This is a genomic window from Pseudomonas sp. MM213, from assembly GCF_020423045.1.
Lineage (GTDB): Bacteria > Pseudomonadota > Gammaproteobacteria > Pseudomonadales > Pseudomonadaceae > Aquipseudomonas > Aquipseudomonas migulae.
Genome location: NZ_CP081943.1, coordinates 2,639,502 through 3,562,247, shown reverse-complemented (window position 1 = coordinate 3,562,247; position 922,746 = coordinate 2,639,502). Strand labels below are relative to the sequence as shown.

Below are 922,746 nucleotides of genomic sequence, written 5' to 3'. Positions count from 1 at the left end.
GCGACCACGGCCGGCGCGACGCTGACCGAGTATCCGCACCCGCTCAAAGGGCCGTTCGGTGAGCCGTTGAGCACCGATGTGGCGGTGCTCGGTGATCCGGGCGCCAAACGCTTGCTGATCGCGTTGAGCGGCACTCACGGGGTCGAAGGTTTCTATGGTTCGGGCTGTCAGATCAAATGGATGCAGGAGTTGGGCAAGCGTTCACTGCCGGCTGATGTCGCCGTGGTGTTCGTTCATCTGATCAATCCCTGGGGCACGGCGTGGTTGCGCCGGGTCAACGAAGACAACATCGACCTGAACCGCAATCACCTGAACTTTGAACATCCACTGCCGGACAACCGGGCCTACGCCGCGCTGCATGAAATCTATGCCTGCACTGAGTTGGCAGGCCCCGAGCGTGATCGCGCCGATGCGCTGCTCAACCAGCAGATCCACGATCACGGCTGGCCGGCGGTGATGTCGATTGTCGAGGGCGGCCAGCACAGTCATCCCGATGGTCTGTTTTATGGCGGGCGGGCACCGGCCTGGTCGAACCGTACGTTGCACCAGATCCTGCAAAAGCATGTCGCCCACGCCGAGGTCGCGATGTGCTTTGACCTGCACACCGGCGCCGGGGAGTACGGCCATCCGATGTTGCTGACCATCACCGAGTCGGCCTACCCGGCGCTGCCAGAGGCGCAGGCCATTTACGGGCCATGGCTCTACACGTTGCTGACCGGTGCCGATACGCTGAGCGAAACCGGCGTGGCCGCGACGGCAACCGGCTACACCTCGCAGGCGCTGATCGACGCGTTGCCGCAGGTGCGCCTGATGCCTTTCGTGATTGAGTGCGGGACGTATCCGGGGGCCGAGGTTCATCGTTATCTGCGCGACGATCATTGGTTGCATCTGCACGGCAATCCCGGCGATGCCGTGGGGCGCGAGATCAAACTGAATCTGCTGGAACAGTTCTATCCTGCCGACAGCGACTGGCAGGCAATGGTCTGGTTGCGTACGTGGCAGATATGGGAGCGGGGGTTGTCGGCGCTGGCGGCGATGCGTTCCTGACAGGCGTTGTGGTCCGGTTCAGGTTTTGTGGAGCCTGTCAGGCCGCCATCGCCGGCAAGCCGGCTCCTACAGGTTTTGTGTCGGGCAAAGAGTTCGCGCACGACACATGCCCGTGTATGTGTTGGCCAAAGAATCCGTGCACTTTTCTCCGGGCATAAAAAAACGGCCTACCTTTCGGTAAGCCGTTTTTAGTACTTGGTGGCTACACAGGGACTTGAACCCCGGACCCCAGCATTATGAATGCTATGCTCTAACCAACTGAGCTATGTAGCCAAGTGGCGCGCATTATTCACCGGTAATGCAGATGCGTCAAGCGTAAATCTAAAATATTTCTCTACACTTTCAACCGCTTATCCTCCAGAGCCGAAAAACCGGACCGGGGGAGGGCGTCAACCGAGCTGGAATCTCCCGGTATTGGCACTCAGGGCCTTGCTGCCCTGGCTCAAGGTGTCCGCCGCCAGGTTCACCGCCCGCGCGCCTTCGAGCAAGCGGACAGCCGCCTGATCGACCTGCTGGATGTTGCCGCTGACTTCGTCGGCAGTGGTCGCTTGCTCGTCGACCGCCGTGGCAATTTGCGCCAACGTGTCGGTGACGCTCTGCACGGCACTGGCGATTTCCCCCAGTCGTTCGCCGAGGCCAGTGACTGCTTGCGCATCGGATTGCGCCTGGCCACAGGCGGCTTCCATCAGGCTCACGGCTTCGTTCACCGTGTTGCGCAGGCTGTCGACGGTGCCGGCGATCTGCGCAGTGGACGATTGGGTGCGCTGCGAGAGGCTGCGTACTTCATCGGCCACCACCGCAAAGCCACGGCCCTGTTCACCGGCACGCGCGGCCTCGATAGCGGCGTTGAGCGCCAACAGGTTGGTCTGCTCGGCGACACCGCGAATGGTGTCGACCACCAACTGAATCTGCTGCCCTTGTTCGCTGACCCGTCCGAGTGCGGCCGCCGTGTCGTTCAAACGCTGGTTGAGTTGCTGGATGCTCGCCGTTGTGCGCTGGCTGTCACGGCTGCTGTCGGCAGCAATGCGCTGGGTATGCTGAGCGCTGCCGGAGGCCTGTTCGCAACTCTGGGCAACCCCTTGGGAAGTGGCGGCCAATTGCGTTGCCGCTGCCGCGATCTGGCTGATCTGCAATTGCTGCGCTTCAACCTCGCCCAAGGCGCCACTGGAATGGTGATTGAGCGTGCGCACCGCGTTACTCAGCTGCAAGGTTTCATGATCGACCCCCAACAGACTGTTGCGCAGTTGCACCACCGCAACGTTGAGCGCGGTGCTGATCGCCGCCAGTTCGTCGCGGCCTTCAACCGGCACTTGCAGGCTCAGATTGCCGTCGCGCAAGGCTTCGGCCAGCAGCGTGATGCCGCTGGCGCTGCGGCGGATCGAAGCCTGCAAGCAGATGAACAGGTACAACGCGGCCAGCAGCAGGCAGCCAAAGATCACGGCCACCAGGATGAACTGGCGGATCGCCGAGCCATGGTAGTAATCCAGACGCTGATCCAGCGAGACCAACGACTGCTGACGCAGCGAGGCGAGGTCGGTGAGCAGGCTGTCCAGGCTGCGTTCGAACTCCTCGGGTTTGAGTTTGATGCTGCCGCCAAACACGCCGTCATCGAGGACTTTCAGCTCGGCGTCGAGGTGTTTGAGGTTGTCATGGTACTGCCCGGCCCACGCCTGCAAGGCACTGGGCAGGCGCGCTTCCAGCAGGCCGGCGGTTTTGACAAGCTGCTCGCGGGCGTCGCCGATGCGGCTGCGCAGGTCGCGCAATTGCAGGCGGCTTTGCAGGGTGAATTGCCCGGACACCACCGACGCCTGGCCGACGCTGGCCAGACGGCCGACGCGCTCGATCAGGTCCGGCGCGTGTTGCGTCGAGATCTGCGTCAGCAGGTAGGTTTCCAGCCACGGCGCGAGGGTCAGGCGATTGTCCATGGCGATCTGCTCGCGCAGGGCCTGCAGGGCACTCAAGGCGTTAGTGAAACGGTCGTAACCGTCCGGCCACCAGCCGACGCTGCTCAGGCTTTTCGAGTCGAGGCCGTTGAGCGCGGTTTGCAGCGCTTGGTAGCGAGTGAGGGTTTCGCCCTCGGCGCCTTCAGTTTGCAACGCGTTGCCAAGGTCCGTGGTGGCTTGCGCGACCGCCGGCTGAACGGCATCGAACGCCGCCATCGCGGCGAGGGTGGCCGGTGTCGGTTGGCGATTGGTCTCGGTGGCACGCCAGCGCGCGGCGCGGTCACGCTGGGCGGCGAGCAGGTTATCCAGCGCATCCAGCGCGAGCAGCTGCCTAACCCCGGCACGTTCGCCGGAAATCAGGTTCAGTTTGGCGCGATAGTCCTGGCCGATCATCAGCAGGCTACCCGCCAGTGGCAGGATAAACAGCAGAAACAACAACTGAAATTTACGGGCGAAGCCGAAACGCCCCAGCAACCCGATCCCCGGAGATAAAAAAGCCTGCATGCCCCATGACTCCTCTGGACACCACGCACCAATGGCGTGCGTCGAGGTCGTTGCGACCGCGACTCGTGCCCTTTTTAAAGGCCTCGAAAGTTCACCCTCGCCAGCTCTGTAGGCCGACTCTGTAGCGAAACTTCCCATTCTCGGCGCCCTTTGTAAGGGCGCCGCGTTGAAGCGGATAACAAGGCAAGATTCAGACCATGGCGTTGCGCTATTACTTGCGGAAATTAGTTCGTTAGCTGGCTAAGGGGATGGCGCAGCTGCACTGAAAAATGGCACATTGACGCACCTGCCCGTGTGCACCCATCTGTTGTACGGAAACTCCCATGGCTATCAGCAATGCCCAGACCGGCGCGACGCCGGCATCCGCGACGTCACAAAACAGCCCTCTGGTCATGCGCATCATCGGCGCCGTGGCGCTGGCGCATTTGATCAACGACCTGATTCAGTCGGTGCTGCCGTCGATCTACCCGATGCTCAAGGCCAACTACGGCCTGACCTTCACCCAGGTCGGCCTGATCACCCTGACCTTTCAACTGACAGCCTCGCTGTTGCAGCCGTGGGTCGGTTACCACACCGATCGTCATCCCAAACCCTGGCTGCTTCCGGCCGGTACGGTGTGTACGTTGATTGGTATTTTGATGATGTCGGTGGTCGGCAGCTTTCCGATGATCCTGCTGGCGGCAGGGCTGATCGGTGTTGGTTCCTCGACCTTTCACCCGGAAGCCTCCCGTGTGGCGCGACTGGCTTCGGGCGGGCGCTTCGGTCTGGCGCAATCGACGTTCCAGGTGGGCGGTAACGCGGGTTCGGCCTTTGGCCCATTGCTGGCGGCGGCGATCATCATTCCGTTCGGCCAGGGTCATGTGGCGTGGTTCGGCTTGTTCGCGTTGTTTGCGCTGTTCGTGCTCTACCGGATCAGCCGTTGGTATGCTAATCACTTGAACCTGTTCAAGCTCAAGCAAGGTCAGGCGGCCACTCATGGCTTGTCGAAGGGCAGGGTCACCAGTGCGCTGGTGGTGCTTGGGCTGCTGGTGTTCTCCAAGTATTTCTACATGGCCAGTCTGACCAGTTACTTCACCTTTTACCTGATCGAGAAATTCGACCTCTCGGTGGCAAGTTCGCAGCTGCATTTGTTCCTGTTTCTGGGGGCGGTGGCGGCGGGGACTTTCTTCGGCGGGCCGATTGGCGACAAGATCGGGCGTAAGGCGGTGATCTGGTTTTCGATCCTTGGGGTTGCGCCGTTCACCCTGATCCTGCCGCATGTTGATTTGTTCTGGACCAGCATTCTGAGCGTGGTGATTGGCTTCATCCTGGCCTCGGCATTCTCGGCCATTGTGGTTTATGCACAGGAATTGGTGCCGGGTAATGTCGGGATGATTGCCGGGGTGTTCTTCGGGCTGATGTTCGGTTTCGGCGGGATTGGCGCGGCGTTGCTGGGCCATCTGGCGGACGTGCACGGCATCGAATACGTGTACTTCCTGTGCTCTTTCCTGCCGTTGTTGGGCGTGTTGGCGATCTTCCTGCCAAGAACCAAAAAGGCCTGAACACCACTGACCTGTAGGAGCGAGGCTTGCCCGCGAAGAACGATGACGCGGTGATTCAGGTAAGCCGCGTTATCGTTCTTCGCGGGCAAGCCATGCTCCTACAGGATTGGGTGTTGCCCGGATTTCAGGCACAAAAAAGCCGCGTATCAAACGCGGCTTTTTCTTGGGCTGCTGTCTTACACGTTAAAACGGAAGTGCATCACGTCGCCGTCTTTAACGATGTAGTCCTTGCCTTCCAGACGCCATTTACCGGCTTCTTTGGTGCCGGCTTCGCCCTTGTACTGGATGAAGTCGTCGTAGGCGATGACTTCGGCGCGGATGAAGCCTTTTTCGAAGTCGGTGTGGATCACGCCAGCGGCTTGCGGTGCGGTGGCACCAACGCGGACGGTCCAGGCGCGGACTTCTTCGACACCGGCGGTGAAGTAGGTCTGCAGGTGCAGCATTTCGTAGCCGGCGCGGATCACGCGGTTCAGGCCAGGCTCTTCGAGGCCAAGGGCTTCGAGGAACATGTCTTTCTCTTCGCCGTCATCCAGCTCGGCAATTTCCGCTTCGATCTTGTTGCACACCGGAACAACCACGGCGCCTTCTTCTTCGGCGATGGCGCGGACCACGTCCAGGTGCGGGTTGTTTTCGAAACCGTCTTCAGCGACGTTAGCGATGTACATGACCGGTTTGGTGGTCAGCAGGTGGAAGCCCTTGATCACCGCTTTCTCGTCGGTGCCCATGCTCTTCATCAGGCTGCGCGCTGGCTTGCCTTCGGTGAAGTGAGCGATCAGTTGCTCCAGCAGGCCTTTCTGGACCACTGCGTCCTTGTCACCGCCCTTGGCGTTGCGTGCGACTTTCTGCAGTTGCTTCTCGCAGCTGTCGAGGTCGGCGAAGATCAGTTCCAGGTCGATGATTTCGATGTCGCGTTTCGGGTCGACGCTGTTGGAGACGTGAATCACGTTCTCGTCTTCGAAGCAGCGGACTACGTGGGCGATGGCATCGGTTTCACGGATGTTGGCCAGGAACTTGTTGCCCAGGCCTTCACCTTTCGAGGCGCCGGCAACAAGGCCCGCGATGTCGACGAATTCCATGGTGGTCGGCAGGATGCGCTTTGGTTTGACGATGGCCGCCAAAGCGTCCAGACGCGGATCCGGCATCGGCACGATACCGCTGTTCGGCTCGATGGTGCAGAAGGGGAAGTTCTCGGCCGCGATCCCGGATTTGGTCAGGGCGTTGAACAGGGTGGACTTACCGACGTTAGGCAGGCCGACGATGCCGCAATTGAATCCCATGGTGTTTTCCCCGAGGAGTAGAGTCAGGCCTTCTGGCTGTGCAGGTTTTTCATCGCGCGGTTCCATTCCCCGGCGAGGATATCCGGCAGCACGCCGAGGGCAAAGTCGATGCTGGCATCGAGTTTTTCCTGTTCGGCGCGTGGCGCACGACCCAGGACGAAATTTGAAACCATACTGGCTACGCCCGGATGGCCAATGCCAAGCCGCAAGCGGTAGAAGGTATTCTGATTGCCCAGCTGCGCGATGATGTCGCGCAACCCGTTGTGACCGCCATGGCCGCCGCCCTGTTTGAGTTTGGCAACGCCCGGTGGCAGGTCGAGTTCGTCATGCGCCACGAGGATTTCTTCAGGCTTGATGCGGAAGAATCCTGCGAGTGCCGCCACGGCCTGGCCGCTGCGGTTCATGTACGTGGTGGGAATCAGCAGACGAACATCCTGACCCTGGTGCGAATAACGCCCGGTCAGGCCGAAATATTTGCGGTCCGCCACAAGGTTGACGCCTTGTGCGTTCGCGATGCGCTCAACAAAAAGGGCCCCTGCGTTATGCCGGGTCTGTTCGTATTCAGCGCCTGGATTTCCCAGGCCAACGATCAGTTTGATGGCAGTCACGATAGGGGCCCTTCTTTGGAGTGGTGGATAACATCGCCGCAATCCGGGTGTGCGGCGAAAGTGGACGACAAGTGCTCATTTACCATTATGTAAACTCCGCGTTCTCGCCCGCTTTCTCGCTACGTTCCAGTCCGCGATGTTACCGGGTCACTCCGGCATCACAGAGTGAATTACTCTGCAGCGCCTTCAGCAGCTTCTGGAGCAACACGTGGAGCGTGGACGTTGGCAACAGCCTTGTCATCGCCGTGTGCCAGAGCAACAAACTCAACGCCTTTAGGGGCTTTGAGGTCGGACAGGTGAATGATCGAACCGATTTCGGCGTTAGCCAGGTCGACTTCGATGAATTCAGGCAGGTCTTTTGGCAGGCAGGTCACTTCGATTTCAGCAACAACGTGCGAAATCTCGCCGCCTTTCTTCGCTGGTGCTTCTTCGTTGATGAAGTGCACTGGAACGATAGCGGTCAGCTTTTGGCCGGCAACTACGCGTACGAAGTCAGCGTGCATCACGTGGCCTTTGGCCGGGTGACGCTGCAGAGCTTTGATGATTACGTTTTGCTTGGTGCCACCAACGTTCAGCTCGATGATGTGGCTGTAAGCCGCTTCGTTTTCGAGCAGTTTGGCAACTTCTTTAGCCAGCATGCTGATGGATTCAGGGGCTTTTTCGCCACCGTAAACTACAGCTGGTACCAGGCTTGCGAGACGACGCAGGCGGCGGCTCGCACCTTTCCCCAGGTCGGAACGCACTTCAGCATTCAGAGTAAAATCGTTCATGTTGTATCTCCAAAATAACCACATTCGCCCCAGCGTTTGCGACCAGCGCTAAAGGCGATATGGGCAAAAAAGCCCCGCCCCGACAGGAATGCCGGGGCGGGGCGCTTTTCGTCAACGAGCTGTTCGAGAAGGGCAGGGCCCTTAACGGAACATCGCGCTGATCGATTCTTCATTGCTGATGCGGCGGACCGCTTCAGCAACAACCGGCGCGATATCCAGTTGACGGATACGCGAGCAGGCTTGAGCAGCAGCGGACAACGGGATGGTGTTAGTCACCACCAGTTCGTCCAGCATGGAATTTTCAATGTTTTCGATCGCCCGACCGGACAGCACAGGGTGTGTGCAGTAGGCGAAAACCTTGGCAGCGCCATGCTCTTTCAAAGCCTTTGCCGCGTGGCACAGAGTGCCGGCGGTATCGACCATGTCATCGACCAGAATACAGGTACGCCCTTCGACATCACCGATGATATGCATCACTTCAGAGTGATTGGCTTTCTCACGGCGTTTGTCGATGATCCCGAGATCCACGCCCAGGGATTTGGCAACAGCACGTGCACGCACGACGCCGCCAATGTCCGGGGACACGATCATCAGGTTTTCGAAGCGCTGATCTTCAATGTCATCCACCAGAACGGGGGAGCCGTAGATGTTATCTACCGGAATATCGAAGAAACCCTGGATTTGGTCAGCATGCAGATCAACCGTGAGAACACGGTCGATGCCGACTACGGTAAGCATGTCAGCAACGACTTTCGCGCTGATAGCCACACGTGCGGAACGCGGACGGCGATCCTGACGGGCATAACCAAAGTAAGGAATAACAGCAGTAATACGAGTAGCCGAGGAGCGGCGGAAGGCATCAGCCATCACTACCAGTTCCATCAGGTTATCGTTGGTCGGAGCGCAAGTCGGCTGAATAATGAAGACATCTTTACCGCGGACGTTTTCATTGATCTCGGCTGTAATCTCGCCGTCGGAAAACTTACCGACAGAGATGTCACCGAGAGGGATATGCAGCTGACGTACGACACGCCGAGCCAGATCGGGGTTAGCATTCCCCGTAAAGACCATCATCTTGGACACGCGCAGTACCTAGAGGCTGAGGGTAACCTGGATGAGTATAGAAAATGGCAGGGGCGGCTGGATTCGAACCAACGCATGGCAGGATCAAAACCTGCTGCCTTACCGCTTGGCGACGCCCCTGTATCTGTTGCAACGATTACCCAGTAATCGGTTCCTTTAGAGCAGACTTTGCAGCTTGCGATGCAACATCGAAACGTTGCTTCCCTTTGCTACAAACCCTGTAAGGGTCTCTGTAAGAAGGGCCGAGACTTTATCAGCTTCAGCTTTGCTTGGGAAGCCCCCAAACACACAACTTCCAGTTCCGGTGAGTTTTGCTTCGGTAAAATTACCTAACAAATTCAATGCGTTACGTACATCTGGATAACGCCTTGCTACCACCGGTAAGCAGTCATTTCGACTGTTTCCCTTGGGAACGGGGCGCACTTTAATGGGAGAAGAGTTACGTGTCAACAACGGATCTGAAAAAATTTCTGCTGTACTTACAGATACTTGCGGCACAAGCACGAGATACCACGGTTCTTCGGGGTCTACAGGGGTGAGTTTCTCTCCCACGCCCTCGGCGAAAGCCGCGTGGCCACGCACGAAAACCGGGACGTCGGCGCCCAGCGTCAGGCCCAGTGCGGCCAGTCGATCCTCATCCCAACCCAGTTGCCAGAGGTGATTGAGCCCGAGCAACGTCGTCGCGGCATTTGAACTGCCGCCACCGATGCCGCCGCCCATGGGCAGAATTTTTTCGATCCAGATGTCGATGCCGAGCGAACAACCGGATTGCTCCTGAAGTTTTTTTGCCGCTCGAACAATCAGATTGCTGTCGTGCGGTACGCCATCGAATTCGGTGTGCAGTTGAATCACACCGTCGTCGCGCACGGCGAAAGTGATTTCATCGCCGTAGTCGAGAAACTGAAAAATCGTCTGCAACTCATGGTAACCGTCTTCACGGCGACCGAGGATGTGCAGCATCAGATTGAGTTTGGCCGGGGAGGGCAGCGTCAAGCGTGGGGTCGTCATGTTCATTGCCCCAGTTTGCGCGGTTGCCATTCCTTGATCACCAGCGTGACATCAAGGTCGGTGCCATGCAGTTTGATCCGCTCGGGCAGCCAAAAGCCGTTTTGCTCGGCGTAACTCAGGTATTCGACTTGCCAGCCATCCTGTTCCAGATTGGCCAGGCGGCTATCGGTGTCCAGGGTCAGGCGGCTCTTGCTGTCCGGCGCCGGGAGTCCGCGGACCCACCACGCCAGATGGGACACCGGCAACTTCCAGCCGAGCTGTTCTTCGAGCAGCACTTCCGGCGTCGGCGCTTCATAGCGCCCCTGATTGGCGACTTCCAGCGAAACCTTTCCGGGGTGTCCGGTCAGGCGTGCGGCGCCGCGACCCAGAGGGCCCGAAAGGCGAATGTCGTAATAGGACTGGCGCTGCAACCAGAACAGCGTGCCGCTGCCCGAGTCTTTTGGCGCGCGAATGCCGATCTTGCCGTTGATCTGCCAGCCGTCGAGGCCGGTCAGTTGTTCTTTGTGAACGCGCCACAGGCCGGCGTCGCCCTGGCCCTGTACCGATTCGCGGGCACCGAAGCCCGCGCAACCGGCGAGCAGGGCGATGAAACTGAAAACGATGAAGTGGCGCAAAAACATAAGCTTAAAGAGTCTCTGATCCGGTCAGGCGCTTGATGGTGCCGCGCAGGATTGGGCTGTCGGGTTGTTCCTTGAGGAACTTGCCCCAGATTTGTTTGGCTTCGCGTTGTTTGCCATTGGCCCACAGGACTTCGCCGAGGTGAGCGGCCACTTCCTGATCGGGAAAGCGATCGAGCGCCTTGCGCAGCAGTTTTTCCGCTTCGTCGAGATTGCCCATGCGGAAATTCACCCAGCCGAGGCTGTCGAGTACCGCCGGGTCTTCCGGATTGATCTGGTGTGCCTGTTCGATCAGGGCCTTGGCTTCGGCATAACGCGTCGTGCGGTCGGACAAGGTGTAGCCGAGGGCGTTCAGCGCCATGGCGTTGTCCGGGTCGCGCTTGATGATCAGCCGCAGGTCTTTTTCCATCTGCGCCAGGTCATTGCGTTTTTCCGCCTGCATGGCGCGGGTGTACAGCAGATTCAGATCGTCCGGGTATTGCTGCAAGGCTTTATGCAGAACATTCCAGGCCTTGTCCCCCTGTTTATTGGCGGACAGGGTTTCGGCTTCGATCAGATACAGCTGAATCGCGTAATCGGGTTGTTCGTCACGCTCGGCCGCCAGGCGGCTTTGCGCTTCGGCGGTCTTGCCGTTGTTCATCAGGATATCGGCCTGACGCAACTGTGCCGGCAGGTAGTCATTGCCTGGGCCGACCTTGGCGTATTCGATCAGGGCGCCTTGGGGATCGTTACGCTCTTCAGCGATACGGCCGAGGTTCAGGTGTGCCGAGTCGACATGGCTTTCTCGGGCGATCAGGTCTTCCAGGTAGCCCTTGGCCTCGTCCCAGGCCTTGGCTTCCAGGCACACCAGCGCCAGGGAGTAACGCAATTCGTCGTCTTCGGGGTACTGCTGAACCAGGCTCGAAAACTCGACTTTGGCGTCGTCCATCCGGTCCTGTTCGACCAGCATGCGGGCATACGTCAGGCGCAGGCGTTTGTCGTCCGGGTACTTCTTGATGCTTTTTTGCAGCAGCGGCAACGCTTCATCACCACGATTGAGCGTTTGCAGCAGGCGTGCGCGCAGCAGAATCGGGGCTATTTCGCCGTCATCGGGCGGGTTGTCTTCCAGCAGCGTCAGTGCGCCTTTGCTGTCGCCGTCCTGTTGCATCAACAAGGCCTTGCCGAAAATCAGCTGGCTGTTGCTGGGGTGACGCTGCAACAAACGGTCAAAACTTTTCATCAGGCCGTTGCGGGTTTCCTGATCGGTATCGGCTGCAGACAGGGCCAGGAAATCGAAATGCGTGTCGCCCTTGCCTTGCAGGACTTTCTCCATATAGGCCATGGAGTCGTCATAACGCCCGGCGCGCGCCAGTTGCACGGCAGCAGCCCGTTGCGCCTCGAGGTCGTCCGGGGCGTTTTTCGCCCAGATCAGCGCGGTATCCAGGGCAGCCTGATCGGCGCCCAGGTACTCGGCGATGCGAAACGCCCGTTCTGAGATGCCCGGATCCTGGGTGTTGATGGCCTGGGTCACGTAGTTGTCCAGCGCAATGTCGAAACGATTGCGTTGGCCAGCCAGTTCGGCGCTCAACAGGCTGAAGATGGTTTCTTCGCTGAATGAGCTGTAGACCTTGGGCTTTTCAGGGGCCGGAGTGCTGTCTTCGACCGGCGACGTACCGTCCGACGAAACGGGTGCCAAGGCCTGGCAGCCGCTGAGGAAGACAAAAGCGAGGAGCAACGCGGAAGATCTATTCATATAGGAAGAGGACGACTAACCTGCGGTCAGATCATCATGACACAAGCCTTCGGCCAAACATAACCGGCCGGGCATTTTCCCTGACGCACGCGACAAACCCTTGTAGGAGCCGGCTTGCTGCGGGCGGCGTTCCGACGATGGACTTGCAGGCGCCGCATCCTTTCCAGGAATAAATGCGCCATCGTTCACGACCATCGCCAGCAAGCCGGCTCCTACAAAGGTTGCGTGGAAGTCGGGTAAACGAGAACCGCTCGCAAGCCCGGGCATCGGCTACCAGGTCAATAGAGATCGAGTAGTTGTTCTGAATCTGTCGAAGTAGGACAATTGCCGGCTTCACGTCACCATCAGCGACCTTGAATGGCCTTCCTTGCACTCGGTATTAACCACAAGACTGCTTCAGTAGACGTCCGCGAGCGCGTGGCCTTTACCCCTGAGCAGCTGGTGGAGGCCTTGCAGCAGCTCTGCCGACTCACCGACAGCCGCGAAGCTGCGATCCTCTCCACCTGCAATCGCAGTGAACTCTATATAGAACAGGATCACCTTTCGGCGGACATCGTGCTGCGCTGGCTGGCCGATTATCACCATCTGAGCCTCGACGAGCTGCGCGCGAGCGCTTATGTGCACGAAGATGATGCGGCAGTTCGTCACATGATGCGGGTCGCCTCCGGGCTCGATTCGCTGGTGCTGGGCGAACCGCAGATCCTCGGCCAGATGAAATCCTGCTACGCCGTGGCCCGCGAGGCCGGCACCATCGGTCCGCTGCTCGGGCGTTTGTTCCAGGCCACGTTCAATGCGGCCAAACAAGTGCGCACCGACACCGCCATCGGCGAAAACCCGGTGTCCGTGGCGTTTGCCGCAGTCAGCCTGGCGAAACAGATTTTCAGCGACCTGCAACGCAGCCAGGCCTTGCTGATCGGTGCCGGCGAGACCATCACCCTGGTCGCCCGCCATCTGCATGAACTGGGGGTAAAACGCATCGTCGTCGCCAACCGCACCCTGGAGCGCGCAAGCATTCTGGCCGAGCAGTTTGGCGCCCATGCCGTGTTGCTCTCGGACATCCCGGCCGAACTGGTGCGCAGCGACATCGTCATCAGTTCCACCGCCAGCCAGTTGCCGATCCTCGGTAAAGGTGCGGTGGAAAGTGCCTTGAAACTGCGCAAGCACAAACCGATCTTCATGGTGGACATCGCCGTACCGCGCGATATCGAGCCTGAAGTCGGCGAGTTGGACGACGTTTACCTTTATAGCGTCGACGATCTCCACGAAGTGGTCGCCGAAAACCTCAAGAGCCGTCAAGGCGCTGCGCAAGCGGCGGAAGAGATGGTTTCGGTCGGCGCCGAAGATTTCATGATCCGTCTGCGTGAACTGGCAGCGGTGGATGTACTCAAGGCCTATCGCCAACAAAGCGAGCGTCTGCGTGACGAAGAATTGCAGAAGGCCCAACGCATGCTGGCCAACGGCAGCAGCGCCGAAGACGTGCTGGTGCAACTGGCGCGTGGCTTGACCAACAAACTCTTGCACGCCCCGAGCGTGCAGTTGAAAAAGCTCTCAGCCGAAGGTCGCCTCGACGCACTGGCCATGGCCCAGGAACTCTTTGCCCTCGGTGAGGGCTCATCGGATAGCTTTTCGGATAAAAAACCGCAATGAAAGCGTCACTGCTCAATAAGCTGGACATCCTCCAGGACCGTTTCGAGGAATTGACCGCCTTGCTTGGCGACGGCGAGGTCATTTCCGACCAGACCAAATTCCGCGCCTATTCCAAGGAATACGCGGAAGTCGAGCCGATTGTCGACGCCTATAAACAGTTGCTCAAAGTACAGAGCGACCTCGAAGGCGCCCAGGCACTGCTCAAGGACAACGACCCGGACATGCGTGAAATGGCCGTGGAAGAAGTCCGCGAAGCCAAAGAGCAATTGATCGAGATCGAAGCCAGCCTGCAACGCATGCTGCTGCCCAAGGACCCGAACGACGGGCGCAACGTGTTCCTTGAAATCCGCGCCGGCACTGGCGGTGACGAGGCGGCGATCTTCTCCGGCGACCTGTTCCGCATGTATTCGCGTTACGCCGAGCGTCGCGGCTGGCGTGTGGAAATCCTCTCGGAAAACGAGGGCGAGCATGGCGGCTATAAAGAAGTCATCGCCCGCGTCGAAGGCGACAACGTCTACGGCAAGCTGAAATTCGAATCCGGCGCGCACCGCGTGCAACGGGTTCCGGCCACTGAATCCCAGGGGCGTATCCACACCTCGGCGTGCACCGTGGCGGTATTGCCCGAGCCGGACGAGCAGGAAGCGATCGAGATCAATCCGGCGGACCTGCGGATCGATACCTACCGTTCTTCCGGTGCCGGTGGCCAGCATGTCAACAAGACGGACTCGGCGATCCGCATCACGCACTTGCCGTCCGGTATCGTCGTCGAGTGCCAGGAAGAACGTTCCCAGCACAAGAACCGCGCCCGGGCGATGTCCTGGCTGTCGGCCAAGCTCAATGACCAGCAGACCAGCGCAGCGGCGAATGCCATCGCCAGCGAGCGTAAGTTGCTGGTCGGTTCGGGTGATCGCTCCGAGCGCATCCGCACCTACAACTTTGCCCAGGGCCGGGTCACCGACCACCGGGTCAACCTGACGCTGTATTCCCTCGACGAAATTCTCGCGGGCGGTGTCGATGCGGTGATCGAACCGTTGCTGGCCGAATACCAGGCCGACCAATTGGCAGCGATAGGTGACTAAATGACGATCATTGCCAGTTTGTTGCGCGCCGCTGATTTACCCGACTCGCCGACGGCGCGTCTTGATGCCGAATTGCTGCTGGCGGCGGCGTTGGGCAAGTCCCGCAGTTTTCTGCACACCTGGCCGGAGCGCATCGTTCCGAGCGACGCCGCGCTGAAGTTTGCCGAGTACCTGCAACGCCGTCGTGGCGGTGAGCCGGTGGCTTACATTCTGGGTCAGCAAGGTTTCTGGAAACTGGATCTGGAAGTTGCGCCGCACACCTTGATCCCGCGCCCGGACACCGAATTGCTGGTGGAAGCCGCGCTGGAATTGTTGCCCGCCACGCCCGCGAAGGTACTCGATCTCGGCACCGGCAGCGGCGCCATTGCGTTGGCCCTGGCCAGCGAGCGTCCGGCGTGGAGCGTCACCGCTGTGGATCGTGTACTCGAAGCCGTGGCTTTGGCCGAGCGCAATCGTCAGCGTTTGCACCTGAACAACGCCACCGTGCTGAGCAGTCATTGGTTCAGCGCCCTGGAAGGTCAGCGTTTTCAGCTGATCATCAGCAACCCGCCGTACATTGCATCCGCCGATCCGCATCTGGTGGAAGGCGATGTGCGTTTCGAACCGGCCAGTGCCTTGGTGGCTGGAGTCGACGGGCTCGACGATCTGCGTTTGATCGTCGCCCAGGCCCCGGATTATCTGGAAGCGGGCGGCTGGCTGATGCTCGAACACGGTTATGATCAAGCCGAAGCCGTGCGCGATTTGTTGCAGACCCGCGGCTTTGAAGAAGTCCACAGCCGCACCGATCTGGGCGGTCACCAACGGATCAGCCTGGGGCGCCTGCCGTGCTGAATGATCAGGAATTGTTGCGCTACAGTCGGCAGATTCTGTTGCAACACGTCGACATCGACGGCCAGTTGCGATTGAAAGAAAGCCGCGTGTTGATCATCGGTCTCGGCGGCCTCGGTTCGCCGGTTGCGCTGTACCTCGCCGCCGCGGGCGTCGGTGAGCTGCATCTGGCGGACTTCGACACCGTCGACCTGACCAACCTGCAACGCCAGATCATTCACGACACCGACAGCGTCGGCCAGACCAAGGTCGATTCGGCGATCCGCCGCCTGAGCGCGATCAACCCCGAGATCAAGCTGGTCGCCCATCGTGCCGCGCTGGACGAAGATTCCCTGGCCGCTGTGGTGGCCACAGTGGATCTGGTCCTCGACTGTTCCGACAATTTTTCCACCCGCGAAGCGGTCAACGCTGCGTGCGTGGCGGCCGGCAAGCCGCTGGTCAGCGGCGCGGCGATTCGTCTTGAAGGGCAATTGTCGGTGTTCGACCCGCGCCGTCCGGACAGTCCGTGCTACCACTGCTTATACGGGCACGGCAGCGAAGCTGAATTGACGTGCAGTGAAGCGGGCGTCGTCGGTCCTTTGGTGGGACTGGTCGGCAGCCTTCAGGCACTGGAAGCCATGAAACTGCTGGCCGGTTTCGGCGAACCGCTGGTAGGACGCCTGTTGTTGATCGATGCCTTGGGTTCGCGCTTCCGTGAATTGCGCGTCAAGCGCGATCCGGGCTGCAGCGTCTGTGGGCCGAAACATGCGTGAAGCGCCCATTGGCGTGTTCGACTCCGGGGTCGGTGGGCTGTCGGTGCTGGCCGAGGTCCAGCGTTTGCTGCCCAACGAGTCTCTGCTGTACGTCGCCGATTGCGGCAATATTCCTTACGGCGAGAAAACCCCGGAATTCATTCGCCATCGTTGCAGCGTGATGGCCGATTTTTTTCAGCAGCAAGGCGCCAAGGCCCTGGTGCTGGCCTGCAACACGGCGACGGTGGCCGGTGTTGCCGATTTGCGGCGCGACTTCCCCGAGTGGCCCATCGTCGGCATGGAGCCTGCGGTCAAACCGGCCGCCGCCGCGACCCGCAGCGGCGTGGTCGGTGTCCTCGCCACCACGGGCACCTTGCAGAGCGCCAAGTTCGCTGCGTTGCTCGACCGTTTCGCCACCGATGTGCAGGTGATCACTCAGCCGTGCCCGGGGCTGGTGGAGCTGATTGAAAACGGCGATCTGCACAGTCCCGCCCTGCGTGAGTTGCTGGCCCGCTATGTCGGGCCGCTGCTCGCCGCAGGCTGCGACACGATTATTCTCGGCTGCACGCATTACCCCTTCCTAAAGCCGTTGCTTAAGCAGATGATCCCCGAGGACATCAGCCTGATCGATACCGGCGCCGCCGTCGCGCGACAACTTCAGCGGCTGTTGGCCGAGCGTGAATTGCTGGCTGAAGGTCCAGCTCGCGCAGCGCAATTCTGGACGAGTGCCGATCCGGAACATTTCAGAAATATCTTGCCGATACTGTGGAATACCGCTGGCGTTGTGCAAAGCTTCAATAGGTAGTTTGGGGAAACGGGTAATTGGGGTGAACTTCTGATTAAACGTCGGCTTCTATTGCGGTAAGCAACAAAAAAACCATACGAAATCGTACGGAAAAGGATGTTTCTATGAAGCGACTATTCTGCTTGGCCGCGATTGCGACCGCATTGATGGGGCAAAGTTTTACCGCACAGGCGGCAGGCGTGGAGTTCGGGGTCGGCCAGACCAGCGATTCGACCATGACCTATCGATTGGGCATGCAATTCGATTGGGACAAGAGCTGGTTGCAAAGTGACGTCGGTCGTTTGACCGGTTACTGGAGTGGTGCCTACACCTATTGGGAAGGCGACAAGACTTCCAGCAACCACAGCCTGTCTTTCTCGCCGGTGCTTGTTTATGAGTTTGCCGGTCAGAACGTCAAACCTTATCTAGAGCTCGGGGTTGGCGTGGCGGCGTTCTCGAATACCGAACTTGAAGGCAACGAACTGGGCAGTGCCTTTCAGTTCGAAGACCGTTTTGGCTTCGGTCTGCGTTTTGCGGGCGGGCATGAAGTCGGGATTCGTGCGACGCACTATTCCAATGCGGGGCTCAGCAGCCCGAACGATGGTGTAGAAAGTTACGCGCTGCACTACACGATGCCGTTGTAAGACTAAAAGCTTCGCGGGCAAGCCTCGCTCCTACAGGTTTCATGTCGTATTCACCGTTACGACATATCGCAAAACCTGTAGGAGCGAGGCTTGCCCGCGAAGGCGTCAGATCAGGCAACACATTTCTAAATCATCGATACGCCGTGCTAATCCCCTGGCGCTCTTCGATGCACTCCGGTGCGCCCATCTCGAACTCCCGGCAGATCAGCGGGCGTTTTTCGTAGATCGTGCACATCATCGTGTTGCGATCCAGCGCGGCGCACCAGCCGTCGTCCAGGCGCAGCATGACTTCCCCGCCCCAATCATCGGTATCGATAAAACGTTCGGGCACGCCCGTGTCGGTGATCAGCATCACTTCGAGCTGGCAGCAGCAGGCCGCGCAGGTCGAGCACGTGACCGCAGGCTCGGTGATTTGCGTGTGGGGAATGGTTTTCATGGCACGCAGTGTAAGTCAGTCGGTCGGTGCTGTGTGAAAGGCCGGACGGACGCTCAGTCGTGGGGGGCGGACGACGCCAGGCGCCGGGCCATGAAATGCAGCGTGGGAAACAGCAGCGCCCAGAGTAATCCGATGCCGATCAGCGTCGGTAATTGGCCGTAAGGGAATTGCACCCCGGCCAGTTGTCCTCCCGCGTAATACGACAACGGCCCACCCACGGCGCCCAGCAAGCAGCCCAGCCACCAGGGCGTTGCGCTCCATTGCAGGCAATGGCGCAACGTCGTGGCCAGCAATGCCCACAACAGCATTAGCCATAGGGGAATCAGCGGCGCGACATCGTTGAACTCGAACACCCCCAGCCAGCGCAATGAGCTGTCGACGGTCGTGCCCAGCAGCACAACGCTGAGAATCAGCCGGCCTTCGTCCGCCCAGCGACTTATCCACAGCAGGTGAATCACCAAAGCGCCCAGCGCCACCAATAACCACAGACTGTTGCCGCCGATCACGCAGGCAAGCCAGCCGAGCTGGAACAGCACGGCGTTGGCCAGGCGTTCAAGCATCGAAACGGCCGAGCAGCGGCGCGGTGATCGCCGAAGGTTTGGCCAGCAGCAACTGTGCGGTGCCGATGGTGCGCTCCAGGAAACCACCTTCGCAGTAGCACAGGTAAAACTCCCACAGCCGCAGGAAATAATCGTCGTAGCCCAATTCGCTCAGGCGGCCTTGGGCGCGGCGAAAATTCTCATGCCACAGGCGCAAGGTTCGCGCGTAGTGCAGGCCGAAATCCTCCATGTGCAGCAGGTTCATGTCGGTGTCGCGGCTGACGATCTCGAGCATTTTCTGCACGCAGGGCAGGGCGCCGCCGGGGAAGATGTAGCGCTGAATGAAGTCGACACTGCCCTTGGCCTGCTCGTAGCGCTGCTCGCGGATGGTGATCGCCTGCAACAGCATCAAACCATTGCTCTTGAGCAAGTGCGCACACTGCTTGAAGTAGGTCGGCAGAAAGCGATGGCCCACGGCTTCGATCATCTCGATCGACACCAGTTTGTCGTACTGCCCGGTGAGGTCGCGGTAATCCTTGAGCAACAACGTGACCTGATCTTGCAACCCGAGGGTTTCGATCCGTTGCGCGGTAAACGCGTACTGCTCCCTGGACAGCGTGGTGGTGGTGACTTTGCAGCCATAATTCTGCGCCGCGTACAGCGCCATGCTGCCCCAGCCGGTGCCGATTTCCAGCAGATGATCGCTGGGCTTGAGGTCGAGTTTCTGGCAGATCCGCTCCAGTTTGTTCAGCTGCGCCTGTTCCAGACTGTCCTCGGGACTTAGAAATTGTGCGGCCGAATACATCATGGTCGGGTCTAGAAACTGTTCGAACAGGTCGTTGCCCAGGTCATAGTGAGCGGCGATGTTTTTCTGCGAACCCTTGCGTGTATTGCGGTTGAGCCAGTGCAGGCCTTGAACGAAGGGCCGGCCGAGTTTCGCCAGGCCACCTTCCAGCGAATCAAGTACTTCAAGGTTACTGACGAACACGCGAACCACCGCCGTCAGGTCCGGCGAGCTCCAGTAACCGTGGATAAATGCCTCGCCCGCGCCGATCGAACCGTTACTCGCCACCAACCCCCACGCCGCTGCGTCGAGGATGTGGATTTCCCCCTGCAAATGACTGCCAGCGGTGCCGAAGACCTGCCGCTCGCCGTCCTCGATCACCACCAGTTGCCCGTGCTTGAGGTGCGCCAGTTGCCGCAGCACACCGCGACGCAGCAACGTCCCGGTCAAGCCGTTAGTGCTGAGTAGAGTGGCTTTGGCCGAGACGCTAGAGGATTTCATGGCGGCGATCCTTGGGCGGAACGGTGGCGGTTTGAAAGCTGCCGTCGGCAGCTTGATGAGCAAATATCGGCACGCGTTTGAACAGCAGGCGTAGGGCTTGCCAATAAATCGCCAGGCAGGTTTTTGCGGTCATCCACGGAAAGCGCCGCAGGTACCGGTGCAGGCTGGCGCGACTCAGGGCTTCGCGTTTCAGGTTGAGCGTGGCGTCGAACAGCTTCAGTTCGCCCTGCCAGTCGGCCATGTGCACGCCGAGTTTTTTCGCGACAGGGCTGAAGCTCATGCGGTGTTCGAGATCGCGTGGCAGAAACGGCGACACATGAAAGGCCTTGGCCACGGCGAAATGCTGATGGAAATCGCGCAGGTCATCCGGTGTCCTGGCCGGCAACACGTAGTGATAACGCTCGCGCCACGGGGTATTGGTGACTTCGGCAACGATTGCCGCCAGTTGGCCGTCGGCTTCGTAACAATAAAAAAAGCTCACCGGGTTGAACGCCAGGCCCCAACTGCGGGGCTGGGTCAGCAGGCAGACTGAACCTTGTGGCGCATGACCAATGGCCTGGCGGACCTGTTCGCGCACCGCATCGATCAGGCGCATGCCATTGCCGGTGAAGGCTTTGAGGTAGTCGCTTTCGCGAAACGAAAACGGCGAGAAGCGGCGGTTGCCCGACAGCGGCGATAACCCGAGTACGGCGTCCTGTTCATCGAGATCGAGGTACAGCAGGCCGATCCGGTAGCGGAATTCATGGCGCCTTGGGGCAAACCGCCGATGGGCGATCCAGCCGCTGTAGAACGCGCTGTTCACAGCACTTCCCCGAACGAGCGGGCCACGCGCAACGCGCTGACCACGCCATCTTCATGGAAACCGTTGGCCCAGTAGGCGCCGCAATAAAAGCTGTGTTGCGCGCCGTTCAATTCTTCCCAGCGCTCCTGCGCCGCCACCGCCGCCAGGCTGTATTGAGGATGGGCGTAGGTGAATCGGCCAAGCACCATGGCCGGGCTGATGCCGGCGCTCTGGTTGAGGCTGACGCAAAACGTGGTGTCGCTCTGGATGCCTTGCAGGATGTTCATGTCGTAGGTGACCGCCGCCAGCGTATGGCCGGCGCCACCGAGGCGGTAATTCCAGCTGGCCCGGGCGAGTGTGCGCGACGGCAGCAGGCGCGTGTCGGTGTGCAGCACCACTTCGTTGTCGGCGTAGGGCAGGGCGCCGAGGATCGACTGTTCGGCATCACTCGGTTTGGCCAGCAGTTTCAGCGCCTGATCGCTGTGGCAGGCGAACACCACTTTGTCGAAGCGTTCGCTGCCGGCGCTGCTGTGGATCACGACGCCATCGGCATCGCGCTCGACCTGCATCACGGGGCAGTTGAGGCGGATCTTCCGGTTAAAGGTTGCGGTCAACGGTGCGATGTAAGCACTCGATCCGCCCTCGATCACACGCCATTGCGGGCGATTGTTGACCGACAGCAAACCGTGATTCTTGAAAAACCGCACAAAGAATTGCAGCGGAAAATTCAGCATTTCGGCCATCGGCATCGACCAGATCGCCGCACCCATCGGCACGATGTAATGCAGGATGAACCGCTCGCCGTAACCGCCGGCCTTGAGGTATTCGTCGAGCGTGGTGTGCGCCGCGATCCGGCCCTCGGACAGGTCGAGCCGGGCGCGTTTGTTGAAGCGCACAATGTCGCGCAGCATGCCCCAGAACCCCGGTGACAGCAGGTTGCGGCGCTGGGCGAACAGGCTGTTGAGGTTGTTGCCGTTGTACTCCAGGCCGCTGTCCGGATCGGTGACCGAGAAACTCATCTCGGTCGCTTTGAAACCCACGCCGATCTGACCCAGCAAGCGAATGAAGTTCGGGTAGGTCCAGTCGTTGAACACGATGAAACCGGTGTCCACGGCATGACGCTCGCCATCGACCTTCACGTCCACGGTGTGGGTGTGGCCGCCGACCCGGTCATCGGCCTCGAACAGGGTGATCTCGTGGCGGCGATTCAGCAGGTAAGCACTGGTCAGCCCCGAGATGCCGCTGCCGATGATGGCGATGTTCACGGCACGTCCTTGATCGGCGGACTGCTGCGGACCATGCGTTTGCCGATGGCGAGCTTCACCCGGTTGGGCATTTTCGACAGCGGCCAGAGCGCCGCCATGAACAGCGCCGGGAACGCGATCTCCAGTGGCCGATGCTTCAGTTTTTCGAAGATGTGCCGCGCCGCTTTGCCCACCGGCCAACTGAGCGGCATCGGGAAATCGTTCTTCGCCGTCAGCAGAGTCTCGACGAACCCCGGGCTGACTACGGTGACTTCGATGCCTTCGGGCGCCAGGTCAATACGCAACGATTCGAACAGATAACGCAGCCCGGCCTTCGACGCGCCATACGCCTCCGCCCGTGGCAGCGGCAGGTAAGTCACCGAACTGGCGACGCCCACCAGATGCGGCGCAAGGCCTTTGCGCAACAGCGGCAGGGCGGCTTCGATGCAGTAACTGCTGGCCAGCAGATTGGTGCGCACCACGTGCTCGACGAGCGACGAATCGAACTGCTGAACGTCGACGTATTCGCAGGTGCCAGCATTGAGAATCACCGTATCCAGCGAGCCCCAGTCTTGCGCGATCTGCTCGCCGATTTCGCGTACGGTCTGGCTGTTGGTCAGGTCACCCGCCACCACCAGCACTTGCCCGGGATAGCGTTGCGACAAGACTTTCATCGGCGCCAGCGAACGTGAACTGACCGCCAGATGGGCGCCGGTTTTCAGAATCTCCTCGGCCAGCGCGGCGCCAATGCCACTGCTGGCGCCAGTCAGCCAATATCGTCGTGGAGGTGTAAGGCTCATCCCATTCTCCTTTTCAACCAGGCGATAGCCCGGCCCAATACGGGTACATGTTCGTAAAGCAGTGCCCCGGCATCGAAGTAATCCCGGTGGCGATAAACCTTGTCACGCCAGAGCAGGTGCGAGCAGCCCTCCACCCGAATCAAGCGCCCGCCGGCCAGATGCGGATGGCGGTAGCTCATGACCCAGCGCAGATAACCTTCGCCTTCGCCGATCTGGTCGAAGCCGTGAAAATCAAAGCGCAGTTCGCTGACATTGGCATAGAGCTCGCTGAAATAGCGGCACAAATGCGCGAGGCCCTGTACTTCGTGCAGCGGATCGGTGAAGTGCACGTCGTCGGCGTACAGTTCATTCAGGCGCTGCAGGTTGTCTTTGTTCAGCTCGGCAAACTGCCAGGCGAAGCGGCGCAGGAAATCACTCATAACCGCCTCCCGCGTTCTGTCGCGACGGCAGGTTTTTGAAAGCCGCCAGCGCGCGTGTACGGGATGTACTTAGATTGACGATCGGCGACGGATAACCTGCCACGCCAAACAACCCGCCGAGGTTCGCCGGGTTGTGCACGTCTTTCTTGTTCAGACCGGCCAGCTCCGGCAACCAGTGCTTGATGAACAGGCCTTCGCTGTCGAATTTTTCCGATTGGCTGAGCGGGTTGAAAATCCGGAAGTAGGGCGCCGAATCGGTGCCGGTGGATGAGCTCCATTGCCAGCCGCCGTTATTCGCCGCGAGATCGCCATCGATCAGGTGCCGCATGAAAAAACGTTCGCCTTCACGCCAGTCGATCAGCAGGTTTTTGGTGAGGAACATCGCCACCACCATGCGCAAACGGTTGTGCATCCAGCCGGTTTCAAGCAGTTGGCGCATCGCCGCGTCGATGATCGGCAGACCGGTGCGCGCTTCTTGCCAGGCTGCCAGTTCGTCGGGGGCATCGCGCCAGGCCAGGGCTTCGGTTTCCGGGCGGAAGGCGCGGTGACGGGAGACGCGCGGGTAGCCCACCAGAATGTGTTTGTAGAACTCGCGCCACAGTAATTCGTTGATCCAGGTGACGGCGCCGACTTTGCCGCTTTCGAACTCGCCCTGATTGCTTTGCAGGGCGGCATGCAAGCACTGGCGCGGGGAAATGACGCCGGCCGCCAGGTAAGCCGAGAGCTGACTGGTGCCGGGTTTGGCCGGGAAGTCACGCTCACTTTTGTAGTAGTCGATCTGCGCATCGGCGAAGGTGTCCAGACGGCGTCGGGCTTCGGCTTCACCGGCGGGCCAGAGCGCGCGCAAGGTGTCGCTGGGCGTGTCGAAGCCTGCAACGCTTGAAGGGATTTCATCGCTGTCGATGTTCAGCTTCGATTGCACCGCTGGCGCCCTGACGAGACTCGGCAATGAACGGTGCAGACGGTCGTAGCAGACTTTGCGGAACTGACTGAAGACCTGGAAATAGGTGCCGGTCTTGGTCAGCACGGTGCCGGGGCTGAACAGAAGCTGATCGAGGTAGCTATAGAAGTCGATGCCTTTGGTTTTCAGTGCGTCGGCCACCGCCGCATCACGACGGCTTTCGTGAATGCCGTACTCCTCGTTGACGTGCACCGCGTCGATCTTCAACTGCTGGCACAGGTCGAGCAGAACCTTCGGCGCTTCATCCCAGCGAGAGGCCGTGCGAATCAGCAACGGGATGTTCAACTCGCCGAGTGCGTGGCTCAGTTCACGGAGGTTGCGCAGCCAGAAATCCACTTTGCACGGCGCGTCGTCATGCTCGCGCCATTGTTCCGGGCTCAACAGGTACACCGCCACGCTCGGCCCCCGGGAAGCGGCAGCCGAGAGAGCGGTGTTGTCATGTAGACGCAAGTCGCTGCGCAGCCAGATCAATTGCATGGTGGTGTCCGTACGATTCATTTAAATAAGCCCGCGCTGTACCAGGTCCTGATGCGCCGATAACGGATCTTCGGCCAGGAACAATTCAGCAATCTCTGTGGTTTTTACGGACAACTCGGCGTGGTGGATGCATACCGTTGGTCCGGCAATCATTTTTGGGCAACTGACACCGTTGAAAAGTTTCGGCAGCTGCGCAAGGTTCATGGCTTTGCTGGAATACAGCAGTACGCCACGGGCTTGCAGGTGATCGACTGCCAGTGCGAGCTCGCCCGCCGGCAACGGCCAGTCGAACACTTCCACCGGGCAATCGGCGCTGCTGATCAACCACGCGGTGAGCCACAGATGCGGTTCCAGCGGCAGGTCGGAGTGATTGATCAACAGCAGCGGTGCAGTGCGCAGTTGACGGTTGTTATGGTAGATGCGCGCGCCGAATTTGCTGCGTAACCAGGAGTGAAAAAACACGCGCTCCATCTGCGCGCCAAACTGGCCTTGCCAGCGTTGTTCAAGTTCGGCGAGCAACGGCATCAGCAGTTGTTCGCACAAAGTCCGCGGCGGGTACAACGCGATCGCCTGGTTGACGGTGTCATCGAGGGTGCGTTCGTTGAGCCGAGTGACTGCTTGCAGCAGCGTGTTGCACATCACCTGCCAATCATTTTCGACCGATTCGCCAAAGGCTTGCGGGGTGTCGAGCAGTTGCTTGACCTGGCTGACGGCCACGCCGCGATTGAGCCAGGTGAGGATTGTCAGGATGCGTTGTACGTGTTCGGCGCTGAACAGCCGATGCCCTTTGGGCGTGCGTTGCGGCACGATCAAACCGTAACGCCGTTCCCAGGCGCGCAAGGTGACGGCGTTGACGCCGGTCTGCCGGGCCACTTCACGAATTGGCAGCCAACCCTCATCGAGGGCTTTCTTGAAGTCGGCGCCGAGGTCTTCGCGGGCACTGGTGTCGAGTGGGATTTTCATCAGATCGCGTTTCGCAGGCTGAGGTTTTCCGGGTGCGGTTGCAGGTAAACCTGTTGCGCAATGTACGGGTCCGGGTGTTGGCGAAAGTGATGTTTGAGCAGCGTCAGCGGCACCACCAGCGGCACGATGCCGTGGCGGTACTGGCCGATGACGTGTTGCACTTCCTGTTTGTCTTCAGCGGTGATGACCTGCTTGAGGTAACCACTGATGTGTTGCAGGACGTTGGTGTGGGTGCGGCGCGTGGCGCACTTTTTCAAGGCCGCCATCAGTTCGCTGAAATAACGTGGGCCGAGTTCTTTCGGGTCGATCCGGCCCATGTTGCCCAGCAGATTGCCCAGGGTTTTGTACTGCACCGGGTTGTGGGCCATCAGCAGGTATTTGTAGCGCGAGTGAAATTCGGTCAAGCCGCGACGAGTCAGGCCTGCTTGCAGCAACTGTTGCCAGGCGCTGTAGGCGAACACGCGGGTGAGAAAGTTTTCCCGCAGCACCGGGTCGTTGAGCCGGCCGTCTTCTTCCACCGGCAGGTCCGGGTGCAACGCACAGAAAGCCTGGGCATAGATGCCGCGGCCACCGCCGTCTACCGGCGCACCGTTGGCGTGGTAGACCTTGACCCGATCCAGTCCGCACGACGGCGATTTCTGCATGAAGATGTAGCCGCAGACATCGTCCAGCTCGGCGGCCATCTTCCGGGCGTAATCGGCCAGCGGCCGGGTGACATTCAGTTCGGGGTGAACAGTGCCGATGGCTTCGGGGCGTTCAGCGTCGCCGACCAGTCGAATGGGCTGGCGAGGAATGCCCAGGCCGATGGCGACTTCCGGGCACACCGGGACGAAATCGAAATACTCGGTGAGGGTGCGGCTGCACAGCCGCGATTCCTTGTGCCCGCCATTGAAACGCACCTCGGCGCCCATCAGGCAGGCGCTGATGGCGATTTTCGGTTTCGCGCTGGCGTGGAGCATCGGAGCACCTCGAATCCAAACCTGTACAGAATTTAATTTCTGTACAACATGTGTTTCATCATAGATTCAAAGGTGTACAAGTCAAATTGTTTGTATAAGTATTCTGCTGTGTTGGTCTCCTGTAGGAGCCGGCTTGCTGCGGGCGGCGTTCCGACGATGAACGATGACGCGGTGTTCCTGAGGGACCGCAGTGCCTGAATCGCCAGCAAGCCGGCTCCTACAGGATCTAGTTCCAGCCCGAGATCCAGGCGTCGCTGTTTTTCAGGGTTTGCCAGCTCAGGCGTTGATTGCGCTTGGTTAGCACTGCCTGCAATTCGACGTCCAGCACCGTGCCTTCCTCGTCGCGGAACAGCTCGATGACCAGAAAATGTTTTTCGCGGTTTTGCGGCTGGGCTGCTGTCCATTTCGACAGCAGCAATTTGCTCGGGTTGATGCGGTTCACTGCAGGTGTTCGTGCAGGCGACGGGCGGCTTCCTGACCGCTGAGCCAGGCACCTTCGACACGACCGGACAGGCACCAGTCGCCACACGCGTAAAGACCCAGGTCGGCATCGGCCAGCGTGCCCCATTCATGGCTGCTGGCGGGGCGGGCGTAGAGCCAGCGGTGCGCGAGGCTGAAGCTCGGCGCAGGCATGGCGCTGTGGAGCAGTTCGGCGAACGCGCCGTGCAGTTGCTCGATCACGGCTTCCTTGGACAGGTCGATATGTTGCCGGCTCCAGGTGCTGGTCGCGTGCAATACCCAGGTGTCCTTGGTGTTGTCGCGCCCCGGTTTGCTGCGGTTGCGCGCCAGCCAGTCGAGTGGGCTGTCTTGCACGAAGCAGCCTTCCATGGGTGTATCCAGCGGAGTATCGAAGGCCAGTGCGACGGCCCAGGTCGGGTCCATTTTGACCCCGGCGGCGGCGCCTGCGAGTTTCGGCGCGGAGGCCAGCAAGGCGGTCGCTTGCGGTGCTGGCGTGGCGACGATCACGTGACTGAACGGGCCATGAGTGAACCCTTCGGCATCCTGCAGATGCCAGTGTTCTTCACCGCGATAGACCTCGGTAATGCGGCAGGCAAAATGCACTTCCAGATCGCCAATCAGGCCACGGGTGATGGCGCTCATGCGTGGCGTGCCGACCCAGCGCGTCTGCTCGTCCGGCGACAGGTTGAGCTGGCCACCGTGGTAGGTATAAAGCTGCGGCGCCCATTCGGCGACCCAGCCTTTGGCTTGCCAACGCTGGACTTCAGTGACAAAGCGGCGATCACGTGCAGTGAAATATTGCGCGCCCATGTCCAGCGCACCCGCATCGCTGCGCTTGCTCGACATGCGCCCGCCACTGCCGCGGCTTTTATCGAAAAGTTGAACGACATGCCCTGCGTCCGTAAGGGCCTGGGCGGCTGAGAGTCCGGCAATGCCGGTGCCGATGATTGCGATAGGTACAGTCATAGGGGCCTCGTTTACCTTTCTGTACAGACTACGCCGTGGTTGAAACCTGTACAATATTGTTTTTCGGTATAACTTTTAGCGTTCTCGTTCTGACAGCTTGGCCTATTGTTAAACACAGACCCTGCCCGATATCAAAGATCCCTGCTTATAAAAATAGACTAGTGATCAGGGTAAAACGCCACGCGAGGAAGAAGTCATGCACATATTGCTGACCGGCGGTACTGGTTTGATAGGACGTCAGCTCTGCCGCCACTGGTTGAGTCAGGGACATCGTCTGAGCGTCTGGAGCCGGACGCCGGCCAAAGTCGCGAAAGTCTGTGGCGCCCAGGTGCGCGCGGTGGCCCGACTCGAGGACCTCGGTCAGGAACCGGTGGATGCGATTATCAACCTCGCGGGTGCGCCGATTGCCGACCGGCTCTGGACTCACCGACGTAAAGCCTTGCTGTGGAGCAGCCGCATCACCCTGACGGAAACCTTGCTGGCATGGCTCGAAAGCCGTGAACAAAAACCGCAGGTGTTGATTTCGGGCTCCGCCATTGGCTGGTATGGCGACGGGGGCGAGCGGGAGTTGACTGAACATTCCCCTCCGGTGATCGATGATTTTGCCAGTCAGTTGTGCATTGCCTGGGAAGAAACCGCTCAGCGTGCCGAAGCCTTGGGCATTCGCGTGATCTTCGTTCGCACCGGCTTGGTGCTGTCGGCCGAGGGCGGCTTTTTGTCGCGGCTGTTGCTGCCGTTCAAACTGGGGCTGGGCGGGCCTTTGGGCACTGGTCGGCAATGGATGCCGTGGATCCATATCAAGGATCAAATTGCCTTGATTGATTTTCTTCTGCATCAGAAAAGCGCCAGCGGTCCTTATAATGCCTGCGCGCCCAAACCGGTGCGCAATCGCGAATTTGCCAAGACGCTGGGCAGCGTGCTGCATCGCCCGGCGTTCATGCCCATGCCGGCCCTGGCCTTGAAGGTGGGCCTGGGCGAGTTGTCATTGCTGTTGCTGGGCGGCCAGAAGGCTGTCCCGGCGCGCTTGCTGGAAGCGGGCTTCACCTTCCAGTTCACTGACCTGCGTGCGGCTCTGGACGACTTGTCCAGCCGCCTCTGAAATAGGACGTTGCATGACCGATCACGCGTTGCTTCTGGTCAACCTGGGTTCACCTGCCTCCACCTCGGTGGCGGATGTGCGCAGCTACCTCAATCAATTTCTGATGGACCCGTATGTGATCGACCTGCCATGGCCGGTGCGCCGTTTGCTGGTCTCGCTGATTCTGATCAGACGCCCGGAGCAGTCGGCCCACGCCTACGCCTCGATCTGGTGGGAGGAGGGCTCGCCACTGGTGGTGCTCAGCCGCCGCTTGCAACAGGCCATGAGTGCACAGTGGAGCCACGGGCCGGTGGAACTGGCGATGCGTTATGGCGAGCCGTCGATTGAGTCGAAACTGCTGCAACTCGCCGCCCAGGGCCACAAGCGAATTACCCTCGCGCCGCTTTATCCGCAGTTCGCCGACAGCACCGTGACCACGGTGATCGAGGAAGCCAAGCGGGTGGTGAGCGAGCACAAACTCAATGTGCAGTTCTCGATACTCGAGCCGTTCTATGATCAGCCGGAATACATCGATGCCCTGGTGGCCAGCGCCAAACCGCATCTGGAGCAGGACTTCGATCATCTGTTGCTGAGCTTCCATGGCTTGCCGGAGCGGCATCTGAAGAAGCTCAACCCGGGGCACAGTTTTGAAGGTGGCGGCGATTGCTGCGCCGGTGCGCCGCCGGAAGTCGTCGCGACCTGTTATCGCGGCCAGTGCCTGCGCACCGCAGCGGAATTCGCCAAGCGCATGGGCCTGCCGGACGGCAAATGGTCGGTGTCGTTTCAGTCGCGGCTGGGTCGAGCGAAATGGATCGAACCCTACACCGAAGCGCGCCTTGATGAGTTGGCGGGAATGGGCGTGAGAAAGGTGCTGGTGATGTGCCCGGCGTTCGTTGCCGATTGCATCGAGACGCTGGAAGAAATCGGTGATCGCGGGAAAGAACAGTTCCGCGAAGCGGAGGGGAGGAGTTGGTGCTGGTGCCGTGCCTCAACGATGATCCGCAGTGGGCGAAGGCGTTGAACGCCTTGTGCGAAAGAGCGCCGCTGGCGCTTTAAAAGCTTCGCGGGCAAGCCTCGCTCCTACAGGATTTGCGCAAAATCTGTAGGAGCGAGGCTTGCCCGCGAAGGCGATCTAAAGGCTGGTTTACAACAAAGGCTCATCCGCCTTCTTGTGCTTCCAGCTGTCATTCCCCGGCAGCAACAGGTTCAGCGCAATCGCCACCACCGCGCACAGCGCGATGCCTTTGAGGCCGAAGTCGTCCGGGCCGGTGCCGGTGCCGACCAGCACGCCGCCAATCCCGAACACCAGCGTGACTGAAACGATCACCAGGTTGCGCGCCTCGCCCAGGTCGATCTTGTGGCGAATCAGCGTGTTCATCCCCACCGCCGCAATCGAACCGAACAACAGGCACAGAATCCCGCCCATTACCGGCACCGGAATGCTTTGCAGCAACGCGCCGAACTTGCCGATGAACGCCAGGCTGATGGCGAAGATCGCCGCCCAGGTCATGATTTTCGGGTTGTAGTTCTTGGTCAGCATCACCGCGCCGGTCACTTCGGCGTACGTGGTGTTGGGCGGGCCGCCGAACAGGCCGGCTGCGGTGGTTGCTATGCCGTCGCCGAGCAGCGTGCGGTGCAGGCCTGGCTTCTTCAGGTAGTCGCGGCCTGTCACGCTGCCCACGGCGATCACGCCGCCGATGTGCTCGATGGCCGGGGCCAATGCCACCGGAACGATGAACAGAATCGCCTGCCAGTTGAATTCCGGCGCAGTGAAGTTCGGGATCGCGAACCACGGTGCAGCGGCAATCTTCGCGGTATCAACCACGCCGAAATAGAACGCCATCGCAAAACCGACCAGCACGCCGGAGATGATCGGTACCAGGCGGAAAATGCCTTTGCCGAACACCGCGACGATCAGCGTGGTCAGCAGCGCGGGCATCGAGATCAGCATGGCTGTCTGGTAATGAATCAGCTCGGAGCCGTCGCCAGCCTTGCCCATCGCCATGTTGGCGGCGATTGGCGCCATGGCCAGGCCGATGGAAATGATCACCGGACCAATCACCACCGGTGGCAGCAAACGGTCGATGAAACCGGTGCCTTTGATCTTCACGGCGAGGCCGAGGAAGGTGTAGACAAAACCCGCCGCCATCACACCGCCCATGGTCGCCGCGAGGCCGAACTGGCCTTTGGCGAGAATGATCGGGGTGATGAAGGCGAAGCTCGATGCCAGGAACACCGGCACCTGACGCCCGGTGACGATCTGGAACAGAATCGTCCCCAAACCGGCGGTGAACAGCGCCACGTTCGGGTCGAGGCCGGTAATCAGCGGCATCAATACCAGCGCGCCAAAGGCCACGAACAGCATCTGCGCACCCGACAGCACCGTGCGCCAGAGCGGATCGTTGAACTCTTGCTGCATGCTCAAGCGTCCTTCTGCTTGGTGCCGAAGATCTTGTCGCCGGCATCGCCCAGGCCCGGGATGATGTAACCGTGTTCGTTGAGTTTCTCGTCAATGGAAGCGGTGTAGATGGTCACGTCCGGGTGAGCCTTCTCCACAGCGGCGATGCCTTCCGGCGCGGCGACCAGCACCATGGCGCGGATGTCGCGGCAACCGGCTTTTTTCAGCAGGTCGATGGTGGCAACCATGGAACTGCCGGTGGCGAGCATCGGGTCGATGATCATTGCCAGGCGTTCGTTGATTTCCGGAACCAGTTTTTCCAGATACGTGTGGGCTTGCAGCGTCTGTTCGTTGCGGGCCACGCCCACGGCGCTGACTTTGGCGCCCGGGATCAGGCTCAGCACGCCTTCGAGCATGCCGATGCCGGCGCGCAGGATCGGCACCACGGTGATTTTCTTGCCGGCGATTTTCTCGACCGACACGGTGCCGCACCAGCCTTCGATGTCGTAGGATTCCAGCGGCAGGTCTTTGGTGGCTTCATAGGTCAAAAGGGCACCGACTTCCTGAGCGAGCTCGCGGAAATTCTTGGTGCTGATGTCTGCGCGGCGCATCAGGCCGAGTTTGTGACGGATCAGCGGATGGCGGATCTCGAGGATGGGCATGGGAAAGGCTCCGGCGGCGGGCAAAAAAACCGGCCTAGATTAATCTATCCGAGGGTGTTGTCCTATAGACAATAGAGTACGTTAGTCCACAAACGCTTGATCTGGCCGTGCGGGATGCGTACCTTTGCCCGCTTTTCCTGAATGCCACCCCTTGGAGAGCGCCATGTCCGCTGATCTCGAGCATATCCGTCAAATCATGCGAGAGGCTGACTGCCTGTACACCGAAGCTGAAGTCGAGGCGGCCATCGCCCGCGTTGGTGCACATATCAATGAACAAATGGCTGACACTAACCCGGTGGTGTTCTGCGTGATGAACGGCGGCCTGATCTTCGCCGGCAAGCTGCTCACCCATCTGCAATTCCCGCTGGAAGCGTCCTACCTGCACGCCACCCGTTATCGCAACGAAACCAGCGGCGGCGACCTGTTCTGGAAAGCCAAGCCTGAAGTGTCGTTTATCGACCGTGACGTGCTGATCATCGACGACATCCTCGACGAAGGTCACACCCTGGGCGCGATCATCGACTTCTGCAAACACGCCGGCGCGCGCAAAGTGCACACCGCCGTGCTGATCGACAAGGACCACGACCGCAAGGCTCGTCCGGACCTGAAAGCCGATTTCGTCGGTTTGCCGTGCATCGACCGCTACATCTTCGGTTACGGCATGGACTACAAAGGCTACTGGCGTAACGCCAACGGGATTTTTGCCGTTAAAGGGATGTAAGCACATGGCCGCGCCAAGCTTTCTTGATCGAACCTTGTTCACTGAGTTGGCCGAGAAAGCAGCGGCCAATCCGCGTGGACGCCAGCACCACAACTTTCATCAGATGGAAGACGCTTGCCATCGCATGGCGGTGGGTTTGCAGCCGGGCACGTACATCCCGCCTCATCGTCATCTGGGGGAGAACAAGGCTGAAACCTTGCTGGTCCTCAAGGGACGGCTTGGCGTGTTGATCTTCGACGAGTCCGGCGCGGTGGTGCGCAAGCAAGTGCTGCAGGCCGCTGGCGACTGCGTCGGCGTGGACCTGCCAACCGGTGTGTTTCATGGCCTGGTGGTGCTGGAAGCCGACAGCCTGATGTTCGAGTGCAAGGCTGGTCCTTATCGTCCTGTGGGCGAAGGTGAGCTGGCTGATTGGGCGCCGCGCGAAGGCGAGCCGGGCGTAGCCGAGTATCAGGCCTGGATGCGCGCGCAGTTCGATTGATACCCGGCCCTTGTAGGAGCGTGGCTTGCCCGCGAAGGCGGTGTGTCAGTCCCTTAGTTATCGACTGACACACCGCCTTCGCGGGCAAGCCACGCTCCTACAGGGACGGTGTGTACCCATGCTAAAGTGCCCGGCCCCGCCTTTCGGAGCCCGTCATGAGCCTTTTGATCCGCAGCTGCGCCGCCCTGTTGCTGACCCTCAGCCTGCCGCTGGCCGCCGCGCCGGCGCTGATGCACGGGCAGTTTCTGCCGCCTGACGACCTGACGCTGCGTGATGCCGAACCGGAGCAGCAACAATTGCTGCAGGTCACCGAGTATTCGGTGGTGGTCGGCAGCCAACGGCAGTCCACCCAACAACCGATCCCGGTAACGTCTCCGCTGCTGATCCGCCTCAAGGGCAAATCCTTGAACAAGGGCGCGACCATCAATCAGGTGCTGGTCAACTTCGATGGCGAAAGCAAAAGCCTGAAAAAGCCGATCTACGACGACAAGAGCAAAACCCTGACGCTGTTTTACCCGATGGCGCAATATCGCGTGGTGATCGACTTGCTGCGCAATGACACGGTGTATTGCCAGTTCCTCAGCTACGCCAACGGTCATGTCTGGGCCGATCTGCACACCGGGGCCGTTCGTCCGCGTTGAGCCCGGCGGCCAGTGAGGGGTAAACTGCCCGCCCCGTGAAATGTCTGCGAGCTGGAGTCGGCAATGCGTAAAGATAAGAAACAAGTGATTGGTGACGAGATCGGCGACGAGCAGATCAAGTTGTTTCTCGATTTCGAACCGGTCGACGCCACTTCGCCGTCCCTGCACAAACTGATCAAGGCCTACCGTGGCCTGCGTATCGACGACTTCGAGCGTTTTCTGACGTTCTTCGTCGAGGCCGGATTTGATCTGGACGGCAAGGACGAGCACGGCAACGACTTCATTGCCCTGATCAAGGATCAGCGCAACGCCCCGGACTACATCGAGCTGATCGAAAAAGCCCGCGGCTAAACCCGCTTTTGTAGGAGCCGGCTTGCTGGCGATTGCATCCCCTCGGTGGACCTGACATACCGAGGTGATGCCATCGCCAGCAAGCCGGCTCCTACAGGGTCAGATTTGCCAAGGAACAGGCGCACAGGATCAGGTTTGTCGTGAAACAGGCATAAAAAAACGCCCCGCTCTCAATGAGAACGGGGCGTTTTTTATGCGCGACGATCAAGCGAAGCTTGGTGTCTCGCTGCTTTCTTCAACCAGTTCCAGCGCGATGTTGTTCTGCGCGTTGATCTTGCGATACAGCGCAGCATCGGTTTCCAGAACCTTTTCCCGGGCCGGGAAGATTTCCGCCAGTTTGGCTGCCCACTCGCCGGACGCTTGGGCCGGGAAGCATTTTTCGATCAGTTCCAGCATGATCGAAACGGTCACCGACGCGCCTGGCGAAGCACCCAGCAGGGCAGCAAGGGAACCGTCCTTGGCCGCGACCAGTTCGGTACCGAACTGCAGAACGCCGCCCTTTTTCGGGTCTTTCTTGATGATCTGCACCCGTTGGCCGGCCACTTCCAGGCGCCAGTCTTCGGCTTTCGCTTCAGGGTAGAAGCGACGCAGGGAATCCAGACGCTGCTCCATCGACTGCATCACTTCGCTGACCAGGTACTTGGTCAGGTCCATGTTGTTTTTCGCCACGGCCAGCATCGGGCCGATGTTGCCGGCGCGAACCGACATCGGCAGGTCCATGAAGGAGCCGTGCTTGAGGAACTTGGTGGTGAAACCGGCGTAAGGTCCGAACAGCAGGGACTTCTTGCCATCGACCACGCGAGTGTCCAGGTGCGGCACCGACATCGGTGGCGAACCCACGGCAGCCTGGCTGTACACCTTGGCCTGGTGATGCTTGACCACTTCCGGGTTGTCGCAACGCAGCCACTGGCCGCTGATCGGGAAGCCGCCGAAGCCTTTGCTTTCTTCGATGCCCGAGGCCTGCAACAGCGGCAATGCCGCGCCGCCCGCGCCGAGGAACACGAATTTGGCGTCGACTTCGCGCGTATTGCCGCTGTTGACGTCCTTGATGCTGACGGTCCAGCCGCCGTTGTTGCGCTTCAGGCCGGTCACGCGCTTGCAGTACTTGACCTGGGCATCGGGTGCGCTGGTCAGGTGCTTGAGCAACTGGTTGGTCAGCGCGCCGAAGTTGACGTCGGTGCCATTGATCACGCGGGTGGCGGCGAGGGTTTCGCCAGCGTCACGCCCCGGCATCATCAATGGCATCCAGTCGGCCATTTTTGCCTTGTCTTCGGTGTATTCCATGTCCGCGAAGGCGTGGTGCTTGCTCAGCACCTTGAAGCGTTCCTTGAGGAAGGACACGCCGCTGTCGCCCTGGACGAAGCTCAGGTGCGGCACCGGGCTGATGAAGGTCTTGCACGAGCCGAAGGTGCCTTTTTTGGTCAGGTAGGACCAGAACTGCTTCGACACTTCAAACTGAGTGTTGATGTGCACGGCTTTCTTGATGTCGACGGTGCCGTCGGCGGCCTGCGGCGTGTAATTGAGCTCACACAGCCCGGCGTGACCGGTACCGGCGTTGTTCCACGGGTTGGAACTCTCCGCGGCACCGGAATCCATCAGCTCGACGACTTCCAGCTTGATCGCGGGGTCGAGCTCTTTGAGCAGTACAGCGAGGGTGGCACTCATGATGCCGGCCCCAACCAGTACTACGTCGACTGCTTCGTTATGCGCCATTTAACGCGTCTCCAAAATCTGCAGCACCAAATTGTCGGCATGGCTGCCAGGCGTTCGGGGCGTGTCAGTGATGCCCCAGGTACCCATGGCAGTGTTGCCATGTCCGAATCTTCGCAATTTATCGCAACTTCGACGGACGCTACCGGCCGGGTTTATGAGGTCAATGAACTCATTTCAACGCGCGACTGGCAATTCGACTTATGGTCGAGACATCCGTTTGTGCAACCAAATCCGTAGCGGACAGGCTTCAGGCTCCGGTGTTCGAGGAATACTCGGTCCTGTGTCGTTGGGCTGTTTCAGACGCTAATGGTGCATGTTCAGACGCAAAACTATTCATTTGCTCGCCACACTCTTGTGAAGTTGTGAAAACCCGTTTTTTTCACGCTCTTTTGAAGACGTGAACCTCAAAAAAGGGCTGTCCCAGCCTGGCACCGTGCCCGGATGGATCGCCGCCATGGAATACATGACAGGCAAAACGGGCAAACAGCTCAGTGACCGAGCGTAATGACAGCTCTGCAGATTCGCGAAAAGTGGGGTTTTTGCTCAAGGAACAGCAAGCGCGCCAGCTTCACTCGATCTGTGTGGGCGGCTCTCTGTGGGCGGTGCGGGGTGCCAATACCGAAGCATTGACGATTGCTGCGAGGCCCGATCAGGAGACGTCCTTATAATCGGGGGGAGATTGTATCTAAGAAACGCGGGGAAATGGACGTGTTTAATGACTTTTATTAGGCGTCTGGTCAGGTCGCCAGCAGTTGTTGAGCGCGAGCACGGGGTTGGCGCTGGTTGACACGGGCGCTGGCGGGCAGGGGATGGTGCAGCCAGTTGAGGCGGATTTCTTCGATTTCGACCCAGCCATCGCCCATCGGCTGGAGGCTGCACTGCTTGAATGCCTGGCAATGGCCGTTGCGGTCGAGCAGGGCGAAGCAGCGATGCAACGGGCGCGGTGTGAACAGGGAGACGAGAAGGCGCATGGGAAATACCTCGTGGGATTTACCGCATACGTTGTCAGCAAGTCGTGACGTGCCGGTGAAAGGAGGGTGAACGATGTGTGACAGGAACCGCGGTCCACGGGGTTTGTCTGAGATTCCGGTATTCGTTGCATGACGCTAGTTACCCGCAGTGGCGCACCGCTATACTGCCGGCCTGTTTGTGCCTGATTCTGGAGAGAAGAGCATGTTGCAACGCCTGTTGTTCGGTTTGATCACTGTGACCAGTTTGACCCTGGTTGGCTGCGCCCACAGCCCGCAACAACTGAGTCCGGAGCCGAAGCTGACCACTCAGCTGGCACCGGTCGGCCATGGCCAGCCAGTCGTGGTGCGTGTGGTGGACGGTCGTCCGTCGCCAACCCTGGGCACCCGTGGCGGTCTGTATCCGGAGACCAGCGCGATCACGGTGCAGGGCGCGCAGATTCTGCCGAAGCTGCAGGCCCAGGCCGAAGCGGCCGTGCGCTTGCTCGGCTTTACCCCGACTAACAATGCGCCGAATGCCCCGCAACTGACCGTGACCCTGGCCGAGCTGAAGTATCAGTCGCCTAAAGAAGGCATGTATGTGACCGAGGCGACCATCGGCGCGACCTTCCGCTCTGACGTGCAGAACGCCAACCGCCGCTACAGCGGTCGTTACGGTGCATCCCTGGATCAGCGTTTCGGCATGGCGCCGAACCAGGAAACCAATACCAAGCTGGTCAGCGATGTGTTGAGCGATGCATTGACGCGCCTGTTCAAGGACCCGACCGTGGGTCAGATTCTCGGCGAATAAGTTTTCGCTGAAATCAAAAAAGCCCGGCGCCAGCAATGGCCCCGGGCTTTTTTGTGCCTGCTGATATCTCGAATTCACCTAGCCCTCTGTAGGAGCGAGCGGTGCGGCGATCCGACTTGCCCGCGAAGACGGTCGAATATTCAATATCGATGTCGGCTGATACACCGCCTTCGCGGGCAAGCCTCGCTCCTACAAAGGGCATTGGGGTTGGTGTCAGGCGGCTTGCGAGTAAAACTCCAGCACACTCACGCCCGTCAGCAAATCAGCCTCCGGCAGGTCCGCATGTTGATGCCCGCCCAGCGCGCAATACACCAGCCAATGACGATCCTGAACGTTGAAGGCAAGGCTGCCGACCAAAGTTTGTTGTTCGTCGCTTTGAGCAATGAGATAGAGGCGATCCTGGTTTTCAGCGTGCAGCATGACGGTGTCCATGTCGGTTTTGGTGGGGCGAGAGATTGGCGCATTCAGATGACGAAGCCGTGACGCAGGGCAGGAATCTGCCAAATGGTGAGTTATTTATCGTATAGCGGCGGGCAGGAGGGACGGCTTTCGGTAGAATCCGCGCCGCGGTCGTCGATCTGGCTTCCGCCACATCTGTTTTGTCCGAGGTTCGTGATGTCGCTGCATTTGATGACGCTGTTTACCGCCCATCCCGCCAAATTGATCAACCTGCTCGCCTTGCTGCTGGCCTTTCCGGGCAGCTGGCTGCTGCACGCCACGCGTCGTCGCGAACAACGCGCGTTGGCCAGCCTCGAAGCGCGGAGCCAGAGCCGTCGCATCGATGAGCCGATGTTGATGCTGGATGGGGCGACCTTGCGCATGAACCGGTTTTTCTATCGCTTCGGTTTCGCCTGCCTGGGGTTGGCGCTGCTGGTGTCATGGATCAGCACGCGCGTCTGAACACACCGTAAAACCAATGTGGGAGTGAGCCTGCTCGCGATGGACGTCAACGATAACGCGTGCAGTCTGAATAAACGCGGTGTCTGAACGTTTTTCGCGAGCAGGCTCGCTCCTACAGAGTGCGTGCCCAGGCCACTGCTAGAGCGGCAACCCGGCCTTCACGCGGTACTGATTGCGCACCGGCGTGGCGTATTGCAGCACCAGGAACGGACGATGTTCTTCCGGGCAAGCGTCCAGGCGCTGTTGCCATTCTTCCTGGGCTTTCGCCAGTTCGTCGGCGGCAAACACATCAGACGCTTTCGGCACCTGCAACTGCGGGTCGGCATCCTTCCATTGCGCGTAAGCCAGGTAGTGCACCGGGAACAAGCGGTAGCCGCCGAGAATCTGCTTGTCCATCTCGATCGCCAATTGCTTGGTGTCTTCGAACAGCTCGGTGATCGGCGCGGCGAAGTTCACGTGGACTCGACCCTTGTAGCCGGTAATGCCCTTGGCGATGCTCACGTCGTCCTCGCCTGGCGCCTTGGTGTAGGTGCCGGTGGTGGCGCGGATGTAGAGTTCGCGGGCCTTGGCCTGGTCGCACGGGTCGTATTCGTAGCTGATCGACACCGGGGTGACGTTCAGCGAGCGGATGACTTCGCCGAACGGCTCGTCCTTGCGGCTCATGTGGAACATCTTGAGGATCGCCGACTCGGTGCGGTCGTCGCCGTCCTTGGCCCGGCCTTCGGCCTGCGCGATCCAGATCGAGGCGCAATCGTTGCGGATCGAGTGGTTGATGTACGCCGACAACAGCTGATAAGCCGCCATTTTCTCGCGGCGACCGGTGATCGAACGGTGCACGATGAAGCTCTTGTTCAGGCGCATCAGGTCGCTGACGAAGGGCTTTTGCAGCAGGTTGTCGCCAATCGCGATGCGCGGCGTCGGCAGGCCTGCGTGGTACACGGCATAGTTGACGAAGGCCGGGTCCATCACGATGTCGCGGTGGTTGGCGATGAACAGGTAGGCGCTGCCGGACTTGAATTGCTCGACGCCGGTGTACGTGACACCGTCCGTGGCGCGCTCGATGGTGTGGTCGACGTAATACTCGACTTTGTCCTGCAGCGTGGCCACCGAATCGATGCCGGCGAACTCACGGCGCAGCCGATGAGCTATAAGAGGTTTGAGCATCCAGCCGAAGGCACCGGCAAAACGCGGGAAGCGGAAGTGGGTGAGGATATCTAGAAACGCCTTGTCGCCGAGCAAGCGTGCCAGCACTGCTGGGACTTCGCTGTCGTCGTAAGGTCGGATGGCATCGAATTCGCCCATCATGCTCTCTTGTTAGAAACGGCTAGGGTAAGTAAAGGTTTTGATCGAAAACCAACGGGGCACGGTCTGAAAAGTTAGCCAGACAAAAATAGCCCTGCAAATAGACCGGCGATTATACGCACAAGTCACTTGGGAGACCGCGATGCTGGAAACTGCAGAGTATGAATGTCCGTATTGTGGTGAAGAGGTCGAGACGACTGTGGATTTGTCGGCGGGTGATCAGACCTATATCGAGGACTGTCAGGTGTGTTGTCGGCCAATTACGTTTGTGTTGCAGGTTCATGGAGAGGAGTGGCATCTCGAAGTGTTCAGCGAGAACGAGTGAGGGCATCCATGCAGCGAATCTACGAACCGGAAAACCTGATGGAAGGCGAGTTGCTGCAAAGCATGTTGGCCAGCGAGGGCGTCGAGGCGCATCTGGTCGGCCGCGATTTGCTCGGCGGCACCGGCGAATTGCCGATCTTCGGCCTGCTGGGCTTGTCGGTGGATAACGACCAGGCCGAATACGCCCGGGAGTTGATCACCGCGTACAATGCCGCGCTGCCGATGCCCGGCGATGAACCGGAAAGCTTTCCCGGCACGCTGGTCTGTTAGGCTGACGTTCGTTTGATCAAGAGTCGTGTTGCCCCATGTGTGGACGTTATGCCCTGTTTCGCTGGAATCCCGCCTTCGCGGCCCTGCCTGGCTTTCCCGCCGATCAGCAGGCCCAGTGGAATATTTCCCCTAATGATTCGGTGTTGATGCTGCGTGCCGGCGCCGACGGCGAGCGTGAATTGGCCCGCGCCCGCTGGGGGTTGACGCCGCCGTGGCTCACCGATCTGTCCCGCACGCCGGCCCATGCCCGCGCCGAAACCGTGGCCGAGCAACCGATGTTTCGCCAGGCCCTGCGCGAGCGCCGCTGCCTGTTGCCGGCCAACGGTTTTTACGAATGGCGTGGCACGACGCGCAAGCGCCCGTATTGGCTGACGCCGGGGGAGGGCTCGACGCTGTTTTTCGCGGCGATCTGGGAGGCGTATCCGGTGCAGGAACAGGTGTGGCTGAGCACGGCCGTGATCACGCAACCGGCGGCGAGTCAGCGTCGGCCGTTGATCCTGGATGCGGCGGGGCAGAAGGCGTGGCTCGATCCCGAGACGCCGTTGCATGTGCTGCAGGGATTACTGGCCAGTGAACCCGCGGTGTTGCGCGAGCGGGTGTTGGCGAATCTGGTGAATGATCCGAAGTTGAATGGGCCGGAGTGTTTGACCCCCGGTTGATGCGTTGTCTGGGCTGGCCCCATCGCGAGCAGGCTCGCTCCCACAGGAGATCTGTGTGGTACACAAATTTTGTGTTCACTGAAGATCAACTGTGGGAGCGAGCCGGCTCCGGGCGGCGTTCCGACGATAAGGTCCGCAGGACCTTCCGGCAATCCTTAAACCTTGAACTGATTGATCAACCGCCGCTGCTGCTCAGCCAGCTTGGTCAACCCCGCACTCGCCGCGCTTGATTCATCCGCACCGCCCGCCACTTCATTGGCCACTTGCCCAATGTTGATCACGTTCCGGTTGATGTCATCCGCCACCGCACTCTGTTCCTCGGCCGCGCTGGCAATCTGCGTGTTCATGTCGTTGATCACCGACACCGCCTGAGTGATCGCATCCAGCGCTTCGGCCGCTTTCGCCGCATGCTGCACGCTTTCGTCGGTGCGGTTCTGGCTGTCTTCCATGACCCGCACCACATCGCGCGTGCCTTGTTGCAGCTGCTGGATCATGGTCTGGATTTCTTCGGTGGCCTTCTGGGTTTTCTGCGCCAGGTTGCGCACCTCATCGGCCACCACCGCAAAGCCACGGCCCTGCTCGCCGGCCCGTGCCGCTTCAATGGCGGCGTTCAAGGCCAGCAGGTTGGTCTGCTCGGCGATGCCGCGAATGGCGGTGAGGATCGCGTTGATGTTCTCGCTGTCCTTGGCCAGGTTTTGCACCACGCCGACAGCCTTGCCGATTTCCACGGCCAGCACGCCGATCGAGTTCGACGTATCCCGCACGATCTGTTTGCCCTGAGAGGCCGCCTGATCCGCATGGCTGGCCGCTTGCGCCGCCTGGGTCGCGTTGCGCGCCACGTCCTGGGCGGTAGCGGTCATTTCATGCACCGCCGTGGCGACCTGGTCGATCTCGACCATTTGTTTCTGCACGCCAATGTTGGTGCGGATGGCGATGTCAGCGGTGTGTTCCGACGAATCGCTGACGCTCTGCACCGACGTCACCACTTGGGTGATCATGGCCTGCAACTTGGCGAGGAAAGTGTTGAACCCTTTGGCGATCGAGCCCAGTTCGTCGGCGCGATCACTGGTCAGGCGGCGCGTCAGGTCGCCTTCACCTTTGGCAATGTCGTCGAGCATGGCCACCATTTGTTTCAGCGGGCGAGCAATGCCGTGGCCCACCAGCCAGATCACCAGCAAGCCGACGCCGGCGATCAGCAGACCGACCATGGCCATGCCGAAGGTGTCGGATTTGCGCTGGGTGTTCAGGTCGGCCTGGAGTTTTTGCAGGTCGGCCATCACCGCGTTCAGCGGCAGTTGCAGCATCAGCGTCCAGCGAGCGTCGGTCTGGCCGATGCCGAAGGGCAGGTACAACTCGATCCGGCCCTGGGCCTTGTCGACGGTGTAGGTGACTTCGCCGCGCTTCAGATTGGCCATGTTGGCGATCTGCTGGCTGTCGAGGATGTCACTGACCTTCTCGCCGAATTTGCTCGGGTCCTTGGTGTAGGCAACGATCCGGCCATTACCGCCGATCAGCGCCATGACGCCCGAGCCGTTGTACAACTTCTGGTTCGCGCCCAGGAGCATTTCCTGGATGAAGTTCACCGAGAGGTCGGCGCCGACGATGCCCTGGAACGCACCGTTGAGCATGATCGGTTCAATAAAGGACGCGAGCATGACGATTTTGTCGCCGACCTTGTAGGGCGCCGGATCGATCACGCAGGATTTCTTGGTTTCTTTCGAGCACAGGTAGTACTCGCTGGCGCGCACGCCGGTAGACAGGGTTTTCTGGTCGTCGACGTCCACCAGTTTGTCCAGGCCCAGGCTGCCGTCTTCGTTGCGGAACCACCACGGCAGGAAGCGCCCGTTGCTGGCGTCGATGCCGACGACCTTGGTGTCGACGTAGGCTGCGTCGTTGTGGTCGAGGGCGTTTTTTTCCCAACCGATGTAGGTACCGAGAATCTTCGGGTTTTTGGCGACGTTTTCCTTGATCAGGCTGATCAATTGCTCGCGGCTCAGGTTCAGTTGCGGCTGGCCATCGGCGCCTGGCGTGCCGATCAGGGCGTTGACCCGCACCAGTCCGCCGGCAATCAGCAGCGGCGCTTCGAGTTCACGCTGGATCTGGCTGACCTGGGTTTGCGCCAGGGACGTCAGGCGTTGTTCGATGACTTGCTCGAATTGCGCCTGGGTCCGATCCTGAACCATGTCTTGCGTCCGTGCGCCGGAAAACAGCGCGTACAGCACCAGGGCTGCCACGACACTTAATACGATGGCGCCAGCGAGGGCCGCCACGGAAAACTGGATGGACTTGAATTTCATGGGTGCTCCGCACGCAAGAGGACTTCTGCGGTGCTGTATCGGCAGGGGGCTCGAGGGCCATGAGTGAGGTGCGACGAAATGGCTGTTTTGGAGCCGTCGATGTCGCAATTGAATCATTGCCGGCCGTGACTGGCCGTGGCGGGTGGCGGTATGTGAATTTTTTCCTACTGTTGATGAGAGCTTTGTCCGAAATCCACGTCTGTATGTCTGTTGTATCTGGCGCCGATACAAATCGACGCCTAGGATACGCGGCATGTTTCGAGGGAGTTTTGTGATGAACAAGCGATTGGTTTTGTGTGCTCTGAGCGCGGGTCTGCTGCTCGCGGGTTGTCAGTCGGTCAACACCACCAGCGGCGGAGCCGTGGGCGTGGAGCGCAAGCAGTACATGTTCAGCATGTTGTCCTCGGACGAGGTCAACCAGATGTACGCCCAGTCTTATCAAAAGACCGTTGGCGAGGCGACCAACAAAGGTGTGCTGGACAAGACCAGCAACGATGCCAAGCGCATCCAGGTGATCGCTGATCGGCTGATCGCCCAGGCGCCGATTTTCCGTCCGGATTCGGCCCAGTGGAAATGGGAAGTCAACCTGATCAAGAGTGACGAGCTCAACGCCAACTGCGGGCCTGGCGGCAAGATCATTTTCTACACCGGGCTGATCGACAGCCTGCAACTGACCGACGATGAAATCGCCGCGATCATGGGCCATGAAATCGCCCACGCCCTGCGTGAGCACGGTCGTGAAGCGATGTCCAAGGCGTACGGTATCGAAATGGCCAAGCAGGGCGCGGGCGCCTTGCTCGGTCTGGGTCAGGACAGTTTGGCCCTGGCGGACACCGTGGCCAACTACGGCATGACGCTGCCCAACAGTCGCGCCAATGAAAACGAAGCGGACCTGATCGGCCTGGAACTGGCGGCCCGCGCCGGTTACAACCCGAACGCCGCAATCACCCTGTGGAACAAGATGAGCAAGGCCTCGGAAGGTTCGCCACCGGAGTTCATGAGCACTCACCCGGCGTCGTCCAGTCGGATTGCGTCGTTGCAGGCGGCGATTCCGAAGGTGATGCCGTTGTACGAGAACGCGCGGAAGTCCTGATAGTTATGTTTTGAAGCCTCGGGCCTCATCGCGAGCAGGCTCGCTCCCACAGGTGATTGCATTCCAATGTGGGAGCGAGCCTGCTCGCGATGAACGATAACGCGGTCTAACGACCTACGACGTCAAACCCACCCACTGCTCTGCATCGCCTTGTACACCGCGACAATCGCCAGGACGAAGAACGCCGACGCCGCCAGTCGACGAATCAGGGTCAATGGCAATTTGTCCGCCGCAAAGTTACCCGCCAAAACCACCGGCACGTTGGCAATCAACATGCCCAGGGTGGTGCCGATAATCACCAGCCACAGTTCCGGGTATTGCGCGGCCAGCATCACGGTCGCGATCTGGGTCTTGTCACCGATTTCCGCGAGGAAGAACGCGATCAATGTTGTCAGGAACGGCCCGAATTTGCGGGCGGTGCTGGCTTCATCGTCATCCATCTTGTCCGGCACCAGTGTCCACAATGCCGTCGCAGCGAAGCTCGCGGCGAGGATCCAGTGCAACACCGCATCGGAGAAGAAACTGCCGACCCAGGCACCTACCGCACCGGCTGCCGCGTGGTTGGCCAGGGTGGCGGCGACGATGCCGGCGATGATTGGCCACGGTTTGCGAAAGCGGGCAGCAAGGATGAGCGCGAGCAGTTGCGTCTTGTCGCCGATTTCGGCCAAGGCAACGATTGCGGTGGGAACGAGAAGTGAATCCAGCATCAGGGTTTTCCTAAGGGGCGGGTCGACACGGCTATGACACGTACAGCCTTCCCGCCCCGGGTAAGGTGTTCGTGTCATAGGTCTTGTCAAACCCTGGCGATCCGTCTGATGCGGACGCTTGGGTCGCATACGCCATGGTCTGAGGACCAAGTATGTTGACGTATGCCGGACGAGCATGGCGCTCGTGGGAGACTACTCCCCTAGGACGGAGCGGATTCTGCCTAGGCAAATCCGATAGGGCAAGTACAAATTGCTAACCGCGTTTGGCCCGGTAGATTCGGAAACCCTGACCTTCGGCCTTGATCGCACACACGCCGAGGTGCTCTTCGATCAGCGGTTGGTACTTCAGGAAGCTGTTCGCGACCAGCCGCAGTTCGCCACCGTTTTTCAGATGTTTGGCGGCTTTTCGCAGCAAGTTCTCGGTGGCGAAGTAATCGGTGTGCACGCCGACATGGAACGGCGGGTTGCTCAGAATCGCACTCAAACCCATCGGTGCGGCATCGATTCCGTCACCGGTTATGACGTCCGCTTCCAGACCATTGGCAGCCAGGGTCAAGCGACTGCTGGCGGCGGCAAACGCATCCACGTCGAGCAGCGTGACCTGATTGTGCGGATAACGACGCTTGACCGCCGCGCCCAAAACACCGGCGCCGCAACCGAAGTCCAGCAAATGGCCGCTTGGCAATTTGTCCAGGTGCTCCAGCAACAACGCGCTGCCGCGATCCAGTCGACCGTGGCTGAACACGCCCGGCAGGCTGATGACTTTCAGTGGACCTTCGGCCAGCGGCAACTCGTAGGTCTGGGCCAGGCTTTCCAGGGATTTGGCTTGCGGCGCATCGGCCACGGTGACCAGCCACAGCTGGCAATGACGCGCACTGTCGAGCTTGCGCGGTTTGCCAAACGGGTTCAGTTGTTTGGCCGCGCCTTCGATGCCGCTGCGTTTTTCACCCACCAGGTACAACTCGCGTCCGGCCAGGCGAGAGGCGAGGGCGTTGAGGATGTAATCGGTGAGGTCCTTGGATTTGGGCAGAAACACCACGGCGGTGTCGAATTCGCGCTCGGGCGCAGTCACGCCAAAATGGCTGCGCTCGGTGAAGCGGGCATCCAGCGCGGCCTGATCGCCGGCGTGCCAGCACCAGCCGTGGGCGTCGGGCAGGCGCCCGAGCAAATCATCGGCGGGCAAGCCGGCCAACAGCACTGAACCCTGGAATAACTCGGCCTGACGAAGCAGTACTTCACTGCGCGGATCCATACTCTGCTCCTTGAAAAAAGTGCCGCAGTTTATCAACTGACGACCCGCAGCGCCTTACCGCTGAAGTATCCCTGCGCGTTTTCGGTCAATTGGCCAACGATCCGCTGCCGCGCCTCGCGACTGCCCCAGGCGTTGTGCGGCGTAACGATCAGGCGTGGAATGTCGGCGGCGAGCAACGGGTTGCCGGCGCTCGGCGGTTCGACGCTCAACACGTCGGTGGCCGCACCGCCGAGGTGGCCGCTACGCAAGGCGTCGGCCAGCGCCTGTTCATCAATCAGGCTGCCACGGGCGGTGTTCACCACAAAAGCGCCGGGTTTCATCGAGGCGAGTTCGCGGGCACCGATGAAGTGGCGAGTGTGTTCGTTGAGCGGGCAGTGCAACGTCAGCGCGTCGATTTGCGGCAGCAGTTCATCCAGCGGCAAACGGTCCGGTCGGGCGGGGCGCCCCGGAATCTGCCCAAGCAGCACGCGCATGCCGAAGGCTTCGGCCAGTCGTGCGACCGCGCCGCCCAGTTCGCCATGACCGAGCAAGCCGAGGGTTTTGCCTTCCAGTTCGACGATCGGGTAGTCCAGCAGGCAGAACTGTTTCGCCTGTTGCCAGCGACCTTCACCGACGGCTTTCTGATAATCGGCGAGGCGCGTCGCCAGGTTCAGCAACAGCATGATCGTGTGCTGCGCCACCGATGGCGTGCCGTAACCCTGACAGTTGCAGACGGTCACGCCATGGGCGCGGGCGGCGGTGAGATCGACGTTATTGGTGCCGGTGGCGGTGATCAGGATCAGCTTCAGCTCGGGGCTGGCGGCGATGGCGGCGGCGTCGATCAGGATTTTGTTGCTGATGGCGACGGTGGCGCCCTTGAGGCGTTCGATCACTTGATCCTGCATGGTCTGCGCAAACAGTTGCAAATCATCGAAGCAGGCGCGCAATGGACTGAGGTCGAGATCACCGAGGTCCAGCGAGGGATGGTCGAGGAAAACGGCGCGGCGAGAGTTCGTCATCAACTGTACCTTTTGTGCATTGAACTGAAGGCGTAATCTGCCGAGCCTACCAGATGAAACAAATCGTTACGCATCATCGGATAGCACGCTGACCCCTTTGGGAGCGAGACCGGCTTGCCGGCGAAAATGGTGTGTCAGACAAGAGTTTTGCGACTGACACTCCCTCATCGCGAGCAGGGCTCGCTCCCACAGGGATTGCGGACGCCTTGAGCGTACTTTTATCGATCTGCCTTTTGAGGAGCCCGCATGTATTGGACAGAGTTCTTGACCGTTGCCCTGATTCACCTGCTGGCCGTCGCCAGCCCCGGCCCGGATTTCGCCGTGGTGGTGCGTGAGAGCGTGACCCACGGTCGTCGCGCCGGCACCTGGACGGCGATGGGTGTCGGTACGGCGATTTTCCTGCACGTCGGTTATTCGCTGCTCGGTATCGGCCTGATCGTGTCCCAGTCGATCGTGCTGTTCAACGCCTTGAAATGGGCGGCCGCCGCGTATCTGCTGTACATCGGTTTCAAGGCCCTGCGCGCGCAACCGGCCAAACCGGTGACTGACGATCTGCACAAGGAAGCGGGTGAGCGCACCGCTCGCGGCGCCTTCACCTCGGGTTTCGTGACCAACGGTCTGAACCCGAAAGCCACGCTGTTCTTCCTGTCGTTGTTCACTGTGGTGATCAATCCGCATACGCCATTGGCGGTGCAGGCCGGTTACGGGGTTTACCTGGCGGCGGCGACGGCTTTCTGGTTCTGCCTGGTGGCGATGCTGTTCAGCCAGCAGCGTGTACGCGCCGGTTTTGCCCGCATGGGCCACTGGTTCGACCGGACCATGGGCGCCGTGCTGATCGCCATCGGCGTGAAACTCGCGTTTACCGAAATGCACTGATCGACGAACACCACCCTTTGTAGGAGCCGGCTTGCTGGCGATGGTCTTTAACGATGACGCATCTATTCTGGAAAGGATGCGGCGCCTGCAAGACCATCGCCAGCAAGCCGGCTCCTACAGGTCTGGACAGTAGTTAAATGCTGGCGCAACGCTAGCATTTGCTGAATGTTGCAAATCATTCCTTCGGCTGATTTGGTTGTCATGGAAGGGCACTAGAGTGCTTACTTTCAGCCACGACCGTGCAGTCAGAAAAGGGATTCTTATGTTGCAGACTCGCGTTATCCCCCCAGCCGAAGGCGCTTACCAGTATCCGCTGCTGATCAAACGGCTGCTGATGTCCGGCGCGCGCTATGAGAAAACCCGCGAGATCATTTACCGCGATCAATTGCGCTACAGCTATCCGACCCTGATCGAACGGGTCGCACGCCTGGCCAACGTGCTGACGGCGGCCGGCGTCAAGGCCGGCGATACCGTGGCGGTGATGGACTGGGACAGCCATCGTTATCTGGAATGCATGTTTGCCATTCCGATGATCGGCGCGGTGATCCACACCATCAACGTGCGCCTGTCGCCGGAACAGATCCTCTACACCATGAATCACGCCGAGGACCGCTTCGTGCTGGTCAACAGCGAATTCGTCGGGCTGTACAACGCGATTGCCGGGCACCTGACCACCGTCGAGAAAACCCTGCTGCTGACCGACTTGCCGGAAAAAACCGCCGACCTGCCGAACCTCGTCGGTGAATACGAGCAGTTGCTGGCGGCCGCAAGCACGCAGTACGACTTCCAGGATTTCGACGAAAATTCGGTCGCGACCACCTTCTATACCACCGGCACCACCGGCAATCCCAAAGGCGTGTACTTCACCCATCGGCAGCTGGTGCTGCACACCATGGGCGTGTCGACCATCATGGGCGCCATCGACAGCGTGCGACTGTTGGGCACCAACGACGTGTACATGCCGATCACCCCGATGTTCCATGTGCACGCCTGGGGCTTGCCGTATGTGGCGACCATGCTCGGGCTCAAGCAGGTTTATCCGGGGCGCTACGATCCCGAATACCTGGTGGAGCTGTGGCGCAAGGAAAAGGTCACCTTCTCGCATTGCGTACCGACCATCCTGCAGATGGTTCTCAACGCCAAGGCGGCGCAAGGCACCGACTTCGGCGGCTGGAAAATCGTCATCGGCGGCAGTGCATTGAATCGTGCGTTGTACGAAGCCGCCAAAGCCAAAGGCATTCAGCTGACCGCTGCGTACGGCATGTCGGAAACCGGCCCGCTGGTTTCCTGTGCGCACCTCAATGATGAGCTGATGGCGGGCACCGAAGACGAACGCACCACGTACCGGATCAAGGCCGGCGTGCCGGGGCCTTTGGTGGAAGCGGCCATTGTCGACACCGACGGTAACTTCCTGCCCGCCGATGGCGAGACCCAGGGTGAACTGGTGCTGCGTGCGCCGTGGCTCACCGAAGGCTATTTCAATGAGCCGCAGAAGGGCGCGGAGCTCTGGGCCGGTGGCTGGCTGCACACCGGGGACGTGGCGACGCTGGACAGCATGGGCGTGATCGACATTCGCGACCGGATCAAGGACGTGATCAAGACCGGCGGCGAATGGATTTCCTCCCTGGACCTGGAAGACCTGATCAGTCGCCATGCAGCGGTACGCGAAGTAGCAGTGGTGGGCATTGCCGATCCGCAGTGGGGCGAACGCCCGTTTGCCTTGCTGGTGATCCGCGAGGGCCATGTAATCGGGGCCAGGGAACTCAAGGAACACCTCAAGCCATTTGTGGAACTGGGGCACCTGAGCAAGTGGGCCATCCCGAGCCAGATCGCCCTTGTTACTGAAATTCCCAAGACCAGTGTCGGCAAACTCGACAAGAAGCGAATTCGCCTCGACATCACTGAATGGCAAGCCAACAACAGCACCTTCCTCTCGACGCTTTAAGCGTCTTCCGGCGTGCCCGAAATGGCACGCCAGCCCCACCAAGCAAGCGCTTGGCTTGTGAAATCAGAATTTTCAGCCATCATTCCCGTGCCGACAGGTGTCGGCTTGGCGAAAGGACTGTTCCAGAGTGGCCGGCAGCTGCAAATCACACTTTAGAGGGATCAAGCAGTACTACCTGCTGGCTATAGTCCGCTCAAGGATTTTTAAGAACGGGGCACACGCACAAAACGGGGCGATGCAACTTTGGAGTGAATTCGGAATGCCTTGGCTTCCGGTCAACCACAGCGTTTTTAAAAGTACTCAATGCCATAACAATAATGCACATGGAGTAGCGTCGATGACATCAGTAAACCAGTTCTGGCGCCGGGCAAAACTGCCTCTGGCTGTCAGTCTTGCCTCTTCGCTCGCCGGGCCCGCATTCGGCGTCAGTTTCAACGTTGGTGAAATCGAAGGTCAGTTCGACTCATCCCTGTCGATTGGTGCCAGTTGGTCTACCGAGAGTGCCAACAAGAACCTCATCGGCGTCAACAACGGTGGTCGTGGCCTGTCCCAGACCTCCGATGACGGCCACTTGAACTTCAAGAGCGGGGAAACCTTCTCGAAGATCTTCAAAGGCATCCATGACCTTGAATTGAAATACGGCGACACCGGCATCTTCGTCCGGGGCAAATACTGGTATGACTTCGAACTCAAAGACGAAGACCGTCCGTTCAAGGACATCAGCGACAACAACCGCAAGGAAGGCGCCAAGTCCTCCGGCGGGCAAATTCTCGACGCCTTCGTCTACCACAACTACTCGGTTGCCGATCAGCCGGGTTCCGTGCGTCTGGGCAAACAAGTGGTCAGCTGGGGCGAGAGTACGTTCATCGGCGGCGGCATCAACTCGATCAACCCGATCGACGTTTCCGCGTTCCGCCGTCCAGGTGCCGAGATCAAGGAAGGCCTGATCCCGGTCAACATGTTCTACGTGTCCCAGAGCCTGACCGAGAACCTTTCCACGGAAGCGTTCTATCAACTGGAATGGGACCAGACCGTTACCGACAACTGCGGTACGTTCTTCTCGCAACCGGACGTGATTTCCGATGGCTGCGATAACAACCTGGCCGTGCTGCGGACCCGTAACGGGCTCAACAACTCGTTGACGGCCGCTCGTTTGCCAGCCGCCTCGCGCAACGCTGTCCTCAACACGTTGACTGCCAGGGGCGTGAACTGGGGTAACCCGGACGAAGGCGCGATCGTTCGTCGCGGTCCGGATCGCGATGCGCGTGACAGTGGCCAGTTCGGCGTGTCCTTCAAGTACATGTTCGAGCCGCTGGACACCGAATTCGGTGCCTACATGATGAACTACCACAGCCGTGCGCCTATTTTCAGCGGCAAGGGGGCTCCGGCGAGCGCCTATAACGCACAGGCACTGGGTGGCGCTCTGACTGGCGCACTGGTTGGCACAGGCATTCCGCTGGGAACCGCGGCTGGCATCGTGGGTGGCGCGAACGGACTGGCGGCGCAAACCCTGCCATTGGTGGTGGCGGGTAACTCCAGCTACTTCATCGAATACCCGGAAGATATCCGGCTTTATGGCCTGAGCTTCTCCACCACGTTGCCTACCGGCACCGCCTGGAGTGGTGAGTTCAGCTACCGTCCGAACGCACCGGTACAGCTCAACACCACCGACATCCTCTTTTCCGGCCTGACGCCACTGAACCCTAGCGTTTCCGTACTGCAAGGGCAGCCTGGTGCGGATCAGCATGGCTATCGTCGCAAGGAAGTGTCTCAACTGCAGACAACCTTCACTCACTTCTTCGATCAGGTGATGGGTGCCGAGCGACTGACGTTGGTGGGCGAGGTTGGCTGGACTCACGTCGGCGGCCTGGAAAGCACTTCGAAAGCCCGTTACGGGCGTGACCCGAGCTACGGCCCAGGTCCATTGCCAAATGGTCAGTGCCAGGCATTGAACGTTTCGACCCTGGCAGGCGGTCCGCAAAACAACGTCAACCGCTACTGCGAAAACGATGGCTTCACCACCACAGACTCCTGGGGCTATCGCGCTCGTGCGATCTGGGAATACAACGACGTGATCGCCGGTGTGAACTTCAAGCCGAACATCGCCTGGTCCCATGACGTAGACGGTTACTCGCCTGGCCCTGGCGGCAACTTCGAGGAAGGTCGCAAAGCGGTCAGCCTGGGTCTCGATGCCGAGTACCAGAACACCTACACCGCGTCCCTGGCCTACACCAACTTCTTTGACGGCAAGTACACCACCGTGGATGACCGCGACTTCGTTGCGCTCAGCTTCGGCGTGAACTTCTAAGCACTGCATTTTCAGGACGAACACACCTATGAAAACAACAAAGAGTCTGTTCAACGCTGGAGTTCTGGGGCTAACGCTGCTGGCGACCAGTGTGATGGCAGCGGTCCCTGCGGCCGAAGCGGACAAGTTGGGCAAGAGCCTGACGCCAATGGGCGCCGAGATGGCGGGCAACGCTGACGGTTCGATTCCAGCCTGGAAGCCGATGGCGAAGAACGCCGGCACCGCCGACGCCAAAGGTTTCCTGTCCGACCCGTTCGCCAGTGAAAAACCGCTGTTCACCATCACGGCGCAGAACGTCGATCAGTACAAGGACAAGCTTGCTCCAGGCCAGTACGCGATGTTCAAGCGTTACCCGGAAACCTTCAAGATGCCGGTTTACCCGTCCCATCGCGGCGCGACCGTGCCGGATGACGTGTTCGCTGCCATCAAGAGAAACGCCACCGCCACGGAGCTGGTGTCCGGCGGCAACGGGCTGAAAAACTTCGAGACAGCCGTACCGTTCCCGATTCCAAAGAGCGGCGTTGAGGTTATCTGGAACCACATCACCCGTTATCGCGGTGGCAGCGTGACCCGTCTGGTGACCCAGGCCACCCCGCAGCCGAACGGCTCGTACAGCTTGGTGTATTTCCAGGATCAGTTCGTATTCCGCGACAAGATGAAGGATTACGATCCGGCGAACCCGGGCAACATCCTGTTCTACTTCAAACAGGAAGTGACCGCGCCTGCACGTCTGGCCGGTGGTGTGCTGCTGGTGCACGAAACCCTCGATCAGGTGGCGGAACCACGTTCGGCGTGGGTCTACAACGCCGGTCAGCGTCGTGTGCGTCGTGCTCCGCAAGTGTCTTATGACGGGCCGGGTACCGCGGCGGACGGCCTGCGTACCTCCGACAACCTGGACATGTACAACGGTGCACCGGACCGTTACGACTGGAAGCTCGAAGGCAAGAAAGAGATGTACATCGCCTCCGACAGCTACAAGCTCGACGATCCGAAGCTGAAGTACGCCGACATCATCAAGGCCGGTCACATCAACCAGGACCTGGCTCGTTACGAGCTGCGCCGGGTCTGGCATGTGGTTGCAACCCTGAAGGAAGGTCAGCGTCACATCTACGCCAAGCGTGACTTCTACATCGACGAAGATACCTGGCAAGCAGCGGTGATCGATCACTACGACGGTCGTAACCAGCTCTGGCGTGTAGCGGAAGCTCACTCCCAGAACTACTACAACGTTCAAGTGCCTTGGTACACCCTGGAAGCCCTCTACGACCTGCAGTCCGGCCGTTACCTGGCATTGGGCATGAAGAACGAAGAGAAGTCGGCATACAACTTCGGTTTCACTGCCACCACCAGCGACTTCACGCCGGCGGCATTGCGTCAGACCGGGGTTCGTTAACCTGAACTGAACAGAGGCCGCATCCTCGAAAGAAGCCCCGACTGGTTCGGGGCTTTTTTTTGTTCGTAGACTTTTTGTAGCCATTTGTAGCAATAACCTTCATTACCTCTTCGTTTACCGCTAGTCTGCGGACATCTGCAACGCCGCCAACAGCATTTCAAACAAGAGCCGGCCATGACTGATCTGTCCCCACTCCCGGGCCATGCAAGCGTTACCGTCGCAACATTGGACGGGCGTTTTTATCGGCCTCCGCTGCCCGACGGCCATGTGCTGCGGCCTCGTTTATGCGAGCGCCTCAGTGCCGGTCTCGGTGGCCGGCTGCTGCTGGTCAGCGCGCCGGCGGGGTTTGGCAAGAGCTCATTGGCTGTGGAGTTCTGTCAGGGGCTGCCGGCGCATTGGCAAAGTCTCTGGCTGGGGTTGAGTCCGCGGGACAACGATCCAGGCCGTTTTCTGGAGCGATTGCTCGAAGGTCTTCAGGACTTTTTTCCGCAGTTGGGCCGCCAGTCTCTGGGGCTGCTGAAAATGCGTCAGCGGCATCAGCCGTTTGCTTTTGAAGAATGGCTGGACGGTTTGCTCGATGAGTTGGCCGTGCACCTGTTGCCGACAGCGCCATTGCTGCTGGTCCTCGATGACTATCATCTGGCCCAGGGGCCGGTGCTCGATCGTTGCCTGCAGTTTTTCCTCAATCACCTTCCCGACGGCTTGCTGGTGATGGTCACCAGTCGCCAACGTCCGGACTGGCATCTGGCGCGGCTGCGGTTGTCGCGACAATTGCTTGAGTTGCATGAGCAGGATCTGCGCCTGACCCACGACGAAGCCTTGACCCTGCTCGATCGACACAGCAGTTCGTTGCGTGGCGAAGCACTGGAAAACCTGATCCAGCGCAGTGAAGGCTGGGTTGCCGGCTTGCGTTTCTGGTTGCTGGCGGCCTCCGAAGCGGGTTCCGACGGTGCGTTACCCCAGTCCCTGCACGGTGGGGAAGGGCTGATTCGCGATTACCTGCTCGAAGAAGTCATCGATTGTCTGCCCGCCGAGGTGCAGTCGTTCCTTTATGACACGGCCCCTCAAGAGCGTTTTTGCAGCGAGCTGTGCGATGCCGTTCGCGAAGCGCATGACAGCGCCGAGATCCTGCGTTTTCTGCTTGCGCACCAAGTGTTCCTCGTACCGCTGGACGAGCATGGCCACTGGTACCGCTATCACCATCTGTTTTCCGACCTGCTGCGCACCCGGCCAACCTCACAGGCGATGGTGCCGGCAGCCAGCCTGCATCTGCGCGCGTGTCGCTGGTTCAATGCCCAGGGCCTGCTCGATGAGGCGGTGGAGCAGGCGTTGCGCGCCGGGCATCTGGATGTCGCGGCCAACCTGGTGCAGAACCTTTCGGAAGAGCAATTGCTGGCGGAACAGAATGTCGGCATGTTGCTGCGCTGGAAAATGGACTTGCCCGACAGCCTGCTGATCAGCACGCCACGGTTGATCGTGCTTTACAGCTGGGCCTTGGGGCTGGCCTGTCAGCTCGACGCCGCCGAAGAGTTGGCCAATCATCTGAGCCGCTTCCTGCCGGCCCCGTCGGCCACTGCGCAGAAATCCATGCTGGCGCAATGGCTGGCATTGAGCGGGATCATTGCCCGCGGGCGCGGCAACCGCGAATTGACGCTGCTGTATTGCACCGAAGCGCTGGAAAGCCTGCCATCGAAACGCTACGGCCAGCGCCTGATGTGCCTCTCGACCCTTTCCAACCTGGCCATTGCCGACGGCGACTTGTGGCGTGCCCGTGGCTTGAACCGCGACTCGCTTGAACTGGCGCAACGGGTGGGTAATCCGTTGTTCGAAGCGCTGGCCCATTACGACCGGGCGCGCGTGTTGCAGGCGCGAGGGGAAATCCTGCGCTCGCTGGACGAAGTCCGTCAGGGGCTGCAACGCCTGCAAGGGTTGTCGCCGCAGCGGCTGTATGCCGTGCGCGCTCGATTGACCTTGTACGAAGGATTTCTGCTGGCCCTGCGCCTGCAACCACAGACCGCGCGGCTGCGTTTGCAGGCCGGTTTGACTGAGGCCCGCGCCTGTCGCGACATCAGTGTCCTGATCGGCCATTGCGTGATCGCCCGGCTCGAAGGCAGCAGCGGCGAGTTCGCCAAGGCCTTTGCGGAGCTCGCCGAAGCCGAACGGCTGATGCACATCTGGGACGTCCCGCCGATTTACTACCTGGCGATGATTACCCTGGTCAAATGCGAACTCTGGCTGGCCCAGGGACGCACCGATCTGGCCGAAGCCTGGCTCGCACGACTGGGCCAGACCTACAACGGCGAAACGCCTGCGGCACCGCCGGAATTCCATCCGCAACTGCCACTGCATATCGAGTTGCAGCAGGCCTTGCTTGAGGTCATTCAGGCGCAGCCGATGCTGGCCGAAGGGCGATTGAATGCGTTACTCGAGCATGGTCAGCAAACCGGTCGGCAGTTGCTCAGTGTGATGGCGCTGACACAAAAAACCGAACTGCTCCTTGCGCACAACCGCGAGCCTGAAGCCCGGCAGTCCTTCGCTCAGGCCCTTGAAGCGGCCAGTGGCGGCGCGCTGCAGCCTTTTGATGGCTTGTTGACCAAATGCCCTGACTGGCTTCGCGAGCAACTGCAGAGCTGCGCGAAAGCGACGGTATCGCAGAGCCTGTCGGAGCGACTCCCCGTTATCGCTGCACGCCTTGCTCCGGAGCCCTCACAAGCCTGCGAGCAACTCAGTTCCCGCGAACTGTCGGTTCTGAAACTCATTGCCCAAGGCTGCTCGAACCAGGAAATCAGCGATCAGCTGTTCATTTCCCTGCACACGGTGAAAACCCACGCCAGCCACATCAACAGCAAGCTCGGGGTTGAGCGGCGCACGCAGGCGGTGGCGAGGGCCAAGGCATTGGGAGTGTTGGGCTGACGTAGTGTGACGATACACAGGCGGTCAATGGCTGGACGCAATTGTGTGCGAAAATCCCCCGTCCCCGTTTTTATCGAGCATGCCCCGATGTCCCAGCAACCGACCCTCATCCGCGAAACCTTCCCCGTAGGCCCTTTGCAGTGCAACTGCACGATCATCGGCGATCCGGTGACGAAGAAGGCCATCGTGGTCGATCCGGGTGGCAATCACGAATTGATCCTCGCCCGGCTCGATGCCCTGGGTCTGAAGGTTGTCAGCATCATCCATACCCATGCGCACCTCGATCACTTCCTGGCCTCCGGTCAGTTGAAGGAGAAAACCGGCGCGACCCTGCACTTGCACAAAGAGGATCAGTTCCTCTGGGACAATCTGGAGATGCAATGCCAGATGTTCGGTGTGCCTTACACGCCGGTTCCATCGCCGGATCGCTGGTTGGCCGACGATGAAGAACTCGCCTGCGGTTGCGGCGTGGCGTTGCACACGCCAGGTCATACGCCGGGTTCCATGAGCTTTTGGTTTTCAGAGGCTAAGCTGCTGATTGCCGGTGACACGTTGTTTCGTCGCGGGGTAGGGCGCACGGACTTGTGGGGTGGCGATCAGGCGACCATCGTGCGGTCGATCAAACAGCGCCTGTACACCCTTGATGAGGACGCAACGGTGGTGACTGGTCATGGTCCGGATACGCGTCTGGGTGATGAAATGCGCGACAACCCTTTTGTGCGGGCTTAAGGGGATCGACGGAATTTTCTGCGCCCGAAATGATCAAACGCCCGCAAAGAACCAATGCCTAAGACCCGTTGCATCCCAGAATGCAAAAAGTAGGAGCTCTTCATGTTCACCAAGCAGCGTTTGATTATTGTCGCTACGGCTGTGGCCTTGCTGTCAGGCTGCGCCTCGCCCAACCCATATGACAGCAGCCAGGGGCAGGCCGACGGTGGTTCCACGGGCATGAGCAAAACCGCCAAGTACGGCGGCCTCGGCGCTCTGGCGGGTGCGTTGGCCGGTGCCGCCATCAGCCACGATAACCGTGGCAAGGGCGCGCTGATCGGCGCCGCCGTAGTGGGTGCTTCGGCTGCCGGTTACGGTTACTACGCCGACCAGCAAGAGAAAAAGCTGCGCGCCAGCATGGCCAACACCGGTGTTGAAGTGCAGCGCCAGGGCGATCAGATCAAGCTGATCATGCCGGGCAACATCACGTTCGCCACCGATTCGGCGAACATCGCTTCCAGCTTCTATCAGCCACTGAACAACCTGGCCGGTTCGCTCAAAGAGTTCAACCAGAACCAGATCGAAATCGTTGGCTACACCGACAGCACCGGCAGCCGTCAGCACAACATGGACCTGTCCCAGCGTCGTGCGCAGAGCGTGGCGACTTACCTGACGTCCCAAGGTGTCAGTGGTGCCAATCTGTCGGCACGTGGCGCCGGGCCGGATAGCCCGGTTGCCAGCAATGCCGATGCCAATGGCCGGGCACAGAACCGTCGCGTCGAGGTCAACCTCAAGGCGATTCCGGGTCAAGAGTATCCACAGCAGTAAACGCAGCCCCTTTACCCACCTGACTGAACCCCAGGCGTAAAAAAAACCGCCCGATCCTAAACAGATCGGGCGGTTTTTTTGTGTCGCCAGTTCTGGCCCCTTCGCGGGCAAGCCCGCGAAGGGGCTATTGGATCAGCAACAAAAAAGCCCCCGGACAATCACTCGTCCGAGGGCTTTTGTGTATCGCGCGAAACCTGATTACTTCTTCAGGCCGTAATGCTCATCAAGCATGCCCGGCGCGTTCGGGGCTTTGGGGGCGTAGTCGCGAGGCGGCTCCTGATTGCGCGGTGGCGTCAGGCGTTCCCGTGGGGCCGCTGCCGCGTCGGCGTGCAGCGAAGCCAGCAGGCGTTGGCGGGTTTGCTCGTCCAGGGCCAGGCGGTTGGCACCCTCGGCGAGGTGATCCTGCACTTCCTGATAGCTCTGAGTCAGTTTCTTGACCAGGTTTGCAGTGCTGTTGAAGTGGGTAACCACCTCGTTCTGATAACTGTCAAAACGTTCCTGAATGTCATCCAGCTGACGTTGGGTGCTGCTCGGCGCGGCGTTCGGCACCAGGCGAGCGATCAGGAATCCAATGGCGACACCCACAACCAGGGCAAGAGTCGGCAACAACCAAACTAAGAGCGAGTGTTCCACGAGTCCTTCCTCTATAAACGGCTTTGCTTTACGTTAACGGCTCGAACCTGCGCTGTATACCGCGATTCACTCGCAATACATCGGCACAGACAATTTGCTAGACGAGTCGACCCGATTCGAGGTCACGGAGTTCCTTCCTTGCTTATGCGCGAAACCCCTGTAGTGATTGACGGCCCGGTCGGGCAATTGGAAGCACTTTACCTGGATATCGAGCAGCCGCGCGGCATCGCGCTGATCTGCCACCCGAACCCGGTGCAGGGCGGCACCATGCTCAACAAAGTAGTCTCGACCCTGCAGCGCACCGCGCGCGATGCCGGTTTGATTACCTTGCGTTTCAATTACCGTGGCGTCGGTGCCAGCGAAGGCTCGCACGACATGGGGACCGGCGAAGTCGACGATGCTCAAGCGGCGGCGGCATGGTTGCGGGCGAAACATCCTGATTTGCCGCTGACGTTGTTCGGTTTCTCCTTCGGCGGTTTTGTTGCAGCAAGTCTCGGCGGACGCCTGGAAGCGCAGGGCGAACAGCTCAAGCATTTGTTCATGGTGGCCGCTGCTGTCACCCGGCTCAATGGTTACGACCTGCTGCCGGTGAACTGCCCGCTGACCCTGATCCAGCCGGAAACCGATGAAGTCATTGCCCCGCAAGCCGTCTACGACTGGTCCGAGAAACTCGATCGTCCCCATGAGCTGCTGAAAGTGGCAGAATGCGGACACTTTTTTCATGGCAAGCTGACCGATCTCAAGGATCTGATCCTGCCGCGTCTTTCGAATTGATTGCAGTCTGACAAGCGATTACCCATGACGACTCGTACCCGTATCCTCACCGGCATCACCACCACCGGCACGCCGCACCTGGGCAACTACGCCGGCGCCATCCGCCCGGCGATCCTTGCCAGCCGCGACAGCAATGCCGATTCGTTCTACTTCCTGGCCGACTACCACGCCCTGATCAAATGCGATGACCCGCTGCGCATCCAGCGCTCGCGTCTGGAAATCGCCGCGACCTGGCTGGCCGGTGGCCTGGATGTGGACCGCGTGACGTTCTATCGCCAATCCGACATCCCGGAAATCCCGGAGCTGACCTGGCTGCTGACCTGCGTTGCGGCCAAGGGCTTGCTCAACCGCGCCCACGCCTACAAGGCTTCGGTGGACAAGAACGTCGAAACCGGCGAAGACCCGGATGCCGGTATCACCATGGGGCTGTACAGCTATCCGGTGCTGATGGCCGCGGACATCCTGATGTTCAACGCACACAAGGTGCCGGTCGGTCGTGACCAGATCCAGCACGTGGAAATGGCCCGGGATATCGGTCAGCGTTTCAACCATCTGTTTGGCCAGGGCAAAGAATTCTTCACCATGCCCGAGGCGCTGATCGAAGAAAGCGTCGCGACGCTGCCCGGCCTCGACGGTCGCAAGATGTCGAAGAGCTACGACAACACCATTCCGTTGTTCAGCAGCGCTAAAGAGATGAAAGACGCGATCTCGCGGATCGTCACTGACTCCCGCGCGCCGGGCGAAGCCAAAGATCCAGACAATTCGCACCTGTTCACGCTGTTCCAGGCCTTTGCCACCCCGGCGCAGTCCGACGAATTCCGCAGCGAATTGTTGCAGGGCCTGGGTTGGGGCGAGGCGAAGAATCGTCTGTTCCAACTGCTCGACAGCGAACTGGGCGAGTCCCGCGAGCGTTATCACCAATTGATCGAACGCCCGGCTGATCTGGAAGACATCCTGCAAATCGGTGCGAAAAAGGCCCGTGCCGTGGCGACGCCTTTCCTTAACGAATTGCGCGAAGCGGTCGGCTTGCGTTCTTTCGTGGCCCAGACGCAAGTTGCGGCGACCACCAAGAAGAAAGCCGCGAAAGCTGCACGTTTTGTCAGCTTCCGCGAAGACGACGGCAGTTTCCGCTTCCGTCTGCTGGCGGCCGATGGCGAGCAACTGCTGCTGTCGCGCAACTTCGCCGACGGTAAAACCGCTGGCCAGGTGACCAAGCAGCTGCAAGCGGGCCAGCCTCTGGACGTGCGCAATGAAGACCTGAGCTTCAGCGTCTGGCTGGAAGGCGAGTGCGTGGCCGATAGCCCGGCGTTCGCCGACACGGCGGCCCGTGACGTTGCCATCGACGCTCTGCGGATTGCGCTGACGCCGGTTCAGGAATAATCAACGGCTCGGTCCGACCAAGGGCCGATTGCCATTCCCACGGGCCATCGCTACAGTGACGGCCCGTTTTTGTTGCCTTGCTAACGAATTATGACGCCCCTAGAACGATACCAAGCTGATCTGAAACGCCCGGAATTCTTCCATGACGCCGCGCAGGAAACCGCCGTGCGCCATTTGCAGCGCCTGTACGACGATCTGGTCGCGGCCTCGCAGAACAAACCGGGCCTGCTCGGCAAACTGTTTGGCAAGAAAGAACAGGCGCCGGTCAAGGGCCTGTATTTCTGGGGCGGCGTGGGCCGTGGCAAGACTTACCTGGTCGACACCTTCTTCGAAGCGCTGCCGTTCAAGGAAAAGACCCGGACTCACTTCCACCGCTTCATGAAGCGTGTGCACGAAGAGATGAAGACCCTCGGCGGCGAGAAAAACCCGCTGACCATCATCGCCAAGCGTTTCTCCGACGAGTCGCGAGTGATCTGCTTCGATGAATTCTTCGTTTCCGACATCACCGACGCGATGATCCTCGGCACGCTGATGGAAGAGCTGTTCAAGAACGGTGTGACCCTGGTTGCCACTTCGAACATCGTCCCGGACGGTTTGTACAAGGACGGCTTGCAGCGTGCGCGCTTCCTGCCGGCCATCGCGCTGATCAAGCAGAACACCGAGATCGTCAACGTCGACAGCGGCGTCGACTATCGTCTGCGTCACCTCGAGCAAGCGGAACTGTTCCACTTCCCGCTCGATGAGGCGTCTCACGAAAGCCTGCGCAAGAGCTTCCGTGCGCTGACGCCGGAATGCACGGCGGCCATCGAGAACGATGTGCTGATCATCGAGAACCGCGAAATCCGTGCCTTGCGCACCTGCGATGACGTGGCCTGGTTTGACTTCCGCGAACTCTGCGACGGCCCACGCAGCCAGAACGATTACATCGAACTGGGCAAGATCTTCCACGCCGTGCTGCTCAGCGGTGTCGAGCAAATGAGCGTCACCACCGACGACATCGCCCGACGCTTTATCAACATGGTCGACGAGTTCTACGACCGTAACGTGAAGCTGATCATTTCCGCCGAAGTCGAGCTCAAAGACCTCTACACCGGCGGTCGCCTGAACTTCGAGTTCCAGCGCACCCTCAGCCGTCTGCTGGAAATGCAATCCCACGAATTCCTGTCCCGGGCGCATAAGCCGTAGGAAATTTCGGAAAATGAAAAAGGCCTGCAATTGCAGGCCTTTTTTGTGCGTTGCAGATCCCCTGTAGGAGCACGGCTTGCCGGCGATGGCTATCTCAAGGACGCCATCGCCAGCGAGCTGTGCTCCTACAGGGTTTGCGGGGTTTTACGCCGCTTGCTGAAACTGTTGCCGATACTGGTTCGGCGACAACTCGGTGTGCTGGCGGAACAGTCGCGCGAAGAAGCTCGCATCGTCGTAACCGACTTCATAACTGATGGTCTTGATGCTCTTGCGACTGCCGGACAGCAAGCCCTTTGCCGTTTCAATGCGCAGGCGTTGCAGGTAATGCAGCGGCTTGTCGCCGGTGGCGGTCTGGAAGCGGCGCATGAAGTTGCGGATGCTCATGCCGTGCTCGCGGGCAACGTCCTCGAAGCGGAACTTGTCGGCGAAGTGCTCTTCGAGCCAGTGCTGGATCTGCAGGATGATCACGTCCTGGTGCAGCTTCTGGCCACCGAAACCGATGCGTCCCGGCGAGTAGCTGCGCTGCACTTCATAGAGAATGTCGCGGGCCACGGCCTGGGCCACGTTGGCGCCGCAGAAACGCTCGATCAGGTAGATATAGAGGTCGCACGCCGACGTGGTGCCGCCGGCGCAATAGAGGTTGTCGGCGTCGGTCAGGTGCTTGTCCTGATTGAGGTAAACCCTCGGGAAGCGCTCGGCAAAGGCGTTGAAGAAGCGCCAGTAAGTGGTCGCTTCCTTGCCGTCGAGCAGCCCGGCTTCGGCGAGCCAGAACACCCCGGTGGCTTCGCCGCACAGTACCGCGCCGCGCGCATGCTGCTGGCGCAACCACGGCAGGATCTGTGGATAACGTTGGCAAAGGGTTTCGAAATCGTCCCAGAACGCCGGGAGGATGATGACGTCAGCGTTTTCCAGGCCGCCGTCCACCGGCATGATCACGTCGCTGAAGCTGTTGACCGGTTTGCCGTCGGGGCTGACCAGGCGCGTTTCGAACGCCGGTGTCAGGCCCTGGCCCAGTTGTTTGCCGTAACGCAGGCTGGCCAGGTGGAAGAAATCCTTGGCTTGCATGAGGGTGGAAGCGAAAACCCGGTCGATAGCCAGGATGCTGACGCGCCGCAAGGGCGTGGAGACTTGGTTAGACATAATTCAACTTTATTCTTATAGGGGAAAGTGGTCACCAGACGGCTGGATCGTCTTATTTTTTGTCGGATGTGTCCAGTGTCCTGTATCGGAAGCGAGGCTTAGTCTCTGAAGGTCTATTCCTTCTAACAATAAACGACAGGTGCCGCATGATCCCCAGAACCTTGTTCAGTTCCGAGCACGAACTTTTTCGCGACAGCGTGCGAACCTTCCTCGAAAAAGAGGCCGTGCCGTTTCATGGGCAATGGGAAAAACAAGGCTATATCGACCGCCAACTCTGGAACAAGGCAGGGGAGGCGGGGATGCTCTGTTCGCACCTGCCGGAAGAGTACGGCGGGCTGGGAGCGGATTTTCTCTACAGTGCGGTGGTGATCGAAGAGGTGGGGCGTCTGGGGCTGACCGGGATCGGTTTTTCCCTGCATTCCGACATCGTCGCGCCGTACATCCTGCATTACGGCAGCGAAGCGCTGAAACACAAATACCTGCCAAAACTGGTGTCCGGCGAGATGGTCACCGCGATTGCCATGACCGAGCCGGGTGCCGGTTCCGACCTGCAAGGGGTGAAAACCACGGCGGTGCTCGATGGCGATGAATATGTGATCAACGGTTCGAAGACATTCATCACCAACGGCTATCTCGCGGACCTGGTGATTGTCGTGGCCAAGACCGATCCGAAGGCAGGCGCGAAGGGTACCAGCCTGTTTCTGGTCGAGGCCGACACGCCGGGTTTTGCCAAGGGCAAGCGCCTGGAAAAAGTCGGCATGAAAGCGCAGGACACCTCGGAGCTGTTCTTCCAGGATGTTCGCGTGCCGAAAGAAAACCTGCTGGGCCAGGCCGGGATGGGCTTCGCGTATCTGATGCAGGAATTGCCGCAAGAGCGTCTGACGGTTGCTGTTGGCGGGCTGGCATCGGCTGAGGCTGCGCTGCAATGGACGCTGGAATACACCCGCGAGCGCAAGGCGTTCGGCAAGGCGATTGCCGACTTCCAGAACACCCGCTTCAAGCTGGCGGAGATGGCGACCGAGATCCAGATTGGCCGGGTCTTCGTCGATCGCTGCCTGGAGTTGCACCTGCGAGGCAAGCTCGATGTGCCGACGGCGGCGATGGCCAAGTATTGGGGCACGGACCTGCAATGCAAGGTGCTCGACGAGTGCGTGCAGTTGCATGGCGGCTACGGGTTCATGTGGGAATACCCGATCGCCCGGGCGTGGGCGGATGCGCGGGTGCAGCGGATTTATGCCGGCACCAACGAAATCATGAAGGAGATTATTGCGCGGTCACTGTAGGAGCCGGCTTGTCGGCGATTGAAGCGACGCGGTTTTGGCTGTAACCGCGTTGTCCCAATCGCCAGCAAGCCAGCTCCTACATGTGCGGGTTACGGTGCTGGATTCGGGTGATCCTTGTGGATCGCCTCGATCCCCGCCAGCACTTCATCGGAAAGTTTCAGCTCGAAGCTGGCAATGTTGCTGTCCAGTTGTTCCAGCGTCGTCGCGCCGATGATGTTGCTGGTCACGAACGGCTGCTGCGTCACAAACGCCAAGGCCATTTGCGCCGGGTCCAGACCGTGCTCGCGGGCCAGCGCCACATAACGGCTGCAGGCGGCTTCCGACTGTGGATTGAAATAGCGGCTGAAGCGGCTGTAGAGGCTCAGGCGACCTTTCGGCGGACGCGCGCCACCTTCGTACTTGCCCGACAGGAAACCGAACGCCAGCGGCGAATAGGCCAGCAGGCCGCACTGTTCGCGGATGGCGATTTCCGCCAGGCCGACTTCGAAGCTGCGGTTGAGCAGGTTGTACGGGTTCTGGATCGACACTGCACGCGGCCAGCCACGGGCTTCGGCCAGCGCCAGGAAACGCATGGTGCCCCATGGTGTTTCGTTGGACAGGCCGATGTGGCGGATCTTGCCGGCCTTGACCTGTTCGTCCAGCGCTTCGAGGGTGTCCTCCAGCGGGGTCAGGTTCGCTTCGCTCTTGTGTTTGTAGCCCAGTTGACCGAAGAAATTGGTGCTGCGCTCCGGCCAGTGCAATTGATAGAGGTCGATGTAGTCGGTCTGCAGGCGCTTGAGGCTCGCATCCACGGCTTCGGTAATGTGCTGGCGGTTGTGGCGCAGGTTTTTGTCGCGGATGTAGTCGATGGTGTTGCCGGGGCCGGCGATCTTGCTGGCCAGGATCCAGTCGGCGCGATCACCGCGGCTTTTGAAATAATTGCCGATGTAGCGCTCGGTGGTGGCGTAGGTTTCGGCTTTCGGTGGTACCGGGTACATCTCGGCGGTGTCGATGAAATTGATCCCGGCGCTTTTGGCCCGTTCAATCTGTGCGAAGGCTTCAGCTTCACTGTTTTGCTCGCCCCAGGTCATGGTTCCGAGGCAGATGGCGCTCACGTTCAGATTGGTTCGGCCTAGCTGTCGATAATCCATTAGGTGCTCCTTGGGCAAAACAATCATAAAAGCAGGTTGAAATATTTTTCGCAATCTGCATAATTGCGCACCTCTTTCTGCAGTGGAAGTGATGCGCCGCCGCCGAAGAATCTTGCCGTTGAACGGACGCGCCGACCCGAGCCCCCGAAAGCGTCTGTATCCGGCTGCCTTTGACTTGTCAAAGTACGCACTATTCAGTAAGATCCGCCGTCTAATTTACAGGGCGGCCCCTGAGGCTATAAAGAATGAAAACTTTTACTGCTAAACCGGAAACAGTACAGCGCGACTGGTTTGTCGTCGACGCTGCAGGTCAGACCCTGGGTCGTCTGGCCACCGAAATCGCGAGCCGTCTGCGTGGCAAGCATAAAGCTGAGTACACTCCTCACGTTGACACCGGCGATTACATCGTCGTTATCAATGCCGAGCAGATTCGTGTAACCGGTGCTAAAACCACCGACAAAATCTACTACTCCCACTCCGGTTTCCCGGGCGGCATCAAGTCGATCAACTTCGAAAAGCTGATCGCTAAAGCCCCTGAGCGCGTGATCGAGACCGCGGTCAAAGGCATGCTGCCTAAGAACCCGCTGGGTCGCGACATGTATCGTAAGCTGAAAGTCTATGCGGGCGCTGTACACCCTCATACTGCTCAGCAGCCCCAAGAACTGAAGTTTTAACGGAATAGTTCATTATGTCGGCGACTCAAAATTACGGCACTGGCCGTCGCAAGACCGCAACCGCACGCGTTTTCCTGCGTCCGGGTACTGGTAACATCTCCATCAACAACCGTTCGCTGGATAATTTCTTCGGCCGCGAAACTGCCCGCATGGTAGTTCGTCAGCCGCTGGAATTGACTGAGACTGTCGAGAAGTTCGACATCTACGTCACCGTGATCGGCGGTGGTGTAAGTGGTCAAGCTGGCGCAATCCGCCACGGCATCACTCGCGCTCTGATGGACTACGACGAAACCCTGCGTAGCGCTCTGCGCAAAGCAGGCTTCGTTACCCGCGACGCCCGTGAAGTTGAACGTAAGAAAGTCGGTCTGCGTAAAGCGCGTAAGCGTCCGCAGTACTCGAAGCGTTAATTCGCTTTCACGTTCAAAAAGAACGCCCAGTTTCCTCACGGAGCTGGGCGTTTTTTTATGGGTGCGATTTATCAAAGAATTGCTCTGTGACAACTTGCCACATCCGCAGAGCCCCTATACTACAAGGCTTGGCAGTGGAGCCCTTCGGTAATTACCTTGTCAGAATTGGGGCTTTTCATTACCATTCGGCAAAATTTTTATAAGTACATAGTTTTACTTAGTAGATGCCTGATTTAACAGGCCACAAAGCTGATGGGAGAGGACTGAATGAGCAATGACGGCGTGAATGCAGGCCGGCGTCGCTTCTTGGTAGCAGCCACATCCGTGGTGGGTGCTGCAGGAGCGGTGGGGGCTGCGGTCCCGTTCGTGGGGTCATGGTTTCCCAGTGCCAAGGCGAAAGCCGCAGGTGCACCGGTGAAAGTGAATGTCAGCAAAATCGAGCCAGGCCAGCAGATGATTGCTGAGTGGCGCGGTCAGCCGGTGTTCATTGTCCGCCGTACCGAGGAAATCCTGGGGAATCTGAAAAAGATCGAGGGCCAGCTGGCTGACCCGACCTCCAAGAACTCGACACAACCGACCTATGTCGACCCGGTTACGCGTTCGATCAAGCCAGAGGTTCTGCTGCTGATCGGTATCTGTACGCACTTGGGTTGCTCGCCGACCTTCCGTCCCGAAGTGGCACCTGCTGATCTGGGCAAGGACTGGGTAGGCGGCTATTTCTGCCCGTGCCACGGTTCCCACTACGATCTGGCTGGCCGCGTCTACAAGTCGCAACCTGCGCCTTTGAACCTGCCAGTTCCCCCGCATTCCTATGAGACCAATGAGATTATTGTCATTGGCGTCGATACGGAGAAAGCGTGATGAGCAAGTTCATGGATTGGGTTGATGCGCGCTTTCCCGCGACCAAAATGTGGGAAGACCATCTCAGCAAGTACTACGCCCCGAAGAACTTCAACTTCTTCTACTTCTTTGGTTCCCTGGCGCTGCTCGTTCTGGTCAACCAGATCGTTACCGGTGTCTGGCTGACCATGAGCTACACCCCGTCGGCGGAAGAGGCGTTTGCTTCCGTCGAATACATCATGCGCGACGTCGAGTACGGCTCGATCCTGCGTCTGCTGCACTCCACCGGCGCTTCGGCGTTCTTCATCGTGGTTTATCTGCACATGTTCCGTGGCTTGCTCTACGGTTCGTACCAGAAGCCGCGTGAGCTGGTGTGGGTCTTCGGCATGCTGATCTACCTGGCGTTGATGGCGGAAGCCTTCATGGGTTACCTGCTGCCGTGGGGCCAGATGTCCTACTGGGGTGCCCAGGTGATCATCTCGCTGTTCGGTGCGATCCCTGTCATCGGTAACGACCTGACTCAGTGGATCCGTGGTGACTACCTGATTTCCGGTATCACGCTGAACCGCTTCTTCGCCCTGCACGTTGTTGCCCTGCCGATCGTGATTCTCGGTCTGGTGGTGCTGCACGTTCTGGCGCTGCACGAAGTCGGCTCGAACAACCCGGACGGCGTGGACATCAAGAAATACAAAGACGAAAACGGCGTACCGCTGGACGGCATTGCCTTCCACCCGTACTACACCGTGAAAGATATCGTCGGCGTGGTGGTGTTCCTGTTCATCTTCTGCTCGATCGTGTTCTTCTTCCCGGAAATGGGCGGCTACTTCCTCGAGAAGCCGAACTTTGAAGTGGCGAACGCGTTCAAGACCCCAGAGCACATTGCTCCGGTCTGGTACTTCACACCGTTCTACGCGATTCTGCGGGCGGTTCCGGACAAGCTCCTGGGCGTTATCGCCATGGGTGCGGCCATCGCTGTACTGTTCGTCCTGCCATGGCTGGACCGTAGCCCGGTCAAGTCGATGCGCTACAAAGGCTGGTTGAGCAAAATCTGGCTCTGGGTGTTCTGCATCTCGTTCGTGATTCTGGGCGTGCTGGGTGTTCTGGCGCCGACTCCAGGCCGTACGTTGCTGTCGCAGGTGTGTACTTTCCTGTACTTCGCCTACTTCATTCTGATGCCTTTCTACACCAGGCTCGAGAAGACCAAACCGGTTCCGGAAAGGGTGACTGGCTGATGAAAAAGCTATTTGCTGTACTGATTCTTGCTGCTTTGCCTGTACTGTCCTTCGCTGCCGAGCACGGTGGTCCTGAGTTGGAAAAGGTCGACATCGACGTTTCCGACAAGGCCGCCATGCAAGATGGCGCGCGTACATTCGCCAACTACTGCATGGGCTGCCACAGCGCCAAGTTCCAGCGCTATGAGCGTGTTGCCGACGATCTGGGCATTCCTCACGATCTGATGCTGTCGAAGCTGGTGTTCACTGGCGCCAAGATCGGCGACCACATGAGCATCGGCATGCAGCCGGCTGACGCCAAGACCTGGTTCGGTGCTGCACCGCCTGACCTGACCCTGGTAGCTCGTGTTCGCGGTACGGACTGGCTCTACGGCTACCTGAAGTCGTTCTACGAAGATCCGTCGCGTCCTTGGGGCGTGAACAACAAGGTCTTTCCGAACGTGGGCATGCCGAACGTCCTGGTGGGCCTGCAAGGTCGTCAGGTCGTCGGTTGCAAACAGGTCCAGATCGTCGAAGACGGCAAGAAGCAATATGATCCGCTGACCGGTACCGCGCTGACTCATGAAGCGTGCGATCAGCTGACCATCGTGCCGAAGAGCGGTGCTCTGACCGAAGAGCAGTTCGATGAGAAGGTCAAGAATCTGGTAACCTTCCTCGCTTACTCGGCTAACCCGGTTAAGCTGCAGCATCAGCGCATTGGTACCTACGTCTTGCTGTACCTGGCGTTCTTCTTCGTATTCGCCTACTTGCTCAAGCGCGAATACTGGAAAGATGTGCACTGATAAAGTTTCAAGCAATTGCTGTTAATCGCGCGCGCCCAAGGGCGTCTCTGAAGGTGTAACGAGTCTGGTTTATCCAGGCGTTACGGGAGACGCCCTCTGGGCGCGCTCGTTTTTCCGCTTCCGATAATTTCAACAAGCGAGGAGGACCGCCATGGGCGTGACCAATCGGTTGGCCTGTTACTCCGACCCCGCCGACCACTATTCCCACCGAGTGCGCATCGTACTTGCAGAGAAGGGTGTCAGCGCCGAGATCATTTACGTGGAAGCTGGCCGCCAGCCGCCTAAACTGATTGAGGTGAACCCTTACGGAAGCCTGCCCACCCTGGTCGATCGTGACCTGGCGTTGTGGGAGTCGACCGTGGTGATGGAATATCTGGATGAGCGTTACCCGCATCCGCCTTTGCTGCCGGTTTATCCAGTGGCGCGTGCCAACAGTCGTTTGCTGATTCATCGTATTCAGCGTGACTGGTGTGGTCTGGTGGATCTGATTCTGGATTCGCGGACCAAGGAAGCTGCCCGTGTCGTTGCTCGTAAAGAGCTGCGCGAAAGCCTGACTGGCGTGTCGCCGCTGTTCGCCGACAAGCCGTTTTTCCTCAGCGAGGAACAAAGTCTGGTGGATTGCTGCCTACTACCAATACTCTGGCGCTTGCCGATTTTGGGTATTGAACTGCCACGGCCCGCCAAGCCGTTGCTTGATTATATGGAGCGCTCGTTTGCGCGTGAGGCTTTCCAGGCAAGTCTGTCTGGCGTCGAACGCGATATGCGCTAAGGCTTAAGGAGCCGCTATGAACTCCAGTCGACCTTATCTGGTCCGCGCGCTCTACGAGTGGATTGTGGACAACGATTGCACCCCGCACATGCTGGTCAATTCCGAGTATCCGTCGGTGCAGGTGCCTCAGGGTTTTGCCAGTGACGGACAGATTGTCCTGAACGTATCGCCGGCCGCCGTGCGTCATCTGCACATGGATAACGAAGCGGTCAGCTTCGAGGGGCGCTTCGGTGGCGTGCCGCACACCCTGTACGTGCCTATCGCATCGATCCTGGGCATTTACGCCCGGGAGAACGGTCAAGGCATGGTGTTCGATCTGGAATCGCCTATGGAAGACGAGGAAGAGATCGAGCCGGATGATGATCTTCCGCCGCCGGACAGTGAGCCGCCGCGCCCAAGCGGTCGGCCAAGTTTGAAAGTGGTGAAGTAATAAAAAAGGCGATCCGAAAGGATCGCCTTTTTTATTACCTGTAGGAGCGGCCGGGCGGCGTTCCGTTTGCCGGCGAAGGCGTCCTCGAAATCGCCTTCGCCGGCAAGCCTGGCTCCTACAGGGTGATGGCGGTCTCTAGATCGCCGCTAGTATCAGTCGATGTACTCAAACAGCTTCACAATCTTCTGCACGCCGGAAACACCCTGCACCAGATTGGTCGCCTGAGCGGCTTCCTGCTTGGTCAGCAGACCCAGCAAATAGACGATGCCGTTTTCAGTGACAACCTTGATGCGCGAGCCCGGGATGTTCGGATCGGTGAGCATCTGGGTCTTGATCTTGGAGGTCAGCCAGGTGTCGTTCTGGCGGGCGAGGAAACCGGAAGGCGGCAGCACCTGCAGTTCGTTGTGCACCGTTTTCACGCGCTGCACGGCGGCAGCGGCCTGTTCGGCCTTGGCCTTGAGGTCGGCGCGTGGCGTTTGCCCGGCGAGCAGTACGACGCCGTTGAAGCTGGTGACGACGATGTGCGAATCGTTGTCCAGGGCTGGATCGGCCTTGGCGATGTTCACACCGACTTTGGTGTCGATCAGAGAGTCGTCGATCTTGCTGCCTAAGGTGCGTGTGCCGCGATCATCATCGATCGGCGCTTCACGGCTGGCATTCACCACCGAGGTGCAGCCGCTGATGCCGAGGCACAGGGTCAAGGCCAGAAGGCCTAGGCGATTAGGGGTCATTCTTCACTCCCGAACAGTTGGCTGTCGATCAAATCGCAAAGGCAATGGATCGCCAGCAGGTGGACTTCCTGAATACGTGCGGTGACGTTGGCCGGTACGCGAATCTCGACGTCCTCGGGCAATAGCAGCGACGCCATGCCGCCGCCATCGCGACCGGTCAATGCTACGACAATCATTTCGCGATCATGTGCGGCCTGGATCGCTTGAATAATGTTCGCCGAGTTGCCGCTGGTGGAAATCGCCAGCAGTACGTCGCCCGGCTGGCCGAGCGCGCGGATCTGCTTGGAGAAGATTTCGTTGTAGCTGTAGTCGTTGGCGATCGAGGTGATCGTCGAGCTGTCGGTGGTCAACGCGATGGCCGGCAGGCTCGGACGCTCACGTTCAAAGCGGTTGAGCAGCTCGGACGAGAAATGCTGGGCATCGCCCGCGGAACCGCCGTTGCCGCAGGAGAGCATTTTGCCTTCGTTGAGCAGGGCGTTGACCATCACTTGGCTGGCTTGCTCGATGTGCGGTGCAAGTACGTCCATCGCCATTTGCTTGGTGTCGATACTGGCCTGAAAAAGCTGGCGAATTCGGGATTGCATGTCCATCTGTGTGACCTTAATTAGCGCGGCTACTCGGCACATGAATGTGCAGCCCGCAAAGCAAAGAGCAAAATTGTCGGGTGAAAGTGTCCGGTTCGGGACGCACGCGATCAGCTGTCGAAGGCATTCTGCAGCCAGTTCAACTGATCGAGGCTGCTGTCGATGGCAACCACGTCGAAACGGCAAGGGGAATTGGCCCAACGCGACTCGCGCTGAAGAAAATACTGCGCGGCAAAAATCAATTTCTGCCGTTTGCGCTCATCGATGCTATCGAGCGCGCCACCCCATTGAGTGTTTTTTCTGTAGCGAACTTCAACGAATACTACTGTATCGCCATCAAGCATGACCAGATCAAGCTCGCCGCGTTTACACAACCAGTTCTGCGCCAGCAGGCGCAGACCCTGTTGTTGCAGATGCTCGAGCGCATGGCGCTCGGCATCTTTACCGCTTTGCTGGCTTGACCGGTCAGGCATCAGCGCGGGGTGTCCGGCAGGCGTTGAACCTGGCCGTTGGCGAACTGTGCCCACGGCAACTGGCGCACGACGCGCTGGTTCTGAGTCATGCCCAGGCTGCCCGATTGACCTTCGATGCGGCTGTCCGGCAGCGCCTTGAGTTGCCCCAGGCGCGGAGCCAGGCGGTAGGCGTCGACGCCCATCGCATACAAACGACCCAGGCTGCCGGCGGCTTGTGGCCATTGTGTGGTCACTTGCTTGCGCAGCGGGTCGTTGGCGTCCAGCAACCATGGGGTTTCGCAGAAGCGAATGCCGTTCATGTCGTTGTACTGGTTCACGTCGCCGCTGGCACTGAATACGTGGGACGTGGCGTAAACCGGCACATCGCCTGCGTATTGGAAGTTCAGGGTCGGTTTGATCTGCTGGGCTTGCTGAGGTGTGGCGGCCAGGAAGATGAACTCGATGTCCTGGCGACGCGAAGGCTGGGCGGCAACCTGCGAACCGACGGTGCTTTGCAGGCTCTTGGCACGACCTTCGCTCTGGCGCAGCTGGAACATGTCGGCAATCTGCTGGGCCAGTTGCACCGGCTGATCAACGCGCTCGGTGGCAACAATGCTGCCGCCGTTTGCCTGCCAGTCCTGGCTGAACGCTCGGAGTACGCGGTCGCCCCATTCGCCTTTCGGCACCATGATCGCGGCGCGATGCAAGCCATCGGCGCGAGCGCGACGGGATACTTCGCGGGCTTCGTCTTCAGCGGCAAGACCGAACTGGAACAACTGGGCCGGGCCTTGTTCGCCTTCGCTGTAGTTCAGCGCCAGGGTCGTGATCGGCAGCTGTGGGCGAGTGCTGAGCTGTTTGACCAGTGGTTTTTCCAGCGGGCCGACGACCAGTTGCACGCCATCGGCCTGAGCCTTGCGATAGAACTCGTCAAGGGAAGTCAGGCGCGAGCTGTCATAGAACTCGATGGCAGGCGGCTTCTGGCCGGCCTGTTGAGCCTGGTAGTGCGCTGCCATGAAACCTTCGCGAAGCGCTTTGCCGACCGATGCCAGCGGGCCGTCTTGCGGCAGCAGCAGGGCGATCTTGCTCAGAGGCTGGCTGGCCAGTTCCTTGAGTTTGGTCAGTGACAGCGGCAACTGAATGGCGGCCGGGTGTTTAGGGTTCTGGGTGCGCCAGTTGTCGATCACAGCTTGTTGCTGCTCAAGCGTGCCGGCCGTTTTAACCGCCAGCGCCAGGCCCATCCAGCCACCGAGGTCGTCCTTGGTGGTTGGCTGCAATTGGTCGGTTGGCAGCGAAGCGATCAGGGTCCAGATCGCTTCGTGGTTTTTGCCTGCCGCTTCACCGCTCAACATCGGCGCGATGAAAATACGCTCCCGTGCGGCGGCGAGGGTCTGGCCATCGGCCTCAAGGGCGCGAGCGTGCACGGTGCCGGTGCGAACCTGTTGTTCCTCCGGCAATTCACCCAGGCGTTGCAGGCTTGGATGGCTCAAAGCGGTCAGCGCCGCTTTCGGCTGATTGCGGGTCATGGCCAGTTCAGCCGCCAGCGTGTTGGCGAAGACCTGTTGGCCTGGCTTGAGTTGCTCGACCGGCACTTGTTGCAGGATTTGCGCGGACTGGCCGGCATTGCCCTGGCGATAAGCGAGGTCGGCCGCGCTCAGGCGAAACAGCGCGGCTTGTTCCGGCGTTTTGCTTTTGGCGGCCTGATCGAGCAGTTGCTCGATACTGGCATCCGGGGTCCGTGGAAGTTCGCCAAGGCTGGAAGAGGGCGAGCTGGCGCAAGCCGCCAGCAAGGCAGCGAGGCAGAGGGCAGTGAACAGCCGCAGGCAAGCGATCATGTAGTGTTCCTGATACTCGATCAAATAAGCGTGGAATTGTACCCAAGCACTGGCCGGGGCGCGATGCTACTGGCGTGAATCGATCAATTTAGCTCGTACAAATGTTGCAGCACTGCACCGTAGCCTGAAAAACCCGGGGTTGCTTGCGCGTATCGCAATCGTCGCTACGCGCTACAATGGCGGCTTTTACCGATCATGAGGTGTGCGCTTTGACTGCTCCAGGTGCTTTGAATTCCGCTGCTGGCTCGCTTTATGTGGTGGCGACGCCCATCGGCAACCTGGACGACATCAGTGCGCGTGCGCTGAAGATCCTGCGCGAAGTGGCATTGATCGCTGCCGAAGACACCCGTCACTCCCAGCGGTTGATGCAGCATTTCGGCATCCCCACGCCGCTGGCGGCTTGCCACGAACACAACGAGCGGGATGAAGGTAGCCGCTTTATTACCCGCCTGCTCGCCGGTGACGATGTGGCGCTGATCTCCGACGCCGGGACGCCGCTGATCTCCGATCCGGGTTATCACCTGGTGCGTCAGGCCCGTGCGGCCGGAATCAACGTCGTGCCGGTCCCGGGGGCTTGTGCATTGATTGCGGCGTTGTCGGCGGCGGGTTTGCCGTCGGACCGTTTTATCTTCGAAGGCTTCCTGCCGGCCAAGGCGGTCGGTCGTCGGGCTCGTCTGGAGCTGGTAAAGGAAGAGCCGCGCACGCTGATTTTCTACGAGGCCCCGCACCGGATCCTGGAATGCCTGCAAGACATGGAGCTGGTCTTCGGTGGCGAGCGTCTGGCGTTGCTGGCGCGCGAACTGACCAAAACCTTCGAAACCCTGAAAGGCCTGCCATTGGCCGAGCTGCGCGAGTTTGTCGAGTCGGACAGCAATCAGCAGCGCGGTGAGTGTGTGGTGTTGGTGGCGGGCTGGTCCGCCCCCGAGACGGAAGATGCCGTCAGCAGTGAAGCCATGCGCATCCTTAATCTGTTGCTCGAAGAAATGCCGCTCAAGCGGGCCGCAGCATTGGCCGCGCAAATTACCGGCGAACGCAAGAATGTCCTGTATCAGGTCGCGCTGGATAAGCAGAAGGGCGAGTAAATCCCGACGTGCAGGCGTGGCTGATGGCGTTTAACGCTTGTTCTTCGGCCGCTCTGCCGTTAACCTTCGCGGCGGAGAGTCGATCGGACAGTCGCTGCCCTCTATGAAAATTAGGGGGGAGGAAAGTCCGGGCTCCATAGGGCGAAGTGCCAGGTAATGCCTGGGAGGCGTGAGCCTACGGAAAGTGCCACAGAAAATAACCGCCTAAGCGCTTCGGCGCCGGTAAGGGTGAAAAGGTGCGGTAAGAGCGCACCGCACGTCTGGCAACAGTTCGTGGCTAGGTAAACCCCACTTGGAGCAAGACCAAATAGGGTCCCAAGGCGTGGCCCGCGCTGGGACCGGGTAGGTTGCTAAAGATGTCCAGTGATGGCCATCGTAGACGAATGACTGTTCAAGACAGAACCCGGCTTACAGATCGACTCTCCACCTTTTTCCCTCCCTGTTTGAATCGTTGAGCAGGGCGCTCGTAATGGCAATTTCCCTCCTGCACAATCAATCGCATAACCTCTTTTGTAATACCGAAAAAATCTTACTCTTAACAAACTACTTTAACTTCTGAACGCAGCCTTCTGTGCTGATTCAAGTTATCGAGCAAATTCATCCGCCAGATTGCCGTTACCCCTCCCAATACGCTCCTAAATCTCAGTTCTGTAAGGGTTTTCCTTTAATCCGCGCCTTGACGGTGCGGTGGCCGCATTCCTATAGTGTGCGCAAGTGGTGGAAAGTGGCATGAAGTGGGTTTTTTGAACGCAAAACGCTAATATTTGGAGAAACGCTGACGTGTTTCGCGGAGCTAACGCTATCAGTCTCGACGCAAAGGGCCGTCTCGCCATGCCGAGCCGGTACCGTGACGAGCTCGTTTCGCGTAGTTCCGGTCAGTTAATCGTCACAATTGATGCCGTTGATCCGTGTTTGTGTGTTTACCCCCTCGATGAGTGGGAAATTATTGAAACCAAACTGCGCGCACTGCCTTCGCTTCGCGAAGAGAACCGCCGCCTGCAACGTTTACTGATTGGTAATGCCGTCGACCTCGAGCTCGATGGCAGTGGTCGTTTCCTGGTTCCGCCGCGTCTTCGTGAATATGCCCGGCTGGATAAGCGCGCGATGCTGGTAGGCCAACTGAACAAGTTCCAATTGTGGGACGAGGATGCCTGGGATGCGGTTTCTGCCGCTGACCTGGCTGCTATTCAACAACCGGGCGCCATGCCTGATGAACTGCGTGATTTGATCCTGTGACTATTGATAGCGGCTTTAACCACATCACCGTACTGCTTGACGAAGCCGTCGAGGCTCTCGCCGTACGTCCTGATGGCTGCTATCTGGACGGCACGTTCGGGCGCGGCGGACACAGCCGGTTGATCCTCAGCCAGCTTGGTCCCGAGGGTCGGTTGCTGGGATTCGACAAGGATCCTCAAGCGATTGCCACCGGGCAGACGCTAGCGGCCGAAGACGGCCGCTTTGTCGTTGTGCAGCGCAGCTTTGCCGAGCTCGGTTCGGAAGTCGCCGAACGCGGTCTGGCCGGCAAGGTCAGCGGCGTCCTGCTTGACCTGGGCGTGTCTTCGCCACAGCTCGACGACCCTGAGCGCGGTTTCAGTTTCCTCAATGATGGCCCGCTGGACATGCGCATGGATCCGTCCCGCGGGATCAGCGCTGCCGAATTCGTCAACACCGCGCCGGTGGAAGAAATCGCCCGGGTGTTCAAGGAATACGGCGAAGAACGTTTCTCCGGCCGCATGGCCCGTGCCGTGGCCGAGCGTCGTGACATCAAGCCGTTTGAACGCACCGGCGATCTGGCTGAAGTCCTGAAAGTCGCCAACCCGGCATGGGAAAAGGGCAAGAACCCTGCGACCCGTGCATTCCAGGGCCTGCGTATTCACGTCAACAACGAACTGGGCGATCTGGAAGCCGGCCTTGAAGCTGCGCTGGAGTCCCTGGAAATCGGTGGCCGCCTGGTGGTCATCAGTTTTCACTCGCTGGAAGACCGCATCGTCAAACTGTTCATGCGCAAGCTGGTGAAAGGCGAAGCCGACAACCTGCCGCGCAACCTGCCGGTCCGTCACGTCGCGTTCGAACCGAAAATCAAAATCCATGGCAAAGCGCAGTCCGCCTCCGAGGCCGAACTCAAAGCCAACCCACGTTCCCGTAGCGCCGTCATGCGCGTGGCGGAGAAGCTGCGGTGAGCAAGCTTTTCGCCAAGCCACTTCCCGGCGGAAGCTTTTTCATGCTCCTGCTGTTTGTTGGCGTGCTCGTGTCGGCCATCGGCGTGTCGTACAGCGCCCACTGGAACCGTCAGCTGTTGAACTCGCTTTACAACGAGTTGAGCGTGCGCGACAAGGCGCAGGCGGAATGGGGTCGGTTGATTCTCGAGCAGAGCACCTGGACGGCGCACAGCCGCATCGAAGTCCTGGCCACCGAGCAACTGAAGATGCACATTCCTGGCGCCGCTGACGTGCAGATGGTGGCGCCATGATGAAACTCGAAGGCGCACTCTTTCCATGGCGGTTTCGCCTGGTGGTGGGTTTGCTCGGCGTCATGGTCGCGGCAATTTGCTGGCGCATCATTGACCTGCAAGTGGTCGACCGTGCCTTCCTCAAAGGGCAGGGCGACGCGCGTAGCGTTCGTCACATTCCAATTCCGGCTCACCGTGGTCTGATCACCGACCGTAACGGCGAGCCTTTGGCTGTCAGTACTCCGGTCACCACGCTGTGGGCCAACGCCAAGGAAATGCAAACGGCCAAAGAGAAGTGGCCAGCATTGGCGGCCGCGTTGGGTCAGGATCCGAAAGCCCTCGCCGAACGTCTCGAAGCGCAGGCTAATAAAGAATTTATCTATCTGGTGCGCGGGCTGACGCCTGAGCAAGGCCAGTCCGTGCTCGACCTGAAAGTGCCGGGCGTCTACGGCATCGAAGAATTCCGCCGTTTCTACCCGGCCGGTGAAGTGACTGCTCATATGGTCGGCTTTACCGACATTGATGACCACGGTCGTGAAGGTGTCGAGCTGGCCTATGACGAATGGCTCGCCGGTGTCCCTGGCAAGCGGCAGGTCATCAAGGACCGGCGCGGTCGACTTATCAAAGATGTTCAGGTGACCAAAAACGCCAAGGCCGGTAAGCCCTTGGCGTTGTCCATTGACCTGCGTCTGCAATACCTGGCCAACCGCGAACTGCGCAACGCGATCATCGAGAACGGCGCGAAAGCCGGCAGCCTGGTGATCATGGACGTGAAGACCGGCGAGATCCTCGCCATGGTCAACCAGCCGACCTACAACCCGAACAACCGTCGCAACCTGCAACCGGCGATGATGCGTAACCGCGCAATGATCGACGTGTTCGAACCGGGTTCGACCATGAAAGCGATCTCCATGAGTGCCGCGATCGAAACCGGCCGCTGGAAACCGACCGACACCGTCGAGGTGTACCCGGGCAGCCTGCAGATTGGCAAGTACACCATCAAGGACGTATCCAAGACTGAAGGCCCGGTACTCGACCTGACCGGCATTCTGATCAACTCCAGTAACGTCGGCATGAGCAAGGTCGCGTTCGATATCGGCGGCGAAACCATTTTCCGCCTGGCGCAGAAAGTCGGCCTCGGCCAGGACACCGGCCTCGGCTTCCCGGGCGAGCGCGTGGGCAACCTGCCGAACTACCGCGAATGGCGCAAGGCTGAAACCGCCACGCTGTCCTATGGCTACGGTATTTCCGTGACCGCGATCCAGTTGGTCCACGCCTTCTCGGCCCTGGCCAACAACGGTCGCCTCGCGCCACTGACCCTGATCAAGACCGACAAGGCGCCGCAAACCACGCAAGTGCTGCCGGAAGCTGTCGCCAAGACCATGCAAACCATGCTGCAACAAGTGATCGAAGCACCGCGCGGTGTATTCCGTGCGCAAGTGCCGGCGTATCACGTCGGCGGCAAGTCCGGTACGGCGCGTAAAACGTCGGTCGGCACCAAAGGCTATGCCGAGAATTCCTACCGCTCGCTGTTCGCAGGCTTCGGCCCGATGAGCGATCCGCGATATGCCATCGTGGTGGTGATCGATGAACCGACCAAAGCCGGCTATTTCGGTGGCCTGGTATCGGCGCCGGTGTTCAGCAAAGTGATGTCCGGGACCCTGCGCCTGATGAACGTCACGCCGGACAACCTGCCGCCGGTGCAGCAAGCCAACGCAACACCGGTTGTTCCGCTGAAAGCCAATGGAGGGCGCGGCTGATGTCTCTGAGCCTGAACAAGATTTTCGCCCACGCTGGCCGCGATCTGTTGATTCGCGAACTGACACTGGACAGCCGCAATGTGCGGGCTGGCGATCTGTTTCTTGCCGTTCCTGGCGGCAAGTTCGACGGTCGAGCGCATATTGCCGACGCCTTGCAGCGCGGTGCTGCAGCCGTGGCGTATGAAGTCGAAGGCGCGACCGTACTGCCGATCACCGACGTGCCACTGATTCCGGTCAAAGGCCTGGCGGCGCAGCTGTCCGATATCGCCGGGCGTTTCTACGGTGAACCGAGCCGCCACCTGAACCTGGTCGGCGTGACCGGCACCAACGGCAAAACCAGCGTGACCCAATTGGTTGCGCAAGCACTGGATTTGCTCGGCCAGCATTGCGGCATTGTCGGCACACTGGGCACCGGTTTCTATGGCGCGCTGGAAAGCGGCCTGCACACCACGCCGAACCCGATCGCCGTGCAAGCGACCCTCGCCGACCTGAAAAAGGCCGGTGCCAAAGCCGTGGCCATGGAAGTGTCTTCCCATGGTCTGGATCAGGGCCGCGTAACGGCATTGGCGTTTGATGTGGCGGTGATGACCAATCTGTCCCGCGATCATCTGGATTACCACGGCACCATGCAGGCCTACGGCGAAGCCAAGGCCAAGCTGTTCGACTGGAACGACCTGAAATGCCGGGTGGTGAACCTCGACGACGATTTCGGCCGGCAACTGGCGGCGGAAAAGCGTGAGTCGCGCTTGATCACCTATAGCCTGCTCGACAGCAGCGCCTACCTGTTTTGCCGCGAAGCGCAGTTCGACGACGAAGGCGTGCGCGCCACGTTGGTCACGCCGCAAGGCGAGCATCATCTGCGCAGCACCTTGCTCGGTCGCTTCAACCTGAGCAACGTCCTGGCAGCGGTCGGCGCCTTGCTCGGTCTCGACTACGCGCTGGACGAAATCCTCAAGGTCCTGCCGAAACTCGAAGGCCCGGCCGGTCGCATGCAACGCCTGGGCGGCGGTACTCAACCGCTGGTGGTGGTCGATTACGCCCACACCCCGGATGCGCTGGAAAAAGTATTGATGGCCCTGCGTCCGCACGCCAAAGGTCGCTTGCTGTGCCTGTTCGGCTGCGGCGGTGATCGCGATCGCGGCAAGCGCCCGCTGATGGCTGAAGTGGTCGAGCGTCTTGCCGACGGCGTGCTGGTCACCGATGACAATCCGCGCACCGAAGACCCTGCAGTAATTTTCGATGACATCCGCGCCGGCTTCACCAACGTGGATAAGGTGACGTTCGTCGCCGGTCGTGGTCAGGCCATTGCGCAATTGATCGCCAGTGCTTCGGTGGATGACGTGATTGTCCTTGCCGGTAAAGGTCACGAGGACTATCAGGAAATCAACGGCCAGCGTCATGACTTCTCTGATCTGGTCGAGGCTGATCGCGCACTGACCGCGTGGGAGGTGGCTCATGCTTAAACACTTGAAGCTGAGCGAACTGACTGGCGCGCTGAATGGCCGCATGATCATCGCCGATGCCACGTTTGATGGCGTCAGCATCGACAGCCGTGCGATCAAGCCGGGCCAACTGTTTATTGCCTTGACCGGCCCGCGTTTCGACGGCCATGACTATCTGAACGACGTGGCGAACAAAGGCGCGGTGGCTGCCCTGGTCGAGCGCGAAGTGCCCGACAGTGGGCTGCCGCAATTGCTGGTCAAGGACGCCCGTCAGGCCCTTGGGCAACTGGGGGCGATGAACCGTGCTGCGTTTACTCACCCAGTCGCCGCCATCACCGGCTCCAGCGGCAAGACCACGGTCAAGGAAATGCTTGCGAGCATCCTGCGCACACGCGGTCCGGTGTTGGCGACCCGTGGCAACCTGAACAATGACCTCGGCGTGCCGCTGACCTTGCTTGAACTCGCGCCGGAACATACCGCCGCCGTGATCGAGCTGGGTGCTTCGCGGCTTGGCGAAATTGCCTACACCGTTGGCATGACCAAGCCCCACGTGGCCGTGCTCAACAACGCCGGGACCGCCCACGTCGGCGAGTTCGGCGGGCCGGAAAAAATCGTGGAAGCCAAGGGCGAGATAATTGAAGGGCTGGCGGCCGATGGCATCGCCGTGCTCAATCTTGACGACAAGGCCTTCGACATCTGGAAGACCCGCGCCGCCGGTCGCAAAGTGCTGACCTTCGCCCTGAGCAACGTCAGCGCCGACTTCTACGCCAGCGATCTGGACCGCGATGCGCGCGGTTGCCCGGCGTTCAATCTGCACAGTCCTGACGGTGTGGAGCGCGTTCAACTGAACCTGCTCGGCACCCATAACGTCGCCAATGCCATGGCCGCCGCCGCTGCCGCGCACGCCTTGGGCGTGTCGCTGTCCGGCATCGCCACCGGCCTTGGCGCGGTGCAGCCGGTCAAGGGGCGCACCGTCGCGCAACTGGCCAGCAATGGCATGCGCGTGATTGATGACACTTACAACGCGAACCCCACCTCGATGTGCGCGGCCGTTGATATACTCGCCGGCTTTTCCGGCCGCACCGTTCTGGTGCTCGGGGATATCGGCGAGTTGGGCGATTGGGCGGAGCAGGGGCACCGCGACGTGGGCGAGTATGCCCGTGGCAAGGTTTCTGCGCTTTACGCGGTCGGGCCATTGATGACTCACGCCGTAAACGCTTTTGGCGAGCAGGCTTATCACTTCACCACTCAGGCTGAACTGATCAAGGCCCTCGGCGCCGAGCAAGACACAAACACCACCATTTTGATCAAGGGCTCGCGCAGCGCTGCGATGGAAAACATCGTTGCCGCTTTGTGCGGGTCCAGTCTGGAGAAACATTAATGCTGCTGCTGCTAGCGGAGTATCTGCAACAGTTCTACAAAGGCTTCGCGGTCTTTCAGTACCTGACCCTGCGCGGGATTCTCGGTGTGCTGACCGCGCTGGTTTTGTCGCTGTGCTATGGCCCGTGGATGATCCGCACGTTGCAGAACCGTCAGATCGGTCAATCCGTTCGTAACGACGGCCCGCAATCGCACCTGTCCAAATCCGGCACCCCGACCATGGGTGGCGCGCTGATCCTGTCGTCCATCGGCGTCAGCACCTTGCTCTGGGCTGACCTGAGCAACCGCTATGTGTGGACCGTGTTGCTGGTGACGTTGCTGTTCGGTGCTATCGGCTGGGTCGATGACTATCGCAAGGTCATCGAGAAAAACTCCAAAGGCCTGCCGAGCCGCTGGAAGTATTTCTGGCAGTCGGTGTTTGGTCTCGGCGCGGCGATCTTCCTCTATATGACCGCCGCGACGCCGGTCGAAACCACCCTGATCCTGCCAATGCTCAAGGACTACAGCATTCCGCTGGGCGCAGGTTTCATCGTGCTGACTTACTTCGTGATCGTCGGTTCGAGCAACGCGGTCAACCTGACCGACGGCCTCGACGGCCTGGCGATCATGCCGACCGTGATGGTCGGTGGTGGCCTGGGGATCTTCTGCTACCTGTCGGGTAACGTGAAATTCGCCGAATACCTGCTGATCCCGTACGTACCCGGCGCCGGTGAACTGATCGTGTTCTGCGGTGCGTTGATCGGTGCGGGCCTCGGCTTCCTCTGGTTCAACACCTACCCGGCACAAGTCTTCATGGGCGACGTCGGCGCGCTGGCGCTGGGCGCGGCCCTGGGCACCATCGCGGTGATCGTTCGCCAGGAAATCGTCCTGTTCATCATGGGCGGCGTGTTCGTGATGGAGACCCTGTCAGTCGTCATTCAGGTTGCTTCCTTCAAACTGACCGGTCGCCGTGTGTTCCGCATGGCACCGATTCACCACCACTTTGAACTCAAGGGCTGGCCCGAGCCGCGTGTGATCGTCCGTTTCTGGATCATCACCGTGATTCTCGTGCTGGTCGGCCTTGCCACCCTGAAGCTGAGGTAGAAACTCGTGTCTCTGATCGCTTCTGACCACTTCCGCATCGTTGTCGGCCTCGGCAAGAGCGGCATGTCCCTGGTTCGCTTCCTGGCGAACCGGGGCACGTCGTTTGCCGTGGCCGATACGCGGGAAAATCCACCGGAACTGGCCACGCTCAAGCGTGACTATCCGCACGTGGAAGTGCGTTGTGGCGAGCTGGACGTCGAATTCCTGTGCCGCGCCGATGAGCTCTACGTGAGCCCCGGCCTGGCGCTGGCGACCCCGGCCCTGCAGGCTGCCGCCGCTCGTGGCGTGAAGCTGTCCGGCGACATCGAGCTGTTCGCGCGTAACGCGAAGGCGCCGATTGTCGCCATCAGTGGCTCCAATGCGAAAAGCACCGTGACCACGCTGGTGGGCGAGATGGCAGCTGCGGCCGGCAAGCGCGTCGCTGTCGGCGGCAACCTCGGCACGCCGGCGCTGGACCTGCTTCGCGATGACATCGAGTTGTACGTGATGGAACTGTCGAGCTTCCAGCTCGAAACCACCGACCAGCTCAACGCCGAAGTGGCGACCGTGCTCAACGTCAGCGAAGACCACATGGACCGCTACAGCGGCCTGCCGGCCTATCACCTGGCCAAGCACCGGATCTTCCGTGGTGCCAGACAGTTCGTGGTCAACCGTCAGGACGCCCTGAGCCGTCCGTTGATGGGCGAAGGTCAGCCCTGCTGGACCTTCGGTTTGAGCAAACCCGATTTCAAGGCGTTTGGTATCCGCGAAGAAGACGGCGAGAAATACCTCGCCTTCGAATTCCAGAACCTGATGCCGGTGCGCGAGTTGAAAATTCGCGGCGCCCACAATCAGTCGAATGCCCTGGCGGCGCTGGCCCTGGGCCACGCGGTCGGCCTGCCGTTCGACGCCATGCTGTCGAGCCTGCGCACGTTCGCCGGTCTCGAACATCGCTGCCAGTGGGTTCGTGACCTGGACGGCGTGAGCTACTACAACGATTCCAAAGCCACCAACGTCGGCGCAGCGCTGGCTGCCATCGAAGGCCTGGGTGCGGACATCGACGGCAAGGTCGTGCTGATCGCCGGTGGCGACGGCAAGGGTGCCGAGTTCAATGATCTGCGTGATCCGGTGGCGGCCAACTGCCGCGCCGTGATCCTGATGGGCCGCGACTCCGACAAGATCGGTGAGGCCATTGGCGACGCCGTGCCGCTGATCCGCGCTGCTTCGCTGGTTGAAGCGGTGCAGCAATGCCGCGCCGCTGCGCAACCGGGCGACGTGGTGTTGTTGTCGCCGGCCTGCGCCAGCTTCGACATGTTCAAGAATTACGAAGACCGTGGTCACCAGTTCGTCCAGGCAGTGGAGGATCTGGCATGAGCCTGCTCAATATCATCAAGCCGTTTCCTTCGCCGCTCATCACCGGGCGCGGCATCGACCTCGATTTTCCGATGCTCGCCGGTTGCCTGGCCTTGCTCGGCCTCGGGCTGGTCATGATCGCCTCGGCCTCGACCGAAGTGGGCGCCGTGCAGTCGGGCAGTGCCCTGTACTACATGACTCGCCACTTGATCTACGTGGTGCTGGGCCTGTCTGCCTGCATCGTTACCATGATGATTCCGATCGCCACCTGGCAACGCCTGGGCTGGCTGATGCTGATCGGTGCGTTCGGCTTGCTGGTGATGGTGATCATTCCGGGGATCGGCCGTGAAGTGAACGGTTCGATGCGCTGGATCGGTTTCAGTTTCTTCAACGTTCAGCCTTCCGAGATTGCCAAGGTGTTCGTGGTGATCTACCTCGCCGGTTATCTGGTGCGTCGCCAGAAAGAAGTGCGTGAAAGCTGGATGGGTTTCTTCAAGCCGTTCATCGTACTGCTGCCGATGGCGGGGCTGTTGCTGATGGAGCCGGACTTCGGTGCCACCGTCGTGATGATGGGCGCGGCTGCGGCGATGCTGTTCCTTGGCGGGGTCGGGCTGTTCCGGTTCTCGTTGATGGTGGTCCTGGCGGTTGCGGCGGTGGTGTTGTTGATTCAGGTGCAGCCATACCGGATGGCGCGTCTGACCAACTTTGCCGACCCGTGGGCTGACCAGTTCGGCGCCGGTTATCAGTTGTCGCAAGCATTGATCGCGTTCGGTCGCGGCGAGTGGCTGGGCGTAGGCCTGGGCAACAGCGTGCAGAAACAGTTCTACCTGCCGGAAGCCCACACCGACTTCGTGTTCTCGGTTCTGGCCGAAGAGCTGGGTGCCGTGGGTTCCCTGTGCACCGTGGCGCTGTTCGTCTTTGTCTGTATTCGCGGCATGTACATCGGTTATTGGGCCGAGAAGGCCAAGCAGTTCTTTGCTGCCTATATTGCGTACGGCCTGTCGTTCCTGTGGATTGGTCAGTTCCTGATCAACATCGGGGTGAACGTCGGCCTGTTGCCAACCAAAGGCCTGACCTTGCCGTTCCTCAGTTACGGCGGCAGCTCGCTGGTGATCTGCTGTGCCTGTCTCGGCTTGTTGCTGCGCATTGAGTGGGAGAGTCGAACCCACCTGGGCAGTGAGGAGATGGAGTTCCATGAGAGCGACTTCGCCGAGGAGCCGACCCATGGGCGCTAACGTATTGATCATGGCAGGCGGCACCGGCGGACACGTGTTCCCGGCGCTGGCTTGCGCTCGCGAGTTCCAGGCCCGCGGTTACACCGTGCATTGGCTTGGCACGCCGCGTGGCATCGAAAATGACCTGGTGCCGATGGCCGGCATCGAGCTGCACCGGATCAACGCCAGCGGTCTGCGCGGCAAGGGCAAGTTGTCCCTGCTCAAGGCGCCGTTGATGTTGCTCAAATCCGTCTGGCAGGCGCGGGCGATCATTCGCCAGTTGCGGCCGGTGTGCGTGGTTGGTTTTGGTGGTTATGTGACCGGTCCTGGCGGCGTTGCAGCCAAACTGGCCGGTGTGCCGGTGATCGTTCACGAACAGAACGCCGTGGCCGGTACCGCCAATCGGTTGCTGGTGCCGTTGGCCGCCCGAGTCTGTGAAGCGTTCCCCGACACCTTTACCCTGTCGGACAGCCGACGGACCACCGGTAATCCGGTGCGCACCGAGCTGTTCCTCGACACACCGCGACCTGCCCTGGCCGGTCGCAAGGCGCGTTTGCTGATCCTCGGCGGAAGCCTGGGCGCAGAACCGTTGAACAAATTACTGCCTGAAGCCCTGTCGCACGTCGCCCCCGACCTGCGCCCGGACGTGTTCCATCAGGCTGGGAAAAACCACGATGAAGTGACTGCAGAGCGCTATCGCGCGGCTGGCGTCGAGGCGCAAGTGCAGCCTTTCATCAAAGACATGGCCCACGCCTATGGCTGGGCCGACCTGGTGGTGTGCCGCGCAGGCGCGCTGACCATCAGTGAACTGGCTGCCGCCGGTCTGCCCTCGATGCTGGTGCCTTTGCCCCACGCGATCGACGATCACCAGACCCGCAACGCCGATTATTTGGCCCGTGAAGGCGCTGCCTTCCTGATGCCGCAAAGAACGACTGGCGCAGCGGATCTAGCCGCACGCCTGACAGAGGTCCTGATGCAACCACAACGACTCACCGACATGGCCACTGCGGCACGCCGCCTGGCCAAACCCGATGCGACCCGTAACGTGGTCGATACCTGCCTGGAGGTGGCCCATGGTTGAGAATCAGAAAGCCATGCCGCACCCGGAAATGCGCCGCATCCGTCGCATCCACTTCGTCGGTATCGGCGGCGTGGGCATGTGCGGGATCGCCGAAGTGTTGCTGAACCTGGGCTATGAAGTGTCCGGTTCCGACCTGAAAGCTTCGCCGGTCACCGAGCGTCTCGAATCATTCGGCGCCCAGATCTTTATCGGCCACCGTGCCGAGAACGCCGCTGCCGCCGACGTGCTGGTGGTATCGAGCGCGGTGAACACCTCCAACCCGGAAGTCGCCACTGCGCTTGAACGCCGTATTCCGGTGGTGCCGCGTGCCGAGATGCTGGCCGAGCTGATGCGCTATCGCCACGGCATCGCCGTCGCCGGTACACACGGCAAAACCACCACTACCAGCCTGATCGCTTCGGTATTTGCGGCCGGCGGCCTCGATCCGACGTTCGTCATCGGTGGTCGTCTGAATGCCGCGGGCACCAATGCCCAGCTCGGCACCAGCCGCTACCTGATCGCCGAAGCCGACGAAAGCGACGCCAGCTTCCTGCACTTGCAGCCGCTGGTGGCCGTGGTCACCAACATCGACGCCGACCACATGGCGACCTACGACGGTGACTTCAACAAACTGAAGAAAACCTTCGTCGAGTTCCTGCACAACCTGCCGTTCTACGGTCTGGCGGTGGTGTGCCTGGACGATCCGGTGGTGCGTGAAATTCTGCCGCAGGTCAAACGTCCGGTCGTCACGTACGGTTTCGGCGATGACTGCGATGTGCGTGCGATCAATGTGCGTCAGCAGGGCATGCAGACTTTCTTCACCGTGCTGCGTCCTGACCGCGAGCCGCTGGATGTCTCGGTGAACATGCCGGGCAACCACAACGTGCTGAACGCGCTGGCCACCATCTGCATCGCCACTGACGAAGGCGTCAGCGATGAAGCCATCGTCCAGGGCCTGTCCGGGTTCCAGGGTGTCGGCCGACGCTTCCAGGTCTATGGCGAACTGCCGGTCGAAGACGGCAGCGTGATGCTGGTCGACGACTACGGTCACCACCCGACCGAAGTCGCGGCCGTGATCAAGGCCGTGCGTGGTGGCTGGCCGGAGCGCCGTCTGGTGATGGTCTACCAGCCGCACCGTTACAGCCGCACCCGCGACCTGTACGACGATTTCGTCAATGTACTGGCCGACGCCAACGTGCTGTTGCTGATGGAAGTCTATCCGGCCGGCGAAGAGCCGATCCCGGGTGCCGACAGCCGCAAGCTGTGCAACAGCATCCGTCAGCGCGGTCAGCTCGACCCGATCTACATCGAGCGCGGTGTCGACCTCGCGCCTGTCGTCAAGCCGCTGCTGCGTGCCGGCGACATCCTGTTGTGCCAGGGCGCCGGTGATATCGGCGGTCTCGCACCGAAACTGTTGAAGAGTCCGTTGTTCGCTGGCGCCGTTGCCGCGCCAAGCGTGGGGAAGTTGAAATGACTGCTGCTTACGCCAACCTCGTCTCCACTGTCGCGCCGAAAGATTTCGGCCGCGTTGCCGTGCTGTTCGGCGGCAAGAGTGCGGAGCGTGAAGTTTCCCTGAAGTCGGGCAACGCGGTTCTCGCAGCGCTGCAAAGCGCCGGTGTGGATGCGTTCGGTCTCGACGTCGGTGATGACCTGTTGCAGCGTTTGCTCAACGAGAAAATCGACCGCGCGTTCATCATTCTCCACGGTCGTGGCGGTGAAGACGGCAGCATGCAAGGCCTGCTGGAATGCCTGGGCATTCCGTACACCGGCAGCGGCATTCTGGCGTCGGCGCTGGCCATGGACAAGCTGCGCACCAAGCAGGTGTGGCACAGCCTCGGCATTCCGACGCCACGCCACGCGGTACTGAGTTCCGAGGCCGATTGTATTTCGGCGGCGACGGAACTGGGCTTCCCTTTGATCGTCAAACCGGCCCATGAAGGTTCAAGTATCGGGATGGCCAAAGTGACTTCCGCGCCGGAGTTGATCGACGCGTGGAAAGCGGCCAGTACCTACGATTCGCAAGTGTTGGTCGAGCAATGGATTCAAGGTCCGGAGTTCACCATCGCCACCCTGCGTGACCAGGTGTTGCCACCGATTGCCCTGGGCACGACGCACAGTTTCTACGACTACGACGCCAAGTACGTGGCCTCCGATACCCAGTACCGGATCCCGTGCGGCCTCGACAGCAACAAGGAAAAAGAACTGATGGACCTCACGGCGAAAGCCTGTGAGGCGCTGGGTATCGCCGGTTGGGGCAGGGCTGACGTGATGCAGGACGCCGACGGGCAGTTCTGGTTCCTGGAAGTCAACACCGCACCGGGCATGACCGATCACAGTCTGGTCCCGATGGCGGCCCGTGCCGCCGGTCTGGATTTCCAGCAATTGGTCCTGGCGATCCTGGCCGCCAGTGTTGAGGTACGAGGGTAAGACCATGCAAGGCGCACAGCTAAGACATCAGCCCCCTCCAGCACCCGGCCGCAAGCCGGTGCCGCGGGGTGCCAGCCGAATGGTGGCCAAAGAGCCGATGTCTGCGCGCCTGCCGAAAGCCAATTTTGGTTTTCTGAAAAGCCTGTTCTGGCCAGTGCTGCTGGTCGCGCTGGGGTTTGGCACTTACGAAGGCGCACAGCGTTTGCTGCCGTACGCCGACCGGCCAATCACCAAGATCGCGGTGCAGGGCGACCTGAGTTACATCAGCCAGCAAGCGGTGCAGCAGCGAATCGCCCCGTACGTGGCGTCGAGCTTCTTCACCATCGACCTGGCGAGCATGCGCACCGAGCTGGAACAGATGCCATGGATTGCCCACGCCGAAGTACGTCGGGTGTGGCCGGATCAAGTGGTGATCCGCCTGGAAGAACAACTGCCGGTGGCCCGTTGGGGCGATGAATCGCTGTTGAACAACCAGGGTCAGGCGTTCACCCCGCGTGAGCTGGCGAACTACGAACACTTGCCACAGCTGTTCGGCCCACAACGGGCTCAGCAGCAAGTGATGCAGCAATACCAGGTGCTGAGCCAGATGCTCAGGCCGTTGGGCTTCTCGATTGCACGCCTGGAGTTGCGTGAACGAGGCAGCTGGTTCCTGACCACCGGCGCCGGCAGTTCGGGCCCGGGGATCGAACTGCTGCTGGGCCGCGGCAACCTGGTGGAAAAGATGCGCCGCTTCATTGCCATCTACGACAAGACGCTTAAAGAACAGATTACGAACATTGCGCGCATCGATCTGCGCTACGCCAACGGCCTCGCTGTTGGCTGGCGGGAACCTGTAGCGCCTACGACAGCCCAACCCGCTGTCGCGAAGAATTAAGAGAGGCAGGACCCATGGCAAACGTGCAAAGCGGCAAAATGATCGTCGGTCTCGATATCGGCACCTCCAAGGTGGTGGCGCTGGTAGGCGAGGTCTCGGACGACGGCACGCTGGAAATCGTCGGGATCGGCACTCATCCGTCCCGCGGCCTGAAGAAAGGCGTGGTGGTGAACATCGAGTCCACCGTGCAATCGATCCAGCGCGCCATCGAAGAAGCGCAGCTGATGGCTGGTTGCCGGATCCACTCGGCGTTCGTCGGCGTGGCCGGCAATCACATCCGCAGCCTGAACTCCCACGGCATCGTGGCGATTCGTGATCGCGAAGTCAGCTCCGCCGACCTTGAGCGCGTCCTCGACGCTGCCCAGGCTGTGGCGATCCCGGCTGACCAGCGCGTGCTGCACACCCTGCCGCAGGATTACGTGATCGATAACCAGGAAGGCGTGCGTGAGCCTCTGGGCATGTCCGGCGTACGTCTGGAAGCCAAGGTCCACGTGGTCACCTGCGCCGTCAACGCCGCACAGAACATTGAAAAATGCGTGCGCCGCTGCGGTCTGGAAATCGACGACATCATTCTCGAGCAACTGGCGTCCGCGTACTCGGTACTGACCGACGACGAGAAAGAGCTGGGCGTGTGCCTGGTGGACATCGGCGGTGGCACCACCGACATCGCGATCTTCACCGAAGGCGCGATCCGTCACACCGCAGTGATCCCGATTGCGGGCGATCAGGTGACCAACGACATCGCCATGGCGTTGCGCACCCCGACCCAGTACGCCGAAGAAATCAAGATTCGCTACGCCTGCGCCCTGGCCAAACTGGCCGGTGCCGGTGAAACCATCAAGGTCCCGAGCGTTGGCGACCGTCCACCGCGCGAGCTGTCCCGCCAGGCCCTGGCCGAAGTGGTCGAGCCGCGTTACGACGAGCTGTTCACGCTGATCCAGGCCGAACTGCGTCGCAGCGGCTACGAAGACCTGATCCCGGCCGGCATCGTGCTGACCGGTGGTACGTCGAAGATGGAAGGCGCGGTCGAACTGGCCGAAGAGATTTTCCACATGCCGGTCCGCCTGGGCGTGCCGCATGGCGTGAAGGGTCTCGACGACGTGGTGCGCAACCCGATTTATTCCACCGGCGTCGGCCTGTTGATGTACGGCCTGCAGAAGCAGTCCGACGGGATTTCTTTCTCGGGCATCAGCAGCCGCGACAGCTACAGCAATGACGAACCGAAAGCCGCCTTGCTCGATCGCATCAAGAGCTGGGTACAAGGCAACTTCTGAAGAATTACCGCAGCACCGTTGTAGATACAGGCAGTAGGCGAAAAAACTAGAGAATCAAAGGAGAGGGAAAATGTTCGAACTCGTAGACAACATCCCCGCAAGCCCGGTCATTAAGGTTATCGGTGTTGGCGGAGGCGGCGGCAACGCTGTCAATCACATGGTCAAGAGCAACATTGAAGGCGTTGAATTCATCTGCGCCAACACTGATGCCCAGGCGCTGAAGAGCATCAGCGCGCGGACCATCCTGCAACTGGGCACCAGCGTGACCAAAGGTCTCGGCGCCGGCGCCAACCCTGAAGTAGGTCGTCAGGCCGCTCTCGAAGATCGCGAGCGCATTGCCGAAGTCCTGCAGGGCACCAACATGGTGTTCATCACCACCGGCATGGGCGGCGGTACCGGTACCGGTGCTGCGCCGATCATTGCTGAAGTGGCCAAGGAAATGGGGATCCTCACCGTTGCGGTGGTGACCCGTCCGTTCCCGTTCGAAGGTCGCAAGCGTATGCAACTGGCCGACGAAGGCATCCGCCTGCTGTCGGAAAGCGTCGACTCGTTGATCACCATTCCCAACGAGAAGCTGCTGACCATCCTCGGTAAAGACGCCAGCCTGCTGTCGGCTTTCGCCAAGGCAGACGATGTACTGGCCGGTGCCGTTCGCGGTATCTCCGACATCATCAAGCGTCCGGGCATGATCAACGTCGACTTTGCCGACGTTCGTACCGTGATGAGCGAAATGGGCATGGCGATGATGGGCACTGGCTGCGCCAGCGGTCCGAACCGTGCACGCGAAGCTACCGAAGCGGCCATTCGCAACCCGCTGCTGGAAGACGTGAACCTGCAAGGTGCACGCGGCATCCTGGTGAACATCACCGCCGGTCCTGACCTGTCCCTGGGTGAGTACTCCGACGTGGGTAGCATCATCGAAGCCTTCGCTTCCGAGCACGCGATGGTCAAGGTCGGTACCGTTATCGATCCGGACATGCGCGACGAGCTGCACGTAACAGTCGTTGCCACTGGTCTGGGCGCGAAAATCGAGAAGCCTGTGAAGGTCATCGACAATACCGTTCACACTTCCATGGCGCCGCAACCGCAACAATCGGCTCCCGCTCGTCAGGAAGCTCCAGCGGTGAACTACCGTGACCTGGACCGTCCGACCGTCATGCGCAACCAGGCTCAGGCCGGTGCTGCGACTGCCGCGAAGATGAATCCGCAAGATGATCTGGACTACCTGGACATCCCGGCCTTCCTGCGTCGTCAGGCCGATTAATGGAATGTATCAGGGCTATGAAGGTGATTGGTGTTCAGCAAAGGTCTGGTCTGCTATCATCGCCAGCCTTTGTTGATACCAGTTCGCAATTTGCGCTGAAGCGGCCCAAGCCATGATTAAACAACGCACACTGAAAAATATTATCCGTGCCACCGGTGTAGGTCTGCACTCCGGGGAGAAGGTATACCTGACCCTCAAGCCTGCACCGATCGACACCGGAATCGTCTTTCGCCGTGCCGACCTCGATCCAGTGGTCGAGATCCCGGCTCGTGCTGCCAACGTCGGCGAGACAACTATGTCGACGACGCTGGTTAACGGTGACGTGAAAGTGGACACGGTTGAGCACTTGCTCTCGGCCATGGCCGGCCTGGGCATCGATAACGCCTACGTCGAGCTCTCCGCGTCCGAAGTCCCGATCATGGATGGTAGCGCTGGACCTTTCGTTTTCCTGATTCAATCGGCCGGCCTGGAAGAACAGGACGCAGCCAAGAAGTTCATCCGGATCCTGCGGGAAGTGACAGTGGAAGACGGCGACAAGCGCGCCACTTTCGTCCCTTTCGAAGGCTTCAAGGTGAGTTTCGAGATCGATTTCGATCACCCGGTTTTCCGTAACCGCACACAAAGTGCAAGCGTGGATTTTTCCAGCACTTCGTTCGTAAAAGAAGTCAGCCGCGCCCGTACCTTTGGTTTCATGAGTGACATCGAGTACCTGCGCAAGCACAACCTCGCACTCGGCGGCAGCGTTGAAAACGCTATTGTGGTCGACGCGGATGGTGTACTGAACGAAGACGGCCTTCGCTATGAAGACGAATTCGTGAAGCACAAGATCCTCGATGCAATTGGTGACCTCTACCTGCTGGGCAATAGCCTGATTGGTGAGTTCAAGGGCTTCAAGTCCGGACATGCATTGAACAACCAGCTGCTGCGCAAGTTGATTGAGCAGCCAGATGCTTGGGAAGTCGTGACTTTCGAAGACGCCAGCACTGCACCGATCTCTTACATGCGTCCGGTTGCGGCGGTGTAAGTAAAAACCTCTCTAGTTTTTAAAGGCTGCCTTCGGGTGGCCTTTTTTTATGCCTGCCAGAAAGTCGTGTGGTGGTAGTGATGACGCCTTCGCGGGCAAGTCGGGTCGCCGCACCGCTCGCTCCTACAATGGCAATGCGTACCCTGTAGGAGCGAGGCTTGCCCGCGAAGAGGCCGGCCGCTACAGCGAAAATTTCACTGCGTAGCCACCACTCGATTTCGCCCGCTTTCCTTCGCCTGATACAGCGCTTTGTCCGCCGCAATCAGCAACTGTTCAAGGCTGGTATCGGTGGTCGAAGTCCAGGTGCTGATGCCGATACTGACAGTAATCGGCGATTCCACGCCCGCCACAAACGGCAGTTGTTCCACCGCAGACCGAATGTGTTCAGCAATTTGCCGCGCGCCTGCGCTGTCCGTTTCCGCCAGCACCACCGAGAACTCCTCCCCTCCGTAGCGGGCGACCAGATCCGTCGGTCGCCGCACATTCTCGGCAATCACCTTGGCCAGTGCGCGCAGCGCATCGTCACCCGCCTGATGGCCATGTTGATCGTTGAACGCTTTGAAGTGGTCGGCATCGATCATCAACACCGACAGCGGTTTGCCGGAGCGTTGCGCGCGAAACCACTCATGGCGCAGGGTTTGATCGAGCGTTCGGCGGTTGGCTACGCCGGTCAAGGCATCGGTGGCGGCCAGTTGTGCCAGCTCGTGTTCGGCGTTGTGACGCCGGCGCAATTCACGGCGTAGCAACCACGTCAGCCACAGCAGGCTTACGCACAAGGCTACGGTTGCAGAGCTGACCACCACTGCCGTGCGCTTCCAGGCCGCAAAAACTTCATCACTGGACAGCGCAACGATGACGATCAGTGGCAAATTTCCGACCTTGGAAAAGGTGTACAGACGCTTGTCACGGTATCGATCGGACATGCTGGTGAAGCTGCCATTGCCTTCTTTGACGATGCGTTGGAAATTGGGGCGATTACTGAAATCCTTGCCAATCAGCTCTTCGGCCAGGCGTGGTTGCTGGGCCAGGAGAATCCCATTCTTGCTGATCAGATTGACCGTGCTATCGCGGCCGATGCTCAAACTGTTGAACAACTGATCGAAGTAACTCAAGCGCATGGCGGCTTCGGCTACTCCCAGAAACTCACCCTGGGAGCCGCTCAGCCGTCGACTGAAACTGATACGCCAATCCTGTTCGGGCGACCTGGCTCTAAAGGGGGGCTGATGAACATGCCCGGGTCCGGGTTGTTCACGTGAGATTGAAAGTATTCGCGATCGGCGTAGTTGCCTTGCCTGGGCTCCACCGAAGCCGAGTCGGCGATCACGTCGCCCTTATTGTCGAGCAACAAAATATTGCCCTTGTACGGCGCGGCAGTGGCGCGGTCGAAATAGGCCATATGGCGAATGGCTGGAGATACGCTCTTGAGATCCTCTCGCTGGGAGGCGGCGATCAAGCCCAGCAGGGAAATATCATAGAGTTCGACATTGCGCAGCACGTCGGCGTCGATCAATTGCACGATGTTGTTGGCGGCGCGAGCGGCGGACAATTCGGCGTTGGCGCGCTCACGGATCAGCAGAAACGTCACGATGCTGAGTATCGCAATCACCAACAGCACACTGCCGAGAATCAGAAGTCGCTCCGATCGTGTCGACCCGATCGGATCTTGAGATTTCACACTGCTCACACTCATGGTTCTGGCTTCTGCAAATAAGGTGTTATGAAAGTTTTTTACAAGAGTCGGGCAGAGTCCCAGAAACCGGTCGCGTCCAGAGGGCTTGTATAAAGGCCGGATAAAAAAAAGGCCAGCAAAAGATGCTGGCCTTTTGCTTAGCGAAGCTTAGAAGACATTCAGCGGGTAGTCGACGATCAGCCGGTATTCATCAGTGTCCTGATCCAGCGCGCCATAACCGTTGCCCCCACGGTTGGTGGCCCATTGCAGGCGTACCGACAGATCCTTGGCCTTGCCGCCCTGGACCACGTACTTCAGATCAATGTCACGCTCCCAGTGCTTGGCATTTTTGCCGTCGGCGCTGTACCACGAGGCGTAGCCGCGGCTGTCTGGATCGGCTTTGGTCAGGTCCAGCTCGCCCCGAGAGTAAGACACTGCCGAGGTCAGGCCGGGTAGGCCGAGTCCGATAAAGTCGTAGGCGTACTTGAGTTTCCACGAGCGTTCATTCGGGCCATTGAAGTCGGAATACTGCTGGGAGTTATCGAGAAAAATGCTGTCGCCCTGGCTGATGTAGTCGAACGGCGTGTTGCCGTTGACCCGCTGGTGAGCGGCGGTGACGCTGTGATTGCCCACGCCGACGGTGAAATGCAGGCTGTAAGTGTTGTTGTCGATGTTGCCCAGCAGCGCATCGCCGGTGTCCTGCGTGTGATAAACGTGCAGGCCCGGATTGAGACTGACCAGTTCGTTCAGCGCGTAGGTGTAATCCAGGTCGTAGTAATACTGGTTCCAGATGTCCTTGAGTTCGGCGGCGTAAAGGCTGCTGGTCAACCCCGGCAGGCCGCTCCAGGCCACGCCGGCCCAGTTCAGGTGCTGGCTTTCGTCGCCCTCGGCGAGGCTGCCATAGGACGTGCCGATGCGCGTATGACCGCTTTGGTTGTAGGGCTTGGTGAAACTCGCCTGGCCACCTTCAATCAGAAAACCGTCGAAGCTGTGATTGGTCAAGCTGACGCCGCGAAAGGTCTGCGGCAGCATGCGCGTCTCGCCGCCGGCGATCACCGGGTTGGCGAGAAACAGGTCACCGGCCTTCAGCTCGGTATCGAAGGCGCGTATTTTCAGCGTGCCACCCGCCGTCGAAAACGACCCCGGCGCTTTGCCGTTGCCGTCACTGATCGGCAGGATGCTCGAATTATCGGTACCGCCTCCGCCGTCCAGCTTAAGCCCGAGCATGGCGTGGGCATCCAGACCGAAACCGACGGTGCCTTCGGTAAAACCCGATTCGAAGACCCCCAGGAAACCCTGGCCCCATTCAATATTGTCGTCCGCCTGCTGCAGGCGGTTGCGGTTCATGTAGTAGTTGCGGGCATTGAGGTTGAGGCTCGAACCTTCGACAAAACCTTCTTGGTCGGCGGCCTTGGCGTTGATTGGCATCGTTACGGCGATTGCAATGAACAACGGATTGAATCTTTGAGGGAAACGCACTAGCGGTACAGCTCCTTGGGTCTACTGAACACTTCATTGTTTTGAAGTGCGGGATGTTTCTTGTCAGGGAAGACGAACCGGACAGCATTTGAACCACAACAAAAAAAAGCCGCTGATAGCAGCGGCTTTGAAGACAACTTTTCAACAGGAAGAGCCGACGAAAAGTGTCGAGGGAAATAGAGCGATGTGAGCGATCAGCTATCTTTTTCGACCCGTGGCTGGGCCTGAATGGTCGACGCTTGAGGGGTTTGCGCAGCGCCCTGCGCCTTGGCCGTCATTTCGCTCTGATGTTCTTCAAACGCTGCAGCGCGCGCTGCATTGTGTGCGACGAAGGACTGCGACTCTTCAGCCATGGCGAATGGAGAGAGGAACAAAGAGGACAAAACGAAAGCGCTGGCAATACCCATAGTGTTGGACATCTTTAAAACCTTCTTGCTTGGCAAGTGCTGTTTGGTGGCGCAAAGATAAGGATCCTGGCCGATGGGAAACAGAGCCAATTCAATAAAGGACTGTTGCGGGATAAGCAAAGATCACAACCCTGTAGGAGCCGGCTTGCTGGCGATGGCGTCTTCAAAAACAACACAGAACTTAAGACCGATCGCCAGCAAGCCGGCTCCTACAGATTTGCGAAAGATCAGACGGGAAGGTGAATACCGAAGGTATTCATGCCGTGGTCACTGCGCACAAACACATCCCCGCCGTGCATCAACGCAATCGCCTTGACGATCGCCAGCCCCAGGCCGTGGTTGTTGCCACTGTTGCTGCGCGACGCATCGACCCGGTAGAAGCGCTCGAACAATCGCGGCAGATGTTCGTTGGCAATCGGTGCACCGGGGTTTGCCACGCCGATGCTGACTTGATGCTCCTCGACGTCGATCTGCACCTGAATCACCTGCCCGGGCTCGGTGTGTTGCACCGCGTTGCTCAGCAAGTTGATCAGCGCTCGACGCAGATGTGCGATCTCGATCCGTACCTGCGCATCGCCACGGACCTGCACTTGAACCTGCGCGTCTTCAAGAATGAAATCCAGATACTCCAGCGTCGTCGCCACTTCATCCGCCAGCGAGGTGGACGTCAGTTTGGTGGCCTTGCTGCCCTGATCCGCACTGGCGAGGAACAGCATGTCGTTGATGATCGAACGCAGTCGCTCAAGCTCCTCAAGATTCGATTGCAGCACTTCGAAATAGTGTTCCGCCGAACGCCCGCGCGTCAGCGCTACCTGAGTCTGACCAATCAGATTGGTCAGCGGTGAGCGCAGCTCATGAGCGACGTCGGCATTGAACGACTCAAGCCGCGAGTAAGCCTGTTCGACCCGCTCCAGGGTGGAGTTGAACGAGTTGACGAACTGATTGAGCTCCGGCGGCAACGACGATAAGCGCAAACGCCCGGAACGCAGCGGCGGCGCCAGGCGCTGAGCCTCCTGAGACAACTTGATCAACGGTTTGAGGCCGATCCGCGCCACCCAGTAACCGAGCGCCGAAGCCAGCAGCACGCCGACAACCGCCAGGCTGATCAGCGCAATCAGCAGATGATGCTGGGTTTGAAAAAACGTCTCGGTGTCGATGCCGATCATAAAGCGCAGCGGCGGGCGTTGATCCTTGGCCGGGAACTGGCTGACCAGCACTTTCATTGGATAAGGCTGGCCCGGCAACTGCAAATCGCGCATGCCCAGCGGGCCTTCGGCGAAGGCGCGGATCTGCGGCGTCGGGTTGCCATATTCGTAGTGCGGATCGCCGCTGGTGATCCAGAAACTGATGCGTTTGTCTTCTTCGCCGAGCAGCTTGAGCTTGTTGTTGATCTTCACCCAATGCTCGGGCGTGCCGTAACGGCCGACGGTGGATTCGAGCACGCTGTAACGTGCGTCCAGCTCGGCTTCGGGCAGCAAACCCAGGCCTTTGTCGACCTGCTGATAGAGCGCCCAGCCGATCAGCAGAAACACCAAAAGCGCCACCAGCGTGAACATTCCACTGAGGCGCAGGGCAATCGAATTACTGGACACCACGGCTCTCCAGCACATAACCCATGCCCCGGATCGTGTGCAGCAGTTTCTCGTCGAACGGCCCGTCGAGTTTGGCGCGCAGGCGTTTGATCGCGACTTCGACGACGTTGGCGTCACTGTCGAAATTGATGTCCCAGACCATTTCCGCAATTGCCGTTTTCGAGAGGATTTCCCCTTGCCGACGGGCCAGCACGCTGAGCAGCGAGAACTCCTTGGCGGTCAGGTCCAGACGCGTGCCGGCGCGGGTGGCCTTGCGGCTGATCAAATCTATCCACAGGTCGGCGATGCTCACTTGCACCGGTTCATGACCGCCGCTGCGCCGGGTCAGTGCTTGCAGACGCGCCACCAGTTCGAGGAAGGAAAACGGTTTGCCGAGGTAATCGTCGGCGCCGTCGCGCAGGCCTTTGATGCGGTCTTCGACACGCTCGCGGGCGGTGAGCATGATCACCGGGGTTTGCTTGCGCGCACGTAAGGCACGCAGTACGCCGAAGCCGTCGAGGCCCGGCAACATCACGTCGAGGACGATCACCGCGTAGTCGCTTTCCAGCGCCAGGTGCAGGCCTTCAACGCCGTCCCGCGCCAGGTCCACGGTGTAACCCTGTTCCGTCAGGCCGCGGTGCAAATAGTCCGCGGTTTTTTCCTCGTCTTCGATAATCAGAACGCGCATGACCCCGCCTCAGTCTGTGGTCGCCAGCACCGGTACGGGCGCTGGTTTTTTGGGCCGATGAAATAGTCGCTCCAGCCACAAGTATATGACTGGAGTGGTGAACAGCGTCAGCGCCTGGCTCACCAGCAGGCCACCGACGACCGCGATCCCCAATGGTTGGCGCAGTTCGGCGCCGGTGCCATAGCCGAGCATCAGCGGCAGCGCGCCGAGCAGGGCGGCGAGGGTGGTCATGATGATCGGCCGGAACCGCGTGATGCAGGCCTGGAAAATCGCCTCTTCCGGCGGCAGGCCACGGTTGCGTTGGGCGTCGAGGGCGAAGTCGATCATCAGGATGCCGTTTTTCTTCACGATGCCGATCAGCAGCACCAGCCCGATCAACGCCATGATCGAAAAATCCTGGCCGCAAATCCACAGCATGATCACCGCCCCGAGACCCGCCGAGGGCAGCGTCGAGATGATGGTCAACGGGTGCACGAAGCTCTCATAGAGCACGCCGAGAATGATGTACACCGCCACCAGCGCCGCCAGAATCAGCCACGGCTGGCTGGCCAGCGAACTCTGGAACGCCTGGGCCGCGCCCTGGAAGTTGCCGCTCATGGCGGCCGGCATGCCGATCTCGGCCTTGGCCTGATTGAGCATGATCACCGCATCGCCAAGCGCCACGCCGGGCGCCAGGTTGAACGACAGGTTGGCGGCCGGGAACATCCCGTCATGGGCGATCGACAACGGGCCAACCGTCGGCGCATCGAATTTCGCCAGCGCCGACAGCGGCACCATTTCCCCACTGAGCGGCGAGCGCAGGTAGAAATAATTGAGGCTTTCAGCTTTGCCGCGTTGCCTGGTGTCCAGTTCCAGGATCACGTTGTACTGGTTGATCTGGGTCTGGAATTCGTTGATCTGCCGCTGACCGAACGCATCGTACAGCGCTTCGTCGACATCGCTGGCGGTCAGGCCGAAACGCGCGGCGGCGCTGCGGTCGATGCTGATGTGGGTGATGCTGCCGCCCAGTTGCAGGTCGTTGGAAATGTCGCGGAACGCCGGGTTGGCGCGCAGTTTTTCCGTGAGGCGCTGGGTCCAGGTGCTGAGGGTTGCGCCGTCGTTGCTCTTGAGCACGTATTGGTACTGCGCGCGACTCGGGCCGGAGCTGAGATTGATGTCCTGGCCGGCGCGCAGGTACAGCACGATGCCCGGGACTTTCATCAGTTGCGGACGGATCCGGTCGATGAACTGGCTGGCCGAGACGTCGCGCTCGCTGCGTTTTTTCAGGGAAATCCAGAAGCGGCCGTTGGCGATGGTCTGGTTGCTGCCGGAGACGCCGACGGAGTGGGAAAACGCCGCGACCGCTGGATCTGCCGCGACGATTTCCGCCATCGCCAGGTGTTTTTTCACCATGTCGCCGTAGGAAATATCGGCGGCGGCTTCGGTGGTGCCGAGGACAAAACCGGTGTCTTGCACCGGGAAGAAACCCTTCGGAATGAAGATGTAGCCGGCGATGGCCAGGGCCAGGGACATGCCGAACACCCCGATCATCAATTTCTGATGGGCGAGGGCACGGCGCAGGAGCTTTTCGTAGCCGGCCAGCAAGCGTTCGCCAAAGGTTTTTTTGCTGTGGGCGTGATGCACTGGCGCACGCATGAACAGCGCGGCGAGGGTCGGCGCCAACGTCAGCGACACCACCACTGAAATCATGATCGTAGACGTGGCCGTCAGGGCGAACTCCTTGAACAGCCGCCCGACCACGCCGCCCATGAACAGCAGCGGAATGAACGCCGCCACCAGCGAAAAACTGATCGAGACCACGGTAAAACCAATCTCGCCGGCGCCTTTGATCGCCGCCTCGCGCATGCCGTCGCCGGCCTCCAGGTGTCGGTGAATGTTCTCCACCACGACAATCGCATCGTCGACCACAAACCCCACGGCCACCACGATCGCCACCAGTGTCAGGTTGTTCAGGCTGAAGCCCATGATGTACATCAGGGCAAAACTGGCGACCAGCGACACACCCAGCACCGCCGACACGATCAGCGTCGCCGACCACTGACGCAGGAACAGCGCCATCACCGCCACCACCAGCATGATCGCGATCAGCAGGGTGACTTCCACCTCATGCAACGAGGCGCGGATGGTCTGGGTCCGGTCAACCAACACTTTGACCTGCACCGACGCCGGCAGCATCGCTTCGAGAGCGGGCAGGGCGGCCTGAATGCGATCCACGGTCTCGACGATGTTGGCCCCCGGTTGCCGGGAAATCACCAGGTTCACCCCGGGCTTGTCCCCGGCCCAGGCTTGCACGTAGGCATCTTCCGAACCGTTGACGACTTTGGCGACATCTTTCAAGTGAACCGGTGCACCGTCCTTGTAGGAAACGATGAGTTGGCTGTATTCCTCGGGGTGGAACAACTGATCGTTGGTCGACAGCGTCGAGATGCTCGACTCGCCATACAACGCACCTTTGGCCAGGTTGAGGCTGGTGTTTTGGATCGCCAGACGAATGTCCGCCAGCGTAAGGCCGATGGCCGCGAGTTTGTCTGCCGAGGCTTGAACGCGAATCGCCGGACGTTGCTGGCCGGTGATGTTGATCTGGCCTACACCGTCGATCTGGCTGATCTGACGGGACAGCAGGGTTTCCACCAGATCGCTGAGTTCGGGGCCGGGCATCAGGGTCGAGTTGATGCTGAGAATCAGCACCGGGCTGTCGGCCGGGTTGACCTTGCGCCAGGTCGGAAGGTTCGGCATGTCCTTGGGCAGTTTGCCGGCGGCGGTGTTGATCGCGGCCTGCACTTCCTGCGCGGCGGTGTCGATGCTTTTGTCGAGGGTGAATTGCAGGGTCAGGTTGGTCGAGCCGAGGGCGCTGCTCGAGGTCATCTGGGTCACGCCGGGAATGGCGCTGAATTGCACTTCAAGCGGCGTGGCCACCGAGGAAGCCATGGTTTCCGGGCTGGCGCCGGGCAGTTGCGCGGCCACCTGGATGGTCGGGAATTCGGCTTCCGGCAGCGGCGCGATGGGCAACCGTGGGAACGCAATGACGCCGAGCAATACCAGGGCAAACGTCAGCAGGATCGTCGCCACCGGATGATCGATGCACCACGCAGAAACCGAGCCGTGGCCCTTCATGGTTTCGACTCCGTTTGCACCATTTGCGCGGGGTCAGTCAGCACCTGGACCGTCGAACCGGGCTTGAGGCGCGACTGACCGTCGCTGACCAGCACGTCGCCCGGTTTCACGCCTTTGATGATGTCCTGACCGCTGCCTTGATAGACCATCTGCACCTGGACGGTTTCAACCTTGTCACCTTTGACCCGGTACACGAAGTGTTGATCGAGGCCACGTTGTACGACGGTGGGCGGCACCACCAGCGCATCCTTTTCCAGCGCTGTCTGAATTTTTACCGTTACCAGCAGGCCCGGCCATAGCTTCTGCCCAGGGTTGTTGAATTCGGCCTTGGCGCGGATGGTCCCGGTGTTGGCGTTGATCTGGTTGTCGATCAGGGTCAGGTGGCCTTCGCCCAGCAGGTTGCCGGTTTCGCCGTCGGTGTCGGCACCGATGTAGGCCTTCACCTGGGCGTGCTCCGGATCGTTGATCAGGCCTTGCAGGGTCGGCAGCATTTGCTGTGGCAGGGAAAACTCCACGGCAATCGGGTCGATCTGCGTCACCGTGAACAAGCCTTGGGTGTCGGTCATGCGCAGGAAGTTGCCTTCGTCCACCGTACGAATCCCCACGCGACCGCTGACCGGGGAGCGAATCTGTGTGTAGGAAAGCTGCACCTGAGCGGCGTCAATCGACGCCTGATTGCCTTGGGCGGTGGCTTTGAGCTGGTTGACCAGCGCTTGTTGCTGGTCGTAAGTCTGTTTGGATACGCCGTCGTCGACGCTCAGCAGTTTGTAACGCTTGAGGTTGACCAGCGCCACTTGCAGCTGCGCCTGGCTTTCGCCGAGCTGTGCGCGGGCCTGATCCAGGCTGGCGCGGATCGAGCGATCATCGATGGTGGCGAGCAAATCACCCTTGTTCACCAATTGACCTTCCTTGACCAGGATTCTGGTGAGGATGCCGTCGATCTGCGGACGTACCACGACGCTGTGCAGGGACAGCACCGAGCCGATGCCGCTGACGTAACGAGGAACGTCTTTTTCGGCGACGTTGACCACTCGAACCGGTATCGCCGTGGGCGCGGCGAGTCTGGCCGTGGCCGGTTTGGTGGCGTACCACACGCCCAGTGCTGCCAGGACAATCAGAAGGGCGGCGAGCAGGGCGGGTTTTTTCTGAATTCGCATGCGAGTGGGGCGCCGGGGCTGGGAGGACGGAATTTTGTCAGGGTTATACCTTCCTTTATAAACCTGTTCGCCGGTCAGGAAGGTGACTGCTAACTGACGGCACTGTCAGTTTGGGATGTGTGGTGACTGAACTGCCGCCATCGCCGGCAAGCCGGCTCCTACAAAGTACACCGCGAACCCTTGTAGGAGCCGGCTTGCCGGCGATGGCGGCAGGCGGGGCACGACAAAACCCGACGGACTCACTCGCCACGTGAAGCCTGTCGCCCCCGACACAGGTATACTGCCGCCTTTCGCGGCTCGCTGACCGGGCCCGACTCTTTTGCATCACCCGGAGCTTTCATGACTTCCCCGACACAACCGCCGGTTGCCGACGCTTTGAGCGACGACCAGGCAGACCTGCCAGACAGCGTCGACTCCAGCGCAGACAGCGAAACCAAAGCCGCGATCCCGGCATTCAAGTTCCCGTTCAAACCGGGTGAACTGGCCGCCGCGAAAACCGCCAGCCAGCCTTGGTACAAGAACGGCGCCAAGAACGGCCACACCAAGACCCCCGGCGCAGCGCCTCCTGGCACCCGTCGTTCGATGGGCAAACGCTGACTGCTCAGTGTTTTTTGTCCGGTAACCATTCTTGCTGAAACCGAGACAGTTCCTACGAGGATGAGCGACTCATCCTCTGGGAAAGTCAGTGGCCACTCGTGAAGTATTCATGTCCCTGAATGCTTGATGAAGGTTACCGAATGCCTCTGGTAAAAATCCTGTCTGTGTTGTCGCTGGCGGTCCTGGCCACCGGCTGTGTTTCGACGGCAGTCGAGCCGCAGATCCGTTTTGGCGTAGAAGCGCTGGTTCCACCCTTCGAGAGCCGTAACGACAAGGGTGAGCTGGTCGGTTTGAACATCGAACTGGGCAATGCGCTGTGTGCCGAGCTCAAGGCTCGCTGTGTCTGGGTCGATCAGGATTACGCCACTAACATCCTTGCGCTGGAAGCCAGGACGTTCGATGTCATCATGCCGATGACCGCTACCTCCGCGCGTCGCGAGCGGATCGACTTCACCGAAAACCTGTATCCCCTGAATAGCCGCCTGGTGGCTCGCACAGGCTCTAATCTGCAACCGGATGCGCAATCGCTCAAGGGCAAGCGCATCGGCGTCCTGGCCGGCACCAGCCGTGAGGCATTCGCCAAAGCGCGTTGGGCGCCCGAGGGCGTCACGGTGCGCAGTTTCAGTTTCAACAACCAGTTGATCGACAGCCTGCTGGCGGGTGAGATCGATGCCACACTGCAAGACTCGATCGAAATCAACGAGGCCTTATTGAGCCAACCCCGAGGGCCGTCTTTCGCTTTTGCGGGAGACGCGCTCAACGATCCGATGCTGGGCACCGGCGTGGCCATGGCCGTGCGCAAGACCGACACAGCGTTGCGCGATAATCTGAATGCGGCCCTGGAGCGAATCAAGCAATACGGGCCATACCAGCAGATCATTCAGCGCTACTTGCCGGCAGCAGCGCCCGATTCGCCACGCTACTTTCCCGCCGAGGAAGGCCTGCCATTCTCTGAAGCGGTGCAAATCGACCAGACCCTCTACTTGTCCGGCGTGCTCGGGGCGGGGGCCGATGGCAAGCTGGTCAAGGGCGGAATCGTCCCGCAGATGACCCAGACCATGGAGAACCTGCGCAGCGCACTGCAACGTAGCGGATCGTCCCTGGCGCATGTCGCCAAATGCACGGTCATCCTTGCCGACATCAAGGATTTTGCAGCCATGAACGGGGTGTACCGCAGCTATTTCCCGCAGAACCGGATGCCCGCCCGAACCACCTTCGCCGCTCGTAAACTGGTGTTGGACGCGCGGGTGGAAGTCGAGTGCGTTGCACGCGCCACCACCTGATATCACTCCGATATGGCCATCATCCCGGCTTGATCAGTCGTGGGTGATGGCTAAGTGCTCATATCCTGAGCCAGATCAACGTTTGTGGAATCAGTGCGCTTAGAGTCAGCAGCCCTGCCGACTCTTTCCATCCAACGAGCGCGCTTTCCATGAAGATCAACCTCCCGGTGACCGGCCGTAATGTCGACGTTGCGGCTGATGCGAATATCCTCTCGACCACTGATCTGACCAGCGCGATCACCTACGCCAACGACGATTTCATCAACATCTGCGGTTACAGCCGTGAGGAGTTGCTGGGCTCGACGCACAACTTGCTGCGCCACCCGGACATGCCGGCGGCGGCTTTCGCGCATATGTGGCAGACCCTTAAAAGCGGCCGCTCATGGATGGGGCTGGTGAAAAATCGCTGCAAGAATGGCGATCACTATTGGGTGAGTGCGTATGCCACGCCGGTGACGCAGAACGGTAAAGCCGTGGAGTATCAGTCGGTCCGGACCAAGCCCTCGGCGCGGCAGATCGAAGCCGCGGAAAAAGCCTACACACAGCTTCGCAGTGGTCGTACATCACTGTGGCAGCGGTTGCCCGTGCTCGGTCCGGGTCTCAAGGTGACGGCGCTATTCAGCGCGACATTGGCCTGCGTGGTGGGCATCGAAGCGTGGCTGAACCCTTCGTCAGCCGTTTTCGGCGTGCTGGCGTTTGTCGTGGGCAGTGGTTTGGCGGCGGTCGGAACCGGATTAATGTTGCGTCCGCTGAAAGTGTTGACCGAACGCGCCCGGCAGATTGCCGACAACCCGTTGAGCCAGGCTGTTTACACCGGTCGCCGCGATCAGTTCGGCCAGATCGAGTTTGCCTTCCAGATGCTCGAAGCGCAGATCGGCGCGGTGGTGGGGCGGATCGGCGATGCGTCGCAGCGCCTGGCCGGGCACGCGGCGGAACTGGTCGAACACCTGCAAGGCAGTCATAACAGCACGCTGGCCCAGCAGGCGGAAACCGATCAGGTGGCGGCGGCGATTCACCAGATGTCTGCCAGCGTGGCCGAGGTTGCCGGTCATGCGCAGCAGGCGTCCCAAGCGGCTGACCTGGCCGGCAACGAAACCCGTGAAGGTCATCAATTGGTGAGTGAAAGTCGCCATGCGGTGCTGCGTCTGGCCGAGGAGCTGGCGCGCGCCACTGAGGTGATTCATCAACTGGAGGGGCACAGCAGCGAGATTACCGGTGTGCTGGATGTGATCCGCAGCATCGCCGAGCAAACCAATCTGCTGGCCCTTAACGCGGCCATCGAAGCGGCGCGTGCCGGGGATGCCGGGCGCGGTTTCGCGGTGGTGGCCGACGAAGTCCGTGGCCTGGCCCAGCGTACCCAGCAATCGACCAACGAAATTCAGCGCATGATCAGCACCCTGCAAAACGGCACGCGGGACGCGGTGGTGGTGATGCAACAAAGCAGTGAACAGGTGGACAACAGCGTCGAACAGGCTCGACGCGCCGCCGATTCGCTGGACGCGATCAGTCGGCGGGTCAATCAGATCACGCAAATGAGCCTGCAAATCGCTTCGGCGGTGGAAGAGCAGAGCAGCGTCAGCGAAGACATCAACCGCAACATCATCAGCATTCGCTCAGCCTGCGAGGTCACGGTCAGTGAAGGGCAGCAAAGCCAGGCGAATTCCACCGATGTGGCAGGGCTGGCTGGGGACTTGCGGTTGTTGGCGCAAGAGTTTTGGCGAGCCCGCCGTTAAGCCGCGCGCAACGAAATGAAGGCATAGTTGAGCGGCGTCTCGGTGGCCACGTGCGCACCCGCCGCCAACACTTGCCCGGCGATGTCGTCACCCGATACGTGGAACTGCCAGTCACTGTCCGATCCTGTCAGCGGCTGTTGCGCCACCTGATCGATGACTGTGGCGAACGCGCTCATGTCCGGCAGATACGCAGTGAATCCATCGCCCTTCAGGGCCGTGGTCCGAATCCCCAGCGATGCGCAAATCGCATCTTTGGTGCGGATATCGTCGCGATCCGCCTGGCGGGAACGCTGGATGAGTCCTGCGAGCTCGTGATCGACCAATTCACCGCCAATGATCAGATCCGGGCCTTTTTCCCACGATTCCGGCGGGCATTCCTTGATCGCCGGGTTGAGGGGGATGTGCGGATTGATTTCCATCGGATAGATGCGGCACACCAGCGGCCGGCGTTCGTAGATGCGGCAGAGGTTCTCTTCGTCAAGATTCCGGCAGGGACCGACGTTGTACGCCGCAAACGTGATGGCCACGTAGGCCTCGCAGTCGCCGCTTTGAACCACCACCGAACGGCGCTCGGCATGTTCGCGTTGCTGCACCGGCAGGCCAAGGCCGTTACCGAGGAAGCCTTCCACCAGCACGATCACCTGACCGCCGTCGGCCGCCCACATCCGGGCTTCGGCCAGGGTCAGGGGGACGTGATGGTCATTGCAGCATTTGCCGCAACCTACGCAGGAAAACGTTGTATTCATCGAAGGATCAGTCGCTTGTCAGGGCCCGAAATGGCGACAGAATGCCACCGCAGAAGTCAGCGACGAAGCAAGTTATGCGCCATTTACCGGGATTTGGCGGGTAGGCGGATGGAGTCCCATTCGGTCACGTAGGCGGTTTTGCTTTTTTTGTTGTAGAGGCACAGCTCGGTGCCTTGCTGGCCTTTCATGTGTTTTTGCGGGTAGCGGCCTTGCAGGAGCACGGCGGTGTAGTCGACACGGTCATCGAACTGTGCGGCTTTGCCGACGGGGGAAGCGTCCGTCAGGCCGCTGGCCTTGATGCAACTGGCGAGCATGGCTTTGTCGAAAGCGGCCCAGGCGTCTGGGCTGGAGGCGTGGGTTTGGGTGGCGAGGGCGGTGAGGCAGAGGAAGGTGAGGGTGGTGGCTTTCATGGGTCAGGCATCCTTGGGCATGGGTGGGCCGAGTATGCCTGATGGGATGAGGTTGAATGTGTCGGCCCTTTCGCGGGCAAGCCTCGCTCCTACAGGTACGGTGATCACAATGTAGGAGCGAGGCTTGCCCGCGAAGGCGATGTATCAGGCCGGAACCGGCTCCCGGCGGACCACAATCATCCCGGCACTTTCATACAACCGCTGCGCCCGAAGGTTGTCTTCCAATACCTTCAAATCCACAAAACCTTCGCGACGCTGCTGAAACACGTTGAATGCATTCAACAACAACGCCCGGCCCAAACCCCGACCCTGGGCTCGCGGGTGCACGACCAGATTCTTGATGTAGGCGCTGGTCCAGCACTGGCATACACCCACGATACCGTCGGTATCCTGCGCAATGAAGCACAGGGAGGGATCGTATTCAGGGTCCGTCTCAAACCGCTGTTGCCAGATATCCAATGCGGGCACGCGCCCGCCACCGTCCAGATAACCCAGCTCCATCAAACGATGAACGTCTTCTGCCAGTTCTGGACGATATTCGTGCAGGACAATGCCCTGAGGCCAGGTGATTGCGGGCACAACCTCCGCCAGGTTGCGCCGCATCAGAAAACAAAAAACCTCGGCCAACTCAGTGACCTTGTTCGGCGACCGCCTTGGCCGCTTCGATCAGACACTTGGTCAGGTCCGGCGAAGAGAACTTGGTCAGCACCGCGTTGGCGCCGGCCAGACGCGCTTTCTCGCTGTTCATCGCGCTGTCCAGCGAAGTGTGCAGCAGCACATACAGGTGCGCAAAATCCGGGGTTTCGCGCAGGGTGCGGGTGAAGGCATAGCCGTCCATCTCTGACATTTCGATGTCTGAAACAATCAGGTTGATCTGCTGGGCGGTGCCTTGCAGGTCCAGCAGGCAATCGATGGCTTCCTTGGCACTGCGCGCGGTATGGCATTGCAGGCCGAGGTTGCGCAGGGTGTGCACCGATTGCTGCAGGGCCACCTGGCTGTCATCGACCACCAGAATGCGCGCGTTGCCGAGCACTTCCGCGTCTTCCATGCTCAGTTCGGTCGGGGCCGTTTCGATCTGCGCCGGGGCGATGCCGTGGATGACCTTTTCGATGTCCAGCACCTGCACCAGCGTACCGTCGACCGAGGTCACGCCAGTGATGTACGAGCGCACACCGCCGGAGCCGAAGGGCGGAGGACGGATGTCGGTGGTCAGGCAGTGGACGATCTTGCTCACCGCCTGAACGTGCAGGCCCTGTTTGGAGCGGCTGACGTCGGTGACGATCAGGCAGCCGCCGTTCGGGTCTTCCAGCGGCCGCTCGCCGATCGCACGGCTCAGGTCGATCACCGACAACGACGCGCCGCGCAGGGTGGCGATGCCTTTGACGTGAGGGTGGGACTCCGGCAGCTTGGTCAGCGGCGGGCAGGGGATGATTTCACTGACCTTGAGCAGGTTGATCGCCATCAACTTGCCGCTGCGCAAGGTAAACAGCAGAAGCGAAAGTGAATCTGCGCGGGCTTTGGTGGAGGACATAAAAACCTTCTGTGGAAAAAGGTGATGGGCGAATGGAAGTCGCCAAAAGCTATCGATGCCGGGTTATCGACTTGATGGGGGCAGGCTTTAGGCTAAATGCCGATGTACAGCGAAATGCTGTCCCGACTTGTAGGAGCCGGCTTGCTGGCGATGGCATCGCTGCGGTCCGTCAGGCAAACCGCGGTGATGCCATCGCCAGCAAGCCGGCTCCTACAAAAGCGTTCATTTCATGCCCAGTCTTTTGGCCATCCGTCCGAGATTCGCCCGATCCAAGCCCAGCTCACGCGCCGCGCTCGCCCAGTTATTGTGGTGCCGATCCAGGCAAGCGCTGATCAATTGCCGCTGATAACTTTCAGTCGCCTCGCGCAAATCCCCTGACACCAACGTCACTGGAGTCGCGGTCGGCGACTCGGGCGTTACCTCAACGCTGCCGCTGGGCAAATCCAGATCCGCCGCACTCAAGCTGAGAATCTTCGGCCGTTCCCTGCAGTTACCCAGCGCTTTCAACGCGCTGCGCCCAATCAAATGCTCCAGCTCCCGCACATTGCCCGGCCAGTCATACGCCAGCAACGACGCCTGGGCATCGCTGGTCAGTCGCAGGCTGTTGAGGCCCATGCGCGAACGGTTCTGCTCCAGGAAGAAACCGCTGAGCAGCAGCACATCCCGCCCGCGATCCCGCAGGGCCGGCACCAATAGCGGGTAAACGCTCAAACGGTGGTAGAAGTCGGCACGATAACGGCCACTGCGCACTTCCTCAGCCAAGTCACGGTTAGTCGCGGCGATGAGCCGCACATCGACTTGATGTTCTTTGTCCGAACCCAGCCGCTGCAATTGACCGCTTTGCAGTACGCGCAGCAATTTGGCCTGCACCGTCAGCGACAGTTCGCCGACTTCATCGAGAAACAGCGTGCCGCCATTGGCCAGTTCGAATTTGCCGCGACGGTCGTTGGTTGCCCCGGTGAAGGCGCCGCGCACATGGCCGAACAATTCGCTTTCCACCAGCGTGTCCGGCAGCGCGGCGCAGTTGAGGCTGATGATCGGCTTGTCGGCCCGGGGCGAGGCGGCGTGAATCGCCTGTGCCACCAGTTCCTTGCCGACCCCGGTTTCGCCGGTGATCAACACGGTCAGGTCACTGCCGCCGACCAGGCTGATCTCTTCGACCAAGCGTTTGTGGGCCTTGCTCTGACCGATCATTTCGCGGTTCTGCTGGCCGCTGGCCTGTCGGTACACCTCGGCGCGTTGATGCTCGTCTTCGACACGATTGGCCAGCCGTTCGATGCGCTCGGCGGCATTGACCGTGGCGGCGGCAAGGCTGGCGAAGGCTTGCAGGGCATCCAGTTCAATCGGTTCCAAGCGTTCCGGGTCGAGGGCGTCGAGGGTCAGCAAACCCCACGGACGTTCGTCGATAAACAGCGGGCAACCCATGCAGTCATGGACTTCAAGGTGATCGTCGAGGCCATCGACCAGTCCGTCATAAGGATCGGGCATGTCGCTGTCGGCGGCGAAACGGGTCGGGCCGGGGCTACTGAGCAGGGCTTCGAAGCGCGGGTGTTCGCTGACCTTGAAGCGTCGGCCGAGGGTGTCGGTGCTCAAGCCGTCGACGGCCAGCGGCACCAGCCACTCGCCATCGAGGCGCAGCAGCGCGGCGGCGTCGCAGGGAAGCAAGGCGCGCATGGCTTCGAGCAGGCGCCGATAGCGCTCGCCCTCGGGGAGTTCGCGGGACAGGTCCGAGACCAGGGGAAGCAGTGTGGTGAGCAGGGATTTTGCAGTCATAGTGACTCCGTGTAGTCGGTATGACTATAAGTCAGGGGGTGTCGTTATGACTAGAATGTTTTTAACTTATTGATTTATAAAGATTAAATAACTGGCACGGAAACTGATATGCATAGGGAAAGCAGTTAGAAAACCAAGTCGTCCAGGAGTCACCTTATGCTTAGCGTTCAAGACCGTGCAATCGTCAAATCCACTGTACCGTTGCTGGAAAGCGGCGGCGAAGCATTGATCACGCATTTTTACCGCATGATGCTCTCCGAATACCCGGAAGTCCGCCCGCTGTTCAACCAGGCGCACCAGGCCACCGGTGATCAACCTCGCGCCCTGGCCAACGGCGTGTTGATGTATGCGCGCCACATCGATCAGCTCGACCAATTGGGCGACCTGGTGGCCAAAATCATCAACAAGCACGTGGCGCTGCAAATCCTCCCGGAACACTACCCGATTGTCGGCACCTGCCTGTTGCGTGCGATTTCCGAAGTGTTGGGTGAAGAGATTGCCACGCCGGAAGTGATGAGTGCCTGGGGCGCGGCGTACGGTCAACTGGCCGAGATCCTGATCGGCGCTGAAACCAGTATCTACGACCAGAAAGAACAGGCCCCGGGCGGCTGGCGCGGTGCGCGGGAGTTCATCGTTGCGGCCAAGGTTGAGGAAAGCGCGGAAATCATTTCGTTCTACTTCGAGCCGGCAGACAAAGGTCCGATCCTCGCGGCTGAACCCGGCCAGTACATCGGCATGAAACTGATCCTCGATGGTGAAGAGATTCGTCGTAACTATTCGCTGTCGGCCCTGGCGAACAAAGGCCAGTACCGCATCAGCGTCAAGCGTGAACACGGTGGCCGCGCCTCGAACCATTTGCATGATCAACTGCACGTAGGCGCCAGCATTCAGCTGTTCCCGCCATCGGGCGAATTCACCCTGACCGACAGCGATAAACCGTTGGTGCTGATCAGCGGCGGCGTTGGTATTACCCCGACCCTGGCGATGCTGGAAGCGGCGCTGGAAACCAAGCGGCCGGTGCATTTTATCCACTGCGCACGTAATGGCAGCGTTCACGCCTTCCGTGACTGGATTGATGGATTGGCTGAGCGTCACCCGCAACTCAAGCGTTTCTACTGCTACGACGAAGATGACGGCGTGAGCCCGGCGGCGCACAAGGTCGGGTTGTTGAGTCAGGAACAACTGGGTGAGTGGTTGCCACAGCAGCGCGATCTGGATGCGTACTTCCTGGGGCCTAAAGGCTTCATGGCGGCGGTGAAGCGTCACCTGAAAGCCTTGGGTGTACCGGAGAAGCAAAGCCGCTACGAGTTCTTCGGCCCGGCTTCGGCGTTGGAATAAACACAAACCCGTAGGAGCAAGGCTTGCCTGCGAAGGCGTCTTCAAGATCGCCTTCGCCGGCAAGCCGTGCTCCTACAGATTGGGGGACGCATCAGAGTTGTGTGACTGGCGCAGAACCTTGTAGGAGCCGGCTTGCCGGCGATGGCGTCTTCAAGATCGCTATCGCCAGCAAGCTGGCTCCTACAGGTTTTTGGGGGGGCTCAACATCGTGTGGTTTGCACGGAACCTTGTAGGAGCTGGCTTGCCGGCGATGGCGTCTTCAAGATCGCTATCGCCAGCAAGCTGGCTCCTACAGGTTTTTTGGGGGGGCAACATCGTGTGGTTTGCACGGAACCTTGTAGGAGCTGGCTTGCTGGCGATGGCGTCTTTGAAATCGCCTTCGCCGGCAAGCCGTGCTCCTACAGGGCGTGTGTCGCTGGCAATCCGGGGTGTTTCAGCCTTTCAATTCTTTCAAATGCTTGTACACCGTCGCCCGTCCCATGTTCAGCACGTTGGCCACATAGTTCGAGGCGCTTTTGCCTTTGAAGGCGCCTTCGGCGTGCAGGGCCAGCACCAGTTCGCGTTTGTGGTCGCGGGTCAGCAGGTTCAGGCTCAGTTGACGTTCGCGCAGCCAGCCGTGAAGGAAGGTATTGATGCGCTCCTGCCAGTCATCGCGGAACAGTGAGTCCGGTTGCGGGATCAGCTTGCTCGGCGACAGGAACAAGTCCAGCGCGGCCTTGGCGTTTTCGAACAGCGAAATATTCAGGTTGATGCACAGCACCGCCAGCGGATGACCGTCGCTGTCGCGCAGCACGCTGCTCAGGCTGCGAATTTTCTGACCATCCCAATTCAGCTTTTCGTACGGCCCGATGTTTCGTTCGCTGATGTCATCGCTGAGCATGTCTTCCAGCGCCGAGTCGTCACCCACTTCCCGTTTCGACAGGTTGTTGGCGATGTAGTCGACTTTCTGTGTGCGCAGATCGTGCAGCACCACCTCGGCGTGGGGGAAGAACAACGTGGCGATGGCATCGGCGATCGCGCGGAAGTTGTCCAGGGCCGGGTCTTTTACAGGTGCGTTCATACAATGGAGCTCCAGGCAGCGTCAGCGCCCTGCAAAAAGGGCGCTGGAAGTTTGCCGTAATCGTGTCGACACGTCACCTGAGGACGCCGGTCAGCCCAGGCGAGCAGGGGATAGCATCCCGGCGTCCAGGCCAAAACGCTTGAGTTGCTCGGGCAGTGCTTCGCCGCGTACCAGCGCGGCGCTGGCCTGGCCCATGGCGGGCGAGGTCTGGATGCCGTAACCGCCTTGCGCCGCAACCCAGAACAGCCCCGGCACCTGTAGATCGAACCCGGACAGCAAATCGCCGTCGGCGACGAAGCTGCGCAGGCCGGCCCAGGTGCGGGTCGGGCGGCGGATGGTCAGGGTGGTGGCTTCTTCGATCTGGTAGATGCCCATGGCGATGTCCAGTTCTTCGGGCTGCACGTCGTGTGGTTCAACCGGATCGGCGTTGGCCGGCGAGCCAAGGAACATGCCCGCGTCCGGTTTCATGTAGAACGACTCGTCGAGGCTGACCAGCATCGGCCAATGGTGGATGTCCGCGCCTTCCGGCCCGGCGAAGATGAATGCTGCACGGCGCTTCGGTTGCAGGCCCAGCGGCTTCGCGCCGGCCAGTTCGCCGATCTTGTCGGCCCAGGCGCCGGCAGCGTTGATGATGACCGGGGCGCTGAAGGTCTGGCTGTTGGTTTGAACCTGCCACACACCTTCGCCGTCGCGGGTCAGGCTCAGGACTTCAGTGTCGGTATGCACTTCACTTTTATTGCGTCGGATGCCACGCAGGTAACCCTGGTGCAAGGCGTCGGTGTCGATGTCGCTGGCGGTCGGATCGTAGATCGCGCCGTGGACTTTTTCCCGGCGCAGGATCGGCAGGCGCGCGCAGGCCTCGTCGGCGCTGAGCAGTTGCATCTCCGGCACCGTGGCTTTGGCGCTCAGGTATTGGTTGTTCAGTTCGGCCGGGTCGCCGGTGAAGTCCACGGTCATTTCGCCGCGCGGGGTCAGCAACGGGTGTTCGCAGAAACCGGCAGGCGGGGCGTCGAAGAAATCGCGGCTGGCCTGGGTCAGTGCTCGGACCTGCGGTGTGCCGTAAGCGGCGGTGAACAGCGCCGCCGAGCGTCCGGTGGAGTGGTAGGCCGGATGGGATTCGCGTTCGAGCACGATCACTCGGGCGTGCTGCGACAGCCAGAAACCGGTGGAAGCGCCGGCGATCCCGCCGCCGATGATGATGAAGTCTGCCTGGCTCATGAATGTCTCCTGTAGGACGCAATATAGATCTCCTGTAGGAGCCGGCTTGCTGGCGATGGCATCACTGCGGTTTGTCTGACAGACCGCGGCGCCTGCATCGCCAGCAAGCCGGCTCCTACAGGGGGTGGTGTCAGGGTTTCAGGCGGTAGATGGCATTGGCCAGTGCGATGTCTTCCAGGCCCAGACCGATCGAGCGGAAGAACACGTGACGGTCATAGCCGGGGCGCTGGACTTTTTCGCTGATCAAGCCCGGCAGGTCGCCGACGATGGCGTTTGCGTCCCAGCCATGCTGTTCGCCGGCAATCAGCATTTCACCCGCCGAGCCCGGCGTGGTCAGACGAAAGTCGCAGAACACCTGCATGTCGTTGAGGCTCTGTGGCGGCACTTCATGGGCACGCGGTGCGTTGGTGCTGATGGAAGTGATCAATGCCGGTTTGGTCAGGCTGGAAGGGTCGATCACCGGGCCGGCGGACGACGTGCACAGCATTATCACGTCAGCGTCCTGAACGGCCGCTTCGCGCGTGTCGACAAGGGTCAGCCGTGGGTCGAGAGCTCTGAGTTGCGCCAGCGCTTCAGCACCCAGTTCGCTCAAGCCCGGCGAGTAGAGGTTGATGCTCTGCCAGTCGCGCAGGTCTTTGACGTAATGCAGGTGTGCCAGCGCAACCTTGCCGCTGCCGATGATTGCCAGGCGCTGCGCATTCAACGGAGCCAGGGCGTCGACAGCGACGGCGGTTGTCGCGGCGGTGCGCGCGGTGGTCAGTTCGCCTGCGTCGCACAGCAGCAGCGGCTCGCCGGTCTGCATCGACATCAGCAAAGTCCACGCAGTCACCAATGGGCCTTGTTCGCGGACGATGTAAGGCGAGGTCTTGACCCCGTAAACCCCGTCTTCGGCGAGCACGCCCAGGTAGTTGATGAAATCGCCGGCGCCCTTGGGAAATTCCACCAGTTGTTGCGCCGGTTGTACCGCTTGCCCGGCTGCCAGGTCGCGGAACAGCTTGCGCAGGATCTGCGGAACGTCGACCTGTGCCAGCAGTTCGCGGGCCTGGGGTTGGGTGATCACATAGGGCGTGCTGGACATGGTCGGCTCCGGGAATGGCAAGTAAACTAATTTGTCCATTATGGACTTTTAGTTCTGCCGGGCAAGCTCCTGTTGAAAAAAAACGACGAACGAAAAAAAAGCGCAGTCCGTTGCCGGCTGCGCTTCTTTTATTGCGACCCGCTGTTACGGACGCTTGCGCTCAACCGCCCGCAATAGATGCGTCGGAGGGGTTTCGCAGCTGATTTTGCGACCCAGCAGCGCCTCGATGGACGGTAGCTGGTAGGAGTCGTCTTCACCGGCAAAACTGATCGACACGCCATCGGCGCCGGCACGGCCGGTACGACCGATACGGTGCACGTAGTCGTCCGGGACTTCCGGCAGGGTGAAATTGATCACGTGGCTGATGCCGTCGATGTGAATGCCGCGACCGGCTACGTCGGTGGCTACCAACACGCGGATCTTGCCTTCGCGGAAGCCTTCCAGGGTCTTGATGCGCTTGTGCTGCGGCACATCGCCAGACAATTGCGCGGCGTTGACGCCGTCACGCACCAGGCGTTCTTCGATGCGCCGCACTTCATCCTTGCGGTTGGCGAAGACCATCACCCGCTCCCAGCCGTTGTCGTTGACCAGGTTGTAGAGCAGTTTGTATTTGTCGGCACCGGCCACCGCGTAGATGTGCTGCTCGACGTTTTCGCTGGCCACGTTCTGCGCCTCGATCTCGACGATCGACGGGTCGGTGGTCCATTGCTTGGCGAGGTTCATCACGTCGTCGGTGAAGGTCGCGGAGAACAGCAGCGTCTGGCGCTCGTTCTTCGGCGGCGTCTGGCGAATGATCTGACGCACTTGCGGGATGAAGCCCATGTCGAGCATGCGGTCGGCTTCGTCCAGGACCATCACTTCGACCATGTCCAGGTGCACGTCGCCGCGCTGGTTGAAGTCGAGCAGGCGGCCCGGGGTGGCGACGAGGATGTCGCAATGACGCGCTTCGAGGTGCTTGAGCTGCTTGTCGAAGTCCATGCCGCCGACAAACGTCATGACGTTGAGGCCGGTGTACTTGGTCAGGTCGGCGGCGTCCTTGGCGATCTGCACCACCAGTTCACGGGTCGGCGCGATGATCAGCGCCCGTGGCTCACCCATGTAGCGCTCTTTCGGCGGCGGGGTTTGCAGTAACTGGGTGATGATCGAAATCAGGAACGCCGCGGTTTTGCCGGTGCCGGTCTGGGCGCGACCGATGGCGTCTTTGCCCGCGAGGGTGAAGCCCAGCACCTGAGCCTGGATCGGCGTGCAATACGGAAAGCCGAGGTCCTGGATGGCGTGCATCAGTTCCGGGGCAAGTTTGAAATCGTGGAATCGGGTTTTGCCTTCCTGGGGTTCGACGACGAAGTCTTCGAGTTTCCAGGGGATGACCGGCGCTTTTGGCTTGGGTTCACGACGCGGTTTGGCGGGCTTCGGCGCTTCGCTGTGTGGTTGCTCGGCAGCCGCCGCTTCAACAGGCTGGACGGCCGGTGTCGCCACAGGCTCTTGTTTCGGTGCCGCTACGGGGGCGGTCCGGCCAGGCTGATTACCGTCGGTGCGGTGGCTGGGACTGTGAGACGGAGCGCTGGAGACTGGCGCGAGCTGCTCAGTCTCGCTTTTACCGAACATTTTCTTGAGTGCTTTGAGCACGGTCATCTCATCAATTGGTTAAGGAATATACGGCGGCCAGTGTAATGCAAGAATCGGGCGCGGCGTAGGGGGATGGATCAATGGGCTGTTTTTCAGCTCAGCCGTTAACGAAGGCGCTCGCCGAGCCAGGTGCCGATGTCGCGAATCTCCTCGGGTAACACTTCGTGACCCATTGGGTATTCCTGCCATGTCACGGTGACACCATGCTGCTTTAAATACTCGTAGGCGGTCCGTCCCATCGAGTTTTGCACCACGTCATCGTACTGCCCGTGCAACGACAACACCGGAATCCGCTGTTGGCTGGCCGAAAGCTCCAGTCCTTCGCTGAACGTCGGTGCATAAGTAGAGAGGGCAAGTACGCCACCCAGCGGCCCCTGCCATTTCAGGAACGCGGTGTGGAACACCACGGCGCCGCCCTGGGAAAAACCTGCCAGGAAAATCCGCGAAGCGTCTATTCCGGCGGCTCGCTGTACTTCGATCAATTTGATGATCCGGTCCGACGACGCTTCCAGCTGTTCGCGGTTGATCGCGCGTGCAGGGCTCATGGCCAATATGTCGTACCAGCTCGGCATCTCGTAGCCACCGTTGATGGTGACGGCGCAGGTCGGTGCTTGCGGGAGAACGAAGCGAGTGCTCAGCAGGGTTTCCTGTAACGCTTCGGCCACCGGCAGGAAGTCGTAACGGTCGGCGCCCAGCCCGTGCAGCCAGATAACGCAGGCGTCTGCGGGCTTGACGGGTTCAAGAATCAAGGGCTCGGTCATGGCTGCTCCAATTGTGTGCGTGCGCTCTCATTGAGTGCGAGAGATGAGTGCGCGTCTGGTTGATCCGTTAAGAAGATGTCGCAAGGCTACAAGTTTTGCTATTGACCTGTCCCTTAAACGCTTTGGCGAGCGGTCTGGTACGGGCTTTGCTATAGGAAGCCTGTACGAAAAATCCCACGCCTGTCGGTAACACTATCAGGCCATTGTTCGTGGTGGGATAGCAAAAAATCCGGTGATGGATGTTCGCCAGTGGCCGCTACGGGCTTCGCGAACGTGAAAGGGCTACAGCCCGTTCGGCCGATTGGTGAGAAGTGAGTGGTCCATGATTTGGATTTTCTCCTACTAGACTCATAGCGCAGGTCCTACGTCGGTTGACCCCAAAAAAACCAACACGGGTCGACTACGCCTCATAAGGGTGCGACTGGACTCAAGCTCCGACACAACAAGAGCAAAACTGGAGGTTTGAATGAAGATGTTGAAATCCACCCTGGCTATCGTGTCTGCAGCCGCAGTACTCGGTGTCAGCGGGTTCGCTCAGGCGGGTGCAACCCTGGATGCAGTGCAGAAGAAAGGTTTCGTACAGTGCGGCGTCAGCGATGGCCTGCCTGGTTTCTCGGTTCCGGACGCGAATGGCAAGATCGTCGGTATCGATGCTGACTACTGCCGCGCTGTGGCCGCTGCCGTCTTCGGCGACGCGACCAAGGTCAAGTTCAGTCAGTTGAACGCCAAAGAGCGCTTCACCGCGCTGCAGTCTGGCGAAATCGACATCCTGTCGCGCAACACCACCATGACCAGCTCCCGTGATTCGGGCATGGGTCTGAAATTCCCTGGTTTCATCACTTACTACGACGGCATCGGTTTCCTGGTAAACAGCAAGACTCTGGGCGTGAAAAGCGCCAAAGAGCTCGACGGCGCCACCATCTGCATTCAAGCCGGTACCACCACCGAGCTGAACGTTTCCGACTACTTCCGCGGCAACGGTCTGAAATACACCCCAATCACTTTCGACACCTCCGATGAAAGCGCCAAGTCGCTGGAATCCGGTCGTTGCGACGTGCTGACCTCCGACAAATCCCAGCTCTACGCACAACGCAGCAAGCTGGCGACCCCGAACGACTACACCGTTCTGCCGGAAACCATCTCCAAGGAGCCTCTGGGCCCGGTCGTACGTAATGGCGACGACGAGTGGCTGGCCATCGTGCGCTGGACTGGCTACGCCATGCTCAACGCTGAAGAAGCCGGTATCACTTCGAAAAACGTCGAAGCTGAAGCCAAAGGCACCAAGAACCCGGACGTCGCTCGTCTGCTGGGTACCGACGGTGAATACGGCAAAGACCTGAAAGTGAAGAAAGACTGGGTCGTGCAGATCGTCAAGCAAGTCGGTAACTACGGTGAAGTGTTCGAGAAAAACCTCGGCAAGGACACTCCGCTGGCCATCGACCGCGGGCTGAACGCTCTGTGGAACAACGGCGGCATTCAATACGCACCACCAGTGCGCTGATGGTTCTATCACCCGGTGGGCCAACCACCGGGTGATGTTCTGTTCCATTACATCCGGGGCACTTCATGCAAAATTCAATCGGCGCACCAAAGCAGAGGCTCAGCCTCAGCGATCCCAAAGTGCGTGCGTGGCTATTTCAGATCATCACCATTGTGGCGGTGGTCTCGATGGGCTGGTACCTGTTCGACAACACGCAGACCAACCTTCAACACCGGGGCATTACCTCCGGTTTCGACTTTCTGGAGCGCAGTGCCGGTTTCGGCATCGCTCAACACCTGATCGACTACACCGAATCGGACAGTTATGCCCGGGTGTTTGTCATCGGCCTGCTCAACACGCTGCTGGTGACCTTCATCGGCGTGATCCTGGCGACAATCCTCGGGTTCATCGTCGGCGTGTCACGGCTGTCGAAGAACTGGATCATCAGCAAGCTGGCGACTGTTTATGTGGAAGTCTTCCGCAACATTCCGCCGCTGCTGCAAATCCTGTTCTGGTACTTCGCGGTGTTCCTGACCATGCCGGGGCCACGCAACAGCCATAACTTCGGCGACACCTTCTTCGTCAGCAGCCGCGGCCTGAACATGCCGGCCGCGTTGATGGCGGACGGTTTCTGGCCGTTTGTGATCAGCATCGTCGTGGCCATTGTCGCGATCGTGCTGATGAGCCGCTGGGCCACCAAACGCTTCGAAGCGACCGGTGTGCCGTTCCACAAGTTCTGGGTTGGCCTGGCGCTGTTCTTTGCGATCCCGGCGCTGTGCGCGTTGATCTTCGGTGCACCCGTGCACTGGGAAATGCCCAAGCTGCAAGGCTTCAACTTTGTCGGTGGCTGGGTGCTGATCCCGGAACTGCTGGCACTGACCCTGGCCCTGACCGTGTACACCGCGGCGTTCATCGCCGAGATCGTGCGTTCGGGCATCAAGTCGGTCAGCCACGGCCAGACCGAAGCGGCACACTCGCTGGGTCTGCGTAACGGTCCGACGCTGCGCAAAGTGATCATCCCGCAAGCACTGCGCGTGATCATTCCGCCGCTGACCAGCCAATACCTGAACCTGGCGAAAAACTCTTCGCTGGCGGCCGGTATCGGCTATCCGGAGATGGTTTCGTTGTTTGCCGGTACGGTGCTGAACCAGACCGGGCAGGCGATCGAAGTAATTGCCATCACCATGAGCGTGTACCTGGCGATCAGTATCAGCATTTCCCTGCTGATGAACTGGTACAACAAGCGCATTGCGCTGATCGAGCGGTAAGGAAAAGCGCATGAGTACTCATACTTTCAAGCCTGACATGCCTCCACCGAGCAGCAGCATCGGTGTGGTCGCATGGATGCGCGCAAACATGTTCTCCAGCTGGCTCAACACCCTGCTGACCCTGTTTGCGTTCTATCTGATTTACCTGATTGTCCCGCCGATCCTGGAATGGGCAATCATCGACGCCAACTGGGTCGGCACCACTCGCGCCGACTGCACCAAGGAAGGCGCCTGCTGGGTTTTCATTCAGCAGCGTTTTGGCCAGTTCATGTACGGCTACTACCCGATGGACCTGCGCTGGCGCGTGGACCTGACCGTGTGGCTGGCGGTGATCGGCGTGGCGCCATTGTTCATCTCGCGCTTTCACCGTAAAGCCGTGTATGGCCTGAGCTTCCTGGTGCTGTATCCGATCATTGCCTGGTGTCTGTTGCATGGTGGCGTTTTCGGTCTGACCCAAGTGGCGACCAGCCAATGGGGCGGCCTGATGCTGACCCTGGTGATCGCCACTGTCGGTATTGCCGGTGCGTTGCCGCTGGGCATTGTGCTGGCGCTGGGCCGTCGTTCGAACATGCCGGCGATTCGCGTGGTCTGCGTGACCTTCATCGAATTCTGGCGCGGCGTGCCGTTGATCACGGTGCTCTTCATGTCCTCGGTGATGCTGCCGTTGTTCCTGCCTGAAGGCATGAACTTCGACAAACTGCTGCGGGCGCTGATCGGCGTGATCCTGTTCCAGTCGGCCTATGTGGCTGAAGTGGTGCGCGGCGGTCTGCAAGCGATTCCAAAAGGTCAGTACGAAGCGGCTGCGGCGATGGGCCTCGGTTACTGGCGCAGCATGGGCCTGGTGATTCTGCCGCAAGCCCTGAAGCTGGTAATCCCTGGCATCGTCAACACCTTCATTGCGCTGTTCAAGGACACGAGCCTGGTGATCATCATCGGCCTGTTCGACTTGCTCAACAGCGTCAAACAAGCCGCCGCCGACCCGAAATGGTTGGGCATGGCCACTGAAGGCTATGTGTTCGCGGCCCTGGTGTTCTGGATTTTCTGTTTTGGTATGTCGCGCTATTCCATGCATCTGGAACGCAAGCTCGACACTGGCCACAAGCGTTAGGAGTTCTGTAATGAGCGAAGCAATCAAAAAGCCTGTGAGCCCTGAAGGCATTATTCAGATGCAGGGCGTGAACAAGTGGTATGGCCAGTTCCACGTGTTGAAAGACATCAACCTGAACGTTAAACAGGGCGAGCGTATCGTCCTGTGTGGCCCGTCGGGTTCCGGTAAGTCGACGACCATTCGCTGCCTCAACCGCCTGGAAGAACACCAGCAGGGTCGTATCGTGGTCGATGGCGTTGAACTGACCAACGACCTCAAGCAGATCGAAACGGTCCGCCGTGAAGTCGGCATGGTGTTCCAGCACTTCAACCTGTTCCCGCACCTGACCATCCTGCAGAACTGCACCCTGGCGCCGATGTGGGTGCGCAAGATGCCCAAGCGCCAGGCCGAAGAAATCGCCATGCATTACCTGGAACGCGTACGCATTCCGGAGCAGGCGCATAAATTCCCGGGGCAACTGTCCGGCGGTCAGCAGCAGCGTGTGGCGATTGCCCGCGCGCTGTGCATGAAACCGAAAATCATGCTGTTCGACGAACCGACTTCGGCCCTCGACCCGGAAATGGTGAAAGAGGTGCTGGACACCATGATCGGTCTGGCCGAAGACGGCATGACCATGCTCTGCGTGACCCACGAAATGGGCTTCGCCCGCACCGTGGCCAACCGCGTGATCTTCATGGACAAGGGCGAAATCGTTGAACAGGCCGCGCCAAACGACTTCTTCGACAATCCGCAGAACGAACGCACCAAACTGTTCCTGAGCCAGATCCTGCATTGATCGAAGCCAGGCCGTGAAAAAAACCCGGACTCTGTTCCGGGTTTTTTTTGCCCGAAGAAACACACCTCGATCCCTGTAGGAGCCGGCTTGCTGGCGATAGCGGGGTGTCAGGCGAAACCTATGTTGGATGTCAGACCGAATCGCCAGCAAGCCGGCTCCTACAGGGTTTGTGTCGTGTGGGAGATGGCGAGCCGAACGCGGAATTGTAGGAGCCGGCTTGCTGGCGATAGCGGTGGGTCAGGCGACTTCCATGTTGGATGTCAGACCGAATCGCCAGCAAGCCGGCTCCTACAGGGTTTGCGCAATGCACGAGATGGCGAGCCGAACGCGGAATTGTAGGAGCCGGCTTGCTGGCGATAGCGGTGGGTCAGGCGACTTCCATGTTGGATGTCAGACCGAATCGCCAGCAAGCCGGCTCCTACAGGGTTTGTGTCGTGTGCGAGATGGCGAGCCGAACGCGGAATTGTAGGAGCCGGCTTGCTGGCGATAGCGGTGGGTCAGGCGACTTCCATGTTGGATGTCAGACCGAATCGCCAGCAAGCCGGCTCCTACAGGGTTTGTGTCGTGTGCGAGATGGCGAGCCGAACGCGGAATTGTAGGAGCCGGCTTGCTGGCGATGGCGGTGGGTCAGGCGACATCGATGTGGGATGTCAGACCGAATCGCCAGCAAGCCGGCTCCTACAGGGTTTGTGTCGTGTGCGAGATGGCGAGCCGAACGCGGAATTGTAGGAGCCGGCTTGCTGGCGATAGCGGTAGGTCAGGCGACATCCATGTTGGATGTCAGACCGAATCGCCAGCAAGCCGGCTCCTACAGGGTTTGTGTCGTGTGGGAGATGGCGAGCCGAACGCGGAATTGTAGGAGCTGGCTTGCTGGCGATAGCGGTGGGTCAGGTGACATCCATGTTGGTTATCAGACCGAATCGCCAGCAAGCCGGCTCCTACAGGGGTTGTGTCGTGTGCGAGATGGCGAGCCGAACGCGGAATTGTAGGAGCCGGCTTGCTGGCGATAGCGGTGGGTCAGGTGACATCGATGTGGGATATCAGACCGAATCGCCAGCAAGCCGGCTCCTACAGGGTTTGTGTCGTGTGCGAGATGGCGAGCCGGACGCGGAATTGTAGGAGCCGGCTTGCCGGCGATAGCGGTGGGTCAGGTGACATCCATGTGGGATGTCAGACCGAATCGCCGGCAAGCCGGCTCCTACAGGGGGGTGTTGTGTGCGAGATGGCGAGCCGAACGCGGAATTGTAGGAGCCGGCTTGCTGGCGATAGCGGTAGGTCAGGCGACATCGATGTGGGATGTCAGACCGAATCGCCAGCAAGCCGGCTCCTACAGGGTTTGTGTCGTATGCGAAATGGCGAGCCGGGCGCGGAATTGTAGGAGCCGGCTTGCTGGCGATAGCGGTGGGTCAGGTGACATCCATGTTGGATATCAGACCGAATCGCCAGCAAGCCGGCTCCTACAGGGGGTGTGTCGTGTGCGAAATGGCGAGCCGAACGCGAAATTGTAGGAGCCGGCTTGCTGGCGATGGCGGTGGGTCGGGCGATACCCATGTTGGATATCAGACCGTATCGCCGGCAAGCCGGCTCCTACAGGGTTTGTGTAAACCGTTTGCCCTGTGGGGTGATGCTGACTAACATGTCAAAAAATTCATCCTATGATTGGATGAAAGGGCGAATCTTATGTCAGACATGTCTCCACTCATTAAACGTTCCCTGGTTGATCAGGCTCTGGACCAGTTGCGCCTGCGTATCACCGAAGGCGTCTGGTCTGTCGGTCAGCGCCTGCCCACCGAACCCGAGCTGTCTGCCGAATTGGGCATCAGCCGCAACACTGTCCGCGAAGCCATGCGCGTGTTGGCGTTTTCCGGTTTGATCGAAATCCGTCAGGGCGACGGCAGCTATCTGCGGGCGGTGATCGATCCGCTGGACACCCTGAAAGCGTTGTCGCGCTGCTCGCTTGAGCAGGCCAGGGAAACCCGGCACATCCTTGAAGTCGAGGCCATCGGCCTTGCCGCGCTGCGCAGGACCGACGAAGACCTCGTGGCCTTGCGTGAAGCGCTCAACGTCAGCGGTGATCACTACCACGGCGATCTCGACAGCTACATCGCCTGCGACCTGGTGTTTCACCGTCGTCTGGTAGACGCCGCGCACAACCCCACCCTCAGCGAGTTGTATCGCTATTTCTCCAGCGTCGTCGGCGCACAACTGCGCCAGACCTTGAGCGTCACGCCACGCCGCCAGGAAGTGTTCGACCTGCATATCGAATTGCTCGATGCCGTCGAGCAACGCGACCCGGAACGCGCGAAAGCCTTGTCGAGGCAGTTGATCAATGAACCTTGAAACCGAGAACGCCATGTCCAGCAGCCACAGTACGATCACCGAAGCCAAACGCACGGCGGAGCTCGAAGAGCTGCTGATCGACGCCGAGGCCGATGACGAACAGGTCCAGCAAAGCCAGCCAATCCTGCGCCGACCGTGGCTGTTGTTGCTGGGGCTGATTCTGGTCGCGCTGAACTTGCGTCCGGCGCTGTCGAGCATGGCGCCGATGCTCAGCGAGGTCTCGAAAAGCCTGGGCCTGTCGGCGGCGCAGGCCGGTTTGCTGACGACGTTGCCAGTGCTGTGCCTCGGTCTTTTTGCGCCGTTGGCGCCGATTCTGGCGCGACGTTTCGGCGCTGAGCGCGTGGTGTTGGGCATCCTTCTGACATTGGCCGGCGGGATCATTCTGCGCAGTTCGTTCGGTGAAATCGGCCTGTTTGGCGGCAGTGTGCTGGCCGGTGCGAGCATCGGCGTGATCGGCGTTCTGCTGCCAGGCATTGTCAAACGCGACTTCGCCAAACACGCCGGGACCATGACCGGCGTCTATACCATGGCCCTGTGCCTGGGGGCGGCGATGGCGGCGGGCGCAACCGTGCCGTTGAGCGAACACTTCGACAAGAGCTGGGCATTGGGCCTCGGCTTCTGGGTGATTCCGGCACTGGTGGCGGCGATGTTCTGGTTGCCGCAAGTCGGTCAGAAACACGGCTCCCACAACGTGGCTTACCGGGTTCGCGGTCTGTTGCGTGACCCGTTGGCCTGGCAAGTGACCTTGTACATGGGCCTGCAATCGTCCTTGGCGTACATCGTGTTCGGCTGGTTGCCATCGATCCTGATCGGTCGCGGCCTGACGCCAACCCAGGCCGGGCTGGTGCTGTCGGGTTCGGTGATCGTTCAACTCGCCAGTTCGCTGGCCGCACCGTGGCTGGCGACGCGCGGCAAGGATCAGCGCCTGGCGATCGTCATCGTCATGGCGCTGACCCTCGGCGGTCTGTTCGGTTGCCTTTATGCACCCATCGAAGGCCTGTGGGGCTGGGCGATCCTGCTCGGCCTGGGGCAGGGCGGAACGTTCAGCCTGGCGTTGACCCTGATTGTCTTGCGCTCGCGGGACTCGCACGTGGCGGCCAACCTGTCGAGCATGGCCCAGGGCTTCGGTTACACCCTGGCGTCCATGGGGCCGTTCGCGGTCGGCATCGTGCATGACTGGACCGGCGGCTGGAATGCCGTGGGCTGGATCTTCGCTGTGATCGGCCTCGGCGCCATCCTTGCCGGCCTCGGTGCCGGGCGTTCGCTGTACGTGCAGGTGGTCAGCGAAAAGGTCTGACTACAGGTAAACAACGTCCAGCGTTGCCGAACCGTCGAGCTGCACCTCAGCGCTGAGGTCCAGCTCGGAGGTGGGCGCGATGACCGTTTCCACCGTCACCCGGCTGGTCAGCGTGCGGATGGCAATCGGGCCGGCGCTGCTCCCGGCAATGTCAGTGAATCCGAGATAACTTCGGGCGCCAATCGGAATGGCCTGGCTGTTCGACGAACTCCAGGCCTTGCCGCCCGTGGTGGAATCAGTTCGATAGACCTGCGTCAGGTCGTCCACCACGGTGCTGGCCGGATCGAAGTTCAGTGAATACAAGCCGATTTTATTGTGGCTGTGGTCGTGGTTCAGGCCGTAGTAAATCTCGCTGTTGACGATCGCCGAGCCGTCGCGGTTGTCGCGCATCAGCAAGGCAAAACGCGCGGGCGCATTGCACTGAATAGTGAGGTCGAGCGTTTGGTCGCGCAGTCGCGTGCGTTTGTCGACGCTGAGGTCCTGCCGGGAGATTTTTCCGTAGTCGACGAGGCCGTTGTTGGACAGCATCGGTGTGCAGGCGAGCGGGGTGAGGGTGCCTTTGACGGTCAGGTCAACGGTGGACGCCGCGAAGGTGTGTTGGGTGGTGCTGATGAGCAAGGTTGTCGCGAAGACAGCGAAGTAACGATTCATTTGTGAAAATCCTTTTCGTTGTTTTTTCTGCCTGTGCCGGGAGTCTGCGGAGCCAAAGGCACCTGTCGGCGCTGAGCCGGTCCCTTTACCGAAACTGTCGTTCGAGCGGCTCAGCGCGTTGACTCAGGGGAGGTACTTGATTTCAAGCGTCATGGAGCCATCGATGGGCACTTCCTCAGTCAGAGTCAGGCTATCGGCGCGAGCAATGAAGGTATTGATCCACAGAAGCATTGAGAGATCTTTTACTGCTATGGGGGTGGTGTTGCCGATAGTGCTTGTTGCCAGAAGTTCATTCGAGTTGATGGTGGTGGCGCGGGTCCAGCTTCCTCCGCCGTCACTCGATCGAATAGCGTCTGCACGCAGACCGTCCGCTTGCAGGTTGGCGACGTATGGCCAGAAGTAACCCAGCTTTTCGTCCGCGGGGGTCAAGCCCACGCCAAAAAAAGAGGGGAAGCTATGTTTGTATTGGGTCTATTGTCGATGGACTTCACTGCGAACACGACCGGTGCCTCGCAGTTAACGTTGAACGACATGTAGTGGTTGCCTACTTCCGTGTTTGCGATTGGATTGAGGTTCTTTACAGGGACTTTACCGATGTCGATGTTGCCGCCGTCGGCCAATGTTGGTGTGCAAGCATTCGGGGTGATGAGGCCTGTGACCGTCAGGTCCGTCGACGAGGCGGCGAAGGTGAGGGGCGAGGTCAGGACGATGAGCGCCATCGTCAGTGCGTGTGGAATTATTTTCATGGGACAGGTTTCGCTGTGTCTGGTGAGCGGAATCAGCCCTTGCCCGAAGCGTGACCTCGGGCAAGGTCGGCTACGGGGTTATGGGTAGGCGATGGTGATGGTGACCGAGCCGTCGAGAGCGACTTCGTTGGTCAGGTCCAGTGAGTCGGCGCGGGCAATTACAGTCCGGACCCTAAGTTCTGTCTGCAGATCCTTGATGGCAATTGGCGTGGTCGGTCCCCCTACAGCACCGAATGCCGAGAGCTGTGAAGGATTCAGAATAGAGCTTGCGAACCAAGTACTTCCATTGGTCGCGGACACCAACGGCTGCACAGCAACACCATCTGCCATGGGTGTCATGATGTTTAGGTTGAAACCTCCAAGCTTTTGATCACCATTGATAAAGCCCAGGCCGTAATCGTAGTTAGCATCAGCTGTGCCGCGTCTGTTATCAGTCGGTAACAGCCTGAACGCGGTCGCTGCGTCACAGTTCACAGCTAGCTGCACTGTCTCGAGCGGCAGTCGCGTAGGATTGTCCAGTTGCAGGTCTTTGGCTGAAAGCTTGCCATGATCGACGATCCCGCCACCGGAAAGCGTCGGCGTGCATGCGTTCGGGGTGATAAGGCCGGTCACCGTCAAATCAGTGCTCGACGCAGCCAGCGCATAAGGCGCAACACCAATCAACGCGATGGCGGAGAGTGCTGCAAAGTACTTTTTAATCATTTCTTACTCACTTCTATTGTTGTTGTCCTGACTGCCCCGAGCCGCTCAACTGCGCCTCGGATCCAGCAGGATCGGGTTGGGTGTTACAGGTAAATAATCTCGATCGTCCCCGCGCCATCGAGCTCGATGGCGGTGCTCAAATCCAGGCTGTTGGTGGGGGCGATGACGGCGTCCACGGTCACCGTGGTGCTGAGGTTCTGGATCAGCACCGGGCCGGCGTTGCTGCCGGCGCTGTCGGTGAACGCCAGGTAACGGGTCTGGCCGATGGGGATCGGGTTGGCGCTGCCGGTGCTCCAGGCAGTGCCGGCGGTGGAGGAGTCGATTCGATAGAGGCGGGCAAAGCCGTCGGCATTAGCGTTTGCCGGGTCGACGCTCAGTGAATAGCGGCCAATCCTGTTGCCGCGACTGTCTTTGCCCAGGCCGTAGTCAATTTCGCTGTTGAGCGTCGCCGAACCTGAGCGGTTGTCATGCATGATCAAGGCGAAGGAGGCCGGTGCGTCGCAGCCGACCATCAGCGTCAACGATCTGGGTGGCAGGCGCGTGTCCTTGTCCGCGTTGAGGTCTTTTTTCGATAGGGTGCCAAAGTCGACCACGCCGCCGTTGGACAGCACCGGCTCGCAGGCCGCCGGAGCGAAACGGGCGCGCAAGGTTGTCTCGCGGGTGCGTCCGGCGCCGATGGCATCGAACACCCCAAACGCTTCCCAGGTCACCGCGTCACGCACCTGCATGCCTTGCTCTTGAACCCAGGCGGTCAGCTCAAGTTGCGCCGAGAAACTGCGCCCCTGTACCGGCACGCCGGCCTGCACCGGCACGATCCCGTGTTCCGGTCGCCAGATCAGGTTCGATGCCGTTTTGGACGGTGGCTGACCGGCCCCGGCAATCAAGCCGATCTCCACCGACTGGCCGTCGAGCACGGCGTCGCGAATGCGTACCTGATAACTGCCGCGTTCGGCAAAGTGAAAGCGTTCGGCGGTCGCGGCCATTGCCCGGTAGAACAGGCTCATGTCGATGGGCTGCGCACAGCTCAGGGTCAGGCTGAACGGGCGCTCGCCGAGGTGTCGTTCCGCTGCCGCATCGGGGCGGATCGCACGGTTCATCAAGCCGTAATCGAGCACCGGCTGGCTCAGGCTGAACTGACAGTCATCGGTGGACGCCGAGGCCAGTGGCGTGAGTCCGCTCAGTGCCAGGGGCGCGAGGGTCAGCAGCAAATAGCGTGACAGGTTCATGAAGTCATCCTCAGAGGGCTCGGCACTTGGCGGGGGCGGTTTCGTAGTACGCGTTGGTGTCCGCGTCGGCGGGCAGTTCGAAGCGCAGTTCGCAACGCTCCAGCCCCGGCGCGCTGATCCACAGCGCGCGGCGGTCGAGGACGTTGGGCAAAAACACCAGTCCGCCGTCCTGCACCAGGGTCACGAATTCACCGTCCTCGGTGTTCACGGCGGCCCCGCGTGGCAGGGGCGCGCCGTTGGCGGTGGTGGCCTTGAGCAAGGCTCGACGGGTCATCGTGATGCCGAACTCAACGGTGTCGACGGCGCCGCGACCGGCCGAAATCACCGCCAGCCCGTTGTGAATGTCGGCGTTGCGCGGCAGGGTTTTGGTGTCGACTTCCACCGGGCTGCGGCCGTACGCCGCCACTTGCGGGATCACCGCCTGACCTTGCCAGTCGGTCCACACCGGCCCACTGGGCGTCGACACTTTGATCGAACCCATGTCGCCCACGGACAGCAGGGCAAAGGTGTCGCTCACCGGGTACGGCGACAGCGTCAAACCACCGCCGTGCAACACCGCGCCGCCGCGAGCGCTGGCCTGATAGCTGGAGCGTTCATCGTCGGCGCGGGTGTAGTTGAGATCGAGTTGGGCGTAGCGCGGCAGCAGTGAAACGCCAGCCGTGGATTGCACCTGTTTGTCGCGGGTGTCGTGTTCGACGCCGACCCGGTAACCCAGCTGATCGTTGACCCGCTCACTCAAGCCGACGCCGCTGCGGTACTCGCCAGCGGAACTGCGCACCCAGGTGCGCGCCCGGCGGTTCTCGCCCAGCGGAATGCTGAGGTTCAGGTAGACGCTGTCATCGTTGCGGCTGGCGCCGCTGACCTGCCATTCGGCGGTCGCCGAGACCGACACGCCAGCGATGCTGGTGCCCCAGGAGGCGAGGGCGCGGCTGCTGCTTTGGCCGTCGAACGAACTGGAACGGCTGAAGCCGCTGCTGAAGGCGCCGAGCCATGGGTGCGACCACGACAGGGCCGCGCTTTGCTGATCGCGGTAACGGGAGTTGCTGTTGTCGGACGTGTTGTCGAATACCGCCTCTTCCAGTTCCCGGTAGCCGAGTGTTCGGTAAGAGCTGCCGGCATTGAACGCCCACTGTTCGCTCAACCGGTGCGAGACGCTCAGGTCCGCCTGAAATCCCTGACTGGCTTGCTTGCCGCTGGCGTGCGCGCCGGTCAGCGTGGCTTGCACCTGGGTGGCGGGCGAGGGCAACAGGCCGACGCTGGCGCCTGCCGCGCGATAGTCGGCGGCGCCGGTCAGGCCGGCGCTGAGCAACACTTGCGGGGTGAGCGCACCGCTCCAGCCGCCGCTGATCACCCAGGGATCGTCACTCTGTGAATCACCGATGCTGCGCACCTGACCGGCCCCCAGCGAATAACCGGGCGCAGGCAAACTGACCCCCAGCATCGCGGCCTGCACGGTAAAACTGCGCTCGCTGCCATCGGCCTCCTTGATCGTGACTTCCACGTCGGAACGCGTGTTGAGCCGTCGCACGTTGGTGAGCGCGAACGGGCCGGCGGGCACCACCGTGGAATGGATCAGCGAACCGTTCTGGCGAACCTCGATCTGTGCCTGACTGTTGGCGATCCCTTCAATGACCGCGCTTTGCCCTTCGACCTGCAGCGCTTGCTCGTTCAGCACTTGCACGTCGGTGATCTGCGCACCGGCGAGCACCGGGTTGTAGAGGTTGATCTGACCCGCCTGCAGCACCGCTTCCTGGCTGGCGAAAGTGCGCTGGGCATAGGCCGCAATGTGCGTGGTGCGGGAAATGTCATCCTGCCAGGTCTGTACCTGACGGCTGCGCACGATCCAGTCACCAGCATTGAAACCGAGTTCGGTGTTGGCCGAGGCGTAGCGGCTCGAACTGTCTCCTGAACGGCTGTGCAAACCGGTGACGTCGTAGTTGATCAAACCGGCAATACCCCCGGTTTGGTAACCGGAAAAATCCCGGGCCGTGGGGCGTATCGCGTCGGTGGGCACGATCAACGACAGGGCGAGGTTCGCGGGGTCCGGTTCGATGACGGCCTGCGGCGCGGAGCCAAGAAAATCGTGGCACTGACCCTCGTCCAGCGTAAGCGCGGGCACCGTGAGGTTCGCCGCATCGAGCAGCGCGCGATCGAAGCACAACGCCCCTTCGCGATTGAACGTGACGTCGACCCGGCCATGGCGCTGACCGTTGACGGTGAGCGTGACCGGGTGCCGGCCGGCCGTGAACTGCGGCGCCTGCATCAGCAACGTCGCCAGCGCCGGATCGATGCCGCGCTGCAGCAACGTGTCCTTGTCGAACGATGCCTCACCGTGGGCGTCGAGCACCATCAGCGCATTGCTCAGCAGCAACGCCACTGTGGTTCGCCGCCGCCATGGATAAGGGCGAGCGGCGCCCCGAATAACGGGCACGGCTTCGCCATCACGGTAAATCGATACTGTGTTCATCAGGTTCACTTGGGTTATTGCGGCGTGCGGTTACAGGCACGCCTGTGGCAACGACCAGATGGCCGTTGCCTTGAAACATGGGCGCTCATCGTTCTTTGATGACGCCGTCAGGGCGGTTCAGGACTGGATGGGCGCCTCGTAATGCGGCACCGCAAAACCGTAGACCGTTGCCGGTTGAAACCGCACCTGCGTGGCGGCGCCTTCGGGCACCTTGATGCTGATGTGCTCACCGGGCAGTACGTAGGTTTTCGGCAACATCGCGTTGCCCGCCGCCGGCAACAATTGCACTTCCTGGCCCAGACGGACCACGTAAGGCGTGTCGTTGCGCACGGTCAGTTGACCGTCTTTGAGCGACCATTGCAGGTCGGTCCACGGCGTGCGATTGGGCGCCAGTCCTTTGGGGTGCAGGATCACCGGCAAGTTCTGGCGCACCGTCACGCCGACCCGTGCCTGCCCGGCTTCGGCGGGGGCTTTGCCCTGGGGGATGCCTTCAAAGATCACCCTTTTCAAACGCTGGGTGAGCAGGGGCTTTTCCGTTTGCAGAATGAAGCGCACCAATTGGGTTTTGCCCGCTTCGACGCGCGCCAGCGGCGGCGTCACGAACACCAGCGATTCGCTGTCCTCGGCAATGTCTTCGAGGGTGACGTGCATCAACGCCAGGTTGGCATCGGTGTTGGTCACGGACACGGACGCTTCGCCGTCGGCCTCGTTGACGATGACCACGGAAGTGTTCGGCACCATGCCGTCGGCCTGAGCCTGTGCGCTCAGCAGCAGGGCAAATGCGCCGAGGCTGGAATGGAACAGATGACGGGTGACTCTGGAAAACATCGTCATGACGTGTCTCGTTGAATATTCGAAAAAATGGAGCCGGGAACACCGGCCTATCAATAGTTCAGTTGCACGGTGACATGCCCGTCGATAGGGATTTCGTCGGTCAGCGTCAGGTCGTTCGCGCGAACGATGGTGGTAAACGTCGTGAGCCGCGCACGCAGATCCTTGATGGCGATCGGTGTGCTCAGGTCGGTCAACGCCGCGAACGCGGTCCGGCCGGCGTGCCCCAGGTAGGAAGACACTCGCCAGGTGGCACCGTCGTTGAGGGAAATGATGGTTCTCACCGCCGCCCCATCGGCCACGGCATCGAACAGGCCGAACGCAACGCTGCCCAGGTTCTGGTTATCGTTGATGACGCCCAGCCCGTGACTATTGGGGTGAAAGGCGGAAGAGCCTTCGCGGTTGTCGATTGTCGTCAGGGTAAATGGCGTGGCGCCATCGCAGTTCACTTCCAGGTACAGCGTGCCGTTTTCCAGGGCAGTGGGCTGGTCCGGTTTCAGGTCTTTTACTGTCAATTTGCCGTGGTCGACGATGCCGCCACCGGACAGACTGGGTGTGCAGGCGCTGGGGGTGATCAGGCCGGTGACGCTCAGGTCGGCGCTGCTGGCGGCGAAGGCCATGGGGGCGCAGGCGATCAACAGAGGCGTCAATAGAGCGAGGGAGCATCTTTCCATGATGGGTCGTCCTTTGAGTGAGCGGGCAACGCCGTGGGGCTGGCGTTGCTCGTTGATGACGGAGGGTTACAGGTACTCGATCTGGAGCGTTGCGGATCCGTCGAGTGCGACTTCGTCGGTGAGGGTCAGGCTGTTGGCGGGGGCGATGTAGGCATTTACCCCAATATCCACCGTAACGTTTTGAAGGAAGTCAGGTGTCCAGGCCCTGCCGGTGCGATTGCCAAACGCAATCCAATCAGCCGATGTAATTCCATCGCCATCCCGAATCTGACTCCAGGTATCACCCTTGTTTCGAGAGGAAAGCGCTGTCACCGGGTTATCGGCGACCGGGTTCCTGACACTCAGTCCGTAATAACCCAGCTTCTCATTTGTGTTAATCAACCCTAGGCCGAAGGTCGTGGAGCCACCTGCGCTTGTGGAGCCCTCCCGATTATCAGATGTTTTGAGCGCAAACTGTGTGGAGGCATCGCAGTTCACGGTCAGTTGAATGGTCTCGCGTCCGAGTTGAGTGTGGGTGGTCGGATTCAAGTCTTTAGCGGATCTTTTTCCGTAATCGACGACACCACCATTGGCCAGGCTTGGTGTACAGGCCGTAGGAGTGATGAGGCCCGTTACGGTCAGGTCAGTACTGGACGCCGCGAACGCCGACGAGGCACCGGTCAGCAGCAAAGCAGCAGTCAAAAGGGATAAACGCTTGTTCATGTGTTGGCTCTTCCTTGATGAACGATAGTTGGGAGTTGCCCTGTTATGGACAGGGCGCAATCTATCGATCGAAGTAGCCAGGCGGAATGCAACTAATACGAAAACGAACAGCCCGGTGTATGAAAGCGTGTTGCGGGCTACAAATCGCCCTCCTGCATCACGTTGTCTGTAGTCCTTCTGTGTGGCCGATGTAGCTTGCAAACGTAGGGCGGTTCTTTTTTGTTTTATAGGAGAAAGAACACCCCCCCGATTACATTGGGCGAAGTGGTTTTACGGTCGGGAACGGGCGTTGTGGTGGGAACAGTACGGCGCTATTTTTCGCGCATTCCAGTCACCAAACAGGATAAATCCGACAATGCGCGTAATCATTGCTGACGACCATCCGGTCGTTCGTATCGGCTTGCGGATGCTCGTCGATCTCAACCGGGCATGTGTGGTGGTGGGGGAGGCCGATGGTCCCGACAGCCTGTTGAGCCTGCTGTACACGACGCCTTGTGATCTGTTGATCACCGACTTTTGCATGCCGGGTAACATGCAGGCCGACGGGCTGAAGATGCTGAGCCGGGTGCGACGTGGCTACCCGACGATGCCGATCATTCTGGTCACGATGTTTGCCAACGTCACCACCCTGAGGGCGGCGTTCGCACAAGGCGTGGTGGCGATCATCGCCAAAGGCGCGTCGGCGAAGGAGTTGCCGATGGCGATAAAATCCGTGTCTGAAGGGCGCCGGTACATCAGCGAGTCGTTGCGCACCGCGCTGCTTCAGGCCGACGCCCGGGCCCGGTCGAGTTGCGCTGCACTGTCGGCAAAAGAGCACGAGGTGGTCCGAATGCTCGCCAGCGGAATGACCGTCAGTGAAATCGCCGGCCACTTCAAACGCAGCGTTTCGACCATCAGCAAACAGAAAAACATGGCCATGCAGCGGCTGGGCATTTCCACGGACGTGGACCTGTTTGCGTATGCCCGCGAGAGTGGCATGGTGCATTAGGCACAGGGGCATTGTTGAGCGGGTCTGGAAGCGCGGGTAACGCGTGATTGCATGCGTTACCCGGTATTCGGGGGTGAAGTTAGAAGTACTTGATGTCGAAGGTGACGGAGCCATCGATTGGCACTTCATTGGTCAGGTTCAGACCTTCGGCAGGCGCGATGGAGGTATGGACACTCACATCTGCCGCCAGGTCTTTCAAGGCCAGTAACGTATCGGGGCCTCCAATAGCCGCCGCTGCGATGATATGTGTCGGGTCCACGTAGACCGTTCTAAACCAGGTATTGCCGCCATCTTCGGACGCAATCCATTTCGCAGCGGTGCCGTCTGCCATCAAGTTGTTCAGAATCATCGAAAAGTCCCCCAGTGGCTGCCCATCCACCTTTCCCAGACCAAAAGTGTCCGGCCTGTAAGCCGTCCCTTCCCGATTATCTTTTGGCGCAAGCGCGAACAAGTTCGCCGCCTCGCAGTTCACCGCAAGTTGCAGCGTGACGCGTGGCAGGTCGGTCACGGTAGTGGGATGGAGATCCTTGAAAGGAATTTTTCCGTGATCAACGATGCCTCCATTGGACAGGGAGGGGATGCATGCACCCGGGGTGATCAGACCTGTTACGGTCAGGTCAGTACTGGACGCAGCGAACGCAGACGAGGCGTCGCTCAGCAGCAAAGCTGCGGTCAGCAGGGATATACGTTTGTTCATGTGTTGGCTCTTCCTTGATGACAAATATCTTGAGATTGCCCTGTGCGGGCAGGGCGCAATCTATCGGTCGGGGGCACCAGGCGACATTCAACTAATACGAAAGCGGACGGCCCGGTGTATGAAAGGGTGTTGCTGGCCGGGACCGGGCGGCGCTGTTTTTTCTCGTCTTCATGCAGTTCCGATATTCCCGCCACGAATGCCGATGGTCTTCCCGTTGTTTGCAGACTATCGTGCAGCAATCTTGCGAAAGCCTTTTGCACCTCTATCTGTAAACCCCAGGGAGCTTGCCCATGAGTGATGCCCACAACGCCTTGATCACCCGATTCTATGAGGCCTTCCAGCGCCTGGATGCCGAGGCCATGAGCGCCTGCTACACCGACGACGTGGTGTTCAGTGATCCGGCATTTGGCGAATTGCGCGGGCGCGACGCGGGCGACATGTGGCGCATGCTCACCACCCGGGCCAAGGATTTTTCCCTGACTTTCGATAATGTGCGCAGTGATGATCGCAGCGGCGGCGCGCATTGGGTGGCGACGTACCTGTTTAGCCAGACCGGCAATACCGTGGTCAACGATATTCAGGCGCGTTTTGTGTTTCGCGACGGCAAGATCTGCGAGCATCACGACCGTTTTGATCTGTGGACCTGGTCGCGTCAGGCGCTGGGGTTCAAGGGGTTGCTGCTGGGCTGGACGCCGCTGGTGAGAAACGCCGTTCGCGCTCAGGCCTTGAAGGGGCTGAAGGCTTTTCAGGCCAGTCGCTGATAAGATCGCGGCTTGTTTTCTTTCAAGCCCTGACCGTCACGTGAACACGCCGAGCGAACCCGCCGCCATTGCCGCCGAACCGACGCTGCCCGCCAGCAAACCCTGGTTCGTCTACCTCGTTCGCGCGGCCAACGGTTCGCTCTACTGCGGGATCAGCGACGATCCCGTCCGCCGCTTCGCCACTCACCAGAGCGGCAAAGGCGCGCGGTTCTTCCTTTCCAGCCCGGCGGTGGCCTTGGTCTACACCGAAGTCTGCCGCGACAAAAGCGAAGCGCTGCGCCAGGAACGGCTGATCAAAAAACTCAAGAAAAGCGCCAAGGAATGTCTGGTGGCGACCTTTGCTGCGGGCTTATCAATCTGATTGATCAGTTCCCATCAGGCAGATCTGTAGGCTGCTCGCGGATTGCGCGCTAAGCTGCAGATTCCTGATCCGTGCGGCGGAGCCGAGCATGTCCGAGTTGATTCTTCATCATTACCCGACGTCCCCTTTTGCCGAAAAAGCCCGCCTGCTGCTGGGCTTCAAGGGCCTGTCCTGGCGCTCGGTGAAGATCTCGCCGGTGATGCCAAAACCCGATCTGACGGCTTTGACCGGTGGCTATCGCAAGACGCCGGTGTTGCAGATTGGTGCGGATATTTATTGCGACACGTCGCTGATCGCCCGTCGACTGGAGCAGGAAAAAGCCTTGCCGGCGTTCTTCCCGGAAGGTCAGGAAATGATCGCCGCGACGTTCGCTGCCTGGGCGGATTCGGTGGTGTTCCAGCATGCCGTAAGCCTGGTGTTTCAGCCTGCGTCGGTCGCGGTGCGTTTCGGCCATTTGCCGCCGGAAGCAATCAAGGCGTTCCTCGCCGATCGCGCCAGTTTTTTCAGCGGTGGCAGTGCGACAAAGTTGTCGGCCGAACAGGCGCGGCATCAATGGCCGACGATCATGACACGCCTGGAGCAACAGCTGCAGCGCGAGCAGGGCGACTTCCTGTTCGGCGAACCATCGATTGCCGACTTCGCCCTGGCTCACTCGCTGTGGTTCCTGAAAGCGACACCAGTGACTGCGCCGCTGGTCGATGCGTACCCGGCGGTTGCCGCGTGGCATGCACGGGTCTTGGGTTTCGGGCACGGTGCGTTCAGCGAGATGACATCCGAGGAGGCGCTGGCGGTGGCGCGTAATGCTACGCCTGCCGCGTTGCCGGATGAGCAGTTCGAAGAGCCGAACGGGCATGAGGCGGGTCAGCAGGTGGTTATCACGGCGACCGATTACGGTGTTGATCCGGTGGCCGGGGAGTTGCTGTTTGCCGGGCGTGAGGAATTGATTCTGCGCCGTGAAGACGAACGTGGCGGAGTGGTGCATGTGCACTTTCCGCGGTTCGGGTTTCGTATCGAGCGCATTAACAGCTAACGACGTACACCGACCTGTAGGAGCCGGCTTGCTGCGGGCGGCGTTCCGACGATAGCGGTGGATCAGTCAACATATTCATCGACTGACCCACCGCTATCGTCGGAACGCCGCCCGCAGCAAGCCGGCTCCTACAGGGGATTGTGTTGTGTTCAGGAGTTACTTCAGGGCTGCGAGGATGGTATCCGGGTCATACCCGCGAATCAGCGTTCCGTTGACATCGATGATCGGAATCCCGCCGCCACCCAACGCTTCATAAGCCTTGCGCGCCTCGGCGTCCTTCTCGATATCGAATTCCTTGTACGGAATGCCTTTCTGATCAAGAAAGCGCCGGGTCAGTTTGCAGTAACCGCACCACTCAGTGGCGTAGAGCACGACGTTAGCTTTGGCCTGAGTCTGTTCCGACACCACTTGGGCCGGATTAAACACCCGCTCGATCTTGCCCCAGTTCTGATAAACCACGACCACCAGCAAGATCAGCAGGAATTTCTTCAGCACGCTGCCAATCATCAGTTGCGTCGCTTGAGCTGATCAGTCAGCTGAGTCGGCAGGCCTTTGATGATCAGCGTGCCGGCTTCTTCGTCGTATTCGATCTTCGAGCCCAGCAGGTGCGCTTCGAAGCTGATCGACAGACCTTCGGCGCGACCGGTGAAGCGGCGGAACTGGTTCAGGGTGCGTTTATCCGCCGGGATCTCTGGTGAAAGCCCGTAGTCCTTGTTGCGAATGTGATCGTAAAAAGCTTTCGGACGCTCTTCGTCGATCAGTTCGGAGAGTTCTTCCAGGCCCATGGGTTCGCCCATTTTTGCCTGGCTGCTGGCGTAATCCACCAGGGTCTTGGTTTTTTCGCGGGCGGACTCTTCCGGCAAGTCTTCGCTTTCCACGAAGTCGCTGAATGCCTTGAGCAGCGTGCGTGTTTCGCCCGGGCCGTCGACGCCTTCCTGGCAGCCGATGAAGTCGCGGAAATACTCCGAAACCTTTTTGCCGTTCTTGCCTTTGATGAACGAAATGTACTGCTTGGACTGTTTGTTGTTCTGCCACTCGGAGACGTTGATTCGCGCCGCCAGGTGCAACTGGCCCAGATCGAGGTGGCGGGACGGGGTCACGTCCAGCTGATCGGTCACGGCAACGCCTTCACTGTGGTGCAGCAGCGCGATCGCCAGGTAATCGGTCATGCCCTGCTGGTAATGCGCAAACAGCACGTGGCCGCCCACCGAGAGGTTCGACTCTTCCATCAGCTTCTGCAGGTGTTCCACCGCCACGCGGCTGAACGCTGTGAAGTCCTTGCCGCCGTCGAGGTATTCCTTCAGCCAGCCGCTGAACGGGTGCGCCCCGGATTCGGCATGGAAGAAACCCCAGGCCTTGCCTTGTTTGGCGTTGTAGCTCTCGTTGAGGTCGGCAAGCATGTTCTCGATGGCGCTCGACTCGGCCAGTTCAGAGTCGCGAGCGTGGAGAACTGCGGGCGTGCCGTCGGGTTTTTTGTCGATCAGGTGGACGATGCAATGACGGATCGGCATGGGCTTCTCGGCTGTTTGATACGGCTTGTTGGAGAGAGCAGGGCAGGCTCCCGAAAAAGTGCCAAGTGTACCGCAACCACTGGTTTTGGCGCGGTGCGAAGGGCAATTCGTAGCCGACCGACGGCCCTTATGCAGTTTTTTCCTGTTTTAGAGCAATAAAGCTGACCAAATGGGTAGCAAGAGGCGGATATTTCCCCGTCTCTGTGCTAGTTTTGCCCGGTCTTACGCGAAGTCACTGCGTTAAGCGTGCATTCAGCATTTGTCAGGTCGAACCAAACCCTGATTTCGGTATCTATAACCCCGATCCCGTGGTTATTGGCCGAGGGTGCCAGATCCAGAAGATCGGGCTCGATGGCTGACACTGCACTCTGCAATCCATATGAATTTGATAGGGAAGGAACACTACATGGCTCTTACTAAAGACCAACTGATCGCCGACATCGCTGAAGCTATCGACGCGCCAAAAACCACCGCGCGTAACGCTCTGGACCAACTGGGCCAAATCGTTGCCGATCAGCTGGAAAACGGCGGCGAAATCACTCTGCCAGGTATCGGCAAGCTGAAAGTGACTGAGCGTCCTGCCCGTACCGGCCGTAACCCTTCGACTGGCGCTGCCATCGAAATCGCTGCCAAGAAAGTTATCAAGCTGGTTGTGGCCAAAGGCCTGACCGACGCTGTTAACAAGTAAGACGCAGTAAAAAAAACCGTGCTCCGGAGTGATCCGGGCACGGTTTTTTTGCGCCTGTGATTTGGCGTTGGGCTCGCAAACACCGCAAAACCAATGTGGGAGCGAGCCTGCTCGCGATTGCGGTGCGTCAGGCAATATTATTGTCACTGACATACCGCCATCGCGAGCAGGCTCGCTCCTACAGTTGATCTCCGTTGGTCAGTTACTCAGCTTTTTTAACCCAACGCTCGCGCCGCCAGACCTGCTGTTCGGATTTGGTCTGGAAGGTCCACGCAACGAAGCGGCTTTGCTTCTGGCCCTGGGACATTTCCACGACCTGGCTTTCCAGAACCCCGGCCTTTTTCAGCGCCGTCTCAATCGCCGGCAGGTTCGAGGCTTTCGAGACCAGGGTGCTGAACCACAGCACTTTGTGCTGAAAGTGCGCGCTTTCGGCAATCAGCTGCGTCACAAAACGGGCTTCGCCACCTTCGCACCACAATTCGGCCGACTGACCGCCGAAGTTCAGCACCGGCAGTTTGCGTTTCGGGTCGGCACGGCCAAGGGCGCGCCATTTGCGCTCGCTGCCTTTGGTCGCTTCGTCCATCGAAGCGTGGAACGGCGGGTTGCACATGGTCAGGTCGAAGCGTTCGCCGGGTTCGAGCAAGCCCAGCAGAATGTGCTTGGGATTGGTCTGCTGGCGCAGCTGGATGGCCTTGTTCAGACCGTTGGACTGGACGATGGCTTTGGCGGCGGCCACGGCCGTCGGGTCGATTTCCGAACCGAGGAAGTGCCAGCGGTAGTCGCTGTAGCCGATCAGCGGGTAGACGCAGTTGGCGCCCATGCCGATGTCGAGCACCTTGACCGGCGCACCACGCGGGATTTCGCCGTCATTAACGCTGGCCAGCAGGTCGGCCAGGAAGTGCACGTAGTCAGCACGGCCCGGCACCGGCGGGCAGAGGTAATCGGCTGGAATGTCCCAATGGGCGATGCCATAGAACGATTTCAGCAGCGCCCGGTTGAACACCCGCACCGCGTCCGGGCTAGCGAAGTCGATGCTTTCCTTGCCGTACGGGTTGATGATCACGAACTTCGCCAGTTCCGGCGTGGTTTTGATCAGCGCCGGGAAGTCGTAACGACCCTGATGGCGGTTGCGCGGGTGCAGGCTGGCCTTTTCACGCGGTTCCACGGCTTTGGCCGGGGTGGCGGAGTCAGGCTTCTTGCGCGCAGGGCGGGGTGTGCGGGGGGCGGTCATGGGCGTTGTCGATTCGGGTATGGCTGAAAGTGGCGGGTATTGTCCCACAGACCATGACTTGGCGGGGGACCTGTAGGAGCGAGGCTTGCCCGCGAAGAACGATAATGCGGTCTGTCAGGCATGCCGCATCATCGTTCTTCGCGGGCAAGTCGGGTCGCCGCATCGCTCGCTCCTACAGAAAGCAAAAAGTGGCGGGCATAAAAAAGGGAGGCCGTTGCGGGCCTCCCTTTTTCATTGCGATTTGCCGTTACAGGCTGGCAATCCGCGCATGCTGCTCGGCCAGTTTGCCCAAAGCCTGTTCGGCCTCAGCCAGTTTGGCGCGTTCCTTCTCGATGACTTCGGCCGGAGCCTTGTCGACGAAACCGGCGTTGGACAGCTTGCCGCCCACGCGCTGGACTTCGCCCTGCAGACGCAGGATTTCCTTGTCCAGACGGGCCAGTTCGGCGTCCTTGTCGATCAGGCCGGCCATCGGCACCAGCACTTCCATCTCACCCACCAGCGCGGTGGCGGACAGCGGTGCTTCTTCGCCGGCAGCCAACACGGTGATCGATTCGAGACGCGCCAGTTTCTTCAACAGGGCTTCGTTCTCGGTGAGACGACGCTGGTCTTCGGCGCTGACGTTTTTCAGGAAAATGTTCAGCGGCTTGCCTGGGCCGATGTTCATCTCGCCACGGATGTTGCGCGTGCCGAGCATCAGTTCCTTGAGCCATTCGATGTCGTTCTCGGCCGCCGGATCGATGCGCTCTTCATTGGCCACTGGCCAAGGCTGCAGCATGATCGTCTTGCCTTCGATACCGGCCAGCGGCGCGATGCGCTGCCAGATTTCTTCGGTGATGAACGGCATGAACGGGTGCGCCAGGCGCAACGCGACTTCCAGTACGCGCACCAGCGTGCGACGGGTGCCGCGCTGACGTTCGACCGGTGCGTTTTCGTCCCACAGCACAGGCTTGGACAGTTCCAGGTACCAGTCGCAATACTGGTTCCAGATGAACTCGTACAAGGCTTGTGCCGCGAGGTCGAAGCGGAACTGGTCGAGTTGACGGGTCACTTCGGCTTCGGTGCGTTGCAGCTGCGAGATGATCCAGCGATCCGCCAGCGACAGTTCGTAGGCTTCGCCGTTCTGGCCGCAGTCTTCGCCCTTGTCCAGCACGTAGCGCGCGGCGTTCCAGATCTTGTTGCAGAAGTTGCGATAGCCTTCGACGCGGCCCATGTCGAACTTGATGTCGCGACCGGTGGACGCCAGCGAGCAGAAGGTGAAGCGCAGGGCGTCGGTGCCGTAGCTGGCGATGCCGTCGGCGAACTCGTCGCGGGTCTGCTTCTCGATCTTTTTCGCCAGTTTCGGCTGCATCATGCCGGAGGTGCGTTTCTGCACCAGGTCTTCCAGCTCGATACCGTCGATGATGTCCAGTGGGTCCAGGACGTTGCCCTTGGACTTGGACATCTTCTGGCCCTGGCCATCTCGCACCAGACCGTGAACGTAAACGGTCTTGAACGGAACCTGCGGCGTGCCGTCTTCGTTTTTCACCAGGTGCATGGTGAGCATGATCATCCGGGCAACCCAGAAGAAAATGATGTCGAAACCGGTCACCAACACGTCGGTGGAGTGGAATTTCTTCAGGAATTCGGTCTGCTCAGGCCAGCCGAGCGTCGAGAATGTCCACAGGCCCGAACTGAACCAGGTGTCGAGAACGTCGTTGTCCTGTTGCAGCGCAACGTCCGGACCGAGGTTGTGCTTGGCACGCACTTCGGCTTCGTCGCGACCGACGTAGACTTTGCCCGACTCGTCGTACCAGGCCGGAATCCGGTGGCCCCACCACAGTTGACGGCTGATGCACCAATCCTGGATGTCGCGCATCCACGAGAAATACATGTTTTCGTACTGTTTAGGCACGAACTGGATACGGCCGTCTTCAACAGCGGCAATCGCCGGTTCAGCCAATGGCTTGGTGGACACGTACCACTGGTCGGTCAGCCACGGCTCAATGATGGTGCCGGAGCGGTCGCCTTTCGGCACTTTCAGTGCGTGATCGTTGACGCTGACCAGCAGGTCGGCAGAGTCAAACGCAGCAACGATTTGTTTGCGCGCTTCGAAGCGGTCGAGGCCGACGTATTCAGCCGGGATCTTGCCGTCGATGCTTTCGTTCAGCGTGCCGTCGAGGTTGAACACCTGGCAGGCCGGCAGTACGGCAGCGTTCTTGTCGAAGATGTTCAGCAGCGGCAGGTTATGACGCTTGCCGACTTCGTAGTCGTTGAAATCGTGGGCCGGGGTGATTTTCACGCAACCGGTGCCGAATTCAGGGTCGCAGTAATCGTCGGCGATGATCGGGATGCGGCGGCCAACCAGCGGCAGCTCGACAAATTTGCCGATCAGGGCTTTGTAGCGTTCATCGTTCGGGTTAACCGCGACGGCGGCGTCGCCGAGCATGGTTTCCGGGCGAGTGGTCGCGACGATCAGGTAATCATTGCCTTCAGCGGTCTTGGCGCCGTCGGCCAGCGGGTATTTCAGGTTCCACAGGAAACCTTTCTCGTCGTGGTTTTCCACTTCGAGGTCGGAAATCGCCGTGTGCAACTTGGTGTCCCAGTTGACCAGGCGCTTGCCGCGATAGATCAGGCCGTCTTCGTGCAGGCGCACGAACGCTTCTTTTACCGCTTCCGAGAGACCGTCGTCCATGGTGAAGCGCTCGCGGCCCCAGTCCACGGACGAGCCGAGACGGCGGATCTGACGGCTGATGTTGCCGCCGGACTGATCCTTCCATTCCCAGACTTTCTCGAGGAATTTTTCACGGCCCAGGTCGTGGCGATTCTGGCCTTGGGCTTCGAGTTGGCGTTCCACCAGCATTTGCGTGGCGATACCAGCGTGGTCGGTGCCCGGCTGCCACAGGGTGTTGCGACCCTGCATGCGGCGGAAACGGATCAGGGCGTCCATGATCGCGTTGTTGAAGCCGTGACCCATGTGCAGGCTGCCGGTGACGTTCGGCGGCGGGATCATGATGGTGTAGGACTCGCCCGCGCCTTGCGGGGCGAAGTAATTCTCAGACTCCCAGGTGTTGTACCAGGAAGTTTCAATGGCGTGCGGCTGGTAGGTCTTATCCATGCGCGGCGGGACCCTATTGGCATTAATTCAGGAAAAGCCGACGAGTATAGCGGGGCATGGGGCGCAGGGCGAGCGGGGGCGGACAGGGCGCAGTATCAAAAACACCGCAAATCCCTGTAGGAGCGAGCGGTGCGACGATTCGACTTGCCCGCGAAGAGGCAATCATGTCCAGCATTGATGGCGGCAGGCAGATCGCTTTCGCGGGCAAGCCTCGCTCCTACAGGGGGGTGTTGGGGTCAGTCGTTGTACTGGCTTAGCAACCGCTCAAGGCGCGCGCTGAGGCGGCGTTTGATTTCGGTTTCGATGTGCGGGGCGAAGTCGTCGATCACGTCTTGCATGATCAGTTGCGCGGCGGCGCGCAGTTCGCTGTCCAGGTGCAGCAGGTCGTCTGGACCTTTGGTTGCAGCGGGTGTCGGTTGCGCGGCAGCGGCGACTGGCGTCGGTGGGACGGTGGGCTGACTGGCGCTGACCGTGTCGAACAACATCGGAATCTGTTCCTGCTCTCCATCGTCGACCGTGTCGGTCAGCAGCGGTGGTTGCAGGTTGTCATCGCCGAGCAGTTGGCGGATCGACTCAAGGTCGTCCAGCAGGTGCGCGGACTTTTGCAGCGGTTTTGGAGTGTCCATCGGAATGCTCAGAGTCGCTGTAAACGGTGATCTTGCAGAGGATAGCCCTGTTCGCGGTAGAAACGGAAACTCTCCCGCGCAGCCGTGCGTATCGCCGGATCCTCCACCACCACTTCCGCCACCCGGGCGAATTTGTTGGCAAAGGCCGGGACTTTCAGGTCGAGATTGACCAGCAAATCCTGATGTTGACCGCAGTCATCGCCAAGACCCAGCACAATCAAACCGTCCGGCTCGCTTTCGGCGGGGCCGTGGGGCACGAAGCTTTCGCCCTTGAAGGCCCACAGGCGTGCATCGAGATCGTCACGCTGGGCGGCATCGCTGCAATGCAGGTAGATGCGATGGCCCATGCGCCAGGCTTTATCGGTGAGCTTGCAGGCGAAATCCAGCCGTGCCGAAGGATCGGCGCTGGGCAGGATATAGAAGTCGACTTTGGTCATTGCGGTTCCTGAGCCCCAGGCGGCGTCGCCCGAAAGCAACGCCGCCCGAGGTCATCGGTTTCAGGCTTTGGCGCGGTCCAGCAGGTACTGGGTCAGCAATGGAACCGGACGGCCAGTGGCGCCCTTATCCTTGCCGCCGCTGGTCCAGGCGGTACCGGCGATGTCCAGGTGCGCCCAGTTCAGGTTCTTGGTGAAGCGCGACAGGAAGCAGGCAGCGGTGATGGTGCCGGCTTTCGGGCCGCCAATGTTGGCGATGTCGGCGAACGGGCTGTCCAGCTGCTCTTGATACTCGTCGAACAACGGCAGTTGCCAGGCGCGGTCGTCAGCCGATTGGCCGGCGCTCAGCAGCTGGTCGATCAGTTCGTCGTTGTTGCCCAGCAGGCCGGAGGTGTGCGCACCCAATGCAACGACGCAAGCGCCGGTCAGGGTTGCGATGTCGATCACGGCTTGCGGCTTGAAGCGCTCGGAGTAGGTCAGGGCGTCGCACAGCACCAGACGGCCTTCGGCGTCGGTGTTGAGGATTTCCACGGTCTGGCCGCTCATGGTGGTGACGATGTCGCCCGGACGCGAAGCGTTGCCGCTCGGCATGTTCTCGGCGCAGGCGAGGATGCACACCAGGTTGATCGGCAGTTTCAGCTCGAGCACGGCGCGCAGGGTGCCGAAGACACTGGCGGCGCCGCCCATGTCGTACTTCATTTCATCCATGCCGGCGCCCGGCTTCAGGCTGATGCCGCCGGTGTCGAAGGTGATGCCTTTGCCGACCAGGGCGTACGGCTTCTCGGATTTCTTGCCGCCGTTGTATTGCATGACGATCAGGCGCGGCGGCTGGGCGCTGCCCTGGCCGACGGCGTAGAACGAGCCCATGCCCAGTTCCTTGATTTTCTTCTCATCAAGGACTTCGACTTTCAGGCTTTTGAATTCTTTACCGAGGTTTTTCGCTTGTTCGCCGAGGAACGTCGGGTGGCAGATGTTCGGCGGCAGGTTGCCCAGGTTGCGGGTGAACGCCATGCCATTGGCGATCGCGGTGGCGTGGGCCACGGCGCGCTCGACTTCAGCCTGGGCCGCCTTGATGGTCACCAGGGTGACTTTCTTCAGGGCGCGAGGTTCGGCTTTCTGGCTCTTGAACTGATCGAAGGTGTATTCGCCGTCCACCAGGGTTTCGGCCAGCAGACGGGTTTTGCCATAGCTGTCGCGACCCTTGACGATCACTTCGTCCAGCGCCAGCACAGCATCGCTGCCGCCCAGGCCTTTCAGGGTGTTGAGGACGCCGGCGATGATTTTACGGAACGGGCGGTCACCCAGCTCTTCGTCCTTGCCCACGCCGACCAGCAACACGCGCTCGGCTTTCAGGTTCGGCAGGCTGTGCAGCAACAGGCTCTGGCCAACCTTGCCGGCCAGGTCGCCACGCTTGAGCACAGCGCTGATGGCGCCCCCGCTCAGTTCGTCGAGTTGTTTGGCAACGGCGCCGAGCTTGCGGCCTTCGCCGACGGCGACCACCAGGGTGGCGGTTTTCAACGTTTCTGGGTTAACGCTTTTTACAACCAGTTCCATGTCCGGGTCCCTGAATGATGGGTCAACACGCAAGTGCTCGACGACAGACGTTCGAGCCTGCTTATTTATAGAGTGAAAGACGCAAGTCACGGCTTGCGACAAAGGCCGCAGTTTGAACCTCGCTACCGGCGCCTGACAACCCTCGGTTGTACGATCTTCTGCGCTTTGGCCGCCTGCGTAACCATGCGCAGTGACAGGCGCGTCCAATCACAGGATAATGCGCCAACTTTTTTCGGCAGCTCTGTCTTGCGGGCTGCCTGATACGTTTGCTTGTTTGGCCGCCTTAGCCTGACAACCCTGGAGTGTCTGGTTTGATCGTCTTCCGTTACCTATCCCGCGAAGTCCTGTTGACCTTGAGCGCCGTCAGTGCCGTGCTGCTGGTCATCATCATGAGCGGACGCTTCATCAAATACCTCGCCCAGGCGGCGGCTGGCCTTCTGGATCCGGGCTCGCTGTTCCTGATCATGGGCTTTCGCCTGCCAGGCTTTCTGCAACTGATCCTGCCGCTGGGCCTGTTCCTCGGGATCCTGCTGGCCTACGGTCGCCTGTACCTTGAAAGTGAAATGACCGTGCTCTCTGCCACGGGCATGAGCCAGCAGCGCCTGTTCACCATGACCCTGTTTCCGGCCACCCTGGTGGCACTGGTGGTGGCATGGTTGAGCCTGAGCCTGGCGCCACAAGGGGCCAATCAGTTTCAGTTGCTGCTGAACAAACAAGACGCGCTGACCGAGTTCGATACCCTCGAGCCGGGCCGCTTCCAGGCCCTGCGTGACGGCACCCGGGTGACCTACACCGAAACCCTGTCGGATGACCGCATCCACCTCGGCGGCGTGTTCATTTCGCAAAAGAACGTCTCGTCGGACAAGAAGGATCGCGGGATTTCCGTGCTGGTGGCCGAGAAGGGCCGTCAGGAAATCCGCCCCGACGGTAACCGTTACCTGATTCTCGACAACGGTTATCGCTACGACGGTAACCCGGGGCAGGCCGACTATCGTGCGATCAAGTACGAAGAGTACGGCGTGTTGCTGCCTAAGCCGGACGTCAGCGACGAAGTCACCGACCGTGATGCAATGACCACCAGTTCGTTGCTCGGCAGTGATGACCTGCGTTCGCGCACTGAGCTGCAATGGCGTCTGTCCTTGCCCTTGCTGGTCTTCATCGTGACCTTGATGGCGGTGCCGCTGTCGCGGGTCAATCCGCGCCAGGGCCGTTTCCTCAAGCTGCTGCCGGCGATTCTTCTTTATATGGCTTACCTGAGCATCCTGATTGCCGCTCGCGGCGCCCTCGAAAAGGGCAAGATCCCGCCCGCGCTGGGCTTGTGGTGGGTTCACGCAATCTTCCTGGCCATCGGCCTTGGCTTGCTCTATTGGGAACCCTGGCAGTTGAAGCGGGCGAGTCGCCGCAGCGCGCTGGAGGTGGCCCGTGGTTAAGCTCGATCGCTACATCGGTAGCAGCGTCTTTATCGCGATCCTGGCGGTACTGGGGATTATTCTCGGTCTGGCCACGCTGTTCGCTTTCATCGACGAGATGGGTGAAGTCAGCGATACCTACACCCTGGTCGATGTCTTGAGTTACGTCCTGCTGACCGCGCCGCGCCGTCTTTACGACATGTTGCCGATGGCAGCACTGATCGGCTGCCTGATCGGCCTCGGCAGTCTGGCCAGTCACAGCGAGCTGACCATCATGCGCGCTGCGGGCGTGTCGATCGGCCGGATCGTCTGGGCCGTAATGAAGCCGATGTTGATCCTGATGGTGGTGGGCGTGTTGATTGGCGAGTACATCGCGCCGGCGACCGAAAGCACCGCGCAGGCCAACCGCTCGCTGGCTCAAGGTAGTGGTGATGCGCAAAGCGCCAAGCATGGCCTGTGGCACCGTCAGGGCGAGGAGTTCATCCACGTCAACTCGGTACAACCCAACGGCGTGCTGTACGGCGTGACCCGTTATCGCTTCGACGATCAGCGGCACATGCTGTCCTCGAGCTTCGCCAAACGCGCGAAATTCGATCAGGATCACTGGCAGTTGAGCGATGTCACGACCACGCTGTTCCATGACAAGAGCACTGAAGTGGTCACGGCCCCGGTCGAGCGCTGGAACGTGGCGCTGAGCCCGCAACTGCTGAGCACCGTGGTGATGTCGCCGGATTCGCTGTCGATCACCGGCCTGTGGAGTTACATCCACTACCTGGCGGATCAGGGGTTGAACAATGGCCGCTACTGGTTGGCATTTTGGGTCAAGGTGTTGCAGCCGCTGGTCACTGCCGCCCTGGTACTGATGGCGATCTCCTTCATCTTCGGTCCGTTGCGCTCGGTTACCCTCGGTCAGCGGGTATTCACCGGCGTGCTGGTGGGTTTCACCTTCCGCATCGTCCAGGATTTGTTGGGGCCTTCGAGCCTGGTGTTCGGGTTCTCGCCGCTGTTTGCGGTGCTGGTGCCGGCGGGTGTGTGTGCCCTGGCAGGTGTCTACCTCCTGCGCCGAGCCGGTTGAAACACGCGAACCTGTAGGAGCCGGCTTGGTGCGGGCGGCGTTCCGACGATAGCGCATCGCTGCGGTCACCCAGACCCACCGCGACGCCCCCATCGCCAGCAAGCCGGCTCCTGCAAAAGCCTTCAAAAACGCCCCTGTCGCAAGACCGGGGCGTTTTTTGTAGGTGCCGTCTGACCTGCGAACGTGACGCTTGCGCCGTGGATCAGGTACAATTCCCGGCTATTTTTCGGCGGGCCATGCCTGCAGCCTTTTTGAGTGTTGATCCGTGAGTGATTTGAGTCATATCCGCAATTTCTCCATCATCGCCCACATTGACCATGGCAAGTCGACGCTGGCCGATCGCTTCATCCAGATGTGCGGCGGCCTTGCCGAGCGCGAAATGGAAGCCCAGGTGCTGGACTCCATGGACCTGGAACGTGAACGCGGGATCACCATCAAGGCCCACAGCGTCACCCTCTATTACACCGCTCGCGATGGTATCAAGTACCAGCTGAACTTCATTGACACCCCGGGCCACGTTGACTTCACCTACGAAGTCAGCCGGTCGCTGGCGGCCTGTGAAGGTGCCTTGCTGGTGGTCGATGCCGGTCAGGGCGTGGAAGCGCAGTCGGTTGCCAACTGCTACACGGCGATCGAACAGGGCCTGGAAGTCATGCCGGTCCTGAACAAGATCGACCTGCCACAGGCCGATCCGGACCGCGTCAAGGAAGAAATCGAAAAAATCATCGGCATCGATGCCACCGACGCGGTCACTTGCAGTGCCAAGACCGGTCTGGGCGTCGATGAAGTGCTGGAGCGCCTGGTCACCACCATTCCGGCGCCGACCGGCAACTACGACGATCCGCTGCAAGCGTTGATCATCGACTCCTGGTTCGACAACTACCTGGGCGTTGTGTCCCTGGTGCGCGTGCGCCACGGTCGCGTGAAGAAGGGCGACAAGATCCTGGTCAAGTCCACCGGCAAGATCCACCTGGTGGACAGCGTCGGTGTATTCAACCCGAAACACACCCCTACCGCCGACCTGAAGGCCGGTGAAGTGGGCTTCATTATCGCGAGCATCAAGGACATTCACGGTGCGCCAGTGGGCGACACCCTGACCTTGAGCTCCACCCCCGACGTTGACGTGCTGCCAGGTTTCAAACGCATTCAACCGCAGGTGTACGCCGGTCTGTTCCCGGTCAGCTCCGACGACTTCGAAGATTTCCGTGAAGCCCTGCAAAAGCTCACGCTCAACGACTCGTCGCTGCAGTACACCCCGGAAAGCTCCGACGCCCTGGGCTTCGGCTTCCGTTGCGGTTTCCTCGGCATGCTGCACATGGAAATCATCCAGGAGCGCCTGGAGCGCGAGTACGACCTGGACCTGATCACCACGGCGCCGACGGTAATTTTCGAGCTGTTGCTGAAAACCGGTGAAACGATCTACGTCGATAACCCGTCGAAGCTTCCGGACCTGTCCACGATCGAAGACATGCGCGAGCCGATCGTGCGGGCCAACATTCTTGTGCCGCAAGAACACCTGGGCAACGTTATTACCCTGTGCATCGAGAAGCGTGGCGTGCAGCACGACATGCTGTTCCTCGGTACCCAGGTTCAGGTGACCTACGATTTGCCGATGAACGAAGTGGTCCTGGACTTCTTCGACCGTCTGAAATCCACCAGCCGTGGCTATGCTTCGCTGGATTACCATTTCGATCGTTATCAATCGGCTAATCTGGTGAAACTGGATGTGTTGATCAACGGTGACAAGGTCGACGCCCTGGCGCTGATCGTGCACCGTGACAATGCGAACTACAAAGGTCGCCAGTTGACCGAGAAGATGAAAGAACTGATTCCACGGCAGATGTTCGACGTGGCAATCCAGGCCGCCATTGGCGGTCAGATTGTGGCGCGGACAACCGTCAAGGCACTCAGAAAGAACGTATTGGCCAAATGCTACGGTGGTGACGTCAGCCGTAAGAAAAAGCTGCTGGAAAAGCAAAAGGCCGGTAAGAAACGCATGAAGCAAGTCGGCAACGTGGAAATTCCACAAGAAGCCTTCCTTGCAGTGCTCAGGTTGGATAGTTAGGTCCTATGTCACTAAATTTCCCGCTGTTGCTGGTCATCGCCGTGTTCGTCTGCGGCCTGTTGGCGTTGCTTGATCTGGTTTTCCTGGCGCCGCGTCGGCGTGCCGCCATCGCCTCCTATCAGGGCAGCGTCAGCCAGCCGGATGTGGTGGTGGTCGAGAAGCTGAACAAAGAGCCGCTGCTGGTCGAATACGGCAAGTCGTTCTTCCCGGTGTTGTTCATCGTGCTGGTCCTGCGTTCGTTCCTGGTGGAGCCGTTCCAGATTCCTTCCGGCTCGATGAAACCGACGCTGGATGTCGGCGACTTCATTCTGGTGAGCAAGTTTTCCTACGGGATCCGCCTGCCGGTGATCGACAAGAAAGTCATCGATGTCGGTGATCCGCAGCGCGGCGATGTGATGGTGTTCCGTTACCCGAGTGATCCGAACGTCAACTACATCAAGCGTGTGGTCGGCCTGCCGGGTGACCAGGTTCGCTACACCGCCGACAAGCGCCTGTTCGTCAACGGCGAGTCGATTGCCGAGCAACTGGTCGGCTCCGAGCCGGGCACGCTGGGCAGCGCCGAGCTCTACAAGGAAAAACTCGGCGCCGCCGAGCACTTGATCCGCAAGGAAATGAGCCGTTATCGCGCATCGCCTGACCATACGTGGACCGTGCCTGCCGGGCACTACTTCATGATGGGCGACAACCGCGACAACTCGAACGACAGTCGTTACTGGGATGATCCGACTATTCCCAAGGATCTGCTGGGCATGGTTCCCGACAAGAATATCGTCGGCAAGGCCTTCGCAGTCTGGATGAGCTGGCCGGAACCCAAACTCAGTCACCTGCCGAATTTCTCGCGGGTTGGCCTGATCAAGTAATCACACACGGCGCTGTTGAACACAGCGCCGAATGCATTTCTGGAACTGCCACAATCGGCGCCAGATGCATGAAAACAATGATATTCAGGACGTAATTTTTGAACACAGCGTTAATTGTCCCAAGCCTGCGCCGCACCACGGCGATGGCGGTGGAATCCAGCCACGAACTCAGCGTGGGTAAACCGTGAGCGTCTCCTTAAGCCGTCTAGAGCGTCAGCTCGGCTACACCTTCAAGGATCAGGAACTGATGGTCCTGGCCCTGACTCACCGCAGCTTTGCCGGGCGCAACAACGAACGCCTGGAATTCCTCGGTGATGCCATCCTCAACTTCGTCGCTGGCGAGGCGCTGTTCGATCGCTTCCCGCTGGCCCGCGAAGGCCAGTTGTCGCGTTTGCGCGCACGTCTGGTGAAAGGTGAGACTCTGGCTGTACTGGCCCGCGGTTTCGATCTGGGCGATTACTTGCGTCTGGGTTCCGGCGAGTTGAAAAGCGGCGGTTTCCGTCGCGAGTCGATTCTGGCCGATGCCCTGGAAGCGCTGATCGGTGCGATCTACCTGGACGCCGGCATGGACGTGGCGCGCGAACGCGTGCTGGCCTGGCTGGCCGGCGAGTTCGAAGGCCTGACACTGGTCGACACCAACAAAGATCCAAAAACCCGCCTGCAGGAATTCCTGCAGTCCCGTGGTTGTGAGCTGCCGCGTTACGAAGTGGTGGATATCCAGGGTGAGCCGCATTGCCGGACGTTCTTCGTCGAATGCGAAATCACCTTACTGAATGAAAAAAGCCGAGGTCAGGGTGTGAGTCGTCGTATTGCCGAACAGGTAGCGGCCGCCGCAGCACTGATAGCCCTGGGTGTGGAGAATGGCAATGACTGATTCAACCGCAACACGCTGTGGCTATGTTGCCATCGTCGGCCGTCCCAACGTGGGCAAGTCCACGCTGCTGAACCACATCCTCGGCCAGAAGCTGGCGATCACTTCGCGCAAGCCTCAGACCACCCGCCACAACATGCTGGGCATCAAGACCGAAGGCGCCGTCCAGGCGATCTACGTCGACACCCCGGGCATGCACAAGGGCGGCGAAAAGGCCTTGAACCGCTACATGAACAAGACCGCTTCGGCGGCGTTGAAAGACGTCGACGTGGTGATCTTCGTGGTGGATCGCACCAAGTGGACCGACGAAGACCAGATGGTGCTCGAGCGCGTCCAGTACGTGACCGGCCCGCTGATCGTGGCGTTGAACAAGACCGACCGCATCGAAGACAAAGCCGAGCTGATGCCGCACCTGACCTGGTTGCAGGAACAGCTGCCGAACGCGCAGATCATGCCGATCTCGGCCCAGCACGGGCATAACCTCGACACGCTGGAGCGAGTGATCGCCGAGCACCTGCCGGAAAACGATCACTTCTTCCCGGAAGACCAGATCACCGACCGCAGCAGCCGCTTCCTCGCCGCTGAGCTGGTGCGTGAGAAAATCATGCGTCAGCTGGGCGCCGAGCTGCCGTACCAGATCACCGTGGAAATCGAAGAGTTCAAGCAGCAGGGGAAAACCCTGCACATTCATGCGTTGATCCTCGTCGAACGTGACGGCCAGAAGAAAATCATCATTGGCGACAAGGGCGAGCGTATCAAGCGCATCGGCACCGAGGCGCGCAAGGACATGGAGCTGCTGTTCGACTCCAAGATCATGCTCAACCTCTGGGTCAAAGTGAAAGGCGGCTGGTCCGACGATGAGCGCGCATTGCGTTCGCTGGGTTACGGCGACCTGTAAACCTGAGCCCAGGTGATAAAACTGTGGGAGCGAGCCTGCTCGCGATAGCGGTCTGTCAGTCAACAATTTTGTTGAATGTCAGTCCCTCATCGCGAGCAGGCTCGCTCCCACAGTGGTTTTGGGGTGTTAGTAAAATCGCGATCCGTCATTGAGAGCTCCATGTCCCAGCCCATCGGCCAACCCGCCTACGTCCTCCACTCCCGCGCCTACCGCGAAAACAGCGCACTGGTGGATTTCCTCACGCCGCAAGGTCGGCTGCGGGCGGTGTTGCGCAGTGCGCGGGGCAAGGCCGGGACGTTGGCGCGGCCGTTCGTGCCGCTGGAAGTCGAGTTCCGGGGGCGGGGCGAACTGAAGAATGTCGGGCGCATGGAAAGTGCCGGTACGTCGACATGGCTCATCGGTGAGGCGCTGTTCAGCGGGCTTTACCTCAATGAGCTGTTGATTCGCCTGTTGCCATCAGAAGATCCCCATCCCGCTGTCTTCGATCACTACGCCGCGACTTTGCTTGCGCTGGCCGAAGGCCGCCCGCTGGAGCCGCTGCTGCGTTCCTTCGAATGGCGCTTGCTCGACGATCTCGGTTACGGCTTCGCGCTGAACACCGACATCCACGGCGAACCCGTCGCGCCGGACGGCCTGTATCGTCTACAGGTGGATGCCGGCCTGGAACGGGTCTACCTGCTGCAACCCGGTCTGTTCAACGGCACCGAGTTGCTGGCCATGGCCGACGCCGACTGGTCGGCCCCCGGCGCGTTGTCCGCCGCCAAGCGTTTGATGCGCCAGGCATTGGCCGTTCACCTGGGCGGTCGTCCCCTGGTTTCCCGAGAGTTGTTTCGAAAGCCGTAGGGTCTTGATCTTCGCTCCCACCAAGGATCAACAGACCCTGTTGCCCCGTGTATGCTGTGCGCCGAATCTTTAAATTCAGGAGCGCTTCCGTGACCACCAGCAATCGCATTCTTCTTGGCGTGAACATCGACCACGTTGCCACCCTGCGCCAGGCCCGGGGCACTCGCTATCCCGATCCGGTCAAGGCCGCACTGGACGCGGAAGAGGCGGGCGCTGACGGCATCACCGTGCACCTTCGCGAAGACCGTCGGCACATTCAGGAACGTGACGTGCTGGTGCTCAAGGATGTGCTGCAAACCCGCATGAACTTCGAAATGGGCGTCACCGAAGAAATGATGGTGTTCGCCGAGCGCATCCGTCCGGCGCACATTTGCCTGGTGCCGGAAACCCGCCAGGAACTGACCACCGAAGGCGGTCTGGACGTAGCGGGGCAGGAAGCGCGGATCAAGGCGGCAGTGGATCGCCTGGCGAAGATCGGTTGCGAAGTGTCGCTGTTCATCGATGCGGACGAGCGGCAGATCGAAGCGTCCCGTCGTGTCGGTGCTCCGGCGATTGAATTGCACACCGGTCGTTATGCCGATGCCGAGACACCAACCGACGTGGCTGAAGAGCTCAAGCGCGTGGCCGATGGCGTGGCATTTGGTCTGGCGCAGGGTTTGATCGTCAACGCCGGTCACGGTTTGCACTATCACAACGTCGAAGCGGTCGCGGCGATCAAGGGCATCAACGAACTGAACATCGGCCATGCGCTGGTGGCGCATGCGTTGTTTGTCGGGTTCAAGTCGGCGGTGTCTGAAATGAAGGCGTTGATCCTGGCCGCAGCGTTGAAGGGCTAAGTCGGAGGTGCTGCCTTCGCGGGCAAGCCTCGCTCCTACAGGGGCGGTGCCATACGCAAAATTGCGGCACAACACGGACCTGTAGGAGCGAGCGGTGCGGCGATCCGACTTGCCCGCGAAGGCGTCCTCAAAAGCAACACAAATCTAAAGCTGCGGGGTTTCCTGGCTCGGCTTGGTCTTGTCGACCCCCGGCACATGCAGATTGCCTTCGGCCACCTGATTGCCTTCCAGCTGAGGCTGCGTCACCCAGGTCAGGATGTCGTAGTAGCGACGGATGTTCGCCACGAAATGCACCGGCTCGCCGCCACGGGCGTAGCCGTAACGGGTTTTGCTGTACCACTTTTTCTCGGACAGGCGCGGCAGGATTTTCTTCACGTCCAGCCATTTGTCCGGGTTCAGCCCTTCCTTGGCCGCCAGTTTGCGCGCGTCATCCAGGTGACCGCTGCCGACGTTGTAGGCCGCCAGCGCAAACCAGGTACGGTCCGGTTCCTGGATCGACTCATCCAGCTGTTCCTTCATGTAGGCCAGGTACTTGGCGCCGCCCATGATGCTCTGCTTCGGATCGAGGCGATTGGACACGCCCATCGCCTGCGCGGTGTTCTGGGTCAGCATCATCAGGCCACGCACGCCGGTCTTCGACGTGACGGCCGCTTGCCACAGGGATTCCTGATAACCGACCGCCGCCAGCAGGCGCCAGTCGACCTTTTCTTTCTTGGCGTAGGTCTTGAAGTGTTGCTCGTACTTGGGCAGTCGTTGCTGCAAATGCTGGGCGAAGGTGGTGGCGCCCATGTAACCGAGGACGTCGACGTGCCCGTAATAACGGTCCTTCAGGCGTTGCAGCGTGCCGTTCTTCTTTACCTTGTCGAGGTAGGCGTTGATCTCGTTGAGCAGGCTGTTGTCGTCGCCGGCGGCGACGGCCCAGCTCTGGTCGCTGGCGTCACCGAGGTCGAAGGCGACCCGGATATTGGTGAAGTAGACCTGGTTCATCGCCACTTCGTTGGAGTCGACCAGGGTCAGGTCAATCTGGCCTTCATCGACCATGCGCAGCAGGTCGACGACTTCAACCGCGTCGGACTCTTCGTATTCAATGCCGGGAAACTTCTGTTTCAACTCCGCCAGTTGCCCGGCGTGGGTGCTGCCCTTGAGCACCATGATCTTCTTGCCGACCAGATCCTTTGCATCGGTCGGCCGCGACTGGCCGTTGCGATAGATGATCTGCGGGGTGACTTCCAGATAAGAGTGGGAAAACCGCACTTGCTGTTTGCGCGCTTCGCTGCTGACCAGGCCGGCCGCAGCGATCACCGGACCGTTGGGCTTGCCCACCTGGCTGTACAGGTCGTCAAGGTTGTCGGCGGTTTCGATTTTGAGTTCGACCCCCAGATCGTCGGCGAAGCGCTTCACCAGCTCGTATTCGAAGCCGGTTTCACCGTTGCGATCCTGAAAGTAGGTAGCGGGGCTGTTTCGGGTAACCACCCGCAGCACGCCATCCTCCTTTACGCGCTCCAGCGTGTTGGGTTTATCAACACAGCCACTGAGCATCAGGAAGAGTCCGGTTGCGATCAGCCATTTGGCGTACCGCGGACGCAAAGCCGTTGGGGAAAACATCTGCGCAGTATACGCAAAGGACCACGAGCGCCATATCTCGACAGCGAAGGCCTTGTCTGCTAGAGAGCGAAAAACCGCTCTGGAGCCCGCAGGAATGGGCTCGAACGGCTTTTTGTGACACAAAAAATAACACCTGGCCGGCCGCTGTTTCAGGTCCGGATACCCGGCCCGACGTCCGGGTGACGCCGCCCGTACCGTTTCGGGTGATGTCGCGGGCGGTTTAGGCTAGAATGCACGGCCTCAAAGCACACCCCTTCCCGAGGCTGTCCCGAAGATGTTGATCCTGCGCGGCGCTCCTGCCCTTTCTGCCTTTCGCCACAGCAAACTCCTTGAGCAACTGAGCCAGAAGGTTTCGGCTGTCAGCGGCTTGTATGCTGAATTCGCTCACTTCGCCGAAGTTACCGGCGTCCTGACCGGCGACGAACAGCAGGTGCTCGCGCGCCTTCTGAAGTACGGTCCAAGCGTACCGGTTCAAGAACCGACCGGTCGCCTGTTCCTGGTGTTGCCGCGTTTCGGCACCATCTCGCCGTGGTCCAGCAAGGCCAGCGACATCGCTCGCAATTGCGGCCTGAGCAAGATCCAGCGCCTGGAGCGCGGTATCGCGTTCTACGTCGCCGGCCAGTTCAGCGACGCCGAAGCGCAGCTGATCTCCGATGTGCTGCATGACCGCATGACCCAGATCGTCCTCGCCAACCTTGAACAGGCCGCCGGCCTGTTCAGCCACGCCGAACCGAAGCCGCTGACCGCGATCGACGTGTTGGGTGGCGGCCGCGCCGCGCTGGAAAAAGCCAACACCGAGCTGGGCCTGGCCCTGGCCGAAGACGAGATCGACTACCTGGTCAACGCCTTCCTCGGCTTGAAGCGCAACCCGCACGACATCGAACTGATGATGTTCGCCCAGGCGAACTCCGAGCACTGCCGTCACAAGATCTTCAACGCCAGTTGGGACATCGACGGTCAGAGCCAGGAAAAAAGCCTGTTCGGCATGATCAAGAACACTTACCAGATGCACAGCGAAGGCGTTCTGTCCGCTTATAAGGACAACGCTTCGGTGATCGTCGGTAACGTTGCCGGCCGTTTCTTCCCGGACCCTGAAACCCGCCAGTACGGCGCGGTACAGGAGCCGGTGCACATTTTGATGAAAGTCGAAACGCACAACCACCCGACCGCGATTGCCCCGTTCCCGGGTGCGTCCACCGGTTCCGGTGGCGAGATCCGCGACGAAGGCGCTACCGGTCGTGGCGCCAAGCCAAAGGCCGGCCTGACCGGTTTCACCGTGTCGAACCTGCAGATCCCTGGCTTCGAACAGCCGTGGGAAGTGCCGTACGGCAAGCCTGAGCGCATCGTCACCGCGCTGGACATCATGATCGAAGGCCCACTGGGTGGCGCCGCGTTCAACAACGAATTCGGTCGTCCGGCCCTGACCGGTTACTTCCGTACCTTCGAACAGTCGATCACCACCCCGCGTGGCGACGAAGTTCGCGGTTACCACAAGCCGATCATGCTGGCCGGCGGCATGGGTAACATCCGTGCCGAACACGTACAGAAAGGCGAGATCACCGTCGGCTCCAAGCTGATCGTGCTCGGCGGCCCGGCGATGCTGATCGGTCTGGGCGGCGGCGCTGCTTCCTCCATGGCCACCGGCACCAGCTCGGCTGACCTGGACTTCGCGTCCGTACAGCGCGAAAACCCGGAAATGGAACGTCGCTGCCAGGAAGTCATCGACCGTTGCTGGCAACTGGGTGACAAGAACCCGATCAGCTTCATCCACGACGTGGGTGCGGGCGGTCTGTCCAACGCCTTCCCGGAACTGGTCAACGACGGCAACCGTGGTGGCCGCTTCGAACTGCGCAACATTCCAAACGACGAGCCGGGCATGGCCCCGCACGAAATCTGGAGTAACGAATCCCAGGAACGCTACGTTCTGGCCGTCGGCCCTGCTGACTTCGAACGTTTCCAGGCGATCTGCGAGCGCGAGCGTTGCCCGTTCGCCGTGGTCGGCGAAGCCACTGCCGAGCCGCAACTGACGGTCACCGACAGCCACTTCGGCAACAGCCCGGTGGACATGCCGCTGGAAGTGCTGCTGGGCAAAGCCCCGCGCATGCACCGTTCGGCCGTTCGTGAAAACGAGCTGGGCGACGACTTCGATCCGTCGACGCTGGAGATTGCAGACTGCGTCGAGCGCGTTCTGCATCACCCGGCCGTGGCGAGCAAAAGCTTCCTGATCACCATCGGCGACCGCACCATCACCGGCCTCGTGGCCCGTGACCAAATGGTCGGCCCGTGGCAGGTTCCGGTGGCCGACGTTGCCGTCACCGCCACCAGCTTCGACGTCTACACCGGTGAAGCCATGGCCATGGGCGAGCGCACTCCGCTGGCTCTGCTGGACGCTCCGGCGTCGGGCCGCATGGCCATCGGCGAAACCCTGACCAACATCGCCGCTTCGCGCATCAACAAGATCTCCGACATCAAGTTGTCGGCGAACTGGATGTCCGCAGCCGGTCACCCGGGTGAAGACGCGCGTCTGTACGACACCGTGAAAGCGGTCGGCATGGAACTGTGCCCTGAGCTGGGCATCACCATTCCGGTGGGCAAGGACTCCATGTCCATGGCCACGCGCTGGAGCGACAACGGCGAAGACAAGACCGTCACCTCGCCAATGTCCCTGATCGTGACCGGTTTCGCGCCAGTGGCTGACATCCGTCAGACCCTGACCCCGGAACTGCGCATGGACAAGGGCACCACCGACCTGATCCTGATCGATCTGGGCCGTGGTCAGAACCGCATGGGCGCCTCGATCCTGGCCCAGGTTCACGGCAAGCTCGGCTCGCAAGCGCCGGACGTCGATGATGCCGAAGACCTGAAAGCCTTCTTCGCGGTGATCCAGGGCCTCAATGCCGACGGTCACCTGCTGGCCTACCACGACCGTTCCGACGGTGGTCTGCTGACCAGCGCCGTGGAAATGGCCTTCGCCGGTCACTGCGGCCTGAGCCTGAACCTCGACGGTCTGGCGGAAACCTCCGCCGACATCGCCGCGATCCTGTTCAACGAAGAACTGGGCGCCGTGATCCAGGTTCGCCAGGACGCGACCCCGGACATCCTCGCGCAGTTCAGCGCTGCCGGTCTGGGCGAGTGCGTGTCGGTGATCGGTCAGCCGATGAACAACGGCGAGATCAGCATCACCTTCAACGGCGAAACCGTGTTCGAAGGTCAGCGTCGTCTGCTGCAGCGTACATGGGCTGAAACCAGCTACCAGATCCAGCGTCTGCGTGATAACGCCGACTGCGCCGAGCAAGAGTTCGACGTGCTGCTGGAAGAAGACAACCCGGGCCTGAGCGTCAAGCTGAGCTACGACGTCAACCAGGACGTCGCCGCGCCTTACATCAAGAAAAACATCCGCCCACAGGTTGCCGTGCTGCGTGAGCAGGGCGTCAACGGTCAGGTGGAAATGGCGGCCGCGTTCGACCGCGCCGGTTTCAACGCAATCGACGTGCACATGAGCGACATTCTGGCCGGCCGTGTCGACCTGAACGACTTCAAGGGCATGGTCGCTTGCGGCGGCTTCTCCTACGGCGACGTACTGGGCGCCGGTGAAGGCTGGGCCAAGTCCGCGCTGTTCAACAGCCGCGCCCGCGATGCGTTCCAGGGTTTCTTCGAACGTAGCGACAGCTTCACCCTTGGCGTGTGCAACGGTTGCCAGATGATGTCCAACCTGCACGAGCTGATCCCGGGCAGCGAGTTCTGGCCGCACTTCGTGCGTAACCGTTCCGAGCAGTTCGAAGCCCGTGTGGCGATGGTTCAGGTCCAGGAGTCGAACTCGATCTTCCTGCAAGGCATGGCCGGTTCGCGCATGCCGATCGCCATCGCACACGGTGAAGGTCATGCCGAGTTCTCCAGTGAAGAAGCGTTGCTGGAAGCCGATCTGTCGGGTTGCGTGGCGATGCGTTTCGTCGACAACCATGGCAAGGTCACCGAGAAGTACCCGGCCAACCCGAACGGCTCGCCGCGCGGGATCACCGGTTTGACCAGCCGCGACGGTCGCGTGACGATCATGATGCCGCACCCGGAACGTGTGTTCCGCGCCGTGCAGAACTCGTGGCGCTCGGAAGACTGGAACGAAGACGCGCCATGGATGCGCATGTTCCGTAACGCTCGCGTGTGGGTGAACTAAGCGCCGTGTACAAGCTCAGCTTCTTTGTTCCAGCCAGCCATGTCGAAGTGGTCAAAAGCGCTGTGTTCGCTGCCGGTGGCGGGCGGATCGGTGCTTACGAGCACTGCGCATGGCAGGTGTTGGGCCTGGGTCAGTTTCGTCCAATGGAGGGCAGTCAGCCGTTCATTGGCGAAGCAGGGCAGGTCGAACAGGTTGAGGAATGGAAAGTTGAGCTGGTGGTGGCGGATGAGTTGATCCGTTCGGTGGTGGCGGCTTTGAAACAGAGCCATCCCTACGAGACACCGGCTTATGAAGTGTGGCGGCTGGAGGATTTCTGATCCGCTGACCGCTGTAATGAAAAACCCGCTACGGCGGGTTTTTTGTTGCCCACAATTCAACGGACCTACACCACCCTTGTAGGAGCCGGCTTGCTGGCGATAGCGTTCTATCAGCCAACATCAACGTTGAATGTTAAACCGCCATCGCCAGCAAGCCGGCTCCTACAAGGGATCACAAAAAAAGGCGACCCCCTCACGGGAGTCGCCTTTGCTTTAACCGCCGCTAAAACTTATTCGGACAGTTTGTACGCAATCACATAGTCACCTTGCTTGGTGCCCAGCGAACCATGACCGCCCGCCACGACGAGCACGTATTGCTTGCCGTCCTTGCCGGTGTAGGTCATCGGTGTGGTTTGCGCGCCCGCAGGCAGGCGACCTTCCCACAGTTGCTTGCCGTTTTTCACGTCGTAGGCACGCAGGTACTGGTCGAGGGTGCCGCTCAGGAAGCCAACGCCACCGGCGGTGGTGAAGGTGCCGCCCAGGCTAGGCACGCCCATGCTCAGCGGGATCGGAACCGGCGAGCTGTCGCGCACGGTGCCGTTCTTGTGTTTCCACAGGACTTTGGCGGTGGTCAGGTCAACCGCCGCGACATAACCCCATGCCGGAGCCTGGCACGGCAGGCCCATTGGCGACAGCAATGCTTCGAGGACTACGCCGTACGGCGCGCCTTTGTTGGGCTGCACGCCTTCGGTTTCGCTTTTGCGCGGGCCTTGGGCAGCGATTTCGGCGGCCGGGATCAGTTTCGATTTGAACGCCATGTAGCTCGGGTTCACGAAAGCGATCTGACGCACCGGGTCAACCGAGATGCCGCCCCAGTCGAACACGCCGAAGTTGCCTGGATACACGATCGAACCCTGCAGCGACGGCGGGGTGAACGGGCCGTCGTAGCGCATGGACTTGAAGTCGATCCGGCAGATCAGTTGGTCGAATGGCGTCACGCCCCACATGTCGCGCTCTTGCAGCGGCGGCGGCATCAGGTTGAGGTCGGATTTCGGTTGGGTCGGCGAGGTGTGATCACCTTCGACAGCCCCTTGCGGAACTGGCACTTCGTTGATCGGCACAATCGCCTGGCCGGTGCTGCGGTCCAGTACGTAGATGCTGCCTTGCTTGGTGGACGCAAGTACCGCCGGCTTCACGCCGTCTGCGGTTTTCAGGTCCATCAGGGTTGGCTGGCCACCGACGTCCATGTCCCACAGGTCATGGTGGGTGAACTGGAAGTGCCAGCGCACTTTACCGGTGCCGATGTCGAGGGCGGTCAGGCCGGCGGCATGCAGTTCCGATTCCGGGGTGCGAGCGCCACCGAACTGGTCCGGCGTCTGGTTGCCCATCGGCAGGTACAGCATGCCGAGTTTTTCGTCGACGGCGAACATGGACCACATGTTCGGCGAGTTGCGGGTGTAGACCTTGCCTTCGGCAATCGGCGTGGTGTCGTCCGGATTGCCGCTGTCCCAGTTCCACACCAGTTTGCCGGTGTGCACGTCGAACGCGCGGATCACGCCGCTCGGCTCGTCGGTGGAGACGTTGTCGGTGACGTGGCCGCCAATCACCACCAGGTCCTTGGTGACCGCTGGAGGCGAAGTGGAGTAGTAGCCGCCGGCGGTGAAACCACCGATGTTGGCGCGCAGGTCGACCTGGCCTTTGTCACCGAAGTCTTCGCACATCTTGCCGGTGTCGGCGTTCAGGGCGATCAGTCGGGTGTCGGCGGTCGGCAGGAAGATCCGGCGTGGGCAGACGCTGGCGACAGGCGCGCTGGCGCTGCCGGTCGGGCTCTGCTCGGAGGCGTAAGCCGCGTCATCGTGATACGTCACGCCACGGCAGGTCATGTGCGCCCAACCCTTGAAGTTCGCCGCGTTTTGCGTGGAGAGCTTCGGATCGAAACGCCAGATTTCCTTGCCGGTGTCCGGGTCCAGTGCGATCACCTGGCTGTGCGGCGTGCACACATAGAGCATGCCGTTGGCTTTCAGCGGAGTGTTTTCAGCGGTGGTTTCGCCCGGATCGTTCGGCCCCGGCAGGTCGCCGGTGCGGTAGGTCCAGGCCGGAACGAGCTTGTTGACGTTCTGCGGGGTGATCTGCGCCAGTGGCGAGTAACGGTCACCGTGAGCGCTGCGGCCGTAGGAGTTCCAGTCACCGTCGGGCATGGCCGGGGCGGTGTTGGTCATGCCCGGCACGCTGTCGCGGTCCAGTTGGCCTTTGATTTCACCGGGGTTGGTGAATTGGCTGGCCAGTGCGGCCACGCCCGCGAGCACCACGGCCACGCTCAGTGCGCCGGTGCCTTTCGGTGCAGCGCCTTCGCGCAGCAGCGGACGACGGAACCACGGCAGCAACATGACGATGCCCAGCGCGAACAACATTGCCAGACGCGGCACCAGTTGCCACCAGTCGAGGCCGACTTCCCACAAGGCCCAAACGGTACTGGCGAACAGCACCAGCGCGTACAGGCCCAAGGCTGCGCGGCGGGCAAGGATCAGCAACACGCCGGTCAGCGCCAGGCCGATACCGGCCAGCAGGTAATACAGCGAGCCGCCGAGCATGCTCAGCTTGATCCCCCCGGCCAGCATGGCCAGGCCCATTAGCAGAAGCAGAATGCCGAGCAGGGTCGGCAATAGACGGCTTCGACTCAAAGCACCATCAGTGCTCATAGTGTGGTTCTCCGTGACGTTTCAAGTAGTCCCGCGCAAGTTCACTGTAGATGACGATCCGGCGCGGGCAGGGTTCATGTAAAAACTGGAACTGTTGTGTTCCCTTGTAGGAGCGAGGCTTGCCCGCGAAGACGGACTAATGTTCAACATTAATGTTGGTTGATAGATCGCCTTCGCGGGCAAGCCTCGCTCCTACAAGGTTTTGCGGTGTTTGTTAGAACTGCGACTGGATCTTGATCCCGCCAATCAGCGCGTCATCGACCTTGTCCACGCCACCGGGGTGGCGGATGTATTGCAGATTCGGGCGCACGGTCAGCCAGTTGGTGACGTGCACGCCGTAATAGAGTTCGGCGCTGTATTCGGTGTCCTGCGGCGGCAGGAAGGACGGATCGTCGAAGTCGGAGACCGCGTGGGCCTGATTGCTTGCCTCGGCGTTTTTGCGATAGGCCGGGTTGACGTGAACACGGGCGAGGGCGAAACCGATGTCGTCCTTGGCGCGCGCATCGAACAAGCCTTTGTAGACGACGCCCGCCTGGACATAGTTGTCGATGGCGTTGGTCTTCTTGTCGTGCATCGTGCCGTTGGCGAACACGCTCAGGCCACGGGAGTTGTCGCTGGCGCGGCTGGTGATCTGCTGCTGCACACCCAGCCAGACGCCGTGTTTGCTCGACGCGCTGCGGTAGGCCTCACCACTCAGGGCGGCGGGCTGGCCATTGCTGTCCTTGTAGGCATCGGTAGCGTTGGCGTTGCTGTAGTAGTAACCGGCGCGGTATTCGCCCGGCAGGCCGTTGAGCTTCGGCGTCCACACCAGCTCCACCGGCAAAATTGCGCCTTGGGTGCCGCTGCCGCTGAGCTTGAAACCGTTGCCGCGATCGAGGTTCGACGGGTTCTGCTCATACGCGCCGACCTGCGCGTACAGCTCTGGCGTCAGGTGATACTTGACCCGCATCGCCCACTGGCTGACCGGCCAGTTGTACCAGATGCCCCCGACCCAGTTACCGACCTGGGAGCCGCAGAACGCCAGGTTCTGGAAGTCGCAGGGGAAACTGTTGAAATCTTCGCCTTCGCCGAAACGGCCGACCTTGATGTCGAGCTTCTGATCGAAGAATTTCTGCTGATACCACATCTGCGTCAGGCGCCAGGTTTGCCCGCGACCCCAGACTTCCTGCGCTGAAGTGAAACCGCCGACCCGCGGATCGTTGATCCGGTCGTTGCTGATGTTGTTGCCGTTACGCTCGGTGATGGTCAGCTGAAATTCAGCGTCGTCCCAACCGAGGATCTTCTGCAGATCGAGATGCGTGCCGAGGCCGAACTGATCGCTGTAGCGCGCGGTGCGATCGTGGTCGTAGCCGCCGTGCAGATTGCTGCCCATTTCACCGGTGTAATCGACTTTGAAGTCGTAGCCTTTTTCCGAAAGTTCGGTGCGCGTGCCGTTCCAGTCGCCGAGCATCCACGGCGATTCGCTATCGAAGGCCGGGGCGGCCTGAACGCAGGTGGCGAGGCCCAGCGCGGTGAATCCGCTGATCAGGTTAAGGGCTTTTCGCTGGGAAACAGGCGTGCAGACAGCGCTGTCTCGCAAAAATTGAACATAAGGCATAGAGAGGGAGTTCTTGATCTTTTTCTGGGGAGTGAGGGGCGAAGCGGCTAGCGGAAGCGTTTCAGCAGGTTCGGGAGTAAGGATAATGTTCTGTTACAAATAGAGAAAGGCCTTTTGCCGAGATGAATTCTTTCGGATTTGGTAACAGTCCGCAGCATCTACGATGCTCTCTGTAGGAGCGAGGCTTGCCCGCGAATGCGTCCTTGAGATTGCCTTCGCGGGCAAGCCTCGCTCCTACACAATGATTATTCAGAGTTCACCTACATTTAATTCATAGCCCTTCCACCCGAACACCCCCTCGGCTAAGGTGCGCGGCTTCCAATTCATCTATCGCTCGAAGGCCCGGCATGACCGAACAGAACAACAACCCGCTGCACGGCGTGACACTGGAGCAGATCCTCAACGCGCTGGTTGAACATTACGAATGGTCGGGGCTGGCCGAGCGCATCGATATCCGCTGCTTCAAGAGTGATCCGAGCATCAAGTCGAGCCTGACCTTCCTGCGCAAGACCCCGTGGGCGCGGGAGAAGGTCGAACGCTTGTACGTCAAGTTGATGCGTACCAAGCGACCGCTCTGAACATGATCATGCAACCTGCCGTGCGCCGTCGTTTTGTGGCCGTGGCTGCTGTCCTCGGCTGGGCGGGATTGAGCATTCAGCTGTACCTGATTTTCTATTCGCGCTGGATGCTGGGCGCCAGTCTGCTGGGCGGGCTGGTGAGTTTTTTCAGCTACTTCACCGTGCTCAGCAACACGCTGGTGGCGACCGTGCTGACCTGCGCACTGACGTCCCGCGAGTCGGCCGCGCGCCGCTGGTTTTTGCAGCCGTGGGTGAGCGGCGGGGTTGCCGTGAGCATCGCCGTGGTCGGCCTTGCCTACAACATTCTGTTGCGTCATCTGTGGCATCCCGAAGGCTGGCAATGGCTGGCCGATGAGCTGATGCACGACGTCATGCCGTTGCTGTTTCTGGCCTGGTGGTGGTTGTGTGTGCCCAAAGGCACCCTGCGTCTGCGGCACATTGCGTTGTGGGTGATTTACCCGTTGCTGTACTTCGCGTATGCGCTGTTGCGCGGGCATCTGCTGGCGGTTTATCCCTATCCGTTCATTGATGTCGACAAGCTGGGTTATCCACAGGTGTTTGTGAATGCAGGCGGATTGTTGGCGGGGTTTGTGGTGATTGCGTTGTTGGTGATCGCGCTGGATCGGTGGCGGCGATACGCCTGAATCACACGGACCTGTAGGAGCCGGCTTGCTGGCGATGGCGTCCTTGGCAACGATGCAGGGTTCAAGGGACCTATCGCCAGCAAGCCGGCTCCTACAGTTCATGTGGTGTTATTCCTCGTCGGTGTCGTCCAGGCGCCAATAGCCGACGGCTTTGACGAACTGCTCGTTCAACCCATGCTCGTCCAGCAGCACCCGACGAATCTGCCGCGACACTTTGGTCTCGGTCGCCACCCACGCGTATAGATTGCCGCTGGGCACTTGCAGCTGTTTCACGGTGGTCAGCAAGTTGTTCTTGCCACCTTCGCGCAACACCCAGATCACATTGACGTGCGCCGGGCTTTCGAGCTTTTGCTGTTCCGCGCCGTTCTCCACTTCAATGATCACCAGTGCCTGGCGATTGGCCGCCAAACCCTCCAGCCGTCGCGCAATCGCGGGGATTGCCGTCTCGTCACCAATCAGCAAATAGCTGTCGAACATGTCCGGCACGATCATCGATCCCCGTGGCCCGCCAATGTGCAGGAACTGTCCCGGTTTGGCCTGTTCCGCCCAGGTCGAAGCAGGGCCGTCGCCGTGCAACACGAAATCGATGTCCAGTTCCAGCGTGTCGAGGTCGTAGCGACGCGGCGTGTAGTCGCGCATCGCCGGCATCGGGCCGTTGTCCTTACCGGCACCGAGCACCAGGGTCTCCAGCGCCGCTTGTTCTGCCGCGTTCTGCGGGAACAGCAGTTTGACGTGGTCGTCTGTGCCGAGGCTGATGAAACCTGCCAGCTCAGGCCCACCCAGGGTAATCCGGCGCATGCGCGGGGTCAGGTCAACCACGCGCAACACTTGCAGGCGACGGCGTTTGATTTCATGCATCACGCGGTGAATGGTGTGCTCGATCACTTCAGTCATTCAGTTTTCTCCTGAGCGGGTTGAACCAAGGGGCCGTCGACGATGGCTTTGGCGGTGTTGTTGAGCAGGGCGGCGACCCGAATGATTTCTTCTGCGCTCCAGCGACCGTGGTGCAGTTGCAACGCGTGACGCAGGTTATGCACCGCTTCGTGGATCTCGGGCGGACGGTCATGGCCGCGCAATGAGCGCTTGCTGACATCGATGCGCATCCGCACGCCGTCCAGGGCAACCGCTTGCTCACTTAAAGACAGACGACCGGCGTCGGTCACGCTGTAGCGTTTTTTTCCGCCTTCGGCATCGCCCTGGATCATTTCGCTTTCTTCCAGAAAGGTCAGGGTCGGGTAGATCACGCCGGGGCTGGGGCTGTAGGCGCCGTCGAACATGCCTTCGATCTGGCGGATCAAGTCGTAGCCATGGCAGGGCTGTTCGGCGATGAGCGCCAGCAGCAGCAATTTCAGATCGCCGGGGGCAAACACCCGTGGGCCGCGACCGCCGCGTTCGCGGCCGGGGCGTTTCTCGAAGCCGTCGCGGCCGTCACCGTGTTCGCGGTGGGGGGAATGATGGTCTCTCATTTTTCCTTTTCTCTGTCGTGTTTAGATACAACTTAAGATATATCTTATCGGGAGGGCAAGCGAAAGGGACCAACGGTCGTCGCCGAAGTACGTCGTGGCGGATTTCAGTGCGGGGCGGGAAAAAGGCGTTTTGCAGCTTGCTGTTTTAGAGTGTTTGATCTAATTATGCGTAACTAACAGAGAGTGATTATTAATAATTAGACCTAAGTAGTCTTTGTCTTACAGAGACTGTATTTAGTTTGACTGTGTGCTTTTTTTGTTAAAACTGTTTGTAGTATGTTTCTGTCGGGTGAACGGTTTAATTATTGATTTTTCGGATTTTTTCTACTGGGTCGCGGGCGGTTGTTACTACATGTTCTTCGGAAGTTGCGTACTTACTTTCTCAAGTAATTGGCCGATCATTCTCCTCGTCGAAAGTTGAGCCAAATTGCCACTATTTAAACCGGCAATAGGGACGATTCACGCTTTCCACGGACCAGTCCTTTGAAAAAGACAGGTACTAAACAATGTTCAAGAAGTTTGCAATCGCCGTTCCGATGACCCTCCTGGCCCTGAGTGCTTCGATGGCGTTCGCTGCGGATGAATCGCGCACCTCCATCAACATCACTGCGGAAATCCCGAGCAAAGTGTTTCACGCTCAACCCGTGGACCTGAACTTCGGTAAAGACGAAAGAATGCAATACCAAATTGGCGCCGGCACCCTGTCGGAGGTCCGTGGCACCTTTGATATCCAGCACACCAATGGCTCGGTGGGCGCTTACGTCGTCGGCGGCCCGACCCCGCTGTTCAACGGTAATGCGACCTTGAACATTCCGCTGACCTACACCTTCAACGGCACCGTACTGACTGCCGATTCGCAGGAAGTGGTCGGCGATACCGAGTCCAACGGTGGCATGCGCGCAGACCTGGTGATTACGGCCGACAAGCCGGGCAACAATCAGGTGGGTATTTACACCGCCAACCCCGTCGTCATGTTTGATGCCATTCCGCGCATCTGAATGACAGCGTTCTGTCAGCAAGTTCTTGCTTGATAACGCTCACCGATCGATAGGGTTGTAGTTCCTGTCGATCGGGTTTCACCGTCTTTATCCACAGAGTATTTCTTTCATGTTCCCGATGACTCCCATCGCGACGGCGCTTGCCTTGTGTTTTTGCGCAACTGCCTTGGCCGCGCCAGCGGATAACGGCCATACACCTCGAAGTTTGCTGGCGCAGGCCAAGGGTTTGCCGAGCGAATTCGAAGAACACTTCTTCGATGTACCGTTGGCGGTGCGCGTGGAACTTGATCAACAATTTCTGGGGGAGGCGATGGTCGTGTTAACCCGCGACGACCGCATCACCCTCGTTGACTTCACCGATGTCAGCGACAGCACGATCAAAGCCAGTGAACGCGACACCTGGTCTGACTATTTGAAGCAAGGCGTGGCGCTGGGCAACTGCGAGGCGAAATGCCCCGAGTCGCTATTGGCCGTGCACTACAGCCTGGAAAACTCGCTGGTGTCGATCCTCACGGAAAACGCCGAGCGCGACGATCAGGTCCAGCGTTATTACAACCAGCCCGAAGGCGGCAGCACCGGGTTGATCGTGCGCAACCAGTTGAACCTCAACGGCGGGCAAAACCAGGACCTGGGTGGGCGCTATGGTCTTGAAGCCAGCAGCAGCCTCGGCAACTGGACTCAAGCGGTGAACCTGCAACTGTCGCGACTGGGCGGTGTGGATAACCAGACCTATCACGCCGTGCATGAGCTCTATACCCAGCGTGAACTGGAAGGCAGCTTTGTGCGCCTGGGCTATTTCACCCCCACCTCCGAAGGGCTGACTCGCCAGCCGCGTTCCTTCGGCGCGAGTCCCGACACGGCGCTGGGCGTGATGTACGGCAGCTCCGACAGCCTGGCCATCAACCAGCCGACACCGGCGGTCTACCCGATCTACGTCACCGCCAATCGCCAGGGCTCGGTGGAGATCTACCGCAACGGTTTGCTGATCAATACGCAGGCGATGCCCGCAGGCCTGCAAACCCTCGACACGCGGCCGTTGCCCGGCGGTATCTATGAAGTGGAAGTGCGCCTGATCGAAGACGGCCAGATCACCTCCAGCACCCAGGAACTGGTCTACAAGCCGAATAACTGGCGCAACCACGACGAGCAATGGCGCTACAACCTGTTCGCCGGGCGTGAATCCAAATTTCTCAGCAACTGGGACGATCAGAACGACGGCGACATGACGGCCGGTGCCGCCTTCAACTTTCTGCTGCACCCGCGAGTCATCCTCGGCCTGTCGGGTCGACAGGTGCGTGACAGCCTGCAATACGGCACCTCGGTCGATTGGGCCGTCGTCAACAATGCCAGCGTCTATGCCAATGTCTACAAGACCGAGGACCACGGCACCGGTTTCGACGTGCAGGGGCTTTATTCCTACGGCAGCGGCAGCATCGTCGCCAGCCACAACCGCAGCTGGCTCGACACGACCCGGCTCTACGACACGCTGCCGGACGGCACGCGAGTACGACAGCGCAACGTGTTTATCGGCCAGACCAGCAACTCGTCGTTGTCGCTGAACCATCGGCTCACCAGCAAAAGTTCGGTCAATGCCAGGGTGTCCCACAGCGAGGGCAACACCGAAGGCGTCGGCGTGGATCTGGGGTGGAGCCAGCGCGGCCGATTGTTCGGCAGCGACGCCAACTGGCGCTTGTCGCTGTTCGACAGGCCGGGCAGTTTCAGCTCGGGCAATGACCGCAATCGTGGCGTCGACCTGAGCGTCAACATCGCCCTGGGCGGGCCGGGCGAACAGATCTCCGGCAGCATCGGCACCCGCACCGATCGCGATGGCGGGCGGGATAACAATGCCTCGGTCACCTACCGCAAAGACTTGCAGGATCACCTGCTGCAAAGCGTTTCCGCCACAGCAATCACCGACACCTATGGCATCGGTATGAACGCGATGGCGACGATGCAATCGGAGCGGGTCAACGCTGACGGTTTTATCCAGCGCTCCTCATTCAACAACGACTTCACCGGTGGCTTGAACCTCGACAGCACCGTCGCCGTCGGTGGACAAAAAATGGTCGTGACCAGCCAGTACCACCGCAACGGTGCCGGCATGATCATCGATGTCGAATCGGACATCGACGACATTGCCCTGCGTGCCGACGACTTGAGCGGTGGCAGCGCGGTGCTCAGGCCGGGGCGCAACTTCGTGCCAATCACCGCTTACAAGAGCAGCTCGGTCAGTTTCGATTTCGAGGGTAATCACGTGCCGGCCGCGACCATCCAGCCGGCCCGCTCCAGCTATCACCTGAACAAGGGCGGCGTCGAGTATCGCCAGGTTCGCGTGATGAAAACCCTCACCGTGCTCGGTCGTCTGGTGGACTACCAAGGCAGCCCGCTCAAGGGCCACCACATCATCAACCACGCCAGCCGTGGGGTCAGTGAAGTGGACGGCTTCTTCTCCATGGAAATGAACGCCGGTTCACCGACCCTGGAAGTGCGCCACGGCAACCAGTTGCTGTGCCAGTTCCGGCTCGACCCGAGCCGTGGCCGCACGGAAAACAATGTGCTGATGATCGGCGACCTGCGTTGCACGCCGGATACGTTGGCTGACGCAGCGACAGGGACGCCGACGGCAGGCTGATGCCCGGCAATACGCACTTTATCTACGAGGTAAATGACGATGAAACGTCGGTTGGCACTGATTGGTTTTTGTTTGTTCACGCAGACGGCACACGCCGGGCCGAGCATCAATATCGGCACGGTTTACGATTACCTGGACGGCGATAAAAGTACCTATTTGAAGCGCGTCTTCAATGGCGGCGACAGCACTGCGTTCGTCAAGGTCAACATCCTGGAAATCCTTTACGACGCCGACGGCAAGTCGCAGGAAGTGCCGCTCAAATCCAGTGCCGACGGCAGCGCCCGGGACGGCTTGATGGCCAGCCCGGCGCGGCTGATCGTGCCTGCCAGTGGCATGCAAGGTACGCGGTTGCTGTACATGGGCGAGCGTGACCGCGAGCGCTATTTCCGCGTGCGTTTCGTGCCGGTGGTGCCCGAGAAGGAAGACGAGTTCGCAGTCTCCGGCGAAGAGCGTGAGGAATACAAGAAAACCCTCTCCGCTGGCGTCACGGTGCTGGCCGGGTATGGCGCGGTGTTTTTCGTCCGGCCCAAGGACACGCGTTACGCCAGCGTGATCGAGAACAGCGCGACGGATTACCGCATTCGCAACGACGGCAACACCGTGGTGGTGATCGATGAGTTCAAGGATTGCGCGGTCAAGAACGAGCAGGACTGTATGCCGACCACCAAGCATCACATCCTCGCGGGCCGCAGTTTTCAGTTCGAGAAACAGGCCGGTCGCGAATACCGCTTCACACTGGTTGAAGGCGAGAGCAGCAAGAAGCTCGATGTGAAGGGCTGATGACCATGTTCAAAAAACTGATGGTTCTGATGGTGTCGGCAGTGGCCTGCCATTCAGCGTTTGCTGCCCGCGAAGTGCACCACTTCGACGTGTTCGTGACGATTCCAAGCCAGGCGTTCTATGTCATTCCCGCAGACTCAGGCTGGATTCATCGCGAACAGCAATTGCCGTGGAATCTGGCGACCTCGACCCTGGGCGGCTTGCGCAAGTATTTCGATGTGAAGAATGAAGCCGGCTCCATCGAAGCCCGGCTTGAGGGCCGGCCTTACCTGTCCAACGGGACGCCGGCCCATGACATTGGTTTGCGTGTGCTGTTCAACGGCAAGTTATTGAGTGAGCTGGAGAGTAGCGAGGTGGTGTCGATGAGCGAGGCCGCGCCGGGTAAACGTGTGTTGCTGGAGATCGCGCCGGTGCCGCCTGTCGATGGGATTTATAAACCGGGCAGTTATTTCGGCAGCGTCAATTTGCTTTTCAACGCAGTGTTGCCGGGGGCATAGATGTTTGATTTTGTCGCAGCAGATGTTTTCGTTTGTTTATGCCGGGAAAGTGCTGGCGTGGTGCTAATAGGGCGGTGGAGTTTGTAATGATGAAGTCATCCAAACGGTTGCGATCGTTAATCTTGCTTGTCCTGGTGAGCGTGGTTTTTGGGGCTACGGGTTCGGCTTTCGCAGTCACCCTGGAAATGAGTGCCGTGTTTCGACCTGATCCGGCGAACCCCATGCGCAACGCTTTCCAGAACACCACACCGCAAGGCGGTCATTGCAAGGAGCACCCAACGTACTGTGAGCCTGGTGTTTTCAGTATCGGGGTGCCGATCCGGTTCAGGGCTATCGCTCCCATTCAGGCTTTGCACGAAGAACGTCAGGGGCCTATGTTTCGGCTTCCGTCTTCATGGAAGGAAGCGACGGTCATTCATGATCAAACGGGCGAGTCTGCAACGGTCAAAATGCGATTCAGCGGAATCGGGGCAGCCTATACGATCAAGACACCTCTTCACGCCAGCACCTGGATCGCCCACTGGGGATGGCCGTCGCCACCCTGTGTCAGGGGCGGAACGAGCTACGGCAACGCCAATTATTTCGCTTTTTTCTGGAGGATCCCGGCGGATGGAGGTGTTTGTTCGAAGCAAGCCCAGTTGCCGATAACGCAAGACTATGGTTTTGCCTACGAAAATATGAGCTTTTCATACGAGCTAGCGACACCTAATCCCTTGCAGATGTCGTCGGGGACTTACAAGGGCATTCTGAATTACGTCGTGGGTCCACTTGGCGATTTTGATATGGGCGATATCGTGTTGCCTGATGACGATTTGATAAGCCTTAATTTCACACTAAGTGTCGAACATGCGCTCAAAGTGGAGATTCCCCCCGGCGGCAATCGCGTCGAACTGGTCCCGCAGGGCGGCTGGCAGGCCTGGCTGACGCAGGGACGCAAGCCCACACGGCTGTTCCGGGATCAGACGTTCAATGTGTCTTCGTCGAGCCGTTTCAAGATGAACCTCGACTGCCAGTACAGCCTGGATGGCAATCGCTGTTCAGTGCGCGACCCGGTTTCAGGACATACCGTGCCGCTCGACGTCAGCGTGACCCTGCCCAGTGGCCTGGTAGATGCCGCCGCGCAACCGGTCAATCGCCGGCCGTTGCGGCGCGACGGTAGTGGCACCGAGTTGTTCCAGCCACGCTTTTATGTCGATCGCAAGCCGGGAGCGTTGCACTTCGAGATTGCCCAAGACGAAGTCGGCGAAATGCTCAAACCCGGTGTCGCCCGATCCTACTCCGGCCTTGTCACGGTGATCTGGGATTCCGAAGTGGGTTAAGGCTTGAACCCTGATGCATCACCCGATGCATCAGGGTTTCCCGGTTATTGCTCTGCAGCTCTTTGTAGCGCTGCGCGGGTCAGTTGTCTGCTCAGCTCTTTTCTTTCGTAGCCCATGTCGTCAAGCAATCCGCTGTAGACCTCATCGGACATGTCTTCATCGATGAGTACCACACGGTCATCGACATTCAGTCGCCGGGCGAGGTCTTGCAGGCGCAGTTTGAGGGCGCGTCGCAGTGCAATCTCCAGGCCTTTCGAGTTGGCCCAGGTATGTTGTACTTCACGTAACTCACCCATCAGGTCGCTCTTGGCGTCGAACAGTCGGCTATTGCGCCGGAATTCGTTCGGGTAAGTGTCCTGCAAGTATTTCTCCCAGAACGGCTGGTCGATCATATCGTTTATCAAGCCATCGCCTGCCTCCATCGCCATCACCGTATCGAAGGCGGTGTCGAGGGTTTTGGCGCTCACGCCGGCCAAGGGACGATGCAGCATCGACTCCGATTGCCACGGCAAACCGAGGCGTTGAGCCAGGCCGGTTTCGTAGGCGAGGTAAACCTCCACCTCATCGGGAGTGCCCTCACGGCCGCCGAAATCGGCACGGGCAATGTCATCCACGCGTGCGAGGCGAGCGGCGCCTTTTGCCAGGTTCACCAGTCTGTTTTCAAGGACGGCGTTGGACGTCGACAAGGCATAGGCTTCGGAGGCGAGCACCTTGATGCCCATGTGGTTGAACACCTGCGCCCCGGCATCGGCGCAGGTGGTGGGCGCCTTGGCCATTTCGAACAGTTCGTTGCGTAACGGAGTGTCCAGGTCAATGGCTTCGACCATGCGCCAGACCCGACTGCTGAGCTGTTGGCGCAGTTCACCGCCGGCCCGGTAATCGGCGGAGCGTGTCTGTTTCTCGATCAAGGCAAAAAAATCTTCGGAGCCAGGTTCGGTCATCAAATCGTGCCAGGCGTCCTCGCGGAAAGTGCCCAGCCCCCCGACCTCGGCACTCCACCACACAGAGTCATCCTTCGTCGGCCATTGGTGCATCGCGTCAGCGGCAGCCTCGGCATAGATCTGGTCGGGTGCGAAGCCGACCGAACGTCGATAGGCTTTGAACGTGATCAGGTTTTCCTGCGAAAGACTCTTTGGAAACAAGCGGGTCCGCGCCACGAGGAAGGCCTCCTCCGAGCCAGGCACGACAGTTGGAATGACGCTGATCGGGTTCTCCTGCAAATCCAGAAAGAAGCCCCGCGGTCGACGTTTGCTGAAGGGCCCGAACAGCCCATCGGGCCAGGTGGTTGCCCCTGTGTTGCTCAAACTCAGGATTCTCAGTTTGGGCATGCGCCCGACGTTCGGAAGCATGCCCAGTTGCTTATTGTCATCGAGCCTGATCGTTTCCAGGTGGGTCAGGTTTCGCAGTTGCTCGACGGCCGATGGCGTTAACGTGATGTCATTGTTCATCAGCCGCAACGTTCGCAGGTAATGCATCTTGCCGATGGTGGCGGGGAGTCGCGTCAACCCGCAACTGCGGGCGCTCAGTTGCCGCAGATGAGGGAAGTCGCCCAACAGGCCAGAGGCGTTTTCGGAGACGTTCGAGCGGTCCAAATTCAGCGTGCTGATCTGATCGACGTAGTGTTTGATATCCGGCGGCAGTTCCTTCCACCAGCGCTCGAGGTCGGGCACATCGAACTCTACCGACAGGTCCAGCGCATAACCGCCGTCGACCATGGTGCTGCGCTCACCGAACACGGTGGGTTTTCTTGAGAAACAATCGATAAGCCGCTCGGCAATGTGCAGCCCGCCACCGCGCACGAACCCCTGTCGGTCGGCCCCCCACGTATCGGGTTGCTGATATTGCCACCGGTTGAGCAACTTGCGCAGGTCATACCGCTCTCGGTCAAGCCTCGTCAGTGTCTGATGCCCTTGCTCTTGCGAACCCAGGGATCGAACGAAGGTGTCGACCTCTCGTTCGTTGAAGTGCGGGTACAAATCCTGCACCCGGTCGGTGAGCGTGGCGGCGGTGGTGGAGAAGCCGGGGCCGCGGAGCAACATCATGTCTTCGTGGTTCGCCATCGGGCGGATCGGTGGTGCGGCGAGCGCGGTGCGGCGTTCGGCCGGGGTCTCGGTCTTGGCCATGACCCATTGCTTGAAAAACGCCCCTTGGCCTGGCCGATAGCCCAACTGCGCCTGTTTGTTTTTCGGCAACGCCGTGAGCACGGCTTCGAAAAAATCAGCGGCGTCGTGCAGTTTGTGATTGTCGGCGTCCCAGACTTCGAACCGGTTGGCCTCATCCTTGACCAGCACCCGCACCGTCGCCGCATCGTGTGCCCCCACGCTGCCGCGCAGTGGTCCGGCATCGTTGCCTTCACGCACCTCGATACGCAGTTGCGCGAAGGTGTCGGTATGAATCCTCAGTGCATTCAGCACCAGGCTTTCGGTTTGCGCCACCCACTGCGCGCCGTCATGAAACCCCTCATACGCATGGTTGGTTCGGGCTTCGAAGGCGGCTTCACGGGCGCGGCTCTTGAGGTTCAACGGCAGGCGTTGCTCCTGATTCATGCGCATGAGGTCGGCCGCGTCGGAACTGTTCAGCAGCGTCTGTGCCGCGCGGGTCGGCAGCTCGGGGAATGTCTGGCGAATGAGTCGGACCTGTGGGTCGTCGGACGCTTCCGCACCTTGGTAAAGCTGATTGACGATGTCTGCGTTCAGTCGATTGGCTTCGTCCGCCAGTCGATTGCGCAGGGCTTGTACCTGTTCACTTTTGGCGGTTGACCGACCGAGCATCGCTTGCAGCTCTTCTTCGCCGAGGAACTCGACAAGCCTCGGCGCAAACTGCTCGCTCATGAGCTGCGACTGGCTGGTGGAAAGCGTCTGCGCCTCGCTCACCTCGGGATTGCCGTACTGGCGAAAGCGCCCCGTCATGTCGGCGTCTTCGTAAACCTTCAGGGCTTTATCCACAGGCCAGCCGTCCAGGTAAGTCGCCAGGGGTTCAAACCACCAGGAGGCAGGGTCCAGAGGTTGACCGGTTCGAATCCGTTCAATGGCCTCGCGGGTCTGGCGCTGGATTTTCAAGCGTGTGAGGCTGTCGTCCAGCAGGGGGGCGGGGCCGTGTTGTCGACGTACATCCGGCGCAGCGCAGCGTCGTCGATGCCGCTGGCGATGCGCATATTGTCCAGTTCTGCGTCGCTGAAGCCGTCCACGGAATGGCCGAGGCGACGCATCAACGTCGGGCGTTGCCACGTTCGCGGGTTCTCGGCTTCGTGGGTCCAGGCGCCCTGGCCGTTATGTTTCAACTCGGGTAAATAGGCGTTGTCGCGGTGCGGATGCTGGACGCGGTAGTTGCCGGTTTGTGGGTCCTTTTGCACGGCGTAGTGTTTGTCATCCAGCGGCAAAATGTCCTGGCCTTCGTGGGCATGAAGTCCCAGTGCGCCAGGTTTGGCTTCAGCGGGTAGTTTTACATCCGGCCTCTCATAAGGCTTGAGATCGGGATGCCACAGTCTTGGCTCGCCATTGGGCAGACTCACCGGTTTCATGCCTTCGATCAGCGGCGAAAGCTTCAGGCGCGCAACGTTGCCAATCTTCACCCCGGCGGCGAACGCCACCAACTGAATGACGTCGGTCACCACGCCAATGATGTGTTCGGCAGCTTCGGTCCACAGCCCCATGGTCATATCGACGATGCCTTCGATGACGTCACTGGCCATCTGATACGCCGTGTAGACCATCATCAATTCACCCAGCCCCGGAACGAACGGCGTGACGACCATCAGCGCGACGTTGAAGATGTCCGAGACTATTTTCTTGAAGTTTTCCCACCAGGCCCATCGGGCATTGCTATCGCTATCGGCGGTGGACACGGCAATGTGTCGGGCGTCGTTCAGCACCTTATTGAGCTTCTGCTGGAAGAGGTATTCCCAGAGTTCGCCGGGGATCGGTGCGGCTTTGAAATGCAGATTGGGGTTGTCGACCGGTACTTCCCGCCAGCTCGGTCCCTGGTCCAGCGGCGCTTTCTGATGCCATTTCACCTCGAACAACCGTTGTTGTAGCCCGCCGAAAAAATGCCCGCGCTCCGATTGATCGACGAACCGGCTGAAGTATTGTTGGTAGGTCATGCCGGTGGATGAAACGACGTTGTTGTCGCGTAGCTGGCGCGTCAGTTCATTCATGAACGTGACGGACGAGGGGTACTCTTTCAGCGGGTGTTCAGGGTCCTGGGGGACGTAAACAATCACCGGCGTCACCTCACGGATGTGTTGTTCCGGCCTGGGTGTGATCAACACGATTGCGCTCAGCGGGCTGTCGAGAATCGACAGTTCGGCAAATTGCATCACCCGGCCTTTACGGGTGAGGTTGCGCTGGCCATCGAGCATGCTCAGGATCAGGTCACTGGCCTCGGCGTCGATGTCGCCCTTCAGAACAGCCAATTGGGCGGCGGCTTTGAACGCGGCTTTCTCGCTCTCGACGATTTTTAACTTCAAAAAACCTTGGGCGAGGCCGTCACTGGGCAGCAACTGTTCTTCGAGGTATTTCGTGTAGCGCGCGCCGATGTCCAGTTCGCGACAGAGGCTCTGGAACTGGGCAATGGACATTTTGCGTTTGATCGGCAGGACGTCGAAGTGCCCGCGCGCATCGGGTTGGCTGATGAAGTCCGAGTCCGGTTCGCAGGTTTCGTGACGTGCGAAGTTGTGCAGGGCGGCGTCCAGCAATGAGACGGTTCGGGTAAAAACACCGTCGGAGACGTCGAAGACATACCACGGGCGTGCTTTGGGTAAGTACAGATGCAGGAACGTGCGGGTGACATCGACATCGACGTTGAATTTTTTTTGCAGTGCGTCGGTGAGTAACGGTTCGGCGAACGTGTAAACGTCCTGCACTTCATCCATGAACCGGTCGACTGCATTCTGCGCGGACCAGAGGTCAAGATTGGCTTCTTGTAACGGCGTGTGGTCGAAATCTCTGGCGCTCTGTATCCATCGCCCTGACGCCGTTTGTATGAGGCTCAGTTCTTGAGCCCGTCGCACTGAAGCGCCTTTGAAAACGGGGTGGATACGGTTCTTGATGAACGCGTAATGGTGACCTTTATTGTCGTCGGCCACGGGTGGCTGTAGCGCTGATATACGTCCGTGTAAGTCAGTCATGCTTTCAATAAACCTTGAGCATTAAGTGGAGTGACCAGCCTAACGCCCGAGGTTCAAAGTAAAAGTCTGAATTCCCGCTGCTTGAATAGCGTTCTTCCCGGCAAAGCATTGGAATTTTCAATGCCGAAAATAATTAATTACCACCATCGTTTTTCAGCGTCGTGCGACCTCCACGGGCAGGCATTGTGTATGCGTGCCCGGTTGCAGATACGGCGTGAGAATCGGTGCCATGCCCTTGAGCACTTGCACCGGCAGGGCCGAGGTGAACTTGAAGGCTTCGGCCGTGCGACCGGGTACGAATGCGGTCAACGTACCGAAGTGGCTATCACCGATATAAAACACAAAGGTGGCCGTACGGTTGATCGACTTCGAACTCAAGATTCGCCCACCGGAACCAATGGCTTCGATGCGGTTGTCACCGGTCCCGGTCTTGCCGCCCATGGCCAGCGGCTTGCCATCGGGGGTGATGAAACTGCCGGAAACACGTTTGGCCGTACCCGCGTCCACCACGTGCGACAAGGCCTCGCGCATGGCCGTGGCCACTTCGGACGGCATCACCCGTTTACCCACATCCGGGTCGTTGATCAGCTTGGTTTCATAGGGCGTATTCGCCGCGAAATGCAGGCTGTCGATGCGCAGTGTCGGCATGCGCACGCCGTCGTTGAGGATGGTGCCGATCAGCTCCGCCAACGCGGCCGGGCGGTCGCCGGAACTGCCGATGGCGGTGGCCAGCGAGGGCACCAGGTGATCGAACGGATAGCCGACTTTCTGCCAGCGCGCGTGAATGTCGAGAAACGCCTCGATCTCCAGCATGGTGCGGATGCGGCCATCACGGGCACCCTTATGCTTGCTTTTGAATAGCCAGCTATAGACTTCCTGGCGTTCAAACTGGCTGGCCTTGACGATTTCGCTCCACTTGGCGTCAGGATGATTCAACAAATAACCGATCAGCCACAATTCCAGCGGGTGAACCTTGGCGATGAAGCCCTGGTCCGGCAAATCGTAGATGCCTGGGCTGTAATTTTCGTAAAGCCGTTGCAGGCGTTCGTCCGTGAGTTTCTCGGTGAGCTTGGCGCCTGAGAGGTGCGAGCGCACGAAGGTGTTGAAGCTTTCCTGACTGGCTTGCGGCAACAGGTAGCGATGCACCGCAGCCATGCGAATCGGCGTCGGGCGCATGCTGTCGAGGAAGGTTTCGAGCCGTGCCTGGGTGTCCTTGTTTTTGTAGCGCTTCCAGAATTTCAGCAGGAACGAAGTGCCCTCGCGGTCGGCGAACTCGGCCAGGTATTCCTGGCGCCGAGGATCACGGTCGTCCCCGAGCAGAGCAGCGCTGTTGTTCGGGCCGGAGTAGGTGGTGTAGCGCACCAGATCACGCATCAGCCGAATGAACGGCAGGTTGATCGATTCGCGCAGGGCATCGCGCAACGTCGGTATGCGACCGTTGTCTTCCTTGCGGAAGTTGACGAAGGTATGCAGCCCGCCGCCGGTAAAAAAGGCTTCGCCGGGGCTGGCCGAGTATTTGCGGTCCAGCGCGGCGCTGAGCATGGCCGACAGGTTGTGGTCCTTGTTCTCGATCAGGTAATCGACAGCCCAGCGGCTCAGGCGATCCTGATCCGGGACGTCGACTTTCTTCAGTTCCGGGACGGTCATTTCGGCGTACTTGTCGTGCAGCTCGGCAATGATTTGCAGATAAGTCGTCAGCACCCGCATTTTCGCGGTGGAGCCCAGTTCCAGTTTGCTGCCTTCGTTGATATCGAATGGCTGATCGGTGCTGTCGGTTTGCACGCGCACCCGCGAACCGTCCGGGGTCAGTTCGAACAGCGTGAAGCTGTAGCGCACTTGCGTGGTGCTGGTGGGGGTGAGCAGGCGTTCGCCCATCAAACCGATCTGCGTTGCAAACGCCGGGTCGGCCAAGTGCTTGAGGTACTCGGTGACCTGGGTTTGCAGTTCGCCTTGCAGGGTGCTGGTGGCGGAGAGATCGAGGCGGTCGAGGTCGTACAGCGGACGATTGAGCAACCCGCCCAGGCGACTGCGCGCCACGCTGATGCCTTTGTTGGTTTCGATCGGTTGAATGGTCGGCTGGGTCTGCCAGTCGCGATAGGTCACTTTGCTGGCCAATGCGGCGGCGGCGAACGGCGCGTCGATCACAAAGTTTTGCGCCAACAGGCGAATGTGGCTGTCGGTGAGGTCGGCCAGCTCATCGCGGCCCTTGGTCAGGTAGTGGGAAGGGCGGCGCTGGGCAATCATCAACGACAGCATTTCACGCAGGGCCAGGCCTTTTTCCGCCATGGCCTTTGGATCCGTGTCGGTACTGGCCAGCCGTTCGTTGGCCTTGTTGAAATCGGCGCCGTACCAGACACGCAAACCTTCGGCCATGCCGTGTACTTCCCCGTGGCCGGGCACGGCGGACAGGGGCACGCTGTTGAGGTAATCACGCACCACGTTCTGGCGCGCCGCAAGCGTTTCCGGCCCGGCCTGATAGGCGCGCACGCTGGCGGAAATCATCTGGCGGATTTTTTCCCCGCCGGACACGGTCAAGCCGTCGGGCGAGTGTCGATACTTCTCGAGTTGCGTCGCGAGGGTACTGCCACCCGCCGATTGGCCAGGCATGTGCAGCATTTTGGCGACCTGCGACCACGCCGCCATGCCGAAGCGTGGCCAATCCACGGCGGGGTTGGCCCGAGGCTGACGAGGGTCGAGCAGGAAGCGGTTTTCGATGAACAGCAAACTGCTGACCACCACCGGCGGAATCGCGTCAAAGCTTGAATAGAGCTGCTGCGGGTATTTGTACTGATAAAGCGGCGCCGCATGGCAATCGGTGATCGACAATCCTGCCTGGATTTTTTCCGCATAGGGCACGAAAAAGCCTTTGTCGGTGTAGTCCATCAACGGTTGGGAAAAGCGGGTCTGTGCCGCAACGACGTAGTCGCGCTTGATCAGGCGCGGCAGGAATTCACCCAGAGAGCTGTAGCCCAGACGCAAGTCAAAAGGGCCGGCCCCTGGATAGCGAATGGAGTCGCTTGGGCCTGGCTTCAGTTCGTAACTCAGGGTAGCGGCATATTTGCTGGCTTCCCGGGATTGAAACTTCGAGGTACGCATTTCCCTGGCAGCGGCCAACCCCAGAGCAATCAGGATAATCAACACCAGCAACCAAAACGCCTTCCACCCGTGTTTGGTACGACTACGACGGGGTTTTTCGGGGATAGGCGCTTCATCCACACGTTCAGTCGGGACCACAGTTTTACTCGTATCGGTTTGCCATAACGCGCCCATAGTCGACTGATCCATTCACGCAGATTGATCGGACTTGTTTGAAGCTTAGACGGTGGATGCTGCCGGTGAAAAAATTGTGAACACCCGGATATCGAATATTCACCCTGACGGGGAGTGAGCGAATGTTCTTTTTGCAGGGGGCTGGCTTGTTGGCGATGGCGGTTTCATGGACGCCATCGCCAGCAAGCCGGCTCCTACAGGGGGGAGGTGAGCCCGATATTTTGAGTCGCGCCTCGATCCGTAGGAGCCAGCTTGCTGGCGATGGCGATTTCACGGACGCCATCGCCGGCAAGCCGGCTCCTACAGGGGGGAGGTGAGCCCGGTGTTTTGGACTGTGTCCCCGATCCGTAGGAGCCAGCTTGCTGGCGATAGCGATTTCACGGACGCCATCGCCGGCAAGCCGGCTCCTACAGGGGGGAGGTGAGCCCGATATTTTGGACAGTGTCCCCGATCCGTAGGAGCCGGCTTGCTGGCGATGGCGATTTCATGGACGCCATCGCCGGTAAGCCAGCTCCTACAGGAGGGCCGTACTAGAGCCATCGCAACGTAAATGCTGCCTAGGTAGGGGCATGACGATGCACCAATGCTGTGCAATACTCCGTGCCGCTTTAGCGGTAAAAATTCCTACAAAAAAGTCAGGTAATGCACCTCCAGAAACCGCGCTTTTGCCGAGAGTTCTCGCTGAATATTGTGGGTTGTAGAGTGAAATATCCTGCTGGAAGGTTTTTAGACTGCACGTCCCGCTGATCTTGGAGGGTTTTGCCCTGCAGGACGGTTCTGCCCACGAAGCAGGTCCGGTTTCAGGCAAGCAATGGCTTATCGGTCAGCGCTTCGACACTCGGTGGTCATATCCAATAACAAGACGAGGTTGTACCCCTATGCCAGTCGGCAATCACCTGCCCCACGGCGAGACCGCTCAGGGCGGCCCGCTTAAACGCGAACTCGGCGAACGGCATATTCGCTTGATGGCACTCGGTGCCTGTATCGGTGTCGGTCTGTTTCTCGGTTCGGCCAAGGCCATCGAAATGGCTGGCCCGGCCATCATGCTGTCCTACATCATCGGCGGTCTGGCGATTCTGGTGATCATGCGCGCCCTCGGCGAAATGGCTGTGCACAACCCGGTCGCCGGCTCCTTCAGCCGTTATGCCCAAGACTACCTTGGCCCGTTGGCGGGGTTCCTGACGGGCTGGAACTATTGGTTCCTGTGGCTGGTGACCTGTGTCGCGGAAATCACCGCAGTGGCGGTGTACATGGGCGTCTGGTTTCCCGAGGTCCCGCGCTGGATCTGGGCACTTGCCGCGTTGGTCAGCATGGGCTCGATCAACCTGATCGCCGTAAAAGCCTTCGGTGAATTCGAATTCTGGTTCGCCCTGATCAAGATCGTCACGATCATTGCGATGGTGATCGGCGGCGTCGGCGTGATCGCGTTCGGTTTCGGTAACGACGGCGTGGCGTTGGGGATTTCCAATCTCTGGGCTCACGGCGGCTTCATGCCGAACGGCGTGCAAGGCGTGTTGATGTCCCTGCAAATGGTGATGTTCGCCTACCTCGGCGTCGAGATGATCGGCCTGACCGCCGGAGAAGCGAAGAACCCGCAGAAGACCATTCCCAACGCGATCGGCTCGGTGTTCTGGCGGATTCTGCTGTTCTACGTCGGCGCGCTGTTTGTGATTCTGTCGATCTACCCGTGGAATGAAATCGGCACCCAGGGCAGTCCGTTTGTGATGACCTTTGAGCGTCTGGGCATCAAGACCGCCGCTGGCATCATCAACTTCGTGGTGATCACCGCTGCACTGTCGTCCTGCAATGGCGGCATTTTCAGTACGGGGCGCATGCTCTATAGCCTGGCGCAGAATGGCCAGGCTCCGGCCGGTTTTGCCAAGACGTCGAACAACGGGGTGCCCCGTCGTGCGCTGTTGCTGTCGATTTTCGCCTTGTTGCTGGGGGTGCTGCTCAATTACCTGGTGCCTGAAAAAGTCTTCGTTTGGGTGACGGCCATTGCTACTTTCGGCGCGATCTGGACCTGGGTGATGATCCTGCTGGCTCAGCTTAAGTTTCGCAATGGCCTGAGCGCCAGCGAGCGGGCCGGGTTGAAATACAAGATGTGGTTGTACCCGGTGAGTTCGTATCTGGCACTGGCGTTTTTGGTGTTGGTGGTTGGGTTGATGGCGTACTTTCCGGACACTCGGGTGGCGCTGTATGTGGGGCCGGCGTTTTTGGTGCTGCTGACGGTATTGTTTTATGTGTTCAAGTTGCAGCCGACTGGTGTGTCGCAAGGTGCGGTGCGTTCGGCTTCATAGTTTTTGGGGATCGGATGGGGGCATATCCGTTGCTGCGGTGACGGCGGCTGGCGGTTTCGCCCTTACGGCGAGTCCCTTTTCCAAACGCCGAAAAGGAACCAAAAGGCTTTGCCCCTGACGTACGGTGGCTCGCTAAGGCTCGCCATGCCCTCGCTCCGGTCCTGCTCCGTGGGCCCGCCGCCATCGGCCATCCCTGGCCGGGGGCGGCTAACCCGGCATCCATGCCGGGTTGCCCACTGCGCAGAACCTCCACTCGGCCTCCCGACGGGGCAGATCAAAATCAAAAGCCAAGCAAAAGCCAAAGCGAGGCGGCCTGCCAGCCGACCTGTGTCTATGATCGTACGCATTCCCCTGTAGGAGCCGGCTTGCTGCGGGCGGCGTTCCGACGATTGCGTCCGTCCAGCCAATACATACGTTGACTGATCCACCGCCATCGCCAGCAAGCCGGCTCCTACAGGGATCTGCGTGCGCTTTTGATTTCCACCACTCATCAGGCCGAGCGTTAGCTCGCCTTCCGCTTTTGATCTGAGCGCCCCCTCGAGAGGCCGAGCGCAGGTTCTGCGTAGTGGGCAACCCGGCATGGATGCCGGGTTAGCCGCCCCCGGCCATGGATGGCCGATGGCGGCGGGCCCACGGAGCAGGACCGGAGCGAGGGCATGGCGAGCATTAGCGAGCCACCGAACGAAAGGGGCAAGAGCCCTTGGTTACTTGGGGCTTTTCCAAGTGACTCGCCGTAAGGGCGAAACCATTAGAGGCCGTTACCGCAGAAACGGATATGTACACCAGCAAGAGATTGGTCGGCTGTCAGGCCGCCATCGCTGGCAAGCCAGCTCCTACAGCGGGATCCGTTCAGCTACCGAACGCTGCGACCTGTTGACCGGCTGGTTCAACCGTTTATTGAACTCCAGCCAGGCCCCCAACAACGCCATCAACCCCGCACCCACCAAGGCGGTGAATATCTGCATGGCAAACGCATCGTCGGTCATGGCATTGACCATGTCCGCCAACGGCGCCAGCAACACGCCGAGGCAGAAGATTTCCAGCGAATAACGCCCCATGCGACAACTTTGCTGCGCCAGCCAGTTTTGCGTCCAGCCGGTATCGGGCAACAGTTTCGCCGTGACATACGCCAGCGCCAGGAAGTGCAGCAACCGCACCGGCGACAAGTCAGTCTTGCTGATCGGGTACAACAGGTTGCTCAGCCACGCAGGCATCAGCGCATCATGTATTTCCGGCCATCGCCAGGAGACGGTCAGCACGCCGGTAACCACCACATACACTACGGCACTGACAAACAACGGCCGGCGCAGCAACGGGCGCGCGTCAGGTAATCGGGGGCGCTGCCCGTAAGTCGCCGCCGCGCCGCCCAACACAAACAGCAGCTGCCAGACCACGGGATTGAAATACCACACGCCATCCTTGATGGCCGCCAGGTTCCAGCCGAACCACGGCGCCAGCAGGTACACGGTCAACGACACGGCCACCACCGCCCATGGTTTGCGCACCAGCATCGGCAGCGCCAGCGGCAAGCCGGCCAGCAGCACGATGTACAGCGGGAGGGGGTCCATGAGGTTCGGCTTGAAGCGCAGCAGCAGTTCATCGACCAGGGCTTGCTGCGGGTTGGTGATGAAGTGGTGCATGCCCATTTCCTCCACCAGATCCCTCGTTTCCACATGGCTGTTGGCGAAGAACACGATGCCCATCAGCATCGCCAGCAAGAAAATATGCACCACGTAGAGCACCCAGGCGCGGCGCAGAATCTTCACGCAGGCAATCAGATAACCGTCCCGTCGGAAGATTTTCCCGTAGGCCAGGACCGCCGCGTAACCGGCGAGAAACACGAAAATTTCCGCGGCATCGCTGAAACCGAAGTTACGCGGGGTGATTTGACCGAGGGGGTTGTGAGGCACGTGATCCCAGAAGATGAAGATCAGCGCCAGGCCTCGAAAAAAGTCGATTCGGTGATCGCGTTCAAACGTCATGACAGCGGGCTCGTGAACGGGTGTTGAATAAGGAGTGGTCAGCGCTGCAAAAGGTGCGCGCCGCGCATCGGCGGCGCGCAGGGTGGCGCGATTCGACGACAATTGCAAAAAACACGCTATTACTGAATGTCTCAGATGTGACTGGCTGAAAGAATCCATCCGCTGGTCTGCCAGCTCGATGGCGTGCCCGAATAATGGTGCATGGCAGCTGTCGAATCTTTACCGAGCATGGTTCAGGAGCGTGAAACGTGAAGGTTTCGCTGATCGTTCCGGTCTTCAACGAAGAGCAAGCGATCAGCCTGTTTTATCAGGCGGTGCAGCGCGAGTTGAGGCTGGGCGGCGACGAGATCGAGATCGTATTCATCAACGATGGCAGCTCGGACCGGACGGCCGAGCAGGTCAAGGCCCTGGCGCAGGTCGACGAGCATGTGTTGTTGATCAACTTTTCGCGCAATTTCGGCAAGGAACCGGCGTTGTTCGCCGGCCTGGAATACGCTTCTGGCGATGCGGTGATCCCCATGGACGTCGACTTGCAGGACCCGATCAGCGTCATTCCGCTGTTGATTGACGAGTGGCAAAAGGGCGCGGACGTGGTGCTCGCCAAACGCCGCAACCGGGCCACCGACGGTTACCTCAAGCGCCACAGCGCGGCGCTGTTCTACCACGTGCTGAACCGTATCGCGTACACCCGGATCGAAGAAAACGTCGGTGATTTCCGCTTGATGGATCGCAAGGTAGTCAACGTGATCCGCGCACTGCCCGAGCATCAATTGTTCATGAAAGGCGTGTTGTCGTGGGCCGGGTTCACCACCGCGGTGGTGGAGTACGAACGCGCCGGGCGCGTGGCCGGCAGCAGCAAGTTCAATGGCTGGAAACTGTGGAACCTGGCACTCGAAGGGGTGACGTCGTTCAGCACTGTGCCGCTGCGTTTGTGGACGTACGTCGGCGGCGGCATTTCGATTTTCGCGGTGCTTTACGCGGTGTACATGGTGCTGGACAAGATTTTCTTCGGCAACAGCGTACCCGGTTACCCATCGTTGATGACCGCCATTCTGTTTCTTGGCGGTGTGCAGTTGATTGGTATCGGCATCCTCGGTGAGTACGTCGGCCGGATCTACATCGAGGCCAAGCACCGGCCGCGCTACGTGGTCAAAGACATCGTCGGCGGCAAAGACCGGCTCGGGCTTTAGCATGGGCCGATTTCGCGATGTGCTCGGCAAGGAACTCGGCGGCCGACAGGTCTGGTTGTTTTTTCTGCTCGCGACGTTGCTGTATGTGCTGCCGCTGATTATTGCGGACTACCCGTACATCGATGATAACTGGCGATCCCTGTCGGCGGGCATGGCCTGGGCGGAGCAGGGTCGCCTGTTTACCCAGCTGTTCTACAACCTGCTCACCTTCGGCAACGCGGCGCCTAACATCTTTCCCTTGCCGCTATTGATCGCCACGCTGGCCATGGCCTCGGCACTGACCCGGCTGACGTTTCATTACTTTGCGCAACCGACGCTCGCCTGTTGCCTGGTGCCGTTGCCCCTCTGGTACAACCCGTTTTTTCTGCAAAACCTGTCTTATCAATATGACGGTCCCGCCATGGCCCTGAGCCTGGTGGCGGTGATCTACGCGATCACCTTTCGTCATCCTTCGCGCAGCCTGCAATGGCTGGTGCCTTCGTTCCTGATTGCACTGGCGCTGGGGCTGTATCAGATCAGCCTCAATGTGTTTGTGGGATTGTGTTGCCTGGAACTGCTGCGCGGCGTAAATGACCGTTTGGCCTGGCCGCAGTTGTGCAGGCTGATCGGCTGGAAACTGGCGCAGGTCACCATGGGCTGGTTGATGTATTGCGTCAGCGCCGTGGCGTTCATGGCGCAGGATCGCGCGCTGCTGTTGAACTGGACCGCCGCGCCGCTGCTGCAACTGCAGATCAACATCGGCAGAGTGCTGGAAAAAGTCGTGCTGCTGTTTCATGGCGGATTGGTCTGGGTGTTCGCCGCGCTGTTGCTGTGTGCCATCGTCGGTGCTGTGCAATTGGGGCTTAAAGTGTGGAAGCGTCAGGACAGTGGGCCGAAGAAAGCGTTGATCGGCCTGTTGTGTCTGCTGACCTTGCCGGTCATGACGCTGCTGGTGTCCGGCGTCGCGCTGTTTTTCCGCGACTTCAACGAGGGCGCTCGAACCCTGATGGGCTTCGCGGTTTTATTGATGCTGTTGTTCTACTTGAGCCATCTGGCGCTGGCGCAAATCCATGAACGACTGACGCTGTTGCTGGCGGTGCCACTGCTGGCGATGCTGTCGCTGTCGTTCGCTTACGGTCGGGTGCTGACGGTACAGAAAGCCTTCAGCACCAGCGCACTGTTCAGCCTTGAGCACGACATTTCGACGCATCGGGAATTGCGTGAGGCCAAGCGGATTTACATGTCGGTGACGTATTCCGATCACTGGCTGTCGGGGGCCGCAGGTTCGTTCAAGCAAATGCCGGTGCTGCACTATCTGCTGAACATCGACTTTTTCATGCTGGCCGAAAATCTGCCGAAGCTCGGCATCACCAACGTGGTCGCGGAGAAGGAGCGCCGCAATGCGACACGGGTGGGTTATCTGGGGTATCCGCCGTTGCTGGAGCGCCCGTACTACAGGATTTACCTGCTGGGGGACTACGGTTTTATCGTCATGAAAGAACCGGCCCCGATCAAGGCGCTTCGCTGGTGACGACGGGCCTCAGAACGCATCCATCAGCACGATAATGCAATCCCGGGCCTGGAAACGGTTGATCTGCGGCACCAACCGCCGAAAGTGCTCAGACTGGCAATGAGCATCCAGCGCCGCCTGATTCGGCCATTGTTCGACGAAGATAAAGTGGCCGGGGTCTTTTTGATCGATGAACAGGTCGTAAGCGATGCAATCGGGCTCCAGTCGAGTCTTCTCGACCAGTTCGGTGTACCACGGGCGAACCGTTTCAATGTATTCGGGTTTGATGAAATCCTGAGCGATTACTTTCAGCAAAATGTTCTTCCTTGGTGTAAAGCCAGCCTCCCTACGAGACTGGCGTTCAAACAGTGTTTACGCCGCAGCCAACTCATTGGGCTCAAAACTGTCCGCCCGCGCCATCTGCCACATGCGTGAGTAGAACTCGCCGTTCACTTCCCCTGTTAGCAATTCCCCCGGTTTCAAAAACACATGCAGCTGCGAGAACAGCTTGATCTCGGTCGCCGACATGCGCCGCACCAGATGCTTGGCCGACAACTGCGACGGATGATCGAGGCCGGCGGCGGCGAGCATTTCCGCGAGTGCCTTGAGGGTGTTGCGGTGGAAGTTGAACACCCGCTGGGCCTTGTCCGGGACGACGAGGGCACGCTGGCGCAAGGTGTCCTGCGTGGCGACGCCGGTCGGGCATTTGTTGGTGTGGCACGACTGCGACTGGATGCAGCCGATGGCGAACATGAAGCCGCGCGCCGAGTTGGCCCAGTCGGCGCCGATGGCCAGCACGCTGGCGATGTCGAAGGCGCTGACAATCTTGCCGCTGGCGCCGAGTTTGATTTTGTCCCGCAGGTTCAGGCCCACCAGCGTGTTGTGCACGAACAGCAGACCTTCGCGCATCGGTACGCCGATGTGGTCGGTGAACTCCACAGGCGCTGCCCCCGTGCCGCCTTCCTTGCCATCGACGACGATGAAGTCCGGGAGGATGCCGGTTTCCAGCATGGCCTTGGCGATGCCCATGAATTCCCACGGATGGCCGAGGCAGAACTTGAAGCCCACCGGTTTGCCGCCGGACAGTTCACGCAATTGCTGGATGAAGTGCATCAGTTCGATCGGCGTGGAAAACGCACTGTGCCGCGATGGCGAGATGCAGTCTTCGCCCATCAGGATGCCACGGGTTTCAGCGATTTCCTTGGTGACCTTGTGCTTGGGCAGAATCCCGCCGTGGCCGGGTTTGGCGCCCTGGGACATTTTGATTTCGATCATCCGCACCTGCGGGGTTTGCGCTTGGGCGGCGAAGCGTTCCGGGTCGAAGCGACCGTCTGCAGTGCGGCAACCGAAGTAGCCGCTGCCGAGTTCCCAGGTCAGGTCGCCGCCGTTTTCCCGGTGATACGCGCTGATGCTGCCTTCACCGGTGTCGTGGGCGAAGTTGCCGAGCTTGGCGCCCTGGTTCAAGGCACGAATGGCGTTGGCGCTGAGGGAGCCGAAGCTCATGGCCGAGATGTTGAACACCGATGCCGAGTACGGCTGCGTGCACTGCGGGCCGCCGACCAGGGTTCGAAAACTGTTTGGGTCACTCAACGGTGCCGGGCGCATCGAGTGGCCGATGAATTCGAAACCCGACTGATACACGTCGATCAACGTGCCGAAGGGTTTGTCGGCGCTTTCGTTCTTGGCGCGGGAATAGACCAGCGAACGCTGGGCCCGGGAGAAGGGCAGGGCGTCGCTGTCGGATTCGAGCAGGTACTGGCGGATTTCCGGACGGATGCCTTCCACCAGATAGCGGATGTTGCCGAGGATCGGGTAGTTGCGGCGTACGGCGTGAGGGCTTTGCAGCAGATCAAACAGGCCCACGAGGCTCAGGACGCCGGTGACAGCGGTGATCGGCCAGAGCCAGTCGTGTTCCAGGAACGGCAGACTGGCGAGGGTGAAAATCACACAGACGGCAAAGAAGGCGTAGCGGCTCAGGAGTGACAGGCTCATACGGTTTCCTTGGGTTCGGACTCGGTTGTGTTCGGCACACCTATCCCTGTAGGAGCGAAGCTTGCTCGCGAAAGCGACATTTCAGCCAACATCAATGTTGAATGTGATGGCCTCTTCGCGAGCAAGCTTCGCTCCTACGGGACCGTGCTGTGTCAGGCATTCTGCGCCTGGAGGAAAATCGAAAACAGCTCGGACTGGGACTTGATCCCCAGCTTGCTGTACATGTGTTTCTTATGGACTTTCACGGTTTCGACAGAGATTTCCAGCTTACGGGCGATTTCTTTACTGGAGCAACCGCTGAGCATCAAACGCCCGACATCCAGCTCCCGGGCGGTCAATTGCGCGCCTTTGAGTTGTTGCACCGAGGCTTCCAGCTGCACCCGCCAGTCACCTTGGACCGGTGCCGGTGCGAGAGCCACGACTTCGTTGATTTCGTAGGGCAGGCGCTGACGCAACAAACCCAGCACCCACGGCTGGATCAACGACAGCAACGCGATCTGCTGGCCGCTGAAACGCTGTTTGCTGCCCAGTGACAGGCACAACGTGCGGTCGCCTTCGAGCTGACAATTGAACTGGATTTCATCGGCCACCACATTCAGACGAAAGTAGCGCTGGTAATACTCGGTCAGCTCAAAGTGCTCCGGCGCCACTTCCGACAGGCGATACAGCCCGGTGCGCGACTGCTCGCGGCAGGCGATGTAGAACGGGTCGAGCAAGTACAAACCGCGCAGGTAATCCTGGAACAACTGATCCGGGCTGCCGTCTTCACCGGGACATTCGGCGAACACTTGCGGGTGCTGATCGGCACTGAAAAGCAGCGCCACCCAACTGTCGAAGGTGACGTATTGATCCAGTAACCGGACAAGCTGCGTCCAGAAATTCGGCTTGTCGAGGGCGTCGATCAGTTGCCCGACCGAACGGTGCCAGGCGATGTCGTCTAACGAAAGTGTCATGCATCTACCCCTATCGGGTTACCCCAGCCGCGTGATTCCCTGGCCGGTTGCTTGCTGCGCATACTGGCGCACAGACAACGACCGGGCAATCTTTCTGCCGCCCGGCCACTAGAACAAGGAATACCCATGAAGGTCGAACTCGCCCAACTGGCGGGCCGTGACAACGACACGGCTTACAACCTCGAACGCGCGTTGGCGGCGATTGCGGCCTGCGCCGCCGACACGCAGTTGATCATGTTTCCCGAAAGTCACTTGATGGGCTTCCCGTCGGCCGAGACCGTGGCAGCCGTTGCCGAACCGCTGAACGGTCCGACCGTCAGCGCAATCGTCGCCGCGGCTCGCGAGCGCAACATCGCCGTGGTGATCGGTACGGCGGAAAACGACAACGGTCGTTTTTTCAACACCACGCTGCTGATTACCCCGCAAGGCATCGCACTGAAATACCGCAAGACGCACCTGTGGGCGTCGGATCGCGGCGTGTACGAGCCGGGCGACCGCTACGCCACGTGCCTGTGGAACGGCGTGCGGGTCGGCCTGCTGATCTGCTACGACATCGAATTCCCGGAAACCGCCCGCGCCCTGGCGCAACTGGGCGCTGAATTGCTGATCGTCACCAACGGCAACATGGACCCGTACGGCCCGACGCACCGCACCGCGATCATGGCCCGCGCCCAGGAAAACCAGGCGTTTGCGCTGATGGTCAACCGGGTGGAAGAGGGCGATGGCGGGTTGTTGTTCGCCGGCGGCAGTGCGCTGGTGAATCCGCTGGGCACGCTGTTGTTCGAGGCCGGGCGCGAGGAGGGGCAGTTTGCGGTGGAGCTGGATCTGAATCAGCTGACCTCCGCGCGGCAGGATTATCGGTACCTGGATGATCAGCGACTGAAGTTGCCGGGGGAGATGGTTGAGCATGCTTCTGGATTGCGGGAGCTGCTTATACCTGTGCGCTGATCCGGATTCTGTGTCGCTCGGGCTGACGCCATCGCCGGCAAGCCGGTCTCGCTCCCACAGGGATCTTCAGTGAACACAGAGTTTGTGAATCGCAAAAATCAAATGTGGGAGCGAGCCTGCTCGCGATGGGGCCCTCCTAGGCAACACACCTGTTTGACCCAAGAACAACAAACGCAACACCCGTAATTTGCGCCGAACTCGGCTCTGCCATAAATCCAATAAAATTCGGAGTAGTCGCTCATGGCTCGTTTGCAACGCACCCTGTCATTGGGGTCGGTGGTGCTGTTTGGCATCGCCTACATGACGCCGATCATTGTGCTCGGCACTTTCGGCATCCTCGCTCAATCCACCGCTGGCATGGTGCCGGCCGCGTACCTAGCGGCGCTGGTGGCGATGTTCTTTACCGCCATGAGTTACGGCCGGATGGCCTCGGCATTCCCTGTCGCTGGTTCGGCCTATAGCTACGTGCGCAAGGCGATCAGCCCGAAACTCGGTTTCATCGCCGGTTGGGCGGTGCTGCTCGATTACCTGTTCCTGCCGATGGCAATCTGGCTGATCGGCGCGGCTTACCTCAACTCCGCATTCCCGGCCGTGCCGCAATGGATCTGGGTGCTGGCGTTCATCGGCATCACCAGCGCAATCAACATCGTTGGCCTGAAACTGGCCAACGGCATCAACGCCTTGCTGATGCTGGTACAGTTTCTGGTGCTGATCGCCTTCGTGGTGCTGTGCATCCACTACGTTGGCGGCGATGCGAGCACGCCGTTGTGGTCGGTGAAGCCGTTCTTCAACGGCGACATGCAGATGCCACTGATCATGAGCGGTGCCGCCATCGCCTGTTACTCGTTCCTCGGTTTCGACGCGGTCAGTACCCTGACCGAAGAAACCCGCGATCCGCGCCGCACCATCCCGCGGGCGATCATGTTGATTACCCTGATCGGCGGGCTGATCTTTGTCGGTGTGTCATATTTCGTGCAGATCGCGCACCCGTCGTTCCAGTTCGACAGCGTCGATTCGGCGGCCTATGAAATTGCCCGCAACATCGGTGGCGACCTGTTCGTGTCGATCTTCCTGATCGGCTTGATCGTCGGTCAATTCGCCTCGGGGCTGTCGGCTCAGGCCAGCGGTTCGCGCCTGCTCTACGCCATGGGCCGCGACGGTGTGCTGCCGAAATCCTTCTTCGGTACGTTGCATGAACGTTTCGGGACGCCGATCAACAGCATCCTGCTGTGCGCGGTGGTGGCGTTGCTGGCGCTGAAACTGGATGTCACCACCTCGACCTCGTTCATCAACTTCGGCGCGTTCCTGGCGTTCAGCCTGGTGAACCTGTCGGTGATCTTTCATTACTGGATTGGCGGCGAGAAAAAGGGGCTGCGTGAGTTGGTGCTGTTCCTGATTTTCCCGTTCATTGGCCTGGCGGCGGATTTGTGGCTGATGGTCAGCCTCGATCACCTGGCGATTTACCTGGGCCTGAGCTGGCTGGCGATTGGCGTGGTGTACCTGGCGGTGCTGACCGGCGGATTCCGTCGCCAGCCGCCGGAGATGGATTTTCAGGAAGCCACCTGAGGTACGCCGAACTCCTGTAGGAGCCTGGCTTGCTGGCGATAGCGGTCTGGAGGTTTACATCGCTCTTGAGATTGCTATCGTCGGAACGCCGCCCGCAGCAAGCCGGCTCCTACAGAGGGGGCTGTGTTCAGGCAGTGGGTTTTGATTGGTGGATCGGCAATTCGACGCGGAAAGTGCTGCCAACGCCGACTTCACTCACCACCGAAATATCCCCCCGGTGTTTCTTCACGATGCCATAGGACAAGGACAACCCCAGCCCGGTCCCCTGGCCCACCGGTTTGGTGGTGAAAAACGGGTCGAAGATTTTTTGCAGGCTGGCCGGCGGGATGCCGGTGCCGGTGTCGGCGACTTCGATCCACACCTTTTCACCGTCGATCCCCGTGCGCAGGGTGAGGGTGCCACGTTCCGGGCCGATGGCCTGCGAGGCGTTGACGATGAGGTTCATGATCACCTGGTTGATCTGCGAGGGCAGGCATTCGATGTCGGGGAGGTGCTGATAGTCCTTCACCACATCGGCCTTGTACTTCAGTTCATTGGCCACGATGTTCAGCGTCGACTCGATGCCTTGCTGCAGATTCGCCCACTGCCATTCCTGGTTGGAGTCCACCCGCGAGAATTCCTTCAGGTCCTTGACGATCTGCCCGACGCGGCTGATGCCGTCCTTGGATTCCTTGATCAGCAAGGGGATGTCGTCGCGCAGGAATTCCAGTTCGATCCGCTCACGCAGCTGTTGCAAGCGCTCGACCAGCTCGCTGGAACCTATTGCCTCTTCCGCATCCCGATAAGCGTCGAGCATTTCCTGCAGCTGTTTGAAATAGCCATCGAGGGTGCCGAGGTTGGAGGAAATGAAGCCGATGGGGTTGTTGATTTCATGGGCGACGCCGGCCGCCAGTTGGCCCAGTGACGCGAGTTTTTCCGACTGCACCAATTGCGATTCAAGCTGTTTGCGTTCGTCGATTTCCCGTTGCAATGCCTCACTGGCCTGTTTGAACTGTGTCGTTCTCTGGTCCACCAGATGCTCCAGGTGGCTCATCTGCACAAAGGCCCGTTCGGTCATGTCCCATTTGGTCAGCAGGGTGTTGGCCATCTGCTGGACTTCAATGTTGTCGAACGGCTTTTTCAGAATCAACAGACGGTCGTGCGCCTGCAAACGGTCCAGCAGTTCATCCCAGGAATAGTCGGAGTAGGCGGTACACACCACCACTTGCAGGCGCGGGTCTTCCTGCCACAGATGCTCGATGGTTTGTGCGCCGTCCCAGCCTTCGGGCATGCGCATGTCGACGAAGGCCAGCGCGTAGGGCTGGTTTTGCTGCAAGGCTTCTTGGAGTTTGCCCAGACCCTCTTGGCCGCCATACGCCGAATCCAGTTCGAACAGTGCGCGGGTGGATTTCACTTCACTGCCGAACAGCGCAGCCTCCATCTCGTCCAGCTCGACGGTCTGCACGGGCGTCGGCGTGAGGATCTTGCGGAAATCCACATGAATGGACGGCGTGTCATCGATCAGCAAAATGCGGCGGTTCGACAATTCGCTCATGCCTCCTCCATGACGGTTTTCAGCGGGATCTGCAGGGTGAACAGCGCGCCCTTGCCCGGCCCGTCGCTGTGGGCGGTGAGGTGGCCGTTCATCTCGATGGCCGCCAATGCGCAACTGTGCAGACCAAAGCCGTGACCTTCCTTGCGGGTGGTAAAGCCGTGGGCAAAGATGCGCGTCATGTTTTCCGGGGCGATGCCTTCGCCGTCATCCTTGACGCTGACTTGCAGCGTGGCGTCGTCGACCACTTTGACCCCGAGGGTCATTTGTCGCGGGCGGTTGCTGAGGTCGGACATCGCGTACTTTGCGTTGCTGATCAGGTTGATCAGGATCAGCAGCAACCGGTGCTTGTCGCCCATGACCTGCGGCACCTCGCCGTACTCCTTGACCACCGTGACGTGATGCCGGGTCAGCGCGCCGGAGTTCATGCGCAGGGCATCCTCCAGCAATTCGCTGATGTGCAGCGGCTCCACCAGGCTGTTGGCGCCCGCGTAGGATTGCTGGGTGGCGACGATGTCCTTGATGTGGTCGACACTTTTGCTCAGTTGGGCCAGTTCGTCGCTCATGCCTTGCTGTTCGAGGGCGATGGCTTCGACCAGTTGGTTGAGGTAGCCGGGCAGCAACTTGCCTTTCTCGTCCTGGGTCAGGAAGGTGCCGAGGTCGCCGGGGTGTTCGTTGATCAGTTGCATGGCTTTGCCCAGCCCCTGGGCCTTGCTGGCGCGCAGTTTGCGCGAGACCAGGTCGGCCGAGATGTTGACGCTGTTGAGCACGTTGCCGACGTTGTGCAGCACGTTGGTGGCGATCTCGGCCATGCCGGCCTGGCGCGCGGTGTCGAGCAGCTCGCTCTGGGTATCCTTGAGTTCACGGGTGCGTTCTTCTACCCGCAATTCCAGTTCGTCATTGGCGGTTTTCAGGGCTCTGTTGACGCGATTGATAATGCTGAAACTGCGCATCAAGTGAATGGCCAGGTACACCAGCAACAGGACCAGCAGCACAGAGAACACCAGCATGTAAAAGTGATAACGCTGCTCGACCACATCGGCCTGTTGTTGGTCCTTGTTCAACAGGCTGGTGATGTCGTCCAGACGCTCGGCGACGGGAATCGCTTCGATATTTCCCAGCAAGCGGTTGACCACCGGTTGTTCGCGCAGAATCAGTGAAATGTGGGTGCTCAGAATATCGATCGGGCTGTGAAACTGCTCGGGCAGGCGCAGCTTGTTCACCCCTAGCTTGTTCAGCCCGACCAGAATGTCAGCGGCCTTGTCGTCGGAAGTGACCTGGGCGAACTCCAGGCTGCTGAGCAGCAAATCGTAAGTGTCGGTGGCGATGTTCTGCAGTTGCAGTTTGTCGCCATCCACCAACCGGGCCAGGGGCTCCTGAATGTCGTCCTCGGCGGTGGGCAGGAACGCCAGTGAATTGCGCAGCAGCGCGTTGTGGGACTTGAACTGCTCCACCAGCCGGGTCTTTTCCTCGATGGCGGCCAGGTACGCATCATGGCTGGCGCGCCAGATCGGCGAGTCGTTGCGGCCGTGGTTCGACTCCATGGTGTCGAACCGCTCCCACAGCTTTGTCATCTCGGTCAGCGGTGCGACCAACGGATCGTAGTTGTGGTTGGTGGCGATCCTGGCCTTGAGAATCTCGGTTTCCCATTGCGCGTTGAGCTGTTTGATCCGGCCGATCAGGTCCCGGGATTCGGCGTAGGCCGACGTCTCGTTCGAATTCGACTTGAGGTACAGGAACAGCAGCGTCGAGGCCAGTAACAAAGCGACGACGCCCAGCAGTGCGAGGCTGCGACGGCGGGACATTTTCATAAGGGTTTGCCTCCCCACTCACCGGTCAGGGTCTTGAGGAATTTGATGATCAGGGTTTTGTCCTCGGCGGAAGGAATGCGACCGAGCTGGAACTTGAACATCACGTCCACCGCCTCTTCCAGCGTGTTGGCCGAGCCGTCGTGAAAATACGGTGCGGTCACCGCGACATTGCGCAGGCTCGGTACCTTGAACACGTTGCGGTCCTCTTCATCCTGGGTCACCAGATAGCGACCCAGGTCGGAGTCGGTCGGGTTGCCGCGAACCTTGAAGTAATCGCCCATGACGCCGAACTTCTGGAACATGTTGCCGCCGATGTTCACGCCTTGATGGCAGGCGATGCAGCCATAATCCTTGAAGCGTTGGTAGCCGTACTTTTCCTCGGTCGTGAGGATGTCGGTGTTACCCAGCAGATACTGATCAAACCGCGAGTTGCTGCTGAGCAGCGTTCGTTCGTAGGTGGCCAGGGCGTTTTGCACATTGTTCATGGTCACGCCGTCCGGGTAGGCGTTGGTAAATGCGCTGCGGTAACCCGTGTCTGCGGACAGCACTTCCACTACGTGCTCCCAGTTGCTGCCCATTTCGCTGGGGCTTTTCACCACTTCATGGACCTGGGATTCCAGGGTGTCGGCGCGCCCGTTCCAGAACTGCCGGAAGTTCAGGGTGGCGTTGAACACGCTGGGGGTGTTGATCGTCACTGGCTGACCGGCGAAGCCGATGGAAAACGCCTGGGTATCGGCCCCGCCGTTTTCCAGTCGATGGCAGCTGGCGCAGGACAGCGTGTTGTTGACCGACAACCGTGTTTCATTGAACAACTGGCGACCGAGTTCGACGCGCAGAGGATTCTGTGCAGGCGCCGTTGGCAGTGGCTTGAGGGGTTCGTCCAGCGGCGCGGCGACGGTGCTCAGACAGAAACCGAGCAGCGGCACCAGGAGCAGGTAGTGAATGGACGGCGACATCTGATAATTCCTTGGCTGATAGCCCGTGTGTCGTTGCGCATCGTTCACGTGGCGGTAAATGGAGCAGGTTTCACCGACTCAAGGTATCGGGCGAAGGCGTCCGGTTCGACGGCTTTGCTGAAGTAGTAACCCTGGCCTTCTTCACATCGATGGGCCTTGAGGAAATCCAGCTGTTCGAGGGTTTCCACCCCTTCGGCGATGATGGTCAGCTTGAGGCTGCGGCCCAGGCTGATGATGGCGCTGACCAGTGCGGCGTCGTTGCTGTCGGTGCTCAAACCGCGAATGAACGACTGGTCGATTTTCAACACGTCGATGGGAAAGCGCCGCAAGTAGCTGAGGCTGGAGTAGCCGGTGCCGAAGTCATCGATGGCCAGCCGGATACCCATGACCTTGAGTCGGGTCAGGGCGGTGACGGTGGTGTCGATGTTTTGCATCAACACGCCTTCGGTGATTTCCAGTTCCAGCAACGCCGGTTCCAGGCCGGTTTGTTCGAGGGTCAGTCCGATGCCGTCGACAAAGTCGCGCTGGCGGAAATCGATGGCCGACATATTCACCGACATGCATATTTTTGGCAGCCCTTCGGCCTGCCAGGCGCAGGCCTGCCGGCAGGCCTCGGCCAGCACCCATTTGCTCAGCGGCACGATCAGACCGCTGTCTTCGGCCACACCGATGAACTCCGATGGGTAGATCAACCCGTGCCCCGGTTTCTGCCAGCGGATCAACGCTTCGGCGCCAACCACCTGACCACTGCTCAGGTCCAGTTTGGGTTGGTAATGCAGGACAAACTCGTTGCGCTCCAGCGCCAGGCGAATACCGGTTTCGATACTTTGCTGATCCCTGGCGCGCTGGTTCATTTCATCGATGAAAAAGCTGAAATCATTCGGGCCGATTTCCTTGATGTTGCGCATCGCGGTCTCGGCTTTTTTGATCAGCTCGATCGCTTCGAGGCCATCATCGGGATAAATGCTGATGCCCAGGCTCGCGGTCACGCTCAAGTCGTGGCCAGCGATATGCAAGGGAATGCGAATGGCGTTCAAGAGTTTTTCGGCGATGCCCCTGGTCTGTTGAGGGTGGCGAATGTCGGCGAGGATGACCACGAACTCGTCGGAGCCATAGCGAAACACCGAATCCGACTCGCGCACGGTGGCCACCAGATTGCGACTGACCTGTTTCAACATCTCGTCTCCGGCCGGATGGCCGAGCGCATTGTTGATGCGCTTGAAGCGGTCGAGCCCCAGAAACATCACCGCCAGTTGTTTGTCATTGCGTCGTGAAAGGGCCAGCGACTGGTTCAACCGGTCACCCAGCAACGTGCTGTTGGGCAACTCGGTCAACACGTCGTACTGCAGCAAGTGCGACACCTTGAGCAGCTCGTGAACCCGCGCCTCGATGGTTTGCTCCAGGCTCAGCACTTTCATCGCCGCGTCCTGCGCCATCTGCCATTTCCAGGTCAGGGCACTGGCCATCTGGCGGATTTCCAGGCTGTCGAAGGGCTTTTTCAGCACCAGCATCTGGTCGCCGAACTCCAGCCGTTCGGTCATGGCTTCCCAGGTGTAATCCGAAAAAGCGGTGCACAGCGCGATTTCCAGGTGCGGGTCGGCTTGCCACATTTGCTTGATGGTTTCCAGGCCGTCCCAGCCCGGCGGCATGCGCATGTCGGTGAACACCAGCGCATAGGGGCGACCTTCAGCCAATGCGTGTTTGACCAGTTCGAGGGCTTCCTGGCCCTGGTACGCCGAGTCGAGCTGAAACGTCAGGCGATCCGTGTGCGGCGTGCCGAACAGTGCGGCTTCTGTGCCAGCGAGGGTCTGTTCATCGTCGGTTTCGGGGCCGAGGATCTTGCGAAAGTCATCATGAATCGAAGGCGTGTCGTCGACGATCAGGATGCGCCGGTTGGTCCGCACGCAAGGCACTTTCATCCTTTGTCCTCCGTGGACCGGTGCGGGTTGTCCCGGATCGGCACGATGCTTCCGGCTTTCAGCAGCTCGGCGGCCTGCTGGCTGCTGACCGCTTTGCTGAAGAAGTAACCCTGGGCGTTCATCGGCGACCCGGTGGCCATCAATGAACTGCGCTGTTCCTGGGTTTCGACACCTTCGGCGATGATTCCGATCCCTACCTCCCGGGCGAAATTGATAATGGCGCGCAAGGTGTTGGCACTGGCCGGGTCGCGGGCGGCGGTATCGATGAAAGGTTGAGCGAGCTTCAGGTGATTGACCTGATAGGTCTTGAGGTAATCGAACGACGAATACTCGGTGCCGAAGTCGTCGATGGCAATTTTCACCCCCAGCTCCCGCAGGCGCGGCAGCACATCGTTGTGGGTCCATTTGGTCTGGGCCAGCGTCGCCTCGGTGACGTCGAAGCGCAGGTCCCAGGCGCAGAGCTCCCAGCGCGCGGTGGTGCGCAGCACGTCATAAATCAGTTCCGGGCCGCTCTTGAGCTGGGCCAGGGACAGCTTGATCGCAATCACCGGTGGCGCGACACCTTCATCCCGCCACTGGCGCATTTGCCGGCAGGCGCGATCGAGTACCCAGTGACCGAGGGCGATGATGGTGCCGGTCTTTTCGGCGGCGGGCAGGAACGCGGAGGCTTCCAGCAAGCCGCGCCCGGGGTGATTCCAGGTGACCTGCGCTTCCATCCCGAGGATCTTGCCGCTGCTCAGGTCCACTTCCGGCCAGTAACGCAGTTCGAGTTCATCGTGCTCGATGGCCTCTCTCAATTCGCTGGCGATGGTCATGCGCTCGACCATCTCCTGGTTGATCTCTTCGGAGTGGAAGTGGTACTGGTTTCGGCCCTTTTCCTTGGAGCGATAGAGCGCCATGTCGGCCTGGGTCAGCAGGCCGTCGGCGCTGGTGCAGGCCGGGCTGTAGCTGCTGATGCCGATGCTGACCGACACCCGGACATCGTTGCCGGCCAGGGAGTAGGGGAGCACCAGCGCGTCGCGGACCTTGGTGGCCAGGGACGCGGAGTGGGTCGGGTCGCTGACGTCCAGTTGCAGGATCGCGAACTCGTCGCCGCCAAGGCGGGCGACGATATCGTTCTCACGTACACACGCCTTGATCCGCCGGGCGACTTCTTGCAGCAACAGATCGCCCACCGGGTGCCCGAGGGTATCGTTGATGCGTTTGAAGTGATCCAGGTCCAGATAAAAGATGGCAAACGGGGTCGCGCCACGACGCGCAGCGGCGAAGGCCTGGTGCAGCCGTTCGATCAGCGTCGCGCGGTTGACCAGCCCGGTCAGCCCGTCGGTGCGCGCCAGCAGGAAGATTTTCTCCTCGGCCAGCTTGCGCTCGGTGATGTCGATGATGATGCCTTCGACTTCCAGCAGCCTGCCTTCATCGTCGCGCACCGGGATGTAGCGGTTTTCCACCCAACGCCAGGCCCCTTCGCCAGTGCGCATCCGAAACTCGATGGACGCACCGGCGGCATGGCGGTCCAGCACCCGCGCCATCGCCGTGTCGACCTTCGCTTGATCGTCAGGATGAATCAGCTCCCGGGCCCAGTTGGCCGAGGCCACCAGTTTCGCCGCGACATGCCCGTATTTGGTGATGTTGTGCGAGATGTACATCAGTGGAAACGACGGTTCGCCCCGCAACCGATAGAGAATGGTCGGGCTGTTCTGCACGATGATGTTGGCATCGGACAGTTCCCGGGTACGCTCCTCGACCGCTTGTTCGAGCAGCGACATCTTCAGCGCCGCGTCTTCGGTCATTTGCCACTTGGCGGTCAGCGCGCTGGCCATTTGGCGAATTTCGATGGCATCGAACGGTTTCTTGAGAATCAGCAGGCGGTCGCCGAGTTCCAGGCGCTCGTCGATGTCTTCCCAGGAATAGTCGGAGTAGGCCGTGCACAGCGCCACTTGCAGCTTCGGATCGACCTGCCACAGCCGTTCGATGGTTTCCAGGCCGTCCCAGCCCGGCGGCATGCGCATGTCGATGAAGGCCATCGCATAAGGCAGGTCGTTGGCCAGGGCCGTCTCGACCTTGTCCAGTGCTTCAAGGCCCTGAAACGCCGAATCTAGGATGAAGCTCTGCAACGTGATGGCCGCCGTGGTGCCGAACAGGGCATTTTCAGCGCTGGTCAGGCTGTCGTCGTCAAACGAAGGCGGGCTGAGGATCTTGATGAAGTCCTCGTGGATTGAAGCGGTGTCGTCGACGATAAGAATCCGACGATTGGTCCGCGACAACAGCGTATTCATCGCCATATGCCGGGACCGACAGCGTTTTGATACACCGTGTTCATAAGGGGCATCCTTTCCCTGACCACTTGGCCGAGCGTACAGATAATGGATCCGAGTGACGTGAGCATAGTCGCCCGGATCAGACTTCGCGCAACCGACTGAAACGAATCATTGCAGTGGTGGGTCGAAAATCATCTAGCCTGTAGGTCAGGATCCGGCAATAGGGGATGTTTGCCCGGTTCCCGACATATCGCTGTAACCGTTTTCGCCCGAGGTAATGCCATGGAAGAGCAACTCCCCACGAGGTCCACCTATAAACCCAAAGTGCTGCTGGTCGACGATGAGGAGTCCATCCTCAATAGCCTGCGTCGACTGTTGCGCGGCCAGCCCTACGACGTGTTGCTGGCCACCAGCGGCGCCCAGGCCCTGGAAATCATGGCGCAGCAGCCCATCGACCTGGTGATGAGTGACGCGCGCATGCCCAACATGGACGGCGCCACGCTGCTGGCCCTCATCCATCAGCATTACCCCGATACCGTGCGCATCATGTTGACCGGTTATGCCGATCCGTCAGCCATTATCAAAGCCATCAATGACGGGCAGATTCACCGTTACATCAGCAAGCCCTGGCACGATGAGGAAATGCTGCTGGTCCTGCGACAATCACTCGCGTATCAGCATTCCGAGCGTGAACGGTTGCGTCTGGTCCAGGAAACGTGGGATCAGAATCAGGAATTGAAGCTGCTCAACATCACCCTGGACAAACGCGTCGCCTCCCGCACCGCTGAGCTGCAGCAGACCGCCGACATGCTCGACCTGGCCTACGAAGAGCTCAAGCACAGCTACGTTACCGGCACCGAAATGTTCTCGCTGCTGGCCAACCTGCGCATGCCGCCGGCCAAACAGACCAACCGGCAGATCATCGAGCTGGTGCGGGTGTACTGCAAACTTCATGGCCTGGACGAAGGCACCAGCCGCGACCTGACCATGGCGGCGGCGCTCTACAACATCGGCAAGCTGAGCTGGACCGACAACATGATGACCGCCCCCGCGGACCTGTTGCATCACAATGATCGCGAGCGTTATCGCAATTATCCGAAGCAGAGCGAATCCCTGTTGATGACGCTCGACCCGATGAAGGACGCTGCCCGTCTGATTCTTCACCATCAGGAGCGTTGGGACGGCAGCGGTTTTCCCGACCGGCTCAGGGGCGAGGCGATACCGATCGGTTCCCGGCTGTTGAAACTGGCAGTGGATTTCATCGAGTTGCAGCGCGGGTTGATCCTGGAACGGCAGATGAACAGCGATGAGGCGCTGGTGTATATCCGCAGCTATGCCGGAAAACTCTACGACCCCGAGATGGTGGAGGATTTCATCAAGGTGTGTGCCGCGTACCTGAGCGATGTGTCCCTGGCCGATCCGATGGTCAAGGTCATGACCACCCGGGAATTGGCAGCGGGGATGGTCCTGGCGCGCAACCTCAACGCCGACAACGGCATGCTGTTGCTCAACGCCGGCAAGGTGCTGAACGGACCGCTGGTGGAAAAGCTGATCGCCTTCGAGGCCATGGAGGGCGCGAAATACAGCATTTTCGTGAAGGTGCCGGAAGAAGTGAACGGCGCGATTCTCGAGATGGAACAGGTTCCCCAGGCTCAGCACTGACCCTCTGTAGGAGCGAGCCTGTTCGCGATGAACCTGAGAACGCTGCGGGCTGCCGGGCCTACCGCGTTATCGTTGACGATCATCGCGAGCAAGCTCGCTCCTACAAGCGGCGGGTATGCTCTGCCAGAGTTTTTTCGGCGTGACGATGTCCCGCCACTCATGTGATGCTTGCACCTTTCAGCCAAGGCCACGCCTCACTCATGACGCTTGCATCCGCCACTTCCCCCCGCATCATCCACATCGCCGCCGCCCTGTTGATCGGCCCCGACGGTCGCACGCTGCTGGTGCGCAAACGTGGCACTGAAGCTTTCATGCAGCCGGGCGGCAAGATCGAGGCCCATGAACAACCGGTTCACGCCCTGGTGCGTGAACTGGAAGAAGAGTTGGGATTGGCCATCGATCCGGCGCACGCCACTTATCTGGGGCAGTTCTCGGCACCGGCCGCCAATGAGCCAGGTTTTGTCGTACAGGCCGAACTCTTTCAGCTGACTATCGATGAAGACGTATCGCCTGCGGCGGAAATCGAAGAGGTGCGCTGGATCGACCCCGCCACCGACGGCGATGTGACGCTGGCGCCATTGACACGCGACCTGATCCTGCCGTTTTATCGAGCCTCGCTGAGCGCAATCGCCTGATCATTCACGCCAAGGAACCGCCATGATCCCGCTTCAAGACTTGCTGATCTTCGCCGCTGCCGCGTTGCTGATGGTACTGACGCCGGGACCGAACATGATCTACCTGATCTCTCGTTCGATCTGCCAGGGGCGCAAGGCCGGAGTCACTTCGTTGCTCGGTGTGGTGGCGGGCTTTTTTGTGCACCTGTTCGCTGCGGCAGCGGGATTGACGGCGGTGTTCCTCGCGGTGCCGATGGCTTATGAAGTGTTGAAGTGGGCCGGCGCGCTGTACCTGGTGTGGCTGGCCTGGCAGGCGGTCAAACCGGGCGCGCGTTCGCCGTTCGAGGCACAGCAGTTGCCGCCGGACTCCTCGCGCAAACTGATCACCATGGGCTTTTTGACCAGCGCCCTGAACCCGAAAATCGCGGTGTTTTACCTCTCGGTGTTTCCGCAATTCATCACCCCTGAGCACGGTTCGGTGTTCAACCAAAGCATCATCCTCGGCCTGACGCAGATCAGCGTCAGTTTCAGCGTCAACCTGCTGATCGCGGTGTTCGCCGCCGGCATCGCGTCGTGGTTCGTCAACAACCCGACCTGGCTGGCGGTGCAGCGTTACTTCATGGGGTTTGTGTTGGCGGCGCTGGCCGTGCGGCTGATGCTTGAGCAACGACGGACGGCGTGAACATGTGGATTGAACGGCTTGATGCCAGCCATGCCCTGGACTATCGGGCGTTGATGCTCGAAGCCTACGACCTGCATCCCCAGGCGTTTACCTCCACCGTGCGCGAGCGCGCCACGATGCCGCTGAGCTGGTGGGAATCGCGCCTGACCAGCAAGCTCGATGTGGTGTTCGGGGCGTTTGAGGAGGGGAAGTTGGCGGGCATCGTCGGCCTCGCTTTCGATCCTCGGGAAAAGGCCCGGCACAAGGCGACGCTGTTTGGCATGTACGTGTCCAGTCAGGTCCGCCAGCGCGGGCTTGGTTATCAACTGGTGCAGGCGGCGTTGACCGAAGCGCAAACCCACCCGGGCTTGAGGCTGATTCAACTGACCGTTACCGCCGGCAATGACGCGGCGTTCAACCTGTACCAGCGTTGCGGCTTCATCCAGTTCGGCCTCGAACCGCTGGCGGTGCGGGTGGGCGAGGACTACTTCGACAAGATTCATATGTGGCGCGAGATCTGAACCCACCACGATCCATATGCGACGCGAAATCTGAATCCACCACGATCCATATGCGACACGAAATCTGAATCCACCACGATCCCCTGTAGGAGCCGGCTTGCTGGCGATTGCGGTGGATCAGTCAATATCAATGGCGCCTGATGCACCGCTATCGCCAGCAAGCCGGCTCCTACAGGTCTGCGTTGTGTTAGCGGACGGCGCTGACACCATCGAGTGTCGAGAACGACGTGTCTTTTGCCGTCAGCAGGAAGTCGCGCATATACGGCGCATCCAGCATGTCCGCACGAACCGCCGCGTACAACGTCGCAAACAATCCCTTCTCGCCCAGCCGCTTGGCCTTCACGTAACCCCGTGAACTGTATTCATGCAGCGCCCAGTGCGGCATGCCGCACACGCCACGACCGCTGGCGACCAACTGCATCATCATCACCGTCAGTTCCGAGGTGCGGACCTGGGCCGGTTCGATGTCGGCCGGTTCCAGGAAGCGGGTGAAGATGTCCAGCCGGTCACGTTCCACCGGGTAAGTGATCAGGGTTTCCGTGAGCAAATCCTCCGGAACGATGTATGCCTTGTTCGCCAAACGGTGCTGATTGGCGACCGCGAGCATGGCTTCATAAGTGAACAACGGCACATAGGTGATCCCGGCCAGTTCCAGCGGATCGGAGGTCACCACCAGATCCAGATCACCACGGGCCAACGCCGGCAGCGGTGCGAAAGAGAAGCCCGAGGCCAGGTCCAGCTCGACTTCCGGCCAGGCATCGCGGAACTGGTCGATGGTCGGCATCAGCCACTGAAAGCAACTGTGGCACTCGATCGCCATGTGCAAGCGCCCGGCGGTGCCACCGGCCAGCCGCGCGATATCACGCTCGGCGCCGCGCAGCAGCGGCAGGGTGGCGTCGGCCAGTTGCAGCAGGCGCAAACCGGCACTGGTGAAGCGCACCGGTTTGGTCTTGCGCACGAACAGCGGCATGCCCATGCGCTCTTCCAGCTCCTTGAACTGGTGGGACAGCGCCGACTGCGTCAGGTGCAGGCGGTCGGCGGCATCGACCAGGCTATCGGCTTCGCGCAAGGCGTGCAGGGTCTTCAAGTGACGGATTTCAAGCACCGGAGGGCTCCATGAGGAAAACTTGTGATCAACACGAAAAGGTTGAGTTTGTCTCATGTTTGGTTGGCTGTCGACAATAGCGCCATCTTTTACAAGGAGAAACTCACCATGGCTCTGGCCCACACACTTGGTTTTCCACGCATCGGCGCTGACCGCGAACTGAAAAAAGCCCTCGAATCCTACTGGAAGGGCGATCTCGATCAGGACGCGCTGAAAAGCGTCGGCCGCCAATTGCGTGCCACCCACTGGCAATTACAGAAAGACGCCGGCATCGACCTGTTGCCGGTCGGCGACTTCGCCTGGTACGACCAGGTCCTGACGCATTCCCTGACCTTCGGTGTGATCCCGGAGCGTTTCGACAGCGCCAAGAATGCCAGGGGCCTGCCGACGCTCGACACGTTGTTCGCCATGGCCCGTGGCGCCACCACCACTTGCTGCGGTGGCGAACACAGCAAAGCGCAATACGCCCAGGAACTGACCAAGTGGTTCGACACCAACTACCACTACCTGGTCCCGGAATTCAGCGCTGACCAGCAGTTCAAGCTGAGCTGGGAACAGCTGTTCGACGAAGTCGACGAAGCCAAGGCCCTTGGCCACAACGTCAAACCGGTGATCATCGGCCCGCTGACTTACCTGTGGCTGGGCAAGGCCAAAGGCAACGACTTCGACAAGCTCGACCTGCTGGAGCGCCTGCTGCCGATCTACGGTGAAATCCTCGGCCGCCTCGCCGCACAAGGCGTGGAGTGGGTGCAGATCGACGAACCGATCCTGACCCTCGACCTGCCGCAAGAATGGAAAAATGCCTTCGAACGCGCCTACCACATCCTCCAGTATTCGCCGCTGAAAAAGCTGGTGGCGACCTACTTCAGCGGCCTGCAAGACAACCTCGGCCTGGCCGTCGGCTTGCCTGTACAAGGTTTGCACATCGATGCGGTGCGCGCCCCCGACCAACTGCTGCACGTGCTCGATCGTCTGCCGACCTACAAGATTCTCTCGGTGGGCCTGGTCAATGGCCGCAACGTCTGGCGCTGCGAACTGGAACCGGTGCTCGCACAACTGCAATTGGCCCAGGAACGTTTCGGCGACAACCTGTGGGTCAGCAGTTCCTGCTCGCTGCTGCACAGCCCGGTAGACCTGGAACGCGAAGACAAACTCGATCCGGAACTGAAAAGCTGGCTGGCGTTTGCGGTGCAGAAGTGTGGCGAAATCGCCGTGCTGCGCGACGCGCTCAACGATCCGCAATCGCCCAAAGTGCAAACCGCGCTGGCGCAAAGCCGGGCGATTCAGGCCAGCCGTGCCGAGTCGCCGCGTATTCACAAAGCTGAAGTGCAGGCGCGCATCAATGCCATCAGTGCAGCGGACAGCCAACGCCAATCGCCGTTCGCCCAACGCATCGAGCAACAACGTGCGCGCTTGAAACTGCCGGCGTTCCCGACCACCACCATCGGCTCGTTCCCGCAGACCGGTTCGATCCGTCTGGCGCGACAGGCCTACAAGCAAGGCAAGCTTTCTGCCAACGACTACACCGACGCCATGCACCACGAAATTCGCCACGCCGTGCAAGTCCAGGAACGTCTGGGGCTGGATGTGCTGGTACACGGTGAAGCCGAACGCAACGACATGGTCGAATACTTCGCCGAGCAACTGGACGGCTACCTGTTCACCCGTTTCGGCTGGGTCCAGAGCTACGGCTCGCGCTGCGTCAAACCGGCAGTCATCTATGGCGACCTGAGCCGTCCGAAAGCCATGACGGTCGACTGGATCAGCTACGCGCAGAGCCAGACCGACAAAGTCATGAAAGGCATGCTCACCGGTCCTGTGACCATGCTGATGTGGTCGTTCCCGCGTGAAGACGTTTCGCGCAAAGTCCAGGCGCAGCAGTTGGCGTTGGCCCTGCGTGACGAAGTGGTCGACCTGGAAAACGCCGGCATCAAGATCGTGCAGATCGACGAAGCCGCGTTCCGCGAAGGCTTGCCACTGCGTCGGGCGCAATGGCAGGAATACCTCGATTGGGCGGTGGAAGCGTTCCGCTTGAGCGCCTCCGGCGTGCGCGATGAAACCCAGATCCATACGCACATGTGCTACAGCGAATTCAATGACGTGATCAAGGCGATTGCCGACATGGATGCCGATGTGATCACCATCGAAACCTCGCGTTCGGACATGGAATTGCTGGAAGCCTTCGAAGCGTTCGACTACCCGAATGACATCGGTCCGGGCGTCTACGACATTCACTCGCCACGGGTGCCGGACACGGCCGAGATGGTCAAGTTGATGAGCAAGGCCGTGAAGCGCATTCCGGCAGAGCGGTTGTGGGTGAACCCGGATTGCGGTTTGAAGACCCGGGCATGGCCGGAAACTGAAGCGGCATTGGTGAACATGGTGGCGGCGGCGCGGCAACTGCGCAGTCAGCTGGCCTGACACCGTCCTTGTAGGAGCCGGCTTGCCGGCGATGGCCGCACCGCGATGATTCGCACTCACCGCGTTATCGTTCATCGCCGGCAAGCCGGCTCCTACAGATCGTTGCCTGCGCGACAAGTACGACCGTTCAGCACTCTTCATCAAACTGTCACGTAACTGTGGCAGCGCGCTTCAACAAACTTCATCAGACTCGCGCTCTACTGGGGTTCTGCGTTTCGGTGTTTTTCATGCGTGCACGATTTTTATCAACGGCGGCCTTCCTGGCTGCGTTGTTCTTTGGCCTTCCGTCCTTTGCGGCGTCTCGATGCGATGTCAATGTTCCGACCGAACGGGTCGATCTGGCGCAGGTGAGCCTGGCGTACCAGAGCATCGGCCGTGCCTCCGATCCGGCCTTGCTGCTGGTGATGGGCCTGGGCGGGCAGTTGATTCACTGGCCGGACGAGGTGGTGGTTGCGCTGTGTCAGCAGGGTTTTCGGGTCATCCGGTATGACAATCGCGATGTCGGCCTGTCCACCTGGCGGCAATCGCCTGCCGACGCCAACCTGACCTTCGAAGTGCTGCGCTACAAACTCGGCTTGCCGGTATCGGCGCCGTACTCCCTGACCGACATGGCCGACGATGCGCTGGGCTTGATGGATGCCTTGCACGTCGAGCAATTCCACGTGCTGGGCGCGAGCATGGGCGGGATGATCGCCCAGCACATGGCGGCCATGGCGCCGCAGCGGGTCGAGAGCCTGACGCTGATCATGACCAGTTCCGGTGCCGAAGGCTTGCCGGCGCCGAACGCGGCGCTGGTGCAACTGCTTTCGCGGCGTGGCGCGCCGAATCGTGAAGTGGCGCTTGAGCAGCAAGCTGATTTGTTGGCGGCACTGGGTAGCCCGTCGGTGAGTGATGATCGGCAAGCGCTGCTGCATCAGGCGGCGCAGTCCTATGACCGTGCGTTTAACCCCGAGGGCGTGAAGCGCCAGATCATGGCGATCCTCGCCGAGCCGAGCCGGGTGGCACTGCTCAATCAACTGCGGGTGCCGACGCTGGTGGTTCATGGCACTGCCGATCCGCTGTTGCCGGTAATGCATGGCGTGCACCTGGCGGCGCATATTCGTGGCAGCCAGTTGAAGTTGATTCCGGGGCTGGCCCATCGTTTTCAGGAGGCCTTCAAAGCGCCATTGCTCGCGGCGGTGCTGCCCTATTTGCAAGCTCACCGCGAGGACACTTCGCATTGGGCGCAGATCGATCCGGTGGTCGAACACAACCTCCTGTAACCCCAATCCTTGTAATTGTAGGAGCGAGGCTTGCCCGCGAAGGCGGCCTCGACAACGACGCAGAGTTTGAAGGCCCCATCGCCAGCAAGCCGGCTCCTACAGACCGGGTTGACCGAAATCTATGTGCACACGCTTAACCTTGTAGGAGCTGGCTTGCCAGCGATGACGGCCTGACAACCAACCAATTTCTAGCAGATGTACTCAGACCCACAGGTGTATCGTTCAACTTTTCCGGCCCGTATCCTGCCTGCGAGGTGAGTGATGAGTACCCCCCTGAAAATCGATTTCGTCAGCGACGTGTCCTGCCCCTGGTGCGTCGTCGGGCTGTACGGCCTGACCCGTGCCCTGGATCTGCTGGGGGACGAGGTCCAGGCCGAGATCCGTTTCCAGCCGTTCGAGCTGAACCCGAAGATGGGCCCGGAAGGGCAGAACATCACCGAACACATCACCGAGAAATACGGCTCGACCCCGGAGCAGTCGCAGAAGAACCGCGAAATGATCCGTGCGCGTGGCGCCGAAGTCGGTTTCGCCTTTCGCACCGACGGCAACAGCCGCATCTACAACACCTTCGATGCGCATCGCTTGCTGTACTGGGCGGGGCTGGAAGGGTTGCAGTTCAATTTGAAAGAGGCGTTGTTCAAGGCGTATTTCACGGAGGGCGGCAATCCGTCCGACCACGCGCAGCTGGCTCAGATCGCGCAAAGCGTTGGCCTGGACCGGCAGCGGGCCGAGGCGATCCTGGCCTCGGACGAGTTCGCCAAAGAGGTGCGTGAGGAAGAGCAGTTGTGGCTGTCGCGCGGGGTGAGTTCGGTGCCGACGGTGGTGTTCAACGGGCAATACGCAGTCAGCGGCGGGCAACCGGTGGAGACATTTGTCGGTGCGATCCGCCAGATCTTGACTGAGGTCAAGGGCGGAAAGGTCAGTTGATCGGCGCCAGTTGAAAACAAATATATCAATGTGCCACTATTGTTTCAGCCGTTGCTGCCGACAAAAACAGCAACGTTTTCATTCATAGGGACATGATCCATGACTTTTCATGCTTTTCGCACTTGGGCGGCGCTGACACTGCTTGCCTGCCTGACCCTCACCGGCTGCGCCCACGTTCAACCGCCTGTTCCGCTGGATAAACAATTCTGGGATGCCAAAGAGCCGACCATCGGCGTGGCTATCACCGTGGTACCGGAGCCGGTGCTGGCTCTGACCGGCAACCAGGGGATTCTCGATTACGCGATCAATCGGGGCGTAAACAGCAAACTCAGTGACAACGTTGAAAAGTGGCAAGTGCGCGACTTGAACACCTTGCCCGACGCCATCGTCGCCAAGCTCCAGGCCAAGGGCTACAAGGTCAAGCGCATCAATGAGCCGGTAGACCTGAAGGTCTACAAGGAAACCAGTTTCCGTGAAGGCTACACGGTCCGCGATTTGACCCCGATCAAAGCCACTTATGGCGTCGATCGTCTGCTGCTGGTAAATGTCTTCGCCACCGGCGCCACCCGCAGTTATTACAGCATCGTGCCGACCAGCGTGCCGATGGCGCAGGTGAGCGGGCAGGGCATGGTGGTCGATCTGGCCGACAACAAACTGCTGTGGTTCAAACCGTTCGCTGCAGTGCAAGCCGCCCAAGGCGAGTGGGATGAACCGACCTACACCAACCTGTCCAACGCCTTCTACCAGGCCATGGACAATAGCCGTCAGCAAATGATCACGCCGTTCGAACAATGAAGTGTGCGATTACGGGGGCCTGCGCGCTGGTCCTGCTGATGCTTGCCGGTTGCGCGCAGAAACCGGCACCCGAGACCGGTTTCAAGTCGCAGAGTGCCGCGTCCTACGTTCAGGCCCACGGGCTGAAAGTGGACATGCAGTTGCCCCAGGCGTTTGTCGGTGCGAGCACCGTGATTGACGCCAAGGCGGCGCAGGAGGCTGCGCAGTCGAGTCATAACCTGGTGGCGAGTTCCGGCAACACGGCCGGGTTGGCCGGTCTGCTGGTGGCGAGCCTGATCAATACCCAAATGGGCAGTGGCAGCTTGCAGCGCGATGCGGAAAAGGTTGCGCTCAAGGATTCACGTCCAATGGCCGATCTGCTCGCCGGCGTGCCGTTGCAGGAACGTCTGCAACAGCGTTATCAACAGGCATCGCACTCGGCAGGACTGAAGCAGGGCGAAGGGCAAGTCACCGGGCGGCTGGTGATCGAACCCAAACTGATGCTCACCCCCGATCGCGGCAGTTTTGTGCTGATCAATCAGGTGCAGGTTCAGGACATTGCCGGGATGGCGCTGTACCGCATGCGCATCGAAGTGGCCAGTCAGCCGATACGCCGTTGCGGCAAGCAATGCATCGACGACGGCAGCCTGGATCTGGCGAAGGTCACCGCTGTGCTCGACGAATGCATCGATGAATCCATGCGCGTGCTGGCCGCTGACCTGATGCTGCCGGCTCCCCCGGAAGCGGCCCAGGAAACCTTGCGGTATGTGCTGGATGGTCAGCGCGTGGTCGAGCGCGGTTACCAACTGGCCAACAACGGCAATTACTGGCGTTACCGCAACCTCTATGGCGCGGTGAAATCAGTCCCGGTACCGTTCGAAGATGCGCTGACGCAAGCGCAGTTGCAGAAGGTTTATGCGCACTAGCCTCGCAGGTCATGCCCACGCTGTTTGTGGGCATGATGGTCAGCGCACAATCTTGTCCACATGAATCCCCAGCTTCTTCAACCGATACCAAAAGCTGCGTTCGGAAATCCCGATCAACTGCGCCGCCGCTGCCTGCACGCCGTTGCTCTGTGCCAGCGCCGCCAGAATGTAGGTTTTTTCCACCTCGGCCAGCGCCGCTTCCAGGTCTGCCGGCACGCTGCCCTCAGCGATCAAAGTGCCGCCGCCGTTGGCACTCGAAGCGAACAGATACGCCGGCAGGTCTTCCTCTTCAATCACCGCGCCCGAGGCGACAATGGTCGCCCGTTCCACGCAGTTCTGCAGTTCGCGAATATTCCCTGGCCATGAATACCGGGCCATGGCCTGCAACGCCTGCGCGCTGAAACCGCTGAAACGTTTGCCGGCCGCAGCCCCCAGCGTATGGGCGAAATGCCGGGCCAGCGGCGCAATGTCTTCAACCCGTTCGCGCAGGGCCGGCAGCGGAATCGGGAAGACGTTGAGGCGGTAGTAGAGGTCTTCGCGAAACTCCTTGTTGGCCACCGCGTCCAGCAGGTTCTTGTTGGTCGCCGCGATCACCCGTACATCGACCTTGCGCTCGCGGGGATCGCCCACCGGTTCGATCACTCGCTCCTGCAAGGCCCGAAGGATTTTTGCCTGCAAGGCCAGCGGCATTTCGCCGATTTCATCGAGAAACAGCGTGCCCTTGTCGGCCTGCTGAAAACGCCCGACGCGATCCGCCACCGCGCCGGTAAACGCGCCTTTGCGGTGGCCGAACATTTCGCTTTCCAGCAGCCCTTCGGGGATTGCCGCGCAGTTCACCGCGACAAAAGGTTTGTCGGCGCGATTGCCGTGGGTGTGGATCGCCCGGGCGACCATTTCCTTGCCGGTGCCGCTTTCGCCGGTCAGCAGAATGGTCGCGTTGCTTTCGCGCACCGAGTCGATGGCGTGCAGCACCCGCCGAAAGCTTGGGCTGTCGCCGATCAGGCTGTCGATCTGCCGGTGCTCGTCGAGCTCGGCGCGCATGCGCTGGTTGTCTTTGAGGATGTCGCGAAATTGCAGGGCCTTGTTGACGGTGATGTCCAGCTCATCGATGTCGAACGGCTTGGCGATGTAGTCGAAGGCGCCGTTGCGCATCGACTGCACGGCGTTTTTCACCGTGCTGTAGGCGGTCATGACGATCACCGGCAACTGCGGAAAACGGCTTTTGATTTCTGCCAGCAGTTGCGGGCCGTCCATGCCGGGCATGCGCCAGTCGCTGATCACCAGGTCGATGTCTTCGCACTCCAGCACCTTGAGCGCGTGCAGGCCGTTGCCGGCGGTGAACACCACAATGCCGTTCTGACTGAGCGCCGAGGCCAGCAGGTCGCAGAGCTTGGGCTCGTCGTCGACCACCAGTACGTTATGTGTCATCGCTGCCCTCGTCGAAGTCTTCACCGTTGGCCGGAATGTACAGGGTGAATGTGGCCCCGGCATCTTTTTCACTGACGCATTCGATGCGCCCGTCATGACTCTCCATGATCGAGAACACCTTGGCCAGACCCAGCCCGGTGCCCGAGGCCTTGGTGGTGACGAACGGTGTGAAGATCCGTTCGAGCATGTCCGGTTCGATGCCTTGGCCGGTGTCGCTGATGCTGATCACCGTGTAGTGCCGGTCGCTGCTGATGCCCAGGGTCAGCCGCCCGCCGTCGGGCATGGCGTCGATGGCGTTGACGATCAGGTTCAGGCCGGCCTGCTTGATTTGCCGCGCGTCGGCGTAAAGCGTCGCGGTGGGCGATTGATCTTCGACTTGTACATCGATGTTGTGGCTGGCCAGCTCCGGCGCGCAGAAGCCAACCAGTTCATCCACCAGCGGGCGGGCCAGTTGGGTCGAGCGCATCGGTGCGCTGGGTTTGGCGAAGTCGAGGAAGTCGGTGATCAGGTCGTTGATCCGGCTGACTTCGCTGACCACGTATTCCAGATGACGCTTGTCGGTCTCGGGCAAATCGGCGCGTCGGTGCAGCAGTTGCGTGGCGGTTTTGATGATGCCCAGCGGGTTGCGGATTTCATGGGCCAGGCCCATCGCCACTTCGCCCAGCGCATGCAGGCGGTCACGCCGACGCAGTTGCGATTCCAGATGCTGCAACTCGCCGAGGCGTTCGCTCATGTGGTTGAAGGTGCTGCTCAGTTCCGCCAGTTCGTCGCCGCCGGTGACCGGCAGGCGTTGGCGATAATCCCCGGCGATCACCGCTTGTACGCCTTTGGACAACCCGCGCAACGGCTTGGTCAGGCGCTGCGACACCAGCCAGCCGACCGCCAGGGACGCCGCCGAGCTGAGCAGGAAAATCAGGATGAACAGGTTGCTCTGATTGACCAGCCCGACCAGGCTGGTGTGGCGCAACAGGCCGCTGAAAATCACCCCTTGCAGCTCGCCGTTTTCGTTGAGGATCGGCCGGTAGATGCCGCTGTAGCGGTTGGTGAACTGTTCGATCGGTTGTTTGGTGCTGCGCAGGATCTGTTCGATTTTTTCCGGTACGGCCGCCGGGTGATCCTCGAAGCGCTGGGTGGAAAAAATCTCCGAGAAGTCATTGGCCTTGGCCAGATACAGGCGCAGGTCCAGCGAGTGCACGTCAGCCACGCTGGTGAGGAAACTGTTGTCGAGGTAGGTGGCAATCACCAGTTTGTACTCGACGCCGTCCTGATCCGTTTCGAAGGTCGAGACCACCGTGCCGGTCGCCACGCCACCGACTTGCAGGGTTTGCAGCACCGCCTTGGGCGCGGTGCTGATCTGGCGGACGATGTCGTCGGCGGCGGTGCTGAACACCACTTTGTGATCGCTGGCGCGCACCAGCGCCACGACGTCGATGCCCATGGAGTCGGCGATGTCGGTGGTCAGCTTGTCGTGTTTGTTCGCCAGCCGATCGGTGGGCGGGCGCGTGTAACGCAGGAACAGCTGCGCGACCCGGGCGTTGTCGCGCAGGATTTCGCTGATCTCGTCCTCGACGATCTTGGTCGATTCCTGCAGCCAGATGCGCACGTTGCTGTCGAAAATCTGCGACAGCGTGGTGGCCGCCAGTTCGGCGGCGATCATCGTCGGAATGACGCTGACCAGCCAGAACGCCAGCACCAGTTTGCGCTGCAGGCTCCAGCCGGAGAGGGCGAAAGGTCGAGCGTTGGTGCGTGAGTCTTTGGTCATTGTGCTTCGCTTATTGCTGCTCGCTGATCGCGGCGGCCATGGCAGGGTCGGAACGGTCCGGTCGGATAAACAGTTTCACCACGCGCAACAGGCTGTCGAGCAAGCGGTTGCGATGGCGGAAAAACACGGTGTTGCCGGTAAACGAGCAACCCAGGCGCAGCTTACTGGCATAACCGGCCTGGCCGCACGCGTAGATCGGAATGCCGTGCTCAATACAGTAGTCGACATTGGCCAGCCAGCTGCGCACGTAGAGATTGTGTTCACGGGTCCGGGCCAGGTCGTGGGCGAAGAACTTGTCGACCAGTCGCTGTTCGTCGAACAGCACAAGGTTGAACGCCACCAGCTCTTCGCCGACCCAATACAACACGCACGCGGCACGTTCATCGAGGTGTTCCAGGACCTGGCGGAAGTAGCCGGGCGGCAGGCGTTCGAAGGTCAGGTCGCTGCGGCTCAGCGTGGCCTCGTAAAGCGCCATCATGCGCGGCAGCAGGTCATCGACCGAGCGCCGCCATTCGATGCGCGGCCCCTGGCCACGCAGGGTGCGGCGCAGGTCTTTGCGGGTGGATTTGCCGAGCGTGCCGAGGTAGGCGTCCACCGAGCCAAAACGGATCGGCAGCTCGGCGCTGGGCAGGCCGGGCATGCTTTGCAGACCCGCGTCCTGACACACCTGCAACCATTGCGGGTCGCGGTGAGAGGCATCCTTGACGGCCAGCAAACCGACCCCGGCCTGATCGGCATCGTGGCGCGCCAGCCGTAATAATTGCTGAAGCAGGTCCACGCGCCGGTCCGCGTCGATGTGTGGCGCGGTCCCGACATGGCACTGCTCGGCCACCGGCGAACCGAGGGCATACAGGCGCACATCGAACAGCCCCGGCCACACACCGCGCAGCCGTTCGCTGATGCGTTTGCCCAGCCCCTGAACCGTGGTGTCCAGCGAGTAAGCGGTGGTGAACGCCACGGCCGCCGCGATCAGTACCTCGTCTTCGTACAGCGCCAGATAGCGCCATTGAAAGTCTGCGATGCCGGCCCGTTCAACCGCCCGGTAGTAATTCCAATCCTCCAGCTCGGCAGGGAAACAGACATTCCAGGCATCGCGGTCGATGGCCTCGATCGTCGAAAAGGCAAGGGCTGTGATCACATCGTTTCCTTGAGTCAGGCCAGTTGCCGATAGTCCTGGCGCATGGGTTTGGGGGCGCAGCGCTGTTGAATGAAACGTTGCTGGATGAAGTCCGCGCTCAGCTCCACCACGCGGCGGTATTGCAGGTCGACGGTGATCATGTGGTAGCAGTCGTCGAGCAGCACCTTCACCACCGGACCGCCGAGTTTGCGTTCCACATAATCGGCGTTCCAGCGGCTGGTGATGTCGTCTTCGCGCGAGTGCAGCACCAGCGTTTGCGTGGTGATCTGCGGCATGCGTTTTTTCACCGCCGCCACCAGTCGATGCAGTTCCCGGACACTCACCCCGGACATGGTCAGCAGCCCGGCATTGCTGCTCTCGCCAGCCTTCATCTGCCGCTCGACGATTGCTCGCAAGCGTTCGTCCTTGATGCCGAAAGGTGATTTTTCGTTGAAGCGGCACAGGTGCACGCCAAACGGAATCGCCATCAGCAACGGCGTGAGCACGGCGACTTTGGGCATGTTCCAGCCGTCGTAACGCAGGGTCGTCGAATACAGCAACAAGCCTTCGATCTGCCCCGGATGCTCGGCGGCGAGGTACATCGACAGCACCGCGCCCATCGACAAACCGCCGACGAACACGTGCTCGTGTTTGCGCCGCACACCGATGAAGGTATTGCGTGCGCTCTCGTACCAGTCACGCCAACCGGTGGCTTGTAGGTCGGCGTTGTCTCCGCAGTGTCCGGCCAGCGTCGGCACGTACACCGTGCAACCCGCCTTGGCCAGGCCGATGGCGACCCGACGCAACTCGGTCGGGGTGCCGGTGAGGCCGTGGATCAACAACACCGCGACCTCCCCGCTGCCGAGAACGAAACCGGCGCTGCCTTCGCCCATGTCGATCTCTTGCTCGTTCATCGTGTCATCGCCCGATGCAGCAAGCGGTCGAGCAGGGCGATGCCCAAATCGATTTCCGGATAGCTGATTTCCAGCGACGGCGCGAGGGTGATGACGTTCTTGTAGTAACCGCCCACGTCGAGAATCAGGCCCAGGCGTTTGCCGTCGATTTCGATGTCGCCCTTCATGCCTTCTTCGACCATGAAATCGAGCGTGGCCTTGTCTGGCGTGAAACCGTCCGGGCCGCAGATTTCACAGCGCAGCGCCAGGCCCAGGCCGTCGACGTCGCCGATGATCGGGTAGCGTTTCTGCAAGTCTTTCAAGCCTTCGAGGAAGTACTTGCCCTTGTTCATGACCATCGCGCCGTAGTCGACTTCGCTGGTCATCTTGAACATTTCCAGGCCCACCGCCGTGCCCAACGGGTTGGAGGCGAACGTCGAGTGGGTCGAGCCTGGCGGGAAGATTTTCGGGTTGATCAGCTCTTCTTTCGCCCAGATGCCGCCCAGCGGGTTGAGGCCGTTGGTCAGCGCTTTGCCGAAGACGATAACGTCGGGTTTTACGTCGAAGTGCTCGATCGACCACAGCTTGCCGGTGCGATAGAAGCCCATCTGGATTTCGTCGACCACCATCAGAATGCCGTGCTGGTCGAGCACATGCTTGAGTTCGCTGTAGAAGTTCATCGGCGGAATCACGTAGCCGCCGGTGCCCTGGATCGGCTCGACGTAGAACGCGGCGTATTCGCTCTGGCCGACTTTCGGGTCCCAGACGCCGTTGTATTCGGTCTCGAACAGGCGGGCGAATTGCTGCACGCAATGGCTGCCGTATTCTTCCTTGGTCATGCCTTTCGGGCCACGGAAGTGATACGGGAACGGGATGAAATTGGCGCGCTCGCCGAAGTGGCCGTAGCGGCGGCGATAGCGGTAGCTGGAGGTGATCGACGACGCGCCGAGTGTGCGCCCGTGGTAACCGCCCTCGAACGCGAACATCAGGCTCTTGCCGTTGGTGGCATTACGCACGACTTTCAGCGAGTCCTCGATGGACTGCGACCCGCCGACGTTGAAGTGCACGCGACCGTCGAGGCCGAATTTTTTCGCGTCGACCGCGATCATTTCCGAGAGCTCGATCTTGCCTTTGTGCAGGTACTGGCTGGCGATCTGCGGCAGGGTATCGATCTGCTGTTTCAGCGCATTGTTCAGGCGCGGGTTGGCGTAACCGAAGTTGACCGCCGAGTACCACATTTGCAAATCGAGGTAGGCCTGGTCTTCGGTGTCCCAGACGTAGGAGCCTTCGCATCGGCTGAAGATACGCGGCGGGTCGATGTAGTGAACGGTGTCGCCGTAGGAGCAGTATTTGGCTTCTTTATCCAGGAGGATCTGGTCTTCTGCAGTAGCGATTCGAATATCAGACATGGTGGAGGAGTTCCTGTGTTTCAACGTTGAAAGAGGTGGCGTTGGCGGCGTTGGCGCTTGGCAGCAAGGCCAGCAACGCAGGCAGTTCGGCGAAGCTGTCAAAGCGTGCGTAAGCGATGCCGTTGCGCTCGCAGTGCTCGGCCAGGCGATCCTTGGCGAACACGAAATCGGCGGTGGCGGCCACGCACATGTCGGACTGGCCGTCGCCGATCACCAGCACCCGTTTGGCGCTGGGGGTGGATTTGCATTTGCAGTTGCCGGAGGCGGCGCGGCAGGCGTCGCTGGCATGGGGGAAGTCGATGCGCCAACTGTCGTGATCGAGTTGGCGCAAGCGATTGGCGAGGATCGGCAAGAGGCTGACGTAGTTGCGCGCCAGGATCCGTGCGATGCCTTGTTCGATGCCGTCGCTGACCACTTCGAGGGAGGCGCCGAGGCCGATTACGTGGTCGACGAAGTCGGGGAAGTCCTGGTCGATCTCGACCGTGTCGAAGAACCCGAGCAGCTCGGAGGGTGTGGCCTTGACCAGCGAGAGCTGGCGGCTGAGGCATTCACGGGAACCGATGTCGCCCGCCAGCCACTCGTTTTCGATCGCTTCCCAGCTCGGGTCGGCGAACCGTTGGAGGATGCTGTCGATCACGTCGGTGCGGGTGATGGTCCCGTCGAAATCACACACGATATGCCAGTCAATCATCTGCGTTACCTATCTTGTAAAAAGTGTGCGCCGGGTGTGCTGTCTGCGCTGCACAGGGGGTAGAGCAGGGACTGTGCCAACCGGGTTTGGCCCCGCAGGGCTGGGGTTCTGGCGTGTGTTCGTGGCGGCGAAGCTACAATTTTTGTAGGTCGCTACAAACAACATGAGTGCTTGCGCCGGGAGCGCGATCCGGGGATTGATGCGCGCATGTCCCGTTCAAGGAATTGCCTCATGTCGAGGATTACTGTTGCTCTATTCGCCGCGCTGACGTGCCTTTCGGCCAACGTTTCAGCAGACGGCATCACCGGCGAAGCAGGGGTTGGCCTCAGCTATCAGCCGCACGACCCAACCGGCAGCCGTTACGAAACCCGGCCCGTGCCGTACCTCGATCTGGACTGGGGCGATGTCAGCCTGAGCACCGATGACGGGCTGACCTGGGACGCGTTCAACGCAAGTGGCTTCAGCGCCGGGCCGTTCCTGAATTACCTGCCGGGACGGACCTCCAACGGTGAGCTGCAAGGCTTGCGCGATGTGCCGGACATGGGCGAAGTGGGCGGGTTTGTGCAGTACGCGCCGGCCGACTTCTGGCGGGTATTTGCTTCGGTTGGCCAGGCGGTGGGCGGGCGAGGCGGGCAGGGCGGGGTGTTGGGGCGGCTGGGTGGGGAGGTGGGTTATCCACTGGGTGGCGGGGTGATCGGCAGCTCAAACCTGACCGCGCATTTTGCCGATGCCCGGCAGAACCAGACGTTCTTCGGCGTCAGTGCCGACGAGTCTCAGGCCTCGGGGATTCGCCCGTACAACGCCGGTGGTGGCTTGCAGAACGTGGCGCTGACCCAGAGCTTCGAATTTCCCCTGGCGCCGCAATGGTCACTGCTGACGAGCGCGAGCTGGATTCACCTGACAGGGGCGGCGGCGGATAGCAGCATTGTCAAAGCGGTCGGGGATACCCATCAGGGTGGAGTGCAGGCGGCGGTGGCTTACAAGTTTGAATAGAAAGGTTCATTGGCTGGTCTGACGCCATCGCGAGCAGGCTCGCTCCCACAGGGGTATGCGGTCAAAATGTGGGAGCGAGCCTGCTCGCGATGGGGCCCTTGAGATCACTGAAATCTAGGTTTCTTCACCTTCAGCCAGCAACGCAATCCCCCCCATGATCACCGCCACCCCCACCCAGTGCAGCACGCTGATCTGCTCGCCCAGCCCCAGCCAAGACCCAAGCAAAACCCCGACGAACACCAGCGAACTCAACGGAAACGCCAGCGACAGGCTGCTGCGCCGCAATATCAGCATCCACACGAAAAACGCCCCGATGTAACAGGCGATCGCCAGCCACACCCCGGGATTCACCGCCACTGCCATCAGCCACTTCAGGTTGAAATCCATCTGCCCCAGTTGATCACCGCCCACCTTCGTGGCGATCTGCCCGGCACTTTCAAAAGTGATCAACAGCGCCCACAGCACGATGGTGCCCAAGCGCTCATGCAGCCAGTCGGTCTTGCCTTTGATCATCGATTGAGCCTCATGCATGGGCGACACACACGAGCATCACGCCCGCCGTAATCACTAAAGTGCCGAGCCAGCGCCGACGACTCACGGTTTCACCGAGGATCAGTTTGCCGGCCAGCACCACGCCGCAATACGCCAGCGCCGCCGCCGGAAACAGCAGGCTCAGCGGCGCGCGGGAGAGGGCTTCGAGCCAGACAAAAAACTCGATCACGTAGGCGCCGATCCCGCACCACAGCAGCGGCGCGTTGAACACCTGGCCCCAGAATGCATTCAGGCGAAAACCGCCTTCGAGTTCCGGCAAACGGTCGAGTCCGAGCTTGAAACAGAGCTGACCAATGACGTCCAGCACGATGGAAAACGCCACCAGCACAATCACGGTAAGGGTCATGGGAACAGCTCCTCGAACAGCTCGATCAGTGCCTGATTGGTGGCCGAGTTACGCAGCAGATCGTCTGCGCTCCAGCGTTCCGCCGGCGGCTGGTCGGCCTTGGCTTCCCAGCGTTTGAAGGCGTTGCTGAAGGCGGGGCGGGCGTATTCGCCGCAGATGTCGATGCCGAGGATCCGCTTGTTCGCGGCCAGCACGCGTATCGCTTGCAGCAGATGGCTCAGGCGCATGCCGCCCTGATCCCAGTTGGTCGCCGCGTCTTCGCAGGCCAAGACGTCTTTATCGATGGTGATCCACACCGCCTCGGTGGGCAGGCTGGTGATCAACTGATCGAGAAACACCGGCCAATCCAGCTCGGCGAGGTTGCGCCAGTGGAGCTGGTTTTCCAGTTGCTGATGCCCGGCACCATCGCCGACCCGGCCCCAGACTTTCGAGGGCGGATGCTGCCACGGAAACAGCTGCAAGACCCCGCGTTTCAGGGCGCTGAGGTTGCCGCCCTTGAGCTGTGGATTTTGCAGGTCATCGCTGCACGGGCCGAGGGTGACGATGCGCTGGACGTTCGGCAGTTTCAGCGCCTGGTTGACCCACGAACCGCAGTGTCGACGCGGGGCGAAGTGGACCCAGTCGGGGTGATTGTCGAAGTGGATCAGGCTCACCGGCGCCGGCAAGTCAGTGAGAAAAGCCGGGGTCAAGTGGTGGTAATCGCCGGAGCCGACGAAGAAGATTTCCGGTTGCGGGCCGCTGTGGCGCGGACGTTGTTGCAGGCGTTCGGCGAAGCGGCGCCAGGTGCGTTCGCTGGACCAGAGCCGCAATTTCGGGCCGAGGTCGAGCAGGTCCAGGCGTTTCGCGCGGCCGCTGTCGAGCAACCGTGCGATGGGGGTCTGGGCAGTCAGGCTGTGGTCGAGATCTAAAATGTTCAAGGTCGCAATTCACCCTTGGCAGACCCTCCCAGACACCGGCTCCATCCATCATGAAGGCCGGCCGAGAGGGCTTTTTGGGGTAAATGCAAGGGGCGGGCCAGCCTTCAGTCTCGAAACAACGCAGATCCTGTAGGAGCGAGCGGTGCGGCGATCCGACTTGCCCGCGAAGAACGATAACGCGGTGCATCAGTTGTTCCGTTGCGGACCATTCGCGGGCAAGCCTCGCTCCTACAGGGGGTGTGGTCAGGTCTGGAAGCGTACCCAGACGCTGACGAGGATCGTCGCTGCGATCAACCACGCCACCGCCGCCACGGCGAGCGAAGCCTCCAGCCGCATCCGGTCGACCATCACGTACAACGTCGCCAGATAGATGAAGTACGGAATGATCGACCACATGCCAAACACAATCGTGGTCTTCAAGTCGTCCAGCGAGCGACCCTTGCCGACGATGTAGTGCGCAATCAGCGCAAAGGTCGGAAACAGCGGCACCAGGCCGGCGATGTAATAGTTTCTGGTCTTGGCCAGCGCAGCGAGGATCAGCACCACCGCTGCGCCCAGGGTTGCCTTGAGCATCAGGTCCATCAGTGGCTCAACCCGTACTTCTTCACTTTGTCGAACAGCGTGGTTTTGGCCATGCCCAGTTCCAGGCTGGCCTGGGTCAGGTTGCCGCCGCTGCGTTGCAAGGCGTCGCCGAGCAGGTTGCGTTCGAAGGCTTCCACCGCTTCGGCGAAGGCCAGGCCCTGATTGCTGCCGCTGGCGCCCGACTTCTTGAAGGCCGGCAGACCGAGGGCATACCGCTCGGCAACGTTGCGCAGTTCACGGACGTTGCCCGGCCAGTCGTGGCTCATCAGGTTCGACACGGTCTGGTTGTCCAGCTCCGGCACGGCACGGTCAAAGCGCAAGGACGACTGCTGCAGGAAGTGCTCGAACAGTTGCAGGATGTCTTCGCGGCGCTCGCGCAGCGGCGGCAGTTCCAGGGTCACCACGTTCAGGCGGTAATACAAGTCGCTGCGGAATTCGCCGGCCTTGCTCGACTCATCGAGATCGGACTTGGTCGCCGCGATTACCCGGCAATCCACCGCCACGCTCTGGTTCGAGCCGAGGCGTTCGAGGGTGCGTTCCTGCAACACCCGCAGCAGTTTGATCTGCAACGGCAGCGGCATGCTTTCCACCTCGTCGAGGAACAGCGTGCCGCCGTCGGCGTGTTCGATCTTGCCGATCCGCCGCTTGCCGGCACCGGTGAAGGCGTTGGCTTCGTGGCCGAAGATTTCACTTTCGAACAGGTTCTCCGGCAGGCCACCGCAGTTCAGGGCGACGAACTGTTTGGTGTGACGCCGACTGAAGTCGTGCAGGCAGCGTGCGACCAGTTCTTTACCGGTGCCGGTTTCGCCTTCGATCAGCACGTTGGCCGAGGTATCGGCGACGTTGGCGATCAATTCCCGCAGGTTCTGCATGGCTGGCGAACGACCGATGATCCGGCCTTCCAGGGAATCCCGTTCCGCCAATTGCCGGCGCAACGAAGAGACTTCCCGCGCGAGGCTGCGTTGCTCCAGCGCACGACGGGCGACATCCACCAGGCGTTCGGGGGAGAAAGGTTTCTCCATGAAGTCGTAGGCGCCTTTCTGCATCGCGCCGACGGCCATGGAAATGTCGCCATGGCCGGTGATCAGCACCACCGGCAGGCTGCGATCACGGGCCTTGAGCCGGGTCAGCAATTCCAGGCCATCGATGCCCGGCAGGCGAATGTCGCTGATGACGATGCCGGCAAAGTTGTCGCCGACCCGTTCCAGCGCTTCTTCGGCGCTGCCCACGCCGACGCAGGGAATGTCTTCCAGGGTCAGCGCCTGTTGGCAGCCGAGCAGCACATGAGGGTCGTCTTCGACGATCAGCACACTAAGGTCGTTGTTCATATTGGCTCGGCTTGAAGGGGGCTTACCAACGGTAAACTGAGGACGAAGGTGGTACCACCGCTGGCCGGGTGTTCGACACCCAGGTGTCCGCCGGTGGCGGCGGCCAGGCTGGCGGACAGGGTCAGGCCGAGGCCCAGGCCTTGCTCGCCGGGTTTAGTGGTGAAGAACGGTTCGAACAGATGCTTGCGCGCTTCGGCATCGATGCCGTGGCCGTTGTCGCGTACCCGCAGGCGATACTTGCCGTCGAACGCTTCGCCTTCGAGCCACAATTCCGGTTGGGGCTGCGACTGCATGGCGTCGAGGGCGTTGCCGATCAGGTTGACGAGTATCTGCTCCAGGCGGGTCTGGTCAATCTGCACCTGCACGTCGGCGAACTCGCGATGCAAGTGCAGAGGGACACTTTCCACACGTCCGCCGAGCAGTTGCAGCGCGGCGTCCACCGCTTTGCCGAGGCAGGCCTGGCCTTTGTCGTCGCCGCGACGGGCGAAGGAGCGCAGGCTTGCGGTGATCCGGCCCATGCGGTCGATCAGTTCGTTGATGGTCTTGAGGTTGGTGCTGGCCACATCCAGTTGCCCGCGCTCGAGAAAGCGCACGGTGTTGCCGGACAAGGTGCGCAGCGCCGCCAGCGGCTGGTTCAATTCGTGGGCGATGCTGGTGGACATCTGGCCGATGGCCGCGAGTTTTCCGGCCTGCACCAGTTCATCCTGGGCGCGGCGCAAGGTCTCTTCGGCCTGACGGCGTTCGCGAATCTGGCCCTTGAGCCGTTCGTTGCTGGCGCGCAGGTCGGTGGTGCGTTCGGTAATCCGACGCTCCAGTTGATTGTTGGCTTCCTGCAAGGCTTCCCGGGCGGCGAGACGGGTGGCGATCACCTTGCGGCGCTCGTTCCAGGCAATCAGCAGGAACGCCACCAGGGCAAACGCCACGGCCACCAGAATCCCCTGATTGATCGCTTCGCGACGCAAATCCTGCAGCGGCGTGAGCAGGGTGAAATTCCACGGGGTGTCGCTCAAGGGACGGGTTTGCGAGAGGTAACTGATGTCCTCTTCGTCGGACTCCACTTCGCTGTTGGCCGGGAAGGTCAGTTTTTCCTCGCCTTCGGCCAGTCTTTCTCGGGCCAGCGGTTGCAGCTCGTTCAGTGGAAACCAGTAGTACTGAAGGCTGCGGGCGAGTTTTTCCTTGGTCTCGTCGCTCAATGGAACGACTGATTTCAGCCGTCGCGCCGGATCGCTGGAGAGAATGATGATGCCGTTTTCGTCGCTGACGAAGGCTTCCAGGCGCGCGCGCTGCCAGCGTTCTTCCATGGCTTCGAGGCGGACTTTGACCACCGCGACACCGATGATCTTGCCGTGTTCTTCCAGGCCATGGGCCAGGTAATAACCGGGTTCGCCGTTGGTGCTGCCGATGCCATAGAAGCGGCCCGGCTGACCGCGCACGGCGTTCTGGAAGTAAGCGCGAAAGGACAGGTCTTCACCGAGGTAACTGTCGACATCGCGCCAGTTGCTGGTGGCCATGACGCGACCGGTGGTGTCCATCACGTAGATGGCCCGACTGCGGCTGCGCCGGTTCAGGCCTTCGAGGTATTCATTGACCGTTTGCCGGTGTTCCGGCGACGGGTCGGCCAGCAGCTTCGAAACGCTGGTTTCGAGTTCCAGCAGGCTGGGCAGGTAGGTGTACTTGCTGATCTCGCTCTCGACGGCGCGGGCGTGCAGTTCGAGCTGACGCTGGCCGTTCTCGCTGAGGCTGCGGATCCCGTAGTGCTCGCTGACCCAGAAGCCGAGGTAACCCAATCCGATCATCAGGGCGATGACCAGTGGCGGCAGGAACAAGTGGCGGATCAGACGGGGTTTCACGACGAGTGATGGCGGCGCTGCGCGATAGAGAGTGGGGTCGCATTTCATCACAGATGCCTTGGGTCAACCACAACACAAATCTCAAAACCATCACCGACCCCTGTAGGAGCCGGCTTGCTGGCGATGGTGGGTCAGCCACATTGATGTCGACTGATACTCCATCGCCAGCAAGCCGGCTCCTACAGGGGAGCGGTGTTTTTTAGTGCTGCAGAATCTTGTTGAGGAAGTGCTGGGTACGCTCGGCGCGGTGGCTGATGTCGCCGAAGAACTCCTCTTTCTTGCAGTCTTCGATGATTTTGCCGGCGTCCATGAAGATCACCCGGTCCGCCACTTTACGGGCGAAGCCCATTTCGTGGGTCACGCACATCATGGTCATGCCTTCGTGGGCCAGTTGCACCATCACGTCGAGCACTTCGTTGACCATTTCAGGGTCGAGCGCGGAGGTCGGTTCGTCGAACAGCATGACGATCGGGTCCATCGCCAGCGCACGGGCAATCGCCACACGCTGTTGCTGACCACCGGAGAGCTGGCCCGGGTGCTTGTGAGCGTGTGCCGAGAGGCCGACGCGCTCCAGCAGTTGCAGGCCTTTCTTGGTGGCTTCTTCCTTGCTGCGGCCCAAGACCTTGATCTGCGCGATGGTCAGGTTTTCGGTGATGGTCAGGTGCGGGAACAGCTCGAAATGCTGGAACACCATGCCCACGCGTGAGCGCAGCTTCGGCAGGTTGGTCTTCGGGTCCGCAATGGACGTGCCGTCGACCACGATGTCGCCTTTCTGGAACGGTTCCAGGGCGTTGACGCATTTGATCAGGGTGGATTTGCCGGAGCCGGACGGCCCGCACACCACGATCACTTCGCCTTTTTTGACCTCGGTGCTGCAGTCAGTCAGTACCTGGAAGTCGCCATACCACTTGTTGACATTCTTGATAGAGATCATACGGCAAACCTTTTTTGCAGACGCTTGACCAGCAGCGAGGCGGCAAAGCTGATTGTGAAGTACACGAGACCTGCGAAGATCAGGAACTCATTCGAACGGCCGATGATGTCGCCACTGGCACGCGAGGCATTGAGGAAGTCCACCAGGCCGACGGCATAGACCAGCGAGGTGTCCTGAAACAGGATGATGCTCTGTTGCAGCAGCAGCGGGGTCATCTTGCGGAACGCTTGCGGCAGGATGATCAGGCGCATCATCTGGCCATACGACATGCCCAGGGCCTGGGCAGCGCCCATCTGGCCTTTGGGAATCGACTGCACGCCAGCGCGGACGATTTCGCAGAAGTACGCCGCTTCGAACATCATGAACGCCACGATGCACGAGGCGAATGCGCCGATCGGTGTGTCTTCGCCGGTGATCCAGCGCAGCACGAACGGCACCGCCAGGTAGAACCAGGTGATGACCAGCAGCAGTGGAATCGAACGGAAGTAGTTAACGTAGGCGCCGGCGATGTTCGACAGCACTTTGCTGTGGGACAGGCGCATCAGCGCGAGGATCGTGCCGAGGATGATCCCGCCGACGACGCCCAGCGCCATCAATTGCAGGGTCATGACCATGCCGTTCCACAGGCCCGGCAGGGACGGGATGATGCCCGAGAAGTCGAATTCCATCATTTACCCCCTACGGAGATCAGGCCCGGTACGGCCACTTTCTTCTCGACCAGGCGCATCAGCAGCATCAGGCTCATGTTCAGGGTGAAGTAGATCAGGGTCGCCAGGGTGAACGCTTCGAACAGGTTCGCGGAGAACTCGGCGGTCTGTTTGGTTTGTGCGAGCAACTCCATCAGGCCGATCAGCGAAGCGACGGAGGTGTTCTTGAATACGTTCAGGAATTCCGAGGTAAGCGGCGGAATGATGATCCGGTAGGCCTGGGGCAGCAGCACGTTCCAGTAGATCTGCGGCAGCTTGAAACCCATGGCGCGAGCAGCGGATTCCTGGCCTTTTGGCAGTGCCTGAATACCGGTGCGAACCTGTTCGCAAACGCGAGCTGTGGTGAACAGGCCCAGGCAGACAACCACGCTGAGGAACGCGGAGGTGGTCGGGTTCAGGTCCTGTTTGTACCATTCCTGCAGGTCTTGCGGCAGCAGGTCGGGCACCAGGAAGTACCAGATGAACAGCTGCACCAGCAGCGGTACGTTACGGAAAAGTTCGACGTAGCAGGTGGCGATGCCCGATACGATGCGGTTCGGCACGGTGCGCATGACGCCCAGGATCGAGCCCAGTGTCAGGGCGATGATCCAGGCCGCGATGGCGATGCCGATGGTCCAGCCCAGACCGGACACGTACCAGTCGAAATAGGTCTCGCTGCCCACGCCGGTGGACTTGAAGAACACGCCCCAGTCCCAGTTGTAATTCATTAGGGTCTCCCCTCAGTTCAATCGATGTGCAAGTGCCCGCTTGGGGGAAGCTCCGTTCCCGCCTGACCTTTTCGATCAGGCACACGCTCCCGGCTCGACAGCCACCGGTTCGAGTGTTTCCAAAAAATACCAGCAGGAAGTGACCACCTCCTGAAAGGGCGTTGGCCCTCTCAGGAGGTAAGGTTAGTCAGAAATCAGGATTTCTTGTCGTCAGCCGCTTTATCGGTCGGATTGGCGATCAGGGCCTTGAGCTCGTCGCTCATCGGGAAATTCAGGTTCAGACCTTTTGGCGGGATTGGCTGCATGAACCATTTGTCGTAGATCTTGTTGATCTCGCCCGACTTGTAGGTTGCCACGATGGCGTCGTCTACAGCCTTCTTGAACGGCTCGTCGCCCTTGCGGACCATGCAGCCGTAGATTTCGTAGGACTGTGGAGTGCCGGTCACGGCCCAGTCAGTTGCCTTCTTGGCTTTGGCCGCTTCACCTGCCAGCAGGGCGTCGTCCATCATGAAAGCCACGGCACGGCCGGTTTCCAGCATCTGGAAGGATTCGCCGTGGTCTTTGGCGGAGATGACGTTCATACCCATCTGCTTGTCGGCGTTCATCGCCTTGAGGATGCGTTCGGACGTGGTGCCGGCGGTGGTCACGACGTTCTTGCCGGCCAGGTCAGCGAAATCCTTGTACTTGGAGTCTGCCTTGGACAGCAGGCGAGTACCGATTTCGAAAATGCCGACGGAGAAGTCAACTTGCTGCTGACGCTCGACGTTGTTGGTGGTGGAACCGCACTCGAGGTCCACGGTGCCGTTCTGCACCAGCGGGATGCGGGTTTGCGAGGTCACCAGGTTGTATTTGACCTGGAGATTCGGCATGTCGAGGTCTTTTTTCAGGGCTTCAACGACTTTCAGCTGAATATCGTGGGAGTAGCCAACCGGCTTGCCGGAAGCGTCCGCGATATAGGAAAACGGAATGGAAGCGTCACGATGCCCGAGGGTGATGGTGCCGGACTCTTTGATCTTCTTCAGTGTGCCGGTGAGTTCGGCAGCGAAAACTGGAGTGGTAATCAGAGCTGCAGCAATGGCTGCGCCCAGGATATGGGGAACGATGCGCATCAAATTTTCCTCGACATTGTTTTTTTTATGGAGCCAGTTCATCGGCCCTTTTGTGCTTCGAATGTCTGTCGGCTTCTCAAGGTCCGCGCAACAAGCATTCGTCCAAGAGTGTAGAGCATGACTCGTGCCAGACCAGTCGATACAGGTTAAAACATTGATTTATAAGGATATTAAATATTTATTGCGCGTTTTTTGGAATGAGATAGTCCGGTTAACCGAATAGACCGACGGGTCGCGTTCGGAAAACCGAATGCTCCATGTTGTAAACACTTTCCCCAGTAGGAGCCAGCAAGCCAGCTCCTACAGGGGATTGATGGTGTTTCCCGAATAGCAAAAAGCCCTTGAATCGTGAGATTCAGGGGCTTTCGTTCAAGCGGATTGCCGATCAGGCCGCTTCAATCTTGCTGCGGTTCTGCTCGACCTTGCTCAGATACTCCGCCAGCGCTTGCTGCTCGGCCGGGGTGGTGAACAAGCCCAGCTTGCTGCGACGCCACAGAATGTCGTGCGCCGTGGTTGCCCACTCTTCGCTGCACAGGTAATCGACTTCGCGGGTGTAGAGACCGCCGCCGATGTGCTCGCCCAGGTCGCTGAGGCTTTGCACGCCTTCAAGCATGCGCCAGGTGCGGCTGCCGTAAGTGGTTGCCCAGCGACGGGCGATTTCGGTCGGTACCCAGTCGAACTGGTCGCGGATGCGCGATTTCAGCGCCTGCGGGGTGGTCATGTCTTCGCCGCCCGGCAGGGTGGCGCTGGCGGTCCAGCTCGGCTTGATGTGCGTGAAGTAAGGTGCCAGTTGCGCCAGCGCCGACTCGGCCAGTTTGCGGTAGGTGGTCAGCTTGCCGCCGAACACCGACAGCAACGGCGCTTCTTCGCCCGTGCCCGAAAGCGCGAGGGTGTAGTCGCGGGTGACGGCCGACGGATTGTCGGATTCGTCGTTGCACAGCGGACGAACACCGGAATAGCTGTGCAGGATGTCGTCGCGGCTGATCTGCTTCTTGAAGTGGGCGTTGACCACTTTCAACAGGTAATCGGTTTCGCCTTCGGTGATCGCCACTTTTGCCGGATCGCCGGTGTACTCACGGTCGGTGGTGCCGATCAGGGTGAAATGGTTCAGGTACGGAATGGTGAAGACGATGCGCTGATCTTCGTTTTGCAGAATGTGCGCGTGATCACCTTCGTACAGTTTCGGCACGATCAGGTGACTGCCCTGGATCAGGCGGATGCCGTACGGCGATTCCATCTTCAAATCATCACGAATGAACTTGGCAACCCATGGGCCGGCCGCATTCACCAGCGCCTTGGCGCGGATCGAAAGCAGGCTGCCGTCGGCGCGTTCCAGGTGCAGATGCCAAAGGCCTTTGGTTCGACGGGCGCTGACGCAGCGGGTCTGGGTGTGCACATGGGCGCCGTTCTCGCGGGCCGCCATGGCGTTCAGGACCACCAGGCGAGCGTCGTCGACCCAGCAATCGGAGTATTCGAAGCCTTTGGTGATTTCGCTTTTCAACGGGCTGTCCGGGCCGAACTTCAGGCTTTTCGAACCTTCCAGTTTTTCCCGTTTGCCCAGGTTGTCATACAGGAACAGGCCGGCGCGGATCATCCAGGCCGGACGCAGGTGCGGACGGTGCGGCAGGACGAAGCGCATTTGCTTGACGATGTGCGGCGCCTTGGCCAGCAACACTTCGCGCTCGGCGAGGGCTTCGCGGACCAGACGGAATTCGTAATGTTCGAGGTAGCGCAGGCCACCGTGGATCAGTTTGCTGCTGGCCGACGAGGTGTGGCTGGCCAGATCATCCTTTTCGCAAAGGAACACCGAAAGACCGCGACCGGCGGCATCCGCTGCGATCCCCACGCCATTGATCCCGCCACCGATGACGGCGATATCGTAGACCTCGGCGAGTGGGGGCTTAGGCAAGGTAGAAGTGGGCATCGGCTGGCCTCGGTTTTTTTGATTGTCGATATTGGATTTCGAACATTAATGTTCATTTGCGAAAATGGTAGCCCATAAAGCCGCCCACAGCCAGTTAACTTCGATTGAAAATACTGATCGAAGGGCCGTTAAAGGAAAATTTACGAACATTAGTAGCCGAGGGGGGATTGCGGGGGCACGCATTTTGTAGGAGCCGGCTTGCTGGCGATGGCGGCCTTGAAGACGCCATCGCCAGCAAGCCGGCTCCTACAAGGAGGTTGTTTAGCAGTCAGAGGGGTTAAACAACCTCCAACCGAATCTTGTGCTGACTCAACAACTGCGCCAGCGCCGGCACTGGCTGCTGATCCGTCACCAGGCAATCGATCAAGCTGATCGGCCCCAGGCGAATCATGGCATTGCGCCCGAATTTGCTGGAGTCCGCCGCCAGAATCACCTGCCGCGCATTGGCGATGATCGCCTGCGACACCCGCACTTCCTGATAATCGAAGTCCAGCAGGCTGCCGTCTTCATCAATACCGCTGATACCGACGAGGGCGAAGTCGACCTTGAACTGGTTGATGAAGTCGACACTCGCCTGACCGACCACGCCACCGTCGCGCCGCACATTGCCACCGGTCAGCAGAACGTCGAAGTCGTCCTTGGCGCTGAGCATCGAAGCCACATGCAGGTTGTTGGTGATGATCTTCAGGTGGTTGTGGTTGAGCAGCGCCCGGGCAATCGATTCGGTCGTGGTGCCGATGTTGATGAACAGCGAGGCGTGATCGGGGATCTGTGCGGCAATGGCTTCGCCGATACGCTGCTTTTCATCGCGCATCTGATCGGCACGCATGGCGTAGGCGGTGTTTTCGACACTGGAATCGTAGGCTGCGCCACCGTGGTAGCGACGCAATAAATTGGATTCCGCGAGCTGATTGATGTCGCGGCGGATGGTCTGCGGTGTAACGACGAACAGCGTGGCCATTTCCTCGATGCTGACATAGCCGCGTTCGCGGACCAGTTCGAGGATTTGCTGCTGACGGGGAGGCAGATTCATGGGGCTTCCTTTGGGCTGCCGTGCAAAATTTGCCCATGATGCCGCAGGAATCTGCTCCCTACCAGTTACATACAGATACGAGTACTTACGTTGGCTTATTCAGCGCCTTCATGAGGTTCCCAGTCACGCGTGCGGCTGACCGCTTTTTTCCAGCCGGCGTAGAGTTTTTCCTTGGCGGTTTCGTCCAGTGTCGGCTCGAATTCGCGCTCGATCACCGCCTTGCCGCGCAGTTCTTCCAGGCTGCCCCAGAAGCCACACGCCAGACCGGCCAGGTACGCGGCACCGAGTGCGGTGGTTTCGCGCATTTGCGGGCGCTCGACCTGAGTGCCGAGGATGTCGGCCTGGAATTGCATCAGGAAGTTGTTTGCCACCGCGCCGCCATCCACACGCAATGCTTTGAGGCGTTCGCCGGAATCCTGTTGCATGGCGTCGAGCACGTCGCGGGTCTGGTAGGCAATCGACTCCAGCGCTGCACGAATGATGTGATCCACGCGTACGCCGCGAGTCAGGCCGAACAGTGCGCCACGGGCATACGGGTCCCAGTACGGAGCGCCCAGGCCGGTGAAGGCTGGCACCAGGTACACGCCGTTGCTGTCCTTGACCTTGTTGGCGAAGTATTCGGTGTCGTGGGCGTCGTTGATGATTTTCAGTTCGTCACGCAGCCACTGAACGGTGGAGCCGCCGTTGAACACCGCGCCTTCCAGTGCGTAGGCCACTTCGCCACGCGGGCCGCAGGCGATGGTGGTCAGCATGCCGTGCTTGGATTTAACGGCTTTGTCGCCGGTGTTCATCAGCAGGAAGCAGCCGGTGCCGTAGGTGTTTTTCGCCTGGCCTGGCTCGACGCACATCTGGCCGAACAGGGCAGCCTGCTGATCACCGGCGATACCGCCGATGGCGATGCCGCTTTTGGTGTGGCCGTAGATTTCCGACGAGGATTTAACTTCCGGCAGCATCTCGCGCGGAATATCCAGCACCTCCAGCATCTTCGCATCCCACTCCAGGGTGTGGATGTTGAAGAGCATGGTGCGCGAGGCGTTGGTGTAGTCGGTGACGTGGACTTTGCCGCCGGTAAATTTCCAGATCAGCCAGCTGTCCACGGTGCCGAACAGCAGTTCGCCTTTGCGCGCACGCTCGCGGCTGCCTTCGACGTTGTCGAGGATCCACTTGAGTTTGGTGCCGGAGAAGTACGGGTCGGTGACCAGGCCGGTGGTGTCGCTGATGTATTGCTCGTGGCCGTCACGTTTGAGCTGTTGGCAGATCTCGGTGCTGCGGCGGCACTGCCAGACGATCGCGTTGTAGATCGGGCGGCCGGTGGTCTTGTCCCAGACCACAGTGGTTTCGCGCTGGTTGGTGATGCCGATGGCCGCGACCTGGTCGTGATGCAGGCCGGCTTGCGCCAGGGCCTCGACCATCACGGCGCTTTGGGTGGCGAAGATTTCCATCGGGTCGTGTTCGACCCAACCGGCTTGCGGGTAATGCTGGGCGAATTCGCGCTGGGCGGTGCAAACCACGTTCGCGTCGCGGTCGAAAATGATCGCGCGGGAGCTGGTCGTACCCTGATCGAGGGCAATGATGTAGTTCTTATTCTGAATGTCGGTCATGTCGATTGCCTTGGACGAAAAAAGGGAGTGAGGTCAGGCGCGGGACCAAATGGGCAGGATCACGCGCCTACGGTATCAAGAAGTTCTTGGTTTGCCGTCAATGGCCGGTGTTGCGTCCTTTGTAGCAGGTTCGGCGCTGGGCAGATGACGGGCAATCAGCCCGCGATACGCTGCAGCACCGAGGCAGGCACCGACAATCGGTGCAAAAATCGGGATCAGGAAATACGGGATATCGCGGCCACCAGTGAAGGAAATTTCACCCCAGCCAGCGAAGAAAGTCATCAGTTTGGGACCGAAGTCACGCGCCGGGTTCATCGCAAAACCGGTCAGCGGGCCCATCGAACTACCGATCACCGCGATCAGCAGGCCGATCAGCAGCGGCGCCATCGGCCCGTTTGGCAGACCGTTGTTGTCATCGGTCAGGGACATGATCACGCCCATCAGGACGGCGGTGATGATCACTTCAACCAGGAAGGCCTGGGCCGTGGACAAGACCGGGTTGGGGAACGTGGAGAACACCGACGCCAGTTCAAGGCTGGCTTGAGTGCCACGAACCATATGGTGAGTTTGTTCGTAATCGAAGAATAGATTGCTGTACAGCGTGTAAACCAACAACGCGCCGCAGAAGGCGCCGGCCACCTGGGCAAGAATATAGAACGGCAGTTTGCGTTTTTCGAAGTCGGCGAAAATGCTCAGCGCGATGCTTACGGCAGGATTGAGATGAGCACCCGAAACCCCAGCGGTCAGGTAGATCGCCATGCTGACGCCGACGCCCCAGATGATGCTGATTTCCCACAAGCCAAAGCTGGCGCCCGCGACCTTGAGCGCGGCAACGCAACCGGTACCAAAAAAGATCAGCAGTGCAGTGCCCAGAAACTCGGCCATGCATTGGCTCGAAAGCGACGGTTGTTGTAAAGCAGTTGTCATTGAAAACCTCTTTGTTTTTGTTGTCTGGCGCTTTTTTCGTCATGGCCAAAGCGCGATTTTCACCAGGGCAGGATCCCCATCCTGTTCCTGGCTTACTGCTGGGTACTGCGTTGTCACGTTGTACTGTATTCAGATTCGAAAAAATATAGACAAGAAACACTGCTGTCAAAGGTCGAAAGTGAACTGTCGGTCACAATGCAACTATTAGTCACATGAATGATCGTTTTGTTTGGCGGACCGGACGAACTCTGACGAGCGGTAAAAAAACGCGCCAAGCGCTGGAAACGCTGCCGTGATAGAGCCTTTTATGGAGCAATGTCCTAGAATCCAGCGCAGTATTTTTTCTCTGCCGCCCAGTCTGGAGCTGTCATGACCCCCGCATTGGATTTGTTGAAAAAAGTTCGTGCCGAACATCGCGTGCACAGTTACGAACATGATCCGAAGGCGGCGTCCTATGGCTTGGAGGCCGCGGAGAAACTGGGGCTGGACCCGGCGCAAGTGTTCAAGACGTTACTGGCGGCCAGTGAAAAAGGGGAATTGCTGGTGGCGGTGGTGCCGGTCGTCGGAAGTCTGGACTTGAAGGGCCTGGCGCATGCCGCCGGGGTGAAAAAAGTCGAAATGGCCGACCCTGCCGCCGCGCAACGCTCGACGGGTTATCTGTTGGGCGGCATCAGCCCGCTGGGACAGAAAAAGCGCCTGCGCACGTTTATCGATAATTCGGCCCAGCCCTTTGCCAGCATTTTTGTCAGTGCCGGTCGACGTGGCCTGGAAGTGGAACTGGCCCCCGCAGTACTGGCCGAACATACCCAGGCCAAGTTCGCCGATATCGGCCGCGCCTGAATCAGGGAGACGGTTATGCAGCTTGAGTTCCATCAGGTCGACGCGTTCAGTGAGCGACCGTTCAGCGGTAACCCGGCGATGGTCTATCGGCTTGATGTCTGGCTCGCCGATGAGTTGATGCAGAAAATCGCCGCTGAACATAACCTCGCCGAAACGGCCTTTATGGTGCGTGAAGGGCAGGGTTGGCACATCCGCTGGTTCACTCCGACCACCGAGGTGCCTTTGTGTGGGCATGCCACCCTGGCCAGCGCTTATGTCTTGTTCGAGATCTATAAAGAACCGGTCGAACGCCTGGACTTCATTTGTAAGTCCGGCCCGCTGAGCGTGAGTCGTGAGGGCGGCCGCTTGTGGCTGGATTTCCCGGCAATCGTGCCGTCTGCAGTCGGCGTGACCCTGGATGTCGAACGCGCCTTGGGCGTCGACGTGGTCGATGTGTTGGGTTCGAATGAGTTATTCGTGGTGCTGGAGTCGGAGCAGGCCGTGCTCGACTGTCAGCCCGATATGGTCGCGTTGGCCAAACTGCCGTGGCCGGGTGCCATCGTCACCGCCAAGGGCAGCAAGCATGATTTTGTGTCGCGGTACTTCGCGCCGGCGATCGGTATCAATGAGGATCCGGTGACCGGTTCGACCCATTGCAGTTTGATCCCGTATTGGTCGAAGCGTTTGGGCAAGTCGAGCCTGACGGCGTATCAGTGTTCGAAGCGAGGCGGGGAGTTGTTCTGTCGGCTGGAAGGCGATCGGGTGAAGATCGGCGGGAATGCGACGCTGGTTGCGAGCGGAATGCTGATCCTCGGTTAACCCCAATTCCGTAGGAGCGAGGCTTGCCCGCGAAGGCGTAGTGTCAGGCAATGCAAATATCGACTGACACTACGCCTTCGCGGGCAAGTCGGATCGCCGCACCGCTCGCTCCTACAGATTCAGGTATCAGCTGGCAGTGCTGTAACGCCGAACGCCGGATTCGACCGTAGGAATCTGCGCGGCGATGCTGCCGGACGCCTGGAACAACACCAGGTGTTCAGCGGCAACCCGGATGCCAACTTCTGCACCGACCAGATGATCGGCATGGCTCGGGAAAATCGATTCCAGCTGCGCGCCGGTGGGCATCTGCAACCGATACAACGTCGACGCACCCTGGAACGACTTGCCGACAATCCGCGCCTTCAAGCCACTGTCCGGCGCATAAACGATATCGTCCGGGCGCAACAATACGTCCACGGCACCACCAATCGGCCAGGTGTAGGCCCGATTGCCGCGCAATTCACCCAGCTCGGTCTGCACCGATTCCGGGCTGCTCAGCTGACCACGAATGAAGTATCCCTGACCGATGAAACTGGCTACATATGGCGTCAGCGGTTCGTGATACAGGTTGTAGGGCGTGTCCCACTGTTCCAGGCGACCTTCCTTGAAAACCCCGACATGATCGCTTACCGCGAAGGCTTCTTCCTGGTCGTGGGTCACCAGAATCGCGCTGGTGCCACGGGCCTTGAGGATGTCGCGCACTTCGTGGCTGAGCTTGCGCCGCAGTTCGCCGTCGAGGTTGGAAAACGGTTCGTCGAGCAGCAGCAGTTGTGGTTCCGGCGCCAGGGCGCGAGCCAGGGCAACACGCTGTTGCTGACCGCCGGAAAGCTCGTGCGGAAAGCGTTTGCCGAGGTTTTTCAGGTTGACCAGTTCCAGCAGTTCTTCGGTCACACGATCCTTTTGCGGATGCTTGCGAATCCCGAACGCGATGTTTTCCGCCACGCTCAAATGCGGAAACAGCGCGTAATCCTGGAACACCATGCCGATCCGGCGTTTCTCCGGTGCGAGTGTGAAGCCGGCGCTGGAGATCGTCTCGCCCGCCAGGGTGATTTCACCTTCGTGCACCGGTTCAAAACCGGCAATCGCCCGCAGCGTCGTGGTTTTGCCGCAACCCGAAGAACCGAGCAGGCAACCGATATCACCGGCATTCAAATGCAGGTTGAGGTTCTGCACGACGCGCTGGTCTTGATAGCCGCAAGCGAGGTTGCGCAGGTTAAGCAGTAATGGCTGGCTCATGCGTGGTGGTACGAAGGCGGAACGAGAAACTCGAGCAGGGCCTTTTGTGCGTGAAGACGGTTTTCCGCTTGATCCCAGGCGACTGAGCGCGGGTCATCGAGCAGGTCGAGGCTGATTTCCTCGCCACGGTGGGCGGGCAGGCAATGCATGAACAGCACGTCATCGGCGGCCAGGTCGAGCAGGGCACGGGTGACCTGGAACGGCGCGAACAGCTTCAGGCGCTTGGCGGTTTCCTCTTCCTGGCCCATGGAGGTCCAGACGTCGGTGCTCACCAGATGAGCGCCGCGCACGGCGTCCTTTGGATCCCGGACGATGGTCACCCGGTCACCGGCGCTGGCCACGAACTCAGGATTGGGTTCATAGCCTTCAGGGCACGCAATGCGCAACTGGAAGTCGAACTGGATCGCCGCTTCTATATAGCTGTTGCACATGTTGTTGCCGTCGCCGATCCAGGCAACGGTCTTGCCCTGGATCGAGCCGCGATGTTCGAGGAAGGTTTGCATGTCGGCCAGCAACTGGCACGGGTGCAGGTCATCGGACAGGCCGTTGATCAGCGGGACGCGCGAATTGGCGGCGAATTCGGTCAGGGTGCTGTGGGAAAACGTACGGATCATCACCGCATCGAGCATGCTCGACATGACAATGGCGGCGTCGCCGATCGGTTCGCCACGGCCCAGTTGCGTGTCGCGCGGCGACAGGAAGATTGCCTGGCCACCGAGCTGGATCATGCCGGCCTCGAACGAGATCCGGGTACGGGTCGAGGACTTCTCGAAAATCATCCCGAGCACGCGGTTTTTCAGAGGCTCGAACAGTACGCCGCGGTTACGCAGGTCTTTGAGCTCAACGCCTCGACGGATCACGCTGACCAGCTCTTCGGGCGTGCAATCCATCAGGGAGAGAAAGTGCCTTGCGCTCATCATTGACTACCTTTTTGCTACAAACCGCAGATGCTCAAAGCCTTGTTTAACTGGAAAACGGGCGAGACCTGCGGCGTAAGCCGCACAGGGCGACGAAATAGGGGAAGGCGCGATCTTATAATTAAATGTCGCGTCTTACCAATAGGGCTACGGTTTTTAGGGGATTTCAGAGGGGCTATGGGGTGACCGCAGTAGCGCTTTTGAAGCCTGTTTCCTGACAGCAGCTGCTCATTTGTACACTGCGGCTGCGGGGCTTTGCAATCAAACAGGGCGGGCATGGTGCGCTGATGGTCGGTTTCTGACCCGGCATTCCAGTCCGCTGATGGCAATGTGCCTCGTTTGTAACACTTGCTAATGCAATGTGCTGGGTTATAACTAAGTCACGAGCGACGCAGGAAGCCTTCGGAATGGAATCGAAAGAACAGCAATTGATGGAATTACTAGGTCTCACGGCCCGCTCACTGACGCATCTCACCGCTTCCATGACCTCAATGTCCTTTGAGCTTTTGCGAAGTAACGACGAGGTGACCAGGGCCGCTGGCCGGCGGATGATCGACCGCATGGCCACCATCAGCACAGGGCTCGACGAGCACTGGCGGCTGATCGGCGAGCTCACCGGCGTGCATGTCGCCCACGAACAGATTGAAACCATCCAGGAGATTCAGTTGCAGGCGCCGCCGAGGTTGCCGTCGAACTGATCCCGAGCGGTCATCGGCTGGCCTGATGGTCGCCGATTCACAAGACGAACGTCGCTGGCGCAGTGGCGGGGCACGCGCCATAGTTTTGTTCCCGCGGCCGTTATTGCCCGCCCAGAACAAGACAGAGACTGGCCATGACCAAGACTCTCCATCACCGTGCCTGCCACCTGTGTGAAGCCATCTGCGGCCTGACCATCGAGACCACCGAGCTCGATGGCGATGTGCAGATCACCTCGATCAAGGGCGATGCCCTCGATACGTTCAGCCGCGGGCACATCTGCCCCAAGGCCGTTGCCCTGCAAGACATCCAGAACGATCCTGACCGCCTGCGTCAGCCGATGCTGCGCGTTGGCAGCGAATGGCAGCCGATCGAGTGGGAAGATGCCTTCAACCTGGTCGCTGAACGTCTGGCAGGGATACAGGAGCGCCACGGGCAGAACTCGGTGGCGGTTTATCAAGGCAACCCCAGCGTGCACAACTACGGGCTGATGACCCACAGCAATTACTTTCTTGGCCTGCTGAAAACCCGCAACCGGTTTTCCGCGACCTCGGTCGATCAGTTGCCTCATCACCTGACCAGCCATTTGATGTACGGCCACGGTTTGCTGTTGCCGATCCCGGACATCGATCACACCGATTTCATGCTGATTCTTGGTGGTAATCCGCTGGCCTCCAACGGCAGCATCATGACCGTGCCGGATGTCGAAAAGCGCCTGAAAGCGATACAGGGCCGGGGCGGTAAAGTGGTGGTGGTCGATCCGCGTCGCAGCGAAACGGCTGCGATTGCCGATCAGCATCTGTTCGTCCGTCCGGGCGGCGACGCAGCATTGCTGTTCGGGCTGCTCAACACGTTGTTTGCTGAAGGGTTGACCCGCGACAGCCATTTGCCGGTCGACGGCCTGGATGACGTGCGCAAGGCCGTCGCGGCTTTCACCGCCGAAGCCATGAGCCCGTTGTGTGCCGTGCCGGCCGAGCAGATCCGCCAATTGGCGCGGGACTTCGCGGCGGCGCCGAGCGCGGTCTGTTACGGGCGCATGGGCGTTTCAACCCAAGCGTTCGGTACGTTGTGCCATTGGCTGGTGCAGTTGATCAACCTGGTCACCGGCAACCTTGATCGCGTCGGTGGCGCGGTGTGCACCGAACCGGCGGTGGACCTGGTGGCGTCTACCTCGGGCGGGCATTTCAATCTGTGGCAGAGCCGCGTGTCCGGGCGTCCGGAATACAGCGGCGAGCTGCCAGTGTCGGCGCTGGCCGAAGAGATGCTGACCGAAGGGGAAGGGCAGGTTCGCGCGTTGATTACCGTGGCTGGCAATCCGGTGTTGTCGACGCCCAATGGCCGGCAACTGGAGCAGGCGCTTGACGGGTTGGAGTTCATGGTCAGTGTTGACTTGTACATCAACGAAACCACGCGCTATGCCGACCTGATCTTGCCGTCCACTTCAGCCCTGGAAAACGATCACTACGACACCACGTTCAACATGTTTGCGGTGCGTAACGTCAGCCGGTTCAATCGCGCGATCCTGGCCAAGCCGGAAGGCGCGTTGCACGACTGGGAGATTTTCGTCGGGCTGGCCAAGGCCTTTGCCGCGAAGACCGGCAAGGAACTGAAACCGACGATTCCCCCTGCGCAGATGATCGATCGTGGCTTGCGAATGGGGCTGTATGGCGACGCCTCGCCGCACAAGCTGTCTTTGGCGACGCTGTTTGATCAACCGCATGGCGTCGACCTTGGCGCACTGAAATCCAATCTGGCGCCACGCCTGAAAACCGCCAACCAGCGCGTTCAGGCAGCACCGGCGGAGATCCTTGCCGACCTCTCGCGATTTGCGGCGCTGCAAGCACCGGCGGCTGATGAACTGCTGATGATTGGCCGTCGTCACGTGCGCAGCAATAACTCGTGGATGCACAACTATCACCGACTGGTGAAGGGTAAGCCGCGTCATCAGTTGCTGATGCATCCGGACGACCTTGCCAGTCGCGGGCTCAGCGATGGGCAGCGGGTGCGGGTCAGTTCCCGGGTCGGCATGATCGAAGTGGAAGTGCTGGGCAGTCAGGATATGATGAAAGGAGTGGTCAGCCTGCCGCACGGTTGGGGCCATGCGCGGCCTGGCGTGCAGATGACGATTGCCAGCGGCCAGCCAGGTTCCAGTGCCAATGACCTGACCGACGAGTGTCAGCTCGATGAGTTGTCGGGGAATGCGGCATTGAACGGTGTGCCGGTGACCGTAGCGGCGGCTTGATTGAGTCTGTCGGGGAGACCGAGCATGGCGCTCGGCTTTCCGTTACAATGCGCCACCGTGCCGACCCCCGAGTCGGAAAGTTCAGCCGAGGTGCTTCATGGATATCATCGAAACGATTAAAGAGCAGATTGCCAACAACACCATTCTGCTTTACATGAAAGGTTCGCCGAATGCCCCGCAGTGTGGCTTCTCCGCGAAAGCCGCACAGGCCGTGATGGCATGTGGTGAAAAGTTTGCGTACGTGGACATCCTGCAGAACCCGGAAATCCGCGCCAACCTGCCAAAATACGCCAACTGGCCAACTTTCCCGCAACTGTGGGTTGGTGGTGAGCTGGTCGGCGGTAGCGACATCATGACCGAGATGGCTGCAGACGGTTCGCTGCAAAGCACCATCAAAGCGGCTGTTGAAGCCGCCGCTGCTGCCAAGACCGAAGCTTGACCTGCTTTCTGTAGGAGCGAGCGGTTCGGCGTTCCGACTTGCCCGCGAAGGCGTTGTACCTGACACACCGCTTTCGCGAGCAAGCTTCGCTCCTACAACAGCACAGGCACAAAAAAGCCCCGCCTCTTAAAAGAGAGCGGGGCTTTTTATTGTCTTGAATCTAACGGACGCTAACTTACTCGTCTTCGCCCATCTGCGATTGCAGATAGTTCTCAAGACCGATTTTATCGATCAGGCCCAGTTGGGTTTCCAGCCAGTCGATATGTTCTTCTTCGGATTCGAGAATATCTTCGAGCAGTTCACGGCTACCGTAGTCGCCAACGGTTTCGCAATGAGCGATCGCGACTTTCAGGTCAGCGTGGCCAGTGCGTTCGATGCGCAGGTCGCACTCAAGCATTTCCTGGGTGTGCTCGCCGATCTGCAGCTTGCCCAGGTCCTGCACGTTAGGCAGGCCTTCCAGGAACAGGATGCGCTTGATCAGCTTGTCCGCGTGTTTCATCTCGTCGATGGACTCGTGGTATTCGTGCTTTCCGAGCTTGTTCAGACCCCAATCTTCATACATGCGCGCATGCAGAAAATACTGATTGATCGCGACCAGCTCATTGGCAAGGATCTTGTTGAGATGCTGGATGACTGTAATGTCGCCTTTCATGATGGGGTCCTGCCCTGTAATAGCTGTCTATAAACCAGAGTTTGAGCCGCACAACTAAGAGTGTCAAACCTAACTTATTGAAACTTAAATGAACATACGAATCATAACTAAGCAGCAGTATCCGGCACTGATCGAGATGATCGACGGTGCAGGATGTGATTGATGAAAAAGGCAGCAAACAAGGCGATGAACGGCGTCATCGGCATATGATAGCGATCCTGGCCGACGATCAGCAGAGCCACGGCTGCAAACAAGGCGGGCGTTACCACCAGCGGATCGAAAAAACGCAAAGGATTTTCCCGGAGAAATACTCCGACGCCAATGAGAGAGGGGAGAAAATTGCTAACCAATAGGCGGCAGAGCCAGCCTTGAGTATCGGTTGCAATGCAGGAGCTAGCGAGTTCTGGTTCCATGCTATGCCGATGCTTTCGCGATCAAAGCTGTGGGCGACCCGGTTCAGGCATAACCGAAGATAGAGACCTGGATTTTCGCGAATGAAGTCGAGCGCGAGACCTTTGTAATGGTTATCGCGGACTACTTCGTTTTTTGTATTGAGATTTATCTCGGGCACCGACATATAGGCCCCATTTGCCTGGGGGTTATTGCCCATCCACAGATTGATACCGAAATTCGCAGAAATAAGTACCGGCTCGCCAAATAAAGCGCGATTACGCTCTGCCCAAGGAGTCAGCAATATTGCTGCGACGACCAGCGCCAGAATGACGTGCAGAACAGTTTGCGCGGGTTTACGGAAGGGCTGATCCAGAAGCGGTAGCAAAACAATAAGCGGTAGAACCGTCGGCCGCATGAATGCGGCGGCGACCAGAAGAGCAGTCGACAGAACGGTGCGAGCCCAGTGCGGCAACTTCCCCGTACCACGAGCCACAAAAGCCCAGATCACCAGCGTCATGAGAGGCAATTCGCTGTTTGGAACGGTGGTGAAGGCGATCCATGCGGGCCAGAAGGCGAATAGCAGCGCCGCGATGCGTGCGATCGTCCTGTCAAAATACAAAAGGCCGAGTTGATAGATTCCAGCTACCGATATAGAGCTGAGAATCAGGTTGACAAGAATGACTACCCAGCCATGCACGCCCAACAACGCATAAAAGGCGCCGTAAAGGGCGGACGGGCCAACAGGCCAGTAAGCCGTGGCTTCACCACCAGGATAGACATAGCCTCGGCCTGCGGCGATTTCCTGCGCGAAGCTGTGATACATGTTCGCGTCCGATACAGGGCTTACTGGAACCAATAGTCCCCATATCAACCGGATCGCAAAAGTCAGCATCAGAATGGGCAAGACACCTGACTTGAAGCTGGCCTGTGCGAGTAGCCATGTTGTGTTCACCATAAGGAAGGACCACTTATTGCCATGAAGAAGGTGCAGCCCATCAGTGCTACCACGACGATGCTCTGCCAGTCCCGCGCCGCGAAGAGCACGGGGTCTTCATCCACCTCACCTCGCACAGTCTTCATCCACAGGCGTGCAGTCCAATAGAGCATGAGCGAAGGCGCAAACCACAACCATTCGTGCGAAGGATACATGACGGGCACAATCTCGGCCTGCGTGTACATGGCGAGGATCAGAACGCTGATCATGCCGCTGGATGAGCCAAGCGCCAGCACCACCGGCAGATCTTCAGGACGATAACCGCGACCAGGCAACAACTTGACCGAAAAGGCAGTATCCCGCAGCTCCGAGTAACGCTTCACCAGGGCAAGACTGAGGAAGATGAACATGGAAAAAGCGAGTAACCAAAAGGACGGTTTGATATCCGTCGCGGCGGCGCCCGCTATGACACGAATCGAATAAAGGCTGGCCAGTATCATCACATCGACGATCACCTGCTTCTTCAGCAGGAAGGAATAGGCAGCGGTCAGAAAATAGTAGACACCGAGCACAACGAGAAAGCGTGGCGGCAATTGCAGCGCAAGTATCAGGGATGAACCAAGCAGCAAGGGGATGGCGGCGATCCCCGATTTCACGGACAAGGTCCCAGCGGCAAAAGGCCGGTTCTTCTTGCGGTGATGCTTGCGATCTGCGGGCAGGTCGAGCAGATCATTCAGCAGATAGACGGACGAGGCGCACAGGCTGAACGAGATGAAGGCAAGGATCGCCCAGAACAATAGTTGCGGATTCGTCACCTGATGCGCCGCTAGCAGGGGGACGAAGACAAGGAGATTCTTCAGCCACTGCTGAATGCGCAGGGCTCTCCACCAGACACGAAAACCACCGCTTGGATCCTCTATAAAATCAATGTCGTGATTGCGATCCCGCGCCGCTTGCCTCAGACCGTCCTGTGAGGAAACCAGAAACGCCCGGCGCGCCCGTGCGAATACGGGCAAGTCCGCTTTGTCGTTGCCGATATAGTCGAAGCCTCGTTCGCCAAAGCGTTCGACGAGCATACTAGCCTTGGCGTGGGAGGAAAGATTGGTGTCTTCGTCGCTGCACAGTACCTCGTCGAAGAGGCCCAGATGGTCCGTAATACCATTGGCGACGCCGGCGCAAGATGCCGTGGCAAGAATGATAGGGCGCTGCGCTGCGCGGGCGGTTTCGATCAGGACTAGCACATCGGTGCGATAGGGGAGGCTAGCTGCATCGATCGTTACTCGCTCGGCGATGCGGTGCTTGAGGCTCGCCTTGCCCTTCATGAGCCAGCCCGGCAGGGAGGCGAGCGAGAGAGGCGAGGTCTTTGCAAGCAACAGAAATGTTTCGAGCAGCATGTCGGTGCGCACCAGTGTGCCATCCAGATCCACGCAAAGCGGAATCGGCGCGTCATCGATTTCGTTCATGTTCGTCATGACGTCACGCCCCCCTCGCCATCACGACAACCCCGCTCATGATCAGCAATGTGCCGATGACCTTGGCCGCGGAGAAGGTGTCATTGAAGACGAGGCGGCCGAGCACGGCCGTTAGCACAAAGCCCAGTGCCACGAACGGATAGGCGAAACTGACCTGCACCTTGGATAGCACCATCAGCCAGACCGCCGCACTGCTGAAATACAGGAAAAGGCCGAGCAATATTAGGGGGTTGAGGGCAATACCGAGCAATGCTGATACTCGTGCCCCTCCTTCTGCGATCTCCCTCTGGACGGAAGGGGAGTCCATGCCGGCCTTGAGGGCGATCTGCGCAAAGGCGGATATCGTGACGCTAATCAGGATGAGCGCATAAACGTTTTTTACTAGGCTGAGATTTAACAAAGCGCCCTCCCCCGAGTTTGTGTCGCATGCTATTTGTGTAGCAGTGACATTGGATTGCGTCAATTCGGCAGGAAACGCTCTCGGCCGGAAAATCAAAGCAGGAGGGAACAGGAAACTTTAGCTCCCAGTAGCCAAACAACTTTAGTCGGCCCTTGAGCAAGGAGAAGGAGAACGAGAAATGTCAGCAAAGTCGAAAGCGGGGACGCTATTCGCGTGGCCACCTATCGACCGTGCTCAACGGTCATGCAGCGATTTCTGCTGACCTGGCGCTGCGCTTGGAACTCGCCGGTATAAGCACCGGCCGCCAGTGGCTGGCCATGAAGGCAGCCTATGACTTGTGGCAGGCCGAACACCGGGGGCAATCGAATATCGTACGTTTGCATGAAGTGCCAGCGTAACCCATGAGTAACCACGACCAGAAACGACAAGGGCCTGCATCGCTGCAAGCCCTTGTTTTGTATAGCATTATTTAAAATATAAAGCTAAATATAGGCGGACATGAAGTCCGTTTCTTTGGAATGGGGTATTTACGCGGCAGTAAATTCTACCGGGAAAGGAATCGCAGCCTGGGCTGTTTGCAATTTGGTCAGGGTTTCACGCACCACTTCCTTGGCAAGGCAGGCGCATTTGCCGCATTGGCTGGCTACGCCGGTAGCTTGGCGGACTTCCTTGTAGCTGCAGCAACCTTCATAGATTGCTTCGCGGATTTGTCCGTCGGTGACGCCAGTGCAGAGGCAGACATACATAACTGAAACCGTCGCTGGTTATGACTCAATTGCGATGGATCTTAATGTTAACGAGAATGATTGTCAAAGTGGTTTCTGAAAGCTTTGCGTTATAAGCGAGGGTGACTGACGAACGGTTTTCCTCGGGCAATCTGCCAGTAAGCGTGTCGCCGGGAATTTGGCCTGTCGGTGAAAATCCGTTGAGGACAGCTCAAAAACGCAGTGTATGATGGCCGGTCCTTATGAAGCGGGTGGGTGTCACAGGGCTGTCGCCTGAGGGTGGCAGGCTGGCGCAAACCCGGAACTTCACGTTTTTACACCAGGAGATATTCAATGAGCGTACTCGTAGGCAAGCAAGCCCCTGACTTCACCGTACCAGCCGTACTCGGCAATGGCGAAATCGTCGACAGCTTCACCCTGTCGTCGGCCATCAAAGGCAAATACGGCCTGGTGTTCTTCTACCCGTTGGACTTCACCTTCGTTTGCCCATCCGAGCTGATCGCTCTGGACAACCGCATGTCCGACTTCAAGGCCCGCAACGTTGAAGTGATCGCTGTTTCGATCGACTCGCACTTCACCCACAACGCGTGGCGCAACACCCCGGTCAACAATGGTGGCATCGGTGAAGTTCGCTACACCATGGCAGCCGACCTGAAGCACGAAATCGCCAAGGCCTACGATGTTGAATCCGAAGGCGGCGTGGCTTTCCGTGGCGCGTTCCTGATCGACGACAAAGGCGTTGTCCGTTCGCAGATCATCAACGACCTGCCACTGGGCCGTAACATCGAAGAGCTGGTCCGTCTGGTCGACGCTCTGCAATTCCACGAAGAGCACGGCGAAGTTTGCCCTGCCAACTGGAAAAAGGCGACAAAGGCATGACCGCTTCGACCGAAGGCGTCGCGGCTTACCTGACCGAGAATGCTGCTGCCCTGTAAGGCGCATTCGAGGCACAAAAAAACCGGCCATAGAGGCCGGTTTTTTTATGGGCGGAGAAGCGGTGATTCCTGTAGGAGCCGGCTTGCTGGCGATCCAGGCGCCTCGGTAATCAGACAAACCGCGGTGGCTGAATCGCCAGCAAGCCGGCTCCTACGAAAAGCCGATCAGTCGTTGTAGTCTTCCCAGCCGCCCATCTGTTTCCAGCGATTGACGATGCCGCAGAACAGCTCGGCCGTCTTCTCGGTGTCGTAGCGAGCCGAGTGAGCCTCGCGACCGTCGAAGTCGATATCGGCGGCCTGACAGGCTTTCGCCAGCACCGTCTGACCGTACGCCAGACCGGCCAGGGTGGCCGTGTCGAAGCTGGAGAACGGATGGAACGGATTGCGCTTCATGTCCAGGCGCGCAACCGCCGCGTTCAGGAAGCCCAGATCGAAGCTGCTGTTGTGCCCGACCAGAATCGCCCGCTTGCAGCCGTTGGCTTTCAGCGCCTTGCGGATGCCACGGAAGATATCGGTCAGCGCCGCTTCTTCACTCACTGCCATGCGCAGCGGGTGATCGAGTTTGATCCCGGTGAACTCCAGCGCGGCCGCTTCGATGTTGGCGCCTTCAAAAGGCTCGACGCGGAAGAAGTAGGTGTGGTCAGGGTAGACAAAACCCTTCTCGTCCATGGCGATGGTGGTAGCGGCTATTTCCAGCAAGGCGTCAGTGGCAGAGTTGAAACCACCGGTTTCAACGTCGACAACGACTGGCAGGTATCCACGGAATCGAGCTGCCATCGGGTGGCGTGGACCACCTCCGCCGCCTTGACCGTCCTGTTCGTCGTCGTAATGGTCTTCACTCACGCGTGTTCCTCCAGCAGGCGCCAGCGCAGTTTTTCACCGGCGCGCAGCGGGATAACGGTCAGCTCGCCAAATGGCAGGCTGGTTGGGGCGGTCCACTCGTCGCGGACCAGAGTAATGCGATCGGTGTTCACCGGCAGGCCATAGAAGCGCGGGCCGTTGAGGCTGGCGAAGGCTTCGAGCTTGTCCAGTGCGTTACGTTGTTCGAACGCTTCGGCGTACATCTCGATCGCCGCATAAGCGGTGTAGCAACCGGCACAGCCGCACGCGGCTTCTTTGGCATGCTGGGCGTGAGGCGCCGAGTCGGTGCCGAGGAAGAACTTTTCGCTGCCGCTGGTGGCGGCGTCGAGCAGGGCTTCCTGGTGCGTATTGCGCTTGAGGATCGGCAGGCAATAGAAGTGCGGCCGAATCCCGCCCACCAGCATGTGGTTGCGGTTGTACAAGAGGTGATGCGCGGTGATGGTCGCGCCAACGTTGGCCGAAGCCTCGTTGACGAACTGCACGGCGTCCGCGGTGGTGATGTGTTCGAACACCACTTTGAGCGTCGGGAAACGCTCGACCACTCGACGCATGTGCTCATCGATGAAGATTTTTTCGCGGTCGAACACGTCGACATCGCCACGGGTGACTTCACCGTGAACCAACAAAGGCATCCCGACTTCGGCCATGGCCTCAAGCGCAGGGAAGATCTTGTCGATGCTGGTGACGCCAGAGTCCGAGTTGGTGGTCGCGCCGGCCGGATACAACTTGGCGGCATGAATGAAACCGCTGGCCTTGGCCTCACGAATTTCTTCGGGCTGGGTGCGGTCGGTCAGGTAAAGGACCATCAACGGTTCGAAACGGCTGCCAGCCGGACGTGCAGCGAGAATCCGCTGGCGATAGCCGTCGGCTTCAGCGGCGTTGCGCACCGGAGGTACCAGGTTGGGCATGATGATGGCGCGACCAAAGGTGCGCGCGACATCCGCAACGGTATTGGTCAACACGGCACCATCGCGAAGATGAATATGCCAGTCGTCGGGACGCAGCAGGGTCAGGCGGTCGGACATGAGGGGATTCCAGGCGGGTCAAACTGAAGGGAATGCTACCGGAAAAGACTCTCTCAGGCACTCGCTATCAAGTTTTGCGGGAAGCTTCCGATATCCAACAGGTATGCCGTAAACATGTGTGTGTCGGTCTTTTTGTTGTAGAAGCCAGTGGAGCCTCCCGTGCGCCAGCGTTATTTAGCCTTGCTCAGCGTGTTTGCCAGCCTTCCCGCGATGGCGCTCACTTTCCAGACCCGTCTGGAGAGCATCGAGTGGACGGTCGAAGGGGACAAGTTCGAGTGCCGCCTGACTCAGCCGATCACCGATTTCGGTTCGGGCGAGTTCGTGCGCCGCGCCGGCGAGCAGGCGACGTTTCGTCTGAAAGCCTATAACTCGATGGTCGGCGGCGGCTCGGCGACCCTTCTGGCAGCCGCAGCGCCCTGGCAGCCGGGGCGGGGCGATATCAATCTGGGCTCCGTGCAGATTGGCAGCGGCAATGTGCTGTTCAACAGTTCTCAAGTTCAGGCCGGGCGCCTGATCAGTGGCCTGATGGACGGGCGTAGCCCGGTCGTTCGACATTATTCGGGCGATGGCCGGGTGTCGGAGGTGCGGTTATTGCCGGTCAAGTTCAGCAAGGCGTTCAACGATTATCAAAGCTGTGTGGCGAAGCTGCTGCCGAAGAATTTCGAGCAAGTCAAACAAACGCAGATCGGCTTTCCCGGCGACGGCCTGGATCTCGACGCACAGGCCAAGGCCCAGTTGCAGGTCATGCTGGAATTCATGAAGGCCGATCCGACGGTCAATCACATCGAACTCGACGGCCACTCCGACAACAGCGGCAATCGCCTGGCCAATCGTGACCTGTCGCGGCGTCGGGCCCTGGCGGTCATGGAGTTCTTCAAGGCCAACGGTTTTCAGGAATCGCAGATCACCGTGCGCTTTCACGGCGAGCGTTATCCGTTGGCACCCAACACCAATGCTGCCAATCGGGCGAAGAACCGTCGGGTCAATGTGCACCTGGCGCGGGTCGCACCCACCGAGCAGCCGGCGCCTCAGACAACCGCATCGGCGAGCCCCGCGAAGACATACTGAACCGGCTGTCATCGTCGCCCGCTCGACATAATCTGTCGCTTCGTCGTCATAAGCTGTCGCGCCTCTGTAAATTATCCTGCATGAGCGGTAGACTTGACGGCTTTCCGTAGAACCCCGTGGAGTGATGGCATGGCGGACGTAAACAAGGTCGTTCTGGCGTATTCCGGCGGCCTGGACACTTCGGTGATCCTCAAGTGGCTGCAGGATACTTATAACTGTGAAGTGGTGACCTTTACCGCTGACCTGGGTCAGGGCGAAGAGGTCGAGCCGGCTCGCGCCAAGGCTCAGGCCATGGGCGTAAAAGAAATCTACATCGACGATCTGCGCGAAGAATTCGTGCGTGACTTCGTATTCCCGATGTTCCGCGCCAACACCGTTTACGAAGGCGAGTACCTGCTGGGTACTTCCATCGCTCGTCCGTTGATCGCCAAACGCCTGATCGAAATCGCCAACGAAACCGGCGCTGACGCCATTTCCCACGGTGCCACCGGCAAGGGTAACGACCAGGTTCGTTTCGAACTGGGCGCTTATGCCTTGAAGCCAGGTGTGAAAGTGATCGCTCCGTGGCGCGAATGGGACCTGCTCTCCCGTGAAAAGCTGATGGATTACGCTGAAAAGCACGCGATCCCGATCGAGCGTCATGGCAAGAAAAAATCCCCGTACTCGATGGATGCCAACCTGCTGCACATCTCCTATGAGGGCGGCGTGCTGGAAGACACCTGGACCGAGCACGAAGAAGACATGTGGAAATGGACCGTCTCCCCGGAGAAGGCTCCTGACAAGGCGCAGTACCTGGAACTGACCTACCGCAACGGCGACATCGTTGCACTGGACGGCGTCGAAATGACTCCGGCCACCGTGCTGGCGACCCTGAACCGTATCGGTGGCGAACACGGTATCGGCCGTCTCGACATCGTCGAGAACCGTTACGTGGGCATGAAGTCCCGTGGCTGCTACGAGACCCCTGGCGGCACCATCATGCTGCGCGCCCACCGTGCGATCGAATCGATCACGCTGGACCGCGAAGTGGCTCACCTCAAAGACGAGCTGATGCCTAAATACGCCAGCCTGATCTACACCGGTTACTGGTGGAGCCCTGAGCGTCTGATGCTGCAACAGATGATCGATGCGTCCCAGGCTCACGTGAACGGCGTCGTACGCCTGAAGCTGTACAAGGGCAACGTGATCGTCACTGGCCGCAAGTCCGACGAATCGTTGTTCGATGCCAACATCGCGACCTTCGAGGAAGATGGCGGCGCCTACAACCAGGCCGACGCGGCAGGCTTCATCAAGCTCAACGCGCTGCGCATGCGTATCGCGGCAAACAAAGGTCGCAAGCTGTTCTGAGATCTTTGACACGCTGATGGAATGTGTGGCCTTGTCCAGGACAAGGCCACACATTTGAAAACAGGGATTTTCTGTCTGACATTGCGATTCAACATTCTTGTTGTTTTAAATACCTTCCTGCCCGCCCCCCATTGATCCTAAAGAGCAACTGCCTGCTGTGTGTCAGCCCGGCAATATTGATCAATGACCGTCACGTCACGTGAACTCAAATTGTAAGCAATACAGAACGTTGCGCTGCTGCGTTTTTTTGCGTTTCGGCAAAACTTGAGTGCGCTTTCTTTCAGTAACGTCTCCGACTCGCCAACAACGAGAAACACGACAACGTGTGCCGGATTCCCCTTGGGCTGGCGAAGCTTTTCCAGAAGGGCGCGGAACTCATTTTTTTTGTTCATCCACCGCGCATCAATGATGTGCAGATCCTTGAGTGACTCAGGCAGCCGAATAGGGTACTGAACCGAGAGACTTGGCTGTAAGCCGATCTCGTCGGGCGGATCTTGCGCGTTACCTGAACGCTCTGCGTTGTCCATCACCTTTATGAAATGCTTTCCCTTTTCAAAGTCGGAAGGCGCGTAAAGCGATCGATAATTGAAGTTAAGGGTGGCGAAGAAAAGAAAAAGCAAATAAAAGGGAAAGCTGATCAAAAACCAGATGTAGATCTCTTTATCTTCGTCATCGAGGAAGGGCAGAGAGATGGCGGCCGATGTTTCAGACAGTGTTGCGAATATCGCGATGACTGTCATGGGGTTGGTGATTCGTTGTTTGAGTTTTATCATATTTTTTACTCATATTAGTTCGTCTTTTCTCATTGTGTTAGTTGGTGGTTGTTAGGGTGTAGAGTTTATATGGTAGCGGTGGATTTATAGTTCGGATATATCAGTTTTGCTATTCATTTATTGTTAATTGACTTTTGATGTAAGGTTTTGTGTTTGATGTTTCTGGTGTGGTGGGCAGGCCGGGAAATATCAATTACCCTACAAGGGTAGACTAATCGTTGGCGTGTGTCGGATCATCTTGGTCAACTGTTGTTGTGTGGCGCGCTGGTTGTAAGTCGAAACAAAAAACTGTTGAATACTGAAATATCATGAGACAGATAAAGTTTCTGGCGCGCTGTGTTTCAAGATTTTTTGTAAGATTATTCCGCGATGTTTGTAGGGAATGTCTCTCGGTGTGGGTGGCCGGGGGGAGCGGCATGCCATGGGTGAAACGACTAGGCTATTGTGCGGGCTCTAAAAATTCGAACAGCGAAAATTGGACTTGCCCATGAATAAAGTGCTGATCGTGGATGATCACCCCGTCATTCGTCTTGCGGTACGTATGCTGATGGAGCGTCATGGCTACGAAGTCATTGCAGAAACAGATAATGGCGTGGATGCATTGCAACTAGCTCGTGAACATATGCCGGATATTGTCATCCTGGATATTGGAATACCCAAACTGGATGGGCTGGAAGTCATTGCACGTCTGGCATCGGCAGCGATGCCAATGAAAGTACTGATATTGACTTCACAGGCTCCCGGGCATTTTTCGATGCGTTGCATGCAATCCGGTGCTGCAGGATATGTTTGCAAACAACAGGACCTCACTGAGTTGCTCAGTGCAATAAAGGCGGTATTGTCGGGCTACAGTTACTTTCCCAATCAAGCCTTGCATACCGTGCGCTCCAGTCTGGGGAATGCCAGTGAAGCCGATATGGTGGATCGTCTTTCGGGGCGGGAGATGATGGTCTTGCAACAGTTGGCTCGCGGCAAGACCAACAAGGAAATTGCCGATGGAATGTTCCTCAGCAATAAAACCGTCAGTACTTACAAGACGCGGCTGTTGTTGAAACTCAATGCGCGGTCCCTGGTTGACCTGATCGAACTGGCTCAACGCAATGGGTTGGTATGACTGGGCCAGTGCTTGACGGGGCGTAAAGAGTGGGCGTTTTCAAGGTTTCGCACCTAGTAAAAAGCCTCCGTTTCGGGAGGCTTTCAGATGTCATAGGTCAAAATCGTAATCGGCCAATTGCTTTTGCAGTCGGCGCTCCTCCAGCAGATTGTCGATGGTGCGGCGTTTGCTCAGGTTGGTCTTTGCCACTTCAACCACCGGTTCCGCGTCATCGGCCTCAACGGGTGTGAAGTCGTCTTCTACGTCCAATTGCTCTTTGCCAGTGCTCATAAGGTTAACTCCAGGCTAAGACTGCCTTTGGCGCTCCTTATATCGATAATCGCCTCGCGGGTAAAAAAGATTTTTTCAATCGATAAATCAAAAAACCTAATAGCGCCTCAATCGTCCGAAGTCTTGTGCTTGTATTCGCACAGGTCTTCTATCCGGCAACTGCCGCAGCGAGGCTTGCGAGCCAGGCAAACGTAACGCCCATGAAGAATCAGCCAGTGATGGGAATCGAGCAGATATTCCTTCGGCACGAACTTCATCAGTTTTTTCTCGACCTCGACCACATTCTTGCCGGGAGCGATGCCAGTACGATTGCTGACCCGGAAAATATGCGTGTCCACGGCCATGGTCAGTTGGCGGAACGCAGTATTGAGCACCACGTTGGCAGTCTTGCGGCCGACACCGGGCAACGCTTCCAGCTCTTCACGGGTCTGCGGCACTTCCCCGCCATGGCGTTCCACCAGCAAGCGGCAGGTTTCGATTACATTTTTTGCCTTGCTGTTGAACAGGCCGATGGTCTTGATGTACTCGGACAGACCTTCCACGCCCAGGGCGTAAATCGCCTGCGGCGTATTGGCCACCGGGTAGAGCTTGGCGGTGGCTTTATTGACGCCGACATCGGTCGATTGTGCCGAGAGAATCACCGAGATCAGCAATTCGAATGGCGAGGAGTAGGCCAGTTCGGTCTTCGGCTCCGGATTGTCTTCATGCAGCCTGCGGAAAATTTCCAGACGTTTTGCGGCATTCATGGGCAGTGCGTTTCCTCGAAAGCGATCAATGTGAGGGAGTCGGGCGGGGCCAGGCTTGCCAGGCGGCAATCAGCAGGCCCAGCAGAATGAATCCGCCAGGTGCCAACGTGGCCAGGCGCAAGCCGGCGTCGCCGAGGAACTCGCGCAGCAGGCCCAGGCCGACCATCAGCGCGCCGAACAGGACACACAGGCGCAGGCGCTCACGCCATGCACTCTGGAAAAAACCGGTGTGTTCCAACACGACGCACTGCAAAGCGATCAGTGCTGCATAAAACCCCGAATGCTGGTGCCATTGAAGTGACCAGACCTGCGCGGCGAGTTCTGCACAACCGGTCAGCGTGGCCGCCAGCAGGACGCCTGCGAACAAGCGGGACGCCGGGATCAGTCGGGATCGCACGGCAGCCATGCTCGCACCAAACGCACTGATCACCACGATGAACATCAACCACACACCCAGTGCGGTCACTAACGAGTCAGTGGCGCCGATCAGCGGCGCGAGCATCAGTGAGTTCTGTAAATTTGCGGACTTATTCATGGAGGCCGCTCCCGATCAGATGACGCGAGTGTTCATCGAAGTAGCGCAGAGCCTCGTGGATCGCATTGATCACTGCTCTGGAGGTAATGGTCGCGCCAGCGACTTGATCAAATTGCCCCTGATCCTTTTTCAACGCCCAACCGCTGTCGGCGGGTTCATTCAAGGATTTGCCAGTGAACGCCTGAAGCCAGCTATTGGGCCAGTCAGCGATACGTGCACCCAGGCCCGGGGTTTCCGATTGTTTCAGGGTCTTGACCCCCAGCAACTTGCCGTTTGCGTCAATGGCGATCAGCAAATCGATGGAGCCCGCATACCCGATCGTCTGGCTGCGCAGCAGGACCGCAACGGGTTGGCCGGCCTTGGTGGCGAGGTAGCCGCCCAGCAAGGTGCTGTTGGTCAACGCCAGGTTGCCGAGGTGCAGCGGCTGCTCCAGCGGTTGATTGTCGTAACTGTCGGAAGGCAGCAAGTCGAGCAGGTTGCGGCTGTCGATCCGTCGCTGTTCGGCTGCGATACGTGGCGCGCTGCTGTACTGCACAAGCCAGGTTGCGCCAATCCCCAGGCTTGCCAGCAACAGCAGAATCACAACGCTCGACGTTCGGCTCATGGCGAAAGCTGCTCCTGCCTGGACGCGACAAACCGCTCCAGCGCCGGCACGCAAAGATTCATCAACAACACTGCAAACGCAACGCCGTCCGGATAGCCGCCCCAAGTGCGAATCAGGTAAGTCAGCAATCCCACGCCCGCGCCGAACAGCAGTCGGGCGCCTGGGATTTTTGCACCGGACACCGGCTCCGTGACGATAAAGAATGCGCCCAGCATGCTCGCGCCCGTGAGCAGATGAAACAGGGGGGAACCATGGGAGTCGGAGCCCGAACCGTTCCAGCACAGCAGGCTGATGACGAACAGGCTGGCAAGCATGCCCACCGGCGCATGCCAGCTGAACACCCGCCGTTGCAGCAGAAACAAACCGCCCGCCAGAAACGCCAGGTTGACCCATTCCACGCCGCGCGCGCCGAAGTGACCGAACGCCGGATTGCCGGCGAAGAGTTCGTCCATGGTCAGGCTTTTGTTGATTCGCAAGCTGTCCAGCGCCGTGGCCTGGACCCACGCATCCGGCGTCTGGCTGAGGCTGAAACCGAACACTTGCCGCAGACCTCCGAGCAGGTCCATGCCGTGGGACGAAGGCCAGTGAGTCATTGGTTGGGGAAAGGTCACCAGTACCAAAGCGAAACCGAGCATCGCCGGGTTGAACGGGTTTTTCCCTACACCGCCATACAGTTGTTTGCCGAGCAGTGCGAATGCCGCGGCGCAGACCGTCAGCCACCATGGGCAATACGGCGGCAAAGCCAGGGCCAGCAACGTCGCACTGACCAGTGCGCTGCCATCGCTCAAGGTCGGTTTGATCTGGCGTTTGCGCAGCCATAACACCGCCGCTTCAACGGCCAGCGCGGTAACGCCGGCCAGGATCAAATTGATCAATACGCCCCAGCCATACAACCAGAACAGCACCAGCATTCCCGGCACGGTGGCCAGCAACACCAGCTTCATGGCCTGCTGAAGGCGCTCGTCGACCGATTCAAGGGGCGACATAGGCATCCACCTGGCGCTCGGCTTCTTGCAGGCGGGCGCGTGCCTTGTCCAATAATTCAGCGGGTGTGTCGGTGCGACGTTCGAGTTTGCTGACATCCGCGCGAGCGTAGGCCAATTCGGTTTTCAGCTGTCGAAGCTGGCTGTCGATGGGGCGTTTTTCGATACGTGCCAGGTCAGGTAAAGGCTGCTCGCTTGCAGTTTCTGCCGCGTGCAGGGCTTTTTCAGCGTCGCCGAGTGCACGCTCCAGGGCTTCGATTTGCTCGGCCGGCGCGTCACTGGTTTGTGCTTTCTTGAGTTCGGCGCGGCGCATGGCCAACTGTATTTTCGCCCGCTTCAGCTCCGCGTCCTTCACTGGCGCCGCCGGCGCAGCGGCGGGTGGAGCGCTGTTTTCCAACTGTGCCAAGGCGTGTTCAGCGGCGTCGAATTGCTGTTGCAGGACGATCAGTTGCGACTGCTGTTCGAAGGTCGGCGGATGGCCGAACGCCTTGAGCGATTTGTTCAGTTGTGCGCGGCTCATCGCCAGATCGATTTTGGCTTTCTTCAACGCCGCATCGGCATTGGCCGCTTTCTGCGCACGTACTCTCTCCAGCGCGGCTTGAACCGGGTCGAGCGTTGTCACTTCACTGTGCTGCTGTTGCGCGGCGCGATGTGCCCGGGCCTGACGCTCGGCGAGTTTCTGTTCTTCTTCGCGGTGCAAGCGGGCGTTGCGCTGTTCAAAGCGACGCCGGGCGTGATTGCGTTTGGCGGTACGCGCCTGTTGTTCTTCAGGGCTGACCGCCAGGCCTCCGACAATCGGCAACACCGTGGCCAGCGGTAATGGCCGCATTTCGATGCAGTCCACCGGGCAAGGAGCCACGCAAAGGTCGCAACCGGTGCATTCGTCGATGATCACCGTGTGCATCAATTTCGCTGCGCCGACGATGGCGTCTACCGGGCAGGCCTGAATGCACTTGGTGCAACCGATGCACTCTGCTTCGCGGATGTAGGCGATTTGCGCCGGGGCCGAACCGCGACTGACGTCCAGCTCCAGCACCGGCACCTTCAGCAACTCAGCCAGGGCCGCGATGGTTTCGCTGCCGCCGGGCGGGCACTTGTTGATCGGCTCGCCGCTGGCGATGCCTTCTGCGTACGGCTTGCATCCGGGATGACCACATTTGCCGCACTGGGTCTGCGGCAAGAGGGCGTCGATGCGTTGAATCAGACTCATGTTTTGATCAGTCCGCTGAAACCGAGAAAAGCCACTGCGATCAGTCCGGCGCCGATCAGGTCGATCGGCAGGCCGCGAAAGGGCAGGGGAACATCGTTATCGAGGGTGCGTTGGCGCAAGTCGCTGAACAGACTCAGCACCAGCCAGAACCCCAGCCCGGCGCCGAGGCTCAGGGCTGTGGCGTGGAAAAATCCGTGGTTTTCCTGGGCGTTGATCAGCGCCAGACCGAGCACGCCGGCATTGCCGAGCAGCAGCGGCCAGAGCCCTTCGAACGAAAGCGTCGAAAACACTTTCGGCAGCAGCTTCAGCAGCGGTGTGATCAACAACACGCTCAGGGGCAGAAACGCGAACAAACGCAACGAAGTCAGCTCAAGCGGCGCCAGTAGCCAGTAATAGAGTGCGTAGCCGAGCATTCCGACGATCAGCATCAGGCACGTCGTCGCAATGCCCAGCGCATGCACCTGACGGCGCTCGCTGCCCAGCAGCGGATCGACGCCCAGCGGCCAGTGCAACACGACGTTGTTGATCAGGGCAGCGCTGATAAGCGTAAGAAGCATCTCGGTCATGATCGTGCCGGAAGAAAGAAGCCTTGCTAACAAGGTTAGGCATTATCCGGCAAGGAAGGAGGGGGGGCCAGATATGAAAATCCCACAGTCGCGTCGGGCACGACTGTGGGATCGGTTTGCCGCAGGATCTTACTTGATACGCTGGCCTGGCTTGGCACCGCTGTCGGGGCTGAGCAGGTAGATTTCTTCACCGCCAGGACCGGCCGCCATCACCATGCCTTCGGAGATGCCGAACTTCATTTTCCGTGGCTTGAGGTTGGCGATCATCATGGTCAGGCGACCATCGAGCTTGGACGGATCCGGGTAAGCGCTCTTGATGCCGGAGAACACGTTGCGTTGCTCGTCACCGATATCGAGGGTCAGGCGCAGCAGCTTGTCGGCGCCTTCCACGGCTTCAGCCTTGACGATCAACGCCACGCGCAGGTCGACGGCGGCAAACGCATCGAATTCGATCTCCGGCGATAGCGGATCCTTCGCCAGTTCGCCGTTGCCGGCAGGTGCCGCGTCGCCGGTGTCGGTCTGGCTGGCGGTCAGGTCTTCTTTCGAAGCGTCGGTCATGGCTTGCACTTTCACCGGGTCGATGCGGGTCATCAGCGGCTTGAACTCGTTCAACTGATGGTTGCTGAGCAAGGTCGCGTGATCGGCCCAAGTCAGCGGCGCGACGTTGAGGAACGCCTCGGCATCGGCGGCCAGCAGTGGCAGCACCGGTTTGAGGAAGATCACCAGTTGGCGGAACAGGTTGATGCCCAGCGCGCAGATCGCCTGGACTTCGTCGTGCTTGCCTTCCTGTTTGTTCAGCGACCAAGGCGCCTTGTCGGCGATCCAGGCGTTGGCACGGTCGGCCAGGCCCATGATTTCGCGCATGGCACGGGCAAAGTCGCGAGCCTCGTAGGCTTCGGCAATGCTTGGCGCTGCGGCGAGGAAAGCTTCGGTCAGTTCTGGCGCGGCGTTACCGGCTACCAGCACGCCGGCATTGCCTTTGTGGATGAAACCGGCGCAGCGGCTGGCGATGTTGACGACTTTGCCGACGAGGTCGGAGTTGACCTTCTGCACGAAGTCTTCGAGGTTCAGGTCGAGGTCGTCGACGCCGCGTCCCAGTTTGGCCGCGTAGTAGTAACGCAGGTATTCCGGCGACAGGTGATCCAGGTAGGTCCGGGCCTTGATGAAGGTGCCGCGGGACTTGGACATTTTCTGACCGTTGACGGTCAGGTAGCCGTGCACGTTGATGCCGGTCGGTTTACGGAAACCGGCGCCTTCGAGCATCGCTGGCCAGAAGAGGGCGTGGAAGTTGACGATGTCCTTGCCGATGAAGTGGTACAGCTCGGCGGTGGAATCCTTGCCCCAGAACGCATCGAAATCCAGCTCCGGCGTGCGGTTGCACAGGTTCTTGAAGCTGGCCATGTAACCGATTGGCGCGTCCAGCCAGACGTAGAAGTACTTGCCCGGCTCGCCTGGGATTTCGAAACCGAAGTACGGCGCATCGCGGGAGATGTCCCACTGTTGCAGGCCGGCATCCAGCCATTCGGCGATCTTGTTGGCGACGGCGTCTTGCAACGTGCCGCTACGGGTCCAGGTTTGCAGCATTTCCTGGAAGTCCGGCAGTTTGAAGAAGAAGTGCTGGGAATCCTTGAGCACCGGGGTGGCGCCAGAGATAGCCGACTTCGGATCCTTCAAGTCAGTCGGTGCGTAGGTCGCGCCGCATTTCTCGCAGTTGTCGCCGTACTGGTCTTCGGTGCCGCATTTCGGGCAGGTGCCCTTGATGAAGCGGTCGGCCAGGAACATTTTCTTTTCCGGGTCGAAATACTGCGTGATCGAGCGCGTGGCGATGTGCCCGGCGTCGCGCAGCTTCAGGTAGATCTGGCTCGACAGCTCACGGTTTTCTTCGGCGTGAGTGGAGTGGAAGTTGTCGAAGTCCACCAGGAACTCGGCAAAGTCGGCGCTGTGTTCAGCCTGGACGTTGGCGATTAGTTGTTCCGGGGTGATGCCTTCCTTTTCCGCGCGCAGCATGATCGCCGAACCGTGGGCGTCGTCGGCGCAGACATAAATGCATTGGTTGCCGCGGTGCTTCTGGAAGCGCACCCACATATCGGTCTGGATGTATTCCAGCATGTGGCCAAGATGGATCGAACCATTGGCATAGGGCAGGGCGCTGGTGACGAGGATCTTGCGTGGCTCGGACATGGGGCTCGGCTACTTGATGAAACGGAGGTCGGCCACTATAAAGCGCCGGCGCATATTTTTCACCCCGTGCGCCTGTTTCATTGGATGAGTAACAGGGATTCATGCATCGGATTGCGTCCTTGTAGGAGCCAGGCTTGCCGGCGAAGACTGACCTGAGGACACCATCGCTGGCAAACCGGGCTCCTACAGATCTTTTCGACATGCCGCCAAACGATCAGAACAGGTACGATACCCGCCTGATTTTCCAGTCTTGCTATCGGAGTTGCCCATGAGCGCCGTCAATCGCGCAGCGGTGGAAGCCGTCCTTCGCCAATACACCGACCCTTACCTGAACCAGGACCCGGTCAGCGCCGGGTGCGTGCGCAACATCGACATCCAGGGTGATCGCGTCAGCGTCCAGCTGGAGTTGGGTTACGCCGCCGGCCTGTTCAAAAGTGGCTGGGCGCAGATGCTGCAAATGGCCATCGAAGGCCTCGACGGCGTCACCAGCGCTCGCGTTGATATCACCAGTGTGATCGCCGCACACAAGGCTCAGGCACAGATCCCGGGCCTGGCCAACGTCAAGAACGTCGTGGCCGTGGCATCCGGCAAGGGCGGCGTGGGCAAGTCCACCACCGCCGCCAACCTCGCGTTGGCCCTCGCTCGCGAAGGCGCCAAGGTGGGGATTCTGGATGCGGACATTTACGGCCCGAGCCAGGGCATCATGTTCGGCATTCCCGAAGGCACCCGACCAAAGGTCAAGGATCAGAAGTGGTTCGTGCCGATTGAGTCCCATGGCGTCGAAGTGATGTCCATGGCGTTTTTGACCGACGACAACACGCCGATGGTCTGGCGCGGGCCGATGGTCTCTGGCGCACTGTTGCAACTGGTGACACAAACCGCCTGGGGCGATCTGGATTACCTGGTCATCGACATGCCGCCTGGCACCGGCGACATCCAGCTGACCCTGGCGCAGAAAGTCCCGGTGGCCGGCGCTGTCATCGTCACCACCCCGCAAGACCTGGCGTTGCTGGACGCGCGCAAGGGTGTGGAGATGTTCCGCAAGGTCAACATCCCGGTGCTGGGCGTGGTGGAAAACATGGCGGTGCACATCTGCTCGAACTGCGGGCATGCCGAGCATCTGTTCGGTGAGGGCGGTGGGGTGAAGCTGGCCAATCAGTACGGCGTCGAACTGTTGGCGTCGTTGCCGCTGGCGATGGCCATTCGTGAACAGGCCGACGGCGGCAAGCCAACGGTCATTGCCGAGCCGGACAGCCCGATCGCGCTGGTGTATCAGGAACTCGCCCGCCACGTCGGCGCGCGGATCGTGTTGCAGGAAGCAGCGACCCCGGCGATGCCGAACATCACCATCAGCGACGATTAAACGCGATCCAATTGTGGGAGCGAGCAGGCTCGCTCCCACATTGGTTTGCGGTGTTGGTCAGATCCGCAACCCGCCATCCATTTCCAGAATCCGGCCGGTGTAGTAGTCGTTCTCGAAAATGTACGCCGCCGAATGGGCGATCTCTTCCGGCTTGCCCATGCGCTTGAGCGGAATCCCGGACGTCATTTTTTCCAGCGCTTCAGGCTTCATGCCCAGCGTCATCTCGGTCTCGATAAAGCCCGGTGCAATGCCCGCCACGCGGATGCCGTAACGCGCCAATTCCTTTGCCCACGTGACAGTCGCCGCCGCAACCCCGGCCTTGGCCGCCGAGTAGTTGGTCTGGCCGACGTTGCCGGCGCGGGAGATCGACGAGATGTTGATGATCGCGCCGCTATTCTTCAGCTCGACCATTTTCGCCGCGACTTCGCGGGTGCACAGGAACACGCCGGTCAGGTTGACGTCGATGACTGCTTGCCATTGGGCCAGGCTCATCTTGGTCATCTCGCCGTCCTTGACCTTCAACAGCAGCCCGTCACGCAGGATCCCTGCGTTGTTGATCAAGCCATGGATCGCGCCGAAATCTTCGGCCACCTGGGCGACCATGTGCGTCACTTGCTCTTCATTGGCCACGTTGCACAGGTAGGCGCGGGCCTCGACGCCCTTGGCCTTGCACGCGGCAACGGCGTCATCGAGCTTTTCCTGGTTCAGGTCAACCAGCGCAAGCTTCGCGCCTTTGCCGGCGAAATACTCGGCCATCGAACGGCCTAAACCCTGGCAACCGCCAGTGATAATGATTACTTTGTCAGTGAGTTGCATTCGCGTGCCCCAGTTGCAGGTTGGAGTGGTCTTCCTTCTAGAGAGCCTCTCGATCTGCACCTGATGTGGCCTGGTTGCACATGAGAACTGCCCCGATGGCGGGCTGGAACTTTCAGCAGTCGCCTGTCCGTTTTTTCGACGGATTCTATATAAGGAGTCATAAATTGAGCGTTGAAGCGGCCAAGAATGCCCGAGAATTGCTTCTCAAGGAATACCGCGGAGTGCTGTCGACGCACTCCAAGGCGATGCCCGGTTTCCCGTTTGGCTCCGTGGTTCCTTACTGTCTGGACGAGCAGGGCCGGCCGCTGATCCTGATCAGCCGCATCGCCCAGCACACCCACAATCTGCAGAAAGACCCGAAGTGTTCGCTGTTCGTCGGTGAGCGCGGGGCCGAGGACGTGCAAGCGGTCGGCCGGCTGACGTACCTCGCCGAAGCGGAAAAACTCGAGGACGCGGCTGCGATTGAAGTGGCCGCCGAGCGCTACTACCGTTACTTCTCGGATTCGCAGAATTATCACAAGGCCCACGATTTCGATTTCTGGGTGCTCAAACCCGTGCGTCATCGCTACATCGGCGGCTTCGGCGCGATTCATTGGGTCGATCAACTGACGTTGGCCAATCCGTTCGCCGGCAAGGCCGAGGTGAGCATGGTCGAGCACATGAACGCCGATCACGCCAAAGCCATCGCCCACTACGTCGAACTGGCGGGGCTGCCGAAAACCGAGCCGGCGCAACTGGCCGGGATCGACACTGAAGGCATGCACCTGCGCATTGGTCAGGCGCTGTACTGGCTACCGTTTCAAGCCCCGTGTAATACGCCGACACAAGTTCGGGAGGCCTTGGTTTTCCTGGCTCACGCCGAACATTGGCCGAAAAATGAAGTAGCCGGCGCTTGAATTCACGAAAGGGCGACGTCATCTAGGGAAGACTGGCAAGGCATTCTTGCGTTGAGGAACCATTTGATGCGCCCTTTTTTATTGCTCTTTGTACTGTTTCCGGTGTTGGAGCTGTTCGTATTCGTCAAGGTCAGCGGTGCGATCGGGTTTTTCCCGGCGCTGCTGCTGGTCATTCTCGGCTCGATGCTCGGCGTGTTCGTGCTGCGCATCGCCGGCCTGGCAACTGCGCTGCGTGCGCGTGAAAGTCTGAACCGCGGCGAACTGCCAGCCCAGACCATGCTCGAAGGTCTGATGCTGGCCCTGGCCGGTGGTCTGTTGATTCTGCCGGGCTTCGTCACCGACGTGCTGGGCCTGATCATGCTGCTGCCGATCTCCCGTCGACTGCTGGCCAATAAAATGCGCCAGCGCGCCGAAGAGGCGGCGATCCGTCAGCGTGCGTTCGCCGATGATCTTCAGCCGCGTGGCGGTCCTGCCCCGCGCGAGCCGTTGGGCCGAGAGCCGAACGTGATCGAAGGCGAGTTCGAACACCGCGATTCCAAGTAAATCGTTTCACCTGCACGGCACCTTCGGGTGCCGTGTTCATTTTCGGGGCATCAACGTAAAAAATTTCGATCCGCGCCCTTGTAATAAGCTTATGCGCCCTTATGTAACGGTCACCGCAAGGTTTCTGGCAATCACGCCAGACAGACTTCCGCGGTTCGCTTGACGAACCGCACCCGGCACCGCCGGATTTGTTAAACCCGCCGGGACTACACCGGCCGATGAAAACCACAATTAGGAGAGATCGACAATGAAGCTTCGTCCTCTGCATGACCGCGTCGTCATCCGTCGCAGCGAAGAAGAAAAGAAAACCGCTGGCGGTATCGTCCTGCCAGGTTCGGCTGCTGAAAAAGCCAACAGCGGCGAAGTGCTCGCTGTAGGTACCGGCCGCGTGCTGGACAACGGTGAAGTGCGTGCGCTGGCCGTGAAAGTGGGTGACAAGGTTGTGTTCGGCCCGTACTCCGGCAGCAACACCGTGAAAGTCGACGGCGAAGACCTGTTGGTAATGGCTGAGAACGAGATTCTCGCTGTTATCGAAGGCTGATTCCCCGCTCATTTTCCCGCTACTACAAAGTATTTAAGGAATATCGATCATGGCTGCTAAAGAAGTTAAATTCGGCGACTCCGCCCGCAAGAAAATGCTCGCCGGTGTAAACGTCCTGGCTGACGCAGTAAAAGCGACCCTGGGCCCTAAAGGCCGTAACGTGATCATCGAGAAGAGCTTCGGCGCTCCGACCATCACCAAGGACGGCGTGTCCGTTGCCAAAGAAATCGAGCTGAAAGATCGCTTCGAAAACATGGGCGCGCAGCTGGTCAAAGACGTTGCCTCCCGTGCCAACGATGACGCAGGCGACGGCACCACCACCGCTACCGTTCTGGCTCAATCGATCGTCAACGAAGGCCTGAAAGCCGTCGCTGCCGGCATGAACCCGATGGACCTCAAGCGCGGTATCGACAAAGCGACCATCGCGATCGTCAAAGAGCTGAAAGCCCTGTCCAAGCCATGCGCTGACACCAAGGCAATCGCTCAGGTCGGCACCATCTCGGCCAACTCCGACAACTCCATCGGCGACATCATTGCCGAAGCCATGGAAAAAGTCGGTAAAGAAGGCGTGATCACCGTTGAAGAAGGCTCGGGCCTGGAAAACGAACTGTCGGTTGTTGAAGGCATGCAGTTCGACCGTGGCTACCTGTCCCCGTACTTCGTCAACAAGCCAGAGACCATGACTGCCGAGCTGGACGGTCCGCTGATCCTGCTGGTCGACAAAAAGATCTCGAACATCCGCGAAATGCTGCCAGTACTGGAAGCCGTTGCCAAAGCCGGCCGTCCACTGCTGATCGTGGCCGAAGACGTTGAAGGCGAAGCCCTGGCGACTCTGGTTGTGAACAACATGCGTGGCATCGTCAAAGTCGCAGCCGTCAAGGCTCCAGGCTTCGGCGACCGTCGCAAGGCCATGCTGCAGGACATCGCTGTTCTGACTGGCGGTACCGTTATCTCCGAAGAGATCGGTCTGAGCCTGGAAAGCACTACCCTGGAACACCTGGGTAATGCCAAGCGCGTGATCCTGTCCAAAGAAAACACCACCGTGATCGACGGTGCCGGCGTTGAGGCTGACATCCAGGCTCGCGTTCTGCAGATCCGTCAGCAAGTGGCCGACACTTCGTCCGACTACGACCGTGAAAAACTGCAAGAGCGTCTGGCCAAGCTGTCCGGCGGCGTTGCAGTGATCAAGGTTGGCGCTGGTTCCGAAGTTGAAATGAAAGAGAAGAAAGCCCGCGTTGAAGACGCCCTGCACGCTACCCGTGCAGCCGTTGAAGAAGGCGTGGTACCTGGCGGCGGCGTGGCACTGGTTCGCGCTCTGCAGGCTATCTCCGAGCTGAAAGGCGACAACGATGACCAGAACGTTGGCATCCAGTTGCTGCGTCGCGCTGTTGAAGCTCCACTGCGCCAGATCGTTGCCAACTCCGGCGACGAGCCAAGCGTAGTTGTGGACAAGGTCAAGCAGGGTTCGGGTAACTACGGTTACAACGCTGCCACCGGCGAATACGGCGACATGATCGAAATGGGTATCCTGGACCCGGCCAAAGTGACTCGTTCGGCTCTGCAAGCGGCTTCGTCGATTGCCAGCCTGATGATCACCACCGAAGCCATGATCGCCGAGATCAAGGAAGACGCACCAGCTGGCGGCGGCATGCCAGACATGGGCGGTATGGGCGGCATGGGCGGCATGATGTAAGCCAGCCTTACCCCGTACGAAAAAACCCCGCCTGCGAAAGCAGGCGGGGTTTTTTATTGCCTCGATTTGGTATGTCGGGAGACCGAGTCGCGGCTTTCGCGGGCAAGCCACGCTCCTACAAGGATTGCGCTAGACCTGTAGGAGCGAGGCTTGCCCGCGAAGGCGTCAGATCAGACGCTGACAGGTTCTGCCTTGGTTACTCGATCAGCCTTCAACGCAGGTCGATAAAGGATGTAGTAATACGACCCCAGACAAATCAGCCAGCAGAAAATCGCTGTCCACACGTTGTGCGAGAAAAAATGCGCGCCCTGCAGCATCCGGCCGATGGAAAACACCGTGCCCAGCGCAAACGCGAACACCAGCGCCTTGCGCGCCAGACGCGGACGTCGGTCGCGCAGCACGAAAAACAGCGCAAACAACGTGAAACCGGTGGCGGCATGACCACCCGGCCAGCAACGGCCGGGTTTTTCGGTAGGTGGGCGCGGGCTGAGCAGTTCACTGTAGGTTTCATGACCGCCGAATTGCTCCAGGCTCCATGGGCATTGAACCGCGGTCACCGCTTTGACGGGCGTGACAAAAGAGGTCGCCAGGCCCAGGGACAGCACCAGGCAGCCCAGTTCCCGTTTGAACGGTTTGAGCCGGTCGATGAAAAAAGCGCCGATGAAGCCGAAGATGGCCAACACTGAAAACGCGATGACCACTTGTTTGGCGCGGTCATGCAGGATGTTTTCGAGGAAGTAACTGTGCCGTCCGATGAAATCCCCCGCAGCCGGGTCGTAGAACATCCTCGCCAGGTCCATGTCCACGGACGTCAGTTCGAGCAGCACCAGAATGATCGCCGCAACGGCGGGAACACCCAGGCACACCCAGAAGTTCAGAGGGCGAGAGGCGGGGCGGGCAGTGGTCGAAACCATGGCAGTTCCTTGGTCGGTTAAATGTTCTTGAGAGCGCAGCCGCGCGGAGTTTGGGCCTGTTTCTGTCGCTGCCGTGTGAACCGATAGTGAAAAAATCGTCAACGTCACACCGGGTTTATCAATGGGTTTGGCCACTGCACACAGTTCTGGCTCTGCGCCACGCCAGGCCTTAAGCTGCGCGGGCCAAGACGGCCGTTACTGTGTACGGAGGAGGTGCCCATGCGAATTCTATTGGTTGAAGACAACCGCGATATCCTGGCCAATCTGGCCGATTACCTGGGGCTCAAAGGCTACACCGTGGATTGCGCGCAGGACGGTTTGTCTGGCCTGCACCTGGCAGCCACCGAGCACTACGACTTGATCGTGCTCGACATCATGTTGCCCGGCATCGACGGCTATACCCTGTGCAAACGCCTGCGCGAAGACGCTCGCCGTGACACCCCGGTGATCATGCTGACCGCTCGCGATCAACTGGACGACCGGCTGCAAGGCTTCAAGTCCGGGGCCGATGATTACCTGATCAAACCTTTCGCCCTGTCTGAACTGGCCGCGCGGATCGAAGCGGTGATGCGCCGGGCGCAGGGCGGCGGTCGTCGTACCCTGCAAGTCGGCGATCTGAGCTACGACCTCGATACCCTGGAAGTCACCCGCGAAGGGCGCTTGCTGAAACTCAACCCGGTCGGCCTGAAACTGTTGGCCGTGCTGATGCAGAAAAGCCCGCACGTCTTGCGCCGGGAAATTCTCGAAGAGGCCCTGTGGGGCGATGACTGCCCGGACAGCGACAGCCTGCGCAGCCACGTCCACCAATTGCGTCAGGTGATCGACAAGCCGTTCGCCAAGCCGTTGCTGCAAACCGTACACGGTGTGGGTTATCGCTTGGCCGAGGGCCGTGATGGAGTTTAAACAGAGCCTTGCTCAACGGATCATCATCGCCTTTGCGCTGATGAGCGCATTGGTGGCAGGCGCCTTCGCCATGGGCATTGTGGCAACCGTGCACCTGGTGGAAGAAAAACTGATTTCGGCAGGTCTGGGTGGCGATCTGCAACGCCTGTTGTTGATGGACAGTGTCTCGGACTGGAGCCATCGCCCCGAACCAGACCAGCTGTTCTATTTCAGCGGCGGGCCGGGCGATTTCGAGTTGCCCAAGGATTTGCGTCATCTGGAGCCGGGTTTTCACGAGGTGTTCCGGGAGCAGCTGTCGTATCACGCGATGGTCGAAGTCGTCGATGGCCGGCATTATGTGCTGCTGCAAGACCAGAGTGATTTCGAAGAGCGCGAGCGGGTGCTGTTCGCGGTGGTGCTGGTGGGCTTCGTCCTGAGCCTGGCGTTGGCGGTGTTCCTCGGTTGGGTCCTCGCGCGCAAAGTGATGGCGCCGGTGGTGCGCCTCGCTCGGCAGGTGCGTCACCGCGATCAGCTCCTGGGGCTGGCGCCCCCGTTGGCACCGGACTACGCCGCTGATGAAGTGGGCGAGCTGGCGGTAGCCTTCGACGCCACCCTCGGGCGCTTGCGGCAGGCATTGACCCGGGAGCGATTGTTCACCAGCGACGTCAGCCACGAATTGCGCACGCCGTTGATGGTGCTGGCCAGTTCCTGTGAGCTGTTGCTGGAAAACCCCGGCATCGATCAGCGGGGGCGGGCTCAGGTTGAACGAATCGCCCGCGCCTGCGAAGAGATGCGTGAGCTGGTGCAAACCTTCCTGATGCTGGCCCGCGCCCAACATGAAGACGCCAGCATGGCGCCGCAGCAGTCCTTGAGCCAGGTCGCCGGCGGGCTGCTCAGTTTGTGGCGAGAACCGATCGAGGCAAAAGGGCTGTCGCTGATATTTGAACCGGGCAATCCGGCCAGCACTTGCTACAACGCAACCCTGTTGCACGCAGTCATGGGTAACCTGTTGCGTAACGCGCTGCATTACACCGAACGGGGCTTCATCCGTTTGACGCTGACGACTGCCGGTTTCACGGTCGAGGACAGTGGTGTAGGCATTCCCGAGGAGAAACGCGAGGCGATGTTCGAGCCGTTCGTGCGTGGCAACGAGAAACGTGGTGAAGGCCTGGGGTTGGGCCTGTCGCTGGTGCAGCGGATCTGTGAGAACCAGGGGTGGAATGTCAGCCTGACGAACATGGAGCCCAATGGCTGTCGTTTTCAGGTGACGTTGAGTCAGCGCGATAGTTGATTTTGTTGGTGGCCCTCGGCCACTGCCGTCAACCTGTAAAACCTCGAAATAAATCGGGGTTTTACACCACGATTTTTTCACGAAGGCATGACCTGGCGCTGACACACCATTCCTTAGGGTAGTGGTCATCAGAAACGCAGGAGCCCTTCGTGATGGCTGGCCCGATCAAACTTGATTTTTCCGAAAAATACGACGATCAACACGCTCAGAAATACCTGCGCAAACATCAGGACGGACTCGGTCGCCGACTGTCCCATTGGCGTGACGAGCAACTGGCGCGCAAGGCTTTGACACTGGCTGGTGAACCTGGCCTGGTTCTCGATTTACCCTGCGGTGCCGGGCGCTTCTGGCCACTACTGGCGGAAAAAGCCAATCGGGTGATTATCGGTGCGGACAACTCCGAGTCCATGCTGAAGATCGCTTTGAAGGCGCAACCGGCCGATGTGGTGAAACGGGTACAACCCTTGCACACATCTGCGTTCGACATTGCCTTGCCTGATAACGCCGTCGACAGCATTTTTTGTATGCGCTTGCTGCACCACATCGGTGAAGCCGAGCATCGACTGGCCATTCTGCGTGAGTTCGAACGCGTCACGCGTGACAGCGTGATTATTTCGTTGTGGGTAGACGGCAACTTCAAAGCCTGGAAACGCAGGCGGCTTGAAAAAACACGTGGGCATCTCGGTTACCAAAACCGATTTGTGTTACCGGCGGCTACGGTCGAAAAGGAGTTCGAGCAGGCTGGTTTTCGAATCCAGGAACAACTGGACTTTTTACCGCTCTATGCCATGTGGCGGGTTTATGTATTACGCAAGAGGTAACTCAATGGCAGTGCAGTGTGCAGCAGAAACGGACGTCGCTTCCCAAGACCGCTTTGACTATTTCTGGAATCAGCGCGGTGAATGGGTTGAAGAACCCAACGTCCGTCGCGGCGGCGAAAGTGGTGTGCAGCGTATCAAGAGCAGCAAGGGACAACTGCTCTACGTCAAACGTCAGACCGGACATACCTATCGGAGTTGGCTGCATCCTTTCGGTCGGCCGACGGTGTTGCGTGAGCGAGATGCGCTCATGGGCATGCGCCTGATCGACGTGCGCGTTCCGGAAATCGTTTTCTGCGGTGCGCAGCATGACCCGGTTCACAAGTGGCGCGCATTGCTGGTGACCAAGGCACTGGACGGTTTCGAAGAAATCGAACACTGGTATGCAGGCGGTGGTCGCGAGCGTCATGGCGAGGCGGTGCATGATCGGGTCCTGAAGGATCTGGCCGAGAATCTGGCTCGCATGCACAAGGGCCGCTGGCAGCACGGCTGCCTCTATATGAAGCACGTATTCGTACGCGTCACTGGCGAGGGCGAGGCCGCCAGCGTCGAGATTGCCATGCTCGATCTGGAGAAGAGCCGGAAACGTTTGACCGCCCGTCGCGCCGCTACCCATGACATGCGGCAACTGCGCCGCCACTCGTCGTTCAGCGATACGGACTGGAAAAATCTCGTCTACCTTTATGAGATGGCGTTTGGCAGCGCTATCAAAGGTTTATAGCAATGAAACTCGAAATTGCTAGAGGTTTGTTCTTGATAGGAGCCTTGGCAGTTGCTTCACTGGCGGTGGCGGCTTGGGAGCAGCCCCGCACGCAGGTCCTCGGTTCAGTGAACGGGGACGCGCGTTGTCCGATGCCACGGGTTGCGAAGGCGACCGTTGCAACCCAACCCGATCATGATTTATTGCTGTTCATGTTCGGACTTTCTCAAGGACTGAGGCCGCAGAGTTGACCAGATTGAAGCCCAAATAAAAGGCCTCGCAAATGCGAGGCCTTTTTTATGCCCGTTATTGTAGGAGCGAGGCTTGCCCGCGAAGGCGTCGTGCCTGACACACCGCTTTCGCGGGCAAGCCTCGCTCCTACACAGCTTTTTATGGTTTATCGGGTTTAGCCAGCAACGTGTACACGCACGGCAGCACAAACAGCGTAAACAACGTCCCGATCGACATCCCCGTGGCGATCACTGTGCCGATGTCGAACCGGCTGACAGCGCCCGCGCCTGTGGCGATGATCAACGGCACCATGCCAAATACCATTGCCGCGGTGGTCATCAGCACCGGACGCAGACGAATGGCCGCTGCTTCCTCAACCGCTTCGCGCGGCGTCAGGCCCTTGTCCTTGCGCAACTGGTTGGCGAACTCGACGATCAGAATCCCATGCTTGCTGATCAATCCGATCAACGTCACCAGCCCGACCTGGGTGTAGATGTTCATGCTCGACCAGCCGAGGAACAGCGGAATCAGTGCGCCGCAGATCGACAGCGGCACGGTCACCAGAATCACCAGCGGATCGCGGAAGCTTTCGAACTGCGCCGCCAGCACCAGGAAAATGATCGCCAATGCCAAGGCAAAAGTGACCCACAGCGCACTGCCTTCCTGCACGTACTGCCGCGATGCACCGGCATAGTCGACGGCAAAACCTGCGGGTGCCTCTTCCCGGGCAATCTGACGCACCGCGTCGAGGGCTTCACCCATGCTCACCAGCGGGACCCCGGACAGGATCGCCGAGTTGAGCTGCTGGAACTGATTCAGTTGCCGTGGGCGTGCCCGGTCGGTCACGGTAATCAGGGTCGACAGGGCCAGCAGTTCGCCCTTGGTGTTCTTCACGTAATAGTTGTTCAGCCAGTCGGGGTTGTCCCGGAAGGGCCGTTCGACCTGCGCGATGACTTTGTAGCTGCGACCTTCAATGGTGAACCGGTTGATCTCCGCCTCGCCCAGCAACGTCGCCAGCGTGCCGCCCAGATCCTGCATGGACACGCCCATCTGCGCAGCCTTCGCCCGATCGATATCGACCACGACTTCGGGTTTGTCAAAGGCCAGGTCAACGTCGACGAAGGCAAACTTGCCGGACTCCATCGCGCGTTTTTTCACCCGGTCCATCACTTGCAGCAACGACTCGTAATTGTTGGCGGTATTGACGACGAATTGAAACGGCAGCCCTTCGCCGGTTCCCGGCAGGGAAGGCAGGTTGAAGCCGAAAATCTGCAACCCTGGAATGCTTTCCAGTTTGCTCTGGACCGCAGGCAGGATCTGCATTTGCGTGCGCTCACGCTCGTTCCACGGTTTGAGCAGGAAACCGCCAATCCCCGATTGCACGCCGTTGAAGCCGTTGATCTGGAACGAGGAGTAGTACTCGGGAAACGCCTTGAAGATGCTGACGAACTCGTCGGTGTAGGTGTTCAGGTAATCAAGGTTGGTCGGTTGCGGGGCGCTGGCCAGCATGAAAATGACGCCCTGGTCCTCGTCCGGTGCCAGTTCCGATTTGGTGAAGTTGAGCAGCACCGGAATCAGGCACAGCACGATCACCGCGAACACCAGCACCACCGGCCGCGTGTTGAGCGTGCCGTGCAGCATGCGCTGGTAGCGGCGCTTGAGGCCTTCGAAAATCAGGTCCAGCCGATGAGCGAGGCCGCTGGGGTTTTCGTCGTGACGCAGCAGAAAGGCGCACATCATCGGCGACAACGTCAGGGCGACGATGCCGGAGATCACCACCGCACCGGCCAGCGTCAGGGCGAACTCCTTGAACAGCGCCCCGGTGAGGCCGGTCAGGAAGCCGATCGGTGCGTAGACCGCCGCCAGGGTGATGGTCATCGAGACCACCGGCATGGCGATTTCCCGGGCGCCCTCAATGGCGGCGTCCAGCGGCGTCTTGCCTTCTTCGATGTGGCGGTGGATGTTTTCCACCACCACGATGGCGTCGTCCACCACCAGGCCAATGGCCAATACCATCGCCAGCAGGGTCAGCAGGTTGATCGAGTAGCCCATCATCTGCATGAAGAACATCACGCCGATCATCGACAACGGAATGGTCACCACCGGGATCACCACCGAACGCAGCGCACCGAGGAACAGAAACACCACGACGATCACGATCAACACCGCTTCGAACAGGGTTTTCACCACTTCGTCGATCGAGGCCTGGATGAACAGCGTGGCGTCGTAGGCAATTTCACCCTTGAGGTTCGGCGGCAGCTGGGCTTCCAGGTCCGGCATGATCTTGCGCACTTCCTTGATCACGTCCAGCGGGTTGGCGCCGGGCGTTGCCTTGATGCCGATGTACACCGAGGGCGTGCCACCGAAGGAGCTGATGGTGTCGTAGTTTTCCGCGCCCATCTCGACCCGCGCGACATCGCTGAGCAGCACCCGGCTGTCACCGTCGACCTTGAGCGGAATCGCGGCGAAGGCTTCGGCGGATTTGAGCTCGGTGTTGGCGTTGATGCTGGTGACCACGTACTCGCCTTTCACTTCGCCGGCGGCGGAGAGGAAGTTGTACTTGCGCACGGCATCGGTCACATCGCTGGCGCTGAGGCCGAAACCCGCCAGTTTCACCGGGTCCAGCCACAGGCGCATGGCGAATACCTGGTTGCCGAGAATCTCGGCTTCGGCCATGCCTGGCAGGGTCGCCAGTTTTGGCTGAATCACTCGCGACAGGTAATCGGTAATCTGCGGGTTACTCATTTCCTTGCTGAAGAAGCTGATGTACATCAGCGCCGACGCATCGGCGGCTTCCTTGCTCAGTACCGGGTCTTCAGCGTCCTGAGGCAACTGGTTTTTCACCTCGTTGGCCTTGGCCAGCAGCTCGGTGAACAAGCGGTCGCTGTTGGAACCGATGCGCGCGTAGATCGAGATCACCGAGAAGTTCTGGCGACTGACCGAGGTCATGTAGTCGATGCCCTCGGCGCTTGCCAGGCTCTGTTGCATCGGTTGGGTGATGTAGCCCTGAATGGTTTCGGCGTTCGCCCCGGGGTACGCGGTGGTCACCGTGATCAGGGCGTTTTCCATTTGCGGATATTGGCGCAGCGGCAGCTTGCTCCAGGCCTGAAAGCCCAGCAGCACAATCAACAGGCTGACCACGGTGGCGAGCACCGGGCGGCGGATGAACGGGTCGGTAAAAGCCATTGGGGGTTCCTTGATCAGTCAGCGCGTGGCTGACTGTTCTTCTCGGCCAGGGTCTTGTCGTCGCTGATGGCAATGTGCGCACCGTTGTCCAGTTTGATCTGGCCGGCGGTGACCACTTTTTCGCCGTTCTTCACGCCTTTGGTAATCATCACCTGGCCATCGCGTCGCTCGCCGGTTTCGATGAAACGGCGTTCGGCGATCAGGATCGGTTGGCCCTTGTCGTCTTTTTCGACGCTGCCGTCTTCGGTTTTTTTCTGCGTTGCCACGTACAACGAATTGCCGTACAGCGTGTACGTGATCGCGCTTTCCGGCACGACGATGCGCGGCTGCGGGTCGGGCAGCATCACCTGCAGGCTGGCGAACATGCCCGGTAACAGTTTGCCGTCGGGGTTGGCCAGGGTCGCGCGGACCTGCATGTTGCGCGTGCTGTTCTCGATTTTCGGATTGATCGCGCTGATGGTGCCGGGGAAGGTCTGCGCCGGGTAGGCCGCGACGATGATTTCAACCGGCTGGCCGATGGCGATCTTCGGCACCGACTGTTCGGGCACGAAAAAGTCGACGTAGAGACTGCTGAGGTCTTGCAGGGTGGCAATCATGGTGCCGCTGGCAAGGTAGTCGCCAACGTCCACCTGCCGAATGCCGATGGTCCCGCTGAAGGGGGCAACGATGCTTTTTTTGCCGAGCGCAGCCTTGAGTTGATTGACCGTGGCTTTGCTTTTTTTCAGCACCGCCGAAAGTCGGTCGAACTCACCTTTGGAAATGGCCTGGCTGCCCACCAGTTGGCTACCGCGACCGTAATCGAGCTGGGCCAGCCCGAGGTCGGCCTGGGCGGTTTCCAGCAAGGCACTTTCCACGGCGCTGTCGAGGCGCAGGAGTGGTTGACCTACCTTGACCTTCTGCCCTGACTCGAACTGCAAATCGATGACGGTGCCGTCGGTCTCCAGGCTCAGGTCCACGCCTTGCAGCGCCTTGAGCGTGCCGACGGTAGGCAGGCGTTCCTGCCACGGTTGCTCGGTAGCAGTAGCCACGGCGACGCTGATCGGCGGTTTCGGCACAGCGAAGCCTTGAATCATCGTGTAGATGGAGAAGGCTTTGTAACCGGCCAGAACCAGCACGATCAGCAAAACAACACCCAACATGATCAGCATGCGGCGACGCAGCATATTTCCACTTCCTTGGAGAAAATCAGGTGAGACAGTCGGGCACATTACTCCGAGTGTGCCGGGTATTCCAACTGCCACTTTTCACAGGCAGGCGCAAAACCTGTAGGAGCAGAGCTTGCTCGCGAAAGCGGCGGCACATGCAAAATGGATGTGCCTGACACACCGCTTTCGCGAGCAAGCTCAGCTCCTACAAGAGCGGGGCAGTCAGATGAGGTGCAGGTGGTTATCCCAGAGCCCCGCAGGCAGTTCGAGAGGTTTTGCAACAAGGTTTGTCTGGCGGCAATCGTAGTACCGGCATCGGCCTTGACCCGAGGTCACGACAAAACCGTCGGCCACTGCACCCACCCCGGCGCAATCGGGAAGCGGCGCATCCAGGCGCACTTCACCGCTGTCCATGTCCCAGATGAAAAAGCGATTGCCCCGCGGCGCCGTCAACGCGACCAGGCGCAAATCACTGTGCACCGCGACGCTGGCGGTGTAATGCCCCATGGCCTGCAACTGATGCTCGGGCACCGGGAACGCCACGAACGGTTGCCCCGGACGCTTGATCGCCAACAGCTCCGACGACTCATGGGACGGCCCCATGAATTGCTGACCGGCGACGATGGTGCCATCGCTGGCGATCCCCAGGTGCCGCACGCTGTTCATCTGTTGCGCGAGGGTTTCCTTGCTCAGCAATGTACCGTCGCGCTGCATCAGCACCAGGCTTGGTTCCATGGCGTTGAGGTTCATCTCGACGCGGCTTTCAGCCTCGGTGCGAATGCCGCCGTTGGCCACCACCAGGGTTTCGCCATCGGGCATCCACGACACCTGATGCGGGCCGATGCCATGGGTCGAAATCTCGCCGCTGTGCACCAGACGCTCGCCTTCGAACTTGTACACGCCGAGCAAGCCGCGACCGGGATCGGACGTGTCGTTCTCGGTGGCGTACAGCCAGTCGCCGCTCTGGTGAATCACCGCGTGACCGTAGAAGTGCCGGTTCGGTTGCGAGGCCACGGTTTGCAGCAGCGTGCCGTCGCGCAGGTCGATCAGGTAACTTTCGGTGCCCGGACGCCGGGCGACGAACAGCGCGATCGGCAGCGTCGGGTGGTTGATGATGTCGTGGCAACGCTGGCCGACCTGGGTAGCGAACACCCGCGTACCGTCCAGCCGATAACCGACGGCGTAGTGCTTGCCGTCGCCATCGTCCCGCGCCGAGAGCAGCAACGGGCTCTTGTCCTTTTGCTTGAACAGCGTCCAGCCGCCCAGTGTCACTGCTCCCAGCAGCAAACTACCTAACGTCAGAGCCTGTCGTCGCAGCATGGCACTCGCCCTCATCAGTCACCGTCGTTGGCGTTGAAGCCCAGTTGGATGCCCAGCGCCTTGGCCAGTTCGCCTTCGTGCAGGCGGTGGACGACGTTGAGGCTGTCGTAGATGTCGTTGAGCTGCTGGCGACCGGCGTCGTCGTTGAGCATTTCAGTCAGCGAGCGCTGGTTGCTGGCGAACAGTTTCAGGGACGCGGCGTAGGCGGCGTCGATCTTGTCGGCCAAAGGTTTCTGCTCGCTTGGCAGCAAGCCACGCAGGCCTTTGTTGTCGACGCCTTCCCACACGGTTTTGGCGGCGGCGAGGCTCGCTTCCATACTCGTCAGGGATGACTGGCTGCGCCACTGGTCAGCCTGGAATGGTTGCGGCACACCCTTGGTCTGGCGGCCCATCGGCGTGCCGAGTTTTTTCTTCAGGCTGTCGAGAGCGGTGACCTGTACACGCAGCAGATCGGCAATCGCCTCGTGGGAGTCGGCGTAGCGCTGGTTCGGGAATTTGCTCAACTGCGCGAGCATGCCGTCGGTGTTGTTCCAGGTTTGCAGAATTTCTTCGGCCAGCTGTTTCTGACGCTCGCCAATGGCTTTCAGCAGAGGGCAATACTTGGCTTTTTGCGCCTCGTTGGCCACGTCAGGCTTGCTGTCGAACAGGATGTATTCGTAGGCCGAGAGGCCTTGCACCACAACGCTGGATTTGGCCAGGGCGGTGGCATCGATCTGCGGTTGCGCGGTCACCAGTTGCTCGACCTGACGGCCCACCAGGTTTTTCTTGTCCGGCCAGAATTGCACCTGCCAGGCGCGATTGCCTTCGGCCAGCGGCCCGATCAGCAACGGTTGCAGCTCGGCCCAGGCTTTCTGCGCATGCAGGAAATCGGCACGGGCGGTGTCGAGGTTTTCCTTGCCTTCGCAATAGGCCAGCGCACTGACGGCCAACTGGCGATCGGCTTCAACCCAGCGCGTGTAGGTCGGCAGGATCACCGACTTGGCGATGGCCGCCGACGTGACAGCCTGCGGATCCTGCGGTGAGCAGGCGCCGAGGGCGAGTGCGGCAAGGCTGGTGAACAACAACTTGGGACGGAACATTTAGGGCTCCCGCTAAGGAATACGTTTAAAGGGAATTCAAAAACGCCAGCAACGCCGCGCGCTGCTCGGCATTGAAAGACAAAACCTGTTGCTGGGCCGCTTTTGCTTCGCCGCCATGCCAGAGCACGGCTTCGAGCAGATTGCGGGCGCGGCCGTCATGCAGGAACTGGGTGTGGCCACTGACTGCCTGCGTCAGGCCGATGCCCCACAACGGCGGCGTGCGCCAGTCGCGGCCACTGGCCTGGAATTCACTGCGGTTGTCGGCCAGGCCGTCGCCCATGTCGTGCAGCAGCAGATCGCTGTAAGGGCGAATCACTTGATTGGCCAGTTCAGGTTCTGCCGCGTTGGCGGCGGTGGTGTATTTGGGTGTGTGGCAGGACTGGCAACCAGCCTGGAAAAACAGGCTCTTGCCGGCCAGCACTTGCGGAGTGCCGACATCGCGGCGGGCCGGTACGGCAAGGTTACGGCTGTAGAACAGCACCAGACGCAGAATGTTATCGCTGACTTCCGGTTCGCCGTCCGGGCCGTTGCCGTTCGGCGCCTGTTTGCAGGCGGTTTGCGCCTCGGTGCAGTCATCAAAGGGCCTCAGGCTGGTCGTGAGGCCCATATCACCAGAAAACGCGTGAACATTCTGTTGATTGAGGTTCGGTTGCCCGGCCTTCCAGCCGAATCGGCCGAGGACGGTTTTCTGCAGGGCGTCATCCCAGACCTGGTTCGGTCGGCCATTGATGCCGTTTTTCTCTTTGGCCTGCGCGGCGGCATTGGCGAGGATCGCTTCTTCCGGGATCGCCTCGAGCAGCCCGAGGCCAATCATCGGCGGGGCGACGCGCGCCGAGAAACGCGTGTCCGGGTGCATCGGGCCGTAGCCGAGTTGGGTGATCTGCAATGTCGGCTTGCGCAACTCGACTTCGGTGCCGTCCTTGAAACGCACCGGCACCGGCGTGTAATCAACCCGAACCTTGCCTTCCGGAACCACGCCGGGCACCGACATGTCCTGGAACTGGCCGCCGTAGACCGGCTCGGGCACGACACCTTGCTGCTCGATGATTTTGGCGTAGGTTGGTGAATCGGGTATCGACAGGCGCACCAGCATCGAAACGGCATTCAATGCATCAGGTGCAGGCGGGTGACCGCGACCGTCCTTGATATGGCAGCCCTGGCAAGCATTGGTGTTGAACAGTGGGCCGAGGCCGTCGCGGGCCGTGGTGGTCGACGGGGCGATCACCCAGGGGTTGCGGAAGAAGCTGTTGCCGACGCTGAAGTCCACGCGCCGTGACGGCGGCAGGTTGGCGGAGGGCAGGGAAAAGGCGTTCTGATCGGTCTTGCGCACGGTCGCGCTGCCACCGGACCTGGCTTCACCGGGTTCGGCCTGGGTAAAACGCGGGGCGTCATCGCAGGCACTCAGGCCCAGGGCCAGAAACAGTGCGGACAAGCGAAGAGGCAGCGAGGGCATCAGACATCCTGCAAGACGAGCAAAACAAGGGCGCAAAGTCTAACAGGGCAGGGGAGATTGAATAAGAGGAATTATCGTTTGGTTGATGTGGCGCAGGTTTGGTGGGCGTCCATTGGTTGGATGCGATCGTTGTAGGAGCGAGGCTTGCCCGCGAAAGCGGTTTGTCAGTCAACGATGATGTCGTGTGTGATGCCGTCTTCGCGGGCAAGCCTCGCTCCTACAATGATCTGTGTTGGGCTGGCATGAAAAAGGCGACCCGAAGGTCGCCTTTTTTATTCAGCCAGCGTTGATCAAAATTCGTGATCAGCGTTGTCCGGGTTCAGGTCGCTGATGCCCAGCTTGCCAGCGGCAGCTTCGATCGAACCGGTCTGCTTGACCAGCGAAGCGATGGCGTCACGAACGATCTGGTTGCCAGCGGTGTTGCCGGCAGCGATCAACTGGTCGTAGTGCTCACCCTTGTTGGCGTGATCGACAATGACCTGCATCTTGGCTTCGGTCGCAGCCAGGTCGGCTTTCAGTGCGGTGTCGGCCGCCGGGTCAGCCTTGGCCACCAGAGAGGACAGGCTGGCGCCGGTCATTTTGGTGCCGTCGACACGGGTGTATTCGCCCAGGTACACGTTACGAATGCCTTTGGCATCGTAGAACTGCGAGTTGTGGGTGTTGTCGCTGAAGCAGTCGTGTTCGTCTTCAGGGGAGTTGGCTTCCAGGGAAACCTTCATGCGCTCGCCCGCCAGTTCGCCCAGGGACAGGCTGCCCATGCCGAACAGCATTTTGCGCAGGCCGGAATCCACCGGTTCCGCTTCCAGGGTGGCGCGGTAGTTGTCGGCCACGTTCGGCTTCCAGTTACCGACCATTTCTTCCAGGTCGCTGACCAGCAGTTGGGTCACGGACTTCAGGTAAGCGCGACGACGATCGTTGTGACCGCCGGTGGCGCCTTTGCCTTCCAGGTAGTCGGAGGCTGGACGGTTGCCGGCGCCAGGGCCGGTGCCGTTCAGGTCCTGGCCCCACAGCAGGAATTCGATGGCGTGGTAGCCGGTGGCGACGTTGGCCTCGGAACCACCCAGCTCGTTCAGGCTGGCGAGTTTTTCCGGGGTGATGTCTTTGACGTCGATCTTGTCTTCGCCGACCTGAACTTGAGTGTTGGCGATGATGTTGGCGGTCGCGCCCGGGTTACCCAGTGCGTGCTCGTAGGATTTGTCGACGTAGTCGATCAGGCCTTCGTCCAGTGGCCAGGCGTTCACCTGACCTTCCCAGTCGTCGATGATGGTGTTGCCGAAGCGGAACACTTCGCTCTGCAGGTAAGGAACGCGAGCAGCGATCCAGGCAGCCTTGGCGGCTTTCAGGGTGTCGGCGTTCGGCTTCGCGAGGAAGGCGTCGACGGCGGTTTGCAGGGTTTTCGCGGTGGATTCGGCATCGCTGTAAACGGCGAAGACGATGTCGGCGTAATGTGCGACAACGGCTTTGGCAGCGGCTTCGTCGACTTTGCCGGCAGCAGCTGGTGCAGGCGCAGCGGCCGGGGCCGTGGTAGTGGCGGCTGGCGTAGGCGCTGGGGCGGCAGCTTTGTCTTTGCCTTCGCCACAACCGGCGAGGGAAATAGCGATGGCCAACAGACTGGCGGTAGCCAGAGGCATACGAATCATGGCGAACATCCTGCTTCGAGAGGGGGTGGAATGGCGCAGCTAGCGCGCAAAACTGCGACATAATGCAAATCTTTCGCATTATGTGTAAAGAGTTGTTCTTGGAAATATTTCTTATTCAGATAGCGGATGTTGCACTTTGTAGGAGCGAGCCTGCTCGCGATGAACGTGAACGATAACGCGTGCAGACTGAAAGAATGCGTCGCCTTGGAGTTCATCGCGAGCAGGCTCGCTCCTACAGGAACCCTACAAAATAGCCGCGTTACTGCGTTGGGCCTGCTTGAGATAGGCGCCCAGTTCTCGCGCCGGCAGTGGCTTGCTGTAAAAGTAGCCCTGACCTTCGTGGCAGCCTTCGGAAATGATGTAGGCCTCTTGCTCGACGGTTTCCACCCCCTCTGCAATGACCTGCATGCCAAGGCTCTTGCCCAACTGGATGATGGCCCGAACGATGGTTGCATCGTCGTCGTCATCGAGCAGGTCTTGTACGAAGCTCTTGTCGATCTTGATCTTGTCCAGCGGCAGGCTTTTCAGGTAACTCAGCGATGAGTAACCGGTGCCGAAGTCGTCGATGGCGATCAACGCACCGGAGCGACGAAGGCTCAGCAGGTGCTGGGCGGCGGTGCTGATGTCTTCCATCAGGCCGGTTTCGGTGACTTCCAGCTCCAGGCTGCGCGGTGGCAGGCGGTACATTTGCAGCAGGTTATTGACCACCCGCGGCAGCTCGGCGTGGTGCAACTGCACCGTGGACAGGTTCACCGCCATGCGCAGGTCGGTGAAGCCCTGGTCATGCCAGTCGCGCAATTGTTTACAGGCCTGATCCAGCACCCATTCGCCAATGGCAATGATGGTGCCGTTCTGCTCGGCCAGCGGGATGAACAGGTCCGGCGGCACCAGCCCGTGTTCGGGATGTTGCCAGCGAATCAATGCTTCGACGCCCACCACCCGGTGATCGCGGTAGCTGATCTGCGGCTGGTAGACGAGGTAGAACTGGTCGCGGATCAACGCGTCGCGCAGGTCCTTTTCCAGTTCGCGACGGCGACGCATCTCGGTGTCGACACTGGCGATATAGAACTGGTAGCGGTTGCGCGAGCGAGTCTTGGCCAGGGTCATGGTCTGCTCGGCTTTTTGCAGCAGCTTCTCGGTGCTGTCGCCATCCTCGGGGAACAGGGTGATGCCGATGGTGGCGCGCAGGCGAATCTCTTGATGATCGAGGGCGAATGCCGCTTCCAGGTCATCGAGAATGCTTTGCGCCAGTTCGGCGGCTTCGTAGGGTTGTTCGATATCGGCCTGAACCAGGGCGAACTGATCGCCGCCCAGTCGGGCGAGGGCGCCAAGGCGACCGCTGTGGCCCCGCAGGCGATCAGCCAGCGCCAGCAGCAGTTGGTCGCCGGTCTGATAGCTGAATTGTTCGTTGATGCCCTTGAAGTCATCGAGGCCGACACACAACACCGCGACCCGGCGTTGCAGTTTGCCAGCGTCGACGAGGATCTTGTCCAGTTGCTGTTGCAATTGCTGGCGGTTCGGCAGGCCAGTGAGGAAGTCGTACTGGGCCATGCGCAGCAGGCTGTTTTCCGCTTCGTGGCGCAGGTGGGTGTTGCGCTCGATGGACTCGAGCAACTGATTGGCGGTGTTGATCCAGATGCCCAGTTCGTTTTTCTCGTGGCCTCTGAGCTGTGGAATCTTGTGCTCGCTGGGGCGGTCCGGGTTGATTTCGGTCAGGTGCTCGATGATCCGCGACAGCGGTTTGGTCAGCAGCCAGTGGTAGACCAGATACAGCACCAGCCCCATGGCGAGGGCGCGCAATACCCCGGAAATGAAGATGATCACCGAGCTGACGATGAACCCTTGTCCGTAGGTGGCGGTGTCGAGGGTGATGCTCAGGTCGCCGTAGTACTCACTGTACGGGCCGCGACCCACCAGTTGAGTGGTGAAGGTGCGTTCCTTGCCGAGGATCAGGTCGGTCAGCCAGCGGCTGTTGGATTGCTGCAACTCGCGGGATTTTTGCGCCAGCATGGCTTCATTGGGGTGGCCGATGGAGGCCTGGCGGACGGCGTCGTCCTGAAACAGGCCTTCAATCACTTGCATGCCCATCTCCCGGTCCAGGCTGTAGACGGCCTGGGTCGAGGGGTCGCGGAACATGTCGAGGATGCGCTGGGCATCGCCTGCCACGGCCTGGCGTGTTTTATAGGCATCGAAAACGATCTGCGCGCAGCTCAAGACCACGCCGACGATCAATGCCGACAGGAGCACGACCCGGAGCAACTTCACCGACAAGCTGTTCTTGAGTTCCAGCTTCAAAGAGTCATTCCTTGTTCCGTGCAGGTAGCATCAAGTTGCCATGAGTATTGGCAATCCGGTGATGGCAGTCAAAGGGACAATCAAACACAGGGGAATTTGCCTGTGGGTTGGCCGAAATGCTGTTGCCTGGAGTATTTGCCCTATTAGTACTGTGTCGGTAGTCGAGTCCTTCAACTTGAGGGGGATTTGGACTTATTTTCCATTTGGTTGATGGTAGACGGGTATGGCGTTGGGGCAAGGGAGGGAAGGCTGGTTTCATTATCGGAAATCGGCCCTCTATGGATTCAACTTGTTTCCCTGTAGGAGCCGGCTTGCCGGCGATGGCGGCGTCATGGCGGACCATTTTTTTGGGGTGTACATATCCATTGCTGCGGTAACGGCCACTTAGGGTTTCGCCCTTACGGCGAGTCCCTTTTGTCAAACGCCACAAAAGGAACCAAAAAGTCTTGCCCCAGCGTCCGGCCCCTCGCTTAGGCTCGGCGTTCCCTCGCTCCGGTCCTGCTCCGTGGGCCCGCCGCCATCGGCCATCCATGGCCGGGGGCGGCTAGCCCGGCATCCATGCCGGGCTGCCCACTGCGCAGAACCTCCACTCGGCCTCCCGAAGGGGCGCTCAGATCAAAAGCTGAAGGCGAGCTAACGCTCGGCCTGATGAGTGGTGAGAAGCGGCTGGGCGCCGACCTGCTTTTGTAGGAGCCGGCTTGCTGGCGATGACGGCCTGACAGCCAACCTGCTTCCACGACTGTACCCACCCCCTGTAGGAGCCGGCTTGCCGGCGATGGCGGCCTGACAACCAACCTGTTTTCACGGCTGTCCCCGGACCTTGTAGGAGCCGGCTTGCTGGCGATGGCGTCCTGACAACCAACCTGCTTCCACGACTGTCCCCGGACCTTGTAGGAGCCGGCTTGCCGGCGATGGCGGCCTGACAGCCAACCTGCTTTCGCGGCTGTACCCACCCCCTGTAGGAGCCGGCTTGCCGGCGATGGCGGCCTGACAGCCAACCTGCTTTCGCGGCTGTACCCACCCCCTGTAGGAGCCGGCTTGCCGGCGATGGCGTCCTGACAACCGACCTGTTTTCACGGCTGTACCCGGACTTTGTAGGAGCCAGCTTGCTACGGGCGGTGTTCCGACGATGGCGTCAGAACTACCGACCCGTTCTACGGGAACACCTGGCTTTGTACGTTTCCAGACCCATAAAAAAACCCGGCAAAAGCCGGGTTTTTTGACTGGCGTCGAGCTTAAGCGGTGAAGGTTTTGCCTTCGAACTGCTCAGCCACGAATTTCCAGTTGACCAGGTTCCAGAACGCTTCGACGTATTTCGGACGAACGTTGCGGTAGTCGATGTAGTAAGCGTGTTCCCAGACGTCGCAGGTCAGCAGCGGGGTGTCGCCGTTGGTCAGCGGGTTGCCGGCGCCGATGGTGCTGGCCAGGGCCAGGGAACCGTCAGCCTTTTTCACCAGCCAGCCCCAACCGGAACCGAAGGTGCCGATGGAAGTCTTGCTGAATTCTTCCTTGAACTTGTCGAACGAACCGAAGGAAGCATTGATGGCTTCAGCCAGTGCGCCGGTTGGTTGACCGCCGGCGTTTGGCGCCAGGCAGTTCCAGTAGAAAGTGTGGTTCCAGACTTGAGCGGCGTTGTTGAAGATACCGCCCGAGGAAGACTTGACGATCTCTTCCAGGGTCTTGCCTTCGAACTCGGTGCCTGGCACCAGGTTGTTCAGGTTCACGACGTAGGTGTTGTGGTGCTTGTCGTGGTGGTACTCCAAGGTTTCCTTGGAAATGTGCGGCTGCAGGGCATCGTGTGCGTAAGGCAGCGGCGGCAATTCGAAAGCCATGATGATTCTCCTAATCAGGTCAGTTGCGGTGAGCGCAAGGCCGATCACGGGCGGCCAGACAAGCGCCGGGGAGTTTGTACTCTTTGCGGCGCATCGAACCGGATCATAGCACCGGGGGTGCGGCATAACCACGCAACAACTGTGTGGAATAGAGGTTCCAGAGCCATTTGGAATATCAGGTAGCGATGATCAGTTGGCCGGCAACGGCGAACATCATGACGGCCACCAACAAATCAAGGATCCGCCATGTGCTTGGCCGAGCCAGCCATGGCGCCAACCATGCGGCGCCCAGCGCCAACGTGAAAAACCAAAGCAGCGAAGCGCTGGCCGCGCCGACAACGTAAGCCCCGGGCTCGGTTTGTTGCGCACCGAGAGAGCCAATCAGCAACACGGTATCCAGATAAACATGCGGGTTGAGCAAGGTCACCGCCAGGGCGCTGAGCATCACCGCGCGCAGTGAGCGTACCGTCTGGTTTTCACCCTGTTGCAGGCTTTGCTTCGAGCAGGCCCGGCGCAGCGCGAGGCTGCCGTACCACAGCAGAAACGCCGCACCGCCCCAGCGAGCGATGGCCAGCAATGTCGGGTTTTGCGCCAGCACGGTCGCCAGACCGAATACACCGGCCGCTACCAGCAACGCGTCGCAGGTCACGCAGAGCGCCGCCACCGGCAGGTGGTGTTCGCGTCGCAGGCTCTGGGCCAGCACAAACGCATTCTGAGTGCCGATAGCCATGATCAGCCCCGCGGCCACCAACAGGCCGTTCACATAGCTTTGCCACATAAGTTTTACTCCGCGTTGGCTGCCAGATCCCGCAACACTTGCAGGGCGCGTTCGGCATCGGCCTGGCCGACGAATAAATGGTCGTGGAAGTAACCGGCGATCACGTTGCAACTGATCCCGGCCTGGCCCAGCGCGGTGGCGAACGCGGCGGTCAGGCCGACGGCTTCCAGGGCCGAATGCACGTTGAGGGTGATCCAGGCTGCGACGTAGTCGAAGCTGAAACCGGCCCGTTCTGCGTGGGAACGTTCCAGAATCACCGTCAGACCTTCCTGCTCGCGAAAGCTGCCGACAATCTCAAGGTTCGATGGCAATTGACCGTCCCGCAGGGTGCAGAACACGTATTCGCCAGCGTTGAGTTGCGGGCTCATGCTGCGTAGCAGTGTTGCCAGTGAAGTTTCGCCAGCCATGTCGGTAATCCTTGTTCAAGAGTTCTTGCCGCGCATTCTCTGCTGCTAACCTGTATAAGAAAAATCAATCATGCTGATCGCTCATTAGGAAAACTGATGTTCGACTATAAATTGCTTTCTGCGTTGGCCGCCGTGATCGAGCAGGCCGGTTTTGAACGTGCCGCAAAGGTGCTCGGCTTGTCGCAATCGGCGATCTCCCAGCGCATCAAACTGCTGGAGGCGCGGGTCGGCCAGCCGGTGCTGGTGCGGATGGCGCGACCGGCGCCGACGGAAATCGGCCGGCGTTTGCTCAACCATGTGCAGCAGGTGCGCTTGCTGGAGCGGGACTTGCAAACGCTGGTGCCGGCGCTGGATGAAGAAGGCTTGCCGGAGCGTCTGCGCATCGCCCTGAACGCCGACAGCCTCGCCACCTGGTGGGCCGAGGCGGTCGGCGACTTTTGTGCCGAGCAACATTTGCTGCTCGACCTGGTGGTCGAAGACCAGACCGTCGGCCTCAAACGCATGCGTGCAGGCGAAGTGGCGGCGTGCGTCTGTGCCAGCGAACGTCCGGTGGCGGGTGCGCGCAGCGTCCTGTTGGGCGCCATGCGTTATCGCGCGCTGGCCAGCCCGGCGTTCATCGCCCGGCATTTTCCGCATGGCGTGCGCGCTGATCAGTTGTCGAAAACGCCGGCGCTGGTGTTTGGGCCGGACGATTTCCTACAGCATCGCTACCTCGCGTCCCTCGGCGTAGACGGCGGTTTCGAACACCATTTATGCCCGTCATCCGAAGGCTTCATTCGCCTGACGGAAGCCGGTCTCGGCTGGGGACTGGTGCCGGAATTGCAGGTGCGCGAGCAACTTGAGCGCGGCGTTCTGGTGGAGCTTTTGCCAGATAAGCCCATCGATGTGCCGCTGTACTGGCATCATTGGCGCAATGGCGGTCAGTTGCTGGGGTTGCTGACCGATCAATTGGTGCGCTCGTCGAAGCAATGGCTGGTGCCGTTGACCTGACCGGCAGCGTCAAGACCTCACGCACTACGCAAAACGAAATATTCGGAGCACTACATGAAGATTCTGGTCACCGGCGCAAGCGGCTTCATCGGCGGGCGCTTTGCGCGTTTCGCCCTGGAGCAGGGCCTGGACGTGCGGGTCAACGGTCGCCGGGCCGAAAGCGTCGAACATCTGGTGCGCCGTGGCGCCGAGTTCATTGCGGGCGACTTGAGCGACCCGCAACTGGCGCGCGATCTGTGTTCCGACGTCGAAGCCGTGGTGCATTGCGCCGGTGCTGTCGGCGTGTGGGGACGCTATCAGGACTTTCATCAAGGCAACGTGCAGGTCACCGAAAACGTGGTCGAAGCCTGCCTGAAGCAACGCGTGCGGCGACTGGTGCATTTGTCCTCGCCGTCGATCTACTTCGACGGCCGCGATCACCTCGGATTGACCGAAGAGCAGGTGCCCAAGCGCTTCAAGCATCCCTACGCCGCGACCAAATTCCTGGCCGAGCAAAAGGTCTTCGGCGCCCAGGAGTTCGGCCTCGAAACCCTGGCCCTGCGCCCGCGTTTCGTGACCGGTGCCGGTGACATGAGTATCTTCCCGCGACTGCTGAACATGCAACGCAAAGGTCGCCTGGCAATCATCGGAAACGGTTTGAACAAGGTTGATTTCACCAGCGTGCAAAACCTCAACGAAGCGTTGCTCAGCAGCTTGCTGGCCGGCGGTTCGGCGTTGGGCAAGGCCTACAACATCAGCAACGGCACGCCAATTCCGTTGTGGGACGTGGTCAATTACGTCATGCGCAAAATGGACGTCCCACAGGTGACCCGCTACCGTTCCTACGGGTTGGCCTACGCCGTGGCGGCGCTCAACGAGGGTGCGTGCAAGCTGTGGCCGGGTCGCCCCGAGCCGACCCTGTCGCGCTTGGGCATGCAAGTGATGAACAAAAATTTCACCCTGGACATCAGCCGCGCGCGGCATTATCTGGACTACGACCCGAAGGTCAGTCTCTGGACTGCGCTCGATGAGTTCTGCGGCTGGTGGAAGGCTCAGGACATTCACTGACAAACCCCGTTACTGAACGCAGAGTGGGGTTCAGGGTCAATCGATGCGGCTGACGGGTTTATACTTCGCCCCATCAAGCCATCACCGCGTTCCACAAAGGTTGACTCAATGTCCATGCGTAACGATGCCAACGACGACTTCGACGATGTACCGAGCCTGCGTGCCGACAGCCTCGACGACGATGATTTTGTACCCACCGCCCGCACCGCCGTGCATTCGCGCACGCCGCCGGTGGTCAAGGTCAGGGCGGCCAGCACCGGTCCGTTGTGGGCGCTGGTCGGTGCCTTGTTCTTTGCGTTCGCTGGCCTTGCGTGGTGGAGCTTTCAGCAGATCTCGCTGATGGAACAGCAACTGGTGGCGACCCAGGAAAGTTTCGCGCGTATCAGTGAGGATGCGGCGGGACGCTTGCAGGACATTTCCGGCAAGGTGGTCGCCAGTCAGACCAACGTCACCAGCGACAGCGAAGCGCTGAAACTGCAAATCAGGCAGCTGGAAAGCAAACTCCAGGACCAGAGCAAACAGCAGCAGGGCGTTGCCGGCCAGACGTCGGACCTGGACAAGCGTCTGGCGCAAATGACTGCGCAAACCGCCGATCTGGACAAGCGCCTGGCGCAAGCCACCGCCCAGAACACCGAGCACCAGACCGTCAACACGCAATTGCAGGCCCAGGTCAAAGCCCTGAGCAGCGAACTGGCCGCCCTGAAAAGCGCCCCGGCGGATACTGAAAAATTCGAAGCCCAGCTAAAAAGCCTCGGCGCCGACATCACTGCGCTGAAAAAACAAGGCAACCCGAGCGCCGCCATCGAACGTCTGGAACAAGACCTGATCGTGCTCAAAAGCGAACAGGACAACCGCCCGGCCGCCGCGTCAGGCCCGTCCAGTACCGCCGAGTTCGACGCCTTCCGTAGCCAGGTCACCCGCAACATCAACACCCTTCAGGCGCAGATTCAGAATTTGCAGCAACAGTTGCGGGCCAGGCCTTGAGGCTGAAGGCGCGGTAATTCGCTGCAATACCATTTTGCAGACTGCGGTTCGCTGAATATCCATACATACCCCATTGCCGTCTACGCTCTTCAAACACCGAAGAGAACGAGGGATGCGCAATGGGGTTTTTGCACAGGTTGGCCCTGCTGGGCGGGATGCTGTTGCTGTGCCTGGGGCAGGCGCAAGCCGCCGGGACCGAGAAGGACGACAGCCAGGCCGCCATCGCCTTGCTGGAAAAAGCCCTGGCCTATTACCACGACAATGGCGACAAGGCATTCGCGGCCTTCAGTCGTCAGGGCGAGTTTGTCGACAAGGACCGCTACGTGTTCGTGCTCGATACCAAAGGCGTGATGCTCGCCAGCGGTGGGCCTTCTTCGGCGTTGATCGGGCGTGATGTATCGGATGTGCTCGGGCCGGATTTGCAGAAGGCTTTCAAGGACGCGTTGAAAGTGCCGGAGGGCAATGGCATTCAGCAAGCGGAGTATCGCTGGCAGAACTGGTCCGACGGCAAGGTCGAACGCAAGCATGTGTTCTACCAACGGGTCGGCCAGCGGATTCTGGCGGTGGGTTACTACTTGCCACGGGCGTCGGCGGAGCAGGCGATGGCGTTGCTGAACAAAGCGGCGACCGATCTGGCCAAGGACGAGAAGGGCACGCTCACGTCGATCAACTCGCTCAAGGGCGGTTATTTGCAGGATGACTTGTATGTGTTCGTCGTCAACCTGGATACCCAGCGTTACGTCGCCCACGGTACAAATCTGCGCTTGATCAATACCGATTTCGGCAAGATCAAGGACCCTGAAGGCAAACCGGTCGGCGAGCCGATCCTGGCGTTGATGGCCGGGCAGGATTATGGCGAATACGCGTATCGGTGGAAAAACCCCGTGACCGGCAAGGTCGAGGACAAGCATGCGTACCTGAAGAAGGTCGGGCAATTTCTGGTGGCTGTGGGGTATTACAGCCCTTGAATCTCTATCACATGGGATGACGTCTTCGCGGGCAAGCCTCGCTCCTACAGGTTTGCATGGCTCTTGTAGGAGCGAGGCTTGCCCGCGAAGGCCGCGACTCGGTTCAACTACCGAGCCTTGTCTTCCCGCCCACGCAACACCCGGTTCGGCATGGCAATCGCCGCCGCCAACCCAAGCAACGACACCGCCGCACTGACCATCAACAAATGCCGGAAGGTCAGCAGCAGTTCGGCGCGCAAGGCGTTCTGCGCATCCCCCGGCGCGGCGTTCAGGCCATCCAGCAAAACGTTCCCGGAGCTGCCCTCGGCAATCAGCGTAGAGCCGGCCAGATGGGCGAAACTCGAGTCTTGCAGCAATGCCAGCAACAACGCCGACATCAACGCCACGCCCACCGCGCCGCCCAGGGAGCGGAACAGGTTGGTGGTGCTGGTCGCCACGCCGATGTCCCGTTGTTCCACCGAATTCTGCGTCCCGACCAAGGACGTCGGGAATTGCATGCCGGAGGCGATCCCGCTGAGCACCATGAACAGACTGCTGAGCACCACCGCCTGTGGCGGACTGAACGCCATCCCGAGGATCGAGATCGGCATGAGGAGGGCGCCCGCGAGAATCATCGGTTTATAGCGCCCGGTCACCGAGGTTCGGCGCCCGGCGAAATACGCGCCGATCGGCAAACCCATGGCCAGTGGCAACAGGTGCAGCGCGGCACTGTCGGCCCCGGCGCCGGTCACGCTCTGGAAGCGCAACGGCATCAGCACAATCAACGAAATCGCCTGGAAACTGGTGAAGAAAATCGTGCACCAGCACAGGATCGCATTGCGGTTGGCGAACAGGTGCATCGGCAGCAACGGCTCCCGTGCACGGCGCTCATGCCCGACGAACAACGCCAGGACCACCACCGCACAACCCAGCAAACCCAGCACCTCGGCGCTGCGCCACGAATGCCCCTGGCCGACCTGAGTAATGCCGAGCAACAAGGCGGTCAAACCGATGATCATCAACACGGTGCCGAGGTAATCGATGATCGGTTTGCGCTGCGGCACCGGGAGCCCGACCAAGGTGTGACGGGCGACCAGCCAGGCGCCAAGGCCCAGCGGCAGGTTGATCAGGAACACCCAGCGCCAGGACAGGTATTCGGTCATGTAACCGCCGAGCACCGGCCCGGCGACGCTGGCCACCGCGTACATGCTGCTGAAATAGCCCTGATAACGACCGCGTTCGCGAGGCGGCACGATGTCGCCGATGATCGCCTGGCTGACCGAAATCATCCCGCCGGCGCCAATGCCCTGAAGAATCCGCGCCAGCACCAGTTGCTCCATGCTCTGGGCCATGCCGCAGAAGAACGAAGCAATCGTGAACAGCCCCATGCCGAACAGCATCAACTTGCGCCGACCGTACAGGTCGCCGAGTTTGCCGTAGATCGGCACGGCCACGGTCATCGCCACCATGTAGCCGGAAATCACCCAGGCCAACAAGCTGACGTCCTTGAACTGCGCGGAGATGGCGGGCATCGATACAGCGACGATCGTCTGATCCAGCGCCCCGAGAAAGATGGCCAGCATCAGGGCGATCAGCACGCTCCGGATGGCCGGTTTGGGCGTTTCAGGCTGGTTGAGATTGGTCACGGGAAAACCTGCGGGCAGTGAGGGTCCCGCAGGAGGCAAGGGCGAGCGGGGATGCTCGCCAGTGTAAGTCGGTAGCAGGCTATTCGATAGCCTCATACGGAAGTCCGACGTAATTTTCTGCAATGGTTTTCCGACCCGCTTCGGAGCTGACGAAGTAGTCCAGCTCCGACGCGCTGATGCGCTGACTGAACCCGTCGTGATCGTCAAAGCGGTGCAACATCGAGGTCATCCACCAGGAAAATCGCTCGGCTTTCCAGACCCTGCGCAGGCAGACTTCGGAGTATTTCTCCAGCAAGTCGACACGGCCTTCGCGGTAAACCTTCAGCAGGATATTGAACAACGTACTGACGTCGCTGGCCGCCAGGTTCAGGCCTTTGGCGCCGGTCGGCGGGACGATGTGCGCGGCGTCGCCGACCAGAAACATCCGCCCGTATTGCATCGGTTCGACCACGAAACTGCGCAACGGCGCGATGCTTTTTTCGATGGACGGCCCGGTCACCAAAGACTCGGCCAGCGCAGCAGGCAGCCGGGATTTGAGCTCATCCCAGAAGCGTTGATCGGACCAATTCTCGACAGCCTCGTCGGCAGGGACCTGAAGGTAATACCGGGTGCGAGTCGCCGAGCGCATGCTGCACAGGGCAAAACCGCGTTCGTGACGGGCGTAGACCAACTCATCGTGAACCGGTGGTGTGTTGGCAAGAATCCCCAGCCAGCCGAACGGATAAACCCGTTCGAACACCTTCAGGTTGTCGGCGGGAATCGATTGCCGCGCTACACCATGGAAACCGTCGCAACCGGCGATGTAGTCGCAATCGAGCCGATACGCTTCGCCGTCCTTTTCGAACGTCACGAACGCTTCATCGGTTTTCATGCCGTGAGGCACGACGTTGCCGGCTTCATAGATCGTCTGCGCGCCGGCCTCCCGACGAGCGGCCATCAGGTCGCGAGTGACTTCGGTTTGCCCGTAGATCATCACGGTTTTGCCCCCGGTCAGGGCGTGCAGATCGATGTGCACCTGGCGCCCGTCGAGGGCCAGTTCGAAGCCGCCGTGAACCAGTCCTTCGGCGTCCATGCGCTGGCCAACGCCGGCCTGACGCAGCAGCTCTACCATGCCTTGTTCGAGGACACCGGCACGGATTCGCCCGAGCACATAGTCCGGGGTCTGGCGTTCGAGAATGAGGGTGTCGATACCGGCGTTGTGCAGCAATTGGCCGAGCAGCAAACCGGAGGGGCCGGCGCCAATGATGGCGACTTGGGTTTTCAGTGTTTTCATTGTTTTTATGACTCGCAAGCTCCACACGACCTGCGTCGGTGAATTATTTTTATGGATCGAGTGCTTGCATTTTTCACTTGCGGGTCTGTCAATTGAAGGTGAAAACTGAGCCGATAGCTGTACTTTCTGCCAATCGGTGCGATTATCGCCCGTCACTTCCCGAGGCCTGGATTGAAGTTATGAACAAGCCTGCCCTGCCTTCGATACCGGTGTTCAAGCTCTACGGTGAAAGCCTGGACTGGCCGACCCCGGACTTGCTGCACTGTGAAACCATTTCCAAACGCAGCCGCGAACACCAGTGGGAAATCAAACCCCATCGCCACGCCGATTTATGCCAATTACTCTTCGTGTTCAAAGGTCAGGCAGAGCTTGAAATCGAAGGCAAGCGTACGCAATTGGGCGAACCGGCGATCCTGGTTCTGCCGCCGTTATCGGTGCACGGTTATCGTTTTTCCGAGGATGTCGAAGGCTTTGTCGTGACCCTCGCCGCGCCGCTGGTCGCCCATCTTCAGGCGCAATTGGGCAACTCGGTGAATGCCCTGGCCCAGGCCGAAAGTTATCCGGCCGGCAACGACAGCGAGTACCTCAACAGCCTGTTTTCTGCGCTGCAAACCGAATACACCGGTCATCAACCGGCCCGGGAAATGCTCATGCATTCGCTGGTCAGCGTGATCATGGTGTGGGTCAGCCGGCAGGCGTTGCAGCGTCGCTCGGCCAGTCAGCGTCCGCAGCGTGCGCGGGAATACCTCAACGGGTTTATCCAACTGGTGGAAGAGACGTATCGCCAGCACGTCAAGGTCGAAGACCTGGCGCATCGGCTGGGGATTTCGGTGTCGCACCTCAACGGCACGTGCCGTGAATTGGCGGGACAACCGGCGTTGCAGATCATGCACGAGCGGCAATTGCTGGAGGCCAAGCGTTTGCTGACCTACACCAGCATGACCATTTATGAAATGTCCGATGTGTTGGGGTTTTCCGATCCGACCAACTTCACGCGCCTGTTCCGGCGTCGTGTGGGGATCTCACCCAAGGCGTTCCGCGACCGCTTGAAGGCCGATCAGGACAACGAGGCCTGATCCCCTTCATCACCGGAGGGCGTTGAGGGTCGCGTTGTGGGGAATGCAGCGCTCGAAGTTGCAGCTCGCGTACTCACGGGGCAGGTTTCGCAATTGCTCAACGCGCCACGCCGCGGTGCCGTACAGCGCCAGCGTCACCGCGCAGGTGATGAAAATGGCGAGGTATCTTCTTGTTTTCGTGTTCATGGCGTTGACCTCTGAACGAATACCCTTCGGTACTAAGTTCAGCATAGGTCAGCGGCAGTGAGTTGCCAGTTAAGCGGCTTTCAGAACGCTGATGCCCCTGTAGGAGCCGGCTTGCTGGCGATAGCGGTGGGCCAGTCAACCAGTTTATTGACTGGACGGACGCCATCGCCAGCAAGCCGGCTCCTACAGGGGAACGTATTCACAAGCCGGCATCCCACTCTGGTTCTTCCGGAAACCGCAGCACCAGAAAATCCAGCACGCTGCGCAATGCCGCCGGCATGTGTTTGCGTGAGGCATACACCGCGTAGATGTTCATCTGGCGCGGTTCGGCCTGGGGCAGCAGGCGGATCAGTTCGCCGCTGTGGATATGCACACCCGCCTGATAACTCGGCAGCATCGCCACCCCGGCGCCAGCGATTGTTGCGCGCAGCAGGGTGCTCGCTTCGTTGGCGCTGATGTTGCCCTGCACCGGCACCGAGACCGGTTCGCCGTCCTGCTCGAAATGCCACAGGCTTTTGCCGAAGTAGGAGTGGGTCAGGCAGTTGTGCTGGCTCAGGTCTTCCACCCGCATTGGCGTCGGGTGCTCCTGCAGGTAAGCGGGGGCGGCGCAGATCACCGAGCGGCAGACCGTCAGCCGTCGCGCAATGAGGTTCGGGTCCAGGTCATTGCTGGTCCGAATCGCCAGATCGATGCGCTCATCCACCAGGTTCACCGTGCGGTCGAGCATCTGCAGGTCGATGCTGACGCCGGGGTAACGTTTGACGTAGGCGGCCATCGCATCCGCCAATTGCGCCTGGCCGAACGAGGTGCTGACGCTGATCCGCAGCAGGCCCCGCGGCGCATCGTCCGGCTCGCTGACGGCGGCCTGCATGTCCGTGGACAGGTCGAGCATCTGCCGACAGCGCGGCAGGATTTCACTGCCGGCGGCGGTCAGGCTCAATTTACGCGTGGTGCGATGCATCAGGCGCGCGCCGACCCAGTCTTCCAGTTCCGCCAGATACCGCGAAACCACCGGCCGCGACAGGTCCAGGTGATCGGCGGCGGCCGACTGGCTGCCGAGGTCGACCACCGTGACGAATACGCGCATTGCTTGTAGACGATCCATGATTTGCCCGCTTTCAGAAACAAACTATGTCTAAGCATCGCATTTTTTGTAACGAATAAGGCAACTAAGCTCTGTCCATATTCTGTAGGAGCCGGCTTGCTGCGGGCGGTGTTGATAACGCGTAGTTCCTGGATAAACGCGGCGTCTTCAAATCCATCGCCAGCAAGCCGGCTCCTACACAAAGGGCGTCTATCAAACAACGGAGCAACAGATGATCGGTTTCAACCTCAAGCGTATTTTGCTGGCCACGGCCACCCTCGGTTTCGCGGCCCACGCGGCGGCATCGACGCTGACGCTGGATGTTTACAACCCCGGCGAGAAAGCGATCTTCCCGGTGACGTCGGTGCTGGTCAGCGGCGAGAAAGACGCGATTCTGGTGGACGCGCAATTCGGCAAATCCCAGGCCGAGCAAGTGGTGGAAAAAATCCGCGCCAGCGGCAAGCAACTGACCACCATCTACATTAGTCACGGTGACCCGGATTACTACTTCGGCCTCGACACCCTGACCGCCGCGTTCCCCAACGCCAAGGTGCTCGCTTCGCAACCGACCGTGGACCACATCAAGCAAACCGTCGACGGCAAACTGGCGTTCTGGGGGCCGAAAATGGGGGCCGACGTGCCGGCCAAAACCATCGTGCCGGACGTACTCAAGGGTGACAGCCTGATGCTCGAAGGGCAGAAGTTGCAGGTGGTGGGTCTTGAGGGCAAACAACCGGATCGCACTTTTGTGTGGATCCCGTCGATCAAGGCGGTGGTCGGTGGCGTGGTCGTCGCAGAAAACATTCACGTATGGATGGCCGATACCCAAACCGCGCAGTCCCACGCTGACTGGCTGGCTACGCTGCACTCCATCGAAACCCTGAAACCGCACACCCTCGTGCCGGGTCACTACCTTGGCAAAAGTGCCCGCTCCCTGGCCGCCGTGCAGTTCACCGCGGATTACATCAAAGCCTTCGACGAAGAAACCGCCAAGGCCAAAGACGCCGCCGCGCTGATCGCCGCGATGAAAAAACGCTACCCGAAACTGGGCGAAGAAAGCTCGCTGGAGCTGAGCGCCAAAGTCGCCAAGGGCGAGATGAAGTGGTAACCCGATTCACCCACTCACACTGATCCACACTGGAGAACGTCATGAGCAACATCGCAATCATCGGTGCCACCGGCCGTGCCGGCAGCCAACTGTTGGAAGAAGCCCTGCGTCGTGGTCATAGCGTTACGGCCATCGCGCGCGATACGTCGAAAATCGGCCAGCGTGCCGGGGTGGTCAGCAAGAATGTCGACGTGCTGGATGGCGACGCCTTGCAAGCCGCTGTGACGGGGCATGATGTGGTCATCAGCGCGGCACATTTCGCCACGATTCCCGCCGCTGCCGTTGTGGCGCCGGTGAAGAAGGCCGGGGTGAAACGTCTGCTGGTGGTGGGCGGTGCCGGTTCGCTGTTGCTGCCGGACGGCACCCGCGTCATCGACAGCGAAGGCTTCCCGGCGGAATACAAGGCAGAGGCCAGCGCCGGTGCGTTGTTTCTCGAAAACCTGCGCAAGGAACAGGAACTGGACTGGACCTTCCTGTCGCCCTCGGCGGAGTTTGTCGAAGGCGAGCGTACTGGGAAATCCCGGATCGGCAAGGATGATTTGCTAGTGAGTAGTGAAGGGCGTAGCTGGATTACGTTTGCTGATTATGCGATTGCGATGATCGATGAAGTGGAAGCGCCGAAGCACTCTCGGCAGCGGTTCACAGTTGGGTATTGATAGCGTGGCTTAAACCTTCGCCGGCAAGCCGGCTCCTACAGGGATTTGCCCTTGTAGGAGCCGGCTTGCCGGCGATGCTTTTGGGCCTTCACCGACTCTGCGCCTGCTCCACCAACCAACCCATCAATTCGCGCAACTTCGGCGAAGGTGCAGGTTTCTCCGGGAATACCAGGTAATACGCCAACCCGGTTTTTACCTTCAATTCAAACGGCATGACCAGCCGCCCGGCACTCAGGTCATCGCCAATCAACGACCAATCGCCAATCGCAACACCTGTCCCCTGAGACGCCATCGACATCGCCAGGTCCAGGGTTTCGAAATGCTGACCCTTGCTGACATTGCTCAGTTGAAGATCCGCCGCTTTCAGCCAGGCATTCCAGTCGCGCTCATCCCGCGTCGGGTGCAGCAGCAAGTGCTGTTGCAGATCCGCCGGTGACTGCAAGGCCTGTGGCCCTTCCAGCATCGGTCGCGAACACACCGGCGTCAGTTGCTCGTCGAACAGCAGATAAGACGTCAGCGCGTTGTCCGGCGGCGCGCCATACATAACCGCCGCGTCGAATTGCTCGCGATGAAAATCCACGCCGTGCTTGACCGTGGTGGTCAGCTCCACCGGCACATCCGGACGCTCCCGTTGCCACTGCAACAGGCGCGGCAACAACCAGCGCATCACACAGGTCGGCGCCTTGAGTTGCAGGGTTTCGCGCTTCTCGCCGATCTGCTCCACCGCCTCGTCGATCAAGCCGAAAATCTGCTGCACCCGTGGCAGCCACTCCCGTCCTTCAGCCGTCAAATCCAGGCCGCGGGCCTGGCGAATGAACAGCTCATAACCCAAATGTTCTTCCAGCCCGGCGATCTGTCGACTCACCGCGCCCTGGGTGATGAACAGCTGTTCGGCGGCACGGGTGAAGTTGCAGCACTGCGCGGTAATCAGAAAAGTGTGCAGCGCCGGCAGGGGAGGCAATCGTTTCATTGGGATCCAAGGTATGACGTGAGGACATGGCTAGTATGACTTTTTATCCATTGTTGCGGCTACGTGTCGCCCGTTCCAATGAGGCCATCCCTGGACCTGCCCGCTCATCATAAACACTGCGCAGGCCCGGCGTCTCAAACGAACAAAAAGGGCAAAAGACATGGCGACGTGCGGCGAAGTATTGGTCAAGTTACTCGAAGATTACGGGGTTGAGCAGGTGTTCGGCATCCCTGGGGTTCACACCGTGGAGCTGTATCGCGGGCTGGCCCGTTCGAGCATCAACCACGTCACTCCGCGTCACGAACAGGGTGCCGGTTTCATGGCCGACGGTTATGCACGCACCAGCGGCAAACCGGGTGTGTGCTTCATCATCACCGGCCCGGGCATGACCAACATCACCACCGCCATGGGCCAGGCCTACGCCGATTCGATCCCGATGCTGGTGATCTCCAGCGTGCAGACCCGCAGCCAGTTGGGCGGTGGTCGCGGCAAGCTCCACGAGCTGCCGAACCAGAGCGCATTGGTCGGCGGCGTGGCGGCGTTCTCCCACACCCTGATGTCGGCGTCCGAACTGCCGGGCGTGTTGGCCCGCGCTTTCGCGCTGTTCCAGGCCGGTCGTCCGCGTCCTGTTCACATCGAAATCCCACTGGACGTTCTGGTTGAAGAAGCCGACGACTTGCTCAGCAGCCTGCCGGTCAACATCGACCGCGCCGGTGCTTCGCCAAGCGCGATCAGCCGCATGACCGAACTGCTCGCCGGCGCCAAGCGCCCACTGATTCTCGCCGGTGGCGGTGCTATCGATGCCGCTGCGGAATTGACTGAACTGGCTGAATTGTTGGACGCGCCAGTCGCGCTGACCATCAACGCCAAAGGCATGCTCGAGTCCGGCCATCCGCTGTTGATCGGTTCGACCCAGAGCCTGGTCGCGACTCGCGCCCTGGTTGCCGAGGCCGATGTGGTGCTGGCCATCGGCACCGAGCTGGCCGAGACCGACTACGACGTCACTTTCGCCGGTGGTTTCGAAATTCCCGGCAAGCTGCTGCGCGTTGATATCGACCCGGATCAGACCGTGCGCAACTACCCGCCGCACATCGCACTGGTAGCCGATTCGCGCAACGCTGCCCAAGCCTTGCTGAGCGCGCTGTCCCACAAATCGCTGGCCGAGCGCCGCAACGATTGGGGCCAGGTCCGCGCCGCACGTCTGCGCGAAGACCTCGCCGCCACCTGGGACGCGCCGACACTGGCCCAGACCCGTTTCCTCGAAACCGTCCTGCACGAATTGCCGAACGCGGTGTTCGTCGGTGACTCGACCCAACCGGTGTACACCGGCAACCTGACCTTCAACCCGGAGCGCCCGCGCCGCTGGTTCAACTCGTCCACCGGCTACGGCACCCTCGGTTACGCCTTGCCGGCAGCGATTGGCGCCTGGCTCGGCGGTAGCGTTGAAAACGGCACGCGTCCTCCAGTGGTGTGCCTGATCGGCGACGGCGGCCTGCAATTCACCCTGCCGGAACTGGCCAGCGCCGTTGAAGCGCGTACCCCGGTGATCGTCCTGCTGTGGAACAACCAGGGCTACGAAGAGATCAAGAAATACATGGTCAACCGCGCCATCGAGCCGGTCGGCGTAGACATCTACACCCCGGATTTCATCGGTGTCGCCAAGGCATTGGGCTGTGCGGCTGAAGCGGTCAACGGTGTTGAACAACTGCGCAGCGCCTTGCGTGTAGCCACCGATCGCCAAGGCCCGACCCTGATTGAAATCGATCAGACTCTGTGGATGCAGGCGGTGTCGAAATGACTTTCCCCACCACTCTTGATGGTCTGTTCATCGACGGTAAATGGTCGGCGGGCAGCGAACACCTGCGCGTGATCAACCCGGCCACCGAAGCGCTGCTGACCACCGTGAATGGCGGTGATGCACATTCCGTCGATCAAGCCGCAAACGCAGCCACCGAAGCCTTCAAGGCCTGGTCACAAACCACCGGCGCCGAACGCGGTGCCATCCTGCGCAAAATCGCTGCGGGCGTGCAGGCCGGTCGCGACAAGTTGATGCACTTGCAGTCGAGCAACAACGGCAAACCGTTGTTCGAAGCGGCCATCGACGTCGATGACGTGATCGCTACGTTCGAGTACTACGCAGGCCTGGCCGAAGGCCTGGACGCCAAACAGGACAGCAACGTCGAGCTGCCCACCGACGACTTCAGCGCCCGTGTGCGCCGTGAGCCGTGTGGTGTGGTCGGCCTGATCGTGCCGTGGAATTTTCCGATGGTTACCACCGCCTGGAAACTCGCCCCGGCCCTGGCCGCCGGTTGCTGCGTGGTGCTCAAGCCTTCCGAAGTGACGCCGCTGCCGGAGCTGGAACTGGCGGCGATCATCGCCGAGGCCGGTTTGCCGAAGGGCGTGTTCAACGTGGTCTGCGGCACCGGTCTGGCGGTCGGCGCGCCGATGTCGGCGGACCCGCGCATCGCCAAGATTTCCTTCACCGGCAGCAACGCGGTCGGCGTGCAGGTGATGCAACGCGCGGCAGAAACCGTGAAGGGCGTGAGCCTGGAACTGGGCGGCAAATCCTCGCTGCTGGTGCTGGCCGATGCCGACATTGAACTGGCCGTGGAAGTGGCCTGTGGCGGTGGTTTTTTCAACGCCGGGCAGATGTGTTCCGCCACCAGCCGCGTGCTGGTCGCCGATGAACTGGCCGACGAATTCCTCCTGCGCCTGAAGGCGCGTACTGAAGCCATCCGCGTGGCCGACCCGTTCGACCCGAACGTGGAAATGGGCGCACTGGTCAATCAGGCGCAATACCAACGTGTGCTCGGCCACATCGATCGCGGTTTGAGTGCTGGCGCCAAGCTGATCTGCGGCGGCAATCGCCCCGCAGACTTGCCGCGCGGTTATTTTTTGCAGCCGACGATTTTCACCGAAGTGCCCCTCGACAGTGCGCTGTGGTGTGAAGAGATTTTCGGCCCGGTGATCTGCGTGCGCAGTTTCGCCACCGAAGCCGAGGCGATTGCCCTGGCCAACGACAGCCAGTTCGGCCTGGTGGCCAGCGTGGTGACGCGCAACGCCGAGGCGGCGGATCGGGTTGCCAACGCCTTGCAGGCGGGGCTTGTGTGGATCAACGCGCCGCAAGTGATCTTCCCGCAGACCGCGTGGGGCGGCTACAAGCAGAGCAGCATCGGCCGCGAATTGGGGCCATGGGGCTTGCAGGCTTTCCAGGAAATCAAACACGTGATTCGCGCCGTCTGACGGCACGAAAAAGGTGAGCGCATGCCTTCAAAGGAGGCATGCGCTGGCGTCATGGCTTCAATGAATTTTTATCGATAGTCAGGTGTTTTACACGACCTCAGGATGAACTCACTGGTTCAGCCAAGCCCCCGAAAATACGGGGGATAACACTGATCCGGCCGCGCGGATGCAACAGTTTCGACCTGCCTTATACCTACAAAAACAAAGGGAGTCCGTAATGGGCGAGCATGATCTGAACAGACGTCAATTCATCAAAACCGTAGGCGTGGCCTCGGTTGCCGCGGCAGCCATGAGCTTGCCCTTCGTCAAGGCCAATGCCAGCGACACGCGCTTTCAGGGCAAGACCCTGCGCCTGCTGACCTGGTCCGATGACACAGGCCTGGCCGCACTGCGCAACATCGCCGCAACGTTCGAAGACAAGTACGGCTGCAAGGTCATCGCTGACCGCACCGGCAGTACTTCGGAAATGGTCGCCAAACTCAAGGCCGGCGGTGATCGTCCGCAATACGACATCATCACCCTGGCGGGCGTTGGCGCCGAAGGTCTGGCCGCCGCCAACCTGCTGGAAAAACCCGACCTCAATCGCATCCCCAACCTGGTGGATGTCCCGGAGAAATACCGCACCGGCGCCAATGGCCACGGGATCGGTTACCTGCTCTGGTGCAACAGCCTGGTCTACAGCACCCGTACCATCAAGGAAGCACCGGACAGTTACGCCGCCCTGTGGGACGCCGAGCTGTCGCCGAACATCTTCCTGCCGCCGCCGAACTGGACCGAAGCGATGGACCTGATCATCATCGCCGCCAAACTGGCCGGTGGTGACGAACACAACATCGAACCCGGCTTCAAGAAACTCGCCGAGCTGAAGGATCGCGTGGTGACCCTGGGTGAAAACCCGAACCAGATCGCCGAGCTGTTCCGCACCGGTTCCCTGGACATGGGCGGCTTGTACGCACCGGCCTTCTTCCCGAAACAGATCCGCGATCCGGCCTACGGCCTGGGCGCCACGTTCGGCATGAAAGAAGGTTTCTACACCGACCTGATGCTGTCGGTGATGCCGAAAAACCGTCCGGGCGATACCGACCTGACCTACGCGTTCATCAACCACTCTCTGGACCCGCTGGTGCAGGGCAAGATGGCTGAGGACATTTACAACGGCCCGGTCAACGCCAAGGCGATCATCTCCGCCGAAGCGCGCAAGAGCCCGTACATCCTCACGCCGGAGCAGATCGCCGAGAAGGCGATCATGCACGACAACGCCTTCCTGGCCTCCGTGCATGACCAATGGATTCGTCGCTACACGGAAATCTTTTCTTCCTGATCGAGTGTCGAACACAGGTTCTTCAATCACTGAAGATCCCCTGTGGGAGCGAGCCTGCTCGCGATAGCTGACTGACATTCACCGTTAATGTCGACTGATACACCGCTATCGCGAGCAGGCTCACTCCTACAAGGGGCCGGGGTGGCCTGAGGTCTTGTGTTTGCCAGCTGCTTTCCATTGACGAGACCCTTGCTATGGAACACCAACCTCTGACTCATCCGGTCGATGCAGCTCCTGTGCGCGCCAATCGGGGTGTTTCGCCGACGACCCGCGCCTGGTTTTTTCTGACGCCGTCGATGCTGTTTCTCGGCGTGCTGATTGCCGCCAGCCTGCTGGTGCTGCGCATGAGCGTCGGCACCAAAGGCGCGGAATGGACCGGGTTCAGCCTGGCCAGCTACGCCCAATTGCTGGAACCGTATTACCTCAAATCCTTGCTGCTGACCTTGCGCCTGGCGCTGATCAGCGCAGTAATCGCCGTGGTGCTGGCGATCCCGGTGGCCTACACCATGTCGCGCCTGACGTCGCCGTTTGTGCGCAGGATCTTCCTCGCTGCGGTGCTGCTGCCATTGCTGGTCAACCTGCTGCTGCAAAGCTACGGCTGGCTGGTGATTCTCGGCCCGGGCGGCATGCTCAATCAGGCACTGATGGGCCTGGGCCTGATCAAGCGCCCGATCATGCTGCTGTACAACCAGAACGGCGTGTTGATGGGCCTGGTGCAAACCGCGTTCCCGTTGGCCGTGCTGCCGATTGCCAGCGCCATGCGCGGCGTCGCCCGCACTTACGAAGAGGCCGCCGCCACCCTGGGCGCCAGTCGCTTTCAGGTGTTCCGCCAGGTGGTTCTGCCGATGAGTTTTCCGGGGATCATCACCGGCGCGACACTGGTTTTCGCTTACAACGCCAGCAGCTTCGTGGTGCCGTTGTTGCTGGGTGGCCGACGCGTGCCGATGCTGGCGGTGATGGTCCATGACCAGATCGCCCCGCTGATGAACTGGCCCGCCGCGTCCGCCGCCGGTGTGGTGCTGATTGTCACCACGCTCGCGATCATGACTTTGTCCGAATACATCACTGGCCGTCGTCGGCGCATGCTGGAGGCTTCGCAATGAGCTCTGTGATCAAGAAGCGTTATTCGCTGCTGCCAGGCGAAACCGGCAAGTTTGCCGGCATCCTCTCGGGGTTCATTCTGCTGCTGGCGGTGTTGCCGATCCTGACCATGATCGTCATGTCGTTCAGCGGTGCGTCGAACCTCGACTTCCCGCCGAGCAGCTACAGCCTGCAATGGTACAAGGCCGCCTGGCACACCTTCGTGTCGCCGGACGCGAGTGATGTGCTGAGCCTCGGCAAAGCCATGACCACCAGCCTGATGGTGTCGTGCCTGACCATGGTCTTCGCCACGATCATCGCGGTGCCGGCGGCTTATGCGCTGACCCGTTGCGAGTTCCGCGGCAAGGCGGTGGCGCTGCAACTGATGTCGCTGCCGCTGGTGTTTCCGATGGTGGTATTGGGCCTGGCATTGCTGCTGGTGTTCGACAGCCTGCCGTTCCAGATGACCACCTCGCGGCTGGTGATCGCCCACGTGATCCTGGCGCTGCCGTTTGTGGTGAAAAACTGCACGGCGGCAATGCTGTCCATCGGCAGCGAAGTCGAAGAGGCCGCGCAAATGCTCGGTGCTTCGCCAACGCGGGCGATCATCGATGTGGTGGTGCCGCTGATGAAGTCGGGGATTCTGGCGGGGATGCTGCTGGCGTTCATCGTCTCGTTCAACGAATTCACCGTGACCTATTTCCTTTACACCATCGACGTGATGACCGTGCCGATCTGGATGTACAGCCGCACCGTGTCGTCGCTCGACCCTACCGTATTTTCGTTTGCCGTGCTGATCGTGCTGATCGACTTCGTCCTGATCTGGGCGTTGGAGAAGCTGGTCGGTGAAGGTGGCGTTTCGTTCTGATTCTTGAGGTGATTCATATGTCTGGTCTGATTCTGGAAAACGTCGAGAAACATTACGGCTCGGCCTGCGCGGTAAAGGATGTGAACCTGCATTTGCCGGAAGGCAAGCTGGTGTGTTTCCTCGGCCCTTCGGGCTGCGGTAAAACCACCTTGCTGCGGATGATTGCCGGCCTCGAAACCCTGACCGGCGGCGAGATTCGCCTGGACGGTGAAGACATCGGCCAAACCCCGGCGCATCTGCGTAATTTCGGCATGGTGTTTCAATCGTTGGCGCTGTTTCCGCACATGACCGTTGGGGAAAACATCGCCTATCCGCTGAAATTGCGCGGGGTCAGCAAGGCTGATCAGCACAAGCGCGTAGTGGAATTGCTGGAACTGATCCAGTTGCAGGAAATGATTGACCGCCCGGTGGCGAAACTGTCTGGCGGTCAACGTCAGCGCGTGGCGATTGCCCGGGCGATTGCCAACCACCCGAAAATCCTCCTGCTGGACGAACCGCTGTCGGCGCTGGACGCCAAGCTGCGTGAGTCGATGCAGGTAGAAATCCGTCAACTGCAACAACGCCTGAACATCACCACCATCATGGTCACCCACGACCAGCGTGAGGCGATGACCATGGCCGATATCGTCGTGGTGCTGGGTGAGCATCGCGTGCAGCAAGTGGGCACGCCGATCGAGATCTATCGTCATCCGGCCAACGAGTTTGTCGCGGACTTCATCGGTTCGGGCAACATCTTCCCGGCGACCGCGCTGGGTAACGGCCAGGTCAGCCTGCCGGGGGGCGATGCGCTGCAAGTGCCGATCTGCACGAGCATTGCGGCGGGAGAGAGGGTCAAGATGCTGATCCGCCCTGAGGACCTGCAACTGTCGCATCCGCAGGCGACGGCGGGGAATCGCTTGTTGGGCACCGTGACGTTCGTGCGAGACATCGGCGCGACGATCGAGACGACCGTGGAGTGTTCCGGGGTGTCGTTTACCGCGTTGAGCACGCCGTGCCAGGGGGTCGGGTTGAGCATTGGCAACCCGGTGTCGGTGACGTTGCCGGCCGAGGCTTGCCGAGTACTCGGCGCGTAAAAAGCGCACCCCTTGTAGGAGCGAGGCTTGCCCGCGAAGAACGATAACGCGGTCATTCAGATATGACCGCGGTGACCCCTTCGCGGGCAAGTCGGATCGCCGCCCGCTCGCTCCTACAGGTGTGCGGTTGAATTCGGCTAAACCGTCAACCGCAACCGCGCCAAATCCCGCAGCGGCGGCGCCCCGAACAACCGGCTGTACTCCCGGCTGAACTGCGACGGGCTTTCATATCCGACGCGATACCCCGCCGCCGACGCTTCCAGCCCTTCGGCCAGCATCAACCGCCGCGCTTCCTGCAAGCGCAGTTGCTTCTGATACTGCAACGGACTCATCGCCGTCATCGCCTTGAACCGGTGATGCAAGGTCGACACGCTCAGATTCACTTCCTTGGCCAGATCATCAATGCGCAGCGGTTGCTCATAATTGCCGTTGAGCCATTTGATCGCCTGGCTGATGCGGTGGCTCTGGCTGTTGGCAATCGCGATCTCATACAAGCGATGGCCCTGCTGACTGCGCAACAACCGATAGAGAATCTCCCGACGAATCAACGGTGCGAGCATGGCGATGTCTTTCGGTGTGTCCAGCAATCGCGCCAGGCGCAACACGGCATCGAGCATCGCGGTGTCGATCCGTTCGACATACAAACCGCGACCGGTGGGGCGGGTCGGCACGCCCAAAGGACCGGCGTCGGCAATCAACGCGGTGATTTCCGCCGGATCAATGTCCAGCCGCACCGAGAGGATCGGTTCTTCAGAGGTGACGTTCACTATCCGCCCGCTCAGGGGCATGGAGACCGACACCACCAGGTAATTCAGCGGGTCGTAATTGAAGTATTCGTCGGCCAGTCTGACCTCTTTGCGCCCCTGCGCCATGATGCACAACGCCGGTTGCGCCAGCACCGGGGCGAATTCATGGGACTGGCTGTGTTTGCCCATGAACAGCGAGGCGACGGCAGTGGCATAAGTGCCATCCTCCATCGTGTTGCGACGGATGATGGCGGCCAGTTCCGCGCGCTGTTTCTCCATGTCGGCGTCCAGCGGGGCTTGAAAGTGATCGAGCGACGACATGCAGGGCATCCTCGGCGAAGCAATGGGAATGAGCTGAGCTTAAATTTGTGCAAGGCACAGCGGTAGACACATCCTGCGAAAAGCTTGCCTGATTCTGCACGGGGTTGAAGAGGTGTGCTGCCAGGGCAGTCCGTGGCAGGGAAAACTTGCTCGAACCTCGTGTTTCAGACCTGTGACAGTATTCACACATTGTTACAGGTACCGAATGCAGCCTCGCAGGATTGTGCAACAAGCCGGCAGGAATCGACTAACGGGGCGGCGTGCAGGGGCTTAATCTTGGATCCTGTCGCAGCCCGTCCCACGGCTGCCACTCGAGTACCTGGGAGGGTTGAACATGTCTAAGCAGATCCCCGTCAGTCATATGGCCTTCGTCCGGGCCCGCGCCGGGTGTTCGGCGGAACTCGGTGCGCGCCTCAGCGCCTTGATCGAGCCGTCGCGCACCGCGCCTGGCTGCCTGAGTTTTTCCCTGCAGCATTCGCAGTGCGATCCGGAATTGTGGCTGGTGTCCGGTTTCTGGACCCATCAGCAAGCCATGACGGCCTATTTCAGCACGCCGGCCATGGATATTTTCGCTGAGCTGGTGCAAGAGCTGGTGGTCAACAGCCTGGATTTCCATACCTTCAAGGACGTGTCGGCGGCCCAGGCGCAGTGGCAGTCCCGGTCGCGGGTACACAAACTGGCGGGTTGAGGGTTTAATGACGCCATTCTCAATCAGCCAGGATCCGCGACATGGCACGCAAAGCCTTTGAAACCTTCGAAGCCGTATCCGCCGTAGTGCCCCGCGAGGGCGGTTACTATGCGGCGATTGCCACCAAAGCCATCGGTGGCTCGGGCGCACCGCGCTTCAACAAATTGCTGGAAGACCAGACGTTCAAGACCGCCAAAGAAGCGGACGAAGCTGCCGCCCTGCAACTGACGCACCTCAAGGGCGTCGGCGAAGACGGCGAGCTGATCTGGTAATTACCTGACCGCTCCCGGGCGGAACATCTTGAACAAGGCCTCCGGGCCCAGTTGAAAGTAATCCGCTGGTCCGCCACCGCGCAGAATCGGTTCTGCCGCGGCGGTGTCGTACACCCCGTCCTTCAACAGCCATTTGGCGATGTGCACGGCGACCACTTCGCCGAGAATCAGCCAGCTCGGCACCACGTTGCCGTCGGCGCGCTGCAACTGGATGATCTGCGTGACCTTGCACTCGAAGGACACCGGGCTTTCGGCGACCCGTGGCACCTGAATGATTTTCGACGCGACGGGCGTCAGCCCGGACAACTCGAACTCGTTGACCTCCGGCCCGACCATCGCGCAGCTCTGGTTCATCTGCTCGGCCAGCGGCCGGGTTGCCAGGTTCCAGGCGAACTCGCCGGTCTGTTCGATGTTGTTCAGGCTGTCTTTGCGTCCGACGCTGGAAAATCCAATGATTGGTGGAATGTAGTTGAACGCGTTGAAGAAACTGTAGGGCGCCAGGTTCAGGCGGCCGTCGGCATCCTGCGAAGAAATCCAGCCGATGGGGCGCGGGCCGACGATGGCATTGAACGGGTCATGCGGCAGACCGTGGCCGTTGGCGGGTTCGTAGTAGTGGATGTCGTCGGGCATGAAGGGATTCCTGTTGGTGTGGCGTTCATAGTGCAAGGATGCCCCCATAATTTCCAGCGCACGCAATCCCTTGTAGGAGCCGGCTTGCTGGCGATGGTGTGTCAGTCAACATCACTGTGTCTGACACACCATCGCCAGCAAGCCGGCTCCTACAGGGGGATTGTGTTTATTCAATGAAAAATGGGGCAGACCCGCTAAGGTCTGCCCCATTTTTTTGTTGCGCTGACGAGCTTAGTCCGTCTCGATCCGCGAATGTTTGCGGGTGTCTTTCATGGTGATGTACACCAGCAACGACACGGCAATACACGCGGTGACATACCAGTAGTAACCGGTTTCCATGCCAATGCTCTTGAACCACAGCGCGATGTATTCAGCGGTGCCGCCGAAGATCGACACGGTCAGGGCGTACGGCAGGCCAACGCCCAGGGCGCGGATTTCGGTTGGGAACAGCTCGGCTTTCACCACGGCGTTGATCGAGGTGTAGCCGCTGACGATGATCAGCGCCGCCATGATCAGGAAGAACGCGCCCCACCACGACTGGATGGTGTGCAGGGTGGTGAGGATCGGCACGGTGAACAGCGTGCCGAGGATGCCGAAGGCAATCAGGATCGGCCGACGACCGACCTTGTCCGAGAGCCCGCCGATGATCGGTTGCAGGCACATGAACAGGAACAGCGTGGCAGCGGAAATGGTGGTGGAGTCGGAGATGCTCATGCCGACGGTGTTCACCAGGTATTTCTGCATGTACGTGGTGTAGGTGTAGAACGCCAGGGTGCCGCCCATGGTCAGGCCGACCACGGTCATCAGTTCCTTGGGATGGCGCATCAGCGTGCGCATGGCGCTTTCTTTTTTCTCTTTCTTGACCTTGGTGAACGACTCGGTCTCTTCCATGCCACGGCGCAGGTAAAGCGCGACCACGGCACACAGCGCGCCGATGGCGAACGGAATACGCCAGCCCCACGCGTACAGCTCTTCGGTGGTCAGCACTTGTTGCAACACGATCAGCACCGCCAGCGCGATGAGCTGGCCAGAGATCAGGGTCACGTACTGGAAGCTGGAGTAGAAACCGCGACGCTCCTTGGTCGCCATTTCGCTGAGGTAGGTGGCCGAGGTGCCGTATTCGCCACCGACCGACAGGCCTTGCAGCAGACGGGCGAACACCAGCAGGATCGGCGCGCCGATGCCGATGGTTTCATAACCGGGGCTCAGGGCAATCAGCAGCGAGCCGAAGCACATCAGGTACACCGAGGCCATCAATGCGCGTTTACGCCCGGCCTTGTCGGCGTAGAGGCCCATCAGCCAGCCACCGATCGGGCGCATCAGGAAGCCCACGGCGAAGATCGCGGCGGTATTCAGCAATTGTGCGGTGGTGTCGCCTTTGGGGAAAAACGCTTTGGCGAAATACAGGGAGAAGGCGGCATAGACGTACCAGTCGTACCACTCGACCATGTTGCCGACCGAACCGCTGAAGATCGATTTGATACGACTGGCGGTGGTTCTTTCTTTGACCGGCACGGCAGCCGACCCAAGGGGCAGGGCGTTGGAGTTATCCATTGAAGGATCCTTCGTTTAATTGTTTTTGTGGAGCGCGTTTAAACGCAGCCTGCAGGGGCTATAGCAGGAGCTGTGCCAACGGGGGAGGGCCGGTTTAGAGGGGGGTTGAGGTTTGGATGAGCGGAAATCCGCTTATGGTTTGCGAAGCAACGAGCGAAAATCCGCGCATGTTCGCGATCCTGTAGGAGCGAGGCTCGCCCGCGAAGAACGATAATGCGGTGTTTCAGGTAGACCGCGCTGACTTCTTCGCGGGCAAGCCTCGCTCCTACAGGGTTTGTGTTGGCTTTTAGAGGAACATCTCTCGGGTCAAGCCATGCCGCTGCATCTTTTCATTGAACGTACGGCGCGGCAGTTGCAGCTCTTCAAGCACCGCTTTCACATCGCCCTTGTGCCGCGTCAACGCCGCGCGCAGGCAATGCGCTTCGAACGCTTCCTGCTGCGCTGCCAGCGACTGCCCCGGATCGATGCCCGCAGGCGTGGGCTCTTCCAGCCCCAGCACTTGCCGTTCGGCCACGTTCGCCAGTTCGCGCACATTGCCCGGCCAGTCGTGGCTCAACAGATGGCTCAACTGCGGGCCGCTCAGCGGCGCAAACGTGCGACCCAGCCGCTCGGCAGCCCTGTGCGCAAACGACTCGAACAACAATGGAATGTCTTCGCGTCGATCACGCAACGGCGGCAAGCGCAACTCGGCGACGTTCAGCCGATAGGCCAGATCCTCGCGAAAACGCCCGGCCCGCGCCTCGTCCAGCAAATCCGGTTTGGTCGCAGCGATGATGCGCAAATCCACGCGAATGCTCTGATTGGAACCCAAGCGCTCCAGCTTTTGCTCTTGCAGTACCCGCAGCAATTTCACCTGCTGGGCCAGCGGCATGCTTTCGATTTCATCGAGAAACAGCGTGCCGCCATCGGCGTATTCAAGCTTGCCGATGCGCTTGCCCTGAGCGCCGGTGAACGCGCCGCTCTCGTGACCGAACAGCTCGGCCTCGAACAATTGCTCGGGAATCGCCGCACAGTTCAGCGCGACAAACGGCTTGTCGGCACGCGGGCCGAAGTCGTGCAGGCAACGGGCGACCAGCTCCTTGCCGCTGCCGGTTTCACCGCGAATCAACACGTTGACCGGCAACGCCGCCAGATCCAGCACTTGCCGACGCAATGTCTGCAAGCCACGGGACACACCAAGCAAGGTCGCGTCGAGTTTGGCGCGGTTATCGGCCTGCTCGTGCAACGCGCGGTTTTCCAGCACCAGTCGGCGCTTGTCCAGCGCACGACGCAGGCTGCCGAGCAGGGTTTCCGGGCTGAAGGGTTTTTCGAGAAAGTCGTAGGCGCCATCGCGCATCGCATCGACCGCCATTGGCACATCGCCGTGGCCGGTCAGCAGAATCACCGGCAAATCGGCATCGCGGCGCTGCACTTCGGCGAGCAGTTCCAGCCCGGTCATGCCGGGCATGCGCACGTCGCTGAGGATCACCCCGGGGAAATGCTTGGGCAACTGCGCCAGGCATTCATCGGCGCGGCTGAACAACTGCACCTCGAAACCCGACAGGCTCAGCCATTGTTCGACGGCACTGCGGATGCTGCTTTCGTCGTCGACCACCATCACAGAATTCAGCATGCGCCAGGCGCCTCCTGATCGATGGGCAGGGTGAGGGTGAACACCGCGCCGTTGTCGTGATTATCGGCGCTCAGGCGGCCGCCCGATTCGTGAACGATGGCAAAGGATACGGCCAGACCGATGCCCAGGCCATCGCCCACCGGTTTGGTGGTGAAAAACGGATCGAAGACCTTCGGCAGATTTTCTTCGGCGATGCCGCCACCGTTGTCGATGACGCTCAGGCGCCACAGTTGTTCGTCGGCTTCGAGGCGGATTTCCAGGCGTTTGCAGGGTTTGTCCTGCATCGCGTCCAGGGCGTTGCGCAGCAGATTGATCAGCACCTGCTCCAGGCGAATCGCATCGCCGCGCACCCACGCCGGGCGTGTCAGGTGCAGCACGGTGCTGACCTGTTCATCGCGCAGACGCGTGTCGAGCAGTTGCAGCGATTGGTCCACCACTGAAGCCAGGTCCAGGCGTTCGCGCAAGCCGCTGGGGCTTTTGCGGGCGAAGGTTTTCAGGTGGCCGGTGAGGGCGGCCATGCGCGTCAGCATTTCATCCACCGGTTTCAGTGCCTTGTAGGCGTCGTCGACCCGGCCGTGATCGAGCAGCAACCGCAGCGTCGCCAATTGCATGCGCTGGGCGGTCAACGGTTGATTGATTTCATGGGCCAGCGCTGCCGACATTTGCCCGAGTGCGGCAAGTTTGGCCGATTGCACCAGACCGTCCTGTGCCGTGCGCAGGTCGCGGGTGCGTTCTTCCACTAACTGTTCGAGCTCTTCGCGACTGCGCTGGCGCATCTTGGCCAGGCGCCAGCGCTGGTTGAGGAACAGCAGCAGAAACACCAGCGTCAGCCACAACCCGGCAGCGGCGAGGGCGGCATTGCGACTGTCTTCGAACGCCACTTGCGGACGACGCAGCAAGTGCAACGTCCAGCCCTCGGCGGTCAGCGGCAGGGATTCCCACAGGTAATCCGCTTTGCCGTCCGGGCCTTCGACCCGCGCCAGTTCGCTGTTGTCGTCAAAGCGCCGCAATGATTGATAGCCAAGCAGCGTCAGCGGTTGCTTGTCGTATTGGCGGGTGGCCTTGAGTTCGGCGTGGTCGCTTTCACTCAGCGGTTTCAACTGGCGATAACGCCAGCCGGGCTGATTGGCGATGAAGATGATCCCGCGTGCATCGCTGACCAGCAGCGTGTCGCTGCCCTGACGCCATTCGCGCTCCAGTTCGGGAAATTCGAGCTTCACCACCATGGCGCCGAGAAACTTCCCGCCGTCATCGGTGACGGCGCTGGACAGGAAGTAACCGGGAATCCCGCTGGTCACGCCCACTGCATAAAAACGTCCGGTGCCCTGGGTGCGGGTCTGGCTGAAGTAGGGGCGAAAACCGTAGTTGTGACCGACGTAACTGCTGGGCAAACGCCAGTTGCTCGCCGCCACGGCGAGGCCGGTGTGATCGAGCAGTTCCAGGGTCGAGGACTCGGCGGCACCGTTGATCTTTTCCAGCTTGCGGTTCAGCGCGTCCTGCTGTTCCGGCGTTACCGGCCCGTTAAGCGCCGAACGCAGCTCCGGGTCCAGCGCCAGCACGGCGGGCAGGGCGCGGTAGCGTTCGATCAGGGTGTGCAGGGAGGTGGCGTACAGGCCCAGTTGCAGATTGGCGCGGGCGGCGTCTTCCACCAGGGCCTGGCGCTCGGCGTGGCGCATGGCCAGGGTGGCTGCAAGGGCTGCGCCGGCGATGATCAACAGAATGTACAGCGACAAACGCACGTTACGGGAAATCGGCAGCATGCTGGCACAAACACATAGCGAGTCGGGCGGGCACGATAGCATGCTGTACCCGCTTGAAGAGACTAGGGCTGCAGCCGATCTGCAGGCGTGCATCCGCTACACGTGTATTGGTGGACCGACCGAGGGAGCTCTTCTCCTCAGATTTTGCATTGAAGAGTGATCACGGGAATCACCAATTTGCGAATCTGTATTCGAAACCGTGTCTTCGGGCGAGGATGGAGGCGAGTAGGGAACGCTTGGAAGGTTAAGCTCGGGCCTCAGATTATCAATTTTCTCCAGCATCTCCATCGTGTTCCACGTAATGCCTATCAGGCTTTCGACTTCCAGGACCTGCTCACGAAGTGAGCGCTGTACGTTCTTGGAGACGTCGTCCAACAAGCGCTGCTCGGCAATCAGTCTGTTGATGTTGGTGCTCAGTTCACCGGCCTTGGCTTTGTTTGCAGCTTTTAACCGGGTGCCTCTGAGTTCATCGACATAGTCGCCGACCAAGGGGCCCAGTACGAGACTGCCTACTCCACCAGCAAGGGTTATGCCGGTGTTGATCATATTAAAGGCCCTGTGGGCTGCTTGTGTTACGTCGGCAGTGGGATTGGTACCATTACTTGCTGGATTCCAGGTACTGGGAAGTGACCAGGCGGGATTAAAGAACACTCCTTGTACGAGCAACTGCAGGGAGGCGGTAAGAACTAGCCCCACCACCGCCGCATTAGCAGGACCTGAAGTCGACACCGGAAGCAAGGCCAGTCCGACTTTCGAGTTAACGACCGTTAAAACGGTGCTCTTGCCCCATTCGCGCCACGTCCTGGATTCGGCCGGTGGCATCGGAGGCGGCATTGGCGGTTTGGCGGGTTGGAGGGTTGAAGGGCGAGAGGCCGCTGCCGCTGGCGGTTCCATTGAAGTCTCTGAGTCGGACGCTGAGGATGTTGATCCCTTCATGGAAACGGTGACGTGGGGAGGTTGCTTCGCTCCCCCCTGAACATCAATAAAATTGATCGGGTTGTTCCCCACCATTCGATACACGTTCAATCCGTCCAAAACCCCCATGGGATCCGGGTTAATCCACCGCCCCAACCATGGCGCGAAATACCGAAACCCATAGTAATAAAGCCCACACGCATCCCGTTCCTTGCCCGAATACCGAACGGTCTTGTAATCCGCATCGACCTTCGAACGCGCCGCCCACCACGCCGTCCCGCCATAGGGGTAATAACCCTCGTGGCTGATCACACCCGCGTGTTTATCCAGTTCCAGACTGCAAGACCCCAGATGATCGTCGACGCTGTAGCGCAACTGATCAGCCTCGATATCGCCGGGTTTGCCCTTGACCCAATGCAGGCACCGCACGCTGCCACGGGCCAGTGGGACGCAGATGACCTGAAGTTCTTCGTCGTCATCGGCGGTGCGCACTTCCAGCCCCGGAAGGTAATGAACGACACGCCGATGAGCCACGGCATGGGCCTGCTGGGTACTGAACTTGACCACCCGTTCACCGGTCGCGTTGTAGCGATACCCTTCAGCGTCATCGGCCTCGGTCGGGCGGCCGACGGTGGTCACGCTTTGCAACTGATTCAACGCATCCCAGGTCATCGGCTGTGCACCGGGGGCCAGGTATTGCTGGTTGCCGTTTGCGTCGAAATTGCCCGGGAAGTCCGGCTCGTCTTCACCCTCGCTCCAGGGCAGGGCGCGGTTGCTCTGCGGATCGACGCGCAGCTGTTGCCTGAACGGATTTCCATCACTGACATGACGCAGTTCGGTGCGGTTGCCGCTGGCGTCGTACTCATAGAATTCGGTGAAGTTGAGCAGCCGCCCGGGGTCGATGGGGCTGGGCGTGATCAGCTCCGGCAAGCCCGGGGTCTGACCGGCATTGGCGGTCTCACGACCTGTGGCGCACGTGAGTTGGTCAAGAGTGTCGTAGGTGTAAGTGTTTTCTGCCGCTACACGCTGGTTGGCGAAAAACGTGACGGGTTGGGTGTGGTCCACTATCCGCAGAATGTTGCCGACCGGGTCGTACTCATAACGCAGGTCCTGCAAGCGAGCACATGCCGAGGTGGTGGCGGTCAAGCGCTTCAACCGGCCGCTCGCCGCCTCGTAGGTCGCGCTGCCGGTGACGTCGTTACCGGTTACCTGGGTCAGCAGTTGGCCTTCGGCGTTGTAGCTCGCCGCTTTCAACAGCGGTTGCCGGCCTTGGGATTCGAGGGCTAGGTCAATGCGTTGCAATTGCCCGGCGCGATCAACGCTGAAGTGTTGTTGATGACCACCGGCATTGGTTTGTTCAAGCATTTGCCCCGACGGCCCGAAACGGCTCGCGGTGATGTACCCCGCGCCGGGTTGCAGCAGGGCGTCGCGTTCCACTTCGACGACGGGCCAGTGGGGATGGACGTCAGACTGATCCGGCAGAAACCGTCGGCGTTGGCGGATAACGCCGCCATTGAGCGCTTGCTGGTCGAGCCAGACCACACCGGCCCGATCGTCGTGACGGATCAATTGTCCGCACTGATTGCGCTCGGCGAACTCACCAGCGTTGTCGGCGTAGGTCAGGTGTTCGACAGTACGTAAGGTCGAGCCTCGGGTTTGTTCATGGACTGCGGTCAGCCGTCGCTGTGCGTCGTACTCGTTCTGCCAATGGCTGCCTCGACCATCCCAATGCTCGCGCATGTGCCCGGTCCTGTCCGGCAATCCCAGACGCCATCCGGCGTCGCGACTTTCAGTGCACAACGCCGCGCCAGACAGGCTGCAAACCGTGGCCATGTTCGGGCGGGACGCGGGCGTGAGGAAGCGCGGATCCCGTTGCGCCACCAGGCGACCCGCGCCGTCATGTTCCAGAGCCGTCACCAGCGCTTCGGGCCTGAGCTCACCGGCGTCTCGCCGCCAGTACGCGACCTGACGGACTGGCAGGCCACGGTTGTCGACGACCGCCAGTTGTGGTGTATGCGAATGGAGCCCTTTGTTCAATGGAGCGTCCTGTTGATTCGGCGCTTTTGAGGTGGCGGCGGCTCAAACAGGTCATTCTCGTCAAACGCCACGGTGCACCAGATCCAGTACCACATCTCCCGGCGCAGCGGTTTCAGCTCCGGTGGATCACCTTGCAGCATTTTTTTCGCCAGCACGGTTTCGGTCGGACGCCCTGCTGCATCGTAGAACTGCTGATCGTGATAGGCGTGTTCACGCATTGAGTGGTCTTTGATGTTTTCCCACCTATCCGCGAAATACGGCCGGTAAATCCGTACTTTTTCACCCTTGTTGTTGTATTCGACCGGCTCGCTGACCCGCCAGCGTCGTGCGGCTTCGGCTTCCTGCGGGGTGCCATCGTCCTTGAGTTTCAAGGTGCCGTCGTCCAGCACCACCCAAGCCTTGCCCGGTTCGACCTCCTGCTTGGTTTGCAGCACCCGGCTGAAGCCGTCCTGATGACTGATGGCGATGCGAATCTGTAACTCCGGATCGCCGGGATAACGGTCTGCTTGCAGGATCGCGATGTGCACCGGCTCACGATGGGCGGCATCGACGTATTGCTGGAGAAGTCGCTCGGAGGGTGTGGGGGCTTCGAGATCGTGCAGATGCTCGCGAGCGCGATCACAAAGGTGGCCGCTGGGTAGCACAAACCCTTCTGCCAGCGCCCAGGTCAGCCATTCCTCAGCGGGCGACTCGGTTGTCGGCAGACGGCCCATCCAGCTGAACGCGTCGCTGAACATGGCCATGGCGTAATTGCCGATGGCGACAAAGGGCGATTCGATGGCACGGGACGGACTGCGGTCGTCGGGGCGCACGTAGTCGCTCAGCGGGTCGAAGCCGACTGCCTCACCCAGTTCGGTGCCATAAAAACTGGTGACCAGCACTTCGCCAAAAGCGTTGTAGCGCGCTTCCTGAGTGTTTTGATTGGGGTCTTTGATTGCTGCGGGCAGAAACGTGCAGTAATCAGTGTCGAGGGTCTGAGTGATGCAACCGTCCGGCAGTTCGATGGCCGTGTGCAGGCACCAGTAAGGGTCGTAGGTGACTTTGGTGATGCCGTGGCTTTGGGTTTGCTGGAAGGATTCGACGTTGTAGAAACCCTCGAAATCATAGTATTTCGGGAACCCACGGTGAACCGACCACAGGTAGTTTTTCGCGTCAGTCGGGTCGGCGGGTTCCGACTGCTCAACTTCAGGCAGGAACCACTCCATGATGTGGTAACCCACCTCGGTTGATTCGAGCTTCTCCTTGAGGTTAAAGGGCATGTTGCCGTCTTTGTCCTTGAGCTTGTCGTAAGCGCTCAAGGCCGTGGCATCCAGTTCGGCAATCACCACATGGGCCGGCAGCGCATGGACAGTCGCCGTGCCTTGCTCCAGGGGCTGACCGTTGAGAGGATCGGTGTAGAGCTGCATCGACATGCCCGCGAGCACCGATTGTTTTGCCCATTCACCCTCGTCCTTGCTCCACTCCAGAAAGTTCTCGTGGTGGATTTCCCTGGCACTCAGCAGCGGCTTTTCCAGTACCAGCGCATTGCTGCGCTCCCGATATGGCAACCCCAGTCGAAAAGGCATCCCCGGTTTCCAGGTCGTTTCGTCGTACACATGAATGAATTCGGCCTTGGATTCGGTTAAATACCAGCGCTGCTGCGCCTCATCGTGGGCGTCCTTCCAGTACCGGTTTTTATTCTCGTCCTCAAAGGGCGGCGACTCGTCGGTTTTGCGCCGGGCGTAGTAGACGGTCATCGCGTGGAGCACACTGCCGAACTCGTCCCATTTTAGGCTGAGGCTGTGCTCGCAGCGCGGGTCGTCCGGTAGTTCAGGTTCGTACTGATAGCTGATCGATTCCAGCGCCATGGGTTGCAGCACGGCATAGGGGTAATGCTCGTTTTTTGCCCGCAGCAGACGTACCTGAAAACGAGCTTCCGTCACCGCATACGGCACCGCCGGATTATCCAGAGGGAATACTTCAGAGCGCAGTGTCGAGCCACTCAGCGCACGTGCGATCTGGCGGGCCGTTTCTTCGTCGGGCTCCAGCGGTTCGCCGGCCTTGTCGCGCACGTGAAAGCGTTCCAGTCGGGTGGGTTGCAGCGCGACAGCCTCCCCATCGTTGTTGTAATAACCGTTCCTTGGCTGGTTAATGGTCCTGCCGATGTGAAACCAGGTTTTACTCAGGATCGGCGCGGTGAAGCCCAGGCTTTTGCGTTCCGCCTCGGTCGCTTCGGTATCAGTCTGCAATAACAGGCCAAAACCACGGAACTCCCGTTCGAAGGGGTCGTAATAACCCTGGCGGTAACTCATGAGCTGGGTCAGTTTATTGCCGGTAATTTCATCGACCTGGGTCTGGCGCTTGACCAGGTGCATGGCGAACGGCACACCGGACTCGACGACTTTGTCATTATCGATCTGATGGTGCTCGTATTCCTCGTCAAGGAACTCCTGTGCCGAACTGCGATAGTCGATGTGGCTGAGCGTGCCCATGTTGTTGTTGCTGCGGTTGACCAGATACGGTTTGGCTTTGACGAAGTCGTAGCGCCAGTGCCGGGGCGACATGTGCGGTACGGTCAGGATCACGCTGGTGCAACCCAGCCCCAGCAGGTCCGCAGTAGTGACCTGGCACAACCGGTCGTAGCGCACGCCTTCGGGCCAGGGCAGAACAACGGGCTCGGTGGCGAAACCTTTGCCGCAGTGGTTCATGAACACCCGCATCCGGTCGGATTCCAGATAGATCAGGTCAGTTGCACCCGAACCATCCAGATCCGCCAGCAAGACTTGCGAAGCGTTGAATGACTCGTAAGGAAATGTCGGGGCGCTGAGTACGATTCGTTTACCAAATCGCCCGTGACCGAGGTTGGGCCAGCATTCCAGGCTGTTGTGACGGAGGCGGAACAGGTGTTGTTTGCCGCTGCCCAGTACATCACTGAAGCCCACCACTTCGGTTTCAGAGTTGCTCGGCAGTGGCAGGGCATCGTCGTTGTCGTGCTCTACATTTCGGCCGGCGCTGAACCCCTTGTCATCGCCCAGATTGGTGTACAACCGCACGCTGTTGCTGCCGATCAGGGCCACGTGAGTGCGACCGTCGCCGACCAGGTCGGCCATCTGCGCCTGAGGATGGAAATACTCCAGCGGGAAGGCTTTGTAGGGGACAAATCCTGACCACTGGCGGTCAGGGTTCATGGTGAAGCAGCCATTCATGGTCGGGGCGTGCACACCCCATTCGAGCTTGCCGTCACCGTTGAGGTCGGTGAGCGTCTGACGCAGCGGTTTACTGCTGTCGGCCAGCGGAATGTACGGCAGTTCAGTCAAGTCGCCGTAGCGAACGTCATCGCTGGGGTAGTTATCGCGTAACGGTTCGCGGTAGAACCAGGCCTTGTCATAGCGACATAAAATGCCGGGCATGCCTTTGCCGTACAAATCCACCAACTGATAACGCTGACCGTCATTGAGGCCTGGCATCTGCGGGAACGCTTTCCAGCCGGGTTGATCGGCTTTTTCCAGATCGAAGGGCGCGTAGCTGAATTCGAACGGTGGTCGGCTCTCGACATTGCCTTGTTTATCGTAGGCCTGAAGATGAGCGGCAGTCAGGTGGTTGTATTCCAGCGTACCCTGGCGGTGCTGCAAAAAAAGCCGTTGAACCAGCTTTGGTGAGTCACCCAGTTCGTTGCGGAAATGGTGAAACATCAGCACCTGCCGACAGAGGCGCCGCGTGCCCAGTTCGAATCCGTAATCGTGATTCCAGAACGGGTCGCTGCGTTCGAGCCATTTGTCGTGCTGATCGCCTCCCTGCAGGTACTCGGGGCCATAGACCGGTATTTGCGTCAAGTCGTGGCTGCGTTCGCCGTAATCGAACAGCAGATGAAAGTGGAAATCGACGTCTTTCCAGCCACCGTCTTTCAACGAATACAGCTCTGACTCCGCCACCGCATTGCCGTACAGCACTCGCTGCAAATACCGCTGGGCACGGTAGTCGCGAAAATCGGGCGCGACCGGGTTCTGCGTTTCGGCCTTGTATTCATAGACGATGTGCTCGCCCCGGGGCGTGACGGTTTCATCCAGCAGCCAGACCCCGACGCGTTCGGGCTCCAGGGGTTTGTTTTCGTCCCTGGGTTCCGCCCGGCGCGAGGCCAGCGTCTTGCCATAGACATGGCGATTGCCATCGGCGCTATGAATCAGCCAGAAACCGGCCGCATCGTCGTCGCTGATCAACCGTTCGATTTTGGCAAAACCGCCCTCGATGCGTGGCTGATAGCGAATGGCTCGATAGCTTGTCGTCCCGAGAGTGACGGTTCTGTCAACGATCTCGCCCTGGGCATCCAACTCCGGCATCCAGGTTTCGCCATCGGCGCCGACCATCAGATCCTTGCGCTTGTCGTACAGTGGAACGCCCTTGCTCGTGCGCACCGTTATCGCATTGACGGTCAAATGCCAGCCGATACCGAAAATACTGTTGCCCACGTGGCTGCTGTAGCTCAGCGAAAGAGCCGGCACCATTTCCCGATTGGGAGCCTGGGAAATGGGCACCGGTATGGCCAACGAGGCCGAACCTGTAGTCCCCACTGCTCCCCAGCCGCCAAAACTGGCAATGGCGCCGCCGATTTTCGGTTGGGCGGGGGCTGAAATATTGATAGTGCCTTTTTGTTCTTCCGTGGCCATTTCCGTTTCCACCTGACAAGGACGCACAAGTGCATTCAACTTATCAGGGGCAGCGGCGGCTGTGACCTGTCATATCTGACAGGTCAGCCCTGTTAGCCGGGGAAATTCCGGGATTACTCCAGGCGAAAAAAAAACCGGTCTGTCGTCACCAACAGGCCGGTTTTTTCAGGGGCGTTTCAGCGCAACTTACTGCACTTCCACCGCCAGACTCTCACTGATCTTTTTCTGCCAGATGGCAGGACCGGTGATGTGTACCGATTCACCTTTGCTGTCGACCGCAACAGTCACCGGCATGTCCTTCACGTCGAACTCGTAGATGGCTTCCATCCCCAGTTCAGCGAAGGCCACCACGCGGGATTTCTTGATGGCTTGTGCCACCAGATAAGCCGCGCCGCCAACCGCCATCAGGTAAACGGCCTTGTGGTCCTTGATCGCGTCGATTGCGGTCGGGCCGCGTTCGGATTTGCCGATCATGCCCAACAGGCCGGTTTGCTCGAGGATCTGACGGGTGAACTTGTCCATCCGCGTTGCAGTGGTCGGGCCAGCTGGGCCAACCACTTCTTCGCGCACCGGATCAACCGGGCCGACGTAGTAGATGAAGCGACCCTTCAGGTCCACCGGCAGGGTTTCACCCTTGTTCAGCATCTCGACCATGCGCTTGTGCGCAGCGTCGCGACCGGTGAGCATCTTGCCGTTGAGCAGGACGGTTTCGCCCGGCTTCCAGCTTTGCACTTCTTCCGGGGTCAGGGTGTCGAGGTTGACGCGACGGGCCGACGGGCCGGCTTCCCAGACGATTTCCGGGTAGGCGTCCAGCGGTGGCGCTTCCAGGGAGGCCGGGCCGGAACCGTCGAGCACGAAGTGCGCGTGACGGGTGGCGGCGCAGTTCGGGATCATGCACACCGGCAACGAAGCGGCGTGGGTCGGGTAGTCCATGATCTTCACGTCGAGCACGGTGGTCAGGCCACCGAGGCCCTGGGCGCCGATGCCCAGTTGGTTGACCTTCTCGAACAGCTCCAGGCGCATCTCTTCGATACGGTTGGACGGGCCGCGCTTCTTCAGCTCGTGAATGTCGATGGATTCCATCAACACTTCCTTGGCCATGACGGCGGCTTTCTCGGCGGTGCCGCCGATGCCGATGCCGAGCATGCCCGGTGGGCACCAGCCGGCGCCCATTTCCGGAACGGTCTTCAGTACCCAGTCGACGATCGAGTCGGACGGGTTGAGCATGGCCATTTTCGACTTGTTCTCGGAACCGCCGCCCTTGGCCGCCACGTCCACTTCCACGGTGTTACCCGGAACGATGGAGTAGTGGATAACGGCCGGGGTGTTGTCCTTGGTGTTTTTACGAGCGCCCGCCGGGTCGGCGAGGATCGAGGCACGCAGGACGTTTTCCGGCAGGTTGTAAGCCCGGCGCACGCCTTCGTTGATCATGTCGTCCAGGCCCATGGTGGCGCCATCCCAACGTACGTCCATGCCCACGCGAACGAACACGGTGACGATGCCGGTGTCCTGGCAGATCGGGCGGTGGCCGGTGGCGCACATGCGCGAGTTGATCAGGATTTGCGCCATCGAGTCACGGGCCGCTGGCGATTCTTCGCGCAGGTAGGCTTCGTGCATCGCCTGGATGAAATCCACGGGGTGGTAATAGGAAATGAATTGCAGGGCGTCGGCAACGCTCTGAATCAGGTCGTCTTGCTTGATCACGGTCATGAGTCGCGCTCCTCTAAAAGACGGGAACATTCAATAAGGTGCTTGCAGCTTGGGTGCATCGGTCGGTTGCAAGCACCTTTCAAGGCACGCCGGGCATGCTGGCGCGACGCTAAAAAGGCGCGGCAGTATAACGCGCCTCGCAGGCGGGCACACGCGCCGGCAGTCAATCGTTGGTCATACAGGTCAAGCTTGCGAACGCGCACTCACCTGTAGGAGCCGGCTTGCTGGCGATGGCGGTCTGACATTCAACATTAACGTCGACTGTTACACCGCCATCGCCAGCAAGCCGGCTCCTACAGGTTGGTGATGTTTGTGCGCAAATTCAGGGAAGGTCTAAAGTCATGCCCTTGACGCCGGTTTTCCGGCCTGAAAATTGAATGGTCATTTATCAGACACGCCACTAAAGTGGCATTCGGTCTGTAGAGTAGGACACTCGGTCAGCCTCCTTTCGCACGGTGAGTCAACGATTGACCCATAACGCTATCCAGCGCCTTTTGCTCAAACGTTTTGCCCTTGCGGCCGGCACCTACGCCCTGGCTCTACTGCTGCTGTGGCTGGCGTTTTTCACCGGTCATTACGATGAACCCCTGGCGAATGTCGCCGTCGGCAGCGCCCTGGTGGTCATCAGTCAGGCGGCACTGTTCGCGGTTTTTTACAGCGGTTGCAACCTGCGTTTTTCCGACCCCAGCCTGACCGAAGCGCAAGTGTTGCTGGGGCTGGGCTGGCAAACCTGGCTGATCGCCAATCTGGATGAGGCACGCGGCGCGTTCCTGGTGTTCTACGTGCTGATTCTGTTGTTCGGGCTGTTTCACCTGTCGCGTCGGGCCTTTTTGCGGTGCGCGTTGCTGGTGTTTTTCAGTTTCAGCGCGATCACGCTGTGGGAGGGTTACCACTTCCAGCTGGCCGATCCGGCGCTGGCGGCATTGCAGGTGTGCGTGCTGTTTATCGTGCTGGTCTGGCTGGAGCTTTACGCCCGTTACGTCCAGGCCTCACGCCTGCGGATGCGGCAGCGCCGCTTTGCCTTGCAGGCGCATCAGGACACCCTGCGCGGAATGATGCGCCAGCTCGAAGACCTGGTGGCCACCGACGAACTGACCGGGCTGTTCAATCGCCGGCATTTCCTGCGCCTGGCCTCCCGCGAGCTCAACGCCATGGAACCCGGCGTGCTGCATGGCCTGGCACTGATCGACCTCGATCACTTCAAACGCATCAACGACATGCACGGCCACGCTGCTGGCGATCAAGTGCTGCAAGCCTTCGCCGGTGTGGCCAGCGCCTGCCTGCGCGAGGGCGATGTACTGGCCCGTTATGGCGGCGAAGAGTTCGTGGTGTTGCTGCCCGATTGCAGCGGCGAACGCCTGACCTCCTGCTGCGAACGACTGCGCATTGCCTTCACCGATGTCGAGTTGATCGGCCTGAAGGTCGGCAATCTCAGCCTGTCGGCGGGCATGACGCTGCTGGAGCCGGGCGACGATCTCGACGATGCCTTGCAACGTGCCGATCAGGCGCTCTATCGCGCCAAACGCGACGGCCGCAATCGTTGCGCGGCAGCGTGGGAGAACGTCGATGCCTGAGTTGCGGGTCGGCGATCGCCAATGGTCGGTGGCAGTGGGCAGCAACCTGCTCGACGCGTTGAATCAAAACGGCGTGTCCGTTCCCTACAGTTGCCGCGCCGGCAGTTGCCATGCGTGCCTGGTGCAATGCATGCAAGGATTGCCGAGTGATAGCCGCCCCGATGCCTTGAGCGCAGAACAGCGTCAGCAAGGCTGGCGCCTGGCGTGCCAGTGTCAGGTGGTCGAGGATTTGCAGGTGCATGCCTTCGACCCGCTACAGGACGGCAGCCCGGCCGAGGTCGCCGCCGTCGATTGGTTGAGCAGCAGCGTGTTGCGTTTGCGCCTGACCCCTCAGCGTCCGTTGCGCTACAGCGCCGGGCAGCATCTGGTGTTGTGGGCCGGAAACGTGGCGCGGCCATATTCCCTGGCCAGCCTGCCGGGAGAAGACCGCTTTCTGGAGTTTCACCTTGATTGTCGCCAGCCCGGTGCATTCAGTGATGCTGCGCGTCAGTTGCAGATCGGCGACCCGCTGCGTCTCGGCGAACTGCGTGGCGGCGCGCTGCATTACGACGCCGACTGGCACACCCGACCGTTGTGGCTGATGGCCGCCGGCACCGGTCTTGGCCCATTGTTCGGCGTTTTGCGCGAAGCCCTGCGCCAGGATCACCAAGGCGCCATCCGCGTCATTCACCTGGCCCATGATGCCGATGAGCATTATCTGACCAAACCCCTGCAAGCCATGGCCGCCAGCCGCCCGAACCTCAGCATCGAGCTGTGGACGCCGACCGAGTTGCCCGCGGCTTTGGCGCAACTGCGGCTTGTTTCCCGGCAAACCCTGGCTTTACTCTGCGGGTCCCCCGACAGCGTCGACGCCTTCGCCCGGCGCCTGTACCTGGCGGGACTGCCGCGCAATCAACTGCTGGCCGACGTCTTCCTGCCTCGCGGTTGAGCGCTGATTTCCAGACGCGAGACCGACCATGACCGATGCCATCCAGATTGAACGCGAACGCGGCCTGCTGACCCTGCGCCTCAACCGCCCCGACAAGAAAAACGCCCTGACCCGTGCGATGTACAGCCACTTGGCCGAGGCGTTGAAACAGGCTGACACCGACCCCGAAATCAACGCCGTGCTGATCACCGGCAGCGCCGAGTGCTTCACCGCCGGCAACGACATCGCCGACTTCATTCAACAACCGCCGAGCAACCTCGACAGCCCGGTATTCCACTTCATGCTCAACCTGCTCGAATGCCGCAAACCGGTGATCGCCGCTGTGGCTGGTGCGGCGGTAGGGATTGGCACAACACTGCTGCTGCATTGCGATCTGGTGTATGTCGCCCGCGATGCGCGATTGCGCATGCCCTTCGTCAACCTCGGACTCTGCCCGGAGTTTGGTTCCAGCCTGCTTTTACCTCGATTGCTCGGGCATGCCAAAGCGGCGCAATTGTTGTTGCTCGGTGAAGGTTTCAGCGGTGAGCAAGCGGCCGATTGGGGCATTGCGACCGAAGCGCTGGGCAGTGGCGAAGCGGCATTGGCCAAGGCGCGGGAGATGGCGTTGCGGTTTGAGTCCCTGCCACCGGAAGCGGTGCGCATCAGCAAGCAGTTGATGAAAGCACCTGACCGCGAGCAACTGCGCAAAGTGATAGAAGAGGAGGGTGCGTTGTTCACTCAGCGGCTGCGTTCGCCGGAAGCGATTGCGGCGTTGTCGGGGTTTATCAACAGGCATTGATATGCGATGACCGGGCCGGCCCTTTCGCGGGCAAGCCTCGCTCCTACAGGGTATTTGTCGTGTTCGGTATTTGCGAATGCACATATCCTGTAGGAGCGAGCGGTGCGGCGATCCGACTTGCCCGCGAAGAGGCCAATCGAGACAACACATGTTCCAGATCAGAAACCAAAAAAGCCCCGCCATTCATATGGCGGGGCTTTTTTTTCAGCAACCGATCACTCAGACGATCGGATCGCCAGCTTGCAGGATCTTCATGCTGTTGCTGCCACCGATGGTGTGGTGTTCAGGAAGCGGGCGATGAGCGCTGCGTAGCTGACGCCGCTACCCCAATCGCCTAGTACCAGCACCTGCCCGTCTTTTTGCAAGGTCATAGTGTTAGCGACCGTGGAATGATTTTCGAATCGGGTTGAGCTCCAGCCTTTTCCGCGGCCAAAATCGGTATCCAATTTGCCGTTAATCAGGTAGCGCACCACCACGAACTCGGGGGTGTTGTCTTCTTGCCAAAACCTGCCTGATGCAATGATTTTTCCATCAACCAGTCCAACACCAAAAAACATCACCCCTTCTCCGAGGGATTGAAGCAGCACCTTTGCGTTATTGAATGTGGATTCAAACTCACCGTTTTCGGTGAGGCAGGCCAGCACGCCATGGCGTGGAGTTAACCCCCAACCTGCAACAAGAACACTTTTATCGGAGTACGGGGTGAGCTTTTCGAACGCGACGCCAAGGTTGTCGAATACTTTGAAACCCTTGTCTGCAAAGATCTGGTCGAAAGAGCCATCCTCATTCACACGAGCCACCATGCCATGACCTGCCAGTGTTCCGCACACGGTGATTTTTCCGTTGCGCACCAGAATGTCGCTGATGGTGCTGTTGCCCCAGTGTTGATTGGTCACGGCGACATAGCCACTCTTGTTGAAGCCGGTATCATACGAGCCATCAGGGTTGAGCCGGATCAGTAACGCGACCCTGGCAATCCAGATCGGCATGTACATTTCCATGACCACATAGATTTTCCCCTCCGCCACCGTGCAAGCCCCCGAGGCGCCGCTGCTGGTTGTCGTCAGCGGTGTAGAGCCCAGACCAAGGCTCTCGGAAAGGTTGGCGGGCAGTTTGACCGTTAGCAGACCTTTCACACCGAAGCGTTCATCCACACGCCCGTCGAGATGAAGGCGAGCAAGTACCACCTCGCCTTTTTTCGTATCGATACCGGACAGCAGGATTCTTGTTTCACCCCCGACCGTCACAAACAGGATTTGCCGCAGATGGGTGTCCTGCATAGGGCCAAAACGTACGATTACGTACCCTTTGTTGCCAAAATCGACGTTCGGAGTGCCATCTTTGTGCAGGCAGGCAATACCTAACTTGTGAATGATGTCATCGCCGTCTGCATCGACGGCACCGCCGACATAGATGTTGCCGTCGGGGCCTTCGACAATACATTCGCCTGAAGTATCTCGGGCATCGAGGAAACGTAGAATCTTCTTACCGTCTTTATCGTCGCCAAATGTCGGGTCGAGATCACCGTCGGCGCGAGCGGTCAGGGCTGTGTACTGGCTCATCGTTCTATTCCTTTACTTGGAGTTTCCGGAGTGAGTTATCCATAGAGAACTGCCAATGACAGGCCGCAACAGCCAAGCGTGAGAAAACCTTGATGACAGCGATAGCAGGTGGACGGAGTCGATTAAAGGGGCTGAACGCAAGGGCGTCTACTGTCAGATATGACAGGTAGGAAGCGGTAAATCATCTATCAGACTGCTTTTAAACGAAAAAAAGCCCCGCAGCGTTAACGGCGGGGCTTTTGCGTTTCAGCGGTCTGAAACTCAGACCATCGGATCGCCAACGTGCAGGATTTTCATCCCGTTGGTGCCGCCGGTGGTGTGGTAGCTGTCGCCCTTGGTCAGGATGACCCAGTCGCCTTTTTCCACTACGCCACGCTTGACCAGTTCGTCGATTGCCGCCTGGCTGACTTCATTTGGAGCCAGCGAAGCCGGGTCGAACGGAATGGTGTACACGCCACGGAACATTGCGGCGCGCGCCTGAGCTTCGCGGTGTGGGGTGAACGCGTAGATCGGCACCGAGGAACGGATGCGCGACATGATCAGCGGGGTGTAGCCGCTTTCGGTCAACGCGATGATGGCCTTCACGCCCGGGAAGTGGTTGGCGGTGTACATGGTCGCCAGTGCAATGCTCTCGTCACAGCGCTGGAACTCTTTGCCGATACGGTGGCTGGAGGTCTTGCTGGTCGGGTGCTTTTCAGCACCGACGCAAATGCGCGCCATCGCTTGCACCGCTTCCAGCGGGTACAGGCCGGCAGCACTTTCGGCCGAGAGCATCACGGCGTCGGTGTAGTCGAGCACGGCGTTGGCTACGTCGGACACTTCGGCGCGGGTCGGCATCGGGTTCTGGATCATCGACTCCATCATCTGGGTCGCCACGATCACTGCCTTGTTGTGGCGGCGAGCGTGCAGAATGATCTTCTTCTGGATACCCACCAGCTCGGCATCGCCGATTTCCACGCCCAGGTCACCACGGGCCACCATCACGGCGTCGGACGCATTGATCAGGCCATCGAGGGTTTCGTCGTCGGCCACGGCTTCGGCACGTTCGATCTTCGCCACCAGCCAGGCAGTACCGCCGGCCTCGTCGCGCAGCTTACGGGCGTATTCCATGTCGGCGGCATCGCGCGGGAAGGACACGGCGAGGTAGTCGACTTCCATCTCGGCAGCGAGCTTGATGTCGGCCTTGTCTTTCTCGGTCAGGGCTGGAGCGGTCAAGCCGCCGCCGCGACGGTTGATGCCTTTATGGTCGGACAGCGGGCCGCCGATGGTCACGGTGCAGTTCAGTTCGGTGGCGGTGGCGGTATCGACGCGCATTACCACGCGGCCGTCGTCGAGCAGCAGCTCGTCGCCCACGCCGCAGTCTTTGACCAGGTCCGGGTAGTCGATGCCGACCACTTGCTGGTTGCCTTCGGTCAGAGGATGGCTGGTGGAGAAGGTGAATTGATCACCGATCTTCAGCTCGATCTTCTTGTTGGCAAATTTGGCGATACGGATTTTCGGACCTTGCAGGTCACCCAGCAGGGCAACGAAGCGGCCGTGCTTGGCAGCGAGGTCACGCACCAGCTTGGCACGAGCCTTGTGCTCGTCGGGGGTGCCGTGGGAGAAGTTCAGGCGGGCGACGTCCAGGCCAGCCAGAATCAGCTGTTCGAGAACTTCCGGCGAGTTACTGGCCGGGCCAAGGGTAGCGACGATTTTGGTACGACGGACGGACATGCAAAGACTCCTGAGTTCAAGCGCTGAGTGAGGCTACTATGCTCCGTGGGTGTAGTCATTGTTCATATGCACTACTTATTCGTTTTTATCTTTAAATGAACATTCCTGAAGATTTTCGCCCACGGGTCGATACAGAGCTCAAGACAGGAGAACCCCCATGCGATTCGTGCTCATAGCCGCCCTTGCCCTCAGTGTCGTGGGCTGCACCCGTTTTTCGATGAACCATCATTTGAATAATGCCTACAGCGCTTATGACCGTGGCAATTGCGAGCAAGTGACGCTCGAACTGTCCAAAGTCGAACGCGCCAGCCGCGCGCGGCCTTATGTGTGGCCGGAAGTGTCAATGCTGCGCGGCTTGTGCCTGGAACGGCAGAAAATGTTCGTGGATGCGGCGCAAACCTACCAGTTCATTCAGGCGTCGTACCCGCAAAGCGAGTACGCCTACCGCGCCCGCGCCCGGCTGGAAACCTTGCAGTCGCTGGGTCACTACCCGCTGCGCAGTGCAGCAGCGGTGCGCCCTACGCGGTTCTGATTGCAGTTGCCGTTCAACGGCTGGCTCGCCGGCGGTGGTGAGCTATAGTCGAATAACCGGTTTAGAACCTTGTTTCTAAATCGACGTAACACCTGTGATCGGCAGGCGTAAGCGGCAGCGGTTTCATGGACTGCCGCACCGGGATCGGGGAGAGCGCGCTCAATGCCTGGCCCTTGTTTGATAACGGCAGGCAGGCCCGTTCCGAAGCATTAGTGCGGCCCTGCTTAAGGGCCTTGCGTAGCGAAATCAGCATGTTCACTGACCGCCGGATCGAGCGGCATCAACTGCCGTATTTTCTGAAAGTGTTCAACAGCGTCACCGACAAACCGATTGGTTTCCTGGGCAACGTCTCTGAGGACGGGCTGATGCTCATCAGTCAGTTACCGATGATGATCGGCGCCGATTTTGATCTGCGCCTGAAAATCCCCATGGCCGATGGCTGCCAGCAGGTCATCGACCTCAAGGCCTGCTGCCTGTGGTGCCATGAAGATGCGACACCTCACCACTATGACGCCGGGTTCAGCCTGCAATGGGCACCGCCGGAGTTTGGGCAATTGGTGGAGGCGTTGAAGCAGTACTTCAGTTTTCAGCCGTTGCCGGCGTCTGCGTGAAACCTGCGGTGCATTTGTGATCGCTTTCGCGTGCAGGCCTGGCGCATCCCGAACTCGGAGACTTCAAAACGCGCTGTCGGCCAGATGGAACAGAAGGCAATTGTGGGAACAAAAGTCTTACTGGCGAGTGGGTCTTTTGGATCGGTGAATAGTGCTGATCATTGATCAAAACCGACAGACGGTAGCTATTTTTCAGGGTGTCGAGTAATTACCTGTTATTTCTGACAGTAGCCAGACGCTTTAGTAAGGAGGCTAAATAGCAACAACAATGGTGCGCTGCATTTGTTCCCGGAGCACCGCCTGCAAAAAGGAGAAACCCATGGTAACCCCTCTCGTCATGCCACCTAATGAATTCAACTTGGCGAAACCGTTTCCCTACCCGCGCGATTCATTACCTCAACCAAATACGATTGTAGCCAATCCGCTTAGACTTAGTGGAGATACTCATTATGCTGGGTATCCGAATGCAGTTGCCGCAGCATTTCCCCATTATGAAGATCCAAGACAAAGCACCGTCTATCTTGTGGGTGCGCCTTATGATGTTTCGGTATTAGTAGATCCGGGTCCTATGCGGATTCATCTTTTATTCACGTGGATTCACGACCATGAGGGTATGGGGGGTAAAGTGGAATTTTTTGTCGATGATATATATGTTTTGACGCCTCCATCCTAGTTTCATTCCCGCAAACTTTTCTTTCAGATATCTGCGGAACAATTGAATCTCCAGAAACATTATTTTGCGGAGTAGCCCGTAAGGAATTTTATCGCGCGTCGAGTTAGCAATACCGTTCGTCATGACTGTCAGTTTTAACAGGTGGAAGTCGCGGTATACACAGCGTAAAAAACAACTCAAAACGACAACAGATTTGCCTTTCGCATTCCGTTCCTCCCAGCCTCGCTCGCAGGAGAAGTTCAATGAGTAATAGCCATTCCAACCCTGCCCTTGAGCAGCTTTTCGAATTGACGCCAGGCGTACTCGACGCATCAGTCACGGAAAACCTCGGGCACTTCATTGATAAGGGCGGCTCGGTTTACAAGATGCTTAAGATGGGGCGTCAACGCGTGGTGGAGACGTTCGGGCTGCACAGCCAGGACGCGCAAGTGTTGCTGGACAAAGTCATGGCCCTGGCGGTGCATACCGCGCGTGAGTTTCGTGAGCAGCGCCTGGTGAGGCCTGGGCCTCCCAATCCGTTGCATCGGACCGGCATCTATGCGTGGAGGGACGGGCCTGATTTCGACTATTTGTTCGATCCAGACTGGGAAGGCGCAAGCCCTTCACAGAGCCCGGACTCGAGTATTTCCCCAGCAGCGTATTTTGTGCGCCTGGTACTGTTGGCTCGGGATCTTGAAGCGCGATCCGGGGGCGGTATGGGGTTGATAACTTTCGAAACCCGGCGCCCCGATCTTGTCAAACTCATCATTGACACAACAAGTATGTTCCAGATCAAACCGACCGTGACCCTGGTCAGCGAAGTGCTGGAAAGCATTATCAAAACGTTCCTCACGCCGGCAGCACTGACCGACCGAGTGGTCGATGACCACTTGCTGGAAACGCGTTTTCCATTCCGCTCCATGCCGTTCGAGTGGTATTTCGAACAATGGAAGCAGGTGTTGGAGGCGAACAAAATGTCGCTGGGGGAAGTCGTGCGGACCATCGATGAGTCAGGCCCGTACTTCAAGCAACCAGGTGCTCGTGGTGACTTTTCGGATATTGCGCTTCATCAATCCTGCAACATCGGGCCACAATCGCAACGATTGTTGATCGAGAATTTTCTTCCCGCCGGCAGTACTCCCGTTCGATGGACAGCGTTCTACAAAGACAACTTTGGCTCGACGGAGGACAACCTGAAGGACTCGGTGCATTTCTGCGCCAAGACCTCAATTGATGCAGAAGCGCTGACCTCATTGTTGTCGATTGAAGGTTACGCACCGAAGCGTTCCAGCAATGTGGCGGGGTCGCAATCGGAGGCGCTCGAGGAGCCAGAGAAACAGAAGCTGTCCAAATTGTTCGGTTCGGCCTACATCAACGATGGCGCCACCGATCCGATGGATCTGTCGGAACCGGCGACGGGCAAAGCTCGCCAATTCACCAACACTACCCACAACCGGTTTGAGCGGATGAACCGGATTCTTCGTCTCAGCCGCTGGCTGGGGTTGCCGGTGGACCAGTGCGATCGGCTAATCATGGCCGCGTTCAACGCAGAGCTGCGGGGTGACATCCGTGACCCGGAGGCCCGCAAGGTTGCGTTGGCAACCAAACCTTCCCGGATCACCTCCAATACCCTGCGGGCCATCGGCCTGTTTCAAGAGTTTCGCCTGCGGTTCAAATGCTCAGCCGAGCAATTTGCGGCGCTGATTGATGAGATTTCCCCTTACAGCCGCGGGGAAGAACTTTCACAATTCGACCGCATCTTCAATGCACAGGCATTGTTCGATACACCGTTGAGGGTGGACAACGGTTACTTCGCGATCGAAGCACAAACCCGCGCCGACAAGCGCACCGTCGACCAGATTTGCACCAGCCTGGGTATCAATCAGGAAACCTGGCGCTACCTCGCACGCTTCGTGGCCAAGAGCTACAACCTGAGGGACGAACTGCAACGCAGCCTGCCAATACTCTCCTCCTTGTATCGCCTGGTATTGCTGGCTTCCTTCCTGCGCATCAGCGCCATAGAACTGGCGGCATTGCTGGAGACCTTAAGCGAGAAAAACGGCAGCGAATTGCTGCAACGGGTGCTTGGCGAAGCCCTTTTGCTGGTCAGCGGCACTAGCGGCGTGGGCGATGTGTTGAGCGTGATGCAGGCGGCGCAGTCCTGTGTCCAGTGGGCGCAGGAAAACGACTTGAGTGTGCTTTGGCTGGTACAGAAAGTGGCGCCCGTGATTGCACCTCCTTTGGCCACTGAAGCAGAAGTCACGTTGCTGCAGGAAGTCCACAAGCGACTGCACCCGGTGCGATTTTCCGAGGACGCGCTTCGGGCCGCAGGTGTACCCCAGAGCAATGATTTCGACCAGACGGACTGGCTGAGACTGCTTTACAACGTCGTCGATTCTAATGGCCTGGTGTTGGGGAAAGAAGGCGATGAGGAGGACTACGAGCGGGTGGCTCGTGGAGAAATTCAATCGGCTGTCGAGTTGGCAGACCTGTCACCCGGTGATGTCGAAGGGGTTATCAACGTGATTCTGGCATTGCTGCTGCAGGCCAGGGATGCGCAGCGGGCGGTGGTGCAGGAAAGTTTGTCGGTGTATTTGAGCATTTCGCAAGACTTGGCACTGCCATTGCTCAGGTGGGTCGATACGAACGGTGTTTACCTGCTGCTGTTGGAGACTGCGCGGGCGCTGGATGCCGTCACGTCCGGTACGGAGAAGGTCAAGGTCGGTGATGATGTGCTCAGCTTGCTGGCACACCTGGTGCGGCGCGCTGAAGTCGTTCAACAACTGGGGTTGAGTTCTGCCATGCTGGTAGCCCTGACCCTGAGAGAGAACTGGGAATGGTTTGGTCTCAAGCATCCAAAAGAACTCACGCTCAGCGCGTTGTATTACCTGACCCTGTTTCAGCGGGTGGTGGCGAATACCGGGCAGCCTGCCGAAAAACTCCTGCATTACCTGGAGTTGGTCAACGGGCTTCCGGAAAACCTGACACCTGAGGATGTACGTCTGATTCGTGATTCTGCGGCAAGCTTGCTGGCTGAGGTGGTGCAGTGGGGCGTCAGGGAGGTGCTTGAATGCATCCTTTATCTGAAGCCGAATCCAAAGATCCCGGTGATTCGCGACATGACGTCCCTTGATACGCTGCTGCGTATCCGTGCGCTGGCGGTCAGGAGCGGGCTGGATGCCAAGGCCATCATCGGTTTGGGCACGCTCACGCCGGACAGTGACAAGTACGCCTGTCGAAGCGCAGCAGAACATGTGCTGGAAAAATTGTCCGAGTCGGCCATTCAGGGGCAGGCGCAATTGATCGGTGAAGTGGGTCAGAGCGTGACCCACGAAATCAGGTGCATCAATGACACCCTGATCGCCAATGTGAATGGTCAATACGCCATGATCGAACTGACACTGCGTGATCTCACCAACCAGGTCGTGCCGAACGTCACGGTGAGCTGGAGCAGTGATCGTCCCGGGCTACTCGCCCGTACGTCGATCACCGACCATGAGGGGCGTGCGGTGGTTCGCTTCAAACCAGAGAAGTCGACGTGGATGGGGGGCGTGCAAGTCAAAGCCACTTATGGCCTGGCTCAAGTGGTGTACGCGCCGAAAATTCTCATTGATTGCGATGAGTTGACGCTGGGCTTCGAGATCAAAGATATCGATCCCGTCGGCGAAGAGTTTTTGGCTGGCGGGCAGGCGTATTTCGCGGCGGCTGTTCTTCTTGTGGATAAATACGAAAACCCTGGGGTGGGTCGCACTGTGACATTTGCCGGTCGGGGGGTAGCGGCTGACCCTTGGTCGGTACGCACGGATGACGAGGGTTATGCCCGCACGAGAATCACCAGTATCGAACCTATTGAGAAGGCAAGCGTAGTGGCCAGTTACAGCAACAAGGACCCGCTTGTCATCAATAGCATTACCTTTGTTGACCAGCCGTCTATCAAACTGTTGGAGGTGGTTTCGATGGCGGTTGCCGGGCAGCCGCTGGTGATTCATTGCCATGTGGTTGGCCTTGGCAAACGTCCGTCGGTCGGTGTGGAGGTCGAGTTTTCTGGGACCGATACTGTCCCCGTTACAATGGTTACCAACGAAAAAGGTATCGCTGAATTCACGGTAAGCACGCCGCAAGCAGGAAATCATTCCTTCACCGCCAAGGTGAAAATGGGTCAACAGCAACTCGACGTTTACGTGGCCAGCAAGGTGTTCATTCACGGTGAGTCCCTGGACTATAAATTCCCTGTGGCGGGTGCGCCTACCTCCTTGTGGGTCGACGCCCGGGAGGACAAGCACAACCAGGCGAAAGTGGTTGCCAGATGCCCGATCTGGTGGGCAGTGACCAAAAAAACCGAGACGGTCCTGGAAGCGATTTCCTATCCGACGGACGCATTGGGACGTTCGACGTTCCCTTACGAGTTTGAAGAGGCGGGTGAGTATGTGGTGACGGCAGAAAACCGAAGTACTCCGGAGGATAAACGCACCTTCAACATTACAGTCGTCCCGGCTATCGAGTGGGTATACAAACTGACGGACATCACGACGGCGACCGTCATCCGGCAAGTGACCGCCCGGGAGCGATTGGAATTTATCCGGGGCCATCGCTATACGCTCGAAATCGACATGCCGGCTTCGGTCGACCTTTCAGACGCGCGGGCAATGCTGGCCTGGACCGGTGAATTCTCCGCTGCCGGCCTGGGGATGGTGTTCACTCCGCAGACCGGTGCCTATGTCCTGGTGGGCGACCTGAAGACCCTGAGTTGGAAAATCGACTGCAAAGATCTGCGCAACAGCACGTTTGACCTTACGTTCTCTTGCAACCGGATCGACCAGCGCCTTGTGTTGCCTGGCTGTCTGGATGCACCGGCACCGCAACTGTCGTATCCCGTCGATGGCTCGACAGAAGTGGAAGTCCAGCCGCTGCTTCACGGCAAGGGCAGTCCGTCGGCCCAGATCTACATCTTTGAAAACCGGGATGAGAAAGCCCTGTTGGCCCGGACCAGCGTGCGTGACGATGGCACATGGTCGGTGCGGTTGGCCGAAGTACTATCGCCAGGGCCGCATGTGTTGACGGTCAAGCAACGGCATATCGATACGACCGAGGCGTGGGCGGCGGATGCTCTCGTAACTGTGTCGGGCACCTTTGTCGACATTCCACAAGTCCTGAAACCCGCCACGGGCAGCACCGTAAGAGCTGAGTCATGGATTGAGGGCTTGGGCTTGCCGGGCGTTGAAGTGCGTGTGGTGAGGCGCGGGTCTCCAACGACGATTTACGCCTGCGGGATGGTGGACAAGAACGGCCATTGGCGGGTCCAGTTCAAGCCGGAGCTTGAGCCGGGCGAACGTGATCTTGAGGCTGGATTTTATGTAGGGGATGCATTGAAGTCGGAGTGGATCGCCTTCTCGTTGACCGTTATTCCAAAATCTTAACAAGTCGGTAACGACTCTGTTGTTGTAGCGTTGATTGAAAGATGTTGGCGCACTATCGAAACGCTGAAAACTGCAGTGCAGTTTCCAGTCTGTTTCGGGAGCTTCATCATCCCGAATATTGCCCAGGGTCATGCAGAATTCCAGGAGAATAACAGTGGATAGTTCTATTATTGGTAATTTGGAAGAGCGTCGTTGCATGGCCCTCGCGGATTTTTATCTTGGGCAAGTTGCACCGAATCAAGACGCAACCAAGAGCCTTGATCTCACCTCTCTCGATGATTTGTATCACTACCTGCTGCTGGACAGTCAGGTAGGCCAGCAACCCGAGACATCGCGCCTGGCTGAAGCCATTGCTTGCATGCAACAGTATATTGGAGCCATTTACGGCGGCCTGGAACCTGGGCATACCAAGGAGTTTACCCGCGAGGAGTTAGTGGCTTGGCATCAGCGCTATTGCAATATCAGCGACTGGGCGGGTTATCAGATGCTGGTTGAATATCCGGAAAACTGGCTAATTCCAACACTACGCCTGACAAAATCCGAGTCATTCAAAGAACTTGAGAATAATCTGGGTCAAGCAAGCCTTGGCGATGCGTCCGTACAAATGGCTTTGTTTGAACATTTGAAAGGCTTTGAAGAAGTCTGCAACCTTGATATGTGTTCAGGGTACATCGACAGTATTGACAGTACGGGAACTGGAAAGGGAGAGCACTTCAAAAACGCGGACTATTACTTTATTGGCCGGCAACGAGTTCAACCCTTTGGCTACTTCTGGCGCAAAGCCCATGTCGAGTTAAGCGCCAACAGTACATTTCTCAATCCCGCAGCCTGGACTGAATGGAAACCCATAGGCATTCCCGCTTCGGCGACGGTACTGGCAATGCGGCCGGTGTTTTTCGCCGGGCGTTTGATGATCGTTCAGGTCGAAGGGTTGCAAGCGCCAGACAGGGTTGAAAAGGACAATGACGGCAATGAGATCACCATCCCGGGCACTTGGCAGATAGAGGTCACGCTGTCTTATCGGGCGGTGAACGGGATATGGTCGACGCCTTTGAGCCTGGGTAAAAAGGAGTTCGCCAAGGCGTCCGAGGCGTCATCGCGTCTGGTGGTGGTGACCTATGCCGGATTAAAAAAAGATGTCGACGACCTGTTGGCGGTGTGCTTTACCACCACGGACTTGCCACCGGGGTTGGCAAGCGTGGAAGCAATGGACGAGCAAGAAAACGGATGGATTTTCGCGGCGAGAAATGCGCTGTTCGAACCACAAGTTCCGAATGTTGCAAGTCTCAAGGTATTGGCCAATGGACGCTTTTCCAATCAAAACAGTTTGCAGCATAAATTATTGCTCAGCGAGTATGTAACGATCACTCAGTCGCTCGTGCCCGCTACAAGTGTTGCTGCGGTCGGAGATACCCGGGAAGGACTGCTGAACAAATTTTTGTCATTGAACTTTAACTTCAGTAGCCGGCAAACTCTGATCGAAGGGGTATTTGAAACCGTTAACGTGTTGCAGGTGCAAGGCGTATGTGATCTCAATCGGCCGGAGTTTGATCTAAAGGAAATTGTCCTTGTGGTGAAAGAGGACGTACTTTCTAGCACCACCTATTTCGAACTCTCAAAAGCTGGGGATAAGGGGGTCAGATGTACCTGCTACAGGGAGTCGCCAGGCCCATTGGCGTTTTCTTTGTGTTTTGATGGCCTGGATGAAACTCCTGTCGTTATAGAAAACTTCACGTACACAGATTTTACATCCAATGGCAGATGGGTAACTGCTAGTAAGGTTGTACTGCTAACGCCCCAACAGTTGGAAACACTGTGGTCGATGCAACCACGTGATATCAGGAGTGGTGCCGGGTTTTCAGTATTGGTCGGCGATGCCTATACGCCGTTAACAAATAGTATAAACGCTCTTTCGATGCTGAAAAAGCCAGAGACCGTTGAGCTGGCTTTGAAAATTATGGAGGGTGCTGATGCTATGCCCGGGCATTGGGAGAGCATCGGCGAGTTAGAAGGGTGGTTTCAAACCCCCTGGATTCAGTATCGCTGGACAGGTAACCCTGTCGGTAAAAAGCTGAGTGTCGCGTGGGGTGAGAATGCCGATGGCCGTTTTGGTCGCAACCGCTATGACATCGAGATCAAACAGGTACCCAACGCCAGCAACGTACCTTTGCTCAGCAAACAGGCCTCCGGTGCGCAGTTTCTGGATACTCGGCCTCTGGGAGTCAATGGGGTCGAATGGATACGCCTCACCTCTACGTTCGGTCCCGAACTGGTGGCCAAAGCAGCTATTTCCATTGATGAAGTCTTGTCCCTGGCCACTCAGAACACCCTTGAGCCCGGACCAGAGGGCGGCAACACCGTTATCGACTTCAACAGTGCCCACGGGCAATTTTATTGGGAGCTGTTCTTTCATCTGCCGTTCCTGATTGCCCATCGTTTGTGCGAGGAGCGCAATTACCAGGAATCGCAGCGCTGGTACCAATACATATTCAACCCACACATTCGAACAGCACGCCCGGGCAAAAAGGATACGAGTGAACGCTTTTGGCTCTGCCGTCCGTTGCTGGAAAAAGGCGATATCGGTTTTGAAGCCAAGGGCCTGGTGGACCCCGACGCCATCGCGTTTTCGAATAGGATTCACTACCGCAAAGCCATTTTCATGGGGTACGTGCGCTGCATCATTGCCCACGCCGATTCGCTTTACCGGCGGTTGACCCGCGATAGCCTGGTGGCAGCGAAACTGCAATACGTGCGCGCCTTGTCGCTGATGGGCCCGGCACCCACTGCAAAAGCCATGAGCCACTGGAAACCCCAGTCTGCAAAAGACATTCTCGATTCCAAACCAAAGGCCGGTGCCTCGGCGCTGGAGACATTCGCACGATCACTGGATGTCGATGTCGCGAACCTGCCGGCGCGCGTCAATGGGACGCCCGACTTCGAGATATTAGGGCTGGAAGTGTTTCGTCCCTTCACTAATGAACAATTGCTCGACACCTGGAAATACATTGAAGAGTGCCTTTGGAACATGCGGCACAACCTGACCATCGATGGCAAACCAATGTCGCTGCGACTGTATGCCCCTCCGACCAACCCGCTCGATCTGCTGCATGCACAGGCCGGCGGCTCATCGGGAGCGTCGCGCAACGCGGGGGGTGGTTGAACATTCCGCACTATCGTTTCCGCACGATACTGTCCACGGCGCAAAACGCGGTGCAAACCCTTATCGGGTTCGGCCGTGAGGTGCTTCAGTTGATGGAACAGCGTGATCGTGGGCAGCTGGAAGAGTTGCAGCACAGCCATGTCCTCGCACTGGGAGTGCATGCCGTAACCATTCAGGAGGAGACGATCAAGCAGTTAGAGGCTTCGCAGGAAGGTCTAGAGAACAGCCGAAGCATGATTGAAGAGCGGGCTGAACACTACAAAGGTCTCAATGGTAATTGGCTGCTGGGGCTGGAAATTACTGGGGACACCCTATCACTTTTAGGCAAGCTCCTGGGCGCGGTTGCCATGGCGCCACATACTGCTGCGGCTGTGGCGGACTCGGCACCGAACACCCAGGGGACTTCATATGGTGGTAATTCGTGGGGGGCTGCGCTGGATAAGCTCGGCCTGAATGTAACTACTGCGGGTGCCTTGGCTTATGCAGGGGGGAAATTTTCCAACGATCCGCTTTTTACGTGCGTCGAGGTCAGGAATGGACCTTCGCCGAAGCCCAGGCCAATAGCGAACTAATGGTTGTCGAGGAAAATCTGAAGTCCCTGCATCACACAATCCTCGGAGCCAAAGAGAGCCTGGCTCAAACGAAAAAAGCCAACCAGCACGCCCAGGAAATCTACGCGTTCTACAAAACCCGGGCCACCAACGTCGAACTCTACCGTTGGTTATTGAGCCAGATGGCCACGTTGTACTTCCAGGCCTATGACGCCGTGGTGGGGTTGTGCCTGAGCGTGGAAGCCGCCTTCCAGTACGAAATGGGCGACTTCGACACGCGGGTGATTCGTACCAGCGCCTGGATGGACGATCGCCACGGCCTGAGCGCCGGGCAGTCGATGCTGCTTGACCTGCTGCGTATGGAACGCATGTTCCTGGAGCGCAACGAGCGTCGACTGGAGCTGACCAAGACGATCTCCTTGCGCCAGCTGTTCGAGCAAGGCAAGTACACACTGGCAAGAACCTGGGAGTCAGTGATCGATGAGCTCAAGGAAGGCAAGCTCGATTTCGAGTTCACCCAGCGGATGTTCGACAGCGATTACCCCGGTCATTACTGCCGACAGATCACCACCGTTTCAGTGTCTTTGCCGGCGGTGCAGGGCCCGTATCAGGATGTTAGAGCAACCCTGACGCAAATCAGCAGCGCCACGGTGCTCAAAGCCAACATCGACTCACTTGTTTATTTTTATGAGCCCGAAGAAAACCAAATGCCGCCCCTCGATATTTTGCTCAACCCGCGCAGCCATCAGCAAGTGGGGATCAGCCACGGAGTTGACGATCCCGGCATGCATCAGCTGAATTTCGGTGATGAACGCTATCTACCGTTTGAGGGGACCGGCTGTGTTTCGCTTTGGCGGCTCGCGTTTCCACGACCAAAATCAGTTGACCAGGCAAAGCTGATCAGCAGTCTGACGGACATCATTGTGCAAGTGCGTTATCTGGCGAAGGCCGGTGGCACGGCTTACACCGAAGCCGTGCTGGACAATCTGGGCGATTGAGGTGAAACGGCCCTGATGCTGGGGCGCTGGTAAACGAAATGACGGGTAGTGGGTTGAATCGACAACCATGGATCAATACAGGTGAAATCATGATGAGCGAAGACGAAATTCAGGGACGTAATCTGATTAAAGATGGCAGATTCCCAGCAACGTGGAAAAGTCACTGGGCGCACGATGGCGTCGGGAACGCGGTGTCATTTGAGGATCCCTTTTTTGGTAACTATCTGACAATGAACCGGAAGGCTGGTGTTTCTCAGGCATTCGAGACGGCGATCTTCACTGAAGAACAACTGAAGGGGGCGAGCTATAAGATTTCCTTTCAGTATGAAAATTTTGGGGACGGCGACAACGCCGGGGTGGAGATTAAAACCGTTTCCGGGGAAAATGATTTTATTGATTTGAGCGGCAAAAAAACCAGGCAGCCGCTAGCCGACTGGAATCTCTATCCCTCTTATGGGATCAGGGGTGTGGTGGCAGCCGACAAGAATATTGCTCTGAAACTGCAGGGCTCTGATTTAGGTGGCTCGTCGGGATTGCGCATGACTGACATCAGAGTGGACCTGCATCTCGTACCGCTTAAGTTGAAAAGCATCCAGTTAGACGACAGGCATTATGAGGTGCCAGCCGGAGTTCGCGTGTAGCGCAATCGTTGATGGCGGCAGGAGTTAGGGTTCGAGTGGATGGGGCGGGCGTGACAATCGGTTAACTCATCCCTGCTTTTTTCCAGCTCATGTAACGCGTTACCAACGCCGCCCCCAGTTCACCGGGCAGCGCATCCACCACCGGCACTCCATGAGCGTCCAACCGTTCATGGAGTGCGGCCCGCGCATTCAAGTAATCCACAGTCCCGCAATACGTCAGCGCTTCGTTCAACGTTTGCACCGGTGACTGGCGCAGCGTGTCGAGCACGTCTTCCCTGAGGCTGGCGACCAACACTCGATGCTGCTTGCCCAGGCGATTTACGGCGGTGAGTAATTCTTCGTCGTCTTCGTCCCGCAGGTTGGTCACTACCACCACCAGAGACCGGCGTTTCTGTCGGGCCAGCAGTTGAGTAGCAGCGGCCTGATAGTCAGCGCTGCGTTGAGTGCTGTTCAGGTCGTAGACCGTGTTGAGCAATACGTTGAGCTGACCGGCCCCTTTAACCGGTGCGAGATAACGCGGTTGATCGCTGGCAAAGGTGCTCAGACCCACCGCATCACCCTGGCGCAACGCCACGTAACTCAACAGCAGGCACGCATTCAGCGCATGATCGAAATGCGCCAGCTCGCCGTCGTGACTGCGCATGTGCCTTCCGCAATCGAGCATGAAGATAATCTGTTGGTCGCGCTCATCCTGATACTCCCGGGCAATCGGTGTGCGTTGCCGGGCGGTGGCTTTCCAGTCGATCTGGCGCAGGCTGTCGCCTTCGCGAAATTCCCGTAGCTGATGAAACTCCATACCCAGGCCACGTCGTTGTCGTTGGCGTACGCCGAGCTGGCTGAGCCAGTTGTCCACCGCCAGCAGTTGGCCGCCGTAGAGGCGGGCGAAGTCGGGGTAGACGCGGGTGTGGTCGGTGACGCTCAGAAGCCGTTTGCCGGACCACAGGCCCAATGGGCTGGGCAGGTTGATTTCGCAGTGATCGAAGCTGAAGTGGCCACGTTTGAGCGGGCGCAGGCGATAGCCGACCTGGCTGTGCTGACCGGGCTGAAGTTCGACTGACAGGGGGAGGTTTTCGAAGTTCAGGCCGTCGGGGACGTGGTCGAAAATCTGGACCGTCAGTGGTTGGGGAAAGTTGTGCTCAACGTCCAGTCGGACTTCGCTCCAGCGACCGAGGGCCAGGCTGCCGGGCATTTGTCGTGTTATCCGGGGCGAGTGCAGGCGTGTGAGGCGGGCAGCATCGAGTATTGCCAGGGCCAGTAGCGCCAGCAATAAACCCCATTGGATCGACAACAGGCTTGAGGGCAGCGCAATGTCCAGTGCGCGCAAGGTGCCCAGCACGATGCCGATGGCCAGCAGGATTGCGAGCCAGATCAGCAGCAGGCGCGAGGGTTTCACAGACGTGGCGCCGGCACTTGATCGAGCAGTTGCCGCAGCACGTGATCGACCTCCAGCCCTTCGATATCCAGCTCCGGTGCGATGCGTACGCGATGGCGCAACACCGCCAGCGCGCAGCCCTTGATGTCATCCGGAATCACGAACTCACCGCCGCGCAACAAGGCCCGTGCCCGAGCGCAGCGCACCAGCGCGATGGACGCCCGAGGCCCGGCGCCGAGGGTCAGGCCGGGCCAGCTGCGGGTGGTGCGGGCCAGGCGCACGGCGTAGTCGAGGACCTGATCGTCCAGCGGCAAATCACTGGCGATGCGTTGCAAGGCCAGCACGTCCTTGGCTTGCAACACGGTGCGCAGTGGTTGCACATCGAGCATGTCGGCCCGGGTCGAACGGCTGACCTGACGCACCATGTTCAGCTCTTGTTCGGCGTCGGGGTAATCCATGCGCACCTTGAGCATGAAGCGGTCGAGCTCGGCTTCGGGCAGCGGGTAAGTGCCTTCCTGTTCGATGGGGTTTTGCGTGGCGAGCACCATGAACGGTTGCGCGATGGGCAGGGCGCGGCCTTCGAGGGTGACTTGCCGTTCCTGCATGGCTTCGAGCAGCGCCGCCTGGGTTTTCGCCGGGGCGCGGTTGATTTCGTCGGCGAGCAACAGGTTGGTGAACAACGGCCCTTTGCGCAGTTTGAATTGCTCGGTTTGCAGGTCGTACACCGCGTGGCCGGTGACGTCGCTGGGCATCAGGTCCGGGGTGAACTGAATGCGCGCGAATTCGCCACCGAAGCAGCGGGCGAGGGCGCGCACCAACAAGGTCTTGCCCAGCCCCGGCACGCCTTCGAGCAGCACATGACCGCCGGCAATCAACGCGGTGAGTACGTCATCGATCACCGTGTTCTGGCCGATCACGGCTTTTTGCAATTCAACTCTTATCGCTTGGGCCAGATAACTGGCGCGCTGGCGTTGCTGCTCGGCATGGCTAGGCGCGCCGGGCTCGATCTGTTCACTCATAAGGCGTTCCTCAAGGTTTGCAGGTGGGCGACCTGACGGCTGAATTCAACGCTGGACAGTCGTTGCTTCGGTCGTGGGCTCATGGCCTGGCTGATAGCGCGTGTGGGTTGGCCGGTCAGGCGTGCGAGCACCAGCCATTGTTCGGCGACGCCGAGTTGATCAAAACCGGGATGACGACGCCGTACCCGGCGCAGGATGTCTTGTTGCAAGGCTTGCAGCAGACTGTCCTGACCGCTGCGGCGCAAGATGAAATCGGCGCTGGCACGCAGGTGTTCCTGAAGTTGTCGACGGGCTCTCGGCGCCGGTTCAATCAATGGACCGTGGCGCACACCGACATGCCAGAGGCCAAGGCCGATCAGGGCGATGAGCGCGACCAATGCCTGAGGGAAATAGCGCAGCAACAAGGTCGGCAGGCTGTCGTGATCGGTGTTGAACAGCAGCGTCACCTGGGTGTCCGCGGTCAGGTACCAGAGCAGCCAGGCATTGTCGTACTGGTCGATGGCCGGGGTTTTCCACAGGTCGGCGTCGGTGACCACGATGATCGAGCCGAGCCCTTGGTTGAGTTGCATCATGTGCGTGGCCTTGCCGCTGTTGGCCCAGGCTTGCGCGAGATTGTTCGGGTCTTCGAGATGGAACGCGGTATCGAAGGTGGCGTAGGCCGGGGCGTCTTCATCCTCAAGATACAGTTTGGTCAGGTTGGGGTAAGGATCCTCACCGGTAGCGGGTGGCGGGTCCTTGAGGTCTTTGCTCAGTGACTGGTGCACCTGCACCCGGTCGAGCAGCAGGTCATTGCTTTGGCCGGTTTTTTCATCCCACAGTGATTCGGCGATGAACAACAGGCGCCCACCGGCGCGGGTCCAGTTCATCACTTGGTCAATCTGCCGTGGCGTCATGTTTTGCCGGTCGCCGAGCAACAAAAGGCTGTGCTGGCGCGGGTCCAGCGTCGGCAGCACGTCGAGGCTGTTGGCATGGCCGACGGTCAGGCCCTGTTTGCGCAGGAAGTGTTCGGCGGCCAGATAAGGGTTGGCCTGGGCTTCGGGCGAAGGGCCGTGATCGATGTCTGCCTGATAGGGCGTTGCCTTGAAGAACAGATAAACACTCAGCGCAGCCAATAGCACCGCGATGAACACGCCGACCGCCAGCCAGAGACGCCGGTTCAATGCGCCGCTCCCGGGCCGAACAGCGCCCGCCAGCCATCACAGAGTTCCTGTTGCACCTGCGCGGGGGGCAGGCGATGCCCGTAGGCCATGTTCTGCCAGTGCCCCGTCAGTTTTTTGCTGAAAGTCAGCAGCGCGGGTTGCTGCAGGTGTTCAACGCGCTCCAGCACCTCCCCCTCGGTGTCGGCCGGTTTCAGCGCCATGTTGTAGTCGTGCAGCAAGTGACTGAGCAGGGCGCGATAAAGCAATCCGAGAGCTTCACGCGGGTTGGTTTGCCAGAGGCTTTCCGCACTGGCGGCGATGTCGGCAGGCAGGGTTTCACGGTTGAGATCCAGGCCGAATGCTTGCTGTGGCAGCGGCCGTGCAACTTTGCGCGGCAACCTCGGTCGGCGACTGACGAACGCCTGCAACCAGTCGCGGTAACGCCAGATCAACAAACTGATGACCCCGATCACCGTACCCCACAGCAGCACTTCAATCAGGGTGGCCAATGCACCGAAACGCTGGTTATCCAGCAACTTGAGCAGCGCCTTCAGCCACTCGGGGGCCTTGCCATCGTCCGGTGTTTCGGCGGCGGGTTTGTCTTCGCCGCCAAAACGATAGCGGGTGACCGTTTCCTTGTTCTTGAATGGCGGCTGATCGAGGATCGCCTTGATGCTGTCCCGGGACGCCTGGCTGGTCAGAGGCTGGTCCAGCAGACGCGGGCTGTCCGGTGAGATCGCGGGCTCGGCGGCCCACACGGTTTGCGCCGCTGGCATCAGCAAAAATGCCGCCAGCAGCAGGGTGACGGCGGTACTGCTCAAGCGTTGGCGCAGACGACGGAACACCAGCTCGATATCCCAGGCCTCCAGCACCGTGCGCCGGTTCAGATAAAGGCTGAAGCCGCAGGCCACGTAAACCGGTTCCCACACCACGAGCACCAACACGTAAAACACGTTGGTCAGGTGTTCCAGCCAGCGCCAGTCTTGTGTGGCGGCGGACAGCAGCGTCTGCCAGCTCCAGTCGAGTTCAACCTGTTGCGGCAGGAACAGATAAAACAGCACCATCAGGCCGACCCACAGTGCACTTTCCAGATGCACGCCGATGATCGTCAGCCAGCGCGCCGCGCCGCTGTCGCGTTGCAACAGTACCTGCAAGCGCTGCTGCCGCGCTTGCCCACTCAGGCCTTCGAGTTGCACCACCGGCATCAGGAAACTGCGACTCAGACTCAAGCGTCGCCAGGTGAGGCTGGCGAGCAATTGTGGCTTGAGCAATCTCGGCCATTGGCGCAGCGCCTGTTTCAAAGTGGGCGTTTCACCGAACATGGCTTTGGACAGGATGTACAGTGGCAGGCGTTCGAACGCCGGTTTCAGCCACCAGAAAATGAAAGCGGCGAGGGACGGTGAATCCCACAACAACAAGGTGAGCAAGGCGAAAACCGGCAAGGTCACGATGGCCCAACTGGTCATCAACAGGCGTCGGTGCCGCTGGCTCAGCAGGACGCCGAGGTCCATGGCTTCCCAGGTTGCTCGAGGGCGGATCACCACGGTCGCGTCACTCAGGCGCATGACGAGTCCGTCCGGCAAACAGCAGATACATTGCTACCAAAAACCACAGCATCGCGCCGACCAGATACTTGGTCATCGGCGCCGGCCCGGTCATGGATGACCAGTAGGCTTCGATAAATGCAGCGATCAACAGAAACAGCATGACCCCGCAAATCAGTAATACGCTTTTGCGCGCCGCGACTCGCAACGCTTCGGCGCGTGGCTGGCGCCCCGGTGCGATCAATGCCCAGCCCAGTTGCAGGCCGGCGGCACCCGCCAGGGCAATGGCGCTGAGTTCGAAAGCACCGTGGCCGATCACGAACGACCAGAAGGTTTGCCCGTAGCCGATCTGCGTCAGGTGCCCGGCCACCGCGCCGATCATCAAGCCATTGAAGAACAGGAAAAACGCGCTGCCCAGGCCAAACAGCAAACCGCTGGCGAACGTCTGAAAAGCGATGCCGATGTTGTGCATGATGTAGAAGCCGAACATCACCCAGTCTTCACTGGCCGCCCGTTCCGCGGAGCGACCCAGGTGTCCGGAGCTGGGGTCGTACATGCTTTGCATGTCGCTGACCTGTTGTGCCGGGATCAGGTTGTAGACCAGGTCCGGGAACAGATACACCAACAGTGCGAAGCCGATCAGGCTGCCAAAAAACATCAGGCTGGCGGCCAGCACGAAGCGCCACTGTTCGCGCACCAGCCGCGGAAAATCCGCGAGGATGAAGCCGAGCACATTGGCACCCAGGCGGCTGCGATGTCGATAAAGTTGTTGATGCCCGCGCAGGACCTGTTGCTGCAACGAGTCGATCAGGAAACTGCTGTATCCACGCTCCTGAGCCAGTGCCAGGTGCTGGCAGAGCCGGCGATAGTCTTTCGCAAAACTGGCGACACGTGAGGTGTCTTTATTGCGCTCCAGACTGTCGAGGATGAGGGAAAACTGCGCCCATTCAGCCTTGTGGCGATTCTCGAAAAGACTTTGCTTCATGCGGGGCCCAACAAGCCGCGGGCGATGCCGTTGAGTTCCGCCACCGCTCGTGGCGCAGGGACGTTCAACGGTTGGGCGAGGATAGAGGCAAGTTCATTGACCCGAGCTTCGGAGAGTTCACCCTGGCGTTCGGCAAACCCGAGGATGGCGCGTTGCTCGGTCAGCGTCATGGCGAAGGCCGGACGTCGCGGTTCGGCGTCGGGTACTTGCGGTCGGGTGAGCGGCTGTTCGCGGTAGATGACCAGCGTGCCGGCGGCCAGGTCACCGAGGCGTTTGAAGCTGGGGTGTTGCAGGCAACTGATGGCGCCGAGGAAATAGCCGAACGGCAACAGGTCGACAAATCGCAGCAGGTTGCGCAACAGCGAAGCGGACCAGCCGATCGGCGTGCCGTCATCCTGCACCACCCGCAGGCCCATCCATTGCTTGCCCGGCGAGCGTCCCTGATTGAGCACTTCGAACAACACCATGTACCACCAGCTCACTGCGAACAGCAGGATCGAGCCCAGCCCGGCGCCGAGTTTTCCCAGAAACGCGAGGACGATAAACAGCAGACCCAGAATCAGCCCGCGCAGCCCGAGGTCGATGGAGAACGCCAGCGCACGGACCATCAACCCGGCCGGGCGCAGTGGCAAGTCGATGCCTTCCGGCGTTTCAACCTGATACCGCGTATCCAGTGGCGGGGACAGCGTCGCTTTCCTTTGCAGTGCTGTGGTCTCGAGCATGGGCAACCTGATGATGTGGCCTGATCGGGATTCTCTGTGCGTCCGATGCTAGCAGCCTCAAGGGGGGAAACGACATAACTATGTATTGCACGGTGCGTGGTCAGAGGTGATTGAATGCAAGATTACTGGCCGGGGCGGGATGTGAACGCCTAGACTTCGCCGATCTTCAGTTCAGGAATAGCCCGTGACCTCGATCTTCTGGTACGACTATGAAACCACCGGCATCAACCCGCGTTGCGACCGTCCACTGCAAGTGGCGGGGCTGCGCACTGACTTTGATCTCAATGTCATAGACGAGCCGGTCAATCTTTATTGCCAGCCCAGTGAAGACATCCTGCCGCATCCGGCGGCCTGCGCGATCACCGGCATCACGCCGGGCCAACTGAGCGAACACGGTTTGAGCGAAGCCGATTTCATGACTCGGGTACACGCGCAACTGGCGGCACCGGGCACTTGTGGCGCGGGTTACAACACCTTGCGTTTCGACGACGAGATGACTCGTTACAGCCTGTACCGAAATTTCTTCGACCCCTATGCCCGCGAGTGGCAGGGCGGTAACAGTCGCTGGGACCTGATCGATGTGGTGCGTGCGGCGTATGCCTTGCGGCCCGATGGCCTGGTTTGGCCGACGGACGACGAAGGACGGGTGACGCTCAAGCTCGAACGCCTGACCGCCGCCAACGGTATCGATCACGGTAATGCTCACGAAGCGCTGTCGGACGTTCGCGCGACTATCGCACTGGCACGTCTGATCCGGGAAAAACAGCCGAAGCTCTACGACTGGCTGTTTCAGTTGCGCAGCAAACAAAAGGTGATGGATCAGATTCGGCTGTTGCAGCCGATGGTGCACATTTCCGGGCGTTTTTCGGCGGCACGCAGTTATGTCGGCGTGGTGTTGCCGCTGGCCTGGCATCCGCGCAACAAGAACGCGCTGATTGTCTGTGACCTGCATCTGGATCCCCAGGGGTTGCTCGACCTGGATGCCGAGACCTTGCGCCAGCGTTTGTATACCCGTCGCGATGAACTGGCCGAAGGCGAACTGCCGGTGCCGCTCAAACTCATCCACATCAACAAATGCCCGGTGGTGGCGCCGTTGTCGGTGCTTCGTCCCGATGATCAGCAACGACTGGGGCTGGATATGGCGCTTTATCAGGAACGCACGCTGCGACTAAGTGCCGCACAAACAATTTGGCGAGATAAAGTTCAGGCCATTTATGCCCGAGAGGATTTCGCCCAGAGCCAAGACCCTGAACAACAGTTATACGATGGTTTTATCGGTGATCGGGACCGGCGTCTTTGTGAGCAAGTCCGGGCGGCTGACCCGGCGCAATTAGCGCAAGAGCAATGGCCTTTCGATGATGAACGTTTGCCTGAATTATTGTTTCGATATCGCGCACGTAACTTTCCCGAAACGTTGAGTTTCGAAGAGCAAGAACGCTGGCGAGTATTCTGTCAGCAACGTTTGTCAGCGCCCGAGTGCGGGGCACCCAATACCCTGGAAGCATTTGTAGAAGCTGCAGCCCAATTGAACATTACTGCGACGCCATTCCAGCAAGAGGTGCTCAATGAGTGGAACAATTATGTCCAGGCATTGCGCAAACGTTTGAATCTTTGAAAATGAAAATGCACGGGCCTGAATCTCGGGCATAAAAAAACGCCAGCGATTGCTGGCGTTCTTTTTTGTCGCGGATGGGTCTGCGACAAGCTTTGCGGCTTAGCCCAGCAGGGTAGCCCAGCCTTCAACCACGTCGCCGCCCCACTTGGCTTTCCACTCTTTCAGAGTTTTGTGGTTGCCACCTTTGGTTTCGATGACTTCGCCGTTGTGCGGGTTTTTGTATTGTTTAACTTTGCGAGCACGCTTGGTGCCAGTAGTTTTTACTGCGCCGCCGCGTGGTGCTTTGGTTTTGGATTCTGGATCCAACAGCGCAATGATGTCACGCAGGGACTTGGAGTATTCGCCCATCAGGGTGCGCAGTTTGCCTTCGAATTCCAGCTCGGTTTGCAGTTTGTCGTCTTGGGACAGGTTCTTCAAACGGGCTTGCAGCTCTTTGATAGCTTCTTCGGTGGCACGATATTCGTTGATCAAGGACATGGGGACTACCTTATGTTGTGCGCTGGATGGCAGGGGACAGTGCGGCAATAATAGTCAGGGTGTTTCATCAAGTAAACATTTAACCGGGGTTTATTTAAATTAGTTGCGATGAATAGGGCGCAAATTGGATGTACAGTTAAATAGTGTGACGCAGGTATCACAGATATTCACAATTGAATGCTTGAAGAATGCTGACAGGATCACCATCGCGCAGGTAACCGACAGCCCTCAACGCTTGTGCCAGCGGCCTTCGTGCCACGCGAGGTGTCATCTATACTGCAGTTTTTTTGCGCAATCGCTAGAATGGCGGCCTTTGCGAAGTTCTGGAGTTTCCCCCTCATGCGCACTTTTCGGCTGGTGATTGCTTGCCCGGACCGCGTCGGCATCGTTGCTAAAGTCAGTAACTTTCTGGCGTCACATAACGGCTGGATCACTGAAGCGAGCCACCACTCGGACAATCTCAGTGGCTGGTTTTTCATGCGTCACGAAATTCGTGCCGACTCGCTGCCTTTTGGTATCGAGGCTTTCCGCGAGGCGTTCGCGCCGATTGCCGAAGAGTTCTCGATGAACTGGCGCATTACCGATACCGCGCAGAAGAAGCGCGTGGTGTTGATGGCAAGCCGTGAGTCCCATTGCCTGGCCGACTTGCTGCACCGCTGGCACAGCGATGAACTGGATTGCGAAATCTCCTGTGTGATTTCCAACCATGATGATTTGCGCAGCATGGTTGAGTGGCACGGCATTCCTTACTACCACGTACCGGTCAATCCGCAGGATAAAGAGCCGGCGTTTGCCGAAGTCTCGCGCCTGGTCAAACAGCACGATGCCGAAGTGGTGGTACTTGCCCGTTACATGCAAATCCTGCCGCCCGAGTTGTGCAGCGAGTATGCGCACAAGGTCATCAACATTCACCACAGCTTCCTGCCGTCGTTCGTCGGCGCCAAGCCGTATCACCAGGCTTCCATGCGTGGGGTGAAGTTGATCGGTGCGACGTGCCACTACGTGACCGAAGAGCTGGACGCCGGCCCGATCATCGAGCAAGACGTTGTGCGCGTCAGCCACAGTGACAGCATCGAAGACATGGTGCGTTTCGGTCGTGATGTCGAGAAAATGGTGTTGGCCCGCGGTCTGCGTTATCACCTGGAAGACCGGGTGTTGGTGCACGGTAATAAGACTGTAGTGTTCTGACCGTCACACGACGCGGTTGAAATTCGAAGGGCCTGGGCGTTCAATCGTTCCAGGCCCTTCGCCGTTTCTGCACTGAGGACATGACCATGGCTGATCCACTGGACAAAGCTACTTCCAAGGCTCCCGCGACATTGGGGGAGGGGTGTTTGAGTCGTTATGATCCGGATGATTTGAGCGCCGAAGACGGCACGGAATTCCCCGGTGCGGCGGAGTTGTGGGAGCAGTTGAATCCTGAGCCTGACCTTGTAGGCGCTGGTTTGCCGGCGAAGCGGTCTTGAGGTCTGGCGTTCGCTCGTTTTGATTGTGTACATATCCGTTTCTTTGGTAACGGCGGCTATTGGTTTCGCCCTTACGGCGAGTCACTTGGAGAAGCGCCAAGTAACCAAGCGCTCTTGCCCCTTTCGTTCGGTGGCTCGCTAAGGCTCGCCATGCCCTCGCTCCGGTCCTGCTCCGTGGGCCCGCCGCCATCGGCCATCCATGGCCGGGGGCGGCTAACCCGGCATCCATGCCGGGTTGCCCACTGCGCAGAACCTCCACTCGGCCTCTCGAGGGGGCGCTCAGATCAAAAGCTGAAGGCGAGCTAACGCTCGGCCTGATGAGTGGTGAAAATCAAAAGCAAACGCGATTCCCTGTAGGAGCGAGGCTTGCCCGCGAAAAACGTCCGGACAACGCGTTCATTCAGACAGCCCGCGTTATCGTTGACGTCCATCGCCGGCAAGCCAGCTCCTACAATTTTGAGTCGTGTGAACCCAATCCCGTGTAGGAGCCGGCTTGCTGGCGATAGCGGTGGGTCAGTCGACACACCTATCGCCTGAAAGGACGCCATCGCCAGCAAGCCGGCTCCTACAGGGGAGCGGTGTACATATCCGGAATGAGTGAACGCAGTAGAGACGTACACCAAAGAGCCAGGTCGGCTTTCAGGCCGCCTCGGCGGCTGTGGCGGTAGTCGCCCCCTCGAGAGGCCGAGTGGAGGTTCTGCGCAGTGGGCAACCCGGCATGGATGCCGGGTTAGCCGCCCCCGGCCAGGGATGGCCGATGGCGGCGGGCCCACGGAGCAGGACCGGAGCGAGGGGATGCCGAGCCTAGGCGAGGCACCGAACGAAAGGGGCAGAAGCGCTTTGGTTACTTTCGCGCTTTTCGAAAGTGACTCGCCGTAAGGGCGAAACCAATAGCCGCCGTAACCAAAAAACGGATATGTACACCATCAAAAAAGCCCTAAGCCTGCCTAAACCTCATCAACTTCTTCAACAACGGCCGCCCAACCATCAACAAAAACACCGGCCCCCCCACCACCAGATAAAAGTAATAAGTCACCGCCCGCCAAATCAGAATCGCCGCCGCCGCAGTGGATTTCCCCACCATGGGCGCCAGCAATGCAGCCGAGGTCAACTCCGCCGCCCCGGCGCCCCCCGGCAACAGGCTGAACTGCCCCGCACTCAGCGAAAGCATCTGAATCAAAAAGCTCCAGGCCCACTGCAAATCCGCGCCAAGCCCGCGCAACGCCAGGTACAACACGCTATAGCGCAGCATCCAATGCACACAGGTCAGGGCAAACACCTTGATCAAAGTCCGAAAGGGCAACTTCAGCGTGTCAGTGAACGCCGCAAGAAAGTGCAGGAGTTTTCGCGCCCAGCGCAGGCGCGTGGTGCCTTTGACATTGAGGCGTGCGAGCAGCCGCCCGCTCAGGCGAATCAGCAGCCGATGGTAGCGCGCGATCACCACACAACTGAGCAGCCCGCCGAACATCGATATCGCACTGACGGTCAGCAGCCACTCCATGCGTTCACTGAGGTGCTGGAACAGCGCATAAATCAGAATCCCGCTTAATGCGCAGAGAAAGAACAGCAGATCGCTGAGTTGGTCCATGGCGAAAACCGCGCTGCCCCGTGCCGGGCGCACCCCGTTGCGGGCCAGCAGCGCCATGATGGTCAGCGGTCCGCCGCTGCCGCCCGGTGTGGCGCAGTAGGCGAACTCGGCAGCCATCACCACGCCGAGGCTTTTGACCGGGCTGACCTTGTCGCGCTCATCACCCAGCAACAGGCGCAAGCGCATCGTGTTCACCACCCAGCACAGCAGGATCATGCCGAACATGATCAGCAACCAGCTCAGTGGAAAGCTTTGCAATCGCGACCAGGTCTGGTTGCCACCCAGCAGCAGCGGAATCAGCACCGCCGCGAGCAGTGCGACAAACAGCAGAATCCCCCGGCTCATGCGGCGCGACCGACACGGTCGCTGTGCAGCGCCAGCCAACGAGCCTTGGTCATCGGCATGCGGCCTTGGTCGAGTAATCGCTTGAGGGTGTGCAGCCAGTAATCACGCGCGAACCGATGACGCATGTCCACCGGGTGCAGGCCCAGACGAATCACCGGCGCCTGGCGCAAGCGTTGCTCGCGCTGATCGCTGACGAGCTTCGACAAACCTCGCCGCCATGCGCTGCGCGCACTCCAGACCAGTCCTGGCGCATCGACCGGGGTGAAATCCGGTAGACGAAACAGATGCTGTGGATCGCTGGTGTAACTCAGGGGTAACTGGCGCAAGGCCTGGCGCGTACCTTCGCTCATCAACCAGGCCGGAGCGACGAACCCTTCGAGCGGCCAGTGATAGCGATGAAACAGCTCGATACCTGCGCGCAGACGCGCGAGGGCTGCGTCCTGCGACAGCGTGTAGAACTCGCCTTCACGGGTATAAATGCGGCGCATGAACCAGTCTCGTGGCGTGTTGGGCGGCGGCTCGTCATCACAATGAAAATAGCCGTGCAGCGCCAGTTCGTCACCTCGGGCGACACGACCGGTCAGCAGGCGGCGCAACCCCGGGTGTGCCTCCAGATCGTTGTGTCTGTGGTAATCCGGCACCACCAGCCAGGTCATCGGCACTTCACCCAAGGCGTCCACGGCTTCGACAAACGGTTGGTAATCGGCCCAGGTGTGCGGCGCGACGTCATGCAGCACGAGTAACAGGCTGGGCGCGGTCATGGGCTCAACCATTGGCGGCCAGCGGCCATTGGTTGCCGAGGACGGCGTGATAGTGGCCCAGCAGGCTGGTGACCACCGCGTCCCACGAGTAATACCGTTCGACATGGAGGCGCGCTTGTTGGCCGAGCGCGGCACTGCCTGAACTGAACAGCTCCCGCACCGCATTGGCCATCGCCACCGGGTCGTTCGGCGCGCACAGCAGCCCGCATTCTGCACTGATGATTTCTTCAAAGGCTCCCGCCGCCACGGCTACGACCGGAATGCCGCTGGCCATGGCTTCGAGGATCACCAGGCCAAACGTTTCCTGGTCTCCGGCATGCAGCAGCGCATCGGCGCTGGCCATCAACTTCGCCACCTGCGTGACGGGGCAGAACTCATGGATGACGGTGACGTTGTCCGGGACCACGGCCGGCATCGACGACCCCACCAGCAACAGGTGATAACGCCGTCCCAGGCGTCGCATGCATTCCAGCAACACCGGCAGGTTTTTTTCCTTGGAGCCTCGCCCGGCAAAAATCAGCAGGTGTGTATTTTCATTGATGCCCAGTTGCGTGCGCAGGCTTGGATCCCGGGCATCGGGATGAAAGGTTTGCAGGTCGACGCCCAGGGTTTGGACGAAAACGTTGTTCACGCCCAGGCTGGTCAGTTTGTCGGCCATGATCCGGCTCGGCGCCAAGACCCGGTCGAAGTTGCCGTAGAGCTTTTTGACATACGCTTCGACGTTGGTTGTGACCCAATTGCCCATGCGATTGCTGACCAGCAGCGGTAAGTCCGAGTGATAGAAGCCGATCACTGGCACGTCGAGCTGGCGGCGGGCATCGAGCGCCGCCCAGGCTGTGAGGTACGGGTCGCCGACCTCGATCAGATCGGGCTGCAAATCTTGAAGGACATTTCGCCAAGGGGCGAGACGGAGAGGGAAACGATAACCCTTGCCGAAGGGCAGGGCAGGGGCCGGAACCGTGTAAACGCCGTCCTGTTCGCTCAAGTGTGAACCGGGGATCAGCAGGCTGTGGCGAATGCCGGGCTTGACGCCCAGGCGACGGTGTTTTGCATCCAGATACGTGCGCACGCCACCGCTGGCAGGGGCGTAGAACATGGTTATGTCCGCGATGTGCACGATGAACATCCCTCCGGTCCGTTGTACTCCCTTGGTTGACCTTTATGAAGAATAGATGTTCGGCTGGGGTTTTGTGGTGTGTTACAGACCGTCTTCGCGGGCAAGTCGGATCGCCGCACCGCTCGCTCCTACAGGTTCACGTAAAACCTTGTAGGAGCGAGGCTTGCCCGCGAAGGGGCCCTCAGAAGCGCATCAGATCCGGAAACTACCGACCAACTGCTTGAGACGCGCCGCCTGCTGCTCCAGGTCCGAACACGCCCGCAACGTCGATTGCAGGTTTTCCACCCCTTCCTGGTTCAGCGTATTGATCTCGGTAATGTCGACGTTGATCGACTCCACCACCGCTGTCTGTTCCTCGGTCGCCGTCGCCACGGACTGGTTCATCCCGTCGATCTCACCAATGCGCAACGTCACGCTGTTCAGGCGTTCGCCCGCCAGGTTGGCGATTTCCACGCTGTCCTGACTGTGGCGCTGGCTGTCGCTCATGGTGCTGACGGATTCGCGGGCGCCGATTTGCAGCTCCTCGATCATGGTCTGCACCTGCTGCGCCGATTCCTGCGTGCGGTGTGCCAGGTTGCGCACTTCATCGGCTACCACGGCAAAACCACGCCCGGCTTCACCGGCACGGGCCGCTTCGATCGCGGCGTTCAGCGCCAGCAGGTTGGTTTGCTGGGAAATGCTGGTGATCACTTCGAGAATCTGCCCGATGTTCACGGTTTTGCTGTTCAGCGATTCGATGTTGGTGCTCGAAGCGCTGAGCATGCTCGACAGTTGGTTCATCGCGACAATGCTGCGATCCACCACCTGTTGGCCGTCTTCGGCGAGGTTTCGGGCATCGCTGGCCTGGCTCGACGCCTGGGCGGCATTGCGCGCGATTTCCTGGGCCGCGGCACCGAGCTGATTGATCGCGGCGGCGACGCTGCTGGTACGCGAAGCTTGCTGGTCGGAGTTGTACATCGACGAGTTGGAAGCCGCGACTACGCGCAGCGCCACTTCGTTGACCTGGCCGGTGGCCGAAGACACTTCGCGGATCGAACCGTGAATGCGCTCCACGAAACGGTTGAACGCGGTGCCCAGGAGGCCGAATTCATCGTTGTTCTGGATAGTGAGGCGTTTGGTCAGGTCGCCCTCGCCGTCGGCAATGTCGGCCATGGCGCGGGTCATGACGTGCAGCGGCTGGATCAGGATGCGGATCAGCATGCCCAGCAAGGCAATGATGATCGCAACTGCGATGACGGTCGCAACGACCGCCGAGGCGCGGAAATCGCTGAGTTTCGCGAAGGCTTTGTCCTTATCCACCGACAGACCGATGTACCAGTTGACGGAAGACAGGCCTTTGATCGGGGTGAAAGTGACGATGCGGGTTTTGCCATCGACTTCCACTTCACTGAAATCGCTGCTGATACGCGGTGTATTTTTCGGGTACGACTCAGCCAGGGATTTCATCACCAGCGCTTTGTCCGGGTGCACCAGGATCTTGCCATCGGCGCTGACCAGGAACGCATAACCCATGCCATCGAAGTCCAGCGCATTCAGGCTGTCGGCGATCACTTGCAGGCTCAGGTCACCACCGACCACGCCAATGTTCTGGCCGTCCTTGAGCACACTGTTGACGATGGAGATGACCAGTTGGCCAGAGGCCAGATCGATGTAGGGTTCGGTCAGCGCCGAGCCGCTGGTGCTTTGGGCACTTTTGTACCAAGGGCGGGCGCGCGGGTCATAGCCATCCGGCATTTTGCTGTCCGGGCGGATGATGAAGGTGCCATCCTTGTTGCCAATGTAAGCCCCCATGAAGGTCGACGTCACCGCCTTCTGCTCCAGCAGCTTGGCGACGTTGCCGATGTCCGGGTTCAGCGCGGCGTTTTGTGCGAGGTTTTCGATCAGCAGACTGCGCCCGGTCAGCCAGGTCTGGATATTGTTGGCAGTCACGCTGCCCATTTTTTGCAGATTCTTGTCCAGGTCCTCGCGAATGGCGTTGCGCTGTAGATAGTCGTTGTACAGGGTGAACGAGGCGAACGCGGCAATGACGATGAGGGCGGCGGCAAGCAGGATTTTATGGCTGAAGCGCAGATTTTTGTTCATGGCTTGGGGTTCCGCTAAGGTCTTAATGCCCAAGGCGCGCTTTTATAAGGAAGCGCGCAGTGGGCGGTCATGAAAACAAGCTGATATTTCCGTCCTCTCCTTGGGGGGATTACCGAAGCTTTTCAGTCTTTTATATCGGCCGTGCAGAATTAAAGATTAACCATGGGTGACCAAATGCCTGATTCATCGCAACTCGTTATCGGTGCCGATCTCGCGGGGCAACCGATCGCCCAGGCCATGCGCCTGGCGAACCGTCACGGTCTGGTCGCGGGCGCTACCGGGACCGGCAAGACCGTCACCTTGCAACGACTGGCCGAAGCGTTCAGCGATGCCGGCGTGGCGGTGTTCGCGGCGGACATCAAAGGTGACCTCTGCGGCCTCGGTGCCGCCGGCAACCCGCAGGGCAAGATCGCCGAGCGAATCGCCGGGATGCCCTGGCTGAATCACACGCCGCAGGCGTACCCGGTCACTTTGTGGGACATTCACGGCCAGTCCGGTCATCCTTTGCGCACCACCTTGAGCGAAATGGGCCCGCTGTTGATTGGCGCCCTGCTGGAGTTGACCGACAGCCAGCAATCGGCGCTGTACGCCGCGTTCAAAGTGGCGGACCGCGAAGGCCTGTTGCTGCTTGACTTGAAGGACCTGAAGGCACTGCTCAATCACCTGCGCGACCACCCCGAATTGCTGGGCGACGACGCCGCGTTGATGACCACCGGTTCCAGCCAGGCCTTGTTGCGCCGATTGGCGACCCTGGAACAACAAGGTGCTGAAGCCTTGTTCGGCGAGCCGGCGCTGCAACTCGAAGACATTCTGCAACCGACCGCCGAGGGGCGCGGGCGCATTCACTTGCTCGATGCCAGTCGTCTGGTGCACGAAGCGCCGAAGGTCTACGCGACGTTCCTGTTGTGGCTGCTGGCTGAACTGTTCGAGCAACTGCCGGAGCGCGGCGATGCCGACAAACCGCTGCTGGCGCTGTTTTTCGACGAAGCACATTTATTGTTTGCCGATACGCCCAAGGCGTTGCAGGAGCGTCTGGAGCAAGTGGTGCGGCTGATTCGCTCGAAAGGCGTGGGCGTGTATTTCGTCACCCAATCGCCGGGCGACTTGCCGGATGACGTGCTGGCGCAGCTCGGCCTGCGTATCCAGCATGGTTTGCGTGCGTTCACCGCCAAGGAACAAAAATCCCTTCGGGCCGTGGCCGAGGGATTCCGGCCGAACCCGGCGTTCGATGCCTTGTCGGTGCTGACCGAACTGGGGATCGGCGAGGCGCTGGTGGGCACATTGCAGGACAAAGGCACGCCAGAGATGGTCCAGCGCGTCCTGGTGGCACCGCCGCAATCACGGATCGGGCCGCTGAGCGAAACCGAGCGCACGCTGCTGATCGCCGGCTCGCCGTTCAAGGGGCGGTATGACAAACCGGTGGATCGCGAATCAGCCTATGAAGTGCTGATGGGGCGCAAAGGCCTGGCGCCGGAACCCGAAGCGGCACCGGGCAAACCTGCGCCAGAAGAACCGAGCTTCACCGACAAGGCCGGGGAGCTTCTCGGCACGGCGGCAGGGCAGGCGCTGAAGTCAGCGATGCGACAGGCGGCCAATCAGCTTGGTCGGCAACTGGTGCGCGGTTTGATGGGGTCACTGCTCGGCGGCAGCAAACGCCGCTAATTTCCTGACGGGTGCATGCCCTGTAGGAGCGAGGCTTGCCCGCGAAGGGGCCCTTGAGGGCGCCAAAAGCTTCGCGGGCAAGCCTCGCTCCTACAGGGGCCGTGTCAATCTTTTGGTTTGGCGTGCGCCGCCAATCGCTCCAGCGCCGCCCGCAGGTTGGGATCGCTGATCCCCTCAGCCGTAGCCTGAATCGTCGCCCCCGCATCCGTCGACAAACTGATGGTATGCCCGGCCGCGCCTTGCTGAACGGTCGGCGGCTGCACCTTGAACAGAATCCGCGTCAGGCTGGCGAACTCATCAAACATCTGCAACTGCCGTTGCAGACGCTTCTGTTGATAGCGCAGACGCGTTGCCCAATGTCCGTCGGTGACAATCAGCAATAAACTGCCTTCGCGCCACGACGCCACATGGCAATGCTCGCGCGCAGCGGGCTGCAATTGGCTTTCGAGCAGACGTTGTAAATGACCCAGGCGTTGAGCATGGCCAAAAATGGCTTTCAGCGGTTTGGCTTCGCGAAGCAGAACGGCGGGTGCTCTGGCCGTAAGAGGGCGAAATGCCATGATCAGACACCTGAAGTAACAGAGCCGCCATGGTAGCAGAAAGCACTGGTTGCACCCGACCCATTGCTTTGCGCGCGCTTTACCCATTAAATCAACAAGTAACTTCTGCCGTCAGTGGCTTGAAGTTCAGCAAAAAGCCCTTATTTTAAGTGAGCCCCGTAACAGCGCAGTGCATGCATCGTGGAACAACGCCACTTTCCTCACCATCGTTTCCGGGTAGAATGCTCGTTCGCATGCGGCCATGAGGGCTGCACGGGCGACTCACGGGGCCGCCCTCCATCCCTTTAGTGTGGAAGATCCTGCCGATATGTTTGCGCCTTTGTTAAAGAAACTTTTTGGAAGCAAGAACGAGCGTGAAGTCAAACGCATGCTCAAGACGGTGCAACTCGTCAATGCCTTCGAAGAGCAAATGGTGGCCCTTTCGGACGATCAATTGCGTGCCAAGACGGATGAGTTCAAGGCCCGCATCGCCAAAGGGGAAACCCTCGACAAGCTGCTGCCAGAAGCCTTTGCGGTCGCCCGCGAAGCCGGCAAGCGCGTCATGGGTATGCGCCACTTCGATGTCCAGCTGATCGGCGGCATGACCTTGCATGAAGGCATGATCGCGGAAATGCGTACCGGTGAAGGCAAGACCCTGGTGGCCACACTGGGCGTTTACCTCAACGCGCTGTCCGGCAAAGGCGTGCACGTTGTTACCGTGAACGACTATCTGGCCCGCCGTGACGCCAACTGGATGCGCCCGCTCTACGAATTCCTCGGCATGACGGTCGGTGTGGTTACACCTTTCCAGCCGCCGGAAGAGAAACGTCAGGCCTACGCCGCCGACATCACCTACGGCACCAACAACGAATTCGGTTTCGACTACCTGCGCGACAACATGGCGTTCAGCATGGAAGAAAAATTCCAGCGCGAACTCAACTTTGCCGTGATCGACGAAGTCGACTCCATCCTCATCGACGAAGCCCGTACCCCGCTGATCATTTCCGGTCAGGCCGAGGACAGCTCGAAGCTGTACATCGAGATCAACAAACTGATCCCGCAGCTGCAATTGCACGTCGAAGAAGTCGAAGGCGAAGTCACCAAGGCCGGCCATTACACCGTCGACGAGAAGACCCGTCAGGTCGAACTCAACGAAGCCGGTCACCAGTTCATCGAAGACATGCTGACCCGCGTCGGCCTGCTGGCTGAAGGCGAGAGCCTGTATTCGGCGCATAACCTGGGCCTGCTGACCCACGTCTATGCCGGCCTGCGTGCGCACAAGCTGTTCAACCGCAACGTTGAATACATCGTGCAGGACGGTCAGGTTGTCCTGGTCGACGAACACACCGGTCGTACCATGCCGGGTCGCCGTTTGTCCGAAGGCCTGCACCAGGCCATCGAAGCCAAGGAAAACCTGAACATCCAGGCCGAAAGCCAGACATTGGCGTCGACCACGTTCCAGAACTACTTCCGTCTGTACAACAAGTTGTCCGGCATGACCGGTACCGCAGACACCGAAGCGTTCGAATTCCACCAGATCTACGGCCTGCAGGTCATGGTGATCCCGCCGAACAAGCCTTTGGCGCGTAAAGACTACAACGACCTGGTGTTCCTGACCGCCGAAGAGAAATACGCGGCGATCATCAACGACATCAAGGAATGCATGACTCACGGCCGTCCGGTGCTGGTGGGTACTGCAACCATCGAAACTTCCGAACACATGTCTGCGCTGCTGCAGAAGGAAGGCATCGAACACAAGGTCCTGAACGCCAAGTTCCACGAAAAAGAAGCCGAAATCATTGCCCAGGCCGGTCGTCCAGGCGCACTGACCATCGCCACCAACATGGCCGGTCGTGGTACCGACATTCTGTTGGGCGGCAACTGGGAAGTGGAAGTCGCGTCTCTGGAAGACCCGACGCCGGAGCAGATTGCCCAGATCAAGGCCGACTGGCAGAAGCGTCACCAGCAAGTGCTGGAGTCGGGTGGCTTGCAGGTGATTGCGTCCGAACGTCACGAATCGCGCCGTATCGACAACCAGTTGCGTGGTCGTGCCGGTCGTCAGGGTGACGCCGGTTCCAGCCGTTTCTACCTGTCGCTGGAAGACAGCCTGATGCGCATCTTCGCCTCTGACCGGGTGAAGAACTTCATGAAAGCATTGGGCATGCAGTCCGGTGAAGCGATCGAGCACCGCATGGTGACCAACGCCATCGAGAAGGCTCAGCGCAAGGTTGAAGGCCGCAACTTCGACATTCGTAAACAACTGCTCGAGTTCGACGACGTCAACAACGAACAGCGTAAAGTGATCTATCACATGCGCAACACGTTGCTGGCCGCCGACAACATCGGTGAAACCATCGCCGACTTCCGTCAGGACGTACTCAACGCTACGGTCAGCGCCCACATTCCTCCGCAATCGCTGCCTGAGCAGTGGGACGTGGCGGGTCTGGAAGCGGCATTGCAGAGCGACTTCGGTGTGGCGCTGCCGATCCAGCAATGGCTCGACGAAGACGATCACCTGTACGAAGAAACCCTGCGCGAGAAGCTGATGCAGGAGCTCATCGCGGCGTACAACGAGAAAGAAGACCAGGCGGGCGCCGACGCGCTGCGCACCTTCGAGAAGCAAATCGTGCTGCGCGTGCTGGACGACCTGTGGAAAGACCACCTGTCGACCATGGACCACCTGCGTCACGGCATCCACTTGCGTGGCTATGCGCAGAAGAACCCGAAGCAAGAGTACAAGCGCGAGTCGTTCACGCTGTTCTCCGAGTTGCTGGATTCGATCAAGCGCGACTCGATCCGTGTGCTGTCGCACGTTCAGGTCCGCCGCGAAGATCCGATCGAAGAAGAGCAACGCCTGCGCCAGGAAGCCGAAGCACTGGCGGCGCGCATGCAGTTCGAGCACGCTGAAGCACCTGGTCTCGATCAACCGGAACAGCTGGGTGAAGAGCTCGATGTAGCCCTCGCCACCGCACCGGTTCGCAACGAACAGAAGCTGGGCCGTAACGAACTGTGCTACTGCGGTTCGGGCAAGAAGTTCAAGCATTGCCACGGGCAGATCCAGTAAAACCCGTTTCATACGCTGAAATACCCGCGCCGCGACCGGCATCAGCCGTCGCGGCGTTTTGCCATTTACACCACCGTTCTTCCTGAAAGCGGTGCAGACATCATTTATTAAGGAGCGCATTCATGGCTGTTGGTCTTGGTCCTTTGCCAACGTTGCACCCGGTTGCCGGTTTTGAACTCGGTATCGCCTCGGCCGGCATCAAGCGTCCTGGACGCAAGGATGTCGTGGTCATGCGCTGCGCCGAAGGCTCCACCGTGGCGGGCGTGTTCACCCTGAACGCCTTTTGCGCCGCTCCGGTGATCCTGGCCAAGCAGCGTGTGCAAGGTCCGGTGCGTTACCTGCTGACCAACACCGGCAACGCCAACGCCGGCACCGGCGAACCGGGTCTGGCGGCCGCCGAGCGCACCTGCGCGAAACTGGCTGAACTGACCGGCGTCGATGCCAGCCTGGTGCTGCCGTACTCCACCGGTGTGATCGGCGAACCGCTGCCGGTCGAGAAAATCGAAGGCGCGCTGCAAGCCGCTCTCGACGACCTGTCGGTGAACAACTGGGAAGCTGCCGCCACCGGCATCATGACCACCGATACCCTGCCGAAGGGCGCCAGCCGCCAGTTCCAGCATGACGGCGTGACCATCACCGTTACCGGCATCAGCAAAGGTGCGGGCATGATCCGCCCGAACATGGCGACCATGCTCGGCTACATCGCCACCGACGCCAAAGTCTCCCGCGACGTGCTGCAAAACCTGTTGCTGGACGGTGCCAACAAGTCGTTCAACCGCATCACCATCGACGGCGACACCTCGACCAACGACTGCTGCATGCTGATCGCCACCGGTCAGGCGGCACTGCCGGAAATCACCTCCGCCAGTGGTGAACTGTTCGCCAAGCTGAAACAGGCTGTGTTCGAAGTGTGCATGGACGTGGCCCAGGCCATCGTGCGTGACGGCGAAGGCGCAACCAAGTTTGTCACCGTTGAAGTCAACGGCGGCGGCAATCACCAGGAATGCCTGGACGTCGGCTACACCGTGGCGCACTCGCCGCTGATCAAGACCGCGCTGTTCGCATCCGACCCGAACTGGGGCCGCATCCTGGCTGCCGTTGGCCGTGCCGGTGTACCTAACCTGGACGTGAGCAAGATCGACGTGTTCCTCGGCGAAGTCTGCATCGCCAGCCGTGGCGCCCGCGCATCGACCTACACCGAAGCCCAGGGCGCAGCGGTGATGCAGCAGGAAGAAATCACCATCCGTATCGAACTGGGTCGCGGCGATTGCAGCGAAACCATCTGGACCACGGACCTGTCCCACGAATACGTGAAGATCAACGCCGAGTACCGTACGTAAGACAGATCGCTTTCGCGGGCAAGCCTCGCTCCTACAAGGATCGCGCAATCCCTGTAGGAGCGAGGCTTGCCCGCGAAGAGGTCCGATCAGACACCAAAGATTCTGGCCTGTCCCCCCTCATCAAAAGGTCCCGAACATGAGCCTCCACCTGATCATCGGCGACAAATTGCATTCCTCCTGGTCCCTGCGCGGCGCCCTGGCCCTTGACCTGGCCGGTGCCCCGTACACCGAAGAATTGATCAAACTGAACCAGCCGGACACTCGCGAGCAGTTGCTCAAGCATTCGCCGACCGCCAAAGTCCCGTTGCTGAAAACCGAGCACGGCACCATCGCCGATTCCCTGGCGATTGCCGAGTACCTGGCCGAACAATTCCCTGATGCCGGCCTCTGGCCCAAAGACGTCGCGGCCCGCGCCCAGGCACGTTCGGCCTGTGCACAGATGCACGCCGGCTTCTTCGCCATGCGCGGCAACATGCCGTTTGACCTGAGTCGCGACGCACCTTTGTCGCCGGTCCCGGCTGACGTCCAGGCGGACATCGAACGCATGCTGGCGTTGTGGGCCGAGTGCCGCGCAGCCGCGACCGAAACCGGTCCATACCTGTTTGGCCGCGCGACCCTGGCCGATGCCTTCTTCGCACCCATTGCCGTGCGCCTTCGCACCTACCAGGTGAAATTGCCGGTGGCGGACGAGGCCTACGTCGAAACGATCTACCAATGGCCAGCCTTCAAGGCCTGGCAAAAGGCGGGTCTGGAGGAGGTCGGGCAGTGAAACGAGTACACGTAGCCGCCGCGGTTATCCGCGATAGCAGCGGCAAGATCCTTATCGCCCGGCGCGCCGACACTCAGCATCAGGGCGGTCTTTGGGAGTTCCCGGGTGGCAAGGTCGAGGCCGACGAATCCGTGGAAACTGCGCTGGCCCGTGAGCTTCATGAAGAGCTGGGAATTGTGGTCAATGCAGCTCGACCGCTGATCAAGGTCCGTCATGACTACCCGGACAAACAAGTATTGCTGGATGTCTGGGAGGTCTCGGACTTTTCCGGCGAACCTCACGGTGCCGAAGGCCAGCCTTTGGAATGGGTGGCGCCGCGTGATCTGCCGGGCTATGAGTTTCCGGCCGCCAACCAGCCAATCGTTGCGGCGGCACGGTTGCCTGCGGCTTACCTGATTACGCCTGAAGATCTGGAAACCCCTGCGCTGCTGCGCGGTATTCAGAAAGCCATCGCCAACGGCATCAAGTTGATCCAGCTGCGGGCGCCCAACGGCTACGACCCGAAATACCGTGATTTGGCGGTGGACGCGGCCGGGCTGTGTGCCGGCAAGGCGCAGTTGATGATCAAGGGACCGTTCGAATGGTTGGGCGATTTTCCGTCGGCCGGTTGGCACATCACCTCGGCACAGCTGCGCAAATACGCAGCGGCCGGTCGTCCGCTACCGGCGTCGCGCTGGTTGGCGGCGTCCTGCCATAACGCCGAGGAGCTGGCGCTGGCCGAGCAGATGGGTGTGGACTTTGTGACCCTGTCGCCGGTGCAGCCGACCCTGACGCATCCGGGGGCTCAGCCGCTGGGTTGGGATCAGGCTGCAACGTTGATCGAAGGTTTCAGCAAGCCGGTGTTCTTGCTCGGCGGTGTTGGGCCGGCGCAAGTTGATCAGGCTTGGGCGGCAGGCGCCCAGGGTGTGGCGGGGATTCGGGCGTTCTGGCCGGATTCTTTGGTGTAGCCACTGGCCTATTCGCGGGCAAGTCTCGCTCCTACAGGGATATGCATTCTCCAGTAGGAGCGAGGCTTGCCCGCGAAGGCGTCCTTAAGAGTGCCGCTTAAATCCCGGGTTTCGCAGCAGGCTGCCACAAAATCTCCGCAATCCCCTGACGCCTGGCAATCACCCGCGCCACCACAAACAACAGATCCGACAACCGATTGATGTACGCCAGGCCAACCCCGGCCAACGGTTCAAGCGCATTCAAATGCTGACACCGGCGCTCGGCACTGCGCGCCAGGCTTCGGCACACATGTGCTTGCGCAATCAGCGCCGAACCGCCCGGCAGAATGAAATGCTCCAAGGGCCCCAGCTCTTCATTCCACACATCGATCGCCGTTTCCAGGCGTTCGATTTCTGCCGCATTCAACGCCTGATATTCCGGCATGGCCAGTTCGCCACCGAGATCGAACAACCGATGCTGGCAAGGCGCCAATACCTCGATCACTTCGTTTAATCCGGGAAACTTTTCACGTTCCGCTTCGAGCCCGGCCAACAGCACGCCGACCTGGCTGTTCAATGAATCGACTTCGCCAATGGCTTCGATCCGCGGGTGGTCCTTGGGCACGCGGCGGCCGTCGCCCAGCCCGGTTTCGCCTTTGTCGCCGGTGCGGGTGTAGATCTTCGACAAGCGAAAGCCCATGGTTACCTCGAAAGCTGATTGAGTTCTTGAGAAACGAGCGGGGTGCTCGTCAACGGCAGGCGCAAGGTGAAACACGTGCCCTGGCCCAGGGTCGATTGCACTTCCATCTGACCCTTGTGGTTGTTGGTGATGATGAAATACGAAACCGACAAGCCAAGCCCGGTGCCCTGACCGATTTCCTTGGTGGTGAAGAAGGGTTCGAAGGTGCGTTTGCGCACGCTCTCGCTCATGCCGATGCCATTGTCCTCGACCTGGATTTCCGCCCATGGCGGATTGAGTCGGGTCCGCAGGATGATCCGTCCCGGCTCGCAGCCGTCCTCGCGCTGGTGAATGGCTTGCGCGGCGTTTTTCAGCAGGTTGAGCAGCACTTGCTCAAGTTCGTTGGCGGTGCCGGGCACGGGGCCCAGAGCGGGGTCGAACTGACGAATGATCGCCTGACCCTTGAAGTCAAAGCCAATCGCCAGGTCAAAGTCGTTGCCGGCGATTTCCACGGCTTGATCGATCAGCGCCGGCAAATCGCACGGCGCCATTTGCCGGGTGCTGCGGCGGCTGAAGCTGAGCATGTGGGTGACGATTTTCGCCGCCCGGGCGCCCGCCTGTTGAATGCCGTCGAGCAGCTGCGGCACCTCACGTACTTTCAGGTACTCGTTGACCGTATCCAGCTCAACGCCGACTTGTTCGGCCTGTTCGAGGTTTTTTGGCAAGTCCGGGGACAGGCGTCGACGAATGTTCTGCACGTTGTGCAGGATCGCGCCAAGCGGGTTGTTGATTTCGTGGGCCATGCCGGCGGCGAGGCCGCCAACCGAGAGCATTTTTTCCGACTGCACCATCATTTCCTCCAGCGACAGGCGCTGGGTGATGTCGTCGATGCGGATCACCACACCACGACCGGCACCGCCCATCAGTGGGTAAAAGGTCAGGGCGTAATGCTTGGGTTCATCGTCCTTGAGCCAGGTCACGCGCTCGATCTTCGCCACCGTGTGCTGCTCGACGGTTTGCTTGAGCTGCGGCAGAAACGGTTTGAGCGGTTCGAACGCAAGAAAGATCGGCTGATTCAGCGCTTCATCCAGGCGTGTGCCGGAGAGGGCGCTGGCCTCCTGATTCCACTGCGTCACGTAGAGCTGCTCGTCGAGGGCGATCAGCGCCGACGGCATGGAGTCGATGATGCTGTTGAGGTAATTCTGGAACCCGGTGAGTTTCTTCTCGATCTTGCTGCGCACCTGGACTTCGAGTTCCAGTTTGCGGTTGGTGTGGCGGGTTTCTTCGGCCAGGCCCTGGGCCTGATCGTAAGCGGCCTGGGATTCGTCCCGTGCCCGTTTGAGTTGCTGCTCCCGTGCCTCGATGCGCGAGAGCATGGTGTTGAACGCCTCGGCCAGGCTGCCGATTTCGTCATGGTTGCCGCGTGAGGCGCGCAGGGCGTAGTTCTCCTCTCGGGTCACTTGCCGGGACAGCTCTTCGAGTTGATGGATCGGCCGGGTAATCAGGCGTTTGATCTGCCGGGCGATCACCAGCCATAACAGCACGCTGAAGATCAGAATGCCGAGGCTGGCCGTCAGGGTCCCGGTGTAGAAGGCCATCGGCAGTTCGCTGCTGGCGACCAGCAGCAGATGGCCGGGCGCGGTGCCGGGGCGGGGCAGGGTGATCACTTGGTTGCTGCGAAATTCGGTGGCTTGCCAGGATTCGATGTGGCGGTAACGCGCTGGCAGGCCCAAATGATCGCCACGTTGCAACTGCGCCAGCCTTTCGCCCTTGCCGTCATACAGGGCTGCCGCGCGCAGCGGTGAATAGCTGTTGAGCTCATTGAGCAGTCGCTCGGCATTTTGTGGTGACTGCAGCGCTTCAGCCACCAGGCTCGGGTTGGACACCAGTCGGCCGATGGTCTGCAAGGCCTGGGGCGCCATGCTTTCCTGGGAAATATAGTACGCGGCGCTGATAAAGGTCAGGTTGGCGACCAGCAAAACGGTGGTCAACAGCACCAGCAGGGCGGCCAGCAGTTTCTGGCCGACGGGAAGGTTTTCAAGGCGCTGGCGCAATGGCATCAGGTTTATCGCTGAAAAGGAACAAGTGGCCAGCGTAGCCGCTGCTCAGTCGCTGGGCAATCCAAGGCTGTGCAGATGGGCGATCAACCGTGATTCAAGCTGATTGAGGTGCGGCAGGTTCAGTTGGTGCCGCGAAGCCACTTTGCACACATAGCCCAACAGGTAGCTGATTTCGGTACGGCGTTGATTCGCAACGTCCTGATACATCGACGAGAAATTGGCTGCAGTGGCGTGAATCACCCGTTCCACTTCCGGCTGGAGGTTTTCGGCGGCGGCCGGTTGGCCACAGCGTTCAAGCAGCTCGGTCAGTTCGCCGCAGAGGGTCGCGACTTCACAATGATGGTCCTGCAAGCCGCCATTGCGGCAATCGTGTAACACCGTCAGTGGATTGATCGCGCAGTTGAGTGCCAGTTTCCGCCAAAGCCGGGTCAGAATGTCGGTGCTCCACTCGTGGGGAATCCCGGCGGCGCTCACGTCATCCAGCCAGATCGGCGCCACGGGATGACCGGCATCCCCCAGCCAGGTGTAACCGTGACCGGCGAATACCACGCGCCAGTCACCGTCGCGATACGCGCCTTCGGTGCTCGAAGCAAAAATGCAGCGCGCCTGAGGCACCTGCGCCGCAACGGCGTCCTGACTGCCAAGGCCGTTCTGCAACAGGATCAATTCGGCGCCGGACGTGAGGCGCGGCGCCAGTCGGGCCACGGCTTGCTCGGCATCGTAGGCTTTGCAGGCCACCAGCAGGCGGTTGATCGGCTCATCGCTGTCGGTAGTTTCGCCGGGGATGGCATACGTTGTTGCTTCGCCGTGCTCCACCAGCGTCAAGCCGCCCGCAGCCTGATAAGCCTGCAAGCGCGGCGCATCCCGCACGATCAGCCGGACCGGCACCCCGGCCCGCGCCAGACGCGTGGCCCATAAAGTGCCGAGGCTGCCGGCGCCCAGAACATGCCAGGTGGTGGACATCAGCTTTTTGCTCTGTTTGAGGCGCGCATCGGACGCTCGCAGTGAATGATGGGAAAGACCCGTTATAATCAGCGCGGATTTTAACCGCAAGCCAGGCGTGCTCCATCTTGATCGAGCGCGCCCTTTATTGGAGAGATTACATGCCGTCGTTCGACGTGGTATCCGAACTGGACAAACACGAAGTCACCAACGCGGTCGAGAACGCCGTCAAGGAACTCGATCGTCGTTATGACCTGAAAGGCAAGGGCACCTTCGAGTTCAAGGAAAAGGACCTGACCGTCAACCTGACCGCTGAAGCCGATTTCCAGCTCGAAGCAATGATTGAGATCCTCAAGCTGGCGCTGGTCAAGCGCAAGATCGACGTGCAGTGCCTTGAAGTCAAGGATGCCTATGCGTCGGGCAAGCTGATGAAGCAGGAAGCCGTTCTCAAGGAAGGCATCGACAAAGAGCTGGCGAAGAAAATCGTCGCTCACGTCAAGGACGCCAAGCTCAAGGTGCAGGCCGCCATTCAGGGCGAGCAAGTGCGCATTACCGGCAAGAAACGTGACGATCTGCAGGAAGCCATCGCAGCCCTGCGCGCCAAGACATTCGACATGCCGTTGCAGTTCAACAACTTCCGCGACTGATTTTTTCAGGCGGGAACCTCTCGGCGTTTTCGGCGTCCGAGGCCCAAGCAGCGGCAGAAAGGCTGCCCCCAAACGGGAGCAGCCTTTCTGCCGCTTATTTTTTTCGCGTGCCGTGTGGCCGGAAATCAGGAGAACGTAGATGGACTTGAATGCTGAAGTGGACAACCTGGTCAAGGCGTCCCAAGCCTGGATTCCGATGATCATGGAATACGGCAGCCGGGTGCTGCTGGCGATCATCACCCTGGCCATCGGCTGGTGGTTGATCAACAAAGTGACGCAGAAACTGGGCGGCCTGATCGCGTTGCGTAACGCTGACCTGGCGCTGCAAGGCTTCATCAGCAGCCTGGCGAACATTATTCTGAAGATCTTGCTGGTCGTCAGCGTGGCGTCGATGATTGGTGTCGAAACCACCTCCTTCGTTGCTGCAATCGGTGCGGCCGGTCTGGCCATCGGTCTGGCGTTGCAGGGCAGCCTGGCGAACTTCGCCGGTGGCGTGCTGATTCTGTTGTTCCGTCCGTTCCGTATTGGTGACTGGATCGAAGCTCAAGGTGTTGCCGGTACGGTCGACAGCATTCAGATTTTCCACACCGTACTGCGCACTGGCGATAACAAGACCATCATCGTCCCGAACGGCAACTTGTCGAACGGCATTATCACCAACACTAACCGTCAACCCACCCGCAAGGTTGTGTTTGATGTGGGCGTGGATTACGAAGCGGACTTGCAGAAAGCCCGTGAAGTATTGCTGGACCTGGCCAAGGATGAACGCATCCTGGCTGAGCCGGCTCCGCAAGCTGTCATTTCTACCCTGGGCGACAGTTCGATCACTGTTTCCCTGCGAGTGTGGGTGAAGACGGCGGATTATTGGGATGTGATGTTCATGTTTAACGAACAGTCCCGTGACCGGTTGAAAACGGCCGGTATCGATATCCCGTTTCCACAGCGGGTGATTCGTGTGGTGCAGGAATCTGCGGTGCAGTAAGCAACACGCAGGCAACAAAAAAGGCCCATCCGAAGATGGGCCTTTTTTATTTGTTACCGCAAACTAACTGGATGCGATTACAAAATCGACAGTGGGTAGTCGACGATCACACGGAACTCTTTCACGTCGCCTTCACCTTCGTCGGCGTTAGCAAAGTGCCAAGCTTGACGGAAGCGAACGGACAGATCTTTTGCCGGGCCAGACTGAACAACGTACTTGGCTTCGAAGTTGGTTTCGTTGTGCTTGCCATCTTCACCGTACAGGCCGGTGTAAGCGCTGCCTGCTGGGGTGTTGGTACCGTCGATGTCCCAACCTTTCACGTAACGGGTCATGAAGCTCAGACCTGGAACGCCGTACTCAGCCATTTTCAGATCGTAACGGATCTGGGCAGACTTCTCGCCAGGGGCGTTGAAGTCAGAGTACTGGATGGAGTTGGCGAGGAAGATCGAGTCGCCACCGCGGTTGTTCTTGCCGATACCGACGTAGTCGAACGGGGTATCGCCATTAACCTTTTGGAAGGCCAGGGTGATGGTGTGCGCTTTCAGGAACGAGAGAGCAGTTGCCAGCGAGAATGCGGTGTTGCTGATGTCACCAGCTTTCGAATCACCGGTATCGGTGGTGCGATAGATGTTGAAGTCAGTGTTCAGCGACGTGTCACCACCAAATGGAGTGGTGAGGTTCACGTTGGCGTAGTACTGGTTCCAGATGTCTTCCAGCTGGGCGCCATACAGCGATGCGGACAGGTTGTCGGTAATGCCGTACTTGCCACCGAAGTAGTCCATGCTTTTGGCTTTCACGCCAGCATAGTTTGCAAACAGGTCGCCGTCGCGGGAGTTTTTGTCCTGGCTGGAACCCGAGTAGAAGTGGCCGGCTTCGAGGTCAAGGTCTTTGACTTCGCTGCTCTGCAGTTGGATACCGCTGGCAACTTGAGGAAGGATACGGGAACCGCCAACAGCAAACACTGGAGCAGTGCTTGGCGACATGTCGCCGATTTTCAGCTCGGTTTTGGAAACGCGGAATTTAATGGCCGCGCCTGCTTTACCCTGGCTGTCGTTGACGTTGCGGCCACCGTTGGCGTTAACGGTGTCGCTACGGCTCATGTTGCCCGAACCGGAAGTGCCATCGCCGCCATCCAGTTTGATGGCCAGGTAACCGAATGCATCAACACCAACGCCGACAGTACCTTGGGTGTAGCCGGAGTTGTAGGTGCCCCAGAGACCTTGGGTCCAGTCTTTGACGTCGCGGGCGCCGTCTTTGTTGTCACGGTTGAAGTAGTAGTTGCGAACCAGCAAGTTCAACGAGCTGTCTTCAACAAAACCTTTGGCTTCAGCCTGGTCACTTACGAAAGGTGCGGCCGTAGCCACTTGAGTACTGGCTGCTGCTGCAACTGCCAGTGCGATCATGCTCCACTTCATCACGCGCATCGTGATTTGCTCCTTTGGTTTTAGAAGAGTACTGCCGTCCCACCTGTTTTATTATCTGGGCGGCTCTTTCTTTTTGTGTCGGCGCAAACTTATATCACGCCGACCATGTTGGCGATACTTGCGTATCTATCCTTTCAGCTTCTTTACGACCCCGTCGCAAACAGCTTGGTAGATGTCGCAAATTTACAGCCCCAATGCAACCGGAATGACAACGTCATCGCTGTTTTCCAAGGCGTGAGCATCGGTAAAAAGAGTCCCTGGTGAAACGTTTGAATCTCCATCGGGCAACCCTGCCACTGTTTTTATTTGCCTGAAGGCTTCCACTTCCAGTGGTTGCATTGCAGGCGATGTGAGTGTGAATGCAACAAGCGTGCACAAATCAGAAAACTGCTGTTTTTTTTCTGAACGCCTGCGTGTTACCGTAAAAACCTCATAAAACCGGGGGTTACAAGCACCTTTTAATGGGGCTTGACGCCACGGTTTGCATCGTGTTGCGCCCTCCTGGCCGACTGCGTGACAAACAAAAACGTTACCGGTTCACCCCGCCAGTGGGTAATTGGCGGATACCCGACGCACTCAGCGTAGACGCACTGTGCGGTTTTGGTGCAAAAAATTTTAATCGCTGTACTGAATTCATACAGCATGACTGCTGAGTGATTGCGAACAGGTCGTTGTCTGTCAGTCATTTCAGCATTTTTTGCATGATCATCGGTTCTGTAATGGTGCGCCCTTGCGAAAAATGTCTCATGTCGGGGCGCGCATTCTGCAGGTCGCTCGAATTTCGATGGGCCTTCGGCCGTGGTTCGTCGTGAAGGCGGTGGTGTTCACAGGTATGCTGCCGTCCTGTCGCTTGGTGCGTCGTCCTGCGTGGAGGGGCGCTAAGCTGAAAATGATGACTAGACGGGAGTGCGCGCAGTGTTCGCTTTAGATCCACGACTTCAACAAGACACGTTACCGATCGGGGATTTCCCGCTCAGCCGGTTGCTGTTGTCCAATGATTCGAACTACCCGTGGTTCATCCTGGTACCTCGTCGCGACGATATCAGCGAGATATTTCAGTTGGATGTCGCTGATCAGGTGCAACTCTGGAAGGAAACGACTGCGCTGGCGGAAATGCTCAAGGACTCGTTCGACACGGACAAATTGAACGTCGCGGCCCTGGGTAACGTCGTCAGTCAGTTACACATGCATGTGATTGTGCGCAAGCGTGAGGATGCCGCCTGGCCAGCCCCGGTCTGGGGCAAGCACCCGGCGAAGCCTTACAGTGCAGAGCAGATCGCGGTGATTCGCGAACGGCTGCGTCTGGTGTTGACCGATGACTTTACGTTTCTGGAGGGTTGAATCATGAGCCTGGAAGAACGCGTTACCGATCTGGAGAGCCAGCTGGCCTTTCAGGATGACACCATCCAGGCATTGAGCGATGTGCTGGCGACGCAGCAGCGTGCCGTAGAGCGTCTGCAACTGCAAATGGCAGCCTTGCTCAAGCGCCAGGAGGAAATGGCCGGCCAGTTCGAAACGTTCGAAGAAGAAGCGCCACCGCCGCATTACTGAACATGCAGGCGTAAAAAAACCGCGAGCAGCCTGGCTGTTCGCGGTTTTTTTTAGCCTTGAATCAGCGTCGCGGAAGAGCGGCGATCACGTCTTCGGCTTGCAGGCCCTTGTCACGATTCATGACGGAGAACTCCACGCGCTGGCCTTCGACCAGGACGCGATGACCTTCGCCACGAATGGCCCGGAAATGCACGAAAATATCATCGCCGGAATCACGGGAAATAAACCCGAAGCCTTTGGAAGTGTTGAACCACTTCACGGTGCCGGTATCGCGGTTGGTCATGTCATAGCTTGGCGAAGCGGTGGCCGGTGAAGATTTGTAGAAGCTGATGGCCAGATGAAGAAGCACGGCGATCAGGGCTGCCACCAGGCTGAACAGTACGGCAGGTTGACCGGCGATGACAGGCATCGGCGCGAGCAGCGTCAGGGTTTGCAATACGACAGTCAGAACCAGCAGGGCGCTGACCAGGTTTTGCAGTTGATGACGCGGGCCTTTGTTCCAGTAAGGGATTACAGGTGCGAGGGTAAGGTTGAGCAGGCCGAAAAAGGCCAGGTAAAGCGCATCGGGTTGTTGCAGGTAAGGAACAGCTTCGGATCGCAGGCTAGGGATGAAGGACAGCAGCAGGGCCGCTGCGCCCATTAGCAGGTGGACGATTTTCAACATTTTGATTAACTCACGTTAAGACGGATCACAAGGAAGAGCTGATAGAGCACGGTTCGCTTCAGAACAATAAGAGGCGTTGGGCACGTACTCGTTATCAGCCTATGCGCAACGCCCGGAAAAATAGGGCTTTGCGACACACTGCCTATTTAACAGCAAAGCTTGCGGCTACTCAAATCAGGGAGTCCAGCGGTGCATCAGGGGCGATATGTCGCAGGGAGCGGGGGCATTCCCGCCTGCGGTGTGGCGACAGGCTTGCTAGAGTGGTCCTGCACCTGTCGGATGAATTTGATCACCTTTAGGGGAAAAGCATGGCAATCGATATCGGTATCAGTGAAGAGGATCGCAAGTCCATCGTCGACGGACTTTCGCGTCTGCTGTCGGACACTTATGTACTTTATTTGAAAACCCATAATTTCCACTGGAATGTCACCGGTCCCATGTTTCGGACCCTGCACCTGATGTTCGAGGAGCAATATAACGAGTTGGCCCTGGCGGTCGATTCGATTGCCGAGCGCATTCGCGCGCTGGGCTTTCCTGCTCCGGGTGCCTATTCCATTTATGCGCGCCTTTCTTCTATCAAGGAGGAGCCGGGCGTGCCCAGCGCAGAAGGCATGATCAAGCAACTGGTCGAAGGGCAGGAGGCCGTCACGCGTACGGCGCGGGGGATCTTTCCCCTGCTCGACAAAGTCAGCGACGAGCCCACGGCGGATTTGTTGACCCAGCGTATGCAGGTTCACGAGAAAACCGCATGGATGTTGCGCGCCTTGCTGGATGAGTAACGCGTTCAGTGCGCGGATGGAGCCTTGCAGGTGTTATCCGCGCGCTGTCGTTTCGGCCTCTCTTCGTTGAATGATCTTGCGCCAGTAGGTGTAGGAATTTGTCCGGACTAGGACGGTCTCCATGATCCGCCTTCAGTTGTTGGCTTATCCTACGTGGATGGTCAAAAAGTCATCTGGATATAACTTTGCGCCTGCGCTTTTATAAGAATCACAGCATGACTCTTATAAGAACCAGGGATGGCAAAGGAGTGTCAACGGTATGGTTTATGAAGACAGGCGAAGTGAGGGGAGGAACGGTTCATTCAAGGATGTAAGGATCGATCCGTTTGTCAGTGAGTTCGATATGGGCCTGGCCCAGCCATTATCCCGATCCGTACGCTTGAATGGCTTTGCCACCTGCTTGCGGCTTGAGCAGGTGTATTGGGATATTTTGGGGGAAATGGCCAGGATCAATTGCTGTTCGGTCAGTGCGTTGCTGTCTCACGTGGATCGAGAAGTGCATTTGCGTCACGGCGGGGTGGAGAATTTCAGCGGGCTGGTGCGGGTTGTCTGCGTTGTGCACAGCCTGAAGGAAGGGAGTTGCGTCGTCATGGCCTAGCCGTGATGGCGGAATGCATCGTGTGTCAGTCTGTGCAGTCTTACGGCTGCACAGGCTGCATTTAATGGATATAATCCCGCTCTTTGCCGCAAAACCCAGCGTGCGCGGTAGCAATCTGATCGCCGAGACAACCCCCATGCCGATGTACGACTATCAATGTGCTTCCTGTGGTCATCAGTTGGAAGCCATTCAAAAGATCAGCGCAGCACCGCTGGTCGACTGCCCTGCCTGCCAGGCGCCAGAGCTCAAGAAGATGCTGTCCATGCCGGGCTTCCGCCTTAGCGGCACCGGCTGGTACGAAACCGATTTCAAGACCGGTTCCAAGAAGAACCTGGCCGGCGGCGATAAAGCCGACTAGGGTCTGGAACCTGAGTTGAACGACACGTGCGAGCTCTTGCACCATCCCGTGTGCAAGGCCTCTAACCGAATTTCGAATTACGAGAAGTGAAACCACTACCATGATGCGCAGCCATTATTGCGGCCAACTGAACGAAAGCCTGGAAGGCCAGGAAATTACCCTTTGCGGATGGGTTCACCGTCGCCGTGACCACGGTGGGGTGATTTTCCTCGATATCCGTGATCGTGACGGTCTGGCCCAGGTGGTGTTCGACCCGGACCGCGCTGAAACCTTCGCCGCCGCCGACCGCGTGCGCAGCGAATACGTGGTTAAAGTGACCGGCAAGGTCCGCCTGCGTCCGGCCGGTGCCGGCAACGCCAACATGGCGTCGGGCATGATCGAAGTGCTGGGCTACGAGCTGGAAGTACTGAACGAATCGGAAACCCCGCCGTTCCCGCTCAACGAATACTCCGAAGTGGGCGAAGAAACCCGACTGCGCTATCGCTTCCTTGACCTGCGTCGCCCGGAAATGGCCGAGAAGCTGCGTCTGCGTTCGCGCATGACCACCAGCATCCGTCGTTACCTCGACGAGAACGGTTTCCTCGACGTCGAAACGCCGATCCTGACCCGTGCCACCCCTGAAGGCGCACGTGACTACCTGGTGCCGAGCCGTACTCACGCCGGTTCGTTCTTCGCCTTGCCGCAATCGCCACAGCTGTTCAAGCAGCTGCTGATGGTGGCCGGCTTCGACCGTTACTACCAGATCGCCAAGTGCTTCCGCGACGAAGACCTGCGTGCCGACCGTCAGCCTGAATTCACCCAGATCGACATCGAAACCAGCTTCCTCGATGAAAAAGACATCATGGGCCTCACCGAAGGCATGATCCGCAACCTGTTCAAGGAAGTGCTGGATCTGGAATTCGGTGAATTCCCGCACATGACCTTCGAAGAGGCCATGCGTCGTTACGGTTCCGACAAGCCTGACCTGCGTAACCCGCTGGAACTGGTGGACGTTGCCGATCAACTGAAAGAAGTCGACTTCAAGGTCTTCAGTGGCCCGGCCAACGATCCGAAATGCCGTATCGCTGCCCTGCGTGTTCCTGGCGCAGCGAGCATGCCGCGCAAGCAGATCGACGACTACACCAAGTTCGTCGGCATCTACGGTGCCAAGGGCCTGGCGTACATCAAGGTCAACGAGCGCGCCAAAGGCGTTGAAGGCCTGCAGTCGCCAATCGTCAAGAACATCCCTGAAGCCAACCTCAACGTGATCCTCGATCGCGTTGGCGCAGTGGATGGCGACATCGTGTTCTTCGGTGCCGACAAAGCCAAGATCGTCAGCGAAGCCCTGGGTGCACTGCGGATCAAGGTGGGTAACGACCTGGACCTGCTGACCTGCAAGTGGGCGCCAATGTGGGTCGTCGACTTCCCGATGTTCGAAGAAAACGACGACGGCAGCTTCACTGCCTTGCACCACCCGTTCACCGCGCCGAAATGCACCCCGGAAGAGCTGGAAGCCAACCCGGCGACCGCCCTGTCCCGTGCCTACGACATGGTTCTGAACGGTACCGAGCTGGGTGGCGGTTCGATCCGTATCCACCGCAAGGAAATGCAACAGACGGTATTCCGCCTGCTGGGTATCAATGAAGCGGAACAGGAAGAGAAATTCGGCTTCCTGCTCGACGCCCTGAAATACGGCGCGCCGCCGCACGGTGGTCTGGCCTTCGGTCTGGACCGTCTGGTGATGCTGATGACCGGCGCCCAGTCGATCCGTGAAGTGATCGCCTTCCCGAAAACCCAGAGTGCTGCCGACGTGATGACGCAAGCACCGGGTGTGGTTGATGCCAAGGCATTGCGCGAACTGCACATTCGTCTGCGCGAAACGCCAAAGGCTGAGTAAGGCTGACCCTGAAGGCGCATCCTCATGGGATGCGCCTTTTCTTCAGGTCGAGATTTTTTGTTTGCTGGCCGGCACTTCGTGTGTGGCGGGCAATGTTTCAAAGAGAATTCGGAGCGAGTTATGGCGGGTCATTCCAAGTGGGCGAACATCAAGCACCGCAAAGAACGTCAGGATGCCAAGAAGGGCAAGATTTTCACCAAGTGGATTCGTGAACTGACCGTTGCTGCCCGTCAGGGCGGCGGTGATCCGGGCTCCAACCCGCGTCTGCGACTGGCCCTGGACAAGGCGCTGGGCGCGAACATGAGCCGCGACATCATCGATCGCGCGGTGGCTCGCGGTGCCGGTGCTGCCGACACCGATGACATGGTCGAGCTGACCTACGAAGGCTACGGCCCGGGCGGCGTGGCGGTGATGGTCGAGTGCATGACCGACAACCGCAACCGCACCGCAGCGGCTGTTCGCCATGCGTTCAGCAAATGCGGCGGTAACTTGGGAACCGACGGTTCCGTGGCCTATCTGTTCGAGCGCAAAGGGCAGATTTCCTTCGCGCCGGGCGTGGATGAAGACGCCTTGATGGAAGCGGCGATGGAAGCCGACGCCGATGACGTGGTCACGAACGAAGACGGCTCCATTGACGTGTTCACCTCGTTCGCCGGTTTCTACTCCGTGCGTAATGCGCTGGAAGCCGCCGGTTTCAAAGGTGATGACGCGGAAATCGTCATGCTGCCGACCACCAGTGCCGAACTGGACCTGGAAGGCGCCGAGAAAGTCCTCAAGCTGATCGACATGCTCGAAGACCTGGATGACGTGCAGAACGTCTATTCCAACGCGGATATCCCCGAGTCGGTGGCCGCACAGCTCGGCTGAAGGTGTCCCCTGTAGGAGCGAGCCTGCTCGCGAAAAACCTGAGAGCGCCGCGCTAATTCAGGTGTGGCGCGTTATCGTTAACGTCCATCGCGAGCAGGCTCGCTCCTACAGTGTTGTGGGTTCGCCACGCACATTCATTACAACCCGCAGGCGTTATGACTTTAATTCTTGGTATCGACCCCGGTTCGCGCATCACCGGCTATGGCGTGGTACGCGATACCGGGCGTGGCTGCGTGTACGTGGCGTCGGGCTGTATTCGTACCGGTTCCGGCGAGTTGCACGAGCGTCTGCAAATTGTCTATCGCGGCGTGCGTGAAGTCATCCAGACCTACGGCCCGGTGACCATGGGCATCGAAAAGGTGTTCATGGCGCGCAACGCCGATTCCGCGCTGAAACTCGGTCAGGCCCGAGGCGCGGCAATCGTTGCCGGTGCCGAAGAGAATCTGGAAATCGCCGAATACACGGCCACCCAGGTCAAACAGGCAGTAACCGGGACCGGCGCGGCGAATAAAGAGCAGGTGCAAATGATGGTGATGCACATGTTGAAACTCACCAGCAAACCGCAAATCGATGCCTCGGACGCCCTGGCCATTGCCATTTGCCATGCTCACACCCGCTCCAGCCTGTTGCCTCATGGTCTGGGCACGGCACGCAGTCGTGGCGGGCGCCTGCGTCTCTGATAGCATCAGCAGTCATTTTTACGGAATGAGGGTTTTGTGCCTGTGTTGTCGGCGCAACACCCTTGTTCTGTCAGTCGCCAGCCACCGAACTGGCCAACGCTCAAGGATCTGAAACGTGATTGGACGCTTGCGCGGCACACTGGCTGAGAAACAGCCGCCGCACCTGATTCTGGATGTAAACGGTCTGGGGTATGAGCTTGAAGTGCCCATGACCACGCTGTATCGCTTGCCGTCGGTCGGTGAACCGCTGACGTTGCACACCCATTTGGTCGTACGCGAAGACGCGCAGTTACTCTATGGTTTCGCCAGCAAACGTGAGCGAGACTTTTTTCGCGAGTTGATTCGTCTCAATGGTGTAGGGCCGAAATTGGCCCTGGCGTTGATGTCGAGTCTGGAAGTCGATGAACTGGTACGTTGCGTGCAGTCCCAGGACACCTCGGCCCTGACCAAGGTGCCGGGCGTGGGCAAGAAGACCGCCGAGCGTTTGCTGGTGGAACTCAAGGATCGCTTCAAGGCGTGGGAAACTGTGCCGGCGATGTTTGCCCTGGTGCCAAACCAGCCAGGCGGGCCGGATATTGCGCCGGTCGCCACCGCGGAAAATGACGCCGTCAGTGCGCTGATTTCCCTGGGCTACAAGCCGCAGGAAGCCAGCAAGGCGATTTCCGCGATCAAGGAGAAAGGTTTGAGCAGTGAAGACATGATTCGCCGTGCCCTGAAGGGAATGATCTAAGTGATTGAAGCTGATCGTCTGATAGCCGCCACGCCGGGCCCGCGCGACCGCGAGGAAGTCCAGGATCGGGCGATTCGTCCTGTCAGTCTGGCCGAATACATTGGCCAGCCGACCGTTCGCGAGCAAATGGAGCTGTTCATCCAGGCTGCCCGTGGGCGTAACGAATCCCTGGACCACACTTTGATCTTCGGCCCGCCGGGCCTGGGTAAAACCACCCTGGCCAACATCATCGCCCAGGAAATGGGTGTGTCGATCAAAAGCACCTCGGGCCCGGTTCTGGAGCGTCCGGGTGACCTGGCTGCGCTGCTGACCAATCTCGAGCCGCACGACGTGCTGTTTATCGACGAAATCCATCGGTTGTCGCCGATTGTCGAAGAAGTGCTGTACCCGGCCATGGAAGATTTCCAGCTCGACATCATGATTGGCGAGGGCCCGGCTGCCCGTTCGATCAAGCTGGATCTGCCGCCGTTCACGCTGGTGGGGGCGACGACGCGCGCCGGCATGCTGACCAACCCGCTGCGCGACCGCTTCGGCATCGTCCAGCGTCTTGAGTTCTATAGCACCGCCGACCTGGCGACGATTGTCAGCCGTTCGGCGAACATTCTTGGCTTGCCACTGGATCCCGAAGGCGCATTCGAAATCGCCCGCCGGGCTCGTGGCACTCCGCGGATCGCCAACCGACTGTTGCGCCGGGTGCGTGATTTCGCCGAAGTTCGCGCCAAGGGCCACATCACCAAACCGATTGCCGATCTCGCCTTGAATCTGCTGGATGTCGACGAGCGTGGCTTCGATCACCAGGACCGGCGTCTGCTGCTGACCATGATCGAGAAGTTCGACGGTGGACCGGTGGGGGTCGACAGTCTGGCCGCCGCGATCAGCGAAGAACGTCACACTATTGAAGACGTGTTGGAACCGTATCTGATCCAGCAGGGCTACATCATGCGCACGCCGCGGGGGCGGGTGGTCACCCGGCATGCGTACCTGCACTTTGGTTTAAACATTCCGTCACGATTGGGCGAGATGCCCGTGGTAGACGAGTTCCTTGATGCAGTGGACGATTAATTAATCTTTGCGCGCTTATTTTTCGGGCATTGTGCTGTCCCAGGACCGTACTTTCGCGAGAAAGCCGCAGATCAATGAAAAACAGTTGCCTGGCCGGATTGGCAACCTGAGGAGTAAGCACTAGAGTATGCGCGCGCAAAACGGGCTTGAGCCTTTCGCACATCGTTGTCGCGTTTATTACGAGGACACCGATGCGGGCGGCATCGTGTATTACGTTAATTACCTCAAGTTTATGGAACGGGCTCGAACCGAGCGGCTCCGGGAGCTGGGCTTTGCCCAATCCCAGCTGGCAGGGGAGGACCTGTTGTTTGTCGTGCATTCCAGCGAAGCGCGTTACCACGCGCCGGCGCGACTGGACGACGAGCTACTGGTAAGCGCTGAAGTAATCGAATTGAACCGTGTCAGCCTGCGCTTTAAACAGCAGGTCAGGCGAGCCACGGATAATGCGCTGCTCTGTGAAGGGCAGTTTTTGGTGGCCTGTGTGCGCACTGAAAGTTTAAAACCCCGGGCCATTCCCGAAGCTCTACGTGCGGCCTTTGCCGACGTGAGCGGCGCGGGTACACACTCAAAGCAGGAGATAAAGCGTGGAAGCTAACGTCGTCGACCATTCCTCCATGTGGAGCCTGGTCAGCAATGCCAGTATCGTGGTGCAACTGGTAATGCTGATCCTGGTAGCCGCATCGGTGACCTCATGGATCATGATCTTTCAGCGCAGCAACTTGCTGCGCGCCGGTCGACGCGCCCTGGAGAGCTTCGAAGAGCGCTTCTGGTCGGGTATCGACCTGTCCAAACTGTACCGTCAGGCCGGCAGCAACCCGGACCCGGATTCGGGCGTCGAGCAGATCTTCCGTGCCGGCTTCAAGGAATTCTCCCGTCTGCGTCAGCAGCCAGGCGTTGACCCGGAAGCGGTCATGGAAGGCGTGGCCCGCGCCATGCGCGTCGCCATCTCCCGCGAAGAAGAAAAGCTCGAGCAAAGCCTGCCGTTCCTCGCCACCGTCGGTTCCGTCAGCCCTTACATCGGTCTGTTCGGTACGGTCTGGGGCATCATGAACTCCTTCCGTGGCCTGGCAACTGCCCAGCAAGCGACCCTGGCCACTGTGGCTCCAGGTATCGCCGAGGCACTGATTGCAACTGCGATCGGCCTGTTCGCCGCCATCCCTGCCGTTATCGCTTACAACCGTTTTGCCGCTCGCAGCGAAACGCTGATCGGCCGTTACTACACCTTCGCCGATGAATTCCAGGCGATCCTGCACCGCAAAGTGCACACCAGCGAAGAATAAGCAGGTAATTTCCAATGGCTTTAATCGCTCGAGCTCGCAAAAAGCGCAAGCCGGTTGCCGAGATGAACGTAGTGCCTTACATCGACGTGATGCTGGTACTGCTGGTCATCTTCATGGTGACCGCGCCGATGCTCAATCAGGGCGTGAAAGTTGATCTGCCCAAGGTTTCCAGCGAAGCCTTGCCGCAGGACAACAACACCCAGGTCCTGACCATTTCGATCAAGGCTGACAAGACCTACTACTGGAACCTTGGCAGCGAAGTCGACACTGAAAAGCAGCAGGACAGGGCAATGACCTTGCCTCAGATGACTGATGCGGTGACCAAGATCATTCGCGCCGGGACTGAAGGCGGCAAACGTACCCAGGTGTTCATCCGCGGCGACAAAACCGTCGATTACGGTTCCGTCATGGGTGCCATGGGCGGATTGCAGAAGGCCGGGGTCGGTAATGTTGGCTTGATTACCGAGGCACCCTGATGCAGCAAATGCGAGAGCCATCCGCCTCGGAAAGCTACTTCTGGCCTAGTGTCCTGGCGATTGTCTTGCACGTGCTGGTTTTCGGCATGCTGTTCGTCAGTTTTGCCTTCACACCGGAGCTGCCGCCGGCCAAGCCGATTGTCCAGGCGACCCTGTACCAACTGAAGTCGAAAAGCCAGGCGACCACCCAGACCAATCAGAAGATTGCGGGTGAGGCGAAGAAATCCGCCGCGCGCCAGACCGAAGTCGAGCAGATGGAACAGAAGTTGATCGAGCAGGAAGCGATCAAGGCTGCGGAACAAAAGAAGGAAGACGCGGCTCAAAAAGCCGAAGAATCCAAGAAGGCCGACGAGACCAAGAAAGCGGAAGAGGCTAAAAAGGCTGATGAAGCCAAAAAAGCCGATGAAGCGAAGAAGACCGCCGAGGCCAAAAAGGCTGAAGAGAAACAATTGGCTGATATAGCCAAGAAGAAGTCCGAAGAAGAAGCCAAGAAGGCTGCTGAAGAAGAGGCCAAGAAAGCGGCCGCTGAAGAAGCCAAGAAGAAGATCGTCGAAGACGCGAAGAAGAAAGCCGCGGAAGACGCCAAGAAGAAATCTGAAGCTGAAGAGGCGAAGAAGAAAGTCGCCGAAGATGCGAAGAAGAAAGCTGCTGCCGATGCTGCGAAAAAGAAATCGCAGGAAGCGGCACGTAAATCCGCCGAAGAGAAAAAGGCTCAGGCCCTGGCAGATTTGCTTTCCGACACGCCTCAGCGTCAGCAGGCCTTGGCGGATGAGCAGGGTGACGAAGTCGCCGGCAGTTTCGATGACCTGATTCGTGCTCGTGCAGCGGAAGGCTGGGCTCGTCCACCTTCGGCACGCAAAGGCATGACGGTCGTGTTGCAAATCGGCATGTTGCCGGACGGTACGGTGACTTCGGTCAGCGTGTCCAAGTCCAGTGGTGACGGTCCGTTTGACGCGTCGGCAGTTGCTGCGGTCAAGAATATTGGACGTTTGACAGAAATGCAGGGAATGAAGCCGAGTGATTTCGCTCCGTATCGTTCATTCAAGATGACATTCACACCTGAGGATCTAGCCTTGTGAGAAACCTTCTTCGAGGAATGCTTGTCGTGATCTGCTGCCTGGCAGGGATTGCGACGGCAGATGAAAAAAACATTCTGGTCACCAGCGGCAGCGATCGGGCTACTCCGATCGCCGTCGTACCGTTTGGCAACCAGGGCGGCAGCGTATTGCCGGACGACATGGCCGAAATCATCGGTAACGACCTGCGCAACTCGGGTTACTACTCGCCGATTCCAAAGCAGAACATGATCAGCCAGCCGAGCCAGGCCAGCGAAATCATCTTCCGTGACTTCAAGGCGCTCGGCGCCCAGTACGTCATGGTCGGCAGCATTGCTCCGGCGGGCGGTCGCCTGCAGGTTCAATACGCTCTGTTCAACGTCGCCACCGAACAGCAAGTGCTGACCGGCAGCGTGTCGGGCAGCGTTGATCAACTGCGTGACATGTCGCACTACATCGCGGACCAGTCGTTCGAAAAACTCACCGGTATCAAAGGTGCGTTCTCGACACGTCTGCTGTACGTGACTGCAGAGCGTTTCTCCGAGAAGAACACGCGCTACACGCTGCAACGTTCTGACTATGACGGTGCCCGCGCCGTGACCCTGCTGCAATCGCGCGAGCCGATCCTGTCGCCGCGTTTTGCACCGGATGGCAAGCGCATCGCTTATGTGTCGTTCGAGCAGAAGCGTCCGCGCATCTTCATGCAGAACATCGATACCGGTCGCCGTGAGCAGATCACCAACTTCGAAGGCCTGAATGGCGCGCCAGCCTGGTCGCCGGATGGCAATCGCCTGGCGTTGGTTCTGTCGAAAGACGGTAACCCGGATATCTATGTGATGAACCTGGGTTCGCGTCAGCTGACCCGTGTTACCAACGGTCCTGGCATCAACACCGAACCGTTCTGGGGCAAGGATGGTAATACCCTTTACTTCACCTCCGACCGTGGCGGCAAGCCACAAATCTACAAAACCAGCGCCAGTGGCGGTGGTGCGGAGCGTGTGACTTTCATCGGCAACTACAACGCCAATCCGAAGCTTTCGGCTGATGAAAAGACCCTGGTGATGATTCACCGCCAGGATGGCTTCACTAATTTCAAGGTGGCGGCCCAGGATTTGCAGCGCGGAAGCGTAAAAATCCTCACTGATAGCACTCTGGACGAGTCGCCTACTGTTGCGCCCAACGGCACCATGGTAATCTACGCCACCCGCCAGCAGGGCCGGGGAGTCTTGATGCTCGTGTCCATTAATGGACGCGTAAGGCTCCCGCTTCCTACCGCACAAGGCGAAGTCAGAGAACCTTCCTGGTCCCCTTACCTGAACTGACGCGGCGCTACACGTTGTACTTAACACACTGGGGTTCATTAGGAGTTTCACGATGGAAATGCTGAAGTTTGGTAAATTTGCTGCGCTGGCTCTGGCCATGGCTGTAGCTGTAGGTTGCTCGTCCAAAGGCGGCGACAATGCCGGTGAAGGCGCTGTTGATCCAAACGCTGGTTACGGCGCTAACACTGGTGCCGTTGATGGCTCCCTGAGCGAAGAAGCTGCTCTGCGCGCAATCACCACCTTCTACTTCGAATACGATAGCTCGGACCTGAAGCCAGAAGCCATGCGCGCTCTGGACGTTCACGCCAAAGACCTGAAAGCAAACGGCGCTCGCGTTGTTCTGGAAGGCAACACCGACGAACGTGGTACTCGTGAGTACAACCTGGCACTGGGCGAGCGTCGTGCGAAAGCCGTTCAACGCTACCTGGTACTGCAAGGTGTTTCCCCAGCTCAGCTGGAACTGGTTTCCTACGGCGAAGAGCGTCCAGTTGCTACCGGCAACGACGAGCAGTCCTGGGCTCAAAACCGTCGCGTCGAACTGCGTAAGTAATTCGTCATGCGAACGTGCCGTCGTGCTGTAACTGTTTTGGCTCTCAGCCTCGCACCGCTTGCGGTGTGGGCTGCGGTTCCTGTGGTCGATAATGACTCCGGCTATAACAATAGCGGGAGTAGTTATCCGCCTGCGGGTTACGGTACGAACGGCGCCTATGCCGGGGGAGGGGTTTCGGCCCCTGTCTCGGCACAGGGCGAGCTGTTCAACCAACTGCAATCGATGCAGGAGCAGATCTCGCGCCAACAAGGTGTGATTGAAGTTCTGCAAAATGATGTAGCGCGCATGAAGCAGGAAAACCTGGAGCGATACCAGGATCTTGATCGGCGCATAGGAACCGGCGTTGCACCAGCCGCGACTCCTGAGAATTCTTCTGCCGGTGGCGATCTGAATGCCCCCGGCGCAGCAGCGGGTGCAGGGGCGGCAGCCGCTCAGGCTCCTGCCGCGGGTAGCGAACCGGCGGATCCAGCGAAGGAAAAACTGTATTACGATGCAGCCTTCGACTTGATCAAGGCCAAGGATTTCGACAAAGCCAGTCAGGCTTTCTCCGCTTTCCTGCGCAAATACCCGAACAGCCAATACGCGGGCAACGCCCAGTACTGGTTGGGCGAAGTAAACCTGGCCAAAGGCGATCTGCAAGGTGCAGGTCAGGCATTTGCCAAGGTTTCGCAGCTGTACCCAAAGCACAACAAAGTGCCTGATTCGCTGTACAAGCTGGCTGATGTAGAACGCCGCCTCGGTCATCCCGACAAGGTAAAAGGCATTCTGCAACAGGTTGTGTCCCAATATCCGGGCACTTCCGCCGCTCAGCTGGCCCAACGCGATCTGCAACGTATGTAAGCCTGCTTGACCCATTTCGAAGAAACCCGCGCTTGTCGCGGGTTTTTTCGTTAGAATTCACGCCCTTTTTATGAAATACGCTTTTTGGGGCCTGCGCGTTGGCGAGGTTCCTTGAAGTGCTGACGGAGGCGGACAGCCTGTTTAGCTGTTACGCCCGTGGCGACTATGCAAGACACATTGAGAATTACCGAAGTTTTCTACTCGTTGCAGGGGGAAACGCGGACTGCCGGGCTGCCCACAGTATTTGTGCGCCTGACCGGTTGCCCATTGCGTTGCCAATACTGCGACAGCGCCTATGCGTTCACTGGCGGCACTGTCCGAACGCTCGACGACATCCTCGAGCAAGTGGCCGGTTTCCGCCCGCGTTATGTGTGTGTCACCGGCGGAGAGCCGCTGGCGCAACCTAATGCCATCCCATTGCTCAAGCAGTTGTGCGACGCCGGTTACGAAGTGTCACTGGAAACCAGTGGTGCGCTTGATATCTCGGCGGTAGATTCACGCGTCAGTCGCGTTGTCGACCTGAAAACCCCAGGTTCGAAGGAAGCGCACCGCAACCGCTATGAGAACATCGAGCTGCTCACCCCCAACGACCAGGTGAAGTTTGTCATCTGCTCGCGGGAAGACTACGACTGGGCCGTGTCGAAGCTGATTCAGTACGGTCTGGATCGCCGAGCCGGTGAAGTGCTGTTCTCGCCAAGCCACCATGACCTGAATGCTCGGGATCTGGCCGACTGGGTGGTGGCGGACAACCTGCCAGTACGTCTGCAACTGCAGCTGCATAAATATCTTTGGAATGACGAGCCGGGGCGCTGATATGACTGAACAATCGAATACTGCTGAAAAACGTGCGGTCATCCTGCTGTCCGGCGGCCTCGACTCGGCGACGGTCGTGGCCATGGCTCGCGCTGAAGGCTACAGCTGCTACACGATGAGCTTCGATTACGGTCAGCGGTCTCACGCCGAATTGCACGCCGCTGAACGTGTTGCCCGGGACTTGGGTGTGGTCGAGCACAAGGTCATCGGTTTGAACCTGAACGGCATCGGTGGCTCGGCACTGACCGACAGCAGCATTGATGTGCCGGAAGAGGCTGGTGAAGGCATCCCTGTGACTTACGTGCCTGCTCGCAACACCGTGTTTCTGTCCCTGGCGCTAGGCTGGGCCGAAGTGCTCGGGGCGCGCGACATCTTCATTGGCGTTAACGCTGTCGATTACTCCGGCTATCCGGATTGCCGTCCTGAGTTCATCGAGTCCTTCGAGCGCATGGCCAATCTGGCGACCAAGGCCGGTGTCGAAGGCAATGGCTTCCGCATTCAGGCACCCCTGCAAAACCTGAGCAAGGCGCAGATCGTCCAGGCGGGCGTGAAGCTGGGCGTCGATTACGGTCTGACCGTTTCCTGCTATCAGGCGGACGATAAAGGCTACGCGTGCGGCAAATGCGACAGCTGCCGACTGCGTGCGGAAGGCTTTGCAGCAGCCGGAATCAGCGATCCAACACCTTATTTTTGATTTATTTCAAATTAGGTGTTGAATAGTCCTTAAAAATCAGTATTATACGCGCCACCACACAGCGGGTCGTTAGCTCAGTTGGTAGAGCAGTTGGCTTTTAACCAATTGGTCGTAGGTTCGAATCCCACACGACCCACCATTTTTATAGCAGTTTTAAAAGTCTGGAAGGCCCACGAAAGTGAGGATTTCCGGATTTTTTTTTGCCTGCGATTTAAGGTCTGCCTGGTTCAGGGGTGCTCCCCGTGACGCAGGTCAGAATCATCTTTTGCATCCGCACGATATTCTGTAGCCTTGCGCAGTTTCACGCTGTCCGTGCCTGATGATACTCACTCTCCCGGCGGTACCCTCAAGTGGTCCGGAGCCGGGTGTATACTCGACTTTCGCGCGAATGCGCCTGCAGGTCTTGCGAACATGACGCAGATTTCCGAACGCCTTCTGGTTCAAGCCCACCTCGATGCCAAGCAGCCCAAGCCGCTGACGGTCGAGGAGGAGGCCTATTACCGTGCTGCCATCGCCGCCGAGCTCAAGGCTCAGGACGCAGTGCTGGTTGCGCACTTTTACTGTGATCCGGTTATTCAAGCCCTGGCTGAAGAAACCGGAGGCTGTGTCTCCGACTCGCTGGAGATGGCCCGCTTCGGCAATGCTCACCCGGCCAAGACCGTTGTGGTTGCCGGTGTGAAATTCATGGGCGAAACCGCCAAAATCCTCAACCCTGAAAAACGTGTGCTGATGCCGACCCTGGAAGCGACCTGCTCGCTGGATCTGGGTTGCCCGGTGGACGAGTTCTCGGCGTTCTGCGATCAGCACCCGGAACGTACCGTGGTGGTGTATGCCAACACCTCGGCAGCGGTCAAGGCCCGGGCGGACTGGGTTGTTACATCAAGCTGCGCTCTGGAAATCGTTGAAAGCCTGATGGATAACGGCGAAACGATCATCTGGGGCCCGGACAAACACCTGGGCACCTACATTCAGCGCCAGACCGGTGCGGACATGTTGCTGTGGGACGGTGCCTGCATCGTTCACGAAGAGTTCAAGTCCAAGCAGCTCGAAGACATGAAAGCGCTGTATCCGGACGCGGCGATTCTGGTGCACCCGGAATCACCGACCTCAGTGATCGAGCTGGCGGACGCTGTCGGTTCCACCAGTCAGTTGATCGCAGCGGCGCAGAGCCTGCCGAACAAGACGCTTATCGTTGCCACCGACCGTGGCATCTTCTACAAGATGCAGCAGTTGTGCCCGGACAAGGTGTTCATCGAGGCGCCAACAGCGGGTAACGGCGCGGCGTGTCGCAGTTGCGCGCACTGCCCGTGGATGGCGATGAATACGCTTGAGCGCACGCTGAAGGCCTTGAAAGAAGGGGCGAACGAGATCTTTGTCGATCCGGCGCTGATTCCTCAGGCGATTCGCCCGTTGAAGCGGATGCTGGACTTCACTCAGGCTGCGCGGATGAAGCTGGCCGGGAACGCCTGATAGCTGTCAGGCAAATTGAAAAACCTGTGGGAGCGAGCCTGCTCGCGATGGCGGAGTGTCAGCAAACATTAATGTCGGCTGACACTCCGCCATCGCGAGCAGGCTCGCTCCCACAATGGTTTTACGCTATCCGATTATTTGGTTTTCTTCGGGATCCGCACCAGTTGGGTGCCTGAATAGATGTCATGCCAGCTGCGTTTCTGTTTGTCGAACAGCGACCAGATGAATCCAAGGCCGACGCACAGCAATGATGCGATCGACACGACAAAGCGCAGCAGCGCCTGCCACAGGCTGATGGATGAGCCATCGGCGTTCTGCACGCGGATGCACCATACCTGCATGCCCAGCGTCTGCCCGGACCAGGTCCAGAACTTGGCGAAGAAGCCGAACAGCACGAACAACAACACCGTCGACAGCAACGGATCACCGTCCAGCGCGCCGGCTTCGGTCAGGGTACGCATTTTGTCTTCGCCGATGATCGCCATCTGGATCATCTTGTAGAGGCCGCTGGTGACGATCAACAGAGCAGTGCACAACAGAAAATCATAGAACATCGCTGCCAGGCGACGGCCCAGGGGCGCGGCGGGAAAGTCGCCCTGAGGGGTGAGCAGGTGTTTCGACATGGCAGGGCTCTCGACGGAAAAAGAAGCCATTTTACGGATTTACGCGCACAAAAAAGCCCCTGATGTCAGCATCAGGGGCTTTTTCGTTACAGAAGGTTAGGCTTCTGCTTGTACTTCGTCAGCCTGCATGCCTTTCTGGCCTTGCACGGCGATGAAGGTCACTTTCTGGCCTTCTTTCAGGCTCTTGAAGCCGTTGCCCTGAATAGCGCGGAAATGCACGAACAGATCCGGACCGCTTTCTGGAGTGATAAAACCAAAACCTTTCTCGTCGTTAAACCACTTGACGGTACCGCTCTGACGTTGGGACATTTCTTATTTCCTTTGACGCAAAAATTAATGACAGTCTCTTTCTCATGAAAGAGTACTGGGGCTGGTTGCAGGGAGAGTAAGAAGACGCCGAACGGGATGTAGCTAACTTGTAGGCTACTGCCCAGGTCACGATTCCAAGCGACCCATGCAAACACAGTGAACAAACTCTACGCCAACTACGGGAGAAAAAACAAGCCCCGTGAGAAGCCCGGTTTTACTCAGGTTTCTGGCCATAAGTGTGTTCACTAGTTCCAGCTTATTCGATGCGGTGGTTCAATTGCTTTCGATTGTTATAAGCAGGGTTCATAAACGAAAGCTTGCACTCTTTTATGGCGGTTGCGTTACACATTAGTGCACTGTTAACGCAACCGCGTTACTTATAGAAACAGTCAATCAACCACGATAGTAGCGTTGTGCAACGAATGGCATTTTGCTTACAAGCAAAGGCACCTTTTTCCCACGAACAATTGCGAACACAGGTGTGTCGATGGCGATGTATGCGCTGTCGAGGTAACCCATGGCCAAAGGACCGCTCAGAGTCGGACCGAAACCACCGCTGCAAACGCTACCGATGATGTCGCCTGCTTCGTTGACGATCTCTGCGCCCTCGCGCACGGGTGTGCGTTCCTGCGGCAACAGGCCTACACGCTTGCGGCTGACACCGGCTTGCTGCTGGGCGAACACGGTTTCAGCGCCAGGGAAACCGCCGGCCCGCGCGCCATCGGCACGTCGAGGCTTGGAGATGGCCCACAGCAGGCTCGCTTCAATCGGAGTGGTGTCGGTGTTCATGTCGTGGCCGTAGAGGCACAGGCCGGCTTCCAGGCGCAGCGAATCACGAGCGCCCAGGCCGATGGCCGCGACTTCCGGTTCGGCCAGCAGGGCGCGGGCCAACGCTTCGGCATTGGCTGCCGGCACGGAGATTTCGAAGCCGTCTTCGCCGGTGTAACCCGAGCGGCTGACAAAGCAGTCCACGCCCAGCAACTTCACGCGGGCGAACTGCATGAACGTCATTTTCGCCACTTCCGGCGCCAGGCGCGCGAGCACCGTGACGGCGGCCGGACCTTGCAGAGCCAGCAGTGCGCGTTCTTCGAACAGCGGCTCGATGGTGCATTGGTCGCCGATGTGTTTGCGCAGGTGCGCGAGGTCCTGATCCTTGCAGGCCGCGTTGACCACCAGGAACAGTTCGTCGTTACCGAGGTTGGCGACCATCAGGTCATCGAGGATGCCGCCCGTCCCGTTAGTGAACATGGCGTAGCGCTGCATGCCCACCGGCAGGTCGATAATGTCCACCGGCACCAGGGTTTCCAGGGCCTTGGCGGCATTGGCGCCGGTCAGGCGGATCTGGCCCATGTGCGAAACATCGAACAGCCCGGCCTGATCACGGGTGTGTTGGTGTTCCTTCATGACGCCCAGCGGGTACTGCACCGGCATGTCATAGCCGGCAAACGGCACCATGCGGGCGCCGAGTTCGATGTGCAGTGCGTGCAACGGGGTTTTCAACAGTTGTTCGGTGGACATATCCAGCTCCTGAAAAAGTGTGCAGATGCAGTGAGCGCGCATCAGCACTCGATAATGTTGACCGCCAAACCGCCACGGGCGGTTTCCTTGTATTTGCTTTTCATGTCGGCGCCGGTCTGGCGCATGGTGCGGATGACTTTGTCGAGGGAGACGAAGTGCTGACCGTCGCCACGCAGAGCCATACGCACGGCATTGATGGCTTTCACCGAGCCCATGGCGTTGCGCTCGATGCAAGGCACTTGCACCAGCCCGCCGATCGGGTCGCAGGTCAGGCCGAGGTTGTGTTCCATGCCGATTTCGGCGGCGTTTTCCACTTGCTGCACGGTGCCGCCAAGCACTTCGCACAACGCGCCGGCCGCCATCGAACAGGCCACGCCGACTTCACCCTGACAGCCGACTTCAGCGCCGGAGATCGAGGCGTTTTCTTTATAGAGAATGCCGATGGCGGCAGCCGTCAGCAGGAAACGTACGACGCCGTCTTCGTTGGCGCCGGGGATGAAGCGCATGTAGTAGTGCAAAACTGCCGGGACGATGCCCGCTGCACCGTTGGTAGGCGCGGTGACCACGCGCCCGCCATTGGCATTTTCTTCGTTGACCGCCAGGGCGTACAGGTTGACCCAGTCCAGCACCGACAACGGATCGCGCAGCGACGATTCGGGGTTCTTGCACAGTTGCCGATGCAGCGCTGCCGCCCGCCGCTTGACCTTCAAACCGCCGGGCAGGATGCCTTCGTTGCGGCAACCGGCGTCGACGCAATCCTGCATCACTTGCCAGATTTTCAGCAGGCCGGCGCGGGTTTCCGCTTCCGGGCGCCAGGCGCTTTCGTTGGTCAGCATCACCTGGCTGATGGACAGACCGTAGGTGGTGCAATGAGTGAGCAGGTCCTTGGCGCTTTTGAACGGGAAGGTCAGGGGAGTGGCGTCTTCGACGATGCGGTCGGCGCCGGCGGCGTCTTCATCGACGACGAAACCGCCGCCGACCGAGTAGTACTCGCGGCTGCGGATCTGCAGGCCCGCCGCGTCGAACGCGCGAAAGATCATGCCGTTGGGGTGATAGGCCAGCGGTTTGCGGATCATCGCCAGGTGTTCTTTCTCGTTGAACGCAATGCTGTGTTCGCCGAGCAGGTTCAAGCGACCGTTGCCACGAATGTCTTGCAGACGGGCGGCGACGGTTTCGGTGTTAACGGTGTCCGGGTGTTCACCTTCCAGTCCGAGCAGCACAGCCTTGTCGCTGCCGTGGCCCTTGCCGGTGGCGCCGAGCGAGCCGTAGAGCTCAACTTTGACGCAGGTGGTGGCGGCCAGCAGCCCTTCACGGCGCAAACCTTCGACGAAACGCGCAGCAGCGCGCATCGGGCCGACGGTATGGGAGCTGGAGGGGCCGATGCCAATCTTGAACAGGTCGAACACGCTTAACGACATGGTTGTTCTCCGGTTTCTTGTTATGAGGAGCACCGCGACCCCGTAGGAGCGAGGCTTGCCCGCGAAGCTTTTGGCGACCTTGATGGCCTCTTCGCGGGCAAGCCTCGCTCCTACGGGGTTTTGTGGCGTCCTAGTGGGGCGAGAGAGTCCGCCCCCTATAGATCAAGCGTAGCTTTCGATCGACGGGCAAGCGCAAACCAGGTTGCGATCACCGAAGACGTTGTCGACGCGACCGACCGGCGGCCAGTATTTGCCTTCGATCAACGACGCGACCGGGTACACCGCTTGCTCACGGCTGTACGGATGGGACCACTCGCCGACCAGTTCCGCTGCAGTGTGCGGGGCGTTTTTCAGCGGGTTGTCGTCCTTGTCCAGAGTGCCGTTTTCCACTGCGCGGATTTCTTCGCGGATGCGGATCATGGCGTCGCAGAAGCGGTCCAGTTCTTCCTTGGATTCGCTTTCGGTCGGCTCGATCATCAGCGTGCCGGCGACCGGGAACGACATGGTCGGGGCGTGGAAGCCGAAGTCGATCAGGCGCTTGGCAACGTCATCGACGCTGATGCCGCTGCTGTCTTTCAACGGACGCAAGTCGAGGATGCATTCGTGCGCAACCAGGCCGTTGCTGCCGGTGTACAGCACTGGATAGTGCTCTTCGAGGCGACGGGAGATGTAGTTGGCATTGAGGATCGCCAACTGCGATGCACGCTTGAGACCCGCGCCACCCATCATGCGAATGTACATCCAGGTGATCGGCAGAATGCTCGCGCTGCCGAACGGTGCTGCGCAGACCGCGCCTTCCTTGCGATCCATCTGGGCGTGGCCCGGCAGGAACGGGGTCAGGTGCGATTTCACGCCGATCGGGCCGACGCCCGGGCCGCCACCACCGTGAGGAATGCAGAAGGTTTTGTGCAGGTTCAGGTGGGACACGTCGCCGCCGAACTTGCCCGGCGCGCAGAGGCCGACCATCGCGTTCATGTTGGCGCCGTCGATGTACACCTGGCCGCCGTTGTCATGAATGATGCCGCAGATTTCGCGGATGCCTTCTTCGAACACGCCGTGGGTCGACGGGTAAGTGATCATCAGCGCAGCGAGGTGTTCGCGGTGCTCGATGGCCTTGGCGCGCAGGTCTTCGATGTCGACGTTGCCACGGGCGTCGCAGGCGGTCACGACCACGCGCATGCCAGCCATGTTGGCGGTAGCCGGGTTGGTGCCGTGGGCGGACGACGGGATCAGGCAGATGTCGCGACGGTCTTCGCCACGGCTCTGGTGGTAAGCACGAATGGCCAGCAGACCGGCGTATTCACCTTGGGAGCCGGCGTTCGGTTGCAGCGAGATCGAGTCGTAACCGGTGGCGGCGCAGAGCATCGCTTCCAGTTCGTCGGTCAGTTGCTGGTAGCCGGCGCTTTGCTCGGCTGGGGCGAACGGGTGCAGGGCACCGAACTCAGCCCAGGTCACCGGGATCATTTCGCTGGCGGCGTTGAGTTTCATGGTGCACGAACCCAGCGGGATCATGGTGCGATCCAGGGCCAGGTCCTTGTCGGCGAGCTTGCGCAGGTAGCGCATCAGCTCGGTTTCCGAGTGATAACGGTTGAACACCGGGTGGCTGAGGATCGGCGATTGGCGAACCAGCGCAGCCGGGATGGTGCTTTGCACGGAAGCGGCGAGGGCGGCGAAGTCTGGCAGCGCCTTACCGTCGGCAAACAAGGCCCACAGGGTTTCGACGTCAGCTTGCGAAGTGGTTTCGTCGAGGGACAGGCCCAGACGCTCGCCATCGACTACGCGCAGGTTGATCTGCTGCGCACGCGCCTTGTCATGCAGTTTGGCGGTGTTGGCGCCGGTGTTCAGGGTCAGGGTGTCGAAGAAGCTGGCTTGCTCGACGGTCAGGCCCAGTGCGCTCAAGCCCTTGGCGAGGATCGCGGTCAGGTGATGAATGCGGTTGGCAATCTGCGTCAGGCCTTTCGGGCCGTGATACACGGCGTACATGCTGGCGATGTTGGCCAGCAGAACCTGCGCGGTGCAGATGTTGCTGGTGGCCTTCTCGCGGCGGATATGTTGCTCGCGGGTCTGCATGGCCAGGCGCAGGGCCGGCTTGCCGAAACGGTCCACGGAGACACCGACCAGACGGCCCGGCATGTCGCGCTTGAACGCATCTTTGGTAGAGAAGTAAGCCGCGTGCGGGCCACCGAAGCCCAGCGGCACGCCGAAGCGTTGTGCGCTGCCGATGGCGACGTCGGCACCGAACTCGCCCGGCGGGGTCAGCACGGTCAGGGCCAGCAGGTCGGCAGCGACGGCAACCAGTGCGTTGGCAGCGTGGAAACGCTCGGTCAGTGCACGGTAGTCGAAGACGTCACCGTTGCTGGCCGGGTATTGCAGCAGGGCGCCGAAGAACGGCGTCACGTCAGTCAGTTCAAGCTCGTCGCCGACAACCACGTCGATGCCCAATGGCTCGGCACGGGTGCGCAGCACGTCGAGGGTTTGCGGGTGGCAATGCACAGAGGCGAAGAACGCGTGGCTGCCTTTGTTCTTGCTCAGGCGCTTGCAGAAGGTCATGGCTTCGGCGGCGGCAGTGGCTTCGTCGAGCAGCGAGGCGTTGGCGATCGGCAAACCGGTCAGGTCGCTGATCAGGGTCTGGAAGTTCAACAGCGCTTCGAGACGGCCCTGGGAGATTTCTGGCTGGTACGGGGTGTAGGCGGTGTACCAGGCCGGGTTTTCCAGCAGGTTGCGCAGGATCGGCGACGGTGTGTGGGTGCCGTAGTAGCCCTGGCCGATGTAAGTCTTGAACAGCTGGTTCTTGGCCGCGATGCCTTTGATCAACGCCAGGGCGTCGGCTTCGCTCAGGCCGTCTTCGAGGCCGAGCACGCTGGTGCCTTTGATGCTGTCCGGAATGACGCTGGCGCTCAGGGCTTCCAGCGAGTCGAAACCGAGGCTGTTGAGCATCGCTTGCTCATCGCCGGAACGCGGGCCGATGTGGCGCGCGATGAATTCGTTGGCAGTGCTCAGATTGATTTGAGTCATGTGCGTGCTCCTCAGGCTTCGGCGTTGGCTTTGATCAGACGGTCGTAGGCGTCCTGATCCAGCAGTTTGGCGACAGCCGAGGCGTCAGTTGGCTGGAAGCGGAAGAACCAGCCTTCGCCCAGCGGATCTTCGTTGACCAGTTCCGGGCTGCTGTCCAGCGCCGGGTTCACTTCCAGCACTTCACCGTCGAGTGGCATGTACACGCCGCTGGCGGCTTTTACCGATTCCACGGTGGCGGCTTCTGCGCCTTTGTCGTAGGACTGCAGCTCAGGCAGTTGTACGAAAACCACGTCGCCCAAAGCGTTCTGCGCGAAAGCGGTGATGCCGACGGTGACAGAGCCATCAGCTTCGGTACGCAGCCATTCGTGATCTTCAGTAAAACGCAACTCGCTCATGGAAACTCCTAAGGGGGCCAGACTCGTCTGGTGGACGCGATTGAATGCTTGGGCGTAAGCCCTGATTTATGAGTGGTTACTAAGCAATTTCGCGGCCAGTTTGATTTTATTGTTATAAATCAATTGGTTAGAGAGTTGTTGCGGGCGTGGCTGTTTGACCGCTGTAGCGAAATCGCTACAGTCGAGTGCGAACAAAAAAGTATAGGTGGATCAAAGCCTTGTGCAGCGGTGATCCGAAGCGGGTGTATCGATATCGTTCCGCTGTAGCGCTTTCAGTACAGATGGAGGTCGTTTTCAGACGCTATTCCCGAGGATGCACACCGACCTGTAGGAGCCGGCTTGCTGGCGATGGCGTCTTCAGCATCGCCATCGCCAGCAAGCCGGCTCCTACAGGTCGAGGTTTATCGAAAGAATCCGTTCGAACCAACAGCTATTACGGCTTGTTGGGGATGCCGTACTTGCGCAACCGATGGGCAATTGCGGTGTGGGAGGTTTGCAGGCGGCTGGCCAGTTGCCGCGTCGAGGGGTAGCTGACGTAGAGTTTTTCCAGCAGGGTCTTTTCGAACTCTTCCATCGCCTGCTCCAGGCTGTCGACTTCTGTGTCGCTCTGGCGCGCCACGGAGGTGCCGGCGATGTCGAGGTCGCCGATGTCCACCAGGCTGCTTTCGCAAATCGCCGCGGCGCGAAAGATCACGTTCTGCAATTGCCGCACGTTGCCCGGCCAGCGGTTGCCCAGCAACGCCGGGTAAGTGCCCGGTGCCAGGCGACACACCGGTCGCTGAATCTGCGCGCAGGCCTGCTGCATGAAATAGCGCGCCAGCAGCAGAATGTCCTGGCCGCGTTCGCGCAGTGGCGGGACTTCGACGTTGAGCACGTTGAGGCGATAGAACAGGTCTTCGCGGAACGAGCCCTCGCTGACCATTTTTTCCAGGTCGCGGTGCGTGGCGCTGAGGATCCGCACGTTGACCTTCACTTCACGATCACCGCCCACCCGACGGAAACTGCCGTCGTTAAGGAAGCGCAGCAGTTTCGCCTGCAAGTACGGCGACATCTCGCCGATCTCATCGAGAAACACCGTGCCCTGGTTGGCCAATTCCATCAGCCCCGGTTTGCCGCCCCGTTGTGCACCGGTGAAGGCGCCGGGGGCGTAGCCGAACAGTTCGCTTTCGGCGAGGTTCTCTGGCAATGCCGCGCAGTTCAGTGCCAGGAACGGTGAACTGTGCCGCGCGCTGATGGCGTGACAGGCCCGGGCGACGAGTTCTTTGCCGGTGCCGGTTTCGCCCTGGATCAACAGCGGCGCATCGAGGGCTGCAACCCGCTGCGCGCGGGCCTTGAGCGTACGAATCGCCGGGGATTCGCCGAGCAGCGCATCGAACCCTTCGGCATGGTCGTGGTGCAGCGCCGAGAGGCGTTCGCCGATGCGGTTCGGTTGATACAGCGTCAGCAGGGCGCCGGCGTCGGTGATCGGCGTGGCGTCCAGCAACAAAGTCTGGCCGTTGACGGTGATCTCCCGCAGCGGCAGGCGAAAGCCGTGTTCCAGCAGGGCGTCGAGCAATGCGGGATCGGCAAACAGGTCAGCGACACTTTCACCGGCCGGTTCGCGACCGTACAAGGCAATCAATGCCGGGTTGGCCAGCAGCACCTTGCCGGCGCTGTCCAGGGCCAGTACCGGGTCGGTCATGGCCGCGAGCAGCGCATCGAGTTGCAAGTGCCGACGTTGGCCGGGAAGGATGTCGACCACCGTCATCGCTTGCACGCCGCGCACGCTGAGCAAGGCGTCGTGCAGCTCTTCGAGCACGTCCGGGCTCAGGGTCGGGGCGTCGATGTAGACGTTGGGCGGAACCATTTCCACCGCATCCAGATTGAGATTGCGCCCACCGAGCAGGGCCAGGACTTCCTGGGTGATGCCGACGCGGTCGATGAAGCTGACGTGGATACGCATGGGGCGGTTTTTTTATCTGACGTGCGGAGGGTGGCAAGTATGCCTTGGAGGAGGGGTTCAGGTGAAATCCGCTGATGCGCACGCCACCTGTAGGAGCCGGCTTGCTGGCGATGGCATCTCTGCGGTCTGTCAGATACACCGAGGTGATGCCATCGCCAGCAAGCCGGCTCCTACAGGTTTTGTGAGGGGTTATTCGAAGTGTTCGATGTTCACCGGGTCGCCGGATTTCATATCCAACTGCTTCCTGATGTCTTCGAACATCAGATCGTAATGCTTGTGGACCGAGCCGATCTGGCTGTGGGTCTTCGGAATCCCGTACTTCTCGGCGATTTTCGTTACGTTGTTGGCGAAGTTGTAGGCTTCCTCCTTACGCAGAAAGAAGGGCTCCTTCACGTCCTTTCCTTGAATACTGCCATGCAGGGTGAACTGAATCCCTTTCTCCCCCTTGGGATTCTTGCTGACTTCATAGTCGAGGTGCACGTTGTAGCTGACATCGTCCGGTGTCAGTGCATGGCGCTCAATGTGCAGGTGACCGGGCTCGAACTGTGCCATTGACGGTTCTCCTTATAAATAAGTAATGCCAGGTTTTGCCGTGCTGATGCGGGTGCCGGCCGTGCCCTGGACGATCGCCTCGATGTCCGAGAGTGAACCGATCACCGCGACTTTTCCAGTATGGCGCGCGAACTCGCAGGCTGCCTGAACCTTGGGTCCCATGGAGCCGGCGGCGAAGCCGAGTTTTTCCATTTCGTCCGGGTGCGCCTGGCCGATGGCCTTTTGCGTGGGTTTACCGTAGTCGATGAAGGCCGCGCTGACGTCGGTGGCAATCACCAGCAAATCGCTGTCCAGCTGTTCGGCCAGCAACGCCGAGCACAGGTCTTTGTCGATCACCGCTTCCACGCCTTGCAGCTTGCCGTGGGCGCCGTACATGGTCGGAATGCCGCCACCGCCGGCGCAAATCACGATGCTGCCTTTTTCCAGCAGCCACTTGATGGGGCGGATTTCGAAGATGCGTTTCGGTCTCGGGCTGGCCACCACGCGGCGGAATTTGTCGCCGTCCGGGGCAATCGCCCAGCCTTTTTCGGCGGCGAGTTTTTCTGCTTCGGCCTTGGCATACACCGGGCCGATGGGTTTGGTCGGGTTCTGGAAGGCCGGGTCGTTGGCGTCGACTTCGACCTGGGTCAGGAGCGTGGCGAAGGGCACTTCGAAGTCCAGCAGGTTGCCCAGTTCCTGTTCGATGATGTAGCCGATCATGCCTTCGGTTTCGGCGCCGAGCACGTCCAGCGGGTAAGGCGACACCGAGGTGTAGGCCGCCGCCTGCAACGACAGCAGGCCGACCTGCGGGCCGTTGCCGTGGGCGATGACCAGTTCGTTGCCGGCATGGATCTTGGCGATCTGTTCGGTGGCGATCCGGATGTTGGCGCGTTGGTTGTCCGCGGTCATGGGTTCACCACGGCGGAGCAGGGCGTTACCGCCCAGAGCAACGACGATACGCATGATTCAGTCCTTCTAAACAAAGAAATGGCGAGCGACCCGGAGCGGACCCTTGTAGGAGCCGGCTTGCTGGCGATGGCATCTGCTCGGTCTGTCAGATGCACCGCGGTGATGCCATCGCCAGCAAGCCGGCTCCTACAGGAGGCCGGGTCAGCCGTTACAGGTCAGCCAGGGTCGACACCAGGATCGCCTTGATCGTGTGCATGCGGTTTTCCGCTTGCTCGAAGGCGATGCACGCTGGCGACTCGAACACGTCATCGGTGACCTCGATGCCGTTGGACAGGTGCGGATACTGCTCGGCAATCTGTTTGCCGACCTTGGTGTCGCTGTTATGGAACGCCGGCAGACAGTGCATGAACTTGGTGCGCGGGTTGCCGGTGGCTTTCATCAGTTCCGCGTTGACCTGGTAGGGCAACAGTTGCTGGATGCGTTCAGCCCAGGCTTCGACCGGCTCGCCCATCGACACCCAAACGTCGGTGTGGATGAAGTCCACGCCCTTGACCGCCGCTTTCGGGTCTTCGGTCAAGGTGATGCGGGCGCCGCTTTCTTCCGCGTATTTCTTGCAGCGCGAGACCAGATCATCAAGGGGCCACAGGGCTTTTGGCGCGCAGATGCGCACGTCCATGCCCAGCTTGGCGCCGATCAGCAGCAGCGAGTTGCCCATGTTGTTGCGCGCGTCGCCCAGGTAGGCGTAGCTGATTTCGTGGATCGGCTTGTCCGCGTGTTCACGCATGGTCAGCACGTCGGCGATCATTTGCGTCGGGTGGTACTCGTCGGTCAGCCCGTTGAACACCGGCACGCCGGCGAACTTGGCCAGTTCCTCGACGATTTCCTGCTTGAAGCCACGGTATTCGATAGCGTCGTACATGCGCCCCAGTACTCGGGCGGTGTCCTTCATGCTTTCCTTGTGGCCGATTTGCGAGGAATTCGGGTCGATGTAGGTGACGTTGGCGCCCTGATCATAGGCCGCGACTTCGAAGGCGCAACGGGTGCGGGTCGAGGTTTTTTCGAAGATCAGCGCGATGTTGTTGCCTTTGAGGTGTTGTTGCTCGGTGCCGGTGTACTTCGCGCGTTTGAGGTCACGGGACAGGTCGAGCAGGTAACGCAGCTCACGGGGCGTGTGGTGCTCCAGGCTGAGCAGGTTACGGTTGTGGATGTTGAACGCCATGATGATTCTCCTTGAGTTCGGTAATCGGCCCGGCCGCTACCGGGTCAGTGCGGCCGGGGGGATGGTCGTTTAGTAGTCGATAGGGTCGCGGATGATCGGGCAGGTCATGCAGTGGCCGCCGCCACGGCCGCGCCCCAGTTCACCGGCGCTGATGGTGATGACTTCCACACCGGCCTTGCGCAGCAGGGTGTTGGTGTAGGTGTTGCGGTCATAACCAATGACCACGCCGGGTTCCACGGCCACCACGTTGTTGCCGTCGTCCCACTGCTCGCGTTCGGCGGCGAAGCTGTTGCCGCCGGTTTCCACCACGCGCAACGCTTTGAGGTTCAATGCCTTGGCCACCACGTCGAGGAAGTTGCCTTCTTCGCGACGGATGTCGATGCCCCCTTGTTTGCCTTCATCCGGACGCAGGGTGAAGCCGACGATCTGGTTCACCACTTCCGGGAAAATCGTCACCAGGTCGCGGTCGCAGAAGCTGAACACGGTGTCCAGGTGCATGGCCGCACGGGACTTCGGCAGGCCGGCGACGATGACTTTTTCCACGGCCTTGTTCTTGAACAGGTTCAGGGCCAACAAGCCGATGGCCTGACGGGATGAGCGTTCGCCCATGCCGATCAACACCACGCCGTTGCCGATCGGCATGACGTCGCCGCCTTCAAGGGTGGAACTGCCGTGTTCCTGGTCCGGATCGCCGTACCAGATTTCGAAGTCGGCGTTGGTGAACTGCGGGTGGAATTTGTAGATGGCGGTGGTCAGCAAGGTTTCCTGACGGCGCGCCGGCCAGTACATCGGGTTCAGCGTCACGCCGCCGTAGATCCAGCACGTGGTGTCGCGGGTGAACTGGGTGTTGGGCAGCGGCGGCAGAATGAAGCTGGAGTGGCCGAGGAAATCGCGGAACATCTGGATGGTCTTGCCGCCGAAACTGTCCGGCAGGTCATCGGCGGAGACGCCGCCGATCAGGAATTCAGCGATCTTGCGCGGCTCCAGGCTGCGCAGCCATGACTTCGTTTCATCGATCAACCCCAAACCGACCGAATTGGCGGTGACCTTGCGTTCCAGAATCCAGTCGAGGGCTTCAGGAATCGCGACGATGTCGGTCAGCAGGTTGTGCATTTCCAGCACGTCGACCCCGCGTTCACGCATCTTGGTGACGAAATCGAAATGGTCACGCTTGGCCTGGGCGACCCACAGCACATCATCGAAAAGCAGTTCGTCGCAGTTGTTCGGGGTCAGCCGCTGGTGGGCCAGGCCGGGGGAGCAAACCATGACTTTGCGCAGTTTGCCGGCTTCGGAATGTACGCCGTACTTAACTTTTTCCGTGGTCATTACAGTGATCCTCCAGATGACAAAACAATCGGGTATTACAGAGTCAGGAAGCCGTCATACAGCCCGTAAGCTGCCACCAGGGCGCCCACGATGACGGCTGCAAAAATCAGCTTCTCGACGTTGGTGAAAATCGGTTTGCCGAGTTCTCGCTTGGCCTTGGCGAACAGGATGACCCCGGGCGCATAGAGCAGGGCAGACAACAGCAAGTATTTGGTGCCCCCTGCGTAGACCAGCCAGACCGCGTAGATCACCGCGATGGCACCGATGAGCAAATCCTTCGAGCGTTCGCCCGAGTCGTTTTCATAACTCTCGCCGCGCACCGCCAGCAGCAGTGCATAAGCCGCGGACCACAGATACGGCACCAGAATCATTGAAGTGGCGAGGTAGATCAGCGACAGGTAAGTACTGGCGGAAAACAACGTGATGATCAGGAACAGCTGCACCATCGCGTTGGTCAGCCACAAGGCATTGACCGGCACATGGTTGGCGTTCTCCTTGCGCAGGAATTCCGGCATGGTGTGGTCCTTGGCGGCGGCGAACATGATCTCCGCACACAACAGCACCCATGACAGCAACGCACCGAGCAGGGAAATGATCAGGCCGACGCTGATCAGCACCGCGCCCCAGTGACCGACCACGTGCTCCAGCACCGCGGCCATCGACGGGTTCTGCAGTTTTGCCAGTTCCGGTTGGGTCATGATGCCCAGCGACAGCACGTTCACCAGCACCAGGAACAACAGCACGGTGATGAAGCCGATCACGGTGGCTTTACCGACGTCGCTGCGCTTTTCCGCCCGCGCCGAGAAGATGCTCGCGCCTTCGATGCCGATGAACACCCAGACGGTGACCAGCATCATTTTGCGCACCTGGTTCATCACGCTGCCCAGGTCGGGGTTTTTCACGCCCCAGATGTCAGCGGTGAAGATGTCGAGCTTGAAGGCGAAGATCGCGATCAGCACAAACAGCAGCAGCGGCACGACCTTGGCGACGGTGGTCACCAGGTTGATGAACGCCGCTTCCTTGATCCCGCGCAGCACGAGGAAGTGCACGCCCCAGAGCAGCAGCGACGCACCAATCACAGCGGCAACGGTGTTGCCTTCGCCGAAGATCGGGAAGAAGTAGCCGAGGGTGCTGAACAGCAGGACGAAGTAACCGACGTTACCGAGCCAGGCACTGATCCAGTAACCCCACGCGGAGGAGAAACCCATGTAGTCGCCGAATCCGGCCTTGGCGTAGGCGTAGACCCCGCCGTCCAAGTCAGGTTTGCGATTGGCGAGTGTCTGGAACACGAAGGCGAGTGTCAGCATGCCTACGGCAGTGATGGCCCAACCGATCAGCACCGCGCCGACGTCGGCACTGGCGGCCATGTTCTGGGGCAAAGAAAAGATCCCGCCACCGATCATAGAGCCGACAACCAACGCAACAAGTGCACCGAGTTTCAGTTTTCCGGGGGATTCAGACATTGCATGACTCCAATGCAGGAGAAGAGAGACAACAGAGTAGTTCTGTTAGCAATTCAGTCAGCTGACTTAGATCAGTGCATGGCTACATTCCATTGTTAATGAAAGACTTATGAACCTTTTCCGGGCATAACGGTATTTCCGGAAAAGCCCGGTCCAGAGGCCTCGACTCATACAAAAGGAATAACTCCAATTGCTTGGAACTTTTACGCTAGTTCGTTTTCTGCGTTCCGCAAATTTTTGACGCCGGTTTCAGGTATGGAATCGATTAATTAAGATTGACCCACAAATTCGCTCTTTGCCAAGACGCTAATAGAATCATCCGCTATAAATAACGGACATGACTTGGCGTTTTCTAATAAACGTTATTACGCTGTACCTATTTAGTTAAAACCAACCATGTGACGGTTTCCCGGCCGTGGTCATTCCCCGGTCACATCGGGAAAAATGGAGACGCAGGCATGTCGCAACCGACGCAAAAACTTCGCCTGAGCGCACTGATCGCGCTGGTGGTTGGATCGATGATTGGCGGCGGGATCTTTTCCTTGCCGCAGAACATGGCCGCCCGTGCCGATGCCGGCGCGATATTGATCGGTTGGGCCATCACCGCCGTCGGAATGCTGACGCTGGCCTTTGTGTTCCAGACGCTGGCCAATCGCAAACCCGAGCTGGATTCCGGGGTGTACGCCTACGCGAAGGCAGGGTTCGGCGACTACATGGGGTTCTCGTCCGCGTGGGGGTACTGGATCAGCGCCTGGCTGGGCAACGTCGGTTACTTCGTTCTGCTGTTCAGCACCCTCGGTTACTTCTTTCCGGTGTTTGGCCAGGGCAACACGCCCATCGCCATCGGTTGCGCCTCGGTCCTGCTGTGGGCCGTGCATTTTCTGGTGCTGCGCGGGATCAAGGAGGCGACGTTCATCAATCAGTTGACCACCGTGGCCAAGATCGTGCCGCTGATCATGTTCATCGTCATCGCCGCCGTGGCGTTCAAGGCTGACATCTTTACCCGTGACATCTGGGGCCGCAGCAACCCGAATTTCGGCGGCGTGATGGATCAGGTGCGCAACATGATGCTGGTCACCGTGTTTGTGTTCATCGGCATCGAGGGCGCCAGTGTGTATTCGGCGCGGGCGGAAAAACGTTCGGATGTCGGCCGGGCGACGGTCATCGGTTTTATTGGCGTGCTGGCGCTGTTGGTGCTGGTGAATGTGTTGTCGCTGGGGATCATGAGCCAGCCGGAACTGGCCAACCTGCAGAACCCGTCACTGGCGGCGGTGCTGGAACACATCGTCGGGCCCTGGGGCGCGTTGTTGATCAGCATTGGCCTGGCGATTTCGCTGCTCGGCGCGTTGCTCTCCTGGGCGCTGCTTTGCGCCGAAATCCTCTTTGCCACGGCCAAGGACAAGACCATGCCGGCCTTCCTGAAAAAGGAAAACGCCAACCATGTGCCGGTCAATGCGCTGTGGCTGACCAACGTGATGATCCAGCTTTTCCTGCTGATCACACTGTTTTCCTCTGGGACTTACACCAGCCTGATCTACCTCGCGTCGTCGATGATTCTGGTGCCGTATCTGTGGTCGGCAGCGTATGCGGTGTTGCTGAGCGGGCGCGGCGAAACGTACGAGCACGCGTCGGCGGAACGCACCAAGGACTTGCTGATCGGCGGCATCGCGCTGAGTTATGCGGTGTGGCTGTTGTACGCCGGTGGGGTCAAGTATTTGCTGCTGTCGGCGTTGTTGTATGCGCCGGGGGTGATTCTGTTCGCCAAGGCCAAACGTGAGCAGGGTGAGCCGCTGTTTACAGCGATCGAGAAAGGGATATTTACCGCGGTCATCAGCGGCGCCGGGTTGGCGGCGTACGGTTTGTACAGCGGATTTCTGTCGTTGTGAGGTTGCGGCTGGCCTATCAGCCGCCCTATGACTGGCCGGCGATGCTGGGCTTCTTGTCGGCGCGGGCCGTGGCGGGTATGGAAACGGTGGTGGATGGCGTGTATTCGCGCAGCATCGGCCTGGACGGCGCTCACGGCACGTTTTCGATAAGGCCGGTGGCGGGCGATGCGCTGGAAGTGACGCTGGATTTTCCTGACCCGGCGGCGGTGCCGGAGATCGTTGCGCGGTTGCGACGGATGTTTGATCTGGATGCGGATTTAGCGGCGATTCATCGGTCGCTGAAGGCTGACCCGTTGATGGCGCGGCTGATTGCCGAGCGGCCGGGATTGCGGGTTCCGGGGACGTGGGACGGTCTGGAACTGGCGATTCGTGCGGTGTTGGGGCAGCAGATCAGCGTGGTTGCGGCGATCAGGTTGGCGGGGAAACTGGTGGTGCAATATGGGCCGCCTTTGGCGTCGGTTTTGCCCGGTATCACGCAGGTGTTCCCGGCGGCTGGCGTATTGGCGCAGGCGGATCTGGCGGCGCTGGGCATGCCGAAAAGCCGGGGCCGGACGTTGTCGGGTGTGGCCCAGGCGTTGCTTGATGATCCGTTGTTGTTTGAACCGGGGCGTGAGGGTGGTGTGGCTCGGTTGCTGGCGTTGCACGGGATTGGCGACTGGACGGCGCAGTACATTGCCTTGCGACAATTGCGCGAGATGGATGCGTTTCCGAATGGGGATGTGGGGTTGATCAATGCGTTGTCGGCGCTTGAGGGGGAGCGGGTGACGGCTCGGGAGTTGTTGGCGCGGGCCGAGGGTTGGCGACCTTGTAGAGGGTATGCGGCGCAGCTTTTGTGGACATCACTGAGTCGGGCGGACTGAGCTGATCCGGGATTTTTAGTGACTGTTCGACCGCTATCGCCGGCAAGCCGGTCTCGCTCCCACAGGTTTTGTGATCGACGCTGATCCCCTGTAGGAGCTGGCTTGCCAGCGAAGCTATTTCAAGATCACCACCACTGCGCGCGATGTGAACCCAATTCGGAGGCCGGTATCGCCCACTGCAACGGCGTCCCGGTGATCTTCAATGGCACATGAAGCCGATGCGCCGGCCCCCAGGGCGTCTGTTCAACCAGCAAGTCCTGGTCGTTTTCATCCTCTGCCCGCAGCAGCTCACTCGTCCCCGCACCCTGTTCAATCAACAACTTCGCCGTCCGCGCCAGCGACAACCGTGCCGACCCACCCCGTCCCAACAACGTGATCGCCGCAGCCGCCATCAAATACCCGGTGGCATGATCCAGCGCCTGAACCGGCAACGGCGTCGGCTTGTCCGCCTTCTTCCATTGCATCCCCGCTTCGGCAATCCCGCTGCTCATCTGCACCAGGCTGTCGAAGCCGCGGCGGTTCTGCCATGGTCCGCTCCAGCCGTAGGCGTTCAGGCAAACGTCGATCAGGCCGGGCGCGAGTGCCTGTCGTTCGGCGACGCCGTAACCCAGCCGTTCCAGCGCATCGGCGCGGTAGCCGTGGAGCAGAATGTCGGCGTCCTTGAGCAGGCTTTCGAACAGGATGCGATCTGCCGGGTCATGCAAGTCCAGGCGTGCGCAGCGTTTGCCCAAGGTGACTTCCGGCACCACGCCGGGCTCGTTCCAGGTCGGTGGGTCGATGCGCAAAACGTCGGCGCCGAGGCCGGCAAGAAAGCGACTGGCGACCGGGCCGGCAAGCACGCGGGTCAAATCCAGCACCTTGATCCCGGCCAGCGGTCGCGCCACCGATCCTTGCCACGATGGCGGCAGTTCAGGGTTGCCGGCGCTGAACTGAATCAGTGGTTCAGAATTCACCGCCTGACCCTGGGGATGCGCCTGCCATTGCGCCCAACTGCGCATTTCGGCGGCACAGCCACCGGCCTCGACCACGGCGTGTTCCAGATCGGTTTTCGCCCATTGCGCAACCTTGCTCGCCACGGCGGCGCGATCGGCACAGGCGCCGAGCACTTTTTCGGCCGCCGCACGGTGATGAGGCGCGTTGGTGTGCAGGCGGATCCAGCCGTCGCTGGTCGGGTAGTCTCCGGCCACCGGGTCCCAGAGTGGAGGAACGCTCCAGCCGACGGGACGGATCGACGTCGCGAACCAGAAAGAGGCGAGGCGACGGTCGACTTCAAGGTTGGGCAAACGACCGGTGTGCTGGTGCAGTAACTCGCTGACCGCCTGGCCGGCAGCGGCAATGCTGGCGCTCGCCAGGTCAGTGACGGCGAACGCCGAGGGCAGGGCGCCCTTCGAAGTGAACGGCATCGGGGTGTGGGGCAAGCCGAGTGCGGCTTGAATGGACGTGAGTAAATCAGTCATCGAAGGCCCTCCGGAACGAGAGGCCGAGCATAGATCAAACAGCTGATGATGCGGGTGAAACCTGTAGGAGCGAGGCTTGCCCGCGAAGAACGATAACGCGGTCTGCCTGACACACCGCGTCGACACATTCGCGGGCAAGTCGGATCGCCGCATCGCTCGCTCCTACAGGGATTTGCGGTGTGGCTTTACACGCGGAACTGATCCATCAATTTCATCTGGTGGGTGGTCAGGGAGTTGAGTTGGCTGCTGATCTGCGCCGATTCGGTGGCCTGGCCGGTCAGGGTTTCGGTGACGGTGCGGATCGCCGAGACGTTGCGGTTGACCTCTTCGGCCACGGCGCTTTGTTGTTCGGCGGCGCTGGCGATTTGCAGGTTCATGTCGCTGATCACCGTGACCGCGTCGCTGATTTTGCTCAAGGCTTGCACCGCTTGTTGAATCTGCCCGGCGTTGCTGTGCGCCTGGGTCTGGCTCGAATGCATGGTAGCGACTACGCCGCGGGTGCCGGTCTGGATGCGTTCTATGACGATGCGGATCTCTTCCACCGAATCCTGCGTGCGTTTGGCCAGGTTGCGCACTTCATCGGCCACCACCGCAAAACCGCGACCGCTCTCGCCGGCACGGGCGGCTTCGATGGCGGCGTTGAGCGCCAGCAGGTTGGTCTGCTCGGCGATGCTGCGAATGACTTCCAGCACCGAACCGATCTGCTCGCTGTTGACCGCCAGCGCTTCGACTTCGGTCACCGCCTTGCTGACTTCGTCGGCCAGTTGATTGATGTCGCGGGTGCTGCGTTCGATGATCGACATGCCATCGCGAGCCGACTGGTCAGCGCCCTTGGCCGCGTTTGCCGCGTTCGACGCACTGTTGGCGACGTCATGGGCCGTGGCGCTCATTTCGTTGGACGCGGTGGCGACCTGGTCGATTTCGCGGAACTGCACCTGCATGCCTTCGCTGGTCTGGCGGGCGATTTCTGAAGACTGGTCGGCGGTGCCACGGGCATCGGTGATGCTCTGTTTGATCTGCGCGATGGTCGGTTGCAGCTTGTCGAGGAAGCGGTTGAACCAACTCACCAGTTCGCCCAGTTCGTCCTGCTTGCTGTAATGCAGGCGCTGGGTCAGGTCGCCGTCGCCGCTGGCAATGGCCTTGAGCATCTCGGCGACGCTGTTGATCGGCCGGGTCACGCCCGACGCGGTGAGCCAGATCAGCAGCAGGCCGACGAGGCCGGCAGCGACCGCCACCAGCACGGCTTTGATCGTGCCGCTTTGCTGGGCATCATCGAGCACCGTTTGCAGCTTCACCGAATCGGCCAGCAGCACTTGCTTGGGCAGGTCGATCACCACGCCCCAGGCATTGGAATCGCTGATCGGGCTGACCGGGTACACCGCACGAATCAAATCACCTTGTTCGAGGATTTTCGGTGCGCCGCCGCTGAGCAATTGCAGGACATCCTTGCCTTCTGCGCCCAGGGTCTCACCGATGCTTTTACCGACCTTGCTCGCATCGACACTGTAAGCGGCGAGCACGCCGCTGCCAGAGACAATCAGCATGTGCCCGGCGCTGTTGAACAGATCACGCTGGGAATCGACAGCCGCTGCCTGAAGGGCGTCGAGGGCGATGTCCACACCGACTACGCCGATGGATTTGCCGTCCACCAGCAGCGGTACGGAAATGGTGGTCATCAGCATTTCCTTGCCGCCGACGGTGTCGGCGTACGGGTCCAGCAGGCAGGTGCGCTTGTTGTCGCGAGGGCAGGTGTACCAGCTGTTGTAAGGCGTGCCGCTGAGGCTCAAGGTGGTTTTGGTCATGTCGTCTTCGACCATGATCGTGTTGAGCGCGGTACCACCGGCGCGGCTCCAGTAACTGGCGAAACGACCGGCTTCGTTGGACTGGCGAGCCGCGTCATTGGCGAACTCGCTGTCCTTGCCGTCCAGACCGTTGGGTTCGAACGCCAGCCAGATCCCCAGCACTTTGCTGTTGCGCTCGAAGGCGGTTTTCAGGCTCTGGTTCAACTCTTCACGCAGGGCGCCGGCCTCGAGCGAGCGCTTGGCGGCCAGGGTGCGCATGTCCTTGATCTGGTCCGCCAGGGCGGTCACCACCAGCAGGCTTTCGCCAAAGGTTTTCTGCACCCGCACAGCTTGCTCGGCGGCCTTGGCCTGAAGCAGGTCTTGCACGCTGTCGGTGAGCATTTTGCTGCTGGAGGCGCTGACCAGCTCATCGTTCTGGTTGGTCTGGTAGAAGTTCATGCTGACGATCAGGACGACCACGCCCAACAGGCATAGACCGGAGAGCAGAACGATTTTCAGGCGGATGGACAGAGAGTCGAACATAGGACGAACTCGCGAAGGGATGAAGTGTTGGCTGCGAGTCGAGGCCGACCCGGTTCGCCAAATCCATTCAGCGCCAATCTCTGCGCATCGGCGTGGTGCGAGGATGCATGAAGGTGACCCCGACGAACGGTCATGGTTGAACGTTTGCGCGGGAAAAAGTGCCGAAAAGTGCTTTAAAACGGGGATAAATCGCGGAGTGTGTCAGGTGGTTTGCGGCAGTGATTCCGGTCGTGACCAGATCCACAGATTGCCCAGGCTCATGCCGGCGATGGCGAGGTAAACCGGCCAACCGTGATCGAGCATGACCAGCATCAACCCGGCGCACAGCAGCATGCTCACGGTGGCACTGACCTTGGCTCGACGCGCAACGATTTTACCGTTGCGCCAGTTGCAGAGGATCGGACCGAACAGCCGATGGTTTTCCAGCCAGGCACTCAGGCGCGGCGAACTCTTGGTCGCGGCCCAGGCGGCGAGCAGGACGAACTCGGTGGTCGGCAGGCCAGGCACGACGATGGCGATCAGGCCGATGGCTAGGCTGATGTAGGCCAAGAGACCGAACAGGAAACGGGCGAGTTTTGAGGAGGAGCGAGTCATAAGATCGATTTATGACCTGTAGGAGCGAGGCTTGCCCGCGAAGAATGCGCCGCGGTTTTTCAGATAGACCGCGTTATCGTTCTTCGCGGGCAAGCCTCGCTCCTACAAGGGCGGGGTTATCAGGCGAGTTCGGGAGTGGTGGCGTAGGCGTGTTCCAGCAACACGGTGAAGCGGTTGAACGCATTAATTGCGCCTTTATCCAGCTCGGCTTCTTCCTGTTCGGTGAGTGCCAGACCGTCCAGCGTCTTGACGAAGCTTTTCCAGCCTTCGGCGCGGCCACCGGCCGGTTCGCCGAGGTGACGGGCGCCGAAGGTCTCGCTCAGGCCCAGGCCGACAGCCCGTTTGATCAGGAACGCTGCACCGAGCTTCGAGCCTTCGGACACAAACAACCAACCCAGCGCTTCGGCTTTGCTCGGGTTGTTCACTGCGCCCGCGACAGGCGCCGGCACTTCGGTGTCCAGATCGGCCAGGTCAGCCTTGGCCGCTTCGGCACGGCAGCGCGCTGCCAGATCGGGAACGATGGCGATCAGTTCGGCATCGTTGTACAGCGCCACCAGCTCCGACTGGAACAGATACTGCGCCACCACGAAACGGGCGAAATTGGCCTGGGTTTCGAACGGCGCGTGGGCTTTGACCAGCGCATCGAGTTTGGTGTGGGGTTCATGGGTGATCTGGTTCAAGCGTTGCGAGCGCAAAGCCGGGCGTTGAGCAGTGTCCTGGTTAGTCATGAGAAATCCTTGAAGAAAAGAGGCGCTTGGTAACGAGACGAACAAGAAGACGCCTGACAGTAAAAAAACCTCACTGTGCGGCGCTATAAAAAGCCGCGCAGTGAGCGTGCAGGATCAGATGTCCCAGACCAGATTGACCGCGAAGTTGCGACCCGGCTGAGTCAGGCGATCAAGGTTGGCCGGGCTGAGGACCGACGCCTCGCCGACGCCGTCGTAACCGCGCACGTCATCCCACAGCCAGTACTTTTTGTCGGTCAGGTTGTAGACCCCGGCGCTGACGGTCACGTCGTCCGTCACTTTGTAGAAACCGGTCAGGTCCAGCACGCCGAAGCCCGGCGATTTGAACTGGCTGCTGACGCCGTCCGGCGACTTGAATTTGGTGTCGTCGACACGATCCTTCTTTTTCACCAGCGTCCAGCTGAGCAAACCACCGTAGTTGTCCTGGTCGTAACCGAGGCCGAACACGCCGGTCAGCGGGTTGACGCTGTTGATCGGTTCGCCGTTGTCATTGTTGCGACCGTAGGCGTAGGCCACCGAGCCCTGGGTGTACAGACCTTGTGGCGCGCCGAAGACGTCGAGGTTCAGACGTCCCTTGACCTCTGCGCCCTTGATCGTGGCGCGCTTGATGTTGGCGCTCTGGAAGGTCAGCTCGTTGTAACCGGGGGAGATGGCATCCTCTTCGATGAAGTCGCGGTACTTGTTGTAGAACACGGCCACATCGAAGGAGCCCGATTCGAATTGACCGCGCAGACCGGTTTCAAAACCTTTGCTGGTTTCCGGGTCGAGGTTCGGGTTGGGCTCCACGCGATAACCGGTGGTGGTGTTCTCGAAGCGCCCGTACAACGCCTTGGCGGTCGGTGTGCGGAAACCTTCGGCGTACTGGCCATACCAGGTGTACTGGTCGGTCAGGGCGTAGGTCAGGCCGAATTTCGGCGACACGCGATGCCAGGTTTTGGAGTCGTTGCTGACGGTGCCGCGGCCATCGGCCGCCACGGTGTTCAAGAACTCCTGGGTAATGTGCGGCTTGAGCTCGGTGTAGTCGTAGCGCAGCCCCGGCAGGAAGGTCCATTTGTCCCAGCTGATCTGATCCTGGGCGAACAAACTGTAGGTGTTGACGGTCGGATCGGGGAAGTCGCTGGATTTTTTCAGCACGTCTGCGGTGCTGACGGCGCCGAGGGTTCGGCAGGAGCCAAAGACCGCGAGGCAGGTGCCGTTGCCGCTGCGCGAACCGGTGACTTTCTGCTGCTTGATCGTGGTGCCGTAGGTCAGCAGGTGCTCGGTGTCGGCAAGACTGAAAGCCTTGTCCAGTTGCGCGTCAAACACCCACTGCTTTTCTTCATAAAGGGTTTCGCGGGTGCGCAGCACTTTGCGTGAGATCGGGTAGTAGAACTCTTCGGTACTCTGGTCGGTCTTGGCGACCTGATGGTTCAGGCTCCACTTGACGTTGTCTGCCAGCAGACTGTCGAGGGCGAAGCTGTGTTCCAGGCCGAAACGCTCGCGGGTGACGGTGTCGTTACCGGTGCGCCACTGGTACATGCCGCCCGGCAGGACGCTGGCCGGAATCGCCGGCTGGCCTTTGTCGAACGGACCGCCGTAGGCACTTTTCTGATCGGTGTCGCGGTCGTCCTTGTACTTTTCATACGTCAGGCCCAGGCGCGAATCTTCGTTGTAGTTCCAGCCGATCTTGGCCAATACGTTGTAGGTACGCACGTCCTCCGGGTTGGCCGCAGTGCGCGCCAGGCCGGTGCCGTTGTTGTTGCCGTAGGATTCGGTTTCATGACCGTCGCGCTGGCTGTAATGCAGCAAGCCATCGAACTGATCGGCGCGGCCAGCCACAGTCGCGGACTTCAACCAGCTCTCGTCGGCGGAGCTGTAGCCGGTTTTCAGGCGGGCGCCGACGTCTTTGCCGGGTTTGATGATGTCGTCCGGGTCGAGGGTGAAATAACTGACCGCGCCGCCGATGGCGTTGCTGCCGTACAGCACCGAGGCCGGCCCACGGAGGATTTCGACGCGTTTGATGATCTCCGGGTCGACGTAGTTGCGCTGGGTCTTGGCGTAAGGGCCGTTGAAGAAGTCGTTCGGCACTTCGACGCCGTCGACCTGGGTCAGGATCCGGTCGCCGTCGATGCCGCGGATGTTGTAGCCGCTGATCCCGCCGCGCTGGCCCGCACCACCGACCGAAACGCCCGGTTCGTAACGCACGAGGTTCTTGATGGTGTTGACGTTGTTGCGGTCCAGCTCTTCGCGGGTGTGAACGGTGACGGTGCCCGGCACGCTTTCCACGGTTTGTTCCTGGCGGGTGGCGCTGATGGTCACCTGTTGCAGATTGAGCGCGCCGCTGCTCGGGCGCTTTTCCAGGACGATGTTGTTGTTGCCCAGTTTGCGATAGCTCAGGTTGGTCCCCACCAACAGGCGATCCAGGGCTTTCTCCGGCGACAAGGACCCGCGCACACCCGGCGAGGCCACGCCTTGCCCAAGTTCTGCCGGCAAGCCGACCTGCCAGCCCGTCACCGCGGTAAAGGCATTGAGTGCCGAGACCAGCGACTGTTGCGGGATCGCAAACGCGTAATCGCCCATGTTGCGCGTCGGTTGCTCGGCGGCGGTGGCGGCCATCAGCGGCGCGCTACCAGCCATGAGGATGGCGGCGGTCAACAGCGAGAGCACGCGGGACGGTGAAGAGGAGTGGCGGGTAAGGCGAGAGGACATCGATAGCGCTCCGAGTCGCACGAATCTTTATAGGTGCTGATTGGCATATGAAGATGCGAATCAATTGCATTGGCTATAACGAGACGTACGAGCTTCAGCTATCGAGTAAAAATAATTCTCATTTAGTTCAGGATCACCAGCGCCGGATATTCCTGGAGCCGCGCCGAGGTGATGTGCGCCAGCGAGCGGACCACGTCCAGCGGCTGGTCGAGACGGTAATTGCCGGTCACGGCGACGTCGGCCAATTGCTCGTTGTTGTTGATGATCCAGCCTGGATAGTAGCGACGCAGTTCCGCCAGCACCTGGCTCATCGGGCAGTTCTCGAACACCAGTCGGCCCTGGACCCAGGCCAGGTCAGTCGCGGCGTCGAGCCTGGCCGGCCGGTCGAAACCGTTGGGGCCGATGCGGATGCTTTCGCCGGCAGACAGGCGAATCCGTGCGTCGTCGCGGGTCGCCCGCAAGTCGACATCGCCACGCTGCACTTGAACCTGCGTCACGCCATCGAGGTAGCGCACTGCAAATGCCGTGTCGTGCACGCTGGCCTTCACCGGTCCGGCGTCGATTTCCAGCGGCTGGCCGCGATGGGCCGGCACTTCGAAAAACGCTTCGCCCTGATAAAGACGGGCGACGCGCTGCTGATCGTTGATGGTGCTGGAAAACGCCGAATTGGTATTGAGCAGGACTTTCGAACCGTCCTCCAGTTGCAGGCGCTGACGCTCACCGACCACCGTCAGGTGATCGGCCTGGAGACGCAGGGGCAGGTTGCTGAAACTGAACAGGCCGAGGATCAACACGGCAGCAGTGGCCAACGGTTTCCAGTGCGGGCGCAGGCGCGACAACACGGTGACTTTGGGTGGTTGCGCGGCCAGATGTTGCGCGCATTGCACGACTTGCGGGCCGTCCCAGATAGCCTGGGCCTTGGCGAACGCTTGCGCATGCAAAGGGTCGGCGTCCAGCCATGCCTGGAACTGGCGAGACTGTTCTTCGCTCGGACTGCCCAGCACGATCAGCCAGTCCAGGGCCTGGTCCATCGCACTTGCGGAGTCCCGCGCCGGGGAGGGCGGAGGGGAGCGGTGGGTGTCCGTCACGGTGTTTCCTCGGCAGTGTCTGTGCACGGCTGTTTTTTAGTGGAGCTTGAAAGTGGGCAAGGGTAGCAAAGCCTTGCTTGCTCAGTCGCCGTTTAACCGTTCGGCGACACCGATGCAGATAGCCATGATCAGCTTCAACTCCTTTTGCACCGTGCTCAATGACACGCCGAGCGTCTCGGAAATCTCCAGATAGCTGTGCCCGTGCAAGCGGCTGAGAATGAAAATCTGCTGCTGACGGGCGCTGAGTTCACTGAGGCTCACGTTCAAACGCTCCAGCAATTGTTTGGCATGGGCGGCGTCCTCGGCACTGCTGGCCGGCGCGGCAATACTTTCCACCACGTCCATCGGCACGTCGTCGAGCATCGTCCGTGACTGAATGCGCCGCGCACGCAAATGGTCCAGCGCCAGGTTGCGGGCGGTCTGGAAAACAAAGGGTTCAAGGTGGTCGATGGCCCGTTCGCTGAGCGCACGGGTCACGCGCAGGTAGGTCTCCTGCAAGAGGTCTTCGGCGGTGCTGTGATTGTTGACCATCCGCTCCAGCGTGCGCAGCAGAGAGACGCGCTGGGCGATGAAGACGTGATTGAAGCGCGATTGACTCACGGGAGGACCTGATCCATTTCGATCAAATGATAATGCTTATCATCCGCTGCAATGGTCAAGTCCTGATTTGTGAAGGTTTATGCGCGGCCCAGCAAATAGGTCGCGTAATCGGGGATGCGATGTGAATGCGCCTGATCCATCAACGGGCTGCTGAGCAGGTAGTCGGCGCTGCATTCATTGCAGGCGACGGGAATGTTCCAGACTGCCGCGACCCGCAGCAATGCCTTGATGTCCGGGTCATGGGGTTGCGGTTCGAACGGGTCCCAGAAGAACACCAGCATGTCGACCCGCTGTTCGGCGATTTGCGCGCCGAGTTGCTGGTCGCCGCCCAAGGGGCCGCTGATCATGCTTTCCACGGGCAGGTCGAGGCGTTGTTGCAATAACAAACCCGTGGTGCCGGTGGCGACCAGTTCATGTAGCGCGAGTTTGTCTTTGTGCCGCTCGGCCCAGTCCAGCAGGAACACCTTGCAGTGGTCATGGGCGACCAGGGCGATGCGTTTGCGCGCGGCGACGGTTTTTTGCGTGAAGCTGATACCGATCATGGGGTATTCCGTAGGCAGGTTACCGACGATGGTTGAGTACGCCATCGCCTGTAGGAGCGAGGCTTGCCCGCGAACCGAGCGGCGCGATGTATCTGTTAGACCGCGTCATCGTTCTTCGCCGGTAAGCCTGGCTCCTACAGAGTCGGGTACGGCGCAACAGGCACAGAGTTACTCAGCGTTGCACAGCGCCAGGCAGTTATCGAGCATGCGGTTGGAGAAGCCCCATTCGTTGTCGTACCAGGCCAGAACCTTGAGCAGCTTGCCGCTGGACTTGGTGTGGTTGGCGTCGAAGATCGACGACAGCGGGTTGTGGTTGAAGTCACTCGAGACCAGCGGCAACGTGTTGTAGCCCAGAATCTTCGAATGCTGGCTGGCTTCCTTGAGCAGTGCATTCACTTCATCGGCCGACGCCTCGCGCTTCAGTTGCACGGTCAAGTCCACCAGCGACACGTTGATCACCGGCACACGCACGGCCATGCCGGTCAGTTTGCCCGCCAGTTCCGGCAGCACCAGGCCGACCGCTTCGGCCGCACCGGTCTTGCTCGGGATCATGTTCTGGGTGGCCGAACGCGCGCGGTACGGGTCGGTGTGGTAGACGTCGGTCAGGTTTTGATCGTTGGTGTAGGCGTGGATGGTGGTCATCAAACCACTTTCGATGCCCAGCTCGCGGTGCAGCACCTGGGCCACCGGGGCCAGGCAGTTGGTGGTGCACGACGCGTTGGAAATAATCTGGTGCGATTGGCGCAGAATGTCGTGGTTCACCCCATACACCACGGTGGCGTCGGCGCCTTTGGCCGGTGCAGAGATGATCACTTTGCGCGCGCCGGCCGTAATATGCGCGGCGGCTTTGGCCCGGTCGGTGAACAAACCGGTGCATTCGAACACGACATCAATCTTTTCCGCAGCCCAGGGCAGCTCGGCCGGGTTACGAATGGCGCTGACGGAAATCCGGTCGCCATTGACGGTCAGGCTTTCCTGATCATGCTGGACATCGGCGTCGAACGTGCCGTGAACAGTGTCGTACTTGAGCAGATGAGCGTTCATCGCGCTGTCGCCCAGGTCATTGATTGCAACGATCTGCAAATCCTGACGGTAGCCTTGGGTATACAGTGCGCGAAGGACGTTGCGGCCGATACGGCCAAAACCATTGATTGCGATTCGAAGAGTCATTTAACAGGGCCGCCGTCGTTTTGTTGTTGGAATTACAAGATTATTCGCATAAAAATAGAAAACAAGCCTTTTTAGTGGCAATATTTTGTTCAATCTACAACGAGTGACCTGAATCAACTGGTCCGAATGATCAAGAAAGCCGTTTGTCATCCCATCAACAACGGCTCTTGTTCAGCATAGACAATCAGGTCGCCACATCCGTTAGCCTGGAGTTCTACACATGCATCCCCGCGTCCTTGAGGTCACCGAACGGCTTATCGCCCGCAGCCGCGCAACCCGCGAGGCTTACCTTGCGCTCATTCGCGGTGCGGCCAGCGACGGTCCGATGCGCGGCAAGCTGCAATGCGCCAACTTCGCCCATGGCGTGGCCGGTTGCGGCACCGAAGACAAGAACAGCCTGCGAATGATGAACTCCGCGAACATCGCGATTGTTTCGTCATATAACGACATGCTCTCGGCGCATCAGCCGTACGAAGTCTTTCCTGAACTGATCAAAAAAGCCCTGCGCGAAATCGGCTCCGTCGGCCAGTTCGCCGGCGGCACCCCGGCGATGTGCGATGGCGTGACCCAAGGCGAGCCGGGCATGGAGCTGAGCCTGCCAAGCCGTGAAGTGATCGCGCTGTCCACCGCTGTTGCCCTTTCCCACAACATGTTCGATGGCGCGCTGATGCTCGGCATCTGCGACAAGATCGTGCCGGGCCTGATGATGGGCGCGTTGCGCTTCGGTCATCTGCCGATGATTTTCGTACCGGGCGGGCCGATGGTCTCGGGCATTTCCAACAAGCAGAAAGCCGATGTGCGCCAGCGCTATGCCGAAGGCAAGGCCTCGCGCGAAGAGCTGCTGGAATCGGAAATGAACTCCTACCACAGTCCTGGCACCTGCACTTTCTACGGCACCGCCAACACCAACCAGTTGCTGATGGAAGTCATGGGCCTGCACTTGCCGGGCGCCTCTTTCGTCAACCCGAACACGCCGTTGCGCGATGCCCTGACTCGCGAAGCGGCGCATCAGGTCACGCGCCTGACCAAGCAGAATGGCAACTTCATGCCGATCGGCGAAATCGTCGATGAGCGTTCGCTGGTCAACTCCATCGTGGCGCTGCACGCCACCGGCGGTTCGACCAACCACACTTTGCACATGCCGGCGATTGCCATGGCGGCGGGCATTCAACTGACCTGGCAGGACATGGCCGACCTCTCCGAAGTCGTGCCGACCCTGAGCCACGTCTACCCGAACGGCAAAGCCGACATCAACCACTTCCAGGCGGCGGGCGGCATGTCGTTCCTGATCCGCGAACTGCTGGAGGCCGGCCTGCTCCACGAAAACGTCAACACGGTTCTGGGCCACGGCCTGAGCCGCTACACCAAGGAACCGTTCCTCGATAACGGTGAGCTGGTATGGCGCGAAGGCGTCACCGACAGCCTCGATGAAACCATCCTGCGCCCGGTGGCGCGTGCGTTTTCGCCCGAGGGCGGCTTGCGCGTGATGGAAGGCAACCTCGGTCGTGGCGTGATGAAAGTCTCCGCAGTCGCCTTGGAAAACCAGATCGTCGAAGCACCGGCAATGGTGTTCCAGGATCAACAGGATCTGGCCGATGCGTTCAAGGCCGGTTTGCTGGAGAAGGACTTTGTCGCGGTGATGCGCTTCCAGGGCCCGCGCTCCAACGGCATGCCGGAACTGCACAAGATGACGCCGTTCCTCGGCGTGCTGCAGGATCGCGGCTTCAAAGTCGCGCTGGTCACCGACGGACGCATGTCCGGCGCCTCGGGGAAAATCCCGGCGGCGATTCACGTCAGCCCCGAAGCTTACGTGGGCGGCGCTTTGGCGCGAGTCCAAGAGGGCGATATCATCCGCGTCGATGGCGTCAAAGGCACCCTGGAGCTTAAGGTGGACGCCGAAGAATTCGCAGCGCGCACGCCGGCCAAGGGCCTGTTGGGCAACAACATTGGCACCGGTCGCGAGCTGTTTGGTTTCATGCGCATGGCCTTCAGCTCCGCAGAGCAGGGCGCCAGCGCCTTTACTTCTGCCCTGGAGACGCTTAATTGAAACTGGCTTTGGTCGGTGACATCGGTGGGACCAACGCACGTTTTGCGTTGTGGAAAAACCAGCAGCTGGAATCGGTCCAGGTGCTGGCAACGGCAGATTTTCCCAGCCCGGAAGAGGCGATCAGCGTCTATCTGAACGGGCAGGGGCTGGCGCCGGGTTCGATTGGTTCCGTGTGTCTGTCAGTGGCCGGCCCGGTAAGCGGTGATGAATTCAAGTTCACCAACAATCACTGGCGCCTCAGCCGCAAGGCGTTCTGCCAGACCCTGCAAGTGGAGCAACTGCTGCTGGTCAACGACTTCTCGGCGATGGCGCTGGGCATGACCCGTTTGCAGCCAGGCGAATTCCGCGTGGTTTGCGAAGGCACGCCGGAACCGTTGCGCCCGGCGGTGGTGATTGGCCCGGGCACGGGGTTGGGCGTCGGTACTTTGCTCGACTTGGGCGAAGGACGTTTCGCTGCATTGCCGGGCGAGGGTGGCCACGTCGATTTGCCGTTGAGCAGCCCGCGTGAAACTCAGTTGTGGCAGCACATCTTCAACGAGATTGGGCATGTCAGCGCGGAAACGGCGTTGAGTGGCAGCGGCTTGCCGCGCGTCTATCGGGCGATTTGCGCGGTGGACGGGCACACGCCTGTGCTCGAAACGCCGGAAGCGATCACCGCCGCCGGCCTGGCGGGTGATCCGATTGCGCTGGAAGTGCTGGAACAGTTCTGTTGCTGGCTCGGTCGCGTGGCGGGCAACAACGTGCTCACCACGGGCGCGCGCGGTGGTGTGTTTATCGTCGGTGGGGTGATCCCACGGTTTGCCGATTTCTTCCTCGAAAGCGGTTTTGCACGGTGCTTTGCCGACAAGGGTTGCATGAGCGATTACTTCAAGGGGATTCCGGTGTGGCTGGTGACGGCGCCGTATTCCGGGCTGGTGGGTGCGGGTGTGGCGCTCGACCAGACATAACGACTGTGTCGTTCTCTTCGCGGGCAAGTCGGACGCCGCACCGCTCGCTCCTACAGAAGCATCGGTGCAACCTGTAGGAGCGAGGCTTGCCCGCGAAGAGGCCGGAACAGACACATAGATTTATGATCGATCAGGCATAATCCTCCAATTCAAACAACAAGGACGCCGCCCCGTGAGCTCAGTCAACAAGTCGATTTTGTTGGTCGATGACGATCAAGAGATACGCGAGTTGCTGGACACCTACCTGACCCGTGCGGGTTTCCAGGTACGTACCACGCCCGACGGCGCCGGTTTCCGCCAGGCGTTGAACGATGCGCCGAGCGATCTGGTGATCCTCGACGTGATGCTGCCCGACGAAGACGGTTTCAGCCTCTGCCGCTGGATCCGCCAGCACCCGCGGCAGGCGCAAGTGCCGATCATCATGCTCACCGCCAGCTCCGACGAAGCCGACCGCGTCATCGGCCTGGAACTGGGCGCCGACGACTACCTTGGCAAACCCTTCAGCCCTCGTGAATTGCAGGCGCGGATCAAAGCCTTGTTGCGTCGTGCGCAATTCGGCCAGGAACGTTCCGGCAGTGAAGTGCTGGCCTTTGATGACTGGCGACTGGACATGGTCAGCCATCGGCTGTTCCACATCGATGGCGAAGAAGTGATTCTCTCCGGCGCTGATTTCGCCCTGCTGAAACTGTTCCTCGATCACCCCCAGGAAATCCTCGACCGCGACACCATCGGCAACGCCACCCGTGGCCGCGACCTGATGCCGCTGGACCGGATCGTCGACATGGCGGTCAGCCGTTTACGCCAACGCCTGCGCGATACCGAAAAACCGCCGCGACTGATTCGCACCGTGCGCGGCAGCGGTTATCAGTTGGCAGCCAATGTGGTTGCCAGCAATGGTCACTGAGGTGTTGCGCAAGCTCGCGGCAAAGATTCCGGTCCCGCGTTCGCTGCTCGGGCGGATGTTGCTGCTGACCTTGCTGGCCGTGTTGTTTGCGCAGACGTTGTCGAGCGTGATCTGGGTCTCGCAATTGCGCGCCACGCAGTTGGAAGGCCTGGTCACCAGCGCCCGCAGCCTTGCCCATTCGATGACCGCCAGTGTCAGTTATTTTCGCTCGTTGCCGGTGGCGTTCAGGCCGCTGGTGCTCGACCAGTTGCGCAGCATGGGCGGCACCCGTTTTGTGGTGACCCTCAACGACAAACCGCTTGGCATGGAAGTGCTGCCGATCACCCCGCGCAAAGAGGCGGTGCTCAAAGCCGTGGACGAAGTGCTGCGCCAGTCGCTCGGCCAGGACACCGATATCTCGGTGACTTTTGTCAGCCCCGAAGACCTGCGGATCTTCAACGGTGGCCTGAAACTGGATGAGCTGCCGCGTTCCTGGGCGCATTACGCACTGACTCTGGAACCGGTGAATCCGCCAGTGCTGGTCACGCAAATCCAGATGGCGCCGGGCGAGTGGCTGTACATCGCCTCGCTGTTGCCCGAGCCCTACACCAGCCTTGAAGAGCAAGGCCTGCCGGCGCAGCAAGTCTGGTTCATCGTTCTCACCAGCGGCTTTTTGCTGTTGTTCATCGGCCTGCTGGTGCACTGGCAGAGCCGGCCGCTCAAGCGTTTGGCACGGGCGGCGCGGGACATGTCCCTCGGGGCGGAAGTCGAGCCGGTGGCGGAGGGCGGCGGCAGCGAAGTGGTTGAAGTGGGGCGCGCCTTCAATGCGATGCGCGAACGTATCAGCCGTTACCTGACTGAACGCAGCCAGTTGTTCAGCGCGATTTCCCATGATTTGCGCACGCCGATTACCCGTTTGCGCCTGCGGGTGGAATTGCTTGAGGACGAAAAGCTGCAAGCCAAATTCGGTCGTGATCTCGATGAATTGGAGCTGCTGGTCAAAGGCGCGCTGCAATGCGTGAAAGACACCGACATCCACGAAAACATCGAGCAGGTGGACCTCAACCATGTGCTCGATTGCCTGGTGGAGCCGTATCTGGCGCCTAACGGCAATGGTCGCGTGACCCAGCAGGGTCGGGCGCTGGCGGCGTATCCGGGTAAACCGCTGGCGCTCAAGCGCTGCATCGGCAACCTGATCGACAACGCCTTGAAGTACGGTCAGAACGCGCACCTGCACATCGATGACGACGAGAACGCGTTTGTCCTGCATGTCGATGACGAAGGGCCGGGTGTGCCGGAGCAGCGGCTGGAGCAGGTGTTCGAGCCGCACTTTCGCCTGGCCGGGCAGCAGCAGGGTTATGGGTTGGGGTTGGGCATTGCGCGCAACATTGCCCATAGCCATGGCGGGGAAGTCAGCCTGCAAAACTTGCGTGAAGGTGGATTACGGGTGACGTTGCAGTTGCCTCGTAGTGTTGATTAGTAAAACCGCGTAATCGTTCTTCGCGAGCAAGCTTTGCTCCTACAGTTGATTTGCGTACGGCGCATAACCCTGTAGGAGCCGAGCTTGCTCGCGAAGGCGTCAGACCATTAAACAAATTCCTCGGGTCAAATGTCACAAGCTGGTGACATAACGCGCCCCCTTCGTTACAAGCCCGCCACCGCCCGTTGTTTAGACTGCCCGCAGTCATAACAACAAAAAAGGCACCCCATGGACACCTTCCAACCCGCTTTCAGCAGTTGGCTGAACGCACCGGCCCATCAGCAATGGCTTGCCACCGAAGGCCTGCGCCTGCTGGCATTCGCCAAGGCTTCGAAGCTCACCGAGGGCTTCGGCAATCTCGACGAAAAGGGCTGTCTGCCGGCCAACGCCCATGCCGAAACCATGAACACCGCGCGCATGACCCACAGCTTCGCCATGGCGCACATCCAGGGCCTGCCGGGTTTCGCCGAGCTGGTGGATCACGGCATCAAAGCCCTTCGCGGGCCGTTGCGCGATGCCGAGCATGGCGGCTGGTTCGCCACCGCGCATCCCCTTGACGACAACACCGGCAAGGCCGCTTACCTGCACGCCTTCGTTGCCCTGGCCGCCAGTTCCGCCGTGGTGGCGCGGCGTCCCGGCGCACAGGCCTTGCTCGATGACGCGATCCACATCATCGACACGTATTTCTGGTGCGAGGAGGAGGGCGCAATGCGCGAATCCTTCAATCGCGACTGGCGTGAAGAGGAAAGTTATCGCGGCGCCAACAGCAACATGCACGCCACCGAAGCCTTCCTCGCGCTGGCCGATGTCACGCAAGACAATCGCTGGTTGTGCCGCGCGCAACGGATCGTCGAGCGCGTGATTCATGGTCACGCCGCCGCCAACGATTACCTGGTGGTCGAACATTTCGACCGCGACTGGCAGCCGTTGCGCGACTACAACCACGACAACCCGGCCGACGGTTTTCGTCCTTACGGCACCACGCCGGGCCACGGCTTCGAATGGGCCCGGCTGTTGCTGCACCTCGAAGCTGCGCGAGTACAGGCCGGGATGCTGACGCCCGGTTGGCTCGCCACCGACGCGCAAAAACTCTTCGAGCACAACTGCCGCCATGGCTGGGATGTCGATGGGCTACCCGGGATTGTCTACACCCTCGATTGGGATAATCGCGCGGTGGTTCGCCATCGCTTGCACTGGACCCATTGCGAAGCCAGCGCCGCCGCCAGCGCGCTGCTTAAACGCACGGGTGATGAGCAATATGAAGCCTGGTACCGACTGTTCTGGGAATTTTGTGACAGTCATTTCATCGACCGCTGCGAGGGCAGTTGGTATCACGAGCTCGATCCGCAGAACCGTCCGAGCGCCGATATCTGGGCCGGCAAACCCGATCTCTATCACGCCTGGCAAGCCGTGTTGATTCCGCGCCTGCCGCTGGCGCCGAGCATGGCCAGTGCCTTGGCGAGTCTGTCCCAGAGCGGTTCTATGTAACCATGCGGTGACATTCACGCGTCCCTTCGTTACCTGCGAGGGGATGACTCCTGTTTAAAATCCTATGCAGCGCAAGCACCAGACTTGCATGCATAACAACAAGAAAGGTACTACTAGATGAATGCGATTTCTCGCCTCGCTACTGTCATTTCTCTCGCGTCGCTGCTTCCGCTCAGTGCATTTCCCCTCAGTGGCCTTGCCGCCGATTCCAAAGGTTCGGTGGAAGTTGTTCACTGGTGGACGTCGGGTGGTGAAAAAGCAGCGGTCGATGTCCTCAAGGCTCAAGTCGAAAAAGACGGCTTCACCTGGAAGGACGGCGCAGTCGCCGGTGGTGGCGGTTCCACGGCCATGACCGTACTGAAAAGCCGCGCAGTCGCCGGTAACCCGCCGGGCGTTGCCCAGATCAAGGGTCCGGACATCCAGGAGTGGGGCAGCACTGGCCTGCTCAGCACCGACACCCTGAAAGACGTTTCCAAGTCCGAAGGCTGGGATAACCTGCTGATCAAGAAAGTCTCCGACACCGTCAAATACGAAGGCGACTACGTGGCCGTTCCGGTGAACATTCACCGTGTGAACTGGCTGTGGATCAACCCGGAAGTGTTCAAGAAAGCCGGGATCGACAAAGCCCCGACCACCCTCGAAGAATTCTACGCCGCCGGCGACAAGCTCAAAGCCGCCGGCTTCATCGCGCTCGCCCACGGTGGTCAGCCTTGGCAGGACAGCACCGTGTTTGAAGACGTGGTGCTCTCGGTCATGGGCGCCGACGGTTACAAAAAAGCGTTGGTAGACCTGGATCAGAAAACCCTGTCCGGGCCGGAAATGACCAAGTCGTTCACCGAGCTGAAAAAACTCACCGGCTACATGGACCCGAACCGCGCCGGTCGTGACTGGAACATCGCTGCCGCCGAGGTCATCAACGGCAAGGCCGGTATGCAGATGATGGGCGACTGGGCGAAAAGCGAATGGACGGCGGCGAAGAAAATCGCCGGCAAGGACTACCAGTGCGTGCCGTTCCCGGGCACCGAAAAAGCCTTCACCTACAACATCGACTCGATGGCTGTATTCAAGTTGAAAGCTGATCGCAAGGGTGACATCGCCGCCCAGCAAGACCTGGCCAAGGTCGCCCTGGGTACCGACTTCCAGAAAGTCTTCAGCATCAACAAAGGCTCGATCCCGGTCCGTACCGACATGCTGAACGAGATGGACAAGCTCGGTTTCGACGCCTGCGCTCAAACCGCCGCCAAGGACTTCCTGGCGGACGAGAAAACCGGCGGCCTGCAACCAAGCATGGCGCACAACATGGCCACTTCCCTGGCCGTGCAAGGCGCGATCTTCGACGTGGTCACCAACTTCATGAACGACAAGGACGCTGACCCGGCCAAGGCCAGCGCCCAACTGGCATCGGCTGTCAAAGCCGCCCAGTAATCCCTGAGGCCGCAGGCTCGCCTGCGGCAATTTTCTGGGACCGTTCCCCTTGTAGGAGCGAGGCTTGCCCGCGAAAGCAGTCTGACATTCAACAGAGTTGTCGACAGTTACGCCGCCTTCGCGGGCAAGCCTCGCTCCTACAGATACTCACTTCTCCAATGGATTATCCCGATGAGCTCTGTGGCGGTTTTCAGCAAAGCCTCACCGTTCGATGCGCTGCAACGCTGGTTACCCAAGTTGGTACTCGCGCCAAGCATGCTCATCGTGTTGGTTGGTTTCTACGGTTACATCATTTGGACATTCATACTGTCCTTCACCAATTCCAGCTTCATGCCGAGCTACAAATGGGTCGGCCTGCAGCAATACATGCGCCTGATGGACAACGATCGCTGGTGGGTCGCGAGCAAGAACCTCGCGCTCTTCGGCGGCATGTTCATCGGCATCAGCCTGGTATTGGGCGTGTTCCTCGCGGTGCTGCTGGACCAGCGCATTCGCAAGGAAGGCTTCATTCGCACCGTTTACCTGTACCCGATGGCGCTGTCGATGATCGTCACCGGTACCGCCTGGAAATGGCTGCTCAACCCTGGCCTGGGCCTGGACAAAATGCTGCGTGACTGGGGCTGGGAAGGCTTCCGTCTCGACTGGCTGGTGGATCAGGATCGCGTGGTGTACTGCCTGGTGATCGCTGCCGTGTGGCAAGCCTCCGGGTTTGTGATGGCGATGTTCCTGGCCGGTCTACGCGGTGTCGATCAATCGATCATCCGTGCCGCGCAAGTCGACGGTGCGAGCCTGCCGACCATCTATTTGAAGATCGTCCTGCCGAGCCTGCGCCCGGTGTTTTTCAGCGCCTTCATGATCCTCGCGCACATCGCGATCAAGAGCTTCGACCTGGTGGCGGCGATGACGGCGGGCGGTCCCGGCTACTCGTCCGACCTGCCGGCGATGTTCATGTATTCCTTCACCTTCAGCCGTGGCCAGATGGGCATCGGTTCGGCCAGCGCCATGCTGATGCTCGGTGCCGTGCTGACCATCCTCGTGCCGTACCTGTACTCCGAGCTGCGAGGCAAACGCCATGACTAATCAACTCGGAAAACCGACGCTGAGTTTCAGCCGCATCGCGATCTACGCCACGCTTCTGCTGGCCGCTGCGGTGTACCTGATTCCGCTGATCGTGATGCTGCTGACCAGCTTCAAATCCCCGGAAGACATCCGTACCGGCAACCTGCTGAGCTGGCCGACCGTCATTGACGGCATCGGCTGGATCAAGGCCTGGGACGTGGTCGGCGGGTACTTCTGGAACTCGGTGAAAATCACCGTGCCGGCGGTTTTTATCTCGACCTTCATCGGTGCCATGAACGGCTACGTGCTGTCGATGTGGCGCTTCCGTGGCTCGCAGTTGTTCTTCGGCCTGCTGCTGTTCGGCTGCTTCCTGCCGTTCCAGACCGTGCTGCTGCCGGCTTCGTTCACCCTCGGCAAGTTCGGCCTGGCCAACACCACCACCGGTCTGGTGCTGGTGCACGTGGTCTACGGCCTGGCGTTCACCACGCTGTTCTTCCGCAACTACTACGTGAGCATTCCGGATGCGCTGGTCAAGGCTGCACGCCTGGACGGCGCAGGCTTCTTCACGATTTTCTGGAAGATCCTGCTGCCGATGTCGATCCCGATCGTGATGGTCTGCCTGATCTGGCAGTTCACCCAGATCTGGAATGACTTCCTGTTCGGCGTGGTCTTCGCCAGTGGCGATGCCCAGCCAATTACCGTGGCCCTGAACAACCTGGTCAACACCAGCACCGGGGCCAAGGAATACAACGTTGATATGGCCGCCGCGATGATCGCCGGGCTGCCGACACTGCTGGTCTACATATTCGCTGGCAAGTATTTCCTGCGTGGGCTGACGTCCGGCGCGGTCAAGGGGTAGAAACATGGCAACTCTCGAATTACGCAACGTCAACAAGACCTACGGCGCCGGTTTGCCGGACACCCTGAAAAACATCGAACTGAAGATCGATGACGGGGAATTCCTGATCCTGGTCGGCCCGTCGGGCTGCGGTAAATCCACGCTGATGAACTGCATCGCCGGCCTGGAAACCATCAGCGGCGGCGCGATCCTGGTGGATGACGCCGACATCAGCGGCATGAGCCCCAAGGATCGCGACATCGCCATGGTGTTCCAGTCCTACGCGCTGTACCCGACCATGAGCGTGCGCGACAACATCGCTTTCGGCCTGAAGATTCGCAAAATGCCCGCCGCGGAAATCGACGAAGAAGTCGCTCGCGTCTCCAAGCTGTTGCAGATCGAACACCTGCTGAGCCGCAAGCCTGGCCAGCTCTCCGGCGGTCAGCAACAGCGTGTGGCGATGGGCCGTGCCCTGGCGCGGCGGCCGAAGATTTACCTGTTCGACGAACCGCTGTCCAACCTCGACGCCAAGCTGCGCGTCGAGATGCGCACCGAAATGAAACTGATGCACCAGCGCCTGAAAACCACCACGGTCTACGTGACCCACGACCAGATCGAAGCGATGACGCTGGGCGACAAAGTGGCGGTGATGAAGGACGGGATCATTCAGCAGTTCGGCACGCCGAAAGACATCTACAACAACCCGGCCAACCTGTTCGTGGCGAGCTTCATCGGTTCGCCGCCGATGAACTTCATTCCCCTGCGCTTGCAGCGCAAGGACGGTCGTCTGTTGGCGCTGCTCGACAGCGGTCAGGCGCGCTGCGAATTGCCGTTGGGCATGCAGGACGCCGGTCTGGAAGATCGCGAAGTGATCCTCGGCATGCGCCCTGAGCAGATCGTGCTGGCGGGCAGCGAGCCGAATGGTTTGCCGACCATTCGCGCCGAAGTGCAGGTCACCGAACCGACCGGTCCGGACACGCTGGTGTTCGTCAATCTCAACGACACCAAAGTCTGCTGCCGCCTGGCACCCGACGTTGCGCCGGCCGTGGGCGAGACCCTGACCTTGCAATTCGATCCATCGAAAGTGCTGCTGTTCGATGCCAAGACCGGGGAGCGCCTGGGGGTGGCCGGTCTGCCAAAAACCGAAGTTCACAGCGCCAACGTCACCCAGTTCAAAAACCGCTGAAGATCAAAAACTGTAGGAGCCAGGCATGCCGGCGAAAGCGATTTCAGTGACGCCTTCGCCGGCAAGCCTGGCTCCTACAGGGGGGATATGCGGTGGGCGGCCTGTCGCGCATCGCAACTGATGTAACCGCGTTAGATAAAAACAGTTAATAACAATAAAACGAGGATGTAGGGATGAAGAAGAACAACAACGCTCAGCTTATCTGCCAGTTGTCGGCAATTGCGGCAATGATGTTGGCCGGTAGTGTGCACGCGGCTGACGCGTTCAGCGCCGATTCCGAATGGATGACCGGTGATTGGGGTGGTGAGCGGACCAAGCTGATCGAGCAAGGCATCGACATCAAAATGGACTACGTCGGTGAAGTGGGCAGCAACCTTCACGGCGGCTTCAACGACGACAAGACAGCGCGTTATGCCGACCAGTTTGGTTTGGGCGTGGCACTGGACCTGCAAAAGCTGTGGGGCTGGGATAACACCCAGGCGAAGATCCAGCTGACCAACCGTAACGGCGAAAACATCTCCAATGACCGTGTCGGCGACCCGCGTGCCGGCACCTTGAGTTCTTCCCAGGAAGTCTACGGTCGCGGCCATATGGTCCGTCTGACCCAGTTGTGGATCAAGCACCAGTTCCTCGACGGCAAACTGGACGTCAAGGCCGGTTACTTCGGCGAAGGCGAAGACTTCAACACCTTCCCTTGCGAGTTCCAGAACCTGGCGTTCTGCGGTTCCCAAGTGGGTAACTGGGCGACCAACATCTGGTACAACTGGCCGATCAGCCAGGCCGCGATCCGCGTGAAGTACAACATCTCGCCTGAGTTCTATGCGCAGATCGGCGCGTACAACCAGAACCCGACTCAACTGGAGCACGGTAACGGCTTCAAGCTCAGCGGCAGTGGTACAGAGGGCACCGTTTTGCCGGTGGAGCTGGTCTGGTTGCCTAACCCTAACAACCTGCCGGGCGAATACCGTGTCGGTTACTACAAAAGCACGGCCGATGCCGATGACGTTCGTGAAGACGACAACGGTGCTGATGCTGCCACCAGCGGCAACGCTTACCGCAGCCACAGCAGCAAGTCCGGCTACTGGTTCGTGGCGCAGCAACAGCTGACCGACCACAACGGTGACAAGAGCCGCGGCCTGACCGTTTCGGCCAACGCCACGTTCCACGACAAGGACACCAACTTCGTCGACAACTACCAGTCGTTGATGTTTGTGTACAAAGGCCCGTTCGATGCTCGTCCGAAAGATGACGTCGGTATCGGTTTCGCGCGTATCCATGTCAACGATGACGTGAAGAAAAACGCCGAACTGGTCAACGCCGCCAACAATGTCACGGACTACAACGATCCACGGTTCTCGCCACTGCGTACCACCGAATACAACTACGAGATCAACTACGGCTTCCACGTTACCAACTGGCTGACCGTGCGTCCCAACCTGCAATACATCACTCACCCGGGCGGTGTGGATGAAGTCGATAACGCGCTGGTCGCCGGCCTGAAAATTCAGTCGGTGTTCTAACGCTGTTGCGATAAGCTCCTCTCTATGTGCGCATTTTTGCGGACAGCCCAGGCTGTCCGCTTTTTTTGGGGGCGGCGCACCCCGGTGACAGCTGATTTTCAGGACCGTGGCACATGCATGAGCATCCGCTACAACGCTTCTTCAAATCCTTGCGCGAACGTCCGGTGTTTGCGTGGGAGCGCTATCAGATGCGCGACGTTCTGGTGATCGATCACCCGCTGTGTCAGGCGGTGTTCAGTCGTCAGGGCGCGCAGTTGCTGCACTTTCAGCCCAAGGGCCAGAAGCCCTGGCTCTGGTGCGCGGCGAAGTGGCCGCATGTCGGTGCGATTCGCGGCGGCGTGCCGGTGTGCTGGCCGTGGTATGGCCGCCATCCGAGCGAAAACGCCTGGCCGTCCCATGGCTGGGCACGCTTGCTGGACTGGAAGCTGCTCGACAGCCGTCACGACGATGACGGCGTGCGCCTGCACTGGCAATTGCAGTTGTGCGACTGGCAAGTGGACCTGCATGCGCACCTTGGCGAACGCATGGAGTTGCGCCTGAGCACCGAGCATCAGGACAGCCTGCCGTGCCAATTGAGCCAGGCATTGCACGCCTATTGGCGTATTGGTGATGTCGGTGAGATAGCGCTGTCTGGGCTCGACGGGGCGCAAGGTTACGACCAGTTGAACCGCCAGGTTTGTCAGCAGGAAGGCGAGTTGCGGGTAGAGGGTGGCTGTCAGCGGGTGTTCCAGCATGACGGCGAATTGCAGCTCAAGGACCACGCCTGGCAGCGGCAATTGTGCATCGATACCGGGGATGATGCGGACACGGTGGTCTGGCATCCAGGGACGCGTCCATTGCTGGGGGTGAGCTGGAACGAGATTTCCGAGTTTGTGTGTGTGGAAGCGGCGAGCGGCGGGACCGATAGCCTGAGCCTGGCGCCGGGGCAGAAAGCGCATTTGAGTTTGCAGGCTCGGGTCGGGGTTTAGCTCAGGGGGTTGCGGTGGATCGGCGGGCCTCTTCGCGGGCAAGCCTCGCTCCTACAGGTCACCCTGAACCTGTAGGAGCGAGGCTTGTCCGCGAAGACGGACTATCAGCCGACAAACTACTCAAACCTGATTAATTGAACTCATCCCCAATCGGATACCGACTCGCATTCAAACTCTCTTTGATCTTGCGCAAATGCGGCTGGAAATCCACGCCACGGCGCAACGTCATGCCGGTCGCCAGCACGTCCAGCACGGTGAGCTGAATGATCCGCGAAGTCATCGGCATGTAGATGTCGGTGTCTTCCGGCAGCGGAATGTTCAGGCTCAAGGTACTGGCCTTGGCCAGCGGCGAACCTTCGGCGGTCAAGCCGAGCACCGATGCACCGTTTTCCCGGGCGATACGCGCCACTTCCACCAGCTCGCGGGTGCGGCCGGTGTAGGAAATGATCACGAACAACTCGCCAGTGTGGGCCACCGAGGCAATCATGCGCTGCATCAGCACGTCCGCATGGGCGGTGACGGCCAGGTTGAAGCGGAAGAATTTGTGCTGCGCATCCAGCGCCACCGGGGCTGAGGCGCCGAGGCCGAAGAAGTGGATCTGCCGGGCCTGGATCAGCAAGTCAACGGCGCGGCTGATCAGGTTCGGGTCCAGCGCCTGCAAGGCACTGTCCAGCGACGCGATGGCGCTGCCGAAAATCTTCTTGGTATAGGCTTCCGGATTGTCGTCGGCCTCGACCGCGCGGCTGACATACGCCGCGCCACTGGCCAGGCTCTGGGCGAGCTGAAGCTTGAGTTCCGGGTAGCCGCTGACGCCGAACGAACGGCAGAAACGGTTGACCGTCGGCTCGCTGACCTTGGAGGCCTGGGCGAGGGCGGCGATGCTGAACCGGGTGGCCTGCTGTGGGTTGAGCAGGATCACTTCGGCGACTTTGCGTTCCGCCTTGTTCAGGTCTTCAAGGCGATTCTGGATCTGTTCCAGTAAATTTCGCACGCGGTCCATATGATTTCCTTGGTGCACCTACACGAGTGCACTGCGATGCAAATAAGGGTGTTGCTATGCAAATTGGGCCTTTGATAGGGCCCCAAGCGGTGGCCTATCCTACTGATGGCTCCAACCGACCACCACTCGGAATCTGTATTTTGCGAAAATGTTGTGGTTATTACTACATTTTCTCTTGAGCGATGCCTTGAAAAAAGGTATTTGTAGCTTAACTTGATAAAAGAACAAACATCATGCCTTCGATTACGGTTGAACCGTGCACCTTTGCCTTGTTCGGCGCGCTTGGCGATCTGGCCCTGCGCAAGCTGTTTCCTGCCCTCTATCAACTCGATGGCGCAAGCCTGCTGCATGAGGACACGCGCATCATCGCGCTGGCCCGTGAGCCCGGTAGCGAACAGGAGCATCTGGCGTTCATCGCGTCCGAGCTGCGCCGCTACGTCGGTGCCAAAGAGCTGGACGAGGCGGTGGTCGAGCGCTTCCTGTCTCGTTTGAGCTACCTGCACGTCGATTTCCTCAAGGCTGACGATTACCTCGCCCTGGCCGAACTGGCCGGCAGCGCCCAGCGGGTGATTGCCTATTTCGCCACGCCGGCCGCCGTTTATGGTGCGATCTGCGAGAACCTGGCGAAGGTCGGTCTGGCCGAGAACACCCGCGTAGTGCTGGAAAAGCCGATCGGTTCGGACCTCGAATCCTCGCGCAAGGTCAACGACGCCGTGGCGCAGTTCTTCCCGGAGAACCGCACCTACCGCATCGACCACTACCTGGGCAAAGAGACCGTTCAAAACCTCATCGCCCTGCGTTTCGCCAACAGCCTGTTCGAAACCCAGTGGAACCAGAATTACATTTCCCACGTGGAAATCACCGTGGCCGAGAAGGTCGGGATCGAAGGCCGCTGGGGCTACTTCGACAAGGCCGGTCAGCTGCGGGACATGATCCAGAATCACCTGCTGCAACTGCTCTGCCTGATCGCCATGGACCCGCCGGCCGACCTGTCCGCCGACAGCATCCGTGACGAGAAAGTCAAAGTGCTCAAGGCGCTGGCGCCGATCAGCCCGGAAGGCCTGACCACGCAAGTGGTGCGCGGCCAGTACATCGCCGGCTACAGCGAAGGCAAATCAGTTCCCGGCTACCTGGAAGAACCGAATTCCAACACCCAGAGCGACACCGAAACCTTCGTCGCCCTGCGTGCCGACATCCGCAACTGGCGTTGGGCCGGTGTGCCGTTCTACCTGCGTACCGGCAAGCGCATGCCGCAAAAGCTGTCGCAGATCGTCATCCACTTCAAGGAACCGTCGCACTACATCTTCGCCCCGGAGCAGCGCCTGCAGATCAGCAACAAGCTGATTATCCGCCTGCAACCGGACGAAGGCATTTCCTTGCGTGTGATGACCAAAGAACAAGGCCTGGACAAGGGCATGCAGCTGCGCAGCGGTCCGTTGCAGCTGAATTTTTCCGACACCTGGCGCAGCGCACGGATCCCCGATGCCTACGAGCGGTTGTTGCTGGAAGTGATGCGTGGCAATCAGAACCTGTTTGTCCGTAAAGATGAAATCGAAGCCGCGTGGAAGTGGTGTGACCAGTTGATCGCCGGGTGGAAAAAATCCGGTGATGCGCCCAAGCCGTACGCGGCCGGGTCCTGGGGACCAATGAGCTCCATTGCTCTGATCACGCGGGACGGGAGGTCGTGGTATGGCGATATCTAATTTGCAATTGCCGCAGGGCGTCAGCGCCCATGCGTTCAAAAGCCCGGTGCTGCTGGCCGAAGGCCTGGCACTGCAAGTGGCCAGGCAACTGAGCGAGGCGATCGATGCTCGAGGCACGGCCACGCTGGTGGTGTCCGGCGGGCGCAGTCCGGTGGCGTTTTTCCAGCACCTGGCCAAGCAGACGCTGGACTGGTCGAACGTGGTGGTCAGCCTGGCGGACGAGCGCTGGGTACCGGTTGAACATGCCGACAGCAATGCCGGTCTGCTCAAGCGTTACCTGTTGCAAGGCCCGGCGGCCAAGGCTCAGTTCCTGAGCCTGTACAGCGCCACCGCGAACCTGGAGCAAGCGGCCGAACAGGCTGATCGCCTGCTCGCCGAGCTGCCGACGATTGACGTGTTGGTGCTGGGCATGGGCGACGACGGCCACACCGCGTCGCTGTTCCCGAACAGCCCGAACCTGGCCGATGCCTTGAAAACCGACGGCAAGCGTCGTTGCTACCCGATGCTGGCGCCAACCGTGCCGCATCAGCGCCTGACCATGAGTCGTGCGCTGCTGGCCTCGGCCAAACACAAGATTCTGTCGATTTCCGGTCAGTCCAAGCTGACCACCCTGAGTTTCGCGCTGGCCGGTGACGATGTCGCCGAAATGCCGATCCGCGCGTTTCTGCAACCCACGTTAGAGATTTACTGGTGCCCATGAGCCAAGGAACAGCCGCTATGACAACCCCATCCCCGACCGTTTCCATGGCGGACAAAGTTGCCCTGATCGACAGCCTCTGCGCCAAGGCGCGGATTCTGCCGGTGATCACCATCGCTCGCGAACAGGACGTGCTGCCATTGGCCGACGCCCTGGCTGCCGGTGGTCTTACAGCCCTGGAAGTGACCCTGCGTTCGCAGTTCGGCCTCAAGGCCATCCAGATCCTGCGCGAGCAGCGTCCGGAACTGGTGACCGGTGCCGGCACCGTGCTCGATCGCCAGATGCTGGCCGCTGCCGAAGCCGCCGGTTCGCAATTCATCGTGACGCCGGGCATCACCCGTGACCTGCTCGAAGCCAGTGTCGCCAGCCCGATTCCACTGCTGCCAGGCATCAGCAACGCCTCGGGCATCATGGAAGGCTACGGTCTGGGCTATCGCCGCTTCAAGCTGTTCCCGGCGGAAGTCAGCGGCGGCGTTGCGGCAATCAAAGCCTTGGGCGGCCCGTTTGGCGAAGTGAAATTCTGCCCGACTGGCGGCGTCGGCCCGGCCAATATCAAGAGCTACATGGCGTTGAAAAACGTGATGTGCGTGGGCGGTAGCTGGATGCTTGATCCGGAGTGGATCAAGAACGGCGACTGGGCCCGCATTCAGGAATGCACCGCCGAGGCCTTGGCGCTGCTGGACTGACCTGCTTTTACCCAACACTTCGTTGTGTGTTCTACGGCTTTACGGTGCGCTTGGTCGGTGCACCGTTTTTTTTTGCCCAAAGAAAGCCCCCGTAGGAGCAAAGCTTGCTTGCGAAGGCGTCAGCCCAGTCACATCCGATGCTGACTGTATCGACGCCTTCGCGGGCAAGCCTCGCTCCTACAAGGACATCATGCGATACATAGTTACCGCATCTCGCCGCCGGTCCCGCGTTAACCTGCGTTCATCTTATGGAAGAGAGAACGTCATGGACGACAACACCTCAGTGACATCCGCACAACCGGCTTACCTGTTGTCACCCGAACAGATCGCCGGTCCGTATTTTCGCAACCCGAAACTGATCAGGCGAAACATCAGCGAAGGCCTGGACGGTATTCCGCTGGTGCTACGGTTGACGATCATCGATGCAATGACCCGTGAGCCCGTCAACGGGGCCATCGTCGATATCTGGCATTGCAATGCCCGCGGTGCCTATTCGGGGTGGAGCAAGGTCAACCCGGACAAGGAAGTCGATGTCGGCGATATCGGCGCGATCCCGCGTACCGACGACGACACGTATCTGCGCGGCGGGCAATTCACCGACCAGAAGGGCATCGTGCGTTTCACCACGATCTATCCGGGGTTCTATGCCGGTCGCGCGCTGCACATACACGTCGCGATTCGCGTGACCGCCGGCAACAACTATCTCGAAGAGCGCCACGTCGCCTGGGTTGGCCAGCTGTACTTCCCCGAAGTGGCCTCGCGCTCGGTGCTCAATGCCAGGGAATACAGCGGCCGAACCGTCACCGCGCTGACCAACGACGAAGACTATTTCTACGCCAGCATGGGTGGCGAAGCCTCGACCCTGAACGTTCACACCCTCGGTCGAGATTCGAAAGAAGACGGTTTTTTCGGGCAGATGACCATTGGCATCGACACGTTCGCGATTTCATCACAGCTCAAGCCGGAGGACTTCGACAAGTACACCGTGTGACGTCAGCGCAGCTCGTTCAGTGCCTCGCTCAGCGCATCCATGTCTGCTGCAGTGGTGGTCAGCCCCGGCGTGATGCGGATGCACGGGCCACTCGCTGCACCGCTGCGCACCACGGTAAACAGGTTGAAGTCCTTGAGCAGCCGCCCGGCCATTGCTTGTTGGTCGGCATGCCGGGTAAAGCGCATCGACGTGATGCCGCAATACAGTCGCGGATCGTCCGGGGTCATGACGTCGATGCCCGGCAAGTCACGTACGGCGTTGACCCAGCGGTTGCGCAGGTAATTGAGCCGGGCGCCCTTGGCGGCGGAACCGCCCATCGCCCGATGTTCTTCGAACACCAGCGGCAGGGTCAGCAACGCCGGGATGTTGGGTGTGCTGTACGGCGTACGGGCGCGAATGTCGGTGATCGGGAAATGCATCTCGCCCATGTCCGGGTCGATGTCGGCAAGGCGCTCCGGGGCGATGTAGATGAAGCCCAGGGTCAGCGGCGCACCGATCCATTTGTGCAGGTTGAAACCGGCGAACGCGATGCCGAGGTCATCGAGGCTGAACTCGATCTGGCCGAGCGCATGGGCCCCGTCGAGGATCACGTCGATCCCGTGCTCCCTGGCGGCGGCCGCAATCGCCTGCACCGGCATCACCAGGCCGGTGCGGTGAGTGACGTGGGTCAGGGCCATCAATTTGAGCTTTGGGTAACGCACGAAGGCGTCGCGGTAAGTCGCCAGCAAGCTGTCGAAACTGGCGGGGTGAGCGTGTTCGATCTCGATCACTTCTACGCCGCGATGCCGGGCCAGCCAACGCATGGCGCCTTTGACCGTGTCGTATTCCAGGTCGCAGATCAGCACCTGATCACCGGGTTGCAGGCGATTGTAATTGCGGATCAGCGATTGCAAACCGTCCGAGGCGTTGCGGGTGAAGGCGACGGATTCGGTTGTTACGCCCATCAGGTCGGCGAGACGTTTCACGATCGCGAGGTTTTCGCCCTGTTCGAAACGCTGGCGCACATGCACCGAGTTGCCGCGATTGATGAGTTCGATGTTGCGCTGGTATTCCTCGACCACCGTGCGCGACATGCGGCCGAAGTAACCGTTCTCGAGGTTGATCGGGCCGGGTTCGACGGCATAGCGGTCGGCAAAGGTTTGCCAGAACATTTCATTACGGGCACGGCGGGTGTTATCGGGCATGGGGACGGCTCAGTGGCGAGGGGCGGGTTTGCCGTGTTTGGCGCGCAGCGGTTCAAGCAGTTCCGACAAGCCGTTGTGATCGATTTCCTGCATCAGGGCCAGCAGTCCGCCCAGTTCGCCATGGGGGAAGCCTTCCCGGGCAAACCAGTTCAGGTAGGGGCCGGGCAGGTCGGCAATGATGCGGCCCTTGTATTTGCCGAAGGGCATTTCGCGGGTAATCAGCAGTTCGAGTTTTTCAGGGTTCATCAATCGATCGTCTTGATTCAACAGCCTTGGAAAATACAGGCATTCTGCATGCAGGCCAATTGACAGATCATGCAAAAAAAACGGATACAGATTTTCTCTTTAAAACTAAGTTGTTGAAAATTAACAAACAAATTATCAGTTCAAGGCTGGCATGCAGGGTGCAATACCTATTGCATCTTTCATCAACCCGCAAGGAATTGAAAAATGACCGACATTAATAAAGAAGCGATCTCTGTACTCAACGACCTGATTGAAACCAGCAAAGACGGTCAGGAAGGGTTCAAGACTTGCGCTGAAGACATCAAGCATCCAGAACTGAAAACACTGTTCATCACTCGCTCGACCGACTGCGCCACTGCGGCTTCCGAACTGCAGGCTGCGGTGCGTTCGATGGGCGGCGATCCGGAAACTTCCACCAGCGTCAGTGGTGACCTGCACCGCCGCTGGGTCGACGTGAAAGCGGTGTTCACTGGCAAGGATGAAGAAGCCGTGCTGAATGAAGCCGAACGCGGTGAAGACCATGCACTGAAGGCTTACCGAGAAGCCATCGAGAAAATCAACAAGCACAACCTGGTGGGCATTCGTGACCTGGTTGAACGTCAGTATCACGGCGTGCAACGCAATCACGATCAGGTGAAAGCCCTGCGCAACCAGGCTCGCGCACGCTCGTAAGCGCGTAAAGCCTGTCAAAAACGCCAGCCAGCCTGGCGTTTTTTTGTGCCTTGGTTTTTGCGCTGGACGCCTGATAGATAGCCAGCTAATAATTTGATTTACCGGTCACTTCGATGAACCCGACTATCGTTAAATCGTCCTTTCAAGAGTGCTTTACGTGCCTATCACTTTGCAGGCTTTATTCGCGCCTGACCGCCGCGCCTTGCAGTTCGCGATCAAGACGTTACTCGGTGGCGGCCTGGCATTGTGGCTGGCGTTGCGCTGGGGCCTGGAGCAACCGGCCTGGGCGTTGATGACAGCGTTCATCGTCGCTCAACCGTTGTCCGGGATGGTGGTGCAAAAGGGTTTGGCGCGGCTGCTGGGGACGCTGATCGGGACGTTCATGTCGGTGGTGTTCATGGGCCTGTTCGCCCAGACGCCGTGGCTGTTTTTGCTGGCATTGGCGTTGTGGCTCGGGTTGTGTACGGCGAGCTCGACGCTGCTGCGCAGTGCCTGGTCCTATTCGTTTGTGCTGGCCGGTTACACGGTGGCGATCATCGCATTACCCGCCATCAGCCACCCGCTGACGGTGTTCGACCAAGCCGTGGCGCGCTGCACGGAAATCTGTCTGGGCATTCTCTGCGCCACCGCCGCCAGCGCGCTGCTATGGCCGATGCGCGTCGAACGGCAACTGGCGGATCAGGCGCGAACGGCGTGGCAGAGTGGGATGAACGCCGCACGCGCAACCCTGGCCGGCGACGGTCAGGCGCGCAAGGGGCTGCTGGAAATCCTCGGTCGCATCGTCGCGGTGGATGCTCAGCGCGAACATGCCTGGTTCGAAGGCGGGCTGGGTCGGCAGCGTGCGCGGGCCATCAGCGGATTGAGCCAGAAACTGTTGATGTTGCTGCGCATCGCACGCTCGGTGCGCCGGCAGTGGAAGCAGCTTGAACCGCAGGAAGCCGAGCAATTGATGCCGTGGATGAGCGAGGTTCAGCAAGCGCTCGCGAGCCCGGACACCGCAATGTTGCAAACCTTGCGCTCGCGCTTGCTCGACGCCAGCCATGACCCGCAGATCAGCTCTGCGCAGAGTTACTGTCTGGTCCGTTTCACCTTGCTGATGGATACCGCGATGGCGGCGAGCGCGGCATTGACGGCGGTGGAGGAGGGCAAGGAAGCGGTCGACCCGCCGCGCACCCTGACACCGCATCGCGACCTGTCGTTGGCGCTGGTGTTCGGCGCGCGCAGTGCCTTGGCGTTTCTGGTGGTGTCGTGTTTCTGGCTGGCCACTGCATGGCCCGCCGCTTCGGGCGCATTGGTGCTGACGTGTGTGGTGTGCAGCCTGTTCGCCAGTCGCGAAAACGGCGCGCAAATCGGCATGAGTTTCATGCGCGGGATTTTTCTGGCGATCCCGGCGGCGTTTTTTGTCGGGCAGATTCTGCTGCCGCAATGGAGTGGTTTTGCGCTGCTCTGCATGGGCATGGGCGTACCGTTGTTTTTCGGTGCGCTGGGCATGGCCAGGCCGCAGATCGGCGCCACGGCCACGTCGTTCTGTCTGCATTTCATCGTGCTGGTGTCACCGCTCAACGCGATGAAGTTTGATGTCGCGATGTTCTTCAACAGCGCTCAAGCCATGGTGGTGGGCGTCGGTGCGGCGGTGCTGGCCTTCCACTTGCTGATCCTGCGCAACCCGACGTGGCACGGTCGGCGTTTGCTGGCGGCGACCCTCGACGACCTGGTGCGCCTGACCCGGCGCAACCTGCGCGGTGCCGAAAGCTGGTTCGGCGGACGCATGGCCGACCGCTTGCTGCAACTGGCGCGGCACTACCCGGAGCTGCCGGAACCGGCGCGCAGCCGCTGGGACGACGGCTTGCTCGGTCTCGACATTGGCGACGAGCTGCTGCATTTGCGCTTGAGCCTGGCGGCGGCGCAGGCACCGGTCAATGCCGCGCAGCGGCGTTATCTCGAACAACTGGAAAACATCCTCGAACAAGGCCCAGCCGGCCACTGCGCGGATGCGCTGGAACAACCCAGCGAAGAATTCCTGAAAACCTTGTACGCGTTGCCACCCAGCGACCCGGTGAAACTGGCCCAGGGCGCGGTGCTGCAATTGCAGAACAGCTGGCGCGCCTGGTGCCATCAACAGGAGCAAAGCCATGGGCTTGCGTGAATGGTCGGTGGGCGGCGTGCTGCTCAGCCCGTTTCTGATTTATGTGGTGCTGGCGCTGCTGGTCACCGGGGGCTTGCGCCTGCTGCTGCGCCTGACCCCGGCCGGTCGCTGGATCTGGCACGAAGCGTTATTCGATTGCGCCTTGTACGTCTGTGTATTGACCCTGATCACCGTCGTCCTCGGACCTTTATAAGGAGTTGAACATGCGTACACCCGTGCGTGTCGCGGTAACCCTGTGCCTGGTGGCGGTGGCGATTTTTGCCGGTTTCCATTTGTGGCAGTACTACATGCTCACGCCGTGGACCCGAGACGCGCGGATTCGCGCCGACGTGGTGGTCATCGCCCCGGATGTGTCGGGCTGGGTGCGTGAACTCAAGGCCTTCGACAACCAGCCGGTGAAGGCCGGCGATCTGTTGTTGAGCATTGACCGCGACCGTTTCGAAGCGGCGCTGGAGAAGGCGCAAGCGGTGGTGCAAACCCGTCAACAGCAACTCAACCTGCGCGAGCGCGAAGCCAGCCGTCGCGCCAGCCTCGGGCCGCAAGCGATCAGTGCCGAGCTGCGCGAAAATGCGCAAATCAACGCCGGCATCGCTCGTGGCGAACTGCGTGAAGCCCAGGCCGAAGCCAAGGTCGCCGAACTCAATCTTGCCCGCAGTCAGGTCCACGCACCCCGCAGCGGCCACATCACCAACCTGCGTCTGGCCCAGGGCAATTACGTGAATGCCGGGCAACCGGTGATGGCGTTGATCGATGATTCAACGTTTTATGTGCAGGCGTATTTCGAAGAAACCAAACTGCCGCGGATTCGCGTCGGCGATCCGGTGAAGGTCTGGTTGATGAGCGCGGGCGAGGCGCTGGAAGGGCAGGTGGAAAGCATCAGTCGCGGGATTACCGATCGCAACACCACACCGGATGGACAGTTGTTGGCGGAGGTGGAGCCGACATTCAACTGGGTGAGACTGGCGCAGCGGATTCCGGTGCGAATCAAACTGGACAAGGTGCCCGAGGGGATCAATTTGAGTTCGGGGATGACGGCGAGTGTGCAGGTGCAGGAAGGACCATAAGATCAAAAGATCGCAGCCACTGTAGGAGCCGGCTTGCTGGCGATGGGATCAACGCGGTTTCCCTGAGATACCGAGGCGTACGCATCGCCAGCAAGCCGGCTCCTACAGTTGAGCGCCGGACTCAGCCGATGCTGATCGCCGGCAGACTAGTCAACGTCACGGTCTGCTGCTTACGCGGCGCCAGAATCTCCGCCTCGCCATCCACCACCAACTCATCGCGCTGGTTGAACACGCGGGTGGCAATGCGCACACGGAATTTCGGCAACTTCTCCAGAATCTCCAGGCGCACCGTCAGCGTGTCGCCAAGCTTCACCGGCTTCTGAAAGCTCATCTGCTGACCGATATAAATAGTCCCCGGCCCAGGCAACTCGCAGGCAACCGCAGCACTGATCAACGCGCCACTGAACATGCCGTGCGCGATGCGTTCCTTGAACATGGTGCCGGCGGCGAATTCGGCGTCCAGATGCACCGGGTTGTGGTCACCCGACATGGCGGCGAACAGCTGAATGTCACGCTCTTCGACCGTCTTGCTGTAGCTGGCGGTCTGGCCGACTTCGAGGGCTTCGTACGGGGTGTTGGTAACCTGGGTCATCTGTTTCAATTCCTGTGACAAATAAAAAAACCACAAAAAACTATTCGGATCGGGGCGGGCGGCGGTGGCTCAGGGCTTGTGCGATCCAGCCCAGCACATCGGCCGTCACCTCATCGCGGTTGCTCTCGTTGAACAGTTCGTGCCGTGCCTGCGGGTAAATCGTCAGTTGCAGGCTCTGGCTGCCAGCGGCGCGTAGCGCATCGGCCAGATCTTTCAGACGCTTGCCTTCGCTCACCGGATCACATTCACCGCCAATCACCAGCAACGGCAGGCCCGGATCGATCTGAGCGAGATTGGACGCTTTGCTGATTTGCTGCAAGCCGCCGAGCAAATCGATCCACAGTTGGTTGGTGCAGCGAAAGCCGCAGAGCGGGTCGTTGGCGTACAGGTCGACCTCCGCCGGGTCGCGGCTAAGCCAGTCGAACCGGGTGCGGGCCGGTTTGAAGGCCTTGTTGAACGAGCCGAACGACAGCCATTCGATCAGCGCGCTGCGGCCCTTCGGCCCTTGGCGCAGTCGTTCCAGGCGGGCAATCTGCCGCGCCGCACGATAAAGCGCCACGGGCTGGAAGTTCGAACCGCTGAGCACCGCGCCGTGCAGGCTGGCGCTGTGATGCAGCAGATAAGCCTGGGCGATGTAGCTGCCCATGCTGTGGCCGAGCAGCACGATCGGCACGCCGGGATGATGCTGGCCAATGTGCTGATTGAGGCTGGCGAGGTCGCCGACCACCTTGCACCAGCCATCGTCGTCGGCGAAATGACCGAGTGTCCCGTTTTCGGCAGTTTTGCCATGTCCACGCAGGTCCGGCGCGTACACACCGTAGTCCTGTGCGCAGCACTTTTCTGCCAGGCGCGCATAGCGACCGCTGTGTTCGGCCATGCCGTGGGCCAGCAGGATCACCGCTTTCAACGGTGCAGCGGGCAGCCACTGGTTGACGAAGAGGCGGCTGCGGTCACTCGCGGTCAGCCAGAAGGTGTCGTGGATCATGGCGATTCCTTTGCATGGGCTCGGCCCATTGTATAGCGCATCCTGCGCTTGCCGTCTGATCAGGCCGCACCACGGCACCGAGATTCACACGGTCAATGACGGTTGTTGGCATATTTGCCTGATTCGCCATAGCTGCTAGTGTCCGTGAAGCTCCGCTTTTTCAAAGGTGACACAAAAGCGGCCCCGGATAGGTTCAGGTAAAGAGGACAAGAACAATGCAACCTGATTTCTGGAATGACAAACGCCCGGCCGGCGTACCCCTGGACATTGAACAAGGGGCTTACAAGTCGGTAATCGAGGTGTTCGAGCGTTCCTGCAAAAAATTTGCTGACCGCCCGGCCTTCAGCAACATGGGCGTCACCCTGACCTACGCCGAACTGGAACGCTACAGCGCCGCGTTCGCCGGTTACCTGCAAGCCCACACCGACCTGGAGCCCGGCGATCGCATCGCGGTGCAGATGCCCAACGTCCTGCATTACCCGATTGCCGTGTTCGGCGCGTTGCGCGCCGGGCTGATCGTGGTAAACACCAACCCGCTGTACACCGCGCGGGAAATGCGTCATCAGTTCAAGGACTCCGGTGCCCGGGCACTGGTTTACCTGAACGTATTCGGGCAGAAGGTCCAGGAAGTGCTGGCCGACACCGACATCCAGTACCTGATCGAAGCGAAGATGGGCGACCTGATGCCTGCCGCCAAGGGCTGGCTGGTCAACACCCTGGTCAGCAAGGTCAAGAAAATGGTCCCGGACTACGCCTTGCCGCAGGCGATCTCCTTCAGGAGCGCGCTGCGTCTGGGCCGGGGCCTGGGCATCAAGCCGTTGAACGCCGGCCTCAACGATATCGCCGTGCTGCAATACACCGGCGGCACCACCGGGCTGGCCAAGGGCGCGATGCTGACCCACGGCAACCTGGTGGCGAACATGCAGCAGGCACGCGCCTGCCTCGGCCAGTTCGGCGCTGACGGTCAGCCGTTGCTGCGCGAAGGGCAGGAAGTGATGATCGCGCCGCTGCCGCTGTACCACATCTATGCATTCACGGCGAATTGCATGTGCATGATGGTGACCGGCAACCACAACGTGCTGATCACCAACCCACGAGACATCAAGGGCTTCATCAAGGAGCTGAAAAACTGGCGGTTCTCGGCGTTGCTGGGGCTCAACACGCTGTTCGTCGCGTTGATGGACCATCCGGACTTCAAGACCCTGGATTTCTCCAGCCTCAAGCTCACCAACTCTGGCGGCACTGCGTTGGTCAAGGCCACCGCCGAGCGCTGGGAGCAACTGACCGGTTGCCGCATCACCGAAGGTTACGGCCTGACCGAAACCTCGCCGGTGGCGTGTACCAACCCGTACGGCGACAAATCGCGGATCGGCACGGTCGGCCTGCCGGTGCCGGGCACCACGCTGAAAGTCATCAACGATGAAGGCGTCGAGCAACCGTTGGGCGAGCGCGGCGAACTGTGCATCAAGGGCCCGCAGATCATGAAGGGCTACTGGCAGAAACCCGAAGCCACCGCCGAAGTGCTGGATGCCGAAGGCTGGTTCAAGTCCGGCGACATCGCGGTGATCGACCCGGACGGTTTTGTGCGCATTGTCGATCGCAAGAAAGACATGATCATCGTCTCGGGTTTCAACGTGTATCCGAACGAAATCGAAGACGTGGTGATGGCTCACCCGAAAGTCGCCAACTGCGCCGTCATCGGTGTGCCGGACGAACGTTCGGGCGAGGCGGTGAAGTTGTTTGTGGTGGCGCGTGAGTCGGGGGTCAGCCTTGAAGAGTTGAAGGCTTACTGCAAGGAAAACTTCACCGCGTACAAAGTGCCCAAGCACATCGTGTTGCGTGAGTCGTTGCCGATGACGCCGGTGGGCAAGATTCTGCGGCGGGAGTTGCGGGATATCGCGTAACCGATAAATGGCCGCGCTTCGCGCGGTTCGCGGGCAAGCCTCGCTCCTACAAGATCAGTGTTGTTCATAAGGTAATGAACGACACAAAACCTGTAGGAGCGAGGCTTGCCCGCGAAGCTTTTAAGGCGGAGGCCCCGATTTTCGGGGCTTTCAGCGACATATAGGTTTTTTGCTCTAAAATGACCGCTTGTCATTCTTGAGTCACTAATGTGACTGTAGAGGCCGCTTTTGGCTCTAGTCGGCCCTTGGCAAAGCTGCTACTCTCGGCGCGCTTTGTGACCTCTCGGCCTCTGTAAAAAGCCCAGACTCACCAATAATCAAACACCAATAATAATCGCATCAAATGCGGTATTTGAATTCGCGTTGCTGAGGAGTGGGCTTCCATGATCGAAGACTTCTGGAAGGATAAGTACCCTGCCGGGATTGCTGCCGACATCAATCCGGACGAGTATCCGAATATTCAGGCAGTGTTGAAACAGTCCTGCCAACGCTTCGCCGACAAGCCGGCATTCAGTAACCTGGGCAAGACAATCACCTACGGTGAACTGTACGAATTGTCCGGTGCCTTTGCCGCTTACCTGCAACAGCATACCGACTTGCAGCCGGGCGATCGAATCGCCGTGCAACTGCCCAACGTCTTGCAGTACCCGGTCGCTGTGTTCGGTGCCATCCGCGCCGGGCTGATCGTGGTCAACACCAACCCGCTGTACACCGCGCGGGAAATGGAACACCAGTTCAACGACTCCGGCGCCAAAGCCCTGGTCTGCCTGGCCAACATGGCGCATCTGGCCGAGGCCGTCGTGCCGAAAACCGGCGTCAAGCACGTCATCGTCACCGAAGTCGCCGACCTGCTGCCACCGCTCAAGCGCCTGCTGATCAACAGCGTCATCAAGTACGTGAAGAAGATGGTCCCGGCGTATCACTTGCCCAAAGCCATCAAGTTCAACGACGTGTTGAGCAAGGGCCATGGCCAGCCAGTGGCTGAAGCCAACCCGGCCAGCAGCGACGTGGCAGTGCTGCAATACACCGGCGGCACCACCGGCGTGGCCAAGGGCGCGATGCTGACCCATCGCAACCTCGTCGCCAACATGTTGCAGTGCAAGGCGCTGATGGGTTCCAACCTGAATGAAGGTTGCGAGATCCTGATCACGCCGCTGCCGCTGTACCACATCTATGCCTTCACCTTCCATTGCATGGCGATGATGCTGATCGGCAACCACAACATCCTGATCAGCAACCCGCGCGACCTGACGGCGATGGTCAAGGAACTGTCGAAGTGGAAGTTCAGCGGCTTCGTCGGCCTGAACACGCTGTTCGTGGCCCTGTGCAACAACGAAGGCTTCCGCAAGCTGGATTTCTCGGCGCTGAAAGTCACCCTGTCGGGCGGCATGGCCCTGCAACTGGCCGCGGCCGAACGCTGGAAAGCGGTCACCGGTTGCGCCATTTGCGAAGGTTACGGCATGACCGAAACCAGCCCGGTGGCCACCGTGAACCCGATCCAGAATATCCAGATCGGCACCATCGGCATTCCGGTGCCGTCGACCCTGTGCAAAGTCATCGACGATGCCGGCGTTGAACAGCCGTTGGGCGAAATCGGCGAACTGTGCGTGAAAGGTCCGCAGGTGATGAAGGGCTACTGGCAGCGTCAGGAAGCCACCGACGAAATGCTCGACAGCGAAGGCTGGTTGAAGACCGGTGACATCGCGCTGATCCAGCCTGACGGCTACATGCGCATTGTCGATCGCAAGAAAGACATGATCCTGGTGTCCGGTTTCAACGTGTACCCGAATGAGCTCGAAGACGTGCTCGCGACCCTGCCGGGCGTGCTGCAATGCGCGGCCATCGGCGTGCCGGACGAGAAGTCGGGCGAGGCGATCAAGATTTTCATCGTCGCCAAACCGGGCGTGACCCTCACCAAGGAGCAAGTGATGGAGCACATGCGTGCGAACGTCACCGGCTACAAAGTGCCGAAAGCCGTCGAGTTCCGCGATGCGCTGCCGACGACCAACGTTGGCAAGATCCTGCGTCGGGAATTGCGTGATGAAGAGCTGAAGAAGATCAACGCGAAGAAAGTAGGCGCGTAACAAACAAAAGCCCCGCAGATGCGGGGCTTTTTTGTTGGCTGACTTGAAAGGTTCGTTGTCTGATCGATTGCCATCGCGAGCAGGCTCGCTCCCACATTTTTGTCCGCGTTCTATCAGGATGAATGCGATCAACTGTGGGAGCGAGCCTGCTCGCGAAGCTTTTGATTTTCTTTTGGGTTATTGGCGGAACGGCGCGAAATTGACGTTGGTGCCCGCCGGGCGCATGTCCTGCAGGTACGAATCCTTGTCCGCACTCAGTTCCAGGCTCAGCGCAGCCTTGCGCTTGCCCTGGTTACGCACCACCAGCCCTTCGAGCTTCTCGCGCAGGAACACCGTCGGCACTTTCAGGTGCAGCAGTTCGTCGGTGTCCGGCGTGTGCATCAGCAGGTGAATCCATTCGTACTGACCAATGGCCAGGCGCGCCACCGGGAGATCGAACCACCAGATGTTGCGGTTACGGTTCAATTCGGCGAAATGGCAGTTGTTGACGCCAAGCACAGCACCGCCGAGTTCCTGGTTTCTGCGGGCAATGGCCTGCTTTTTATCGAGTTTCATAACATTCCTACGGGATTGGATCTTCAGGGCCGTGGCCTGAATACGTTGCGCATTCTCGGGGGTTGGTCGGCAAACATAAAGCCCAACCTGCACGGAACGATGAAATGTCGTTTTTGTGTCAGTCTGAACTTGCACACGGAAATTGTTTCAAAGTCGCCAAGTAGGCTACTTTGATGTAGAAAACGGCCCCTGAGTCGCCACGACTTCAACCCCATTGCGGCGAAAGGAGACGCTAATGATTTTCCCGGACATGAAAGGTGTGCCCCTCCATCGCGTGATGGTGCGCACGGTCACCGAGTTCGTCGCCGACGAGATGTCGACCTATGCCTCGGCGTTGGCCTATCAAATGCTGTTTTCGTTGTTTCCCTTCATTCTTTTTCTGATTGCCCTGATCGGTTTCCTGCACCTGCCGGACTTCTTTTCCTGGCTGCGCCTGCAATCGGAACTGGTCTTGCCACCCCAGGCGCTGGAGCAGGTGAACCCGGTGATCGACCAGCTCCAGCAATCCAAGGGGGGCTTGCTCTCGGTCGGTATCGTCATCGCGCTGTATACGGCCTCGGCCGGCGTGCGACTGATGATGAGCGCGATGAACGCCGCGTATGACGTGGTCGAAGGCCGGCCGTTCTGGAAGCGTTTTCCGCTGTCGGTTTTCTACACGATCGGCATTGCCGGGATGTTGCTGATTGCCGCCGCGCTGATGGTGCTTGGGCCGCAAGTGATGGGCTGGATCGCCGCGCAGGTCGGCCTTGAAGACTTTATTGTCACGGTCTGGACCATCGCTCGCTGGCCGGTCATCGTGATCCTGATGATGATTGCCGTGGCGCTGATCTATTACGTCATGCCCGACGTCAAACAGGAGTTTCGTTTCATCACCCCAGGCTCGGTGCTGGCGGTGGTGGTGTGGATCATCGCGTCGTTGGGCTTTGCGTTTTACGTCAAGACCTTCGCCAACTACAACGCCATGTATGGCAGTATCGGCGCGATCATTGTGCTGTTGCTGTACTTCTATATTTCTGCGGCGGTGTTGTTGCTCGGTGCGGAGATGAATGCGGTGATCGAACACATGTCGCGCGAAGGCAAAGACCCTGGCGAAAAAGTCGCCGGTGAACACGGTCCTGTCCACGAAGAGAAACATCACGTTTCCGGACTGGGCCGGGATCACTCGGTGAAACCACCCACTGACGAAGTCATCAAATGATCCGTGAAATCCTGAAAATGGGCGACGAGCGCCTGCTGCGCATTGCGCCGCCGGTCCCCGCCGAGATGTTCGACAGCCCCGAGCTGTGGCAACTGATCGACGACATGTTCCAGACCATGGAAAGCGTCGGCGGGGTGGGCCTGGCCGCGCCGCAGATCGGCGTTGACCTGCAACTGGTGATCTTCGGCTTCGAGCACAGCGAGCGTTATCCGGACGCTGAAGCGGTGCCGCAGACGATCCTGATCAATCCGCTGATCACGCCGTTGAGCCCGGTGATGGAAGAGGGGTTTGAAGGCTGCCTGTCGGTGCCGGGATTACGCGGCGCGGTGAGTCGGTATCAGCAAATTCGCTATGAAGGTTTTGACCCGAAAGGCGAGCCGATCGTGCGCATCGCTTCGGGGTTTCACGCCCGAGTGGTGCAGCACGAGTGTGATCACCTGATCGGCCGGTTGTACCCGTCACGGATTACCGACTTCAGCAAATTCGGGTTTACCGAAGTGATGTTTCCGGATCTAGATCCCAACGCCGACGATTGAAATCACCATAATCCCCTGTGAGAGCGGGCTTGCTCGCGAATGCGCAGTGTCAGGCTACATCAATGCTGACTGACACTGCGCATTCGCGAGCAAGCCCGCTCCCACATTGGGTCCACACGCCTATCCAACCGGCTCCAGGCCCATCGCTATCATCGGTTTGCTGCGCGCATAACGGCTCAAGCGTTCGACCATCGCGTATGGCATGGGCGGATCGAAGGTAAACCCGCGACGCTCATAAAAACCCCGCAAGTCCGGGTGGCAGAACAGCCACACCGGTTGGTCGAGACCGTTCACCGCTTCGGCAATCAGCGTCGCTGCGATCCCTTGTTCACGACAGGCCGGGTCGACAAACAAACCGGTCAACCAATGCCCGCCCGAGACCGGACGCAAGCACAGCGCCGCAATGATCTCGTTGCGCCGGGCCACCCACAATTGAGCGTCGCGGACCGCTTTCATCGACGATTTGTGAGCGCGATAAAACTTGTTCATCAGGGGCCACAACGGCTCGGCGAGCAAGGTGTATTGAGTGTCGGTCATGGGGCGGGTCTGTGTGTGCGCAAAGCGGGCGATTATAAAAGAACGGGCGGCCGGGGATAGGTGTATACCTGATCTCACATCCCGTATGAGTGGAGTACGTATCATGACCAAAGGCATGGATTCAAAAAAAGCAGCGAAGAAGAAACCGGCGAAAACCGCCGATGAAAAACGCGCGGACAAGAAGGCCAAGAAGGTGGGTGTGTTCGGCCATTGATCCCGCTTTAATCGATCGTTCCCACGTGAGCGCGGGAACGATCATCAAATAATCTGCAAGATTTCCCGATGCCATTGCACAGAAGGGGACTGGTCCCCGATCTGAGCAACGCCATGCCCCATTACTTCGATAGTGCCCACCGAGAAGAAATCGAAACCCTGCGCCAGCGCCTGACCGCTCGCACCGAGTGGCCGACCTGGTTTCTGCTGATCGGCGTGTACGGCGGCTGGTTCGGCATCATGCTGGCCAGCAATCGATTGGGCGTCTGGTGGAGCACGTTGCTGCTGATTCCGCTGGTGGTGCTGTGGTTGTCGGTGCAGCACGAATTGCTTCACGGTCACCCCACCCGCTGGACCACGCTGAACAAAATCCTCGGTTACGCACCGTTCGCCGTCTGGTACCCCTACACGTTGTATCGCGACAGTCATCTGCTGCATCACCGCGACGAAGACCTGACCTTGCCGGGCATCGATCCGGAAAGCCGTTACCTGAGTGCCGAGCGGTGGCAGGGCAGTTCCGTGTTTGAACAGAGCCTGCATTGGTTGAACAAAACCGTACTCGGACGCTTCATCGTCGGTGCGCCGCTGGCCTTGCTGGCGCTGGCGCGCGAAGAGCTTCAGCGCCTGAGATCGGGTGATCGACAGGCCTGGTTGATGTGGCTGACCCACGGCGCACTGACCGTGTCGATGTTGCTGTTCATCGCCCATTACAGCGTGGTGCCGGTGTGGCATTACCTGTTGCTGATCAGCGTGCCGGCGCTGTCGATTGCAATGATCCGCTCCTACTATGAGCACCGTCCCCATGCGCAACCCGAGCAACGCACCGTGCTCAATGAAGCCGGCTGGCCATGGCGCTGGTTGTTCCTGAACCTGAATTTTCATCTGGTGCATCACGACTTGCCGGGTCTGCCCTGGTACGACTTGCCCCGCGCCTACCACGCACGCCGCGAGCAATGGGTGGCGCGCAGCGGCGGCTTTCTGGTGCAGGGTTATGCTCAGTTGTGGCGTGAGAACGGGATAAAGGCGATCGACAGCCCGAAACACCCCTTCCACTGATTGCCAACGCATCCCCCCTGTAGGAGCCGGCTTGCTGGCGATGGCGGTGTATCAGTCCCATCAATGCAACATGACACACCGCTATCGTCGGAACGCCGCCCGCAGCAAGCCGGCTCCTACACGGGGAATTTTGTTGTATGGGAAAATTTTGATGACTCAACACATCACCGAATTACTGATGTACGTCGCCCCCGAACCCATCCGCCAGGCCAACGAGCGTTGGCTGACGCGAATCCTCGCACGTCTGGGTGCCACCCGCCGCAATGCCGATGGGCTGTCGCTGTTGGACCTGTGGCTGGCCCCGCAGTTGCTGCTGACCCAAACCTGCGGCTATCCGCTGATGACCGCATTGCGCGGCCAGGTTCGGGTTATCGGCCGGCCTCGTTACGAACTGCCGGACAGCAGTGGCGGTAACCATTGCAGCCTGCTGCTCAGCCGTGCCGATGATTCACGCCGGACCTTGCCCGCGTTTTTCGGCAGCCGTGGCGTGATCAACGGCGAAGACTCCAACAGCGGCATGAACCTGCTGCGTCAACGACTCGCGCCGCTGCACCGCGACGGGCAGTTCTTCGCCAGCGTCGGCATCAGCGGCAGCCACCGCGAGAGCCTGCGCTGGCTGCGTGAAGATCAAGCCGACCTCGCCGCCATCGACAGCGTGACCTTCGCCTACCTGGCGCGGCACGCCGAAGTGGAAGTGGCGGGATTACGCGTGGTGGTGCGTAGCGCGTTCAGCCCGACCTTGCCGTATATCACCGCTGCGACGGCGACCGATGAACAGGTAGAGGCGTTGCGGCAGGTGATGAACGAGACGTTGCGGGAATTGCCCGATGTCGCCGAAGTCCTTGGGTTGCACGAGGTGTTGCCGGCCAGCGAGAGCGACTATCAAATCGTTCTCGATTATCAGCAGGAAGCCGAGGCGTTGGGGTTTGGGCGGTTGCGTTGACTGGAGATCGCCTTCGCGGGCAAGCCTCGCTCCTACAGGTTTTGTGTCGATCAAGGAATTGGCGAACGATATGGAACCTGTAGGAGCGAGGCTTGCCCGCGAAGGCGATCCATCAAATTCCACTTTAATTCCTTAAATGAATATAAAAATGCATTTTAAGTATTATTAAAGAATAAGGCTCCTTGCTAGGATTCGCCTCACCGGACCACCGGACATTCAGCGACCCTAACCCTTGGAGCCTCTATGTCCGGCACCGACGTATCCCATCGAAACGACGTGGGCGGATTGTTCCGCGCCCATTACCCCTGGCTCTGCGCTCGGTTGCGCCAGTTTCTCGGGGCCAGTTCCAGCGTCGAAGACATCGCCGCCGAGACCTTCGTGCAACTGCTCGAATCGCCGGGTCTGACCCCGATCCGCGAGCCCCGCGCCTTGCTCACCACCATCGCCCGCCGGTTGATTTATCAGCTCTGGCGCCGTCGCGATCTGGAGCGTCAGCACCTCGATCAACTGCAACACCTTGATCAGCCCCAAGCGTCTTCGCCCGAGGAATTGCTGCAACTGACCCAGGCGTTGCACCGCCTCGACCGAACGCTTGAGCGTTTGCCGGGCAAAGTCCGGGCGACGTTCCTGTTGTCGCGCATCGATGGCCTGACGTACCCGCAAATCGCTGCCGAACTGGGCATTTCCCAGCGCTCGGTCAGCGTCTACATGACCCGCTCCCAAGCGTTGTGCGCCCAGCACAGCGCCAATGAACCCTTGCACCAGAGGTCCGCATGAAATCGATCAAAACCCTGCTCGGCAGTTCGCTGCTGGCCCTGAGCCTTGTGGCGACCCACGTTCCCGCCGCGGAACAAACCAAGCCGATCCACTTCGGTGACATCACCTGGGAAAGCGGCAGCCTGATCACCGAGATCTTGCGGCTGATCGTCGAAAAAGGTTACGGCTACCCGACCGACACTTTGCCGGGCAGCACCGTCAGCCTCGAAGCGGCATTGGCCAAGAACGACATTCAAGTGATCGGCGAAGAGTGGGCCGGGCGTAGTCCGGCGTGGGTCAAGGCGGCGTCGGAAGGCAAAGTGTTCGGGCTGGGCGACACCGTCAAAGGCGCCACCGAAGGCTGGTGGGTGCCGGAATACGTGATCAAGGGCGACCCGGAGCGCGGGATCAAACCGTTGGCGCCGGAGCTGAAATCCGTCGCCGATCTGGCGCGCTACAAAGACGTGTTCCGCGACCCCGAAGACCCGAGTCGCGGACGCTTCCTCAACAGCCCGACCGGCTGGACTTCGGAGATCGTCAACAGTCAGAAACTCAAGGCCTACGACCTGACCACCAGCTTCGTCAACTTCCGCACCGGCTCCGGCGCGGCGCTGGATGCCGAAGTGGCCTCGTCGATCCGTCGCGGCAAACCGGTGTTGTTCTACTACTGGTCGCCGACGCCGCTATTGGGGCGCTTCAAACTGGTGAAACTCGAAGAGCCGCCGTTCGACGCCGAGGCCTGGAAGACCCTGGCCGATGCCAACAACCCAAACCCCAAAGGCACGCGCTCGATGCCGGCGAGCCTGGCGATCGGCGTGTCTGCACCGTTCAAGACGCAGTATCCGGACTTGGTGTCGTTCTTCGAGAAAGTCGATTTCCCGATCGATCTGCTGAACCAGACGCTGGCGCAGATGAGCGAAAAACGCCAGCAACCGCGTCAGGTGGCGGAAGCGTTTTTGCGCAATCAGCCGCAGATCTGGAAAGGGTGGGTGCCGGGGGAAGTGGCTACCAAGGTGAGTGCAAGCCTGTAAACCACGCCGTCTTACGTTGTGGATATGGATAGAAGCCGACGCTGACCATTTGGTTGTCGTAACCCATCTGTTCGTTGAATACAAACTCCGGAGGCGGTGCATGTTGGGTTGATTGCTCGACTCCAAATGGACAGCATTCGCCTCCGATATCGAACTCGAAAGTATTGGCCATCACCATTATGCCTCCAAGATTCAGTTGTGATGCTCCACCAATGGCCACATAGAAAAAGTTGTTGTTGTGCTTCCAGGATGAAATTTTATTGCTCATGCCGTATTGCGCAAGGTTCTCGGTACGAATTGCCGGGGTGCTCCTGAGAGCCAGTTTTTGCCCCACGTATCTGATGTGTTCCCAAAAGCAAACATAACCAAAGTCGCAGGTCGTGTTTGGTGTATTTACTTGTCCCGGCACGGGAAAAGTAATCACCGCATTCCCATTGTCGTAGGCAACCTGAGTAGAGCTGATCTGCTGACCGCCGCTTTTAAGGAGAAGCTGCGCATCTATTTTTTTCTGAACTTCGATCTTTTGCTGCTGATTCATCGGCGGATCAAAAAGAGTGGGTGAGTCTGGTGCTTTGGGCTGTTGGGCTATACAGCCTGCGATAGTTGCTATCGCCACGACCCCCGATGCTAACCAGCAAATCATCGATAATCTTTTCATGCGCTGCTCCGGTCATTCTTGCGTGAAACGCGATAGATGAGTGGCAGGCGATGCCTTCCCAATATTGGCGTAGCAGTTCAAGCGTCCTGAATGACGGTTGTTTGCAACGACATGAAACGCGCGCCACGCGTTTTATTGGAAAACATGAGGAATCGAAGCAAAGGATTACTGATGGTTCCGTGCATGTCTACTGTCAGAAATAACAGTTCGTTCTTGGAAAGGGGCAAGAGGCTTAGCTGTACGGGCTGATTCCTGTTGAATGACTGCACGGGTATCAGCGTGGATGCTGAACCGTTTTTGTCCCCAATACTGGCCGACTAGTGGCCTTGCAAGCCTATTGCGGCTGGCTATGCTCAGTCCTGACGAACCATGTCGGTCGCCATGTGAAGGCCGGCATGCACGCTTCAGAGTGCGCACCCCAAGGCACCGATGCGAGCGGCAAGGAGTTTTACGATAAAGGGAGTTACTTATGAAAACGTTAGGGCTGGCCCGGTCCCGGGCTATCAAGAGACGGATGTCTTGATAAGAGCGTTGCCACATGGACTCTCCGATTCAACATCATTGATCACCTGACAGTTCCTCCCGTGGAGGAATGCGTGTGCCTGTTCCATGGAACGTTGTGGTGGATACGTTGAAAGACCGAAGAACTTTCATCAATCAAACGACCGCGCTTAGGGTGATACGACCATGTTTAACCTACATCACAAGGCTGACCTGCAGGAAATCGAGCGCTACAGCTGTGCGCTGACCGAGGCCAACGCCAAGTTGGCGGCCGTCAGTCGTTCGATGGCGATGATTGAGTTCACCCCTGACGGCATCGTGCTCGATGCCAACGACAACTTTTGCAAAGCCATGGGTTACAGCGCCGAAGAAGTGCGCGGCAAACATCACCGGATCTTTTGCGAGGAAACGTTTTATCGCAGCGAAGCCTACGCCAAATTGTGGCGTGACCTGGCCCGTGGCGAGTCGCTCAGCGGGACTTTCCTGCGCTTGAACAAGGGCGGCAAGGAGATCTGGCTCGAAGCCAGTTACATGCCGGTTATCGGTCCCGACCGGCAAGTCAGCAGTGTGATCAAAGTCGCCACCGACATTACGGACAGGGTGAACAAGGAACACGAAAACGAAAGCATGCTCGCGGCAATCGGTCGTTCGATGGCGGTGATCGAATTCACCCCCGCTGGCAATGTGATCACCGCTAATGAAAACTTCCTGAAGACTACGCATTACGCGCTCAACGAAATCGTCGGCCAGCATCACAGCCTGTTTTGCCACCGCGCCGAAGCCGAATCGCCGTCTTACAAAGGGTTTTGGGCTTCACTGAATCGCGGCGAATATCACTCGCACCGTTTCGAGCGCAGAGACAAGCATGGTCATACGATTTTTCTCGAAGCGTCCTACAACCCGTTGTTCGACGCCAAGGGCCGTTTGTACAAAGTGGTGAAGTTCGCCAGCGACATCACACAGCAAGTGACCACGCTGCAAACGGCTGCGGAGTCGGCCCACAGCACCTCGGTGCAGAACGATGCCTGCGCGCAGAAGGGATCTCAGGTGGTGCAGCAGACGGTGCAGATCATCCAGGACATTTCCAGGGACTTGAACGAAGCGGCGCTGAGTATTGATGCGGTGAGCAAACAGTCCGACATCATCGGCACCATCGTTCAGACCATTCGCGGCATTGCCGACCAGACCAACCTGCTGGCGCTCAACGCGGCCATCGAGGCGGCGCGGGCCGGGGAGCACGGCCGAGGGTTTGCCGTGGTGGCGGATGAGGTTCGCAGCCTCGCGGCACGCACGAGCCAGGCGACACTGGAGATTGTCGACGTGGTGCGCAAAAACCACGATTTGTCGTTGAGCGCGGTGTCGAGCATGCAGTCGAGCTTGAGCCGCACCGGCCTTGGGGTGGAACTGGCGAACGAGGCGGGGGAGGTTATCCTGGAAATCCAGCAAGGCTCGCGGCATGTGGTGGATGCGATCAGCCAGTTCAATTCAACGCTGCAATTGAATTGAAACGCCCCTACAGGGAATCGTAACGGATTCTGGATTGTGGGTTCACCCATGAACTGTAGGAGCGAGGCTTGCCCGCGAAAGCGGTGCGTCAGTCGACATTAATGTTGAATGTGACGGCCTCTTCGCGGGCAAGCCTCGCTCCTACAGAAGCATCCGCGTGGTCAGAGCGCTGCGAGGAACTTGTCGACCACCTGGGCGCCGCTTTTCTCACTGCTGCTGCCGTTTTCTTTCTCGGCCTGCGCCAGTTTTATCTTGTCTTGCAGACGCTCGGCAATCTCTTTACCGACCGCCAGTTGTTTCTCCGGCGGCATGGCTTTCAGGTCTTCTTCGGTAATCCCCATCTCCTTCAGAATACTGTCGCGCAACCGCTGTTCCGGGGTTTTGCTCATGTAGTCCTTGAAGTCGGCCATGGCGGTGCTTTCACCGGCCTTTGGCACTGTCGAGGCATCGGTGGCTTGCAGCGCGACACGGGTCTTGGCGAACGCTTCATCGACGTTGTCGCTGATTTTATTGGCGGCGTTGACCTGTTCCGTGGCGAGCTTGGACGCAGACGCCAGAACCTTCCCATCGTTCTTTACGTTTTGCAGCTGGATATTGTTTTGCACGCTCTGCATCAACACGGCTTGCAAGCCACCTTGAAGACCCGCAGCGGCGTCCGCAGTCGGTTCGTCGCCCGGCTTTTGGGAAGCGGCGTCACTAGGTTTTGCTTTGCACTGACCAACATGATGAGTAGACCTTGTAGGTGTTTGCGGTGCAGCGACCTGAGCAATTAGCGTGCCCAGGCAATAAAACCTATTATTTTCAATTGGTTATATTTTTGCTTGTGCAGAAAACGAAAGCGTTGCGGTCAACCTTTGCCGCCCGACGGCAGAGGTCGACCGATCAAGGCAGGCCGTTGCAGCCGTGTTTTAGGAACCCGGGGCGTTGCGCCAGGCGTTGGAAATATTCGTCGATCGCCGGAAAGTCCGGTCGATCCATCGGCGTCATCAGCCAACGGTTGACTGACAGCCCGATGACGATATCGGCCAGTGTGAACCGTGGTCCGGCAACATAGGCTTTGGTGGTCGCGAGCTGATGTTCGAGGATGCCCATCTTCTGATTCCAGCCGCGCAAGCCCATGGCAATCCGGTGCGCGTCCTGGAACTCCGGGTCTTTGCGTACCAGTGCCGTGAACGCGTAGCTCCAGGACGAATTGAGATCGGTGGCTTGCCAATCCATCCACTGCTCCACCCGGGCGCGCGCCGCCGGTTCGTGCGGCAGCAATTCAGCGTGTGGGTGTTTGCCGGCCAGGTAACGGCAGATGGTATTGGACTCCCACAGCACGCCGGCCTCATCGATGATCACCGGCACCTGTGCGTTGGGGTTGAGCCGGACAAATTCGGGACTGTGGGTCGACGCATACCCGCTGCCCCAATCCTCGCGTTCGTAGGAAAGGCCCAGCTCGTCGCAGGTCCACAGGACTTTTCTGACGTTGATGGATGAGGCTTTGCCGAGAATCTTCAGTGCATGTTCCATGGAACGGCTCCTTTAGCGATTCGATGCTTCCGGAAGATCAGAATACCCCTGTAGGAGCCGGCTTGCTGTGGGCGGCTCCTACAGGGCTACGTGCTTTCGCGCACCTTCAATTCGAACCCCATGTCCTGCACCGGTTTCGCCACGGTGTTGCCCGCCATCAACGTCAGCATCTGCTCTGCCGCGCGACGGCCAATTGCCTCGCGGGGGGTGTTGATGCTGCTCAGGCGCGGGACCATGTGCGCCGAGGCCGGCAGGTCGTTGAAACCGAGGACCGCTACTTGTTCGGGAATTTTGATCCCGCAGCGCATCGCTTCCAGCAGCGCGCCCTGGGCCAGGTCGTCGTTGCCAAAGAAGATCGCATCGACGTCAGGATGACTGGCGATCAGTTGCAGGAACAGCTCGCCACCCAGGCCGACGGAGGAGGCGCGGGGCGTCAGCACTTCCAGGTCCGGGTCATACCGACCAGCCTTTTGCAGGGCTTTGCGAAACCCTTCGCCGCGCAGCAGCGTGCGCTGATCCAGTTGCGCACCGATGTACGCCAGGCGCTTGCGACCGCGGGACAGCAAATGCTCCGCCGCCGTTTCGCCGGCCGCCAGTTGCGAGAAACCCACGCAATTGAGGCCCGCAGCGCTGTCGAGTTCCATCATGTACACGCAGGGAATATTGCTCGCCTCGATCATCCGCCGCGAACTTTCGGTGCGATCAAACCCGGTCAGCAGCAAACCGCGTGGCTGATAGGCCATGTAATTGCGCAGCAGGTTTTCTTCTTCGTCACGCGAGTAATGGAAGTTGCCGATCAGCACTTCGAAGCCCTTCGGTCGTAAAACCTGATGAATGGCTTCCAGGGTGTCGATGAACAGCAAGTTGGACAGCGACGGCACCAAAACCACTACGGAATGGCTCTGGGCCGAGGCTAACGCTCGGGCGGCGGGGTTGACCACGTAGTTGAGTTCAAGCGCGGCTTTCTGGACTTTTTCCACCAGTTCGGTGGCCACCGTGCTCACGCCGCGCAAGGCGCGGGAGGCGGTAATCGGGCTGACGCCGGCCAGTCGGGCTACTTCATTGAGGGTAGGACGGCCAGTGGTTCGCGTATTTTTATCGTTTTTAGAAGAGGTCATCGGGCGGCTTGCCAAACAAAATTCAAGGCACTAAGGTAGCGCTGTCCCGATGCAGCTGCAAATGCGTAAGCGAGTTTTGCCTGAACCTCGCTTTTCGGCGTCCGGAACGAACATGCTGCAACCCACAAAAATGACAAGAAGGCGTCGGCAACTTCTACTTTTCGTCTAGTGTCATAACTGGCAAAGGTAGCGCTGTCTGCGCGCTGAGGTGTTACATGAATCATCCCATCACCGCCCTAGTCATCATGGGCGTTGCCGGTTGCGGCAAGACCTGCGTCAGCGAAGCCTTGTGCCAGCTCAGCGGCGCGACTGCCATTGAAGGCGATACTTTCCACCCTGCCGCCAATATCGAAAAGATGAGCGCGGGTATCCCCCTGAACGACGACGACCGTGCCGGCTGGCTCGACAGCCTGTGCGATGAACTGCGCCGCGTCGACGCCACGGGCCAGCGCCCGGTGTTGACCTGCTCGGCCCTCAAACACAGTTACCGCGAAGTTTTGCGCAGCGCCTTGCCGGGCCTGGGTTTTGTGTTCCTTGAGCTCACGCCTGAAGTGGCGGCCGATCGTGTCTCCCATCGGCCGGGCCATTTCATGCCGTCGACCCTGATCGACAGCCAGTTCGCCACCCTTGAATCCCCGGTTGGCGAACCGCTGACGTTGGCCCTCGATGCTTCGAACCACAGCGTCGACCAGTTGGCGAAGCAAGCCCACGTCTGGTGGCTGGAACACGGCCTGAAACGCGCCGGCTAAATTTTGCTTGAAGAGATAGCGCTGTCCTTATGGCTTTCGAATTACCCGTTTTAATAACAACAACAACCAGGAGACACCCCTAATGTTTGGCATGTCCCACGAGACGTTCCTGCTGCTCGATGCAGTGGTTACGGTGATCGGGCTTATCGTCTTGATCACCAAGTTCAAATTTCACCCGTTCATTGCCCTGATCATTGCCGCAGCCTTTCTCGGGCTGACTTCCGGCATGCCGATCGGCACCATCATCAAGGCGTTCCAGGACGGCTTCGGTGGCGTGCTCGGTTTCGTCGGCATCATCCTCGCGCTGGGCACGATGCTCGGCAAAATGATGGCCGAGTCGGGCGGGGCGGATCAGATTGCCCAGACGCTGATTCGCGCGTTCGGCAAGGACAAAGTGCAGTGGGCAATGATGTTCGCCGCGTTCCTGGTCGGCATTCCGCTGTTCTTCGAAATCGGTTTTGTACTGCTGATCCCGCTGGTGTTCATCGTCGCCCGGCGTACCGGCGTGTCGATCATCAAGATCGGTATCCCGCTGCTGGCCGGTCTGTCTGCGGTGCACGGGCTCGTTCCGCCGCACCCGGGTCCATTGCTGGCCATCGGCGTGTTCGGTGCCGACATCGGCAAGACCATTCTCTACGGCCTGATCGTTGCACTGCCGACGGCCATCATCGCCGGCCCGATCTACGGCACCTTCATCGCCAAATACATTCCCGGTCATCCCAACCAGGAACTGGTGGATCAACTGGCGCGTGAGAACGATTCTGCCGATCTCCCAAGCTTCTCCATCACCTTGATCACCGTGCTGTCGCCGGTGTTCCTGATGCTGCTCAAGACCTTCGCCGACGTGGTGCTGCCGGACGGCAACTTCTTCCGCACCTTCATGGACCTGATCGGTCACCCGATCTCGGCCCTGCTGCTGGCGTTGCTGCTGTCGCTGTACACCTTCGGTTACAAGCAGGGCATTGGCTCCAACCAGATGCTCAAATGGCTGGACGCGAGCCTCGCGCCAACCGCCGCGATCATCCTGATCATCGGTGCCGGTGGTGGCTTCAAGCAGATGCTGGTGACCAGCGGCGTGGGTAATGTCATCGGCAACATGGCCGTGGCCGCACAAATCTCGCCGATCCTGCTGGCCTGGCTGGTGGCGGCGGTGATCCGTATCGCGACCGGTTCGGCGACCGTGGCGACCATTACTGGCGCAGGCATCGTGGTGCCGGTGGTGGGGATGATTCCGGGTGTGAACCGTGAGCTGCTGGTGCTGGCGACCGGCGCCGGTTCGTTGATCCTGTCTCACGTCAACGACGCGGGTTTCTGGCTGGTGAAGCAGTACTTCAACATGACCGTGGCGGAAACCTTCAAGACCTGGACGGCGATGGAAACCATCCTGTCCGTGGTTGGCCTGGGCTTCATCCTGCTGCTGTCGTTGTTCGTCTAAGCAACACCGCAACGCATGTGTAGGAGCCGGCTTGCTGGCGATGGCATCGACTCGGTTAGACGTTAAACCGAGTCGCCTGCATCGCCAGCAAGCCGGCTCCTACAGAGTTGGGTGTCAGGCGTTGGTTTTTGCGACCAAGCCATCCGCCCTGAACATCCCGCGAATCCCGCGCACTGCCTGACGAATCCGGTCCTGGTTTTCGATCAGCGCGAAGCGCACATGATCATCCCCGTATTCCCCGAACCCGACACCCGGCGAGACGCAGACCTTGGCCTCGGCGAGCAGTTTCTTGGCAAATTCCAACGAGCCAAGGTGCGCGTAGGCTTCGGGAATCTTCGCCCAGACGTACATCGACGCTTTCGGGTTTTCCACCATCCAGCCCAGTTCATGCAGGCCTTTGACCAGCACGTTGCGCCGCTGCCGATACTGCTCGGCGATGTCTTTCACGCACTGCTGATCGCCTTCCAGTGCGGCAATTGCCGCGACTTGCAGCGGTGTGAAAGTGCCGTAGTCGTGGTAGCTCTTGATCCGCGCCAGGGCGTTGACCAGTTCCGGGTTGCCGACCATGAAACCGATGCGCCAGCCTGCCATGTTGTAGCTCTTGGACAGGGTGAAAAATTCCACCGCGATGTCCTTGGCGCCCGGTACTTGCATGATCGACGGGGCTTTCCAGCCGTCGTAGACGATGTCGGCGTAGGCCAGGTCATGCACGACCAGTACGTCGTACTGTTTGGCGAGGGCAATGACGCGTTCGAAGAAATCCAGCTCAACGCACTGCGCGGTGGGGTTGGACGGGAAGCCGAGGATCATCATTTTCGGTTTCGGAATCGAGCCGCGAATCGCCCGTTCCAGTTCGGCGAAGAAGTCCACGCCCGGAATCAGCGGCACCGAACGCACCTGGGCGCCGGCAATCACGGCACCGTAGATGTGAATCGGGTAGCTCGGGTTCGGCACCAGCACGGTGTCGCCCTGGTCCAGGGTGGCGAGCATCAAGTGCGCCAGGCCTTCCTTGGAACCGATGGTCACGATGGCTTCGCTTTCCGGGTCGATGTCGACCTCGTAGCGTTCCTTGTACCAGTTGGAAATCGCCCGGCGCAGACGTGGAATGCCCTTGGACGTGGAATAACCGTGGGTGTCTTCGCGCTGGGCGACGGTGACGAGTTTTTCGACAATGTGCGGCGGCGTCGGGCCGTCGGGATTGCCCATGCTCAAGTCGATGATGTCTTCGCCACGACGACGGGCGGCCATCTTCAGCTCGGCGGTGATGTTGAATACGTAAGGGGGGAGTCGATCTATGCGCGCAAAGCGGCGCGGCGAACCTTGTTCGGCCATTGTTGCCTCGGATAACGTAAGCGCCCGGAACCGTCCGAGCGACGCTGGTCACTGCGGTGACCTGTGGCGGAATGTAAGGGCAGCTGTGGCAGACTGTCCAGCCTCCACGTAAATAATTTTTTTCCGAAGGAAATCGGTCGATGGAATTTAGCAGCGGCTTTCTGCTGAGCCTTTCTCTGTGCCTGGACATCGGCGTAGCCAACATCGCGATGATCACGCTGGCCATGCAGCGCGGCTATTTTCAAGGCTTTGCGCTGGGGTTGGGCACCTGTGTCGGCGACCTGATCTACGCCGTGCTGGCCTTGGCCGGCATGACCGTTTTGCTGCAATACGAAACCGTGCGCTGGGTGTTGTGGATTGGTGGTTCGGCGTTGCTGATCTATTTCGCGGCGAAGATGATCTATTCGGCGATCCACCATGAGGCACTGTTGGCCGAGACCGCCGACGTGGGCCACAACTCGCACCGCAAGGAGTTCTTTCGCGGGATCTTCCTGGCCATGTCGTCACCCAGCGCCATTCTCTGGTTCGCGGCGGTGGGCGGCACCCTGATCGCGCGGTCTGGCGGTGGCGGGGCGCTCAGCTCGGCATTGTTCCTCGGCGGATTTCTCTGTGCCGGACTGTTGTGGTCGGCAGGCCTGTGCTTCGCCGCGAGCCATGGCGGCAAGTTGCTGGGCGACAAGCTGCTGCGTTATTCGTACATGGCATCGGCGGCGATCTTCTGCTATTTCGCGGTGTACGTGATCCTATCGGGGTACAACGAGTTTATTGGCGCTGGCGCCGCCGAGGCGTTGCATACGCTGTAATTGGGCGAATCGGGTTTGGCTTCTATACTCCTAGCCGAACCCACTTTTTGTACCAGGAGCCGAGTCATGGATGATAAAAATAGCGTCGAAATCCCGGGTCCACGCTTCGAACATGGGCACTTCCTGCTCATTGCGGGGCTTGGTGGACGGTTTACTCAGCAAACCACCCAGGGCATTCCAGCGCTCTGGGAAAAATTCATTCCGCACATCGGAAACGTTCCGGGCCAGAAGGGCGAAGTGACCTACGGCGTGTGTTGCAATTTCGATGGCAAGGGCGGCTTCGACTACATCGCCGGCGTCGAGATCAGCAAGCTCGACGACTTGCCGGATCAGTACCGTTGGGTAGAAGTCCAGCCTCAGCTGTACGCGGTGTTCGAGCATAAAGGGCCGCTAGATGCATTGCCGCAGCTGTTTCAGCACATCTTCGGCACCTGGCAACCGCAGTCCGGGCATGAAGTGCTGGATGCTCCGGAATATGAGCGCTACAGCGAAGACTTCAACCCGAAGCTCAACACCGGAAAACTGGAAATCTGGGTGCCGATCAAAGCGTGAAGTGTACGTCGGGAGGCGGATCAACGATGCGCCTCTCGATGTCATGCCCAGGCTGATTTATGATCCCCAGCCTTTCCCCGCTGATTCCGAGCCGCCATGAACACCGTCATCCGCCACGTCACCCCCGCTGACCTGGACCGCTGCTACGCCATCGAAACCGTTGCCTACGAAGGTGACGAAGCTGCCACCCGAGAAAAAATCGCCACGCGCATCGCCACCTGGCCTGAAGGTTTTATCGTCGCCGAAGTGGACGGCGTTGTAGCCGGTTTCATCAACTCCGGTGCTGCGTTTCAGGTGGAAATGTCGGACGAAGCGTTCAAGGAACTGATCGGCCACGACCCGGCCGGCCCGCACGTGGTGATCATGTCGGTGGTGGTGCATCCGGATTATCAGGGGCAGGGTTTGGCGAAACGTCTGATGGGCGAGTTTATCGAGCGCATGCGTGCGCTGGGCAAGGCCAGCATCAACCTGATGTGCAAGGAGCGGCACATTCCGCTGTACGCCGGGTTCGGATTTGCCTACATCAAACCTTCCGCGTCGGACCATGGCGGAATGGCGTGGCATGAGATGGTGTTGGTGCTCTGATTGATGCGGTGTGGTGTGAAATGCTTTCGCGGGCAAGCCTCGCTCCTACAGGTTTGGTGTGCTCCTGAATTCACCATGAACCTGTAGGAGCGAGGCTTGCCCGCGAAGGCAATCCAAAAGTCGCCACATCGATCTAATAAAGACTGTCCCGCACCCTCACCGGCGCCTCCCGGTCATACGTCTCTGCATCAAACTGCCCATCATTCAAGCGCTTGTGAAACGCCCCCGCCGTCGGCAGCGCCGAGCGATCCAGGTGCTTCTGCGGGTTCCACAAATCCGAACGCACAATCGCTTTCGAGCAGTGAAAAAACGCCGCCTCCACCGTCACCAGCATCACCGTGCGCGCCGATTTGCCGTTGACCGCGAAGCTTTCCAGCAAGGCCGGCTCATTGCTGATCTGCGCTGCGCCGTTGACCCGCAAGGTTTCGCCGATCCCCGGGATGATGAACAACAGCGACACCCGCGGATCGAACACCACATTGCGTAGCGTGTCGATGCGGTTGTTGCCCGGGCGATCCGGGATCGCCAGGGTGCGCTCATCGATGATTCGCACGAAACCTGGCGTGTCACCGCGCGGCGAGCCGTCCAGGCCGTCGGGGCCGACCGAGCTGATGATCACCAGCGGCGAGGCGCGGACCATCGCTTGATAATCCTCGTTCAGAAAGGCGATTTGTTTGCGTACCGCGCGTTCGTGGGGTTGGCCGTAAATTGCTTCCAGTGCTTCGATGCTGTCGAGCATAACCACCTCAGAAAATCAGCCCCATCCGCCGTTCGTAACCGATCCGGCCCTTATAGGCCTCGCCGCTGTCGACCCAGCCGAATTTTGCATACAGCGCGATGGCTGCTTCGTTGTCCGCATCCACCGACAACTCCAGCCCCCGTATTTCCGGAAACGTCTGACGCGCGACCTCCGGTAAGGCTTGCAGGCAGGCCTTGCCATAACCTTTGCCCTGTTGACGCTGATCGACTTGCAACGCATGCAGGGTGGCGCTGTGTTCGTCGGCCCAGGCCGGCAGCACTGGCGGGCGTTTGAGCAGCAGGAAAGCCACCGGGACATCCTCGACCAGCAGGGCAAATCCTTTGACGCCGGGGCCAGGTTTGGACAGCAGGGTGTGCAATGCACCGTGGATGTCGCCGGAGAACTTGATCTGTTCCTGATGAACTTCGATGGCCTCCACCTCCTGGCGCTGCTTCGCGTTCAGGCTTTCGTAAGGCACGAGTCGGGTTGTCACTGGAGTGTCCTTTTTCCAACAGAAATGAGCCTCGGATTCTAGCGAGTTTGCGCCCATGGATTATTTTTAATTTGACTGTCGATCTGGCGTCTTGCCGGACGACTAAGGGTGTCTTCACAACAAAAAACACGGAGAACCACCATGAACGCTACCCACGAAATCCAGGCCCTGATCGACAGTTATCGTCAGGCGGTCATCACCAAGGATCTCGAGAAAATCATGGCGTTGTATGCCGAGGACATCGTCTCCTACGACGCGGTCAAGGCCCTGCAGTTTCGCGGCAAGGCGGCCTACCGCGCGCATTGGCTGGAATGCATGGAAATGTGCCAGGGCCCGCACACCTTTGATTTTGACCAGATGAACATCGTGGCCGACGAGCACATCGCCTTCGCCCATTGGCTGGCCCATTGCGGCGGTACCAACGAGAAGGGCGAAACCCAGGCCTGCTGGATGCGCGTGACCGGCTGCTATCGGCGCGAGGCCGGGCAATGGCGCATCGTCCACGAACACTGGTCGGCACCGTTCGACATGACGAGCGGCACCGCGCTGTTCGGTCTGCAGCCCTGATCGTCGGGAAGTGCCCCCCACGCGCCAAACTGCAGCCATAGTTGATCAGTTCGATCCGGAGAGCCCCATGAAGTATTTATGCCTGGTCTACAGCAACGAACAGGAGTTGCACTCGCTGCCCGAAAGTCCCAACGACGCCGAGTGCATGGCCTACGCCGAATCGATCCAGGGCAGCGGCCGCATGCTCGCCGCCGAAGCGCTGGAGTCGGTGCAGACCGCGACCACCGTGCGCATGCGCAACGGCAAAGTGTCGATCACCGACGGCCCGTTCGCCGAAACCAAGGAGCAGTTGGCCGGCTTCTACCTGATCGACGCCAAGGACCTCAATGAAGCCCTCCAGGTTGCCGGCAACATTCCGGCGGCCCGGGTCGGCTGTGTCGAGGTGCGACCGGTTCGTCAATTGAATCCCTGATAAGGAGGTTTGCGTGGTGATGTGGGTGATTGAAGGCCATCGGTACTGATGGCTGACGTGTCGGTCAAGGCTCGGGTCGAGCAGGTTTACCGCGAAGACTCGCGGCGAATCCTCGCGACCCTGATCCGTTTGCTCGGTGATTTCGATCTGGCCGAGGAGGCCCTGCACGAGGCGTTTTTCATCGCGGTCGAGCGTTGGCAGCGTGACGGTGTGCCGGACAATCCGCGTGCCTGGCTGGTGTCCACCGGACGCTTCAAGGCCATCGACGGCTTGCGTCGGCGCGCGCGGTTTGCCGCGTCCCGGCCGATGCTGATCGCGCAACTGGAAGCGCTGGAGCAGGCCGACTGGAGTGACGAAGACGTGGAAGACGATCGCCTGCGTTTGATCTTCACCTGTTGTCACCCGGCACTCGCGGCGGATGCTCAAGTGCCGCTGACGTTGCGCGAAGTCTGCGACCTGACCACCGAAGAAATCGCCCGGGCGTTTCTCTCGGCACCGGCCACCATTGCCCAGCGCATTGTGCGTGCCAAGGCGAAAATCCGCGACGCGAAAATCCCTTATCAGGTGCCGACCCTGGCGGAATTGCCTGAGCGTCTCGACAGCGTGCTGCGGGTGATTTACCTGGTGTTCAACGAAGGTTACTCGGCGTCCATCGGTGCTGAACTGACTCGCGAGGATCTGACCCGAGAGGCCATCCGGCTCGGTCGATTGGTCATGGAATTGCTGCCCGAACCCGAAGTCATGGGCCTGCTGGCGCTGATGCTGTTGCATGAGTCACGACGCCCGGCGCGAACGTCGGCGAGTGGCGAGCTGATTGTGCTGGATGAGCAGGACCGTACGCTGTGGGATGCCGGGTTGATTGCCGAAGGGTGCGCGCTGATTGCGCGGGCGTTGACCTCGCGGCGATTCGGACCTTACTGCCTGCAAGCGGCGATTGCGGCGGTGCATGCCGAAGCGCCGACGGCGGGGGAGACGGACTGGGCGCAGATTGCGGGTTTGTATGATGTGCTGTTGGCGGCGGTGCCTTCACCGGTGATTGAGCTGAATCGCGCGGCGGCGATCTCCAAGCGCGATGGACCGTTGGCGGGGTTGACGTTGGTTGAAGGGATTCTGGCGCGGGGAGATTTGCTGGATTACCACCTGGCGCATTCGGCGCGGGCGGAGTTTTGTCGGCAGTTGGGCAGAGTGGACGAGGCGCGGGCGGCGTATGAGCGGGCGTTGGAATTGACGCAGCAGGTGCCGGAGCGGCGGTTTATCGAGGCGCGGATCAGAGCGTTGGAATGAGGTGATTTGGCGGGCCCCTTCGCGGGCAAGCCTCGCTCCTACAAGTTCATCACACCTTTCGTAGGAGCGAGGCTTGCCCGCGAATGGCCGCACCGCTATTCCAACATCTTGCCCAACAACCAACTCCCCGCCGGCCCCGGCGGATGCAGCCGCGACCACAGCGCATCAACGAACAGCGGCTTCGGCCACCCTCGCACGTTCAACTCCTGCAGCGTCCCGGCATCAAACCGCCCCACCAGCCATCGCGGCAACGGCGCCCAGCCGAATCCACCCTGAGCCATTTCCAGCAGCATCAAGTAACTCGGTGCCGACCACACGCGCCCCTTCGCCCGGCTTTCATACGGATTGACGATGGTCGCCAGACGCAGCTCCCGGTGCTGCTGCAACAGCTCCTGATCGATTCCGGTCAGGGTCGCCAGCGGATGCTCACGGGACACGAACAAAGCGATTTCCGTGCGTTCCTGCACCGTCGAACTGACCAGGTCCGGCGGGTAACTGTCCTGTTGCTCGGCGAACGCCACATGCGCCCGACCGCTTTGCACCAGCGCCACCAGGTCATCGCATTCGGCGATCAGGCATTCGAGTTCCAGGTCCGGGTAACGCTGCTCGAACGCACTGAGCGCCGCTTCGAAACGGTCGGACTGATAGGTGTCGGAAATCGCTACGGTCAGCTTCGGTTCGACACCCTGAGAGAGTTGGCTGGCGGTCATTTCCAGGCGGCTGGTGGCCGCGAGGATTTCCTCGGCCCGTTGCAACATCACGTGCCCGGCCGGCGTCAGCGTGGGCTTGCGGCTGCTGCGGTCGAACAACACCAGATTCAGATCGATCTCCAGGCTCGCCACCGCAGCACTGACGGTTGACTGACTGCGCCCCAGTTTGCGCGCCGCCGCGGAAAACGAGCCCTGGGTCGCCGCTTGCACAAACGCCTGCAACACTTCCTGAGAGGCCATGAACTATCGCCTTGATCGATGGTTATTGGTTATGAAGTATCGGCGTGAGGATGGATCATGGCAACCACAGTCACTCAGGGAGTTCTGCTCATGAACGCCAACAAATCCATCACTGAACGTATTTTTCAGGCCATCGGCTTTGAACTGCTGGCCATCGTGATCTGCACCCCGTTGCTGGCGTGGATCATGGACAAGCCGATGCTCGACATGGGCGTCGTCACCGTTGTCATTGCGGCGCTGGCCCTGGCCTGGAACGTGATCTTCAACGGGATTTTTGACCGCGTGCTGACGCGATTCGAGATTGCGCACAACGCCTGGACGCGAGTCGTTCATGCGCTGCTGTTTGAAGGCGGGTTGGTGGCGGTCGGCGTGCCGCTGATTGCCTGGTGGCTCAACGTCAGCCTGTGGCAGGCGTTCTTGCTGGATATCGGGGTGCTGCTGTTTTTCCTGCCGTACACCTACGTTTACCACTGGGTGTATGACGTAGTGCGCGAACGAATGGTGATGCGAGAGTCTTGCGAAACCTGAAAACAAACCCTGTAGGAGCCAGCAAGCTGGCTCCTACAAGGGAGCGTTAGACGTGGAAGTAGCCTACGCAGCTATCAAACGGCAGACGCTTGAGCTCGATCTTGTTCAGGTCGAGCACTTCACGCAGGGCTTTGGTTTCGCCCGGGAAGTTGCGGTAAGCGACTTCGTCCAGCACCACGATGGCGCCTTTTGGCATGTACGGCAGGAAGGTTTCCAGCGCGACTTTGGTCGATTCGTACAGGTCGGTGTCGAGGATCAGCATGGCCACGACCAGGTCCGGACGGGTCTTGACCCACTCCGGCACGGTCTTGACGATGTCGCCCTTGACCAGTTCGCAACGCGGGATGCGGTTGACCGGGCGCAGCAGGTCGTTGGCGTCGATCATGTCCTGGATCAGCGACTGGTCGGTGTCGGCGAACATGGTCTCGTTGACGTCGGCCGGGTCTTCTTTCTTGTCGATGCTCTGGAAGCCTTCGAAGGTGTCGAAGCCCACGATCGAACGGTTGATCGCGTACGGTTCCAGGATCATCGACAAGTGCATGTACAGCATCAGCGAGTTGCCCTTGTACACGCCGCACTCGATGATCGCGCCCGGTACTTCAGCGACTTTCTTGAACAGTTCCATACGCGACAGTGCAGCGGTCACGCCGATGCGGTTGGCGAAGACGAACGGTGCGTCGGCCACGTACTCGGCATCGACCCGTTTCAGAACGTTGGTACGGGTTTCGTTGTACTGGGCCTCGGCAGGCGTGATGCGACGCTTGGTCATGCTTCGATTCCTTGGAAATTAGAAAAGTCGTGGGCGTGGAAATAGTCTTTGAAACCTGCGCCGACGTCAGGGCAGGCGCTGTCGACGTTGATCGCGCCGCGCTTGTGCTTGAGGTCGTCGAGGTGCATCAGGCGGAAATCCACGCTGAAACGGGTTTGTTGCGTGTAGTTGGGCACCGTGCCGTGCAGGTGTGAGCCCGAGAAAACCAGCATCTCGGCGGTGTTGCCGGCGATGCGAATTTCGGACGCGGTGTTGATCGCTTCGGTGGGCACCGGGTGTTGGCGTGCCTCTTCCTTGACGTTGTCCTTGGCGCGTTGACGTTGTACGCCAATCCAGTCCGACAGGCTCCATTGTGCCGAGGTGTTTTTCACCGGGGCATCGAAGTAGGCCGGGTTGATCATCATGGTCTGGTCAGGCTGGATCGTGTAGACCGGCATCCAGGTATTGATCTGGCAGTCGACGCCGCCGTACCAGGTATCGCGATGCGGCTTGTAGGCATAGCTGACGCCCGCATGCAGGTAGTCGTAGTTGGGCACGACGCGGATACGCGGTACGTCGAAGATGAATTCTTCGGGGGCGGCACCGATCTCTTCGGTGAAGCTGCGAATCAGTTCTTTGGCACGCAGGCTGTTGGTGAACTGGCCCTTGAGGCGCGTCACCAGTACGACGAATTCTTCCACCGGCATCAGCGTGTGCAGCGCCTGGTGGTTGGTCTCGCCGTCGAAGGCAGCGGTGATGCTTTCCTGGGCGAACGCGCACAGCTCTTTGGCGGCGCGCAGTTGTGTGTTCAGGAAGATGTCGCCGCCATAGATGGCTTCTTTGAAGTCAGCTTTGTGTTGAAGCTGATTGATGTACAGATTCACGGTTCCTCTCCTGAATACATCGAGTCTCTTAAGAGTCGGCCACACGTTAGCAAACTGAAGTGCAATCCGGTGGGCGGAGGATCAATAAAAGCGCAATCCCCTGAATTTGCGACGAAAAGCATTCTCCAGACAAAAAAATCCCCTGTAGGAGCGAGGCTTGCCCGCGAAGGCGGTGTGTCATTCAACAAATGTTGTCGACTGACACACCGCCTTCGCGGGCAAGCCTCGCTCCTACAGAGGGCAGTGTTGAAACTAGAAGATTTGGGTGAACAACCAATACAAACTGCCCGACAGCACAATCGCCGCCGGCAAGGTCAACACCCACGCCATCAGCAGATTGCGGATGGTCTTCATCTGCAAGCCGCCGCCGTTGGCGACCATGGTCCCGGCCACCCCTGAAGACAACACGTGGGTGGTCGACACCGGCAATCCGAACATGTCCGCCGCGCCGATGGTCAGCATGGCCACGGTTTCCGCCGAGGCGCCTTGCGCGTAGGTCAGGTGGGACTTGCCGATCTTTTCACCGACCGTCACCACAATGCGTTTCCAGCCGACCATGGTGCCCAGGCCCAGGGCAATCGCCACCGCGATCTTTACCCACAACGGAATAAACCGCGTCGAATTGTCGATCTGCTGCTTGAACAGTTGCAGCTTGCCGCTGGTGTCGGCGTCGAAGTTGCCGACCTTGTTCTTGTCCATCAGGCGAATGGTTTCGCTGGCCAGGTACATGTCGTTACGCACGTTACCCACGGCTTCGGCGGGCACTTTGGACAACGAGCCGTAACCCTTGACCTCGGCACCGATACGGCCGGTGAGCGCGGCGAGGGCCGGGATCAGTTGCGGCGCGGCCTCCTTGCTGCGCACGTAGTCAGACAACACCGCACGCGGGTCGGCCGGTGCCGGCAGCGGCGAATTTTTCACCAGTGCTTGCTGGGTGACTTCGGCGACGGCGGCGAACTGCAAGGCCTGATCGGCCGGCATGGTGCGGTTCAGCGCATAGGCCATGGGCAGCGTGCCGACCAGAATCAGCATGATCAGGCCCATGCCTTTCTGGCCATCGTTGGAACCGTGGGCAAACGACACGCCGGTGCAGGTCACGATCAGCATGCCGCGAATCCACCACGGTGGCGGCGTGTTGCCTTTTGGCGCCTTGTACAGCGCGCGATTCTTGACGAAGGCGCGCAAGGCCAGCAGCAACAGCGCGGCAAAACCAAAGCCGACCAGCGGCGAGAGCAACAGCGCATAACCGATCTTGGTGGCCTGCGCCCAGTCCACGCCGCTGGTGCCATCGCGGCCATGCATCAGGGCATTGGCCACGCCGACACCAATGATCGAACCGATCAGCGTGTGCGACGACGACGCCGGCAAGCCCAGCCACCAGGTGCCGAGGTTCCACAGGATCGCGGCGATCAGCAGGGCGAAAATCATCGCGAACCCGGCGGACGAACCGACCTGCAGAATCAGCTCCACCGGCAGCAGGGCGATGATGCCGAACGCCACCGCGCCGCTGGACAGCAACACCCCCAGGAAGTTGAAGAACCCGGACCAGGCCACTGCGAAATTCGGCGGCATCGAGTTGGTGTAAATCACCGTGGCCACCGCGTTGGCGGTGTCGTGGAAACCGTTGACGAACTCAAAGCCCAGCGCGATCAGCAGCGCCACGCCCAGCAGCAGAAACGGCGTCCAGGTGGTGACCACCGTGCCGAGTTCGCTCATGTCGTGCATCAGGCTGTACGCGGTGAACAACAGTCCACTGGCCAGTACACCGAAGAAAATCACCAGGGTGAACAGGTTGGGTTTCTTGTCGAGCTGCGGTCTGGCGCTGCTGGCGGGCGCCTGGGCAGCGGAAAAGGAAGGAGTAGCCATGCCGGACAATCCTGAGGAGGGAAGTGTGTCGGTCATGATCGTTGCTAAATATTACAGGGAGGCTGCGTTGGGTCAGTGTTTGGGTTTTTTGCTGATACCACCGATCCGAACTTGACACCGTCCCTGTAGGAGCGAGGCTTGCCCGCGAAGAACGATATCGCGGTGTATCAGGCATACCGCGGCGCCTCATTCGCGGGCAAGCCTCGCTCCTACAGAGGTGGTGGTTGCTTAATAATCCTCGCGTTTTTTGAATGCCCAACGCCCCGCAATCACCGTAAACGTCGCGACCAAGGCCACCAGGATCCAGAACCCCTCCGGGTCCTGCGATAGCGGCACGCCCCCCACGTTCATGCCAAAAAAACCGGCAATGATGTTGATCGGCAAGGCCAGCACTGTGACTACGGTCAAGGTGAACAGCGTGCGGTTGCTTTGCTCGTTGAGGTTGGCGGCAATCTCTTCCTGCAACAGCTTGATCCGCTCACCCAGCGCCGTGAGGTCGTTGATGATCAGCGCAAACTCCTCGGTGGACTTGCGCAGCTCCTTCACGTCTTCCTTCTGCAACCATTGCGGCGGGCGATTGAGCAGGCGCAGCAACGAGCCCGGCTCCAGCGCCAGCAGCCGTTGCAAGCGCACCAGCACCCGGCGATTGGCGCCCAGCTCTGCGCGGTTGGTCGACAGCCGCGAGGACAGCAGTTCGTCTTCTATCTGATCGACACTGAGGCTGGTCTTGCGCACGATCTGCGTCAGCACTTCGCCCTGGTCGCGCAGCAAATGCACGAGCAATTCCAGCGGCGAGCGAAAGCGCTCACCGGCCTTCACCGAGGAGCGCAACTTGTCCACCGAGTGCAGCGGTTGCAGGCGTGCGCTGATGATCAGCCGACTGCGCGCACACACCCACAGCGTCGACACATCCGAAGAGACCATGCTGCTGAGGTTGAACACCACGTCGTTGACCACCGCCAGCAACGCCGAATCGACATGCTCGATGCGCGTCGAACGCGAGCCTTCATGCAAGGCTTCGAAAAACTTGTCGGGCAATTCCAGATGACTTTTCATCCAGCGCTCGCACGCGGCATGAGCGAGGTTCAGGTGCAGCCAGAGAAATTCGTCGCTGTCGTCCGGTTGTTGCAGGGACCGCAACGCCATGGCCGAATCGATTTCCCGACCGCGTTCGCCGGGACGAAAACTGAAACCGTACAGCAGACCGAACAGGTCCGGGTCGCGATGGCTTTGGTCGATGCTGTGGTTCATGAGGTCTCGCTGTGAGGAGGCGGCCTGTCGCGGGTTTCACAGGTTCACTTGAGCCGCATCATCGCAAGGCGTCTTGACAGTTTTGTGACAGCTTCGTGTGGCTGGCCAAGTGCCTTCTACCGGCGGTCGGAACCGCTCAAGAACGGCCCTGACACGCCGATCTCGTAGGAGCCAGCTTGCTGCGGGCGGCGTTCCGACGATAGCGTGCTGCCAGTCAATAGATTTCCCGACTGACCGGACGCTATCGCCAGCAAGCCGGCTCCTACAAAAGCATGCGTTCGACGCTGTAGACAGGGAATGTCCGGATTACTTTCACGCCCCCCAAGGCGTGCCTCATTCCTGTCACGAGTACCTTCCGATGTCTTTGCAAAAGTCCTTGAGAGCGCAAATTCTCGCCCTGTTGAGCGGCAGCCTGTTTGCGATGCTGTTGATCGCTCTGGCCTGTTTTCACTTTCTGTCGAATGGCGTTCAAAGCTACGCGAATCTCATTGACGGTCCGCTGCACACTTCGCAATTGATCGATGAAGCCAACCTGCAATTCAAGGTGCAGGTGCAGGAATGGAAAAACGTTCTGCTGCGTGGCAAGCAACCGGCAGACCTGGACAAATACTGGAAGCAATTCGAAGACCGTCAGCGCGAGGTGCAGGGCATCCTCGGCGAACTGGCCGGGCAGAAGGGCATTGAGCCGCAACTCAAGACCCGCATCGAACGCCTGCGTGACGAGCATCGTCAGTTGGGCGCGGCATACCAGAAGGGTCGCGATGCCTACGTGGCGGCCGGTGCCGATCCAACGGCGGGCGACACGGCAGTCAAAGGTGTCGACCGTGCAGCCAGCGATCAGATGAGTGAACTGGTCAGCGAATTGCGCAAACAGGGCGTCGAGCAGTCGAAGCTGATCAGCGCCAGCGCAGATCGCACCGTGTTGCTGGGCATCATTGTGATGCTCGCTTCGGGCTTGTTGATCGGGCTGTTGAGCCTGTGGCTGGTCAATCGCAACCTGGTTGAACCGATCCGCAAATTGATCGACTACGTGGCGCAACTTGCCCAGGGCAAGTTTGCCGAACGCGTGGCCAGCACCCGCCAGGACGAGCTGGGCAAACTGGCGATTGCGGCCAATACGCTGCGTGATTTCCTCGCTGAAACTTTCAGCCGCTTACAGGTCAGTGCCAAGGATCTGGACGGCGCCAGCAGTGAGTTGAATTCGATCGCCAGCCTCATGGCCAGTGGCACCAACGAACAGTTCAACCGCACTGATCAGGTGGCCACAGCGATGAACGAAATGTCTGCCACTGCTCAGGAAGTCGCACGTCACGCCGCTGATGCGGCACGTGCCGCCGACGATGCCGACCAGTCCGCCCAACAAGGCGAAAAAGTCATGCAGGGCACCATCCACACCATCACTCGCATGCGCGGCGAAATCGCCAACACGGCGACCGTCATCCGCCAACTGGAAACCGACAGCGGCCGCATCGGCAAGGTGCTGGAAGTGATTCGCGGCATCGCCGAGCAAACCAACCTGCTGGCACTCAACGCCGCCATCGAAGCGGCGCGTGCCGGTGAGGCGGGGCGCGGTTTTGCCGTGGTGGCCGATGAAGTACGCAGCCTGGCCCAGCGCACGGCGGCGTCGATCATCGAGATCAACCAGATCATCCAGACCGTGCAAACCGGTGCGGTGGACGCGGCTCAGGCGATAGAAAGCGGCCAGTCGCGTAGCGAGGAAAGCGTTCAGCAAGTGACCGAGGCCGGCGCCATGCTGGAGCGCATCACGCATGCCGTGGAAGCGATTCGCGACATGAACCGCCAGATCGCCACCGCCGCCGAAGAGCAGACTTCGGTCGCCGAAGACATCTCGCGCAACCTCACCGAGATCACCAGCATCGCCAGTACCAACCTCGACAACGTGCAACGCACTGAAGCCGCCAGCCACAACCTGCACGGGTTGTCGGGGCAGTTGAATGAAGTGACGGCGCGCTTGAGCGCCTAAGGGAAATGGTTGTGTACCGGCTTGCTTACCGAGTGGGTACACAGTCGATCTCAAGTCCGCTGCCCCGATGTCGATGATGAGCGTATTCCCATCACCTCAATGGAAAACGCCATGGTTAGCATCTCGTCTGTTTCGATCATCCAGCCCGTCGCCACTGCTTCGGCCAAAGCCACAGCAAGCACAGACGACACGTCTGTCACCGCCAGCGCCGAGGCGTCCAGCGACACCACCAAAGTGTCCGCCGGCGGCGCACCGGCAGCGAGTGGCGGCAGCTCCAGCAGCAGCGAAGAATCGGACTCGGTGAAAGCACTGCGCAAGCAGATCGCCGAGCTACAAAAGCAATTGCAGGAACAACAGCAACAACTGCAAGCGGCCCAGGCCAAACAGGAAAGTGCAGACGCCAAGGCTGCCGATGTGGCAGCGGCTCAGTCGCAGATTGCGACGACCTCAGGTTCGTTGCAGACCGCAACGGCGGCGTTGTTGGCGGCGTTGCAGGAAGAAGGCAGCAGCACTGCTGGATCGATGGTCAGTACGTCGGCCTGATTCGAAAACACAAAAAAGCCGCACGATCCGAAAATCGTGCGGCTTTGTTGTGCGCGTATCAGGTGTCTTGTTTGTTGCTCAGGACTTTGCCAGTGGTGGCATCGAAATCCACGTCAAATTCTTTGCCGTCAGCGGTTTTCAGTTCCACTTCGTACTCGAAGCCATTGAAGTGGTTGTCCAGGTCGGTGTCGGTGATGGTCGCACCCGGGTGCAGTTTCAGGGCAGCCTGGTTCATTTCTTCCAGCGGCTTGATCTTGCCGCTCTTGACCAGCTCAGGGATCTGGTCGACGCGGACATCAGCTTGCGCCAGGCCAGCAGTGAGGGTCAGGGCGGCAACGGTGAACAGGGCAGTCAAAGTCTTCATGAGGTTCTTTCCTTGGTGAGCTGTTTAAGTGGGGCCAGATTAACTGGGGCAACTTAATTCACCCTTAATTCCCATAACGTGTCGTTTGTAAAAGCTTCGCGGGCAAGCCTCGCTCCTACAGGAGTCTGAGAAACCTGTAGGAGCGAGGCTTGCCCGCGAAGAATTCAACACGGTGCATTTGTTGCCGCGGATCAATACCCGTTGTTCTGCAACAACTGCGCAACCGTACCCGCCGCCGGACGTTTGTAGAACTTCAACAACTCGCTGGCGCGGTTGGTGAAGATGCCATCAACCCCGGCGTCCATGACCTTCTGGTAATCCACCGCATCATCGATGGTGTAGACGTGCACCAGCAAACCCTGATCGTGGGTGTACTGGTTCATCCACGGTTTGACCAGGTCCGAGTAGCTCTGATCGCCACCCTTGGTCAGTGCGGCAGAAGGGCCGGTGCCGATCGCGCCTTGAGCCTTGGCGTACTCGACCCATTGCTGGAATTCGGCTTTGTCCTTCGGTTCCTGTTTGGCGTAGTACGTGGCTTTGTCCTTGTCGCCGGACTCGGCGAACGTCACCTTGGACTTGGGCTCGATGCTGCCTTCGCCGACCCACAACAGCAGGATCTTCGGCACTTGCGGCATTTCCTTTTCCAGCAGTTCGAGGCTGCTCTTCTCGAAGGTTTGCAGCACCACCTTACCTTTGCCCTGGCCGACGGCGAGTTCGCTTTTCGCCAGTTTCGAACCCGCCGGGCTCAGCCATCCGCGATCCTGCAATTTATCCTTGAGGTCACGTTCGAGGCCGGGGAATTGCTTCGGCTCCTTGGTTTCGATGTATAGGCCAGGCTTGTGCAGCGGATTGCCCTGGGCGATGTCGATGATTTCATCGAGGGTCAGGATTTTCAGGCCGGCAAAGGAAGGACGCGCGCGGTCCGGGTAAGCCGTGTTGAACCAGCTGCCGGCGTCGAGGGTTTTCAGCTCGGCGATGGTGAACGCATTGGCCGGGCTGTCCTTGCGCTCAGGGAATTTGCTGGCGACGTCGGTGGTGCGTTGCAGGTTGTTGTCGTGCAGGGCAAACAGCACGCCGTCCTTGCTGCGTTGCAGGTCGAGTTCCAGGTAATCGGCACCCAGGTCGCGCGCCAGTTTGTAGGCGGCGGCGGTGGATTCCGGTGCATCGAAGGACGCGCCACGGTGGGCAATCACCGCCGGGTGCGGAATGCCTGCATGTGTGGCCAGTGAAGTTGGGCTTGGCTCGCTGGCGGCCTGCGCCTGGCCGAGACCGAGCAGCATGCTCAGCAGCAGGGCGCTCTTGGTGAAAGTTACAGGCATGGTCGAGATCCTTTCGCAGAGTGTTTTCAAAGACGTCCCTTTTAACAACTGAACGCCGCTTGCGCTATCGCGAGACCGACATAAACGTGTTTAAAGCGGATTTTTTCAGCGCATTTGTGCGGTTCTTTGCAGTACTCTTGGCCCCGGCAGCTTCCCCGGCAGAGGGAACGCCCTTTATCTTGCCCTGCGTGTAAACCATCGATCACTTGTGTGAGGTTTATATGCGCATCACTTCCGAACTCATCTGCCAGGCCGCCGACCAACTCAAAGGCTTCGTCGGTCTCAATCGCAAGACCGGCCAATACATCGTGCGTTTCAGCGAAGATTCCTTCGGCATGGACGTGGCGGATGACGGCATCATTCCTGTAAGTGAATTCGTCTGGGCGTCGGGGCCGGAGCAGGTCATGACGCTGAAGCGCGAGTTGATTCAGTTGTTGCTGGACCAGAACATCGACGACCGGATCAACATTACCGAGCCGTTGCGGGTGTACATGAATCGGCGGGAAGTGCCGGAGATTTCGGCGGTGCGGAGTTTGGTGCGGGGCTGAATTTTTGTGGTGTTTTTGATGGCCCCATCGCGAGCAGGCTCGCTCCCACACTGGTTTTGTGTACGACACCTATCCCCTGTGGGAGCGAGACCGGCTTGCCGGCGATGGCGGCCTAAAAAACACCGCATGATTTACAGCTTGAACTCATAGGCCCGCTCAACCCTGCACACTCGCGTACTGCACGCCGCATACCAGGTCGAGCGCCCACGCTCACGAATCGCGCTGTGCTCGGGATGATGTTTCCACGCCACAATCGCCGCCTCACTGGCCCAATAGGAAACCGTAATCCCGAGCCCGTCCTCACCCCGCGCCGACTCCACACCGAGAAACCCCGGCTGCTCACGCGCCAGTTCAACCATGCGCTCGGCAGCCTCGGCGTAACCCTGATCGCCGTCTGTGCGCAACGAAGTAAAAATCACCGCGTAGTAGGGCGGTTCCGGTGTCTGGGCAATCATGATTTCTGCCTCACACACGCTTCGATCAATGCACTCACCAGCGGCGGCACAATTCCTTTGAGCGCGGCACGTTCAGGCTGAAACAACGTGGCGACAAAAAACGGATGCCCGCGTAATTCCACCGCTCGCAAATCCCCCGTCGAATCGTGCCCCACCGCGGATAATTCCAGGCTTAGCAAATCCCGCTCAAACTGCGGATTCACACCATAACGGCAGCGATAGCCTTCACGAATCTCCGGGTTTTCGTACGCCTTGGCGATCAACGAACCTTCAACCAGTTGAATGCTGTCGATGGCTTCCACTAGCGAGCAAGTCAGTGGTGTGAGCAACGCACGCGTGGCATCGGGTGATGTCTCGCCGTGCTCGGCATCTCCCCATCCCAGAACGTTGCGGGCGTATTCGAGTACCGCGTGCTGAAAACCGCCACACGTACCGAGGAAAGGTCGCTGTTGTTCGCGGGCAAAGCGAATCGCTCGCAGCGCACCGTCTTCATTGCGGTAAGGGCTGGCGGGCACGCACCAAAAACCGTCGAAGTCTTGCAGCGACGTTTCGTCGTTGATGCCGTCGGTGGCCAGCCACTGGAACTGCACGTCCAGTCCGGCGTGTTCGGCAGCCATGCCGAGGGCGACGGGAATCGCCTGGTGGGCGGTGACTTGCGGGTCGTAATCGCCGATCAGGGCGATGTGGATGGCGCTGTTTTCCATGAGGGCTCTCGACGCTTGTTGATTTCTGGAGCCCACTATAGATTGGCGCTCACGCACTCAACATTGGCGTTATCCCAAGTGATCAATGCAGCAGCGCACTATCGACTGGACTACCCCGACCTGTCCCTGATCCTCGCCCTCGTGCGCGGCGGCTCGCTGGCCCGGGCCTCGGCGCTGTTGAAGGTCGACGTTTCGACCGTGTTCCGCGCCGTGCGCCGACTGGAAGCCGCGCTGGGCCAGCAACTGTTCGAAAAAAGCCGCGCCGGCTACTTGCCCACCAGTCTTGCGCAGACCTTGGCCGAACAGGCTGAGCGCGCCGAGCAAGCGCTGGAGGCTGCGCGCATCGGCGTGGAGCAGGGCGGTGAAGTCATCAGCGGCACCGTACGCCTGACCTGCACCGATTCGGTTTTACAAGGTTTGTTGCTGCCGGCGCTGGCGCAGTTCATGCCCGGCTATCCGGCGCTGACGATCGAGCTGAGCACGTCCAACGACTTCGCCAATCTCAGCCGGCGGGACGCGGACATCGCCTTGCGCCTGACCCGGAATCCGCCGGAACACTTGGTGGGCCGATGCCTGGCGCAGGTGTCGTATCGCGTCTGTGCGAGCACGGCGTATCTGAAAACGGTCGATACCGAAGACTTGGCCGCGCTGACATGGATCGCCCCGGACGACTTCCTCCCCGATCACCCCACCGTCGCGTGGCGTCGTCAGCAATTGCCCGGCGTCACACCGGGTTATCGTTGCAACAGCATGTTGTCGGTGACTGAGCTGGTGCGAGCCGGGCTCGGTGTCGCAGCATTGCCGGACTTTCTGATCGATGACGGGCTGCAACCGTTGAGTGAGCCGTTGCACGGTTACGACACCGCGTTGTGGTTGCTGACCCGCCCGGACTGTCGCGCCTTGCGTTCGGTGGTGACGTTGTTCGATGAGTTGGGGCGGGCGTTGAAATTGCTGTAATGCTTGCAGGCGCTTGATTCAGAGCTGGTAACAGGCGAGGAACATGTCCAGCGCGGAGTCCACGACGGTGGTCTGCATTTCAGGCGACAGGCCGGGTAGCCCCATGGAAATCTGCGGCCAGAATGCAAAGGATTTGAGCATCCCCTGAATCTGTTGCGCGGCAAACTCCGGGTCGACCGGCTTCAATCGCCCATCGGCCTGAGCGGCGCGAATCCACACGGTCAAACCTTCTTCGCGCTTGCCCATTCTCTCGACCATGTTCTGCGCGCGCTCGGGGGAGTGGATGGTGGCCGCGATGGCGACCCGCGCCAGGTCGAGAAAATTGTCATCGCCCAGCATCTGCAATTTCGCCATCAGCATGCGGCGCATCTGCTCGCGCAGCGGCAAGTCAGGGCGGTAGGCTGTTTCCTGTTCCGCCGTCACCCGGGCCCATAATTGATTGAGGATTTCGGCGAACAACTCTTCCTTGCTGGGGAAGTGGTTGTACACCGTGCGCTTCGACACGCCAGCGGTGGCGGCGATCTTGTCCATGCTGGTGATGTCGAAACCGTTGGCCCGGAATTCGGCAATCGCCGCTTGAATGATCGCTTCGCGTTTTCGGTCGGTCAGGCGCTGTGGAGCTGTCATAAGTACGCTTCGGCAGAAGAAATTAAGAATTACACTTGGCAGTTTACTTGTGATCAGCTTTGATGCAACCTAGAAACTACACTGTGCAGTGTAATGTTTCGTTAATCCTGCGCAGCCAAAAATAGAGTGTTCGGCTGATGCGTGCGTGCCTTGGCCATTTATCGTCCCACCGTAGAAACTGCACATCGTGCGGTTTCCTGGAGTCATTCAGTCATGGCCAATTCCATTAACGTTTCTGCACCTGAAGCGTCCCGTCAGGCCGAAGGGCACTTCCGCAACCATGCGCCCGTGCAACGAGAAGGCTTGCGCAAAATGGTGCGCATCATGTGGAACATGATCTTCCACAAACCCCGTAACACCCGCCCGACGGCGGCCGTTCCGGTGCAGCGCCTGACCCACGACGCGTTGATCGCCGCGCCCAACCACAGCGTCTATCGCCTCGGTCATTCCACGGTATTGCTGAAACTGCGGGACAAATTCTGGATCACCGACCCGGTCTTCGCCGAACGCGCTTCACCGGTGCAATGGGCCGGCCCGAAACGCTTTCACCAACCACCGATCAGCCTCGAAGAACTACCGCCGATTGAAGCGGTAATCCTGTCCCACGATCATTACGACCACCTCGACTATCAGGCCGTGCTCAAACTGGCGGACAAAACCAAATACTTCCTCACGCCGCTGGGCGTCGGCGACACCCTGATCAAGTGGGGCATCGACGCCAGCAAAGTGCGCCAACTCGACTGGTGGCAAGGCACCGAAGTCGACGGCATCCAATTCGTCGCCACCCCGTCGCAACACTTTTCCGGCCGTGGGCTGTTCGATGGCAACAGCACGCTGTGGGCCTCGTGGGTGATGATCGACGCCGACACACGAATCTTCTTCAGCGGCGACAGCGGCTACTTCGACGGCTTCAAACGCATCGGCGAACAGTTCGGCCCGTTCGACCTGACACTGATGGAAACCGGCGCCTACAACGTCGAGTGGCCGCATGTGCACATGCAACCCGAAGAAACCCTGCAAGCGCACATCGACCTGAAAGGCCGCTGGTTACTGCCCATTCACAACGGCACCTTCGATCTGTCGATGCACGCCTGGTTCGAACCGTTTGACCGGATACTGGCATTGGCCTGGGAGCGCAGTGTTTCGATTACCACGCCGCAGATGGGTGAGGCGTTTAACGTGATGTATCCGCAGCGGGGGAGTGCTTGGTGGTTGGGGATGGAAAACGTCGGCGATCAGGTGGAAATCCAGAACGCATGACGTATCGAAGCCCGGCCGCTTGTGATGCAAGCGGCTCGTGCCGACACCTCACTCAACCATCGCAAAATCCGTCCGCCCCACCGAATTCGACTCAGTCCCTCTAACACTCATCCCTCGCCCCGGCGCAAACCCCGGGAAGAACACCAACCCCTCCGATTCAAACCGATACGCCAACGCCAGCCGATCAGCATCCGGCACATCGCGCCGGGCCTCAAATCGCTCAATCACATCAACCAAAACGCCAGACTCCCGAGACAGCTCATCAACGCTCCAACCCAACATCGCCCGGGCCTGGGCGCAATGGGTGGGGGTGAATTGGAAGAGGGCGATACGTTCCAGGGTGATTTTCATCGCATAAGAGGCCATGGTGTTCTCCGGGCTCGAGAGTGCTGATTCAAAATATACTGTGTTTTTGTACAGTTGTTTTGCGCCCGGATCAAACTCATTTTTTGAATTCTGCTATTTCGCCCCTGCCAACCAGACGGACGGCGCCTGACCCAACACACGACGAAACATCGTCGAAAACGCCGCCGGGCTGTCATAACCGAAATCCAGCGCAATCCGCGTCACCGGCTCACCCACCGCCAATCGCGCCAACGCCAGCACCACGCAGGCGCGCTGCCGCCACTGGCTGAAACTCAGGTCGGTCTGCTGGCGGAACAGCCGATTGAACGTGCGCAGACTGACGTGCATCTGATCCGCCCATTGCTGCGGCGATTGATGAACATCGGGTCGCTGCAAGAAGCCCTGGCACAACCCAAGCAGCCGCGCATCGACCGGCAGCGGAATGTGCAACGGCAAGTGAGCACTGCGCGCCAGCTCATGCAGCAGCAACTCGATCAACGCGCCATCGCGCCCGGCCTCGTCGTACGCCAGCGGAACCTCCACCGCCTCCATCAGCAAATGCCGCATCAACGGCGAAACACTGATCACCTGACAACGCTCGCCCAAGTCCACAGCACCCGGCTCGATGTACAAGCTGCGAGTGCTCACCCCCAGCATCAACACCTCATGCGCCACCCCCGCCGGAATCCACACCGCCCGCTGCGGCGGCACCACCCAGTTGCCATCGTGCGTGCCGACCTGCATCACCCCGGTCGCGCCGTACAACAACTGCGCCCGTCGGTGTGTATGACTAGGCAGCACATGCCCGTAGGAATAATCCGTACCGATCGCCACCACCGACCGTGGCGTGTCATCCAGCACATTAATCGAAACATTGCGCATCAAGCGGCTTCCAGCAGTTGGCGTAAACGCAAACATTATTGGCTCACTTGCTGAAGCAGGCCAAGCCACATCGCTCTATCGTCGACCACTCTCAACCAACGGACGACGCACAATGTTCTACCTCCTGCTGACACTCTTCGGCTGCATGACCGGCATCACCGCCGTGCTGTTCGGCTTCGGCGGCGGCTTCGTCGTCGTGCCATTGCTGTACCGCATGCTCATGGCCAGCCACGGTGCCGACGACCCCATCGGCCAATCGGCGATGCACATCGCCGTCGCCACCTCGACCTGCGTGATGATCGTCAACGCCCTGGTCGCCACCGGAAAACATCACCGCGCCGGTAATCTGATTCGCCATTACCTGTGGCCGTTGGGCGGGTTTATCGGGCTGGGCGCGGTGGTCGGTGCCGTGGCGGCGATGTGGGTGAGTGGCGAGGTGATTCGGTATGCGTTCATTGCCTACCTGGGCGTGACCATTGTGGATTGCCTGTTTAGACGCGGTTTTCTTACGCACGCAGGTAATGGAATCCCACGGCGATTGGGGAGGGCGGAAGTTTCTGGTGGCGGCGTAGGAATCGGCGCCATCGCCACGTTTCTCGGCGTAGGCGGCAGCGTCATGACCGTGCCGTTGTTGCGTCGATGCGGGTTGAGCATGTCGCAGGCAACATCCATGGCTAATCCACTAAGCCTGCCCGTTGCGTTGGCCGGGACCGTGACTTACATGGCGATGGCGGGGTTTAGCGATTTTGATTTGGGGGCGTGGTTTGTCGGTTATGTGGATCTGCTGGCGTTTGCGGTTTTGACGATGGGCTCGTTGGTAGGGATTCGATTGGCCACGCCGTGGATCGGGCGGATTCCGGATCGGATACATGCGCGGGTGTACATCGGTTTGCTGGTCGTGGTGATGCTCAGCATGAGTCTGAATTGAACACCGTCACTTCGCCTCCAACCCCGGCGCCTCACGAATAATGAAGTGATCCAGGTTCTCGATATTCGCACTGAACACCCCGAACGTCTGCTCGGGGTTTTTCTTGCTCGGCACCTGCTTCAACTCCGGCGTCACGCCATAAAAGAAGCAATACAGCTCCGCTTCACTGTCGATGGCGTGCTTGATCTCTTCCAGAAACGCTTTGCGCTTGCGGTAGTTCTCGATCAACTTCTTGCTCAGGTAAACGTTGACCGAATAAGGCTTCTTCTTCGCCTCATCCGCTTGCTTGAACCAGACCTTCTGCTCGAAATCGATGCGAAAGCTCTGCGTGTAATCCTTGATCTCCTTGATCTTGCCCCAGTAAATCAGCCCCTTGTTGTCCGTCAGGTATTCGATCTTCTTGAAGAACGACCCATAAGGCGCCGTGTGCTCGCCAATCTTCAGCGGCACGCGCTTGAGCAGCTCCTTGTCCTCGAAGTTCGACACAAAACACTCCACCGGGTGGGCGAAGACACTGGTTTTGTCCGGCGCTGATTCGTGGCTTGGGTGCTCGGTATCGCTGGGCTGTGTAAGAGGTTTCGGATCGTCCCGCGTTACATCCGCCGCAACCGCCGGGTTAGACGGCTTACGCACATACTGACGCCGAGTCAGTAACAACTCCGACGGGAAATGCTCCTCGCGACTGTCATCCGTTTCCGCACCGTCCGCATCCACACCCGGCGCCGGCGCCTTGAGACTGACATAAGGACAATCCGCGACATGCCGGGTGCTGGGCGTGTTCTTGAAGTGCGGGGTGCGAACGTAATTCACGTTTTTGGCGTTGAACGTCGTCAGCACGTTTGCCGCATCGAAGGCCGCCCTGCATGCGTCATTGGGGCATTGGAAATGTTCCTTGGCGGAATCGAAATCCATGGTCTCGTCGAAATTCAGATCGCGCACGTCATAGATCGACAACTTGTCGTCGAGGCTGAGGCAGTAGGCGAGGTCGAATTTCATGGCGGGCTCGGGTCCTTGAGTGGGGAGGGTATTAATAGCGGGAGGCGAGGCGGGTTGCACCCACTCTTTTAAAGCACCACAAAATCAACGGCAACACACCGTCCCCTGTAGGAGCGAAGCTTGCTCGCGAAAAACCCAAGAACACCACGGGGCATCTGGTTACACGCGTTACCGTTCACGACCATCGCGAGCAAGCTCGTTCCTACAATACTTGGGCTTGATCAGTTGAATGAGCAGGTGACTTGGGTGCTAAGAGCAAGGTCGAGACAGAGAGGTTTGAGGCGTCATTTTTGACGGCGACTAACCTCGATAGCTCGCCTATCGAAAGTCTCCGACTTCATCTAGCTTGGCTAACTCAGTGGAGGTGCCAAATTGGTGTCCCACTCATATGTTCAAGCGTTGCAGCTAAGTTGAAATAGGTAGGCTGCGTCATACACTTTTTTCCCAACAAAGCCTCCAAGGCTCCAAGCTGCTCGTCCGTAAGGTCGTATCCTTCCCATCCTTGCTGCTCAGCAGTCCAACCCATAATGTTTTTAATTTCCTGATCGCACCCAGCCGGTAGCTCCACTTCGAATGCCAGCAGTTCGTTATGTTTGTGAAAGGCTTCGATTACATAAATCATGGTTCCACACTCCTGGAGCTGTCTGCAGGTTTGGTTTGCTTGCCGGTAGTCGGATCATATTCTCCGAGATGGCGGCCGCGTTTGTCGTACATCTCCACAGTGCCGTGCTGCGAGTCCCATTCAAAAATTGTCCCTTTTGACGTTTTCCATCGTTTTCGAAGGCCACCGCCGCCTTTTAGCGGGGTCTTACGTTTCGCTCTCGTTGCATCGGGAAAGGCAATTAGCCCCTTCGGTGCGGGATGGTAATTGTGGTCAGCAACACTCACCACAACATAAACCGGCCTAATCCCCGAATCCGCCGGGAACACCAGAATGAAATCCTTGTACTCCGGCGGATAAACCGGGTTCACGATGATGCTGTCAGCCGCTTTCGTTGGCGGGTAAACCCAGATATGTGGCGCTTGCGGGGCAGCCTCCAGCGCCGGAATGCCCAGGATGTCGGAGCCATCCACGGCCGGCGTCCAGATCAGTTCAATGCCGTGACCCAGGTCAGCCACCTGCTGGCTGCCACGCAATGTGAACTGCACGACATCAACCATTTCCCAATCGCGATTTTTGCCGGTGTAGAAACCATATCCCTTGAGGCTGCCGTCAGTCTGTTGCTCGACCCGCAGGCGAACGCGGGTACGGGCCTGTTTGAGCGCACGGAGTTGGTCGTCGGTGTAAAGCGAGCTGTCGCCCAGACTCGATGGTGTGAACAGCGCAACAAGGCCAACCAGCGTTGCTGTTACGGCGCTCGCCGCAACCACAGGAGCAGCGGCGAATGCCGAGCCGGCCAAGGCGAGAGAACCCAGCCCAGCGGGAATCGCAGTGCCACTGATCTTCTTCAGTGGCACCGCGCCTGATTCGTCCGCTTCGCGAGCACCTAGCAGAATCAGGTCACCGTAGTCTTTCAGGCTATCGGTCGGCACCATCTCTGAGGGATTCGAGTAATCGATGATGGCGTCCGGCAGCTTGCAGGACTTGGCGAAGACACATCCAGCTTGAGTGGGTCTTTGCTTTTCCGCTATGACCTGACGGCCGCGTTCGAAGGCGTCTTGCCTGGCCAGCATGGCCTCATAGGCTTTTTGTCTAGCGTCCCGCTCGGCCAACTCGGTGGCAGTCATGTAGCGATAGGTGACGTGATGCCCATCGCCGGAGGGCGGATTCTTAACCCGCGGAATGTCCTTGTTGCCAGCCACTGATCATCCTTTCGTTCATCCATCGACAGCCCCGGAAAGGGGCTGCGCGACGTTAACGAACGTGGCTAATCGTGGCTGTAGGACGGATCCTGAATGACTCTAAGCGGTTTCTCTTTTTATCGGGATTGCAGCGCAGTCCTTAGGACTCGGCGCCTTCGTGCGCGTAGGTTTTTCAGGCCCAATCACTCAAACTTCAACCGCTTCACCTTCTGAAACAGCGAAGCAGTGAACTCATCCCGATCACTCGAATGGTGGCAACGTCGATGACAGTTCGGACACAGCGCCACGGCATTGCTCGGGCGATCCGAACCTTCCTGCGCCAAATGCTTAACGTGATGAACTTCAAGAAACGGCTTGCCGTCTTTCTCAAACGGCGCCGGTTTTCCGCAACCCTCGCAGATACCCTTGGCCTCGTTGCGCACCCAGGCTCTAACCTCAGGATCGCGTACAAAAGAGTTGCCCGAACTTGGTACTTGTTGTGGTTTCAAAATCCCCTTCGGCTCGCCTTTGAACGGTTGCTTCTCAAGTTTGGCAGCACGTTGTTCTAGCGTTGCCTCATCGGCGGTCGGGGCAAAGTCTTCCAGCGTTAAAGTACTCGTTACGTTCAGCGCTTCACGAATGCTGCGCGCAACATTCGCGCCGACGTTCTTAGCCGGTTTGTATCCCTGAATGCGATCTCGTTCGAGTTCGACCAACACGGTAGAGATGTTCTGCATCCGAAACTCAACCGAGCCTTTGGTGCGACCCGCTAAAGCACCTTCGCGCAGGACCCGATTCTCGTGTGCTTTATTGACCTTCTGACCGCTTTGCTCGCGTGACAGCATGCTGAGATAGGCGTCGACCGCAGCCTGAATCTCCGCGTCACTCCAATCGCTGTTGCTCTTTTCCGTGTCCATAGAATCGCCGAGGGCTGAAAACCCTCGGACGATACTGAGTGGCCATTACGACTGTCTACGAAAATTCCTACAGAAAATGCCGACGCTTCTTTCGGTCGGTCCTACAAAACCTAACCAACAGAATGCTTTGAAGACTGAAACGCCTCCAAAACCTTTCTCCACCAAGGCTTAACCGTTGGCACGCGCCGCCGTGTGCGACCGAGTAGCAGAAAGGGCATGTCTCGCAGCCGAATCCAACCTTCATCCTGCCAATGCAACAGACTCAATGACATCTCTGGCCAGTCCAACAAACTCAACATCGGTCGATCAGCATTTTTAGACTGCCCCGCATCGCGTAAGGCTGGGACCACTTGATGGGTCAACCACTCACGCAATAACCGATTTCCTGGCGCGTAGTGATAAACCAGCAACGCATACACGCCTGACTCGCTGAGCATCAGCCGCTTTTCCGGTTGGCCGTGGTAGTCGATTAGCAGCGTGTGCCGCTGATCCTCATCCAGTTTGCTGACTACGCGATCACTCAGATGGAAACCCATCAAACGCCCCAGGTCTCGGGCGCAGAACCATGGCTGGTTTTCTAGGAGGAGAGCGTGAAGGTCGAGGTTTTGGCGAATGAAGACGGTGGGGATGTATGGATCAGACATCGCAAGCCTCCAGGGATGGAGGCGCGCAGAAAATGAAGCAGCTAACGCGGATTTCCTTCGGATAGAAGGAGAGATTTTTAGGCATATCCTTTACCTCTGTGTGATGTCAGCTTTCTTAGGGCTGGGTGCCGGGAGTTAAGAAACCCCACACAGAGGGCCGGACATATTCCCCTTTCGGGTCTTTTATTCGCCCACTCCCGGCATAACAGAGTTTTTGATGCGCACGGGGAAACCGAAGGCACAAAAAAGCCGCTACTGTCGGGTGCGGTCAGTCCGCTGTGTGAGGTGTTTCTTAGGCACCAGTGGCAGAGCGTATGGGGCAGAGACATTGTGGTCAAGTAGTGGCTTAAGGCCGTTCGGTAATATTTAGCATAAAGATTGCTTAAGTTTAATGTGTTTATGTTTTTGTTATGTTGTTTAAAAAATCTATAGTGATTAGTTTGCTTTCTACTAGTTCGTGTATTTTTTTGTCAATGTCAGCTTCTTTGAATAATTCGTTTTTTCTTTCGGTCCAGTTCGATATTGTGCTATGGATTTCTTGCGTGGTGGTTATTTGTTTTTCATGGATTACATAGAGTATGCTGGTTGTTAGTTCTAGCTCCCAATCTGTATCTATATTGTTAACTAGTGCTGTTGCCATGTTTATTGGGTGTGCTTGTGATGTCTTTGATTTGTAGAAGTTGTCGCTTTGTAGTTTTTTTTCTAAAAGTTCTTGGGCGGTTTTTGTATCCGATTTGTGGTAGTCCTGGTATTCGGATATTTGCTTTGAAACGATATCTAGAGAGTGAGAGTATGGGCCGAATTTATGAGCATCAAATCGAAAGTAATTGTCGTTGTTTAAAAAATCAACTAGGAATAACGCTTTCTGCAATCTGAATCTAGAAAATCTAGTTAAATGGTTTTTTACTTCCATTGCAAGATAGTGTGATAGAGAAAGACTAGGTTCTACTTTTGGTTGGCTCTTGTAGGATTTGCTTGGCTCATAAAGAGTAATATCTATATTGCTCTCATCGATAAGCTCGGAAATGATAATCTCTTTGACCTTTCCCCATTCTAATCCGCCATTTCCACAGCCCAAAGGTGGAATGGATATAGAGTCGATTTTCCATTCTTTTATAGCCGTCTTTAATGCTTTTAAGCCGTCCTCTATGTATTCGTATTTAGACTTTGCTCTCCATTTGTCTTTTGTTGGGAAATTTATAATTATCTTTCCGTTTTCTTTGAATATATGAAGCTTTCCTGGTCTCAAAAGCTTCTGTTTGCAAGTTTGAGCATAACTTTCAAAATTTAGCGGAAACTCTAGCTTGAACTGATATGCAATGCCTTTGCCCATATAGCCTTCGCAGTTAACAGTGTTAACTATTGCGTCCGCGGTGGACTCTAGGATGTTTCCAGTCGTTAGGCGTATCATCGGCTAGCTTCTTTTTAGGAAGAAATTTTGGTTTAGCCAAGTATTTATGTTGATTCCATATTTCTTAGCTATTTCTATGGCCTGTTTTTCGTGAGATTCCTGACGGAAAACTAATTTTGTGAAGTCTCTGTTGGGAACTGTGCTAGGTGATAAACATTCTGCCATGCAGATTAGTTTTGTTTCCTGGTCTTTGTAGTCTCTTGTGTTCATTCGCTGCCAATCTATTCGCTGAAACCCATCGGCAAACTCAAATAGAGAGGGGCTTTCTTTGGCGAGCGGATGTTTTGCAAGTATTTTATAGCCACGATTTTTTGCTAGTTCTCTTGAGACGCAGACATAGAAAAAATCTTCGTCTTTGTGAGCTGTTTGGACATTGCCATCGAAGGGGTTGTTGGCAAAAAAATGAAAGGGAACATGGTTGTCCAATCCATATTGCGCTCTGCCTTCTAGTATTTGTGGGTCAGCAACGTCTGAAAACTTACCTTTTGCCTTGATTAAGGCTGATCTGCTTAAAAGCCCGTTGATTAGAATGCTTTCAAAGTTTTGCATGCTTGAGAGATGATAAATCCATTTTTGGTTTTCAATCAGTGTAGGCTTACGTTCCATGACTACCTCTGCATTTAAAGAAAAAGCCCCGAAAAATCGGGGCTTTAAGTTGTCGCCCCACATCTTGTCAGGCTGAAACTACTGTAGGCTAAAATTTAGCCAGCTGCATTCTATTTGCTTAGTCCCAGCTAAGCGCACCACCGGTTTGGTATTCAATAACCCGAGTCTCAAAGAAATTCTTCTCTTTCTTCAAGTCCATAATCTCGCTCATCCAAGGGAACGGGTTAGTCGTCCCTGGATACTCTTCTTTCAAACCAATCTGCGACAAACGACGGTTAGCGATGAACTTCAGGTAGTCCTCCATCATCGCCGCATTCATGCCCAACACCCCACGAGGCATGGTGTCACGCGCGTATTCAATTTCCAGCTGAGTCCCCTGCAGAATCATCTGGCTCGCTTCTTCCTTCATCTCAGCATCCCACAAGTGCGGGTTTTCGATTTTGATCTGGTTGATCACGTCGATGCCGAAGTTCAGGTGCATGGATTCGTCGCGCAGGATGTATTGGAACTGCTCGGCGACGCCGGTCATTTTGTTGCGGCGGCCCATGGAGAGGATTTGGGTGAAGCCGCAGTAGAAGAAGATGCCTTCCAGGACGCAGTAGTAGGCGATCAGGTTGCGCAGCAGTTCTTTGTCGGTTTCGACGGTGCCGGTTTCGAACTTCGGATCGGAGATCGAACGGGTGTATTTCAGGCCCCAGGTGGCTTTTTTCGCGACCGATGGGATCTCGTGGTACATGTTGAAGATTTCGCCTTCATCCATGGCCAGCGATTCGATGCAGTACTGGTAGGCGTGGGTGTGGATCGCTTCTTCGAAAGCCTGGCGCAGGATGTACTGGCGGCATTCCGGGTTGGTGATCAGGCGGTACACGGCCAGGACCAGGTTGTTGGCAACCAGGGAGTCGGCGGTGGAGAAGAAGCCGAGGTTGCGCATGACGATGCGGCGTTCGTCGTCGGTCAGGCCTTCCGGGTCTTTCCAGAGGGCGATGTCGGCGGTCATGTTGACTTCTTGCGGCATCCAGTGGTTTGCGCAGCCGTCCAGATACTTTTGCCAGGCCCAGTCGTACTTGAACGGTACGAGTTGGTTGAGGTCGGCGCGGCAGTTGATCATGCGCTTTTCGTCAACGGCGACACGGGCGGAGGCGCCTTCGAGTTCGGCGAGGCCTTCGGCGATGTCGAGGTTGTCGAGGGCAGCCTTGGCGCGAGCGATGGCGGCGGAGTCGGACGCGGTTACAGCGCGAGCTTCTTGAGCGGCAACACCACCGGCGGTGTCGAGGCGGTCCATGTTTGCTTCAGTCGCGTGGCCGGCGTTGGCGCCTTTTACCACGGTCTCGCCGCTGTCTTCTTTGTCGAATTCGTCCCAGCTCAGCATGACGTGTCGTCTCCTGCGTGAGGGCCAGATGCCCGTGTGAAAACTGATTGGTTGGTTTTTCACACGACCGGTCTGGCCGCGTTTGATAGCGTTTTTTGCAGCGGTACACGCAGGCAAATAAACATAATTTTGTACGGGGTTCCGAGAGCCGCTGATGGCGCTGCAGTCGTTGACGACGTCGGCCTGGGCTTCGGACTGGCTGTCTTCCCTGTAAGGGAATATTGCAGGCCCGTTTAAGCCGGCATTATAGGGAAATTTTTGCGGCCGTGGTGGGGCGAATCCGCGCATGGAGCGGTCGAGAAGGAGGGTTTTTCGGTCGGAGCGAGGGTTTACAGGGCTTTGGCTGGAGATCGCGGGCGCAGATTTTTTTTCTTAAATTTTGACGTGCTACTTTTTTGTTCAAAAAATAGCCAAAAAATCGGGTTTTTCACTACATGTTGTGTTTTGAGTCGGTTTTCGCTGGCCTCAGACACAACTAAGCCCGACCGAAGTCGGGCTGTCAGTCACGCTCGATGATCAACTCAGGCGAGCGGCACCGACGTGGTCTGCGCCATCGGCGGCGAGTTTGCCTGCACCGACATGGTCGGCGCCATCGGCGGCGACTTTGGCGGCACCGGTGTGATCGAAGCCATCGGAAGCGAGTTTGCCTGCACCGACGTGATCGGCACCATCGGCGGCGACTTTGGCCGAGCCGGTGTGGTCGTAACCGTCAGAAGCGACAGCGGCTTCGGTGGTGAAAGTGGCCGAGCCCGTGCGGTCGTAACCGTCGGCGGCGAAGGTGTTGGCGGCCAGTACAGACAGGGTCAGGGCGAGGATCAGTTTGGTTTTCATGGTCGTTGCTCCAGGTTCGTTGGCGTTGTGTGCCTTGGTGTGGGATTCATACTACGCCGATGGATTCGATTAAAAAGCGCAAATAAGTGCTTAAAGCTATCGAATATATCGATCTAAGCGGTTCGGCGCTTTGACTGTCTGGAACATTGCATCGACTGCTATCGCCAGCAGGCTGGCTCCTACAAGTCGGTGTGATGATCAGGTATTGGGTCGAACCGTTTAGGGGGGTGCGGGTGTTTAGCCGTTGGAGCAGCCGTTACCCATGATGCTGTAGCGCAGAATGTGGCGTTGGCCTTTGGAGTCGTCGTATTCCATTTTCATGGGGACAACTTCGCACACATTGGGGATTTCACTCATGGAGACAACTTTGGCGATATCGAGGTGAGTGGAGTAAGTGTATTCCTCGATAGCGGGTTGTTGCTGTGCGACATCAGTCGGGACCTCGTCTGCCATGGCGGTTGCGCACAGGCTGGAGAGGGCCAGAACTAATAAAGCTTTCATTTCGGTTTTACCTTTTAGAGGTCGAGTGGGGTCACGCAACCTTTTTGGGGTTGCGTGTGGAACTTGGTTGCCGGTGTTTTGATTAACTGCCTTCGTGGGGGCTGCAACTTGGTTAATCAGGGTTTGCCTTGTTGGCGAGGTGGATTTTAGGCGTGGGGGTGGCATTCATATAGGTGGGGTTTTGATAAACACCTTTGACAGATTTCGTAACAATCGTGGAATACGGTTGTAGGAGCGAGGCTTGCCCGCGAAGAACGATAACGCGGTTTTCAGGTTGACCGCGTTATCGTTCTTCGCGGGCAAGCCTCGCTCCTACAGGGGTTGCGTACATCTGTGCTGGCTTATCACGATAATTTGTAGGGGCTTGTTACTACCATCGTCGAATGGTTCTATAGGCCCGGCCCGGGCTACAACAGGGCCATACAAAAACAACTATTCCACCGAGGTAAGAAAGATGAGTGCGGCTTCTCTGTATCCCGTTCGTCCCGAGGTAGCGGCCAACACGCTGACCGACGAGGCAACCTACAAAGCCATGTACCAGCAGTCGGTCGTCAACCCTGACGGTTTCTGGCGCGAGCAAGCCAAGCGCCTCGACTGGATCAAGCCTTTCACCACGGTGAAGCAGACGTCCTTCGACGATCACCATGTCGACATCAAATGGTTCGCCGACGGCACCCTGAACGTTTCCTACAACTGCCTCGACCGTCATCTGGCCGAGCGCGGCGATCAAGTCGCGATCATTTGGGAAGGGGATGACCCTTCCGAAAGCCGCAACATCACCTACCGCGAACTGCACGAACAAGTCTGCAAGTTCGCCAACGCCTTGCGCGGCCAGGATGTGCACCGCGGCGACGTGGTGACTATCTATATGCCGATGATCCCCGAAGCCGTGGTCGCCATGCTGGCCTGCACCCGGATCGGCGCGATTCACTCGGTGGTGTTCGGTGGTTTCTCCCCGGAAGCCCTGGCCGGTCGCATCATCGACTGCCGCTCGAAAGTGGTGATCACCGCTGACGAAGGCATTCGTGCCGGCAAGAAAATCCCGCTCAAGTCCAACGTCGACGACGCGCTGACCAACCCGGAAACCAGCAGCATCCAGAAAGTCATCGTGTGCAAGCGCACCGGTGGCGACATCAAGTGGAACCAGCACCGCGACATCTGGTTCGAAGACCTGATGAAAGTGGCGGGCAGTGTCTGCGCGCCGAAAGAGATGGGCGCCGAAGAAGCGCTGTTCATCCTTTACACCTCCGGTTCGACCGGCAAGCCGAAGGGCGTGCAGCACACCACTGGCGGCTACTTGTTGTACGCGGCCATGACCCACGAGCGCGTGTTCGACTACCGCCCGGGCGAAATCTACTGGTGCACCGCCGACGTCGGCTGGGTCACCGGCCACAGTTACATTGTCTACGGCCCGCTGGCCAACGGCGCGACCACGCTGCTGTTCGAAGGCGTGCCGAACTACCCGGACATCACCCGGGTGGCGAAGATCGTCGACAAGCACAAGGTCAACATCCTCTACACCGCGCCGACCGCGATCCGCGCGATGATGGCGTCGGGCAAGGCCGCTGTTGAAGGCGCTGACGGCAGCAGCTTGCGTCTGCTGGGTTCGGTCGGTGAGCCGATCAACCCGGAAGCGTGGGACTGGTACTACAAAAACGTCGGTCAATCCCGTTGCCCGATCGTTGATACCTGGTGGCAGACCGAAACCGGCGGCAACATGATGAGCCCGTTGCCAGGCGCTCACGCGTTGAAACCGGGTTCGGCTGCACGTCCGTTCTTCGGCGTGGTGCCGGCGCTGGTGGACAACCTGGGCAACATCATCGAAGGCGTCGCCGAGGGCAACCTGGTGATTCTCGATTCGTGGCCAGGTCAGGCGCGCACGCTGTATGGCGACCATGACCGTTTCGTCGACACCTACTTCAAGACCTTCCGTGGCATGTACTTTACTGGCGACGGTGCACGTCGTGACGAGGACGGTTACTACTGGATCACCGGCCGTGTGGACGACGTGCTCAACGTGTCCGGCCACCGCATGGGCACCGCCGAGATCGAGAGTGCGATGGTTGCGCACCCGAAAGTCGCTGAAGCCGCCGTGGTCGGTGTGCCGCACGACATCAAGGGGCAGGGCATTTATGTCTATGTCACGTTGATCGCTGGCGAAGAGACGAGCGAGCAATTGCGTCTGGAACTGAAGAACTGGGTGCGTAAAGAGATCGGCCCGATTGCTTCGCCGGATGTGATCCAGTGGGCGCCGGGGCTGCCGAAGACGCGTTCGGGCAAGATCATGCGCCGGATTCTGCGCAAGATTGCGACCGCTGAATATGATGGGTTGGGGGATATTTCGACCCTGGCGGATCCGGGTGTGGTGCAGCATTTGATTGATACGCACAAGACGATGAATGTTGCGTAAGTAGCGTTTGGCGTTATTGGAGCCCTGCCAGGTGATGAGTCTGGTGGGGCTTTTTATTGCCTGAGGTTTTGTATTGGCAGTTAGGGCCTCTTCGCGGGCAAGCCTCGCTCCTACAGGGGGGAGGAGTACCTGAATCCTGTAGGAGCGAGGCTTGCCCGCGAAAGCAATCTATCAGGCACCGAATAAACACCAGCCAATAATTATCGGCTTCCCCTGTAGTCCATTTCCCACTGTTACCCGCCACCCTTCAAGTAACTGAATGTGTAACCGCCCGCGCCGATACGGGGCATTGCGAAACGCCATAACCCCGCATCAATGCGTTTCAGCCCCGCAAAAAAATAAGAACCCACGCTGCGCTTGCCGGATTAGAAGGCTTTGCGAATAATAGGCCCGCAATTTGCAATATAGATCGGTTCACTGTCTTTTGCTCTTGCATGAAATTGCAAGGCTGTCAACGTGCCTAAACGGCTTTCTCGGTGCTTCTGTAATTTGTTGTCGCATTGAAGAAATATCGGCTTCGGGCCTGTCGTTAGAATGCCGATCACTCGCTCGTCGTTGCTCGCGTTGAAAACAACGCCGGTTTCCCAGGACGCAGCAACCGCTTTCCGGTTTTACTCATTCGCATAATGGGCTGTTGCTCACTCTGCCGTTTTAGCCCTTTACCGATGGAGTCCCAAGATGAAGAAACTCGTGCTGCTTGGCGCCCTGGCACTGTCCGTGCTGTCCCTGCCAACCTTCGCCGATGAAAAGCCTCTGAAAATTGGCATCGAAGCGGCTTACCCTCCGTTTGCTTCCAAAGCACCGGACGGCAGCATCGTTGGTTTCGACTACGACATCGGCAACGCACTGTGCGAAGAAATGAAGGTCAAGTGCGTCTGGGTCGAGCAAGAGTTCGACGGTCTGATCCCGGCACTCAAAGTGCGCAAGATCGACGCCATCCTGTCGTCGATGTCGATCACTGAAGACCGCAAGAAGTCCGTGGACTTCACCAACAAGTACTACAACACCCCGGCTCGCCTGGTCATGAAGGCCGGCACTCAAGTCAGCGAAGGCCTGACCGAGCTGAAGGGCAAGAACATCGGCGTGCAACGTGGTTCGATCCACGAGCGTTTCGCCCGCGAAGTCCTGGCCCCGCTGGGTGCCGAGGTCAAGCCGTACGGTTCGCAGAACGAAATTTACCTCGACGTCGCTGCCGGTCGCCTCGACGGCACCGTGGCAGACGCTACGCTGCTGAATGACGGTTTCCTGAAAACCGACGCCGGCAAAGGTTTTGCTTTCGTGGGCCCGGCCTTCACCGACGTCAAATACTTTGGCGATGGCGTAGGTATTGCTGTTCGCAAGGGTGATGCGCTGAAAGACAAGGTCAACACCGCGATCACTGCCATTCGCGAGAACGGCAAGTACAAGCAGATCCAGGACAAGTACTTCGACTTCGACATCTACGGCAAGTAACACGTCCCGGCGACAAGTCCGAATGGCGCAAGCAGCAGGATCTCTGAGGTTTGCGCCATTTTTTCATCCCAACTTTCGAGGATCTGAATCATGTTGAAAGGCTACGGGGCTGTCATCCTCGATGGCGCATGGCTGACGCTTCAGCTCGCCTTGTCGTCCATGGCCCTGGCCATCGTCCTGGGGCTGATCGGCGTTGCGCTGCGTCTGTCGCCGGTGCGTTGGCTGGCCTGGCTGGGCGATCTGTATTCCACGGTAATCCGCGGGATTCCCGATCTGGTACTGATCCTGCTGATTTTCTACGGCGGTCAGGACCTGCTCAACCGTGTCGCACCGATGCTCGGCTATGACGATTACATCGACCTGAACCCGTTGGCCGCCGGTATCGGCACCCTGGGTTTCATCTTCGGTGCGTACCTGTCGGAAACCTTCCGTGGCGCCTTCATGGCGATCCCGAAGGGTCAGGCCGAAGCCGGTATGGCGTACGGCATGAGCAGCTTCCAGGTGTTCTTCCGGGTGTTGGTGCCGCAGATGATTCGCCTGGCGATTCCGGGCTTCACCAACAACTGGCTGGTACTGACCAAGGCTACCGCGCTGATTTCGGTGGTGGGTCTGCAAGACATGATGTTCAAGGCCAAGCAGGCGGCAGATGCCACCCGCGAGCCTTTCACCTTCTTCCTCGCAGTGGCCGCGATGTACCTGGTGATCACCAGTGTCTCGTTGCTGGCATTGCGTCACCTTGAGAAGCGCTACTCGGTAGGCGTAAGGGCGGCTGATCTATGATCTTCGACTACAACGTCATTTGGGAGGCCCTGCCGCTGTACCTCGGCGGCCTGGTGACCACCCTCAAATTGCTCGCGCTGTCGCTGTTTTTCGGTCTACTGGCGGCCTTGCCGCTGGGGCTGATGCGCGTCTCGAAGAACGCGGCCGTCAACATGACTGCCTGGCTCTTCACCTACGTAATCCGCGGCACGCCGATGCTGGTGCAGCTGTTTTTGATCTACTACGGTCTGGCGCAATTCCAGGCGGTGCGGGAAAGCTTCCTGTGGCCGTGGCTGTCCAGCGCGACGTTCTGTGCGTGCCTGGCCTTCGCGATCAACACCAGCGCCTACACCGCAGAAATCATCGCCGGCAGCCTGCGCGCTACGCCGAACGGTGAGATCGAAGCAGCCAAGGCCATGGGCATGTCGCGCTTCAAGATGTACAAGCGGATTCTGCTGCCATCGGCCCTGCGCCGGGCGCTGCCGCAGTACAGCAACGAAGTGATCATGATGCTGCAGACCACCAGTCTGGCGTCCATCGTGACCCTGATCGACATCACCGGTGCCGCGCGCACGGTCAACGCTCAGTTCTACTTGCCGTTCGAAGCGTACATCACCGCGGGTGTGTTCTACCTGTGCCTGACCTTCATTCTGGTGAAACTGTTCAAACTGGCCGAGCGTCGCTGGCTGGGCTATCTGGCCCCGCGGAAGCACTGATATGGAACGCATCGATCATCCATTGCCGTGGAGCCACCTCGGTAGCGAACGCCAGATTTCGGTGTTCCGCTTCGGTAGCGGCGAGCGCAAGGCCTACATCCAGGCCAGCCTCCACGCCGATGAATTGCCGGGCATGCGCACGGCCTGGGAGCTGAAAAAGCGCCTGACCGAACTCGAAGCCCAGGGCCTGCTCAACGGTGTGGTCGAACTGGTGCCGGTAGCCAACCCGCTGGGCCTCGGTCAGCTGTTGCAAGGCAATCATCAAGGGCGTTTCGAAGCGGGCAGCGGCAAGAACTTCAACCGCGATTTCGTCGAGCTGAGCGCGCCAGTGGCTGCCCAACTCGAAGGACATCTGGGTGACGATCCGCACGCCAACATCCGCTTGATCCGTCAGGCCATGAGCGATCACCTGGCGGCATTGCCGCAGGCGAGCAGTCAGTTGCAAGGCATGCAGCGCGTGTTGCTCAGCCATGCCTGCACTGCCGATGTGGTGCTCGATTTGCACTGCGATGCCGAAGCCGCGCTGCACATGTACGCGTTGCCGCAACACTGGCCGCAGTGGCGTTCGCTCGCCGCGCACCTGAATGTAAAAGTGGGCCTGCTGGCGGAAGATTCCGGCGGCAGCTCCTTCGACGAAGCCTGCTCGCTGCCATGGTTGCGTCTGTCTCGTCAGTTTCCTGAGGCGCAGATTCCACTGGCGTGCCTGGCGACTACTATTGAATTAGGGGGACAGGCCGATACCGCTCGCGCTGACGCCGAGGCTTACGCAGAAGGCATTCTCGCGTTCCTCGCCGAGCAAGGCTTGATCAGCGGCGAATGGCCGAAACCTGCGCAGGAAGCGTGTGAAGGCATGCCGTTCGAAGGCACCGAATTGCTGTTTGCGCCGCATCCGGGCGTGATCAGTTTTCTGCGTAAACCCGGTGAGTGGATCGAAGCCGGCGACGAGATTTTTGAAGTGATCGATCCGTTATCGGATCGGGTCAGCACGGTGTGTGCTGGTACGTCCGGGGTGCTGTTTGCCATTGAACGGCTGCGTTATGCCCAACCCGGTTTCTGGCTGGCCAAGGTGGCGGGGCGCGAAGCGCTGCGTCACGGGCGCTTGCTCAACGACTGACTGACTGTTTTTGTGAGAACCGACCGCATGTACAAACTTGAAGTCCAAGACCTGCATAAACGCTATGGCAGTCACGAAGTGCTCAAGGGCGTGTCCCTGAAAGCGGCGGCTGGCGATGTGATCAGCATCATCGGCTCCAGTGGCTCCGGCAAAAGTACCTTCCTGCGCTGCATCAACCTGCTGGAGCAGCCGCACGCGGGCAAGATCCTGCTCAACAACGAAGAGCTGAAACTGGTTGCCAACAAGGACGGCGCGCTGAAAGCCGCTGACCCGAAACAGCTGCAACGCATGCGTTCGCGTCTGTCGATGGTGTTCCAGCACTTCAACCTGTGGTCGCACATGACCGCGATGGAAAACATCATGGAAGCGCCGGTCCACGTGCTCGGCATGTCCAAGGCCGAAGCCCGCGAGAAAGCCGAGCACTACCTGAACAAGGTCGGTGTGGCACATCGTAAAGACGCTTACCCTGGCCACATGTCCGGTGGCGAGCAGCAGCGCGTGGCGATTGCCCGTGCACTGGCGATGGAACCTGAGGTGATGCTGTTCGACGAACCGACCTCGGCCCTCGACCCGGAACTGGTCGGCGACGTGCTGAAGGTGATGCAGGCCCTGGCCCAGGAAGGCCGGACCATGGTGGTGGTGACCCACGAAATGGGCTTCGCCCGTGAAGTGTCGAACCAGCTGGTGTTCCTGCACAAAGGTGTCGTCGAAGAAAGCGGCAACCCGCGTGAGGTGCTGGTCAATCCACAGTCCGAACGTCTGCAACAATTCCTCTCTGGCAGCCTGAAATAATCAAGACTGCCGTTGTGCACCGGGATAGTGCATGCTTCGCAATTTAGAGGCCGGCCCCCGATCCCTGTAGGAGCGAGGCTTGCCCGCGAAAGCGGTGTATCAGTCAACATCATTGCTGTCTGAGCCACCGCTTTCGCGGGCAAGCCTCGCTCCTACAAGGGATCGCTGTTGGTTTTGAGATTTGCGTTCATTTACGGGCTAGCATTGGCCCATGCCTTCATCACTGTTTCGTTTCGGATTGCCCGCCATGACTGCCCATCGAATTGGTTTCCTGATTTGGCCCAGCACTAAAGCACTGACGCTTGCGCTGGCTGAGGAGGCCTTGCGTGTTGCCCAGCGTGTGCATCCGGACGTGGTCTACGAACTGTCGTTCCTGCAGGCCGAACCGTCGACCGAAGGCGCCTGGCAATTGCCGGGTGAACCCTGGGCCGGCAAGCTCGAAAACCTGCAGAAACTGTTCCTGCTCGCCGATGAGCCGCCGACCACTCTCGCGCCGGCGCTCAGCAGTGCGCTGAAACAACTGGTGCGTGCCGGTTGCGTGATCGGTGGTTTGTCCGCCGGTGTTTATCCGTTGGCGCAACTCGGTTTGCTCGACGGTTATCGCGCTGCCGTGCACTGGCGCTGGCAGGACGATTTCGCCGAGCGTTTCCCGAAAGTCATCGCCACCAGCCATCTGTTCGACTGGGATCGCGATCGCCTGACGGCGTGTGGCGGCCTGTCGGTGCTCGACCTGTTGCTGGCAGTGCTGGCCCGTGATCACGGCGCCGAACTCGCTGGCGCCGTATCCGAAGAACTGGTGGTCGAGCGCATCCGCGAAGGCGGCGAACGCCAACGCATTCCGCTGCAGAACCGCCTCGGTTCCAGTCATCCGAAGCTCACCCAGGCGGTGTTGCTGATGGAAGCCAACATCGAAGAGCCGCTGACCACCGACGAAATCGCCCAGCACGTGTGCGTGTCCCGTCGGCAGTTGGAGCGGATCTTCAAGCAATACCTCAACCGCGTGCCGAGCCAGTACTACCTGGAACTGCGCCTGAACAAGGCCCGGCAGATGTTGATGCAAACCAGCAAGTCGATCATCCAGATCGGCCTGTCCTGCGGCTTCTCCTCAGGGCCACATTTCTCCAGCGCCTACCGCAACTTCTTCGGCGCCACGCCGCGGGAAGATCGTAACCAGCGGCGCAGCAGCAGCCCGTTCGAGTTGTCGTCGGTGCCGTCCGAGCGCGGCTGATCTATTCGTCGATCTCGGAACCCTCGGAGGTGGATACGTACATTTCACCTCGATTGATCACCTCTTCCACGCCAAAGTCGGCACGTGTGCGTTCGAAGTAACTGATCAGCCGCAACAGGCTTTCCTCCGTAAACGGATTGCCCCTCAGCGTAATGTTCTCGGCCACTTCCACGGGCAACTCCAACAGGTCGCTGGATACGTTGGTGATTGCATTGCCGCTCAAGTCTGCCCAGTCCAGTTCGGCCAGTTGTAGCAGGCCATCGGGTATGTCGGTGATGCCGCTGTCGTTGAGCAGAATGGTCGCCAGGTCCGGCATCTGACTCAGGTCGGGTGTCAGCCCCAAGGGGTTGAGGCCCAGATCGAGGTATTCGAGCTGTTCCATTCCCGCCAATGCGCCGACCGACTGCACTGACAGACTGACGCGGCAGTTGGGAATCGACAGCGACCTGAGTCGCCCCATCTTGAACACCGCATCGGGAATGTCACCGAGGTTGAAGTCGCGCAGCCTCAGGCTTCTCAGGTTCGGGAAGGATTCCAGAAAACGCCCGATGCGCGTCACGCCATCGACACAGTGCAGCTCCAGCGCCGAGACATGACTGAAGTCAGCGCTGAGGGTCGGCAGTTCCCCGGTGATGACCGGGCGGATGGAGAGTTCGAATGTCGGCTCAAGCGACTCATTGAAATCATCCAGGTCTGCGTCATGCCGCCAGCAGCGTTCCATTGCCTCTTTGAATTCATCGCGATTGGCGTGTTCGACAAACAGTTGCATGTCACTGAAGGGTTCGCCCGTTAGCGGGTGGTGCGGCGGCAGATCGGCTGTCCATGTCGTCAGATCGTTGCTCAATTGAGCCAGTTCGTCCTCCAGTTGGGTCAGCGTCGCTCGGCCCTCTTCCAGTGTGCCAGGCAGTTCGTAGACGAAGTCGCTGGCCTGCTCGACTTCCATGTTCGGGTAGAGCGCCCTGGCTCGTTCGATATCCGCCTCGGGGGCATAGACGCCCAGATCGTATGAGGTTTCGAAGTATTGAAGCTTGACGAGTTGTCGAGCGCTGTCGACGAGCGGGTTATCCGACAGGTGCACGCCGCGCTTGTCGTAGACCACGCTGTCGAACAACCCGGCAGGCAGCTCGGTGATTCGGTTATTGATCAGCATGAGCGTATCGAGTTTGAGGTGCGTGATAGCGCTGACGGGGATTTCAGTCAGCCCGGTAGCGCTCAGGTCCAGGTGCACGAGCTCGGGAAATGCGCCGACATCGGGTACCACATCAACCGGATTACGGAACAGGTCCAGCATCACCAGTTTGTTCAAAGAGGACAGTTTCGACCACGCATCGGCATCAATCCTGATCGCGCATTCGTTCAGCACCAATGTGTCGAGGTTGATCATCCGTGGGATGGCGTCGGGCAGGGTGGTCAGGGAGAAGCGCCGCAAGTCGAGGCGACGAAGGTTGCTGAAATTCTGCAGGAAACCGTGAATGCCTTGCTCCGCGTGACTGCCCTCCAGGGCGACCATCGAGACGTGACTGAAGTCCGCCGTCAGCACAGGCAGCTCACCCAGAATCGGCTCGGCGAATCGCAGCACATAGCGGTCACTGTGCTCTGTCGATTCGAGATCCCGTGGCGTTTGCCGACGCCAACTCTGCTGGATCTCCTGAGCCAGCAACCGGCGGTTGTGCTGCTGGGCCTGTTGCTCCAGCTCGCTCAATGGTTGTCTGGTTTCGGGGTGGACGGTGGGGGCTTCCTTTATCCAGGTATCCAGGTCTTCATGCAGCCGTTCGAGTTCATTGCTCAGGCGCGAAAGCTCCACGCGAGCGCCATCGGGGTGGCGTTGCAAGCGGGCGACGACGACGCTGAGTTCATCCTGGGGCAGGCCTGGATAGACCTCGCGAACCCTGTCATTCAGTGTTGGGGTGGGGCGACCTGTTCGGTTGTACCCCTCCGATCCGCCGGGCAGGCGCATGGTCGCCGGGTCATAAAAGGGTTTTCGGTTGGGATGTTTCACCAGTAGCGTGCGCAATGCGGGTTTGTTCTGCGCATGCTCGGCAATGCGTTGTTTGAGTAGCTGACCGTCTTCGGCAGAAAGACCCAATGCCGTGCGCTCAGCGTCGGGAAGTGCCTGCAGGATGGCCTGATAAAAGTCGCCCGGCAGAGCCGTGTTTTCATGGACCCGATACGTGCCGTCCTCGGCGTGCACCAATGTCTTGAGGAGCGGTGCGTCGGGCTGGCCAATGCTGTCGCGCAATGTCCCCTCAGGGGAGAACTCCCTGACTTCGATGCGCAGGCGAGCAGGCCAGCCGGGCAGTGACTCAAGGCTATGCAGGGCCAGGCGATGGGTGTCCACCGTTTCCATGTCCTCCAGATAAAACCCCTCATAGGCTCTGGCGACACGCACCGCGTCCATGGCTTTCAGCGCTACATCCTTGAGGCGCTGGGGCAAGCGGCCGTTGTGCATTTGCTTCAGTTCGGTGCCGCTTGCGTTGCTCACCAGTTCTTGTGCGATGTCCGTGGGCAGTCCCTGTACTTCGCCTTGCAGTAGCTGAACATGGCGATTGTCGGTTTTTTCAAGTTCACGGTAGCGAGACTGGAAGAGCGATCTGCGCTGGTTCAGCGCCTGATAGCGGTCGGGATGGTCACTGCCGGTCTGCTCGACCAGTGCCTGAATGTCACGGTCGATCCTGAAGCGCTTGATCGTGTCGGTCAGCAGCGAAGGCGGGCGCTGATTCTCGACGTGGATCTCGCGCAACACGTTGTCGTGAAAACCGCTGATCTGCAGGAGTTGCTCACGCTCGGCAGTATTGAACGATTCGACGCTCTGGCCGAGGCGGCGTAGCACGGTTTCCCGGTCCCACGTCAGCGGTCGCTCCAGTGTTGTCTGCCAGGCGCCGTGGTTGTTGTGTCGCAGGGCCGGCTGATAGGCGTCGGCCCGGCGCGGGTGTTGAATCTGAAAGCGGCCAGTCTTGCTGTCCGGTTTTACCGAGTAGAGTTTGCCTTCAACGCGCGCCAGTGTTTTGCCCTCATGCTGATACAAACCGAGAGGGTCGGGGCTGGCAGCGTCCGGCAGATCAACGGACTGTTCGTAAGGGGTGAGATCCGGTTTCCAGTATCGGGTTTTACCTGCGGCTGTCTTGATGGGTTTGAGCGGGGAAATCAGCGTCACCGCCTCGCGAGACATGAGGCCATTGAACGCACCGGCCGCCATGACACCGCCCACCGCGAACGTCCCGAGTTCAACCACCGTCTCGGCGATCGTCATCAAGTGCCCGAACGCTTCGGTTTTCAGGCCTTCGGCCCAGTCGATGATGCCTTCGAACGTGTCGTCGAGCACTTGGTAGGCCATGTAGGCGAGCATCAATTCGCCCAGAAACGGAACAAAGGGCAGGGCCACGAACGACGCCACTTCAAGGATCTTTTTGGCGACATTGCTGAAGGCGTCCCACGCCGCCCATCGCGCTGCTCGGTCGGCGCTGGCGGTAGAAACCGCAAGGGTGCGTGCGTCATTGAGCAGCTTGTTCAATTGCTGCTGGTAGAGGTGAGTCCACAGATCGTTTCTGATCGGGTTCACCGAGAATTGCAGGTTGGGCTTGTCGATGGGGGTGTCGCGCCAGCTCGGCAGCGGATCGCCGCGCAGGTGTTCATGCCAGGTCACGGCGCGGAGGCGACTGTTGAGGTCGGCGAAAAAGTGGCCTCGTTCCTGATGATCGATGAACCGGCTGAAGAACGCCTGGTAAGCAGGCGAGCGCAGTTTGCGGGTCAGCTCGGTCATGAACGCCAGGGTGTCGGGGTATTGTTTGAGCGGGTGTTCCGGATCGTCGGGGATGTAGGCGATGATTCGCGAGCGTTGGGAGGTGAGTTCAAGTCGCGGCGCGAAAATGACGATGCCGGTCAGCAATGAAGACATCAGGCTCAGGTCGTGACAGTGCAGTCGCCAGTTGTCCAGCCCCACGTTTTCGCGGCCCTCGATCATGTCGAGAATCGATTGCCCTGCATCCAGCGGCAGGTCGCCACGGACCTGGGCCAGATGCAGGGCTGATAGCAGGGCGGCCTTGTGCGTCTTGATCACGCTCGACTTCAACACGGCAGCGGCGACCGGGTTGGTAAACCCCAGGTTTTCCTTGAGGTGGGCCTCGTATCGAGCGCCGATATCCAGTTCCCTGCACAACCGGGTGAAGTGCTGAATGGAGAGTTGGCGCTTGATCGCCGGCAATGTATCGAATTGCCCGGTGGACGAGGGTTCGGTGATGAACGTCGAGGCAGATTCGTAAGCCTGCGCTTCGGTTTCCGAATCCTGAAAGTTGTGCAGGGCGGCGTCGAGCAGCGAGACCGTCCAGGTGCGCGCGGCACCGGTCTTGATCGGGAACCACGGAACGGTCTGCGGGATGTACAGGCGCAGGAAGGTCGTCTTGACGTCCAGTTCCAGGCCGTACCGGGTTTTCAATGCGTCACGCAGAAGCGGTTCGGCAAAGTCCCGGGCGTTCTGCAGTTTATCCAGCATGGATTCCAGGTGGTTACGCTGGGCCAGATAGTGCGTGCTGGCCGCTTTCAATGATTGGTGCTGCTGGCGGGTTGCCCGGGCGTGCCATTCCGGGAGGTCCAGCCGCGCGCTTTTAAGTGCAGTGCGCGTAGCGGGCGATGCTGTTAATAGCCAGTCGGGCAGATTGTGGAACGCATGCTGGAAATGCGCGTCTGGCTGAGCCGTAAGTTCGGGGTCATGCTGAATCATGGCGCTAGTCCGTTAGCGTTTGGATGGAACCCAAGGAAAACAAACGATGAAGCACGGTGTGCGGTACATATTTACCGCACCGTTCGACAAGCCTGCCTATAACCTGTGCCGCCGGTTTAAACTGCGCCTTTGCGACGCTATATGTCGCATTGCCGTAAACCCGGCTGAAACCGGGGTTTGCGCTATAAGAAGTTGTCGCTTGGCGGCAAGGCCGGGCTGAAAACTGTCCTTACAATCCCCCCATCGCTCGCCAGTTTCCGGCGAGTGTTCCTCTTCAGGAGACTCCGATGTCCGTTGAGCACGCTGCGGTAGAACGCGCCGATTTCGACCAGGTAATGGTTCCCAACTATGCGCCTGCCGCCTTCATTCCTGTGCGTGGCGCCGGTTCCCGCGTATGGGACCAGTCTGGCCGCGAGCTGATCGACTTCGCCGGCGGGATTGCCGTTAACGTATTGGGCCATGCGCACCCGGCGCTGGTCGGTGCCTTGACCGAGCAGGCGAACAAGCTGTGGCACGTGTCCAACGTGTTCACCAACGAGCCTGCCCTGCGCCTGGCGCACAAGCTGATCGACGCAACCTTTGCCGAGCGTGCGTTCTTCTGCAACTCCGGCGCCGAAGCCAACGAGGCCGCTTTCAAGCTGGCCCGTCGTGTCGGCCATGATCGGTTTGGCAGCGAGAAGTACGAAATCATCGCCGCGCTCAACAGCTTCCACGGCCGTACCCTGTTCACCGTGAACGTCGGTGGCCAGTCGAAGTATTCCGACGGTTTCGGTCCGAAAATCACCGGCATCACCCATGTGCCGTACAACGATCTGGCCGCGCTGAAAGCCGCCATTTCCGACAAGACCTGCGCTGTGGTTCTGGAGCCGATCCAGGGCGAGAGCGGTGTTATCCCGGCCGAACTCGAATACCTGCAAGGCGCCCGTGACCTGTGCACCGCGCACAACGCGCTGCTGATCTTCGACGAAGTGCAGACCGGCATGGGCCGTACTGGCCATCTGTTCGCCTACCAGCATTACGGCGTGATCCCGGACATCCTGACCAGCGCGAAGAGCCTGGGCGGCGGTTTCCCGATCGCAGCCATGCTGACCACCGAAGACCTGGCCAAACACCTGGTCGTCGGCACTCACGGCACCACCTACGGCGGTAACCCGCTGGCGTGCGCCGTCGCCGAAGCGGTGATCGACGTGATCAACACCCCTGAAGTGCTGGCCGGCGTCAACGCCAAACACGACAAGTTCAAGGCTCGCCTGGAGCAGATCGGCGAGAAGTACGGCCTGTTCACCAAGGTTCGTGGCATGGGCCTGTTGATCGGTTGCGTGCTGAGCGAGGCCTGGAAAGGCAAGGCGAAGGACATCTTCAACGCCGCCGAGCGCGAAGGCCTGATGGTCCTGCAAGCCGGCCCGGACGTGGTGCGTTTTGCGCCAAGCCTGGTGGTTGAAGACGCCGATATCGATGCCGGCCTGGATCGTTTCGAGCGCGCTGCGGCAAAACTGACGCAAGCCTGATAGACCCTTCGACGCCTGATGATTTCAGGCGTCGAACCCAATTTTGATGCCGGCCCCGCTTTTCTGTAGGAGCGAAGCTTGCTCGCGAAGGTGTGTCAGTCGACATCACTGTGACTGACACACCTTCGCGAGCAAGCTTCGCTCCTACAAGGGCCGGCTTATTTTCCTCAAAGAGTATGAGAAAGGAGTGACACCATGCTGGTGATGCGCCCCGCGCAAATGGCTGATCTGGGCGAGGTACAGCGTCTGGCTGCGGACAGCCCGATTGGTGTCACTTCCTTGCCGGATGACGTTGAACGCCTGAGCGACAAGATCGCCGCGAGCGAAGCCTCGTTCGCTGCCGAAGTCAGCTTCAACGGTGAAGAGAGCTATTTCTTCGTCCTCGAAGACACCGCCACCGGCAAGCTGGCCGGTTGCTCGGCCATCGTCGCCTCGGCCGGTTATTCCGAGCCGTTCTACAGCTTCCGCAATGAAACCTTCGTGCACGCCTCCCGCGAGCTGAAGATTCATAACAAGATTCACGTGCTCTCCCAGTGCCACGACCTGACCGGCAACAGCTTGCTGACCAGTTTCTACGTGCAGCGCGAGTTGGTGGGTTCGCCGTGGGCCGAGCTCAACTCCCGTGGCCGCTTGCTGTTCGTGGCCAGCCATCCGGAGCGCTTTGCCGATTCCGTGGTGACCGAGATCGTCGGTTACAGCGATGAAAATGGCGACTCGCCGTTCTGGGACGCCATCGGTCGCAACTTCTTCGACCTCAACTACGCCGAAGCCGAGCGTCTGTGCGGTCTGAAGAGCCGCACGTTCCTCGCCGAGCTGATGCCGCATTACCCGATCTACGTGCCGTTGCTGCCGGACTCCGCGCAAGAAGCGATGGGCCAGGTGCACCCACGGGCGCAGATCACTTTCGACATCCTGATGCGCGAAGGCTTCGAGACCGATCACTACATCGACATTTTCGACGGTGGTCCGACGTTGCATGCGCGTGTTTCGGGGATCCGTTCGATCGCCCAGAGCCGTGTCGTGCCGGTGAAAATCGGCGAGCCGGTCAAAGGCGCAGGGCGTCAGTACCTGGTGGCCAATGCGCAGTTGCAGGATTACCGCGCCGTGTTGCTCGAGCTCGATTACGCGCCGGGCAAACCCGTGACCCTGGATCTGGAAGCGGCCGAAGCCCTGGGCGTCGGTGAAGGTGCAAGCGTGCGCCTGGTGGCGGTTTAACGCCTGCTTTCAACCTGGAAAGCAGCAAGTGTTTCGCGGGTGGCGCAAGCGGCCCGTTTGAGGAGATAGCATGATCGTTCGTCCCGTACGCAGCAGCGATTTACCCGCTCTGATCGACCTGGCCCGTAGCACCGGCACCGGCCTGACCACCTTGCCGGCCAACGAAGAGCGTCTGGCCCATCGGGTCGGCTGGGCCGAGAAGACCTTTCGCGGCGAGGCCGGGCGCGGCGATGCGGACTACCTGTTCGTCCTCGAAGACGACAACGGTCGTGTGGTGGGCATTTCCGCCATTGCCGGCGCCGTCGGCCTGCGTGAGCCCTGGTACAACTTCCGGGTCGGCCTGACGGTCAGCGCTTCGCAAGAGCTGAACATCTACCGCGAAATCCCGACGCTGTTTCTGGCCAACGACCTGACCGGCAACTCGGAATTGTGCTCGTTGTTCCTGCACGCCGATTTCCGCACCGGCCTCAACGGCCGCATGTTGTCCAAGGCGCGAATGCTGTTCATCGCCGAGTTCCCGCAACTGTTCGGCAACAAGATCATTGCCGAAATGCGCGGTGTCTCCGACGAAGCAGGGCGTTCGCCGTTCTGGGAAAGCCTGGGTCGACACTTCTTCAAAATGGAATTCAGCCAGGCCGATTACCTGACCGGCGTGGGCAACAAGGCGTTCATCGCCGAACTGATGCCGAAATTCCCGCTGTACACCTGCTTCCTGTCGCCGGATGCACGTAACGTGATCGGTCAGGTTCACCCGGACACCGAGCCGGCGCTGGCCATGCTCAAGAGCGAAGGTTTCAGCTACCAGGGTTACGTCGACATTTTCGACGCCGGCCCGGCCATCGAATGCGAAACCGGCAAGATCCGCGCCGTGCGAGACAGTCAGGCGCTGGTGTTGGCCGTTGGCACGCCGGGTGACGACGCCACGCCATTCATCATTCACAACCGCAAGCGCGAAGACTGCCGGATCACTGCCGCTCCCGCACGTCTTGCCGCCGGTACGCTGGTAGTCGATCCGCTGACCGCCAAACGTCTTCAACTCAACGCCGGCGATCAAGTGCGCGCCGTTCCGTTGTCTGCTGCTCGGGAGTCGAAATAATGAATTCGCTATACATCGCAGGTGAATGGCTGGCCGGTCAGGGTGAAGCCTTCCAATCGTTGAACCCGGTGACCCAGCAAGTGCTGTGGGCCGGCGAGGGCGCTACCGCTGCTCAGGTTGAGTCTGCCGTGCAAGCCGCGCGTCAGGCGTTTCCGGGTTGGGCCCGTCGTACTTTGGAAGAACGTATTTCGGTGCTGGAAGCCTTTGCTGGCGCGCTGAAAAACAACGCTGACGAACTGGCGCGTTGCATCGGTGAAGAAACCGGTAAACCGCTGTGGGAAGCGGCGACTGAAGTGACCAGCATGGTCAACAAGATTGCGATTTCGGTGCAGAGCTACCGCGAACGCACCGGCGAGAAGAGCGGCCCGCTGGGCGACGCCACCGCCGTATTGCGCCACAAGCCACATGGCGTGGTCGCGGTGTTCGGTCCTTACAACTTCCCGGGTCACTTGCCCAACGGTCACATCGTGCCGGCGCTGCTGGCCGGTAACAGCGTGCTGTTCAAACCGAGCGAGCTGACCCCGAAAGTCGCCGAACTGACGGTCAAGTGCTGGATCGAAGCCGGCCTGCCAGCCGGCGTGTTGAACCTGCTGCAAGGCGCTCGCGAAACCGGTATCGCCCTGGCGGCGAACCCGGGTATCGACGGTCTGTTCTTCACCGGTTCGAGCCGCACCGGCAATCACCTGCACCAGCAGTTCGCCGGTCGTCCGGACAAGATCCTCGCGCTGGAGATGGGGGGTAATAACCCGTTGGTGGTCGATGAGGTCGCTGATCTGGATGCAGCGGTGTACACCATCATTCAGTCCGCTTTCATTTCTGCCGGTCAACGTTGCACCTGTGCCCGCCGCTTGCTGGTGCCGCAGGGCGCCTGGGGCGACACGCTCCTGGCGCGTCTGGTGGCGGTCAGCTCGACGATTGAAGTCGGTGCGTTCGATCAGCAGCCAGCGCCGTTCATGGGCTCGGTGATTTCCCTTGGCGCGGCAAAAGCGCTGATGGATGCGCAGGAACATCTGCTGGCCAATGGCGCCGTGGCGTTGCTGGAAATGACTCAGCCTGAGGCACAAGCCGCGTTGCTGACCCCAGGTATTCTGGACGTGACCGCCGTTGCCGATCGTCCTGACGAAGAGCTGTTCGGCCCGTTGCTGCAAGTGATCCGCTACGCTGATTTTGAAGCGGCCATCGCTGAAGCCAACGACACCGACTATGGCCTGGCGGCCGGTTTGCTGTCGGATTCCGAAGCGCGTTATCAGCAGTTCTGGCTGGAAAGCCGTGCCGGTATCGTCAACTGGAACAAACAACTGACCGGTGCTGCGAGCAGCGCACCGTTCGGCGGCGTCGGCGCCTCGGGCAACCACCGCGCCAGCGCCTATTACGCGGCAGATTACTGCGCGTACCCGGTGGCCTCGCTGGAAACGCCGAGCCTGACGTTGCCAGCGGCCCTTACGCCTGGCGTGAAGATGGCGTAGCGCCCATTCGCGGGCAAGCCTCGCTCCTACGGATCCCATTGAACCTGTAGGAGCGAGGCTTGCCCGCGAAGGCCGCAACGCGGTCGTACTGAATAGTTACTGAAGCCTATAAAAACAGATTCTCGTGGAGCCTCGCTGATGAAATCCTATGAAGTCAATTTTGACGGTCTAGTGGGGCCGACCCATAACTACGGCGGCCTGTCCTACGGCAACGTCGCGTCCCAGAGCAACAGCCAGCAGTCTTCGAACCCGAAGGAAGCTGCGCTGCAAGGCCTGGCGAAAATGAAAGCGCTGATGGAAATGGGCTTTCAACAAGGCGTTCTGGCCCCGCAAGAGCGTCCTGATGTCGCCGCCCTGCGTCGCCTGGGCTTCAGCGGCACCGACGCGCAAGTGATCGAGCAGGCTGCGAAAGACGCGATGCCGTTGCTGGTCGCCAGTTGCTCGGCGTCGAGCATGTGGGTGGCCAACGCCGCCACGGTCAGCCCGAGCGCTGATACCGCCGACGGTCGCGTGCATTTCACCGCCGCCAACCTCAACTGCAAATACCACCGCAGCATCGAGCACCCGACCACCAGTCGTGTACTGGGTGCAATGTTCGCTGACCAGAAGCACTTCGCTCACCACGCGGCGTTGCCGGCCGTGGCGCAATTCGGTGACGAAGGCGCAGCCAACCACACGCGTTTCTGCCGTGAATACGGTGAAGCCGGCGTCGAGTTCTTTGTGTTCGGTCGCAGCGCGTTCGATAACCGCTACCCGGCACCGCAGAAATACCCGGCGCGCCAGACCCTCGAAGCCTCGCAAGCTGTCGCTCGTCTGCACGGTTTGAGCGATGACGGCGTGGTCTACGCCCAGCAGAATCCTGCGGTGATCGATCAGGGCGTGTTCCACAACGACGTGATCGCGGTGGGTAACGGCGAGGTGCTGTTCTATCACGAGGACGCGTTCCTCGACACCGAGCAGATGCTGGCCGAGCTGCAAAGCAAACTCGCCAAGGTCGGCGGCAAATTCCAGTCGGTGTGCGTACCCCGTTCGGCGGTTACCGTGGAAGACGCGGTGCGTTCCTACCTGTTCAACAGCCAGTTGCTGTCGCGTCCTGACGGCTCGATGCTGTTGATCGTGCCGGAAGAGTGCCGTGGCAACGAACGCGTCTGGCAGTACCTGCAAAGCCTGACCAGTTCTGGCGGCCTGATCCGCGAAGTCAAAGTCTTCGATCTGAAGCAAAGCATGCAGAACGGCGGTGGCCCGGCGTGCCTGCGTTTGCGCGTGGCACTGAATGAAACCGAACTGGCGGCCGTCAACCCAGGGGTTATCATGACGGCACCGTTGTACGGCACGCTGACCGAATGGGTCGAAAAGCACTACCGCGACCGCATGGCCGAAACCGACCTTGCGGACCCGCAATTGCTGCTTGAGTGCCGGACGGCACTGGATGAACTGACGCAAATCCTTAAACTGGGCGCGGTTTATCCATTCCAGATCAATTGAACGTCGAGAGCGTAAAACACATGAGCGATACCCTGCAGCTGATCCTTGAAGACACCGACGGCACGCAACTGGAAACTTCCTGCACCCGCGTCGCTGTCATTTGGCAAGGCAAAGAGCTGTGGATTCAGCACGATGGCCGCGGCCAATTGCTGATCGGCGTGGACGTCGAAGAAGGTGACGCTGAATACGCCAACCTGCTGCTGCGCCCATTGGCGACTAATCTGGTAAGTCTGCAACTGGAAATGGAACCGGCTGAAGTCGGCGACGAAGACCACGTGCACGGCCCGGATTGCGCCCACGACCACTAAGGAAACCGCTCTATGCTCGCCCTCGGCAAACTGCTTGAACTGACCCTCGCCGGCCGCGAACCGGCGGAGAAGACTCAACTGACTGTCGAAGGCGTACGCATGCGCTGGTTGAGCGAAGGTGCGCTGGAAGTCCGGCCACCTGAAGCTCGCGACAATGGCCTGGACCTGCTGCTGTCAGCCGGGATCCATGGCAACGAAACAGCGCCGATCGAGTTGCTCGATCGCCTGTTGCATGACATCGCTCGCGGCGATTTGAAGCCGCGCGCACGTATTCTGTTCCTGTTCGGCAACCCGGAAGCGATTCGCAAGGGCGAGCGTTTCATCGAACAGGACGTCAATCGGCTGTTCAACGGCCGTCACGAACAAACCAGCGGCTCCGAAGCCCTGCGCGCCTGTGAACTGGAGCGGCTGGCCGCCAGTTTCTTCAGCCTGCCGGATCGCGATCGTCTGCATTACGACCTGCATACGGCGATTCGAGGCTCGAAGATCGAGCAGTTTGCGTTGTATCCGTGGAAAGAAGATCGCCAGCATTCCCGTCAGGAACTGGCTCGCCTGCGCGCCGCCGGCATGGAAGCGGTGCTGCTGCAAAACAAGCCGTCCATCGTTTTCAGTTCCTACACCTACGACAAGCTGGGTGCCGAGTCTTTCACCCTGGAGTTGGGCAAGGCGCGGCCGTTCGGACAGAACGACGGGGTCAACGTCTCCCTGCTGGAAACCCGCCTTAAACAGATCATCGAAGGCACCGAGCCGGAACTGACCGAAGAGGCGCTGAATGGGTTGCAGTTGTTCAGCGTGGCACGGGAAATCATCAAGCACAGCGATAGCTTCCGCTTGAACCTGCCGGCGGACATCGAGAATTTTTCGGAACTGGAAGTGGGTTATCTGTTGGCCGAAGACATCGCCCAGACGCGCTGGATCATCGAAGAAGAGGGCGCGCGGATTATCTTCCCGAACCCCAAGGTCAAGAACGGCCTGCGCGCCGGCATCCTGATCGTGCCGACCACCGACGAAAACCTGGCCTAACTGACGACGCTGACTCTGTAGGAGCGAGGCTTGCCCGCGAAAGCGATTCCAGATTCAGCGATGATGTTGAATGTTAAATCGCTTTCGCGGGCAAGCCTCGCTCCTACAGGGGGAGCGGTGTTTAGACGGCTACTGCGCGTGGCTCAGTACGACGCAACGCCCGAATCTTGCTCAGCGTATCCGCACACGTCTTCGCCGCTTCCTGGCCTTTGTGCACGAAATGCTCGAAGAAGAACTTCTGATGCTCTTCGCCGGCATGGAAGTGGTGCGGGGTCAGGGACACCGAGAACACCGGCACTTCGGTTTCCAATTGAACCTGCATCAGGCCGCTGACCACAGACTGGGCGACGAATTCGTGACGGTAGATCCCGCCGTCCACAACCAGGGCTGCCGCGACAATACCGGCATAACGGCCGGTCTTGGCCAGCAACTTGGCGTGCAGGGGCATTTCAAAGGCGCCGCCGACTTCGAAGAAGTCGATGTCGGATTCCTGATAACCCTGAGCAATCATTTCTGCGACGAAGCCCTTACGGCTCTGATCGACGATTTCCTTGTGCCAGCAGGCCTGGATGAACGCAACGCGCTCGCCCTGATGGTGTTTGCTTTTGCTGTCGATTGCGGTGGGTTGCATGTTCTGACTCCTGTTTATGTAAAAAACAGGGCATATGAATCGAATGGGATTTAAGGGTACGCACGCTCGCACGAATGCCTGCGGACGGCCCTTTGGTGCCAATCCCGTTCTCTCTTCATCCGGACTATGACCGTCGGCCCCGGGATCACACCGGGTCTGCTGACCTTGCCGTCAAACACCGCCGAAGCCGTGCCTGTCGCCAAGCGCTCGCGGGCTATGCGCATTGCGCGCAATTACCGCCGGTGGGGAGTTGCACCCCGCCCTGAGAACGTTTTGCCGACAGATTGTCTGGCGGCGCAGCGTTTTTAACACATATTTCTCAGCCGTGCATTGCTGCTATCTGATGATTGCTATCGACTTTTTCGCTCACTTGCTGCGTCTTTTCCTCGCCCAAGGGTTGATTATTCGTCGACATGACCGCAGTAATTCCATTCCGAAAGGGATTTTCCCCTGCTTACCGAGGCCAGATTCATGAGCGTTATCGATCTTCGCAGCGACACCGTCACTCAGCCGACTCCAGGGATGCTCGACGCGATGGCCAACGCGGCCACCGGTGACGACGTCTACGGTGAAGATCCGACGGTCAATCGTCTGGAAGCCGAGTTGGCGAAACGCCTGGGCTTTGCCGCGGCGCTGTTCGTGCCGACCGGCACCATGAGCAACCTGCTGGGCCTGATGGCGCACTGCGAGCGCGGTGACGAATACATCGTTGGCCAACAGGCGCACACGTATAAGTACGAAGGTGGCGGCGCGGCGGTGCTCGGTTCGATCCAGCCGCAACCGCTGGAAGTGCAGGCCGACGGCTCGCTGGACCTGGCTCAGGTGGCCGCCGCGATCAAACCGGACGACTTCCATTTCGCCCGCACCCGCTTGCTGGCGCTGGAAAACACCATGCAGGGCAAGGTGCTGCCGCTGGAGTATCTGGCCCGGGCGCGCAGTTTCACTCGCGAACACGGGTTGCAACTGCACCTCGACGGCGCTCGCCTGTACAACGCGGCGGTCAAACTGGGTGTCGATGCCCGGGAAATCACCCAGCATTTCGATTCGGTGTCAGTCTGCCTGTCCAAGGGGCTGGGCGCGCCGATCGGTTCGGTGTTGTGCGGCTCGGTCGAGTTGATCGGCAAGGCGCGCCGTCTGCGCAAGATGGTCGGCGGCGGCATGCGTCAGGCCGGGATTCTGGCGGCGGCGGGGCTGTACGCACTGGATAACAACGTCCTGCGTCTGGCGGACGATCATGCCAACGCGCAATTCCTCGCGGACGGACTGCGAAAAGCCGGTTACGAAGTCGAACCGGTGCAAACCAACATGGTTTATGTGCAGATGGGCGACAAGGCCGAGGCGATCAAGGCGTTTGCCGCTGAGCGCGGGATCAAACTCAGCGCCGCCGGTCGTCTTAGAATGGTCACGCACATGGACGTGAGCCGCGCGCAAATCGAGCAAGTCATCGCGACATTCGTCGAGTTTTCGCGCAACTGACAGCGTTAGCCGTCCAATTGACCGTTTCTATCGTATAAACACGCTGTACCCCGCGCGCTGGGCCGATATAATGCGGCCCTTTGCCGTCGCTTCGTCTGTTGACGTTTCGCACAGGCCTTTGGCCGCAGCCTCCGTGGAAGAACCTAATGAAAAGCGCAGAAATCCGTGAAGCCTTCCTTCGCTTCTTCGAAGAGCAAGGCCACACTCGTGTAGCCTCCAGCTCTTTGATTCCGGGCAACGACCCAACCCTGCTGTTCACTAACGCGGGGATGAACCAGTTCAAGGACTGTTTCCTGGGCCAGGAAAAACGTGCGTACACCCGTGCGACCAGCAGCCAGAAATGCGTGCGTGCCGGTGGCAAGAACAGTGACCTGGAAAACGTCGGTTATACCGCTCGTCACCACACCTTCTTCGAAATGCTGGGTAACTTCAGCTTCGGTGACTATTTCAAGCACGACGCAATCACCTACGCCTGGACCTTCCTGACCGGCGTCCTGAAGCTGCCCAAGGAAAAACTCTGGGTAACGGTCTATGCCTCGGATGACGAAGCCTATGACATCTGGACCCAGCAGATCGGTGTGCCAGTCGAGCGCATGATCCGCATCGGCGACAACAAGGGCGCGCCTTACGCCTCCGACAACTTCTGGACCATGGGCGATACCGGCCCGTGCGGTCCTTGCACCGAGATTTTCTACGATCACGGCGCCGACATCTGGGGCGGCCCACCGGGCTCGCCGGAAGAAGACGGCGACCGTTACATCGAGATCTGGAACAACGTGTTCATGCAGTTCAACCGCACCGCCGATGGCGTGTTGCATCCGCTGCCAGCACCGTCGGTCGACACCGGCATGGGCCTGGAGCGGATCAGTGCGGTGATGCAGCACGTTCATTCCAACTATGAAATCGACCTGTTCAAGAACCTGCTGAGCGCATCGGCCAAGGCCATTGGCTGCACCAATGACGATCAGTCTTCGCTGAAGGTTGTGTCCGATCACATCCGTTCGTGCGGTTTCCTGATTGCCGACGGCGTGCTGCCGTCCAACGAAGGTCGTGGCTACGTGCTGCGCCGGATCATTCGTCGTGCGTGCCGTCACGGTAACAAGCTGGGCGCGACCGGCAGCTTCTTCTACAAGATCGTCGCGGCGCTGGTTGCCGAGATGGGCGAGGCGTTCCCGGAACTGCAGAAGCAACAAGCCAACATCGAGCGCGTGCTCAAGGCCGAAGAAGAGCAGTTCTCCAAGACCCTGGAGCACGGCCTGAAAATTCTCGAGCAGGATCTGCTGGAACTCAAAGGCACCGTGGTGCCGGGCGACGTGGTGTTCAAACTCTACGACACCTACGGTTTCCCGATGGACCTGACCGCGGACATCGCCCGCGAGCGCAACCTGACCGTCGACGAAGCCGGCTTCGAGCGTGAAATGGAAGCCCAGCGCGTCCGTGCCCGTTCCGCCAGTTCGTTCGGTCTGGACTACAACACGCTGGTCAAGGTTGACGTGGCCACCGAATTCACCGGCTACAAGGCCACCAGTGGTTCGGCGAAAATTGTCGCTATCTATAAAGAAGGCAAGTCCGTCGACGTCTTGAGTGAAGGCGAAGAGGGCGTGATCGTTCTCGATCAGACCCCGTTCTACGCTGAATCCGGCGGTCAGGTTGGCGACTGCGGTTACCTGCAATCGAACATCGGCCGTTTCGACGTGCGCGACACCACCAAGACCGGTGGCGCGTTCCTGCACCACGGTGTGCAGGCATTGGGCAGCCTGACTATCGGTTCGCCGGTCGAGACCCACGTCGAAGCCGACGTGCGCCACGCGACTTCGCTGAACCACTCGGCCACTCACTTGCTGCACGCGGCATTGCGTCAGGTGCTGGGCGATCACGTTCAGCAGAAAGGTTCGCTGGTCGACAGTCAGCGCCTGCGCTTTGACTTCAGCCACTTCGAAGCCATCAAGCCTGAGCAACTGAAGGCGCTGGAAGACATCGTCAACGCCGAGATTCGCAAGAACACGGCTGTTGAAACCGAAGAAACCGATATCGAAACCGCCAAGCAAAAAGGCGCCATGGCGCTGTTTGGCGAGAAGTATGGCGACAACGTGCGCGTACTGAGCATGGGCGGCGATTTCTCCGTCGAGCTGTGCGGCGGGATCCACGCCAACCGTACCGGCGACATCGGCCTGCTGAAAATCATCAGCGAAGGCGGTGTGGCTTCCGGTGTGCGTCGTATCGAAGCGGTCACCGGCGCTGCAGCGCTGGCATACTTGAACGCTGCCGAAGAACAACTCAAGGAAGCGGCCAACCTGGTCAAGGGCAGCCGCGACAACCTGATCGACAAGCTGTCGGCTGTGCTGGAGCGCAACCGTCTGCTGGAGAAGCAACTCGAGCAGTTGCAGGCCAAGGCTGCCAGCGCGGCGGGCGACGATCTGTCGGCTTCCGCCCTGGACGTCAAAGGCGTGAAAGTACTGGCCGTGCGTCTGGACGGTCAGGACGGCAAGGCGCTGCTGGCGCTGGTCGATCAACTGAAAAACAAACTCGGCCGCGCAGTGATCCTGCTCGGCAGTGTCCATGAGGAAAAGGTCGTTCTGGTTGCAGGCGTAACCAAAGACCTGACTGGCCAACTCAAAGCCGGTGATTTGATGAAGCAAGCCGCTGCGGCAGTGGGCGGGAAGGGCGGTGGTCGTCCAGACATGGCGCAGGGCGGTGGTACTGACGCTGGCGCACTGGATGCGGCATTGGCCCTGACTGTTCCATTTGTAGAGCAGGGTTTATAAGGCAGTGTGTCCGGCCCACAGTCTAGTGGTGGGCCGGAACGCTGTTTGAGTGATTATTTGGGCGCCCTTCATGGGCAGAGGCGGCTTTGAAATGGCTTTGATCGTACAGAAATTTGGAGGCACCTCGGTCGGCACTGTCGAGAGAATCGAGCAGGTCGCCGACAAGGTTAAGAAATTCCGCGATGCCGGCGATGACCTGGTGGTTGTGCTGTCTGCAATGAGCGGCGAAACCAACCGTCTGATCGATCTGGCCAAGCAAATCAGTGGCGACGGTCAACCGGTTCCGCGTGAGTTGGATGTGATCGTCTCCACCGGTGAGCAGGTGACGATTGCCCTGTTGGCCATGGCGCTGATCAAGCGCGGCGTGCCAGCGGTGTCCTACACCGGCAACCAGGTACGGATTCTGACGGATAGCGCGCACAATAAAGCGCGTATCTTGCAGATTGATGACCAGAAGATTCGCGGTGATCTGAAAGCAGGTCGTGTGGTGGTTGTCGCCGGTTTCCAGGGCGTCGACGAGCACGGCAACATCACCACCCTCGGTCGTGGCGGTTCCGACACCACCGGCGTGGCGCTGGCGGCAGCCTTGAAGGCTGACGAATGCCAGATCTACACCGACGTCGACGGCGTCTACACCACCGACCCGCGTGTGGTGTCCGTGGCCCAGCGCCTGGACAAGATTACCTTTGAAGAGATGCTGGAAATGGCCAGCCTCGGTTCCAAGGTGTTGCAGATCCGTGCGGTGGAATTCGCCGGCAAGTACAACGTTCCGCTGCGCGTACTGCACAGCTTCAAGGAGGGTCCGGGCACCCTCATTACTATTGATGAAGAGGAAACCATGGAACAGCCGATCATTTCCGGCATCGCTTTCAACCGCGATGAAGCCAAGCTGACCATCCGTGGCGTGCCAGACACCCCGGGCGTTGCATTCAAGATTCTCGGCCCGATCAGCGCCGCGAACATCGAAGTCGACATGATCGTGCAGAACGTTGCGCACGATAACACCACCGACTTCACCTTCACCGTACACCGCAACGACTTCCAGGCCGCGCAAACCGTGCTGGAAAACACCGCTCGCGAGATCGGTGCCCGTGAAGTCGTTGGCGACATCAAGATCGCCAAGGTCTCGATCGTCGGTGTCGGCATGCGCTCCCACGCAGGTGTGGCCAGCCGCATGTTCGAATCCCTGGCGAAAGAAAGCATCAACATCCAGATGATCTCGACTTCGGAAATCAAGGTTTCCGTGGTGATCGAAGAGAAGTACCTGGAACTGGCTGTGCGCGCCCTGCACACGGCTTTCGAACTGGACGCGCCGGCCCGAACGGGCGAGTGATGCGTTTGCCGAAGGGCGCGGTCTGACCGCGCCCTTTTGTTTTTTTGAATGGTGCGGCTCGAAGCTGTTCTTTTGCCCGCGCTGGTCAATACTCAGGCATGTAGGGCTACGATCTTTCAGGTTGTAGGTCGAGTGCCTTTTTTTTGCAGACTGTTGTCCCTGAAATGAAATGCGTGAGGAGAAAGGTATGCTGATTCTGACTCGTCGGTGCGCAGAAAGCCTGATTATTGGTGATGGAGAAATCACCGTGACCGTGCTCGGCGTTAAAGGAAATCAAGTGCGTATCGGTGTCAACGCCCCGAAAGAGGTTGCGGTCCACCGTGAGGAAATTTACCTGCGTATAAAGAAAGAGAAGGACGAAGAACCAAGCCATTAATTTTTATCGTTTTTTATGTTTGCAAACGGGGAAGAAGCTGGTTAATATACGCCCCGTGTTGCGGAGAGCTGGCCGAGTGGCCGAAGGCGCTCCCCTGCTAAGGGAGTACACCTCAAAAGGGTGTCGGGGGTTCGAATCCCCCGTTCTCCGCCATTATTTGCGTAGTACGTTGTAATCTGGCTTCTTCGGTAAGTTGTTGAAATTACTAGAAAAAAGCGCTTTACAAAAAGATTCGACGGCCTATAATGCGCGGCAACAAATGCACTCGTAGCTCAGCTGGATAGAGTACTCGGCTACGAACCGAGCGGTCACAGGTTCGAATCCTGTCGAGTGCACCATTTAAGAGTTGTTTGCAGTGATGTGAGCTACTCTGTTTCAACCAGTTGTGATCTGGTCTAAAAACACAAATTGCACTCGTAGCTCAGCTGGATAGAGTACTCGGCTACGAACCGAGCGGTCACAGGTTCGAATCCTGTCGAGTGCACCAAACAACAAAAAAGCCCGCGTTTAACGCGGGCTTTTTTGCCGTCTGGGATTTGGCTTTTCCTCTGGTACAACCTCTCTCATCGAATTCGACGTGTGCGCTACGACCTCGCTTGGTGTCGTATCGGTAGCTCGTGGCCGAATTGCGAATGCTGATCTTGTCTGGCTTGCCGAGGGCGCTTTCGACGTCTTGCCGGGTCATGCCGGCGACAATCCGTTGATTGATGATTGCTTCCCTGCGTTCCCTGGCATCGATCAGGTTTCCACAGTTGTCCTCTGCCTGGCCGACGACTGTCGGCTCCCTCCTTTTGATATTCATACGTGATGTTTCACGAAAGTCCGCTTCCGGCATCAGCGACACTGTGCTGCCGGGGGTAAACGTGCGCACTTCCTGGAGCGAAAGGCTTTCTCCGGCCGTACAACTCAGCGTGGTGAAGGTGATGCGGCCGTTTGCTGCCTCGCAGCGGTGAACGGTTGAGGCAAGTGCCACGGGCGGCAGGCAGAGCAGGGCGATCAGCAGAAAATAACAGGCATTCAATGGCATCAAACGTCCTCCATGACGGTCTGACTCAAGGGTAGCCGCTACATTTTTCAGTGCTGGTGTGTTTTCTTTTCAGAATGAGTCGTCGCATTTTCACGGATCAGGACGGCGCTCAGGTTTGTCTCGCAAGCGCTTGTTTCAGCCGCGATTTTTTAACATTTAAAACCGTTGGGCGGTGTATCATTGCGCCCGTCAGCCCCGCCGGGGCTTGTGGAATACCTCCATGGACTTACCCAGTAGTAATTCAGTAAACCGCTTTTCCAATCATGAATTGACTGATTGATCCTTCCGGCGTGCCCCGCTGCTGGGAGTGGAGTTCGCCTATGTCCGAAGTTGAAGTAAAGAAAACGCAAGAAAGCCTGCAGGACCGCCTCGCTCAAGTGATTGAGCTGTTGCAGCGTCAGCGGGTGGTCGAAGACCTGACTCATCGCCAGGAAGGTCCGCATCACGATCGGGTTGAAAACCTGGTTCACCGGCAAAACCTCGTCGAGCTGCAACGCAAGCTCGATGACCTGCACTCCGCCGACGTTGCCTACATCCTTGAAGCCTTGCCGCTGGACGATCGTCTGACGCTCTGGCAATTGGTCAAGGCTGACCGCGACGGCGACATCCTGCTCGAAGTGTCCGACTCGGTACGTGAAACCCTGATCGCCGACATGGACGATCACGAGCTCCTGGCGGCGGCCAAGGACATGGATGCCGACGAACTGGCTGACCTGGCCTCCGAGCTGCCGCGAGACGTCGTCCACGAGCTGATGGAAACCCTCGACGGTCAACAGCGTGAGCGCGTCCGCTCCGCGTTGTCCTATGACGAGGAGCAGGTCGGTGCGCTGATGGACTTCGAGATGGTGACGATCCGTGAGGACGTCAGTCTCGAAGTGGTGTTGCGCTACCTGCGTCGGCTCAAGGAGCTGCCGGGCCATACCGACAAACTGTTTGTGGTCGATTACGACGGCGTGCTCAAGGGCGTGCTGCCGATCAAGCGTCTGCTGGTCAACGACCCGGAAAAACAAGTATCGGAAGTCATGGCCAGCGACCCGGTGAGTTTTCACCCGGACGAAGACGCCTACGATGCTGCACAGGCGTTCGAACGTTACGACTTGATCTCGGCCCCGGTGGTCGACAAGAACGGCAAGCTGATCGGCCGTCTGACCATCGATGAAATGGTCGACCTGATTCGTGAAGAGAGCGAAAACGAAGTTCTCAACATGGCGGGTCTGCGTGAAGAGGAAGATATTTTCGCGTCAGTCTGGAAGTCCCTGCGTAACCGTTGGGCCTGGCTGGCAATCAACCTGATCACCGCCTTTATTGCCTCTCGCGTGATCGGATTGTTCGAAGGTTCTATCGAGAAGCTGGTGGCGCTCGCGGCATTGATGCCGATCGTGGCGGGCATCGGTGGCAACTCGGGTAACCAGACCATCACCATGATCGTTCGCGCCATGGCGCTGGACCAGGTGAGTACCGGCAATACCTCGCGTCTGATGCGCAAGGAGCTGGCCGTCGGTTTGATCAACGGTTTGGTGTGGGGTGGGGTGATTGGTGCGGTCGCCTACCTGCTTTATGGCAGTTGGTCCCTCGGCGTGGTGATGACCGCCGCCATGACGCTTAACCTGTTGCTCGCAGCGTTGATGGGGGTGTTGATCCCCATGACCCTGGCGAAGATGGGCCGCGATCCGGCGATGGGCGCCAGCGTGATGATTACGGCCATGACCGACAGCGGTGGTTTCTTCATCTTCCTCGGGCTGGCGACCATCTTCCTGCTCTGATTGCCCTCTGCCTGAAGCCCGCAAATCAGCTCGTAGGAGCCAGGCTTGCCGGCGAAGGCGATCTCAGGGTCGCCTTCGCCGGCAAGCCTGGCTCCTACAAGAGCAATTAACCCGCCAATCGGCGGGTTTTTTTGTGCCTGAATTTCAGGCAAAAAAAAGCCAGCGATTAAGCTGGCTTGAGCGTTCGGATGAATCAGGAGGCGTCTGCGGCCATTTCGGCGTCGTGGGCAATCAGCGAAACGAGTGCGTTCTGCTGACGGTGGGAGAGTTGGCGGAAGCGCTGCAGCAGTTCGCGTTCGTGCAGTGACAGCTCCGGGCTGTCCAGTCGCATGCTCAACTCTTCACCCAGTGCGCCTTCCTGAATGAGACTCTGCTCAAGGCGCGCAATGATTTCGGAGTTCATGCTGCGATGATGATTGCGAGCCACCTCGGCAATGCGTTCACGCATTCCGTCTGGCAGACGTACGACGAACTTGTCAGCCGTACGGCTGGAATAAATTGCCTGTTTCAATGGGCGCATATATTTAACCGGTTAGTTCAGGGGAGCGGTTCTCGGGATTGGCCGCGCGATGTCTGATAGGACAAGGACTCTGGCCAAATGTTCAACCTGAATTGATAGAGGCTCGCATCATGCCTCAAAGAAGCCAGATCATTGGCGTCAATTCTGTGACAAATATTGAACTGGATAAAGGCGTTATGCCAGCACCAATTATCAGAAATGCGGACTGGTTTGAAAAGACTACCCATGTCCGTATCGCTGGCCGCGTCCTATTGCACAACAGGAGATGTCCTGAGACACCTGAAGGTGCATGCTGTGCGGATTTCGATCACGATTCCTTACTTCGTACAGAATAGTGGCAATTGGCCGATTTACTAGTGGCAACCACGACATGGGGGGCTAATTCAGGATGGATGGCAGACTGATTTACCTGATGGGGCCTTCCGGATCCGGCAAGGACAGTCTCATCGAGGCTGCTCGCGAGCCTTTGCAGGCAATCAACTGCGAAGTGGTGCGTCGGGTCATTACGCGTTCAGCCGAATCCGTGGGCGAGGATGCCATCGGTGTTTCCCGTGAAGAGTTCGCGCGCCGCAAAGAAGAGGGCGACTTCGCGCTGTGCTGGCATGCCAATGGCCTGGATTACGGTATTCCCGTCGTGATCGATCAATGGCTCAAGGAGGGCAGGGATGTCCTGATCAACGGCTCCCGCGGGCACTTGGCCCAGGCGCTACGCTGCTATCCAGCGTTGGTGCCGATTCTGTTGACGGTCAAGGAGGACGTGCTGCGAGAGCGCTTGCTGCGGCGGGGGCGTGAAAGTCTGGCGGAGATTGAGGCGAGATTGCGCAGAAATGAACTGTTCACGGCGGACGCCTCAGTCGGTGAGACGCTTATCCACCAACTCGACAATTCAGGCGAACTTTCGGACACAGTGGCCGGCCTGTTGAAGCTGCTACAAGTCAGCGCAACACCGGATCAAACTTGATCTTGCGCCCAGCGACCAGCGCCAGCACAAACAACGCACTGAAAACGCCGCAGGCAATCAACGGCAGAGTGACGATTGCGTCCTCTACCAGTGATAAATGAAGAATGCCGCTGAGCAGGGCGAGGACGAAAAATCCTGCGGCTGATTTGGACATGCTGTGCTCCTGATGGGTTGTTCAAAATGCCAGGCGTTCTGAAGACTGCGCTGGCAGCAGGACATTTTCCTGACTCACTTCTTGACCGACAAAACCCTGCTGATTACCCAACACCGCCAATTGAGGTGCCTTCTGTACCTGGAGGTAATGAGGCATTCGTTGGGCAACCGGCTCGGCACCGCTCTGCGGGACAAAATGAAAACCCAAAAAAACCGCCAAAGCGATCGCGTTCGAGAGTAAAAGGGCGCGGTTCATGAGGGCTGACCTCCGTTGTTCTTTGAGAACAGCTGAAGCAGCCGACGTGCCAAGAGTCTAACGGCTATTAAATCCTTTAAAAACAAAGAATTAAGATAATCGTGCAAGGTGGTCTCATTGCAATTTGCAATGATGGCTTTTTGCGGTGATGCAATTTGCACGGTTAACAAATCCCGTGCTGTAGAGGGGCATCTGCCTACACTTAAAAAGCCTACGGACGACATGACAAAATCAGACCCGCCCGTTAACATGCACGCCGTCCATCGCATCGCATTTCTCGCGGGCGACTTGTGTCTCAGTAGCTCAATTGGATAGAGCATCCCCCTCCTAAGGGGAAGGTTGGCAGTTCGAACCTGCCCTGGGACACCATCAATTTCCAGCCCTGTGGCTGTCAAAAAAGCCCCGCCAGGATTTCGCATCCGGCGGGGCTTTTTCGTGTGCGATCACCTGACGACCAACATTTGATAGACGCGCATTGCTGTGCCTTACTCCAAAGACCACACAGGGAGCGAAATCGATGCGACGCAGGGGCGCCCAATTCTGGTTGTGGACCAACACGCGATTGCCTCTGCACACCCACGAAGAAGTGCTGGGCAGTGGCGTGCAAATCGAGGTGCATGCGCGGATCAGTGTTGAAGGGGTTACCCAGATTTTTGTAGGTGTCTACGGCGCTGATGGCTGGCCGATTTGCGAGGAGCATCATGACCTCAAGGCGGGTGAGCATTACTGCGCCGCATTGAAGTGGGGTACCCAGCGGGCGAGGGAGATTGTGGCGGACACTCAGGAGTTCGTCGCGCCGCACCGGGTGCAACTGACGTTGAGTCCGGTGATTACCGATGAGTCGGTCGTCGCGTTGCGCCGGATGGAGATGACTGAGCGTGAACGCTTGAAGCTCAGGTCTGCCGATGCCTGGTCAGAGTACCTGGACGCCAAGGAGGCCATGCTCGTCTTGATGCGCTCCACCAAGGTTGACCCTATGGCCTGGGCCGATCACAAGGAGCGGCTCAGGCAGGCGATTGATCGGCGCGCCTGCGTGCAGCGCGACTATCTGAACTGAGCGCGCTTCAGCGCTGGTTGCGCAGCGTCTCGATGGTCTGGATCAGGTCATCGTAGGACACCGGTTTGCCAACATGCTGGTCAAAGCCCGACTGTCGCGATTTCTGAATGTCGCTGTGAGCCCCGTAGCCGGTCAGGGCGATGGCCGGCACATCCTTCGCGAGCGGCAACTCACGCAGTGCGCTCATCAACTCGTGGCCATTCATGACCGGCATGCCGAGGTCGGAAATGATCAGGTCGAATCGGGTACTTTTCGCCGCGTCCAGCGCCGCCACCGGGCGGTCAAAGGCAATCACTTGCGCATCTTCCATCTCCAGCAGCATTTTCAGGGTTTCCAGCACGTCCGCGGAATCGTCCACCAACAGAATCGTCAGTCCGCTCAGTCTGCCGCAGCTCTCTTCGGTCTGGGCAGCGGCTTGCGCTTCGCCGTCGGTTTTGGCCAATGGCAGGTAGACGGTGAACGTGCAGCCTGTGCCTACACCGGCCGAACTCACCTCGACTGCACCGCGTTGCGCCTCGGTCAACTGACGGACCAGTGACAAACCAATCCCGAGCCCTTCACGGTTATGGGTGGCATGTTGTTTTTCGGCCTGGCCGAACAGGTCGAACACGTGATCGAGGTTTTCCGGGGCAATGCCGACGCCATTGTCCTTGATGTCGAGCCGCGCCATGTCCCCGGCCTGGCTGGCGATCAATTGCACACGCCCCTTGGTCGGGGTGAATTTCAGTGCATTGTTCACCAGGTTCCAGATGATTTGCTCCAGCCGTGTCGGGTCGGCCTGGACCATCAATGCATCGGACGGCACCAGCAGTTCGACCGTGACGTCATGCTGGTCATTGAGCACGACAGTGTGGACATCGCGCAGCACACTGGCGAGGTCGACGGCGACCGTTTGCAGCTTGAGCTTGCCGGTGCGGACCCGGGCGACATCCAGCAGATCGTCGATGATCCGCGCCTGGCTGGTGACCGCGTCGCAGATGGTGTTCACCGCCCTGGCCGCCGGTGCCAGCGACTTGGTCACCGGCAAGCGCCGCAGCAATTCTGCGTTGAGCTGGATCAGGTTCAGCGGGTGCTTGAGCTCGTGGGACATGACCGCAAAGAACTCGTCCTTGAGGTTGTTGGTGTTACGAGTCTCGGCCAGCTCCTGACTCTGTTCTTCGTGCTGGCGTTTATGGCCGGTCAGGTCACGGGCAATTTTCACGTAGCCCTGCAGGTTATCGCCGCTGAGCAGAGTCACTTCGCCGCTGCAAAAGAAGCGGCTGCCATCCTTGCGCAAATGCCAGCGTTCATCGTCGCTGCGACCGTGGTTGCGCACCGTCAGCAGCTCGTTTTCCGGCACGCCTGCCGCGCGGTCCTCCGCAGAGAAAATGAAGTCATAGTAGGCGCCTTCGGCCTCGGCCTTGCTGTAGCCGAAGATCAACTCCGCGCCTTTGTTCCAGGTGGTGATCACCCCTTGTTCATCGAGCGTGATGATCGCGTAGTCGCGGGTGCTTTCAGCGACCAGGCGCATGCGCTCCTCGCCCAGGCGCAGCTCTTCTTCGGCCGCCCGACGCTTGGTGATGTCGATGAAGGTCAGCACGGTGCCGTCGATGTGGTCTTCGCTGGAGCGGTAGGGCAGCAGGCGGGCGATGTACCAGCGATTGTCGGTGCTGCTGACTTCACGCTCGATCATGTTCAGCGATTCGAACACCAGCGCGGCATCACCGGCCAGGTTGTCGTAATGCAGGCGATGGGTGATGTCGAGCAGGGAGCGCCCGGTGTCCACCGGCAGCATGCTGAAAATGTCGGTGGCACGCGGGGTGAACCACTTGATGCGCATGCTGCGGTCGACAAATACCGTGGCGATGTCGGTGGAGGCGATCAGGTTGGTCAGGTAGTCGTTGATCTTGTCGGTTTCTTCGACCTTGGTTTTCAGCTCGAAATTGACCGTCAGCAACTCTTCGTTGATGGATTGCAGCTCTTCTTTACTGGTCTCCAGCTCTTCGGTGGCCGAGCGCAGTTCTTCGTTGATCGCCTGCATTTCTTCGTTGGAGGCCTTGAGCTCTTCGCTGGAGACTTCCGATTGTTCGATGGTGTCCTGCAAATGCAGCTTGGTGCGTTGCAGTTCGCGTTCGAGGTTGGACAGCACCTGGTTTTCGTTCTGCAGCACGGTGGTCGCCGCCAGTTCTGAAGGATCGACTTCGACCTCCTCGAAAATCACCAGCACGTACTCGCTGTCCGAGCCTTCATCCTTGTAGGGATGAGCGACCAGATCGATCAGATAACGCCGCTCATCACGCTTGATCGACACCTCGCGGGATTTGACCGACAGGCTGCTCTGCTGAACCTGGAACAACGTGGTGCGCAGTTCCAGGCGCAGCTCTGGAAGGATCAACGTCAGTAAATTGCGCGACATCTCACCACCGACGTGCCGCAGGAAACGCCCGGCACTTTCACTCATGTGCAGAATGTCGGCGTTGGCGTCGACGATCACGCTCGGTGGCGCCGACTGTTCGAGGGCGCGTTGATGGATGTCGGCGAAAGAGGTTTTGCGCTGTACACCGCTGTGCGTCGGCTGCTGGGAAATGTTGGTCCGCACGTAGCCTCCACGCGGCATGGTCGGCGTGCGGCGACTGTTGGCCGTACCGGTCTTGGCGCGGAAGATCCGGTTGCGCTTGTCCACCGGGGCGAACAGTTCGTGGCATGCGTCCGCGCTTTCGGAGGAGCCGAGAAACAGGAACCCGCCGGGGCGCAGGGCAAAGTGGAACATTTGCAGGATTTCGCGCTGCACTTCGCGATCGAGATAGATCAGCAGGTTGCGGCACACGATCAGGTCGATCTGCGAGAACGGCGGATCGGACAGCAGGCTGTGTTTGGCGAACAGGACTTTTTCGCGGATTTCCTTGCGAATCCGGTAATGGTCATCTTCCTTGAGGAAGTAATGCCGCAGTCGTGTGGGCGGCACGTCGGTGACGATGGCTTGCGGGTACAGCCCGGCCCGGCCGACGCTGATGGCGCGCTCGTCAATGTCAGTGGCAAACAGTTGCAGCGATGCCGCACTGGCGTCCAGTTGCAACTGATCGCTGAGCAACATCGCCAGGCTGTAGGCTTCTTCGCCGGTGGAACAACCCGCAGACCAGACGCGAATTTCTTCTTTCTCTGGCTGCGCCGACACGGCGGCACTGACCAGTTGCGGCAGGACATCGCGCTCCAGCGCTTCGAAGGCCTCGCGATCGCGGAAGAAGTTGGTCACGCCGATCAGCATGTCGCCGAGCAGGGCCTTGGTTTCTTCGGGATTGTTTTGCAGGTAATGGAAATAGGACGCCAGATCCGGTTGAGACGTGACCTGCATCCGCCGTTCGATCCGGCGCAACACGGTGGCGCGTTTGTAGTGTTTGAAATCATGGCCGGTGCCGGTACGCAACTGGATCAGAATGTCGTGCAGCATTTGCTCCGCCACCAGCGCTTCGCGTTCGGAGATGGCGACAATGGTCTGCGGTTCGGGGTCGTTGGCAATGGGCAAGCTGATTTCCTGAGAGTTACGCCACAACTCCAGCAGTTTTTGCGGCATTTCAACGACCGGCAAAACCAGGTCAACCATGCGGGTATCGATGGCGGCGCGGGGCATGCCGTCGAACTCGGCGTCTTCCGGTGCCTGCGCCAGCGTGACGCCGCCCTGTTCTTTGATGCGCGAAAGACCGACGGCACCGTCGGAGCCGGTGCCCGACAGCACCAGGCAGAACGCTCGTTCCCGATGGACATCGGCCAGGTCGCGGAAGAACAGATCGATCGAGGCGTGCCGGGATTCCCGGGTATCGCTGGTACTGACCTCAAGAAAACCATCGTTCATCGACAGGCGTTGCGCCGGTGAAATGACGTACACATGGTTTTTCTCGATGGACACCCTTTCAGTGACTTGCAGAACCGGCATCGCGGTCGATTCCTGGACGATCCTGTCGGCAATGCTCTGGTGATCGGGGGAGAGGTGAAGAATGATCACGAACGCCATGCCGTTGTCCTGCGGCATGTTTTCGAAGAACAGCTTGATGGCTTGCAGCCCACCTGCCGACGCGCCAATTCCCACCACCGGAAAATCCAGGGTACTGGGGATCAGGGTCTTTCGCTCATTGGAATTCGCTGAGCGATTGGGAGTGGTGGTCATAACTTTTGCCTGTGCCGACGACGGGAGCGTCTGGGTCTGAAAGAGGGGTAGCAGACGCGTTGCAATAAATCAGGATAATCCCGTTTTTCAATAACGCCTTCAAATATTTAGCCCGCATTCGCGGCCCTTTTAAATTTGGACTCCAGCGGCGCAAATGCATTCCAATTCTTCAAGTGAATGGCCCTGCTGGCCGATAACCCGGACAGTCATGATCTTCTTCTTAAAATTGCCTGGAAATCTTCGATGCTGTCGTATCACCAAAAGCGTTTTTTGATCGTCGATGATTTCTCGGATTTCCGCAGTTCCGTCAGGTCCATGCTGCGTGAGCTGGGCGTCAAGGACGTGGACACCGCCGACACCGGCGAGCAGGCGCTGCGCATGTGTTCGCAGAAGTCCTACGATTTCATCCTCCAGGATTTCCACCTCGGCGATGGCAAGAAGAACGGTCAGCAGGTTCTCGAAGACCTGATGGTCGAGAAGCTGATCAGCCACGAATCCGTGTTTGTCATGGTCACCGCCGAGACCAGCCAGGCGATGGTGCTCAGCGCCCTGGAACATGAGCCCGATGCTTACCTGACCAAACCCTTCAACCGTTCCGGCCTGGCTCAGCGCCTGGAACGTCTGGAGCAGCGCAAGACCTTGCTCAAGCCGATCCTGCAGGCGCTCGATCGCGGTAAACCGGTTGAAGTGCTCAATGCCTGCATCGCCTTGTGCAAGCAGGACATCCGCTACTCGCCGCTGTGTTTGCGCTACCGCGCCGATGCCTTGCGCGACTTGAACCAGAACGAAGCGCTGGAGCGACTCTACGACAGCATCATTGCCGATCGGCCTTTGCCATGGGCCTTTGCCGGGCTGGGCCAGTTGCTGTTCAAGCGGGGTCAGGTCAGCCAGGCCAAGGGCGTCTACGAAAAAGCGTTGAAAGTGTTCCCGATGATGCCGGCGCTCTATGACGGCATGGCCGATGTGCTGGTCGCCGAGGGCGACACCAAGGCTGCGCAACAGGTGTTGGAGGAGGCGATTCGTTTGTCGCCGCTGGCCGTACGCCGGCAAGCGCTGCTGGGTAAGCTGGCGATGACCAACGAAGATTTCGATACCGCGTCCAAAGCTTATCGTCAGGCCGTCAGCCAGGGTGCCCAGTCACGTTTCAAGGACGCCGAAAGCAACCTCGGCCTCGCCCATGCGTTGATCAGCAAGGGCAGCGAAAAGGGCCTGGACACCCGGACCCGGCTGGAAATCAACACCACGCTGAGTGCCGTGGCCAAGGAAAACCCTTCCGACCCGGGCCTGCAGATTCGTGCGCGGCTGATGAAGGCCACCAGCCTGTTGCTCAACGACGCCGAAACCGCGGAAAAGCTCACCGAGCAGGCGATGTTGCGCCTCGATGGCATGGAGCAATTCATGAGTGCCGAAGCCGCGCTGCTGGTGGCCAAGCAGCTGCAAATGCTTGGGCAGGCTGATGCAGGCAAGTCGATGCTGAAAAACTGCGCAGAAATCTACGGTGACGATCCGACAGTGATGCAGGGCATCGCCAAGCTGACCGACGACCCGAGCATCCTCAACTCCGGCAACGATGCGGCGGAACTCAACCGTCAAGGCGTGCGGGTGTACAAGACCGGCAACCTGGTGGAGGCGCGGGCGGTGTTCCGCAAAGCCCTGGCGTTGCAACCGAAGAACATCAGTATTGCGTTGAACATGGCGCAATCGCTGCTGCATGGCACCGACACCAGCGCGCCATCGGCGGAGCTTGAAGAATGTCGCGCCTGCCTGAAAACGGTCGGCCTGATGCCCGATACCGATGCGCGATATGCGCGTTATCAGAAACTGAAAATCAAGGCGTTCAGCGGATGAACCAAGACAACCCGGCACTGGATTTCTCCACGGTGATTGCTTCCACCGTGCACGACATGAAGAACTCTCTGGCGATGCTGATGCAGGCACACAGCCAATGGCTGGCGCGCTTGCCCGACCCGGAGCGGCACACCCCGGAGCAGGGTGTGATCGAGTTTGAGTTCGCCCACCTCAACGGCATGCTGGTGCAGTTGCTGGGGCTGTACAAACTTGGCGTCAACCAGATGCCATTGCAGCCGGCTTACCACGAACTGGATGACTTCATCGAAGCACAACTGGCCTGTCATCAGGACGTGTTCGCCAGTCGCGGCATCATGGCGACCTATGAAGTGGACCCGCTGAGCCCGTTGGGTTTCTTCGACCGTGAGCTGATTGCGTCGGTGCTGGCCAACAGCATCAACAACGCCATCCGTTACGCCCGTCACGCATTGTTGATCACGGTGAGCGACGAGGCCGGGCAATTGGTGTTGACCATTAACGACGATGGCGAGGGTTACCCGGCCGAGATGATCGAGCGTCAGGCCGATTACGTGCAGGGCATCAACCACAGCAGCGGCAGCACCGGCCTGGGCCTGTATTTCGCCGGACGGATTGCCGCGTTGCATCAGCGCAACGGGATTGGTGGGCGCACAGAAATCAGCAACGGCGGCCCGTTGGGCGGTGGTGTGTTCAGCCTCTATCTCCCCTGAAAACACCGCATCCCCCTGTAGGAGCGAGGCTTGCCCGCGAAGGCGATGTGTCAGTTAATTCAAGTATTGGCTGGTACAACGCCTTCGCGGGCAAGTCGGATCGCCGCACCGCTCGCTCCTACAGGGAGTGGGCGTGATCCGTGAGGGTGTATTTGCAAGTCGCTGCTTGATATTCCGAACACGCGGAGCCTATTTTGTACGGTCGCCGTTCGCGGCTTGCACAACTACAAAGGATTGCGTCATGACAACCGGTGGCCAGCGCTCACTCGCGCAGCGATTGACGGGCATTGATGAGATTGAATGTGTTACGCCGGATTTGAACGGCGTGCCTCGTGGCAAGGTCATGACGGCCGAAGGCTTTCACGAGGGGCGGCGTTTGCAGATGGCGCGGGGTGTGCTGCTGCAATGCATCATGGGCGGATATCCGCCAGCGCGTTTTTACGGCAGCGATGACGGCGACCTGGCGCTGGTGCCCGACCCTGCGCAGATCCATCGCTTGCCCTGGAGCAAGCAGCCGCGTGCCTTGGCCATTTGCGATGCGGACGAACTGACCGGCGAAAGCTCCCCTCTGTCGACTCGCGGTCAACTCAAAGCAGTTATCGCGCGTTACGCCGCCCTTGGGCTGGCGCCGGTGGTGGCCACTGAGCTTGAGTTTTTTGTCTTCGCACCCAACACCGACCCGACGCAACCGTTCCAGCCGCCGGTGGGCCTGGACGGGCGGCGCGAGGACGGTCATTCGGCGTTCAGTGTCAGTTCCAATAACGGCTTGCGGCCGTTTTTCAGTGAAGTCTATGAGTGCATGGCGGCCCTCGGTTTGCCGCGCGATACGTTCATGCACGAGATGGGCGTCAGTCAGTTCGAGATCAACCTGCTGCACGGCGATCCCTTGTTGCTGGCCGACCAGACATTGCTGTTCAAGCATCTGCTTAAAGAAGTGGCGCTCAAGCATGGGTTGACGGTGGTCTGCATGGCCAAGCCACTGGCGCACACGCCGGGCAGCTCGATGCATATTCACCAGAGCATCGTCGAGATCGCCACCGGGCGTAACGTCTTCAGCGACGAGGCCGGTGAGCCGACGGCGACCTTCCGTCACTTCATCGGTGGCCAGCAGGCCGGCATGGCGGATTTCACGGCATTATTTGCACCGAACGTGAACTCCTATCAGCGCTTGTGCCATCCGTTCGCATCACCGAATAATGCCTGCTGGTCCTACGACAATCGGGCAGCCGGTTTGCGCATCCCGGCCAGCTCGCCGGTGGCGCGTCGGGTGGAAAACCGCCTGCCGGGGGCTGATGCCAACCCGTATCTGGCGATTGCAGCGAGCCTGGCGGCCGGGTTGTATGGCATTGAAAACAGGTTGGAGCCGAGTGAAGCGATCCAGGGTGAGTTCGAGGTGCCGGATAATCTTTCGTTGCCGTGTACCTTGCATGCCGCGCTCGAGCGTCTGAAACGTAGCCAATTGGCGAAGGAACTGTTCGGCAAGGAGTTCATCGAAGGCTACGTCGCTTCGAAGACCATGGAGTTGACCAGCTTCTTTGATGAAATTACGCCCTGGGAGCGCCGTGTTTTAGCCGCCCAGGCCTGACGAACCTTCGTCTTCGGGCTATCTTTCGGATAGCCCGTTTCTTACCGCAAGGAGCCGCTCGGAACGCCGATGCGCCAAATCTGGAAACCCTTTCGAGCGCTGTATTTCGCCTCGCTGATGATGTTGATCGGCTCCGGCTTGCTGAGTACTTACCTGGGCTTGCGCCTGGCGGCCGACCATGTCGACAGCCTGTGGGTCGGTGCGTTGATGGCGGCCAACTATTTCGGCCTCGTGCTGGGGGGCAAGATCGGTCACCGGTTGATTGCCCGGGTCGGGCATATCCGGGCTTATTCGGCCTGCGCCGGGATTGTCGGCGCGGCGGTGCTGGGCCATGGTCTGGTGGACTGGCTGCCGGCGTGGATATTCCTGCGGGTCATCGTCGGTCTCGGCATGATGTGCCAGTACATGGTCATCGAAAGCTGGCTCAATGAGCAGGCCGAAGCCTCGCAGCGTGGCACGGTGTTCAGCGGTTACATGATCGCTTCTTATCTTGGCCTGGTGCTGGGGCAGCTCATTTTGGTCATGCACCCGGGCCTCGGTCTGGAGCTTCTGATGCTGGTCGCCCTGTGCTTTGCCCTGTGCCTGGTGCCGGTGGCCCTGACGCGGCGGATTCACCCGGCGCCGCTGCATCCGGCGCCGATGGAGCCGCGCTTCTTTATCAAGCGTGTGCCGCAGTCGTTGAGTACGGTGCTGGGGGCGGGGCTGATCATCGGCTCGTTCTACGGTCTGGCGCCGTTGTATGCCTCGCAGCAAGGGTTGTCCACGGAGCAGGTCGGTCTGTTCATGGGTAGCTGCATTTTTGCCGGCCTGCTGGTGCAGTGGCCGTTGGGCTGGTTGTCCGACCGTTATGACCGGGCGCTGTTAATCCGCTGTTTTGCGCTGGTGCTGGCCCTCGCCGCGTTGCCGCTGGCGATCATGAAGCAGGTGCCGCTGGAGGTGTTGTTCATCACCGGTTTTATCTGCTCGCTGGTGAAATTCTGCCTGTACCCGCTGGCGGTCGCGTTTTCCAATGACCACGTCGAGGCTGATCGGCGGGTATCACTGACGGCGATGTTGCTGGTGACCTACGGTGTCGGCGCGAGTATCGGGCCGTTGGTCGCCGGGGTACTGATGAAGATGTTCGGCAGTCAGATGCTCTACGCCTTCTTCAGTTTCTTTGCGTTGGTGCTGGTGTGGCGGATCCGCCCGAAAGCGGTGACCAACCTGCATCAGGTCGACGACGCGCCGCTGCATCACGTCGCCATGCCGGACAGCATGTCGAGTTCGCCGCTGGTGGCTTGCCTTGATCCACGGGTTGATGAGCAAGTGGTGCAGGACCAGATGCAGACCCCGGCCAATCCTGATCCGGCTCCTGAGTCGGAGGCCGAGACACCCACCACTCCACCTCCGGAGGACCCTGACGCGGGCCGCGAGCAAAGCTTCACCGAGGCCAGGCCTTAAATCGGGGCATAAAAAAACGGGCAGTCACCGCAAGGGACTGCCCGTTTTTTATGGGTGCTTGAATTACAGGTCGTCTTTGTCGAAACGTCGTGCTTCGCGCTGAAGCTGGTAGACGAAACGCTCGACCTGACGCTGCACCAGGCCGCTCATGTTATGAAAGCGGATGCCGGCGAAGGTGGTGGAGATTCTTTCTTCGAAGTGCAGATAACGCAGTTCGACCGGTGCCGTCATTTTGCCAAAGGGCAGGGCGGCGGCGAAGCGGTCGTAGACCTGACCCAATTGCAGGCTGCCGGTGATGTCGCCTTCAAAGCGCAACTTGCAGCCGGTGGCGGAGATGTCCAACAGCTTGCCGCTGATCGGCGCCTTGAGCTTTTCACCGTCCAGATCGACGTTGACCAGTTGGGCCAGCTTCAAGGCTGCGCGGAAGGCATTGCGACGCTGGTGATAAACCACTTCATCCGGCAGCGGGCCACGATAGCAGCGGCTGTCACCGGACTCGTCGATGGTCAGTTGACCGTTGCTTTCCCAGGCAATGCGCACGCCTTCGTGAAAACCTTCGACCTTGAACGGTTCGCCGGCCAGCATGAAGCGCTCACCGTCACGCGGGATCATTTCGTCGAGCGCGATGGTCCCGCGCTCGCGGTCCACGTCCACCAGATAGCTCTGGAAGCGCTGGGTGCGCTCATGGAACGTGATGATCAGCGGGTCATGGCTTTCTTGCAGTTGGCGCAGGTTGCCGGAGATTTCCAACGGTGTGGTAAGCACCTTGGGTGGCTGCGGGGCATCTTCCGCGGTTAAGGCATTGGACACGGTTCATCAATCTCCAGACAAAATATGACTACGGCTGGCCAGTATATTGCCAGCATGTTGCGAGTCTTGATAGGGCGCGGTCATTTGCGGGCTCAAGCCTGACTGAGCGGGCGCGGCTTCGCAAGCTTGGCGGTTGATCCGCGGGCGTCATAAAGCGCTGGCGGTTCACCGCCGGTCAGGATTTTCAGCTGATTGGCCGTGGCGGCCTGTTGGACCAGGATGGACTGGCCATTATTGGCGTTCGCCGCCTGGCATTGAGCCAGTAGATCGGTCAGCACATCGCTCTGGGCCAGCAACTGCTCGCCAATGCTCGAATGGCTGGCGAGTTGCTCCAGGCCGTTGCGATTGGTCGGCAGGTTGAGGCTGGCGAGGATTTCGCTGCGCTTGCGGCCATGCTGTTCAAGCAGAATGATCAATGCCTGTTTCTGCGCCAGAATCTCTTCGAGCAGTGGCATGTCCCGACCGTGCAAGGCGAGGGACTCGGTTTGCAGTAACTCAAGCAAGTGTTGCGCTGGAGCAAAGTCGTCGGTGATCAGTTGCAGTAAATTAGTGTCTTGCATGGCTGGCCTTGGGTTTTAAGCGTCCAAAAGCCTGGCGCGGGCCGTAGCCTAGCGCTGGGCTTCGAAGTTGAGCAGTTTGCTGGCTACACGGCTGCTGTCGACTTTATAGCTGCCATCGGCAATCGCTGCTTTCAACTCGGCCACACGGGCGTTGTCGACGGCAGGCTGATCGCGCAGCTTGTCAGTGACCTGTTGCAACTGTTGAGCCTCATTGCTGAGGTGTACCGATTCCCCGCTTTTGATGGCAGTGGCCTGTTCGGCCGGGGTATTCAGCGGCGCGGATTTGCCGGCGTCGGCAGTTTCCTTGGCAACGCTGGTACGTGTACTGCCCGTAAGTGGCGAGGAGCTGTTCAAACGGCTGAAATCGATGACCATGGTAAAAAACCTCTGAGTATTTGGACGCTTGCCATGTTTTCGGCTCTCCCTGTGAAAACTTTAGACCCATTTATCAAATGGGCCCGCATGCGCCAGCACTTCTCCTGCATGCGGCACAGTTTAGGGAACAGCCTCGGGCAACGCCACATCTTCACGAACAGAGAATCCTACATGGACACTTCCACCTGACCTGGCGCGGTAACCTGCGCCTTGATGACCCGTCTGGAGTTGAGGTTTTTCACCCGTATCTGCTCGGCCATTCTGCCATTGGACAGGGCCTCGCCGGGCATTCGCACGCTGAGCGTACCACTGCGGGCGGTAATCACCACCTGATCGCCTTTGCTAATGACTTCCGCCTGTTCGAGATGAACCAGGGTAATCACCTGGTCGGTGACCATTGGTCGGGTAAGTCGCTGGCCGATCGCCTGGTCTACGGATGTGAAGTAGCCCTGGCCAATCAGGCTGACGTCACGCTCGCGCAGCGTCACGTCATCGGGCTCGACAATCCCTGCGCGGCGCAGGGGCCGGGTGACGGTCACAACGTCGCGAAACAGGCGGACTTGAGCGGGTACGAAGACTGTCCAGGGCGATGCCCCCTCGCAGCGAACCTTGACCGTGACCCGGCCCAGCGGCTTGGCCGGACTCTCGAGGCTGGCTGTCAATTCCTTGTCGCACATGGGCATGCGCAGTCGCTGGTCGAGCTGGTTGACCTGGATTTCGTAGCGACCTTCCGTTTGACTGGTAGCCAGATAGTCTTCTACGGTGAATTCAAGAAAGCCCTGGGTGACGCCGATAAGCATGTCAGGCAAGGTAACTGCGTCAGCAAAGGCAGGGCTGCCAGCGTTGAACAGGCAAACGGCCGACACTGCACAGAGCAATCTGCGGATAGGTGATGTCAGGCGTCGGAAAAATGTCGGTTCTGTGTTCATAAAAGTTAAAAAGCAAGCGCCGTGCCGTTTAGTGATGAATGTGCGTCGCAACACACTTAGCGTTGGTGTAGGAGTCTGGGCATGGCTGGTGTAATGGATTCGGTAAACCAGCGCACGCAACTGGTAGGGCAGAATCGCCTGGAGCTGTTGTTGTTCCGTCTCGACGGCCAGCAGCTGTACGGGATCAACGTGTTCAAGGTTCGCGAGGTGCTGCAATGCCCCAAGCTGACCCTGATGCCCAAGTCCAGTCCTGTCGTGTGCGGTGTGGCAAATATCCGGGGGGCGACCATTCCGATCCTTGATCTGGCAATGGCGACTGGTTCCGGGGCGCTTAAAGATCAAAGCAATCCTTTCGTGATCATCACGGAGTACAACACCAAGACCCAGGGTTTCCTGGTGCGCTCGGTGGAACGCATCGTCAACATGAACTGGGAGGAGATTCATCCGCCTCCCAAGGGCACCGGACGCGATCATTACCTGACGGCTGTGACTCGGGTCGACAATCAGTTAGTCGAAATCATCGACGTCGAGAAGATCCTGGCGGAAGTGGCGCCGACACCGGAAGCGATTTCCGTCGGCGTGGTCGATGTCGAAACCCAGCACAAGGCGCTGTCGCTGCGGGTGCTGACGGTCGATGACTCGTCGGTGGCGCGCAAGCAGGTCACGCGTTGCCTGCAAACGGTCGGTGTCGAAGTGGTGGCGTTGAACGACGGACGGCAAGCGCTGGATTATCTGCGCAAACTGGCCGACGAGGGTAAGAAGCCGGAAGAAGAGTTCCTGATGATGATCTCCGACATCGAGATGCCGGAGATGGACGGGTACACCCTGACGGCCGAGATCCGCAACGACCCTCGCATGCAAAAGCTTCATATCATCCTGCATACTTCGTTGTCGGGTGTGTTCAATCAGGCGATGGTCAAGAAAGTCGGTGCCGATGACTTCCTGGCCAAATTCCGTCCTGATGACCTGGCATCCCGGGTAGTTGACCGGATCAAAGCAGCAGACATCAGCTAGGGGCCTTTTGCCCTTGGTGGTTAACACGATTTAAGAGGCGGCATCTTTGTCTACGGGTAATTTGGATTTCGAACAGTTCCGGGTCTTCCTGGAAAAAGCCTGTGGCATTTTGCTCGGTGAAAACAAGCAGTACCTGGTTTCGAGCCGTCTCAACAAACTGATGGAACAGCAAGGCATCAAGTCCCTGGGTGAGCTGGTTCAGCGCATCCAGACCCAGCCGCGCAGCGGTTTGCGCGAGTTGGTGGTCGATGCCATGACGACCAACGAAACCCTGTGGTTTCGTGACACCTATCCGTTTGAAGTCTTGAAGAACAAGGTACTGCCCGAAGCGATCAAGGCGGCTCCGGGGCAACGCTTGCGAATCTGGTCGGCGGCCTGCTCGTCGGGTCAGGAACCGTATTCGCTGTCGATGTCCATCGACGAGTTCGAGCGGGTCAATATGGGCCAGTTGAAGATGGGTGTGCAGATCGTTGCCACTGACCTGTCCGGCACCATGCTGACCAACTGCAAGACTGGCGAGTACGACAGCCTGGCCATCGGCCGCGGGTTGTCGCCCGAGCGTCTTCAACGTTATTTCGACCCGAAAGGGCCGGGGCGCTGGGCCATCAAGGCGCCGATCAAGAGTCGGGTGGAGTTTCGCTCGTTCAACCTGCTGGACAGCTACGCGAGCCTCGGCAAGTTCGACATCGTGTTCTGCCGCAACGTGCTGATCTATTTCTCCGCCGAGGTGAAGAAAGACATCCTGTTGCGCATCCACAGCACGTTGAAGCCTGGCGGTTATCTGTTCCTTGGCGCGTCTGAAGCGCTGAACGGTTTGCCGGATCATTACCAGATGGTCCAGTGCAGCCCGGGGATCATTTACCAGGCTAAGTGATGGGTTGGCGGTAGTTTGAAAAACGGGAGTCCTTGGGGCTCCCGTTTTTTTTTGTCTGCTGTGTTGGTGTGTATATCCGTTTCTGGGGTTATGGCGGCTATTGGTTTCGCCCTTACGGCGAGTCACTTTCGAAAAGCGCGAAAGTAACCAAAGCGCTCTTGCCCCTTTCGTTCGGTGCCTCGCTGTGGCTCGGCATGCCCTCGCTCCGGTCCTGCTCCGTGGGCCCGCCGCCATCGGCCATCCATGGCCGGGGGCGGCTAACCCGGCATCCATGCCGGGTTGCCCACTGCGCAGAACCTGCGCTCGGCCTCTCGAGGGGGCGCTCAGATCAAAAGCTGAAGGCGAGCTAACGCTCGGCCTGATGAGTGGTGAAAATCAAAAGCAAACGCGATTCCCTGTAGGAGCCGGCTTGCCGGCGAAAAACGTCTGGACAACGCGTTCATTCAGACAGCCCGCGTTATCGTTGACGTCCATCGCTGGCAAGCCAGCTCCTACAATTTTGAATCGTGTGAACCCAATCCATTGTAGGAGCCGGCTTGCCGGCGAACAGCGTCGGGGCAACGCGTTCATTCAGACAGCCCGCGTTGTCGTTGACGCCCATCGCCGGCAAGCCAGCTCCTACCATTTTGAATCGTGTGAACCCAATCCCTTGTAGGAGCCGGCTTGCTGGCGATAGCGGTGGATCAGTCGACGCATGTATTGGCTGGACGGACGCCATCGCCAGCAAGCCGGCTCCTACAGGGGGAATGTGCAAATATCCAAAATTAGTGCAGCCATCACAATGCGGAAGTGTGCACACGACCAAAGAGCCAGGTCGGCTTTCAGGCCGCCTCGGCGGCTGTGGCGGTGGTCGCCCCCTCGAGAGGCCGAGTGGAGGTTCTGCGCAGTGGGCAACCCGGCATGGATGCCGGGTTAGCCGCCCCCGGCCATGGATGGCCGATGGCGGCGGGCCCACGGAGCAGGACCGGAGCGAGGGTATGCCGAGCCTAGGCGAGGCACCGAACGAAAGGGGCAAAAGCCCTTGGTTACTTGGGGCTCTTCCAAGTGACTCGCCGTAAGGGCGAAACCAATAGCCGCCGTTACCCCCAAAACGGATATGCACACAACCCTAGCCCCAAACCGAAAGCGGCAGAAAAGCGGCAGACGGCGGAAACCCGTTGCCGCTTTTCTGGCATTGCCGCCTTGCCCAAGCCCGCAAAGCCCCGGTTTACGGGCTTTTTTGAATTGGCACGCCGCTTGCTATATCCATCGTACGAAAAATCAGGTCACCCGAAGGTTTCCCGACATGAGCATCAGCTTCGATAAAGCGCTCGGTATCCACGAACAAGCCCTGGGCTTCCGCGCCCAGCGTGCCGAAGTCCTGGCCAACAACATCGCCAACGCCGACACCCCGAACTACAAGGCTCGGGATCTGGACTTCTCGAAAGTGCTCGCCGAGCAGAACGAGAAAACCAAGAGCGGCACATTCGCCTTGAACATGACCAACAACCGTCATATCGAAGCCGAAGGCATGGGCAATGGCGACGAGTCGCTGCTGTATCGCACGCCGATGCAACCGTCGATTGACCAGAACACCGTGGACGCCCAGCTGGAACAGTCGAACTACGCGGAAAACGCGATCAACTTCCAGGCCAGCTTCACCTTGCTCAACAGCAAATTCAAAGGGCTGATGTCAGCCATTCGCGGAGAGTAAGACATGTCTCTATCCAGTGTTTTCAACATTGCCGGTAGCGGCATGAGTGCGCAAACCACGCGCTTGAACACCGTGGCCTCGAACATCGCCAACGCCGAGACCGTCTCGTCGAGCATCGACCAGACCTATCGCGCACGTCATCCAGTGTTCGCCACCATGTTCCAGGGCGGGCAGAGCGGCGGCAGCGATTCGTTGTTCCAGAACCAGGACGCGGCCGGTCAGGGCGTGCAAGTGCTGGGCGTGGTCGAAGACCAGAGCAATCTTGAAGCGCGCTATGAGCCGAACCACCCGGCGGCCGACGCCAAGGGCTACGTCTACTACCCGAACGTCAACGTGGTTGAAGAAATGGCCGACATGATTTCCGCGAGCCGTTCGTTCCAGACCAACGCCGAAATGATGAACACCGCCAAAACCATGATGCAGAAGGTCCTGACCCTCGGTCAGTGATAAGGGGCGACTCAGATGAGTGTTACCGATACCACTAGCGGCATTAGCCTCAAAGACATCCTGGCCAACTCCTCGATCAAGACCAACACCAGCGCCGATGGCCTGGCGTCCGCCACGAACAGCGCCACCGGCAAAAAGGCCCTGGGCAAGGACGCGTTCCTGCAGTTGCTGGTGACACAGCTGAAGAACCAGAACCCGCTGGAGCCGCAGGACAACGGCGAGTTCGTTGCCCAGCTGGCGCAGTTCAGCAGCCTGGAAGGCATCACCACGCTCAACACCACCGTGAGTGGCCTGGCCAGCAATTACAACTCGTCCCAGGCCCTGCAGGCTTCGTCGCTGGTCGGGCGTTCGGTCATCGCGCCGAGCGAGAAGGCCGTGGTCGATACCTCCAAGAGCTTCAACGGGACCATCGCGGTTCCGGCCTCGGTGGACCCGGTGAAAGTGAAGATTACCGACGCCGATGGCAAGGTCATCCGCACCATCGACCTGGGCAGCCAAAAAGCCGGCAGCGCCAGTTTCATCTGGGACGGCAAGAACGATGCAGGCGAAGTGGCCAAGGCGGGTACGTACACCTTCGGCGCCACCGCAACTTACGACGGCAAGGCGACTTCGCTGGTGACGTACCTGCCGGCGACTGTCAGCAGCGTGACCATCAGCCAGACCGGTGGTGAGTTGATGCTCAATCTCGCCGGTGGGGGCAGCATCGCCCTGTCCAAAGTACAAACAATTGGTATGTAGAGCCGACTAACACGGCACAAAGGAGTGGAATATGTCTTTCAATATCGGCCTTAGCGGTCTCTATGCAGCCAACAAACAACTGGACGTGACCGGCAACAACATCGCCAACGTCGCGACCACCGGTTTCAAATCGTCCCGTGCGGAATTCTCGGACGTTTACTCGGCCACCAAGCTGGGTTCCGGCAGCAAAACCATTGGTAACGGCGTGCGCCTGGCCAACGTTTCCCAGCAGTTCACCCAGGGCGACGTCAACAACACCGGCAACGTGCTGGACATGGGCATCAACGGTTCCGGCTTCTTCGTGCTGAACGACAACGGCTCGCTGTCCTACACCCGTGCCGGTACGTTCAAGGTCGACAAGGACGGTTACGTCACCAACACCGACGGCACTTCGCGTCTGCAAGGTTACGGCGTGGACGCCAACGGCAAGATCATCAACGGCGTGTTGACCGACCTGCGTATCGATACTTCGAACCTGGCGCCAAAAAACACCTCCACGGTGTCGTCGACGATCAACCTGAACTCCACCGCACCGGTTATCGATCAGGTTGCCACCCCGTTTGATTCGACCAAAGAAGCCACCTTCACCAAACAGTTCAGTACCCCGATTTATGACACTCAGGGTAACAAGCACGTCATGGACCAATACATGGTCAAGACCGGGGCGAACACCTGGAAAACCTACACCCTGATTGATGGTCGCAACCCGAATGGCACCGACCCTAGTCCTACCGCGGTTCCGTTGAACCTGCCGGTCGCTTCGACCATGGTGTTCGATACCTCGGGCAATCTGGTTTCGGTTACCACTCCGGCCGTTCCGGCGCCGATCGTGAGCCCTGACCTGAGGGTCACCGGCTGGATTCCCGGTGACGTGAAAAATGGCGTGTGGACAGCGAACGGCGCTACTTCCGGCGTCGTTACGGTCTCCATGGCCAAAACCTCGCAATACAATGCTGACACCGCACGTTCGATTCCTACGCAGAACGGCTACGCCACCGGCCAGATCACCAACCTGACCATCGATGGTAGCGGTATCATGCTGGCCAACTTCAGCAACAGCCAGACCAAGGCCATCGGCCAGATCTCGCTCGCCAGCTTCACCAACGAGCAAGGTCTGCAGCCAGTAGGCGGCACCAGCTGGAAAGAAACCTACGCGTCGGGTATCCCGGGCTACGATGCGCCGAACACCGGCACCTTGGGCGAGATCCACTCCAACTCCCTGGAAGAGTCCAACGTCAACCTGACCAGCGAGCTGGTCGACCTGATCAAGGCGCAGAGCAACTACCAGGCGAACGCCAAGACCATCTCGACTCAAAGCACCATCATGCAGACCATCATTCAGATGACCTGATACGGGTTGGTTGAAAGCGCTACACAAGGAGCCCCTCGGAAGAGGGGCTTTTTTGTGGCCGGGATTTTGTGTTGTCAGGGATGGCCTCTTCGCGGGCAAGCCTCGCTCCTACAAAGCTCTTTGTCGTTCACAAGACCTTGTAGGAGCGAGGCTTGCCCGCGAAGGCGTCACACCAGTCACCACATTTCCATGGGCAAAAGAAAACCCCCGACCAATCCAGAGGACTGATCGGGGGTTGTCGGGTAAGCGCCTTTCAGCGCCTACCGGCTCAGCTTATTGGCAAGCTTCGCAATCCGGCTCGTCGATGGCGCAAGCCTTCGGCACTGGAGCAGGACCGGCAGGAGCTGCCAGGACCGAATCTTCACCGTGGTTGCCGCCGCTGGAAACAGCGTTCAGCTTGCCGGTGTTGATGGTCGACTTCTCGGTGCTGGTCGCGGCCAGGGCACGGAGGTAGTAAGTGGTTTTCAGACCACGGTACCAGGCCATGCGGTAGGTCACGTCCAGCTTCTTGCCCGAGGCGCCGGCGATGTACAGGTTCAGCGACTGAGCCTGGTCGATCCACTTCTGACGACGGCTTGCCGCGTCGACGATCCACTTGGTGTCCACTTCGAAGGCAGTCGCATAGAGCTCTTTGAGTTCTTGCGGGATGCGCTCGATCTGCTGCACCGAACCGTCGTAGTACTTCAGGTCGTTGATCATGACCGAGTCCCACAGACCGCGAGCCTTCAGGTCGCGAACCAGGTACGGGTTGATCACGGTGAATTCGCCCGACAGGTTCGATTTCACGTAGAGGTTCTGGTAGGTCGGTTCGATCGACTGCGAGACGCCAGTGATGTTGGCGATGGTCGCGGTCGGTGCGATGGCCATGATGTTGGAGTTACGAATGCCTTTCTGTACACGGGCGCGAACCGGTGCCCAGTCCAGGGATTCGTTCAGGTCAACGTCGATGTACTTCTGGCCGCGCTGCTCGATCAGGATCTGTTGCGAATCCAGCGGCAGGATGCCTTTGGACCACAGGGAACCCTGGAACGTCTCGTACGCGCCGCGCTCGTCGGCCAGGTCGCAGGACGCCTGGATCGCGTAGTAGCTGACCGCTTCCATCGACTTGTCGGCGAACTCGACGGCAGCGTCGGAACCGTAAGGAATGTGCTGCAGGTACAAAGCGTCCTGGAAGCCCATGATGCCCAGGCCGACCGGACGGTGCTTGAAGTTGGAGTTCTTCGCTTGCGGCACCGAGTAGTAGTTGATGTCGATAACGTTATCGAGCATGCGAACAGCGGTGTTCACGGTGCGTTCCAGCTTGGCGGTGTCCAGCTTGCCGTTGACGATGTGGTTCGGCAGGTTGATCGAGCCCAGGTTGCAAACGGCGATCTCGTCCTTGTTGGTGTTCAAGGTGATCTCGGTGCACAGGTTCGAGCTGTGGACCACGCCAACGTGCTGCTGCGGGCTGCGCAGGTTGCACGGGTCTTTGAAGGTCAGCCATGGGTGGCCGGTTTCAAACAGCATGGACAGCATTTTGCGCCACAGGTCTTTGGCCTGGATGGTCTTGAACAGCTTGACCTTGCCCGGGTACTCGGTCAGGGCTTCGTAGTACTCGTAACGCTCTTCGAAAGCCTTGCCGGTCAGGTCGTGCAGGTCCGGTACTTCGGACGGCGAGAACAGGGTCCACTTGCCGTCATCGAAGACGCGCTTCATGAACAGGTCAGGGATCCAGTTGGCGGTGTTCATGTCGTGGGTACGACGACGATCATCACCGGTGTTCTTGCGGAGTTCGATGAACTCCTCGATGTCCATGTGCCAGGTTTCCAGGTAGGCACATACAGCGCCTTTGCGCTTGCCACCCTGGTTAACGGCAACGGCGGTGTCGTTGACGACTTTCAGGAACGGAACCACGCCCTGGGATTTGCCGTTGGTGCCCTTGATGTACGAACCGAGTGCACGAACCGGGGTCCAGTCGTTGCCCAGGCCGCCGGCGAATTTCGACAACATGGCGTTGTCGTGGATCGCGTGGTAGATGCCCGACAGGTCATCCGGCACGGTGGTCAGGTAGCAGCTGGACAGCTGTGGACGCAGGGTGCCGGCGTTGAACAGGGTCGGAGTCGACGACATGTAGTCGAAGGACGACAACAGGTTGTAGAACTCGATCGCACGGTCTTCTTTCTGCTTCTCTTCGATCGCCAGGCCCATGGCCACGCGCATGAAGAAGATTTGCGGCAGTTCGAAGCGGATACCGTCCTTGTGGATGAAGTAACGGTCGTACAGGGTTTGCAGGCCCAGGTAAGTGAACTGCTGATCGCGCTCGTGGTTGATCGCCTTGCCGAGTTTTTCCAGGTCGAAGGTGGCCAGGACCGGGTTCAGCAATTCGAATTCGATACCCTTGGCGATGTACGCAGGCAATGCCTTGGCGTACAGGTCGACCATCTCGTGGTGGGTCGCGCTTTCGGCAACGTTCAGGAAGCTCAGGCCTTCGGCACGCAGGGTGTCCATCAGCAGGCGGGCGGTCACGAACGAGTAGTTCGGCTCACGCTCGACCAGGGTGCGGGCAGTCATCACCAGGGCGGTGTTGACGTCGGTCAGGGCCACGCCGTCGTACAGGTTTTTCAGGGTTTCGCGCTGGATCAGGTCGCCGTCGACTTCTTCCAGGCCTTCGCACGCTTCAGTGACGATGGTGTTCAGGCGACCCATGTCCAGCGGTGCAAAAGTGCCGTCGGCGCGGGTGATGCGGATCGACGGGTGAGCGTTGACCGCTTCTTCTGCCGGAGCGTGGGCAGCGCGTTGTTTCGAACGACCGTCGCGGTAAATCACGTAGTCGCGAGCCACTTTCTGCTCACCGGCACGCATCAGGGCCAGTTCGACCTGGTCCTGGATTTCTTCGATGTGGATGGTGCCGCCCGACGGCATGCGACGCTTGAAGGTCGCGGTGACCTGTTCGGTCAGGCGGGCCACGGTGTCATGGATTCGCGACGAAGCGGCAGCGGTGCCGCCTTCAACTGCGAGAAACGCTTTGGTGATCGCGACGGTGATCTTGTCATCGGTGTAAGGAACGACAGTGCCGTTACGCTTGATCACGCGCAGTTGGCCAGGCGCGGTGGCGGACAGATCCGAAGTCGAATCAGCGGCCTGCGGCAAAGTGCCCTGCGGGTTCTCGCGAGTTGTGTCGGTTTGCATGGGGGGTTGTCTCCACATTCTCTATGTTTGTTTGGGCACCATCACGGTGCCCACCGTTCCGTCCTGAAGCACTACAACCGGCTGGGCCGGGCATACCAACTTCGGGACAGATCAGGAAGGGGGCTGTTGGGGCGCCGCTTCCATGCCGAAGTCTTTGGTCCCAGGCCTTGAGCCTGACACCAGGATCCTTTTGGGTGACAGTAATCGACTGCAACACCCGTACCGTTAACGCCGTTTCCGGCTCAAAAACAGTAGCCATCCGCACGCGCGGTTTGGTCTTTCGAAAATACGTTTGGTTCAACCGGAAAGAGGCAATAAAAGCGCTTGAAATCGGTGTCCGGTTTGTGTTTGGTTTTTGGCGTAAAACCCTACATGTAGGGTTTTTTTCGCGCCGGGGTACAAGATAATGCGTTTCGGAGGGTGTTGCAACGTACTACCTGTGGATAAACCTGTGCGTAAATTGTGTGTGAAAGGTGGAACGAGCGTGTAGGCCGCGACCTAGCTGGAGCGGACTGTTTTTCACTGATTTTCAGCGATTGAAAACAGTCATTCGGATTTTTAAGGGCGCGAACCCTATCACAAAAAACCGGGTTGTCTGAACGCATTTGCCGGCTTGTGTTCTCGGCGGGCGACGTTTATACAATCGGCCGATGGTTACGCATTCTTATCCTCCCCAATCATTACAAAAAGACGGGCGGATCCTTCCTTATTAGTGTTGTTGGCAAGCAGAGGTCACCGTGGAGCAAGAAGCCTGGCAGGTATTGATAGTGGAAGACGACCAGCGTCTGGCCGAACTGACCCGCGAATACCTGGAGGCCAATGGCCTGCGTGTGTCGATCGAAGGCAACGGCGCCCTGGCGGCCGCGCGCATCATCAAGGAGAAACCGGACCTGGTGATCCTCGACCTGATGCTGCCGGGCGAAGACGGCCTGAGCATTTGCCGCAAGGTCCGTGACAAGTACGACGGGCCGATCCTGATGCTCACCGCGCGTACCGACGACACCGATCAGATCCTCGGCCTCGACCTGGGCGCCGACGACTACGTCTGCAAACCAGTTCGCCCACGCCTGCTGCTGGCCCGCATCCAGGCCCTGTTGCGGCGCAGTGAAGCGCCTGAACCCGTTCCGGAAAAACAACGGCGCCTGCAATTCGGCCCGCTGGTGGTGGACAACGCCTTGCGTGAAGCCTGGTTGCACGACAACGGCATCGAACTGACCAGCGCCGAGTTCGACCTGCTGTGGCTGTTGGTGGCCAATGCCGGGCGCATCCTCTCTCGTGAAGAGATTTTCACCGCACTGCGTGGCATCGGCTATGACGGCCAGGACCGCTCGATCGACGTGCGCATTTCGCGCATCCGGCCGAAGATCGGCGATGACCCGGATCATCCGCGACTGATCAAAACCATCCGCAGCAAAGGCTACCTGTTCGTGCCGGAAGCCTGCGTAGACCCGTCGCTGTGAACTCGATCTTCCTGCGCATCTATGGCGGCATGTGCGCGGCGCTGATTCTGGTGGCGGTGCTCGGCGTGCTGGCCCTGCACATGCTCAACCAGGTGCGCAGCGAGCAATACCGCGAGCGCCTGGCCCATGGCACGTTCTCGCTGATGGCCGACAACCTGCAACCGATGAACGAAACCCAGCGTCACCGCGCCTTGCTGGTGTGGGAACGCCTGCTCGGGATTCCGTTGGCGCTGAAGACCTTCGCCCAGACCGACCTCGACCTGACTCAGCGCACCCGCGTGCTGCGTGGTCAGGCGCTGGTGGAGCAGACCGGTCCGCATGCAGCGAAGGTCTATCGACTGATCAGCGACAAGGAGCAGTTGGTGCTCACGGGGGAAGTGCAGCAGATCAGCGAGCAACTGGCCCGCGCAACTATTTACCTGCTCGCCGATGAGCTGGTGCGCGTGCCGGTGGCCGAGCAGCCCAAGCGCCTGGCGCAGTTGAAAGAAGACAAGGGGTTTGGTTTCGACTTGCGGCTGGTCACGGTCGGCGAAGCGGACATGGACGAAGACCAGAGCCGTCGGGTGGCCGAAGGCGATACGGTAATGGCGCTGGGCAAGGGCGGCGATTCGATCCGGGTGTTTGCCGGCATGGTCGGCACGCCGTGGGTACTGGAAATCGGTCCGCTATATCAGATGAATCCTTACCCGCCGGAGTGGCTGGTGCTGATCGCGGCGCTGGGCTTAAGCCTGATCGGGTTGATCGTCTATCTCTTGGTGCGGCAACTGGAGCGTCGTTTGCGCGGGCTCGAAGCGGCCGCCACGCGCATCGCCAAAGGCAGCCTGGAAACCCGCGTGCCGGCGCGCGGCGCCGACTCGGTGGGACGCCTGGCCTCGGCGTTCAACGGCATGGCCGAGCACTTGCAGCAGTTGCTGGCGATCCAGCGTGAACTGGTACGCGCCGTGTCCCACGAATTGCGCACGCCCGTGGCGCGGCTGCGTTTCGGCCTGGAGATGATCGGCTCGGCCACCACGCCGCAGGCGTTGGAGAAGTACCGCGAGGGCATGGATCACGACATTGAAGACCTTGATCGGCTGGTGGACGAGATGCTCACTTACGCGCGGCTGGAACAGGGTTCGCCCGCGCTGAATTTCCAGCGGATTGACCTGGATGCGCTGGTCAATCAAGTTATCGAAGAATTGGCGCCCTTGCGCGCCGACGTCACGGTGCAGCGCGGTTTGTGCCTCTCGGCCGCCGATTGCGACGATGCCTGGGTCGAGGCCGAACCCCGTTACCTGCACCGGGCGATCCAGAACCTGGTGAGCAACGCCATGCGTCATGCCTCATCGCGGGTGACCGTCAGCTATCAGGTCGGGCAGCAGCGTTGTCGAGTGGACATCGAGGACGACGGGCCGGGTGTGCCGGAATCCGCGTGGGAGAAAATCTTTACGCCGTTCCTGCGTCTCGATGACAGCCGAACCCGTGCTTCGGGCGGGCATGGGTTGGGGCTGTCGATCGTGCGGCGGATCATCCATTGGCATGACGGGCGAGCGTTGATCAGCAAGAGCAAGAGCCTGGGTGGGGCGTGTTTCAGTTTGAGTTGGCCGCGCAATCAGGAGAAGCGTTGAGATTGGCGGTGAATGGTCTGCTCGCGATGAGGCCCGAACCGACGCCGTAAATCTTCAGGCCTTGATACTCACCAAACTCAACAACTGCCCATCCTTAACCCCGAACTGCGCATCCAGCTCGGTGCCATGGCGCCATTCACTGGACAGGTCCGTCAGCAATCGCAACCGCACCTCACCCGCCTCGGACCACTCCAGCACCTCGGCATGCTCGAAGTAGAAGCGCTGCTGAACAATCGGATACAGCGCCTTGAACAGACTCTCCTTCACCGAAAACGTCAGCGTCACCAGCAGCGCCAGTTGATCGCGATGGCCTGCCGCCATGCGTTGTAACTCCGGCGGGGTGAGAATTTCCCCGGCCAGGCGCTCGGCCCGTTCAGGGTTGAGCAGGTTTTCCAGGTCCATCCCCAGGCCGCGCCAGTGGGTTTTCTGCGCGACAATCGCCGCAGCGCGGCCGGTGCTGTGGGTGATCGAGCCGCAGATGTGCGCGGGCCAGACCGGCGCCCGGTCTTCGCCAATGGCCGGGGTAAAATTCAGCCCTTCCAACCGCTGCAACGCGGCGCGAGCGCAAACCCGGCCGGCGAGAAACTCGGCCTGACGCTTGGCCACCGAACGCTGGATGGTCGCGGGTGGCTCGATGGCGCTGCGCTGAAAGTCATCGGCGGCCAGTTGCGAGGTGTTGAAGTGCGTGCTCAGCAGCACCGTATCGGGCAACACGAACGGCAGCGGCCAATGGGCATCGAGTGGGGTGCAGCAGGCGGGCAGGGCGGGGACGGGATTCATGTCGGGCATTTTGCCGGGTTGCCTTGATGCTGGGTAGTGCAAAGGTTCAGAACCGCAGTGCGGCCATTCGCGGGCAAGCCTCGCTCCTACAGGGAACAACGCTAACCTGTAGGAGCGAGGCTTGCCCGCGAAGGCCGCACCTCGGTCTACCTGCTCAACCAAATATCTTCTTGAAGAATGCCTGCATATCCGCCCACGACTTCTCATCCGCCGCCTTGTTGTAACCAATATCCGGCCCGCCATGATCGCCATGGCTCAAGCGATCCGCGTCCGGATTACTGAACCCATGCTTGGCGCCCTCAAGGTTGACGAATTGATAATCGGCCCCGGCCTTGTCCATTTCCGCCTTGAACGCCGCGACGTTTTCCGCCGTCACCATGCTGTCCAGCGCGCCATGCTCCACGAGGATTTTCGCCTTCACGCTGCCCGGTGTTGCAGGCGCTTTGGTCGCCAGCGCCCCGTGGAAACTCACCACGCCCGCCAGCGGCAAGCCCTGACGTGCCGCGTTCAGCACCACGCTGCCGCCGAAGCAGTAGCCAATCGCGGCGATTTTATCCGGATCGGTTTGCGGCTGTTTCTTCAACAGATCCAGCCCGGCCTGAAACCGCGCACTGGCAGCGTCGCTGTCCTTGATCGCCGCTTGCATGAACGCCATGGCGTCCTTGGGGTGTTCGGTGTTTTTGCCGTCGCCATACATATCGATGGCCAGGGCGCTGTAGCCCAGGCCGGCGAGGTCACGGGCGCGGCGCTTGGCGTAGTCATTGAGCCCCCACCACTCGTGAACCACCACAACGCCAGGGCGGGGCCTTTAACCGCGTCGTCGTAAGCGTAATACCCGATCAGCTTGGTGCCGTCGGGGCTTTGATAGGGGATTTCCTGGGTCTTGATGGCCGCCTGGCTGAGCCCGCTCACGGCCAGCAAGAACAGGGCAAGGAATATACGCATGGTCGGATCTCCTGAAAAAAGTCGTCAACACAGCCTAGTCGATCTGGTTCAGCTCGGGTTCAGAGTGCGTTCAGGGGGAGTTCAGGGGCCGGTGCGTAATGTAGCGCCGTACCCAAAGCATCTGCGCATGAGGACATTTTCCTATGACTGGCTTTAAAAACCTGCTGCTGGCATTCACCGTTTTGAGCGCGAGCACCGCGGCGTTCGCTTCCGACGATAATGTCGCCAGCCTTGCTCTTGGGAAGACCGGCGAGCGACCCAAAAAGTCCCTCACCCTGCACAGCATCGGCACGAACGGCGTGGTCAGTCATGACAGTGCCTGGGGCGCGCAGTTGGGCCGCCCGAACCCTCAGGCCGATTACTGCGCTGCTTACGCGAACGTGTCGGTCTTTCACAATGGCATTAAACTCCGTCAGGAGAACCTCATGGGCCGCTATGATCTGTCTTGAAATACGCCGTTGCACCTCTGGAGAGGTTGAATTGCCCGGGAGAGCGTTATGAAATTGCTGGTCGTCGAAGATGAAGCGCTGTTGCGCCATCACCTGCAAACCCGCCTGACGGACAGTGGCCACGTGGTCGAGTCCGTGGCCAACGCCGAGGAGGCGCTGTACCAGACCGAGCAATTCAACCATGACCTGGCGGTGATCGACCTCGGCCTGCCCGGCATGGGCGGGCTCGACCTGATCCGTCAGCTGCGCTCGCGGGGCAAGACCTTCCCGATCCTGATCCTCACCGCGCGCGGCAACTGGCAGGATAAGGTCGAAGGCCTCGCTGCCGGCGCCGACGATTACGTGGTCAAGCCGTTCCAGTTCGAAGAGCTGGATGCGCGCCTGAATGCCTTGCTGCGTCGTTCCAGCGGTTTCACCCAGTCAACCATCGTCGCCGGGCCGCTGCTGCTCGACCTCAATCGCAAGCAGGCGTCCCTCGATGAACAACCGCTGGCGCTGACTGCCTACGAGTACCGGATCCTCGAATACCTGATGCGCCATCATCAGCAAGTGGTGGCCAAGGACCGCTTGATGGAGCAGCTCTACCCGGATGACGACGAGCGCGATCCGAACGTGATCGAAGTGCTGGTCGGCCGCTTGCGCCGCAAACTCGAAGGCCCGGCCGGCTTCAAGCCGATCGACACCGTGCGGGGCCTCGGCTACCTGTTCAATGAGCGCTGCACTTGATTCGTTCGCTTCGTGTCCGTTTGATGCTCGCCGCCACGATCCTGGCGGTGTTGTTCATGCTGGCGTTGCTGCCGGCGATGCAGGGCGCGTTCAGCCTGGCGTTGCAGGATTCCATCGAGCAGCGCCTGGCGTCGGACGTCACCACGCTGATTTCCGCCGCCCGGGTCGAGGGCAACCACTTGCAGATGCCGGCGCAGTTGCCCGACGAGCGTTTCAACCTCACCGACAGCCGTTTGCTCGGCTACATCTATGACCGTGAAGGTCACCTGGTCTGGCGCTCGAAGGGGACTCAGGAAGAGGACATCAACTACAAACCGCGTTACGACGGGCGCGGTAACGAGTTCGCGAGGATCAGCGAAGCCAACGGCCAGGAATTCTTCGTCTATGACGTCGAAGTCAAACTGCTCGGCGGCAAAAGCGCGGCGTTCAGCATCGTCGCGCTGCAACCGGTGCGCGAGTACGAAGACACCCTCGAAGGTCTGCGGGAAAATCTCTATCTGGGTTTCGGCGCCGCTTTGTTGGTGCTGCTGGCGTTGCTGTGGATCGGCCTGACCTGGGGCTTGCAGGCGTTGCGCCGACTCAGTCAGGAGCTCGACGAAATCGAAAGCGGCACCCGTGAAAGCCTCAGCGAACAGCACCCGCGTGAATTGCTGCGCCTGACCGGCTCGCTCAACCGCTTGTTGCACAGCGAGCGCGAACAGCGCAGCCGCTATCGCGATTCCCTCGGCGACCTGGCCCACAGCCTGAAAACCCCGTTGACCGTGCTGCAAGGCGTCAGCGAAGACATGGCGCAACGCCCGGCGGATCGCGATCAGGCCTGGGTGCTGCAAACCCAGATCGAGCGCATGAGCCAGCAGATCAGCTATCAATTGCAGCGCGCCAGCCTGCGCAAAAGCGGCCTGGTGCGCCATCAGGTGCGGTTGCGGCCGGTGCTGCAAAGCCTCTGCGACACGCTGGACAAGGTCTACCGCGACAAACGCGTGCGGGTGGCCTTCGATCTGCCGGAGCAATGCTACGTGCCGATCGAGCAGGGCGCCTTGCTGGAAATGATGGGCAACCTGCTGGAAAACGCCTATCGCCTGTGCCTGGGCGAAGTGCGCATCAGCGTGCGCGAGACCTTGAGCGGCGTCGAGTTGTGTGTCGAGGACGATGGGCCGGGTGTGCCACCGGATCAGCGTGCACGGATTCTGCAGCGCGGCGAACGGCTGGACCGTCAGCACCCGGGGCAGGGGATCGGGTTGGCGGTGGTCAAGGACATCATCGAGAGTTACAACGCGAAACTGACCCTGGGCGATTCGCCGATGGGCGGCGCGGCGTTCCGGATTCATTTTCCGGTGGTTTGACCTGAGTTCTTCAGCGTTTTTACGGGCCCCTTCGCGGGCAAGCCTCGCTCCTACAGGAATGCGCTTTCCTGTAGGAGCGAGGCTTGCCCGCGAAGGGGCCGGTGAATTCACCGCAACAATCAATTCTCCTGCGCGCGGTAGGCACCGGGTGTAAGCCCGGTCCATTTCTTGAACGCCCGATGAAACGCCGAAGGCTCGGAAAACCCCAGCTGCTCGGCAATCTGTTGCAACGACAGGTCCGCGCGCCCCAGATGATAAATCGCAATGTCCCGGCGCAACTGATCCTTCAACTCCTGAAAACTCGAACCCTCTTCGCGCAAATGCCGGCGTAGCGTCTGCGGGCTGATGTGCAGGTGCGCGGCCACCGCTTCCAGGTCCGGCCAGCGCGCACTGTCGCGGCTGAGCAAGCGGCGCAACTGGCTGCTCAGGCTGTCGCCGTCATCCGGGCGCGACAACAGGTCGGCGGGGGAGTGTTCGAGGAAATGCTTGAGGGTCCGCTCGTCCTGCAGCAACGGCATGTTCAGGTAGCGACTGTGGAACAGCAGGCTGCTCTGCGCCGCTGAAAACTCCATCGGGCAGGGGAACAGCAACTCGTATTCCGCGCCGTGCTCGGGCTTCGGGTAGCTGAACGTCGCTTGTTCCAGGCGGATGCGCTGGCCGATCAGCCAACTGCCGAGGCGATGCCAGACCATCAACTGGCTCTCGGTGAGGAAATGGTCCGGGTCCTGAAACTGCGAATCGTCCAGGCTCAGGCGGATCATTTCGTTTTCGCGGGTCAGGGTCAGGCGCGGGCCGCCGGGGAACAGGCTATAAAACAACAAGCCGCGATGCAGTGCCTTATCGAGATTGCGACAGTGAATCACCGCGTGGCACATCATCGCGAAACTGCCGGTTTTACTCGGGACCGGCCCGAAGCCCAGGTACTCGTCGTCGAGTGCCAGCCACAATCCCTGGATCAAGCGGGTGAACTGCTCAGGCGCAATCCGCGCACGCGGTTCTTCCAGCAGCTCGGGGCTGATGCCGAGTTGTTGCAGCAGGTTTGAACAGTCATGACCCAGCCGACGCGCGCCACCGAGGGCGGCACGGGCGAAATGGCTGGCGATGGTACGTTCGCGCATAGAAGGCAGGTCCGTCTATTGAACGACGGATGGTAGTCGTCGGGTCAGGCAATGGACAAGGCGGATATCCGCCAAATTGCAGGACGAGGTTTGGCGGATGGGCGGAAATCCGCCACTGTTTTATAGCGCACCCAAGGTACGTTGAACCTGTAAACCCTGATGTCAAAAGGCTCGCAGCGGGTTTTGCAAAAGTGGCACGCCGCTTGCGCTACAACGAGCAGATGCCTGCCGTCGTGCAGCTCGAAAAAACAAATCCCTCCAGTGCAGGAGGGTTCGCAATTCAGGTGTCGTGGGCAACAGATGGATGTTGTTAGCGCGCACTCTTGAGGAACTTTGCAATGACGACTCGTCAGCCACTGTACAAATCCCTGTATTTCCAGGTGATCGTTGCCATCGCCATCGGCATCCTGCTTGGTCACTTCTACCCGCAGACCGGTGTGGCCCTCAAGCCGCTGGGTGACGGGTTCATCAAACTGATCAAAATGGTCATCGCGCCAATCATCTTCTGTACGGTCGTCAGCGGTATCGCCGGCATGCAGAACATGAAATCGGTCGGCAAGACCGGCGGTTATGCGCTGCTGTACTTCGAAATCGTTTCCACTATTGCCTTGCTGATCGGTCTGGTCGTGGTCAACGTCGTGCAACCGGGCGCCGGCATGCACATCGACGTAACGACTCTGGACACCAGCAAAATCGCTGGCTTCATCTCGGCCGGTAAAGACCAGAGCATCGTCGCCTTTATCCTCAATGTGATCCCGAACACCATCGTCGGCGCTTTCGCCAACGGCGATATCCTGCAAGTTCTGATGTTCTCGGTGATCTTCGGTTTCGCCCTGCATCGCCTGGGTGCATACGGCAAGCCGGTCCTGGACTTTATCGATCGCTTCGCTCACGTGATGTTCAACATCATCAACATGATCATGAAGCTCGCGCCGGTCGGTGCCTTCGGTGCCATGGCCTTCACCATTGGTGCTTACGGTGTTGGCTCGCTGGTACAGCTCGGTCAACTGATGATCTGCTTCTACATCACCTGCATCCTGTTTGTGGTTCTGGTATTGGGCGCCATCTGCCGCGCGCATGGTTTCAGCGTACTCAAGCTGATCCGCTACATCCGTGAAGAACTGCTGATCGTACTGGGCACTTCCTCGTCGGAATCGGCTCTGCCACGCATGCTGATCAAAATGGAACGCCTGGGTGCGGATAAATCGGTAGTGGGTCTGGTGATCCCGACTGGTTACTCCTTCAACCTCGACGGTACTTCGATCTACCTGACCATGGCGGCTGTGTTTATCGCTCAGGCGACTGATACGCCGATGGACCTCACTCACCAGATCACCTTGCTGCTGGTGCTGCTGTTGTCCTCCAAAGGTGCGGCAGGTGTGACCGGTAGTGGTTTCATCGTGCTGGCAGCCACCCTGTCGGCCGTGGGTACTCTGCCAGTAGCCGGCCTGGCGCTGATCCTCGGTATCGACCGCTTCATGTCCGAAGCCCGTGCGCTGACCAACCTCGTTGGTAATGCTGTTGCGACCCTGGTCGTGGCCAAGTGGGTGAAAGAGCTGGACGAAGACAAGCTGCAAGTCGAGCTGGCTTCCGGCGGTCGCGGTATCTCCGATGAACGTGAAGTAGACGACCTGGGTGTGGCCGAAGGCCCAACCCCAAGCAACGTCAAGTAACACGCGTTGTCATGAAAAAACCCGCTTCGGCGGGTTTTTTCATGCCTGGAATTTGAGCGTAACGGTCACAGTTGCTGACACATCAGGTGATTGCTGCAACGCGATTGGCTGCCTAGGCTGGAGGCATCGAATACGGAGATCGCTCATGCCCGGCCCATTGGCATCACTCAAGGTTCTGGATTTCTCGACACTGTTGCCGGGGCCGTTCGCCTCGCTGTTATTGGCTGACATGGGCGCCGAGGTCTTGCGCATCGAATCGCCGACCCGCATGGACCTGTTGCGCGTGCTGCCGCCCCATGACCAAGGCGTGTCGGCCAGCCACGCGTACCTCAATCGCAACAAGCGCAGCCTGGCGCTGGACCTCAAGCAGCCCGAGGCGCTGGCGGTGATCAAGCAACTGGTGCAGGACTACGACATCGTCCTGGAACAATTCCGCCCTGGTGTCATGGAACGATTGGGCCTGGGGTATGAAGCGTTGAAAGCCATCAACCCAAAGCTGATCTACGTGTCGATCACTGGATACGGGCAAACCGGCCCCTACAAGGATCGCGCCGGCCACGACATCAATTACCTGGCGTTGGCGGGGCTGGCGAGCTACACCGGCCGCGCCGACAACGGCCCGCTGCCCTTGGGCGTGCAAGTGGCGGATGTCGCCGGCGGTTCGCTGCACGGCGTCATCGGCCTGCTGGCGGCGGTGATCGCCCGGCAACAAAGCGGATTGGGGCAGCATCTGGATGTGAGCATGACCGACTGCGCATTCAGCCTGAACGCCATGGCCGGGGCCGGGTACCTGGCCTGCGGCGAGGAGCCGGGCCGGGAAGACCAGATGCTCAACGGCGGCAGCTTTTACGACTATTACCGTTCGCGGGATGGCCGCTGGTTATCGGTGGGCAGCCTGGAGCCGCCGTTCATGAAGCAACTGTGCACGGCACTGGGGCTGGAGGAGTTGGCGGCGTTGGGCCTGTCACCTCAGCCTGCCCAGCAAAAGAAGCTAAAGGACGCGCTGCAGACTGAATTCGAGAAACACGACTTTGCCGAATTGTGCGCACTGTTTGCCGAGCTCGATGCGTGCGTCGAGCCGGTGCTGACCTTGGGTGAGGCAATTCGGCATCCGCAGTTGCAGGCGCGGGAATTGGTGACCGACGTGCCGCGAGGGGATGGCACGAACCAGGCGCAGATGGCGTGTCCGTTGAAGTTCTCGGATGGGTTGCCCGAGCCTCGGCATATCGGTGCGGCGCTGGGTGAGCATACGGATCAGGTATTGGGGGAGTTGGGGTTTAGTTCGCTGCGAATTGAAGAATTGCGGCGTGCCAAGGTGATTATGTAGGGTTTTCGATGGCCTCTTCGCGGGCAAGTCGGATCGCCGCATCGCTCGCTCCTACAGACGCATCGAGATCACCTGTAGGAGCGAGGCTTGCCCGCGAAGGGGCCCGCCAAAACACCACAAATCCGACTTATTCGACCCGCATCTCCCCACTGAACACCAACGTGCTCCGGCACCGCCGACACAAATACCGCCGCCCCTGCCGCACCAGGCTATGGCGCTGCGCCGAAAACGGGAAATCACTGTCGGCGCACGGGCATTTGTAGATATAGCGCGTCACGCTGCGGCGCTTGACGTCGTAGGTGTGGCAGCGATTGGGCGGCAGTTCGTACACGCCACGCATGATCAGTTGCCACTCTTCGCCGTGGGGCTGGATGCGATCGCCAAACAGCTGATGAGCGATCAGGTGGGCGACTTCATGGGCCACGGTCTGCTTGAGGAAGTCTTCAGTGTTTTCGCGGTACAGCTGCGGATTGAAGCGCAGCAGGTTCTCGTGCAGATGCGCGACACCGGCTTTTTGCCCGCGCAGCTTGAGGCTCACCACGGGGCGTTTGAAGGTTCGTTTGAAAAAGGATTCGGCTTGTTGGTAACAGTCTTCGACGCGGGTATTGAGTTGCTCGGGCATGCTTGATGGATCTCCAGAGACGTCGAGTATGCCGCAACGCTCGGGCCTTGCGAATCGCCAGGGCGCCGAATGGTCGTTACCCCCCCACATTGAAAGGCCGCCTTGCGGCGGCCTGTGTTGGCAGATCTTGATTTTGGGTGGAGAGCGTAACTAGTTCGTGTAGACCGGCCCCACGCCGAGTCCCCAGACAATGACAGTGAACGCCATGATCGCCACCAGTACGACTAAACCGACGGCGAGCACCGAACTTGAAAACAGAAATCCCTCGTCAGATGGAATGTTCATGAAAGTTGGAAGCCCCACATACAGCAGGTACACCGTGTAGCAGATGGCCGCCGTCCCGACGATCATCCCCAGCCACATGTGTGGGTACAGTGCCGCGAGGCCGCCAATGAACAGCGGGGTCGCGGTGTAGGTCGCAAACGCAACGCAACGTGCCAGACTCGGGTTGGCGTCATAGGTGCGGGCCATCCAGTGGATGAACGCGCCCATTACGGCAACGCCGCCGAGCATCGCCACGTACGACATGATCGTCATCCATAGCGCGCTTTCCTGCGTCAGCATCACCGGTGCCCGGCTGCCAATTACCCAGCCGACCTGCGTGGTGCCGATAAACGCCGACACGGCGGGGATCGCCGCCAGAATCAGCGTGTGGGTCAGGTACATGTGGCTGATGCTTTCCTCTTGGTCGCCACGGATTTCTTTCCATTCCTGGTCGGGGTGGGTGAAGAGCCCCACTACGTGATGGATCATGCCAGTCACTCCTCTTGTTTTTACCGTCGCCCCCCAGTGGAGCGCCTACAGACCAAAGTGGCCAAGTAAGTAAAGGTCTGGATATGTGTGCGACCTTATGACGCAGTATAGAAAGGTCTTAACCCCGCAGGTTGTAGGGCGTTAGAGCAAATCGCGCTGTAAATCCCTCTGTTAATCGCCACTGGCACTGTCAACGTTATCCCTGTGGGAGCGAGACCGGCTTGCCGGCGATGGCGGTGTATCAGGCATGACTGTTTGGACTGACACACCGCCATCGCGAGCAGGCTCGCTCCCACAGGGGATCGTGGGTACTTCGCCGGAGGCGGGTTTTTGCGTAAAATGCCGGCCTTTCGTCACACCTCACGGATCTCGCGTCATGGGCACTCTCACGGTCAACCAGAACAAACTGCAAAAGCGCCTTCGCCGTCAGGCCGGTGAGGCTGTCGCCGATTTCAACATGATTGAAGACGGCGACAAGGTCATGGTCTGCCTGTCCGGCGGCAAGGACAGCTACACCATGCTCGACGTGCTGATGCATTTGCAGAAGGTCGCGCCGATCAAGTTCGAGATCGTGGCCGTGAACATGGACCAGAAGCAGCCGGGTTTCCCTGAGGACGTGCTGCCGGCGTACCTCAAAACCCTGGGCATCGAATACCACATCGTCGAGAAAGACACGTATTCGGTGGTCAAGGAGCTGATTCCGGAAGGCAAGACCACCTGCTCGCTGTGCTCGCGCCTGCGTCGCGGCACGCTCTACACCTTTGCCGACGAAATCGGCGCGACCAAAATGGCCCTCGGTCACCACCGCGACGACATCGTCGAAACGTTCTTCCTCAATATGTTCTTCAACGGCTCGCTCAAGGCCATGCCGCCGAAGCTGCGCGCCGACGACGGCCGCAACGTGGTGATCCGCCCGTTGGCCTACTGCAACGAAAAAGACATCCAGGCCTACTCGGACCTCAAGCAATTCCCGATCATCCCGTGCAACCTCTGCGGTTCCCAGGAAAACCTGCAGCGTCAGGTGGTCAAGGAAATGCTGCAGGAGTGGGAGCGCAAGACGCCGGGCCGCACCGAAAGCATTTTCCGCAGCTTGCAAAACGTGATCCCGTCGCAATTGGCGGACCGCAACCTGTTCGACTTCACCAACCTGCGGATCGACGAAACCGCCATGTCGCGGTTCGTTAACGTAGTAAACCTCTAAACACCATCACTGTGGGAGCCAGCCTGCTGGCGATAGCGGTAAGTCAGACGTTGACTGACCCACCGCTATCGCCAGCAGGCTGGCTCCCACATTGGTCTACTCACTGACTCCTCAGGAGAGGGCATGCGCGATTACAAGTGGCTGCACGAATACTGTCTGAACCGCTTCGGTTCCGCAGCCGAACTGGAAGCCCATCTGCCCGTTCCGAAGACTGCCGCGCAATTGCGCGATATCAGCGACGATCGCTACCTCTCGACCATGGCGCTGCGTGTGTTCCGCGCGGGGCTCAAGCACAGCCTAGTGGACGCCAAGTGGCCGGCCTTCGAAGAAGTGTTCTTCAAGTTCGACCCGGAAAAAGTCGTGCTGATGAGCGCCGAACACCTTGAACGCCTGATGCAGGACGCGCGGATCATCCGCCACCTGGGCAAGCTCAAGAGCGTGCCGCGCAATGCGCAGTTCGTGCTGGACGTGGCCCATGAGAAAGGCAGCTTTGGCGAGTTGATCGCCGATTGGCCGGTGACCGATATCGTCGGCTTGTGGACCTACCTGAAAAAACACGGTCATCAATTGGGTGGTTTGTCGGCGCCGAGATTTTTGCGGATGGTCGGCAAGGACACCTTTGTGCCGAGTTATGACGTGGTGGCGGCGCTGAATGCGCAGAAGATCGTCGACAAAGTGCCCACCAGCCTGCGGGACCTGGCCACGGTGCAGGGCGTGTTCAACCAGTGGCATGAAGAAAGCGGCGGGCGGCCGATGAGTCAGATCTCGATGATGCTGGCGTACACCGCCAATCATTGACACCGAGTCGCCCGGCCAATCGCCAGCAGGCTGGCTCCCACATTGGATCTGTGGCGTACACAAATCCAATGTGGGAGCTAGCCTGCTAGCGATTGCAATCTGTCAGGCGACGGAGATTTCGCCTTCACCCGCCAGTTTGCGATTCAACTGAAACCGCCACCGCACATACAACAGCGCCGAGCAGAACACCGCCAGGCTCGCGCCCATTTCCAGCAAACCGAACAGCTGCCGGTTCGGGTCATACGCCGCCAGTGCGCCTTTGATGAAATACAGGTTCACCACAAAACACATCCACGAATGCCCGCGCGCGCTGCCGACGATCATCCCCGGCGCCAGCAACAGCAGCGGCACCAGTTCGATCAGCAGAATCACCCACGGCCGCGCGCCATGCAGGTCGGCGACCACCAGGTAATAAGCGCAGAGCAATCCCACCAGGCCGAAGTAGCACAGCAGACTGATGACGCGCATCGCCCGAACCCGTGGTTCGAGCCATTCAATGGAAGGCAGGATCTTCGGCTTTTTCGCCATTTCAGCTCACCAACTTTTGTGCGGTCTTTGCCAGGCGCAGACCCAAGGCCCGGCACAGCGCCACTTCATGTTCATTCAAGCCGCTTTTGCCATCGGCGCCGGCGTGATGACTGGCGCCATAAGGCGTGCCGCCGCCACGGGTTTCCAGCAACGCGGACTCGCTGTACGGCAGGCCGGTGATCAGCATGCCGTGGTGCAGCAGCGGCAACATCATCGACAGCAGCGTGGTTTCCTGACCGCCGTGCAGGCTCGCGGTGGAGGTGAACACCCCGGCCGGTTTGCCGACGAGGGCGCCGGTCAGCCACAGGTTGCTGGTGCCGTCGAGGAAGTATTTGAGTGGTGCGGCCATGTTGCCGAAACGCGTCGGGCTGCCGAGGGCCAGGCCTGCGCAGTTCTTCAGGTCGTCGAGGCTGGCGTACAGCGCGCCTTCGTCCGGAATGTCCGGCGACACCGCTTCGCACTCGGTGGAAATAGCCGGCACGGTGCGCAGGCGCGCTTCCATCCCGGACTGCTCGACACCACGGGCGATCTGCCGCGCCATTTCATTGGTCGAGCCGCTACGGCTGTAATACAGAACCAGGATGTACGGCGCGCTCACGGCAGCAACTCCAGCACGTTCTCCGGCGGACGGCCGATGACGGCTTTGTCGCCGACTTCGAGAATCGGTCGCTCCATCAGTTTCGGGTGCGCAGCGATGGCGGCGATCAATTGCGCCTCGCTCAGGCTGGCGTCGGCGAGGTTGAGGGTCTTGTACTCGTCCTCACCGGTGCGCAGCAATTGCCGGGCGCCGAGGCCGAGCTTTTTCAGCAGGCTCTGCAATTGCGCGGCGTCCAGCGGGGTCTCGAGGTAGCGCACCACGGTCGGCGTCAGGCCACGGGCTTCGAGCAGTTCGAGCGCACCGCGGGATTTCGAGCAGCGCGGGTTGTGATAAAGCGTCAGATCGGTCATGTGCGGGTCGCATCTTGCGTAAGGTGACGGCTATTCTAACTGTGCAGCGCGTAATCCAGAACCTTGGGAGGCGATGGGTCGCAGGCGCATTCAATTTTGAACAAGGATCACGACATGACAAGGCGATTGGCAGCGGCATTGGCGATCATCGGTGCGCTGATGTTGGGGGGCTGCGGCAATGACTATGGCATCGATCAGAACGGCCAAAAAGTCGCCGCCGAACGTCTGGACAAACAATGGCTGGTGCTTAATTACTGGGCCGAATGGTGCGGCCCGTGCCGAACCGAGATCCCGGAATTGAACGGGCTGGCCGAGCAGTTGAAGGACAAGAAGATCGGTGTGTTCGGGGTCAACTTCGACAACGTGCAGGGCGAAGAGCTGAAAAGCGCCAGCGAGAAACTGGGGATCAGGTTCACCGTATTGGCTTCGGATCCGGCGGAGCTGTTTGAACTGCCGCGCAGCGAGGCGTTGCCGGTGACGTACATCATCGATAACAAGGGCAAGGTGCGGGAACAGTTGATGGGTGAGCAGACAGCGGCGGGGCTGATGGCGAAGCTTGAGGCGCTAAAAGCAACGAACTGATTCACACGGACCTGTAGGAGCCAGCAAGCCGGCTCCTACAGGGGAAATCGTATCAGGCGACATCAATGGTGAATGACCCGCCGTTGTCGCCGGCACGGGTTCAGCCTTCTTCAAGCCACCAACGCAGCGGCTTGCCTTCGGCCGGCCAGAAGCGCATCTGGTCGATTGGCGAAACATCCCAGCGCTGCACGTTTTCCAGGGCCTGGAGGAAGCGCTTTTCCTGTTCCATCAACGCCGGCGCGCACAGTTTGCGCGTGCTGCCGACTTTGCCGAAACTCAGCTTGTCGTCTTCGAGCGTATACGGTGCGAACCAGTGGTTGCAGCCGCCGTTGCCATAGGCCCGGCCATCTTCGCCGAGGGTGACGGTCAGGTGGCTGTAATCCATCAGCGGGCGTTCGCCGATCCATTCCAGAATGTAGCTGCGGTTCTGCTGCAATTTTACCGGCTCGGCGGCACAGCCCAGCAGGCTGGCGCCGACCATTGCGGTCAGAGCAAGGCGTTTCATCACGCAGGCTCCTGGCATTTCGGGCACAGGTGCTTCTCACCGACGGCGGTCCAGCCCAACTCGGCAATCCGCGCAGTGGCAGCAGGCTTTTCAGCCTTGTTACCCAGTTTGGCGTCGACCGCGAACTCGAAGCTCAGCTCTTTGGCGCAGCTGTCGCAGTTGACTTTCCAGGTGTGGATCGCCAGTTCACCGAACACCGGACCACTGGCCACCGCGACCCATTGACCGGGCGGGTTGATCAAATGGCGAACCGTTTCGACGGTCAGGCGCATGGACAAGTCCTTGGCACCTTTGAGGGTCACGACCAGCACGTCATTGTTGCGAATCGAGCCGCCGTTGCCGGTGACTTGATAACGCCCCGGCACGAGGGCGCGGCATTCGGTGAGGGTGTGTTGCGGGTTCATCAGGTTATAGCGGAAATCGTGTTCGACCATGGGTCCTCCAAATATGCGCGGTATGCTAGCACGGGCCTGCACGCAGCATTGCGCAAGCAGATGACCTTCGATCAGGTTCAAATGACCTGCCGACTCATGGCAAACTGCCGCTTTTGCATTTCTAAGGAACGGACATGGCGTTAATCGAATGTTTTGAGTGCAAGCAACGCATCAGTTCAACGGCGCCTGCTTGTGTTCATTGCGGTGCGCCGACACGAGAGGCGCAAGCGGCAACGTCGAAGGCGCCACTGTCTTTCGGACGTTTACCGCAAGACGAGAGTGTGGCCAAGGTTTCGCCGGCCGCGTTCGGGCGTAAACGCAAAGCCGACGTCGAAGCAGCGATTCCCGCTCCGCCGCTCAACGGCCCGCGTCCGGTGGAGCTGTGGTTGAAACTGATGATTTTCTTTCTGCCACCGTTTTTTGTCTGGTTCCTGCTGCGTCGCGGGCATTCAACAGGCCAACGCTTGCTCGGTTTTGGCTGGCTGGCCTTGATGATCCTGTTGTCCAAGGCCTGATCCGCTCAGCCCTCGACCTGATTTTGCGGCGTGCCGGCCGCCCAGGCTGCAATGTTCTGCAACGTCGTCGCGGCAATTGCACCCAGGGCTTCACGGGTCAGGAAGGCCTGATGTGCGGTGACGATCACGTTCGGGAAGGTCAGCAGGCGCGCCAGCACATCGTCCTGCAGCGGCAGGTCGGAACGGTCCTCGAAGAACAGCTGCGCCTCTTCTTCATACACATCCAGTCCCAGGTAACCGAGTTGGCCGTCCTTCAGCGCGTCGATCAGCGCCGGCGTGTCCACCAGACCGCCGCGACCGGTATTGATCAACATGGCGCCTGCTTGCATGTGCGCCAGTGACTCGCGGTTGATCAGGTGTTTGCTCTGCTCGTTGAGCGGGCAGTGCAGGCTGATGATCTGCGATTCGGCCAGCAGCTCGGGCAAACTCAAATAACGTGCGCCGAGGGCTTCGACCTGTGGATTGGGGTAAGGATCATAGGCCAGTAGCCGGCAGCCGAAACCGTTCATGATTTTCGCGAAGGTCGCGCCGATTTGCCCGGTGCCAACCACGCCGACCGTTTTGCCCACCAGATCGAAACCCGTCAGCCCGTGGAGGCTGAAATCCCCTTCGCGGGTGCGGTTGTAGGCACGGTGCAAACGACGGTTGAGCGCCAGGATCAGCGCCACCGCGTGTTCGGCCACCGCGTGGGGCGAGTAGGCCGGAACCCGCACAATCGACAACCCCAGGCGCTTCGCCACCGTCAGGTCGACATGGTTGTAGCCGGCCGAGCGCAGGGCAATCAGGCGTGTGCCGCCCGCTGCCAGACGTTCGAGCACCGGGGCGCTGAGGTCGTCATTGATAAAGGCACAGACCACTTCGTGATGTTCCGCCAGCGCTGCCGTGTCGAGGCTGAGTCGCGCCGATTGAAAGTGCAGCTCGATGCCGGCAGGGAGGTCGGCGCCGAGAAAACTGTCGCGGTCGTAGGTCTGGCTGCTGAAAAGAATGGTGCGCATGGCGTCCTCCTGGAAAAAACACGCGGTATGCCTGTTGCCGAAAACTTCAGGCCCGCCGGATACCTTGTAGGAGCATGGCTTGCCAGCGAAGGCGTCCTCCAGAATGAAGAAGGGTTTGAGGGCCCCTTCGCTGGCAAGCCATGCTCCTACAAGGGATTGCGGTGAGCTTACGCCCGTGGCAATCAAACGGATTGCGTTGCATCAAGCATTGATACGGGCATGCGCCGCCAGGCGATTGATGGCCCGGTCGAGGTCTTCCAATGCGCCCGGAGCCTTCGGGTCCTGTTGCTTGAGCAGGGTTTCGCTGCGCTGGCAGGCAGCGCGCAGCTGCGGCACGCCGCAATAACGGGTGGCGCCGTGCAGGCGGTGTACGCGTTCGATCAATGCGTTGTGATCGTTGGTTTTCCGGGCGAAGCGGATGGCTTCGCGGTCGGCTTCCAGCGATGCCAGCAACATCGCCAGCATGTCCGCCGCCAGATCCGCCTTGCCCGCCGCCAGCCGCAACCCTTCTTCGTGATCCAGCACTTGCAACTCGTGGCCGCCGCCGTGACTGTCGCTGGAACGCTCGGGCCCCTGATTGCGCAGCGCCAGGCCGGTCCACTTCAACACCACCTGAGCCAATTGCCGCTCGCTGATCGGTTTGGTCAGGTAATCATCCATGCCACTTTGCAGCAGCGCGCGTTTTTCGTTGGCCATCGCGTGGGCGGTGAGGGCTACGATCGGCAGCGGCGTGCAATGCCGTTCGCTTTCCCACTGGCGAATGGTTTCGGTGCTCTGACGACCATCCATGCCAGGCATCTGCACGTCCATCAACACCAGATCGAAGGTCTCGGTCTGCACCGCTTTGACGGCGGCATAGCCGCTTTCCACTGCAAGCACCTTGGCGCCAAGGTCTTCGAGCAGGGTTTGCACCAGCAACAGATTGGCCGGGTTGTCGTCGACGCAGAGCACCTTCGGTGCGCGGCTGGACACCGGTTCGCCGGGATCGCTACGTTGCTGGCGCGGATTGACCAGATCGGACAAAGCCCGGCGCAACTTGCGTGTGCAGGCCGGTTTGGCCTGGAGCTGGCTGTGTGGGTTCGGCACCGAGAGGTGGAACAGTGTCTGTTCGGTGGTCGGGCACAGCACCAGCACTTTGCAGCCGAGGTGCTCAAGGTCCCAGATATGCTGGTTGAGACGCTCCGGCGGCATGTCGTTGCTGGTGATGCCGAGCACGGCGAGGTCGATCGCCAGATCGGTCTGGTGTGCGCCGGTCACGCCATTGGTCAGGCTTTCCAGAGTGTTGAACGGGGTGACTTCCAGGCCACAGTCTTCCAGCTGATGCTGCAACGCCTGACGGGCCAGTTCGTGGTTCTCCAGCACGGCGACGCGGCGTCCGAGCAACGGCGGAGCGGGCAGGTCTTCGGCGTCGTCGCGGGTTTTCGGCAGGCTCAGGCTGATCCAGAATTCCGAACCTTCGCCCGGCGTGCTGTCGACGCCGATCTCGCCGCCCATCTGTTCGATCAGGCGCTTGGAAATCACCAGCCCCAGGCCGGTGCCACCGGGTTGCCGGGACAGCGAATTGTCGGCCTGGCTGAAGGCCTGGAACAGCGCGCGCACGTCCTCGTTCGACAGGCCGATGCCGGTGTCCTGAATACTGATGCGCAGTTGCACGCTGTCTTCATGCTCGTCTTCGAGCATGGCGCGGGCAACGATGGTGCCTTCGCGGGTGAACTTGATCGCGTTGCTCACCAGGTTGGTGAGGATCTGCTTCAGACGCAGTGGATCGCCGACCAGCGACAGCGGCGTGTCGCGATAGACCAGGCTCACCAGTTCCAGTTGTTTGGCGTGGGCGGCCGGGGCGAGGATGGTCAGGGTGTCCTGGAGCAAATCGCGCAAGTTGAACGGAATGTGGTCGAGCACCAGTTTGCCGGCCTCGATTTTCGAGAAGTCGAGGATCTCGTTGATGATCCCCAGCAGGCTGTCGGCGGATTTTTCGATGGTGCCCAGGTAGTCGAGCTGACGTGGGGTCAGTTCGCTTTTTTGCAGCAGATGGGTGAAACCGAGAATGCCGTTGAGCGGCGTGCGGATTTCATGGCTCATGTTGGCGAGGAATTCGGATTTGATCCGGCTCGCCTCCAGGGCTTCCTTGCGTGCCAGGTCCAGCTCGATGTTCTGGATTTCGATGGTTTCCAGGTTCTGGCGCACGTCTTCGGTGGCCTGATCGATGCTGTGCTGCAATTCTTCCTGGGCGTTCTGCAGGGTGCCGGCCATGCGGTTGATGCCGGACGCCAGTTCATCGAGCTCCTGACTGCCGAGCGGCGGCAGGCGGGTTTCCAGGTGACCGTCCTTGAGTTGCGCCACCGCTTGCTTGATCTGGCTCAGCGGCCGATTGATCGTACGGCCCATGCGTAATGCCAGCAGCGCCGCACCGGCGAGGCCCGCGCCGATCAACAGCAGGCTGGCGAACAGGCTGCGATAACCGCGCAGCAGCATGCCGTTGTGGGACAGTTCGAGCTCGACCCAACCCAGCAGGCGGTCAGATTCCTCGGGTATCAGGTCACCGGCCAGGTTGCGGTGCTTGCCGAACACCGGCAGCAGGTAACGCGTCGCATCGTTGCCGCTGCGGCGCAGCATTTGCGAGCCATTGCCCAGCGGCGCCGGATTGAGCATGGTCGGGCCAGCATGCGCCAGCGACGAGCGGTCCGGGGCGAGGAGCGTCACCGCGCGCACATCGGGCGTTTCCAGCGCTTGGGTGGCGATGCGTTCCAGCAGTTCGGTGTCCTTGTGGCTCATGGCCGGCGCGACAAGGGGCGCGAGCTGTTCGGCGATCATTTCGCCACGCTGCATGAGTTGGGTTTGCAGGTCGGATTGCTGCATCCAGGTGAAATAGCCGCCCAGCACCAAGGCCATCAGGCTGGTTGGCAGCAAGGTCAGCAACAGCACGCGGCCTTTTATTCCCAGTTTCTTGAGCACGCCTCTCTCCTGCATCCAGCCATTTAAGAACCTGCGCGTACATCCGGTACACGCCACTTGCGCAGTGTAGCGATTTGCTTGCGGGCAATCCTCGTAAAATTGATGACGTCATTCGTCGGGCAGTCCAGCGCTTTTGCGTGGCTGGCAAACCTTGGGTTGCCCCCGGCGAGGCAATCTTGAATAATCATCAACTGAGAATTATTTGCAGATACTCATGACTCCCATCTCTGTTGGCCATCCCCGAATCCTCTCCATCGAAGACGACCTGGTGCTCGGTGCTTATGTGCATGAGCAACTGGGCCGAAACGGTTTCCAGGTGACCTGGTGCCAAAATGGCCAGGAAGGCCTGGCGATTGCCCGTGAGCAAGCCTTCGATGTGGTGTTGATGGACATTCTGCTGCCGGGCATGAACGGACTGAACGTGCTGACCCAATTGCGCCAGAGCCATTCCACCCCGGTGGTGCTGATGTCGGCACTGGGCGCCGAAGCCGATCGCATCAGCGGTTTCCGCCTCGGCGCCGATGATTATTTGCCCAAGCCCTTCAGCATGGCCGAGTTGCGCGTGCGCATCGAAGCGATCCTGCGGCGCGTCGCACTGGATCGTCGCCCGGCCGTGGCGCCGGTTGCCTTGGTGGCGGACAGTCTGCGTTTCGACGATGAATGCTTCGAGGTGTTCTATGGCGAACACGCCGCCGGCCTGACCCGCAGCGAGTACCGGTTGCTGGACACTCTCCACCGCAACGGCGATGAGGTGCTGAGCAAAGCCTTCCTTTATCAGCACGTGTTGCAACGGGGTTACGCGGCTCACGACCGCAGCCTCGACATGCACATCAGCCAGATCCGTCGCAAACTCAAGGCCATCGGCTACACCGAACGGGAAGTGCGCACGGTGTGGGGCAAGGGCTATGTCCTGAGTGCTGACCATGAAGTGGTCTGACCTGCCGGGCAGGCATTCGCTATTCTGGAAACTCGCCTGTCTGCTGGTGGCGTTCTGTCTGCTGATGATCTGGCTGAGCTGGTCCTGGGGCCGCTACATGGAACAGCGCAACCAGTTTCTCTCTGACGAAGCCCGAGGCACTCTGACGCGCTATGCCGCCGAAGCCGAACAGGCATGGGAGCAGGGGCAGAGCGCAGGTGTCGATGCCTGGCTGCAGGATATGCGACAGCGTGAAAAGGGCTGGGTGGGTGTGATTGGCGGCGATTTGCAGTCGTTGAGCAGCCAATCGCTGACGGACCAGGAAATCCAGCGCCTGACTTTTCTGCGTGGCCTGGACTGGCCCATTCACAAAAAACGCCTGCCGTGGCTGCGTGTACCGTTTCCCGGCGACTCATCCGTTGGCAGCGTGGTGATCGAACTGCCCCAGCGGTTCAAGCCGGGGCGCTACCGGGTGTTCTGGCGCGTCATCACCAATGGTGTGATTCCCGGACTGTTCACCTTGCTGTTGTGCGTCGGGCTGTATCGATTGCTGGTCGTGCCCCTCAATCAACTGCGCGAGCAGGCCAATGCGTGGCGCGCCGACCAGTTGGGTGTGCGCCTGTCGAGCCGCACGACCAATCGCTGCGATGAACTGGGTGAGCTTGGCCGCGCGTTCGATCACATGTCCGAGCGCCTGCAAAGCACGGTGGCCCTGCAACAACAGCTGCTGCGCGACCTGTCCCACGAATTGCGCACCCCCTTGAGCCGTTTGCGCGTGGCGAGCGAGGGTGAGCAAAGTCTGGTGCAACTGCGCGAACGCATTGGTCGCGAAGTCGATGGCATGCAACGGTTGGTCGAAGACACGCTGCAACTGGCCTGGCTCGACACCGAGCGTACGCCCTTGCCCGACGAGGCGATCCAGATTCAGGCACTGTGGGAAATGCTCACGGACAACGCCTGCTATGAAAGTTGCTGCCCCACCGAGCAATTGCAGTGCGCGGTGGATTCATCCTGCTGGGTGCGCGGCAATCTCAACACCTTGGCCCAGGCGCTGGAAAACATCCTGCGCAATGCCATTCGCCATTCACCGAAGGGTGGCATCGTGCGTCTGGATGGACGACGTGAAGGCGGTTACTGGCATCTGTGGCTGGAGGATGAAGGGGGCGGAGTGGCTGAAGAGGATCTTGAGCGGATCTTCTCGCCGTTCACTCGACTCGATGGTTCGCGGCCGGGGAATGGCGGGTTCGGGTTGGGGCTGAGCATTGCAAGGAATGCGGTGCAGCGCCAGGGCGGACGGCTTTGGGCTGAGAACACTGGGGCAGGGTTGCGGCTGAACATGCGGTTGGTGGCTGATGACGCCATCGCGAGCAGGCTCGCTCCCACAGTGGATGTGTGCCGACCGCAAATGGTGTGATCAACGCTATTCCCTGTAGGAGCGAGGCTTGCCCGCGAAGAGGCCCTTCGGGTCAGCCCCACGAAAAAGTCTCACCGCTGGTGAGACAATTTTCCTGGACCCACAACCTGATCATTTTCTCCCCAGTGTAAAATCTCGTTCAAAGCTGCGCTGTTCGGTCGCAGCGAAATCCAGCCGGCAAAAGTGTGAGCGCTGCTGACACAAACCCTGTCCCTCGGCACGGGAGTTGTTCAGTTAGAGTTTTGAGGCGCTGCCCAGGTCTATGTTGCGCAGGCAGCAGAGTCCTGAATCAGTCGCTTATTCCCATAAGCCATAAGCACCGCACTTTGCGTGATATGGCCTTCCAACGTTTGCCGGTATGATAGGCGCCCCCGCAGTCTGGATTGCGAATACGCCATGACCTTGCAGTACCCAACCATCGCCGATTGCGTCGGCAACACTCCGCTGGTTCGTTTGCAGCGCCTGCCCGGCGCCACCAGCAATACCCTTTTGCTCAAGCTCGAAGGGAACAACCCGGCGGGTTCGGTCAAGGACCGGCCGGCGCTGTCGATGATTACCCGCGCCGAGTTGCGCGGGCAGATCCACGTCGGCGATACGCTGATCGAAGCGACCTCGGGCAACACCGGGATCGCCCTGGCCATGGCCGCCGCGATCAAGGGTTACAAGATGATCCTGATCATGCCGGACAACTCCAGCGCCGAGCGCAAGGCCGCGATGACGGCGTATGGCGCCGAGCTGATCCTGGTGACCCAGGAAGAAGGCATGGAAGGCGCACGCGACCTCGCTCAGCGAATGGAAGCCGAAGGCCGTGGCAAGGTGCTGGACCAGTTCGCCAACGGTGATAACCCGCAAGCGCACTACACCACCACCGGCCCGGAAATCTGGCGTCAGACCGAGGGCACCATCACTCATTTCGTCAGTTCGATGGGCACCACGGGCACCATCATGGGCGTGTCGCGCTACTTGAAAGAGCAGAACGACAACGTGCAGATCATCGGCCTGCAACCGATGGAAGGCTCGGCGATCCCGGGCATCCGTCGCTGGCCGCAGGAATACCTGCCGAAGATCTACCAGGCCGATCGTGTGGACCGCATCGTCGACATGGCGCAAAGCGAAGCCGAGGACGTGACCCGTCGTCTGGCTCGCGAAGAAGGCATCTTCTGCGGCGTGTCCTCGGGCGGTGCCGTGGCAGCGATGCTGCGCCTGTCCAAAGAAGTTGAAAACGCGGTGATCGTCGCGATCATCTGCGACCGTGGCGACCGTTACTTGTCGACCGGCATTTTCGACGCGCCCAACTGATGGCCAAGCACGAGAGAGGCCTGCGCTTCCAGCCCACCGGCGGCAGCAAGGCCCCGCAAATTCCGACCGGCAAAAAGCAGCGCCTGACTATAGAGCGCCTGGCGAATGACGGTCGCGGTATCGCGTTTTTCGAAGGTCGCACCTGGTTCGTCATCGGCGCATTGGCCGGTGAAGAGGTCGAGGCGCGCGTGTTGGGCGCCCACGGCAAAGTAGTCGAGGCGCGCACCGAGCGTGTGTTCCAGGCCAGCGAACTGCGTCGCCCGGCACCGTGTCCGCATGCCGGTCGCTGTGGCGGTTGCAGCGTGCAACATCTGCCGCACACCGAACAACTTGCCCTGAAACAGCGCATGCTCGCCGAGCAATTGTCGAAGGTCGCCGGTGTCGAGCCCGAAGAATGGGCCGCGCCGTTAAGCGGTCCGGAATTCGCTTACCGCCGTCGCGCCCGTGTAGCGGTGCGCTGGGACATGAAAGCGAAGAAGCTCGAAGTCGGTTTCCGCGCCGCTGGCAGTCAGGACATCGTTGCGATCAACGAATGCACGGTGCTGGTACAGCCCTTGCAACCGATCATGACCCGCTTGCCGGAAATGCTCCGCCGCTTGAGCAAGCCTCAGGCGTTGGGGCATGTGGAATTGTTCAGTGGTTCGTCGTTGGCGGTTTTGCTGCGGCACATGGCGCCGTTGTCCGAATCCGATCTGACGATCCTCAAGGATTTCTGCTCGTTTCATGAAGCTCAATTGTGGCTGCATGGAGAGGGCGAGCCACAACCGGTTCAAGCCGATCAGTCTTTGGGCTATCGCCTTGAACAGTGGGATTTGAACCTGGCGTACCGGCCGGGAGACTTCATTCAGGTCAACGCGGCGGTCAACGAAGCGATGGTTGCCCAGGCGCTGGACTGGTTGAAGCCGACAGCGGATGAGCGCGTTCTCGATCTATTCTGTGGGTTGGGTAACTTTGCCTTGCCGCTGGCCAAGGCGGTTCGCGAAGTGGTGGCAGTCGAAGGTGTGCAGGCGATGGTTGAGCGCGCAGCCGCGAACGCCGCTAGCAACAATCTTCATAATGCGAAGTTTTTTCAGGCCGATTTATCCCAGCCTTTGACCGATGCCGAATGGGCGCGCGAAGGCTTTTGTGCGGTACTCTTGGACCCACCCCGTGACGGTGCTTTCGAGGTGGTGCGCAAGCTCAAGTCGATGGGTGCCGAGCGGTTGGTGTATGTGTCATGCAATCCGGCAACGCTGGCGCGCGACACAGTGGAATTGATCAAGCAGGGCTACCGGTTAAAACGTGCCGGGATTCTCGATATGTTTCCTCAGACGGCGCATGTCGAAGCCATGGCGTTATTTGAAGCGAGTTAGGAAGGCTCGTCTGGTCCGACTGGCCCGCCCGTGCAGCCGCGTACCAGCCCGACGTGGGCTCATGGGCAGCGAAGGTCAGCGATTTGACGCATTGAATCTGCGTCGTAGGGAAGGTAAGCAAGATGGTACAGGTGAGAGCACACCAGCCGATCAACACCGACGGCAGTATCAATCTCGAGGCTTGGCTCGATCATGCGGTCAGTGTCGATCTGGCACTGGATCGCGAAGCCTTGAAAGAAGCCTGCGAGTACGCTCGCGAGGCAGAACAACAAGCCAATGCGGCGAAGAATTTGTGGTCAGAGGGAAACTCCAGTTTCCGCACCGGCCTTGAAATTGCCGAGATCCTCGCCGACCTCAAGCTCGATCAGGATTCGCTGGTCGCCGCGGTCCTGTACCGAGGCGTGCGCGAAGGTCAGATCCAGTTGCCGGCGGTCAGCCAGCGCTTTGGTCCCGTGGTGGCCAAACTCATCGACGGCGTGCAACGCATGGCGGCGATCAGCGACAGCCTGAGCCCGCGTAAATCCATGGTGATGGGCACTCAGGGCCAGGTGGAAAACCTGCGCAAGATGCTCGTGGCCATGGTCGACGACGTGCGTGTCGCGCTGATCAAACTGGCCGAACGCACCTGCGCGATCCGTGCGGTGAAAACCGCCGACGACGAGAAGCGCAACCGCGTCGCCCGGGAAGTCTTCGACATCTACGCGCCGCTCGCCCACCGTCTCGGCATCGGTCACATCAAGTGGGAACTGGAGGACTTGTCCTTCCGCTACCTCGAGCCCGATCAGTACAAGCAGATCGCCAAGTTGCTGCACGAGCGGCGCCTGGATCGCGAGCGTTTCATCGCCGATGTGATGAACCAGCTGAAAGTCGAATTGCAGGCCACCGGCGTCGATGCCGACATCAGCGGCCGGGCCAAACACATCTATTCGATCTGGCGCAAAATGCAACGCAAGGGTCTGGAGTTCAGCCAGATCTACGACGTTCGCGCCGTTCGCGTGCTGGTGCCGGAAATGCGCGATTGCTACACCGCGCTCGGCATCGTCCACACCTTGTGGCGGCACATCCCGAAAGAGTTCGACGACTACATCGCCAACCCGAAAGAGAACGGCTACCGCTCGTTGCACACGGCGGTGATCGGGCCTGAGGGCAAGGTGCTGGAAGTGCAGATCCGCACCCATTCCATGCACGAAGAGGCCGAGTTGGGCGTTTGCGCGCACTGGCGCTACAAGGGCACCGACGTCAAGTCCGGCTCCAACCACTACGAAGAGAAAATCTCCTGGCTGCGTCAGGTGCTCGAGTGGCACGAAGAGTTGGGCGACATCGGCGGCCTGGCGGAACAGCTGCGGGTCGATATCGAGCCGGATCGGGTGTACATCTTCACCCCCGACGGTCACGCCATCGACTTGCCGAAAGGCGCGACGCCGCTGGACTTCGCCTACCGCGTGCACACCGAGATCGGTCACAACTGCCGTGGCGCGAAGATCAACGGGCGCATCGTACCGCTCAACTACAGCCTGCAAACCGGTGAGCAAGTCGAGATCATCACCAGCAAGCACGGCACCCCGAGCCGCGACTGGCTGAACCCGAACCTGGGTTACATCACCACCTCGCGGGCGCGGGCGAAGATCGTTCACTGGTTCAAATTGCAGGCGCGCGATCAGAACGTCGCGGCCGGTAAAACCCTGCTCGAACGCGAACTCAGTCGCCTTGGCTTGCCAGCGGTGGATTTCGACAAGCTGGCCGACAAGGCCAACATGAAGACTGCCGAGGACATGTTCGCCGCGTTGGGCGCAGGCGATTTGCGCCTGGCGCAACTGGTGAACCTGGCACAGCAACTGGTCGAGCCGGAACGCGGCAACGAGCAGCTGGAACTGATTCCGCGCAAGGCCACCGGCTACAAACCGGGCAAGCGCGGCGACATTCAGATCCAGGGCGTCGGCAACCTGATGACGCAAATGGCGGGCTGCTGCCAGCCGTTGCCGGGCGATGCCATCGTCGGTTACATCACCCAGGGCCGTGGCGTGAGCATTCACCGTCAGGACTGCGCCTCGGTGCTGCAACTGGCCGGGCGCGAGCCTGAGCGGATCATCCAGGTCAGCTGGGGCCCGGTGCCGGTGCTCACCTATCCGGTGGACATCATCATCCGTGCCTACGACCGTTCCGGTTTGCTGCGTGACGTCTCGCAAGTGTTGCTCAACGAGCGGATCAACGTGCTGGCGGTCAACACCCGCTCGAACAAAGAGGACAACACCGCGTTGATGTCCCTGACCATCGAGATTCCGGGGCTGGATGCGCTTGGGCGGTTGCTGGGGCGGATATCCCAGTTGCCGAACATCATCGAAACCCGGCGTAACCGCACGCCGTGAGAAACCTTCACGGAAATTGATGGTGATATCTGTAGGAGCGAGGCTTGCCCGCGAAAACGGTGTGTCAGACATGCAGCTTTCGCGGGCAAGCCTCGCTCCTACAGAGCGTAGAGATTAATAAAAGATGTATTCACTTGAAGATTTGTTGCACCTGATGAGCCGTCTGCGCGATCCGCAGTTCGGCTGCCCGTGGGACATCAAGCAAACCTACGCGACCATTGTCCCGCACACCCTTGAGGAAGCCTACGAAGTCGCCGATGCCATCGAGCGCGGTGACTTCGATCACTTGCAAGGCGAGCTGGGCGATTTGCTGTTCCAGGTGGTTTATTACAGCCAACTGGCCCGGGAAGAAGGGCGCTTCGAATTTGCCGGCGTCATCGACAGCATCACCCGCAAGTTGATCCGTCGTCATCCCCACGTGTTCCCCACCGGCGATCTGTACGCGCCGCTGGATGTTCCGCGTCTGAGTGAAGAGCAGGTCAAGCAGCGCTGGGAAGAAATCAAGGCTGAAGAGCGCGCCGAGAAATCTGCGACGCCGCAACAACTGTCCTTGCTCGACGACGTGCCCGCCACGTTGCCGGCGTTATCCCGTTCGGCCAAGTTGCAAAAGCGCGCAGGGCAGGTCGGTTTCGACTGGCCGGATGCGTTGCCGGTGCTGGACAAGGTCCGCGAAGAGCTCGATGAAGTGCTCGAAGCCATGGCCGACAACGACTCGGCAGCGATTGCCGATGAAGTCGGTGACCTGCTGTTTTCCGTGGTCAATCTGGCGCGTCATTTAAAGGTCGATCCGGAAACCGCCTTGCGCGGTGCCAACAGCAAATTCGAAAGACGCTTCCGTTTTATCGAACAGGCATTGCGCGACACCCACCGTCCCATAGAAGATTGCACCCTCGAAGAGTTGGACGCCTTGTGGGGCGAAGCCAAACGTCAGGAAAAGAATTTGCCCAGCTGCGGTTGAGCAGTGGCCTAAGTGAGAAATAAGCACCATGAGCATTTCCCTTCGCGACCAGTTGCTAAAGGCAGGGCTGGTCAACCAAAAGCAGGCCAAACAGGTCGGCAAAGAGAAGCAGAAGCAGCAGCGTCTGGTCCATAAAGGTCAGATTGAACAGGACGACACCCAGCAGCGTCTGGCGCAGGAAGCACTGGCCGAGAAGGTCAAGCGTGACCAGGAGCTGAACCGTCAGCAGCAGGAGAAAGCCGAGGCCAAGGCCCGTGCCGCGCAGGTCAAGCAATTGATCGAAGTCTCGCGCCTGCCGAAGCTGACCACCGAGGACTACTACAACTTCGTTGACGACAAGAAGGTCAAGCGCCTGTCGGTCAACGCGCTGATGCGCAACAAGCTCAGCAACGGCTCGCTGGCGATCGTGCACCATGCCGGCGGCTACGAAGTGATCCCGCGTGAGGCGGCCCTGAAGATCCAGGAACGCGATCCGCAGCGCATCGTGCAGCTGAATGTGCAGACCGAAGAAGCGGCGGCTGAAGACGATCCGTACGCGGCCTATCAGATTCCTGATGATCTGATGTGGTAAGCGGTTAACGACTGCTACAACGACAAACCCCGCTCATGGCGGGGTTTGTCGTTTTCAATGCTGTCGTTGCTTATGCGGATCGGAGCTCTCGTTGTTGCTCCAGTGTTTCCAGTTCGGCCTTGTAGCTGTGGGCGTCGGTTTCGGAGTGGAACATCCCAACCAACATGCCTTGTTGGTGCACGTCCCAGATCCGGATGCCGGCGGCTACGCCTTCGTGGGATTTATGTGAATCGTCGCGTTCAGTTACTTTTACAGTCATCTGCTAGCTCCAATCTCTGTGATATCTGCAGCAAGGCGTGTGCAGGACTCAGTTATATATTTGGTTAGCTTGCTAAGTAAACGACTGCGTTTGGTAACGCACTCTTGCCAATTCTGTAAAAGTGCTGCAGCCCGCGTAATACGCGACATTCGGTCGCAGGGCTTTGAGTTTCATGACAAAAGCTTCATGTTTCCAGCAAACAAAGCCTGTAGGAGCCGGCTTGCTGGCGATGAACGATAACGCAATGCGTCTGAACAACCGCGTCGACTGGATCGCCAGCAAGCCGGCTCCTACAGAAGAAATCGCGGTGAATTTATTTTCTTCAGACAAAAAAACGCCCCGAACCAGTCGGGGCGTTTTTGTGTGCAGCGTAGCGGCGGGGTATTACTTACCCTGCCAGCGCTTCAGTACCAAAGTAGCGTTGGTACCACCGAAGCCGAAGCTGTTGCTCATCACGGTGTTGAAGGCGACGTCTTCGCGAGTCTTGGTCAGGATCGGCATGTCTGCCACTGCTGGGTCCAGCTCGTCGATGTTGGCGGAACCCGCCATGAAGTTGCCTTCCATCATCAGCAGGCAGTAGATCGCTTCGTGAACGCCAGCGGCGCCCAGGGAGTGACCGGACAGGCTCTTGGTAGAGCTGATGGCCGGAGCCTTGTCGCCGAATACCGCACGCACGCCTTCCATTTCCTTGGTGTCGCCGACCGGAGTCGAGGTCCCGTGGGTGTTGAGGTAGTCGATAGGTGCGTCAACGGTGGACATGGCCATCTGCATGCAACGGATGGCGCCTTCACCGCTTGGGGCAACCATGTCGTAGCCGTCGGAGGTCGCGCCGTAGCCAACGATTTCCGCGTAGATTTTCGCGCCGCGAGCCAGAGCGTGTTCCAGCTCCTCGACCACCACCATGCCGCCACCGCCGGCGATGACGAAACCGTCACGCTTGGCGTCGTAGGCGCGGGAGGCCTTCTCCGGGGTTTCGTTGTACTGGGTGGACAGGGCGCCCATGGCGTCGAACAGGAACGACTGGCTCCAATGTTCTTCTTCACCGCCGCCGGCAAATACGATGTCCTGCTTGCCCAACTGGATCTGCTCGACCGCAGTACCAATGCAGTGAGCACTGGTGGCGCAGGCGGAGGAGATCGAGTAGTTCACGCCCTTGATCTGGAACGGCGTGGCCAGGCAGGCGGAAACGGTGCTGCCCATGGTCCGCGTCACGCGGTATGGACCAACGCGCTTCACGCCTTTCTCGCGCAGGATGTCCAGCGCTTCCATCTGGTTCAGCGTGGAGGCGCCACCGGAACCGGCGATCAGGCCGGTACGCGGGTTGGAGACTTGCTCATCGGTCAGACCGGAGTCGGCGATGGCGTCTTTCATGGCCAGATAGGCGTAAGCCGCCGCGTGGCCGACGAAGCGATAGATCTTGCGATCGATCAGTTCTTCGAGGGGAAGGTCGATGGAGCCGGAAACCTGGCTACGCAGACCCATTTCGGCATATTCCGGGTTGAACCGGATGCCAGGGCGGCTTGCACGCAGGTTAGCGGAGACGGTCTCTTTGTCATTGCCCAGGCACGAAACGATGCCCAGACCAGTGATAACGACGCGGCGCATGCGGATAACCCTTAGAAGTTGTCAGTGGAGGTGAAAACGCCGACCCGGAGGCCTTCGGCGGTGTAGATCTCGCGACCGTCGACAGTCACCGAACCATCGGCGATGGCCAGGTTCAGCTTGCCTTTGAGGACGCGCTTGATATGAATGTTATAGGTCACTTTCTTCGCGGTCGGCAGAACCTGACCAAAGAACTTCACTTCGCCCGAACCCAGGGCGCGGCCACGGCCCGGCAGGCCTTGCCAGCCGAGGAAGAAACCGACCAGTTGCCACATGGCGTCGAGGCCCAGGCAGCCTGGCATCACCGGGTCACCTTCGAAGTGACAGGCGAAAAACCACAGATCCGGAGTGATATCCAGCTCGGCGACCAATTCACCTTTGCCGTACTTGCCGCCTTCTTCGCTGATCAGGGTGATGCGATCCACCATCAGCATGTTCGGGGCGGGCAGTTGCGCGTTACCTGGGCCGAACAGCTCACCGCGACTGCAGCGCAGCAGGTCTTCCCGAGTAAAGGCGTTTTGTTTGGTCATGCGAGCTCCTCAATAGTCCCATGCGGCAGGTGGGGCAAATCTTCCCGACCGATCGAAGCGTTCATGCCTCGAATCGGCAGCCTACTCATAGACTATTGCGTTGTGGTGAAAGTCACAGCACCAAGGACATGAATGTACACTTGTGCACTGAAATTATTATTCAAGCCCCTTTTCGGGCCTGTTCGGGTGCCTAAGACTGCCGCACTTTCGCCTTTCACGCCAGTCGCAGATGGTCGAAAGGCCTGCACTACTGCACCCATCGCTGCAGAATCTGCTGCAGATCAGTGCGTTTGAAGGGCTTGGCCAGGTAATCGTTCATTCCCGCCGATAAACAGGCTTCGCGGTCGCCCTGCAAGGCGTTGGCGGTCAGCGCGATGATCGGCAGGTCAGTGCAGCCGGGCAATTGGCGGATCTGGCGGGTGGCCTCGTAGCCGTCAATGATCGGCAGTCGGCAGTCCATCAGAATCGCTTCGAAAATCAGACTTTCGGCACTTCGCACCGCTTGAGCGCCATCGGTGGCGACGCTGACAGTAAAGCCCAGACTGCGCAACATTGCTTCGATAACGGTCTGGTTGACCGGGTTGTCCTCGACCAACAGCACATTGCGTCCTTCACCGTCACCGCTGCCGGTCGGTGTGCGCGGTGTCAGTACCGGCAGCTTCTGTTTATACAGCGCCAGCGGGATTTCCAGGGTGAACACCGAGCCGCGACCTTCCTCGCTCTGGGCGCGCAAGGTTCCGCCCATGCGTTCTGCCAGGGTGCGGGCAATCGGCAGTCCCAGCCCGGTGCCGCCGTAACGCCTTGAAATAGAACTGTCGGCCTGCTGGAACGCGTTGAACATCAATTCCAGGCTTTCGGCCGAGATACCAATCCCGCTGTCGCGCACGGTGCAGGTGAACCACAACAGTTCGTGATCCAGCGACTGCCACTGCGGCTCGATGCTGACGCGTCCCTTTTCGGTGAACTTCAGCGCATTGCCCACCAGGTTCACCAGGATTTGCCGGATCCGCGTCGGGTCGCCCTGCACCTGCAAGTCACGCATGTCCTCGGGAATCAGCAACGCCAGGTCGAGCCCGCGTTGTATCGCGCTGTGCGAGAACGACTGGGCGCAACTGCCGATCAGGTCCGCGAGGTTGAACGGGATGTGCTCCAGTTCCAGCTCTGAACGTTCAATGCGCGAGAAGTCGAGAATGTCGTTGATGACTTTGAGCAAGTGTTCGGTGGACTCCGAGGCCAGCGCCGCGTACTCGACCTGCTCCGCGGTCATATCGGTGGTTTCCAGCAGTTGCAGCATGCCGAGCACGCCATTCATCGGTGTGCGCAATTCATGGCTCATCATCGCCAGGAAGTCCGATTTGGCGTTGTTGGCTTTTTCCGCCTCTTCGCGCGTCTGGATCAACTGCGCCATGGCCTGATGCTGTTCGCGGCTGGCCTGTTCCAGACCGCTGGCGAGGTTGTTGATGTGCTGCGACAGCGCGCCGAGTTCGGTGTCGTCGACAATCGGCAATGGCGTTTTGTAGTCGCCGCTCTGGATCGCCTTGACCGCGTTGCCGATGTCGCGGATCGGCTGCGACAGGCTGCCGGCCAGGCGCCGGGCAATCAGGAAGGTGAACAGCAAGGCGAACAGCGCGAGGACACCGGCCTTGAACAGGATTTCCTGTTGGCGCTTGCTGAAGGCGTCGTTCGACAGGCCGACGATCACCCGCCCCAGATAATCTTCGGCGGGGGCGGCGCCAGTGACTTTGCCACCCTGGAAGAAATCATTGTGCAGTGCGATGCGTTGCAAGCGCACCGGCGCCTGGAACACTTCGACCTGTTGCGAGCGGGTGTAGGTTTCCGAGGGGTGCTCGACGTACACCAGAATCCGGTTGGCGCTGTCCTGGACTTCCAGAAAGCGCACATTGGGCGTGGCCAGGGTGGCCTTGAGCAAACTTTCAAGCACCTCGTTGTTGCCGGAAATCACCCCGTACTCGGCGGCCGGCGCCAGTTGGTTGGCGATCAGTTGGCCGGTGTGATTGAGCTCCTGACGCAGGTCCTGGATCCGCACGAAGGTGAAGAAACTGATCAGCAGCAAGGTCAGCAGCAGGGCAGGGCCGAGGCTGATGATCTGGGTTCGCGTGTTGATGTCCCAACGACGACGGAAAGTCATGGGCGGCGTTCTCCTTCGGCCAGCTGTGTTGCGACCAACGCTTCATTAATCTGTTCAATGCCTAACGAACGAGCCACTTGTGGGTTACTCAACACTTTGAAGCGATTGGCGTAGTGCGTGCGCGGCCACGTGGCCGGTGGCCGGTCGAGCAGGTCGTCGAGAATCGCCAGCCAGTCGCTCTGGTCGCTATAGGTACTGGTCAGGCTTCCGGCCTTGACGAACCCGGCGTTGGGGCCGATCAGTGCGGTTTGCCGTGTGTAGCTGCTGAGCAGCAGGTTTTTCGCGGTTTTGGGGTTGTACAGGTCGGGATCGTCGAGCCCCAGCAGCACGTCGCTGTTTTTCAGCAGCGTCTGCAACGGTCGGCTGTCATGGGTATTGTCCCAGCGCTCGGTGACGATTTCGAAACCCAGGGGCTTGGCGATCTCGCGCAGTTCGCCCAGGAGAAATTCGCTGTGGCTGTCGTAAAGCACCCCGACCCGTTTGACCTGAGGCAACAGGATTCGGGTCAGGCGTAATTGCCGATCCAGCGGCGGGTCGCTCCACAACAGGCTCAAATGCGCCGGCACAGTTGCCCCCAGGCGTTGACGGGCTTGTAGGCGGCTGATGCGCAGCACCAGCGTCGCCGGGCCTCGGGCGTCTTGCAGGCGCCAGTCGAGGCTCGGCAGATCCAGCAGGATCAACCGGGTGCCGGCGGGCAACTTGTCCGGTGTCGGCAGATTGGCCAGTGGCTGAAAACGAACGTTGTCAGCCGGGCGCAGGTCGCTCAGGGCCTTGGCGAAAGACTGCATGCCCGCGCTGTCGTCGGCGCCGGTCAGCAGAATCTCGGCAGCGTTGACCGAAAGGCTACCCAGCCACCCGGCAAACACCAGGCACAACCCGGCCAGCAGGCGGCCAGGGTTTGGCATCATCCGTGATAGAGAGCGCAACATTTAGAACGCCAGCTCCGCGCTGAAGTAGAGCACTCGCCGCTCGTCGTAGCGGTTGTCGATGAACGTCGTGGGTTGGTTGTCGAGGCGCTGTTGGAGGACGCCGGCCAGTTCCAGGCTGGCCTTGCCCAGGCCAACGCGCTTGGCGATGCGCGTGTCGACCCGTTCAAAGCGATAGCCGTTGAGCGCGTCGTCACCATAGTAGAAGAGCGCACTGTTCCAGCCGTGGCCCCAATCGCGCAGCCAACCGGCGGAGCCGCTGTTGCGCGCGGTCTGTTGCGCATCCAGCGGGTTGCTCGCCTCGGCATCGACATAGGCGTAGGTCAGGCGCAAGCGATCGGCACTGCTCAGCCGCCAGTCGAGCTGGGTTTCCGTACCAGTGAAGCGCGAGCTGTTGGCGTTGCTGGCGATGTACTGATTGTTGCGTAGCGGCTCGCTGATCATGCCGGTGATTTCGTCGTGAAACACCTTCACGTCCGCCGCCAGCCTCCACTCGGCGAAGTAGCCGTTGTAGCCCAGTTCCCGCGAGCGCATGTGTTCCTGGTCGAGATTGCCGGGACCGCGGGTCTTGACGAAATAGCGGGCGCTGTTCTGGCCGTAGGCAGCGGGTTGCAGGTTGGTCACCCGGTAACTCCAGTTGACGTTGTTCTCGAACATGTCCGGCGAGCGGATGGCTTCCGAATACACCGCACGCAAGCCGTGGCGCGGATTGATCAGATAGTTGACCGCCACGCGCGGCGTCAGCGAGCTGCCGATCAATTGCGTGTCTTCGAACATTGCACCGCCCTGTAACAGCCAGTGTTCGCTTGCGCGCCACTCAAGCTGGCCGAACGCGCGCCATGTCGTGTCGTCGAGCGTGCCATTGAAGTAGGTCTCGGAATCTGCCCGGTCGTAACGATAGTTCAGGCCGCTGACCAGTCGCAGACTGTCGGACAGGCTGAGGGTGTCTTGCAGTTCGAGGTCGTAGCGCGTCTCGCGGGTGCTCTGGTCGATGTCGCCGCACAAGGTTTGGCGGGCGCCGTTGCGCCACTGGTCGAGCACTTTATTCGCCAAGGCTTGTTCTGCCGGCGTGCCGGACGGTGCGCCGGGGCCGACGTAACGCTCGATATTGCGCGCCAGGCGCTCGGTGTAATTCGGATTGAGCTGCCAGAGTTCGGTCAGTTCAGGGCTGAACGAAACCTCGGCGTCGCAGGCGCGCCAGGTCTGCTGACGATCCCAGTGCTGGGCCGAGCCCTGGATATAAAGGCTGTGATCAGGATTTACATCGAGGTTCCAGCGCAGGGAACCGGCATAGTCCTTGGCCACAACGTCGGAATTGTTCCCGGCGGCGGTAATCCCCGAAAACACCGGGCGGTAGGTATAAGGTCGCTGGTTGCTCCCATCCTTGGCATTCAATTGCCAATCGAGACTTTGCTGTTCGTTGAGCGCCTGGCTGACGGCGAGGTTGAAACGGTTCAAGCGGCGGCTGTCGCGGTAATCGGCGCCGCGGCGGTCCGAGTCAAAGCCGTCGTCCTGCTGGCCGGACAGCGACAGGCGCATGTCGCCACCGTCCCAACCCACGCCCTGACTGGCGTAAAAGTCATCGATGCCGCGCTGGCCACGGGTGACTTTGACCCGCGTACCATGGCTGTCGGCCGGGTTGCGGGTGATGATGTTGACCACCGCCATCAACGCATTGGCGCCATAGCTGACCGTGTTCGGGCCGCGGAAAACCTCGATGCGCTCGATGTCTTCCATGGCCACCGGAATGTCGCTCCAGTCGACCGTGGCCAGGCCGGCGCGGTACACCGAGCGCCCGTCGATCAGCACCTGCATGCGCCGCGCTTCGCTGGCGTTGGTGCCGTGATAGTTCACCGCCGCCTGATTGCCGCTGATGTTGCCGACCATCATCCCCGGCACCAGTCGCAGCAATTCACTGATGTCACGGGCGCCACTGGCGTTGATCAGTTCGCTGTCGATCACCGTCATGCTTCCCGGAACCGCCGCCGGCGACTGTTTAAGACGCGTAGCCGTCAGCACTTGCGGCACTGGCTCGTTGTCGAGAAACAGGTCGTCGGCCAGCAATGGCGGGCTGAATATCAGCGCCAGGACCAGCGGAGAGCGAGGTGCAGCGGGGCCAAACGACACAACACATCCTTGATAGCGATTAATGGGCGCGCATGTTAACCGAGCGGGTCGACTTTTTCAGTCACGATGCCGGCATTTTCCTCGGATTTATCCGTCTTCTTTCTACAAGTGCCGGTAATTGACGCGGGGGCTGGCCGCCACTGGGCCGCTCCGTATAATGCCGACATCGCCATTGGTATGGATTAACGGATTGCATATGACTGAACAGCGCCCAATTGCGGTCCTGGGAGGCGGAAGTTTTGGTACCGCCGTGGCTAATCTGCTGGCCGAGAACGGGCATCAGGTCCGGCAGTGGATGCGTGACCCCGAGCAGGCCGAGGCCATTCGGGTCAATCGCGAGAATCCGCGTTACCTCAAGGGCATCAAGATTCTGCCGGGAGTGGAAGCGGTCACCGACCTGCAAGCCACGCTGGACGCCTGCGATCTGTGTTTTGTCGCGCTGCCTTCCAGCGCGCTGCGTGCGGTGCTGGTTCCGCACGCCGATCGCTTGAGCGGCAAGTTGCTGGTGAGCCTGACCAAAGGCATCGAAGCCCACACCTTTAAACTGATGAGCGAGATCCTCGAAGAAATCGCCCCGCAAGCGCGCATCGGCGTGCTGTCCGGCCCGAACCTGGCCCGTGAAATCGCCGAGCACGCGCTGACCGCCACGGTAGTCGCCAGCGAAGACGAAGAACTCTGCCAACGGGTTCAGGAAGCGCTGCACGGGCGCACCTTTCGCGTGTACGCCAGCGCCGACCGTTTCGGCGTGGAGTTGGGCGGGGCGCTGAAAAACGTCTACGCGATCATCGCCGGCATGGCGGTGGCGCTGGGCATGGGCGAAAACACCAAGAGCATGCTGATCACCCGGGCGCTGGCGGAAATGACCCGCTTCGCGGTGAATCAGGGCGCCAACCCCATGACCTTTCTGGGACTGGCCGGGGTGGGGGACTTGATCGTCACCTGTTCGTCGCCAAAAGCCGTAACTACCAGGTTGGCTTCGCCCTCGGTCAGGGCTTGAGCCTGGAAGACGCGGTGACACGCCTGGGCGAAGTCGCCGAAGGTGTGAACACCCTGAAAGTGCTCAAGGCCAAGGCCCAGGAAGTAGGCGTCTACATGCCGCTGGTCGCCGGGCTGCACGCGATCCTGTTCGAAGGGCGCACGCTGAATCAGGTCATTGAACTGCTGATGCGTGGCGAACCGAAAACCGACGTCGACTTTATTTCCACCAGTGGTTTTAACTGATCACGCTCCTCATAAGGAGCAGGAGAGCGAGACATGAACGATCCGAAAACAGAAGCCCAATACGAATCCATCCTGCTGCGGGTGTTGTGGATGATCGTCTTCCTGCTGGTCTGGCAGGTGGCGCAGTTCATCCTCGGCGCCGTGGTGCTGGTGCAACTGGTCTATCGTTTGATCTATGGCGCCCCGAGCGCCAGCCTGATGAATTTCGGCGACAGCCTGAGCCAGTTCCTGGCGCAGATCGGTCGTTTCGGCACGTTTCACAGCGACCAGAAACCCTGGCCGTTCGCCGACTGGCCGACGCCGCGTACACCGGAAGGTGAAGCGCCACACGTCGTGGCGCCTGCGCCGCATCCGGCCCGAGATGAGGAACCCAAGCTATGAAACTCTGGGTATTGCGTCATGGGGAAGCCGAGCCTTACGGCTCGCGTCCGGACTCCGAACGGACATTGACTACCCACGGTCGTGAAGAAGTGCTGCGCAGCGCTGCGCGGTTGATGGGGCAGCCCGTCACCGCGATCTATGCCAGCCCTTACCTGCGAGCGCAGGAAACTGCGCAACTGGTCCGTGAGGCTCTGGGCTTCGAACCGGAGATTCGTACAGTCGACTGGCTGACCCCGGAAACCGACCCGGATAAAGTGGCCGAGCAGTTGGTGTCGGTGAGTGACGTCCTTTTGGTCAGTCACAACCCGCTGGTGGGTAACTTGTTGAGCTACCTGCAACATGGCGCCGGCTATCCACCGGAAAAAGTCAGCACCGCCGGCCTGGCCGAACTTGAGCACAATGAGTTGTTGATCGGATCGATGAAGCTCAACAGCCTCAAGCACCCGTAACGATTGTTTTGCTTTTGTAGGAGCGAGCGGTGCGGCGGTCCGACTTGCCCGCGAAGCTTTTAACTCCTTCAAGGGCCCCTTCGCGGGCAAGCCTCGCTCCTACAGTGTTCGGCTGCGTTACTGATTTTTTGTAATGAAATAGTCAACCAAGCAACCGCTTGGTTGACTACGCTTGCTCCAGACCAAAAATAAAGGAGCGAGTCGCATGTCTGCTGCTTTTCGTTTGCCGCTGGACGTCTTCTACGAGCGCGAAGCCCGTCATCCCCGCCAGCGCTTTCTGGTCCAGCCCACGGGTGGTGGCCAGGTCGAGACCCTGACCTGGGAAGACGTCGGCCATCAGGCCCGCTGCGCTGCACACTGGCTGCGCGCCCGTGAACTTCCGCAAGGCAGCCACATCGCCCTGATCTCGAAAAACTGCGCCCACTGGATCATCGCCGACCTGGCGATCTGGATGGCCGGGCATGTGTCGGTGCCGTTGTACCCGAACCTCACTGCCGAATCCGTCGCACAAGTACTCGAACACTCCGAAGCGGCGCTGGTGTTCATCGGCAAACTCGACGACTGGCCCGGCATGTCCCGCGGGGTCAATCCCGACTTGCCGACCATCAGCCTGCCGTTGCACCCGCCGGGCACCTTCGATTTCAGTTGGGCCGACCTGCAAGCCTGCTCACCGATCCAGGACGACCCCAAGCCTGCCGCTGACCAACTGGCGACCATCATTTACACCTCCGGCACCACCGGCATGCCCAAAGGCGTCATGCACAGCTTCGGTAATCTGGGGTTCGCCACCACCCGTGGCACGCAGTTGTTCGGCCTCAATGAGTCGGATCGATTGCTGTCTTACCTGCCGCTGTGCCACGTCGCCGAACGCATGTTCGTCGAACTGGCGTCTATCTACACCGGGCAAACCGTGTTCTTTGCCGAGAGCCTCGACACCTTCCTGACTGATTTGCAGCGGGCGCGGCCGACTGCGCTGTTCGGCGTGCCACGCATCTGGACCAAATTCCAGATGGGCGTGTACGGCAAGATCCCGGCAAAACGCCTCGACTTCCTGCTCGGGCTGCCCTTCATCGGCAAACGGGTAGGGCACAAAGTGCTCGCCGGGCTGGGGCTGGACGCCTTGCGCGTCGCGTTGTCCGGCGCCGCGCCGGTGCCGCAGACGTTGTTGCTGTGGTACCGCAAACTCGGGCTGGACGTGCTGGAGGTCTACGGCATGACCGAAAGCTGCGGGTATTCCCACATCGGCCGGCCCGGCGACAACAAACCGGGCTGGATCGGCAAGCCTTGCCCCGACGTTGAAGTGCGGATCGCCGAATCGGGCGAGGTCTTGGTGCGCAGTGGCGCAACCATGCTCGGGTATTTCAAGGAATCGGAAAAAACCGCCGACACCATCACCGAGGACGGCTTCCTGCGCACCGGTGACAAGGGCGAACAGGACGCCGAAGGCAACCTGCGCCTGACCGGTCGCCTGAAGGAAATCTTCAAGACCAGCAAAGGCAAATACGTGGCACCGGCGCCGATCGAAAATCGTTTGGCGGTGCATTCACGCATCGAGCAAGTGTGCGTGGTCGGCGATGGGTTGAGCGCGCCGCTGGGGTTGTGCGTGCTCTCGGCAGTCGGGCAGCAGGACGCCGGCGGAACCGCGCGTGCCGGCCTGCATTCCAGCCTGGAAAAACTTCTCGAAGAGGTCAACGGCGCCCTCGACAAACATGAGCGCCTGCGCCGGCTCGTTGTCGTCAAAGACAGCTGGGCCGTGGAAAACGGCTTCCTGACGCCAACCCTGAAGATCAAGCGCAACGTGATCGAAGCGGCTTACGGCCCCCGGTTCGAAGAATGGAGCGAGCATAGCGAAGCGGTGCTGTGGCAGGATTGAGCCACGAACAAAACCAACAAAGGATGTGTGCAATGAGTTTGTGGCGTACCACTCCCAACATCGAGCAGTTGAACGCGATTCAGAAAAACACCATCGGCGAAGTGCTGGATATCCGCTTCGAAGCCTTCGACGAAGAGTCGCTGACGGCGAGCATGGTCATCGATCACCGCACTCACCAGCCTTATGGTTTGCTGCACGGTGGTGCCTCGGTGGTGTTGGCTGAAACAGTCGGCTCCATGGCCAGTTATCTGTGCATCGATGCCAGCAGGTTTTACTGCGTAGGCCTTGAGATCAACGCCAACCATTTGCGGGGGCTGCGCAGCGGACGGGTGACGGCGGTGGCCAAGCCGATTCACATCGGGCGCACGACCCATGTCTGGGACATTCGGTTGACCAGCGATGAGGGCAAGGCCAGTTGTGTGTCGCGGTTGACCATGGCGGTGGTGCCGTTGGGGGAGAGCCCGCCGGCCCGATAATCCTTTCGAGCCGGGTCTCGACTGACGGTTTCAGATGTCATGAACGCTATGGCGCCGGACGACAGATCGGCTGCTGAATCTAGGCGCCGTTGACTGGACGTCTGGACTAATACGAGCTGCGGCCTGCGGATTAAATACACTGTATCCGTCCAGAGCGGCTGGCATGATCACAGCTCGATAGTCAGCGAGCCCGATAAAGGCGCCGGTGATGGCTCCACTTAGCATGTTCACCGAATCCCCGCGTTCGGAGGCACTCAGGCCGGTGATGCTGGCCGTCGCAGCTTCAACCGCGGTATTTACGCCGTAAATGAACAGGCTGGAGGCAATCCTGCCGGTCGCCCCTAAGGCTGTATCGAGGAGCGGTGGACTCTGAATCGGCGAAGTACCGGCTGTATAGTTTGTTTCTGGATGATTTCCCCGCAGCCACGTGCCGACAAACCCGTCCGCCCCTTCAATCAAAGGACCTAGCCAACTGCGAATGGACTCTGGGACAAATCGACCGAACGCGCCATTGAGTGCGTTAGTTACCGCATAGGCCGAAGCTGTTCGATTAAAGGCCGGAACCCGATCTCCCAGGCTGACGTCGCCCCAGGAAAAGTTTGTTCCATGCCCCCTGAATACCTGTTGAAAGAGTTCTCGAGTGATAGCGCCTGCATCTGCGCCTATTCGGTTGATGGCTGTCTGGTTCAGCTCCACCTCTGATTCGTCCGTTGAATCACTGTCATGACTCAATGCCGCCGGTAAAGCGCCTATCAAAGCGCCGCCGATGGCACCGAATACCATTGCGTTACGATGAAACCGTGCAGCCAAACCACCACCGACAATCCCGACGGCAATCCCATCAAGCAGGCCGGCGGTTACCTCCAGTGCCGCGTTAGTAGCACGGCTGGCTGGCAAGGTGTTCAACGCCGCAATGGTCGACATTTGCACCACGCCGGACATACCCCTGGAAACGAAATCACGCACAAAGGCAGATGAAGACGCATCGCGCAGGTTTCTGGTTTGTACCGTGTGGTCATCTATCAGTCCGGCGATATCTACATGCCCCACCGGATTTGCGTGAACCATCGCATACAGATTCAACCCGTCCGCAGTCCCCGCTGGATCCGCACACAACCACCGCTGACACCAAGGCATGTAGTAGCGAAACCCGTAGTAATACAAACCCGTGGCATCCCGTTCCTGGCCCGAATAACGAATGGTTTTGTAACTGGCTTCCAGCTTGCTGCGCCCCGCCCACCAGCAGGTTCCACCGTACGGGTAGTAGCTTTCCCACGTGATCAATCGCGCAGCTTCATCCAGCTCGACGGTGCTGGACTTCAGATGATCGGTGAAACTGTAGCGATGCTGGTCCTGGGGAATGCCTGACGCAGGTTTTTTCTCCCAATGAAGTATCTGCACCTTGCCGCGCCCGGCCTCCACCGTGATGACATGAAGGGTTTCGTCAGCGCACGAGCGAATTTCCACACCCGGCAGGTAGCGGGTTTCGTGGGTGCGGGTCAACGTGCCGGTGTAGGCCTGACGGATCTTTCGCAGGCGTTGGCCGTTGCCGTCGTAGAGGTAAATCTCGGCGTCGTGAGGCTTGTCCTCGCGAACCACTCGATCGACCTGGCGCAATTGATTGCGCAGATTCCACAGCAAGTCTTGTCCCGGTTGCAGGGTCATGCGGTTGCCGTTCAGGTCGTAACCGGCGGCAATGTCGTTGTCGTCGGGTAACTCGCCATTGGTCTTTTGAGGCAGGCTGCGATTGCTGGAAGCGGCGATGGCTGTACGTTCGGTGCGGCTGGCACTGTCGGCCTGGTGCTGCATGACCTCCAGGTTGCCGGCGGCATCGTAGGTGTAAATGCGCGAGTAATTTTCCAGTTGCCCGGGGTCGGGCGCAGATTGGAACGCCGGTAACTGCGGCCCGCCGCCGGCATTGCGAAGCTGTCGGCCGGTGGCGGCTATCAGTCGGTAAAGGCTGTCATAACGGTAGCGATGGGTGTGTTCGATCCGCTGGTTGCGGTGATAGCGAGTCGGGTCGGCAGTGTCGGTCAGGCCAGTGATATTGCCTGTGGCGTCGTACTCGTAAGTCAGGTCCTGGATCGCAGGTTGATCTGGCACGTAAGCCTTCAGATGTTCCAGTCGCCCGTCTTCAGGGCGAAAAGTCGCACACGAAACAACGCCATTCCCTGCGCGTTGCCGCTCGACCTGACCGAAAGCGTTGTACTGGATGTCACTGACCAGGGTTTTTTCCTCGGTCTGCCCGGCCAGTGTCAGGCGAACTTCTTTCAGCTCGGCTGCACGGGTCTGAATGAACGCTTGAGCATTACCTTTTGCGTCGGTCTGCCTGATGGGGTCGCCCACGGCGTTGCAGTAAAGGCTAGTGATCGCTGGATCATCCTCCAGAAAACCATCGCGTTCGCTTTCCGTCGCGGGCCAATCCACGGACCAATGCGGATCTTCTACAAAAGTACGGCTGTGTTGCAGCGGTGTGCCGCCAATGCCGAACGAGAGGTAGCGCAAAGTGCCTGCGGTGTCGTCCTGGCGAATCAGTTGGCCGCACAGGTTAAGGCTTTCATCGGCGCTGGTAGTCGCGTAGGCAGACCTTGCGATGCAGCGTTGCGCTTCACCGTGGGCGTTCTCGAATGAAGCGATCGGCCGGCGCTGCCCGTCGTAGTGCCGGCGGCTATGGGTGAGTTTCTGATCCCATCCTTCGACGCCTTGTCCGTCCTCGCCGAGCAAGCCCAGGCGCCAGCCGGCATCACTGTTTTCGGACAACAACAGGGCCCCCGACAGGCTGAACACGCTGATTTGATTGGCGGCGCTCTGGCCTGTCTGATGTAAACGAAACAACCGTGGATCGCGGCTCAGCACGGCACGTCCGGCAACATCGTGGACCTGCTGGGTAATACAGCTTTCGACTGCAGAATTGTCGCGGCGGTGATACGCCACGGCACGCACACCCAGACCGCGGGAGTCGATCACTGCAATAGTGGGCGTGTTGGCGTGGGTCATGACAGGCATTGCCTGAGGCTTGGCGACAGTGCTCTTATCCACGTCATGAGGATTGACTGTCAACTGTCATAAATAACAGGTCCGACCCAACGTGCCGCTCATAGCCACGGCACGACTGTCATCATTCCTGGCAGTTACGGTCATTGCGGTTCCCGGTGGGCTTGCGGACAATCAGGTTCTGTTTTTCGTTTGATGGAACGACCGGTATGTCGCAGCAGATATTTTTCGCCCACGCCAATGGGTTCCCTTCCGGGACCTACGGCAAGTTGTTCGCGGCGCTGGCGCCCGAGTATCAGGTGACGCATCTGGAGCAGCATGCCCATGACCCGCGTTTCCCGGCGGATGACAACTGGCACAACCTGGTGGACGAGCTGATTCATCACCTCAAGCAACAGGCGGAACCGGTGTGGGGCGTCGGCCATTCCTTCGGCGGCGTGCTGCACCTGCATGCGGCATTGCGTTGTCCCGAGCTGTATCGCGGCGTGGTGATGCTCGATTCACCGGTGCTGACCCGCGCCGATCAATGGGTGATCCTCGCGGCCAAGCGTTTCGGTTTTATCGACCGCCTGACCCCGGCCGGCCGCACATTGGGACGGCGCGAAGAGTTCGCCGATATCGAGAGTGCCCGCCGTTATTTCGCCGGTAAAACGCTGTTTCGCGGTTTCGACCCTGAATGTTTCGACGCTTACCTGCAACACGGCCTGCATCAGGTCGGCGACAAACTGCGTCTGCGTTTCGATCCCGCCACGGAAATCAGCATCTACCGGGGCGTTCCCCACACCAGTCCCGGTCGCGCACGGCAACTGAAAGTGCCGCTGGCGGTGGTGCGTGGGCACAAAAGCCGAGTGGTGATGCGCCATCACGCCAATTCTGTCGGGCGCATGCCGTTGGGCGAATCCCTGACCATGCCCGGCGGCCACATGTTTCCCCTCGAACGTCCCCAGGACACCGCCACGCTGCTGAAAAACCTGTTCAGCCGCTGGGACGCTCGTCATCAGCAGGATTGCGCATGAACCATGCCGTCGAGGAAGTTCGCCTGAGCCTGCCGCACATTGAGCTGGCAGCGCACCTGTTCGGCCCCGAAGACGGCTTGCCGGTGATTGCCTTGCACGGCTGGCTGGACAACGCCAACAGCTTTGCCCGGTTGGCGCCGAAGCTCAAAGGGCTGCGCATCATCGCGCTGGACATGGCCGGTCACGGTCATTCCGGGCATCGCCCGACGGGTGCCGGCTACGCGATGTGGGATTACGCCCATGACGTGCTGCAAGTCGCCGAACAGCTGGGCTTGAAGCGTTTTGCGCTGATGGGGCACTCCATGGGGGCGATCGCTTCGTTGATCATCGCCGGGTCGCTGCCGGAGCGGGTTACGCATCTGGCGTTGATCGACGGCATCATTCCTCCTACAGACAAAGGCGAAAATGCTGCCGAGCGCATGGGCATGGCCCTGCAAGCGCAACTGGACCTGCGAGAGAAAAGCAAACCGGTCTACAACACCCTTGATCGCGCCATCGAAGCGCGTATGAAAGGCCTGGTGGCGGTCAGTCGCGAGGCCGCCGAACTGCTGGCGCAACGCGGCTTGATGCCAGTGCCGGGCGGTTACACCTGGCGCACCGATAGCCGTCTGACGCTGCCATCGCCGCTGCGTCTGACCACCGAACAAGCCATGGCCTTCGTCCAGCGCGTCAGTTGTCCTGCGCTGCTGGTCGTCGCGGCCGACGGGATGCTCGCCAAACATCCCGAGTTGCTGGAGCGTCTACCCTTTAGCCGTGAACAGCTGCCTGGCGGTCATCATTTGCACCTGAATGACGAATCCGGTGCCGACCTTGTCGCAGACTGTTTCAATCGGTTCTTCGCCGTTCCTTGACTTGCGCCGGGCAACTGTCGAGGCTGGGCGGGTTGAAATGGGAGACAACCATGATAGATCTCTACACCGCTGCGACCCCGAATGGCCACAAGGTCTCTATCGTGCTCGAGGAACTCGGCCTGCCCTACACGGTGCATGCGTTGAGTTTCGACAAAAAGGAACAGAAGTCCGCGGACTTCCTCAAGATCAACCCCAATGGCCGGATCCCGGCGATTGTCGACCGCGCCAACGGCGATTTTGCCGTGTTCGAATCCGGCGCCATCCTGATTTATCTGGCAGAACTGAGCGGCAAGCTGTTGCCCAAGGACCCGAAGGGGCGCTCGGTGGTGCTGCAGTGGCTGATGTTCCAGATGGGTGGAATCGGTCCGATGCAGGGCCAGGCCAACGTGTTTTTCCGTTACTTTCCGGAAAAGCTCCAGGGCGCCATCGACCGTTATCAGCATGAAACCCGACGCCTGTATGAAGTGCTCGACACGCGCCTGCAAGACGTAGAGTTTCTGGCGGACGAATACAGCATTGCCGACATCGCGACCTATCCGTGGGTCCGTGGTCACGAGTGGTCCGGTGTGGCAGTGGACGGCTTGTCTGCATTGCAACGCTGGATGGCGACGATGGCGGCGCGTCCGGCGGTGCAGCGCGGTTTGCTGGTGCCCGAGCGCATCGACGACGCCAGTGTCGTCAAGGGTGCCCAGGCCATGCTGATCCGATGAGCCTGTCCATGCGATCACTCAGTCTGCTAATGCTGTGTTGTTTCAGTCCTTCTCTGTTTGCCGCCGATGTGCCGGGCAGTCAGGACCTGCCGATCGTGCCGCGCCTGGCCGACTCGCAGATCGTCGACTTTCGCCCGACCGCTGAACTCGAACGGATCTACCCGCTGGGTTCGATCCGCAAGATCAGCGGGCAGTTGCGCTTCGACGGTCAGGTCAGCGCCCGCGGCCAAACCACCTCGGTGACCTACGAGCTGCCTGCGGAGCATTCCTCCACCGAAGCCTTCACTGCCGCTCGCGAAGCCTTGCAGAGGCAGGACGCCCAGTTGCTGTTCTGGTGCCAGGCCCGCGATTGCGGCGAGAGCAGCCTGTGGGCCAATGAGGTCTTCGGCAATGCCAAACTCTATGGGGCCGACGATCAGCAGGCCTACCTGTTGTTGCGTCTGGCGGCGCCGCGGGACAACACCCTGGTGGCGCTTTACAGCATCACTCGCGGCAATCGCAAAGCCTATTTGCACGTCGAGCAGTTCGACGCCGCAGCGCCGCTGGGTGATTTGCTGCCGACTTCCGCCACCTTGCTTCGAGAACTCAAGAGCACCGGCGAGCTCGATTTCCCCAAGCTGACCGGCGACCCTGACGATACCTGGCTGCGCCTGATCTCCCGTGGACTGAACCTGGACACCACGTTGCGGGTCAGTGTGTCCGGGCCGAAGGCCGAAGCCTGGCGCCAGGCCCTGATCGGCCAGGGTGTGCGTACGGCCAGGATGGAAACCGGCAGCGTCGAAGGCTCTGGCCTGCACATCGAACTGTTGCGATAAGCTGTGGCAGGCGGACGTGCTTGCCGCGTTCGCCTACTCTTATTGGCTGACTGACATTTTTTCGAGACGTGGATGATCAATAACGATCGACTGTTGGTGCAGATCCTGCTGCTGGTGCTGTTTGGCGCGAGCTTCTGGGTGATGGCGCCGTTCTGGTCGGCCATGTTCTGGGGCGCGGTGCTTGCGTTCGCCAGTTGGCCGCTGATGCGCTTGCTGACCCGTTGGCTCAATGGGCGAGAATCCCTGGCGGCGGCATTGCTGACCCTCGGCTGGATGTTGCTGGTGGCGGTGCCGCTGGTGTGGCTGGGTTTCAACCTCGCGGACCATGTGCGTGATGCCACGGCGTTTATCAAGGACGTGCAGATGGATGGCCTGCCCGAGGCGCCGGCATGGCTGGGCAGTATTCCTTTGGTGGGCGCGCGTCTGGTGGTGATCTGGAACAGCATCGATCAGCAGGGCGCGGCGATGATGGTGTCGCTCAAACCTTATCTGGGGCAGGTCGGCAACTGGTTGCTGGCGCGCAGTGCACAGATTGGCGGCGGCATTCTCGAGCTGACACTCAGCATTGTGTTCGTGTTCTTTTTCTACCGGGACGGGCCGCGTTTGGCGGCGTTTGTCCATGGGCTGCTGCAACGGTTGATCGGTGACCGCGCCGGTTATTACATCGAACTGGTGGCGGGTACGGTGCAACGGGTGGTGAACGGCGTGATCGGGACTGCGGCGGCGCAAGCGGTGCTGGCGCTGATCGGCTTCCTGATTGCCGGGGTGCCGGGGGCGCTGGTGCTGGGCATCGTCACCTTCTTGCTGAGCCTGATTCCCATGGGGCCACCGCTGGTGTGGATTCCGGCCACGGCGTGGCTCGCCTGGAAGGGCGAATACGGGATGGCGGTGTTCCTTGGAATGTGGGGGACGTTCATCATCAGTGGGGTCGACAACGTGCTCAAGCCTTACCTGATCAGTCGTGGCGGCAATTTGCCGTTGGTGATCGTGCTGTTGGGCGTGTTTGGCGGGTTGATTGCGTTCGGGTTCATCGGTCTGTTTATCGGACCGACGTTGCTGGCCGTGGCATACAGCCTGTTGACCGACTGGAGCAAGAGTCAGGCGCGGGTGGAAGATCGCCGACCGTGAGTTTTTGTGTTGAGGCGAATGACCCCTTCGCGGGCAAGCCTCGCTCCTACAGGTATTGTGTCGCTCACAAATGCCTCGAACGACACAATACCTGTAGGAGCGAGGCTTGCCCGCGAAGCCTTTGCCTTAGCTTGTAACGTTCAGGTACTTGCCTACCGTCGCCACCTTGTCGAGCGAGTACTGCTTGCTCAGGTTAGCGATCATTTTGTTCAGCGCTTCAGTCACGTTCGCCTGATCGGTTGCGCTGTTGCTGTTTTTCTCGCGACCGGCCTGCAACGCGGCTTCCAATTCGTCGCTGCTGACGCCGCCACTGCTGTCGCTGTCCAGCACCTTGAGCAACGCGGCGCTGGTGTCGCTGCTGGTGGTTGACGTGCTGCTGGCCTGCAACGCACTGCTCAATTCGCCGGCGCTGACACTGCCGTCGCTGTCCGCGTCGAGTTGGCTGAACAATTCGTCACTGGACACCTGTTGCGGAGGTGGCGGCGGCGGGGCGAGGCTGGCGGCGAGTTCGTCCTTGCTGACGACGCCGTCTTCGTTTTTATCCAGCGCCGAAAAAATCTCTGTGCTGTCGGCACTGCTGCCGGCGTTGGTCAGGCCGCTGCTCAGCTCATCGCTGCTGATGGCGCCGTCACTGTCGGTGTCCAGTGCGCTGATCAGCGCGTCGGCCAGTTCGCTGTTGGGTGCCTGATCACGCGGTGGTGGTGGTGGTGGTGGTGGTGGTGGTGGTGGTGGTGGTGGTGGCGGTGGTGCCATCGCAGCCATTTCTTCGCTGCTCAGGCTGCCACTGTCGTCACTGTCCAGATCGGCGAAGTTCTTGCTCAGGCTGACCAGCAAACCGTCCTCGGTTTTCTGTGACAGAGCGCTGGTGAGCTCGTCCTGATCCACCGAACCGTCGCTGTTGGTGTCGAGCCTGGCGAGCAGTTCTTTCTGGAATTGCTGGCTGCGAGCATTGCTGGTTGTGGTGCTGCTGGTGCTGGTATAGCTCGTGTAGTTGCTGACGCTACCGATCATTGGGCTCACTCCCTGGAATGGAAAACCGGTGGGTGCACCGGCTTATGCAGCCTCAAGGAGCAAGTTGTCGTGGGTATGTGGGGTTTGTACCGATTGGTACACACAGGTCTCGGGTCAGGCTCAGAACCTGTGGGGCTCAGGTGCGGGGCAACCAGATAACGGCGGTCAAACCGCCACCAGGCGTTTCTTCCAGATTCAATTGACCACCCAATCGTTCAGCTGCCTCACGGGCAATGGTCATGCCCAGACCGACACCGCCGGAGTTGCGGTTGCGCGAACCTTCCAGGCGGAAGAACGGTTCAAACACGGCTTCACGTTTATCTGCCGCAATCCCCGGCCCATGGTCGATGACCCGGATCACCAGGTGTTCGCGATTATCCTCAAGCACGATCTGCGCTTGCCCGGCATAACGCAGTGCGTTATCCAGCAGATTGTTGATGCACGAGCGCAACGCCATCGGCTGCACTTGCAACGGTGCGCAATGGCCGCTGGCCTGGACATCGGAGCCCTGGTCCTGGGCGTTTTCACTCAAGGATTCGACCAGCGCCTGCACGTCCATCCACTGTGGTGCCTCACTGGTACGCTGCTCGTGCAGGTAGGTGAGGGTGGCGTCGAGCATGCTGATCATGTCGTCCAGATCCTGGCGCATCTGGCCTTGCAGTTTGTCGTCGTCGATCTGTTCCAGCCGCAGCTTGAGGCGTGACAGCGGCGTGCGCAGGTCGTGGGACACCGCGCCGAGCATCCGCGAACGCTGCTGCATCTGTTCGATGATGCGTTTTTGCATCAGGTTGAAGGTGTAGGCCGCTTGCCGGGCCTCCCGTGGGCCGGACTCATCCAGCGGCGGGCTGTCGAGGTTCTCGCTCAGGCGCTCGGCGGCGTCGCTCAGGCGCTGGATCGGCCGACTCAACAGTTTGGCGCCGTACCAGGCGGCGATGATCAGCGAAATCAGCTGGAAGGTAAGTGGCACCAGCGGCCCGCCGAACCATGGCCGTGGTGGCCGGTTTTCGAAACGCGGGTCCGGCGGCGGGCGCGGTCCGTCGAAGCCTTGGGCGAACTCGGGCGGGGGCGGCGGAGGTGGGCCGTAATGATGAAACCAGGCAAACGCCAGCAGATGCGCCAGGATGATCGCCACCAGCAGCACGCCAAACAGGCGACCGAACAGCGTATCGAAGCGCGCACGCATCAGCCGATGTCTCGTGCATCGAACAAGTAACCCTCGCCGCGAACGGTTTTGATCAACTGTGGGGCTTTCGGGTCGTCCCCGAGTTTCTGGCGCAGACGCGAAACCAGCAGGTCGATGCTGCGATCAAAGGCTTCTATCGAACGACCGCGCGCCGCATCCAGCAGTTGTTCACGGCTGAGCACCCGGCGCGGACGTTCGATGAACACCCAGAGCAAGCGGAACTCGGCGTTGGACAGCGGCACCACCAGGCCATCCGCCGCGATCAACTGGCGCAGCACGCTGTTCAGGCGCCAGTTGTCGAAGCGAATATTCGCACGCTGTTCGGTGCGATCGTCGCGCACCCGACGCAGAATGGTCTGAATCCGTGCGACCAGCTCCCGTGGTTCGAACGGTTTGGCCATGTAATCGTCGGCGCCCAGTTCCAGGCCGATGATCCGGTCGGTGGGTTCGCAACGCGCGGTGAGCATCAGGATCGGAATGTCCGATTCGGCGCGCAACCAGCGGCACAGCGACAGACCGTCTTCGCCGGGCAGCATCAGGTCGAGCACCACCACGTCGAAATGCTCCGCTTGCAGCGCCAGGCGCATGGCCGCGCCATCGGTGACGCCGCTGGCGTGGATGTTGAAGCGGGCCAGGTAGTCGATCATCAGTTCGCGGATCGGGACGTCATCGTCGACGATCAGGGCGCGAATGCTCCAGCGTTTGTCATCGCCGGGCGCTTTTTGATCGTCGTTCACAGGTGCGTGGGTGTTGTGCATGCGTGCGTTCATCTGCCAGGTAGGCTGCCAACCACAAAGATGGGCTGCGAGGTTGTGGCTTCAGCATAGGCGTCCGGCCCGGAGGCGGGAAGTGCTGTAAGGACGTGTTGCGGCTGCCAAGGGTAGCGGGGAAGGGTGTTGTGGGCGTGTCGTGAGTGTATCGGTCTCGACACAATCGGCGAAAGGGCTAGGCTTGGCTGAGCGCCGACGACGATTTACCGATCATCGGGTCCCGCAGCCGCGCTGGTTCCGCTACAATGCGCGCCGATTTCGTCCTGCCTGAGAGCCCGCACATGTCCGTCTGCCAGACTCCTATCATCGTCGCCCTGGATTTCCCCACCCGTGACGCCGCACTGAAGCTGGCCGACCAGTTGGACCCGAAGCTGTGCCGGGTCAAAGTCGGCAAGGAACTGTTCACCAGCTGCGCGTCGGAAATCGTCGGCACCTTGCGCGACAAGGGTTTCGAAGTGTTCCTGGACCTCAAGTTCCACGACATCCCGAACACCACCGCCATGGCGGTAAAAGCCGCGGCGGAAATGGGCGTGTGGATGGTCAACGTGCACTGCTCCGGTGGTCTGCGCATGATGGCTGCTTGCCGTGAAGTGCTCGATCAGCGTACCGGCCCGAAACCGCTGCTGATTGGCGTGACCGTGCTGACCAGCATGGAGCGTGAAGATCTGGCCGGCATCGGTCTGGACATCGAACCGCAGGAGCAAGTGTTGCGCCTGGCTGCGCTGGCGGAAAAAGCCGGGATGGACGGTCTGGTGTGCTCGGCGCTGGAAGCCCAGGCCTTGAAATCGGCTCACCCGTCGTTGCAACTGGTGACCCCGGGGATTCGTCCGGCGGGCAGCGCCCAGGACGATCAGCGCCGCATTCTGACGCCGCGTCAGGCACTGGATGCCGGTTCCGATTACCTGGTGATCGGCCGTCCGATCAGCCAGGCGGCGGATCCGGCCAAGGCATTGGCTGACGTCGTAGCCGAAATCGCGTAATCACCTTTGTAGGAGCCGGCTTGCTGCGGGCGGCGTTCCGACGATCGCATCACCGCGGTGTTTCAGACAAACCACAGTGATGCTATCGCCAGCAAGCCGGCTCCTACAGGTTGGTGTTAAACCTTCAACACCAACTTGCCGAAATTCTCGCCGCTGAATAACTTCATCAGCGTCTCCGGGAACGTCTCCAGCCCTTCGACAATGTCTTCCTTGCTCTTGAGCTGCCCCTTGGCCATCCACCCGGCCATTTCCTGCCCGGCCGCTGCGAACTGCGCGGCGTAGTCCATCACCACAAAGCCTTCCATGCGTGCGCGGTTAACCAGCAGCGACAAATAGTTGGCCGGCCCTTTGACCGCTTCCTTGTTGTTGTACTGGCTGATGGCGCCGCAGATCACCACCCGTGCCTTCAGGTTGAGACGGCTCAGCACGGCGTCGAGAATATCGCCGCCGACGTTATCGAAATACACGTCCACACCTTTCGGGCATTCGCGCTTGAGGCCGGCGACGACGTCTTCGCTCTTGTAATCGATGGCACCGTCAAAACCCAGTTCGTCGATCAGGAACTTGCACTTGTCCGCGCCGCCCGCGATGCCGATCACGCGGCAGCCTTTGATCTTGGCGATCTGCCCGGCGATGCTGCCTACCGCACCGGCCGCGCCGGAAAGCACCACGGTGTCACCTTCCTTTGGTGCGCCGACATCGAGCAGGGCGAAGTAGGCCGTCATCCCGGTCATGCCCAGCGCGGACAAGTAACGTGGCAGCGGTGCCAGTTTCGGATCGACTTTATAGAAGCCGCGCGGCTCGCCGAGGAAGTAATCCTGCACACCCAGGGCGCCGTTGACGTAGTCCCCGACCGCAAACCCCGGATGGCTGGACGCCACGACTTTGCCTACGCCCAGTGCGCGCATGACTTCGCCGATACCGACTGGCGGGATGTAGGACTTGCCCTCGTTCATCCAGCCACGCATGGCCGGGTCCAGGGACAGGTATTCGTTTTTGACCAGGATCTGACCCGTGGCCGGTTCGCCGACCGGGACTTGCTGATAGGTAAATGTCTCGCGGGTCGCCGCGCCCACCGGACGTTTGGCGAGCAGGAACTGGCGATTGGTCTGGGTAGTCATGACAGGCACTCAAGATGAATGAAGCCTTGTTGATAGACCTTCATGGACGACCCCGCAAGTTTGGCTGATGCGGCGAATGCACATCGATCCAGTGCAGTGATAGTCGGTCCGGTGGTTTTATCACTGCAACTCATGGTCGCTTAACCGGGCTTCTGATAGTGCTGCCGCGCGGGTCGTGCCTGTGGCTAGACTGGTCGCACGCTAACTTGCACATTCTTCACTTCGAGGGCATCACAATGAGCATGACGTTTTCCGGCCAGGTCGCTGTAGTCACGGGCGCCGCCAATGGTATCGGCCGCGCGACCGCCCAAGCGTTCGCCGCCGAAGGGTTGAAAGTGGTGGTGGCCGACATGGACACCGCAGGCGGTGAAGGCACCGTGGCGCTGATTCGTACGGCGGGCGGCGAAGCGACCTTCGTGCGTTGCAACGTCACCCTGGAAAGCGATGTAAAAAATCTGATGGACGAAGTGGTGAATACTTACGGCCGTCTCGACTACGCCTTCAATAACGCGGGCATTGAAATCGAGAAAGGCAAACTGGCCGAAGGCACGGTCGACGAATTCGACGCGATCATGGGCGTCAACGTCAAAGGCGTCTGGCTGTGCATGAAGTATCAGTTGCCGTTGTTGCTGGCTCAGGGCGGTGGCGCGATCGTCAACACGGCGTCGGTGGCTGGCCTCGGTGCCGCGCCGAAGATGAGCATCTATGCGGCGTCGAAGCACGCGGTGATCGGCCTGACCAAATCGGCGGCAATCGAATACGCCAAGAAAAAGATTCGCGTGAACGCGGTGTGCCCGGCGGTGATCGACACCGACATGTTCCGCCGCGCCTATGAAGCGGATCCGAAGAAGGGCGAGTTCGCCAGCGCCATGCACCCGGTGGGTCGCATCGGCAAGGTCGAAGAAATCGCCAGTGCCGTGCTGTACCTGTGCAGCGACGGTGCCGCGTTCACCACCGGTCATTCGCTGGCGGTGGACGGTGGCGTCACGGCGTTCTGAAGCCTGGCCATGCACCGCAAGAAAACCCGCCACGTGTGCGGGTTTTTTTTGCCTGGGGAATGGCTCGGGCAATGTGTTTCAAATGGTTAGATCCGTGAGTTTTGGCGGCGTTGTCGCACAGCCCATCCCGCGTTGCTGTGATTAACTGTTTTCCGCGAAACAAACAGGAGTTTGCTTGCTCATGGAATTGAGAATCGATCGACAGGCAATGGTGCCGGTCGTACAGCAAATCGTCGACGCACTGGCTTGCTGGCTGCGTCAGAGCGAAATAGAGGCTGGGACGCGTCTGCCTTCTGCGCGGCAAATCGCACGGGTCAACTTGCTCAGTCAGACCAGCGTCGTTGAGGCCTGTGAGCGGCTGGTGGCTCAAGGCATGCTGGCGCCACGTCATGGCGCGGGGTTCGTCGTCGCAACCCCGGCGTTGGTCGCTGCGGACTCGCCGTGGTCAGAAGGTACAGAGGTCAATTCACGCAGCAGGGAGAGTGAGCTGCCGCTGGGGAGTGGCGGGCTCCCCGAAAGCTGGCGTGAAACCGACGACCTGAGCTACGCGATCCGTGAGGTCAGTCGCACGGACATGGCTGCGCTGTTCAACTACGGCACGCCGTTGGGTTTGCGGGCGTTGCGTCAGCAAATCCTCAAGCGCCTGAGGCTGCTGGATATCGCCGCAGAAGAAAGTCGAATCATGACAACGGCGGGCGCCAGTCAGGGGCTTGACCTGATCGTGCGCACCTTGCTCAAGCCAGGTGATTGCGTGGTGGTAGAAAGCCCCGGTTACTCCTTGCTGTTCGAGTTGCTCAGGCTGCGGGGTGTCAACATGCTTGAGGTACCGCGCACGCCGCGCGGGCCGGACATCGAAGCGCTCACGGTACTGCTGCGGGAGAACAAGCCCCGGGCATTGTTCATCAACAGCTTCTATCACAACCCGACGGGCAGCAGCCTGGCGCCGGCGGTGGCGGAGCGGGTCCTGCAACTGGCGAAAACCCATGGCGCGCTGGTGATCGAAGACGATGTCTACGCGGATTTGCACAGTGGCCCGGGCGTGCGGCTCGCTGCCCTGGAGACCGATGACAACGTGATTTACCTCGGCAGCTATTCCAAGATTCTCAGCAGTTCGTTGCGGGTCGGCTTTGTAGTGGCTGGCGCGGAAGTCATATCGAGACTGGCCGAGGTCAAGAGGATCAGCAGCCTGGGTACTTCCGGGTTTTGCGAGTCGGTGCTGGCCTGCCTGTTGGCGAGCGGTGCCTATCGCAAGTTGGTGCTGCGCCTGCGGCAGCGTCTGAGCGGTGACCGAGAGGCCGCATTGCAGATGCTGGAAGACGCCGAGTGGGAGGTCTTCGGCAAACCCGCCGGGGGCCTGTTCATCTGGGCGCGATCGCGCAAGTCCGACTACGCTCACCTGCGGATTCAGGCTCGACGCCACGGTGTCCTGCTGTCTTGCGCGACAGCCTTCAGTCCTGCCGGCGAGGCCGGTGACTGGCAGCGTATCAATGTGGCCTATGCCTGTGATCCGCGAGCCCGGGCGTTTTTTCAGGCCACCGCTTTGAATCGACCTCAAGCGTTCTGAAAACGACGTTGGCGTAGCTTTTTGCCATTATTCCGACGCCAGAGACTTGTGTTGACACAGGCCCGTTGCGAATCTGCGTTAACAGACTATGTCAGGGGACTAAGTGCAATGATTTCGGCCGTGCAAGGACGTTTTGCCAACCTCGGTATGGCAAAAAAACTGGGTGTCGGGTTTCTGCTGGTGCTGCTGTTGACAGCCCTGGTGGCGGCCATCGGCGTATGGTCCCTGCAAACCATCAGCCAGCGCTTCGACGGGCTCAAACAGATGTCGTCGCTCAACAGTGGCCTGCTCAAGGTGCGGTTGCTTGAGCAGGAATACGCCTTGCACGGCAACCCGAAAATCGTCACTGCGTTGCACGAGGGCGTTGAAGGCCTGGTCGTCCTGGCGAATCAGCTCAAGGCGCAATCACCGGCCAACGTTCCGGTGATGAACGACGTCGAGCAATCGCTGGGAGCTTATCGCAAGGCGTTTGACGAATTTGTCTCGCTGAGTCAGGCCAAGGACCTGGCGCTGGAAATGGCCAGTTGGTCGGTGTCCAGCGTGGCCAACAACCTTGATGTGTTGCAGGCCGGTCTCGCCGACGATGGCGCTTATACCTTGAAGGACTCCGAGGGCAAGGACGGTAGCCAGTTCATCGAACAGGCCAATCAGGTCAGCCAGGTATCGCGGCTGATGTTGCAAGCCATGAACGAGGCGCGCGTGCGTCTGGACCAGAGCCGCAAGGGCGATGACAGTGCCAGCCAGGGCAAGATCGAGCAGGCCGACCAGGCGCTGGCTCAGGCCGAGCAGTTGAAAACCACGGTCAAGGACGAGGGCTATCAGACGGTCCTCAATGAGGTGGTCGGGCACATTGGCGGTTTCAGCGAAAAACTTGCCGAGTACACCGGCCTGCTGGCCCAGGAAAAAACCGTCTATGAACAGCTGCATCAGCGCGCCGCGCAGGTGGTGGAGCGGGTGGATCAGGCCTATGTTGCCGAAGACCAGTCGATGCAGGCCGAGCTGAAAAAGAATTCGCTGCTGATTATCGGTTCATCGGCCCTGGCCTTGCTGGTCGGGCTGATCGCGGCGTGGGTGATTACCCGATTGATCGTGGGGCCGTTGCGCAGTGTGATCCGTGTGGCTCAGCAGATTGCCGCGGGCGATTTGAGTGCGACGGTTGAAGTGACCCGCCGGGACGAGATAGGCCAGCTGATGCAGGCCATGCAGCAAATGGGCGCGGGGCTCAGCAGCATTGTCAGCGGTTTGCAGGCGGGCATTGAGCAATTGGCCAGTTCCGCGCAATCGCTGTCGGCGGTGACCGAACAGACCAATCTTGAAGTCAGCAGTCAGAAAGAAGAAACCGAGCAGGTCGCAACTGCAATGAACCAGATGACCGCCACCGTGCACGATGTTGCACGTAACGCGGAAGAAGCTGCCCAGGCTGCGCAGACGGCGGACGACAAGGTCGAAAGTGGCCAGGTGGTCGTGCGCCAGAGCATGGCGCGGATCGAGCAGCTGGCCGACTCGGCGTCCTCGGCCAGTTCCAGCATCGAGAGCCTGAGTGCGGAGATTCAGAATATTGGCACGGTGCTCAGCGTGATCAAGAGTGTGGCCGAGCAGACGAACCTGTTGGCGCTGAACGCGGCCATCGAGGCGGCACGGGCCGGCGAGCAGGGCAGGGGGTTTGCGGTGGTTGCCGATGAAGTGCGGGCCTTGGCGAAGCGGACTCAGCAATCGACCGAGGAGATTGAACGTCTGGTCAGTGCCTTGCGTTCGGCGGCGCAGTCGTCGGTGCATCAGATTCAGAGCAGTGGCGAGTTGGTGAAACTGGCGGTCAGTGATGCGCTTCAGACCGAAAGTGCCTTGGGCAGTATTGCTGCGGCGGTGTCGTTGATTCAGCAGATGAACCAGCAGATTGCAGCGGCTGCCGAGGAGCAGAGTTCTGTGGCTGAGGAGATCAATCGCAGTGTGACCAGTATTCGTGCGAGTGCGGATCAGTCTTCGTTGGCGATGCAGGGGAATGCGGCGTCGAGTATCGAGTTGGCGCAGTTGGGGGTTGAGTTGAAGGGGATGGTCGGGCATTTCCGGCTCTGACAGGTCTGGCCCTTGTAGGAGCCGGCTTGCTGCGGGCGGCGTTCCGGCGATGGCGGCCTGACAGCCGACCTATCTCTTGTTGGTGTACATATCCATTCTTGGTGTAACGGCCGCTCACGGTTTCGCCCTTACGGCGAGTCCCTTTTGGCAAACGCCCCAAAAGGAACCAAAAGGTCTCGCCCCGGCGTCCGGCCCCTCGCTAAGGCTCGGCGTTCCCTCGCTCCGGTCCTGCTCCGTGGGCCCGCCGCGATCGGCCATCCCTGGCCGTGCGCGGCTAACCCGGCATCCATGCCGGGTTACCCACTGCGCAGAACCTCCACTCAGCCTCCCGAAGGGGCGCTCAGATCAAAAGCGGAAGGCGAGCTAACGCTCGGCCTGATGAGTGGTGAAAATCAAAAGCAAACGCGATCCCCTGTAGGAGCCGGCTTGCTGGCGATGGCGGCCTGACAACCGACCTGATTCTCACGGATGTACCATGCCCTCTGTAGGAGCCGGCTTGCTGCGGGCGGCGTTCCGACGATGGCGGCCTGACTACCGACCTGATTCTCGCGGATGTACCACGCCCTTTGTAGGAGCCGGCTTGCTGGCGATGGCGGCCTGACTACCGACCTGATTCTCGCGGATGTGCCACGCCCTTTGTAGGAGCTGGCTTGCCAGCGATGACGGCCTGACAGCCGCCCAATCTTCCCCGGATGTACCCGCCGCTAAAACCCAACGCAAAAAAAAGCCACCTTGTCGGTGGCTCTTCATCTTTGCGTGATCAGTCGTAAATCACTCTCTTCTTCCAGTCCGCATCCGCCTCGACGTCTTTGAGGCCTTCGGTCAATTGGTTCACTTCGCCTTCAGCCGGCGCAGTTTTGTCCATGACTTGTGCATTCGCACGGGCCAGGAGCTTTTCCAGGTATTCGAGTTGTTCGGCGTAGACCTGTGGTTCCTGTTGTTTGCGCAGGTATTGCACACCACGTTCGAACGCCAGGCGAGCCTGGCCAGGCTGGTTTTGTTGCAGGGCGTGCTGGCCGAGGTTGTTGAAGAATTCGATGTGCAACAGAACCAGGATGTGGCGAACTTCGCGGATCCAGCGTTTGGCTTCGTTGGTTGGCAGGAAACCGTCCTGTGCCGCGCGGGTGATCTGACCGTGCAGGGCCTCGAGCAGGAAGCGTACATCCTTGGCCTTGGCTTCGGTCTGGATCGGTGCCGGCGGGTTGTTGACCGGGATCGATTCGCCCTGCGCGACCAGGGTGTTCAGTTCGCTGATCCGCACCTTGAGGTTGGCGCTGGATTTTTCCAGATTCAACAGGCGCTGGCAGACGTTCAGTTCCAGGCGAGTCAACAACAGCTTGAGAGCCGGAGTCATCAGCTGGCCAGGGAACGTTTCGGTAATTTCGCCACAGCGACGCAGGCGGTCGTTGAGCTCAACCTTGGTGCGGGCCTTTTCCAGTTTGTTGTTTTCCACCACATGGTTCATGTACCCAATGGCGATCAATAGTGCGATCCCGGCTACGACTAGCAGGGTGATCATGAGTGGTGTCACCGGTAAGACCTCTTTATGGGATTCGCGTGCGAGTGTAGTGGCTTGGCAGGGGAGCGCATAGGGCCGCTCGACGGGTTGAAACGAACAGACTTATGCCTGTATCGACCGCAAACCTGCTTATATAAGTAATAGTGTGCTTGGTGCACATTGCCATCATCTGTTGCGTGGGTGGACTATAACGTCTTGGCGGGTGTCAGAATATAGGCGTCAAACACAGGGCGAGCAAAAAGCCGTATTCGCTGCTTAAAGCAGGGCGAAGTCATTGATTTAAATAAATTTATATCTGGGGGTTGACGACCCCTCAATCCATCCATAGAATGCGCGCCACTTACAGCGTAAAGCACACAGCGAAACGCGGTAGGGAGTGAATGTTGTACGTGTGTCCCCTTCGTCTAGTGGCCTAGGACACCGCCCTTTCACGGCGGTAACAGGGGTTCGAGTCCCCTAGGGGACGCCAATATGCGGGAATAGCTCAGTTGGTAGAGCACGACCTTGCCAAGGTCGGGGTCGCGAGTTCGAGTCTCGTTTCCCGCTCCAATTTTAAACAGCGTTGCTTTCGGGCAGGGCTGAGTGAAACCAGAACCAAGTCTTCGGATGCGGGTCTGGGCACCGAAACACACACCATGTGTTCCGGGCAGCGTGTCCCCTTCGTCTAGTGGCCTAGGACACCGCCCTTTCACGGCGGTAACAGGGGTTCGAGTCCCCTAGGGGACGCCATTTGCGGGAATAGCTCAGTTGGTAGAGCACGACCTTGCCAAGGTCGGGGTCGCGAGTTCGAGTCTCGTTTCCCGCTCCAAATTCACAAAAACGCCGCTCATTGAGCGGCGTTTTTGTTTGTGCAAAATTTATATCCAAGCCAAAAAAAAGGCCCGCCAGTCAGACTGAGCGGGCCTTTTGCGTGGGCGGGTTTTTACATCGACAGAATCAGGCGCCCGGCGAACAGGATCAGAATTACCCCCATGGTGCGTTCGAACCAATGCCCCATGCGCATGAATAGCACGCGCACCCGGCTGCTGGAGAAGAACAGGGCAACGATGACAAACCACAGTGCGTTCACGAAACACATCCAGAGGCCGTAAAGCGCCTGAATGTTCAGCGGGGTCGTGGCGCTGATGAGGGTGGTGAAGATCGCCAGGAAAAACAGCGTGGCCTTGGGATTGGTCGCGTTGGTCAGAAACCCGGTGGTGAACGCCTTCAGCAGCGTTTGTTCGACGACCGGCTCGTCGGCTTCTTTATCACCTTCCAGCGCGGATTTGGGCTTGCTGCGCAACAGGCTCACACCCAGGTACAAAATGTAGGCACCGCCGATGACCTTGGCCACAGTCAGCAGCCAGGGCGTGGTGTGCATCAGCGCGCCGACGCCAAGAAGGGTGTAAAGCACGTGCACGGAAATGCCCGCGCCAATGCCCAGCGCCGTACAGATACCTACCCACCGACCGAAACGCACGCTCTGGCGGATGGTGACCGCAAAATCCGGTCCGGGGGCGACCACGGCCAGAAAGTGAATTGTCGCCAGCGCCAGGAACTCGCCCAGGTAATTCGAAAACTGCATCTCAACTCCAGAAAGTAAGGGGGGAAGCATTGCCGCGATAGCCGACAAAGAAAGAAAGGCTCAGGCGCGGATCGGCCACGCCCGGTGTCACCGAGTGCATGCAGCGCGAATTGAACATGATGAAATCACCAGGTTGCGGAAGGACCTCCAGGATTGGAGCGCCGAGCAACGCCGGATCGATGCCGTAACTGTCGCCACGCATTTCGTCGAACTGGTCGGGAGAAATGTCGTGGTCCCACATCTGCAGCGCGCCGCCTTCGGTGGGCATGTTCAGGTAAACATTGCAGGCGAATTGCGCATCGAGGCTTCTGGCCTGGTAACTGTCGGGAGCGTCCTTGGCGAAGATGTCGTGGTGGGCCAGAAAACACACGCCGGGTTTCACCACTCGGGACAAGCCGACATACATCTTGCGGCCGTAGAGGTTTTCCAGATGCGCACCTGCCGGCCAGGACTCATCGAGCATGCAGCGTAGGGTGTCGACCGGGGACGAGTAGGGCGCGCAACGGTTGCGCAGTTCCGCGATGTTGCGCGTGGCGCGTTCGAAATAGTCTTCGATCAGCAGCGGCTGGTTTTCAGCCTCATAAAACGCCATGCCGATACGACCGATGCTCGGTGCGTTGATATAGCCTTCGAAACCGGGCTCGAGAATCTTGTCGCCGATCTGAATCGCCAGCGGTGGGGCCAGGAAACTTTTGACCCGGATGGCGAGGACTTCTTCGTTGGCCAGTTTTTTTATGCACGTCTCATCGAGACGCTCGACGTCAAGCATCATGGTTCAGGTCCATCTATCGGATAGTCAACGGAGCCCGCGAATGCAGGCCCCCCGGCGCCAGGCGATGCCGGAATCGGCATCGTCCAAATGCTCAGTCCACGCTGTAGTGGACTGACAGCGTTCCTTTCTTCTGCGAAACGGAAGCGATCGTGACCGTGCCCAATTCCTTCAGGCTACGTACATGGGTGCCGCCGCAGCCATAGGCGGGCAGTTCACCGAAACCGATTTCCCGGGCGCCTTCGCGCAACGATGTCAGGCGCGGCAGGTCGTGGGCGATCCATTGTTCTATGCCGGACTCGATGGTCCGGGCGTCAACCTCCTGCGCGCAATCCACCGGTTTGAACTGCACGCGTCCCTCGCCCGGCCAGTGATGCGCCTTGATCGGCATCCAGCCCATGGCCTGGACGATATGGCCGATCAAATGGCCGGCGGAATGCATTCGTGCGTTGAACTGGCGACGTTGCTCATCGATGCGAATCTGGGTCATGCCGAGAGGGACGGGGCGGTCGACGAAATGGATGATCCGGTCTGGGTCCTGGACCACGCGCAGTACCTGGCTTTCGCCGATCCAGCCGGTGTCAAAGGGTTGTCCACCGCCCTGAGGGTGGAAGAGTGTGGCGCGTAGCACCACAGCGAATTCGTTCTCGTGCGGCGTGCAATCGAGGACTTCCACGTTAGCCTTGAGGTCATCACTATGGAAAAAGAGGCGAAGCGTCATATTCCATGTCCTCATTAAAAATTTTGTTTTTTATTATATGAAGCGTGGAATTGCGTGATAATCCGTTCAAACATCAAAGGACTGTTGCGCTGTGAGCATAAATCTTCCTCTGCCGTTGCTCGGTGAAATGGCGATATTCGTCAAGGTTGTCGAGACCGGCAGTTTCTCCGAAGCGGCGCGTCAGCTGGGCTCTTCACCGTCGGCGGTCAGTCGCAGCATCTCGCGTCTGGAGAAGGCACTCGCCACGCGCCTGTTGCAACGCACCACGCGCAAACTGCGGCTGAGCGACGGAGGCGAGGAAGTATTCAAGCGTTGCCAGGAGATGGTCAGCGCAGCCAAGTCGGTGATGGAAATCAGCGGTCAGTTCACCCATGAAGCGGAAGGGCTGGTGCGAGTCAGCGTGCCCAAAGCCGTAGGACGATTCGTGATTCACCCGCATATGCCGGAATTTCTGCGGCGTTACCCCAAAGTGGATGTGGAACTGTTACTCGAAGACCGTCAGGTGGATTTGATCGACGACAACGTCGATCTGGCGATTCGTATCACTGATCGGCCGCCTGCCGGGCTGGTCGGGCGGCAGTTGCTGACCATCGACCATTTGCTCTGCGCCACCCCGCAGTACCTGGCCGAGCACGGTACGCCGACCCATCCCCATGACTTGCTCAACCACAGTTGCATCTACCTGGGCGAGACCCCGAGTGATGCGCGCTGGAAATTCAAGAAAGGCACCAAGGCCGTCACCGTCGGTGTGCGTGGGCGTTATGCCGCCAATCACACCGGTGTGCGACTGGGCGCAGTGTTGCAACACATCGGGATTGGCAGCCTGCCGTACTTCACCGCGCGTTATGCGCTGGAGCAGGGCTTGATTGTGCAGGTGTTGCCGGACTGGACGTTTCTGGCGTCGTACCACGGCGGGGCGTGGTTGCTGCATTCGCCGACCCGTTATATGCCGCCCAAGCTGCGGGTGTTGATCGACTATCTGGTGGAATGTCTTGGGAAGGAGCCGACGTTGAGCAAGCCGGGTAAACCCGGTGTGTTGGGAAAGGTCGCGGCGGAGTACGAATTGCCCGAAAGTGATGGGTTGCTCTGACGGGCCTCTTCGCGGGCAAGCCTCGCTCCTACGGTTTTTGTGCAGGACCTGTAGGAGCGAGGCTTGCCCGCGAAGGCGTCCGCCCAGACACCACATCACTGCGCAATGCCACAAAAAAGGCCCGCATGACTAACCATGCGGGCCTTTTGCATTTCTGACCGGGGATCAGTGCTTGCTGTCGTCGTTCGACATCGCCAGCAACTGCTTTTCCTGATTCCAGTCGAACGGTTCGTCGTTCTGTTCAGCTTCGAAGCGACGTTCTTCCAGCGCCTGATACAAGTCGATTTCATCATCGGGCATGTAGTGCAGGCAGTCACCGGCGAAATACCACAACAGGTCACGCGGGACCAGGTGAGCGATTTGCGGGTAACGGGTGATCACCTGGCACAGGATGTCCTGGCCCAGGTATTGGCTTTCGATCGGGTCGACCGGCAGCAACGCACGCAGTTCGTCGAAGCGCTCCAGGAACAAGGCATGGCTTTCTTCGGGAACCTGATCGGCCTCACCCACGGCGACCAGGATACTGCGCAGGTGGTCGAGCAAAACGAGATGATCGGCAACGATGTTGGACACGAGATAAGTCCTCAAGAGCAAAACGGGCGCGGGAGTATAAAGCTCCTGCGCCCTTTTTTACATCGCAAGCAGGATCAGCGGACCTTTCCTTCGGCCAGCTTCAGCTCTTCTTTGTCGAAATCATCGACATCGATCACCTTGCGCCGCGCCACTTCGGCATTGCGCAGGTTGTGCGCTTCCACCGGCTGCAACACACCAGCCTCCAGCGCGGCTTCGATAACGTTTTCCCCGGCGACCGGTTTGACCTGACCGCTTTTGAGCGCCATGTGGAGTTTTTTCTGCACCGGCTGCACCGCGTTCAACAGGTCACACGCGTGTTGCAGGGCGCCAACGGCGTCATCGGCCGACTGCGGACGGAAGCATCCGCCGAGCAGCTCTTCCAGGGTTGGATCGCCCTTGGCCCGGCCAATCACCGCGGCCACTTCTGCACCGAGTTTGTCCGACGGACCTTTGTGACGGCGACCGAGCGGGAACACAATCACCCGCAACAGGCAGCCCAAAACCTTGTTCGGGAAGTTGGTCAGCAATTCATCCAGCGCGCGTTCCGACTGACCAAGGCTTTCTTCCATGGCCCAGGTAAACAGCGGCGCCATGTGTTCCGGTGAGTCGAGATCGTGGTAACGCTTGAGCGCGGCGGAGGCCAGGTACAGGTTGCTGAGCACATCCCCCAGGCGTGCCGATAGACGTTCGCGCCGTTTCAGTTCACCGCCCAGCAACATCATGCTCAAGTCCGCGAGCAGGGCGAACGCAGCCGCCTGACGGTTGAGCGCACGGAAGTACCCCTGGCTGAGCTTGTCTCCCGGTGCATGTTCGAATTGACCAAAACCAAGGTTCAGCACCAGTGTGCTGGCAGCGTTGCTCACGGCGAAACCGATGTGCTTGAGCAGCAGGCCATCGAATTCGGTGAGGGCCTGATCCTTGTCTTCACGCCCGGCGAGAGCCATTTCTTTCAGGACGAATGGATGGCAGCGAATCGCCCCCTGGCCGAAGATCATCAAGTTGCGCGAGAGAATGTTCGCGCCCTCGACGGTGATGAAGATCGGCGCGCCATTCCAGTTGCGCCCGAGGTAATTGTTCGGCCCCATGATGATCGCCTTGCCGCCATGCACATCCATGGCGTGGCTGATGCACTCGCGACCACGTTCGGTAAGGTGGTACTTGAGAATCGCCGACAGCACCGACGGTTTCTCGCCGAGGTCCACCGCGTTGGCGGTGAGCATCCGCGCCGCATCCATCATCCAGGCGTTGCCGCCGATGCGCGCCATGGCTTCCTGAATACCTTCAAACGCCGACAACGGTACGTTGAACTGTTCACGAATCTGCGCGTATTGACCGGTCACCAGGCTGGTGAACTTCGCCGCGCCGGTGCCGACCGCAGGCAACGAAATCGAGCGCCCGACCGACAGGCAGTTCATCAGCATCATCCAGCCTTTGCCCAGCATGTCCTGGCCTCCGATGAGGAAGTCCAGCGGAATGAACACGTCCTTGCCGGAGTTCGGGCCGTTCATGAAGGCGGCACCCAATGGCAAGTGACGACGGCCGATCTCGACACCGGCGGTGTCGGTCGGGACCAGCGCGAGGCTGATGCCCAGATCCACTTCATCGCCCAGCAAGTGATCCGGGTCATACGCCTTGAAGGCCAGGCCGAGGAGGGTGGCGACCGGGCCGAGGGTGATGTAGCGCTTTTCCCAGTTCAGGCGCAGGCCGAGGGTTTCCTTGCCTTCCCATTCACCTTTGCAGATGACCCCGGTGTCGGGCATCGAGCCGGCATCGGAGCCGGCCAATGGTCCGGTCAAGGCGAAGCACGGGATGTCATCGCCACGCGCCAGTCGTGGCAGGTAATGGTTGCGTTGTTCGTCGGTGCCGTAATGCAGCAACAATTCAGCCGGGCCGAGGGAGTTGGGGACCATCACAGTAGACGCGAGGTCGCCGCTGCGGGTCGCCAGTTTCATCGCGACCTGGGAGTGGGCGTAGGCAGAAAAACCCTTGCCGCCGTATTCCTTGGGAATGATCAGCGCGAAGAAACCGTTTTCCTTAATGTGGGTCCAGGCTGCGGCCGGCAGGTCCATGTCCTGGCCGATCTGCCAGTCCGTGACCATCGCGCACAGCTCATCGGTCGGGCCGTCGATGAAGGCTTGTTCCTCTTCGGTCAGTTGAGCTTTGGGATAGGACAGCAGTTTGTCCCAGTCCGGGCGGCCGCTGAACAGTTCGCCGTCCCACCACACCGTGCCGGCGTCGATGGCATCGCGCTCGGTTTCCGACATCGGCGGCAGGGTTTTCTGGAACCAGTTGAACAGCGGCGCGCTGAAGTATTTGCGGCGCAGGTCGGGTAGCAACAAGGGGGCCGCCACCGCTGCGATCAACACCCACAGCACCAGCAGCAGCCAGCCAGGCGCACGACTGAAGGCCCCCATCGCCACCACATAAACGGCAACGATGCACAGGGCGGGTAGGGGGGCGATACGGCGGTGGGCTAAATACGCAATCCCGACAACCAGAACCAGTATCCACAACAGCAGCATATTTAATCCTCCGTGAAACCAGAGCAAAACCAACCTTCAGAGCTTAGACGGCATCCGCAAAACAGGGTGGTCAGAGCGAGGTGATTGAAATCGTGGGAAACCTTCGATGAGTTTTGTAGGACCGGTTGGCATCGGGCCGGGCAAATCGTTCGCCGGGCGGGCGGCAAAGCGTCCATGTTTGGCCGAAACGTCGTTATCTCTGTGCTGAACCTGTCGCTAGACTCGTGGCTTCCCCAGGAGATTGTCCTCATGCACGAGTATCTGCGTCCCGGCCGCTTCATCGATAGTGACCACCCGTCGGTGGTGGAGTTCGCCGAAAAACATCGCGGCAGTAACCGCGACTCGCTCGAGCAGGCGATCAATCTCTATTACGCGGTGCGCGAGGCCGTGCGTTACAACCCTTACACGTTCAGCCGCGATCCAGAGACCTTGCGCGGCAGTTATGCGCTGGCGACCGGTGAGAGTTATTGCGTGCCCAAGGCCACGCTGCTCGCCGGTGCGGCGCGGCATTGCGGGATTCCCGCGCGGATCGGTCTGGCGGATGTGCGCAATCACTTGTCGACCCCGCGTTTGCTGGAATTGCTCAAGAGTGACGTGTTCGCCATGCATGGTTATACAGAGCTGTACCTGAACGATCGCTGGGTCAAAGCCACGCCGGCGTTCAACCAGAAACTCTGCGAAATGTTCAACGTTGCGCCGCTGGAATTCGACGGGATCAACGACAGCGTTTTCCACCCGTTCAATCGTGACGGCGAGCAACTGATGGAGTACTTGATCGATCACGGTCAGTTCACCGATGTGCCGGAGGCGTTCTTTTTCGAACACCTGGAAAAGTGCTATCCGCACTTGTTCAGCGAACAGTTGCCGCCACTGTTGGGGGACATGCAGAGCGATTTGAGTCGCGGCTGATCCGGCGTATGCTGCCTGCGCATTCATCAATCAAGAGGCGGTCATGCTGAAGATCTGGGGTCGGAAAAATTCGTCGAATGTCAGAAAACCTTTGTGGGCCGCCGAAGAACTGGGCCTGGCCTATGAAGCCATCGATGCGGGCGGCGCCTTTGGTGTGGTCGATACGCCCGAGTATCGTGCGATGAATCCCAACGGTCGCGTTCCTGTGATTGAAGACGACGGCTTCGTGCTGTGGGAATCCAACTCCATCGTGCGTTACCTGATGGCTCGCCACGCCAACGACACCGCCTGGTATCCCTCGGACCTGAAAGCCCGCGCCACTGCCGACAAATGGATGGACTGGGCCACTTCAAGTTTTGCCGGGCCGTTCCGCACCGTGTTCTGGGGTGTCTTGCGCACACCGGCAGACCAGCAGGACTGGCCCGCCATCAACGCCGCAATCAAAGAGTGCAATGGCTTGCTGGCAATGGCCGATCAGGCACTGGCGGCCAAACCGTACTTGTCCGGCGATGAAATCGGCATGGGCGACATTCCCCTCGGCAGCTTCATTTATGCCTGGTTCGAGATGCCGATCGAGCGTGCCCCGCAGCCACATCTGGAGGCCTGGTATGCACGGCTGAAGCAGCGTGCGGCGTACAAGAAAGCCGTTATGACCGCGTTGACTTAATACTCACTATCGACACACTTGACTGTACTTGTGTGGCGGCGACAAGCACCATTGCGCTCATGCGCCGCGGTTGCAATGCTCGCCGCCCGCCCTTATTGATCCCTTTCTTCCCTTCTTGGTGCGTAAATCCGATATGAGTTCCGCTCTGTCCATCCGGCAGCTAACCAAAACCTACGGCAACGGTTTCCAGGCCCTGAGTGGTATCGATCTGGACGTCGCCGAAGGTGACTTTTTCGCCTTGCTCGGCCCCAACGGCGCCGGCAAATCCACGACCATCGGCATTCTCTCGACCCTGGTGAACAAAACCAGCGGCACAGTGAATATCTTCGGCAACGACCTGGACAAGAATCCTGCGCAGCTCAAGCGCTCCATCGGCGTGGTGCCCCAGGAATTCAACTTCAACCAGTTCGAAAAAACCTTCGACATCGTCGTGACCCAGGCCGGTTATTACGGCATCCCGCCGAAAATCGCCAAGGAGCGCGCCGAGCAATACCTGACCCAACTCGGCTTGTGGGACAAACGCGATGTACCGTCGCGCTCGTTGTCCGGCGGCATGAAGCGTCGCTTGATGATCGCTCGCGCGCTGGTTCACGAACCGCGTCTGCTGATCCTCGACGAACCGACGGCGGGGGTCGATATCGAGCTGCGTCGTTCGATGTGGACGTTCCTCACCGAGCTGAACCAGAAAGGCATCACCATCATCCTCACCACGCACTATCTGGAGGAGGCTGAGCAGTTGTGCCGCAACATCGGCATCATCGACCACGGCACGATCGTCGAGAACACCAGCATGAAACAGCTGCTTGGCCAGCTGCATGTGGAAACCTTCCTGCTCGACACGAAAAACATGCTGAGCGTTGCGCCGCAGTTGCTGGGTTACCCGACCCGTTTGCTCGACGGCCATACCCTTGAAGTCCAGGTCGACAAGTCCATGGGCATCACCGCGCTGTTCACTCAACTGGCGCAGCAGAACATCGAAGTGCTGAGCCTGCGTAACAAAACCAATCGCCTCGAGGAGTTGTTCGTGTCCCTGGTGGAGAAAAATCTGTCGAAGGTGGCGGTATGAGTTCCGAGCTGCAGCCCAATCTCGTCGCGCTCAATACCATCGTTTATCGCGAGGTCAAACGCTTCACCCGGATCTGGCCGCAGACGCTGCTGCCGCCGGCGATCACCATGGTTTTGTACTTCGTGATCTTCGGCAATCTGATCGGCCGGCAGATCGGTGACATGGGTGGTTTCACCTATATGGAATACATCGTGCCGGGGCTGATCATGATGTCGGTGATCACCAACTCCTACGGCAACGTGGTGTCGAGTTTCTTCGGCAGCAAGTTCCAGCGTTCCATCGAGGAACTGATGGTGTCGCCGGTGTCGCCGCACACGATTCTGATCGGCTACACCCTGGGCGGTGTGCTGCGCGGGTTGATGGTCGGGCTCATTGTGACGTTGCTGTCGCTGTTCTTTACCAAGTTGCAGGTGCATCACCTGGGCGTGACCATTCTGGTGGTGGTGCTGACGGCGACGATCTTCTCGTTGCTGGGTTTCATCAACGCGGTGTTTGCGCGCAACTTTGATGATATTTCGATCATTCCAACGTTTGTGCTGACGCCGCTGACCTATTTGGGCGGGGTGTTTTACTCGATCTCGTTGTTGCCGCCGTTTTGGCAGACGGTGTCGTTGGCGAACCCTGTTTTGCATATGGTCAATGCGTTTCGGTACGGGATTTTGGGTGTTTCGGACATCAGGATCAGTGTGGCGATTACGTTCATGCTGGTGGCGACGGTGGTGTTGTATATCGGGTGTGCGCGGTTGTTGGTTAGTGGTCGCGGGATGCGGACTTAAGGGTACATATCCGTTGCTTCGGTAGTGGCTGATATTGGTTTCGCCCTTACGGCGAGTCACTTTGGAAAAGCCTGTACGGACCGGACACATGGTGGACACATGTGCGGGGACATGGTTGACACATTATGACCCATAGTCAGGTTTGCTCACGTCGAACGTTCTTAGGAAGTGATGGCAGAAGTAGACGTCAAAGAGTCCATTTCTTTCAGGGTTGGGCCGTATTGCGATGTGCTGCCCAACCAAGCCCTTGGCGATGCTGAAATAGCGTTTCTGAAAGCGAAATCGGCTGTGATAAACCTTGGCCAACACATCGTCCGGCCCGTATTCAAACTCCGATAGTTGCTGCGGATAAGCCCAGGGGCTAGAGCGATACCGGTCCATCGGCACTTGATAGTTCAACGCTTGATGAGGCCGTTGCAGGTTATAAACCTCCCGCCATCGATCAAACGCGGATTGAGCCTCCTTGACCGTGGAAAATTGACGCCCCTCAAGCACTTCGGCTTTGAGTGAACGGTGGAAGCGCTCGATCTTCCCATTGGTTTGGGGATGGTAAGGGCGGCTGAAGCTGATCCGGATTCCTAAACGAATCAGCCAGATACTCAGCTCTGTGATTTCACCTGGGTTGCGCGGTGAGCCCCATGGCGGGCCGTTATCAACATTGATGCGTGCTGGTAATCCGAAGCGCTGGAATACCTCAATCATCTTTTCCTTCACCGTGGCTCCGCGCTCGTTATCGCAGGCCTGAATAGCCAAATTGAATCGTGAGTGGTCGTCCAACAAAGTCAGGGGGTGGCATCGGCCTTCTTGCGTTGAGAAGTGCCCCTTGAAATCCATCTGCCACAGATCGTTAGGCGCATCGTGTTCAAATCTCAGCTTGGCCTCTTGCTCATTCTGAGCAGGCTGAATCAGCCCGTGCCTGCGCAGGACATTGGTGACGGTGCTGGGAGCGATCTGCTTTTTCAAGATGATGCTGATTGTGCGTCCGCCCCATGCGGGATGTTCTTGCCTGAGGGCTAAGACTTCGGCCTCCAAAGCAGCAGGGGTCAGCTTGGGGCTGGTTGCAGGTCTGCGGGACTTCTCTTGCAGTCCCGACTGACCGTGTGTCTCGTAGCGGTTGAGCCACTTGTAGGCCGTTTGCGGACTGATGCCGAACCGTCGACACAGTTCTCGTTTATTGCTGCCGGGTTGCCGTGCTAAGGCAACAAACTCTTCTTTCAGGCTCATGGTATCTCTCGTGTCCCAGGGCATGATGGATTCCCGGCGAAGTTGGCTCGCCGAAAAGTGTCCACCATGTCCCCGCACACCCGTCAACCATGTGTCCGGTCCGTACAAAAAGCCCCAAAGTAACCAAAGGGCTCTTGCCCCTTTCGTTCGGTGCCTCGCCTAGGCTCGGCATGCCCTCGCTCCGGTCCTGCTCCGTGGGCCCGCCGCGATCGGCCATCCTTGGCCGTGCGCGGCTAACCCGGCATCCATGCCGGGTTGCCCACTGCGCAGAACCTGCGCTCGGCCTCTCGAGGGGGCGACCACCGCCACAACCGCCGAGGCGGCCTGAAAGCCGACCTGGCTCTTTGGGGTACGCGTTGTCCTTCTCTGCTGCGTTCACTCATTCCCGACATGTACACAAACCCCTGTAGGAGCCGGCTTGCTGGCGATAGCGTCCGTTCAGTCAATAAATGCGTCGACAGACCCACCGCTATCGCCAGCAAGCCGGCTCCTACAGTTGATCGTATTTATCCAAATGCATATGCATATGCATTTCCCTTGTAGGAGCCAGCTTGCTGGCGATGGCGTCCTTTCAGGCGACAAATGCGTCAACTGACCCACCGCCATCGCCGGCAAGCCGGCTCCTACAGGGAATCGCGTGCGCTTTTGATTTTCACCACTCATCAGGCCGAGCGTTAGCTCGCCTTCCGCTTTTGATCTGAGCGCCCCCTCGAGGGCATGGCGAGCCTTAGCGAGCCACCGAACGAAAGGGGCAAGAGCCCTTGGTTACTTGGGGCTCTTCCAAGTTACTCGCCGTAAGGGCGAAACCAATAGCCGCCGTTACCGCAGTAATGGATATGTACCCCCGACCCAATCCCGCCCAGCTACCGCATTCACAACATCCGCTTCTTCTTGCGCCGAGCCCACTGCCGACTCACCCACCACCGCCAATACATCATCACCAGGCAATAAGCGAGCGCCCCCAACACCAGCCCCACCACAACCGACCCCAGCAAAAACGGCTGCCACAGCGTAGACAGCTCCCCGCTGATCCACTCCCAGGTCAACTCATCCGGCAGATGACGAGCCGGGACATCCATCAACCACGCCCCAGTCTGGTACGTACAAAAAAACACCGCAGGCATGGTGATCGGATTAGTCAGCCAGACCAGACTGACCGCAATCGGCATATTGCCGCGTACGACAATGGCCAGAACCGCCGCCACCAGCATCTGCAGCGGAATCGGCAGGAACGCCGCAAACAAACCCACCGCCATCGCCCGTGCGACCGAGTGACGGTTGAGATGCCAGAGGTTCGGGTCATGCAACAGCGTGCCGAGAAAGCGTAAGGATTTGTGTTCCCTGATGCTGATCGGGTCTGGCATGTAACGTTTGAATAAGCGCCGGGGCATAGGGCTTCTCGGTCGGTTAAGGCGGCAAGTATGTCTGGATTCTATGAGCCGCCCATTCAGACTTTGTGACAATTAATAACGATGCACGTGCTGTGAGCCGGCTATGCCTAGGAGGGGACTCTCAAGGACGGGCGTATGCGCACAGGGATGATGGCGCTGGCGTTGGGTCTGCTGGCCCTGCGTTTTTTGCCGGTATTACCGCCGGTCTGGTTATGGCTGGTGTTGCCCGTAACGGGTTTGATGGCGCTGCCGTTTCGCACGTACCCATTGGCTTTTTTTCTGTTCGGCATCAGTTGGGCCGGCGCAAATGCGCAGTGGGCGCTGGATGATCGTTTGCCAGCGCATCTCGATGGCGAAACCCGTTGGGTCGAAGGGCGGGTTACCGGTTTGCCGCAGAACAATGACGGGGTTGTGCGCTTCGAACTGACAGACGTCCGGTCGCGACAGGCCGAGGTGCCGCAACGGATGCGCCTGGCCTGGTATGACGGACCGCCGGTCAACAGTGGTGAACGCTGGCGGCTCGCGGTGAAGCTGAAACGTCCTGCCGGGCTGCTCAATCCTCATGCCTTCGATTACGACGCCTGGCTGTTGGCACAACGCATCGGCGCTACCGGAACGATCAAGGACGGTGAGCGGCTCAGGGAAGCCCGATGGGCCTGGCGCGACAGCATCCGCCAGCGTTTGCAAACCGTGGATGCCCAGGGGCGAACCGGGGCGTTGATTGCGCTGGTGCTGGGGGATGGCGCCGGGCTGAGTCGTGAGGATTGGCAGGTGTTGCAAGACACCGGCACTGTGCATTTGCTGGTGATTTCCGGACAGCACATCGGTTTGCTGGCGGGGGTGGTTTACCTGCTGATTGCCGGACTCGCTCGTTATGGGGTGTGGCCGAGCCGTTTGCCGTGGCTGCCATGGGCCTGCGCACTGGCATTCGCCGCCGCCCTTGGTTACGGACTGCTGGCGGGGTTCGAAGTACCGGTGCGGCGGGCTTGCGTGATGATCGGCCTGGTGCTGTTGTGGCGCCTGCGATTTCGTCACCTCGGCGCCTGGTGGCCGCTGTTGCTGGCGCTCAACGCTGTTTTGTTGCTGGATCCGCTGGCGAGCCTGCAACCAGGTTTCTGGTTGTCCTTCGCCGCAGTGGCGGTGTTGATCTTCACCTTCGGCGGTCGCTTGGGGCCGTGGCGATGGTGGCAAACCTGGACCCGTGCTCAATGGCTGATCGCGATCGGACTGGGCCCGTTGCTCTTGGTGTTGGGATTGCCGATCAGTCTCAGCGGGCCGGTCGCCAATCTGCTGGCGGTGCCCTGGATCAGTTTGCTGGTATTGCCACCGGCCTTGCTGGGAACCCTGTTGTTGCCGCTGCCGTATGTGGGCGAGGGCTTGTTGTGGCTGGCAGGTGGGCTGATCGACTGGCTGTTCAAGGGCCTTGGGTTGATGGCCGGTCAATTGCCAGCGTGGGTGCCCACGGCGATTCCATTGTGGATATGGGCACTGGGCATGCTCGGCGCGTTTCTGCTGTTAATGCCTCGCGGTGTACCGCTGCGCCCGCTGGGTTGGCCGTTGTTGCTGTTGCTGGTTTTTCCACCACGGCCACTTTTGCCGGAGGGCATCGCTGAAGTCTGGCAGCTGGATGTCGGCCAGGGGTTGGCGATTCTGGTGCGAACTCGCCATCACACGCTGTTGTATGACACCGGACCACGCTTCGGCGACTTCGATCTAGGCGAGCGAGTGGTCCTGCCAGCGATGCGCAAACTCGGCGTGAACGAACTCGACCTGATGTTGATCAGCCACGCCGACGCCGATCACGCTGGTGGTGCGCGAGCGGTTGCCAATGGTTTGCCGATAAAGCTGGTGCTCAGCGGTGATCCCTTGGCGCTGCCCGCCGAATTGCACGCCGATGCCTGCGAGAGTGGCCAGCAATGGACCTGGGACGGCGTGAGGTTTCAGCTCTGGCAATGGCCTTCGGCCACGGACCGCAATCAAAAGTCCTGCGTGCTGCAAATCGAAGCCAAAGGCGAGCGATTATTGCTGACCGGAGACATCGACAGCGCCGCCGAGCGCGCCCTGCTCGACAGCCCGCTCGCAGTGCCCACCGATTGGTTGCAGGCGCCGCACCACGGTAGCCGCAGCTCGTCGTCGATGGCGTTGCTCACTGCGTTGCAACCCAAAGCCGTGCTGATCTCTCGCGGCAACGGCAATTCGTTCGGTCACCCGCACCCCACGGTCATGGCCCGTTATAAAAAACGCGGTATGGAAATCCATGACAGCGCCGAGCAGGGCGCCATCCGTCTGCACCTCGGACGCTTCGATCCCCCGTGGACGATGCGTCAAGAACGGCGTTTCTGGCGTTCCACGCAATAACCGCGAGTTATGAAAGCCCGACCAGATGCGACATCACGGTCTTCGGTGCATCGACCCCCTATGTTAGAGTGGCGCACTTTTTCGAGGGGACTGTCACTGTGTGGGAATTGGTCAAATCCGGCGGCTGGATGATGCTGCCGATCATTCTGAGTTCCATCGCGGCCATGGCGATCGTCGCCGAGCGTCTCTGGACCCTTCGCGCCAGTCGTGTGACCCCGGAGCACTTGCTCGGGCAGGTCTGGGTGTGGATCAAGGACAAGCAACTCAATAAAGAAAAACTCAAGGAATTGCGCGCCAATTCGCCATTGGGCGAGATTCTGGCGGCAGGCTTGGCCAACTCCAGACATGGTCGCGAGATCATGAAAGAGTGCATCGAAGAAGCCGCCGCGCGGGTGATTCATGAGCTCGAGCGCTACATCAATGCGCTGGGCACCATCGCTGCCATGGCGCCGTTGCTGGGTTTGCTCGGCACCGTGCTGGGCATGATCGATATTTTCAGCGCGTTCATGGGGACGGGCATGGGCACCAATGCCGCCGTGCTGGCCGGTGGTATTTCGAAGGCCTTGATCACCACGGCTGCTGGTCTGATGGTCGGTATCCCTGCGGTATTTTTCCACCGTTTCCTGCAACGCCGCATCGATGAGCTGGTGGTGGGCATGGAGCAGGAAGCGATCAAGCTGGTCGAGGTGGTGCAGGGTGATCGTGACGTGGACCTGACCGAGGGCAAAAAAGCGTGAAATTCCGCCGCAAACCGCGGGAAACGGTCGACATCAACCTCGCGTCGCTGATCGACGTGGTGTTTATCCTGCTGCTGTTTTTCGTCGTGACCACTACCTTCACCCGTGAAACCCAGTTGCGCGTCGATCTGCCCGAAGCGGTCAGCGGTTCGCCTGCCGAAGACCAGCAGGTTAAACACCTGGACGTGGCCATCAGCGCCGAAGGCGTGTTCTCGGTGAACAATCAGGTCTTGCAGAAGAACGATCTGACCGCGCTCATGGACGCGTTGCAAAAAGAATCCAACGGTGACACCAACCTGCCGCTGTCGATCAGTGCGGATGGCAAGACCCAGCATCAATCGGTCATCACCGCCATGGACGCCGCCGGCAAACTCGGCTTCAGTCACCTGCGCATGACCACTGTCGAGGCGGCGCAGCCCGCGCCCTGATGGCCATGTCCGATCGCTTGCTCGCCGCGTGGTACCAAGGGCATCCGGCCCTGAAACTGTTGCAGCCGCTGGAGTGGCTGTACCGGCGCCTGGTCATGAACAAGCGCAAACGCTTTCTGGCGGGTGAGGGCGAGATTTATCAGCCACCGGTGCCGCTGATCGTCGTGGGCAACATCACGGTGGGCGGCACCGGCAAGACGCCGCTGATTCTGTGGATGATCCAGCATTGTCAGCGCAGCGGCTTGCGGGTCGGCGTGGTCAGCCGTGGTTATGGCGCCAAACCGCCGCAACTGCCATGGCGCGTCGAGGCCGATCAAAGCGCCGACATCGCTGGCGATGAACCGTTGCTGATCGTCCAGCGTACCGGCGTTCCGTTGATGATCGACCCGGACCGCAGCAGTGCGGTCAAAGCGCTGCTGGCGAGCGAACCTCTGGACCTGATTCTCTCCGACGACGGCATGCAACATTACCGTTTGGCCCGCGACCTTGAGCTGGTGCTGATAGACGCCGCCCGAGGCCTGGGCAACCAGCGCTGCCTGCCTGCGGGACCGTTGCGCGAACCGGTCGAACGCCTGCAAAGCGTTGACGCGGTGCTGTACAACGGCGCCACCGATGATCGCGACAACGGTTTTGCCTTCCAGCTGCAACCCACGGAACTGGTCAACCTGCACAGCGGCGAACGCCGTCCCCTCGACCACTTCCCAGCAGGCCAGGCACTGCACGCCGTGGCCGGGATCGGCAATCCGCAGCGTTTCTTCACGACCCTCGAAACGCTACACTGGCAGCCAGTCCCGCATGCATTTGCCGACCACGCCGAGTACAGCGTGCAGGCCTTGAATTTCACACCGTCATTGCCGTTGGTGATGACCGAAAAGGACGCGGTGAAGTGCCGTGCCTTCGCCGCCGCCGATTGGTGGTACCTGGCGGTCGATGCTGCGCCATCGCCGGCCTTCGTGGCCTGGTTCGATACGCAGTTGATGCGCCTGTTGCCGGCTCGACTTTTGCCTTAAACCGTTTATATCCAGGGAATGCTCATGGACACCAAATTGCTCGACATCCTCGCTTGCCCGGTCTGCAAAGGCCCGCTCAAGCTCAGCGCCGACAAAACCGAGCTGATCAGCAAGGGCGCCGGCCTGGCGTACCCGATTCGCGACGGCATCCCGGTGATGCTCGAAACCGAAGCTCGCACGCTGACCACCGACGAGCGTCTGGATAAATGACCACCGCCTTTACCGTTGTCATTCCATCGCGTTACGCCTCGACCCGCCTGCCGGGCAAACCGCTGCTGCTGATCGCCGGCAAGCCGATGATCCAGCACGTCTGGGAACAAGCGTGCAAAAGCAGCGCCGAGCGTGTGGTGGTTGCCACTGACGATGCGCGCATTGTCGAGGCGTGCATCGCGTTTGGTGCCGACGTGGTGCTGACCCGCGAAGACCACAATTCCGGCACGGACCGTTTGGCTGAAGTCGCTGCAAAACTCGGTCTGGCGTCCGACGCGATCGTGGTCAACGTGCAGGGTGACGAACCGCTGATCCCGCCAAGCGTGATCGATCAGGTCGCGGCCAACCTCGCAGCCCACACCGAAGCGCGCATGGCCACGCTGGCCGAGCCGATCGAAGATGTCGAAACCCTGTTCAACCCCAACGTGGTCAAGGTGGTCAGCGACCTCAATGGCCTGGCACTGACGTTCAGTCGTGCGACGTTGCCATGGGCTCGGGACGCGTTCGCGAAAAGTCGAGACGTGTTGCCGGAAGGCGTGCCGTATCGCCGCCACATTGGCATCTACGCCTACCGCGCCGGTTTCCTGCATGACTTCGTCAGCTGGGGCCCGTGCTGGCTGGAAAACACCGAATCCCTGGAACAGCTGCGTGCGCTGTGGCACGGCGTGCGGATTCACGTCGCCGACGCGCTGATCGCACCGCCTACCGGCGTCGATACGGTTGAAGACCTCGAGCGCGTTCGTCGCCTGCTGGAGGCCTGATGCGGGTTTTGTTCGTTTGCCTGGGCAACATCTGCCGTTCACCCACGGCCGAAGGTGTGCTGCGGCACAAATTGCGCGAAGCGGGGCTGGCCGATCAAGTCGAAGTTGCCTCCGCCGGCACCGGTGACTGGCACGTCGGCAGGGCTCCGGACAAACGCAGCCAGGCCGCGGCCAAGCTGCGCGGTTACGACCTGTCCAGCCAACGCGCCCAGCAAGTGAGCCGCGCCGATTTTTCCACGTACGACCTGATCCTGGCGATGGACAACAGCAACCTGAGCGACCTCATGGCGCTGCAACCTGCCAAGGGCAAGTCCAAGGCCGAACTGGACCTGTTTCTGCGCCGCTACCAGTCGCAAGTCGATGAAGTGCCGGACCCTTACTACGATGGCAACCAGGGCTTTGAGCAGGTGCTCGACTTGATCGAAAGCGCTTGTGATCGACTGGTGATCGAATTGAAGGGCCGGTTATGAGTTTGCAGGTTCAGCCACAGGTTTCGCTCAAGCCTTACAACAGCTTTGGCGTGGACGTTCAGGCCCGCTTGTTTGCCGAGGCTCACAGCGATGCCGACGTGCGCGAGGCGCTGGCCTATGCGGTGGAGCATGACGTGCCGCTGCTGGTGATCGGTGGTGGCAGCAACCTGCTGCTGACCGCCGACATCCAGTCGCTGGTGCTACGCATGGCGACACGTGGGATTCGTATCCTGAGCGACGACGGCAGCAAGGTCGTGATCGAAGCCGAGGCCGGCGAGCCTTGGCATCCGTTTGTGCAACACACCCTGGCGCAGGGGTTGTCGGGTCTGGAAAACCTCAGCCTGATCCCCGGCACCGTCGGCGCGGCACCGATGCAGAACATTGGCGCCTATGGCGTGGAGATCAAGGACGTGTTTGCCGGCCTGACCGCGCTGGATCGCCAGACTGGCGAGCTACGTGACTTCACGCTGGCCGAATGCAACTTCGCTTACCGCGACAGCCTGTTCAAACAGGAACCGGGGCGTTGGTTGATCCTGCGGGTTCGTTTCGCCCTGGACCGTGCCGAGCACTTGCATCTGGAGTACGGCCCGGTGCGTCAGCGTCTGACCGAGCAAGGCATCGATCACCCGACCGCCACTGACGTCAGCCAGGCGATTTGCAGCATCCGCAACGAAAAACTTCCGGACCCGGCAGTGCTCGGTAACGCCGGCAGCTTCTTCAAAAATCCCTTGGTGCCGGCGGCACTGGTCGCTCGGCTCAAAGGCGAATACCCGGACCTGGTGGCTTACGCGCAACCCGACGGGCAGATGAAGCTGGCTGCGGGCTGGTTGATCGAGCGGGCAGGGTGGAAAGGTTTTCGCGAGGCCGACGCTGGCGTGCATAAGTTGCAGGCGCTGGTGCTGGTCAACTACGGGGCCGCGACTGGCCTGCAGTTGCTGAACCTGGCACAGCGCATCCAAAAAGACATTTCAGAACGCTTCCATGTCGATCTGGAAATGGAGCCCAATCAGTATTGAGGCTACGCTTTCAAGGCTGATCTCAAAGCCCTGCACATCTTCGATTGTGCAGGGCTTTTTTTGTTAATGCTGGGTTAACTTAGCCCCCTAACGATGCAAGCATTTGCTCCATCAAGGGCCCGATGCAGACATCTCCGTCCGCATAAGAGAGCCTCATTAGCCTGAGTCGATCTGCGTGATGCCAACCGCTAATCCCCCAGCGGCAGATTGCTCGACCCCATAACCCATACCACTATGCGGGCGTGCCCATGATTACCCTGAAACTCAATGGTCAAGACCATCAACTCGATGTCACCGAGGACATGCCGCTGCTCTGGGCCATCCGCGACGTGGCCGGTTACAACGGCACTAAGTTCGGCTGCGGCATGGGCCTGTGCGGCGCCTGCACCATTCACATCGAAGGCGCTCCGGCGCGCAGTTGCATCACGCCGATCGGCTCGGTAGTCGGTCAGAACGTCAGCACCATCGACAACCTGCACGCCGACCCGGTCGGGCAAATCGTGCAGCAAGCCTGGCTCGACACCGCCGTCGCCCAGTGCGGTTACTGCCAGGGCGGGCAGATCATGTCCGCCACCGCACTGCTCAAGACCAACCCGAACCCGAGCGACGAACAGATCGAAGAGGCGATGGTCGGCAATATTTGCCGTTGCGGCACCTACAACCGCATCAAGACCGCCATCCGCCAGGCATCCACTCACCTGAAGGAAGCCAAGGCATGAGCCAGTTCCCGAATGATTTCGCCCTGAGTAACCTCAGCCGTCGCGGCTTCCTCAAAGGCGTCGGTGCCACCAGTGCGCTGGTGGTCGCCGCGAGTTGGGGCTGGCAGGACGCGTTCGCAGCCGAGAAGGAAAAGAAATTCGGCGCCGACGGCATGCCCAACGGCTGGATCGATGATCCGAAGGTGTACGTCAGCATCGCTGCGGATGGCACGGTGACCGTGGTTTGCAACCGTTCGGAAATGGGCCAAGGCGTACGCACCAGCCTGACCATGGTCGTGGCCGATGAACTTGAAGCCGACTGGGCGCAGGTGAAAGTGCAGCAGGCGCCGGGCGATGAAGTGCGCTTCGGCAACCAGGACACCGACGGTTCGCGCAGCATGCGCCACTGGTACGAGCCGATGCGCCGCTGCGGTGCAGCCGCGCGGACCATGCTCGAACAGGCGGCCGCCGAACAGTGGAAAGTCCCGGTCGGCGAGTGCCACGCGCAATTGCACAAAGTCATCCATAAACCGAGCGGTCGTGAACTGGGTTACGGTGCGCTCGCCGTCGCTGCCGGTGCGCTGGCGGTACCGGCACGTGACAGCCTGCGGCTCAAGGAACCGTCAGAATTCCGCTACATCGGCAAGGAAGGCACCAAGGCCATCGACGGTGCTGACATCGTCAACGGCCGCGCGATCTACGGTGCCGACGTGCATATCGACGGCATGCTGTACGCCGCAATTGCACGTCCGGCGGTGTACGGCGGCAAGGTCAAATCCGTGGATGACAGCGCGGCGCTGAAAGTCCCCGGGGTGGTCAAAGTCATCCAGATCGAAGGCCGTCCGCTGCCCTCGGAATTTCAGCCGTTGGGCGGCGTGGCGGTGGTGGCCAGCAATACGTGGGCGGCGATCAAGGGCCGCGATGCACTGAAAATCGAATGGGACGACGGCCCCAACGCCAGTTACGACTCGATCGCCTACCGCAAGGAAATTGAAGCGGCGTCGCTCAAGCCCGGCAAAGTGGTGCGCAATACCGGCAACATCGACCAGGCCATGAGCGGCGCCGACAGCACCCTCGAAGCCTCTTACTATCTGCCGCACCTGACGCAAGCGCCGATGGAGCCGATGGTCGCCATCGCCCGTTTCAAGGATGGCGTGTGCGAAGCCTGGGCGCCAAGCCAGGCGCCGCAGGTCACCCGTGAACGAATCGGCGAACGCCTGGGCATTCCGTTCGATAACGTCACCTTCCACGTCACCCTGCTCGGCGGCGGTTTCGGCCGCAAGTCCAAGCCGGACTTCATCATCGAAGCGGCGATCCTCGCCAAGGAATTCCCCGGTAAGGCGGTGCGGGTGCAATGGACTCGTGAAGACGACATCCACTGTTCGTATTTCCACACCGTCTCGGCTGAATACTTGAAGGCCAGCCTGAACAAGGACGGCCTGCCGTCGGGTTGGTTGCACCGCACGGTAGCGCCGAGTATCACCGCGCTGTTCGCGCCGGGCATGAACCATGAGGCCGCTTTCGAGCTGGGCATGGGCTTCACCAACATGGCTTACGCGATCCCCAACGTGCGCCTGGAGAACCCGGAAGCGGCGATTCATACGCGGGTCGGCTGGTATCGCTCGGTGTCGAACATTCCTCACGGCTTCGCGATCCAGTGCTTTGTCGATGAGTTGGCACACAAGGCCAAACAGGATCCGCTCAAGTACCAGATCAAATTGCTCGGTCCGGACCGTCAGATCGATCCGCGTACGTTGAGTGAAGAGTGGAACTACGGCGAGTCGCCCGAACGCTATCCGATCGACACCGGGCGCATGCGCACCGTCCTTGAAACCGCCGCGAAAGCCGCGGGTTGGGGGCGAGAGTTGCCGAAGGGCAGAGGCCTGGGACTGGCAGTGCATTACAGCTTCGTCACTTACGTGGCGGCGGTGATCGAGGTCGAAGTCAAAGATGACGGCACGTTGATCGTGCACAAGGCCGATATAGCGGTGGATTGCGGCCCGCAGATCAACCCGGAGCGGATTCGCTCGCAGTTCGAAGGTGCTTGTGTGATGGGGCTGGGCAACGCGGTGCTGGGCGAGATCAGTTTCAAGGACGGCAAGGTCCAGCAAGACAACTTCCATATGTACGAAGTGGCGCGCATGTCCCTGGCGCCGAAGGAAGTCGCCGTGCATCTGGTCACGCCGCCGGGCGTGGTGCCGTTGGGTGGTGTCGGTGAACCTGGCGTGCCGCCGATTGCGCCGGCGCTGTGCAATGCGATTTTCGCCGCCACCGGCAAACGCATCCGCAACTTGCCGGTTCGTTATCAATTGCAAGGTTGGCAGAAGGCCGAGGCTTGATGGACAGCGTCGATCTGAATGTCCTGCGCAGCGTGCTGGAATGGCGCCGCGCCGGTCAGCGAGTGGTGTTGTACAGCGTGGTCCAGACCTGGGGCACCGCGCCCCGGGCGCCGGGCGCAATGTTGGCCTTGCGCGAAGACGGGGTGGTGATTGGTTCGGTGTCTGGTGGTTGTGTCGAGGATGACTTGATCGCCCGGTTGCACGATGGCCGGATTCCGGCTGACGGGCCGCCGGTGCAGTTGATCACTTATGGCGTTACTCGTGAGGAGGCCGCACGGTTTGGTTTGCCGTGCGGCGGCACGTTGCGCCTGACCGAGGAGCGAGTCGGCGACCCGGCTTGGGTTGCCGGGTTGCTGGCGAGTTGCGAGGCCCATGAAATCACGGCGCGCTCGCTGGATATCGCGAGCGGTGAAGTGACGTTGCAGCCGGCGACCAAGAACGACGCGCTGAGTTTTGACGGCACCACGCTACGCGCCATTTACGGTCCGCGTTGGCGGTTGTTGTTGATCGGTGCAGGGCAACTATCCCGTTATGTCGCCGAGATGGCGCGGCTGCTGGATTTCGAAGTGCTGATCTGCGATCCACGCACCGAGTTCGCTTACGGCTGGGAAGAACAGCATGGGCGCTTCGTATCCGGAATGCCGGACGAAGCGGTGCTGAACATCCAGACCGACGAACGTACGGCCATCGTCGCGCTGACTCACGATCCGCGCCTGGATGACATGGCGTTGCTGACGGCGCTCGATTCCAGGGCGTTTTATGTCGGTGCGCTGGGGTCGCGGATCAACAGCCTGAAGCGCCGGGAAAACCTCGCTCAGCTAGGCTTGTCCCAAGAGGCCATCGAGCGCTTGCACGGCCCGATCGGTCTGCACATCGGCAGCCATTCCCCGGCGGAAATCGCCTTGTCGCTGCTGGCGGAAATTGTCGCGATCAAGAACGGCGTCGAGCTGAAACAGAAGAAGCCGTTGCAGGAGGAGGCATGAGCGGGCCAAACGGCGTCATCATGTTGGCGGCGGGGCAGGGCACTCGGTTTCGACAGGTGGCGGGTGCCGACAGGGACAAGTTGTTGGCTGACTGTACGGGGCGCGATGGCGGCGTTCGTTCGGTGATCGAGCAGGTGTTGGTGAGTTTGCCGGCCAGTCTTGAGAGGCGCGTTTTGGTGACGACTGCAGATCGCCCGCAAGTGATTCGCATGGCCAAGGCTTATGGTTTTGAGATTGTGCTGGTGGAATCCTCCGGTATGGGCGACAGCATTGCGGCTGGGGTGGCGGCGTGCCCGCAGCTCGGTGGCTGGTTGATTGTGTTGGGGGATATGCCGTTCATTCTGCCGTCGACGATTGAGCAGGTGTTGGCGGGGATTTCTGATGATGGGATCAGTGTTCCGGTGATCAATGGCGAATACGGGCATCCGGTTGGTTTCGGGCGAACGTTTGGACCGGGTTTGATGGCGTTATCGGGTGATCGTGGGGCCAAGCTGTTGTTTGCGTCGGCAAGGGTGGTTGAGGTGGCGGTGGAGGATGCCGGGGTGTTGTGGGATGTGGATGTGCCTGAGGCGTTGGTTTTCGCCTGATACACCGCCTTCGCGGGCAAGCCTCGCTCCTACAGTGATCGGCGGAAAACCTGTAGGAGCGAGGCTTGCCCGCGAAGAACGATAACGCGGTCTAACTGTGGAACCGCCGGCATAAAAAAGCCCCGCCTGGGTTACCAGGCGGGGCTTTTTAGTAGCCGATGGAATCAGACGAGAGGTTTAGGCTCGTGCTCTTTTTCCTGGGCTTGCTCGTGTTGCTCTACCGCTTCCTGAACGGAGCGTGGAGCTTCGTCGATCACGGAGTCAGCTGGTTCGGCAGCCACTTCAGCAGCCGGGGCAGGAGCAGCCTCGACGACTTCAGCAACAACCGGTGCCACTTCGACAGCGACCGGAGCAGCAGCGGCAGCCAGTTCGGCTTCCTTCTGCAGGCGCTCTTCTTCACGCTTGCGACGACGCACTTCACGCGGGTCGTTAGGTGCGCGGCCACTTGGTGTCAGGGCACTGGCCGGGGCAGCTTCAACCACTGGTGCAGCCACTTCGGCGACAACAGGGGCTTCAACGACCGGAGCAGGCTCTGGTTCGGCAGCCACAACAACAGGCTCGACAACCGCAACTTCAGCGACTGGCGCTGGCGTTTCGACCGCTACCGGCTCGGCAACCCAGTTGAAAGCGGTTTGCTCTTCGCGAACTTCACGAACGGTTTCGGTCACGGTTTCAGCGACGGTTTCAACAACCGGCTCTGCAACCACGGCAGGCGTTTCAGCAACAACGGCAGGCTCAGCGGCAGCTTCGACTTCAGGCTGTGCTTCACAAACCGGTGCCACTTCGACTTCCGGAGCGGCAGTTACTTCTACAGGCGTGGTCGCTTCAACGACTGGCGCTTCGACTGGAGCAGTTTCCAGTGTGGCGGCAGTGGCGCGTTCGGCTTGCTCGTTGGCCTGTGCTTCGGCCGGAGCGCTGATCACGGTGCTGGCAACGGCTGCGGTAACAGCCAGGCCAGCGGCCAGATCGGCAGCGCTTGGTGCTTCGGCGCCTTCGTTACCTTCGGCGGACTCGGATTCTTCCGAACCTTCGATCACGTTGCCGTTGGCATCGCGTTGACGCTCGCGACGGTTGCTGCGACGACGCTGGCCACGGGAGCGGCGGCGTGGACGATCGCCTTCGGCGCCTTCCTGACCGTCTTCCTGCAGTTGCTCTTCGTTGCCAGTCAGCTCTTCTTCAGCAACGGCGGCAGCGGCTTGCTCGGCGCGTGGTTGACGCTCCTCACGCGGAGGACGTGGCGCACGCTCTTCGCGTGGCTGACGAGCTGGACGCTCTTCAGCAGCAGCGGTAGCGGTAGCGGCAGCAGCAGCCGGAGCGGCGGCGTCCAGCGGTTCACGCAGTTCACGAACACGTTCTTCACGCTCGCCACGTGGCTTGCGATCTTCACGAGGTGCGCGTGGTGCACGTTCTTCGCGAGGGGCGCGTGGTGCACGCTCTTCACGTGGAGCGCGTTCTTCGCGAGCGACTGCCGGGGTTTCTTCACGGGCTTCGCGTGGCTCACGTGGTGCGCGTTCTTCACGCGGTGCACGTTCCTCGCGAGGCTTGCGTTCTTCATCGCGGCGACCGTTACGGTTGCGGCTCTGCTGACGGCCGTTGCGACGCTCTTCGTTACGGGCCGGGCGCTCGGTGGTTGCTGGTTTTTCAACCACAACCGGAGCAGCAGGCTCTTCCTTGGTAGCGAACAGGCTGACCAGCGACTTCACCAGGCCTTTGAACAGGCTTGGCTCTGGCGCGGCGGCCGGTGCAGCAACCGGTGCGGCGACGACTTCGGTCGGAACCGGAGCGTTGGCGCGGGCCGGCGCAGTCTTGACCGCGGCTTCCTGGCGAACCAGGGTGCGGGTCGCAGCGGCTGGCTGGACTTCTTCGACTTCGGCAGCGGCAGCAGCGATTTCGTAGCTGGACTGGTTGATGCTGGCTTCCGGGCTGTCATCACGCAGGCGCTGAACTTCGAAGTGCGGCGTTTCGAGGTGATCGTTCGGCAGAATGACGATGCGGGCACGGGTGCGCAGTTCGATCTTGGTGATCGAGTTGCGTTTTTCGTTAAGCAGGAAGGCTGCGACCGGAATTGGCACTTGTGCGCGAACTTCGGCGGTGCGGTCTTTCAGGGCTTCTTCTTCGATCAGGCGCAGGATCGCCAGCGACAGCGATTCAACATCACGGATGATGCCGGTGCCGTTGCAACGCGGGCAAACGATGCCACTGCTTTCGCCGAGCGATGGACGCAGGCGCTGACGGGACATTTCCAGCAGGCCGAAGCGCGAGATGCGGCCAACTTGCACGCGAGCGCGGTCGGCTTCCAGGCATTCGCGGACTTTCTCTTCCACGGCGCGCTGGTTCTTGGCAGGGGTCATGTCGATGAAGTCGATGACGATCAGGCCGCCGATGTCGCGCAGGCGCAACTGACGGGCGATTTCTTCGGCGGCTTCAAGGTTGGTCTGCAGGGCGGTTTCTTCGATGTCGCTGCCTTTGGTGGCGCGCGCCGAGTTGATGTCGATGGACACCAGGGCTTCGGTCGGATCGATAACGATGGAACCACCGGAAGGCAGCTCGACGACGCGCTGGAAAGCGGTCTCGATCTGGCTTTCGATCTGGAAACGGTTGAACAGCGGAACGCTGTCTTCGTACAGCTTGATCTTGCTGGCGTACTGCGGCATCACCTGGCGGATGAAGGTCAGGGCTTCGTCCTGGGCTTCAACGCTGTCGATCAGCACTTCGCCGATGTCCTGGCGCAGGTAATCGCGGATGGCGCGGATGATCACGTTGCTTTCCTGGTAGATCAGGAACGGCGCGGAGCGATCCAGCGAGGCTTCTTTGATGGCGGTCCAGAGTTGCAGCAGGTAATCGAGGTCCCACTGCATTTCTTCGCTGCTGCGGCCCAGGCCGGCAGTGCGCACGATCAGACCCATGTCGGCCGGTGCAACCAGACCGTTCAGGGCTTCACGCAGTTCGTTGCGCTCTTCACCTTCGATGCGACGGGAGATACCGCCGGCACGCGGGTTGTTCGGCATCAGAACCAGGTAACGACCGGCCAGGCTGATGAAGGTGGTCAGGGCTGCGCCCTTGTTGCCACGTTCTTCTTTTTCGACCTGAACGATGACTTCCTGGCCTTCGCTCAGGACGTCTTTGATGTTGACGCGGCCTTCAGGGGCTTTCTTGAAGTATTCGCGGGAGATTTCTTTGAGGGGCAGGAAGCCGTGGCGCTCGGAGCCGAAATCGACAAAGGCAGCCTCAAGGCTTGGTTCGATGCGAGTAATCCGGCCTTTATAGATGTTGGCCTTCTTCTGCTCGCGTGCACCGGATTCGATGTCCAGGTCGTAGAGGCGTTGGCCATCTACCAGTGCAACACGCAACTCTTCGGGTTGAGTTGCGTTAATCAGCATTCTTTTCATGTAGTACCGTCGGTTTCCGGGCTGCCGGAAACGGCGTTCGGCACACACGACTTCTCATGGTCGGTGTCAGGTGCGTCGGGAGTGGTTGGCCATTCCCGTGTCTAGCGAAGTCCGGCCAATGTGGGCCTTCGTCGCGACGTACGCGTCCTGCTTGCTGTGGCTACTTAAGCACTCAGTCAGGAGGAGGAATCAACCGGCGGCTGTGGACGAGATGAAGCGTCTTGATAAAGCCTATTGCTACACAGTCCAGCGGTTGTGCATCTCCACCCTACACGTATCCCTGATAATTCGGGTGCTGCCGCGCGCAGAATCCGCAGCGGGTTGGCATTTACCGTGAGCTCCGAAAGGGGAGGTCACGCATCATGGCTAATTTAGGCGTTGTTTCCGAAGCATTCGCTCGGGGTCATTCGCAGCTGACTGCACTTTGTGAACTGGCCGTGAATATGGGCTCGCGTAGCGAGTGAGAACTCTGCTTTGCGGCGTGATTCAGGCCTCATGTCACCTGCGCTCGTTACACCTGCAAACTCCACCGTTACGTAGCGAAAGCGCCGTAGGACGGCCTCGCGTCCTGGTGAATTGCATTGGTCAGGGCCGGTTTTTGACCGTTTGTCCGCTGTCCAGGCCGCTTTTGGCGGCGTTCGCGACTATAGCAGTAATGATTAAGTGCTTCAATTCCATAAAAAATTGATATCATCCGCGCCATGACGACTACTGCCCCCTCGACCCCAGGCGTACAACTGCTTGAGGTCTCGCCGGAATATGCCGGCCAACGTATTGATAACTTCCTTCTCGCTCGGCTCAAAGGCGTGCCCAAGACCTTGATTTACCGCATTTTGCGCAAAGGCGAAGTGCGAGTGAACAAAGGCCGGATCAAGCCCGAATACAAGCTGCAGGCGGGCGATATCGTGCGCGTGCCGCCGGTTCGCGTGCCTGAACGCGACGAACCTGTGCCGCTGGCCCAGGGCTTGCTGCAGCGACTTGAAGCCTCGATTGTCTATGAAGACAAAGCGCTGATCGTGATCAACAAGCCTTGCGGCATTGCGGTTCACGGCGGCAGCGGCCTGACTTACGGCGTGATCGAAGCCTTTCGTCAGTTGCGTCCGGATTGCAAGGAGCTCGAGCTGGTTCACCGCCTGGACCGTGACACCTCCGGCCTGCTGATGATCGCCAAGAAACGCAGCATGCTGCGTCACTTGCACACGGCCTTGCGCGGTGATGGCGTGGACAAGCGCTACATGGCGCTGGTTCGCGGCAACTGGGCGGCATCGATCAAGCAAGTCCGTGCATCGCTGGGCAAGAGCAATCTGCGTTCCGGCGAGCGGATGGTCGAGGTCGACGAGGAGGAGGGCAAGGAATCGGTGACCGTGTTCAAGGTCCTGCGTCGATTCGGCGACTTTGCCACCTTGATCGAGGCCAAGCCGATCACTGGCCGGACTCACCAGATTCGCGTTCACACTTTGCACGCCGGGCATTGCATTGCCGGCGACACCAAGTACGGCGATGACGATTTCAGCAAGGAAATCCGCGATCTGGGCGGCAAGCGCCTGTTCCTGCATGCGTACATGCTGACCGTGCCGCTGCCGGATGGCGGCGAACTGAAGTTGCAGGCGCCTGTCGACGAGATGTGGGCCAAGACTGTGGAGCGCCTGAGTGCACCCCTCTGATTACAAGCTGCTGATTTTCGATTGGGACGGCACGCTGGCTGATTCCATTGGTCGGATTGTTGAGGCGATGCACGTTGCGTCCGAGCGTTCCGGTTTTCAGTTGCGCGATGACTTTGCTGTCAAAGGCATCATCGGTCTGGGCCTGTCGGAAGCGATTCGCACGCTGTACCCCGAGATCAGCGATACCGAACTGGTGGCGTTTCGCGAGCATTATGCGGACCACTACATCGCCTCTGAAGCCGTGCCTTCGCCGTTGTTCGAAGGCGTCGTCGAGTCGATGGAGGCGTTCCGCGCCGAGGGCTATCATTTAGCGGTTGCCACCGGCAAAGCGCGTCGCGGGCTGGATCGGGTGCTGAAGTCGCACGGCTGGGAAGATTATTTCGACATCACCCGTGCCGCCGACGAAACCGCCAGCAAACCCCATCCTCTGATGCTTGAGCAGATCCTCGCCCATTGCGAAGTTCGTCCGGAGCAAGCGTTGATGGTCGGCGATTCGTCATTCGACCTGCAGATGGCGCGCAATGCCGGCATGGATTCGGTGGCGGTCAGCTACGGCGCGCAATCGATTGAAGCGCTGAAGTTGTTCGAGCCGGCGCTGGCTATTGATCGTTTTTCAGAATTGCATGCCTGGCTGAGTCAGCGGGCTTAATACGTTTTTTCCGGGGTAGATGGCCATGACCGACGAATGGAAAGCGCCCGCCAATCCGAGCGCAGAGAGCGGTGACGAGAAAAGCTGGAAGCTGCTGGAAAAGACCCTGCTCGCCAGCGTGCAGGAGCAGCGTCGGTCGCGTCGCTGGGGGATTTTCTTCAAGTTGCTGACCTTTGTGTACCTGTTTGGCGCGTTGATTCTGTTCACGCCGCTGATGGACATGGAGAAAGCCGCCACTCGCAGCGCCAATTACACTGCGCTGATCGAAGTGACGGGCATGATCGCCGACAAGGAGCCCGCCAGCGCTGACAACATCGTCGGCAGCCTGCGTGCCGCCTTCGAAGATAAGAAGGTCAAAGGCGTCATCCTGCGCATCAACAGTCCGGGCGGCAGTCCGGTGCAGTCCGGCTACGTGTATGACGAGATTCGCCGGTTGCGCGGCTTGAACCCGGACACCAAGGTTTACGCGGTAATCTCCGATCTGGGGGCTTCCGGTGCTTATTACATTGCCAGTGCGGCGGATCAGATCTATGCCGACAAGGCGAGCCTGGTGGGTTCCATTGGTGTGACGGCGGCGGGTTACGGGTTTGTCGGCACGATGGAGAAGCTGGGTGTCGAGCGTCGGACCTATACGTCGGGCGAGCACAAGTCGTTCCTCGATCCGTTCCAGCCGCAGAAGCCTGAGGAAACCCGGTTCTGGCAGGGCGTGCTCGATACGACGCACCAGCAGTTCATCAACAGCGTCAAGACGGGTCGTGGCGACCGACTCAAGGATAAAGAGCATCCGGAGTTGTTCTCCGGGTTGGTCTGGTCCGGTGAGCAGGCGCTGCCACTGGGGCTGATCGATGGTCTGGGTAATGCCAGTTCGGTAGCGCGTGATGTGATTGGCGAGAAAGAGCTGGTGGACTTCACCGTTCAGGAATCGCCGTTCGATCGCTTCTCGAAGAAACTGGGTGCCAGCGTGGCTGAGCAGTTGGCGATGTGGATGGGCTTCCAGGGTCCGTCGCTGCGCTGATCTTCCGGCTACATAAAAAAAACCGGCCCGAGTGGCCGGTTTTTTGTTGGCGCCCACATCCTGTAGGAGCCGGCTTGCCGGCGATGGCGTCCTCAAGATCGGTGAAGGACTCGACAGCCGTCAGGGGATTTGCACGCCTTCAGCCAGCAGCATGTCGATCAGACGAATCAGCGGCAGGCCGATCAGGCTGGTGGCGTCAGGGCCTTCGGTGCGCTGAAACAGGCTCACCCCCAATCCTTCCGCCTTGAAGCTGCCAGCGCAATCGTAGGGCTGTTCGGCGCGCAGGTAGCGTTCGATGCGTGCGGTATCGAGTGTGCGCATGTGCACGGTGAACGGAACGCAGTCGACCTGGCAGTGTCCCGTCTGGCTATTGAGCAGGGCCAGGCCGGTCAGAAAGGTTACGCTGGTGCCGCTTGAGGCCAGCAACTGCTCACGAGCCTTTTCGAAGGTGTGGGGTTTGCCGATAATGCGCTTGCCGAGCACTGCGACCTGATCGGAGCCGATAATCAGATGGGCGGGGTGGCTGCCGGCAAGGGCCCGGGCTTTTTCTTCGGCGAGGCGCTTTACCAGTTCGACGGCGGCCTCATTCGGCCGATGACTTTCGTCGATGTCCGGCGAGCTGCAGGTGAACGGCAGCTGCAAGCGGGCCAGCAATTCTCGGCGATACACTGAGCTTGAAGCGAGTAATAAAGGCAGCATGCGCATCTCCAGAAGACAGGCGCGAATTCTAGCGAGGCTTCCAGGTGACGGACAGGGCTGAATTTCCTTTGACATGGCTGGGTGCATCCCTATAATGCTGCGCCTATGTTGAATGACCCGATTCCACCTCACGTTGACCCGCGCAAATTGGCTGACCGTGGCACCACCCTTCAAGGTGAACTGCTGCTGGCCGATTTGGAGAGACTCTGCGACCCGCTTTCCGACAATGTCGGTACGGTGCAGGCTAAATTCGTTTTTGAACGAGATGAACGTAAGTCTGTGGTAATCCACAGCTTTATCGACACCGAAGTCAAAATGGTTTGCCAGCGTTGTCTTGAGCTGGTCACCCTGCCGATCCACAGCGAATGCAGTTATGCTGTGGTGAAGGAGGGTGCGAATACCCAGTCGTTGCCGAAAGGTTATGACGTGCTGGAACTGGGCGAAGATCCTTTGGATCTGCAGTCACTGATCGAGGAGGAGCTTCTGCTCGCCTTGCCCATTGTGCCTGCTCATCATCCGGAAGAATGCCAGCAGCCGGCGGGTCTCGATGAGCCCGAACCGAGCGAGGACGAGGTAACGCGGTCCAACCCGTTCAGTGTATTGGCGCAGTTAAAGCGTGACCCAAACGTTTAGGAGTTAATCAATTATGGCTGTTCAGCAGAACAAAAAATCCCGCTCCGCCCGTGACATGCGTCGTTCGCACGACGCTCTCGAGGCTAGCACCCTGTCTGTAGAAAAAACCACCGGTGAAGTTCACCTGCGTCACCACGTATCGCCAGAAGGCGTATACCGTGGCCGTAAAGTGATCGACAAGGGCGCTGACGAGTAATCACTTGTCCGCTCAAGTCATCGCGATTGACGCAATGGGCGGGGACTTCGGTCCCCGCAGCATTGTTCAGGCCAGCCTTGCTTGTCTGATTGCTACGCCCTCGCTGCACCTGACCCTTGTCGGTCAACCCTCCCTTCTTGAAGAATTGATCGCTGGCCAATCGGCTGTGGATCGCTCGCGCCTGTCGATTACCCCGGCATCCGAAGTGATCACCATGGACGAAAAGCCTGCCCAAGCCTTGCGCGGCAAGCCGGACTCGTCGATGCGCGTGGCGCTCGAGTTGTTGCGTGATGGCAAGGTTCAGGCCTGTGTCAGCGCCGGCAATACCGGCGCGCTGATGGCCTTGTCACGGTTCGTGCTCAAGACCTTGCCGGGCATTGACCGGCCGGCCATGGTCGCGGCGATTCCGACGCAGAAGGGCTACTGTCAGTTGCTCGACCTGGGCGCCAACGTCGATTGCAGCGCCGAGCATCTGCTGCAGTTTGCGGTGATGGGCTCGGTCGCGGCGCAAACCCTGGGCATCGTTCGTCCACGGGTCGCATTGCTGAACATCGGCACCGAAGACATCAAGGGCAATCAGCAGGTCAAGCTGGCGGCGACCTTGTTGCAGAGCGCTCGCGGCATCAACTACATCGGTTTTGTCGAAGGTGACGGTTTGTACCGTGGCGAGGCGGATGTGGTGGTGTGCGACGGTTTTGTCGGCAATATTTTGCTCAAGTCCAGTGAAGGTCTGGCGACCATGATTGCCGGGCGAATTGAAGCGCTTTTCAAAAAAACCTCGCATCGAAAGTAGTGGGGGCCCTGGCGCTGCCGCTGATGAAGCGTCTTCAGGCTGATCTGGCGCCTGCTCGGCATAACGGCGCAAGCTTCCTCGGGTTGCAGGGGATTGTGGTGAAAAGCCACGGTTCGGCAGGGGTTCAGGGCTTCCAGAGTGCGATTCAGCGAGCCTTGATCGAGATCCAGGAAAACCTGCCGGAGCGCATTCACGGTCGTCTGGAGGATTTGTTGCTTTAGGCGTTTTCGTCGGACAATGCTTAAATGTGACCGCTCAGTTCAATTTGCCATCCAACTGTCAGTTTCTTGCGTCCCCCAAGCGGGACGTCAATTCTCCGACGACAAGATCATTAGGGGCTTGTTACATGTCTGCTTCCCTCGCATTCGTCTTTCCAGGACAGGGTTCGCAGTCCCTCGGCATGCTGGCCGAGTTGGGCGCGCAACATCCGGCGGTCCTCGAAACATTCAAAGAAGCATCCGACGCGCTCGGTTACGACCTGTGGGCACTGACCCAGCAAGGGCCGGAAGAGCAACTCAATCAAACCGATAAAACCCAACCGGCCATTCTGACCGCCTCGATCGCCTTGTGGCGTCTGTGGCTGGCGGAAGGCGGTGCGCGTCCGGCTTATGTTGCCGGTCACAGCCTGGGCGAGTACAGCGCCCTGGTCGCTGCGGGCAGCCTGAGCCTGGGTGACGCGGTGAAACTGGTGGAGCGTCGCGGTCAGTTGATGCAAGAAGCCGTTCCGGCCGGGCAGGGCGGTATGGCTGCCATTCTCGGCCTGGACGATGCTGACGTACTGGCAGCCTGTGCCGAAGCGGCGCAAGGCGAAGTGGTCAGCGCGGTCAATTTCAACTCTCCGGGTCAAGTCGTGATCGCCGGTGCCAAGGCGGCCGTCGAACGCGCCATCGAAGGCTGCAAGGCCCGTGGTGCCAAGCGCGCCATGCCGTTGCCAGTCAGCGTACCGTCCCATTGCGAGCTGATGCGTCCAGCCGCCGAGCGTTTCGCCGAGTCGATCGCTGCGATCAACTGGCAGGCACCACAGATTCCTGTGGTACAAAACGTCAGCGCGAACGTGCCGGCCGATCTCGAAACCCTCAAGCGCGATCTGCTTGAACAGCTCTACAAGCCTGTGCGCTGGGTCGAATCGGTCCAGGCGCTGGCCGCCAAGGGCGCGACCCAGTTGGTCGAATGCGGCCCTGGCAAAGTGCTGGCCGGCTTGAACAAACGCTGCGCCGAAGGCGTGTCGACATCCAACCTCAATACCCCAGACGCCTTCGCTGCCGCCCGTGCAGCGCTGGCCTGAATCAGGAGAAGCTTGCATGAGTCTGCAAGGTAAAGTTGCACTGGTCACCGGTGCGAGCCGCGGTATCGGCCAGGCCATCGCCCTGGAACTGGGTCGTCAGGGCGCCATTGTTGTGGGCACCGCGACATCCGCCTCGGGTGCCGAGCGCATCGCCGCTACCCTGAAAGAAAACGGTATTCAAGGCACTGGCCTGGAACTGAATGTCACCAGCGACGAATCCGTTGCCGCTGTGCTGGCGAGCATCCAGGAGCAGTTCGGTGCGCCGGCGATCCTGGTCAACAATGCCGGCATCACCCGCGATAACCTGATGATGCGCATGAAAGACGACGAGTGGCATGACGTCGTCGATACCAACCTGAACAGTCTGTTCCGCCTGTCCAAGGGCGTTCTGCGCGGTATGACCAAAGCCCGTTGGGGACGAATTATCAGTATTGGCTCGGTTGTGGGTGCCATGGGCAACGCAGGCCAAGTAAACTACGCTGCCGCCAAGGCAGGTCTGGAAGGTTTCAGTCGTGCCCTGGCGCGTGAAGTCGGTTCGCGTTCGATTACGGTAAACTCGGTGGCCCCTGGGTTCATCGACACCGATATGACCCGCGAACTGCCCGAGGCACAGCGTGAAGCCTTGCAGGCGCAAATTCCGCTGGGTCGTCTGGGGCAAGCTCAAGAGATCGCGTCTGTGGTCGCTTTTCTTGCATCCGACGGTGCGGCTTACGTTACTGGGGCTACAATCCCGGTGAACGGCGGGATGTACATGAGTTAAATGTGACGGGTTGCTTCAAAAAAATGTCATACGAGCTGTCTAAAATCCGTTATAAAGCTGCAATCTTTTTATAGGCAGAGGGTCACGGGGTTTGAGGAGTGAAGCTTTCAGTTGAAAAACTGAAAAGTCTTTCTATACACTTACCCACTGGCCAGCTGCCTGAATTTGTCCATTAGGAGTGAAAACAAGGTATGAGCACCATCGAAGAGCGCGTCAAGAAAATCGTTGCTGAGCAACTGGGCGTTAAAGAAGAAGAAGTGGTCAACACTGCTTCCTTCGTTGAAGACCTGGGTGCCGACTCCCTTGACACCGTTGAGCTGGTGATGGCTCTGGAAGAGGAATTCGAGACCGAAATCCCTGACGAAGAAGCTGAGAAGATCACTACTGTACAAGCTGCAATCGACTACGTTACTAGCCACCAGGCGTAATAGTTTGTAATCGTTGCTTGCTGTCATGGAAAAACCGCACTGCCATCATGGCGTGCGGTTTTTTCTTTAGGCCTGATGCAAAGTCGTCATTTGAAAAAGGAGAGTGCTGTGTCGCGTAGACGCGTCGTAGTCACCGGTATGGGTATGTTGTCGCCACTGGGCACGGATGTGCCGAGCAGTTGGCAGGGCATTCTGGCTGGCCGTAGTGGCATTGGTCTGATCGAACACACCGACCTTTCTGCCTATTCCACCCGTTTTGGCGGCTCGGTAAAGGGCTTCAATGTCGAGGAATACCTGTCGGTCAAGGAAGCTCGCAAGCTCGACCTGTTCATTCAGTACGGTCTGGCCGCAGGTTTTCAGGCGGTGCGTAACGCCGGTCTTGAAGTCACCGACGCCAACCGTGAGCGCATCGGCGTGGCCATGGGTTCTGGTATTGGCGGTCTGACCAATATCGAAGAAACCAGCCGCACGCTGCATGATTCCGGCCCACGACGGATCTCTCCGTTTTTCGTGCCTGGCTCGATCATCAATATGATTTCCGGTTTCCTGTCGATCCACCTGGGTGCACAGGGACCTAACTACGCCATCGCCACAGCGTGCACCACCGGTACGCACTGCATCGGCATGGCAGCTCGCAACATCATGTACGACGAAGCCGACGTGATGATTGCCGGCGGCGCCGAGATGGCGGCTTGCGGTCTGGGCATGGGCGGCTTCGGTGCCTCCCGCGCGCTGTCGACCCGCAACGACGAGCCGACCCGCGCCAGCCGTCCATGGGACAAGGGCCGTGACGGCTTCGTCCTGTCCGACGGTGCCGGTGCGCTGGTGCTTGAAGAGCTGGAACACGCCAAGGCTCGCGGCGCAACCATCTACGCCGAGCTGATCGGCTTTGGCACCAGTGGCGATGCCTACCACATGACGTCGCCGCCGGCTGACGGTGCGGGTGCTGCTCGTTGCATTTCCAACGCCCTGCGCGATGCGAAGATCAATAGCGATCAAGTCCAGTACATCAATGCCCACGGTACATCGACTTCGGCCGGCGACCTTGCCGAAGCCTGCGCGATCAAGTCGGTGTTCGGCGATCACGCCTACAAGCTGGCGGTCAGCTCGACCAAGTCCATGACCGGTCACCTGTTGGGTGCGGCGGGCGCAGTCGAGGCGATCTTCAGTGTGCTGGCGATCAATAGCCAGGTGGCACCGCCGACCATCAACCTCGACGAGCCGGACGAAGGCTGCGACCTGGACTTCGTGCCGCACACTGCGCGCAACATGGACATCGATGTGGTCCTGTCCAACTCCTTCGGGTTTGGCGGTACCAACGGCTCGCTGGTGTTCCGCCGGTTCGCTGACTGATGGACAGCTGGGTCGACGGTCAGCCGGCTGACGCTCTGTCGCTGAAGGATCGCGGCCTGGCTTACGGTGATGGTCTGTTCGAGACCATTGCCGTGCGGAACGGGCAGCCGCTGTTGCTGGACCGGCATCTGTCGCGCCTGGCGCAAGGCTGTTCACGCCTGGCGATCACGGCCGATCACGCGCTGATCCGCAGCGAGCTGCTGGCCTACGCTGCAGCACTGGGCGAGGGCGTGCTCAAACTCATCCTCACCCGCGGCGACAGCCTGCGCGGTTACGCGCCAGATCCTGCGGCCCAGGCCCGACGCATTCTTCAGGGCAACCCGCCTGCCGCTTACCCTGTCGTACATGCGGAGCAGGGCGTTCGCCTGTTTCCTTGCGCCACACGACTGTCCAGACAACCCTTGCTCGCCGGGCTCAAACACCTGAACCGTCTTGAGCAAGTCATCGCCCGTTCCGAATGGCAAGACACCGAGCATGCCGAAGGCTTGATGCTCGATCAGGCCGGGCGGGTGATTGAGGGTGTGTTCAGTAATCTGTTCCTGGTTCGCGATGGCGTGTTGATCACTGCCGATCTCAAGCGCTGCGGCGTGGCCGGTGTGATGCGCGCCGAATTATTGTTTCAAGCCGAGTCGCTGGGGATTCCCACGCAAATCACCGACATCACCCTCGAACAGCTGCAATGGGCTGATGAGGTCTTTATCTGCAACAGCGTGTATGGCGTTTGGCCGGTGCGCGCCTATGCAGCTCTGAGCTGGCCGGTTGGGCCGCTCACCCGTAAACTCCAAACCATTGCCCGCGCGCTACTGGATGCTTGATACGTGAGACGTAAATTCTTGCTGCTGCTGGAAACCGGATTGGTTCTGGCAGGGCTGTGTCTGGGCGCTTCGGCCTGGAAGATTCATTCGGCGCTGGAACAGCCGCTGAACATTACCCAGGAACAACTCCTGGAAGTGCCCAAAGGCACGACACCCACCCGCACTTTCTATCGACTCGAAGCCGATGGCGTCATCAAGGACGCTTTCTGGTTGCGTGTGTACTGGCGCTTCAACCTGGCCGGGCAACCGTTGCACAAAGGTGAGTACCGCATGCAGCCCGGCATGACGGTGGAAAACCTGATCGACCTGTGGAAACGCGGGGAAATGGTGCAGTACAGCCTGACGCTGGTCGAAGGCTGGAATTTCCATCAAGTGCGTGCTGCGCTGGCCAAGGATGAAAAACTTGAGCAGACGCTGAACGGTTTGAGCGATAGCGAAGTGATGGACAAGCTCGGTCACGCCGGGATCTTCCCGGAAGGGCGATTCTTCCCGGACACCTACCGTTTCGTGCGTGGCATGACGGACGTCGAGCTGCTGAAAAAAGCCTACGACCGCCTCGACGAAGTCCTGGCCAAGGAGTGGGGGCAGCGTGCGGCTGACGTGCCGTACACCGAACCCTACCAGGCGTTGATCATGGCCTCGCTGGTGGAAAAGGAAACCGGCGTACCGCAAGAGCGTGGCCAGATTGCTGGCGTGTTCGTGCGGCGCATGGAAATGGGCATGCTGTTGCAGACCGATCCGACCGTGATCTACGGTCTCGGTGATCGCTACAACGGCAAGTTGACCCGCGCCCATCTCAAGGAAGCGACCCCTTACAACACCTACGTGATCTCCGGCCTGCCGCCGACGCCGATCGCGATGGTCGGCCGCGAAGCGATCCATGCGGCACTCAACCCGGTGGCCGGCAACAGTCTGTATTTTGTCGCGCGCGGCGATGGCAGCCACGTGTTCTCCGATGATCTGGATGCTCACAACAGCGCGGTGCGTGAATTCCAGCTCAAGCGTCGCGCCGATTACCGCTCCAGCCCGGCGCCGGTCACCGCGCCAGAGGCGACGAATGAGCAGGCTCCGATCCCGGCGGCTTCGCCTGACCCGGCCCCGGAGGCGTTGGCGCCAGTGACGCCGCCAGAGCCGGCTGAAGAAACGACTGAAGAACCTGCTAAAGAGCCCGCTGCTGCACCCGCGCCCGAATCGGATGCAACCGTGCCGCAAAGCCCGCAATGATTCTGACTAAGGACTGCCTGTGACTGGCTTGTTTATTACCCTGGAAGGCCCCGAAGGCGCCGGCAAGAGCACCAATCGCGAATACCTCGCCGAGCGCCTGCGCGCCGCCGGTATTGAAGTGGTGCTGACCCGCGAGCCGGGCGGCACGCCTCTGGCCGAGAAGATCCGCGAGGTGCTGTTGGCGCCAGTCGAGGAAACCATGGACCCCGACACCGAGCTGTTGCTGGTGTTTGCCGCGCGTGCCCAGCACCTGTCCGGCGTGATCCGCCCGGCGCTGGCCCGTGGCGCGGTGGTGTTGTGCGATCGCTTTACCGACTCGACCTACGCCTATCAGGGCGGCGGTCGCGGTTTGTCGCTGGAGCGCATCGCTACGCTGGAAAGCTTCGTTCAGGGCGAGCTGCGCCCGGACCTGACGCTTATTTTCGATCTGCCGGTGGAAGTGGGGCTGGCCCGCGCCAGCGCTCGCGGTCGTCTGGATCGCTTTGAGCTCGAAGGCCGGACGTTTTTCGATGCGGTGCGCAGTGCGTTCCTCAAACGCGCTGAAGCCGACCCGGCGCGATATGTGCTGGTCGACGCTGCCCAGCCGCTGGCGCAGGTTCAACAGTCGCTGGACGCCTTGTTGCCGCGTCTGCTGGAGCTGACCCGTGGCTGAAGCCTATCCGTGGCAGGACAGCCTCTGGCAGCAGTTGGCAGGTCGCAAACAACATGCGCACGCCTATCTGCTGCACGGCCCGGCCGGGATCGGCAAGCGAGCGCTGGCCGAGCGCCTGATGGCCAGCCTGCTGTGCCAGCGCCCGACCGCGCAGGATGCTTGCGGCGAATGCAAATCCTGCCTGCTGCTCAAAGCCGGCAGCCACCCTGACAACTACATCCTCGAGCCGGAAGAAGCCGACAAGGCGATCAAGGTCGATCAGGTTCGTGAGCTGGTCAGCTTCGTGGTCCAGACCGCGCAGATGGGTGGGCGCAAAGTGGTGTTGATCGAGCCAGTCGAGTCGATGAACATCAACGCCGCCAACGCCTTGCTCAAAAGCCTTGAAGAGCCGTCCGGCGATACGGTGCTGTTACTGGTCAGTCACCAGACCAGTCGACTGTTGCCCACCATCAAAAGCCGCTGCGTGCAGCAAGCCTGTCCACTGCCAAGCGAGGCCATGAGCCTTGCGTGGCTGGCCAAGGCGTTACCGGACAGTTCGGAAGAAGAGCGCGTCGAACTGCTGACCCTCGCCGCCGGCTCACCGCTGGCGGCGGTGAATTTGCAGGCCCAGGGCGTGCGCGAGCAGCGGGCGTTGGTGGTCGACGGTGTGAAGAAGTTGCTCAAGCAGCAGCAATCGCCGACGCAACTGGCCGAAGGCTGGAACGCGATTCCGCTGTTATTGCTGTTTGACTGGTTCTGCGACTGGTCGAGCCTGATCCTGCGGTATCAGCTGACTCAGGATGAAGACGGGCTGGGATTGGCCGATATGCGCAAGGTGATTCAATACCTGGCGCAGAAAAGCGCTCAAGACAAAGTCCTGAACATTCAGGACTGGATCCTCGCCCAGCGCCAGAAAGTCATGAGCAAGGCCAACCTCAATCGGGTGCTGTTGCTTGAAGCGCTGCTGGTGCAATGGGCGTCGTTGCCTACCCAGAAGTGACCGACTGGGCCTATCCTCTGAACATCAGCAGTGGAGGTCAGCATGAATGAAGCCGTCAATCCGGGGCCGCGCAACGGCATTTTGTCCCTGACCATCAAGGACAACTCCGTGCTCTACGCGGCCTACATGCCCTTCATCAAGAACGGTGGCCTGTTTATCCCGACCAACAAGAGCTACAAGTTGGGCGATGAGGTATTCATGCTGCTGAACCTGATGGACGAGCCGGAGAAAATTCCGGTCGCCGGCAAGGTTGCCTGGATCACCCCCAAAGGCGCGCAAGGCAACCGGGCCGCGGGCGTCGGCGTGCAGTTCAACGACGGTGACGACACCGCGCGCAGTCGAATCGAAACCCACCTGGCCGGAGCCCTGAAGTCCGACCGTCCCACTCATACGATGTAAGTTGCAGCCCTTTTTATGCTCGTAGATTCCCATTGTCACCTTGATCGCCTTGACCTCGCCGCCCATGACGGCTCGCTGGATGCCGCACTCGATGCGGCCCGCCAGCGCGGGGTAGGGCACTTTCTGTGTATCGGCGTCAGCGTCGACAACGCCGCCGATGTCAAAGCCCTGGCCGAACGTTATGACGATGTCGACTGTTCGGTCGGCGTGCACCCGTTGGACGTGCAGCCGGGCGCTGCGCCAGCGCTGGATTGGCTGCTGCAGGAGCTCAATCATCCGCGTGTGGTCGCGATTGGTGAAACCGGCCTGGATTACCACTACGAACCTGAAGCGGCGGAGTTGCAGCAGGAGTCGTTTCGCTTGCACCTGCAAGCCGCGCAGCAGACCGGCAAACCGGTGATCATTCACACACGCGGTGCCCGGGCGGACACGCTGAACCTGCTGCGCGAGGCCGCTTTGCCCCAGGCCGGCGTTTTGCATTGCTTTACCGAAGATTGGGACATGGCCAAAGCGGCGCTGGACATGGGTTATTACATTTCCCTGTCTGGCATCGTCACTTTCCGCAACGCCGATGCGCTGCGTGACGTGGCCAGTAAAGTGCCTGCCGACCGATTGCTGGTGGAAACCGACTCGCCGTACCTGGCGCCGATCCCTTATCGCGGCAAGCCGAACCTGCCGCAATATGTGCGGGAAGTGGCAGAGTTTCTGGCAATGCTACGCGGTGAATCCTACGATCGATTTGCCGCGCAGACGACCGAGAACTTCAAGCGACTGTTCCCGCTGGCGCATGTGAAAGGTTAAATCGCAGGCAAAAAAAACCCGGGTTCTGGGGGGTGAATCCGGGTTAAGACCATTAGGAGTAAAACAATGGTACGCGGTCCGTTGGTACCAATATCGACGCGGCACTTGGGGGAGATGCCCCGCCGACAGTTGAAGTATTGATCAGTATTGCGCTGAGTCCAGTTTACCGGCCCAGGTTTTTAAACAATTTTGGAATACAGGCGCTTCGGAAGAGTTCTCATTAAAAGCTGGTGCTGACAGAATTCATCTAGAAACACAGATATGGAAGGATGATCCGTGCATTTTGCCGCAAGTTAGGCATAATACGCGGCTTCGAATTTTGACCCCGACAGACCTTTTCTTATGCATAAAGAACCTCGTAAGGTCCGTGAATTTCGTCGCCGCGAGCAAGAAATTCTCGATACCGCGCTCAAGCTGTTCCTCGACCAAGGTGAAGACAGTGTCACCGTCGAGATGATTGCTGATGCCGTCGGTATCGGCAAAGGCACAATCTACAAGCACTTCAAATCCAAGGCGGAGATCTACCTGCGCCTGATGCTCGATTACGAGCGTGATTTGAACGAGCTGTTGCATTCGGCCGATGTCGACAAGGACAAGGAAGCGCTGTCCCGGGCCTACTTCGAATTCCGCATGCGCGATCCGCAACGTTACCGCTTGTTCGATCGCCTGGAAGAAAAGGTGGTCAAGGGCAATCAGGTGCCGGAGATGATCGAGGAGCTGCACAAGATTCGCGCCTCGAACTTCGAACGCCTGACCCTGCTGATCAAGGGCCGGATCAGCGAAGGCAAGCTCGAAGACGTGCCGCCTTACTTCCATTACTGCGCATCCTGGGCGCTGGTGCACGGCGCCGTGGCGCTGTATCACTCGCCGTTCTGGAGCAATGTGCTGGAAGATCAGGAAGGCTTCTTCCAGTTCCTGATGGACATCGGCGTGCGCATGGGCAACAAGCGCAAGCGCGACACCGACACGCCGAGTAGCTGAGTCATTCAGTTGCCTTATTGCGCCATGATTTCGCTATATGGCGCAGTACCTCAGTAATATACTCAGGCATGGGACTTGCTAAAACTTGATTTGTGAGTCAAGTTTTACGTCGTCCGAATTCCTTGTGCCGGAGTGACCATGATCGTTGACCGTCAAGGCAGGCGTTTTCGTAATCTGCGAATCAGCCTGACCTCCGCCTGCAATTACGCGTGTACCTATTGCGTGCCTAACGGCAAGCGGCTGGTTGCTGCGCAGGATGAACTGTCGGCCGAAGCCATGGCACGCGGCGTTGCCTACTTGATCGAGGCGGCGGGGATCGAACGGCTGCGCATCACCGGCGGTGAGCCGTTGGTCAGCCCCAAACTCGAAGCCTTCATGACCGCCGTCGGGCAGATGGGCCTGCAAGACATCAGCCTGACCACCAATGGTCAATTGCTGGCGAAAAAACTGCCCCTGCTGGTCGATGCCGGCATTCGTCGCATCAACGTTTCCCTTGATACCCTGGATGCCGGCGCATTCCGCAGCATTGCTCGCGGCGGCGATCTGGCGACTGTGCTCGATGGCATGGACCAGGCCAGCGCCGCTGGCATGAAGATCAAGGTCAACATGGTGCCGCTGCGCGGGCAGAACCTCGATCAAGTCATGCCGCTGCTCGATTATTGCCTGGAGCGTGGCTATGAACTGCGCTTCATCGAACTGATGCGCATGGGCCACCTGGCCAACGACAACAACGCATTCCTGCAACAATTCGTCAGCCTGCAACAGCTGTTGAGCCTGATCGGTGATCGCTATGAGTATCTCCAGGCCGATGCTCCGGTTGACGCCACGGCGGTGCGCTATGAAATTCCGGGGCAGGGCTATTTCGGGGTAATCGCCAACGAAAGTGTTCCGTTCTGCCGAACCTGTTCGCGGCTGCGCCTGTCTTCAACCGGGTGGCTGCATGGCTGCCTGTCGTCGAGCAATCGTCACTATGTCGGCGATCTGCTGGATAAACCTCGTCACCAGGCATTGCCGGCTTTGCAGCGACTCCTGGTGAAGGCCTTGGGTGACAAGCAGGAGGTGGCGTTTTCCGGTGGTGCGACCGTCATGAAGATTATCGGCGGCTGAACCGGCCTCTTCGCGGGCAAGCCTCGCTCCTACAGTTATTCGCAAATCCCTGTAGGAGCGAGGCTTGCCCGCGAAGGCAATCTGTCAGGCGACGATGAACATGAGCTGGCGCGGAAGCTGCATCCCATGGCCATTCGCCGGTTTTCCGTCACCGGCCTCTGGAGGGTAGGATGCGTAGCCTGGTTTTGCTGCTGGCCGTTTTGGCGCTTGGTGGCTGCATGAATGTCAGCGATATGGCTGAAGAAGCTCGCTACCACATGAGCGACGTGGGGCTGCTTGACCACAGCGACAGCCGCCGCGTGAACAACCTGCGCATTCAGCCGGATTCGTTCGTCTATATCGCCCAAGGCGCCTTTGTGCCGCCGGGCAGTGCGGTCTACCCGCGACCTAACGTGATTGCCGAAGTCGCCTTCGACGGTTTTATCGAATACTTCCCGATGGTCCGCCGCGCACACACGCCGGAAGGCCTCGAGCAGGCCATGGGCGAAGCCCGTGCGGTCGGTGCGCATTACCTGCTCTACACCCGTTTCGCCAAGTCTGACGACCGTATCGGCAACACGGACGAATGGCTCGACCAGGAAGCCGTGGATCGTCTGGGTATCGACTCCGGCGTGATTCAGATCATGTTGATCGAGACCAGCACCCAGTATTTGATTGATACTGCACGTATCAAGAGTCGTGGCGGTTTACTGACGTTCTACGACAAAAAGCCAGAAGACCTGATGGGCCCGCCGCTGCGGCAATACGCGCGCAGCCTGCTGGGGCTCGGCGACCAGTAATTCCAAGGAGAACGCCATGAGTGGCCCGCAAAAAGCCAACGACCTGTTGGGGCAAATCCCCAAGACCCAAGGCTTGCCACCGGTCCACTTGTGGAACCCCGACTTCTGCGGCGACATCGACATGCGCATCGCCCGCGACGGCACCTGGTATTACCTGGGCACGCCGATCGGGCGCAAGCCGATGGTCAAACTGTTCTCCACCATCATTCGCCGCGACGGCGATGATTATTTCCTCATCACCCCGGTCGAGAAAGTCGGCATCAAGGTTGACGATGCTCCGTTCGTGGCGATTGCCGTGGATGTTGAAGGCGAGGGTGAAGCCCAGGTCTTGCGCTTCACCACCCATGTGGATGAAACCGCCGAGGCCGGTGCCGACCATGCGATCCGCGTGGTGATTGATCCGGTGACACAAGAGCCTGCGCCTTACGTGCATGTGCGCTCCAATCTCGAAGCGCTGATTCATCGCAATGTGTTTTACCAATTGGTGGAGTTGGCGGTGACTCGTGAAATCGATGGGCAGCGTTGGCTGGGCGTATGGAGCGGCGGCATCTTCTTCCCCATCGGCCTCGAGCCTTGAGTCGTCAGTGCTGACGCCTTCGCGGGCAAGCCTCGCTCCTACAGAGTTCGCCGGCGCCTGTAGGAGCGAGGCTTGCCCGCGAAGAACGATAACGCGATCTCGCTACTCAGCTTCAAAATCAAATTGACACCCAATCGTATGATGATTAGCGTGGGCAACAATCGCGAACGGCATTGTGCCGTCCCTGCATCGAGGTGCCCATGTCCAGCAGTTTTCACGCATCGACGGTCGATTGGCTGGGTTGCTGGATTGCGGCGGGCCAGGTAAAACCCGGCGAAACCCTCAAGGTTGAGGCCGACCTGGGCGAGCAGCTCGGCGTCAGTCGCACCGTCATCCGCGAAGCCATCAAAACCCTGGTCGCCAAAGGCATGCTCGAAGTCGGGCCGAAGGTCGGCACGCGGGTATTGCCGGTGCGACGCTGGAACCTCTTCGATCCGCAAGTCGTCGGCTGGCTGTCCCGCAGCGGCCTGCCGGAAAACTTCGTCGACGACCTCCTTGATTTACGCCGCACCATCGAGCCGATGGCCGTGCGCTGGGCCTGCGAGCGGGCGACCGTCGAGCAGGTGCAGGCGGTGCTTCAGGCCTATAACGCACTGGAGCGCGCGGTGCACAGCGGCATCGATTACAACCGCGCCGACCAGTTCTTCCACGAGTGCATCCTCGCGGCCAGCCACAATCAATTCATCGAACAAATGGTCCCGGCCCTCGGCGCGTTGCTGGCGGTGTCTTTTGAAGTCTCCGCCGCCGACCCTGACGAACTGCGCCGCACGCTGCCAATTCACAAAGACATGGCCGACGCCATCGCCGCCCGCGACGCGGCACGCGGTGTGTGGGCCTGCATGACGCTGATCGACAACGCCGACATGGCCATCAAACGCTTCTACCCAAAAGTCATGGCCGACAAAAAAGCCGGCTAAAAACATAGAACCCTGTAGGAGCGAGCCTGCTCGCGAAAAACTTCAAGGCAGCGCGTTTATGCAGCGGACACGCGTTACCGTTGACGTCCATCGCGAGCAAGCTCGCTCCTACAAACAAGAACAACGCAGGAGGTTTCATGGAATGGACCGCAGTCACCGGACACCGGGCACGCCTCGGCGAAGGCCCGTTCTGGGATGCGCCGACGCAAGCCCTCTATTGGGTGGATATCGCCGGCAAACAGGTACTGCGCCTGATCGGTGCCAACGTGCAGATCTGGCAGATGCCCGAGCACGTGTCGGCTTTCATTCCCTGCGAAAGCGGTGATGCGCTGGTGACGTTGAGCAGTGGCGTGTATCGGCTCGATCTGGATTCGCCAGGCCTTGAGCCACGGCTGACCTTGTTCTGCGTCGCCGACCCGCAGCCGGGCAATCGCGGCAACGAAGCCCGTTGCGATGCCCAGGGGCGACTCTGGCTCGGCACCATGCAAAACAACATCGGCGAAAATGGCGAAGACCTGCCCGTTGTGCGGCGTTCCGGCGGCTTGTTTCGTATCGACCGGGATGCCCGGGTCACGCCGCTGCTGCGCGGTTTGGGCATTCCCAATACGTTGTTGTGGAGCGATGACGCCACCACGCTTTATTTCGCCGACAGTCTGGATGGCACGCTCTACCAGCATTTCATCCGCACCGACGGCGGCCTCGATCCCGCGCTGGTCTGGTTCGGCCCGCATCAACGTGGCGGCCCCGACGGCTCGGCGATGGATGCCAGAGGTTATATCTGGAACGCGCGCTGGGACGGCAACTGCCTGATCCGGCTGACACCGGATGGGTATGTCGATCGCATCATCGAATTGCCAGTCAGTCGCCCGACCAGTTGTGTCTTCGGCGGTGCGGACCTGAAAACCCTCTACATCACCAGCGCTGCGAGCCCGCTCAACCATCCGCTGGACGGCGCGGTGTTGTCGATCCGGGTCGATATACCCGGAAAGCCCTGTACGAGATTTGCTGATTAAATCCCAAGATATGGGATGTAAAATTATATATTGAGATTATTTGGCGGTCGGGTTTATAGTCGGCTCCAATCAGTTACACGCACTCACACTTAAAAAAACAAAACAGGTGAAGTGATGCAGCGATTTTCCAACACGTTTTTTGGCCGGACATCGACAGATGCCCGGTTTTTGTCGTGCCCGCGAAAGGGAGCGCTGATCCATGGCTGAAGCGCTCTCCCTGCCTCCAGTGCCCGAACCGCCGAAGGGCGAGCGCCTGAAAAACAAGGTCGTGCTGCTGACCGGTGCCGCTCAGGGCATTGGCGAGGCGATTGTTGCGGCCTTCGCTTGCCAGCAAGCCAGGCTGATCATCAGCGACATCCAGGGCGAGAAAGTCGAAAGCGTCGCGGCGCATTGGCGCGCCCAAGGCTTCGATGTTCAGGCGATCAAGGTTGACGTATCCAATCAACAAGACCTGCACGCGATGGCAAAAAGGGCCGTCGAGTTGCATGGCCGCATCGACGTGCTGGTCAACTGCGCCGGCGTCAATGTGTTCCGCGATCCGCTGGAAATGACTGAAGAAGACTGGCGCCGCTGCTTTGCCATCGACCTCGATGGCGCCTGGTTCGGCTGCAAGGCGGTGTTGCCGCAGATGATCGAGCAGGGCATCGGCAGCATCATCAACATCGCCTCGACCCATTCCACGCACATCATTCCCGGCTGCTTCCCGTACCCGGTGGCCAAGCACGGTTTGCTCGGCCTGACCCGCGCACTGGGCATCGAATACGCGCCGAAAGGCATTCGCGTCAACGCCATTGCACCGGGCTACATCGAAACCCAACTGAACGTCGATTACTGGAACGGTTTTGCCGACCCGCAGGCCGAACGTCAGCGCGCTTTCGATCTGCATCCGCCGCGGCGCATTGGCCAGCCGATTGAAGTGGCGATGACGGCAGTCTTCCTGGCCAGCGATGAAGCGCCGTTCATCAACGCCTCGTGCATCACCATCGATGGTGGGCGCTCGGTGATGTACCACGACTGAATAACCGGGGTTTCAGGCGCGGAATTACGTCTGAAATCCAATCATCATACGATATGACTATTTGCTACAACGTTTGCACCGGCTTTGAAAAATAACGCTCAAAAAAAATAACAAGGAGTCAGCTTATGAATCGTCGTCGTGGGATCCGTTCCCTGTGCTGTGCCGCTTTGGCGGTCACCGCGGTCAGCCTCAGCAGCAGCTTGCTGGCGGCCGAGGAAGTGAAGATCGGCTTTCTGGTCAAGCAGGCGGAAGAGCCCTGGTTCCAGACCGAATGGGCCTTCGCCGAAAAGGCCGGCAAAGAGAAAGGCTTCAAGGTCATCAAGATCGCCGTGCCGGACGGCGAGAAAACCCTGTCCGCCATCGACAGCCTGGCTGCCAACGGCGCCAAGGGCTTCGTGATTTGCCCGCCGGACGTGTCCCTCGGCCCGGCGATCATGGCCAAAGCCAAACTCAACGGTTTGAAAGTGATTGCCGTGGATGACCGTTTCGTCGATGCCAGCGGCAAGTTCATGGAAGACGTTCCGTACCTCGGCATGGCGGCGTTCGAAGTCGGCCAGAAGCAGGGCGCGGCGATGGCCGCCGAAGCGAAAAAACGCAACTGGGACTGGAAAGACACCTACGCGGTCATCAACACCTACAACGAACTCGACACCGGTAAGAAGCGCACCGACGGTTCAGTCAAAGCGTTGGAAGACGCCGGCATGCCAAAAGACCACATCCTGTTCTCGGCCCTGAAAACCCTCGACGTGCCGGGCAGCATGGACGCCACCAACTCGGCGCTGGTGAAACTGCCGGGCGCGGCGAAGAACCTGATCATCGGCGGCATGAACGACAACACCGTACTGGGCGGCGTACGCGCCACCGAGAGCGCCGGTTTTGCTGCGGCCAACGTGATCGGCATCGGCATCAACGGCACCGACGCCATCGGCGAACTGAAAAAGCCCAACAGCGGCTTCTTCGGCTCGATGCTGCCAAGCCCGCACATCGAGGGTTACAACACCGCCAGCATGATGTTCGAGTGGGTCACCACCGGCAAAGAGCCGGCGAAGTACACCGCCATGGACGACGTGACCCTGATCACGCGCGACAACTTCAAGCAGGAGCTGGAAAAGATCGGCCTCTGGAACTGAGGCGCGGTTGATTTCATCGGCGGCCCTGGCGACGGGGCTGCCTGATCTGTGTGATGAGGTGTTTTATGCACGCGCAAGTACAGACACAACACGACAGCGTCGGCGGCAGCCTGCGCTTCAACGGGATCGGCAAGACCTTTCCCGGGGTGAGGGCGCTGGACGGCATCAGCTTCGTCGCCCATCCGGGTCAGGTTCATGCCTTGATGGGTGAGAACGGCGCCGGCAAATCGACCCTGCTGAAAATCCTCGGCGGCGCCTACACGCCGAACAGCGGCGACCTGCAGATCGGCGAGCGAACGATGGTCTTCAAGTCCACCGCCGACAGCATCGGCAACAAGGTGGCGGTGATCCATCAGGAACTGCATCTGGTGCCGGAAATGACCGTGGCGGAAAACCTGTTCCTCGGTCATTTGCCCGCCAGTTTCGGCCTGATCAATCGCGGCGCACTGCGACAACAAGCGCTGGCCTGCCTCAAGGGCCTGGCCGATGAAATCGATCCGCAGGAGAAGGTCGGGCGCCTGTCCCTCGGGCAGCGGCAACTGGTGGAAATCGCCAAGGCGTTGTCCCGTGGCGCGCATGTGATCGCGTTCGACGAGCCGACCAGCAGCCTCTCGGCGCGGGAGATCGATCGCTTGATGGCGATCATCGGGCGCCTGCGCGACGAAGGCAAAGTGGTGCTTTACGTCTCCCATCGCATGGAAGAAGTGTTCCGCATCTGCAACGCGGTGACAGTGTTCAAGGACGGCCGGTACGTGCGCACCTTCGAGGACATGAGCGAGCTGACCCACGATCAATTGGTCACGTGCATGGTCGGGCGCGACATTCAGGACATCTACGATTACCGCCCGCGCAAGCGTGGCGCGGTGGCGTTGAGGGTCGACGGTCTGCTCGGGCCGGGCTTGCGTGAGCCGGTGAGTTTCGATGCGCACAAAGGCGAGATCCTCGGGCTGTTCGGTCTGGTGGGGGCAGGGCGAACCGAGCTGTTTCGCATGCTCAGCGGCCTTGAGCGCAACACCGCGGGGCGCCTGGAATTGCGCGGTCATGAACTGAAACTGCGTTCACCCCGCGATGCGATTGCCGCCGGCATTCTGCTGTGTCCCGAGGACCGCAAGAAGGAGGGCATCATGCCGCTCTCCAGCGTTGCCGAGAACATCAACATCAGCGCGCGCGGCGCCCATTCCACCTTCGGTTGCCTGTTGCGCGGCCTGTGGGAGAAGGACAACGCCGACAAGCAGATCAAGGCGCTGAAAGTGAAGACGCCCAGCGCGGAACAGAAAATCATGTACCTGTCCGGCGGCAATCAGCAGAAGGCGATTCTCGGCCGCTGGCTGTCGATGCCGATGAAAGTGCTGCTTCTGGATGAACCGACTCGCGGCATCGACATCGGCGCCAAGGCCGAGATTTACCAGATCATCCATAACCTGGCTGAAAGCGGCATCGCGGTGATCGTGGTGTCCAGCGACCTGATGGAAGTGATGGGTATTTCCGACCGCATCCTGGTGCTCTGCGAAGGGGCGATGCGCGGCGAACTGTCCCGTGACGAAGCCAACGAATCCAACCTGCTGCAACTGGCTTTGCCGCGCCACCGTGCTGACGGCGTGGCGAACTGAGAGGTGACTATGATGACAACCCAAAACAACGCTCTGCCCACCCAGCGCAAACCTCTGGACCTGCGGCGCTTTCTCGATGACTGGGTGATGCTGCTCGCGGCCGTCGGGATCTTTGTGCTCTGCACCTTACTGATCGACAACTTCCTTTCGCCGCTGAACATGCGCGGTCTGGGCCTGGCGATTTCCACCACCGGGATTGCCGCATGCACCATGTTGTATTGCCTGGCGTCGGGGCATTTCGACTTGTCGGTGGGCTCGGTGATTGCCTGTGCCGGCGTGGTCGCGGCGGTGGTGATGCGCGACACCGACAGCGTGTTTCTCGGTGTGGTGGCGGCGCTGTTCATGGGCTTGATCGTCGGGCTGATCAACGGGATCGTGATCGCCAAGCTGCGGGTCAATGCATTGATCACTACGTTGGCGACCATGCAGATCGTTCGCGGTCTGGCCTACATTTTTGCCAATGGCAAAGCGGTGGGCGTGTCGCAGGAGTCGTTCTTCGTCTTCGGTAACGGCCAGTTGTTTGGCGTGCCGGTGCCGATCCTGATCACCATTGCCTGCTTCCTGTTTTTCGGCTGGTTGCTGAATTACACCACCTACGGGCGCAACACCATGGCCATCGGCGGCAACCAGGAAGCGGCGCTGCTGGCCGGGGTCAACGTTGACCGGACCAAGATCATCATCTTCGCCGTGCACGGTGTGATCGGGGCGTTGGCCGGGGTGATTCTGGCGTCGCGGATGACTTCCGGCCAGCCGATGATCGGCCAGGGTTTCGAGCTGACGGTGATCTCGGCGTGTGTGCTTGGCGGGGTTTCGCTCAGTGGCGGGATCGGCATGATCCGGCATGTGATCGCCGGGGTGTTGATTCTGGCGATCATCGAGAATGCGATGAACCTGAAGAACATCGATACGTTTTATCAGTACGTGATTCGTGGTTCGATCTTGCTGCTGGCTGTGGTTATCGACCGTCTGAAACAACGCTGAGATTTTTGTTGTCTGTGCTGGCCCCTTCGCGGGCAAGCCTCGCTCCTACAGGTTATGTGTCGTGCATGGATTACGCGACTGACATATAACCTGTAGGAGCGAGGCTTGCCCGCGAAGGCGATGTACCTGATTCACCTCGCGACCGCATCCTTCCGTCACCCCCCCTAAATATGTCTTGCCTGTTACAAGTCGTTTCAGGTATCAATTTGTACATGATTAGACAGGTACGATTTGACAAGAAACAACGGGTGGTCGACGAACTCATCCGGCGCATTGAAAGCGGCCTCATGGAGGACGGCTTTCAGTTGCCGGGCGAGCATCAGTTGGCTCAAGAATTCAAAGTCAGCCGAGGTACGCTGCGTGAAGCCCTGGCCGAATTGAAACGGCGCAACTACATCGCGACGCAAAGTGGTGTCGGTTCCATCGTCACGTTCGACGGGGTGGTGCTCGATCAGCGCAGCGGTTGGGCGCAGGCGCTGGCCGACAGCGGGGCGCTGATCAATACCGAAGTGCTGCGGCTTGAGGCGGTGACTCGCCCCGACCTGCTGCCGCGTTTCGGCACTGACCAATTCATCACCCTCGACCGCCGCCGTCGTTCCACCGACGGCAAGCTGGTTTCCCTCGAACGCTCATTGATGCCCGCCACCGGGGGCCTGGAAAGCCTGCCGCGTGTCGGCCTGATCGACAATTCCCTGACCATCACCCTGGCCGCGTACGGCTACATCGGCGAGCGCGGCGATCAATGGATCGGCGCCGAACCCTTGAATGCCGAAGATGCCGAGCTGCTCGGTCGTCCGGTCGGCACGGTGTTCCTAAAAGCCTTGCGCACCACCTACGATCGGCAGAACCGCTTCATGGAGCAGGTCGAAAGCCTGCTCGATCCCGTGCACTTTCGCCTGCACCTGCAATTTGGAAACCCACAATGACCGCGCTCAATCGTGCACTGGGCGCGTTTTACGGACTGGCCCTGGGCGATGCGCTGGGCATGCCGACGCAATCGCTGAGCCGCGCCGTCATCAAGGCGCGTTTCGGTGAAATCACCGATCTGCAAGACGCCGGCCCCAATCAACCGATTGCGGCCAACATGCCTAAAGGCTCGATCACCGACGACACCGAACAGGCCATTCTGGTCGGTCAGTTGTTGATCGACGGCAAGGGCAGGATCGAACCGTCGGTACTGGCGCAACGGCTGATCGAATGGGAAGCCGCGATGCAGGCCAAGGGCTCGCAGGACTTGCTCGGGCCGTCGACCAAACGGGCGATCGAGATGATCCTCGCCGGTCATTCGCCGGAAGAAGCGGGGCGCTACGGCACCACCAACGGCGCGGCGATGCGCATCACGCCCGTCGGCATTTCGGCGGATGTCCGCGATCCCGAGCGTTTCATCAACGCCGTGGTGCAGGCCTGCCAGGTCACCCACAACACCACGCTGGGCATTTCCAGCGCGGCGGCGGTGGCGGCGGTGGTCTCGGCCGGCATCAACGGCATGGACCTCGGCGAGGCATTGAACCTCGGCCAGCAAATCGCCCAGCAAGCGGAAAGCCACGGCCATTGGGTCGCGGGCGGACGCATTGCCTCGCGCATCAGTTGGGCGCGGACGATCAGCGTCGACAGCGACAAGGCGATGCTGGCGGACTTGATGTACGACGTGATCGGCACGTCGGTGGCTTCGCAGGAGTCGGTGGTGGTTTCGTTTGCCTTGGCGCAGCAAGTGGCCATCGGTGAAATAAATGCCTTCGACGCGCTGTGCATGGCCGCAGGTCTGGGGGGCGACACCGACACCATCGCGGCGATTCTGGGGGCCATGCTCGGGGCTTGTCTGGGGCTTGAGAGTTGGCCGGTGGCGATGATCGACAAGGTCAAAGCTGTTAATGCGTTGGAGCTGGAACCGTTGGTGCAGGGGCTTTTGGCTTTGCGTTGACTGGGCTGACGCCATCGTCGGCAAGCCGATCTCGCTCCCACAGTGATCTGCGGTGTTCCCAATACCTGTGGGAGCGAGACCGGCTTGCCGGCGATGGGCGCGCCGCCGATTTAATTTGATAACCCGCAATGGATCGCACAACTACGGCCAGGATCGCCGGGATGTTATGTCGACTTCCGCAATTGCCCATAACCACAACAAAGGCAACAGGAGCATTTCACATGAGTTCATCGAACGCCGGGCAAAGCGCCGGGCAACTGGAAACCCGTGGCATCGAGCCGGTGCCGGAAGCCGAATGCAACGGGCATCCGCTGCAGCTGTTCTGGGTCTGGTTCGCCGCTAACATTTCCATCCTCGGCCTGCCGCTCGGCGCTACGCTGGTGGCGTTTCGCGGGTTGGCGATCTGGCAGGCGATCATCGTCGCGATCCTCGGCGCTGCCGGTTCCTTTGCCGTCGTCGGGATCATTTCCATCGCCGGTCGCCGTGGTCGCGCACCGAGCCTGACGCTGTCGCGGGCGATCTTCGGCGTACGCGGCAACATCGGCCCGACCCTGGTTTCGTTGATGTCGCGGCTGGGTTGGGAAACCGTCAACACCACCACCGCCGCGTTCGTGTTGCTGTCGCTGTGTTCGATCCTGTTCGGCTCGCCGGTGGAAGCCAAAAGCGCACCGGTGCTGACCCTGATCTTCATCGCGATTTTCGTGCTGCTGACCTTGTCGGTGTCCGGCCTCGGTCACGCGACGTTGCTGGTGATTCAGAAGTGGGCGACTTATGTGTTCGGCGCGCTGAACATTTTGGTCGGCGGTTTCCTCTGCGCCACCATCGACTGGAGCGCCGTGTTCAACGCCACGCCTGCACCGCTTAGCGCAATGATCATCGGCGTCGGCACCATGGCCGCCGGCACCGGGATCGGTTGGGCCAACGCCGGCGCGGACATGTCGCGCTATCAGCATCGCAGCGTCAAGGCTGCACGTCTGGTGGCTTCCGCCGCGTTTGGTGCCGGGATCCCGCTGGTGTTGCTGATCACCCTCGGCGGCCTGCTGTCGGTGGGCAACAACGACCTGGCGTCGGCCACTGACCCGATCATTGCGATCCGCGACATGCTGCCGACCTGGATGGCCGTGCCGTACCTGATCACCGCGTTCGGCGGCTTGCTGCTGTCGAACAACCTGTCGGTGTATTCCGCCGGCTTGACCACGCTGACCCTCGGCCTGAAGGTCAAGCGTGTCTACGCCGTGGTGGTCGACATCGTGGCGATTTTCGCCGGTTCGATTTACTTCATGCTGATCGCCGACAGTTTCTACGGCCCGTTCATCACCTTCATTTCGCTGCTGGCCGTGCCGATCACGGCGTGGGTCGGGATCTTCGTCGTTGACCTGATTCATCGTCATTACTACAGCCCCAAAGACCTGCTGGACGTCAGCCCGAGCAGCGCCTACTGGTATCGCGGCGGCGTCGAGTGGCGTGCTTTCGGTGCGTGGGCCCTGGCGATCGTGCTGGGTTTCAGCTTCACCACCATTGGCACCACCGAACAAACCGTCTGGTTCCGTGGGTTCCTCTCCGACTCGTGGCTGGGCCATAACGGCCTCGGCTGGATCGTGACGTTCCTGGTCGCCGGCGGGATTTATTTTGTACTCGGCGGGGCCAGGGATCGCCGCGCCGCGTCGCTCGAGAATGCTCATGCCTAAAATGTTGCACACCGGCCAGGTCATCATCGACCTGGTCATGGCCGTGGATAAACTGCCTCAGCCCGGCGGCGACGTACTGGCGCAATCCGCCAGTTTCGAAGCCGGTGGCGGGTTCAATGTGATGGCCGCCGCTCAGCGTAATGGCTTGCCGGTGGTTTACCTGGGCCGTCACGGCAACGGTCGTTTCGGCGACCTGGCGCGGGAAGCGATGAAGGCTGAAGGCATTCGCATCGGCATTGCTCACAGTGCTGAACGAGACACGGGGTTGTGCGTGGCGATCACGGACGCCTCGGCTGAACGTAGTTTTGTTTCCTACATCGGCGCCGAAGGTGAAGTGTCCGTAGAGGATTTGAACAGCGTAGCGGCGCAGGCGGGCGACTATGTCTACGTCAGCGGCTACAGCCTGTTGCATGTCGGCAAGGCTCAGGCGCTGGTGGATTGGGTGCTGGATTTGCCCGCCGGGATCAATGTCGTATTTGACCCGGGCCCGTTGGTGGAATCACCCGATGCGCCGTTGATGCAGGCGTTGTTGCCGCGTATCGATGTGTGGACCAGCAACAGCGTCGAGGCGCTGCGGTTTACCGGGGCGTCGGACATTGCCGAGGCGCTGGATCGACTGGCCGATCATCTGCCGTCGAAGGTGTTGATGGTGGTTCGCGACGGTCCGCAAGGGTGCTGGATTCATCAGCATGGCGAGCGTCAGCACGTGCCGGGTTTCAAGGTTGAGGCGGTGGACAGCAACGGCGCCGGGGATGCCCATGCCGGAGTGTTTGTGGCCGGGTTGGCGCGAGGGTTGTCTGCGGGTGAAGCGGCGCGGCGGGCGAATGCGGCAGCGGCGCTGGCGGTGACTCGGTGGGGGCCGGCGACTTCGCCTGGGGCGGATGAGGTGGATGCGTTGATCCGCGAGACTTTCTGCGCCTGATTTGACGTCTTCGCGGGCAAGCCTCGCTCCTACAGGGATCGCGTAGTTCCTGTAGGAGCGAGGCTTGCCCGCGAAGGGGCCCTCAAACGTTTACACGTCCAGCTTGCGCGCCGCCTCAACCCCAGCCGCACCAAGCTTGATCGGTTTTTATCGACGTTCATGGATACTGATGAACGACGAACGGTTCAGGCCTGTTGCAACGTTTTGACCGTGTAGCGCCGCCAGATCAGGCGGCCCACGGTGATCAGCCAGTTCAACAGCGCCACGGTGAGAACGGTGAGCAACAGTGTCGCCATCCCGTGTTCGACGATGATCTTTCCGGCCAGCAACGGAAAGCCGAACACACCAATGAAGTACGACAGGCTGAACAGCAGCAACGCTTGCGCGGTGGTGCCGTGCGGCGCTTCATTCGCCGCCAGGCCATTGATCACCGAATACGTCAGCCCGTAACCGACCCCGAGCATCATCGCCGCGAGCACGTAGCTGAAGCCGCTGTCGACCACGAAACCGAACATCACAATCGAAACCATCATCAGCCCCGACAACAGGCAGGATGCGCGGAACGGATCGCGCTTGACCACGAACCCGGCAATCACCATCCGGCTGCTGATCGCCGCGCCCATGAAGCCGAAAAAGAACAGCGAGTAATCCAGCGAACGAGACGCCGCGTAGCTGGTTTGGAAACTCGACAGACCACCAAACACGCAGCCGCCGAGGCCGACCATGAGGATCGGGAACACTGCGCGGGACGACAAAATCTGCCGGGTTGCGCGCCAGGAAATGCGTGCGACCGCAGCGGTAGGCGAGGGCGCTTTTTTCAGCTGCGCATCCAGGCGCCAGAACAGCAACACGCCAATCAGGCTGGCCAGCGCCGCGAGGTAAAACGCCGCCGTTACGGGATAGCCCAGCGCACTGGCCGCGCGGCCCAGCAACGGGCCGCTGCCGATCCCGGTCATCATGCTGCCCGACAGCAGCGCGAAATATCTGGCCCGCTGGGCAGGCGTCACAAGGCTCGCGACGATGATCGGCCCGAGCGTGTAGAAAACGCCCCAGCCCAAACCCAGCAGCAAGCCGAAAAACAGCAGCAGATGGCCGAAGCCCGGCGTCAGTGCAAAACCCAGGCTGGCCGCCACCAGCAGCACGCCGAACAGCGCAATCGAACGCGCCGCGCCAAGCCAGTCGGACAAGTGCCCGGAAACGATCACCGCCGCAAACGTACTGAGCATCGCCGCCGAAATCACGCTCCCGGCATCGTGTTCATTACCGCCGCGCGAGCCGATCAACAGCGACAGCAAAAACGTCGAGCCGTAGGACAGCGACAGCAAATAGCTGGCGAGGCAAAACAGGCCGAACAGTTTGCTGGAGACCTGAGGTGGAGCAGTAGACATGACGCGCTTCCTTGACCCGATAACGGAGAGTGTCATCTATCTATCATGCAAGGCGCCGATGTTAGGTCTGAGGTTATCGATTCCAGGGTTAGTGGTGGGCGGAGTAATGCACTCAGCCGATACCGATTTCTTCCTTGAACAGCTCCATGAAATTTTTCAAACGTTCATGCCGGATGCGGGCCAGGCGTTGACCGGTGAGGGTCTGGAAGCCGTTTGCCAAGTGCAGCAGCTTGGTCTGGAAATGATCGAGGCAAAAGCGCTTGTCATCGTATTCCCGCGCATTTGCTTCCGGGTCTTGTGGGTCATACAGCGCGCTACCCATGCGACCTGCGATGTAAAAGGTGCGCGCAACGCCGAGCATGCCAAGGGAATCGAGACGGTCGGCGTCCTGCATGATTTTCGCTTCGAGGGAACTTGGGGTGATGTTGGCAGAAAAGCTGTGGGCCTCGATGGCGTGTACAACGGCGCTGATTTTTGCGCTGGGCCAGTCCATGTCGGTCAACACTGCAGAGGCCTTCTCGGCTGCCAGCCGCGATGCTTGCGAACGCAACGGCGAGTTCTTCTCCACCGACACGCAATCATGCAAAAGCACCGCTGCCAGCAGCACTTCAATATCGCCACCTTCCTCGGCATGAAGAGTGCGCACGTTGTGCCAGACCCGCTGCAGGTGCGACAGATCGTGGGCGCCGTCTTCCGAGGGTTCCAGTGCGTGGGGCAGCAACCTGGCGGCGAGGATTGGCAGCGGCGCGAAAGCATCAGTCGTCATAAACGTCCTGTTAAGTGAAAACGGTTGGGGCAGCGGCTCCACATCCTCCATAGATCAGCTTTGAATTTCCAGTGTGACGAGCGTTGCGCGCCGACTTAGTATGGCGTTTTCCACTTTTGACGAAGGCACGTCCATGACGATCGAAATCCGCCCGGCGACCCCCAGCGATGCTCCGCAAATCCTCGCGTTCATCACTGAACTGGCCGATTACGAACGTGCCCGCCACGAAGTCATCGCCAGCGTCGCCGACATCGAGCGCAGCCTGTTCAGCGAAGGCGCCACCGCCCACGGCCTGATCTGCCTGCGCGACGGTTTGCCGATCGGCTTTGCGGTGTTCTTCTTCAGCTATTCCACCTGGCTCGGCAGCAACTGCCTGTACCTCGAAGACCTCTACATCACTCCCGAGCAGCGCGGTGGCGGCGCCGGTAAAACCCTGCTGCGCCACTTGGCGAAAATCGCCTGCGCCAATGATTGCGGGCGTTTTGAGTGGAGCGTGCTGGACTGGAACAAGCCGGCTATCGAGTTCTATAAGTCCTTGGGAGCGCAGCCTCAGGAGGAGTGGGTGCGGTATCGGATGGATGGCGCGGTGCTAAGGGATTTTGCTGCGGGCAATTGATTACTTAAAAGATCGCAGCCTTCGGCAGCTCCTACAGGGTGTAGATGACCCACTGTAGGAGCTGCCGAAGGCTGCGATCTTTTTTTGGGTATATCCCAAAATATGGGATGTATATTTATATATTGAGATTTCCCTGTGTCAGGGTTTATAGTCCAGCTCACTCACTGCCAATAAACAAAACAGGTGAAGCGATGCTGGCGCAATTGATCGCGCTCGATTGGGGGACAACCTCATTACGTGCTTACAAACTCGCCGCGAGTGGCCAGGTGCTCGAACAGCGTTCGCTGTCATCGGGAATCATGCAGCTGCCCCGGACGCCGCGAATCATTAACGGTCTGGCATGCACCGACGGTTTTGAACTGGCCTTTGACGAGGCCTGCGGTGACTGGCTCGATGAGCAACCCGGTTTGCCGGTGATTGCCTGCGGCATGGTTGGCAGCGCGCAAGGCTGGTGCGAAGCGGCCTACCGTGACACGCCGGCAAACGTTGCCAATCTCGGAACCTCCCTACAAACCATTCGCAGTCTTCGCGGTGTCGATGTGCACATCGTGCCGGGCGTGATTCAGCGTTCGCGCCTGCCGAACGTGATGCGCGGTGAAGAAACCCAGGTCCTCGGCGTGCTGCAAAACCTGGCGGGCGAGGCGGGCAGCGATCTGTTGATCGGCCTGCCGGGCAGCCATTCGAAATGGGTGGAAGTGGCCGATGGCTGCATCGTGCATTTCGACACCTTCATGACTGGCGAAGTCTTCGCGGTGCTCAGCGAACACAGCATTCTGGGGCGCACCCAGCAACGCGGTGGGTCTTTCGATGGCGATGCGTTTGACCGTGGCGTGCAAGTGGCCCTGTCGGCGGACGGCGAAATCGGCCCGCTGTCGACGCTGTTCAGTGCCCGCAGCCTCGGGCTGACCGGCGAACTGAGCGGCAGTGCGCAACCGGATTATTTGTCCGGCCTGTTGATCGGCCATGAGCTGTCGGCGCTGGCCACGGTTCAGCGGCGTCGGCGCAACAGCGTTCATCTGCCGTCGATCATTCTCATCGGCAATTCCCAACTCTGTGCCCGTTACAGCCGGGCGCTCGACGCCTGCGGTTTTGCCCGAGTGACGCTGGCCGAACAGGCTACCGAACGCGGGTTGTGGCAACTGGCGCTCGCCGCCGGGCTGATCACTCCAAACCCATCCCGTTAAACCTGACTGGAGGTCTGACATGCTCAAACAAGCATTGGCGCAAAACGGTCTGATCGCAATCCTGCGTGGCCTGCGCCCGCAGGAAGCGGCAGCTATCGGAGAAGTCCTTTACGCAGCCGGATTTCGCGTCATCGAAGTGCCGCTCAATTCCCCCGAGCCGTACGAAAGTATCCGCATCCTGCGCAGTACCTTGCCTGCCGATTGCCTGATCGGCGCGGGCACGGTGCTGACGCCGGAGCAGGTCGAGCAAGTGAAAGCCGCCGGCGGGCAGGTCATCGTCATGCCCCACAGCGATCCCAAAGTGCTGCGTGCCGCGAAGGCCGCCGGGTTGTTTCTGTCGCCTGGCGTGGCGACGCCGACCGAAGCGTTCGCTGCATTGGCGGAAGGCGCGGACGTGCTGAAGATGTTCCCCGCCGAGCAAATGGGCCCGGCGGTTGTAAAAGCCTGGCTGGCGGTGTTGCCCGCCGGGACGATTCTGGCGCCGGTGGGCGGGATCACCCCGGAGAACATGCAGGTGTTTATCGACGCGGGCGTGAAGGGCTTCGGCCTCGGGTCCGGGTTGTTCAAGCCGGGCATGACGGCGGCGCAAGTGGCGTCCAACGCCAAGGCCTACGTCGCTGCATGGAACGCTCTGCGTTAAGACTTTTTTGGCGCCGAGCGCGCTGCATCTAATAAGAGAGAAGAAGAGATGAAAATCACCAAACTGACCACCTTCATCGTTCCGCCGCGCTGGTGCTTCCTGAAAGTGGAAACCGACGAGGGCGTGACCGGTTGGGGCGAACCCGTGGTCGAAGGCCGTGCCCACACGGTGGCGGCTGCCGTTGAAGAATTGTCCGACTACCTGATCGGCAAAGACCCACGCAACATCGAAGACATCTGGACCGTGCTGTATCGCGGCGGCTTCTACCGGGGCGGTGCGATCCACATGAGTGCGCTGGCCGGTATCGACCAGGCGTTGTGGGACATCAAGGGCAAGGCCTTGGGTGTGTCGGTCAGCGACCTGCTCGGTGGTCAGGTGCGCGACAAGATTCGTGTCTATTCGTGGATTGGCGGTGACCGTCCGGCAGACACTGCGCGCGCCGCGAAAGAAGCGGTCAGCCGTGGTTTCACCGCCGTGAAAATGAACGGCACCGAAGAGCTGCAATTCCTCGATTCCTTCGAGAAAGTCGACCTGGCCCTGGCCAACGTCGCCGCCGTGCGTGATGCGGTCGGGCCGAACGTCGGTATCGGTGTGGACTTCCATGGCCGGGTACACAAGCCCATGGCCAAGGTGCTGATGAAGGAACTCGATCCGTACAAACTGATGTTCATCGAAGAGCCGGTGCTCAGCGAAAACTACGAAGCACTGAAGGAGCTGGCGCCGCTGACCAGCACACCGATTGCCCTCGGTGAGCGTCTGTTCTCGCGTTGGGATTTCAAGCGCGTGCTCAGCGAAGGTTACGTCGACATCATCCAGCCGGATGCTTCTCATGCCGGTGGCATCACCGAGACTCGCAAGATCGCCAACATGGCTGAAGCCTACGACGTAGCGCTGGCGCTGCATTGCCCGTTGGGGCCGATTGCGCTGGCGGCGTGTTTGCAACTGGATGCGGTTTGCTACAACGCGTTCATCCAGGAACAGAGCCTGGGCATCCACTACAACGAGAGCAACGACCTGCTGGATTACGTCAAGGATCCACGGGTGTTCGATTACGACAAAGGCTTCGTGAAGATTCCGAACGGCCCGGGCCTGGGGATCGAGATCAACGAGGAATACGTGATCGAACGCGCGGCGGTCGGGCATCGCTGGCGCAACCCGATCTGGCGCCATGCCGACGGCAGTTTTGCCGAGTGGTGAGTGATCGCTGACCCACCGCAAATCCCTGTGGGAGCCAGCCTGCTGGCGATTTGGTCGGCACATCCAGCATTCATGGTGACTGACCCAACGCGATCGCCAGCAGGCTGGCTCCCACAGGTTGATCTCCATGGACAGGGAGATCGGCATCATTCCAGTTCCACATCGACCTCAATAAACATAAGAAGAGGCATTCCCCATGCAACCGCAAACCCTCACCGGGCAGGCGTCGTTGGTGGCGCCCAGCCGCAAGCGTTTTTTCATCATGGTCCTGCTGTTTATCACCGTAGTGATCAACTATCTGGACCGCAGCAACCTGTCCATCGCTGCCCCGGCGCTGACCAGTGACCTGGGCATCGACCCGATCCATGTCGGACTGATCTTCTCCGCGTTCGGCTGGACCTACGCCGCCATGCAGATCCCCGGCGGCTGGCTGGTGGATCGTGTTCCGCCGCGCATCCTTTATAGCCTCGCCTTGCTGCTGTGGTCGATCGCCACGGTGATGCTCGGTTTCGCCGCCAGCTTCATTGCGCTGTTCGTCTTGCGCATGGCGGTCGGTGCGCTGGAAGCCCCGGCGTATCCGATCAACAGCCGCGTAGTCACCACCTGGTTCCCGGAGCGCGAGCGCGCCACGGCCATTGGTTTCTACACCTCCGGCCAGTTCGTCGGGTTGGCGTTCCTGACGCCGGTACTCGCCTGGTTGCAGCATGAATTTGGCTGGCACATGGTGTTCGTCAGCACCGGTGCGGTGGGCATTCTCTGGGCGGTGATCTGGTACGCGGTGTATCGCGAGCCACGGGATTTCAAAGGCGCCAATGACGCTGAAATCGACCTGATCCGCGAAGGCGGCGGGCTGGTGGATATTCAGGCCGAGCAAGCGAAGGTCAAGGCGAAATTCAGCTGGACCGACCTCGGCATCGTCCTGACCAAGCGCAAGTTGTGGGGCATTTACCTTGGCCAGTTCTGCCTCAACTCGACGTTGTGGTTTTTCCTGACGTGGTTCCCGACCTACCTGGTGAAGTATCGCGGCATGGATTTCATCAAGTCCGGCCTGCTGGCGTCGTTGCCGTTTCTCGCCGCTTTCGTCGGCGTACTCTGTTCCGGGTTCTTCTCCGACTTCTTGATCCGTCGCGGCTACACGGTGGGTTTCGCCCGCAAGTTGCCGATCATTGGCGGCTTGCTGATTTCCACCTCGATCATCGGCGCCAATTTCGTCGAGTCGACGCCGCTGGTGATAGCCTTCCTCGCCTTGGCGTTCTTCGGCAACGGTCTGGCTTCGATCACCTGGTCACTGGTTTCAACGCTGGCACCGGCACGCTTGTTGGGGCTGACCGGCGGCGTGTTTAACTTCATCGGTAACCTGTCGGCGATTGCCACGCCGATTGTCATCGGTTTCCTCGCCAGCGGTGATTCGTTCGCTCCGGCGATCACCTACATCTCGGTTCTCGCGTTGTTGGGGGCGCTTTCCTACATTCTGCTGGTCGGGAAGGTCGAGCGTATCAAGTTGTAGTCGTAGCCGTCGGGCGACCATAATGCCGCCCGTTCACTCGCTCAACGGTAAAGGCTGGATATGCAGGAAGACGCCCCAAAAATCGCCAAGGACGCCGCGCCGACCGGCACTCAGACCCTGCTTCGCGGTCTGGGTGTGGTTCAGGCCGTGGCCAGTGGCGCCCGCGATCTCAAGGAAATCGCCCGGCTGATCGGCACGACGCGCAGCACCACCCATCGTCTGGCCAGTTGCCTGGTGGACGAGCGTTATCTGCGCGTGGTGCCGCAAGTCGGTTATTTGCTGGGGCCGAAGCTGATCGAGTTGGGCTTTCAGGCGCGTGAGGAATTGCCGCTGGTCACGTTGGCCGGTCCGTATCTGGATGAGTTGTCGGCGTTGACCGGCGACACCATTCACCTGGCGATTCGCGAGGGCGACGAGGTGCTGTACCTGCACAAGAATCCGGGGCGCAATGGTCCGGAAATGCGTTCGCGGGTTGGCCATCGCATGCCGTTGGCGCGTACCGGGATCGGCAAGGCGCTGATGCTCGATGACACGCAGGAAGAATGGCAGCGGCTGTATGAAGTCAGCCTGCCGGCGGGTGGGAAAAATCAGTTCTGGCCGCAGCACCCGGAGCAATCCTGGGAGCAGTTCCAGCAGCGCATGATTGAGTACGTGGCGGGCGGTTACGCCTTCGACCTGGAAGACAACGAACCGTCGATCCGCTGCGTGGCGGCGCCGATCCGTGATGCCAGCAAGCGCATCGTCGCCGGCATCAGCATTGCCAGCACCGTGCCGTACATGCCGCTGGAAAAAATGGCCGAGCTGATTCCCCTGATCAAAGGGGTCACGGCCCGGCTCTCGGCTGAGCTTGGCTTGAAGGTATAAACCGCTAAGGTCTGATCAGACTTTCAGCGTCGCCATGTCGATGACGAAGCGGTACTTCACGTCACCGGCGATCATGCGGGCGTAAGCCTCGTTGATCTGGCGGATGTCGAGCATTTCGATGTCGCAGGTGATGTTGTGCTCGGCGCAGAAATCCAGCACTTCCTGGGTTTCGGCGATGCCGCCGATCAGCGAGCCGGCCAGTACACGGCGGCCCAACACCAATTTGGCCGCGTGGACCGGTGGATCAATCGGTTCAATCAACCCCACCAGAATGTGCACGCCATCGAAACGCAGCGTGTCGAGGTAGGGATTGAGGTCGTGCTGCACAGGAATGGTGTCCAGCAGAAAGTCGAAATGGCCGGCCGCAGCCTTCATCTGCTCGGCATCGGTGGACACGATCACATGGTCCGCGCCCTGACGACGACCTTCTTCAGCCTTGCTTGCCGAACGGGTGAACAGCGTGACTTCCGCGCCCATTGCCTTGGCGAACTTGATGCCCATGTGGCCGAGGCCGCCCATGCCGAGAATCCCGACCTTGTCGCCCGCTTTCACGCCGTAGTGCTTGAGCGGCGAGTAGGTGGTGATGCCGGCGCAGAGGATCGGCGCGGCACTGGCCAGGTCAAGTTTTTCCGGGATGCGCACCACGAAGTGCTCGCTGACCACGATGCTGTCGGAGTAACCGCCCATGGTGTTGCTGCCATCGACCCGGTCGGGTGTGGCGTAGGTCATGGTCGGGCCTTCGAGGCAATATTGTTCGAGGTTGGCCTGGCAGGCTTCGCAGCTGCGGCACGAATCGACCATGCAGCCGACGCCGACCAGATCGCCGACTTTATGTTGGGTGACATTCGCACCGATGGCGGTCACTTTGCCTACGATCTCGTGGCCGGGCATCAGCGGGTAAACGGCAATGCCCCACTCATTGCGCGCCTGATGGATGTCGGAATGGCAGACGCCGCAGTAGAGAATCTCGATCGCCACGTCGTCGGCACGCGGGCTGCGGCGTTCGAATTTCACGGGGGCAAGGGGAGTGGTGGCCGACTGGGCGGCGTATCCGATGGCGGTGTACATGGTGGACCTCGCAAAAAGCATGACAGGTGAGGCGGCGCATTTTGGGCGCCGTACCATTACGCGGCCATGGCGATTCCTCCGGGTGTCATGCCTATTCCTCCGGCATCTGCGTTCGTTGGGTCCAATGGGCAATCAGACCTGCGATGATGCTTTCATCCCTTTTTCCGTGATTATTTTGTGAAGAGCTCCCATGTTGTTGACCCGTCATCTCGATGCCAATGCCACGCTGGTTTCGCTGATTGAGCCACTGGCGACCCGCGACGGTTTCACCCAGACCGGGTTGCCCGGTGTGCAAGTTCTGCGCGCGAGTTGTGACGTCGCCCGTGGCCCGCATATTTATGAACCGAGCCTGATGATCATCGCCCAGGGCAGCAAACTGGCGTATCTGGGGCCGCGAACCCTGGAGTACGGCGCCGGGCATTACTTGATTCAAGCGTTGCCGGTGCCGTTCGAGTGCGAAACCTTTGCCTTGCCGAATGCGCCACTGCTCGGGGTTTCCGTGGCGATTGACCGGGTGCTGCTGGGGGAATTGGTGCTGGCGATGGGACTGGCGCCGGGACGGCACATTGCGGCGCAGACGCCGGAGTCGATGACCTCGGTGGTACTCGACGACGGCATGCGCGGCTGTGTGGAGCGGTTGTTGCGTTGTCTGCACGATCCTCTGGAGGCGCGGATCATGGGGCCGTCACACCTGCGCGAGTTGTTGTTCGTCGCGTTGCGCGGGCCGCAGGCCGATGTGTTGCGTGCGCTGGTGGAACAGCAGGGGCAGTTCGCCCGTGTCGCGGCGTCGATCAGCCATTTGCATGCGCACTACGCCGAACCCTTGAACGTCGAGACCCTGGCCAGTTGCGCGAACATGAGTGCGTCGACCTTTCATGAGCATTTCAAGCGCAGCACGTTGTTGTCGCCGGTGCAGTATTTGAAGCGATTGCGCTTGCTCAAGGCGCAGACGTTGCTGGTGGCGGAGGGCTTGGGCGTGGCGCAGGTGGCGCATCGGGTCGGGTACCAGAGCACGTCGCAGTTCAGTCGGGAGTACAAGCGCTACTTTGAGCGTAATCCGGGAGATGAGCGAGCAGCCTGACAACCCCCTGTAGGAGCCGGCTTGCTGGCGATAGCGGTGTGTCAGCGAACATTTATCTTGTCTGGTGCACCGCTATCGCCAGCAAGCCGGCTCCTACAAGGACCGTGTGGGGGTATGAATTGCGGGCAACAAAAAGGCCCCCATTCGGGAGCCTTGATGTTCAGCGATTCAACTTACATGTTCGGGTAAGTCGGGCCGCCAGCACCTTCCGGTGCCACCCAGGTGATGTTCTGTGCAGGGTCCTTGATGTCGCAGGTCTTGCAGTGAACGCAGTTCTGGGCGTTGATCTGGAAGCGCTTCTCGCCGTCTTCCTTGGTGACCACCTCATACACGCCGGCCGGGCAGTAACGCTGGGCAGGTTCATCGTACATCGGCAGGTTCTTGGCGATCGGGATGCTCAGGTCGGCCAGCTTCAGGTGGCAAGGCTGTTCTTCTTCGTGGTTGGTACCGGAGATGAACACCGAGCTGAGTTTGTCGAAACTGATTTTGCCATCCGGTTTCGGGTAGTCGATCTTCTTGCAGTCGGCCGCGAGTTTCAGGCAAGCGTAATCCGGCTTGGTGTCGTGCAGGGTGAACGGCAGTTTGCCGCCGAAGATGTTCTGGTCCAGCCAGTTGAAACCACCGCCGACGATGGCGCCGAACTTGTGGATCGCCGGGCCGAAGTTGCGGCTGGCGAACAGCTCGTCGTAGAGCCAGCTCTTCTTGAACGCATCGACGTAAGTGGTCAGTTCTTCGGTGCCGTCCTTTTCAGCGAACAGCGCCTCGGCCACGGATTCAGCGGCGAGCATGCCGGACTTCATCGCAGTGTGGCTGCCTTTGATCTTGGCGAAGTTCAGGGTGCCGAGGTCGCAACCGATCAGCGCGCCGCCCTTGAAGACCATTTTCGGCAGCGAGTTCAGGCCGCCCTTGCAGATGGCGCGCGCGCCGTAGCTGATGCGCTTGCCGCCTTCCAGGTACTGCTTGAGCACCGGGTGATGCTTGAGGCGCTGGAACTCGTCGAACGGCGACAGGTAGGTGTTGCTGTAGGACAGATCAACGATCAGACCGACCACCACCTGGTTGTTTTCCAGGTGATAGAGGAACGAGCCGCCGGTGTTCTCGGTGCCCATGATGTCCAGCGGCCAGCCGGCGGTGTGCACCACCAGGCCTGGCTGATGCTTGGCCGGGTCGATTTCCCAGATTTCTTTCAGGCCGATGCCGTAGTGCTGGGCATCGGCTTCGCTGTCGAGGTTGAAGCGCTTGATCAACTGCTTGCCGATGTGGCCACGGCAGCCTTCGGCGAACAGCGTGTACTTGCCGCGCAATTCCATGCCTGGGGTGTACAGGCCTTCTTTCGGGTTGCCTTCGCGGTCAACGCCCAGATCACCGGTGATGATCCCGCGCACCACGCCGTTCTCGTCGAACAGTGCTTCCTGCGCGGCGAAGCCCGGGTAGATTTCCACGCCCAGGTTTTCGGCCTGCTGAGCCAGCCAGCGGCACAGGTTGCCCAGGGAGATGATGTAGTTGCCTTCGTTGTGCATGGTCTTGGGCACAAAGAGGTCGGGAATCTTCTGCGCGCTGTCGGCGTTTTTCAGCACGAAGATGTCATCGCGGGTGACCGGCGTGTTCAGCGGCGCGCCAAGTTCTTTCCAGTCCGGGAACAGTTCGTTCAGGGCGCGTGGTTCGAACACGGCACCGGACAGGATGTGAGCACCCACTTCGGAGCCTTTTTCGACCACGCAGACGCTGATTTCCTTACCGGCTTCAGCAGCCTTCTGCTTCAAGCGGCAGGCGGCGGAAAGACCAGCGGGGCCGGCACCGACGATGACCACGTCGAATTCCATGTATTCGCGTTCCACAGGTTATCTCCTACTCAAGGCTCAACAGTTTTTTTTCTAATTGGAGGTTTGGTGTCGCATCCATGAATTCCTGCACGAGGCAGGAAGAGGACAATCGATGAACCACCTTTCTCTTTGGGTGGCGCATTATATCTACACCACTCTTAGCGTCCAATACAAACGTTTGTTTGAATCGGCTCAAAGCCAGAGAAATCAAAGTCACGCGGCTTATGACTGGCCATTTTGCCGTATTGACCGGAATAGGCGTTCCGGTCAAGATACGGTCGGTTTTGCGCTCGCCGTAGGCTGACTGTTGGTTTCAAGAGCACCTCTAAAGACAGGGCGATGGCAGTACAAGGTGATGTGCAGCGCAGTGTTGGCGCGCAGTTTACACGCCACGATATTTAATGACTTGTTGGTCACCACTGACGAACGGTCATCAACGTCATGAGCGATGGTCACTTGACACGTATGCCGGCGTTTTTAGAGGTGCCCTTGCGCCCGATGAGCATCAACCGCCAGGTTCGCCTAGGCGACTTTCTTTTCACCGGAGAGTAACGAGGAATCCATGAAGGTTCTTGTAGCTGTCAAACGCGTTGTGGATTACAACGTCAAGGTTCGCGTCAAGGCGGACAATTCCGGCGTCGACCTCGCCAACGTGAAGATGTCGATGAACCCGTTCTGCGAAATCGCAGTGGAAGAAGCCGTACGCCTGAAAGAGAAAGGCGTTGCGACTGAAATCGTCGTCGTCTCCATCGGCCCGTCCACCGCTCAAGAGCAACTGCGCACCGCGCTGGCTCTGGGTGCCGACCGCGCCATCCTCGTCGAATCCGCTGAAGATCTGACTTCCCTGGCCGTTGCCAAGCTGCTCAAAGCCGTTGTCGACAAGGAGCAGCCTCAGCTGGTGATCCTCGGCAAACAGGCCATCGACAGCGACAACAACCAGACTGGCCAGATGCTCGCTGCATTGAGCGGCTACGGTCAGGGCACCTTCGCGTCCAAAGTCGAAGTGTCCGGCGACAGCGTTGCCGTGACCCGCGAAATCGACGGCGGCGCGCAGACAGTTTCCCTGAAACTGCCGGCCATCGTCACCACCGACCTGCGTTTGAACGAGCCGCGCTACGCGTCCCTGCCAAACATCATGAAAGCCAAGAAGAAGCCTCTCGAAGTGCTGACTCCGGACGCTTTGGGCGTTTCCACCGCCTCCACCAACAAGACCGTGAAAGTCGAAGCGCCTGCTGCACGCAGCGCGGGTATCAAGGTCAAGTCGGTGGCTGAACTGGTCGAGAAACTGAAAAACGAAGCGAAGGTAATCTAAATGACTATCTTGGTTATTGCTGAACACGACAACAAAGTGCTGGCCCCGGCCACGCTGAACACTGTGGCCGCTGCTGCCAAAATCGGCGGCGACATCCACGTGCTGGTTGCAGGTCAGGGCGCTGGCGCCGTGGCTGAAGCCGCTGCGAAAATCGCTGGCGTGGCTAAAGTGCTGGTGGCCGACAACGCCGCCTACGCTCACCAACTGCCGGAAAACGTCGCGCCACTGGTTGCCGAGCTGGGCAAGGGCTACAGCCACATCCTGGCTGCCGCCACTTCCAACGGCAAAAACATCCTGCCGCGCGTTGCCGCTCAGCTGGACGTTGACCAGATCTCCGAGATCATCTCGGTTGAAAGCGCTGACACCTTCAAGCGCCCGATCTACGCCGGTAACGCCATCGCTACCGTTCAGTCGAACGCTGCGGTCAAAGTGATCACCGTGCGTGCCACCGGTTTCGACCCGGTTGCCGCTGAAGGCGGTTCGGCTGCCGTTGAAGCAGTTGCTGCTGCGCACAACGCTGGCACTTCGAGCTTCGTCGGTGAAGAACTGGCCAAGTCCGATCGTCCGGAACTGACCGCTGCCAAGATCGTCGTTTCCGGCGGCCGCGGCATGCAGAACGGCGACAACTTCAAACACCTGTACGCCCTGGCCGACAAGCTGGGCGCTGCCGTGGGTGCTTCCCGCGCCGCGGTCGACGCAGGTTTCGTACCCAACGACATGCAGGTCGGTCAGACCGGCAAGATCGTTGCTCCACAGCTGTACATCGCGGTCGGTATCTCCGGCGCGATCCAGCACCTGGCCGGCATGAAAGACTCCAAAGTGATCGTCGCGATCAACAAGGACGAAGAAGCGCCGATCTTCCAGGTGGCCGATTACGGCCTGGTGGCGGACCTGTTCGAAGCCATCCCTGAGTTCGAGAAGCTGGTCTAATCCAGCCGCTTGACCTATAAAGAGCCCGACCTTTTGGTCGGGCTTTTTTTTGCTCTTCCTGTAGGAGCCGGCTGGCTGCGGGCGGCGTTCCGACGATGGCATCACTGCGGTTCATCTGAAACACCGCGATGATGCCATCGTCGGAACGCCGCCCGCAGCCAGCCGGCTCCTACAGGGGATATAACGGGGTTTGAGTATGGATCTGCATCGAGTGTTCGGTTGGTCATTGCTGCTGGGTCTGACGCTGTTGCCGACGCTGTCCATCGCAGCGGGCAAGTGTGAGCGACTGGTGGTCACCGGCAGCCCGGATGCACCGCCGTATCTGTGGCAAGACCCGCAAAACCCCAAGCACCTGATCGGTGCCAGCGCCGACCTGTTGCAACAAGTAGCAGGGCAGTTGGGCATCAAGGTCGAGATGCTCTATGCCGGCAAACGCGCCCAGGCGCTGGAGGAAGTGCGCAGTGGGCGCATGGACATGCTGGCCGACGCGCCGTTGACGGTCAGTGAGCTGGAAACCCTGGATTACATCCATCCGCCGTTGCTGGAAAACGATTACCTGGTCTGGACCCGAAAAGACTCGCCACTGATCTACAACCAGGCGCAGGACCTTCACGGTCATCCCGGCGCGTTGTCGGAAAAGTCTCGAATGACCTCGGAATTCGCTACGTTCGCCGAGCAGCAATTGACCCTCGTACGCACTCCAAACCTGACCCAGGCCCTTCAGAAATTGCTGTTGGGGGAAGTGGAATTTGTCCTCGCCGGACGCTATTCGGGCATGGCAGCCGCACAGGCCCTGAGCATGGCCAATGACCTCGTCGCGCGCCCGCAGCCGGTCGACAAACCCGGACTGTTCCTCGCGGTTTCCCATAACTCTGCCTGCAACGATCCGTGGTTGCGCGGACAGCTGGCCAAAAAGATGACAGAATTGCCCGCGTCCGGACTGACGGAAGCCGTGCTGCAACGCAACATCGAGCGCTGGAAAGCGCAGCAACAGCAGCCACAGCAACCCCCCGCCAGTACCCCAAAACAGTAGGGATTTTTAGTGAGTATTCGACCTCTTTTCGCTGCCCTGGCCGTTCTGGCTCTGGCGGGTTGTGCAGCCGATCCGGCGCCGAATGAACAGATACGCCTGACCGAACAGGTGCTCGTGCAAGCCAAAGCCGTGGGCGCCACCGCGGACGACGTGCCGGAAATGAAACTGGCCGAAGATAAATTCGCCCGTGCCCAAGGTGATATGGCCGATCAGTCTTACAAACATGCACGCATGCGCGCCGAACAGGCCGAACTTGACGCGCGCCTGGCCGAAGCCAAGGTCCTGACGCTCAAAAGTGAAGAGAAGCTGGATCTTCTCAACACCCGCATCACTCGATTGCGCAAGCAAGTGGGGGATGCCCAATGAACCTCACGTCCAAAGCTATCGGCGGCTTGATCCTTGTTGGCTGTGCGAGTCTCTATGGCTGCGCCGGTCAGCACAGTGAAGCCGCGTTGCAAGAAGCGGGTGCCGACTTTCAGAAGGTAAAGGAAGATTCCAACGTGCTGCGAATCGCGCCGAAAGACGTGATCCGTGCCGGTGAATCCCTGGCCCGTGCCGATCGACTGTCCAGCTACTGGGGCAGCGGGTCCGACGTGCTGCATTACGCCTACCTGAGCCGGCGCTACAGCGAAATCGCTCGGGAGCACACCAATCAGGTACTCAACGAAGAGCGTGCGGCGAAGCTCGAACTGGAGCGTCAGCGCCTGCAACTGGCCCTGCGCGAATCCAAACTTCTGAGCGTGCAGCAGCAGGGCAAGTGGCTTGAAGAGCAGATTGTTGCGCTGGCCACGACCCAGACTGACCGTGGCCTGGTGATGACCCTCGGCGATGTGCTGTTCGACACCGGCGAAGCGGAGCTGAAAAACTCGGCGAACCGCGTGGTGTTGAAGATCGTGCAATTCCTGCAACTTAATCCCAAGCGCGTCGTGCGCATCGAAGGCTACGCCGACAGCACCGGCGGCAAGCAGGAAAACCTCAAACTGTCCCGTGACCGTGCGCAATCGGTGGCGGACGTGTTGACGGACCTGGGCATCGACGAAAAACGCATTAAGGTCGAAGGTTATGGCGACGAATACCCGGTAGACGCGAACGCCTCGGAACGGGGCCGGGCGCAGAACCGTCGGGTGGAAATTGTGTTCTCCGACGAAAAAGGCCTGCTCGGCGCCGCCCGGTAATGGACGCTTCCTTGTGAAACCATGCAAGCCGGCTCCTACAAACCCGGGCTGCCAGACAGCGCCGGGTTTTTTGTGTCTGCGAATTGCCTCGCAAAGCAGTACAGATTTTGCTGACACTGCACTGTACCGTCGACTATTGTGGCAACTGTCCCCGTACACTTCTAAACTGTTCCGGTATTGTTTCACACAAGAATAAAATGCCCGTGAAATCGAGTGCTGCGTCATGACCAATCTCTTGCTCTACCAACGTATTGCTCAACAACTGGCCGAAGACATCCGTCGTGGGGTCTATCAGCCGGGGGAGCGCGTGCCTTCGGTGCGCAAGATGAGTTCGCAGCTCAATGTCAGCCATGCGACGGTGTTGCAGGCGTATGCCAATCTCGAAGATCAGGGGCTGATCCGTGCTCGGCCGCAGTCGGGTTACTACGTGCACCAGACGCCGGCCCTGACTGCGCCGACACCGGACATCGCCCGGGTCGAACGTCCCGGCCTGGTCACCCGCAGCAGCATCATTCAACAAGTGTTGGTCGAATCCCGTCGTGAGGGCGTGTTTCCCTTGGGCGCGGCGGTGCCGAGCGTCGATTACCTGCCGGTGCGGGCGCTGCATCAGCAGTTGGCCAAAGTCACCCGATTCCATAGCCCGCGGGCATTCAGTTACATGTTCAGCCCCGGTTTTGAACCGTTGCGGCGGCAAGTGGCGATTCGCATGCGCGATGCCGGCGTGGTGGTCGATCCGTCGGAAGTGGTCATCACCCACGGCTGCGTCGATGCCTTGCAGATGTCCCTGCGCGTGCTGACCCGGCCGGGCGACTTGATCGCCGCCGAGTCGCCAACCTACTACGGGTTGCTGCAACTGGCCGATCTGCTGGGCCTGAAAGTCATCGAGATCCCCAGCGATCCGGCCACCGGCATGAGCCTTGAAGCCTTGCAACTGGCAGCGAATCAGTGGTCGATCAAAGCGCTGGTACTGACCACGCGCCTGAGCAATCCGCTGGGCGGCACCATGCCCGAAGAGCGGCAGAAACAACTGCTGCGCCTGGCCTCGGATTTCGATATTCAGGTGGTCGAAGACGATATCTACGGCGAACTGATGTTCGAGCAGGGCCGCACCAAGGCACTCAAGGCCTACGACCGGCTGGATCGGGTGATCTACTGTTCGAGCTTCTCCAAGACCCTGTCTCCGGGTGTGCGGATTGGCTGGATGATTGCCGGCAAGTACCAGCAGGAAATCCAGCGCTTGCAGACCTTCAGCACGCATTCGGCTTGCAGCGTTACGCAGATGGGGATCGCGGCGTATCTGGAAAATGGCGGTTACGACCGGCATTTGCGCTACATCCGTCAGGAGTACCGCAAAAATCTCAGCGCTTTCCAGCTCGCCGTGCAGCAGTATTTCCCGGAAGGCACACAGATGACCCGGCCGACCGGCGGCTTCATTCTGTGGGTGAGTCTGCCGGGGCGGGTCAATACACAAGAACTTCATGTGCGCGCGTTGCAGCAAGGCATCAGCATCGCACCGGGGCTGATTTTCAGTAACACTGAGCAGTTCAATCACTGCATTCGGCTCAACTGCGGCATTCCCTGGAATCGCGAAGCCGAGCGTGCGTTGATGACCCTGGGCATGCTGGCTACCCAGCTTTGCCAGGAGATGGCCGGCGGAATATGACGGGCGGGCGGGTAATTCCTGCCCGAGCTTGTCATGTCGCGTCCAACGAGCGAGCATATGGCCCTCTGCCGATAGCGCCGTTCTCCGTTGGATCCATGAAACCGATTTTTCCTGCCGCCTGGTTGTCGATCTGCCTGTTGATAACCTTCAATTCGGAAGGCGTCCTGGCGGCTCCCGTTCAGGAAAAACCGGCCGCCAGCGCGACATCGAAAAAACCGGCACCGGCAAAAAAAGCCACGCCGGTCAAAAAGAAAGCGGCTACGCAGAAAAAACGTTCACCCATTGCCTCCAAATCGAAACCGGCCAGTGAAGTGGTGAAAACCAAACTGCCTTCGGCTGACCTGGATTTGAGCTTGCCTGAGGAAATGGCCGAAGAGTTTAAGCCGGTCGGTACAGTTCCGTTGCCCCGGCACGACGCCGTGTTGCCGCAAATGTTCGGTGAGAAGGCTGGCAGCTCTCCGTTCCAGCTCAACGGGCGACTGATCAGCAACGAAATGAAGTTGCAACTGCGTAACGAAGAGCGTCGGGAAGTCGAGGGCGCGGCGCTGGAATTGGAGTTCAAGCAGTAAATCCTTCCTCGGCGTGACCCGCAGGCCAGACGCTTTGTCGGAGACTGGTCAGTCACGCTGGTTTGAGCGTAAAAACCCCGCGACAGGTAATTTAAAACAACTGTTTTAGCGGTTACTCTGTGCCCCGTCCTTTAACACATCACCCGTCGCGAGGAGCTCGTCGTCATGAAATGCCGTGAAGGCTGTGGCGCCTGTTGCATTGCCCCTTCCATAAGTTCTCCGATTCCCGGTATGCCCAATGGCAAAGCCGCCGGAGAACGTTGCGTACAACTCTCTGCCGAAAACCTGTGCAGTATTTTCGGCCAACCGGAACGTCCGGCCGTGTGTTCGGCCTTTGAAGCCGACGTCGAAGTCTGCGGAAACAGCAGTGACGAAGCGATCAGATTGTTGGGCTGGTGGGAGCAGATGACGGCGGCGTGATGTGTCAACGAACGGAACTTCAACAATAAGGAATAAGACTATGGGTTCGCTGCATCGTATGGCTGTGCTGTGTGGTTTGACGGTTTTGCTGGCGACTGCCACCGCACAGGCCGAAGACTGGAAGGTGGCCAAGAATGAAGACGGCATCAAGGTGTCCTTGAGTGAAGTGGCCGGCTCTGACTACAAGGCTTATCAGGGCGTTACCCTGATGAAAACCACCATGGCCAAATTGCGCGCACTCCAGGAAGACGTGGCGGGCGCCTGCTCGTGGATTCACGAATGCAAGCAGCAGAAGCTGCTCAAGCATGAAGGCGATCAGAGCTGGACCTACACCCAGTTCAATACCCCATGGCCGGTGACCGCGCGTGATTCGGTGCTGCATATCACGACTACCGTAGGCGCCGATGGCAGTCTGACCCGTAAGCTTGAGGGTGTGCCGAAGTACATTCCTGAAGAAAAGGGTTTTGTGCGGGTTGCCAAGGTTGATGGGTTCTGGAAGTTCGTGCCCAAGGGTGACCAGATTGAAGTGACCTATCAGGTTCACACTGAGCCGGGTGGTAGCGTGCCTTCGATGATTGCCAACAAGTTTGTGGTTGATGCGCCGTTCAATACCTTGAAGGCCCTGAAAGAGCGTGCCGAGAAGTAATCGCTTCGTTTCTTTCTATAAAAAGCCCTGATTTGATCGGGGCTTTTTTTTGCGGGTTTGTTTGATTGGTGTGTATATCCGTTGCTGTGGTCATGGCGGCTTATGGTTTCGCTTTTACAGCGAGTCACTTTCGAAAAGCGCGAAAGTAACCAAAGCGCTCTTGCCCCTTTCGTTCGGTGCCTCGCTGTGGCTCGGCATGCCCTCGCTCCGGTCCTGCTCCGTGGGCCCGCCGCGATCGGCCATCCCTGGCCGTGCGCGGCTAACCCGGCATCCATGCCGGGTTGCCCACTGCGCAGAACCTCCACTCGGCCTCTCGAGGGGGCGCTCAGATCAAAAGCGGAAGGCGAGCTAACGCTCGGCCTGATGAGTGGTGAAAATCAAAAGCAAACGCGATTCCCTGTAGGAGCCGGCTTGCTGGCGATGGCGTCCGTCCAGTCAATAAACAGGTTGACTGACCCACCGCTATCGCCGGCAAGCCAGCTCCTACAGTTGATCGTATTCATCCAGACACCTATGCATTTCCCCTGTAGGAGCCAGCTTGCTGGCGATGGCATCTGCCCAATCAATAAACAGGTTGACTGACCTACCGCTATCGCCAGCAAGCCGGCTCCTACAGTTGATCGTATTCATCCAGACACATATGCATTTCCCCTGTAGGAGCCAGCTTGCTGGCGATGGCGTCTGTCCAGTCAATAAACAGATGACTGATCCACCGCTATCGCCAGCAAGCCGGCTCCTACAGAGGGAATGTGCAAACATCCAAGACTAGTGCAGCCACCACAGTGCGGGAGAGTGCACACGACTGAAGAGCCAGGTCGGCTTTCAGGCCGCCTCGGCGGCTGTGGCGGTAGTCGCCCCCTCGAGAGGCCGAGTGGAGGTTCTGCGCAGTGGGCAACCCGGCATGGATGCCGGGTTAGCCGCCCCCGGCCATGGATGGCCGATGGCGGCGGGCCCACGGAGCAGGACCGAAGCGAGGGCATGGCGAGCATTAGCGAGCCACCGAACGAAAGGGGCAAGAGCCCTTGGTTACTTGGGGCTTTTCCAAGTGACTCGCCGTAAGGGCGAAACCATAAGCCGCCGTTACCGCAGAAACGGATATGACCACACCCAACTTATGGACTCTGAAAGACTTTATTGTGTTTCCGAATATGCACTACACAAAATTTTCACAAAGCCTCCAAGACAATTCGCCCGCGCCAGCCGTGCAGATCAGTAATCAATGGCAATGCCGCGGTTGATCGTGCAACATTTGCGCACCGCGCAAACCCCGGGGCCGAGAACTGGCCAACAGAGGGCAGGGCGCAGCTGTAATTTTGAAACTTCAACTTCCAATGGGTCCTAAAACGACATGGCAATCCCGGACGCCCTGAGTCAGCAGCGAGCTTCTAGTCGCCTGCTGCAACCGACCGTCAAATCGCATCTGGCCTACACGCTGTTGTGTGCCCTGGTCATGATGGTCATGTTCAGCCTGCTGCGCGTCGCGCTGCTGGTCTACAACCGCGAGATGATCCTCGACACCCCGGCCTCGACCTTCTTCGAAGCGTTCGCCAACGGCCTGCGCTTCGACCTGCGCCTGGTGGTCTACCTCAGCATTCCGCTGTTGCTGGCGCTGTTCAGCTCCCGGGCCATGGCGGCCCGCGGGTTCTTCCGTTTCTGGTTGACCATCGCTTCGAGCATCGCGCTGTTCCTCGGCCTGATGGAAATGGACTTCTACCGTGAGTTCCACCAGCGCCTCAACGGCCTGGTCTTCCAGTACGTGAAGGAAGACCCGAAAACCGTAATGAGCATGCTTTGGTACGGATTCCCGGTGGTTCGCTACCTGCTGGCCTGGGCCGTGGGCACGTTGATCCTGACCCTGGCGTTCAAGGGCGCCGACCGCGCGACCCGTCCTCGCGGTCCATTCAGCGGCGGCAGCATCGGCACGCGCCAGATCGCCCCGTGGTACGCGCGCATTGTCGTGTTCGTGGTGTGCCTGCTGGTCTGCGTGGTCGCGGCTCGCGGCACTCTGCGCCAAGGCCCGCCACTGCGTTGGGGTGACGTCTACACCACCGACTCCAACTTCGCCAACCAGTTGGGCCTCAACGGCACATTGTCGCTGGTCGCGGCGGCCAAGAGCCGGATGTCCGAAGATCGCGACAACATCTGGAAAGCCACGCTGCCGCAGCCGCAAGCTCAGCAAATCGTGCGTGACATGCTGGTGATGCCGAACGACAAACTGGTGGATGCCGAGACCGCAGCGGTGCGTCGCGATTACACGCCGCCGGCCGACAAGACCCTGCCGATCAAGAACGTCGTCGTGATCCTGATGGAAAGCATGGCCGGTCACTCGGTCGGCGCCCTCGGTGCACCGGGTAACATCACGCCGTACCTCGACAAGCTGTCGAAGGAAGGCCTGCTGTTTGACCGCTTCTTCTCCAACGGCACCCACACCCACCAGGGTATGTTCGCCACCATGGCCTGCTTCCCGAACCTGCCGGGTTTCGAATACCTGATGCAGACCCCGGAAGGCAGCCACAAACTGTCCGGCCTCCCGCAATTGCTCAGCGCCCGCGACTATGACGACGTGTACGTCTACAACGGCGACTTCGCCTGGGATAACCAGTCGGGTTTCTTCAGCAGCCAGGGCATGACCAACTTCATTGGTCGTAACGACTTCGTCAACCCGGTGTTCTCCGATCCAACCTGGGGTGTGTCCGACCAGGACATGTTCGACCGTGGTCTGGTCGAGCTCAAGGCACGGGAAAACGGCAAGCCGTTCTATGCCTTGCTGCAGACCCTGTCCAACCACACGCCATACGCCTTGCCGACGCCATTGCCGGTCGAGCGCGTGACCGATCGTGGCAGCCTGAACGAGCATTTGACCGCCATGCGTTACGCGGACTGGGCGCTCGGTCAGTTCTTTGAAAAGGCCCGCAAGGAGCCTTACTTCAAGGAAACCCTGTTTGTCATCGTCGGTGACCACGGTTTCGGCAACGAGCGCCAGATCACCGAAATGGACCTGGGCCGCTTCAACGTGCCGATGCTGATGATCGCACCGGGCATCCAGGACAAATTCGGCAAACTTGACCACACGGTAGGCACGCAGATCGACATCGTACCGACCATCATGGGTCGCATCGGTGGCGAAGTGCGTCATCAGTGCTGGGGGCGTGACCTGCTCGACCTGCCGGAAGGCGACACCGGTTTTGGCGTGATCAAACCGTCGGGCAGCGAACAGACCACGGCCATTATCACGGCGGATCAGATTCTGGTCTTGCCGAAAGAAAAGGAAATGGAGCCGAAGATGTATCAGTACGAACTGGGCGCGACACCACACGCCGAGATCGTACCGAATGCACCTCGCACTGCCGAGCTGAAACTCAAGCTCGAAGCATTCCTGCAAACGGCGACCAAGAGCCTGATCGACAACACCGCCGGTGTCGTTGACGGCAAGCCGGACTGACTGTTGATGCAATAAAAAAGAGGCCCTTCAAGGGCCTCTTTTTTTTGCCTGTCAGATCTTTATATCTTGCCGAGTAACAGCAAAATCAACAGCACCACCAACACCACGCCGATGATACCCGACGGGCCATAACCCCAACTTCTGGAATGAGGGAAGACCGGCAGACCACCTACCAGCAGGAGGATCAGAATAATGATTAGTATTGTGCCCATGTCTATTTCCTTGTCGGAAGTGTTCTGAAATTGCCTGGTGTTAATTGTCAGCTGGACTGCAATAAACCCGAGCTGCTTGTAAATTCCGACTGGTGCACTTGAAAGAAAATTCCAAGTTTTTTTAATGTTTTTCGAAGAAAGGCTTATTTCGTTTTCAGGGGCCTGGTTGATACAGGCGCGCTCACGGTTTGCTCGCGCCATTCAGCAATCTGATGGAGCGTGGGTCGCGCAAGGTCCTTCGCTACACTCGACGCATCTTCCCCGGAACAACAAGGCTGTTTGCTATGCAAAATCGCATGATGATCACTGGCGCGGGCTCGGGCCTGGGTCGCGAAATCGCGCTGCGCTGGGCACGTGAAGGCTGGCAACTGGCTTTGTCGGATGTCAGCGAACCCGGTCTGCAGGAAACCCTGAAACTGGTTCGCGAAGCCGGCGGCGATGGCTTTATCCAGCGTTGCGACGTGCGCGATTACAGTCAGCTGACTGCGTTCGCCCAAGCCTGTGAAGTCAAGCTCGGCGGCATCGATGTCATCGTCAACAACGCCGGTGTCGCCTCGGGCGGGTTCTTCAGCGAGCTGTCCCTGGAAGACTGGGACTGGCAGATCGCGATCAACCTGATGGGCGTGGTCAAGGGTTGCAAGGCGTTCTTGCCGCTGCTGGAAAAAAGCAAAGGCAAGATCATCAACATCGCGTCGATGGCCGCCCTGATGCAAGGCCCGGCGATGAGTAACTACAACGTGGCCAAGGCCGGTGTGGTGGCGTTGTCCGAAAGCCTGCTGATCGAACTGGCGCATCAGGAAGTTGGCGTGCATGTGGTGTGCCCGTCGTTCTTCCAGACCAACCTGCTGGACTCTTTCCGTGGTCCGACACCCGCCATGAAAGCGCAGGTTGGCAAGTTGCTGGAAAGTTCGCCGATTAGTGCGGCCGACATTGCCGACTACATCTATCAGCACGTCGCCGCTGGCGAATTCATGATCCTGCCCCACGAACAGGGCCGTATGGCCTGGGCGCTGAAGCAGAAGAACCCGCAACTGCTCTACGACGAAATGACCCTCATGGCCGATAAAATGCGCGCCAAGGCCAAACAGACCGCAGGCTGAACTTGCCCGCACACAACGTCGCCGTTAGGGTGGCCGCCATCGGTCATCCTCGCGAGACGTTCGCATGCTCAATTACCTGTGGTTTTTTCTTGCCGCGCTGTTTGAAATCGCTGGCTGCTTTGCCTTCTGGATGTGGTTGCGCCAAGGCAAAAGCGTCTGGTGGGTGGTGCCGGCGCTGCTCAGCCTGACCTTGTTCGCGCTGCTGCTGACCCGTGTCGAGGCGAGCTACGCGGGGCGGGCTTATGCCGCCTACGGTGGCATCTACATCATTGCGTCGATTGGCTGGCTGGCCGTGGTCGAACGGATTCGCCCGCTCGGCTCTGACTGGATCGGCGTGGCGCTGTGTGTGATCGGCGCAAGCGTCATCCTGTTTGGCCCGCGTTTTTCCGCTGCCTGAAGCAAAGCCACGGTTTGTAAGACGTTTCCTTAAGAGGTGTTCGTCTTGCACTGTAGGGCGGGACTGTTTTGCCCTCGTCGCATTGAAGGCCCGCCGCGTGCCGGGCATCTTCAGGGTTCGATAACCCTGAAGGACGAATGCCATGCTTGTACTCAGCCGCGTTGTGGGCGAAATGATTTCCATCGGTGACGACATTTCGGTGCGTATTGTCGCCGTCAACGGCAACACGGTGCGCTTCGGCGTCGACGCGCCGCAAAGCGTCAATGTGCACCGTGCCGAAGTCTACAAGCGCATCCAGGTCAAACTGGCAAAAACCAAAGGGCGATGAAGGCGTCAGTCGAACAGATGCTTGGGCACGTCGTGCTTGAGCATCAACTGGCATTGCTCGCTTTCCGGGTCGAAGACAATCAGCGCCTGACCTTTGGTCAGGGCCTGGCGAACACGCAATACGCGGGTTTCCAGCGGCGTGTCATCGCCGTTGTCGGTGCCGTCACGGGTCACGAAATCCTCGATCAGGCGGGTCAGGGTGTCGACTTCAAGTTGGTCGTGGGGAATCAGCATAGGTACCTCGGCTAAACAATGGCGCGATGCTACGGCGAATGATGGGTGGCGGCTAGTCTGGACCCGATGTGTTGTCTGGGCTGACGCTTTCGCGGGCAAGCCTCGCTCCTACAGACTTTGCGTCGATCCGAAGTAATGTGATCAACGCGAAACCTGTAGGAGCGAGGCTTGCCCGCGAAAGCGTCAGCCCATGCAATGAAAATTCCGGATCAGCTATCCGCCCGCTGCCCCACCAGACTATCCACCGAAGGCACCCGCGTATCGCTTTCCATCTGCGTGTCATGTTCGATCTGATGACTGAAGCGGTCCAGCGAACCCTTGGCCGGTTGCGCATCGCTGGCAAACACCGGCGGGCTGAGGATGTAGGCGCCGAGCAGGCGACTGAGCGCCGCGAGGCTGTCGATGTGGGTGCGTTCGTAGCCGTGAGTCGCGTCGCATCCGAAGGCGAGCAGGGCGGTGCGAATGTCATGGCCGGCGGTGACCGCCGAATGTGCATCGCTGAAATAGTAGCGAAACAAGTCGCGGCGCACCGGCAACTCGTTGTCGCTGGCCAGTCGCAGCAGGTGCCGCGACAAGTGATAGTCATAAGGCCCGCCGGAATCCTGCATCGCCACGCTGACCGCATGTTCGCTGGAGTGCTGGCCGGGCGCGACCGGGGCGATGTCGATGCCGACGAATTCGCTGACGTCCCACGGTAACGCCGCCGCTGCACCGCTGCCGGTTTCCTCGGTGATGGTGAACAGCGGATGGCAGTCGATCATCAGTTCTTCGCCACTGTCGACAATCGCTTTGAGTGCCGCCAGCAGCGCGGCAACGCCGGCCTTGTCGTCGAGGTGACGGGCGCTGATGTGGCCGCTTTCGGTGAACTCCGGCAACGGGTCGAACGCGACGAAATCGCCGACGCTGATCCCCAGGGAATCGCAATCGGCGCGGGTCGCGCAGTACGCGTCGAGGCGCAGTTCGATGTGATCCCAGCTGATCGGCATCTCGTCCACCGCCGTGTTGAACGCATGCCCGGACGCCATCAACGGCAACACGCTGCCACGGATCACGCCGTTGTCGGTAAACAGGCTGACGCGGCTGCCTTCGGCGAAACGGCTGGACCAGCAGCCGACTGGCGCCAGAGTCAGGCGACCGTTGTCTTTCACTGCGCGAACGGCGGCGCCGATGGTGTCGAGGTGGGCGGAAACGGCGCGGTCGGGGCTGTTTTTCTTGCCTTTAAGCGTGGCGCGGATGGTGCCGCGGCGAGTCATCTCGAAAGGAATGCCCAGCTCTTCAAGCCGCTCGGCGACGTAACGCACGATGGTGTCGGTGAAACCGGTCGGGCTCGGAATGGCGAGCATTTCCAGGAGGACTTTTTGCAGGTAGTTGAGGTCGGGTTCCGGGATTATATAGGTCATGGAAACTCCTGATGAGTAAAGAGCATCGATGGTTTCGATGAGGGTAATTTGCGGTGTCTGTGAGGCCGTCTTCGCGGGCAAGCCTCGCTCCTACAGGGAATAGCGTCGTGCGCGATATTCCAAACGACGCAAAACCTGTAGGAGCGAGGCTTGCCCGCGAAGGCGCCAACCCAGGCACCACATCACTAAGAGACCGCCGGCTGACTATGCGGAAACAACAGATCCACAAACCGCTCGGCCGTCGGCTGCGGCTCATGGTTGGCCAGGCCGGCGCGTTCATTGGCTTCGATAAACACGTATTGCGCCTGATCCGCCGCCGGCACCATCAGGTCGAGCCCGACCATCGGAATATCCAGCGCCCGCGCCGCGCGGACGGCGGCCTCCGCCAGCGTGGGATGCAGGATCGCCGTGACATCTTCAAGCACACCGCCGGTATGAAGATTCGCCGTACGCCGTACGAACAAATGTTCACCCGCCGGCAGAATGCTGCTGTAGTCGTAACCCGCTGCCTGCAATGTGCGTTCGGTCTCGTGGTCCAGCGGGATTTTGCTTTCACCGCTGGTGGCCGCCTGCCGACGCCGACTCTGGGCGTCAATCAGCGCACCGATGGAATGCTGCCCGTCGCCCACCACTTCGGCCGGCCGGCGAATCGCCGCCGCCACTACCTCAAACCCGATCACCAGAATCCGCAGGTCGAGGCCTTCGTGAAAGCTTTCCAGCAGCACGCGGCTGTCGAACTGACGGGCTGATTCGATGGCTTGCTGGACGTCTTCGATGGTCCGCAGATCCACCGCCACCCCTTGACCCTGTTCGCCATCCAGCGGCTTGACCACCACCCGTTCGTGCTCGTCGAGAAACGCCAGGTTGTCGTCGGCGTTGCCCGCCAGTTGCTGGCTCGGCAGATTCAGACCGGCCGCCTTCAACACTTTGTGCGTCAGGCTTTTGTCCTGGCACAGGCTCATGCTGATGGCGCTGGTCAGGTCACTCAGCGACTCGCGGCAACGTACCCGCCGTCCGCCGTGGCTGAGGGTAAACATCCCGGCCTCGGCATCATCGACCTGCACATCGATGCCGCGCCGATGGGCTTCCTCGACGATGATCCGCGCGTAGGGGTTGAACTCGGCTTCAGGACCGGGGCCGAGAAACAACGGTTGGTTAATGCCGTTCTTGCGCTTGATCGCAAAGGTCGACAGGTTGCGAAAACCGAGCTTGGCATAAAGACTTTTCGCCTGGCGATTGTCGTGCAGCACGGACAGGTCCAGGTAACTCAGGCCACGGCTCATGAAGTGTTCGATCAAATGCCGTACCAGCACTTCACCGACGCCGGGCCGCGAACAGTGCGGATCGACCGCCAGGCACCAGAGGCTGCTGCCGTTTTCCGGATCGTTGAACGCCTTGTGATGATTGAGGCCCATGACACTGCCGATGACCGCGCCGCTGTCCTCGTCCTCGGCCAGCCAGTACACCGGGCCGCCCAGATGACGCGGGGTCAGCAGACGGGCGTCGATCGGCAACATGCCTCGCGCCTGATACAACTGATTGATCGCCTGCCAGTCGGCATCGCCTTGCGCGCGACGAATGCGAAAGCCGCGGAACACACGGGTCGCCTGCCGGTAATCGCTGAACCACAAGCGCAAGGTGTCCGACGGATCGAGAAACAACTGGGCCGGCTCCAGCCCCAGCACTTGCTGGGGCGCGGCGACATAGAGGGCGATGTCCCGTTCGCCCGGTTGCTCATTGAGCAACTCTTGGGCGAGGCTTGCCGGGTCGGGGAACGTATGGCCGATCAGCAACCGGCCCCAGCCGCAATGCACGGCAATCGGCGCGGTACCGAGTTCACTGCCGTCTTCAGCCAGACGCGCCTGCAAGCGTTCGTAGGAGGGCGCCTGACCGCGCAACAAGCGTTGGCTGTACGCCGTGGCGTGAGGTTTCATCGATCAGATTCCTTGTTCACTGAGCCACAGGTTCAGCGCCGCCAATTGCCACAGCTTGGAGCCGCGCAACGGGGTCAACTGGCCTTGTGGATCGGTCAGCAAACGGTCGAGCATCGCCGGGTTGAACAGGCCACGATCCTGGCTCGGGTCCAGCAACAATTCGCGTACCCAGCTCAGCGTGTCGCCCTGCAAATGCTTGAGACCCGGCACCGGGAAGTAACCCTTTTTACGGTCGATGACTTCGCTCGGAATCACCAGTCGTGCCGCTTCTTTCAGCACTTGTTTGCCGCCGTCCGGCAGTTTGAATTTGCCCGGCACCCGGGCTGACAATTCCACCAGGCGATAGTCGAGAAACGGCGTGCGCGCCTCCAGGCCCCAGGCCATGGTCATGTTGTCGACGCGTTTGACCGGGTCGTCCACCAGCATCACTGTGCTGTCCAGACGCAAGGCTTTGTCCACCGCCGCATCGGCACCAGGCTGTGCGAAATGTTCCTTCACGAAGTCGCCGGCGGCGTCATTCGCGGTCAGCCATTTCGGCTGTACGGTGGCGGCGTAATCCTCGTAGCTGCGATCAAAGAACGCATCGCGGTACGCCGCGTACGGATCGGCCGCGCCATCGACCTGCGGATACCAGTGATAACCGGCGAACAATTCGTCCGCCCCCTGGCCGCTTTGCACCACTTTGCAATGCTTGGCCACTTCGCGGGACAACAGATAGAACGCGATGCAGTCATGACTGACCATCGGCTCGCTCATCGCGCGGAAGGCGGCGGGCAGTTGCTCGATGATCTCTTTTTCGTCGATGCGCAGTTGATGATGTTGGGTGCCGTAATGCCTGGCGATCAGATCCGAATACTGGAACTCGTCACCGCGCTCGCCGCCGGCATCCTGGAAACCGATGGAGAAGGTCGACAGGTTTTCTACGCCGACCTCCCGCAACAGACCGACGAGCATGCTCGAATCGACGCCGCCCGACAGCAACACGCCGACGTCCACCGCTGCCCGTTGACGAATCGCCACCGCATCGCGGGTACTGTCGAGTACGCGGTCGCGCCAGTCTTCGAGGGTCAGATTTTTCTCATCCTCGTGTGGGCCGTAGGGCAGGGTCCACCAGGTTTTCTGCTCGGTTGTGCCGTCCGCTTCGATGCGCATCCAGGTGGCGGGCGGCAGCTTTTCGATGCCGGCCAGCAAGGTGCGCGGCGCCGGGACCACCGCGTGGAAGTTCAGATAATGATTGAGCGCCACCGGATCGAGGATCGGATTGATATCGCCGCCCTTGAGCAACGCCGGCAGCGCAGAAGCAAAGCGCAGGCGCTGGCCGGTGCGCGACAGGTACAGCGGCTTCACGCCGAGACGGTCACGGGCGATGAACAGGCGCTTGGCGTCACGCTCCCAGATAGCGAAGGCAAACATGCCGTTGAGCTTAGGCAACAGCGCTTCGCCCCAGGCGTGGTAGCCCTTGAGCAGCACTTCGGTGTCGCCGCCGGAATAGAAGGCGTAACCGAGGGATTCAAGTTCGGTACGCAGTTCGGGGAAGTTGTAGATCGCGCCGTTGAAGGCCAGGGACAGGCCCAGTTGAGGGGCGACCATCGGCTGCGCCGAGCCGTCGGACAGGTCCATGACTTTCAGGCGACGATGACCAAGGGCAATCGGCCCCTGGCTGTGAAAGCCCCACGCGTCAGGGCCGCGAGGCGCCAGGTGATGAGTGATTCGTTCAATGGCTGCAAGGTCTGCAGGTTGATGATCAAAGCGTAACTCGCCAGCTAATCCGCACATAAAGTCCTTACCGGTTTTTCCGTTGGGGAGGGTCAATCGATACCGCGCCCAAAAGGCAGGTACTCAGAAACTGACCCGGTGGGATCGTGGGAGTTTTAGATCGATAAGTAATAAAGGTGTTGGGTGCGTGCCAAGGCTTTAAGTGCAAAACCTGGTATGCCCGGTAGCCAGGTGCCTCATTTGCCTCGAATCAATCGGCGCAAGGCGAAGCGGTTCGGATGGCACGCCTCGGCCACGGCCCTTGGCAATGGCAGCGGTTCGTCATCCAGCCACGCGGCGAGCAACTCGCCTGACAACGGTGCGGTGATCAAACCTCGGGAACCGTGGCCGCTGTTGACATACAAACCGTCCAGCCATGGGCAAGGGATGTCCGGGGTTTGCCGGGCATCCTTGCTCAAGGCGCTGTAGGCGTCGGCGAACGCCTGGCCGTCGGCCAGTGGGCCGACAATCGGCAAGTAATCCGGGCTGGTGCAGCGAAACGCTGCGCGGCCTTCAAGTGCATCAGGCTGCAATGCATTCGCGCCGAGCCGAGCGACCAGGTCTACCGAGATTTCTTCAAGCATTTGCAGATTGCCTGCATGTTCGGCGGCGGTCGGGGTCAGGTCATCGGAGTTGAAATCAAAACTGGCGCCCAGGGTGTGTTCACCCAAACGAGCTGGCGCGACATAACCTTCGGCGCAGACGACGGTGCCCAGTGCCTCGCTTTCAGAGGTCTGTGGCAGGCGAGTGATTTGCCCACGAATGCGTTTGAGCGGCAGCTCGCTGCTGTAGGCGAAGCGCTTGATCTCGGCGGCGCCGGCCAGTATCACCACCGGGGCATCGGCCAGTACGGTTTCGCCCTCCAGGGCTTGCCAGTGTCCGTGCGCTCGGCGCAACTCCAGCACATCGTGATGTGTCAGGATCTGTATGTTCGGGTGCGCCGCTTGCCATTGGCACAGGGCGGGCGGGTGCACCCAGCCGCCTTCGGGGTAGAACAGGCCGCCCGATTGCAGCGCGATGCCGGCGCGGATTTCGGCCTGCGCTTGATCGAGCGTGTGCAGCAAGTCCTCGGGAAACGCTGCGGCCAATTGCGCCTGACGCTCCGCTTCCTTGGCATTGAAGGCCAGTTGCAGTACGCCGCAATCGTCCCAGTCGAGACCTCGATGCAACTGCTCAAGCAAGCGACGGGTGTGGCCGAACCCGCTGACGATCAATTGTGACAACGCGGTGCCATGGGCGGAAAGCTTGAGGTACAAAACCCCTTGAGGATTGCCCGAGGCTTCCTGCGCCAGTGCGCCGTGACGCTCCAGCAGACTGACTTGCCAACCCCGCGCCGCGAGGCTGGCGGCTGTCGCGCAACCGGCGAGACCGGCACCAATCACCAAGGCCCGACGTTCGCCGGTCAGGGGGGCCGGACGCGCAAACCACGGTTTTGCCATGACGGGCTTCGTGACCTCCTCAGGCCAACCGAGAAACACCCCGCGCAGGATTTCCCATTTGTGGCCGATGCCGGGCGTGCGTTTCATCTTGAAGCCTGCGGCATTCAACAGACGACGTACCCAACCGGTGCTGGTGAAGGTGCTGATCGTCGAGCCGGGCGCCGCGAGTCGGGCCAGCTCGACAAACAGTTCGGCGGTCCACATGTCGGGGTTTTTCGCCGGGGCGAAACCGTCGAGAAACCAGGCATCGATCTGCGCGTCCAGCTGTGGCAACTGTTCCAGCGCATCGCCGATCAGCAGCGTCAGCGTGATGCGTCCGTGGTCCAGGATCAGGCGCTGGAAACCTTGATGGATCGCCACGTATTGCGCCAGCAGTTGATCGGCAAACGGCTTGAGCTCCGGCCACAAGGCGAGCGCCCGCTGCAGGTCGGGCAGGCTCAGCGGGTACTTTTCGACACTGACAAAATGCAACCGCGCACCGGCCACAGCGTGCTGCTCGAACAACTGCCAGGCGCACAGGAAATTCAACCCGGTACCAAAACCGGTCTCGCCAATCACCAGTTTCCCGTCCACCGGCAATGCCGCGAAACGCTCACGCAACGCGTTCTGTTCGAGGAAGACGTAACGGGTTTCGTCCAACCCGGACAGGTTGGAAAAATACACATCATCGAACACCCGCGAGCGCGGGAGACCTTGGTCGTCCCAGTCGAGCTGGGCGTGGGGCAGTACAGGTTTCATGGCAGGCTCGGCAACGGCAAGGCGACCATTCTAGCCGATCGCCGAGTCGCTGCTTGATCCATGGCAACGTCCGGATCTGGCCAGACAGTGAAAATGGGATTTCTCCCACGCAGGAGAGGTCAATCCGCTAGTCTTGTTCAATCCTGGAAGGAGCCGCCCCATGTTCGAATCTGCTGAAATCGGTCACGTCATCGACAAAGAAACCTATGAAGCCGAAGTGCCGGCGCTGCGTGAGGCACTGCTCGAAGCACAGTTCGAACTTCAGCAGCAAAAACGCTTTCCGGTGATCATTTTGATCAACGGCATCGAAGGCGCCGGCAAGGGCGAGACCGTGAAGCTGCTCAACGAGTGGATGGACCCGCGCCTGATCGAGGTCCGCACGTTCGATCAGCAGACCGACGAAGAACTGGCGCGACCACCGGCCTGGCGCTACTGGCGGATGCTTCCGGCCAAGGGCCGCATGGGCATCTTCTTTGGTAACTGGTACAGCCAGATGTTGCAGGCCCGGGTTCATGGCGTGATCAAGGAACCCCGGTTCGATCAGAGCATCAACGGTGCCGAACGCCTGGAAAAGATGTTGTGCGACGAAGGCGCGCTGATCTTCAAGTTCTGGTTTCACCTTTCCAAGAAGCAAATGAAGGACCGCCTCAAGGCCCTGGCCGACGACCCGCTGCACAGTTGGCGCATCAGCCCGCTGGACTGGCAGCAATCGGAGACTTACGACAGGTTCGTCAAGTATGGCGAACGCATTCTGCGCCGCACCAGCCGCGACTATGCGCCGTGGCATGTGATCGCCGGGATGGACCCGCGCTATCGGAGCCTGGCGGTCGGCAAGATTCTGCTTGAAGGCCTGCAAGGCGCGTTGAAACGGCCGAAGATTCACCCGGATAAAGTCAGCGCCGCACCACTGGCCAGCAGTGTCGATCTGGTGAACCTGCTCGACAGCCTTGACCTGAACCAACACCTGGAAAAGGAAGACTACGAAGAGCAACTGATCACCGAGCAAGCGCGTTTTTCCGGTTTGATGCGTGACAAACGCATGCGCCGCCACGCCTTGATCGCCGTGTTCGAAGGCAACGACGCGGCCGGCAAGGGCGGGGCGATCCGCCGGGTGGCCGCCGCGCTCGATCCTCGGCAATACAGCATCGTGCCGATTGCTGCGCCCACCGAAGAGGAGCGGGCGCATCCGTACTTGTGGCGTTTCTGGCGACATATTCCGGCGCGGGCCAAATTCACCGTGTTCGACCGTTCCTGGTATGGCCGGGTGCTGGTGGAGCGTATCGAAGGCTTTTGCAGCCCGGCCGACTGGCTGCGCGCCTACGGTGAGATCAACGACTTCGAAGAGCAGATCGCCGATGCCGGAGTGATCGTGGTCAAGTTCTGGCTGGCCATCGACAAACAGACGCAACTGGAGCGCTTCGAAGAACGCGAACAGATCCCCTTCAAGCGCTTCAAAATCACCGAAGACGACTGGCGCAATCGGGATAAATGGGAGGCCTATCGCGGCGCGGTCGGCGACATGGTCGACCGTACCAGCACCGAAATTTCCCCCTGGACGCTGGTGGAAGCCAACGACAAGCGCTGGGCCCGGGTCAAGGTTTTGCGCACGCTCAACCAGGCGCTGGAAGCGGCGTTCGAAAAGTCCGACAAGCATGAAAAGAAACTGAAAAAGCCCAAGACTTGAGCCGATGGTGACGCATACGCGGGGTGAATGATTGTCGCGACCGGTCACGGCTGGACTTATGCTCGATCCACTCTCAACCGACAACAATAATGAGGTATGCCATGCGTGAAGTGGTGATCGTCGACAGCGTGCGGACCGGCCTGGCCAAGTCCTTTCGCGGCAAGTTCAACCAGACCCGTCCGGACGACATGGCGGCCCACTGCGTCAATGCACTGCTGGCGCGCTCGGGCATCGACCCGGCCAGCGTCGAGGATTGCATCGTCGGCGCCGGCTCCAACGAAGGCGCCCAGGGCTACAACATCGGTCGCAACGTCGCGGTGCTGTCGCGCCTGGGCACCGGCACCGCCGGCATGACCCTCAACCGTTTCTGCTCATCGGGCTTGCAGGCGATTGCCATCGCTGCCAACCAGATCGCTTCGGGCTGCAGCGACATCATCGTCGCCGGTGGCGTCGAATCCATCAGCCTGACCATGAAAAGCGTCAACACCGACAACCTGATCAACCCGCTGCTGAAAGAGCAGGTGCCGGGCATCTACTTCCCCATGGGCCAGACCGCCGAAATCGTTGCGCGTCGTTACAACGTCAGCCGCGAAGAACAGGATCTGTACGCCCTGCAAAGTCAGCAGCGCACCGCTCAGGCGCAGGCCGCCGGGTTGTTCGACGACGAAATCGTGCCAATGGCGGTGAAGTATCGCGTTGAAGACAAGGCCACCGGGCAGGTGCAGATCCTCGATGGCGTCGTTGACCGCGACGACTGCAACCGTCCGGACACGACCCTGGAAAGTCTGGCGGGGTTGAAGCCGGTGTTTGCCGAAGACGGTTCGGTGACGGCGGGCAACTCGTCGCAGCTGTCCGACGGTGCGTCCATGACCCTGGTGATGAGCCTGGAGAAAGCGCTGGAACTGGGGTTGAAGCCGAAGGCGTTCTTCCGTGGTTTCACCGTGGCGGGTTGCGAACCGGATGAAATGGGCATCGGCCCGGTGTTTTCGGTGCCGAAGCTGCTCAAGGCCAAGGGTTTGCAGGTGGCCGACATTGACCTGTGGGAACTCAACGAAGCGTTTGCCTCGCAATGCCTGTACAGCCGCAACCGGCTGGGGATCGATAACGAGAAGTACAACGTCAATGGCGGCTCGATTTCCATCGGGCACCCGTTCGGCATGACCGGTTCGCGTCAGGTCGGGCATCTTGTGCGGGAATTGCAGCGACGTAAATTGCGCTACGGCATCGTCACCATGTGCGTGGGTGGCGGGATGGGCGCGACCGGGTTGTTTGAAGCGGTACGGTAAACCTTAAAGTTTGTGGTGATTATTACATCGCCATCGCCGGCAAGCCGGTCTCGCTCCCACAGGGATCAGGTGTGCGACATTGATCCACTGTGGGAGCGAGCCTGCTCGCGATGAAGGCGACTCGATTTATAGTTTTGTGGTCAAACCCCGCATCCGCGCGATGTAAGCCGCAATCTCCCGCGCAGCCGCCTCCGGGTTTTCAAACGGCCCCTCCAGGGTGTTTTCCCGGGTACTGAAATACAACTCCCCATTCACCCGACACATCCGGTCACTGCGAAAGTGCACGGCGGGGGCGTTGTCCTGAGCGCGCATGCCGTACATGGCGGTCTCCTGAAGGGGGTTGCTGTTGGCGGATCCAATGAGCTTATGCATGAACCACTTGCAACGCCTGGCCAGCCGATCAGCGGCACATCGCCAATTTATTGCTGCGACCCGCACAGTTTCATTTGCGTCCGGCAGCCAACTGTCCCTGTGTACCAGGCACCGCTGAGCCTAGAATGACGGCTCTTGCCATCTGGCTTTGAGGTACGCATGCACATTTCATCGGGTCGCTGGGTTTATGGTTTGTTCCTGGCCTTGTTGACTGCGTTTTTGTGGGGAATCCTGCCGATCAAGCTCAAGCAAGTGCTGCTGGTGATGGACCCGGTCACGGTGACCTGGTTTCGCCTGATGGTGTCCGGCGGCTGCCTGTTCATTTATCTGGCAGCGACCCGACGCCTGCCGAGCCGCAAAGTGCTCGGCCCGCGCGGTGGCTGGCTGGTGGTGATGGCGGTGCTCGGTCTGGTGGGCAACTACATCCTGTACTTGATGGGCTTGAATCTGCTCAGCCCTGGCACGGCGCAATTGGTGGTGCAGATGGGCCCGATCATGTTGCTGATCGCCAGCCTGTTTGTGTTCAAGGAGCGCTTCAGCGTGGGGCAGGGGATTGGCCTGCTGGTGTTGCTGATTGGTTTCGGACTGTTTTTCAACCAGCGTCTGGTTGAGTTGTTCACCTCGCTGAGCGACTACACGGCGGGTGTGCTGCTGGTGTTGTTGGCGTCCACGGTCTGGACGTTTTATGCCCTGGGGCAGAAGCAACTGCTGACGGTGTGGAATTCGTTGCAGGTGATGATGGTGATTTACCTGTTCTGCGGGTTGTTGCTGACACCGTGGGTGCACCCGCTGGAAGCGCTGCAACTGAATCCGCTGCAAGGCTGGCTGTTGCTGGCCTGCTGCATGAACACCCTGATTGCGTATGGCGCATTTGCCGAAGCGCTGGCGCACTGGGAAGCCTCGCGGGTGAGTGCGACGCTGGCGATCACGCCGTTGGTGACGTTCGCGGCGGTGGCCATGGCGGCCTGGTTATGGCCGGAGTATGTGCATGCCGAAACGATCAATGGCCTGGGGTATGGCGGGGCGGTGCTGGTGGTGCTGGGGTCGGCGCTGGTGGCGTTGGGGCCTTCGTTGATTGCGGGGCTCAAGGCGCGGAAGGTTCGGATGGCGGCCAGTTAGACCGCGTTATCGTTCTTCGCGGGCAAGCCTCGCTCCTACAGGGGATGTGTCGTTCGCAGATTTTGTGATCGACACAACCCCTGTAGGAGCGAGGCTTGCCCGCGAAGACTGACTAACAGTCACCGCATACTCAGCCCTTGGCCCCAGCCTCCAGCATATTCTCCGGCCTTACCCACGCATCAAACTGTTCATCGGTCAGATACCCCAACTGCAACGCCGCCTCCCGCAACGTCAGCCCTTCGGCATAGGCCTTCTTGGCAATTTCCGCCGATTTGTCGTAACCGATATGCGGGTTCAGCGCCGTCACCAGCATCAACCCACGCTCCAGATGCTCGGCCATTTTCTCGGCATCCGGTTCCAGGCCGGCGATGCAATGCTGCTGGAAGTTGCTGCAGCCATCGCCCAGCAAACGGATCGATTGCAGCAGGTTGTGGATGATCACCGGTTTGAACACGTTCAGTTGCAGATGCCCCTGACTCGCGGCGAAGCCGATGGCCACGTCGTTGCCCAACACCTGGCATGCGAGCATCGACAGGGCTTCGCACTGAGTCGGGTTGACCTTGCCGGGCATGATCGAACTGCCGGGTTCGTTGGCCGGCAATTTCACTTCGGCGAAACCGGCACGTGGCCCGGAACCCAGCAAGCGCAGGTCGTTGGCGATTTTCATCAGGGTCACGGCGAGGGTTTTCAGCGCGCCGGACAGCGTGGTCAGCGGTTCATGCCCTGCCAATGCGGCGAATTTGTTCGGTGCAGTGACAAACGGCAGGCCGGAGAGCGCAGCCAGCTCGGAGGCAATCGCTTCGCCAAAACCGTGCGGCGAATTCAGCCCGGTGCCGACGGCGGTGCCACCCTGGGCCAGTTCACACACATCGGGCAGGGCGCTGCGGATCGCTCGTTCGGCGTAATCCAGTTGTGCGATGTACGCCGAGAGTTCCTGGCCGAAGGTGATCGGCGTCGCATCCATCATGTGGGTGCGGCCGGTCTTCACCAGCTTCATGTACCGCGCGGACAGCTCGGCCAGACCGCCCGACAGTTCGCTGATCGCCGGCAGCAAATGGTTCTGCACCGCCTGCGCGGCGGCGATGTGCATCGCGGTGGGGAAGCAGTCGTTGGAGCTCTGCGAGCGGTTGACGTGATCGTTGGGGTGCACCGGCACCTTGCCGCCGCGCGGGTTGCCGGCCAGTTCGTTGGCACGCCCGGCGATCACTTCGTTGACATTCATGTTGCTCTGGGTGCCGCTACCGGTCTGCCAGACCACCAGCGGGAACTGGTCGTCGTGTTTGCCGTCGAGCACTTCGTCGGCGGCCTGTTCGATCAGCCGGGCGATGTCGGCGGGCAGATCGCCGTTGCGGTCATTGACCCGCGCCGCGGCTTTCTTGATCAGCGCCAGCCCATGCAGCACCGCCAGCGGCATGCGCTCGTTGCCGATGGCGAAGTTAATCAGCGAGCGTTGCGTCTGAGCGCCCCAGTAGGCCTCATCCGGCACTTCCACCTGGCCAAGGCTGTCGGTTTCGATACGGCTCATCATGCACACTCCTGTCAGTCTGATAGCGCAGTTTAGGCCGTGATCGCCGGCCGTGGTTCCATCGGTCAGTATTTTGACCATTCAACCCCTCTAATTCAGGCACGACAAGGCTTGGGGTTGAGCGACACACTTTTTTAGGCGCAGAATGGACGCCCTTGGGGTTTTACCTCGCCTGCTAGAAAAGGAAACTCGATGACTCGTCTTCGTGCCATCTGTACCGCGGTTGCACTGGTTTGCGCCAGCGGCCCTGTTTTTGCCGATACCGCCAGCCACAACGCCAGTGCCGAAGCTTTCCTGACCCTGGCGCACGCTGACAAATTGGGCACTCCGGTGTACATGCAAGTGCAGCAAATGTTCGCTCAGCGCTTTGAACAGACCAAAGCCCCTGAATCGAAAAAAGCCTTGCTGGAAACCTACCAGGCCAAAGCCAACGCCGCTCTGGACCAAGCCATTGGCTGGAACAAGCTGAAGCCGGACATGGTCAAGCTGTACACCTCCAACTTCAGCGAATCCGAGCTCAAAGACCTGGTCGCGTTCTACCAGTCGCCACTGGGCAAGAAAGTCCTGGAAAAAATGCCGCAGCTGACCCAGCAATCGGCCCAGATGACCCAGGCCAAGCTCGAAAGCGCCGTGCCAGTGGTCAACAAGCTGTTGGCTGACATGACCAACGAGCTGGACCCTAAGGCTAACGCCGCTGCACCTGCTGCCAAGAAAAAGCCTTAAGCGGAGTTCGGTATGACCATGCAACAACGCATCGAATCGACGCTGGGCCTGTTACAGCCCGAGCACCTGCAAGTGCTGGATGAAAGCCATATGCACAGTCGTGGGTTGCAGACCCATTACAAGGCCGTGGTGGTCAGCCAGCAGTTCGAAGGGCTCAACCGCGTCAAGCGTCACCAGAAAGTCTACGGCACGCTCGGCGAGCTGATGGGCGAGTTCCATGCGTTGGCGCTGCATACCTACACGCCTGAGGAATGGGCACAGATCGACACGGCTCCGGCCTCGCCGACCTGTGCTGGCGGCTCGCATTGATGTCCCGCCCCTTGTAGGAGCCGGCTCGCCGGCGATGGCGTCCTCGAGATTGCCATCGCCGGCAAGCCGGCTCCTACAGAGGAGCGTTTATTTTTGCTAGAATCCGCAACGCGCCGCTTACCCGGCGCGTTTTTTTTCGCATCCGGTTCACCCCTTACGAGGGTAGCCACCTGGAGAATCACCCATGACACAACAGATTGTCGTGGCGGCACTGTATAAGTTCGTCACCCTGGAAAACTACGTCGACCTGCGCGAGCCGCTGCTGCAGGCCATGGTCGACAACGGCATCAAAGGCACGCTGCTGATCGCCGAAGAAGGCATCAACGGCACCGTGTCCGGCAGCCGCGAAGGCATCGACGGGCTGATGGCCTGGCTCAAGAACGACCCGCGCATGGACGACATCGACCACAAAGAGTCGTACTGCGACGAGCAGCCGTTCTATCGCACCAAAGTCAAACTCAAGAAAGAAATCGTCACCCTCGGCGTCGAAGGCGTGGACCCGAACAAAAAGGTCGGCACCTACGTTGATCCAGAGAACTGGAACGCGCTGATCAGCGATCCGGAAGTACTGTTGATCGACACCCGCAACGACTACGAAGTCTCGATCGGCACCTTCGAAGGCGCCATCGATCCGAAAACCACCAGTTTTCGCGAATTTCCCGACTACATCAAAGCCAACTTCGACCCGGCCGTGCACAAGAAAGTCGCGATGTTCTGCACCGGCGGCATTCGTTGTGAAAAGGCTTCGAGCTACATGCTCAGCCAGGGTTTCGATGAGGTTTACCACCTCAAGGGCGGCATTCTGAAGTACCTCGAAGAGGTGCCGCAGGAAGAAACCAAATGGCAGGGCGACTGCTTCGTGTTCGATAACCGCGTGACCGTTCGTCATGACCTCAGTGAAGGTGACTACGATCAATGTCACGCCTGTCGTACACCGGTTAGTGTTGAAGACCGCGCGTCCGAGCACTATGTGGCGGGCATCAGCTGCCCGCATTGCTGGGATAAGCTGAGCGAGAAGACCCGTCGCAGTGCCATCGATCGGCAGAAGCAGATCGAACTGGCCAAGGCTCGCAACATGCCGCACCCGATCGGCTACAACTACAAGCAAACCCCTTCCGAGGCTTGAACCATGTCTGCACGCCGCCTGCTCTATGTGATGGACCCGATGTGTTCCTGGTGCTGGGGCTTTGCGCCGGTGGCCAATGCGTTGGTCGAGCAGGCGCAGGCGGCGGGTGTGGACGTGCATTTGATTGTGGGCGGTTTGCGCACCGGCAGTGGTTCGGCGCTGGAGCCGACCACCCGGCGCTACATTCTTGAACATTGGCAGGCGGTCACTGAGGCCACCGGTCAACCGTTCAAAATCGAAGGCGCACTGCCCGACGGCTTTGTGTACGACACCGAGCCGGCCTGTCGGGCGTTGGTGACGGCGCGCAGCCTGGCGCCGGATTGCGCGTGGAAACTGCTTGGCCTGATCCAGCATGCGTTTTACGCAGAAGGGCGCGATGTCACCCACGCCAGTGTGCTGGTGGAACTGGCGGAGCAGGCCGGTTTGCCGCGCATCGAATTCGCTGCCGCGTTCGACCGCGCCGATCAACATGCCGCGACCGCGGCCGATTTCACTTGGGTGCAGGACCTCGGCATCGCCGGTTTCCCCACCTTGCTGGCAGAGCGTGATGGTCAATTGGCGTTGTTGACCAATGGCTATCAGCCTCTCAGCGTATTGTCACCGCTGCTCGGCCGCTGGCTGGAGCGCGCTGCCTGTGCATGATCTGCCTGACGACGCCCCAACCGCTGCACGTGTCGACCGTCTGAGCTGGGCGGAAATCCGTCGCCTGGCCCTGCATCACAAGAAATCCCTGTGGATCGCCAACGGCGTGGCCGTGCTGGCGACGTTGTGCAGCGTGCCGATTCCTTTGCTCTTGCCCTTGCTGGTGGACGAAGTGCTGCTGGGCCATGGCGACGCGGCGCTGAAAGTCATGAACCACGCACTGCCCGAAGGCTGGCAGAAAGCGGCGGGCTACATCGGCCTGATGCTGCTGGTGACCTTGTTGCTGCGCTGCGGTGCCTTGTTGTTCAACGTGGTGCAGGCCAAGTTGTTCGCGGCACTGGCCAAAGACATCGTGTACCGCATCCGCCTGCGGCTGATCGAGCGCCTCAAGCGCATCTCGCTGGGTGAATACGAAAGCCTGGGCAGCGGCACGGTGACTACGCACCTTGTCACCGACCTGGACACGGTGGACAAATTCGTCGGCGAAACCCTCAGCCGGTTCCTCGTGGCCATGCTGACCCTGATCGGCACCGCGAGCATCCTGATCTGGATGCACTGGAAGCTGGCACTGCTGATCATGCTGTTCAACCCGCTGGTGATCTATGCCACGGTGCTGCTGGGCAAGCGGGTCAAGCACCTGAAGAAACTCGAGAACGACAGCACCTCGCGATTCACTCAAGCGTTGACCGAAACCCTCGATGCCATCCAGGAAGTGCGCGCCGGCAACCGTCAGGGTTTTTTCCTCGGGCGCCTCGGCCAACGTGCGCGGGAAGTGCGCGATTACGCGGTGAACTCCCAGTGGAAAACCGATGCCTCGAACCGGGCCAGCGGTTTGCTGTTCCAGTTCGGCATCGATATTTTCCGCGCCGCGGCGATGCTCACCGTATTGTTTTCCGACCTGTCCATCGGCCAGATGCTCGCGGTGTTCAGTTACCTGTGGTTCATGATCGGTCCGGTGGAACAACTGCTGAATCTGCAATACGCCTATTACGCCGCCGGTGGTGCGCTGTCCCGAATCAATGAGTTGTTGGCAAGGGCTGACGAGCCTGAATACCCAGGCGGTGTCGACCCGTTCAACGGTCGCGAAACCGTGGGTATCGAAGTCCAGGGATTGAGTTTCGGTTACGGTGACGAACTGGTGTTGAACCAGATGAACCTGTCCATCGCTCCTGGTGAAAAAGTCGCGATTGTCGGTGCCAGTGGCGGCGGCAAAAGTACGTTGGTGCAATTGCTGCTGGGCCTGTACACGCCCCTGGCCGGAACCATTCGCTTCGGCGGTTCGACCCAGCAGGACATCGGCCTGGAAACGGTGCGTGAAAACGTAGCGGTGGTCCTGCAACACCCGGCGCTGTTCAACGACACCATCCGCGCCAACCTGACCATGGGCCGTGAGCGCAGTGACGAAGCCTGCTGGCAGGCGCTGGAAATTGCGCAACTGCACAACACGGTTCGGGAATTGCCCAACGGCCTGGATAGCATTGTCGGACGTTCCGGCGTGCGCTTGTCCGGCGGTCAGCGCCAGCGCCTGGCAATTGCACGGATGGTGCTGGCCGAACCAAAAGTGGTGATTCTCGACGAGGCCACTTCAGCGCTGGATGCCGCCACCGAATACAACCTGCACCAGGCACTGGCGCGGTTCCTGAGCCACCGCACCACGCTGATCATTGCGCACCGATTGTCCGCCGTAAAACAGGCCGACCGGGTGCTGGTGTTCGACGGCGGGCAAATTGCCGAGGATGGCGACCATCAGCAACTGATTGCCGAGGGTGGTTTGTACGCCAAGCTGTACGGGCATTTGCAGCAGCACTGATCAGTGCTGCGCAGCTACTTCCAGATTACGTTCAAGGCCTCCGGACTACCGTCATAACCGAATTGCTTCATGACGACTGAGCACGAGTCGCAGGGGGCCATGGTGGTGGCTATCGTGATGGACTCAAGCTCCTGGGCGTCCGGATACTTCTGGCGTATGACGCTGATGAGTTTGCTCTCGGTGTCCAGTGAAGTAGGGCGTTGGGTGAGTGCGGGCGTATACGTCTCGATGTTGTCGATCGTGTGCGGAATCGCTCGCAACTTGCCAGAAGCGGAGACGTTCAGCGATGTCTGCGGGAAGCTGGCGCCGTGATCTATGTTGAAGTAACTCGTACCTTCGTCGATCACCTCTTTCGAGCCTCTGTTTCTCTCAAACAATGGCAGGTAAGCAGTGTCACCCTGTCTGCCGGAAACGCTGACATAAACCTCCCGAATGCCCTGTCTTGTCTTGATTTCCGCGAATGCAACATTGCGCAGCTTGCCCAATTCACTCTTATGAATGTTGCTGATGCGTTGCTGTAACTCCAACATGACGCCATCGATTTTCAACGCCTTGGGCCCACCCCGAACCGACGATTCCAGGGTGATGACGGTTCTCTGGAACAGTGTATTGATGACTTGCGCTGTCGTTTTACGGACACTTTCCGGAGCATTCCTGGACGCGGACCAGGTCGTTGCGCCATCGGTGGAGTGCCTGACGATCATTCGGGTCGAGTGATCGAACAGCACGGCCTCGCCGGGGCTGGTATCGACCTTGATCAGCCTGAGTGTATCGGGCGGATTGGCATGGCCGCCGATAGGTATGGCGATGTTGTCCATCGCTCTCATGGCGCGCTCAACGAGAGTCACACCGTAAATCCTCGCCATGTTGTTGGCATTCAACGAGCCGGTGTACACCACCATCAACTCGCGCCGCAGTTCGGCGGGCAAGGTTGACGCTTGCCTGAAGGTCAGTGCGTTACGCAGGTTTTGCCCTTTTGCCAGTTCGGCAACGTAAAAATCCCCCGCATCAAGACGTGTGAAAACATACCGTTTCGAACCGTCTATGGAGTCCACGATGATGGCTCCGGAGTGGAAGGAATCGGTCACACCTTTTTCGGTCACGTTGACTTTGACACGCCCGTAAATGCCTTTGCGGAACTCCATCGTCGCGTCGAGTGTTGTGTGAGTGGCCAGCGAAGCCTTTGTCAGGGGGGCGCCGGCAGCGCCCGGCGTATAAATGTTGTCCCCGAACCAGGTAGCCCAACCCTTGGTTTCATCGAACGTGCCGACCGCGGGTACCGGGGCCAGGCCTCGCCACACATAACGGGTTGCGCACACGTCTGCTCCGGGGGGCGCGTCGTGGTCGGCAAGGTATCGATTTCAGTGAGTCAGTGGATTCAATCAAGTCGGCACGGTGCAGCGTGTCCCCCTTCAGCCGGTACGGTACGTCATCGATGAACAGCGTGGTGCGGCCGTCCACTTCGAGCACGTCGTTTACGTGCGTATTCTCGGGTAGCTCGACTGTGACGTGCTGATGGGTATTTTCCAGCGTGCCGTAGCGGGATTTTCCCAACGAAAATTCGTTTGAATGAGGTAGCAATGCCGGGCCATAAGGCTGTGTCGATAATGGGTCGACAAAGCGGTAGTCGACCTTGCCTGCCGACGCAACGTTGCGCACCGGTACGTCGTGCGTCCCCCGCAAGCTTGCTAGCTGATCTCCCTCCACCAAAGGACGCCAGTGATCCGGGTTGTCCATGTACGTAAAGCCATCGATAAAGCTGTGGCTGCCGGTTCTGCCCACCGCCGTCCGAATGCTTTTGTACGCAGGTCTGAGCACACTTTTCAGACCGGCATACACACCTTTTATTGAACCCCGTACGAGTCGAAAACCCAGTGTCGGCAGGCCGTAGAACGGAATTGTGTTTTGTACGAGTGAAACGGTCAGTTTTTGAAAAAGCGAACCGAACTCGGGAAGTGCAACACGTACGCCGGACCGGACTGCCGTGGAAACCAGTTTTATTGATCCGCAGACAAACTTTCCCAGTGGATAGGCGAACGAGACGACATCGACAATCAAGCCAAAAATGGCCCATACCCTTTTTTTCGGATCGCCTGACAGCAGGTCGCTGATACCGCCCCAGAACGGTATGAATCTCTTGGCCGAATCCAGCCAATGGGGATGGGCAGCGAGATGTTCAATCCCGGTTTCGCCTTTCGCTGCTTTCTTGAGCAATGCTTCGTCAAAAAAGAAAAAGTTGTTGGCGATGTACTGGGCAAGTTCGGAAGCGCGGGAAAACGATGCGGCGGGATACAAAGTTTGTTCGGGGTCAGGACTAATGGATGGGCTCGTAAACGTTTTGCCAAACGGGTCAATGATGGCTGTGCACATCGCTTTTTCTTTTGGGGGGCTGCCCCTCTCATGGGCTTCCCAATCAAATGGAACATGTTTGCCGCGTATCACCTTGATGACATTGGCCTCTCCATAGATCGGCCCTGCGACCTGTTGAGCCTGATGAACGCCATTGAGCATGGCCGATGAGACATCCTTGCGCTTTCGAATGATCCCCGCTCGCGGTAAACATTCGTAGTAGGCAACGTTGGACTCATAGGTGATTTTCAGAATGAAGCCCATGCGAAGCCGCAGGGGTAGCGTGATGTCCGGCGTTTCCTCGTCGAACGCGATTTCATCGGTGGATTTTCTCAAGGTGTAGATCTTTACCTCTCCCAGTTCGATGCCTTGTCGATCGTCGTGGGGGAGTGAGGAAAACTGACTTTTCAGCAGTGTTTGATAAGCTTTTTTACTCAGCTCAAGGTAGTTGTCGAATGCTGACTCAAATAATTTTCCTGCATCAGGCAAGGGTTTTTGCGTCACTGTTGCAGGAAGCCACGGGGCTTTGGTTTTTACCGAGCGATCATTGTTGATGCTGATTCGGTAGGGTGACTTTTGTCTTCCGTCACTCATGGTTATGAACCAGGTTCTTTCTGGCGTCAGTCCCCCCGACATATAAACATCCAGGAAAGAGTAGACCTTGTCCTTTAGAGGCGGTGTTTGAAGGGCACCGCCTCCATCGATGTCTCCATAGTCCTCGATCAATTTTCGCCCGTCGGAGATGAATGCGGGGGATGCCGAGCCAAAGGGTTTTACCAATTTTCCTTCACGGTTTTTCTGCAACGCGTCCTTGAAGTAGTTTTTAATCTCTCGCTCGGCGATGACCTTTCTTTCGGGATAACTGACGTCCAATTGAATAATGGCCTTTTTCAAGGCGTCTATTTGCTCGTCGAGTGCTTTTATGGATTGGGCTTTCTCCTCAGACGAGTAATCCGAGTCGCTCCTCTCAGGAACCACGCCGTTGGTGATTGCCCATTCCAGAGTCGGGGGCACTCGAGCCAGCGCGATAAGCCCCAGCTCTTGCGAAGTCGCTTGCATCGACTGATGAAGCGGAAACTCCACGAGTTGCTGGAAGGACATGCGCTGGATCAAATCTGGTTCCATGGCATCTGCAAGCGTTACACCATGAACGAAGTTGACCCAGACCGCCGAGCTTCTATAGGGCAGGTCGGGCGGGATATCGGGAACCTGGAATTCCCTCGGAAATTCGGGTTGGAACAGACGAGCGAGCAAGATCGACTCCGTCACCGACGACGCTCGTTTGGAGTCCCTTAGATGTTGTTCGAATTCTGCCCGGATCGTCTGGTAACTCTTTCCCCAGTTCGAACGCTGGTGCCAGGGGTAACCGGCGATATCCTCAGGCTTGTTATCGCGTGACACGCCTGTCCATAAGCGAATGGCTCTGCTGACAAGTTTTATCCGGATTTCGGGCGAAGTGTTCTCGTCCGGGTCACCGCCGTACCATTTCAGACCTTTCAGTAACGCGTTACCCAGGCGCACGGACTCGGCAGAGCGCAAGATTTTTTCAAGAAACACCGTAGGTGTTGCTCGGGCTTGCTCGGTAGTGGTTCTGGGAAGTGCATTTTTTTCCAGGTGAGTGAACAGCGAAGTTTCCGTGGAAGGTAGGAATTGTTTGACGATGTCGTTGATGTCCCTGTTTGTCAGTCGGGTGATCAGAGCCTCCATGGTCATTGGTTGGGCCGGATTGCTTTGGCGCAGGGCTTTGAGGATTTTTCGGTCTTCATTGGTGGGGGCGCGATTCAACAGGTCGATATCTAGGCCACTGTCCAGTCGCAATGTATGTCGAGCGCGTTTCTCTTCCACTGCGTTGATCGTAGTGCGATGTTCGTCTGCGTTTCCCGCGTGCCAGGGGAGAATTCCGTAGTAAGTAGTCATCTGCACCAGATTGACGGCGCCGTCGGCACGAATAACCCCCCCGATCTTTTTCGCCTCTTGGTTGATGGCAGTTATCAGGCTGACCCATTTCGGAGCACTGGTAACAAGTACCGTATTCCCACTGTTGTCTTTCTCAAATTTTTGCTGGGCGGGGATATTCAGAATCGACTTTCGTTTTTTGTCCGTCGTGAAGATTTCATACTTCACTTCATCATCTTTTACCGTCAATTCCAGTGTGTCCGGGTCATTGCCTGATTTCAGGCAATGTGTGCGGTACCCTGGAGCCGTCAGGAGGGGTTGTAATAATGCGCGCCCCCGAGCGCTAAATTGTAAAAGTGGGGAGTGAGCGCCAGGGACTATTAATGTTTTTTCAAAATCGGCTGTCGAACTTTCTGTTTTTTTCAAATAGGCGAGAAGGGCGTTGTAGTCCGATAGAACGCCTTCGTATTGCATGGTTTCGGAATGTTCTGTTGTTTCCATTCGGGAGCTTCTCTTGAGTGTCAGTGGATTGGCGCATCGCGCAACGCGATGAAGCCGTGGTCCGATTTCAAGAGAAAAAGAGCAGGAGAGAGCGGTACATAGTTAGGTGATGGCGGTTTTTCTCCATGAACTGTGTCGCGCGGTATGTCCGCCTCTCACTGGAAACCGTTATTTACCGGCACTTGCCCATAGAAAGGGCTTCTCGCTTGCCGGGATCGAGAACGCACCCTAGTCTAGCTGTAGCGATCACGTTGGATGATGATCTGGCAGTGCTAAAACAAGGGACCTCATGAATCAAACGCGGACTCTCGGAACGCCACGGTTGCTGGGCATTGTCTGGCCATTTATCGCTGTCGTGCTATTTCAGGCGCTGTTGGGCGGTTTCAGCCTGTATGTTTTGTCGGCGGTGCGCGGCTATGTTGCCGGCGAAAGCCTCTGGTCCAAGGGCCAGAAAGACGCCATCTATTACCTGAATCTCTACGCGGACAGTCGCGACGAGACGATATTCCTCAAATACCAGAACGCCATCGCCGTGCCTCAAGGGGGCCACGAGTTACGTGTGGCGCTGGACAATCAACCACCGAACATTGAAGCGGCACGCCAGGCGATCCTCAAGGGGGGCAACCATCCGGATGACGTCTCCAGCCTGATCTGGCTGTACCTCAATTTCCGCCACTTCTCTTACCTTGAGAAAGCCATCGACCTCTGGACGGTAGGGGATGCGTATCTGCTGCGCCTGGGTGATGTTGCTCGGGAAATGCATCAGCGCATCACCTCCCGTCAGGCCACCAATGGCGATATCCAGCGCTGGAAAGATCAGATTTTTGCAATCAACGATGAAGTGACGCCGGCGGCGAAGGCCTTCAGCGATGCCCTGGGTGAAGGCTCGCGGGTGATTCTGCGCCTGCTGCTGTTGACGAACCTCGCCACCGCCCTGGGCTTGATTGTCCTGGCCCTGATGCGCACGCACAAATTGCTCAAGCAGCGCCATGCGTTCGCCGACGCCCTGCAGTTGGAGAAGGAGCGCGCGCAGATCACCCTGCAATCGATTGGCGATGCCGTGATCACCACCAATGTCGACGGCGCGATTGCCTACATGAACCCGGCCGCCGAGGCGTTGACGCACTGGAAGGCCGAGCAGGCGACAGGCTTGCCCCTGGCCGCGCTGTTCAATCTGCTGGACGAGAATGCCCAGGCCGACGGCTTTACGCTGATCGAGCACATCCTGAGCGGTCAGCTCAGCGGTGGCAGTGAGCACTCCAAATTGATTCAACGGCTGGATGGCAGCACGGTTTCGGTCACGCTGGTCGGTGCGCCTATCCGCAATGCCGGCAAGGTCAGCGGCACCGTGCTGGTGTTGCACGACATGACTCAGGAGCGGCAATACATTGCCAATTTGTCCTGGCAGGCGACCCATGACGCCTTGACCGGGCTGGCCAATCGCCGCGAATTCGAATATCGCCTGGAACAGGTGCTGCACAACCTGACGCGACATCCGGGGCGTCATGCCTTGATGTTTCTCGATCTGGACCAGTTCAAGCTGGTCAACGACACGTGCGGCCACGCGGCGGGGGACGAGTTGTTGCGGCACATCTGCGCGTTGCTGCAATCGGGCTTGCGCGAAGGCGATACCCTGGCCCGCCTGGGCGGCGACGAATTTGGCATCCTGCTGGAGAGTTGCGCACCGGAAGCCGCGGAGAAAATCGCCGAGGGCCTGCGCCAGACCGTGCAGAACCTGCACTTCGTCTGGAAAGGCCGGCCGTTCGTGACCACCGTGAGCATCGGCCTGGTACACATCAATCAGCACCCGACCACCCTCGAAACATCGCTGCGCGCCGCCGATATGGCCTGTTACATGGCCAAGGAAAAGGGCCGCAACCGGGTTCAGGTCTATCACGCCGATGACTCGGAATTGTCCCTGCGCTTTGGCGAAATGGCTTGGGTGCAGCGCTTGCACATGGCGCTGGAAGAGGACCGCTTTTGTCTGTATGCCCAGGAAATCGCAGCCTTGGGTCATGTCGAAACAGGCGGCGGGCATATCGAAATCCTGTTGCGCCTGCATGACGAAGCCGGGCGCATGATATTGCCCGACAGTTTTATTCCGGCGGCGGAACGTTATGGGTTGATGACTTCGCTTGATCGTTGGGTTGTACAGAATGTTTTCAAGATCATTGCCCAATGTATATCGGAGAAACACAAAGGGCCGTTGGCGATGTGTGCGATTAATCTGTCAGGCACAACTATAGGAGATGAGGCGTTCCTGGACTTCCTGCGTCAACAGTTCATTACTTATTCCATACCGCCTGAAATGATTTGTTTTGAAATTACTGAAACCAGTGCTATTTCCAATCTTGGAAGTGCAATTAGATTTATTAATGAACTCAAAGGCTTAGGTTGCCACTTTTCGTTGGATGACTTTTGCGCCGGTATGTCCTCATTCGCCTACTTGAAACATTTGCCTGTAGACTTCCTGAAGATCGACGGGAGTTTCGTAAAGGATATGCTGGACGACCCGATTAACCGCGCCATGGTCGAAGTGATCAATCACATCGGCCATGTAATGGGTAAGCGTACGATTGCCGAGTTTGTTGAAACACCCCAGATTGAACAGGCATTGCTGGAAATCGGGGTGGATTACGCTCAAGGGTATGTGATTGAGCGCCCGCATTTGTTTACCTGCGATAGTTTACAAAGTCGTCCTGCCAGGCCTCAGCCGTTGTTGTTCAAGGCGCCTGGCACGTTCCGTTGAAATCTCTTGCTGATCCTTACAATCACAATCAAAAGGAACCCGACAGTGATCGATACATTCAACAGAACCGGACCCCTCATGGAAGCTGCAAGTTATCCCGCCTGGGCTCAGCAACTGATCCAGGACTGCAGCGAGAGTAAACGCCGGGTTGTCGAACACGAATTGTACAGGCGCATGCGAGATAACAAACTCAGCGCAAAGACCATGCGCAACTACCTTATTGGTGGTTGGCCCGTGGTTGAGCAATTCGCGTTATATATGGCACAGAACCTCACCAAGACCCGTTTTGCCCGCCATCCCGGCGAGGACATGGCGCGACGATGGTTGATGCGCAACATTCGTGTGGAATTGAACCATGCCGATTACTGGGTGCACTGGAGCCGTGCTCACGGTGTCAGCCTGGAAGAACTGCAGGCGCAAAAGGTGGCCCCTGAACTTCACGCCTTGAGTCATTGGTGCTGGCACACCAGTTCGGCGGACTCGCTGATCGTTGCCATTGCCGCCACCAACTACGCCATTGAAGGCGCGACCGGCGAGTGGTCGGCGCTGGTCTGTTCCAATGGCGTCTACGCGGCATCGTTCCCCGAAGAGGATCGCAAGCGAGCCATGAAGTGGCTGAAGATGCATGCCCAGTACGATGACGCCCATCCGTGGGAAGCGCTGGAAATCATCTGCACGCTGGCGGGGCTGAACCCGAGCAAGTCACTGCAGGCCCAATTGCGCGAGGCCGTGTGCAAAAGCTACGACTACATGTACTTGTTCCTGGAGCGGTGCATCCAGCTTGAGCATTCGGAAAGGGCTCCGGTCGCGCGTGGGCGCATGGCATTGGCCGAAAGCTGATCGGTTGGACTCACCATTGAAAAAGCCCGCGCCCTCTATCGATAGAGGGGCGGGCTTTGTCGTATTGGTCGCAAGCCGTCAGGCGCTGACTTTCAGTCCGATCAGCCCGGCAATGATCAAGGTCACGCTGGCCAGCCTGAACAGCGCCATCGATTCACCAAACAGGATGATCCCGGCGATGACCGTGCCGACGGCACCCACGCCGGTCCAGATCGCATAGGCAGTGCCCAGGGGCAATTCCTTCATCGCCAGCCCAAGCAGGCCAAGGCTGATGGCCATCGCGGCAATCGTCAACGCAGTAGGGAGAGGGCGGCTGAAACCGTCGGTGTATTTCAGGCCGACAGCCCAGCCCACTTCGAACAGGCCGGCGAAAAACAGAATGATCCAGGACATGAGAGACCTCCATCGATTGACGGGGTCGTCCCCAGATTAGTGACTCGATCGAGCCGCGAGGTCGTCCTCGCGTTGCGCAGTATGGTGCCCATCATTAACCCGGGGATCAAGTTTTGCGCTTACTCGGTCACTTGCCGAGCCGCGGTTTCCCGATCTTCTTTCTCGCTCATCCGGCGGAAATACGTCGAGAGCAGCGCCCCGGAAATGTTGTGCCACACACTGAACAATGCGCTCGGCACCGCCGCCAGCGGCGAGAAATGCGCACTGGCCAGCGCGGCGCCCAAACCGGAGTTCTGCATGCCAACCTCCAACGCCAGGGATTTACGCTGGGCCAGTGGCAACTTGAACAGCCGTCCGGTGAAGTACCCCAGCAGATAGCCAAAGCTGTTGTGCAGCATCACCACGGCCATGATCAGCAGGCCGGACTCGGCAATCTTCGCCTGGCTGGCCGCGACGACAGCCGTGACGATGATCACGATGCTGACAACGGAAACCAGCGGCAATACGTCCACCGCGTGGCGAACCCGATCACCGAGCACGCGCTGAGCGACCACGCCGAGCACGATCGGCAGCAGCACCACTTGCAGGATCGACCAGAACAATTCCATGAAGGACACCGGCAACCAGGCCGATGCGAGCAGCCAGATCAGCGCGGGCGTCAGCAGTGGAGCGAGGAGGGTGGTGACGGCGGCGATGGCCACCGACAGCGCCAGGTCGCCACGGGCCAGCCAGGTCATGACGTTTGATGAGGTGCCGCTTGGGCAGCAACCGACCAGGATGACTCCGACGGCGATTTCCGGCGGCAGATGGAACACCTGGCAGAGCAACCACGCCACACCGGGCATGATCACGAAATGTGCAACCACGCCCAGCGCCACGCGCCACGGATGGCGAGCGACTTCGGCGAAGTCTTCGAGCTTGAGGGTCAGGCCCATGCCGAACATCACCAGGCCCAGGAGCGGCACGATCGCGCCTTTCAGGCCGAGGAACCATGCCGGTTGCAGGAAAGCCACGACGGCGAAAATCAGAACCCAGTAAGCGAAGGTGTTGCCGACAAAGCGACTCAATGCAGCCAGTGCACGCATGGCCTGATCCTTATTTTAAGTAACACTGCAAAACCCCTGCAGGAGCGAGCCTGCTCGCGAGGGTGTGTCAGGCAAAGAGAGGCGACTGACACTCCATCGCGAGCAGGCTCGCTCCTACATTAGAGATCACCAGGCTTTAGATACCCTGCGGCGTCTCTTCACCGCCCAACGCTTCAACCAGCGCCGGGAGGAAGTCGCCGAACGTCAGCATCATCAGGGTGAAGCTGGCATCCAGCTGGCCGAGGGCTTCTTCGCCGCCGTCCTGTTCCGCCTGATCCTGCAGCAGGTCTTCGAACTTCAGGCGCTTGACCACCATCTTGTCGTCGAGGACGAAGGACAGTTTGTCCTGCCAGGCCAGCGACAGCTGAGTGACCACTTTGCCGGTGCTCAGGTGCAACTGGATTTCTTCGCTGGTCAGGTCCTGACGCTTGCAGCGCACGATGCCGCCGTCTTCGTGGGTGTCGCGCAGCTCGCACTCGTCCAGCACAAAGAAGTCATCGGCGGCTTTCTGGGTGGTGACCCATTCAGTCATGGTGGCGGTCGGGGACATTTTCACGGTCAGCGGACGTACTGGCAGGGTGCCGATGACTTCACGCAGGGTGGACAGCAGGTCTTCGGCACGTTTCGGGCTGGCCGAGTTGACCAGAATCAGGCCCTGTTTCGGCGCGATCGCAGCGAAGGTCGACGAACGACGGATAAAGGCGCGCGGCAGGAAGGCCTGGATGATTTCATCCTTGATCTGATCGCGTTCCTTTTTGTAGACCTTGCGCATTTGTTCGGCTTCGATCTCTTCGACCTTTTCCTTAACGGCGTCACGCACGACGCTGCCCGGCAGGATGCGTTCTTCCTTACGGGCGGAGATCAGCAGGAAGTCGCCGCTGACGTGCACCAGTGGTGCATCTTCGCCCTTGCCGAAAGGCGCGACGAAACCGTAGGTGGTCAACTCCTGGCTTGCACATGAACGCGCCAGTTTGGTGGCCAGTGCAGTTTCCAACGCCTCGGCATCAAAAGGCAGATCTTGGGTCAGGCGATAGATAAGCAGGTTTTTGAACCACATGGGGCGAGTCTCTCCTTTATACAAAGTGGGGCATTATTCTCTTCGTGGCGCCGTAGGCCAACCCTTCTCTAAGCCTTTGGAAGGCCTGAAAAAATTATTTAAAAAAGTGCTTGCCAGAGGTGAGGTCGCTCCGTAGAATGCGCGCCACACCGAAAGTGAAGGGTGATTAGCTCAGCTGGGAGAGCGTCTGCCTTACAAGCAGAATGTCGGCGGTTCGATCCCGTCATCACCCACCATTCGCTTCAAGTGTTACGCGCAGCGGTAGTTCAGTCGGTTAGAATACCGGCCTGTCACGCCGGGGGTCGCGGGTTCGAGTCCCGTCCGCTGCGCCATATTCGGTAACCTGGAACGCTGAACGCCAGGTCACCACGGAAAAGCCCGCTAACGCGGGTTTTTTTCTGCCTGAAGTTCCTGCTGGATGCGTCGTTTCACCGGTTTTCAGATTTTTTTGAATTATTTATCAATTAAATCAACACGTTATGAAAATCTGTGGCACAATGCGCCCCGCAACGAAGGTAAAGGGTGATTAGCTCAGCTGGGAGAGCGTCTGCCTTACAAGCAGAATGTCGGCGGTTCGATCCCGTCATCACCCACCATTTACTTTCAACGCTACGCGCAGCGGTAGTTCAGTCGGTTAGAATACCGGCCTGTCACGCCGGGGGTCGCGGGTTCGAGTCCCGTCCGCTGCGCCATATTCGGTAACCTGGAACACTGAACGTCAGGTCACCACGGAAAAAGCCCGCTTTAAGCGGGCTTTTTTGCTGTCTGGAGTTTGGCTTTATGCCGACTTCCATTAAAAAAGCGACCTTCGGGTCGCTTTTTTCGTTTGTGCCCGCCTACTGTTCGGCGTTTCGGCTGTGTCGGTAATCGCTGACCGCCTCGTAAACAGCTTTGCGCAAGCGGTTGATGCCGCCAATCGGGCGATGGGCCTCAACACCAAACCATGGATTGAACGACTGGTTGTCGCATTGCAGGTTCAACGCTGGCGTGTCGAAGTCCTGGGCGGGCACGTTGATCCGCGCCACCGTCTGGAAAGGCGCGTCGCTTTCCTTCCATTCAACGCTGGTGTCTTCGATCGGCATGTACTTGCCTGCATCCTGCCGCTGGATCTGCAGGACAAAACAGGCGGGCACCCGATCGGTCGACAGTTGCTGGTTCAGCGCATTGCGCAGAAAGTTCGGCAACTTCTGGTTTTGCGCGGGCAAAGCATAGGTCGGGCAGTTCGTTGGGTCGGGCATGACCCGAAACTTGGCATTGGCCTCGCCGAATTTGTAGGGCGAAACCGAAAAGTATGTCGTCTGGGTCGGGCTCGGTGGTGGCGGAGAAAGTGTCGCCAAGGCAATAAACAGATGACGGACCTGCCAGGTGCGCGGGTCCCAGCCCGGAAAGAACGCCATCACCTTCTTGCCGTCCGCCTGGGCGGCGACATTCTGACGATATTCGGCGACATCGCTGACAAAGAAGTTCGGATGGCTGAACATCACGAAGTCCTGTTCGCCGCGACGCTGTTGATCGCTGAGCAGTTGCTTGCCTGGCACATCGAGCAGTTTGATCGCCATGCCCCGCGCATCGCGGATGCTGTCGAATTGCGGATAGGCATTGCCGTTGGACAGGCGCATCGTCGCTTGCCAGGTCTTGCCCGGTTCACTGAACACACCTTGACGCAACTCTGTCGCCAGATCCGGCAACACCTGCACCTCGGCCTTTACGCAGCCATGGGCCTTGGCATGGGCATCACGCAGATAACGGGTGCTTTCACGGTGTTGATCGACAATCCGCACGGCGGTCTGGATCACGTCCTGGGTCATGGCGGCTTCGCCATCCGGAATCTGCTCCAGTGCCGAGACCGGTCCGCGGTGCTGCCAGGCAAACCAGGCAGTGGCCAGCGCCCAGCCAAGCAAGCCGATGCACAGCAAAACCAGCAGGGTTTTGCCGAGCAGGCGGCCCAGCCACAACCAGAACCGGGCAAACAGCGGCAAATCTTTCTTGAAGGTGGTCATGATCATGGCAATTGCGCCTCCAGCGGGCCGCCCAGCACTTTCAGGTACTCCAGCAACGCAAAGCGTTCCTCGGGTTGCAGCAGTCGGCCAATCACCCCGTTGCCGCGTTTACCCGCGCGGAATTCATGGCCGCTGTTGTGGTTGCCGGTAATGCGCGTATCGAACAGGAATGCATTGGTGAAGGCTTCGGTGCGATAGCCCAGGTGTTTCGGGTCGTACTCGAACGTGCCTTTATAGAAGGTGCCCGCGCGTTCGTCCTGAGGCGAGAGCAATTGATAAATGCTTGGTACCGAGCCGTTGTGCAGGAACGGTGCGGTCGCCCAGACGCCTGACAGCGGTCGAGCCTTGTAAGCCACTTTTTCACGAACGCCGATCGGCAGGCCGAAGCCATCGAGCCGAGGCTTTTCTGCCGCTGTGACCTTGGCCTCCCGGTAAGCCCGGTCCTCGACGAACGCCGTGACGTAGGCCAGCCCCTTGGCCACCGAAAGCTGGCTCAGGTCCAGCGGCTCCTCGGGGGTCGGGTGCAGCTTCACGTCCATCTGTGCCAGCTCCGTCGGGTCCCATTGCAGCGCGGTCAGGTCGAAACGGTGGTTGGCGATGTTGTTCGCCGCTGTCGGATCAGTGCCGATGACGTCGACGGGCAGCATGTGCAACTGCTGCACCCAGCGCTCGCCTTCCTGGATCGTCCGCGGAACGTGGCAACCGGCGCAGTTCTCGGTGAACAGTGCGCGACCTTTGGCGGCCAAAGGCTTGTCGACAGCGCCCAGCAGCTCTTCCGGCCAGGCAGGCGGTTTGAGTCGTTGCAGGGTTTCTTCGATCAGGTGCAAATCGCGCACCCGCACGCTGGACGGATATCGGTAGTCGCCCTTGAGTGGCTGCCCGTTGCTGTCGAAGAAATTCAGCGTGGCGCCTACGCCCAACGCCTCGCCGATGTTGCGGGCCATCGGCTGCTGCGCCGAACCGTTCCACTGCACCCAGTCGAATGTCCACATGTCCCACAGTTGCGGGTAGTCGACCGGCGCATTGGCCACCCGGTAGTTGGCCGGTGAGATCGCGTCGCCGAAACTGGCGTTGGCAATGCGCCCGAACGCGTCGGTGCGGCCAGGGCCTTCCTCGGTCGGGTAGAGCCCTCGATGGGTGTCGTTCCAGGCTACTTTCAGGAACGTATCGAGAGAGGTTTTGAAGTCTTTGCGCAGCTGTTGATGCCGGGCGTCGTATTCCTGGCCCAGCACGTTGCGAGCGAAACGTTCGAATTTCCATGGGTTGTAGTAAGTCGACGTCAGACTGGCGACCAGAGCTTGTCCGAAACTGCCACCGCGCAGTGTCGGAACGCTGGACGGCAAGACGTGTTGCGCCGAACCACCATCGATGCGGATGGCCTGACCGTTGAAACGCAATTCGCCGGTGTGGCAGGCGGCGCAGGTGATGTCCAGAAACTGATCCTGGCTGCCGGGGTTTTGATGGCGGGCGAAACCCACGGGCAGGTTGCCGGGGTTGTTCGGCGTGGCTTTCTGGCCGGGATCGACCAGGAAGCCGAAGCGCGCAAGGTACTCCGGGCTGGCGAATCGTTGTTGCGAAAAGGGCAGTTCGAGCGCATTGAACCACTCGTAGCGCAAGCCTTTGACCTGAGTGCCCTGGGGCGTGAAGTAGTAGGTCTGGCGGTCGGCCGCGCTCCACTGCTCCAGGTAATGCACTTGTTGTGCTGGCGACCAGTTCGGCAGTTTCGGGTTGGCGACGTAATACAGAATCACGGCGAGGGCGAGGCCCAGCAGTGCAACGATCAGAATCAGAAAGCGATAAAAGAGGCGCAAGTTAAACATCCTTGTCGAGTTGTCGCTCTCTTATGCCTCAGCTGCAATCGTGGGGCAAGTGGCCATTACTTCAGTTGTTGTGGGACGAAGCAGTCGTCCCTGTGGGGCGAAGATGACAGAAGCTTCATCATCCGATTCCGGAAATGCGTTAAAACACCTGAACTTATCAGAAGTTTCCTGCTCTCATGCCGGTAGCCATTGGTCGTGGCCGCCTGATAAGCTCGCGGCTTTACTCGATTGCCCTTTAGGCGCATGAACAAGGAAATAGCATGAAACAGCATCGGTTGGCGGCGGCGGTGGCCCTGGTTAGCCTGGTACTTGCGGGTTGCGACTCGCAGACCAGCGTAGAGCTGAAAACCCCGGCGCAAAAAGCTTCCTACGGGATTGGCCTGAACATGGGCAAGAGCCTGGCTCAGGAAGGCATGGATGATCTGGACTCCAAAGCCGTTGCCCAGGGCATTGAAGATGCCATCGGCAAGAAAGAACAGAAACTGAAGGATGACGAGTTGGTCGAAGCCTTCGCAGCACTGCAGAAGCGTGCTGAAGAACGTATGGCCAAAATGAGTGAAGAGTCGGCAGCCGCCGGCAAGAAATTCCTCGAAGACAACGCCAAGAAAGCCGGTGTCACCACCACGGCTTCGGGCCTGCAGTACGAAGTGGTCAAGAAAGCTGATGGCGCACAGCCTAAGCCGACCGACGTGGTGACTGTTCACTACACCGGCACCCTGACCAACGGCACCGTGTTCGACAGCTCCGTCGAGCGTGGCAGCCCGATCGATCTGCCGGTCAGCGGCGTGATTCCGGGTTGGGTCGAAGGCCTGCAACTGATGCACGTTGGCGAGAAGTACAAACTGTTCATCCCTAGCGAGCTGGCTTACGGCGCCCAAAGCCCAAGCCCGGCGATTCCAGCCAACTCGGTGCTGGTATTCGACCTGGAACTGCTGGCGATCAAGGACCCGGCAAAACAAGACGACGCTGCCAAGTAATTAGCGTTTGTCCTGACAACAACGCCTCGCTTATGCGGGGCGTTGTTGCATCTGGCGTCCGGCAAGGGTAAACAAAGCGAACGGATGTTTCAGGCTGGAGTCATAGCCATTGAGAGCGCCTGCGCTAGCCGCGGCGGAGCGCCAAGTCAATGAAATCTTGGGTTTTTTTATGTGAGTAAAAAACGCCCGATCTGAGTTGAGCCCTTATGAAACGGGGCTTTCAGCCGTGAAATGCAGCTCTGTTCACAAGGTTATCCACAATTTGTGTGGATAACATTTCAGCGGGAGGAATGATGAAAGCACCCTGGAATTTCGCTCGTTTCCTGCCACTGGCCGGACGTCTGTTAGCTCGTGGGCGTTTGCCGACGTTATTGTTCGCGGTAGCCAGCAAAGGTGCCAGCCAGGGCAACCGTTTGGGCAAGCTCAAAGACGACCTGCGCTTGTTGCAGGCGTTGTGCCTGGCTTACTGGCGCGGTGAATACCGGGCCATCAGCCCTAAAGCGCTGATCTCGGTGGTGGCAGGCTTGATGTATTTCCTGAGCCCGGTGGATGCGATTCCGGATTTCATTCCGGTGTTCGGCATGTTCGATGACATCGCCGTGCTCGCCTGGCTGATGAAGGTTCTCGACGACGAGCTCAACGCCTTCCGCGCCTGGCGCAATCGCCAGGTGCCAGAGAAGCTCGCGGTGGTCGAGCGCTTGCCCGATACCCTGGAACAACTTCAACTGCAGGGCCCGAAAAAAACCTGAGTCGATTCAGGATCATCCCTATATTCATACCCCCGCGACCTTGGCCGCTGTTAGGATTACACTTCTAAGGAAAAGCGCCGACTCGCTAAGTGTCGTTGTCCTACGGGGAAGTCATGGATATTCAGATAATCACACGCGAAGGCGAGCCCGAGTATGCGGTTGTTCCGTGGGCTCAGTATCAGGCTCTACTCAAAGCTGCAGGCATCGATCAACAACCGCCGCGCGAGGCCCCTGTGCAGCGCGTGGCCACACCAGACCAGATTCTTCCGGGTCTGGATCAACTACGCAGTTTGCGCGAAGGGAAGGGCATCGCCATTGAGGCGCTGGCCCGCACGGTAGGCATCAGCCCGTCCTATCTGGCCTTGATCGAAAGTGGCGAGCGTCAACCCGACGCTGCAATTCGCCGCAGCCTGGCCTGGGAATTGACGGTGCCGGGGTGGAGGGAAGAATCGTGAGCGTACGCATCAGTCGTCAACATTGGGACGGATTGCTGGGCGAGCTGGATCAGGCGCGCCGCCAGCGTCATTTGCTGACCTACCGCGCGTTGCTTGAGCGCCTGCAATTGCCGACGCCGGCCATGCAAACCTTGACCGCGGCCCTTGAGCACCTGGCCGCACTGGACGCCAAGGCCGAGCAGCCGCTGCGCAGCTCGTTGGTAATCAGCCAGGGCGCCAGTCGCCTGCCGCGCACCGGTTTCTTCGAATGCGTCGAGCGCCTGGGGCGTTTCTCCGGGCCGTCCGATGGTGTCGCCGCCGCCTCGTGGCATGCCTCGGAAGTGGTGCGAGTGTTCGAATACGAGTACCCCGAATCGGCGGAAGCCTGAGTGTTTTTCAAGCTCAAGGCGAGGGCCGGTTACTGGCTGGCTCGCCGGTTGTTTCACTGGTCGTGGTTTGTGCGTCAGCCACGCGGCTGGAGTTGGCTTGAAGGCCAGCTTGCACGCATGGCGAACCTGGGCGATGTCGACGCTCAAAGCTTCTATGGCCACATTCTGGCCTTTCGCGGCGTGGGCCTTGGGGCTCGTGAGGAAGGTGTCCGCTTGCTGCGCCTGGCGGCGTTGGCGGGGGATGGCAAGGCGGCGTATCAGGTGGGGGTGATCAGTCTGGCCGGGACGGCGAGCAAGGCACCGGATCCGGATGAGGCCGCCCGGTTTTGGGCGATGGCTGCCAAGGCCGGACATCCGTTGGCTGAGATCAAATTGAAAGAGTTGGCTGCTCGCGGTCCTTTGGATAATTAGTGGTTGATCCGGCGCCTTCGCGGGCAAGCCTCGCTCCTACGGGATGTGAACGTTAATAACGACACACATCCCGTAGGAGCGAGGCTTGCCCGCGAAGGCATCAGCCCCATCACCGCTGCCCAACCAACAATTCATCCTCTCGCTTGGGCGCCGTCAGACTATCAATCACATGCACGCTATACCCCGGCACATTCTTCGCGTGGTGTTTCGCCTGCGACGCCATCTCCGCCAACTGGCTCGCATCGAGTTGTCCACAGGCCTGTGGATGCAAATGCACCACGCCGATCGACAGCGATAACAACGGAAATTCCTGGCGCACGCCCTGGCGATTCGGGGCGATGAAGCAGCCGGCTTCCAGGTGTTCGCTGCGGTAGAAGCGCCGGCATTGGCTTTGGAAATCGTCGAGCAACTGGTTCAAACGTTTGCGCCAGTCTTCCGGCCCGAGCACCAGCAGGAAATCATCGCCGCCGATATGGCCGACAAAGTCGCGGGACGGGTCGACGCGATCATTCAGACATTGCGCCAGGCACAGCAGGACTTCGTCCCCGCGGCCGTAGCCGTAGATGTCGTTGAAGGGTTTGAAACTGTCGATGTCCACGTAGCAGATCACTGATTCCCTTTGTTGTTGCAGCAGGCGCGTCAGGCATTGCTGGATCGGCACGTTACCCGGCAGCAGGGTTAGCGGGTTGGCGTAACGGGCTTGCTGGATCTTCAGTTCAGTAATCAGCTTCAGTACGTCGATGACCCGACCCAGTCCCAGATAGCCGCCGTTGAGGGTGATGATGAAGTCTTCCTCGATGCGCTGCCGGGCGCGGCTGGTGATCAGGCGGCTGACTTGTTGCAGCGACTGGCTCATCTCGACGGCGAGAAAGTCGTCGTTCATCAACCGGCTGATGGGCTTGCGGGCAAAGAGGTCGGTGGCAAAGGGTTTGAGCAGGGCGTCCGACAGCGAATGCCGATGGACGATACCGCAAGGGTGGCCTTGCTCATCGAGCACCGCCAGTGAGTTCAGGTTGGCCTGGCGGCGGAAGGCTTCCAGCACCGTGGCAGTCGGCGTACCCCGCGCGACCGCTGGCTGATCGATCAAAAGAGCACTGAGGTCACTGCCTTCGTCGTTCAGCGCCACCGCAGAGCTGTCCTGTTTGGGCATCAGGTTTCGCGCTTCCCTTGGCGGGTGTTCTTGAGGGCGGCAGAGCAAGTAACCCTGGACCAGATCGACGCCCATATCGGTCAACACCGCGAGCTCCTCCGGCAGCTCGATCCCTTCAGCAATCACTTGTGCCCGAGAGGCTTTGGCGATTTGCATGATGGAACCGACAAATTCACGCTTGAGCGCATCCTGATGGATGCCGTCGATGAAGTGCCGATCGATCTTCACATAGTCCGGCCGCAGCTCGGACCACAGTCGCAGGCTCGAATAACCGGCCCCCAAATCATCCAGCGCAATGGAAAAGCCCATCGCCCGATAGTGATGCAGCGCGTTCTGCAGCAGCTGGAAATCGTCGGTCGGCGTCTGTTCCGTCAGTTCGATGACCACCTGGCTGGGCGGTATGCCGAAATCCTGCAGCAGTTGCAGGGTCCGACCCGGTTGGTGAGCCGCTTCGAGCAGCGATTCCGGCGACACGTTGAGAAAGAGTTTGCCCGGCAGTTGCTGCTCATTAAAGCGCCGGCAAGCGCTCTCGCGACAGGCAATTTCCAGCTCGTTCAAACGACCGGCCTGGCGGGCGACGGCAAACAAGGCGATGGGCGAGTGCAGCGGGCTGTTGGAGGGGCCACGGCTGAGGGCTTCGTAACCGATGATCTGTCGTTCAGAGAGCGAAATGATTGGCTGGAACAGGCTGTGCAAACCGCTTTGAGTCAGTATTGAACTCAACGCACTCAGCTGTTCGGTAGTGGTCATGGCGGTCTCTGGCGAAAAAAAAAGGACTGAGAGCCAAAGCTCTCAGTCCCGTATTTCACGACAGAATGATGACTGTTTGATGACGCTAAGGGGGCGTCAGCATTAAATTGCCATCATCGTGCTTGTAACAACTTAGTGTTTGGCAACCGCGGTGTTGAGTTTCAGGTAGTCCAACAGAATCCGACCCGTTTCGCTCAGGTAGGCATCGTCTTCTGGTTTGACCTTGTCCGGCTCGGCCGCAGCGACATCTTCGTCTTCTTTCTTCAGCTCTTTGAGCGGCTCTTCGCCCTTGGCCTTGCGACGGATGTTTTCCATCGCAAGCTGCTTGGCTTCGATATCCGCGTGTTGGGCACGACGCTCGGCTTCATTGAGGCTGACGGTTTTTTCCGACATCAGCTTCTGCGCCAGGGCCAGTTTGTCGCGGATGAACACGAACTCCGCGTCTTTGGCCGAACGTACGTCATGCTCGGATTTGAGCTGCGAAATGTATGGCTTGAACGGGTCGACCGCAGGCTTGATGGCCGCGCGGATGGTGTCCCACGGCATGGCTTCCGGCAGGGCGCTCTCGCCGATTTCCTTGGTGTCGATGATCGACGGGTAATCGATGTCCGGCAGTACGCCCTGATGCTGGGTGCTCTGGCCGGAAACCCGGTAGAACTTGGCCAGGGTCAGTTTCAGTTCGCCATGGTTCAGCGGCTGAATGGTCTGCACGGTGCCTTTGCCGAAGGTCTGGCCGCCAATGATCAGTGCGCGGTGGTAGTCCTGCATCGCGCCGGCGAAAATCTCCGAAGCCGAGGCGGACAGGCGGTTGACCAGCAGCGCCATCGGGCCTTTGTAGAAGGCGCCCGGGTTTTCATCTTCGAGTACATCGACCCGGCCATCGGCGTTACGCACGAGCACGGTCGGGCCTTTGTCGATGAACAGGCTGGTCAGCTCGGTGGCTTCCTGCAAGGAGCCGCCGCCGTTGTTGCGCAGGTCGATGACCACGCCGTCGACTTTCTCTTTCTGCAACTCGGTCAGCAGTTTCTTGACGTCGCGAGTGGTGCTCTTGTAGTCCGGATCGCCGGCACGGAAAGCCTTGAAGTCGAGGTAGAAGGCCGGAATCTCGATGACGCCGAGCTTGTAGTCCTTGCCATCCTGTTTCAGGTTGAGGACTGACTTCTTCACGGCCTGGTCTTCAAGCTTCACCGCTTCGCGGGTGATCGGCACGATCTTGGAGGTCTGGTCGTTCGGCGCATTGCTGGCCGGAATCACTTCCAGGCGCACCACGGTGCCTTTCGGACCACGGATCAGCTTGACCACTTCGTCCAGGCGCCAGCCGACCACGTCGACCATCTCTTTGTTGCCCTGGGCAACGCCGATGATCTTGTCGGCCGGTGCGACCTGCTTGGTCTTGTCGGCAGGACCTGCCGGCACCAGACGCACGACTTTCACCTGGTCGTTGTCGCTCTGCAACACAGCGCCGATGCCTTCGAGGGACAGGCTCATGTTGATGTCGAAGTTCTCCGCGTTATCCGGCGACAGATAGTTGGTGTGCGGGTCGTAGGACATGGCGAAGGTGTTGATGTACGCCTGGAAGATGTCTTCCGGACGGGTCTGGTCCAGGCGCGAGAGCTGATTCTTGTAACGCTTGGTCAGCGTTTCCTGAATCTGCTTGGGCTCTTTGCCAGCAATCTTCATCCGCAGCACTTCGTCCTTGACGCGTTTGCGCCACAGGTCGTCGAGCTCTGCGGTGGACTTGAGCCAAGGCGCGTCCTTGCGATCGATCAGCAAGGTTTCCTTGGCGGTGAAGTCGATCTTGTCGACGCCCTTGTTCAGCTCCGCAAGGGCAAAGTCCAGACGCGCTTTTACGCGGTCCAGGTAGCGCTTGTAGATGGTGAACCCGGCGTTGAGGTCGCCGCTCTTGAGGAAGTCGTCGAACTGGGTTTTCCACTTGTCGAATTCGGCAATGTCGCTGGCCATGAAGTAGCTGCGCGACGGATCCAGCAGCTTGAGGTAGCTGTCGTAGATGATCACGGAGCGCGCGTCATCGAGCGGCGGCTTGCTGTAGTGGTGACGCTTGAGCAACTCGACGACATTCAGACTGGCGATCACTTCGTCACGATCTGGCTGAAGCTTGTCCCAGCTATTGGCTGCGAACGTATTGCTCGACATCGGCATCAGGCCGATACCAATAAATAGGGCGAGGGCGGTGCTGGGGAACAGATGCTTCATGCTGATTCGACGCGGGGACAATTGATAACGCATATTAGGCCGTCTTTGAAGTCGCCGGTACCACAAGGGCCGGTCGCATAATGCAAAAAGCCCGGCGCTACAGCTTCGGGCTCAGTCCAGACTCACTATGGAGGCACTGTGAAAGCATTGCAAGGCGTTGACGGTCAAGTGGAGTGGGTTGAAGAGCCCGGTCCTACATGCGATGTAGGGCAAGTTCGCATTCGCGTGGCGGCAGCGGGCCTCAATCGCGCCGATTTGTTACAGAAGGCGGGCCTTTATCCGCCACCGCCGGGGGCCAGTCAGGTACTGGGTCTTGAGTGTTCCGGGGTGATCAGTGAGGTCGGCCCGGGCTCGTCCTGGCAGGTCGGTGATCGGGTCTGCGCCTTGCTGGCCGGGGGCGGGATGGCCGAAGAGGTGGTTGTCGACGGACGGCATGTGCTGCCAGTCCCCGAAGGATTGTCCCTGGCCGAGGCGGCAGCGCTGCCCGAAGTCTATGCGACCGTCTGGCTGAATTTGTTTCAATTGGCTGCGCTCAAACCGGGTGAGAAAGTTCTTCTTCACGCCGGAGCAAGTGGAATCGGTTCAGCTGCCATTCAGCTGTGCAAGGCGTTTGGCAACCCGTGCTGGGTCAGCGTCGGTTCTGCCGAGCGTCTGGCCTATTGCGAAGCATTGGGTGCACAGGGTGGCGTGGTGCGTACCGACGATCTGGACAGTTTGAGCGACCTGGGGCCGTTCGATGTGATTCTTGACCCGGTCGGCGGCAACTACGCCGCGCTGAACCTCAAGCTGCTGGCTCTCGATGGCCGTTGGGTGTTGATTGGCCTGATGGGCGGCCGTGAGGCAAAACTGGATCTGGCGCAGGTGATGGCCAAACGCGTGCAGTTGCTGGGTTCGACCTTGCGCAGTCGCGACGATCAGTTCAAGGCGGATTTGTTCAGTGATTTACGCCTGCATGTCTGGCCGTTGTTTGCCGAAGGGCGATTGAGCCCGCAGTTGGCGAAGACCTTCCCGATCAAGGATGCCGAAGCGGCATTTGCCGAGCTGGCGACGAACAAGGTGGCGGGGAAGTTGGTGTTGGTGATCGACGAAAGCCTGACCTGACAACACCGAGCCCGTAGGAGCGAGCGGTGCGGCGATCCGACTTGCCCGCGAAAGCGGTGTATCAGTCAACACAAGTGTTGAATGTAATTACGCCTTCGCGGGCAAGCCTTGCTCCTACAAGGTTTTGCGTTATTTCCAGAGGTGGATCGGCCAGCCGGCTTTTTCGGCATGTTCGAGCAATACCGGGTCAGGGTTCACCACGTGTGGGAAATCTACCTTAAGCAACAGCGGCAAATCGTTACGTGAGTCGGAATAGAAACTCGCGCCCTCCAGGTTTTCCTCCTCCGCATCCAGCCATTCCAGTAAACGGGTGATCTTGCCTTCGCGGTAGGTCAGCGTACCGACGGTGTTGCCGCTATAGACCCCATGCAACACTTCCAGCTCGATGCCCAGAATCTCGTCGATGCCCAAACGGTCGGCAATCGGCCTGACCAGGTGCGTACCCGACGCCGAAATCACCAGTATCCGGTCACCGGCCTTGCGATGGGCTGCGATGGCTTTGGTTGCGTCGCTGAAGATGATCGGTTCGATGAAGTCTTCCACCCACGGCCCGACCAAGTGGTCGACCTCTTCGGGTGTGCGCCCGATCATCGGTTCGAGGCTGAAGGCCATGTACTCCTCCATGCGCAACTTGCCGTGGCTGTAAGCGTCCATCAGTTCGTTGTTCTGACGCATGAACGACTCGGGATCGACCCAGCCCAGCCGGCCCATCTGTTCGCTCCAGAGGGTGGCGCAGTCGCCGTGGATCAGGGTTTCGTCCAGATCAAAAATTGCCAGGGCCATCAGTGCAGTTCTCTCTTCAACATCAGCAAAGTCATCAGGCTACCTCACACAGGGCCGTCGGATCGATGGAAAGCGCCAGGCGCTGACCATCGGGATGCAGATCGGCCGCCGAGCGGTTGAGCACATCCACCACCAATTCCACGCCCCGGGCCTCGATCCGGTAGCGAATCACGTTGCCCAGCAGGCTGTGGCTGCGCACTTGTGCGTCAAGTTCGCCGTTCAGGCTCAGTTCGATGGCTTCCGGGCGAATCGCGATGCGATGCGTAATCGGTCGTTGCAGCAATTTCGAGGCGTTGTCGGCGTCGAGCAGGTTGTAGTTGCCGATAAAGCCGGCAGCGAACACATCCACCGGCGCGGTGTAGAGGGTTTCGGCGTCGCCGCTCTGTACGATCTTTCCCTGATTCATCAGGAAAATCCGGTCAGACATGGTCAGCGCTTCTTCCTGATCGTGTGTGACGAAGATCGTGGTCAGGCCGAGCTCGCGCTGGATCTGACGGATCTGTTCGCGCAAATGCTTGCGAATCCGCGCATCAAGGGCCGACAGCGGTTCGTCCAGCAGCAACAGGCGTGGACGGGTTACCAATGAGCGGGCGAGGGCGACGCGCTGGCATTGACCGCCGGACAGTTGGTGCGGATAACGGGCGGCGAAATCGTTGAGCTCCACCAGTTTCAATACTTCGGCAACGCGCTTTTGGCTGTCGTCGCTGTTGACCTTCTGCATGCGCAGACCGAAGGCGACGTTTTGCTCCACGGTCATGTTCGGGAACAGCGCATAGCTTTGAAACACCATGCCGATCCCGCGTTTCTGCGGGCTCAGCGGCACGATGTCGACGCCATCCAGCAAGATCTTGCCGCCATCTACCGAGGTCAGCCCGGCGATGCAGCGCAGCAGCGTGGATTTGCCGCAACCGGACGGGCCGAGCAGGGTGACGAATTCGCCCTTCTGGATTTCGCAGTTGATGTCGCTGAATACGGTGGTGCCTGCATAGTTTTTCTGCAGATGTTGGACGCTGACATAGCTCATTCGCTTTTGTCCTTGTTCAAGATATTGGCCGCCCAGGTCAGAACCAGTACGAAGAAGAAGTAGGAAATCACCAGCGCACTGGTGAAGTGGCCGCTGCTGTTACGCATGTTGTTGAGGTAGACCTGCAGGGTTTCGTAGCGGGTACCGACGAGGATGTTGGCGAACACGAACTCACCGAACAGGAACGAGAATGACAGCAGCAACGCCACCATCAGACCTTTGCGCAGGTTCGGCAGCACCACCAGGAATGCCGCCTGAAAAGTGCTGGCACCAAGCAGTTGGGCGGAGTCCATCAGGTCGCGCAGGTTGATCGCTTGCAGGTTGTTGGTGATCGCGCGGTACATGAACGGCAGCGCCACGGTGAAGTAGCAGCCGATCAGAATCCATGGCGTGCCGACCATCGCGAACGGCCCCGAACCGTAAAGCTGCAACAGCCCCACCGACGACACCACCGGCGGCACTGCGAAGGGCAGCAGGATGAGGATGTTCATCAGCGCATCGAGTTTCGGGAAGTGGTAATGCACCACGAACAGCAGTGGCAGGATCAGTACCACCGACAGGATCAGCGCACCGACGCAGACCAGCAGCGATTGGCCAAAAGCACTCAGGAATCGCGGATCGCTCCACAGCTGCACATACCATTTGACGGTGAAGCCGCTGGGCAGAATGGTCGCCGACCAACTGCTGGCAATCGAGTAGATCAGCGTGCCAACCAGTGGCAGCAACAGAATGGCAAACAGCAGGTAAACCACGACGCGGTGATAGATACCGACGGGGCCCAATTCAGCGCGAGACATGGTAGCTCCTCTTCAACAGCAGCTGATGCACGATGGTGACCAGGGTCATCAACGCCACCAGCACAACGGCCAGCGCACTGGCGAGGTTCGGGTCCAGGGAAATGTCACCGGAGACCATCGCCGCAATACGGATCGGCAGCACGTTGAAGTTGCCGGTGGTCAGTGCGTAAACCGTGGCGTAGGCGCCGAGGGCGTTGGCCAGCAGGATCACGAAGGTGCCGAGCAGTGCCGGCGTCAGCACCGGCAAACCGATGTGTCGCCAGAACTGCCAGCCGTTGGCGCCCAGCAGCGCGGCAGATTCACGCCAGTCTTCGCGCAGGGCGTCGAAGGCCGGGTAGAGCAGCAGCACACCGAGGGGGATCTGGAAATACGTGTAGAGAATGATCAGCCCGGTTTTCGAGTACAGGTTGAAATCCTGAATGATCCCGGCCTGCTTGAGCATGATGGTGATGCTGCCGTTGAAACCCAGCAGGATGATGAACGCGAAGGCCAAAGGCACGCCGGCAAAGTTGCTGGTCATGTTGGCGAAGGCGTTGACGAAGTTACGCAGCTTCGAGTCGACACGGCGCAGGGAATAAGCGCCGAGCACCGCGATGATGATCCCGAACACGCTGGACCAGAAACTGATCTCGAGGCTGTACTGGATCGCCTGCAAATAGAACTTCGAATTGAAGATCTTGGTGAAGTTGGCCAGGCCCCAGCCGAACTCTTCCGATTGCAGGCTGTTGATCATCACCCAGATGAGCGGGGCGATCTCGAACACGATAAAAAACAGTGCGAAGGGCACGAGGCACAAGGCCGCCAGCCATTTGCCGCGAGTCATGGCATTCACTTGAGCAGCTCCCGGCACACTGGTTTGTCGTGGGCCACGCCCAGCAGTTCGCAGACGGTGCCGCAGATGTCTGTCTGTTTCGGTTCGGCGCCGACGTTGAAGCTGAAGGCGTCACCGAGCACGAACAGTGGCACTTCGCGTTCTTCCGGCAGCAGGCCGTTGTGGGAGCGGTCGTTGTTCATGCCGTGGTCGGCGGTCACCAGCACCTGGTAACCGGCGTCGAGCCAGCCTTGCAGGTAGTCGGCGAGAATAATGTCCGCCGAGCGGGCACTGTTGCGGTATTGCGCGGTGTCGAGGCCGTGCTTGTGCCCGGCGTCGTCGATGTTCATGGGGTGCACCAAGAGAAAGTTCGGTGCATGGCGCAGGCGCAGGTGTTCTGCGTCGGCGAACAGGTGCGAGTCCGGGTAGTGATCGTTCCAGTAGAAATGCCCGTGCTGGATTGGTAATTCGGGGGCGTCGGTGTGACGGTCCCGGGCGGCCACGAACGGCGAACGGTTGTACAACTCACTGACCCAGTGATAAGCCGCAGCAGCGGTTTTCAGGCCCGCTTCGCTGGCGTAGTGATAAATGCTGCGTTGGTTGGACAGGCGCGAAACGTTGTTGTGAACGATACCGCTATCGATCGGCGTGACGCCGGTCAGGATGCATTCATACAGCGGACGGGACAGGGCCGGCAGTTCGCACTCCAGTTTGTAGAGTGCCGCGCGTCCTGCGCCGACGTAAGCCTGCAGGTGCCCCATGGCGTGGCGCGCAACCTCGTAATTGAGGCCGTCGAGCACGACAAGGATGACGTTGTGCTTCATAGGGGCGGGACTCCGGGAGACTGGAAATATCGTAGAAACCTGTAGGAGCGAAGCTTGCTCGCGAAAGCGTACTTTCAGTCAACATAACTGTTGAATTAAAGTCCCTCTTCGCGGGCAAGCCTCGCTCCTACAAATGAAGCATTACTTCATCTCGACGATGACTTCTTCGTTCCACTTCTGCGGCAGAGCCTTGGAAGTTTTTTCCCACGCATCCGCGTCTTTGATCGGCGTGACCTTTTTGTACTGCTCGTTCGGCAGCAGCTTGGCCTGGACTTCGGCTGGCAGGGTCAGGTGCTCGGCACGGATCGGACGGGCGTTACCCTTGGCCAGGTTGATCTGACCGGCATCGCTGAAGATGTATTCACGAGCCAGTTTGGCGGCGTTCGGGTTCTTGGCGTATTTGTTGATGATGGTGGTGTAACCGGAAATCACCGAACCATCGGAGGGGATCAACACCACGTAGTCATCCGGATTGGCCATCTTGGCCTTGTAGCTCAGACCGTTGAAGTCCCAGACCACGCCGACCTCGATTTCACCCTTTTCCATGGTGGCAATCGTTGGGTTGGCCATGGACAGGCGGCCTTGCTTGGCAATGTCAGCGAACAGCGCCAGGGCAGGCTGAAGGTTTTTCTCGTCGCCGCCGTTGGCAAGTGCAGCCGCCAGAACGCCGTTGGCGGCCTGGGCAGCGGTGCTCACGTCACCGATGGATACTTTGTATTTACCGGTTTTAAGGTCGGCCCATTTGGTCGGCGCTTCCGAACCGTGCAGCAGCTTTTTGTTGACGATGAACGCGATGGTGCCGGTGTAGGCCAGTGCCCAGTTGCCGTCCTTATCCTTCGCCCAGGCAGGCACCTGATCCCAGGTGCTTGGCTTGTACGGCTGGACCACGCCTTGCTTGACCGCGATAGGGCCGAACGCTGCACCGACGTCGCCGATGTCGGCCGTGGCGTTGTCTTTTTCAGCGGCGAACTTGGCGATTTCCTGCGCCGAGCTCATGTCGGTGTCGATGTGTTTCAGGCCGTAGATCTTGGCCAGGTCTTCCCAGGTGCCTTTCCAGTTGGCCCAGTCATCGGGCATGCCGACGCTGTTGACCGCACCTTCCGCTTTCGCAGCGGCTTCGAGGGTTTTCAAATCATCAGCCGCCATGGCGGCGGTGCACATGGCAATGGTCGAACCTAACAGTGATGCCAGGAAAAGCTTTTTCATCCGAAGCTCCTTTGGGCGTTTTCAACGCTGCGATTGCGGTTGTGTTGGTCTAGGTCAGCAATACCTGAGCCAATCTAGGCGCCCCTGATGACATTTTGATGTCGACCAGCGGTCCGTCTGCATTTTCTTCAGATCAACGCTCAGGCTTGCGAGTAAGCGTAGACCATGGCTAAAGAACTGATATGAAAGGACTTGGCCGTTAAATTGCACACGTTTGACTGCACCGTTCAGCGCCTTTGTCATCTGTCAGTCATGTGCAGTGCCTAGGCTTGCTGAAAGTTGACGGAGTCGTTTCAAATGACGGTTCTGCTCCGAAACAGTGCTGGTCTAGTCCAGATAGGTAACGTTGATGCGCATCGAGACAACCAAAGCGGTGACAGCCATCGGGCAGGTTCTTCAGGAACAGCTCGACCACGGCCTGTTGGCGCCTGGCAGCAAGTTACCGGCGGAGCGCAAGCTCAGTGAGTTGTTCGGCACGACACGCATTACCGTGCGCGAAGCGTTGTTGCAGCTGGAGGCCCAAGGGCAGATTTATCGCGAAGAACGCCGGGGCTGGTTCGTGTCGCCACCGCGCCTGGCTTACAACCTGATGCAGCGCAGCCACTTTCACGCGATGGTCAGCGCTCAAGGGCGGGTGCCGTCTACCGAGGTGATTTCGGCACGCTTGCAGCCTGCGTCGGCGGCGGTCTGTGCCTGGTTGCAGTTGCCGGCGTTGTCGAGCGTGATTCAGATTTGCCGCGCACGGCGAATTGATGAGCGGCTGGTGTTGTATGTGGAGCACTACCTCAATCCGCAGTATTTCCCGGGGATTCTGGAGTTTGATCTGAATCAGTCGATTACCGAGCTGTACGCGCGGCATTACGATTTGCATTACGGGCGGGTGCGCTTCGAGATCGTGCCGACGGCGTTGTCGGTGGATGCGGCGGCGGCGTTACGGGTGTCGGTCGGCAGTCCGGGATTGCGCATCGCGCGGGTCAATTACGACCAACACGAACGGTTGATCGATTGTGACCTGGAGTTCTGGCGGCACGATGCGATCCATGTCGGTGTTGATGTGGTCTGAGCCTGGCCGCCGCAGGTCTCGGTTTTTCATTATCCGAAGCGGTAAATGTCCATGCCCAGCGCGCCCATGGTGAAACCCTGGTGGCTGACGCTGAATGCCCCGCCGGCACTGAGGGCAAAGTACAACGGCAACAAATGTTCATCGCTCGGGTGGTTGCGCACGGCGTTCGGTGCTTGCTGGCGATAGTCGTGTAACGCGGCTTCGTCGTTGGCCTCAAGTTTCTCGATCATCCAGTCGCGAAACACCTTCGCCCACGGTTCTACGCTTTCCGGTCCGGCGTGCCAGTCCAGTTCGCGCAGGTTGTGGGTGATGCTGCCCGAACCGATCAACAGCACGCCGTGTTCGCGCAGGCTGCTCAGGGCATGGCCAACGCGGGTTTGCAGCTCAGGACCGCCGCGTGTGGGCAGCGAGACTTGCACCACCGGGATATCCGCCTGCGGATACATCAACGACAACGGCACCCAGACGCCATGGTCGAAGGGCCGTTTGCTGTCGATGCGGGCGGGCAGGTCACTGCGCTTCAGCAACTCGACAACCTCAACGGCCAGTTGTGGATCGCCGGGTGCCGGGTATTGCACCTCGAACAACGCCTTGGGAAAGCCGCCGAAGTCATGCCAGGTTTCAGGCTGTGGATTGCCGCTGACCAGCAATTCATTGCTTTCCCAATGCGCGGAAACAATCACGATGGCCCGGGGTTTCGGCAATTCGGCAGCCAGGCGCGCGAGGGCCGGCCCACTGGCACCGGGTTCCAGTGCCAGCATGGGTGAGCCATGAGAGATGTAAAGGCTGGGGAACATGAAGGAGCTCCTGAGAGTAAGATGGGCCCATCTTCAGTCAGATCATTGATCTAAATCTAATATAAGTTTTAGGGTGTTTTGATCGAATTTTCGGAGATATTTATGCAGCCGGAGTTTTGGCACAAGCGATGGCAGTCGAATCAGATCGGCTTCCATCTGCCGCAGGTGAACCCTTATCTGCAACGTTTCTGGCCGCAATTGGGGCTGGAGGAGGGGGCGCGCGTACTGGTGCCGTTGTGTGGGAAAAGTCTGGATTTGTTGTGGCTGGCGCACCAGGGTCATGAAGTCCTGGGAATTGAGCTGTCGGAAAAGGCTGTCGAAGATTTCTTCAGCGAACATCACTTTGACCCGAACGTCACTGAGCAGGGGCCCTTCAAGGTCTATCGAGCAGGCTCGATCGAGTTGTGGTGTGGTGATTTCTTCGAGTTGACGGCCGGCGATGTTGCCGATTGCGCCGGCCTGTACGACCGGGCGGCACTGATTGCTCTGCCGCCGGCCATGCGCGAGCAATACGCGGCTCATTTGAATCGGATTCTGCCAAAGGACGCGTTGGGGCTTTTGATCACGCTGGATTACGACCAGACGCAAAAAGACGGACCGCCGTTTGCCGTGCTTGATGATGAAGTGCAGCGGTTGTTCGGGGCTGTGTGGTCGTTGAAGATTCTGGAGGATCAGGACGTTCTGGGTGAGAGCTGGAAATTCGTCGAAAGCGGCGTGACGCGGCTTGAGGAGCGGGTTTATCGGGTTTCTGCCCGGTAATTGATGTTGCTTCTACCAGCCTCTTCGCGGGCAAGCCTCGCTCCTACAGGTTTTGTGTAATTCGCCGATTATGTGAACGACACAAATCCTGTAGGAGCGAGGCTTGCTCGCGATGGGGCCGGATTGAGCACCACAAAACTCGGACAGACAAAAAAAGGCCCGCATCACTGCGGGCCTTTTCTTTTAGTGCCGAGCCTGTCAGCCCCGACGACGCAATGCGTCGATGCGCTCTTCCAGCGGCGGGTGGCTCATGAACATGCGGGCGAACCCCTGTTTGATGCCACCGTTGATGCCGAAAGCATTCAGGGTGTCCGGCATGTGCACCGGCAGCCCTTGTTCCGCACGCAGGCGTTGCAGTGCGCCAATCATCGCGTTGGTGCCCGCCAGGCGTGCACCGGCTTCGTCGGCACGGAACTCGCGTTTACGCGAGAACCACATGACGATGGAGCTGGCCAGAATGCCCAGCACCAGTTCGGCGAAGATGGTCGCGATGTAGTAGGCGATGCCCTGGCCTTCTTCGTTCTTGAAGATCACCTTGTCGACAAAGTTGCCGATGATCCGCGCGAAGAACATGACGAAGGTGTTCACCACGCCCTGGATCAGCGCCAGGGTGACCATGTCGCCATTGGCCACGTGACCGATTTCGTGGGCCAGAACGGCTTTCACTTCATCCGGCGAGAATCGCTCGAGCAAGCCCTGGCTGACCGCGACCAGTGCATCGTTCTTGTTCCAGCCAGTGGCGAACGCGTTCGCTTCGTAGGCCGGGAAAATCCCGACTTCCGGCATCTTGATCCCGGCTTCGCGAGACAGTTGCTCGACCGTTTGCAGCAGCCATTGCTCGTGACGTGTGCGCGGCTGGGTGATGATTTGGGTGCTGGTGCTCATCTTCGCCATCCACTTGGAGATGAACAGCGAGAACAGGGAACCGGCAAAACCAAAGACCGCACAGAAAATCAGCAGCTGATTGAGGTTGAGATCAACCCCATTGGCCGCCATGAACCCGTTGAAGCCGAAAAGGCTCAGGGTGATGCTGGCAATCAGCACGACCGCCAGGTTAGTGGCCAAAAACAGCAGGATGCGCATCATGGTTGTAGAAATCTCCTTTTGCTAAAGATGTAGCGTACTGCGGGGTATATAAGGTGCTGCAACGGGCTATTCAACCGGGTGACTATTTCAAACTGTGTCCTACAGCAACAGTCTAGTCGCTTGCAGGGCATTTCCGACGTGGGCAGGGGAAGTGTTTGTCAGCCGATTCGCGTTGCGGGCCCCGTGATTGTTGGGCGCGGTCACGAAGCTTGCGACCGGGCAGCGATTGCGGAGGGGATGCCCGGCGAGGCTTAAAGATATGTTGCTGAATTAATCCTCGTGCGACTTTCGTGGAAAAGTCGCACGCGGCCAGTCCGATTACTGGCGATAGGATTTGAGGAAGTTGCCGATTCGTCCGATGGCCATGTCCAGGTCGTCGACACGCGGCAGGGTCACGACGCGGAAGTGGTCCGGCCATGGCCAGTTGAAAGCGGTGCCTTGAACCACCAGCAGCTTTTCCGACAGCAGCAGGTCGAGCACGAATTTTTCGTCGTTGTGGATCGGGCAGACTTTCGGGTCGATGCGCGGGAACGCATACAGCGCGCCCATCGGCTTGACGCAGCTCACACCGGGAATGTCGTTGAGCAATTCCCAGGTACGGTTGCGTTGTTCCAGCAGGCGACCTTGCGGCAGGACCAGATCGTTGATGCTCTGATAACCCCCGAGGGCGGTCTGGATCGCGTGCTGGCTCGGCACGTTGGCACACAGGCGCATGTTCGCCAGCATGTCGATGCCTTCAATGTAGCTTTGCGCGTGATGTTTCGGACCGGAGATAGCAATCCAGCCGGAACGGAAACCGGCCACGCGATAGGACTTGGACAGGCCGTTGAAGGTCAGGCACAGCAGGTCCGGGGCCAGGGATGCGGTGCAGATGTGCACGGCATCGTCGTACAGAATCTTGTCGTAGATCTCGTCGGAAAACACCACCAGGTTGTGCTGACGGGCCAGTTCCAGCATGCCCAGCAGGACTTCCTTCGAATACACCGCGCCGGTCGGGTTGTTCGGGTTGATGATCACCAGGGCCTTGGTGTTCGGGGTGATCTTGGCCTTGATGTCAGCCAGATCCGGCCACCAGTTGGCCTGCTCGTCGCACAGGTAATGCACCGGGTTGCCGCCCGACAGGCTCACGGCAGCGGTCCACAGCGGATAGTCGGGAGCCGGCACCAGCACTTCGTCGCCGTTGTTGAGCAGCGCTTGCATCGACATCACGATCAGCTCGGAAACGCCGTTGCCCAGATAAATGTCTTCAATGCCGACGCCTTCTACCTGCTTCTGCTGGTAGTACTGCATGACGGCTTTACGCGCACTGAACAGGCCTTTGGAATCGCTGTAGCCCTGGGCGGTCGGCAGGTTGCGGATCACGTCCTGGAGGATTTCATCCGGCGCTTCGAAACCAAAAGGCGCCGGGTTGCCGATGTTCAGCTTGAGGATGCGATGGCCTTCCTCTTCCAGGCGTTTGGCGTGCTTGAGCACTGGGCCGCGAATGTCGTAGCAGACGTTGGCGAGCTTGTTCGATTTGCTGACCTGCATGGCGATGTGTTCCCGAAAATGAACGATCCAGGCGGTGTATGAACTACCGTACTGGGAATCCTGCGTATTCACACAGGCCTGGCGCCTTGAGAGGCAGCACCCATAAATCCGTTTGAATGCGCGTGGTCTGGCTGCCAGACTGGCGTTTGACGAGGCGCAATCATACGTGCCGCCCGATCCGTGGAAAAGGTACAGATCGGGCTTTTTCAGCTGCTGAGGTGTGATGATGGAAAAGTTGGAAAAAACCCTGGAAGAATGGCGGGCGATGCTCGATCCGGAGCAGTACAACGTTTGTCGCCTCAAGGGCACCGAACGGCCGTTTTCCGGAAAGTACAACGGCACCAAAACCGACGGTGTTTACCACTGCATCTGCTGCAATGAGCCGCTGTTCGACTCAAAAACCAAATTTGACTCCGGCTGCGGCTGGCCGAGTTTCTATGCGCCGATCGGCGACAGCGCCATGACTGAAATCCGTGATGTCAGCCACGGCATGATCCGCACCGAAGTGGTCTGCGCCAAATGCGATGCGCACCTGGGGCATGTGTTCCCGGATGGTCCGCCGCCGACCGGCCTGCGGTATTGCATCAACTCTGTGTGCCTGGATCTCGTTCCGCGTTCGTAATGCGGGCCCTTGTAGGAGCGAAGCTTGCTCGCGAAGGCGTCTTAACATTCAACACTGATGTTGACTGACCCGACGCCTTCGCGAGCAAGCTTCGCTCCTACAGATATTCGGCACCCAATAATTTAAATTGCACACAATTCAATTGCTTGCTATGTTTACCTCATCTTCTTTCATTCGAGAGTCCGAATCATGAGCGACAACCTGCTGAGCATCCCTTGCACCACCATCAAGGGTGAGAAAAAGACCCTGGCGGATTACGCCGGCAAAGCCGTGCTGGTGGTCAACACCGCGAGCAAATGCGGCTTCACGCCGCAATACAAAGGGCTGGAAGAACTGTGGCAGACCTACAAGGATCAAGGGCTGGTGGTGCTCGGTTTCCCGTGCAACCAATTCGGCAAGCAGGAGCCGGGCAATGAAGGCGCGATTTCCGAGTTCTGTGAACTGAACTTCGGTGTCAGCTTTCCGCTGTTCAAAAAGATCGACGTTAACGGTGCCGACGCCCACCCGCTGTTCGTGCAACTGAAAAAACGCGCACCGGGTGTTCTGGGTTCTCAGGGCATCAAGTGGAACTTCACCAAATTCCTGATCGGCAAGGACGGCCAACTGGTCAAGCGCTTCGCTCCCGCGACCAAGCCGCAAGACCTCAGCCGCGAGATCGAAGCCCTGCTCAAATGAATACCTTGTCCGTCGATTCCCTGAAGCTCGACAGCCAGCTCTGCTTCAAGCTGTACGCCGCTTCCCGGGCGGTGATCCGCGCTTACAAGCCGATGCTCGATCAGCTCGGCCTGACATACCCGCAATACCTGGCGATGCTGGTTTTGTGGGAATGGCAGGAGGCGGCGCCGGAGCAGCCGACGGTCAAGGCGTTGGGCGAGCGCCTGGCGCTGGATTCCGGCACGTTGACGCCGCTGCTCAAGCGACTTGAACAACTGCAACTGGTGCAGCGACAGCGTTCAGCGCGGGATGAGCGTGAAGTGCACCTGAGCCTGTCGCCCACGGGCAAGGCGTTGCGCGATCAGGTCGGGCCGCTCAAAGCCCGACTGTTGTGTGACAGCGGTGTCGATCTGGATCGCTTGAATGATCTGCGCGAGGGCCTTGATCACTTGTTGGGACAAATCAAAGCACTGTCGTAGCGGGCATCCACAGGTCCAGCAGGGCGGCCAGTTCTTCCCGGCGGAAAGGTTTGGCCAGGTAATCGCTCATGCCCGCCGCACGGCAGCGTTCGCGTTCCTCGGACATGGCGTTGGCGGTCAGGGCGACGATGGGCAATTGCGGCCAGCGACCGCTGCGACGGATTTGCCGACTGGCTTCGTAGCCGTCCATCACCGGCATGTTGCAGTCCATCAGCACCAGATCGAATTCGCTTTGCTCCAGCTGATCCAGGGCCTCGCCGCCGTGGGCGGCGACAATCACCTCGCAGCCGAGTTTTCCGAGCATGCCCTTGGCCACCAATTGATTGACCGGATTATCCTCCACCAGCAGCACCCGTCCGCGCCGCTGGGGAGTGAGCGCCTCCAGTCGCGCATCGTTGATGGTGTTGATTTCCGGCTGCAACACTCGCCGCAGTGTCTGGTACAGCGCATTGCGCGCCAGAGGCCGGGCCTGTTGTTGTAATGGCGCCAGGGCGCTGGCCTGTTCGCTGGGCATGAAACTGCCGTAAGCGGTCACCAGCAGAATCGGTGCGGTACAGGTGGGGCGCAGGCGAAACAGGCATTCCGGGCAATCGGTGATGACCACGTCGGACTTCAGATCAATCATCGCGTCATCGATCGAACGCTGCTGATAGTCGAGCCCCCAACCCGGCAACAGACTCTTCAACAGTTCCGCCAGGCCGCTGCTGGCGGTGGTGATCGCGATCACCTTGCCGTGCAGCGTGGCCGGGGCGAAGGCGCGGGTGTGGCTCGGCAGCGGCAGGTCGGCGCAGAACTGGCTCCCGAAACCGGCTTCCGAGCTGATGGTGAGGCGCCCCTGCATGGCTTCGCAGAGGTTGTAAGTCAGCGCCAGCCCAAGCCCGGTGCCGCCAAACTGTCGGGTAATGCCGGCGCCGGCCTGGGTGAATGGCTGGAAAATCTTGACCTGAGCGTCCTGGGCGATGCCGATGCCAGTGTCGCAGACTTCGATTCTGACGCCGTCTTCGTACGTCGACAGGCGCACATCGACCCGGCCGAAACGGGTGAATTTGAGGGCGTTGGACAACAGGTTGCTGACGATCTGCCGGACTCGGGTCGGGTCACCGAGCACCAGCGCCGGGAATGTCGGTTCGATCAGGCACGTCAGTTCGACGCTTGGCGCCGCGTTTTGCGACAGCAGGTTGGCGGTGTCCTCGATCAGCGAACCGAGGTCGAACGGAATGTGTTCGAGTTCAAGCTGACCGGCGTCGAATTTCGACAGGTCGAGAATATCGTTGAGCAACTCCACCAGCACTTTGCCCGAGTCGTGGGCGATGGACAGTTGTTGCTGTTGCTCGGCATTGAGCGGGCCGTCGAGGGACAGCGCGATCATCCCCAGCAAGCCATTGAGGGGCGTACGGATCTCGTGGCTCATGTTGGCGAGAAATACCGAGCGTGCCTCGGCCATGTCCAGGGCGGTGCTGCGCGCGACTTCCAGTTCCTGGTTGGACTGGCTGAGCCGGCTATTGATCGCCTTGAGTTCGGCGGTGCGCGCCGACACGATGTTTTCCAGTTGCCCGAGGTAATCGGTCAAACGGTTTTCAGCGTTGCGCCGCTGCTGGATTTCAGTGGCAATGTTCTCGAATTGCTGGTTGGCAACCTTGACCAGCACGCCGATCTCATCGTTTTTATGCCCGCTCGGGTACTCCAGCCAGGTCGGTTCGACACTGCGCGGATCGCGGCTGCTGAGTTCGCGGATAACCCGCACCAGCGGTTTGGTCAGCATCACATAGAACAGCGCCAGCAGGATGCCGGTCAGGATCAGGCTGCGGGCAAAGCCATTGAGCAGGGTCACCTCGGCCCGACGCAGGAAGCGGTTGCCGAAAGAATAGGTGTCGACTTCCAGGCGCAAGGTGCCGAGGGATTCGTTGGGCAAGTGATCCAGATACAACCGGTCTTCGAACGCCCGGTTGGCACCGAACAGGAAGTCGCTGATCACCCGATAGCTGCTCTGCGATGGCGGGCGCTTGACGCTGGCCAGTACCGAGCCGTTGTTGTCGGTGAGTTGCGCAGCGATGATCGCCGGTGAACGCAGCAGGCCCAGGGTCAGTTCCTGGGCGAGTTCGGCGTCGATGTTGTAGGCAATGCGCGAAGCGGGGTTATGGCTGATTTCCAGCAAAGACACTATTTCACGGTTGATGGAGGCGTCTTCACTGGCATAATCGATGCCTATTTGCAGCAGGCTGAGCAGCGTACCCAGAATGAAACCGACCAGCACGGTAAGCCGGGCTTGCTTGTAGGACAGCCGGTTGGTGAACTTGATATCCATGGGGTGTCGAACCACTTCCGTTTCCCTTCGCTGCTCAAGCATAGTCGATCATGCATGGATACCGATGTTCTCGCGAGCCCTTGTGCACGGGATGAACACGTCTGTGAATGCTGTATTTCGTCGCTGTAGCGCCATCATTACTGTGAACGTGCCCGAGGAGAAGACGTGGATTCCCGATTGAATGCTTTTCTTGAACGCGCCGATGCCGTTCTGGCCCGTATCGAACCGCTCTTGCCCGCACCTCGGCAAGCCATCGACTGGACGCATTGCCTGGCCGCACGCTGGCAGCGGGAAGGGCGCAGCGGTTTTCTGCTGCCGCTGCAGGTCAGCCTCGATACGCGGTTGTCCGACCTGATCGGTGTTGACCGCCAAGTAGAGCAACTGGGCCGAAACACTCAACAATTCCTCGACGGCATGCCAGCCAACCACGCGTTGCTCTGGGGCTCGCGTGGCACCGGTAAATCGTCGCTGGTGCGCGCGTTGCTGGCCGAACACGCCAAGACCGGTCTGCGACTGATCGAGATCGAACGTGATCACTTGGCCGACTTGCCGCGTGTGGTCGAGCAAATCGCCAAACTGCCCCAACGTTTCGTGCTGTTCTGCGATGACCTGTCGTTCGAGGCGGGCGAGGGCGACTATCGCGTGCTCAAGAGCGTGCTCGACGGCTCTCTCGAACAGGCGCCGGACAACGTTTTGCTGTACGCCACTTCCAACCGTCGCCACCTGGTGCCGGAAAAGGAAAGCGATAACGAAAACTGGAAAAGGGTCGACGGCGAATTGCACCCCAGCGAGGCTGTGGAAGACAAGATCGCGCTGTCGGACCGTTTCGGTCTGTGGTTGTCGTTCTATCCGTTTACGCAGGAACACTTCCTTAATGTGGTCGAGCACTGGATCGGTCAGCTGGCCGACAAGGCCGGCCTGAAGTGGCAGCGTGACGAAGAACTGGACATCCTCGCGGTGCGCTGGGCCACCGGCCGAGGCAATCGCAACGGACGTTGCGCCTATCAATTTGCCCGCTATTGGGTCGGGCTCAAGCTGTTGGAGCACAAGGCATGATCGATTTACAACAAAGCGGCCAAGGCCTGGAAGGCTACGGCATGCTGCACGCGCAGCTGGAGTCCTTGCTGGCGGACGAGCGTGATTTCATCGCCAATGCCGCACAGTTTTCCGCGTTCCTGTACAACCAGCTCGATGACTTGAACTGGGCCGGTTTCTACCTCAATCGCAATGAAGAGCTGGTGCTGGGTCCGTTCCAGGGGCAGATCGCTTGCGTGCGCATCCCGTTCGGTCGTGGCGTGTGCGGGACAGCGGCGGCGACGTTGCAGACTCAGTTGGTCGAAGACGTGCACGCCTTTCCCGGGCACATCGCCTGCGACAGCGCGTCGAACAGCGAACTGGTTGTGCCGCTGGTCAAGGACGGCCGCCTGATCGGCGTGCTGGACCTCGACAGCCCGAAACTGGCGCGCTTCACCGAACACGATCAAGCCGGGATTGAAAAGCTGGCGGCCATCTTCCTGCGCCTGACCGACTGCTGATCACCCCCTCAAGCCTGCCTTGGCCAGCAGGCCTGGCGGGTCTACGGCATCGATCTGTTGCGGATCGAGAAATCGCTCGGCGTATTGCCGGTAGATTTCGGCGTTGATGAACAGCCTGAACAGCTCCGGGTCGATGTGGGCGTCACGGCACATGGTGGCCATGATGCCCAGTGCTTCGCTCAACGGCTTGGCTTTCTTGTAGGGACGATCGGCGGCGGTCAGCGCTTCGAAAATATCGGCAATCGCCATCATCCGTGCCGGCAGGCTCATTTCCTCGCGCTTCAACTGTTTTGGATAACCGGTGCCGTCCATTTTTTCGTGGTGGCCGCCGGCGATTTCCGCGACGTTGTTGAGGTGGCCGGGGAAGGGCAGGTGGCTGAGCATCAGGATCGTCTGCACCATGTGGTGATTGATGATGTAACGCTCCTCGCGCGTCAACGTGCCTCGGGCAACGCTCAGGTTGTAGAGCTCGCCCCGGTTGTACTTGTAGCGGGGCACATCGAGTTTGAAACCCCAGGGATTGTCTTCCGGCATCAGCTCGCCTTCGGCGCGTTCGAACAGGTGCTCCGGTTTGTCCGCCAGCAGCGGCTCGCTGACCGGCAGGGTCGGCGCCGATGTTCTCGCCTGACGCCGGTTCTCTTCCCAGGAAACGCCCAGCCGGTCATCAAGGGTTCGGGTCCAGGTGCGCTGGGCCAGGTTGCGCAGGCGTTGCAAATCGGACTCGGCCATCGCCTCGCCACCCAGATTGCAGCGGGCAACAAACGCGAAATCATCGTCCAGCGCCGCCAGAGTGGCATCGCGCAGTTCCGCCAGGTGCTGCTCGTCACCGCCCAGGGCAACGGCTTGCCAGTAGCTGATCCAGGCATCGCGCTTGAGCACTTCGAAGCGGGTGCGGATTTCGTGGATACGGTCGTTCAGGGTTTCCAGCTTGGTGGCTTTATCGACCACGTACTCCGGCGTGGTGACCTTGCCGCAATCATGTAGCCAAGCGGCGATGTGCAGCGCTTCCCACTCGTCCTCGGTCGGTTGATAACTGCTGAAGGCCGGGTCCTGACTCGCCGCGGCAGCCTGGGCGAGCATCAACGTCAGCGCCGGCACTCGCTGACAATGGCCGCCGGTGTAAGGGCTTTTCGCGTCGATGGCACCGGCCAGCAGTTGAATGAACGCGTCCAGCAGCTGTTTTTGTTTGGCTTGCAGGCGCTGACTTTCGATACTCACGGCGGCCGCGCCGGACACAGCCTGAAGGAACGCGATACGGTCCGGACGAAGCTTTTCCAGATCACTTTGATCGCCGCTGTCCGCCAGCAACAGGACCAGCAGGCCCACGGTTTCGTTATGGCGATTGTGCAGGCGGATACCGATCAGATGCACCCGCGGGCATTCCATCGTCAGCAACACTTTCTGCAAATCCCCCACCTGTTCGAAACCGAGGCTGGTGACCACGTTGTCGGCATGCGACAGCTGCTGTAGCCAGGCAGGGCTCTGTGGGTCCTGGAGTTCATGGCTGCGAATGTCGAATGAGGGCAATGCCTGTGAAATGTCGTTGATGACCAGGCCATGAGGTGTCATGCGATCGCCGTCATTTTCCCGCAGATAGATCAGGCCCGCCTGGGCCTGTCCGATTTTCACGGTTTCGAACAACACCCTTTCCAGCAAGGGGGCAAACCGGGTCTCGGCGCTCAGGCTGTCGGTGATCCGGAAAAAACTCGCCAGGGTGTCTTTCATGCGCGCCATCGACACGCTCAGTTGGTCGACTTCGAGTACCGGAGAGCGACGGGAGGCCGGAAATTTGAAATTGAAACTGCGAATCGCATCGGCTTCCTGCACCAGAGCACGCAGGGGGGTGACCAGAATTCTGGAGGTCAACCAGCCCAAGGGCAGGCACAAAAGCAACGTGGCCAGCGTAATCAGCGCGCCCTGCCAACGCATGCGGTAGGCATCGGCGAGCAATTCGTCTTCCGGTACCAGCAGCGCCAGTTGCAGCCCCTGCGGACCACCTTCCTGCATGCTGCTGCGGGCAACGATCCACTGCCGGCCGGCGGCCCTCAGCCGATTGCCTGTTGGCGGGTTGTTCAGCAATGCGCCAAGGCCGGGACTCAGGTCGGCGGCCTTGCTCAGGCGTGCGGTCTGATCGTCGACGATCAGTTTGTTGCTGTCGGGGTATGCGATGGCATTGCCCTGGGCATCGAACAGCACGATTTCGGTATGGGGGGTTACAACGTGCTTGGCCAGCGTCGCGGACAGTTCCGCCAGGGTCAGGTCGGCGCCCATGATGGCGTGCTCGCCGCTGCGCCGGGCGAGGGTGGTGCCGACATTGCGGGTGGAGAAAAAGAGGTAGGGCTCGGTGGTGATCTGATCGCTGTCGCCGCGAGCGCTGGAGTACCAGGCGCGGGTGCGCGGATCGTAGGTGTCGTCGGGGTTGTCGTGACGGCTGAGGAGGTTCAGGTCCTGATCGAAAAACAATGACTGGGAATGCACCGGGCCGCGGTTTTGCTCGATGCTCCAGACTTGATAAACCGCCTTGTCCGGGGCTTTGAGCAGCGCTTTCAGGGCGGCGGTTCGCAAGGGGCGAACCATGAAGAAATCACCGTTGTCGTAACCCAGATACAGCGAGGCCAGGTCAGGATTGTCCTTGAGCGACTGGCTGAAGGGTTTGAGCAATGCCAGGCGCTGTTCCAGGTCAGGCGCCTGCGCCGCCGGGTTGAACACCAACAGGCTCAACAGATGGCGAATGGGCCCATAGGTGGCGTGCAGGTCCAGGCGGACATCCTGCTCGATGCGCTCGAAGAGCTTCTCACTGCTGGACAGAATGATTTGCGTGGTTTGCCCATAGTTGAAAATGCCCAGCACCACGCCAGTCAGCAGCAACAGGAAGGTGAACATCACGCTGATATGGACGTGCAGGGGAAACCGTCGTTGATCCGGGCGCAGTGGGCTGGTCATTGCGGGGTCTCTCCATGATGTTTAACACACTGCTCAGCGCCCAAGCATAGTTAAGGCTCCGTCATTCTGCTTTTGTCGTTTTGCCCAATTTGTTGCTGCAATGCCTGTTCCAGTTCAAGCATGGCGCGCTCCATGGCTTTGCAGCATTGCGCCACTTCTTCTTGATGGAAGACGCCATGGCAGACCTGCTCAAGCGCCTCGCAGCTGTCCATCAAACGGGTGGCCTGGACAATGCGCGCGGCGCCCTTGATTTTGTGGGCGATGTCGAGAAAAGCCCGCGGGTCTTTTGACCGGGATAATGCCCGCAGCGCTAGCAGGTCCTGGCGGTTACTGCTCTGCAGCTCGGTCAACAATCGCCTGTCCATCACGGGATTGCCACCGGTCAACAGGTGCAGACCTTGCAGGCTGAAGGCGGGATCGCGAACGGGCGGTTTGATGCCGGCCACCCATTCGCTTAACGCGGTCAGCGTCAGTGGCTTGAACAGGCAGTCGTCCATCCCGGCTTGTTTGCAGCGCAGTAGCTCTTCGGGCTGTGCGTTGGCGGTGAAGCCGAGCACGGTGCAGGGCGGTCGTTTCGAATGCTGTTCATGGCGGCGAATGGCGCGGGTCAGCTCGTATCCGTTCATGATCGGCATGTTGGAATCGACAATCACCAGATCGAACAGCCCGTTTTTCCACGCTTCCAGTCCAGCTTCGCCGTCTTCTGCGACGCTGAATCGATGCCCCAGAAACTCCAGTTGCTGACACATCAGCAAGCGATTGGCCGGGTGATCGTCGACCACCAGAACGTTCAAGGGCGTCGTCGTGTGGATGGGCACTTCGGCAGCTTTCGGCACCTGTTCGACGGGCACTGTGGCCAGGTGCAGCGAAACCTGAACCTGCGTGCCTACCCCCGGCTGGCTGCTCAAATGCAGGCTGCCGCCCATCATTTCGCACAGGCTTCGGCTGATCACCAGACCCAACCCGGCGCCGCCTCTGCCGGCCTGCCCTTGGTCATTGGCCTGGGCGAAAGGTTCGAACAGGCGTTGCTGATCTTGCTCGCTGATGCCGATGCCGCTGTCCTCAACCAGCAACAGCATCCGGATGTGCCCGGGCTCGGTGCCCGGGAGCAACTCAACGGTGATTCTGACCTCGCCTTGCTCGGTGAATTTAATGGCGTTGCTGACCAGATTCGACAGCACCTGCTTGAAACGCATTGGGTCCAGCAGGACACCGACGGGCGGGTTGGCCGGGTTGAACTCAAGTCGCAGATCGAGGTTTTTCTGGCGGGCCAGCCCATCGAAGATCCTTGCAACCGAGCCGATGATTTCAAGCGGATTGACGTGTTGCGGGCTCAGGCTCAAGCGCCCGGATTCGATGCGGGCGATGTCGAGAATGTCCCCGATCAGTGCCAGCAGGTCCTTCGCTGAGTTGTACGCCACGTCGATGGCCGGGCGATCCGGATGGTTGCGATCGATCCGTCTCAGCGTCAGTTCGAGCATGCCGATGACGGCATTCATCGGGGTGCGGATCTCATGGCTCATGGTCGCCAGGAACGTGCTTTTGGCCCGGTTGGCTTCATCGGCGCGATCTTTCGCGCAGCGCAGCTCGTCGAACAGTTGCCGCCGTTCACGCAATTGATCGTTCAACGCACGCTCAGCCGCCTGGCGTTGTTTTATCTGGCGACGCATGTAAGCGTTCCACGCCGCGGAAATCAGCAGCAGCACGCCGGCACCGATAACGATCTGATAGAACAATCGCTGGTAGTTGCGCCAGGTACTTTGCGATGAAGCCGAATAGCCACGCCAGCGGCTGTTGATGATGCCGAGCTCTTCCGGCGCGATGCTCAGCAGCGCCTTGTTGAGGATGGCGTTGAGTTCTTTGGCGTCTTGCCCGGTCGCCAGCGAGAACGCGGCCTGGCGGGTGCCGATGGTGGTGCTGATCTGAAGCGTGTGTTCAAAGAGACGCGATGACATGAAGTAGTTGGCGATCACCAGTGAGTTCACCGCACCTTCGGCTTTGCCTTCGGCGAGCAACTCAACCGCGCTGAACGTGTCTGGCGTCTCTATCAGCTTGATTCGCGGGAACTCCCTACGCAGGTAATCCACCAGTGGATTGCCTTGGGCGATGGTCAGGCGCTTGCCTTGCAGTTGCTCAAGGTTGGTCGGGCTGTCGGCGGCTTTGCGCGTCAGCAACACAAAGGAGTTTTGCAGATAGGGACGGGTGAAGTTCAGGATCGTTTCACGTTCATCGCTGGGGAGCAGGGCGGCGATCACGTCGGCCTGATGATCTTTGATCTGTTTGATCATCTCGTCATCGCTTCGGCTGCGTCGGATATCGAAGCGCAGGCCGGTACGCAATCTGATCAGTTCAAGCAGGTCTGCGGTAACGCCGCGAAAGTTGCCATCGCTGTCGAAAAACGTCAGCGGTGCATAGGCTTCATTGACCACCACGCGCACCACCGGATGTTGCGCGAGCCAGCGTTCTTCGAGGTGGGTGAGCTGCAGTTTCTGGTCGGTGAGCAGAATGTCGCTGCCGGCACTCCAGCGTTCGGCAATGTTTTCCCGCTCGCTGGCGGGGATGGCCATGAGCATCGCGTTGATGATTGCGAGCAGTTCCGGGTTGTCTTTGTGCACGGCAAAACTGAATCCGTGGGCCTCATGTTTGCCGAAGTTGGCCATGCGGATATTGTTCAGGTAACCCTTGTTGATCATGTAGTGGGTCGAGATGGTGTCGCCGAGGAAGACGTCAGCCTGGTCGAAAGCCACGGCATTGATTGCATTCTGGTAGGACGGATAAGACGTGATGATGGCTTTGGGATACAGGGCCCGGACTTCCTCCAGCGGCAAATAGTGATACACCATGCTCAGCCGCAGACCGGCGAGGCCGTCGGTCAGGGATCGGGTTTCTCCTTCCCGTGTCACCAGAACCGGCTGGTCCACGGCGTAGGGGGTTGAAAGCACGATATCGGCGTTGTGAGCCTCGAAGCCATTGGCGGTGCCGAGCAGATCGACCTCGCCTTTTTCGAGCGCCTTGATCGCAGCCCCTCGGGACGCGAAGCGCTGCACCTTGATCGGCAAACCGATGGCCTTGCCGAGGAGGCCCGCGTAATCGGCGGTGAAACCTTCGTAATCCTGGCCGCTGACGGTCAGGTCGAAAGGTGGGTAGTCCGGCGCTGACGTGCCGAGAATCAGTTGCCGTTTACCGCTGATCCATTGTTGTTGTGCTTGATCCAGTTGGACGTCCAGGTGTCCGGCCGTTGAGCGACTGAGCAGGTTGTAGTGCTCGCTGGCTGGCTGTGCGGCAAGCACCGAAGAGGTCAGGCATACGGCGGCCATGAGTAGCAGATAATCCTTTATGCGACTGGGCATCCTGTGTCTCACACCAATGCGTTACGTTTTGCCATCTCGATGAGTTCAACCAGGGATTTGGCTCTGAGTTTTTGCATGAGTCTTTTTTTGTAGGTGCTCACAGTCTTGTTGCTGAGAAACATGCCTTTGGCAATTTCCTTGTTGGTGCGGCCCTGGGCAAAAAGTTGCAACACCATCAGCTCTCGGTCGTTGACTGACTTGAACAGTTCCAGTTCTGCACAGCGCACCTCATCGCCGCGAACAGGATTCAGGGCCTGGCTCGGGAAATAGTTGTAACCGGACAATACTGCTTTGATAGCACTCACCAGTTCACTCAGGTCTTCCTGTTTGCATACATAACCTGAAGCACCGGACTGCATGCAGCGAATACCGAAAAGTGTCGGGCACTGTGCAGTTAATACCAGTGTTTTCAGGGGGGTACTCATTGCGTTGAAGCGGGCGAGAACTTCGAGGCCATCCAGTTTCGGAATGCTGATATCGAGAATGACCAGGTCGGGCATGCATTCGCGAACCATCTGCATGGCATCGACCCCATTGTCGGTTTCGCCGACGACTTTGTAGCCTTCGTGCTCCAGCAACATTCGGACGGCGAGACGGATGACGGGGTGATCGTCGACAATAAAAACGGAGTTCATAATCAAATCCCATACGAGCTCTAATAAAGCGCGCACCTTAGCTCAGATAGTTGAGGGGACGCATGAACTGACAGACCTCAAGCAGCAATATAGGAATAATCCTACAAGCGAATAGGAAAGGGGCTACGAATCAACTAGGTTTTTAATGAAGATGGCTGGAAGTTGCGTGTGGTCAGTCAGTCTGTTGGGAGTTTTTATTTGTTGTTTTCAAGTTGTGTATCGAAAAGCAGTTATCGCACTTGTGCTGTTTTTATAATGAGGCCAAGGTCAATAAGTTTCTGAATTCGGATTGTTTCAAGGGTTTGATCAAATAACCAAGTAAGGGTAGCCCCCGCTCGTTGGCTGTTTTCTCAATTTCATCAAGTTCTGTACAACTCAGGCTGCTTAACAGTATGGCCTGCCTGATCATTCCTCGATGACTGGCGAACTGGACAAGATCAAGTCCGGGAAGGTCGGGCAAACATTGATCGCACAATAGAATATCGAACGGTTGCACAGCCCTGAACATTTGCTGCAACGCGCCTTTGGCACTGTCGGTGGTGGTCACTTGAGTGAAGCCGTAACTTTCAAGCAGGTACTGAGTTGCCCTGAGTTGAAAGGGATGATCTTCCACCAGCAGGATGCGCAGGTCGTCTTTGAACATGGAGTTACTCACGCTTCGTCTCTGGGACGCGTGATTATTTCGCGAGTATTCCGAGTAATCGATCAGCTTGCTCGACGTGAGGTGTAGGGCGATTCAGCGAGCGTTGAGTGCACTTGGGCGTTGGGAGGCTGATCAGCCATTTCAGGCGGCGTAATGGCTGATCAACCTGCTCTCGTCAGTGGCTCGAACGTCCGGTCATCTCCAGGGCCATTTCGCTGGCATAGCTGTCGGTCATGCCGGCGATGAAGTCAATCATGCGCAGGAACGACGTGTGCAATGGACCGTGAGGGTCTGGCGCGTTGTTACCCAGCAAATCGAGGATGCGACGACTCTTGAACGAAGGTGCCCGCCCGTTGTGCTGTTCCAGGGCTGCGCCGCAGAAGGCGTTGAGCAGGATTTCCAGCGTGGTATAGGCACCGATTTCGTGTAGGGTCTTGCGCTTGTCCTGAAAGATTTTCTTGCGCGCCATGTCCTTGGCATTCAGTACGCAACGCTTGGCCGGACCGTGCATGTGCTCCACCAGATCACCGGGCAGTGTACCGGCCAGCAATGCATCCTGTTGCTCGACAAAAGCGCGGGCGGCGGCGTTGGTCAGGTGTTCGATGGCCTTGCCGCGCAGGATCGCCAGTTTGCGTCGGCGCGAGTCACTCGGGCCGAGCAGGCGATAGGTTTCCGGCAGATCGTCGCCGACCAGGTCCAGCAACAGGGACTCGACTTCAGCGTACTCCAGCAACTCCATTTCCAGACCGTCTTCCAGATCGATCAGCGCGTAGCAGATGTCATCGGCGGCCTCCATCAGATAGACCAGCGGATGGCGGGCCCAGCGCTGCTCTTCGAGTTGCGGCAGGCCGAGTTTATGGGCGATCTGCTCCAGCAGCGGCAACTCACTCTGATAGCAGCCGAATTTGTGCTTTTTGTAACCCAGCGAATCGGCGTGCATGGCCGTCCATGGGTATTTCAGGTAAGTGCCCAGCGTGGCGTAGGTCAGCCGGGTACCGCCATCGAACTGATGGTACTCAAGTTGGGTGAGCACCCGGAAACCTTGGGCGTTGCCTTCGAAGTTGAGGAAGTCATTGCGTTCGGCTTCGCTCATTGCATCCAGCCAGCCGCGGCCGGCAGCCTGTTGGAACCAGTGACGGATCGCGTCTTCGCCGGAGTGGCCGAAGGGCGGGTTGCCGATGTCGTGGGCCAGGCAAGCGGATTGCACCACCATGCCCAGGTCACTGGGTTCGCACCAGTCGGGCAGGGCGCTGCGGATGGTTTCACCGACACGCATGCCCAGCGAGCGGCCGACGCAACTGACTTCCAGCGAGTGGGTCAGGCGCGTGTGGATGTGATCGTTGCTGGTGACCGGATGCACCTGGGTCTTGCGTCCGAGGCGGCGAAACGCTCCCGAGAAAATGATGCGGTCGTGGTCTTTGTGGAAAGGGCTGCGGCCGAGTTCTTCCGGGCTGTGCAGCGGCTTTCCGAGGCGTTCGCGGGTAAGCAGGGTTTGCCAATCCAAGGCTGATTCTCTCCGTCAGGTGACTGATGCCTTAAGCTTCCCGGTTCGCGTCAGGACCTGCAAGCGGAACTACAGCCCCGCAGCGTCGATGTCGATGAGCAGCAGTCGCTCGCCGTTGGCGAAAAATTGCCCGGCGGTGAGGCAGTACTGGTTGCTGGTGGCGTCGCGGTAAGTGTTGGAAAGCGTCAGTCGGCGCTCATCCCAACCCTCCGCCAGCAAATGATAAAAGTACGGACGCCATGACCAGTTATGGCCCAGGTAGCGATCGTCGGCTTCCCAGCCGCTGTTGCGCCATTCGAGGTTGGGTGTCAGTTGGGTGCCGTGGCGGTCGCATTGATAGAAACGCAAGAGCCAGGGAAAGGCGTCCAATTGTGGCAATGCGCTGAGCGGTGCGCTGGCCTGGGCCCAGGCTTGCAGAATCGCCATCAGCTCGCAAAGTTGCTGGCGCATGCTCATCAGGCGACCGCGCTCAGTCAGTTTTTGCTGTACATAGCGCTGACGCAGCTGGGCGAAGCGTTCGACGAAGGCGTCGGTGGCGAAGAAGTCTGCTTGCGCGCGGGCAAACAGAAAACCCTGCACATAGCGCGATCCGCACTCCAGGGCAAAATTCAATTGAGCCTCGGTTTCCACCCCTTCGGCAATGATCCAACACCCGGTTTTCTCCGCCATTTGCGCCAGGGCCTTGACCACGTCGCTGCTGGGGCCGCCCAACGCCGCGGCCTGGAACAGTCGCATGTCGAGCTTGAGAATGTCCGGTTGCAGGGCCAGCACGCGATCAAGCTGTGAGTAACCGGCACCGAAATCATCGATGGCGATTCGCGCGCCGGCGTGTCGGTATCGCGCCACCACGTCGGCCAGACGCTGAATGTCACCGCCCAGTTCAGTGATCTCGAACACGATTCGCTGCGGGTCGACGCCGTGCCGGCTCAATTGCTTGAGGCTCGGCAGTGCCTGGTCTGCACGCAAGCGACTGATCCAGCGCGGTGACATGTTCAGGCTGAGAAACCACTCCGGGGGCGCTTCATGCAAACGGCTCAGGGCGTTATCGCGGATCTGGCGGTCCAGGCGACGCAGGGCGATGGCGGGTGTTCTCGGGTCGGCGAACAGTGGACCCACCGAGGCCAATTGACCGTCGGCCTGACGCAGTCGGCCCAGTGCTTCGACGCCGGCGATACGGCCGGTGGCGGTATCGATGAACGGCTGAAAGCAGGCGAGCGGTTGCCCGTCGATCACGAGGCCTCCTTAGTAAGGTCTTGTTTTTGGATTAAACCTGATGCCGGGTAGGCGCGCAGGTTTGAACCCCTCGATAAAGAGGTTCATCCCGGAGATGTTGCAAGAATGCAGCCAGCTAGTGGCTTCAGTGTTTGGGCGAGTTGCCTTGCAGGATCAGCTTGATCAGCGGCCCCAGCGTGGTGCCTAGCCGAACCAGTCGAGTCAGGGTGCTGACGCCACCGCTCTTGGCGCCCTTGCCGGTCAAAAAGCCCAGCAGGGTCACGGCCGCTACGCCCCAGAGCGGGGCGTGCTTGATGCCGAAGCCGTCTTGCAGGTTTTGTGTCATCCCGCGCACACGTTGCAAGGGTTGCAGCAGTTGCGCGGATTCGTGACGGATTTCCTGGCGATGCATCTCCATGCGCAGACGGATCAGCGCCTTGCGCATTTCCGTGCGCGAGCTGTTGTGAGGCAGTTCAGGCAGGCTCATGGCAGCAGGCGCTCCCGATCGTTGGCCAGTTCTTCCAGGGTGCCATTGAAGGGCGAGGATTCATCGAAAATCGCTGCTCTCAAGCGCATCGCGCAGAAGATGGCCGCGAGGGTGTAGAACACGCAGAGCCCGATGATGGCGGGCAGGCGATAGGTGTCCCAAAACAGGATCAACACCAGCGTCGACAACCCCACCAGCAACAGCAAGGCAAACACCAGCGCCAGGCCTGCGAACAGCAGCAGGCTGACGGTGCGGGCTTTTTGTTCCTGCAATTCGATGCCGAACAGTTCGACATGGCTGTGCAGCAGTCCAAGGAAAGCGGCACCCAGGCGCCGCGATGAGGAGCTTGGGCCCGTCGCGGACGAGCCGGATTCACCGATCGCCATAATCAGCGCCGTGTTGCCAGCAGACCGATCAGGAAACCCACGCCGGCCGCGATCCCGACCGATTGCCATGGGTTGGCCTGAACATAGTCTTCAGTGGCGGTGACGGCGGCCTTGCCGCGTTCGCGCAGGGAGTCTTCAGTCAGTTTCAAGGTTTCGCGTGCACGCAGCAGGCTGTCGTGGATCTGTTCGCGCAACTCATCCGCCTGATCACCGGCCAATGTGGCGGTGTGTTCCAGCAACCGCTCGGTGTCGCTGACCAGGGTCTGGAAGTCGTTCATCAGGATTTCTTGAGCAGTCTTTGCCTTGATGCTGGCCATTGGTGATCTCCGTAAGTGGCTTCTGTTGCGTTCGAGTATGAGCCTTGCGCGAAGGTTCAGTACAAATGACTGGTACAACTTTTGCTATGTCGTGGTGCGTCAGCCCGCGTGTTTGCGCTGTTGCTGGGCAAGAATCGAGCAAAACCTTATCTCAAATAATGAAACCTCGCGCAAAGGTTCCAACCTTGTGCGCCAAAGTGACTCATCGGGATCAATGGACTGATCCGGCGAAGTTGCAACTTGGTGCATGAATTGTCTGCGCGAACTGCTTTGGTGCTTTTTTAGCCTTCAGGTCTGCCAACTCCATGGAAAATCTGCAAAGCGCTGTGGACAGTCTGGTCCATAGCTCCAACACGTTGTTCATTCTGATCGGTGCAGTCATGGTCTTGGCCATGCACGCCGGTTTTGCCTTTCTCGAAGTCGGCACGGTTCGACAGAAGAATCAGGTTAACGCCTTGTCGAAGATCCTCAGCGACTTCGCCATTTCGACCCTTGCCTACTTCTTTATAGGCTATTGGATTTCCTACGGGGTCACCTTCATGCAACCGGCGGCGGTGATCAATGCCGATCATGGCTATGGCCTGGTGAAGTTTTTCTTTCTGCTGACGTTCGCCGCAGCCATACCGGCAATCATTTCCGGCGGCATCGCCGAGCGCGCCCGGTTCGTTCCGCAGTTGTGTGCGACGGCGTTGATCGTGGCGTTCATCTATCCCTTTTTCGAGGGCATGATCTGGAATGGCAACTTTGGCTTGCAGGCCTGGTTGCTCGCGCGCTTTGGTGCCAGCTTCCATGATTTCGCCGGTTCGGTGGTAGTCCATGCCATGGGCGGCTGGCTGGCGCTGGCAGCGGTGTTGTTGCTCGGGCCGAGGCAAGGTCGCTATCGCGAGGGACGCCTGGTGGCGTTCGCACCGTCGAGCATTCCTTTCCTGGCCCTGGGCTCGTGGATTCTCATCGTGGGCTGGTTCGGTTTTAACGTGATGAGCGCGCAAACCTTGCAGGGCGTTAGCGGGTTGGTCGCGGTGAACTCGCTGATGGCCATGGTGGGCGGCACCGTGGCGGCGCTGATCGTTGGGCGCAATGACCCGGGCTTTCTGCATAACGGCCCGTTGGCCGGGCTGGTGGCGATTTGCGCCGGTTCCGATCTGATGCACCCGGTCGGCGCGCTGGTGACCGGCGCCATCGCCGGGGCGCTGTTTGTCTGGTGCTTTACCGCTGCGCAAGGCAAATGGCACATCGATGACGTATTGGGTGTCTGGCCGTTGCACGGTCTGTGCGGTGTCTGGGGCGGGATCGCCTGTGGCATTTTCGGTCAGAGCGCACTGGGTGGCCTGGGTGGGGTGAGCCTGGTCAGTCAGTTGATCGGAACCTCCCTCGGGGTGGTCGTGGCGCTGGCCGGCGGCTTCACCGTGTATGGCGTGATCAAGGCGTTCCATGGCCTGCGCCTGAGTCAGGAAGAAGAGTATTACGGCGCGGACCTGTCGGTGCACAAGATCGGCGCCGTGAGCCAGGACTGAGTCAGGTTTCTTCATCGTCGGCACCGGGATAAAAACCGTGCAGCAGGCGATAGCGGTCATGCCGTATCTGGTCGGCCCGCTCTTGGACCTGATGCGCGGGTATACCCAGCATGATCAACGCGTGGGAGGCGAGCATCAGGCTCGACTCCAGCAATTCGGGCACGACTTCGCTGGCGCCGGCTGCTTTCAACTCGGCCAGTTGGCTGTCGTCCCGAGTACGTACCAGAATTGGAACGGTCGAGTTTAATCGGCGCGCCTCCTGGAGAATCAGTAACGCGATATCGGCCTGGTCCACGGCAATCACCAGCAGCCTGGCGCGCGCCAGTCCTACCGCCAGCAGCAGTTCACCGCGTCGTGAGTCGCCATAGTGCACACAGGTTTCACCCACGGCGGCTTCCTGGACACGCACCGGATCGGTGTCCAGCGCGATATAGGGCTGCAGCGCATTGCGCAGCGCTCGCCCGATCGACTGACCGACGCGACCATAGCCACAGATCACCACATGGCTGTGCAGTCCGGCGTTCAGCGCGCTTATTTCGTCGAGCTTGGCTTCTTCGTTGGGCTTGCGGTGCAGGCGCGTTGCGATGCGGGGCGCCGAACGCAACAACAGTGGTGTCAGCAGCATCGAGCAGAAGGTCGCGGCCAGCAGCAGCCCGCCGAGGTCGGCGGGCATCATCTTGTTTTGTTGCATCAGGGCCATCAACGCGAAGCAGAACTCGCCGCCCTGGGCCAAAGCCAGGCCGCTGCGCCAGGCGGTTTCGACATCGCTGCCGCGCCATTTGACCAGCAGCGCGACCACGCAGCCTTTGATCAGCAGCAAACCGAGGGTCAGACCGAGGATCAGCAGGCCGTGGCTGGCGAACAACTGCAGGTCGATCAACATGCCGATGCTGACGAAAAATACCCCGAGCAGAATGTCGCGGAACGGACGGATATCGGCCTCGATTTGATGGCGGTAATGACTTTCTCCCAGCAGCATGCCGGCGAGAAACGCCCCCAGGGCAGGAGAGAGACCGAGCAGGTGAGTCAGCCAGGCGGTCAGCAGCACAATGACCAGCGCCAGCAGCACAAACAGCTCGGCGGAGCGGGCCGCCGCCACTTCATGGAACAGCCGCGGCAGCAACCAGCGACTGGTCAGCAACAGCCCGACGAACAGCACAACGGTCTTGCCGAGCGTCACAGGTAACGCCCAGTACCAGGCCTGATCGCTGTTCCCGGCGAACACCGGCACCAGGGTCAGCAGCAACACCGCCACGACGTCCTGGAACAGCAACACCGCAATGGCGTTCTGGCCGTGGCTGCTGAAAATCTCGCCGAGACTGCCCAGCTCCTTGCTGACAATGGCGGTGGACGACAGCGACAGACCTGCACCGAGCAGCAGCGCAGGGGTTACCGACATGCCGAGCAACATCAGCACCCCCCCAAGCAATGTCGCGGTGACCAGTACTTGCAGGCCGCCCAGCCGAAACACCACGTGGCGCAACGCGAGCATTTTCGTCAGGGAAAACTCCAGCCCGAGGGAGAACAGCAGGAACACCACGCCCAGCTCGGCGAGGTCGGGCAACTCCTCGCTTTCATTGACCCAGTTGAACGCAGTCGGCCCGATCATCAACCCCACGCACAGATAGCCCAGCACCGGTGGCAGGCGCAGGCGCTGGAACAGTGCAATAACCACCAGAGAGGAGGCGAGGATGATCAACAGGTTGGCGAACACAAAAAACTCCGGTCAAGGTGCGAGTTACTCAAGCGTAGAGGCAAAAAAAGCCGCGAGCATCGCGCAAGTGACATTGCGCTTGAGTGATTTGAGTCAGGGAGTTGCCGAAAACTTTGGAAATGCGTCGTTGCCAAGGCGCCTGAGTCATTGGCTCGACTGCTTCTTATAGCGGGCCTAGAATAAACGCTCACTTTACCGGGTTCTGTGCTCATGCCTCCTGAATGTCAGCTTTTCGGCACCCTTGGGTGCCATCTCTGCGAAGTGGCCGAAGCCATAGTGATGGAATTTGTCGAGCACGGTCTGCTGGTCGAGCTGGTGGATATCGCTGACGATGAATCATGGTTCGAAGCCTACAGCCTGCGAATTCCGGTGTTACGGCGAGTCGATACCGGCGCTGAGCTGGGTTGGCCATTCAGTGCCGACCAGGTCGTGGCGTTCCTGCGCTGACCTCGACATTTTTCTCGATTCCCATCTGTCGCTGTTCTCGTTTCGGTCATTGGCGAAATGCAGGTTATTCGGTTACTGTATGTGCATACAGTTATTCCGGTCACCTGTCGTGTTCTCTTTATTGCGGATTCAGGCAGGTGATCCCGGAAGTCAGAGGGATGAATCTTGGTCAATGTCGAACAGTTGAAGAACAGCGTGAACCGGATGTCGGTGGACGTAGTGCGTGAGGCCGTCCACGAGTTGCGTCTGGATGGCCTGGTCACGGAAGGAAAAACACCGTTCAACAAGCTGCATTTCAATACCTGTTTCGCTGAAATCGAAGCACTGTTCCAGCGCGCGGGTTATCACCGGCAGCTGGACGTCGTGGGCTATCAGGGCTTGTTGTACGCACTTTACGATCCGGGTCGCTGGGAGGCGGTCGATGTGTTGCGCTGGCTCAAGGAGTTCACTGAAGCGGCGGCGCGCACGCAGTCGATTCCGGCCTGAGGATTCTCTGCTAGGTTCGGTCCGGCCTCTGTTGGATAATGCCGTCCTGCATTGAGGGTCAGAACTTCCGTATGTCCACTTCATCTTTTTCTGCTGCGCACAGCCAGGCCAGTACGCTCTACTTGCCGCCTGGCCCGTGGCAGACCGTACTTGAATGCCTGTGCGAGCACTTCAGTGCCATCGGTCGCGAGCAATGGCTGGATCGAATCGCCCGCGGTCGCGTCCTCGACGGGCACGGTACGCCAATCGCCCTTGATCTTCCTTACAAGGAAGGCCTGCGGATTCACTACTTTCGGGAAGTGCCGGACGAAAAGCCGATCCCTGTGGTCGAGTCGATTCTGTACGCGGACGAGCACCTGGTGGTGGCAGACAAGCCGCATTTCCTGCCTGTGACGCCAGCGGGTGAATATGTCGAGCAGACGCTGCTACGACGGTTGATCCGTCGGCTGGATAACCCGCACCTGGTACCGTTGCATCGCATTGATCGGCATACGGCGGGGCTGGTGCTGTTTTCAGCCAATCCTCAGAGCCGTTCCGCGTATCAGTCGTTGTTTCCAACGCGGCAGATCGAAAAGCGCTATGAGGCTATTGCCAGGGCATTGCCGGAACTGACCTTTCCCTTGGTCCACAAGAGTCGGCTCGTTGATGGCGAGCCTTTCTTTCGCATGCAAGAGGGACCGGGCGCCAGCAATACCGAGACGGCCGTCGAGGTCAGGGAGAAGAACGGCGATCTCTGGCGATATGCGCTATACCCGGTGACAGGCAAGAAGCATCAGTTGCGGGTGCACATGACGGCTTTGGGGGCCAGCATCTGCAATGACCCGTTCTATCCGCAAGTGCTCAAGGATGTCGAAGACGACTATGCCAATCCGTTGAAGTTGCTCGCACAAGGGCTTCGGTTTGTGGACCCGGTCACGGGTGAGGAAAGAGACTTCGAGAGCGCTATCACCCTGCAATGGTGATGGCTGTTTTTCAGCCACGAAAAAGCCCGCATAAAGCGGGCTTTTCTGTATCCGGTTGGTGCCGCAAAGATTACAGCTCTTTGACGGTACGAACTTGATCCTTGTTGACGCGGGTTTGTTTGCCGTCCAACTGTTCAAATTCGTAGAAACCCGATTCCTTATCGTATTTTGGCGAGTCGACAGCCTGGATTTCGCGACCGTCATTCAAGGTGATCACTGCAGGCGATGCGCAACCGGCAAGGGTAGCGAGGCCGAGTGCGAGCATGAAAGCGGCGAGGGTCCGTTGAGTCATGAGTGTGTCTCCGAATATGAATTCTTTTGGTAACTGAGCTTGAGACGTTCGCGACACGTGCAAGTTCATTCTCGTGTCAGTCTGACACAGTGTTGTGGGCACTTAACAGTTCCGGTGTATTGAGGTTGGCCAGGCGAGGATCGTTGTCGGGGCATTGCAACGCCGTGGCGCCCAGTTTGCGCATGAGGCGCCCCGGGCTGCGTTCGCCGTCATTCCAGGCACTTTCGAACGCTTCTCGCAGGGCAACCGGAATGATGCACAGCAAGGGTTCCCAGTGTCCGTCATGGCGCAGCATCAGCGGTTTGTCCGGATGCTGGCTGGCGGTTTCGCGCATGCTGTGGAGCAGCGCGGCATCGATGCGCGGTACGTCACAAGGCAATACCAGCAGATACGCATGACGAGCGGCCTTCAGGCCTGCACGCATGCCAGCCAGCGGACCGGGGAAATCGCCTTCGTCGTCATGGACCAACTGGTCGGCGTAGGGCGCATACTTTTCCAGGTTCCTGTTGCAGGAGATGATCAGGTCATCGCTCAACGGACGGGTCTTGCGATGCAAATGCGCGATCAGTGGCGCGCCGTGCCATTCGATCAGCCCTTTGTCCTGGCCGCCCATGCGTTGGCCGCGCCCCCCTGCCAGGAGCAGAATGGAACAGGGTGGCAAATGTGTATTCGAGGTCATGGCAGGTCTCCATGGGGGCGGCGAAAAAAGGAGGCGCTGTGATATAACACCGGGCTGTTTCTCCTACAACTGGACGAGCCTATGAAAGCCAAGGCTGATGTACCTTTCGCACCGCTCAACATCGCGGTGCTGACTGTCAGCGATACCCGTACTCTGGAAACCGACACGTCAGGCCAGGTCTTCGTTGACCGCTTGATCGCTGCTGGCCATAACCTGGCCTCTCGGGTTCTGCTCAAAGATGACCTCTACAAAATCCGCGCGCAAGTCGCCAACTGGATTGCCGACGATGTGGTGCAGGTTGTCCTGATCACGGGTGGTACGGGATTCACCGGGCGCGACAGCACGCCCGAAGCGGTGAGCTGCCTGCTGGACAAGCAGGTCGATGGATTTGGCGAGCTTTTCCGGCAGATATCGGTGGCGGATATTGGCTCCTCCACTGTTCAGTCCCGCGCCTTGGCCGGTTTGGCCAATGGCACGCTGGTCTGCTGCTTGCCCGGCTCGACCAACGCTGTGCGAACCGGTTGGGACGGTATTCTCGCTGAGCAACTGGATTCGCGGCACCGCCCATGCAATTTCGTGCCTCATCTGAAACAGGCACAGCCCTGTGAATCCCGTGGGTAAGCCAGGCAAGACAGGCAGTCTGATGGCTGTCGAAGTCGCACTGGCGCGCTTGCTGGAAATGGCTGAAGCCACGCCGATTCGTGAGCGTGAGCGCCTGTCCCTGGCGCAGGTTGAGGGTCGTGTTCTGGCCGATGACCTGATCTCGACGCTTGATCTTCCTCCGTGGCCCAACAGTGCAATGGATGGTTATGCGTTGCGCGCGGCCGACTGGGCGGGAGAGCCGTTGGTGGTCAGCCAGAAGATTTTTGCAGGCAACGCTCCGCCGCCTTTGACGCCCGGCACCTGTGCGCGAATCTTCACCGGTGCGCCGGTTCCTGCTGGGGCCGACTGCGTAGAGATGCAGGAAAACGCCGAAATCCAGGCGGATGAACGAGTCCGTTTCACCGAAGCCCTGGCGCCAGGACAAAACATCCGGCCACAAGGCCAGGAAACTACCGTCGGTGAAATGATTCTGCCAGCTGGCACGCGGCTTGGGCCAATTGAGCAGGGCCTGGCTGCTTCACTGGGATGCGCAGAGCTGGAGGTTATTCGCAAAGTTCGCGTCGCCGTTTTGTCCACCGGTGATGAATTGGTTGAACCGGGTAAGCCGCTGGGACCTGGCCAGATCTACAACAGCAATCGTGTGTTGCTCTGCAGCTGGTTGCAGCGATTGGGTTGTGAGGTGATCGACGCCGGTATTCTTCCAGATGACCTCGAGACCACTCGTACCCGTCTTGCCAGTTTGGCAAGCGTCGATCTGATCCTCTCTACCGGTGGCGTATCCGTGGGTGAAGCGGATTTTCTGGGCATTGCCTTACGGGAGGAGGGCGAGCTGACATTGTGGAAGCTCGCTATCAAACCGGGCAAACCGCTGACCTTCGGACATTTCCGTGGGGTTCCGGTCATTGGTTTACCCGGTAACCCGGCGTCGACCCTTGTGACCTTTGCCTTGTTGGCAAGGCCCTATCTATTACGCCGCCAAGGCGTAAAAGTGGTTGAGCCGCTGAAATTTCAGGTGCCGGCAGGGTTTAACTGGTCCAAAGCCGGCAGTCGACGCGAGTACTTGCGTGGACGTCTGGAAAACGGCCGGGCGATCATCTACAAAAATCAGAGTTCAGGTGTACTGCGCAGCGCAGCCTGGGCCGATGGTCTGGTTGAAGTGCTGGAGGATCGCACGCTGATCGAAGGTGACAGCGTGTCTTTCATCCCGCTGAGCGAAGTTCTGGGCTGATACCTGTCTCACGCTGGCCACGCAAACCCGGTTGATCGAACCGGGTTTGCGTTGATGGCTGACGCCTAATGTGCGATGAGTGCCACGACCTGGTCGAAACGACTGTTGGCGATCCAGCCCAGAAGGCCGAGCACCACGGCAGTGCCACCGGCTGAATAGGCAAGCCGGTGTTTGATCGACTTCACGTCACTGCGGACTTCATCCATGTCTCTTCGGATGTATTCGAGGTGAGTTTCCAGTTCGACGACGCGAGGTTCCATTTCGGCTTCTCCAGTGGGTTTTGTACTTTTATTGAATTCGGCTTGCTGTTTGGCCCGTCTTTCCGCGAGTGGTGCAACCGGGATGCCCGGTAACCTGATGTCATGGCTTTGCATGGTACGTCCCTGTAATTCCTGCTGATGACTGATAAACCGCAGCCACCAAGGTGTACCAATCAAACGGGTGGGTCAATTGAGCCGATTCCTCAGGTTTTGTAAGAAAAAATCCCGCCTTGTAGGACCTCAATCCCGGACTCCTTGAAATAATTCGGTTTCCTGCGACTTTTATGGTGCGCATCGCGGTCAACATTTCCCATACGGAATGCAAACATGGGGGTGATCACAATGAGCGAACGCAAGGCACTGTTGATTCTGCATGGCAAGCAGGCGCTCAACGAGGAGGTTCGTGCGGCGGTCGAGGGCAAGCGCGCACAAGGTTGGGAGTTGGCTGTTCGATTGACCTGGGAGGCCGGCGACGCACGGCGCCTGGTGGATGAGGCGCTGGCGGCGGGCTACAGGCAGGTCATCGCTGGGGGCGGTGACGGAACGTTGCGTGATATTGCCGAAGCCATGGCTGCACAGTCGACGCAGGCCAGCCTGGTGCTGATGCCGTTGGGAACCGCCAACGATTTCGCGCGCGCTGCCGGTGTGCCTCTGGAACCCGCCCAAGCCTTGAATCTACTGGAAACTGAACCGTGTGCCATCGACCTGGGAGAGGTCGGCGGGCAGGTGTTTCTGAATATGGCCACGGGCGGCTTCGGCAGTCAGGTCACGGCCAATACCTCAGAGGAATTAAAGAAAGTGCTTGGAGGTGCGGCCTACCTGTTCACGGGGTTGTCACGTTTCAGCGAGTTGCATGCGGCCTATGGCGAGCTGCATGGCCCGGATTTTCAGTGGAGTGGCGAGCTGCTGGCACTGGGCATCGGCAATGGCCGCCAGGCTGGCGGTGGTCACGTACTGTGCCCACAGGCGCTGGTGGATGACGGTCTGCTGGATATCAGTATTCTGCCTGCACCGCAGGAAGTGGTGGGTACGTTGAAAAGTTTGCTCTCCGACGGCTTCGGTATCGACAGCATGTTTGTGCGCGCCCGTCTGCCATGGGTCGAGATCAAGGTCTCGGAAGGTCTTTACATCAATCTCGATGGTGAACCACTGGAAGGCGACAGCTTGCGTTTCTCGGCGCGCCCGGCAGCACTGCGGGTGCATTTGCCCGAGGACTCGCCGCTGCTGAGCGTTTCGGCAATGATCAGTCGTCCAGACTGATGATCTGCTCGCGCACGGCGAACAGCACCAGGCCTGCCACGTCGTAAATCTGCAAGCGCTTCATGATTTGCGAGCGGTGGGTTTCGACCGTCTTGATACTCAAACCCAGGCCATTGGCGATTTCCCGGGTGGATTTCCCGCGAACAATCAGCCGCAGGATTTCCAGCTGACGTGCCGTCAGGTTGTGCGAGTCCGCGGGTTCCGGCTGATGTTTCTGGTTGCGGGTCAGTGCCTGGTTGATGACCGTATGGGCGATGGCCGGGCTCAGGTAACGCTCGTTGTTGCGCAGGGCTTCCAGGGCATGTTCGAGTTCGGTGGCCGTGGTGTCCTTGAGCAGGTAACCGTGGGCGCCGGATTCCAGAGCTTGCATGATGAGCGCCGGGTCGGTGTGCATCGACAGAATCAGTACCTTGCTTTGCGGGCGTACGCGCTTGAGGCGCTGCAAGGCTTCAAGGCCACCGGTTTCCTTCATGGAAATATCCAGCAGCACGATGTCCGGGGACAGATGCTCGACCATTTCGAGCAGCTGCGAGCCGTCATTGGCCTCGCCGATGACGGCGTAGCCGGGAATATCCAGCACCAGAGCGCGCACGCCAGCCCTGATAAGCGAGTGGTCATCCACCAGAAGTAAGTTACAAGTCAACGCATAACCTTATTCGTACTGGCCCGTTCGAGCGCACGTGGCGCCCAGGGGAAGAGAGCTTCGATTTGAGTACCTTTGCCCGGTTCGCTGGTGACGGTCAATGTACCGCCCAGTTGATCGATACGTTCCGACATTCCGGCCATTCCGCGCTGGCCCTCACGACCCGGATCCGTCGCCGGCGCGAACCCCAGGCCGTCGTCGCTGATCAACAGCGTCAAGCCTTGAGGCTGGCGTTGCAGGCGGACCAACAGATTTTTCGCCTCGGCGTGGCGCAGTATGTTGGTCACCGCTTCCTGGGTGATTCGAAAGGCGGCCACCGCCATTTCTTCGGGGATGCCGGTCAAGCGTGAATGGCATTCCAGGCTCCAGTTCACCGTCGTATTGCCCAGTGTCTTGAGCAAATGCGCACGCAGGCTGGCTTCCAGCCCGAGGCTGGTCAACTGTCTGGGGTTGAGGATGGCCGATACGTCACGCACTTTGGTCAGGGTTTCTTCCAGCGTGTCGCAGAGCGCCGCGCATTGCTCTTGCAGTTCTTCGGGCATTCGGCGTCTGAGCCAATCACTTTGAAGTTTTGCCGCGGTCAATAACTGGCCAATATCGTCATGCAGTTCACGACTGAGCCGGTGGCGCTCGTTCTCCTGAACCTTCAATAAACGGTCGGCGAGCTCTTGAGGCTCGAACTTTATCGACTTGCGCGACAGGCGATGCTGCACCCAGACGCACGTCAGCGCTGCAATATTGAGCAGCAGCAGACTTAGCGGCAAGCGTGTGGACAGGCCATAGATCAGCAGGCTGCCGAGCGCCGAGCAGGTACACAACAAAAGCGTGAACCGACGCGCGTTTACTCGGGAGGGGGGCCACATGGTGATTGACTTGAGGCTGGCGTACATAACGGATGGAGCCAATGGATGTTCGCTGCGGGCAGACCGGTCTAATGGACTGACGGGTCTCTGTCTGAGTCACTCTGCCATTAATTGACGTCAACTAATGGTCGGCATAATACCACTTAACATACCGTTGGTCGCGTTCGGTATATATGTCTATAGAGTCAGGAAATAAAGGTTTTGGACGATAGTTCCACAATGGAAAAGTTTATCGGCAGGAAGGGAATAGTTACTTGTATCGGGCTGTCGTTGACAGGCATGAAATATTCAATTGCGACATGAGCGTGATCAAGTTACAGAGTGACATCTTGGCAATATGAATACGAACCACGGCGTTATTATCGGGTGAAATTAAGCCTGCCGTTCCGTAAAGGAAACGAGCCGGAACGGTTTGGAATTAACCGGTGGCTGAAACTGGTTTTGCCCGACCTGGTAGGCAAAGGCTTCGATCAATGAGGTTTGTTCACTGTCGTCGAGGCTGAGTTGGCCGGTGGTCTGATCGATCAGTTCGAGTTGCCAGGCCATCAATGTGAAGCAGTCTTTCAACGCATCCAGCGCCTGAGCATGCAGGTCGACGTGGTTTTGGGCATGGTTCAGCAGGCCATGAATGTGCAGCGAAAACTCCGAAACGGCGACCAGGGCGAGGGCGTCGGCCTTGTTGGCCAGCTTGAGCAGGGTGCTGAGCATGCATTCGATGGCGTCCTTGTCATTGCTGATCAGTTGCAAATGACTCAGGCACTCCTCGGATTTGGCCAGGAGTGTTTCAGCTTCGGCGAGGAACTCCGGGAACCGCTTGGCCCAGTCGTTACGGTCGTTCGGCATGCTTATCTCCACAACGTCATGTCAAATGAGGGAATGTCGTGTGTGTCAGCGAGAATGATCTGCGCCATGGCGTTGCCGTGCCGTCGTGAGATCGCGCTCCAGCCGGGCTGTCTGCAGGCGGAGGAGTTCAAGAGGGTGGATGGCCACTGACCTGCGATCGCACACAAAAGCCTGACTCCGTTCATGCAATGAGAATGGCGTCACATTAATGGCTATTGGATATTGCGAATATCAGGTTGGGCCTGATTGTTACTAGGGGAATCCCTTACGCACGGGAACCTAATGGACGAAACAGGGTCGCGCCGCAGGGAGTGAAGCAGATGAAGTGATGGCGCCAGTAAAGCATGATGTTAATGTGACATCAATGCCTGAGCATGGCATTTTGCATCGGGGTCAAGGTCCTGAAAAAACAGCCGATAACCCTCTTTAGTGAATTCATCAGAACAAGTACCAGGAGTCATTGATGGCCGGCATTCTCGACACGGTAGACCAACGCACGCAACTGGTGGGTGAGAATCGCCTGGAAATTCTCATGTTCCGCCTGGCTGGGCGGCAATTGTTCGCGATCAACGTTTTCAAAGTGCAGGAAGTGCTGCAACTGCCGAAACTGACCCTGATGCCCCAGCGCCATCCGTTTGTCTGCGGCGTGGTCAACCTGCGTGGCCAGACGTTGCCGGTGATCGACCTGTCCCAGGCCATCGGCATGCGTCCGCTGGTGCCGAGCCCTACCAGCACGATCATCGTCACCGAGTATAACCGCTCCGTGCAGGCTTTCCTGGTTGGCGGTGTGGACCGCATCGTCAACATGAACTGGGAAGCCATTCTGCCGCCGCCGACCAGCGCCGGCCGTCAGCATTACCTGACTGCCATCAGCAAGGTCGATGATCAGTTGGTAGAGATTATCGACGTCGAAAAAGTCCTCGCCGAAATCGTTCCGTACAACGCCAAGGTGTCCCGCGACAAACTCGACGATCCAATACTGGAGCGCGCCCGTGGCCGTGAAGTGCTGCTGGTGGATGACTCCAACGTGGCGCTCTCGCAGTTGCGCGACACCCTCGGCCAGTTGGGCGTGAAGATGCACATTGCCAGCGATGGCTTGAAAGCGCTGAACATGCTCAAGGGCTGGGCGGATACCGGCGTGAACATGACCGACAAATTGCTGATGATCTTTACCGACGCCGAGATGCCGGAAATGGACGGCTATCGCCTGACCACCGAGATCCGTAACGATCCGCGTCTGCGCGGCCTCTACGTGGTTCTGCACACCTCGTTGTCCGGCAGTTTCAACGACTCGATGGTCAAGAAGGTTGGTTGTGACAACTTCCTCTCCAAATTCCAGCCGGACAAATTGGTCGATGTGGTGCGTCAGCGCCTGATGCTCGACGAAGTGCCTGCCTGATCACGATACAGTTTCCTGTGGGAACGAGCCTGCTCGCTCCCACAGGGTTGGTAATCCAGTTCGCAGTCTTTGATTCGGCGATCAAGCTCGTATAGGGTGGCATTTTTGTCCTCCAGGGAGCTGGTCATGCTGCGTCTGAGCGCGCTTTATCGTTATCCGTTGAAATCCGGCAAGGGCGAGATCCTGCAACAGGTCAGTCTCGACAAACTGGGGCTGGACGGGGATCGACGCTGGATGCTGGTGGACGAGGCCAGCGGGCGCTTCCTGACCCAGCGTGCGGTGGCGCAGATGAGCCAGCTGTCGGCGTTGTGGAATGCCCAGGGCGGTTTGACCCTCAGCGCTCCCGGCCACACGCCGATCGATATTGCCTTGCCTGCCAACGACGCTGAGTTGCGTGGCGTGACTATCTGGCGCGACACCTTGCGTGTGCCTGATGCCGGTGACGAGGCGGGGGCCTGGGTCAGCAGATTCATTGGCAAGCCGACTCGCCTGGTGCAGGTGCCGGTTGATCGCGCTCGGACCACACAGGCCGGTTATGGCAAGGACGACGATCAGGTGGCCTTCGCCGATGGCTTCCCGTTGCTGCTGATCGGGCAGGCGTCCCTTGAGGATCTGTCGCAAAAGGTCGGGCGTTCGTTGGAGATGCTGCGTTTTCGACCGAATCTGGTGATCGAGGGCAGCGAGGCGTATGCCGAGGACGGCTGGAAGCGTATTCGTATCGGCGATGTCGAGTTTCGTGTGGTCAAGCCGTGTTCGCGCTGCATTCTGACCACCATCGATCCGCAGACCGGCGAACGCAGCGATGACCGTGAACCGCTCGCGACCTTGCAGAAGTATCGTGCCCAGGAAGACGGTGCGATGTTTGGCCAGAATCTGGTCAATGACGGTAATGGCCAGCTCGAAGTCGGTATGCCGGTCACGATCCTGGAATAAGCGACCCTGAATGAAAAATGCCCGTGTCCAAGGACACGGGCATTTTTTTGCGCTGTGAAAACCCGGGGTTTTAGCCGCGGTATTCGCACAGGTAAGCGGTGTCGACGGCCACTTTCAGCTGGAATTTGCTGTTGGCTGGCACGTTGAACTGGCTGCCGGCGGCGAAGGTTTCCCAGTCGCTGCTGTCTGGCAGTTTGACGGTCAGGGCGCCGGTCACCACGTGCATGATTTCACGCTGGCTGGTGCCGAATTCGTATTCGCCCGGAGCCATGACGCCAATGGTCGCCGGACCTTCAGCGGTGCCAAAGGCGATCGACTTGACGGTGCCGTCGAAGTACTCGTTGACTTTAAACATGGGCGATTCCTCGAAAAGGGCTAAAAAGGGCCGGCCAGTATGCACAAGGCCCTTGGCGCCGTCACCTCTCTAGAGCGGGAGAATCAGCGGTAACAGACGCGCTGTATTGCGCGCATCTTCCAGTGCCCGGTGCTGCTGGCCGGTGAACTGCATGCCGGCCAGTTGCAGGGCGCCGTTGAGTCCAAGCGGGCGTTCCAGCCGTCGGGCCTTGGCAAAGCGCTGCTTGAGGTTCATGTGCGGCACGCGACTCAGTTGGCTGTCGAGTTGCAAGCGCTCCCACTCCTGAAGCAGTTGCCTGCGATCGTAATCGCCCCAACTGGCCCAGCCTTCCAGCCGCGAATGATGTTGGCCGAGCCAGCGCTCGAAGACCGGCCAGACCTCGGTCAGCGCCTGTGCGCTGTCGATATTGGCCTGGGTGATGCGAGTCAGCTCGCGACAAAACGGCGTGAGCAGGGGCCGTCGCAGCGGTCGCACGAAGCGCTGGAAATGGTCCTGCTCACGCCCTTGGCGGTCCACCAGCGTGGCGCCGATTTCGATGATTTCCATTTCCGTAACTGGCCAGCCACCTTCATCGGTGGTGGCTTCCAGATCGATCACCAGCCAGTGAGGCATTGAAGGGTTCCCGGTATCCGCATCCTGATAGGGCTTGAGCGTAGCCAAACCCGACGGATCCGCCTAGCGGCTTATTCGACCTCCAACAAAATCTGACGATTTTTTACCTGATCGCCGACCTTGACCTGCAAGCGTTTGAGCACGCCGTCGATGCCGGACTTGAGGGGATGCTCCATTTTCATTGCTTCCAGCACCACCAGCAGTTGGCCTTTACTGACCGGGCTGCCTTGTGCGACCAGCACGTCGACGATCGCGCCGTCCATCGGCGCCTTGAGCGTGCCGGAGCTGACGCTGGTCTGGCCGCTGACCAGCGCTTGCGTGCGATCCTCCAGGCGCAGGCTGCCGGGGCGGGTGAACAGCCAGAGTTGTCCGGCCTCCAGGCGATAGGCATGGCGCTGGCGGATGCCGTTGATGTCCAGGGTGGCCCAGCGTCCGTCGCACTGGATGACGTTCAGTTCGAAGGCCTGTGCGGCGACTTCAATCCGGTACGGTTCACTTGGTACCGCGTTCAATTGCACCGGCCAGTCCCGATCCTCCAGGCCGATGCGATAGTGCAGCGGCACACTGGCGTTGTTGCGCCAGCCAGCCAGTGCGGCGGGATGAACCTGCGCCGAAGCCTGATAAAACAGCGCCGCCGCAATCGCCAGTTCTTCAGCACTCGGGTTATGCGGATGCAAACAAGGATGGTCGGCGAAATGCGTCGGGATGAACCCGGTGCTGAACTCGCCACTGATGAAGCGTGGATGTTCCAGCAGGCTGGCGAGCAAGCGCTGATTGCTCGGCAAGCCCATCAGCACACTGTCTTGCACCGCGCGCAGCAACTTGCGCCGGGCTTCTTCACGGGTAGCGCCGTGGGCGATGATCTTGCCCAGCATCGGGTCATAGAACGGGCTGACGTGTTGACCTTCGATCAACCCATGGTCGATCCGCGCTCCACTCTGCAAGGCCGGTTCCCAGGTGGTGATGCGCCCGGTCTGCGGGAGGAACCCTTGGGTCGGGTCTTCGGCATACAGCCGCACTTCCATGGCGTGGCCGTTGAGTTGCACCTGTTCCTGGCGCAATGGCAGCGGTAGCCCTTCGGCGACGTGCAACTGCCAGGCCACCAGATCGAGGCCGGTGATCAATTCAGTCACCGGGTGTTCCACCTGCAACCGCGTGTTCATTTCCAGAAAGTAGAACTGCCCGTGCGCGTCCAGCAGAAACTCCACAGTGCCAGCGCCCACATAGTTCACTGCGCGACCGGCCTTGAGCGCCGCTTCACCCATGGCCTGGCGCAGTTCGGCGGTCATGACCGGGCAGGGCGCTTCTTCGATGACTTTCTGATGGCGGCGCTGGATCGAACAGTCGCGCTCGCCGAGGTAGATCAGGTTGCCGTGTTGGTCGCCGAACAGCTGAACCTCAACGTGACGCGGATCGATCAGCGCTTGTTCGAGGATCAGTTCGTCGCTGCCAAACCCGTTCAATGCCTCGGAGCGCGCGGTGCGAATCTGTGCGAGCAAATCCCCTGCATCGTGCACCAGTCGCATGCCGCGCCCGCCACCGCCGGCACTGGCCTTGATCATCAGCGGAAAGCCGATGCGTTCGGCTTCGAGGCTCAGGGTTGCGTCGTCCTGCCCGGTGCCTTGATAGCCTTTGATGCAGGGCACACCGGCGTCGAGCATGGCGAGTTTCGACAGGCGTTTGCTGCCCATCAGTTCGATGGCTTCGGGGCTGGGGCCGATGAAAGTGAGGCCGGCGTGCTGGCAGGCGCGGGCGAATTCGGCATTTTCCGAGAGGAAGCCGTAGCCGGGGTGGATCGAATCGGCACCGGTGCGGCGGGCGGCGTCGAGGATGGCCGGGATGTTCAGGTACGACTGCTGGACCGGGGCCGGGCCGATGTTGACGGCTTCGTCGGCGATTTGTACGTGCAAGGCATCCGCATCTGCGTCGCTGAACACGGCGACGGTGCGGTAGCCCAAGGATTGGGCGGTACGCTGGATGCGGCAGGCGATTTCACCGCGGTTGGCGATCAGGATTTTTTTCAGGGCGGGCATGGTTTATTCCCTTGGTATTTGCGGTGAAAGTGATGGCCTCTTCGCGGGCAAGCCTCGCTCCTACAGGGGCACCAAAAACCTTGTAGGAGCGAGGCTTGCCCGCGAAGCTTTTAAGGCGCCCACCCCGGTTTACGCTTCTGCACGAAGGCCATCGTGCCCTCGACTCCTTCCGCTCCGATCACCGCTTCGCTGAACCACTCGGCCGCTTCATCCAGCAACGCATCCGACGGTTGCCCGGCACTCGCCAGCAACAGTTTTTTGGTCGTCGCATTGGCCCCCGGCGCGCAGCACAGTACGTGCGCCAGAATTTCACCGAGACGCTCGGCCAAGGCTTGCGCGTCATGTTCGACAAAATGCACCAGCCCCATGCGCCGCGCCTGGTTGCCATCGAACCGCGCCGCCGTCAGCGCCAAGCGCCGGGCCTGAGTCAAACCGATGCGCTGGACCACAAACGGCGCGATCTGCGCGGGCAGCACGCCGAGGCTGGTTTCCGGCAGCCCGAATTGCGCCTGATGATCCGCCAGGGCGACATCGCTGACGCAGGCCAGGCCCAAACCGCCGCCAAGCACCGCGCCTTGCAGCACGGTGATCACCACTTGCGGCGCGTGTTGCACCTCTTGCAGCAGCGCGCCGAACGCACGGTTCAGATCACGGTAGGCGTTCGCACCTTGAGCACGGGCGTTGGCCATGTCCTTGATGTCGCCGCCGGCACAGAAATGCCCACCGGCACCGCCGATCACCAAGGCCCGAATCGCCCGGTCATCGCGCACGGCCAACAGCACCGCACGCAGTTCGGCGACCATCAGCAGGCTCATGGCGTTGCGGCTTTCCGGGCGGTTGAGGGTGATGTGCAGCACGCCGTTATGCGGTTCGAGCAATAACGTCTGGCAATCCGGCAGGGTACTCATTTCTTTTTCCCCGGCAGGATGCCCATGAGTTTGCAGATGATCCCCAGCATGATTTCGTCGGCGCCGCCGCCAATCGACACCAGCCGCACATCGCGGTAAGCGCGGGCCACGGGGTTGTCCCACATGAAGCCCATGCCGCCCCAATATTGCAGGCAACTGTCGCTGACTTCGCGGCCCAGTCGCCCGGCCTTGAGTTTGGCCATCGACGCCAGACGCGTGACGTCCTGACCTTTGATGTACTGCTCGGTGGCCTGATAGACCAGTGCCCGCAGGCATTCGATTTCGGTTTGCAATTCGGCGAGGCGAAAGTGGATGACCTGGTTGTCGATCAGCGCATTGCCGAAGGTTTTACGTTCCTTGCAATACTCGATGGTGCTGTCGATGCAGTATTCCAGGCCCTTGATCATGTTCGCCGCGCCGAACAGGCGTTCTTCCTGAAACTGCAGCATTTGCATCATGAAGCCCGCGCCTTCATGGCCGATGCGGTTGCGTTGCGGCACGCGCACGTTGTCGAAGAACACCTGGGCGGTTTCCGAGCTGCGCATGCCGAGCTTGTCCAGGTGCGAACTGAGGCTGATCCCCGGCGTGTTCATCGGCACCATGATCAGCGACTTGTTGATGTGCGGTTTGTCGTCCGAGGTGTTGGCCAGCAGACAAATGAAATCGGCGCTTGGCGAGTTGGTGATCCACATCTTGCTGCCGTTGATCACGTAGTCGTCGCCGTCCTTGCGGGCGGTGGTTTTCAACCCGGCCACGTCGGAACCGGCGCCGACTTCGGAAACGCCGATGCAACCGACCTGTTCGCCGGTAATGGCAGGGCGCAGAAACTCTTCACGCAGTTCATCGGAACCGAAGCGCGCCAGCGCTGGAGTGCACATGTCGGTCTGCACACCGATGGACATCGGAATGCCGCCGCAATGAATGGTGCCGAACTCCTCGGCGGCGACAATCGAATAGCTGTAGTCGAGCCCCATGCCGCCGAATTTCTCCGGTTTGGAAATTCCCAGCAGGCCCAGGTCACCGGCCTTGCGGAAGATTTCGTGGATGGGAAAGCGCCCGGCCTTTTCCCATGCCTCGACGTGCGGGTTGATCTCGTTTTCGACGAATTGGCGAACGGTGCGGCGCAGTGCTTCGTGTTCCTGGGTGAAGATCATTTTTATTGTTCTCCTCTGGCCGGTTCAGAACCGGGCTACGCCAAAACTGTTGGTTTGCAGCGGCCGCACATCGGCCTCATGACAGATGTCCAGCAAGTAACCGAGCAGGGTCCGGGTGTCCCGCGGATCGATGAGCCCGTCGTCCCACAGACTGGCGCTGCCATAAAGCGCGGTGGACTGGCTGTCGAGTTTCTGTGCGGTGACCTGCTCCAGCATGTCGAGCATTTTCGGGTCGGGCACCAGGCCGTCCTTGAGTTGTTTGGCTTCGGTGACGATGCGCAGCACCTTGCCGGCCTGCGCGCCGCCCATCACTGCCGTGCGGCTGTTGGGCCAGGCGAAGATGAAGCGCGGGTCGAGGCCGCGACCGCACATGGCGTAGTTACCGGCGCCATAGGAGCCGCCGACGACGATGGTCAGTTTCGGTACGCGGGCGTTGGCCACAGCCTGAATCATCTTCGCGCCGTGCTTGATCACGCCTTGCTGTTCCGACTCGGTGCCAACCATGAACCCGGTGGTGTTGTGAAAGAACAGCAGCGGCGTCTGGCTCTGATCGCACAGCTGGATGAATTGCGCGGCTTTACTCGCCCCTTTGGGGGTGATCGGGCCGTTGTTGCCAATGAATCCGCAGGCGCGCCCCTGAATGTGCAAATGGCCGCAAATGGTTTGCTGATCGAACTCACCCTTGAACTCAAGGAAGTTCGAGCCGTCGGCAATCCGCGCAATGATTTCGCGCACGTCGTAGGGCTTTTTCGGATCGTCCGGGATCAGTCCCAGCAGCTCGTCGATAGGGTAGAGGGGTTCTTTCCACTGCCGTTCGGGCAACCATTGCAGCTGCTCGTTCCATGACAACAGGCTGACAATCTCGCGCACCAGGCGCACGCCATCGGCATCGTTCTCGGCCAGGTATTCAGCGGTGCCGGCGGTTTGCGCGTGCATCTCGGCACCGCCCAGTTCTTCGTCGGTCGCCACTTCTCCGGTCGCGGCTTTCAGTAACGGTGGGCCGGCGAGAAACAGTTTGGCTTTGCCACGCACCACTACCGTGTAATCCGAGAGCCCTGGCTGATAAGCACCGCCCGCCGTGGCCGAACCGTGGACCACGGTGATCTGCGGCAACCCCATGGCCGACATCCGCGCCTGATTGGCAAAACTGCGCGCGCCTTCGACGAAAATCTCCGCTGCGTAATTGAGGTTGGCGCCGCCGCTTTCGGCGAGGGTGATCACCGGCAGTTTGTTCTCCATGGCGATCTGTTGCAGGCGCAGGGACTTTTTCAAACCGCTGGGGGAAATCGTCCCGCCCTTGATCGCGCTGTTGTTCGCCACGACCAGAACCCGCACGCCGGACACGTAACCAATCCCGGCGATCAAACCGCCGCCGGCTGAGCTGCCGTCCTTGTCGTCATGCAATTTGTAGCCGGCCAGGCTCGCCAGTTCGAGGAACGGCGCACCGGGGTCGAGTAGAAGATTGAGGCGTTCGCGGGGCAGCAATTGCCCGCGCTTGTCGAACCTGGGTTTGGCTTCGGCCGCTTTGTTCAGCAGGTTCTGTTCGAGCTGACGGACTTGCTCTATCCCGGCCAGCATCGCTGCACGGTTCTGGGCAAACTGTTCGCTGAACGGGTCGACTTGCGACTGAATCACCGGCATGACTTATTCCTTGTCCTTGAGCACGTCCGGCAAGTACGCGCGGTGGAAACCGTTGTACGACTCACTGATTTTGGCCTTGTGGATCGGCCACGCCCGACCGCCAAGGCTGGCGGCGCCGTCGATACGCAAGGTGCTGCCACTGACAAACGCTGCGGCCGGACTGAGCAGGAAGACGATCGCGGCGCTGACTTCCGATTCGGTGCCGATGCGTTTCAGCGGCACGTGCTCGCGCAAGGTCGGAATCACCGCTTTGAACGCACCTTCGTAAGTGTCCATGCCGCTGGAGGCGATCCAGCCCGGTGCCACTGCATTGACCCGCACCCCGGCGTAACCCCATTCGAACGCAGCGGTCTTGGTCAGGTTGTCCATGCCCGAGCGCGCCGCGCCCGAGTGGCCCATGCCGGGCATGCCGTTCCACATGTCGGCGAGCATGTTGACGATGGCGCCGCCGTGTTGGCTCATGGACTGGTTGAAGACTTCGCGCGCCATCAGGAAACCGCCCACCAGGTTGGTGCGCATCACGGTTTCGAAACCCTTCTGGTTGATCGAGGCCAGTGGTGAGGGGAATTGGCCGCCGGCATTGTTGACCAGTCCGTGGATCGGACCGTGCTTGCGGATCAGTTCGCTGACCAGATGCTTGACCGCTTCTTCGTCGCGAATATCGCAGGTCTGCCAATCGGCCTTGCCGCCATCCTCGGTAATCTCGGCAACCACGGATTTCAGTTTGTCGGCATTGCGCCCGATCAACAGCACATGGGCGCCGAGGGCCGCCAGTTCATGGGCGGTGCAGCGACCGATGCCGCTGCCGCCACCGGTGACGATGATGTTTTGGCCGGCAAACAGATCAGCTTTGAAAATCGAATCGTAGGCCACGGCGGCAATCCTCTAGTTGACCTGGTCGGCGATGCGCTGCGGCACCGGAATCTGGATGTCCAGCAGTTGTTGGGCGAAGGCTTTGCCTTGCGGATCGATCCGCAGACTGGCCACGCCTCCGCCGCCAAGGGCGTTTTCCAGCAAGAAATTCAGGCTGTGGGTCGCGGGCAGGTACCAGCGCTCGACGCGCCCGTGAACCGGGTCGAGCACATGACTCATCCAGTCGACCATCACTTCCGGGGTCAGGGCTTCGGCGATCCACGGCAGGTACTCCGGCTCGCGCGCCATGACGCCGATGTTGCTGTGATTGCCCTTGTCACCCGAGCGTGCGACCGCGAGCTTGATCAGCGCCACGCTGGCATCGGCGCGACCGCTGGGTTTCGGTGGGTCGTACGGCACCGGCAGGTCCGCGGTGGTGAGCGCGTCGAGGGCGGGCAGGGCGCACGGATGACGTTGACCATTGAGATCAATGTCCAGCGTGCAGGCGGATTTGTCGATGAGGAACGAGAACAGCCGGATCAGCGGATACACCGTCGGCCGTCCGCCGACGATGCCGGTCAGCCCCGGCGCCATGCCGGTGGCGGCCTGGGCGATTTCCCGGGAGAACACGATCAGCGCCTGTTTGTCCGGATGGCGCACGGCGAGTTTGATCACCACTTCGCGGCTGTCCTGACGCTGGCCATGGGGGCCGTACGTGGCCTCGCTGCCGAGCAGTTCAATATTGACTTCGCTGTAGGGCGCCCAACCGCGTTGGCTGAAGATTTCCGAGGTCTTGCTGATGATCGCTTCGCTGACACGCCGCGCCTTGTCCACCGCATCGATCCCGGCGATCAGGCAACTGGCGGTGCAGCGGAAACCGTCCGGATACGTCGCGCTGACCTTGTACTGATCGGTGGGCGGCAAGCCTTTGGCGCCGTGTACCTGAACTGCGTTCTTGCCTTGTTGCTGAAGTTTGACCTGGGTGAAATCGCAGATCACATCGGGCAGCAGATAGGCCTGCGGGTCGCCGATTTCATAGAGCATCTGCTCGCCGACCGTGAGTGGCGTGACGAGACCGCCGGAGCCTTCGGGTTTGCTGACGATGAACTGGCTGTCGGCGCTGACTTGGACGATGGGGAAACCGATGTGTTCGTAGTCGGGCACGTCGCGCCAATCGGTGAAGTTGCCGCCGGTGCACTGGGCGCCGCATTCGATGATGTGACCGGCGAGTGCGGCTTGCGCGAGTTTGTCGTAGTCGTGCCAGGACCAGCCGAATTCATGCACCAGTGCAGCGCTGACCACAGCGCTGTCGACCACGCGCCCGGTAATGACGATGTCCGCGCCCAGGCGCAAGGCTTCGACGATGCCGGGCGCACCGAGGTAGGCGTTGGTGGAGACGCACATCGACGGCAAGGGCACGCCGCTGAACATTTCGTGGAGGCCGCGGGTGCTCAGGTGTTTGAACTGCGGTTGCAGGTCATCACCCCGCAACACGGCGATTTTCAGCGCCACGCCGGCCTTGTCGCAAGCCGCTTGCAGGGCAGCGGCGCAGGCCTGCGGGTTGACGCCGCCGGCGTTGCTGATGACGCGGATGTTCTGTGCGGCGAGCTGCGTGAGCAGCGGGCTGAGCACTTCGATGAAGTCGCTGGCGTAGCCGGCCTGGGGATCTTTCATCCGCGCACCGGCCATGATCGACATCGTGATCTCGGCCAGATAATCGAACACCAGGTAATCCAGGCGTCCGCCTTCCACCAGTTGTGCGGCGGCGGTCGAGGTGTCGCCCCAGAAGGCGCTGGCGCAACCGATGCGAACAGTTTCAGGCACAGCCCTTTCCATAGCCACCTCCCTCAGACGTGTATCGAGACTACCAAGCAAGCGCTTGGTTTGTAAACGACTTAAATATCTTCTGCCCGAGCGCTTGCTTGGTTGCCTTCGTCAGCTTAAATTGCCCGCGCAACCCCGCTGTTTTAGCGGTGAGTACGACTGTAGGAGAGAACGGGTGGACGAGCAAAAAGCCCTGAGGGTAATGCGCGAATTGGTCGACAACGGCCAGTTGACCGACCCGGACAGCGCCCGTGGCAAACTGCTGCAAGTGGCGGCTCACCTGTTTCGCAACAAAGGCTACGAGCGCACCACGGTGCGTGACCTGGCCGGCGCGGTGGGCATTCAGTCGGGCAGCATTTTTCATCACTTCAAAAGCAAGGACGAGATCCTGCGGGCTGTGATGGAGGAAACCATTCGCTACAACACCGCGTTGATGCGTGCGGCGATCGCCGAAGCCGAAAACGTGCGCGAACGGGTACTGGCGCTGATTCGCTGTGAGTTGCAGTCGATCATGGGTGGCAGCGGCGAGGCCATGGCGGTGTTGGTGTACGAATGGCGTTCGCTGTCCGAAGACGGGCAAGCGAAGGTGTTGGCGTTGCGCGACATCTATGAAGACCTCTGGCTGCAGGTGCTGGGGGAGGCCAAGGACGCGGGATTCATTCGCGGGGACGTGTTTATCACCCGGCGTTTTCTGACCGGTGCGCTGTCCTGGACCACGACCTGGTATCGCCCGGATGGCAGCGTGAACCTCGATCAATTGGCCGATGAGGCGTTGATTCTGGTGCTCGAAGAAAAACAATAGTGTTGCCCGGAGCCGCAGGAAACTGGCTAAGTGGCCGAAACCGCCTAGCTTGAATGAATTGATGCGTACTTTTTTGGGGAGTGGGTTGTTTTGATGTCTTCGCCAATTCGGACGGCCTCGCGGCTTTTTCTGGCGGCGCTTGCAGCGCTTTGGGTATTACCGTCTCCGGCGGCGCAACTGGTGCGGGTCGGTGCCGCGCATTTTCCGCCCTACACCGTACGCCCGGAATCCGGTGCTGACACCGGGCTTCTGCCGCAATTGGTGGAGGCGCTCAACGCCTTGCAAACCGACTACCAGTTTGTGCTCGTGCCGACATCCATTCCGCGACGCTTCGGTGACTTCAAGCAGAGCCGGGTGGACATGGCTATTTTCGAGAACCCGAACTGGGGCTGGAAGGACATTCCCCACGTCAGCGTCGACATGGGCCTGGAAGATGCCGAGATTTTTGTCGCGCAACGGATACCCAATCGTCAGCAGAACTATTTCGCCGATCTTGCCGGCAAGCGTCTGGCGCTGTTCAGCGGCTATCACTACGAATTCGCCAACTTCAATGCCGACCCCAAGGTTCTCGCGCAAAACTACAACGCCACGCTGACCTATTCCCATGACAGCAACCTGCTGATGGTGCTGCGCGGGCGCGCCGACATTGCCCTGGTGACGCGCTCCTACCTGAGCGATTACCTGCTGCGTAACGAGAAGGTCGCCGATCAGTTGCTGGTGTCCGAGCGCATCGATCAGGTCTATCACCATTACGCCATTCTCCGTCCGACGGCGCCCATCAGTGGCGTTGCCTTCGGCAAGTTGCTGCAAGGGTTGCGGGACAACGGCCAGATGCTGAGGATTTTCGATCCTTACAAGATCGCCATCGTGCCAGTTCCCGGCAGCTGAGATCGCGTCGCCGGGCGGTGTTTTTGCCGACCTTCCTTAAATTTCCCCCACTGGCTCACGTCACTTCGTTGAACTGTCGACGATTATCGTGAGCCCGCCCCATGCCCAATCTGAATGACCTGACTGCCCTGGCTTTGCCGACAGGCAACCGCCTTGTCGCGGATGAAACCGAAAACCGCCTGAGCCTGAGCCTGGACGCGCAACCGCTGATTACCTTGCGGCTGACGCGTGAGCCCGAGTTGCACGTGCATGTCGAGGCTCGCGTCGACACTCAGGCCGTGTGGGCCGCCGGTTATTGGCTGTTTGCCCGTGACCCGGCTTGCCAGCGCCTGACCTGGCACCTCGATGAAGCTCCCGCCGAAGCCTTGCTCAGCGGGTTGCTGGTGTCGACCGAACTCGCCGGCCAGTATCGCTGCGAGCGCACGCTGTTCTGGCAGTTGCCGCAGCCTTGGCTGGGGACATCGCTGACCAGCGGCTACCCGCAGCAAATGGTGATCAGCGCTGGCAAGCGTCATCCATTGCGCCCGGTGAAACCGCGCGGTGAAGTCTATCGACGTTTCGATGCGCGGCTGGGGGCGTGGATTTCCCTGCGAACGCTGGACATCGACCTGGACCTGGCGCGGTTCAATCGCTGGCAGAACAGTGCGCGGGTGGCGAGTTTCTGGCAGGAGGAGGGCAGCCTCGAACAGCATCGCGAATACCTGGGCAAACTCGACGCCGATCCCCACACCGTGACGTTGATCGGTTGTTTCGATGACCAGCCGTTTGCTTATTTCGAAGCCTACTGGGCCAAGGAAGACCGCATTGCACCGTTCTACGATGTCGATGATTACGACCGTGGCATTCACATGTTGGTCGGCGAAGAAAACCATCGCGGTCCGCACAAGGTGGCGAGCTGGTTATCGGCGTTGACGCATTACCTGTTTCTCGATGATCCGCGTACCCAGCGGGTGGTTGCAGAGCCGCGTGCCGACAACGCGAAGATGATCGGGTACATGCAGGGTCAGCGGTTTCATTGCGAGAAGGAGTTCGACTTCCCGCACAAGCGCGCGGCGTTGATGGTGTTGGGGCGGGAGCGGTTTTTTGAGCGGTTTGGGTTGGCGTGATGGGTAGGCTCAAGATTCGTATCGGTCTTGAGTCCGTCTTCGCGGGCAAGCCTCGCTCCTACAAGGTTCACGCTGGAACTGTAGGAGCGAGGCTTGCCCGCGAAGCTTTTAACGGCGGGAGAAAGTATCTGCGCGACTGCCCGACACCTTGCGGCAATGCACCAGCGCGTCGCGAATCATGAAGTTCACCAGGGTCGGCGAAACACCCAGTTCCTTGGCGATGTCCTTTTGCGGCACGCCGTGCAGGCGGTACATCTCGAAGGCGTAGCGGGTGCGGCTCGGCAGCTCCGTCAGCGCGTCGGCGATGTTTTCCAGGGTCGAAAAATTGATGTGCGAGGTTTCCGGCGAAGCGCCTTGGATCACCACGTTCAGCCCTTCTTCTTCAGGCCCCGAATACTTCTGCTCCAGCGCCTGTTTGCGGTAGTGGTCGATCGCCAGGTTACGCACGATCTGGAACAGATAACTGAGCTGAGCCTTGATCGAGGAGGTGATCTGCGGCGCCGATTGCAGGCGGAAGAACGCATCCTGAACCACATCTTCGGCACGGGAGCGGCAGCCGGTAATACGGGCGGCAATCTTGACCAGAATCAGTCGATTGTCCACGAATGCCTGAAGTAGCGGTGAATCGCACCTGCTTGTGGATACTTGTTCCGTCATGGAAATCACCTTGCTGCAAATGGGGTCGTGGGACGACGGGTGTATCGGAGCCGTCCTACACATCGAGCGACAAATTATTCTGAATGATAATGATTGTCAATTGAGAAAGAGAACTAATCCTTCTCTGAAGTTCGCAGTGAGAACTGCGACACGCTGCCGCACCCAGCCCCCGTTGGCGATCAAGCCTGCCGACTAATTATTTCAAGACGCCATCCGTTCTCATTGGTGAATGGCTCCGGGCGCAAGCCCCGGCCAAAACAGCATTCCCAATGCCTCGCGCGGTCGGCGAAGACCGCGTCCTGCATGCCCCTGATGGGGCGTGAAAGCAGAAAACCGATTCCACTTGCAAGCCGAATTCAGGCAGGAAACCTCATGACCGACGCGTTCAAAATACCTGGCACACTGGTCCAAGCCCTTCAGCGCCGCGCGGCCCTGACGCCGGATCGGGTGGCCTTGCGTTTTCTCGCCGAAACCCCGGATCAGACGGTGGTGCTCAGTTATCGCGAACTGGATCAGCGGGCGCGCACCATTGCCGGCGCGTTGCAGGCCGAAACTGACTTTGGTGATCGCGCGGTGCTGCTGTTTCCCAGCGGTCCGGATTACGTCGCGGCGTTTTTTGGTTGCCTGTATGCGGGCGTGATCGCGGTGCCGGCTTATCCGCCGGAGTCGGCCAAGCGTCATCATCAGGAGCGCCTGCTATCGATCATCAGCGACGCCGAACCGCGCCTGCTGCTGACCAGCGCCGGCCTGCGCGATGCGTTGCTGCAAATCGAAGGCGCGCCGCCGCTGCTGTGCGTCGACACCCTCGACGGTGCACTGGCCGCAAAGTGGACTGAACCGAATCTCGAAGGCGACCACATCGCCTTCCTGCAATACACCTCGGGCTCCACCGCGCTGCCAAAAGGCGTGCAAGTCAGTCATGGCAACCTGGTCGCCAATGAGTTGCTCATTCGCCACGGTTTCGGCATCGACCTGAACCCTGACGACGTGATCGTCAGCTGGCTGCCGCTGTACCACGACATGGGTTTGATCGGCGGTCTGTTGCAGCCGATTTTCAGCGGCGTGCCGTGCGTGTTGATGTCGCCGGCGTACTTCCTCGGTCGGCCGCTGCGCTGGCTCGAAGCGATCAGCGAGTACGGCGGCACCATCAGCGGTGGGCCGGATTTTGCCTACCGTCTGTGCAGCGAACGTGTCAGTGAATCGGCGCTGGAACGCCTCGACCTCAGCGGCTGGCGCGTGGCGTATTCCGGTTCCGAACCGATTCGCCTCGACACCCTCGACCGTTTCGCCGAGAAGTTCGCGACTTGCGGTTTCACCCCGGACAGTTTCATGGCGTCTTACGGCTTGGCCGAGGCCACGTTGTTCGTCGCCGGCACACCCCGTGGTCAAGGCATCGGCAACCTGCGCGTGGATGATCAGGCGTTGGCGCAAAACCGTGCCAAAGCGGGTGAAGGCAGCGCGATCATGAGTTGCGGCATCAGCCAGCCGGATCACGCGGTGCTGATTATCGATCCATTGGCGCTGACCGAACTGGCCGACAACACAGTCGGCGAAGTCTGGGCCACCGGGCCGAGCATCGCCCATGGCTATTGGCGCAACCCCGAGGCCAGCGCCAAGACCTTCGTTCAACACGACGGCAAAACCTGGCTGCGCACCGGCGACCTGGGTTTCATGCGCAACGGCGAGCTGTTCATCACCGGTCGCCTGAAAGACATGCTGATCGTTCGCGGTCACAACCTGTACCCGCAGGACATCGAGCAGACCATCGAGCGTGAAGTGGAAGTGGTGCGCAAAGGTCGCGTCGCCGCGTTCGCCGTGAATATCGACGGTCAGGAAGGCATCGGCATCGCCGCGGAAATCAGCCGCAGCGTGCAGAAAATCCTGCCGCCCGAGTCACTGATCAAAGCCATCCGCCAAGCGGTGGCCGAGGCGTATCAGGAAGCACCGAGCGTGGTGGTGTTACTCAATCCGGGCGCATTGCCAAAAACCTCCAGCGGCAAGCTGCAACGTTCGGCGTGCCGCAATCGGCTGGCGGATGGCAGCCTCGACAGCTACGCACTGTTCCCATCGGCGACCCCTGAAAACCAGGCCAAAACCGAGTCGGGTTCCGAGCTGCAAAGCTTGATCGGCCAGATCTGGGCCGAGCAATTGCAGGTGAAACAGATCAGCGCCGATGATCACTTCTTCCTGCTCGGCGGCAACTCCATTGCCGCCACGCAAGTGGTTGCGCGCCTGCGCGAAGAGTTGGGTCTGGAGCTGAACCTGCGCCTGCTGTTCGAAGCGCCGACCCTCGGTGCATTTACCGCGGTGGTCGCGCAGCAGCAACAGGACGGCGGCCTGGCCCAGGGCGCGATCAGCACGCTGTCGCGCAGCGAAGCGATGCCGCAATCCCTCGCGCAAAACCGTTTGTGGATTACCTGGCAACTGGACCCGCAAAGCAGCGCCTACAACATTCCCGGCGCCTTGCGTTTGCGTGGCGAACTGGATGAAGACGCCCTGCGCGCCAGCTTCCAGCACCTGATCGAACGCCACGAATCCCTGCGCACGCGCTTCTTCGAACGTGACGGCGTGGCGCTGCAACAGGTCATTGCCGCTGGCGAATTCAACCTGCAACGGATCGACATCAGCGATTTGCCCGTCGCCGAGCGTGAAGCCCGCGCGCAGCAAATCCGCGAGGATGAAGCGCGCACTCAGTTCGATCTGGAGAAAGGTCCGCTGCTGTGGGTGACGCTGGTGCGCCTCGATGACGAGGATCACCAGTTGCTGGTGACGCTGCACCACATCATCGCCGATGGTTGGTCGCTGAACGTGCTGATCGACGAGTTTTCGCGCCTGTATGCCGCTGCGTCCCAAGGGCAAACGGCATCGCTCGCGCCATTGCCGACCCAGTACGCCGACTACGGCAGCTGGCAGCGTCAATGGCTGGCGCAAGGTGAGGGCGAGCGGCAACTGGCCTACTGGAAAACGCAGTTGGGCGATGAGCATCCGACCCTGAGCCTGGCCACTGATCACCCGCGTTCGGCGCAACACCGTCACAGCGCCGCGCGCCACACCGTGCGTTTGGCTGCCCCCCTCAGCGAGGCGATTCGCCAGACCGCCCAGGCCCACGACGCCACCTCATTCATGCTGTTGCTCACGGCGTTCCAGAGCCTGTTGCACCGCTACAGCGGCCAAACCGACATTCGCATCGGCGTGCCGAACGCCAACCGTCCGCGCCTGGAAACCCAGGGCCTGATCGGTTTCTTCATCAACACCCAGGTGCTGCGCGCCGAGGTGGATTCGCGGTTGCCGTTTGTTGAACTGTTGGCGCAAACCCGCCAGACGGCCTTGGGCGCCCAGGCGCATCAGGACCTGCCGTTCGAGCAACTGCTGGAAGCGTTCCCGCAGGCTCGCGAACAAGGCTTGTTCCAGGTCATGTTCAACCATCAGCAACGGGACCTGAGCGCACTGCGTCGCTTGCCCGGGTTGCTCGCCGAAGAACTGCCGTGGCACAGCCGCGAAGCCAAGTTCGATTTGCAATTGCACAGCGAGGAAGACCGTAACGGTCGCCTGAGTCTGTCGTTCGACTATGCCAGCGAGCTGTTTGACGCCACTACCATCGAGCGTCTGGCCGAGCATTTCAGCAACCTGCTGCGGGCCATTTGCGAGCAGCCGGCCACCACCGTCGGCGACCTGCAACTGTTGACCGCGAGCGAGCACGATCAGCAAGCCTCGTGGAGCGTCGCACCGTGCACACCGGCCAGCCAATGGCTGCCGGAACTGCTGAACGAACAGGCACGCCTGACCCCGGAGCGCACCGCGCTGCTGTGGGACGGCGGCAGCCTGGGCTTCGCCGAACTGCACGCCCAGGCCAACCGCCTCGCGCATTACCTGCGCGACAAAGGCGTCGGCCCGGACGTTTGCGTGGCCATCGCCGCCGAGCGTTCGCCGCAACTGTTGATCGGCCTGTTGGCGATCATCAAGGCCGGTGGTGCCTACGTGCCGCTGGACCCGGATTACCCGACCGAGCGCCTGGCGTACATGCTCGGCGACAGCGGCGTCGAATTGCTCCTGACCCAAACCGAATTGCTCGACCGGCTGCCGGCCACCGATGGTGTCAGCGTGATCGCTATGGATGCACTGCACCTGGAGAACTGGCCGAGCCAGGCGCCGGGCCTGCATCTGCACGGCGACAACCTCGCTTACGTGATTTACACCTCCGGCTCCACCGGCCAGCCGAAGGGCGTCGGCAACACTCACGCGGCGCTCGCCGAACGCCTGCAATGGATGCAGAACACCTATCGCCTGAACGACACCGACGTGCTGATGCAAAAGGCGCCGATCAGTTTTGACGTGTCGGTGTGGGAATGCTTCTGGCCGCTGATCACCGGGGCGCGTTTGCTGATTGCCGGGCCCGGTGAGCACCGCGATCCGCACCGCATTGCCCAACTGGTTCAGCAATACGGGGTGACCACGCTGCACTTTGTGCCGCCGCTGCTTTCATTGTTTATCGACGAGCCGCTCACCGCCGAATGCACCAGCCTGCGCCGTGTGTTCTCGGGCGGCGAAGCCTTGCCGGCGGAACTGCGCAACCGCGTGCTGGAGCAACTGCCGGCCGTGCAACTGCACAACCGTTATGGCCCGACTGAAACCGCGATCAACGTCACTCATTGGCATTGCAGCACGGCCGATGGCGAGCGCTCGCCGATTGGCCGTCCGTTGGGCAACGTGATTTGCCGCGTGCTCGACAGCGAGCTCTACCCGGTGCCGGCCGGTGTGCCCGGTGAGTTGTGCATCAGCGGCATCGGTCTGGCCCGGGGGTATCTGGGGCGTCCGGGGCTGACGGCTGAACGTTTTGTCGTTGACCCGTTGGGCGAGCAGGGCGCACGTCTGTATCGCACCGGCGACCGCGCCCGTTGGACCGCCGATGGCGTGATCGAATACCTCGGCCGTCTCGATCAGCAGGTCAAACTGCGGGGCTTTCGCGTCGAACCGGAAGAAATCGAAGCGCGTCTGCTGGCGCAGGACGGGGTCGCGCAAGCCGTGGTGTTGGTGCGCGAAACCGCCGCTGGCGGGCAGTTGATCGGTTACTACACGGCCATCGAAACCAGTGAATCCGAAGACACTCAAACCGCTCGCCTGAAAGCCGCGCTGGCGGCCGAGCTGCCGGAGTACATGGTCCCGGCGCAGCTGATGCGCCTTGACGAAATGCCCCTCAGCCCAAGTGGCAAACTCGACCGTCGTGCCTTGCCTGAACCGCAATGGCAGGTGCGCGAACACGTTGAGCCGGTCACTGAACTTGAACAGCAGATCGCCGCGATCTGGCGCGAAGTGCTGGGCTTGAAGCAGATCGGTCTGCGCGACGACTTCTTCGCCCTAGGCGGCCACTCGCTGCTGGCCACGCAAATCATCTCCCGCACCCGTCAGGCCTGCGACGTCGAATTGCCGCTGCGCGCGTTGTTCGAAAACAGTGAGCTGGGGGCATTCTCCCGGCAGGTTCAACAGATTCAGGCCAGCGGCAACACCAACAAACAACCGCCGATTGAAAAGGTCGACCGCAGCCAACCGGTGCCGCTGTCCTATTCCCAGCAGCGCATGTGGTTCCTCTGGCAGATGGAGCCGGACAGCCCGGCCTACAACGTCGGCGGCATGGCGCGGTTGCGCGGGGTGCTGGACATCGGGCGCTTCGAGACGGCGTTGCAAGCGCTGATCATGCGTCACGAAACCTTGCGCACCACGTTCCCGAGCATCGACGGCGTGGCGCAACAGCGCGTGCACCCGGAAACCGGGATGCGCATGGACTGGAAGGATTTTTCCGCGCTGGACGCCGATTTGCGCGAACAGCGGGTGCAGGCACTGGCCGACAGCGAAGCGCATCAACCCTTCGATCTGGAAACCGGACCGCTGCTGCGCGCCTGCCTGGTCAAGACCGCCGAGCAGGAACATTACCTGGTGCTGACCCTGCACCACATCGTCACCGAAGGCTGGGCGATGGACATTTTCGCCCGGGAACTCAGTGCGCTTTACGAAGCGTTCGTCGATGACCGCGAATCGCCACTGGCGCCGCTGCCGGTGCAATACCTCGATTACAGCGTCTGGCAGCGTCAGTGGCTGGAATCCGGCGAGCGTCAGCGCCAGCTCGACTACTGGACCGCGCAACTGGGCCGCGAACATCCGCTGCTGGAATTGCCCGCTGACCGTCCGCGTCCTGCGGTGCAAAGCCATCAGGGCGAGCTGTTCCGTTTCGACCTGAGCGATGATCTCGCGGCACGGGTCCGCGCCTTCAACGCGCAAAACGGCCTGACCCTGTTCATGACCATGACCGCCGCGCTGGCCGTGCTGCTTTACCGCTACAGCGGCCAGACCGACCTGCGCATCGGCGCGCCGGTGGCCAACCGCATTCGCCCGGAAAGCGAAGGGCTGATCGGTGCGTTCCTCAACACCCAAGTGCTGCGTTGCCAGCTCGATGGGCAGATGTCCGTTGGCGAACTGTTCGAGCAAGTGCGCCACACCGTAATCGAAGGCCAGTCCCATCAGGACCTGCCGTTCGATCATTTGGTTGAAGCGTTGCAGCCTCCGCGCAGCGCTGCGTACAACCCGCTGTTCCAGGTGATGTGCAACGTGCAGCGCTGGGAATTCCAGCAGAGCCGCACGCTGGCCGGCATGACGGTCGAATACCTGACGAACGATGCGCGAGCGACCAAATTCGACCTCAACCTGGAAGTGACCGACCTCGATCATCGGTTGGGTTGCTGCCTGACTTACAGCACCGATCTGTTCGATGAACCGCGCATTGCGCGCATGGCCGGGCACTGGCGCAATCTGCTGGAAGCGTTGCTGGCCGATCCGCAACAGCGCCTCAGTGAACTGCCGTTGCTCGAAACCACGGAACAGCAAAAGCTGCTCGACAGCCTGGGCATCGAACCGGGTGAACATCGACTGGATCAGTGCATTCATCACCTGTTCAGTGAACAGGCGCTGGTGCGCAAGGATGCGCCGGCGCTGACGTTCGCCGGGCAAACCCTGAGCTACGCCGAACTCGACAGCCGCGCCAATCGCCTGGCCTGGATGCTGCGCGAACGGGGTGTCGGGCCGCAGGTTCGCGTCGGTCTGGCACTTGAGCGGTCGCTGGAAATGGTCATCGGCCTGCTGGCGATCCTCAAGGCGGGTGGCGCTTATGTGCCGCTCGATCCGGAATACCCGCTCGATCGCCTGCATTACATGATCGAAGACAGCGGCATCGGTTTGCTGCTCAGCGATGCGGCGATGTTCCAAGCCCTGGGTGATCTGCCGACAACCGTCAGTCGCTGGTGCCTTGAAGATGACGCTGCCGAATTGGTCAACTACCCGGCCACCGAGCTGCCGTTCATCAGCCTGCCGCAGCATCAGGCGTACCTGATTTACACCTCCGGTTCCACCGGCAAACCGAAAGGCGTGGTGGTGTCCCACGGTGAAATCGCCATGCACTGCCGCGCGGTGATCGAGCGTTTCGGCATGCGTGCGGACGACTGCGAACTGCACTTCTATTCGATCAACTTCGACGCCGCGACCGAGCGTCTGCTGGTGCCGTTGTTGAGCGGTGCGCAAGTGGTCTTGCGTGCTCAAGGGCAGTGGGACGCAGAAGAAATCTGCGGATTGATCCGTCGCCACAACATCAACATCCTCGGCTTCACCCCAAGCTATGGCAGCCAATTGGCGCAGTGGCTGGCGACTCAGGGCGAAACCTTGCCGGTGCGCATGTGCATCACCGGCGGTGAAGCCCTGACCGGCGAGCACTTGCAGCGCATTCGCGCAGCGTTCAAACCGAGCCTGTTCTTCAACGCCTACGGCCCGACCGAAACCGTGGTCATGCCGTTGGCCAGTCTTGCACCGCAGCAGCTTGAAGAAGGGTTGGGCAGTGTGCCGATCGGCAGCGTGATCGGTGCTCGCGTGGCCTACATTCTCGATGCCGATCTGGCACTGGTGCCGCAAGGTGCAACCGGTGAGTTGTACGTCGGCGGTGCCGGTCTGGCCCAGGGTTATCACGACCGTCCGGGCATCACGGCGGAACGCTTCGTGGCCAACCCGTTTGCAACGGATGGCGGGCGGATTTATCGCACCGGCGACCTCGTGCGGCAGCGCGCCGACGGTCTGGTGGAATACCTCGGCCGCATCGACCATCAAGTGAAAATTCGCGGTTTCCGCATCGAACTGGGCGAGATCGAAACCCGTCTGCTGGACCATGAATCGATCCGTGAAGCGGTGGTGCTTGCGCTGGACGCCCCGAGCGGCAAACAACTGGTCGGCTATCTGGTCACCGACGTGGCTGAGCAGGACGAAGCGCAACAAGCCGAGCTGCGCGAAGCCCTCAAGGCTCACCTGAAATCGCAACTGCCGGAATACATGGTGCCGACGCACCTGATCCTGCTGGCGAGCATGCCGCTGACTGCCAACGGCAAACTCGACCGTCGCGCGTTGCCGGCACCGGACCCCGAGCTGAATCGTCAGGACTATGTGGCGCCAAGCAACGAGCTGGAACTGACGTTGGCGCAGATCTGGTGCGAAGTGCTGAACGTCGCGCAGGTCGGCCTCAACGACAACTTCTTCGAACTGGGTGGCGACTCGATCCTGTCGATCCAGGTGGTCAGCCGCGCGCGACAGCAGGGCATTCACTTCAGCCCGCGTGACCTGTTCCAGCACCAGACAGTTCAAACACTCGCCGCCGTGGCCAGCCGCACCGAGCAGGTTACGGCCGAGCAGGGTTTGCTCACCGGCGAATCGCGTCTGACCCCGATCCAGCACTGGTTCTTCGACACCGACATGCCCGAGCGTCAGCACTGGAACCAGGCGTTGTTGCTGGAACCGACCGTTGCGCTGGAACCCCATCGCCTTGAGCAAGCGCTGCTGGCGGTGATCGAGCAGCACGACGCCTTGCGCCTGCGCTTCACCGAGGCCGGCGGCGCATGGACGGCGGCGCACCAGAAGGTGGGAGGCGCCCCCGTGTTGTGGCAAGTGCATGTGCCGGCGATGGATAAATGCGCGGCATTGTTTGCCGATGCCCAGCGCAGCCTCGACCTCGAACAGGGGCCGTTGATGCGGGTGCTGCTGGTCGATGGTCCCGAGGGCCAGCAACGGCTGTTCTTCGCGATCCATCACTTGGTGGTGGACGGCGTTTCCTGGCGTGTATTGCTGGACGATCTGCAAACGGTATATCGCCAACTGGCGGCTGGGCAGTCGGTGAAACTGCCGGCGAAAACCAGCGCCTTCAAGGACTGGGCGGCCCGCTTGCAGGCGTATGCCGGCAGCGAATCCCTGCGTGAAGAACTGAGCTGGTGGCAGTCGCACCTGGTCGGGCCGAGCGTCGAATTGCCGTGTGATCGCCCTGAGGGCGGCCGGCAGAATCGTCATGCGCAAACCGTCAGCGTACGCCTCGACAGCGAGTTCACTCGCCAGTTGCTGCAACAGGCACCGAGCGCCTATCGCACCCAGGTCAACGACCTGTTGCTGACGGCACTGGCCCGCGTGCTGTGCCGCTGGAGCGGTAATGAATCGGCGCTGATCCAACTTGAAGGCCACGGTCGCGAGGCGCTGTTCGACGAGATCGACCTGACCCGCACCGTCGGCTGGTTCACCAGCGCCTACCCGCTGCGCCTGACACCCTTCAACATTGAAGAAGCCGCGGGCCAGGGCGCTTCGATCAAGGCGATCAAGGAACAACTGCGCGGCGTGCCGCACAAGGGGCTGGGCTATGGCGTGTTGCGTTACCTCGCCGACGACCTGTGCCGCGAAGCCATGGCCGTGTTGCCGGTGGCGCCGATCACCTTCAACTACCTCGGCCAGTTCGACCAGAGCTTTGGCGCGGATGCGTTGTTCCGTCCACTGGATGAACCGGTCGGTGCCGCCCACGATCCGAAAGCGCCGCTGCCCAACGAGCTGAGCATTGACAGTCAGGTCTACGGCGGCGAATTGGTGCTGCGCTGGACCTTCAGCGCCGAGCGCCACGATCCGCAAACCATCAGTGAACTGGCGGACGCCTACCTCGGCGAATTGCAGAGCCTGATCGTGCATTGCCTGCATGACGAGGCGGGCGGCCTGACGCCGTCGGACTTCCCGTTGGCGAAGCTGACCCAGCCGCAACTCGATGAACTGCCGATTCCGGCCGCCGCCATCGAAGACGTCTACCCGCTGACCCCGATGCAGGAAGGCATGCTGCTGCACACCTTGCTCGAACCGGGCACCGGCCTCTATTACATGCAGGACCGCTACCGCATCAACAGTGCGCTCGATCCGCAACGTTTTGCCGAGGCCTGGCAAGCGGTGATCGCCCGTCACGAAGCCTTGCGTGCATCGTTCTGCTGGAACGTTGGCGAAGACATGCTGCAGGTTATCCACAAGCCGGGCAGCACGCCGATCGAGTCCCTCGACTGGACGGCAATCGCCGAGGCCGAGCAAGAGCCCAAGTTGCAGGCGTTGCTGAAAAGCGAGCGTGAAGCCGGGTTCGATCTGCTGAATCAGGCACCGTTCCACCTGCGTTTGATCAAGGTTGGCGAAGCGCGCTACTGGTTCATGATGAGCAACCACCACATCCTCATCGATGCCTGGTGCCGCTCGTTGCTGATGAACGATTTCTTCGAAATCTACACCGCGTTGGGTGAAGGTCGCGAAGCTCAACTGGCTGTGCCGCCGCGCTACCGCGACTACATCGGCTGGCTGCAACGCCAGAGCCTGGCCGAGGCGCGGCAGTGGTGGAAAACCAACCTGCAAGGCTTCGAACGGACCACGCCGATCCCGAGTGACCGGCCGTTCCTGCGTGAACATGCCGGCGACAGCGGCGGCATGATCGTCGGCGACCGCTACACCCGACTCGATGCCCGCGACGGCGCGCAACTGCGTGAACTGGCGCAGGCCCATCAGCTGACCATCAACACCTTCGCCCAAGCGGCGTGGGCCCTGGTGCTGCGGCGCTTGAGCGGTGATCGCGACGTGCTGTTCGGCGTCACGGTGGCCGGGCGCCCGGTGGAAATGCCGGAGATGCAACGCACCGTCGGGCTGTTCATCAACAGCATCGCGCTGCGGGTGAAGATGCCGGAAGACGACCAGCGTTGCAGCGTTCGCCAGTGGCTGAGCGGCTTGCTCGACAGCAACATGCAACTGCGCGAGTACGAATACCTGCCGCTGGTGAGCATTCAGGAAAACAGCGAATTGCCGAAGGGCCAACCGCTGTTCGACAGCTTGTTCGTGTTTGAAAACGCGCCGGTGGAAGTCTCGGTACTGGACCGTGCGCAGAGCCTCAACGCGACCTCGGATTCGGGCCGCACCCACACCAACTTCCCGCTGACGGCGGTGTGCTATCCGGGCGATGACCTGGGCTTGCACCTGTCTTACGACCAGCGTTATTTCGATGAGTCGACCGTTGAACGCATGCTCGGCGAGTTCAAGCGCCTGTTGCTGGCACTGGTCGAAGGCTTCCATGGCGACATGGCGGACTTGCCGCTGCTGGGTGCCGAGGAACAGGATTTCCTGATTCACGGCTGCAACCAGAGCGAACACGATTACCCGTTGGAGCAGAGCTACGTTGCGTTGTTTGAAGCGCAGGTTGCGCAGCATCCGCAACGGATCGCCGCCAGTTGCCTCGATCAGCAACACAGCTACGCCGAACTGAACCAGCGCAGCAATCGTCTCGGCCATGCGTTGATCGCGGCCGGTGTCGGGCTGGATCAGCCGGTGGCGTTGCTGGCCGAACGTAACCTCGATCTGCTCGGGATGATCATCGGTAGCTTCAAGGCCGGTGCGGGTTATCTGCCGCTGGATCCGGGGCTGCCAAGTCAGCGCCTGAGCCGGATCATCGACCTGAGCCGCACGCCGTTGCTGGTCTGCACCCAGGCCTGTCGCGAACAGGCGGTGGCGTTGCTGGAGGAATTCGGTTGCGCCAATCGGCCACGGTTGCTGGTGTGGGAAGAGGTGCAGGCGAGCCAAGTGTCGGTGGCGAATCCGGGCATCTACAGCGGCCCGGACAACCTTGCCTACGTGATCTACACCTCGGGTTCGACCGGCCTGCCCAAAGGTGTGATGGTCGAACAACGCGGCATGCTCAACAACCAATTGAGCAAGCTGCCGTACCTGAACCTCAGCGCTGCCGATGTGATCGCGCAGACCGCTTCGCAAAGCTTCGACATTTCGGTCTGGCAGTTCCTTGCCGCACCGTTGTTCGGTGCACGGGTGGACATCGTGCCGAACACCATCGCCCACGATCCGCAAGGCTTGCTGGCGCATGTATCGGCCCAGGGCATCACCGTGCTGGAAAGCGTGCCGTCGCTGATTCAAGGCATGCTCGCCCAGGAACGCATGAGCCTCGACGGTCTGCGCTGGATGCTGCCGACCGGTGAAGCGATGCCGCCGGAACTCGCCCATCAATGGTTGCTGCGCTACCCGGACATCGGGCTGGTGAATGCTTACGGACCGGCGGAATGTTCGGACGACGTGGCGTTCTTCCGTGTCGACATGGCGTCGACTCGCGGCAGTTACTTGCCGATTGGCACGCCGACCGACAACAACCGTTTGTACCTGCTCGATGGCGCGCTGGACCTGGTGCCGTTGGGTGCGGTGGGCGAACTGTGCGTGGCCGGCACCGGTGTCGGGCGCGGTTATGTCAGCGATCCGCTGCGTACGGCGCAGGTGTTTGTGCCGAACCCGTTTGGCGCGCCGGGTGATCGTTTGTATCGCACCGGCGACCTCGCCCGTCGTCGCAGTGACGGCGTGCTGGAGTACGTTGGGCGCATCGACCATCAAGTGAAAATTCGCGGCTACCGCATCGAGCTGGGTGAAATCGAAGCGCGTCTGCATGAGCAACCGGAAGTGCGCGAAGCGGCGGTTGGTGTGCAGGAAGGCGTGAACGGCAAGCATCTGGTCGGCTATTTGGTCGCGACTGATTCTTCACTTAATCCGACTGAGCGCCTGGAGCGCATCAAGCAACGCCTGCGCGCCGAGCTGCCGGAATACATGGTGCCGCTGCACTGGTTGTGGCTGGAACGGATGCCGCTCAATGCCAACGGCAAACTGGACCGCAAGGCGCTGCCGGCGCTGGAGATCGGTCAGTTGCAGAGCCAGGATTATCAGGCGCCGCGCAATGAACTGGAGCAGACGTTGGCGGTTATCTGGGCCGAGGTGTTGAAGGTCGAAAAGGTCGGTGTGCGCGACAACTTCTTCGAGTTGGGCGGGCATTCGCTGCTGGCGACGCAGATTGCGTCGCGGGTGCAGAAAGCCCTGCAACGGGACGTGCCGCTGCGGGCGATGTTCGAGTGCAGCACGGTGGAGGAGTTGGCTGAATATATCGACGGGTTGGCGGCGAGTGACATCACCGAGGACAAGGTCGATCGGTTGAATGACTTGATGGCGGAGTTGGAGGGTCTGTAATTCTCTAGCGTCTGTAAGGGCCCCTTCGCGGGCAAGCCTCGCTCCTACAGGATTTGTGTCGTTCATAATAATTGCAATCGACACAAATCCTGTAGGAGCGAGGCTTGCCCGCGAAGGCGTCATTTCAGCCACCACAAAGTTGACTCTGGATCGCTGGCGGCTCAGTCTGCCCGCTCCCTTTTTTGGCAGAGGAGACAGTTTGATGCCCTTCGTTACGATTGACGGACAACCCCTTCACTACATCGATCAAGGCACCGGCCCTGCCGTATTGCTCGCCGGCAGCTACCTCTGGGACCAAACCATGTGGGCGCCGCAGATCGCCGCCCTGTCGCAGCAATACCGGGTCATCGCCCTGGACCTGTGGGGCCACGGTGAGTCAGGCTCGCTACCCGAAGGCACGCAATCGCTGGATGACATTGCACGTCAGGCGCTGGCCTTGCTCGATCATCTGCACATCGACCGTGTCACGCTGGTCGGTCTTTCCGTCGGTGGCATGTGGGGCGTGCGCCTGGCGCTGTCGGTTCCACAGCGTATCAACGGCCTGGTGCTGATGGACACCTACGTCGGTGTCGAACCTGAACCCACTCGCCAATACTATTTCTCGCTGTTCAAACAGATCGAAGACAGCGGCGTGATTGCACCGCAACTGCTCGACATCGTCGTGCCGATTTTCTTCCGTCCGGGCATAGACCCGCAGTCGGCGCTTTATCAGGATTTCCGCGCAAAACTGGCTGCGCTGCCGCCAGAGCGTCTGCGCGAAAGTATCGTGCCGATGGGGCGGATCACATTTGGGCGCGATGATGTGTTGCCGCGACTGGGCGAGCTGGAGGCTGAGGCCACGCTGGTGGTGTGTGGTGATCAGGACAAGCCGCGACCACCGTCGGAAACCATTGAAATGGCCGAGTTGATCGGTTGCCCGTATGTGCTGGTGCCGGAGGCGGGGCATATCTCCAATCTGGAGAATCCGCGGTTTGTGACCGAAGTGTTGCAGGAGTTTCTAGCCCGGAGAAATTAGTCGGTTGTACCGCCCCCATCGCGAGCAGGCTCGCTCCCACATTGGAATGCAATCCTCCTGTGGGAGCGAGCCTGCTCGCGATGGGGGCGGTGAGGTCACTAAACCTCTGAAAGAAACTATTTCGGCCCGAGAATCTTCACCAGCTTGTCCGGCGACGGCGCGCCTTGCTGCTGTTGCAGCTCGCCCTTGTCGTCCATGTAGAAAATCGCCGGCGTGGCCTGCAATTCCAGGTCTTCCATCAACTGCATGTTCGCCGCCAGTTTCGCCTGAATCGCCGGCGGTACTTCTTTCAGCGCCTTGAGCGTACTGGCCTTGCCAGCCCCTTCGTGGTCTTGCAGGGCTTTTTGCGGATCCTTGGCGGCCAGCAATGCCGCAGATTTGCCCGGACTGTCTTCACGAATGATCCCGACCATGATGTGCCGCAACTGCACCTTGCCGGCTTTCACCCACGGCCGCGCCTGTTCCCAGAACACGTTGCAGTAAGGGCAGTTCGGATCGCTGAACAGGTACACCACGCGCGGCGCATCCTTGTTGCCGTCACCGATCCAGTTGCTCGCTTCCATCTTGCCCCAGATTTCCTTGGCCATCGGCGCGTACACCAGTTTCTGCAATGGCGCGCTGCTCAGGTCTTTGCCGTCGGCGTCATACAAATTGCCCAGCAACACATGTTTGCCATCCGGCGTCAGGTACAGCGCCATGCCACGGTTCTGGTACTGCGCGGCATAACCGCGCAAACCATCGGGCGCATCGAACTGGCCGACGATTTTCGCGCCCTTGGCTTCGATCTTCTTGATCGCTTCGGGCAATTCTTCGGCAGCCTGTACCGACGGCAGGTGCAGCAGGGCGGCGCCCAAGGTCAGCGTCAGCAGGTGGCGGAGGCGGGGCATGGCAGTTTCCTTGAAGAAGTGGACGGTGTGGCCGGATTCGGGGTGTCAAAGTTTTCCAGGGCGCGGGCCAGGCTGGCGTCCGACAGTTCACCCAGATGACTGCCCAGCAAGCGACCGTCAGGGCTATAGAACAGCGTAGTCGGCAATGCCATCGAACCGACGGCCTGACCCAATCGACCGCTGCCGTCGAACAGTACGTTGGACAGGCTCAGGCCCTGGGTTTCCAGAAAGGTGCTGACGCTTTGCATGCTTTCCGCCTGATTGACGAACAGGAAGGTCAGGTCCGGGCGGTGTTGCTGAGCGTTTTCCAGCACCGGCATTTCCCGGCGACACGGCGGGCACCAGGTGGCCCAGAGATTGATCACCAGCGGCCCACCCTTGTAATCGGCCAGTTGCACCGTTTCACCGGCGGCATTGCGCAGGGTGATGTCCGGCAGGCGTGTGCCTTGTTCGTAAATGCTCAGGGAGAATGTCGCGAGCAGCCAGAAAGCCAGGCCACTGGCCACGCCAAAGCCCAGTGGGCGACGTAAACCCGGTTGACGCCAGCCTCGATACACGGCGGCCAGCAGCAGCGCGATCACACCCGGCCAGGCGAGAAAACCACCGTCGCGCAGGTCGATGACTTGCCACGGATCGTCGCGATAATGCTTCCAGTACAGCGCGACGAAACTGATTCGGGCCGCCAGCATGCCCAGCAGGAACAGGCTGAACAGCACCGACTCGGGATTTTCACCGCCACGCTTGGCCGCCCGCCAGCCGACAAACGTCGCCAGCGCCAGGGCACTGATCAGCAGCAGGTGGTTAAGCGCGATGGCAAACGTGCCGAGGGTAAAAGTCAGCATTAACGGGCGTCTCGGGTGGTGGTCCAGCGTTGCAGGAAGGTGTCGGCATCGACCTCGCCGGTGATGCGCTGGCTGCGACGTTCGATGCCATCGGCGCCGATCCACAGAAAACTCGGTGGCCCCGGCACTTTATAACGGCCAAGCAGTTCGCGGCTGGCGGCATTGTCGGCGGTGACGTCCAGCCGTAGCAAGCGCACATCGCTCAAGGCGTCGAGCACGCGGGGTTGGCCGAACACCTGTTTTTCCATGACCTTGCACGACACACACCAGTCGGCGTAGTAGTCCAGCAGCACCCATTGGCCCTGAGCTTGTGCGGCATCGAGCTCCCGTTGCAGAGCGGCCGGGTCCTTGATTGTGGTGAAAGCCTCGTGGCCGACCGGGCGGGCGACATTGCCCGCATTGGCGGCGCTATAGACCTGCAGCGGTTTCAACAGGTCATCACCGCCGCCCGCCGCACCGATCATCAACAGACTGCCCCACAGGCCGAGCAGCAATGAGCTGGCACCGAACAGATGCGCGACCCGCCCGAAACCTTGCGACTGCTTCCAGGCGCTGTAGGCGGCAATCAGCAACAACGCACCGCACAGACCGATCCACAGCGACTCATCCAGTACCGGCCGCAACATCAACAAAGCAGTGGCGAGGAACAGGAAGCCGAACACGCCTTTGAGCAGGTTCATCCACGCCCCGGGTTTGGGCAGGAAGCGGTTGCCGACGGTCACCAGCAACAACAGCGGCACACCGATGCCGATGCCCATGGCAAACAGAATCAACCCGCCGTGCAGCGCATTGCCGCTTTGCGCGATGTAGAGCAGGGCGCCGGCCAGCGGGGCGGTCATGCACGGACCGACCAGCAGGCCGGACAGCGCGCCCAGCACACCCGCGCCGATCAGGCTGCCACCGCGCTGATTGCGCGAGACGTTTTCCAGCCGATCGCGCACGGCGACCGGCAGTTGCAGCTCGAAGAAGCCGAACATCGGCAACGCCAGCAGCACAAACACGGCGGCGAAACTGCCCAGCAACCAAGGGTTTTGCAGCAGTGCCTGCAAATTCGCACCGAGCAACGCCGCCAGAACGCCCATCGCCGCGTACACCAGCGCCATGCTCACGACATAGCTGGTGGCCAAGGCAAATCCGCGTTTGGGCGTCGCGCCACTGCCGACGATCATTCCGGCCAGAATCGGCAGCATCGGCAACGAGCAAGGGGTGAAGGCCAGCAGCAGGCCCAAACCGAAGAACACCAACAAGCTCCAGCCCAGCGCCCGTTGTTGCAGGCTGCTGGCCAGGGCTTGATCCGGCGCTTCATTGGCCGCCGAAGCGACAACACTGCCGCCCAGGTCCACGACCTGGGTTTGCGGCGGATAACACAATCCGGCATCGGCGCAGCCCTGGAAGCCGACCTTGATCTGGCCGGTCGCGCCCGCCGGGATCTTCAGCTCCAGGCCCTGGCGATAAACCGGCTGTTCACCGAAGAATTCATCACTGTGAGACTCGCCTTCAGGTAACACAGGGTGCAGCTCAGCGGGCAACCCATCGAACTTAAGGCGTTTCTGATAAAGGTAATAACCGTCGGTGATCTGCCAATAGAGTTGCGTTTCACCCGACTCAAGGCGCTCGGACGTGAAGACGAACGCTTTTTCCACTGGCAGGAATTCAGGTTTGGTTTCGAACGGATTGGTCCCTGCCTGGGCCAGACCCGAGATCAAGAGTGCAAAAAACAAAAACAATCGACGCATTGGGTAAGCCTTGTCCCTGTGCAAGTGAGGTGCACAATGTGGGGCGGCGATTAACCGATGATTAACCGCTGCCCCAATGTGGACTCAGTCTCGGAACAGACCTGGCCAAGCCTCGTCATTCATCCCGTGTGGACCGGATTGCAGTCGGTTTTGCTGGACGTTGTAGATGAGAAATTGGCCTCTATTCAGGAAGATGTAGTAGTGGCTGTCGGCAAACGTTCTATCGTTTTGTGCAGCTGTAATGATTCGGTGTTTGAATCGTTCTAATCCTGGCATTGAGGTGGCGGTGATTTCTTCGTGGATCAGTCGGTTTTTTAGATAGTCAAAAGAGAGGTAGTATCCGTCATTGAGGAGGAATCGAAACAGAAATTTTTTGCCCCCAAGTTGCCACCAGGTCCCCGCTACGATGCGGTCGAAGTAAGGGAGTATGGGTGCCCATATCGAACTTTCAACGCGATAGTACTTCACTGCCTTATCTTGATCCTGGTCGTATTTACAAACCATCGGGATCTCGCCGTGGTAATAAAACAACCAGGCGAAGTCGTCAGATCCGTCGCTGTTGTCCAGGTCTGTGGTGGTGAAGCCGAACCGCAAATGTTCGGCGTTTTGGTGAAAACCGGGCCATGAGGATTGCGTGGTTTCTCTGGGGAAGTCGTCAGGGACTCGATGATCACCCAGATCAAATCGAGTGTATGTGTTCGTGTCTTTGAAGAAGAAGTAAATACGGTCTTTGCCAGAGCGCCAATCTATGGCGACGAAGTTGTTGAAATTTGGCATGGGCTGACTCCTTTCAGCAGGGTGAAGACTATTCTTTCAGTTTGATAAAGTCTTCTTGGGTTTGTGTGGTTGATTGTTGTATTGCATGTTTTGCTGTGGGGGTAAGCTTGTCGTGGTAAGTATTTTTTATAATAAGAATTTTAGAGTTGATTGTTTCGCCATGAAACTAAGTTGGTCTGACAGGCTGGCTTAATTAGGATGACAGGAAGCTGCGCTGTTCGTCGGCCACGACAGTTGCCATAATTGCGCCTTAATCCTCACCTGATTGACTCGCGTTTTTTCTCCTGGAGCACCCATGCACGTACTGGTTTGCGAAGACGATGAGCTGATCGCCAGCGGCATTGTCGCCGGCCTCACTGCCCAGGGCCTGACGGTGGAGCACGTCAACACTGCCTCGAAGGCCCGGGCCATGCTCAAGGTCGCCGAGTTCGACGTGATGGTGCTCGACCTCGGTCTGCCGGATGAAGACGGGCTCAAGCTATTGCAGCAGTTGCGCCATCATGGCCTGGAGATTCCGGTGCTGATCCTCACCGCCCGGGATTCGGTGACCGACCGCGTCGACGGCCTGCAAGCGGGGGCCGACGATTACCTGCTCAAGCCGTTCGACCTGCGTGAACTCGCCGCACGCCTGCACACGTTGTTGCGACGGGTGGCGGGGCGCAGCGTCAACCTGATCGAACACGGCCGCTTGACGTACGACCCGAGCAGCCGCGAAACCATGCTTGGCGGTCAGCCGGTGGACCTTTCCCGTCGCGAACAGTCACTGTTGCAAGCCTTGCTGCACAACCGTGGCCGGGTGCTGTCCACCGAGCAGTTGAAAGACAGCGTCTATGGGTTCAACGACGAACTGGAAAGCAACGCCCTCAACGTGCATATCCATCACCTGCGGCGCAAACTGGGTAATGGCATTGTCGAGACCGTGCGCGGCCTGGGCTACCGCCTGGGGCCGGCCGATGATGGAGAGGAAGTGAAAAAGTGATGAGCCTGCGTTTGCGCCTGAGCCTGACGCTCGGCGCCGCATTTGCGCTGATCTGGGCCCTGGCAGCGGCCTGGATGCTCAGCGACCTGCGCAACCAGATGATGTTTTCTCTCGACCAGCGATTGGTGGCATCGGCGCGCATGGTCGCCGGCCTGATGGAGCAACTGCCGCCGTTGCCGACCAAGGGCGAGGGCACCCATTTCAGTGCGGAACAACTGAATATTCCGGGCGGGATGGCGTGTCAGGTCAGCTCGCTGCGCGGCGAAATCCTCGCCCGCAGCCACACCGATCCACAACAAACACTGCAAGCCGAAAAAATGGGCTTCCACGATCAGATGATCGACGGCGCGCCGTGGCGCAGTTTCACCCTGGCCCGTGGCGATCTGCGCATCACCACGGCGGATCGGCAGATCGAACGTGAAGCGCTCAACATGTCGATCCTGCTGGCCGCGTCGGTGCCGGTGGGCGTGGCGTTGCTCGGTTGCCTGTGCCTGCTGTGGCTGGGGATCGGCCAGGGCCTGGCGCCGCTGAACCGCATGCGCGATGCCTTGATGCGTCGCAGTGCCGACTCGCTGGAACCCTTGCAGATTCAGCCGCTGCCCAGTGAGTTGCAACCGTTGTTGGACACTCAGAACCAGCTGTTCCAGCGCATCGGCAAGACCATCGAGCGCGAACGCCGTCTGACCGGCGACGCGGCCCACGAACTGCGCAGCCCGCTGACGGCCATCAAAACCCACCTGCAAGTGGCGCGCATGACCGATGGCGCGGCACGGGATCAGTCCCTGGCACGGGCCGAAGAGGGCGCCGACCGTCTGCACCGCACGCTTGAGCAATTGTTGTTGCTGGCGCGGGTCGAGGGCAGTCTGTCGTTCGACGACGGTGTGCAATGCAGCGCCGAGCAAGTGGCGAAACTGGCGATTCAGGATGCCGCCAGCGGTGATCGTCAGCGGATCCAATTCAAGCTGCCGCCGAAGCTCTCCCATGCGCCGGTGCAAATGCCGGCGGTGCTGTCGATCGCGGCGTTGCGCAACCTGCTGGACAACGCGCTGCGCCATACCCCGAACGACGGTGCGGTAGAACTGAGCCTGGTAACCACCGGCAACCGCGTGCAGTTTGTCGTGCGCGATCATGGACCGGGCATTGCCGAGGACGATATGCAACACCTGACCCAACGCTTCTGGCGCAACGGACAGAGCACCGGCTGCGGTCTGGGGTTGGCGATTGTCCAGGCGATTGTTCAGCGTTGTGGCTGCACGCTGCATTTCGACAGCCGGCCGGATGGCTTGCGGGTCGAGCTGACGATGCCGTTGCAAACGGTCTAACAAACGACATACATCCCTGTAGGAGCAGAGCTTGCTCGCGAAGACGTCCGTACATTCAACATTGATGTTAACTGTACGGACGTCTTCGCGAGCAAGCTCTGCTCCTACAGGGGGTGTGTTGCACATCAAATGTAACGTCTCGCCATTGGCATTTCGACGGCCACCAGCGCTATCGTCCCCGGTAGCTTTTTCTCAATGGATTGAGGTTACAGCGCCATGGAAACCCCCCTACACATCTGCAAGGCAACCCCCGCCGACGCCGGTATCATCAGCCGGATCGTCGAGCGTTCCATCCGCGTCGGCTGCGCGCTTGATCATCGCAACGACCCGCAAACCGTCGCCACCTGGACCCACAACAAAACCGTCGAACACATTCAACCGTGGCTGACCGACCAACGGCTGTACCTGAACATCGCCCTGTTGCGGGACAAACCGGTCGGCGTCGCGATGGCGGCGATCAGCGGCAAGCTTGCGTTCTGTTACGTGCAGCCGGAATGGTTTCGTCGTGGCGTCGGGCAAGCGCTGGTGCGCGACCTTGAAGGCTGGCTGATCGATAACGGGCTGGCTCAGGTTCGACTCAACAGCACCCGGACCAGTGAAGCCTTTTACCGGCATCTGGGTTATCAGCCCTGTGCCGAAACCTTCACCGTAGCCGGGCTTCGCGCCATCCCCATGCACAAGGGCCTGACCCCGCCTTCATAGAAAGCCGGGCAAGGGTCTAAATCCTCGGCGCCCTGATGCGTTTCCAGAACAGGAAAACCTTATTGAGGGGTCGAGAGATGTCAGTCGCTACCAGCCTTATGGAAGATCAGTCGGCCCGGATCGCTCCGGCGCCGGCCGAAACGCTTTATCAGTTCAACGAATCGCCATTGCTGGCGCGTCAGAGCCAGCAGGAGTCGAATGCCCGCAGCTACCCGCGACGCATTCCCCTGGCACTCAAGCGCGCGAAGGGCATTTATGTCGAAGACGTCGAGGGCCGCAGCTTCATCGACTGCCTTGCCGGCGCCGGAACGCTGGCCCTGGGGCATAACCATCCGGTGGTGATCGAAGCGATCCAGCAAGTGCTGACCGATGAACTGCCGCTGCACACCCTCGACCTGACCACCCCGGTCAAGGATCAATTCGTCCAGGACCTGTTCGGTCTGCTGCCGCCAGCCTTGGCTGCGCAAGCAAAAATCCAGTTCTGCGGCCCGACCGGCACCGACGCCGTGGAAGCCGCGCTGAAACTGGTGCGCACCGCCACCGGGCGCAGCACCGTGCTGTCGTTCCAGGGCGGTTATCACGGCATGAGCCAAGGCGCGCTGAGTCTGATGGGCAGCCTGGGGCCGAAAAAACCGTTGGGCGCATTGCTCAGCAGTGGCGTGCAGTTCATGCCGTATCCCTACGATTACCGTTGCCCGTTCGGCCTCGGCGGCGCGCAAGGCGTGCAGGTCAACCTGAACTACCTGGAAAACCTGTTGAACGATCCCGAGGCTGGAGTGCAATTGCCGGCGGCAGTGATTGTCGAGGCCGTTCAGGGCGAGGGCGGGGTGATCCCGGCCGATCTCGATTGGTTGCGTGGTCTGCGTCGCATCACCGAAAAGGCGGGTGTGGCGTTGATCGTCGACGAAATCCAGAGCGGTTTCGCCCGCACCGGCAAGATGTTTGCTTTCGAGCACGCCGGGATCATCCCGGACGTGGTGGTGATGTCCAAGGCCATCGGCGGTAGCTTGCCGCTGGCGGTGGTGGTGTATCGCGACTGGCTCGACACTTGGTTGCCGGGCGCGCATGCCGGGACCTTCCGTGGCAATCAAATGGCCATGGCGGCAGGCTCTGCGGTGATGCGTTACCTGACCGAGCACAAGGTTTGCGAACACGCTGCGGCCATGGGCGAGCGCTTGAGCGAACACTTGCGCATTCTTCAGCGGGACTTTCCGCAACTGGGCGATATTCGCGGTCGTGGCTTGATGCTTGGCGTCGAACTGGTTGACCCGACCGGCGTGCCGGATGTGCAAGGTCATCCACCGATCTTCGCTCGACTGGCGCCGCTGGTGCAGCGTGAATGCCTCAAGCGTGGGTTGATTCTTGAGCTGGGCGGTCGGCATGGCGGTGTGGTGCGTTTCCTGCCGCCGCTGGTGATTACCGCTGCGGAAATCGATCGGGTGGCGGAGGTTTTTGGCCGGGCGATGGTTGCGGCCACTGCCAGCCTCTAAATTTTCCGGGCCCCGCAACGTTCTTTCTACATAACGGCTGCGCACGCAGTGCAGCCCACCCTTACAGCGATGGAGAGACACCATGACGTCAGTATTCGACCGCGAGGACATCCTCTTTCAGGTCGTGGTCAACCACGAAGAGCAGTACTCGATCTGGCCCGACTACAAGGCCGTGCCGGAGGGCTGGCGCACCGTGGGCAAGAGTGGCCTGAAAAAGGAATGCCTGGCTTACATCGAAGAAACCTGGACCGATATGCGTCCGCTGAGTTTGCGCAAGAAGATGGAAGAGCAGGCGGCTGTGGCTCACTGAAGTCTTCGCACAAAGAGAAGCCCGCTGGACCGAGAAGGTCAGCGGGCTTTTTTGCGTCTGCATGTTGTGGCGTCGAGCGCGGAACCTGTAGGAGCCGGCTTGCTGGCGATGGCTGTGTATCAGGCGCCTTTTTTGAGGGTGTACATATCCATTCCTGCGGTAACGGCCGCTGATGGTTTCGCCCTTACGGCGAGTCCCTTTTTCAAACGCCAAAAAGGAACCAAAAGGCTTTGCCCCTGACGTACGGCCCTTCGCCTAGGCTCAGGGTTCCCTCGCTCCGGTCCTGCTCCGTGGGCCCGCCGCCATCGGCCATCCATGGCCGGGGGCGGCTACCGCGGCATCCTTGCCGCGGTGCCCACTGCGCAGAACCTCCACTCGGCCTCCCGACGGGGCAGATCAAAAGCCAAAGCAAAATCAAAAGCCAAAGCGAGGCGGCCTGCCAGCCGACCTGGCTCTTTGATCGTACGCATCCCCCTGTAGGAGCCGGCTTGCTGGCGATAGCGGTGGGTCAGACACCTGTTTGTTGACTGAACGGACGCCATCGCCAGCAAGCCGGCTCCTACACGGGGATTGGGTTCACACGATTCAAAATTGTAGGAGCTGGCTTGCCGGCGATGGACGTCAACGATAACGCGGGGCGTCTGAATGAACGCGTCGCCTAGACGTTTTTCGCCGGCAAGCCGGCTCCTACAGGAGATCTGCGTACGCTTTTGCTTTCCACCACTCATCAGGCCGAGCGTTAGCTCGCCTTCCGCTTTTGATCTGAGCGCCCCCTCGAGAGGCCGAGTGGAGGTTCTGCGCAGTGGGCAACCCGGCATGGATGCCGGGTTAGCCGCCCCCGGCCATGGATGGCCGATGGCGGCGGGCCCACGGAGCAGGACCGGAGCGAGGGTATGGCGAGCCTAGGCGAGGCACCGAACGAAAGGGGCAAGAGCCCTTGGTTACTTGGGGCTCTTCCAAGTGACTCGCCGTAAGGGCGAAACCAATATCAGCCGTTACCGCAGGAATGGATATGTACACCTGAAAGAAAATGGTCGGCTATCAGGCCGCCATCGCCAGCAAGCCAGCTCCTACAGGGGATTTGTCTAACGCCCACCGTAGAGAATGATCATGCGGTCCAGCCGACGCTAAACCCCACTCAACCCCTTGATCACCAAATCCACATTCCCCTCCAGGTCAGCCACCGGGTCTGCCGCGTCCACACTCAAAACGACCAACCGACTCCCGGCCTCGGCAATCACCGCTTTCACCGCGTCCGACGGCTGCCGATGATGCAACACCACCGCCACGTCATTGTCCTTGAGCGTCACACCCAATTGCTTCAGCGCCTCCGGTGTCCACTCGGCGTCAGGCCGCGCATCGATACCGATCAGTTCCAGATTGAGCCCGCCAATCAGGTAACCAAAGTGATCGCTCAGGCTCATCACGCTCAGATTGTCAGCACTGGCCAGCCGCGCTTCGCTGTCGGCGCTGAACTTGAGCAAGCGCTGTTTCAATGTCGCAAGGTTGGCCTCGATCACAGGCTTTGCCGCAGGTGCAAGGCGCACCAGATCCGCCGCCATCACATCCGCCATGCGCCCCATGTTGTTGCTGGAAAACCACGGCTGACTGTTCAAGCCATCGACCTTGTTGCCCGGCTGCACGGCGATGCCGGGCAGGGCGCCGTCCACCGGGCGCGCGGCGTCGACTTCGACGATACGAATATTGCTGCGCCGGGCGATCGGGTACAGCGGATCATCCGCCCACAACGAACGCAGACCAATCACCGCATCGGCGTCCGTTGCCAGTTTCGCCAATGCCGGCGCGCCGCGCCCGGTGAAGTAAGCCGTCTGACGACTGCCAGGCAGGTTCGCCGGCGCTGCGCGTTCAAGGTTGACGTTGGTGCCCTTGAGCAGTACTTCGCCCAGACCATAAGTGATCGGCAAGGACGCCAGCACATGCAACGGTTTGGCGCTGTCCGCCGCAAACGAGGTATTGACCAGCCCGCACAGGGCGACGGCCAGGGTCAGTTGACGCAGAGAAAATGACATTTATCCGAGGTTCCCTTTCAGGCTGGGGACGACGCCGCGCGCAATGGCGGCGAGGGCGAAGGCGATACCGGCCACCAGAATGATCGCGGCGCCGGACGGGATCGGCAGGTCGAACACAATCGGCGCAAGAATCCCGCACAGCGTGCTGACCGTGGCGATCAGTACCGAGCACCAGAAGAATCCCTTGAGCGACTGGCTGAGCAACCGCGCTGCCGCTGCCGGAATCACCAACAGCGCACCCACCAGAATCGCACCGATGACTTTCACTGCCGCCACGGTGATCAGCGTCACCAGAATCACGAACAGGTAATCCAGGGTCTTCACCGCCACACCACGCACCGCCGCCAGTTGCGGGTTGAAACTGGCGAGCATGATGCGGTTGTACAGCGGCAAGGCCAGCGCCATCACCAGCGAACCGACGATGGCCAGCACCAGCAAGTCATTGCCGTTGACAGTCAACACAGAACCGAACAGCACGTTCTCCAGGATGTGCACGTTGATCTTGCCCGCCAGAATCAACAGCAGGCTCGCGCCCAGTGCCAGCGACACCGACAGGAACACACCGATCAAGGTATCTGGCGCCAGGCCCGTACGGTTGCGCAGGTAGTTGAGCAAAATGCCGAATAACAGGCAGTAACCGAACAAGCTGCCATAGGGCCCGGTGTAGGGTTCGCCGAGCAGAATGCCGATGGCCACGCCAGTCAGCGCCGCGTGACCCACCGCTTCGGAGAAAAACGCGAAGCGCTTGACCACCACCAGCGTACCCAGACCGCCCAGCACCGGGCCGATCAGCAAACCGGCGAGCAGCGCGTTGACCACAAATCCATACGCCAGCGCCTCAGGCAGATAACCCGAAGACGCCCAACCCTGAACCATCAAGCGAAAGGCTTCGTAACTCATCAGACAGCGCTCCGTGGATGGGTCGAGAACAGGGTCAGCAAACGTTCCGGGGTCAGCGCCTGTTTCGGCGTGGCATCGAACAGTACCCGGCGATTGAGCCCGGTGACGCGATCCGCCAGACGCCCGACCGCTTCCAGATCATGCTCGATCCACAGCACGGTGATCCCGCTCTGACGCCAGTCACCCAGCAACCGTTCGAACACCTGAATGCCCGCCTCATCGAGGGCCGACATCGGCTCATCGAGTACCAGTAATTGCGGCGCCGGGATCAGTCCCTGTGCAAGCAACACGCGCTGACGCTCGCCGCCGGACAAGGCGCCCATGCGCCGCTTGCGCTTGTCCTGCATGCCTACCCGCTCAAGCGCTTCGCCAATCGCTGCCGCGTAATGCTTGCTCAACCCGAGGAACGCCGGGCGTCGCTGGCACATGGCGGCCATGAAATCGTCGACGGTCATCGGCAAGCCGCGATCAAACTCCAGCGCTTGCGGCACGTAGCCGATGGTGCCGGGGTCGCCGGGCCATTGCAGGCTCAAGCGACCCTGATGCGGCATCTGCCCGAGCAGGGTCTTGATCAGCGAACTCTTGCCGCCACCATTGGGACCGACCAGTGCATGCACGCTGCCGGGCTGAACCTGGAAGGTGACCTGGTCAAGGATCGTCGTGCGGCCCAGCGTCAAACTGACCTCCGCAAAATCCAAGGTTGGCCCGGAAACCTGTAGGAGCCGGCTTGCCGGCGATAGCGGTGTGTCATTCAACGATGATGTCGGCTGACTCGACGCCTTCTCGAGCAGGCTCGCTCCCACCGGGGATTCGCTGAGTGTTTCTTTAGCGGTCATTGCCCAGACTCCTGAATAGCCCGGACCACGGTGTTGAGGTTGCCGGTCATTTCCTTTTCATACTTGTCGGCGGTGTATTCGCCATAGGAAATGTGCGACAGCGGGTACAGCTTCACCCCGGATTCACGCTGGATGGTGTCGACGTAGGTGGACGGGAAATCCATCTCCGAGAAAATCACTTTCACGTCCAGTTCGCGCAGTTGATCGATGGTCTTTTTCAGCTGGCTCGGGCTCGGCTCGATGCCGTGCGCCGGTTCGACCACGGCGGTCACTTCCAGGCCAAATTCTCGCAGCAGGTAGTCGTAAGCCGCGTGAACCGTGGCCACCCGCAGTTCGGCGTTCGGCGCCTGGGTCAGTTTCGCCAGGGCGTCGGCGCGCATCTGCCGCAGGCGTTTGCCGTAGGCGCGGGCGTTTTGGGTGTAGGTCTTGGCGTTGGCCGGGTCGAGCTTGCCGAGTTCCCGGGCGATGTTGTTGACCTGGGCAATGGAGGCGCTGATCGACAGGAAAGTGTGCGGGTTAACGACTTTGCCGGCACCGCGCGCGGCAACACCGGTGGCGGCCAGCAGCGGTACGTTTTCGTTGGCTTCGATCACGGCCACGTTCGGCGTTTCGCTGGCGGCGATCATGCGGTCGGCGAAGTCGTCATGGCCGACGCCGTTGAGCACGATCACGTCCAGCCCGCTGATGCGCTTGATGTCTTCGGCGCGGGGCTCGTAGGCATGCGGGTTGAAGCCGGCCGGAATCAGCGGCACCACTTCAGCCTTGTCGCCGACGATGTTGGCCACGTAGCTGTAATAAGGGTGCAGGGTGATGCCGATGCGCAGGCGCTTGGCTTCGTCGGCGCTGGCCAGTGGCGTCAGCAGCAAGGCAAGCAGGCCGATCAGCAGCGGCCGCAAGAATGAACGTTGAGATGAAATAGGCATGGGAAAGCGGTCTTCTCTCGGGTGAAGGCGAGGGTTCAGTGCCGGTGCTGGCGGGTCACGCCGGCATCGAATTGCGCGACGATCTGCTGCCAGCCGGCGCTTTCGAGCGCGGCGTCCGTGACGTCGGCCGGGGCTTTGAGGTCGGCGGCACGGTTGAGCCAGATGTCTGGCGCATCGTTGTCGGCGGTCAGGCGCATCAGAAACGAACCGGCCACGGCGGACGACTGGCTCTGGCCGAAATACGCCTTGGCGTCGAGCAATTGCCAGGCATGAGCGCCACGGCTGACGGAACTGGCGTCCTGGGCAAACGGCGCAAAACCTTCGTCCGCCAGGGCTTCAGGTGTCGGCAGGGTTTGCTGTTCCTGACGCAGCAGGTGAATCTCGTCCAGCGTCACCCGCAGGTCGGCGTAGATGCCTTGCTCGGAGGCGCTGAGGTCGCGACGGGCATCCAGTTGATGGCTGCTGACGGTGCTGATTTCCTGGGATTCGTGGCGCCAGGCGACCACCGAACCGGCGACCGCCAGGATCAGCAAGCACAGCAGCAACACATACAGGGTTTCATGGCCGGCACCGGCCGGGCGGACGACATGGGTAGTTGGCGTACTCATGGGGCCTGGATGTCCGCTTGGTCGATCTCGACGACGTGGCCGGGACCGGCATCGAACAGCACATAAAATTCGGCGCTGGGCTTCTTGAAGGTCAGTTTGGAATCGGCACCGAGCTTGCCCGGCACCAGGATGGTTTCGTCGTAGCCGATCACATCCAGGGTCACGCCCGGTGCACCGCTGCCGTCGGAGAAACCGCCGGTGCACTGGATCTGCTCGGCGTCGATGGCCTTGCACTCGCACATCGGGTTGTGGGCCAGGGCGCTGGCGCTGAAGCCGGCGCACAGCACCAGCAACACGGCGTGGAGAGGGCGAAATGCATTGCTCATGGTTTGCCTCCTTGTTTGTTCAGCCACTCGAGGGTGGCGGGGGATGCCTGGCTCAGCGGGATGGACGCTTGATGCATCGCGCCGTCCCAGCCTTCCATGGTGATCCACAGCTCGGCGTCGGCCTTGGTCTTTTCCGGGATCGGCAGCATGGCGCCCATGCGGTAGGGCGTGCCGAAGAAAATCACCCCGGCGGCGCGCAGGCTGCGCGGTTTGCCGATGCGCAGGTAAGTCGCCTTGACCTGCTCGCGGCAGCTGTCGCACAGCGCCGCGTTGAAACTCTTCATGTAACCGGCCGGGCCATCGGGCCGCGGTGCTTCGTTGCGAAGTTCTGCCAGGCGCAGGCTCCACGGCCCGACCTGAACTTCACCGATTTCCCGCTCACCCAGGCCAGTGTCCCCGCGAAACAGCGCGGCATCGGCAAAGTACTTGGGCATGAAACCCAGCGGCACCAGCAACAGCAAAACGTTGATGTGGAAGCGCCATTTGTGCCAGAAGCGGCTCAGTCTGGACCCCGGTTTTTCGGCGGCGAACAGGCTCATTGGCTGACCTCCGTGGTGTCGTGGCTCGTGACATGAGTGGCATCGGCAGCGCGAGGACGTTTGTTGCTGCGCTTGAGGGCGTTAGCGGTGGCCAACGCAGTGCGCTTGGTCCAGATCAGCAGGCCGCTGAGGACCATCATGCTCAGGAGCAGGCCGAAGAAGAACCAGATCAGCTTGATCCAGAGCCCGCCGAAATCGCCGGTGTGCAGTGGCCGCATCGATTCGGTCACCAGCTCCAGCCCCGAGCGGTCCGAGAGCAGGCGGGTGACGGCGACGTCGCCGGTGTACGGGTTGATTTCGGCAGTCTGGAACATCAGCGGATACCAGCTGCGGCCGCCCACCGAGAGGTAACTGTAGGCATTGGCGGGCAGGCTGATGAAGCTGTCTTCGAGGCCGGGAATGCGTGCCTTCGCTTCACGGATTGCCGTTTCCAGGCTGATCATCGGTGCCGGTGAGCCGTCGGCGGTGAGGGGCACGCTCTCACGCGGGACCACCGGCGCCACCGGGGCGGTGGAAATCGTAATCTGGTTATCGAACATGAACGCTTCGATCAGGAACCAGGTGCTGGTGACGGAAATCACCGCGATGAACCAGATCGACCAGATGCCGCTGAGGCGGTGAAAGTCGCCCCAGAAAATCCGCGCGCCGTGACGCAGGCGCAGGGTCGGTCGCAGAAACCCTTTCCAGAACTTCTTGTAGACCACCAGCCCGGTAATCAGCGAAGCCAGCAGCGGCAGGCTGAGAAACGACACCAGGTACCAGCCCCAGCTGTAGCCATTGGTGAACGGCACCAGCCACCAACCGTGCAAGGCGCGGGTGAAGGCCCTGAAGTTGAATTGCGGAGCCGTGCCCTGGATCACGCCGCTGTACGGGTTGACGTAGACCACCACCGAACGGCCGTCGGGGTAGGTCACTTCCACGTCCAGGGCGAAATGCGTTTCGTCAGGTCGGCTGATGCTTTCGACCAGGATCTGCGGCTCGGCCTGCTTGATCGCGGCGATGAGCTGGTCATAGCTCAACAGCGGCGCATCATCGGAAGGTTGGCTGGCGCGCATTTGCGGGTTGGCCAGCCAGACGATTTCCTGGCTGATCACCGCCAGCGTGCCGGTCACACAGACGATCAGCACAAAAAACCAGATGGGCAGGGCCAGCCAGCTATGGACCAGAAACCAGAGTTTTGAGCGGGATTTCTTCGACATGATTAAGGTCTTGTATCGATGAGAGGGCCTCTGCTGCGGGCTTCCCAGCGTGGGGTCCATGAAAAGTGCGGTCGTGGCTTTTGCCTACGCGAACCGCCTGCATCTATATAAGACGAATGAGAATCAGAAATCCCGAACCTCGATATGAAAGTAAATGTTTCGTATTCCTGCGAACGCAAAACCCTGTAGGAGCAAGCTTGCTCGCGATGGGGCCGTGTCTGTCACCCTTATGGCGACTGATACACCGCCATCGCGAGCAAGCTTGCTCCTACAGGTTGCGGGTGTGCCTTGATCCAACACGAACCATGTTCCAAGGGATCACTCTCCGGCCATTGATGGGGCCGGGCGACTGCCTAAGATGGGGCGCAGACGCCTGAAACCCGCGAGCCTGAGCGAATATCCCCATGACTTCAGCAAGAACCCTTTATGACAAACACATCGATTCCCACACGGTGTGTCGCCTCGATGACCAGGGCCACGTCCTGTTGTACATCGACCGCCAAGTCATCAACGAATACACCAGCCCCCAGGCCTTCAGCGGTTTGCGCGAGGCCAAGCGCGGGGTCTGGCGCCCCGGCACCGCGCTGGCGGTGGTCGATCACGTCAACCCCACGGCACCCAACCGCATTGCGGCGATGCCGGACGCCGGCGGTGCGCGGCAAGTGTCGTACCTGGCGGAAAACTGCCGGGACTTCGGCATCGAATTGCTCGACATCCTCGACAAACGCCAGGGTATCGAGCACGTCATCGCCCCGGAGCAGGGGTTCATCCTGCCGGGCATGGTGATTGCCGCAGGCGACAGCCACACCACCACCTATGGCGCCCTCGGCGCATTCGGTTTCGGCATCGGCACGTCGGAGATCGAGCACCTGCTGGCGTCCCAGACCCTGGTCTACAAACGCTTGAAAACCCTGCGCGTGACGGTGGACGGTGAGCTGGCGCCGGGGCTGACATCCAAGGATGTGATCATGGCGCTGATCGGCCGGATCGGCGCGTCCGGAGCCACGGGCTACGCCATCGAGTTTCGCGGTTCGACCATCGATGCACTGAGCGTCGAAGCGCGCATGACCATCTGCAACATGGCGGTGGAGGCGGGCGCGCGGGGTGCGTTCATGGCGCCGGACGACAAAGTGTTCGCCTACCTCAAGGACAAACCCCGCGCGCCCAAAGGTGCGCTGTGGGAGCAAGCGGTGCAGACATGGCGCGCCTTGCACAGCGATGCCGACGCACTGTTCGACCGTGAAGTGTCGCTGGACGCCAGCGCGCTGGAGCCGATGGTCACCTGGGGCACCAGCCCGGATCAGGCCTCGCCGATCGGCGCCCGCGTGCCGGACCCGCAAGACATCAGCGACCTGATCCTGCGCCAGGACATGCGCCGCGCCCTGACTTACATGGGCCTCGAAGCGGGCATGCCGCTGAGTGACATCGTCATCAGCCACGCGTTTATCGGCTCCTGCACCAACGCCCGCATCGAAGACCTGCGCGACGCTGCCAGCGTGGTGCGCGGCAAACACGTCGCCGAACACGTGCGGGCGATGATCGTGCCGGGCTCCACCGAAGTGCGCGATCAAGCCGAAGCCGAAGGCCTGGCGGCGATTTTTATCGACGCCGGTTTCGAGTGGCGCCAGTCCGGCTGCTCGATGTGCCTGGCGATGAACGACGACGTGCTGGCGCCGGGCGACCGCTGCGCCTCCAGCACCAACCGCAATTTCGAAGGCCGCCAGGGCGCCGGTGCCCGTACGCACCTGATGAGCCCGGCGATGGTCGCTGCGGCGGCGATCACTGGCCGCTTGACCGACATCCGTCATTTTGGAGCCCGCGCATGAGCCTGCAACCCTTCACTCAAGTCAGCGGTAAAGCCGCGCCAATGCTGGCGGCCAACATCGACACCGATGTGATCATGCCCAAACAGTTTCTCAAGGGCATCGACCGTTCCGGGCTGGATCGGGGTTTGTTTTTTGATCTGCGTTTTTTGCCTGACGGCCAGCCCAACCCTGAGTTCGTGCTCAATCAACCGGCATGGCAGGGCGCGAGTTTCATGGTGGTCGGGCCGAATTTCGGCTGCGGATCGAGCCGCGAACATGCGGTCTGGGGATTAAAGCAGATGGGCATCCGCGCGCTGATCGGCAGCAGTTTTGCGGGGATTTTTTATGACAACTGCCAGCGTAACGGGGTGCTGCTGATTACGCTGGATGAGTCCGTGTTGCAGCGGCTCGGGCAAGTGGTCAGTCAGCCAGAAACGGCGCTGATCAGCGTTGATCTGGAAACGCAGCAGATTCGTCTTCAAGGCGAGGTCATCCCATTCGAAATCGACACCCTGCGCAAAACCGCGCTGGTGCTGGGCCTCGACGCCATCGGCAGCACCTTGCAGCGCAGCGAACAAATCAAAGCCTTCGAACACCAACACCTGACCGCCAACCCCTGGCTGAGCTGAAATCGCCTTCGCGGGCAAGCCTCGCTCCTACAGGGGATTGAGTCGCACCTGTAGGAGCGAGGCTTGCCCGCGAAGAGGCCCGCCCATACACCGCAAATCAAACCGACAACCCTTTGAAATGCTCCTGCAAAAACTCCACACACGCGCGCAACTTCCCCGAGTACGCCAGCCGCGTCGGGTACACCGCCCAGACGTTGGCGCTCTGGGTGTATCCGGGCAGCACCTGCACCAATCGCCCCTGCTCCAGCAACGGCTTCACATCCCACAGTGACCGCAACAACACCCCGCGCCCATCCAGTGCCCACTGCAAGACAATCTCGCCGTTATTGGACGACAACGGTCCGCTGACCCGCACACTCTCCTGGGCACCGTCGTGCTCCAGGTTCCAGATGCCAAAGGCGTTGTCGCGCTCCTTGATCACCAGGCAATGATGCTGCTCCAGATCGCCCAGCGTCTGCGGCGTGCCGTGGCGTTGCAGATAACCGGGCGCCGCGCACAACACCCGCCGATTGCTCACCAGCCGCCGGCCGATGTGCTGGCCGGGGATGTCATCGCCGACACGGATCTCCAGGTCGAACCCTTCGTTGACGATGTCCACCACCCGATCAAACAGGTCGAGGCGAATCTCCAGGTCCGGGTAACGTTCGGCCAGCAGTGACAGGGCCGGCGCCACGTGATTGCGCCCGAAGCCGAAACTGCTGCACAAATGCAGACGCCCGCGAGGGCTGTCGTGGGCGTCGGAGAGTTCGTCGTGCAGTTGCTGGAAATCATCGAGAATCCGCAACGCCCAGCGCTGCACACGTTCACCGTCTTCGGTCAGGGCGATGCGGCGGCTGGTGCGGTGCAGCAGGCGCGTGCCGAGGGTGGTTTCGAGAATCTGGATGCGTTTGCTGACGTAGGCGGGCGACAGGCCCAGTTCATCCGCTGCGGCGGCGAAACCGCTTTTACGAATGACGGTAAGTAATACACGCAGGTCTTCGGGCAGGGGCACGGTGTCTTTCTTGGTGGTCATGACAGAACGGGCACTGGCGGCATGAGCCGCCAGCATAGCATCGGTGTGAACGCCGACTTACTCAGCAGACAGCTTGGCCGCCGCCGCTGCCGCCCGAGCGTGGCGCCCGCGTTTGAGGGCGATCGGCGCCATCTTGCTGCGGTCCAGTTCACCTTCCCAGGCGGCCACCACCAGCGCTGCAACGGCGTTGCCGATGATGTTGGTCAGGGATCGGCATTCGGCCATGAAACGGTCGACACCGAGGATCAGCACCATCGCCGCCACCGGCACGGTCGGCACTACGGCCAGGCTCGCCGCCAGCGCCACGAACCCCGCGCCGACCACCGCGCCCGCGCCTTTGGAGGTGAGCATCGCCACGGCCAGCAAGGTCAGTTGCTGCTCCAGGCTCAAGTCAATGTTGGTCGCCTGGGCCAAAAACAGCACCGCCAGCGTCATGTAAATGTTGGTGCCGTCCAGGTTGAAGGTGTAGCCAGTCGGCACGACAATCCCCACCACGCCTTTGGAGGCGCCCAGGCTTTCGAGTTTCTGGATCAGCTGCGGCAGTGCCGATTCCGAAGAGCTGGTGCCCAGTACGATCAACAGTTCGGCCTTGATGTACGCCAGCAGTTTGAAAATGCTGAAGCCGGCATAACGGGCAATGCTGCCGAGCACGCACGCAATGAAAATCAGCGCGGTCAGGTAGAACGTGCCAATCAGCTTCAACAGCGGCAGCAACGAGCCGAGGCCGTACTTGCCGATGGTGAACGCAATCGCGCCAAACGCCCCGATCGGTGCGACACGGCTGATGATGCCGACGATGCGGAAGAACACTTCGCTGGCCTGATTGATCACGTTCACCAGTGGCCGGCCCTTTTCACCGACCATCACCAGCGCAATGCCGAACAGCACCGAGACGAACAGCACGGGCAGGATTTCACCCTTGGAGAAGGCATCAAAAAAAGTCGTCGGAATCACGTGCAGCAAAAAACCGGTGATGCCTTCGCCGTGTTCGGCCTGACCGACAAAACCGGCAATCGCCGACGAATCCAGCGTCTTCACATCAATGTTGAACCCCGCGCCCGGATGCAGCGCATGCGCCGCCAGCAGGCCGATCAACAGCGCAAGGCTGGAGACGATTTCGAAGTACAGCAGCGCCTTGCCACCGACCCGGCCGACCTGTTTCACGTCGTGCATGCTGGTGATTCCGGAGACCACCGTGCAGAAGATGATCGGGCCGATGATCATCTTGATCAGCTTGATGAAACCGTCACCCAACGGCTTGAGGTCGATGCCGATCTGCGGCCAGGAATGGCCGATCACAATGCCCAGCGCGATGGCGATGAGCACTTGCACGTAGAGGGTTCCCAGCAGTTTCTTGATGGTCATTTTTATTATCTCGAGACGGTTTTTGGGCATGACGATCCCGCGCAGGCCCGTGACGGCCTGCGGCGGAAAGTGGATTCAGATCAGTACGGCGCGGCTGTCAGCGCAGGAAAGCCAGGACTTCGGCGAGCAGCAGCTCGGGGGCTTCTTCGGCGATGTAATGGCCGGCGGGCAGCGCTTTGCCGCGCACGTCGGTGGCCACGTGTTGCCATTCCTTGAGCGGTTCGAAGCAGCGGCCGACCGTGCCTTCGGCACCCCACAGCACCAGCAGCGGCAAGTTCAGATGACGGCCGGCGTCGATGTCGGCGCGGTCGTGATCCAGATCGATGCTGGCGCTGGCCCGGTAGTCCTCGCAGATCCCGCGTGCGGTGCCCGGCTGTTTCAGGCAGCGCAGGTATTCGCCAAAGGCCTCGGCAGTGAACGGTTTGAGCCCGGCACTGCGACTGCCCATCACGCTGCGCAGATAGGATTCGGGATCGGCCTCGATCAGGGTTTCCGGCAACGGAGCGGGGCGGATCAGGAAGAACCAGTGCCAATAGGCGCGGGCAAAGGCTTCATTGGTTTGCGTGTACATCGACAGCGTCGGCGCGATATCGAGCAACACCATGCGTTGCACGGTCTGCGGATGATCCAGCGCCAGGCGATGGGCAACCCGGGCGCCACGGTCGTGTGCGAGCACCGAGAACTGCTCGAAGCCCAGGGACTTCATCAGCTCGATGCTGTCCTTGGCCATTTCCCGTTTGGAGTAGTTGGTGTGGTGGTCGTTGGCCAGCGGTTTACCGCTGTCGCCGTAACCGCGCAGGTCGGCGGCGACTACGGTGAAGTGTGCGGCCAGTTGTTCGGCAACCTTGTGCCAGATGACGTGGGTCTGCGGGTGACCGTGCAGCAACAGCAGGCCCGGCCCGCTGCCGCCGATGCGGTAGGCAATGTCCACACCGTTGACGTGGCGCTGGTCTTTGAGGAATCCGGCGAACATGGGATGACTCCTTGTTGTAGTTGCCTGCATCCTGAAATTGTTCGGCGGCTACGGCAAGGCGCAAAGCGTGGTGCGCTTGTTCATGAAGTGTGTTGTCTCGGAGGCCGCCTTCGCGGGCAAGCCTCGCTCCTACAAAAGCACAACCGGACCTGTAGGAGCGAGGCTTGCCCGCGAAGAGGCCCTGATATTCACAGAAAATCTCAACCCTGATTGAACATCTCCTTTGCCCGCTGCTCAATCTGCGCCTGGGTCAAATCCTCCTTACGCGTGGCCAGAAACCACAAATGCCCATACGGATCTTTCAACGTCCCCGAACGGTCGCCGTAAAACTGATCCTTGACCTCGGACACCACCGTGGCGCCCGCCGCAATCGCTTGTTTGTAGGACTTGTCCACATCATTCACATACAGGTGCAAGCCCACGGACGGTGACTTGTCCGGATTGCTCAACGGCCCCTGATCACACGGCGTGCCGAGCATGATCGGGCAGTCGCCGATGCGCAGTTCGGCGTGGCCGATGCTGCCGTCGGGCATGGACAGACGCATGACTTCGGTCGCGCCGAAAGCTTTCTTGTAGAACTCGATGGCTTCGGCCGCTTTTTGAATGCCCAGATAAGGGGTGATGCTGTGATAACCCTCTGGAATGGGTTTGACGCTCATGGCTATTCTCCCTGTCTATTGTTGAATTGAAGGTAGTCCTTCGCCGGTTTCCGACCGGATAACTATAGGCCAGCACCTTTTACGCATCCGAGTGCCCGACGAGCAGCAGCGCCACTGTTCGGCCATAAACAGTGAAGCAGCAGAATGCTCGGGTTTCTCACTGAATAACCGTTGAAAACCCCCGAAACTGCCCGAAAACACAGGGCCGGGCGGTCAGGCACAGAAGCTGCAATGTCCTCCGGTAAACACTGTTGCCGAGAGACTTGTATGCCTGAATCTGCCGTTTATCCGATCAACCCGCCGGCCGCCCATCGGATCGCCGATGAAGCCGAAGCCTTGCGTGTGGCCGAGCGCGTCGCCGCGGTCTTGCTGGAGCAGGACGCCGAGCGCGACCGTACGCGCCAGGTGCCCGCCGAGATCGTCGACCTGTATTCCAACAGTGGCTTGTGGGGCATCAGCGTGCCAAAGGAGTTTGGTGGCGCGCAGGTGTCCTACGCGGTGCTGGCGCAGGTCATCGCGATCATCTCGGCGGCCGATCCGTCCCTGGGGCAGATCCCGCAAAACCACTATTGCCTGCTGGAAGATATCCGCCTGCAAGGCACGCCCGAGCAGCAGGCACATTTTTTCGGCCTGGCGCTGCAAGGTCATCGCTTTGCCAATGCGTTGTCGGAAACCGGCGGCAAAAACGTGCAGGACATTCAGGCGACCATTCGCCGTTATGGCGACGGGCATGTGATCAACGGTCGCAAGGGTTATTGCACCGGTTCGCTTTACGCCCACTGGCTGGCGGTGTTGGCGCTGGATGAAGAGCAGAGGGGCCAGTTGTCCTTCGTCGAACGCGGCACCCCAGGGCTGGTGATCATCGACGACTGGGACAGCATCGGTCAGCGCACTACCTCCAGCGGCACGGTGCTGGCCGAGGATCTGCACGTCCCGGCATTCAACGTGTTCCCGACGTATCGTTCCTATGAAAGCCCGACTCTGGCCGGCCCGTTCGCGCAATTGACCACCGCCGCCATCGACGCCGGCATCGCCCGCGCAGCGCTGCGTGACACCATCGCCTTCGTGCAGCAATTCGCCCGGCCATGGATTGATGCGGGTGTTGAAAAGGCCAGTGAAGATCCGCTGACCATCATTCAGGTCGGTGGCCTGGAGATTCGCCTGGAAGCTGCCGAAGCCTTGCTGGAACGCGCCGGTTGGGCGCTGGATGCGGCGCGCCCGGCACCCAATGAAGACAACGTCGCCCGAGCGTCCCTCGCGGTGGCCAAAGCCAAAGTGCTGACCACCGAAATCGCCATCGAAGCCACCAACAAACTGTTCGAACTCGGCGGCACCCGTTCGACCCTGAAGAAGCACAACTTCGACCGGCACTGGCGCAACGCGCGGGTGCACACCCTGCATGACCCGGTGCGCTGGAAATACCACGTGGTCGGCAACTGGCTGCTCAACGGCGTCAAACCGCCGCGTCACGACTGGTCCTGATCATGGCCGAATGGTTCAAAAACATTTACTGGGCGGACATTGGCCAGGCCTGTCTCGATACCTTGAGCATGCTTGGCGCCGCCCTCGGTTTTACTGTGCTGCTGGGGTTGCCGCTGGGGGTGGTGCTGTTCCTCACCGGTAAGCGCCAGTTGCACGAAGCCATCGGCGTTTACCGGGTGTTGTCGGTGATCGTGAACATGCTGCGTTCGCTGCCGTTCATCATTTTGCTGATTGTGTTGATTCCGCTGACAACGCTGCTGGTCGGCACTTCGCTGGGCGTGCCGGGGACCATTCCGCCGCTGGTGGTTGGCTGCACGCCGTTCTTCGCGCGGCTGGTGGAAACCGCCTTGCGCGAAGTCGATCGCGGCGTCGTGGAGGCGACCCAGGCCATGGGCGGCACCACCTGGCAAATCATCCGCCACACCTTGTTGCCCGAGGCTCGCGGCGGGTTGCTGGCGGCGGTCACTGTCACCGCCATCGTGCTGGTGGATTACACGGCGATGGCCGGGGTGATTGGTGGCGGTGGCCTGGGCGACCTGGCGATCCGCTACGGCTACCAGCGATTCCAGACCGACGTGATGGTGGTCACCGTGGTGCTTTTGCTGATCCTGGTCCAGGCCCTGCAAATGACCGGCGACCGATTGGTGGCGCGCTACAGCCGACGATAAACATTCGACTCAACAAAAAAACTCAGGCCTCACGTCCGCCCCACGACGGCCACTCAATCTGCCTAGGAGCACAACATGAAAAAGACCCTGGCCATTCTGGCTGCCCTTGTGTCGTTGAGCGTTCACGCCAACGAAAAACTCACCGTCGGCGCCACGCCGGTGCCGCACGCGGAGATCCTCGAGTTCGTCAAACCCACCCTGGCCAAGGAAGGCGTGGATCTGGACATCAAGGTCTTCACTGACTTCATCCAGCCCAACCAGCAGCTTGCCCTGAAGAACCTCGACGCCAACTATTACCAGTACCGGCCGTTTCTCGATGACTACAACAAGACCCGTCACACCGATCTGGTGCCGGTGGTCGGTGTGCACATCGAACCGTTCGGGGCCTATTCGACCAAGATCAAAAACATCGCCGAACTGAAGGATGGCGCCACCGTTTCCATCCCCAACGACCCGGTGAACACTGGTCGCGCACTGGTGCTGCTGCACGAAGCCGGGCTGATCAAACTCAAGGACCCGAGCAACACCCTGGCGACTCAGCGCGACATCGCCGAAAACCCGAAGCATTTGAAAATTCGTGAATTGGAAGGTGCGTTGCTGGCGCGTTCGGTGAGTCAGGTGGACCTGGCGTTCGTGTTCGCCAACTACGCACTGGAAGCGGGGATCGACACCAACAGCGCGTTGATCGTCGAGAAGGGCAAGAGCCTGTACATCGAATTCCTGGTGGCCCGCCCGGACAACATCAACGACCCGGGTTTGCAGAAACTGGCCAAGGCGTTGAATTCCGATGAAGTGCGGCAGTTCATCTTGACCCGCTACAAAGGGCAGATTGCGCCGGGGTTCTGATCTCCAGCCATTCTTGAGGACGCCTTCGCGGGCAAGCCTCGCTCCTACAGGTACGGCGATGCTTTTGTAGGAGCGAGGCTTGCCCGCGAAGGCCGCACCGCTATTTCGGATCTGCCGACGATTCCAACAGCTGCGCCCCCGGCCCCCGATCCCCCAACACATCACCAAAATTACGCAACGGACACGCCTCCATCGACAAACACCCACAGCCAATACAGCCGTTGAGCGTATCCCGCAGCAAGGTCAGCTGATTGATTCGCTCATCCAGCTCCCGGCGCCATTGCGCCGACAACACCTTCCAGTCCGCCGCCGTCGGCGCGCGGTTATCCGGCAGGGTTTTCAACGCCTCGCCAATCTCCGCCAGCGGAATCCCCAAGCGCTGCGCCACTTTGATCAACGCCACCCGCCGCAACACTTCACGCGGATAGCGCCGCTGGTTGCCCTGATTGCGCGTGCTTTTGATCAACCCCCTGGCTTCATAAAAATGCAGCGCCGTGACCGCCACGCCGCTGCGGGCGGCGACCTGGCCGACGGTGAGCTCTTTATGCAGTTGTTGCGAGGTGATCATGTGAAAAATGTCCCTTGACCTCTAGTTAACTCGAGGTTTTACCCTGCAGGCCTTCGGATCGCAAGATCCGGCTTACACGTCAGTGGGGACTCTTCATGCAAGCGCCAGAGAAAAATCGCAGCTTCACCCAATTGATCGAATTCGAGATCGAACCCCATCAACAGGCCGCCCTGGTGTCGGCGCTGTCGTTACAGACCGAACGCCTGGCCCAGCGTTACAGCGGTTTTCTCAGTGCGAGCATCCAGGCCAGCGACGATGGCCGGCGGGTGCTCAATTACCTGCAATGGCAATCGCGGGAGGCGGGGGAAGCCGCGTTTCAGGGTTTTGAAAGCGGCGAGCAGGATTTCTGGCAACTGATCCGCGCCCATCAGGCGAAAACCGTGACGTTCGGCTCGTTCCAGGTGCTGCACAGCCTGGAACGCAGCCACGACAACGCGCTGCATTGCAATCTAGTGAGCTAAATCGACAGCTGCATCAAGCGCTCGCCCTGCACGTTTTCCGTGGGCCGGCGCTTGTTCACCGCCAGCTCACCGATCTTGATCAGGCGCGTGCGTGTGACGTTGCGGCTCAAGCCCAGCAGCGCGGCGGTGTGCACCTGGTTGTAATGGCTGAAACGGTAAGCCGCGCGCAGCAAGGCGTCCTCGACTTTCTCGTGCAGCGCGCCGGCCTGTTCCTCGAACAGCTTTTGAAACGCGCGGTCGAGCAAGGCTTCCGGTGAATCGTCGAGCTGGCTGTGATAGTCGTCCTGACGCTCGATGCGCATGTTCGACAAGCGCAGGTCATCGCGCTCGATCACGCCGTTACGGCAGATCAGCAAGGTGTGGTGAATGACGTTTTCCAGTTCGCGGATGTTGCCCGGCCAACTGTAACTGCGCAGTTTCAGCTCGGCTTCCTTGCTGATGGTGATGGAGCCGTAGCCGAGGCGCTGACTGTAGGCTTCGACGAAGTGCCGGGTCAGCGGCAGGATGTCGCCGGGGCGATCACGCAGCGGGCTCAGTTCCAGGCTGACCACGTCGAGGCGGTAATACAGGTCCTCGCGGAAATGCCCGGCGTTGATGGCTTTTTCCAGTTGCACGTTGGTCGCCGCCAGCACGCGCACGTTGATTGGAATGCTTTTGCGCGAACCCAGGCGCACCACTTCGCGCTCCTGCAACACCCGCAGCAACTTCACCTGAATCGCCATCGGCAGATCACCGATTTCATCGAGGAACAAGGTGCCGCCGTCGGCCTCTTCGAACCAGCCGGCCTTGGCGCTCAAGGCGCCGGTGAACGCACCTTTTTCGTGGCCGAACAATTCGGCCTCGACCAGGGATTCGGAGAATGCGCCGCAGTTCACCGCCACGAACGGGCGGTTTCGCCGGGCGCTGAGGTTGTGGATATGCCGCGCCACCAGCTCCTTGCCGGTGCCGGTTTCGCCGATGATCAGCACGCTGGCTTCACTCGGCGCGACCTGTTGCAAATGCGCGAGCAAGGCCTGGGATTTCGGGTCTTCGAACACTTGCGCGGTGGCGCGGATCGACGTGGCCAGGGCGGGCGAGGGTGGTAAGGTCAGCAGTTGCATGGGGGCAGGCTCCATGAGAAGGCTATGAATAGAAAGTCGGAATCGGCAGGGACTGGTTCAACGCCCAATCGCCCAGTTCATGGAGTTTGTAATCCACCGGGTCGTGCAGGGTTTGCGTGCGCAGGTTGCGCCAGTGGCGGTCCAGGCGCAGCGAGGCGTGAGTCGAGCGCGCACCGGTTACTTCGAACAGCCGGCTACAGAGTTCGAGGCCGTTGCGCGTGGCGGCGACCTTGGCCGTGGCAATCGCGGTGGCGAGGTGTCCACGTTCTTCGGCGCTGAGGTTCGGGCCTTTCGCCCAGGCCTTGTCGAGCAAGTCGGCGGCGCGTTCCACCAGCAAACGAACGCCTTCGAGCGCAACCCAGAATTCGCCGTAATGGCCGAGCACATACGGGTCCTGACGCACATCCTGAGCGCTGGATTTGTGCCACGGGCGGGTTTCGGTGAGGGTGTATTGCCGCGCTTCTTCGAAGGCACCTTCGGCGATGCCGAGGAACATGTGCGTAAAAGTAAGCTGCGCGATCAATGGCCGCAGGCAGGCGAGCGGTGTGCTCAGCGGACCCGGGTCGAGCAGCAATTCCGATTCTTCGACCCGCACCCGTTCGAACGAAGCGCTGCCGCTGTCGGTCTGGCGCTGGCCCATGTTGTTCCAGTCGTTGTGCAGGGTGATGCCGCTGCGGCCGCTGGGGATGGCCGCGATCAACAGCTTGCCGCCGGCGCTTTCATCCACTGCCGAGGCGATCAGCATTTCCGAATCGCTGGCGCCGGAGCAGAAACTTTTCTTGCCGGAAAACTCGCGCCAGCCACCGAGTTTTTTCACCACGGTGCGGGTATCGAGCGGGTTTAGGGCATTGCCCCAGAACCAGTTCTTGCGCGCGGTCTGTTCGAACCACGGCTGCCACTGCTCGGGTCGGGCGAACAGGCGCACGGTGGCGAGCATCAGGTGATGAAAGCCGAAGACGTGGGCAATCGAACTGTCGACCTTGGCGAACTCGCGCACGATGGTCAGGGTTTCACTCCAGCTGGCGCCGAGGCCGCCGTACTGGGTGGGAATGCTCAACGCGAGCAGACCGCTTTGGCGCAGGGCGTCACGCTCGGCTTTCGGCGTACCGCCACGTTCGTCGCGCTCGACCGCGGTCAAGGCAAACTCGGCGGCCAACTGGCGGGCGGTTTGCAGGGGGGATAACAGGGCGCTTAGCGGCTTGGCAGTCACGCGGGGTTCCTCAATAAATTCGACACCGTCCCCTGTAGGAGCGAGGCTTGCCCGCGAAGGCGTCGTATCAGCCAACATCCATTTTGAATGTCCGGACGCTTTCGCGGGCAAGCCTCGCTCCTACAGGTAGTAGGTGGGTCAGGCCGTGGCTTTGGCGGGCAGCACATCATTGGCGATCATTTCGCCAAACGGCCCGGTGAGGTTGGTCACGCCACGCCCCGCCAGGCTTGCGTACGGTTCAGGCAACAGCGGGAACACCAGCTCGGCAAAGCGATACGCCTCTTCAAGGTGCGGATAACCGGAAAAGATAAAGCTCTCGATCCCCAGGTCCGCGTATTCCTTGATCCGCGCCGCCACTTGCTGCGGATCACCCACCAGCGCCGTGCCGGCACCGCCGCGTACCAGGCCGACACCGGCCCACAGGTTGGGGGCGATTTCCAGGTTGTCGCGACGCCCGTCATGCAGCGCCGCCATGCGCCGCTGGCCTTCGGAGTCAAAGCGCGAGAACGACTTTTGCGCGGCGGCGATGGTCTCGTCGCTGATGTGTTCGATCAGTTTGTCGGCGGCTTTCCACGCCTCTTCGGCCGTCTCGCGAACGATCACGTGCAAGCGAATCCCGAACTTCACCGTGCGCCCGTTGCGTGCTGCACGCTCACGCACATCGGCGAGTTTTTCCGCGACGGCGGCCGGTGGTTCGCCCCAGGTCAGGTAGACATCGACCTGCTCGGCGGCGAGTTCATGGGCGGCTTCGGACGAACCACCGAAGTACAGCGGCGGATAGGGTTTCTGCACCGGCGGATAAAGGGCCTTCGCGTTTTGCACTTGCAGGTGTTTGCCTTCGAAGTCCACCGCTTCGCCTTGCAGCACGCGACGCCAGATCTGCAGGAATTCGTCGGTGACTTCATAACGCTCGCTGTGATCGAGGAAGATCCCGTCGCCACGGTTTTCGTCCGGGTCGCCACCGGTCACCACGTTGATCAGCAAGCGGCCGTTGGACAGACGATCCAAAGTCGCGGCCATACGCGCCGAGACGGTTGGCGAAATAATCCCCGGACGAATCGCCACCAGATAACGCAGGCGTTCGGTCAACGGCACCAGCGCTGAAGCGATGACCCAGGAATCCTCGCAGGAACGCCCGGTGGGAATCAGCACGCCGTGATAGCCGAGGCTGTCGGCGGCCTGCGCGACTTGTTTCAGATAGTTGAGCGTCACCGGGCGAGCGCCCTGGGTGGTGCCCAGGTAATGGCCATCGCCGTGGGTCGGCAGAAACCAGAAAACATCCATGAAAAGATCCTTAAGCGATTTTCAGCAGATTTTTGGGGTGCACGCCGAACAACGGCGCAGCGCGTTCTGCAGCCAGTTGAATGCGGGCCTTTAGAAGTTCACTGGTTATTTGGTAATTGGCAAAATCGGCTTCGGTGGCGTAGACGCCGATCGGCAAGGTCAGCGCCTGGAAGAAACTGAACAGCGGGCGCAACTGGTGATCGAGCACCAGCGCATGCCGTTCGCTGCCACCGGTGGCGGCGAGCAACACCGGCGTATTGATCAGCGCGTTCAAGTCGATCAGGTCGAAGAGGTGTTTAAGCAGGCCCGGATAGGAGCCGCGATAAACCGGCGCGGCGACGATCAGCAGGTCAGCGTTTTCGATGGCTTGCAGCTCGGCTTCGATGTCGGCGCTCAGTTCCTGGCGCGACAGGGCCGCGCCCAGTGGCCGGGCGATGTCGCCCAGTTCGATCAGCTTGCTCTCGATCGGCAATTGCCCGGCCAGTTCGGCCAACAGCGCTTGGGTCAGCACCAACGTGCGGGACGGACGCCAGGTACCGCCGGAGAGGGCAACGACTTTCAATGGACGCGACATGATCAGTTCCTTTTTAAACAGTTGCTCAGCGAGCAGTGAGTAGTGAGTAGTCACAGGGCTTGAGCAAGAGCTGTACCAATCCTTCGAGCCCACGATTTACGTGGCTTGCAGCGCATTGATGACTGCGTGCTGTTCGATTTTAAGGACTGTTTGTTGAATGACTGTTGCCTGGCAAACAGTTGCGTGGGCAACAGTTGTGTAAGGCGATGGAGTTGTTATAAAGGCTGTTTGTTATTCCTCAAAAGATCATTGAAAGATATTTATAGATCATTAAGAAATATGCACGCCCTTGTAGGAGCCGGCTTGCTGGCGATGAGGCCCGTGAGTCATACGGTGTTCTTACGGTCGTCATCGCCAGCAAGCCGGCTCCTACAGGGTGGGGCGATTCCACTTCAATACCCACTATCGAGAGCGTTGATTTCTGCCCATCCAAAGGCGCGAGTAGCCTGTGTTCATTGCCCCGAACCCAGATGCCAGGACGCCAGACCATGAAACCTCTACTCGCCACTTTCCTGCTGCTCGCCGTCTCCGTTCTCGCCGGATGTGCCAGCCACGTATCCCCGGAACTGCGGCCCTACACCGCCGAGGAAACCCGTGAACTGGCACTGGAATCGCTGAATCGTCGCGGTTTGTCCTTCGATGAATACCACGCGAAAAAAGCTGAATTGCTCGGTCAGCCACAGAAATCCTTCAGCTTCGACAAACAAGGCGAAATGAACGCCGAGCGCACTGTTCAACTGCACGGTCGCCCAAGCTGAGCGACTGTACTGCTCGAAGTTTCACCCAACTGTCCATGGGTTTCCCGGCAGGCGTGCGATAGGGTCAATACCTGAATGACCCTGACGGACTGCCACCAATGACGCTCTCGCTCGATCTGCTGCTGGGTTTCGCCCTGTTCGCTCTCGTTACCTCGATCACCCCCGGCCCGAACAACACGATGTTGCTGGCATCGGGCGTGAACTTCGGCTTTAACCGCACCATCCCCCACATGCTTGGCATTACCTGCGGGTTCTTCGTCCTGGTGGTGGCGGTGGGTTTTGGTCTGGGCGCAGTGTTTCAAAGCTATCCGTTGCTCTACACCGTGCTGCGCTACGTTGGCGCGGCGTATTTGTTGTACCTGGCGTGGAAAATCGCGCATTCCGGTCCGGTATCCGACGGCGAGAACGGTGAAAGCAAACCGATCAGCTACCTCGGCGCGGCCGCATTCCAGTGGGTCAACCCCAAGGCCTGGATCATGGCCATCGGTGCAATCAGCACCTACACGCCGATGCAGGGCTATTTCACCAACGTCATCGTGATTGCGGCGGTTTTCGCCCTGATCAACCTGCCGAGCGTCGGTGTCTGGGCCGCGTGCGGCACGCTGCTGCACAACGTGCTCAAGGACCGCCGCTGGTTGCGCGTGTTCAATTGGGGCATGGCCGCGTTGCTGGTGGTTTCGCTGTATCCGTTGATGCTGGAAAGCTTTAGCTGACGCATTGCTTCAACCGGTTGCCCGATGCCTGTTAAGCTCGACTTCAGGAGCGTTCCTACGCACTTTCAAGTGAAGTCGTACTTTCTTAACGCATCCGATCAGGTATTGCTGGTGCACGGGTTGCCAGCACCTGATCCCGGAACAAGCTCTGCGAGTCTTTTATGAATAAACGTCCGTTGTATTTCGACTACGCCGCCACCACGCCGGTGGACGAGCGGGTCATCAAGGTCATGGTCGAGTGTCTGGGGTTTGCCGGGAACTTCGGCAATCCTGCGTCCAGCTCCCATGCATTCGGCCAACAGGCCCGGCAATCGGTCGAGCAGGCGCGACAGCAAGTCGCCCAACTGGTGGGGGCGCAAGCCGACCAGATCGTCTGGACCTCCGGCGCCACCGAATCGAATAACCTCGCCCTCAAGGGCGTGGCCCAGGCTCGCGGGGTGCCCGGCGGGCACATAATCACCAGCCAGATCGAACACAAGGCGATTCTCGACACCGCAAGGCAATTGCAGGATGCCGGTGTTGCCGTGACGTATCTGGTGCCCGACGCGCAAGGTCTGATCACACCGCAAGCGGTCAGCGAAGCGATGCGCGAGGACACCTTTCTGGTGTCACTGATGCTGGTCAACAACGAGTTGGGCACGGTCAATGACATCGCCGCCATCGGCGAGGTCGTGCGTGCCCGCGAGGCGTTGTTCCATGTCGATGCGGCCCAGGGCGCGGGGAAAGTGGCCATCGACCTGGCGCGATTGCCGGTGGACCTGATGTCGTTTTCGGCGCACAAGATCTACGGTCCCAAAGGCATCGGCGCGCTGTATGTCGGGCCTCGCGCGCAACAGCGTTTGCAGGCGCAGATTCACGGGGGCGGCCATGAAGGTGGTTTGCGTTCCGGGACCCTGGCGACTCACCAGATTGCCGCCATGGGCGTGGCGTTCGCCTTGGCCGCGCAACTGTTCGATGAAGAGAAAGCCACGATTGCGCGCCTGCGCGAGCGCTTGCTCGAACACCTGTCGGGCATACCCGGCGTTCGCCTCAACGGCAGCGCGACCCAGCGCATCCCTCACACCTTGAGCCTGACCTTCAGTGAAGGCGAGTTCAACTCCGCGGCGTTGAGCGCATCGATTGCGTTTTCTGCGACCTCGGCCTGTAATTCCGCGAGCAATGCGCCGTCCCATGTGCTGCTGGCACTGGGGCATGACGCCCGTTCGGCGAGCCGCACCATTCGCTTGAGCCTGGGGCGTTTCACGACCGAGCAGGACATCGACCAGGCGGCACAACTGATTAAAGCGGCCTGCGCCAGTGCCCCGGCATTCTGGCAATAAGGCCTCAAGTGCCGACGTTGATCGGCACTCAACAATAATGATGAAGTGATTAGCAGGAGACATGATGAGTACGCAGCCTTCGATCAATGGATCGGTGCCCCAGCGCCTGGCGCACACCCGCGAGCTGATGAGCCGGGAGGGCATTCACGCCCTGCTGGTGCCGTCGGCCGATCCGCACCTGTCGGAATACCTGCCGGGCTACTGGCAAGGACGGCAATGGCTGTCGGGCTTTCATGGCTCGGTGGGCACGCTGATCGTCACGCCGGATTTTGCCGGCGTCTGGGCCGACAGCCGTTATTGGGAGCAAGCGACCAAGGAACTCAAAGGCAGCGGCATCGAACTGGTCAAGCTGCAACCGGGTCAACCCAGCCCGCTGGACTGGCTGGCCGAGCAAACCCCTGAAGGCGGCGTCGTCGCGGTAGACGGTGCGGTGATGGCCGTGGCCTCGGCACGTACGTTGGGTAGCAAGCTCGAAGAGCGCGGCGCCCGTCTGCGCACCGACATCGATCTGTTGAGCGAAGTCTGGAGCGATCGTCCGACGCTGCCGAACGAGCCGGTCTATCAGCACCTGCCGCCTCAGGCGACGGTCAGCCGTGGCGAAAAACTCGCCAACCTGCGTGAGGTGTTGAAAGAGCGTGGCGCCGACTGGCATTTCATTGCCACCCTCGACGACATCGCCTGGCTGTTCAACCTGCGCGGCGGCGATGTGTCGTTCAACCCGGTGTTTGTCTCTTTCGCCTTGATCAGCCAACAACAGGCAACCCTGTTCGTGGCCTTGAGCAAAGTCAGCGCCGAGCTGCGTGCGGTCCTCGAACAGGACGGCGTGACCCTGCGCGATTACAGCGAAGTGGCCGACGCCTTGCGCGCAGTGCCGAGCGGCGCGAGCCTGCAAGTCGATCCGGCACGCGTCACCGCTGGTTTACTGGATAACCTGAACAGCGGCGTGAAACTGGTCGAAGGCCTGAACCCGACGACATTGGCCAAATCGCAGAAAAGCCTGGCCGATGCCGAGCATATCCGTAAGGCCATGGAGCAGGATGGCGCGGCGCTGTGCGAATTCTTCGCCTGGCTGGAGTCGGCGTGGGGCCGCGAGCGCATCACCGAACTGACCATCGACGAACACCTGACCGCAGCGCGCACGCGTCGTCCGGATTACGTGTCGTTGAGTTTCAACACCATTGCTGCGTTCAACGCCAACGGGGCGATGCCGCATTACCACGCGACCGAAGAAGAGCACGCGGTGATCGAGGGCGACGGTCTGTTGCTGATCGACTCCGGCGGCCAATACCTGGGCGGCACCACCGACATCACGCGGATGGTGCCGGTCGGTACGCCAACCGCTGAGCAGAAGCGCGATTGCACACGTGTGCTCAAAGGCGTCATTGCGCTGTCCCGTGCGCAATTCCCTCGGGGCATTTTGTCGCCGTTGCTGGACTCCATCGCCCGTGCGCCGATCTGGGCGGAAAACGTTGATTACGGTCACGGCACCGGTCACGGCGTCGGCTACTTCCTCAACGTTCACGAAGGCCCGCAAGTGATTGCCTATCAAGCTGTTGCTGCGCCGCAAACCGCGATGCAGCCGGGCATGATCACTTCCATCGAGCCGGGCACCTACCGTCCGGGTCGCTGGGGAGTGCGGATCGAGAACCTGGTGTTGAACCGTGAAGCGGGCAAGAGCGAATTCGGTGAGTTCCTGAAATTCGAAACCCTGACCCTGTGCCCGATCGACACGCGCTGCCTGGAACCGTCGTTGCTGACTCAGGACGAAAAACAGTGGTTCAACGCGTATCACGCCGAAGTGCGCGAACGCTTGAGTCCGCTGGTCGACGGTGCAGCCCTTGAGTGGCTGAACACTCGGACCGCTGCTATCTGATCGGCTTGAGTTCAGGCGCTGCTTCCAGCGCCTGGCTCATGTAGTCGACAAAGGCTTTGACCCTGGCGGATTGGCGACGATTCGCCGGGGACACGGCATGCATCGGCAGTGACTGCGCGGTGTAGTCCTGCAAAATCGCGGTCACTCGCCCGGCTTTCAAGTCTTCGCTGAACAGCCACACCGGCGACAACGCAATCCCCAGTCCCCCCAGCACCATCTCGCGAATCGCCTCCGAGTTGTTGCTTTGCGCATTGCCCTTGATCCGCACCTCGTGGCGTCGATTGTTTTTCTCGAAAACCCATAGATTCTGACTGTTCAACAGATTGAACTGCAGGCAGTTGTGCCCGCCCAGTTCTGCCGGCGTGTGCGGCCGGCCGTGTTTTTTGAGGTAGGCCGGCGCTGCGACAGTTACGCGGTGGGTGGTGCCGATGTGGCGGGCGATCAGGCCGCTGTCATTCAGTTCGCCGATTCTGAAGGTGACATCCAGTCCTTCGCTGACCAGGTCCTGGTTTTGATCACTCAGTTGCAGGTCGATTTCTATGCCGGGATGGCGCTCAAGGAATTGCGCCAGTCGTGGAGCAATCTGCAAACGCCCGAAGCTGACCGAGGAGCCGATGCGCAGGTGGCCGGCAATGCGCTCCTTGCCGGACTGGAAACTGTGCTCGGCCGCATCGACGGCCGCGAGGATTTGTCGACATTCGTTGTAGTACCGCTGGCCTTCATCCGTCAGGGAAAGCTGGCGGGTGCTGCGTGCAATCAGTTTTCCGCCCAGCCCGGTCTCCAGCGCCTTGAGCACTTTGCTGATGGTGGGCTGGCTGGTCTGCATCTCTCGGGCAACGGCAGAAAAGCTGCCGCGTTCGACGACCCTTACGAAGATTGCCATTGCATTGAGTTTGTCCACGGGAGTTCTCATTGATGCCAGATAGGCATGGTCACTATAGCTATTTAGCGTCTTATCAGCATGAGTCGGTTGGCCGAAGATTTATCCCACAGCCACCTCTGACGGGAATATGCGAAATGACTGACTCACTTGAAATGCGCGCTCTGATTGTCGACTCGGCCAACGCGCCGCTACGCTTGGTTTCCATTCAACGACCGGTGCCTGAAGCAGGGCAGGTATTGGTCCGGATCAAAGCCAGCGGGGTAAATCCACTGGACGGGAAAATCCGTTCGGGCCAGGCCGCCCATGCACGTCAGTCATTGCCGGCGGTGTTGGGCATTGATCTGGCGGGAACCATCGAGGCGTTGGGGGAAGGGGTCAGTGGATGGCTACCGGGCGATGAGGTTTATGCCATGGCCACCGGCATTGGCGGGGCGCAGGGTTCGTTGGCGGAGTACGCAGCAATCGATGCCAGACTGCTGGCGCGCAAGCCAGGCAATTTGAGTATGCGTGAGGCGGCGGGGTTGCCGTTGGTGTTGATTACGGCGTGGGAAGGGTTGGTGGACCGGGCGCGGGTGCGTGCGGGGCAGAAGGTGCTGATTCATGGCGGTGCGGGTGGTGTGGGGCATGTGGCGGTGCAAATAGCCCGCGCCTTCGGTGCCCAGGTGTTTGCCACCGGTTCTGCCAGGCATCAGGCAATCATCGAAGGCTTCGGTGCGACGTTTATCGACTATCGCCAGTCTTCGGTCGAGGAATATGTAGCGCAACACACGGATGGGGAGGGCTTCGATATCGTCTACGACACGGTGGGCGGTGAGACACTGGATGCGTCATTCAAGGCTGTACGGGTTTATCACGGTCATGTGTTGAGTTGCCTCGGTTGGGGGCAGCACAGTTTGGCGCCGCTCTCGTTTCGTGGCGCAACCTATTCCGGCGTATTTACGTTATTGCCGTTACTCACCGGCGTGGGGCGCGAGCGTCACGGGGAGATTCTTCGTGAGGCGGCTCTCTTGATCGAGGCGGGCAAGCTGAAGCCGATAATGGATCCTCGGGCGTTCACTCTGCAAACCGCCGAGGCCGCCCATGAGCTGCAGTTTTGCGGAGCGGCTCAGGGGCGGTTGGTCATCGAGATTTAACGCAGGGCTTCAATCACGAAGTCCAGTCGATCCTGGCCGAAGAACAGCTGGTTATCGATGAACATGCTGGGGGCGCCGAACACGCCGCGTTGCACCGCTTTCTCGGTGTTGTCCTTGAGCGCGGCCTTGACGTCTTCATCGGCGGTCAAGGCCAGCACTTCGTTGGGGTCAAAGCCGTTCTGCGTCAACACTGAAGCGACGGTCGCCGGGTCATCGAGGCTGCGTCCCTCGACCCAAAGCGCTTTAAACAGGCAGTCGATGAATGCCTGGAAGCGTTCGGGATGACGTAACTGCATGCCAGTGACGGCGCGCATCAGCATCAATGTATTAATGGGAAAGTGCGGATTGAACTTCAGTGGCACGCCATAACGTTTGGCGTAGCGGTCCAGGTCCTGAAACATATAGAGGCCCTTGGCCGGAATGGTCGCAGGGGAAGCGTTGCCGGTGGCTTTGAAAACGCCGCCCAGCAGCATCGGGATGTAGACCAGTCGGCTGTCTGTCTGCTCGCAGATTTTCGGCAGTTGGGTATAGGCCAGGTAGGTGGCAGGGCTGCCGAGGTCGAAGTAGAACTCAACGGTTTTGCTCATGTTCAATGCGCTCTGTTTATTGTTATTGGGGAGGGCTTACCAGCGTTCGCTCCAGGGGCGCAGGTCCAGCTCGAAGGTCCAGGCGTCACGGGGCTGACTGTGCAGGTACCAGTAGTTTTCGGCGATGTGTTCGGGATTGAGGATGCCATCCAGATCCTTGGTGGCGTACTTCTCAGGAAAGGTGTCGCGGATAAAGTCGGTATCGATAGCGCCGTCAACGACGACGTGGGCAACGTGAATATTCATCGGCCCCAGTTCGCGGGCCATGCTTTGAGCCAGTGCGCGAATGCCGTGCTTGGCACCGGCGAATGCTGCAAATCCGGCGGCACCCCGCAGGCCGGCAGTCGCGCCGGTAAACAGAATCGTGCCCCGCTGACGCTTGGCCATGCGCTTGGCCACTTCACGGGCATTGAGAAATCCTGAGAAACAGGCCATTTCCCATATCTTGAAATACTTGCGAGCGGTTTCTTCGAGAATGCTGCACGGCACATTGGCGCCGATGTTGAACACAAACGCTTCGATGGGGCCGATCTGGCTTTCAATCTGCTCGACCAGCGCAATCACGTCCTCTTCCTTGCGCGCATCACAGGCAAAACCATGGGCTTCACCGCCCTCGGCTTTGATGGCGTCCACCAATGGCTGGAGTTTGTCCGCACTGCGCCGGGTGACACAGGCGACAAATCCTTCTTCAGCAAAACGCTTGGCAATAGCTCCACCAGTAGCATCACCGGCGCCGACAACCAGTACGACCTTCTTATTATTCATGAGGTGCTCTCTTTGCTAAACGATCGTTAACTAAACGAACGTTATGCTACGATTCGGCAGGCGTCAAGATGATCAATACTGAGGGCAAGGCAATGCGTTACTCGGCCAATCACAAACTGGAAACCAAACAGAAGCTGCTGGAAAGCAGTGCGTTGTCGGCGAAGAAGTCGGGTTTCGCAACAGTCGGTGTCGATGCCTTGATGAAGGCGATCGGCTTGAGTGGTGGGGCTTTCTACAGCCACTTTTCGTCGAAGGATGAGCTGTTCGCTTCAATTGTCGAGCGTGAGCTGGTTCAAAGTCTGGAACGATTGGGGGCGGATCAGGACCGTGACAGGCTCGAGCGCTGCCTGAAGCATTATTTAAGCATGTCCCATGTCGAACACCCGGAGTCGGGTTGCGCCTTGCCGGCATTGGGCGCCGAAATAGCCCGTTCAGACGTGCTGGTCCGGCAGCAGGCGGAGAACTGGATTTGTCGGCTACAAGAGAGTTGGGCGCGGATTCTGGAGAGCGACAGCCTGGCATGGGCGATTCTGTCGCAATGCATCGGTGCGTTGGTTGTGGCGCGAATGCTCGCCACCCCTGACATCCAGCGCACGGTACTGAAGTCCAGTTACGATGAGATCAGCCGTCAGATCGCCGGCCCGCGGACCTGAAGAGACGGCCTATTTGCAGATGACGATCATGCTGCGGCTGGTATAGCCGGCCGGGTTGAGACCAAACGGATAATCGCCAGGTTCTTCCACGCCATCCCCTGATTTCGCGATGACCTTGTATCCCTTGGGCGCACAGGAGTTTGCTGCGCTGGTGTAGCACTTGTCCCAGGATGACGACAGCCCGGAACAGTTGATATGCAATCCTTTCTTGCCACGTTTGGTATGAGTTTCCGAAGTCGCCGCGCAGCCCGCAATTGCAAGTATGGCGATCAGTATCAAAATTCGTTTCATTGCTGTCCTTATAGCGTCCCCGGATCTTTGCGCCCGGGTCTGGCCGTGTTCGCTTTAGCTTGAAGCGTTCTTATATCCCTATCGTGAAAAATCCATGTCTGACACTGGGTTACGGGCCTAAACATGGCCTAATTGCGCGGTAAATACCAGACCTTCGTCAAATCCTGTATTAATCCGCGGCAACCGCAGGTTTGGCGGCACCGCCCATGGTCATGGTCGCGCCGACGGAAGCCAGAATGATGCAGATGATAGCCATCCACTGTGACAGTGAGAGGTATTCATGGAGGAACAACAGACCTGACAGGGCACCGACCGCGGGCTCAATACTCATCAGCGTGCCGAAGGTGCGGGCTGGCATTCGGGTCAGGGCGACCATCTCCAGCGTATAGGGCAGGGCAGTGGACAACAGGGCGACGCCGATCGCTATGGGAATCAGCGATGGCGTCAGCAGCGCGGTGCCGGCATGCACAATACCGATAGGCGCTACGAACAGTGCGGCAATCATGACGCCCAGTGCAGCAGTCTGTACGCCATTGTCTGCGCCGGCCTTCTGGCCGAATAGAATGTACAACGCCCAGCAGACTCCGGCCCCCAAGGCATAACCCGCACCGACCAGATCGATACCGGCAGTCGTGGCTCCCGTGGGTATCAATAACAGCAACCCGATGGCGGCCAGTGCGATCCATAAAAAGTCGATCGCGCGACGTGAGGCATAAATAGCAACCGCCAGCGGCCCGGTGAACTCCAGCGCTACCGCGATTCCCAATGGGACTGTGCGTAGGGACATATAGAAGAGGAAGTTCATGCCGCCGAGTGCCATCCCGTAGACAATGACCGTGCGCAAGGATTTCGCGGTGAGCTTCGCACGCCATGGGCGCAGCAGTATCAGCATGATTACGCTGGCGAAAATCAACCGCAGGGTCGTTGTCCCCTGCGCACCGATAACCGGGAACATGCTTTTGGCCAGGGAGGCTCCGGACTGGATCGACGCCATGGCTATCAATAGCAGGCCAACCGAGAACAGGGTCGAGGCAAGGCTGCGGGGGTGGTCATTCATTGCGTGGCATCGTCCAAGGCAGGAAACGAACGTATTGTTCTAGTGTTGGGCAATATACTGCGCATTCAAGGTGTTCGCGTCTATATATAAGCAGTGATTTTGAGCATCCTGATAGAAAGGCTAAATTAGGGGTTGACGGCAGATTCTGGAAGTCTATAATTCGCCCCACTTCCGGCGCAGTCGAAACGGAAAACTCCTTGGTAAACAAAGAGTTACGCAGTTTTCGATAGCGAGTTGCTTCAGGTCATCGAAGCCCAGAAGGAGTTGAAGGAGCGGTGTTGTTTGGCTCTTTTGGCGGTTCGATCTTCTCGGTCGAAAGCGGAGAAAAAGAGGTGTTGACAGCAGCGAGTAACGCTGTAGAATTCGCCTCCCGCTAACGAGAGATCGGAAGCGCAAGTGGTTGAAGTTGCAAAGGAAACTTTGAAAACTTCTGAAAATAACCGCTTGACAGATACAGGGGACGCTGTAGAATGCGCGCCTCGGTTGAGACGAAAGATCTTAACCAACCGCTCTTTAACAACTGAATCAAGCAATTCGTGTGGGTGCTTGTGGAGTCAGACTGATAGTCAACAAGATTATCAGCATCACAAGTTACTCCGCGAGAAATCAAAGATGTAACCAACGATTGCTGAGCCAAGTTTAGGGTTTCTTAAAAACCCAAAGATGTTTGAACTGAAGAGTTTGATCATGGCTCAGATTGAACGCTGGCGGCAGGCCTAACACATGCAAGTCGAGCGGTAGAGAGAAGCTTGCTTCTCTTGAGAGCGGCGGACGGGTGAGTAATGCCTAGGAATCTGCCTGGTAGTGGGGGATAACGCTCGGAAACGGACGCTAATACCGCATACGTCCTACGGGAGAAAGCAGGGGACCTTCGGGCCTTGCGCTATCAGATGAGCCTAGGTCGGATTAGCTAGTTGGTGAGGTAATGGCTCACCAAGGCGACGATCCGTAACTGGTCTGAGAGGATGATCAGTCACACTGGAACTGAGACACGGTCCAGACTCCTACGGGAGGCAGCAGTGGGGAATATTGGACAATGGGCGAAAGCCTGATCCAGCCATGCCGCGTGTGTGAAGAAGGTCTTCGGATTGTAAAGCACTTTAAGTTGGGAGGAAGGGCATTAACCTAATACGTTGGTGTCTTGACGTTACCGACAGAATAAGCACCGGCTAACTCTGTGCCAGCAGCCGCGGTAATACAGAGGGTGCAAGCGTTAATCGGAATTACTGGGCGTAAAGCGCGCGTAGGTGGTTTGTTAAGTTGGATGTGAAATCCCCGGGCTCAACCTGGGAACTGCATTCAAAACTGACAAGCTAGAGTATGGTAGAGGGTGGTGGAATTTCCTGTGTAGCGGTGAAATGCGTAGATATAGGAAGGAACACCAGTGGCGAAGGCGACCACCTGGACTGATACTGACACTGAGGTGCGAAAGCGTGGGGAGCAAACAGGATTAGATACCCTGGTAGTCCACGCCGTAAACGATGTCAACTAGCCGTTGGGAGCCTTGAGCTCTTAGTGGCGCAGCTAACGCATTAAGTTGACCGCCTGGGGAGTACGGCCGCAAGGTTAAAACTCAAATGAATTGACGGGGGCCCGCACAAGCGGTGGAGCATGTGGTTTAATTCGAAGCAACGCGAAGAACCTTACCAGGCCTTGACATCCAATGAACTTTCCAGAGATGGATTGGTGCCTTCGGGAACATTGAGACAGGTGCTGCATGGCTGTCGTCAGCTCGTGTCGTGAGATGTTGGGTTAAGTCCCGTAACGAGCGCAACCCTTGTCCTTAGTTACCAGCACGTAATGGTGGGCACTCTAAGGAGACTGCCGGTGACAAACCGGAGGAAGGTGGGGATGACGTCAAGTCATCATGGCCCTTACGGCCTGGGCTACACACGTGCTACAATGGTCGGTACAGAGGGTTGCCAAGCCGCGAGGTGGAGCTAATCCCATAAAACCGATCGTAGTCCGGATCGCAGTCTGCAACTCGACTGCGTGAAGTCGGAATCGCTAGTAATCGCGAATCAGAATGTCGCGGTGAATACGTTCCCGGGCCTTGTACACACCGCCCGTCACACCATGGGAGTGGGTTGCACCAGAAGTAGCTAGTCTAACCTTCGGGGGGACGGTTACCACGGTGTGATTCATGACTGGGGTGAAGTCGTAACAAGGTAGCCGTAGGGGAACCTGCGGCTGGATCACCTCCTTAATCGACGACATCAGCTGCTCCATAAGTTCCCACACGAATTGCTTGATTCATTGAAGAAGACGATAAGAAGCAGCCCGAAATTGGGTCTGTAGCTCAGTTGGTTAGAGCGCACCCCTGATAAGGGTGAGGTCGGCAGTTCGAATCTGCCCAGACCCACCAATTTTTGTGTGGGATCCTGTAGCAATACGGGGCCATAGCTCAGCTGGGAGAGCGCCTGCCTTGCACGCAGGAGGTCAACGGTTCGATCCCGTTTGGCTCCACCACTACTGCTTCTGATTGTATAAAGCTTAGAAATGAGCATTCCATCGTGATGGTGGTGAATGTTGATTTCTAGTCTTTGGCTAGATCGTTCTTTAAAAATTTGGGTATGTGATAGAAAGATAGACTGGATAACACTTTCACTGGTGTTTATTCAGGCTAAGGTAAAATTTGTGAGTTTAATCGCGAATTTTCGGCGAATGTCGTCTTCACAGTATAACCAGATTGCTTGGGGTTATATGGTCAAGTGAAGAAGCGCATACGGTGGATGCCTTGGCAGTCAGAGGCGATGAAAGACGTGGTAGCCTGCGAAAAGCTTCGGGGAGTCGGCAAACAGACTTTGATCCGGAGATGTCTGAATGGGGGAACCCACCTAACATAAGTTAGGTATCTTAAGCTGAATACATAGGCTTAAGAAGCGAACCAGGGGAACTGAAACATCTAAGTACCCTGAGGAAAAGAAATCAACCGAGATTCCCTTAGTAGTGGCGAGCGAACGGGGACTAGCCCTTAAGTGGCTTTGAGATTAGCGGAACGCTCTGGAAAGTGCGGCCATAGTGGGTGATAGCCCTGTACGCGAAAATCTCTTAGTCATGAAATCGAGTAGGACGGAGCACGAGAAACTTTGTCTGAATATGGGGGGACCATCCTCCAAGGCTAAATACTACTGACTGACCGATAGTGAACTAGTACCGTGAGGGAAAGGCGAAAAGAACCCCGGAGAGGGGAGTGAAATAGATCCTGAAACCGTATGCGTACAAGCAGTGGGAGCCCACTTTGTTGGGTGACTGCGTACCTTTTGTATAATGGGTCAGCGACTTATTTTCAGTGGCGAGCTTAACCGAATAGGGGAGGCGTAGCGAAAGCGAGTCTTAATAGGGCGTCTAGTCGCTGGGAATAGACCCGAAACCGGGCGATCTATCCATGGGCAGGTTGAAGGTTGGGTAACACTAACTGGAGGACCGAACCGACTACCGTTGAAAAGTTAGCGGATGACCTGTGGATCGGAGTGAAAGGCTAATCAAGCTCGGAGATAGCTGGTTCTCCTCGAAAGCTATTTAGGTAGCGCCTCATGTATCACTGTAGGGGGTAGAGCACTGTTTCGGCTAGGGGGTCATCCCGACTTACCAAACCGATGCAAACTCCGAATACCTACAAGTGCCGAGCATGGGAGACACACGGCGGGTGCTAACGTCCGTCGTGAAAAGGGAAACAACCCAGACCGTCAGCTAAGGTCCCAAAGTTATGGTTAAGTGGGAAACGATGTGGGAAGGCTTAGACAGCTAGGAGGTTGGCTTAGAAGCAGCCACCCTTTAAAGAAAGCGTAATAGCTCACTAGTCGAGTCGGCCTGCGCGGAAGATGTAACGGGGCTCAAACCATACACCGAAGCTACGGGTATCATCTTCGGATGATGCGGTAGAGGAGCGTTCTGTAAGCCTGTGAAGGTGAGTTGAGAAGCTTGCTGGAGGTATCAGAAGTGCGAATGCTGACATGAGTAACGACAATGGGTGTGAAAAACACCCACGCCGAAAGACCAAGGTTTCCTGCGCAACGTTAATCGACGCAGGGTTAGTCGGTCCCTAAGGCGAGGCTGAAAAGCGTAGTCGATGGAAAACAGGTTAATATTCCTGTACTTCTGGTTATTGCGATGGAGGGACGGAGAAGGCTAGGCCAGCTTGGCGTTGGTTGTCCAAGTTTAAGGTGGTAGGCTGGAATCTTAGGTAAATCCGGGATTCTAAGGCCGAGAGCTGATGACGAGTGTTCTTTTAGAACACGAAGTGGTTGATGCCATGCTTCCAAGAAAAGCTTCTAAGCTTCAGGTAACCAGGAACCGTACCCCAAACCGACACAGGTGGTTGGGTAGAGAATACCAAGGCGCTTGAGAGAACTCGGGTGAAGGAACTAGGCAAAATGGCACCGTAACTTCGGGAGAAGGTGCGCCGGTGAGGGTGAAGGACTTGCTCCGTAAGCTCATGCCGGTCGAAGATACCAGGCCGCTGCGACTGTTTATTAAAAACACAGCACTCTGCAAACACGAAAGTGGACGTATAGGGTGTGACGCCTGCCCGGTGCCGGAAGGTTAATTGATGGGGTTAGCTAACGCGAAGCTCTTGATCGAAGCCCCGGTAAACGGCGGCCGTAACTATAACGGTCCTAAGGTAGCGAAATTCCTTGTCGGGTAAGTTCCGACCTGCACGAATGGCGTAACGATGGCGGCGCTGTCTCCACCCGAGACTCAGTGAAATTGAAATCGCTGTGAAGATGCAGTGTATCCGCGGCTAGACGGAAAGACCCCGTGAACCTTTACTATAGCTTTGCACTGGACTTTGAATTTGCTTGTGTAGGATAGGTGGGAGGCTTTGAAGCGTGGACGCCAGTTCGCGTGGAGCCATCCTTGAAATACCACCCTGGCAACTTTGAGGTTCTAACTCAGGTCCGTTATCCGGATCGAGGACAGTGTATGGTGGGTAGTTTGACTGGGGCGGTCTCCTCCTAAAGAGTAACGGAGGAGTACGAAGGTGCGCTCAGACCGGTCGGAAATCGGTCGTAGAGTATAAAGGCAAAAGCGCGCTTGACTGCGAGACAGACACGTCGAGCAGGTACGAAAGTAGGTCTTAGTGATCCGGTGGTTCTGTATGGAAGGGCCATCGCTCAACGGATAAAAGGTACTCCGGGGATAACAGGCTGATACCGCCCAAGAGTTCATATCGACGGCGGTGTTTGGCACCTCGATGTCGGCTCATCACATCCTGGGGCTGAAGCCGGTCCCAAGGGTATGGCTGTTCGCCATTTAAAGTGGTACGCGAGCTGGGTTTAGAACGTCGTGAGACAGTTCGGTCCCTATCTGCCGTGGACGTTTGAGATTTGAGAGGGGCTGCTCCTAGTACGAGAGGACCGGAGTGGACGAACCTCTGGTGTTCCGGTTGTCACGCCAGTGGCATTGCCGGGTAGCTATGTTCGGAATAGATAACCGCTGAAAGCATCTAAGCGGGAAACTAGCCTCAAGATGAGATCTCACTGGGACCTTGAGTCCCCTGAAGGGCCGTCGAAGACTACGACGTTGATAGGTTGGGTGTGTAAGCGCTGTGAGGCGTTGAGCTAACCAATACTAATTGCCCGTGAGGCTTGACCATATAACACCCAAGCAATTTGACTACTCGAAAGAGCATCAGATTGCGGTGTGTGAAGACGCAATGAACCGAAAGTTCGAGAGCAACACACAAACTATCGCATACCCGATTCGCTGGAACGTCGTAAGACGCGTCAGCTCAAGAATTTCTTGACGACCATAGAGCATTGGAACCACCTGATCCCATCCCGAACTCAGCAGTGAAACGATGCATCGCCGATGGTAGTGTGGGGTTTCCCCATGTGAGAGTAGGTCATCGTCAAGATTAAATTCCGAAACCCCAATTGCGAAAGCAGTTGGGGTTTTGTTTTGCCCGCAGGAAAGTGGCGAAAAAAAGGGCAGCCACATTGGCGACCCTTGAAGGCACTGCATTGTCAGTGGAACTTTGGCAGAACGTATTCAGCAATCTCTTCAATAACCTCGGCAACCGGGCGTTCGCTACGACGCACATGCAGACCTACATGTTGTACCCCGGCTTCACGTAATGCCTGAAGCTCATCAATCAGCGCCAACCGCCCGCAAATGCCGCCGAAACGCACACGTCGCATCGGGGCGTGAGGATTGGCTGCCAGATCAAGGTGGACAAAGCTGATGTAAGGTTTATCCCCACCTACCTCGCGCCACAACCCGACTCGACGCCGATGTTCATCTGGCGTACCCGGGTAGGCGAGCCAGCCATCCATGTGCTCACCAATCCATGCGGGTGATTGCTGACCAAGACCTGCCACCAATAATGGAGCCGCTTCATCTCGTTGCGGAAGCAAGTGCGCACCTTCAGGCAGGCGGCCTTCACCCTGGTCGCGCAACAACTCCACCGTGTCGCGAAAAATCTCTCCCCTCTGATCGTAATCCACGCCGAACAACGGATATTCCATCGGTCGGTCACCACTGGCCACGCCAAGCAGTAAACGCCCATCGCTCAACTCATCAACACTGTTTGCTGACTTCAAGGTGAGCCAAGGCTGACGCAATGGAAGTACAACCGCCGCCGTACCCAACATGATGTTGTCGGTGATTCCGGCCAGGTATCCAAGGTAGGAAAAGGTTTCGAAAACCTGTGCGGCATCGCCGAAATTCGGGTCGTAAACCGGTACATCGCGGACCCACAGAGCACGGAACCCAGCCTTGTCCGCCAGCCTCGCCATCGCTGCATGTTGCTTCAGATCCGGAACACCGAAAGGGCGGTCTTCGGCAATTCGTCGGCGCTGGCCGTCGCTGGACCAATCGTTATCCAGTGGCAGCTCCAGCCCGATGGAAAAACCGTTCGAACCGAGTAATCGTGTAAATCGTGGGTGCATGAAATGACTCCAAAAAGGGAATGACATGCACCCAGTATCCACAGGCCTATCTGCAAGAAAAATGCATGAATCGGAATATCAATTTTGAACAAATCGCACGAGTCAGAAAAAACCAACCGTCGTTTTGGCCCTCAAGGACAACCGTTAGAGGAAATCGCACTAAAGTGACCGCACGGTTTTTGGTATGGTGCAGCTCGTTTTTTAACGGACTGATTTCAAGCCTACGGATCGGCGCCCCTTTTTAGTTAAAGAGCAGCTGCAGAAATGCCCCAACCGATACCGATCAAGGACCACGAAAAAGAGACGCGCCTGGTCAACAAAAGACTGATGGCTTGCGCCTTGTTCGTCGTCGCTATCACCTGCGCACTGGTGGTGCGCATGTACGTACTGCAAGTCGTCGAGTTTGACTATCACTCGACCATCTCCGAAAACAATCGCGTCCACGTATTGCCGATCACCCCCACGCGCGGATTGATCTACGACCGCAACGGCGTGGTCCTCGCCGACAACCGCCCCAGCTTCAACCTGACCATCACCCGCGAACGCGCCGCTGACGTCAAAGAAGAGCTGGACGAGGTGGTCAATCTCCTGCACCTGCCCGCTGAAGACCGGACGCTCTTTGACAAGGCGATGAAGCAGGCGCGCCACCCCTTTGTGCCCGTCACGCTGTTTTACGAACTCAGTGAAGAGCAAATCGCCGTACTCGCCGTCAACGAATTCCGTCTGCCCGGAATCGACGTTGAGCCGCAGTTCGTCCGCCATTACCCGATGGGCGCGCACTTCGCCCATTCCATCGGCTACGTCGGCCGAATCAACGAGAAAGAATCCAAGGCCCTGGACACTGTCGAGTACCGAGGCACCCAATCCATCGGCAAGACCGGGATTGAAAAGTTTTATGAATCAGAATTGCACGGCCACGTCGGTTACGAAGAAGTAGAAACCAACGCCCAGGGTCGCGTGCTGCGAGTGCTCAAACACACCGATCCGGTGCCTGGTAAAAACATCGTCCTGAGCCTCGACGTCAAACTTCAGGAAGCCGCCGAAGAAGCCTTGGGTGATCGCCGCGGTTCAGTGGTCGCGCTCGATCCATCGACCGGTGAAGTGCTGGCCATGGTCAGCAAGCCAAGCTTTGACCCGAACCTGTTCGTGACCGGGATCAGCTTCAAGGAGTACGCGGCACTGCATGACTCCATCGACCGGCCGCTGTTTAACCGCGTGCTGCGCGGTCTTTATGCGCCCGGTTCGACCATCAAGCCTGAAGTGGCGATTGCCGGCCTGGATGCGGGTGTCGTGACCCCGCAGACCCGCGTCTTCGACCCGGGTTATTACCAGCTCCCGGACTTCGATCACAAATACCGTAACTGGAACCACAGCGGCGACGGTTGGGTGGACATGGACGCGGCGATCATGCGCTCCAACGACACCTACTTCTACGACCTGGCGCACAAGCTGGGCATCGATCGCCTGCACGACTACATGGCGATGTTCGGGCTTGGCGAGAAGGTCTCGCTGGATATGTTCGAAGAGTCTGCCGGTTTGATGCCGTCTCAGGCCTGGAAGCGTGCCACGCGACGTCAGGCGTGGTTCCCCGGCGAAACGGTAATCCTCGGCATCGGCCAGGGTTACATGCAGGTCACGCCGCTGCAGCTGGCTCAAGCCACCGCGCTGATCGCCAACAAAGGTGTCTGGAACCGCCCGCACCTGGCCAAGACCGTGGACGGTGTGACGCCAGTGGATGAGCATCCGATGCCAAACATCCTGTTGAAAGACCCGCGTGACTGGGAGCAGGTCAACCACGGCATGCAAATGGTCATGCACGACGCTCGCGGGATCGCCCGAGCGGCGGCTCAAGGTGCGCAATATCGCATCGCCGGGAAAAGTGGTACCGCGCAAGTGGTCGCGATCAAACAGGGTGAGCGCTACAACCGGGCGAAAACCCTGGAGCGGAACCGCGACAACGCCTTGTTTGTCGGCTTCGCACCAGCCGAGCACCCGAAGATTGTCATCTCGGTGATGATCGAAAACGGCGAGGCCGGCGGTCGCGTCGCCGGGCCTGTGGTGCGACAGATCATGGACGCCTGGTTACTCGATCAGGACGGCCACCTGAAACCGCAATACGCCACGCCGAGTAAAGCGCCTGGCGATCCTCACGTTTAACCGATCAAGGCTTCACAGCACAGGCTCACGAATGCTGAGCATGTGCTGGAAGCTTTCGAGGAACACGGTTTCCGCCTGACTCATCTTCTGCTCACGATTCCACAGCAGCTGAATATCAAAATCCACCACCCCATCCTCCGGCGGCAACCGCCACAGCAACCCTTGCTCGACATCCCTTTTCACCAAATGCGTCGGCAGGCAGCCAATCCCGTAACCTGCGCAAATCAATCGGTAAATCTCCTCGAAGCTCGTCGATGAAGCAACGATCTTGCCGGTAAAACCCTGCTGGTCGCGAAACAGCGTCAGAGGTGAAAGATTACCGCCGAGCTGGTCGCTGGTGAAACTGACGAAGTTTTCTGCGGCGAGCTGTTCCAGCGTCAGATTCTCTTGTCCGAACAGCCGATGACGCTGCCCGCAAAAGTACGCATAACGCTCGCGGAACAGCACCCGCTGTTCCAGCCGCGGCTGCGGTAAACGACACAGGCCGACGCCAATGGTCGCGGTCTTCTGCAGCAACGAACTGATGATGTTCGAGCTGCCCATCACCTCGACTTCCAGCTCGATTTTCGGGTGCGTTTCATGGAAATCGGCGAGGAACTCGTCGTAATGCCGCGCCTGAACACCGCTGACGGTCAGAATGCGGATCTTGCCCACCACGTCATCGTGACGACTCTCCACCACAGTGCCCAATCGCGAAATATCGCCGTAGATATCCGTCGCAATGCGCAGGACCTCTTCCCCGGTTTCCGTCAGGTCAAACCGTCTCCCGCTACGGGCAATCAACACGCATTCCAGTTGTTCTTCCAGCCGTTTCAACGCCTGGCTGACGGCTGACTGCGTGATGTGCAACCGCGCTGCGGCACGGCTCATGCTGCCTTCCTGGCCGATCACAAGGTAGGTGCGCAGCAGGTTCCAGTCGAGACGATCATTCAGAAAACGTCGGCCCACCCAGGGGTTAGTGGAAGTCATGACAATCCCATGTAGTAGCAGCGCTAATAGTAAAGATAAGAATATGAAAATTGACTAATCCTGACATGGAAGCGATAAAGCCCACAAGCGCCACAGAGCGCAACCGTAAACAGCCTTCAGTACCTGCCCAAAACTATAAATACACAGGGTCCTTGCATGCACACCACCGCACAGCCGCGTCGAGCGGCGGCCGCTGCCTTCATTGGCACGACCATCGAGTTCTACGACTTTTACATTTACGCCACCGCGGCGGCGTTGGTGCTCGGGCAAGTGTTCTTTCCCAGCAGCGACCCGGTGATGAGTACCCTGGCAGCTTTTGGCAGTTTCGCCGTCGGCTTCATCGCCCGTCCCATGGCCGGCATGGTTTTCGGACATCTGGGCGACCGTCTGGGCCGCAAGAAAATGTTGCTGGTGACGATGGCGCTGATGGGCGTGGCAACTGCCGGCATCGGTCTGTTACCGAGTTACGCCAGCGCCGGTATCTGGGCACCGATCGGCCTGATCGTGCTGCGTTTGATCCAGGGCATTTCCGTCGGAGGCGAGTGGGGCGGGGCCGTGTTGATGGCCAGCGAACACGCGCCAGCCACGCGCAAAACGTTCTACGCATCATTCGCCCAACTCGGCAGCCCGGCCGGTTTATTACTGGCGTTGATTGCTTTTCGCCTGGTGACATCACTTGAACCCGAAGACTTCCTGACCTGGGGCTGGCGTCTGCCGTTCCTCGCCAGTGGTGTGCTGATGATGGTCGGCCTGATGATCCGCTCCGGCGTTCATGAGTCGCCGGAATTCGCCAAGGCGCGGGACAACAACGAGACCGCCAAATACCCGGTGAAAGACGTGATTCGCACGTGCTGGCGGCAGATCCTGTTCGCTGCCGCCGCAGTGACCATCGGCTCGGCCGGGTTCTTCTTCACCAACACTTTCATGATCACCTACGTCACCCAGTATCAGGGCATCGCACGCTCGACGATTCTCGATTGCCTGTTCCTGGTGACCGTCATTCAGTTGCTCTCGCAACCGCTCAGCGCACTGCTCGCCGAGCGCATCGGCGAAGGTCGTTTTCTCAAGCTCGTTGCGCTGCTGTGCATGGTCACGCCGTACCCGATGTTCTTGCTGGTGGGCACGCAAAACATTCTGTTGATGACCCTCGGCATCGCCCTCGCGGTAGTGATCCTTTCGGCGCTGTACGCGGTGATCGCCGGTTACATGACCCAGGCGTTCCCGGTGCACCTGCGCTACTCGGGCATTTCCATCGCTTACCAGTTGAGCTGTGCACTGGCCGGCGGCACCACGCCGCTGATCGGCACGCTGCTGGCGAGCAAGTTTTCCGGACAATGGCTGCCGTTGGCGGTGTTCTTCACCTTGCTTTCGGCCCTGTCCCTGATCGGTGTTTGCGGGCTGGCCCGCCTGCGCGCCAACCCGGTCGTCACCCACGCTGCTAAAGAGGTGTATTCGTGAGTAAACCTGAACACATCGGCCCGGTTGAATGGAAGGCCCGTTGCGAACTGGCTGCGCTGTATCGGCTGGTCGCGCACTTTCGCATGACCGATTTGATCGACACCCACATCACCCTGCGGATTCCAGGGCCTGAGCATCACTTTCTGATCAACCGCTACGGGGTGATTTTCGACCGCATGCGCGCCTCGGATCTGGTGCGCATCGATCAGGACGGGCGCGTCGTCGACCCGCATTACGAAGGTCATCGGGTCAACGCCGCAGGGTTCGTCATTCATTCGGCGATCCACATGGCCCGTCCGGACCTGAATTGCGTGATCCATACCCACACCGCCGCTGGCATGGCCGTTGCGGCGCAGAAACAGGGCTTGCTGCCGATCAGTCAGCACGCCCTGAAGTTCTACGGAAAATTGGCGTATCACACCTATGAAGGCATTGCGTTGTCGCTGGATGAGCGCGAGCGGTTGATTGCTGATCTGGGGCCGCACCGGGCAATGATCCTGCGCAATCACGGTTTGCTGGTCGGTGGCTCCGGCGTGGCTCAGGCGTTCCAGGAGATCCACTTTCTGGAGCGGGCCTGCCAGGCGCAGGTGGCGGCGCTGGCCGGCGGTTCCGCGTTGCATTACCCGTCGCCGGAAGTGTGTGCACACACCGCCGAGCAGTTTGACCGCGATGAGCAGGACAACATCATCGACCTGGCCTGGGAGGCCGCACTGACCCTGATCGAATCCCAGCGCGAGTCCTATCTGTCATGAACACCGTGGTTTTGCTGTCCCGCGACACCTTGCTGCTCAAGCAACTGCAAGCCGCGTTCGCCCGCAGCGCGCCGCAGCTCACCACCGTGCTGGCGGATGATCCGCTGGCCAAAAATGCGCAGATCGCCGCGTGCTGGTTCCCTTTGCCGGGCAGCCTCGCCGCGTTACCGAACCTTCAGGTGATTCACTCGGTGGCGGCCGGTATCGATCACCTCGATCATGACCCGTCGTGCCCGGATCTGCCGGTGTGCCGGGTGGTCGATCCCGGTCACCGTCAGGGCATGACCGAATACGTACGCTGGGCGGTGATCCACTTTCACCGTGGTTTCGATCAAGTGCTGTTGCAGCTACAGGAACAGCGCTGGGAGCGGCCGCTGCAACGGGCTGCGGGGCAATTCAAAGTGGGTGTGATGGGGCTGGGATCGCTGGGCAGCGCCATCGCTCAGGATCTGGCCGCTTCCGGTTACGACGTTCGTGGCTGGGCGCGCAGTGGCAAGACGATAAACGGCGTGCAGACCTTCGCCGGTGCGGCAAGCCTGAAACCGTTTCTTGAGGGTGTGGAGTTGCTGATCAACTTGTTGCCGCTGACCAGCGAAACCCGCGGCATTCTTGGTCATTCAACTTTCGAACAATTGGCCAATGGCGCTGCGCTGGTGAATTGCGGCCGGGGCGGTCATCTCAATATCGACGACCTCGAACAGGCCCTGAAACGAGGAAAACTGCGCGGCGCGCTGCTGGATGTTTTCGAGCAAGAACCACTGCCGGTTGATCACCGTCTCTGGACAATGCCCGGTGTGACGATCACACCGCACATGGCATCGGCGGCATCCCACGACTGCATTGCCGAACAAGTTGCGGAGAACTTCCGCCGTTTAAATGCCGGCGAACCTTTATTGAATAACGCGGACCGATTACTGGGTTACTGAATATAAAAACTCGCCCACTCAGTTGGGCGATACATAACAACAATCCCTCACTCTCAAACGATTTACTGCCAGTCAAAACAATTAAATAAACGAGTTCTGAAGAATTCCTGGAGACAGTGATGAGCGATCTATCGTCCGCAGAAAAGTCCGGTGCCCCGCCGGAAGTTGCAATCAGCATGAAAAAAGTTGCCGTGGCCAGTGTCATCGGCACCACGGTGGAATGGTACGACCTGTTTGTGTTTGCCACCGCGTCGGCGCTGGTATTCAACAAGGTGTTCTTCCCGGACTTCGTGCCGCTGATCGGCACATTGCTGGCATTCGGCACCTTCGCTTCGGCGTATCTGGCGCGGATTGTCGGTGCGGCATTGTTCGGGCACTTCGGTGACCGCCTGGGTCGCAAGTCAATGTTGTTGATTTCGCTGTTGACCATGGGCGCCGCCACGTTCGCGATCGGCTTGTTACCCAATTACGCGGCCATCGGGATATGGGCGCCGATCCTGTTGTTATTGCTGAGGGTCATTCAAGGCCTGGCGCTGGGCGGTGAGTGGGGCGGGGCGGTGTTGATGGCGGTGGAACATGCGCCGGCCAACAAGCGCGGCCTGTACGGTTCCTGGGTGCAGATCGGCGTCCCGGCCGGGACCATGATTGCCAACCTGGCGTTCCTGGTGATCGCCGCGTGGCTGTCGCCTGAAGACCTGTTGGCCTGGGGCTGGCGCATTCCGTTTCTGGCCAGCGTGCTGCTGATTGCCGTCGGTTTGTACATCCGCCTGAACATCGCCGAAACCCCGGCCTTCAACAAGGTCAAGGAAGCGGAAGTGCAGGTGAAAATGCCGCTGGCCGAAGTCTTCCGCAAGTACTGGAAGCAAGTGGTGCTCGGCGGTATTGCGACGATGTCGACCGGCGCGTCGTTCAACATCATCGTCGCGTTCGGCCTGACGTACGGCACGCAGAATCTCGGTTTCAGTCGCAGCGTGATGCTGGGCGTGGTGCTGCTGTCCTGCGCCTGGTGCATCGTCATGCTGCCGGTGTTCGGCGCGTTGTCGGACCGTTTCGGCCGCAAGCCGATCATTGTTGCCGGCATCGTTGCCGAGGCGTTGGTCGCGTTCCCGATGTTCTGGCTGATGGACACCAAGGAGCTGTCGCTGGTGATCTTCGGCTACTTGCTGTTGATGACCGCATTCGCCGCCAACTACGGGCCTATCGCGACCTTCCTGGCGGAGTTGTTCGGCACCCGCGTGCGTTATTCGGGACTGTCGATCAGCTACATGCTGTCCGGCCTGCTCGGCAGCGCCGCAACGCCCATCGTCACCACTGCGTTGCTCGCAGCGACCGGCAAAGGCTCGTCGGTGGCCTGGTACATGATCGGCGCGGCGCTGATTTCCTTGCTGGCGCTGTTGCTGCTGACCGAGACGTTCAAGCGCGACATCAGCGAAATCCCGGCGGCGGGCCCGGCTGCCGATCAACCCGTTCGCAAACCTTTCAAATCGGCTGCGGCCTGATTAATGGAGCTCAACAGCATGCGCAGAATTCAATCCGCTCCGGGTTTCATCGCCCCCGTCGGGCCTTACTCTCAAGCGGTGGTCAGCGGCCATCTGGTGTTCACCGCCGGGCAGATTCCGGCCCAAAGCACACTCGATGAGCAGCCCGCCGATTTCACCGAGCAAGTGCGGCAAACCTTGCGCAATCTCGAGGCGATCCTGATTGAAGCCGGCTCGGGTTTCAGCCACGTGATCAAGGTCAACGCGTACCTCACCGATCCGGCGCAACTGGAGCCGTTCAACGCGGTGTATCGCGAGTTTCTCGGCCATGCGCCGCCGGCGCGAACCACGGTGTGCGTGGCGCTGTGGGGCGTGTCGCTGGAAATCGACTGTGTGGCCGAGGTGATTGCCAGGGAGCCGCAGCATGGATGAATCACAGTTGATCGAGCAGTTCAAAGCGGTGAGCTTTCCGACCCTTGGCCATTTTCTGGAGGCGGGTTTTGCCGACTCGCAACTGCGGGCGATGGTGCCCAACGTGAAACTGGTGGGCCGTGCGCTAACCCTGAAATTGGTGGGCGCCGATGCCATTGCCGTCAACCAGGCGTTGGCGCTGATAAAGCCGGGCGACGTGTTGGTGATCGACACCGATGGCGACTGGCAACACGCACCGGTCGGCGCGGTGACCAGTTGTGCCGCGAGTTGTGCCGGGGCGGCGGGCATCGTGGTCGACGGCGCCGTGACTGATTTGCTGGAGCTGCGTGAGGGCGGATTGCCGGTCTTCGCTCGCGGCACCAGCCTGCTGACCACCAAGCTGCACGGTCGCGGCGACAGCCAGATCAACCAGCCGATTCACTGCGCAGGCGTCACCGTGCAGCCGGGTGATCTGGTGCTGGCGGACGACAACGGCGTGCTGTTTCTCGATTGGCACACCGCGGCCGGTGTCATCGAACAGGCGCTGGCGTCCGATCATGCCGAACCGCGCTTGCTCGAACGTTTGCGCGCCGGTGAACCGGTCGCGCAGGTGTTGCGCGTCTAAGCCGTCAGGCAGCGTTGCAGGCTCTCGATGAATATCGTTTCGGCCCGGCTCATGCGCTGCTCGCGGTTCCACAGCAAATGAATGTCCACGTCGGCAATCCCTTCGTGGGGCGGCAGGCGCCAGAGCAATCCGGCGTCGACGTCCGCCGCCACTACGTGCTCGGGCAAACAGCCGATTCCGAATCCGGCGATCACCAGTCGCCGGACTTCTTCCAGGCTCGGTGACGACGCCACGATGCGTCCGCTGAAGCCCTGCTGATCGCGAAAAATCGTCAGCGGCGAGAGCATGCCGCCGATCTGGTCGCTGGTGAAACTGACGAAATTCTCCCGCTGCAAATCCCCTTGATCGACGTTCTGCTGGCCGAACATCGCATGATGCTTGCCGCAGAAAAACGCATAGCGCTGACGCAGGAACAACCGTTGCTCCAGGCGCGGTTGCGGACGGCGATTGAGGCTCAGCCCCAGCGTCGCGGTTTTTTCCTGAAGCGCACTGACGATGTCGGAGCTGCGCATCACATCCACCTCCAGATCGACCCGCGGGTGCTGCCGATGGAAGTCCGCGAGGAAGTCATCGAAGCGTTCCGAGTAGATCCGGCTGATGATCAACAGGCGCACCTTGCCGATCACTTCGTCGGCCGGTTGCTCCAGCACGCTGCTGACCTGGGACATCTGCCCATAGATTTCCCCGGCCAGTGCGAAGATCTGCTCGCCGACTTCAGTCAAGGCAAAACGTGGCCCGCGACGGGCGATCAGTTGGCGGCCGAGTTGTTCTTCCAGACGCTTCAATGCCTGGCTCACGGCGGGTTGCGTCAGGTGCAGGCGGGCGGCGGCGCGGCTGATGCTCAGCTCCTGGCCGATCACTCGAAAGGTGCGCAGCAGGTTCCAGTCCAGTCGGTCATTGAGCAGGCGTTGCACATCGCGTTCGACCATGTGGCTCTCGATTATAAGCTGTAGTAATACTTCGCATAATAAATAGAAAATTGACTAATCATAGCCTCGGGACGATAAATCACTCCCAGACAGGCGCCGTCAGAGTGCCTTGGATTTACTGCTTTTCTCCTGCCAAAAAAACAATCAATGGAGTCCGAACCATGAAGCCCCCAGCTTCTTCCCAGCCACGTCGTGCGGCAGCCGCAGCCTTCATCGGCACCATGATCGAGTGGTACGACTTTTACATTTACGCCACCGCCGCCGCGCTGGTGTTCGGTGCGCTGTTCTTCCCCTCCGACGACAAACTGTTCAGCACCATGGCCGCGTTCGGCACCTTCGCCGTGGGCTTCTTCGCGCGGCCGTTGGGCGGGATCATCTTCGGCCACATCGGTGACCGCATCGGGCGCAAGAAATCGCTGATCATCACCTTGCTGATGATGGGCGTGGTCACGGTCTGCATCGGTTTGCTGCCGACTTATGCACAGATCGGCGCCGCAGCGCCGGTACTGCTGATTCTGCTGCGCATCGTCCAGGGCATTGCCGTGGGTGGCGAGTGGGGCGGGGCGGTCTTGATGGCCGGCGAGCATGCGCCGAAAGGTCGGCGCAATTTCTTCGCGTCCTTTGCGCAACTTGGCAGCCCGGCCGGTTTGATCCTGTCGCTGCTGGCATTCAGCGCAGTCACCCGTTTGCCGGAAGAAGACCTGATGAGCTGGGGCTGGCGCCTGCCGTTCCTCGCCAGTTCGTTGCTGCTGCTGGTGGGGCTGGCGATTCGACTGGGCGTGAACGAGTCTCCGGAATTCCTCGCCAGTCGCGAACTCGCGGCGAAAAGCACGCGTAAAGAGCAGGCGCCGGTCATGGAAGTCCTGCGCACCGCGTGGCGTCCGCTGTTGTTGTGCATCGGCGCCAACACCCTGGGGATTGCCGGGGTGTATTTCACCAACACCTTCATGATCGCCTACACCACCCAGCAACTGCAGTTGCCGCGCTCGCTGATCCTCGAGTGCCTGTTTGTGGTGGCGATCATTCAGTTCTGCATCCAGCCGCTGGCGGCGTGGCTCGCGGAAAAAATCGGCGCCACGCGTTTCCTGTGCTTGGTGTCGTTGTTGGCAATGGCTTCGCCGTACCCGATGTTCGTGCTGGTCAGCTCGGGCCAGGCACCACTGATCATCCTTGGCATCGCGCTGGCGGTGGTGTGCATGGCGTCGTTCTACGCAGTGATCGCCGGGTACGTCAGCGGCATGTTCGAGACCCGCGTGCGCTACACGGCGATTTCGCTGGCGTATCAGATCTGTGGCGCCGTGGCCGGTGGTTTGACGCCGCTGATCGGCACGCTGCTGGCGCATAAATTCGCCGGTCAATGGTGGCCGATGGCGCTGTTCTACAGCCTGATTGCTGCGACTTCGTTGGTCTGTGTGCTGTCCCTTGCCCGTCGCCATGCCAGCGCTGAACGCGTTGAGCTAGCCACCATTTGAACTTGTAGGAGCCGGCTTGCTGGCGATTGCGTCCGTCCAGTCAATTAATTGGGTGACTGACCCACCGCTATCGCCAGCAAGCCGGCTCCTACAGGGGATCGTCGTTTCGAATATTTTTGGAGAACCTCATGTTGAAGATTAATGGCGAACGCCTGTGGGCGAGTCTGATGGCGATGGCCGAAATCGGCGCCACCGCCCGTGGCGGCAGTTGCCGCCTGGCCTTGAGCGATGAAGACAAGGCCGGTCGTGAACTGTTTGCCCACTGGTGCCGCGAAGCCGGCATGACCCTGAGCGTGGACGCCATCGGCAACCTGTTCGCCCGCCGCGCCGGCACTGACCCGGACGCTGCGCCCGTGATGATGGGCAGCCATCTCGACACCCAGCCTGAAGGCGGACGCTTCGACGGCGTGTACGGTGTGCTCGCCGGCCTTGAAGTGGTGCGCTGCCTCAACGACCTCGGCATCCAGACCCGCAAGCCGCTGGAAGTGGCGGTGTGGACCAACGAAGAAGGCGCGCGCTTCACCCCGGCGATGTTCGGCTCGGCGGTGTTCACCGGCATCATGCAATTGGACGCGGCGCTGGCGGTGCGTGATGCCGATGGCATCAGCGTCGGTGATGAGCTGAAGCGTACCGGTTATGCCGGCGAGCGTCCGTTGGGCGGTGCGGTGGATGCGTATTTTGAAGCCCACATCGAACAAGGCCCGATCCTTGAAGACAACGCCAAGAGCATCGGCGTGGTCAGCGGCGGCCAGGCGATTCGCTGGCTCGACGTGCGGGTCGAAGGCATGGCCGCTCACGCCGGCACCACGCCGATGCCGCTGCGCAAGGATGCGCTGTACGGCGTGGCGCGGATGATTCAGGCGGTTGAGAGTCTGGCCACCGATTTCGCCCCGGAGGGCCTGACCACCGTCGGTGAGTTGAGCATCAACAAGTCGTCGCGCAACACCATTCCGGGGTTGGTGAATTTTACCGTCGACCTGCGTCATCACCGGGACGACGCCATCGATGCGATGGAGCAGCAAGTGCGCGCGCGGCTGCAGGCGATTGCCGACGGTCGCGGCCTGAACCTGACGATCACCCCGCACTGGATCAGCCCGGCGACACCGTTCGACGCAGACTGCGTGGCGGCGGTGCAGCACGCTGTCGATGCCCTGGGCTACGCTCAGCAATCGATTGTCAGCGGTGCCGGGCATGACGCGATTCACCTGGCGCGATTCTGCCCGACGGCGATGGTGTTCATCCCGTGTGTCGGCGGCTTGAGTCATAACGAAGCCGAAGACGTGCTGCCGGAAGACGTGCGGCAAGGCACCGACGTGCTGCTCAACGCCGTGCTGTCCCGCGCCGGCAGAACTGAATAAACCCGATCCCTGTAGGAGCGAGGCTTGCCCGCGAAGGCGTCAGCACAACATCGACGTTTGACTGACACACCGCCTTCGCGGGCAAGCCTCGCTCCTACAGGAGGGTGCACTCGGATTCGAGAATTACGTTATCTGACAGGTATCAATCCCATGCGCAGTTTTTTCCATCCCGAACAATTGCTTCACCATCCACGCAGCTATTACTCCCGCGGACAGATGCGCACGCCACAGGAAGTGCCGGAGCGTGCGCAGCGACTGGTGCAGGCGTCTCGCTCGCTGGGTTTCAAAGTCGAGCAGCCGGTGGATGCCGGACTTGATCCGCTGCTGGCGGTGCACGGTGCGCCGTACCTGGCGTTTCTCCAGGAAGCGCATCAGCGCTGGAAGGAAGTCCCGGAAGATTGGGGCGACGAAGTGATGTCGAACATCTTCGTCCGTGAGCCAAACGCACTACGCGGAATCTTGGCTCAGGCCGCACGTTATCTGGCGGATGGCAGTTGCCCGGTGGGTGAACAGACCTGGCGTTCGGCCTATTGGTCGGCGCAAAGCGCAGTGGCTGGCGCGCAGGCGTTGCTTGATGGTGAGCCGGCGGCTTACGCGTTGTGCCGTCCACCGGGGCATCACGCCCGGGCCGAAGCGGCCGGTGGTTTCTGCTATGTGAACAACGCGGCGGTGGCGGCGCAGGTGTTGCGCGGCGGGTTTGAACGCGTCGCGGTGCTCGACACCGACATGCACCACGGTCAGGGGATTCAGGAGATTTTCTACGACCGCGATGACGTGCTGTATGTCTCGGTGCACGGCGATCCGACCAACTTCTATCCGGGGGTTGCCGGGTTTGCGGATGAGCGCGGTGTCGGGGCGGGCGAGGGGTACAACCTGAATTTGCCGATGGCCCATGGTTCGAGTGAGGCGGACTTCCTCGGGCAACTGGAGGTGGCGCTGGCGGCGGTGAAGGATTTCGCTGCCGAGGTGTTGGTGCTGTCCCTGGGTTTCGACATTTTCGAGCTGGACCCGCAGAGCAAAGTGGCGGTGACGCGGGAAGGGTTTGCGCGGCTGGGTGAGCGGATTCGCAGCCTTGGGTTGCCGTGCCTGATTGTGCAGGAGGGTGGGTATCACCTGGAGAGTCTTGAGGACAATGCACGGGCGTTTTTTGTCGGGCCCGAGGTGTGGCGGATCTGAGTTGTGGGGTGCCTGACAGGCCGCCATCGCTGGCAAGCCAGCTCCTACAATGGATTGGTGTGAACGCTAAATTTTGGTTAACGCTGAACCTGTAGGAGCTGGCTTGCCGGCGATGAACGATGACGCGGTTGGCTTGAAAGAACACAAGCGCTGTAAGGCACTTGCCATCGCCCTGACGTTAACGTAAAGATTGCGGCAGGGCGCTGAACTTAAAAGAGCGCAGGGCGGACCGATCCGGAGCGCTTGATGACGCTAATAAAAACAACTTCCCCCAAGCTGCACCGTGAAGCCCGGCTGGCCCGGGAAAAACTCCATCTTGAGGGTGAAGTCCCCGATGGCGTGTTGCGGGCGGAAATCGATGCATCGTGGCGACGCAGCCTCAGCCATGGCGTGCATTTCAACAGCAAACATGAACTGGCGCTGGAATCGAGCGCGAGTCTCGACGTGCTGCTGGCGAACAATCGCCTGCTGATCGACGCGGCATTGCCGGCGATCGATTACCTGGCCGACCGCCAGGGCAAGGAAGGCCTGATCATCCTCGCCAACTCCGACGCGACCATCCTCGCGGTCGAAGGCCGCGCCGATCGCCTCAAGGGCAGCGGCCTGCAGGACATCACCCTTGGCGCCTGCTGGAGCGAAGCCGCTCGCGGCACCAACGCACTGGGCACCGCGCTGGTGGAAGCCCGGCCGACGATGATCGATTGCGGCGAGCATTACCTCGATCGCCTGACCGATTTCTCCTGCACCTCCGTGCCGATTTATTGCCCGCAAGGCGACATCCTCGGCGTCCTCGACCTGACCCGCGAAGGCCCGCTCGGCCGCGTTCACGACAGCACCGCGCTGTTGGCCATGGCGGTCAGCCAGATTGAAAGCCGGGTGTTCAACGCCAGTTTCCCCGACCAGATCGTGCTGGCGTTCCACAGCCGCCGGCAGTACCTCGAATCCCCTTGGCAGGGCTTGCTGGCGGTAAGCCTCGGCGGGCAGATTCTTGCGGTCAGCGCCCAGGCGTGTCAGTTGCTCCATGCCGAACGCTCGGCGCTGGTCGGTCGCCGTTGCGAAGAGTTTCTCGGCGTCGATGGCTTACAACTGTTGTCGCGTTTGCACCAGGGCGGCGTCGGCAGTTTGCAGACCGCCAAAGGCGAATTTTTCTATAAAACCCTGCGCGCACCGCAGCGCTCAATCAACGTCAGCACGCCGCCGCGCAGTCCGGCGAAAACCGCCAAACCTCAACCGGATCTCGATGCCCTGGCCGGCAGCAACGTCCGTTATGCCCGTGCCCTGCGCATGGCCCGTCAGGGGCTGGCCAACGAGTTGCCGGTGTTGCTGCTCGGTGAAACCGGCACCGGTAAGGAAATGATCGCGCGCGCCTTGCACATGGCCGGCAGCCGCTGCGACAAACCCTTTGTCGCGGTGAACTGCGCGGCGATTCCCGAAGGCCTGATCGAGTCGGAACTGTTCGGCTACCGTGAAGGCGCGTTCACCGGTTCCCGTCGCGGCGGCATGGTCGGGCGTCTGCAACAGGCCCATGGCGGTACGTTATTTCTCGACGAAATCGGCGACATGCCGCTGGCCTTGCAGGCGCGTCTGCTGCGCGTGTTGCAGGACCGTAAAGTCGCGCCTTTGGGCGCCGGTGAAGAACAGGACATCGACGTCGCCCTGATCTGCGCGACCCACCGCGACCTCAAGCGTCTGGTCGAAGAAAAACACTTCCGTGAAGACCTGTTCTATCGGGTCAACGGCATCAGCGTGATGTTGCCGGCCCTGCGCGAACGCGACGATTTCAACGCGCTGGTCGGTCGTCTGCTGGCCAGGCTAGATGCACCGGCCATGCTCCTGCATGACGACTTGAACCGCTTGCTCGCGGGTTACCACTGGCCGGGCAACATCCGCCAACTGGAAATGGTCTTGCGCACCGCGCTGGCCATGCGCGAACCGGGGGACACCGTCCTCACCCTCGATCATTTGCCCGACAGCATGCTCGACGAACTGAACGCCAGCGAGCGGCCGGCGTCCGGGAGCATTCGCGAAAACGAACTGGAGCTGATTCGCCAGTCCCTGGACAGCCATCAGGGCAACGTCTCGGCCGCCGCCGACGCCTTGGGCATCAGTCGCGCAACCTTGTACCGCAAGCTCAAACAGTTGCGTTCGTGATGCAGCGCCTGATCGTTCGGCTGATCGACAGCCAGAACCCCGAAGCCCTGCAAGCGGCGTTGCGCTGGCTCTACAGCTTTGTGCGCCCGCATCGTCTGGCGATTGTCGGACTGCTCGGTCTGTCGGTCTGCGCCTCGTCGCTGGTGCTGGTGCAACCCTGGCTGACCAAGCTGCTGATCGACGATGGCTTGCTGGCGCGCAACTTCCCCATGCTGGTGTTGATCGCCGGGTTGATGATCGTCGCCGGGCTGCTCGGCACGGCGCTCTCGGGGATCAATCGTTACCTGCACACGCGGCTGTCCGGGCGGATTCTGTTCTCGCTGCGCGACGACCTTTATCGGCATTTGCAAACCCTGTCGCCGAGCTTCTATGGGCAGCGGCGCATCGGCGACCTGATGTCGCGCCTCGATGGCGATGTTGCGGAGATCCAGCGCTTCGCCGTGGATTCGCTGTTCTCGGCAGTGTCGAGCGTGATCGGCCTGGTGGTCGCCGTGGCGATGTTGCTGACGTTGTCGTGGAAGTTGTCGCTGCTGGCGCTGGTGCTGATTCCCCTCGATGTGCTCTGGCTGCGCTGGATGCGGCGCAAGGTCGAGCGCGATGTGCGCCAATTGCGCGAGCGATCGGCGGACATGTCGTCGTTCATGGTCGAGACCCTGCCGGTGATGAAATTCATTCAGTCGGCCGGTCAGCAGCAACGTGAGTCGCGGCGTCTGGAGGCGTTGGGGCAGGGCTACATGAGTCAATTGCTGCGTCTGCAAGTCACCGAATTTTTCACCCAGGCGGTGCCGGGCACGCTGACCTCGCTGTCCCGTGCCTGTGCGTTTTTGATTGGCGGTTATTGGGTGGTGCAAGGGACGTGGCAACTGGGCGCGTTGATTGCGTTTTCCACGTACCTGGGGATGGCGGTCGGGCCGGTTCAAAGTCTGCTTGGGCTCTACGTGGCGATTCAGCGGATGACGGTCAGTCTGGGGCGCGTCATGGAGTTGCGCGGTGAAGAACCGACCGTGCTGAGCCCCGCTGAACCTCGGCCAATGCCAACTTCCGGCGAACTGCGTTTCGACGACGTGCACTTCAGCCATCCCGGTCGGCCGAGCACCTTGCGCGGCATCGAAGCGCGGATTCCCTACGGTTTGAAAGTCGCCCTGAGTGGCGGCTCTGGCGTCGGCAAATCGACGCTGATCGATTTGCTGCAACGGCATCACGATCCACAGTCCGGGCGGGTGCTGCTCGGCGAAGTCGACCTGCGGGAACTGGACCTGTTCCAGTTGCGCCGACGGATTGCCGTGGTCAGTCAGGACATCGTGCTGTTTCGCGGCAGCCTCGCCGATAACCTGGCCTACGCGGTGCCCGACGCCAGCCGCGAAGCAATCGCCGACGTGGCGCGGCTGGCGCAACTCGACAGCCTGATCGCCTCATTGCCCGAAGGCCTCGACAGTCCGTTGGGCGAACGCGGGCAGCAGTTGTCCGGCGGGCAGAAACAGCGCATCGCCATCGCCCGGGCACTGTTGCAGGACCCGCTTATTCTGGTGCTCGACGAAGCCACTTCGGCGGTGGATGAAGCCACCGAGCGCGAAGTGATCGAGGCCATCGACCGACTGTTTGCCGGACGCACGCGCATCCTCATCAGTCATCGCCCCTCAACCCTGGCCGATGCCGACCTGCGCTTTGAATTGCTCGACGGCGTGCTCACGTCGAAAACGGTGCAGCATGAAGTCTGAACTGCGAATCGGTGTAGTGGACAGCGGCCATTCGGCGGCGCAGCGGGTGCAGGTGATCGCCGGACGACGGTTCTCGTTGCTGGCGGACGGCCTGGCCGAAAGTGACTTGCGCGACGACCCGCTCGGCCACGGCAGCGCGGTGATCGAAGCCATCAGTCATCGGGCTCCTTCGGCGGTGTTCTGCGTGGCACAGGTGTTTGACCAGCGTGGTGTCACCAGCGCCTTGCAGATCGCCACGGCGATTGATTGGCTGGTGGCGCAGGACGTACGGCTGATCAATCTGAGCCTCGGTTTGCGCCAGGACCGCAGTCTATTGCGCGAAGCCTGCGCGGCAGCAGTAGCGCAAGGCATTTTGCTGTGTGCATCGAGCCCGGCGCAGGGCGAGGGCGTGTTCCCGGCGAATTATCCACAGGTGCTGCGGGTGACCGGCGATGCACGTTGCGCCGAACAGGAATGGTCATGGCTCAACAGCGCTCAGGCGGATTTCGCGGCGTGCGTGCACGGGACGTATCCGGGGCAGTCCGGTGCCAGTCTGGGCTGCGCGGCGTTGAGCGGGCACATTGCCGGGTTCCTGGTTTCACAGCCCGAGGCGAGCAACGAACAGATCATCGACTGGCTGCGCAAGAATGCCCGTTATCGCGGTCCTGAACGGCGCTTCGGAGCATGATCCTGATTCTGGGCGCGGGGCCAGCGGGGGCGGCGGTTGCCTTGGGCTTGCGGCGGCTCGGTTACCCCGTGACGCTGGTCAGCGAGTGGCGCCGGTTCGCTGCGCTGGAAGGCGTTTCGCTGCGGGTGCTGGAGGCCTTGCGCGGTGCCGGTCTGCATCAGGCGCTGGCGGATGCGGCGTTGCCGTCGCAGCGGCAGGTGTCGTGGAACGGTCAGCAGCATGCGCAAAACATCGAATTCCTGCTGGACCGCCCGAGCTTTGATCGAGGACTGCGTGAGGACCTGCGCCTGGCGGGCGTTGAGCTGATTGAAGGTCGGGTGCTGAGCGTTCAGACCTCGGCGGAGGGGCATCGGGTCGAGATCGAAGGGCTCGAAGCGTTGGTTGCCGATTTTCTGGTGGAGGCGCGCGGACGCCAGGCACCGGCACTCGGCAAGGGGCTGCGCGGGCCGGAGACGGTCAGCCTGCTCAATCGCTGGCAAGGCGCACCCGGCAACACCGCCAGTGCCGTGGAAAGCCTTGCGGACGGCTGGGCGTGGATGGCGCGGCGGGCGGACGGTCAGTGTTATTGGCAATGGACGGTGGACGTCGCCAGCGCCGAGCTGCCGGGCAAGGCGCAGTTGCTCGATTACTGTCGCGGGCAGCGCCAGGGTTCCTCGTTGGCGCGTGAGTTTTTTGGTGTCGAACATGAGGTCGATCTACAGCTGCACGCCCGCAGCAGCACCGCGATTCTGAGCCCGCAGGTGTGCGGCGAAAACTGGATTCGGGTCGGCGATGCGGCGATGGCGGTGGACCCGCTGTCGGGCAATGGCATCTTTCAGTCCTTGTCCTCGGCGTTGCAGGCGCCGACGGTGATCAACACGTTGTTGCGAAAACCTGAGCGGGCGGCGTTGGCCCAGCGCTTTCATCAGCAGCGGGTAGAGCAGTTGTTTTTGCGTTTTGCGCGGATCGGGCGGGATTTTTATGCCGATGAGCAGCGTTGGCTGGATCAACCATTCTGGCAGGCGCGGCGGCAGTGGCCGGATGCCGAGGTGGCGCATGCCGAGGCGGATTTTGCCGCGCTGCGGATCGAACGGGCGCCGGTGTTGAAGGATGGGTTTGTGGATGAGGCCGAAGTGGTGATCACAGCGGATCAGCCGTTGGGGATCTGGCATGTGCAGGGGGTTGAGTTGGCGCCTCTTGTGCGCAGGTTGCGGACCGAACCGGCCGGGCAGGCGTTGGCGGGGTTGACGGTGGAGCAGGGGAGGATGGTCAGGAGTTGGTTGTTGGGGCAGGGGTTCAAGCCCTGATATTTGTAGCGATTGGTCTGGCCTCTTCGCGGGCAAGCCTCGCTCCTACAGGTTTTCGTGCCCTTGTAGGAGCGAGCGATGCGGCGATCCGACTTGCCCGCGAAGGCGGCCTAAAGAACGATGAAGATCAAAGCTTGATCAACACCGACTTCAACTCGGTGTAATGCTCGATCGCCGCATACCCCATCTCCCGCCCGACCCCCGACATCTTGTACCCGCCAAACGGCAGCGCCGGGTCCAGGGCGCTGTGGCAATTGACCCACACCGAACCGGATTTGATCCGCGGAATCATCCGGTGCACCGCCGCCAGATCATTCGACCAGATGCTCGCGCCAAGCCCGTAGGGACTGTCGTTGGCCATGCGCAACGCATCGGCCTCATCATCAAACGGGATCGCCACCAGCACCGGCCCGAAGATCTCTTCCTGCACCAGCGAGTGCTTCTGGTCGACATCAACGATCACTGTCGGTTTGACGAAGAATCCCGGCCCGAATTGTTCACCGCCGCAGGCAATCGTCGCACCGCTTTCCCGACCTTTTTCGATGTACCCGTAAACCCGTTCCTGCTGGCGCGCCGAGATCAGCGGCCCCATCTCGACACTCGGGTCCAGCCCGTTGCCGAGCTTCATGGCGTTGGCAATGTCGGCGATGTCCGCCACCACATTGTCGAAATGCTTGCGCTGCACATACAGCCTCGAACCGGCACAGCAGACCTGACCCTGGTTGAAGAAAATCGCACTGGCAGCGCCTGCGGCAGCGGACTTCAGGTCGGCGTCGGCCATGACGATGGTCGGCGATTTGCCACCCAGTTCCAGGGTGACGCGGGTCATGGAATCCATGGCGATCTTGCCGATCTGCTTGCCGACGGCGGTGGAGCCGGTGAAGGTCAGCTTGTCCACCAGCGGGTTGTGGGTCAGCGCCGAACCGGCGGTGATGCCGGTGCCGGTGACCACGTTGAACACGCCTTCGGGATAACCCGCTTCCAGCACCAGTTCAGCGAGTTTCAATGCAGTCAGCGGGGTTTCGTCGGCGGGTTTGAGCACCACGGTGCAACCGGTGGCCAGTGCCGGGCCGAGTTTCCAGCAGGCCAGCAGCAGCGGGAAGTTCCAGGCGACGATGGCGCCGACCACGCCCACCGCTTCGCGACGAATGAAACTGTGGAACTGATCGTTTGGCATCAGCGGCAACGACACTTCCACGCTGGAGCCTTCGATCTTGGTCGCCCAACCGGCCATGTAGCGCAGGAAGTCGATGGACAGTTGCACGTCCATCACCTGGGCCACCGCCGCGCTCTTGCCGTTGTTCAGGCATTCCAGCTGCGCCAGCAGTTCGGCGTCGCGTTCCATCAGGTCGGCGAGTTTCCACAGCAAATTCTGCCGCTCGCGGGGACGGGTGCGGGTCCAGGCGGAATCATCGAACGCCTGACGTGCCGCGAGCACCGCACGGTCAACGTCTTCGGGCGTGGCCCGCGGCACCACGCACAGCACTTCGCCGGTGGCCGGGTTGTGCAGTGGCATGGTCTGGCCGTCGGCAGCCTCGACCCAGTCGCCGCCGATAAGCATGCGCGGGGCGCGCTGGATGAACGCCGAGGTGGCGGGAAGCAGGTAGGGGAGCGTCATGGCGAGGCCTCTTGTTGTTCGTGAGAACGAGGCTTTCGCAATGGCTGTGCCAACTGTCCGGAAGGGCCGGATAGCCCTTTGGCGGCGGGCGTGGGATGAAATTCGGGGCCGTCGGGTTCCGCTGTGTTGTCGCAAATCGCGACGGCGGCTGAGATTCAAGAGACGGTTTTTTCAGCTCAGGCCAACGATGTGGCCTGAGCTGATTCGGGCACTCCGCGCCTGTTGTCGGAATCAGGCCGTCACGTCGATCTTATTGCGCTCGGCCAACATCACCGTTTCCGTCTCCCGCGTCATCCGCTCGCCTTTACTCCACAACTGGGAAGAGAAGAAGCCGTTCAGGGTTTCAGCGTTTGGCACCGAGCCTTTCTTCAAGAACAGGGCGCCCAGATCGATGGTGTTGGCGAAGTTTTCCTTGTTCAGGTTGTACCCGCCCACGTAGCTGCCGCCCCATACGGAGTCGGCGGCCACCAGGTCGATGGAGGCGTCGCGGTAACTGCTCGCTGCCGATTTCAGCGAACTGGAAGCATTCAGCAGATTGTTCAGCCGGTTCATATCGGAAGAACTGAGCTGGCCTGAACTGTTGAGGGCTTTGAGGCTTCCATCCGCTTGAATGGTGAAGCCAAATTTTTTGTCGGCGAGATCCGGATAGGCATGGGCCAACGCTGACTGGAACTCTTCGAAGGAGTATTTCAGCGATTGATGGGCATTTTTGTGCCGCTCGGCAACCTGCGGGAAGTCAGGTGACTGGGATCGGCCGATCCAGGTCTCGATCGATTCCATGGCCGGACTGGGTGCCGGGGTTTCATCGCCTGGATGGTAAATCGCTGCCGGATTGATGTTGACCGCTGTTTTCTGCAGGTCTTCAGTCAGCGTTTTCGCGGTCAGTGGTTGGCTGGACTGGCTGAGCTGAGCGGCCGATGGCTGGATCAAGGCTGCATTTAAAGAAATTGCCATGTCGTCATTCCCTTAACGTTTGGTGTAGCAGGTTATCGGCGCAAAGCGCGATACCTTGAGCGCCGATGACCACCCGTCGAGACGACGAGCAACCGGGTTGCGCCCTTGAGCCCCCCACCTTTGGGGAATAGAATTTTCAGGCTCGGTGGTGAAATGACGGAGCATTTCCCCTGCTATACATCTGGCGTAAGGGAGGTTGCGATGTTCCTTTCAACCCTGGAAATTCAAAGCATCATCGAACACAGTTTTCTACCCGCCGTCTGCACCTGCAACATGGAAGCGGACCAGTCCATGACGATCCGGGTCTGTGACTGCATGACGGGCAAAGTGGACCTGATCGCCACCCACGTTCCGGTGTGGACACTGGACAGTCCCCATGCCATCGCCACGCTGGTGGCGGACATGCGCCAGGAAATCGAGGCGCACAAGAGCATTCATCCCACCTATTCCATCTGAACCGGCGACAAGCCGCACCGTTGAAGGCCGGTGCGGCTCGCGTCAGGCAATCAGGCTGCTATTTTCCGGGAAATCTCGTCGAACGTGTTGCTATCAACGGCGGCCAGCAGCTTTTTGTCGTCTTTCAGCGTTGCCAGAAAGGTTACTTCGGTTTCTTTTCCGGCCAGCATGAAACCGGCAATCGCGCCGATGGGCCCCAGCAGCATGGCGCCGGCGACGCCGAAGCCGATGGCGTCCTTGATGTTGTTGATCGACTCTTCGTTGGCGACTTCCACGCTTTTGAACGAGGAGAGTGGCAGGGTGATGCCGGGCCACGGGTGAAGCGACGTTCTCAAGGTGAAAACGCCGTCTCTGTACTCTCCGTCACCCTGCAGAAAGTCCCCCGCCAGGACAGTGATGTTTGCCATTTCGTTATCCCCTGAACGGCAATTGGTGAACAACCATTTCGCCCCCGCACGGGCCTGTCGTCAATCGTCGTGCGATGAGCTGTCCCGGTTAAGGCATCTATGCTTGTCTCAGACTGCAACAACTGTCGCGATATTAGACGCACGCGCTCTCGATCAAGCATGGCCAATCGCATTCAACTTCACGCAAACGCTTGATAAAAAAGGTAATCGGCAAGCTGGCACGCTCCGTGTATTGCTCATCGCAGACGTTTCTCTTGCCTCCGTCTGCGGTGCGCCGCCGGCGGCAGAAACCATAAAAACGATAAGCCACAAAAATAAGAAAGCACCGTGCGAGGTTCGACGTTGATGAAGAGAAAACTCCGATCAGGCCTGAGCGTCAGTCTGCTGGCCGTGGCCGCGTGTGTGGCGCTGCATTCGCCTGACAGCCTGGCAGCCCGCGACGCCCAGACCATCCTCAAGGAAACCTGTCAGGGCTGTCACACCCCTGAAGCCGAAAACACCCTGAGCCGCATCAGCCACCAGCGCAAAACCCCGGAAGGCTGGCTGATGAGCATCGCCCGGATGCAGGCCATGCACGGTTTGCAGATCAGCGATGACGACCGCCGTACCCTGGTCAAATACCTGGCCGACACCCAGGGCCTGGCGCCGAGCGAGACGGACGGCGTGCGTTACGCGCTGGAGCGTCGACTCAATACCGTCGAGAAGTTCGACGACCAGACCAGCCAGATGTGCGGTCGTTGCCACTCCGGTGCGCGGGTCGCCTTGCAACGGCGTCCGGCCCAGGAATGGGAACGCCTGGTGAATTTCCACCTCGGTCAATGGCCGTCCCTCGAATACCAGGCGTTGGCCCGCGACCGCGACTGGTTCGACGTTGCCCGCAAAGACATGGTGCCGCTGTTGGCCAAGCGGTATCCGCTGGACAACCCTGCCTGGAAAAAATGGCTGAGCGCAGCACCCAAAGCCGAAGCGTTTGCCGGTGACTGGAGCTTCAGCGGCCACTTGCCGGGCAAAGGTGAACTGGCCGGTGTAATGAGCGTGACCGCCGCTGGCGACGACACCTTCAAGGTCAGCGTCAAAGGCCAATACGCCGACGGCACGCCGTTCAATGGCGACGGCAGCGCGATTCTCTACAGCGGCTACGAATGGCGCGGCAACGTGACCATCGACGGCGTGACCATGCGCCAGGTGTTCGCCGCCCAGGGCAATGCGATGCAAGGCCGGATGTTCGAGGCCGAGCACGATGAACGGGGTCTGGACTTCGTCGCGGCCAAGCAGGGCAGCAGTCGTTTGCTCGCCGTGCAGCCGGGTTACCTCAAGGCCGGCAGCGAGTCTGAAGTGACCCTGGTCGGCAGCGGTCTCAGCGGTAAACCGAGCTTCGGCAAAGGTGTGGAAGTGGTCGAAGTGCTGGAGCAAAGTCCGCAGCGTATGCGCGTCAAGCTCAAGGCTGCCGCCAATGCCCAGCCGGGGCTGCGCAACGTCACCGTCGGCACGCTGAAAGGCCCGACCCTGTCGGTCTACAGCAAAATCGCCGAAGTCAAAGTCGTGCCCGAGTTCTCGGTGGCGCGGATCGGCGAGGGCGGTGGTTCGACGCCGAAAGTCCAGGGCCGTTTTGACGCCGAAGCCTGGGGCAAGGGCGCTGACGGCAAACCGTATCGCATCGGCGTGTTCCCGGCGCAATGGAAAGTCGAAGCCTTCGACGACCGCGCCAAGGAAGACGAAGACGTCAAGTTCGCCGGCACCATGCAGGCTGACAGCGGCGTGTTCACACCGGGCGATGCCGGGCCGAACCCGCAACGCAAAATGTCCACCAACAATGCCGGCAACCTCAAGGTGATCGCCGCCGTCGACGACGCAGGGAAATCCCTGACCGGCGAGGGCCACATGATCGTCACCGTGCAACGCTGGAACAATCCACCCATTCCATGAGTTGGCTGACCGTTAACCGTTTCAGACACTTTTTGGAATGACCGCAGGCCTCGTGAAGGAGGTCTGCACAGGAGGTTGCAATGGGCGCTATTTTGAATCTGGTCGAGCGGAATCTGCACGAAGTGCACGTCGACGCCGACCGCATGCTGTTCCACATTCCCAGCAGTTCGCTGTTCGCCAGCGATGAGCTGACGGGCACCATCATCGACACCTTGCGCGGTCCAGGCTGTTCGTCGGACGACCTGATCCAGCGCCTGGCCGCACGTTTCAACGGCGAAGAAATCACCGAGACCCTGCGCGAGCTGATCTCGCTGGAACTGGTCAGTGACGGCTCGCCGCTGACCCCGGACATCGGCACCAAACGGGTCGAGCGCACCGCGATCAATACCGTGGTGCTCAACGTCAACACCGGCTGCAACCTGAGCTGCACCTACTGCTACAAGGAAGACCTCGACAAGCCGTCGGCGGGCAAGAAAATGGACGTTGAAACGGCCATTGCGTCAGTGGAAATGCTGCTGCGCGAATCCCCGGACGAAGAGCGCTTCACCGTGGTGTTCTTCGGCGGCGAACCGTTGAGCAATCGCAAGCTGATCGAGTACATGGTCGATTACTGTGAGAAGCGTTTTCGCGAAGCCGGCAAGTTCGTCGAGTTCGTGATGACCACCAACGCCACGCTGCTCACCGAAGAAACCGTGGACTACCTCAACGCCCACCGTTTCGGGCTCTCCGTCAGTATCGACGGGCCGAAAACCGTGCACGACCGCAACCGCATCACCGTGGGCGGGCAGGGCACGTACGACGTGGTGCGGCGCAAGGCCGAGATGCTGCTGTCGCGCTACAACAGTCGTCCGGTGGGCGCGCGAGTGACGTTGACCACCGGCGTTACCGACGTCGAAACCATCTGGGATCACTTGTTCAACGAGCTGGGGTTTGCCGAAGTCGGCTTTGCTCCGGTGACTTCCGGCGACATCAGCAGCTTCAACCTCACCAGTGATGAACTGGTGCAGGTGTTCGCCAACATGAAGGCGCTCGGTCGGCGTTATCTGGAAGCGGCGCTGGAGCACCGCAACATCGGCTTCTCCAACCTTCACCAGTTGATCACCGACATCCACGAAGGCCACAAAAAAGCCCTGCCGTGCGGCGCGGGCCTGAAGATGCTGGCGGTGGATCACAAGGGCGAACTGAACCTGTGCCACCGTTTCACCGGCTCGTCCTTGCCGACCTTCGGCAACGTGCACAGCGGGGTGAAACAGGTGGAGTTGAACGACTTCCTGTCCCAGCGCCTCGACCGTACCAACACCGGCTGCGAAGACTGCCAGATCCGCAACCTCTGCTCCGGCGGCTGCTACCACGAGAGTTACGCCCGTTACGGCGACCCGACCCACCCGACCTATCACTACTGCGAACTGATGCGTGACTGGGTCGACTTCGGCATCGAGGTCTACACCCGGATCATGGCCAACAACCCTGCGTTTATCAGCAGCTACATCACTCCGCGCAAGGCTCACTGATATGAAACATCTCAAGGCAATCAATAACAAAGCGTTGAAACTCGATGAAGCCGCGGCCGAGAACCGCATCGAAGAGGTGGTGGCGATGAGCTCTGTCGCGGGCTGCGCCTCGACCACCGACCCGGGCTGGGAAATCGATGCGTTTGGTGGTGTGTCGTCGCTGTGCCAGCCGATGGAAGCCGACCTTTATGGCTGCTCCGACCCTTGCTGGTGGCCGGCCCAGGTGCCGGACATGATGAGCACCTACCCGGACTGGAACAAGGATGCCCAGGCGTCCAACGACAACTGGCGCAACCTTGGCACTGTCTTCCCTAAAGACAAGTGATCGGACAGACAAGAAGGATTCCAGCATGCCTAGCATCAAAGCCTGCGGCCTGGCCGCGTTTGCCGTCCTGAGCACCTGTTCGCTCACTGTTCTGGCCGATGAAAACACTGCTCTGCAAGACGGTCACGAGTACATGTTGACCACCAATTACCCGAACAACCTGCACGTGATCGACCTGGCCACGGACACGCTGTTCAAGACCTGCAAGATGCCCGACGCCTTTGGTCCGGGCACCGTCCAGTTGTCGCCGGACCGCAAGACCGCTTACGTGCTGAACAATCACTACGCGGATGTCTACGGCGTCGAGCTGGACAGCTGCAAACAGGTGTTCCACGCCAGCATCACCCAGAAGCCGGGGGAGAAAGCGAAGTCGATGTTCGCCTTCACCCTCAGTCATGACGGCAAGGAGCTGTTCACCGTTGCCAACCCGACGTTGATGCTCAATGACCGCTATGAAGTTCAGCAGCCACGACTGGATGTCTACGCCACCGACGCCGGCATGGATGCCAAACCCGTGCGCAGTTTCCCGGCGCCACGGCAGCTGACCATCATGCAGAGTGGCGACGACGGCACGCTGTATGTGGCCGGGGCGGACGTCTACAAGGTCGATGTGAAAACCGGAAAATTCGACGTACTGATCCCCAGCCGGCACTGGAAACGGGCGAACTACAGCGCACCGGACGTGCTCTACGTGTGGAACCAGCAGACCTATCGCCATGACTTCTCGCTGCTCTACACCGCGGCAAAGTTCAAGGACAAGAAGCAGGATCCGTTGACCGCCGAGTACCTGTACGGGTTGTTCAGCATCGATCTGAAAACCGGCAAGACCGAAACCACCGACTTCGGCCCGCTGACGGAAATCTACTTCAGCGGCATGCGCTCGCCGAAGGACCCGAACCTGATGTTCGGCGTGCTCAATCGCCTGGCGAAGTACGACATCAAGGAAAAGAAAATGCTCCAGGCGGCGACGCTGGATCATTCCTACTACTGCATTTCCTTCAACAAGGACGGCAGCAAGATCTACCTGGCGGGGACGTTTAACGATGTGGCGATTTTTGATGCCGACAGCCTGAAACAGGTGGGCAGCATCAAGTTGCCGGGTGGGGATATGGCGATTACCACGGCGCAGATATTTGTCCGGTAATCGCGGCGTTTGAAAGGACGCCTTCGCGGGCAAGCCTCGCTCCTACGGGTTTCGGTGATTCCTTGTAGGAGCGAGGCTTGCCCGCGAAGAGGCCATGGAAAACGCTAGAGAACTTACTGCCCCGGCACCGGGCAACTCAAATCCCCCTCCTGGCACTTCAAGTAAGCTTTGAAAGCCTCCACCCGAGCCTTGGTCAGGTCCGTGATGCAATTGCTGTAAATCAACGGATAAACACTCCCGCCCTCAACCCCCGACGCTGAAAATTTGCACTCGGCATCCCGGAACCCGATCCACGCCCGTTGCGCGCCAATCAACTGCTTCTTGCTCTCGGGGCTGTCCTTCAAGCGCGCGGTGATCTGCTGGTAAAGCGCATTCAACTCCTTGTCCGCCGCCTTGTTCTGCTGCGCCGCGCATTGATTCATCGTGGCCTGGTCGGTGGCGTTGTCGCAATCGACGGCATGAGCAACGGTGGTGAACAGCAACGGCGTCAGCGCCAGGAGCACGCGTGGGGTCATGGGAAACTCGCTGTGACAGGAAAAGAAGAGGTGCAGTGTAGCGAAGCCTCATTCACTTGCGGTGTCAGCGCCTGAAGCCTTGAGCAATTGATCGGCGCAAGCCTCGATGTCTTCGCGCAGGTACAACTTCGCCAGCCAACGTTCGGGAATGGCCTGGACACCGTAGAAAGCGCCGGCCAACTGACCGACGATGGCTGCGGTGGTATCGGCGTCATCGCCCAGGTTGGCGGCCGTCAGGATGGCGGCTTCGAAACTGTCGGTGTGATGAAAACACCACAGCGCGGCTTCCAGCGAGGCGACGCAGTAACCGCTGCCTCGGATAGCGCTTTCAGGTTTAACGAGGTAATCGCCACGCGCGATGGCTGCGACTTTGAGTTCCAGGAATGTAGTCGCCGGCAAGCTTAGTAAATCCGCTTTGGCCGCGCCCTGTAACGCGTTACCTGTCAGCTCGGCGAACAACTGGCAGCACTCAACGGCTTCAGGCGCGGCGTGGGTCGTGCGGGAACTTTTTGTGGAAAACGCCCTGATCCGGTCGCGGTCGGGAAAGTAGTACAAAACCACCGGCACCAGCCGCATCAACGAGCCGTTCCCTGCCGTATAGGGATCGGTTGATCCCGCGAAGGGTTCGCCGGTTTGCTGATACCGGGCCAAAGCCTCGCTCACGGTCATGCCGATGTCGAAACATTCCCCGGTGGAACTGAGATAACCCGATTGCCACCAATTGAGGTAGCGGCCCATCTGGTCGGCGGCATCGAAGCCGTTTTTGCTCAGCAGGCTTTCGGCCAGGCACAACGCCATTGAGGTGTCATCGGTCCATTGCCCGGGTTTCAGGTTGAATGGGCCGCCGCCCACCATGTCGGTCAGGGGCCTGAACGAGCCGCGTGGCTGAAACTCGACCGTGGTGCCGACGGCATCACCGCAGGCCAGGCCCAGCAGGGCGCCGCGATAACGTTCCGTGAGTGAGGGCTGCATGAATCTTCCTTGTCCGGTCAATGTCGTCCCTGCAAACGGTAGCAGCTCCCGCCCGATGACTCTTGTTCTCAGCGCCGAACTTTGGCCCGGATGTGCGGCCGAATATTTCAGGCAGGTTGATTGAGAGGCCCGATTGGTACAACTTTAGGGTTGGACTTGTGGTCACACAGGCCTACTGTTCAGTACAGGAGGTGACTTATGAACCCAGCATCAGATCGCATCGAAAGGAAGATCCTGCTTAAAGCCCCGCGCTCGCAGGTCTGGCGTGTGCTGGCCCATGCCGAAGCGTTCGGGCAATGGTTTGGCGTGGCATTGGAAGGCAAGCGTTTTGTCGCCGGTGAGTGGACTCAGGGGCAGGTCACTTACCCCGGTTATGAGCACGTTTTGTGGAATGTGCTGGTGGAGCGGGTCGAGCCGGAGCGGGTGTTTTCGTTTCGCTGGCACCCCTACGCGGTGAGCCCGGAAGTCGACTATTCCCAGGAACCCACCACGCTGGTGAAGTTCGAACTGGAGGACCACCCTGAAGGTACGTTGCTCAAGGTCTCCGAGTCCGGTTTCGATCACATCCCCCAGACACGCCGCGAAAAGGCTTTCCGCATGGACAGCCGGGGCTGGGAGGAACAGATGAACAATATCGAACAGTTTTTGGCTGAAACCGCCAAAACCCGGGTGAGACAGGAAGAATAATCACCATGGCGCAGGCGCTGCCCGTCGTAGCTCCGCTGCAGGCCGCGAAACTCGCGGCTTGAGCGCTCGACACCTGAGGCGCCTAAGGGTTTTCGGAAGGGCTGGTATAGCGAATGTCTTACACGCGATGGTAGCTATGTCGTCTATTGCACATTGGATCCGATGCGTAATCTAGCCACATCAACTGAAGCACAGGAAGCGCTTCAGGATCACGGATGATCGACCATCAGCAAGGATTCGCTACCGACAGGGAGTCGACAATGGTCTTGGGAAAAACCCGCCTCTGGCGGGTTTTTTTTCGCCCGTAGAAAAGTGACTCAACCATCACGCACATCAACTGTAGGAGCCGGCTTGCTGGCGATGGCGTGCGTTCAGGCGATAAATCTGTTGACTGACCCACCGCCATCGCCAGCAAGCCGGCTCCTACAATTCATCCCCGTCGTACACAGAGTATGAGCGAACCTGAACCCACATTGATTACCTACAAGCCGAGATTTGCTGCGGCCCGTTCAGTGATCAGCGTCCGCTGCTGCAACGATGGCGCCGTACGCCGATGAGCCTCTGCCAAAACACTCTGTGGCGCTGATTCCGGGCTGCCAGATTCAAACGGCGGCGCCGGCGCGTACTCCAGCTGCAATTGCACCAATTGCGCCGTGTCCTTATCGAACAATTCAGCCGCCAGGGTCAGGGCAAAGTCGATCCCGGCGGTGATCCCGCCACCGGTCAGCAGATTGCCATCGCGCACTACCCGATCCTTCACCGGGATTGCACCCAGCGGTCCAAGCAACTCGTGATACGCCCAGTGAGTGGTGGCGCGCTTACCCTTGAGCAAACCTGCCGCGCCGAGTACCAGCGCGCCGGTGCACACCGAAGTGACATACCGCGCCTTGACCGCCTGCGTCTTGATGAACGCCAACGTCTGCTCATCCTCCATCAACGGCCCGACACCGCTGCCGCCGGGAACGCAGATCACATCCAGCGCCGGGCAATCATCGAAAGTGGTGGTGGGCTTGAGCACCAGGCCGGTGCTCGCGGTGACCGGCATCAGGTCTTTCCAGATCAAATGCACCTTCACGTCCGGCAGCGAGGCGAGTACGTCGTAAGGGCCGGTCAGGTCCAGTTGCTGAACCTGCGGGAACAACAGAAAACCGATCTGCAACGTCATGGTGTTTTTCTCGTGAAGTGAGTGGACGGCTTCACTGTAGGCTCGTAGGATTTGGCGTATACGCCAATTACCCCACGAATTACGCCAAGTATGCCCAAGTCTATTCATGTGCTCGCCTTCACCAACGTGCAACTGCTCGACGTCACCGGGCCGCTGCAGGTGTTTGCCTCGGCCAATGACATTGCCCGCCAGAAAGGCTTGCCGCCGCCCTACGCGCCGACGGTGATTGCCAGCGGCGGCGGGGCGGTGACGTCGTCGGCGGGCTTGGTGCTGGTGGCCGAACCGTTGCCCGGGCAGGGCAGCGACACCCTGATCATTGCCGGCGGTTGGGGCGTTTATGCGGCGGCGGAGGATGAGGCGCTGGTGGCTTGGGTGCGTGAACATGCGGCGGGGTGTCGGCGGGTGTCATCGGTGTGTACCGGGGCGTTTTTGCTGGCGGCCAGCGGTTGGCTCGATGGCCGGCGGGTGGTCACTCACTGGACCCGTTGCGAGCAGTTGGCGCAAAAACACCCGCGCTTGCGTGTCGAACCCAATCCAATCTTTATCAATGACGGCCCGGTCTGGACCTCGGCCGGCGTCACTGCCGGTATCGACCTCGCGCTGGCCATGGTCGAAGAGGACCTCGGTCGCACCATGGCGCTGGAAGTGGCGCAGCAGTTGGTGGTGTTTTTGAAGCGTCCGGGCGGTCAATCACAGTTCAGCGTGACCCTGTCGTTGCAAAAGGAAGGCAACCGTTTCGACGATCTTCACGCCTGGATCAGCGAAAACCTCACCATGGACCTGGGCGTTCCGACCCTCGCCTTGCAGGCTGGCATGAGCGAACGCAGCTTCGTCCGTCACTACCGCGCCGACACCGGCCAGACGCCCGCGCGGGCCATCGAACTGATTCGGGTCGAGACGGCGCGGCGGTTACTCAGCGATACCGGCGTGCCGATCAAACGGGTCGCGGTGCAGTGCGGGTTTGGCAGCGAAGAGACGTTGCGGCGCAGCTTCCTGCGGGCGATGGGCGTGACGCCGCAAGCGTATCGGGAGCGGTTTTCGGTGAGTTCCGAGGCAGATCAGCCTTCCGTTTCCATGACCTGATTGAAGTACTTCGCCCGATCCGGCGTAAACGTCACCACCATTCCGGTTCGCGAGCAGGCCAATGCCCGTTCTTCAGCCAGGTCAACGTCCAGGTCTTCCCCGCGCAAACCTTGCCACTGGGCGAGGTATTTGAGGGATCCGTACTTTTCGAGTTTCTTCAGGCTGCGGCTGACGCCCCCTTTCCAGCCCAGCACCGGCAGTTCACCGGCCAGGCATTGTTGGGCCATTTCGGGAAAGCGGGCGGCGCGTTGGCGGCCGATTTCCCAGCATTTGATCAGGCCTTTGTCGGGGCCTTCCCACAGTTCATCGCGGTTCAGGCCGGATCGGAGTGGGGTGTCGATGCTGCGGTAGATGCGCTGGCTCATTCAGGTTCCTTGAATTCGGGTTTTGTTGGACAGCTCCGCTGTACCCGTTGAGGAGGGATGTTAGGTGGGGATGTAATGAGTGGCAACAAACGATTTTCCGGGGGGGGCGGTTTTGTTTAGTGCTTGTAGGTGTGTGGGCCACAGAGCCTTAGTGTTTTAGCAGGCGGACCGAGTTAACGTTCATCGCCAGCAAGCCGGCTCCTACAGTGGACCGAGTCCTTCCAGAAGAAACGCGATCAACTGTAGGAGCCGGCTTGCTGGCGATAGGGCCTTCACATTCAACCAACATTTCGCCGCTTCCACCTTAAGCGGCCATATGGCAACTTGCAGGCCCTTGTCGAGAGCCGAGCCATGGCCAACCCCTACCGCGAACTGTTCAAAGCCCCGGGCAGCCGAGCCTTTGTGCTGGCCGGGATGATCGCACGCATGCCGATTTCCATGACCGGCATCGGCCTGATCACCATGCTCTCGCAATTGCAGGGCGGCTACGGATTGGCCGGTGCGGTGGCGGCGACGTTTGCCTTGGCCACGGCGTTTTGCGCGCCGCAGGTTTCGCGGCTGGTGGACCGTTTCGGGCAGCGTCGGATTTTGCCGGTGTCGGCACTGATCGGTGGCGGCGCGTTGTTGCTGGTGTTGTTGTGCACGCGTTTGCAGGCGCCGCAATGGACACTGTTTGTGTTTGCCGCGCTGGCCGGTTGCATGCCGAGCATGTCGGCGATGGTGCGGGCGCGCTGGACCGAGGTCTATCGTGGCCAGCCGCAACTGCAAACCGCGTACGCCCTGGAGTCGGTGCTCGACGAAGTCTGTTTTATTGTCGGGCCGCCGCTGTCGGTAGGCTTGTGCGTGGTGGTGTTCCCCGAAGCGGGGCCATTGGCGGCACTGTTGATGCTGGCGATTGGCGTCACGGCGTTCGTTCTGCAACGGGACACCGAACCGGCGATACATCCCCATGAAGAACACCATCAGGGCTCGATCATTCGTTCCAGCGAGATTCAGTTGCTGATGCTGTTGATGGTCGCCATGGGCACCATTGTCGGCGTGGTGGATGTGGTCAGCGTGGCCTTCGCCCAGCATCAAGGGCAACCGGCGGCGGCGAGCATTGTGTTGTCGGTGTATGCCATCGGTTCATGCCTGGCCGGTTTGGCGTTCGGCGCGTTGCGCTCGAAAGTGCCGCTGCCGCGACTGTTTCTGTACGGCGGGGTGGCCACGGCGGTGACCACGTTGCCGTTGCTGCTGGCGACCAATATTGTCGGGTTGGCGCTGGCGGTGTTCGTCGCGGGTCTGTCTTTTGCGCCGACGCTGATTGTCGCCATGGCGTTGGTGGAACGCATCGTGCCGCCGGCCAAACTCACCGAAGGCCTGACCTGGCTGGTGACGGGGATGAGCATCGGCGTGGCGATTGGCGCGGCCAGCTCGGGTTGGCTGGTGGATGCGTTTGGCGCGCGCAGCGGGTTTTGGGTGGCGATTGCGGCGGGGGCGGTGGTGCTTGGTTCCGCGGTCCCAACCTATCGCCACCTTAGGTAAGTATTCATTCAGTGACTTCTCGCTGTCTTCTTCGCGGGCAAGTCGGATCGCCGCCCGCTCGCTCCTACAGGCTTCAGTGCGTCCTGTAGGAGCGAGGCTTGCCCGCGAAGGCGTCATCACCGTCGACTAATTCCCTGCGGCGCTCATCCGTTCTCTTTACAGACAACTTTTCGAGGTAAGCCCGGTGACCCAGCTGACATTGCTGTGCCTGCCCTATTCAGGCGCGAGCGCCATGGTTTACAGCCGCTGGCGAGGTAAGCTGCCGGAGTGGCTCAAGCTGCAGCCGGTGGAACTGCCGGGCCGTGGCGCGCGGTTCGGCGAACCGTTGCACACCGACATGCGGCGCCTGGCGCTGCAACTCGCCCAGGAACAGAAAGCCACGCTCAAGGCGCCGTACGCGCTGTTCGGCCACAGTCTCGGCGCGTTGCTGGCCTGTGAAATGGCCCGTGCCTTGCGCTCGCTGGGTTGCCCGGAACCGGTGGCGCTGTTCGCCTCGGGCACCGCTGCACCGACGATGCGGGCTGATTACGATCAGGGTTTCGCCGATCCGAAAACCGATGCCGAGCTGATCGAGCAACTGCGCACGCTCAATGGCACCAGCGAAGAAGTGCTGGCCAATGAAGAGCTGATGAGCCTGACGCTACCGATCCTGCGCGCGGATTTCCTGCTGTGCGGCCGTTTCGAGCCGATCCAGCGTCCGTTGCTGAAATGCCCGGTGCACGTGCTCGGCGGCAAAGAGGATCGCGCAACCACCGAACAGCTGATCGGCTGGAGCAAGGAAACCCACGGCAGTTTTTCCGTGGACATGCTGGCCGGCGGTCACTTCTTCATCCATGAGCACGAAGCCAAGGTGCTGCGCGTGATCAAGGACCAGCTCGACGTCCACCATCGCCGGCACGCCATGGCCGCGACTGCCTAATACAATCTCAAGATCACCTATCCCCCTGTGGGAGCGAGCCTGCTCGCGATTGCGGTGGTTCAGTCAACATCAATGTTGAATGATGGACCGCAATCGCGAGCAGGCTCGCTCCCACAATGATTTTTGGCGGTCCACAGACCTCGATCCACCTCCCCGCTGACACTTATTCTCATTCGCTAATTTTTCCGGTCTGCATTCGTTTTATAGGGACGACGTGCCTTTGTGCTTCCCGCCACTGATCCGGATGCTTAGAAATGAATGCTGATGACTCCTTGAAACTTGCTCGCCGGTTTATCGGGTTGCCCCTGGAAAAGCGCCAGATGTTCCTTGCGGCCTTGCAAAAGGAAGGCATTGATTTCGCCCGGTTCCCCATTCCTGCCGGCGTCGAGGCCGAGGATCGCCAGGCGCTGTCATATGCCCAGCAACGCATGTGGTTTCTCTGGCAACTGGACGCGCAAAGTGGTGCCTACAACCTGCCGGGCGCGGTGCGTTTGACCGGTGCGTTGAACCTGTCGGCGCTGGAACAAGCCTTCGTCAGCCTCGTGGCACGTCACGAAACCCTGCGCACGGTGTTTCAGCGCCAGGCCGACGACACCTTGCTGCAAGTGCCGGCCAGCGCGCCGCTGATCATCAAACACGTGGACTTCAGCGCCTTGCCGGAAACGGAGCGCGAACGTGCCGTCGCCCAAGCGGCCGAACAGCAATCGGTGCTGCCCTTCGATTTGTCCGTCGGCCCGCTGCTGCGGGTGACCTTGCTCAAACTCGCCGAGCAGGAACACGTCCTGCTGCTGACCCTGCATCACATCGTCTCCGACGGCTGGTCGATGAACGTGCTGATCGACGAGTTCATCCGCTGCTACGACGCCTTCGAGGCTGGTGCACAACCGCAACTCGCGCCGCTGCCGATCCAGTACAGCGACTACGCCTTGTGGCAACGCCGCTGGCTGGAGGCGGGCGAGCAGGCGCGCCAACTCGATTACTGGCAAGCGCAACTCGGCGATGAGCACCCGGTGCTGGAGTTGCCCACCGACCACTCGCGTCCGGCGATGCCGAGTTATCGAGGCACACGCTACGAATTCGCCGTCGACACGCAACTGGCCGAGCAACTGCGCACCACCGCGCAGAAACACAACATCACCCTGTTCATGCTGTTGCTCGGTGCGTTCAACGCGCTGCTGCATCGCTACACCGGGCAGACCGACATCCGTGTCGGGGTGCCGATTGCCAACCGCAACCGAGCGGAAATCGAAGGCCTGATCGGCTTCTTCGTCAACACCCAAGTGCTGCGCACCCGGCTCGATGGCCACACCCGCGTTGACGATCTGCTGCGCGCCATCAAGGAGACTGCGCTCGGTGCCCAGGCCCATCAGGATTTGCCGTTCGAGCGTCTGGTCGAAGCGCTGAAACTGGAGCGCAGCCTCAGCCACACGCCGCTGTTCCAGGTGATGTACAACCACCAGCCGCAGGTCGCGGACATGTCCAGCATCAGCACCGCGTCCGGCCTGGTGCTGGGCGCGATCGAGTGGGAAGGGCGCACCACGCAGTTCGACCTGACCCTCGACACCTATGAAAAGGGCGGCAAGCTGCACGCCGCGCTGACTTACGCCAGCGACCTGTTCGACGCGCCGACCATCGCGCGCATGGCGCAGCACTGGACGCGGCTGTTGCAGGCAATGGTGATCGACACACATCAGCGGGTCGGCGAGCTGCCGATGCTGGCGGCGGATGAACAACAGGTGCTGGTGCATGACTGGAACCGCACCGCCGAAACCTATCCCGTCGAGCAATGCATTCATGAACTGATCCACGCCCAGGCCTTGCGCACACCCGAGGCGCCGGCGCTGGTGTTTGGCGACCGTCAGCTGACTTATGCACAGCTCGATGCACGCACCAATCAATTGGCGCATTACCTGCGCGAGCAGGGTGTCGGCCTCGATGTGCTGGTGGGGATTGCCGTTGAGCGTTCGCTGGAAATGGTCATTGGCCTGTTGGCGATTCTCAAGGCCGGCGGTGCTTACGTGCCGCTCGATCCGGAATACCCGGCGGAACGCCTGGCCTACATGATCGAAGACAGTGCGATTGGCGTGTTGCTGACCCAAAGCGCCCTGGCTGGCACGCTGCCGACCGAGGGCATCAAGGTCATCGCACTGGATCAGGACGAGGACTGGCTGGACGGTTACAGCGAAAATTGCCCGCAGGTGTCGGTGAATCCGCTGAACCTGGCCTATGTGATTTACACCTCCGGTTCCACCGGCAAACCCAAGGGCGCCGGCAACAGCCATGCGGCGCTGGTCAACCGTTTGTGCTGGATGCAACAGGCGTACGGGCTGGACGGCAGCGACTCGGTGTTGCAGAAAACCCCGTTCAGTTTTGATGTGTCGGTCTGGGAGTTCTTCTGGCCGTTGATGACCGGTGCCCGTCTGGTGGTGGCGCCGCCGGGTGCGCATCGCGAACCGGCGCGGTTGATCGGCCTCATCGGCGAGTTCGGCATCAGCACCTTGCACTTTGTGCCGTCGATGCTTCAGGCGTTTATCCACGAACCGGGCGTAGAAGCCTGCACCAGCCTCAAACGCATCGCGTGCAGCGGTGAAGCCCTGCCGCTGGATGCCCAGCTTCAGGTGTTCGCCAAACTGCCGGGCGCCGGGTTGTTCAACTTGTACGGGCCGACCGAAGCGGCCATCGACGTGACCCACTGGACCTGCGTTGACGAGGGCGCCGACAGCGTGCCCATCGGCCGGCCGATTGCCAACCTGCGCACCCACGTTCTGGACGCGCAGTTGCTGCCGGTGCCGGCGGGCGTGGCGGGGGAGTTGTACCTGGGCGGCGCTGGTCTGGCGCGCAGTTATCACCGGCGTCCGGGGCTGACGGCCGAGCGATTTGTGCCGTGCCCGTTCCATGACGGCGCACGCCTGTACCGCACCGGCGACCGCGTGCGCCAGCGTGCCGACGGGGTGATCGAATACCTCGGCCGCCTCGACCATCAAGTGAAACTGCGCGGTCTGCGTATCGAGCTGGGGGAAATCGAAACCCGTCTGATGCAGCATCCGCTGGTGCGCGAGGCGGTGGTCCTGGTGCAGGGCGGCAAACATCTGGTGGCGTACCTGGTGCTGGAAAGCGCCGAGGCGCAGTGGCCGGAAACCCTCAAGGGCTGGCTGCTCAAAAGCTTGCCGGAATACATGGTGCCGACCTACCTGATGCCGCTCGATGCCTTGCCGGTGACCGCCAACGGCAAACTGGACCGCAAGGCCCTGCCGCAACCGGACGCGGCGCCGCAACAGGCGTTCGTCGCGCCGCAAGATGCGATGCAGATGGCATTGGCGCAGATCTGGCAGGACGTGTTGGGCCTGGAACGTGTGGGCCTCGAAGACAACTTCTTCGAACTGGGCGGTGATTCGATCATCTCCATTCAAGTGGTCAGCCGCGCCCGTCAGGCCGGCATCCGTCTCAGTCCGCGCGACCTGTTTCAGTACCAGACCGTGCGCAGCCTGGCGCTGGTGGCGGCGTTCGACAATCGCAGTGCCATCGACCAAGGGCCGGTCAGCGGTGAGGTGATCCTGACCCCGGCGCAACACTACTTCTTTGAGCAGGCCATCGCGCAACCGCAACACTGGAACCAGTCCTTGCTGTTGACGCCGCGCGAGGCGCTGAACCCGCAAGCACTGGAAGCCGCGCTGGTGACGGTAATCAACCATCACGATGCCTTGCGCCTGCGGTTTGCCGCGAGTGTCGATGGCTGGCAGCAGTCTCATGGACCACAGGTCGAAACGACCGGATTGTGGCAGCGTCACGCGGCGTCGACCGAGGCGTTGACGGCCCTGTGCGACGAAGCACAACGCAGCCTCGATCTGGCCGATGGGCCGTTGTTGCGCGCGCTGCTGGTCAGTCTCGACGATGGCTCGCAACGTCTGCTGCTGGCGGTCCACCATCTGGCGGTGGACGGCGTGTCCTGGCGGGTGCTGCTCGAAGACCTGCAGCAGGTCTACGCGCAATTGGCGGGTGGCAGCGCCGCAACGTTGCCGGACAAAACCAGCGCTTATCAACACTGGGCCAAACACCTGCAAGCGCATGCCCGCACGCTGGATCAACAACTGCCTTACTGGCAGGCACAACACGCCGATGCCCGCGACCTGCCGTGTGAAAATCCGCTGGGCAGCTTGCAGCATCGTCACGGCCACAAAATCGAATCGAAGCTCGACGCCGGGCTGACGCGGCAATTACTGCAAACGGCGCCGGTGGCCTATCGCACTCAGGTCAACGACCTGCTGCTGACCGCTCTGGCGCGGGTGATCTGCCGTTGGACCGGGCACAACTCGACGCTGATCCAGCTCGAAGGCCATGGCCGTGAAGACCTGTTCGACGACCTCGACCTGACGCGCACCGTGGGTTGGTTCACCAGCCTGTTCCCGGTGCGCCTGCAACCTCACGCGCAAACGGCGAACACGATCAAGGCGATCAAGGAGCAACTGCGCGCCATCCCCGACAAAGGCCTGGGGTATGGCCTGCTGCGTTACCTCGGCGAACCGGCCCAGCGTGAAGCGTTGCAAGGGTTACCGGCGCCACGGATCACCTTCAACTACCTCGGCCAGTTCGACCGCCAGTTCGATGAAGACGCACTGTTTGTACCCGCAGCGGAAAGCGGCGGTCAGGCCCAGGGTGACGATGCACCGCTGGCCAACTGGCTGACGCTGGAAAGCCAGGTCTATGGCGGTCAGCTCTCGCTGCAATGGGGGTTCAGTCGCGACATGTTCGCCGACGGCACCGTTCAAAAACTGGCCGACGCCTACACCGAAGAACTCACTGCGCTGATCGAACACTGCTGCGCCACGCCAGCGGGGCAGGTCACGCCGTCAGACTTCCCGTTGGCACGGATCAATCAGGCGCAGCTGGACGCCTTGCCCGTCGCCGCCCCGGCCATCGAAGACATTTATCCGTTGACGCCGATGCAGCAGGGCATGCTGTTCCACACCTTGTATGAGCCGCAGGCCGAGGCCTACATCAACCAACTGCGCCTGGATATCCAGGGGCTGGAACTGGCGGCCTTCGGTCGGGCGTGGCAGGCGGCGATCAACCGTCACGACATTCTGCGCAGCAGCTTCCACTGGTTGGGCCTGGAAGCTGCGCATCAGGTGATTCATCGCCAGATCGACCTGCAATTGCAGGTGATCGAAGCGGCCGATATCGACCTCGATGCACTGGCCGCCGAGGAGCGCAGCCGTGGTTTCGAACTCAGTGCCGCGCCGCTGTTCCGCCTGATGCTGGTGCGCCAGAGCAGCGACGCCTGGCACCTGATCTACACCAGTCATCACATCCTCATGGACGGCTGGAGCAACGCACAGTTGCTCGGAGAGGTGATTCAGCATTACGCCGGGCAAACACTGGCCAAGCCTTTGGGGCAATACCGCGACTACTTGGGCTGGATTCAGCAGCAGCCACCGGCGGCGGGCGAACAGTTCTGGAAACAGGCGCTGGCCGCGCTCGAAACCCCGACCTTGCTGGCGCAAGCCTTGCCGACGCCGGTCGAAGGGCGCGGCATGGGCGAGCATCACCTGACGCTCGAAAGCGCCGCCATGCAGCGTCTGGCAGAGTTTGCCCGGCAGCAGAAAATCACCCTCAACACCTTGTTGCAGGGCGCATGGGGCCTGCTGTTGCAACGCTACACTGGCCAATCGTGCGTGGCGTTCGGCGCTACGATTGCCGGGCGATCCGCACCGTTGCCGGGTATCGAGCAACAGTTGGGCCTGTTCATCAACACCTTGCCGATCATTGCCACGCCGTCGTCCGCGCAACCGGTCAGCCAATGGCTCAATGAGTTGCAAGCGCTGAACCTGAGCCTGCGTGAGTTCGAGCATGTGCCGCTCTACGACATTCAGGGCTGGGCCGGGCAGCAGGGCAATGCACTGTTCGACAGCTTGCTGGTGTTCGAAAACTTCCCGGTGGCCGAAGCGCTGAAGCAAGGGGCGCCAGCGGGACTGACCTTCGGCGCATTGCGCAATCACGAAATCACCAGCTACCCGCTGACCCTCGGCATCGAAGTCGGCGCCAGCCTGCGTCTGGAATTCAGTTTCGACCGGACCTTGTTCAGCGCCGCGCAGATCGAGCGTTTGAGTGCGAACCTGCTGCATGTGCTGGAACAGTTCGTTGCGCAGCCGCAGCAGGTATTGGGCGCCGTCAGTCTGTTGGACGCGAAGCAAACAGCGCAGGTATTGCTGGGCTCGCGTCCCGCCGCGCCGCAGCTGGACAGTCCGCTGTTGGCGCATCAGCGTTTCGAGCAGCAAGCGGCCCGCACGCCCGATGCATGGGCCGTAATTGCCGGCGACGAGCGACTGACTTATGCACAGCTCAACGCCCAGGCCAACCAGCTCGCCCATCGCCTGCGCGAACACGGCGTGGCGCCGGGGCAACGGGTCGGCCTGTCGGTGCGGCGCAATGCACAGATGATCGTCAGCCTCATGGCCATCCTCAAGTCCGGTGCCGGTTACGTGCCGCTGGACCCGGACTACCCGGCCGAACGCCTGGCCTACATGATCGAAGACAGCGGCATGGACCTGCTGCTGGCGCAACCGGAGCTGCTGAACGATGTCGCGCTGCCGGAAGGCTTGCCGCGCCTGGCGCTGACAGAGGCGTCGCTGGCCGGCTATTCCACGGCCAATCCGGTCAACCTCGCCTGTGCCGAAGACCTCGCATACCTGATTTACACCTCCGGTTCCACCGGGCGGCCGAAAGGCGTGTGCCTGGCCCACGCCGCGCTGCGCGAGTTTTGCGTGATTGCGGCGGACTATTCGCAACTCAGCGCCGACGACCGCGTGCTGCAATTCGCCACGTTCAGCTTCGACGGCTTTGTCGAGCAATGCTACCCGCCGCTGTGCGTGGGCGCGGCGCTGGTGTTGCGCGGCGATGAGCTGTGGGACACCGACACCTTGTACCGGCAGATCATCGAACAGGGCGTGACCCTGGCGGACTTGCCGGCGGCCTACTGGTATTTGCTGGCCCAGGAATGGGCCGCGCAGCCTCAGCGCGACAAAGGTCGGTTGCGGCAGGTTCATGTCGGCGGCGAAGCCATGTCACTGGAGGGCCTGAAGCTCTGGCATGCCGCCGGTCTCGGCGACGTACGCCTGCTCAACACCTATGGGCCGACCGAAGCCACCGTGGTTTCCAGCACCCACCTGTGCACCTTGGGCGATACGCAAAACCTGATCGGCGTGCCGATTGGCCGCGCCTTGCCCGGTCGGGCGTTGTACGTGCTGGACACCGAGGGCCATCTGCTGCCAACCGGTTGCGCGGGCGAGTTGTGCATCGGCGGTGATGCCGGCATTGCCCAGCACTATCACCAGCGTCCGGGTTTGAGTGCCGAACGCTTTATCGCCGATCCGTTTTCCACCACGCCGGGCGCACGTTTGTACCGCAGCGGCGACCTGGCGCGGTATCGCGAGGACGGCGCGCTGGAATACCTGGGACGCATCGACCATCAGGTGAAAATTCGCGGTTTCCGCGTTGAACTCGGTGAGCTGGAAGCGCACCTGCAAGGCTTGCCGATGATCAGCGAAGCCGCGGTGCTGGTGCACGAAGGCGTCGGTGGCAAGCAACTGATCGGTTATGTGGTGCCGGTGTTGCCGAACGCTGATTCGCGTCAACTCACCGAGACCGTGCGCCAGGCTTTGGGCGAGCGTCTGCCGGACTACATGCTCCCGGCGCAACTGGTGGTGATGAGCGCATTGCCGCTCAACCGCAACGGCAAACTCGACCGTGCGGCGCTGCCGGCACCCGAAGTCTGGGAAGCCGTGGCCGGCACCGCACCGCAAGGTGAGCTGGAAATCGAGCTGGCGCAGATCTGGCAGCAGGTGTTGCAGGTTGCCCGTGTCGATCGCGAAAACAGCTTCTTCGAATTGGGCGGCCATTCGTTGCTGGCCACGCAGATCGTCTCGCAGATTCGTCAGCGACTGGGCCTGTCGGTGAGTTTGCGCAGCCTGTTCGAACACCCGCGCCTGCAGGATTTCGCGGCTCAGGTGCAAGGCCTGCGGCACGCCGCCAATGTCTGCGAACGCCCGGCGCTGGTGGCGGATCACTCCGGCGAACGCCAGCCGTTGTCCTTTGCCCAGCAGCGGTTGTGGTTCCTGTGGAACCTCGAGCCCGACAGCTCGATGTACAACATGCCCGGCGCCTTGCGGTTGCGCGGCGCGTTGAACCTGTCGGCGTTGCAGCAAACCTTCGAAACCCTGGTGCAACGCCACGCCGTGTTGCGCACCACGTTCTATGAGGAAGACGGCCAGGCCTGGCAGCGGGTACACGCCGAACTGCCGCTGGATTTCGCCATCAACGACCTGCGGCATTTGCCGGCCCCGGACGTCGAAGCCGCGCAGTTGGCCCGTGAAGAAGTCGCCCGGCCGTTCGATTTGCGAAACGGGCCGTTGCTGCGGGTGCGGGTGTTGCAGGTCGCGGATCAGGAACATGTGCTGCTGCTGACGGTGCACCACATCGCGGCGGATGACTGGTCGTTCCGGATTCTGATCAATGAATTCGTCACGCTGTACCCGACCCTCAACCGGGGTGGTGTCGCGCAGTTGCCGGAGCACAGCGTGCAATACGCAGACTTCGCCAAATGGCAGCGTCAGTGGCTGGAGCAGGGCGGCGAGCTGCAACGTCAGCTCGATTACTGGCAGGCGCGCCTCGGCCAGCCGCAAGCCGTGCTGGAGCTGCCGGGCGACGGCGATCAGCGTCAGGCGCAGGAAGGCGCCAGCCAACATTTCACCTTGAATTCGACCTTGAGTCAGCAGTTGCGCGACTTCGCCCAACAGCGTGGATTGTCGCTGTTCATGGTGCTATTGGCCGGCTTCACCCTGGTGTTGCGTCAGCGCACCGAGGTCAGTCGCGTGCGCATCGGCACCGATATCGCCAACCGAAATCAAGTTGAGCTTGAACAAATGGTCGGCTTCTTCGTTAACCAATTAGTGCTGCAAGTGGAGGTCGATGCCGACCAGGCTGCCGGGCAACTGTTGCAAGCCTGTCGCCGTGCGGTTCTGGAGGCTTCGGACCATCAGGACCTGCCGTTCGAGCGATTGGTGGAAGCGTTGCGCTTGCCGCGTCGGGCCGGGCGTTCGCCGTTGTTCGACATCAAGTTGATCTATCAGGAAGGCGTCGGTCGCTTGCCCTCCATGGACGGCTTGTTGGTCGAGGACTTCCCGTCGGGCCGGCAAGCTGCCGAGATCGGCATGGTCGCTGCGTTCTACAACGAGGCCGAACACATTCACCTGAGTTTCGAAACACCCGCCGGGCAGTACTTGCCGAGCACGCTGCAAAGCCTGTTCGAACAAATCGAGGCGGTACTGCAAGCGTTGTTGCGCGCCGACGAGCTGACGGTCAGCGATCTGCTGGAACTGGCCACCGAGGTGCAGCGCCGTGCCGATGCGCGATTGAACGAGCAGCGCAAGGCGTTGCTGGGCGGGCCCATGGCGATCAAGCGTCGTCGCGGCACGCCGGCAACGCAAGGCGCGGCGGACTGATTCATTGCGGCGGTGCCAACCGGGCGCCGCCGTCATCATTTTCTGGAGGGGTTTATGACTGTTTCAACCACCAAGTCCATTCCCAAAATCGGCCGCGGTGCGCGCAAGAGCCTGTCCACCGACCCGACCCGGCTGGTGAGTTTTGCGCCGATGTTCGACGGTGCCAGCATGCCGCTGGTGTGCCGCCCGGCAGTGCCTGGTGTGAGCCTGGTGGAATGGGCGACGGAGAATCGCGCCCTGATCGAAAGCAAGCTGCTTGATCACGCGGTGATTCTGTTCCGTGGCTTCCAGGTGGCCGACATCGCCGAATTCAACCGCTGCGTGGCGGCGATTTCCGACGGCGCCCTGGAGTACCTGTTCCGCGCCTCGCCACGGACCCAGATCACCGGTCAGTTCAAGATCTACAGCTCCACCGATTACCCGGCGGCGGAGAAAATCTTCCCGCACAACGAGCATTCCTATTCGCCGGTGTTCCCGCGTCACCTGTACTTCTACTGCGACACGCCCTCGGCCACCGGCGGCGAAACACCGTTCGGCGACACCCGCGAAATCCTCGCGCGAATCGACCCGGCCGTGCGCGAGGAGTTTCAGCGTAAACGCATCATGTACGTGCGCAACTACGGCGACGGCATGGGGCTGCCATGGCAGACCGTGTTCCAGAGCGAAGATCGCGGCGAAGTCGAAGCCTACTGCGCGAAGATCGGCATTCAGGCCGAGTGGAAGTCCGGCAATCGCCTGCGCACCCGGCAAAACGGCCCGGCCATCGTGCGCCATCCGCTGACGGGCGAGCGCATCTGGTTCAACCACGGCACCTTCTTCAACGCGCTGACCCTGCCGGACAGCATCCGCGACAACCTGCTGCGTGAATTCGGCCCGCTGGACCTGCCGCAAAACACCTTCTTCGGCGACGGCTCGGCCATCCCCGACGACGTCATCCGCCACCTGCAAGGCATCTATCGCGACGTGATGGTCGAGTTCGCCTGGGAGAAGGGCGACGTGGTCCTGCTGGACAACATCCTCAGCGTGCATGCGCGCAACGAATTCACTGGCTACAGAAAAATCCTCACGGCCATGGCCATCGCGCAGAAAAGCGCCGACCTGGATCAGGAATAAGGACCCTCGACATGAACACCACCGCCCTCGAACCTTCGGTAGACGTTTTCCAGACTTCGGCTCAGCAGGCCTTTTATTTGCGCGCTCAGGAACTGGGCGGACAGCCGCTGTTCGCCGCCCTGACCGTGCCGGTCGCCCAGGCTGTGGAGGCGCAGGCATTGCGTGCGGCACTGGATAAACTGGGCCAGCGCCATGAAACCCTGCGCACGGTCTATCGCCGACTGCCGGGGATGAAATGGCCGGTACAGAGCCTGTGCGACGAGTTGCCGGTCGCGTTGCTGGGTCGCGTGTCTTCGCTGGATGAAGCGCTAAACCGCAGCCGTGAAACCCTGACTGAGGCGTCGGATCGGGTGCTGGTGGTGGCGTCAGTGGAAACCACGGACGGTCAGCATTTCGTCACGTTGCTGGCGCTGGCCAGCAGCCTCGACGAAGCATCGCTGCGGGTGCTGTCGGCGGAGCTGGCGAGCCTGTTGCGCGGCGAAACACTGGCCGACAATCAGGAAGACTTGCAGTACCTGGATTACACCGCGTGGCAGGAAGAACTGCGCGAAGAAGACATCGGCCATCAAGGCGCCGCATTCTGGCGCAACCTGCAACAGCAGTTCGCGCAGGCCCATCATCTGCCTTTTGAAAAGGCCGTTGGAGTGACGCTGGCTCGCCATCAGGCGACGCTTGATGACGCGGCATGGTTGGCCGATGTGCAACGGCTGGCCGCCGCTCAGGGCGTCGAAGCGCAGCGCGTGGCGTTGTTGCTGTGGAGCGCGTTTGTGGCGCGCATCGGCAATCAGGAAAAGTTGCTGATGGGCTGGGAAGTGGCGGGGCGCAACGAGCAGACCGAAGCGACCCTCGGGCGTTTCGCCCGCCGTTTGCCAGTAGCGTTTGATCACCGCAGCCACGAAACCCTGGCGCAAGCGCTGGCCTCGTTTGCTGGCAACGTCGAGCAATCGCTGTCCTGGCTCGACTGCCTCAACGAGTTTGAACTGAGCGCCGAAGTCGCGACGCCGCTGCGTTATGGCCTGGTGTATCAGGCCGATGCCGACGTGAGCATTGAAGTAGACGATGCCAACCCGGAAGTCCTGCGTCTGCGGGTTCAAGGCGAACAGTTGCAGCTGTCGTGCCTGGCCGGCGCGGTGCCCGAGTCGATGCTGGCGGCCTGGCTGGAACAGTTTGTCGAATTCAGCCGCCAGTTGCTGACCTCGCCCGAGCTGACCCTGGGCCAGGCCACTCAGGTCAACGCGGTGCAACTGACCCGCTTGATCGAAGACTTCAACCCGCTGGCCGCCGAGCAGGCACTGCCGCATCGCTACCTGCAAGACCTGTTCACCGAACAGGCACGCCTGCATCCGCAGCGCATCGCCGTCAGCGTCAATGGCCAACGCCTGAGCTACGCCGAACTGGATGCACGCTCCAACCAGGTCGCCAATACCCTGCGCGCGCAAGGCGTTGCGCCGGATGAAATCGTTGCGGTCTACGGTCAGCGTTCGCTGGAAATCGTCATCGCACTGCTCGGCACACTCAAGGCCGGCGCCGCTTACCTGCCGCTCGATCCGAACTACCCGATCGAGCGTCTGGCGTTCATGTTGCAGGACGCCGCTGCGCGTCAGGTGCTGGCCTGTCAGCCGCTGCCGGAAGCGTTGCACGGCGAGCGGGTGATTTCGCTGATGCCGGAAACTGAAGTCTGGTCTGCATCGCAGGAACAGCCAGTCCCGCTGGGCGACAGCGCCCATCTTGCCTACGTCATTTACACCTCCGGCTCCACCGGCAAACCCAAGGGCGTGATGATCAGTCACGCCAACGCGGTGGCCTCGACCCTCGCACGCAGCGCGTTCTATCGTCAGCCGTTGCGCGCGTTCCTGATGCTTTCGTCGTTCTCCTTCGACAGCTCGGTGGCCGGGGTTTTCTGGGCGTTGGGGCAGGGCGCGACCCTGTGCCTGCCGGACGAAGACAGCTACAAGGACCCGGCGCTGCTGGCGGCGCTGATCCAGCGTGAAGAGGTTTCCCACTACCTGACCTTGCCGTCCTACCACGCGCAGATTCTCGAACACCTCGAAAACCCGGCGCTGGCGTGTGTGATTGTGGCGGGCGAAGCGTGCAGCAACGCCCTGGTCGCACGTCATCGCGAGGCCTTGCCGCAAGTGGCACTGGTCAACGAATACGGCCCGACCGAAGGCACGGTCTGGTGCTCGGCGTGGGAACTGCCGCTCGGTCAGGATGACGACACCATCCCGATTGGCCAGCCGATTCCGGGGATGCGCATTCACGTGCTCGGCCCGGACTTGATGCCGGTGGCCGTGGGCGTCGAAGGTGAGCTGTATGTCGGCGGCGCCGGCATTGCCCGAGGCTACCTCAAGCGTGCCACGCTGACCGCCGAACGTTTTGTGCCCGACCTGTTTGCGAAGCAGGCCGGTCAACGCCTGTACCGCACCGGCGACCTCGCACGCTACCGCGCCGATGGCGTGCTGGAGTACCTCGGCCGGGTCGATCATCAAGTGAAAATCCGTGGCTTCCGCATCGAACTGGGCGAGATCGAATCCGCCATGCGCAGCGCCCCCGGCATTGAAGACGCCGCCGTCATCGCCCGTGAAACGCCGACCGGTCCGCAACTGCTGGGCTTCGTGATTTCCCCGGCCGACACCGCCGACATCCGCCTCAACGAATTGCGCAGCCACCTCAGCGAAGCGTTGCCGGAGCACATGCAACCTGCGCGCTTGCAGGTGCTGGAACGTTTCCCGCTGATGCCCAACGGCAAACTCAACCGCCAGGCCTTGCTCGACCTCGACGTACGTCGCAGTGCCTTCGTCGCCCCGCGCACCGATCTGGAAAAAGTCCTCGCGGCGATCTGGGCCGAAGCGCTGCACGTGGAGCGGGTCGGCGTGCACGACAGTTTCTTCGAACTCGGCGGTCACTCGCTGTTGGCAACGCGGATTCGTGCGCGGATTCAGGAAGAACTGAACCTGGCGATCCCGCTGAAGCTGTTCTTCGAAGGCGACACCCTGGAACGCCTGGCGGCGGAAATCGAGCAGTTCCGTCAGCACAGTGAGCACAAAGAAAACGATGTAGACGCGCTGGAAGCGTTGTTCGACGAAGTGGATGAGGAACACACGCGATGAGTGCTGCACCGGACAGAATGATGACCCTGGCCCAGCGTTTCTGCGGCTTGAGCCTGGACGCGCGGCGTGCCTTGCAAGAAAAGATGCACGCGCAAGGCCTGACCCTTGAGCTGCTGCCGATCCCGCCAAGGGACCCGGCGGTCGACACGCTGCCGGCGTCGTACGCGCAGCAGCGCTTGTGGTTTTTGTGGCAGATGCAGCCGCAGGCGACCGCTTACAACCTGACCGGTGCCTTTCGCCTGAGCGGTGAACTCAACCGCGCCGCGCTGGCGCAAACCCTCGCTGCTCTGGTGCAGCGTCATGAAGTGCTGCGCACCACCTTCGTGTTCGATGAGCAGCAGGTGCTGCAAAAAATCCACCCGCAGATGGGCGCGCCGCTGGTCGAGGCAAACGCCGCCGACGAGGCCGAACTGCATCGCCAGGTCGGCCTCAACGCCGAGCAGCCATTCGATTTGCAGCACGGTCCGTTGATGCGCTGCCGGTTGATCCGCCTCGACGCGCAGCAGCATGTGCTGGTGCTGACGTTCCACCACATCGTCACCGACGGCGGGTCGTTGCCGATTCTGTTGCAGGAATTCACCCGGCTCTACGCGCAACTCAGCGCCGGGCAAGCGCCGCAACTGCCGGCGCTGGGCATTCAGTACGCCGATTTCGCCCGTTGGCAGCGCCTGTGGCTGGAGGCCGGCGAGGCCGAGCGTCAGCTTGCTTACTGGCGTGAACAATTGGGTCACGAGCACCCACCGCTGAACCTGCTGGCCGACCGTCGTCGCCCGGCGATCCCGAGCCAGAAGGGCGCCAGCGTCGAGCTGAATGTGCCGGCGGCCCTGGCGTCTGCTCTGAAAGATCTCGCCCGTCGCGAAGGCTGCACGCTGTTCATGGTGTTGATGGCGTCGTTGCAAACCCTGTTGCATCGCTACAGCGGCGAACGGGACATTCGCGTCGGCGTGCCGATTGCCAACCGTACCCGCCAAGACGTGGAAAACCTGCTGGGCTTTTTCGTCAACACCCAGGTGTTGCGTACCCAGCCCCATGCCGACCAGCCATTTTTGCAGTTGCTGGCCGAGGTCAAGGCGGCGGCACTGGGCGCGCAGGCGCATCAGGATTTGCCTTTTGAGCAATTGGTCGATGGCCTCGATGTCGAACGCAGCCTGAGCCACACGCCGTTGTTCCAGGTGATGTTCAACCACCAGCGCGAAGCCGGCGGCGAACAGCGCTGGGACTTGCCGGGCCTGAGCGTCGAGCCGTTGATCTGGGATGAAAAGACCACCAAGTTCGAGCTGATGCTTGACACCGTGGAGAGCGACGACGGCATCCACGCCTCGTTCGTGTACGCCACCGAATTGTTCGACGCTTCGACCATCGAGCGTCTCGGTCAGCATTGGCTGAACTTGTTGCAGGCGATCTGTGCCGACGGCTCGGTCGCCTTGGCCGACCTGAACATGCTCGCCGCAACCGAGCAGCACGCCACGTTGCTGGACTGGAACCGCAGCGCCGCTTCGCAGGCCACGAACACGCTGTGCGCGCATCAACTGATCGAAGCCCAGGCCGCCGCGCACCCGCACAACATCGCGGTGACCTGCGACGGCGCGACCCTCAGCTACGCGCAACTGAACCAACAGGCCAACCGCATCGCCCAGCGTCTGCGCGAGCGCGGTGTCGGGCCGGATGTGTTGGTGGGGATCGCGCTGGAGCGGTCGCTGGAAATGATCGTCAGCGTGCTGGCGATCCTCAAGGCCGGCGGCGCGTACGTGCCGCTGGACCCGGAATACCCGCAGGATCGTCTGGCCTACATGCTGGCCGACAGCGGCACGCGCTTGCTGCTGACCGATTCCGCGCTGCTGCCGCGTTTGCCGTTGTCCGAAGGCATCGAAGTGATTTGCCTGGATCACGCCAGTGACTGGCTGAATGAGGCGTCCGTCGAGAACCTCCCGAACCTGACCTGCCCGGAAAACCTCGCGTACGTCATCTACACCTCCGGCTCCACCGGCAAACCCAAAGGCACCTTGTTGCCGCACAGCAACTTGACCCGCCTGTTCAGCGCCACCGAACACTGGTTCGGTTTCAACGCGGACGATGTCTGGAGCCTGTTCCATTCCTACGCCTTCGACTTCTCGGTATGGGAAATCTTTGGTGCGTTGTTCTACGGCGGCAAGCTGGTGGTGGTGCCGCACGCCATCAGCCGTTCCCCGGAAGAGTTCGCTCGCCTGCTGTGCGATGAACAGGTCACGGTGCTCAACCAGACCCCGTCGGCGTTCCGTCAGTTGATGCCGTTTGCCTGCGCCAATGCCCAGGGCATGGCCCTGCGTTATGTGGTGTTCGGCGGCGAGGCGCTGGACGTCGCGAGCCTGCGTCCGTGGTACGACGCGTTCGACGACCAACAGCCGTTGCTGATCAACATGTACGGCATCACCGAAACCACGGTGCACGTGACCTACCGGCCGTTGTCCCGCGCCGACCTCGACGGCGCCAACAGTTCGCCGTTGGGCGAGCCGATTGCCGACCTGCGCTGGTACGTGCTCGATCCGCGCCTGAACCCGGTGGCCAAGGGCTGCGTCGGCGAGCTGTACGTCGGCGGCGCCGGCCTGGCGCGGGGTTATCACCAGCGCGCCGATCTGACCGCCACGCGGTTTGTCCCGGACCTGTTCGCCGCCGAGGCGGGTGCACGCCTGTATCGCACCGGCGATCTGGCGCGCTATTGCGCCGATGGCAGCATCGAGTACGCCGGACGCATCGACCATCAAGTGAAGATTCGTGGCTTCCGCATTGAACTGGGGGAAATCCAGGACCGCCTGCAAAGTCACCCGGCCATTGAACAGGCGCTGGTGTTGGCGCCCGAGATCAATGGCAGTCAGCAATTGGTCGCCTGGTTCACCGTCACCCAGGACGTCGCCGATTTGCGTCAGGCGCTGCGTGAACATTTGCAGGCCGGTCTGCCGGATTACATGGTGCCGGCGCATTTGCTCAAGCTTGATCAGTGGCCGCTGACCAGCAACGGCAAGCTCGACCGCAACGCGTTGCCCAAGCCTGATGCTGCCTTGGCGCAGCAGGTTTACACGGCGCCGGTGGACGACCTGCAAGCCGAGTTGGCGGCGATCTGGCAAGACGTGCTCAAGCTGGAGCGTGTGGGGATCGACGACAACTTCTTCGAACTGGGCGGCGATTCGATCATCTCGATTCAGGTGGTCAGCCGTGCGCGTCAGGCCGGCATTCGTATTACCCCGCGTGACCTGTTTCAACACCAGACCGTGCAGAGTCTGGCGAAGGTCGCGCAGCGCAGCGCCGGTCTGGTCATCGATCAGGGTCCGGTGCGCGGCGACGTGCTGCTGACACCGATCCAGCACTGGTTTTTCGAGCAGGCCATCGAGGCCCGGGACCACTGGAACCAATCGGTGCTGCTGGAACTTCGCGAGCCGCTGGACAGCGCGTGCCTGCAACAGGCATTGGCCGCGTTGCTGGAACATCACGACGCATTGCGCCTGCGTTTGCATCAGGTGAATGGCGTGTGGCAACAGGCTCAGGCCGAGCACTGGAACAGCGCCGAATTGCTGTGGCAGCGTCAGGCTGCGAACGCCGACGAATTGCTTGAGCACTGCAACGCCGCACAGGCCAGCCTGAGTTTGCACGATGGCCCGCTGTTGCGCGCCTTGCTGGTGGACATGGGCGCGGGCGCTCAGCGCTTGCTGCTGGTGGTGCATCATTTGGCGGTGGACGGTGTGTCCTGGCGTCTGTTGCTCGAAGATTTGCAAACGGCCTACGACCAGGCGCTTCAGGCTCAACCTGTGCGCCTGCCGGCCAAGTCCAGCGCCTATCAAGCCTGGGCGGCGCGTTTGCAAACCCATGCGCAAAGTCCCGAACTGGCGAGCCAAGCGGCTTACTGGCAGCGCCAATACCACGGCGTGGTGGTGGACCTGCCCGCCGATAATCCGCAAGGCAGCCTCGCCAGCCAACACGCCGTAAGCGTGGAAACCGTGCTCGACAGCACGTTCACCCGCCAACTGCTGCAAGACGCGCCAGCGGCTTACCGCACGCAGGTCAACGACCTGTTGCTGACGGCGTTGGCGCGGGTGTTGGGTGACTGGACTGGCCAGCCATCGACCCTGGTCAAACTGGAAGGTCATGGTCGTGAAGACCTGTTCGACGACATCGACCTGACCCGCACCGTGGGCTGGTTCACCTCGATTTTCCCGGTCAAGTTGACCCCGGCCAGCGATTTGGCGGGGAGCATCAAGGCGGTCAAGGAACAGCTGCGCGCCGTGCCGGACAAAGGCATCGGTTTCGGCATCCTGCGGTATCTGGCGCAGGCCGGTCTTGAGGATTTGCCGCAACCGCAAGTCACGTTTAACTACATGGGCCAGTTCGATGCCAGTTTCGATGAGCAGGCACCGTGGCGCCCGGCCCGTGAAAGCGGGGGTGCCGAGCAGGGCGCTTCGGCCGCGCTGGACCGTGGCCTGAGCATTAACGGTCAGGTGTACGCCGGGCAATTGCGCCTGAGCTGGACCTTCAGCCGCGACGTGTTTGCCGAGCACACCGTGCAGCGCCTGGCCGAGGCCTACGCTGGCGAACTGCAACAGCTGATCGAACACTGCCTCAGCGGTGCCGGTGGCTTGACGCCGAGTGACGTGCCGCTGGTCCGCGTCGATCAGGTGCAACTCGATGCACTGCCGCTGGCGGCGCGCGAGATCGAAAACATCTTCCCGCTGTCGCCGATGCAGGAAGGCATGTTGTTCCACAGCCTGTTCGCCCCGGATGCCGGCGCCTACATCCCGCAAATGCGCGTGGACGTGCAGGGCATCGAGGTCGAGGCGTTCCGCAGCGCCTGGCAGCAGACGCTGGAAAACCATGAAGTGTTGCGCGCCGTGTTTTTCAGCGAGAGTGTTGGCTCGCAGCCGCTGCAAGTGATTCTGGCCAACGCCACGTTGCCGGTGACCGTGCTCGACTGGCGCAATGAAGCGGATCAGGCACACGCCCTGGAACGTCTGGCCGAAGACGATCGCCTGCGCGGTTTCGACCTGACGGCCGCGCCGTTGCTGCGCCTGACCCTGGTGCAGACCGCGAACGACACCCATCACCTGATCTTCACCAACCACCACATTCTGCTGGACGGCTGGAGCACCTCGCAGCTGTTCGGCGAAGTGTTGCAGCGTTACTCCGGTGTGATGCCGGTGGCGAGCGGCGGTCGTTATCGTGATTACATGACGTGGCTGGGCGGGCGTGATCGCGCTGCGTGCGAAGCGTTCTGGCTGGAGCAGTTACAGGCGTTCAACGAGCCGACACGTTTGGCCGGCGCGATGCCGGGACCGGTCGCAGGGCAGGGCGACGGTCATCGCACCGTTCACCTGAGCCTGGACCGGGCGGCCAGCGAACGCCTGAGCGGCTTTGCCCGGCAGGCCCGCGTGACGCCGAACACCTTGCTGCAAGCGGCGTGGCTGTTGCTGTTGCAGCGCTACACCGGCCAGCGCACCGTCGCGTTCGGCGCCACGGTGTCGGGGCGTCCGAGCGAGTTGCAGGGGATAGAGCAGCAAGTCGGCCTGTTCATCAACACCTTGCCGGTGATCGCCACGCCACATCCTGAGCGCACGGTCAGCCAATGGGTGGACGAGGTGCAGGCGCTCAATCTCAAACTGCGCGAGGTCGAATACACGCCGCTGGCCGATGTGCAGCGTTGGGCCGGGCACTCCGGCGAGTCGCTGTTCGACACGCTGCTGGTGTTCGAAAACTACCCGGTCGCCGAGGCGCTGGAGGGCGGTAATCCGAGCGCGCTGAAGTTCTCGGGTATCAGCAATCACGATCAAACCAGTTTCCCGCTGGCCATCGCCGCCGAGCTGGGCGAGTGCCTGGACCTGCGTTTCAATTACGACACCGCGCTGTTTACCGCCGAGGCCATCGACGGCCTGAGCAATCGTCTGGTGGCGTTGCTCGATGCCATGGTGCGCGAGCCGCAACAAGCCTTGGGTCGCCTGAGCCTGCTCGACGCTGCGCAGACCGAGCAACAAGTGCAAGGCTTCAACGATACCGCCGTGACCTGGCCCGACGTGCGCCCGGTCCACCTGTGCTTCGAAGCCCAGGTGCTGAAAACCCCGGACGCCCAGGCGTTGGTGTTTGCCGGTCAGAGCCTGACGTATCGCCAACTCAACCAGCAGGCCAACCGCCTGGCGCACTACCTGCGCGCCCAAGGTGTCGGCGCCGAAGTGCTGGTGGGGATTGCCGCCGAGCGTTCGCTGGAACTGGTGATCGGTTTGCTCGCGATCATGAAGGCCGGTGGCGCCTACGTGCCGCTGGACCCGGATTACCCGCGCGAGCGCCTGGAACACATGTTCGAGGACAGCGGCGTCCACGTGCTGCTGACCCAGCGTCATCTGCTGGCGCAATTGCCGATTCCCGCCGGGACCACGGCGATCTGCCTGGACGACAGCGCTCAGCTGGTCGAAGGCTTGAGCGAGGAAAACCTGCCATGCGTGGTCGAGTTGCAGTCGCTGGCTTACATGATTTACACCTCCGGCTCCACCGGTAAACCGAAGGGCGCGGCCAACCGTCACGATGCGTTGTTCAACCGCATTGAGTGGATGCAGGGCGCGTACCCGCTGGACGGTCGCGACACCGTACTGCAAAAGACACCGTTCAGTTTTGACGTGTCGGTGTGGGAGTTCTTCTGGCCGCTGATGGTCGGTGCGCGCCTTGCGGTGGCCGAACCGGGCGCCCATCGTGACCCGGCGCAGCTGGTGCGTTTGATCGAGCAGTATCAGGTCAGCACCCTGCATTTCGTGCCGTCGATGTTGCAGGCATTTGTTCAGGGCGAAGGCTTTGAGCGTTGCGCCAGCCTGCGGCAGATCATGTGCAGCGGCGAAGCGTTGTCGGCGGATTTGCAGAACAGCCTGTTCCGCGTGCTGCCCGGCGTTGGGTTGTACAACCTGTACGGGCCGACCGAAGCCGCCATCGACGTGACCCACTGGACGTGCGTCGATGACGGCTCGATCAGCGTGCCGATCGGTTACCCGATCGCCAACCTGGTGACCTACATCCTCGATGACAGCCTGCAACCGCAAGTGGCGGGCTGCGTCGGTGAGCTGTACTTGGGCGGCATCGGTCTGGCGCGGGGTTACCATCGCCGTCCGGACCTGACGGCTGAGCGTTTCGTCGCCAGCCCGTTCAGTACACGGGGCGAGCGTCTGTATCGCACCGGCGACCTGGCGCGTTATCGCGATGACGGCGTGATTGAATACGTCGGACGCATAGACCATCAAGTGAAGATCCGTGGTTTGCGTATCGAACTGGGTGAAATCGAAGCCTGCCTGCTGGAATATCCACAGGTGCGCGAGGCGGTGGTGATCGCGCTGGATGTCGGCAAGTCCAAGCAACTGGTGGCTTACGTGGTCGGCCAGTCGTTGGTGCTCGACGGGATCAAACAGCACCTGCGCAACGCGTTGCCCGAGCACATGCAACCGAGTCATGTGATGTTGCTGGAGCAACTGCCGGTGACGCCGAACGGCAAGCTCGATCGCCGCGCGTTGCCGCAACCCGATCAGCAGGTTGGTGAATACATCGCGCCGCGCAATGCCGTGGAGTCGACGTTGCAAGAAGTCTGGCAGGCGCTGTTTGAAGTGCCGGTCGGGATTCAGGACAACTTCTTCGAGCTGGGCGGCGACTCCATCGTGTCGATCCAGGCGGTCAGCCGTGCGCGCAAGGCCGGCCTGAGCATTTCGCCGAAGCACGTGTTCAGTCACCCGACCATCGCCGAACTGGCGACCGTCGCCCAGGCTGTGGAAGCCGAGGAAGCCGCGCCGGTAGTGGCTGCGCCGGCGCTGAAAATCGAGCTGAGCGCCGCGCAATATCAGGCGCTGGCATTGACGGCAGACGAGGTGGACGACGTTTATCCTCTGTCGCCGATGCAGCAGGGCATGCTGTTCCACTCGGTGCAGGACGGCGACTCGGGGCTGTACGTCAACCAGATCGAAGTGGGCGTGCGTGGCGTTGACGGTCCGCGTTTCCGCGAGGCCTGGGCCGACGCCGCGCAGCGTCACGCGATCCTGCGCACCGCGTTCCTGTGGGAGGGCGACAAGGAGCCGCTGCAAGTGGTGTTGCGCAATGCGCCGACGCTGCTGACCGAGCTGGACTGGCGCGGTCTGGATAACCAGGTCGAGCGCGTGCGCCAATTGGCCAGCGATGAACGTGAACGTGGCTTCTCGCTGAACCGTGCGCCGTTGTTGCGCCTGCTGCTGGTGCGTCTGGAAGACGACCGTTATCGCCTGATCTGGACCTACCACCACATCCTCATGGACGGCTGGAGTGTTTCGCGCCTGATCGGTGAAGTGCTGCGTCATTACAGTGGCGATGCGCAGGAACCGGTGGCCGCGTATCGCGACTACATCGACTGGCTCGGCCAGCAAGTCGCCGAGGCCAGCGAAGCGTTCTGGAAAGACAAACTCAACGCCCTCGAAGGCGCCACGCACCTGGCCCGCGCGTTGCCGGTGAAGGCGCCGCAAGCGGGTTATCACGCGATCTATACGCACCTGAATGCGCCGCAGACCGCGCGTTTGCAGGCGTTTGCCCAGCAACAGCAAGTCACGCTCAACACCCTGGTGCAAGCCGCGTGGCTGCTGCTGTTGCAGCGTTACACCGGCCAGCGCACGGTGACGTTCGGCGCCACGGTGTCGGGCCGACCGGAAACCCTCAACGGTTCGGAGAACATGCTCGGGCTGTTCATCAACACCTTGCCGGTGGTCAACAGCGTGCCGACCGAGGCGAGCGTCGGTGACTGGCTGCGCGAGATCCAGGCCTACAACCTGGATATCCGCGACTTCCAGCAAACTCCGCTCAGCGACATTCAACGCTGGGCCGGGCAGGGCGGGCAGTCGCTGTTCGACAGCATCATCGTTTTCGAAAACCAGCCGGTGGACCGCACGTTGCGCGAGTGGAATGGCGATTCCCTGCGCTTCGAAGACGTCTCCGACTTCGGCCTGACCAGCTTTGCGATGGACTTGATGGTCAGCCTCGATGAAGGGCTACGCATCGAATACATGCACCAGCGCGATCAGTTCGACCTCGCCACCGTCGAATTGCTGCGCAGCCACATGGAAAGCCTGATGCAGCGTCTGTGCGACAACGCCGGGCGCGCCGTGGGCGAGATCGGTTTGCTGACGCTGGACCAAGGTCGGCAACTGGACGGCGAGCTGCCGACGCTGGCTGACGATCACGAACGGCCTGTGCACGAACTGATCCGCGAACGGGCGCGGCTGCAACCGCAGCACACCGCGCTGGTGCTGAGCTACGCCGACCGCGACGCTGAACACCTGAGTTATGCCGAGCTGGATCGTCGTTCCGACGCACTCGCGGCGCACTTGCTGGAGCAGGGCGTGCAGGCCGAAGACGTGATCGGCGTGTTCATGGAGCGCTCGCTGGAACTGGTGGTTTCGCTGCTGGCGGTGATGAAGTGCGGCGCCGCGTATGTGCCGCTGGACCCGCAATACCCGCAGGAACGCCTGCGCTACATGATGGCCGACAGCGACATGCGTTTGCTGCTGACCCAGGAGCGTTTGCGTGACACGGCGCAACTCAATCCGGGCACGCCGATGGTCGCCGTGGATCGCTTGAACCTCGACATCGAGGTGACTGCGCCGCAAAACAACGTACACGCCGAGCAACTGGCCTACCTGATTTACACCTCGGGCTCGACCGGCAAACCGAAAAGCGTGGCCGTGGCCCACGGGCCATTGAGCATGCACGTGCAGGCAATTGCCGAGTTGTATGAAATGGACCCGGCCAATCGCGAACTGCATTTCATGTCGTTCGCCTTCGACGGTGCCCATGAACGCTGGATCACCGCGCTGATCAGCGGCTCGACGTTGGTGGTGCGTGACAACACCTTGTGGACCGCCGAACAGACCCTGGCGGTGTTGCATCGTCAGCGCATCAGCGTCGCCTGCTTCCCGCCGGCGTACTTGCTGCAACTGGCCGAACACGCCGAGTTGCAGGGCGGCAACCCACCGCCAGTGCGCATCTATTGCTTCGGTGGCGATGCGGTGCCTGACGCCACGTTCGAACGGGTCAAGCACAGGCTCAAACCGCAATACTTGGTGAACGGTTACGGCCCGACGGAAACCGTGGTCACGCCGCTGCTGTGGAAAATCGCTGCCGACGGCCACTGCGAGGCGATGTACGCGCCGATTGGCCGCCGTGTCGGCACCCGCAGCCTGCACGTGCTGGACATGGACCTCAATCCGTTGCCGGTGGGCATGGTCGGCGAACTGTACATCGGCGGTCGTGGCGTTGCGCGTGGCTACCACCGTCACCCGTGGCAAACCGCCGAGCGTTTTGTCGCTGATCCGTTCAGCCGCGACGGCGGCCGTCTGTACCGCACCGGTGACCTGGTGCGCCGCCGCGAGGATGGCGTGTTCGATTACGTGGGGCGCATCGACCATCAGGTCAAAGTGCGCGGCTTCCGCATCGAACTGGGGGAAATCGAAGCTCGCCTGCGCGAGCAAGTCGGGGTCAATGACGCGCTGGTGGTGGTTCGTGACGGCGGGCAGGGGCCGCAACTGATCGGCTATGTGGTCGCGGTTGAAGACGACGGCCTGGGCCTGCGTTGCCAGGCGGCCTTGCGTGAAAGCCTGCCGGATTACATGGTGCCGACGCAGGTCGTGGTGTTGCCGCGTTTCCCGCTGACACCGAACGGCAAGCTCGACCGCAAGGCCTTGCCCGACCCGACCTTCGAGGGCCGCGAGTACGTGGCCCCGCGTACGCCGCTGGAATGGGCGCTGGCCGAGATCTGGCAGCAAGTGCTGGGCGTCGACAAGGTCGGCATCACCGACAACTTCTTCGAGTTGGGCGGCGACTCGCTGCGCACCCTCAAAGTGATCTCGAAGGTGCGGGCGCTGAACGAGCCGGGCTTCCAGTTGAAACTGCGCGACATGATGGCCAAACCGACCATCGCCGGGTTGTCCGGTGTCGATGAGCAACCGCTCAAACAGAGCCCGGAACCGCTGCTGCTGTTGAACCAGCCGGTGGACGATCAACCGGCGCTGTTCTGCCTGCACGCCGGGTTCGGCACGGTGTTCGACTACGAACCGCTGGCCCGTCGACTGGAAGGCCAGCGCACGGTGTACGGCGTGCAATGCCGCATGCTGCTCGACCGCCAGTGGCACGACACTTCGCTGCAGCAAATGGCTGCGGACTACGTCGAGGCGATCCGCCGCAAGCAACCGCAAGGCCCGTATCACTTGCTGGGCTGGTCGTTGGGCGGGGCGTTGGCGTTGATGGTCGGCGACCTGCTTGAACAGCAGGGCCAGCGTGTGGCATTCGTCGGCCTGGTGGACAGCTTTGTGCCGACCCAGGCCAACGCCGTCGCCAGTGTGGATGAGTGGCGGGCGGACCTGCGCGAGTTCCTCGGTGCGACCTTGAGCATGGACAGCGATACCAATGCCCAGGCGTTGAGTGTCGAAACTACGGGTGATCAGGACGCTGTCGCGCGGATCATTCGCACGGTGATCGACACCGAAGGCGAACAGGCCAGCGGTTACGCATTGCTGGGGGCCGATGAGTTGGCGCAGACGTTCATGGTCAGCACGCGCTTGAAGGCGTTGTCGCGGCAGGTCGAGACCTTGCCGCTGCCGCACGCCGAACTGTGTTGCTGGTGGGCCGATGGTAACCCGACGGTCGAACGCGCGACGCTGGAGCGTCAGCAACCACGGCTGCGCAAAGTGCAAACCGTCGCCGCCAGCCACTTCGATATCCTGCAACGGGATGAATGCCTGAGCGCTGTGGTGACGGCACTCGGTCGCGAGGTGGTGGCGCAGGACTAAGGTTTTACCGCGCCAAAACAAGCTCGTCCTAATGAACGGCCCTCACGGTTCGTTTATAGGGCGAGCTTTTTTATTTTTTGGAGACCACCGCCCATGGCACTGCACCCGGACATCGAAGGTTTTCTAGAGCTGGCCGAGTTCGGCCGCCTCACCGGCAAAAGCCTGCCCATGCACGAGCTGGACCCGACCGAAGCGCGCCAGCAATTCGAACAAACCTCGCAGCTGCTCGACGCCGCACCGATGGGCGCGCTGACCGTGACTGCGGTCAGCATTCCGGCCCGCGACGGCCATCTGCTCAATGCTCGCCTCTATGCTCGCCCATCACTGGGCACGCAGGAGCGCCCGGTGCTGCTGTATTTCCATGGCGGCGGTTACGTGGTCGGCAGCCTCGATTCCCACGACACCCTGTGCCGGCGACTGGCGCTGGCGGGTGGTTTTGCGGTGCTGTCGGCGGATTATCGACTGGCCCCGGAACACCGTTTTCCTGTCGCCTACGAGGATGCCGAAGACGTGACGCGCTGGCTCGCCACCACCGGCGCCGGTGCGCTCGGGCTGGACCCGGCACGTATCGCATTGGCGGGAGACAGCGTCGGCGGCAGCCTGGTGGCGTCCTTGTCGATTGCTATCGCCCAGGACCCACAGGCCTGGCTGCTCACGCCACGGCTGCAAGTGCTGTTGTACCCGGTGATCGACGCCGTGGAAAAACGCCCGTCGCTTGCACGTTTCGCTGAAGGCTACCTGCTGGAAGCGACCACGCTGGAATGGTTCTATCAGCAGTATCAACGCAGCATTGATGATCGCCGCGACTGGCGCTTTTCCCCGTTGTTCGCCGAGACCCTGCAAGGGCTGACACCCACCTTACTGTGGCTGGCCGAATACGATCCGTTGCTGGATGAAGGCCTGGCCTGGGCCGAAAAATTGCGTGCCGCCGGACAACCCGTGGTGCTCGACGTAAAGGCCGGCATGACCCACGACTTCGCACGGATGGGGGAGATGGTCCAGGAAGTACCAGCGATGCTGGAGCAACTGGCGGCGCAGATCACAGAAAGCCTGGGTTGATGCGTGATCTGTAGGAGCCGGCTTGCCGGCGATGTCCCCCTGCGGTGAATCAGACAAACCGTGTCGCCTGCATCGCCTGTAGGAGCCGGCTTGCTGGCGATGGCATCACCGCGGTGAATCAGACAAACCGCGTCGCCCGGATCGCCTGTAGGAGCCGGCTTGCCGGCGATGGCCCCACCGCGGTGAACCAGACAAACCGTGTCGTCCGGATCGCCTGTAGGAGCCGGCTTGCTGGCGATAAACGATAACGCGGTCTGACTGACCGCCTACCGCGCCATTCACCGGCTTCCTACACCCGAGGTAAAACGCGAAAATTCCGGGGAAATTTCCGACATCTTTTTAGGGTTGGCGCTCGGACGTTCGCCGTATAGCGTTGTGGCTCCCTGCAGTTGGCAATGGAGTGATGTACCGGTATGAACATCCAGGAAATCAAAAGACGCTTGGCCAGACCCGCCACAAAATTCATCGCCGGCGGATTTCGTCCCACCCATACGGATGACGAAAGCTGGCTTGGAAACGTATTCCTGTTTCGCCCGGATGAATGCGTCCCGAGAAACGACGCCGGAGCTGAACTGCATCCCTTTGCACAATTCCACCTCCCCAGCCTGCCGTTTAACAGTCCGGCGCTGGACGGCGTTCGCGTCCTTACCTTGTTTGTTTCCAGTCCCTTGCCGGAAGCGCTGGACCCGATGGGGAACAACTGGCTGATCAGGGAGTATGGATTTGACGATGTACTTGTCCGCAAAGAGCTGCCGGTAGCAGGTTCATACCTCAAGCCCTTTCCGTTGCTGGCCGAACGGGTCGCAGAGGACTTTCCACTGTGGGATGGCGGTGGCGCACCGGCGGACCTTGAAGAGGAAATTTGCAGCCTTCAGCGGACGGGCGAGATAGAAAGCTACTCAGACCTCGTGACTCACACCTACGAACACAAGATTGGCGGCTACCCCTCGTTCTGCCAGTCCGGCGTGGACCTCGGTGATGATTTTGAATTTGTGTTCCAGATTTCCTCCGACACGAAAATCAACCTGAACGTGGTGGATTGCGGGAGCCTGATGTTCTGGAAGAGCAAAAGTACGGGGGAGTGGGTGCTTTACTACGACTTCTATTAGGCCGGGTGCTGAAGCGAATGGCCTGCACCCAGCTTGGTAGGGGCGG

General features: G+C 59.9%; 795 protein-coding genes, 17 tRNA genes, 3 rRNA genes, 1 other RNA gene, 14 pseudogenes and 2 riboswitches (1 of these 832 cut by a window edge). Of the genes and pseudogenes, 458 read left to right on the top strand and 372 right to left on the bottom strand.

Translation table 11 applies throughout. The features are described 5' to 3' along the window. On the top strand, positions 1-1,047 hold the 3' portion of the coding sequence (locus K5R88_RS16145; RefSeq protein ID WP_226298043.1) for a DUF2817 domain-containing protein. The gene continues 63 nt to the left of window position 1, outside the view; 1,047 of the gene's 1,110 nt are visible here — the last part of the coding sequence; the start codon falls outside the window, past its left edge; it ends in the stop codon at positions 1,045-1,047. A gap of 196 nt (positions 1,048-1,243) precedes the next feature. Here K5R88_RS16145 and K5R88_RS16140 read toward each other — a convergent pair. Together K5R88_RS16140 and K5R88_RS16135 are read right to left on the bottom strand one after the other, a co-directional pair. Then, positions 1,244-1,320 (bottom strand) — tRNA-Met (locus K5R88_RS16140). Positions 1,321-1,436: 116 nt separating this feature from the next. Beyond that, a complete protein-coding gene (locus tag K5R88_RS16135; protein ID WP_411736704.1) occupies positions 1,437-2,972 on the bottom strand; it encodes a methyl-accepting chemotaxis protein in 1,536 nt (511 codons plus the stop codon). A gap of 845 nt (positions 2,973-3,817) precedes the next feature. Here K5R88_RS16135 and K5R88_RS16130 point away from each other — a divergent pair. Further along, positions 3,818-5,035 (top strand): MFS transporter, encoded by a 1,218-nt coding sequence (locus K5R88_RS16130; RefSeq protein ID WP_226298042.1) that lies wholly within the window; start codon positions 3,818-3,820, stop codon positions 5,033-5,035. A gap of 176 nt (positions 5,036-5,211) precedes the next feature. Here the strand turns inward: K5R88_RS16130 and ychF are convergent, their stop codons facing one another. The 8 genes from ychF to K5R88_RS16090 form a co-directional block, all read right to left on the bottom strand. Further along, positions 5,212-6,312, bottom strand: coding sequence for a redox-regulated ATPase YchF (ychF, locus tag K5R88_RS16125; RefSeq protein ID WP_207286086.1), 1,101 nt, complete (start codon positions 6,310-6,312; stop codon positions 5,212-5,214). 23 nt (positions 6,313-6,335) lie between these two features. Further along, positions 6,336-6,920 carry an aminoacyl-tRNA hydrolase gene (pth, locus tag K5R88_RS16120; protein WP_008037207.1) on the bottom strand — a complete coding sequence of 195 codons (585 nt, stop codon included), beginning with the start codon at positions 6,918-6,920 and terminating at the stop codon, positions 6,336-6,338. A 170-nt stretch (positions 6,921-7,090) separates the two neighbouring features. Then, entirely contained in the window at positions 7,091-7,690 is a 600-nt protein-coding gene (locus K5R88_RS16115) for a 50S ribosomal protein L25/general stress protein Ctc (RefSeq protein ID WP_008025849.1), read from the bottom strand. Positions 7,691-7,831: 141 nt separating this feature from the next. Further along, positions 7,832-8,773, bottom strand: coding sequence for a ribose-phosphate pyrophosphokinase (locus tag K5R88_RS16110; protein WP_003208392.1), 942 nt, complete (start codon positions 8,771-8,773; stop codon positions 7,832-7,834). Positions 8,774-8,818: 45 nt separating this feature from the next. Continuing rightward, positions 8,819-8,893: transfer RNA gene (locus tag K5R88_RS16105), tRNA-Gln, on the bottom strand. A gap of 36 nt (positions 8,894-8,929) precedes the next feature. Next, the gene (ispE, locus tag K5R88_RS16100) at positions 8,930-9,781 is read right to left on the bottom strand and encodes a 4-(cytidine 5'-diphospho)-2-C-methyl-D-erythritol kinase (RefSeq protein WP_032828609.1); all 852 of its coding nucleotides are present in this window, start codon (positions 9,779-9,781) and stop codon (positions 8,930-8,932) included. 2 nt (positions 9,782-9,783) lie between these two features. After that, positions 9,784-10,401, bottom strand: coding sequence for a lipoprotein insertase outer membrane protein LolB (gene lolB / locus K5R88_RS16095; protein ID WP_008025852.1), 618 nt, complete (start codon positions 10,399-10,401; stop codon positions 9,784-9,786). A 4-nt stretch (positions 10,402-10,405) separates the two neighbouring features. Further along, entirely contained in the window at positions 10,406-12,130 is a 1,725-nt protein-coding gene (locus K5R88_RS16090; RefSeq protein WP_226298041.1) for a tetratricopeptide repeat protein, read from the bottom strand. 357 nt (positions 12,131-12,487) lie between these two features. Between K5R88_RS16090 and hemA the strand changes: the two genes are divergently transcribed. From hemA to K5R88_RS16060, 6 genes are all read left to right on the top strand, one after another. Next, entirely contained in the window at positions 12,488-13,777 is a 1,290-nt protein-coding gene (hemA, locus tag K5R88_RS16085; protein ID WP_008025854.1) for a glutamyl-tRNA reductase, read from the top strand. Then, complete coding sequence (prfA, locus tag K5R88_RS16080; RefSeq protein ID WP_008025856.1) at positions 13,774-14,856, top strand: peptide chain release factor 1; 1,083 nt, start codon at positions 13,774-13,776, stop codon at positions 14,854-14,856. Before hemA ends, prfA begins: the two co-directional genes overlap by 4 nt. Continuing rightward, the gene (gene prmC / locus K5R88_RS16075) at positions 14,857-15,687 is read left to right on the top strand and encodes a peptide chain release factor N(5)-glutamine methyltransferase (RefSeq protein WP_008037210.1); all 831 of its coding nucleotides are present in this window, start codon (positions 14,857-14,859) and stop codon (positions 15,685-15,687) included. Next, positions 15,681-16,436, top strand: a complete 756-nt coding sequence (locus K5R88_RS16070) for a molybdopterin-synthase adenylyltransferase MoeB (protein ID WP_008025859.1) — start codon at positions 15,681-15,683, stop codon at positions 16,434-16,436. The genes prmC and K5R88_RS16070 overlap by 7 nt, the downstream gene beginning before the upstream one ends. Continuing rightward, the gene (gene murI, locus K5R88_RS16065) at positions 16,429-17,220 is read left to right on the top strand and encodes a glutamate racemase (RefSeq protein ID WP_226298040.1); all 792 of its coding nucleotides are present in this window, start codon (positions 16,429-16,431) and stop codon (positions 17,218-17,220) included. The genes K5R88_RS16070 and murI overlap by 8 nt, the downstream gene beginning before the upstream one ends. Before the next feature lie 104 nt (positions 17,221-17,324). Then, entirely contained in the window at positions 17,325-17,843 is a 519-nt protein-coding gene (locus K5R88_RS16060) for an acyloxyacyl hydrolase (RefSeq protein WP_226298039.1), read from the top strand. A 130-nt stretch (positions 17,844-17,973) separates the two neighbouring features. On the opposite strand, the gene K5R88_RS16055 is transcribed toward K5R88_RS16060, so the two are convergent. From K5R88_RS16055 to K5R88_RS16000, 12 genes are all read right to left on the bottom strand, one after another. After that, positions 17,974-18,279, bottom strand: a complete 306-nt coding sequence (locus K5R88_RS16055; protein ID WP_008025864.1) for a YkgJ family cysteine cluster protein — start codon at positions 18,277-18,279, stop codon at positions 17,974-17,976. A gap of 53 nt (positions 18,280-18,332) precedes the next feature. After that, positions 18,333-18,839 carry a DUF2878 domain-containing protein gene (locus tag K5R88_RS16050; RefSeq protein ID WP_226298038.1) on the bottom strand — a complete coding sequence of 169 codons (507 nt, stop codon included), beginning with the start codon at positions 18,837-18,839 and terminating at the stop codon, positions 18,333-18,335. Continuing rightward, the gene (locus tag K5R88_RS16045) at positions 18,832-20,103 is read right to left on the bottom strand and encodes an SAM-dependent methyltransferase (protein ID WP_008025867.1); all 1,272 of its coding nucleotides are present in this window, start codon (positions 20,101-20,103) and stop codon (positions 18,832-18,834) included. The genes K5R88_RS16050 and K5R88_RS16045 overlap by 8 nt, the downstream gene beginning before the upstream one ends. Continuing rightward, positions 20,090-20,905: a DUF1365 domain-containing protein gene (locus tag K5R88_RS16040; RefSeq protein ID WP_008025869.1), complete on the bottom strand. Its 816-nt coding sequence runs from the start codon at positions 20,903-20,905 to the stop codon at positions 20,090-20,092. Before K5R88_RS16040 ends, K5R88_RS16045 begins: the two co-directional genes overlap by 14 nt. Then, entirely contained in the window at positions 20,902-22,149 is a 1,248-nt protein-coding gene (locus K5R88_RS16035) for an NAD(P)/FAD-dependent oxidoreductase (protein ID WP_226298037.1), read from the bottom strand. Before K5R88_RS16035 ends, K5R88_RS16040 begins: the two co-directional genes overlap by 4 nt. Continuing rightward, entirely contained in the window at positions 22,146-22,928 is a 783-nt protein-coding gene (locus K5R88_RS16030; RefSeq protein WP_226298036.1) for an SDR family NAD(P)-dependent oxidoreductase, read from the bottom strand. Before K5R88_RS16030 ends, K5R88_RS16035 begins: the two co-directional genes overlap by 4 nt. After that, positions 22,925-23,347: a nuclear transport factor 2 family protein gene (locus tag K5R88_RS16025; RefSeq protein WP_226298035.1), complete on the bottom strand. Its 423-nt coding sequence runs from the start codon at positions 23,345-23,347 to the stop codon at positions 22,925-22,927. The genes K5R88_RS16030 and K5R88_RS16025 overlap by 4 nt, the downstream gene beginning before the upstream one ends. Further along, entirely contained in the window at positions 23,340-24,785 is a 1,446-nt protein-coding gene (gene phrB, locus K5R88_RS16020; RefSeq protein ID WP_226298034.1) for a deoxyribodipyrimidine photo-lyase, read from the bottom strand. The genes K5R88_RS16025 and phrB overlap by 8 nt, the downstream gene beginning before the upstream one ends. 21 nt (positions 24,786-24,806) lie before the next feature. After that, positions 24,807-25,748, bottom strand: coding sequence for a MerR family transcriptional regulator (locus K5R88_RS16015; RefSeq protein WP_223450258.1), 942 nt, complete (start codon positions 25,746-25,748; stop codon positions 24,807-24,809). Then, positions 25,748-26,707, bottom strand: coding sequence for a YbgA family protein (locus K5R88_RS16010; RefSeq protein WP_226298033.1), 960 nt, complete (start codon positions 26,705-26,707; stop codon positions 25,748-25,750). The genes K5R88_RS16015 and K5R88_RS16010 overlap by 1 nt, the downstream gene beginning before the upstream one ends. Positions 26,708-26,933: 226 nt before the next feature. Then, a complete protein-coding gene (locus tag K5R88_RS16005; RefSeq protein WP_223450260.1) occupies positions 26,934-27,149 on the bottom strand; it encodes a TIGR02450 family Trp-rich protein in 216 nt (71 codons plus the stop codon). Continuing rightward, a complete protein-coding gene (locus K5R88_RS16000; protein ID WP_008037229.1) occupies positions 27,146-28,132 on the bottom strand; it encodes an NAD(P)/FAD-dependent oxidoreductase in 987 nt (328 codons plus the stop codon). Before K5R88_RS16000 ends, K5R88_RS16005 begins: the two co-directional genes overlap by 4 nt. Positions 28,133-28,328: 196 nt before the next feature. Here K5R88_RS16000 and K5R88_RS15995 point away from each other — a divergent pair, with 196 nt between their 5' ends. Both K5R88_RS15995 and hemH read left to right on the top strand, forming a co-directional pair. Further along, the gene (locus K5R88_RS15995) at positions 28,329-29,231 is read left to right on the top strand and encodes a TIGR01777 family oxidoreductase (protein ID WP_226298032.1); all 903 of its coding nucleotides are present in this window, start codon (positions 28,329-28,331) and stop codon (positions 29,229-29,231) included. A 13-nt stretch (positions 29,232-29,244) separates the two neighbouring features. Beyond that, positions 29,245-30,266 (top strand): annotated as a pseudogene (gene hemH, locus K5R88_RS15990) (ferrochelatase). An 88-nt stretch (positions 30,267-30,354) separates the two neighbouring features. Here hemH and K5R88_RS15985 read toward each other — a convergent pair. Together K5R88_RS15985 and upp are read right to left on the bottom strand one after the other, a co-directional pair. Further along, the gene (locus K5R88_RS15985; protein WP_008025891.1) at positions 30,355-31,629 is read right to left on the bottom strand and encodes a uracil-xanthine permease family protein; all 1,275 of its coding nucleotides are present in this window, start codon (positions 31,627-31,629) and stop codon (positions 30,355-30,357) included. A gap of 2 nt (positions 31,630-31,631) precedes the next feature. Beyond that, positions 31,632-32,270 (bottom strand): uracil phosphoribosyltransferase, encoded by a 639-nt coding sequence (gene upp / locus K5R88_RS15980; protein ID WP_008025893.1) that lies wholly within the window; start codon positions 32,268-32,270, stop codon positions 31,632-31,634. A 163-nt stretch (positions 32,271-32,433) separates the two neighbouring features. Between upp and K5R88_RS15975 the strand changes: the two genes are divergently transcribed. The 4 genes from K5R88_RS15975 to K5R88_RS15960 all read left to right on the top strand — a co-directional run bounded on the left by K5R88_RS15975 (position 32,434) and on the right by K5R88_RS15960 (position 34,461). Further along, the gene (locus tag K5R88_RS15975; RefSeq protein ID WP_008025895.1) at positions 32,434-32,991 is read left to right on the top strand and encodes a hypoxanthine-guanine phosphoribosyltransferase; all 558 of its coding nucleotides are present in this window, start codon (positions 32,434-32,436) and stop codon (positions 32,989-32,991) included. A 4-nt stretch (positions 32,992-32,995) separates the two neighbouring features. Then, positions 32,996-33,469 (top strand): WbuC family cupin fold metalloprotein, encoded by a 474-nt coding sequence (locus K5R88_RS15970; protein ID WP_226298031.1) that lies wholly within the window; start codon positions 32,996-32,998, stop codon positions 33,467-33,469. Positions 33,470-33,624: 155 nt separating this feature from the next. Then, positions 33,625-34,110 (top strand): hypothetical protein, encoded by a 486-nt coding sequence (locus K5R88_RS15965; protein ID WP_008025899.1) that lies wholly within the window; start codon positions 33,625-33,627, stop codon positions 34,108-34,110. A gap of 63 nt (positions 34,111-34,173) precedes the next feature. Next, complete coding sequence (locus K5R88_RS15960; RefSeq protein WP_223450265.1) at positions 34,174-34,461, top strand: PA4642 family protein; 288 nt, start codon at positions 34,174-34,176, stop codon at positions 34,459-34,461. Positions 34,462-34,665: 204 nt separating this feature from the next. Here K5R88_RS15960 and mqo read toward each other — a convergent pair whose 3' ends face one another. Both mqo and K5R88_RS15950 read right to left on the bottom strand, forming a co-directional pair. Further along, a complete protein-coding gene (mqo, locus tag K5R88_RS15955; protein ID WP_008025902.1) occupies positions 34,666-36,174 on the bottom strand; it encodes a malate dehydrogenase (quinone) in 1,509 nt (502 codons plus the stop codon). 737 nt (positions 36,175-36,911) lie between these two features. Then, positions 36,912-37,145 (bottom strand): hypothetical protein, encoded by a 234-nt coding sequence (locus K5R88_RS15950; RefSeq protein WP_008025904.1) that lies wholly within the window; start codon positions 37,143-37,145, stop codon positions 36,912-36,914. 202 nt (positions 37,146-37,347) lie between these two features. On the opposite strand from K5R88_RS15950, the gene K5R88_RS15945 reads away from it, so the two are divergent. Further along, entirely contained in the window at positions 37,348-37,932 is a 585-nt protein-coding gene (locus tag K5R88_RS15945; RefSeq protein ID WP_192228955.1) for a YajG family lipoprotein, read from the top strand. 213 nt (positions 37,933-38,145) lie between these two features. Here the strand turns inward: K5R88_RS15945 and K5R88_RS15940 are convergent, their stop codons facing one another. After that, entirely contained in the window at positions 38,146-38,352 is a 207-nt protein-coding gene (locus tag K5R88_RS15940; RefSeq protein ID WP_008025908.1) for a hypothetical protein, read from the bottom strand. A 195-nt stretch (positions 38,353-38,547) separates the two neighbouring features. Here K5R88_RS15940 and K5R88_RS15935 point away from each other — a divergent pair, with 195 nt between their 5' ends. Further along, the gene (locus tag K5R88_RS15935) at positions 38,548-38,832 is read left to right on the top strand and encodes a hypothetical protein (protein WP_192228956.1); all 285 of its coding nucleotides are present in this window, start codon (positions 38,548-38,550) and stop codon (positions 38,830-38,832) included. A gap of 138 nt (positions 38,833-38,970) precedes the next feature. Here the strand turns inward: K5R88_RS15935 and K5R88_RS15930 are convergent, their stop codons facing one another. Continuing rightward, a complete protein-coding gene (locus tag K5R88_RS15930) occupies positions 38,971-40,137 on the bottom strand; it encodes a 1-acyl-sn-glycerol-3-phosphate acyltransferase (protein ID WP_223413682.1) in 1,167 nt (388 codons plus the stop codon). A gap of 139 nt (positions 40,138-40,276) precedes the next feature. Here K5R88_RS15930 and K5R88_RS15925 point away from each other — a divergent pair, with 139 nt between their 5' ends. From K5R88_RS15925 to K5R88_RS15915, 3 genes are read left to right on the top strand one after another with little or no spacing between them, the layout of a single operon-like run. Beyond that, on the top strand, positions 40,277-40,459 hold the full coding sequence (locus K5R88_RS15925) for a CPXCG motif-containing cysteine-rich protein (RefSeq protein ID WP_192228957.1): 183 nt from the start codon (positions 40,277-40,279) through the stop codon (positions 40,457-40,459). 8 nt (positions 40,460-40,467) lie between these two features. Then, positions 40,468-40,728 (top strand): putative signal transducing protein, encoded by a 261-nt coding sequence (locus K5R88_RS15920; RefSeq protein WP_008025915.1) that lies wholly within the window; start codon positions 40,468-40,470, stop codon positions 40,726-40,728. Between the two features lie 35 nt (positions 40,729-40,763). Then, positions 40,764-41,387: an SOS response-associated peptidase gene (locus K5R88_RS15915; RefSeq protein WP_226298030.1), complete on the top strand. Its 624-nt coding sequence runs from the start codon at positions 40,764-40,766 to the stop codon at positions 41,385-41,387. Positions 41,388-41,542: 155 nt separating this feature from the next. Here K5R88_RS15915 and K5R88_RS30990 read toward each other — a convergent pair whose 3' ends face one another. Next, positions 41,543-42,247 (bottom strand): methyl-accepting chemotaxis protein, encoded by a 705-nt coding sequence (locus K5R88_RS30990; RefSeq protein WP_425288159.1) that lies wholly within the window; start codon positions 42,245-42,247, stop codon positions 41,543-41,545. Positions 42,248-42,445: 198 nt separating this feature from the next. Beyond that, a pseudogene (locus K5R88_RS30985) lies at positions 42,446-42,505 on the bottom strand (hypothetical protein); the annotation flags it as partial. A gap of 1,453 nt (positions 42,506-43,958) precedes the next feature. On the opposite strand from K5R88_RS30985, the gene K5R88_RS15905 reads away from it, so the two are divergent. Beyond that, entirely contained in the window at positions 43,959-44,777 is an 819-nt protein-coding gene (locus K5R88_RS15905) for a M48 family metallopeptidase (protein ID WP_192228959.1), read from the top strand. Between the two features lie 122 nt (positions 44,778-44,899). Here the strand turns inward: K5R88_RS15905 and K5R88_RS15900 are convergent, their stop codons facing one another. The 3 genes from K5R88_RS15900 to K5R88_RS15890 form a co-directional block, all read right to left on the bottom strand. After that, the gene (locus K5R88_RS15900) at positions 44,900-45,484 is read right to left on the bottom strand and encodes a TMEM165/GDT1 family protein (protein ID WP_008025922.1); all 585 of its coding nucleotides are present in this window, start codon (positions 45,482-45,484) and stop codon (positions 44,900-44,902) included. An 88-nt stretch (positions 45,485-45,572) separates the two neighbouring features. Continuing rightward, positions 45,573-45,698: riboswitch (yybP-ykoY riboswitch) on the bottom strand. A 39-nt stretch (positions 45,699-45,737) separates the two neighbouring features. Beyond that, the gene (locus K5R88_RS15895) at positions 45,738-46,736 is read right to left on the bottom strand and encodes a class I SAM-dependent methyltransferase (RefSeq protein WP_008025924.1); all 999 of its coding nucleotides are present in this window, start codon (positions 46,734-46,736) and stop codon (positions 45,738-45,740) included. Positions 46,737-46,768: 32 nt separating this feature from the next. Next, on the bottom strand, positions 46,769-47,734 hold the full coding sequence (locus K5R88_RS15890) for a 2-hydroxyacid dehydrogenase (RefSeq protein ID WP_226298029.1): 966 nt from the start codon (positions 47,732-47,734) through the stop codon (positions 46,769-46,771). Positions 47,735-47,980: 246 nt separating this feature from the next. Between K5R88_RS15890 and K5R88_RS15885 the strand changes: the two genes are divergently transcribed. The 7 genes from K5R88_RS15885 to K5R88_RS15855 all read left to right on the top strand — a co-directional run bounded on the left by K5R88_RS15885 (position 47,981) and on the right by K5R88_RS15855 (position 58,705). Beyond that, complete coding sequence (locus K5R88_RS15885) at positions 47,981-48,610, top strand: LysE family translocator (RefSeq protein WP_008025927.1); 630 nt, start codon at positions 47,981-47,983, stop codon at positions 48,608-48,610. Positions 48,611-48,872: 262 nt separating this feature from the next. Further along, on the top strand, positions 48,873-50,555 hold the full coding sequence (locus K5R88_RS15880; protein WP_008025929.1) for a fatty acid--CoA ligase: 1,683 nt from the start codon (positions 48,873-48,875) through the stop codon (positions 50,553-50,555). A 337-nt stretch (positions 50,556-50,892) separates the two neighbouring features. Then, positions 50,893-52,863 (top strand): DUF1302 domain-containing protein, encoded by a 1,971-nt coding sequence (locus K5R88_RS15875; RefSeq protein WP_226298028.1) that lies wholly within the window; start codon positions 50,893-50,895, stop codon positions 52,861-52,863. Between the two features lie 28 nt (positions 52,864-52,891). After that, positions 52,892-54,256: a DUF1329 domain-containing protein gene (locus K5R88_RS15870; RefSeq protein ID WP_008037263.1), complete on the top strand. Its 1,365-nt coding sequence runs from the start codon at positions 52,892-52,894 to the stop codon at positions 54,254-54,256. Between the two features lie 174 nt (positions 54,257-54,430). Further along, entirely contained in the window at positions 54,431-57,169 is a 2,739-nt protein-coding gene (locus tag K5R88_RS15865; protein WP_226298027.1) for a LuxR C-terminal-related transcriptional regulator, read from the top strand. A gap of 87 nt (positions 57,170-57,256) precedes the next feature. Further along, a complete protein-coding gene (locus tag K5R88_RS15860) occupies positions 57,257-57,898 on the top strand; it encodes an MBL fold metallo-hydrolase (protein WP_008025937.1) in 642 nt (213 codons plus the stop codon). Positions 57,899-58,000: 102 nt separating this feature from the next. Then, positions 58,001-58,705, top strand: coding sequence for an OmpA family protein (locus K5R88_RS15855; protein ID WP_008025938.1), 705 nt, complete (start codon positions 58,001-58,003; stop codon positions 58,703-58,705). 198 nt (positions 58,706-58,903) lie between these two features. Here the strand turns inward: K5R88_RS15855 and K5R88_RS15850 are convergent, their stop codons facing one another. Beyond that, positions 58,904-59,338: a YhcB family protein gene (locus tag K5R88_RS15850; RefSeq protein ID WP_008025941.1), complete on the bottom strand. Its 435-nt coding sequence runs from the start codon at positions 59,336-59,338 to the stop codon at positions 58,904-58,906. A gap of 144 nt (positions 59,339-59,482) precedes the next feature. Between K5R88_RS15850 and K5R88_RS15845 the strand changes: the two genes are divergently transcribed. The 3 genes from K5R88_RS15845 to zapE all read left to right on the top strand — a co-directional run bounded on the left by K5R88_RS15845 (position 59,483) and on the right by zapE (position 62,677). Then, complete coding sequence (locus K5R88_RS15845; protein WP_226300266.1) at positions 59,483-60,112, top strand: alpha/beta hydrolase; 630 nt, start codon at positions 59,483-59,485, stop codon at positions 60,110-60,112. Positions 60,113-60,136: 24 nt separating this feature from the next. Next, positions 60,137-61,492 carry a tryptophan--tRNA ligase gene (locus K5R88_RS15840; protein WP_226298026.1) on the top strand — a complete coding sequence of 452 codons (1,356 nt, stop codon included), beginning with the start codon at positions 60,137-60,139 and terminating at the stop codon, positions 61,490-61,492. A 90-nt stretch (positions 61,493-61,582) separates the two neighbouring features. Then, positions 61,583-62,677 (top strand): cell division protein ZapE, encoded by a 1,095-nt coding sequence (gene zapE / locus K5R88_RS15835; protein WP_008025947.1) that lies wholly within the window; start codon positions 61,583-61,585, stop codon positions 62,675-62,677. Positions 62,678-62,821: 144 nt separating this feature from the next. On the opposite strand, the gene K5R88_RS15830 is transcribed toward zapE, so the two are convergent. After that, a complete protein-coding gene (locus K5R88_RS15830; RefSeq protein ID WP_177318159.1) occupies positions 62,822-63,718 on the bottom strand; it encodes a GlxA family transcriptional regulator in 897 nt (298 codons plus the stop codon). Positions 63,719-63,963: 245 nt separating this feature from the next. Between K5R88_RS15830 and K5R88_RS15825 the strand changes: the two genes are divergently transcribed. After that, positions 63,964-65,100: an acyl-CoA dehydrogenase family protein gene (locus tag K5R88_RS15825; protein WP_226298025.1), complete on the top strand. Its 1,137-nt coding sequence runs from the start codon at positions 63,964-63,966 to the stop codon at positions 65,098-65,100. A gap of 89 nt (positions 65,101-65,189) precedes the next feature. Here the strand turns inward: K5R88_RS15825 and K5R88_RS15820 are convergent, their stop codons facing one another. Beyond that, on the bottom strand, positions 65,190-66,230 hold the full coding sequence (locus K5R88_RS15820) for an NADP(H)-dependent aldo-keto reductase (RefSeq protein ID WP_008025952.1): 1,041 nt from the start codon (positions 66,228-66,230) through the stop codon (positions 65,190-65,192). Positions 66,231-66,475: 245 nt separating this feature from the next. Here K5R88_RS15820 and rplM point away from each other — a divergent pair, with 245 nt between their 5' ends. The 7 genes from rplM (at position 66,476) to K5R88_RS15785 (ending at position 71,364) form a co-directional block, all read left to right on the top strand. Then, a complete protein-coding gene (rplM, locus tag K5R88_RS15815; RefSeq protein WP_007905295.1) occupies positions 66,476-66,904 on the top strand; it encodes a 50S ribosomal protein L13 in 429 nt (142 codons plus the stop codon). 14 nt (positions 66,905-66,918) lie between these two features. After that, positions 66,919-67,311 carry a 30S ribosomal protein S9 gene (rpsI, locus tag K5R88_RS15810; RefSeq protein WP_003228056.1) on the top strand — a complete coding sequence of 131 codons (393 nt, stop codon included), beginning with the start codon at positions 66,919-66,921 and terminating at the stop codon, positions 67,309-67,311. A gap of 267 nt (positions 67,312-67,578) precedes the next feature. Beyond that, entirely contained in the window at positions 67,579-68,172 is a 594-nt protein-coding gene (gene petA, locus K5R88_RS15805; protein WP_008025954.1) for a ubiquinol-cytochrome c reductase iron-sulfur subunit, read from the top strand. Next, on the top strand, positions 68,172-69,383 hold the full coding sequence (locus tag K5R88_RS15800; RefSeq protein WP_007943720.1) for a cytochrome b: 1,212 nt from the start codon (positions 68,172-68,174) through the stop codon (positions 69,381-69,383). Before petA ends, K5R88_RS15800 begins: the two co-directional genes overlap by 1 nt. Beyond that, the gene (locus K5R88_RS15795; protein WP_008025956.1) at positions 69,383-70,165 is read left to right on the top strand and encodes a cytochrome c1; all 783 of its coding nucleotides are present in this window, start codon (positions 69,383-69,385) and stop codon (positions 70,163-70,165) included. Before K5R88_RS15800 ends, K5R88_RS15795 begins: the two co-directional genes overlap by 1 nt. 151 nt (positions 70,166-70,316) lie before the next feature. Continuing rightward, positions 70,317-70,934, top strand: coding sequence for a glutathione S-transferase N-terminal domain-containing protein (locus K5R88_RS15790; RefSeq protein ID WP_007905304.1), 618 nt, complete (start codon positions 70,317-70,319; stop codon positions 70,932-70,934). A 16-nt stretch (positions 70,935-70,950) separates the two neighbouring features. Then, a complete protein-coding gene (locus K5R88_RS15785; RefSeq protein ID WP_008037283.1) occupies positions 70,951-71,364 on the top strand; it encodes a ClpXP protease specificity-enhancing factor in 414 nt (137 codons plus the stop codon). Between the two features lie 152 nt (positions 71,365-71,516). Here K5R88_RS15785 and K5R88_RS15780 read toward each other — a convergent pair whose 3' ends face one another. From K5R88_RS15780 to K5R88_RS15765, 4 genes are all read right to left on the bottom strand, one after another. Continuing rightward, complete coding sequence (locus K5R88_RS15780) at positions 71,517-72,095, bottom strand: BON domain-containing protein (RefSeq protein WP_008025960.1); 579 nt, start codon at positions 72,093-72,095, stop codon at positions 71,517-71,519. Further along, positions 72,092-72,685 carry a phosphoheptose isomerase gene (locus K5R88_RS15775; RefSeq protein WP_008025961.1) on the bottom strand — a complete coding sequence of 198 codons (594 nt, stop codon included), beginning with the start codon at positions 72,683-72,685 and terminating at the stop codon, positions 72,092-72,094. The genes K5R88_RS15780 and K5R88_RS15775 overlap by 4 nt, the downstream gene beginning before the upstream one ends. Positions 72,686-72,789: 104 nt before the next feature. Further along, the gene (locus K5R88_RS15770; RefSeq protein WP_226298024.1) at positions 72,790-73,152 is read right to left on the bottom strand and encodes a YraN family protein; all 363 of its coding nucleotides are present in this window, start codon (positions 73,150-73,152) and stop codon (positions 72,790-72,792) included. Continuing rightward, positions 73,152-74,963: a penicillin-binding protein activator gene (locus tag K5R88_RS15765; protein ID WP_226298023.1), complete on the bottom strand. Its 1,812-nt coding sequence runs from the start codon at positions 74,961-74,963 to the stop codon at positions 73,152-73,154. The genes K5R88_RS15770 and K5R88_RS15765 overlap by 1 nt, the downstream gene beginning before the upstream one ends. 176 nt (positions 74,964-75,139) lie before the next feature. On the opposite strand from K5R88_RS15765, the gene rsmI reads away from it, so the two are divergent. The 18 genes from rsmI (at position 75,140) to lpxC (ending at position 94,628) form a co-directional block, all read left to right on the top strand. Beyond that, positions 75,140-76,045, top strand: a complete 906-nt coding sequence (gene rsmI / locus K5R88_RS15760; protein ID WP_162130705.1) for a 16S rRNA (cytidine(1402)-2'-O)-methyltransferase — start codon at positions 75,140-75,142, stop codon at positions 76,043-76,045. A 75-nt stretch (positions 76,046-76,120) separates the two neighbouring features. Further along, positions 76,121-76,472, top strand: an RNA gene (gene rnpB / locus K5R88_RS15755) — RNase P RNA component class A. A 353-nt stretch (positions 76,473-76,825) separates the two neighbouring features. Continuing rightward, positions 76,826-77,281, top strand: a complete 456-nt coding sequence (gene mraZ, locus K5R88_RS15750; RefSeq protein WP_008025967.1) for a division/cell wall cluster transcriptional repressor MraZ — start codon at positions 76,826-76,828, stop codon at positions 77,279-77,281. Further along, positions 77,278-78,225, top strand: coding sequence for a 16S rRNA (cytosine(1402)-N(4))-methyltransferase RsmH (gene rsmH / locus K5R88_RS15745; RefSeq protein WP_008037287.1), 948 nt, complete (start codon positions 77,278-77,280; stop codon positions 78,223-78,225). Before mraZ ends, rsmH begins: the two co-directional genes overlap by 4 nt. Continuing rightward, the gene (ftsL, locus tag K5R88_RS15740; protein ID WP_032828607.1) at positions 78,222-78,515 is read left to right on the top strand and encodes a cell division protein FtsL; all 294 of its coding nucleotides are present in this window, start codon (positions 78,222-78,224) and stop codon (positions 78,513-78,515) included. Before rsmH ends, ftsL begins: the two co-directional genes overlap by 4 nt. Then, positions 78,515-80,254, top strand: a complete 1,740-nt coding sequence (locus K5R88_RS15735) for a peptidoglycan D,D-transpeptidase FtsI family protein (protein WP_177318160.1) — start codon at positions 78,515-78,517, stop codon at positions 80,252-80,254. The genes ftsL and K5R88_RS15735 overlap by 1 nt, the downstream gene beginning before the upstream one ends. Further along, the gene (locus K5R88_RS15730; protein ID WP_008025973.1) at positions 80,254-81,717 is read left to right on the top strand and encodes a UDP-N-acetylmuramoyl-L-alanyl-D-glutamate--2,6-diaminopimelate ligase; all 1,464 of its coding nucleotides are present in this window, start codon (positions 80,254-80,256) and stop codon (positions 81,715-81,717) included. Before K5R88_RS15735 ends, K5R88_RS15730 begins: the two co-directional genes overlap by 1 nt. Continuing rightward, positions 81,710-83,077: a UDP-N-acetylmuramoyl-tripeptide--D-alanyl-D-alanine ligase gene (locus K5R88_RS15725; protein WP_008025974.1), complete on the top strand. Its 1,368-nt coding sequence runs from the start codon at positions 81,710-81,712 to the stop codon at positions 83,075-83,077. Before K5R88_RS15730 ends, K5R88_RS15725 begins: the two co-directional genes overlap by 8 nt. Continuing rightward, positions 83,077-84,159 (top strand): phospho-N-acetylmuramoyl-pentapeptide-transferase, encoded by a 1,083-nt coding sequence (gene mraY / locus K5R88_RS15720; RefSeq protein WP_008037292.1) that lies wholly within the window; start codon positions 83,077-83,079, stop codon positions 84,157-84,159. The genes K5R88_RS15725 and mraY overlap by 1 nt, the downstream gene beginning before the upstream one ends. Positions 84,160-84,165: 6 nt before the next feature. Further along, the gene (gene murD / locus K5R88_RS15715; protein ID WP_008025978.1) at positions 84,166-85,512 is read left to right on the top strand and encodes a UDP-N-acetylmuramoyl-L-alanine--D-glutamate ligase; all 1,347 of its coding nucleotides are present in this window, start codon (positions 84,166-84,168) and stop codon (positions 85,510-85,512) included. Continuing rightward, complete coding sequence (gene ftsW, locus K5R88_RS15710; RefSeq protein WP_008037295.1) at positions 85,509-86,726, top strand: putative lipid II flippase FtsW; 1,218 nt, start codon at positions 85,509-85,511, stop codon at positions 86,724-86,726. Before murD ends, ftsW begins: the two co-directional genes overlap by 4 nt. Then, positions 86,716-87,786: an undecaprenyldiphospho-muramoylpentapeptide beta-N-acetylglucosaminyltransferase gene (murG, locus tag K5R88_RS15705; RefSeq protein WP_008037296.1), complete on the top strand. Its 1,071-nt coding sequence runs from the start codon at positions 86,716-86,718 to the stop codon at positions 87,784-87,786. Before ftsW ends, murG begins: the two co-directional genes overlap by 11 nt. Next, on the top strand, positions 87,779-89,239 hold the full coding sequence (gene murC / locus K5R88_RS15700) for a UDP-N-acetylmuramate--L-alanine ligase (protein WP_008037298.1): 1,461 nt from the start codon (positions 87,779-87,781) through the stop codon (positions 89,237-89,239). Before murG ends, murC begins: the two co-directional genes overlap by 8 nt. Beyond that, positions 89,236-90,192, top strand: a complete 957-nt coding sequence (locus tag K5R88_RS15695; protein ID WP_008025985.1) for a D-alanine--D-alanine ligase — start codon at positions 89,236-89,238, stop codon at positions 90,190-90,192. Before murC ends, K5R88_RS15695 begins: the two co-directional genes overlap by 4 nt. 4 nt (positions 90,193-90,196) lie before the next feature. After that, the gene (locus tag K5R88_RS15690; RefSeq protein WP_008025986.1) at positions 90,197-91,066 is read left to right on the top strand and encodes a cell division protein FtsQ/DivIB; all 870 of its coding nucleotides are present in this window, start codon (positions 90,197-90,199) and stop codon (positions 91,064-91,066) included. Positions 91,067-91,080: 14 nt separating this feature from the next. Further along, positions 91,081-92,340, top strand: a complete 1,260-nt coding sequence (gene ftsA / locus K5R88_RS15685; protein WP_008025987.1) for a cell division protein FtsA — start codon at positions 91,081-91,083, stop codon at positions 92,338-92,340. 70 nt (positions 92,341-92,410) lie between these two features. Continuing rightward, entirely contained in the window at positions 92,411-93,604 is a 1,194-nt protein-coding gene (gene ftsZ / locus K5R88_RS15680) for a cell division protein FtsZ (protein WP_008025988.1), read from the top strand. A gap of 112 nt (positions 93,605-93,716) precedes the next feature. Continuing rightward, positions 93,717-94,628 carry a UDP-3-O-acyl-N-acetylglucosamine deacetylase gene (gene lpxC, locus K5R88_RS15675; protein WP_008025989.1) on the top strand — a complete coding sequence of 304 codons (912 nt, stop codon included), beginning with the start codon at positions 93,717-93,719 and terminating at the stop codon, positions 94,626-94,628. 194 nt (positions 94,629-94,822) lie between these two features. On the opposite strand, the pseudogene K5R88_RS15670 reads toward lpxC, so the two are convergent. The 7 genes and pseudogenes from K5R88_RS15670 to K5R88_RS15640 form a co-directional block, all read right to left on the bottom strand. Then, a pseudogene (locus K5R88_RS15670) lies at positions 94,823-96,318 on the bottom strand (sensor domain-containing diguanylate cyclase). Positions 96,319-96,465: 147 nt separating this feature from the next. Next, on the bottom strand, positions 96,466-97,776 hold the full coding sequence (locus K5R88_RS15665) for an OprD family porin (RefSeq protein ID WP_226298022.1): 1,311 nt from the start codon (positions 97,774-97,776) through the stop codon (positions 96,466-96,468). 194 nt (positions 97,777-97,970) lie between these two features. After that, entirely contained in the window at positions 97,971-98,195 is a 225-nt protein-coding gene (locus tag K5R88_RS15660) for a hypothetical protein (RefSeq protein WP_032832350.1), read from the bottom strand. 215 nt (positions 98,196-98,410) lie between these two features. Then, positions 98,411-99,775 (bottom strand): heavy metal sensor histidine kinase, encoded by a 1,365-nt coding sequence (locus K5R88_RS15655; RefSeq protein WP_226298021.1) that lies wholly within the window; start codon positions 99,773-99,775, stop codon positions 98,411-98,413. After that, positions 99,765-100,442, bottom strand: a complete 678-nt coding sequence (locus K5R88_RS15650) for a heavy metal response regulator transcription factor (protein ID WP_007916978.1) — start codon at positions 100,440-100,442, stop codon at positions 99,765-99,767. The genes K5R88_RS15655 and K5R88_RS15650 overlap by 11 nt, the downstream gene beginning before the upstream one ends. Positions 100,443-100,451: 9 nt before the next feature. After that, positions 100,452-103,556 (bottom strand): multidrug efflux RND transporter permease subunit, encoded by a 3,105-nt coding sequence (locus K5R88_RS15645; protein ID WP_008037306.1) that lies wholly within the window; start codon positions 103,554-103,556, stop codon positions 100,452-100,454. Further along, positions 103,553-104,713 carry an efflux RND transporter periplasmic adaptor subunit gene (locus tag K5R88_RS15640; RefSeq protein WP_008032295.1) on the bottom strand — a complete coding sequence of 387 codons (1,161 nt, stop codon included), beginning with the start codon at positions 104,711-104,713 and terminating at the stop codon, positions 103,553-103,555. The genes K5R88_RS15645 and K5R88_RS15640 overlap by 4 nt, the downstream gene beginning before the upstream one ends. 339 nt (positions 104,714-105,052) lie before the next feature. Here K5R88_RS15640 and K5R88_RS15635 point away from each other — a divergent pair, with 339 nt between their 5' ends. The 4 genes and pseudogenes from K5R88_RS15635 (at position 105,053) to K5R88_RS15625 (ending at position 108,326) form a co-directional block, all read left to right on the top strand. Next, positions 105,053-105,310, top strand: a complete 258-nt coding sequence (locus K5R88_RS15635; RefSeq protein ID WP_008026610.1) for a hypothetical protein — start codon at positions 105,053-105,055, stop codon at positions 105,308-105,310. A 140-nt stretch (positions 105,311-105,450) separates the two neighbouring features. Then, entirely contained in the window at positions 105,451-106,593 is a 1,143-nt protein-coding gene (locus K5R88_RS15630; protein WP_226298020.1) for a transporter substrate-binding domain-containing protein, read from the top strand. Between the two features lie 149 nt (positions 106,594-106,742). Further along, a pseudogene (locus K5R88_RS30980) lies at positions 106,743-107,024 on the top strand (PAS domain-containing protein); the annotation flags it as partial. Between the two features lie 255 nt (positions 107,025-107,279). Next, entirely contained in the window at positions 107,280-108,326 is a 1,047-nt protein-coding gene (locus tag K5R88_RS15625) for a methyl-accepting chemotaxis protein (RefSeq protein ID WP_442963914.1), read from the top strand. Here the strand turns inward: K5R88_RS15625 and K5R88_RS15620 are convergent. The 5 genes from K5R88_RS15620 to norR form a co-directional block, all read right to left on the bottom strand. Continuing rightward, positions 108,323-109,072: a YkgJ family cysteine cluster protein gene (locus K5R88_RS15620; protein WP_226298018.1), complete on the bottom strand. Its 750-nt coding sequence runs from the start codon at positions 109,070-109,072 to the stop codon at positions 108,323-108,325. The two genes, K5R88_RS15625 and K5R88_RS15620, sit on opposite strands and share 4 nt — an antisense overlap. Before the next feature lie 83 nt (positions 109,073-109,155). Further along, complete coding sequence (locus tag K5R88_RS15615) at positions 109,156-109,482, bottom strand: hypothetical protein (RefSeq protein WP_008037309.1); 327 nt, start codon at positions 109,480-109,482, stop codon at positions 109,156-109,158. Positions 109,483-109,626: 144 nt separating this feature from the next. Beyond that, entirely contained in the window at positions 109,627-110,085 is a 459-nt protein-coding gene (locus K5R88_RS15610; protein WP_226298017.1) for a GNAT family N-acetyltransferase, read from the bottom strand. Positions 110,086-110,110: 25 nt separating this feature from the next. Continuing rightward, positions 110,111-111,013, bottom strand: coding sequence for a chemotaxis protein CheV (locus K5R88_RS15605; protein WP_008026621.1), 903 nt, complete (start codon positions 111,011-111,013; stop codon positions 110,111-110,113). A 222-nt stretch (positions 111,014-111,235) separates the two neighbouring features. Then, the gene (norR, locus tag K5R88_RS15600) at positions 111,236-112,786 is read right to left on the bottom strand and encodes a nitric oxide reductase transcriptional regulator NorR (RefSeq protein ID WP_226298016.1); all 1,551 of its coding nucleotides are present in this window, start codon (positions 112,784-112,786) and stop codon (positions 111,236-111,238) included. Between the two features lie 156 nt (positions 112,787-112,942). On the opposite strand from norR, the gene hmpA reads away from it, so the two are divergent. After that, positions 112,943-114,124 (top strand): NO-inducible flavohemoprotein, encoded by a 1,182-nt coding sequence (hmpA, locus tag K5R88_RS15595; RefSeq protein ID WP_008026624.1) that lies wholly within the window; start codon positions 112,943-112,945, stop codon positions 114,122-114,124. Positions 114,125-114,557: 433 nt separating this feature from the next. Here the strand turns inward: hmpA and K5R88_RS15590 are convergent, their stop codons facing one another. From K5R88_RS15590 to K5R88_RS15570, 5 genes are all read right to left on the bottom strand, one after another. Beyond that, positions 114,558-115,184: a helix-turn-helix transcriptional regulator gene (locus K5R88_RS15590; RefSeq protein ID WP_008026625.1), complete on the bottom strand. Its 627-nt coding sequence runs from the start codon at positions 115,182-115,184 to the stop codon at positions 114,558-114,560. A gap of 90 nt (positions 115,185-115,274) precedes the next feature. After that, entirely contained in the window at positions 115,275-116,402 is a 1,128-nt protein-coding gene (locus tag K5R88_RS15585) for an NAD(P)/FAD-dependent oxidoreductase (protein ID WP_192228978.1), read from the bottom strand. A gap of 130 nt (positions 116,403-116,532) precedes the next feature. Further along, entirely contained in the window at positions 116,533-117,480 is a 948-nt protein-coding gene (locus K5R88_RS15580; protein ID WP_226298015.1) for an ornithine cyclodeaminase family protein, read from the bottom strand. Positions 117,481-117,624: 144 nt separating this feature from the next. Beyond that, positions 117,625-119,112: an ATP-dependent RNA helicase RhlB gene (rhlB, locus tag K5R88_RS15575; RefSeq protein WP_223450550.1), complete on the bottom strand. Its 1,488-nt coding sequence runs from the start codon at positions 119,110-119,112 to the stop codon at positions 117,625-117,627. A 98-nt stretch (positions 119,113-119,210) separates the two neighbouring features. Further along, positions 119,211-119,867 (bottom strand): alpha/beta hydrolase, encoded by a 657-nt coding sequence (locus K5R88_RS15570; RefSeq protein WP_226298014.1) that lies wholly within the window; start codon positions 119,865-119,867, stop codon positions 119,211-119,213. 466 nt (positions 119,868-120,333) lie between these two features. Here K5R88_RS15570 and K5R88_RS15565 point away from each other — a divergent pair, with 466 nt between their 5' ends. The 6 genes from K5R88_RS15565 to K5R88_RS15540 all read left to right on the top strand — a co-directional run bounded on the left by K5R88_RS15565 (position 120,334) and on the right by K5R88_RS15540 (position 128,135). Beyond that, positions 120,334-121,368 (top strand): amino acid ABC transporter substrate-binding protein, encoded by a 1,035-nt coding sequence (locus K5R88_RS15565; RefSeq protein WP_008026630.1) that lies wholly within the window; start codon positions 120,334-120,336, stop codon positions 121,366-121,368. Positions 121,369-121,433: 65 nt separating this feature from the next. After that, on the top strand, positions 121,434-122,615 hold the full coding sequence (locus K5R88_RS15560; RefSeq protein WP_008026631.1) for an amino acid ABC transporter permease: 1,182 nt from the start codon (positions 121,434-121,436) through the stop codon (positions 122,613-122,615). Positions 122,616-122,625: 10 nt separating this feature from the next. Beyond that, complete coding sequence (locus tag K5R88_RS15555) at positions 122,626-123,723, top strand: amino acid ABC transporter permease (protein ID WP_008037316.1); 1,098 nt, start codon at positions 122,626-122,628, stop codon at positions 123,721-123,723. A 10-nt stretch (positions 123,724-123,733) separates the two neighbouring features. After that, complete coding sequence (locus K5R88_RS15550) at positions 123,734-124,498, top strand: amino acid ABC transporter ATP-binding protein (protein ID WP_008026633.1); 765 nt, start codon at positions 123,734-123,736, stop codon at positions 124,496-124,498. Between the two features lie 1,680 nt (positions 124,499-126,178). Further along, positions 126,179-126,838, top strand: a complete 660-nt coding sequence (locus K5R88_RS15545; RefSeq protein ID WP_192228980.1) for a FadR/GntR family transcriptional regulator — start codon at positions 126,179-126,181, stop codon at positions 126,836-126,838. Further along, positions 126,828-128,135 (top strand): CynX/NimT family MFS transporter, encoded by a 1,308-nt coding sequence (locus tag K5R88_RS15540; protein WP_192228981.1) that lies wholly within the window; start codon positions 126,828-126,830, stop codon positions 128,133-128,135. The genes K5R88_RS15545 and K5R88_RS15540 overlap by 11 nt, the downstream gene beginning before the upstream one ends. Here K5R88_RS15540 and K5R88_RS15535 read toward each other — a convergent pair whose 3' ends face one another. The 9 genes from K5R88_RS15535 to K5R88_RS15495 form a co-directional block, all read right to left on the bottom strand. Continuing rightward, entirely contained in the window at positions 128,136-128,786 is a 651-nt protein-coding gene (locus K5R88_RS15535) for a DUF1120 domain-containing protein (RefSeq protein WP_226298013.1), read from the bottom strand. 123 nt (positions 128,787-128,909) lie between these two features. Then, a complete protein-coding gene (locus K5R88_RS15530) occupies positions 128,910-129,215 on the bottom strand; it encodes a hypothetical protein (protein WP_226298012.1) in 306 nt (101 codons plus the stop codon). Then, the gene (locus K5R88_RS15525) at positions 129,212-129,532 is read right to left on the bottom strand and encodes a DUF1120 domain-containing protein (RefSeq protein WP_226298011.1); all 321 of its coding nucleotides are present in this window, start codon (positions 129,530-129,532) and stop codon (positions 129,212-129,214) included. The genes K5R88_RS15530 and K5R88_RS15525 overlap by 4 nt, the downstream gene beginning before the upstream one ends. A gap of 78 nt (positions 129,533-129,610) precedes the next feature. Next, complete coding sequence (locus tag K5R88_RS15520) at positions 129,611-130,234, bottom strand: DUF1120 domain-containing protein (RefSeq protein ID WP_226298010.1); 624 nt, start codon at positions 130,232-130,234, stop codon at positions 129,611-129,613. An 83-nt stretch (positions 130,235-130,317) separates the two neighbouring features. After that, a complete protein-coding gene (locus tag K5R88_RS15515; protein ID WP_226298009.1) occupies positions 130,318-131,460 on the bottom strand; it encodes a DUF1120 domain-containing protein in 1,143 nt (380 codons plus the stop codon). A gap of 10 nt (positions 131,461-131,470) precedes the next feature. Further along, a complete protein-coding gene (locus tag K5R88_RS15510; RefSeq protein WP_226298008.1) occupies positions 131,471-133,927 on the bottom strand; it encodes a fimbria/pilus outer membrane usher protein in 2,457 nt (818 codons plus the stop codon). Between the two features lie 117 nt (positions 133,928-134,044). Beyond that, complete coding sequence (locus tag K5R88_RS15505; protein ID WP_226298007.1) at positions 134,045-134,761, bottom strand: fimbria/pilus chaperone family protein; 717 nt, start codon at positions 134,759-134,761, stop codon at positions 134,045-134,047. A gap of 50 nt (positions 134,762-134,811) precedes the next feature. Continuing rightward, positions 134,812-135,432 carry a DUF1120 domain-containing protein gene (locus K5R88_RS15500; RefSeq protein WP_223416428.1) on the bottom strand — a complete coding sequence of 207 codons (621 nt, stop codon included), beginning with the start codon at positions 135,430-135,432 and terminating at the stop codon, positions 134,812-134,814. Positions 135,433-135,498: 66 nt separating this feature from the next. Then, on the bottom strand, positions 135,499-136,134 hold the full coding sequence (locus K5R88_RS15495; protein WP_226298006.1) for a DUF1120 domain-containing protein: 636 nt from the start codon (positions 136,132-136,134) through the stop codon (positions 135,499-135,501). A 355-nt stretch (positions 136,135-136,489) separates the two neighbouring features. On the opposite strand from K5R88_RS15495, the gene K5R88_RS15490 reads away from it, so the two are divergent. Beyond that, on the top strand, positions 136,490-137,122 hold the full coding sequence (locus K5R88_RS15490) for a response regulator transcription factor (RefSeq protein ID WP_226298005.1): 633 nt from the start codon (positions 136,490-136,492) through the stop codon (positions 137,120-137,122). Positions 137,123-137,201: 79 nt separating this feature from the next. On the opposite strand, the gene K5R88_RS15485 is transcribed toward K5R88_RS15490, so the two are convergent. Continuing rightward, positions 137,202-137,819: a DUF1120 domain-containing protein gene (locus K5R88_RS15485; RefSeq protein ID WP_226298004.1), complete on the bottom strand. Its 618-nt coding sequence runs from the start codon at positions 137,817-137,819 to the stop codon at positions 137,202-137,204. Positions 137,820-138,109: 290 nt separating this feature from the next. On the opposite strand from K5R88_RS15485, the gene K5R88_RS15480 reads away from it, so the two are divergent. The 3 genes from K5R88_RS15480 (at position 138,110) to K5R88_RS15470 (ending at position 139,971) form a co-directional block, all read left to right on the top strand. Then, positions 138,110-138,580, top strand: a complete 471-nt coding sequence (locus K5R88_RS15480; RefSeq protein WP_008026662.1) for a nuclear transport factor 2 family protein — start codon at positions 138,110-138,112, stop codon at positions 138,578-138,580. A gap of 40 nt (positions 138,581-138,620) precedes the next feature. Further along, positions 138,621-138,941, top strand: coding sequence for a GIY-YIG nuclease family protein (locus K5R88_RS15475; RefSeq protein ID WP_008026664.1), 321 nt, complete (start codon positions 138,621-138,623; stop codon positions 138,939-138,941). An 88-nt stretch (positions 138,942-139,029) separates the two neighbouring features. Further along, a complete protein-coding gene (locus tag K5R88_RS15470; RefSeq protein WP_226298003.1) occupies positions 139,030-139,971 on the top strand; it encodes a glutathione S-transferase family protein in 942 nt (313 codons plus the stop codon). A gap of 156 nt (positions 139,972-140,127) precedes the next feature. On the opposite strand, the gene K5R88_RS15465 is transcribed toward K5R88_RS15470, so the two are convergent. Together K5R88_RS15465 and yejK are read right to left on the bottom strand one after the other, a co-directional pair. After that, positions 140,128-140,478: a glutaredoxin family protein gene (locus tag K5R88_RS15465; protein WP_226298002.1), complete on the bottom strand. Its 351-nt coding sequence runs from the start codon at positions 140,476-140,478 to the stop codon at positions 140,128-140,130. Continuing rightward, positions 140,478-141,482: a nucleoid-associated protein YejK gene (gene yejK, locus K5R88_RS15460; RefSeq protein ID WP_008026670.1), complete on the bottom strand. Its 1,005-nt coding sequence runs from the start codon at positions 141,480-141,482 to the stop codon at positions 140,478-140,480. Before yejK ends, K5R88_RS15465 begins: the two co-directional genes overlap by 1 nt. Positions 141,483-141,888: 406 nt before the next feature. On the opposite strand from yejK, the gene K5R88_RS15455 reads away from it, so the two are divergent. Continuing rightward, on the top strand, positions 141,889-142,170 hold the full coding sequence (locus tag K5R88_RS15455) for an HU family DNA-binding protein (RefSeq protein WP_007905514.1): 282 nt from the start codon (positions 141,889-141,891) through the stop codon (positions 142,168-142,170). Between the two features lie 202 nt (positions 142,171-142,372). Here K5R88_RS15455 and rlmF read toward each other — a convergent pair whose 3' ends face one another. From rlmF to K5R88_RS15430, 5 genes are all read right to left on the bottom strand, one after another. Next, the gene (rlmF, locus tag K5R88_RS15450; protein ID WP_226298001.1) at positions 142,373-143,401 is read right to left on the bottom strand and encodes a 23S rRNA (adenine(1618)-N(6))-methyltransferase RlmF; all 1,029 of its coding nucleotides are present in this window, start codon (positions 143,399-143,401) and stop codon (positions 142,373-142,375) included. Between the two features lie 247 nt (positions 143,402-143,648). Continuing rightward, positions 143,649-146,495 carry a valine--tRNA ligase gene (locus K5R88_RS15445; protein ID WP_008026674.1) on the bottom strand — a complete coding sequence of 949 codons (2,847 nt, stop codon included), beginning with the start codon at positions 146,493-146,495 and terminating at the stop codon, positions 143,649-143,651. 236 nt (positions 146,496-146,731) lie between these two features. Beyond that, on the bottom strand, positions 146,732-147,121 hold the full coding sequence (locus tag K5R88_RS15440; protein WP_226298000.1) for a DNA polymerase III subunit chi: 390 nt from the start codon (positions 147,119-147,121) through the stop codon (positions 146,732-146,734). Positions 147,122-147,129: 8 nt separating this feature from the next. Then, positions 147,130-147,558, bottom strand: coding sequence for a DNA polymerase III subunit chi (locus K5R88_RS15435; protein ID WP_008026678.1), 429 nt, complete (start codon positions 147,556-147,558; stop codon positions 147,130-147,132). 60 nt (positions 147,559-147,618) lie between these two features. After that, the gene (locus K5R88_RS15430) at positions 147,619-149,109 is read right to left on the bottom strand and encodes a leucyl aminopeptidase (RefSeq protein WP_226297999.1); all 1,491 of its coding nucleotides are present in this window, start codon (positions 149,107-149,109) and stop codon (positions 147,619-147,621) included. A gap of 311 nt (positions 149,110-149,420) precedes the next feature. Here K5R88_RS15430 and lptF point away from each other — a divergent pair, with 311 nt between their 5' ends. The 8 genes from lptF to pdxJ all read left to right on the top strand — a co-directional run bounded on the left by lptF (position 149,421) and on the right by pdxJ (position 157,966). Continuing rightward, complete coding sequence (lptF, locus tag K5R88_RS15425) at positions 149,421-150,539, top strand: LPS export ABC transporter permease LptF (RefSeq protein ID WP_226297998.1); 1,119 nt, start codon at positions 149,421-149,423, stop codon at positions 150,537-150,539. Further along, complete coding sequence (gene lptG, locus K5R88_RS15420) at positions 150,532-151,593, top strand: LPS export ABC transporter permease LptG (protein WP_008042483.1); 1,062 nt, start codon at positions 150,532-150,534, stop codon at positions 151,591-151,593. Before lptF ends, lptG begins: the two co-directional genes overlap by 8 nt. Positions 151,594-151,858: 265 nt before the next feature. After that, on the top strand, positions 151,859-153,658 hold the full coding sequence (lepA, locus tag K5R88_RS15415; RefSeq protein WP_008026688.1) for a translation elongation factor 4: 1,800 nt from the start codon (positions 151,859-151,861) through the stop codon (positions 153,656-153,658). 5 nt (positions 153,659-153,663) lie between these two features. Then, positions 153,664-154,518: a signal peptidase I gene (gene lepB / locus K5R88_RS15410; protein WP_008026689.1), complete on the top strand. Its 855-nt coding sequence runs from the start codon at positions 153,664-153,666 to the stop codon at positions 154,516-154,518. Positions 154,519-154,702: 184 nt separating this feature from the next. Beyond that, a complete protein-coding gene (gene rnc, locus K5R88_RS15405) occupies positions 154,703-155,392 on the top strand; it encodes a ribonuclease III (RefSeq protein WP_032828632.1) in 690 nt (229 codons plus the stop codon). After that, positions 155,385-156,287: a GTPase Era gene (gene era / locus K5R88_RS15400; RefSeq protein WP_008026691.1), complete on the top strand. Its 903-nt coding sequence runs from the start codon at positions 155,385-155,387 to the stop codon at positions 156,285-156,287. The genes rnc and era overlap by 8 nt, the downstream gene beginning before the upstream one ends. Before the next feature lie 159 nt (positions 156,288-156,446). Continuing rightward, on the top strand, positions 156,447-157,130 hold the full coding sequence (gene recO / locus K5R88_RS15395; RefSeq protein WP_008026692.1) for a DNA repair protein RecO: 684 nt from the start codon (positions 156,447-156,449) through the stop codon (positions 157,128-157,130). An 89-nt stretch (positions 157,131-157,219) separates the two neighbouring features. Further along, complete coding sequence (gene pdxJ, locus K5R88_RS15390) at positions 157,220-157,966, top strand: pyridoxine 5'-phosphate synthase (RefSeq protein WP_008042485.1); 747 nt, start codon at positions 157,220-157,222, stop codon at positions 157,964-157,966. 144 nt (positions 157,967-158,110) lie between these two features. Here pdxJ and mltF read toward each other — a convergent pair whose 3' ends face one another. Continuing rightward, complete coding sequence (mltF, locus tag K5R88_RS15385) at positions 158,111-159,571, bottom strand: membrane-bound lytic murein transglycosylase MltF (RefSeq protein WP_032828633.1); 1,461 nt, start codon at positions 159,569-159,571, stop codon at positions 158,111-158,113. A gap of 274 nt (positions 159,572-159,845) precedes the next feature. Between mltF and purL the strand changes: the two genes are divergently transcribed. Together purL and K5R88_RS15375 are read left to right on the top strand one after the other, a co-directional pair. Continuing rightward, positions 159,846-163,742, top strand: coding sequence for a phosphoribosylformylglycinamidine synthase (purL, locus tag K5R88_RS15380; protein ID WP_226297997.1), 3,897 nt, complete (start codon positions 159,846-159,848; stop codon positions 163,740-163,742). A gap of 5 nt (positions 163,743-163,747) precedes the next feature. Next, positions 163,748-164,059 carry a Nif3-like dinuclear metal center hexameric protein gene (locus K5R88_RS15375; protein ID WP_226297996.1) on the top strand — a complete coding sequence of 104 codons (312 nt, stop codon included), beginning with the start codon at positions 163,748-163,750 and terminating at the stop codon, positions 164,057-164,059. 230 nt (positions 164,060-164,289) lie between these two features. On the opposite strand, the gene K5R88_RS15370 is transcribed toward K5R88_RS15375, so the two are convergent. Continuing rightward, entirely contained in the window at positions 164,290-166,698 is a 2,409-nt protein-coding gene (locus tag K5R88_RS15370) for a glucose/quinate/shikimate family membrane-bound PQQ-dependent dehydrogenase (protein WP_008026697.1), read from the bottom strand. Between the two features lie 214 nt (positions 166,699-166,912). Beyond that, complete coding sequence (locus K5R88_RS15365; protein ID WP_207286054.1) at positions 166,913-168,295, bottom strand: carbohydrate porin; 1,383 nt, start codon at positions 168,293-168,295, stop codon at positions 166,913-166,915. Between the two features lie 347 nt (positions 168,296-168,642). On the opposite strand from K5R88_RS15365, the gene K5R88_RS15360 reads away from it, so the two are divergent. Together K5R88_RS15360 and K5R88_RS15355 are read left to right on the top strand one after the other, a co-directional pair. Further along, positions 168,643-168,873 (top strand): VF530 family DNA-binding protein, encoded by a 231-nt coding sequence (locus tag K5R88_RS15360; RefSeq protein WP_007903672.1) that lies wholly within the window; start codon positions 168,643-168,645, stop codon positions 168,871-168,873. 8 nt (positions 168,874-168,881) lie between these two features. Further along, complete coding sequence (locus K5R88_RS15355) at positions 168,882-169,517, top strand: Pr6Pr family membrane protein (protein ID WP_442963913.1); 636 nt, start codon at positions 168,882-168,884, stop codon at positions 169,515-169,517. A 108-nt stretch (positions 169,518-169,625) separates the two neighbouring features. On the opposite strand, the gene K5R88_RS15350 is transcribed toward K5R88_RS15355, so the two are convergent. Both K5R88_RS15350 and K5R88_RS15345 read right to left on the bottom strand, forming a co-directional pair. Beyond that, entirely contained in the window at positions 169,626-170,411 is a 786-nt protein-coding gene (locus tag K5R88_RS15350) for a siderophore-interacting protein (RefSeq protein WP_223481667.1), read from the bottom strand. Beyond that, positions 170,408-170,983 (bottom strand): PadR family transcriptional regulator, encoded by a 576-nt coding sequence (locus K5R88_RS15345; protein ID WP_192420085.1) that lies wholly within the window; start codon positions 170,981-170,983, stop codon positions 170,408-170,410. The genes K5R88_RS15350 and K5R88_RS15345 overlap by 4 nt, the downstream gene beginning before the upstream one ends. A gap of 506 nt (positions 170,984-171,489) precedes the next feature. Between K5R88_RS15345 and K5R88_RS15340 the strand changes: the two genes are divergently transcribed. The 5 genes from K5R88_RS15340 to K5R88_RS15320 all read left to right on the top strand — a co-directional run bounded on the left by K5R88_RS15340 (position 171,490) and on the right by K5R88_RS15320 (position 177,209). Then, positions 171,490-171,981 carry a CS1 type fimbrial major subunit gene (locus K5R88_RS15340; RefSeq protein WP_192420083.1) on the top strand — a complete coding sequence of 164 codons (492 nt, stop codon included), beginning with the start codon at positions 171,490-171,492 and terminating at the stop codon, positions 171,979-171,981. 109 nt (positions 171,982-172,090) lie between these two features. Next, a complete protein-coding gene (locus K5R88_RS15335) occupies positions 172,091-174,613 on the top strand; it encodes a CS1-pili formation C-terminal domain-containing protein (RefSeq protein WP_226297994.1) in 2,523 nt (840 codons plus the stop codon). Between the two features lie 39 nt (positions 174,614-174,652). Beyond that, positions 174,653-175,393 (top strand): molecular chaperone, encoded by a 741-nt coding sequence (locus K5R88_RS15330; RefSeq protein ID WP_226297993.1) that lies wholly within the window; start codon positions 174,653-174,655, stop codon positions 175,391-175,393. Between the two features lie 5 nt (positions 175,394-175,398). Further along, a complete protein-coding gene (locus tag K5R88_RS15325) occupies positions 175,399-175,890 on the top strand; it encodes a CS1 type fimbrial major subunit (RefSeq protein ID WP_008035740.1) in 492 nt (163 codons plus the stop codon). Between the two features lie 86 nt (positions 175,891-175,976). After that, positions 175,977-177,209 (top strand): hypothetical protein, encoded by a 1,233-nt coding sequence (locus K5R88_RS15320; protein WP_226297992.1) that lies wholly within the window; start codon positions 175,977-175,979, stop codon positions 177,207-177,209. Positions 177,210-177,253: 44 nt separating this feature from the next. Here the strand turns inward: K5R88_RS15320 and K5R88_RS30825 are convergent, their stop codons facing one another. The 3 genes from K5R88_RS30825 to K5R88_RS15310 all read right to left on the bottom strand — a co-directional run bounded on the left by K5R88_RS30825 (position 177,254) and on the right by K5R88_RS15310 (position 185,604). After that, positions 177,254-180,268 carry an NEL-type E3 ubiquitin ligase domain-containing protein gene (locus tag K5R88_RS30825; protein WP_329959886.1) on the bottom strand — a complete coding sequence of 1,005 codons (3,015 nt, stop codon included), beginning with the start codon at positions 180,266-180,268 and terminating at the stop codon, positions 177,254-177,256. Then, positions 180,265-182,079 carry a dermonecrotic toxin domain-containing protein gene (locus K5R88_RS30820; RefSeq protein WP_329959885.1) on the bottom strand — a complete coding sequence of 605 codons (1,815 nt, stop codon included), beginning with the start codon at positions 182,077-182,079 and terminating at the stop codon, positions 180,265-180,267. Before K5R88_RS30820 ends, K5R88_RS30825 begins: the two co-directional genes overlap by 4 nt. A 408-nt stretch (positions 182,080-182,487) precedes the next feature. Beyond that, positions 182,488-185,604: a transglycosylase domain-containing protein gene (locus K5R88_RS15310; RefSeq protein WP_008043448.1), complete on the bottom strand. Its 3,117-nt coding sequence runs from the start codon at positions 185,602-185,604 to the stop codon at positions 182,488-182,490. A gap of 878 nt (positions 185,605-186,482) precedes the next feature. On the opposite strand from K5R88_RS15310, the gene K5R88_RS15305 reads away from it, so the two are divergent. Next, positions 186,483-187,904, top strand: coding sequence for an amino acid permease (locus K5R88_RS15305; RefSeq protein WP_226297991.1), 1,422 nt, complete (start codon positions 186,483-186,485; stop codon positions 187,902-187,904). Between the two features lie 833 nt (positions 187,905-188,737). Here the strand turns inward: K5R88_RS15305 and K5R88_RS15300 are convergent. Further along, positions 188,738-189,886, bottom strand: a complete 1,149-nt coding sequence (locus K5R88_RS15300; RefSeq protein WP_223451239.1) for an OpgC family protein — start codon at positions 189,884-189,886, stop codon at positions 188,738-188,740. Positions 189,887-190,134: 248 nt separating this feature from the next. Between K5R88_RS15300 and K5R88_RS15295 the strand changes: the two genes are divergently transcribed. Then, positions 190,135-191,076 (top strand): glycosyltransferase family 2 protein, encoded by a 942-nt coding sequence (locus K5R88_RS15295; protein WP_223480173.1) that lies wholly within the window; start codon positions 190,135-190,137, stop codon positions 191,074-191,076. A gap of 1 nt (position 191,077) precedes the next feature. Beyond that, the gene (locus tag K5R88_RS15290; protein WP_226300226.1) at positions 191,078-192,586 is read left to right on the top strand and encodes a glucosyltransferase domain-containing protein; all 1,509 of its coding nucleotides are present in this window, start codon (positions 191,078-191,080) and stop codon (positions 192,584-192,586) included. A gap of 9 nt (positions 192,587-192,595) precedes the next feature. On the opposite strand, the gene K5R88_RS15285 is transcribed toward K5R88_RS15290, so the two are convergent. The 3 genes from K5R88_RS15285 to K5R88_RS15275 all read right to left on the bottom strand — a co-directional run bounded on the left by K5R88_RS15285 (position 192,596) and on the right by K5R88_RS15275 (position 195,510). After that, on the bottom strand, positions 192,596-192,880 hold the full coding sequence (locus K5R88_RS15285; protein WP_192228554.1) for a putative quinol monooxygenase: 285 nt from the start codon (positions 192,878-192,880) through the stop codon (positions 192,596-192,598). Between the two features lie 57 nt (positions 192,881-192,937). Beyond that, positions 192,938-194,557 (bottom strand): FMN-binding glutamate synthase family protein, encoded by a 1,620-nt coding sequence (locus K5R88_RS15280; protein WP_008043564.1) that lies wholly within the window; start codon positions 194,555-194,557, stop codon positions 192,938-192,940. A 152-nt stretch (positions 194,558-194,709) separates the two neighbouring features. After that, positions 194,710-195,510 carry a helix-turn-helix transcriptional regulator gene (locus K5R88_RS15275; protein WP_008032237.1) on the bottom strand — a complete coding sequence of 267 codons (801 nt, stop codon included), beginning with the start codon at positions 195,508-195,510 and terminating at the stop codon, positions 194,710-194,712. Between the two features lie 126 nt (positions 195,511-195,636). Between K5R88_RS15275 and K5R88_RS15270 the strand changes: the two genes are divergently transcribed. Beyond that, entirely contained in the window at positions 195,637-196,458 is an 822-nt protein-coding gene (locus tag K5R88_RS15270) for a carbon-nitrogen hydrolase family protein (protein WP_226300225.1), read from the top strand. Between the two features lie 240 nt (positions 196,459-196,698). Beyond that, positions 196,699-198,024: an APC family permease gene (locus K5R88_RS15265; RefSeq protein ID WP_207286681.1), complete on the top strand. Its 1,326-nt coding sequence runs from the start codon at positions 196,699-196,701 to the stop codon at positions 198,022-198,024. Between the two features lie 127 nt (positions 198,025-198,151). Here K5R88_RS15265 and K5R88_RS15260 read toward each other — a convergent pair whose 3' ends face one another. From K5R88_RS15260 to K5R88_RS15240, 5 genes are read right to left on the bottom strand one after another with little or no spacing between them, the layout of a single operon-like run. Beyond that, on the bottom strand, positions 198,152-199,558 hold the full coding sequence (locus K5R88_RS15260; RefSeq protein WP_226300224.1) for an ATP-binding protein: 1,407 nt from the start codon (positions 199,556-199,558) through the stop codon (positions 198,152-198,154). After that, entirely contained in the window at positions 199,555-201,366 is a 1,812-nt protein-coding gene (locus tag K5R88_RS15255; RefSeq protein WP_226300223.1) for a DAHL domain-containing protein, read from the bottom strand. The genes K5R88_RS15260 and K5R88_RS15255 overlap by 4 nt, the downstream gene beginning before the upstream one ends. After that, positions 201,363-202,322: a cytochrome-c peroxidase gene (locus K5R88_RS15250; protein ID WP_226300222.1), complete on the bottom strand. Its 960-nt coding sequence runs from the start codon at positions 202,320-202,322 to the stop codon at positions 201,363-201,365. Before K5R88_RS15250 ends, K5R88_RS15255 begins: the two co-directional genes overlap by 4 nt. Before the next feature lie 44 nt (positions 202,323-202,366). Continuing rightward, positions 202,367-204,241, bottom strand: a complete 1,875-nt coding sequence (locus K5R88_RS15245; protein ID WP_008043572.1) for a putative bifunctional diguanylate cyclase/phosphodiesterase — start codon at positions 204,239-204,241, stop codon at positions 202,367-202,369. After that, on the bottom strand, positions 204,238-206,523 hold the full coding sequence (locus K5R88_RS15240) for a putative bifunctional diguanylate cyclase/phosphodiesterase (protein WP_008043573.1): 2,286 nt from the start codon (positions 206,521-206,523) through the stop codon (positions 204,238-204,240). Before K5R88_RS15240 ends, K5R88_RS15245 begins: the two co-directional genes overlap by 4 nt. Before the next feature lie 258 nt (positions 206,524-206,781). Between K5R88_RS15240 and K5R88_RS15235 the strand changes: the two genes are divergently transcribed. From K5R88_RS15235 to K5R88_RS15220, 4 genes are all read left to right on the top strand, one after another. Then, on the top strand, positions 206,782-208,161 hold the full coding sequence (locus tag K5R88_RS15235) for an HD domain-containing phosphohydrolase (RefSeq protein ID WP_226300221.1): 1,380 nt from the start codon (positions 206,782-206,784) through the stop codon (positions 208,159-208,161). 200 nt (positions 208,162-208,361) lie between these two features. Next, a complete protein-coding gene (locus tag K5R88_RS15230) occupies positions 208,362-208,796 on the top strand; it encodes an NUDIX hydrolase (protein WP_226300220.1) in 435 nt (144 codons plus the stop codon). 22 nt (positions 208,797-208,818) lie between these two features. Next, positions 208,819-209,457 carry a LysE family translocator gene (locus K5R88_RS15225; RefSeq protein ID WP_008032220.1) on the top strand — a complete coding sequence of 213 codons (639 nt, stop codon included), beginning with the start codon at positions 208,819-208,821 and terminating at the stop codon, positions 209,455-209,457. Positions 209,458-209,459: 2 nt separating this feature from the next. Beyond that, positions 209,460-209,957 carry a GNAT family N-acetyltransferase gene (locus tag K5R88_RS15220; RefSeq protein WP_226300265.1) on the top strand — a complete coding sequence of 166 codons (498 nt, stop codon included), beginning with the start codon at positions 209,460-209,462 and terminating at the stop codon, positions 209,955-209,957. Positions 209,958-210,144: 187 nt separating this feature from the next. Here the strand turns inward: K5R88_RS15220 and metR are convergent, their stop codons facing one another. Further along, entirely contained in the window at positions 210,145-211,062 is a 918-nt protein-coding gene (gene metR / locus K5R88_RS15215) for a transcriptional regulator MetR (RefSeq protein WP_008032216.1), read from the bottom strand. A 108-nt stretch (positions 211,063-211,170) separates the two neighbouring features. Here metR and metE point away from each other — a divergent pair, with 108 nt between their 5' ends. From metE to K5R88_RS15190, 5 genes are all read left to right on the top strand, one after another. After that, positions 211,171-213,483, top strand: coding sequence for a 5-methyltetrahydropteroyltriglutamate--homocysteine S-methyltransferase (metE, locus tag K5R88_RS15210; protein WP_226300219.1), 2,313 nt, complete (start codon positions 211,171-211,173; stop codon positions 213,481-213,483). Between the two features lie 227 nt (positions 213,484-213,710). Further along, a complete protein-coding gene (locus K5R88_RS15205) occupies positions 213,711-214,745 on the top strand; it encodes an alpha/beta fold hydrolase (RefSeq protein ID WP_226300218.1) in 1,035 nt (344 codons plus the stop codon). Between the two features lie 261 nt (positions 214,746-215,006). Further along, positions 215,007-215,672 (top strand): DsbA family oxidoreductase, encoded by a 666-nt coding sequence (locus tag K5R88_RS15200; protein ID WP_226300217.1) that lies wholly within the window; start codon positions 215,007-215,009, stop codon positions 215,670-215,672. Between the two features lie 99 nt (positions 215,673-215,771). Continuing rightward, positions 215,772-216,467, top strand: coding sequence for a hypothetical protein (locus K5R88_RS15195; protein WP_223451274.1), 696 nt, complete (start codon positions 215,772-215,774; stop codon positions 216,465-216,467). Further along, positions 216,464-217,372, top strand: a complete 909-nt coding sequence (locus K5R88_RS15190; RefSeq protein ID WP_226300216.1) for a hypothetical protein — start codon at positions 216,464-216,466, stop codon at positions 217,370-217,372. The genes K5R88_RS15195 and K5R88_RS15190 overlap by 4 nt, the downstream gene beginning before the upstream one ends. A 39-nt stretch (positions 217,373-217,411) precedes the next feature. On the opposite strand, the gene K5R88_RS15185 is transcribed toward K5R88_RS15190, so the two are convergent. Genes K5R88_RS15185 through K5R88_RS15160 form a run of 6 tightly spaced genes read right to left on the bottom strand, consistent with a single transcriptional unit; the run spans position 217,412 to position 224,672 of the window. Beyond that, positions 217,412-218,800 carry a sigma-54-dependent transcriptional regulator gene (locus tag K5R88_RS15185; protein ID WP_207286773.1) on the bottom strand — a complete coding sequence of 463 codons (1,389 nt, stop codon included), beginning with the start codon at positions 218,798-218,800 and terminating at the stop codon, positions 217,412-217,414. Then, positions 218,790-220,562, bottom strand: coding sequence for a sensor histidine kinase (locus K5R88_RS15180; RefSeq protein ID WP_226300215.1), 1,773 nt, complete (start codon positions 220,560-220,562; stop codon positions 218,790-218,792). Before K5R88_RS15180 ends, K5R88_RS15185 begins: the two co-directional genes overlap by 11 nt. A gap of 10 nt (positions 220,563-220,572) precedes the next feature. Further along, the gene (locus K5R88_RS15175; RefSeq protein ID WP_226300214.1) at positions 220,573-221,700 is read right to left on the bottom strand and encodes a GNAT family N-acetyltransferase; all 1,128 of its coding nucleotides are present in this window, start codon (positions 221,698-221,700) and stop codon (positions 220,573-220,575) included. Positions 221,701-221,714: 14 nt separating this feature from the next. Then, positions 221,715-222,593 (bottom strand): alpha/beta hydrolase, encoded by an 879-nt coding sequence (locus K5R88_RS15170; RefSeq protein ID WP_207286770.1) that lies wholly within the window; start codon positions 222,591-222,593, stop codon positions 221,715-221,717. Continuing rightward, complete coding sequence (locus K5R88_RS15165) at positions 222,590-223,981, bottom strand: aspartate aminotransferase family protein (protein ID WP_226300213.1); 1,392 nt, start codon at positions 223,979-223,981, stop codon at positions 222,590-222,592. The genes K5R88_RS15170 and K5R88_RS15165 overlap by 4 nt, the downstream gene beginning before the upstream one ends. After that, the gene (locus tag K5R88_RS15160; protein ID WP_226300212.1) at positions 223,974-224,672 is read right to left on the bottom strand and encodes an HAD-IB family phosphatase; all 699 of its coding nucleotides are present in this window, start codon (positions 224,670-224,672) and stop codon (positions 223,974-223,976) included. Before K5R88_RS15160 ends, K5R88_RS15165 begins: the two co-directional genes overlap by 8 nt. Before the next feature lie 231 nt (positions 224,673-224,903). Here K5R88_RS15160 and K5R88_RS15155 point away from each other — a divergent pair, with 231 nt between their 5' ends. After that, complete coding sequence (locus K5R88_RS15155; RefSeq protein WP_226300211.1) at positions 224,904-225,665, top strand: MipA/OmpV family protein; 762 nt, start codon at positions 224,904-224,906, stop codon at positions 225,663-225,665. A 114-nt stretch (positions 225,666-225,779) separates the two neighbouring features. Here the strand turns inward: K5R88_RS15155 and K5R88_RS15150 are convergent, their stop codons facing one another. The 14 genes from K5R88_RS15150 to K5R88_RS15085 form a co-directional block, all read right to left on the bottom strand. Further along, a complete protein-coding gene (locus tag K5R88_RS15150) occupies positions 225,780-226,178 on the bottom strand; it encodes a transporter (RefSeq protein WP_226300264.1) in 399 nt (132 codons plus the stop codon). A 10-nt stretch (positions 226,179-226,188) separates the two neighbouring features. Continuing rightward, positions 226,189-226,563, bottom strand: coding sequence for an EamA family transporter (locus K5R88_RS15145; RefSeq protein ID WP_192420029.1), 375 nt, complete (start codon positions 226,561-226,563; stop codon positions 226,189-226,191). Beyond that, positions 226,560-227,480 (bottom strand): arginase, encoded by a 921-nt coding sequence (locus tag K5R88_RS15140; protein WP_226300210.1) that lies wholly within the window; start codon positions 227,478-227,480, stop codon positions 226,560-226,562. The genes K5R88_RS15145 and K5R88_RS15140 overlap by 4 nt, the downstream gene beginning before the upstream one ends. Positions 227,481-227,723: 243 nt before the next feature. Continuing rightward, the gene (locus K5R88_RS15135; RefSeq protein WP_177318184.1) at positions 227,724-228,053 is read right to left on the bottom strand and encodes a GlpM family protein; all 330 of its coding nucleotides are present in this window, start codon (positions 228,051-228,053) and stop codon (positions 227,724-227,726) included. 8 nt (positions 228,054-228,061) lie between these two features. Further along, on the bottom strand, positions 228,062-229,342 hold the full coding sequence (locus K5R88_RS15130; protein ID WP_230427580.1) for a sigma-54-dependent transcriptional regulator: 1,281 nt from the start codon (positions 229,340-229,342) through the stop codon (positions 228,062-228,064). Positions 229,343-229,386: 44 nt separating this feature from the next. Next, entirely contained in the window at positions 229,387-231,288 is a 1,902-nt protein-coding gene (locus tag K5R88_RS15125; protein ID WP_008040854.1) for a sensor histidine kinase, read from the bottom strand. Positions 231,289-231,439: 151 nt separating this feature from the next. Continuing rightward, positions 231,440-232,174 (bottom strand): amino acid ABC transporter ATP-binding protein, encoded by a 735-nt coding sequence (locus tag K5R88_RS15120; RefSeq protein WP_008032183.1) that lies wholly within the window; start codon positions 232,172-232,174, stop codon positions 231,440-231,442. Beyond that, positions 232,171-232,842 carry an amino acid ABC transporter permease gene (locus K5R88_RS15115; RefSeq protein WP_192420023.1) on the bottom strand — a complete coding sequence of 224 codons (672 nt, stop codon included), beginning with the start codon at positions 232,840-232,842 and terminating at the stop codon, positions 232,171-232,173. Before K5R88_RS15115 ends, K5R88_RS15120 begins: the two co-directional genes overlap by 4 nt. After that, a complete protein-coding gene (locus K5R88_RS15110) occupies positions 232,842-233,588 on the bottom strand; it encodes an amino acid ABC transporter permease (protein ID WP_008032179.1) in 747 nt (248 codons plus the stop codon). Before K5R88_RS15110 ends, K5R88_RS15115 begins: the two co-directional genes overlap by 1 nt. 194 nt (positions 233,589-233,782) lie before the next feature. Beyond that, entirely contained in the window at positions 233,783-234,697 is a 915-nt protein-coding gene (locus tag K5R88_RS15105) for a glutamate/aspartate ABC transporter substrate-binding protein (protein ID WP_008032176.1), read from the bottom strand. 385 nt (positions 234,698-235,082) lie between these two features. Beyond that, the gene (gene glpD / locus K5R88_RS15100; protein ID WP_226300209.1) at positions 235,083-236,621 is read right to left on the bottom strand and encodes a glycerol-3-phosphate dehydrogenase; all 1,539 of its coding nucleotides are present in this window, start codon (positions 236,619-236,621) and stop codon (positions 235,083-235,085) included. Between the two features lie 277 nt (positions 236,622-236,898). After that, positions 236,899-237,654 carry a DeoR/GlpR family transcriptional regulator gene (locus K5R88_RS15095; protein WP_008032173.1) on the bottom strand — a complete coding sequence of 252 codons (756 nt, stop codon included), beginning with the start codon at positions 237,652-237,654 and terminating at the stop codon, positions 236,899-236,901. 95 nt (positions 237,655-237,749) lie between these two features. Next, entirely contained in the window at positions 237,750-239,255 is a 1,506-nt protein-coding gene (gene glpK / locus K5R88_RS15090; protein ID WP_008032172.1) for a glycerol kinase GlpK, read from the bottom strand. A 75-nt stretch (positions 239,256-239,330) separates the two neighbouring features. Then, positions 239,331-240,182: an MIP/aquaporin family protein gene (locus K5R88_RS15085; RefSeq protein WP_008032171.1), complete on the bottom strand. Its 852-nt coding sequence runs from the start codon at positions 240,180-240,182 to the stop codon at positions 239,331-239,333. A gap of 369 nt (positions 240,183-240,551) precedes the next feature. Here K5R88_RS15085 and ybaK point away from each other — a divergent pair, with 369 nt between their 5' ends. Together ybaK and K5R88_RS15075 are read left to right on the top strand one after the other, a co-directional pair. Further along, positions 240,552-241,022: a Cys-tRNA(Pro) deacylase gene (gene ybaK, locus K5R88_RS15080; protein ID WP_007971306.1), complete on the top strand. Its 471-nt coding sequence runs from the start codon at positions 240,552-240,554 to the stop codon at positions 241,020-241,022. Positions 241,023-241,037: 15 nt separating this feature from the next. Then, positions 241,038-241,820, top strand: a complete 783-nt coding sequence (locus K5R88_RS15075) for a PhzF family phenazine biosynthesis protein (RefSeq protein ID WP_226300208.1) — start codon at positions 241,038-241,040, stop codon at positions 241,818-241,820. Positions 241,821-241,946: 126 nt separating this feature from the next. Here K5R88_RS15075 and K5R88_RS15070 read toward each other — a convergent pair whose 3' ends face one another. Continuing rightward, entirely contained in the window at positions 241,947-243,056 is a 1,110-nt protein-coding gene (locus tag K5R88_RS15070) for an ABC transporter ATP-binding protein (protein ID WP_008040856.1), read from the bottom strand. After that, on the bottom strand, positions 243,053-243,973 hold the full coding sequence (gene argF / locus K5R88_RS15065; protein ID WP_032832563.1) for an ornithine carbamoyltransferase: 921 nt from the start codon (positions 243,971-243,973) through the stop codon (positions 243,053-243,055). Before argF ends, K5R88_RS15070 begins: the two co-directional genes overlap by 4 nt. A 407-nt stretch (positions 243,974-244,380) precedes the next feature. Here argF and K5R88_RS15060 point away from each other — a divergent pair, with 407 nt between their 5' ends. The 3 genes from K5R88_RS15060 (at position 244,381) to grxD (ending at position 247,350) form a co-directional block, all read left to right on the top strand. Then, positions 244,381-244,671, top strand: a complete 291-nt coding sequence (locus K5R88_RS15060) for a hypothetical protein (protein ID WP_192228576.1) — start codon at positions 244,381-244,383, stop codon at positions 244,669-244,671. Between the two features lie 134 nt (positions 244,672-244,805). Then, positions 244,806-246,911 carry a molybdopterin oxidoreductase family protein gene (locus K5R88_RS15055; protein ID WP_226300207.1) on the top strand — a complete coding sequence of 702 codons (2,106 nt, stop codon included), beginning with the start codon at positions 244,806-244,808 and terminating at the stop codon, positions 246,909-246,911. A 97-nt stretch (positions 246,912-247,008) separates the two neighbouring features. Next, positions 247,009-247,350, top strand: a complete 342-nt coding sequence (gene grxD, locus K5R88_RS15050) for a Grx4 family monothiol glutaredoxin (protein ID WP_008032163.1) — start codon at positions 247,009-247,011, stop codon at positions 247,348-247,350. A 175-nt stretch (positions 247,351-247,525) separates the two neighbouring features. Here the strand turns inward: grxD and bfr are convergent, their stop codons facing one another. From bfr to K5R88_RS15025, 5 genes are all read right to left on the bottom strand, one after another. Next, a complete protein-coding gene (gene bfr, locus K5R88_RS15045) occupies positions 247,526-248,002 on the bottom strand; it encodes a bacterioferritin (protein ID WP_223437268.1) in 477 nt (158 codons plus the stop codon). A 107-nt stretch (positions 248,003-248,109) separates the two neighbouring features. Beyond that, the gene (locus tag K5R88_RS15040) at positions 248,110-248,292 is read right to left on the bottom strand and encodes a hypothetical protein (RefSeq protein ID WP_226300206.1); all 183 of its coding nucleotides are present in this window, start codon (positions 248,290-248,292) and stop codon (positions 248,110-248,112) included. After that, positions 248,265-249,350, bottom strand: coding sequence for an ArnT family glycosyltransferase (locus K5R88_RS15035; RefSeq protein ID WP_226300205.1), 1,086 nt, complete (start codon positions 249,348-249,350; stop codon positions 248,265-248,267). The genes K5R88_RS15040 and K5R88_RS15035 overlap by 28 nt, the downstream gene beginning before the upstream one ends. After that, positions 249,344-250,801, bottom strand: a complete 1,458-nt coding sequence (locus K5R88_RS15030) for a UbiA family prenyltransferase (RefSeq protein ID WP_226300204.1) — start codon at positions 250,799-250,801, stop codon at positions 249,344-249,346. The genes K5R88_RS15035 and K5R88_RS15030 overlap by 7 nt, the downstream gene beginning before the upstream one ends. A 4-nt stretch (positions 250,802-250,805) precedes the next feature. After that, positions 250,806-251,201 carry an EamA family transporter gene (locus tag K5R88_RS15025; RefSeq protein ID WP_226300203.1) on the bottom strand — a complete coding sequence of 132 codons (396 nt, stop codon included), beginning with the start codon at positions 251,199-251,201 and terminating at the stop codon, positions 250,806-250,808. Between the two features lie 152 nt (positions 251,202-251,353). Here K5R88_RS15025 and K5R88_RS15020 point away from each other — a divergent pair, with 152 nt between their 5' ends. Beyond that, a complete protein-coding gene (locus tag K5R88_RS15020; protein WP_226300202.1) occupies positions 251,354-251,599 on the top strand; it encodes a HigA family addiction module antitoxin in 246 nt (81 codons plus the stop codon). 129 nt (positions 251,600-251,728) lie between these two features. On the opposite strand, the gene K5R88_RS15015 is transcribed toward K5R88_RS15020, so the two are convergent. Next, positions 251,729-251,947, bottom strand: a complete 219-nt coding sequence (locus K5R88_RS15015; RefSeq protein WP_008032160.1) for a bacterioferritin-associated ferredoxin — start codon at positions 251,945-251,947, stop codon at positions 251,729-251,731. A 312-nt stretch (positions 251,948-252,259) separates the two neighbouring features. Between K5R88_RS15015 and K5R88_RS15010 the strand changes: the two are divergent. After that, positions 252,260-252,861 (top strand): annotated as a pseudogene (locus K5R88_RS15010) (peroxiredoxin). A gap of 165 nt (positions 252,862-253,026) precedes the next feature. Here K5R88_RS15010 and rnt read toward each other — a convergent pair. Continuing rightward, positions 253,027-253,704 (bottom strand): ribonuclease T, encoded by a 678-nt coding sequence (rnt, locus tag K5R88_RS15005; RefSeq protein WP_008036438.1) that lies wholly within the window; start codon positions 253,702-253,704, stop codon positions 253,027-253,029. Then, the gene (pyrC, locus tag K5R88_RS15000) at positions 253,701-254,747 is read right to left on the bottom strand and encodes a dihydroorotase (RefSeq protein WP_008036439.1); all 1,047 of its coding nucleotides are present in this window, start codon (positions 254,745-254,747) and stop codon (positions 253,701-253,703) included. Before pyrC ends, rnt begins: the two co-directional genes overlap by 4 nt. 159 nt (positions 254,748-254,906) lie before the next feature. Between pyrC and K5R88_RS14995 the strand changes: the two genes are divergently transcribed. Together K5R88_RS14995 and K5R88_RS14990 are read left to right on the top strand one after the other, a co-directional pair. Next, positions 254,907-255,815 carry a flagellar protein MotY gene (locus K5R88_RS14995; protein ID WP_226300201.1) on the top strand — a complete coding sequence of 303 codons (909 nt, stop codon included), beginning with the start codon at positions 254,907-254,909 and terminating at the stop codon, positions 255,813-255,815. Between the two features lie 129 nt (positions 255,816-255,944). After that, the gene (locus tag K5R88_RS14990) at positions 255,945-257,162 is read left to right on the top strand and encodes an argininosuccinate synthase (protein ID WP_008032151.1); all 1,218 of its coding nucleotides are present in this window, start codon (positions 255,945-255,947) and stop codon (positions 257,160-257,162) included. A gap of 137 nt (positions 257,163-257,299) precedes the next feature. On the opposite strand, the gene K5R88_RS14985 is transcribed toward K5R88_RS14990, so the two are convergent. Next, positions 257,300-257,935 (bottom strand): hypothetical protein, encoded by a 636-nt coding sequence (locus tag K5R88_RS14985; RefSeq protein ID WP_192228581.1) that lies wholly within the window; start codon positions 257,933-257,935, stop codon positions 257,300-257,302. Positions 257,936-258,422: 487 nt separating this feature from the next. On the opposite strand from K5R88_RS14985, the gene K5R88_RS14980 reads away from it, so the two are divergent. Further along, positions 258,423-259,049: a response regulator transcription factor gene (locus K5R88_RS14980; RefSeq protein ID WP_008032148.1), complete on the top strand. Its 627-nt coding sequence runs from the start codon at positions 258,423-258,425 to the stop codon at positions 259,047-259,049. Between the two features lie 90 nt (positions 259,050-259,139). Here the strand turns inward: K5R88_RS14980 and K5R88_RS14975 are convergent, their stop codons facing one another. From K5R88_RS14975 to metG, 8 genes are all read right to left on the bottom strand, one after another. Next, positions 259,140-259,319: a PA3496 family putative envelope integrity protein gene (locus tag K5R88_RS14975; protein ID WP_007898493.1), complete on the bottom strand. Its 180-nt coding sequence runs from the start codon at positions 259,317-259,319 to the stop codon at positions 259,140-259,142. 107 nt (positions 259,320-259,426) lie between these two features. After that, the gene (gene nth, locus K5R88_RS14970) at positions 259,427-260,065 is read right to left on the bottom strand and encodes an endonuclease III (RefSeq protein ID WP_008032146.1); all 639 of its coding nucleotides are present in this window, start codon (positions 260,063-260,065) and stop codon (positions 259,427-259,429) included. A 25-nt stretch (positions 260,066-260,090) separates the two neighbouring features. Then, the gene (locus K5R88_RS14965) at positions 260,091-260,600 is read right to left on the bottom strand and encodes an Rnf-Nqr domain containing protein (protein WP_226300200.1); all 510 of its coding nucleotides are present in this window, start codon (positions 260,598-260,600) and stop codon (positions 260,091-260,093) included. Beyond that, positions 260,593-261,204 carry an RnfABCDGE type electron transport complex subunit G gene (locus K5R88_RS14960; protein ID WP_226300199.1) on the bottom strand — a complete coding sequence of 204 codons (612 nt, stop codon included), beginning with the start codon at positions 261,202-261,204 and terminating at the stop codon, positions 260,593-260,595. Before K5R88_RS14960 ends, K5R88_RS14965 begins: the two co-directional genes overlap by 8 nt. Continuing rightward, the gene (locus tag K5R88_RS14955) at positions 261,201-262,190 is read right to left on the bottom strand and encodes an RnfABCDGE type electron transport complex subunit D (RefSeq protein WP_226300198.1); all 990 of its coding nucleotides are present in this window, start codon (positions 262,188-262,190) and stop codon (positions 261,201-261,203) included. The genes K5R88_RS14960 and K5R88_RS14955 overlap by 4 nt, the downstream gene beginning before the upstream one ends. Further along, on the bottom strand, positions 262,177-263,397 hold the full coding sequence (gene rsxB / locus K5R88_RS14950) for an electron transport complex subunit RsxB (protein ID WP_226300197.1): 1,221 nt from the start codon (positions 263,395-263,397) through the stop codon (positions 262,177-262,179). The genes K5R88_RS14955 and rsxB overlap by 14 nt, the downstream gene beginning before the upstream one ends. Beyond that, positions 263,394-263,963 (bottom strand): electron transport complex protein RnfA, encoded by a 570-nt coding sequence (locus K5R88_RS14945; protein ID WP_192417147.1) that lies wholly within the window; start codon positions 263,961-263,963, stop codon positions 263,394-263,396. Before K5R88_RS14945 ends, rsxB begins: the two co-directional genes overlap by 4 nt. 129 nt (positions 263,964-264,092) lie before the next feature. Further along, a complete protein-coding gene (gene metG / locus K5R88_RS14940) occupies positions 264,093-266,144 on the bottom strand; it encodes a methionine--tRNA ligase (protein WP_226300196.1) in 2,052 nt (683 codons plus the stop codon). 268 nt (positions 266,145-266,412) lie between these two features. Between metG and apbC the strand changes: the two genes are divergently transcribed. Beyond that, positions 266,413-267,507 carry an iron-sulfur cluster carrier protein ApbC gene (gene apbC / locus K5R88_RS14935; RefSeq protein ID WP_008036460.1) on the top strand — a complete coding sequence of 365 codons (1,095 nt, stop codon included), beginning with the start codon at positions 266,413-266,415 and terminating at the stop codon, positions 267,505-267,507. A gap of 57 nt (positions 267,508-267,564) precedes the next feature. Here apbC and K5R88_RS14930 read toward each other — a convergent pair whose 3' ends face one another. After that, a complete protein-coding gene (locus tag K5R88_RS14930; protein WP_150709817.1) occupies positions 267,565-268,323 on the bottom strand; it encodes an SDR family oxidoreductase in 759 nt (252 codons plus the stop codon). A 164-nt stretch (positions 268,324-268,487) separates the two neighbouring features. On the opposite strand from K5R88_RS14930, the gene K5R88_RS14925 reads away from it, so the two are divergent. The 4 genes from K5R88_RS14925 (at position 268,488) to groL (ending at position 271,996) form a co-directional block, all read left to right on the top strand. Further along, positions 268,488-269,219: a HugZ family pyridoxamine 5'-phosphate oxidase gene (locus K5R88_RS14925; protein WP_226300195.1), complete on the top strand. Its 732-nt coding sequence runs from the start codon at positions 268,488-268,490 to the stop codon at positions 269,217-269,219. 66 nt (positions 269,220-269,285) lie between these two features. Further along, positions 269,286-269,762 carry an FxsA family protein gene (locus K5R88_RS14920; RefSeq protein WP_008032127.1) on the top strand — a complete coding sequence of 159 codons (477 nt, stop codon included), beginning with the start codon at positions 269,286-269,288 and terminating at the stop codon, positions 269,760-269,762. A 247-nt stretch (positions 269,763-270,009) separates the two neighbouring features. After that, on the top strand, positions 270,010-270,303 hold the full coding sequence (locus K5R88_RS14915) for a co-chaperone GroES (RefSeq protein WP_008032125.1): 294 nt from the start codon (positions 270,010-270,012) through the stop codon (positions 270,301-270,303). 49 nt (positions 270,304-270,352) lie between these two features. Next, on the top strand, positions 270,353-271,996 hold the full coding sequence (gene groL / locus K5R88_RS14910) for a chaperonin GroEL (protein ID WP_008032122.1): 1,644 nt from the start codon (positions 270,353-270,355) through the stop codon (positions 271,994-271,996). A gap of 170 nt (positions 271,997-272,166) precedes the next feature. On the opposite strand, the gene K5R88_RS14905 is transcribed toward groL, so the two are convergent. Continuing rightward, the gene (locus K5R88_RS14905; protein WP_008032120.1) at positions 272,167-272,910 is read right to left on the bottom strand and encodes a phosphatase PAP2 family protein; all 744 of its coding nucleotides are present in this window, start codon (positions 272,908-272,910) and stop codon (positions 272,167-272,169) included. A gap of 219 nt (positions 272,911-273,129) precedes the next feature. Here K5R88_RS14905 and colR point away from each other — a divergent pair, with 219 nt between their 5' ends. The 5 genes from colR to K5R88_RS14880 all read left to right on the top strand — a co-directional run bounded on the left by colR (position 273,130) and on the right by K5R88_RS14880 (position 276,852). Next, positions 273,130-273,813, top strand: a complete 684-nt coding sequence (colR, locus tag K5R88_RS14900; RefSeq protein WP_008032118.1) for a two-component system response regulator ColR — start codon at positions 273,130-273,132, stop codon at positions 273,811-273,813. Then, complete coding sequence (locus tag K5R88_RS14895) at positions 273,803-275,083, top strand: sensor histidine kinase (protein WP_223450289.1); 1,281 nt, start codon at positions 273,803-273,805, stop codon at positions 275,081-275,083. The genes colR and K5R88_RS14895 overlap by 11 nt, the downstream gene beginning before the upstream one ends. A gap of 152 nt (positions 275,084-275,235) precedes the next feature. Beyond that, the gene (locus K5R88_RS14890) at positions 275,236-275,904 is read left to right on the top strand and encodes a class I SAM-dependent methyltransferase (RefSeq protein WP_223450288.1); all 669 of its coding nucleotides are present in this window, start codon (positions 275,236-275,238) and stop codon (positions 275,902-275,904) included. Between the two features lie 4 nt (positions 275,905-275,908). Further along, positions 275,909-276,622 carry a lipopolysaccharide kinase InaA family protein gene (locus tag K5R88_RS14885; protein WP_226300194.1) on the top strand — a complete coding sequence of 238 codons (714 nt, stop codon included), beginning with the start codon at positions 275,909-275,911 and terminating at the stop codon, positions 276,620-276,622. 2 nt (positions 276,623-276,624) lie between these two features. Beyond that, positions 276,625-276,852, top strand: coding sequence for a hypothetical protein (locus K5R88_RS14880; RefSeq protein ID WP_032828991.1), 228 nt, complete (start codon positions 276,625-276,627; stop codon positions 276,850-276,852). 139 nt (positions 276,853-276,991) lie between these two features. Here the strand turns inward: K5R88_RS14880 and K5R88_RS14875 are convergent, their stop codons facing one another. The 10 genes from K5R88_RS14875 to K5R88_RS14830 all read right to left on the bottom strand — a co-directional run bounded on the left by K5R88_RS14875 (position 276,992) and on the right by K5R88_RS14830 (position 291,967). Then, positions 276,992-280,018, bottom strand: coding sequence for a multidrug efflux RND transporter permease subunit (locus tag K5R88_RS14875; RefSeq protein WP_008036474.1), 3,027 nt, complete (start codon positions 280,016-280,018; stop codon positions 276,992-276,994). Positions 280,019-280,032: 14 nt separating this feature from the next. Beyond that, a complete protein-coding gene (locus K5R88_RS14870; protein ID WP_223437347.1) occupies positions 280,033-281,181 on the bottom strand; it encodes an efflux RND transporter periplasmic adaptor subunit in 1,149 nt (382 codons plus the stop codon). 204 nt (positions 281,182-281,385) lie between these two features. Then, positions 281,386-282,483, bottom strand: coding sequence for a DUF1513 domain-containing protein (locus K5R88_RS14865; RefSeq protein ID WP_192228595.1), 1,098 nt, complete (start codon positions 282,481-282,483; stop codon positions 281,386-281,388). Between the two features lie 14 nt (positions 282,484-282,497). Further along, positions 282,498-283,562 carry an imelysin family protein gene (locus K5R88_RS14860; RefSeq protein WP_008036511.1) on the bottom strand — a complete coding sequence of 355 codons (1,065 nt, stop codon included), beginning with the start codon at positions 283,560-283,562 and terminating at the stop codon, positions 282,498-282,500. 25 nt (positions 283,563-283,587) lie between these two features. Beyond that, positions 283,588-285,015 carry a di-heme oxidoreductase family protein gene (locus K5R88_RS14855; protein ID WP_223555070.1) on the bottom strand — a complete coding sequence of 476 codons (1,428 nt, stop codon included), beginning with the start codon at positions 285,013-285,015 and terminating at the stop codon, positions 283,588-283,590. Positions 285,016-285,305: 290 nt separating this feature from the next. Then, on the bottom strand, positions 285,306-286,655 hold the full coding sequence (locus tag K5R88_RS14850) for an imelysin family protein (RefSeq protein ID WP_008032101.1): 1,350 nt from the start codon (positions 286,653-286,655) through the stop codon (positions 285,306-285,308). Between the two features lie 243 nt (positions 286,656-286,898). Further along, a complete protein-coding gene (locus K5R88_RS14845) occupies positions 286,899-288,950 on the bottom strand; it encodes a putative bifunctional diguanylate cyclase/phosphodiesterase (protein WP_207285848.1) in 2,052 nt (683 codons plus the stop codon). 1,235 nt (positions 288,951-290,185) lie between these two features. Beyond that, entirely contained in the window at positions 290,186-290,782 is a 597-nt protein-coding gene (locus tag K5R88_RS14840) for a superoxide dismutase (protein WP_008034365.1), read from the bottom strand. 175 nt (positions 290,783-290,957) lie between these two features. Continuing rightward, on the bottom strand, positions 290,958-291,560 hold the full coding sequence (locus tag K5R88_RS14835) for a LysE/ArgO family amino acid transporter (protein ID WP_008034357.1): 603 nt from the start codon (positions 291,558-291,560) through the stop codon (positions 290,958-290,960). 5 nt (positions 291,561-291,565) lie between these two features. Further along, positions 291,566-291,967, bottom strand: coding sequence for an ACT domain-containing protein (locus tag K5R88_RS14830; RefSeq protein WP_008034352.1), 402 nt, complete (start codon positions 291,965-291,967; stop codon positions 291,566-291,568). Between the two features lie 96 nt (positions 291,968-292,063). Between K5R88_RS14830 and K5R88_RS14825 the strand changes: the two genes are divergently transcribed. The 4 genes from K5R88_RS14825 to K5R88_RS14810 all read left to right on the top strand — a co-directional run bounded on the left by K5R88_RS14825 (position 292,064) and on the right by K5R88_RS14810 (position 295,956). Then, positions 292,064-292,957 carry a LysR family transcriptional regulator ArgP gene (locus tag K5R88_RS14825; protein ID WP_008034351.1) on the top strand — a complete coding sequence of 298 codons (894 nt, stop codon included), beginning with the start codon at positions 292,064-292,066 and terminating at the stop codon, positions 292,955-292,957. A 54-nt stretch (positions 292,958-293,011) separates the two neighbouring features. Next, positions 293,012-294,004 (top strand): NAD-dependent epimerase/dehydratase family protein, encoded by a 993-nt coding sequence (locus K5R88_RS14820; RefSeq protein ID WP_223450281.1) that lies wholly within the window; start codon positions 293,012-293,014, stop codon positions 294,002-294,004. 108 nt (positions 294,005-294,112) lie between these two features. Then, the gene (locus K5R88_RS14815) at positions 294,113-294,988 is read left to right on the top strand and encodes an ATPase (protein WP_223450280.1); all 876 of its coding nucleotides are present in this window, start codon (positions 294,113-294,115) and stop codon (positions 294,986-294,988) included. 119 nt (positions 294,989-295,107) lie between these two features. Beyond that, on the top strand, positions 295,108-295,956 hold the full coding sequence (locus K5R88_RS14810) for a cache domain-containing protein (RefSeq protein ID WP_226300193.1): 849 nt from the start codon (positions 295,108-295,110) through the stop codon (positions 295,954-295,956). A 107-nt stretch (positions 295,957-296,063) separates the two neighbouring features. On the opposite strand, the gene K5R88_RS14805 is transcribed toward K5R88_RS14810, so the two are convergent. Together K5R88_RS14805 and pobA are read right to left on the bottom strand one after the other, a co-directional pair. After that, entirely contained in the window at positions 296,064-297,581 is a 1,518-nt protein-coding gene (locus K5R88_RS14805; protein ID WP_008042013.1) for an MDR family MFS transporter, read from the bottom strand. Positions 297,582-297,660: 79 nt separating this feature from the next. Continuing rightward, on the bottom strand, positions 297,661-298,854 hold the full coding sequence (gene pobA / locus K5R88_RS14800) for a 4-hydroxybenzoate 3-monooxygenase (RefSeq protein ID WP_226300192.1): 1,194 nt from the start codon (positions 298,852-298,854) through the stop codon (positions 297,661-297,663). A 179-nt stretch (positions 298,855-299,033) separates the two neighbouring features. On the opposite strand from pobA, the gene K5R88_RS14795 reads away from it, so the two are divergent. Then, positions 299,034-299,930 (top strand): helix-turn-helix domain-containing protein, encoded by an 897-nt coding sequence (locus K5R88_RS14795; RefSeq protein WP_008042009.1) that lies wholly within the window; start codon positions 299,034-299,036, stop codon positions 299,928-299,930. A gap of 9 nt (positions 299,931-299,939) precedes the next feature. Here the strand turns inward: K5R88_RS14795 and K5R88_RS14790 are convergent, their stop codons facing one another. Beyond that, positions 299,940-300,116, bottom strand: coding sequence for a hypothetical protein (locus K5R88_RS14790; RefSeq protein WP_008034333.1), 177 nt, complete (start codon positions 300,114-300,116; stop codon positions 299,940-299,942). A gap of 199 nt (positions 300,117-300,315) precedes the next feature. After that, positions 300,316-301,221, bottom strand: coding sequence for a LysR family transcriptional regulator (locus K5R88_RS14785; RefSeq protein WP_202949197.1), 906 nt, complete (start codon positions 301,219-301,221; stop codon positions 300,316-300,318). Between the two features lie 211 nt (positions 301,222-301,432). Here K5R88_RS14785 and K5R88_RS14780 point away from each other — a divergent pair, with 211 nt between their 5' ends. Both K5R88_RS14780 and K5R88_RS14775 read left to right on the top strand, forming a co-directional pair. Continuing rightward, positions 301,433-302,308, top strand: coding sequence for an MBL fold metallo-hydrolase (locus K5R88_RS14780; RefSeq protein ID WP_008034330.1), 876 nt, complete (start codon positions 301,433-301,435; stop codon positions 302,306-302,308). Positions 302,309-302,349: 41 nt separating this feature from the next. Further along, entirely contained in the window at positions 302,350-302,964 is a 615-nt protein-coding gene (locus K5R88_RS14775) for an NAD(P)-dependent oxidoreductase (RefSeq protein WP_226300191.1), read from the top strand. 88 nt (positions 302,965-303,052) lie between these two features. Here the strand turns inward: K5R88_RS14775 and K5R88_RS14770 are convergent, their stop codons facing one another. Then, positions 303,053-303,934, bottom strand: coding sequence for a LysR substrate-binding domain-containing protein (locus K5R88_RS14770; protein WP_008034326.1), 882 nt, complete (start codon positions 303,932-303,934; stop codon positions 303,053-303,055). 160 nt (positions 303,935-304,094) lie between these two features. Here K5R88_RS14770 and K5R88_RS14765 point away from each other — a divergent pair, with 160 nt between their 5' ends. The 6 genes from K5R88_RS14765 (at position 304,095) to K5R88_RS14740 (ending at position 311,519) form a co-directional block, all read left to right on the top strand. Continuing rightward, a complete protein-coding gene (locus tag K5R88_RS14765; RefSeq protein WP_226300190.1) occupies positions 304,095-305,732 on the top strand; it encodes a 5-guanidino-2-oxopentanoate decarboxylase in 1,638 nt (545 codons plus the stop codon). Beyond that, entirely contained in the window at positions 305,729-307,177 is a 1,449-nt protein-coding gene (locus K5R88_RS14760) for an aldehyde dehydrogenase family protein (protein ID WP_226300189.1), read from the top strand. The genes K5R88_RS14765 and K5R88_RS14760 overlap by 4 nt, the downstream gene beginning before the upstream one ends. 217 nt (positions 307,178-307,394) lie before the next feature. Continuing rightward, positions 307,395-308,498: an extracellular solute-binding protein gene (locus K5R88_RS14755; RefSeq protein ID WP_008034320.1), complete on the top strand. Its 1,104-nt coding sequence runs from the start codon at positions 307,395-307,397 to the stop codon at positions 308,496-308,498. 194 nt (positions 308,499-308,692) lie between these two features. Then, positions 308,693-309,601: an ABC transporter permease gene (locus K5R88_RS14750; RefSeq protein ID WP_008034316.1), complete on the top strand. Its 909-nt coding sequence runs from the start codon at positions 308,693-308,695 to the stop codon at positions 309,599-309,601. Then, positions 309,598-310,446 carry an ABC transporter permease gene (locus tag K5R88_RS14745; protein WP_008034315.1) on the top strand — a complete coding sequence of 283 codons (849 nt, stop codon included), beginning with the start codon at positions 309,598-309,600 and terminating at the stop codon, positions 310,444-310,446. Before K5R88_RS14750 ends, K5R88_RS14745 begins: the two co-directional genes overlap by 4 nt. Positions 310,447-310,463: 17 nt before the next feature. After that, a complete protein-coding gene (locus K5R88_RS14740; protein ID WP_226300188.1) occupies positions 310,464-311,519 on the top strand; it encodes an ABC transporter ATP-binding protein in 1,056 nt (351 codons plus the stop codon). 137 nt (positions 311,520-311,656) lie between these two features. Here K5R88_RS14740 and K5R88_RS14735 read toward each other — a convergent pair whose 3' ends face one another. After that, positions 311,657-312,586: an AraC family transcriptional regulator gene (locus K5R88_RS14735; RefSeq protein WP_192228607.1), complete on the bottom strand. Its 930-nt coding sequence runs from the start codon at positions 312,584-312,586 to the stop codon at positions 311,657-311,659. 334 nt (positions 312,587-312,920) lie between these two features. On the opposite strand from K5R88_RS14735, the gene K5R88_RS14730 reads away from it, so the two are divergent. Together K5R88_RS14730 and K5R88_RS14725 are read left to right on the top strand one after the other, a co-directional pair. Beyond that, entirely contained in the window at positions 312,921-313,274 is a 354-nt protein-coding gene (locus K5R88_RS14730; protein WP_008034309.1) for a putative quinol monooxygenase, read from the top strand. 41 nt (positions 313,275-313,315) lie between these two features. Continuing rightward, the gene (locus K5R88_RS14725) at positions 313,316-313,546 is read left to right on the top strand and encodes a hypothetical protein (RefSeq protein WP_008034307.1); all 231 of its coding nucleotides are present in this window, start codon (positions 313,316-313,318) and stop codon (positions 313,544-313,546) included. Here the strand turns inward: K5R88_RS14725 and K5R88_RS14720 are convergent, their stop codons facing one another. The 7 genes from K5R88_RS14720 to K5R88_RS14690 all read right to left on the bottom strand — a co-directional run bounded on the left by K5R88_RS14720 (position 313,547) and on the right by K5R88_RS14690 (position 328,407). Then, entirely contained in the window at positions 313,547-314,176 is a 630-nt protein-coding gene (locus K5R88_RS14720; RefSeq protein ID WP_008041982.1) for a flavin reductase family protein, read from the bottom strand. 231 nt (positions 314,177-314,407) lie between these two features. Continuing rightward, positions 314,408-315,730: an MFS transporter gene (locus K5R88_RS14715; RefSeq protein WP_008041981.1), complete on the bottom strand. Its 1,323-nt coding sequence runs from the start codon at positions 315,728-315,730 to the stop codon at positions 314,408-314,410. A gap of 286 nt (positions 315,731-316,016) precedes the next feature. Further along, on the bottom strand, positions 316,017-317,342 hold the full coding sequence (locus tag K5R88_RS14710) for a sigma-54-dependent transcriptional regulator (protein WP_008041979.1): 1,326 nt from the start codon (positions 317,340-317,342) through the stop codon (positions 316,017-316,019). Then, positions 317,336-319,102 carry a sensor histidine kinase gene (locus tag K5R88_RS14705; RefSeq protein ID WP_226300187.1) on the bottom strand — a complete coding sequence of 589 codons (1,767 nt, stop codon included), beginning with the start codon at positions 319,100-319,102 and terminating at the stop codon, positions 317,336-317,338. The genes K5R88_RS14710 and K5R88_RS14705 overlap by 7 nt, the downstream gene beginning before the upstream one ends. Positions 319,103-319,198: 96 nt before the next feature. After that, on the bottom strand, positions 319,199-322,054 hold the full coding sequence (locus K5R88_RS14700) for an RHS repeat-associated core domain-containing protein (protein ID WP_226300186.1): 2,856 nt from the start codon (positions 322,052-322,054) through the stop codon (positions 319,199-319,201). Beyond that, positions 322,051-326,697, bottom strand: coding sequence for a SpvB/TcaC N-terminal domain-containing protein (locus K5R88_RS14695; RefSeq protein WP_226300185.1), 4,647 nt, complete (start codon positions 326,695-326,697; stop codon positions 322,051-322,053). The genes K5R88_RS14700 and K5R88_RS14695 overlap by 4 nt, the downstream gene beginning before the upstream one ends. A 186-nt stretch (positions 326,698-326,883) precedes the next feature. Then, the gene (locus tag K5R88_RS14690; protein WP_008041971.1) at positions 326,884-328,407 is read right to left on the bottom strand and encodes a fumarate hydratase; all 1,524 of its coding nucleotides are present in this window, start codon (positions 328,405-328,407) and stop codon (positions 326,884-326,886) included. Between the two features lie 467 nt (positions 328,408-328,874). Here K5R88_RS14690 and K5R88_RS14685 point away from each other — a divergent pair, with 467 nt between their 5' ends. Genes K5R88_RS14685 through K5R88_RS14675 form a run of 3 tightly spaced genes read left to right on the top strand, consistent with a single transcriptional unit; the run spans position 328,875 to position 331,687 of the window. Beyond that, positions 328,875-329,981, top strand: coding sequence for a GGDEF domain-containing protein (locus tag K5R88_RS14685; RefSeq protein WP_008031716.1), 1,107 nt, complete (start codon positions 328,875-328,877; stop codon positions 329,979-329,981). After that, positions 329,974-330,909, top strand: a complete 936-nt coding sequence (locus K5R88_RS14680; protein WP_226300184.1) for an iron-sulfur-binding ferredoxin reductase — start codon at positions 329,974-329,976, stop codon at positions 330,907-330,909. Before K5R88_RS14685 ends, K5R88_RS14680 begins: the two co-directional genes overlap by 8 nt. Before the next feature lie 28 nt (positions 330,910-330,937). Continuing rightward, the gene (locus tag K5R88_RS14675; RefSeq protein ID WP_226300183.1) at positions 330,938-331,687 is read left to right on the top strand and encodes an enoyl-CoA hydratase-related protein; all 750 of its coding nucleotides are present in this window, start codon (positions 330,938-330,940) and stop codon (positions 331,685-331,687) included. Between the two features lie 251 nt (positions 331,688-331,938). On the opposite strand, the gene K5R88_RS14670 is transcribed toward K5R88_RS14675, so the two are convergent. Continuing rightward, positions 331,939-333,249, bottom strand: coding sequence for a delta-60 repeat domain-containing protein (locus tag K5R88_RS14670; RefSeq protein WP_226300182.1), 1,311 nt, complete (start codon positions 333,247-333,249; stop codon positions 331,939-331,941). Between the two features lie 261 nt (positions 333,250-333,510). Beyond that, positions 333,511-334,962 carry a pyruvate kinase gene (gene pyk, locus K5R88_RS14665; RefSeq protein ID WP_008031711.1) on the bottom strand — a complete coding sequence of 484 codons (1,452 nt, stop codon included), beginning with the start codon at positions 334,960-334,962 and terminating at the stop codon, positions 333,511-333,513. A gap of 157 nt (positions 334,963-335,119) precedes the next feature. Between pyk and K5R88_RS14660 the strand changes: the two genes are divergently transcribed. The 8 genes from K5R88_RS14660 (at position 335,120) to K5R88_RS14625 (ending at position 347,524) form a co-directional block, all read left to right on the top strand. Further along, complete coding sequence (locus K5R88_RS14660) at positions 335,120-335,494, top strand: tetratricopeptide repeat protein (RefSeq protein ID WP_008031709.1); 375 nt, start codon at positions 335,120-335,122, stop codon at positions 335,492-335,494. A gap of 251 nt (positions 335,495-335,745) precedes the next feature. Beyond that, positions 335,746-336,105: a PilZ domain-containing protein gene (locus tag K5R88_RS14655; RefSeq protein ID WP_032828936.1), complete on the top strand. Its 360-nt coding sequence runs from the start codon at positions 335,746-335,748 to the stop codon at positions 336,103-336,105. Between the two features lie 319 nt (positions 336,106-336,424). Beyond that, a complete protein-coding gene (locus tag K5R88_RS14650) occupies positions 336,425-336,778 on the top strand; it encodes a hypothetical protein (protein WP_226300181.1) in 354 nt (117 codons plus the stop codon). Between the two features lie 242 nt (positions 336,779-337,020). Next, complete coding sequence (locus tag K5R88_RS14645) at positions 337,021-342,174, top strand: Tc toxin subunit A (protein WP_226300180.1); 5,154 nt, start codon at positions 337,021-337,023, stop codon at positions 342,172-342,174. A gap of 154 nt (positions 342,175-342,328) precedes the next feature. Beyond that, positions 342,329-345,334: a neuraminidase-like domain-containing protein gene (locus K5R88_RS14640; protein ID WP_226300179.1), complete on the top strand. Its 3,006-nt coding sequence runs from the start codon at positions 342,329-342,331 to the stop codon at positions 345,332-345,334. Then, positions 345,331-345,906 (top strand): hypothetical protein, encoded by a 576-nt coding sequence (locus tag K5R88_RS14635; protein WP_226300178.1) that lies wholly within the window; start codon positions 345,331-345,333, stop codon positions 345,904-345,906. Before K5R88_RS14640 ends, K5R88_RS14635 begins: the two co-directional genes overlap by 4 nt. Continuing rightward, complete coding sequence (locus tag K5R88_RS14630; RefSeq protein ID WP_226300177.1) at positions 345,852-346,883, top strand: hypothetical protein; 1,032 nt, start codon at positions 345,852-345,854, stop codon at positions 346,881-346,883. The genes K5R88_RS14635 and K5R88_RS14630 overlap by 55 nt, the downstream gene beginning before the upstream one ends. 89 nt (positions 346,884-346,972) lie before the next feature. Then, the gene (locus tag K5R88_RS14625) at positions 346,973-347,524 is read left to right on the top strand and encodes a hypothetical protein (RefSeq protein WP_226300176.1); all 552 of its coding nucleotides are present in this window, start codon (positions 346,973-346,975) and stop codon (positions 347,522-347,524) included. Positions 347,525-347,585: 61 nt separating this feature from the next. Here K5R88_RS14625 and K5R88_RS14620 read toward each other — a convergent pair whose 3' ends face one another. The 6 genes from K5R88_RS14620 to K5R88_RS14595 are packed head-to-tail and all read right to left on the bottom strand — an operon-like array spanning position 347,586 to position 354,305. Next, positions 347,586-348,917: a DUF58 domain-containing protein gene (locus K5R88_RS14620; protein WP_226300175.1), complete on the bottom strand. Its 1,332-nt coding sequence runs from the start codon at positions 348,915-348,917 to the stop codon at positions 347,586-347,588. Then, the gene (locus K5R88_RS14615; protein ID WP_008041951.1) at positions 348,914-349,915 is read right to left on the bottom strand and encodes an AAA family ATPase; all 1,002 of its coding nucleotides are present in this window, start codon (positions 349,913-349,915) and stop codon (positions 348,914-348,916) included. The genes K5R88_RS14620 and K5R88_RS14615 overlap by 4 nt, the downstream gene beginning before the upstream one ends. Next, positions 349,912-351,075, bottom strand: a complete 1,164-nt coding sequence (locus tag K5R88_RS14610) for a DUF4350 domain-containing protein (RefSeq protein ID WP_226300174.1) — start codon at positions 351,073-351,075, stop codon at positions 349,912-349,914. Before K5R88_RS14610 ends, K5R88_RS14615 begins: the two co-directional genes overlap by 4 nt. Further along, positions 351,072-352,619 carry a DUF4129 domain-containing protein gene (locus K5R88_RS14605; protein ID WP_226300173.1) on the bottom strand — a complete coding sequence of 516 codons (1,548 nt, stop codon included), beginning with the start codon at positions 352,617-352,619 and terminating at the stop codon, positions 351,072-351,074. The genes K5R88_RS14610 and K5R88_RS14605 overlap by 4 nt, the downstream gene beginning before the upstream one ends. After that, positions 352,606-353,583 (bottom strand): stage II sporulation protein M, encoded by a 978-nt coding sequence (locus K5R88_RS14600; RefSeq protein ID WP_226300172.1) that lies wholly within the window; start codon positions 353,581-353,583, stop codon positions 352,606-352,608. Before K5R88_RS14600 ends, K5R88_RS14605 begins: the two co-directional genes overlap by 14 nt. After that, entirely contained in the window at positions 353,580-354,305 is a 726-nt protein-coding gene (locus tag K5R88_RS14595) for an RDD family protein (protein WP_223450202.1), read from the bottom strand. Before K5R88_RS14595 ends, K5R88_RS14600 begins: the two co-directional genes overlap by 4 nt. 184 nt (positions 354,306-354,489) lie before the next feature. On the opposite strand from K5R88_RS14595, the gene sbcB reads away from it, so the two are divergent. Next, positions 354,490-355,920 carry an exodeoxyribonuclease I gene (gene sbcB / locus K5R88_RS14590; RefSeq protein WP_226300171.1) on the top strand — a complete coding sequence of 477 codons (1,431 nt, stop codon included), beginning with the start codon at positions 354,490-354,492 and terminating at the stop codon, positions 355,918-355,920. Positions 355,921-356,019: 99 nt separating this feature from the next. Here the strand turns inward: sbcB and mvaT are convergent, their stop codons facing one another. Beyond that, positions 356,020-356,397 (bottom strand): histone-like nucleoid-structuring protein MvaT, encoded by a 378-nt coding sequence (gene mvaT, locus K5R88_RS14585; RefSeq protein WP_007933316.1) that lies wholly within the window; start codon positions 356,395-356,397, stop codon positions 356,020-356,022. Positions 356,398-356,736: 339 nt separating this feature from the next. Here mvaT and purU point away from each other — a divergent pair, with 339 nt between their 5' ends. Together purU and K5R88_RS14575 are read left to right on the top strand one after the other, a co-directional pair. Beyond that, on the top strand, positions 356,737-357,585 hold the full coding sequence (purU, locus tag K5R88_RS14580; protein ID WP_008031689.1) for a formyltetrahydrofolate deformylase: 849 nt from the start codon (positions 356,737-356,739) through the stop codon (positions 357,583-357,585). Positions 357,586-357,671: 86 nt separating this feature from the next. Then, positions 357,672-357,863, top strand: a complete 192-nt coding sequence (locus K5R88_RS14575; protein ID WP_226300170.1) for a hypothetical protein — start codon at positions 357,672-357,674, stop codon at positions 357,861-357,863. Positions 357,864-358,800: 937 nt separating this feature from the next. On the opposite strand, the gene K5R88_RS14570 is transcribed toward K5R88_RS14575, so the two are convergent. The 5 genes and pseudogenes from K5R88_RS14570 to K5R88_RS30970 form a co-directional block, all read right to left on the bottom strand. After that, positions 358,801-359,796, bottom strand: a complete 996-nt coding sequence (locus tag K5R88_RS14570; protein WP_226300169.1) for a lysylphosphatidylglycerol synthase transmembrane domain-containing protein — start codon at positions 359,794-359,796, stop codon at positions 358,801-358,803. Continuing rightward, the gene (locus K5R88_RS14565; RefSeq protein ID WP_226300168.1) at positions 359,793-360,569 is read right to left on the bottom strand and encodes a DUF2334 domain-containing protein; all 777 of its coding nucleotides are present in this window, start codon (positions 360,567-360,569) and stop codon (positions 359,793-359,795) included. The genes K5R88_RS14570 and K5R88_RS14565 overlap by 4 nt, the downstream gene beginning before the upstream one ends. Next, positions 360,562-361,683: a glycosyltransferase family 4 protein gene (locus tag K5R88_RS14560; RefSeq protein ID WP_226300167.1), complete on the bottom strand. Its 1,122-nt coding sequence runs from the start codon at positions 361,681-361,683 to the stop codon at positions 360,562-360,564. Before K5R88_RS14560 ends, K5R88_RS14565 begins: the two co-directional genes overlap by 8 nt. 183 nt (positions 361,684-361,866) lie before the next feature. Then, positions 361,867-362,631, bottom strand: coding sequence for a methyl-accepting chemotaxis protein (locus tag K5R88_RS30975; RefSeq protein ID WP_442963604.1), 765 nt, complete (start codon positions 362,629-362,631; stop codon positions 361,867-361,869). A gap of 141 nt (positions 362,632-362,772) precedes the next feature. Further along, positions 362,773-363,612 (bottom strand): annotated as a pseudogene (locus K5R88_RS30970) (HAMP domain-containing protein); the annotation flags it as partial. A 318-nt stretch (positions 363,613-363,930) separates the two neighbouring features. On the opposite strand from K5R88_RS30970, the gene K5R88_RS14550 reads away from it, so the two are divergent. Further along, positions 363,931-365,418 carry a helicase HerA-like domain-containing protein gene (locus K5R88_RS14550; protein ID WP_032832797.1) on the top strand — a complete coding sequence of 496 codons (1,488 nt, stop codon included), beginning with the start codon at positions 363,931-363,933 and terminating at the stop codon, positions 365,416-365,418. Positions 365,419-365,522: 104 nt separating this feature from the next. Here the strand turns inward: K5R88_RS14550 and K5R88_RS14545 are convergent, their stop codons facing one another. Beyond that, entirely contained in the window at positions 365,523-365,978 is a 456-nt protein-coding gene (locus K5R88_RS14545) for a DUF721 domain-containing protein (RefSeq protein ID WP_008029261.1), read from the bottom strand. A gap of 307 nt (positions 365,979-366,285) precedes the next feature. Here K5R88_RS14545 and secA point away from each other — a divergent pair, with 307 nt between their 5' ends. The 4 genes from secA (at position 366,286) to K5R88_RS14525 (ending at position 372,077) form a co-directional block, all read left to right on the top strand. After that, on the top strand, positions 366,286-369,021 hold the full coding sequence (gene secA, locus K5R88_RS14540) for a preprotein translocase subunit SecA (RefSeq protein WP_032832795.1): 2,736 nt from the start codon (positions 366,286-366,288) through the stop codon (positions 369,019-369,021). A 122-nt stretch (positions 369,022-369,143) separates the two neighbouring features. Beyond that, complete coding sequence (argJ, locus tag K5R88_RS14535; protein WP_008029257.1) at positions 369,144-370,361, top strand: bifunctional glutamate N-acetyltransferase/amino-acid acetyltransferase ArgJ; 1,218 nt, start codon at positions 369,144-369,146, stop codon at positions 370,359-370,361. A gap of 136 nt (positions 370,362-370,497) precedes the next feature. Next, positions 370,498-371,130, top strand: coding sequence for a glutathione S-transferase family protein (locus K5R88_RS14530; protein ID WP_192417097.1), 633 nt, complete (start codon positions 370,498-370,500; stop codon positions 371,128-371,130). Beyond that, on the top strand, positions 371,127-372,077 hold the full coding sequence (locus K5R88_RS14525; RefSeq protein WP_226300166.1) for a Nudix family hydrolase: 951 nt from the start codon (positions 371,127-371,129) through the stop codon (positions 372,075-372,077). The genes K5R88_RS14530 and K5R88_RS14525 overlap by 4 nt, the downstream gene beginning before the upstream one ends. A gap of 97 nt (positions 372,078-372,174) precedes the next feature. Here K5R88_RS14525 and K5R88_RS14520 read toward each other — a convergent pair whose 3' ends face one another. The 3 genes from K5R88_RS14520 to K5R88_RS14510 are packed head-to-tail and all read right to left on the bottom strand — an operon-like array spanning position 372,175 to position 375,758. Further along, positions 372,175-372,756, bottom strand: a complete 582-nt coding sequence (locus K5R88_RS14520; RefSeq protein WP_226300165.1) for a cob(I)yrinic acid a,c-diamide adenosyltransferase — start codon at positions 372,754-372,756, stop codon at positions 372,175-372,177. A gap of 2 nt (positions 372,757-372,758) precedes the next feature. Further along, the gene (locus K5R88_RS14515) at positions 372,759-374,795 is read right to left on the bottom strand and encodes a sensor histidine kinase (RefSeq protein WP_223434869.1); all 2,037 of its coding nucleotides are present in this window, start codon (positions 374,793-374,795) and stop codon (positions 372,759-372,761) included. A 45-nt stretch (positions 374,796-374,840) separates the two neighbouring features. Then, complete coding sequence (locus tag K5R88_RS14510) at positions 374,841-375,758, bottom strand: putative 2-dehydropantoate 2-reductase (RefSeq protein WP_207285462.1); 918 nt, start codon at positions 375,756-375,758, stop codon at positions 374,841-374,843. A gap of 140 nt (positions 375,759-375,898) precedes the next feature. Between K5R88_RS14510 and K5R88_RS14505 the strand changes: the two genes are divergently transcribed. Together K5R88_RS14505 and K5R88_RS14500 are read left to right on the top strand one after the other, a co-directional pair. Further along, on the top strand, positions 375,899-376,384 hold the full coding sequence (locus K5R88_RS14505) for a YajQ family cyclic di-GMP-binding protein (protein ID WP_007906601.1): 486 nt from the start codon (positions 375,899-375,901) through the stop codon (positions 376,382-376,384). A 139-nt stretch (positions 376,385-376,523) separates the two neighbouring features. Next, positions 376,524-377,366, top strand: coding sequence for a mechanosensitive ion channel family protein (locus K5R88_RS14500; protein WP_223451734.1), 843 nt, complete (start codon positions 376,524-376,526; stop codon positions 377,364-377,366). A gap of 77 nt (positions 377,367-377,443) precedes the next feature. On the opposite strand, the gene K5R88_RS14495 is transcribed toward K5R88_RS14500, so the two are convergent. Further along, positions 377,444-378,790 carry an OprD family porin gene (locus K5R88_RS14495; RefSeq protein ID WP_223451735.1) on the bottom strand — a complete coding sequence of 449 codons (1,347 nt, stop codon included), beginning with the start codon at positions 378,788-378,790 and terminating at the stop codon, positions 377,444-377,446. 915 nt (positions 378,791-379,705) lie between these two features. Between K5R88_RS14495 and K5R88_RS14490 the strand changes: the two genes are divergently transcribed. Next, the gene (locus K5R88_RS14490) at positions 379,706-380,131 is read left to right on the top strand and encodes an HIT domain-containing protein (protein WP_226300164.1); all 426 of its coding nucleotides are present in this window, start codon (positions 379,706-379,708) and stop codon (positions 380,129-380,131) included. Between the two features lie 3 nt (positions 380,132-380,134). After that, positions 380,135-380,341 carry a SlyX family protein gene (locus tag K5R88_RS14485; RefSeq protein WP_008029236.1) on the top strand — a complete coding sequence of 69 codons (207 nt, stop codon included), beginning with the start codon at positions 380,135-380,137 and terminating at the stop codon, positions 380,339-380,341. Positions 380,342-380,402: 61 nt separating this feature from the next. On the opposite strand, the gene K5R88_RS30815 is transcribed toward K5R88_RS14485, so the two are convergent. Then, a complete protein-coding gene (locus K5R88_RS30815) occupies positions 380,403-381,005 on the bottom strand; it encodes a cold-shock protein (protein WP_008029235.1) in 603 nt (200 codons plus the stop codon). A 308-nt stretch (positions 381,006-381,313) separates the two neighbouring features. Between K5R88_RS30815 and K5R88_RS14475 the strand changes: the two genes are divergently transcribed. The 19 genes from K5R88_RS14475 to nadA all read left to right on the top strand — a co-directional run bounded on the left by K5R88_RS14475 (position 381,314) and on the right by nadA (position 396,455). Then, complete coding sequence (locus tag K5R88_RS14475; protein ID WP_008029233.1) at positions 381,314-381,784, top strand: Dps family protein; 471 nt, start codon at positions 381,314-381,316, stop codon at positions 381,782-381,784. 259 nt (positions 381,785-382,043) lie between these two features. Then, entirely contained in the window at positions 382,044-382,382 is a 339-nt protein-coding gene (locus tag K5R88_RS14470; protein WP_226300163.1) for a ribbon-helix-helix domain-containing protein, read from the top strand. A 136-nt stretch (positions 382,383-382,518) separates the two neighbouring features. Then, entirely contained in the window at positions 382,519-382,740 is a 222-nt protein-coding gene (locus K5R88_RS14465) for an FmdB family zinc ribbon protein (protein ID WP_010457489.1), read from the top strand. A gap of 100 nt (positions 382,741-382,840) precedes the next feature. Continuing rightward, positions 382,841-384,616 (top strand): aspartate--tRNA ligase, encoded by a 1,776-nt coding sequence (gene aspS, locus K5R88_RS14460; protein WP_008029229.1) that lies wholly within the window; start codon positions 382,841-382,843, stop codon positions 384,614-384,616. Between the two features lie 120 nt (positions 384,617-384,736). Next, positions 384,737-385,483, top strand: coding sequence for a YebC/PmpR family DNA-binding transcriptional regulator (locus K5R88_RS14455; protein ID WP_192417091.1), 747 nt, complete (start codon positions 384,737-384,739; stop codon positions 385,481-385,483). A 155-nt stretch (positions 385,484-385,638) separates the two neighbouring features. Beyond that, the gene (gene ruvC / locus K5R88_RS14450) at positions 385,639-386,163 is read left to right on the top strand and encodes a crossover junction endodeoxyribonuclease RuvC (RefSeq protein ID WP_019693260.1); all 525 of its coding nucleotides are present in this window, start codon (positions 385,639-385,641) and stop codon (positions 386,161-386,163) included. A gap of 115 nt (positions 386,164-386,278) precedes the next feature. Continuing rightward, positions 386,279-386,893 (top strand): Holliday junction branch migration protein RuvA, encoded by a 615-nt coding sequence (gene ruvA / locus K5R88_RS14445; RefSeq protein ID WP_008027783.1) that lies wholly within the window; start codon positions 386,279-386,281, stop codon positions 386,891-386,893. Beyond that, positions 386,894-387,955: a Holliday junction branch migration DNA helicase RuvB gene (gene ruvB / locus K5R88_RS14440; RefSeq protein ID WP_008027785.1), complete on the top strand. Its 1,062-nt coding sequence runs from the start codon at positions 386,894-386,896 to the stop codon at positions 387,953-387,955. It abuts the gene before it with no gap. 127 nt (positions 387,956-388,082) lie between these two features. Further along, the gene (ybgC, locus tag K5R88_RS14435; RefSeq protein WP_008027788.1) at positions 388,083-388,550 is read left to right on the top strand and encodes a tol-pal system-associated acyl-CoA thioesterase; all 468 of its coding nucleotides are present in this window, start codon (positions 388,083-388,085) and stop codon (positions 388,548-388,550) included. Then, complete coding sequence (tolQ, locus tag K5R88_RS14430) at positions 388,540-389,235, top strand: protein TolQ (RefSeq protein ID WP_008027789.1); 696 nt, start codon at positions 388,540-388,542, stop codon at positions 389,233-389,235. The genes ybgC and tolQ overlap by 11 nt, the downstream gene beginning before the upstream one ends. A gap of 23 nt (positions 389,236-389,258) precedes the next feature. Then, on the top strand, positions 389,259-389,711 hold the full coding sequence (gene tolR / locus K5R88_RS14425) for a protein TolR (RefSeq protein ID WP_161806672.1): 453 nt from the start codon (positions 389,259-389,261) through the stop codon (positions 389,709-389,711). Beyond that, the gene (gene tolA, locus K5R88_RS14420) at positions 389,711-390,790 is read left to right on the top strand and encodes a cell envelope integrity protein TolA (protein ID WP_008038679.1); all 1,080 of its coding nucleotides are present in this window, start codon (positions 389,711-389,713) and stop codon (positions 390,788-390,790) included. The genes tolR and tolA overlap by 1 nt, the downstream gene beginning before the upstream one ends. Continuing rightward, positions 390,787-392,088, top strand: a complete 1,302-nt coding sequence (tolB, locus tag K5R88_RS14415) for a Tol-Pal system beta propeller repeat protein TolB (RefSeq protein ID WP_032832453.1) — start codon at positions 390,787-390,789, stop codon at positions 392,086-392,088. The genes tolA and tolB overlap by 4 nt, the downstream gene beginning before the upstream one ends. Before the next feature lie 52 nt (positions 392,089-392,140). After that, positions 392,141-392,638 (top strand): peptidoglycan-associated lipoprotein Pal, encoded by a 498-nt coding sequence (pal, locus tag K5R88_RS14410; RefSeq protein WP_008027793.1) that lies wholly within the window; start codon positions 392,141-392,143, stop codon positions 392,636-392,638. Between the two features lie 6 nt (positions 392,639-392,644). Then, positions 392,645-393,478 carry a tol-pal system protein YbgF gene (gene ybgF / locus K5R88_RS14405; protein WP_008027795.1) on the top strand — a complete coding sequence of 278 codons (834 nt, stop codon included), beginning with the start codon at positions 392,645-392,647 and terminating at the stop codon, positions 393,476-393,478. 165 nt (positions 393,479-393,643) lie between these two features. Further along, positions 393,644-394,291: a 7-carboxy-7-deazaguanine synthase QueE gene (gene queE / locus K5R88_RS14400; protein WP_192229105.1), complete on the top strand. Its 648-nt coding sequence runs from the start codon at positions 393,644-393,646 to the stop codon at positions 394,289-394,291. Position 394,292: 1 nt separating this feature from the next. Next, positions 394,293-394,985: a 7-cyano-7-deazaguanine synthase QueC gene (gene queC / locus K5R88_RS14395; RefSeq protein ID WP_192417089.1), complete on the top strand. Its 693-nt coding sequence runs from the start codon at positions 394,293-394,295 to the stop codon at positions 394,983-394,985. A gap of 63 nt (positions 394,986-395,048) precedes the next feature. Beyond that, a tRNA-Lys gene (locus K5R88_RS14390) sits at positions 395,049-395,124 on the top strand. A gap of 272 nt (positions 395,125-395,396) precedes the next feature. Beyond that, complete coding sequence (gene nadA / locus K5R88_RS14385; RefSeq protein WP_008027802.1) at positions 395,397-396,455, top strand: quinolinate synthase NadA; 1,059 nt, start codon at positions 395,397-395,399, stop codon at positions 396,453-396,455. Between the two features lie 134 nt (positions 396,456-396,589). Here the strand turns inward: nadA and K5R88_RS14380 are convergent, their stop codons facing one another. From K5R88_RS14380 to arcD (K5R88_RS14325), 12 genes are all read right to left on the bottom strand, one after another. Next, a complete protein-coding gene (locus K5R88_RS14380) occupies positions 396,590-397,078 on the bottom strand; it encodes an RDD family protein (protein ID WP_226300162.1) in 489 nt (162 codons plus the stop codon). Positions 397,079-397,174: 96 nt separating this feature from the next. Further along, on the bottom strand, positions 397,175-397,387 hold the full coding sequence (locus tag K5R88_RS14375) for a cold-shock protein (RefSeq protein ID WP_007977299.1): 213 nt from the start codon (positions 397,385-397,387) through the stop codon (positions 397,175-397,177). A 393-nt stretch (positions 397,388-397,780) separates the two neighbouring features. Next, complete coding sequence (gene gcvT, locus K5R88_RS14370) at positions 397,781-398,905, bottom strand: glycine cleavage system aminomethyltransferase GcvT (RefSeq protein WP_226300161.1); 1,125 nt, start codon at positions 398,903-398,905, stop codon at positions 397,781-397,783. A 41-nt stretch (positions 398,906-398,946) separates the two neighbouring features. Further along, a complete protein-coding gene (locus K5R88_RS14365) occupies positions 398,947-400,323 on the bottom strand; it encodes an L-serine ammonia-lyase (RefSeq protein ID WP_008038656.1) in 1,377 nt (458 codons plus the stop codon). Between the two features lie 162 nt (positions 400,324-400,485). Further along, entirely contained in the window at positions 400,486-403,338 is a 2,853-nt protein-coding gene (gene gcvP, locus K5R88_RS14360; RefSeq protein WP_226300160.1) for an aminomethyl-transferring glycine dehydrogenase, read from the bottom strand. Between the two features lie 11 nt (positions 403,339-403,349). Further along, the gene (gene gcvH, locus K5R88_RS14355; protein ID WP_008027813.1) at positions 403,350-403,733 is read right to left on the bottom strand and encodes a glycine cleavage system protein GcvH; all 384 of its coding nucleotides are present in this window, start codon (positions 403,731-403,733) and stop codon (positions 403,350-403,352) included. Between the two features lie 433 nt (positions 403,734-404,166). Beyond that, positions 404,167-405,675, bottom strand: a complete 1,509-nt coding sequence (locus K5R88_RS14350) for a sigma-54-dependent transcriptional regulator (RefSeq protein WP_008027814.1) — start codon at positions 405,673-405,675, stop codon at positions 404,167-404,169. Between the two features lie 189 nt (positions 405,676-405,864). Then, on the bottom strand, positions 405,865-406,227 hold the full coding sequence (locus tag K5R88_RS14345; protein ID WP_008027817.1) for a DUF5064 family protein: 363 nt from the start codon (positions 406,225-406,227) through the stop codon (positions 405,865-405,867). Between the two features lie 12 nt (positions 406,228-406,239). Further along, on the bottom strand, positions 406,240-407,169 hold the full coding sequence (arcC, locus tag K5R88_RS14340; RefSeq protein ID WP_008027818.1) for a carbamate kinase: 930 nt from the start codon (positions 407,167-407,169) through the stop codon (positions 406,240-406,242). A 154-nt stretch (positions 407,170-407,323) separates the two neighbouring features. Next, entirely contained in the window at positions 407,324-408,334 is a 1,011-nt protein-coding gene (locus K5R88_RS14335) for an ornithine carbamoyltransferase (RefSeq protein WP_008027820.1), read from the bottom strand. Between the two features lie 69 nt (positions 408,335-408,403). After that, the gene (gene arcA, locus K5R88_RS14330) at positions 408,404-409,660 is read right to left on the bottom strand and encodes an arginine deiminase (RefSeq protein WP_008027822.1); all 1,257 of its coding nucleotides are present in this window, start codon (positions 409,658-409,660) and stop codon (positions 408,404-408,406) included. Between the two features lie 35 nt (positions 409,661-409,695). Continuing rightward, positions 409,696-411,123, bottom strand: coding sequence for an arginine-ornithine antiporter (gene arcD / locus K5R88_RS14325; RefSeq protein ID WP_008038651.1), 1,428 nt, complete (start codon positions 411,121-411,123; stop codon positions 409,696-409,698). Positions 411,124-411,581: 458 nt separating this feature from the next. On the opposite strand from arcD (K5R88_RS14325), the gene arcD (K5R88_RS14320) reads away from it, so the two are divergent. Both arcD (K5R88_RS14320) and K5R88_RS14315 read left to right on the top strand, forming a co-directional pair. After that, complete coding sequence (arcD, locus tag K5R88_RS14320) at positions 411,582-413,009, top strand: arginine-ornithine antiporter (protein ID WP_226300159.1); 1,428 nt, start codon at positions 411,582-411,584, stop codon at positions 413,007-413,009. Next, on the top strand, positions 413,006-413,869 hold the full coding sequence (locus K5R88_RS14315) for a DNA-3-methyladenine glycosylase family protein (protein WP_223481861.1): 864 nt from the start codon (positions 413,006-413,008) through the stop codon (positions 413,867-413,869). The genes arcD (K5R88_RS14320) and K5R88_RS14315 overlap by 4 nt, the downstream gene beginning before the upstream one ends. 125 nt (positions 413,870-413,994) lie before the next feature. Here the strand turns inward: K5R88_RS14315 and K5R88_RS14310 are convergent, their stop codons facing one another. The 10 genes and pseudogenes from K5R88_RS14310 to gap form a co-directional block, all read right to left on the bottom strand. After that, positions 413,995-415,326 (bottom strand): CoA transferase, encoded by a 1,332-nt coding sequence (locus tag K5R88_RS14310; RefSeq protein ID WP_226300158.1) that lies wholly within the window; start codon positions 415,324-415,326, stop codon positions 413,995-413,997. A gap of 185 nt (positions 415,327-415,511) precedes the next feature. Then, a pseudogene (locus K5R88_RS30965) lies at positions 415,512-416,039 on the bottom strand (methyl-accepting chemotaxis protein); the annotation flags it as partial. Between the two features lie 378 nt (positions 416,040-416,417). Further along, positions 416,418-417,386, bottom strand: a pseudogene (locus K5R88_RS30960) (PDC sensor domain-containing protein); the annotation flags it as partial. 465 nt (positions 417,387-417,851) lie between these two features. Further along, positions 417,852-418,244: a YbaN family protein gene (locus K5R88_RS14300; RefSeq protein ID WP_008038644.1), complete on the bottom strand. Its 393-nt coding sequence runs from the start codon at positions 418,242-418,244 to the stop codon at positions 417,852-417,854. Positions 418,245-418,363: 119 nt separating this feature from the next. Continuing rightward, positions 418,364-418,972: a biliverdin-producing heme oxygenase gene (locus K5R88_RS14295; protein ID WP_226300156.1), complete on the bottom strand. Its 609-nt coding sequence runs from the start codon at positions 418,970-418,972 to the stop codon at positions 418,364-418,366. Positions 418,973-419,086: 114 nt separating this feature from the next. Beyond that, positions 419,087-421,678, bottom strand: a complete 2,592-nt coding sequence (locus tag K5R88_RS14290; protein WP_223481613.1) for a TonB-dependent receptor — start codon at positions 421,676-421,678, stop codon at positions 419,087-419,089. Between the two features lie 122 nt (positions 421,679-421,800). Continuing rightward, a complete protein-coding gene (locus tag K5R88_RS14285) occupies positions 421,801-422,766 on the bottom strand; it encodes a FecR family protein (protein ID WP_008038637.1) in 966 nt (321 codons plus the stop codon). Between the two features lie 81 nt (positions 422,767-422,847). Beyond that, complete coding sequence (locus K5R88_RS14280) at positions 422,848-423,366, bottom strand: RNA polymerase sigma factor (protein WP_223416390.1); 519 nt, start codon at positions 423,364-423,366, stop codon at positions 422,848-422,850. 77 nt (positions 423,367-423,443) lie between these two features. After that, positions 423,444-423,908: a methylglyoxal synthase gene (locus K5R88_RS14275; RefSeq protein ID WP_223556812.1), complete on the bottom strand. Its 465-nt coding sequence runs from the start codon at positions 423,906-423,908 to the stop codon at positions 423,444-423,446. Between the two features lie 168 nt (positions 423,909-424,076). After that, on the bottom strand, positions 424,077-425,078 hold the full coding sequence (gene gap / locus K5R88_RS14270; protein ID WP_008031008.1) for a type I glyceraldehyde-3-phosphate dehydrogenase: 1,002 nt from the start codon (positions 425,076-425,078) through the stop codon (positions 424,077-424,079). Between the two features lie 220 nt (positions 425,079-425,298). Here gap and edd point away from each other — a divergent pair, with 220 nt between their 5' ends. The 11 genes from edd to K5R88_RS14215 all read left to right on the top strand — a co-directional run bounded on the left by edd (position 425,299) and on the right by K5R88_RS14215 (position 438,919). Continuing rightward, positions 425,299-427,125, top strand: a complete 1,827-nt coding sequence (edd, locus tag K5R88_RS14265) for a phosphogluconate dehydratase (RefSeq protein ID WP_008038612.1) — start codon at positions 425,299-425,301, stop codon at positions 427,123-427,125. After that, positions 427,122-428,072 carry a glucokinase gene (locus K5R88_RS14260; RefSeq protein WP_226300155.1) on the top strand — a complete coding sequence of 317 codons (951 nt, stop codon included), beginning with the start codon at positions 427,122-427,124 and terminating at the stop codon, positions 428,070-428,072. The genes edd and K5R88_RS14260 overlap by 4 nt, the downstream gene beginning before the upstream one ends. 172 nt (positions 428,073-428,244) lie before the next feature. Continuing rightward, positions 428,245-428,976 (top strand): response regulator, encoded by a 732-nt coding sequence (locus tag K5R88_RS14255; protein ID WP_008031015.1) that lies wholly within the window; start codon positions 428,245-428,247, stop codon positions 428,974-428,976. Beyond that, positions 428,966-430,435: an ATP-binding protein gene (locus K5R88_RS14250; protein WP_226300154.1), complete on the top strand. Its 1,470-nt coding sequence runs from the start codon at positions 428,966-428,968 to the stop codon at positions 430,433-430,435. The genes K5R88_RS14255 and K5R88_RS14250 overlap by 11 nt, the downstream gene beginning before the upstream one ends. A 228-nt stretch (positions 430,436-430,663) precedes the next feature. Next, on the top strand, positions 430,664-431,923 hold the full coding sequence (locus K5R88_RS14245; RefSeq protein ID WP_226300153.1) for a D-mannose isomerase: 1,260 nt from the start codon (positions 430,664-430,666) through the stop codon (positions 431,921-431,923). Between the two features lie 117 nt (positions 431,924-432,040). Then, positions 432,041-433,348 (top strand): ABC transporter substrate-binding protein, encoded by a 1,308-nt coding sequence (locus K5R88_RS14240; protein WP_223434881.1) that lies wholly within the window; start codon positions 432,041-432,043, stop codon positions 433,346-433,348. 171 nt (positions 433,349-433,519) lie between these two features. Further along, a complete protein-coding gene (locus tag K5R88_RS14235; protein WP_008032969.1) occupies positions 433,520-434,428 on the top strand; it encodes a carbohydrate ABC transporter permease in 909 nt (302 codons plus the stop codon). Beyond that, on the top strand, positions 434,421-435,266 hold the full coding sequence (locus tag K5R88_RS14230) for a carbohydrate ABC transporter permease (protein ID WP_008032971.1): 846 nt from the start codon (positions 434,421-434,423) through the stop codon (positions 435,264-435,266). Before K5R88_RS14235 ends, K5R88_RS14230 begins: the two co-directional genes overlap by 8 nt. A gap of 4 nt (positions 435,267-435,270) precedes the next feature. Next, complete coding sequence (locus K5R88_RS14225) at positions 435,271-436,431, top strand: ABC transporter ATP-binding protein (protein ID WP_008038607.1); 1,161 nt, start codon at positions 435,271-435,273, stop codon at positions 436,429-436,431. A gap of 173 nt (positions 436,432-436,604) precedes the next feature. Then, entirely contained in the window at positions 436,605-437,951 is a 1,347-nt protein-coding gene (locus K5R88_RS14220; protein ID WP_008032973.1) for a carbohydrate porin, read from the top strand. Between the two features lie 113 nt (positions 437,952-438,064). Next, positions 438,065-438,919 (top strand): D-hexose-6-phosphate mutarotase, encoded by an 855-nt coding sequence (locus tag K5R88_RS14215; RefSeq protein ID WP_008038602.1) that lies wholly within the window; start codon positions 438,065-438,067, stop codon positions 438,917-438,919. A 130-nt stretch (positions 438,920-439,049) separates the two neighbouring features. Here the strand turns inward: K5R88_RS14215 and K5R88_RS14210 are convergent, their stop codons facing one another. Further along, positions 439,050-439,910 carry a MurR/RpiR family transcriptional regulator gene (locus tag K5R88_RS14210; protein WP_177318169.1) on the bottom strand — a complete coding sequence of 287 codons (861 nt, stop codon included), beginning with the start codon at positions 439,908-439,910 and terminating at the stop codon, positions 439,050-439,052. Between the two features lie 242 nt (positions 439,911-440,152). Here K5R88_RS14210 and zwf point away from each other — a divergent pair, with 242 nt between their 5' ends. The 4 genes from zwf (at position 440,153) to K5R88_RS14190 (ending at position 443,996) form a co-directional block, all read left to right on the top strand. Beyond that, complete coding sequence (gene zwf / locus K5R88_RS14205; protein WP_226300152.1) at positions 440,153-441,622, top strand: glucose-6-phosphate dehydrogenase; 1,470 nt, start codon at positions 440,153-440,155, stop codon at positions 441,620-441,622. Then, positions 441,609-442,322 carry a 6-phosphogluconolactonase gene (gene pgl, locus K5R88_RS14200; protein ID WP_008038595.1) on the top strand — a complete coding sequence of 238 codons (714 nt, stop codon included), beginning with the start codon at positions 441,609-441,611 and terminating at the stop codon, positions 442,320-442,322. Before zwf ends, pgl begins: the two co-directional genes overlap by 14 nt. 17 nt (positions 442,323-442,339) lie before the next feature. After that, entirely contained in the window at positions 442,340-443,005 is a 666-nt protein-coding gene (locus tag K5R88_RS14195; protein WP_008032978.1) for a bifunctional 4-hydroxy-2-oxoglutarate aldolase/2-dehydro-3-deoxy-phosphogluconate aldolase, read from the top strand. A 265-nt stretch (positions 443,006-443,270) separates the two neighbouring features. After that, entirely contained in the window at positions 443,271-443,996 is a 726-nt protein-coding gene (locus K5R88_RS14190) for an intradiol ring-cleavage dioxygenase (protein WP_226300151.1), read from the top strand. A 2-nt stretch (positions 443,997-443,998) separates the two neighbouring features. Here K5R88_RS14190 and K5R88_RS14185 read toward each other — a convergent pair whose 3' ends face one another. Together K5R88_RS14185 and K5R88_RS14180 are read right to left on the bottom strand one after the other, a co-directional pair. Continuing rightward, positions 443,999-445,180: an aminotransferase class V-fold PLP-dependent enzyme gene (locus K5R88_RS14185; RefSeq protein ID WP_226300150.1), complete on the bottom strand. Its 1,182-nt coding sequence runs from the start codon at positions 445,178-445,180 to the stop codon at positions 443,999-444,001. Between the two features lie 9 nt (positions 445,181-445,189). Continuing rightward, positions 445,190-445,426: a DUF3820 family protein gene (locus K5R88_RS14180; RefSeq protein WP_003213031.1), complete on the bottom strand. Its 237-nt coding sequence runs from the start codon at positions 445,424-445,426 to the stop codon at positions 445,190-445,192. 204 nt (positions 445,427-445,630) lie between these two features. On the opposite strand from K5R88_RS14180, the gene K5R88_RS14175 reads away from it, so the two are divergent. From K5R88_RS14175 to K5R88_RS14160, 4 genes are all read left to right on the top strand, one after another. After that, positions 445,631-446,098, top strand: coding sequence for a ferritin-like domain-containing protein (locus tag K5R88_RS14175; RefSeq protein ID WP_226300149.1), 468 nt, complete (start codon positions 445,631-445,633; stop codon positions 446,096-446,098). A 157-nt stretch (positions 446,099-446,255) separates the two neighbouring features. Then, positions 446,256-448,244, top strand: a complete 1,989-nt coding sequence (locus tag K5R88_RS14170) for an FUSC family protein (RefSeq protein WP_226300148.1) — start codon at positions 446,256-446,258, stop codon at positions 448,242-448,244. Continuing rightward, complete coding sequence (locus tag K5R88_RS14165) at positions 448,231-448,437, top strand: DUF1656 domain-containing protein (RefSeq protein WP_207285447.1); 207 nt, start codon at positions 448,231-448,233, stop codon at positions 448,435-448,437. Before K5R88_RS14170 ends, K5R88_RS14165 begins: the two co-directional genes overlap by 14 nt. 10 nt (positions 448,438-448,447) lie before the next feature. Beyond that, complete coding sequence (locus K5R88_RS14160; RefSeq protein WP_223449763.1) at positions 448,448-449,308, top strand: efflux RND transporter periplasmic adaptor subunit; 861 nt, start codon at positions 448,448-448,450, stop codon at positions 449,306-449,308. Positions 449,309-449,429: 121 nt separating this feature from the next. Here K5R88_RS14160 and K5R88_RS14155 read toward each other — a convergent pair whose 3' ends face one another. Next, on the bottom strand, positions 449,430-449,900 hold the full coding sequence (locus K5R88_RS14155; protein WP_008032990.1) for a MaoC family dehydratase: 471 nt from the start codon (positions 449,898-449,900) through the stop codon (positions 449,430-449,432). Positions 449,901-449,940: 40 nt separating this feature from the next. Then, the gene (locus tag K5R88_RS14150) at positions 449,941-450,885 is read right to left on the bottom strand and encodes an alpha/beta hydrolase (RefSeq protein WP_008032991.1); all 945 of its coding nucleotides are present in this window, start codon (positions 450,883-450,885) and stop codon (positions 449,941-449,943) included. Positions 450,886-451,100: 215 nt separating this feature from the next. Between K5R88_RS14150 and fadD2 the strand changes: the two genes are divergently transcribed. Further along, positions 451,101-452,789: a long-chain-fatty-acid--CoA ligase FadD2 gene (fadD2, locus tag K5R88_RS14145; protein WP_008032992.1), complete on the top strand. Its 1,689-nt coding sequence runs from the start codon at positions 451,101-451,103 to the stop codon at positions 452,787-452,789. Between the two features lie 383 nt (positions 452,790-453,172). After that, positions 453,173-454,873, top strand: a complete 1,701-nt coding sequence (gene fadD1, locus K5R88_RS14140; protein WP_008038583.1) for a long-chain-fatty-acid--CoA ligase FadD1 — start codon at positions 453,173-453,175, stop codon at positions 454,871-454,873. Between the two features lie 177 nt (positions 454,874-455,050). Here the strand turns inward: fadD1 and K5R88_RS14135 are convergent, their stop codons facing one another. Beyond that, on the bottom strand, positions 455,051-455,428 hold the full coding sequence (locus tag K5R88_RS14135; protein WP_008032995.1) for a hypothetical protein: 378 nt from the start codon (positions 455,426-455,428) through the stop codon (positions 455,051-455,053). A 235-nt stretch (positions 455,429-455,663) separates the two neighbouring features. Between K5R88_RS14135 and K5R88_RS14130 the strand changes: the two genes are divergently transcribed. Together K5R88_RS14130 and def are read left to right on the top strand one after the other, a co-directional pair. Next, complete coding sequence (locus tag K5R88_RS14130; RefSeq protein WP_192229124.1) at positions 455,664-456,626, top strand: YihY/virulence factor BrkB family protein; 963 nt, start codon at positions 455,664-455,666, stop codon at positions 456,624-456,626. Further along, the gene (def, locus tag K5R88_RS14125) at positions 456,623-457,162 is read left to right on the top strand and encodes a peptide deformylase (protein WP_008032999.1); all 540 of its coding nucleotides are present in this window, start codon (positions 456,623-456,625) and stop codon (positions 457,160-457,162) included. The genes K5R88_RS14130 and def overlap by 4 nt, the downstream gene beginning before the upstream one ends. 120 nt (positions 457,163-457,282) lie before the next feature. On the opposite strand, the gene K5R88_RS14120 is transcribed toward def, so the two are convergent. Continuing rightward, the gene (locus K5R88_RS14120) at positions 457,283-457,699 is read right to left on the bottom strand and encodes a GNAT family N-acetyltransferase (protein ID WP_226300147.1); all 417 of its coding nucleotides are present in this window, start codon (positions 457,697-457,699) and stop codon (positions 457,283-457,285) included. Positions 457,700-458,026: 327 nt separating this feature from the next. Between K5R88_RS14120 and K5R88_RS14115 the strand changes: the two genes are divergently transcribed. The 4 genes from K5R88_RS14115 (at position 458,027) to K5R88_RS14100 (ending at position 461,698) form a co-directional block, all read left to right on the top strand. Next, the gene (locus K5R88_RS14115) at positions 458,027-458,968 is read left to right on the top strand and encodes a fatty acid desaturase (RefSeq protein WP_226300263.1); all 942 of its coding nucleotides are present in this window, start codon (positions 458,027-458,029) and stop codon (positions 458,966-458,968) included. 151 nt (positions 458,969-459,119) lie between these two features. Beyond that, positions 459,120-459,911, top strand: coding sequence for a phosphate/phosphite/phosphonate ABC transporter substrate-binding protein (locus tag K5R88_RS14110; protein ID WP_226300146.1), 792 nt, complete (start codon positions 459,120-459,122; stop codon positions 459,909-459,911). A gap of 243 nt (positions 459,912-460,154) precedes the next feature. Beyond that, entirely contained in the window at positions 460,155-460,688 is a 534-nt protein-coding gene (locus K5R88_RS14105) for a sigma-70 family RNA polymerase sigma factor (protein WP_223481531.1), read from the top strand. Next, complete coding sequence (locus K5R88_RS14100; protein WP_226300145.1) at positions 460,685-461,698, top strand: ABC transporter substrate-binding protein; 1,014 nt, start codon at positions 460,685-460,687, stop codon at positions 461,696-461,698. Before K5R88_RS14105 ends, K5R88_RS14100 begins: the two co-directional genes overlap by 4 nt. On the opposite strand, the gene K5R88_RS14095 is transcribed toward K5R88_RS14100, so the two are convergent. Further along, on the bottom strand, positions 461,673-462,356 hold the full coding sequence (locus tag K5R88_RS14095) for a peptidase inhibitor family I36 protein (RefSeq protein WP_226300144.1): 684 nt from the start codon (positions 462,354-462,356) through the stop codon (positions 461,673-461,675). The two genes, K5R88_RS14100 and K5R88_RS14095, sit on opposite strands and share 26 nt — an antisense overlap. Positions 462,357-463,043: 687 nt before the next feature. Between K5R88_RS14095 and K5R88_RS30955 the strand changes: the two are divergent. Together K5R88_RS30955 and K5R88_RS30950 are read left to right on the top strand one after the other, a co-directional pair. After that, positions 463,044-463,820: pseudogene (locus K5R88_RS30955) on the top strand (PAS domain-containing protein); the annotation flags it as partial. After that, positions 463,794-464,363, top strand: coding sequence for a methyl-accepting chemotaxis protein (locus K5R88_RS30950; protein ID WP_268945229.1), 570 nt, complete (start codon positions 463,794-463,796; stop codon positions 464,361-464,363). The pseudogene K5R88_RS30955 and the gene K5R88_RS30950, both read left to right, overlap by 27 nt. 161 nt (positions 464,364-464,524) lie before the next feature. Here the strand turns inward: K5R88_RS30950 and K5R88_RS14080 are convergent. The 3 genes and pseudogenes from K5R88_RS14080 to K5R88_RS14070 form a co-directional block, all read right to left on the bottom strand. Then, a pseudogene (locus tag K5R88_RS14080) lies at positions 464,525-465,087 on the bottom strand (hypothetical protein). A 158-nt stretch (positions 465,088-465,245) separates the two neighbouring features. Beyond that, positions 465,246-465,878: a glutathione S-transferase family protein gene (locus tag K5R88_RS14075; RefSeq protein ID WP_226300143.1), complete on the bottom strand. Its 633-nt coding sequence runs from the start codon at positions 465,876-465,878 to the stop codon at positions 465,246-465,248. An 86-nt stretch (positions 465,879-465,964) separates the two neighbouring features. Beyond that, positions 465,965-466,996: a LacI family DNA-binding transcriptional regulator gene (locus K5R88_RS14070; RefSeq protein WP_192229134.1), complete on the bottom strand. Its 1,032-nt coding sequence runs from the start codon at positions 466,994-466,996 to the stop codon at positions 465,965-465,967. A gap of 215 nt (positions 466,997-467,211) precedes the next feature. Between K5R88_RS14070 and K5R88_RS14065 the strand changes: the two genes are divergently transcribed. Together K5R88_RS14065 and K5R88_RS14060 are read left to right on the top strand one after the other, a co-directional pair. Then, the gene (locus K5R88_RS14065) at positions 467,212-467,745 is read left to right on the top strand and encodes a gluconokinase (RefSeq protein WP_008032584.1); all 534 of its coding nucleotides are present in this window, start codon (positions 467,212-467,214) and stop codon (positions 467,743-467,745) included. A gap of 82 nt (positions 467,746-467,827) precedes the next feature. Next, positions 467,828-469,180 carry a GntP family permease gene (locus K5R88_RS14060; protein WP_008038555.1) on the top strand — a complete coding sequence of 451 codons (1,353 nt, stop codon included), beginning with the start codon at positions 467,828-467,830 and terminating at the stop codon, positions 469,178-469,180. 114 nt (positions 469,181-469,294) lie between these two features. Here K5R88_RS14060 and alaC read toward each other — a convergent pair whose 3' ends face one another. Continuing rightward, a complete protein-coding gene (alaC, locus tag K5R88_RS14055) occupies positions 469,295-470,512 on the bottom strand; it encodes an alanine transaminase (protein WP_226300142.1) in 1,218 nt (405 codons plus the stop codon). A 140-nt stretch (positions 470,513-470,652) separates the two neighbouring features. On the opposite strand from alaC, the gene K5R88_RS14050 reads away from it, so the two are divergent. From K5R88_RS14050 to K5R88_RS14040, 3 genes are all read left to right on the top strand, one after another. After that, positions 470,653-471,315 (top strand): LysE family translocator, encoded by a 663-nt coding sequence (locus K5R88_RS14050; protein WP_008032579.1) that lies wholly within the window; start codon positions 470,653-470,655, stop codon positions 471,313-471,315. A gap of 66 nt (positions 471,316-471,381) precedes the next feature. Further along, complete coding sequence (locus K5R88_RS14045; RefSeq protein WP_192229138.1) at positions 471,382-471,867, top strand: GyrI-like domain-containing protein; 486 nt, start codon at positions 471,382-471,384, stop codon at positions 471,865-471,867. 96 nt (positions 471,868-471,963) lie between these two features. Continuing rightward, positions 471,964-472,452: a GNAT family N-acetyltransferase gene (locus K5R88_RS14040; protein ID WP_226300141.1), complete on the top strand. Its 489-nt coding sequence runs from the start codon at positions 471,964-471,966 to the stop codon at positions 472,450-472,452. A 133-nt stretch (positions 472,453-472,585) separates the two neighbouring features. On the opposite strand, the gene K5R88_RS14035 is transcribed toward K5R88_RS14040, so the two are convergent. Both K5R88_RS14035 and K5R88_RS14030 read right to left on the bottom strand, forming a co-directional pair. Further along, positions 472,586-473,191: a pyridoxamine 5'-phosphate oxidase family protein gene (locus K5R88_RS14035; protein ID WP_226300140.1), complete on the bottom strand. Its 606-nt coding sequence runs from the start codon at positions 473,189-473,191 to the stop codon at positions 472,586-472,588. Between the two features lie 7 nt (positions 473,192-473,198). Further along, positions 473,199-473,684 carry a GNAT family N-acetyltransferase gene (locus K5R88_RS14030; protein ID WP_226300139.1) on the bottom strand — a complete coding sequence of 162 codons (486 nt, stop codon included), beginning with the start codon at positions 473,682-473,684 and terminating at the stop codon, positions 473,199-473,201. A 141-nt stretch (positions 473,685-473,825) separates the two neighbouring features. Between K5R88_RS14030 and K5R88_RS14025 the strand changes: the two genes are divergently transcribed. The 3 genes from K5R88_RS14025 (at position 473,826) to K5R88_RS14015 (ending at position 475,947) form a co-directional block, all read left to right on the top strand. Beyond that, a complete protein-coding gene (locus K5R88_RS14025) occupies positions 473,826-474,251 on the top strand; it encodes a YybH family protein (protein ID WP_008038540.1) in 426 nt (141 codons plus the stop codon). A 67-nt stretch (positions 474,252-474,318) separates the two neighbouring features. After that, entirely contained in the window at positions 474,319-474,663 is a 345-nt protein-coding gene (locus K5R88_RS14020) for a YciI family protein (protein ID WP_008032567.1), read from the top strand. 48 nt (positions 474,664-474,711) lie between these two features. Beyond that, positions 474,712-475,947, top strand: a complete 1,236-nt coding sequence (locus K5R88_RS14015; RefSeq protein WP_226300138.1) for an RNA polymerase sigma factor — start codon at positions 474,712-474,714, stop codon at positions 475,945-475,947. A gap of 95 nt (positions 475,948-476,042) precedes the next feature. Here the strand turns inward: K5R88_RS14015 and K5R88_RS14010 are convergent, their stop codons facing one another. Next, positions 476,043-476,897, bottom strand: coding sequence for a LysR family transcriptional regulator (locus K5R88_RS14010; protein WP_226300137.1), 855 nt, complete (start codon positions 476,895-476,897; stop codon positions 476,043-476,045). Between the two features lie 90 nt (positions 476,898-476,987). Between K5R88_RS14010 and K5R88_RS14005 the strand changes: the two genes are divergently transcribed. Further along, the gene (locus tag K5R88_RS14005) at positions 476,988-477,425 is read left to right on the top strand and encodes a multidrug/biocide efflux PACE transporter (RefSeq protein WP_192229143.1); all 438 of its coding nucleotides are present in this window, start codon (positions 476,988-476,990) and stop codon (positions 477,423-477,425) included. Between the two features lie 46 nt (positions 477,426-477,471). On the opposite strand, the gene K5R88_RS14000 is transcribed toward K5R88_RS14005, so the two are convergent. The 4 genes from K5R88_RS14000 to K5R88_RS13985 form a co-directional block, all read right to left on the bottom strand. Further along, positions 477,472-478,194, bottom strand: a complete 723-nt coding sequence (locus tag K5R88_RS14000; protein ID WP_056725897.1) for a TylF/MycF/NovP-related O-methyltransferase — start codon at positions 478,192-478,194, stop codon at positions 477,472-477,474. After that, the gene (locus tag K5R88_RS13995; protein ID WP_008038531.1) at positions 478,191-479,057 is read right to left on the bottom strand and encodes a hypothetical protein; all 867 of its coding nucleotides are present in this window, start codon (positions 479,055-479,057) and stop codon (positions 478,191-478,193) included. Before K5R88_RS13995 ends, K5R88_RS14000 begins: the two co-directional genes overlap by 4 nt. A gap of 252 nt (positions 479,058-479,309) precedes the next feature. Continuing rightward, on the bottom strand, positions 479,310-480,923 hold the full coding sequence (locus K5R88_RS13990; RefSeq protein WP_008038529.1) for an inorganic phosphate transporter: 1,614 nt from the start codon (positions 480,921-480,923) through the stop codon (positions 479,310-479,312). Between the two features lie 228 nt (positions 480,924-481,151). Beyond that, complete coding sequence (locus K5R88_RS13985; protein WP_226300136.1) at positions 481,152-482,174, bottom strand: transporter; 1,023 nt, start codon at positions 482,172-482,174, stop codon at positions 481,152-481,154. Between the two features lie 358 nt (positions 482,175-482,532). On the opposite strand from K5R88_RS13985, the gene K5R88_RS13980 reads away from it, so the two are divergent. Both K5R88_RS13980 and K5R88_RS13975 read left to right on the top strand, forming a co-directional pair. Continuing rightward, positions 482,533-484,158, top strand: a complete 1,626-nt coding sequence (locus K5R88_RS13980) for a methyl-accepting chemotaxis protein (protein ID WP_226300135.1) — start codon at positions 482,533-482,535, stop codon at positions 484,156-484,158. Between the two features lie 111 nt (positions 484,159-484,269). Continuing rightward, positions 484,270-484,701 carry a hypothetical protein gene (locus tag K5R88_RS13975; RefSeq protein WP_226300134.1) on the top strand — a complete coding sequence of 144 codons (432 nt, stop codon included), beginning with the start codon at positions 484,270-484,272 and terminating at the stop codon, positions 484,699-484,701. Between the two features lie 58 nt (positions 484,702-484,759). On the opposite strand, the gene K5R88_RS13970 is transcribed toward K5R88_RS13975, so the two are convergent. Both K5R88_RS13970 and K5R88_RS13965 read right to left on the bottom strand, forming a co-directional pair. Then, complete coding sequence (locus K5R88_RS13970) at positions 484,760-485,065, bottom strand: PepSY domain-containing protein (RefSeq protein WP_223481258.1); 306 nt, start codon at positions 485,063-485,065, stop codon at positions 484,760-484,762. Positions 485,066-485,256: 191 nt separating this feature from the next. Beyond that, on the bottom strand, positions 485,257-486,384 hold the full coding sequence (locus tag K5R88_RS13965; protein ID WP_008038520.1) for a glycerophosphodiester phosphodiesterase: 1,128 nt from the start codon (positions 486,382-486,384) through the stop codon (positions 485,257-485,259). Positions 486,385-486,605: 221 nt separating this feature from the next. Here K5R88_RS13965 and K5R88_RS13960 point away from each other — a divergent pair, with 221 nt between their 5' ends. Beyond that, a complete protein-coding gene (locus K5R88_RS13960) occupies positions 486,606-486,932 on the top strand; it encodes a DUF2025 family protein (protein WP_008032544.1) in 327 nt (108 codons plus the stop codon). 131 nt (positions 486,933-487,063) lie between these two features. On the opposite strand, the gene K5R88_RS13955 is transcribed toward K5R88_RS13960, so the two are convergent. Both K5R88_RS13955 and K5R88_RS13950 read right to left on the bottom strand, forming a co-directional pair. Then, positions 487,064-487,387 carry an antibiotic biosynthesis monooxygenase family protein gene (locus K5R88_RS13955; RefSeq protein ID WP_192229146.1) on the bottom strand — a complete coding sequence of 108 codons (324 nt, stop codon included), beginning with the start codon at positions 487,385-487,387 and terminating at the stop codon, positions 487,064-487,066. After that, positions 487,384-488,091: a CTP synthase C-terminal region-related (seleno)protein gene (locus tag K5R88_RS13950; protein WP_226300133.1), complete on the bottom strand. Its 708-nt coding sequence runs from the start codon at positions 488,089-488,091 to the stop codon at positions 487,384-487,386. Before K5R88_RS13950 ends, K5R88_RS13955 begins: the two co-directional genes overlap by 4 nt. Before the next feature lie 15 nt (positions 488,092-488,106). Here K5R88_RS13950 and K5R88_RS13945 point away from each other — a divergent pair, with 15 nt between their 5' ends. Continuing rightward, complete coding sequence (locus tag K5R88_RS13945) at positions 488,107-489,048, top strand: LysR family transcriptional regulator (RefSeq protein ID WP_226300132.1); 942 nt, start codon at positions 488,107-488,109, stop codon at positions 489,046-489,048. 18 nt (positions 489,049-489,066) lie between these two features. Here the strand turns inward: K5R88_RS13945 and K5R88_RS13940 are convergent, their stop codons facing one another. Next, a complete protein-coding gene (locus tag K5R88_RS13940) occupies positions 489,067-489,675 on the bottom strand; it encodes a TetR/AcrR family transcriptional regulator (RefSeq protein WP_008034835.1) in 609 nt (202 codons plus the stop codon). Between the two features lie 213 nt (positions 489,676-489,888). Here K5R88_RS13940 and K5R88_RS13935 point away from each other — a divergent pair, with 213 nt between their 5' ends. Further along, positions 489,889-490,935: an MBL fold metallo-hydrolase gene (locus K5R88_RS13935; RefSeq protein WP_226300131.1), complete on the top strand. Its 1,047-nt coding sequence runs from the start codon at positions 489,889-489,891 to the stop codon at positions 490,933-490,935. 48 nt (positions 490,936-490,983) lie between these two features. On the opposite strand, the gene K5R88_RS13930 is transcribed toward K5R88_RS13935, so the two are convergent. Together K5R88_RS13930 and K5R88_RS13925 are read right to left on the bottom strand one after the other, a co-directional pair. After that, positions 490,984-491,301, bottom strand: coding sequence for a helix-turn-helix transcriptional regulator (locus K5R88_RS13930; RefSeq protein WP_226300130.1), 318 nt, complete (start codon positions 491,299-491,301; stop codon positions 490,984-490,986). A gap of 93 nt (positions 491,302-491,394) precedes the next feature. Continuing rightward, positions 491,395-492,162, bottom strand: coding sequence for an AraC family transcriptional regulator (locus tag K5R88_RS13925; RefSeq protein ID WP_226300129.1), 768 nt, complete (start codon positions 492,160-492,162; stop codon positions 491,395-491,397). 112 nt (positions 492,163-492,274) lie between these two features. On the opposite strand from K5R88_RS13925, the gene K5R88_RS13920 reads away from it, so the two are divergent. Then, on the top strand, positions 492,275-493,090 hold the full coding sequence (locus K5R88_RS13920; protein ID WP_226300128.1) for a sulfite exporter TauE/SafE family protein: 816 nt from the start codon (positions 492,275-492,277) through the stop codon (positions 493,088-493,090). 6 nt (positions 493,091-493,096) lie between these two features. Here K5R88_RS13920 and K5R88_RS13915 read toward each other — a convergent pair whose 3' ends face one another. The 10 genes from K5R88_RS13915 to K5R88_RS13870 form a co-directional block, all read right to left on the bottom strand. Continuing rightward, positions 493,097-494,086 carry a hypothetical protein gene (locus K5R88_RS13915; RefSeq protein WP_226300127.1) on the bottom strand — a complete coding sequence of 330 codons (990 nt, stop codon included), beginning with the start codon at positions 494,084-494,086 and terminating at the stop codon, positions 493,097-493,099. A 355-nt stretch (positions 494,087-494,441) separates the two neighbouring features. After that, entirely contained in the window at positions 494,442-494,708 is a 267-nt protein-coding gene (locus K5R88_RS13910) for a DUF7683 domain-containing protein (protein ID WP_329959901.1), read from the bottom strand. Then, positions 494,705-495,889 (bottom strand): colicin E3/pyocin S6 family cytotoxin, encoded by a 1,185-nt coding sequence (locus tag K5R88_RS13905; protein WP_226300126.1) that lies wholly within the window; start codon positions 495,887-495,889, stop codon positions 494,705-494,707. The genes K5R88_RS13910 and K5R88_RS13905 overlap by 4 nt, the downstream gene beginning before the upstream one ends. A gap of 182 nt (positions 495,890-496,071) precedes the next feature. Beyond that, complete coding sequence (locus tag K5R88_RS13900; protein WP_226300125.1) at positions 496,072-496,785, bottom strand: HNH endonuclease; 714 nt, start codon at positions 496,783-496,785, stop codon at positions 496,072-496,074. A 110-nt stretch (positions 496,786-496,895) separates the two neighbouring features. Next, positions 496,896-497,429: a BRO-N domain-containing protein gene (locus tag K5R88_RS13895; protein WP_226300124.1), complete on the bottom strand. Its 534-nt coding sequence runs from the start codon at positions 497,427-497,429 to the stop codon at positions 496,896-496,898. A gap of 397 nt (positions 497,430-497,826) precedes the next feature. Beyond that, entirely contained in the window at positions 497,827-498,840 is a 1,014-nt protein-coding gene (gene darG, locus K5R88_RS13890; RefSeq protein ID WP_226300123.1) for a type II toxin-antitoxin system antitoxin DNA ADP-ribosyl glycohydrolase DarG, read from the bottom strand. A 3-nt stretch (positions 498,841-498,843) separates the two neighbouring features. Beyond that, positions 498,844-499,446: a DarT ssDNA thymidine ADP-ribosyltransferase family protein gene (locus K5R88_RS13885; RefSeq protein ID WP_226300122.1), complete on the bottom strand. Its 603-nt coding sequence runs from the start codon at positions 499,444-499,446 to the stop codon at positions 498,844-498,846. A gap of 118 nt (positions 499,447-499,564) precedes the next feature. Then, a complete protein-coding gene (locus K5R88_RS13880; RefSeq protein ID WP_008034875.1) occupies positions 499,565-500,815 on the bottom strand; it encodes a ribonucleotide-diphosphate reductase subunit beta in 1,251 nt (416 codons plus the stop codon). 516 nt (positions 500,816-501,331) lie between these two features. Then, complete coding sequence (locus K5R88_RS13875) at positions 501,332-501,646, bottom strand: hypothetical protein (RefSeq protein WP_192227963.1); 315 nt, start codon at positions 501,644-501,646, stop codon at positions 501,332-501,334. A gap of 237 nt (positions 501,647-501,883) precedes the next feature. Beyond that, positions 501,884-502,147, bottom strand: a complete 264-nt coding sequence (locus K5R88_RS13870; protein WP_008038474.1) for a DUF2790 domain-containing protein — start codon at positions 502,145-502,147, stop codon at positions 501,884-501,886. A gap of 454 nt (positions 502,148-502,601) precedes the next feature. Here K5R88_RS13870 and acs point away from each other — a divergent pair, with 454 nt between their 5' ends. From acs to argR, 7 genes are all read left to right on the top strand, one after another. Continuing rightward, positions 502,602-504,557 carry an acetate--CoA ligase gene (gene acs, locus K5R88_RS13865; protein WP_008034880.1) on the top strand — a complete coding sequence of 652 codons (1,956 nt, stop codon included), beginning with the start codon at positions 502,602-502,604 and terminating at the stop codon, positions 504,555-504,557. A 678-nt stretch (positions 504,558-505,235) separates the two neighbouring features. Then, on the top strand, positions 505,236-506,009 hold the full coding sequence (locus K5R88_RS13860; RefSeq protein ID WP_008034882.1) for an ABC transporter substrate-binding protein: 774 nt from the start codon (positions 505,236-505,238) through the stop codon (positions 506,007-506,009). Between the two features lie 90 nt (positions 506,010-506,099). Then, positions 506,100-506,789, top strand: coding sequence for an ABC transporter permease (locus K5R88_RS13855; protein ID WP_007951063.1), 690 nt, complete (start codon positions 506,100-506,102; stop codon positions 506,787-506,789). Then, positions 506,786-507,484, top strand: coding sequence for an ABC transporter permease (locus K5R88_RS13850; RefSeq protein WP_008034884.1), 699 nt, complete (start codon positions 506,786-506,788; stop codon positions 507,482-507,484). Before K5R88_RS13855 ends, K5R88_RS13850 begins: the two co-directional genes overlap by 4 nt. Before the next feature lies 1 nt (position 507,485). Next, positions 507,486-508,598 (top strand): M14 family metallopeptidase, encoded by a 1,113-nt coding sequence (locus tag K5R88_RS13845; RefSeq protein ID WP_226300121.1) that lies wholly within the window; start codon positions 507,486-507,488, stop codon positions 508,596-508,598. 27 nt (positions 508,599-508,625) lie between these two features. Beyond that, positions 508,626-509,390 (top strand): ABC transporter ATP-binding protein, encoded by a 765-nt coding sequence (locus K5R88_RS13840; RefSeq protein WP_008034888.1) that lies wholly within the window; start codon positions 508,626-508,628, stop codon positions 509,388-509,390. A gap of 247 nt (positions 509,391-509,637) precedes the next feature. Beyond that, positions 509,638-510,618 carry a transcriptional regulator ArgR gene (gene argR / locus K5R88_RS13835; RefSeq protein ID WP_008033121.1) on the top strand — a complete coding sequence of 327 codons (981 nt, stop codon included), beginning with the start codon at positions 509,638-509,640 and terminating at the stop codon, positions 510,616-510,618. Position 510,619: 1 nt separating this feature from the next. On the opposite strand, the gene K5R88_RS13830 is transcribed toward argR, so the two are convergent. Further along, positions 510,620-515,335: a dermonecrotic toxin domain-containing protein gene (locus K5R88_RS13830; protein WP_226300120.1), complete on the bottom strand. Its 4,716-nt coding sequence runs from the start codon at positions 515,333-515,335 to the stop codon at positions 510,620-510,622. Between the two features lie 287 nt (positions 515,336-515,622). Here K5R88_RS13830 and K5R88_RS13825 point away from each other — a divergent pair, with 287 nt between their 5' ends. The 7 genes from K5R88_RS13825 to astE all read left to right on the top strand — a co-directional run bounded on the left by K5R88_RS13825 (position 515,623) and on the right by astE (position 523,436). Beyond that, positions 515,623-516,843 carry an aspartate aminotransferase family protein gene (locus K5R88_RS13825; RefSeq protein ID WP_008033117.1) on the top strand — a complete coding sequence of 407 codons (1,221 nt, stop codon included), beginning with the start codon at positions 515,623-515,625 and terminating at the stop codon, positions 516,841-516,843. Between the two features lie 195 nt (positions 516,844-517,038). Next, on the top strand, positions 517,039-518,058 hold the full coding sequence (gene aruF / locus K5R88_RS13820) for an arginine/ornithine succinyltransferase subunit alpha (RefSeq protein WP_008033116.1): 1,020 nt from the start codon (positions 517,039-517,041) through the stop codon (positions 518,056-518,058). A gap of 70 nt (positions 518,059-518,128) precedes the next feature. Then, on the top strand, positions 518,129-519,154 hold the full coding sequence (gene astA / locus K5R88_RS13815) for an arginine N-succinyltransferase (RefSeq protein ID WP_207285408.1): 1,026 nt from the start codon (positions 518,129-518,131) through the stop codon (positions 519,152-519,154). Further along, on the top strand, positions 519,151-520,620 hold the full coding sequence (gene astD, locus K5R88_RS13810; RefSeq protein ID WP_192227969.1) for a succinylglutamate-semialdehyde dehydrogenase: 1,470 nt from the start codon (positions 519,151-519,153) through the stop codon (positions 520,618-520,620). Before astA ends, astD begins: the two co-directional genes overlap by 4 nt. A 138-nt stretch (positions 520,621-520,758) precedes the next feature. Continuing rightward, complete coding sequence (astB, locus tag K5R88_RS13805; protein WP_008033110.1) at positions 520,759-522,105, top strand: N-succinylarginine dihydrolase; 1,347 nt, start codon at positions 520,759-520,761, stop codon at positions 522,103-522,105. A 20-nt stretch (positions 522,106-522,125) separates the two neighbouring features. Next, positions 522,126-522,413 carry a hypothetical protein gene (locus K5R88_RS13800; RefSeq protein ID WP_008033108.1) on the top strand — a complete coding sequence of 96 codons (288 nt, stop codon included), beginning with the start codon at positions 522,126-522,128 and terminating at the stop codon, positions 522,411-522,413. Positions 522,414-522,425: 12 nt separating this feature from the next. Then, a complete protein-coding gene (astE, locus tag K5R88_RS13795) occupies positions 522,426-523,436 on the top strand; it encodes a succinylglutamate desuccinylase (protein WP_008033106.1) in 1,011 nt (336 codons plus the stop codon). Between the two features lie 121 nt (positions 523,437-523,557). Here the strand turns inward: astE and K5R88_RS13790 are convergent, their stop codons facing one another. After that, positions 523,558-524,067, bottom strand: coding sequence for a 6,7-dimethyl-8-ribityllumazine synthase (locus tag K5R88_RS13790; RefSeq protein ID WP_008033105.1), 510 nt, complete (start codon positions 524,065-524,067; stop codon positions 523,558-523,560). A gap of 102 nt (positions 524,068-524,169) precedes the next feature. Next, a riboswitch (FMN riboswitch) is annotated at positions 524,170-524,341 on the bottom strand. Positions 524,342-524,538: 197 nt separating this feature from the next. Between K5R88_RS13790 and ltaE the strand changes: the two genes are divergently transcribed. From ltaE to K5R88_RS13755, 7 genes are all read left to right on the top strand, one after another. Further along, entirely contained in the window at positions 524,539-525,543 is a 1,005-nt protein-coding gene (gene ltaE / locus K5R88_RS13785) for a low-specificity L-threonine aldolase (RefSeq protein WP_207285407.1), read from the top strand. Positions 525,544-525,689: 146 nt separating this feature from the next. Then, the gene (alaS, locus tag K5R88_RS13780) at positions 525,690-528,308 is read left to right on the top strand and encodes an alanine--tRNA ligase (RefSeq protein ID WP_008038457.1); all 2,619 of its coding nucleotides are present in this window, start codon (positions 525,690-525,692) and stop codon (positions 528,306-528,308) included. Between the two features lie 91 nt (positions 528,309-528,399). Then, positions 528,400-529,641, top strand: a complete 1,242-nt coding sequence (locus K5R88_RS13775; RefSeq protein WP_008033100.1) for an aspartate kinase — start codon at positions 528,400-528,402, stop codon at positions 529,639-529,641. A 187-nt stretch (positions 529,642-529,828) separates the two neighbouring features. Next, on the top strand, positions 529,829-530,017 hold the full coding sequence (gene csrA / locus K5R88_RS13770; protein ID WP_002554426.1) for a carbon storage regulator CsrA: 189 nt from the start codon (positions 529,829-529,831) through the stop codon (positions 530,015-530,017). Between the two features lie 62 nt (positions 530,018-530,079). Next, positions 530,080-530,170: transfer RNA gene (locus tag K5R88_RS13765), tRNA-Ser, on the top strand. 108 nt (positions 530,171-530,278) lie between these two features. Next, positions 530,279-530,355: transfer RNA gene (locus K5R88_RS13760), tRNA-Arg, on the top strand. Between the two features lie 72 nt (positions 530,356-530,427). Then, positions 530,428-530,504: transfer RNA gene (locus K5R88_RS13755), tRNA-Arg, on the top strand. Here K5R88_RS13755 and K5R88_RS13750 read toward each other — a convergent pair. After that, complete coding sequence (locus K5R88_RS13750; protein WP_226300119.1) at positions 530,475-531,044, bottom strand: cell envelope protein SmpA; 570 nt, start codon at positions 531,042-531,044, stop codon at positions 530,475-530,477. The two genes, K5R88_RS13755 and K5R88_RS13750, sit on opposite strands and share 30 nt — an antisense overlap. Positions 531,045-531,364: 320 nt before the next feature. Here K5R88_RS13750 and mgtE point away from each other — a divergent pair, with 320 nt between their 5' ends. Further along, positions 531,365-532,807, top strand: a complete 1,443-nt coding sequence (gene mgtE / locus K5R88_RS13745) for a magnesium transporter (RefSeq protein ID WP_008033095.1) — start codon at positions 531,365-531,367, stop codon at positions 532,805-532,807. 193 nt (positions 532,808-533,000) lie between these two features. On the opposite strand, the gene K5R88_RS13740 is transcribed toward mgtE, so the two are convergent. Next, positions 533,001-533,327, bottom strand: a complete 327-nt coding sequence (locus tag K5R88_RS13740; protein ID WP_003178899.1) for an Arc family DNA-binding protein — start codon at positions 533,325-533,327, stop codon at positions 533,001-533,003. Between the two features lie 388 nt (positions 533,328-533,715). On the opposite strand from K5R88_RS13740, the gene phnN reads away from it, so the two are divergent. Next, positions 533,716-534,288, top strand: a complete 573-nt coding sequence (gene phnN / locus K5R88_RS13735; protein WP_226300118.1) for a phosphonate metabolism protein/1,5-bisphosphokinase (PRPP-forming) PhnN — start codon at positions 533,716-533,718, stop codon at positions 534,286-534,288. Here phnN and K5R88_RS13730 read toward each other — a convergent pair. Together K5R88_RS13730 and K5R88_RS13725 are read right to left on the bottom strand one after the other, a co-directional pair. Beyond that, complete coding sequence (locus K5R88_RS13730) at positions 534,263-534,442, bottom strand: PA3371 family protein (protein WP_008033091.1); 180 nt, start codon at positions 534,440-534,442, stop codon at positions 534,263-534,265. The genes phnN and K5R88_RS13730 overlap by 26 nt on opposite strands. Positions 534,443-534,463: 21 nt before the next feature. Further along, complete coding sequence (locus tag K5R88_RS13725; RefSeq protein ID WP_223449734.1) at positions 534,464-534,697, bottom strand: hypothetical protein; 234 nt, start codon at positions 534,695-534,697, stop codon at positions 534,464-534,466. A gap of 292 nt (positions 534,698-534,989) precedes the next feature. Between K5R88_RS13725 and K5R88_RS13720 the strand changes: the two genes are divergently transcribed. Together K5R88_RS13720 and K5R88_RS13715 are read left to right on the top strand one after the other, a co-directional pair. Beyond that, positions 534,990-535,066, top strand: a tRNA-Arg gene (locus tag K5R88_RS13720). 148 nt (positions 535,067-535,214) lie between these two features. Then, positions 535,215-535,754 (top strand): hypothetical protein, encoded by a 540-nt coding sequence (locus tag K5R88_RS13715; RefSeq protein WP_226300117.1) that lies wholly within the window; start codon positions 535,215-535,217, stop codon positions 535,752-535,754. A gap of 7 nt (positions 535,755-535,761) precedes the next feature. Here the strand turns inward: K5R88_RS13715 and K5R88_RS13710 are convergent, their stop codons facing one another. Further along, positions 535,762-539,895 carry a CheR family methyltransferase gene (locus K5R88_RS13710; protein ID WP_226300116.1) on the bottom strand — a complete coding sequence of 1,378 codons (4,134 nt, stop codon included), beginning with the start codon at positions 539,893-539,895 and terminating at the stop codon, positions 535,762-535,764. Between the two features lie 243 nt (positions 539,896-540,138). Here K5R88_RS13710 and K5R88_RS13705 point away from each other — a divergent pair, with 243 nt between their 5' ends. The 4 genes from K5R88_RS13705 (at position 540,139) to K5R88_RS13690 (ending at position 545,457) form a co-directional block, all read left to right on the top strand. Further along, on the top strand, positions 540,139-541,743 hold the full coding sequence (locus tag K5R88_RS13705) for a tetratricopeptide repeat-containing response regulator (protein ID WP_207285402.1): 1,605 nt from the start codon (positions 540,139-540,141) through the stop codon (positions 541,741-541,743). After that, positions 541,740-542,432 (top strand): sensor histidine kinase, encoded by a 693-nt coding sequence (locus K5R88_RS13700; protein ID WP_008038447.1) that lies wholly within the window; start codon positions 541,740-541,742, stop codon positions 542,430-542,432. The genes K5R88_RS13705 and K5R88_RS13700 overlap by 4 nt, the downstream gene beginning before the upstream one ends. Before the next feature lie 343 nt (positions 542,433-542,775). Further along, positions 542,776-544,017 carry a glutamine synthetase family protein gene (locus tag K5R88_RS13695; protein WP_226300262.1) on the top strand — a complete coding sequence of 414 codons (1,242 nt, stop codon included), beginning with the start codon at positions 542,776-542,778 and terminating at the stop codon, positions 544,015-544,017. Between the two features lie 69 nt (positions 544,018-544,086). Beyond that, the gene (locus K5R88_RS13690; RefSeq protein WP_226300115.1) at positions 544,087-545,457 is read left to right on the top strand and encodes an MFS transporter; all 1,371 of its coding nucleotides are present in this window, start codon (positions 544,087-544,089) and stop codon (positions 545,455-545,457) included. 63 nt (positions 545,458-545,520) lie between these two features. On the opposite strand, the gene K5R88_RS13685 is transcribed toward K5R88_RS13690, so the two are convergent. The 4 genes from K5R88_RS13685 to flgA form a co-directional block, all read right to left on the bottom strand. Next, positions 545,521-546,267 (bottom strand): flagellar brake protein, encoded by a 747-nt coding sequence (locus K5R88_RS13685; RefSeq protein ID WP_008038444.1) that lies wholly within the window; start codon positions 546,265-546,267, stop codon positions 545,521-545,523. A gap of 92 nt (positions 546,268-546,359) precedes the next feature. Further along, the gene (locus K5R88_RS13680) at positions 546,360-546,827 is read right to left on the bottom strand and encodes a flagella synthesis protein FlgN (RefSeq protein WP_008038443.1); all 468 of its coding nucleotides are present in this window, start codon (positions 546,825-546,827) and stop codon (positions 546,360-546,362) included. Positions 546,828-546,875: 48 nt separating this feature from the next. Next, positions 546,876-547,202 carry a flagellar biosynthesis anti-sigma factor FlgM gene (flgM, locus tag K5R88_RS13675; protein ID WP_008033053.1) on the bottom strand — a complete coding sequence of 109 codons (327 nt, stop codon included), beginning with the start codon at positions 547,200-547,202 and terminating at the stop codon, positions 546,876-546,878. 167 nt (positions 547,203-547,369) lie between these two features. Beyond that, positions 547,370-548,131: a flagellar basal body P-ring formation chaperone FlgA gene (gene flgA / locus K5R88_RS13670; protein WP_226300114.1), complete on the bottom strand. Its 762-nt coding sequence runs from the start codon at positions 548,129-548,131 to the stop codon at positions 547,370-547,372. Between the two features lie 81 nt (positions 548,132-548,212). On the opposite strand from flgA, the gene K5R88_RS13665 reads away from it, so the two are divergent. The 6 genes from K5R88_RS13665 to flgE all read left to right on the top strand — a co-directional run bounded on the left by K5R88_RS13665 (position 548,213) and on the right by flgE (position 554,248). Continuing rightward, entirely contained in the window at positions 548,213-549,145 is a 933-nt protein-coding gene (locus K5R88_RS13665; protein WP_008033048.1) for a chemotaxis protein CheV, read from the top strand. Positions 549,146-549,191: 46 nt separating this feature from the next. Further along, a complete protein-coding gene (gene cheR / locus K5R88_RS13660) occupies positions 549,192-550,019 on the top strand; it encodes a protein-glutamate O-methyltransferase CheR (protein WP_192227950.1) in 828 nt (275 codons plus the stop codon). Positions 550,020-551,304: 1,285 nt separating this feature from the next. Then, positions 551,305-551,712: a flagellar basal body rod protein FlgB gene (gene flgB, locus K5R88_RS13655; RefSeq protein WP_008041767.1), complete on the top strand. Its 408-nt coding sequence runs from the start codon at positions 551,305-551,307 to the stop codon at positions 551,710-551,712. 3 nt (positions 551,713-551,715) lie between these two features. Beyond that, a complete protein-coding gene (gene flgC / locus K5R88_RS13650; protein WP_007937507.1) occupies positions 551,716-552,159 on the top strand; it encodes a flagellar basal body rod protein FlgC in 444 nt (147 codons plus the stop codon). Between the two features lie 15 nt (positions 552,160-552,174). Then, complete coding sequence (gene flgD / locus K5R88_RS13645; protein WP_223436517.1) at positions 552,175-552,897, top strand: flagellar hook assembly protein FlgD; 723 nt, start codon at positions 552,175-552,177, stop codon at positions 552,895-552,897. Positions 552,898-552,928: 31 nt separating this feature from the next. Beyond that, the gene (gene flgE, locus K5R88_RS13640) at positions 552,929-554,248 is read left to right on the top strand and encodes a flagellar hook protein FlgE (protein WP_192227949.1); all 1,320 of its coding nucleotides are present in this window, start codon (positions 552,929-552,931) and stop codon (positions 554,246-554,248) included. 273 nt (positions 554,249-554,521) lie between these two features. On the opposite strand, the gene K5R88_RS13635 is transcribed toward flgE, so the two are convergent. Further along, positions 554,522-557,416: a ribonucleoside-diphosphate reductase subunit alpha gene (locus K5R88_RS13635; protein WP_008029373.1), complete on the bottom strand. Its 2,895-nt coding sequence runs from the start codon at positions 557,414-557,416 to the stop codon at positions 554,522-554,524. Positions 557,417-558,153: 737 nt separating this feature from the next. Between K5R88_RS13635 and K5R88_RS13630 the strand changes: the two genes are divergently transcribed. Then, positions 558,154-558,876: a response regulator gene (locus K5R88_RS13630; protein ID WP_008041764.1), complete on the top strand. Its 723-nt coding sequence runs from the start codon at positions 558,154-558,156 to the stop codon at positions 558,874-558,876. Beyond that, positions 558,873-560,483: an ATP-binding protein gene (locus K5R88_RS13625; RefSeq protein WP_008041763.1), complete on the top strand. Its 1,611-nt coding sequence runs from the start codon at positions 558,873-558,875 to the stop codon at positions 560,481-560,483. Before K5R88_RS13630 ends, K5R88_RS13625 begins: the two co-directional genes overlap by 4 nt. A 54-nt stretch (positions 560,484-560,537) precedes the next feature. Here the strand turns inward: K5R88_RS13625 and K5R88_RS13620 are convergent, their stop codons facing one another. Beyond that, the gene (locus tag K5R88_RS13620; RefSeq protein WP_202949196.1) at positions 560,538-561,263 is read right to left on the bottom strand and encodes a 4'-phosphopantetheinyl transferase family protein; all 726 of its coding nucleotides are present in this window, start codon (positions 561,261-561,263) and stop codon (positions 560,538-560,540) included. Positions 561,264-561,417: 154 nt separating this feature from the next. Beyond that, positions 561,418-562,208, bottom strand: a pseudogene (locus tag K5R88_RS13615) (dienelactone hydrolase family protein). Between the two features lie 143 nt (positions 562,209-562,351). On the opposite strand from K5R88_RS13615, the gene K5R88_RS13610 reads away from it, so the two are divergent. From K5R88_RS13610 to K5R88_RS13600, 3 genes are read left to right on the top strand one after another with little or no spacing between them, the layout of a single operon-like run. Then, positions 562,352-562,657: a hypothetical protein gene (locus K5R88_RS13610; RefSeq protein ID WP_008029361.1), complete on the top strand. Its 306-nt coding sequence runs from the start codon at positions 562,352-562,354 to the stop codon at positions 562,655-562,657. Positions 562,658-562,705: 48 nt separating this feature from the next. After that, positions 562,706-563,383, top strand: coding sequence for a response regulator (locus tag K5R88_RS13605; protein WP_008029360.1), 678 nt, complete (start codon positions 562,706-562,708; stop codon positions 563,381-563,383). Next, positions 563,380-564,726, top strand: a complete 1,347-nt coding sequence (locus tag K5R88_RS13600) for an ATP-binding protein (RefSeq protein ID WP_008041754.1) — start codon at positions 563,380-563,382, stop codon at positions 564,724-564,726. The genes K5R88_RS13605 and K5R88_RS13600 overlap by 4 nt, the downstream gene beginning before the upstream one ends. Before the next feature lie 119 nt (positions 564,727-564,845). Here K5R88_RS13600 and K5R88_RS13595 read toward each other — a convergent pair whose 3' ends face one another. Then, positions 564,846-565,844 carry an AraC family transcriptional regulator gene (locus K5R88_RS13595; RefSeq protein ID WP_008029356.1) on the bottom strand — a complete coding sequence of 333 codons (999 nt, stop codon included), beginning with the start codon at positions 565,842-565,844 and terminating at the stop codon, positions 564,846-564,848. Positions 565,845-566,182: 338 nt separating this feature from the next. Between K5R88_RS13595 and K5R88_RS13590 the strand changes: the two genes are divergently transcribed. Together K5R88_RS13590 and K5R88_RS13585 are read left to right on the top strand one after the other, a co-directional pair. After that, a complete protein-coding gene (locus tag K5R88_RS13590) occupies positions 566,183-567,517 on the top strand; it encodes a dicarboxylate/amino acid:cation symporter (RefSeq protein WP_008029353.1) in 1,335 nt (444 codons plus the stop codon). A 145-nt stretch (positions 567,518-567,662) separates the two neighbouring features. Further along, on the top strand, positions 567,663-568,844 hold the full coding sequence (locus K5R88_RS13585; RefSeq protein WP_226300113.1) for a CaiB/BaiF CoA transferase family protein: 1,182 nt from the start codon (positions 567,663-567,665) through the stop codon (positions 568,842-568,844). Between the two features lie 127 nt (positions 568,845-568,971). On the opposite strand, the gene K5R88_RS13580 is transcribed toward K5R88_RS13585, so the two are convergent. Further along, entirely contained in the window at positions 568,972-569,466 is a 495-nt protein-coding gene (locus tag K5R88_RS13580; RefSeq protein ID WP_008029350.1) for a SprT family zinc-dependent metalloprotease, read from the bottom strand. 150 nt (positions 569,467-569,616) lie between these two features. Further along, positions 569,617-570,219, bottom strand: coding sequence for a Yip1 family protein (locus tag K5R88_RS13575; RefSeq protein ID WP_008029348.1), 603 nt, complete (start codon positions 570,217-570,219; stop codon positions 569,617-569,619). A 376-nt stretch (positions 570,220-570,595) separates the two neighbouring features. Here K5R88_RS13575 and ttcA point away from each other — a divergent pair, with 376 nt between their 5' ends. Both ttcA and K5R88_RS13565 read left to right on the top strand, forming a co-directional pair. Beyond that, complete coding sequence (ttcA, locus tag K5R88_RS13570; RefSeq protein ID WP_008029346.1) at positions 570,596-571,420, top strand: tRNA 2-thiocytidine(32) synthetase TtcA; 825 nt, start codon at positions 570,596-570,598, stop codon at positions 571,418-571,420. A gap of 123 nt (positions 571,421-571,543) precedes the next feature. Beyond that, positions 571,544-572,218: a DNA-3-methyladenine glycosylase I gene (locus tag K5R88_RS13565; RefSeq protein WP_008029344.1), complete on the top strand. Its 675-nt coding sequence runs from the start codon at positions 571,544-571,546 to the stop codon at positions 572,216-572,218. Between the two features lie 102 nt (positions 572,219-572,320). Here K5R88_RS13565 and K5R88_RS13560 read toward each other — a convergent pair whose 3' ends face one another. From K5R88_RS13560 to arsC, 3 genes are read right to left on the bottom strand one after another with little or no spacing between them, the layout of a single operon-like run. Continuing rightward, positions 572,321-572,746: a DUF2069 domain-containing protein gene (locus K5R88_RS13560; protein WP_008029342.1), complete on the bottom strand. Its 426-nt coding sequence runs from the start codon at positions 572,744-572,746 to the stop codon at positions 572,321-572,323. 1 nt (position 572,747) lies between these two features. Further along, positions 572,748-573,344 (bottom strand): NAD(P)H:quinone oxidoreductase, encoded by a 597-nt coding sequence (gene wrbA, locus K5R88_RS13555; RefSeq protein WP_008011647.1) that lies wholly within the window; start codon positions 573,342-573,344, stop codon positions 572,748-572,750. Continuing rightward, complete coding sequence (arsC, locus tag K5R88_RS13550) at positions 573,341-573,694, bottom strand: arsenate reductase (glutaredoxin) (protein ID WP_008029340.1); 354 nt, start codon at positions 573,692-573,694, stop codon at positions 573,341-573,343. Before arsC ends, wrbA begins: the two co-directional genes overlap by 4 nt. Positions 573,695-573,808: 114 nt before the next feature. Here arsC and K5R88_RS13545 point away from each other — a divergent pair, with 114 nt between their 5' ends. After that, entirely contained in the window at positions 573,809-574,276 is a 468-nt protein-coding gene (locus K5R88_RS13545; protein WP_192227942.1) for a TlpA disulfide reductase family protein, read from the top strand. Between the two features lie 100 nt (positions 574,277-574,376). On the opposite strand, the gene K5R88_RS13540 is transcribed toward K5R88_RS13545, so the two are convergent. Next, the gene (locus K5R88_RS13540; RefSeq protein WP_192227941.1) at positions 574,377-574,781 is read right to left on the bottom strand and encodes an META domain-containing protein; all 405 of its coding nucleotides are present in this window, start codon (positions 574,779-574,781) and stop codon (positions 574,377-574,379) included. Then, the gene (locus K5R88_RS13535; RefSeq protein WP_008029332.1) at positions 574,781-575,215 is read right to left on the bottom strand and encodes a hypothetical protein; all 435 of its coding nucleotides are present in this window, start codon (positions 575,213-575,215) and stop codon (positions 574,781-574,783) included. Before K5R88_RS13535 ends, K5R88_RS13540 begins: the two co-directional genes overlap by 1 nt. A 134-nt stretch (positions 575,216-575,349) precedes the next feature. Between K5R88_RS13535 and K5R88_RS13530 the strand changes: the two genes are divergently transcribed. Continuing rightward, complete coding sequence (locus K5R88_RS13530) at positions 575,350-575,730, top strand: hypothetical protein (RefSeq protein WP_226300112.1); 381 nt, start codon at positions 575,350-575,352, stop codon at positions 575,728-575,730. A gap of 5 nt (positions 575,731-575,735) precedes the next feature. Here K5R88_RS13530 and K5R88_RS13525 read toward each other — a convergent pair whose 3' ends face one another. Next, positions 575,736-576,725, bottom strand: a complete 990-nt coding sequence (locus K5R88_RS13525) for a 2-hydroxyacid dehydrogenase (protein ID WP_223450356.1) — start codon at positions 576,723-576,725, stop codon at positions 575,736-575,738. 201 nt (positions 576,726-576,926) lie between these two features. After that, positions 576,927-579,680, bottom strand: coding sequence for a response regulator (locus K5R88_RS13520; RefSeq protein WP_226300111.1), 2,754 nt, complete (start codon positions 579,678-579,680; stop codon positions 576,927-576,929). 214 nt (positions 579,681-579,894) lie between these two features. Between K5R88_RS13520 and K5R88_RS13515 the strand changes: the two genes are divergently transcribed. From K5R88_RS13515 to K5R88_RS13480, 7 genes are all read left to right on the top strand, one after another. Next, on the top strand, positions 579,895-580,617 hold the full coding sequence (locus K5R88_RS13515) for a response regulator transcription factor (RefSeq protein ID WP_226300110.1): 723 nt from the start codon (positions 579,895-579,897) through the stop codon (positions 580,615-580,617). Further along, positions 580,604-582,010, top strand: coding sequence for a sensor histidine kinase (locus K5R88_RS13510; RefSeq protein WP_226300109.1), 1,407 nt, complete (start codon positions 580,604-580,606; stop codon positions 582,008-582,010). The genes K5R88_RS13515 and K5R88_RS13510 overlap by 14 nt, the downstream gene beginning before the upstream one ends. A gap of 396 nt (positions 582,011-582,406) precedes the next feature. Beyond that, complete coding sequence (gene cysM / locus K5R88_RS13500; protein ID WP_207286454.1) at positions 582,407-583,309, top strand: cysteine synthase CysM; 903 nt, start codon at positions 582,407-582,409, stop codon at positions 583,307-583,309. Continuing rightward, complete coding sequence (gene rlmD, locus K5R88_RS13495; protein WP_223450358.1) at positions 583,309-584,661, top strand: 23S rRNA (uracil(1939)-C(5))-methyltransferase RlmD; 1,353 nt, start codon at positions 583,309-583,311, stop codon at positions 584,659-584,661. Before cysM ends, rlmD begins: the two co-directional genes overlap by 1 nt. A 122-nt stretch (positions 584,662-584,783) precedes the next feature. Continuing rightward, on the top strand, positions 584,784-587,027 hold the full coding sequence (gene relA, locus K5R88_RS13490) for a GTP diphosphokinase (RefSeq protein WP_008029318.1): 2,244 nt from the start codon (positions 584,784-584,786) through the stop codon (positions 587,025-587,027). Positions 587,028-587,151: 124 nt separating this feature from the next. Further along, positions 587,152-587,985 (top strand): nucleoside triphosphate pyrophosphohydrolase, encoded by an 834-nt coding sequence (mazG, locus tag K5R88_RS13485; RefSeq protein ID WP_226300108.1) that lies wholly within the window; start codon positions 587,152-587,154, stop codon positions 587,983-587,985. 28 nt (positions 587,986-588,013) lie between these two features. Continuing rightward, a complete protein-coding gene (locus tag K5R88_RS13480) occupies positions 588,014-588,556 on the top strand; it encodes a DUF2058 domain-containing protein (RefSeq protein WP_008041629.1) in 543 nt (180 codons plus the stop codon). A 70-nt stretch (positions 588,557-588,626) separates the two neighbouring features. On the opposite strand, the gene K5R88_RS13475 is transcribed toward K5R88_RS13480, so the two are convergent. The 7 genes from K5R88_RS13475 to K5R88_RS13445 form a co-directional block, all read right to left on the bottom strand. Continuing rightward, a complete protein-coding gene (locus K5R88_RS13475) occupies positions 588,627-588,815 on the bottom strand; it encodes a hypothetical protein (protein WP_192420389.1) in 189 nt (62 codons plus the stop codon). A gap of 72 nt (positions 588,816-588,887) precedes the next feature. Continuing rightward, entirely contained in the window at positions 588,888-589,145 is a 258-nt protein-coding gene (locus tag K5R88_RS13470) for a hypothetical protein (RefSeq protein ID WP_226300107.1), read from the bottom strand. A 54-nt stretch (positions 589,146-589,199) separates the two neighbouring features. Then, positions 589,200-590,420 (bottom strand): beta-ketoacyl-ACP synthase I, encoded by a 1,221-nt coding sequence (gene fabB, locus K5R88_RS13465; protein WP_008029314.1) that lies wholly within the window; start codon positions 590,418-590,420, stop codon positions 589,200-589,202. Positions 590,421-590,431: 11 nt separating this feature from the next. After that, positions 590,432-590,947, bottom strand: coding sequence for a 3-hydroxyacyl-[acyl-carrier-protein] dehydratase FabA (gene fabA / locus K5R88_RS13460; protein WP_003179264.1), 516 nt, complete (start codon positions 590,945-590,947; stop codon positions 590,432-590,434). 247 nt (positions 590,948-591,194) lie between these two features. Further along, positions 591,195-593,096, bottom strand: a complete 1,902-nt coding sequence (locus K5R88_RS13455; RefSeq protein ID WP_223450361.1) for an ATP-binding protein — start codon at positions 593,094-593,096, stop codon at positions 591,195-591,197. Further along, positions 593,093-594,025, bottom strand: a complete 933-nt coding sequence (locus K5R88_RS13450) for an ABC transporter substrate-binding protein (RefSeq protein ID WP_223555112.1) — start codon at positions 594,023-594,025, stop codon at positions 593,093-593,095. The genes K5R88_RS13455 and K5R88_RS13450 overlap by 4 nt, the downstream gene beginning before the upstream one ends. After that, positions 594,026-596,149, bottom strand: coding sequence for a TonB-dependent receptor plug domain-containing protein (locus K5R88_RS13445; protein ID WP_226300106.1), 2,124 nt, complete (start codon positions 596,147-596,149; stop codon positions 594,026-594,028). A 196-nt stretch (positions 596,150-596,345) separates the two neighbouring features. On the opposite strand from K5R88_RS13445, the pseudogene K5R88_RS13440 reads away from it, so the two are divergent. From K5R88_RS13440 to K5R88_RS13420, 5 genes and pseudogenes are all read left to right on the top strand, one after another. Next, positions 596,346-597,370: pseudogene (locus K5R88_RS13440) on the top strand (NAD(P)H-dependent glycerol-3-phosphate dehydrogenase). A gap of 33 nt (positions 597,371-597,403) precedes the next feature. Beyond that, positions 597,404-597,751: a DUF4389 domain-containing protein gene (locus K5R88_RS13435; protein ID WP_008029309.1), complete on the top strand. Its 348-nt coding sequence runs from the start codon at positions 597,404-597,406 to the stop codon at positions 597,749-597,751. Then, entirely contained in the window at positions 597,748-598,200 is a 453-nt protein-coding gene (gene sixA / locus K5R88_RS13430; protein WP_008041615.1) for a phosphohistidine phosphatase SixA, read from the top strand. The genes K5R88_RS13435 and sixA overlap by 4 nt, the downstream gene beginning before the upstream one ends. A gap of 205 nt (positions 598,201-598,405) precedes the next feature. Beyond that, positions 598,406-600,073, top strand: coding sequence for an AMP-binding protein (locus K5R88_RS13425; protein WP_226300105.1), 1,668 nt, complete (start codon positions 598,406-598,408; stop codon positions 600,071-600,073). Between the two features lie 32 nt (positions 600,074-600,105). Continuing rightward, positions 600,106-600,549 carry a hotdog fold thioesterase gene (locus K5R88_RS13420; RefSeq protein WP_226300104.1) on the top strand — a complete coding sequence of 148 codons (444 nt, stop codon included), beginning with the start codon at positions 600,106-600,108 and terminating at the stop codon, positions 600,547-600,549. A gap of 30 nt (positions 600,550-600,579) precedes the next feature. Here the strand turns inward: K5R88_RS13420 and K5R88_RS13415 are convergent, their stop codons facing one another. After that, a complete protein-coding gene (locus K5R88_RS13415; RefSeq protein ID WP_226300103.1) occupies positions 600,580-603,546 on the bottom strand; it encodes an RHS repeat-associated core domain-containing protein in 2,967 nt (988 codons plus the stop codon). A 206-nt stretch (positions 603,547-603,752) separates the two neighbouring features. On the opposite strand from K5R88_RS13415, the gene K5R88_RS13410 reads away from it, so the two are divergent. From K5R88_RS13410 to K5R88_RS13390, 5 genes are all read left to right on the top strand, one after another. Continuing rightward, positions 603,753-604,559 (top strand): alpha/beta fold hydrolase, encoded by an 807-nt coding sequence (locus K5R88_RS13410; RefSeq protein WP_008029305.1) that lies wholly within the window; start codon positions 603,753-603,755, stop codon positions 604,557-604,559. Further along, a complete protein-coding gene (locus tag K5R88_RS13405) occupies positions 604,556-605,410 on the top strand; it encodes an alpha/beta hydrolase (protein ID WP_008029303.1) in 855 nt (284 codons plus the stop codon). The genes K5R88_RS13410 and K5R88_RS13405 overlap by 4 nt, the downstream gene beginning before the upstream one ends. Positions 605,411-605,460: 50 nt before the next feature. After that, a complete protein-coding gene (locus tag K5R88_RS13400) occupies positions 605,461-606,120 on the top strand; it encodes a glutathione S-transferase family protein (protein WP_008029301.1) in 660 nt (219 codons plus the stop codon). Between the two features lie 8 nt (positions 606,121-606,128). Further along, positions 606,129-606,935 carry a DUF4892 domain-containing protein gene (locus tag K5R88_RS13395; protein WP_226300102.1) on the top strand — a complete coding sequence of 269 codons (807 nt, stop codon included), beginning with the start codon at positions 606,129-606,131 and terminating at the stop codon, positions 606,933-606,935. A 72-nt stretch (positions 606,936-607,007) separates the two neighbouring features. Next, complete coding sequence (locus K5R88_RS13390; RefSeq protein WP_207286463.1) at positions 607,008-608,063, top strand: AI-2E family transporter; 1,056 nt, start codon at positions 607,008-607,010, stop codon at positions 608,061-608,063. A gap of 126 nt (positions 608,064-608,189) precedes the next feature. Here the strand turns inward: K5R88_RS13390 and xopAW are convergent, their stop codons facing one another. From xopAW to K5R88_RS13375, 3 genes are all read right to left on the bottom strand, one after another. Beyond that, complete coding sequence (gene xopAW / locus K5R88_RS13385) at positions 608,190-609,074, bottom strand: XopAW family type III secretion system calcium-binding effector (RefSeq protein WP_226300101.1); 885 nt, start codon at positions 609,072-609,074, stop codon at positions 608,190-608,192. Between the two features lie 136 nt (positions 609,075-609,210). Then, positions 609,211-610,257: a sensor histidine kinase gene (locus tag K5R88_RS13380; protein ID WP_226300100.1), complete on the bottom strand. Its 1,047-nt coding sequence runs from the start codon at positions 610,255-610,257 to the stop codon at positions 609,211-609,213. After that, positions 610,257-611,015, bottom strand: a complete 759-nt coding sequence (locus tag K5R88_RS13375; protein ID WP_008029291.1) for a response regulator — start codon at positions 611,013-611,015, stop codon at positions 610,257-610,259. The genes K5R88_RS13380 and K5R88_RS13375 overlap by 1 nt, the downstream gene beginning before the upstream one ends. A gap of 293 nt (positions 611,016-611,308) precedes the next feature. Between K5R88_RS13375 and pyrF the strand changes: the two genes are divergently transcribed. Then, positions 611,309-612,007: an orotidine-5'-phosphate decarboxylase gene (gene pyrF, locus K5R88_RS13370; RefSeq protein ID WP_167362965.1), complete on the top strand. Its 699-nt coding sequence runs from the start codon at positions 611,309-611,311 to the stop codon at positions 612,005-612,007. 116 nt (positions 612,008-612,123) lie between these two features. Here the strand turns inward: pyrF and K5R88_RS13365 are convergent, their stop codons facing one another. Next, positions 612,124-613,128: an NADP-dependent oxidoreductase gene (locus K5R88_RS13365; protein ID WP_192227925.1), complete on the bottom strand. Its 1,005-nt coding sequence runs from the start codon at positions 613,126-613,128 to the stop codon at positions 612,124-612,126. A 236-nt stretch (positions 613,129-613,364) separates the two neighbouring features. Between K5R88_RS13365 and K5R88_RS13360 the strand changes: the two genes are divergently transcribed. The 4 genes and pseudogenes from K5R88_RS13360 (at position 613,365) to K5R88_RS30940 (ending at position 617,763) form a co-directional block, all read left to right on the top strand. Continuing rightward, positions 613,365-614,126: an SDR family oxidoreductase gene (locus K5R88_RS13360; RefSeq protein ID WP_008041586.1), complete on the top strand. Its 762-nt coding sequence runs from the start codon at positions 613,365-613,367 to the stop codon at positions 614,124-614,126. Positions 614,127-614,307: 181 nt separating this feature from the next. Then, on the top strand, positions 614,308-615,690 hold the full coding sequence (locus K5R88_RS13355) for an aminotransferase-like domain-containing protein (protein ID WP_226300099.1): 1,383 nt from the start codon (positions 614,308-614,310) through the stop codon (positions 615,688-615,690). A 108-nt stretch (positions 615,691-615,798) separates the two neighbouring features. Continuing rightward, a pseudogene (locus K5R88_RS30945) lies at positions 615,799-616,854 on the top strand (methyl-accepting chemotaxis protein); the annotation flags it as partial. A gap of 27 nt (positions 616,855-616,881) precedes the next feature. Continuing rightward, on the top strand, positions 616,882-617,763 hold the full coding sequence (locus tag K5R88_RS30940) for a methyl-accepting chemotaxis protein (protein ID WP_411737737.1): 882 nt from the start codon (positions 616,882-616,884) through the stop codon (positions 617,761-617,763). Positions 617,764-618,523: 760 nt separating this feature from the next. Here the strand turns inward: K5R88_RS30940 and K5R88_RS13345 are convergent. After that, entirely contained in the window at positions 618,524-619,282 is a 759-nt protein-coding gene (locus tag K5R88_RS13345) for a hypothetical protein (RefSeq protein WP_032832315.1), read from the bottom strand. A 393-nt stretch (positions 619,283-619,675) separates the two neighbouring features. On the opposite strand from K5R88_RS13345, the gene K5R88_RS13340 reads away from it, so the two are divergent. From K5R88_RS13340 to K5R88_RS13325, 4 genes are all read left to right on the top strand, one after another. After that, positions 619,676-619,751 (top strand) — tRNA-Glu (locus tag K5R88_RS13340). Between the two features lie 4 nt (positions 619,752-619,755). Beyond that, positions 619,756-619,831: transfer RNA gene (locus tag K5R88_RS13335), tRNA-Gly, on the top strand. Positions 619,832-619,935: 104 nt separating this feature from the next. Beyond that, positions 619,936-620,011, top strand: a tRNA-Glu gene (locus tag K5R88_RS13330). A 3-nt stretch (positions 620,012-620,014) separates the two neighbouring features. Beyond that, positions 620,015-620,090: transfer RNA gene (locus K5R88_RS13325), tRNA-Gly, on the top strand. Between the two features lie 114 nt (positions 620,091-620,204). On the opposite strand, the gene K5R88_RS13320 is transcribed toward K5R88_RS13325, so the two are convergent. The 3 genes from K5R88_RS13320 to K5R88_RS13310 all read right to left on the bottom strand — a co-directional run bounded on the left by K5R88_RS13320 (position 620,205) and on the right by K5R88_RS13310 (position 622,336). Continuing rightward, positions 620,205-620,846, bottom strand: coding sequence for a LysE family translocator (locus K5R88_RS13320; protein ID WP_008032957.1), 642 nt, complete (start codon positions 620,844-620,846; stop codon positions 620,205-620,207). A 1-nt stretch (position 620,847) separates the two neighbouring features. Continuing rightward, positions 620,848-621,618, bottom strand: coding sequence for a 2OG-Fe(II) oxygenase (locus K5R88_RS13315; protein WP_008036716.1), 771 nt, complete (start codon positions 621,616-621,618; stop codon positions 620,848-620,850). A gap of 91 nt (positions 621,619-621,709) precedes the next feature. Then, positions 621,710-622,336 carry an alanyl-tRNA editing protein gene (locus tag K5R88_RS13310; protein WP_223556571.1) on the bottom strand — a complete coding sequence of 209 codons (627 nt, stop codon included), beginning with the start codon at positions 622,334-622,336 and terminating at the stop codon, positions 621,710-621,712. Between the two features lie 91 nt (positions 622,337-622,427). Here K5R88_RS13310 and K5R88_RS13305 point away from each other — a divergent pair, with 91 nt between their 5' ends. Next, complete coding sequence (locus K5R88_RS13305; RefSeq protein ID WP_192227921.1) at positions 622,428-623,426, top strand: LysR family transcriptional regulator; 999 nt, start codon at positions 622,428-622,430, stop codon at positions 623,424-623,426. 165 nt (positions 623,427-623,591) lie between these two features. Here the strand turns inward: K5R88_RS13305 and K5R88_RS13300 are convergent, their stop codons facing one another. Together K5R88_RS13300 and K5R88_RS13295 are read right to left on the bottom strand one after the other, a co-directional pair. After that, the gene (locus K5R88_RS13300; protein WP_008032949.1) at positions 623,592-623,999 is read right to left on the bottom strand and encodes a PA2817 family protein; all 408 of its coding nucleotides are present in this window, start codon (positions 623,997-623,999) and stop codon (positions 623,592-623,594) included. Between the two features lie 74 nt (positions 624,000-624,073). Next, complete coding sequence (locus K5R88_RS13295; RefSeq protein ID WP_223450375.1) at positions 624,074-626,521, bottom strand: acyl-CoA dehydrogenase; 2,448 nt, start codon at positions 626,519-626,521, stop codon at positions 624,074-624,076. A gap of 249 nt (positions 626,522-626,770) precedes the next feature. Here K5R88_RS13295 and K5R88_RS13290 point away from each other — a divergent pair, with 249 nt between their 5' ends. From K5R88_RS13290 to K5R88_RS13275, 4 genes are all read left to right on the top strand, one after another. Further along, complete coding sequence (locus tag K5R88_RS13290; RefSeq protein WP_226300098.1) at positions 626,771-627,430, top strand: transglutaminase-like domain-containing protein; 660 nt, start codon at positions 626,771-626,773, stop codon at positions 627,428-627,430. Between the two features lie 43 nt (positions 627,431-627,473). Continuing rightward, complete coding sequence (locus tag K5R88_RS13285; protein WP_223450378.1) at positions 627,474-628,097, top strand: glutathione S-transferase family protein; 624 nt, start codon at positions 627,474-627,476, stop codon at positions 628,095-628,097. 133 nt (positions 628,098-628,230) lie between these two features. Then, positions 628,231-629,163 carry an ABC transporter ATP-binding protein gene (locus K5R88_RS13280; protein WP_008032944.1) on the top strand — a complete coding sequence of 311 codons (933 nt, stop codon included), beginning with the start codon at positions 628,231-628,233 and terminating at the stop codon, positions 629,161-629,163. After that, positions 629,160-629,939, top strand: coding sequence for an ABC transporter permease (locus tag K5R88_RS13275; protein ID WP_008032943.1), 780 nt, complete (start codon positions 629,160-629,162; stop codon positions 629,937-629,939). Before K5R88_RS13280 ends, K5R88_RS13275 begins: the two co-directional genes overlap by 4 nt. Positions 629,940-630,062: 123 nt before the next feature. On the opposite strand, the gene K5R88_RS13270 is transcribed toward K5R88_RS13275, so the two are convergent. Beyond that, positions 630,063-631,187 carry an IS481 family transposase gene (locus tag K5R88_RS13270; protein ID WP_226299186.1) on the bottom strand — a complete coding sequence of 375 codons (1,125 nt, stop codon included), beginning with the start codon at positions 631,185-631,187 and terminating at the stop codon, positions 630,063-630,065. 848 nt (positions 631,188-632,035) lie between these two features. Next, positions 632,036-632,554, bottom strand: a complete 519-nt coding sequence (locus K5R88_RS13265) for a DUF2062 domain-containing protein (protein WP_008031552.1) — start codon at positions 632,552-632,554, stop codon at positions 632,036-632,038. Positions 632,555-632,689: 135 nt separating this feature from the next. On the opposite strand from K5R88_RS13265, the gene K5R88_RS13260 reads away from it, so the two are divergent. From K5R88_RS13260 to K5R88_RS13205, 12 genes are all read left to right on the top strand, one after another. Next, positions 632,690-634,912, top strand: a complete 2,223-nt coding sequence (locus tag K5R88_RS13260) for a DNA internalization-related competence protein ComEC/Rec2 (RefSeq protein WP_226300097.1) — start codon at positions 632,690-632,692, stop codon at positions 634,910-634,912. A 98-nt stretch (positions 634,913-635,010) separates the two neighbouring features. Beyond that, complete coding sequence (locus K5R88_RS13255; RefSeq protein WP_008045105.1) at positions 635,011-635,649, top strand: MotA/TolQ/ExbB proton channel family protein; 639 nt, start codon at positions 635,011-635,013, stop codon at positions 635,647-635,649. After that, positions 635,646-636,077, top strand: coding sequence for an ExbD/TolR family protein (locus K5R88_RS13250; protein ID WP_008031559.1), 432 nt, complete (start codon positions 635,646-635,648; stop codon positions 636,075-636,077). Before K5R88_RS13255 ends, K5R88_RS13250 begins: the two co-directional genes overlap by 4 nt. Beyond that, positions 636,077-637,087 carry a tetraacyldisaccharide 4'-kinase gene (gene lpxK / locus K5R88_RS13245; RefSeq protein ID WP_226300096.1) on the top strand — a complete coding sequence of 337 codons (1,011 nt, stop codon included), beginning with the start codon at positions 636,077-636,079 and terminating at the stop codon, positions 637,085-637,087. The genes K5R88_RS13250 and lpxK overlap by 1 nt, the downstream gene beginning before the upstream one ends. A 24-nt stretch (positions 637,088-637,111) precedes the next feature. Beyond that, positions 637,112-637,297, top strand: coding sequence for a Trm112 family protein (locus tag K5R88_RS13240; protein WP_007945752.1), 186 nt, complete (start codon positions 637,112-637,114; stop codon positions 637,295-637,297). Then, positions 637,294-638,058: a 3-deoxy-manno-octulosonate cytidylyltransferase gene (kdsB, locus tag K5R88_RS13235; RefSeq protein WP_192420260.1), complete on the top strand. Its 765-nt coding sequence runs from the start codon at positions 637,294-637,296 to the stop codon at positions 638,056-638,058. Before K5R88_RS13240 ends, kdsB begins: the two co-directional genes overlap by 4 nt. Next, positions 638,058-638,528, top strand: coding sequence for a low molecular weight protein-tyrosine-phosphatase (locus tag K5R88_RS13230; protein ID WP_226300095.1), 471 nt, complete (start codon positions 638,058-638,060; stop codon positions 638,526-638,528). The genes kdsB and K5R88_RS13230 overlap by 1 nt, the downstream gene beginning before the upstream one ends. Continuing rightward, positions 638,525-639,544, top strand: coding sequence for a UDP-N-acetylmuramate dehydrogenase (murB, locus tag K5R88_RS13225; RefSeq protein ID WP_008031565.1), 1,020 nt, complete (start codon positions 638,525-638,527; stop codon positions 639,542-639,544). The genes K5R88_RS13230 and murB overlap by 4 nt, the downstream gene beginning before the upstream one ends. Positions 639,545-639,792: 248 nt before the next feature. Next, positions 639,793-640,263 carry a (2Fe-2S)-binding protein gene (locus tag K5R88_RS13220; protein WP_008031566.1) on the top strand — a complete coding sequence of 157 codons (471 nt, stop codon included), beginning with the start codon at positions 639,793-639,795 and terminating at the stop codon, positions 640,261-640,263. Next, positions 640,260-642,581 (top strand): xanthine dehydrogenase family protein molybdopterin-binding subunit, encoded by a 2,322-nt coding sequence (locus K5R88_RS13215; protein ID WP_226300094.1) that lies wholly within the window; start codon positions 640,260-640,262, stop codon positions 642,579-642,581. The genes K5R88_RS13220 and K5R88_RS13215 overlap by 4 nt, the downstream gene beginning before the upstream one ends. Next, the gene (locus K5R88_RS13210) at positions 642,581-643,564 is read left to right on the top strand and encodes an XdhC family protein (RefSeq protein WP_226300093.1); all 984 of its coding nucleotides are present in this window, start codon (positions 642,581-642,583) and stop codon (positions 643,562-643,564) included. The genes K5R88_RS13215 and K5R88_RS13210 overlap by 1 nt, the downstream gene beginning before the upstream one ends. Further along, positions 643,561-644,151, top strand: coding sequence for a nucleotidyltransferase family protein (locus K5R88_RS13205; RefSeq protein ID WP_226300092.1), 591 nt, complete (start codon positions 643,561-643,563; stop codon positions 644,149-644,151). Before K5R88_RS13210 ends, K5R88_RS13205 begins: the two co-directional genes overlap by 4 nt. Before the next feature lie 164 nt (positions 644,152-644,315). Here the strand turns inward: K5R88_RS13205 and rne are convergent, their stop codons facing one another. Then, complete coding sequence (rne, locus tag K5R88_RS13200) at positions 644,316-647,540, bottom strand: ribonuclease E (protein WP_226300091.1); 3,225 nt, start codon at positions 647,538-647,540, stop codon at positions 644,316-644,318. Positions 647,541-648,241: 701 nt separating this feature from the next. Between rne and rluC the strand changes: the two genes are divergently transcribed. Genes rluC through sppA form a run of 3 tightly spaced genes read left to right on the top strand, consistent with a single transcriptional unit; the run spans position 648,242 to position 650,868 of the window. Continuing rightward, entirely contained in the window at positions 648,242-649,204 is a 963-nt protein-coding gene (gene rluC, locus K5R88_RS13195) for a 23S rRNA pseudouridine(955/2504/2580) synthase RluC (protein WP_008031576.1), read from the top strand. Beyond that, positions 649,191-649,853 carry an HAD-IA family hydrolase gene (locus K5R88_RS13190; RefSeq protein WP_226300090.1) on the top strand — a complete coding sequence of 221 codons (663 nt, stop codon included), beginning with the start codon at positions 649,191-649,193 and terminating at the stop codon, positions 649,851-649,853. The genes rluC and K5R88_RS13190 overlap by 14 nt, the downstream gene beginning before the upstream one ends. 25 nt (positions 649,854-649,878) lie before the next feature. After that, positions 649,879-650,868 (top strand): signal peptide peptidase SppA, encoded by a 990-nt coding sequence (gene sppA / locus K5R88_RS13185; RefSeq protein ID WP_226300089.1) that lies wholly within the window; start codon positions 649,879-649,881, stop codon positions 650,866-650,868. A 120-nt stretch (positions 650,869-650,988) separates the two neighbouring features. On the opposite strand, the gene K5R88_RS13180 is transcribed toward sppA, so the two are convergent. Continuing rightward, positions 650,989-651,567, bottom strand: a complete 579-nt coding sequence (locus K5R88_RS13180) for a Maf family protein (protein ID WP_226300088.1) — start codon at positions 651,565-651,567, stop codon at positions 650,989-650,991. Between the two features lie 105 nt (positions 651,568-651,672). Here K5R88_RS13180 and K5R88_RS13175 point away from each other — a divergent pair, with 105 nt between their 5' ends. From K5R88_RS13175 to K5R88_RS13045, 27 genes and pseudogenes are all read left to right on the top strand, one after another. Continuing rightward, the gene (locus tag K5R88_RS13175) at positions 651,673-652,200 is read left to right on the top strand and encodes a YceD family protein (protein ID WP_008031588.1); all 528 of its coding nucleotides are present in this window, start codon (positions 651,673-651,675) and stop codon (positions 652,198-652,200) included. A gap of 13 nt (positions 652,201-652,213) precedes the next feature. Further along, positions 652,214-652,396, top strand: coding sequence for a 50S ribosomal protein L32 (gene rpmF / locus K5R88_RS13170; RefSeq protein ID WP_003179396.1), 183 nt, complete (start codon positions 652,214-652,216; stop codon positions 652,394-652,396). A 4-nt stretch (positions 652,397-652,400) separates the two neighbouring features. Beyond that, positions 652,401-653,410: pseudogene (gene plsX / locus K5R88_RS13165) on the top strand (phosphate acyltransferase PlsX). Between the two features lie 125 nt (positions 653,411-653,535). Beyond that, positions 653,536-654,474: an ACP S-malonyltransferase gene (fabD, locus tag K5R88_RS13160; protein WP_226300087.1), complete on the top strand. Its 939-nt coding sequence runs from the start codon at positions 653,536-653,538 to the stop codon at positions 654,472-654,474. 16 nt (positions 654,475-654,490) lie between these two features. Next, the gene (gene fabG / locus K5R88_RS13155; RefSeq protein ID WP_047526979.1) at positions 654,491-655,234 is read left to right on the top strand and encodes a 3-oxoacyl-ACP reductase FabG; all 744 of its coding nucleotides are present in this window, start codon (positions 654,491-654,493) and stop codon (positions 655,232-655,234) included. Positions 655,235-655,425: 191 nt separating this feature from the next. Beyond that, complete coding sequence (gene acpP, locus K5R88_RS13150) at positions 655,426-655,662, top strand: acyl carrier protein (RefSeq protein ID WP_003175607.1); 237 nt, start codon at positions 655,426-655,428, stop codon at positions 655,660-655,662. A gap of 108 nt (positions 655,663-655,770) precedes the next feature. Beyond that, positions 655,771-657,015, top strand: coding sequence for a beta-ketoacyl-ACP synthase II (fabF, locus tag K5R88_RS13145; RefSeq protein ID WP_008031595.1), 1,245 nt, complete (start codon positions 655,771-655,773; stop codon positions 657,013-657,015). Further along, positions 657,015-657,830, top strand: a complete 816-nt coding sequence (gene pabC / locus K5R88_RS13140) for an aminodeoxychorismate lyase (protein WP_008040888.1) — start codon at positions 657,015-657,017, stop codon at positions 657,828-657,830. Before fabF ends, pabC begins: the two co-directional genes overlap by 1 nt. Before the next feature lie 3 nt (positions 657,831-657,833). Beyond that, positions 657,834-659,054, top strand: coding sequence for an endolytic transglycosylase MltG (mltG, locus tag K5R88_RS13135; RefSeq protein WP_226300086.1), 1,221 nt, complete (start codon positions 657,834-657,836; stop codon positions 659,052-659,054). A 19-nt stretch (positions 659,055-659,073) separates the two neighbouring features. Beyond that, entirely contained in the window at positions 659,074-659,706 is a 633-nt protein-coding gene (gene tmk / locus K5R88_RS13130) for a dTMP kinase (protein WP_226300085.1), read from the top strand. Then, positions 659,699-660,685, top strand: coding sequence for a DNA polymerase III subunit delta' (locus K5R88_RS13125; protein WP_008031605.1), 987 nt, complete (start codon positions 659,699-659,701; stop codon positions 660,683-660,685). Before tmk ends, K5R88_RS13125 begins: the two co-directional genes overlap by 8 nt. Before the next feature lie 42 nt (positions 660,686-660,727). Then, the gene (locus K5R88_RS13120) at positions 660,728-661,084 is read left to right on the top strand and encodes a PilZ domain-containing protein (RefSeq protein ID WP_008031608.1); all 357 of its coding nucleotides are present in this window, start codon (positions 660,728-660,730) and stop codon (positions 661,082-661,084) included. A gap of 15 nt (positions 661,085-661,099) precedes the next feature. Next, entirely contained in the window at positions 661,100-661,885 is a 786-nt protein-coding gene (locus tag K5R88_RS13115; RefSeq protein WP_226300084.1) for a TatD family hydrolase, read from the top strand. Positions 661,886-662,227: 342 nt separating this feature from the next. Beyond that, complete coding sequence (locus tag K5R88_RS13110; RefSeq protein ID WP_008031613.1) at positions 662,228-662,866, top strand: TetR/AcrR family transcriptional regulator; 639 nt, start codon at positions 662,228-662,230, stop codon at positions 662,864-662,866. 138 nt (positions 662,867-663,004) lie between these two features. Continuing rightward, on the top strand, positions 663,005-663,973 hold the full coding sequence (locus K5R88_RS13105; RefSeq protein ID WP_008031614.1) for a GTP 3',8-cyclase MoaA: 969 nt from the start codon (positions 663,005-663,007) through the stop codon (positions 663,971-663,973). Between the two features lie 170 nt (positions 663,974-664,143). Further along, entirely contained in the window at positions 664,144-664,752 is a 609-nt protein-coding gene (locus tag K5R88_RS13100) for a DUF4823 domain-containing protein (protein WP_223453154.1), read from the top strand. Between the two features lie 16 nt (positions 664,753-664,768). Further along, positions 664,769-665,329, top strand: coding sequence for a DUF1285 domain-containing protein (locus K5R88_RS13095; protein ID WP_223453153.1), 561 nt, complete (start codon positions 664,769-664,771; stop codon positions 665,327-665,329). A 200-nt stretch (positions 665,330-665,529) separates the two neighbouring features. Beyond that, positions 665,530-666,246 carry a FadR/GntR family transcriptional regulator gene (locus K5R88_RS13090; RefSeq protein ID WP_226300083.1) on the top strand — a complete coding sequence of 239 codons (717 nt, stop codon included), beginning with the start codon at positions 665,530-665,532 and terminating at the stop codon, positions 666,244-666,246. 137 nt (positions 666,247-666,383) lie between these two features. Continuing rightward, positions 666,384-667,259 (top strand): SMP-30/gluconolactonase/LRE family protein, encoded by an 876-nt coding sequence (locus K5R88_RS13085; RefSeq protein ID WP_226300082.1) that lies wholly within the window; start codon positions 666,384-666,386, stop codon positions 667,257-667,259. Positions 667,260-667,458: 199 nt separating this feature from the next. Continuing rightward, positions 667,459-668,277 carry an SDR family oxidoreductase gene (locus K5R88_RS13080; protein WP_008031626.1) on the top strand — a complete coding sequence of 273 codons (819 nt, stop codon included), beginning with the start codon at positions 667,459-667,461 and terminating at the stop codon, positions 668,275-668,277. A gap of 125 nt (positions 668,278-668,402) precedes the next feature. Then, the gene (locus K5R88_RS13075; RefSeq protein ID WP_008031628.1) at positions 668,403-669,407 is read left to right on the top strand and encodes a substrate-binding domain-containing protein; all 1,005 of its coding nucleotides are present in this window, start codon (positions 668,403-668,405) and stop codon (positions 669,405-669,407) included. 65 nt (positions 669,408-669,472) lie between these two features. Next, positions 669,473-671,017 carry an L-arabinose ABC transporter ATP-binding protein AraG gene (gene araG / locus K5R88_RS13070; protein ID WP_226300081.1) on the top strand — a complete coding sequence of 515 codons (1,545 nt, stop codon included), beginning with the start codon at positions 669,473-669,475 and terminating at the stop codon, positions 671,015-671,017. Positions 671,018-671,029: 12 nt separating this feature from the next. After that, positions 671,030-671,998 (top strand): L-arabinose ABC transporter permease AraH, encoded by a 969-nt coding sequence (gene araH / locus K5R88_RS13065; RefSeq protein WP_032828927.1) that lies wholly within the window; start codon positions 671,030-671,032, stop codon positions 671,996-671,998. A 212-nt stretch (positions 671,999-672,210) separates the two neighbouring features. Beyond that, positions 672,211-672,924: a GntR family transcriptional regulator gene (locus K5R88_RS13060; protein ID WP_032828923.1), complete on the top strand. Its 714-nt coding sequence runs from the start codon at positions 672,211-672,213 to the stop codon at positions 672,922-672,924. Continuing rightward, positions 672,921-673,919 carry an ADP-ribosylglycohydrolase family protein gene (locus K5R88_RS13055; RefSeq protein ID WP_223415223.1) on the top strand — a complete coding sequence of 333 codons (999 nt, stop codon included), beginning with the start codon at positions 672,921-672,923 and terminating at the stop codon, positions 673,917-673,919. The genes K5R88_RS13060 and K5R88_RS13055 overlap by 4 nt, the downstream gene beginning before the upstream one ends. Before the next feature lie 221 nt (positions 673,920-674,140). Further along, positions 674,141-675,607 carry a purine-cytosine permease family protein gene (locus K5R88_RS13050; RefSeq protein ID WP_008031640.1) on the top strand — a complete coding sequence of 489 codons (1,467 nt, stop codon included), beginning with the start codon at positions 674,141-674,143 and terminating at the stop codon, positions 675,605-675,607. Further along, a complete protein-coding gene (locus K5R88_RS13045; protein WP_226300080.1) occupies positions 675,600-676,529 on the top strand; it encodes a PfkB family carbohydrate kinase in 930 nt (309 codons plus the stop codon). The genes K5R88_RS13050 and K5R88_RS13045 overlap by 8 nt, the downstream gene beginning before the upstream one ends. Before the next feature lie 185 nt (positions 676,530-676,714). Here K5R88_RS13045 and K5R88_RS13040 read toward each other — a convergent pair whose 3' ends face one another. Next, complete coding sequence (locus K5R88_RS13040) at positions 676,715-677,917, bottom strand: MFS transporter (protein ID WP_226300079.1); 1,203 nt, start codon at positions 677,915-677,917, stop codon at positions 676,715-676,717. A 112-nt stretch (positions 677,918-678,029) separates the two neighbouring features. Beyond that, entirely contained in the window at positions 678,030-678,683 is a 654-nt protein-coding gene (locus tag K5R88_RS13035) for an HD domain-containing protein (protein ID WP_226300078.1), read from the bottom strand. 133 nt (positions 678,684-678,816) lie between these two features. On the opposite strand from K5R88_RS13035, the gene K5R88_RS13030 reads away from it, so the two are divergent. The 6 genes from K5R88_RS13030 (at position 678,817) to K5R88_RS13005 (ending at position 684,691) form a co-directional block, all read left to right on the top strand. Next, a complete protein-coding gene (locus tag K5R88_RS13030) occupies positions 678,817-679,299 on the top strand; it encodes a GNAT family N-acetyltransferase (RefSeq protein WP_008034765.1) in 483 nt (160 codons plus the stop codon). 191 nt (positions 679,300-679,490) lie between these two features. Then, a complete protein-coding gene (locus K5R88_RS13025) occupies positions 679,491-680,483 on the top strand; it encodes a 2-dehydro-3-deoxygalactonokinase (protein WP_226300077.1) in 993 nt (330 codons plus the stop codon). Between the two features lie 19 nt (positions 680,484-680,502). Next, positions 680,503-681,123, top strand: a complete 621-nt coding sequence (locus tag K5R88_RS13020; RefSeq protein WP_008032870.1) for a 2-dehydro-3-deoxy-6-phosphogalactonate aldolase — start codon at positions 680,503-680,505, stop codon at positions 681,121-681,123. A 48-nt stretch (positions 681,124-681,171) separates the two neighbouring features. After that, on the top strand, positions 681,172-682,320 hold the full coding sequence (dgoD, locus tag K5R88_RS13015; protein ID WP_007903915.1) for a galactonate dehydratase: 1,149 nt from the start codon (positions 681,172-681,174) through the stop codon (positions 682,318-682,320). Between the two features lie 196 nt (positions 682,321-682,516). Beyond that, on the top strand, positions 682,517-683,827 hold the full coding sequence (locus K5R88_RS13010; protein WP_008032871.1) for an MFS transporter: 1,311 nt from the start codon (positions 682,517-682,519) through the stop codon (positions 683,825-683,827). 60 nt (positions 683,828-683,887) lie between these two features. Then, complete coding sequence (locus K5R88_RS13005) at positions 683,888-684,691, top strand: IclR family transcriptional regulator (protein WP_008032872.1); 804 nt, start codon at positions 683,888-683,890, stop codon at positions 684,689-684,691. A gap of 15 nt (positions 684,692-684,706) precedes the next feature. Here the strand turns inward: K5R88_RS13005 and K5R88_RS13000 are convergent, their stop codons facing one another. Next, a complete protein-coding gene (locus K5R88_RS13000) occupies positions 684,707-685,759 on the bottom strand; it encodes an NAD(P)-dependent alcohol dehydrogenase (RefSeq protein WP_008032874.1) in 1,053 nt (350 codons plus the stop codon). A gap of 190 nt (positions 685,760-685,949) precedes the next feature. Here K5R88_RS13000 and K5R88_RS12995 point away from each other — a divergent pair, with 190 nt between their 5' ends. Next, positions 685,950-686,840 carry an AraC family transcriptional regulator gene (locus K5R88_RS12995; protein WP_207286294.1) on the top strand — a complete coding sequence of 297 codons (891 nt, stop codon included), beginning with the start codon at positions 685,950-685,952 and terminating at the stop codon, positions 686,838-686,840. A 173-nt stretch (positions 686,841-687,013) separates the two neighbouring features. Here K5R88_RS12995 and K5R88_RS12990 read toward each other — a convergent pair whose 3' ends face one another. Beyond that, the gene (locus tag K5R88_RS12990) at positions 687,014-688,678 is read right to left on the bottom strand and encodes an electron transfer flavoprotein-ubiquinone oxidoreductase (protein ID WP_032829072.1); all 1,665 of its coding nucleotides are present in this window, start codon (positions 688,676-688,678) and stop codon (positions 687,014-687,016) included. A gap of 547 nt (positions 688,679-689,225) precedes the next feature. Here K5R88_RS12990 and K5R88_RS12985 point away from each other — a divergent pair. The 10 genes from K5R88_RS12985 to K5R88_RS12940 all read left to right on the top strand — a co-directional run bounded on the left by K5R88_RS12985 (position 689,226) and on the right by K5R88_RS12940 (position 699,853). Then, positions 689,226-689,975: an electron transfer flavoprotein subunit beta/FixA family protein gene (locus K5R88_RS12985; protein ID WP_007942046.1), complete on the top strand. Its 750-nt coding sequence runs from the start codon at positions 689,226-689,228 to the stop codon at positions 689,973-689,975. Next, on the top strand, positions 689,976-690,905 hold the full coding sequence (locus K5R88_RS12980) for an electron transfer flavoprotein subunit alpha/FixB family protein (protein WP_223453145.1): 930 nt from the start codon (positions 689,976-689,978) through the stop codon (positions 690,903-690,905). It abuts the gene before it with no gap. A 196-nt stretch (positions 690,906-691,101) separates the two neighbouring features. Next, positions 691,102-691,938, top strand: a complete 837-nt coding sequence (locus tag K5R88_RS12975) for a substrate-binding periplasmic protein (protein WP_226300076.1) — start codon at positions 691,102-691,104, stop codon at positions 691,936-691,938. A 9-nt stretch (positions 691,939-691,947) separates the two neighbouring features. Beyond that, positions 691,948-692,304, top strand: a complete 357-nt coding sequence (locus K5R88_RS12970) for a DUF4398 domain-containing protein (protein WP_008040864.1) — start codon at positions 691,948-691,950, stop codon at positions 692,302-692,304. After that, positions 692,301-693,113, top strand: coding sequence for an OmpA family protein (locus K5R88_RS12965; RefSeq protein ID WP_008040863.1), 813 nt, complete (start codon positions 692,301-692,303; stop codon positions 693,111-693,113). The genes K5R88_RS12970 and K5R88_RS12965 overlap by 4 nt, the downstream gene beginning before the upstream one ends. Before the next feature lie 223 nt (positions 693,114-693,336). Beyond that, positions 693,337-694,776: an aminotransferase-like domain-containing protein gene (locus K5R88_RS12960; protein ID WP_207286296.1), complete on the top strand. Its 1,440-nt coding sequence runs from the start codon at positions 693,337-693,339 to the stop codon at positions 694,774-694,776. 95 nt (positions 694,777-694,871) lie between these two features. After that, positions 694,872-695,345 (top strand): translation initiation factor 2, encoded by a 474-nt coding sequence (locus K5R88_RS12955; protein WP_207286297.1) that lies wholly within the window; start codon positions 694,872-694,874, stop codon positions 695,343-695,345. Positions 695,346-695,510: 165 nt separating this feature from the next. Then, positions 695,511-695,765 (top strand): YkgJ family cysteine cluster protein, encoded by a 255-nt coding sequence (locus K5R88_RS12950; protein ID WP_008032889.1) that lies wholly within the window; start codon positions 695,511-695,513, stop codon positions 695,763-695,765. A 40-nt stretch (positions 695,766-695,805) separates the two neighbouring features. Next, a complete protein-coding gene (locus K5R88_RS12945; protein ID WP_008040859.1) occupies positions 695,806-696,411 on the top strand; it encodes an START domain-containing protein in 606 nt (201 codons plus the stop codon). A 1,348-nt stretch (positions 696,412-697,759) separates the two neighbouring features. Further along, complete coding sequence (locus K5R88_RS12940) at positions 697,760-699,853, top strand: LTA synthase family protein (RefSeq protein WP_226300075.1); 2,094 nt, start codon at positions 697,760-697,762, stop codon at positions 699,851-699,853. Between the two features lie 59 nt (positions 699,854-699,912). On the opposite strand, the gene K5R88_RS12935 is transcribed toward K5R88_RS12940, so the two are convergent. After that, positions 699,913-700,071, bottom strand: a complete 159-nt coding sequence (locus tag K5R88_RS12935; RefSeq protein WP_174602692.1) for a DUF3309 family protein — start codon at positions 700,069-700,071, stop codon at positions 699,913-699,915. Between the two features lie 278 nt (positions 700,072-700,349). On the opposite strand from K5R88_RS12935, the gene K5R88_RS12930 reads away from it, so the two are divergent. The 3 genes from K5R88_RS12930 (at position 700,350) to csrA (K5R88_RS12920) (ending at position 701,890) form a co-directional block, all read left to right on the top strand. Continuing rightward, positions 700,350-701,165 (top strand): SDR family oxidoreductase, encoded by an 816-nt coding sequence (locus K5R88_RS12930; RefSeq protein ID WP_008034550.1) that lies wholly within the window; start codon positions 700,350-700,352, stop codon positions 701,163-701,165. A 64-nt stretch (positions 701,166-701,229) separates the two neighbouring features. After that, positions 701,230-701,562: a YnfA family protein gene (locus K5R88_RS12925; RefSeq protein WP_008034549.1), complete on the top strand. Its 333-nt coding sequence runs from the start codon at positions 701,230-701,232 to the stop codon at positions 701,560-701,562. Between the two features lie 142 nt (positions 701,563-701,704). Beyond that, positions 701,705-701,890: a carbon storage regulator CsrA gene (gene csrA / locus K5R88_RS12920; protein WP_008034548.1), complete on the top strand. Its 186-nt coding sequence runs from the start codon at positions 701,705-701,707 to the stop codon at positions 701,888-701,890. Positions 701,891-701,895: 5 nt separating this feature from the next. Here csrA (K5R88_RS12920) and K5R88_RS12915 read toward each other — a convergent pair whose 3' ends face one another. The 5 genes from K5R88_RS12915 to mnmC all read right to left on the bottom strand — a co-directional run bounded on the left by K5R88_RS12915 (position 701,896) and on the right by mnmC (position 709,389). Continuing rightward, positions 701,896-702,123, bottom strand: a complete 228-nt coding sequence (locus tag K5R88_RS12915) for a YheU family protein (RefSeq protein ID WP_003199186.1) — start codon at positions 702,121-702,123, stop codon at positions 701,896-701,898. A 209-nt stretch (positions 702,124-702,332) separates the two neighbouring features. Beyond that, a complete protein-coding gene (locus K5R88_RS12910) occupies positions 702,333-703,523 on the bottom strand; it encodes an osmoprotectant NAGGN system M42 family peptidase (RefSeq protein WP_226300074.1) in 1,191 nt (396 codons plus the stop codon). Positions 703,524-703,708: 185 nt separating this feature from the next. Further along, a complete protein-coding gene (gene ngg, locus K5R88_RS12905; RefSeq protein WP_223434633.1) occupies positions 703,709-705,457 on the bottom strand; it encodes an N-acetylglutaminylglutamine synthetase in 1,749 nt (582 codons plus the stop codon). A gap of 3 nt (positions 705,458-705,460) precedes the next feature. After that, positions 705,461-707,233 (bottom strand): N-acetylglutaminylglutamine amidotransferase, encoded by a 1,773-nt coding sequence (locus K5R88_RS12900; protein ID WP_226300073.1) that lies wholly within the window; start codon positions 707,231-707,233, stop codon positions 705,461-705,463. A gap of 176 nt (positions 707,234-707,409) precedes the next feature. After that, positions 707,410-709,389, bottom strand: a complete 1,980-nt coding sequence (gene mnmC, locus K5R88_RS12895; protein ID WP_226300072.1) for a bifunctional tRNA (5-methylaminomethyl-2-thiouridine)(34)-methyltransferase MnmD/FAD-dependent 5-carboxymethylaminomethyl-2-thiouridine(34) oxidoreductase MnmC — start codon at positions 709,387-709,389, stop codon at positions 707,410-707,412. A gap of 160 nt (positions 709,390-709,549) precedes the next feature. Here mnmC and pap point away from each other — a divergent pair, with 160 nt between their 5' ends. Both pap and K5R88_RS12885 read left to right on the top strand, forming a co-directional pair. Then, entirely contained in the window at positions 709,550-711,073 is a 1,524-nt protein-coding gene (pap, locus tag K5R88_RS12890; protein WP_223453139.1) for a polyphosphate:AMP phosphotransferase, read from the top strand. Positions 711,074-711,174: 101 nt separating this feature from the next. Continuing rightward, positions 711,175-712,359 (top strand): thiolase family protein, encoded by a 1,185-nt coding sequence (locus K5R88_RS12885; protein ID WP_192419308.1) that lies wholly within the window; start codon positions 711,175-711,177, stop codon positions 712,357-712,359. 126 nt (positions 712,360-712,485) lie between these two features. On the opposite strand, the gene K5R88_RS12880 is transcribed toward K5R88_RS12885, so the two are convergent. Further along, on the bottom strand, positions 712,486-712,680 hold the full coding sequence (locus tag K5R88_RS12880; protein ID WP_223453165.1) for a DUF6316 family protein: 195 nt from the start codon (positions 712,678-712,680) through the stop codon (positions 712,486-712,488). Between the two features lie 210 nt (positions 712,681-712,890). Between K5R88_RS12880 and K5R88_RS12875 the strand changes: the two genes are divergently transcribed. Beyond that, on the top strand, positions 712,891-713,850 hold the full coding sequence (locus tag K5R88_RS12875; RefSeq protein WP_008035685.1) for a DMT family transporter: 960 nt from the start codon (positions 712,891-712,893) through the stop codon (positions 713,848-713,850). A 130-nt stretch (positions 713,851-713,980) separates the two neighbouring features. On the opposite strand, the gene K5R88_RS12870 is transcribed toward K5R88_RS12875, so the two are convergent. Continuing rightward, positions 713,981-715,375, bottom strand: coding sequence for a class II fumarate hydratase (locus K5R88_RS12870; protein ID WP_192419312.1), 1,395 nt, complete (start codon positions 715,373-715,375; stop codon positions 713,981-713,983). 192 nt (positions 715,376-715,567) lie between these two features. On the opposite strand from K5R88_RS12870, the gene K5R88_RS12865 reads away from it, so the two are divergent. The 5 genes from K5R88_RS12865 to K5R88_RS12845 all read left to right on the top strand — a co-directional run bounded on the left by K5R88_RS12865 (position 715,568) and on the right by K5R88_RS12845 (position 719,985). Next, a complete protein-coding gene (locus K5R88_RS12865; RefSeq protein ID WP_008035681.1) occupies positions 715,568-716,098 on the top strand; it encodes a DUF2059 domain-containing protein in 531 nt (176 codons plus the stop codon). A gap of 12 nt (positions 716,099-716,110) precedes the next feature. Then, complete coding sequence (locus K5R88_RS12860) at positions 716,111-716,407, top strand: BolA family protein (protein ID WP_008035680.1); 297 nt, start codon at positions 716,111-716,113, stop codon at positions 716,405-716,407. Between the two features lie 184 nt (positions 716,408-716,591). After that, the gene (gene trhO, locus K5R88_RS12855) at positions 716,592-717,533 is read left to right on the top strand and encodes an oxygen-dependent tRNA uridine(34) hydroxylase TrhO (protein WP_017340054.1); all 942 of its coding nucleotides are present in this window, start codon (positions 716,592-716,594) and stop codon (positions 717,531-717,533) included. Positions 717,534-717,536: 3 nt separating this feature from the next. Further along, complete coding sequence (locus K5R88_RS12850) at positions 717,537-718,175, top strand: DsbA family protein (protein WP_008035678.1); 639 nt, start codon at positions 717,537-717,539, stop codon at positions 718,173-718,175. Next, positions 718,168-719,985 carry an ABC transporter ATP-binding protein gene (locus tag K5R88_RS12845; protein ID WP_008040921.1) on the top strand — a complete coding sequence of 606 codons (1,818 nt, stop codon included), beginning with the start codon at positions 718,168-718,170 and terminating at the stop codon, positions 719,983-719,985. The genes K5R88_RS12850 and K5R88_RS12845 overlap by 8 nt, the downstream gene beginning before the upstream one ends. A 14-nt stretch (positions 719,986-719,999) precedes the next feature. Here the strand turns inward: K5R88_RS12845 and K5R88_RS12840 are convergent, their stop codons facing one another. Both K5R88_RS12840 and K5R88_RS12835 read right to left on the bottom strand, forming a co-directional pair. Continuing rightward, positions 720,000-721,304: a deaminase domain-containing protein gene (locus K5R88_RS12840; protein ID WP_226300071.1), complete on the bottom strand. Its 1,305-nt coding sequence runs from the start codon at positions 721,302-721,304 to the stop codon at positions 720,000-720,002. After that, on the bottom strand, positions 721,240-724,731 hold the full coding sequence (locus tag K5R88_RS12835) for a hypothetical protein (RefSeq protein WP_226300070.1): 3,492 nt from the start codon (positions 724,729-724,731) through the stop codon (positions 721,240-721,242). The genes K5R88_RS12840 and K5R88_RS12835 overlap by 65 nt, the downstream gene beginning before the upstream one ends. A gap of 289 nt (positions 724,732-725,020) precedes the next feature. Between K5R88_RS12835 and K5R88_RS12830 the strand changes: the two genes are divergently transcribed. Both K5R88_RS12830 and K5R88_RS12825 read left to right on the top strand, forming a co-directional pair. Beyond that, positions 725,021-727,480, top strand: a complete 2,460-nt coding sequence (locus K5R88_RS12830; protein WP_223453136.1) for an EAL domain-containing protein — start codon at positions 725,021-725,023, stop codon at positions 727,478-727,480. 78 nt (positions 727,481-727,558) lie between these two features. Further along, positions 727,559-728,320: a TenA family transcriptional regulator gene (locus K5R88_RS12825; RefSeq protein ID WP_225609890.1), complete on the top strand. Its 762-nt coding sequence runs from the start codon at positions 727,559-727,561 to the stop codon at positions 728,318-728,320. A gap of 78 nt (positions 728,321-728,398) precedes the next feature. Here K5R88_RS12825 and sugE read toward each other — a convergent pair whose 3' ends face one another. The 3 genes from sugE to rdgC all read right to left on the bottom strand — a co-directional run bounded on the left by sugE (position 728,399) and on the right by rdgC (position 730,855). Next, on the bottom strand, positions 728,399-728,713 hold the full coding sequence (gene sugE, locus K5R88_RS12820; RefSeq protein WP_008035664.1) for a quaternary ammonium compound efflux SMR transporter SugE: 315 nt from the start codon (positions 728,711-728,713) through the stop codon (positions 728,399-728,401). 119 nt (positions 728,714-728,832) lie between these two features. Next, complete coding sequence (locus K5R88_RS12815) at positions 728,833-729,798, bottom strand: bile acid:sodium symporter family protein (protein ID WP_008035661.1); 966 nt, start codon at positions 729,796-729,798, stop codon at positions 728,833-728,835. A gap of 136 nt (positions 729,799-729,934) precedes the next feature. Continuing rightward, on the bottom strand, positions 729,935-730,855 hold the full coding sequence (gene rdgC / locus K5R88_RS12810) for a recombination-associated protein RdgC (protein WP_008035659.1): 921 nt from the start codon (positions 730,853-730,855) through the stop codon (positions 729,935-729,937). A gap of 160 nt (positions 730,856-731,015) precedes the next feature. Here rdgC and K5R88_RS12805 point away from each other — a divergent pair. The 4 genes from K5R88_RS12805 to K5R88_RS12790 all read left to right on the top strand — a co-directional run bounded on the left by K5R88_RS12805 (position 731,016) and on the right by K5R88_RS12790 (position 731,547). Further along, positions 731,016-731,091: transfer RNA gene (locus K5R88_RS12805), tRNA-Val, on the top strand. Between the two features lie 19 nt (positions 731,092-731,110). Continuing rightward, positions 731,111-731,187: transfer RNA gene (locus tag K5R88_RS12800), tRNA-Asp, on the top strand. Between the two features lie 188 nt (positions 731,188-731,375). Next, positions 731,376-731,451 (top strand) — tRNA-Val (locus K5R88_RS12795). Between the two features lie 19 nt (positions 731,452-731,470). Then, positions 731,471-731,547: transfer RNA gene (locus tag K5R88_RS12790), tRNA-Asp, on the top strand. Between the two features lie 144 nt (positions 731,548-731,691). Here K5R88_RS12790 and K5R88_RS12785 read toward each other — a convergent pair. Both K5R88_RS12785 and K5R88_RS12780 read right to left on the bottom strand, forming a co-directional pair. Continuing rightward, positions 731,692-732,861 (bottom strand): catalase family protein, encoded by a 1,170-nt coding sequence (locus K5R88_RS12785; protein ID WP_008040913.1) that lies wholly within the window; start codon positions 732,859-732,861, stop codon positions 731,692-731,694. Beyond that, the gene (locus K5R88_RS12780; RefSeq protein WP_226300069.1) at positions 732,858-734,666 is read right to left on the bottom strand and encodes a di-heme-cytochrome C peroxidase; all 1,809 of its coding nucleotides are present in this window, start codon (positions 734,664-734,666) and stop codon (positions 732,858-732,860) included. Before K5R88_RS12780 ends, K5R88_RS12785 begins: the two co-directional genes overlap by 4 nt. A gap of 269 nt (positions 734,667-734,935) precedes the next feature. Between K5R88_RS12780 and K5R88_RS12775 the strand changes: the two genes are divergently transcribed. The 5 genes from K5R88_RS12775 to K5R88_RS12755 all read left to right on the top strand — a co-directional run bounded on the left by K5R88_RS12775 (position 734,936) and on the right by K5R88_RS12755 (position 737,635). Continuing rightward, the gene (locus K5R88_RS12775) at positions 734,936-735,652 is read left to right on the top strand and encodes an FKBP-type peptidyl-prolyl cis-trans isomerase (RefSeq protein ID WP_008040911.1); all 717 of its coding nucleotides are present in this window, start codon (positions 734,936-734,938) and stop codon (positions 735,650-735,652) included. A gap of 293 nt (positions 735,653-735,945) precedes the next feature. Continuing rightward, a complete protein-coding gene (locus K5R88_RS12770; protein ID WP_192227878.1) occupies positions 735,946-736,401 on the top strand; it encodes a YkvA family protein in 456 nt (151 codons plus the stop codon). A 113-nt stretch (positions 736,402-736,514) separates the two neighbouring features. Then, positions 736,515-736,856 carry a helix-turn-helix domain-containing protein gene (locus K5R88_RS12765; RefSeq protein WP_008040908.1) on the top strand — a complete coding sequence of 114 codons (342 nt, stop codon included), beginning with the start codon at positions 736,515-736,517 and terminating at the stop codon, positions 736,854-736,856. Continuing rightward, a complete protein-coding gene (locus K5R88_RS12760; RefSeq protein ID WP_003223109.1) occupies positions 736,853-737,224 on the top strand; it encodes a hypothetical protein in 372 nt (123 codons plus the stop codon). Before K5R88_RS12765 ends, K5R88_RS12760 begins: the two co-directional genes overlap by 4 nt. After that, on the top strand, positions 737,225-737,635 hold the full coding sequence (locus K5R88_RS12755; protein ID WP_008040907.1) for a sel1 repeat family protein: 411 nt from the start codon (positions 737,225-737,227) through the stop codon (positions 737,633-737,635). 109 nt (positions 737,636-737,744) lie between these two features. On the opposite strand, the gene K5R88_RS12750 is transcribed toward K5R88_RS12755, so the two are convergent. Both K5R88_RS12750 and K5R88_RS12745 read right to left on the bottom strand, forming a co-directional pair. Further along, complete coding sequence (locus tag K5R88_RS12750) at positions 737,745-739,535, bottom strand: bifunctional diguanylate cyclase/phosphodiesterase (protein ID WP_008040906.1); 1,791 nt, start codon at positions 739,533-739,535, stop codon at positions 737,745-737,747. A gap of 132 nt (positions 739,536-739,667) precedes the next feature. Next, positions 739,668-741,749, bottom strand: coding sequence for a carboxy terminal-processing peptidase (locus tag K5R88_RS12745; RefSeq protein WP_008040905.1), 2,082 nt, complete (start codon positions 741,747-741,749; stop codon positions 739,668-739,670). A gap of 138 nt (positions 741,750-741,887) precedes the next feature. On the opposite strand from K5R88_RS12745, the gene K5R88_RS12740 reads away from it, so the two are divergent. Beyond that, positions 741,888-742,850 carry a zinc-binding dehydrogenase gene (locus tag K5R88_RS12740; protein WP_226300068.1) on the top strand — a complete coding sequence of 321 codons (963 nt, stop codon included), beginning with the start codon at positions 741,888-741,890 and terminating at the stop codon, positions 742,848-742,850. Between the two features lie 129 nt (positions 742,851-742,979). Here K5R88_RS12740 and K5R88_RS12735 read toward each other — a convergent pair whose 3' ends face one another. The 6 genes from K5R88_RS12735 to K5R88_RS12710 all read right to left on the bottom strand — a co-directional run bounded on the left by K5R88_RS12735 (position 742,980) and on the right by K5R88_RS12710 (position 748,295). Continuing rightward, positions 742,980-743,633 (bottom strand): HAD family hydrolase, encoded by a 654-nt coding sequence (locus K5R88_RS12735; protein ID WP_008040903.1) that lies wholly within the window; start codon positions 743,631-743,633, stop codon positions 742,980-742,982. Between the two features lie 34 nt (positions 743,634-743,667). After that, entirely contained in the window at positions 743,668-744,657 is a 990-nt protein-coding gene (locus tag K5R88_RS12730; protein ID WP_008030381.1) for an ABC transporter ATP-binding protein, read from the bottom strand. Further along, positions 744,654-745,454: an ABC transporter permease gene (locus K5R88_RS12725; RefSeq protein ID WP_192227873.1), complete on the bottom strand. Its 801-nt coding sequence runs from the start codon at positions 745,452-745,454 to the stop codon at positions 744,654-744,656. Before K5R88_RS12725 ends, K5R88_RS12730 begins: the two co-directional genes overlap by 4 nt. Then, positions 745,441-746,277, bottom strand: a complete 837-nt coding sequence (locus tag K5R88_RS12720) for an ABC transporter permease (protein ID WP_162130714.1) — start codon at positions 746,275-746,277, stop codon at positions 745,441-745,443. The genes K5R88_RS12725 and K5R88_RS12720 overlap by 14 nt, the downstream gene beginning before the upstream one ends. Positions 746,278-746,282: 5 nt before the next feature. Continuing rightward, positions 746,283-747,089 carry an alkaline phosphatase family protein gene (locus K5R88_RS12715; protein WP_226300067.1) on the bottom strand — a complete coding sequence of 269 codons (807 nt, stop codon included), beginning with the start codon at positions 747,087-747,089 and terminating at the stop codon, positions 746,283-746,285. Between the two features lie 141 nt (positions 747,090-747,230). After that, the gene (locus tag K5R88_RS12710) at positions 747,231-748,295 is read right to left on the bottom strand and encodes an ABC transporter substrate-binding protein (RefSeq protein WP_192227871.1); all 1,065 of its coding nucleotides are present in this window, start codon (positions 748,293-748,295) and stop codon (positions 747,231-747,233) included. Positions 748,296-748,644: 349 nt separating this feature from the next. Here K5R88_RS12710 and K5R88_RS12705 point away from each other — a divergent pair, with 349 nt between their 5' ends. Beyond that, positions 748,645-749,358 carry a UTRA domain-containing protein gene (locus tag K5R88_RS12705; protein ID WP_008030372.1) on the top strand — a complete coding sequence of 238 codons (714 nt, stop codon included), beginning with the start codon at positions 748,645-748,647 and terminating at the stop codon, positions 749,356-749,358. Positions 749,359-749,387: 29 nt separating this feature from the next. Here the strand turns inward: K5R88_RS12705 and K5R88_RS12700 are convergent, their stop codons facing one another. Then, a complete protein-coding gene (locus K5R88_RS12700) occupies positions 749,388-750,155 on the bottom strand; it encodes a DODA-type extradiol aromatic ring-opening family dioxygenase (protein ID WP_226300066.1) in 768 nt (255 codons plus the stop codon). 102 nt (positions 750,156-750,257) lie between these two features. Between K5R88_RS12700 and K5R88_RS12695 the strand changes: the two genes are divergently transcribed. Then, positions 750,258-750,914 (top strand): thiopurine S-methyltransferase, encoded by a 657-nt coding sequence (locus K5R88_RS12695; RefSeq protein ID WP_008044357.1) that lies wholly within the window; start codon positions 750,258-750,260, stop codon positions 750,912-750,914. A gap of 198 nt (positions 750,915-751,112) precedes the next feature. Here the strand turns inward: K5R88_RS12695 and htpX are convergent, their stop codons facing one another. Both htpX and K5R88_RS12685 read right to left on the bottom strand, forming a co-directional pair. Next, the gene (htpX, locus tag K5R88_RS12690) at positions 751,113-752,000 is read right to left on the bottom strand and encodes a protease HtpX (RefSeq protein ID WP_008030365.1); all 888 of its coding nucleotides are present in this window, start codon (positions 751,998-752,000) and stop codon (positions 751,113-751,115) included. 318 nt (positions 752,001-752,318) lie between these two features. Continuing rightward, a complete protein-coding gene (locus tag K5R88_RS12685; protein ID WP_008030363.1) occupies positions 752,319-753,530 on the bottom strand; it encodes a pyridoxal phosphate-dependent aminotransferase in 1,212 nt (403 codons plus the stop codon). A gap of 226 nt (positions 753,531-753,756) precedes the next feature. On the opposite strand from K5R88_RS12685, the gene msrB reads away from it, so the two are divergent. The 3 genes from msrB (at position 753,757) to K5R88_RS12670 (ending at position 755,285) form a co-directional block, all read left to right on the top strand. Further along, entirely contained in the window at positions 753,757-754,152 is a 396-nt protein-coding gene (msrB, locus tag K5R88_RS12680) for a peptide-methionine (R)-S-oxide reductase MsrB (RefSeq protein ID WP_223453127.1), read from the top strand. Positions 754,153-754,341: 189 nt separating this feature from the next. Beyond that, positions 754,342-754,827: a glutathione peroxidase gene (locus K5R88_RS12675; RefSeq protein ID WP_008030357.1), complete on the top strand. Its 486-nt coding sequence runs from the start codon at positions 754,342-754,344 to the stop codon at positions 754,825-754,827. Continuing rightward, on the top strand, positions 754,824-755,285 hold the full coding sequence (locus K5R88_RS12670; protein WP_008030355.1) for a MarR family winged helix-turn-helix transcriptional regulator: 462 nt from the start codon (positions 754,824-754,826) through the stop codon (positions 755,283-755,285). Before K5R88_RS12675 ends, K5R88_RS12670 begins: the two co-directional genes overlap by 4 nt. On the opposite strand, the gene K5R88_RS12665 is transcribed toward K5R88_RS12670, so the two are convergent. Next, positions 755,269-757,590: a hybrid sensor histidine kinase/response regulator gene (locus K5R88_RS12665; RefSeq protein WP_317851275.1), complete on the bottom strand. Its 2,322-nt coding sequence runs from the start codon at positions 757,588-757,590 to the stop codon at positions 755,269-755,271. The two genes, K5R88_RS12670 and K5R88_RS12665, sit on opposite strands and share 17 nt — an antisense overlap. 165 nt (positions 757,591-757,755) lie before the next feature. Here K5R88_RS12665 and K5R88_RS12660 point away from each other — a divergent pair, with 165 nt between their 5' ends. Together K5R88_RS12660 and K5R88_RS12655 are read left to right on the top strand one after the other, a co-directional pair. Further along, entirely contained in the window at positions 757,756-758,646 is an 891-nt protein-coding gene (locus tag K5R88_RS12660) for an ATP-binding protein (RefSeq protein WP_008030353.1), read from the top strand. After that, positions 758,643-759,125: a GAF domain-containing protein gene (locus K5R88_RS12655; protein WP_008030351.1), complete on the top strand. Its 483-nt coding sequence runs from the start codon at positions 758,643-758,645 to the stop codon at positions 759,123-759,125. Before K5R88_RS12660 ends, K5R88_RS12655 begins: the two co-directional genes overlap by 4 nt. On the opposite strand, the gene K5R88_RS12650 is transcribed toward K5R88_RS12655, so the two are convergent. The 9 genes from K5R88_RS12650 to K5R88_RS12610 form a co-directional block, all read right to left on the bottom strand. Beyond that, positions 759,126-762,068: an HD domain-containing phosphohydrolase gene (locus K5R88_RS12650; RefSeq protein WP_226300065.1), complete on the bottom strand. Its 2,943-nt coding sequence runs from the start codon at positions 762,066-762,068 to the stop codon at positions 759,126-759,128. It lies immediately after the preceding gene. A gap of 50 nt (positions 762,069-762,118) precedes the next feature. Continuing rightward, positions 762,119-765,418 (bottom strand): transporter substrate-binding domain-containing protein, encoded by a 3,300-nt coding sequence (locus K5R88_RS12645; RefSeq protein WP_226300064.1) that lies wholly within the window; start codon positions 765,416-765,418, stop codon positions 762,119-762,121. An 8-nt stretch (positions 765,419-765,426) separates the two neighbouring features. After that, positions 765,427-766,053: a response regulator transcription factor gene (locus K5R88_RS12640; RefSeq protein WP_008030344.1), complete on the bottom strand. Its 627-nt coding sequence runs from the start codon at positions 766,051-766,053 to the stop codon at positions 765,427-765,429. A gap of 250 nt (positions 766,054-766,303) precedes the next feature. Next, positions 766,304-766,696, bottom strand: a complete 393-nt coding sequence (locus tag K5R88_RS12635; RefSeq protein ID WP_008044369.1) for a response regulator — start codon at positions 766,694-766,696, stop codon at positions 766,304-766,306. Positions 766,697-766,871: 175 nt separating this feature from the next. Beyond that, the gene (locus K5R88_RS12630; RefSeq protein WP_008044371.1) at positions 766,872-768,200 is read right to left on the bottom strand and encodes a deoxyguanosinetriphosphate triphosphohydrolase; all 1,329 of its coding nucleotides are present in this window, start codon (positions 768,198-768,200) and stop codon (positions 766,872-766,874) included. Between the two features lie 69 nt (positions 768,201-768,269). Next, positions 768,270-769,433 carry an EAL domain-containing protein gene (locus K5R88_RS12625; RefSeq protein WP_008044374.1) on the bottom strand — a complete coding sequence of 388 codons (1,164 nt, stop codon included), beginning with the start codon at positions 769,431-769,433 and terminating at the stop codon, positions 768,270-768,272. Between the two features lie 124 nt (positions 769,434-769,557). Beyond that, complete coding sequence (locus K5R88_RS12620; protein WP_223435042.1) at positions 769,558-769,899, bottom strand: hypothetical protein; 342 nt, start codon at positions 769,897-769,899, stop codon at positions 769,558-769,560. Beyond that, positions 769,896-770,285: a phage holin family protein gene (locus K5R88_RS12615; protein WP_192227863.1), complete on the bottom strand. Its 390-nt coding sequence runs from the start codon at positions 770,283-770,285 to the stop codon at positions 769,896-769,898. Before K5R88_RS12615 ends, K5R88_RS12620 begins: the two co-directional genes overlap by 4 nt. A 2-nt stretch (positions 770,286-770,287) precedes the next feature. After that, positions 770,288-770,602, bottom strand: a complete 315-nt coding sequence (locus K5R88_RS12610; protein WP_008030332.1) for a DUF883 family protein — start codon at positions 770,600-770,602, stop codon at positions 770,288-770,290. A gap of 305 nt (positions 770,603-770,907) precedes the next feature. Between K5R88_RS12610 and K5R88_RS12605 the strand changes: the two genes are divergently transcribed. Next, positions 770,908-772,116: an ammonium transporter gene (locus tag K5R88_RS12605; protein WP_192227862.1), complete on the top strand. Its 1,209-nt coding sequence runs from the start codon at positions 770,908-770,910 to the stop codon at positions 772,114-772,116. A 1-nt stretch (position 772,117) separates the two neighbouring features. On the opposite strand, the gene K5R88_RS12600 is transcribed toward K5R88_RS12605, so the two are convergent. After that, positions 772,118-773,830, bottom strand: a complete 1,713-nt coding sequence (locus tag K5R88_RS12600; protein ID WP_192227861.1) for a cation:proton antiporter — start codon at positions 773,828-773,830, stop codon at positions 772,118-772,120. A gap of 210 nt (positions 773,831-774,040) precedes the next feature. Between K5R88_RS12600 and K5R88_RS12595 the strand changes: the two genes are divergently transcribed. The 3 genes from K5R88_RS12595 to K5R88_RS12585 all read left to right on the top strand — a co-directional run bounded on the left by K5R88_RS12595 (position 774,041) and on the right by K5R88_RS12585 (position 775,725). Then, positions 774,041-774,277 carry a glutaredoxin family protein gene (locus K5R88_RS12595; protein ID WP_207285760.1) on the top strand — a complete coding sequence of 79 codons (237 nt, stop codon included), beginning with the start codon at positions 774,041-774,043 and terminating at the stop codon, positions 774,275-774,277. A 165-nt stretch (positions 774,278-774,442) separates the two neighbouring features. Then, positions 774,443-774,763 (top strand): hypothetical protein, encoded by a 321-nt coding sequence (locus K5R88_RS12590; protein ID WP_008030323.1) that lies wholly within the window; start codon positions 774,443-774,445, stop codon positions 774,761-774,763. A gap of 71 nt (positions 774,764-774,834) precedes the next feature. Continuing rightward, entirely contained in the window at positions 774,835-775,725 is an 891-nt protein-coding gene (locus tag K5R88_RS12585; protein ID WP_032832869.1) for a pseudouridine synthase, read from the top strand. A 70-nt stretch (positions 775,726-775,795) separates the two neighbouring features. Here the strand turns inward: K5R88_RS12585 and K5R88_RS12580 are convergent, their stop codons facing one another. Then, entirely contained in the window at positions 775,796-776,017 is a 222-nt protein-coding gene (locus K5R88_RS12580) for a YgdI/YgdR family lipoprotein (RefSeq protein ID WP_008030318.1), read from the bottom strand. Positions 776,018-776,093: 76 nt separating this feature from the next. Next, the gene (gene mobA, locus K5R88_RS12575; RefSeq protein WP_192227858.1) at positions 776,094-776,696 is read right to left on the bottom strand and encodes a molybdenum cofactor guanylyltransferase MobA; all 603 of its coding nucleotides are present in this window, start codon (positions 776,694-776,696) and stop codon (positions 776,094-776,096) included. 81 nt (positions 776,697-776,777) lie between these two features. On the opposite strand from mobA, the gene moaB reads away from it, so the two are divergent. Further along, positions 776,778-777,317, top strand: coding sequence for a molybdenum cofactor biosynthesis protein B (gene moaB / locus K5R88_RS12570; protein ID WP_008030315.1), 540 nt, complete (start codon positions 776,778-776,780; stop codon positions 777,315-777,317). A 22-nt stretch (positions 777,318-777,339) separates the two neighbouring features. Then, complete coding sequence (locus K5R88_RS12565; RefSeq protein ID WP_226300063.1) at positions 777,340-778,527, top strand: molybdopterin molybdotransferase MoeA; 1,188 nt, start codon at positions 777,340-777,342, stop codon at positions 778,525-778,527. A 65-nt stretch (positions 778,528-778,592) separates the two neighbouring features. On the opposite strand, the gene K5R88_RS12560 is transcribed toward K5R88_RS12565, so the two are convergent. After that, positions 778,593-778,901 carry a hypothetical protein gene (locus K5R88_RS12560; protein WP_207285764.1) on the bottom strand — a complete coding sequence of 103 codons (309 nt, stop codon included), beginning with the start codon at positions 778,899-778,901 and terminating at the stop codon, positions 778,593-778,595. Positions 778,902-779,129: 228 nt separating this feature from the next. Here K5R88_RS12560 and yegS point away from each other — a divergent pair, with 228 nt between their 5' ends. Beyond that, positions 779,130-780,047, top strand: coding sequence for a lipid kinase YegS (gene yegS / locus K5R88_RS12555; protein WP_226300261.1), 918 nt, complete (start codon positions 779,130-779,132; stop codon positions 780,045-780,047). Here the strand turns inward: yegS and K5R88_RS12550 are convergent. The 3 genes from K5R88_RS12550 to K5R88_RS12540 form a co-directional block, all read right to left on the bottom strand. Further along, a complete protein-coding gene (locus K5R88_RS12550; protein WP_032828800.1) occupies positions 780,031-780,690 on the bottom strand; it encodes a response regulator in 660 nt (219 codons plus the stop codon). The genes yegS and K5R88_RS12550 overlap by 17 nt on opposite strands. Then, a complete protein-coding gene (locus tag K5R88_RS12545) occupies positions 780,687-781,580 on the bottom strand; it encodes a sensor histidine kinase (protein ID WP_008030303.1) in 894 nt (297 codons plus the stop codon). Before K5R88_RS12545 ends, K5R88_RS12550 begins: the two co-directional genes overlap by 4 nt. Before the next feature lie 345 nt (positions 781,581-781,925). After that, positions 781,926-782,396 carry a hypothetical protein gene (locus tag K5R88_RS12540; protein ID WP_008044399.1) on the bottom strand — a complete coding sequence of 157 codons (471 nt, stop codon included), beginning with the start codon at positions 782,394-782,396 and terminating at the stop codon, positions 781,926-781,928. A gap of 463 nt (positions 782,397-782,859) precedes the next feature. Here K5R88_RS12540 and K5R88_RS12535 point away from each other — a divergent pair, with 463 nt between their 5' ends. Continuing rightward, the gene (locus tag K5R88_RS12535; protein ID WP_008044401.1) at positions 782,860-783,795 is read left to right on the top strand and encodes a chemotaxis protein CheV; all 936 of its coding nucleotides are present in this window, start codon (positions 782,860-782,862) and stop codon (positions 783,793-783,795) included. 126 nt (positions 783,796-783,921) lie between these two features. Continuing rightward, positions 783,922-784,728 (top strand): MOSC domain-containing protein, encoded by an 807-nt coding sequence (locus K5R88_RS12530; protein WP_192227855.1) that lies wholly within the window; start codon positions 783,922-783,924, stop codon positions 784,726-784,728. Positions 784,729-784,798: 70 nt separating this feature from the next. Here K5R88_RS12530 and ppnP read toward each other — a convergent pair whose 3' ends face one another. The 8 genes from ppnP to K5R88_RS12490 all read right to left on the bottom strand — a co-directional run bounded on the left by ppnP (position 784,799) and on the right by K5R88_RS12490 (position 794,107). Further along, positions 784,799-785,083, bottom strand: coding sequence for a pyrimidine/purine nucleoside phosphorylase (gene ppnP, locus K5R88_RS12525; RefSeq protein ID WP_054614024.1), 285 nt, complete (start codon positions 785,081-785,083; stop codon positions 784,799-784,801). Positions 785,084-785,152: 69 nt separating this feature from the next. Beyond that, positions 785,153-785,695 (bottom strand): exonuclease domain-containing protein, encoded by a 543-nt coding sequence (locus tag K5R88_RS12520; RefSeq protein ID WP_008030291.1) that lies wholly within the window; start codon positions 785,693-785,695, stop codon positions 785,153-785,155. 71 nt (positions 785,696-785,766) lie between these two features. After that, positions 785,767-787,728 (bottom strand): acetyl-CoA carboxylase biotin carboxylase subunit, encoded by a 1,962-nt coding sequence (locus tag K5R88_RS12515; RefSeq protein ID WP_226300062.1) that lies wholly within the window; start codon positions 787,726-787,728, stop codon positions 785,767-785,769. Positions 787,729-787,838: 110 nt separating this feature from the next. Then, a complete protein-coding gene (locus K5R88_RS12510; RefSeq protein ID WP_008030289.1) occupies positions 787,839-788,636 on the bottom strand; it encodes an enoyl-CoA hydratase/isomerase family protein in 798 nt (265 codons plus the stop codon). Further along, positions 788,633-789,790, bottom strand: coding sequence for a citronellyl-CoA dehydrogenase (atuD, locus tag K5R88_RS12505; protein ID WP_008044426.1), 1,158 nt, complete (start codon positions 789,788-789,790; stop codon positions 788,633-788,635). Before atuD ends, K5R88_RS12510 begins: the two co-directional genes overlap by 4 nt. A 24-nt stretch (positions 789,791-789,814) precedes the next feature. Beyond that, positions 789,815-791,431, bottom strand: a complete 1,617-nt coding sequence (gene atuC / locus K5R88_RS12500) for a geranyl-CoA carboxylase subunit beta (protein WP_008030286.1) — start codon at positions 791,429-791,431, stop codon at positions 789,815-789,817. 3 nt (positions 791,432-791,434) lie between these two features. After that, positions 791,435-792,304, bottom strand: coding sequence for an SDR family oxidoreductase (locus K5R88_RS12495; protein ID WP_008030284.1), 870 nt, complete (start codon positions 792,302-792,304; stop codon positions 791,435-791,437). A gap of 12 nt (positions 792,305-792,316) precedes the next feature. Continuing rightward, positions 792,317-794,107, bottom strand: a complete 1,791-nt coding sequence (locus tag K5R88_RS12490; protein WP_226300061.1) for an acyclic terpene utilization AtuA family protein — start codon at positions 794,105-794,107, stop codon at positions 792,317-792,319. 175 nt (positions 794,108-794,282) lie between these two features. On the opposite strand from K5R88_RS12490, the gene K5R88_RS12485 reads away from it, so the two are divergent. The 3 genes from K5R88_RS12485 to K5R88_RS12475 all read left to right on the top strand — a co-directional run bounded on the left by K5R88_RS12485 (position 794,283) and on the right by K5R88_RS12475 (position 796,903). Next, positions 794,283-794,909, top strand: a complete 627-nt coding sequence (locus K5R88_RS12485) for a TetR/AcrR family transcriptional regulator (RefSeq protein WP_008030281.1) — start codon at positions 794,283-794,285, stop codon at positions 794,907-794,909. 93 nt (positions 794,910-795,002) lie between these two features. Continuing rightward, positions 795,003-795,797: a substrate-binding periplasmic protein gene (locus K5R88_RS12480; protein WP_223453112.1), complete on the top strand. Its 795-nt coding sequence runs from the start codon at positions 795,003-795,005 to the stop codon at positions 795,795-795,797. Positions 795,798-795,898: 101 nt separating this feature from the next. Next, a complete protein-coding gene (locus K5R88_RS12475; protein ID WP_226300060.1) occupies positions 795,899-796,903 on the top strand; it encodes a GNAT family N-acetyltransferase in 1,005 nt (334 codons plus the stop codon). Between the two features lie 108 nt (positions 796,904-797,011). Here K5R88_RS12475 and K5R88_RS12470 read toward each other — a convergent pair whose 3' ends face one another. After that, the gene (locus tag K5R88_RS12470; RefSeq protein ID WP_008030278.1) at positions 797,012-797,560 is read right to left on the bottom strand and encodes an RNA polymerase factor sigma-70; all 549 of its coding nucleotides are present in this window, start codon (positions 797,558-797,560) and stop codon (positions 797,012-797,014) included. Between the two features lie 372 nt (positions 797,561-797,932). On the opposite strand from K5R88_RS12470, the gene K5R88_RS12465 reads away from it, so the two are divergent. After that, positions 797,933-810,931 (top strand): non-ribosomal peptide synthetase, encoded by a 12,999-nt coding sequence (locus K5R88_RS12465; protein WP_226300059.1) that lies wholly within the window; start codon positions 797,933-797,935, stop codon positions 810,929-810,931. Positions 810,932-811,133: 202 nt separating this feature from the next. Beyond that, positions 811,134-811,946 (top strand): alpha/beta fold hydrolase, encoded by an 813-nt coding sequence (locus K5R88_RS12460; protein WP_226300058.1) that lies wholly within the window; start codon positions 811,134-811,136, stop codon positions 811,944-811,946. A gap of 116 nt (positions 811,947-812,062) precedes the next feature. Here K5R88_RS12460 and dsbG read toward each other — a convergent pair whose 3' ends face one another. The 4 genes from dsbG to K5R88_RS12440 form a co-directional block, all read right to left on the bottom strand. Next, positions 812,063-812,833, bottom strand: coding sequence for a thiol:disulfide interchange protein DsbG (gene dsbG, locus K5R88_RS12455; protein WP_008033705.1), 771 nt, complete (start codon positions 812,831-812,833; stop codon positions 812,063-812,065). Continuing rightward, positions 812,809-813,675: a TlpA disulfide reductase family protein gene (locus K5R88_RS12450; RefSeq protein WP_008044449.1), complete on the bottom strand. Its 867-nt coding sequence runs from the start codon at positions 813,673-813,675 to the stop codon at positions 812,809-812,811. The genes dsbG and K5R88_RS12450 overlap by 25 nt, the downstream gene beginning before the upstream one ends. Then, on the bottom strand, positions 813,675-815,411 hold the full coding sequence (dsbD, locus tag K5R88_RS12445; protein WP_192227843.1) for a protein-disulfide reductase DsbD: 1,737 nt from the start codon (positions 815,409-815,411) through the stop codon (positions 813,675-813,677). The genes K5R88_RS12450 and dsbD overlap by 1 nt, the downstream gene beginning before the upstream one ends. A gap of 84 nt (positions 815,412-815,495) precedes the next feature. After that, on the bottom strand, positions 815,496-816,188 hold the full coding sequence (locus tag K5R88_RS12440) for a hypothetical protein (protein ID WP_226300057.1): 693 nt from the start codon (positions 816,186-816,188) through the stop codon (positions 815,496-815,498). Between the two features lie 295 nt (positions 816,189-816,483). Here K5R88_RS12440 and K5R88_RS12435 point away from each other — a divergent pair, with 295 nt between their 5' ends. From K5R88_RS12435 to K5R88_RS12415, 5 genes are all read left to right on the top strand, one after another. Next, complete coding sequence (locus K5R88_RS12435) at positions 816,484-817,167, top strand: response regulator (RefSeq protein WP_008033711.1); 684 nt, start codon at positions 816,484-816,486, stop codon at positions 817,165-817,167. Further along, positions 817,164-818,489, top strand: a complete 1,326-nt coding sequence (locus tag K5R88_RS12430; RefSeq protein ID WP_223453106.1) for an ATP-binding protein — start codon at positions 817,164-817,166, stop codon at positions 818,487-818,489. Before K5R88_RS12435 ends, K5R88_RS12430 begins: the two co-directional genes overlap by 4 nt. Positions 818,490-818,705: 216 nt before the next feature. Then, entirely contained in the window at positions 818,706-819,191 is a 486-nt protein-coding gene (locus K5R88_RS12425) for a GNAT family N-acetyltransferase (RefSeq protein ID WP_226300056.1), read from the top strand. Between the two features lie 77 nt (positions 819,192-819,268). Further along, entirely contained in the window at positions 819,269-820,681 is a 1,413-nt protein-coding gene (locus K5R88_RS12420; RefSeq protein WP_226300055.1) for an aspartate aminotransferase family protein, read from the top strand. A gap of 82 nt (positions 820,682-820,763) precedes the next feature. After that, the gene (locus K5R88_RS12415; protein WP_008033724.1) at positions 820,764-820,991 is read left to right on the top strand and encodes an MbtH family protein; all 228 of its coding nucleotides are present in this window, start codon (positions 820,764-820,766) and stop codon (positions 820,989-820,991) included. Positions 820,992-822,118: 1,127 nt separating this feature from the next. Here K5R88_RS12415 and K5R88_RS12410 read toward each other — a convergent pair. Genes K5R88_RS12410 through K5R88_RS12375 form a run of 8 tightly spaced genes read right to left on the bottom strand, consistent with a single transcriptional unit; the run spans position 822,119 to position 828,352 of the window. Then, entirely contained in the window at positions 822,119-823,021 is a 903-nt protein-coding gene (locus K5R88_RS12410; RefSeq protein WP_226300054.1) for a metal ABC transporter substrate-binding protein, read from the bottom strand. Then, complete coding sequence (locus tag K5R88_RS12405; RefSeq protein ID WP_003226663.1) at positions 823,022-823,921, bottom strand: metal ABC transporter permease; 900 nt, start codon at positions 823,919-823,921, stop codon at positions 823,022-823,024. It abuts the gene before it with no gap. Then, positions 823,921-824,757, bottom strand: a complete 837-nt coding sequence (locus K5R88_RS12400; protein ID WP_226300053.1) for a metal ABC transporter ATP-binding protein — start codon at positions 824,755-824,757, stop codon at positions 823,921-823,923. Before K5R88_RS12400 ends, K5R88_RS12405 begins: the two co-directional genes overlap by 1 nt. Continuing rightward, positions 824,754-825,680 (bottom strand): metal ABC transporter substrate-binding protein, encoded by a 927-nt coding sequence (locus tag K5R88_RS12395; protein WP_192227839.1) that lies wholly within the window; start codon positions 825,678-825,680, stop codon positions 824,754-824,756. The genes K5R88_RS12400 and K5R88_RS12395 overlap by 4 nt, the downstream gene beginning before the upstream one ends. A 35-nt stretch (positions 825,681-825,715) precedes the next feature. Continuing rightward, the gene (locus K5R88_RS12390) at positions 825,716-826,288 is read right to left on the bottom strand and encodes a DUF6162 family protein (RefSeq protein WP_226300052.1); all 573 of its coding nucleotides are present in this window, start codon (positions 826,286-826,288) and stop codon (positions 825,716-825,718) included. Next, entirely contained in the window at positions 826,285-826,614 is a 330-nt protein-coding gene (locus K5R88_RS12385) for a hypothetical protein (protein ID WP_008032642.1), read from the bottom strand. The genes K5R88_RS12390 and K5R88_RS12385 overlap by 4 nt, the downstream gene beginning before the upstream one ends. Then, positions 826,611-827,153 carry a hypothetical protein gene (locus K5R88_RS12380; RefSeq protein WP_008032641.1) on the bottom strand — a complete coding sequence of 181 codons (543 nt, stop codon included), beginning with the start codon at positions 827,151-827,153 and terminating at the stop codon, positions 826,611-826,613. Before K5R88_RS12380 ends, K5R88_RS12385 begins: the two co-directional genes overlap by 4 nt. Beyond that, positions 827,150-828,352: a PepSY-associated TM helix domain-containing protein gene (locus tag K5R88_RS12375; protein WP_226300051.1), complete on the bottom strand. Its 1,203-nt coding sequence runs from the start codon at positions 828,350-828,352 to the stop codon at positions 827,150-827,152. The genes K5R88_RS12380 and K5R88_RS12375 overlap by 4 nt, the downstream gene beginning before the upstream one ends. 404 nt (positions 828,353-828,756) lie before the next feature. On the opposite strand from K5R88_RS12375, the gene leuC reads away from it, so the two are divergent. Both leuC and leuD read left to right on the top strand, forming a co-directional pair. Next, positions 828,757-830,178 carry a 3-isopropylmalate dehydratase large subunit gene (gene leuC / locus K5R88_RS12370; RefSeq protein ID WP_226300050.1) on the top strand — a complete coding sequence of 474 codons (1,422 nt, stop codon included), beginning with the start codon at positions 828,757-828,759 and terminating at the stop codon, positions 830,176-830,178. Then, on the top strand, positions 830,175-830,786 hold the full coding sequence (leuD, locus tag K5R88_RS12365; RefSeq protein ID WP_226300049.1) for a 3-isopropylmalate dehydratase small subunit: 612 nt from the start codon (positions 830,175-830,177) through the stop codon (positions 830,784-830,786). The genes leuC and leuD overlap by 4 nt, the downstream gene beginning before the upstream one ends. 97 nt (positions 830,787-830,883) lie before the next feature. Here leuD and K5R88_RS12360 read toward each other — a convergent pair whose 3' ends face one another. The 4 genes from K5R88_RS12360 to K5R88_RS12345 all read right to left on the bottom strand — a co-directional run bounded on the left by K5R88_RS12360 (position 830,884) and on the right by K5R88_RS12345 (position 834,795). Then, entirely contained in the window at positions 830,884-831,834 is a 951-nt protein-coding gene (locus tag K5R88_RS12360) for a LysR substrate-binding domain-containing protein (protein WP_317848240.1), read from the bottom strand. A gap of 21 nt (positions 831,835-831,855) precedes the next feature. Beyond that, positions 831,856-833,163, bottom strand: a complete 1,308-nt coding sequence (gene dctA / locus K5R88_RS12355; protein ID WP_192419407.1) for a C4-dicarboxylate transporter DctA — start codon at positions 833,161-833,163, stop codon at positions 831,856-831,858. 97 nt (positions 833,164-833,260) lie between these two features. Beyond that, positions 833,261-834,136: an alpha/beta fold hydrolase gene (locus tag K5R88_RS12350; protein WP_226300048.1), complete on the bottom strand. Its 876-nt coding sequence runs from the start codon at positions 834,134-834,136 to the stop codon at positions 833,261-833,263. Positions 834,137-834,336: 200 nt separating this feature from the next. Continuing rightward, entirely contained in the window at positions 834,337-834,795 is a 459-nt protein-coding gene (locus K5R88_RS12345) for a VOC family protein (RefSeq protein WP_226300047.1), read from the bottom strand. 267 nt (positions 834,796-835,062) lie between these two features. Between K5R88_RS12345 and K5R88_RS12340 the strand changes: the two genes are divergently transcribed. The 3 genes from K5R88_RS12340 (at position 835,063) to K5R88_RS12330 (ending at position 837,791) form a co-directional block, all read left to right on the top strand. Continuing rightward, positions 835,063-836,277, top strand: a complete 1,215-nt coding sequence (locus K5R88_RS12340; protein WP_226300046.1) for an SfnB family sulfur acquisition oxidoreductase — start codon at positions 835,063-835,065, stop codon at positions 836,275-836,277. A gap of 2 nt (positions 836,278-836,279) precedes the next feature. Then, positions 836,280-836,945, top strand: a complete 666-nt coding sequence (locus K5R88_RS12335) for a methionine ABC transporter permease (RefSeq protein WP_008032624.1) — start codon at positions 836,280-836,282, stop codon at positions 836,943-836,945. A gap of 75 nt (positions 836,946-837,020) precedes the next feature. Then, positions 837,021-837,791 carry a MetQ/NlpA family ABC transporter substrate-binding protein gene (locus K5R88_RS12330; protein WP_008032622.1) on the top strand — a complete coding sequence of 257 codons (771 nt, stop codon included), beginning with the start codon at positions 837,021-837,023 and terminating at the stop codon, positions 837,789-837,791. A gap of 100 nt (positions 837,792-837,891) precedes the next feature. Here the strand turns inward: K5R88_RS12330 and soxR are convergent, their stop codons facing one another. After that, positions 837,892-838,359 (bottom strand): redox-sensitive transcriptional activator SoxR, encoded by a 468-nt coding sequence (gene soxR, locus K5R88_RS12325; protein ID WP_226300045.1) that lies wholly within the window; start codon positions 838,357-838,359, stop codon positions 837,892-837,894. Positions 838,360-838,454: 95 nt separating this feature from the next. Between soxR and K5R88_RS12320 the strand changes: the two genes are divergently transcribed. Beyond that, a complete protein-coding gene (locus tag K5R88_RS12320) occupies positions 838,455-838,820 on the top strand; it encodes an antibiotic biosynthesis monooxygenase (RefSeq protein WP_192227828.1) in 366 nt (121 codons plus the stop codon). Here K5R88_RS12320 and K5R88_RS12315 read toward each other — a convergent pair. The 4 genes from K5R88_RS12315 to msuE form a co-directional block, all read right to left on the bottom strand. Continuing rightward, entirely contained in the window at positions 838,817-839,920 is a 1,104-nt protein-coding gene (locus K5R88_RS12315) for a sigma-54 interaction domain-containing protein (protein ID WP_226300044.1), read from the bottom strand. The genes K5R88_RS12320 and K5R88_RS12315 overlap by 4 nt on opposite strands. 22 nt (positions 839,921-839,942) lie before the next feature. Then, the gene (locus tag K5R88_RS12310) at positions 839,943-841,130 is read right to left on the bottom strand and encodes an acyl-CoA dehydrogenase family protein (RefSeq protein ID WP_226300043.1); all 1,188 of its coding nucleotides are present in this window, start codon (positions 841,128-841,130) and stop codon (positions 839,943-839,945) included. 138 nt (positions 841,131-841,268) lie between these two features. Continuing rightward, a complete protein-coding gene (ssuD, locus tag K5R88_RS12305; protein WP_008032614.1) occupies positions 841,269-842,414 on the bottom strand; it encodes an FMNH2-dependent alkanesulfonate monooxygenase in 1,146 nt (381 codons plus the stop codon). A 10-nt stretch (positions 842,415-842,424) separates the two neighbouring features. Next, positions 842,425-842,988, bottom strand: coding sequence for an FMN reductase (gene msuE / locus K5R88_RS12300; protein WP_226300042.1), 564 nt, complete (start codon positions 842,986-842,988; stop codon positions 842,425-842,427). A 488-nt stretch (positions 842,989-843,476) separates the two neighbouring features. Between msuE and K5R88_RS12295 the strand changes: the two genes are divergently transcribed. The 4 genes from K5R88_RS12295 to K5R88_RS12280 all read left to right on the top strand — a co-directional run bounded on the left by K5R88_RS12295 (position 843,477) and on the right by K5R88_RS12280 (position 847,651). After that, positions 843,477-843,746: a hypothetical protein gene (locus tag K5R88_RS12295; RefSeq protein WP_008032610.1), complete on the top strand. Its 270-nt coding sequence runs from the start codon at positions 843,477-843,479 to the stop codon at positions 843,744-843,746. A gap of 98 nt (positions 843,747-843,844) precedes the next feature. Then, on the top strand, positions 843,845-844,459 hold the full coding sequence (locus K5R88_RS12290) for a LysE family translocator (protein ID WP_226300041.1): 615 nt from the start codon (positions 843,845-843,847) through the stop codon (positions 844,457-844,459). Positions 844,460-844,620: 161 nt separating this feature from the next. Then, a complete protein-coding gene (locus K5R88_RS12285) occupies positions 844,621-845,778 on the top strand; it encodes a cysteine desulfurase family protein (RefSeq protein ID WP_008032607.1) in 1,158 nt (385 codons plus the stop codon). Positions 845,779-845,842: 64 nt separating this feature from the next. After that, a complete protein-coding gene (locus tag K5R88_RS12280) occupies positions 845,843-847,651 on the top strand; it encodes an aminopeptidase P family protein (protein WP_226300040.1) in 1,809 nt (602 codons plus the stop codon). Here K5R88_RS12280 and K5R88_RS12275 read toward each other — a convergent pair. Continuing rightward, complete coding sequence (locus tag K5R88_RS12275; RefSeq protein ID WP_223453093.1) at positions 847,644-848,564, bottom strand: LysR family transcriptional regulator; 921 nt, start codon at positions 848,562-848,564, stop codon at positions 847,644-847,646. The two genes, K5R88_RS12280 and K5R88_RS12275, sit on opposite strands and share 8 nt — an antisense overlap. A gap of 104 nt (positions 848,565-848,668) precedes the next feature. Here K5R88_RS12275 and K5R88_RS12270 point away from each other — a divergent pair, with 104 nt between their 5' ends. Continuing rightward, complete coding sequence (locus tag K5R88_RS12270; RefSeq protein ID WP_207286748.1) at positions 848,669-849,667, top strand: zinc-dependent alcohol dehydrogenase family protein; 999 nt, start codon at positions 848,669-848,671, stop codon at positions 849,665-849,667. Here the strand turns inward: K5R88_RS12270 and K5R88_RS12265 are convergent. Continuing rightward, the gene (locus K5R88_RS12265) at positions 849,664-850,254 is read right to left on the bottom strand and encodes a 2-hydroxychromene-2-carboxylate isomerase (RefSeq protein WP_008032600.1); all 591 of its coding nucleotides are present in this window, start codon (positions 850,252-850,254) and stop codon (positions 849,664-849,666) included. The two genes, K5R88_RS12270 and K5R88_RS12265, sit on opposite strands and share 4 nt — an antisense overlap. A gap of 36 nt (positions 850,255-850,290) precedes the next feature. Next, positions 850,291-851,019 (bottom strand): SDR family oxidoreductase, encoded by a 729-nt coding sequence (locus K5R88_RS12260; protein WP_226300039.1) that lies wholly within the window; start codon positions 851,017-851,019, stop codon positions 850,291-850,293. A 92-nt stretch (positions 851,020-851,111) separates the two neighbouring features. Between K5R88_RS12260 and K5R88_RS12255 the strand changes: the two genes are divergently transcribed. Then, positions 851,112-851,672 (top strand): TetR/AcrR family transcriptional regulator, encoded by a 561-nt coding sequence (locus K5R88_RS12255; protein ID WP_008032598.1) that lies wholly within the window; start codon positions 851,112-851,114, stop codon positions 851,670-851,672. 9 nt (positions 851,673-851,681) lie between these two features. Here the strand turns inward: K5R88_RS12255 and K5R88_RS12250 are convergent, their stop codons facing one another. Further along, on the bottom strand, positions 851,682-851,963 hold the full coding sequence (locus K5R88_RS12250; RefSeq protein ID WP_008032597.1) for a hypothetical protein: 282 nt from the start codon (positions 851,961-851,963) through the stop codon (positions 851,682-851,684). Positions 851,964-852,132: 169 nt separating this feature from the next. Beyond that, positions 852,133-853,020, bottom strand: a complete 888-nt coding sequence (gene rhtA / locus K5R88_RS12245) for a threonine/homoserine exporter RhtA (protein WP_226300038.1) — start codon at positions 853,018-853,020, stop codon at positions 852,133-852,135. A gap of 669 nt (positions 853,021-853,689) precedes the next feature. Between rhtA and K5R88_RS12240 the strand changes: the two genes are divergently transcribed. The 5 genes from K5R88_RS12240 to rrf all read left to right on the top strand — a co-directional run bounded on the left by K5R88_RS12240 (position 853,690) and on the right by rrf (position 858,880). Then, a 16S ribosomal RNA gene (locus K5R88_RS12240) occupies positions 853,690-855,226 on the top strand. Positions 855,227-855,308: 82 nt separating this feature from the next. Continuing rightward, positions 855,309-855,385, top strand: a tRNA-Ile gene (locus K5R88_RS12235). 28 nt (positions 855,386-855,413) lie between these two features. After that, positions 855,414-855,489 (top strand) — tRNA-Ala (locus tag K5R88_RS12230). Between the two features lie 236 nt (positions 855,490-855,725). Beyond that, positions 855,726-858,619 (top strand): 23S ribosomal RNA (locus tag K5R88_RS12225). A gap of 145 nt (positions 858,620-858,764) precedes the next feature. Then, positions 858,765-858,880 (top strand): 5S ribosomal RNA (gene rrf, locus K5R88_RS12220). The 16S, 23S and 5S rRNA genes sit together here with 2 tRNA genes alongside, the layout of an rRNA operon. 109 nt (positions 858,881-858,989) lie before the next feature. On the opposite strand, the gene K5R88_RS12215 is transcribed toward rrf, so the two are convergent. After that, complete coding sequence (locus K5R88_RS12215) at positions 858,990-859,913, bottom strand: TIGR03571 family LLM class oxidoreductase (protein WP_008028013.1); 924 nt, start codon at positions 859,911-859,913, stop codon at positions 858,990-858,992. 264 nt (positions 859,914-860,177) lie between these two features. Between K5R88_RS12215 and mrdA the strand changes: the two genes are divergently transcribed. Next, positions 860,178-862,070, top strand: a complete 1,893-nt coding sequence (gene mrdA / locus K5R88_RS12210) for a penicillin-binding protein 2 (RefSeq protein WP_207285999.1) — start codon at positions 860,178-860,180, stop codon at positions 862,068-862,070. Positions 862,071-862,082: 12 nt separating this feature from the next. Here mrdA and K5R88_RS12205 read toward each other — a convergent pair whose 3' ends face one another. Then, a complete protein-coding gene (locus K5R88_RS12205) occupies positions 862,083-863,039 on the bottom strand; it encodes a LysR family transcriptional regulator (RefSeq protein WP_008028009.1) in 957 nt (318 codons plus the stop codon). Positions 863,040-863,195: 156 nt separating this feature from the next. On the opposite strand from K5R88_RS12205, the gene K5R88_RS12200 reads away from it, so the two are divergent. From K5R88_RS12200 to K5R88_RS12175, 6 genes are all read left to right on the top strand, one after another. Next, complete coding sequence (locus K5R88_RS12200) at positions 863,196-864,497, top strand: MFS transporter (protein ID WP_226300037.1); 1,302 nt, start codon at positions 863,196-863,198, stop codon at positions 864,495-864,497. Continuing rightward, on the top strand, positions 864,494-865,249 hold the full coding sequence (locus K5R88_RS12195) for a class II aldolase/adducin family protein (RefSeq protein WP_008028005.1): 756 nt from the start codon (positions 864,494-864,496) through the stop codon (positions 865,247-865,249). Before K5R88_RS12200 ends, K5R88_RS12195 begins: the two co-directional genes overlap by 4 nt. Continuing rightward, positions 865,246-866,175 carry a 2-hydroxyacid dehydrogenase gene (locus tag K5R88_RS12190; RefSeq protein ID WP_226300036.1) on the top strand — a complete coding sequence of 310 codons (930 nt, stop codon included), beginning with the start codon at positions 865,246-865,248 and terminating at the stop codon, positions 866,173-866,175. The genes K5R88_RS12195 and K5R88_RS12190 overlap by 4 nt, the downstream gene beginning before the upstream one ends. 119 nt (positions 866,176-866,294) lie before the next feature. Next, positions 866,295-867,674: an MFS transporter gene (locus tag K5R88_RS12185; protein WP_008028000.1), complete on the top strand. Its 1,380-nt coding sequence runs from the start codon at positions 866,295-866,297 to the stop codon at positions 867,672-867,674. 18 nt (positions 867,675-867,692) lie between these two features. Continuing rightward, positions 867,693-868,085, top strand: coding sequence for a RidA family protein (locus K5R88_RS12180; protein ID WP_226300035.1), 393 nt, complete (start codon positions 867,693-867,695; stop codon positions 868,083-868,085). Then, positions 868,078-868,689 carry an RraA family protein gene (locus tag K5R88_RS12175; protein ID WP_008045071.1) on the top strand — a complete coding sequence of 204 codons (612 nt, stop codon included), beginning with the start codon at positions 868,078-868,080 and terminating at the stop codon, positions 868,687-868,689. The genes K5R88_RS12180 and K5R88_RS12175 overlap by 8 nt, the downstream gene beginning before the upstream one ends. Here K5R88_RS12175 and K5R88_RS12170 read toward each other — a convergent pair. Continuing rightward, positions 868,686-869,618, bottom strand: a complete 933-nt coding sequence (locus K5R88_RS12170) for a LysR family transcriptional regulator (protein ID WP_008027993.1) — start codon at positions 869,616-869,618, stop codon at positions 868,686-868,688. The two genes, K5R88_RS12175 and K5R88_RS12170, sit on opposite strands and share 4 nt — an antisense overlap. A gap of 161 nt (positions 869,619-869,779) precedes the next feature. Between K5R88_RS12170 and K5R88_RS12165 the strand changes: the two genes are divergently transcribed. The 7 genes from K5R88_RS12165 (at position 869,780) to qhpG (ending at position 879,446) form a co-directional block, all read left to right on the top strand. Beyond that, positions 869,780-871,090 (top strand): MFS transporter, encoded by a 1,311-nt coding sequence (locus K5R88_RS12165; protein ID WP_192228853.1) that lies wholly within the window; start codon positions 869,780-869,782, stop codon positions 871,088-871,090. A 128-nt stretch (positions 871,091-871,218) separates the two neighbouring features. Next, entirely contained in the window at positions 871,219-872,448 is a 1,230-nt protein-coding gene (locus K5R88_RS12160) for a Zn-dependent hydrolase (protein WP_226300034.1), read from the top strand. 150 nt (positions 872,449-872,598) lie between these two features. After that, positions 872,599-873,624 (top strand): histone deacetylase family protein, encoded by a 1,026-nt coding sequence (locus K5R88_RS12155; RefSeq protein ID WP_226300033.1) that lies wholly within the window; start codon positions 872,599-872,601, stop codon positions 873,622-873,624. A 246-nt stretch (positions 873,625-873,870) separates the two neighbouring features. Beyond that, positions 873,871-875,775: a sigma-54-dependent Fis family transcriptional regulator gene (locus tag K5R88_RS12150; protein WP_226300032.1), complete on the top strand. Its 1,905-nt coding sequence runs from the start codon at positions 873,871-873,873 to the stop codon at positions 875,773-875,775. After that, a complete protein-coding gene (locus tag K5R88_RS12145; protein WP_226300031.1) occupies positions 875,775-877,493 on the top strand; it encodes an ABC transporter ATP-binding protein in 1,719 nt (572 codons plus the stop codon). The genes K5R88_RS12150 and K5R88_RS12145 overlap by 1 nt, the downstream gene beginning before the upstream one ends. After that, entirely contained in the window at positions 877,483-878,160 is a 678-nt protein-coding gene (gene qhpE, locus K5R88_RS12140; protein ID WP_008027979.1) for a subtilisin-like serine protease QhpE, read from the top strand. The genes K5R88_RS12145 and qhpE overlap by 11 nt, the downstream gene beginning before the upstream one ends. Continuing rightward, positions 878,157-879,446 (top strand): flavin-dependent monooxygenase QhpG, encoded by a 1,290-nt coding sequence (qhpG, locus tag K5R88_RS12135; RefSeq protein ID WP_226300030.1) that lies wholly within the window; start codon positions 878,157-878,159, stop codon positions 879,444-879,446. Before qhpE ends, qhpG begins: the two co-directional genes overlap by 4 nt. 127 nt (positions 879,447-879,573) lie before the next feature. Here qhpG and K5R88_RS12130 read toward each other — a convergent pair whose 3' ends face one another. Together K5R88_RS12130 and K5R88_RS12125 are read right to left on the bottom strand one after the other, a co-directional pair. After that, complete coding sequence (locus K5R88_RS12130; protein ID WP_226300029.1) at positions 879,574-881,064, bottom strand: aldehyde dehydrogenase family protein; 1,491 nt, start codon at positions 881,062-881,064, stop codon at positions 879,574-879,576. Between the two features lie 231 nt (positions 881,065-881,295). Beyond that, the gene (locus tag K5R88_RS12125) at positions 881,296-882,018 is read right to left on the bottom strand and encodes a hypothetical protein (RefSeq protein WP_223480726.1); all 723 of its coding nucleotides are present in this window, start codon (positions 882,016-882,018) and stop codon (positions 881,296-881,298) included. Between the two features lie 201 nt (positions 882,019-882,219). On the opposite strand from K5R88_RS12125, the gene K5R88_RS12120 reads away from it, so the two are divergent. Beyond that, positions 882,220-882,474 carry a DUF1652 domain-containing protein gene (locus K5R88_RS12120; protein ID WP_008027970.1) on the top strand — a complete coding sequence of 85 codons (255 nt, stop codon included), beginning with the start codon at positions 882,220-882,222 and terminating at the stop codon, positions 882,472-882,474. 50 nt (positions 882,475-882,524) lie between these two features. Here the strand turns inward: K5R88_RS12120 and K5R88_RS12115 are convergent, their stop codons facing one another. Next, positions 882,525-882,881 (bottom strand): hypothetical protein, encoded by a 357-nt coding sequence (locus tag K5R88_RS12115; RefSeq protein ID WP_008039921.1) that lies wholly within the window; start codon positions 882,879-882,881, stop codon positions 882,525-882,527. A 345-nt stretch (positions 882,882-883,226) separates the two neighbouring features. Between K5R88_RS12115 and peaA the strand changes: the two genes are divergently transcribed. The 4 genes from peaA (at position 883,227) to peaD (ending at position 887,787) form a co-directional block, all read left to right on the top strand. Continuing rightward, positions 883,227-884,807, top strand: coding sequence for a quinohemoprotein amine dehydrogenase subunit alpha (gene peaA, locus K5R88_RS12110; RefSeq protein ID WP_226300028.1), 1,581 nt, complete (start codon positions 883,227-883,229; stop codon positions 884,805-884,807). 80 nt (positions 884,808-884,887) lie between these two features. Further along, entirely contained in the window at positions 884,888-886,318 is a 1,431-nt protein-coding gene (gene peaB / locus K5R88_RS12105; protein ID WP_008027964.1) for a quinohemoprotein amine dehydrogenase maturation protein, read from the top strand. A gap of 1 nt (position 886,319) precedes the next feature. Beyond that, the gene (gene qhpC, locus K5R88_RS12100; protein ID WP_008027961.1) at positions 886,320-886,643 is read left to right on the top strand and encodes a quinohemoprotein amine dehydrogenase subunit gamma; all 324 of its coding nucleotides are present in this window, start codon (positions 886,320-886,322) and stop codon (positions 886,641-886,643) included. A 25-nt stretch (positions 886,644-886,668) separates the two neighbouring features. Continuing rightward, the gene (gene peaD, locus K5R88_RS12095) at positions 886,669-887,787 is read left to right on the top strand and encodes a quinohemoprotein amine dehydrogenase subunit beta (protein WP_008039931.1); all 1,119 of its coding nucleotides are present in this window, start codon (positions 886,669-886,671) and stop codon (positions 887,785-887,787) included. 113 nt (positions 887,788-887,900) lie between these two features. Here peaD and K5R88_RS12090 read toward each other — a convergent pair whose 3' ends face one another. Together K5R88_RS12090 and K5R88_RS12085 are read right to left on the bottom strand one after the other, a co-directional pair. Further along, on the bottom strand, positions 887,901-888,302 hold the full coding sequence (locus K5R88_RS12090) for a lysozyme inhibitor LprI family protein (protein WP_226300027.1): 402 nt from the start codon (positions 888,300-888,302) through the stop codon (positions 887,901-887,903). 48 nt (positions 888,303-888,350) lie between these two features. Beyond that, the gene (locus K5R88_RS12085) at positions 888,351-889,274 is read right to left on the bottom strand and encodes an ADP-ribosylglycohydrolase family protein (protein WP_226300026.1); all 924 of its coding nucleotides are present in this window, start codon (positions 889,272-889,274) and stop codon (positions 888,351-888,353) included. A 198-nt stretch (positions 889,275-889,472) separates the two neighbouring features. Here K5R88_RS12085 and K5R88_RS12080 point away from each other — a divergent pair, with 198 nt between their 5' ends. Continuing rightward, a complete protein-coding gene (locus tag K5R88_RS12080; protein ID WP_226300025.1) occupies positions 889,473-889,961 on the top strand; it encodes an SRPBCC family protein in 489 nt (162 codons plus the stop codon). A gap of 481 nt (positions 889,962-890,442) precedes the next feature. On the opposite strand, the gene inhA is transcribed toward K5R88_RS12080, so the two are convergent. Beyond that, positions 890,443-891,126, bottom strand: coding sequence for an isonitrile hydratase (gene inhA / locus K5R88_RS12075; protein WP_226300024.1), 684 nt, complete (start codon positions 891,124-891,126; stop codon positions 890,443-890,445). A 90-nt stretch (positions 891,127-891,216) separates the two neighbouring features. Between inhA and K5R88_RS12070 the strand changes: the two genes are divergently transcribed. Then, positions 891,217-892,209: a GlxA family transcriptional regulator gene (locus K5R88_RS12070; RefSeq protein ID WP_226300023.1), complete on the top strand. Its 993-nt coding sequence runs from the start codon at positions 891,217-891,219 to the stop codon at positions 892,207-892,209. On the opposite strand, the gene K5R88_RS12065 is transcribed toward K5R88_RS12070, so the two are convergent. Continuing rightward, on the bottom strand, positions 892,185-892,574 hold the full coding sequence (locus K5R88_RS12065; RefSeq protein ID WP_226300022.1) for a hypothetical protein: 390 nt from the start codon (positions 892,572-892,574) through the stop codon (positions 892,185-892,187). The two genes, K5R88_RS12070 and K5R88_RS12065, sit on opposite strands and share 25 nt — an antisense overlap. A gap of 351 nt (positions 892,575-892,925) precedes the next feature. Between K5R88_RS12065 and K5R88_RS12060 the strand changes: the two genes are divergently transcribed. The 8 genes from K5R88_RS12060 to K5R88_RS12025 all read left to right on the top strand — a co-directional run bounded on the left by K5R88_RS12060 (position 892,926) and on the right by K5R88_RS12025 (position 922,700). Continuing rightward, positions 892,926-894,098, top strand: coding sequence for an MFS transporter (locus tag K5R88_RS12060; protein WP_008039951.1), 1,173 nt, complete (start codon positions 892,926-892,928; stop codon positions 894,096-894,098). Between the two features lie 184 nt (positions 894,099-894,282). After that, positions 894,283-895,017 carry a thioesterase II family protein gene (locus K5R88_RS12055; protein ID WP_226300021.1) on the top strand — a complete coding sequence of 245 codons (735 nt, stop codon included), beginning with the start codon at positions 894,283-894,285 and terminating at the stop codon, positions 895,015-895,017. Between the two features lie 254 nt (positions 895,018-895,271). After that, complete coding sequence (locus tag K5R88_RS12050; RefSeq protein WP_226300020.1) at positions 895,272-904,514, top strand: non-ribosomal peptide synthetase; 9,243 nt, start codon at positions 895,272-895,274, stop codon at positions 904,512-904,514. A 54-nt stretch (positions 904,515-904,568) separates the two neighbouring features. Then, the gene (locus K5R88_RS12045) at positions 904,569-905,627 is read left to right on the top strand and encodes a TauD/TfdA family dioxygenase (RefSeq protein ID WP_226300019.1); all 1,059 of its coding nucleotides are present in this window, start codon (positions 904,569-904,571) and stop codon (positions 905,625-905,627) included. An 11-nt stretch (positions 905,628-905,638) separates the two neighbouring features. Continuing rightward, positions 905,639-908,737: a non-ribosomal peptide synthetase gene (locus tag K5R88_RS12040; RefSeq protein WP_226300018.1), complete on the top strand. Its 3,099-nt coding sequence runs from the start codon at positions 905,639-905,641 to the stop codon at positions 908,735-908,737. Further along, entirely contained in the window at positions 908,734-920,532 is an 11,799-nt protein-coding gene (locus tag K5R88_RS12035) for an amino acid adenylation domain-containing protein (RefSeq protein WP_226300017.1), read from the top strand. Before K5R88_RS12040 ends, K5R88_RS12035 begins: the two co-directional genes overlap by 4 nt. 93 nt (positions 920,533-920,625) lie before the next feature. Next, a complete protein-coding gene (locus tag K5R88_RS12030; protein ID WP_226300016.1) occupies positions 920,626-921,591 on the top strand; it encodes an alpha/beta hydrolase in 966 nt (321 codons plus the stop codon). Between the two features lie 413 nt (positions 921,592-922,004). Next, positions 922,005-922,700 (top strand): DUF1963 domain-containing protein, encoded by a 696-nt coding sequence (locus K5R88_RS12025; RefSeq protein ID WP_226300015.1) that lies wholly within the window; start codon positions 922,005-922,007, stop codon positions 922,698-922,700. Positions 922,701-922,746: the final 46 nt, after the last annotated feature.

Excerpts from the sequence above, each read along its gene's own strand:
- csrA (WP_002554426.1), top strand. The coding sequence starts at position 529,829 with ATGCTGATTCTGACTCGTCGGTGCGCAGAAAGCCTGATTATTGGTGAT.
- ybaK (WP_007971306.1), top strand. The coding sequence starts at position 240,552 with ATGACCCCCGCATTGGATTTGTTGAAAAAAGTTCGTGCCGAACATCGC.
- K5R88_RS13750 (WP_226300119.1), bottom strand. The coding sequence starts at position 531,044 with ATGCCATTGAATGCCTGTTATTTTCTGCTGATCGCCCTGCTCTGCCTG.
- K5R88_RS15170 (WP_207286770.1), bottom strand. The coding sequence starts at position 222,593 with ATGAACGAGCAAGAGATCGACATGGGCGAAGGCAGCGCCGGTTTCGTT.
- K5R88_RS15900 (WP_008025922.1), bottom strand. The coding sequence starts at position 45,484 with ATGCTGGATTCACTTCTCGTTCCCACCGCAATCGTTGCCTTGGCCGAA.
- flgB (WP_008041767.1), top strand. The coding sequence starts at position 551,305 with ATGAGCATCAGCTTCGATAAAGCGCTCGGTATCCACGAACAAGCCCTG.
- upp (WP_008025893.1), bottom strand. The coding sequence starts at position 32,270 with ATGCCCATCCTCGAGATCCGCCATCCGCTGATCCGTCACAAACTCGGC.
- K5R88_RS12900 (WP_226300073.1), bottom strand. The coding sequence starts at position 707,233 with ATGTGCGGATTAGCTGGCGAGTTACGCTTTGATCATCAACCTGCAGAC.
- K5R88_RS15560 (WP_008026631.1), top strand. The coding sequence starts at position 121,434 with ATGCAAAATTCAATCGGCGCACCAAAGCAGAGGCTCAGCCTCAGCGAT.
- K5R88_RS12420 (WP_226300055.1), top strand. The coding sequence starts at position 819,269 with ATGTCAGTCGCTACCAGCCTTATGGAAGATCAGTCGGCCCGGATCGCT.
- K5R88_RS12730 (WP_008030381.1), bottom strand. The coding sequence starts at position 744,657 with ATGAGCTATGTCAGCGTCCAACATCTGCAGAAAAACTATGCAGGCACC.
- K5R88_RS14745 (WP_008034315.1), top strand. The coding sequence starts at position 309,598 with ATGAGCTCTGTGATCAAGAAGCGTTATTCGCTGCTGCCAGGCGAAACC.
- K5R88_RS15070 (WP_008040856.1), bottom strand. The coding sequence starts at position 243,056 with ATGAGCCAGCCATTACTGCTTAACCTGCGCAACCTCGCTTGCGGCTAT.
- K5R88_RS13595 (WP_008029356.1), bottom strand. The coding sequence starts at position 565,844 with ATGCGCGAACGTACCATCGCCAGCCATTTCGCCCGTGCCGCCCTCGGT.
- norR (WP_226298016.1), bottom strand. The coding sequence starts at position 112,786 with ATGACTGCAAAATCCCTGCTCACCACACTGCTTCCCCTGGTCTCGGAC.
- K5R88_RS15620 (WP_226298018.1), bottom strand. The coding sequence starts at position 109,072 with ATGAATACAACGTTTTCCTGCGTAGGTTGCGGCAAATGCTGCAATGAC.
- K5R88_RS13295 (WP_223450375.1), bottom strand. The coding sequence starts at position 626,521 with ATGCTGCTGTTGTGGATACTGGTTCTGGTTGTCGGGATTGCGTATTTA.
- K5R88_RS12610 (WP_008030332.1), bottom strand. The coding sequence starts at position 770,602 with ATGGCCAGCATCAAGGCAAAGACTGCTCAAGAAATCCTGATGAACGAC.
- alaC (WP_226300142.1), bottom strand. The coding sequence starts at position 470,512 with ATGGCCGAACAAGGTTCGCCGCGCCGCTTTGCGCGCATAGATCGACTC.
- K5R88_RS15885 (WP_008025927.1), top strand. The coding sequence starts at position 47,981 with ATGTATTGGACAGAGTTCTTGACCGTTGCCCTGATTCACCTGCTGGCC.
- K5R88_RS12200 (WP_226300037.1), top strand. The coding sequence starts at position 863,196 with ATGCACACCACCGCACAGCCGCGTCGAGCGGCGGCCGCTGCCTTCATT.
- K5R88_RS15355 (WP_442963913.1), top strand. The coding sequence starts at position 168,882 with ATGCAACCTGCCGTGCGCCGTCGTTTTGTGGCCGTGGCTGCTGTCCTC.
- K5R88_RS16000 (WP_008037229.1), bottom strand. The coding sequence starts at position 28,132 with ATGACTGTACCTATCGCAATCATCGGCACCGGCATTGCCGGACTCTCA.
- K5R88_RS14830 (WP_008034352.1), bottom strand. The coding sequence starts at position 291,967 with ATGGCTGGCGAAACTTCACTGGCAACACTGCTACGCAGCATGAGCCCG.
- K5R88_RS14240 (WP_223434881.1), top strand. The coding sequence starts at position 432,041 with ATGAATGCGATTTCTCGCCTCGCTACTGTCATTTCTCTCGCGTCGCTG.
- K5R88_RS15845 (WP_226300266.1), top strand. The coding sequence starts at position 59,483 with ATGCGCGAAACCCCTGTAGTGATTGACGGCCCGGTCGGGCAATTGGAA.
- K5R88_RS15160 (WP_226300212.1), bottom strand. The coding sequence starts at position 224,672 with ATGATTGACTGGCATATCGTGTGTGATTTCGACGGGACCATCACCCGC.
- K5R88_RS14135 (WP_008032995.1), bottom strand. The coding sequence starts at position 455,428 with ATGAAACTCGATAAAAAGCAGGCCATTGCCCGCAGAAACCAGGAACTC.
- K5R88_RS15500 (WP_223416428.1), bottom strand. The coding sequence starts at position 135,432 with ATGGAAAGATGCTCCCTCGCTCTATTGACGCCTCTGTTGATCGCCTGC.
- K5R88_RS14985 (WP_192228581.1), bottom strand. The coding sequence starts at position 257,935 with ATGATAAAACTCAAACAACGAATCACCAACCCCATGACAGTCATCGCG.
- K5R88_RS13700 (WP_008038447.1), top strand. The coding sequence starts at position 541,740 with ATGAACCAAGACAACCCGGCACTGGATTTCTCCACGGTGATTGCTTCC.
- K5R88_RS12065 (WP_226300022.1), bottom strand. The coding sequence starts at position 892,574 with ATGAGCCAGCGCATCTACCGCAGCATCGACACCCCACTCCGATCCGGC.
- rhlB (WP_223450550.1), bottom strand. The coding sequence starts at position 119,112 with ATGACCGTGCTCAAAGCACTCAAGAAAATGTTCGGTAAAAGCGAGACT.
- K5R88_RS13060 (WP_032828923.1), top strand. The coding sequence starts at position 672,211 with ATGATTAGACAGGTACGATTTGACAAGAAACAACGGGTGGTCGACGAA.
- K5R88_RS12435 (WP_008033711.1), top strand. The coding sequence starts at position 816,484 with ATGCACGTACTGGTTTGCGAAGACGATGAGCTGATCGCCAGCGGCATT.
- K5R88_RS12530 (WP_192227855.1), top strand. The coding sequence starts at position 783,922 with ATGCTGCGTCTGAGCGCGCTTTATCGTTATCCGTTGAAATCCGGCAAG.
- K5R88_RS14575 (WP_226300170.1), top strand. The coding sequence starts at position 357,672 with ATGGCTGATCCACTGGACAAAGCTACTTCCAAGGCTCCCGCGACATTG.
- K5R88_RS15565 (WP_008026630.1), top strand. The coding sequence starts at position 120,334 with ATGAAGATGTTGAAATCCACCCTGGCTATCGTGTCTGCAGCCGCAGTA.
- K5R88_RS15790 (WP_007905304.1), top strand. The coding sequence starts at position 70,317 with ATGGGCGTGACCAATCGGTTGGCCTGTTACTCCGACCCCGCCGACCAC.
- K5R88_RS14050 (WP_008032579.1), top strand. The coding sequence starts at position 470,653 with ATGGAATTTAGCAGCGGCTTTCTGCTGAGCCTTTCTCTGTGCCTGGAC.
- murC (WP_008037298.1), top strand. The coding sequence starts at position 87,779 with ATGGTTGAGAATCAGAAAGCCATGCCGCACCCGGAAATGCGCCGCATC.
- K5R88_RS14310 (WP_226300158.1), bottom strand. The coding sequence starts at position 415,326 with ATGACTGATTTACTCACGTCCATTCAAGCCGCACTCGGCTTGCCCCAC.
- K5R88_RS12770 (WP_192227878.1), top strand. The coding sequence starts at position 735,946 with ATGAAAGCACCCTGGAATTTCGCTCGTTTCCTGCCACTGGCCGGACGT.
- K5R88_RS12645 (WP_226300064.1), bottom strand. The coding sequence starts at position 765,418 with ATGCCCAGTCGCATAAAGGATTATCTGCTACTCATGGCCGCCGTATGC.
- K5R88_RS13480 (WP_008041629.1), top strand. The coding sequence starts at position 588,014 with ATGAGCATTTCCCTTCGCGACCAGTTGCTAAAGGCAGGGCTGGTCAAC.
- K5R88_RS14895 (WP_223450289.1), top strand. The coding sequence starts at position 273,803 with ATGGAGTTTAAACAGAGCCTTGCTCAACGGATCATCATCGCCTTTGCG.
- K5R88_RS15775 (WP_008025961.1), bottom strand. The coding sequence starts at position 72,685 with ATGGACATGCAATCCCGAATTCGCCAGCTTTTTCAGGCCAGTATCGAC.
- K5R88_RS12070 (WP_226300023.1), top strand. The coding sequence starts at position 891,217 with ATGCCCAAGTCTATTCATGTGCTCGCCTTCACCAACGTGCAACTGCTC.
- K5R88_RS12335 (WP_008032624.1), top strand. The coding sequence starts at position 836,280 with ATGGCCGAATGGTTCAAAAACATTTACTGGGCGGACATTGGCCAGGCC.
- K5R88_RS13915 (WP_226300127.1), bottom strand. The coding sequence starts at position 494,086 with ATGAAATTCGACCTCGCCTACTGCCTCAGCCTCGACGACAAGTTGTCG.
- K5R88_RS13920 (WP_226300128.1), top strand. The coding sequence starts at position 492,275 with ATGTTCTACCTCCTGCTGACACTCTTCGGCTGCATGACCGGCATCACC.
- K5R88_RS13925 (WP_226300129.1), bottom strand. The coding sequence starts at position 492,162 with ATGCGCAATGTTTCGATTAATGTGCTGGATGACACGCCACGGTCGGTG.
- K5R88_RS12150 (WP_226300032.1), top strand. The coding sequence starts at position 873,871 with ATGACGCTAATAAAAACAACTTCCCCCAAGCTGCACCGTGAAGCCCGG.
- K5R88_RS14505 (WP_007906601.1), top strand. The coding sequence starts at position 375,899 with ATGCCGTCGTTCGACGTGGTATCCGAACTGGACAAACACGAAGTCACC.
- K5R88_RS15225 (WP_008032220.1), top strand. The coding sequence starts at position 208,819 with ATGATCCCGCTTCAAGACTTGCTGATCTTCGCCGCTGCCGCGTTGCTG.
- K5R88_RS15735 (WP_177318160.1), top strand. The coding sequence starts at position 78,515 with ATGAAACTCGAAGGCGCACTCTTTCCATGGCGGTTTCGCCTGGTGGTG.
- K5R88_RS13260 (WP_226300097.1), top strand. The coding sequence starts at position 632,690 with ATGCGCACAGGGATGATGGCGCTGGCGTTGGGTCTGCTGGCCCTGCGT.
- K5R88_RS15290 (WP_226300226.1), top strand. The coding sequence starts at position 191,078 with ATGGGCCGATTTCGCGATGTGCTCGGCAAGGAACTCGGCGGCCGACAG.
- K5R88_RS15520 (WP_226298010.1), bottom strand. The coding sequence starts at position 130,234 with ATGATTAAAAAGTACTTTGCAGCACTCTCCGCCATCGCGTTGATTGGT.
- K5R88_RS15445 (WP_008026674.1), bottom strand. The coding sequence starts at position 146,495 with ATGGATAAGACCTACCAGCCGCACGCCATTGAAACTTCCTGGTACAAC.
- K5R88_RS12665 (WP_317851275.1), bottom strand. The coding sequence starts at position 757,590 with ATGGATATCAAGTTCACCAACCGGCTGTCCTACAAGCAAGCCCGGCTT.
- msuE (WP_226300042.1), bottom strand. The coding sequence starts at position 842,988 with ATGTCGCGTCCATTGAAAGTCGTTGCCCTCTCCGGCGGTACCTGGCGT.
- K5R88_RS13980 (WP_226300135.1), top strand. The coding sequence starts at position 482,533 with ATGTCTTTGCAAAAGTCCTTGAGAGCGCAAATTCTCGCCCTGTTGAGC.
- K5R88_RS14335 (WP_008027820.1), bottom strand. The coding sequence starts at position 408,334 with ATGGCGTTCAACATCCACAACCGTAACCTGCTCAGCCTGGAGCACCAC.
- K5R88_RS13725 (WP_223449734.1), bottom strand. The coding sequence starts at position 534,697 with ATGAACCGCGCCCTTTTACTCTCGAACGCGATCGCTTTGGCGGTTTTT.
- K5R88_RS12925 (WP_008034549.1), top strand. The coding sequence starts at position 701,230 with ATGCTCAATTACCTGTGGTTTTTTCTTGCCGCGCTGTTTGAAATCGCT.
- K5R88_RS14075 (WP_226300143.1), bottom strand. The coding sequence starts at position 465,878 with ATGGAACATGCACTGAAGATTCTCGGCAAAGCCTCATCCATCAACGTC.
- K5R88_RS14350 (WP_008027814.1), bottom strand. The coding sequence starts at position 405,675 with ATGCGTATCCACGTCAGCTTCATCGACCGCGTCGGCATCACCCAGGAA.
- K5R88_RS15985 (WP_008025891.1), bottom strand. The coding sequence starts at position 31,629 with ATGCAGCAAGAGTTCAACGATCCGCTCTGGCGCACGGTGCTGTCGGGT.
- K5R88_RS14300 (WP_008038644.1), bottom strand. The coding sequence starts at position 418,244 with ATGACTCGCTCCTCCTCAAAACTCGCCCGTTTCCTGTTCGGTCTCTTG.
- K5R88_RS14295 (WP_226300156.1), bottom strand. The coding sequence starts at position 418,972 with ATGACTAACCAGGACACTGCTCAACGCCCGGCTTTGCGCTCGCAACGC.
- K5R88_RS14645 (WP_226300180.1), top strand. The coding sequence starts at position 337,021 with ATGAGTAATAGCCATTCCAACCCTGCCCTTGAGCAGCTTTTCGAATTG.
- relA (WP_008029318.1), top strand. The coding sequence starts at position 584,784 with ATGGTACAGGTGAGAGCACACCAGCCGATCAACACCGACGGCAGTATC.
- apbC (WP_008036460.1), top strand. The coding sequence starts at position 266,413 with ATGAGCGCCGTCAATCGCGCAGCGGTGGAAGCCGTCCTTCGCCAATAC.
- glpD (WP_226300209.1), bottom strand. The coding sequence starts at position 236,621 with ATGCCCACTTCTACCTTGCCTAAGCCCCCACTCGCCGAGGTCTACGAT.
- K5R88_RS15660 (WP_032832350.1), bottom strand. The coding sequence starts at position 98,195 with ATGTCCAACACTATGGGTATTGCCAGCGCTTTCGTTTTGTCCTCTTTG.
- grxD (WP_008032163.1), top strand. The coding sequence starts at position 247,009 with ATGGATATCATCGAAACGATTAAAGAGCAGATTGCCAACAACACCATT.
- K5R88_RS14975 (WP_007898493.1), bottom strand. The coding sequence starts at position 259,319 with ATGAGCACTGGCAAAGAGCAATTGGACGTAGAAGACGACTTCACACCC.
- recO (WP_008026692.1), top strand. The coding sequence starts at position 156,447 with ATGTCCCAGCCCATCGGCCAACCCGCCTACGTCCTCCACTCCCGCGCC.
- K5R88_RS15645 (WP_008037306.1), bottom strand. The coding sequence starts at position 103,556 with ATGAAGGGCCACGGCTCGGTTTCTGCGTGGTGCATCGATCATCCGGTG.
- moaB (WP_008030315.1), top strand. The coding sequence starts at position 776,778 with ATGAAAGCCAAGGCTGATGTACCTTTCGCACCGCTCAACATCGCGGTG.
- qhpG (WP_226300030.1), top strand. The coding sequence starts at position 878,157 with ATGATCCTGATTCTGGGCGCGGGGCCAGCGGGGGCGGCGGTTGCCTTG.
- K5R88_RS14150 (WP_008032991.1), bottom strand. The coding sequence starts at position 450,885 with ATGATCCACGACACCTTCTGGCTGACCGCGAGTGACCGCAGCCGCCTC.
- arcA (WP_008027822.1), bottom strand. The coding sequence starts at position 409,660 with ATGACCACGGAAAAAGTTAAGTACGGCGTACATTCCGAAGCCGGCAAA.
- K5R88_RS15795 (WP_008025956.1), top strand. The coding sequence starts at position 69,383 with ATGAAAAAGCTATTTGCTGTACTGATTCTTGCTGCTTTGCCTGTACTG.
- fadD1 (WP_008038583.1), top strand. The coding sequence starts at position 453,173 with ATGATCGAAGACTTCTGGAAGGATAAGTACCCTGCCGGGATTGCTGCC.
- K5R88_RS13515 (WP_226300110.1), top strand. The coding sequence starts at position 579,895 with ATGACTCCCATCTCTGTTGGCCATCCCCGAATCCTCTCCATCGAAGAC.
- K5R88_RS13115 (WP_226300084.1), top strand. The coding sequence starts at position 661,100 with ATGCTCGTAGATTCCCATTGTCACCTTGATCGCCTTGACCTCGCCGCC.
- K5R88_RS15945 (WP_192228955.1), top strand. The coding sequence starts at position 37,348 with ATGTTGCAACGCCTGTTGTTCGGTTTGATCACTGTGACCAGTTTGACC.
- K5R88_RS14475 (WP_008029233.1), top strand. The coding sequence starts at position 381,314 with ATGGCAATCGATATCGGTATCAGTGAAGAGGATCGCAAGTCCATCGTC.
- K5R88_RS14155 (WP_008032990.1), bottom strand. The coding sequence starts at position 449,900 with ATGACCCAGGTTACCAACACCCCGTACGAAGCCCTCGAAGTCGGCCAG.
- K5R88_RS12040 (WP_226300018.1), top strand. The coding sequence starts at position 905,639 with ATGAACACCACCGCCCTCGAACCTTCGGTAGACGTTTTCCAGACTTCG.
- K5R88_RS12060 (WP_008039951.1), top strand. The coding sequence starts at position 892,926 with ATGGCCAACCCCTACCGCGAACTGTTCAAAGCCCCGGGCAGCCGAGCC.
- K5R88_RS12545 (WP_008030303.1), bottom strand. The coding sequence starts at position 781,580 with ATGTACGCCAGCCTCAAGTCAATCACCATGTGGCCCCCCTCCCGAGTA.
- K5R88_RS12510 (WP_008030289.1), bottom strand. The coding sequence starts at position 788,636 with ATGAGTACCCTGCCGGATTGCCAGACGTTATTGCTCGAACCGCATAAC.
- K5R88_RS13090 (WP_226300083.1), top strand. The coding sequence starts at position 665,530 with ATGTCCAGCAGTTTTCACGCATCGACGGTCGATTGGCTGGGTTGCTGG.
- K5R88_RS13585 (WP_226300113.1), top strand. The coding sequence starts at position 567,663 with ATGCCCGGCCCATTGGCATCACTCAAGGTTCTGGATTTCTCGACACTG.
- K5R88_RS15270 (WP_226300225.1), top strand. The coding sequence starts at position 195,637 with ATGAAGGTCGAACTCGCCCAACTGGCGGGCCGTGACAACGACACGGCT.
- K5R88_RS13055 (WP_223415223.1), top strand. The coding sequence starts at position 672,921 with ATGACCGCGCTCAATCGTGCACTGGGCGCGTTTTACGGACTGGCCCTG.
- K5R88_RS15480 (WP_008026662.1), top strand. The coding sequence starts at position 138,110 with ATGAGTGATGCCCACAACGCCTTGATCACCCGATTCTATGAGGCCTTC.
- K5R88_RS14880 (WP_032828991.1), top strand. The coding sequence starts at position 276,625 with ATGAAACTCGAAATTGCTAGAGGTTTGTTCTTGATAGGAGCCTTGGCA.
- K5R88_RS14005 (WP_192229143.1), top strand. The coding sequence starts at position 476,988 with ATGAACGCCAACAAATCCATCACTGAACGTATTTTTCAGGCCATCGGC.
- K5R88_RS13665 (WP_008033048.1), top strand. The coding sequence starts at position 548,213 with ATGGCTGGTGTAATGGATTCGGTAAACCAGCGCACGCAACTGGTAGGG.
- K5R88_RS13215 (WP_226300094.1), top strand. The coding sequence starts at position 640,260 with ATGAGCCAGTTCCCGAATGATTTCGCCCTGAGTAACCTCAGCCGTCGC.
- K5R88_RS12995 (WP_207286294.1), top strand. The coding sequence starts at position 685,950 with ATGTTGTTGACCCGTCATCTCGATGCCAATGCCACGCTGGTTTCGCTG.
- glpK (WP_008032172.1), bottom strand. The coding sequence starts at position 239,255 with ATGACCGACATTCAGAATAAGAACTACATCATTGCCCTCGATCAGGGT.
- atuC (WP_008030286.1), bottom strand. The coding sequence starts at position 791,431 with ATGCCGGTGATTCAGTCGCAAGTCGACCCGTTCAGCGAACAGTTTGCC.
- K5R88_RS12975 (WP_226300076.1), top strand. The coding sequence starts at position 691,102 with ATGGATCTGCATCGAGTGTTCGGTTGGTCATTGCTGCTGGGTCTGACG.
- K5R88_RS12540 (WP_008044399.1), bottom strand. The coding sequence starts at position 782,396 with ATGCCGAACGACCGTAACGACTGGGCCAAGCGGTTCCCGGAGTTCCTC.
- K5R88_RS13270 (WP_226299186.1), bottom strand. The coding sequence starts at position 631,187 with ATGCCCTGGGACACGAGAGATACCATGAGCCTGAAAGAAGAGTTTGTT.
- K5R88_RS15485 (WP_226298004.1), bottom strand. The coding sequence starts at position 137,819 with ATGAACAAACGTATATCCCTGCTGACCGCAGCTTTGCTGCTGAGCGAC.
- K5R88_RS13075 (WP_008031628.1), top strand. The coding sequence starts at position 668,403 with ATGAATCGTCGTCGTGGGATCCGTTCCCTGTGCTGTGCCGCTTTGGCG.
- K5R88_RS15255 (WP_226300223.1), bottom strand. The coding sequence starts at position 201,366 with ATGAAAATGTCCCGCCGTCGCAGCCTCGCACTGCTGGGCGTCGTCGCT.
- K5R88_RS13395 (WP_226300102.1), top strand. The coding sequence starts at position 606,129 with ATGCGATCACTCAGTCTGCTAATGCTGTGTTGTTTCAGTCCTTCTCTG.
- K5R88_RS13025 (WP_226300077.1), top strand. The coding sequence starts at position 679,491 with ATGCTGGCGCAATTGATCGCGCTCGATTGGGGGACAACCTCATTACGT.
- K5R88_RS15030 (WP_226300204.1), bottom strand. The coding sequence starts at position 250,801 with ATGACGAACATGAACGAAATCGATGACGCGCCGATTCCGCTTTGCGTG.
- K5R88_RS14885 (WP_226300194.1), top strand. The coding sequence starts at position 275,909 with ATGGCAGTGCAGTGTGCAGCAGAAACGGACGTCGCTTCCCAAGACCGC.
- mnmC (WP_226300072.1), bottom strand. The coding sequence starts at position 709,389 with ATGAAACCTGTACTGCCCCACGCCCAGCTCGACTGGGACGACCAAGGT.
- K5R88_RS15145 (WP_192420029.1), bottom strand. The coding sequence starts at position 226,563 with ATGACCCTTACCGTGATTGTGCTGGTGGCGTTTTCCATCGTGCTGGAC.
- K5R88_RS12825 (WP_225609890.1), top strand. The coding sequence starts at position 727,559 with ATGGAAGCTGCAAGTTATCCCGCCTGGGCTCAGCAACTGATCCAGGAC.
- K5R88_RS13875 (WP_192227963.1), bottom strand. The coding sequence starts at position 501,646 with ATGAAAACCAAACTGATCCTCGCCCTGACCCTGTCTGTACTGGCCGCC.
- K5R88_RS15075 (WP_226300208.1), top strand. The coding sequence starts at position 241,038 with ATGCAGCTTGAGTTCCATCAGGTCGACGCGTTCAGTGAGCGACCGTTC.
- K5R88_RS15800 (WP_007943720.1), top strand. The coding sequence starts at position 68,172 with ATGAGCAAGTTCATGGATTGGGTTGATGCGCGCTTTCCCGCGACCAAA.
- K5R88_RS14110 (WP_226300146.1), top strand. The coding sequence starts at position 459,120 with ATGACTCAACACATCACCGAATTACTGATGTACGTCGCCCCCGAACCC.
- K5R88_RS14010 (WP_226300137.1), bottom strand. The coding sequence starts at position 476,897 with ATGGCCTCTCAGGAAGTGTTGCAGGCGTTTGTGCAAGCGGCGACCCAG.
- K5R88_RS13605 (WP_008029360.1), top strand. The coding sequence starts at position 562,706 with ATGAAATTGCTGGTCGTCGAAGATGAAGCGCTGTTGCGCCATCACCTG.
- K5R88_RS15125 (WP_008040854.1), bottom strand. The coding sequence starts at position 231,288 with ATGAAATGCGACCCCACTCTCTATCGCGCAGCGCCGCCATCACTCGTC.
- bfr (WP_223437268.1), bottom strand. The coding sequence starts at position 248,002 with ATGAAAGGCGACATTACAGTCATCCAGCATCTCAACAAGATCCTTGCC.
- K5R88_RS12580 (WP_008030318.1), bottom strand. The coding sequence starts at position 776,017 with ATGACTCAACGGACCCTCGCCGCTTTCATGCTCGCACTCGGCCTCGCT.
- K5R88_RS12465 (WP_226300059.1), top strand. The coding sequence starts at position 797,933 with ATGACCGACGCGTTCAAAATACCTGGCACACTGGTCCAAGCCCTTCAG.
- K5R88_RS13895 (WP_226300124.1), bottom strand. The coding sequence starts at position 497,429 with ATGTCTGATCCATACATCCCCACCGTCTTCATTCGCCAAAACCTCGAC.
- K5R88_RS14670 (WP_226300182.1), bottom strand. The coding sequence starts at position 333,249 with ATGAGCCAGTACACAGCCCTGACCGCTCGCGCCGACGGTGATCTCGAC.
- K5R88_RS13240 (WP_007945752.1), top strand. The coding sequence starts at position 637,112 with ATGGACACCAAATTGCTCGACATCCTCGCTTGCCCGGTCTGCAAAGGC.
- K5R88_RS12700 (WP_226300066.1), bottom strand. The coding sequence starts at position 750,155 with ATGTTCCCCAGCCTTTACATCTCTCATGGCTCACCCATGCTGGCACTG.
- K5R88_RS12460 (WP_226300058.1), top strand. The coding sequence starts at position 811,134 with ATGCCCTTCGTTACGATTGACGGACAACCCCTTCACTACATCGATCAA.
- K5R88_RS12930 (WP_008034550.1), top strand. The coding sequence starts at position 700,350 with ATGCAAAATCGCATGATGATCACTGGCGCGGGCTCGGGCCTGGGTCGC.
- K5R88_RS12170 (WP_008027993.1), bottom strand. The coding sequence starts at position 869,618 with ATGGTCGAACGCGATGTGCAACGCCTGCTCAATGACCGACTGGACTGG.
- fabB (WP_008029314.1), bottom strand. The coding sequence starts at position 590,420 with ATGCGCCGCGTCGTTATCACTGGTCTGGGCATCGTTTCGTGCCTGGGC.
- K5R88_RS13910 (WP_329959901.1), bottom strand. The coding sequence starts at position 494,708 with ATGATTTATGTAATCGAAGCCTTTCACAAACATAACGAACTGCTGGCA.
- K5R88_RS12585 (WP_032832869.1), top strand. The coding sequence starts at position 774,835 with ATGTCCACTTCATCTTTTTCTGCTGCGCACAGCCAGGCCAGTACGCTC.
- K5R88_RS12715 (WP_226300067.1), bottom strand. The coding sequence starts at position 747,089 with ATGAAGCACAACGTCATCCTTGTCGTGCTCGACGGCCTCAATTACGAG.
- K5R88_RS13045 (WP_226300080.1), top strand. The coding sequence starts at position 675,600 with ATGCCTAAAATGTTGCACACCGGCCAGGTCATCATCGACCTGGTCATG.
- K5R88_RS15200 (WP_226300217.1), top strand. The coding sequence starts at position 215,007 with ATGAGTACCCCCCTGAAAATCGATTTCGTCAGCGACGTGTCCTGCCCC.
- K5R88_RS12720 (WP_162130714.1), bottom strand. The coding sequence starts at position 746,277 with ATGACTCGCGGCAAATGGCTGGCGGCCTTGTGCCTCGTGCCCTTCGCA.
- K5R88_RS15915 (WP_226298030.1), top strand. The coding sequence starts at position 40,764 with ATGTGTGGACGTTATGCCCTGTTTCGCTGGAATCCCGCCTTCGCGGCC.
- K5R88_RS14675 (WP_226300183.1), top strand. The coding sequence starts at position 330,938 with ATGACCGATGCCATCCAGATTGAACGCGAACGCGGCCTGCTGACCCTG.
- K5R88_RS12025 (WP_226300015.1), top strand. The coding sequence starts at position 922,005 with ATGAACATCCAGGAAATCAAAAGACGCTTGGCCAGACCCGCCACAAAA.
- rne (WP_226300091.1), bottom strand. The coding sequence starts at position 647,540 with ATGAAAAGAATGCTGATTAACGCAACTCAACCCGAAGAGTTGCGTGTT.
- K5R88_RS12865 (WP_008035681.1), top strand. The coding sequence starts at position 715,568 with ATGACTCGTCTTCGTGCCATCTGTACCGCGGTTGCACTGGTTTGCGCC.
- K5R88_RS12390 (WP_226300052.1), bottom strand. The coding sequence starts at position 826,288 with ATGAGTACGCCAACTACCCATGTCGTCCGCCCGGCCGGTGCCGGCCAT.
- K5R88_RS15275 (WP_008032237.1), bottom strand. The coding sequence starts at position 195,510 with ATGACACTTTCGTTAGACGACATCGCCTGGCACCGTTCGGTCGGGCAA.
- K5R88_RS12415 (WP_008033724.1), top strand. The coding sequence starts at position 820,764 with ATGACGTCAGTATTCGACCGCGAGGACATCCTCTTTCAGGTCGTGGTC.
- K5R88_RS14740 (WP_226300188.1), top strand. The coding sequence starts at position 310,464 with ATGTCTGGTCTGATTCTGGAAAACGTCGAGAAACATTACGGCTCGGCC.
- K5R88_RS13030 (WP_008034765.1), top strand. The coding sequence starts at position 678,817 with ATGACGATCGAAATCCGCCCGGCGACCCCCAGCGATGCTCCGCAAATC.
- K5R88_RS14060 (WP_008038555.1), top strand. The coding sequence starts at position 467,828 with ATGTTTGGCATGTCCCACGAGACGTTCCTGCTGCTCGATGCAGTGGTT.
- ftsA (WP_008025987.1), top strand. The coding sequence starts at position 91,081 with ATGGCAAACGTGCAAAGCGGCAAAATGATCGTCGGTCTCGATATCGGC.
- K5R88_RS15055 (WP_226300207.1), top strand. The coding sequence starts at position 244,806 with ATGACCAAGACTCTCCATCACCGTGCCTGCCACCTGTGTGAAGCCATC.
- K5R88_RS15260 (WP_226300224.1), bottom strand. The coding sequence starts at position 199,558 with ATGAGCGAATTGTCGAACCGCCGCATTTTGCTGATCGATGACACGCCG.
- K5R88_RS16030 (WP_226298036.1), bottom strand. The coding sequence starts at position 22,928 with ATGAGCCTTACACCTCCACGACGATATTGGCTGACTGGCGCCAGCAGT.
- K5R88_RS14650 (WP_226300181.1), top strand. The coding sequence starts at position 336,425 with ATGGTAACCCCTCTCGTCATGCCACCTAATGAATTCAACTTGGCGAAA.
- K5R88_RS15730 (WP_008025973.1), top strand. The coding sequence starts at position 80,254 with ATGTCTCTGAGCCTGAACAAGATTTTCGCCCACGCTGGCCGCGATCTG.
- K5R88_RS12030 (WP_226300016.1), top strand. The coding sequence starts at position 920,626 with ATGGCACTGCACCCGGACATCGAAGGTTTTCTAGAGCTGGCCGAGTTC.
- K5R88_RS13265 (WP_008031552.1), bottom strand. The coding sequence starts at position 632,554 with ATGCCCCGGCGCTTATTCAAACGTTACATGCCAGACCCGATCAGCATC.
- K5R88_RS14915 (WP_008032125.1), top strand. The coding sequence starts at position 270,010 with ATGAAGCTTCGTCCTCTGCATGACCGCGTCGTCATCCGTCGCAGCGAA.
- K5R88_RS13635 (WP_008029373.1), bottom strand. The coding sequence starts at position 557,416 with ATGCAAACCGACACAACTCGCGAGAACCCGCAGGGCACTTTGCCGCAG.
- K5R88_RS14105 (WP_223481531.1), top strand. The coding sequence starts at position 460,155 with ATGTCCGGCACCGACGTATCCCATCGAAACGACGTGGGCGGATTGTTC.
- mqo (WP_008025902.1), bottom strand. The coding sequence starts at position 36,174 with ATGGCGCATAACGAAGCAGTCGACGTAGTACTGGTTGGGGCCGGCATC.
- K5R88_RS15455 (WP_007905514.1), top strand. The coding sequence starts at position 141,889 with ATGGCTCTTACTAAAGACCAACTGATCGCCGACATCGCTGAAGCTATC.
- K5R88_RS15465 (WP_226298002.1), bottom strand. The coding sequence starts at position 140,478 with ATGATTGGCAGCGTGCTGAAGAAATTCCTGCTGATCTTGCTGGTGGTC.
- K5R88_RS14765 (WP_226300190.1), top strand. The coding sequence starts at position 304,095 with ATGGCGACGTGCGGCGAAGTATTGGTCAAGTTACTCGAAGATTACGGG.
- K5R88_RS15515 (WP_226298009.1), bottom strand. The coding sequence starts at position 131,460 with ATGAACCTGTCACGCTATTTGCTGCTGACCCTCGCGCCCCTGGCACTG.
- argJ (WP_008029257.1), top strand. The coding sequence starts at position 369,144 with ATGGCTGTTGGTCTTGGTCCTTTGCCAACGTTGCACCCGGTTGCCGGT.
- K5R88_RS12080 (WP_226300025.1), top strand. The coding sequence starts at position 889,473 with ATGAACCCAGCATCAGATCGCATCGAAAGGAAGATCCTGCTTAAAGCC.
- aruF (WP_008033116.1), top strand. The coding sequence starts at position 517,039 with ATGCTGGTGATGCGCCCCGCGCAAATGGCTGATCTGGGCGAGGTACAG.
- K5R88_RS15920 (WP_008025915.1), top strand. The coding sequence starts at position 40,468 with ATGCAGCGAATCTACGAACCGGAAAACCTGATGGAAGGCGAGTTGCTG.
- K5R88_RS13965 (WP_008038520.1), bottom strand. The coding sequence starts at position 486,384 with ATGCCTGTAACTTTCACCAAGAGCGCCCTGCTGCTGAGCATGCTGCTC.
- K5R88_RS13845 (WP_226300121.1), top strand. The coding sequence starts at position 507,486 with ATGGAACGCATCGATCATCCATTGCCGTGGAGCCACCTCGGTAGCGAA.
- K5R88_RS14835 (WP_008034357.1), bottom strand. The coding sequence starts at position 291,560 with ATGTGGCAAAGCTATGTGAACGGCCTGTTGGTGGCCGCGGGGCTGATC.
- queC (WP_192417089.1), top strand. The coding sequence starts at position 394,293 with ATGACTGAACAATCGAATACTGCTGAAAAACGTGCGGTCATCCTGCTG.
- soxR (WP_226300045.1), bottom strand. The coding sequence starts at position 838,359 with ATGATCACCTCGCAACAACTGCATAAAGAGCTCACCGTCGGCCAGGTC.
- ybgF (WP_008027795.1), top strand. The coding sequence starts at position 392,645 with ATGCGAACGTGCCGTCGTGCTGTAACTGTTTTGGCTCTCAGCCTCGCA.
- K5R88_RS15440 (WP_226298000.1), bottom strand. The coding sequence starts at position 147,121 with ATGGACACTCCAAAACCGCTGCAAAAGTCCGCGCACCTGCTGGACGAC.
- K5R88_RS12850 (WP_008035678.1), top strand. The coding sequence starts at position 717,537 with ATGTCTGCACGCCGCCTGCTCTATGTGATGGACCCGATGTGTTCCTGG.
- K5R88_RS12605 (WP_192227862.1), top strand. The coding sequence starts at position 770,908 with ATGGAAAATCTGCAAAGCGCTGTGGACAGTCTGGTCCATAGCTCCAAC.
- K5R88_RS15310 (WP_008043448.1), bottom strand. The coding sequence starts at position 185,604 with ATGGGCGCGTTATGGCAAACCGATACGAGTAAAACTGTGGTCCCGACT.
- K5R88_RS12160 (WP_226300034.1), top strand. The coding sequence starts at position 871,219 with ATGTTGAAGATTAATGGCGAACGCCTGTGGGCGAGTCTGATGGCGATG.
- K5R88_RS13885 (WP_226300122.1), bottom strand. The coding sequence starts at position 499,446 with ATGGAACGTAAGCCTACACTGATTGAAAACCAAAAATGGATTTATCAT.
- K5R88_RS12725 (WP_192227873.1), bottom strand. The coding sequence starts at position 745,454 with ATGTCTCGCGCTGAATTGGGCCCCGTCGGTATCTATCACCGCGTCGTG.
- K5R88_RS14750 (WP_008034316.1), top strand. The coding sequence starts at position 308,693 with ATGGAACACCAACCTCTGACTCATCCGGTCGATGCAGCTCCTGTGCGC.
- K5R88_RS12470 (WP_008030278.1), bottom strand. The coding sequence starts at position 797,560 with ATGACGGAACAAGTATCCACAAGCAGGTGCGATTCACCGCTACTTCAG.
- mobA (WP_192227858.1), bottom strand. The coding sequence starts at position 776,696 with ATGACCTCGAATACACATTTGCCACCCTGTTCCATTCTGCTCCTGGCA.
- K5R88_RS15570 (WP_226298014.1), bottom strand. The coding sequence starts at position 119,867 with ATGACCGAGCCCTTGATTCTTGAACCCGTCAAGCCCGCAGACGCCTGC.
- K5R88_RS12145 (WP_226300031.1), top strand. The coding sequence starts at position 875,775 with ATGCAGCGCCTGATCGTTCGGCTGATCGACAGCCAGAACCCCGAAGCC.
- K5R88_RS12120 (WP_008027970.1), top strand. The coding sequence starts at position 882,220 with ATGTTCCTTTCAACCCTGGAAATTCAAAGCATCATCGAACACAGTTTT.
- K5R88_RS12290 (WP_226300041.1), top strand. The coding sequence starts at position 843,845 with ATGACGCTCTCGCTCGATCTGCTGCTGGGTTTCGCCCTGTTCGCTCTC.
- K5R88_RS14720 (WP_008041982.1), bottom strand. The coding sequence starts at position 314,176 with ATGCCCGACGACATCCACTACTACGAACCCGCCAACGGCCACGGTCTG.
- K5R88_RS15780 (WP_008025960.1), bottom strand. The coding sequence starts at position 72,095 with ATGACCCCTAATCGCCTAGGCCTTCTGGCCTTGACCCTGTGCCTCGGC.
- nadA (WP_008027802.1), top strand. The coding sequence starts at position 395,397 with ATGACGCAGATTTCCGAACGCCTTCTGGTTCAAGCCCACCTCGATGCC.
- K5R88_RS14825 (WP_008034351.1), top strand. The coding sequence starts at position 292,064 with ATGTTCGACTATAAATTGCTTTCTGCGTTGGCCGCCGTGATCGAGCAG.
- K5R88_RS14865 (WP_192228595.1), bottom strand. The coding sequence starts at position 282,483 with ATGCTGCGACGACAGGCTCTGACGTTAGGTAGTTTGCTGCTGGGAGCA.
- K5R88_RS13375 (WP_008029291.1), bottom strand. The coding sequence starts at position 611,015 with ATGCACAACACCCACGCACCTGTGAACGACGATCAAAAAGCGCCCGGC.
- K5R88_RS15825 (WP_226298025.1), top strand. The coding sequence starts at position 63,964 with ATGATCCCCAGAACCTTGTTCAGTTCCGAGCACGAACTTTTTCGCGAC.
- K5R88_RS14495 (WP_223451735.1), bottom strand. The coding sequence starts at position 378,790 with ATGCGCGTGATGAAGTGGAGCATGATCGCACTGGCAGTTGCAGCAGCA.
- K5R88_RS15615 (WP_008037309.1), bottom strand. The coding sequence starts at position 109,482 with ATGAAAGCCACCACCCTCACCTTCCTCTGCCTCACCGCCCTCGCCACC.
- K5R88_RS14905 (WP_008032120.1), bottom strand. The coding sequence starts at position 272,910 with ATGGTTTCGACCACTGCCCGCCCCGCCTCTCGCCCTCTGAACTTCTGG.
- K5R88_RS14875 (WP_008036474.1), bottom strand. The coding sequence starts at position 280,018 with ATGGCTTTTACCGACCCGTTCATCCGCCGCCCGGTGCTCGCCACCGTG.
- K5R88_RS12330 (WP_008032622.1), top strand. The coding sequence starts at position 837,021 with ATGAAAAAGACCCTGGCCATTCTGGCTGCCCTTGTGTCGTTGAGCGTT.
- K5R88_RS12705 (WP_008030372.1), top strand. The coding sequence starts at position 748,645 with ATGCGCATCGAGACAACCAAAGCGGTGACAGCCATCGGGCAGGTTCTT.
- arcD (WP_226300159.1), top strand. The coding sequence starts at position 411,582 with ATGTCGCAACCGACGCAAAAACTTCGCCTGAGCGCACTGATCGCGCTG.
- K5R88_RS15890 (WP_226298029.1), bottom strand. The coding sequence starts at position 47,734 with ATGACGAACTCTCGCCGCGCCGTTTTCCTCGACCATCCCTCGCTGGAC.
- mvaT (WP_007933316.1), bottom strand. The coding sequence starts at position 356,397 with ATGTCCTTGATCAACGAATATCGTGCCACCGAAGAAGCTATCAAAGAG.
- acs (WP_008034880.1), top strand. The coding sequence starts at position 502,602 with ATGAGTGCGGCTTCTCTGTATCCCGTTCGTCCCGAGGTAGCGGCCAAC.
- K5R88_RS12285 (WP_008032607.1), top strand. The coding sequence starts at position 844,621 with ATGAATAAACGTCCGTTGTATTTCGACTACGCCGCCACCACGCCGGTG.
- pal (WP_008027793.1), top strand. The coding sequence starts at position 392,141 with ATGGAAATGCTGAAGTTTGGTAAATTTGCTGCGCTGGCTCTGGCCATG.
- acpP (WP_003175607.1), top strand. The coding sequence starts at position 655,426 with ATGAGCACCATCGAAGAGCGCGTCAAGAAAATCGTTGCTGAGCAACTG.
- K5R88_RS12710 (WP_192227871.1), bottom strand. The coding sequence starts at position 748,295 with ATGAAAAAGCTTTTCCTGGCATCACTGTTAGGTTCGACCATTGCCATG.
- K5R88_RS14980 (WP_008032148.1), top strand. The coding sequence starts at position 258,423 with ATGAATAAAGTGCTGATCGTGGATGATCACCCCGTCATTCGTCTTGCG.
- K5R88_RS15935 (WP_192228956.1), top strand. The coding sequence starts at position 38,548 with ATGTCGCTGCATTTGATGACGCTGTTTACCGCCCATCCCGCCAAATTG.
- K5R88_RS14045 (WP_192229138.1), top strand. The coding sequence starts at position 471,382 with ATGGATGATAAAAATAGCGTCGAAATCCCGGGTCCACGCTTCGAACAT.
- K5R88_RS12595 (WP_207285760.1), top strand. The coding sequence starts at position 774,041 with ATGCCTCCTGAATGTCAGCTTTTCGGCACCCTTGGGTGCCATCTCTGC.
- K5R88_RS15220 (WP_226300265.1), top strand. The coding sequence starts at position 209,460 with ATGTGGATTGAACGGCTTGATGCCAGCCATGCCCTGGACTATCGGGCG.
- K5R88_RS12640 (WP_008030344.1), bottom strand. The coding sequence starts at position 766,053 with ATGAACTCCGTTTTTATTGTCGACGATCACCCCGTCATCCGTCTCGCC.
- K5R88_RS13800 (WP_008033108.1), top strand. The coding sequence starts at position 522,126 with ATGAGCGATACCCTGCAGCTGATCCTTGAAGACACCGACGGCACGCAA.
- pobA (WP_226300192.1), bottom strand. The coding sequence starts at position 298,854 with ATGAAAACACTGAAAACCCAAGTCGCCATCATTGGCGCCGGCCCCTCC.
- ybgC (WP_008027788.1), top strand. The coding sequence starts at position 388,083 with ATGCGCGCGCAAAACGGGCTTGAGCCTTTCGCACATCGTTGTCGCGTT.
- K5R88_RS12250 (WP_008032597.1), bottom strand. The coding sequence starts at position 851,963 with ATGAAACGAATTTTGATACTGATCGCCATACTTGCAATTGCGGGCTGC.
- K5R88_RS12745 (WP_008040905.1), bottom strand. The coding sequence starts at position 741,749 with ATGAAGCATCTGTTCCCCAGCACCGCCCTCGCCCTATTTATTGGTATC.
- K5R88_RS15165 (WP_226300213.1), bottom strand. The coding sequence starts at position 223,981 with ATGTCTGATATTCGAATCGCTACTGCAGAAGACCAGATCCTCCTGGAT.
- K5R88_RS12280 (WP_226300040.1), top strand. The coding sequence starts at position 845,843 with ATGAGTACGCAGCCTTCGATCAATGGATCGGTGCCCCAGCGCCTGGCG.
- K5R88_RS12735 (WP_008040903.1), bottom strand. The coding sequence starts at position 743,633 with ATGGCCCTGGCAATTTTTGATCTGGACGAAACCCTGATCCACGGCGAC.
- K5R88_RS12185 (WP_008028000.1), top strand. The coding sequence starts at position 866,295 with ATGAGCGATCTATCGTCCGCAGAAAAGTCCGGTGCCCCGCCGGAAGTT.
- K5R88_RS14860 (WP_008036511.1), bottom strand. The coding sequence starts at position 283,562 with ATGTTCCGTCCCAAGTTGTTGTTCACCAGCCTTGCCGCACTCGCCCTC.
- K5R88_RS12035 (WP_226300017.1), top strand. The coding sequence starts at position 908,734 with ATGAGTGCTGCACCGGACAGAATGATGACCCTGGCCCAGCGTTTCTGC.
- cysM (WP_207286454.1), top strand. The coding sequence starts at position 582,407 with ATGACCTTGCAGTACCCAACCATCGCCGATTGCGTCGGCAACACTCCG.
- K5R88_RS13825 (WP_008033117.1), top strand. The coding sequence starts at position 515,623 with ATGTCCGTTGAGCACGCTGCGGTAGAACGCGCCGATTTCGACCAGGTA.
- K5R88_RS13000 (WP_008032874.1), bottom strand. The coding sequence starts at position 685,759 with ATGTACACCGCCATCGGATACGCCGCCCAGTCGGCCACCACTCCCCTT.
- ltaE (WP_207285407.1), top strand. The coding sequence starts at position 524,539 with ATGAGCGTTATCGATCTTCGCAGCGACACCGTCACTCAGCCGACTCCA.
- K5R88_RS15495 (WP_226298006.1), bottom strand. The coding sequence starts at position 136,134 with ATGAACAAGCGTTTATCCCTTTTGACTGCTGCTTTGCTGCTGACCGGT.
- sppA (WP_226300089.1), top strand. The coding sequence starts at position 649,879 with ATGACCGACGAATGGAAAGCGCCCGCCAATCCGAGCGCAGAGAGCGGT.
- K5R88_RS15190 (WP_226300216.1), top strand. The coding sequence starts at position 216,464 with ATGAAGTGTGCGATTACGGGGGCCTGCGCGCTGGTCCTGCTGATGCTT.
- K5R88_RS13560 (WP_008029342.1), bottom strand. The coding sequence starts at position 572,746 with ATGGCGAAAAAGCCGAAGATCCTGCCTTCCATTGAATGGCTCGAACCA.
- K5R88_RS12425 (WP_226300056.1), top strand. The coding sequence starts at position 818,706 with ATGGAAACCCCCCTACACATCTGCAAGGCAACCCCCGCCGACGCCGGT.
- K5R88_RS12945 (WP_008040859.1), top strand. The coding sequence starts at position 695,806 with ATGGGTTCGCTGCATCGTATGGCTGTGCTGTGTGGTTTGACGGTTTTG.
- arsC (WP_008029340.1), bottom strand. The coding sequence starts at position 573,694 with ATGACCGATCTGACGCTTTATCACAACCCGCGCTGCTCGAAATCCCGC.
- K5R88_RS16025 (WP_226298035.1), bottom strand. The coding sequence starts at position 23,347 with ATGAGTGATTTCCTGCGCCGCTTCGCCTGGCAGTTTGCCGAGCTGAAC.
- K5R88_RS12955 (WP_207286297.1), top strand. The coding sequence starts at position 694,872 with ATGAAACCGATTTTTCCTGCCGCCTGGTTGTCGATCTGCCTGTTGATA.
- K5R88_RS14760 (WP_226300189.1), top strand. The coding sequence starts at position 305,729 with ATGACTTTCCCCACCACTCTTGATGGTCTGTTCATCGACGGTAAATGG.
- K5R88_RS15690 (WP_008025986.1), top strand. The coding sequence starts at position 90,197 with ATGCAAGGCGCACAGCTAAGACATCAGCCCCCTCCAGCACCCGGCCGC.
- K5R88_RS15115 (WP_192420023.1), bottom strand. The coding sequence starts at position 232,842 with ATGGAATTCGACTTCTCGGGCATCATCCCGTCCCTGCCGGGCCTGTGG.
- K5R88_RS15820 (WP_008025952.1), bottom strand. The coding sequence starts at position 66,230 with ATGGATTATCGACAGCTAGGCCGAACCAATCTGAACGTGAGCGCCATC.
- K5R88_RS12350 (WP_226300048.1), bottom strand. The coding sequence starts at position 834,136 with ATGTTCGCCGGATTCCTCAAAGACCAGCGCCACGTCAACGGTGTGGAC.
- K5R88_RS12685 (WP_008030363.1), bottom strand. The coding sequence starts at position 753,530 with ATGCAGGTCAGCAAATCGAACAAGCTCGCCAACGTCTGCTACGACATT.
- K5R88_RS16115 (WP_008025849.1), bottom strand. The coding sequence starts at position 7,690 with ATGAACGATTTTACTCTGAATGCTGAAGTGCGTTCCGACCTGGGGAAA.
- K5R88_RS12870 (WP_192419312.1), bottom strand. The coding sequence starts at position 715,375 with ATGAGCCGTATCGAAACCGACAGCCTTGGCCAGGTGGAAGTGCCGGAT.
- K5R88_RS12115 (WP_008039921.1), bottom strand. The coding sequence starts at position 882,881 with ATGGCAAACATCACTGTCCTGGCGGGGGACTTTCTGCAGGGTGACGGA.
- K5R88_RS13180 (WP_226300088.1), bottom strand. The coding sequence starts at position 651,567 with ATGCTGCCTTTATTACTCGCTTCAAGCTCAGTGTATCGCCGAGAATTG.
- ftsZ (WP_008025988.1), top strand. The coding sequence starts at position 92,411 with ATGTTCGAACTCGTAGACAACATCCCCGCAAGCCCGGTCATTAAGGTT.
- K5R88_RS15235 (WP_226300221.1), top strand. The coding sequence starts at position 206,782 with ATGGAAGAGCAACTCCCCACGAGGTCCACCTATAAACCCAAAGTGCTG.
- K5R88_RS15330 (WP_226297993.1), top strand. The coding sequence starts at position 174,653 with ATGAAACGTCGGTTGGCACTGATTGGTTTTTGTTTGTTCACGCAGACG.
- K5R88_RS13275 (WP_008032943.1), top strand. The coding sequence starts at position 629,160 with ATGAGTTCCGAGCTGCAGCCCAATCTCGTCGCGCTCAATACCATCGTT.
- argR (WP_008033121.1), top strand. The coding sequence starts at position 509,638 with ATGACTGCCCATCGAATTGGTTTCCTGATTTGGCCCAGCACTAAAGCA.
- K5R88_RS14185 (WP_226300150.1), bottom strand. The coding sequence starts at position 445,180 with ATGCCCGATAACACCCGCCGTGCCCGTAATGAAATGTTCTGGCAAACC.
- K5R88_RS13390 (WP_207286463.1), top strand. The coding sequence starts at position 607,008 with ATGATCAATAACGATCGACTGTTGGTGCAGATCCTGCTGCTGGTGCTG.
- pyrC (WP_008036439.1), bottom strand. The coding sequence starts at position 254,747 with ATGTCCGACCGCCTGACCCTGCTGCGTCCCGACGACTGGCATATTCAT.
- K5R88_RS13935 (WP_226300131.1), top strand. The coding sequence starts at position 489,889 with ATGGCCAATTCCATTAACGTTTCTGCACCTGAAGCGTCCCGTCAGGCC.
- pap (WP_223453139.1), top strand. The coding sequence starts at position 709,550 with ATGTTCGAATCTGCTGAAATCGGTCACGTCATCGACAAAGAAACCTAT.
- rplM (WP_007905295.1), top strand. The coding sequence starts at position 66,476 with ATGAAAACTTTTACTGCTAAACCGGAAACAGTACAGCGCGACTGGTTT.
- metE (WP_226300219.1), top strand. The coding sequence starts at position 211,171 with ATGGCTCTGGCCCACACACTTGGTTTTCCACGCATCGGCGCTGACCGC.
- argF (WP_032832563.1), bottom strand. The coding sequence starts at position 243,973 with ATGAGCGCAAGGCACTTTCTCTCCCTGATGGATTGCACGCCCGAAGAG.
- K5R88_RS15695 (WP_008025985.1), top strand. The coding sequence starts at position 89,236 with ATGACTGCTGCTTACGCCAACCTCGTCTCCACTGTCGCGCCGAAAGAT.
- pyk (WP_008031711.1), bottom strand. The coding sequence starts at position 334,962 with ATGTCCGTCCGTCGTACCAAAATCGTCGCTACCCTTGGCCCGGCCAGT.
- K5R88_RS14040 (WP_226300141.1), top strand. The coding sequence starts at position 471,964 with ATGAACACCGTCATCCGCCACGTCACCCCCGCTGACCTGGACCGCTGC.
- K5R88_RS13705 (WP_207285402.1), top strand. The coding sequence starts at position 540,139 with ATGCTGTCGTATCACCAAAAGCGTTTTTTGATCGTCGATGATTTCTCG.
- K5R88_RS14855 (WP_223555070.1), bottom strand. The coding sequence starts at position 285,015 with ATGCCCTCGCTGCCTCTTCGCTTGTCCGCACTGTTTCTGGCCCTGGGC.
- K5R88_RS13105 (WP_008031614.1), top strand. The coding sequence starts at position 663,005 with ATGATCGTTGACCGTCAAGGCAGGCGTTTTCGTAATCTGCGAATCAGC.
- K5R88_RS14890 (WP_223450288.1), top strand. The coding sequence starts at position 275,236 with ATGGCTGGCCCGATCAAACTTGATTTTTCCGAAAAATACGACGATCAA.
- K5R88_RS15580 (WP_226298015.1), bottom strand. The coding sequence starts at position 117,480 with ATGTCCAGCACGCCCTATGTGATCACCCAACCCCAGGCCCGCGAACTG.
- K5R88_RS15940 (WP_008025908.1), bottom strand. The coding sequence starts at position 38,352 with ATGCTGCACGCTGAAAACCAGGATCGCCTCTATCTCATTGCTCAAAGC.
- sixA (WP_008041615.1), top strand. The coding sequence starts at position 597,748 with ATGAAACTCTGGGTATTGCGTCATGGGGAAGCCGAGCCTTACGGCTCG.
- arcD (WP_008038651.1), bottom strand. The coding sequence starts at position 411,123 with ATGTCTGAATCCCCCGGAAAACTGAAACTCGGTGCACTTGTTGCGTTG.
- K5R88_RS13960 (WP_008032544.1), top strand. The coding sequence starts at position 486,606 with ATGCGCATCACTTCCGAACTCATCTGCCAGGCCGCCGACCAACTCAAA.
- K5R88_RS12385 (WP_008032642.1), bottom strand. The coding sequence starts at position 826,614 with ATGAGCAATGCATTTCGCCCTCTCCACGCCGTGTTGCTGGTGCTGTGC.
- K5R88_RS14735 (WP_192228607.1), bottom strand. The coding sequence starts at position 312,586 with ATGTCGTCGCTCGATCACTTTCAAGCCCCGCTGGACGCCGACATGGAG.
- K5R88_RS15085 (WP_008032171.1), bottom strand. The coding sequence starts at position 240,182 with ATGACAACTGCTTTACAACAACCGTCGCTTTCGAGCCAATGCATGGCC.
- secA (WP_032832795.1), top strand. The coding sequence starts at position 366,286 with ATGTTTGCGCCTTTGTTAAAGAAACTTTTTGGAAGCAAGAACGAGCGT.
- K5R88_RS14220 (WP_008032973.1), top strand. The coding sequence starts at position 436,605 with ATGAAGAAGAACAACAACGCTCAGCTTATCTGCCAGTTGTCGGCAATT.
- K5R88_RS14705 (WP_226300187.1), bottom strand. The coding sequence starts at position 319,102 with ATGCTGCCGATTTCCCGTAACGTGCGTTTGTCGCTGTACATTCTGTTG.
- K5R88_RS14165 (WP_207285447.1), top strand. The coding sequence starts at position 448,231 with ATGGGCTTGCGTGAATGGTCGGTGGGCGGCGTGCTGCTCAGCCCGTTT.
- K5R88_RS13540 (WP_192227941.1), bottom strand. The coding sequence starts at position 574,781 with ATGAAACGCCTTGCTCTGACCGCAATGGTCGGCGCCAGCCTGCTGGGC.
- K5R88_RS13010 (WP_008032871.1), top strand. The coding sequence starts at position 682,517 with ATGCAACCGCAAACCCTCACCGGGCAGGCGTCGTTGGTGGCGCCCAGC.
- K5R88_RS15585 (WP_192228978.1), bottom strand. The coding sequence starts at position 116,402 with ATGAGCCAGGCAGACTTCATCATCATCGGCGGCGGGATCGCCGGCGCT.
- trhO (WP_017340054.1), top strand. The coding sequence starts at position 716,592 with ATGACACAACAGATTGTCGTGGCGGCACTGTATAAGTTCGTCACCCTG.
- K5R88_RS13285 (WP_223450378.1), top strand. The coding sequence starts at position 627,474 with ATGCTGAAGATCTGGGGTCGGAAAAATTCGTCGAATGTCAGAAAACCT.
- K5R88_RS13120 (WP_008031608.1), top strand. The coding sequence starts at position 660,728 with ATGAATGAAGCCGTCAATCCGGGGCCGCGCAACGGCATTTTGTCCCTG.
- K5R88_RS13345 (WP_032832315.1), bottom strand. The coding sequence starts at position 619,282 with ATGATCACCCTGCTAGTCGTAGCCGGGATCGCACTATTGATCGCCATT.
- mraY (WP_008037292.1), top strand. The coding sequence starts at position 83,077 with ATGCTGCTGCTGCTAGCGGAGTATCTGCAACAGTTCTACAAAGGCTTC.
- xopAW (WP_226300101.1), bottom strand. The coding sequence starts at position 609,074 with ATGATCGGTAGCGTCAGCAACTACACGAGCTATACCAGCACCAGCAGC.
- K5R88_RS14215 (WP_008038602.1), top strand. The coding sequence starts at position 438,065 with ATGCATGAGCATCCGCTACAACGCTTCTTCAAATCCTTGCGCGAACGT.
- K5R88_RS14565 (WP_226300168.1), bottom strand. The coding sequence starts at position 360,569 with ATGGTTGAGCCCATGACCGCGCCCAGCCTGTTACTCGTGCTGCATGAC.
- K5R88_RS12635 (WP_008044369.1), bottom strand. The coding sequence starts at position 766,696 with ATGTTCAAAGACGACCTGCGCATCCTGCTGGTGGAAGATCATCCCTTT.
- flgA (WP_226300114.1), bottom strand. The coding sequence starts at position 548,131 with ATGAACACAGAACCGACATTTTTCCGACGCCTGACATCACCTATCCGC.
- flgM (WP_008033053.1), bottom strand. The coding sequence starts at position 547,202 with ATGGTCATCGATTTCAGCCGTTTGAACAGCTCCTCGCCACTTACGGGC.
- K5R88_RS14545 (WP_008029261.1), bottom strand. The coding sequence starts at position 365,978 with ATGGCATTTCGCCCTCTTACGGCCAGAGCACCCGCCGTTCTGCTTCGC.
- K5R88_RS15550 (WP_008026633.1), top strand. The coding sequence starts at position 123,734 with ATGAGCGAAGCAATCAAAAAGCCTGTGAGCCCTGAAGGCATTATTCAG.
- K5R88_RS15510 (WP_226298008.1), bottom strand. The coding sequence starts at position 133,927 with ATGAACACAGTATCGATTTACCGTGATGGCGAAGCCGTGCCCGTTATT.
- gcvP (WP_226300160.1), bottom strand. The coding sequence starts at position 403,338 with ATGACTCAAATCAATCTGAGCACTGCCAACGAATTCATCGCGCGCCAC.
- K5R88_RS12515 (WP_226300062.1), bottom strand. The coding sequence starts at position 787,728 with ATGCCCGCCCTGAAAAAAATCCTGATCGCCAACCGCGGTGAAATCGCC.
- K5R88_RS15970 (WP_226298031.1), top strand. The coding sequence starts at position 32,996 with ATGGCCGCGCCAAGCTTTCTTGATCGAACCTTGTTCACTGAGTTGGCC.
- K5R88_RS13280 (WP_008032944.1), top strand. The coding sequence starts at position 628,231 with ATGAGTTCCGCTCTGTCCATCCGGCAGCTAACCAAAACCTACGGCAAC.
- araG (WP_226300081.1), top strand. The coding sequence starts at position 669,473 with ATGCACGCGCAAGTACAGACACAACACGACAGCGTCGGCGGCAGCCTG.
- K5R88_RS13545 (WP_192227942.1), top strand. The coding sequence starts at position 573,809 with ATGACAAGGCGATTGGCAGCGGCATTGGCGATCATCGGTGCGCTGATG.
- K5R88_RS14115 (WP_226300263.1), top strand. The coding sequence starts at position 458,027 with ATGCCCCATTACTTCGATAGTGCCCACCGAGAAGAAATCGAAACCCTG.
- metG (WP_226300196.1), bottom strand. The coding sequence starts at position 266,144 with ATGTCCGAGCCACGCAAGATCCTCGTCACCAGCGCCCTGCCCTATGCC.
- lolB (WP_008025852.1), bottom strand. The coding sequence starts at position 10,401 with ATGTTTTTGCGCCACTTCATCGTTTTCAGTTTCATCGCCCTGCTCGCC.
- K5R88_RS12270 (WP_207286748.1), top strand. The coding sequence starts at position 848,669 with ATGACTGACTCACTTGAAATGCGCGCTCTGATTGTCGACTCGGCCAAC.
- K5R88_RS13575 (WP_008029348.1), bottom strand. The coding sequence starts at position 570,219 with ATGATCCATCACGTAGTGGGGCTCTTCACCCACCCCGACCAGGAATGG.
- K5R88_RS14870 (WP_223437347.1), bottom strand. The coding sequence starts at position 281,181 with ATGCTGCGTCGCCGCATGCTGATCATGTTGGGTGTTGTTTTGCTGATC.
- K5R88_RS13730 (WP_008033091.1), bottom strand. The coding sequence starts at position 534,442 with ATGTCCAAATCAGCCGCAGGATTTTTCGTCCTCGCCCTGCTCAGCGGC.
- K5R88_RS14785 (WP_202949197.1), bottom strand. The coding sequence starts at position 301,221 with ATGGATCGTCTACAAGCAATGCGCGTATTCGTCACGGTGGTCGACCTC.
- K5R88_RS12180 (WP_226300035.1), top strand. The coding sequence starts at position 867,693 with ATGCGCAGAATTCAATCCGCTCCGGGTTTCATCGCCCCCGTCGGGCCT.
- K5R88_RS15785 (WP_008037283.1), top strand. The coding sequence starts at position 70,951 with ATGAACTCCAGTCGACCTTATCTGGTCCGCGCGCTCTACGAGTGGATT.
- K5R88_RS12190 (WP_226300036.1), top strand. The coding sequence starts at position 865,246 with ATGAACACCGTGGTTTTGCTGTCCCGCGACACCTTGCTGCTCAAGCAA.
- tolA (WP_008038679.1), top strand. The coding sequence starts at position 389,711 with ATGCAGCAAATGCGAGAGCCATCCGCCTCGGAAAGCTACTTCTGGCCT.
- K5R88_RS13790 (WP_008033105.1), bottom strand. The coding sequence starts at position 524,067 with ATGCAACCCACCGCAATCGACAGCAAAAGCAAACACCATCAGGGCGAG.
- K5R88_RS15640 (WP_008032295.1), bottom strand. The coding sequence starts at position 104,713 with ATGCGAATTCAGAAAAAACCCGCCCTGCTCGCCGCCCTTCTGATTGTC.
- K5R88_RS14550 (WP_032832797.1), top strand. The coding sequence starts at position 363,931 with ATGCCTGATTCATCGCAACTCGTTATCGGTGCCGATCTCGCGGGGCAA.
- K5R88_RS13085 (WP_226300082.1), top strand. The coding sequence starts at position 666,384 with ATGGAATGGACCGCAGTCACCGGACACCGGGCACGCCTCGGCGAAGGC.
- K5R88_RS12860 (WP_008035680.1), top strand. The coding sequence starts at position 716,111 with ATGACCATGCAACAACGCATCGAATCGACGCTGGGCCTGTTACAGCCC.
- K5R88_RS12835 (WP_226300070.1), bottom strand. The coding sequence starts at position 724,731 with ATGGAAACAACAGAACATTCCGAAACCATGCAATACGAAGGCGTTCTA.
- K5R88_RS12830 (WP_223453136.1), top strand. The coding sequence starts at position 725,021 with ATGAATCAAACGCGGACTCTCGGAACGCCACGGTTGCTGGGCATTGTC.
- K5R88_RS14520 (WP_226300165.1), bottom strand. The coding sequence starts at position 372,756 with ATGGGCTTTCGCTTGTCGAAGATCTACACCCGCACCGGCGACAAAGGC.
- K5R88_RS14725 (WP_008034307.1), top strand. The coding sequence starts at position 313,316 with ATGGCACGCAAAGCCTTTGAAACCTTCGAAGCCGTATCCGCCGTAGTG.
- K5R88_RS13840 (WP_008034888.1), top strand. The coding sequence starts at position 508,626 with ATGTACAAACTTGAAGTCCAAGACCTGCATAAACGCTATGGCAGTCAC.
- K5R88_RS13080 (WP_008031626.1), top strand. The coding sequence starts at position 667,459 with ATGGCTGAAGCGCTCTCCCTGCCTCCAGTGCCCGAACCGCCGAAGGGC.
- K5R88_RS16015 (WP_223450258.1), bottom strand. The coding sequence starts at position 25,748 with ATGAAAATCCCACTCGACACCAGTGCCCGCGAAGACCTCGGCGCCGAC.
- K5R88_RS13620 (WP_202949196.1), bottom strand. The coding sequence starts at position 561,263 with ATGAATCCCGTCCCCGCCCTGCCCGCCTGCTGCACCCCACTCGATGCC.
- K5R88_RS14230 (WP_008032971.1), top strand. The coding sequence starts at position 434,421 with ATGACTAATCAACTCGGAAAACCGACGCTGAGTTTCAGCCGCATCGCG.
- K5R88_RS14510 (WP_207285462.1), bottom strand. The coding sequence starts at position 375,758 with ATGTCCACCACCTGGCATGTTCTGGGCGCCGGCAGCCTCGGCACTTTA.
- K5R88_RS12205 (WP_008028009.1), bottom strand. The coding sequence starts at position 863,039 with ATGACTTCCACTAACCCCTGGGTGGGCCGACGTTTTCTGAATGATCGT.
- murI (WP_226298040.1), top strand. The coding sequence starts at position 16,429 with ATGCGTGAAGCGCCCATTGGCGTGTTCGACTCCGGGGTCGGTGGGCTG.
- K5R88_RS15205 (WP_226300218.1), top strand. The coding sequence starts at position 213,711 with ATGCGTGCACGATTTTTATCAACGGCGGCCTTCCTGGCTGCGTTGTTC.
- K5R88_RS13320 (WP_008032957.1), bottom strand. The coding sequence starts at position 620,846 with ATGCAGTTTTCGAATTACCTGGGCGAGTTCCTGGCGCTGGCGACAATT.
- K5R88_RS12940 (WP_226300075.1), top strand. The coding sequence starts at position 697,760 with ATGGCAATCCCGGACGCCCTGAGTCAGCAGCGAGCTTCTAGTCGCCTG.
- K5R88_RS14275 (WP_223556812.1), bottom strand. The coding sequence starts at position 423,908 with ATGATCGGTATCAGCTTCACGCAAAAAACCGTCGCCGCGCGCAAACGC.
- lepB (WP_008026689.1), top strand. The coding sequence starts at position 153,664 with ATGTCACTAAATTTCCCGCTGTTGCTGGTCATCGCCGTGTTCGTCTGC.
- K5R88_RS14850 (WP_008032101.1), bottom strand. The coding sequence starts at position 286,655 with ATGATTCGTATGCCTCTGGCTACCGCCAGTCTGTTGGCCATCGCTATT.
- K5R88_RS15725 (WP_008025974.1), top strand. The coding sequence starts at position 81,710 with ATGCTTAAACACTTGAAGCTGAGCGAACTGACTGGCGCGCTGAATGGC.
- K5R88_RS15265 (WP_207286681.1), top strand. The coding sequence starts at position 196,699 with ATGGCTCGTTTGCAACGCACCCTGTCATTGGGGTCGGTGGTGCTGTTT.
- murB (WP_008031565.1), top strand. The coding sequence starts at position 638,525 with ATGAGTTTGCAGGTTCAGCCACAGGTTTCGCTCAAGCCTTACAACAGC.
- K5R88_RS14035 (WP_226300140.1), bottom strand. The coding sequence starts at position 473,191 with ATGCTCGACAGCATCGAAGCACTGGAAGCAATTTACGGCCAACCCCAC.
- K5R88_RS14515 (WP_223434869.1), bottom strand. The coding sequence starts at position 374,795 with ATGCCATTGCGCCAGCGCCTTGAAAACCTTCCCGTCGGCCAGAAACTG.
- K5R88_RS15430 (WP_226297999.1), bottom strand. The coding sequence starts at position 149,109 with ATGGAACTGGTTGTAAAAAGCGTTAACCCAGAAACGTTGAAAACCGCC.
- K5R88_RS12175 (WP_008045071.1), top strand. The coding sequence starts at position 868,078 with ATGGATGAATCACAGTTGATCGAGCAGTTCAAAGCGGTGAGCTTTCCG.
- K5R88_RS13035 (WP_226300078.1), bottom strand. The coding sequence starts at position 678,683 with ATGACGACTGATGCTTTCGCGCCGCTGCCAATCCTCGCCGCCAGGTTG.
- peaA (WP_226300028.1), top strand. The coding sequence starts at position 883,227 with ATGAAGAGAAAACTCCGATCAGGCCTGAGCGTCAGTCTGCTGGCCGTG.
- K5R88_RS13425 (WP_226300105.1), top strand. The coding sequence starts at position 598,406 with ATGTCTGCTGCTTTTCGTTTGCCGCTGGACGTCTTCTACGAGCGCGAA.
- K5R88_RS13220 (WP_008031566.1), top strand. The coding sequence starts at position 639,793 with ATGATTACCCTGAAACTCAATGGTCAAGACCATCAACTCGATGTCACC.
- K5R88_RS30815 (WP_008029235.1), bottom strand. The coding sequence starts at position 381,005 with ATGTTGAAAATCGTCCACCTGCTAATGGGCGCAGCGGCCCTGCTGCTG.
- K5R88_RS13410 (WP_008029305.1), top strand. The coding sequence starts at position 603,753 with ATGTCGCAGCAGATATTTTTCGCCCACGCCAATGGGTTCCCTTCCGGG.
- K5R88_RS13610 (WP_008029361.1), top strand. The coding sequence starts at position 562,352 with ATGACTGGCTTTAAAAACCTGCTGCTGGCATTCACCGTTTTGAGCGCG.
- K5R88_RS13315 (WP_008036716.1), bottom strand. The coding sequence starts at position 621,618 with ATGATGCTTGACGTCGAGCGTCTCGATGAGACGTGCATAAAAAAACTG.
- K5R88_RS13830 (WP_226300120.1), bottom strand. The coding sequence starts at position 515,335 with ATGATTCAGCATGACCCCGAACTTACGGCTCAGCCAGACGCGCATTTC.
- K5R88_RS16050 (WP_226298038.1), bottom strand. The coding sequence starts at position 18,839 with ATGCTTGAACGCCTGGCCAACGCCGTGCTGTTCCAGCTCGGCTGGCTT.
- K5R88_RS12050 (WP_226300020.1), top strand. The coding sequence starts at position 895,272 with ATGAATGCTGATGACTCCTTGAAACTTGCTCGCCGGTTTATCGGGTTG.
- inhA (WP_226300024.1), bottom strand. The coding sequence starts at position 891,126 with ATGACGTTGCAGATCGGTTTTCTGTTGTTCCCGCAGGTTCAGCAACTG.
- atuD (WP_008044426.1), bottom strand. The coding sequence starts at position 789,790 with ATGATCTTCACCCAGGAACACGAAGCACTGCGCCGCACCGTTCGCCAA.
- prmC (WP_008037210.1), top strand. The coding sequence starts at position 14,857 with ATGACGATCATTGCCAGTTTGTTGCGCGCCGCTGATTTACCCGACTCG.
- K5R88_RS14730 (WP_008034309.1), top strand. The coding sequence starts at position 312,921 with ATGTCTAAGCAGATCCCCGTCAGTCATATGGCCTTCGTCCGGGCCCGC.
- K5R88_RS14715 (WP_008041981.1), bottom strand. The coding sequence starts at position 315,730 with ATGGATAACTCCAACGCCCTGCCCCTTGGGTCGGCTGCCGTGCCGGTC.
- K5R88_RS30940 (WP_411737737.1), top strand. The coding sequence starts at position 616,882 with ATGCAGGCCATGCAGCAAATGGGCGCGGGGCTCAGCAGCATTGTCAGC.
- K5R88_RS12675 (WP_008030357.1), top strand. The coding sequence starts at position 754,342 with ATGAGCGACAACCTGCTGAGCATCCCTTGCACCACCATCAAGGGTGAG.
- K5R88_RS15325 (WP_008035740.1), top strand. The coding sequence starts at position 175,399 with ATGTTCAAAAAACTGATGGTTCTGATGGTGTCGGCAGTGGCCTGCCAT.
- K5R88_RS12410 (WP_226300054.1), bottom strand. The coding sequence starts at position 823,021 with ATGTCATTTTCTCTGCGTCAACTGACCCTGGCCGTCGCCCTGTGCGGG.
- fabA (WP_003179264.1), bottom strand. The coding sequence starts at position 590,947 with ATGACCAAACAAAACGCCTTTACTCGGGAAGACCTGCTGCGCTGCAGT.
- K5R88_RS12480 (WP_223453112.1), top strand. The coding sequence starts at position 795,003 with ATGTCTTCGCCAATTCGGACGGCCTCGCGGCTTTTTCTGGCGGCGCTT.
- K5R88_RS14455 (WP_192417091.1), top strand. The coding sequence starts at position 384,737 with ATGGCGGGTCATTCCAAGTGGGCGAACATCAAGCACCGCAAAGAACGT.
- K5R88_RS14235 (WP_008032969.1), top strand. The coding sequence starts at position 433,520 with ATGAGCTCTGTGGCGGTTTTCAGCAAAGCCTCACCGTTCGATGCGCTG.
- K5R88_RS14130 (WP_192229124.1), top strand. The coding sequence starts at position 455,664 with ATGATTTTCCCGGACATGAAAGGTGTGCCCCTCCATCGCGTGATGGTG.
- K5R88_RS13870 (WP_008038474.1), bottom strand. The coding sequence starts at position 502,147 with ATGAAAGCTTTATTAGTTCTGGCCCTCTCCAGCCTGTGCGCAACCGCC.
- leuD (WP_226300049.1), top strand. The coding sequence starts at position 830,175 with ATGAGCCTGCAACCCTTCACTCAAGTCAGCGGTAAAGCCGCGCCAATG.
- purU (WP_008031689.1), top strand. The coding sequence starts at position 356,737 with ATGCGCACTTTTCGGCTGGTGATTGCTTGCCCGGACCGCGTCGGCATC.
- K5R88_RS15860 (WP_008025937.1), top strand. The coding sequence starts at position 57,257 with ATGTCCCAGCAACCGACCCTCATCCGCGAAACCTTCCCCGTAGGCCCT.
- K5R88_RS15490 (WP_226298005.1), top strand. The coding sequence starts at position 136,490 with ATGCGCGTAATCATTGCTGACGACCATCCGGTCGTTCGTATCGGCTTG.
- K5R88_RS15840 (WP_226298026.1), top strand. The coding sequence starts at position 60,137 with ATGACGACTCGTACCCGTATCCTCACCGGCATCACCACCACCGGCACG.
- leuC (WP_226300050.1), top strand. The coding sequence starts at position 828,757 with ATGACTTCAGCAAGAACCCTTTATGACAAACACATCGATTCCCACACG.
- edd (WP_008038612.1), top strand. The coding sequence starts at position 425,299 with ATGCATCCCCGCGTCCTTGAGGTCACCGAACGGCTTATCGCCCGCAGC.
- yegS (WP_226300261.1), top strand. The coding sequence starts at position 779,130 with ATGAGCGAACGCAAGGCACTGTTGATTCTGCATGGCAAGCAGGCGCTC.
- K5R88_RS13680 (WP_008038443.1), bottom strand. The coding sequence starts at position 546,827 with ATGCAAGACACTAATTTACTGCAACTGATCACCGACGACTTTGCTCCA.
- K5R88_RS15875 (WP_226298028.1), top strand. The coding sequence starts at position 50,893 with ATGACATCAGTAAACCAGTTCTGGCGCCGGGCAAAACTGCCTCTGGCT.
- K5R88_RS13970 (WP_223481258.1), bottom strand. The coding sequence starts at position 485,065 with ATGAAGACTTTGACTGCCCTGTTCACCGTTGCCGCCCTGACCCTCACT.
- murG (WP_008037296.1), top strand. The coding sequence starts at position 86,716 with ATGGGCGCTAACGTATTGATCATGGCAGGCGGCACCGGCGGACACGTG.
- K5R88_RS15250 (WP_226300222.1), bottom strand. The coding sequence starts at position 202,322 with ATGTCGCCGTCCATTCACTACCTGCTCCTGGTGCCGCTGCTCGGTTTC.
- dgoD (WP_007903915.1), top strand. The coding sequence starts at position 681,172 with ATGAAAATCACCAAACTGACCACCTTCATCGTTCCGCCGCGCTGGTGC.
- K5R88_RS14175 (WP_226300149.1), top strand. The coding sequence starts at position 445,631 with ATGACCGACATTAATAAAGAAGCGATCTCTGTACTCAACGACCTGATT.
- K5R88_RS16135 (WP_411736704.1), bottom strand. The coding sequence starts at position 2,972 with ATGGACAATCGCCTGACCCTCGCGCCGTGGCTGGAAACCTACCTGCTG.
- K5R88_RS15770 (WP_226298024.1), bottom strand. The coding sequence starts at position 73,152 with ATGCCTGACCGGTCAAGCCAGCAAAGCGGTAAAGATGCCGAGCGCCAT.
- ychF (WP_207286086.1), bottom strand. The coding sequence starts at position 6,312 with ATGGGATTCAATTGCGGCATCGTCGGCCTGCCTAACGTCGGTAAGTCC.
- K5R88_RS14345 (WP_008027817.1), bottom strand. The coding sequence starts at position 406,227 with ATGGCACAGTTCGAGCCCGGTCACCTGCACATTGAGCGCCATGCACTG.
- K5R88_RS15995 (WP_226298032.1), top strand. The coding sequence starts at position 28,329 with ATGCACATATTGCTGACCGGCGGTACTGGTTTGATAGGACGTCAGCTC.
- K5R88_RS12560 (WP_207285764.1), bottom strand. The coding sequence starts at position 778,901 with ATGCAAAGCCATGACATCAGGTTACCGGGCATCCCGGTTGCACCACTC.
- ttcA (WP_008029346.1), top strand. The coding sequence starts at position 570,596 with ATGGGCACTCTCACGGTCAACCAGAACAAACTGCAAAAGCGCCTTCGC.
- K5R88_RS13415 (WP_226300103.1), bottom strand. The coding sequence starts at position 603,546 with ATGACCCACGCCAACACGCCCACTATTGCAGTGATCGACTCCCGCGGT.
- K5R88_RS13455 (WP_223450361.1), bottom strand. The coding sequence starts at position 593,096 with ATGACTTTCCGTCGTCGTTGGGACATCAACACGCGAACCCAGATCATC.
- K5R88_RS12980 (WP_223453145.1), top strand. The coding sequence starts at position 689,976 with ATGACTATCTTGGTTATTGCTGAACACGACAACAAAGTGCTGGCCCCG.
- K5R88_RS13405 (WP_008029303.1), top strand. The coding sequence starts at position 604,556 with ATGAACCATGCCGTCGAGGAAGTTCGCCTGAGCCTGCCGCACATTGAG.
- K5R88_RS13940 (WP_008034835.1), bottom strand. The coding sequence starts at position 489,675 with ATGACAGCTCCACAGCGCCTGACCGACCGAAAACGCGAAGCGATCATT.
- K5R88_RS12090 (WP_226300027.1), bottom strand. The coding sequence starts at position 888,302 with ATGACCCCACGCGTGCTCCTGGCGCTGACGCCGTTGCTGTTCACCACC.
- K5R88_RS15925 (WP_192228957.1), top strand. The coding sequence starts at position 40,277 with ATGCTGGAAACTGCAGAGTATGAATGTCCGTATTGTGGTGAAGAGGTC.
- K5R88_RS14790 (WP_008034333.1), bottom strand. The coding sequence starts at position 300,116 with ATGAACACGAAAACAAGAAGATACCTCGCCATTTTCATCACCTGCGCG.
- K5R88_RS12320 (WP_192227828.1), top strand. The coding sequence starts at position 838,455 with ATGCAAGCGCCAGAGAAAAATCGCAGCTTCACCCAATTGATCGAATTC.
- ruvC (WP_019693260.1), top strand. The coding sequence starts at position 385,639 with ATGACTTTAATTCTTGGTATCGACCCCGGTTCGCGCATCACCGGCTAT.
- K5R88_RS12440 (WP_226300057.1), bottom strand. The coding sequence starts at position 816,188 with ATGCCAAATTTCAACAACTTCGTCGCCATAGATTGGCGCTCTGGCAAA.
- K5R88_RS13950 (WP_226300133.1), bottom strand. The coding sequence starts at position 488,091 with ATGGAAAACAGCGCCATCCACATCGCCCTGATCGGCGATTACGACCCG.
- msrB (WP_223453127.1), top strand. The coding sequence starts at position 753,757 with ATGGAAAAGTTGGAAAAAACCCTGGAAGAATGGCGGGCGATGCTCGAT.
- K5R88_RS14180 (WP_003213031.1), bottom strand. The coding sequence starts at position 445,426 with ATGAACCCTGAAAAACTCGAACTGCTGATTACCCGCGAAATGCCCTTC.
- K5R88_RS14070 (WP_192229134.1), bottom strand. The coding sequence starts at position 466,996 with ATGACCTCTTCTAAAAACGATAAAAATACGCGAACCACTGGCCGTCCT.
- fabG (WP_047526979.1), top strand. The coding sequence starts at position 654,491 with ATGAGTCTGCAAGGTAAAGTTGCACTGGTCACCGGTGCGAGCCGCGGT.
- K5R88_RS14380 (WP_226300162.1), bottom strand. The coding sequence starts at position 397,078 with ATGTCGAAACACCTGCTCACCCCTCAGGGCGACTTTCCCGCCGCGCCC.
- K5R88_RS12340 (WP_226300046.1), top strand. The coding sequence starts at position 835,063 with ATGCCTGAATCTGCCGTTTATCCGATCAACCCGCCGGCCGCCCATCGG.
- K5R88_RS14840 (WP_008034365.1), bottom strand. The coding sequence starts at position 290,782 with ATGGCTTTCGAATTGCCGCCGCTGCCTTACGCACACGATGCCCTGCAG.
- qhpE (WP_008027979.1), top strand. The coding sequence starts at position 877,483 with ATGAAGTCTGAACTGCGAATCGGTGTAGTGGACAGCGGCCATTCGGCG.
- K5R88_RS13355 (WP_226300099.1), top strand. The coding sequence starts at position 614,308 with ATGGAATTGAGAATCGATCGACAGGCAATGGTGCCGGTCGTACAGCAA.
- K5R88_RS14955 (WP_226300198.1), bottom strand. The coding sequence starts at position 262,190 with ATGTCGCCCCTTGAATCGGTCGACGAGCGCCTTCAGCAGGCCATGAAG.
- K5R88_RS14820 (WP_223450281.1), top strand. The coding sequence starts at position 293,012 with ATGAAGATTCTGGTCACCGGCGCAAGCGGCTTCATCGGCGGGCGCTTT.
- def (WP_008032999.1), top strand. The coding sequence starts at position 456,623 with ATGATCCGTGAAATCCTGAAAATGGGCGACGAGCGCCTGCTGCGCATT.
- K5R88_RS12875 (WP_008035685.1), top strand. The coding sequence starts at position 712,891 with ATGCACATTTCATCGGGTCGCTGGGTTTATGGTTTGTTCCTGGCCTTG.
- K5R88_RS15975 (WP_008025895.1), top strand. The coding sequence starts at position 32,434 with ATGTCCGCTGATCTCGAGCATATCCGTCAAATCATGCGAGAGGCTGAC.
- K5R88_RS12345 (WP_226300047.1), bottom strand. The coding sequence starts at position 834,795 with ATGAGCGTCAAACCCATTCCAGAGGGTTATCACAGCATCACCCCTTAT.
- rsmI (WP_162130705.1), top strand. The coding sequence starts at position 75,140 with ATGGCGGCTTTTACCGATCATGAGGTGTGCGCTTTGACTGCTCCAGGT.
- K5R88_RS14485 (WP_008029236.1), top strand. The coding sequence starts at position 380,135 with ATGAGCCTGGAAGAACGCGTTACCGATCTGGAGAGCCAGCTGGCCTTT.
- K5R88_RS14600 (WP_226300172.1), bottom strand. The coding sequence starts at position 353,583 with ATGAAGCAAAGTCTTTTCGAGAATCGCCACAAGGCTGAATGGGCGCAG.
- K5R88_RS13095 (WP_223453153.1), top strand. The coding sequence starts at position 664,769 with ATGAGTGGCCCGCAAAAAGCCAACGACCTGTTGGGGCAAATCCCCAAG.
- K5R88_RS12315 (WP_226300044.1), bottom strand. The coding sequence starts at position 839,920 with ATGCAACTGCTGACCTTACCACCCTCGCCCGCCCTGGCCACGTCGATC.
- K5R88_RS13475 (WP_192420389.1), bottom strand. The coding sequence starts at position 588,815 with ATGACTGTAAAAGTAACTGAACGCGACGATTCACATAAATCCCACGAA.
- K5R88_RS13690 (WP_226300115.1), top strand. The coding sequence starts at position 544,087 with ATGCGCCAAATCTGGAAACCCTTTCGAGCGCTGTATTTCGCCTCGCTG.
- K5R88_RS14815 (WP_223450280.1), top strand. The coding sequence starts at position 294,113 with ATGTCCATGCGTAACGATGCCAACGACGACTTCGACGATGTACCGAGC.
- K5R88_RS15110 (WP_008032179.1), bottom strand. The coding sequence starts at position 233,588 with ATGAATTACAACTGGGACTGGGGCGTGTTCTTCAAGTCCACCGGCGTG.
- K5R88_RS14195 (WP_008032978.1), top strand. The coding sequence starts at position 442,340 with ATGACAACCCCATCCCCGACCGTTTCCATGGCGGACAAAGTTGCCCTG.
- K5R88_RS12815 (WP_008035661.1), bottom strand. The coding sequence starts at position 729,798 with ATGCGTGCACTGGCTGCATTGAGTCGCTTTGTCGGCAACACCTTCGCT.
- K5R88_RS14470 (WP_226300163.1), top strand. The coding sequence starts at position 382,044 with ATGGTTTATGAAGACAGGCGAAGTGAGGGGAGGAACGGTTCATTCAAG.
- K5R88_RS12785 (WP_008040913.1), bottom strand. The coding sequence starts at position 732,861 with ATGATCATGACCACCTTCAAGAAAGATTTGCCGCTGTTTGCCCGGTTC.
- K5R88_RS14695 (WP_226300185.1), bottom strand. The coding sequence starts at position 326,697 with ATGGCCACGGAAGAACAAAAAGGCACTATCAATATTTCAGCCCCCGCC.
- K5R88_RS12520 (WP_008030291.1), bottom strand. The coding sequence starts at position 785,695 with ATGCCTCACTGGCTGGTGATCGATCTGGAAGCCACCACCGATGAAGGT.
- K5R88_RS13205 (WP_226300092.1), top strand. The coding sequence starts at position 643,561 with ATGAGCGGGCCAAACGGCGTCATCATGTTGGCGGCGGGGCAGGGCACT.
- K5R88_RS13050 (WP_008031640.1), top strand. The coding sequence starts at position 674,141 with ATGAGTTCATCGAACGCCGGGCAAAGCGCCGGGCAACTGGAAACCCGT.
- K5R88_RS14595 (WP_223450202.1), bottom strand. The coding sequence starts at position 354,305 with ATGCTCGAGACCACAGCACTGCAAAGGAAAGCGACGCTGTCCCCGCCA.
- K5R88_RS14120 (WP_226300147.1), bottom strand. The coding sequence starts at position 457,699 with ATGACCGACACTCAATACACCTTGCTCGCCGAGCCGTTGTGGCCCCTG.
- K5R88_RS12880 (WP_223453165.1), bottom strand. The coding sequence starts at position 712,680 with ATGTACGGCATGCGCGCTCAGGACAACGCCCCCGCCGTGCACTTTCGC.
- K5R88_RS13775 (WP_008033100.1), top strand. The coding sequence starts at position 528,400 with ATGGCTTTGATCGTACAGAAATTTGGAGGCACCTCGGTCGGCACTGTC.
- dsbG (WP_008033705.1), bottom strand. The coding sequence starts at position 812,833 with ATGCCCCGCCTCCGCCACCTGCTGACGCTGACCTTGGGCGCCGCCCTG.
- K5R88_RS15905 (WP_192228959.1), top strand. The coding sequence starts at position 43,959 with ATGAACAAGCGATTGGTTTTGTGTGCTCTGAGCGCGGGTCTGCTGCTC.
- htpX (WP_008030365.1), bottom strand. The coding sequence starts at position 752,000 with ATGATGCGCATCCTGCTGTTTTTGGCCACTAACCTGGCGGTCGTGCTG.
- K5R88_RS12535 (WP_008044401.1), top strand. The coding sequence starts at position 782,860 with ATGGCCGGCATTCTCGACACGGTAGACCAACGCACGCAACTGGTGGGT.
- dctA (WP_192419407.1), bottom strand. The coding sequence starts at position 833,163 with ATGACCATCAAGAAACTGCTGGGAACCCTCTACGTGCAAGTGCTCATC.
- K5R88_RS14965 (WP_226300200.1), bottom strand. The coding sequence starts at position 260,600 with ATGAATAAGTCCGCAAATTTACAGAACTCACTGATGCTCGCGCCGCTG.
- K5R88_RS14780 (WP_008034330.1), top strand. The coding sequence starts at position 301,433 with ATGATCGGTTTCAACCTCAAGCGTATTTTGCTGGCCACGGCCACCCTC.
- K5R88_RS15435 (WP_008026678.1), bottom strand. The coding sequence starts at position 147,558 with ATGACCAAAGTCGACTTCTATATCCTGCCCAGCGCCGATCCTTCGGCA.
- K5R88_RS16130 (WP_226298042.1), top strand. The coding sequence starts at position 3,818 with ATGGCTATCAGCAATGCCCAGACCGGCGCGACGCCGGCATCCGCGACG.
- pgl (WP_008038595.1), top strand. The coding sequence starts at position 441,609 with ATGGCGATATCTAATTTGCAATTGCCGCAGGGCGTCAGCGCCCATGCG.
- K5R88_RS15280 (WP_008043564.1), bottom strand. The coding sequence starts at position 194,557 with ATGAGCCTGTCACTCCTGAGCCGCTACGCCTTCTTTGCCGTCTGTGTG.
- K5R88_RS13210 (WP_226300093.1), top strand. The coding sequence starts at position 642,581 with ATGGACAGCGTCGATCTGAATGTCCTGCGCAGCGTGCTGGAATGGCGC.
- K5R88_RS14225 (WP_008038607.1), top strand. The coding sequence starts at position 435,271 with ATGGCAACTCTCGAATTACGCAACGTCAACAAGACCTACGGCGCCGGT.
- rdgC (WP_008035659.1), bottom strand. The coding sequence starts at position 730,855 with ATGTGGTTCAAAAACCTGCTTATCTATCGCCTGACCCAAGATCTGCCT.
- K5R88_RS14945 (WP_192417147.1), bottom strand. The coding sequence starts at position 263,963 with ATGACCGAGATGCTTCTTACGCTTATCAGCGCTGCCCTGATCAACAAC.
- K5R88_RS13525 (WP_223450356.1), bottom strand. The coding sequence starts at position 576,725 with ATGCGCACCATTCTTTTCAGCAGCCAGACCTACGACCGCGACAGTTTT.
- gap (WP_008031008.1), bottom strand. The coding sequence starts at position 425,078 with ATGACTCTTCGAATCGCAATCAATGGTTTTGGCCGTATCGGCCGCAAC.
- lpxK (WP_226300096.1), top strand. The coding sequence starts at position 636,077 with ATGGCCATGTCCGATCGCTTGCTCGCCGCGTGGTACCAAGGGCATCCG.
- rlmF (WP_226298001.1), bottom strand. The coding sequence starts at position 143,401 with ATGACCGCCCCCCGCACACCCCGCCCTGCGCGCAAGAAGCCTGACTCC.
- sugE (WP_008035664.1), bottom strand. The coding sequence starts at position 728,713 with ATGTCCTGGATCATTCTGTTTTTCGCCGGCCTGTTCGAAGTGGGCTGG.
- K5R88_RS14190 (WP_226300151.1), top strand. The coding sequence starts at position 443,271 with ATGGACGACAACACCTCAGTGACATCCGCACAACCGGCTTACCTGTTG.
- K5R88_RS14245 (WP_226300153.1), top strand. The coding sequence starts at position 430,664 with ATGGACACCTTCCAACCCGCTTTCAGCAGTTGGCTGAACGCACCGGCC.
- K5R88_RS12125 (WP_223480726.1), bottom strand. The coding sequence starts at position 882,018 with ATGGCAATTTCTTTAAATGCAGCCTTGATCCAGCCATCGGCCGCTCAG.
- K5R88_RS12255 (WP_008032598.1), top strand. The coding sequence starts at position 851,112 with ATGCGTTACTCGGCCAATCACAAACTGGAAACCAAACAGAAGCTGCTG.
- yejK (WP_008026670.1), bottom strand. The coding sequence starts at position 141,482 with ATGCCGATCCGTCATTGCATCGTCCACCTGATCGACAAAAAACCCGAC.
- K5R88_RS13850 (WP_008034884.1), top strand. The coding sequence starts at position 506,786 with ATGATCTTCGACTACAACGTCATTTGGGAGGCCCTGCCGCTGTACCTC.
- K5R88_RS13985 (WP_226300136.1), bottom strand. The coding sequence starts at position 482,174 with ATGAACCACAGCATCGACCAAAGCCATCGCGACCCGGACCTGTTCGGT.
- K5R88_RS15155 (WP_226300211.1), top strand. The coding sequence starts at position 224,904 with ATGTCGAGGATTACTGTTGCTCTATTCGCCGCGCTGACGTGCCTTTCG.
- K5R88_RS30975 (WP_442963604.1), bottom strand. The coding sequence starts at position 362,631 with ATGTACAACTCCGACCAGCAAGCTTCGCGTACCAGCAGCGTCGCCGCC.
- K5R88_RS15855 (WP_008025938.1), top strand. The coding sequence starts at position 58,001 with ATGTTCACCAAGCAGCGTTTGATTATTGTCGCTACGGCTGTGGCCTTG.
- K5R88_RS12670 (WP_008030355.1), top strand. The coding sequence starts at position 754,824 with ATGAATACCTTGTCCGTCGATTCCCTGAAGCTCGACAGCCAGCTCTGC.
- K5R88_RS14615 (WP_008041951.1), bottom strand. The coding sequence starts at position 349,915 with ATGAGTGAACAGATCGAGCCCGGCGCGCCTAGCCATGCCGAGCAGCAA.
- K5R88_RS12965 (WP_008040863.1), top strand. The coding sequence starts at position 692,301 with ATGAACCTCACGTCCAAAGCTATCGGCGGCTTGATCCTTGTTGGCTGT.
- hemA (WP_008025854.1), top strand. The coding sequence starts at position 12,488 with ATGGCCTTCCTTGCACTCGGTATTAACCACAAGACTGCTTCAGTAGAC.
- K5R88_RS12910 (WP_226300074.1), bottom strand. The coding sequence starts at position 703,523 with ATGACCTATATAATCCCGGAACCCGACCTCAACTACCTGCAAAAAGTC.
- astB (WP_008033110.1), top strand. The coding sequence starts at position 520,759 with ATGAAATCCTATGAAGTCAATTTTGACGGTCTAGTGGGGCCGACCCAT.
- K5R88_RS12985 (WP_007942046.1), top strand. The coding sequence starts at position 689,226 with ATGAAGGTTCTTGTAGCTGTCAAACGCGTTGTGGATTACAACGTCAAG.
- peaD (WP_008039931.1), top strand. The coding sequence starts at position 886,669 with ATGCCTAGCATCAAAGCCTGCGGCCTGGCCGCGTTTGCCGTCCTGAGC.
- K5R88_RS30990 (WP_425288159.1), bottom strand. The coding sequence starts at position 42,247 with ATGACCGCTACCGCCCAGGACGTGGCGCGCAACGCGACCCAGGCGGCG.
- K5R88_RS14680 (WP_226300184.1), top strand. The coding sequence starts at position 329,974 with ATGCCTGAGTTGCGGGTCGGCGATCGCCAATGGTCGGTGGCAGTGGGC.
- flgE (WP_192227949.1), top strand. The coding sequence starts at position 552,929 with ATGTCTTTCAATATCGGCCTTAGCGGTCTCTATGCAGCCAACAAACAA.
- K5R88_RS15035 (WP_226300205.1), bottom strand. The coding sequence starts at position 249,350 with ATGGTGAACACAACATGGCTACTCGCACAGGCCAGCTTCAAGTCAGGT.
- K5R88_RS15765 (WP_226298023.1), bottom strand. The coding sequence starts at position 74,963 with ATGATCGCTTGCCTGCGGCTGTTCACTGCCCTCTGCCTCGCTGCCTTG.
- K5R88_RS12565 (WP_226300063.1), top strand. The coding sequence starts at position 777,340 with ATGGCTGTCGAAGTCGCACTGGCGCGCTTGCTGGAAATGGCTGAAGCC.
- zwf (WP_226300152.1), top strand. The coding sequence starts at position 440,153 with ATGCCTTCGATTACGGTTGAACCGTGCACCTTTGCCTTGTTCGGCGCG.
- K5R88_RS13230 (WP_226300095.1), top strand. The coding sequence starts at position 638,058 with ATGCGGGTTTTGTTCGTTTGCCTGGGCAACATCTGCCGTTCACCCACG.
- K5R88_RS14100 (WP_226300145.1), top strand. The coding sequence starts at position 460,685 with ATGAAATCGATCAAAACCCTGCTCGGCAGTTCGCTGCTGGCCCTGAGC.
- K5R88_RS12155 (WP_226300033.1), top strand. The coding sequence starts at position 872,599 with ATGCGCAGTTTTTTCCATCCCGAACAATTGCTTCACCATCCACGCAGC.
- K5R88_RS13365 (WP_192227925.1), bottom strand. The coding sequence starts at position 613,128 with ATGACTACCCAGACCAATCGCCAGTTCCTGCTCGCCAAACGTCCGGTG.
- K5R88_RS15630 (WP_226298020.1), top strand. The coding sequence starts at position 105,451 with ATGCCTCTGGTAAAAATCCTGTCTGTGTTGTCGCTGGCGGTCCTGGCC.
- K5R88_RS15180 (WP_226300215.1), bottom strand. The coding sequence starts at position 220,562 with ATGACCAAAGACTCACGCACCAACGCTCGACCTTTCGCCCTCTCCGGC.
- queE (WP_192229105.1), top strand. The coding sequence starts at position 393,644 with ATGCAAGACACATTGAGAATTACCGAAGTTTTCTACTCGTTGCAGGGG.
- K5R88_RS15370 (WP_008026697.1), bottom strand. The coding sequence starts at position 166,698 with ATGAGCACTGATGGTGCTTTGAGTCGAAGCCGTCTATTGCCGACCCTG.
- K5R88_RS15335 (WP_226297994.1), top strand. The coding sequence starts at position 172,091 with ATGTTCCCGATGACTCCCATCGCGACGGCGCTTGCCTTGTGTTTTTGC.
- K5R88_RS15305 (WP_226297991.1), top strand. The coding sequence starts at position 186,483 with ATGCCAGTCGGCAATCACCTGCCCCACGGCGAGACCGCTCAGGGCGGC.
- mgtE (WP_008033095.1), top strand. The coding sequence starts at position 531,365 with ATGTCCGAAGTTGAAGTAAAGAAAACGCAAGAAAGCCTGCAGGACCGC.
- K5R88_RS13360 (WP_008041586.1), top strand. The coding sequence starts at position 613,365 with ATGAGCATGACGTTTTCCGGCCAGGTCGCTGTAGTCACGGGCGCCGCC.
- K5R88_RS14795 (WP_008042009.1), top strand. The coding sequence starts at position 299,034 with ATGAACAAGCCTGCCCTGCCTTCGATACCGGTGTTCAAGCTCTACGGT.
- K5R88_RS15545 (WP_192228980.1), top strand. The coding sequence starts at position 126,179 with ATGTCAGACATGTCTCCACTCATTAAACGTTCCCTGGTTGATCAGGCT.
- K5R88_RS13695 (WP_226300262.1), top strand. The coding sequence starts at position 542,776 with ATGACGGCCGAAGGCTTTCACGAGGGGCGGCGTTTGCAGATGGCGCGG.
- K5R88_RS13535 (WP_008029332.1), bottom strand. The coding sequence starts at position 575,215 with ATGGTCGAACACGATTTCCGCTATAACCTGATGAACCCGCAACACACC.
- prfA (WP_008025856.1), top strand. The coding sequence starts at position 13,774 with ATGAAAGCGTCACTGCTCAATAAGCTGGACATCCTCCAGGACCGTTTC.
- K5R88_RS12695 (WP_008044357.1), top strand. The coding sequence starts at position 750,258 with ATGCAGCCGGAGTTTTGGCACAAGCGATGGCAGTCGAATCAGATCGGC.
- fabD (WP_226300087.1), top strand. The coding sequence starts at position 653,536 with ATGTCTGCTTCCCTCGCATTCGTCTTTCCAGGACAGGGTTCGCAGTCC.
- K5R88_RS16010 (WP_226298033.1), bottom strand. The coding sequence starts at position 26,707 with ATGCTCCACGCCAGCGCGAAACCGAAAATCGCCATCAGCGCCTGCCTG.
- csrA (WP_008034548.1), top strand. The coding sequence starts at position 701,705 with ATGCTTGTACTCAGCCGCGTTGTGGGCGAAATGATTTCCATCGGTGAC.
- dsbD (WP_192227843.1), bottom strand. The coding sequence starts at position 815,411 with ATGCGTCGATTGTTTTTGTTTTTTGCACTCTTGATCTCGGGTCTGGCC.
- K5R88_RS12885 (WP_192419308.1), top strand. The coding sequence starts at position 711,175 with ATGCGTGAAGTGGTGATCGTCGACAGCGTGCGGACCGGCCTGGCCAAG.
- ispE (WP_032828609.1), bottom strand. The coding sequence starts at position 9,781 with ATGACGACCCCACGCTTGACGCTGCCCTCCCCGGCCAAACTCAATCTG.
- K5R88_RS14250 (WP_226300154.1), top strand. The coding sequence starts at position 428,966 with ATGGTCACTGAGGTGTTGCGCAAGCTCGCGGCAAAGATTCCGGTCCCG.
- K5R88_RS15120 (WP_008032183.1), bottom strand. The coding sequence starts at position 232,174 with ATGATCTCTATCAAGAATGTCAACAAGTGGTATGGCGACTTCCAGGTA.
- ppnP (WP_054614024.1), bottom strand. The coding sequence starts at position 785,083 with ATGTTTAAAGTCAACGAGTACTTCGACGGCACCGTCAAGTCGATCGCC.
- hmpA (WP_008026624.1), top strand. The coding sequence starts at position 112,943 with ATGCTTAGCGTTCAAGACCGTGCAATCGTCAAATCCACTGTACCGTTG.
- K5R88_RS12380 (WP_008032641.1), bottom strand. The coding sequence starts at position 827,153 with ATGAGCCTGTTCGCCGCCGAAAAACCGGGGTCCAGACTGAGCCGCTTC.
- K5R88_RS15610 (WP_226298017.1), bottom strand. The coding sequence starts at position 110,085 with ATGCGGCGCAACCTGGCGGAGGTTGTGCCCGCAATCACCTGGCCTCAG.
- pyrF (WP_167362965.1), top strand. The coding sequence starts at position 611,309 with ATGTCCGTCTGCCAGACTCCTATCATCGTCGCCCTGGATTTCCCCACC.
- K5R88_RS15895 (WP_008025924.1), bottom strand. The coding sequence starts at position 46,736 with ATGGATCCGCGCAGTGAAGTACTGCTTCGTCAGGCCGAGTTATTCCAG.
- K5R88_RS14560 (WP_226300167.1), bottom strand. The coding sequence starts at position 361,683 with ATGTTCATCGTGCACATCGCGGACATAACCATGTTCTACGCCCCTGCC.
- K5R88_RS12130 (WP_226300029.1), bottom strand. The coding sequence starts at position 881,064 with ATGACGCTCCCCTACCTGCTTCCCGCCACCTCGGCGTTCATCCAGCGC.
- flgD (WP_223436517.1), top strand. The coding sequence starts at position 552,175 with ATGAGTGTTACCGATACCACTAGCGGCATTAGCCTCAAAGACATCCTG.
- rhtA (WP_226300038.1), bottom strand. The coding sequence starts at position 853,020 with ATGAATGACCACCCCCGCAGCCTTGCCTCGACCCTGTTCTCGGTTGGC.
- K5R88_RS13005 (WP_008032872.1), top strand. The coding sequence starts at position 683,888 with ATGCAGGAAGACGCCCCAAAAATCGCCAAGGACGCCGCGCCGACCGGC.
- flgC (WP_007937507.1), top strand. The coding sequence starts at position 551,716 with ATGTCTCTATCCAGTGTTTTCAACATTGCCGGTAGCGGCATGAGTGCG.
- K5R88_RS15540 (WP_192228981.1), top strand. The coding sequence starts at position 126,828 with ATGAACCTTGAAACCGAGAACGCCATGTCCAGCAGCCACAGTACGATC.
- K5R88_RS12375 (WP_226300051.1), bottom strand. The coding sequence starts at position 828,352 with ATGTCGAAGAAATCCCGCTCAAAACTCTGGTTTCTGGTCCATAGCTGG.
- K5R88_RS12960 (WP_207286296.1), top strand. The coding sequence starts at position 693,337 with ATGACCAATCTCTTGCTCTACCAACGTATTGCTCAACAACTGGCCGAA.
- K5R88_RS14660 (WP_008031709.1), top strand. The coding sequence starts at position 335,120 with ATGCGATTCGTGCTCATAGCCGCCCTTGCCCTCAGTGTCGTGGGCTGC.
- ftsW (WP_008037295.1), top strand. The coding sequence starts at position 85,509 with ATGAGCCTGCTCAATATCATCAAGCCGTTTCCTTCGCCGCTCATCACC.
- nth (WP_008032146.1), bottom strand. The coding sequence starts at position 260,065 with ATGAATGCCGCAAAACGTCTGGAAATTTTCCGCAGGCTGCATGAAGAC.
- K5R88_RS13040 (WP_226300079.1), bottom strand. The coding sequence starts at position 677,917 with ATGTCTACTGCTCCACCTCAGGTCTCCAGCAAACTGTTCGGCCTGTTT.
- K5R88_RS14375 (WP_007977299.1), bottom strand. The coding sequence starts at position 397,387 with ATGTCCCAACGTCAGAGCGGTACCGTCAAGTGGTTTAACGACGAGAAA.
- K5R88_RS13380 (WP_226300100.1), bottom strand. The coding sequence starts at position 610,257 with ATGCGTGCGCGCTTCGATACGCTGTTCGGTCGCCTGTTTGGCGTGCTG.
- K5R88_RS12655 (WP_008030351.1), top strand. The coding sequence starts at position 758,643 with ATGATCGATTTACAACAAAGCGGCCAAGGCCTGGAAGGCTACGGCATG.
- K5R88_RS14500 (WP_223451734.1), top strand. The coding sequence starts at position 376,524 with ATGGACTTGAATGCTGAAGTGGACAACCTGGTCAAGGCGTCCCAAGCC.
- K5R88_RS15105 (WP_008032176.1), bottom strand. The coding sequence starts at position 234,697 with ATGCGCATCGTTCCCCATATCCTGGGCGCAGCCATTGCTGCAGCTCTG.
- K5R88_RS15965 (WP_008025899.1), top strand. The coding sequence starts at position 33,625 with ATGAGCCTTTTGATCCGCAGCTGCGCCGCCCTGTTGCTGACCCTCAGC.
- K5R88_RS13715 (WP_226300117.1), top strand. The coding sequence starts at position 535,215 with ATGCGACGCAGGGGCGCCCAATTCTGGTTGTGGACCAACACGCGATTG.
- pabC (WP_008040888.1), top strand. The coding sequence starts at position 657,015 with ATGGACAGCTGGGTCGACGGTCAGCCGGCTGACGCTCTGTCGCTGAAG.
- K5R88_RS15950 (WP_008025904.1), bottom strand. The coding sequence starts at position 37,145 with ATGCGCCTTCTCGTCTCCCTGTTCACACCGCGCCCGTTGCATCGCTGC.
- K5R88_RS12215 (WP_008028013.1), bottom strand. The coding sequence starts at position 859,913 with ATGCACCCACGATTTACACGATTACTCGGTTCGAACGGTTTTTCCATC.
- mltF (WP_032828633.1), bottom strand. The coding sequence starts at position 159,571 with ATGTTTTCCCCAACGGCTTTGCGTCCGCGGTACGCCAAATGGCTGATC.
- K5R88_RS15360 (WP_007903672.1), top strand. The coding sequence starts at position 168,643 with ATGACCGAACAGAACAACAACCCGCTGCACGGCGTGACACTGGAGCAG.
- K5R88_RS14465 (WP_010457489.1), top strand. The coding sequence starts at position 382,519 with ATGCCGATGTACGACTATCAATGTGCTTCCTGTGGTCATCAGTTGGAA.
- K5R88_RS14755 (WP_008034320.1), top strand. The coding sequence starts at position 307,395 with ATGGGCGAGCATGATCTGAACAGACGTCAATTCATCAAAACCGTAGGC.
- K5R88_RS12775 (WP_008040911.1), top strand. The coding sequence starts at position 734,936 with ATGAAACAGCATCGGTTGGCGGCGGCGGTGGCCCTGGTTAGCCTGGTA.
- K5R88_RS15865 (WP_226298027.1), top strand. The coding sequence starts at position 54,431 with ATGACTGATCTGTCCCCACTCCCGGGCCATGCAAGCGTTACCGTCGCA.
- K5R88_RS15135 (WP_177318184.1), bottom strand. The coding sequence starts at position 228,053 with ATGCTCAAGGCAACCCTGGGCGCAGCGGTGGTGCTGATCCTCGCTGCG.
- K5R88_RS12450 (WP_008044449.1), bottom strand. The coding sequence starts at position 813,675 with ATGCTGACTTTTACCCTCGGCACGTTTGCCATCGCGCTTAACCACCTG.
- K5R88_RS14960 (WP_226300199.1), bottom strand. The coding sequence starts at position 261,204 with ATGAGCCGAACGTCGAGCGTTGTGATTCTGCTGTTGCTGGCAAGCCTG.
- K5R88_RS13110 (WP_008031613.1), top strand. The coding sequence starts at position 662,228 with ATGCATAAAGAACCTCGTAAGGTCCGTGAATTTCGTCGCCGCGAGCAA.
- K5R88_RS14015 (WP_226300138.1), top strand. The coding sequence starts at position 474,712 with ATGGCTGACGTGTCGGTCAAGGCTCGGGTCGAGCAGGTTTACCGCGAA.
- darG (WP_226300123.1), bottom strand. The coding sequence starts at position 498,840 with ATGATACGCCTAACGACTGGAAACATCCTAGAGTCCACCGCGGACGCA.
- K5R88_RS15300 (WP_223451239.1), bottom strand. The coding sequence starts at position 189,886 with ATGACGTTTGAACGCGATCACCGAATCGACTTTTTTCGAGGCCTGGCG.
- K5R88_RS14775 (WP_226300191.1), top strand. The coding sequence starts at position 302,350 with ATGAGCAACATCGCAATCATCGGTGCCACCGGCCGTGCCGGCAGCCAA.
- K5R88_RS12165 (WP_192228853.1), top strand. The coding sequence starts at position 869,780 with ATGAAGCCCCCAGCTTCTTCCCAGCCACGTCGTGCGGCAGCCGCAGCC.
- zapE (WP_008025947.1), top strand. The coding sequence starts at position 61,583 with ATGACGCCCCTAGAACGATACCAAGCTGATCTGAAACGCCCGGAATTC.
- K5R88_RS14290 (WP_223481613.1), bottom strand. The coding sequence starts at position 421,678 with ATGTCCTCTCGCCTTACCCGCCACTCCTCTTCACCGTCCCGCGTGCTC.
- K5R88_RS15635 (WP_008026610.1), top strand. The coding sequence starts at position 105,053 with ATGACTTCCCCGACACAACCGCCGGTTGCCGACGCTTTGAGCGACGAC.
- K5R88_RS12260 (WP_226300039.1), bottom strand. The coding sequence starts at position 851,019 with ATGAATAATAAGAAGGTCGTACTGGTTGTCGGCGCCGGTGATGCTACT.
- K5R88_RS13420 (WP_226300104.1), top strand. The coding sequence starts at position 600,106 with ATGAGTTTGTGGCGTACCACTCCCAACATCGAGCAGTTGAACGCGATT.
- rsxB (WP_226300197.1), bottom strand. The coding sequence starts at position 263,397 with ATGAGTCTGATTCAACGCATCGACGCCCTCTTGCCGCAGACCCAGTGC.
- K5R88_RS13435 (WP_008029309.1), top strand. The coding sequence starts at position 597,404 with ATGAACGATCCGAAAACAGAAGCCCAATACGAATCCATCCTGCTGCGG.
- K5R88_RS13900 (WP_226300125.1), bottom strand. The coding sequence starts at position 496,785 with ATGGACACGGAAAAGAGCAACAGCGATTGGAGTGACGCGGAGATTCAG.
- K5R88_RS14160 (WP_223449763.1), top strand. The coding sequence starts at position 448,448 with ATGCGTACACCCGTGCGTGTCGCGGTAACCCTGTGCCTGGTGGCGGTG.
- K5R88_RS14020 (WP_008032567.1), top strand. The coding sequence starts at position 474,319 with ATGAAGTATTTATGCCTGGTCTACAGCAACGAACAGGAGTTGCACTCG.
- K5R88_RS15245 (WP_008043572.1), bottom strand. The coding sequence starts at position 204,241 with ATGAAAGTGCCTTGCGTGCGGACCAACCGGCGCATCCTGATCGTCGAC.
- astE (WP_008033106.1), top strand. The coding sequence starts at position 522,426 with ATGCTCGCCCTCGGCAAACTGCTTGAACTGACCCTCGCCGGCCGCGAA.
- K5R88_RS13955 (WP_192229146.1), bottom strand. The coding sequence starts at position 487,387 with ATGATTGCCCAGACACCGGAACCGCCCTACTACGCGGTGATTTTTACT.
- K5R88_RS12265 (WP_008032600.1), bottom strand. The coding sequence starts at position 850,254 with ATGAGCAAAACCGTTGAGTTCTACTTCGACCTCGGCAGCCCTGCCACC.
- K5R88_RS14625 (WP_226300176.1), top strand. The coding sequence starts at position 346,973 with ATGATGAGCGAAGACGAAATTCAGGGACGTAATCTGATTAAAGATGGC.
- K5R88_RS14605 (WP_226300173.1), bottom strand. The coding sequence starts at position 352,619 with ATGCGCCTGAGTGACGCGACCGTGGTGATCCGCCCTCGAGCAACCTGG.
- rpmF (WP_003179396.1), top strand. The coding sequence starts at position 652,214 with ATGGCTGTTCAGCAGAACAAAAAATCCCGCTCCGCCCGTGACATGCGT.
- K5R88_RS14770 (WP_008034326.1), bottom strand. The coding sequence starts at position 303,934 with ATGAAACGATTGCCTCCCCTGCCGGCGCTGCACACTTTTCTGATTACC.
- K5R88_RS12085 (WP_226300026.1), bottom strand. The coding sequence starts at position 889,274 with ATGCAGCCCTCACTCACGGAACGTTATCGCGGCGCCCTGCTGGGCCTG.
- K5R88_RS15345 (WP_192420085.1), bottom strand. The coding sequence starts at position 170,983 with ATGAGAGACCATCATTCCCCCCACCGCGAACACGGTGACGGCCGCGAC.
- fadD2 (WP_008032992.1), top strand. The coding sequence starts at position 451,101 with ATGCAACCTGATTTCTGGAATGACAAACGCCCGGCCGGCGTACCCCTG.
- K5R88_RS14025 (WP_008038540.1), top strand. The coding sequence starts at position 473,826 with ATGAACGCTACCCACGAAATCCAGGCCCTGATCGACAGTTATCGTCAG.
- K5R88_RS15365 (WP_207286054.1), bottom strand. The coding sequence starts at position 168,295 with ATGCCTTATGTTCAATTTTTGCGAGACAGCGCTGTCTGCACGCCTGTT.
- K5R88_RS13990 (WP_008038529.1), bottom strand. The coding sequence starts at position 480,923 with ATGGCTACTCCTTCCTTTTCCGCTGCCCAGGCGCCCGCCAGCAGCGCC.
- gcvT (WP_226300161.1), bottom strand. The coding sequence starts at position 398,905 with ATGTCCACCGAACAACTGTTGAAAACCCCGTTGCACGCACTGCACATC.
- qhpC (WP_008027961.1), top strand. The coding sequence starts at position 886,320 with ATGAAACATCTCAAGGCAATCAATAACAAAGCGTTGAAACTCGATGAA.
- astA (WP_207285408.1), top strand. The coding sequence starts at position 518,129 with ATGATCGTTCGTCCCGTACGCAGCAGCGATTTACCCGCTCTGATCGAC.
- K5R88_RS15350 (WP_223481667.1), bottom strand. The coding sequence starts at position 170,411 with ATGACTGAAGTGATCGAGCACACCATTCACCGCGTGATGCATGAAATC.
- colR (WP_008032118.1), top strand. The coding sequence starts at position 273,130 with ATGCGAATTCTATTGGTTGAAGACAACCGCGATATCCTGGCCAATCTG.
- K5R88_RS12650 (WP_226300065.1), bottom strand. The coding sequence starts at position 762,068 with ATGACCAGCCCACTGCGCCCGGATCAACGACGGTTTCCCCTGCACGTC.
- K5R88_RS14930 (WP_150709817.1), bottom strand. The coding sequence starts at position 268,323 with ATGCAACTCACTGACAAAGTAATCATTATCACTGGCGGTTGCCAGGGT.
- K5R88_RS13510 (WP_226300109.1), top strand. The coding sequence starts at position 580,604 with ATGAAGTGGTCTGACCTGCCGGGCAGGCATTCGCTATTCTGGAAACTC.
- K5R88_RS14095 (WP_226300144.1), bottom strand. The coding sequence starts at position 462,356 with ATGAAAAGATTATCGATGATTTGCTGGTTAGCATCGGGGGTCGTGGCG.
- gcvH (WP_008027813.1), bottom strand. The coding sequence starts at position 403,733 with ATGAGCGAGTTGCGTTTTACTGAAGATCACGAATGGCTGCGTACCGAA.
- K5R88_RS13590 (WP_008029353.1), top strand. The coding sequence starts at position 566,183 with ATGACGACTCGTCAGCCACTGTACAAATCCCTGTATTTCCAGGTGATC.
- K5R88_RS12295 (WP_008032610.1), top strand. The coding sequence starts at position 843,477 with ATGAAACCTCTACTCGCCACTTTCCTGCTGCTCGCCGTCTCCGTTCTC.
- K5R88_RS14990 (WP_008032151.1), top strand. The coding sequence starts at position 255,945 with ATGGCGGACGTAAACAAGGTCGTTCTGGCGTATTCCGGCGGCCTGGAC.
- ssuD (WP_008032614.1), bottom strand. The coding sequence starts at position 842,414 with ATGGATGTTTTCTGGTTTCTGCCGACCCACGGCGATGGCCATTACCTG.
- K5R88_RS12615 (WP_192227863.1), bottom strand. The coding sequence starts at position 770,285 with ATGGCGATCGGTGAATCCGGCTCGTCCGCGACGGGCCCAAGCTCCTCA.
- K5R88_RS15555 (WP_008037316.1), top strand. The coding sequence starts at position 122,626 with ATGAGTACTCATACTTTCAAGCCTGACATGCCTCCACCGAGCAGCAGC.
- groL (WP_008032122.1), top strand. The coding sequence starts at position 270,353 with ATGGCTGCTAAAGAAGTTAAATTCGGCGACTCCGCCCGCAAGAAAATG.
- K5R88_RS12475 (WP_226300060.1), top strand. The coding sequence starts at position 795,899 with ATGCCCAATCTGAATGACCTGACTGCCCTGGCTTTGCCGACAGGCAAC.
- K5R88_RS12275 (WP_223453093.1), bottom strand. The coding sequence starts at position 848,564 with ATGAGAACTCCCGTGGACAAACTCAATGCAATGGCAATCTTCGTAAGG.
- K5R88_RS15535 (WP_226298013.1), bottom strand. The coding sequence starts at position 128,786 with ATGAATCGTTACTTCGCTGTCTTCGCGACAACCTTGCTCATCAGCACC.
- K5R88_RS13580 (WP_008029350.1), bottom strand. The coding sequence starts at position 569,466 with ATGCCCGAGCAACTCAATACCCGCGTCGAAGACTGTTACCAACAAGCC.
- K5R88_RS15095 (WP_008032173.1), bottom strand. The coding sequence starts at position 237,654 with ATGAATCTGCCTCCCCGTCAGCAGCAAATCCTCGAACTGGTCCGCGAA.
- K5R88_RS13710 (WP_226300116.1), bottom strand. The coding sequence starts at position 539,895 with ATGACCACCACTCCCAATCGCTCAGCGAATTCCAATGAGCGAAAGACC.
- K5R88_RS15605 (WP_008026621.1), bottom strand. The coding sequence starts at position 111,013 with ATGTCCTCCACCAAAGCCCGCGCAGATTCACTTTCGCTTCTGCTGTTT.
- K5R88_RS12360 (WP_317848240.1), bottom strand. The coding sequence starts at position 831,834 with ATGCTGGCGGCTCATGCCGCCAGTGCCCGTTCTGTCATGACCACCAAG.
- K5R88_RS13930 (WP_226300130.1), bottom strand. The coding sequence starts at position 491,301 with ATGGCCTCTTATGCGATGAAAATCACCCTGGAACGTATCGCCCTCTTC.
- K5R88_RS12750 (WP_008040906.1), bottom strand. The coding sequence starts at position 739,535 with ATGACCACTACCGAACAGCTGAGTGCGTTGAGTTCAATACTGACTCAA.
- K5R88_RS13565 (WP_008029344.1), top strand. The coding sequence starts at position 571,544 with ATGCGCGATTACAAGTGGCTGCACGAATACTGTCTGAACCGCTTCGGT.
- K5R88_RS15320 (WP_226297992.1), top strand. The coding sequence starts at position 175,977 with ATGATGAAGTCATCCAAACGGTTGCGATCGTTAATCTTGCTTGTCCTG.
- K5R88_RS14065 (WP_008032584.1), top strand. The coding sequence starts at position 467,212 with ATGAATCATCCCATCACCGCCCTAGTCATCATGGGCGTTGCCGGTTGC.
- K5R88_RS13290 (WP_226300098.1), top strand. The coding sequence starts at position 626,771 with ATGCACGAGTATCTGCGTCCCGGCCGCTTCATCGATAGTGACCACCCG.
- K5R88_RS14690 (WP_008041971.1), bottom strand. The coding sequence starts at position 328,407 with ATGACCGTGATCAAGCAAGACGACCTGATTCAGAGCGTTGCCGACGCC.
- K5R88_RS14655 (WP_032828936.1), top strand. The coding sequence starts at position 335,746 with ATGTTCACTGACCGCCGGATCGAGCGGCATCAACTGCCGTATTTTCTG.
- aspS (WP_008029229.1), top strand. The coding sequence starts at position 382,841 with ATGATGCGCAGCCATTATTGCGGCCAACTGAACGAAAGCCTGGAAGGC.
- K5R88_RS15870 (WP_008037263.1), top strand. The coding sequence starts at position 52,892 with ATGAAAACAACAAAGAGTCTGTTCAACGCTGGAGTTCTGGGGCTAACG.
- K5R88_RS12395 (WP_192227839.1), bottom strand. The coding sequence starts at position 825,680 with ATGCCTATTTCATCTCAACGTTCATTCTTGCGGCCGCTGCTGATCGGC.
- K5R88_RS15230 (WP_226300220.1), top strand. The coding sequence starts at position 208,362 with ATGACGCTTGCATCCGCCACTTCCCCCCGCATCATCCACATCGCCGCC.
- K5R88_RS12400 (WP_226300053.1), bottom strand. The coding sequence starts at position 824,757 with ATGACCGCTAAAGAAACACTCAGCGAATCCCCGGTGGGAGCGAGCCTG.
- phnN (WP_226300118.1), top strand. The coding sequence starts at position 533,716 with ATGGATGGCAGACTGATTTACCTGATGGGGCCTTCCGGATCCGGCAAG.
- K5R88_RS12915 (WP_003199186.1), bottom strand. The coding sequence starts at position 702,123 with ATGCTGATTCCCCACGACCAACTTGAAGTCGACACCCTGACCCGCCTG.
- era (WP_008026691.1), top strand. The coding sequence starts at position 155,385 with ATGACTGATTCAACCGCAACACGCTGTGGCTATGTTGCCATCGTCGGC.
- K5R88_RS15525 (WP_226298011.1), bottom strand. The coding sequence starts at position 129,532 with ATGAAAATAATTCCACACGCACTGACGATGGCGCTCATCGTCCTGACC.
- K5R88_RS14710 (WP_008041979.1), bottom strand. The coding sequence starts at position 317,342 with ATGCTGAATTCTGTGATGGTGGTCGACGACGAAAGCAGCATCCGCAGT.
- K5R88_RS13530 (WP_226300112.1), top strand. The coding sequence starts at position 575,350 with ATGGCGTTAATCGAATGTTTTGAGTGCAAGCAACGCATCAGTTCAACG.
- K5R88_RS15960 (WP_223450265.1), top strand. The coding sequence starts at position 34,174 with ATGCGTAAAGATAAGAAACAAGTGATTGGTGACGAGATCGGCGACGAG.
- K5R88_RS14920 (WP_008032127.1), top strand. The coding sequence starts at position 269,286 with ATGCGCCCTTTTTTATTGCTCTTTGTACTGTTTCCGGTGTTGGAGCTG.
- K5R88_RS13100 (WP_223453154.1), top strand. The coding sequence starts at position 664,144 with ATGCGTAGCCTGGTTTTGCTGCTGGCCGTTTTGGCGCTTGGTGGCTGC.
- K5R88_RS15195 (WP_223451274.1), top strand. The coding sequence starts at position 215,772 with ATGACTTTTCATGCTTTTCGCACTTGGGCGGCGCTGACACTGCTTGCC.
- K5R88_RS15185 (WP_207286773.1), bottom strand. The coding sequence starts at position 218,800 with ATGACACATAACGTACTGGTGGTCGACGACGAGCCCAAGCTCTGCGAC.
- araH (WP_032828927.1), top strand. The coding sequence starts at position 671,030 with ATGACAACCCAAAACAACGCTCTGCCCACCCAGCGCAAACCTCTGGAC.
- K5R88_RS13020 (WP_008032870.1), top strand. The coding sequence starts at position 680,503 with ATGCTCAAACAAGCATTGGCGCAAAACGGTCTGATCGCAATCCTGCGT.
- K5R88_RS15015 (WP_008032160.1), bottom strand. The coding sequence starts at position 251,947 with ATGTATGTCTGCCTCTGCACTGGCGTCACCGACGGACAAATCCGCGAA.
- K5R88_RS13740 (WP_003178899.1), bottom strand. The coding sequence starts at position 533,327 with ATGCGCCCATTGAAACAGGCAATTTATTCCAGCCGTACGGCTGACAAG.
- mazG (WP_226300108.1), top strand. The coding sequence starts at position 587,152 with ATGTATTCACTTGAAGATTTGTTGCACCTGATGAGCCGTCTGCGCGAT.
- K5R88_RS15240 (WP_008043573.1), bottom strand. The coding sequence starts at position 206,523 with ATGGCGATGAATACGCTGTTGTCGCGGACCAATCGTCGGATTCTTATC.
- K5R88_RS15650 (WP_007916978.1), bottom strand. The coding sequence starts at position 100,442 with ATGCGCGTTCTGATTATCGAAGACGAGGAAAAAACCGCGGACTATTTG.
- K5R88_RS12950 (WP_008032889.1), top strand. The coding sequence starts at position 695,511 with ATGAAATGCCGTGAAGGCTGTGGCGCCTGTTGCATTGCCCCTTCCATA.
- phrB (WP_226298034.1), bottom strand. The coding sequence starts at position 24,785 with ATGCAATTGATCTGGCTGCGCAGCGACTTGCGTCTACATGACAACACC.
- K5R88_RS13175 (WP_008031588.1), top strand. The coding sequence starts at position 651,673 with ATGTTGAATGACCCGATTCCACCTCACGTTGACCCGCGCAAATTGGCT.
- lpxC (WP_008025989.1), top strand. The coding sequence starts at position 93,717 with ATGATTAAACAACGCACACTGAAAAATATTATCCGTGCCACCGGTGTA.
- rlmD (WP_223450358.1), top strand. The coding sequence starts at position 583,309 with ATGGCCAAGCACGAGAGAGGCCTGCGCTTCCAGCCCACCGGCGGCAGC.
- K5R88_RS15880 (WP_008025929.1), top strand. The coding sequence starts at position 48,873 with ATGTTGCAGACTCGCGTTATCCCCCCAGCCGAAGGCGCTTACCAGTAT.
- K5R88_RS13400 (WP_008029301.1), top strand. The coding sequence starts at position 605,461 with ATGATAGATCTCTACACCGCTGCGACCCCGAATGGCCACAAGGTCTCT.
- K5R88_RS15470 (WP_226298003.1), top strand. The coding sequence starts at position 139,030 with ATGTCCGAGTTGATTCTTCATCATTACCCGACGTCCCCTTTTGCCGAA.
- K5R88_RS14570 (WP_226300169.1), bottom strand. The coding sequence starts at position 359,796 with ATGAGCCGGGGGATTCTGCTGTTTGTCGCACTGCTCGCGGCGGTGCTG.
- alaS (WP_008038457.1), top strand. The coding sequence starts at position 525,690 with ATGAAAAGCGCAGAAATCCGTGAAGCCTTCCTTCGCTTCTTCGAAGAG.
- petA (WP_008025954.1), top strand. The coding sequence starts at position 67,579 with ATGAGCAATGACGGCGTGAATGCAGGCCGGCGTCGCTTCTTGGTAGCA.
- K5R88_RS13860 (WP_008034882.1), top strand. The coding sequence starts at position 505,236 with ATGAAGAAACTCGTGCTGCTTGGCGCCCTGGCACTGTCCGTGCTGTCC.
- K5R88_RS14365 (WP_008038656.1), bottom strand. The coding sequence starts at position 400,323 with ATGTCGTTAAGCGTGTTCGACCTGTTCAAGATTGGCATCGGCCCCTCC.
- K5R88_RS12620 (WP_223435042.1), bottom strand. The coding sequence starts at position 769,899 with ATGAGCCTGCCTGAACTGCCTCACAACAGCTCGCGCACGGAAATGCGC.
- K5R88_RS16055 (WP_008025864.1), bottom strand. The coding sequence starts at position 18,279 with ATGAAAACCATTCCCCACACGCAAATCACCGAGCCTGCGGTCACGTGC.
- ngg (WP_223434633.1), bottom strand. The coding sequence starts at position 705,457 with ATGAAACCTCACGCCACGGCGTACAGCCAACGCTTGTTGCGCGGTCAG.
- K5R88_RS15590 (WP_008026625.1), bottom strand. The coding sequence starts at position 115,184 with ATGAACGCACCTGTAAAAGACCCGGCCCTGGACAACTTCCGCGCGATC.
- K5R88_RS30820 (WP_329959885.1), bottom strand. The coding sequence starts at position 182,079 with ATGGATGAAGTGCAGGACGTTTACACGTTCGCCGAACCGTTACTCACC.
- K5R88_RS15930 (WP_223413682.1), bottom strand. The coding sequence starts at position 40,137 with ATGATGGGCGAATTCGATGCCATCCGACCTTACGACGACAGCGAAGTC.
- peaB (WP_008027964.1), top strand. The coding sequence starts at position 884,888 with ATGGGCGCTATTTTGAATCTGGTCGAGCGGAATCTGCACGAAGTGCAC.
- rpsI (WP_003228056.1), top strand. The coding sequence starts at position 66,919 with ATGTCGGCGACTCAAAATTACGGCACTGGCCGTCGCAAGACCGCAACC.
- K5R88_RS14810 (WP_226300193.1), top strand. The coding sequence starts at position 295,108 with ATGGGGTTTTTGCACAGGTTGGCCCTGCTGGGCGGGATGCTGTTGCTG.
- K5R88_RS12765 (WP_008040908.1), top strand. The coding sequence starts at position 736,515 with ATGGATATTCAGATAATCACACGCGAAGGCGAGCCCGAGTATGCGGTT.
- K5R88_RS15060 (WP_192228576.1), top strand. The coding sequence starts at position 244,381 with ATGGAATCGAAAGAACAGCAATTGATGGAATTACTAGGTCTCACGGCC.
- K5R88_RS16060 (WP_226298039.1), top strand. The coding sequence starts at position 17,325 with ATGAAGCGACTATTCTGCTTGGCCGCGATTGCGACCGCATTGATGGGG.
- rluC (WP_008031576.1), top strand. The coding sequence starts at position 648,242 with ATGACGACTACTGCCCCCTCGACCCCAGGCGTACAACTGCTTGAGGTC.
- K5R88_RS13975 (WP_226300134.1), top strand. The coding sequence starts at position 484,270 with ATGGTTAGCATCTCGTCTGTTTCGATCATCCAGCCCGTCGCCACTGCT.
- K5R88_RS13855 (WP_007951063.1), top strand. The coding sequence starts at position 506,100 with ATGTTGAAAGGCTACGGGGCTGTCATCCTCGATGGCGCATGGCTGACG.
- K5R88_RS14530 (WP_192417097.1), top strand. The coding sequence starts at position 370,498 with ATGAGCCTCCACCTGATCATCGGCGACAAATTGCATTCCTCCTGGTCC.
- K5R88_RS15150 (WP_226300264.1), bottom strand. The coding sequence starts at position 226,178 with ATGATCAAAGGCAAGACCGACTGGCTGCATGAGCGCTTGGGCACCATC.
- arcC (WP_008027818.1), bottom strand. The coding sequence starts at position 407,169 with ATGCGTATCGTCGTTGCTCTGGGCGGTAACGCCCTGCTCCGCCGTGGT.
- K5R88_RS14000 (WP_056725897.1), bottom strand. The coding sequence starts at position 478,194 with ATGACCAAGCGTCGCATCACGCCTGCCGAGGCCCAGTACAACGAAACC.
- K5R88_RS12405 (WP_003226663.1), bottom strand. The coding sequence starts at position 823,921 with ATGAGTTACGAAGCCTTTCGCTTGATGGTTCAGGGTTGGGCGTCTTCG.
- K5R88_RS15340 (WP_192420083.1), top strand. The coding sequence starts at position 171,490 with ATGTTCAAGAAGTTTGCAATCGCCGTTCCGATGACCCTCCTGGCCCTG.
- purL (WP_226297997.1), top strand. The coding sequence starts at position 159,846 with ATGTTGATCCTGCGCGGCGCTCCTGCCCTTTCTGCCTTTCGCCACAGC.
- K5R88_RS13450 (WP_223555112.1), bottom strand. The coding sequence starts at position 594,025 with ATGTTGCGCTCTCTATCACGGATGATGCCAAACCCTGGCCGCCTGCTG.
- K5R88_RS15505 (WP_226298007.1), bottom strand. The coding sequence starts at position 134,761 with ATGACGATGTTTTCCAGAGTCACCCGTCATCTGTTCCATTCCAGCCTC.
- K5R88_RS13310 (WP_223556571.1), bottom strand. The coding sequence starts at position 622,336 with ATGACGCTTCGCCTCTTTTTCCATAGTGATGACCTCAAGGCTAACGTG.
- kdsB (WP_192420260.1), top strand. The coding sequence starts at position 637,294 with ATGACCACCGCCTTTACCGTTGTCATTCCATCGCGTTACGCCTCGACC.
- K5R88_RS16090 (WP_226298041.1), bottom strand. The coding sequence starts at position 12,130 with ATGAATAGATCTTCCGCGTTGCTCCTCGCTTTTGTCTTCCTCAGCGGC.
- K5R88_RS12045 (WP_226300019.1), top strand. The coding sequence starts at position 904,569 with ATGACTGTTTCAACCACCAAGTCCATTCCCAAAATCGGCCGCGGTGCG.
- K5R88_RS13880 (WP_008034875.1), bottom strand. The coding sequence starts at position 500,815 with ATGCTGAGCTGGGACGAATTCGACAAAGAAGACAGCGGCGAGACCGTG.
- K5R88_RS16045 (WP_008025867.1), bottom strand. The coding sequence starts at position 20,103 with ATGAAATCCTCTAGCGTCTCGGCCAAAGCCACTCTACTCAGCACTAAC.
- mrdA (WP_207285999.1), top strand. The coding sequence starts at position 860,178 with ATGCCCCAACCGATACCGATCAAGGACCACGAAAAAGAGACGCGCCTG.